Source organism: Roseibium sp. (assembly GCF_965229775.1).
In the GTDB taxonomy this organism is placed as follows: domain Bacteria; phylum Pseudomonadota; class Alphaproteobacteria; order Rhizobiales; family Stappiaceae; genus Roseibium.
On the sequence record NZ_OZ245929.1, the window covers coordinates 5641038 to 6407353 of the forward strand.

The 766316-nt window shown below is 60.0% G+C and carries 670 protein-coding genes, 2 tRNA genes, 2 other RNA genes, 2 pseudogenes and 2 riboswitches; of the genes and pseudogenes, 298 read left to right on the plus strand and 378 right to left on the minus strand.

The window, feature by feature from the left end:
- Positions 1-37: 37 nt before the first annotated feature.
- On the minus strand, positions 38-466 hold the full coding sequence (locus ACO07N_RS25780; RefSeq protein WP_421983738.1) for a VOC family protein: 429 nt from the start codon (positions 464-466) through the stop codon (positions 38-40).
- A gap of 122 nt (positions 467-588) precedes the next feature.
- Between ACO07N_RS25780 and ACO07N_RS25785 the strand changes: the two genes are divergently transcribed.
- Positions 589-1182: a TetR/AcrR family transcriptional regulator gene (locus tag ACO07N_RS25785; RefSeq protein WP_421983739.1), complete on the plus strand. Its 594-nt coding sequence runs from the start codon at positions 589-591 to the stop codon at positions 1180-1182.
- A gap of 117 nt (positions 1183-1299) precedes the next feature.
- Here ACO07N_RS25785 and ACO07N_RS25790 read toward each other — a convergent pair whose 3' ends face one another.
- The 3 genes from ACO07N_RS25790 to ACO07N_RS25800 form a co-directional block, all read right to left on the minus strand.
- Positions 1300-3264, minus strand: a complete 1965-nt coding sequence (locus tag ACO07N_RS25790) for a BspA family leucine-rich repeat surface protein (RefSeq protein ID WP_421983740.1) — start codon at positions 3262-3264, stop codon at positions 1300-1302.
- 486 nt (positions 3265-3750) lie between these two features.
- Positions 3751-5988, minus strand: a complete 2238-nt coding sequence (locus ACO07N_RS25795; RefSeq protein WP_421983741.1) for a BspA family leucine-rich repeat surface protein — start codon at positions 5986-5988, stop codon at positions 3751-3753.
- A gap of 467 nt (positions 5989-6455) precedes the next feature.
- Entirely contained in the window at positions 6456-6875 is a 420-nt protein-coding gene (locus ACO07N_RS25800; protein ID WP_421983742.1) for a nuclear transport factor 2 family protein, read from the minus strand.
- Positions 6876-7091: 216 nt separating this feature from the next.
- Between ACO07N_RS25800 and ACO07N_RS25805 the strand changes: the two genes are divergently transcribed.
- Entirely contained in the window at positions 7092-7802 is a 711-nt protein-coding gene (locus ACO07N_RS25805; RefSeq protein ID WP_421983743.1) for a DUF1287 domain-containing protein, read from the plus strand.
- Between the two features lie 25 nt (positions 7803-7827).
- Here ACO07N_RS25805 and ACO07N_RS25810 read toward each other — a convergent pair whose 3' ends face one another.
- From ACO07N_RS25810 to ACO07N_RS25855, 10 genes and pseudogenes are all read right to left on the minus strand, one after another.
- Positions 7828-9645, minus strand: a complete 1818-nt coding sequence (locus ACO07N_RS25810) for an SLC13 family permease (RefSeq protein WP_421983744.1) — start codon at positions 9643-9645, stop codon at positions 7828-7830.
- Between the two features lie 183 nt (positions 9646-9828).
- Complete coding sequence (locus tag ACO07N_RS25815; RefSeq protein WP_421983745.1) at positions 9829-10983, minus strand: HlyD family secretion protein; 1155 nt, start codon at positions 10981-10983, stop codon at positions 9829-9831.
- The gene (locus ACO07N_RS25820) at positions 10980-11225 is read right to left on the minus strand and encodes a DUF3302 domain-containing protein (RefSeq protein WP_421983746.1); all 246 of its coding nucleotides are present in this window, start codon (positions 11223-11225) and stop codon (positions 10980-10982) included. Before ACO07N_RS25820 ends, ACO07N_RS25815 begins: the two co-directional genes overlap by 4 nt.
- A 326-nt stretch (positions 11226-11551) precedes the next feature.
- Positions 11552-12439 carry a DMT family transporter gene (locus tag ACO07N_RS25825; protein WP_421983747.1) on the minus strand — a complete coding sequence of 296 codons (888 nt, stop codon included), beginning with the start codon at positions 12437-12439 and terminating at the stop codon, positions 11552-11554.
- 2 nt (positions 12440-12441) lie between these two features.
- Positions 12442-13317, minus strand: a complete 876-nt coding sequence (locus ACO07N_RS25830) for an ABC transporter permease (RefSeq protein WP_421983748.1) — start codon at positions 13315-13317, stop codon at positions 12442-12444.
- Positions 13314-14309, minus strand: coding sequence for an ABC transporter permease (locus tag ACO07N_RS25835; protein ID WP_421983749.1), 996 nt, complete (start codon positions 14307-14309; stop codon positions 13314-13316). The genes ACO07N_RS25830 and ACO07N_RS25835 overlap by 4 nt, the downstream gene beginning before the upstream one ends.
- On the minus strand, positions 14306-15109 hold the full coding sequence (locus ACO07N_RS25840) for an ABC transporter ATP-binding protein (RefSeq protein WP_421983750.1): 804 nt from the start codon (positions 15107-15109) through the stop codon (positions 14306-14308). Before ACO07N_RS25840 ends, ACO07N_RS25835 begins: the two co-directional genes overlap by 4 nt.
- A 6-nt stretch (positions 15110-15115) precedes the next feature.
- A pseudogene (locus ACO07N_RS25845) lies at positions 15116-15838 on the minus strand (ATP-binding cassette domain-containing protein); the annotation flags it as partial.
- A gap of 70 nt (positions 15839-15908) precedes the next feature.
- Positions 15909-17477 carry an ABC transporter substrate-binding protein gene (locus ACO07N_RS25850; RefSeq protein WP_421983751.1) on the minus strand — a complete coding sequence of 523 codons (1569 nt, stop codon included), beginning with the start codon at positions 17475-17477 and terminating at the stop codon, positions 15909-15911.
- 301 nt (positions 17478-17778) lie between these two features.
- Positions 17779-18378 carry a Spy/CpxP family protein refolding chaperone gene (locus ACO07N_RS25855; protein WP_421983752.1) on the minus strand — a complete coding sequence of 200 codons (600 nt, stop codon included), beginning with the start codon at positions 18376-18378 and terminating at the stop codon, positions 17779-17781.
- Positions 18379-18449: 71 nt separating this feature from the next.
- On the opposite strand from ACO07N_RS25855, the gene ACO07N_RS25860 reads away from it, so the two are divergent.
- Complete coding sequence (locus ACO07N_RS25860) at positions 18450-18974, plus strand: Crp/Fnr family transcriptional regulator (RefSeq protein ID WP_421983753.1); 525 nt, start codon at positions 18450-18452, stop codon at positions 18972-18974.
- 105 nt (positions 18975-19079) lie between these two features.
- Here ACO07N_RS25860 and ACO07N_RS25865 read toward each other — a convergent pair whose 3' ends face one another.
- Entirely contained in the window at positions 19080-20618 is a 1539-nt protein-coding gene (locus tag ACO07N_RS25865) for an arylsulfatase (RefSeq protein WP_421983754.1), read from the minus strand.
- A gap of 235 nt (positions 20619-20853) precedes the next feature.
- The gene (locus ACO07N_RS25870; protein WP_319382815.1) at positions 20854-21726 is read right to left on the minus strand and encodes a LysR family transcriptional regulator; all 873 of its coding nucleotides are present in this window, start codon (positions 21724-21726) and stop codon (positions 20854-20856) included.
- A gap of 112 nt (positions 21727-21838) precedes the next feature.
- On the opposite strand from ACO07N_RS25870, the gene ACO07N_RS25875 reads away from it, so the two are divergent.
- Genes ACO07N_RS25875 through ACO07N_RS25900 form a run of 6 tightly spaced genes read left to right on the plus strand, consistent with a single transcriptional unit; the run spans position 21839 to position 27553 of the window.
- Positions 21839-22666, plus strand: coding sequence for a putative hydro-lyase (locus tag ACO07N_RS25875; protein ID WP_421983755.1), 828 nt, complete (start codon positions 21839-21841; stop codon positions 22664-22666).
- 33 nt (positions 22667-22699) lie between these two features.
- Positions 22700-23746 (plus strand): TRAP transporter substrate-binding protein, encoded by a 1047-nt coding sequence (locus ACO07N_RS25880; protein ID WP_421983756.1) that lies wholly within the window; start codon positions 22700-22702, stop codon positions 23744-23746.
- A 10-nt stretch (positions 23747-23756) separates the two neighbouring features.
- Positions 23757-24290, plus strand: coding sequence for a TRAP transporter small permease subunit (locus tag ACO07N_RS25885; protein ID WP_421983757.1), 534 nt, complete (start codon positions 23757-23759; stop codon positions 24288-24290).
- Positions 24287-25567, plus strand: a complete 1281-nt coding sequence (locus ACO07N_RS25890) for a TRAP transporter large permease (RefSeq protein ID WP_421983758.1) — start codon at positions 24287-24289, stop codon at positions 25565-25567. The genes ACO07N_RS25885 and ACO07N_RS25890 overlap by 4 nt, the downstream gene beginning before the upstream one ends.
- 11 nt (positions 25568-25578) lie before the next feature.
- A complete protein-coding gene (locus ACO07N_RS25895; RefSeq protein WP_421983759.1) occupies positions 25579-26232 on the plus strand; it encodes a DUF2848 domain-containing protein in 654 nt (217 codons plus the stop codon).
- Positions 26233-26272: 40 nt separating this feature from the next.
- Positions 26273-27553, plus strand: a complete 1281-nt coding sequence (locus ACO07N_RS25900) for an amidase family protein (RefSeq protein ID WP_421983760.1) — start codon at positions 26273-26275, stop codon at positions 27551-27553.
- Positions 27554-27609: 56 nt separating this feature from the next.
- On the opposite strand, the gene ACO07N_RS25905 is transcribed toward ACO07N_RS25900, so the two are convergent.
- From ACO07N_RS25905 to ACO07N_RS25915, 3 genes are all read right to left on the minus strand, one after another.
- Positions 27610-29649, minus strand: coding sequence for a M10 family metallopeptidase (locus ACO07N_RS25905; RefSeq protein WP_421983761.1), 2040 nt, complete (start codon positions 29647-29649; stop codon positions 27610-27612).
- A 406-nt stretch (positions 29650-30055) separates the two neighbouring features.
- Positions 30056-31801, minus strand: a complete 1746-nt coding sequence (locus ACO07N_RS25910; protein ID WP_421983762.1) for a CAP domain-containing protein — start codon at positions 31799-31801, stop codon at positions 30056-30058.
- A 450-nt stretch (positions 31802-32251) separates the two neighbouring features.
- The gene (locus ACO07N_RS25915; RefSeq protein ID WP_421983763.1) at positions 32252-33196 is read right to left on the minus strand and encodes a helix-turn-helix domain-containing protein; all 945 of its coding nucleotides are present in this window, start codon (positions 33194-33196) and stop codon (positions 32252-32254) included.
- 223 nt (positions 33197-33419) lie between these two features.
- Here ACO07N_RS25915 and ACO07N_RS25920 point away from each other — a divergent pair, with 223 nt between their 5' ends.
- From ACO07N_RS25920 to ACO07N_RS25940, 5 genes are all read left to right on the plus strand, one after another.
- Complete coding sequence (locus tag ACO07N_RS25920) at positions 33420-35060, plus strand: sulfatase-like hydrolase/transferase (protein ID WP_421983764.1); 1641 nt, start codon at positions 33420-33422, stop codon at positions 35058-35060.
- Between the two features lie 70 nt (positions 35061-35130).
- Positions 35131-36849 carry an alkaline phosphatase family protein gene (locus ACO07N_RS25925; RefSeq protein ID WP_421983765.1) on the plus strand — a complete coding sequence of 573 codons (1719 nt, stop codon included), beginning with the start codon at positions 35131-35133 and terminating at the stop codon, positions 36847-36849.
- A 5-nt stretch (positions 36850-36854) separates the two neighbouring features.
- The gene (locus tag ACO07N_RS25930; protein WP_421983766.1) at positions 36855-38126 is read left to right on the plus strand and encodes a DUF3179 domain-containing (seleno)protein; all 1272 of its coding nucleotides are present in this window, start codon (positions 36855-36857) and stop codon (positions 38124-38126) included.
- Positions 38127-38185: 59 nt separating this feature from the next.
- The gene (locus tag ACO07N_RS25935; protein WP_421983767.1) at positions 38186-39856 is read left to right on the plus strand and encodes a sulfatase-like hydrolase/transferase; all 1671 of its coding nucleotides are present in this window, start codon (positions 38186-38188) and stop codon (positions 39854-39856) included.
- Between the two features lie 234 nt (positions 39857-40090).
- Positions 40091-40867, plus strand: a complete 777-nt coding sequence (locus ACO07N_RS25940) for a hypothetical protein (RefSeq protein ID WP_421983768.1) — start codon at positions 40091-40093, stop codon at positions 40865-40867.
- A gap of 25 nt (positions 40868-40892) precedes the next feature.
- Here ACO07N_RS25940 and ACO07N_RS25945 read toward each other — a convergent pair whose 3' ends face one another.
- From ACO07N_RS25945 to flgB, 10 genes are all read right to left on the minus strand, one after another.
- Positions 40893-41228 carry a cupin domain-containing protein gene (locus ACO07N_RS25945; protein ID WP_421983769.1) on the minus strand — a complete coding sequence of 112 codons (336 nt, stop codon included), beginning with the start codon at positions 41226-41228 and terminating at the stop codon, positions 40893-40895.
- Between the two features lie 224 nt (positions 41229-41452).
- Positions 41453-42793, minus strand: a complete 1341-nt coding sequence (gene chrA, locus ACO07N_RS25950) for a chromate efflux transporter (protein ID WP_421983770.1) — start codon at positions 42791-42793, stop codon at positions 41453-41455.
- A gap of 4 nt (positions 42794-42797) precedes the next feature.
- Positions 42798-43616: a chromate resistance protein ChrB domain-containing protein gene (locus ACO07N_RS25955; RefSeq protein ID WP_421983771.1), complete on the minus strand. Its 819-nt coding sequence runs from the start codon at positions 43614-43616 to the stop codon at positions 42798-42800.
- A gap of 136 nt (positions 43617-43752) precedes the next feature.
- Complete coding sequence (gene cckA / locus ACO07N_RS25960) at positions 43753-46308, minus strand: cell cycle histidine kinase CckA (protein WP_421983772.1); 2556 nt, start codon at positions 46306-46308, stop codon at positions 43753-43755.
- Positions 46309-46510: 202 nt separating this feature from the next.
- Positions 46511-47590 carry a flagellar biosynthesis protein FlhB gene (gene flhB / locus ACO07N_RS25965; protein ID WP_421983773.1) on the minus strand — a complete coding sequence of 360 codons (1080 nt, stop codon included), beginning with the start codon at positions 47588-47590 and terminating at the stop codon, positions 46511-46513.
- 9 nt (positions 47591-47599) lie between these two features.
- Positions 47600-48373 (minus strand): flagellar biosynthetic protein FliR, encoded by a 774-nt coding sequence (gene fliR, locus ACO07N_RS25970; RefSeq protein WP_421983774.1) that lies wholly within the window; start codon positions 48371-48373, stop codon positions 47600-47602.
- A 22-nt stretch (positions 48374-48395) separates the two neighbouring features.
- Positions 48396-48662: a flagellar biosynthesis protein FliQ gene (gene fliQ, locus ACO07N_RS25975; RefSeq protein ID WP_421983775.1), complete on the minus strand. Its 267-nt coding sequence runs from the start codon at positions 48660-48662 to the stop codon at positions 48396-48398.
- A gap of 21 nt (positions 48663-48683) precedes the next feature.
- Positions 48684-48998, minus strand: a complete 315-nt coding sequence (locus tag ACO07N_RS25980) for a flagellar hook-basal body complex protein FliE (RefSeq protein WP_421983776.1) — start codon at positions 48996-48998, stop codon at positions 48684-48686.
- 35 nt (positions 48999-49033) lie between these two features.
- On the minus strand, positions 49034-49444 hold the full coding sequence (flgC, locus tag ACO07N_RS25985; protein ID WP_319382839.1) for a flagellar basal body rod protein FlgC: 411 nt from the start codon (positions 49442-49444) through the stop codon (positions 49034-49036).
- 30 nt (positions 49445-49474) lie between these two features.
- Positions 49475-49879: a flagellar basal body rod protein FlgB gene (flgB, locus tag ACO07N_RS25990; protein ID WP_421983777.1), complete on the minus strand. Its 405-nt coding sequence runs from the start codon at positions 49877-49879 to the stop codon at positions 49475-49477.
- A 417-nt stretch (positions 49880-50296) separates the two neighbouring features.
- Between flgB and ACO07N_RS25995 the strand changes: the two genes are divergently transcribed.
- Complete coding sequence (locus ACO07N_RS25995; protein ID WP_421983778.1) at positions 50297-51889, plus strand: flagellar biosynthetic protein FliO; 1593 nt, start codon at positions 50297-50299, stop codon at positions 51887-51889.
- Complete coding sequence (fliP, locus tag ACO07N_RS26000) at positions 51886-52662, plus strand: flagellar type III secretion system pore protein FliP (protein ID WP_421983779.1); 777 nt, start codon at positions 51886-51888, stop codon at positions 52660-52662. Before ACO07N_RS25995 ends, fliP begins: the two co-directional genes overlap by 4 nt.
- Positions 52663-52748: 86 nt before the next feature.
- Here fliP and ACO07N_RS26005 read toward each other — a convergent pair whose 3' ends face one another.
- The 4 genes from ACO07N_RS26005 to carB (ACO07N_RS26020) are packed head-to-tail and all read right to left on the minus strand — an operon-like array spanning position 52749 to position 60421.
- Positions 52749-53465, minus strand: coding sequence for a helix-turn-helix domain-containing protein (locus ACO07N_RS26005; RefSeq protein ID WP_421983780.1), 717 nt, complete (start codon positions 53463-53465; stop codon positions 52749-52751).
- On the minus strand, positions 53443-55347 hold the full coding sequence (locus ACO07N_RS26010) for an ATP-binding protein (RefSeq protein WP_421983781.1): 1905 nt from the start codon (positions 55345-55347) through the stop codon (positions 53443-53445). Before ACO07N_RS26010 ends, ACO07N_RS26005 begins: the two co-directional genes overlap by 23 nt.
- A 60-nt stretch (positions 55348-55407) precedes the next feature.
- The gene (gene carA, locus ACO07N_RS26015) at positions 55408-57174 is read right to left on the minus strand and encodes a glutamine-hydrolyzing carbamoyl-phosphate synthase small subunit (protein ID WP_421983782.1); all 1767 of its coding nucleotides are present in this window, start codon (positions 57172-57174) and stop codon (positions 55408-55410) included.
- The gene (carB, locus tag ACO07N_RS26020) at positions 57158-60421 is read right to left on the minus strand and encodes a carbamoyl-phosphate synthase large subunit (RefSeq protein ID WP_421983783.1); all 3264 of its coding nucleotides are present in this window, start codon (positions 60419-60421) and stop codon (positions 57158-57160) included. Before carB (ACO07N_RS26020) ends, carA (ACO07N_RS26015) begins: the two co-directional genes overlap by 17 nt.
- 355 nt (positions 60422-60776) lie before the next feature.
- On the opposite strand from carB (ACO07N_RS26020), the gene ACO07N_RS26025 reads away from it, so the two are divergent.
- Positions 60777-61850 carry a DUF2336 domain-containing protein gene (locus tag ACO07N_RS26025; protein WP_421983784.1) on the plus strand — a complete coding sequence of 358 codons (1074 nt, stop codon included), beginning with the start codon at positions 60777-60779 and terminating at the stop codon, positions 61848-61850.
- Between the two features lie 318 nt (positions 61851-62168).
- Here ACO07N_RS26025 and ACO07N_RS26030 read toward each other — a convergent pair whose 3' ends face one another.
- The 5 genes from ACO07N_RS26030 to ACO07N_RS26050 all read right to left on the minus strand — a co-directional run bounded on the left by ACO07N_RS26030 (position 62169) and on the right by ACO07N_RS26050 (position 69808).
- Positions 62169-66404 carry a hypothetical protein gene (locus ACO07N_RS26030; protein ID WP_421984491.1) on the minus strand — a complete coding sequence of 1412 codons (4236 nt, stop codon included), beginning with the start codon at positions 66402-66404 and terminating at the stop codon, positions 62169-62171.
- Between the two features lie 302 nt (positions 66405-66706).
- A complete protein-coding gene (locus tag ACO07N_RS26035) occupies positions 66707-67444 on the minus strand; it encodes a MotE family protein (protein ID WP_421983785.1) in 738 nt (245 codons plus the stop codon).
- Entirely contained in the window at positions 67441-68055 is a 615-nt protein-coding gene (locus ACO07N_RS26040) for a DUF6468 domain-containing protein (RefSeq protein WP_421983786.1), read from the minus strand. The genes ACO07N_RS26035 and ACO07N_RS26040 overlap by 4 nt, the downstream gene beginning before the upstream one ends.
- On the minus strand, positions 68052-69248 hold the full coding sequence (fliM, locus tag ACO07N_RS26045; RefSeq protein ID WP_319387686.1) for a flagellar motor switch protein FliM: 1197 nt from the start codon (positions 69246-69248) through the stop codon (positions 68052-68054). Before fliM ends, ACO07N_RS26040 begins: the two co-directional genes overlap by 4 nt.
- A 47-nt stretch (positions 69249-69295) precedes the next feature.
- The gene (locus ACO07N_RS26050) at positions 69296-69808 is read right to left on the minus strand and encodes a flagellar basal body-associated FliL family protein (RefSeq protein ID WP_421983787.1); all 513 of its coding nucleotides are present in this window, start codon (positions 69806-69808) and stop codon (positions 69296-69298) included.
- A gap of 277 nt (positions 69809-70085) precedes the next feature.
- On the opposite strand from ACO07N_RS26050, the gene flgF reads away from it, so the two are divergent.
- The 5 genes from flgF to ACO07N_RS26075 all read left to right on the plus strand — a co-directional run bounded on the left by flgF (position 70086) and on the right by ACO07N_RS26075 (position 74406).
- Positions 70086-70826, plus strand: a complete 741-nt coding sequence (gene flgF / locus ACO07N_RS26055; protein ID WP_421983788.1) for a flagellar basal-body rod protein FlgF — start codon at positions 70086-70088, stop codon at positions 70824-70826.
- Between the two features lie 21 nt (positions 70827-70847).
- Complete coding sequence (flgG, locus tag ACO07N_RS26060; protein WP_421983789.1) at positions 70848-71630, plus strand: flagellar basal-body rod protein FlgG; 783 nt, start codon at positions 70848-70850, stop codon at positions 71628-71630.
- Between the two features lie 15 nt (positions 71631-71645).
- Entirely contained in the window at positions 71646-72629 is a 984-nt protein-coding gene (gene flgA, locus ACO07N_RS26065) for a flagellar basal body P-ring formation chaperone FlgA (RefSeq protein ID WP_421983790.1), read from the plus strand.
- Entirely contained in the window at positions 72629-73378 is a 750-nt protein-coding gene (gene flgH / locus ACO07N_RS26070) for a flagellar basal body L-ring protein FlgH (protein WP_319382857.1), read from the plus strand. The genes flgA and flgH overlap by 1 nt, the downstream gene beginning before the upstream one ends.
- A gap of 221 nt (positions 73379-73599) precedes the next feature.
- Positions 73600-74406, plus strand: a complete 807-nt coding sequence (locus ACO07N_RS26075; protein WP_421983791.1) for a lytic murein transglycosylase — start codon at positions 73600-73602, stop codon at positions 74404-74406.
- A 90-nt stretch (positions 74407-74496) separates the two neighbouring features.
- Here the strand turns inward: ACO07N_RS26075 and dksA are convergent, their stop codons facing one another.
- Together dksA and ACO07N_RS26085 are read right to left on the minus strand one after the other, a co-directional pair.
- Entirely contained in the window at positions 74497-74913 is a 417-nt protein-coding gene (gene dksA, locus ACO07N_RS26080; protein WP_306146208.1) for an RNA polymerase-binding protein DksA, read from the minus strand.
- Between the two features lie 162 nt (positions 74914-75075).
- Entirely contained in the window at positions 75076-75498 is a 423-nt protein-coding gene (locus tag ACO07N_RS26085; RefSeq protein WP_421983792.1) for a flagellar assembly protein FliX, read from the minus strand.
- A 358-nt stretch (positions 75499-75856) separates the two neighbouring features.
- Between ACO07N_RS26085 and ACO07N_RS26090 the strand changes: the two genes are divergently transcribed.
- The 10 genes from ACO07N_RS26090 (at position 75857) to flaF (ending at position 85642) form a co-directional block, all read left to right on the plus strand.
- Positions 75857-76960 carry a flagellar basal body P-ring protein FlgI gene (locus ACO07N_RS26090; RefSeq protein WP_421984492.1) on the plus strand — a complete coding sequence of 368 codons (1104 nt, stop codon included), beginning with the start codon at positions 75857-75859 and terminating at the stop codon, positions 76958-76960.
- A complete protein-coding gene (locus tag ACO07N_RS26095; protein ID WP_421983793.1) occupies positions 76960-77271 on the plus strand; it encodes a rod-binding protein in 312 nt (103 codons plus the stop codon). Before ACO07N_RS26090 ends, ACO07N_RS26095 begins: the two co-directional genes overlap by 1 nt.
- Complete coding sequence (locus ACO07N_RS26100) at positions 77268-77762, plus strand: flagellar protein FlgN (protein ID WP_421983794.1); 495 nt, start codon at positions 77268-77270, stop codon at positions 77760-77762. The genes ACO07N_RS26095 and ACO07N_RS26100 overlap by 4 nt, the downstream gene beginning before the upstream one ends.
- 217 nt (positions 77763-77979) lie before the next feature.
- Positions 77980-78375 carry a hypothetical protein gene (locus ACO07N_RS26105; RefSeq protein WP_421983795.1) on the plus strand — a complete coding sequence of 132 codons (396 nt, stop codon included), beginning with the start codon at positions 77980-77982 and terminating at the stop codon, positions 78373-78375.
- Positions 78376-78726: 351 nt separating this feature from the next.
- Complete coding sequence (locus tag ACO07N_RS26110) at positions 78727-79854, plus strand: flagellin (RefSeq protein ID WP_421983796.1); 1128 nt, start codon at positions 78727-78729, stop codon at positions 79852-79854.
- A gap of 230 nt (positions 79855-80084) precedes the next feature.
- Positions 80085-81212, plus strand: a complete 1128-nt coding sequence (locus ACO07N_RS26115; protein WP_421983797.1) for a flagellin — start codon at positions 80085-80087, stop codon at positions 81210-81212.
- Between the two features lie 290 nt (positions 81213-81502).
- Complete coding sequence (locus tag ACO07N_RS26120; RefSeq protein ID WP_421983798.1) at positions 81503-82996, plus strand: flagellin; 1494 nt, start codon at positions 81503-81505, stop codon at positions 82994-82996.
- Between the two features lie 292 nt (positions 82997-83288).
- Positions 83289-84782, plus strand: a complete 1494-nt coding sequence (locus ACO07N_RS26125; protein ID WP_421983799.1) for a flagellin — start codon at positions 83289-83291, stop codon at positions 84780-84782.
- 91 nt (positions 84783-84873) lie between these two features.
- A complete protein-coding gene (flbT, locus tag ACO07N_RS26130) occupies positions 84874-85368 on the plus strand; it encodes a flagellar biosynthesis repressor FlbT (protein ID WP_421983800.1) in 495 nt (164 codons plus the stop codon).
- Positions 85250-85642 carry a flagellar biosynthesis regulator FlaF gene (gene flaF, locus ACO07N_RS26135; RefSeq protein ID WP_421983801.1) on the plus strand — a complete coding sequence of 131 codons (393 nt, stop codon included), beginning with the start codon at positions 85250-85252 and terminating at the stop codon, positions 85640-85642. Before flbT ends, flaF begins: the two co-directional genes overlap by 119 nt.
- 108 nt (positions 85643-85750) lie before the next feature.
- On the opposite strand, the gene ACO07N_RS26140 is transcribed toward flaF, so the two are convergent.
- From ACO07N_RS26140 to ACO07N_RS26150, 3 genes are all read right to left on the minus strand, one after another.
- Positions 85751-87286, minus strand: a complete 1536-nt coding sequence (locus ACO07N_RS26140) for a flagellar protein (RefSeq protein ID WP_421983802.1) — start codon at positions 87284-87286, stop codon at positions 85751-85753.
- Between the two features lie 8 nt (positions 87287-87294).
- A complete protein-coding gene (gene flgK / locus ACO07N_RS26145; RefSeq protein WP_421983803.1) occupies positions 87295-89148 on the minus strand; it encodes a flagellar hook-associated protein FlgK in 1854 nt (617 codons plus the stop codon).
- 73 nt (positions 89149-89221) lie between these two features.
- The gene (locus tag ACO07N_RS26150; RefSeq protein ID WP_421983804.1) at positions 89222-90622 is read right to left on the minus strand and encodes a flagellar hook protein FlgE; all 1401 of its coding nucleotides are present in this window, start codon (positions 90620-90622) and stop codon (positions 89222-89224) included.
- Between the two features lie 310 nt (positions 90623-90932).
- Between ACO07N_RS26150 and ACO07N_RS26155 the strand changes: the two genes are divergently transcribed.
- The 3 genes from ACO07N_RS26155 (at position 90933) to ACO07N_RS26165 (ending at position 92918) form a co-directional block, all read left to right on the plus strand.
- Entirely contained in the window at positions 90933-91778 is an 846-nt protein-coding gene (locus tag ACO07N_RS26155) for an AAA family ATPase (RefSeq protein ID WP_421983805.1), read from the plus strand.
- 16 nt (positions 91779-91794) lie between these two features.
- The gene (locus tag ACO07N_RS26160) at positions 91795-92343 is read left to right on the plus strand and encodes a hypothetical protein (RefSeq protein ID WP_421983806.1); all 549 of its coding nucleotides are present in this window, start codon (positions 91795-91797) and stop codon (positions 92341-92343) included.
- A 65-nt stretch (positions 92344-92408) separates the two neighbouring features.
- Positions 92409-92918 (plus strand): SixA phosphatase family protein, encoded by a 510-nt coding sequence (locus ACO07N_RS26165; protein ID WP_421983807.1) that lies wholly within the window; start codon positions 92409-92411, stop codon positions 92916-92918.
- 120 nt (positions 92919-93038) lie between these two features.
- On the opposite strand, the gene ACO07N_RS26170 is transcribed toward ACO07N_RS26165, so the two are convergent.
- Both ACO07N_RS26170 and ACO07N_RS26175 read right to left on the minus strand, forming a co-directional pair.
- Positions 93039-96233, minus strand: coding sequence for a calcium-binding protein (locus tag ACO07N_RS26170; RefSeq protein ID WP_421983808.1), 3195 nt, complete (start codon positions 96231-96233; stop codon positions 93039-93041).
- 36 nt (positions 96234-96269) lie between these two features.
- Positions 96270-96740 (minus strand): toxin-activating lysine-acyltransferase, encoded by a 471-nt coding sequence (locus ACO07N_RS26175; RefSeq protein ID WP_421983809.1) that lies wholly within the window; start codon positions 96738-96740, stop codon positions 96270-96272.
- 270 nt (positions 96741-97010) lie between these two features.
- Here ACO07N_RS26175 and ACO07N_RS26180 point away from each other — a divergent pair, with 270 nt between their 5' ends.
- Positions 97011-98396, plus strand: a complete 1386-nt coding sequence (locus ACO07N_RS26180) for a DUF3179 domain-containing (seleno)protein (protein WP_421983810.1) — start codon at positions 97011-97013, stop codon at positions 98394-98396.
- Between the two features lie 23 nt (positions 98397-98419).
- The gene (locus ACO07N_RS26185; RefSeq protein WP_421983811.1) at positions 98420-98707 is read left to right on the plus strand and encodes a hypothetical protein; all 288 of its coding nucleotides are present in this window, start codon (positions 98420-98422) and stop codon (positions 98705-98707) included.
- On the opposite strand, the gene ACO07N_RS26190 is transcribed toward ACO07N_RS26185, so the two are convergent.
- Positions 98678-99622, minus strand: a complete 945-nt coding sequence (locus tag ACO07N_RS26190) for a helix-turn-helix domain-containing protein (RefSeq protein WP_421983812.1) — start codon at positions 99620-99622, stop codon at positions 98678-98680. The genes ACO07N_RS26185 and ACO07N_RS26190 overlap by 30 nt on opposite strands.
- A 164-nt stretch (positions 99623-99786) precedes the next feature.
- Between ACO07N_RS26190 and ACO07N_RS26195 the strand changes: the two genes are divergently transcribed.
- Both ACO07N_RS26195 and ACO07N_RS26200 read left to right on the plus strand, forming a co-directional pair.
- Complete coding sequence (locus tag ACO07N_RS26195; RefSeq protein WP_421983813.1) at positions 99787-100806, plus strand: carbon-nitrogen hydrolase family protein; 1020 nt, start codon at positions 99787-99789, stop codon at positions 100804-100806.
- Between the two features lie 55 nt (positions 100807-100861).
- Positions 100862-101527 carry a pyridoxamine 5'-phosphate oxidase family protein gene (locus ACO07N_RS26200; RefSeq protein WP_421983814.1) on the plus strand — a complete coding sequence of 222 codons (666 nt, stop codon included), beginning with the start codon at positions 100862-100864 and terminating at the stop codon, positions 101525-101527.
- Between the two features lie 334 nt (positions 101528-101861).
- On the opposite strand, the gene ACO07N_RS26205 is transcribed toward ACO07N_RS26200, so the two are convergent.
- The 6 genes from ACO07N_RS26205 to ACO07N_RS26230 all read right to left on the minus strand — a co-directional run bounded on the left by ACO07N_RS26205 (position 101862) and on the right by ACO07N_RS26230 (position 108070).
- Positions 101862-102392: a DUF995 domain-containing protein gene (locus ACO07N_RS26205; RefSeq protein ID WP_421983815.1), complete on the minus strand. Its 531-nt coding sequence runs from the start codon at positions 102390-102392 to the stop codon at positions 101862-101864.
- Positions 102393-102433: 41 nt separating this feature from the next.
- Positions 102434-103387 carry a glycoside hydrolase family 26 protein gene (locus ACO07N_RS26210; RefSeq protein WP_421983816.1) on the minus strand — a complete coding sequence of 318 codons (954 nt, stop codon included), beginning with the start codon at positions 103385-103387 and terminating at the stop codon, positions 102434-102436.
- 38 nt (positions 103388-103425) lie between these two features.
- Complete coding sequence (locus ACO07N_RS26215; RefSeq protein ID WP_421983817.1) at positions 103426-105306, minus strand: glycosyltransferase family 2 protein; 1881 nt, start codon at positions 105304-105306, stop codon at positions 103426-103428.
- Between the two features lies 1 nt (position 105307).
- Complete coding sequence (gene galE / locus ACO07N_RS26220) at positions 105308-106288, minus strand: UDP-glucose 4-epimerase GalE (protein ID WP_421983818.1); 981 nt, start codon at positions 106286-106288, stop codon at positions 105308-105310.
- Positions 106288-107337: a UDP-glucuronic acid decarboxylase family protein gene (locus ACO07N_RS26225; RefSeq protein ID WP_421983819.1), complete on the minus strand. Its 1050-nt coding sequence runs from the start codon at positions 107335-107337 to the stop codon at positions 106288-106290. The genes galE and ACO07N_RS26225 overlap by 1 nt, the downstream gene beginning before the upstream one ends.
- Positions 107338-107728: 391 nt before the next feature.
- Entirely contained in the window at positions 107729-108070 is a 342-nt protein-coding gene (locus ACO07N_RS26230) for a hypothetical protein (RefSeq protein ID WP_421983820.1), read from the minus strand.
- Positions 108071-108314: 244 nt separating this feature from the next.
- Here ACO07N_RS26230 and ACO07N_RS26235 point away from each other — a divergent pair, with 244 nt between their 5' ends.
- The 4 genes from ACO07N_RS26235 to ACO07N_RS26250 all read left to right on the plus strand — a co-directional run bounded on the left by ACO07N_RS26235 (position 108315) and on the right by ACO07N_RS26250 (position 113278).
- A complete protein-coding gene (locus ACO07N_RS26235) occupies positions 108315-109808 on the plus strand; it encodes a YcjX family protein (protein WP_421983821.1) in 1494 nt (497 codons plus the stop codon).
- On the plus strand, positions 109805-110857 hold the full coding sequence (locus tag ACO07N_RS26240; RefSeq protein WP_421983822.1) for a YcjF family protein: 1053 nt from the start codon (positions 109805-109807) through the stop codon (positions 110855-110857). Before ACO07N_RS26235 ends, ACO07N_RS26240 begins: the two co-directional genes overlap by 4 nt.
- Before the next feature lie 83 nt (positions 110858-110940).
- Complete coding sequence (locus tag ACO07N_RS26245) at positions 110941-112116, plus strand: vWA domain-containing protein (RefSeq protein ID WP_421983823.1); 1176 nt, start codon at positions 110941-110943, stop codon at positions 112114-112116.
- 22 nt (positions 112117-112138) lie between these two features.
- Positions 112139-113278, plus strand: a complete 1140-nt coding sequence (locus ACO07N_RS26250) for a hypothetical protein (RefSeq protein WP_421983824.1) — start codon at positions 112139-112141, stop codon at positions 113276-113278.
- Positions 113279-113291: 13 nt separating this feature from the next.
- Here the strand turns inward: ACO07N_RS26250 and ACO07N_RS26255 are convergent, their stop codons facing one another.
- Positions 113292-113717 (minus strand): universal stress protein, encoded by a 426-nt coding sequence (locus ACO07N_RS26255; protein ID WP_421983825.1) that lies wholly within the window; start codon positions 113715-113717, stop codon positions 113292-113294.
- 66 nt (positions 113718-113783) lie between these two features.
- The gene (locus tag ACO07N_RS26260) at positions 113784-114572 is read right to left on the minus strand and encodes an AraC family transcriptional regulator (protein WP_421983826.1); all 789 of its coding nucleotides are present in this window, start codon (positions 114570-114572) and stop codon (positions 113784-113786) included.
- Between the two features lie 162 nt (positions 114573-114734).
- On the opposite strand from ACO07N_RS26260, the gene ACO07N_RS26265 reads away from it, so the two are divergent.
- The gene (locus tag ACO07N_RS26265) at positions 114735-115961 is read left to right on the plus strand and encodes an MFS transporter (protein ID WP_421983827.1); all 1227 of its coding nucleotides are present in this window, start codon (positions 114735-114737) and stop codon (positions 115959-115961) included.
- A 66-nt stretch (positions 115962-116027) separates the two neighbouring features.
- Here the strand turns inward: ACO07N_RS26265 and ACO07N_RS26270 are convergent, their stop codons facing one another.
- The 3 genes from ACO07N_RS26270 to ACO07N_RS26280 all read right to left on the minus strand — a co-directional run bounded on the left by ACO07N_RS26270 (position 116028) and on the right by ACO07N_RS26280 (position 117395).
- Entirely contained in the window at positions 116028-116348 is a 321-nt protein-coding gene (locus ACO07N_RS26270) for a 2Fe-2S iron-sulfur cluster-binding protein (protein WP_421983828.1), read from the minus strand.
- Positions 116349-116465: 117 nt separating this feature from the next.
- Complete coding sequence (locus ACO07N_RS26275; RefSeq protein ID WP_421983829.1) at positions 116466-116828, minus strand: Hpt domain-containing protein; 363 nt, start codon at positions 116826-116828, stop codon at positions 116466-116468.
- A gap of 252 nt (positions 116829-117080) precedes the next feature.
- Entirely contained in the window at positions 117081-117395 is a 315-nt protein-coding gene (locus ACO07N_RS26280) for a hypothetical protein (RefSeq protein WP_421983830.1), read from the minus strand.
- Between the two features lie 278 nt (positions 117396-117673).
- On the opposite strand from ACO07N_RS26280, the gene ACO07N_RS26285 reads away from it, so the two are divergent.
- Complete coding sequence (locus ACO07N_RS26285) at positions 117674-123922, plus strand: antitoxin (protein WP_421983831.1); 6249 nt, start codon at positions 117674-117676, stop codon at positions 123920-123922.
- Here the strand turns inward: ACO07N_RS26285 and ACO07N_RS26290 are convergent.
- Positions 123919-124257, minus strand: a complete 339-nt coding sequence (locus tag ACO07N_RS26290; RefSeq protein ID WP_421983832.1) for a hypothetical protein — start codon at positions 124255-124257, stop codon at positions 123919-123921. The genes ACO07N_RS26285 and ACO07N_RS26290 overlap by 4 nt on opposite strands.
- Positions 124258-124272: 15 nt before the next feature.
- Positions 124273-124788 (minus strand): MarR family winged helix-turn-helix transcriptional regulator, encoded by a 516-nt coding sequence (locus tag ACO07N_RS26295; RefSeq protein WP_421983833.1) that lies wholly within the window; start codon positions 124786-124788, stop codon positions 124273-124275.
- Between the two features lie 139 nt (positions 124789-124927).
- On the opposite strand from ACO07N_RS26295, the gene ACO07N_RS26300 reads away from it, so the two are divergent.
- Genes ACO07N_RS26300 through ACO07N_RS26310 form a run of 3 tightly spaced genes read left to right on the plus strand, consistent with a single transcriptional unit; the run spans position 124928 to position 127779 of the window.
- Positions 124928-125956, plus strand: a complete 1029-nt coding sequence (locus tag ACO07N_RS26300; RefSeq protein WP_421983834.1) for a TRAP transporter substrate-binding protein — start codon at positions 124928-124930, stop codon at positions 125954-125956.
- Positions 125956-126468, plus strand: coding sequence for a TRAP transporter small permease (locus tag ACO07N_RS26305; protein WP_421983835.1), 513 nt, complete (start codon positions 125956-125958; stop codon positions 126466-126468). Before ACO07N_RS26300 ends, ACO07N_RS26305 begins: the two co-directional genes overlap by 1 nt.
- A 3-nt stretch (positions 126469-126471) precedes the next feature.
- Positions 126472-127779 carry a TRAP transporter large permease gene (locus ACO07N_RS26310; RefSeq protein ID WP_421983836.1) on the plus strand — a complete coding sequence of 436 codons (1308 nt, stop codon included), beginning with the start codon at positions 126472-126474 and terminating at the stop codon, positions 127777-127779.
- An 11-nt stretch (positions 127780-127790) separates the two neighbouring features.
- Here the strand turns inward: ACO07N_RS26310 and ACO07N_RS26315 are convergent, their stop codons facing one another.
- The 4 genes from ACO07N_RS26315 to ACO07N_RS26330 are packed head-to-tail and all read right to left on the minus strand — an operon-like array spanning position 127791 to position 132393.
- Positions 127791-128393, minus strand: coding sequence for an ABC-type transport auxiliary lipoprotein family protein (locus ACO07N_RS26315; protein WP_421983837.1), 603 nt, complete (start codon positions 128391-128393; stop codon positions 127791-127793).
- A gap of 28 nt (positions 128394-128421) precedes the next feature.
- Positions 128422-130416 carry an MlaD family protein gene (locus ACO07N_RS26320; protein WP_421983838.1) on the minus strand — a complete coding sequence of 665 codons (1995 nt, stop codon included), beginning with the start codon at positions 130414-130416 and terminating at the stop codon, positions 128422-128424.
- Positions 130417-130426: 10 nt separating this feature from the next.
- On the minus strand, positions 130427-131236 hold the full coding sequence (locus ACO07N_RS26325; protein ID WP_421983839.1) for an ABC transporter ATP-binding protein: 810 nt from the start codon (positions 131234-131236) through the stop codon (positions 130427-130429).
- A gap of 8 nt (positions 131237-131244) precedes the next feature.
- Positions 131245-132393: an ABC transporter permease gene (locus ACO07N_RS26330; protein ID WP_421983840.1), complete on the minus strand. Its 1149-nt coding sequence runs from the start codon at positions 132391-132393 to the stop codon at positions 131245-131247.
- 92 nt (positions 132394-132485) lie between these two features.
- Between ACO07N_RS26330 and dgcN the strand changes: the two genes are divergently transcribed.
- Positions 132486-133499 carry an N-acetyltransferase DgcN gene (gene dgcN / locus ACO07N_RS26335; RefSeq protein WP_421983841.1) on the plus strand — a complete coding sequence of 338 codons (1014 nt, stop codon included), beginning with the start codon at positions 132486-132488 and terminating at the stop codon, positions 133497-133499.
- Positions 133496-134479: an N-acetyl-D-Glu racemase DgcA gene (gene dgcA / locus ACO07N_RS26340; protein WP_421983842.1), complete on the plus strand. Its 984-nt coding sequence runs from the start codon at positions 133496-133498 to the stop codon at positions 134477-134479. The genes dgcN and dgcA overlap by 4 nt, the downstream gene beginning before the upstream one ends.
- A 10-nt stretch (positions 134480-134489) precedes the next feature.
- On the opposite strand, the gene ACO07N_RS26345 is transcribed toward dgcA, so the two are convergent.
- Entirely contained in the window at positions 134490-135662 is a 1173-nt protein-coding gene (locus tag ACO07N_RS26345; protein ID WP_421983843.1) for an MFS transporter, read from the minus strand.
- Positions 135663-135792: 130 nt separating this feature from the next.
- Between ACO07N_RS26345 and ACO07N_RS26350 the strand changes: the two genes are divergently transcribed.
- The gene (locus ACO07N_RS26350) at positions 135793-137040 is read left to right on the plus strand and encodes a protein phosphatase CheZ (protein WP_421983844.1); all 1248 of its coding nucleotides are present in this window, start codon (positions 135793-135795) and stop codon (positions 137038-137040) included.
- Positions 137041-137115: 75 nt separating this feature from the next.
- Here ACO07N_RS26350 and ACO07N_RS26355 read toward each other — a convergent pair whose 3' ends face one another.
- The 3 genes from ACO07N_RS26355 to ACO07N_RS26365 all read right to left on the minus strand — a co-directional run bounded on the left by ACO07N_RS26355 (position 137116) and on the right by ACO07N_RS26365 (position 140118).
- Entirely contained in the window at positions 137116-138141 is a 1026-nt protein-coding gene (locus tag ACO07N_RS26355) for a threonine ammonia-lyase (protein ID WP_421983845.1), read from the minus strand.
- A 127-nt stretch (positions 138142-138268) separates the two neighbouring features.
- Positions 138269-139318, minus strand: coding sequence for a glycosyltransferase family 4 protein (locus ACO07N_RS26360; protein WP_421983846.1), 1050 nt, complete (start codon positions 139316-139318; stop codon positions 138269-138271).
- Complete coding sequence (locus tag ACO07N_RS26365) at positions 139315-140118, minus strand: UDP-2,3-diacylglucosamine diphosphatase (RefSeq protein WP_421983847.1); 804 nt, start codon at positions 140116-140118, stop codon at positions 139315-139317. The genes ACO07N_RS26360 and ACO07N_RS26365 overlap by 4 nt, the downstream gene beginning before the upstream one ends.
- 167 nt (positions 140119-140285) lie before the next feature.
- Between ACO07N_RS26365 and ACO07N_RS26370 the strand changes: the two genes are divergently transcribed.
- The gene (locus tag ACO07N_RS26370; RefSeq protein ID WP_421983848.1) at positions 140286-141065 is read left to right on the plus strand and encodes an SDR family oxidoreductase; all 780 of its coding nucleotides are present in this window, start codon (positions 140286-140288) and stop codon (positions 141063-141065) included.
- A 66-nt stretch (positions 141066-141131) separates the two neighbouring features.
- Here the strand turns inward: ACO07N_RS26370 and ACO07N_RS26375 are convergent, their stop codons facing one another.
- The 4 genes from ACO07N_RS26375 to ACO07N_RS26390 all read right to left on the minus strand — a co-directional run bounded on the left by ACO07N_RS26375 (position 141132) and on the right by ACO07N_RS26390 (position 145652).
- Positions 141132-142394 carry an OmpP1/FadL family transporter gene (locus ACO07N_RS26375; protein ID WP_421983849.1) on the minus strand — a complete coding sequence of 421 codons (1263 nt, stop codon included), beginning with the start codon at positions 142392-142394 and terminating at the stop codon, positions 141132-141134.
- Positions 142395-142921: 527 nt separating this feature from the next.
- A complete protein-coding gene (locus ACO07N_RS26380; protein WP_421983850.1) occupies positions 142922-144034 on the minus strand; it encodes a TRAP transporter substrate-binding protein in 1113 nt (370 codons plus the stop codon).
- 1 nt (position 144035) lies between these two features.
- Complete coding sequence (gene thiD, locus ACO07N_RS26385; protein ID WP_421983851.1) at positions 144036-144842, minus strand: bifunctional hydroxymethylpyrimidine kinase/phosphomethylpyrimidine kinase; 807 nt, start codon at positions 144840-144842, stop codon at positions 144036-144038.
- Positions 144843-144878: 36 nt separating this feature from the next.
- Positions 144879-145652 carry a hydroxyethylthiazole kinase gene (locus ACO07N_RS26390; protein ID WP_421983852.1) on the minus strand — a complete coding sequence of 258 codons (774 nt, stop codon included), beginning with the start codon at positions 145650-145652 and terminating at the stop codon, positions 144879-144881.
- A gap of 64 nt (positions 145653-145716) precedes the next feature.
- Positions 145717-145826: riboswitch (TPP riboswitch) on the minus strand.
- Between the two features lie 145 nt (positions 145827-145971).
- Here ACO07N_RS26390 and ACO07N_RS26395 point away from each other — a divergent pair.
- Both ACO07N_RS26395 and ACO07N_RS26400 read left to right on the plus strand, forming a co-directional pair.
- A complete protein-coding gene (locus ACO07N_RS26395; RefSeq protein WP_299474182.1) occupies positions 145972-146208 on the plus strand; it encodes an Lrp/AsnC ligand binding domain-containing protein in 237 nt (78 codons plus the stop codon).
- A gap of 58 nt (positions 146209-146266) precedes the next feature.
- Positions 146267-146680 (plus strand): hypothetical protein, encoded by a 414-nt coding sequence (locus ACO07N_RS26400; protein ID WP_421983853.1) that lies wholly within the window; start codon positions 146267-146269, stop codon positions 146678-146680.
- Between the two features lie 229 nt (positions 146681-146909).
- On the opposite strand, the gene ACO07N_RS26405 is transcribed toward ACO07N_RS26400, so the two are convergent.
- Positions 146910-147911, minus strand: coding sequence for a DMT family transporter (locus tag ACO07N_RS26405; RefSeq protein WP_421983854.1), 1002 nt, complete (start codon positions 147909-147911; stop codon positions 146910-146912).
- Positions 147912-148266: 355 nt separating this feature from the next.
- On the opposite strand from ACO07N_RS26405, the gene sbmA reads away from it, so the two are divergent.
- The gene (sbmA, locus tag ACO07N_RS26410; protein ID WP_421983855.1) at positions 148267-149280 is read left to right on the plus strand and encodes a peptide antibiotic transporter SbmA; all 1014 of its coding nucleotides are present in this window, start codon (positions 148267-148269) and stop codon (positions 149278-149280) included.
- Positions 149281-149348: 68 nt separating this feature from the next.
- Here the strand turns inward: sbmA and ACO07N_RS26415 are convergent, their stop codons facing one another.
- Positions 149349-151646, minus strand: coding sequence for a xanthine dehydrogenase family protein molybdopterin-binding subunit (locus tag ACO07N_RS26415; RefSeq protein ID WP_421983856.1), 2298 nt, complete (start codon positions 151644-151646; stop codon positions 149349-149351).
- 368 nt (positions 151647-152014) lie between these two features.
- Here ACO07N_RS26415 and ACO07N_RS26420 point away from each other — a divergent pair, with 368 nt between their 5' ends.
- Positions 152015-152956 carry a DMT family transporter gene (locus ACO07N_RS26420; RefSeq protein WP_421983857.1) on the plus strand — a complete coding sequence of 314 codons (942 nt, stop codon included), beginning with the start codon at positions 152015-152017 and terminating at the stop codon, positions 152954-152956.
- 66 nt (positions 152957-153022) lie between these two features.
- Here ACO07N_RS26420 and ACO07N_RS26425 read toward each other — a convergent pair whose 3' ends face one another.
- Entirely contained in the window at positions 153023-154693 is a 1671-nt protein-coding gene (locus ACO07N_RS26425) for a long-chain-fatty-acid--CoA ligase (RefSeq protein ID WP_421983858.1), read from the minus strand.
- A gap of 303 nt (positions 154694-154996) precedes the next feature.
- Positions 154997-156154, minus strand: coding sequence for an AAA family ATPase (locus ACO07N_RS26430; protein ID WP_421983859.1), 1158 nt, complete (start codon positions 156152-156154; stop codon positions 154997-154999).
- An 80-nt stretch (positions 156155-156234) separates the two neighbouring features.
- Between ACO07N_RS26430 and ACO07N_RS26435 the strand changes: the two genes are divergently transcribed.
- Entirely contained in the window at positions 156235-156780 is a 546-nt protein-coding gene (locus ACO07N_RS26435) for a hypothetical protein (RefSeq protein ID WP_421983860.1), read from the plus strand.
- A gap of 16 nt (positions 156781-156796) precedes the next feature.
- Here the strand turns inward: ACO07N_RS26435 and ade (ACO07N_RS26440) are convergent, their stop codons facing one another.
- Complete coding sequence (ade, locus tag ACO07N_RS26440; RefSeq protein ID WP_421983861.1) at positions 156797-158518, minus strand: adenine deaminase; 1722 nt, start codon at positions 158516-158518, stop codon at positions 156797-156799.
- Positions 158519-158869: 351 nt separating this feature from the next.
- Here ade (ACO07N_RS26440) and ACO07N_RS26445 point away from each other — a divergent pair, with 351 nt between their 5' ends.
- From ACO07N_RS26445 to eda, 8 genes are all read left to right on the plus strand, one after another.
- Positions 158870-160192 carry an ROK family transcriptional regulator gene (locus tag ACO07N_RS26445; RefSeq protein WP_421983862.1) on the plus strand — a complete coding sequence of 441 codons (1323 nt, stop codon included), beginning with the start codon at positions 158870-158872 and terminating at the stop codon, positions 160190-160192.
- A gap of 24 nt (positions 160193-160216) precedes the next feature.
- Entirely contained in the window at positions 160217-161233 is a 1017-nt protein-coding gene (locus ACO07N_RS26450; RefSeq protein WP_421983863.1) for a sugar ABC transporter substrate-binding protein, read from the plus strand.
- 118 nt (positions 161234-161351) lie between these two features.
- The gene (locus ACO07N_RS26455; protein WP_421983864.1) at positions 161352-162422 is read left to right on the plus strand and encodes an ABC transporter permease; all 1071 of its coding nucleotides are present in this window, start codon (positions 161352-161354) and stop codon (positions 162420-162422) included.
- A complete protein-coding gene (locus tag ACO07N_RS26460; RefSeq protein WP_421983865.1) occupies positions 162398-163204 on the plus strand; it encodes an ATP-binding cassette domain-containing protein in 807 nt (268 codons plus the stop codon). The genes ACO07N_RS26455 and ACO07N_RS26460 overlap by 25 nt, the downstream gene beginning before the upstream one ends.
- A 76-nt stretch (positions 163205-163280) precedes the next feature.
- Positions 163281-164228, plus strand: coding sequence for a carbohydrate kinase family protein (locus ACO07N_RS26465; protein ID WP_421983866.1), 948 nt, complete (start codon positions 163281-163283; stop codon positions 164226-164228).
- 98 nt (positions 164229-164326) lie between these two features.
- The gene (gene zwf, locus ACO07N_RS26470) at positions 164327-165802 is read left to right on the plus strand and encodes a glucose-6-phosphate dehydrogenase (protein WP_421983867.1); all 1476 of its coding nucleotides are present in this window, start codon (positions 164327-164329) and stop codon (positions 165800-165802) included.
- Positions 165803-165931: 129 nt separating this feature from the next.
- The gene (gene edd, locus ACO07N_RS26475; protein ID WP_421983868.1) at positions 165932-167752 is read left to right on the plus strand and encodes a phosphogluconate dehydratase; all 1821 of its coding nucleotides are present in this window, start codon (positions 165932-165934) and stop codon (positions 167750-167752) included.
- 22 nt (positions 167753-167774) lie between these two features.
- On the plus strand, positions 167775-168413 hold the full coding sequence (eda, locus tag ACO07N_RS26480; RefSeq protein WP_421983869.1) for a bifunctional 4-hydroxy-2-oxoglutarate aldolase/2-dehydro-3-deoxy-phosphogluconate aldolase: 639 nt from the start codon (positions 167775-167777) through the stop codon (positions 168411-168413).
- A gap of 40 nt (positions 168414-168453) precedes the next feature.
- On the opposite strand, the gene ACO07N_RS26485 is transcribed toward eda, so the two are convergent.
- Positions 168454-169059 (minus strand): PilZ domain-containing protein, encoded by a 606-nt coding sequence (locus tag ACO07N_RS26485; protein ID WP_421983870.1) that lies wholly within the window; start codon positions 169057-169059, stop codon positions 168454-168456.
- A gap of 529 nt (positions 169060-169588) precedes the next feature.
- Here ACO07N_RS26485 and pgi point away from each other — a divergent pair.
- From pgi to ACO07N_RS26510, 5 genes are all read left to right on the plus strand, one after another.
- Positions 169589-171199, plus strand: a complete 1611-nt coding sequence (gene pgi, locus ACO07N_RS26490; protein WP_421983871.1) for a glucose-6-phosphate isomerase — start codon at positions 169589-169591, stop codon at positions 171197-171199.
- Between the two features lie 195 nt (positions 171200-171394).
- Positions 171395-171664 carry a glycine zipper domain-containing protein gene (locus tag ACO07N_RS26495; RefSeq protein WP_299474122.1) on the plus strand — a complete coding sequence of 90 codons (270 nt, stop codon included), beginning with the start codon at positions 171395-171397 and terminating at the stop codon, positions 171662-171664.
- 56 nt (positions 171665-171720) lie between these two features.
- A complete protein-coding gene (locus ACO07N_RS26500) occupies positions 171721-171990 on the plus strand; it encodes a lipoprotein (RefSeq protein WP_421983872.1) in 270 nt (89 codons plus the stop codon).
- Between the two features lie 302 nt (positions 171991-172292).
- Entirely contained in the window at positions 172293-172511 is a 219-nt protein-coding gene (locus tag ACO07N_RS26505; protein WP_319382941.1) for a hypothetical protein, read from the plus strand.
- A 118-nt stretch (positions 172512-172629) separates the two neighbouring features.
- On the plus strand, positions 172630-172902 hold the full coding sequence (locus ACO07N_RS26510) for a hypothetical protein (RefSeq protein ID WP_421983873.1): 273 nt from the start codon (positions 172630-172632) through the stop codon (positions 172900-172902).
- Between the two features lie 81 nt (positions 172903-172983).
- On the opposite strand, the gene ACO07N_RS26515 is transcribed toward ACO07N_RS26510, so the two are convergent.
- Both ACO07N_RS26515 and ald read right to left on the minus strand, forming a co-directional pair.
- Positions 172984-174525: an acetolactate synthase large subunit gene (locus ACO07N_RS26515; protein WP_421983874.1), complete on the minus strand. Its 1542-nt coding sequence runs from the start codon at positions 174523-174525 to the stop codon at positions 172984-172986.
- Positions 174526-174685: 160 nt separating this feature from the next.
- The gene (gene ald, locus ACO07N_RS26520) at positions 174686-175825 is read right to left on the minus strand and encodes an alanine dehydrogenase (RefSeq protein WP_421983875.1); all 1140 of its coding nucleotides are present in this window, start codon (positions 175823-175825) and stop codon (positions 174686-174688) included.
- A 183-nt stretch (positions 175826-176008) separates the two neighbouring features.
- Between ald and ACO07N_RS26525 the strand changes: the two genes are divergently transcribed.
- Entirely contained in the window at positions 176009-176479 is a 471-nt protein-coding gene (locus ACO07N_RS26525) for an Lrp/AsnC family transcriptional regulator (protein WP_319382945.1), read from the plus strand.
- Positions 176480-176607: 128 nt separating this feature from the next.
- Positions 176608-177489 carry an SMP-30/gluconolactonase/LRE family protein gene (locus ACO07N_RS26530; protein WP_421983876.1) on the plus strand — a complete coding sequence of 294 codons (882 nt, stop codon included), beginning with the start codon at positions 176608-176610 and terminating at the stop codon, positions 177487-177489.
- Positions 177490-178481: 992 nt separating this feature from the next.
- On the opposite strand, the gene ACO07N_RS26535 is transcribed toward ACO07N_RS26530, so the two are convergent.
- From ACO07N_RS26535 to ACO07N_RS26560, 6 genes are all read right to left on the minus strand, one after another.
- Complete coding sequence (locus tag ACO07N_RS26535; RefSeq protein ID WP_421983877.1) at positions 178482-179069, minus strand: hypothetical protein; 588 nt, start codon at positions 179067-179069, stop codon at positions 178482-178484.
- Positions 179070-179190: 121 nt separating this feature from the next.
- A complete protein-coding gene (locus ACO07N_RS26540; RefSeq protein ID WP_421983878.1) occupies positions 179191-179991 on the minus strand; it encodes a rhodanese-related sulfurtransferase in 801 nt (266 codons plus the stop codon).
- 187 nt (positions 179992-180178) lie between these two features.
- On the minus strand, positions 180179-181174 hold the full coding sequence (locus ACO07N_RS26545) for a zinc-binding alcohol dehydrogenase family protein (protein ID WP_421984493.1): 996 nt from the start codon (positions 181172-181174) through the stop codon (positions 180179-180181).
- A 41-nt stretch (positions 181175-181215) separates the two neighbouring features.
- Positions 181216-182004 (minus strand): ATP-binding cassette domain-containing protein, encoded by a 789-nt coding sequence (locus ACO07N_RS26550; protein WP_421983879.1) that lies wholly within the window; start codon positions 182002-182004, stop codon positions 181216-181218.
- Positions 182005-182074: 70 nt separating this feature from the next.
- Complete coding sequence (locus ACO07N_RS26555; protein WP_421983880.1) at positions 182075-183016, minus strand: ABC transporter substrate-binding protein; 942 nt, start codon at positions 183014-183016, stop codon at positions 182075-182077.
- A gap of 47 nt (positions 183017-183063) precedes the next feature.
- Complete coding sequence (locus tag ACO07N_RS26560; protein WP_421983881.1) at positions 183064-184086, minus strand: ABC transporter permease; 1023 nt, start codon at positions 184084-184086, stop codon at positions 183064-183066.
- A gap of 200 nt (positions 184087-184286) precedes the next feature.
- On the opposite strand from ACO07N_RS26560, the gene ACO07N_RS26565 reads away from it, so the two are divergent.
- Entirely contained in the window at positions 184287-185126 is an 840-nt protein-coding gene (locus ACO07N_RS26565; RefSeq protein ID WP_421983882.1) for a GntR family transcriptional regulator, read from the plus strand.
- Positions 185127-186566: 1440 nt separating this feature from the next.
- On the opposite strand, the gene ACO07N_RS26570 is transcribed toward ACO07N_RS26565, so the two are convergent.
- The gene (locus ACO07N_RS26570; protein WP_421983883.1) at positions 186567-187691 is read right to left on the minus strand and encodes a mannitol dehydrogenase family protein; all 1125 of its coding nucleotides are present in this window, start codon (positions 187689-187691) and stop codon (positions 186567-186569) included.
- A 248-nt stretch (positions 187692-187939) separates the two neighbouring features.
- On the opposite strand from ACO07N_RS26570, the gene ACO07N_RS26575 reads away from it, so the two are divergent.
- Together ACO07N_RS26575 and ACO07N_RS26580 are read left to right on the plus strand one after the other, a co-directional pair.
- Positions 187940-188620 carry a GntR family transcriptional regulator gene (locus tag ACO07N_RS26575; RefSeq protein WP_421983884.1) on the plus strand — a complete coding sequence of 227 codons (681 nt, stop codon included), beginning with the start codon at positions 187940-187942 and terminating at the stop codon, positions 188618-188620.
- A gap of 494 nt (positions 188621-189114) precedes the next feature.
- Entirely contained in the window at positions 189115-189789 is a 675-nt protein-coding gene (locus ACO07N_RS26580; RefSeq protein ID WP_421983885.1) for a hypothetical protein, read from the plus strand.
- A gap of 235 nt (positions 189790-190024) precedes the next feature.
- On the opposite strand, the gene ACO07N_RS26585 is transcribed toward ACO07N_RS26580, so the two are convergent.
- From ACO07N_RS26585 to ACO07N_RS26615, 7 genes are read right to left on the minus strand one after another with little or no spacing between them, the layout of a single operon-like run.
- Positions 190025-190900 (minus strand): dioxygenase, encoded by an 876-nt coding sequence (locus tag ACO07N_RS26585; protein WP_421983886.1) that lies wholly within the window; start codon positions 190898-190900, stop codon positions 190025-190027.
- 10 nt (positions 190901-190910) lie between these two features.
- Positions 190911-192218 carry a TRAP transporter large permease gene (locus ACO07N_RS26590; protein ID WP_421983887.1) on the minus strand — a complete coding sequence of 436 codons (1308 nt, stop codon included), beginning with the start codon at positions 192216-192218 and terminating at the stop codon, positions 190911-190913.
- Positions 192215-192775: a TRAP transporter small permease subunit gene (locus tag ACO07N_RS26595; RefSeq protein WP_421983888.1), complete on the minus strand. Its 561-nt coding sequence runs from the start codon at positions 192773-192775 to the stop codon at positions 192215-192217. Before ACO07N_RS26595 ends, ACO07N_RS26590 begins: the two co-directional genes overlap by 4 nt.
- A gap of 28 nt (positions 192776-192803) precedes the next feature.
- On the minus strand, positions 192804-193889 hold the full coding sequence (locus tag ACO07N_RS26600) for a C4-dicarboxylate TRAP transporter substrate-binding protein (protein ID WP_421983889.1): 1086 nt from the start codon (positions 193887-193889) through the stop codon (positions 192804-192806).
- Positions 193890-193916: 27 nt separating this feature from the next.
- Positions 193917-194372: an OsmC family protein gene (locus ACO07N_RS26605; RefSeq protein ID WP_421983890.1), complete on the minus strand. Its 456-nt coding sequence runs from the start codon at positions 194370-194372 to the stop codon at positions 193917-193919.
- Between the two features lie 9 nt (positions 194373-194381).
- Positions 194382-195062: a malonic semialdehyde reductase gene (locus tag ACO07N_RS26610; protein WP_421983891.1), complete on the minus strand. Its 681-nt coding sequence runs from the start codon at positions 195060-195062 to the stop codon at positions 194382-194384.
- Positions 195059-195940, minus strand: a complete 882-nt coding sequence (locus tag ACO07N_RS26615; protein ID WP_421983892.1) for a fumarylacetoacetate hydrolase family protein — start codon at positions 195938-195940, stop codon at positions 195059-195061. Before ACO07N_RS26615 ends, ACO07N_RS26610 begins: the two co-directional genes overlap by 4 nt.
- 102 nt (positions 195941-196042) lie before the next feature.
- Here ACO07N_RS26615 and ACO07N_RS26620 point away from each other — a divergent pair, with 102 nt between their 5' ends.
- The 3 genes from ACO07N_RS26620 (at position 196043) to ACO07N_RS26630 (ending at position 199736) form a co-directional block, all read left to right on the plus strand.
- Positions 196043-196429: a YciI family protein gene (locus ACO07N_RS26620; protein WP_421983893.1), complete on the plus strand. Its 387-nt coding sequence runs from the start codon at positions 196043-196045 to the stop codon at positions 196427-196429.
- 159 nt (positions 196430-196588) lie between these two features.
- Positions 196589-197866: a malonyl-CoA decarboxylase gene (locus tag ACO07N_RS26625; RefSeq protein WP_421983894.1), complete on the plus strand. Its 1278-nt coding sequence runs from the start codon at positions 196589-196591 to the stop codon at positions 197864-197866.
- 181 nt (positions 197867-198047) lie between these two features.
- Positions 198048-199736, plus strand: coding sequence for an aspartate:alanine exchanger family transporter (locus ACO07N_RS26630; RefSeq protein WP_421983895.1), 1689 nt, complete (start codon positions 198048-198050; stop codon positions 199734-199736).
- A gap of 40 nt (positions 199737-199776) precedes the next feature.
- Here the strand turns inward: ACO07N_RS26630 and ACO07N_RS26635 are convergent, their stop codons facing one another.
- On the minus strand, positions 199777-201417 hold the full coding sequence (locus ACO07N_RS26635; RefSeq protein WP_421983896.1) for a hypothetical protein: 1641 nt from the start codon (positions 201415-201417) through the stop codon (positions 199777-199779).
- A gap of 316 nt (positions 201418-201733) precedes the next feature.
- Between ACO07N_RS26635 and ACO07N_RS26640 the strand changes: the two genes are divergently transcribed.
- Both ACO07N_RS26640 and ACO07N_RS26645 read left to right on the plus strand, forming a co-directional pair.
- Positions 201734-202120 carry a helix-turn-helix domain-containing protein gene (locus ACO07N_RS26640; RefSeq protein ID WP_421983897.1) on the plus strand — a complete coding sequence of 129 codons (387 nt, stop codon included), beginning with the start codon at positions 201734-201736 and terminating at the stop codon, positions 202118-202120.
- 12 nt (positions 202121-202132) lie between these two features.
- Entirely contained in the window at positions 202133-202396 is a 264-nt protein-coding gene (locus ACO07N_RS26645; RefSeq protein WP_421983898.1) for a hypothetical protein, read from the plus strand.
- Positions 202397-202791: 395 nt separating this feature from the next.
- Here ACO07N_RS26645 and ACO07N_RS26650 read toward each other — a convergent pair whose 3' ends face one another.
- The 9 genes from ACO07N_RS26650 to ACO07N_RS26690 all read right to left on the minus strand — a co-directional run bounded on the left by ACO07N_RS26650 (position 202792) and on the right by ACO07N_RS26690 (position 211531).
- Positions 202792-203550 (minus strand): hypothetical protein, encoded by a 759-nt coding sequence (locus tag ACO07N_RS26650; RefSeq protein ID WP_421983899.1) that lies wholly within the window; start codon positions 203548-203550, stop codon positions 202792-202794.
- Positions 203551-203827: 277 nt separating this feature from the next.
- Positions 203828-204766, minus strand: a complete 939-nt coding sequence (locus tag ACO07N_RS26655; protein WP_421983900.1) for an acetamidase/formamidase family protein — start codon at positions 204764-204766, stop codon at positions 203828-203830.
- 9 nt (positions 204767-204775) lie between these two features.
- Positions 204776-205807, minus strand: a complete 1032-nt coding sequence (locus ACO07N_RS26660) for a branched-chain amino acid ABC transporter permease (protein ID WP_421983901.1) — start codon at positions 205805-205807, stop codon at positions 204776-204778.
- Complete coding sequence (locus ACO07N_RS26665; protein ID WP_319382972.1) at positions 205804-206700, minus strand: branched-chain amino acid ABC transporter permease; 897 nt, start codon at positions 206698-206700, stop codon at positions 205804-205806. Before ACO07N_RS26665 ends, ACO07N_RS26660 begins: the two co-directional genes overlap by 4 nt.
- Before the next feature lies 1 nt (position 206701).
- Positions 206702-207406, minus strand: coding sequence for an ABC transporter ATP-binding protein (locus tag ACO07N_RS26670; RefSeq protein ID WP_421983902.1), 705 nt, complete (start codon positions 207404-207406; stop codon positions 206702-206704).
- 53 nt (positions 207407-207459) lie between these two features.
- On the minus strand, positions 207460-208614 hold the full coding sequence (locus ACO07N_RS26675; protein ID WP_421983903.1) for an ABC transporter substrate-binding protein: 1155 nt from the start codon (positions 208612-208614) through the stop codon (positions 207460-207462).
- A gap of 25 nt (positions 208615-208639) precedes the next feature.
- Positions 208640-209365 carry an ABC transporter ATP-binding protein gene (locus tag ACO07N_RS26680; protein WP_421983904.1) on the minus strand — a complete coding sequence of 242 codons (726 nt, stop codon included), beginning with the start codon at positions 209363-209365 and terminating at the stop codon, positions 208640-208642.
- The gene (locus tag ACO07N_RS26685) at positions 209365-210675 is read right to left on the minus strand and encodes a glutamine synthetase (protein WP_421983905.1); all 1311 of its coding nucleotides are present in this window, start codon (positions 210673-210675) and stop codon (positions 209365-209367) included. The genes ACO07N_RS26680 and ACO07N_RS26685 overlap by 1 nt, the downstream gene beginning before the upstream one ends.
- Positions 210665-211531: a MurR/RpiR family transcriptional regulator gene (locus ACO07N_RS26690; protein WP_421983906.1), complete on the minus strand. Its 867-nt coding sequence runs from the start codon at positions 211529-211531 to the stop codon at positions 210665-210667. Before ACO07N_RS26690 ends, ACO07N_RS26685 begins: the two co-directional genes overlap by 11 nt.
- Before the next feature lie 93 nt (positions 211532-211624).
- Between ACO07N_RS26690 and ACO07N_RS26695 the strand changes: the two genes are divergently transcribed.
- Together ACO07N_RS26695 and ACO07N_RS26700 are read left to right on the plus strand one after the other, a co-directional pair.
- The gene (locus tag ACO07N_RS26695) at positions 211625-212416 is read left to right on the plus strand and encodes an N-formylglutamate amidohydrolase (protein ID WP_421983907.1); all 792 of its coding nucleotides are present in this window, start codon (positions 211625-211627) and stop codon (positions 212414-212416) included.
- Positions 212413-213054, plus strand: coding sequence for a cysteine hydrolase family protein (locus tag ACO07N_RS26700; RefSeq protein ID WP_421983908.1), 642 nt, complete (start codon positions 212413-212415; stop codon positions 213052-213054). The genes ACO07N_RS26695 and ACO07N_RS26700 overlap by 4 nt, the downstream gene beginning before the upstream one ends.
- 68 nt (positions 213055-213122) lie before the next feature.
- On the opposite strand, the gene ACO07N_RS26705 is transcribed toward ACO07N_RS26700, so the two are convergent.
- From ACO07N_RS26705 to ACO07N_RS26715, 3 genes are all read right to left on the minus strand, one after another.
- Positions 213123-213986 (minus strand): sugar phosphate isomerase/epimerase family protein, encoded by an 864-nt coding sequence (locus ACO07N_RS26705; protein ID WP_421983909.1) that lies wholly within the window; start codon positions 213984-213986, stop codon positions 213123-213125.
- Complete coding sequence (locus ACO07N_RS26710) at positions 213983-214891, minus strand: NAD(P)-dependent oxidoreductase (RefSeq protein WP_421983910.1); 909 nt, start codon at positions 214889-214891, stop codon at positions 213983-213985. Before ACO07N_RS26710 ends, ACO07N_RS26705 begins: the two co-directional genes overlap by 4 nt.
- A gap of 206 nt (positions 214892-215097) precedes the next feature.
- On the minus strand, positions 215098-215796 hold the full coding sequence (locus ACO07N_RS26715) for an FCD domain-containing protein (RefSeq protein WP_421983911.1): 699 nt from the start codon (positions 215794-215796) through the stop codon (positions 215098-215100).
- A 274-nt stretch (positions 215797-216070) separates the two neighbouring features.
- Between ACO07N_RS26715 and ACO07N_RS26720 the strand changes: the two genes are divergently transcribed.
- The 8 genes from ACO07N_RS26720 to ACO07N_RS26755 all read left to right on the plus strand — a co-directional run bounded on the left by ACO07N_RS26720 (position 216071) and on the right by ACO07N_RS26755 (position 225090).
- Positions 216071-217186 (plus strand): mandelate racemase/muconate lactonizing enzyme family protein, encoded by a 1116-nt coding sequence (locus tag ACO07N_RS26720; RefSeq protein ID WP_421983912.1) that lies wholly within the window; start codon positions 216071-216073, stop codon positions 217184-217186.
- Between the two features lie 184 nt (positions 217187-217370).
- Complete coding sequence (locus ACO07N_RS26725) at positions 217371-218408, plus strand: TRAP transporter substrate-binding protein (RefSeq protein WP_421983913.1); 1038 nt, start codon at positions 217371-217373, stop codon at positions 218406-218408.
- A 250-nt stretch (positions 218409-218658) separates the two neighbouring features.
- On the plus strand, positions 218659-219510 hold the full coding sequence (locus tag ACO07N_RS26730) for a TRAP transporter small permease subunit (RefSeq protein WP_421983914.1): 852 nt from the start codon (positions 218659-218661) through the stop codon (positions 219508-219510).
- Complete coding sequence (locus tag ACO07N_RS26735) at positions 219510-221138, plus strand: TRAP transporter large permease (protein ID WP_421983915.1); 1629 nt, start codon at positions 219510-219512, stop codon at positions 221136-221138. Before ACO07N_RS26730 ends, ACO07N_RS26735 begins: the two co-directional genes overlap by 1 nt.
- A gap of 12 nt (positions 221139-221150) precedes the next feature.
- On the plus strand, positions 221151-222098 hold the full coding sequence (locus ACO07N_RS26740; RefSeq protein WP_421983916.1) for a phytanoyl-CoA dioxygenase family protein: 948 nt from the start codon (positions 221151-221153) through the stop codon (positions 222096-222098).
- Between the two features lie 43 nt (positions 222099-222141).
- Positions 222142-223221: a Gfo/Idh/MocA family protein gene (locus ACO07N_RS26745; protein WP_421983917.1), complete on the plus strand. Its 1080-nt coding sequence runs from the start codon at positions 222142-222144 to the stop codon at positions 223219-223221.
- Between the two features lie 25 nt (positions 223222-223246).
- Positions 223247-224146, plus strand: coding sequence for an NAD(P)-dependent oxidoreductase (locus ACO07N_RS26750; protein WP_421983918.1), 900 nt, complete (start codon positions 223247-223249; stop codon positions 224144-224146).
- A gap of 11 nt (positions 224147-224157) precedes the next feature.
- A complete protein-coding gene (locus tag ACO07N_RS26755; protein WP_421983919.1) occupies positions 224158-225090 on the plus strand; it encodes a DMT family transporter in 933 nt (310 codons plus the stop codon).
- A 378-nt stretch (positions 225091-225468) separates the two neighbouring features.
- Here the strand turns inward: ACO07N_RS26755 and ACO07N_RS26760 are convergent, their stop codons facing one another.
- From ACO07N_RS26760 to ACO07N_RS26825, 14 genes are all read right to left on the minus strand, one after another.
- On the minus strand, positions 225469-226953 hold the full coding sequence (locus ACO07N_RS26760; protein WP_421983920.1) for a hypothetical protein: 1485 nt from the start codon (positions 226951-226953) through the stop codon (positions 225469-225471).
- A gap of 492 nt (positions 226954-227445) precedes the next feature.
- Positions 227446-228369 carry an SMP-30/gluconolactonase/LRE family protein gene (locus ACO07N_RS26765; protein ID WP_421983921.1) on the minus strand — a complete coding sequence of 308 codons (924 nt, stop codon included), beginning with the start codon at positions 228367-228369 and terminating at the stop codon, positions 227446-227448.
- A complete protein-coding gene (locus ACO07N_RS26770; protein WP_421983922.1) occupies positions 228369-229112 on the minus strand; it encodes a cytochrome b561 domain-containing protein in 744 nt (247 codons plus the stop codon). Before ACO07N_RS26770 ends, ACO07N_RS26765 begins: the two co-directional genes overlap by 1 nt.
- On the minus strand, positions 229109-229981 hold the full coding sequence (locus ACO07N_RS26775) for a carbohydrate ABC transporter permease (protein WP_421983923.1): 873 nt from the start codon (positions 229979-229981) through the stop codon (positions 229109-229111). Before ACO07N_RS26775 ends, ACO07N_RS26770 begins: the two co-directional genes overlap by 4 nt.
- Positions 229981-230904 carry a carbohydrate ABC transporter permease gene (locus tag ACO07N_RS26780; RefSeq protein ID WP_421983924.1) on the minus strand — a complete coding sequence of 308 codons (924 nt, stop codon included), beginning with the start codon at positions 230902-230904 and terminating at the stop codon, positions 229981-229983. The genes ACO07N_RS26775 and ACO07N_RS26780 overlap by 1 nt, the downstream gene beginning before the upstream one ends.
- A gap of 64 nt (positions 230905-230968) precedes the next feature.
- Positions 230969-232300 carry an extracellular solute-binding protein gene (locus ACO07N_RS26785; protein WP_306144647.1) on the minus strand — a complete coding sequence of 444 codons (1332 nt, stop codon included), beginning with the start codon at positions 232298-232300 and terminating at the stop codon, positions 230969-230971.
- Between the two features lie 29 nt (positions 232301-232329).
- Complete coding sequence (locus ACO07N_RS26790) at positions 232330-233421, minus strand: ABC transporter ATP-binding protein (RefSeq protein WP_421983925.1); 1092 nt, start codon at positions 233419-233421, stop codon at positions 232330-232332.
- Positions 233422-233569: 148 nt separating this feature from the next.
- Entirely contained in the window at positions 233570-234601 is a 1032-nt protein-coding gene (locus tag ACO07N_RS26795; RefSeq protein ID WP_421983926.1) for a LacI family DNA-binding transcriptional regulator, read from the minus strand.
- Between the two features lie 140 nt (positions 234602-234741).
- Positions 234742-235878, minus strand: a complete 1137-nt coding sequence (locus ACO07N_RS26800; RefSeq protein WP_421983927.1) for a substrate-binding domain-containing protein — start codon at positions 235876-235878, stop codon at positions 234742-234744.
- A gap of 40 nt (positions 235879-235918) precedes the next feature.
- Entirely contained in the window at positions 235919-237046 is a 1128-nt protein-coding gene (locus ACO07N_RS26805; protein WP_421983928.1) for an ABC transporter permease, read from the minus strand.
- Positions 237047-237056: 10 nt separating this feature from the next.
- On the minus strand, positions 237057-237830 hold the full coding sequence (locus ACO07N_RS26810; RefSeq protein ID WP_319382999.1) for an ATP-binding cassette domain-containing protein: 774 nt from the start codon (positions 237828-237830) through the stop codon (positions 237057-237059).
- A gap of 130 nt (positions 237831-237960) precedes the next feature.
- Complete coding sequence (locus ACO07N_RS26815) at positions 237961-239010, minus strand: substrate-binding domain-containing protein (protein ID WP_421983929.1); 1050 nt, start codon at positions 239008-239010, stop codon at positions 237961-237963.
- A 23-nt stretch (positions 239011-239033) separates the two neighbouring features.
- On the minus strand, positions 239034-240056 hold the full coding sequence (locus tag ACO07N_RS26820; RefSeq protein ID WP_421983930.1) for an ABC transporter permease: 1023 nt from the start codon (positions 240054-240056) through the stop codon (positions 239034-239036).
- Positions 240057-240066: 10 nt separating this feature from the next.
- Positions 240067-241575, minus strand: a complete 1509-nt coding sequence (locus ACO07N_RS26825; RefSeq protein ID WP_421983931.1) for a sugar ABC transporter ATP-binding protein — start codon at positions 241573-241575, stop codon at positions 240067-240069.
- 171 nt (positions 241576-241746) lie between these two features.
- Between ACO07N_RS26825 and ACO07N_RS26830 the strand changes: the two genes are divergently transcribed.
- Complete coding sequence (locus tag ACO07N_RS26830; RefSeq protein WP_421984494.1) at positions 241747-242736, plus strand: LacI family DNA-binding transcriptional regulator; 990 nt, start codon at positions 241747-241749, stop codon at positions 242734-242736.
- A gap of 20 nt (positions 242737-242756) precedes the next feature.
- Here the strand turns inward: ACO07N_RS26830 and ACO07N_RS26835 are convergent, their stop codons facing one another.
- From ACO07N_RS26835 to ACO07N_RS26855, 5 genes are all read right to left on the minus strand, one after another.
- On the minus strand, positions 242757-243773 hold the full coding sequence (locus ACO07N_RS26835; protein WP_421983932.1) for a LacI family DNA-binding transcriptional regulator: 1017 nt from the start codon (positions 243771-243773) through the stop codon (positions 242757-242759).
- Positions 243774-243898: 125 nt separating this feature from the next.
- Positions 243899-244231 (minus strand): hypothetical protein, encoded by a 333-nt coding sequence (locus ACO07N_RS26840; RefSeq protein ID WP_421983933.1) that lies wholly within the window; start codon positions 244229-244231, stop codon positions 243899-243901.
- Positions 244228-245115 carry an NAD(P)-dependent oxidoreductase gene (locus tag ACO07N_RS26845; RefSeq protein WP_421983934.1) on the minus strand — a complete coding sequence of 296 codons (888 nt, stop codon included), beginning with the start codon at positions 245113-245115 and terminating at the stop codon, positions 244228-244230. The genes ACO07N_RS26840 and ACO07N_RS26845 overlap by 4 nt, the downstream gene beginning before the upstream one ends.
- Positions 245112-245594: a gluconokinase gene (locus ACO07N_RS26850; protein ID WP_421984495.1), complete on the minus strand. Its 483-nt coding sequence runs from the start codon at positions 245592-245594 to the stop codon at positions 245112-245114. The genes ACO07N_RS26845 and ACO07N_RS26850 overlap by 4 nt, the downstream gene beginning before the upstream one ends.
- 17 nt (positions 245595-245611) lie before the next feature.
- Entirely contained in the window at positions 245612-246379 is a 768-nt protein-coding gene (locus ACO07N_RS26855) for an SDR family oxidoreductase (protein WP_421983935.1), read from the minus strand.
- 82 nt (positions 246380-246461) lie between these two features.
- On the opposite strand from ACO07N_RS26855, the gene ACO07N_RS26860 reads away from it, so the two are divergent.
- Positions 246462-247409, plus strand: coding sequence for a 2-hydroxyacid dehydrogenase (locus ACO07N_RS26860; RefSeq protein WP_421983936.1), 948 nt, complete (start codon positions 246462-246464; stop codon positions 247407-247409).
- Between the two features lie 7 nt (positions 247410-247416).
- The gene (locus ACO07N_RS26865; RefSeq protein ID WP_421983937.1) at positions 247417-248448 is read left to right on the plus strand and encodes an L-idonate 5-dehydrogenase; all 1032 of its coding nucleotides are present in this window, start codon (positions 247417-247419) and stop codon (positions 248446-248448) included.
- Between the two features lie 43 nt (positions 248449-248491).
- Here ACO07N_RS26865 and ACO07N_RS26870 read toward each other — a convergent pair whose 3' ends face one another.
- From ACO07N_RS26870 to ACO07N_RS26880, 3 genes are all read right to left on the minus strand, one after another.
- Complete coding sequence (locus ACO07N_RS26870; RefSeq protein ID WP_421983938.1) at positions 248492-248902, minus strand: GlcG/HbpS family heme-binding protein; 411 nt, start codon at positions 248900-248902, stop codon at positions 248492-248494.
- 200 nt (positions 248903-249102) lie between these two features.
- The gene (locus tag ACO07N_RS26875) at positions 249103-251625 is read right to left on the minus strand and encodes a methyl-accepting chemotaxis protein (RefSeq protein ID WP_421983939.1); all 2523 of its coding nucleotides are present in this window, start codon (positions 251623-251625) and stop codon (positions 249103-249105) included.
- A 156-nt stretch (positions 251626-251781) separates the two neighbouring features.
- Complete coding sequence (locus tag ACO07N_RS26880) at positions 251782-252948, minus strand: ABC transporter substrate-binding protein (RefSeq protein WP_421983940.1); 1167 nt, start codon at positions 252946-252948, stop codon at positions 251782-251784.
- A gap of 623 nt (positions 252949-253571) precedes the next feature.
- Between ACO07N_RS26880 and ACO07N_RS26885 the strand changes: the two genes are divergently transcribed.
- Complete coding sequence (locus tag ACO07N_RS26885) at positions 253572-254504, plus strand: T6SS effector amidase Tae4 family protein (protein WP_421983941.1); 933 nt, start codon at positions 253572-253574, stop codon at positions 254502-254504.
- A 164-nt stretch (positions 254505-254668) separates the two neighbouring features.
- Here ACO07N_RS26885 and ACO07N_RS26890 read toward each other — a convergent pair whose 3' ends face one another.
- From ACO07N_RS26890 to ACO07N_RS26905, 4 genes are all read right to left on the minus strand, one after another.
- Positions 254669-256240 (minus strand): GMC family oxidoreductase, encoded by a 1572-nt coding sequence (locus tag ACO07N_RS26890; RefSeq protein ID WP_421983942.1) that lies wholly within the window; start codon positions 256238-256240, stop codon positions 254669-254671.
- A gap of 21 nt (positions 256241-256261) precedes the next feature.
- The gene (locus tag ACO07N_RS26895) at positions 256262-256786 is read right to left on the minus strand and encodes a Twin-arginine translocation pathway signal (RefSeq protein ID WP_421983943.1); all 525 of its coding nucleotides are present in this window, start codon (positions 256784-256786) and stop codon (positions 256262-256264) included.
- A 22-nt stretch (positions 256787-256808) separates the two neighbouring features.
- Positions 256809-257204, minus strand: coding sequence for a VOC family protein (locus ACO07N_RS26900; protein ID WP_421983944.1), 396 nt, complete (start codon positions 257202-257204; stop codon positions 256809-256811).
- 68 nt (positions 257205-257272) lie between these two features.
- Positions 257273-257608: a ribbon-helix-helix domain-containing protein gene (locus ACO07N_RS26905; RefSeq protein WP_421983945.1), complete on the minus strand. Its 336-nt coding sequence runs from the start codon at positions 257606-257608 to the stop codon at positions 257273-257275.
- A gap of 452 nt (positions 257609-258060) precedes the next feature.
- On the opposite strand from ACO07N_RS26905, the gene ACO07N_RS26910 reads away from it, so the two are divergent.
- Positions 258061-258888 carry an IS5 family transposase gene (locus ACO07N_RS26910; protein ID WP_421979445.1) on the plus strand — a complete coding sequence of 276 codons (828 nt, stop codon included), beginning with the start codon at positions 258061-258063 and terminating at the stop codon, positions 258886-258888.
- 190 nt (positions 258889-259078) lie between these two features.
- Complete coding sequence (locus ACO07N_RS26915; protein WP_421983946.1) at positions 259079-259258, plus strand: hypothetical protein; 180 nt, start codon at positions 259079-259081, stop codon at positions 259256-259258.
- A 333-nt stretch (positions 259259-259591) separates the two neighbouring features.
- On the opposite strand, the gene ACO07N_RS26920 is transcribed toward ACO07N_RS26915, so the two are convergent.
- From ACO07N_RS26920 to ACO07N_RS26935, 4 genes are all read right to left on the minus strand, one after another.
- Entirely contained in the window at positions 259592-261901 is a 2310-nt protein-coding gene (locus ACO07N_RS26920; protein ID WP_421983947.1) for a cytochrome P450/oxidoreductase, read from the minus strand.
- A gap of 865 nt (positions 261902-262766) precedes the next feature.
- On the minus strand, positions 262767-263780 hold the full coding sequence (locus tag ACO07N_RS26925) for an NADP-dependent oxidoreductase (protein WP_421983948.1): 1014 nt from the start codon (positions 263778-263780) through the stop codon (positions 262767-262769).
- Between the two features lie 2050 nt (positions 263781-265830).
- Positions 265831-267042, minus strand: coding sequence for a TIGR03032 family protein (locus tag ACO07N_RS26930; protein ID WP_421983949.1), 1212 nt, complete (start codon positions 267040-267042; stop codon positions 265831-265833).
- Positions 267043-268191: 1149 nt separating this feature from the next.
- Positions 268192-270792: a hypothetical protein gene (locus ACO07N_RS26935; RefSeq protein ID WP_421983950.1), complete on the minus strand. Its 2601-nt coding sequence runs from the start codon at positions 270790-270792 to the stop codon at positions 268192-268194.
- Between the two features lie 2655 nt (positions 270793-273447).
- Between ACO07N_RS26935 and ACO07N_RS26940 the strand changes: the two genes are divergently transcribed.
- The 3 genes from ACO07N_RS26940 to ACO07N_RS26950 are packed head-to-tail and all read left to right on the plus strand — an operon-like array spanning position 273448 to position 275424.
- On the plus strand, positions 273448-273852 hold the full coding sequence (locus tag ACO07N_RS26940; RefSeq protein WP_421983951.1) for a hypothetical protein: 405 nt from the start codon (positions 273448-273450) through the stop codon (positions 273850-273852).
- A gap of 14 nt (positions 273853-273866) precedes the next feature.
- Complete coding sequence (locus tag ACO07N_RS26945) at positions 273867-274103, plus strand: hypothetical protein (RefSeq protein WP_421983952.1); 237 nt, start codon at positions 273867-273869, stop codon at positions 274101-274103.
- A 28-nt stretch (positions 274104-274131) separates the two neighbouring features.
- A complete protein-coding gene (locus ACO07N_RS26950; protein WP_421983953.1) occupies positions 274132-275424 on the plus strand; it encodes a hypothetical protein in 1293 nt (430 codons plus the stop codon).
- Between the two features lie 433 nt (positions 275425-275857).
- Here ACO07N_RS26950 and ACO07N_RS26955 read toward each other — a convergent pair whose 3' ends face one another.
- From ACO07N_RS26955 to ACO07N_RS26970, 4 genes are all read right to left on the minus strand, one after another.
- Entirely contained in the window at positions 275858-276685 is an 828-nt protein-coding gene (locus tag ACO07N_RS26955) for an IS5 family transposase (protein WP_421979445.1), read from the minus strand.
- Between the two features lie 443 nt (positions 276686-277128).
- Positions 277129-277596 carry a helix-turn-helix domain-containing protein gene (locus tag ACO07N_RS26960; RefSeq protein ID WP_421983954.1) on the minus strand — a complete coding sequence of 156 codons (468 nt, stop codon included), beginning with the start codon at positions 277594-277596 and terminating at the stop codon, positions 277129-277131.
- Between the two features lie 56 nt (positions 277597-277652).
- Positions 277653-278141 (minus strand): hypothetical protein, encoded by a 489-nt coding sequence (locus ACO07N_RS26965; RefSeq protein ID WP_421983955.1) that lies wholly within the window; start codon positions 278139-278141, stop codon positions 277653-277655.
- A 245-nt stretch (positions 278142-278386) separates the two neighbouring features.
- Positions 278387-279388 (minus strand): helix-turn-helix domain-containing protein, encoded by a 1002-nt coding sequence (locus ACO07N_RS26970; RefSeq protein WP_421983956.1) that lies wholly within the window; start codon positions 279386-279388, stop codon positions 278387-278389.
- Between the two features lie 501 nt (positions 279389-279889).
- On the opposite strand from ACO07N_RS26970, the gene ACO07N_RS26975 reads away from it, so the two are divergent.
- On the plus strand, positions 279890-280192 hold the full coding sequence (locus tag ACO07N_RS26975; protein ID WP_421983957.1) for a LexA family protein: 303 nt from the start codon (positions 279890-279892) through the stop codon (positions 280190-280192).
- Entirely contained in the window at positions 280185-280604 is a 420-nt protein-coding gene (locus ACO07N_RS26980) for a hypothetical protein (RefSeq protein WP_421983958.1), read from the plus strand. Before ACO07N_RS26975 ends, ACO07N_RS26980 begins: the two co-directional genes overlap by 8 nt.
- Before the next feature lie 615 nt (positions 280605-281219).
- On the opposite strand, the gene ACO07N_RS26985 is transcribed toward ACO07N_RS26980, so the two are convergent.
- From ACO07N_RS26985 to ACO07N_RS27010, 6 genes are all read right to left on the minus strand, one after another.
- Complete coding sequence (locus ACO07N_RS26985; RefSeq protein WP_421983959.1) at positions 281220-283025, minus strand: autotransporter domain-containing protein; 1806 nt, start codon at positions 283023-283025, stop codon at positions 281220-281222.
- Positions 283026-283961: 936 nt separating this feature from the next.
- A complete protein-coding gene (locus tag ACO07N_RS26990) occupies positions 283962-285065 on the minus strand; it encodes an HD-GYP domain-containing protein (protein WP_421983960.1) in 1104 nt (367 codons plus the stop codon).
- Positions 285066-285571: 506 nt separating this feature from the next.
- On the minus strand, positions 285572-286594 hold the full coding sequence (locus ACO07N_RS26995) for a helix-turn-helix domain-containing protein (protein ID WP_421983961.1): 1023 nt from the start codon (positions 286592-286594) through the stop codon (positions 285572-285574).
- Between the two features lie 1201 nt (positions 286595-287795).
- Positions 287796-288884 (minus strand): amino acid ABC transporter permease, encoded by a 1089-nt coding sequence (locus ACO07N_RS27000; protein ID WP_421983962.1) that lies wholly within the window; start codon positions 288882-288884, stop codon positions 287796-287798.
- Position 288885: 1 nt separating this feature from the next.
- The gene (locus ACO07N_RS27005) at positions 288886-290022 is read right to left on the minus strand and encodes an ABC transporter permease subunit (protein ID WP_421983963.1); all 1137 of its coding nucleotides are present in this window, start codon (positions 290020-290022) and stop codon (positions 288886-288888) included.
- A gap of 75 nt (positions 290023-290097) precedes the next feature.
- Entirely contained in the window at positions 290098-290703 is a 606-nt protein-coding gene (locus ACO07N_RS27010) for a hypothetical protein (RefSeq protein WP_421983964.1), read from the minus strand.
- A gap of 9 nt (positions 290704-290712) precedes the next feature.
- Here ACO07N_RS27010 and ACO07N_RS27015 point away from each other — a divergent pair, with 9 nt between their 5' ends.
- On the plus strand, positions 290713-292053 hold the full coding sequence (locus ACO07N_RS27015; protein WP_421983965.1) for a molybdopterin dinucleotide binding domain-containing protein: 1341 nt from the start codon (positions 290713-290715) through the stop codon (positions 292051-292053).
- A gap of 2 nt (positions 292054-292055) precedes the next feature.
- Positions 292056-292826 carry an IclR family transcriptional regulator gene (locus ACO07N_RS27020; RefSeq protein ID WP_421983966.1) on the plus strand — a complete coding sequence of 257 codons (771 nt, stop codon included), beginning with the start codon at positions 292056-292058 and terminating at the stop codon, positions 292824-292826.
- 114 nt (positions 292827-292940) lie between these two features.
- On the opposite strand, the gene ACO07N_RS27025 is transcribed toward ACO07N_RS27020, so the two are convergent.
- Entirely contained in the window at positions 292941-293342 is a 402-nt protein-coding gene (locus ACO07N_RS27025) for a rhodanese-like domain-containing protein (protein ID WP_421983967.1), read from the minus strand.
- A 118-nt stretch (positions 293343-293460) separates the two neighbouring features.
- Between ACO07N_RS27025 and ACO07N_RS27030 the strand changes: the two genes are divergently transcribed.
- The 11 genes from ACO07N_RS27030 to ACO07N_RS27080 all read left to right on the plus strand — a co-directional run bounded on the left by ACO07N_RS27030 (position 293461) and on the right by ACO07N_RS27080 (position 307122).
- Complete coding sequence (locus ACO07N_RS27030) at positions 293461-294735, plus strand: NAD(P)/FAD-dependent oxidoreductase (RefSeq protein WP_421983968.1); 1275 nt, start codon at positions 293461-293463, stop codon at positions 294733-294735.
- 5 nt (positions 294736-294740) lie between these two features.
- Complete coding sequence (locus ACO07N_RS27035) at positions 294741-296825, plus strand: hydantoinase/oxoprolinase family protein (RefSeq protein WP_421983969.1); 2085 nt, start codon at positions 294741-294743, stop codon at positions 296823-296825.
- The gene (locus ACO07N_RS27040) at positions 296825-298477 is read left to right on the plus strand and encodes a hydantoinase B/oxoprolinase family protein (RefSeq protein ID WP_421983970.1); all 1653 of its coding nucleotides are present in this window, start codon (positions 296825-296827) and stop codon (positions 298475-298477) included. Before ACO07N_RS27035 ends, ACO07N_RS27040 begins: the two co-directional genes overlap by 1 nt.
- The gene (locus ACO07N_RS27045) at positions 298474-299214 is read left to right on the plus strand and encodes an SDR family NAD(P)-dependent oxidoreductase (protein WP_421983971.1); all 741 of its coding nucleotides are present in this window, start codon (positions 298474-298476) and stop codon (positions 299212-299214) included. Before ACO07N_RS27040 ends, ACO07N_RS27045 begins: the two co-directional genes overlap by 4 nt.
- A 3-nt stretch (positions 299215-299217) precedes the next feature.
- Positions 299218-300504 (plus strand): AMP-binding protein, encoded by a 1287-nt coding sequence (locus ACO07N_RS27050; protein WP_421983972.1) that lies wholly within the window; start codon positions 299218-299220, stop codon positions 300502-300504.
- Complete coding sequence (locus ACO07N_RS27055; RefSeq protein ID WP_421983973.1) at positions 300501-300851, plus strand: RidA family protein; 351 nt, start codon at positions 300501-300503, stop codon at positions 300849-300851. The genes ACO07N_RS27050 and ACO07N_RS27055 overlap by 4 nt, the downstream gene beginning before the upstream one ends.
- A 1-nt stretch (position 300852) precedes the next feature.
- Positions 300853-301593, plus strand: coding sequence for an amino acid ABC transporter ATP-binding protein (locus ACO07N_RS27060; RefSeq protein ID WP_421983974.1), 741 nt, complete (start codon positions 300853-300855; stop codon positions 301591-301593).
- Positions 301594-302003: 410 nt separating this feature from the next.
- Complete coding sequence (gene bchI, locus ACO07N_RS27065; RefSeq protein WP_421983975.1) at positions 302004-303041, plus strand: magnesium chelatase ATPase subunit I; 1038 nt, start codon at positions 302004-302006, stop codon at positions 303039-303041.
- Positions 303034-304908: a VWA domain-containing protein gene (locus tag ACO07N_RS27070; protein ID WP_421983976.1), complete on the plus strand. Its 1875-nt coding sequence runs from the start codon at positions 303034-303036 to the stop codon at positions 304906-304908. The genes bchI and ACO07N_RS27070 overlap by 8 nt, the downstream gene beginning before the upstream one ends.
- Positions 304905-305828 carry an alpha/beta fold hydrolase BchO gene (gene bchO, locus ACO07N_RS27075; protein ID WP_421983977.1) on the plus strand — a complete coding sequence of 308 codons (924 nt, stop codon included), beginning with the start codon at positions 304905-304907 and terminating at the stop codon, positions 305826-305828. Before ACO07N_RS27070 ends, bchO begins: the two co-directional genes overlap by 4 nt.
- A 175-nt stretch (positions 305829-306003) precedes the next feature.
- Entirely contained in the window at positions 306004-307122 is a 1119-nt protein-coding gene (locus tag ACO07N_RS27080; RefSeq protein ID WP_421983978.1) for an ATP-grasp domain-containing protein, read from the plus strand.
- On the opposite strand, the gene ACO07N_RS27085 is transcribed toward ACO07N_RS27080, so the two are convergent.
- Positions 307097-308485: a cytochrome P450 gene (locus ACO07N_RS27085; protein ID WP_421983979.1), complete on the minus strand. Its 1389-nt coding sequence runs from the start codon at positions 308483-308485 to the stop codon at positions 307097-307099. The genes ACO07N_RS27080 and ACO07N_RS27085 overlap by 26 nt on opposite strands.
- Positions 308486-308537: 52 nt before the next feature.
- On the opposite strand from ACO07N_RS27085, the gene ACO07N_RS27090 reads away from it, so the two are divergent.
- From ACO07N_RS27090 to ACO07N_RS27100, 3 genes are all read left to right on the plus strand, one after another.
- Positions 308538-309317: a hypothetical protein gene (locus ACO07N_RS27090; protein ID WP_421983980.1), complete on the plus strand. Its 780-nt coding sequence runs from the start codon at positions 308538-308540 to the stop codon at positions 309315-309317.
- A gap of 118 nt (positions 309318-309435) precedes the next feature.
- Positions 309436-311001, plus strand: a complete 1566-nt coding sequence (locus ACO07N_RS27095) for a phytoene desaturase (protein ID WP_421983981.1) — start codon at positions 309436-309438, stop codon at positions 310999-311001.
- Positions 310998-312182: a phytoene/squalene synthase family protein gene (locus ACO07N_RS27100; RefSeq protein ID WP_421983982.1), complete on the plus strand. Its 1185-nt coding sequence runs from the start codon at positions 310998-311000 to the stop codon at positions 312180-312182. Before ACO07N_RS27095 ends, ACO07N_RS27100 begins: the two co-directional genes overlap by 4 nt.
- 27 nt (positions 312183-312209) lie before the next feature.
- On the opposite strand, the gene ACO07N_RS27105 is transcribed toward ACO07N_RS27100, so the two are convergent.
- A complete protein-coding gene (locus ACO07N_RS27105; protein ID WP_421983983.1) occupies positions 312210-312995 on the minus strand; it encodes a carotenoid 1,2-hydratase in 786 nt (261 codons plus the stop codon).
- A gap of 56 nt (positions 312996-313051) precedes the next feature.
- The gene (gene crtD / locus ACO07N_RS27110; RefSeq protein WP_421984496.1) at positions 313052-314650 is read right to left on the minus strand and encodes a 1-hydroxycarotenoid 3,4-desaturase CrtD; all 1599 of its coding nucleotides are present in this window, start codon (positions 314648-314650) and stop codon (positions 313052-313054) included.
- 112 nt (positions 314651-314762) lie between these two features.
- Between crtD and ACO07N_RS27115 the strand changes: the two genes are divergently transcribed.
- The 11 genes from ACO07N_RS27115 (at position 314763) to pufC (ending at position 325842) form a co-directional block, all read left to right on the plus strand.
- Entirely contained in the window at positions 314763-315632 is an 870-nt protein-coding gene (locus tag ACO07N_RS27115; RefSeq protein WP_421983984.1) for a polyprenyl synthetase family protein, read from the plus strand.
- Between the two features lie 21 nt (positions 315633-315653).
- The gene (locus ACO07N_RS27120; protein ID WP_421983985.1) at positions 315654-316853 is read left to right on the plus strand and encodes a methyltransferase; all 1200 of its coding nucleotides are present in this window, start codon (positions 315654-315656) and stop codon (positions 316851-316853) included.
- Positions 316854-316960: 107 nt separating this feature from the next.
- On the plus strand, positions 316961-317902 hold the full coding sequence (gene bchC / locus ACO07N_RS27125) for a chlorophyll synthesis pathway protein BchC (protein WP_421983986.1): 942 nt from the start codon (positions 316961-316963) through the stop codon (positions 317900-317902).
- A complete protein-coding gene (locus tag ACO07N_RS27130) occupies positions 317899-318906 on the plus strand; it encodes a chlorophyllide a reductase iron protein subunit X (RefSeq protein ID WP_421983987.1) in 1008 nt (335 codons plus the stop codon). The genes bchC and ACO07N_RS27130 overlap by 4 nt, the downstream gene beginning before the upstream one ends.
- Before the next feature lie 14 nt (positions 318907-318920).
- Positions 318921-320507 (plus strand): chlorophyllide a reductase subunit Y, encoded by a 1587-nt coding sequence (bchY, locus tag ACO07N_RS27135; RefSeq protein ID WP_421983988.1) that lies wholly within the window; start codon positions 318921-318923, stop codon positions 320505-320507.
- Entirely contained in the window at positions 320501-321946 is a 1446-nt protein-coding gene (gene bchZ / locus ACO07N_RS27140; RefSeq protein WP_421983989.1) for a chlorophyllide a reductase subunit Z, read from the plus strand. The genes bchY and bchZ overlap by 7 nt, the downstream gene beginning before the upstream one ends.
- A 45-nt stretch (positions 321947-321991) precedes the next feature.
- A complete protein-coding gene (locus tag ACO07N_RS27145) occupies positions 321992-322228 on the plus strand; it encodes a hypothetical protein (RefSeq protein WP_420333158.1) in 237 nt (78 codons plus the stop codon).
- A gap of 303 nt (positions 322229-322531) precedes the next feature.
- Positions 322532-322729: a light-harvesting antenna LH1, alpha subunit gene (gene pufA / locus ACO07N_RS27150; RefSeq protein WP_353995535.1), complete on the plus strand. Its 198-nt coding sequence runs from the start codon at positions 322532-322534 to the stop codon at positions 322727-322729.
- A gap of 145 nt (positions 322730-322874) precedes the next feature.
- Positions 322875-323720 carry a photosynthetic reaction center subunit L gene (gene pufL / locus ACO07N_RS27155; protein WP_421983990.1) on the plus strand — a complete coding sequence of 282 codons (846 nt, stop codon included), beginning with the start codon at positions 322875-322877 and terminating at the stop codon, positions 323718-323720.
- Positions 323721-323731: 11 nt separating this feature from the next.
- Complete coding sequence (pufM, locus tag ACO07N_RS27160) at positions 323732-324694, plus strand: photosynthetic reaction center subunit M (protein WP_421983991.1); 963 nt, start codon at positions 323732-323734, stop codon at positions 324692-324694.
- Between the two features lie 11 nt (positions 324695-324705).
- Positions 324706-325842, plus strand: coding sequence for a photosynthetic reaction center cytochrome PufC (pufC, locus tag ACO07N_RS27165; protein ID WP_420333161.1), 1137 nt, complete (start codon positions 324706-324708; stop codon positions 325840-325842).
- 153 nt (positions 325843-325995) lie between these two features.
- Here the strand turns inward: pufC and idi are convergent, their stop codons facing one another.
- The 15 genes from idi to bchF are packed head-to-tail and all read right to left on the minus strand — an operon-like array spanning position 325996 to position 342340.
- The gene (gene idi / locus ACO07N_RS27170) at positions 325996-326523 is read right to left on the minus strand and encodes an isopentenyl-diphosphate Delta-isomerase (RefSeq protein WP_421983992.1); all 528 of its coding nucleotides are present in this window, start codon (positions 326521-326523) and stop codon (positions 325996-325998) included.
- A 25-nt stretch (positions 326524-326548) separates the two neighbouring features.
- Entirely contained in the window at positions 326549-327766 is a 1218-nt protein-coding gene (gene hemA / locus ACO07N_RS27175; protein ID WP_421983993.1) for a 5-aminolevulinate synthase, read from the minus strand.
- Between the two features lie 32 nt (positions 327767-327798).
- Positions 327799-328656: a putative photosynthetic complex assembly protein PuhE gene (gene puhE / locus ACO07N_RS27180; RefSeq protein ID WP_421983994.1), complete on the minus strand. Its 858-nt coding sequence runs from the start codon at positions 328654-328656 to the stop codon at positions 327799-327801.
- Positions 328657-328666: 10 nt separating this feature from the next.
- The gene (acsF, locus tag ACO07N_RS27185; protein ID WP_421984497.1) at positions 328667-329716 is read right to left on the minus strand and encodes a magnesium-protoporphyrin IX monomethyl ester (oxidative) cyclase; all 1050 of its coding nucleotides are present in this window, start codon (positions 329714-329716) and stop codon (positions 328667-328669) included.
- 56 nt (positions 329717-329772) lie between these two features.
- Positions 329773-330078, minus strand: a complete 306-nt coding sequence (locus ACO07N_RS27190; protein ID WP_421983995.1) for a hypothetical protein — start codon at positions 330076-330078, stop codon at positions 329773-329775.
- Complete coding sequence (gene puhC / locus ACO07N_RS27195; protein WP_421983996.1) at positions 330075-330569, minus strand: photosynthetic complex assembly protein PuhC; 495 nt, start codon at positions 330567-330569, stop codon at positions 330075-330077. Before puhC ends, ACO07N_RS27190 begins: the two co-directional genes overlap by 4 nt.
- Positions 330570-330578: 9 nt before the next feature.
- On the minus strand, positions 330579-331259 hold the full coding sequence (puhB, locus tag ACO07N_RS27200) for a photosynthetic complex putative assembly protein PuhB (RefSeq protein ID WP_421983997.1): 681 nt from the start codon (positions 331257-331259) through the stop codon (positions 330579-330581).
- On the minus strand, positions 331256-332041 hold the full coding sequence (gene puhA / locus ACO07N_RS27205) for a photosynthetic reaction center subunit H (protein ID WP_421983998.1): 786 nt from the start codon (positions 332039-332041) through the stop codon (positions 331256-331258). Before puhA ends, puhB begins: the two co-directional genes overlap by 4 nt.
- A gap of 35 nt (positions 332042-332076) precedes the next feature.
- The gene (locus tag ACO07N_RS27210; protein WP_421983999.1) at positions 332077-333516 is read right to left on the minus strand and encodes a BCD family MFS transporter; all 1440 of its coding nucleotides are present in this window, start codon (positions 333514-333516) and stop codon (positions 332077-332079) included.
- On the minus strand, positions 333513-334232 hold the full coding sequence (gene bchM / locus ACO07N_RS27215) for a magnesium protoporphyrin IX methyltransferase (RefSeq protein ID WP_421984000.1): 720 nt from the start codon (positions 334230-334232) through the stop codon (positions 333513-333515). Before bchM ends, ACO07N_RS27210 begins: the two co-directional genes overlap by 4 nt.
- A 16-nt stretch (positions 334233-334248) precedes the next feature.
- A complete protein-coding gene (gene bchL, locus ACO07N_RS27220) occupies positions 334249-335178 on the minus strand; it encodes a ferredoxin:protochlorophyllide reductase (ATP-dependent) iron-sulfur ATP-binding protein (RefSeq protein ID WP_421984001.1) in 930 nt (309 codons plus the stop codon).
- Positions 335175-338945: a magnesium chelatase subunit H gene (locus tag ACO07N_RS27225; RefSeq protein WP_421984002.1), complete on the minus strand. Its 3771-nt coding sequence runs from the start codon at positions 338943-338945 to the stop codon at positions 335175-335177. The genes bchL and ACO07N_RS27225 overlap by 4 nt, the downstream gene beginning before the upstream one ends.
- Positions 338920-340491, minus strand: a complete 1572-nt coding sequence (gene bchB, locus ACO07N_RS27230) for a ferredoxin:protochlorophyllide reductase (ATP-dependent) subunit B (protein WP_421984003.1) — start codon at positions 340489-340491, stop codon at positions 338920-338922. Before bchB ends, ACO07N_RS27225 begins: the two co-directional genes overlap by 26 nt.
- Positions 340482-341789 (minus strand): ferredoxin:protochlorophyllide reductase (ATP-dependent) subunit N, encoded by a 1308-nt coding sequence (locus ACO07N_RS27235; RefSeq protein ID WP_421984004.1) that lies wholly within the window; start codon positions 341787-341789, stop codon positions 340482-340484. Before ACO07N_RS27235 ends, bchB begins: the two co-directional genes overlap by 10 nt.
- Entirely contained in the window at positions 341786-342340 is a 555-nt protein-coding gene (gene bchF / locus ACO07N_RS27240; RefSeq protein ID WP_421984005.1) for a 2-vinyl bacteriochlorophyllide hydratase, read from the minus strand. Before bchF ends, ACO07N_RS27235 begins: the two co-directional genes overlap by 4 nt.
- Before the next feature lie 211 nt (positions 342341-342551).
- On the opposite strand from bchF, the gene ACO07N_RS27245 reads away from it, so the two are divergent.
- From ACO07N_RS27245 to ACO07N_RS27270, 6 genes are all read left to right on the plus strand, one after another.
- Positions 342552-343508 (plus strand): cobalamin-binding protein, encoded by a 957-nt coding sequence (locus ACO07N_RS27245; RefSeq protein ID WP_421984006.1) that lies wholly within the window; start codon positions 342552-342554, stop codon positions 343506-343508.
- A complete protein-coding gene (gene ppsR, locus ACO07N_RS27250; RefSeq protein ID WP_421984007.1) occupies positions 343505-344941 on the plus strand; it encodes a transcriptional regulator PpsR in 1437 nt (478 codons plus the stop codon). The genes ACO07N_RS27245 and ppsR overlap by 4 nt, the downstream gene beginning before the upstream one ends.
- 121 nt (positions 344942-345062) lie before the next feature.
- Complete coding sequence (gene chlG / locus ACO07N_RS27255; RefSeq protein ID WP_421984498.1) at positions 345063-345977, plus strand: chlorophyll synthase ChlG; 915 nt, start codon at positions 345063-345065, stop codon at positions 345975-345977.
- A 17-nt stretch (positions 345978-345994) separates the two neighbouring features.
- The gene (locus ACO07N_RS27260; protein ID WP_421984008.1) at positions 345995-347365 is read left to right on the plus strand and encodes a BCD family MFS transporter; all 1371 of its coding nucleotides are present in this window, start codon (positions 345995-345997) and stop codon (positions 347363-347365) included.
- Positions 347366-347408: 43 nt separating this feature from the next.
- Positions 347409-348614: a geranylgeranyl diphosphate reductase gene (locus tag ACO07N_RS27265; protein WP_421984009.1), complete on the plus strand. Its 1206-nt coding sequence runs from the start codon at positions 347409-347411 to the stop codon at positions 348612-348614.
- Positions 348611-348946: a hypothetical protein gene (locus ACO07N_RS27270; protein WP_421984010.1), complete on the plus strand. Its 336-nt coding sequence runs from the start codon at positions 348611-348613 to the stop codon at positions 348944-348946. The genes ACO07N_RS27265 and ACO07N_RS27270 overlap by 4 nt, the downstream gene beginning before the upstream one ends.
- Here the strand turns inward: ACO07N_RS27270 and ACO07N_RS27275 are convergent.
- On the minus strand, positions 348877-349323 hold the full coding sequence (locus tag ACO07N_RS27275; protein WP_421984011.1) for a TspO/MBR family protein: 447 nt from the start codon (positions 349321-349323) through the stop codon (positions 348877-348879). The genes ACO07N_RS27270 and ACO07N_RS27275 overlap by 70 nt on opposite strands.
- A gap of 168 nt (positions 349324-349491) precedes the next feature.
- On the opposite strand from ACO07N_RS27275, the gene ACO07N_RS27280 reads away from it, so the two are divergent.
- From ACO07N_RS27280 to ACO07N_RS27290, 3 genes are all read left to right on the plus strand, one after another.
- Positions 349492-349644 carry a c-type cytochrome gene (locus ACO07N_RS27280; RefSeq protein WP_421984012.1) on the plus strand — a complete coding sequence of 51 codons (153 nt, stop codon included), beginning with the start codon at positions 349492-349494 and terminating at the stop codon, positions 349642-349644.
- A gap of 220 nt (positions 349645-349864) precedes the next feature.
- Positions 349865-351760 (plus strand): 1-deoxy-D-xylulose-5-phosphate synthase, encoded by a 1896-nt coding sequence (gene dxs, locus ACO07N_RS27285; protein ID WP_421984013.1) that lies wholly within the window; start codon positions 349865-349867, stop codon positions 351758-351760.
- 126 nt (positions 351761-351886) lie between these two features.
- Positions 351887-352819 carry a cobalamin B12-binding domain-containing protein gene (locus tag ACO07N_RS27290; RefSeq protein WP_421984014.1) on the plus strand — a complete coding sequence of 311 codons (933 nt, stop codon included), beginning with the start codon at positions 351887-351889 and terminating at the stop codon, positions 352817-352819.
- 38 nt (positions 352820-352857) lie between these two features.
- Here the strand turns inward: ACO07N_RS27290 and ACO07N_RS27295 are convergent.
- A tRNA-Lys gene (locus tag ACO07N_RS27295) sits at positions 352858-352933 on the minus strand.
- 608 nt (positions 352934-353541) lie between these two features.
- Here ACO07N_RS27295 and ACO07N_RS27300 point away from each other — a divergent pair.
- From ACO07N_RS27300 to ACO07N_RS27320, 5 genes are all read left to right on the plus strand, one after another.
- Positions 353542-355317, plus strand: a complete 1776-nt coding sequence (locus ACO07N_RS27300; RefSeq protein WP_421984015.1) for an acetolactate synthase 3 large subunit — start codon at positions 353542-353544, stop codon at positions 355315-355317.
- 25 nt (positions 355318-355342) lie between these two features.
- Positions 355343-355915 carry an acetolactate synthase small subunit gene (gene ilvN, locus ACO07N_RS27305; protein WP_319383040.1) on the plus strand — a complete coding sequence of 191 codons (573 nt, stop codon included), beginning with the start codon at positions 355343-355345 and terminating at the stop codon, positions 355913-355915.
- Positions 355916-356337: 422 nt separating this feature from the next.
- Entirely contained in the window at positions 356338-357144 is an 807-nt protein-coding gene (locus ACO07N_RS27310) for an arylamine N-acetyltransferase family protein (RefSeq protein WP_421984016.1), read from the plus strand.
- Positions 357145-357357: 213 nt separating this feature from the next.
- The gene (gene serA, locus ACO07N_RS27315; RefSeq protein ID WP_421984017.1) at positions 357358-358602 is read left to right on the plus strand and encodes a phosphoglycerate dehydrogenase; all 1245 of its coding nucleotides are present in this window, start codon (positions 357358-357360) and stop codon (positions 358600-358602) included.
- A 241-nt stretch (positions 358603-358843) separates the two neighbouring features.
- Positions 358844-360184 carry a glycosyltransferase family 9 protein gene (locus ACO07N_RS27320; RefSeq protein WP_421984018.1) on the plus strand — a complete coding sequence of 447 codons (1341 nt, stop codon included), beginning with the start codon at positions 358844-358846 and terminating at the stop codon, positions 360182-360184.
- Here the strand turns inward: ACO07N_RS27320 and ACO07N_RS27325 are convergent.
- The 3 genes from ACO07N_RS27325 to ACO07N_RS27335 all read right to left on the minus strand — a co-directional run bounded on the left by ACO07N_RS27325 (position 360160) and on the right by ACO07N_RS27335 (position 362027).
- Complete coding sequence (locus tag ACO07N_RS27325) at positions 360160-360936, minus strand: FkbM family methyltransferase (protein ID WP_421984019.1); 777 nt, start codon at positions 360934-360936, stop codon at positions 360160-360162. The genes ACO07N_RS27320 and ACO07N_RS27325 overlap by 25 nt on opposite strands.
- A gap of 12 nt (positions 360937-360948) precedes the next feature.
- Positions 360949-361575, minus strand: a complete 627-nt coding sequence (locus ACO07N_RS27330; RefSeq protein ID WP_421984020.1) for a hypothetical protein — start codon at positions 361573-361575, stop codon at positions 360949-360951.
- 71 nt (positions 361576-361646) lie between these two features.
- Positions 361647-362027, minus strand: a complete 381-nt coding sequence (locus ACO07N_RS27335) for a DUF6165 family protein (protein ID WP_421984021.1) — start codon at positions 362025-362027, stop codon at positions 361647-361649.
- A gap of 266 nt (positions 362028-362293) precedes the next feature.
- Between ACO07N_RS27335 and ACO07N_RS27340 the strand changes: the two genes are divergently transcribed.
- Positions 362294-362605: a DMT family transporter gene (locus tag ACO07N_RS27340; protein ID WP_421984022.1), complete on the plus strand. Its 312-nt coding sequence runs from the start codon at positions 362294-362296 to the stop codon at positions 362603-362605.
- Positions 362606-362649: 44 nt separating this feature from the next.
- Here ACO07N_RS27340 and ACO07N_RS27345 read toward each other — a convergent pair whose 3' ends face one another.
- Positions 362650-363090 carry a hypothetical protein gene (locus ACO07N_RS27345; protein ID WP_421984023.1) on the minus strand — a complete coding sequence of 147 codons (441 nt, stop codon included), beginning with the start codon at positions 363088-363090 and terminating at the stop codon, positions 362650-362652.
- A 171-nt stretch (positions 363091-363261) separates the two neighbouring features.
- Here ACO07N_RS27345 and ACO07N_RS27350 point away from each other — a divergent pair, with 171 nt between their 5' ends.
- Positions 363262-364071, plus strand: a complete 810-nt coding sequence (locus tag ACO07N_RS27350; RefSeq protein WP_421984024.1) for a hypothetical protein — start codon at positions 363262-363264, stop codon at positions 364069-364071.
- Positions 364072-364108: 37 nt separating this feature from the next.
- On the opposite strand, the gene ACO07N_RS27355 is transcribed toward ACO07N_RS27350, so the two are convergent.
- Positions 364109-364732: a DUF1826 domain-containing protein gene (locus ACO07N_RS27355; protein WP_421984025.1), complete on the minus strand. Its 624-nt coding sequence runs from the start codon at positions 364730-364732 to the stop codon at positions 364109-364111.
- Positions 364729-365943, minus strand: a complete 1215-nt coding sequence (locus ACO07N_RS27360) for a GTP-binding protein (protein WP_421984026.1) — start codon at positions 365941-365943, stop codon at positions 364729-364731. Before ACO07N_RS27360 ends, ACO07N_RS27355 begins: the two co-directional genes overlap by 4 nt.
- 841 nt (positions 365944-366784) lie before the next feature.
- Here ACO07N_RS27360 and ACO07N_RS27365 point away from each other — a divergent pair.
- The 6 genes from ACO07N_RS27365 to ACO07N_RS27390 all read left to right on the plus strand — a co-directional run bounded on the left by ACO07N_RS27365 (position 366785) and on the right by ACO07N_RS27390 (position 370633).
- Positions 366785-367192: a thiol-disulfide oxidoreductase DCC family protein gene (locus tag ACO07N_RS27365; protein WP_421984027.1), complete on the plus strand. Its 408-nt coding sequence runs from the start codon at positions 366785-366787 to the stop codon at positions 367190-367192.
- The gene (locus ACO07N_RS27370; RefSeq protein ID WP_421984028.1) at positions 367185-367802 is read left to right on the plus strand and encodes a DUF4166 domain-containing protein; all 618 of its coding nucleotides are present in this window, start codon (positions 367185-367187) and stop codon (positions 367800-367802) included. Before ACO07N_RS27365 ends, ACO07N_RS27370 begins: the two co-directional genes overlap by 8 nt.
- A gap of 59 nt (positions 367803-367861) precedes the next feature.
- Positions 367862-368422, plus strand: coding sequence for a hypothetical protein (locus tag ACO07N_RS27375; protein ID WP_421984029.1), 561 nt, complete (start codon positions 367862-367864; stop codon positions 368420-368422).
- A 199-nt stretch (positions 368423-368621) separates the two neighbouring features.
- Entirely contained in the window at positions 368622-369371 is a 750-nt protein-coding gene (locus tag ACO07N_RS27380) for a pyridoxine 5'-phosphate synthase (protein WP_421984030.1), read from the plus strand.
- Positions 369372-369956: an HD domain-containing protein gene (locus tag ACO07N_RS27385; RefSeq protein ID WP_421984031.1), complete on the plus strand. Its 585-nt coding sequence runs from the start codon at positions 369372-369374 to the stop codon at positions 369954-369956.
- Between the two features lie 53 nt (positions 369957-370009).
- Positions 370010-370633: a LysE family translocator gene (locus ACO07N_RS27390; protein ID WP_421984032.1), complete on the plus strand. Its 624-nt coding sequence runs from the start codon at positions 370010-370012 to the stop codon at positions 370631-370633.
- Positions 370634-370729: 96 nt separating this feature from the next.
- Here ACO07N_RS27390 and ACO07N_RS27395 read toward each other — a convergent pair whose 3' ends face one another.
- The 6 genes from ACO07N_RS27395 to ACO07N_RS27420 form a co-directional block, all read right to left on the minus strand.
- Positions 370730-371341, minus strand: coding sequence for an MliC family protein (locus ACO07N_RS27395; protein WP_421984033.1), 612 nt, complete (start codon positions 371339-371341; stop codon positions 370730-370732).
- A gap of 133 nt (positions 371342-371474) precedes the next feature.
- The gene (locus ACO07N_RS27400; protein WP_421984034.1) at positions 371475-371825 is read right to left on the minus strand and encodes a hypothetical protein; all 351 of its coding nucleotides are present in this window, start codon (positions 371823-371825) and stop codon (positions 371475-371477) included.
- Between the two features lie 663 nt (positions 371826-372488).
- Entirely contained in the window at positions 372489-373286 is a 798-nt protein-coding gene (locus ACO07N_RS27405; RefSeq protein ID WP_421984035.1) for a siderophore-interacting protein, read from the minus strand.
- 132 nt (positions 373287-373418) lie between these two features.
- Entirely contained in the window at positions 373419-373799 is a 381-nt protein-coding gene (locus ACO07N_RS27410; RefSeq protein ID WP_421984036.1) for a GFA family protein, read from the minus strand.
- A gap of 161 nt (positions 373800-373960) precedes the next feature.
- Positions 373961-374455: a YHS domain-containing (seleno)protein gene (locus ACO07N_RS27415; protein WP_421984037.1), complete on the minus strand. Its 495-nt coding sequence runs from the start codon at positions 374453-374455 to the stop codon at positions 373961-373963.
- 151 nt (positions 374456-374606) lie between these two features.
- Positions 374607-375206: a TetR/AcrR family transcriptional regulator gene (locus tag ACO07N_RS27420; RefSeq protein WP_421984038.1), complete on the minus strand. Its 600-nt coding sequence runs from the start codon at positions 375204-375206 to the stop codon at positions 374607-374609.
- Positions 375207-375414: 208 nt separating this feature from the next.
- On the opposite strand from ACO07N_RS27420, the gene gatC reads away from it, so the two are divergent.
- The 4 genes from gatC to ACO07N_RS27440 all read left to right on the plus strand — a co-directional run bounded on the left by gatC (position 375415) and on the right by ACO07N_RS27440 (position 378942).
- Positions 375415-375702: an Asp-tRNA(Asn)/Glu-tRNA(Gln) amidotransferase subunit GatC gene (gene gatC / locus ACO07N_RS27425; protein ID WP_421984039.1), complete on the plus strand. Its 288-nt coding sequence runs from the start codon at positions 375415-375417 to the stop codon at positions 375700-375702.
- 13 nt (positions 375703-375715) lie between these two features.
- On the plus strand, positions 375716-376204 hold the full coding sequence (locus ACO07N_RS27430; RefSeq protein ID WP_421984040.1) for a GNAT family N-acetyltransferase: 489 nt from the start codon (positions 375716-375718) through the stop codon (positions 376202-376204).
- Positions 376201-377685, plus strand: coding sequence for an Asp-tRNA(Asn)/Glu-tRNA(Gln) amidotransferase subunit GatA (gene gatA / locus ACO07N_RS27435; protein WP_421984041.1), 1485 nt, complete (start codon positions 376201-376203; stop codon positions 377683-377685). The genes ACO07N_RS27430 and gatA overlap by 4 nt, the downstream gene beginning before the upstream one ends.
- Before the next feature lie 159 nt (positions 377686-377844).
- The gene (locus tag ACO07N_RS27440) at positions 377845-378942 is read left to right on the plus strand and encodes an NAD(P)/FAD-dependent oxidoreductase (protein ID WP_421984042.1); all 1098 of its coding nucleotides are present in this window, start codon (positions 377845-377847) and stop codon (positions 378940-378942) included.
- 302 nt (positions 378943-379244) lie between these two features.
- Here the strand turns inward: ACO07N_RS27440 and ACO07N_RS27445 are convergent, their stop codons facing one another.
- From ACO07N_RS27445 to ACO07N_RS27455, 3 genes are all read right to left on the minus strand, one after another.
- On the minus strand, positions 379245-379595 hold the full coding sequence (locus ACO07N_RS27445; RefSeq protein ID WP_421984043.1) for a ribbon-helix-helix domain-containing protein: 351 nt from the start codon (positions 379593-379595) through the stop codon (positions 379245-379247).
- A 434-nt stretch (positions 379596-380029) separates the two neighbouring features.
- Entirely contained in the window at positions 380030-380620 is a 591-nt protein-coding gene (locus ACO07N_RS27450) for a DJ-1/PfpI family protein (protein WP_421984044.1), read from the minus strand.
- Positions 380621-381400: 780 nt separating this feature from the next.
- On the minus strand, positions 381401-381862 hold the full coding sequence (locus tag ACO07N_RS27455; protein ID WP_421984045.1) for a hypothetical protein: 462 nt from the start codon (positions 381860-381862) through the stop codon (positions 381401-381403).
- Between the two features lie 201 nt (positions 381863-382063).
- On the opposite strand from ACO07N_RS27455, the gene ACO07N_RS27460 reads away from it, so the two are divergent.
- Together ACO07N_RS27460 and ilvC are read left to right on the plus strand one after the other, a co-directional pair.
- Positions 382064-382714 carry a TetR/AcrR family transcriptional regulator gene (locus ACO07N_RS27460; RefSeq protein WP_421984046.1) on the plus strand — a complete coding sequence of 217 codons (651 nt, stop codon included), beginning with the start codon at positions 382064-382066 and terminating at the stop codon, positions 382712-382714.
- A gap of 102 nt (positions 382715-382816) precedes the next feature.
- The gene (gene ilvC, locus ACO07N_RS27465; RefSeq protein WP_421984047.1) at positions 382817-383836 is read left to right on the plus strand and encodes a ketol-acid reductoisomerase; all 1020 of its coding nucleotides are present in this window, start codon (positions 382817-382819) and stop codon (positions 383834-383836) included.
- 12 nt (positions 383837-383848) lie between these two features.
- Here ilvC and ACO07N_RS27470 read toward each other — a convergent pair whose 3' ends face one another.
- Both ACO07N_RS27470 and ACO07N_RS27475 read right to left on the minus strand, forming a co-directional pair.
- Positions 383849-385108, minus strand: coding sequence for a tetratricopeptide repeat protein (locus ACO07N_RS27470; RefSeq protein ID WP_421984048.1), 1260 nt, complete (start codon positions 385106-385108; stop codon positions 383849-383851).
- 43 nt (positions 385109-385151) lie between these two features.
- Positions 385152-385376, minus strand: coding sequence for a hypothetical protein (locus tag ACO07N_RS27475; RefSeq protein WP_421984049.1), 225 nt, complete (start codon positions 385374-385376; stop codon positions 385152-385154).
- A 367-nt stretch (positions 385377-385743) separates the two neighbouring features.
- Here ACO07N_RS27475 and ACO07N_RS27480 point away from each other — a divergent pair, with 367 nt between their 5' ends.
- The gene (locus tag ACO07N_RS27480; RefSeq protein WP_421984050.1) at positions 385744-386901 is read left to right on the plus strand and encodes a GGDEF domain-containing protein; all 1158 of its coding nucleotides are present in this window, start codon (positions 385744-385746) and stop codon (positions 386899-386901) included.
- A gap of 21 nt (positions 386902-386922) precedes the next feature.
- Here the strand turns inward: ACO07N_RS27480 and ACO07N_RS27485 are convergent, their stop codons facing one another.
- The 5 genes from ACO07N_RS27485 to ACO07N_RS27505 all read right to left on the minus strand — a co-directional run bounded on the left by ACO07N_RS27485 (position 386923) and on the right by ACO07N_RS27505 (position 390953).
- Positions 386923-387822 carry a D-alanyl-D-alanine carboxypeptidase family protein gene (locus ACO07N_RS27485; RefSeq protein WP_421984051.1) on the minus strand — a complete coding sequence of 300 codons (900 nt, stop codon included), beginning with the start codon at positions 387820-387822 and terminating at the stop codon, positions 386923-386925.
- A 31-nt stretch (positions 387823-387853) separates the two neighbouring features.
- Positions 387854-388615 (minus strand): ABC transporter permease, encoded by a 762-nt coding sequence (locus ACO07N_RS27490; RefSeq protein ID WP_421984052.1) that lies wholly within the window; start codon positions 388613-388615, stop codon positions 387854-387856.
- Positions 388616-388660: 45 nt separating this feature from the next.
- The gene (locus ACO07N_RS27495; RefSeq protein WP_421984053.1) at positions 388661-389131 is read right to left on the minus strand and encodes a GNAT family N-acetyltransferase; all 471 of its coding nucleotides are present in this window, start codon (positions 389129-389131) and stop codon (positions 388661-388663) included.
- A 6-nt stretch (positions 389132-389137) separates the two neighbouring features.
- Complete coding sequence (locus tag ACO07N_RS27500; RefSeq protein ID WP_421984054.1) at positions 389138-390061, minus strand: ABC transporter ATP-binding protein; 924 nt, start codon at positions 390059-390061, stop codon at positions 389138-389140.
- A 241-nt stretch (positions 390062-390302) separates the two neighbouring features.
- Positions 390303-390953: a pyridoxamine 5'-phosphate oxidase family protein gene (locus ACO07N_RS27505; protein ID WP_421984055.1), complete on the minus strand. Its 651-nt coding sequence runs from the start codon at positions 390951-390953 to the stop codon at positions 390303-390305.
- Between the two features lie 394 nt (positions 390954-391347).
- Here ACO07N_RS27505 and ACO07N_RS27510 point away from each other — a divergent pair, with 394 nt between their 5' ends.
- The 3 genes from ACO07N_RS27510 to ACO07N_RS27520 all read left to right on the plus strand — a co-directional run bounded on the left by ACO07N_RS27510 (position 391348) and on the right by ACO07N_RS27520 (position 394693).
- On the plus strand, positions 391348-392250 hold the full coding sequence (locus ACO07N_RS27510; protein WP_421984056.1) for a pirin family protein: 903 nt from the start codon (positions 391348-391350) through the stop codon (positions 392248-392250).
- A 211-nt stretch (positions 392251-392461) separates the two neighbouring features.
- Positions 392462-393613, plus strand: coding sequence for a GNAT family N-acetyltransferase (locus ACO07N_RS27515; protein ID WP_421984057.1), 1152 nt, complete (start codon positions 392462-392464; stop codon positions 393611-393613).
- Positions 393614-393781: 168 nt separating this feature from the next.
- Positions 393782-394693: a PhzF family phenazine biosynthesis protein gene (locus ACO07N_RS27520; protein WP_421984058.1), complete on the plus strand. Its 912-nt coding sequence runs from the start codon at positions 393782-393784 to the stop codon at positions 394691-394693.
- A 9-nt stretch (positions 394694-394702) separates the two neighbouring features.
- Here ACO07N_RS27520 and ACO07N_RS27525 read toward each other — a convergent pair whose 3' ends face one another.
- The gene (locus ACO07N_RS27525; protein WP_421984059.1) at positions 394703-395629 is read right to left on the minus strand and encodes a DMT family transporter; all 927 of its coding nucleotides are present in this window, start codon (positions 395627-395629) and stop codon (positions 394703-394705) included.
- Positions 395630-395765: 136 nt separating this feature from the next.
- Positions 395766-396416: a glutathione S-transferase family protein gene (locus ACO07N_RS27530; protein WP_421984060.1), complete on the minus strand. Its 651-nt coding sequence runs from the start codon at positions 396414-396416 to the stop codon at positions 395766-395768.
- 152 nt (positions 396417-396568) lie between these two features.
- Between ACO07N_RS27530 and ACO07N_RS27535 the strand changes: the two genes are divergently transcribed.
- The 3 genes from ACO07N_RS27535 to ACO07N_RS27545 are packed head-to-tail and all read left to right on the plus strand — an operon-like array spanning position 396569 to position 398117.
- Complete coding sequence (locus ACO07N_RS27535) at positions 396569-396892, plus strand: ArsR/SmtB family transcription factor (protein WP_421984499.1); 324 nt, start codon at positions 396569-396571, stop codon at positions 396890-396892.
- Positions 396889-397380: an SRPBCC family protein gene (locus tag ACO07N_RS27540; protein ID WP_421984061.1), complete on the plus strand. Its 492-nt coding sequence runs from the start codon at positions 396889-396891 to the stop codon at positions 397378-397380. Before ACO07N_RS27535 ends, ACO07N_RS27540 begins: the two co-directional genes overlap by 4 nt.
- A gap of 23 nt (positions 397381-397403) precedes the next feature.
- Positions 397404-398117 (plus strand): DUF899 domain-containing protein, encoded by a 714-nt coding sequence (locus tag ACO07N_RS27545; protein WP_421984062.1) that lies wholly within the window; start codon positions 397404-397406, stop codon positions 398115-398117.
- 289 nt (positions 398118-398406) lie between these two features.
- Here the strand turns inward: ACO07N_RS27545 and ACO07N_RS27550 are convergent, their stop codons facing one another.
- Entirely contained in the window at positions 398407-398847 is a 441-nt protein-coding gene (locus ACO07N_RS27550) for a hypothetical protein (RefSeq protein WP_421984063.1), read from the minus strand.
- Between the two features lie 208 nt (positions 398848-399055).
- Between ACO07N_RS27550 and ACO07N_RS27555 the strand changes: the two genes are divergently transcribed.
- Positions 399056-399238, plus strand: coding sequence for a hypothetical protein (locus tag ACO07N_RS27555; protein WP_421984064.1), 183 nt, complete (start codon positions 399056-399058; stop codon positions 399236-399238).
- A gap of 128 nt (positions 399239-399366) precedes the next feature.
- On the opposite strand, the gene ACO07N_RS27560 is transcribed toward ACO07N_RS27555, so the two are convergent.
- Both ACO07N_RS27560 and ACO07N_RS27565 read right to left on the minus strand, forming a co-directional pair.
- Positions 399367-399501 (minus strand): hypothetical protein, encoded by a 135-nt coding sequence (locus ACO07N_RS27560; RefSeq protein WP_421984065.1) that lies wholly within the window; start codon positions 399499-399501, stop codon positions 399367-399369.
- A 422-nt stretch (positions 399502-399923) separates the two neighbouring features.
- Entirely contained in the window at positions 399924-400790 is an 867-nt protein-coding gene (locus ACO07N_RS27565) for a delta-class carbonic anhydrase (RefSeq protein ID WP_421984066.1), read from the minus strand.
- A gap of 486 nt (positions 400791-401276) precedes the next feature.
- On the opposite strand from ACO07N_RS27565, the gene ACO07N_RS27570 reads away from it, so the two are divergent.
- Positions 401277-402833, plus strand: a complete 1557-nt coding sequence (locus ACO07N_RS27570) for a 2-isopropylmalate synthase (RefSeq protein WP_421984067.1) — start codon at positions 401277-401279, stop codon at positions 402831-402833.
- A gap of 156 nt (positions 402834-402989) precedes the next feature.
- On the opposite strand, the gene ACO07N_RS27575 is transcribed toward ACO07N_RS27570, so the two are convergent.
- Together ACO07N_RS27575 and ACO07N_RS27580 are read right to left on the minus strand one after the other, a co-directional pair.
- On the minus strand, positions 402990-403460 hold the full coding sequence (locus ACO07N_RS27575; protein WP_421984068.1) for a hypothetical protein: 471 nt from the start codon (positions 403458-403460) through the stop codon (positions 402990-402992).
- Between the two features lie 33 nt (positions 403461-403493).
- Positions 403494-403910 (minus strand): 4-oxalocrotonate tautomerase, encoded by a 417-nt coding sequence (locus tag ACO07N_RS27580; protein ID WP_421984069.1) that lies wholly within the window; start codon positions 403908-403910, stop codon positions 403494-403496.
- A gap of 121 nt (positions 403911-404031) precedes the next feature.
- On the opposite strand from ACO07N_RS27580, the gene ACO07N_RS27585 reads away from it, so the two are divergent.
- Positions 404032-404607 (plus strand): TetR/AcrR family transcriptional regulator, encoded by a 576-nt coding sequence (locus tag ACO07N_RS27585; protein WP_421984070.1) that lies wholly within the window; start codon positions 404032-404034, stop codon positions 404605-404607.
- 85 nt (positions 404608-404692) lie between these two features.
- Here ACO07N_RS27585 and ACO07N_RS27590 read toward each other — a convergent pair whose 3' ends face one another.
- From ACO07N_RS27590 to miaA, 3 genes are all read right to left on the minus strand, one after another.
- Positions 404693-405217, minus strand: coding sequence for a GNAT family N-acetyltransferase (locus ACO07N_RS27590; protein WP_421984071.1), 525 nt, complete (start codon positions 405215-405217; stop codon positions 404693-404695).
- Between the two features lie 93 nt (positions 405218-405310).
- Complete coding sequence (locus ACO07N_RS27595) at positions 405311-405853, minus strand: GNAT family N-acetyltransferase (RefSeq protein ID WP_421984072.1); 543 nt, start codon at positions 405851-405853, stop codon at positions 405311-405313.
- Between the two features lie 213 nt (positions 405854-406066).
- Positions 406067-407032, minus strand: coding sequence for a tRNA (adenosine(37)-N6)-dimethylallyltransferase MiaA (gene miaA / locus ACO07N_RS27600; RefSeq protein ID WP_421984073.1), 966 nt, complete (start codon positions 407030-407032; stop codon positions 406067-406069).
- On the opposite strand from miaA, the gene serB reads away from it, so the two are divergent.
- Positions 407016-407915 carry a phosphoserine phosphatase SerB gene (gene serB / locus ACO07N_RS27605; RefSeq protein ID WP_421984074.1) on the plus strand — a complete coding sequence of 300 codons (900 nt, stop codon included), beginning with the start codon at positions 407016-407018 and terminating at the stop codon, positions 407913-407915. The genes miaA and serB overlap by 17 nt on opposite strands.
- Positions 407916-408007: 92 nt before the next feature.
- Here the strand turns inward: serB and ACO07N_RS27610 are convergent, their stop codons facing one another.
- From ACO07N_RS27610 to ACO07N_RS27635, 6 genes are all read right to left on the minus strand, one after another.
- Entirely contained in the window at positions 408008-409498 is a 1491-nt protein-coding gene (locus ACO07N_RS27610) for a Do family serine endopeptidase (RefSeq protein ID WP_421984075.1), read from the minus strand.
- A gap of 128 nt (positions 409499-409626) precedes the next feature.
- Complete coding sequence (locus ACO07N_RS27615; RefSeq protein WP_421984076.1) at positions 409627-409812, minus strand: DUF2065 domain-containing protein; 186 nt, start codon at positions 409810-409812, stop codon at positions 409627-409629.
- Positions 409809-410744, minus strand: a complete 936-nt coding sequence (gene hflC, locus ACO07N_RS27620; protein ID WP_421984077.1) for a protease modulator HflC — start codon at positions 410742-410744, stop codon at positions 409809-409811. The genes ACO07N_RS27615 and hflC overlap by 4 nt, the downstream gene beginning before the upstream one ends.
- 2 nt (positions 410745-410746) lie before the next feature.
- On the minus strand, positions 410747-411943 hold the full coding sequence (gene hflK / locus ACO07N_RS27625) for an FtsH protease activity modulator HflK (protein WP_421984078.1): 1197 nt from the start codon (positions 411941-411943) through the stop codon (positions 410747-410749).
- 211 nt (positions 411944-412154) lie between these two features.
- Positions 412155-412631: a GNAT family N-acetyltransferase gene (locus tag ACO07N_RS27630; protein ID WP_421984079.1), complete on the minus strand. Its 477-nt coding sequence runs from the start codon at positions 412629-412631 to the stop codon at positions 412155-412157.
- A gap of 8 nt (positions 412632-412639) precedes the next feature.
- Positions 412640-413161: a dihydrofolate reductase gene (locus ACO07N_RS27635; protein ID WP_421984080.1), complete on the minus strand. Its 522-nt coding sequence runs from the start codon at positions 413159-413161 to the stop codon at positions 412640-412642.
- A gap of 169 nt (positions 413162-413330) precedes the next feature.
- Here ACO07N_RS27635 and ACO07N_RS27640 point away from each other — a divergent pair, with 169 nt between their 5' ends.
- Positions 413331-413702: a TfoX/Sxy family protein gene (locus ACO07N_RS27640; RefSeq protein WP_421984081.1), complete on the plus strand. Its 372-nt coding sequence runs from the start codon at positions 413331-413333 to the stop codon at positions 413700-413702.
- Positions 413702-414379, plus strand: a complete 678-nt coding sequence (locus ACO07N_RS27645) for a DUF2461 domain-containing protein (RefSeq protein WP_421984082.1) — start codon at positions 413702-413704, stop codon at positions 414377-414379. Before ACO07N_RS27640 ends, ACO07N_RS27645 begins: the two co-directional genes overlap by 1 nt.
- 180 nt (positions 414380-414559) lie before the next feature.
- Here ACO07N_RS27645 and ACO07N_RS27650 read toward each other — a convergent pair whose 3' ends face one another.
- Together ACO07N_RS27650 and ACO07N_RS27655 are read right to left on the minus strand one after the other, a co-directional pair.
- A complete protein-coding gene (locus ACO07N_RS27650; protein ID WP_421984083.1) occupies positions 414560-414856 on the minus strand; it encodes a GIY-YIG nuclease family protein in 297 nt (98 codons plus the stop codon).
- Between the two features lie 228 nt (positions 414857-415084).
- Entirely contained in the window at positions 415085-416158 is a 1074-nt protein-coding gene (locus ACO07N_RS27655) for a serine hydrolase domain-containing protein (protein WP_421984084.1), read from the minus strand.
- A 189-nt stretch (positions 416159-416347) separates the two neighbouring features.
- Between ACO07N_RS27655 and ACO07N_RS27660 the strand changes: the two genes are divergently transcribed.
- Positions 416348-417715: a multicopper oxidase family protein gene (locus ACO07N_RS27660; protein ID WP_421984085.1), complete on the plus strand. Its 1368-nt coding sequence runs from the start codon at positions 416348-416350 to the stop codon at positions 417713-417715.
- Between the two features lie 1364 nt (positions 417716-419079).
- On the opposite strand, the gene ACO07N_RS27665 is transcribed toward ACO07N_RS27660, so the two are convergent.
- Positions 419080-419874, minus strand: coding sequence for a thymidylate synthase (locus ACO07N_RS27665; protein ID WP_421984086.1), 795 nt, complete (start codon positions 419872-419874; stop codon positions 419080-419082).
- Positions 419875-420032: 158 nt separating this feature from the next.
- Here ACO07N_RS27665 and ssrA point away from each other — a divergent pair.
- The 4 genes from ssrA to ACO07N_RS27685 all read left to right on the plus strand — a co-directional run bounded on the left by ssrA (position 420033) and on the right by ACO07N_RS27685 (position 421598).
- Positions 420033-420404: a transfer-messenger RNA gene (ssrA, locus tag ACO07N_RS27670) on the plus strand.
- A gap of 184 nt (positions 420405-420588) precedes the next feature.
- Entirely contained in the window at positions 420589-421167 is a 579-nt protein-coding gene (locus ACO07N_RS27675) for an SspB family protein (protein WP_421984087.1), read from the plus strand.
- Positions 421168-421182: 15 nt separating this feature from the next.
- Positions 421183-421380, plus strand: a complete 198-nt coding sequence (locus tag ACO07N_RS27680) for a DUF4169 family protein (protein WP_421984088.1) — start codon at positions 421183-421185, stop codon at positions 421378-421380.
- Positions 421381-421385: 5 nt separating this feature from the next.
- Positions 421386-421598 (plus strand): ribbon-helix-helix domain-containing protein, encoded by a 213-nt coding sequence (locus ACO07N_RS27685; protein ID WP_421984089.1) that lies wholly within the window; start codon positions 421386-421388, stop codon positions 421596-421598.
- Positions 421599-421614: 16 nt separating this feature from the next.
- Here ACO07N_RS27685 and ACO07N_RS27690 read toward each other — a convergent pair whose 3' ends face one another.
- Both ACO07N_RS27690 and ACO07N_RS27695 read right to left on the minus strand, forming a co-directional pair.
- Complete coding sequence (locus ACO07N_RS27690; protein ID WP_421984090.1) at positions 421615-425406, minus strand: AsmA-like C-terminal region-containing protein; 3792 nt, start codon at positions 425404-425406, stop codon at positions 421615-421617.
- A 205-nt stretch (positions 425407-425611) separates the two neighbouring features.
- Complete coding sequence (locus ACO07N_RS27695) at positions 425612-427006, minus strand: FAD-binding oxidoreductase (RefSeq protein WP_421984500.1); 1395 nt, start codon at positions 427004-427006, stop codon at positions 425612-425614.
- A gap of 159 nt (positions 427007-427165) precedes the next feature.
- On the opposite strand from ACO07N_RS27695, the gene ACO07N_RS27700 reads away from it, so the two are divergent.
- From ACO07N_RS27700 to ACO07N_RS27710, 3 genes are all read left to right on the plus strand, one after another.
- Positions 427166-427663, plus strand: coding sequence for a thioesterase family protein (locus ACO07N_RS27700; protein WP_421984091.1), 498 nt, complete (start codon positions 427166-427168; stop codon positions 427661-427663).
- Positions 427664-427776: 113 nt separating this feature from the next.
- A complete protein-coding gene (locus ACO07N_RS27705) occupies positions 427777-429420 on the plus strand; it encodes a chloride channel protein (protein WP_421984092.1) in 1644 nt (547 codons plus the stop codon).
- A 682-nt stretch (positions 429421-430102) separates the two neighbouring features.
- Positions 430103-430930 (plus strand): IS5 family transposase, encoded by an 828-nt coding sequence (locus tag ACO07N_RS27710; protein WP_421984093.1) that lies wholly within the window; start codon positions 430103-430105, stop codon positions 430928-430930.
- A 460-nt stretch (positions 430931-431390) separates the two neighbouring features.
- On the opposite strand, the gene ACO07N_RS27715 is transcribed toward ACO07N_RS27710, so the two are convergent.
- Positions 431391-433205, minus strand: coding sequence for an aminopeptidase P family protein (locus ACO07N_RS27715; RefSeq protein ID WP_421984501.1), 1815 nt, complete (start codon positions 433203-433205; stop codon positions 431391-431393).
- 247 nt (positions 433206-433452) lie between these two features.
- Here ACO07N_RS27715 and ACO07N_RS27720 point away from each other — a divergent pair, with 247 nt between their 5' ends.
- Positions 433453-433656 (plus strand): hypothetical protein, encoded by a 204-nt coding sequence (locus tag ACO07N_RS27720; protein WP_421984094.1) that lies wholly within the window; start codon positions 433453-433455, stop codon positions 433654-433656.
- Between the two features lie 93 nt (positions 433657-433749).
- On the opposite strand, the gene ACO07N_RS27725 is transcribed toward ACO07N_RS27720, so the two are convergent.
- A complete protein-coding gene (locus tag ACO07N_RS27725) occupies positions 433750-434640 on the minus strand; it encodes a 50S ribosomal protein L11 methyltransferase (protein ID WP_421984095.1) in 891 nt (296 codons plus the stop codon).
- 827 nt (positions 434641-435467) lie between these two features.
- Here ACO07N_RS27725 and ACO07N_RS27730 point away from each other — a divergent pair.
- Positions 435468-436034 carry a tetratricopeptide repeat protein gene (locus tag ACO07N_RS27730; protein WP_421984096.1) on the plus strand — a complete coding sequence of 189 codons (567 nt, stop codon included), beginning with the start codon at positions 435468-435470 and terminating at the stop codon, positions 436032-436034.
- 24 nt (positions 436035-436058) lie between these two features.
- Here the strand turns inward: ACO07N_RS27730 and ACO07N_RS27735 are convergent, their stop codons facing one another.
- From ACO07N_RS27735 to ACO07N_RS27855, 25 genes are all read right to left on the minus strand, one after another.
- Positions 436059-438494, minus strand: a complete 2436-nt coding sequence (locus ACO07N_RS27735) for an ATP-dependent helicase (RefSeq protein WP_421984097.1) — start codon at positions 438492-438494, stop codon at positions 436059-436061.
- Between the two features lie 706 nt (positions 438495-439200).
- Positions 439201-439497 (minus strand): GIY-YIG nuclease family protein, encoded by a 297-nt coding sequence (locus ACO07N_RS27740; RefSeq protein ID WP_421984098.1) that lies wholly within the window; start codon positions 439495-439497, stop codon positions 439201-439203.
- Between the two features lie 1147 nt (positions 439498-440644).
- Complete coding sequence (locus ACO07N_RS27745; RefSeq protein WP_421984099.1) at positions 440645-442717, minus strand: methyl-accepting chemotaxis protein; 2073 nt, start codon at positions 442715-442717, stop codon at positions 440645-440647.
- Between the two features lie 317 nt (positions 442718-443034).
- Positions 443035-445203, minus strand: a complete 2169-nt coding sequence (gene ligA, locus ACO07N_RS27750) for an NAD-dependent DNA ligase LigA (protein WP_421984100.1) — start codon at positions 445201-445203, stop codon at positions 443035-443037.
- Positions 445204-445211: 8 nt separating this feature from the next.
- Positions 445212-446879: a DNA repair protein RecN gene (gene recN / locus ACO07N_RS27755; protein WP_421984101.1), complete on the minus strand. Its 1668-nt coding sequence runs from the start codon at positions 446877-446879 to the stop codon at positions 445212-445214.
- A 69-nt stretch (positions 446880-446948) separates the two neighbouring features.
- The gene (locus ACO07N_RS27760; protein WP_421984102.1) at positions 446949-447761 is read right to left on the minus strand and encodes an outer membrane protein assembly factor BamD; all 813 of its coding nucleotides are present in this window, start codon (positions 447759-447761) and stop codon (positions 446949-446951) included.
- Between the two features lie 256 nt (positions 447762-448017).
- Complete coding sequence (gene lpxC / locus ACO07N_RS27765) at positions 448018-448962, minus strand: UDP-3-O-acyl-N-acetylglucosamine deacetylase (protein WP_421984103.1); 945 nt, start codon at positions 448960-448962, stop codon at positions 448018-448020.
- A gap of 254 nt (positions 448963-449216) precedes the next feature.
- The gene (ftsZ, locus tag ACO07N_RS27770) at positions 449217-451004 is read right to left on the minus strand and encodes a cell division protein FtsZ (protein ID WP_421984104.1); all 1788 of its coding nucleotides are present in this window, start codon (positions 451002-451004) and stop codon (positions 449217-449219) included.
- A 115-nt stretch (positions 451005-451119) separates the two neighbouring features.
- Positions 451120-452442 (minus strand): cell division protein FtsA, encoded by a 1323-nt coding sequence (ftsA, locus tag ACO07N_RS27775; protein ID WP_421984105.1) that lies wholly within the window; start codon positions 452440-452442, stop codon positions 451120-451122.
- A complete protein-coding gene (locus ACO07N_RS27780) occupies positions 452439-453131 on the minus strand; it encodes a cell division protein FtsQ/DivIB (protein WP_421984106.1) in 693 nt (230 codons plus the stop codon). The genes ftsA and ACO07N_RS27780 overlap by 4 nt, the downstream gene beginning before the upstream one ends.
- A gap of 209 nt (positions 453132-453340) precedes the next feature.
- Positions 453341-454267 (minus strand): D-alanine--D-alanine ligase, encoded by a 927-nt coding sequence (locus ACO07N_RS27785; RefSeq protein WP_421984107.1) that lies wholly within the window; start codon positions 454265-454267, stop codon positions 453341-453343.
- Positions 454268-455239 carry a UDP-N-acetylmuramate dehydrogenase gene (gene murB, locus ACO07N_RS27790; RefSeq protein ID WP_421984108.1) on the minus strand — a complete coding sequence of 324 codons (972 nt, stop codon included), beginning with the start codon at positions 455237-455239 and terminating at the stop codon, positions 454268-454270.
- A 9-nt stretch (positions 455240-455248) separates the two neighbouring features.
- Entirely contained in the window at positions 455249-456649 is a 1401-nt protein-coding gene (gene murC, locus ACO07N_RS27795) for a UDP-N-acetylmuramate--L-alanine ligase (protein ID WP_421984109.1), read from the minus strand.
- Entirely contained in the window at positions 456646-457752 is a 1107-nt protein-coding gene (gene murG / locus ACO07N_RS27800; RefSeq protein ID WP_421984110.1) for an undecaprenyldiphospho-muramoylpentapeptide beta-N-acetylglucosaminyltransferase, read from the minus strand. The genes murC and murG overlap by 4 nt, the downstream gene beginning before the upstream one ends.
- A gap of 18 nt (positions 457753-457770) precedes the next feature.
- Positions 457771-458928, minus strand: a complete 1158-nt coding sequence (gene ftsW, locus ACO07N_RS27805; protein ID WP_421984111.1) for a putative lipid II flippase FtsW — start codon at positions 458926-458928, stop codon at positions 457771-457773.
- Entirely contained in the window at positions 458928-460328 is a 1401-nt protein-coding gene (murD, locus tag ACO07N_RS27810; protein WP_421984112.1) for a UDP-N-acetylmuramoyl-L-alanine--D-glutamate ligase, read from the minus strand. The genes ftsW and murD overlap by 1 nt, the downstream gene beginning before the upstream one ends.
- Positions 460329-460333: 5 nt before the next feature.
- Positions 460334-461419: a phospho-N-acetylmuramoyl-pentapeptide-transferase gene (gene mraY / locus ACO07N_RS27815; protein ID WP_421984113.1), complete on the minus strand. Its 1086-nt coding sequence runs from the start codon at positions 461417-461419 to the stop codon at positions 460334-460336.
- A gap of 10 nt (positions 461420-461429) precedes the next feature.
- Positions 461430-462860: a UDP-N-acetylmuramoylalanyl-D-glutamyl-2,6-diaminopimelate--D-alanyl-D-alanine ligase gene (locus tag ACO07N_RS27820; RefSeq protein ID WP_421984114.1), complete on the minus strand. Its 1431-nt coding sequence runs from the start codon at positions 462858-462860 to the stop codon at positions 461430-461432.
- Positions 462857-464326 (minus strand): UDP-N-acetylmuramoyl-L-alanyl-D-glutamate--2,6-diaminopimelate ligase, encoded by a 1470-nt coding sequence (locus ACO07N_RS27825; RefSeq protein ID WP_421984115.1) that lies wholly within the window; start codon positions 464324-464326, stop codon positions 462857-462859. The genes ACO07N_RS27820 and ACO07N_RS27825 overlap by 4 nt, the downstream gene beginning before the upstream one ends.
- Positions 464327-464419: 93 nt before the next feature.
- The gene (locus tag ACO07N_RS27830) at positions 464420-466132 is read right to left on the minus strand and encodes a peptidoglycan D,D-transpeptidase FtsI family protein (protein WP_421984116.1); all 1713 of its coding nucleotides are present in this window, start codon (positions 466130-466132) and stop codon (positions 464420-464422) included.
- 9 nt (positions 466133-466141) lie between these two features.
- Positions 466142-466498, minus strand: a complete 357-nt coding sequence (gene ftsL, locus ACO07N_RS27835; RefSeq protein WP_319383137.1) for a cell division protein FtsL — start codon at positions 466496-466498, stop codon at positions 466142-466144.
- A gap of 2 nt (positions 466499-466500) precedes the next feature.
- Positions 466501-467541: a 16S rRNA (cytosine(1402)-N(4))-methyltransferase RsmH gene (rsmH, locus tag ACO07N_RS27840; RefSeq protein WP_421984117.1), complete on the minus strand. Its 1041-nt coding sequence runs from the start codon at positions 467539-467541 to the stop codon at positions 466501-466503.
- Positions 467538-468005 (minus strand): division/cell wall cluster transcriptional repressor MraZ, encoded by a 468-nt coding sequence (locus tag ACO07N_RS27845; protein ID WP_319383139.1) that lies wholly within the window; start codon positions 468003-468005, stop codon positions 467538-467540. The genes rsmH and ACO07N_RS27845 overlap by 4 nt, the downstream gene beginning before the upstream one ends.
- 449 nt (positions 468006-468454) lie before the next feature.
- A complete protein-coding gene (locus tag ACO07N_RS27850) occupies positions 468455-471502 on the minus strand; it encodes a hypothetical protein (RefSeq protein WP_421984118.1) in 3048 nt (1015 codons plus the stop codon).
- Between the two features lie 232 nt (positions 471503-471734).
- On the minus strand, positions 471735-472730 hold the full coding sequence (locus ACO07N_RS27855) for a helix-turn-helix domain-containing protein (protein WP_421984119.1): 996 nt from the start codon (positions 472728-472730) through the stop codon (positions 471735-471737).
- Between the two features lie 162 nt (positions 472731-472892).
- Here ACO07N_RS27855 and ACO07N_RS27860 point away from each other — a divergent pair, with 162 nt between their 5' ends.
- A complete protein-coding gene (locus ACO07N_RS27860) occupies positions 472893-473339 on the plus strand; it encodes a cupin domain-containing protein (protein WP_421984120.1) in 447 nt (148 codons plus the stop codon).
- 31 nt (positions 473340-473370) lie between these two features.
- Positions 473371-474858, plus strand: coding sequence for a flavin-containing monooxygenase (locus tag ACO07N_RS27865; protein ID WP_421984121.1), 1488 nt, complete (start codon positions 473371-473373; stop codon positions 474856-474858).
- A 6-nt stretch (positions 474859-474864) separates the two neighbouring features.
- On the opposite strand, the gene rnpB is transcribed toward ACO07N_RS27865, so the two are convergent.
- Positions 474865-475261, minus strand: an RNA gene (rnpB, locus tag ACO07N_RS27870) — RNase P RNA component class A.
- 383 nt (positions 475262-475644) lie between these two features.
- Between rnpB and ACO07N_RS27875 the strand changes: the two genes are divergently transcribed.
- The 4 genes from ACO07N_RS27875 to ACO07N_RS27890 all read left to right on the plus strand — a co-directional run bounded on the left by ACO07N_RS27875 (position 475645) and on the right by ACO07N_RS27890 (position 478269).
- A complete protein-coding gene (locus ACO07N_RS27875) occupies positions 475645-476211 on the plus strand; it encodes a carboxymuconolactone decarboxylase family protein (protein WP_421984122.1) in 567 nt (188 codons plus the stop codon).
- A 52-nt stretch (positions 476212-476263) separates the two neighbouring features.
- The gene (locus ACO07N_RS27880) at positions 476264-476848 is read left to right on the plus strand and encodes a TetR/AcrR family transcriptional regulator (protein ID WP_421984123.1); all 585 of its coding nucleotides are present in this window, start codon (positions 476264-476266) and stop codon (positions 476846-476848) included.
- 118 nt (positions 476849-476966) lie between these two features.
- Entirely contained in the window at positions 476967-477629 is a 663-nt protein-coding gene (locus ACO07N_RS27885; protein WP_421984124.1) for a CoA transferase subunit A, read from the plus strand.
- Positions 477619-478269 (plus strand): 3-oxoacid CoA-transferase subunit B, encoded by a 651-nt coding sequence (locus ACO07N_RS27890; RefSeq protein WP_421984125.1) that lies wholly within the window; start codon positions 477619-477621, stop codon positions 478267-478269. The genes ACO07N_RS27885 and ACO07N_RS27890 overlap by 11 nt, the downstream gene beginning before the upstream one ends.
- A gap of 24 nt (positions 478270-478293) precedes the next feature.
- Here the strand turns inward: ACO07N_RS27890 and ACO07N_RS27895 are convergent, their stop codons facing one another.
- The gene (locus ACO07N_RS27895; protein WP_421984126.1) at positions 478294-479763 is read right to left on the minus strand and encodes a PLP-dependent aminotransferase family protein; all 1470 of its coding nucleotides are present in this window, start codon (positions 479761-479763) and stop codon (positions 478294-478296) included.
- An 81-nt stretch (positions 479764-479844) separates the two neighbouring features.
- Here ACO07N_RS27895 and ACO07N_RS27900 point away from each other — a divergent pair, with 81 nt between their 5' ends.
- Positions 479845-480519 carry a pyridoxamine 5'-phosphate oxidase family protein gene (locus ACO07N_RS27900; RefSeq protein WP_421984127.1) on the plus strand — a complete coding sequence of 225 codons (675 nt, stop codon included), beginning with the start codon at positions 479845-479847 and terminating at the stop codon, positions 480517-480519.
- 91 nt (positions 480520-480610) lie between these two features.
- Here the strand turns inward: ACO07N_RS27900 and ACO07N_RS27905 are convergent, their stop codons facing one another.
- The 3 genes from ACO07N_RS27905 to ACO07N_RS27915 form a co-directional block, all read right to left on the minus strand.
- A complete protein-coding gene (locus tag ACO07N_RS27905) occupies positions 480611-481153 on the minus strand; it encodes a transglycosylase SLT domain-containing protein (RefSeq protein WP_421984502.1) in 543 nt (180 codons plus the stop codon).
- 553 nt (positions 481154-481706) lie between these two features.
- Positions 481707-482471, minus strand: a complete 765-nt coding sequence (locus ACO07N_RS27910) for an N-acetylmuramoyl-L-alanine amidase (RefSeq protein WP_421984128.1) — start codon at positions 482469-482471, stop codon at positions 481707-481709.
- Positions 482468-483160, minus strand: coding sequence for a TerB family tellurite resistance protein (locus ACO07N_RS27915; protein ID WP_421984129.1), 693 nt, complete (start codon positions 483158-483160; stop codon positions 482468-482470). The genes ACO07N_RS27910 and ACO07N_RS27915 overlap by 4 nt, the downstream gene beginning before the upstream one ends.
- Positions 483161-483472: 312 nt before the next feature.
- On the opposite strand from ACO07N_RS27915, the gene ACO07N_RS27920 reads away from it, so the two are divergent.
- The gene (locus tag ACO07N_RS27920) at positions 483473-485590 is read left to right on the plus strand and encodes a putative bifunctional diguanylate cyclase/phosphodiesterase (protein WP_421984503.1); all 2118 of its coding nucleotides are present in this window, start codon (positions 483473-483475) and stop codon (positions 485588-485590) included.
- Positions 485591-485644: 54 nt separating this feature from the next.
- Here ACO07N_RS27920 and arsH read toward each other — a convergent pair whose 3' ends face one another.
- From arsH to ACO07N_RS27960, 8 genes are all read right to left on the minus strand, one after another.
- Positions 485645-486385 (minus strand): arsenical resistance protein ArsH, encoded by a 741-nt coding sequence (arsH, locus tag ACO07N_RS27925; protein ID WP_421984130.1) that lies wholly within the window; start codon positions 486383-486385, stop codon positions 485645-485647.
- On the minus strand, positions 486378-486791 hold the full coding sequence (gene arsC / locus ACO07N_RS27930) for an arsenate reductase (glutaredoxin) (RefSeq protein ID WP_421984131.1): 414 nt from the start codon (positions 486789-486791) through the stop codon (positions 486378-486380). The genes arsH and arsC overlap by 8 nt, the downstream gene beginning before the upstream one ends.
- A 13-nt stretch (positions 486792-486804) precedes the next feature.
- Positions 486805-487143 (minus strand): ArsR/SmtB family transcription factor, encoded by a 339-nt coding sequence (locus tag ACO07N_RS27935; RefSeq protein ID WP_421984132.1) that lies wholly within the window; start codon positions 487141-487143, stop codon positions 486805-486807.
- Between the two features lie 65 nt (positions 487144-487208).
- Positions 487209-487667 (minus strand): winged helix DNA-binding protein, encoded by a 459-nt coding sequence (locus ACO07N_RS27940; RefSeq protein ID WP_319387692.1) that lies wholly within the window; start codon positions 487665-487667, stop codon positions 487209-487211.
- Between the two features lie 104 nt (positions 487668-487771).
- Complete coding sequence (locus ACO07N_RS27945; protein ID WP_421984504.1) at positions 487772-489076, minus strand: TRAP transporter large permease; 1305 nt, start codon at positions 489074-489076, stop codon at positions 487772-487774.
- Positions 489076-489633 (minus strand): TRAP transporter small permease, encoded by a 558-nt coding sequence (locus tag ACO07N_RS27950; RefSeq protein ID WP_421984133.1) that lies wholly within the window; start codon positions 489631-489633, stop codon positions 489076-489078. Before ACO07N_RS27950 ends, ACO07N_RS27945 begins: the two co-directional genes overlap by 1 nt.
- Positions 489634-489709: 76 nt before the next feature.
- Positions 489710-490078: a hypothetical protein gene (locus ACO07N_RS27955; protein ID WP_421984134.1), complete on the minus strand. Its 369-nt coding sequence runs from the start codon at positions 490076-490078 to the stop codon at positions 489710-489712.
- Positions 490075-490704: a hypothetical protein gene (locus ACO07N_RS27960; protein ID WP_421984135.1), complete on the minus strand. Its 630-nt coding sequence runs from the start codon at positions 490702-490704 to the stop codon at positions 490075-490077. Before ACO07N_RS27960 ends, ACO07N_RS27955 begins: the two co-directional genes overlap by 4 nt.
- A gap of 223 nt (positions 490705-490927) precedes the next feature.
- Here ACO07N_RS27960 and ACO07N_RS27965 point away from each other — a divergent pair, with 223 nt between their 5' ends.
- The 3 genes from ACO07N_RS27965 to ACO07N_RS27975 all read left to right on the plus strand — a co-directional run bounded on the left by ACO07N_RS27965 (position 490928) and on the right by ACO07N_RS27975 (position 498149).
- Positions 490928-492424, plus strand: a complete 1497-nt coding sequence (locus ACO07N_RS27965) for a glycosyltransferase family 39 protein (RefSeq protein WP_421984136.1) — start codon at positions 490928-490930, stop codon at positions 492422-492424.
- A gap of 165 nt (positions 492425-492589) precedes the next feature.
- Positions 492590-496174, plus strand: coding sequence for a hydantoinase B/oxoprolinase family protein (locus ACO07N_RS27970; RefSeq protein ID WP_421984137.1), 3585 nt, complete (start codon positions 492590-492592; stop codon positions 496172-496174).
- 217 nt (positions 496175-496391) lie between these two features.
- Positions 496392-498149, plus strand: a complete 1758-nt coding sequence (locus ACO07N_RS27975) for a methyl-accepting chemotaxis protein (RefSeq protein WP_421984138.1) — start codon at positions 496392-496394, stop codon at positions 498147-498149.
- 52 nt (positions 498150-498201) lie between these two features.
- On the opposite strand, the gene ACO07N_RS27980 is transcribed toward ACO07N_RS27975, so the two are convergent.
- Both ACO07N_RS27980 and ACO07N_RS27985 read right to left on the minus strand, forming a co-directional pair.
- A complete protein-coding gene (locus tag ACO07N_RS27980) occupies positions 498202-498846 on the minus strand; it encodes a DUF1062 domain-containing protein (protein ID WP_421984139.1) in 645 nt (214 codons plus the stop codon).
- A gap of 562 nt (positions 498847-499408) precedes the next feature.
- Positions 499409-500185: a HugZ family protein gene (locus ACO07N_RS27985; RefSeq protein WP_421984140.1), complete on the minus strand. Its 777-nt coding sequence runs from the start codon at positions 500183-500185 to the stop codon at positions 499409-499411.
- A 181-nt stretch (positions 500186-500366) separates the two neighbouring features.
- Between ACO07N_RS27985 and ACO07N_RS27990 the strand changes: the two genes are divergently transcribed.
- Entirely contained in the window at positions 500367-500798 is a 432-nt protein-coding gene (locus ACO07N_RS27990) for a BA14K family protein (RefSeq protein ID WP_421984141.1), read from the plus strand.
- 243 nt (positions 500799-501041) lie between these two features.
- On the opposite strand, the gene ACO07N_RS27995 is transcribed toward ACO07N_RS27990, so the two are convergent.
- Entirely contained in the window at positions 501042-501803 is a 762-nt protein-coding gene (locus ACO07N_RS27995; protein WP_421984142.1) for an extensin family protein, read from the minus strand.
- Positions 501804-501891: 88 nt separating this feature from the next.
- Here ACO07N_RS27995 and ACO07N_RS28000 point away from each other — a divergent pair, with 88 nt between their 5' ends.
- Positions 501892-502518 carry a LysE family translocator gene (locus ACO07N_RS28000; RefSeq protein ID WP_421984143.1) on the plus strand — a complete coding sequence of 209 codons (627 nt, stop codon included), beginning with the start codon at positions 501892-501894 and terminating at the stop codon, positions 502516-502518.
- 15 nt (positions 502519-502533) lie between these two features.
- Here the strand turns inward: ACO07N_RS28000 and ACO07N_RS28005 are convergent, their stop codons facing one another.
- The 7 genes from ACO07N_RS28005 to ACO07N_RS28035 all read right to left on the minus strand — a co-directional run bounded on the left by ACO07N_RS28005 (position 502534) and on the right by ACO07N_RS28035 (position 511510).
- Positions 502534-503679 carry a DUF2336 domain-containing protein gene (locus ACO07N_RS28005; RefSeq protein WP_421984144.1) on the minus strand — a complete coding sequence of 382 codons (1146 nt, stop codon included), beginning with the start codon at positions 503677-503679 and terminating at the stop codon, positions 502534-502536.
- 749 nt (positions 503680-504428) lie between these two features.
- Complete coding sequence (locus tag ACO07N_RS28010) at positions 504429-505025, minus strand: FMN-dependent NADH-azoreductase (RefSeq protein WP_421984145.1); 597 nt, start codon at positions 505023-505025, stop codon at positions 504429-504431.
- Positions 505026-505197: 172 nt separating this feature from the next.
- Positions 505198-506616: a carnitine 3-dehydrogenase gene (locus ACO07N_RS28015; protein ID WP_421984146.1), complete on the minus strand. Its 1419-nt coding sequence runs from the start codon at positions 506614-506616 to the stop codon at positions 505198-505200.
- A complete protein-coding gene (locus tag ACO07N_RS28020; RefSeq protein ID WP_421984147.1) occupies positions 506613-507524 on the minus strand; it encodes a 3-keto-5-aminohexanoate cleavage protein in 912 nt (303 codons plus the stop codon). Before ACO07N_RS28020 ends, ACO07N_RS28015 begins: the two co-directional genes overlap by 4 nt.
- Before the next feature lie 10 nt (positions 507525-507534).
- Positions 507535-508317 (minus strand): carnitinyl-CoA dehydratase, encoded by a 783-nt coding sequence (locus tag ACO07N_RS28025; protein WP_421984148.1) that lies wholly within the window; start codon positions 508315-508317, stop codon positions 507535-507537.
- Positions 508310-510346 carry an acetate--CoA ligase family protein gene (locus ACO07N_RS28030; RefSeq protein WP_421984149.1) on the minus strand — a complete coding sequence of 679 codons (2037 nt, stop codon included), beginning with the start codon at positions 510344-510346 and terminating at the stop codon, positions 508310-508312. The genes ACO07N_RS28025 and ACO07N_RS28030 overlap by 8 nt, the downstream gene beginning before the upstream one ends.
- A gap of 3 nt (positions 510347-510349) precedes the next feature.
- Positions 510350-511510, minus strand: a complete 1161-nt coding sequence (locus ACO07N_RS28035) for an acyl-CoA dehydrogenase family protein (protein WP_421984150.1) — start codon at positions 511508-511510, stop codon at positions 510350-510352.
- A gap of 77 nt (positions 511511-511587) precedes the next feature.
- Between ACO07N_RS28035 and ACO07N_RS28040 the strand changes: the two genes are divergently transcribed.
- The 3 genes from ACO07N_RS28040 (at position 511588) to ACO07N_RS28050 (ending at position 515880) form a co-directional block, all read left to right on the plus strand.
- The gene (locus ACO07N_RS28040) at positions 511588-512535 is read left to right on the plus strand and encodes a GlxA family transcriptional regulator (protein ID WP_421984151.1); all 948 of its coding nucleotides are present in this window, start codon (positions 511588-511590) and stop codon (positions 512533-512535) included.
- A gap of 201 nt (positions 512536-512736) precedes the next feature.
- On the plus strand, positions 512737-514683 hold the full coding sequence (locus tag ACO07N_RS28045; protein WP_421984152.1) for a multiheme c-type cytochrome: 1947 nt from the start codon (positions 512737-512739) through the stop codon (positions 514681-514683).
- 525 nt (positions 514684-515208) lie between these two features.
- Entirely contained in the window at positions 515209-515880 is a 672-nt protein-coding gene (locus tag ACO07N_RS28050; RefSeq protein ID WP_421984153.1) for a hypothetical protein, read from the plus strand.
- A gap of 1118 nt (positions 515881-516998) precedes the next feature.
- On the opposite strand, the gene ACO07N_RS28055 is transcribed toward ACO07N_RS28050, so the two are convergent.
- Positions 516999-517616: a sulfotransferase family 2 domain-containing protein gene (locus ACO07N_RS28055; RefSeq protein ID WP_421984154.1), complete on the minus strand. Its 618-nt coding sequence runs from the start codon at positions 517614-517616 to the stop codon at positions 516999-517001.
- A gap of 650 nt (positions 517617-518266) precedes the next feature.
- Here ACO07N_RS28055 and ACO07N_RS28060 point away from each other — a divergent pair.
- A complete protein-coding gene (locus tag ACO07N_RS28060; protein WP_421984155.1) occupies positions 518267-518962 on the plus strand; it encodes a hypothetical protein in 696 nt (231 codons plus the stop codon).
- Between the two features lie 18 nt (positions 518963-518980).
- Here ACO07N_RS28060 and ACO07N_RS28065 read toward each other — a convergent pair whose 3' ends face one another.
- The 13 genes from ACO07N_RS28065 to ACO07N_RS28125 all read right to left on the minus strand — a co-directional run bounded on the left by ACO07N_RS28065 (position 518981) and on the right by ACO07N_RS28125 (position 531255).
- The gene (locus ACO07N_RS28065) at positions 518981-519313 is read right to left on the minus strand and encodes a hypothetical protein (protein WP_421984156.1); all 333 of its coding nucleotides are present in this window, start codon (positions 519311-519313) and stop codon (positions 518981-518983) included.
- Positions 519310-519708, minus strand: a complete 399-nt coding sequence (locus ACO07N_RS28070) for a hypothetical protein (RefSeq protein WP_421984157.1) — start codon at positions 519706-519708, stop codon at positions 519310-519312. The genes ACO07N_RS28065 and ACO07N_RS28070 overlap by 4 nt, the downstream gene beginning before the upstream one ends.
- Positions 519708-520625: a glycoside hydrolase family protein gene (locus ACO07N_RS28075; protein ID WP_421984158.1), complete on the minus strand. Its 918-nt coding sequence runs from the start codon at positions 520623-520625 to the stop codon at positions 519708-519710. The genes ACO07N_RS28070 and ACO07N_RS28075 overlap by 1 nt, the downstream gene beginning before the upstream one ends.
- Positions 520626-520695: 70 nt before the next feature.
- A complete protein-coding gene (locus ACO07N_RS28080) occupies positions 520696-520986 on the minus strand; it encodes a hypothetical protein (protein ID WP_421984159.1) in 291 nt (96 codons plus the stop codon).
- 1665 nt (positions 520987-522651) lie between these two features.
- Positions 522652-523476, minus strand: a complete 825-nt coding sequence (locus tag ACO07N_RS28085) for an ABC transporter permease (RefSeq protein WP_421984160.1) — start codon at positions 523474-523476, stop codon at positions 522652-522654.
- Positions 523469-524236: an ABC transporter ATP-binding protein gene (locus tag ACO07N_RS28090; RefSeq protein WP_421984505.1), complete on the minus strand. Its 768-nt coding sequence runs from the start codon at positions 524234-524236 to the stop codon at positions 523469-523471. The genes ACO07N_RS28085 and ACO07N_RS28090 overlap by 8 nt, the downstream gene beginning before the upstream one ends.
- Positions 524237-524317: 81 nt before the next feature.
- Entirely contained in the window at positions 524318-525334 is a 1017-nt protein-coding gene (locus ACO07N_RS28095; RefSeq protein WP_421984161.1) for an ABC transporter substrate-binding protein, read from the minus strand.
- 26 nt (positions 525335-525360) lie between these two features.
- Complete coding sequence (locus ACO07N_RS28100; RefSeq protein ID WP_421984162.1) at positions 525361-526041, minus strand: GntR family transcriptional regulator; 681 nt, start codon at positions 526039-526041, stop codon at positions 525361-525363.
- A 427-nt stretch (positions 526042-526468) separates the two neighbouring features.
- Positions 526469-527938 (minus strand): aldehyde dehydrogenase, encoded by a 1470-nt coding sequence (locus ACO07N_RS28105; protein WP_421984163.1) that lies wholly within the window; start codon positions 527936-527938, stop codon positions 526469-526471.
- Positions 527939-527947: 9 nt separating this feature from the next.
- Positions 527948-528982, minus strand: a complete 1035-nt coding sequence (locus ACO07N_RS28110) for an LLM class flavin-dependent oxidoreductase (RefSeq protein ID WP_421984164.1) — start codon at positions 528980-528982, stop codon at positions 527948-527950.
- Between the two features lie 2 nt (positions 528983-528984).
- Complete coding sequence (locus tag ACO07N_RS28115) at positions 528985-529908, minus strand: flavin reductase family protein (RefSeq protein ID WP_421984165.1); 924 nt, start codon at positions 529906-529908, stop codon at positions 528985-528987.
- Entirely contained in the window at positions 529905-530684 is a 780-nt protein-coding gene (locus tag ACO07N_RS28120; protein WP_421984166.1) for an alpha/beta fold hydrolase, read from the minus strand. Before ACO07N_RS28120 ends, ACO07N_RS28115 begins: the two co-directional genes overlap by 4 nt.
- On the minus strand, positions 530656-531255 hold the full coding sequence (locus ACO07N_RS28125) for an amino acid synthesis family protein (protein WP_421984167.1): 600 nt from the start codon (positions 531253-531255) through the stop codon (positions 530656-530658). The genes ACO07N_RS28120 and ACO07N_RS28125 overlap by 29 nt, the downstream gene beginning before the upstream one ends.
- A gap of 117 nt (positions 531256-531372) precedes the next feature.
- Here ACO07N_RS28125 and ACO07N_RS28130 point away from each other — a divergent pair, with 117 nt between their 5' ends.
- Positions 531373-532221, plus strand: coding sequence for a LysR family transcriptional regulator (locus tag ACO07N_RS28130; protein WP_421984168.1), 849 nt, complete (start codon positions 531373-531375; stop codon positions 532219-532221).
- Between the two features lie 80 nt (positions 532222-532301).
- Here the strand turns inward: ACO07N_RS28130 and ACO07N_RS28135 are convergent, their stop codons facing one another.
- From ACO07N_RS28135 to ACO07N_RS28150, 4 genes are all read right to left on the minus strand, one after another.
- The gene (locus ACO07N_RS28135) at positions 532302-532670 is read right to left on the minus strand and encodes a hypothetical protein (protein WP_421984169.1); all 369 of its coding nucleotides are present in this window, start codon (positions 532668-532670) and stop codon (positions 532302-532304) included.
- A gap of 96 nt (positions 532671-532766) precedes the next feature.
- Complete coding sequence (locus ACO07N_RS28140) at positions 532767-533141, minus strand: DUF6362 family protein (RefSeq protein ID WP_421984170.1); 375 nt, start codon at positions 533139-533141, stop codon at positions 532767-532769.
- Between the two features lie 100 nt (positions 533142-533241).
- A complete protein-coding gene (locus ACO07N_RS28145; protein WP_421984171.1) occupies positions 533242-533421 on the minus strand; it encodes a ribosome modulation factor in 180 nt (59 codons plus the stop codon).
- Between the two features lie 162 nt (positions 533422-533583).
- Positions 533584-533838, minus strand: coding sequence for a hypothetical protein (locus ACO07N_RS28150; protein WP_421984172.1), 255 nt, complete (start codon positions 533836-533838; stop codon positions 533584-533586).
- A gap of 18 nt (positions 533839-533856) precedes the next feature.
- On the opposite strand from ACO07N_RS28150, the gene ACO07N_RS28155 reads away from it, so the two are divergent.
- The 3 genes from ACO07N_RS28155 to ACO07N_RS28165 all read left to right on the plus strand — a co-directional run bounded on the left by ACO07N_RS28155 (position 533857) and on the right by ACO07N_RS28165 (position 535707).
- A complete protein-coding gene (locus tag ACO07N_RS28155; protein WP_421984173.1) occupies positions 533857-533994 on the plus strand; it encodes a hypothetical protein in 138 nt (45 codons plus the stop codon).
- A 510-nt stretch (positions 533995-534504) separates the two neighbouring features.
- Positions 534505-535230 (plus strand): LexA family protein, encoded by a 726-nt coding sequence (locus ACO07N_RS28160; protein WP_421984174.1) that lies wholly within the window; start codon positions 534505-534507, stop codon positions 535228-535230.
- Positions 535231-535383: 153 nt separating this feature from the next.
- On the plus strand, positions 535384-535707 hold the full coding sequence (locus tag ACO07N_RS28165) for a hypothetical protein (protein WP_421984175.1): 324 nt from the start codon (positions 535384-535386) through the stop codon (positions 535705-535707).
- A 43-nt stretch (positions 535708-535750) separates the two neighbouring features.
- Here the strand turns inward: ACO07N_RS28165 and ACO07N_RS28170 are convergent, their stop codons facing one another.
- Positions 535751-536320, minus strand: coding sequence for an IclR family transcriptional regulator (locus tag ACO07N_RS28170; RefSeq protein WP_421984506.1), 570 nt, complete (start codon positions 536318-536320; stop codon positions 535751-535753).
- Between the two features lie 12 nt (positions 536321-536332).
- A pseudogene (locus ACO07N_RS28175) lies at positions 536333-536518 on the minus strand (helix-turn-helix domain-containing protein); the annotation flags it as partial.
- Positions 536519-536683: 165 nt separating this feature from the next.
- Between ACO07N_RS28175 and ACO07N_RS28180 the strand changes: the two are divergent.
- The 10 genes from ACO07N_RS28180 to ACO07N_RS28225 all read left to right on the plus strand — a co-directional run bounded on the left by ACO07N_RS28180 (position 536684) and on the right by ACO07N_RS28225 (position 545408).
- Positions 536684-537523 (plus strand): cyclase family protein, encoded by an 840-nt coding sequence (locus tag ACO07N_RS28180; RefSeq protein ID WP_421984176.1) that lies wholly within the window; start codon positions 536684-536686, stop codon positions 537521-537523.
- A 62-nt stretch (positions 537524-537585) separates the two neighbouring features.
- Positions 537586-537933 (plus strand): cupin domain-containing protein, encoded by a 348-nt coding sequence (locus ACO07N_RS28185; protein WP_421984177.1) that lies wholly within the window; start codon positions 537586-537588, stop codon positions 537931-537933.
- Entirely contained in the window at positions 537933-538733 is an 801-nt protein-coding gene (locus tag ACO07N_RS28190) for an SDR family NAD(P)-dependent oxidoreductase (protein WP_421984178.1), read from the plus strand. The genes ACO07N_RS28185 and ACO07N_RS28190 overlap by 1 nt, the downstream gene beginning before the upstream one ends.
- A gap of 3 nt (positions 538734-538736) precedes the next feature.
- Positions 538737-539660: a 3-hydroxyacyl-CoA dehydrogenase family protein gene (locus ACO07N_RS28195; RefSeq protein WP_421984179.1), complete on the plus strand. Its 924-nt coding sequence runs from the start codon at positions 538737-538739 to the stop codon at positions 539658-539660.
- Positions 539661-539702: 42 nt separating this feature from the next.
- Positions 539703-540989, plus strand: coding sequence for an ABC transporter substrate-binding protein (locus ACO07N_RS28200; RefSeq protein ID WP_421984180.1), 1287 nt, complete (start codon positions 539703-539705; stop codon positions 540987-540989).
- Positions 540990-541057: 68 nt separating this feature from the next.
- Positions 541058-541786, plus strand: a complete 729-nt coding sequence (locus ACO07N_RS28205) for an ABC transporter ATP-binding protein (RefSeq protein ID WP_421984181.1) — start codon at positions 541058-541060, stop codon at positions 541784-541786.
- Positions 541779-542483: an ABC transporter ATP-binding protein gene (locus ACO07N_RS28210; protein ID WP_421984182.1), complete on the plus strand. Its 705-nt coding sequence runs from the start codon at positions 541779-541781 to the stop codon at positions 542481-542483. Before ACO07N_RS28205 ends, ACO07N_RS28210 begins: the two co-directional genes overlap by 8 nt.
- A 92-nt stretch (positions 542484-542575) precedes the next feature.
- Positions 542576-543439, plus strand: coding sequence for a branched-chain amino acid ABC transporter permease (locus tag ACO07N_RS28215; protein ID WP_421984183.1), 864 nt, complete (start codon positions 542576-542578; stop codon positions 543437-543439).
- Positions 543439-544467, plus strand: coding sequence for a branched-chain amino acid ABC transporter permease (locus ACO07N_RS28220; RefSeq protein ID WP_421984184.1), 1029 nt, complete (start codon positions 543439-543441; stop codon positions 544465-544467). The genes ACO07N_RS28215 and ACO07N_RS28220 overlap by 1 nt, the downstream gene beginning before the upstream one ends.
- 2 nt (positions 544468-544469) lie before the next feature.
- Positions 544470-545408 (plus strand): 3-keto-5-aminohexanoate cleavage protein, encoded by a 939-nt coding sequence (locus tag ACO07N_RS28225; RefSeq protein WP_421984185.1) that lies wholly within the window; start codon positions 544470-544472, stop codon positions 545406-545408.
- Between the two features lie 131 nt (positions 545409-545539).
- On the opposite strand, the gene ade (ACO07N_RS28230) is transcribed toward ACO07N_RS28225, so the two are convergent.
- Positions 545540-547330 carry an adenine deaminase gene (gene ade, locus ACO07N_RS28230; protein ID WP_421984186.1) on the minus strand — a complete coding sequence of 597 codons (1791 nt, stop codon included), beginning with the start codon at positions 547328-547330 and terminating at the stop codon, positions 545540-545542.
- A 377-nt stretch (positions 547331-547707) separates the two neighbouring features.
- On the minus strand, positions 547708-548187 hold the full coding sequence (locus ACO07N_RS28235; protein WP_421984187.1) for an RNA polymerase sigma factor: 480 nt from the start codon (positions 548185-548187) through the stop codon (positions 547708-547710).
- Between the two features lie 494 nt (positions 548188-548681).
- On the opposite strand from ACO07N_RS28235, the gene ACO07N_RS28240 reads away from it, so the two are divergent.
- From ACO07N_RS28240 to ACO07N_RS28250, 3 genes are all read left to right on the plus strand, one after another.
- Entirely contained in the window at positions 548682-548993 is a 312-nt protein-coding gene (locus ACO07N_RS28240) for a hypothetical protein (RefSeq protein WP_421984188.1), read from the plus strand.
- 553 nt (positions 548994-549546) lie between these two features.
- Positions 549547-556254, plus strand: a complete 6708-nt coding sequence (locus ACO07N_RS28245) for a choice-of-anchor I family protein (protein WP_421984189.1) — start codon at positions 549547-549549, stop codon at positions 556252-556254.
- A gap of 183 nt (positions 556255-556437) precedes the next feature.
- The gene (locus ACO07N_RS28250) at positions 556438-557694 is read left to right on the plus strand and encodes a hypothetical protein (RefSeq protein ID WP_421984190.1); all 1257 of its coding nucleotides are present in this window, start codon (positions 556438-556440) and stop codon (positions 557692-557694) included.
- Positions 557695-557713: 19 nt separating this feature from the next.
- On the opposite strand, the gene ACO07N_RS28255 is transcribed toward ACO07N_RS28250, so the two are convergent.
- From ACO07N_RS28255 to ACO07N_RS28275, 5 genes are all read right to left on the minus strand, one after another.
- A complete protein-coding gene (locus ACO07N_RS28255; RefSeq protein WP_421984191.1) occupies positions 557714-559120 on the minus strand; it encodes an exonuclease domain-containing protein in 1407 nt (468 codons plus the stop codon).
- A gap of 5 nt (positions 559121-559125) precedes the next feature.
- Positions 559126-559647: a hypothetical protein gene (locus ACO07N_RS28260; protein ID WP_421984192.1), complete on the minus strand. Its 522-nt coding sequence runs from the start codon at positions 559645-559647 to the stop codon at positions 559126-559128.
- Positions 559648-559701: 54 nt separating this feature from the next.
- Positions 559702-561531, minus strand: a complete 1830-nt coding sequence (locus ACO07N_RS28265; protein ID WP_421984193.1) for a DUF294 nucleotidyltransferase-like domain-containing protein — start codon at positions 561529-561531, stop codon at positions 559702-559704.
- 103 nt (positions 561532-561634) lie between these two features.
- Positions 561635-563422, minus strand: a complete 1788-nt coding sequence (locus ACO07N_RS28270; protein WP_421984194.1) for a sodium:solute symporter family protein — start codon at positions 563420-563422, stop codon at positions 561635-561637.
- An 11-nt stretch (positions 563423-563433) separates the two neighbouring features.
- Complete coding sequence (locus tag ACO07N_RS28275) at positions 563434-563694, minus strand: DUF4212 domain-containing protein (RefSeq protein WP_420333343.1); 261 nt, start codon at positions 563692-563694, stop codon at positions 563434-563436.
- A 1158-nt stretch (positions 563695-564852) separates the two neighbouring features.
- Between ACO07N_RS28275 and ACO07N_RS28280 the strand changes: the two genes are divergently transcribed.
- The gene (locus ACO07N_RS28280; protein WP_421984195.1) at positions 564853-565398 is read left to right on the plus strand and encodes a TlpA family protein disulfide reductase; all 546 of its coding nucleotides are present in this window, start codon (positions 564853-564855) and stop codon (positions 565396-565398) included.
- Between the two features lie 228 nt (positions 565399-565626).
- Positions 565627-566286, plus strand: a complete 660-nt coding sequence (locus ACO07N_RS28285; RefSeq protein WP_421984196.1) for a VPLPA-CTERM sorting domain-containing protein — start codon at positions 565627-565629, stop codon at positions 566284-566286.
- A 73-nt stretch (positions 566287-566359) separates the two neighbouring features.
- Here the strand turns inward: ACO07N_RS28285 and ACO07N_RS28290 are convergent, their stop codons facing one another.
- The 4 genes from ACO07N_RS28290 to ACO07N_RS28305 are packed head-to-tail and all read right to left on the minus strand — an operon-like array spanning position 566360 to position 572358.
- Positions 566360-568645: a glycosyltransferase gene (locus ACO07N_RS28290; RefSeq protein ID WP_421984197.1), complete on the minus strand. Its 2286-nt coding sequence runs from the start codon at positions 568643-568645 to the stop codon at positions 566360-566362.
- Between the two features lie 14 nt (positions 568646-568659).
- Complete coding sequence (locus ACO07N_RS28295; RefSeq protein ID WP_421984198.1) at positions 568660-569121, minus strand: hypothetical protein; 462 nt, start codon at positions 569119-569121, stop codon at positions 568660-568662.
- An 18-nt stretch (positions 569122-569139) separates the two neighbouring features.
- Positions 569140-572055 carry a caspase family protein gene (locus tag ACO07N_RS28300; protein ID WP_421984199.1) on the minus strand — a complete coding sequence of 972 codons (2916 nt, stop codon included), beginning with the start codon at positions 572053-572055 and terminating at the stop codon, positions 569140-569142.
- A gap of 9 nt (positions 572056-572064) precedes the next feature.
- Positions 572065-572358 carry a hypothetical protein gene (locus tag ACO07N_RS28305; protein ID WP_421984200.1) on the minus strand — a complete coding sequence of 98 codons (294 nt, stop codon included), beginning with the start codon at positions 572356-572358 and terminating at the stop codon, positions 572065-572067.
- A 151-nt stretch (positions 572359-572509) separates the two neighbouring features.
- Here ACO07N_RS28305 and ACO07N_RS28310 point away from each other — a divergent pair, with 151 nt between their 5' ends.
- From ACO07N_RS28310 to ACO07N_RS28320, 3 genes are read left to right on the plus strand one after another with little or no spacing between them, the layout of a single operon-like run.
- The gene (locus tag ACO07N_RS28310; protein WP_421984201.1) at positions 572510-573583 is read left to right on the plus strand and encodes a glycosyltransferase family 4 protein; all 1074 of its coding nucleotides are present in this window, start codon (positions 572510-572512) and stop codon (positions 573581-573583) included.
- Positions 573580-574014 (plus strand): hypothetical protein, encoded by a 435-nt coding sequence (locus tag ACO07N_RS28315; protein ID WP_421984202.1) that lies wholly within the window; start codon positions 573580-573582, stop codon positions 574012-574014. Before ACO07N_RS28310 ends, ACO07N_RS28315 begins: the two co-directional genes overlap by 4 nt.
- A gap of 4 nt (positions 574015-574018) precedes the next feature.
- Positions 574019-574945 carry a hypothetical protein gene (locus tag ACO07N_RS28320; RefSeq protein ID WP_421984203.1) on the plus strand — a complete coding sequence of 309 codons (927 nt, stop codon included), beginning with the start codon at positions 574019-574021 and terminating at the stop codon, positions 574943-574945.
- Between the two features lie 322 nt (positions 574946-575267).
- On the opposite strand, the gene ACO07N_RS28325 is transcribed toward ACO07N_RS28320, so the two are convergent.
- The 11 genes from ACO07N_RS28325 to ACO07N_RS28375 form a co-directional block, all read right to left on the minus strand.
- Positions 575268-575687, minus strand: coding sequence for a universal stress protein (locus ACO07N_RS28325; protein ID WP_421984204.1), 420 nt, complete (start codon positions 575685-575687; stop codon positions 575268-575270).
- 72 nt (positions 575688-575759) lie between these two features.
- Positions 575760-576767 carry an Ldh family oxidoreductase gene (locus ACO07N_RS28330; protein WP_421984205.1) on the minus strand — a complete coding sequence of 336 codons (1008 nt, stop codon included), beginning with the start codon at positions 576765-576767 and terminating at the stop codon, positions 575760-575762.
- 54 nt (positions 576768-576821) lie between these two features.
- Complete coding sequence (locus ACO07N_RS28335) at positions 576822-578003, minus strand: UxaA family hydrolase (RefSeq protein ID WP_421984206.1); 1182 nt, start codon at positions 578001-578003, stop codon at positions 576822-576824.
- Positions 578004-578015: 12 nt separating this feature from the next.
- Complete coding sequence (locus tag ACO07N_RS28340; protein ID WP_421984207.1) at positions 578016-578306, minus strand: UxaA family hydrolase; 291 nt, start codon at positions 578304-578306, stop codon at positions 578016-578018.
- Between the two features lie 10 nt (positions 578307-578316).
- Positions 578317-579312, minus strand: a complete 996-nt coding sequence (locus ACO07N_RS28345) for a zinc-dependent alcohol dehydrogenase (RefSeq protein ID WP_421984208.1) — start codon at positions 579310-579312, stop codon at positions 578317-578319.
- Entirely contained in the window at positions 579309-580061 is a 753-nt protein-coding gene (locus ACO07N_RS28350; RefSeq protein ID WP_421984209.1) for an SDR family NAD(P)-dependent oxidoreductase, read from the minus strand. The genes ACO07N_RS28345 and ACO07N_RS28350 overlap by 4 nt, the downstream gene beginning before the upstream one ends.
- A gap of 4 nt (positions 580062-580065) precedes the next feature.
- Complete coding sequence (hisD, locus tag ACO07N_RS28355) at positions 580066-581379, minus strand: histidinol dehydrogenase (RefSeq protein WP_421984210.1); 1314 nt, start codon at positions 581377-581379, stop codon at positions 580066-580068.
- Between the two features lie 7 nt (positions 581380-581386).
- Positions 581387-582718 carry a TRAP transporter large permease gene (locus ACO07N_RS28360; protein WP_421984211.1) on the minus strand — a complete coding sequence of 444 codons (1332 nt, stop codon included), beginning with the start codon at positions 582716-582718 and terminating at the stop codon, positions 581387-581389.
- Between the two features lie 11 nt (positions 582719-582729).
- Positions 582730-583245: a TRAP transporter small permease gene (locus ACO07N_RS28365; protein WP_319383235.1), complete on the minus strand. Its 516-nt coding sequence runs from the start codon at positions 583243-583245 to the stop codon at positions 582730-582732.
- A gap of 111 nt (positions 583246-583356) precedes the next feature.
- Positions 583357-584499 carry a TRAP transporter substrate-binding protein gene (locus ACO07N_RS28370; protein ID WP_421984212.1) on the minus strand — a complete coding sequence of 381 codons (1143 nt, stop codon included), beginning with the start codon at positions 584497-584499 and terminating at the stop codon, positions 583357-583359.
- Between the two features lie 31 nt (positions 584500-584530).
- A complete protein-coding gene (locus tag ACO07N_RS28375) occupies positions 584531-584710 on the minus strand; it encodes a hypothetical protein (protein ID WP_421984213.1) in 180 nt (59 codons plus the stop codon).
- 155 nt (positions 584711-584865) lie between these two features.
- On the opposite strand from ACO07N_RS28375, the gene ACO07N_RS28380 reads away from it, so the two are divergent.
- Entirely contained in the window at positions 584866-585918 is a 1053-nt protein-coding gene (locus ACO07N_RS28380; protein WP_421984214.1) for a LacI family DNA-binding transcriptional regulator, read from the plus strand.
- A gap of 30 nt (positions 585919-585948) precedes the next feature.
- Here the strand turns inward: ACO07N_RS28380 and ACO07N_RS28385 are convergent, their stop codons facing one another.
- From ACO07N_RS28385 to ACO07N_RS28405, 5 genes are all read right to left on the minus strand, one after another.
- Entirely contained in the window at positions 585949-586770 is an 822-nt protein-coding gene (locus ACO07N_RS28385) for a citryl-CoA lyase (protein WP_421984215.1), read from the minus strand.
- Entirely contained in the window at positions 586767-587960 is a 1194-nt protein-coding gene (locus tag ACO07N_RS28390; protein ID WP_421984216.1) for a CaiB/BaiF CoA transferase family protein, read from the minus strand. The genes ACO07N_RS28385 and ACO07N_RS28390 overlap by 4 nt, the downstream gene beginning before the upstream one ends.
- Before the next feature lie 27 nt (positions 587961-587987).
- Positions 587988-589511 (minus strand): tripartite tricarboxylate transporter permease, encoded by a 1524-nt coding sequence (locus tag ACO07N_RS28395; RefSeq protein WP_421984217.1) that lies wholly within the window; start codon positions 589509-589511, stop codon positions 587988-587990.
- A gap of 1 nt (position 589512) precedes the next feature.
- A complete protein-coding gene (locus tag ACO07N_RS28400; protein ID WP_421984218.1) occupies positions 589513-590004 on the minus strand; it encodes a tripartite tricarboxylate transporter TctB family protein in 492 nt (163 codons plus the stop codon).
- An 84-nt stretch (positions 590005-590088) separates the two neighbouring features.
- The gene (locus tag ACO07N_RS28405; protein WP_421984219.1) at positions 590089-591069 is read right to left on the minus strand and encodes a tripartite tricarboxylate transporter substrate binding protein; all 981 of its coding nucleotides are present in this window, start codon (positions 591067-591069) and stop codon (positions 590089-590091) included.
- 114 nt (positions 591070-591183) lie between these two features.
- Between ACO07N_RS28405 and ACO07N_RS28410 the strand changes: the two genes are divergently transcribed.
- The 3 genes from ACO07N_RS28410 to ACO07N_RS28420 are packed head-to-tail and all read left to right on the plus strand — an operon-like array spanning position 591184 to position 594241.
- Positions 591184-591849: a response regulator transcription factor gene (locus tag ACO07N_RS28410; RefSeq protein ID WP_319383244.1), complete on the plus strand. Its 666-nt coding sequence runs from the start codon at positions 591184-591186 to the stop codon at positions 591847-591849.
- A complete protein-coding gene (locus ACO07N_RS28415) occupies positions 591846-593231 on the plus strand; it encodes a sensor histidine kinase N-terminal domain-containing protein (protein ID WP_421984220.1) in 1386 nt (461 codons plus the stop codon). Before ACO07N_RS28410 ends, ACO07N_RS28415 begins: the two co-directional genes overlap by 4 nt.
- Positions 593201-594241: an ABC transporter substrate-binding protein gene (locus tag ACO07N_RS28420; protein ID WP_421984221.1), complete on the plus strand. Its 1041-nt coding sequence runs from the start codon at positions 593201-593203 to the stop codon at positions 594239-594241. Before ACO07N_RS28415 ends, ACO07N_RS28420 begins: the two co-directional genes overlap by 31 nt.
- A 3-nt stretch (positions 594242-594244) precedes the next feature.
- On the opposite strand, the gene rraA is transcribed toward ACO07N_RS28420, so the two are convergent.
- Genes rraA through acnA form a run of 3 tightly spaced genes read right to left on the minus strand, consistent with a single transcriptional unit; the run spans position 594245 to position 598475 of the window.
- A complete protein-coding gene (gene rraA, locus ACO07N_RS28425) occupies positions 594245-594745 on the minus strand; it encodes a ribonuclease E activity regulator RraA (RefSeq protein ID WP_421984222.1) in 501 nt (166 codons plus the stop codon).
- On the minus strand, positions 594742-595896 hold the full coding sequence (locus ACO07N_RS28430) for a 2-methylaconitate cis-trans isomerase PrpF family protein (RefSeq protein ID WP_421984223.1): 1155 nt from the start codon (positions 595894-595896) through the stop codon (positions 594742-594744). The genes rraA and ACO07N_RS28430 overlap by 4 nt, the downstream gene beginning before the upstream one ends.
- Positions 595896-598475 carry an aconitate hydratase AcnA gene (acnA, locus tag ACO07N_RS28435; protein ID WP_421984224.1) on the minus strand — a complete coding sequence of 860 codons (2580 nt, stop codon included), beginning with the start codon at positions 598473-598475 and terminating at the stop codon, positions 595896-595898. Before acnA ends, ACO07N_RS28430 begins: the two co-directional genes overlap by 1 nt.
- Before the next feature lie 355 nt (positions 598476-598830).
- On the opposite strand from acnA, the gene ACO07N_RS28440 reads away from it, so the two are divergent.
- Together ACO07N_RS28440 and ACO07N_RS28445 are read left to right on the plus strand one after the other, a co-directional pair.
- On the plus strand, positions 598831-599505 hold the full coding sequence (locus ACO07N_RS28440; protein WP_421984225.1) for an IclR family transcriptional regulator: 675 nt from the start codon (positions 598831-598833) through the stop codon (positions 599503-599505).
- Positions 599506-599601: 96 nt separating this feature from the next.
- On the plus strand, positions 599602-600477 hold the full coding sequence (locus ACO07N_RS28445) for an isocitrate lyase/PEP mutase family protein (RefSeq protein ID WP_421984226.1): 876 nt from the start codon (positions 599602-599604) through the stop codon (positions 600475-600477).
- 357 nt (positions 600478-600834) lie between these two features.
- Here the strand turns inward: ACO07N_RS28445 and ACO07N_RS28450 are convergent, their stop codons facing one another.
- Positions 600835-601812, minus strand: coding sequence for a threonine ammonia-lyase (locus ACO07N_RS28450; RefSeq protein ID WP_421984227.1), 978 nt, complete (start codon positions 601810-601812; stop codon positions 600835-600837).
- 318 nt (positions 601813-602130) lie between these two features.
- Between ACO07N_RS28450 and ACO07N_RS28455 the strand changes: the two genes are divergently transcribed.
- On the plus strand, positions 602131-603351 hold the full coding sequence (locus ACO07N_RS28455) for an MFS transporter (RefSeq protein WP_421984228.1): 1221 nt from the start codon (positions 602131-602133) through the stop codon (positions 603349-603351).
- Between the two features lie 424 nt (positions 603352-603775).
- Entirely contained in the window at positions 603776-604567 is a 792-nt protein-coding gene (locus ACO07N_RS28460; RefSeq protein WP_421984229.1) for an alpha/beta fold hydrolase, read from the plus strand.
- A gap of 238 nt (positions 604568-604805) precedes the next feature.
- Here the strand turns inward: ACO07N_RS28460 and ACO07N_RS28465 are convergent, their stop codons facing one another.
- The 4 genes from ACO07N_RS28465 to ACO07N_RS28480 form a co-directional block, all read right to left on the minus strand.
- Positions 604806-605585: an IclR family transcriptional regulator gene (locus ACO07N_RS28465; RefSeq protein WP_421984230.1), complete on the minus strand. Its 780-nt coding sequence runs from the start codon at positions 605583-605585 to the stop codon at positions 604806-604808.
- 9 nt (positions 605586-605594) lie between these two features.
- Positions 605595-606953 (minus strand): TRAP transporter large permease, encoded by a 1359-nt coding sequence (locus tag ACO07N_RS28470; protein ID WP_421984231.1) that lies wholly within the window; start codon positions 606951-606953, stop codon positions 605595-605597.
- Positions 606953-607621: a TRAP transporter small permease gene (locus ACO07N_RS28475; protein WP_421984232.1), complete on the minus strand. Its 669-nt coding sequence runs from the start codon at positions 607619-607621 to the stop codon at positions 606953-606955. The genes ACO07N_RS28470 and ACO07N_RS28475 overlap by 1 nt, the downstream gene beginning before the upstream one ends.
- Positions 607622-607713: 92 nt before the next feature.
- On the minus strand, positions 607714-608877 hold the full coding sequence (locus ACO07N_RS28480; protein WP_306143098.1) for a TRAP transporter substrate-binding protein: 1164 nt from the start codon (positions 608875-608877) through the stop codon (positions 607714-607716).
- A gap of 177 nt (positions 608878-609054) precedes the next feature.
- On the opposite strand from ACO07N_RS28480, the gene ACO07N_RS28485 reads away from it, so the two are divergent.
- Positions 609055-610653: a GMC family oxidoreductase gene (locus ACO07N_RS28485; RefSeq protein ID WP_421984233.1), complete on the plus strand. Its 1599-nt coding sequence runs from the start codon at positions 609055-609057 to the stop codon at positions 610651-610653.
- Positions 610654-610661: 8 nt separating this feature from the next.
- Here the strand turns inward: ACO07N_RS28485 and ACO07N_RS28490 are convergent, their stop codons facing one another.
- From ACO07N_RS28490 to ACO07N_RS28500, 3 genes are read right to left on the minus strand one after another with little or no spacing between them, the layout of a single operon-like run.
- Positions 610662-612275 carry a 5-guanidino-2-oxopentanoate decarboxylase gene (locus tag ACO07N_RS28490; protein ID WP_421984234.1) on the minus strand — a complete coding sequence of 538 codons (1614 nt, stop codon included), beginning with the start codon at positions 612273-612275 and terminating at the stop codon, positions 610662-610664.
- Positions 612263-613462 (minus strand): pyridoxal phosphate-dependent aminotransferase, encoded by a 1200-nt coding sequence (locus ACO07N_RS28495; protein ID WP_421984235.1) that lies wholly within the window; start codon positions 613460-613462, stop codon positions 612263-612265. Before ACO07N_RS28495 ends, ACO07N_RS28490 begins: the two co-directional genes overlap by 13 nt.
- A 2-nt stretch (positions 613463-613464) precedes the next feature.
- Positions 613465-614121 carry a TetR family transcriptional regulator C-terminal domain-containing protein gene (locus ACO07N_RS28500; RefSeq protein WP_421984236.1) on the minus strand — a complete coding sequence of 219 codons (657 nt, stop codon included), beginning with the start codon at positions 614119-614121 and terminating at the stop codon, positions 613465-613467.
- Between the two features lie 276 nt (positions 614122-614397).
- On the opposite strand from ACO07N_RS28500, the gene ACO07N_RS28505 reads away from it, so the two are divergent.
- The 3 genes from ACO07N_RS28505 (at position 614398) to ACO07N_RS28515 (ending at position 619916) form a co-directional block, all read left to right on the plus strand.
- The gene (locus ACO07N_RS28505) at positions 614398-615561 is read left to right on the plus strand and encodes a M20 aminoacylase family protein (RefSeq protein WP_421984237.1); all 1164 of its coding nucleotides are present in this window, start codon (positions 614398-614400) and stop codon (positions 615559-615561) included.
- 650 nt (positions 615562-616211) lie between these two features.
- Positions 616212-616694 carry a toxin-activating lysine-acyltransferase gene (locus tag ACO07N_RS28510; RefSeq protein WP_421984238.1) on the plus strand — a complete coding sequence of 161 codons (483 nt, stop codon included), beginning with the start codon at positions 616212-616214 and terminating at the stop codon, positions 616692-616694.
- Positions 616695-616745: 51 nt separating this feature from the next.
- Complete coding sequence (locus ACO07N_RS28515) at positions 616746-619916, plus strand: hypothetical protein (RefSeq protein ID WP_421984239.1); 3171 nt, start codon at positions 616746-616748, stop codon at positions 619914-619916.
- Positions 619917-619984: 68 nt separating this feature from the next.
- On the opposite strand, the gene ACO07N_RS28520 is transcribed toward ACO07N_RS28515, so the two are convergent.
- Both ACO07N_RS28520 and ACO07N_RS28525 read right to left on the minus strand, forming a co-directional pair.
- Positions 619985-620866, minus strand: coding sequence for a bile acid:sodium symporter family protein (locus tag ACO07N_RS28520; protein ID WP_319383264.1), 882 nt, complete (start codon positions 620864-620866; stop codon positions 619985-619987).
- Positions 620867-620869: 3 nt separating this feature from the next.
- Complete coding sequence (locus ACO07N_RS28525; RefSeq protein WP_421984240.1) at positions 620870-622693, minus strand: AMP-binding protein; 1824 nt, start codon at positions 622691-622693, stop codon at positions 620870-620872.
- A gap of 334 nt (positions 622694-623027) precedes the next feature.
- Between ACO07N_RS28525 and ACO07N_RS28530 the strand changes: the two genes are divergently transcribed.
- On the plus strand, positions 623028-623258 hold the full coding sequence (locus ACO07N_RS28530; protein WP_421984241.1) for a hypothetical protein: 231 nt from the start codon (positions 623028-623030) through the stop codon (positions 623256-623258).
- 171 nt (positions 623259-623429) lie between these two features.
- Here the strand turns inward: ACO07N_RS28530 and ACO07N_RS28535 are convergent, their stop codons facing one another.
- The 4 genes from ACO07N_RS28535 to ACO07N_RS28550 all read right to left on the minus strand — a co-directional run bounded on the left by ACO07N_RS28535 (position 623430) and on the right by ACO07N_RS28550 (position 630846).
- A complete protein-coding gene (locus ACO07N_RS28535) occupies positions 623430-627119 on the minus strand; it encodes a hypothetical protein (protein ID WP_421984242.1) in 3690 nt (1229 codons plus the stop codon).
- A 296-nt stretch (positions 627120-627415) separates the two neighbouring features.
- The gene (locus ACO07N_RS28540; RefSeq protein WP_421984243.1) at positions 627416-627886 is read right to left on the minus strand and encodes a hypothetical protein; all 471 of its coding nucleotides are present in this window, start codon (positions 627884-627886) and stop codon (positions 627416-627418) included.
- 880 nt (positions 627887-628766) lie between these two features.
- Complete coding sequence (locus tag ACO07N_RS28545) at positions 628767-629867, minus strand: adenylate/guanylate cyclase domain-containing protein (protein ID WP_421984244.1); 1101 nt, start codon at positions 629865-629867, stop codon at positions 628767-628769.
- Between the two features lie 106 nt (positions 629868-629973).
- Positions 629974-630846 carry a DUF4437 domain-containing protein gene (locus ACO07N_RS28550; RefSeq protein ID WP_421984245.1) on the minus strand — a complete coding sequence of 291 codons (873 nt, stop codon included), beginning with the start codon at positions 630844-630846 and terminating at the stop codon, positions 629974-629976.
- Between the two features lie 126 nt (positions 630847-630972).
- Between ACO07N_RS28550 and ACO07N_RS28555 the strand changes: the two genes are divergently transcribed.
- The 4 genes from ACO07N_RS28555 (at position 630973) to ACO07N_RS28570 (ending at position 636845) form a co-directional block, all read left to right on the plus strand.
- Positions 630973-631884, plus strand: a complete 912-nt coding sequence (locus tag ACO07N_RS28555; RefSeq protein ID WP_421984246.1) for a LysR family transcriptional regulator — start codon at positions 630973-630975, stop codon at positions 631882-631884.
- Positions 631885-632014: 130 nt separating this feature from the next.
- Complete coding sequence (locus ACO07N_RS28560) at positions 632015-632428, plus strand: MbcA/ParS/Xre antitoxin family protein (protein ID WP_421984247.1); 414 nt, start codon at positions 632015-632017, stop codon at positions 632426-632428.
- A 3-nt stretch (positions 632429-632431) separates the two neighbouring features.
- Entirely contained in the window at positions 632432-633124 is a 693-nt protein-coding gene (locus ACO07N_RS28565; protein WP_421984248.1) for an RES family NAD+ phosphorylase, read from the plus strand.
- A 658-nt stretch (positions 633125-633782) separates the two neighbouring features.
- Positions 633783-636845: an ATP-binding protein gene (locus tag ACO07N_RS28570; protein ID WP_421984249.1), complete on the plus strand. Its 3063-nt coding sequence runs from the start codon at positions 633783-633785 to the stop codon at positions 636843-636845.
- Between the two features lie 57 nt (positions 636846-636902).
- Here ACO07N_RS28570 and ACO07N_RS28575 read toward each other — a convergent pair whose 3' ends face one another.
- The 3 genes from ACO07N_RS28575 to ACO07N_RS28585 form a co-directional block, all read right to left on the minus strand.
- Positions 636903-637952 (minus strand): hypothetical protein, encoded by a 1050-nt coding sequence (locus tag ACO07N_RS28575; RefSeq protein WP_421984250.1) that lies wholly within the window; start codon positions 637950-637952, stop codon positions 636903-636905.
- 222 nt (positions 637953-638174) lie between these two features.
- The gene (locus tag ACO07N_RS28580) at positions 638175-638477 is read right to left on the minus strand and encodes a hypothetical protein (protein WP_421984251.1); all 303 of its coding nucleotides are present in this window, start codon (positions 638475-638477) and stop codon (positions 638175-638177) included.
- A gap of 64 nt (positions 638478-638541) precedes the next feature.
- A tRNA-Ile gene (locus ACO07N_RS28585) sits at positions 638542-638618 on the minus strand.
- Positions 638619-639452: 834 nt separating this feature from the next.
- Between ACO07N_RS28585 and ACO07N_RS28590 the strand changes: the two genes are divergently transcribed.
- Both ACO07N_RS28590 and ACO07N_RS28595 read left to right on the plus strand, forming a co-directional pair.
- Entirely contained in the window at positions 639453-640499 is a 1047-nt protein-coding gene (locus ACO07N_RS28590; protein WP_421984252.1) for an AI-2E family transporter, read from the plus strand.
- Positions 640500-640646: 147 nt separating this feature from the next.
- Positions 640647-641408, plus strand: coding sequence for an SIMPL domain-containing protein (locus ACO07N_RS28595; protein ID WP_421984253.1), 762 nt, complete (start codon positions 640647-640649; stop codon positions 641406-641408).
- 40 nt (positions 641409-641448) lie between these two features.
- On the opposite strand, the gene ACO07N_RS28600 is transcribed toward ACO07N_RS28595, so the two are convergent.
- Positions 641449-642036 carry a GNAT family N-acetyltransferase gene (locus ACO07N_RS28600; protein WP_421984254.1) on the minus strand — a complete coding sequence of 196 codons (588 nt, stop codon included), beginning with the start codon at positions 642034-642036 and terminating at the stop codon, positions 641449-641451.
- Positions 642037-642219: 183 nt separating this feature from the next.
- Here ACO07N_RS28600 and speD point away from each other — a divergent pair, with 183 nt between their 5' ends.
- Both speD and speE read left to right on the plus strand, forming a co-directional pair.
- Positions 642220-642777: an adenosylmethionine decarboxylase gene (gene speD / locus ACO07N_RS28605; RefSeq protein WP_319383304.1), complete on the plus strand. Its 558-nt coding sequence runs from the start codon at positions 642220-642222 to the stop codon at positions 642775-642777.
- Positions 642774-643646 (plus strand): polyamine aminopropyltransferase, encoded by an 873-nt coding sequence (speE, locus tag ACO07N_RS28610; RefSeq protein ID WP_421984255.1) that lies wholly within the window; start codon positions 642774-642776, stop codon positions 643644-643646. The genes speD and speE overlap by 4 nt, the downstream gene beginning before the upstream one ends.
- A 40-nt stretch (positions 643647-643686) precedes the next feature.
- Here speE and ACO07N_RS28615 read toward each other — a convergent pair whose 3' ends face one another.
- Complete coding sequence (locus ACO07N_RS28615; protein ID WP_421984256.1) at positions 643687-644922, minus strand: MFS transporter; 1236 nt, start codon at positions 644920-644922, stop codon at positions 643687-643689.
- A 669-nt stretch (positions 644923-645591) separates the two neighbouring features.
- On the opposite strand from ACO07N_RS28615, the gene ACO07N_RS28620 reads away from it, so the two are divergent.
- The 3 genes from ACO07N_RS28620 (at position 645592) to ACO07N_RS28630 (ending at position 650855) form a co-directional block, all read left to right on the plus strand.
- Complete coding sequence (locus ACO07N_RS28620; RefSeq protein ID WP_421984257.1) at positions 645592-647385, plus strand: adenylate/guanylate cyclase domain-containing protein; 1794 nt, start codon at positions 645592-645594, stop codon at positions 647383-647385.
- Positions 647386-647489: 104 nt separating this feature from the next.
- Positions 647490-648626 carry a phosphatase PAP2 family protein gene (locus ACO07N_RS28625; protein WP_421984258.1) on the plus strand — a complete coding sequence of 379 codons (1137 nt, stop codon included), beginning with the start codon at positions 647490-647492 and terminating at the stop codon, positions 648624-648626.
- 30 nt (positions 648627-648656) lie between these two features.
- A complete protein-coding gene (locus tag ACO07N_RS28630) occupies positions 648657-650855 on the plus strand; it encodes a hypothetical protein (protein ID WP_421984259.1) in 2199 nt (732 codons plus the stop codon).
- 47 nt (positions 650856-650902) lie between these two features.
- On the opposite strand, the gene ACO07N_RS28635 is transcribed toward ACO07N_RS28630, so the two are convergent.
- The 5 genes from ACO07N_RS28635 to ACO07N_RS28655 all read right to left on the minus strand — a co-directional run bounded on the left by ACO07N_RS28635 (position 650903) and on the right by ACO07N_RS28655 (position 657225).
- The gene (locus tag ACO07N_RS28635; RefSeq protein ID WP_421984260.1) at positions 650903-651796 is read right to left on the minus strand and encodes a metal ABC transporter solute-binding protein, Zn/Mn family; all 894 of its coding nucleotides are present in this window, start codon (positions 651794-651796) and stop codon (positions 650903-650905) included.
- Positions 651793-652695: a metal ABC transporter permease gene (locus ACO07N_RS28640; RefSeq protein ID WP_421984261.1), complete on the minus strand. Its 903-nt coding sequence runs from the start codon at positions 652693-652695 to the stop codon at positions 651793-651795. The genes ACO07N_RS28635 and ACO07N_RS28640 overlap by 4 nt, the downstream gene beginning before the upstream one ends.
- Positions 652688-653446 carry a metal ABC transporter ATP-binding protein gene (locus tag ACO07N_RS28645; RefSeq protein WP_421984262.1) on the minus strand — a complete coding sequence of 253 codons (759 nt, stop codon included), beginning with the start codon at positions 653444-653446 and terminating at the stop codon, positions 652688-652690. Before ACO07N_RS28645 ends, ACO07N_RS28640 begins: the two co-directional genes overlap by 8 nt.
- The gene (locus ACO07N_RS28650; RefSeq protein WP_421984263.1) at positions 653446-653583 is read right to left on the minus strand and encodes a hypothetical protein; all 138 of its coding nucleotides are present in this window, start codon (positions 653581-653583) and stop codon (positions 653446-653448) included. Before ACO07N_RS28650 ends, ACO07N_RS28645 begins: the two co-directional genes overlap by 1 nt.
- 202 nt (positions 653584-653785) lie before the next feature.
- Positions 653786-654012: riboswitch (cobalamin riboswitch) on the minus strand.
- Between the two features lie 90 nt (positions 654013-654102).
- Positions 654103-657225 carry an AAA family ATPase gene (locus ACO07N_RS28655; RefSeq protein ID WP_421984264.1) on the minus strand — a complete coding sequence of 1041 codons (3123 nt, stop codon included), beginning with the start codon at positions 657223-657225 and terminating at the stop codon, positions 654103-654105.
- 196 nt (positions 657226-657421) lie between these two features.
- Here ACO07N_RS28655 and ACO07N_RS28660 point away from each other — a divergent pair, with 196 nt between their 5' ends.
- Together ACO07N_RS28660 and ACO07N_RS28665 are read left to right on the plus strand one after the other, a co-directional pair.
- Positions 657422-658450: a VPLPA-CTERM sorting domain-containing protein gene (locus ACO07N_RS28660; protein ID WP_421984265.1), complete on the plus strand. Its 1029-nt coding sequence runs from the start codon at positions 657422-657424 to the stop codon at positions 658448-658450.
- Positions 658451-658552: 102 nt separating this feature from the next.
- Positions 658553-659467 carry an OmpA family protein gene (locus tag ACO07N_RS28665; protein WP_421984266.1) on the plus strand — a complete coding sequence of 305 codons (915 nt, stop codon included), beginning with the start codon at positions 658553-658555 and terminating at the stop codon, positions 659465-659467.
- A gap of 106 nt (positions 659468-659573) precedes the next feature.
- Here ACO07N_RS28665 and ACO07N_RS28670 read toward each other — a convergent pair whose 3' ends face one another.
- The gene (locus ACO07N_RS28670) at positions 659574-660671 is read right to left on the minus strand and encodes an NAD(P)/FAD-dependent oxidoreductase (RefSeq protein WP_421984267.1); all 1098 of its coding nucleotides are present in this window, start codon (positions 660669-660671) and stop codon (positions 659574-659576) included.
- Between the two features lie 537 nt (positions 660672-661208).
- Here ACO07N_RS28670 and ACO07N_RS28675 point away from each other — a divergent pair.
- Positions 661209-661931: an NAD(P)-binding domain-containing protein gene (locus ACO07N_RS28675; protein WP_421984268.1), complete on the plus strand. Its 723-nt coding sequence runs from the start codon at positions 661209-661211 to the stop codon at positions 661929-661931.
- 44 nt (positions 661932-661975) lie between these two features.
- Here the strand turns inward: ACO07N_RS28675 and ACO07N_RS28680 are convergent, their stop codons facing one another.
- On the minus strand, positions 661976-662890 hold the full coding sequence (locus tag ACO07N_RS28680) for a MurR/RpiR family transcriptional regulator (RefSeq protein ID WP_421984269.1): 915 nt from the start codon (positions 662888-662890) through the stop codon (positions 661976-661978).
- 164 nt (positions 662891-663054) lie between these two features.
- Between ACO07N_RS28680 and ACO07N_RS28685 the strand changes: the two genes are divergently transcribed.
- From ACO07N_RS28685 to ACO07N_RS28715, 7 genes are all read left to right on the plus strand, one after another.
- Positions 663055-663558 (plus strand): TRAP transporter small permease, encoded by a 504-nt coding sequence (locus ACO07N_RS28685; RefSeq protein WP_421984270.1) that lies wholly within the window; start codon positions 663055-663057, stop codon positions 663556-663558.
- Positions 663555-664841: a TRAP transporter large permease gene (locus tag ACO07N_RS28690; RefSeq protein WP_421984271.1), complete on the plus strand. Its 1287-nt coding sequence runs from the start codon at positions 663555-663557 to the stop codon at positions 664839-664841. The genes ACO07N_RS28685 and ACO07N_RS28690 overlap by 4 nt, the downstream gene beginning before the upstream one ends.
- A 27-nt stretch (positions 664842-664868) precedes the next feature.
- Positions 664869-665915, plus strand: a complete 1047-nt coding sequence (locus ACO07N_RS28695) for a DctP family TRAP transporter solute-binding subunit (RefSeq protein ID WP_421984272.1) — start codon at positions 664869-664871, stop codon at positions 665913-665915.
- A gap of 334 nt (positions 665916-666249) precedes the next feature.
- Positions 666250-667716 (plus strand): M81 family metallopeptidase, encoded by a 1467-nt coding sequence (locus tag ACO07N_RS28700; protein WP_421984273.1) that lies wholly within the window; start codon positions 666250-666252, stop codon positions 667714-667716.
- Positions 667713-668771 carry a D-TA family PLP-dependent enzyme gene (locus ACO07N_RS28705; RefSeq protein WP_421984274.1) on the plus strand — a complete coding sequence of 353 codons (1059 nt, stop codon included), beginning with the start codon at positions 667713-667715 and terminating at the stop codon, positions 668769-668771. Before ACO07N_RS28700 ends, ACO07N_RS28705 begins: the two co-directional genes overlap by 4 nt.
- Before the next feature lie 62 nt (positions 668772-668833).
- Complete coding sequence (locus ACO07N_RS28710; RefSeq protein ID WP_421984275.1) at positions 668834-669220, plus strand: RidA family protein; 387 nt, start codon at positions 668834-668836, stop codon at positions 669218-669220.
- A 199-nt stretch (positions 669221-669419) separates the two neighbouring features.
- Positions 669420-670112: a dimethylsulfonioproprionate lyase family protein gene (locus ACO07N_RS28715; protein ID WP_421984276.1), complete on the plus strand. Its 693-nt coding sequence runs from the start codon at positions 669420-669422 to the stop codon at positions 670110-670112.
- 4 nt (positions 670113-670116) lie between these two features.
- On the opposite strand, the gene ACO07N_RS28720 is transcribed toward ACO07N_RS28715, so the two are convergent.
- The 8 genes from ACO07N_RS28720 to ACO07N_RS28755 all read right to left on the minus strand — a co-directional run bounded on the left by ACO07N_RS28720 (position 670117) and on the right by ACO07N_RS28755 (position 678235).
- Complete coding sequence (locus ACO07N_RS28720) at positions 670117-670965, minus strand: transglutaminase domain-containing protein (RefSeq protein WP_421984277.1); 849 nt, start codon at positions 670963-670965, stop codon at positions 670117-670119.
- Between the two features lie 10 nt (positions 670966-670975).
- On the minus strand, positions 670976-672091 hold the full coding sequence (locus ACO07N_RS28725; protein ID WP_421984278.1) for a permease: 1116 nt from the start codon (positions 672089-672091) through the stop codon (positions 670976-670978).
- Between the two features lie 23 nt (positions 672092-672114).
- The gene (locus ACO07N_RS28730) at positions 672115-672411 is read right to left on the minus strand and encodes an ArsR/SmtB family transcription factor (protein WP_421984279.1); all 297 of its coding nucleotides are present in this window, start codon (positions 672409-672411) and stop codon (positions 672115-672117) included.
- Positions 672412-672610: 199 nt separating this feature from the next.
- Positions 672611-674413 (minus strand): caspase family protein, encoded by a 1803-nt coding sequence (locus ACO07N_RS28735; RefSeq protein WP_421984280.1) that lies wholly within the window; start codon positions 674411-674413, stop codon positions 672611-672613.
- 245 nt (positions 674414-674658) lie between these two features.
- Entirely contained in the window at positions 674659-675687 is a 1029-nt protein-coding gene (locus ACO07N_RS28740) for a helix-turn-helix domain-containing protein (protein WP_421984281.1), read from the minus strand.
- Between the two features lie 351 nt (positions 675688-676038).
- Complete coding sequence (locus tag ACO07N_RS28745) at positions 676039-676839, minus strand: SDR family NAD(P)-dependent oxidoreductase (RefSeq protein ID WP_421984282.1); 801 nt, start codon at positions 676837-676839, stop codon at positions 676039-676041.
- Positions 676840-676851: 12 nt separating this feature from the next.
- Positions 676852-677904, minus strand: a complete 1053-nt coding sequence (locus tag ACO07N_RS28750; RefSeq protein WP_421984283.1) for an LLM class oxidoreductase — start codon at positions 677902-677904, stop codon at positions 676852-676854.
- A 28-nt stretch (positions 677905-677932) separates the two neighbouring features.
- Positions 677933-678235 (minus strand): DUF1330 domain-containing protein, encoded by a 303-nt coding sequence (locus tag ACO07N_RS28755; protein WP_421984284.1) that lies wholly within the window; start codon positions 678233-678235, stop codon positions 677933-677935.
- Positions 678236-678359: 124 nt separating this feature from the next.
- On the opposite strand from ACO07N_RS28755, the gene ACO07N_RS28760 reads away from it, so the two are divergent.
- On the plus strand, positions 678360-679268 hold the full coding sequence (locus ACO07N_RS28760; protein WP_421984285.1) for a LysR family transcriptional regulator: 909 nt from the start codon (positions 678360-678362) through the stop codon (positions 679266-679268).
- Between the two features lie 11 nt (positions 679269-679279).
- Here ACO07N_RS28760 and ACO07N_RS28765 read toward each other — a convergent pair whose 3' ends face one another.
- Positions 679280-679750, minus strand: a complete 471-nt coding sequence (locus tag ACO07N_RS28765; protein WP_421984286.1) for a DUF6428 family protein — start codon at positions 679748-679750, stop codon at positions 679280-679282.
- Positions 679751-679829: 79 nt separating this feature from the next.
- Here ACO07N_RS28765 and ACO07N_RS28770 point away from each other — a divergent pair, with 79 nt between their 5' ends.
- On the plus strand, positions 679830-680153 hold the full coding sequence (locus ACO07N_RS28770) for an ArsR/SmtB family transcription factor (protein ID WP_421984287.1): 324 nt from the start codon (positions 679830-679832) through the stop codon (positions 680151-680153).
- 17 nt (positions 680154-680170) lie between these two features.
- Here the strand turns inward: ACO07N_RS28770 and ACO07N_RS28775 are convergent, their stop codons facing one another.
- Positions 680171-680860, minus strand: a complete 690-nt coding sequence (locus ACO07N_RS28775) for an SDR family NAD(P)-dependent oxidoreductase (RefSeq protein WP_421984288.1) — start codon at positions 680858-680860, stop codon at positions 680171-680173.
- Between the two features lie 628 nt (positions 680861-681488).
- Between ACO07N_RS28775 and ACO07N_RS28780 the strand changes: the two genes are divergently transcribed.
- Positions 681489-683264 carry a hypothetical protein gene (locus ACO07N_RS28780; protein ID WP_421984289.1) on the plus strand — a complete coding sequence of 592 codons (1776 nt, stop codon included), beginning with the start codon at positions 681489-681491 and terminating at the stop codon, positions 683262-683264.
- 15 nt (positions 683265-683279) lie between these two features.
- Here ACO07N_RS28780 and ACO07N_RS28785 read toward each other — a convergent pair whose 3' ends face one another.
- Positions 683280-683729 (minus strand): ketosteroid isomerase-related protein, encoded by a 450-nt coding sequence (locus tag ACO07N_RS28785; protein WP_421984290.1) that lies wholly within the window; start codon positions 683727-683729, stop codon positions 683280-683282.
- 589 nt (positions 683730-684318) lie between these two features.
- Here ACO07N_RS28785 and ACO07N_RS28790 point away from each other — a divergent pair.
- Together ACO07N_RS28790 and ACO07N_RS28795 are read left to right on the plus strand one after the other, a co-directional pair.
- A complete protein-coding gene (locus ACO07N_RS28790) occupies positions 684319-685227 on the plus strand; it encodes a M91 family zinc metallopeptidase (RefSeq protein WP_421984507.1) in 909 nt (302 codons plus the stop codon).
- A gap of 72 nt (positions 685228-685299) precedes the next feature.
- Complete coding sequence (locus tag ACO07N_RS28795; RefSeq protein WP_421984291.1) at positions 685300-685863, plus strand: hypothetical protein; 564 nt, start codon at positions 685300-685302, stop codon at positions 685861-685863.
- 17 nt (positions 685864-685880) lie between these two features.
- On the opposite strand, the gene ACO07N_RS28800 is transcribed toward ACO07N_RS28795, so the two are convergent.
- The 4 genes from ACO07N_RS28800 to ACO07N_RS28815 form a co-directional block, all read right to left on the minus strand.
- Positions 685881-687278, minus strand: coding sequence for a DUF930 domain-containing protein (locus ACO07N_RS28800; RefSeq protein ID WP_421984292.1), 1398 nt, complete (start codon positions 687276-687278; stop codon positions 685881-685883).
- A gap of 149 nt (positions 687279-687427) precedes the next feature.
- Positions 687428-689425 (minus strand): RNA polymerase sigma factor RpoD, encoded by a 1998-nt coding sequence (gene rpoD / locus ACO07N_RS28805; protein WP_421984293.1) that lies wholly within the window; start codon positions 689423-689425, stop codon positions 687428-687430.
- Positions 689426-689917: 492 nt separating this feature from the next.
- A complete protein-coding gene (dnaG, locus tag ACO07N_RS28810; protein WP_421984294.1) occupies positions 689918-691846 on the minus strand; it encodes a DNA primase in 1929 nt (642 codons plus the stop codon).
- A 212-nt stretch (positions 691847-692058) separates the two neighbouring features.
- Positions 692059-692562 carry a GatB/YqeY domain-containing protein gene (locus ACO07N_RS28815; RefSeq protein ID WP_421984508.1) on the minus strand — a complete coding sequence of 168 codons (504 nt, stop codon included), beginning with the start codon at positions 692560-692562 and terminating at the stop codon, positions 692059-692061.
- Positions 692563-692808: 246 nt separating this feature from the next.
- On the opposite strand from ACO07N_RS28815, the gene carA (ACO07N_RS28820) reads away from it, so the two are divergent.
- The gene (gene carA / locus ACO07N_RS28820) at positions 692809-693990 is read left to right on the plus strand and encodes a glutamine-hydrolyzing carbamoyl-phosphate synthase small subunit (RefSeq protein WP_421984295.1); all 1182 of its coding nucleotides are present in this window, start codon (positions 692809-692811) and stop codon (positions 693988-693990) included.
- Positions 693991-694155: 165 nt separating this feature from the next.
- On the opposite strand, the gene ACO07N_RS28825 is transcribed toward carA (ACO07N_RS28820), so the two are convergent.
- A complete protein-coding gene (locus ACO07N_RS28825; RefSeq protein WP_306145645.1) occupies positions 694156-694593 on the minus strand; it encodes a MerR family transcriptional regulator in 438 nt (145 codons plus the stop codon).
- Positions 694594-695530: 937 nt separating this feature from the next.
- Between ACO07N_RS28825 and ACO07N_RS28830 the strand changes: the two genes are divergently transcribed.
- The 4 genes from ACO07N_RS28830 (at position 695531) to ACO07N_RS28845 (ending at position 700543) form a co-directional block, all read left to right on the plus strand.
- Positions 695531-695809, plus strand: coding sequence for a helix-turn-helix domain-containing protein (locus tag ACO07N_RS28830; protein ID WP_421984296.1), 279 nt, complete (start codon positions 695531-695533; stop codon positions 695807-695809).
- A gap of 172 nt (positions 695810-695981) precedes the next feature.
- The gene (carB, locus tag ACO07N_RS28835) at positions 695982-699344 is read left to right on the plus strand and encodes a carbamoyl-phosphate synthase large subunit (RefSeq protein ID WP_421984297.1); all 3363 of its coding nucleotides are present in this window, start codon (positions 695982-695984) and stop codon (positions 699342-699344) included.
- Positions 699345-699472: 128 nt separating this feature from the next.
- Entirely contained in the window at positions 699473-699946 is a 474-nt protein-coding gene (greA, locus tag ACO07N_RS28840; RefSeq protein ID WP_306145648.1) for a transcription elongation factor GreA, read from the plus strand.
- Between the two features lie 138 nt (positions 699947-700084).
- Positions 700085-700543, plus strand: coding sequence for a hypothetical protein (locus ACO07N_RS28845; protein ID WP_421984298.1), 459 nt, complete (start codon positions 700085-700087; stop codon positions 700541-700543).
- Between the two features lie 11 nt (positions 700544-700554).
- Here the strand turns inward: ACO07N_RS28845 and ACO07N_RS28850 are convergent, their stop codons facing one another.
- Positions 700555-701025 (minus strand): Lrp/AsnC family transcriptional regulator, encoded by a 471-nt coding sequence (locus tag ACO07N_RS28850; RefSeq protein ID WP_421984299.1) that lies wholly within the window; start codon positions 701023-701025, stop codon positions 700555-700557.
- A 464-nt stretch (positions 701026-701489) separates the two neighbouring features.
- On the opposite strand from ACO07N_RS28850, the gene ACO07N_RS28855 reads away from it, so the two are divergent.
- The 3 genes from ACO07N_RS28855 to ACO07N_RS28865 are packed head-to-tail and all read left to right on the plus strand — an operon-like array spanning position 701490 to position 704436.
- Positions 701490-702485: a mitochondrial fission ELM1 family protein gene (locus ACO07N_RS28855; protein WP_421984300.1), complete on the plus strand. Its 996-nt coding sequence runs from the start codon at positions 701490-701492 to the stop codon at positions 702483-702485.
- A 54-nt stretch (positions 702486-702539) separates the two neighbouring features.
- A complete protein-coding gene (gene trxB / locus ACO07N_RS28860; protein WP_421984301.1) occupies positions 702540-703508 on the plus strand; it encodes a thioredoxin-disulfide reductase in 969 nt (322 codons plus the stop codon).
- A gap of 31 nt (positions 703509-703539) precedes the next feature.
- Positions 703540-704436 (plus strand): LysR family transcriptional regulator, encoded by an 897-nt coding sequence (locus tag ACO07N_RS28865; protein ID WP_306145653.1) that lies wholly within the window; start codon positions 703540-703542, stop codon positions 704434-704436.
- A gap of 463 nt (positions 704437-704899) precedes the next feature.
- On the opposite strand, the gene msrP is transcribed toward ACO07N_RS28865, so the two are convergent.
- Positions 704900-705862: a protein-methionine-sulfoxide reductase catalytic subunit MsrP gene (msrP, locus tag ACO07N_RS28870; protein WP_421984302.1), complete on the minus strand. Its 963-nt coding sequence runs from the start codon at positions 705860-705862 to the stop codon at positions 704900-704902.
- 299 nt (positions 705863-706161) lie between these two features.
- On the opposite strand from msrP, the gene ACO07N_RS28875 reads away from it, so the two are divergent.
- Complete coding sequence (locus ACO07N_RS28875) at positions 706162-707295, plus strand: serine hydrolase domain-containing protein (RefSeq protein WP_421984303.1); 1134 nt, start codon at positions 706162-706164, stop codon at positions 707293-707295.
- 112 nt (positions 707296-707407) lie between these two features.
- Here ACO07N_RS28875 and ACO07N_RS28880 read toward each other — a convergent pair whose 3' ends face one another.
- Positions 707408-709474, minus strand: a complete 2067-nt coding sequence (locus ACO07N_RS28880; protein ID WP_421984304.1) for an elongation factor G — start codon at positions 709472-709474, stop codon at positions 707408-707410.
- Between the two features lie 414 nt (positions 709475-709888).
- Here ACO07N_RS28880 and ACO07N_RS28885 point away from each other — a divergent pair, with 414 nt between their 5' ends.
- The 3 genes from ACO07N_RS28885 to ACO07N_RS28895 all read left to right on the plus strand — a co-directional run bounded on the left by ACO07N_RS28885 (position 709889) and on the right by ACO07N_RS28895 (position 712201).
- Positions 709889-710185 carry a hypothetical protein gene (locus ACO07N_RS28885; RefSeq protein WP_421984305.1) on the plus strand — a complete coding sequence of 99 codons (297 nt, stop codon included), beginning with the start codon at positions 709889-709891 and terminating at the stop codon, positions 710183-710185.
- A gap of 419 nt (positions 710186-710604) precedes the next feature.
- On the plus strand, positions 710605-711354 hold the full coding sequence (locus ACO07N_RS28890) for a hypothetical protein (protein ID WP_421984306.1): 750 nt from the start codon (positions 710605-710607) through the stop codon (positions 711352-711354).
- A 97-nt stretch (positions 711355-711451) separates the two neighbouring features.
- The gene (locus ACO07N_RS28895; RefSeq protein WP_421984307.1) at positions 711452-712201 is read left to right on the plus strand and encodes a hypothetical protein; all 750 of its coding nucleotides are present in this window, start codon (positions 711452-711454) and stop codon (positions 712199-712201) included.
- Positions 712202-712203: 2 nt separating this feature from the next.
- On the opposite strand, the gene ACO07N_RS28900 is transcribed toward ACO07N_RS28895, so the two are convergent.
- Complete coding sequence (locus tag ACO07N_RS28900) at positions 712204-712407, minus strand: DUF4326 domain-containing protein (protein WP_421984308.1); 204 nt, start codon at positions 712405-712407, stop codon at positions 712204-712206.
- 269 nt (positions 712408-712676) lie between these two features.
- Positions 712677-713282, minus strand: coding sequence for a hypothetical protein (locus ACO07N_RS28905; protein WP_421984309.1), 606 nt, complete (start codon positions 713280-713282; stop codon positions 712677-712679).
- A 246-nt stretch (positions 713283-713528) separates the two neighbouring features.
- Between ACO07N_RS28905 and ACO07N_RS28910 the strand changes: the two genes are divergently transcribed.
- The 4 genes from ACO07N_RS28910 to ACO07N_RS28925 are packed head-to-tail and all read left to right on the plus strand — an operon-like array spanning position 713529 to position 717732.
- Positions 713529-714536: a glycosyltransferase family 2 protein gene (locus ACO07N_RS28910; RefSeq protein WP_421984310.1), complete on the plus strand. Its 1008-nt coding sequence runs from the start codon at positions 713529-713531 to the stop codon at positions 714534-714536.
- Positions 714523-716052, plus strand: a complete 1530-nt coding sequence (locus tag ACO07N_RS28915) for a hypothetical protein (protein ID WP_421984311.1) — start codon at positions 714523-714525, stop codon at positions 716050-716052. Before ACO07N_RS28910 ends, ACO07N_RS28915 begins: the two co-directional genes overlap by 14 nt.
- On the plus strand, positions 716049-716816 hold the full coding sequence (locus ACO07N_RS28920; RefSeq protein ID WP_421984312.1) for a class I SAM-dependent methyltransferase: 768 nt from the start codon (positions 716049-716051) through the stop codon (positions 716814-716816). The genes ACO07N_RS28915 and ACO07N_RS28920 overlap by 4 nt, the downstream gene beginning before the upstream one ends.
- Positions 716817-716835: 19 nt before the next feature.
- The gene (locus ACO07N_RS28925; protein WP_421984313.1) at positions 716836-717732 is read left to right on the plus strand and encodes a hypothetical protein; all 897 of its coding nucleotides are present in this window, start codon (positions 716836-716838) and stop codon (positions 717730-717732) included.
- Positions 717733-717783: 51 nt separating this feature from the next.
- Here ACO07N_RS28925 and ACO07N_RS28930 read toward each other — a convergent pair whose 3' ends face one another.
- Complete coding sequence (locus ACO07N_RS28930) at positions 717784-718983, minus strand: pyridoxal phosphate-dependent aminotransferase (RefSeq protein ID WP_421984314.1); 1200 nt, start codon at positions 718981-718983, stop codon at positions 717784-717786.
- Positions 718984-719116: 133 nt separating this feature from the next.
- Positions 719117-720253, minus strand: a complete 1137-nt coding sequence (locus ACO07N_RS28935; protein WP_421984315.1) for a hypothetical protein — start codon at positions 720251-720253, stop codon at positions 719117-719119.
- Between the two features lie 254 nt (positions 720254-720507).
- On the opposite strand from ACO07N_RS28935, the gene ACO07N_RS28940 reads away from it, so the two are divergent.
- Together ACO07N_RS28940 and ACO07N_RS28945 are read left to right on the plus strand one after the other, a co-directional pair.
- A complete protein-coding gene (locus ACO07N_RS28940) occupies positions 720508-720735 on the plus strand; it encodes a hypothetical protein (protein ID WP_421984316.1) in 228 nt (75 codons plus the stop codon).
- Positions 720736-720784: 49 nt separating this feature from the next.
- Positions 720785-721024: a hypothetical protein gene (locus ACO07N_RS28945; protein WP_421984317.1), complete on the plus strand. Its 240-nt coding sequence runs from the start codon at positions 720785-720787 to the stop codon at positions 721022-721024.
- Here the strand turns inward: ACO07N_RS28945 and ACO07N_RS28950 are convergent.
- Positions 721021-721452, minus strand: a complete 432-nt coding sequence (locus tag ACO07N_RS28950; protein ID WP_421984318.1) for a YqaA family protein — start codon at positions 721450-721452, stop codon at positions 721021-721023. The genes ACO07N_RS28945 and ACO07N_RS28950 overlap by 4 nt on opposite strands.
- 142 nt (positions 721453-721594) lie before the next feature.
- Positions 721595-721900, minus strand: a complete 306-nt coding sequence (locus ACO07N_RS28955; protein ID WP_421984319.1) for a helix-turn-helix domain-containing protein — start codon at positions 721898-721900, stop codon at positions 721595-721597.
- Positions 721901-722029: 129 nt separating this feature from the next.
- Between ACO07N_RS28955 and ACO07N_RS28960 the strand changes: the two genes are divergently transcribed.
- Positions 722030-723469, plus strand: a complete 1440-nt coding sequence (locus ACO07N_RS28960) for a helix-turn-helix domain-containing protein (RefSeq protein WP_421984320.1) — start codon at positions 722030-722032, stop codon at positions 723467-723469.
- A gap of 50 nt (positions 723470-723519) precedes the next feature.
- Here the strand turns inward: ACO07N_RS28960 and ACO07N_RS28965 are convergent, their stop codons facing one another.
- Entirely contained in the window at positions 723520-723921 is a 402-nt protein-coding gene (locus tag ACO07N_RS28965) for a helix-turn-helix transcriptional regulator (protein WP_421984321.1), read from the minus strand.
- 15 nt (positions 723922-723936) lie between these two features.
- Here ACO07N_RS28965 and ACO07N_RS28970 point away from each other — a divergent pair, with 15 nt between their 5' ends.
- Positions 723937-724299 carry a nuclear transport factor 2 family protein gene (locus tag ACO07N_RS28970; protein ID WP_421984322.1) on the plus strand — a complete coding sequence of 121 codons (363 nt, stop codon included), beginning with the start codon at positions 723937-723939 and terminating at the stop codon, positions 724297-724299.
- Between the two features lie 21 nt (positions 724300-724320).
- Here ACO07N_RS28970 and ACO07N_RS28975 read toward each other — a convergent pair whose 3' ends face one another.
- The 9 genes from ACO07N_RS28975 to ACO07N_RS29015 all read right to left on the minus strand — a co-directional run bounded on the left by ACO07N_RS28975 (position 724321) and on the right by ACO07N_RS29015 (position 731528).
- Entirely contained in the window at positions 724321-724821 is a 501-nt protein-coding gene (locus ACO07N_RS28975) for a hypothetical protein (protein ID WP_421984323.1), read from the minus strand.
- 57 nt (positions 724822-724878) lie between these two features.
- On the minus strand, positions 724879-725556 hold the full coding sequence (locus ACO07N_RS28980) for a L,D-transpeptidase (RefSeq protein WP_421984324.1): 678 nt from the start codon (positions 725554-725556) through the stop codon (positions 724879-724881).
- A gap of 21 nt (positions 725557-725577) precedes the next feature.
- A complete protein-coding gene (locus ACO07N_RS28985) occupies positions 725578-726105 on the minus strand; it encodes a L,D-transpeptidase (protein ID WP_421984509.1) in 528 nt (175 codons plus the stop codon).
- Positions 726106-726218: 113 nt separating this feature from the next.
- Entirely contained in the window at positions 726219-726545 is a 327-nt protein-coding gene (locus tag ACO07N_RS28990; protein WP_421984325.1) for a hypothetical protein, read from the minus strand.
- A 109-nt stretch (positions 726546-726654) separates the two neighbouring features.
- Positions 726655-727383: an aspartate/glutamate racemase family protein gene (locus ACO07N_RS28995; RefSeq protein WP_421984326.1), complete on the minus strand. Its 729-nt coding sequence runs from the start codon at positions 727381-727383 to the stop codon at positions 726655-726657.
- A gap of 7 nt (positions 727384-727390) precedes the next feature.
- Positions 727391-728230, minus strand: a complete 840-nt coding sequence (locus tag ACO07N_RS29000; RefSeq protein WP_421984327.1) for an ABC transporter permease — start codon at positions 728228-728230, stop codon at positions 727391-727393.
- Between the two features lie 5 nt (positions 728231-728235).
- Positions 728236-729183, minus strand: coding sequence for an ABC transporter permease (locus tag ACO07N_RS29005; RefSeq protein WP_421984510.1), 948 nt, complete (start codon positions 729181-729183; stop codon positions 728236-728238).
- Entirely contained in the window at positions 729183-730475 is a 1293-nt protein-coding gene (locus ACO07N_RS29010) for an ABC transporter substrate-binding protein (RefSeq protein WP_306145679.1), read from the minus strand. The genes ACO07N_RS29005 and ACO07N_RS29010 overlap by 1 nt, the downstream gene beginning before the upstream one ends.
- Before the next feature lie 63 nt (positions 730476-730538).
- Positions 730539-731528, minus strand: coding sequence for an ABC transporter ATP-binding protein (locus ACO07N_RS29015; protein WP_421984328.1), 990 nt, complete (start codon positions 731526-731528; stop codon positions 730539-730541).
- A gap of 237 nt (positions 731529-731765) precedes the next feature.
- Here ACO07N_RS29015 and ACO07N_RS29020 point away from each other — a divergent pair, with 237 nt between their 5' ends.
- From ACO07N_RS29020 to ACO07N_RS29035, 4 genes are all read left to right on the plus strand, one after another.
- Positions 731766-732503 (plus strand): GntR family transcriptional regulator, encoded by a 738-nt coding sequence (locus ACO07N_RS29020; protein ID WP_421984329.1) that lies wholly within the window; start codon positions 731766-731768, stop codon positions 732501-732503.
- 210 nt (positions 732504-732713) lie between these two features.
- On the plus strand, positions 732714-734354 hold the full coding sequence (locus ACO07N_RS29025; protein ID WP_421984330.1) for a hypothetical protein: 1641 nt from the start codon (positions 732714-732716) through the stop codon (positions 734352-734354).
- A gap of 481 nt (positions 734355-734835) precedes the next feature.
- Positions 734836-735246: a DUF3775 domain-containing protein gene (locus ACO07N_RS29030; protein WP_421984331.1), complete on the plus strand. Its 411-nt coding sequence runs from the start codon at positions 734836-734838 to the stop codon at positions 735244-735246.
- Between the two features lie 466 nt (positions 735247-735712).
- A complete protein-coding gene (locus ACO07N_RS29035) occupies positions 735713-736675 on the plus strand; it encodes a heparan-alpha-glucosaminide N-acetyltransferase (RefSeq protein ID WP_421984332.1) in 963 nt (320 codons plus the stop codon).
- Here ACO07N_RS29035 and ACO07N_RS29040 read toward each other — a convergent pair.
- Positions 736665-737510, minus strand: coding sequence for a phosphotransferase (locus ACO07N_RS29040; RefSeq protein ID WP_421984333.1), 846 nt, complete (start codon positions 737508-737510; stop codon positions 736665-736667). The genes ACO07N_RS29035 and ACO07N_RS29040 overlap by 11 nt on opposite strands.
- 90 nt (positions 737511-737600) lie before the next feature.
- Between ACO07N_RS29040 and ACO07N_RS29045 the strand changes: the two genes are divergently transcribed.
- On the plus strand, positions 737601-737894 hold the full coding sequence (locus ACO07N_RS29045; RefSeq protein ID WP_421984334.1) for a SelT/SelW/SelH family protein: 294 nt from the start codon (positions 737601-737603) through the stop codon (positions 737892-737894).
- A gap of 40 nt (positions 737895-737934) precedes the next feature.
- Here ACO07N_RS29045 and ACO07N_RS29050 read toward each other — a convergent pair whose 3' ends face one another.
- Positions 737935-738288, minus strand: a complete 354-nt coding sequence (locus ACO07N_RS29050; protein WP_421984335.1) for a carboxymuconolactone decarboxylase family protein — start codon at positions 738286-738288, stop codon at positions 737935-737937.
- On the minus strand, positions 738260-738748 hold the full coding sequence (locus ACO07N_RS29055) for a MerR family transcriptional regulator (protein ID WP_421984336.1): 489 nt from the start codon (positions 738746-738748) through the stop codon (positions 738260-738262). The genes ACO07N_RS29050 and ACO07N_RS29055 overlap by 29 nt, the downstream gene beginning before the upstream one ends.
- A gap of 167 nt (positions 738749-738915) precedes the next feature.
- Here ACO07N_RS29055 and betC point away from each other — a divergent pair, with 167 nt between their 5' ends.
- The 7 genes from betC to ACO07N_RS29090 all read left to right on the plus strand — a co-directional run bounded on the left by betC (position 738916) and on the right by ACO07N_RS29090 (position 750769).
- The gene (gene betC, locus ACO07N_RS29060) at positions 738916-740433 is read left to right on the plus strand and encodes a choline-sulfatase (RefSeq protein ID WP_421984337.1); all 1518 of its coding nucleotides are present in this window, start codon (positions 738916-738918) and stop codon (positions 740431-740433) included.
- Between the two features lie 79 nt (positions 740434-740512).
- Entirely contained in the window at positions 740513-741418 is a 906-nt protein-coding gene (locus tag ACO07N_RS29065; protein ID WP_421984338.1) for an HNH endonuclease, read from the plus strand.
- A gap of 199 nt (positions 741419-741617) precedes the next feature.
- Positions 741618-743150 carry a diguanylate cyclase domain-containing protein gene (locus ACO07N_RS29070; RefSeq protein ID WP_421984339.1) on the plus strand — a complete coding sequence of 511 codons (1533 nt, stop codon included), beginning with the start codon at positions 741618-741620 and terminating at the stop codon, positions 743148-743150.
- Positions 743151-743549: 399 nt separating this feature from the next.
- A complete protein-coding gene (locus ACO07N_RS29075) occupies positions 743550-744890 on the plus strand; it encodes a hypothetical protein (RefSeq protein ID WP_421984340.1) in 1341 nt (446 codons plus the stop codon).
- Positions 744891-744935: 45 nt separating this feature from the next.
- Positions 744936-746918: a TIGR02594 family protein gene (locus tag ACO07N_RS29080; RefSeq protein WP_421984341.1), complete on the plus strand. Its 1983-nt coding sequence runs from the start codon at positions 744936-744938 to the stop codon at positions 746916-746918.
- 175 nt (positions 746919-747093) lie between these two features.
- Positions 747094-750216 carry an excinuclease ABC subunit UvrB gene (uvrB, locus tag ACO07N_RS29085; protein ID WP_421984342.1) on the plus strand — a complete coding sequence of 1041 codons (3123 nt, stop codon included), beginning with the start codon at positions 747094-747096 and terminating at the stop codon, positions 750214-750216.
- Positions 750217-750481: 265 nt separating this feature from the next.
- Positions 750482-750769 (plus strand): GIY-YIG nuclease family protein, encoded by a 288-nt coding sequence (locus ACO07N_RS29090; RefSeq protein ID WP_421984343.1) that lies wholly within the window; start codon positions 750482-750484, stop codon positions 750767-750769.
- 390 nt (positions 750770-751159) lie between these two features.
- Here ACO07N_RS29090 and ACO07N_RS29095 read toward each other — a convergent pair whose 3' ends face one another.
- Positions 751160-752470, minus strand: a complete 1311-nt coding sequence (locus ACO07N_RS29095; RefSeq protein WP_421984344.1) for an adenylate/guanylate cyclase domain-containing protein — start codon at positions 752468-752470, stop codon at positions 751160-751162.
- 177 nt (positions 752471-752647) lie between these two features.
- Here ACO07N_RS29095 and ACO07N_RS29100 point away from each other — a divergent pair, with 177 nt between their 5' ends.
- Together ACO07N_RS29100 and ACO07N_RS29105 are read left to right on the plus strand one after the other, a co-directional pair.
- Positions 752648-753814 carry a DUF1176 domain-containing protein gene (locus ACO07N_RS29100; RefSeq protein WP_421984345.1) on the plus strand — a complete coding sequence of 389 codons (1167 nt, stop codon included), beginning with the start codon at positions 752648-752650 and terminating at the stop codon, positions 753812-753814.
- A gap of 30 nt (positions 753815-753844) precedes the next feature.
- Complete coding sequence (locus tag ACO07N_RS29105) at positions 753845-754837, plus strand: agmatine deiminase family protein (RefSeq protein ID WP_421984346.1); 993 nt, start codon at positions 753845-753847, stop codon at positions 754835-754837.
- A gap of 366 nt (positions 754838-755203) precedes the next feature.
- On the opposite strand, the gene ACO07N_RS29110 is transcribed toward ACO07N_RS29105, so the two are convergent.
- Entirely contained in the window at positions 755204-755491 is a 288-nt protein-coding gene (locus tag ACO07N_RS29110; protein ID WP_421984347.1) for a GIY-YIG nuclease family protein, read from the minus strand.
- A 539-nt stretch (positions 755492-756030) separates the two neighbouring features.
- Here ACO07N_RS29110 and ACO07N_RS29115 point away from each other — a divergent pair.
- Together ACO07N_RS29115 and ACO07N_RS29120 are read left to right on the plus strand one after the other, a co-directional pair.
- Positions 756031-757524: a hypothetical protein gene (locus ACO07N_RS29115; RefSeq protein ID WP_421984348.1), complete on the plus strand. Its 1494-nt coding sequence runs from the start codon at positions 756031-756033 to the stop codon at positions 757522-757524.
- 170 nt (positions 757525-757694) lie between these two features.
- Entirely contained in the window at positions 757695-759866 is a 2172-nt protein-coding gene (locus tag ACO07N_RS29120) for a cation:dicarboxylate symporter family transporter (protein ID WP_421984349.1), read from the plus strand.
- Positions 759867-759894: 28 nt separating this feature from the next.
- Here the strand turns inward: ACO07N_RS29120 and clpS are convergent, their stop codons facing one another.
- On the minus strand, positions 759895-760197 hold the full coding sequence (clpS, locus tag ACO07N_RS29125) for an ATP-dependent Clp protease adapter ClpS (protein ID WP_421984350.1): 303 nt from the start codon (positions 760195-760197) through the stop codon (positions 759895-759897).
- Between the two features lie 423 nt (positions 760198-760620).
- Here clpS and ACO07N_RS29130 point away from each other — a divergent pair, with 423 nt between their 5' ends.
- From ACO07N_RS29130 to ACO07N_RS29145, 4 genes are all read left to right on the plus strand, one after another.
- Positions 760621-761184 carry a chalcone isomerase family protein gene (locus ACO07N_RS29130; protein WP_421984351.1) on the plus strand — a complete coding sequence of 188 codons (564 nt, stop codon included), beginning with the start codon at positions 760621-760623 and terminating at the stop codon, positions 761182-761184.
- 26 nt (positions 761185-761210) lie between these two features.
- Entirely contained in the window at positions 761211-762551 is a 1341-nt protein-coding gene (locus tag ACO07N_RS29135; protein ID WP_421984352.1) for an MFS transporter, read from the plus strand.
- Between the two features lie 57 nt (positions 762552-762608).
- Positions 762609-762959, plus strand: a complete 351-nt coding sequence (locus ACO07N_RS29140) for a DUF6665 family protein (RefSeq protein ID WP_421984353.1) — start codon at positions 762609-762611, stop codon at positions 762957-762959.
- A gap of 303 nt (positions 762960-763262) precedes the next feature.
- Complete coding sequence (locus tag ACO07N_RS29145; RefSeq protein WP_421984511.1) at positions 763263-764204, plus strand: DUF1402 family protein; 942 nt, start codon at positions 763263-763265, stop codon at positions 764202-764204.
- A 56-nt stretch (positions 764205-764260) separates the two neighbouring features.
- Here ACO07N_RS29145 and ACO07N_RS29150 read toward each other — a convergent pair whose 3' ends face one another.
- A complete protein-coding gene (locus ACO07N_RS29150; RefSeq protein WP_421984512.1) occupies positions 764261-764899 on the minus strand; it encodes an MBL fold metallo-hydrolase in 639 nt (212 codons plus the stop codon).
- 203 nt (positions 764900-765102) lie between these two features.
- Here ACO07N_RS29150 and ACO07N_RS29155 point away from each other — a divergent pair, with 203 nt between their 5' ends.
- Positions 765103-766200: a DUF1176 domain-containing protein gene (locus ACO07N_RS29155; RefSeq protein WP_421984354.1), complete on the plus strand. Its 1098-nt coding sequence runs from the start codon at positions 765103-765105 to the stop codon at positions 766198-766200.
- The last annotated feature ends 116 nt before the right edge of the window (positions 766201-766316 follow it).

Consider the following 766316-nt stretch of genomic DNA (forward strand, 5'->3'; position numbering starts at 1 on the left):
AGACCCCGGCCGGCCGGTGGCGTTGCTGCCGTGCCCGTCACACGGAAACGGCTTCCGGAGCAAACTGCGCGAGGAATTCCGCGCTTGGCGGGATCGGCTTGATCACGTCGATCATGACGCCGTTGGGATCCTGCGTGATGAAGTGGCGCTGACCGAACGGCTCGTCCCTGAGTTCCAGCAGCATTGGCAGGCCGCTTTGCCGGAGCGTTTCGTAGATCGTGTCGACATCCTCCACTTCGAAATTCAGCAGCAGGCCCCCTGCTCCGCTCCCCCGCCCGCTTGCCGGGATCGTTTCATGGGTCTTGTCCAGAACAGCCAGGTTCACCTTTTCATCTTCCTCTGACTGGAGATGCACGTACCAGTCAGCTTCGAAGACCGCCTTGAACCTGAAGTGCTGCTTGTAGAATGCGGCCGTTCCCGCGACATCGCCCGTCAACAGGACGGGATAGTATTGCGTCGTTTTCATTTCATCCTCCAACCGGTTTCCTCGGGACCCAATCGCCCGATTTCCTTCAAGCAAGGCTTTTCATGCGCCTTAAAAAAACATACAGTATGTTTGTAAGTAAGATAAACATACAGGCTGCATGTATGCAAGAGGAAAAATCACGCCGGACCCAGGCCGAGCGCCGTGCGGAAACGAGAACCGCCCTGCTGGACGCCGCGAGACAGCTGATCGTGGAAAAGGGATATGCGGAGACGGCAACGCCGGAAATCGTGAAACTGGCCAACGTCACGCGGGGCGCGCTCTATCACCATTTCCAGGACAAGGCGGATCTCATGCGCGCACTTGTGCGTCAGGAATCGCGGGCAATTGCAGAAGAAATCGATGCGAACACGGACACCGGCCAGTCGCCTCTCGACGCATTCATGGCCGGGGCAAAGGCGTATTTCTCGGCCATGTCCCATCCAGGCCGCGCCCGTATCCTGCTCCTTGAGGGTCCTGCCGTTCTGGGGGTGGAGGAAATGGCGGCGATAGACCGCGAAACGGGTGGCGCAACGATCCTTGAAGGCCTGCGCCACGCAGCAAGCCACGGCGCGCTCAAGGGCGTTCCGCTGGAACCCCTCGCCGACCTGCTGTCTTCCGCATTCGACAGGGCGGCGCTGGCCATCGCAAACGGTGAGGACAGCAAGGCCTACGAAAAGGCGACGCGGCTTTTGCTCGAAGGCATGCTGAAACCGTGATGCATACAGGGGTCGGCGCTGTTCCGGCACCGGGTGGCGATCCTGATAATCGCGGAGCCAGGTCCTTTCGCAGTCCATCTGCCCCTGGGAACAGAAGGTCAATCCGCTTGCAGCCGGTTACACGAAGATGAACTGGTCCGCGCTAAGGTCCGACATGGACACCGCCTCCAGCCGCAGGGTGTCTCCGGTGCTGAACGTGATTACGGTGTCGGTCCCGGAGCTGCCGGTTTCCTCGCTCATCATCGCCTGCAGGGAAGCGAAGTCGGTCGCCTGCAGCGAACCAATCTCGATCAGATCTTCCGCCTCAAAATCGGTAATCGTGTCCTGGCCATAGGCGGCTTCAAACACAAACGTGTCACTGCCGGTTCCACCCGTCAGAATATCATTTCCGGACAGACCATCGATCCGGTTGTTGTTGTCGTCGCCCGTCAGCGTATCATCGCCATATGTCCCGAGCAGGAAGGTCTGTGAATCCGTTGCCACGAACTGGAAATTGTCCGCACTCAGCTCGGCAATCGTCAGCCCCTCCAGCAGGATCGAATTGTCTGCGTCGATGGTGATAAGCACGCCTTGCGATGATTCAGTCAACAGCAGATCGCTGAAACTCGTAAAGCCCGTGTGTTCAAAACGCAATACATCAGCGTTCGGGTTAAAATCGGTGATCGTGTCGTGACCGAAATCGCCCTCGTCGCCGCCATAGTCACGGAAAACGTAGGTGTCAGCCCCGTTGCCACCGGTCATGACATCATTGCCAGCACCGCCGACGATCCAATCGTCATAGAGGGTCGCCATGATGATATCGTCCCCTCCAAGCGCGTGAATGGCCTGTGCCTGGCTTGTAGTTAAATAATGAAAATTGTCGTTTACGTTATCGCCCGCGTGAATGTTTCTGCCATCGGCATCGGTCGTTGCCAGACTACCGCCGACGGTCCAGCCGTAGACCTCCTCCAGATGGTTTTTCGAGGTGAGGTCCGTATAGGTCAGCCCTTCTGCACCAAGGACAACGTCATCGTTGATGTTTGTTTCGCCGGCAGCCGCGTCGAGCGTTGCCCAGCCGGCGAGCAGCTTGTCGAAATTCCCGGTACTGAAGTTCGTGCTGTAGTCCAGCATTTCTTTTGCGGACGTGAGCGAAGAGATATCCCAGCCGCCTATGTTCTGGTCAAACGTGTTCTGCTCGCCGTCCGTGTCCAGGCTCTGAAACATGAGGTCCATGTTTTCAACCTTGCTGACGTCCCAGGCACCGATGTCCTGGTTGAAGCTCTTGGTGCCGGCAAACATATGCTGCATGTTTGTCACGTTGCCGACATCCCAGCCGCCGATGTCCTGGTTGAAGCTTGTCGCTGCCGCGAACATGGCGGTCATGTCACGAACAGCGCTCACATCCCAGCCGCCGATATCCTGGTCGAAGCTTGTCGCTAATGAGAACATGGAGGACATGTCACGAACAGCGCTCACATCCCAGTTCAGCACATAGGCTTCGTTGAAGTCCGTATTAAAGGCAAAAAGAGTGGAGAGATTAGAGTTTTCCTCGTCGACAAGCGCCTGGATTTCCTCGTCCGTCGGCAGATTGGAAAACCCTGTTTCATACGCAATCGCCTCTTTGATGCGCTCTTCGAGGACCGCGTTCCCCGCGCTGTCAGTGAACCGGTAAACATCGCTCGCAATCTGGGACAGCTGTTCGGCAGAGACTTCCACACCGTTGTTGCTGCCCTCGTTGCCCGCACCGTCAGAACTTGAATCCTCGTAGATCTCCTGCCGGATTTCCTCGAGCGGGTCGGATGCCTCACCCGTGCCGATCTGAATGGCTGTTGTGGTTGTGATGGTCTCCCCACGACGGGAAGCCGTGACCGCGATCGTGTAATCCCCATCCGGCAGCTCTTCAGGACTAAACCGGAAAATACCGCGCCTGTTGGCCGTGGTCTCGATCGTCTCGACCACGTTGCCCTCATCGTCTTTCAGAACGATGGTTACATCGGACCGTCTATCCGCCCGGCCAACAATCCTGCTCGGCGCGGATGAGAGGTCGTAGTCGTCCACGTATCGTCCATCTTCGGTTCTGATCCGGATGATAAAGTCACGCATCTGGTTTACTCCAACGCTTTGCCAACACCCGCATTGCGGTGCGGCTGCCAAGGCACTGCACCGGAAAATGACCTCCGCAAAACGGCGAGATGTCAGAAATATCTACGAAAAAGCGTAAAAGAGAGCTGGATTGGCAGTTATGCACCAGAGAGCCAAATTAATCTTTTGGTAAACATAAAAAGATCAATTTTTACAATAATTTAAAATGTAATTATGCTATCTGCGCAAGATATAGCCCAGAATTTTTTCCCGCTTAAGTTGGAGCGTCTCAAGTGAAACGTTTCCGGAATCGTTGATCCGGCGACGTGGAAAATCCGCGATGGTTGCCGTCCGGGATAACGAAGAAAGCCTGAAACGCAAAGGTCTCAGGCAATCCTCTTGAACGGGCAAAATCTGAACGCGGACACGTAGCGCTCGCCTGACCAGGCTGGGCCTGTCCTGCATGCCCAAGCCGCAAAGGGGACGAATCTCGCCCGTGCTGCCTAATCAAAGGAAGCTGAATTCGTCGGCAGTGAGCGTGTTTGCGGAGACATTCTCAAGCGTCAGGGTATCGCCATTGCCGAAGTCGATCACGGTGTCTGCCCCGCCGTTTTCTTCTGCCATCAGCGCCAGCAGGGCATCGAAGTCATTGGCAAGCCCGGCGTCGATTTCGATCTGGTCCTCCATGCTGAAATCGACGATCGTGTCCTGCCCATAGCCCTCCCTGAAGACAAACGTGTCCTCACCGTCACCGCCGGCAAGCAGGTCGTCGCCACTGCGACCGTCCATCCGGTTGTTGTGTTCGTCGCCGGACAGCATGTCGCCGCCGGTGCTGCCAAGAACAAATGTCTTTGAATCCGTTTCCCAGAATTGGAAATCGTCCGCATGAAGGTCGGCGATTGTCAGCCCCTCCAGCAGGATCGTGTTGTCGGCGTCGATTTCTATGAGGACGCCCTCGTCGGTGTCCGTCGCTTTTTCCAGAAGCTCGCCGAAGTGCGTCAGGCCCGTCAGTTCGAGCCGGATCACGTCACCGGCACCCGCACCAGCCTCAAAATCGGTGATCGTGTCATGACCGAAATCGCCCTCGTCGCCGCCATAGTCGCGGAAGACAAAGGTGTCGGCCCCGTTGCCACCGGTCATGACATCATTACCCGCTCCGCCGACGATGAGATCGTCATAGTCGGAAGCTATGATGGTATCATCCGCGTCGAGCGCATGGATGGCATGTGCCTGATTTGCAAGCGTAAAGTTGAAACCTTCTTCGCCGTTGTTACCTGCATAGACGATCCTGCCAATGGCGTCGGTTGCCGCCTGGCTGGCGCCCACAAAGTTCCAGCCATAGACCTGCTCGAGATGGTTCATCGAGGTCAGATCCGAATATGTCAGCCCGTTGGCGCCGAATTTGACACCCGCATTGATATTCGTCTCGCCGGCCGCAGTGTCGAGCGTTCCCCATCCGGCGAGCAGCCTGTCGAAGTTCTCCATGCTGAAATTTGTATTGTTCTCCAGAAAGCGGTCCGCATCTTCGAGCGACGAGATGTCCCAGCCGCTGATGTCCTGGTCGAAGATGTTCCGGCTACTGTCTGTGTCGGGGCTAAGGAACATGCCAAACATGGTCTTGACGTTGCTCACATCCCAGCCGCCAATGTCCTGGTTGAAACTTTTGGCATACCCAAACGTGCCGCGCATGTATTCGACACTGCCGACATCCCAGCCGCCGATGTCCTGATTGAAACCCGTCGAAAGCATGAACGTGAAGTTCATGTTCGTGACGTCACTGACATCCCAGTCGAGTACATACGATCCGTTGAAATCGCGCTGGAATGTGAACAGATGTGAGAAGTCGGCATTCGCGAGGTCAATGACCTCTTGAATTTCCTCATCTGTCGGCACTTCGGAAAAGCCGGAATGAGTTGTAATTCGGTTCTGGATCATGCGTGCAAGCACGGCGTTCCCGTCTCCATCAGAAAACTTGAAAACGTCATCCGCTATCAGAGCCAGTTGCTCGGGGGTCACCCAAACACCGTTCCGGCTGCCGGATCTGCCGTATCCGTCGGAGCTGCTGTCCTCATAAATCTCCCGCCGGATTGCCGCGATCTCCTCGCTCTCGGCCTCCGGACTCACGGCAGCCTGAGCCTCAGCCGGCACGCTGGTCACGACCGCGTCGTTCGGTTCGGGGGGATTTTCCAGAGTTAACGTCACATTTTGTGTGGCTGTGTTACCGGCGGCATCCTTGGCCTCAACGGTATAGCCGCCTGCCTGCAAGCCCTCGGCCTCGAGCGCAATTTCCCAGCGCCCTTCGGCATCGGCCTGAACTGTCGCAACCGCGTTTCCTTCATCATCGAATAGAGTGACCGTTGCGCCGGCTTCCGCCAGCCCGTCCATCACCAGCATCTGAGTGCCGTCAATGACGTTTTGTGAGACGTTTTCGATGACGGGCGCTTCGGTGACCGTATCGATCTGGATGGCGGTGCCCACAGTCACCGTCTCGCCGTCCCGCAGCGCCGTGACCTCGATCGTGTAGTCTCCATCCGGCAGTTCATCCGGGTCAAACCGGAAAACGCCGCGGCCGTTGGCAGTCCTTTCAATGGTTTCGACCACATTGCCGTCCGCGTCCTTGATGACAATTGTCACGGGGGACCGGCTGTCTGCCTGACCGAAGATCCTGCTCGGTTTGCCGGACAGGACGTAGTCATCGACATAGGTCACGTCGTCGGTTCTGATTCGGGTGATGAACTCGTCCATTTCGTTTACTCCATACTTGGCTGGCGCTAAAGTGTCAGTACCCGGACCACCGCAAAGCCCGCGTTCAGACGTCTCCCGGTCCGTTGAGCACCAAACTGTTTTCAGTCGGAAGCCGAAGCTTTGAGAACGCTCCGCAAATCCTGGCGCCGACACGGGATTGCCGCTGTTTCAAGAAACAAATTAGGGGCGAATTTCCGGCGCACGTTATGCAAATCACGCTCGTTTTAACGTTTTGGTAAACATGAAAAGATAAATTTTTTCAATAACTTAATCTTGCATTGCACATTCTGCGCAGGCCTGAACCTTAACCTTCAGAACCCTTCATGCGTGGGTGCCACACGTATTGCATCCAGCGCGCCGCCGTCGTCATGCAAGGCGCACCGGCGTGCGCGCATTTGCAGAGATGCGGCAATGGAGACCTCACCAATCACGCATTCAGGTGGGCATGGTCAATCCGGACGTCCGCCTCAGCCGCGCGCCGCCGAAATGAGCCCGGCTGTGTCGTAGAATTCGTAGAAGAATACGATCTTTCCATCCTTGAACTTCACGAAATCCAGCTTCGGCGTGTCCAGCAGCGTGCCGGTATTCCTGTTCGTCCAGGCCGTTGAGCCGTAGGCACAGATCCGGTCGCCATCGACGACATATTCGTCGATCGTGTAGTGCTGCATCGACCAGTCGGCTTTCAGTCCGGAAAGGTACTGGATCACCTCGTTCTTGCTGCAGCAGGGTTTGGTGAAATCGACGCTTGGATCCTGTGCCATGGCCAGAGAACGGAAATCAACGGTGTCGTCAAAAAGGTCCAGCCATGCATCGACGCTCTCACCTTTGGTATCATTCCACAGTTCGTAGCAGCGTTTCAGGGCGTTCAAATTGTCAGCAGAATTCATGGTGCCATCCTCCCCATCGGACAAAGCAGAAAATCCATGATCGCAAAAAATACATATGCACTTCAACCCAAGATAGATTTATTCATCTATTTCTCTCTCTACGTCACCTCCGAACAACGCCGCGATCAGGACAGTCGGCAAAAAATCCCCCGCCCGCCCCATTCCTGACTCAGAATCCGCTTATTTCGGGAGTTGGGCGTGAAAAATGGATGGCGGATGAAACGCAGAGAGTTTCTGATCGGAGCGGGGTGTGTTGCCGGAGGCGGTCTGGCGGCCACGGCCATGATACCGGGGCAGCTCGAAGCGGGCCTGCAGATTGCGCAAGACGCAATCGCTTACAACAGCCCCCCCCTTGTCCGGATCAATTTTCAGCGCGATCCGCTTGAGGCGGAACCCTGGGCCGAAAAACTGATTTCGGCCGCAGAAGACCAGATCGGCATCACCGTCATATACGACCCCGCCTATGTCGGCCTCTCCTTTCCCAACGGCGACCTCCCGCGCGAACGCGGCGTTTGCACGGATGTCCTCATCCGCGCCTATCGCGACGCTTTCGACTTTGACCTGCAGGAAGAGGTCAACGCGGACATGACGCGCGATTTCAGGGCGTACCCGAAGATCTGGGGGTTGAAACGCCCCGACAGGAACATCGACCACCGCCGTGTCCCCAATCTCAGGACGTTCTTCGAGCGCAAGGCGGCGTCGCTTCCGTTGAGCAACGACCCGTCCGACTACCTTCCCGGGGACATCGTCTCCCAGATGCTGCCCGGCAACCTGCCCCACATCGCGATCGTAACCCACTACCGCTCACAGGACGGCAAGCGCCCGCTTGTCATTCACAACATCGGAGCGGGAACCCGCCTGGAAGATCGCCTGTTCGACTTTCCCATCACCGGTCATTACCGTTTCCGGCCCGGCGTGAACAGCTGACGGTGACATCTGCTCGCGCTTCGCCTCAATACGGAAAGAACAGCGGCGCGGTGACGACCGTGATGATGCCGGTCAGGATCGTGAGCGGAATACCGAGCTTGAGAAAATCCGAAAAGGAATATCCGCCCGGGGTCACGACCAGCGTGACCACCGGCGTCGAGACAGGCGTGGAAAAGGCCGCGGAGGCTGCAATCAGCACGGAAATCGCGAAGGGATATGGCGACACCTGCACCGTTTCGGCCGCCGTGATCGCGATCGGCACAACCAGTACCGCCGAGGCGGTGTTGGACAGCACGAGACCGAGCAGAGCGGTCAGGAGAAACAGGGCTCCGGCCATGACGCTCGGGTTGGCCTCTCCGACAACATCCAGCAGGAAGCCGACGATCAGTTCCGACCCTCCGGTCACCTCAAGAGCGTTTGCCAGCGGCAGCATCCCCGCGATCAGGACAAGCGTCGGCAGGCTGATGGATGCATAGGCATCTTCCGCGCTCATGGTCCTGAAGAGGATCGCAGCGAGTGCGGCCAGCAGAACGGCGATTGTGACGGGAACGAGATTGAGCGCGCTCAGCACGACCATCGCAGCTAGGATGCCAACCGCAACGCCGTATTTCGGCAGGTTGGGCACCGCATCCTGCCGCTCCTTCGGATAGGCCAGAAGCACGAAATCGTCCCGCTGCTCCACAAGCGTGTCAAGCTCGTCCCAGGGACCGAGCACCAGGAGCCGGTCTCCCGCCTTCAACTGTGTATCCTTGACGTCTTCCACCGGTTCTCCGCCCCTCAGGAAGCCGAGCGCATCCAGTTCGCGCGCATCATGAGAGAGGGCTTCTTCCGGCTTTTCGCCGATCACCGTCGCTTCCGGGTGTACCATGATGTCGGCAATGCCCAGGCTGTCCTGCCAGTCCTCGGGCCTCACGCCGAGCGCGGACCTGCGGGTGAAATCCGGCCGCGCGGCGATTGCATCAAGGACCTCCTGCGGCCCGTTGACGAGGACCAGGTCGTCACGCCTCAGTTCCATGCCGTCGCGAAAAAGGACCGTTTCCCGCTCCCGGTTGCGGTCGCGCCGGCGGCGGGCAACAAAGTTCACGCCCTGCGCTCTGAATTCACGGATCTCGTCGATGGAGACCGGACCGCCGACCCAGTAGTCGTAGACCTCCCCGCCGATCTGGTAGGTCATCCAGAGTTCCGCCGCTGCGCGGGCCGGACGCTTGCGTTTCGTCGTCTGTGCCGGTTCGCGCGAGCCGAGCAGGTGGCGCCCCCACAGGAGCATGTAGGCGATCGTCGCCGCGAGAATGAGAACACCGAGCGGGAAAAACGAAAAGAACCCCAGTGCCTGGTACCCTTGCGCCACGAGTTCATCGCTGACGACGAGGTTCGGGGTGGTCGCGATCAATGTCAGCATGCCGCTGATCAGGGCTGCATAGGACATCGGCAACAGCAGGCGCGACTTGTCCAGGCCGGTCTCCGCTGCAATGCGCAGAACGATGGGAATAAAAATTGCGACGACGGCCGTGGAACTCATCACGCTGCCGAGAAACCCCGCGCTGACCATCAACAGGATCATGAGCCGGGTTTCGTTCGTCCCGCCCCGTTTCAGGATCAGGTCGCCGACGGACCGCGCCACGCCGGTCCGCTGCAGCATCTCGCCGACCACCAGCAGACAGGCCACCAGAATCACCACGGAACTGCCGAAACCAGACAGGGCCTGACCGACGGTGAGAACATTCCCCAGGACCAGCGAGACGACGACCAGGAGGGCGACAAGATCATAGCGCACCCGGTTGCTCGCCATGAGGACGGCGGCCACCCCGATCAGGACAAAAACGAATGCGGTATCAGATGTCATTGCAGACTGCGCTCTCTCACACTGTCGCCCAACCGACTGCCCGGGAGCACGGTGACGTCAAGTCTTCATTCTTGTCCGAATCTTGCCATTGCGAAAGCAATTTGGGCTCGAGCCGGCAAATGGTGACGACCGTGTCCGGTTTCGCGAAGAACGGCTCCGTGGACCGGACCCCATTCGGCAGGGTCAATTCGGGATGATGTAGTTCAGCCAGGCATCCATCCGGATCATCACTTTGCGAATGATGTGTGTCGACTGTACCGAACTTGTGTAGATCGCCGCCGTTCCGCCCGCCCCGGCCGGGATCTCGGAATAAAGGTCGGCGCGATCCGTAAGCTTAAGAACAACACCCATCAGTTCGTTCGGACCGGAAAGCTGCGCCAGCGAAGGCAGCACACCGTTCGGAGGGATCTGGGCCGCCGCGTTGATGGGGACGACCTCTTCGACAACGGCACCAAAAATCTGCCCCGGGAAATGAGCGAACGTAACCTCGGCTTGTTGGCCCTGGCGCACGTAGCGCAACCGGGATTGCGGGATCGCGACCACCAGACGGCGCTGTTCAAAGGGCACGAACGCCATCCAGGACCGAAGCGGCAAGTTGGCAACGCGTTGTCCGGCCTGAAGGGTCAGGCTGACGACGTAGCCATCGGACGGGGCGCGCACGATGGTCTGCTCGAGGTCGAATTCTGCCCGTCGCAGCTCCGCTTCGAGACGTGCCACGGTCGTATTCACACCATCGATGTTCGAGGTATAGGCGAGACGCGCCTGTTCCGCCGTTGCGACCGCACGCGAAAGCGTAGCTTCCGATGCGACATAGGTGAGCCGGCGTTGCTCCACATCGCTCTCGCTGAAGGCGAGGCTCCTGTTGCCCTCCGATCTGGCGCTTTCATTGGCGGTTTGATAGCGCTCGAATTCGTCCTTGGACCGGTCTCGCAGTGCCTCGGCTTCCGCGACGGCTGCCTGGGCCGCTTCAAGGGCCGCACCCAGTTGCGGTACTGCCTGCCGGGCCTCCGCCAGAGCTGCACGGCTCTGATCGACGGCCGCCTGAAACGGGGTCGGATCAATCTTGAAGAGTTCCGCGCCCGCGGCAATCGGCACCAGCGGCTCGGCCGGAACCTCTGTGACTTCACCGGTGACATTCGGAACAATCTCGACAACGTTCTGGTAAAGCCGGATCGGGCCTGAAGGCGCACCCCACTGCATCGGAATGAACAGGACCACGAACAGCACGAGCATCCAGAGGACGGGCGAGAGTTTCCAGAACGTGTTGAAGGGTATGATCTTGAACTTCACCAGGCCGGCAAGAAGGGCGCAGTAACAGAGCGTCAGAAAAACAATCATGCCTTGTTCCCGGCGTCACGCTCCGCCGCCCCGGCCGCGCCGTCCGCATAGGCCCAGATGAAGGCAAGCGGCATCAGGATACCGAGTGTCAGTGCACCCCAGTATCCGCACACCCTCACGGCATCTGCGCGTCGATGACCGCGCTGATCGGCAATGCGTCCGGGCGCGATTGCCAGGAACACCCAAATCGCAACGGCGGACAGGCCCAGAACGATCAGAACAAAAAGAGCGAAATACATCATCGTGCTGTTCCACTTTCCCCTGTCACGGCGTTCCGCGCACCCGCGAAGACGCGCTCATGAAAGTCAGGCAGTCCTCCGGTCGCACTCCCCTCGTTCCGAGGGAACACCCGCCCGAAACGCCCTCCAGGCCGTTTAGTCAGTCGTATGTTGCCCGTATTCGTGTAACGTTTTAAATACATTAGCCAACGTACGCGTGGCCCGCCACTCGTAGAATTGCCAAGCGGAACCAAGTTGGCTTCCGCACTCCTCGCGCGCACCGCTGTGGTGCGCGTACTCCAGAATCCGCTGCAAACCGGAAATACCCTGAATCCGGGATCACCTCGAACCTAAGCCGCTGACGGCTTTGGCGCCTTGTCCTTCAGCGCCACCACCAGCGTCGCGCCGATGATGCAGGCAGCCGCGGCGTAGAATGCAGGTTCGGGGAGAAGTTCGAAAAAGAGCGCATCGGCGATGACTGCGAATATCAGCGCCAGATACTCAAAGGCGGCGAGTTTCGAGATTTCGCTGTACTGATAACTCAGGGTCATCAGGATATGCGCGATCCCTCCCGCAAATCCGGTGCAGACCAGAAGGCCGAGCTGGGTCCAGCTGGGCGTTGCCCATCCGGCCGGCAGTGTCGCAAGTCCCGCGAGCGTGCATGTCAGCGCGAAGTAGAAGGCGATCGCCCCGGCATTTTCGGTCAGCGCAAGACTGCGGATCTGGATCTTGGCACCGGCGGTCAGAACCGCCATTGCAAGCGCCAGGCCGACGCCTGTCAGGTAAGTCATGTCGACATCAGCGCTTGAGGCCGTGGGCAGGATGAGCACCAGCATTCCGAGAAAGCCGAACAGGACCCCGAACCAGCGCGCGGGCGTAACTGTTTCCTTCAGCAGGATCCCGGCCAGGACAACAGCAAGGATCGGCGCCATGTAGCCGATGATCGAGGCATGGGACAACGGCAGATATTTCAGGCTCGCGAAACTGGCAAACATGGCAAGGCAGCCCAGGATGCAGCGGGCGACGTGGCTGCCTGGGCGTTTCGTTCTGAGCCCGGACGGAAACTCGCGCGTCCACATCAGGAACAGGACGAGCGGGATCAGGGCGAACGCGCTCCGGTAAAACACGACCTGACCGACCGGAACCTCGTCGGCAAGCCACTTGATGAAAAGCACCATCAGCGTGAAGAAGAACGTGGCACCGACCCGCAGGCCGATCCCCTTGTAATCAATCGACATTTCTAATCCGAAGTTGCGCTGCCGCCGAGCAGATCACGCAGCTGGTCACCGGTCAGGTTGATCGCCAGAACGGAAACAAGGATTGCAAGGCCCGGAAAGATCATGAGATGCGGCGCCGTCTGCATATAGGCCTTGCCGTCCAGCAGCATCGCCCCCCACTCGGCATCTGGCGGCTGTACCCCAAACCCCAGGAAACTCAAACCGGAGATCGACAGAATGGTTCGCGACCAGGAATTGGTCCACAGCACCAGGAGGCTGGGGCCGACATTCGGCAGAACGTGACGCCACAGGATCAGCCTGGACGGCAGGCCGTTGAGCCGGGCCTGGGTGACGAAGTCGCGGTGTGCGATCTCCACGCTCAGACTGCGAGCCAGGCGCGCAAACCGCATCCAGCCGACAAGGATCAGCGCCAGCACCATGTTCGCCGTGCTCGGCCCGAGGACACCCGCGATGGTGATGGCGGCGATCAGTTCCGGAAAGGCGAAGAAGCTGTCGGTCATGCGCATCAACGCTGTGTCGGCAACACGGCCGAAATGGCCGGCCGCGAGACCGATAATGGTGCCGGCAATCGCGCCGAACAGTGTGATCAGGAGGGCCAGGCCGATGGACCAAAGCCCGCCGTAGAGCAATCGTGTCGCCACATCCCGGCCAAGCTGGTCCGTTCCGAACCAGTGCGCCGCCGACGGCGGGGAGAGCCGGTTCAAGAAGTCCGGCGTGTTCGGGTCGTAAGGCGTGAGGAAGAAGCCGGCACAGACCAGCACAGCCACAACAAGCAAACCGCCGCACAAACGTGCCAGGAACCGCTTCAGGCTGCGATTTTGCAGTTTCTTTTTGAGGTCAACCTGCTCGGATAGGATCGGAGTGTCGGCAATTGTCATGACCGGGCCTCCTTGACAGCAGACCCCAATAGACGTGACTTCGGATCAAGCACGTCCTGAATGATCTCGATCAGGGAGTTGATCAGGACATAGGCCAGCGCGAAGAACATCACCAGAAACAGGATAAGCGGATAGTCCCTGGACAGCACGGCCCCGGCCAGCAGCGAGCCGACGCCGCCGCGGGCGAAGGTCAGCTCGACAATGACCGTTCCCTCAAGCAGCGCAGCCACATCGAGGCCGATCATGGTGAGCGCCGGAACAGCCGCATGGCGCATGACGTGACGCCAGAAGATCTCGCTCTCGCTGACACCCCGCAATCTGAGAGTTTCAATGTAAGGCGCAGATTTCGCTTCCAGGAAAAACGCGCGCAAAAGGCGTGTCTGCGACGCGGTAATCCAGAAGGCGAGCGTCACTGCGGGCAGGACGATATGAGCCGGTGTCCCGGTCCCGTAGGCGGGCAGCCAGTTGAGGTGGGCGGCAAAGAGCAGGATCAGCAGAAGGCCGAGCCAGTAATTCGGCATCGCAGCGCCAATAGAGGCAAGCGCGACCGCCAACCGGTCGGCGAGACTGCCCGGACGCCAGACTGAAACGGCGCTCAGGCAAAACGCGGCCACCAGCCCGATCACGAGAGAGACGGCGGTGAGCGTCAGCGTCTCGGCGATATTGGCGGCAAAGACATCCCAGACAGGAATGTTGGACGCAAAAGAATTGCCGAAGTCTCCCTGGACAAACCGCAAAAGCCACTGGAAGAACTGGACCAGGAAGGGTTCGTTCAGCGAGAATTCCGCGCGAATGCCTTCCAGGATTTCAGGAGGGAAACTCTGGGTTTCAGGATAGCGCGCATGGGCGATCGCAGCCGCTTTGTCACCGGGGGCGAAATAGGTCATCGTGAACGTGATGAAACTGACCCCGAGAAGGACGGCCATGAGGCCGGACAGCCGTTTAGCAAGTGAGCCAATTGGCCCGGACAGACGAAACGCCCCTGTGCTCACAGTATCGCCTCCCCGTGACTCTGGGCCTCTTCTCGTGCCGGCGGCAGGCTTCCCAGATCCCGCGCCGCCTCGACAAGATCGGCACAATACCGGCTTGCCGGTGTTTCAAAAAACAACTTCGCCGGCTGATACGCTTCCACTTTGCCGTTCCGGAGCACCAGCATCTGATCCGCAAAAGCCGCCGCGAAACCGAGATCATGGGTCACAATCACGAAGGCGATGCGAAATCGCTGCTGGATGCGCTTCATGGTCGCCGCGATCTGTTTCTGCACAATCGCGTCAAGGGCGCTGAGCGGTTCGTCAAAGAAGATGAGTGATGGCCGGGCGATCAAGGCGCGGGCAAGGCAGGCGCGCTGGGCCTGTCCCAGAGAGACCTCGGACGGTTTGCGCGTCGCCATTCCGGCAGGGAGTTCAACATCGGCGAGCGCAGCTGAAACCGCATCGGCAAGATCCGTCGCGGCCGGCCTTTTGAGATGGATGCTTTCACCGATCGACGCGCCCAGCGCCGCCTTGGGGTTCAAGGCGGCGATCGGGTCCTGCATCACCCATCTGCTGCCGTTCAATCCGGGTCCACCCTGCCACTTGCCCTTGTGGAGGACGTGTGCGTGATCCTTCGGGTGGAAGGAAAGCCGGTCGAAGCGCGCGGGCATCAGACCGTTCATCGCCTTGAGCAGGCTGCTTTTGCCCGAGCCGCTTTCACCGGCAATACACAGTGTCTGCCCCGCGCCAACGGAGAAGGAAACATCCTCAAGGATCGTTTTCCCGACAATCGTCAGGTCAAGTTTATCGACAAGCAGCATCTGCAATCATTCCGCAGCGATGGAACGTGACGTCATGGCACCTTCAAGGGTGATCCACTCCCGATGTTGCACAAGCAGGCGGCCATACTCGGATTGCGGATCCTTCAGAAGGGTGGCGGTTTCACCACATTCCGCCACACGGCCGGCATTCAGGATAACCGCCCGATTCGCGTATCGCGCTGCAAGGGAGAGGTCGTGCGTGACAATCAGAACCGCGACACCGCATGTTTCGGCGTGCCGCATCACCGCGCGCAGAACCTGGGCGGCAATCAGCGGATCAAGGGCAGACGTCGGCTCGTCCAGCACAAGCAGCTTCGGTTCGCCCATCAGGGCCATGGCCAGAAGAAGGCGCTGCTGCATGCCGCGGCTCCATTCATGGGGAAAACATCTTTCGAACGGCTTCAGTCCAAGCTCTTCAAGAAGCTGTGCCTGCGTCCCGGAAACCCTGCCACGGCCGGTGACGACCCGGGCCGCCTGCCGCCATTGCCATGTCAGGCGCTTGAGAGGATCGAACCCATGGTCCGGGTTCTGCGGAACATAACCGATCCCGCGAGGCCGCTTGTTCTTGCCGGGATCTGAGAAATCGATGTGCTGACCGTTGAATTGAAGCCGGCCGGCGAACGGTTTCGCCGGACGGGTCAGGCCCATGAGGCAACGCAACAGCGTGGATTTCCCGGCCCCTGAGCCGCCCACGACCGCGAGGCAGTCGCCGCGCGCGATGGTCAGGCTGATGTCGGACAAGAGCACCTGCCGGCCGATACGGGCCGACAGGCTCTCAAGCCTCAGAAGTTCGGTTTCATCACTCGGCAAGTATCAGATCCGGGGTCACGAGATAGGTTTCCGCAGGATGAATCCTGTAACCATCCACTTTGCCGTTTCCGACCGAAACCTGGGTCTTGTGGAAGACCGGGATCAACGGCAGGTCTGCATTGATGATTTCTTGGATGCGGTCGTAGTGCTCCTTGCGAACCTCATCGTCGAAATCCTCGCGGCCCTTTTTCAGGAGCGCGTCCAGTTCCGCGTTGGAGTAGCCGGAAAAATTATATCCGACACCCGATTCCACCAGCGTACTCGGGAAGTAGTCGGGATCGCCCTGCGGCGCGGTGCCCCAGGCCTGAAGATGCATGTCGATCTCGCCGGCTTTCAGGGCCTCATTGTTGGCGTCGTACTCGCCCATCGCGATCTCGGCCCCGATGCCGATCTGCTGCAGAAGCGCCTGCGTGATCTCAAGGGTCGGGCGCAGCGCGGCACGACCCTCGTAGGACCGGATCTTCAGCGAGATCTCTTCACCGTCCAGCTCCCTGTTGCCATCGCCATTGGTATCCGTGATACCGGCTTCATCCAGGAGCGCCGCGGCCTTCTCCGGATCGTAGTCGAGCGTCAGGTTGCCGTTCGCCCAGGAGGCCATGGTTGCCGGAAAGAGGCTGTTCGCGACTTCACCGCCGACACCGTTCAGGGACGCGGTGACAATCGTCTCGCGATCGAGGCCGAGCGAGACGGCGGTACGAAGCGTCTCATTGGCCAGTGGACCGTCAGCGGTCCGGACCTGGAAGAAAAAGAGACGTGTCGTCGGATTGGAGAACAGTTGGCCCTCACCTTTGTCCTTGAGGGCTGCAAAATCCGGCTCCGGGTAGTTGGTGACCAGGTCGACGTCACCGGCTTGCAGCGCCAAGGCCGCAACAGAGGGGTCGGACAGCGCATCCATCACGATCCTGTCCAGCTTTGGCTCCCCGCCCCAGTAGTCGGCGAACTTGCGCGTCTGGTAGGTCTTGTCTGGCTCGGCCATCACAAACACGAACGGACCCGTTCCGATCAGCGGCAAGTCATCCGTGCCGTCTTTCAGAACCGCTGCGGACGGCTCGGTCAGGGACCAGAGGAATGCCGAATTCGGCGACTTGGTCTTGAACACCAGCGTATGGTCGTCTTCGACCGTGATGCTCTCGATGCCGAGCAGCCTGGAAAGCCGCGGATTGTGGCCGGAATGGCCCTCGATGTCGAATTTCTCGAAGGACGCCTTCACATCCTGCGCGGTCATGTCCGAACCGTCATGGAACTTCACGTCCTTGCGCAGCGTCAGCTTCCATTCCGTCGGCGACAGGTTCTGGAACGTGTCGGCAAGCCGGGGTTGCATGGTCATGTCATAGTCGAGCCCGATCAGCGTTTCCGACACGCCCGCACGGTTGCTGAGCCAGCCGTTCTGGCGGGCCCTTGGATCCGGAACGCTGCTCTTCGGTCCGAACGGCACGGCGATACGCATGGTTTTCTCGGCGGCCTGAACAGGCAGCGACGGCATCGCAAAGGCTGAAAATGCAAGTACGCTCACGCCCAGCAGGGCGGCGACGGCAGATCGGTTTTTCTGATGTGACAAGGTTGAGCTCCGGAAACGGAATACATGAGAATGGAACACACCATTGGGTATATGTAACAAAATAACATTACAAGAGGATTTTGAAGAATATCCAGATCATAGGGTGAGGGAGAAAAGGGACTGGTCGAAAGTGAGGACGTCCCTCGGAGCTGGCGTAAAGACCTCCGCAATGCTGCCGTGCTGCGCGCGTCTGTTTGCCATGCTACCTGCAACAACGCGCCCCTCAACCGCTCTATTTTACCGCCTTCGGCATCATCCCCTGCCGATTGCGCCGGCATGCCGCGGCCGGACGGCGTGGCACCTACTCACAGCCATTGTGCCGGCGCCACATTTCCGGATTGTGCCCTTCCGGCACCGCCGAACACGGATCGGACGCGTAGCCGCGCAGAAGGCTGTATGTCTCGATCTGGTCCTGACTAAGGAGCGCCGGCGTCGACAGATGGCGTGACAAATGGATAAAACGGAGCTCGGCCCGTGCCTGCGCTGCGTCCGCGAGGAGTTCGCGAAGCCTCTTTGTATCCGGGCTTTTTCCGGCAAAGGCATCGCTTAGCGCCGCTTCCGCCGATATCAGTCGCTCGCCTGCGTCAATCGCGTCGGACTTCATGTCCTCGAATATTTGCGTGATGGTGTCGACCTGCTCCGGGGTCAGCGCCAGTTCGTCCTTCAACTCCAGAAGATGCACCGGGCCGGGATGTCCATTCAATTCCGCCGGCAGGGCAAGGCCCCACCCCCGCCCCTGGCGCAACTCTTCAACATCGCGGTCCGACAGGCTTTTGATCTGCCGTTCCTGCATGCCTGCATAGGGAGCCGCAGCTTTCCCGTGCCCGTGCTCCTGACCCCAGGCGGATAGGGGCAGCAGCGAAAGGGCAAGGACAAGGGTTCTAATCAGTCCAACAGGCATTTCTCGTTCCTTTCGACATCCGTGAAGATTGCCAGTAGCAGCAAGCTGGAACTGCGCATATGATCACTATCATGTCGATTGATATCGCAGACGTCTTTGCAAATGGGCGGCCCCTGATGTTGGAAGCGGGTCAGACCATGTTCAGAACGGCTGACCCCGTCCGCTCGATGTTTTTTGTGATGAGCGGAGAGCTGGACCTTGTACGCCACACCCGCATCGGAACGTCGCTTGTCCTGAACCGGGCTGTATCAGGCTTTGTGCTTGCAGAGGCATCAGCGTATTCGCAGGTCTATCACTGTGATTGCGTTGCCAGAGACCAGTCGAACCTCCGCTCCCTACCCGTTGCCGAGTTTCACGAAGTGCTGCGCAGCTCACCCGATTTGGCCGGCTTGTGGGCCGCTCAACTCGCCGTGTCCCTGCAGAAGGCGCGCATGTTGTCAGAAATCAGATCCTTGAAAACCGTGTCCCAGCGGCTCGATGCCTGGTTGACGGACAACGGCAACCTTCCACCGAAGGGGCAAATTCAGCACCTTGCGCACATGCTTGGCGTGTCACGCGAGGCGCTTTATCGGGAACTCGCCAAACGGCGTTTGTGAACAGCAGCAGCAACGGTTGCGCGCAGCCGGGACCGTGATGCCCACCCTTTACGAAACAGGGCGGCCTGTGCCGCCCTGCCCTCAAGTGTGTGATCTGAAACCGGACTACTGGTTGCCCTGCGATCCGGCCGTCATTGCTTCCATGACATTGTCAAGATTGAAACTTCCCGGCTTCTGTCGTGGCGGGAATTCCTGAAAACTGGAGAGCCATTGCGCGACATAGGCGCCAGCCGGAGCAAAAACGAACATGTGCTCGACCCACCAGCGCTGGTATCCCATCGCGTCCTCGGCTTCCGCCCGCTCGAACGGATCCATCCGCAGATTGGTGAGCGACGGCGCCCTCAGGACCTCGAAAGGTGTCGTCCAGACCTTGTAGCCTTCTGCGTGCTGCTTGAGATAGGTGAATTTCCAGTCGTTCCAGCGCAGAGCTGCCACGGACCCGTCATCGGTCCAGTAGATGAACTCTTCACGTGGCCAGTCCGCTTCGCCCCTCAGCGCCGGACCCAGGTCGTACCCGTCGAGGTGAACCTTGTAGGTGCGTCCGATGGCTTCGACACCGCCTTCAAGCAACTGGGTCTTGATATCGGGATCGCCCGCGGCAGCAAGGATGGTGGGCAGCATATCTTCATGAGCGCCGATCTCGTTGACGACGGTTCCGGGCTCGATCGTACCGGGCCAGCGGATCAGCGTCGGAACGCGGAAGCCACCCTCCCACTGGGTGTTCTTCTCACCCTTGAACATCGTGGTGCCGCCATCCGGCCACGTGAATGTTTCCGCGCCGTTGTCGGAGGAATACATGACGATGGTGTTGTCGGCGATGCCCAGTTCCTCGAGCTTGTCGAGCAACTGGCCGACATGGCCGTCATGTTCCACCATGCCGTCCGCATAGATGCCGTAGCCCGTCACGCCCTCGCTTTCCTCCTTCAGGTGAGTGAAGATGTGCATCCGCGTCGAATTCCACCACAGGAAGAAGGGCTTGTCCTGATCGACCGCGCGCTGCATGAAGTCGAGCGCGCCGCTGGTCACTTCCTCATCCACGGTTTCCATGCGCTTGCGGGTGAGCGGCCCCGTGTCTTCGATGGTTCCGTCCGCGCTGGACTTGATGACGCCGCGCGGGCCGAACTTTTCCCGGAACGCGGGATCTTTCGGATAGTCCGGGTGCTCCGGTTCCTCCTCGGCATTGAGGTGGTAGAGATTGCCGAAAAACTCGTCGAAGCCATGGTTGGTCGGCAGCATCTCATCCCGGTCGCCCAGGTGGTTCTTGCCGAATTGACCGGTGACGTAGCCGTGGGTCTTGAGCAGACCGGCAATCGTCGGATCTTCGATCTGCATGCCCTCCGGCGCACCGGGCAGACCCACCTTGGTGAGGCCGGTGCGCATCGGCGACTGCCCGGTGATGAAGGCTGCCCGCCCTGCGGTGCAGCTTTGCTGGCCGTACCAGTCGGTGAAATAGGCCCCTTCGGCGGCAATCCTGTCGATATTCGGTGTCCGGTACCCCATCATGCCGCGATTGATCGCGCTGATATTGAACTGGCCGATGTCATCTCCCCAGATCACCAGCACATTCGGCTTGGCACTGTCCTGGGCGATGGCAAGACCCGGCAACGCTGCGGCGATTGCCGCAACCATCAGTCTCCTCAGCATGAAATGATCCTCCTTGATCAGGTTAAAAATTACCCCTAGGGAAGATTATCTGCTAACCGCAGATAAAACAGTCCTTTTTCCCGTTTTCTGGCAAGAAAGGCTTCGAAGTGTGCATCACACGTCGGAATGATCGTGATCTGGCGGAATTTGCACGTTCCGAGTGCGCAGCACACTCGGCAGATTTCCCGATCCCCGGTCCGGAGCGTGCCCTTGTGGTCTTAGCGCTGTCCGCCCCCTACCCCGCCTCTCCGAAGTCACGGGCGACGTCCTGGGCGATCCGCGCGGCGCGTTCAATCAGTTCGTTCCTGGGTTCGCCGATATAGGTCGCGGTGAAGCGCAGCGGCGTTGCCTGCCAGCCCGGGTCGAACGTGGTGATCCGCTTTTCCTCCACGAGCCGCCGCCCGAGGACACGCGGCAGGATGCCGACACCGATGCCGGACGCCACCATTTCAAACCCGGTCGACAGGGAATTCGTCGGAAAGATCTGGGCGGAACTGCCGTATCTGTCGCGAAGCTCCTGCGTCAGTTCCCGGTGCGGGCGGGAGTTCCGGTTATAGGTGATGACCGGCGTGGTGCTCAGATCCGGTTCCGGCAGATCGATCGGCCGGTACCAGGACAGCTCGAACGGTGGCAGATCCAGATTGTCGACGCTGTATTCCGAGACAGGACCCATGAGCATCGTCAGGTCGAGCGACCGGTCCAGCAGCATCTCGCGCAGGTTCACGGATATGTCGACCGAAACCTCGATCTTGAGCCTGGGAAAGCGGTTGTGCAGCTCCCGGATGAAATCGGGCAGCCAGGTCTGCGCCACGGTCTCGGCGACGCCGAGACGCAAAAGACTGCTGACACTGTCATCCGCCATGACCTCTCCCTTGATGCGTTCCATGATTTCCATGATCTGCTCGGCATGGTTTCTCAGCAGAACGCCCTGGCGGGTCAGCACGACGCCTGTCGACACGCGGCTGAACAGCTCCGTGCCCAGATAAGTCTCAAGGCTGGAAATTCGTGTTGAAACAGCCGGTTGCGAGACATTCAACTGTTCCGCTGCCCTGCGCACGCCACCCATCCGCGCGACACTTAGAAAGGTCTTGAGTTGCTCAAAGGTCATGGTGCTCCCCCCGCAAAGTGATAAGAAAAATTGATCACTTTGGACAAAAAATCACGATTTGACTTGATAATAGTTAGACCGCAGCATTTTGCCACCGACTTTCGAGGTGGACATGACCAGCGAGCGCGCACAGCTTCCCGACCTGTTCGATATGGACCTTCCGGCCCAGCGCCGGATGATCCGGGACGGGCGCTACAACGGACACACAGCGGGTCTCGCAAAAGGCAATCTTCAGTGCAATCTCGCCATCCTGCCGGCCGGCCTTGCCGATGACTTCCACACCTATTGCCGGCTGAACCCGAAGCCCTGCCCGCTGGCGGGCGTTTCCCGCATAGGTGAACCCGCCATTGCACGCCTCGGCGCTGACGTCGACATCCGGGTGGATGCCGCCCGGTACAACATCTACCGCCACGGAGTGCTGGAGCAGCAGGTCAACGATCTGCACGCGTTTTGGCGCGACGATCTCGTCGCCTTCGCCATCGGCTGCTCGTTCACCTTCGAAAACGCCTTGCGCAAGGCAGGCATCGCCATGCGCCACATCGACAGCAACGTGACCGTGCCGATGTTCCTCTCGTCGATCGAGACCGCACCCTGCGGTCCGTTCAAGGGCGGCATGGTCGTGTCCATGCGCCCGATCGCCGAAAACCGGATCGGTGAAGTGTTCGATATCTGCGGGAAGTTTCCGCTTGCCCATGGCGCACCGGTCCATGTCGGCGATCCGGCCGAGATCGGCATATCCGATCTGAATGCACCCGACTGGGGCGAAGCGGTCGCGTTCGGACCCGGCGAAGTTCCGGTTTTCTGGGCCTGCGGGGTCACGCCGCAAGCGGCGATCATGAGATCGAAACCACCGCTTTCCATCACGCACGCACCGGGCGCGATGCTGATAGCAGACGTCTCGGAAACCACCGCCCCGCTTTACGCCTATAACGATAACTAGCTGAAAGATCTGGAAAAACAGAGGATGAACGACATGAACAGACTGGTATTGATGTCCGCGATCTCCATGATCGCGATTTCCGCCGGGACCAACGTCAAGGCCGAGGAACTCGCCGTTGTCGGCAGCTGGAGCGGGTTGCCGCTGCACAAGCAGTATGAAGCCCCGTTCTGGACCGAAAAGCTTCCCGAACTCTCCGGTGGTGACCTGACCGCCGCGCTGACCACACACGACCAGATGGGGATCGCCGGCGGCGACGTTTTCCGCATGCTCTCCCAAGGCGTGTTCGATGTCGGCATGACGGTGGCAGACTACGCCGTCTCGGACAGCGTTGCGCTGGAAGGTCTGGACGTACCGTTGATCGCCACGGACGCGGCGACCGCGCAAAAGGCTGTCGAAGCCGCCCGCCCGATGGTCGACGACATCTACAAGGACGTCTTCAACGCCAAGGTACTCGGGATCGCCCCCTATCCGCCGCAAGTGGTTTTCTGCAATGCCGAGATCGGCTCGCTTGACGACCTGAAGGGCAAGAAGATCCGCGCATCCGGCAGGATGACGGCCAAGTTTCTGGAAGCCCTCGGTGCGGAAGGTGTCAATGTCGGCTTCGGAGAAGTGCCAGGCGCCCTGCAGCGCGGTGTTGTCGATTGCGCCATCACCGGGGCGGGTTCCGGCTACAATGCCGGCTGGTGGGAAGTCTCCACGCATCTCATGCCGCTGCCCCTTGGCGGCTGGGACCCGGTCGTGACCGCGATCAATCTGGACAAGTGGAACTCCCTCTCCGACGCGCAGAAGGCCGCGCTGGAAAAAGGCGTGAAGGAAGGTCTCGAGGCGCCCGCCTGGGAAACCGCCCAGAATGCCCTTGAAAACGATGTCGCCTGCCTGACGGGCAACGGCGAATGCCCCTATGGTGATGCGCGCGGTCTGATCCTGGTCGAAGCCAGCGAGGCCGATCAGGCCAAGGCCAAGGAGGTTCTGATCTCCGAAGTGCTTCCGGACTGGGCGGAGCGCGCGGGCGGTGACTGGGCGGCACGCTGGAGCGACAGCGTCGGCAAGGTCACCGGTGTGAAACTGGAAACCAACTGAGGCATTTCCGATGACGTCCCTGGCTCTCGCCCTTCGGCGGATCAATGATCGCCTGGCAATCCTCGTGGGCCTGGTCCTGCTTGCCTGCGTCGCGTTCACGCTCATAGAGATCATTGCACGCCGGCTGGGCGGGTCGCTCGGCGGTGTCGACGAAATTTCCGGCTACGTCATGGCCGTGACCACAAGCTGGGGCATCAGCTACGCCCTGACGGAGCAGGCGCATGTGCGCATCGACCTGCTTCGCCAGCGCCTCGTGCCCATGGGCAGGGCGGTGTTCGACACCATCTCTCTTGCCTGCCTTGCCGGCACCGCGATCGTTGTTGCATGGCGGGGCTGGGGCGTCCTTGAAAAGACGCTGTCGACCGGCGCTCGCGCCAACACGCCGCTTGAAACGCCCCTTTGGCTCCCGCAGTCGCTGTGGTGGGCCGGGTGGGTCTGGTTCGCGCTGTCGGCCTGCGTGCTGCTTGCATCCGTTCTCGTCAGTTTCCTGAGTTCCGACTACGAAGCCGTGGATGCCGTCGCCGGCGCAAAGGGGGAAGCATGATCGCCTTTACCTCCGTCGGCCTTCTCGGCCTCCTGACGCTCTCCATTCCCGTCGGCATCGTTCTGTTTCTGCTGGCCTTCGGGATCGACGAATTCTTCAGCCCCTTCCCGCTCATGCGCGGGCTTGGCCAGATCGTCTGGTCCTCGTCCAACTCGGCAACCCTGATCGCCATTCCGATGTTCGTGCTTCTGGGCGAGATCCTGGTGCGCAGCGGCGTTGCCCGGCGCACCTACACGGCGCTGGAAAAGTGGGTCGCCTGGATGCCGGGCGGACTGATCCACGCCAATGTCGCGACTTCGACCATGTTCTCGGCAACCTCCGGCTCATCGGTCGCAACCGCCGCGACGGTGGCAACCGTCGCCATGCCCCAGGCACAGGCACTGGGCTACAATCCGAAACTCTTTTCCGGCGCAATCGCCGCGGGCGGAACGCTCGGCATCATGATCCCGCCCTCGATCAACCTGATCGTCTACGGCTTTCTGACGGAAAGCTCGATCCCGCAGCTGTTCCTCGCGGGTCTGATACCGGGCCTTTTCCTTGCCGGGCTGTTCATGCTCATCACGGTGATCATCTGCGTGTTCAAGCCTTCCCTGGGCGGCCCGCGCCAATCCAGCACCCTGAAGGAAAAGCTCGACGGCCTCGCGGATCTTCTGCCGATCTTCGGGCTCTTTGCCGCGATCGTCGGCTCGATCTACGCCGGCTGGGCGACGCCCACGGAAGCTGCCACGGTCGGTGTCGCCATCGCGCTCCTGATCGCCGCGCATCAGCGGGCGCTGAACTGGGAGATGCTGCAGGACGCGCTGCGCGGGTCCGTCAAGACCTCCGCGATGATCATGCTGGTCGTCATCGGCGCCTACGTGCTCAACTTCGCCCTGACCGCGGCCGGCGTCAGCCGCGCGCTTCAGGACGTCTTGTCCGGTTTGGGACTGGGTCCGCTGGAGACGCTGCTGGTGATCATCCTGATCTACATCGTGCTCGGTTTTTTCATCGAGACCCTGTCGCTGATGGTCGCCACCATCCCGATCGTCGTTCCGATCATCGTGCAGCTTGGCTACGACAAGATCTGGTTCGGCATCCTGATGATCATTCTGGTCGAGATGGCCCTGATCACGCCGCCGGTCGGGCTCAACCTCTACGTCGTTCAGGCCGCCCGCAAATCCGGCAGTTTCAGCGACGTCATGCTCGGCTGCATTCCCTACGCGCTGGCCATGCTGGCAATGGTGGGCCTGCTCATCCTGATGCCGCAGCTGGCCCTGTTCCTGCCGTCAACCCTCTAAGAGAAGCAGTCATGAAATTTCAGACCGAAACCGGAGTGCTGGAAGGCGCTCCCGAAAGGCTCATCGTGGCCGGCTGGACCGGCCGCGACCGAGCCGCCGTCGATCACCATATTGAAGAACTTGCCGCGATCGGAGTACCCGCACCCTCAGGCGTCCCGCTCTACTACCAGTGCGCCCCCGCCCTGCTGACGCAGGAAACGCAGATCCAGGCGCTTGGTGAGGAAACATCGGGAGAAGCCGAGCCGTTTCTGCTCAAGCAGGATGGCAGGATCTGGCTCGGCCTTGCATCGGATCATACGGATCGCGCTCTTGAAGCCCACTCCGTCGCCGCCTCCAAGCAGATCTGCGCAAAACCGGTCGCGGATGTCCTTTGGCCATTTGAAGCGGTCAGCCCGCATCTTGACGATCTTGTGCTCAAATCGTGGATCGAGGAAGCAGGAAGCTGGGTTCCCTATCAGGACGGAAAACTCGCTTCGATCCTGCCGCTTGAACAGCTCATGCAGGGAGCCCCGCTCACGGACGGCACCGCCATGCTGTGCGGAACGCTTCCGGCGATCGGCGGCGTGCGTCCCGCCCCGGATTTCAGAATGTCACTGAGCGATCCGGTCCGCGGCCAGTCCATTGACTGGAGCTACCGAACCGCTACTCTCCGCATCATCTCGTAACGCCCTTCCCGCCTTCTTCGCCACCACAGGACTGCCCCGAATGAGCGCATCATTTCCCTGGACACCAGACACGGCTGCAAGCCGTCTTGAGACCACGCTGGAACGCGCGGCTGGCGATCCCGCGGCCGAGGCGGTGTTCCTGAAGCTGCTCGGCAACCGGGCGCAGAGCCAGGCAGCCAAGGCAGCTGAAGCCGAGAGCCCGCTTGCCGGCGCCCTGATCAGCGTGAAGGCGCTCTTCGATGTTGCAGGCGAGACGACGACCAGTGCGACCCGCGTCCTTGCAGATGATCCGCCGGCAGAGGCAGATGCACCCGCCATCGCCCGCCTCGATGCGGCAGGCGGTGTCTTTGCCGGCCTCACCAACATGTCCGAGTTCGCCTATTCCGGACTGGGGCTCAACCCGCACCATGGAACGCCTCGAAACCCCGCCTATCCCGGCTGTGCACCGGGTGGGTCGACAAGCGGTGGTGCCGTTTCGGTGGCGCTCGGACTGTGCGACATCGCAATCGGCAGCGACACCGGCGGGTCATTGCGCATTCCTGCCGCCTTCACCGGCATCACCGGCTTCAAGCCGACCCAGAGTTCCGTCACGATGGTCGGCGGCAAACCGCTCTCCGACAGTCTCGACAGTTTCGGCCCCATGGCGAAATCAGTCGCCGCATGTGAGCTTGCCTGGCAGGTCATGGCGGCGAAAGACACGGTTCCCGCCGACCCCACACCGGCGCGGCTGATCGTCCCTGCCAATTTCGGTTTCACCGAGATGGATGATGTTGTTGCAGACGGTTTTCGGAAGGTGGTCAACACGCTTCGGGAGACGGGACTGGAAATCGTCGAGCGGGAGATCGCGGCCATCTCGCTCTATGACAGCGTCCCTCCCTGGCACATGACCTCGGTGGAATCGCGCGCCCACTACGAGCCGCATTTTCAGGCATCGGCTGACCAGTTCGATCCGCGCGTTCACGCACGGATGGGCCGGGCCGAAGAAATCTCGGCGGTGGAATACCGGCAGACACTGAACAGGCGTCAGCATTTCGTCGCGGCCTTCCGGGATGAGATCGGCAAAGACATGCTGCTTTTGCCGACAACGCCCAGGCTGCCGCCGCGAATTGAGGAACTTGCCGACGATGACGCCTTCAACCGCCTGAATCTGCTGGCACTTCGCAACCCGTCCCTTGCCAATGTCGCCGATGCCTGTGCCATAGCCATGCCGTATCGGCACGCGGACAGCACATTGAGTGCCATGCTCGTCGCCGCCGGCGGACGGGATGCGGAACTGCTCGCCTGCGCGAAATGTGTCGAGGCCGGTCTGCAGACCCTGTGAGAAAAGGACGAAGGCTGACCGCACGGCGCTGTCAGCCTTCTCGTGCGGCACGCTGGTTAGACGAACGCGAAATCGTCCGCCTGAAGAACGGTTCCGTTCGAAAACTCGAAATTCTCGATATGGGTGCCGAGATCGTTGATCCGCACCTGCCCCGCCCCGCTGGCCCAGGTCAGCAACATGTTGCTGTCGCTGTCGGTGGACGCCTCGACATCCGAAACCTTCAGATCCTTGAAGAGCAGCGTGTCGATGCCCTTGCCGACAAGCTCGACGATATCGATGAAGCCGCCATCGGAGGAAACGATATAGCTGTCGTTGCCCGCCTCTCCCTCCAGCTTCTGCCAGCCGCCCGAGGATCCACCTGCATCCAGCGTGTCGTTGCCCGACCCGCCGATCAGCGTGTCCGTCCCACCGTTGCCCTTCAGGAAATCATTGCCGCCACCACCGTTCATCCAGTAGTCGACACCGGCCACGTTGCCGACGACGCGGTCGTTCTTTTCCGCGCCCTGGAACTCCTCGAACCCGTACCAGGAAAGGCCGGAAGTGTTGAACTTCGAACCGGCCTCGATGATCAGCTTGTCCCGGCCACTCCCGCCGATGTCCCTGGGTGTGCCATTGTCCCAGAAGACATCTCCGCTGCCATAGTAGATCGTGTCGTTTCCCGAACCGCCGGAAACGATGTCACTGCCCCAGCCGCCGCGCAGGACATCGTTGCCGCTGCCGCCGATGAGTTCGTCATCGCCGCCGCTGCCGATCAGCGTATCGTTGCCGCCGCCGCCATCAAGGACGTAGTCGACCGTGTCGTCATTGCCGGCGACCCTGTCATTGCGCCCCGCCCCGATGAACTTCTCGAAGCCGTACCAGGACAGGCCGCTGGTATTGAAGACCGATCCGCTTTCCATGACCAGCGTGTCGATCCCGCTTCCGCCGACATCCTGGGGGGTTCCGTTCACCCAGAACTTGTCGCCGTTGGTGAAGTAGACCGTGTCGTTGCCGGCCCCGCCGGACATGGTGTCATTGCCATAACCGCCGCGCAGGATGTCATTGCCCGCACCGCCGATCAGATCGTCATCGCCGCTGTTGCCCAAGAGCGTGTTGTTGGCGCTGTTTCCGATCAGGTCGTCGTTGCCGCTGCCCCCATAGGCGTTTTCGATGATGGTACCGCGCGCGACAATCAGGTTGCCGGTCAGCCCGCCCACATTCGAAATGGCTTCCTGGTTGAGATCGATCCGCTGATTGGCGCCGTAGTGGGAAAAGTCGAAAAGATCTGTTCCACCGTTATCGTAGATCGTCATCGCAGCCGTTTGATTTGAATCGAAAAACGTCTCCAGATAGCCGCCGGCATTCGAGTTGTTTCCGTAGACCGTTGCGCCGGTGCGAATGCTGGTCGGTACGCCGTAAAGATCCTGAACCGCGATGATGTCGGCCACCATCGGCGTGATCACGTAGGCGTAGCTTGCGTTGATGAAGGTGTTCTCGGTCTGGCTGAAATAGGACATCACCGTCGCTTGCCAGGAATCATTCTGATAGTGGTTGTCGACCCCGTAGGTGGCCGAACCGTTGTAGTTGCCACCGTGGCGAAGGCCGAGCGCGTGACCGATCTCGTGGATATAGGTCTGGAACGAATAGCTGTTTATGCTCGTGCCGTATGAATTCAGCCAGCTTTTGGAAACGTTGACGTCGGCAGAAATAAGATCGCCATTGCTCCACCAGGAAAAGCTCGCATAGGCACCCGAATTTTCGTCATCGAACGTGATCTGGGCGCCGCTCGATACGAAGGCGAAGTTGAGACCGGTCACGTTTTCCCAGGCTTCGAGCGCGTTGGTGGCCAGAAACTTTCCCGCGCTCGTCAGTCCCGTGATGTCAACCGTGATCGTATCCCCCGGTCCCGCATCGAACGAGATCGGAGCCCCGCTGGAGGTCTCCCGGGTCAGTTGATCCGCAATCTGGTCGTTGCTGAAAACAGGCAATGGCGCGGATGAGACGCCGGATCCGTCCGCCAACGGATCTGCTGCCGGTCCGGTGCCGTCATCACAACTGAACCCGGCTACGATGGGGATGTCTTCGGTACGGCCGGTCGCGAAACACAATTCACACATGTCGAACTACCTCTTGGTATTTTGAACCGATGAATCGCCATTGTCGCGGCGCCCGGCCACAAGGGATGAAGCGAACCGTTTCTGAAGCGTCACTTCACCCAGCGCCACAAGTCTATTTTTGAACGGAAGTGAGGGAATTCCCCGTTCCGGAAGCGATTCACTGATCGACGCTAAATATTGCGATTCTCAATATCAAGTAAATTTCAATTACCTTTCCAAAATGAAAAGGAGAATCGAAAATAAGGCATGCAAAAAATATGAATTTATTTCGAATTTAAATTCAAATATGAAAATAAAACATCAGATGTATTGATTTTTATTTTTCAACTCGCAGCAAGAAAACCAATCGGCATACATTTCGGAATTGCACGAGCTTGCCCCCAAAAGGAGCAAGCTCACAGATTACTCAGAGAATGGCGAAATCGTCAGGCTGATAAACCGCACCGAACTGGAACACGAATTGATCCAGATGCGCGCCCGCGTCATTGATCGTCACGCTTCCGGCCCCGTCGTCCCAGGACAGGACCATCTTGTCATTCGCGTTGATCGACACGTCGACATCCGATCTTTTGAGATCCTTGAAAATCAGCTTGTCATTGCCGTTTCCCGCAAGCTCGACAATATCGACCCGGCCCGACTTCGAGGTGACCACGTAGGTGTCGTTGCCGGACTGGCCCGAGAGTTTCTGAACTCCGCCGGAAGATGCGCCCGGTTCCATTCGGTCATTGCCCGCACCGCCGATCAGCGTGTCGGTACCCGCATTTCCTTTCAGGAAATCATTGCCACCACCGCCCTTCAGAACGTAGTCGACACTGCCGCTGTCGCCCACAACCCTGTCGTCCTTTTCGGCACCGGTGAACTTCTCGAACCCGTATTTGGACAGCGCCGACGTGTTGAAGCGCGAGCCTGCCTCGACAACGAGCGTGTCGACACCGGACCCGCCGATGTTGCGCGGTGTGCCATTGTCCCAGAAGACATCGCCGTTGCCGTAGTGGATCTCGTCGTCACCGGCGCCGCCATACATGACATCCCGTCCGGCGCCCCCCTTGATGACATCGTCTCCGGCCTTGCCGAAGAGCCGGTCGTTTCCCGGGCCGCCAAGCAGCGTGTCGTCTCCGCCGTTGCCCTGCAGCGTGTCGTTGCCGCCGGCCCCGCTCAGCCGGTAGTCGACGCTGGCGTCATTGCCCACCACCCGGTCGTTGCCGTCCGCGCCGATGAAGCGCTCGAACCCGTACCAGGAAAGCCCGGACGTGTTGAAAACGGACCCCTTGTTGATGATCAGCGTGTCGATCCCGGCGCCGCCGATATCCTTCGGGGCACCGTTCTCCCAGAAGTCATCGCCGTTGGTGTAATAGACCGTGTCATTGCCGCTGCCGCCCGTAGGTGGTGGTGTCGTCCCGCCCCCCTCCGATCCGTCCTTGACGTCGAGCTTGACGTTGCTGCCGGAGATCGAAAACGACTTCTCGATCGTGCCGTCGATGCCGGTCCCGGTGTACCTGGCGGTATAGGACCCGTTTGCCAGCGCGATGCTGTACCCGCCTCCCGGATCGGTCGAGGCCGTGGCGACCGTCTGGCCCGAGGCGTTGACGATCGTGACCTTTGCTGATCCGAGTTCCTCGCCGATATCGAAGAACTTGTCGCCATCCGCGTCATCGAAAACCACACCGGTGACATAGTTTTTCGTCGTGCCGGCGAAATTCTGCGTCGCGTAGCTGGTTGAATGGTTCGGGGAACTCGGATGCCCGCCGATCGCATCGCCGATGCCGATCACCGTGTAATTCGCACTCAGGATGTTGGCCCTGTGGCCGGACGAGTTCATCCAGCCTGTATGCATTCCCTCAACGACCGCCTGGGGAACATAGGCGCCCGAAATCGGCTGATGCTGGTTGAACGGATTGTAGGCGATGTTCTCCCCCATCGGATACTCCGTCCAGCCCTCTGCCTTCATGCGGTCCCAGGGACTTGAGCCACCCGAACCGGTATGATTGAGAACCCGTCCGTCCGCCATCCATTCGGAGTGTTTCTGCGCAGCGGCATTGATCCGCCCGTCCGTTGCCAGCGGCTCAAGCCCAGCCGCCGCGCGCTCCTTGTTTACAAGCTCCAGGATCAACTGCTCGCTGGCACTAAGTGCCTTAACGGGATTGTCGACCATAGCGTTTCCTTTCTTTTCTCACATCGCGCCGGAAGGCTTGCGATGAAATCGGGCGAAAGAAACGCCGCTTTGCGGAAGGATTCTGCTAAAGATGTGTCAGAAAAACTGACCCGCGATACGGGCATCGACGGTTGTCGTTGACGCGATCCGAGACTGCCAGCACAAATGCTTTTCAACGCAGCGTCAGTTTCGTGCCGCATCGGACAATCCGGCTTGAGGTCACCGGGAAATTCTCAAAACCCGTATTGAACAATCAATTCCGGTTGTACAAAGACAACAAACAAATTGAAAGTAAACTCTTGCCAATAAACAGGAAATTTCACGATCCTGCGAAAGCAAGTTTCAATGTCTTGCAAACAATATACGTGCTGAAGCGTTCAACTGTTCACATGATCGAAACAAGCCGGACGGGCCCATTTCACGCAAAGGTAAGCTGCCGCGCCAGAGGGCTCAGCTGTGTCGCCTCAAGGTGTCAGACGGCCTTTCGCCGAACATCCTGCGGTAGTCCTGGGCGAACTGCCCGACATGGGAAAAACCCACGTCATCCATGACATCGGCGATCGTGACGTCAGCGTCCGCGGCCAATTGCAGTTGCCGCCGCGCATGCGCAAGCCGGGCCGACTTCACGAACGCTGCCGGTCCCGTGCCGAACTTGTCCTGGAAAGCAATCTCCAACGCCCGCCGCGAAATTCCTCCGCGTCGGCAGAGTTCGGAAATCCGCAGATCGGCAATGTCATCGGAGGCGACCGCAGCCACGATTTCCTCCATCACGATGCGCGACGCGTTCGGTGCAAGGCTCCGCGGCTGCAGACCGGTCTGAACGACCCAGCAATTGACAAGTTTCTCCACGAGCGCATCCAGCGCGCAAGGGTCGACAAGCGCCGGTTGCTCGTCGAGTTTTCCGAGAATGGAACGCGCTTTCCTCAAGATATTGTCCGGTGCCCTGAAAACGCTTGGAAGTTTTGCCGGATCAGGCACGGTGAGACCGCACCGATCGAAATAATCTGCAATCACCGCAACATCGACGGCGATCAGGTGTACCTCGAAGTCCTCGGCCGAGATCGATCTGAGCTCCGTGCCGGGCAGATAGACGAGAACATCGTTTTCCCCGGTTCTGTGCCCCCGCCACCAGAGTTCCTGCAGCCTCTTTCCGGGGATGGTGAACGTGACTTTCCCCTGTGGCGGAGCCCCGCGCTGGTCGAAATTCATGTGAAAGCGGGCATAGGTGCAATCGCACTGACCCGCATGTCCCTGAATGATCTTGGCGATGGTCTGCCGCGCAGGGACCGGGCCGAGCAGCTGGAACTGAAGATCCCAATTCCGGATGTCATGGCACAGCTGGTCAACGTCCGAAAATTCGGCGACGAGGCTGGCCTGAAAACCTTGTCTCTTCAAGTAAATTGCACCTCCATTTCGCAATTTCGATCATGGGAGCAGAGGAACCTCCGTAGAGTCAATTTGGCAAACATTACAAATCGATCCGGAGGTTTTCGGTCAGTTTTGCGTTTTGGCGGAGAAAACCGCCAAAAGACGGGGCCAGACGCCAGCAGCAAGGTTCCCTCTGAGCAGCGCGAATTGCGGCCGTGAGCGTCCCCGACACCTATTGGGAGGCAAGCAGATGAGATTGGCATCGGCATTTCTGCTGATATTGGCAATCGGTTACACCGGTGCGAACGCGCAGGACAATCCGATCCTCCGTGATGGCGAATTTGAATACCTGCTTGCCCAGAAGCAAGACGAGTGGGCCGAACAGGATCAGAGGATCGAAACACGGCTCAGCGAAATCCGAGAGGCGAACGGCGGGAAGCCGCCGAATATTCTCTACATTCTGATCGACGATGTCAGTTTCGGCCAGATGGGCAATCGCACCCTCAACTACGTCACGGGAATAGAGACGCCGAACATCAATGAACTTGCGTCAGAGGGCCTGTCCCTGATGCGCATGTACACCGAGCCGTCCTGTACGCCGACCCGGACGGCGATGCTGACCGGCCGCCATCCGGTCCGTGCCGGGGTCGAGGAGGTCAAGGTCGCGCTGGTCGGTGAAGGCCTTTCTGCGGAAGAAGTCACGATTGCCGAAATTCTGAAACAGGCCGGTTACAACACCGCCCACGTGGGCAAATGGCACCAGGGCGACATCGAACAGGCCTATCCGCACAACCAGGGTTTCGACTGGGCGGCCTTCCCGCTTCACCAGCAGGTCCAGCTCAGCCTCATGACCCGCGAAGCGATGACCGCGAACAACATGCTCGGCTTCCACGCATCGGGCCAGAGCAACCAGTTCGCCATCGACCAGCGTTTCAAACCCTACGGCCTTGTAACGGGTGTCGAAGCCGAGGCCGGCGGCATGGCCCGGGAAGTCGACATGGCCGCGGGCGAAGAATGGACCCAGGCAAAATACGAGGACATGAACGAGCGCTATCAGCGTCAGATCCTGCAGCAGCTCGAACGGCTCGCCGGCGAGGACGAACCGTTTTTTCTGCAGTACTGGCCGCTCTACCCGCTCAATTTCGTTTATCCGGACCAGGCAATTTCCCGGAACGGTGGCTTCCATGCTGACAAGTTGCAGCTTCTGGATGGCTGGATCGGAGATCTGCTGACAAGGGTCGATGAATTGGGGTTGCGCGACAACACCATCGTCATCCTGATGGCGGACAACGGCCTGATGTATCACTACGAAGGGCCGTCCGGGCTCAATCAACTGATCTACAGGGGTGGCAAGACACAACACCTTGAAGGGGGTGTGCGAACAGATGCCTTCATCCGGTGGCCCGGCATCATCGAAGCGGGCAGCGCCGCCGGTGACATCGTCCACGTGTCGGACCTGTTCACCACCTTCGCCCGGATTGCAGACGCGACCGAGTTCATTCCCAGGGATCGCATAATTGACGGGCTTGACCAGACGGCTTTGCTCCTGGAAGGCGAAGGCAACTCAAGGCGTGACTATGTCTACGTATACGAGGGACCGGTGCTGCGCTCGGTCGTCAAGCAGGAGTTCAAGATGCACCTGCCGGCACCCGGCGTCCCCGGCGCGGCTGCGCCCGTCTACAACATTTATCGCGACCCGCGTGAGGAGCATCCCCTCGTCGGCTATTCGCTTTGGTCCGGGGCCTCATTCCAGGACATGGTCAAGCGTCACCAGAAAACGATTGCGAAACACCCGCATCTGCCACTCGGAAAAGGCGTGCCCTACGAGGGGATCGAAAACCTCAGGCCGGAAAGCGAACTCACGCGTGAAGTCTTCGCAAGCTGGCAATGAAGGACCGTGAGCGCCCGTGACCGGCCGGTTGCGGGCTCTTGCCAACCCCAACAGGAACGGAGGAGCGACATTGCAAAACACGAAACGCCGCGCACGGCTGCTTTTCTTGACATCCCTTGCAATCGCCAGCCTCCCGGCGGCCACGCGCGCAGAACCGGTCCGCCTCATCGTTCAGATCACAGTCGACGGCCTCCGGGGTGACCTTCTGAACCGCTATCACGAGAGTTTCGGACCGGATGGGTTCCGCCGCCTGACGGAAGGCGGCCTCTGGTACACGGATGCCCATCACCTGCACGCGAACACGGAAACAATCGTCGGACATGCCACCTTGGCGACGGGAGCCCACCCGTCGGAGCACGGCATGATCGGCAATGCCTGGTTCAATCGCCTGGAAGGCCGTCTCGGCTACAATATCGAGGATCCCGACCATCCGATGCTGCCCATGCCGGGATTTGGCGGTGAAGGCGATCAGGTCGATCCGACGCAAGCTGCTGCAAAATCCAATGGCCGTTCTCCCGTGAACCTTCTGGCAAGCACGTTCGCGGACGAATTGTCCAAGTCGACCAACGGCCGCTCAAAGGTGTTCTCCGTGTCCGGCAAGGACCGCTCTGCCGTCGCCATGGGCGGACATCGCGGCAAATCGTTCTGGATGTCGACCGCAACCGGCGCATTTGAAACAAGCAGCTTCTACTACGATGCGTATCCCGACTGGGCCATCGAGTGGAACGCAGCGCGTCCCGCAGATGTCATGGTCGGTGAGACATGGTTTCCAGAGTGCCTCGATCCCCCTTATCTTTTCGACATCGAGGATCGGCCCTACGCAACGGACCTGCGCGGCTTCGGCAAGTCGTTTCCCCATCACTACGGTCCCCCCGAGGATGGCATGTATTACACCCAGGTCCTTGTTTCCCCGACCGGTGACCGTCTGGTAGCGGATTTTGCAAAGACGATCGTCACGGCCGAGCAGCTTGGTGCCGACGACTGGACAGACTATCTGAGCCTCAGCTTCTCCGGCGTGGATGCGACCAATCATTTCTTCGGCCCCTCGAGCCTCGAAAACGAAGAACTCGTGCGCTGTCTGGATCAGACGTTGGGCGCATTTTTCACCTTTCTCGACGAGACGGTTGGTGCGGATCACGTGCTCTACGTGCTTTCCGCCGATCACGGCATGCCGGAAATGCCGGAAGAGATGAACGAGACCGGGTTCCTTGCCTACCGGAATTCGACCGAGGTCCTCACGGCAAACTTGAACCCCGTCCTTTTCGAGGAATTCGGCGTAAAGGACGCGATCCAGTACTTCTTCCGCCCCTACGTCTACCTCGACCACGAGGCGATTTCCGAGGCCGGTGCGGATCGGCGGGAGATCGAGCGACGCGTCGCGGAAAACCTGAAGGCGGAAAAGGGAATCGCCATGGCAATGCCCACCGTGCCGCTGCCGGAGCAGGAAGGCGACTTCCTTCAGGCGCCGATCAGGCGCAACCATCATCCGCAGCGATCCGGCGACATTTACGTGGTTCAGACGCCCTATTCCTTCCTGTTCGAAGAAGGTGCCATTGCCGTCATGCACGGATCGCCTTGGCGTTACGACACGCATGTTCCGATCCTGTTTTCAGGCCCCGGTATCGCGCCTGCGAGGATCGCAAGGCGGGTCGCAACGATTGACGTAGCGATAACTTTAAGCACAATCTTCGGTACAACAATTCCGAGCGGAGCATCCGGAGGAGTGCTCTTCGAAACACTTGCCGATACGAAAATAAGTAAAAATGCCTATACTTCGGAAGCTAGGTAGGGGAAATGGCAATTATTGGAAATCTACTTTTCTACGCCGGGCTCGCCGTCTCTCTTGTCATCGGCCTCCTCTACTTCCGGGATCTCGGCGACGTCACGCAGATGGTTCTGAAGGTGAAGCGGGACAACATGGCCCGGTTCATCCGCAACGAGTACCGCCTTCTTGCCGTCGGACTGTCTGCGGCAGCGGTGATGACGCTGTCCCATTTGCTGTTGGGAGGAGGCCCATTCTGGCTCTGGCTTGTCGCCGTTCTGCTGCTGATCGTCCTTTATGCCTTTCCCTATGTTTGGGTGCATGTCGGCCTTAGGAACCAGAAGAATTCGGCGAAATACCTTCCCGTAAGGGACGCAATGGAATGGGTCAGCCCGTCCAGCCAGGTCCTTGTCATCGAGAACAACGGCGTCGCCCGCGCGCATCCGGACGCCCAGATCATGCGCCCGCATCTTGCCGGCAACCGGGAAGGGTTGGACGGCGAAAACGTCATCATGACCTATTGTGCGATGGCCAATCTGGGGATCGGCTACACGCCGAAGATCGAGGGACAGGAGCTGGACCTTGAGGTGCTGGCGCAACACGGCAACAATCTGATCCTGCGCGACAACCGGACCGGCGAACCGATCCAGCAGATCTACGGGTTTCGCGACCGGGACGGCACCCCTTCCGAAAATGGTGCCACCTGCCCTGTCCGGCCGCAATTGGCCATGCGTCCCTGGCCAACCTTCCGGATGACCATGCGCGGTTTCAAGAAGGCCTATCCCGACGGCAAGGTCTTCATCAACAAGCCGTCGGAAAACCCGTTCCTGTTTCTGTTCGACCTCGCCATTGAGACCATCTTTTCTTCTGAAATCTCCCGTCAGCACCGGGTGAACGAACCGATCATCGGGAACATGAACCGCACTGCCGACAAGCGCCTGCACAACAAGACCTATGTCTGGGGCGTCGACATCGACGGCGACGCGGTTTGCTGGACGGATGATTTCGTCATTGAAAACGGCAACACCGTCAATGCCCGGGTCGGAACGAGGGATCTGGTGGTCGCATGGGATCCGAAATTCGAGAGCCTCGGCGTCTGGTACAACGACACGGGCGCACCGGTCACGGAGATCGATTTCTTCGGCGTGACGCCGGCCGGAAGACTGCAGCGGGTCGAAAACGTCCGCCCCGGAATGTTCTGGCACGTATGGGCCGAATACTTTCCCAACACTGACATCAACCGGATCGGCGAGGCCTCGGGGAAAGACGAGACAAGCGGCGCTGAAACCGAGGCCGCGCAGTGAGACGCGGCGGCTGCGAAGCAAATGAAACATTGAGTTTTTACAAGAACCGGGAGCCTGAAATGAACAGACTGCTGACGGCAATGACACTCGCACTGCTGACGGTGCCCGCCCATGCGCAGAACGCACCCATTGTCCATGACGCGGAATACTACATTCTCCAGGCCCAGAACGGCGAGAAATGGGCCGAGGAAGATGCGGCCCTCGATACCGCCCTCGCCGAAATCCGCGACCGCAATGACGGCAAACCGCCGAACATCTTCTACATCCTGATCGACGATATCGGCTTCGGCGACCTCGGCAGCGCGACCCTGAACGCCATTCGCGGCTACAAGACGCCTGCGATCAACGAACTTGCCAGCGAAGGCATGCGACTTGCCCGCATGTATACCGAACCCTCTTGCACCCCCACCCGTGTCGCCTTCATGACCGGGCGCCAGCCTCACCGCAACGGCATGGGCAATACGCAGGTCGAGCTCTCCGGTTTCGGCCTTGCGGACGCGGAAGTCACGCTTGCGGAGGTCTTGTCCGAAGCCGGCTACAACACCTCCCATGTCGGCAAGTGGCACATGGGCGACATCCAGGCGTCCTGGCCGAATTTCCAAGGCTTCGATTATGCCGTCTTCCCGATCCATCAGCAGGGTCAGCTGACCATCTATCATGACGATTCAGCCGACGAAGAAATCTCGATCGGGATCGGCGACCACAACTATGATGACCGTTACACGCTTGACCGCTGGTTCCGGACGGATGCATCCCGCCTCGTCACGGGCGTCGAGGGTACCCGCAATGAACCCGTTCAGGAAGTGGAGATGACCACCGGCGAGCGCTGGAACGAAGCCAAGTATCACGAAATGAACGTCCGGTATCAGAACCAGGCGATGGAACAGCTGCGCGAACTCGCCGCGAAGGACGAGCCCTTTTTCCTGCAATACTGGCCGCTCTACCCGCTGACCGGGCCTCGCACCACGACGGATGAATACACAACCCCGAATGGCGGTGTTTACGTTGAGAAAATGAAACTTGTCGACCAGTGGATCGGCGAACTCCTGCGCGAAATGGACACGCTGGGTGTTGCCGACAACACCATCGTCATCGTCATGGGCGACAACGGCCATTTCACGAAATACTCGCCCCAATCCGGATACACCCCGATGATCTTCAAGGGCGGCAAGGGCAAGACAACGGAAGGCGGCGTGCGCGTCGATGCCTTCGTGCGCTGGCCCGGCGTCATCGAGGCAAATTCGGTCGTCGGAGACATGGTGCATGTCAGCGACCTCTTCACCACCCTCGCCCGCCTCGGCGGCGCATCCGGCAACATCCCGACGGACCGCATCATCGACGGCATCGATCAGACGTCGCTGCTGCTGAACGGTGAGGAATTCGGCCGCCGCGATTACGTGTTCCTTTACAACATCAACAAGCTGGAGGCCGTGGTGAAGGAGCAGTACAAGCTCGCGATCCCCGGCGGCAGCATCGAGAATGCCATTCTCGCCGACTTCTACGACCTGTTCCGCGATCCTCAGGAGAAGTATCCGGTGTCCACCGAAATCGGCGCCTGGGGCAGCGCGAAATTCGTGAACATGTTGCAGCGCCATCTGATGCGAAAGGAAAAATATCCGGACATGAAACCGGACGTCGGCATGCCTTATGACGGGGTGACAAACCTGCGCCCCGAAACACAGGCGATGCTCGAGGAGTGGCTGTTCATGCGGAAAACACCGGAGCAATGACGCCAGGACGGAAGACCCGGGGAAACGCGGACATCCTCATCTTTGACGATGTTGCATTTCCGCCATGCCCGGGACTTTTTGTGCTCTGCCGGTGGCGACCGCGTCACGCATATGTTTGAATAAAATCAATCAGATCAACTGATTTGAACTGAAAATGCGGCAAGAAGGCAAGATTTCATGCGCAATTTTTACAGTAATGCTGCCAAAGCGTACGGCGTGGGTCTGACTTTACTCATGGCGAGCTTGCCGTTCTCGACGTCATACGCGGCTGATCTGCCACAACCTGCAACCGAACCTTACCAGGTCAACGAGCGGGTCAACCGCGCCTGGGAGTTCATGATCGCGCCCTATTTTGTCGCTGCCAACATCACCGGCACCTCGCAGGTCGGCCGTCTGCCGAACACGGACATCGACATCAGCACCAGCGACATCCTGGAAAACCTGAAATTCGGTGCGATGATTCGTGCGGAAGCGCTCTACCAGCAGAAATTCGGTGCGATGATTGACGTCGCCTACATGGGTCTTGGTTCATCCGCCGACGTGTTTGCCGGACGGGGCCGCATCAGCGTCGGGGTTGACCAGACCATCGTCGAGGGAATGCTGTTTTATCGCGTCTACAACTCACCGCAGACCTCGGTCGACCTCTATGCCGGCGGACGCTACTGGGACATCAACCTGGATCTCAATGCACAGGGCACCTTCGTCGGCAATTTCGACATCTCCCGCGGCGACGACTGGATCGATCCGGTCGTCGGCATTCGCGCCTTCCACATGTTCAACGACAAATGGTCTGCCAACGCCAGAGGCGACATTGGCGGCTTCGGTGTGGCGTCCGACTTCACCTGGAACGTTCAGGGCGGCGTCGGCTACCACTTCAACAAGACCTGGTCGGCCCACATGCAGTACAAGGCGTTGAGTGTCGACTACGACAACGACAAGACCGGCACTGACAGCTTCGGCTACGACACCATCACCCACGGCCCGTTGCTCGGCGTCGTCGCCCGCTTCTGAGCGGTGACACGGCACGCGCCGCGCATCACCTCTTGACCGGGTAGCGGTGCGCTTCCTCGAAGACGTCGATGACCTTCGTGCCCGCCTTGATGACAGCGCCATGTTCAGCGCCGCTCGGGATGTCGTAGATGGCGCCCGGGCCGAGGGTTTTCGTTTCCCCGTTGATCGTCAATTCAATCTGCCCGTCCAGCACCGTCCCCCACTGGGCAAGATGGGCATGCGGCGGCAGCACAAAATCCTTCTGAAAATCGAAAAAGACGACAAGCCCGGCATCCGACTGGATCGCATGCGAGGTCACTACATCTTCGGGAAACGGGATGTCCAGTGCGGGAAAATTCTTGATGAAATCCGGTAACTGCATGCTTCTACCCCAAATGCGATGACACAACGAAAGCACAGTGCCCCCTCGCGACCTCCCGCGCAAGCGGCCCGCTCAAATCTCCGTTGACGGCAGGAAATGGTCTCGCAGGCATCGGGACACGGCGTGTCCGCACCCAAGCAAAGCCCCGACATTCAGATTCGAAAACAATAACTTGGAGCCGCAACCGGAATCAGTTTCTGACCTTCTTTCGCCCATGCGAACACTCAGCCGACCTGGGACAGCACCACACCTGCAAGCGCCGCCGCGAGCAAGGTCCAGATCAGGTTGACATGGAAGCGGAGCAGGAGAAGGCCGCCGAATATCGCGAGCACAGGCACCCGCCAGTCCAGACTTGCCAGCTCCGGCACCCAGAGGGTCAACCACCCCCACCGCTCGGCACTGACGGATCCGAAGACGACATGCAGTGTGAACCAGACCGAGAGATTGAGCACAACCCCAACCACGGCAGCGATGATGGCCGAAAGTGCCGATTGCAGCCTTGGCAACGCCGATATCCGGTCAATGTAGGGTGCGCCTGCGAAGATCCACAAGAAGCAGGGAACGAATGTCGCCCACAGCGCGACGAGACCGCCGGCCAGGCCCGACCAGAGGCCGCCGCTCTGAAACGCGGCCAGAAATCCCACGAACTGCGTCACCAGGATCAACGGCCCTGGTGTCGTCTCGGCAAGACCGAGCCCATCCATCATTTCACCTGCGCTGAGCCAGCCGTGCTGGATGACCACGTCTTGCGCCATGTAGGCGAGAACGGCGTATGCACCGCCGAATGTCACAACGGCCAGCTTGGAGAAGAACCAGCCGAGCTCGCTCAGGACCGGGGCTCCGCCCCACCAGTCGAGCAGAGCCAGCGGTCCGAGCCACAAGGCCAGCCAGACGGTGATACGGGCAAGGGTCCCGGCGAAGGGAACACCGGCACCGGCGTGTGAACCGGCACCGCCATCGCCCGCATCACGCCCGGCTCCCCTTCCCGTCGCCGCGCCGAACAGCGCGGCGGCCAGCACGATCAGCGGGAACGGCAGAGACAGAAAGAAAATGGCCACGAAAGCCAGACCGGCAATGATCCATTCCTTCCGCTCCTTCAAGGCCCGCCTCGAAAGCCTCAGCAAGGCTTCCAGCACGACAACAAGAACGGCAGCCTTGATGCCCAGGAACAGCTGGGACATCAGCGCAACATTGCCGAAGACGGCATAGAGGCCCGCCAGCGCGAAGATGGCAAGTGCCCCCGGGATCACGAAAAGCAGGCCCGCAACGAGCCCGCCTGCAATGCCCCGCAGCTTCCAGCCGCAATAGGTCGCAAGCTGCATGGCTTCCGGTCCCGGCAGAAGCATGCAGAAGCCGAGGGCGTTGGCGTAGGCTCTCTCGGAAAGCCAGCCGGTTTCCTCGACCAGCTTGCGATGCATCAGCGCGATCTGGGCCGCGGGACCGCCGAATGACAGAAGGCCGATGCTGCCGAATACGGCAAACAGCCGCCTCCAGGAAACCGCTATATCCTTGCACAGCGGAGCCGGCCCGGCCGGAGACCGGGCAGTTTCTGACTGTCTCGGCATGAAATCAGCCCTTGCCGCCAGTCGTGGGCCAGTCGTGTCCTTCCTCGGTCGCATCGCGCGCCCAGCGGTAGAAGGCGTCGTAAAGACCCATGCCTGCCTCGAGCTGGCGCAGGTCGTCCTTGTACATGCGCGACAGGCCGAGCGAAGCCGCCAGCAGCCCTGCGGCCTCCGGTGCCAGGTCGTGCCGATTGGTATCGGCAGCCCGCACGATGGTGGCGAGCCTTGATAGCGGCGCGCCTTGAAGCTGGAATTCCTCAAGCATCGTATCGAAGCTGCAGCGATCGCCGCGGTGGCTCCAGAAGGCATTTTCAACATCGAACGGCGTGGCGCCGAATTTTTCGGCGACCGCATCAACCTGTGCCGGTGACACGAACAGGAACCGGGCGGACGGATCGACAAACCGGCGTATCAGCCACGGACAGGCAATCCGGTCTATCTTGGGCCGATGGCGCGTCACCCAGACGGTCTGTCCCTCGGAATTCCTGTCTGGCAGACTTGCAGCCGGCACCATCGGCAGCCCTGCCTCGCGCCATCCGGTGCATCCGCCCTCCAGGAATTCGGCCTGGATGCCGCTTGCTCGCAGGATCGCCGCAACCCCTTCCGACAGCTTCAGCCCCTTCCAGCAGGCGACAACCACCCGCCTGCCCTGCAGCCGGCCGGCAAGATCGTCGGCACTCCGGAACGGGTGCCGGAAGGACGACGGGATCAAACCGGGGTCTGCGGCGAAGTCCTCGTCGATACGCACGTCAAGGATCACCGGCGCATCGGGCGAACCGACCAGTCGTGACAGCTGTGAAACGGATATGGAGTTCAGAGACGGCATGGCGCGTCCTCCCGTTGAATGGGTTTCAAGGACGCGAAACTTCAGCTTACGCCTCACGGGGTGTTCGCTCGCCCCATGGAATTTAAGTGCCAAATTGCCGGAAGCCTGTCAAGAAAACAGGCTCCGGCGGTTTGTGCTACCCGTTCAAAACGTCCTTCACGGTCGTCGCCAGCTGCTTCAGCGTGAACGGTTTCGGCAGGAAGAAGAACTGTTCGCCCTCGGGCAGGTTCTCTTCGAAGGCATCTTCGGCATATCCGGACACGAAAATGATCTTCAGATCGGGTTGCGTCTTGCGAAGCTCCACGAGGAGGGTCGGCCCGTCCATTTCCGGCATGACCACATCGGAGACGACCAGGTCGATTTCACCGCCGGCCTCTTCCATCACCTCAAGCGCTTCGTTGCCCGAGCCTGCTTCGTGAACCGTATAGCCTCGTGAGGCCAGCGCACGGGCGGCAAAGGCGCGCACCGCTTCTTCGTCCTCCACGAGGAGGATCGTGGCCGATCCGGTGAGATCGGCGACCTTTTCAGGTTCCGTTTCCTTGGGCTCGGGCTTGGGTTCCTCGACAATTTCGGGAATGTGCCGCGGCAGGAACAGACGGAAGGTCGTACCGGCATCGACTTCGGAGGTGCAGAAAATGAAGCCGCCGGTCTGCTTGACGATCCCGTAGACCGTCGAAAGGCCGAGGCCGGTTCCCTTGCCGACTTCCTTGGTGGAAAAGAACGGATCGAAGATCTTCTCCATGATTTCCGGCGGCATCCCGTGGCCGGTGTCCTCCACTTCCACAAGCGTGTACTCGCCGGGCGGCATGCCCCGCGTGTTCTCGAACTGGGTGGACTGGGCTTCCTCAACGTTGCTGGTGCGGATGGTCAACCGTCCGCCCTCGGCCATCGCGTCGCCCGCATTCACGGCCAGATTGACGATGACCTGCTCAAGCTGGTTGAGATCCGCCATGACCGGCCACAGATCGCGGCCGTGAACCACTTTCAGCTCGACCTTCTCGCCGAGCAGGCGATCCAGCAGGATCGACAGATCGGCCAGGACATCGTTCAGTTCGAGCTGTTGCGGCCGCAATGTCTGGCGGCGCGAGAACGCAAGCAGCTGCCGCACGAGCCCGGCGGCGCGGTTCGCGTTCTGCTTGATGTTCATGATGTCCTGGAAGGACGGATCAGTGGGCCGGTGGCTGGCCAGAAGAAGATCGGAAAAGCCGATAATGGCGGTCAGCACATTGTTGAAGTCATGCGCGACGCCGCCGGCCAGCTGGCCGATCGCCTGCATCTTCTGGCTTTGCGCGAACTGGGCTTCCAGGGCCCTTTGCTGCGTCGTCTCCAGGGCATAGACGATCGCCGTCTCGCCGTCGCCTTCACCGTCCTGGACGGCGGACACGTAGAAGGTCGCCGAACGCGGATCATTTCCCTCGACCAGCGGAATATCGATCGGTGCGATTTCGCCGATGCCTTTGGCTGCTGCCGAGAGGGCCTTGGACAGATCCTCGCGCCCGCTCTCCGCGACATAGGCCTCGAGTTTTGGCGATTCCTCGACCGTGTCGGCGGCACCGAACAGTTTCAGGAACGGCGCATTCGTGCGCAGGACCCGGCCCTCGTTGTTGAGCGATGCAATCGAGATCGGTGTGTTGTTGAAGAAGCGGGCGAAACGAACCTCGGCGGCACGCAGCGCCTCGGACGCTTCCTCGCCCTCGCCTCGCGACCGGTTCAGCACCAGCGTACGGCTGTCGCCAGGTTGTCCGTTTTCACCGAACGGAACCCGGTGCAGCAGCCGCACGGGCAGTCCGCGCCCGTTGCGCGTGACGAAATCGAGATCGAACGTCTCGCTCTTGACCTCGCCGGCCTGGCCCTTGACGGAACGGATCAGTTCGGTGCCGTCACCGCGCACGATTTCCGAAAGATCGAGATCGCCGGCATCGAACTGCGCGAGATCATAGCCAAGCCAGTCAGCGAGCGTCGCGTTCAGGTAGACGATGCGGCCCCTGGAATCGCTTGAGAAGAACCCGGCAGGGGCATGATCGAGAAAATTGATGACCCGCTGAAGTTCCTGGAAGGAGTTTTCCTGTTCGGCCCGATCGCGGGTGATGTCGGCAAGCTGCCAGATCGACATCTGCTTGCCGCTGCGCTCGCCGGAAGACTGCAACGGCCTGACGGAAACACGGTACCAGCGCGCAGTTCCCTCGACGCGGCCGAGGGGAAACGGCATCCGGATCTCTTCCTGGACCTTGCGGCCTTCGCGCATTGCCTGGGAGAGCCTGAAGATCGCGTCGGCGGCGTCCGGATCGGAGGAGAACACCCGTTCGACGACGCGGATGTCGGACGGCGTGTCCGCTCCGGTCAGTTCGGCATAGGCGGTATTGGCATAAACCAGGCGTCCGTCGGTATCGGTGATCAGGGCACCGTCATCCATCGTGTCGACAAAGGCGGCCGCAAGCGGATTGGCTTCCCCCGGCCGCGCAGACAGGCGCAGAAAGCCGATGGCACCGGCAAACAGGCAGAACACACCGACCACCGCCAGAATGCCGAGCAGCGCGAGGATGAACGGCTGGGCGACTTCGCGGTCCATGACCGCAAAGGCAGCAGCAGCCCCAACCAGAAGCACAGCCAGGCCTATCAGGAGGCCAATATTACCGGAGCGCTCCGGCCGGCTGATCATCGGCCCGCCCGGCGCTCCGTCCGTGTCACTCATACGTCCTGTCTCCCGGCCCGATTCGGTTTCTTTGGGGCCGTCTACAAGCATTCTGTGCTTGCCCCCCAATTTCAACTGATATGACGTTTACTTCTGTTGAAATTCACGCGTTTGAAGGCGTTTTTTGACGCGCGGTGAAGCCGTGCACCGGTCTGCACCCCAAAAGCATGTCTTCAAGAGCGATTGAGCCGGGGTCAGGACCCTAGTTTGCTCTCCAGGACGCACGTTTGCGCATTCTGAAGACGAAGCCGATGACCTCGGCAACCGCCTTGTAATGCTCTTCGGGAACTTCCTGATCGATTTCCACCGTTGCGTAAAGTGCCCTGGCCAGCGGCGGGTTCTCAACGACAGGAACCTCGTTGTCCTTCGCGACCTCGCGCATTTTCAGGGCGATCGCATCCGTGCCCTTGGCAAGGCAGAGCGGTGCGCCCATGCCTTCCTCGTACTTGAGCGCAACGGCAAAGTGCGTCGGGTTGGTCACGACAACGGTCGCCTGCGGCACCGCCGCCATCATGCGCTTGCGCGAGCGCTCCATGCGCAGTTGCCGGATCTTGCCCTTGACCAGCGGGTCGCCCTCGGTCTGCTTGAATTCTTCCTTCACCTCGCGAAGGGACATCTTCTGTTTCTTGAACCACTTGTTCTTCTGGTAGGCGTAGTCTGCCGCGGCCACAACGGTCATGACAGCAAGGATTGCCGCAAGCAACTGCAGGATCAGGACCTGAGCCTCTTCCAGGATGACGCTTGTTTCGGCGAAAATGATGATTTCTGCCTCATCGCGATGCGGCCATACGACCGCAACCATCAGCGCGCCGACGATCGAGATCTTGAACATGCCCTTGGCAAAGTTCACCAGGCTGTCGGCGGAAAACAAACGCTTGAACCCGGAGAGCGGCGAAATCTTGGACAATTTGGGCTTGATCGTCTCGGCGGTCAGAAGCGGCTGATGCTGTATGAGATTTCCGGCAACGGCCATGACAAGCAGCGAGATCAGCGGCAGACCGACGATCAGGGCGACCGACTGGCCCGTATCGCGCCAGAGCGCCTTCAGGGCGAATCCGTCCACGGGGATCTGGTGCGCGTGTTCGATATACCCCTTCATGAGACCGCTGAGCGACGCCGCCGCCCCCGGCGCGAAGATAGCGATCATCAGGGTTGCCCCGGCAAGGGTGAACCAGGTGCTGACCTCCTGCGATTTGGGAACGTCCCCCTTGTCATGCGCTTCCTTCAAGCGCTTTTGCGTGGGGTCCTCAGTCTTTTCTGAGTCGTCGGTATCGTCAGCCATGTCGACCCGTCACCCTATGATGAACTTGCCGATCGATTCCTGGAAATGCTCGAGATAGAACATCATCAGCGTCGCGATCAGCGCCATGAGAAGGAACAGACCCACGGCGATGTTCACGGGCATCGCGATGAAGAAGATCTGCATTTGCGGCATCAGCTTGTTGAGCAGGCCGAGACCGAAATAGAACACCAGCCCGACCACCAGGAACGGCGCGCTCATTCGCACCGCAATCGTGAACACATGCGCAACCGTTTCCGTGGCGTTTTGCGCAAAATCGCTCATGGGCGGCAGATTGCCGGGCGGAAAAATCGTGAAGCTGTCATACAGGGCGGCGATGACCAGGTAGTGCGAATCCGACACGAAGACCAGCGTGATCCCCAGGACGGCCAGAAAGTTGCCGTAGAGAGCCCCCTGCTGACCTTCGTTTGCGATATCCGTGCCCAGCGCGAAGGCAAGCCCGGACTGGTTCGCCATGATCATGCCGGCAATCTGGAGCGCGGACGTGATCAGGCGCGCGCACAGCCCGATGCCGAACCCGATGGCGAGTTCACCTCCCAGCAGCAAAAGCAGCTGCATCATGTTTGACGTGAGGTTGTCCGGATAGAGCGACGCCGCGACCGGGTACATCACCAGCGTGAGCGCAAGCGCGATGGTCAGCCGGAAACGCATGGGAATGGAGCTCTCGCCAAGCGCGGGAAGAAGCATCAGCATCGTTCCGAGGCGGGCGAACATCAACAGGAAGGCGGCGGCGACATCCGGCAGGAAATCTAGCTGAATGGTCATGAGGTCGCGCCCGTGAGCCCCTTCAGCCGGTAGTCAGGATCATTTCGGTGACCCGTCCCATGAACGCCTGAAGCAACTGGCTCATGAACGGCAGCGTCACAAGGATCGTCACGAAAATCGCGAGGATCTTGGGCACGAAGACCAGGGTCATTTCCTGGATCTGCGTCAGCGCCTGGAACAGAGCGATCACGACGCCGACGAGCAGCCCGATGACCATGGCCGGTGCGGCCACGAGGATCATCGTCCAAACGGCCTCGCGGGCCAGATCGAGTACTTCGCCTCCGGTCATGTCAATTCCCCCAAGGCGCGGTCAGATCGGCATCCGCATGATTTCTTCATAGGCGGAAATGACACGGTCACGAACCGCGACCATGGTTTCCAGGGCGACTTCGGTCTCGGCCACGGCCGTGACGACATCGACGACGCCGGTGTTGCCTTCGATCATCCCGATCGCTTTCTCGTCGGCCTGCTGCCCCTTGTCGACAACGGTATCGACGGCTTCCTTTACCATCTGGCCGAAATCCATCCCGGTGGCTTCGGGAGTGGTTTCTTCAATGGTTCTAGCTTGCTGCTGGAGCTTGGCTGCCAGCTGGTAGGCATTGTTTGCAATTGACGGAGTGGTCACGGCTCCGGCCCCTTTCGGTAAGTGTATTCCAGAATTCAGGCGCGCAGGATATCGATCGTTCGCTGCAACATCCGGCGCGTGGATTCGATAACGTTCAGATTGGCCTCATAGGAACGCTGGGCTTCCCGCATGTCGGTTGTCTCGATCAGCGTGTTCACGTTCGGCTGCAGCACATATCCGTTCTCGTCGGCGGCCGGGTGTCCCGGCATATGCGTCGACTTGAAATCGGAGGTATCTTCCGCGACCTTGCCGAGTTCGACGGTCTTTGCGCCGAGTTCCTTGTCGAAATGGCTCTGGAAGGTCGGGATCTTGCGCCGGTAGGGCTCCTCCTCCGGCGTGCGCGCCGTCGAATTCGCATTGGCGATGTTCTCCGCGATGATGCGCATCCGGCCGTTCTGGGCCTTCAGCCCGCTCGCGGAGACGAACAGGGATTTGATCAGGTCCAACTTGCCAATCCTCCTTCAATCTGCGGCGCGCTAAACGCTCTTGGAAAGCGCGGTCCGGATGAGACCCAGCCCCTTGGTGTAGAGGGTCGTCGCGGCTTGGAAATCCATCTGGTTCTGCGTGATTTTCATCATCTGCTCTTCCAGATTCACATTGTTGCCGTCGGGCGTTACCTCAAAGGAGTCCAGTTTCTCCACCTTCACAGGCAGGTTGCCGGACACGGCCCCTGAGATATGACCGACCCTGGTGACGGCGGTACTGACGGCTATGTTCTGAAGCCCGATATGGTCCTGAAACGAGTACGACTTGACGTCCCTGGACACATATCCGGGCGTATTCGCATTGGCGATGTTTTCAGCCAGAACGCTCTGCCGGGTCTGGTGCCACTGCATCTTCGACTTCAGCGCCTGGAAGAGCGGCAAGTCCATTGCGGCCATCTTTGTCACCATGTGTTAACCAACTAGGCAATCATTGCCGCCTAAATGGTTAACGAATAGTTAATACATGAATTCGCAAATGGCGGAACTTCTACAAAAAACAGTGGAATAGCCCGACATTCCTTTGCAATTCGCGAATTCGAGCTACCTCAAAACAGGCAATATTTGCCCACTTCTGTTAATTTTACATCGGAAAGAGATTCGGTCTCCGACAGCAAGCGAAACGGGAAATTGTGGCGAATTGCCGGATTATCGACACATTCGAAAGACGGAGAAACAGCTTCCGCAAATCGCTGAACACAGACCCGGCAGCGGCAACAATTGCTGGGGAAAAACTGGAAATACCCCAATTGCGACGACGGCGCGATGTATCGGCAAAACGAGAACATTCCGCTGGCGGGGCGGTACGAGGTCAATATGTACAACTGGATTGAATCAACGTTCAACGTAAGCGGCGGCGCAACCCAGGTCATCGCCGCCATACTGGCACTGATCGTTGTCCTGCTGCTGTTCAGCATTTTCGTCTTCGTTCTGAAGCGGCTGACGGGCTCAAACGCCCCGCAGAACAGAAGCCGGCAACCCCGCATAGCGGTCATGGACAGCATGAATGTCGACGCCCGCAGACAGCTTGTCCTGATCCGCCGCGACAATGTCGAGCATCTTCTGCTGGTCGGTGGCCCGAGCGATCTGGTCGTCGAGCAGAACATCGTCCGCAACGCGCCGGTAGCGGCACAAAGGCAGGCACCGAACGCGGTGCCCGCCAATACCGGTTCTGGACCAATGAAGATGCCAACCGCGCCGGGCCCGGACATTCCGGCCAGACCGGAAGAGACGGCACGGCAGCCTGCTGCCGCATTGGTGAAACCGGAACCGGTGCCGGCGGTTCCCCTGAAAGCCAGGGCCGAACCGGCTGTCAGACCAGCCCCGAAGGCTGCTGCTGCTCTCGGCGCGGCGGTTCGGCCGGTCGCCCCGCTGAAAAACGAGGACAAGACCCCGCCCGTGACAGCCCCCGTCCCCTCCGTGGCTGCGAGGCCGACGCAGGAAAAGGAATCAGGCACGTCCCCGGACAGGGCCGCAGACCTTTTGAGGGCGGCCACTCAGAACGGTTTCAACCGGTCCACGAGCGCCGCGCAAAATGTCAGGGAAGATACCGAAGACGCGGCCGGGATCGAAGCTGCCCCGAAGAACAGGATGGAACCCCAGATCGGCGCTCCTTCGAAAGTCAAGGAAGAGCCGGCGCTCAAACCGGCACAGGAACCCGATCAGGAAAAAAGCGCTTCGGAGAGCGATGAAGGCGCATCGGCGCCGCTCAAGAGCCTCGGACGTTCGATCGCCGCCCGCGAACGATCGTCGCAGACGGTTCACACGATTACGCCGCCCTCATCAGGCCCTGCCGCGCGCGCCAAGACCGCGCTGCTCACACCGGTTCAGGTTCCAAAAGAGCCCGACGACAGCGGCTTCATGTTCAAGGAACAGGATGCGGAGACGACGCCGGTCGATCCATCCGGGTTGGCCGTCGATGGGAGCGATGCCCCGGGCGTCGAAGTGAACCGGGAGGATGAGAAACTCAAGCTGTCTGACGTGTTTGGAAACACGGAAAGGTTCAACTGGGGTGAAGACGAGCCGGCGGAATCCGGCGAGGCGGATGCCATCAGCGACGATGCACCGGTTGAAGAGGAGACTGCACCGTCCGAAGACGCACCGGCCTCCCCTCCCCGAGAACTCAAGCTGGATCTTGAGATGGATGATCTCATCGATATCGAAACGCCGGAACCTCAAAAGACCGATCCGGTTGAAGACGGTTCCGGTACACCGGTCCCGAACGTAAAGGGCCCGGAAATGCGATCCGAAGGATCGGCCCCTTCGGCCGCGAAGCAAACGGCGACACTGGATATTATACCGGGAGCCGAGCCGGAACCACGGGTGGTTCAGGGATTGGGCGACAAGAACCCGATCGAGGACGAAATGGCCAAGATCCTCTTCGAGTTGGGCGGACAGCAAAATCGATGAGCGGAGAGCGTCGCGACGCGGGGCATCGGTGGCGGTTCTGGAACGTGGGCGTCTTTCTTGCGCTCACGGCGATCTTGTCCGCTTTCTCATCGCCGGCCCTGGCCCAGGAAATTTCTGTCGGTTTCGGGGACGACGCCAGCCTGACGGAACGCGCCGTTCAGCTGGTTATCCTGCTGACCGTTCTGTCGCTTGCGCCGTCCATCCTGGTCATGACCACAAGCTTCGTGCGCATCGTGGTCGTGCTGTCACTGTTGCGCTCCGCAATTGGCCTTCAGACCGCACCGCCCAACATGGTCATGGTCAGCCTGGCGCTGTTCCTGTCCGCATTCATCATGATGCCGACGTTGCAGGCAGCCTATGACGCGGGCGTCCAGCCGCTGATAGAAGGCGAAATCGAGTTCGATCAGGCCTATGAGCGTGCGGCCGATCCGTTTCGCACCTTCATGCTCTCGCAGGTACGCGAAAAGGATCTGGAACTGTTCCAGGAACTCTCGGGTCAGGAGGCCCCGGAAGGGCCGGAAGATCTGGCCATGGCAACCCTCATTCCGGCATTCATGATTTCCGAACTGAGACGTGCGTTCGAGATCGGTTTCCTGCTTTATCTTCCCTTCCTGATCATCGACCTCGTGATTGCATCGGTGCTGATGTCGATGGGCATGATGATGTTGCCGCCTGTCGTCATCTCCCTGCCCTTCAAGCTCATCTTCTTTGTTCTCGTCGACGGCTGGAACCTGGTGGCCGGATCGCTGGTCAAGAGTTTCGGCGGCGGCTAGCCTGTCTCTCGGGACACCGGCAGAACGTACCAGAGCCTCTCGGCGCAAAAACCGAATCAGACCCGGACCAAGCAGACCGGTATTCCCTAGTAAAAAGTCGGCGAGACTGCGATCTCGGACCAGTACTGAAGAATGACGTCCATAACGGCGACGAATTGATCGTAATCCTGCGGTTTGCACACGAAGGCGCTCGCGTTTCGCTTGTAACATTCGTGCATCTCCACGGCATCGACCGAATTCGACAACATGATGACGGGTTGGTTCCAGTAATTGGGATTGCGCGACAATTCACGCAGAAAGTCGATCCCCGGCAGCTGCGGCAACCGGATGTCCAGAAAGATCAGGTCTGGCGGAACGGTCTGGCTGCCGGGTTGACCGATTTGCCTGAAGTGGGCTTCGGCTTCGATTGCCGAACTGTAGCAGGTGACGTTGACCTCGCGGCGGCTTGCCTCAACGGCCTTCACAAACAGCAACTGGTCATTGGCATTGTCTTCAATGAGCATCACGTTGAGGCGGCGATGGCGTCTGGGCGATATGATGTCTTCCTTGTTTGGCACCCGGACCGGCCCGCTCCCGCTTATCTCAAGCGCTTCGAAAAAATAGTCGACGGGAACACCGAGGACTTCGGCGAGCTTGAAGATCTGGAAGGCCGATATCCGGGACTCGCCGACTTCCTGTTTCTGGACAAGTTGAGGTGAAACACGGAGCCGTTTGGCAAGTTCGGCCTGACTGAGCCCGAGTTGCCGGCGTCTCTCCCTTAGCCTCGCGCCAAGCCTGTCGTCAGGATCGAAGCTGTTGTTCATCGGCATGCTCTTTCGGGGTTGGCGTTGGATCCTTGGGTATCGTGAAGAAGAAGCTTGTCCCGGCGCCCAGTTTCGTCTGCAGCCAGATCACGCCCCCCATACGAAAGACAGCCTTCCGCACGATCGCGAGACCGACGCCGTTTCCGGCCGGTTTTGCCTGCGGATGAAACCGCGAAAAAACGTCGAACACAGCTTCGCGATTGTTTTGCGCAATACCCAGTCCGTTGTCGGAAACCGCGAACTCGTAAACGCTCGGCTTTTCGGTGAAACCTATCTCCAGCTGCAACGGACGATCAGGATGCCGGTAGTTCACGGCGTTCTGGATCAGGTTCTGGAACACATGTGTCATGAGCGTTGCATTGCACGTCACGACGGGCAACTCGTCCATTTTCAGAGTGTGGTCCCGGCCTCCGTCGCCGCGTTTTTCCAGATCGGAATAGATGGAATTGACGAGCTTGCGGCAATCGACCGGCTCGCTGAGATTGGCAACATGATTCAGGCTGGAGTAGATGATCAGATCGTCAATGAGACTGCGCATCTTCACGGACGCGTCCCGTATCCGGGTAAGGTATTGCCGGCATTCTTCGCGGTTTTCGGTCTTTTCCGCCAGTTGCGAGAAGGAATGGATCGTGCGCAGCGGCTCCTTCAGGTCATGTGTTGCGATGTAGGAGAAATTCTTCATGTCGGGATCGATGAGATCATAGGCCGCATGTCCGACTTCGGTCAGGTCGCCGCCCTGTATTTCTTCCGACGGGTTCAGCCTGATGTTGGTGAGCATGGTCAGCCCGCCCCACAAAAGCAGGTTGGCGAAGGCGACGACAAGACAGATCGCGGCTGAGCCAAAGATCTGTGTTTCCCAGGAAGCGTCATTGGCAAAGCTGACGACCACGATCGCCGAGAACAGCCCCGGTCCGAGGTGAACCGGCACGGCACCGACCGCGTCGTCGATCTTCAGGCGAAGCAACAGTCGATCCGTTGCAATCATGATGGCGGCGCCACATGCACCGAACACAAAGCCCATATAGGCGTGTTGCGAGTGCGGAGCCGCTGTTATGGCCACCAGACCCGCCAGCGCGCCGTTCAAAATGATCACCAGGTCCCACCGGCGAAGGACAAGCCTTGAATAGACACAGGCAAAAAGCACACCGCCAACCGCGCCCGAATTCGTAAACGCGACGATACGCGGGATATCGGCGAAACCCGCGAGATCTTCAACAGGCAGGGCGGAACCGCCATTGAAGCCGAACCAGCCGATCCAAAGCAGAAACACACCCAGCGTCGCAAGAGGCAGCGACGACGGGGAGGTTTGCCGTTTTGCACCCGGATGATCGAAGCGGTTCAGTCTCGGTCCAAGTATCAGGCTTCCGATCAAGGCGGCCAGGCCGCCTGCCGTGTGAACGACCGTTGCACCGGCAAAGTCATGAAAGCCGTTCTGCTGCAGCCAGCCACCGCCCCAGACCCAATTGCCGATCAGGGGGAAGACCAGCGCGCCGTTGAAAGCGGCAAAGATCAGAAACGCATTGATCCGCATGCGCTCCGCAACCGCACCGGAAACGATCGAAGTGGAGGAAACTGCGAAGAGCGATACAAAAAGCCAGTAGGCGGGTTGCAACAACCCGCCTTCCTGTTGATCGCCGTCACCCCAGACCTGATAGGCTGACAGGAAATTTCCCTCTCCGATGCCGAACATCAACTGATGTCCCAACAGGTAAAAGGACATCGTGGTGACGGCCAGGGCCGCTACATTCTTGGTGAGAATTGCCGCGACGGATTTGCGCGAAACGGCACCTGCCTCCAGGAAAGCAAATCCCACGATCATCAACATGATCAGGCCGGCACTGATCAGGAGCCCCATCGAGCTCAAGACTTCGGTTATGCTCATGAACGCCTGATCTTGATTGTCTCGGGATAGCGGGTTTCAAGCAACATGGCCTGCGGCCATTCAAGCCGACATCGCGGAGATGTCGGGCTCCGGATACGTTCCGGCCAAAGTCACTTTTTTCTCGGCAACGCTCGCCCGGGCGCGGTCGACAAAGTCATCGAACAGGTAGGCAGCATCATGCGGCCCCGGCGAGGCTTCAGGATGGAACTGGACCGAAAGAATTTGCTGTTTCGGAAGCTCAAAACCGGCAAGTGTCCCGTCAAAAAGGGAGACATGCGTGGTGATCGCATCCTTTGGCAGGCTGTCACGATCGACGACAAATCCATGGTTCTGACTGGTAATCAGAACCGTGTCCGAGTGCTTGTCATAAACCGGATGGTTGGCGCCGTGATGCCCGAAATGCATTTTTGAAACCTTGCCGCCGAGGGCGAGCGCCAGCAGCTGGTGCCCGAGGCATATTCCGAAAATCGGCAGGCCGTTCCGGGTCAGGCTGCGGATAGTCGGTACCGTATAGGGTGCAACCGCGACAGGGTCACCGGGTCCGTTCGAAAGCAGAATGCCGTCCGGCGCAAGTTTCATGACCTCTTTTGACGAAACGGTTGCGGGTACGACCGAGACCCGGCAACCACGCCTCGTCAGGCAGTCGACGATGTTGCCCTTGACGCCATAGTCGATGATCGCGATATGCGGCTGGGTGTTTTCCATGGTTTTCTCTCCTTGGCCCTGGACAATTCGGATTGATTTTGTCGAGGCGCCTTCAACAAGCTTTTGCGACACGAGACTGGGTTGATTTGCCGCCAGGGTGACGAGGCCGGCGGGGTCGTGGCGGGCGCTGGGATCAAAGGAAATCGCGCAATTCTGTGCGCCGTTCTCACGCAGATGACGGGTTAGTGCGCGTGTGTCGATGCCGCAGATACCCGTCAGGCCATGATCGCAAAGCCATTTTTCCAAATGGGTTTCGGACCGGTGGTTCGAGGGGTCGGTAATTTCATCTCTGAGCACGCAGCCGCGCGCCAGAGGGATCTGCGCCTCTGCATCATCGCGGTTCACGCCGACATTGCCGACATGCGGAAACGAGAAGGTGACCACTTGTCCGGCGTAGGAAGGATCGGACAGGATCTCCTGGTATCCGGTCATTGCCGTGTTGAAACAGAGTTCCGCGCTCACTATACCTTCGCGGCCGATCCCCTTGCCGTAAAACAGGGTCCCGTCGGCAAGAGCAAGCAATGCCGAGTGGCGGCACGGTGCGGGCGCGGCGGCGCTGGCATAAACCTTCTTCTCCGGCGCGGCATCGCGATCCGGGCGTGCGTCGCTGCTCCTTTCAAACTTCTGCCGTGCCGCCAGTTCGAGAAAATTCCACAACGGACGACGCAAATCGCGCGGCTTGTCGAATTCCACGTAGGTAACGTCTCCGAGATCCTCCAGATCCCGGATCAGCGTTGTCCTGATGGGCGCATTGCGCCATACGGCAAACAGCATCGGCACGTTCTCGCCGCCAAAGATGTTGTAGGCGACCTCGAAAGCCGTGCTCTCGCTCATGGCGGTGCGAATGTTGATGAAGGCATCGGCATTGCGCATGAGGGAAAGCCGGTAGTCGCGGAAATTGCGCGGCGTGAAGGGCGCGCCGATATTCTGTTCGAAGGCCTCGCGAAACGACTCGTTCGATTGGGCTTCCGCGCTTCCAAGCAGTGAAATGTTGGCGAAGTGCCCGTCAATGCGTGTGATCTCGGACAGGCACTGACTAATGACACTGGCTTCCAGTTCCGAGGACTGGGTCAGCGGTTGACGGACGAGTATGTTGAGCAGATTGTCAGCGCGATTGGACATCGGTACGCTCCTGTTGATTGAGTAGCTGAATGCATGGCCGGATCGACGCAGTGGAACCGCTCTGCGTCAGCGCCGCAACGGCGAGATCGCAAGACCGCATGGTTGTGTAGCAGGGGATGTCATTGCGAAGGGCGAACTTCCGGATACGCTTCGCCTCCGGCGCCGCGCATTCGGCTGCGTCGGGATTGAGGACGAGCCGTATCTGGTCCGGATCGAGGTCCTCAAGAGGATCGCCATCATAGGCACCGACATCCAGGCCGTGCGTCCCCAGAACCGTTCGCACAGTCTCGGGCGCGCATATGTCGATCCCCTTCTTGCGCAAGAGTTTCAGCATTTCGACGAAGCTCGCCGTATCCGCCGGCATGGCGGGAACGATTGCGGCCCCTTCCCGGTCCAGCGAGAACCCGGCCGCCTCCTGGGACTTTGCAAAGGCTTTCGGCAAGGTGCATTCAATGCCCATCACCTCGCCTGTGGATTTCATCTCCGGCCCGAGGAGCGTGTCGCAATCGGCGAAACGTTTGAAGGGAAGGACCGCTTCCTTTACCGAGTAAAGCCCGCGCGTTTCCGGGAACATGTCCGGAAATTCATGCAGTTTGCGGCCGGCGATAACCTGAGCCGCAATTTTGGCGACCGGCACGCCCTTCGCCTTTGCGACGAAGGGGACGGTTCGGCTGGCTCTCGGATTTGCCTCGATCAGGAATACCTGATCCTGCTTGACCGCAAACTGGACATTGATCAGTCCGACGACCTTGAGCTCCCGGGCAATCGCGGCAGTCTGCCGGGTGAGTTGCTCGACAATATCGGCCGGCACAGAATAGGGCGGGATCACACAGGCGCTGTCGCCGGAGTGAACCCCGGCCGGTTCGACATGTTCCATGACCCCTGAAATCCGCACCTCATCGCCGTCACACAATGCATCGACGTCGAACTCGATTGCGTTTTCAAGGTAGCCGTCAATCAGGACTGGCCTGTCATTCGAGACGCTGACCGCAGTGTCGATGTAGGATCTGAGCTCGGCGTCGTCGCGCACGATACGCATTGACAGCCCCCCGAGCACATAGGAAGGACGGATGACGACCGGGTAGCCAATTTCCTGCGCACAGCGAAGGGCTTCTGCTGCGGAACGGGCAATCGCATTTGGTGGCTGCTGCAAGCCCAGACGCTCAACCAGTTCCTTGAAGCTCTCGCGGTCCTCGGAAAGATCAATCGACTGGGGAGGTGTCCCCAGAACCGGGATACCGGCATCCTGGATGGCTGCGGCCAGTTTCAAGGGTGTTTGCCCGCCCAACTGGACGACAACACCGATCAGATCGCCGCTCGCCTGCTCCTTGCGCAACACCTCTAGAACATCTTCTTGTGTCAGCGGTTCGAAATAGAGCCGGTCGGAGCTGTCATAGTCTGTCGAAACGGTTTCGGGATTGCAGTTGATCATGATCGTTTCAAATCCGATCTCCGCGAGCGCTGAACACGCATGCACACAGCAGTAGTCGAATTCGATTCCCTGGCCGATCCGGTTCGGGCCACTTCCCAGAACCGCGATTTTCCGCCGGTTCGACGGATCGCATTCGCATTCCGGGGCAGACATGCCATCGCCCTCGTAAGACGAGTACATGAACGACGTCATGCATTTGAATTCTGCCGCACAGGTGTCGATCTTCTTGATGACCGGTTCAATGCCGGCGCTCCGGCGAAACGCCGCGATCTCGGCCTCGGAGTACCCGGCAAGTTCTCCGATGCGGGCGTCGCTGAGCCCCTGCTTCTTGATCATCAACAGCGTGTCGCGATCCTGGGACAAACGGATCTGCCCGCCCCGTATCCGGGTTTCGAGATCGACAATGGACGCGATCTGGGACACATACCAGGCATCGATCCCGGTCCGCTTGCAGATTGTCTCCGCGTCAATTCCGGCCCTCAGCGCCTGCGCGACCAGCAAGATCCGCATTGGAGCAGGCTTCTCAAGGTCCTGAAGAATGCTGTCCTTGTCCGAACCGTGCCGGGTCTCGTTGAACCCGGTGAGACCGATCTCCAGAGACCGCAGGGCCTTTTGCATCGATTGGGCGAAGTTGCGTCCGATCGACATGACTTCACCCACCGATTTCATTGATGTGGTGAGGTGCGGATGCGCTTCGCCGAATTTTGAAAAATCAAACCGCGGGATTTTGGTGACCACGTAATCTATCGTTGGCTCGAAGCTTGCCGGTGTCGAACCGGTGATCTCATTGGTGATTTCGTTCAGCGTGTATCCGATCGCCAGTTTCGCGGCGATCCGCGCGATCGGAAATCCGGTCGCCTTCGACGCAAGGGCCGAAGAGCGCGACACGCGCGGATTCATCTCGATCAGAATTTGCCGGCCGTTTTCAGGATCAACCGCAAACTGGACGTTGGATCCGCCCGTATCGACCCCAATCTCGCGAAGACACGCCATCGCATTGTCACGCATCGCCTGGTACTCTTTGTCGGTCAGCGTGAGGGCCGGTGCGACGGTAATCGAGTCGCCAGTATGAATACCCATCGGATCGATGTTCTCGATAGGGCAAACTATGATGCAGTTGTCCGCTTTGTCGCGGACGACTTCCAGCTCGTACTCTTTCCAACCCAACAGGGATTCTTCGACCAGAACCGAACCCACGGGCGACGCGTCGAGACCGGTTTCCAGAAGATCAATGAATTCTTCCTTTGTGTACGCAACCCCGCCGCCGGTTCCTCCCAGTGTGAATGAAGGCCTCAGAATTGCCGGCAAACCGGTCACATCAAGGGCGGCGTGGCCTTGCTCAATCGACGTCACCTGAACGGATTTCGCGCATTCGATGCCGATCTTCTCCATCGCGTTGCGGAACAACTCGCGGTCCTCGGCTTTTCGGATGACGTCGGGGCCCGCTCCGAGCAACTCGATCCCGGCCTCGGTGAGAAAACCGCTATCCGAGAGCGCAAGGGCAACGTTCAGTGCAACCTGCCCTCCCATGGTCGGAAGAATGGCGAAGGTCTCATTCGGATGTGCCTGCATTTCGCGCGCAATGACATCCTGTACCGAACCTGGCGTCAGCGGTTCGATATAGGTCGCGTCCGCGGTGTCCGGGTCGGTCATGATCGTGGCCGGATTGGAATTTATGAGCACGACGCGGTACCCGTCTTCGCGAAGCGCTTTGCAGGCTTGCGTTCCCGAATAGTCAAATTCACACGCCTGGCCGATGACGATGGGTCCGGCACCCAGCAAGACGATGGTGTCAATGTCCGTTCTCTTCGACAAAGAAAATCTCCCAGAAAGTTGGCTGCCTGAAACGTAGCGCCGCTCCAGTGAGAGTTTATTAGTCACTGAACAATCGACTTAACATGATTTACTTGAATGACAATTCTAATAACATTAGTAATCACAGAGTTTTTTGAGTAGTGTCATTGATAATATTTAAGTTTATTTTAATATTAAGATATACTTAAAAAAATATACTTTAAATTATTGATTTTAATAGCTTTTAAGGTATGGGATTTCACTGCCCAACAACAGATTTACAGTCGACAAAAGTAGAAGAATATTAATCAAAACATGAAATACTCTGCGGCACTGGGGAGGCCGCTCGTCGGCCGTGTTTTATTTTGGTAGTTCCGTGATACGCGATCAACTTGAACAACTTGCGAGAATCAAAGAACCGGAAGCGCGGTCGAAACTGATCCGGACGCTTGTCGGCGAGTACGCGCGTTCGGAGGAACATGAGCCGACGCCCGTCGAACGTGAACTCTTTTCGAGAATTGTGCTTTCCGTCTTTGATCAGCTTGATCGCGAAGCGCGCTATGAACTCGTGGTGCGCCTCGCCAAGACCGATCGCATCATCTCCGACCTCGCCGACCGTTTGACCCAGGAAGACTACGATCTGTCCGAGCCCGTGATCGAGTGCTCGCCGGTGATCAGCCAGACGGCTCTTATGAACCTGTCCAAGGCAGGCAGCAATGACAAGCGCCTGTCCGTCGCCCGCCGCGCGGATCTGAGCGAAGAAATGAGCGATACGCTGATTGCCCGCAGCAGCCGGAATGTCGTTCACGTATTGCTCGATAACGTAGAAGTCCCCTTTTCGGTAAAGGGCATGCTTGCGCTGCTGATTTTTGCGAACACCGAAGTTGAGGTCCTCGCGGGCATGGCCAAGCGGGCAATCAAGGACGAGGAGTTTCTGGAAACCCTCAAACTCGTGCTCGAGACCGACTGCCCTCTCGTTCCTGCTCCGCTCAAAAGAGCCGTGGATGAAGACGATCTGGAGCGTCTTGCTACCACGATCGGTGACCTTGAGCGCGAAGGCGATATCGAGATTGACGGTGTCCGCTATTCGCGGCACGAGGCCAGCATGCAGATTGCCAATGGCGAACTGTCCTTTGACGCTATCCTACGAACGCTTTTTGAAGATGAGCGCATTGATGCCGCGATCTGGCTGATCGGACGCAGGCTCAATCTTTCAGACGATGTCGTCGCAGAAACGCTCAAGTCCGATGCCGATGGCGCCATCCTTCGGCTCATGCTTCAGACCGGCATCGACGACAAGACCTACAAGGACTTCCTGAAGGCCCGCTGCCGCTGGCTGGACCGGAACACGCGCACGATCCCGGAACTGGTCATGCGCTACAAGGCCGAACTGAAAAAGCCGCACGTGGCCGCCGCGCCGCCGACACCCGCGCTTGGTGCCCTGGGCTGAGCCGGTCCGGCCGTCAGCTTCAACCGGTCTCATTCATTTCCGCGAAAGATACTTCATACCAACCGTCATAGATAGAAACCCATTTCACCGGGATTGTTTTGCCACAAGGCAAGGCGCGGTTTGCGCGCTAGTGCCGGCACTTCAAGCAAATCGCAACGCGGCATTGGGGCAAAAGAACCCGGCCTCCGGTGGCATGAAACCGGCCATCGGCTGCGTTGTGGCGCTTGCCCGATGCGCCGGCATCGCGCTGCGCACCACGCCTGACCGAGTGGACCGGTTTGATGCCATGAAATGGGTTTCTATCTATGAAGGTTGGTATCAGCCCGCCGGATCGCCCGCTGCGTTTCCGGCTGCGGCCTGGTCATCCGATGCCCGGTTGGGCGACATGTACTGGCGCCTGTATTCCTGCAGGAAGGTTTCAAGGGAATCCGTGTCGGCCAGCCGGTTGGCGACTTCCAGGAACTCCACACCCTGCGTTTCGATCGGCCGCGTCACGACCTCGAAGGCGAGCGCCTCCGGACTGTTCGCCATCTTACCGGTGTACTTGGTCTGCAGCCGCTCCAGGCTCAACTGGTCGCCGGCCAGCGAATAGGCGATGCCGGCGCGCAATATGTCGCGCCTTTCCAGTTCGTCGAGCGGAATGTTGTCCGACCAGCGCGACCCGTGCATCGCTTCGAGCTGCTCGCCCGCATCGCGCCAGCTTTCCGCCGCCCAGAAGGTATCGGCGCGCAGGCGGTCGACGTCGGAACCGCGCATGTTGCGAACCAGTTCCAGCGCCAGATCCGGGCGGCCGTTTTCCGTAAGCGCACGCGCCTCGACGATGTTCCTCTGCCGCTCGAGTGTGGACGGCAGGCTGGCCTGCCTGGAGCGGTTGAGAACCCTCAGAGCCTCGTCGGCTTTCTGATCCATCAGGTAGATCGCAGCGAGATCCGCGGCAATCTGCGCCCTTGCGGCGCCCTTCAGGCGGTTGTCCACCTGATGACGCAACAATTCCGTTGCCTGATCGAGCAGATCGATTTCCACCAAGCGCTTGGCAAGTTGGCGCACCATTTCGTCGCCCTGACGGCCGATGGGTGTCAGCTCGCGAAAGTCGTAATAGAGTGCCAGCGCCTTGACCGGTGACATTTCATCGGCCCTGCCTTCAAGAAACAGGGCATTGAAGAGACCGTTCATTTCTTCCTGCAGCAGACGCGTCGTATCCGAATCCGGATCTGCCTGAACCGCCGATTTCATGGCCTCGAAAGCTTCCCGGTACTGGCCCCGCTCGGCATAGAGCTGGGCCAGGAACCGCAGGGTCTTCAGCTCGACCTCGTCGCCGCGCCAGGACGTTGCAAGGCCTGCAAGCCGGTCGATGGTCTCGTTCATGTCCGCTTCGCCGTCCCGGTACCGGATGCGCAGTGCCCGGTATTCGGCCTCCGCCGCACGCGGCCGGTCGCTGGAACGGGTCACCAGATCGAACACGGTAAGCGCTTCCTGGGACCGTCCGGACGCATCCGCGACGCGGCCGCGGAGAATATCGTATCGGGCAGCCTGTCCCGACGTGACTTCGCTCGGCTCGATTTCCGCCAGAACCCCGTTCGCGAGCCCGAAATCATTGACCTCGACGAGTGCCTGCGCGGCGGCAAGTTTGAATTCCGTCTGGATTGCGCTCGGGTAATTGCCGATCACGGCGCGTCCGCGCGGCATGGCGATGCGCGCAGAAGTCCAGTTGCCGAGCCTGACATCCACGATTGTCTGCCAGACAGCAGCGTCGGGACTGTTCTTCAGGTCCGGCCTGTTGAGATGGGTGTAGGCCTCCAATGGCCGGTTCGCCATCGTCTCGGCGGCTCCCATCATGAGATTGAAGGACGTGTCCTCGGCCAGCGCCGGCTCTTCCTCGAGCGCAAGCTTCATCAGGCCGAGGGCTTCCTGGGCAAACTGGTGAGCCAGATAAAACCTGGAAAGCTCGATCAGTTCCTTGCGCCGCTTCCCTGCAGGCGCACGGGAAAGTTTCCTCTGCAGCTCAATCAGTCTCGAACGGTAGGCGCCCGGGCCTTCGGTGCTCAGCGACACGAACTCGACATTCGTGTTATCCGGGTCGACAATCGAGTTCAGCGCGCCCGTGCCTCCGCGCAAGTGGCGGTTTGAAAGGGCAAGGCCGCCTTCGCGCTCGATGATCACATCGTCCCCAAGCACCTGCATGTTGATGCCGTCGGACCTGGTGACGATCGCGATACCCTGGGCGGAACTCAGCGCTTCCAGATCCACGAATCTCTGGGGCTTCAACAGACCCCGCGGAGGACCGTACCCGGTAACGAGCGAAATCGTGTCGCCGACAAAGGGATCGACGATCTTCCTGATATGTTGCGGATTGCGGTAAAGGACCCGAAGCACCGAGCCGCCGTCCCCGCGGACATTGCGCTCAAGCTGCAAGGGTATCGACGGCTCCAGGATCATGTCTCCGATGACCAGGGACCAGGCATTGCCGTCGACACCAACGGTCGCCAGAACGGGATCGTTCATGTCCAGCCGGATGATCTGATAGTCATCGAACTGTTTGACTTCGATCGTATCGGCGATTTCCGCCAGTGCGGACGCCATGCCGCGCGTGTCGATCGTCGCGTTGCTATCGAAGACCAGCCAGATGCTGTCGTTCCGGCGGAAAACCGAGCTTGAAACAGGCTCCGAAAACGGGAAGACAACCCGGACGGTGTTGCCGATGCGGCGCGCCTCCGCCGAGACAAATTCGCGGATCTCCTGGGCGGCGCTTTCCGGCGGCCGTTCAGGGGAAGGCCGCTCGGGCACATAGTCGCTGCCGCCGTTCGCGCGCCAGACTTCAGGTGCCGAACTCGGCCGGTTTGGCAACTGGATCGCCATCGGCACGCCGCTGCGGCCGAACGTCTGCCCGTTTTGTATCTCGACCGTATCCGCCTGATCCGTTCCGGGCACAGCCTCCATGGCTGCATCCGCCTCGGCCGCGGGCCTGAGTGTCGGGATGCCATTGTTCGCCGGCGCCTGCGCATCGGCGGATTGCGGCGTGGGTACCTGCTTGGAGAGATCAAGCATCGGGGCCGGACGGATCACATCGGCTTCTTCCGGCTCAACATCCGCCAGGGGCAACGCGCCGGGCGAAGCCTGGACTCGCACGATATCCGGCTGCCTGTTGTTCAAAAGACGCGCGCTGGCGGAAACACCGGGAAGGATCGCCGAGGTCACCAGGTCGTCATCCGCATTTGCCGCAACGCCGGCACCGTCTGCCAGCGCGACCGTAAGCTCCGGCGCAGGAAGCGTTTCGACCGCCGAAGCGGTCGATGCCACGCTTGTCTGCAACGAGGCGGCGTCTGCCGGATCGTCCGGCTGCGGAACGGAGGCGCTCTGTGCCCCGGGTTCGGCAGGTGGATCGGCGGTCTGGGTTTGCGGCTTCAGTCTCGGAACGGACAGGCCGCCAGCGCCAGGATCAGCAACCGCAACCTCCACGCCAGTCGCGGGCTCCCCGCCGGGCAAGGGTGCGGCACTGGGCGCACGCGCCTCCTCGTCCCCCTTCGGCATGTTCTCAAACGGCACCGCCAGATAGGCTGGAGATTCGTCTGCACGCGATTCCTTCAGTGTGCCGCCCGAACTCCGTCCGACGGCAACTGGCGGCAATCCGCGCGGATTGTCGACTTCACGGGTATCGCGAAGCCCCGGCGCCGTGATCATGTTCTTGCGGTTCTCGTTGTCCGCGACCGACAGCTCCTTGTTGATCAACGCGTTCGCCGGGTCGTTGACTTCCATGTTTTCCGGCGTCACGTCGATCACGTAGGTCTGTTCCTCGCGGAACGCCCTGATGTCGACCGACGGCTCCACGCGCATCAGGAATTTCAGCTTTCCCTTGTCGAGAAACGACGTGGCGTCGATGACACCTTGCGGCAGGTGGGCGCGCAAGTGCGAGATATCGAGCTGTGCCGGGTGATTGAACGTGAGCTTGATGATGTCGTTTTCGCGCACGAACGCGGTATCGAACTTGATCGACCAATCGAAAACGAGGCGCGTGAAGGTCGGATGTTCACCGACATGCAGCTCGACCTCGGGCCCCTCCTGCGCCTTGAGGCGCGCCTGCTCGAGCGCCCTCACCTTGCGCATCGCCGCTTCGGCACGTTTTGCAAGATCGCGCACGACATCGTCGGGCAGTCCCGGCGGCAGCCCCTGCCAGCTCATCGGGAGAATGTCGACGAAGAGCTTCTCGCCGGCCTCCAGCGTGTTGATCTGGTACTGGTCCTTCAGCGCGAACCGGATCGCGCTCCCGTCCGGATCGCGCCGCGCGATCGTGACATACTCGCCGAGATCCAGCGGAACGTCATCGACCTTGATGTCGACGGGCTCTTCGAACGAAATCCGCAGGACACCGCCCGTGATCAACGCGTCATAAATGGGCAGAAGCGTGCGGTCCTTGAAGGTCAGCACCATGCGCCCGTATCCCTCTTCCGGGATGACCTGAAGATCGACCGGTTCAAGCGGCTGCTGCGCCCTGGCAGGCTGCTGGGACGACAAGAGCAGCAGGGCGAAACATCCAAGCAACAGCGCGACGGACGCCATGACCGCACGCGGACAGATTTTGCCCCCGGTCTCGCGCCACTGTCGGTATGTCAGGATGGATCCCTGCAAACTTTTCATTCCTCGGAAAACGCCAACGCTCTAGGTCAGGTTCCTAGTGTTAGTTAAGTGTTCTTAACGCGCCCTTACGCCTACTCCTCAAATCCCGCATTCCCGGCAGATTTTTCGTGAAAGACCATCCGCATCCCGTCAGAGGTATCTGCGGGCGGTGATGTCTCAATTCCCGGTTCGCACCACCTTGTTTTGAGGATCCCCCTGGCCACCATGCAAACTCCGGCAGAAACCTAGTTTGACGGTATCTTCGGAAGCGCTTCCTGAGCAGGTGCCCGGGCTTGCGCCTGCGCGGCCGGGGCCACCGGCTCGGAGGCCGAACCGCTGCTCGCGATCGCAACGGTGAGACGCTCCGCGGCTTCCGGTGACATTTTCGCCAGCACATCCGCCATCTTGCGCGGCTTCATCTGACGAACCACCTTCAGCAGAATGGGCAGGCTCAGGCGATCGAAAATCCTCGCGGCATCCTTCGGTTTCATCGTCTCGTACATGGTGACCAGCCCGGCAACCTCGTTCATTTCCTGTTGGCGCTTCTTTTCGACCGCGGCCTCGATGCGTTGCTCGAGCACCTTCAGCTCGTCGACGCGTTTCTGGATCCGTTCCTCGGTGGCCTGCAGCAGCTTCTCACGCAGATCGAGCTGGCCTTCCTGTTCCTGCAGCGACTCCCGGCGCCTGCCGAGACTTTCAAGAACCGCCCGTTCGGCGGCCGAACCGCCGATCTCGAGATTGTCGGGCAACACGGGCTGATCGGGCAGGCCGGGCTCCGCAGGAGGAGCTGGTGGCGCCGCCATGGTTTCAACGTCGGCGGTCATCGCCTCCCCGCCGGAGACGTCTTCTGACGGCGTTTCCTGCGCGACTGCGCCGTTGATGGGCAGATTGCCGCTCTCCGGGCCGAACGTGAACCCGAGCAGCTTCAAGGCAAGCAAGGCACTTGCCGATACACCCAACAATGGCAACAGTCTCAAATTCATGCAGCAGCACCATTCCGTCTGCGGAATTGTTCAAGTCTTGCAGTCGCTTCAGCCGCCGCGCTGCGAATGTCCGCCGCTCGGCTCGTGCGCGGGCGCTCCGGCTCGAACACGGGAGCCGACGTTGCGGCGGCCTGTGCAGGCTGTGCAGCCTGGGGCGGCGGCGCGGTCTGCGCAGGCGGCGCGGCATAAGCCGGCTGCGGCACATGCTCGACAGGCTCCACAGGCGACCGGACAGCATATGCATCGGCGCGCGGTGCCGGCTCCGCATGGGAAGAGGCAGCGCGCGCAGCCTCCGCAATCTGCGAAATTCTGGTAAAGATTTTCTCACCCTCGCCGATCTGTTCCGCCAGGCTTCCGGACATGGTTTCCGCTTGCTTAAGACGGGTTCCGAGAACCTTGTCCGCTTCTGCCGCGGTGGTTTTCAGGCCGAGGATCGCGCGTTCGGCGATTTCGGTCGCGGTCATGAGCTCGGAAATGGTGGCCCTGAGGACTTCTTCATCGGCTCTCAGGCGCTGCAGGCGCCGGTTCAGCATCCAGCAGTAGCCGATCGTGATCAGCAGCAGCACCGCGACCAAGCCTTCAATGATCATTCCGATTGGCAAAGTGCTCATGGCTGCTCCATTTCGTTTTGCATGGCGCGCTCGAAAGCTGCCAGGGTCATCTTCGGCTTGCGCAAATTCTTTGCGACCCGGATGGCGATGGAATCCTCCACCTTGCCGAGCGTGCCTTCCGTCAGCGGGACATTGCCGCACTTGATCGTGACCGGATCCGCCGGATCCACGTCGAAAACCAGCGTCTGGCCGATGTCCAGGCTGAGCACGCGGCTGAGCGGCAGATGGGTCTCGTAGAGAACCGCATCGACTTCGACCTCTGCGGCGTGAATCTCGCTGGCCAGGTGCCCTTCCCAGATCGGATCACGGCCGAACTTTTCCCCCATGAACATCTGAAGCAGCAGATCGCGGATCGGCTCCAGTGTTGCGTAGGGCATCATGATCTCGACCGAACCGCCGCGGTCTTCCATGTCGATGCGCAGTTCAACGAGGATCGCCGCGTTCGCCGGGCGTGATATCGCGGCAAAACGCGGATTGGTTTCCAGCCGCTCGAGGTTGAAATGAACCGGTGACAGCGGGGCAAAGGCCTGTTCGGCGTCCTGCAGGATCAGGGCGACCATTTGCTGCACCAGTCCGGTTTCAATCGTGGTGTAGGGACGGCCTTCCACGCGCACCGCGGATGTGCCGCGGCCGCCGCCGAGCAGCACGTCGATGATGGAGTAGATCAGACTGGATTCAACGGTGATCAGGCCGAACCCGTCCCATTCTTCCGCCTTGAAGACGCCAAGGATTGCAGGCAAGGGAATCGAATTCAGGTAGTCGCCGAAACGCACCGAACTGATGGAGTCCAGCGAGACTTCAACATTGTCGGAGGTGAAATTGCGCAGGGACGTCGTGGTCAGCCGGACAAGCCGGTCGAACACGATCTCAAGCATCGGCAGCCGCTCGTAGGAGACCATTGCCGAGTTGATGAGTGCCCGGATCCCGCTCTGGTCACCGGCGATCGTGTCCTCGATGTTGAAGCCGAGGAGGTTGTCGATTTCCTCCTGGTTGAGAACACGGTCTGCCCCGCGCGTGGCATTTTCCAGATCCGGCTCGCTGTCGTCGATCATCGCCGCCCACTGGGCGGCCATGTCGTCCGAGCTGCCTGCACCCTGCTCTTCTAGCGCAGCCCCCCAGGCTGCGGCCAGGTCATCATCATCATCGCCGCCGGCGCCCTGCTCTGCCAGAGCCGCACCCCACGCATCGGCCATGTCCTCTTCGGACAGATCGTCGTCGTCGCTGTCAGCCATTCAATGTGTCACTGAACAAGGATTTCCTTGAACAGAACCCCTTCTACTCTTGCCGGATAGACCGACAGATTGATCCGTCTGAGCAATTCTTCCTTCAAACGGAACAGACCGGCAGACCCCTCCAGGTCCGCGGGGCGCAACTCACGCAGATAAATTTGAAATGCATCCAGAATACGCGGAAGGAACGGCTGGATCTGATCGATCATGGCGCGGTTTTCGACTTCAAGGGCGATACGCACCTTCAGGTAGGTTGTCCGCCCTTCCGTCGCCAGGTTCACGGTCATTTCCGGCAGGTCGAAGAACACCACCGGCTTTTGAACCTCGACCGGCTCGTCCATTTCGCCCGGCACCACCATCGGAGCCTCGGACCCCATCAGGAAGTAGTAGGCACCGCCGCCTGCGGCGAGCAGGACCACAAGCCCGGCACCGCCGAACAAGAGCAGCTTTTTCTTCTTCCCACCTGCTGCGCCTGCACCGCCTTCTTCTTCGACGTCGTCGGCGGCCGCGGTTTCGTCAGCCATTTCGCACTCCGCATAATTCAGCGCTCGCGCGCGGTATTTATTACTAAAGAGTTAATGGTTAACGAATGGTTACCAGCCATTAACGCGAGTCACCGGGCAAATATTGCCAGGTGGTTAACTTCTGCCGGAATCTCTTGCCGTGCGCACCCTCGCCGCTTCGCTTTTACCCAGATTTCCCAAGGATTTAAAAACTGGCACGCGGCATGCATTAACCTTAACGAGCCCGCCGGTCTGGGGAGACAAGCTGGCTCTTCGGGGAGCAAAAGGAGCCGTTCACATGGAGAACGCACTACTCATTGGCCTGTCGCGTCAGGCCGCCTTGCGGAATCAGCTCGACGTGGTCGCCAACAACATGGCGAACATCAACACGTCAGGCTTCAAGGCACAAAACCTGCTGTTTGAGGAATACATGATGCCGGTCGCCGAGGCGACCGAGTTTCAGGCGCAGGACGAAACGCTTTCCTACGTTCTCGACTACGAGACGCACACGGACTTCACAAACGGCAGCTTCAAGGCAACAGGCAACGATTATGACCTTGCCCTTGAAGGGGACGGCTTTTTCGTCGTTCAGCTTGCAGATGGCACCGAGGCCTACACACGCAACGGTGCCTTTCACCTGAACACGGACGGCCAGCTCATGTCTTCCGAAGGATGGCCGGTGATGACCTCGGCCGGCCCGATAACCTTCACTGCGGAGGACGGCATAGTCGAGATTTCGCAGGACGGGACAATTGCCACGGAACTTGGCAACCGCGGCCAGATCCGGGTTGTCGCCTTCGAAAGACCGCAGGACCTGGAAAAGCGGGGCGAAACGACATTTGTGGGTGGAGAGCCCGAGCTCCCCGAAGACACCCGGATTGTGCAAGGGGCTCTGGAACAGTCGAATGTCGATGGTGTCTTTGAGGTGACGCGTCTCATCGAGATCACCAGATCCTACGAATCCGTGTCGAAAATGCTGAAGGACGCTGACGAACTGCGTCAGCAGGCAATCTCGACACTTGGCAAAATTCAGGCCTGACGGCACTAGGGAGCACAGACGATGAAAGCACTCCAGATAGCCGCAACCGGCATGAAGGCGCAGGAACAGAACGTCGAGGTCATCTCGAACAACGTGGCCAACATGCGCACCACGGGCTTCAAGAAGCAAAGAGCGGATTTTCAGGATCTGCTGTATCAGAACCTGCGCAGGATGGGCACGGAAACCTCGGACGCCGGCACCATCGTACCGACCGGTGTCCAGATCGGTTCGGGCGTCAAGCTTGCATCCACGGCCCGTATCATGTCGCAGGGCTCGCTCGAGCAGACGGACGACTCGCTCGACATCGCGATCAGGGGAGAAGGATTTTTCCAGATCGACCTGCCCGACGGGACGACCGGTTACACGCGGGACGGTTCCTTCGAACGGGATGCGGACGGACAACTGGTGACGGTAGACGGTTATACGGTCAATCCCGGCATATCCATTCCCGAGAACATTCAGGACCTGACCATATCGAATGACGGCTCCGTCCAGGGTGTCGACAACACGGGCACGACGCAGCAACTCGGCCAGATCCAGCTTGCACGCTTTGTCAACAAGGCCGGACTTGAAGCGATCGGAGACAACCTCTTCCTGGAAACGGACGCCAGCGGCGCCCCGGAAACGGGCAATCCGAGCGACAACGGCTTCGGCAGCCTGCAGCAATACTTCCTGGAGATGTCCAACGTGGACGCGGTGACGGAAATCTCCGACCTGATCGCTGCCCAGCGCGCCTACGAGATGAACTCCCAGATCATCCAGGCCGCGGACGAAATGTACTCGACCACCACGAACCTACGCTAACCCGGGATAGCTGAGATGATGAGACAGCTTCGCAAAGCCGCATGGGCCTTCCTGCTGACGGGTTTCGCCTGCAGTTCGGCGTTCGCCGGCGACCCGCCGGTCCTGCGGTCCCAGGTCATGACGCTTTCGGAAATCGTCACGGTCGGCGACTTCTACTCCAACGCGGGCACGCATGCCGCTAAACCACTCTTCAGATCCCCTGATATGGGCACGTCCGGTGACGTTGCGGCGAACCTCGTTGCCGAACGCGCACGCGCTGCAGGTCTGGCTTCAGCCGGAACGGACGGATTGCGCACGGTCACGGTCCACCGGGGGGCAACCAAGATCAACAGGGAGCAACTGGCCGGCCTCGTGAAGAAGGCGCTGGCTCAGCGCAATGCTGCAATTGATCACGCCAGCCTTGAGGTGAAACTGTTGCATGCGCCGTCCCAGATCCTCGCCGACCCGAAAGTCGCCGATCCCGTCCGGTTCGAAAGCATTGAATGGGCGGAAGCGAGCGGCAGGTTCATCATCCAGGCAAGCGTGTCCGTCGAGCACGGCACGGAGCAGCTCACTCTTTCCGGGATCGCGCAGGAAATGGTCGAGGTGATGGTTCTTGCCCAGCCTTTGCGCCGGGGGGATCTTCTCAAGGAAGAAGACCTGACCAATATCAGAATGGTGCGCTCCAGCGTTCCCACCGGTGCCGTCCTTTCGCCGGAAGAAATTGTCGGCAAGGAAGCCAGAACGAACATCAGGGCGAACACCCCTCTTTCCCGCAGAACCTTTCAACACCCGGTCCTTGTCGGCCGCGGCGACAAGGTGACCGTGACCTTCAACATGCCGGGCCTGAAGCTGACGTCGCGGGCAAAGGCGCTCGACGACGGTGCCAAGGGTGACGTCATCGATGTGATGAACCTCCAGTCCCGCCGCATTGTGCCGGCGATCGTAACCTCACGCGGCCAGGTGCGCGTTCAAACCGCCAATCCTGTTGTTGCAAGCCTGAACAGCGAGACCAACTGATGCTGACTTCCCGACACAGACACCTGATGGCAAGCATCGCTCTGGCTGCGCTTCTTGCAGGTTGCGGCACGGCGGACCAGCTTGCGCAGGTCGGCCAGCAACCGACCCTCAACGCGATCCAGGACCCCACTACCACCCCCGGCTATCGCCCGGTTCAGATGCCGATGCCGGAACCGCAGCAGGTGCACTACAATCCGAATTCGCTCTGGCAGTCAGGCAGCCGCGCCTTCTTCAAGGACCAGCGCGCAAGCCAGGTCGGCGACATTCTGACTGTCGTGGTCACCATCGACGATGAAGCCGAGATCGAAAACACCACGGAACGCAACCGCACCGAATCGAGCGGCGCCGGTGTGGGCGGTGCGCTCGGTACGGCGATCGACACGATCTTCCTGCCTGCCGGCACCGCTGCAAGCGATCTTGCCAATGTCGGCAGCAATTCAAGCTTCCAGGGCGCCGGCAGCGTGGATCGCGAGGAAACGCTGCAGACGCAGATCGCCGCGGTCGTCACGCAGGTGCTGCCCAACGGCAATCTCGTGATCGAGGGCAGACAGGAAGTCCGCGTGAATTTCGAGGTTCGCGAGCTCATCGTCGCCGGCATCGTGAGACCGGAAGACATCACCGCCAACAACCGCATCGCAAGCGAACAGATCGCCGAAGCGCGGATCGGCTACGGTGGCCGAGGCCAGATCACGACCGTCCAGCAGCCGCGCGTCGGCAACCAGGTCCTGGATATCCTGTTGCCCTTCTAGGCAGTCCCCGACCGGTATCAGTCCCCCGGCCTGCCCTGGGCAAAGTGTTCTAGAAACTTCGACCAGGGCGGCTGATGACGGGCACGGCATCTCGCTCCCCGAGTGCCGTGCCCGTTCTCGTTTTTCGTTTAAATCCGCTTTTCTGATATGACGCAGCGTCATTTTTCAATAGAGTAAATTTGGGTCCGTACCCTAGATCGATTCAGGTAACCGGAGGCACCATGCGCCCGCTTTTCTTGACTGTCGTTTGCTTTTTGTTTTTGTCGACCACACCTGCCCTCGCCGCGACATGCGGCAACGGGCCGAACGGGTTCGAGGCCTGGAAACAGGACTTCATTGCCAATTCCAAGCGCTACGGATTGAAGCAGAGAACCGTCAATTCCGCCTTGCAGAACGTGAAATACAACTCCAAGGTCATCCGTCTGGACCGGAACCAGAAGTCATTCAAGCTCAGCTTCCAGCAGTTTTACGCAAAGCGCGTCAACAACGCGATGATCCGCCGCGGACAGAAACTCGGCAAGACCTACGCCCGCCTGTTCAGCCGGATCGAAAAGAAATACGGCGTCCCTGCTCCGGTGATTCTGGCCATCTGGGGCCTGGAAACCAACTATGGCGGCTATCTCGGCAACATGCCTGTCCTGCAGTCCCTGGCAACGCTTGCCTATGATTGCCGGCGCTCGAAGTTCTTCACCAACGAACTGGTCAACGCTCTCAAGATCGTCCAGAGGCGCGACATGACACCCGGAGAAATGCGCGGTGCATGGGCGGGCGAGATCGGCCAGACACAGTTTCTCGCCTCATCCTACATGAAATACGCCGTCGACTATGACCGCGACGGCCGCAGGGACCTGATCCGTTCGGTGCCCGATGTCCTCGCCTCGACAGCAAACTATCTGCAGAAAAAGGGATGGCGGCGCGGCCAGCCCTGGGGGCCCGGCACGGCGAACTACCGCGTCATCAGGGAATGGAACAGGGCAAGCGTCTACGTCCAGACCATTTCGGTCATGGCGGACAAGATCGCCAACTGATCGCATCACAAGAAAAAGGCCTCCCCGTTCAGGGAAGGCCTCGAAGGTGCTCAGGCCAACCGCATCCGGCTGGCCCGCCGTTTCTGGAAATCAGTCGTCGCGATAGACTTTCTCGCGTCGCTCATGCGCCTCCTGCGCTTCGATCGACAAGGTTGCGATCGGTCTGGCTTCGAGGCGACGCAGGGAAATCGGCTCGCCGGTTTCCTCGCAGTAACCGTAACTCCCGTCTGCAATGCGCTCCAGGGCATCATCGATCTTTGAAATCAGCTTGCGCTGCCGGTCCCGAGCACGCAGCTCGATCGAGCGATCTGTTTCAGAGGATGCCCTGTCGGCAAAGTCGGGATGGTTCTGGCTTTCTTCCTGAAGGTTGGTCAGCGTTTCCTTGCTTTCCTTCAGAATCTCATCTTTCCATGCAAGCAGCTTGTCTCGAAAATACTCGCGCTGCCTGTCGTTCATAAACGGCTCGTGTTCAGAGGGACGATAGTCAGACTCAATTTCAACCGTCATCGATAGCTCCGGATTACCGTTAGGCCGCGCGCAATATATAGCTGGTTCCATCAGGCGACAACGGTTCATTTCTGAAAAATATCATTAAAAAAATGTCATAATTTTCAATTTGTTGTGCGCGAAACCACGAGTTTGACAGTAAATTAATGCCAAGTTTTTCCATCACCTGTCCGTGAAACGGCCAAGCTTTGCAAGCTCGACTTTCACGCGCAATTCGATCTCTTCAAGCACGGAATCAATCCGCTCATCCCCGCTGGATTTGCGATCTGCAACCTGCGCCGCAAGGACCTCCAGACGCGCCTCTGAGACAACCCCGGCGAGCAGATCGGCACGCACGGCCTCGAGCGAATCGAGCATGGAATGCCCGTGTCTGGCCGCTTTTGAGCGGCGTTCCGCGCGTTCGTCGACTTCCTGGAGCGCCAGCAAGGCGTCCATTCCCTGGATCGCGTTGCCGCCCGCAATCTGCGTTGACTGGGTGACTTCACTTCCCGCGTCGGGCTTGAACTCGTGAGCCCCGGACGGAGACTTCTTTCGTGCCCCCTTGCCCTGGACGCCTGTGACGGGTTTGTTGCCTGTGATGCGCATGACGATCGTTCAGCCTGGTTGGATCTCGTCTCGGCCGAAAATGCTCCGGATCTCTCGTGTCACCTGTCGAAACTTCGCTGAAGGGTAAATGAGTCCTTGCACAGGAGGCAATATTTGCCGACCCGGAAAAAGGTTTCATTAACCAGTTTCATCACGAGTTTCGCAAAACAGCGGGCTCGCATGCGATTTTCCTACAGAAAACCGGGACTTGCGCCAGACTGCCCGTGTCCGGGCGAAGATGGCACGCCTTTCGCATGAGAAAGCGCAACTTAGGCAGGCCGGCAATCAGACCGGAAAAACTGGACCGGGAACAGTGATGCGACAGTTGCGCAGGGAAATATCAGCACGGATGGCGAAGATGCTGCAGCTTGCGGGTCTTCTGACAGTCTTGGCCGCGGTAGGCCTGACCTCCGCGCAGGCGGCGTCCCGGATCAAGGACATCGCAGATTTCGAAGGCATTCGCGAAAACCAGCTGATCGGCTACGGCCTCGTTGTCGGATTGAACGGAACCGGCGATTCCCTCAACAACACGCCATTCACCCAGCAAAGCTTGCAGGCCATGCTGGAGCGCCTTGGCGTCAACACACGTAACATCGCCCTGAACACCAATACCGTGGCGGCCGTGATGGTAACGGCAAACCTGCCTCCTTTCGCAACGCAAGGCACACGGATCGACGTCAATGTCAGTGCGCTTGGCGACGCGGATTCGCTTCAGGGCGGCACGTTGCTGGTAACGCCGCTTGTCGGCGCTGATGGCGAGGTTTACGCGATCGCGCAGGGGTCGGTGGCGATCGGCGGCTTTTCAGTCCAGGCGGATGCCGCCTCGGTTGTGCGCGGTGTGCCGACTGCCGGCAGGATCGCCAACGGCGGTCTTGTCGAGCGGGAACTGGAGTTCAAGCTGGCCTCACTCACATCATTGCGTCTCGCACTGCGCAACCCTGATCTGACAACCGCGCGGCGCGTCGCCCTGTCCATCAACGAACTGATCGGCCTGCCGACCGCCGAGCCGCTGGACCCGGGAACCGTGCGCCTTGATCTTCCGATGAACTATGACGGCAACATCGTCGATCTTCTGACCGATATCGAGCAACTCATCGTCGAACCGGATCTCGCCGCAAGGATCGTCATCGACGAAAACTCCGGCATCATCGTCATGGGTCAGGATGTGAAGGTATCGATGGTTGCCGTCGCGCAGGGCAATCTCACCGTTACGATCGCGGAAACACCGCAGGTTTCCCAGCCACTGCCTTTCGCCGACAACGGCCAGACGGTGGTCGTCCCCCGCTCCGAGGTCGGCGTCGACGAGGAAGGCACAAAACTGGCAATCGTCCCGGAAACCATCACGCTGAAGCAGCTTGTTGATGGCCTGAATGCCCTCGGCATCGGTCCGCGGGACATGATCTCCATCCTTCAGGCGATCAAGGCCGCGGGCGCACTCCAGGCCGAAATCGAGGTACTGTGATGCTGGAAACGACGGCAGCCTATACCAATCGGCCCGATCCGCTGGCGGCGATCCAGGGCGTCGATACGAAGAACAAGACCGCCGTCCGCGAAGCAGCCGAGGAGTTCGAAGCGGTTTTCCTGAACACGATGCTGCAGAACATGTTCACGGGACTCAACGAAGGGGGCACCTGGGGCGGCGGAACCGGTTCCGACGCCTGGCAGGATCTCCTGATCGACGAATATGCGCGCTCGATATCCAAGTCCGGCGGGATCGGTCTGGCCGACAGCGTCGAACGCGAATTGCTGAATCTGCAGGAGGGGGCTCTATGACTGCACAGCCGAATGCCAACACGTTTCCGTTTTCCCTGGACAGACCTGCGAGCAAGCAGGAGGCGGACAATTTCTGCTCGGCCCTTTCCGGGACCATGGAGGCTCTGCTGTCCGTGATCGAAATGGAAACGGACCTCGTCAGGGCCGGCAAACTCAAGGAAGCCGGTGAACTCCAGCCTGACAAGGCACGGCTCATTCACGAATATACCCGCGGCATGATGGCGGCGAAGGAACATGCGGTCGCGCTCGGCAATCTGTCGTCGGCCGCAACACAGGCCCTGCGGCGCCAGCACAGCGAGTTCCAGCCTGTCCTGCGGATAAACCTTGCTGTCCTGTCAACCGCGCGCGACGTCGCCAACAACCTGGTTTCCACCGTTGCAAAGGCGGCCGGTGCAAAAAATGCGTCTGCGCCAACCACCTATGGGCGCGACGGCGCGGCCCCGTCCGGACCGCAATCGGCCCGCGGGATCGCGGTCAATCAGGCACTTTGATAAAGAGATCCGGCAAGCCTTGCATCGAAAGGCCTCCCGGCTCGGGAGGCTTTTTTAGTTTCCACACCCCGAGCGGAGACCCGCCACACGAATCAATGCCGTGATTCGAAAGCCGGCAATCCGGCAATTCCTAATCATTTCGTTAACAGAAGATTCATTTCCTTACGTTAAGTTGGAGTTTGTACGGGTGTTTGTTTTGAGTACCCCGGAGGGAAAGATGTTGGACACGGGAATTGCCCGGCCGCCATCGCCGACCTATACGGCGATCACGCCGGTAACACGGGCTCCGGAAAAGAACGAGCCGGCCGCCAGGACGGAGTTGCCCGCGCGGGAAACCGTCGGACCTGCCACCGATTCAAGCGAAAGCCAGCGCTCGGCTCAGAACAGCCGCGACGGCAAATCACTGTTTGAGAGCGTGACCCCGCAACTGGACCGCCGCAACGTCGTCGATCCGGAAAGCAACAGCGTCATCTACCAGGCCACCAACACCGATACGGGTGAAGTGGTTCGCCAGGTGCCGAGTGAAACGCTCCGCAGGCTGCGCGCATACGCCGAAACGATCGAGACCCAGACCGCCACGGCAGCCGCATCCAATCTGCAGCGGACCGTTTGATCCGGCGCACCCTACCCGATCTTCATTCGAAAGCCTGACCGTCAACATGCCCGTTTGGCATGTGGCGGCAGCACGCTGCCCTCTCCTCTTCGGCGCGACAGCCTGATTCCGTCATCGTTTTCAAAGCGATGCGGCGGATTGCACACGTTGATTTCAAGGTTAAAATTCAAAGTTAAAATATTACAAATTACTCCATTAACCATTTAACCAAATAAATTTACGATATTCATTCACGAATACTTTAGGTTAAATCTCACTAACCAAATAAATTATCATTTAATACAATATCGAACGTCAGAGTTCAGCTGCCATTCAGGAAGAATGGTATTCAACAGCAGAAGGAACTCTGTAATGGCTGGAATTACACTCTCCAGTGCAGTGCGCACGAACCTGAACTCTCTTCAGGCAACTTCAAGCCTCATGAGCGCGGTTCAGGAAAGACTCTCCACAGGCAAGAAAGTGAACTCGGCGCTGGACAACCCGAATTCTTTCTTCACGGCTCAGGGTCTTGAAAACCGTGCAAGCGATCTCAGCACCCTGCTCGACGACATGGGTCAGTCGATCCAGGGCCTGAAAGCCGCTGACAAGGGCATCTCCTCGATCTCCGATCTTGTCGATGCCGCAAAGGCGAAAGCCAATCAGGCGCTTCAGACCTCAAGCCAGACCGAGCGCGCTCAGTTCGCGACGGAATACAACGAACTCCTCGGTCAGATTGAAGATCTTGCCAAGGATGCGGGCTACGGTGGCAAGAACCTGCTTGGCGGAACGGGTAACGATCTCAGCGTTGTCTTCAACGAAGACGGCACGTCTTCGCTGTCGATCTCCGCGGTCGATTACACCGACACATCCCTGTCGACCGGCCTGAACCTGTCGGATCTGGCAACGGCCGTGGACGGAACCGGAACGCTGTCGTTCACCGCCGCGAGCACGACGACCACCCTGACGACGTCCACACAGTTCGCTTCGGGCGACACGCTCACGCTGACGGATGCCAACGGCTCGGAAGTTGCGTCGATCACCATCGACGACAACACCACTGTCGCTGATCTGGAAGCCGTTTACGACGGTCTTGACGGCGTGAGCGCCTCGTTCGCTTCAAACGCGCTGACGATCACGTCCGAATATGTGCTGACAACCAGCTCGAGCGGTACTCTGCCGGACGAGACGACCAACGGCACGGATTCGGGCTTTGCCACGGACACGGCAATCGAGTCCACACTCAGCTCGCTGAAGAGTGCGCAGGATACGCTTCGTGCCCAGGCGTCCACATTCGGTACCAACCTTTCCATCGTGGAAAACCGTCAGGACTTCACCAAGGCCCTGATCAACACGCTGGAAGAAGGTGCTGGCAAACTGACGCTGGCCGACACCAACGAGGAAGGCGCAAACCTGCTGGCTCTGCAGACCCAGCAGACCCTCGCATCGACCTCGCTGTCCCTGGCAGCCCAGGCCGACCAGAACGTGCTGCGTCTCTTCTAAGAAGGGCGAAATCTCGGACCTCGGGTCCGGCTTCAACCATAGATGCGGCGGGCAAAGTCCCGCCGCATCCCGTTTCTGAGGCACGAAAGACAACTTACCTTTAGTTACAAAGCGTTAAGGTTAAACCGCGCTAACCAGTTTTCTTTAGAGCTTGTTTTCAAATTCGGCCGTTTGATGAGCCTCGAACCCAGGAAGGGTTCTGTATCTCGTATTCCTAGAAGGGAAACAAAATGGCTGACATTACTCTTTCGAGCGCCGTGCGCTCGAACCTGAATGCACTTCAGGCAACCTCCGCGCTCATGTCTTCCGTTCAAGAAAAGCTTGCAACGGGCAAGAAGGTGAATTCGGCGCTCGACAATCCGAACTCGTTCTTCACTGCAAAGGGCCTCGAGAACCGTGCGAACGATCTCAGCACCCTGCTCGACGACATGGGGCAGTCGGTCCAGACCCTGAAAGCCGCTGACGAAGGTATCTCGGCGATTTCCGATCTGGTCGACGCGGCAAAAGCGAAAGCCAACCAGGCCCAGCAGACCTCAAGCCAGACGGAACGCGCTCAGTTCGCGCTTGAATATAATGAGCTGCTGACCCAGATCGAGGATCTGGCGAAAGACGCCGGCTATAAGGGCAAGAACCTGCTTGGCGGCACGGGTAACGATCTCAGCGTGACCTTCAACGAAGACGGCACGTCTTCGCTGTCGATCTCTGCTGTCGATTACACCGACACATCCTTGTCGACCGGCCTGAACCTGTCCGACCTGGCAACAGCCGTGGACGGAACCGGAACGCTGTCGTTCACCGCCGCAAGCACGACGACCACCCTGACGACGTCCACGCAGTTCGCTTCGGGCGACACGCTCACGCTGACGGATGCGAACGGAACGGAGGTCGGTTCGCTTACGATTGACGACACGACGACCGTTGCCGACCTGGAATCGTTTTATGACGGAATTGACGGCGTAAGCGCCTCGTTCGCTTCAAACGCGCTGACGATCACGTCCGAGTTTGTGCTGACAACCAGCTCGAGCGGCACTCTGCCGGACGAGACAACCAACGGCACGGATTCGGGCTTTGCCACGGACACGGCGATTGAATCCACACTCAGCAACCTGAAAAGCGCGCAGGACACGCTGCGTGCCCAGGCATCCACCTTCGGTACCAACCTTTCCATCGTGGAAAACCGTCAGGACTTCACCAACGCCCTGATCAACACGCTTGAGGAAGGCGCCGGCCAGTTGACCCTGGCGGATACCAACGAGGAAGGTGCAAACCTTCTGGCTCTGCAGACCCAGCAGTCTCTGGCATCCACGTCGCTGTCCCTGGCAGCGCAGGCCGACCAGAACGTGCTGCGTCTCTTCTAAACCAGCAAGCGTTTCAAAGACTCAGGAAGGCGGGCCCCGGCCCGCCTTTTTTGATTCCTGCCCCGACCAGCGCTGAAGTCTCTTCCGCACAAGCCTCCCTGCCCTTTCGCAATACGGTCTGCAATAGCGGATTCCTGCCGATTTCTCTTTCCTTTTCAGGGCGTTAAGTCCTCGTTAACCCTATAATGCCATCCAATTAACCAATGATTAGGGTTAACAGGAGATGATCCTAATCAACCGGCTCAGGAAGAGCGGATGTAGTTAGTTGACCCAGGAAAGGGATATCTAAGATGCAGGACATCACCCTGTCAGCTGCCGTGCGGCAGAACCTTCTCACACTTCAATCCACCGCAGACCTGATGTCCGGCGTCCAGAACAAACTGGCGACTGGCCTCAAGGTCAATTCGGCTCTCGACAATCCGAATTCGTTCTTCACGGCATCGGGCCTCAACTCCCGCGCAAGTGATCTGAGCAACCTGCTCGACGACATGGGACAGTCCCTGCAGACGATCAAGGCAGCCGACAAAGGTATTCAGACCATCACCGACCTGGTCGAATCCGCAAAGGCGAAAGCCAACCAGGCACTGCAGACCCAGAGCCAGTACGAGCGCAAGACCTTTGCAGCTCAGTACAACGACCTTCTTGAACAGATTGAAGACGTTGCGAAAGACAGCTCCTACAAGGGCAAGAACCTGCTCGGCGGCGTCGGCAACGATCTGACGACCATCTTCAACGAAGACGCCACGTCGAAACAGACCATCGAGTCCGTCGACTACACCGACACAGCCTTGTCGACCGGCCTGAACCTGTCCGATCTTGCCGAAGGCCAGGGGTCCACCAGCACGCTGCAGCTTCAGGGCGGCAAGGTGACGCTGGCACTTACAGATGGCAGCGGCGCCGCTCTGAACAGCAGCTCGGTCCTTGGAGACTCGACGGCTGTCGCGTCGACAACCACGACACTCACCTTTGTGAACAACGAAGGAACAGCCCCGGCCTCTTTGGGTGCTGTAACAGGTGCTTCCAGCGTTCAGGATCTGGTGGACGGTTTGAACGCCCTGTCAGGAGTGCGTGCCGAGTTTGACAACGGCACCGGCGAGCTGACCATCTACAGCAACGAAGACTTCTACGTTGCCGACGGCACCATCGGTGCCGGTCTGTCAGGTTTGACCGTGGCCGCGACGGCGTTCGCCACCACGTCCGCCCTCCTCGTTGACTCCGGCTCCTACGCCGTCGGCGACACGCTGACACTGACGGACGGCAACGACTTCGAGCTTGGCTCCCTGGAAATCGAGGCTGATACCACGGTCGATGATCTTGAAAACTTCATCAGTGATTTCAATGGTGTCGATGCAAGTTTCAGCACATCGTCCGGACGTATCACGATCACGTCGGAAACCGACCTGACGCTGACAAGTGACAACGCGGATTTCAATGCCACGGGCTTTACCCAGGACACGGACGGGATTGTGCTGGATGCGATCTCCGACTCGGGATTTGCAACGGACAGTGACATCAACAGGATTGTCGACCGATTAAACACGGCTCTCTCGAACCTCCGATCGCAAGCGTCCGAATTCGGTACCAACCTCTCTGTTGTTGAAATTCGTCAAGATTACACGAAGACGATGATCAATACATTGCAGGAAGGTGCAGGTCTTCTGACCCTGGCCGATACCAACGAGGAAGGTGCAAACCTGCTGGCTCTTCAGACAAGGCAGCAGCTGGCGTCGACCTCATTGTCCTTCGCCTCTCAGGCAGACCAGACAGTGCTATCCCTCTTCTAAGTCTAGAAGAATCAGTCAGACGCACGACTCACAAGCTGACAAACAGAAACGGCGGGCTCAAAGCCCGCCGTTATCGTTTTGCGCTCCTGGCACAGTCTAAATTCTACAGATTTTTCTCATATCTTTCAGCTACTTAAAAGAAAGCTTTTGGTAACTATTATTTACAGCGCGTTAATCAGTGCATGACCGATTAACTTTCCATTCAGATTTACGTCGCGCGTGCTCGCTCAACTTCAGCAGTCTCTGAGAAGCACTTGCGACGGGTAGCGAATTAGGAAAGCGGTGAAGTCTGATGTCTGATATTGTTCTATCAAGCGCGGTCCGGGACAACCTTCTGTCGCTCAAGCAAACGGCAGATCTGCAATCAATCACCCAGACACGTCTTGCCACGGGCCTAAAGGTCAACACGGCGCTCGACAACCCGAACTCATTCTTTACAGCGCAGTCTCTGAACGACAGGGCGAGCGATCTTGCGAACCTCCTCGATAACATGGGACAGGCGGTCCAGACCATCAAGGCTGCGGACAAAGGCATCACGTCGATCACGAAACTTGTCGAATCGGCAAAAGCCATTGCCAACCAGGCACTTCAGACCTCAAGCGAGTTTGAGCGGAAGCAGTTCGCCAGCCAGTACAACGACATACTCGAGCAGATCGAGGACATGGCACGGGACTCCAGCTACAAGGGCAAGAACCTTCTCGCCGGTGCCGGCAACGAACTGGAAGTCATCTTCAACGAGGACAGCACGTCCAACCTGACCGTTGAACCCGTCGACTTCACGGACACCACACTCGATGACGGCCTGAACCTCGACGATCTCAACACCGGTGGCACCGGTACAGCCTCGTTCAACCTCTTCGGCGGCACGGGATCGCTCACGCTCACCGGGCTGCAGGCATCCTCGAACCTGACAGACCTCGGCGACTGGGCGGCCGGTGACCAGGTTACGATAACCGACAGCTCCGGAACGACGACCCTAACCGTTGGAACGGACATCACGACCGTTCAGGACTATGTGGACGCCCTGAACGGCCTTGACGGTGTCCACACCAGCTTCGACGAATCGACCGACTCGATCGACATCACGAGCGGCACGTCCGGTCCGATCTACATTTCAAAGAACGCTGCGGGTGGCGGCACGGCGACCGACGGTGGTGCTACCGGCGGAACGACGACAACTCTGACGGTCTCCTCCCTGAGTTCGACCGCGACACTGATCACGTCGGGCGGCTTCCAGGCCGGCGACACGATCACCATCACCGACGGCAACGGGTTCGAACCGGCCTCGATCGAAATCGACGACGAGACGACCGTGAGCGACCTGGTCAGTTTCATCGACAATGTGAAGGGTCTCGATGCGTCGTTCTCGGGCGGCAGCATCAGCCTGATCGGCGAAGTTTCCTTCGACATAACAAGCAGTAACTCGGATTTTAACCGGACGACCCTCGGCAGCACATCAGGCACTGTCGGCTTGTCGGCAGCCGCATCCGAGTTCAAGTCCGATACGGATATTGACCGAACGCTTCAGGCGATCAACGCGGCCCTCGACGAACTCAGGACGGCGGCAAGGTCGATGGGTACCTCGCTCTCCACGGTGGAAATCAGAACCGATTTCACACAGCAGCTCATCAACACACTTGAAGTCGGCGCGGGTGAGCTGACAATCGCGGACATGAATGAGGAAGGGGCGAACATGCTTGCGCTGCAGACGCGCCAGCAGCTGTCGTCAACCGCATTGTCGCTTGCAAACCAGGCGGACCAGAGCGTCTTGAGCCTGTTCGGTTAACAGCCGGGATGAAAAGCATTAAGGTATCGGCAAGGCACGTTAACCAATTTGTTAGTGTTTGACGGCGATACTCAAGCGTGGAGGTCACGGAATGGCGCTCAAGGTCGAGCTAAAACCGGGCGAAAGGATTATCATTGGTGACAGTGTCATCACAAATGACAATCAGCGGACCCGTCTGTTTATCGAAGGCCAGGCCCCCATTCTGCGAGAAAAGGACATTCTCACGCCCGCCACGGCGGACACGCCTGCGAAACGCGTCTACCTGGCCGTTCAGCTCATGTATTTGTCCACGGATCTGGAGCGAATTCAGGAGAATTACTTCACTCTCGTAAACGACATTGTGAAGGCGGCGCCGAGTACGATTCCCTACGTTACTAGAATTAGTAACGCCATCCTAACCGGCGCCTTCTATAAAGCACTTAAAGAAGCACGCAAGCTTATCGAGTATGAAGGGACGCTGATCGGTCATGTACAAACAGGCAGCGCAAGCTTACCAGAAAACGAGCCAGGCGGCGGTGTCACCGAGGGAGCTGGAAGCGAATCTGCTGATGAAAGCCGCAGCTCGGCTGCAGCTGATCAAGGATGAATGGGAAGAGTCCTCGCTTGCCGAGAAAGACGATGCACTGGTCTATAATCGCAAGCTCTGGAGCATACTTGTAACCTCGGCAACCAGCGACGAAAGCCAGTTGCCGCAGGATATCAAGAACAACATCGCGTCCCTTGCCGTCTTCGTCTTCAAGCAGACCATCACGGTCATCACGACGGACGACCCCCAGAAAATCAACACGCTCATCAGCATCAATCGGGCAATCGCGGAAGGTTTGCGCGCGCGAGCCGAGAACGCCGATAGCACCGAATGACGGTCTGAAACGAGATCCGAATGCAAAAAGCCGGAGCAATTTGCCCGGCTTTTTTTGTTTGAGTTGCGCGGCTGAACGCGCGGCCTCGCCCTGCCCTTCAAATAGACTCTAGAGGTAGTCGGACAGACTTAGGTTGAAGACGATCGAAGACGCCCTGTAGGAGACTTCGATGTTGTTCTGGAGCTGAAGGATCTCGGCGGCGACCTGGTTCTGGTCGATACCCTCGATCTCGGCGATCGTCCCCTCGTAGGTGCTCTTCATCTGCACATGCCGTTCGCTCGTCAGCGAGACCGTCCTGTGCGTGATCGCAATGTCGGTTGCGATGTCGACAATACCCGACTGGTCGACGCCGACCGGCTGCAGGATGCCGCGCAGATTGGCCGACAGCTCGTTGTAGTATTCTTCGTCGGTCTGCGTACCGCCGGAAAAGTCGGCTGCCACAAAGGTCGCGAGAGACTGCACGAGTTCCTTCAGGGGCGTTTCGTTCGCCCTGACGCCGTAGCTCACCGTCAGACTGGAATCGATGACCGCATTCTTGTCGCCGCGTGCATCCGTCGTCGCGGTGTTACGTCCGGTGTACCATTCGACGGTCGTCGATGCGCCTGAAGTCAGCGCTGTCGCAGTGTCGAACGGAGGCCCGTCGACCCGCAACGGTTCTTCACCGGAGAACGTGGCAAAGAACTCGTCCGATGCCCATTCGTCGGATACGGCGCGCAGCGTCGTCTGGGCGTGGTTCTCGATTTCATCCGTGAGTGCCGTCAGAAGGTTCTGTGCTGTATCCTCCAGATCCACACCGATCGCGAACGTTCCTTCCACTTCGCTTGTCGAAGCGGCGGTGAGCTCAATCGTGATCGTTTCGCTGTGCGTTGGCGGAAGGCTGAGTTCGACCGTGATGCTGTCTCCGAGGTTCGGCTGACCCGTGAACTGGACGTCAAAACTGTCCGGATCCGCTCCGAGCGGCCCCGTGAGCGTCGCGTTTGTCAGCGTCGACGTCACGCTCGAAATATCGAACCCGAAGTCATGCGCACCGTCTTCCGCGATCGTGAACGTCGAGTCCGTCGGCACGATGCCCGCATAGTTCGTCGTGAGCGGGGAAATCGTCAGCCGGCCGTTGTCAGCCGCGCCGAGATTGGCCTGCTGGTATTCGCTGAGATAGGTCTCCAGGCCATCACGCCCGCCCTCTCCCTTCATGATCGCATCCAGGGCAGCGACGGGATCGCTAATCGCGTCGGTCCCACCGAAAATGTAGTACCCGGCAATCTCGGTATTCAGGATGTTGAGCGCTTCCGTCAGCAGCAGTTCGGCGCGCGTCTGTGTCTGGGTCTGGCCGTCGTCCTGAAGGATGAAGTCGTTGGAATCCAGAGCCGACTTGGAATCCTGCCGCAGCGATTCCAGCCGTTCAAGAGACATGGACAGCGTCTCCAGGTGCAGATTGGATATGGTTATCGTTTCCTGGTAGCTCTCGATCAGACTGACCTTCTGTGTCAGCTGAATGTCCAGCAGCCGGCTGTCGCCGATCTCGCCGTAGGTGGTCCCGACCTTGCCGGTGGCCAGCTGCGTGGTCTTCTCCGACAGCAGGCTGCTCAGATCGCCGAGTTGCTGCGTGAGATAGGATCGTGACGTTGTGATCGTCGAGAAAGTCATTTCGCACCTTAAACGATATTCAGGAGCTCATCGAAGAGATCCTTGACGGTCTGCATGACCCTGGCATTGGCCGCATAGGCGTTTTCGAGCTGCACCATGAAGGCAAGTTCGGTATCCAGATCAACGGCATAGCTTTCTTCGTAGCGGACAGCGAGATTGACCGTCAGCGTCTCCTTGGCCGTGGCAAAGGTCTTGGCGTCTTCCGCCTGGTTGCCCTGGAAAGCGATCGTGTTGTTGACGTAGCTGATCACGGTTCCCTGAAACGGGGAGTCCGGGCTGCCGATACCCGCCTCGGGATCGAAATACACGACGCCGGAGTTCAGGGCGTTGAGCAGAAACTCGGGCCGCGCCGGATCGTTGGACGTGTTGGCCGTTGGTGTCGTCTGGTAGTCGATCAGCAGCGAACCGTCGGCGATGAGAGCGGGATTGACGCTGATGCCTGCTGCATATCCGACCCGCTGCCCGCCGGATTCCAGCGCATCGGTGAACAATTCGGTGCCTGCACGCTGATCGACAAAAATCGCAAGTCCGAGCCCCTGGTCGCTGTCCGCTGACACCGTGACACTCGCTGAAAGGCTCTGCACGCTTGTGGGCGCACCCGTGTTGCCCAGAACACGCAGGTTGTCCGACCCGTCATTGCTGACCTGAAGGCCTGTTGCCGCAAGGGCAGCCGTTATGTTCGTGATGTAGGTCGCCGGCGTTCCGCTCGAGATGTCGATCCCGAACACGGTGTCGTTCGGATTTGCCGTCGCCGTGTCGTCGAGCGGCAGCAGGCTCGGATCCGAAACCGCCAGAAGGGTAACGGTCTGCGCGACGCCGCCGGTATCGGTGTATTCCAGGGTGATCGTGTTTCCAGGCTGCAGTCCCGAAACATCGAGATCAAACCCGTCGTCGGGTCCGACCGTGACAGCAGTGCTTTCAACCGGCACGTTCGAAAACGCCAGCGAAATCTCGGCTGCGATCGTATCGAGCTGCCTCTGGGCCTCCACCAGGATTTCGTCCCGCAGTTCGGCGGTCGCAATCATTGCGCCCGAGTTCGACGCGGCGATCACGTCGTAGGTTGAACCGCCCGGCGTGGTTGCCAGAACCGTTTGACCGGCGACACCGGGCTGCAGTGAATGTGTCGTGACGAAGCTCAGTGTGGAGGCCTGGCCGTCGGAGTAGAGTTGCTGACCGTCTGCGGTCTGGATGAACAGTGTGTTGTTGGCACCGTCCGCAACCTCGACGTCGAGATACCCGGACAATTGCTCGATCAGCCGGTCCCGTTCGTCTTCCATGTCTGCCGTCGACACGTTGGACTGGGTCGCGTCGCGGATCGCCGAGTCGATGTCTTCGATGCTTGTCAGCAGGTTGTTGACGGTCTGGGTCTGGAGCGACAGGGAATCATCGGCTTCCTGCCGCAGATCGCCTATCCGCTCGTACGCGCTGTTCAGCTCGCGGGCAAAAGCCTCTGAAGCGGCGATCACCTCCTGCTGCGCAGTGTAGTTGCTCGGGTCGTTCATCAGCGACGACAACGCGGAGGAAAGGTTTCCGACCAGCGTTGAAAGTCCGGCATTGTCGCCGATCGTTCCGAAAATTTCGTCGAGGCGGCCGGTATAGCTGGAAATCTGCTTTGCGTAGTTGGTATCGGCCAGCGAACCGAAATAGTCCGCCTGGATCTTCTCATCGATGATCCTGGTGATCTCGGTGGCGGTAAGCCCGGCAACATTGCCCTGCCCGTCGAAATACGCTTTCGCCGAGATAGTCTTCTTCGAATAACCGACGGTGTCCGCATTTGCGATGTTGTTTGCGGTCACATCCAGCTGGCGCTGATTGTAGGTGATGCCGAAGACCGCGGTGTTCAGGGCGCTTGAAAGACCCATGGCGGGTTCTCCTTTGACGGACGCTACTGCGCCGGAACCGCCAGCAGGTCAGGACCTGCTGGCGGCGAACTCATTACCGGACCATGTTCAGGGCATCGTCCAGCATCTCATCCGCGGAGGTCACGATCCGCGAATTCGCCGAATAGGCCTGCTGGGTGATGATCAGCTTCGAAAACTCGTCCGCGATATCCGCATTGGAAAGTTCGAGGTTGTTGGCGAGGATCTGCCCGCCGCCTGTCAGATCCGCTTCACCGGAAGATGTCGTCGCGGCAAAGGCGGCCCCATCGACCCGTTTCAGGTTCTGTTCGGCCTCGAATGTCGCAAGCGGGATCTCGAAGACGGCACGCTGCTGGCTGTTCGAGTAGCTTGCAATCACCCGGCCCGATTCATCGACGGCAACACCCGTCAACTCGCCGGCCGGATAGCCATCCTGATCCAGGGAAACGGAACTTGCGGCCCCATCCGGGTCGGAATACTGGGTCAGCGAGAACTGGGTCAGCCCGGCATTGGCAAAGGAAATGCCGACACCTGTCGCATCGGTCCCGGCGATGGTCAGCGTCGCGATGTCAAATCCGTCGCTCGTTCCGTTGACCGTCCCGATCGAACCAGCGGTCATGTTGGTCAGCGTACCGGTGCTGTCGAATTCGACGTCGCCGACATCGTAATAGGCGGTGGTCGCATCTCCGCCGGAGCCGATATACATCGTCCAGGTATCATTCACCGCAGGAGGCCCGGCCGCGGCATTTGCCGTCTTGGCGTAGCGGACCTCGACATTCATCGCGGTGCCGTTCTGGTTATAGATCGTGATCGAGCCGCCGGAAATGGAGCTGTTCAGGAAATCGGTCTCGTTGGCCACCGCCACGTCACCGGCACCCACGGACGAAGCGAGCAGTGCCGTGGACGCCGTGGAACCGTCATAGTCGTTCGTGTTCGGAATACGCGGCAGGTTCGCCTGGTAGTCGACCTGCGTCGTCGCGGACGCGGCAAGGGGCTGGTTGTCGATCTGGATCACGGTTGGATCGTCGCCCACCGGGTTGCCTGTCACCGCATCAAGCGGAAAGCCCTGCAGGTAGTATCCGGCGCTGTTGACCAGGTAGCCGTCCTGATCGCGCTCGAAGTCACCTGCGCGGGTGTAAAAGGTTTCGTCGGCGAACGTCGTTGATCCGTCAACCACATCGGCTGCCTGCGTCACGACGAAATAGCCCTCGCCGTTGATCGCCATATAGGTGTCGACATCCACCTGGGTGATATCGCCCTGGATCGTGTTCGTCGCCCGCGATGTTGCATACGTCGTGCCCGCAACCTGCGAGCCCTGGGTCGCTCCGCCTCCCGAGACCAGATCGGAGAAAGTTGTATCGAGTCGTTTGTAGCCGGTGGTCTGCGAATTGGCGACGTTACCGGAGATATTCTCCAGCGCGATCGCCTGCGCCGTCAAACCGGAGACAGCTGAGTTGATAGCCCCATAAATACCCATGATGCGTCCTCTTTATAGATCGGGCATTGCGCGAATGGGCTCACGCCCATGATCAGACCATGTCCGCAAAGGCCGTGCCAGTTCACCCGAAGAACTGATTTCTATAATTTTTTCAGATACTTATTTCATTTTTCGGAATCATTTCCTCACCTGAACCTTTTGCCTGGCCCACTCTTGCCGGGCAAAATCTTCCGGCCAGCTGGGCAAGACTGTCCCGCCCGGACGCTGCCGACTGTGCCCTTTTTGCGGGCTTGCTTCCTGCGGCCGGGCCTGCCAGTTTCCGGCCAGGAGTTGAACAACGGACGGCAAAATGCGCTTTGAAGGAACAGACGATTACATTGCAACGGAGGACCTTCGTGTCGCGGTCAACGCGGCCGTGGCTCTTGAGCGGCCCCTCCTGGTGAAGGGAGAGCCCGGCACGGGCAAGACCGTGCTTGCCGAACAGGTGGCAGCGGCCCTCGGAGCCCGGCTGATCGAGTGGCACGTGAAATCCACCACCAAGGCGCAGCAGGGGCTCTACGAATATGATGCCGTGTCGCGTCTGCGCGACAGCCAGCTCGGCGATGAGCGGGTCAAGGACATCAACAACTATATCCGCAAGGGCAAGCTCTGGGAGGCCTTTGAAGCGGCTGAAAGGCCGGTGCTCCTGATCGACGAGATCGACAAGGCGGACATCGAATTCCCGAACGACCTTCTGCTCGAACTCGACCGCATGGAGTTTCACGTCTACGAAACGGGTCAGTCCGTCCAGGCAAGACAGCGGCCGGTCGTGATCATCACGTCGAACAACGAAAAGGATCTGCCGGACGCCTTCCTGCGCCGCTGCTTCTTCCACTTCATCAAGTTTCCGGACGCCGACACGATGGCGGAAATCGTCGAGGTTCACTTCCCCGGCATCAAGAAGCGGCTCCTGTCGGAAGCCTTGCGGCTGTTTTTCGATGTCAGGGACGTTCCAGGGCTGAAGAAAAAGCCGTCGACCTCGGAACTGATCGACTGGATCAAGCTTCTCCTGAACGAAGACATCGATCCGGAAACCCTTCGTCAACAAGATGGCAGCAAACTGATACCTCCTTTGCATGGTGCCCTTTTGAAGAACGAACAGGATGTCCATCTGTTTGAGCGGCTTGCCTTCATGTCCCGCAGGGAGCGCACCTGAAGCCCCGGAGGGCTCGTTGAGACAGCGTATTGCCAGACTGCTCTTGTGGAGCTGCATCGCACTGCAATCCGCGGCAAGCGCCGTGGTTGCCCCGGCGCACGCCCAGGTGCCCCCGGAGAAGGAAGCGGGCTGGCAAAGCGACGTCGGCGGCTTGCGCCACTTTATGGGACTGCGCTGTCCCGACCAGATCGGCCCCTTTTTCCGGATCAAGGTTCTGGAAGGCGGGGCGACCAGTCTGGCCGGGTGCATATACACCGGCAAAGACGGCATGACTGCAGTCCTGCGCCAGCACGTCCAGGACACAGGACGCCGCGAGGCGATCAGCTTTTCAAGAAACTACAAGGCCGCCGGGTTCGAAGAAGTGCAGCTGAGCGGTGCCGCATCCACCGGGATTTCCTTCAGGACGAGAAGCTGGACACCCACCAGCCTGTGTGAAACGCTCTGGCACTTTGCCGGAGCGGACGCCGATTTCACGCTCTGGCTGTCCTACACGCTTCCCACGCAGCAGGATGAGGTCGGACCCGCGGTGACGGCCTTTACCGAAGTGCTTGCACAGCAAAACTGAAGACGGCATTTGCACAATCGCCCTCAAGTCATTTATTGAGACAGAGAACCAACTGGAACTCTGTTATGCGCTTGCTTTTGCTACGACACGCCAAGTCCGACTGGGGAGACGCGGAGCTCCCCGATATTGACCGGCCGCTGAACGCACGGGGCAAGGCGGCGGCCGTCACGATGGCGCGCTACCTGCGCGACCAGAAACTGCAGCCGAGCGTCATCCTGTGTTCCACGGCTCAAAGAACCCGTGAGACGCTGGCCCGCCTGCTTCCCCATGCGCCGCAGGAAGCCCATATCGAACTCATTTCAGATCTCTACTGGAAGAGCGAAGACGGATATGGCGCGATCATTCGCAAGCACGGCCACAGGGCACAGACCCTGATGGTGATCGGCCACAATCCGGCAACGGAGGACACCGCGCTGGATCTCGTCGGCACAAGCGCACCCGAAGCCCTCGCCGATCTTGAGGAAAAGTATCCGACCGCCGCACTCGCCGTCATCGATTTCGACATCACGGACTGGTCCGAGCTTGGGTCGGGCACCGGACACCTGGAACGATTCGTCAAGCCGCGCGATCTCTAGGATAGGCCCGGTTTCCTTACCTGGAGACGCTCGCAAAAGATCTGGGGCGGCCAACCGGCCGCCCCATTTAGTGGCTCCATCTCGTTTGCGATAGAACGGATGAGACTGCTTACGATCGGATCAGATGAAATCCGTCTCCGGGATCGCCATGCCGACGGCGCTGGTGCCATGGCCCTGGGCTGCGGCGAGATCGGCCGCAGCCGCATCGCCTTCGGCAGACCCGAACGCACCAAGCGTTTCGGCCGCACCAGCCAGGAGATCGAGGATGTCGCCGGAAGCAAGAGAGTCAGTTCCGACCGTGACATCTTCCACGGCGAAGCTGAAGTCGTCCATGGGATCTGTCTCGTTGTAGATCGCTTTCAGATCGAACTGGAAGCTGTCCGCACCCTGAACAACCTTGAGCCATTCAACCGCGGTCGCGTCCTCGTCCATGCCGTGAACGGTCGCCACGGTCTTGTCGTCGAGCTGGATCTGAAGCGCATCATCCGCCTTGACGAAATGGAAGGCATCCTCGTCCATCGCCTGAAGCGAGAAACTGCGCAGCTCGATGACATCATTGCCGTCCGGCGTTTGCGAGATATCGTCGAGAACCGGCAATTCGACACCGAAACTCTCCAGGAACGACTTCACACCGTCGGTCGCACGCTCGGCAATGGTCGCTTCGCCGTCCGCCCAGATGGTGTAGGTATCGTCGCCCGCCTCACCGGAGAGGAAGCCCTCCCCTGCGAGCACATCGGCACCGACACCGCCCATGACCACGTTCGCCTTGACTTCGTAGGCTCCCAGACCGGTCGCCAGATCGAAGTCGGGGCTGAAGTCGGTCACTGCGTCGATCAGCTTGCCGATCGGCTCGGTGATGCCTTCGATGGCGTTGACCGTCGCCGTCAGCGCCGAGCGGAAATCCTGAACCCAGGGCACGTCGGTCAGGGCGTCATGGATGACGATCTTGGTGAAATCCATGACATCCATGATGATATCCGAGCCCGAGCCGCCGGCGAAGAAATTGCCGAAGCTGAAGGAGATCTCGGCGAGGTCTTCGATGCTCGCGTCCTCACGGTCCATGGCAAGAACATCCGCCATTTCACCAAGACCGTTTGCGGTCAGCACGAGATCGTCGCCAGCCCCGCCCATGACGAGCGAGTTGGCATCTGCAAGGCTCAGCAGAACGTCGTTGTCCGCGCCGCCATGCGCAATGGCGCCGGGGCCTTCGGCCACCATCAGGTCGGCACCCTCGCCGCCGAGCTGCGCCGTGACGACGATCTCGGATGGCAAGGCGCCGGTCACGATGCCGCCCTTGCGGTTGCCGTCGCTGTCAGTCTCGGTGTTGAGCGAAACGGACGCAGCCGCATCCTCACCGAGGGAGAGGCCAAGCATCACGTCCGTGCCCGCGCCGCCATACTGGAACGAGGCTGCGGCCTTGTACTGGGGCGCGACGACCTTTGCCGCGGCAACCATCACGTCGGAGCCCTCGCCGCCGAACTGCGCGACGCCCTGGCCACCGCCGACCAGGATGTCATTTCCCGCGTCGGCATATTGAACGACGCCGATACCGCCGCCGACCATGACATCGTTGCCCTGGCCCATCACCTGGGTGGTCATGCCGCCGGCACCGAACGCATAATCCTTGCCGGATCCGCCGAATTGCAGATTGTTGGTGCCGCCACCGACAAGAACGTTGGTGCCGCCACCGTCGGTTTCGAAGTATTCATCGAAATTCTCGATCACCTCGGCGAACTTGCCGTCATCGAAGCCGAGATCCGACGGAATGGCACTCCACAGGTGATCGCCGAACTGGATGTTGTTCGCGCCACCGGCCATCAGGAAGTCATCATCAGACCCGCCGATCTGGATGTTCGCTCCGCCGACCGCGAAGAGCTTGTCCTTGCCGCTGCCGCCATGCTGCAGGTTGAGCCCCGCGACACCGACGAGCACATCCTCGCCGTCGCCACCGAACTGGCCGACATTCACGCCGAGACCGTAAAGCTGATCGTTGCCCGAGTCGCCGAACTGAAGGTTGCCGTTGCCGGCCGCCGCCAGCAGGTCTTCACCGTCGCCGCCGAACTGGATATTGGCAACGCCGAGTGCCTTCATCTTGTCGTCGCCCGTGCCGCCGAACATGGTGTTCACGCCACCGAGCGCCAGCATTTCGTCATTGCCGGCGTCACCATGGACAACGTTGACACCGCCGATCGCCTCGATTTTGTCGTCACCGGCTCCACCGTTCAGGACGTTGACGCCACCGGCCGCCTTGATCGTATCGTTGCCATTGCCGCCAAACGCCGTCGTGGCTCCGGCTTTCGCCTCGATGAAATCGTCGCCGTTGTCGCCGTGAATGACGTTGTTCACGCCGTAGCCGTACATCGCGTCGTTGCCGTCACCGCCGCGCATGACGTTGGACGCACCGTGTCCTTCCATGCGGTCCGCGCCGTCATTGCCGTTCATGACGTTCGAGGCACCGTAACCGGTCATGTCATCGTTGCCGGTTCCGCCGTGCATGACATTGGAGGCGCCGTGGCCCTCCATCGTGTCGTCACCGCTGTCGCCGTACATCACGTTGGAAAGGCCGCGGCCTTCCATGTGGTCGTTGCCGGTTCCGCCGCGCATGACATTGGAGGCTCCGTAGCCGTACAATTTGTCATTGCCGCTGTCGCCGTTCATGACGTTCGATGCACCGTAGCCTTTGAGCGTGTCGTGATCGTCGCCGCCATACATGACATTCGAAGCGCCGCGGCCTTCCAGCGTGTCATTGCCGTCCTCGCCGCGCATGACGTTGGAAGCACCATAACCCTTCAGCGTGTCGCTGCCGGTGCCGCCATACATGGTGTTGGAGGCACCATAACCGTAGAGGCTGTCGTTGCCGGAGCCGCCCTTCATCTTGTTGGTGACGCCGTAGCCGTAAAGCTTGTCGCTGTAGCTGCCGCCATCCATGTCGTTGTAGGCGCCGTATCCCTTGAGCGTGTCGTAACCGCTGTCGCCCCGCATGACGTTTTTCGCGCCATATCCGTAGATCGTGTCGTTGCCGGTACCGCCACGCATTTCGTTATAGGCGCCGTATCCGTACAGCTTGTCGGAGCCGCTGTCGCCCCAGAGGTAGTTCTTGGCACCATAGGCCTTGACGGTATCGTTTCCGGAACCGCCGCGCAGGTAGTTGAGCGGAGCCCAGCCGCCGACGAAATCATTGCCCGATCCGCCGCGCAGATCGTTCTTGATTGCCGAGTAGCCGTAGAGCTTGTCGTTGCCCGACCCGCCGTCCTTGTTGCCGTAAAGGCCATAGAGTTTGTAGGTCTGGTGAATGCTTTTGGATGAAGAGCCCATAATGAAAGGTCCTTTGTTAAATCGGAAAAAAGGGAATTACGCCGCGTAGGCGCGTGCTTTTACGGGACGGCCGTTCTGGTCACGGCCCGGGTGCTGGACGATGCGCAGGACATGTCCATTTCCATCGCGGCGGACCGACCGCAGGGCGCGGTCTGGGAAGACGGTCCGCTTGAGATCCCGGGCGGTCTGGAAACCGTCTCCGAACGGGGCGATGAAATCTATGACGACCGGATTGGACCCGTTGTTCCACTGGTCCGGTTCCGGTAGTTGATCCTGATGAAGAACGGCGTCTTCCGTTGCCGCGTCGAGCCAGGCCCATGTCGCAAGGGCGACCGGCAGTCCGCCGCGCCGCCAGATGCGCAGCTGACCGAGCATCAGCGGCGGCAGGATCAGCGCTCCGATTTCGGAGACGCTCCGGTCCCTGTGCAACGGGCTTTCGGCCATGAGCACATGGGCCTCGCCGAGCATGGCGAAGGTGGTCTGTTTGTCGATCTGAATGCCGGTCATCTTGCAGCTCCTGACAGCGTTTGTGTTGTCAGAAAGCTAGGTTCGGCCCTGTTTGATCGTTATGGGGTCAATCCCCCAATCGGCATGCATCCAGCTTTCGCAGGACGGCTGCACACGGCTTCTCGCAACTTCTCACCGAATGCTGATGCATCGTGATTGGCCTTCAATCACGCCGGACGCTCTTTATTGGACGACCAGTGTGCCGCCCGGTTGAAGCTATGAACGCGCAAGGGCCGCGCACCCAATGTTCGTCAGGTGAAAGGTGCTTTCATGGCTCTGGCAATTGCAACTCAGTCCCGCATCGCTTTCGTGGCGTCGATCATGGCGCTGTGCGTCTCCTGGACAGGCGTGTCGCAGGCCGAACAGGCGTCTGCCCTTCCCGGCTACGTGATCGAACAATACGGCGCGCCGCCCGAAATCCCGGACGGACCGTTGTCCGACAGCCTGAAAGCCGCCGTCGACGCAGCCTTTGTCGACAGCATAAAGCAGTCGGCGTGGGGACGAGACCAGACGCTGGCGCTCACCGAGGTTGCGGACTCAAAAGACCCGCGCCTTGTCTGGATCATCAGCGACCTGATGCGCTTCACCGCCGGTTCGCAACTGAGCACCGCGCTCACCGACGCGGCCTCTAAACTCCTGCAGAAACAGATCCCGGTCGACAACAACTGGGGTGTCATCACCGATCACCTCATCGCCTGGGACATTCCCGCACCGCCCGACTACCTTGCGGTCAAGCGCGGCATCTTCACCACGATCGTTCCCGGTTGGGACCGGATTTTCGTGGAAGGCGACATCGACTGGCGCCACGTGTCCTGGGGCGGTGTCCTGATCGACAACCGCGCCTACGACACGACAGACGAGATCTGCAACTGCATTCCTGCCGCCGACAACCCCGAGGTCAGCAGTGCCGAAGAAGCGACCTGGCTGAAAGACGATGATATCGTCTTCGGCGTGGGCGTGAACGGCGAGTACCGCGCCTATCCGCGGCGCATCATGGAAGTTCGCGAAATGGTCAACGATACCCTCGGCGGACGCGACCTGGGAATTCCCTATTGCACCCTGTGCGGCGCGGCGCAGGCCTATTTCACCGACCAGTTGCCGGGCGGTGTCGAACGCCCGATCCTGCGCACCTCCGGACTGCTGATCCGCTCCAACAAGGTCATGTATGACGTCAACACCTATTCGGTCTTCGACACCTTCCTCGGCAAAGCCGTTACCGGCCCTCTCCGCGACAAGGGCGTCCAGCTCGAACAGGCAAGCGTCGTGACAACGGATTGGGGAACCTGGAAAAAGGCCCATCCGGAAACGACCGTGCTGGTGGAAAGACTGGCGCTTGGCCGGGACTTCGACTTCCGCAACGGCCGTGACGCCAATGGTCCGATCTTCCCCGTCGGCGACGTCGATCCGCGCCTGCCGGTGCACGAGGACATCATCGGCATTGTCACGGCGTCCGGAAAGCCTGTGGCCTTCCAGCGCAGCAAGGCCATGGCCGCCCTGCAGAAAGGCGACGAGATCACGTTCGAGAATGTCCGCCTTGAGCTGGATGCCGGCGGGATCCGCGCCGTCGATGCGGATGGCTCCGACCTCGGCAGCCACCAGGCCTTCTGGTTTGCCTGGTCCCAGTTCCACCCGGGAACCGAACTATGGCCGGGCTGAGACGCTAGGGTATGGACCCATAAATGAAGCCGATTTGGCGGCAGAAATGGCAAAATCTCGCGAGGAAGCGTGCGCAGAGCGGGCTTTTTGCCCGGTCAAGTGCGGTGACGCTGCGAGGTAAAGCCATTTTGCCGTCCTTCGGATTTGGCTGTTTTGGCCATCCGCCACGTCGCGAAAGGCTTGAAAATGAACCACATTTCCTGCGCTTTAGCTCCTTGCTGCTGGTCAAAACGATCCAAACCAAATTGACTTCATTTATGAGTCCGTACACTAGTCCGGCATCAGCCGTTGGCGCGGTAGTCCCGCGGTGACCTGCCGAAACGTTCCTTGAACATGCGTGCCAGGCTCTGCTGGCTCGGAATGCCCCAACGATAGGCTATGTCCGCGATCGAATGGCGGGCATAGCGGCTGTCCTTCAGATCCGCCGCAATCCGGTCGAGACGCAATGTCCTGATCTCCGACGAGATCGCCCGGCCGTCGCTGCGATACAGCTCGGAAAGACGCCGCAACGACAGGCCCATGGCGGCCGCAAGCGCATGGCGATCGAAATCGGGATCCCCCAGGTTGGCGCGTATCTCTGCATCGGCACGCAGCAGGATCTGCTGCTCCGGCCTGCTGAGTTCGAACCGCGTTTCCCTGAGCGACGCGAGGCCGGTCACGAAAAGATCGACAACGGTATCCTGAAGCGAGTGCTGAACCTGCGCCGGTGACTGGTCGATGGCACTGACAAGCCGTACGGCACTGTCGTGAATGATGCGCCCCATCACGCTGCTGCCGGAGACGGATATGCCGGTCATGAGGTCGGCATCCGGCAGGCGGCTCAGCAGCATGTCGCGCGGGATCTGCACGACAAGCTGCCGGAACCTGTCCGGCAATTCGAGGTTATACCGGTCAACGCTGCTGTAGAGCGCGAAATCGCCCGGTTTCAGGCGCGCCTGACGTCCGTCCTGCAGGACGCCGCCTTCCTTCTGCATCTGCAGGCTGATCAGGAAGCTGTCTTCACCGGCCCGCGCGATATCCCGGCGCCGGCGCCGCACCGACTGCTGGCTGCCCGATACGAAGGAGGCGGAAAGCCGGGACAACCGGTTGAGCAGGATCTCGCCGCGAAAATCGTCCGGACGTTCGCATTGGCAGTCGAGGTGAACATAGGCATCGCAGACGGCTTCACGCCAATAGGCAAAGCCCTCGGTCTGCCGGACGCTTTCCGTGCTCAGCAAAATCGCCATTCACCGCCACCTCCTATCCCGACAGAATTAGCACAGCGCGCCCGTTTTGCGAAGTTTCAGCGCCTTTGTGCCCGGAATGCGCGCTTTTTCCGCCCGGAATGAGAAGTCGGCATCCCGCCGGTATGACACTGTGGATGCAAGCGTCATATCGTGGAGGACAACTCATGACTGCTCCCTTCAAGGCGGCCGCCGTTCAGGCGTCACCCGTGTTTCTGGACCTGGATGCCAGCGTCGACAAGGCCATCGGACTGATCGAGGAGGCTGCATCCCAGGGTGTCAAGCTGATCGCCTTTCCCGAAACCTATCTGCCGGGCTACCCCTGGTACATCTGGCTGGATGCAACGGCCATGTACATGCCGCTTGTTCCCCGCTACGCCGCAAACTCCATCAAGGAAGGCAGCGAACAGGACAAGCGCCTGGCGCAGGCAGCCAAGGACAACGACATGCATGTCGTCATGGGGCTTTCGTGGAACGTCAATGGAACCCTCTACATGGGCCAGTGGCACTACGGACCAGACGGCGAAGTCATTTCCCGGCGCCGCAAGCTGAAACCCACGCATGTGGAACGCACCGTCTTCGGGGAAGGCGACGGCAGCGACATGTCGGTTCACGAGACCGAACTCGGCCGGATCGGCGCCCTGTGTTGCTGGGAGCATATCCAGCCGCTGAACAAATACGCCATGTTCTCGCAGAACGAACAGATCCACGTCGCCGCCTGGCCCAGCTTTTCGCTCTACGAAGGCGGCGCCTACGCACTCGGCCCGGAAGTGAACGAGGCGGCCAGCCGCATCTACGCGGTCGAGGGGCAGTGCTTCGTCCTGGCTGCCTGCGCCACGGTCTCCGAAGAGATGTCCCAATTCCTGTGCGACACGCCGGTAAAGCAGCAGCTGCTCAAGACCGGCGGAGGGCATGCCCGCATTTTCGGCCCGGACGGCGCGCCGCTCGGAAACAATCTCGCACCGGATGAGGAAGGTCTGGTGATCGCCGATATCGATCTCAACATGATCGCCATCGGCAAGGCCGCCGCCGACCCGTGCGGTCACTACTCCCGGCCCGATGTCTTCCGGCTGATGTTCAACAGGAAACCCAGCCCGCCGGTGATGAGCTTCGACAACGAGGCCGCCCGCTATGTCGAGCAGGACGAAGCGGATGCCGCAGCCGTCATGGCGAATGCCGCCGAATGAGACTTCTGCCGGGGCGCAAGCCACGCGCTGCGCCCCGGCCAACCCGGAGGCCGACATGCCGACAGCCGATGAATTCTACACAAGCGCGCAGCGGGACCTTCAGGCCCGGTTCGGGACCGCCAAACTGGCGGATACCGTTGTCGCCGCCATCGTCCGCGACGAGATCGAAGACCCCCATGTGCCGTTCATCGAAAGCCGCGATTTCTTCTTCCTGTCGACGGTCAGCGCGGATGGCGAACCGACGGTCAGCTACAAGGGTGGCCCCGTCGGGATCGTGAAGGTTCTGGACCCGCACACCCTGGTGTTCCCGAGCTATGACGGCAATGGCATGTTCAAGTCGATGGGCAACATCAAGGCCGCCGCGAAGGTCGGTCTTCTGTTCATCGACATGGAAACACCCAACCGCATCCGGGTGCAGGGCACTGCCAGCCTGAGCGAGGACGACCCGGAGCTCGCCCGCTATCCCGGCGCGAACATGCTGGTCCGCGTGGACGTGACCTCGTGCTTCCTGAATTGCGCCCGCTACATTCACAAGCACAAGCGCATTTCGGCGAGCCCGTACGTGCCCGACGACAAGGGCGCGCAGCCGCATCCGTCCTGGAAACGGATCGACATGGTGCAGGATTCCCTGCCTGAAGATGCCAGAGCCCGCACCGCCGCCGAGGGCGGAACCATCACGATGGACGACTATGCGGAGAAGCTGATGGCCGGCGAATCCTGAACGTTGGCAGCAGCCAGGACTAGGCTACGGACCCACAAATGAGGCTGAAATGGCATGCGAAATGGCGAAATCCCGTCAGGAAGGGTGCGCGGAGCGGGCTTCGTGCCCGGTCAAGCACGCTGACGACACGGGGTGAAGCCATTTCCATGTCCTTCGGATTTGACCGGATTGCGTCTCTCCCGCGTCGCGGAAGGCTTGAAAATGAACCACATTTCCAGCGCTTCCGCTCCTTGAGGAGAAGCAATCCGCCTCAAACCATTTCCGCCTCAATTATGGGTCCGTACCCTAGCAAACCGTGCCGCCCGGATTGACGGCACGGTTCGTGCGGTCCCCCTCAGGCAGCCTTGTCCAGTTGTGACTTGATCCGGTTCATTCTCCGGCTGACATAGTCGCCTTTCTTCAACTTGCGGATCTCGTTGCTGCGCAACGCCGGCGTCGACTGGAACGCGTACCAGTCACCCTCCCCGACCTTGCGCTGGTAGATCGTGTTGCCGTCCTTGCGGTGGGCAAAGCAGGTGACAGCGGGCGCAGACCCGTCCGCCGCGACCCAGGTGGCATTGAAACAAAGGGTGCCGTCCGCCTTGATGAACCAGTTTCCCTCGCCGTAGGACGCATTCCGGCCGCGTCCGGAGTAGGCCGAAAAGGTGCGCTTGCTGTTGGCGAAATAGCCCGCGCCATCGCTCCAGATCCAGGACCTGTTGGCATAGAGCCCGAACACCTCGTCGACCGACATCGGGCTTGCGGCCCGGGCGGCGGCGTTCACCTGTTGCTGTGTCGCCGCCTCGGCGCTGTCGGACATTCCGACCACAAGACCGGCTCCCGCGATCGAGGCTGCGATCGCCAATGCTGTGACTTTCTGTTTCATTTCAAGGCTCCTCTTTGTCAGCTTGCCGGTTGGGCCCGTGCTCATGAATTCGCGGGCAGGATCTGTTCCGTGATCCGCCAGTCGGGCAGACCGTAGCCATCCGGCCAGGGCCAGACTTCCTTGTCGTTGAAATAGATTACGGTGGTGAGCTCCGGGAATTCATTGCCGACGGCGGTGACGTCGCCGGCCCAGTCGGAGACATAGGCGCGGTCGCCGACATAGCCGAGTTCGGCTACGTAAACCGGTTTGCCGAAGCCGACGACACGGTCATAGGCCGGGCGCAGGGTTTCGGAAAAAGACCGGTCGCCGCCGAACTTGTCCTTGTCCCATTGCTGCAGGCCGAAGATCGACAGGCCGACGACGTCGGCATAGTCATCACCCGGGTAATAGGCCTGCAGCCCTTCTTCACCCTTGGGCGACCACATGAAACGGGCATCGGGAGCGCTGCCGCGGCAAATGTCGACAACATGACGATAGGCGTCGATATAGGCCTCCGGCTCCCATCCAGACCATGTGAAGCGTCCGGAGGTGCTCTCCATCTCCTGCGCCCAGCGGATCATGACCGGGCTTTCCATGGCCCCGGCGACGGTGCAGATGGCGGAGATGTTCGGGTCATAGTCGCCGGCGGCGATCCCCTGGCGCAACTCGGCGGGAGAAACGTCCCAGTTCTCCCCCCATGTCCAGGGTTCGATGGTGAGAAGCACCGACCGTCCCCGCTCTTTCGCGTATTGGTCGGCAAGCAGAAGGCTCTCCAGCTCGACGTCTTCCCAGGGCAGAAACAGATGCTCGATCGAGACATCGCTTCTGTCGGTGAAGAAACCCGGCGGATCATAGGCGCCGAAGGCAATATCCGCGCTCGGTTGGGGAACGATGACACCTGCATCCGTGTTGCCGTTGGCAACCTGTGCCACGGCCACCATCGAGGCGGCACCCACGACCGTCGCGAGAATGCCGGTCCGGATCGATATCTTCGGTAGGTTTGCTGTCTGTTTCATTTCAAGCTCCAGATCGTTGTGTCGCTTCGTGCAACGCACTAGACCGGTCGCGCGGCTTCACCCGCGGCCTCGGCCTGCCGATTGAAAAAAGGATGGGACGGTGCCACGAGATGCGGCCGTATGCGGACGGTCCTGACACCTGCGCTGCCCATGCCGGCACCGGCAACCGCGTAAGTGGACCGCGTCAGCTTGACCGGCTCGGCTCCGATCTCCAGCGCTTCCATGCCGGCAGGCCCCCTCAGACCGAGCGCGGTGGCCGGCAGCACCGCCAGCAGCGCGACGGCAGCGCCCTGCAGGCAGGGACGCCAGTTGAACGCAGCGCCGGGTCGGCCGTTTTCCCGCGCATGCTGGACAATAATGACGGCCAGCAGGCAGACGTAGATCACCGCATTAAGGGTCGCGAAGAGGTAGAACCCCCGCGCCTCGCCGACCTCGGAAAACGCCAGAACGGGCAAAACGGAGACGAGCGCAAGCACCGCGTAGGGCACGAGAACGCGGACCGGCAGCTGCGCGGCGGCATCCCTACCCTTGGGTGTGACCCGGAAGTCGACGAACGAACCGGTCAGCCAGTCCCGGAACGCCGCGAGACATCCCAGCATCGCCCAGGGCCAGCGCGCGGCCTGGAAGAACAGGGCCTCCCAGCTCAGCACTTTTGCATTGTAGGGACGGCACCAGCCGTCCTGCTTCCACCAGAAGGCCATCGCCACCAGGACGGCGGAGATCGGCAGGAAATGCAGCAGGAACTGGGGATAGGTCACGTTGGCAAACGGCACGCCCGCAACAAGGGCGACAACCGGCAGGGCGAACATCGCCGTCATGAAAAACGCGAACAGCGGATACCAGATCTGCGCAAACAGAAACTGGAATTTCAGCCTCGGCGGCAGCTTGCCGATGGTGCCCGGCATGTATTGCAGAAGGATCGTGACCAGGCTTCTCGACCACTGGAATTCCTGCGTCACGAGATCCGCGAAACTGTTGGGGCCGTCGCCATGCGCGATGGCATCGATGGCATGCACCCCGCGCCAGCCACCGGCATTCATCAGAAGTGTCGTCGAGTGGTCTTCAGCCAGCTCGGGACCGAGGCCCCCGATTTCCTTGAGTGCCGCCGTGCGCACGGCGTAGTGCGAGCCGATGCAAAGCGGCGCCCAGCCGTTGGTGTACCCGGCCTGCAGAGCGCCGTGCAGCGTCCCTTCCGCATAAAGGCGTCCGCGTGCTGCCCAGCTCCGGTCCGCGTTGCTGTCGCAGATGCTCGGCGCTGACACATAGCCGACCTCCGGGTCCGCGAACGGCGCCATCACCTTCTCAAGGTAGTCCGGCTCCGGAACGTGATCGGCATCCAGTTGGCTGACGAAGTCATAAGCATCGTAGCCATGGTAATCGTAGAAGAACGCCAGGTTGCCTTCCTTGCAGCGGGTGCGGCGCGGCCAGGTCTGCAGGTGATAATCGGGCCTGTTCTTGCGCGTTGAGATCTTCACCCCGTTTTCGGCACACCAGGCGATCGTTTCAGCGCTCGGATCTTCGTCCGCAAGCCAGGTGTCATGGTCCATGGTCTGGGCCCGCATGGCCTGCAAGGTCTTTTTCACCACCGGAAACGGTTCGGAAGGGGCTTTCGTGACGACCATTGCCACGCGCGCCCCCTTCGGAAGGCGCAGTGCCGGGTTCGGCACCTTTGCCGGAATGAACATGGCCAGGAAGTAAAGTGGCAGGAACGTGATCCACGCCAGTATCACCGAAACCGCCAGGTAACGGAGCGTGCCCGCATTGTGACTCGGATCCAGCCACCAGTTCCAGAAATAGAAGATGGCTGCAATCCAGAGCCCGACGCCGGCGAGATAGCGCAGCTTTTGGCCGCGCGACAGCATCGGCACCAGGAAGGGTGCCGGTGCCTCGTTCGGTGATTTTTCAGGGCCGTTCCGCATGTCACCGTGTCTCCAGGCCGAAGAACGGAGCTGCCGTCCGCACGATCGTGTCGATGTCCGAATAACGCGCCTTGAAACCTATTTCCGTCTGTGCCCTTTGAGGGTTGGCATAAAGAACCGGAGGATCGCCGGGACGCTTATCCTGCAGGTTGACAGGGACGGGCTTCGCCGTGATGCGCTCCACACTGTTGATGATGTCGCGCACCGAAAGGCAGTTGCCCGAGCCGATATTGTAGGCCGCGCTCTCCCCGCCCGTATCCAGGTGGCGATAGGCAAGCACGTGCGCTTCGGCGAGGTCCTGAACATGGACATAATCGCGCAGACACGTGCCATCCTCGGTCTCGTAGCCGTCGCCGTAGACATCGAGATGCGTCAGCCGGCCGGCCGCAGCCATCATTGCCCGCGGGATCAGGTGCGTTTCCGGATCGTGCCACTCTCCAAGCTCGCCTTCCGGATCCGCACCGCACGCATTGAAGTAGCGCAGAATGACGAATTTCAGGCCGTAGGCATGTGCGTAGTCCCGGATCATGTGCTCGGCCATGAGCTTCGTCTTGCCGTAGGGATTGATCGGCTGCTGTTCGCTGTCCTCGCAGATCGGCAACTGGCGCGGGATCCCGTATGTCGCGCAGCTGCTGGAAAAGATCAGCCTTTCCACGCCGGCCGACCTACAGGCATCCAGAACGGAGACTGTCCCGCGGACGTTGTTGTCGTAATAGCTCGCCGGGTCGGCAACGGACTCGCCGACATAGGCCGAGGCCGCGAAATGGATCACCGCTTCGGCATCGAACATGCCGAGCGTCTTCGCAAGCAGCGCCGTGTCCCGGATATCGCCTTCCACGAACGGTCCCCAGCGCACGGATGTCAGGTTTCCCGTGCTCAGGTTGTCATAGGTGACGGGCTCCCAGCCGCTCGACGCAAGCAGTTTGCAGGTATGGCTGCCGATATAGCCGGCACCACCGGTGACAAGAATACGCCTGCGCATCACTCTGCCGCCTCTGTAAAGGCGCTTGCCGCCCGGCTGCGCAGCAGATCGTCGAAATGGGAAATGGTCAGGTCCAGTCCCTGGTCGAGCGTCACTGCCGGCGTCCAGCCGAGGCACTGCCTGGCCTCGGTGATGTCGGGTTTCCTCTGCTGCGGATCGTCGACGGGCTTGTCGAGGAAGACAAGCTTCGACCGCGAACCGGTCCTGGCGATGATTTTCTCGGCCAGCTCAAGGACCGTGAATTCGCCGGGATTGCCCAGATTGATCGGGCCAAGTGCGTTTTCCGGCGTCTGCAAGAGCCTCCGGAATCCTTCTATCAGGTCATCGACATAGCAGAACGACCGGGTCTGCCGGCCGCTGCCGTAGATCGTGATGTCCTCGCCGCGCAGCGCCTGGATGATGAAGTTCGAAACGACACGGCCGTCGTCGGGCCGCATGTTCGGGCCGTAGGTGTTGAAGATGCGAGCGACCTTGATCGGCACCGAACGGGTTCTGGCATAATCGAAGAACAGCGTTTCCGCCGCGCGCTTGCCTTCGTCGTAGCAGGCACGCGGTCCTGTCGGGTTGACGTTGCCGAAATAGCTTTCCGGCTGCGGATGCACAAGCGGATCGCCGTAGACTTCCGACGTGGATGCCTGGAAGGCCGTCGCGCCCGTCAGCTCGGCAAGATCAAGAACGTTGATTGCCCCGATCACGTTGGTTTTCATCGTCCGGATGGGGTCGCGCTGGTAATGCGGCGGCGACGCCGGACAGGCGAGATTGTAGATCTCGTCGAGACTTTCATTGATCCTGGCCAGCGGGGTTTCGATGTCCTGGACGATCAGGCTGAAATTCTGGTAGTCGGTCAGATCCGAGACATTCTCGAACCGTCCGGTCGAGAAATTGTCCAGGCAGATGACCCTGTATCCTTCGCCGAGCAAACGCCTGCACAGATGCGACCCCAGGAACCCGGCGCCGCCGGTTACGAGCGCGGTTTTCACCGGCCTGTAACGCGCAGCACTGATGTCGGACCGCAGTTTTTTTCCGGGTGTCGCACCGTCCGTTTTCATTGCATTCCTCCGAAATCGGCAGCAGCCGGCCATTCGGCAAGCCACGGGGGTTTCCCGGTGCGCCTTCTTGGCAACGGTCCGGGATGAATTTGTCAAAGCGGCACTCCGCTTCGGAGTACCCTTGAGCTTCCGGTTTTCGCAGGTGTGATCCGCCCTCTGCCTTTCGGGCTCAGGTGCCGCCAGACGGAAACAGGGCATCCGCATGCAGCGAATGATTGTATCCGGCAGGCTTCACATCCTGACACTGCAAGAGGTGGATCTGAAGGGGATTAAGTTCAACAAGAACGGCGGGACATTAAATATTCTTAATCCCGCAGCAAGATAGAAGTAATCGTAAGAAAAAGATCAGAAATTCAAATAATTCTGGGAAAGATGAATAGTTTCTGCAGCATCAGCCCTTGCCGGCACGTGCGCGGCACCTGGATTTCTGTCCGAACCCGCTCGCGGTGCAAATCCAGGCCGCATCGCCATGATCGGCCGACATGGCGGACTTCACCTTGTCTGCCGGGCTCGTTGCCGTTGCCACGGTGATCGGCAAGAAGCCGGATTTTTCCGGGATGGCCGAGGCGACCGGCGCAGGTGCCGTCCGTCCAGTGCTGTCCGCTGCCACCCGGGCATTTTCCGGAATGCCCGCAAAACTGCATGAGGCAACGAGCGCCGCTGCCGGCAGCATGGGAACCAGACGCGCGGGAAACACGCCCTTTAAGAAAGTGCAAATTCCTGAAACTGCCATGTCGTTTCCCTGCCGGTTCGGCGTGCGGCTTGTTAGCACCGCATCCCGTTCGATGTTCACCTCTCCCAAGGTCAAACACAAGTTAACAGTCAACCGCTGCAGGCTTAACAACAGGTAAACAGGTGGCAAGCCGTCGAACCGGCACCCGCTGGATCGCCTTTTCCCGGTCACACAAGTTGTCCGCCCCTCTTCCCCAATTGCACTCTTCCTGCCGCTCGCCTACATGAACGCCCTGGAGGTGCTTGTGAACACATTGACTTCGCTGACGGAAGAAACCCGGCTGACGCTGGCAAACCTGGCAGATGCCGCGACCGGCCTGACGGTGCCGAGCCTTCGGCTGGGGGTGACTGGTCTTGCCCGCTCGGGGAAGACCGTCTTTCTGACCGCGCTGGTGCACAATCTCGTTCACGGCGGACGCCTGCCGCTGTTCAGCGCCTCTGCCGGGCGCAGGATGACCTCGGCGCGCCTGCAGCCGCAGCCGGACGACGCGGTGCCCCGCTTCGACTACGAGGCCCATGTCAATGCGCTCGTCAACGAACGGATCTGGCCGGACTCGACCCGGCAGGTCTCCGAACTGCGCCTGACCATCGATTATGAGAGCGCGTCCTTTCTTTACCGCAAACTCGGCCCGGGCCGCCTGCACGTCGACCTGATCGACTATCCCGGGGAATGGCTTCTCGACCTGCCGCTGCTCGGAAAGGATTTTGCCGCCTTCTCCGCCGAAGCCCTCCAGCGTGCCCGCGCCCAGAACCGGACACAGATCGCGGACCCGTTCCTAAAGGCGCTGGCCGGGACCGATCCCGACGATCGCGAAAACGAACAGACCGCGCAGGAACTCGCCGCGCATTTCAAGACCTATCTTGCCGAATGCCGCGCGGATGCGCATGCCCTCTCGATGCTGCCACCGGGCCGGTTCCTGATGCCGGGCGACCTCGACGGCTCCCCTGCCCTGACCTTCGCGCCGCTGGATCTTGCCGCCGATGCGGGCCCGGCGCGCTCCGGCACACTGCGCGCGATGATGGAACGCCGGTACGAATCCTACAAGAACCACGTCGTCCGCCCGTTCTTCCGCGAACATTTTGCAAGGCTCGACCGGCAGATCGTGCTGGTCGACGTGCTGCATGCCCTGAATGCCGGCCCCCACGCGATTGCCGATCTCGAAATCGCCCTGAGCGAGGTGCTCGGCGCCTTCAGGCCCGGAAGACGCAGCTGGCTTTCCTCCATTCTCGCGCGGCGCATCGACAGGATCCTGTTCGCGGCGACCAAGGCGGATCATCTGCACAGCGCCGATCACGACCGGCTTGAGGCGATCCTGAAACGGCTGGTCACCCGTGCGGAGGAACGCGCACGCTTCAAGGGCGCCGAGGTCGATGTCCTGGCAATGGCCGCCGTGCGCGCAACCCGTGAGGCCACCGTGAAGCACCGGGGCGAAGAGCTGCCCGCGATCCTCGGAACTCCTCTTCCCGGCGAGCGGCTGAACGGTGACAGCTACGACGGCAACACCGAAATCGCCATGTTTCCCGGAGACTTGCCGCAGAACCCTGAATCACTTTTTCGCAAAGATGATTCTGTTTCTGAAGCAACCGGTCCCAAGATCCGGAAAGGAAAGTCGAACCTCCAGTTTCTGAGGTTCCGGCCGCCGAAACTGGACACGACCGCGGAAGGCCTGACCCTGTCCCTGCCCCACATCCGACTGGACCGCGCCCTTGAATTCCTGATTGGAGATCGTCTCGCATGAGCGGATCTGAGCCGACAAAAACCCGCAAGCCCGCCGCCTTCCGCCTTGATGACAGCAAGGTGCACCTGTCGGACGACGACCTGAGGGAGCCCGCCGCGGACGAGGCCATTGTCGCCCGCTCGGCGATCGAGGACGACGAGGTCCGGCTGCCGCGCGACGCCAGCGATCCGAAGCCCGGTTTCGGCTTCGGCAAGTGGCTCATGGCCGGGCTCGCCGGCCTGGTCTCGCTGGCCGTCGGCCTCGCGGTCGACAGCCTGATCCGGGATCTTTTTGCACGCACGGACTGGCTCGGCTGGCTGGGTGTCGGCCTTGCGGCAATCGCGGCGCTCGGATTGCTCGGGCTGGTGCTGCGCGAACTGGCGGGCCTGATGAGGCTCGGCAAAATCGATGACTTGCGCGAAAGTCTGCAGATCGCAGCAGAAGAAGACGATGCCAGGCGTGCGACCGCCGGACTGAAAGACCTGCTCGACCTCTACAGGGACCGCCCGGCAACCGCCCAGGGCCGCAAGGCGCTTGCCGGACACATGCGCGAGGTGATCGACGGACGCGATCTCGTCAAGCTGGCCGAGCGGGATCTCCTGTCGCCGCTCGACCAGGAAGCCCGCAAGATCGTCATGAACAGCGCCAAGCGGGTCTCCGTGATCACCGCCGTCAGCCCGCGCGCCCTGGTCGATCTTCTCGTCGTCCTGTTCGAGAACCTGAGGATCATCCGTCGGCTGTCGGCCCTTTATGGCGGCAGGCCCGGAACGCTTGGTTTTCTGCGGCTTGCCAAGCACGTGCTGGCACACCTGGCGGTGACCGGCGGCATGGCGGCCGGCGACAGTCTCGCCTCCGAACTCCTCGGGCATGGCCTCGCCGCCCGCCTGTCGGCCCGACTCGGCGAAGGCGTCATCAACGGTCTCCTCACGGCACGGATCGGCATCGCCGCGATTTCGGTTTGCCGTCCGGCCCCGTTTGTCGACAGCAGCGGGCCGAACGTGAAAGACTTCATGGGCGAACTGATCGCATCCTCGGAAAAGGCCGAGAAGGAAGCCAGGGAGGAGAAGTGACAGGGCCGGCTTTGAACTGCACAACCCCGCATCTTCGCAAATCCCGTCTCGACAGCCTCGACACGGCTGATTAGTTTCTTGCCATGTTCATCAGCTTCTTCTCCGAACTGAAATCCGCCGGCATCCCGGTCTCGCTCCGCGAATACCTGACGCTCATGGACGCGCTGGACAAGGATCTCGCCGAGCGCAGTGTCGAGGATTTCTACTATCTGGCCCGGCTCACTCTGGTGAAGGACGAGAGCAATCTGGACAAGTTCGACCGGGTGTTCGGCCACGTGTTCAAGGGCCTTGATCTGATGAGCGACGTGCCCGTAACCGACATTCCCGAGGAATGGCTGCGAAAACTCGCCGAAAAGCACCTGAGCGAAGAGGAGAAAGCCCAGATCGAGGCGCTTGGCGGCTTTGAAAAGCTCATGGAAACGCTGCGCGAACGTCTGAAAGAACAGGAAAAACGCCACCAGGGCGGCAACAAGTGGATCGGAACCGCCGGCACGTCGCCCTTCGGGGCTTACGGTTACAATCCGGAAGGCGTGCGCATCGGCCAGAAGGAAAGCCGGCACCGGCGCGCGGTCAAGGTCTGGGACAAGCGGGATTTCAAGGATCTTGACGACACCCAGCTTCTGGGGACGCGGAACATCCAGGTCGCGCTCAAGCGGCTCAGGAACTTTGCCCGAACGGGTGCGGCGGAGGAACTGGATCTCGACGACACGATCCGGTCAACCGCGCACAAGGGTCTGCTCGACATCAAGATGCGGCCCGAGCGGCACAACGCGGTGAAGGTGCTGCTGTTCTTCGATATCGGCGGATCGATGGACGATCATATCCGGGTCTGCGAGGAACTGTTTTCGGCCGCCAGGTCCGAATTCAAGGTGATGGAGCATTTCTACTTCCACAACTGTCTTTACGAATATGTCTGGAAGGAAAATCAACGGCGCCACACCGAACGCATCGATACGATGGATGTGCTGCACAAGTACCCGTCCGACTACAAGATCATCTTCGTGGGTGACGCGTCCATGAGCCCTTACGAAATAGCCTATGCGGGCGGCTCGGTGGAGCACTGGAACGAGGAAGCCGGATCCGTCTGGATGCAGCGCATGACGGACCTCTACAGGAGCGCTGTCTGGCTCAATCCCGTGCGCGAGGAGCACTGGCATTACACCCATTCCATAAAGATGCTGAACGAACTGATGGAAGGCCGCATGTTCCCTATGACGGTCGAAGGCCTCACCGAGGCAATGAAGGAACTTGCGCGATGACGGTCTTCACGAGGCACGCCGGATGACCGGCGAAGACACCGGCGGAAAACCTCAGAACGCCGCACAAATCGATCCGGACAGCCATGCAACGACCACCGGCATGACCGGGCACGGCTACTACGATGCCAATTCCCGAACCCAGTGGAACGCCATCGAGGCGGTCCTGCCCATGCTGGACAACGCGGCGGCGCGGTTTCCGCTCCAGGACGACGGCGTGATCACCTTCGCCGACTATGGCTGTTCGGAAGGCCGCAATTCGGTCGCGGTGATGGCGAGAGCACTGGAGACCGCCCTTCCCCGCACGGCGCTGCCGCTGCAGACGGTTCACTCGGACCTGCCGACAAATGATTTCGGCACCCTGTTCCAGAACCTGCGCCCGCACGGCCGGTCGGTTTTTGGCAGCGACCGGGTATTTTCCTCAGCCGTTGGCGGGTCCATGTACGACCAGTTGCGGCCGGACCAGAGCGTACACCTGGCGACGACCTTCAATGCCATCGGGTTTCTGTCCAGACGTCCGGTGGCGGCCCTGCCGGGCTACATTCAGCCGAACGGGCCAAGTGCGGTGCGCGGAAACGGGCGTGTCACGGATGAAGAAACGGCTGCCTTCGGCGAACAGGCCAGACGCGACGTTGAAGCGTTCCTGAAAGTCAGGGCACGTGAACTGGTGCCGGGCGGACAACTGCTGGTGCAGGTATTCGGCGCAACGGCAGAGGCCCGGACCTGCGACGGCATTTACGATCTCTTGAACGATGCCGTTCTCGGCTTTGTCGAGACCGGTGAGATCGACACGGAAAACTACGCCCGTTACTACCAGCCGGTCTACATGCGCCGGCTGGAGGAACTCACCGGCCCGGTGCTGGAACCGGGCCATGAGACGGCGGGTCTTTATGATCTGAACGAGGCAAGGGACTACGAGATCGCCGTTCCCTTCGTCGAGCAATACAGGCAGGACGGAGATCTCGACACTTACGCGGCGGCCTATGTCCATTTCTTCAGGGCATTCACCGAAACCGTCTTGACCAACGCCCTGCCCGACACGCCCGGCAGGAACGCACTTGTCGACCGCATTTACGCGCGGGTGGAAGAGATCCTGAAGGCTGCCCCGGATCTCTACCCGTTTCGTTATCTTGCGATCGCGATGCGCCTGACCCGGAAAGCCTGAGACAAGTGTCCGCTCAGCCGCGCAGAACCATGACGGAACACGGTGCGTGGCGCACGATATGGGCCGCGTTCGATCCGATGAAGTAGGTGCTCAGACCCGGCTTGTGCGAACTCATGAGAACCAGGTCGCAACCGGCCTGTTCCGCCTCGTCGATCACCTCGTGATAGACGCTGCCCATGCGCACGACACTGTCGACGGTTCCGTCCGGCAGATTGAGATCCGCACCGATCTTGTCCAGAATGACGGCCGTTTCGCTTGTCGCGCGTTTCTGCCAGCCCTCCGGCAACTGGCTGGCAACAAAACTCTGAACCTCCGGACAGACGGCCATCAGGTGGATCTTGGCTCCGTAGTCGCGTGCCATCTGGCCCGCCTTCGCGAGCGCGTCTTTTGCAAAACCCGGTTCTGCGGGGTCGACGGGAACGAGAATTTTCTCAAACATGGCGTTTCTCCAAGACTGTTTTCAAGAGAGTCTCGGATCATCCGGGGGCCGGCGCCATGAGGCAGATCAATCGATCTCGACACTGGCGAAATATCGTCCGGGCGTGACGCCGAATGCCTTCTTGAACGTGGCCACGAAGGCGCTCGGCCCCTCGTAGCCAAGCTTGTGCGACACGTCGGAAACCGTACGGCCGGAGGCCAGAAGCTCCAGCGCCCGGAACAGCTTCACCTGCCGGCACCACGTCCGGAAGCTCAGGCCCGTTTCGGCCTTCATGCGCCGTTCGAACGAACGCACGGAGACCGTGCAGCGCCGCGCCGCCTCTTCAAGCGAAGGTATGTGGGCAGGACATCTGACAATGGCCTCGCAAAGGGTCCTCAGCCTGCTGTCCTGCGGCATCGGCAGCTGCAGAGGTGCCGCCGGCAGCATCTTGAGCTGGTCGAGAATGACCGCAGCGATCCGTGCCGCCGGTCCCACTTCCGTTTCCGCACGCGGGTAGGACATGAATTCCAGGATCAGCGAGCGCAACAGGTTGGTCACCTGGATCACCTGCGGGGTCTGAGGAAGATCGTGTGTGTGCTCCATCTGGACATAGACATATCTGAGGTCGGTGTCGGTCAGATAGCGCGTCTGGTGAGCGACCCTCGGCGGCAGCCAGACAGCTCTCTCTGGCGGGGCAAAGAACGTCCCGTGCTCGGTGTCGATCGCGAGCGAGCCTTTCACCACGTGAAAAAGCTGCGCGGCATCGTGGGCATGCCACTCGTTGAGGGCGCCGCGCGGCTGCGCCTTTGCATAGCCGATCAGGGGCGCTGCGACCTCATGTGTCGGAAATTCGGACAGTTCGGGATGAATGGACATGTGTCGGCCTCTGAACAGGCGGTCGAAATCCGACCGGACAGGCAAATTCTGGCAACTCGGAGATATATCATGACAAAACAGCGCTAACACGCAAGTTCAAATCGGGACTAGAAGCTATCTGGACGGCGCTGTTCAGAAACGTCCTGATTTTACGGAACCCGAATGAGCTACTTTACACAAAGCGTGAATACGAACGAGCTGACCGGTTGGCGGTCTCCGGCGGTCCTGCTGATGATCATGGCCGGCGCCATGCAGCTGTCATTCGCTGCCTGGTGGAACCTCATGAACAACTTCGCGGTTCAGGAGCTCGATTTCTCGGGCCGCGAGATCGGGATCCAGCAGTCGATCCGCGAAATCCCGGGCTTTCTGAGTTTTCTGGCCGTTTACCTGCTGCTCCTCATGCGCGAACAGACCCTGGCCTATGTCTCGCTTCTGCTTCTGGGGGTCGGCGTCGCGGTCACCGGCTACTTTCCGACAGCGTTGGGCTTTTATGTCACCACGCTGATCATGTCGATCGGCTTTCACTATTATGAGACCATGGCGCAGTCGCTGTCGCTTCAGTGGCTGCCTAAGGCGACGGCCGCCGCCAGCATGGGCAAGATCATCGCCGTCGGCGCATTTGCCCAGCTGATTGCCTATGGACTCATCTTCGTCGCCTGGAAGACCTTTGATCTCTCCTTCACCTTTGTCTTCGCGATCGCAGGCGGTCTGACATTGGTCGTCCTGGCCTTCCTGATGATGGCCTTCCCGCATTTCAAGGAGGGGGTGCCGCAACACAAGAAGCTGATCCTGCGCAAACGCTACTGGCTCTATTACGCGCTCACCTTCATGGGCGGTGCCCGCCGCCAGATCTTCATGGTTTTTGCCGGGTTTCTAATGGTTGAACGCTTCGGCTACGACGTTCACGAAATTGCGGGCCTGTTTCTGATCAACGGCGTGTTCAGCATGATCCTGGCGCCGAAGATCGGCCACCTGATCGTCCGCTTCGGTGAGCGCAAGGCCCTGATCCTCGAATATATCGGCCTGATCGGCGTTTTCGTCGCCTATGCCTTCGTCTCCAGTCCCTGGGTCGCGGCCGGTCTCTACGTGATCGATCACGCCTTCTTCGCGGTGGCGATTGCCATGAAGACCTACTTCCAGAAAATCGCCGATCCGAAGGACATTGCGCCCACTGCGGGTGTCGCCTTCACGATCAATCACATCGCAGCCGTTTTCATTCCCGTCCTGTTCGGCTTCGTCTGGCTGATATCACCGGCAGCCGTCTTCCTGGCGGGTGCGGCCATGGCCGCCGTCAGCCTTGTCCTCGCCTCGCTCATTCCGAGCAACCCCGAGGATGGCCGGGAGGTCGATTTCTGGTTCCGCAGACCGACGGCACAGGCCGCCGAGTAGCACAGATGGAAAAGAAAAAGCCCGCCGGTTTCCGGCGGGCTTTTTTGTTCCGTGAATTGCGGTGAGTTATGCCTGACGCTCCGGTACGTGCACGACGAGGCCGTCCAGCTCCGAGGTCACCTTGATCTGGCAGGACAGGCGCGACGTCGGCTTCACGTCATAGGCGAAATCGAGCATGTCCTCTTCCATCGGCTCGGCGGACCCGGTTTTTCCGGTCCAGGCGTCATCGACATAGACATGACACGTTGCGCAGGCACAGGCACCGCCGCACTCGGCTTCAATACCCTGGACCATGTTCTTGATGGCATTCTCCATCACCGTCGTGCCTTCGGCGGCATCGATTTCGGTCTGGTTTCCATCGGCGGTGATAAAAGTGATTTTCGGCATCAGTCGCGTCCAAGCCTTGAATTGCGGGTTTCAGCTGATCCGAAATAAAGCTTCCTCCGCAAAGGTCAAGGACGATGACGTATTTCGGGCACAAACTGGCCTGAAAGCGGTCTCGGGTCAGCCCGCCAGAAGGTCCCGGATGTAGGTATTGGCCTCGTCGACTGCCGCGACCAGTCCCTCCGTTGCCGAACCGGGGGTCTGTTTCATGCGCCCTTCCAGACTTTCGCACACTTCCGCCACCCGCCCGGCGCCGATTGCACGCGCCGATCCCTTGAGCGTGTGCACGAGATCCAGCCGGACGCTCGTGTCGGTCTCCTTTGCGAGACGCTCAAGCGTCGAGGACGACTGGGATTTGAAAAGATGAAGAACCTGAACCTCGAGGTCCCGGTTCCCGAGTGTGTTCGTCGCCAGTTGCACCAGGTCTATCGGCGCTTCGGGACCGCAGCGGCCGCTGACGCGGGCCATCGATGAAGGGGCCATTGTCGGGCTCCAAGTTACTCACTACGCACCGCGCGGCACCTCGCCGGCGGCTTGGACTGCTCAAAAGTGTGCGCCCAAGACCCAAACACCCGGTTAAACAGGGCTGACAAACGCCCGACTCGACCGAATGTCCCCAAAAAACTGAAAGTTTGGTTAACGGCACAAAATCGGCGACCGGAGCCGGTTTGAAAAAAAACGTTGCCTTTCCGCCGTTTCTCAAATCCGCGCTGCCGGAGGAACCGGTATCAGCCGTTAACTTTTTTTGCGAATACGACTTGAATTGAGAACTTCAAATGCGGCAGGGGTCAGCCGGCAAACAAGCCAGTTGGGCTTGATTGGGTTGGAAAACCAAGGCTCTGCCCACCCTGCATCGATGCACGCCCTGATCGTTCGCGCCGGAACTTCCCGTCCGTTTTCATCGAAAAGAGGCAACTTGCCGCCAGGTTGTTCAAGCCCTTTTTTCAACCAGCGCTTTTGAGCGGCGGTCAGAGTTCCGAGCCTGAGTGCCGTTTGAGAAGACGCTGAAGCCGCTTCTTCCCCAACACCTTCCTTCTTCGATTTCGGCATCGAAACCGCCCCCTAAGTGATTCACGCAATTACAGTTTCTTGTTCGTTAGGAGAGATTGTGCCATTACAGTTGGTGATGCGGCAAGATGGGGAGCAGACCGTCTGGTGAATTGGTGGCGGTAAGTCAGCGGCGCCCCCCTCGGAAAAAGCAGTTCCGCGCTGTCGTGTGTCCAATGGCAGACGCGGAAAGACGCATCAGATAGACTTGGGAACGGCCGCAGCGCGCGGCTGGCAAGTGTTCCCGGCGTGTAATGAGTACGGACGTGAGGCGACCATAAATGGCAAATCCGACAAAGGCCAAGGATCCTGCGGAAGCGGCCCTGTCAGCAGTTGAAGAAGCCCTGAAGCTCGATTTCGGCGGCCCGGACGCGACTTTCAATTTCGATGACGCGGCCCCGGAAGCAAGCGCGGCAGAGGAAACGGAACCCGAAAAACAGCCCAAACCGCCGGCCTCGAGCGAACCAGCGCGCGAAGAACAACGCGCGCCGCGCCGGCGTGGCCGCGGCGGACGTCCGCCGGCTGCCAATGACGATCGCCGGAACATCGGCAACCTGATCTACGCCCTGCAGCGCCGTCCTTCCTCGGCACCGTTCTGGGGCGCATTGGCCCTGAGCGCTGTCTGGGCGGCCCTCGGCGGAAGCCTTTTCTTCTCCACGTTTTCCGAACAGGTCTCCACGCTCGACACGCAGGCCCTGCTTTCTTCGCCTGAAATCATCCTCGCCGCGGTCGGAATTCTTGTCCCGATCATCTTCTTCTTTGTCATGGCCATGATGATCTGGCGTGCGCAGGAAATGCGCATTGTTGCGCGCGGCATGACCGAAGTCGCACTGCGTCTTGCCGAACCCGAGGACATGGCCAAGGAGTCGATCCTGAGCGTCGGTCAGGCGATCCGGCGCGAAGTCGCCGCGATGGGTGACGGCATCGAGCGTGCGATCGCACGCGCGAGCGAGCTCGAAGTACTTGTTCATAATGAGGTTTCGTCGCTCGAGCGCTCCTACAACGACAACGAACTCAAGATCCGCGCGCTGATCGAGGAACTCGTCAGCCAGCGCGAGTCGATCGTCATCAATGCAGAGCGCGTGCGCGAGACGATTGCCGGCGCACACGAGAAATTCTCCTCGCAGCTCTCCGGAACGTCGAACGAGCTTGGCGAGACCGTCGATCAGGCGTCGCAGCGCATGATCGATGCAGTCAACAGCCGCGTCGAGGAACTCACCTCGACCGTCGACAGCCGCATTGAATCCCTCGGTGCGACGCTCAACGCCTCCGGCAACGAACTGGTCGACAACCTGACGGTGCGCGCGGAAGATTACGTCTCCCGCCTGTCACTGACGGGCCACGAGCTGGTCGACAACCTGTCGGAAACCGGCGCAACGATGTGGGAGACCCTGTCGGCGCGCGGCAACCAGGTGAACGAACAGTTTGCCGAAACCGCGAATGCCTTCGTCGAGACGCTGACCGCGCGCGGAACCGAGATCAACGAAACGCTGGCCTCTTCCAGCACCTCCGTTGTCGCGACGCTCAGCAGCAAGGCCGACGAATTCCGCACGACGCTGGAAAACACCGGTGTCACGGTGGGCGACGTCATCACCCAGCGCGGCGAAGAGATCAATGCCAACCTGTCCCTCACCTCGGGCCGGCTGATCGACACGATCACCTCCAGAACCGAAGAACTCGTTTCGACGGTCGACACACGTGTCACGAACCTCGACGAGTCGCTGGCTGAGACCGGCACACGCGTTGTCGAAAGCATCTCGGAGCGCGGTCAGGCCGTGACCGACACGATTTCGATCCGTGGCGCCGAGATTGTCGAGACCCTGTCGGGCCGTTCGACGGAAGTTGCTGAAATCCTTCGCGGAACCGGCGAGAGCATCGTGGTTGACCTGTCCCTTCGCGGCGGCGAAATCGCGGCGAAACTCGACGAGACCGCCGGCTCCCTCACGCAGACAATCTCTGTCCGCGGCGGCGAACTTGCCGAGAAGCTGGACAGCATCTCCGAGCGCATCTACACGGCGATCTCCATCAACGGAACCGAACTGGACGAACGCCTCACGGCGCGCAGCAACGAAATGGCGACGATGCTGGAACAGCAGACCGTCGGGTTCAGGGACACGCTGGAAAGCGTTTCCAGCCAGTTCGCGGCCGGGCTCGGAGAACAGACCGGCACCCTCACCCAGACGCTCGCCGAAACCGGCACCCAGCTTGCCGAACTCATCGGCAGCCGCGGCGACCGGGTGGCACACGACATCAACCAGGTCAGCGGTCAGATTGCCGAAACGCTGGAATTGCGCGGCGGTGCCCTCAACGAAGGCCTGTCCACGCGCCTGTCCGAGCTCGAAGAAATCGTCGGCGAGCGCGGCGGCCAGCTGATCGAGGCCTTCGGCACGAAAACCCTGCTTCTGTCGGAAGCCATGGATTCCCGCCTGTCCACGCTTGATGCCACGTTTGCATCGCGCATCGACACGATGGATGCCTCTCTCGGCAACCGGATCGCGGCGATCGACTCGGTCGTCGGCGGCCATGCCGCAACGCTCGATGCCGCCGTAGGCGGTCACGCGGCGACCCTCGAAGCGTCCCTGAGCAACCATGCTGCCGCGATCGACACATCGCTGACCGACCGGCTGGCGGCTGTCGAGGCCGTGCTCACCGAACGCACGACGACGCTCGACACGTCTCTTGGCAATCACGCTGCCTCGATCGATGCCACGCTGGGGAACCGGCTGGCGGCGATCGACACCAGCCTTACCGAACGCGCAGCGGCGATCGATGCATCGATCGGGGAGCGCGGCACGGCGCTCGACGCGTCCCTTGGCGAGCGCATCGCGTCCCTGGATTCCGCTCTCGGCGAACGTATCGCCACCATGGATAGCTCGCTCGAACAACGCTACAGCGCGATTGATGCGACCCTCACCAACCGCATCAGCTCGATGGATACGTCGCTCGAACAGAAATTCTCGTTGATGGACGAGACACTTGGGCAGAAATTCACGTCGATGGATGCAACGCTCACCGATCGCATCAGCACCATGGATGCCTCCCTGGAGCAGCGCTACAACGCCATCGATGCGACGCTTGCAGACCGCATCAGCACCATGGACACGTCGCTCGAACACCGGTTCTCGTCGATGGACGCGACGCTCACCGACCGCATCAGCACGCTCGATGGGTCGCTTGAGCAGCGTTTTGCCTCCATGGACATGTCCCTTGGCGAAAAAATTTCCTTCATGGACACGACTCTCGAGAGCCGATTCAACACGATGGATGCCTCGCTCGGCGCCCGCGTGACGACCATGGACGCAGCGCTTGAAAACCGCCTGTCCACCATGGACAGGTCCATCAGCGAGCGCATCACGGCGATGGATTCGTCCCTCGGCAATCACATCAGCACGCTTGACCTGACTCTCGACCAGAGGACGGCCTCCTTCGAGGCAACGCTCGAGGCACGCACCCAGATCCTGTCTGACGCGATCGAAAACCGCACGACGGGTATCAGCGACGCTCTGGAAGAGAAGACCCGGAACATCACCGACGTTCTGGCGGATCGCTCGGATGCCATCACGCTGCAACTTGGCCAGCGCATCGAGACTGCCGGCAAGTCCCTCGCCGAACGTGCGACGGAAATCGGCGACACGCTCTCAGAGCGCGTCGACGGCGCTGCTGCCTCCATGGCCGAGAAAGCCGAGCTTCTCTCCGCCTCCATGACCAGCGGAACCGACCGCATCGACGAAACGCTCGATGCGCGCGCGCGCCAGATTTCCGAAACGCTCATTTCGCGGACCAAGGAGATCGCCAAGGCGTTCGTCGACGGTCAGGACGAGATGACCACCGCCCTCGACACGCGCCTTTCCGAGGCCGGGGACGTGCTCGGAAAACAGAGTGAGCAGCTCACCGAGTCGCTGTCGGAGCGCATTGCCGAAATCAACGTTTCGCTTGGCGCAAAGGTCTTCGAGGTCGCCGAAACCCTCGATAGCCGCGCCAACCAGCTCGAAACCATTCTGAACGATCGCCTGGAGAGCATCTCCGGCACGCTCACCGGTGAGAGCGAACGCGCACGCGACATTCTGACGGCCGTGATTTCCGAAGCCGGGGCCACGCTATCCTCAGAAAGCACGCGTCTTCGCGACACCGTGCAGGAAGCCGTCACGGCCGCGGCGGCATCGCTCTCCGATGAGCGCACGAAAACCGTGGAAGTCGTCGACACCGCACTCAACCAGGCAACCGAGAAGCTCGCCGGCGAAAGCGACCGCATGCGCCAGATCGTGCTTGGCTCCGTGGGCGAAGCCCGTGGCGTCCTGGAAGGCGAAAGCCAGAAGGCGGCTGACGTGGTCAGCAATGCGATGCACCAGGCAACCGGGGCGATGTCCGGCGAAAGCACCAAGATCCGCGAATTGGTCCTGTCCGCAGTGGCCGACGCGGCACGTGCCATGGCCGCCGAAAGCGAGAAGGCAAGGACGCTCTATGCCGGAACGCTAGCAGAGTTCACCGGATCGCTCTCGGGCGAAAGCGAGAAGATCCGCGGCGACCTTGCCAAGGTGATAGCGGAGATTTCCGGAAACCTGTCGGCCGAAAGCGAACAGGCCCGCGCGACGCTCACCAAAACGCTGGAAGACATCCGTGGACAGATGTCGAGCGAAGCCGGCATGGTCCGTGCGCGTGTCAACAGCGCGGTTTCGGAAGCCGCCGAACTGCTTGTCGGCCGTGGCAACGATGTCGCCAACGAACTGATGGAAAAAGCGACGTCTCTGAACGAGGCCTTCGGCGAACGCAGCGGTGAACTGGCGCGTATCGTCGGAACCGATGGCAACGACCTGATCAATGCCATCGAGGCCCGTGCCAACGACCTGACCGGGCGTCTGTCGGAAGTGCATGGTGCCATTCTCGATGCCATCACGGTCAAGGGCCGCGACGTCACGGAAACGTTCGCCCATACCGGCCTTGATGCGACCCGGACGCTCGTCGAGGCGGGAGACCGGATCATTGCGAGCATCAATGAACGCAGCGAACGGGCCTCGTCACTTCTGAGCGACACGAAACAGCGGCTGGAAGCCGATGTGACCGAGATCCTCAACAAGGTCGAGGAATCCAACACCAACCTTCAGGGCATCGTCACCACGGCGGGTGAAAACCTCACTGAGGTGGAAGGCAATCTTGCCCGCCGGGCCGGCGAGTTCCGGTCCGCGGTCGACCGCGCCGTCCAGGAGACAAACCAGACCACGTCACTCATTAACGAGCAGGTGTCCAACCTTCGCGACGTCACCCAGATAACGCTCGCGGACATCCAGAACCTGACCCACCGCTTCGGCGACCAGTCGGAAGAACTGACACGTGCCGCGCGTCATCTGGAAGACACCAACAAGTCTGTTGAGGGCCGGGTCTCCGAACGCCGCACGGCGATCGAGGAAGTTGCCGATACGCTCCTGGCCAAGACGGAAGCTGTCGACACCCTGATGCGGTCTTTCTCGCAGAACCTGTCCGACACGCTCGAATCGGCCGACGACAAGGCACGCGAAGCCGCAAACATGCTCGGAGCTGCCGCCGAGGCCGCGTCCAAGCAGGTCGCCGAACAGTTCGAGTCAATGCGCCTCACGGCAGGCATGGAAGGCCAGAAGGCCCGCGATGCCATCCGTTCGGCACAGGACGACATCATCTCCGAAATGACCAAGACGGTCAGCGACGCCTCGGACCGCTTCAACGATGCCGCGGCACGGATGCGCGATGTCGCCCGCGAGGTGCACCACGAACTGGAAGCGACCCGCAACGAACTGAAACAGGGCGTTCTCAACCTTCCGGACGAAGCCGAGGAATCCTCCGCGGCCCTGCGCAAGGTCGTGAACGAGCAGATCCGTGCCCTCACGGAACTGTCGGAGATCGTGGCCAAGCAGTCCAACTCGCTTGATGTCTCGCGGCCGCAGGCCCAGGCCGCTGCCGCAAGCGCACCGGCTCCGCAGCCTGCCCCCTCGCCTCAGAACTTCGCGCCCGAACCGCTGGCACCCCAGCGGCAGGCACCGGAGGCGGACCCGCGTCCTGCACAGCAGCCGCGTCCCGCTGAAATGCGGCGCCAGCAGCCGGCACAGAACCAGGGCGGTAACCCCGCCGGCAAGGGCTGGGTCGCCGATCTTCTGCGCCGGGCATCGCGTGACGAGGATGCAAGCGCCGACACGAGCATGGCGCGCACACCGTTGCAGACCGTGGAAAGCCTCAACTCGCTTTCGGTCGACATCGCCCGAGCGATTGACCATGAGACCTTCATCGATCTGTGGAACCGGTACCGGAACGGCGAACGCAACGTGTTCACCCGCAGGCTGTACACGCTTCAGGGTCAGCAGACCTTTGACGAGATTCGTCAGAAATATGCGCGTGACCCGGAATTCCGCACCGCGGTCGAAAGGTACGTGTCTGATTTCGAACAGTTGCTGGCACAGGTCTCACGCAATGACCGGGACAACATGCTGGGTCAGACCTACCTCACCTCGGACACCGGCAAGGTCTACACGATGCTGGCACACGCAAGCGGCCGTCTCGACTAGGGACTGGCGGATAGAACATGAAGAAGGCGGCCACGGGCCGCCTTTTTTGTTTCAATCGCGCGCAGGAAACCGCAGACGCCGGGCCTAGGGTACGGACTCACAAATGAAGTTAATTTGGTTTGGATCGTTTTGACCAACTGCGAGGAGCGAAAGCGCAGGAAATGTGGTTCATTTTCAAGCCTTTCGCGACGATGCAGATGGCCAAGACGGCCAAATCCGAAGGACGGCAAAATGGCTTTACCTCGCTGCGTCACCGCGCTTGACCGGGCATAAAGCCCGCTCTGCGCACGCTTCCTTGCGAGAATTTGCCATTTCTGCCGCCAAATCAGCTTCATTTGTGAGTCCGTACCCTAATCCTGTGCCTCCCCGTCCGCAGAGAGGTTGTCGCGGATGCGCTGTGCGATCGCCAGGAAACCGTATATGTCGTCTTCACTCAATCCGCTCAGCATCTTGCGTTCGACGGCAAGCAGCTTCGGCCCAAGGTCTTCGTAAACTGCACGGCCTTCGGCGCTGAGCTCCAAAAGAAAACTTCTTCCGTCTTCAGAATGGGTGGACCGCTTCAGGTATCCGCGCTCTTCCATCCGCTTGACGGCACGGCTGACAACGACCTTGTCCATGCTCGAGCGCGACACGATATCCGTTGCCTGGAGACCGGTTCCCGCTGCTCCCAGGATTGCCATGGTGCGCCACTCGGCCGGCATCATGCCGTAGTCGCGCTGGTAGACGGCGGACAGGGCATTGGTGACATCGCTGTAGAACACCCTCACCTGATAGGGAAAAAACCTCTGCAGCTCGAAAGCAGGGCTGCTCTCACCCTCCCTGCTTTCCATCGGTTTCTTTGCGTTGCTGTTATCGGGTCTGGTCATGATGTCTCGGCCGCAATTCTCGGTTTCCCCATTTTAGGATTGACTTAGTTTCATTTGCAACTATTTTCGACCATCGAATGCCGGGTTGTATCCCGATCGGGGAGTGATCGGATCTCGGCAGGCAAGTGGGAGGAAAACCATGAAATCGATCAAGTGTCTCTCTATTCTGGCCGGCCTGACGGCGACCGCGCTGTCGGGCGCTTTTTCAAGCGCCGCGGCCGACGAACTGGTTCTCTCGTCCTGGCTGCCGCCGAAGCACCCGATCGTAACGGGTGTGATAGAGCCCTGGGCAGAGCAGGTCGCGGAGGCGACGGACGGACGGGTCACCGTGCGCATCCTGCCGAAACCGCTCGGGCCGCCGCCCGCGCATTACGATCTGGCGGCAGACGGTGTTGCCGACATCACCTATGGTCTGCATTCCTTCACCCGCGACGATCGCTTCCTGCGCTCGCGCATAGGCCAGTTTTCCTTCATGGCCGACACGGCAACGGACGGATCCAAGGCCTATTGGGATGTCTATGGCGGACAGCTCGACGCCCAGGCCGAGCACCAGGGCACGAAACTTCTCGGGCTCTGGATCCATGGTCCCGGTATGTTTCACAACAACCAGCGCAAGATTGAAACGCCGGAGGATTTCTCGGGTCTGAAGATCCGCACACCGGGTGGCTACATCGCTGATTTGTCTCAGGATCTCGGGATCACGACACAATTCATGGGGCCGGGCGAAGTCTATGAAAAGCTCTCCCGCGGCGTGATTGACGGCGTCACGTTCCCGATCGAGGCGCTCCAGGCCTTCAAGCTGACGGACTACATCACGTCCTCGATGAGCGTCCCTGGCGGCATCTACAACACCTCCTGGTTCATGGTGATGAACGAGGATATCTGGGACGGCCTGTCCGACGAGGACAAGGCGGCAATCGAGAAAGTGTCTGGAGCCGCGCTGGCTGAACTCGCCGGCAGTGTCTGGGACGGCGCAGATGCGCGCGGAAACGCATTCATTGCCGACAAGTCGGTTGAAGTTTACGAAGCACCCGCACCTGTCCTCGGCAAGATCCGGGAACTTGCGGCCGCGCACGAAGCCGCCTGGGCGGACGCAGTCAAGGAAACCGGCTTCGATGGCGCTGCTGCTCTCGCCGATTTCCGTAGCCAGACCGGCATCAGCAACTGATGACACCGACTGAACCCGACAAGGGCGCACCACGCCGGACCAGCAGCTTCCGGCGTGGTGCCACCTTCCTGCTCGGTCTTGCCTGTCTTCTGGTGCTGGCGGCCATGATCGGGCTCACCTGCGTGGACGTCGTTGCGCGGTATCTCTTCAACAGCCCGGTCAACGGTGCCTACGAGCTGACGCAATTGCTGCTGGCCTCACTGATCTTTCTCGCCCTGCCCCTCACGACAGCAGCTGGCGAACATATCGAGGTGGAGCTTCTGGACGGGCTCAAGAGCAAGGTCTTCAAGTATCTGGGCGCAATCTGCGCAGGCGTGGCGACCGTCGCCGTCTTCCTGATCATCGCCAGAGAACTGTTCGAACACGCGGAAAAACTGCAGCGCCGTGGCCAGGTGACCGATTCCCTGGAAGTACCGCTCTACCTGATCGGCTGGCTCGGCACGGCGTCCTTCGCGGTTTCCGCCGTTGTCGCTGTTTTCTGGACATTCAGCCGTTTGCGCGAAAAGGCCTGATACGTGATTGAAGCACTGATTGGATTCGTTGCCCTTTTCGGCCTCGTTCTGCTGCGCGTGCCGATCGCCGTTGCCATGGTGATTGTCGGCACGCTGGGGTTCGCCGCCCTTCGAAACTGGAACGCGGCGCTGAACCTGCTCGGCAATGCAGCCTTCGACACGGGCCTCTCCTACACGCTCTCCGTGATCCCCCTGTTCATCCTGATGGGCAACCTTCTGACCATCTCGGGCGTCAGCCAGTCGCTGTTCAGCACCGCCCATAGCTTGCTGCACAGCATGCGCGGCGGCCTCGCCATGGCCTCGATCGTTGCCTGCGGCGGCTTTTCCGCCGTCTGTGGCTCCTCGCTTGCGACCGCAGCGACCATGTCCAAGGTGGCCATGCCCTCGATGCGCAAGGCGGGCTATGCGGACAGCCTGGCGACCGGCTCCATCGCCGCCGGTGGCACGCTCGGCATTCTCATCCCGCCGAGCGTCATCCTGATCATCTACGGCCTCCTGACGGAAGCCGATATCGGCAAGCTCTTCATTGCCGGGATCATCCCCGGGCTGCTCGGCGTGGTCTTCTATCTCGCCGCCGTCTATGTGACGGTTCTTTTCAAGCCTGCCCTCGCCCCCTCCGAACATGACGACATCGCGCTGGAACGCAAGGACGTCTGGGGCGTGCTGGCCGTGCTCGGTCTCTTCGCCGTCATCATGGTGGGTATCTACGGCGGTTTCTTCACGCCCACCGAGGCAGCGGCCATCGGGGCGGCAACCGCGTTGATCATCGCGTTCCTGTCAGGCGGCCTGACCTTTGAAAAGCTCTTCACCGCCGGGCTCAACTGTGCCCGCACAACCGCGATGATCTTTGCGATCATCATCGGCGCGGAGGTCTTTTCCAACTTCATCAGCTACGCCGGCGTCCCGGATGCGCTTCTGACATTCGTCCAGTCGCTCGACGTCAACGCCTATGTGGTCATGCTTGTTCTGGTGCTGATCTACATCATCCTTGGCGCGGTGCTGGAAAGTCTGTCCATGATCCTCCTGACGGTGCCTGTATTCTTCCCGCTAGTCACGTCGCTGGATTTCGGGACCGGCATCCTCTCCGATCCGGACATGGTGCTGATCTGGTTCGGCATCGTCGTCGTTGTGGTCACCGAAATCAGCCTGATCTCGCCGCCCATCGGTCTCAATGTCTTCGTCCTGCGTTCCGTCCTCACCGATGTGCCGCTCCGGACGATTTTCGCCGGGGTTCTGCCCTTCTGGGCAGCCGACATCTTCCGGCTCGCGCTCCTGATCGCGGTACCGGCGCTGTCCCTGATGCTGATTTGATCTGAAACGGATCAGACGTTGCGGAGCGTCCAGGCGGCCATTTCGGCAAAGACGCGGTCGGCGGACCTGTTCATCGCCTCCACCGCCTTGTCCACGGACGAGCTGCCCGCCCGCGTTTCGGCGCGGAAGACCTTGGTGGCAACCGTGCGCCCGTTCCGGTCGTTGACCACGCGGGCGGAGATTTCAACCACGCCGCGGTTGCCGGACACCTGAAGCTCGAACGCCCGGATCTCGGTCTGCAGCTGATAGTCGATCAGGAGGCCGTCACCCGGCAGGCCAACACCGCGCAGGCGGCCGGTGTTCTGAAGCGTCTCCTGGAGCTTGCTCTGAACCACGTTAGGCAGCGTGTCCGCCCATGCCGACTTCGGGTAGTAGCTGTAGATCGGGCCGTCATCGACAACGGCGATATAGCTGGTATCCAGCGCTTTCAGGGCACGCGGTGGCGCGACCAGGACCTGCACCCGGCTGGACCGGCCACGCAGGCTGTCCACATCCGCCGACGTCAGGCTGTAGAACGCCGAAGGGGCCGTGCTCGCACAGCCGCCGGCGAGCGCGCCAAGGCCCATGACTCCCAGCACCCCCCGACGTGTCAGTTTGGCTGTTGCCTTTGTCATGCACCTTTGCCCTTGTTTCTTTTCCCGTTCATCGGCGCCGTCCGCCGGAATATGTCGGAACATCCTCGCCGCCGAAGATCACCCGGTTCGGGCTGCGCTCGAAACTTTCCGCGGCGCGCTGGATCGACACCAGCGTCCGGTTGAGCTGCGCCAGTGCCGCCGTGAAGTCGGACGAGCCCTGTGTTGCGAATTTGGAAAGCCCGCCGGCGATTGAATCGGCCCGGCTTTCAAACGCAACTGCCACCTTGCGGATCGCCTCCGCGGCCTGCGTCGCTTCCTTGATCAGCCCTTCGCCGTCGCCGTCGACCATCGTCGACACTTTCTCCACAAGGCTCTCAACCCGTACGGAGGTCGCGTTCAGGGTCGCCGTCATCTGCTTTGCATCGGTGATGATCTGGTCCACATCCGGCGTGCGCTTGGCCAGGTTCGCGGTCATCTCCTGAACATTGTCGGCCGCTTTCTGTGCACTCTGCAGGATGGCCGGAATTCCGTTGTCCTGGCTAGCGAGCTCCGACGCCGTCGTTTCCACGGACCCGACGATATTGGCGACCTTTTCCGGATCCACCGCCTTCAGCAGGCCGTCGGCGGTCTGAAGGGTTTCGGCAAACCGTTCGGCAGCGGCCTGTACGTCGGTGATCAGAGCCGCGATCCGGTCATCCTGATCGCGCACGGTCGCGGAAACGGCTTCGAAATTCTGGATGGTCGACTTGGTCGAAGCGATGATCTCGTTGATCTGGCTTTGCTGGTTGTTGATGTTGTCGATCACGCTGGCAACACCATCTACGGCGCTTTCGACCGTCTGGGGGTCGACGCTGGCAAGCACCTCGTCCACGCGCACGAGAGACGCGTTTATGCCCGTCGTGAACGAACTGACGGACTGGACCACCTGTTCGATCTGCAGCGGGTCGATGGCGGCGGCAATCTCGACACCGCGCGACATGATGGCATCGACCTTCACGACGACGTCCCGGCCGCCTTCCAGGATCTCCGAGATGGCGCCTTCGCGCTCCTGAACGACAGCGACGATCTTGTCGATGTTCTGCATGGTCGTGGTGGTCGAGGTGATCAGCTTGCCGATATCCTCGCTCTTGGTTTCAAGCACCCCGCCCAGCGCAGCGGCGCCCGTCATGACCTTCTCGACATCCTCCGGCTTGACCGCCTGAACGATCTTCTGAACGTTGTCGAGGCCTTCGTTGAGCTTCTTTGTAAAGGTGTCCAGTTCCTTGGCAGCGCTTTGCGCATCGGACATCAGGAGATCGATGTCCTTGCTTGCCTTGCCGAGACTGTTGGAAAACGTGGTCAGGTCATCGACGATGGCAGTGACCTTGTCGGACGGCACAGCGGCCAGAAGGCGCTCCCCCTGATCCACGAGCTTCTCCAGCCGCCCGGACAGGCTGGAAAACGCCTCGGACGCCTGGCCGATGCTTGCCATGAAGTCCTTCACGCCGTCCGAATTGGCGGCAAGGGCTGCGGAAAACGTCTCGACGTTCTTGATCGTGTCGTTGATCAGTGGCTTGTTTTCAACGAGCACGTCCTCGATCGTCTTCATGGTCGTGTCGGCGCGCTTGAGCACGTCGCGGGCGCCGTCGACAATATCGTCGAAGAAGGATCTTTCAGCGTAGAGAACAGGCACCTTGCCGTCATCCTTGCCGAGAAGCAGGGGCGAGGACGACGTTCCGCCGGACAGATCGACATAGGCAATGCCGGTCAGACCGGTGAAGTTCAGCGTTGCCTTGGTGTCTTCACGGATCGGCGTGGAGGGTTTGATACCGACGGTCGCGACCACCTTTGTGGGGTCGTCCGGTGCAAAATCGAGGCTTTTGACGTCGCCGACCTTGATCCCGTTGAACAGCACCTGACCGCCGACGGGCAGCCCCGTGACCGGGCCGGGATAGATGATCTTGAGGTCGACGTTCTGGCGGGATTCGGCCGTCGCCGCCTTCCAGTACACGAACCCGAACGCAGCCGCCAGGACGGCAACCATGAAGGAACCGATCAGTATGTAGCTCGCGCGGGTTTCCATTCAGTCCAACCTATACTCGGCGAAGCGCCCGTTGACCCCTGAAATATTCCTTAATCCAGGGATCGTCATTTTTCATCATATCTTCAAGCGTTCCGATAGCCAGAACCCGTTTATTCCCAAGAACTGCGATGCGATCGCAAATCGAATGCAGGCTGTCGAGATCATGCGTGACCATGTAGACGGTCAATCCGAGAGTTGAACTCAGGTTTTGTATCAGCGTGTCGAATGCCGCCGCACCGATCGGGTCCAATCCGGACGTTGGCTCGTCCAGAAACACCAAATCGGGGTCGAGCGCAAGCGCACGCGCCAGACTGGCCCTTTTGACCATGCCGCCGGACAATTCCGACGGCAACTTGTCCGCCGCGTCCTGTGGCAGTCCGACGAGTTCCAGTTTCAAGGTGGCCAGCTCGTCCATGAGCTGCGGCGACAGCTTGAGATGCTCGCGCATCGGCACCTGAATGTTCTGTTTCACGCTCAGCGAGGAAAACAGGGCGCCCTGCTGGAACAGCACACCCCAGCGCCGTTCGATGTTCTTCCGTTCCTTGTCGCTTGCGGTGGAGAGATCGTGGCCGAACACCGAGATCGTTCCGGATCGCTTGGGCGTGAGACCAAGTATCGTCCGCATCAGGACCGACTTGCCCATGCCCGAGCCGCCGACGAACCCGAGGACTTCGCCCCGCCTGACATCGAGATCGAGGCTCTGCAAGACGATCTTCGACCCGAAACCCACCGTCACATCGCGCACGGACAGGACAAAATCCGCGTCGTCGCCGGTCGATACCGTCTCGCTCCCGTTCTGTGCAGCCTCTGTGATGGTCATGCGGTCGATCAAATCCCGATTGCGGCAAAAAACACGGCGAAGAAACCGTCAACGACGATCACGAGGAAAATCGCCTTGACGACCGACAGCGTGGTGTGACGGCCGAGAGATTCGGAAGACCCCCCCACTTTCAGGCCCTCAACACAGGCGATCAGGCCGACGATCAGTGCCATGAAGGGCGCCTTCACCAGACCTACGGCGAGCGTTTCGTTGGTGATCGCCACCTGCAGCTGGGTGAGAAACGCGGCAGGCGGAATATCGAGATAGACCCAGGTGACCAGGCCGGAACCGAACAGGGCCGACATGTCCGCGATGAACGTCAGCACCGGCAAGGCGATCATGAGCGCCAGAATGCGCGGCAGAACAAGAACTTCCGTCACGCTCAGACCGATGACATGAAGGGCGTCGACTTCCTCCTGCATTCGCATCGCCCCGAGTTCGGCGGTAAAGGCGGACCCGGACCGTCCGGCCACCATGATGGCCGTCAGGATGACCCCGATTTCGCGCAGAATGAGGATACCAGCAAGGTCGACGACGTAGATATCGACGCCGAATTGCTTGAGGTAGAAGCCGCCCTGCTGGGAAATGATCGCGCCGATCAGAAAACTCATCAGGGCGACAATCGGCACCGCACCGATGCAGCTCCGGTCGAACTGGACGGCGATGGAGATGCTTCGCAGGCGCCGCGGGTTGACCACGACCGTCGTCAGGACGAGCCCGAGCGACCCGAGGATGTGCATCATCGCCAGGCCGTCTTTGTAGGCGTCGACCATTGTGCGGCCCGTCGCCTCGAGGAACCCGACGATGGTGAAACCGCTGCGGTCCGGCTTGTAGCTCGGCGGGTGATGCCGTTCGATCTCGTCGAAGAGCTGTTGGCGGACGGGCGTCACGCCCGTGAGACCGACCTTCCGCCCCTCGAATTCAAGACGGCCGCGCGTCCGGTGGATGAGCCATGCGCCGCTGGTATCGAGATGTTCGATCTTGGAAACGTCGATGCAGGTCAGCCGGTCCTTGGCAACGTCGAGCTGTTTCAGCCCGGATTCCGCATCGCCGATCGTGCTCACGGTCCAGTCGCCGGAGAGAGCCAGAAACTGGTGCTCGGGACCGTCGGCCTCCAGTTTCATCTCCGGATCAATCTTTTTTTCCAAGAATGCCATTCTGGATGGCTGCCCTCTTGCCGCTAGTTCGATATCCCCCGTATACCTGATGGAGAACTTTAACGTCCAGCAGCCACTTGAAAGCTTTGTCCATGGAAATCGCTCATCCTTATCTTTTGTTTCTCGGGGATGTCCCTGACGCTCTGGCCGCCAAAACCGCCATTGGCATCGTGGATTGGCGGAAAGACTGGTGTCTCGGCCAGGTCAGGCTGCAAGGTTGCGCCGCTGACACCGGTCTGCAAGACATGTCGATCGCCGAGGGCGCAGCTGCTGGCGCAAAGACAATGATCATCGGCGCGGTGAACGCGGGAGGCCGTCTGCCCGATCACTGGGTCGCTTCCGTGATCGAAGCGCTTGATTCGGGGATGGACGTGGCCTCGGGGCTCCACGTGCGTCTTGGCGATGTGCCGGCCATCCGGGAGGCCGCGGAACGCAATGGCCGCCAGCTTCACGACGTGCGCCACAATTCCATGACCTTCGCCACCGGCAAGGGCACGAAGAGGCAGGGCAAGCGGATCCTCGCCGTCGGCACCGACTGCTCGGTCGGCAAGAAATACACGGCGCTCGCCATGGACCGCGCCATGAATGACCGCGGCTACAACAGCTCGTTTTGCGCAACGGGTCAGACAGGTGTGTTCATCTCCGGCCGTGGTGTCTCCCTGGACGCGGTCGTCGCCGATTTCATCTCCGGCGCCGCGGAGTGGATTTCTCCTGAAACCGAGGCCGATCACTGGCAGATTATCGAAGGCCAGGGCTCGCTGTTCCATCCCTCCTTCGCTGGCGTCACCCTTGGTCTTCTTCACGGATCGCAGCCGGACGGCTTCATCGTGTGCCACGAGCCGACCAGAACGAAAATGCGCGGCGTTGAAACACCGCTTCCCAGCATCCAGCAGGTCATCGACATGACGATCCAGTGCGGTTCGCTGACGAATCCCGATATCCGCTGCATCGGCATCGCGGTCAATACGGCCGCACTCGACGAAGACGAAGCGCTGGCATTTCTGGCGAAAGTCGGTGAAAAGCACGGCCTTCCGGCCACCGATCCGGTGCGTTTCGGCATGGAAGCGATTGTCGACAAGGTCTCGGCAGAGTTCGGCGCGCCATGAATCAACGTGTCAGCATCGAGGCGGAGAGTTTTGAAATCGCAGGCGGTTTCAAGATCTCGCGCGAGACCCGGACACATGCGAAGGTTGTCGTCGTCACGATTTCGGACGGGCCTGTGTCCGGCCGCGGCGAGTGTGTGCCCTATCCGCGCTATGGCGAATCCCTTGAAACGGTTCAAACGCAGATCGAGGAGGTCACCCCTCTGCTAAAAACCGGTCTCTCCCGGGAAGCCCTCCTGGAAGCAATGCCGGCGGGCGCCGCGCGAAATGCCGTTGACTGCGCCCTGTGGGACCTGGAAGCGAAACGCGCCGGCAAGACCGCCTCCGACCTTGCGGGCCTGGGCACCCTCCACCCGGTGACGACGGCTTTCACCATCAGCGTGGACACGCCGGATGCGATGGCGCGCAAAACCGCTGTGGCGGCCCATCGCCCGCTCCTGAAAGTCAAGCTGGCGGGTCCTGGCGACGACGAGCGCATTCGCGCAGTGCGCAGCGCCGCCCCCTCTGCGAAGCTCATTGTCGATGCCAACGAAGCTTGGGACGAAAGCTGTTTCGACACGAATATGGCAGCTTGCGCCGAGGTGGGTGTCGAACTTATCGAACAGCCCCTGCCCGCGAAATCCGATGACCTGCTGAGTGCCTTTCAGTCTCCGATCACCATCTGCGCGGACGAAAGCCTGTCTCCGGGCAAGGGGCTGGACGGCCTCAGGGACAAGTACGGCGCGGTCAACATCAAGCTCGACAAGGCGGGAGGCCTGACCGAAGCGCTGCGGTTGCTTGATGCGGCGCGCAAGGCGGATTTCAAGGTGATGATCGGTTGCATGCTCGGAACGTCGCTTGCCATGGCACCTGCCGTGCTGATCGGGCAGACCGCAGATTATGTCGACCTGGACGGCCCCTTGCTGCTCTCTCAGGACCGCTCGCCCGGTCTGCGGTTCGACGACAGCACGCTGTATCCGCCGGAGCCCGCGCTTTGGGGATAGCCGCGCGGCTTCAAGCGTCCTGAAGACGAATGTTGCGCCGGATCACCGGCGTTGCGAACACAAGGGCGACAGATCCGGCGCAGGCCGCCGCAGCCATCAGGTAGAACGGCATATGCGGATTGATCTGGAACAGCGCGCCTGAAACCGCAAGTCCGATCGCCGTTTGAACACCGATCGATGCAGTGAGCAGTCCCTGTCCCGTACCGGACCAGCGCGGCGGCACGACCTTTGCCAGGATCGCGACGGCACCGAGATGCGCCGCGCCGAAGGTCAGCCCGTGCAGGACTTGCAAGGCGCCCATGAAGATGACTGAGTCCGCAAATGGAAACAGGCCCCAGCGAACAATTGCCGCGATACCGGCGGCAAATAGAAAGACCGGCGGATCGAACCGGAGAGACAGTTTTCCCGCAATGGTGAACAAAGCGATCTCGGCGACGACACCGACAGCCCACAGCAGGCCGATCGTGAAATCGGGCACATCGATCGACCGCCAGTAAAGCGTGCCAAATCCGTAAAAGGCAGCGTGCGTTGCCTGAAACAGACCGAGAAGCGTCAGGACCGGCCAGAACCAGAATTTTGCAAACGGGGTCGCGGCGCCTTTGCCCACGTCTTGCTTGTCGACTCGGTCTTTCTCTTGCCGCGGCAGGGACAGAACCACGAAGCCGGTGGCCACAGATGCGGCAACCGTCAGCGTCACGATAAGCCACGCCGTGCTCTCCGCCGCGAGCGCGCCACCGGCGAGATTGGCAAGAACAAAACCCACCGACCCCCAAAGTCGCATCCGCGCATAATCGGCACCGGTGTTGCGCGCCGCATCAAGTGCATAAGCATCGCTCAGCGGCAGGATCGGCGCCTTGATCACCATGTACCCGATCATGGCCGTACCGGCGAGAATCAGCCCGCCAGGCAGGTAAAACAGGGAAATGAAGCCCGCCCCGATGATTGAATAGATCAAGATGGAGAGCCGCCGCTGATCCGTCCTGTCGGCAATGTTGGAAAGTAACGGGCTAGCCGCAATCCGGGCAATCGTTCCGGCTCCCAGAATAAAGCCGATCTCCGCGGCGCTGACGCCCCGAAATTCCAGGACCAGCGGGAAAAACGGAAGAAACAGTCCGAAGCCGAAGAAGTGGCATGCAAACAGGGCCGCAACCCTTGCGCTAACACTGTTGGACAAATCTGTCATTTGACCTTCGAAACGGTCCGGAACCGCGACGGAATAAAGGGATGTTAACGAATTTCACCCTACGATCCGGGTGAAGTTGCCCCTGATACGGCAACACACGATCCTTAGGCAAGTTGAGAATCGCGTCCATATGAAAGCGGAAGCAACACAGCAAGAACCAGAGTTGATCGGCGAAGCCGAATATCACACTCTAGAGCAGACCCTGCTGGAATCCGATCGCGGGCGTCGGTTTCTGAAAGAATATCTCAATCGCCACAAAACGCCTGAGACAACGGAAATCCTCGGCGCGATCCAGCGGCTGGAGAAGGTCGTCACGCGCGAGCGCAAGGTTCCGGATCTCGACAAGATCCGCCTCGACATTGCCGAAATGCACGAGGCGATCGAGCGAACCAAGGCCGAGATCGCGAATATCAAGGCCGAGGGAGACGACGACAGCAACCGCTTCGTCGATGCCTCCCACGAGCTCGATGCGATCGTCACACAGACCGAAGGCGCGACCCAGTCGATTCTGGAAGCTGCGGAACAGATCCAGGAACAGGCCTGGGTCCTGCGCGAGAACGGCGCCGACGATGCCGCCTGCGACGAGATCGATGCCAAGGCGACGGAAATTTTCATGGCCTGCTCGTTCCAGGACCTTACCGGTCAGCGGACGAACAAGGTCGTGCAGGTCCTCAGATACCTGGAGAGCCGTATCAATCTCATGATCGGAATCTGGGGCATCGAAGGTGTTGAAGCGGAAGATACGGCCGGGCCGGTTGACACGCGTCCGGATGCGCACCTGCTGAACGGTCCGCAGAGATCCGGGCGGGGCGTCTGCCAGAACAGCGTTGATGAACTGATGTCGGTCAGCGACGATGTCTTCAATGCGGCCCTTGAGGAAAGCGGAACGGACGCCGCTTCCGAGGCACCCGCACCTCAGGACGTCGCAGCCACCGCAAGCGAGGCCGATGTCGATGCCATCATGGCCGGCGGGGACGAGCCGATGGATGCGTCCGCGATCGACGACATGTTCGCGGCGGCGCCGGCAGAACCAGCCGAAGTTGATGCCGAAGCGGAAGCCGAAGCCGGGGAAATCGACCCGGACGCCACGCTCGACGAGGCAGCGATCGAATTGCTGTTCGACACCGAAGTGGATGCCGGGGCGGACGAAGTCGAGGTTGAAGCCGAAGCCGAGGCTGACGTTGAGATTGAGGCAGAAGCTGACGCCGAAGATGTGGCCGACATCATGGCCGAGGCCGAAGTCGAAGATGAGACTGAACTCGAGGCCGAGGCCGATGTTGCCTGGGAACTGGAAGACGAGGCTGCATCGGATGAGGAAGTCACCGACGATCCGCTTCAGCAGCTCTCCGAAGCAGAACGCCAGGCGCTCTTCAACTGAGCACCCAGCCTCTCGAACCCTGATTGAAGACGCGGCCCTGAGCCGCGTTTTTTGTTTTTGCCGCCGGGCCGCATGCTAGCGCGACAGAGCCCGCGCCAGCATGTCCGGATCTATGTTCCCGCCTGTCAGCACCAGACCGACCGTTTTCCCCTGCAGCGGGAGTTTTCCTTGGAGGACCGCTGCAAGCGCGGCGGCACCGCCTGGTTCGACGACCAGCTTAAGTTCCCTGAACGCGAAGGCGACGGCGTCGAGTACCTCTTCGTCCGTTACGGTCAGTCCTTCCGAGGCAAGCTGGCGCAGGATTGAAAAGCCGATTTCGCCGGGGGTCTCGGAAAGGAGCGCATCGCAGATGGAGCCGGACTTGCGCGTGTTCGAAAGCAGCGCTCCGGCTTCAAGCGAGCGCTTGTAGTCGTCGAATTCTGCCGGCTCCACCGTGTGAAAACGCGTGTCCGGCGACGTGTGGGCGAGCGCAAGCGCAATGCCGCTGGAAAGTCCCCCGCCGCCCGTACAGGCCAGAACGTCGTCCAGGCCATGCCCTATGTCTTCGGCCTGCGCCGCCATTTCCAGACCGACGGTCCCCTGCCCCGCGATCACCGCCGGGTCGTTGAAGGGATGAACGAATGTCGCGCCGGTTTCCGCGCACAGCGCGGCAGCGATCTGGTCCCGGTCCTCCGTCTCGCGGTCATAGGTGACCACCTTCGCACCGAAGGTACGCGTGCGCTCGAGCTTGATCCGGGGCGCGTCGGCCGGCATCACGATCGTGGCATCGACTCCCAGAATTCCCGCACTGGCGGCGACACCCTGAGCGTGATTTCCTGAGGAACACGCAACCACGCCGTTGGAACGTTGCTCTTCCGGTATCAGGGTCAGGCAATTGAACGCCCCGCGAAATTTGAAAGACCCGCTGCGCTGCAGGCTTTCCGGCTTCACGAGCACGGTCGCACCGGTGCGTTCATCGAGCGCGGGGTGGCGCAGCAGCGGCGTTTTCACCGCAAACCCGGCAATGCGGTGCGCGGCAGCCTCCACATCATCGAAAGTGACGGCCTTGCCGGAATAATCCCGCAGCCCGTCACGACCGGTTTGAACAACAGCATCCGTCATCGGTGTCACCTTTGAACACGTGGAGTTGTCCGATGACTTATCAGGTATTGGGTGTAACTCAATATGCAGATAGCGTCTTTGGCAACGGATGCTCCGGGTCCCGCCCGCACGGCGCCGTCCGCCGCGTCTACTCGGCGGCTTTTGCGCGGCCTGCCAGAGTGTTGTGAATGTCATGCGCGGCAATGCAATTGTCGAGGAACTGCTGCGCGCTGGCGGCCCATGTGTAATTCAGGGCGATGTTCCGGCAATGGTCCCGCGGGATGTCCAGGGCGGCTTCAGCCGCCTCCTGCAGATTTTCCGAAAGCACGCCCGCTCCCGTATCGCCGATGACGTCGAGCGGCCCCATCACGGGATAGGCAGCCACAGGAACGCCGCAGGCCAGTGCTTCCAGCAGAACGTTTCCGAACGTGTCGGTGAGTGACGGGAAAACAAACACATCGCCTGCCGAATAGTGACGGGCAAGGTCCTCACCGAGCTTGGCCCCGGTAAAGTGGGTGTCCGGATAGTCGCGCCGGAGTGCCTCCAGTTGCGGACCTCCCCCCACAACCACTTTCGATCCGGGAAGCGTCAGGTCGAGAAAGGCCTTGATGTTCTTCTCGACCGCGACCCGCCCGACATACATGAAGACTGGCCGTGGCAGATCGTCCGGCAGAACGGAGCCCTCATACGGCTTGAACAGGTCCTCGTCGACACCGCGCGACCAGCGCATCAGGTTGTTGAAGCCGCGGGCGCGCAGATCGTTCTCCAGGGACCGGGTCGCCACCATGCATCCCGAGCCTGAATTGTGGAACCGGCGCAGCCAGCTGTAGGACCAGGACAGGGGCACCGGAAGGCGCGCGGAGACATATTCGGGAAAGCGGGTGTGATAACTCGTCGTGAAGGGCTCGCCCGCTTTCCTGGCAACGCTTGCGGCCAGTATGCCGAGTGGCCCTTCTGTCGCGATATGAAGGTGTTCGCAGCCGAAGTCCCGGATCATCCGGCGGACGATCCCCCTGTGCGTGAGGGAGAGGCGAATTTCGGGATAGGTCGGACAGGGCAATGTCTTGAAAGCCTGGGGCGTCAGGAATTCGACCCTGACACCTGTCGCGACGAGCGCTTCGGCTGTCCGCTCCAGCGATCTGACCACACCGTTGATTTGGGGATGCCAGGCATCCGTCACGATCAGGATGGAACTCATGCGGCGACCGGAGCTTCCTTGGATTTCGCCGGTGCCGGTCCCTCCTGGGCTTGATCCACCCATCGGATTACCTCAAACGTTCCATCGTGATGTTCCGCAACAGCCGTGCAGCTCTCGACCCAGTCGCCGGTGTTGATGTAGTGAATGCCGTTCATATCGCGGTCAGCGGCGTGATGGATGTGACCGCAGATCACGCCGTCGACCCCCTGCCGGCGGGCCTCGTCGGACAGCGTTTCCTCGAAACGGCCAATGAAGCTGACGGCATTCTTGACCTTGAGCTTCGCCCATGCGGACAGGGACCAGTAGGTCAGTCCCAGGCTCCTGCGGATGAAATTGACCCAGGTGTTGACACTCAAGGCGGTGACATAGGCCTTGTCGCCGAAAAACGCGAGCCATTTGGCATGGCGGATGACAACGTCGAACTGATCGCCATGAATGACCAGATAGCGTTTGCCGTTGGCGGCTTCGTGCACAATGCTATCGCTGACTTCCACACCGCCGAAATGCGTTCCGAGGAAGTTGCGCAAGAACTCGTCGTGATTGCCCGGTATGTAGTGAATGCGAGCGCCCTTGCGGCCCTTTCTGAGGACTTTCTGCACAACGTCATTGTGCAGCTGAGGCCAGTACCAGGACCGTTTCAGCCGCCATCCGTCGACGATGTCGCCAACCAGGTAGATGGTTTCGGCGTCGTGGTCCTTCAGGAAATCCAGCAGCAGTTCGGCCTGGCAGCCACGGGTGCCGAGGTGCACATCCGAAATGAACAGGGACCGGTAGTGTCGCGATGCCTCTGCGGTAGACATGGCATTTCTCCATATTCCATTAGCAGCGCTATAGACGCGATTCAGGTTGCATTATTATGACAAATGCGAAGACTTCCGTGCGAGTTCCCGAAATCTGTTTTTTTCATTAACAGCAACATAGCGCTCTCGCTCCCATATGCTATGGGTGGCAAAAATGGAGGTTTTTCATGGATCTGGGTCTCACAGGGAAAAAGGCGATCGTGTGCGCGTCGAGCCGCGGCCTCGGCAAAGGCTGTGCGCAGGCGCTCGCTGAAGCCGGTTGCGATATCGTTCTGAACGGCCGCACCGAAGCTGTTCTGGAAGAAACACGCAAGGAAATTCGGGACAGATACAACGTGTCGGTTCTCAGCATTGCCGCCGACGTTTCCTCGCCGGAAGGTCAGCGTGCGCTTCTGTCCGCGTGTCCGGATCCGGACATTCTCGTCAACAACAACGGCGGCCCTCCGAGACGGGACTATACGGAACTTGACCGCGAAGCCATGCTCGACGGCGCGATCCAGAATTTCGTCACGCCGGTCGAGCTGATTCAGGCGGTCGCTCCGGGCATGAAGGAACGCGGGTTCGGCCGGATCGTGAACATCACGTCCCTGTCCGTGAAGATGCCGATCGAGGGTCTGGACCTGTCCAGTGGTGCCAGAGCCGGCCTGACGGCGTTTCTGGCCGGTGTGTGCAGACAGCTGGCGCCCCACGGCGTGACGATCAACAACCTGCTGCCCGGCAAGATGGACACCGACAGGCTGAGAGGCGGTTTCGAGCGGGCCGCGCAGCAGACCGGCACGAGCCTGGATGACATCAGGGCGCAGCAGGCCGCGGAGATCCCGACGGGACGTTTCGGCAACGCAGAAGAATTCGGGCAGGCCTGCGCCTTCCTGTGCTCCCGGTACGCGGGTTACATCACCGGCCAGAACCTTCTGATGGATGGCGGCCTCTACCCGGCTGCATTCTGAGCAAGCCGTCGCAACAAAAAAGGCCGGGATCAGCTCCCGGCCTTCTCATTTGCAAATCCGTTCCGATCAGAACTTGTAGCGCAGCGATGCGGACAGGATGTTCACGTTGCTGTCGACGTCGCCAGCGTAGGTTCCGAAGACCGCGTTGTAGTCCTGGTGGCTCGGATCGATGTTGATTTTCGTGTCTTCGGTCAGGATGTGCGTGTAGCCGATGTCGAAAGACATGTGCTTGTTGAAGTTGTAGCTTGCACCCGCTGACAGCCACCAGCGATTGTTGTCCGGAAGCCGCGTGGAGCGGATGTCTTCGTCGATCGGGGACAGTTCATAGCCGACACCGGCGCGGAAAGTCAGCTTCTCGTTGAAGTCATATTCACCGCCGACGGAGAAGAACCAGCCGTCATCGTAGTTGAAATGCAAGGTGGTCAGGGCGGCTCCGGTGATCGTGGAGGTTGCCACCGGTGACTTCAGTCGGCTCCAGTTGGTCCACTCCACCGTTCCGAGCAACCGCATCTTGTCGGTGATCTTCTGTTTCGCCGAGATGTTGACCATGTCCGGCATGACAACACCGAGGTCGATTTCGGCACGGCTGCCGCCGGCAAAGAGCTGTCCGTTCAGGCTGTGCCCGACACCCGACCGGTATCCGATGCCGATCTCGGTTCCTTCCACCGGCTTGAGGGTGACACCGGCGGTCACACCGACACCGAAACCATCTCCATAGATTTCATTGGAGCGCGGGAATCCTGCCCCCGATGTCGCATCCGCCGATTTCAGGCTGACATCCAGGTACTGAACCTGAACGCCGACAGCCAGGGCGATCATGTCATTGACCTGATAGGCAACACTCGGATTGACGTTGATTGAAAAGACCCGCGAGGATCGCGAATAGAATTGAGCAGCCCAATTCTGTTCCGGCTTGGTGGTCAGGCCAAATGGTGCATTGATGCCGACACCAAAGATCCATTTTTCATCCGGACGGTAGGAAATGTAGGTTGCCGGCACAACGGCATCCAGGCCGATGTCACCACTTCCGATGGAAGAGGTTCCGAGGAACCCGCCGCTCAGCGTGCCATCGATTTCCGAGTTCGGGATGATCAGCGATCCGTGTGTTTCCACCGTCCAGCCCATCTGTGCGCCGATGAGCGCAGCCGGGTTCCAGTACATCGCGGAAATCGTCTCGCCCGACGTTCCATAACCCGCGAAGGATGTTCCCTGGAAGTAGGCGCTTTGCTCGCGGATCGCGAAGGCGCCCGCGTGGGCAGCGGTGGCTGCAATCGAAAAGGCTATTGCCGTGGAGGCGAATAGAATCGTGTTTTTATTTGCCCATTTCATGGTGTTTTCTCCCATCCCCCTCCCGCCGGAGGAAATCTGATTTCGAAGAACAGGTTTTTCCAAGATCGGGAGCTGTTGCAAGACAAGATTTCACCGCCGCCATGGCGCGTTTCTTCATGCTGCAACGCAAAATAATCCAATAAACTGGGGCCATCAGCGCGCAAAAGAAGCAAAATGGCGCGGAAAGGTCTTTGTTGGCGCTGCTTTGTCACGAACGCGACACACATACGTAAAAATGCCTAAAAAATAGGCAAATAATCATTAACCTTCCTTTAACGTCAATTATTCGGGGATCGTTGCTGCATTGCCACACTTACCCATGCGGAAGGCACGGGGCACTGTGGATGACTTCGTATGATCTTGCCGCTGAAATCCGCGCTTTTCCCGGCGAAAGCAGTCCTGGAAGTTGCAGGCCCGGGTGTATCCGGACCTGCACAATGCAGTCAGATTCGCTTTTTTCAGGTGTCCCTCACGCGCTTACGTGCAAGTCATGTGCGGGACGCTGACCGCACGGCCGGAAGGTTGCGTCAGGCGCTAGTATCCCGTGCGCTCAGAAAACGCCGCATTGCGACATCGCTCCACGGCGCCAACCGCGCGCGCGCGGCAACGTGGCTCTCGTAGATACGTTTGCTGAGCGGGTCCTTTTCCGCAAATTCCTGAAGCACGGCAGACGCCGTCCTGCGCAGGGCCTCAAGAACCTCGTCCGGATAGGGCTTGACCTCAACGCCGTCTTCCTCCTGAAGCAGCTTCAGGCTGCCTGCATTTTCCCAGTCGCTTTCGGCCAGGGCCCGTCCGTTCTCCGCGCGGCACGCTTCAAGCACGGCAGCGCGCAGGTCCTCCGGCAGGCCCTCAAGGGCGACCTGATTGAACAACGCTTCACCGGTCCCGTTGGGTTCGTGAAATCCCGGCGAATAGTAGTTCTTGGCAACTTTCTGGAATCCCATGGCGCGATCGGACCAGGGACCGAGAAACTCGGTCGCATCGAGCACGCCGGACTGAAGCGCCTGGAACAGTTCGGCAGGCGGCAGCCCGACCGGTGTTGCGCCAAGACGGCGCATGACCTCGCCGCCAAGTCCGGGCATGCGGATCTTGAGGCCGTTCAGATCATCGAGGCCGTTGATGTCCTTCTTGTACCAGCCGCCCATCTGCACGCCGGTATTGCCGGCCATCACCGGTTTCACGCCGAACGGTGCATAAAGCGCGTCCCACAGAGTCTGCCCGCCTCCCAGTTCGATCCAGCTGATGTGTTCATGCGGAAGCAGACCGAACGGGATCGCCGTGAAGAAGACCGAGGCCGGGATCTTGCCCTGCCAGAAGAACGAGGCCGTATGGGCCATCTGGGCCGTTCCCGACGCCACTGCGTCGAAAACCCCGAGCGCCGGCACAAGTTCGCCGGCCGAATAGAGCCGGATACGCAGGCGCCCCCCGGTCATGGCCGAAACCTGGTCAACGATCCTCTGCGCCGTGACGCCGGGCCCGGGCAGATTTTTCGGCCAGGACGTCACCATCTTCCACTCGATCGTCGCCGTGCCCTGTGCCAGGGCGGGGGCTGCCAGGAGCGCCCCGCCGCCTGCTGCCGTGGCCCCGAGCAGCGCCCGGCGGTTCAATTGCCTGTCGTTTTCTGTCTTCTTGGCGGACATCTCAAGCGCTCCACATCTGATAGAAATGGTGCACGGGGCCGTGGCCGGATCCGATCTCCAGCTGATCGGCAGCCGCAATCGCGCCGTGCACATATTGATTGGCGGCTGCAATGGCCTCTCCCAGCGCCATCTGCCTTGCCAGCCCTGCCGCAATCGCTGATGACAGCGTGCATCCGGTCCCGTGGGTGTTTAGTGTTGCAATGCGTGTCTGACGGAACCAGACCGGTTCACCCGTCGCGTTCAGGAACAAGTCGTTGCTGTCGTCGCCGGTGCCGTGCCCTCCCTTCAGCAGCACGGAACGCGCACCAAGGCCCATGAGTCGCTCGGCCTGGGACAGCATGTCTGCTTCGCTCTCTGCGATCGGTGCGTCCAGCATGCGGGCTGCTTCATGAAGATTGGGCGTGATCACGTCGACCAGAGGAACAAGCTCGGAGATGAGACTGGCAACCGCGCTTTCGGCCAGCAATGGGTCGCCGCTCGCAGCGACCATGACCGGGTCAAGCACGATCGGCCCCGCTTCATGCGCCTTGAGGCCCGCCGCGACCGTCTCGATGATGGTCGCGCTGGCGAGCATGCCGATTTTCGTGGCCTTGACGCTAAGGTCTGAATAGACCGCATCCATCTGGGCGCGCACGAATTCCGTCGGCACGTCGTGGATGGCACTGACGCCCAGGGTGTTTTGAGCCGTCAGCGCCGTCAGCACGCTGGCGCCATAGACACCGTTGGCGGAAAACGCCTTGAGATCTGCCTGTATCCCGGCACCGCCTCCACTGTCGGAGCCTGCAATGGTCACCGCAATCGCGGTCATGAGAACCTCCTCATTGTGCAATTCCGTTCAAGACGCTCAGGCGCTTTTCAGTCTGACTTCGATATCGCGTGAGGTCATCGTGTAGAGCGCGTCCAGCAATTCGGGGACAAGCGTTCCAGGACCGCGCGCCTCGCTCGCCGCCATTTCTCCGGCAATGTTGAAAACGGACAGGCCCGCTGCGGCGGCCAGAGCCGTATCGGTCTCGATGCTCGCGAAAGCGGCCAGCACCGCACCACCCGCGCACCCCGTCGCGGTGACGCGTGCCATCAGCGGGTGGCCGTTTCGAAGACGGAAATCTTCCTGTGTACTCTCGACCCGGTCTTCCTCACCCGTCACCGTCAGCACGGTGCCGTCACCGATCAGGCGTTCTACCGCTGCCCGGTCCGCAAACAGAGCCGCCTGTTCCGGTTCGTTCAGGCGGACAAGATCGGGCTTCAGGCCCAGGAGGTCGCGCGCATAGGCGCAGCGGACCGGAGATCTTTCGACAAAAACCGGGTCGAGACTGACCGGACGGCCAGCCGACTTCGCCGCTTCGATCGCGACAGGGATCGCCTGACGGCGCGTTTCGTCGAGCGTTCCCAGATTGATCAGCAGCGCGTCGGCACCCGATGCAAAGCCGGCGACCTCCTCGGGGGCGATCGTCATGGAGGGGATCGCGCCGATCGCCAGCAAGGCATTTGCCGTGAAGTGCTGTGCCACGGAATTCGTGATGGCATGAACGCGCGGGGCCTTCTCGCGCACCTTCTGCAGCAGGTCAAAGACGGTTTCGGCCGCAAGGGGCTGTGTTGAAGCAGCAACCGTAAGGCTCATGCATCTCCTCCGAACAAGGACGTTTCAATCGAAGGGATGAAAGAAAGGCGCGCGGCCGGGTGGCCATGGGTCTTATCTCAAATCCCTCCGCCGGTACCAACCGGATCAGGTTCAAGGAGTTGGCGCTTTGCCTCTCAGCCCGGTCGTGTTCGCCGGGCACCCCCATGAGACTTCCGCACTGCTAACAAGCCCGGTAACCGATTGCAAGCCCCGGACCCCGTCCTCATTGATCCGCGTGTGTCATCTGCGATTGACTGACGCGGTCAGATAGGCGATGTCCTTGGGCATTCCATTCGAATGAAAACTGCCGGAGTGTCGCATGGTTCCGTTTTTCGTGATGATCAAATGCCAGCTGGGCAAGACCTACCAGGTTGCGAACGCCATCGCGGATGCGGAAATTGCGTCCGAGGTCTATTCGACCAGCGGTGACTATGATCTTCTTGTGAAGTTCTATGTCGACGACGGTGCCGACATCGGGCATTTCGTCAACGAAAAGGTCCACCCGATCGGCGGCATTCAGGACACCAAGACCATCATCACGTTCAAGGCATTCTGACCTGTCTCCGGGACGGGTCTTTTGCTCAGGAGCCGCTTCACGGCCAGGGAGATGTTCAATGCGCTTCGTGATCTCAACCATGATCGCCGCCGGTTTGAGTGTGCTGCCACCCGTCCTGTCCGATGAGGCAAAGGCGCAGGGCATGCCGCCAGAGCAGATCAAGCAGATCCTCGACATGACCAAGACGAACTGGGTCTCGTTTCGGGACTGGCAGGGTCAGCAATTGATCTATTTCACGCATCTCGAAGCGTGGAAATGCGGCATCGATTACGTCTTCTACGGTCTGAATGGCGGTCCGCTCGATCAGATGTGGGAACTGGACCCCTGCAATCCGGACAACCCGAATGCCGTTCTGAAGGACAAGCCTTATATCGAGTTGCCCGCCGGCTCGACCCAGTCGATCAGCGTGCAGCTGATCTATCCGGACGGATCGAAAAGCCCCGTCGAGACGTTCCAGTACAAACCGCAATAGGCAGTCACTGATTCCCAGATTTGTCGTCCCGGTTTGCCGCACGCGCGGCAAGACCGGGAACCAGTATTCCAAGTGGCCAGAAGTTGAAAGGCCAAGCGGAAACAGGTGATTACTGGTTTCCGGCCTTCCGCTTTGCTTCAGCCGGAATGACAAGTTCATCGTCTGCGGACCGCCTCACGAGATCCAAGTCCGGTTAAATCGGACAGCAATGAACGGGCGGCAATGGGCCTCAGGACCGCGACGGTGTCGACGCCCTGCGGTCCTTGGTGCGGTCGAGGCCAAGCTTGTGCTCTCGGTAAATGACGAACACGCCGGCCGCAATCACGATCGCCGCGCCTGCGAGCACCTCCGGCACGGGCGCTTCTGAAAAGATCACCCAGCCGACGAGGATCGCCCACAACATGTTGACGTAGTCGAAGGGTGCAATCGTCGAGGCCTCGGCGTATCGGTAACTCTGTGTCAGCAGGATCTGCCCGACGCCACCGGCAAGCCCGATCACCAAAAGGAGCCCCGCTGTCGGCGCGTCCGGCATGACCCAGGCCTGACCCGGCAGAAGGAAACCAAGCGGCAACGTCAGGAGAGACAGGACCGTCGAAGACGCGGCAAACCAGGTGACGATGGTGGAGGTCCGCTCCGTTTCACACAGTTTCCGCACCGTTATCATCGCAAGTGCCGCGAAACCGGCGGCCATGATGCCCAGGACCGCACCTGCGGTCGATGCGCTGTCCAGTTCCTCCTCACCGAGATGCGGCGACAACACGATTAGGATCCCCAGAAAGCCGACCCCGACAGCGCTCCAACGGTAGATCCGCACCGTTTCGCCCAGCAGAAAATAGGCCAGGACGACGACGAACAAGGGCGTTGCAAAGCCAATGGCGGTCGCATCCGGTAATGGCAGCAGGTACAGCGCCGTGAACGAACACACCATGGCGGAGAGCCCGACCGCCGCGCGTGTGAGGTGACCGCGCGGATTGCTGGTTTTGAATGCCAGACCAAGCTCTCCGCGCAGTCCGACCATGAGCAGAACCGGGAACAGGCCGAAGAAATTGCGTGCGAAGACAAGCTGGCCGATCGGAACGTCCTCAGCGGCAATCTTGAGTGCGGTCGCCATGACAAAGAACGTGAATGTCGATCCGAGCTTCAGGGAAATGCCCAACAGCGGCGCATGCCTTGTCATACCGGTGGGAGCCGGGGCTCCGGTGAAGCGGGATCGCAGGCTTTTGAATGCCATATGGAACATCCGGGACCGGCGCAATAGGATCTGCTCTGCCCAGACGCACCGGGCCTGAGGATCGGGAAGAGCGGCAAGCGGTTCCTGGCAGCCGGCATGGAGCGCCGCTGTTTGCCTGTTCCAAGCCGGAAACGGGAGGAGCCGTGTTGTAGAGTGGCGCCAATATCCCGCGAAGCGGCCGACATTGCAATCGACCAAGGCGCAAAAGATGGATTTTACGCTGCATGACAGGCCTGCAAATTGAGCAGAGCCGTCAAAATCTCTTCACAAGTGGCTCATGACCCCTTACCGGTCTCCCTTTGCCACATCAGCTACCTATAATCTCAGGAAACACAGATTCGAGAGGCAGACTGCCATGTTCCGTTCGTTTTTCAAGAACCGCAAGTGGTTCCTATGGGCCTGGGTCGGCTCCGTCCTTATCCTTTGGGTAACCTGGTACAAGGTTCAGCAAAGCGTCAAGATCAACGAATGGTACGGAACATTCTTTGATATGATCCAGCGAGCTCTGCAGACCCCTGGCAGCGTGACTTCCGAAGAGTACTGGCAAGGTATCATGGCCTTTCTTGAGGTTGCCATTCCGCTCATAACTGTCGCGGTATTGCTGGAATTCTTTATTCGGCACTACGTGTTCAGATGGCGCACGGCGATGAATGACTACTACATGTCTCATTGGCATGTTGTTCGCCACATCGAGGGAGCAGCGCAACGGGTTCAAGAAGACACCATGCGCTTCGCGCGGATCATGGAAAGCCTTGGTGTTTCCTTCATGCGGTCGATCATGACCCTCGTCGCGTTTCTGCCTATCCTCTGGGAGTTATCGCAGCATGTGACAGAGCTGCCGATCGTTGGTCAAGTCGAAGGTTCGCTCGTTTTTGCCGCCCTACTTTCTGCAGCATTCGGTACCGTTTTGCTCGCTCTCGTCGGGATCAAACTGCCCGGCCTAGAGTTCAACAATCAGAAGGTTGAAGCAGCATACCGCAAGGAACTTGTTTACGGCGAAGACCATGATGACCGCGCTGCCCCAGAAACAATAACGAGCCTTTTCAGCGACGTTCGAAAGAACTATTTCAAGTTGTATTTCCACTATCTATATTTCGACGTTGCCAAGTGGGTCTACCTGCAGGGCGCCGTCCTTATCCCGCTGATCGTACTCGCACCGACGATTCTCGCTGGTGCCATTACGTACGGTCTCTTGCAGCGCATCAGTTCCGCATTCAACCAGGTAGAGAATTCCTTTCAGTTTCTGGTGAACTCCTGGGGCACGATCATCGAGTTGATGTCGATCTACAAGCGTTTGCGCGCATTTGAACAACACATAAAACAATATGAAAGCGAAGGTGGACAACCTATGCCGCTTCCAGCCGAATAAACCTCATCTGCTCTGCGAAAAGAAAAAGGCACCGGAACCGGCGCCTTTTTTTGTTGGTTACGGAGCTGTCACTTTGCCGCCTGGATCGCTTCCCAGACCCGGAGCGGGGTGGCAGGCATGTCGAGCAGTTCGCTGACGCCAGCGCCGTCCTTGAGCGCCATCTGAACCGCGTTCATGACAGCCGCGCAGCCTCCGATGGTCCCGGCCTCCCCGGCCCCTTTGATGCCCATGGCATTGGTCGTCGAGGGAACGTTCCGCGTTTCGAAATGAATATCGGAAAGATCCGCCGCCCGGAGCAGCCGGTAGTCCAGCAGCGAGGCGGTCAGAAGCTGGCCGTCTTCGTCGTAGACCGTGTGCTCGCACAGTGCCTGGCTGACCGCGTTCGCGGCCCCGCCGATCACCTGGCCTTCCAGGAGCAGCGGGTTCACCGTCACGCCGAAATCATCGATGATGACGTAGTTTTCAAGCGACACGTCCCCGGTCTCCGGGTCGATCTCCACTTCGCACACATGCGTTCCGTTCGGATAGGTCGCCTCGTTCTGGCGAACCTCCTCGCGGGCCGACAGCGTTTCTCCGGCAGTTGCGACGATTTCCGCCAGGCTGACCTGCTGGTCGGTCCCGACGACGCGCACGATCCCGCTTTCAAGTTCCAGATCCTCCACGCCCGCTTCCAGCCGGTCGGCGGCAAGCTCCTTGACCTTCTTGACCAGCGCGTCGCTTGCATCGCGCACCGAGGGCAGCCCGAGCGGGATCGAGCGCGATCCGCCGGTGCCGCCGCCGTTCTCGACGCGGTCGGTATCCCCCTGGATCACCTCGACATCGTCGATCGTCACGCCGAATTTCTCGGCAACGACCTGGCTGTAGGACGTGGCGTGCCCTTGCCCATTGGTCTGCGTGCCGATCAGAAGGGTCAGGTTTCCTTCTTCGCTGAGCTCAACAGTCGCCTCTTCACCGCCGGGAAATGCGCAGGCCTCGATATAGGAGCACAGGCCGATACCGCGGTATTTGCCCGCCTTTGCGCTGTCTTCCTGGCGGGATGAAAAGCCCGCCCAGTCCGAAACTTCGAGCGCCTTTTCCAGGTGTCCCGCATAATCGCCGGTATCGTACATGCGGCCGGTCTGGGTGGTATAGGGCAACTGTTCGGCCCTGATGAAATTCCGCTTGCGGATCTCGATCGGTCCAAGTCCCGTTTCCTCGCCGGCCTTGTCCATGAGGCGTTCGATCAGATAGGCGGCCTCGGGACGGCCCGCACCGCGGAAGGCGTCCGTCGGCACGTTGTGCATGTAAACGCCCTCGGTCTTGGCGAACACGGCCGGAATGTCATAGAGCCCGGACGACATGGCCGTGCCGACCCAGGGGATGAAGGGTGCGAACTGGCTGAGATAGGCGCCCATGGCCGCCTTCACGAGCACTCTCAGGCCGAGGATCTTCGCGTTCTCGTCGAGCGCCAGCTCGGCGGTGCTGAGATTGTCGCGGCCATGGGCATCGGTGACGAAATGCTCCATGCGCTCGCCTGTCCAGCGAACGGGCCTGCGCAGCCGCTCCGCCGCGATCATCAGCAGAGGGTATTCGCGGTAGCAGAACGCCTTGGTCCCGAAACCGCCGCCGACTTCCGGCGTGATCACCTGGATCCTGTCCTTTTCCAGCCCGAGCACTTTGCAGATGACATCCCGCATGCCGTGGCCGCCCTGCGTGCCGAGCGTGAGCTTGTAGCGTTCGCTGTCCGCATTGAACTCGGCGACGCAGCCGCGCAATTCCATGTAATTGGCGACAATGCGATTGTTCACGATTTCTATGGAAACCGTCTTGTGCGCATTGGCAAAGGCCTCGTCTGTTCTGGCCTCGCTGCCGTGGCCGAACGTGAAGGCGAGGTTCGAGCCGTGTTCCGGCCAGACCTTCACCGCGTCCGGTGCGAGCGCGTCCTCGATGCTGATCACGACATCGAGCGGTTCATAGTCCACTTCCAGCATTTCCGCCGCATTTCGCGCCGTGTTCACGTCGTCGGCAACGATGAAGGCGATCGCATCGCCGACATACCTGACTTCGTCGGTACAAAGGAGCGGCTGCGGCGGCAGCCAGTGGTCCGTTCCGTCGATCTGCTTCAGCCGCGCCATGGTCGGCAGCGTGTGCCCGTCGACATCGGCGCCCGTGAAGACCAGATGAACGCCGTCCATCGCCGCAATGTCGGCCGCATTCTCAACGCGGATCCGCGCATGCGCCATGGCGGAGCGGACAACGACGCCGTGCAGACATCCATCGGGCTGGTAGTCGCCGGTGTAAATGCCCTCTCCCGTAATGAGAGGCTCGTCTTCCTTGCGGCGCAAAGGTGCGCCTACACCGAATTTCGGAGTGACCATCTGGTTCATGAATCAGGACCTGTGTTTTGGGAGGACTTCCCTGGAAATCAGAATACCGAAGACAACGGATATGCACCCTTGTAAGTTCCGAAGGCCACCGTAGCCAGTGGTTCTGTTGCCTTTTGCGCTCCGGAACAGGCGTGCTCCCAGAAATATAACCGGTTCCGCTCAGAAGGCAAACATTGCCGCGACTGCTTTCCTTCCGGCGCAAAAGCGCTTAGCCTGAGCGCATCGCCACCACCAGACCGATCGAACGGATCCTCACGCGCGTCCCGCATCGCGCCGCTGTCCCGGGTTTCGTTCGCTCCTGAAAAAACGAAAAAGCGCATCGAGAGGACAGGCCCGGAACCGGACGCCTGACGTCAAAGGACTTCAACTTGCTGAAACGGGTCGAACAGAAGCTGACAGCGATCACCGGCGGACTGCCCTCCAATACGGTCGGCGCCCTCTGGGTGCTGCTGGCGGCCTTCGGCTTCACGGTCATGGTGACGCTGATCAAGTTTGTCGGCCAGGACATCGGCGTCTTTCAGATCCTGGTGGTGCGCCAGGCCGTGATGCTCGTGATCGTCGCACCGACCATCCTGCGCGGGTTGCCGACGTCCCTGTCGACCCAACGGCCCGGCCTTCAGCTTGCCCGTGTCCTTTTGGCGGCCACGGCAATGCTCTGCGGCTTCACCGCGTTTATCGAACTGCCCCTTGCCGATGTCACCGCAATCAGTTTTTCCCGCACCTTCTTCATCACCATTTTCGCCATCTGGTTCCTTGGCGAGACGGTGGGTGTGCACCGCTGGGGCGCAACCATCGTCGGCTTTCTCGGCGTCCTCCTGATGCTGCGGCCGGGCGCGGAAGGGATCGTCGATCCTTATGCGCTTCTTGCCATCGCGGGCGCGGGCTGTGCCGGAATGGTCATGATCGTCGTGCGCATCCTCACCCGCACCGACAGTCCGGTGACGATCCTCACATATCAGGCGCTTGGCGTCGGTCTCATCATGCTCATCCCGGCGATCATCAACTGGCAATCCCCCACGCTGCATCAGTGGGGCCTGATGATCGTTATCGGCATCGTGTCCTGGGCAGCGCAGCTCGCCAACATCAAGGGATTCAAGGCAGGCGAGGCAACGGCCATCGCCTCGCTCGATTACACGCGGCTGCTTTATGCGACCATTTTCGGTGCGCTGGTCTTCGGCCAGTGGCCATGCGTCGAGACACTGATCGGCGCCGCCATCATCATCGCCGCCTCGATCTACACGGTCCGCCGGGAAGCCAAGCGGGGACGCGAACTGGCACGCGCAGCTGAAGGACGGGGCGAATCCCATTAGGCATCATCGATGCCAGCACTTGAGCGGACGCAACCGCGTATCAGCCCCGAAAGCAAGCCACGGCGATCAAGCGCTTTTCGCCTCCGCCTGAGCGCGTTTCCGGGCTTCTTCCTCGACCAGTTCTTTTTTGGAAAGTTTCCCGACCATGGTTTTCGGAAGCTCATTCCGAAACTCAAATTCTCTCGGTAATTCAATTGCTGAGAGATGTTCCTTGAGAAATTGCTTCAGCTCCTCACCGGTCAGGGACTCGCCTTCCTTCAGCTTGACGAATGCCTTTGGCGACTGGCCGCGATATTCATCGGGGATGGCAATGACGATTGTCTCGTCAACGGCTGCATGCTGATAGATCGCTTCTTCGATCACACGCGGATAGACATTGTAGCCGGAACACAGGATGAGATCCTTGATCCGGTCGACAAGGTAGATGAATCCGTCCGCATCGCGGTAACCGACATCACCGGTATGAAGATATCCTTCCGGCGTGATCGTGTCCGCCGTGGCGTCGTCGCGTTTCCAGTAACCCTTCATGACCTGCGGGCCATGCAGCAGCAGTTCGCCCTTCTCGCCTTCAGCCACATCCGTTTCACGGTCTTCGATGCTGACAAAACGCGCGCTCGTTCCCGGCACGAGCCGGCCGATGGAACCGGCGCGGCGGTTTTCATCCAGCGGATTGACCGCGGCGACCGGGGAGGATTCCGTCAGACCGTAGCCTTCGACGAGAATACAGCCGGTCAACGTCTCGAAGCTCTCCTTGACCTCCACCGGCAGCGGAGCGCCTCCGGAAATGCACAGCGAGATACTGGACAGGTCGTAGCTTGGCGTCAGCGGCGAATTGTTGATCGCCGTATAGAGCGTCGGCACGCCCGGGAACAAGGTCACCTGTTTGCGTTTGACCGCGTCAAGCAGCGCCTTCAGCTCGAAACGCGGCTGCAGCACCATCTCAGCCGCAAGAATGATCGACAGGTTCTGGGCAACGGTCATGGCGAAGACGTGAAAGAAGGGCAACACGCAGAGCATCTTCTCCTTGCCCAGCTGCGCCTTCTCGAAAACGCACCGCATCTGCTCGATATTGGCCGACAGGTTCTTGTGCGTGAGCATGGCGCCCTTCGGAACACCCGTTGTGCCGCCGGTATACTGCAGCACAGCGATTGCCTCCTCCGGGTCGATGTCGACCGGTTCCGGCGAGGCTCCCTCCGTTTGCAACTCGTCGAACCAGACATGCGCCTCGTCGCGCGGAATGACGGCAAGTTCCTTGCGCTTGAAGAGGTTGAACAGCACCTTCTTCATTGTCGGCAGACAGAAGGACATCGGACAGACGATGATCTTGTCGAGCACCCGTTCCTTGCGGACCGCCTCGACCTTGTCGTAGATCACCTTCAGGTCCATCGTCACCATGATGCGCACATCGGCATCACGCGCCTGGAAGCTGATTTCCCGTTCGACATAGAGCGGATTGAAATTGGCAACCGTCGCCCCGACCTTCAGGATCGCGAAGTAGAAGATCGTGTAGAAGGGCGTGTTCGGCAGGCAAAGCCCCACATGCACACCGGGCCCGACCCCCATGGCCTGCAATCCGGCCGCCGTGGAATTCACAAGCTCGCCGAGCTCGTCATATGTCCAGACCTTGCCCATGAAATCGGCAGCCGGGGATCCGCCGAAATTCGAGACAGTGTTTTCCAGATATTCGTGTACCGGACGGGGCTCGAATGCCGCGTTCCACTCCTCCGCAGTCGTCATAACGTTCTCCAACGCGTTATTTTCCGCTTCAACGCGTGAGGCCCGGCCAGCCGAATTGTCCGTTGACCGCGGCACCAGCCGCGGCGGGACACCTCCATCCCGGCGCCAGGCGCATTGAATGCGTCTCTTCTTGCTTCTCCTTGACATGACGCAACCTTCCGTTCACGTCAACTCACGACGTTACGACACCCCGTCACTTTTTTTGTGCGCAGAGGCAATCCCTTCGCACCCTCCGGCAGAGCCTTCAGGGAAAGTACAAGTCGAATCAGCGTGTTGAGCAAAAGAAGTTCGTGACAGACACGGCTATCGTTTCGGCCAGTTCCACCGTGGCAGTTCCTCAACGTCAGCGACCGTTTCGCCGAGTTCCTTGCGCAGTTCATAGCGCAGGCACCCCGGAAGAACGGCCAGCGTGTCGACCAGATCGCGCGCATGGGACACCACGATGACCTGTGTTTTCTCCGCCGCTCTTGTCACCAGCCGTCCCAGCGGCTCCAGCAGGTCGGGATGCAGGCTGGTCTCCGGTTCGTTCAAGACAATCAGAGGTGCCGGACGGGGAGAAAGCAGCGCCGCCGTCAGCAAAAGGTACCGCAGCGTTCCGTCGGACAATTCGCTGGCCCTGAGCGGTCGCAGAAGCCCCTTTTGCTGCATGAAAAGTTCGAAATAGCCCTCGTTGACGCTGACACTGATCGACGCACCGGGAAACGCGTCATCGATGGCTTCGGCAAGGGCAACCTCGTCGCCGATCTCTACGATGGTTTGCAGGGCAGCCGCCAGATCACCGCCATCGGCGCTGAGCACGGGCGTGCGCGTTCCGATACGCGGAAAGCGCGCCGGCGCATCCCTGTCCGTACGCAGATGATCGTAGAAGCGCCAGGCGCGCATGCGCTCGCGCATCACCAGGAGTTCCAGCCCGTCCTTCGGATCGGCGGCGTGGGTCATCATGCTGTCGAAGCGCGCCATGTTCTGGTAGACGGGGATCCTCTGCCCCTGGGCATTGAGGACACGCACCGTCGGCCCGTTCCTGCCCGCGATCTCGTTGGAGCGCGACAGCGCTTCGCCTGCCCACAGGGCCTCGCTCTTGATCTCCGGATCCATGGAAAACAGCGAACGTCCGGCATCTGCGGGAAGCCCGAGATCGATGGCATAGCCGTAATCCTCGTCGGCAAAGCCGAGTTTCAGGCTGATCACGTTCTTGCGCACCGTTCCCTGGACCGGCACTTCGCCCTTTTTCATGCGCCGCGAGATGGCCTCCGGGCCTGCCCAGAGTGTCGATTGCAGGCCGCCTTCCGCCGCGATCGAGGCGATCGCCTGACCTTGCGCCACCTCGGCCAGCAGGCGGATCGACCTGTAGAGACTCGATTTGCCGCTGCCATTCGCACCGGTCACGAGCGTGATCCTGTCGAGCGGCAGAACGATTTCCCGTAGCGAACGATAGCCGGAAACAGCCAGCGTGAGGATCATGCGAACCGAAACCTCCCTGAGTGGACACATGCCGCGGATACGCGCATAGTCTGCGGAATTCTCTTCATGGTGGTGCAGGCATGTTGAACCCGAAAGAAGCGACCGAGGACAGTTATGCACTGAATCTCGCGATATTCTGTTTCGTGGGATTCGCCTGCCTGCTGTCCATCTACATCCATTATGACAGCGGTTTGAAATACTGGTTGCTGGAATATTTTGGTGAAGAAGATCAAGCGTTCATCCTGAACATTCATAATGCGGACGGGGACAGCCTGACACTCAAGGAAGCGCTGCACGAGTCTCCGCGCGACACGTTCAAGAACAGCAGACACTTCGAGACGCACGGGACGATGATCGTGGAGATCAATCCGACGGGCAACGATCCGCTGGCCCTGACCTTCAGGGTGCCCGACACCTGGTCCGCCCGGCTTCATTCCGAATGGATCCCTGTCACCTATCTTGGTGCCAACCCGAAAATTGCGCATCCTTCGGATCTCCTGGCTGAGTTCTGGTTCGACGCGAGGGTCCTGGTCTGGTCCGTCGTGATTGCTGCGGTTGCATTTTTCCTGGGCTACCGGTCCGCCCAGAAATGGTCGCGTTTCAGAAACCACATGCGGCACTACTGAAAAGCGGCTTACAAATTCAGCTCCCCTGATCGACCAACTCGAACCGGTCGACGTCGAAGACCCCGTGATCCGTGATCTTCAGGTGCGGGATGACCGGCAGGGGCAGAAAGGCCACCTGCAGGAAAGGTTCTTCCAGCGTGCAGCCGAGTGATCTGGCCGCCGTTCGCAGGGTCTCCAGGTCCCGCCTGACCGTCTCGAACGTCTCCAGGCTCATCAGACCTGCCACCGGCAGCGCAAGTTCGGCCATCACGCTGTCGCTCTCCGCGACCGCAAAACCGCCCTTCATCGCGATCACACGGTTGACCGCGGTTGCGATGGACGCGTCATCCGCCCCGACAACACAGATGTTGTGGCTGTCATGGCCGACCGAACTCGCGATCGCGCCGCGCTTCATGCCGAAACCGTGCACGAACCCGAGGCCGATATTACCGCTATTTCCGTGCCGTTCGACAACGGCGACCTTCAGAACATCCTGCTCAAGGTCGGGCAGCGTCTTGCCGCCGGTGGCGGGAAGACGTTTTTTGAGGTGCTCGGTAATGATCTTGCCCGGCAGGACCCCGATCACGGAGGTTTCGTCGTTCCTCGCCGGAATGTCGAAATCGCGTGCGGCAACCGGCTGCGCCTTGACGCTTGCAAGCCCGACCGGTGCAACGGAACCACGGGCTTCGAACGCGGCGTCGCTGACAAGCCGCCCTCCGCAGACGACGCGGTTGACCCGGCAATCCTCGAAATCGTCCAGCAGCACGATATCCGCCCGCCTGCCGGGCGCGATCAGGCCCCGGTCCTTCAGGCCGAAGGCATTGGCCCCGGACCAGCTGGCCGCGCGATAGGCATCCAGCGGCCGGATGCCCTTCGCGACCAGGCGCCGGACCATGCTGTCCAGATGCCCCTCCTCCGCGATGTCGAGCGGGTTGCGGTCATCCGTGCACAGCGCGACAAAAGCGGACACATCCGGTGTGAGGATGGGCGCCAACGCGTCGAGGTCCTTGGAAACCGAGCCTTCCCGCATCAGGATGGTCATGCCCTTGGAAAGCTTTTCAAGCGCTTCTACCGCGCTTGTTGCCTCGTGATCCGTGCGGATACCGGCCGCAAGGTAGCCGTTGAGGCCGAGCCCGGAAAGCAGCGGTGCATGCCCGTCAATATGTCCATCCTGAAAGGCGGCAAGTTTGGCAAGGACGTTCGGGTCGCATGCCAGCACGCCTGGAAAATTCATGAATTCGGCAAGGCCGATCACGTTCGGATGGTCGCGGAAAGGCAGAAGGTCCCCGATCTCCAGACACGCGCCGGCCGTCTCGAAAGACGTCGCGGGTACGCAGGACGACAGATTGACCTTCAGATCCAGCAGCGTTTCAAGCGAGGCATCCAGAAAATACCGGATGCCCTCGGCACCAAGAACGTTGGAAATCTCATGCGGATCGCAAATCGCGGTGGTCACACCGTGCGGCAGCACGCACCTGTCGAATTCGAATGGCGTGACCAGCGAGGATTCAACGTGCAGATGCGTGTCGATGAAGCCCGGAACCGCGACACGCCCCTCACCGTCCAGCGTTTCCCTGCCCTCGTAGCTGCCATAGGAACCCACGATCCGGTCGCCGACAACGGCGATATCCGTTTCCTTGCAAGATCCATCGATCACATTGAAAAGCTTGACATTCTTGAGGACGAGATCGGCGGGCTCCTCACCTGCCCCCGCCGCAATCGCGCGTTTGAGAAAACCTTCGTCATGTATGACCGGCATTCAGACTCACTCCACTTCCAGCATGTCATCCGACAATACGAATCCTGCCGCTTCCGGCAATGGTCATGCACACTATCGAAGTGATTGTGTCAAAGAGCGGGCCGCGGGTTTGAGTGAAATCCCTCAGATTTATTCCGAAAAGCTATATGCCCTAACGTCATTTTCTCTGCTAAACTATAGGCTGAAAACGTCCTTTCTGTCAGGATTTTGCTGCAGTACAACATCGAAACCGTGCAGTGCAAAACAATTAATGAATTGACAGATCGTTCCGGCCATCGAATAATTTCATCAAAATTAATTATTACGAAGCTGCCAGACCAGAAAGGCAGCCCCTTGGGAGGAACAGGGAAGGTGGACGAGCCGCGTACGTCAGGTCGAGGATCGAATTCCGCACAGTTGCGCCGGTACAACGAGCGCATCGTGCTGCAGATCCTGCGACGCGCCGGCGAAGCCTCGAAGGCCGAACTCGCCCGCGCCGTTCAACTCACGAACGCAGCAATCGGAGCGATCATACAGGATCTGATCGAGGCAGGCCTGATTTTCGAGGCCGGCAAGCGCCACGACGGCAGCCGCGGGCAGCCGGCAACCATTCTGAAACTTGCCCCGGACGGTGCCTATTCCTTCGGCGTTCGGCTTGACCGCACCAACATCGAGACCGTCCTGATGGACTTCTCCGGAAAGATCATCGACCGGCGCATCCATGACATGATCCTGCCCGCCCCGGAAAAGACGGTAGAGATTCTCTCGCGGGATCTGAACGAACTGCGCGCCAATCTCAGTGACGAGATGCAGGACCGGATCACCGGCATCGGTCTGGCGCAGCCCTTCAACCTCGGCGCGTGGCTGCACGAACTCGGCCTGCCGGAGGCGGACTTCAAGAAATGGGACGGCTTCGACCTTGCCGCGGCGCTAGAGGACGCCATGGCCCTGCCCGTTTTCAGCGAAAACGACGGAACGGCGGCAGCGGTTGCCGAACTGTTTTACGGCCAGGGCCGTCAGCATGACAATTTCCTCTATCTGTTCCTGGGTCCTGCCATTGGCGGCGGATTGGTGCTCAAGGGCGACGTGGTCAAGGGAATGTCCGGCAATGCCGCAGATGTCGCGTTCATGCCTGTGCCGCCCAGCGTCCTGCCGACGGCACCGAAACCGAAGCAGACCTGGGACCTCCTGCTGACGCGCGCGTCGCTGGTGTCCTTTGCCCGGCATCTCTCGCCGGACGGATTTGAGGAGCTCGACCGATCGGACTTGCAGGCCGCCGTGGAAGCGAACGATCCGAAATATGTCGAATGGCTTGATGACTGCGCCGCCGCGATCGGTCTGGCGCTGCGCTCGGCCTACGCCCTTCTGGATGTTTCGCTCGTGGTGATCGACAGCGATCTGAGAGGCTCCTTTCCCGAAACCTTCAGACAGAAGGTCAAATCCGCCGTGGAAACTGCCGCCCCCGAGGAACGGCAGTCACCTGAAATCGAAATCGGCAGCTTCGCCCACGATGCCGGCGCCATCGGCGCGGCGAGCCTGCCTCAGTTCTTCAATTTCTCGCCCAGAGCAGCGATTCTGACGGGTGGGAAAGACAAGGGTCCCGCCGGAGCAGGCAGTACGGAAGACAAAGCCAGCTTTCCGGCAAGGGCAGCGAGATTGGGGTCACATCTGGCCGAACCCAACCGCTCAAACTGAAATAGGCCAGGGAGGAAAAAACAAATGATCCGCAAATTACTTGCGACTGGTTCAGTCCTTGCCGCCATGGCGGCGGCACCGGCAGCTGCGGCAGATATTACAGCCTGCCTGATCACAAAGACCGACACCAACCCGTTCTTCGTGAAGATGAAGGAAGGTGCGACCGCCAAGGCTGAAGAACTCGGCATCGAGCTTAAGTCTTTTGCCGGCAAGGTCGACGGTGACCACGAAACTCAGGTTGCCGCCATTGAGACCTGCATTGCCGACGGCGCGAAAGGCATCCTGCTGACCGCCTCCGACACGTCCTCGATCGTGCCGGCCGTGAAGCAGGCCCGTGACAACGGCCTTCTCGTGATCGCGCTCGACACGCCGCTGAGCCCGATCGATGCCGCCGACGCGACCTTCGCGACCGACAACTTCTTGGCCGGTGAACTGATCGGCCAATGGGCTGCCGGCGCCCTCGGCGACAAGGCCGCCGACGCCAAGATCGGCATGCTCGATCTTGCCATCAGCCAGCCAACCGTCGGTGTTCTGCGTGACCAGGGCTTCCTGCAGGGTTTCGGCATCGACCTCGGCGACCCCAACAAATGGGGTGATGAGACGGATTCGCGCATCGTCGGCAACGACGTGACCCAGGGCAACGAGGAAGGTGGCCGCCGCGCCATGGAGAACCTTCTTGCCAAAGACCCGATGATCAACGTCGTTTACACCATCAACGAGCCTGCCGCCGCAGGTGCCTATGAGGCGCTGAAGGCCATCGGCCGTGAAAACGACGTTCTCATCGTCTCCGTCGATGGCGGTTGCCCGGGCGTCCAGAACGTCAAGGACGGCGTGATCGGTGCAACGTCGCAGCAATACCCGCTCCTGATGGCCTCCTTGGGCATCGAAGCCATCAAAAAGTGGTCCGACGACGGCTCCAAACCCGAAAACACACCGGGCAAGGACTTCTTTGACACTGGCGTGGCTCTGGTGACCGACAAGCCGGTTGACGGCGTGGAGTCCATCGACACCGCCAAGGGCACCGAACTCTGCTGGGGCTAAACAGGCGAAGGATCCGGGAGGCAAAAGACTTGCCTCCCGGGTTTTCTCGAAATCTGGATCATAACCGACAAGGGTGGGCGGTCGCGTGAGTGTCTGATCCGCCGCAGGAGAGGAAGAGATGTCTCAAACCAAGGAAGGGACCGAGAACTTCGAAGCTGCCGCCAACAGAGCGGACTCGGTCGCTGAATTCGAAGATCACCGCCGCGGCTTTCTTGGACAGGTGCAGCATACGCTGCACGCCAATCCGTCACTCGTGCCTCTGATCGTTCTCATCGTGGCAATTGTCGTTTTCGGTCTGTTGTTGGGGTCCAAGTTCTTCTCGCCCTTTGCGATGACGCTGATCCTGCAACAGGTGCAGATCGTGGGCATTGTGGCAGCTGCACAAAGCCTGATTATCCTGACGGCCGGTATCGATTTGAGCGTCGGTGCAATCATGGTCTTTTCTTCGGTGATCATGGGACAGTTCACATTCCGATATGGAATTCCTGCTCCGGTTGCCGTTGCCTGCGGCCTTGCCGCTGGGACCATGATTGGCGCCTTGAACGGCTGGCTGGTAAGCCGGGTCAAGCTCCCGCCGTTCATCGTCACCCTGGGGATGTGGCAGATTGTGCTTGCGACCAACTTTTTGTACTCGGCAAACGAAACCATCCGCTCGCAGGAAATCGAAGCCAACGCACCGTTTCTCCAGTTCTTCGGAACGAAGTTCAACATCGGTGGTGCCGTGTTCACGGTCGGCGTGGTCTTCATGTTGATCCTGGTGTTTGTGCTTGCTTACGCGCTTCGTCACACGGCCTGGGGGCGGCACGTCTATGCTGTTGGTGATGATCCCGAAGCTGCCGGCCTGTCAGGCGTCAACGTGCACAGAACCTTGATGTCGGTCTACATGCTTTCCGGACTGATCTGCGCCTTCGCCGGGTGGGCCCTGATCGGCCGTATCGGATCCGTTTCACCGACCTCCGGACAGCTCGCGAATATTGAATCCATCACCGCGGTCGTGATCGGCGGCATATCCCTGTTCGGTGGCCGCGGCTCGATCCTGGGCAGCCTGTTTGGGGCCCTTATCGTCGGCGTGTTCACGCTTGGGCTAAGGCTGCTCGGTGCTGATGCGCAATGGACCTTTCTCCTCATCGGACTTCTCATTATCGCTGCCGTTGCAGCTGACCAGTGGATCAGAAAGGTATCGGCTTAATGACTGACAATGTTCCAATTGTAGAGGGGCGCGGTATCGTCAAGCGTTATGGTCATGTCACCGCAATCGACCATTCCGATTTTGAACTGCGCAACAACGAAATCCTGGCTGTCATTGGAGACAACGGCGCTGGCAAGTCTTCGATCGTAAAAGCGATCTGTGGTGCCACAGTACCGGATGAGGGCGAAATCCTGATCGACGGCAAGCCGGTCCATTTCACGTCGCCGACGCAGGCGCGGGACATGGGGATCGAAATCGTCTACCAGACACTCGCCATGTCGCCGGCGATGTCGATCGCGGACAACATGTTCATGGGGCGCGAAATCCGCAAGCCGGGCTTCATGGGAAAATTCCTGCGGCAACTCGACCGGTCGGCGATGGAAAAGTTTGCGCGTGAAAAGCTTACGGAGCTTGGCCTTATGACCGTGCAATCCATCAACCAGACAGTCGAGACCTTGTCAGGCGGACAGAGGCAGGGTGTGGCCGTTGCCAGGGCCGCCGCCTTTGCAACCAAGTTCATCATCATGGACGAGCCGACCGCCGCGTTGGGTGTCAAGGAAAGCCGGCGGGTTCTGGAACTGATCCAGGACGTGAAGTCGAGGGGAATACCGATCGTTCTGATCAGCCACAACATGCCGCACGTCTTCGAGGTCGCGGACCGCATCCACATCCATCGGCTGGGCAAACGGCTTTGCACCGTCAAACCGAAGGACTGCTCGATGTCCGATGCGGTTGCGCTGATGACGGGGGCTATGGAACCGCCGAAAGACGCGGCTGCATGAAGACGAGAAAGGCGGCCCGTGCCAAGCGGGCCGCCGCAACATTCCCTTGTGAGAACGACAGAAGTCTGGACTTTGCATGTTTCTGATTTGCGGCGAAGCTCTCTTCGACCTGTTCGGCGACGAAGGTGTCCAAGATGGCGCCAGATTCGATGCGCGAATAGGCGGCTCGCCTTTCAACGTCGCCATGGGCCTCGCCCGCCTCGGTGAGGAGGCCGCGTTTTTCGGCGGTATCTCGAACGACACGCTTGGGGCGAAACTCGTCGAGAAATTCCGGAAGGAATGCGTGTCTGAGCGCTACATCCTCAGAACCGACTACCTCACCACGCTGAGCCTGGTGCAGAAGGACGATCAGGGCCACCCGGCCTATACGTTCTACGGTGCAAATGCGGCCGATCGAATGGTCACACTGGACGATCTGCCAGACTTCGACGAACCGCCGCTGTTCCTGCATCTGGGCTCCTATACCGCCCTCGTCGAACCTGTGGCGGGAACGCTAAAGGCCCTGATCGAGCGCGAACGCACCCACACGCTGGTCTCGTTCGACCCGAATATCCGCCCGACGGTGGAACCTGACCTGGAGCGGTGGCGGCAGAATACCGAAGGCCTTGCACCGCTTGCCGATGTCATCAAGGTCAGCGACGAAGACCTGGCGTTGATCGCACCGGATGAAGAAATCGCCGCGATTGCCCGCAGGTGGGTTGCCGGCGGCACCGCGCTTGTCATCGTCACCCGCGGCGGCGAAGGCGCCCTCGCCTTCAGCCGCTCCTTTGAAACAGGCTGTCCCGGTGTTCAGGTAAAGGTGGAAGACACCGTCGGCGCCGGCGACACCTTTCAGGCCGCCCTGCTGGCGGGGCTCAAAAAGCTCGGAGCAATTGACCGGACCTCACTTGCCGCACTTGACGAACAGCGCGTCAATCGTCTTCTTGGATTTGCCGTTCAGGCCGCGGCGGTCACCTGTTCGCGCCGCGGTGCCGATCTTCCGCGGATTGCGGAACTGCAAAAAGAATGGTCAAAGCTCATTTGAGGGGCTGACAAAACATTTAAATCGATTTAAAAGCCCTCCGGGTTCAGCTGGAGCCGCAAAAGGCCCGGCAACGGAAAAGCTGTTGGAAGGAGTCTCCCATGGCGGTACGCGTCATTGAAGTTGAGGAATTCGACCTGGTCGTGTTCGGCGCATCCGGTGATCTGGCGCACCGCAAGCTTCTTCCCGCTCTCTATCACCGCGATGCCGACGGGCAGATGCCGGAAAATGCCCGTATCATCTGCAGCGCACGCCGCGACTACACCGATGACGACTACAGGGACTGGGCGGAAAACGCGCTGAAGGAACACGTCAAGGACCTTGACGATGACCATCTCGCCAAGTTTCTCAAACGGCTGCACTATGTGAAAATCGATGTCGCCACGGGCACCGGTTTCGAGGGCCTGAAAACGGTCCTGGATGAGCGCGAGGATGTCATCCGCGCCTTCTACCTTGCGGTCGGGCCGGATCTCTTCGGCACCATATGCGAAAATCTCGGCAGGATCGGCGTCGTGAACCGGCACGCCCGCGTGGTGATGGAGAAGCCGATCGGCAAAGACGGTGCATCCGCCAAGGCGCTGAACGACACCGTCGGCGCTGTGTTCAAGGAAGACCAGATCTTCCGTATCGATCACTATCTCGGCAAGGAAACCGTGCAGAACCTCATGGCGCTTCGGTTCGCCAATGCCCTGTTCGAGCCGCTCTGGAACGCCGCGCATATCGACCATGTCCAGATCACCGTCGCCGAATCCCTCGGAACGGGCGGACGTGCCGGCTACTACGACACGGCCGGTGCGCTGCGGGACATGGTTCAGAACCACATCCTCCAGCTTTTGTGCCTGGTGGCTATGGAACCGCCTGAATCCATGGATGCGGACAGCGTCCGCGATGAAAAGCTGAAGGTTCTGAAGGCCCTAACGCCGATCGACGCCCAGAGCGTCGACAAGCTGACCGTGCGCGGTCAGTATCGTGCCGGCGCATCCGCCGGCGGCGCCGTGCCCGGTTATCTTGAAGAATTGGGCAACGACGAGAGCCGGACGGAAACATTCGTCGCCCTCAGGGCGGACATTGCCAACTGGCGATGGGCGGGTGTCCCGTTCTACCTGCGCACAGGCAAGCGTCTGGCCCAGCGGGTTTCGGAAATCGTCGTTCAGTTTCAACCGATCCCCCACTCCATTTTCGACACGGAAACGGGCAAGATTACCGCGAACCGCCTGATCATCCGCCTGCAGCCCGACGAAGGCGTTCAGATGCAGATCATGATCAAGGACCCCGGCCCGGGCGGAATGCGCCTCAGGCAGGTGCCGCTCGACATGAGTTTTGCCGACGCCTTCAAGGTGCGCAATCCGGACGCGTACGAGCGTCTCATCATGGATGTGATCCGCGGCAACCAGACGCTGTTCATGCGCCGCGACGAGGTCGATGCAGCGTGGGCATGGGTGGACCCGATCCTTGCAGCCTGGGCCGCATCGAAGGAAACGCCCAAGGGCTACACCGCCGGAACATGGGGTCCGTCGGCCGCCATTGCGCTCGTGGAGCGTGACGGGCGCACGTGGTCGGAAGAGGACGGAATCTAGAGCGCTCGCGCAGCCCTGACTTTAGGGCGATGCCGAGTTTAAATCGATTAAATAGAGCAAACGGGCAAAAGCCCTGTCTGCCGGCAGACACCCCACCCAGCCACATGTGGCCAGGAAAGGATCAGAACAATGACAATCCAGGATCGCATCGCCGATGTCACGGAACGGATCGTCAAGCGCAGTCACGACAGCCGCTCCCTGTATCTGGACAGGATCGGCAAGGCCGCCGAACAGGGGCCGCAGCGCTCCCGGCTTTCGTGCGGCAACCTTGCGCACGGCTTTGCGACCTGCGGCGTCTCGGACAAGCAGGCGCTTTCAGGAGATATCGTACCGAACCTCGGCATCATCACGGCCTACAACGACATGTTGTCGGCGCACCAGCCCTACGAGACCTACCCGGCAATGATCCGCCAGGCGGCGCATGAAGTCGGCGCTGTCGCGCAGGTCGCGGGCGGCGTGCCGGCCATGTGTGATGGTGTGACTCAGGGTCAGGACGGCATGGAACTGTCGCTGTTCTCGCGTGACGTCATCGCGATGGCGGCAGCCGTCGGCTTGTCGCACCAGATGTTTGACGCAGCGGTCTTCCTCGGCATCTGCGACAAGATCGTTCCCGGTCTCGCGATCGCCGCCCTTTCCTTCGGCCACCTGCCCGCGGTCTTCATTCCCGCCGGACCTATGACCACGGGCATTTCAAATGATGACAAGGCCAAGGTGCGCCAGCTCTACGCCGAAGGGAAAGTCGGACGCGACGCGCTGCTTGAAAGCGAATCCAAGGCCTATCATTCGCCCGGCACCTGCACGTTCTACGGAACGGCGAACTCCAACCAGATGCTGATGGAAATCATGGGCCTGCACATGCCCGGCTCCTCCTTCGTCAATCCGGGCACCCCGCTTCGCGATGCGCTGACCAGGGAGGCCACCAAACGCGCCCTTGCGATTTCGGCGCTCGGAAACGAATACACCCCGGCCGGCGAGATCATCGACGAAAAGGCGATCGTCAACGGCGTGGTCGGTCTTCACGCCACGGGTGGCTCCACCAATCACACGATGCACCTGGTCGCCATTGCGGCGACCGCCGGCATCAAGCTCACCTGGGACGACATCTCCGATCTGTCGGATGTCGTGCCGCTGCTTGCCCGGGTCTACCCGAACGGCAAGGCGGATGTGAACCACTTCCAGGCGGCCGGCGGCCTTGCCTTCCTGATCCGGGAGCTTCTGTCGGACGGGTATCTGCACCAGGACGTCAAGACCGTCTACGGCACGGATCTGGCCGGCTACACGGTGGAGGCCAAACTGGACGAAAACGGCGATATCCTGCGCGAAGATGCACCAAAGACCTCCGGCGATGAAACCGTTCTGGCGCCCCTCTCCAAGGCCTTCCAGCCGACAGGCGGGCTGAAGATGCTCACCGGCAACCTGGGCAAGGCCGTAATCAAGGTCTCGGCCGTTGCCGAGGACCGTCACATCATCGAAGCGCCTGCGCGCGTGTTCCATTCCCAGGATGCCTTCCTCGATGCCTTCAACAAGAAGGAACTGAAAGGCGACGTCGCCGCGGTCGTGCGCTTTCAGGGCCCGAAGGCGATCGGCATGCCCGAGCTGCACAAGCTGACACCGTGCCTCGGAATCCTGCAGGACAAGGGCTACAAGGTCGCCTTGATCACCGACGGCCGCATGTCGGGCGCATCCGGCAAGGTGCCGGCGGCAATCCATGTCACGCCGGAAGCGGAAAACGGCGGACCGATCGCCAAGATCCGCGACGGCGACATGATCCGCATCGATGCCGTCACCGGCGAACTGAAGGTTCTCGTGGATGAGAAGGAATTCGAAGCCCGCCCGGCTGCGGTTGCCGACCTCAGCACGCATCAGTTCGGCGTCGGCCGCGATCTTTTCACTGCCTTCCGCGCCAATGTCGGCACGGCGGACAGCGGCGCGCACGTGTTCGGCGCATAATCAGGAAATCCGGGAGAATTCAATGGCACAGGATATCGAAAAAATAGAAACGGTGATGTGCGCCGCGCCCGTCATCCCGGTTCTGGTCGTCGAAGATCCACAAAAGGCCGTGCCGATGGCAACGGCCCTGGTGAAGGGTGGTCTTCCCGCAATCGAGATCACGTTGCGGACGGAACGCGCCCTGGAGGCCATCGAAGCGGTTAGCAAACATGTCGAGGGTGCCATCGTCGGCGCGGGCACGGTGCTCGACGGCAGGCAATACGATGCCGCGGTCTCGGCCGGATCCAGGTTTATCGTTTCTCCGGGGGCCACGCAGAACCTTCTGGATGCGGCAGAAGCCCACAGCGTGCCGCTGCTTCCGGGCGCGGCAACGGCCTCCGAAGTCATGTTTCTTCTCGAACGCGGCTACAGGCGTTTGAAATTCTTCCCGGCCGAGCAGGCCGGTGGCGCGTCTTACCTGAAATCGCTTTCCTCTCCCCTGGCGGCCGCGAAGTTCTGCCCCACCGGAGGCGTCAGCATCGACAAGGCACCGGACTACCTTGCCCTTCCGAATGTTCTGTGCGTTGGCGGGTCCTGGATCGCGGACGCCAAGGCGATCGCTTCAGAGGACTGGGCGGGTATCGAGGAGAGGGCGCGCGCGGCGAGCGGTCTCACCAGCTGACGGCTTGATGCCGGCCTGTGGACCGGGACAGTCCGGACACTCAGGCGTCTTCGGTCTCGGCGGCAGGCATTTCCATGCTGCCGGACCTGTCCGGGGCTTCGGTTTCTTCCAGCGTCCGGTCCCACAAGAGACGCAGGCCGGCGGATTTGTCGTTGCGCCACGCAAATTCGGCAACGACCGGCTTGTTGAACTTGTTCATGGTGAGCAGCACTTCCTCGGGTAAGGCAGTGAGCCCGTTCGCCTTGACCTTGCAGCCGTTCTTGGCGGCGTCGACGATGGTGCCCTCGATTTCCGTGATGCCCTCCAGGTCGGCGATCTTCACCGGTATCTTCACGTCGTTCCGCTTCTCGCGGCGCTTGTCGCTGATCTTGCTTTCGCTGGTCACAAACACGACGGACGCGTCATTGCCCTTGACGGACGTCACCTGGGCCTTGGAGAGCTTGCGCGCACCCGAAAAGCGGATACCGATGTTCTTGTAAAGATCCTCGACATGTTCCGAGGTGACCTTGCAGCCCCATTCGTTCACGTTGGTGATCACGGCCTCGATGATGGCGAGCGTGTCGAAATCGACAATCTGAACGTCTTCGCTGGCCTCAGGATTTTCCTGAAGATGCGTCAGAGCGGGATCCGTATTCTCGTTGCTCATGGGCTTAAAACACCTGAAATCTTCTTCTGTTCATCACCTGTGCTGAGCAAGCACGCAAAGGAGAGCCCAGGCTCAGGACGCATTAGTTTGGATGAATTGGTAGGGATGAATTTGTTCGGATACGAGGCGCAAAGCTGCAGGAAACCGTCCGGTTTCCAAAGATTTGCAACGACGTTGCCGGGCAAATTCACCCTATCCCTGCGGGACGCAAAAACGGCTTCGATCTGCTGCGTCAACCCGCTCAACCGGGCAGGTAGCCCGCTTGTCGCGCCTTTCCTTGCAGCTCATTGCCGTTTGCTGCGCCAATTCAACCAAACTAATGAGTCCTGAGCCTAAGCTCAAAACTCCTAATTTCCCGTCAATCCGGCAAAGTCTCGTGACAAGGACACGCCAACGCCACACAGGTTGCCGGCGGACCGGACAAACGCTCGTCAGAAAAATCTCCACTACGTCAGATTGCTGTGCTAATTGGAGCGCTGTCTGCCGTGACCGGAATCCAGTTGGTTAAATCGATTTAAGAGGAAGTCTCATGACACTCGCGTCCCTCACCCGCCAGGCCGAAAAGCTGAACGGCACCACGCTTCGAAACCTGTTCGCCGGCGATCCGGACCGCTTCGGGACATTCTCGGCAAAAACCGGTGATCTTCTGCTCGATTATTCGAAGACGAAAATCGACAGCGACACCCTGTCCGAGCTTGTGGCGCTGGCCGTAGAGGCGGACGTCGAAGGCCGCCGCTCTGCCATGTTCGCAGGCGAAAAGATCAACGAAACCGAAAAACGCGCAGTGCTTCATACCGCGCTCCGAAACCGGTCGGACAAGCCGGTCATGGTCGACGGAGCGGATGTCATGCCGGATGTCCGTTCCGTGCTCGACGCCATGGCCGACTTTGCGGAAGCCGTCCGGTCCGGCGAGCTGGTGTCCTCGTCGGGAGCGCCCTTCACCGACGTCGTCAATATCGGCATCGGCGGATCCGATCTCGGCCCGGTCATGGCCACGCTTGCGCTGGCGCCCTATCATGACGGCCCGGAGCTGCACTACGTCTCCAACGTGGACGGGGCGCATATCGCAGATACGCTCGAAAAGCTCGATCCGGAAACAACGCTGATCATCGTCGCGTCGAAGACCTTCACGACCATCGAAACAATGACCAACGCGGCGACGGCCCGCAAGTGGATAGCGTCGGCCCTGGGTGAAGAGGCTGTCGGCAAGCATTTTGCCGCCGTGTCGACCGCGCTCGACAAGGTTGAAGCCTTCGGCATCGACAGCGCGCGCGTCTTCGGTTTCTGGGACTGGGTCGGCGGGCGCTACTCCATCTGGTCCGCGATTGGCCTGCCGTTGATGATCGCAATCGGTCCGGATGCGTTCAGCGACTTTCTGGAAGGCGCACACGCAATGGATATTCATTTCCAGGAAGCGCCGCTTCAAGACAACCTGCCGGTCCTGATGGCCCTTATCGGCATCTGGCACCGTGATGTTCTGGGATACGGCGCAAGGGCCGTGCTGCCCTACGACCAGCGGCTGTCGCGGCTGCCCGCCTATCTGCAGCAGCTTGACATGGAATCAAACGGCAAGCGCGTAAAGCTGGACGGAAGCCCGGTCGGCATGGACACCGGCCCTCTTGTCTGGGGAGAGCCTGGCACGAACGGCCAGCACGCCTTCTACCAGCTGCTGCATCAGGGCACGACGGTCATTCCCTGCGAGTTCCTGATCGCGAAGCAGGGCCACGAGGAAGACCTGCACAACCACCACGAACTGCTGACGGCCAATTGCCTTGCCCAGTCCGAGGCGCTGATGCTCGGACGGACCCTTGAGGAGGCGAAAGCCATGCTCGCGGCTTCGGGGATGTCCGAAAGCGACGTGGAGCGGCTTGCACCGCACAAGGTGTTCCCGGGCGACCGCCCGTCTTTCACACTCGTTTACGACAAGCTGACCCCTTACGCACTTGGTCGTCTGATCGCGCTTTACGAACACCGCGTCTTTGTCGAAGGGGTCATCTGGGGCATCAACTCCTTCGATCAATGGGGCGTGGAACTCGGCAAGGAACTGGCGACCGCCCTCTTGCCCATGGTCAAGGGCGAGGCTTCCCCAGAGGGCAAAGATGCATCCACGCGTGGCTTGCTTTCCGCACTGAAGATCTGATCGAAACCGCCATACTTTCGCCCAATGGGCGCTATCTGTTCCTGAGCACTCGAAGACTCTGCCCGGACAGCAAGTTGGGTTTTGTGTACTGTAGGAATTGATAGATTGCCCCGGCGCGCAAAGCAGCTTAACCTTGGCAAGACTTTAAAATATTGGAATTGCCGCACCGCGCGGTCTTGAAGGGAGTTACCTTTAATGAAGAAGTTTGTTCTGCTCGCTGCAATCGGCGTTGCATTGGCAGGGTGTCAGTCTGACAGCCAGACGGACCGTGCCCTGGTCGGTGGTGGCCTTGGTGCAGCAACCGGTGCCGCAATCGGCGCCGCAGCGACCGGCGACGTCGGCGGTGCGCTTGTAGGTGGTGCAATCGGTGCAGCTGGCGGCGCGATCGTCGGCGCGGCAACGACACCGAAAAACTGCGTGGCTTATGACCGCTACGGCAACCCGTATCGCGTCGCCTGCCCGTAACAAACAACTTACAGCCCTGACTGTGTGACAATGCCGCGGATCGGTAGGATAAAATCATGAGAAAATTGTTTTTTGTTGCTGCCGCTGCGGCGCTTCTTGCCGGCTGTCAGTCGGACAGCCAGACTGACCGGGCACTTGTAGGTGGCGGCCTCGGAGCCGCGACCGGTGCCATCATCGGTGCCGCAGCCGGAGGCGGCGTCGGTCCGGCCCTCGCCGGTGCGGCAATCGGTGGAGCGGGTGGTGCCATTGTCGGCGCCGCGACAGCGCCGAAGAACTGCGTCGCCTATGACCGGTACGGAAACCCCTACCGCGTCGTCTGCCCCTGATCCAAATGCACCTAAATGGCCCCTGCGTTAACGGGCCATTTAGGTTACGCAATCCATAATGTGACCAATTGGTATTGAGCGTCTTGACCGGCCTCGACCGCCTGAGGTGCGCGCACGTGTGCGGCGTCACCCTCGGCGATCGGCGGCTTAGGGCCTCGGCCATCAACATCGATTGACGCCGATTCGGTTGTATCTCGTAGGAGCGGCGCGCCGGGCAGATTGATTTCATCTGCCGTGGCCATCCCATGCGGACCCAGCCGAAGCCGACGCCGGATCACACGCATTTTGAGGTCGTAACCGACATGAAACAAATTCTGGTCGTGGCCGCAGTGGCCACCCTCCTCGCCGGCTGTTCTTCAAGCAGACAGACGGACCGGGCAATCATCGGCGGCGGTCTTGGCGCCGCAACCGGCGTGATCGTCGGTGCGGCCGTGGGTGCCGGTGCAGCGCCTGTTATTGCCGGCGCAGCCCTCGGAGCCGCGGGCGGCGCCGCGATCGGTGCAGCCACAACGCCGAGATAACCGGATCAAGAGTTCCTCCGAGCGCATTGAGAAAGCTTGGATAACCGGCGCCTGGTAAGAATCTGTTAACCATACATCTCCACGCTAGCAGGGCTTATTGCTTTGCTGGGGAGCATGGATGAAACCGATTCTTGCCGTTGCAGCCCTCGCCTTCCTATTGGCCGGCTGCGTCAATACGGAGAGCCAGCGCGACAGAATGCTGATCGGAGCCGGGCTGGGTGCAGCGACCGGCGCGACGATCGGTGCCGTGGCAGGTTCAACGGTCAACGCGACAATCGCAGGCGCAGCCCTTGGCGCAGTTGGAGGCGGGCTGATCGGTGTCGTCACGACACCGCGCAACTGCATCGCCCACGATCTCAACGGCACGCCTTACAAGGTCAGATGCCCTTAGGGGCCGTATCCTGGGTACGGACCCTGGACCGGCCATTCCCGATAAGCTGAATTCAGCCCTGCCGGTACTCGTAACGGGTTTCTAGATCGCAGCTTCGATCAGGAAGGGCCCGGGCGAGCCCGCAGCCATTTCCATCGCCTCGGCGAAGCTTTCCTCGCTATCGGCCCGGACGGCCTGCACACCATGACCGGCCGCCAGCGCGACCCAGTCGATCAGCGGATCCTCGATATCGAACATCGCGCGCGCATTGCGTCCGGGTTTGGGCGCCCCTTGCGCCTGCAACTCGGCATGGAGGATCTGATAGCCCCGGTTCGCGATGATCACGAATGTGATGTTCAACCCTTCGCGCGCAGCCGTCCACAGGCACTGGACCTGATACATGGCTGACCCGTCTCCGGAAACGGCAATGACCGGGCGGTCCGGACAGGCGACTGCCGCCCCCAGCGCGTTCGGGAGGCACTGTCCGATGGAGCCGCCCGTGTTGTTGATCCGGTCATGGTTCCGGGACCGGTTCACCGCCGGCCATATGCCGGGCCCGGCGGTCACCGCTTCGTTCACCACGACCGCTCCTTCGGGAAGCAAATTTGCAAGACCGCGCCCGATCCCTTCCGCGGAAAGCGGTCCGCTTTCCAGCGGCGGAACATCATGCGTGATCCTGGCAACATCTTCACTGCCATCGACGCCTGCGGCTTCGGCGAGCTTTTCGAGCGTCCACATGACATCCCAGTCGCCGAAACAAAGCTGGCCGATGGCGCAGCCCGCCGGTTCCGGTGTCGAGGGTTTGCCCGGATAGGCGAAGAAATTGACGGGTGGATCTTCCCCGACCAGAACGATGTGCTTCAGGCCGGACAGGAACTCGGAACTCATGTCGACATTGTAGGGCAGCATCTCGAACGCCACGGCCCCCTCGCCCAATGCGATGCGGGGCGCAAAGAAAGGTGCCAGCAGCCGGCATCCGGTTCGCGCCGCGATCTTGCCGGCCAGTTCGGCTCCAGCGCCGTAGAGCGCCGGACCACTGACCAGAAGGGCGGCTCCGGGAAGCGTGAGCGCATGAGCGGACGCCTTGATCCGGTCCTCGTCCGGGCGGTGTTTGCGCAGCGGCGGAAGCTCGTTCGCCGGTCCCGTCCCGCTGTCGCCCCATGCGGAGTCTGCAGGTAGGATGACCGTCGCAATCTGGCCGCTGCGCGCCATCCGGATCGCTTCGGCCCCCGCGCCCGCAACCGTGGAACTGTCCGTCGCGCGCCGGACCCAATGGGAGACCGAGCCGACGACGCCGTCGAGATCCGCCTGCAGCGGCGCATCGTGCTTCAGGTGATAGCCCGCATGATCGCCGACGATATTGACGACGCCGGACTGTCCCTTGCGCGCATTGTGGAGATTGGCCCAGCCGTTGCCGAAGCCGGGCCCGAGGTGCAGCAGAGTGCCCGCGACATTCCCGCTCATGCGGGCATACCCGTCAGCCGCGCCGGTCACGCCGCCCTCGAACAGGCACAGAATGCAGCGCATTTCCGGATGGGTATCCAGGGCGGCAACGAAATGCATTTCGGACGTACCCGGATTGGCAAAGCAAACCGAAACGCCGGAGGCCAGCATTGTCTCAACCAGCGCTTCCGCACCATTCATCCGGCATCTCCTCCTGCTTGTCTCTGGACGTTTAAAGCAGATGTAAAGGGTTGTCCAACCTGCGCAAGGCCACGGGTTGAAAGCGCGAGCCACTCCGGCCGACAACAACAAAAAAGGCCGGTCGCTGGACCGGCCTTTCATCAACTGAAACCTGCAGGCCTCATGCGGCCTGGCTGGCGTCGCTCTGTTCAAGCGCAGTCGCCGGATCGACGTAGTCGTATCCGAGCGCCTCGGCAACTGCCTCGCAGGTCACCTGGCCGCCGATCACGTTCAGGCCCGGCAGGAAATGCGGATCGTCGAGCAGCGCTTTCTTTGCGCCCTTGTCGGCAAGCGCCAGCGCGAAAGGCAGCGTCGCATTGTTGAGCGCGTAGGTGGAGGTCTTCGGTACGGCGCCCGGCATGTTGGCAACGCAGTAATGCACCACGTCGTCGACGATATAGGTCGGATCGGAATGGGTGGTTGCCTTGGAGGTTTCAAAGCAGCCGCCCTGGTCGATGGCCACATCCACCAGAACCGAACCCGCCTTCATGCGGCTCACGAGATCCCTGGAGACCAGCTTGGGTGCAGCCGCGCCGGCGACCAGAACGGCACCGACGACCATGTCGGCCTCAAGCACGTGTTTCTCAAGCGCGGATTTGGTTGAATAAACCGTCTTCAGAGCCGGTCCGAATGTCTGGGCGAGCTGGCCGAGAACGGCTGTGTTCCTGTCCAGAACCGTCACATCTGCGCCAAGACCGATCGCCATGGTGATCGCATGCGATCCGACGACGCCGCCGCCGATCACCACCACCTTGGCAGGTTCGACACCCGGCACACCGCCAACAAGGGTTCCGGAACCGCCATGGGCCTTTTCAAGCGCCTTGGCACCGGCGATGACCGAAAGACGTCCGGCAACCTGGGACATCGGCACCAGCAGCGGCAGGCCGCCCTTTGCGTCGACGACGGTTTCGTAGGCAATGCAGGTAGCACCGGACTTGACCAGATCGGCGGTCTGATCCGCGTCCGGAGCGAGATGCAGATATGTGAAGAGAATTTGGTCCGGGCGCAGCATCGCGCGCTCGACCGCCTGGGGCTCCTTGACCTTCACGATCATCTGGGCGGCGTCGAAGATCTCCTTCGCCGTGCCAAGGATCTTGGCGCCAGCGGCCTGGTAGTCGGCGTCGCTTGCACCGATCCCGACCCCGGCATTGGTCTCGACAAGCACCTCGTGCCCGTGAGCGATCATCTCGTGAACACTGTCAGGCGTCAGCCCGACCCGGTACTCATGGTTCTTGATTTCTTTCGGCACACCAATGCGCATGACCACGTCTCCTCAGGAAGCATTGTTGATTGCCTTTAAGTGTATGCCTGTTTCGGTCGAATGTGCTTGCGTTCGCACGAGACCAAAGCGGAAATCGAACAACTTAATTGCGCAAAACTGGAAACTTGCCGCAGATTCTGCGATCATGGACAAAGATTAACGCAATATGTGCGGTGCAACATAATGAAACTCGATCGCCTTGACCGGAAAATCCTCGACGTGCTGCAAAAGGACGGCCGGATCGCCAACGCGGACCTCGCGGATGTCGTCGGTCTGTCGGCATCTGCGTGCCTGCGGCGCGTGCGCGGGCTTGAGGAAGCCGGCGTCATCGAGAACTACGTAGCCCTGCTCGACCAGCGCAAGCTCGGCCGCCGCATGGATGTGTTCGTCGAAATCTCGCTGACCGGCCAGTCCAAGGAAACGCTCGAGAGTTTTGAGCGCGCCGTCGCCCGGTCGGACGAAATCATGGAGTGTTTCCTGATGGCCGGCGACGCCGACTACATATTGCGGCTGACTGCGGCTGATCCGATCGACTTTGAACGCATCCACCGAGATCACCTGTCCCAGCTTCCCGGCGTCCTGAGGATGAAATCCTCCTTCGCCATCCGCCCGATCGTGAAGCGGACAGCCATTCCGCTGGAGGCCGAAACCTGAGACAGGCAGCTGCATGCCCCACTGCCTGCCACCGAACCGACAGGGACGATTGCAGTCTCGACGGCAGGTGAAGTCGGTTATATAGTCCGCATCCGTTTATTGCTTGGCACTTCAAGGATCCTGCCACGGTGTCCCACACGATCACCCGTTTTCTCGACACAACCTATCAGCTTGGCGAATGCCCGACCTGGGATGAGCGTACCAATCGCCTGCTCTGGGTCGATATCCAGGGCCGCACCATTCAGTCGATGGACTGGGCAACGCGCGACATCACCACCTGGTACTTCGACAACGAGGTCGGCTCGTTCGGCCTGACGGATGATGACCGCCTCGTCGTCGGTGTCTGGGACAAGATCCTGCTGTTCGATCCGAAGACGGAAAAGAGCGAAGTCCTCGCCGAGGTGCAGGCGGATCGCCCGGGCACACGTCTCAACGACGGCAAGATCGGCCCGGACGGCGCGTTCTGGATCGGCACGATGGACACCGCCTCCCCGCGCGAACCGATCGCGGGTCTGTTCCGGATCGACGGCAAGGGCAACGTCGAAGAGATCCGCGACGAACTGCAATGCTCCAATGGCCTCGCCTGGAGCGCCGACGGAACCTACATGTACCACGCCGATTCCACACCCGGATGGATCGAGTGCTACGCCTTCGACCCGGCGACCGGTGCGCTCGGTTCCAAAATGCTCTATGCCCAGCAGACCAACGAGACCGGCCGCCCGGACGGCGCGACCGTGGACGCGGACGGCAATTACTGGAGCGCCGGTGTCTCCGCCGGTTTGCTCAACTGCTTCGCGCCCGACGGCAATCTTCTGGAAGCAATAAAGATGCCGGTCCCAAAACCGACCATGCCCTGTTTCTGCGGCCCGGAGCTCGACCAGCTGATCGTCACCACGATCAAACAGCCGACCGACCCCACCGCCATCGAACCGGACACACTTTCCGGCGGCCTCTTCCTCGTGGAAGGCCACGGGCGCAAGGGTTTGACGACCGAGCGGTTTAAGACTTAGTCCGACGAATTGGCATCAAAAACCGCCACCACATGACAAGAAAAGAACTGGTCCCGGATCAGGTCCGGGACGGGGCTGGGTGCTTGTTGAGAGCTTAAAGCAAACACACACCGTCACGCAATGTCACCCCGGCCTTGAGCCGGGGCCCACTCGCCGATCAGCTTGCCGAAATGTCTGAATGGCTGCAGCAGCGCAACAGATCACACCAGTGTCTCTGCGAATGAGTAGGCCCCGGATCTCCGCTGCGCTGCGTCCGGGGTGACAGCTGAAAGCTGAACAAATGCCGCCGTCCTCTCGTTGCCGCCCCGGCCCTGAGCCGGGGCCTCCTGTGAAGTGCTGCTCAGGTCCCGGATCAGGTCCGGGACGGCCCAGATGTTGAACCTGCATCCTCGGGGGGTGCGAAAGCGGAGAGACGGGTTTTACGCTTCTCTTATGTCCCTCTCCCTTGGGGAGAGGGTCAGGGTGAGGGGCAAACGTCCGAGGAGCATTGACAGCTCTGATCCCTCACCCGGCCTTTCAGGCCGACCTCTCCCACGGGGAGAGGTGACTGCGCCTGGGGGTTGTTCGGGGCATTGCGCGCATCCCTCATGGCAGCAGAGTGATGAGTTGATCCCGTTCCCCCCGGTGCCGCCCCGGCCCTGAGCCGGGGCCTCATGACACGTGTTCGGCAGGTCCCGGATCAAGTCCGGGACGGCACTGGCGGTTTTTTGAGCGCGCGAACCAAACACGGACACCGTCACCCCCGGACCTTGTCGCTCTCCCTGTTTCTCCGGTCGTCCCATGGCTCGACCATGGGACCCATGCCGTGACCTTTCCCGGATCGGGGATATGAGTTTGGGGCATCGGAACGGCTTGGATTGCCGGATCAAGTCCGGCAATGACGGGTCCTTCCGGTTTTCAGGGCAAACGGACCCTTCGCGCCTGAGCGCGTTGATGAAAGCAGAGCCAATTGCCTTGCCTTCAATCAGATGTGAAGAACATGGCTTTCGGCGTCAGTGCCGGCAGCCCCTGACCTTGACCGGTTGCCACACCGTGCGGGCCGGTTCCACCATCACCTGACGGCTGACGGTCTTGTAGACGGCAGGTTCCCTGATCACGTGGCTGGATGCCGGTTGCAGCATCACCTTTTCCTTCACGGTGCTGTAGATTGCCGGATGGCGCACCGCGACCTTGGAGGCTGCCTGCACCTGAACCCGCTCACTGACGGTCTTGTACACCGCAGGGTGCTGGACCTTGCAGAGCGTTTTGACGCCCTTGATCATCCGGTATTCCCAGCCGACGCTGGCGCGTCGCACCATCACCTTGCGGTGACGGGTCTGGTAGACCGCCAGCGTCTTCCGGTAGCTGACGCGCTCGGGCTGCACCAGAACGCGGCGCTTCTGATAGCCGTAGACCGCCGGTCGTTTGACGACCTTCTGGGTTGCGGCCCGGACCAGAACACGTTCGTGAACGGTTTTGTAGACAGCCGGAACCGTCGCCTGCTGATAGCAGGCCAGCGCCTTGCCGCCTGCATGAGCAAAAGATGCAAGAAAAGGTGTAATAGCCAGCGCGATGACCGCACTCCAGGAACTGCGACGCATAAACTCATCCCCCAGTCTGGTGCAGGAAAATGTCCTGCAACCCGATTTTAGGGAATTTTGACAAGGCATTAAAGCAAAAAGTTAACGCCCGTTAAGAGATTGCGCCCCGAACGTCTTCTGTTCAGGCCTGTTCTTTCGGGCCTTTTTCGTACTCTGTGTCTTCGTTGATGATGTGGCGCGCCTCCTCCGGCACCCACTCCCCCCAACGCGGCTGGAGCTGATGATCGACAGAAACCCGGTCGTCGAAAACGAAACACTCGCCCTTCCAGAGGCTGTTCTCTTCCGGCACCTTTTCCAGATAGTTCAGAATGCCGCCTTCAAGGTGGTAGACCTCTTCAAAGCCGTTCTTGAGCATCCAGGCACTTGCCTTTTCACAGCGGATGCCGCCGGTGCAGAACATGGCGACCTTCGGCTTCTTCTCAAGACCTTCCTGGGCATTGACCCAGTCCGGAAACTCGCGAAACGATTGCGTTTCCGGGTTGAGCGCCTTCTCGAACGTGCCGAAGGCAAACTCGTAGTCGTTGCGCGTGTCGATCACGACCACGTCCGGATCGGAAATCAGCGCGTTCCAGTCCTCCGGCTTGACGTATTCCCCGACGATTTCGTTCGGGTCGATGCCGTCGACCGCCAGGCGCACGATCTCCTGTTTCAGCCGCACCTTCATGCGTTTGAAGACGTGCCGGTGCGTCCAGGCCTCCTTGTGCGTCAGCGCCGTTAGTCTCGGGTCCGCGCGCAGGTGATCGAGCACCGCCCTGACGCCCCCTTCCGGCCCGCAGATCGTGCCGTTGATGCCCTCGCTGGCCAGCAGCAGGCTGCCACGCACGTCGTTCTTCACGCAGAAAGCCTTGAGCGGATCGCGCATTTCCTCGTAGTCGTCGAGAGGCGTGAACAGATAAAGGGCGGCAACGAGAAATTCGTTCATCGGACGTGTTCTTTTGCTTAAGGGAGCGCTTGCGGCGGAGGGAGACCCTCGGTACAGACCGAAGCTTTCGGCGCCCTCTATACAGCGAGAGCCCCCTTTTTGAAAAGTCCGCAGAATATCTGACGCCTGCCCGGTGACGAACCTGTCTCGCGGCGCTCATGTCGACTGGCGACGCAGCGCCCCAGCATCAGAACGTCACCACCGCCTTGATCAGCGTCTCGCGGTCACTGGACAGGTCTTCGAACCGGCCGGCGATGTCCTGGACCGGGATCGTGAGCGAGCAGAGCGCTTCCGTGTCGATCAAGCCGTCGCGTATGGCCTGCATCACGGTTTCGAAATCCTCGGCCGTCGCGTTGCGGCTGCCGATGATCTGGGTTTCCCGCTTGTGGAATTCCGGATCGTCGAACCGGATCTGGTCCTTGACGACACTGACCAGCACGTAGCGGCTGCCATGGGCCAGCAGCGGAAAGCCCGCCTCGATCGCGCCCGCGCTTCCCGTCGCGTCGAAAATGACGTCGAAGCCGTCGGAGAGCGGTCCGGTCAGAAGGTCCGTCCCGGCAAGATGCTGTTTTTCGAAGCCGAACTTCTCCCCGGCCTGTCGCAAGCGCGCTTCGCTGAGATCGAGCAGGTGAACGTCAGCGCCCTGAATGCGTGCGAAAAGCGCCGTGCCGAGACCGATGGGACCTGCCCCGGTCACCAGCACGCGCTCATCTTTCAGTGCACCGGCACGCCGAACCGCGTGGGCACCGATCGCCAGGAACTCGACCATTGCCGCCTGAAGCTCGCTCAGGCCGGTGGCGCGGTAAAGGTTCGTTTCCGGCACCCTAATCCGTGAGCACATGCCGCCGTCCCTATGGACCCCGAGAACCTCGATGGTCTCGCAGCAGTTCGGTTTGCCCTTTCTGCAGGCGCGGCAGTTTCCGCAGGAAAGATAGGGATTGATAACCACCAGCTCGCCGTCCTTGAAGGGACCGGTTGCCCTGGCAACCCGTCCGCTGAGTTCGTGACCGATCACCCTCGGATAATTCAGAAACGGGTGTTTGCCCTCGAATATGTGATAGTCGGTCCCGCAGATGCCCACGGCCCGGATATCGACCAGCACCCATCCCTCCGGTGCCTCCAGCGGCAGATCCTGCTCCGACAGCTGGAACACGCCCGGTTCCACGACGACGCCGCAGGGCATGCGTGCGTTGTTCTCGTCTGCTGGTGGCGCTGTCTCATGCTTCATTGCAGTTTTTCCCGGCCGCGCGGCACCCAGTCCCCGGGCAGTTCGCCCTTGATGATGAGGCTGAGCACATCGTCCTTGGTCACATCTTCAATCGGATGCGACCCGACATTCCTACCCTTGTTCATCACGACCACGCGGTCGCACAGCTCAAACACATCATGCATGTCGTGACTGACAAGCAGGATGCCGATCCCATCTGCCCGCAAGCCCTTGATAAGGTCGGCGACCATCGCGGTTTCGGACGGACCGAGCGCTGCCGTCGGTTCGTCCATGATCAGTATCTTCACATTGAAATAGATTGCTCGTGCAATCGCAATAACCTGCCGCTGGCCGCCGGAAAGCTTTGCAACCGGATCGTCAAGGTTCTTGAAATTGGGATTGAGCTTGCGCAGGACGCGCTGCGTCTCGGCCATCATCTTCCGGTCGTCGAGATTGCCGAGCCTGGTCTTCAGCTCCCGCCCGAGGAAAAGATTTGCGGGCGCATTCAGGTGATCGGCGAGCGCAAGGGTCTGGTAGATCGTTTCGATCCCCAGGTCGCGCGCATCATGAGGGTTCTGGATTTCGGCGCGTTCACCATTGACCTTGATCGTGCCTTCGTTCGCGATCATCGCCCCCGACAGGATGCGCATCAGGCACGATTTTCCCGCCCCGTTGTGCCCGAGGACACCGACCACCTCACCCGGGTAGAGGTCCAGCGAAACACCGTTGACCGCGCGAATGCCGCCGAAATGCTTTTCAATGTTGCTCATCTCAACAAGGGGCTGGGAAGCGCTATCGAGGCTCATGACGAAAGGTCCTTCGAAAAAAGTGCCGGGAACACAAGGAAGGAGTGCGTCCCCGGCAAGTTGGGATTTGTCAGTAAAGGACGTTTTGTACTTCGGGCTGGTCGATGTTTTCTTTCGTGGCCAGCACGACGCCCGTGTCGATGAAGTCGGACACGCTCTCTCCGTTCAACAGCTTCATGATGGTCTGAACGCCGAGTTCACCCATCTGAAAGGACCCCTGCACGGCGGTGCCGGCAAGCGTTCCGTCGCGCACGAAGTCCTGCAGGTCGGAATTGCCGTCAAAGCCGAGCGCGGTGATGCTGCCGGCCTTGCCGGCCTGCACGATTGCGCGGCCCATGCCGATTGCCGTCGGTTCGTTTGCGCCGAAGATGCCGACGAGATCGTCATTGGCGGCCAGAACATCGGTGGTCTGGTTGAGAGCGGTCGCCATTTGCGACTGCGAATAGAATGGGCCGACGATTTCAATGTCGGATTTCTCGTTGATGTGCTCGACGAAGCACCCGACCCGGCCGATCTCGGACCCGACACCCGCAACGTAGGACATCACGGCAACCTTGCCCTTGGTACCGACTTCGGACAGCATCTTGTCGGCAACCAGCTTGCCGGCTGCGCAATTGTCGGTGGAAAGGAAGGCCTGGTAATAGTCCTTGGCGTTGTCCGCAAGGCCCGAGTCGATGATGACCACCGGGATCTGTGCCTCGAAGGCTTTCTTGACAACCGGCGTCAGCGCCTCCGGATCGGACGGGGCAAGAACGATCCCCGAAACACCGCGGTTGATGGCGTTTTCGACAAGGCTCACCTGATCGGCAATCGCGGACTCGGACGCCGGACCGTTGAAGGTCATCGTGTGCGCTTCCTGCCCCTTGATCGCGGCGCTGGCGCCCTTGTTCACGTTCTGCCAGAAATTCGAGTTGGTCGTCTTGACGATGACCGCGATTTCACCGGCCTGTGCCGCAGCGCCCGTCAGCACCAGTGCACTTGCCATCATCATGGTCGAAATCAGCTTTTTCATGGATTATTCCCTCCGGTTGAAGACACGTTCGTTGGTTGCCCGGCTTGTCAGCGCCGGTTTCGGATCTGATCGATGTAGACCGCCAGAATGACGATCACGCCGATCACGATTTGCTGGATGAAGGCGGAGACCCCCGCCATGTTCAGGCCGTTGCGCAGGACGCCGATGATGAATGCGCCGATCATGGTGCCGGATATGTTGCCGACGCCGCCCATCAGCGAAGCGCCGCCGATCACCGCCGCGGCGATGGCGTCAAGCTCGTACATCACGCCTTCGTTCGGCTGCACCGTCACGAGGCGCGACATCAGGACATTGCCCGCAAGCCCTGCCAGGGCGCCCGACAGCGTGTAGGCAAAGATTTTGGTCCGGTCGACCAGGACACCGGCAAGCCGCGCGGCTTCTTCATTCGACCCGGTCGCGTAGATATGCCGCCCGGCCTGGCGCCTGTTCAAGAGATAGGCGGCGGCGATTGCAACCACCGCAAGCAGGATCGCGGGATAGGGAATGCCGGGAAACACTACTTTCGGGAAGATGCCGCCGGTCTTCTCGACGATCCTGAAAAGGGACCCGTTCCCCAGGATGCCGAAGGCTTCCCCGAGCCTCGAAATCGGTGCTGCGCCCGTGAGCTGCAGCGCAACGCCGCGCGCGATCAGCATCATTCCGAGCGTCGCGACAAAGGGCGTGATCCGCATCTTGGTGATGACGAACCCGTTCAGGAACCCGCAAATCGCGCCCGCGACAATCCCGAGCGCCATGGCCGGCGCGGTCGGAACACCGGCCTTTATGGAAAGACCGGTCACGACGCCCGACAGGGCCAGAACGGAGCCGACACTGAGGTCGATCCCGCCCGTGATGATGACCATTGTCATGCCGATGCCGAGCAGACCGATCACCGACGTCTGAAGAAGAACCGTGAGACCGTTGTTGACGGTCAGGAACGCATCGTTGCCGAACGAAAACGCGATCACCAGCGCCAAAAGGGTCAGAACAGCCGATAGCTTGTGAAACGACCCGGCCGAAAGTCTGAAAGCCGCAGGCACCGGATACGCCCCCCTATCAAGATTCGCCATGTGTCCTCCCGGGCGAAAATTGAATTTAATTATTAAAAACAGAATTACATTCGAATTCTCGATCGTCAATTGTTTTTTATTTTTTCATACTGAATTTCGGGAATTGTTCTTCGTCAAGGATGTGCTAATTTCGCGCCATGGCCCGTACAGACGAGCGTTTTCGAAGCGCTTACAACAAGTTGCTGGATATTTGCGCCACAATGGATGTTGGCAGCCAACTGCCTGCGGAGGTCGTTCTGGCCGAGCAGATGGAGGTGAGCCGCACCATCGTGCGAACCGCGCTTCAGAAACTTGATGAAGAAGACCTGATCGATTGGGAAGGCAGGCAGAAGACGCTCATCAGGCGCCCCGAACAAAGCCATCGCCTGTCTCAATCCGAAAGCGCGCCTTCGGACGAGGAACTGGAACAGCTGTTCTTCGAGTGGATCCTGCGCTTCGATGTGCCCGCCGGCACGTCCCTCAACATTGCCCAGCTGTCGCGGCAGTTCGGTGTCCCGGCACACAGCCTTCAGGAGTTCCTGTCCGGCCTGAGCCGGTTCGGGCTTGTCGAGCGGCGCGCCAAGGGAGGCTGGATCCTGTCCGGTTTCACGGCGGAATTTGCGGTCGAACTCTCCGATTTCCGGCTCGTTCTGGAAATGAATGCCGTCAGGCAACTGTTGTCGCTGCCGGAAGATCATGACATCTGGTCGAAGCTTAAGGAGCTTGAAATCGAACACGAGGAACTGAAAAAGGACCTCAAGACCCGGTATCACGACTTCTCGACACTGGACGAAAAATTTCATTTAACGGTCAACAGCGTGGTGAAAAACCGCTTCGTTCTGGAAGCCCAGAAACTGATCTCGCTCATCTTCCACTATCACTACATGTGGGACAAGCATGACGAGCGGGAACGCAACGCGGCGGCGATCGAGGAACACCTGGAATGGATCAGGGCCATGCTCGCGCATGACCGTCTTCACTCAGAGGAAGCCGCGCTCAAGCACCTGCGCCGTTCCAAGGAAACACTCCTTGCCTCCCTGAAAGACCACAAACGCGCCTGATACCGAACGCCTATCTGGAACCTGTGCCGGCTTGCTCGGGTATCCGGAAATCTGCGTGGGCAAAGCGAACACTCTTCATGATACCACCAGAATAAGCCGCGCCCTCGGCGCGAACTACGTCTGGTTTCCGGATCGGCGCACAGCTAGCGCTGCACTTGTCCGGAATGACGAATTCTTCCAGCCGTTTGTCATCCCGGACGAGCACAGCGAGATCCTCGACCCACTCGTTTCCAGAGCTCTCAAATGGGAAACGGAGAGGCGGACACAATCGCCCGATGCGGCAAGCTGAAAGGCGAGTAGGCCCCGGATCAGCGCTGACGCTTGTCCGGGGTGACGCAGAAGCGGTTGGACGGCAAAAATGTTTCACCTTCCTCATCCTGAGGAAGCGCGTCAGCGCTGTCTCGAAGGATGGGCGGCAAATTTAGTTTCCTGCGGCCCATCCTTCGAGACGGACCTGACGGTTCTCCTCAGGATGAGGTCTTACGGACGCGAGGTTGCCCCGATAGTCAGGCCTCACCTTGTCATCCCGGACGAGCACAGCGAGATCCGGGACCCACTCGTTTCCAGAGCGTCGGTCACTTAACCGAAAGCGGGGCCAAAACTCCCTGCCCGCGACACGCAATCTGCCGCAAAGTGGATTGGGTCCCCGATCAAGTCGGGGATGACACCCAGGGAAGAGACCTAGGTTGTGCCTCTCCCTGTCATCCCGGACGCAGCGCAGCGGAGATCCGGGACCCACTCGTTTCGGGAGCCCTCGAGTGGAACACCGAGAAGCGGACACAATCGCCCGATGCGGCAAGCTGACAGACGAGTAGGCCCCGGGTCAGCGCTGACGCTTGTCCGGGGTGACGCAGAAGCGGTTGGACGGCAAAAATGTTTCACCTTCCGCATGCATGCGCTCAACCCTCTCCCTCATCCTGAGGAAGCGCGCGAGCGCTGTCTCGAAGGATGCGTGGCAAATGCGGTGCCCAGCAGCCCATCCTTCGAGACGGACCCTATGGTTCTCCTCAGGATGAGGTCTTACGGACGCGAGGTTGCCCCGATAGTCAGGCCTCTCCCTGTCATCCCGGACGAGCACGGCGAGATCCGGGACCCACTCGTTTCCAGAGCGTCGGTCACTTAACCGAAAGCGGGGCCAAAACTCCCTGCCCGCGACACGCAATCTGCCGCAAAGTGGATTGGGTCCCCGATCAAGTCGGGGATGACACCCAGGGAAGAGACCTAGGTTGTGCCTCTCCCTGTCATCCCGGACGCAGCGCAGCGGAGATCCGGGACCCACTCGTTTCGGGAGCCCTCGAGTGGAACACCGAGAAGCGGACACAATCGCCCGATGCGGCAAGCTGACAGGCGAGTAGGCCCCGGATCAGAGCTGACGCTTGTCCGGGGAGACGCAGTAACGGTTGGACGGCAGTGGGTCCGGCCATTGCTGTTTCGAATGACCTAGAGCATGTGGACCTCGGCGGGCGCAGCGGAGATCGCGTCCAGCCTCGGCGCGGAAAATGACGCATCCGCCTGTCTCGCCCAGGCCAGGAATGCACCGATCCTGCGCTCGATTTTCTCCGGGTGGTTCTGGGCGATATCGGCAAGCTTGTGGTCGAGAAACGGGTTCCTGAACCTGTCGAGCGTGGTCTCGACATAGGCCTCCGCCTCCTCTTTCCGGCCATGGGCCGCAAATCCGGGCACGACCTCGCGGGCATAGAGATCTTCAAGATCCGCGGCAGCTGCCGGGTCGGCGAGCATATCCCGAACAAACTTGTGGCACGTTCTCTCATCGGCAAGCCAGCGGGATACCAGATAGGTGTGGCCGAGGTTCAGAATGAAAAGCTTGAGCGTTTCATAGGGCTCAAGGCCCGGAACAATGCGCACGTCCGGATGCGAACAGGGCACCACGAGACCGGGCTGATCCTCGATCGCCCAGAGAGCATAGGGTTCGGCCACCGCACCTGCCGGTTCGAGCGGTTCGGACACGATGCGGTCGACAAGCGAATTCACCCAGGTGACCTCTGTCTCCAGCCACTTTCGGAAGGCTTCGGGATAAAGATCGCTGATCCCGAAGACGAGATCGCGCAGCACGTCACCGTTCTGCGGCACCAGTTCCGTCGGCATGACCTGAATTGTGGCGGCATTTTCCCGGAACCGCTGAAAGAGCAGCCAGGTCAGCTTTGCCGGATAGGACATTGCCTGGTCGTAGGTTGCGAGACGGTCCGCCTCACGCGGGCGGAAGCCTGCATCGGCCGTATTCGACAGGATAATCCGTGCCTCGTTGACCGCGATGTCCCGGACCCGCTCGAAATCGGCGGGCAGAGACAGCGTCCGCGCCACGCTGGTGACCCGCGTCCGCGTCTCGATCAGCTGACCGCGATCCACGCCCCTCACCTGTACCTCAAAGCCTTCCGCCGCCGAAAGGGCGGCGAGCCGGGCTGCGCGGCGCGGATCGCCGCTCGACTGAACCACTGTGATCGGCCCGACCGCCGCGCCTTGCCGGAGCGCCTCGGAAACGAACAGATCAACATGTGCCTGAAGAAACCGGCTGGTTCCGAATTGCAGGATCGGGGTTACGGACATCTTGCCTCCAAACTTGTTGTTTTGTTTATTATTAATTAGAACAATTGCGGTCAATTCCCGGGCACGTATTTTTCCGTAAATCGGGCGTTTGTCGGCAGCTTCGAGTGCAAAACAGACCAAAAGCGTTGAGGGGCCAAGCGAATTGGCGGAAATCTGTTGAGCATTTCATGTTCGATTTGACTTGACGCGCGCGCGCATCATCCTAGTTAAAACTGGAATTCTGGTCAGAAAATCGATATTATTTACCCATGGCTATACAAATGCAGATGGACGCATCGCAAGAACCTTCCTCTACGCAACGTGCGTATCTCGCGATCCGCAGGATGATCCTGGTTGGCGAACTGGCGCCGGGCGAAAAACTCAAGATCGAGAAGCTGCGGCAGATACTCGATATGGGTGGGTCCCCGATCCGGGAAGCCCTGACACTGCTTGTGTCGGACCTTCTCGTCGAGCGCCTGGATCAGCGCGGCTTCCGCACGTCGGATGTCAGCCCGTCGAACTTCGCCGAAATCCTGAACCTGCGCTGCCATCTGGAGGAAATGGCGCTGCGGGAAAGCCTTGCCAATGCGGACCACGCCTGGGAAGACCGGCTCGTGATCAGCCACCACCGCATGATGCGCGAACCGCGCGCCAACGTGGAGCGCTTCGAGGAGCTGCACAAGGCCTTTCACATGAACCTTCTGAACGGCTGCCATTCACCGGTGCTGCTGAAGTTCTGCAACCAGCTCTATGACCTCAACATCCGTTACCGCTACCTCGCAGGGCAGGCCCTCAACTATTCGGCCCGCGACATCGGCAGGGAACACAGCGACATCATGAACGCCGCCGTCGACAGAAACACCGACCTTGCCTGCAAATTGCTGCTCGACCATTACCGCAACACCGGCGCATTTCTGGAAAAACACTTCTCCGTTGAGGCTGCCGAATAGGCTCTGCACTGTCCGGGTTCGCCTTCAGCGAGCGCGCACGCTTTCAGCACGAAATTGCTCCGGCCACCTGTTGGTGGCGAAGATGGTAGCTGGAGGTGAAAACGGGCCGGGGCGCAGGTTGCTTCCTCAGTTTGAAGCCAGGCAAGCCGTGTCATCCCGTTGCGTCATCCGGGACGCAGCGAGGCGGCGATCCGGGATCCACTCGTTTCCAGAGCGTCTGCTCAAGCACAGTCAGCAAAGCCTTTCGCTTCAATCCACTTTGCAACACATCCTGGCGCAAAGTGGATTGGATCCCCGATCAAGTCGGGGATGACGATTCGAGGCGTGTCGAACCACTCGTTCTTGAAGACTTTCCTTCATCTTGAGGAGGATGTATTTGGGGCCAAAGTCGTGCATTCATCCCCTTCCCATCGGCTGTCATTGCAGGGCTTGACCCTGCAATCCATGCCATAAACTCTCAACAAGGCGGGCTGTGTAGCTGGAAAAGGAGCGGCATGGATGCCAAGGTCAAGCCATGGCATGACCAGCGGAGGGCTTCTTTCCTGGCCCCTCCTCCACTGTTCGTCATTGCAGGGCTTGACCCTGCAATCCATGCCATAACCTCTCGACGAGGCGGGCTGTGTAGCTGGAAAAGGAGCGGCATGGATGCCAAGGTCAAGCCATGGCATGACCAGCGGAGAGCTTCTTTCCTGGCCCCTCCTCCATTGTTCGTCATTGCAGGGCTTGATCCTGCAATCCATGCCATAACCTCTCCACAAGGCGGGCTGTGTAGCTGGAAAAGGAGCGGCATGGATGCCATGGTCAAGCCATGGCATGACCAGCGGAGAGCTTCTTTCCTGGCCCCTCCTCCACTGTTCGTCATTGCAGGGCTTGACCCTGCAATCCATGCCATAAACTCTCAACAAGGCGGGCTGTGTAGCTGGAAAAGGAGCGGCATGGATGCCATGGTCAAGCCATGGCATGACCAGCGGAGGGCTTCTTTCCTGGCCCCTCCTCCACTGTTCGTCATTGCAGGGCTTGACCCTGCAATCCATGCCATAAACTCTCAACAAGGCGGGCTGCGTAGCTGGAAACGGAGCGGCGTGGATGACATGGTCGAGCCGTGGCCTGACCTGGAAGTGTTCTGGTACGCCGGTCCGTATCCAATGAACTTGTCATTCCGGCTGTAGCAAAGCGGAAGGCCGGTACCCGGTAGCCAGCTGTTTTTCCGTCTTCTAAAAGCCCCCGGCCACAAGGGTTACTGGCCCCCGGTCTTTCCGCTTTCGCGGCAAACCGGGACGACAAATCCGGTAAACAAGCCGCATCCCGTTTCGAAGGATGGGCGGCAGGTTCGAGGAACAAACCGCCCATCCTCCGCACCTCGGGAAGAGGAGCTTGCGAAAGGGGAAAAGCGCAGGAGCCGTTTCAGGTCCCCTCGCGCACCAGAACCAGGTCGAAGTCGGCCAGCAGCCAGGTGCCGTCGACCTTGCCGGACAGCACGTAGCCATCGGACGGGAACGAGCCGGCCGGTTGTTCGACATAGGTCATGACGAGATCATCGCGGACACCGAAGACCGTGTCTTCGTCGAGATACGGATCATCATCGGGGAAGATCTCCGTCACCAGCGTCCGGAAACCGGGCGCCTTGACAATGTAATGCAGATGCGAGGGACGCCAGGGATGGCGGCCGCTGCCTCTCAGGATGTCGCCGACCGGCCCGTCGCTCGGCACGGTGTAGCTCACCGGCTTGACCGTCGTGAAACCATAGTGGCCATCCGGACCCGTCGTCTGGATGCCGTGGAACGAATAGGTGTCCTGGTCCGGGTCCTGGCTGGAATACATGCCGTTCGGAGCCGTCTGCCAGATATCGAGTTCGGCCCCCTCGATCGGGTTGCCGTCCTCGTCGCGGATCGTGCCCTTTGCGAGCAGCACCTCGCCGTCAAAGTTGCGGCGCATGTCCCCGCCGATGGCAAGGGGCGGTGCACCGGTGATATGGAACGGCCCGAGCACGCTCGACGATGTTCCCTTCGGGCTGGAATGCAGCATGTCCACCAGCGAGGACAGGCCGAGGACGTCGGAAAGCAGAACGAATTCGTGGCGCTCGGCGTCGGAGATGTTTCCCGCCGCTTCCAGGAATTCGATGCCCTTGCGCCATTCCTCGTGCGTGAGATTGGTCTCGCGGGCGAAGTCATGCAGATGCGTGACCAGGCTCTTCAGGATTTCCTTCAGGCGCGGATCGGTGTCCGGGCCGAAATATCCCATGAAAACATCGGTTATGTTGTCTTTCGTGACGTGACGCATGGGACACCTTCTAGTTCAGGATAGCCAGGCTCAGCGACGGCCAGCGGATCAGTGCGACCAGCACGATCAGCATGACCAGCGCAAACGGAAAGGCCCCGACAAAAACGTCCTTCAGCGAGATGCGCGGATCGTTCAGCGTGGCCTTGATGACAAAACAGGAAATGCCGAGCGGAGGCGTCAGCAGACCGATCTCCGCACCGACAACGGTGATGATGCCGAACCAGACCAGGGAAAGCCCCATCGGTTCGACCAGCGGCAGGAACAGCGGCACGACGATCAGGATGATGGAGGCCGTGTCGAGGATCGTTCCGAGGAAGATCATCATCGCGACGTAAATGACCATGATCCAGAAGAAGGTCAGTTGCGTGTCGGTCAGAAGATCGCCGAGTTCGTTCGGCAGGCCGGCAAGTCCGAGCATGCGGCTGTAGATGGAGGCCGCCGTGATCAGGAACAGGATCGAGGCGGTGATGTGGCCGGTCTCCAGAAGCGCATGCCAGAGCGTCTTCAGGGTCAGCTTCTTGCGGAACGCGGCGATCACCAGCCCGAGCAGCGACCCGGCCGCCCCGGCCTCGACCGGCGTCAGCCAGCCCGTATAGATGCCGCCGAGGACGGCAACGATCAGGATCAGCGTCGGCAGGGTCTTGTCCGCGATCTCCATCGGGGACATCCACTCGGTTTCTTCCGCCGGTCGGCCGCCAACATATTTCGGCGTGACCCGTCCCATCAGGAAGATCGCAATCACGTAGGCGGCGGCCAGCAGAAGGCCCGGCACCACACCGGCAAGGAACATGTCGCCGACGCTTTGTTCGGCAACGAAGGAATAGATGATCAGCATCGCGGAGGGCGGAATGATCATGCCCAGAACCGACGAGCCGGCAACAACACCGACCGCAAAGCGCGGATTGTAGTCGAAGGCCAGCATCTGGGGCACGGAGACCTTCGAAAACACCGACGCGGAAGCGATGGAAGATCCGGTCACGGCCGCAAAGACGGCATTGGCACCGACGGTCGCCATGCCGATCCCGCCCTTGACCTTGCGAAAACCGGAATTCATCACGGTGTAGATGTCGGCGCCGAGCCCCGCCTTGGAGACGATCAGCCCCATGAAGGTGAAGAGCGGGACCGTCGCGAAGGTGTATTCCATCACGCTGTCGCCGATCGCGATCTTCAGAAGGTTGATCGCGAGGTCGAAATTGTCCCGCATCAGGAGGATCGAGACGAACGAGACCAGGCCGAGCGCGATCGGGATATAGACGCCGACATAGACAAGGACGACGATCGCGATGACGGACAGGATGCCGATTTCAAAAGGTGTCACGCGTTTTCCTCGGCATGTTCGTTAAGGCGGACGGGCTCGACGGCGGGATCCGGCATGATGACCTTGATGAAGAACAGGATCATGCACAGGGTGGCGCTCAGGAAGATGGCGAGTTTGATCGGCCACCAGGGCGCGGTGAAGATACCCGGCACACCAAAAAAGTCTTTTGTTTCATACATCTCGACGAATTCCGGCCAGATCGCATAAGCCACGAGCAGCATGAACACGCCCGACACGAAATTGATCGTGCGCCGGATCGTTCCGGCGGACCGTGGCCGGGACGTCGACAGAATGGTCAGGAACCCGTCGGAGCGTGTCAGCCGGTTCATCCGCACCACGTCGGGCAGCTGCAGAAAAACGATGAGCACCATGGAGAACTGGACCACCTCATACGCCCCCCGGAAGGGGGCGTTGAAGAGACCGCGCGCGACCACGTCATAATTCACGATCAGGACAAGGCCGAGCACGATGAGGGTGCCAACCGCGTTGGCACCCATGGCAACCCAGCTGGCGAGGTTTGAAAGGGCGCGAACGCCAGTACGGATTGGTCGCAGCATTCCGGCGCTCCCGCTTGTTGTCGCTGCCTTACTGCGAAAGTTCCGCAGACCAGTCGCGGGTCGGTGTGAAGCCCGAGTCCTGCAGTTTGGTCATGTAGGCTTTCAGCATGTCACTGCCCGGCTCGCCCTTGGAATCAAGGTCTGCGGCCCATTCCACGGCAAGGTTCGGGATCGCGGCCGCCCAGGCTTCGCGTTCAGCCGGGTCCATTTCCACGATGGTGCCGCCGGCTTCGACATACTTGTCGCGGCTGGCTTGCGCCCGGTCCATTGCAATGCCTGCGACATGGTCGCGGTACTCGACGGCAACCTCCTGCAGAACTTCCTTCACCTCGTCGGGAAGGCCGTCCCAGTAGTCCTTGTTCACCGTGATCGTTTTGGAGTTCACCGCGCCGAGATCCGCCTTCAGCATGTAGGGCGCGACTTCGGCGATCTTGAAGGTACTGGCGGCTTCCGGCCACAGCATCGCCTTGTCGACGAGGCCGGTCTGCAGCATGTTGTAGAAATCTGTCAGACCGCCGCGGACACCGGCCGCACCGTCAATGCCTTCCAGGTATCTCAGGTTCATGCCAGCGCCGGCGACCTTCTTGCCTTCAAGGTCGGATATGCTGTTGATCGGGTCCTTCGAGAACACCTGGTAGGTGTCGAGCACGACGCCCGTCGCCAGATACACCTGGTTCTGTTTGTCGAATTCCTTCTGCATGGTCGGGAATTCCTTGGCGATCTCGTCAACCGCCTTGGCGACCGCGCGCGAATCCGGTGCAACGAAGGGTGTCACCGCCGAAATCGCCTGGCTCGGCAGCTTCGACGAATGGAAGATCGTCGTCACGATGCCGATATCGCCGAGGCCCAGCTTGATGCCTTCCAGGACACCCTTCGGCTTCACGATGGACCCGCCGTAGCTTTCCTGCCAGTCCATCTTGTAGTTGCCGGTTTCCGCGAGCCGCTTGTCGACTTCCGGAATGAAGAAGTTGGTGAATTCCTTCACCCACAGGGCACGCGCCGGATAGCCGTCGATGACGACGGCCTTGATGGTCTCGGTCGCGGACACAGGCAGCGAGGTTGCACTCAAAAGCGCAAGAGCAAGCGCGCCCCGTCTCGTCATTTTTCCAAACATGGCATTCTCCTCCCAAAATCAGAGCGGTCAGGCCTTTTGCCAGACCGTCTCAAGTGCGGTCCCCGACTGTTCGAACAATTTCGACAGGGGACAGTATTTGGCGACTTCCCGTGCAACGCGTGCGAGATCATCATCCGTTGCGGTCCCGTCGCTCGTCACCACCTGGCTCAGCGCGACAAAGGGAACGTCGATTTCCTCCTCCAGGGTGACGCCCCTGCGGTCGAATTCGCAGGTTATTTCTATCGACAGGTGTCCGATATCGACGCCCAGTTTGCCGGCACACTTGTTGCCGATCACGTTGGTGCATCCGGCGAGTGCGGCCAGCGCCGCCTCCGTCGGTGCGGGGCCGAGATTGGTTCCGCCCCGTGCCTCTGGTTCATCGATCGAAATGGTCAGGTCGCGAATACCGACATCCGTCCTGGAATGGCTGATCCCCTTCGCGGAGGACCGAAGCTTGACGACTGTTTTTGCCTTCAGCGCCATTCGTCTGCCTCACAGAAACTTGCAGGCTTTGTCGAACGGAAGACGCGGCAGTTTCTGGAACAGCGCGGTCTCGTCGGCATAGCCGAAGTTGCACAGGAAATTCGATCTGAGCGTGGTTCCGGCAAAGAACTCCTCGTCCACGATCTTGTTGGAAAAGCCGGACATCGCCCCGACATCAAGACCGAGCGCGCGCGCCGCGATCATGAAATAGGCCCCTTGAAGCGTCCCGTTTCGAAAGGCGGTTGTCTCGGCGTGTTCCGGCTTTCCTTCAAAATGCGGCCGGCGGTCCTCGTGGGGAAAGAGGAACGGCAGCTCCTTCCAGAAATCCAGGTCATGCGCGATGATCACCGTTCCAGGCGCGGACATCATCTTGTCGATGTTCTTGTCTTTCAGCGCCTTGGCAAGCCGGGTCTTGGCCTCGGGGCTCTCGACGAAATAGAAGCGGGCCGGGCATGTGTTCATGCTTGTCGGACCTGCGGCCGTTATCTCGTAGATCGCCTCGAGGACCTCGCGCGGCACGGGCCTGTCCTGCCAGGCGTAATGCGACCTGGCGGTCCGCAGGATCAGGTCGATGCCGTCGTCGTCCAGCTTGCCGATGCGCGCGCGCAGATCACGGATATGCGCATGCGCTTCCGCGCGCAGCTTTTCCAGCGCCTCACCGGTCGGTGCATGAGAGACGGCCATTGTCATTCCGCGGCCTCCGTCGCGACCATGTCTTCCTCCGCGACGACGGGATTGGCACAGATGCCGATGCCCTCGATCTCGACTTCAACGACTTCGCCAGGACGCAGCCAGCGCTGGGGGGTCTTGGCATGCCCGACCCCGGGAGGCGTTCCCATGGCAAGCAGATCACCGGATTCGAAGGTGGTGAATTCGGAAACCGTCGCGATCGTGCGCGCAACGCTCCAGAGCATGTCGGAGGTTTTTGCGCTCTGCAGGATTTCCGTCCCGACGCGGGACTCGATCTTGAGGCCTTCCGCGCCCTCGGGCAGTTCGTCAGGCGTTACGATGAGCGGGCCGATGGGGCCGGTGCCGTCAAAATTCTTGCCGGGTGTCCACTGGTGGGTCTTGCGCTGGTATTCCCGCACCGACCCGTCATTGAAGATGGTGTAGCCGAACACGTGGTCCAGCGCGTCCTGCTCGCTGATATGCTTGCCGCCCTTGCCGATGATCACCATCAGCTCGGCTTCGTAGTCCAGCTGCTCCGAGCAGCTCGGGCGGACCATCGGCGCGCCTGCCGGGATCATGGACGTGTTGCAGCGCATGAACAGCGCGGGATAGGAGGGAACCTCGTAGCCCCCTTCCTTGATATGGTCGACATAGTTCAGACCGAGGCACATGATCTTGCCGGCACGCTCGATCGGAAGGCCCGGCGTGATCGAGGAAAGAGGCTCCGCGTCCACGCTGTCCTTCATTGCTTCCAGACTGTCCATGGCGATGCGGCCTGCCGCCATCGCGCTCAGATCCGTTCCGACACTTCCGTTTGCCGCCGTCAGGTTCCAGCCCCATTCCCCTTCCACGAGAAAGACACCCTGCCCCGACGAACCTGTCCCAACTATGAATCGCATTTTTGCCTCGGCGTTTCCAAATTTTTTCTGACTTTGACGACTATTTTTAAGATTGTCAAATAATATCGATTTTTTTAATGTGAGAAAAATTGGAGGTACCGCATGCCGAAATGGAACGACTACAAACGCATGGCCAGGGAACGGGGCTCGCTCGCGCTCGAACTCTATGTCGTGAACACTGTCCCCTCCGGACCGGACGCAGATTTGCCCGGCACCCTGCCCGATCATCTCGCCTACCAGGCCCGGATGGAACAGGAGGGCAAACTCGTTTTTGCGGGTCCGGTCTCCGATGCATCCGGCGACAATCTGGAGGGTGAAGGGATGATCATCTACAGGGCGCCCTCACTGGAAGAGGCAAGGCGTTACGCAGCCGAAGATCCGATGCACGCCAAGGGTGTCCGGACGTTCACGGTTCGCCGCTGGCTGATAAACGAAGGCAGTTTCACCTTGTCCGTCGGCCTGTCCACCAAGCAGGTCAACCTGTCCTGAGGTGAAGGCATCCGCGCCGTCGGCTCGCCAAAAGGACAATTGGGCAAGGCGCGAAGCACGGCATATGATTTGTGTGCATGCTTCCGGCGCAGCCGGAAGGATGCACCTTGAGACTTCACCGCTGCGGCGTCGGGACGTTTACGGCCCTTGGAGAAAACAATGACCATCCTGGGAGATTTGCTGTCGACAATTTTCGAACGCAGGTATCTGGCTGCTGCGCTCGACAAGCCGGACTCCCGCTCGATGGAGGAACTGATCACGGCCCTTGTCGGCGCGACCGGGGAGATTACCGGGCTCTCGGCCGCAAATCACATCCTGAAGCGCTACCAGGCGATGACAGACGAGGAAAAGCTCGCTTTCTTTCAGCATCTGGCCAGCGACATGAACATTGATCCCGACAAGGTGCGCAGCACGCTCGACGCTTATGAGAAGAACCCGAGCAAGCAGAGCTACCGCGCCTTCATGACGGCTGTCGAACCGGACCGGCAGGAACTCATCAGGCGGTTGAACCAGACCCCGGGCGCCACCGAAATCCTGGTGCGAATGCGTGCCGATCTTCTCACCCTCGGCGGCAACGATCCGAAACTGCAGGCGCTCGACCAGGATTTCAGGCACCTGTTCGTGTCCTGGTTCAACCGGGGTTTCCTGGTTCTGCGGCCGATCAGCTGGGAAAGCCCGGCACATATCCTGGAAAAGATCATCGCCTATGAATCGGTGCACGAAATCGCCAGCTGGGAGGACCTGCGTCACAGGCTGGTGCCGGACGACCGCCGCTGCTTCGCTTTCTTTCACCCCACCATGCCGGACGAACCGCTGATTTTTGTCGAGGTGGCCCTGACGGGTGAGATCCCGGGTTCCATTCAGGATCTGCTCACCGACGAACGCGAGATCATTGCCGCGGACACGGCAAAAACGGCCGTCTTCTACTCGATCTCCAATTGCCAGGCGGGGCTCGCCGGGATCTCGTTCGGAAATTCGCTGATCAAGCAGGTCGCATCCGACCTGGCGGCCGAACTCCCCGGCCTGAAGGCCTTCGTCACCTTGTCGCCGATCCCGGGCCTGACGAAGTGGCTGGATTCGGAAGATATTGCCTATGAGGATGCGGACACCAGGCAACTGAGGCTCCTTGCCGCCTATTACCTGATGTCGGCAAAGCGGCCCGATGGTGAACCCCTGGATCCCGTTGCCCGTTTTCACCTTGGCAACGGGGCGATGATCCATGCTGTCCACGCCGTCGCGGACACGTCCGCCAAGGGACGCGCACAATCGGCCGGGGTCATGGTGAACTACCTCTACGACCTTCCCAAGGTTGCCCAGAATCACGAACGGTTTGCAACCTCGCATGAGATCGCCGCATCGGGCGAGATCCGCAACCTGAATGCGGCGGCAAAGAAGCAGGACCTGCACCGCCCCGAGCCTGAACAGGCAAGCGCCTGATCCCCCCTTAATCGTCAGAAATTGACCGGGATTGGCCGCAGGCGGGGCCGATTGTCGGCCAGACGTCATCATTTTGACGCAACAGGCGATCAGGAGGGGCCGACTTTACGACAGAGCGTGCACTTGACCGGCGGCCAACCGACCTGACCGGCAATGGTGGCGCGCCAGGCAAGACAAAAACATGACCATCGATTTTTCGCAGATCTTCCAGCAGGATTCCGTGCTGGTCATCTTCACGATCATCGCGATCGGGTACCTGATCGGCAACATCCGCATCGCCCGGTTTGAGATCGGCGTGACCGGCGGCGTGCTGCTCTGCGCGCTCATGTTCGGCCACTACGGTTACAAGATCGACCCGATCGTTCAGGCGATCGGCTTCACGCTGTTCATCTATTCCGTCGGCTGGCAGGCCGGACCGCAGATCCTCAACGTGATGCGGCAGGACGGGCCCAAATACCTTGTACTGACCGTGTTCATGGCGGGCGGTTCCTTCCTTCTGGTGCTCGGTCTCGCCTGGCTGACCGGTCTTTCCAACGCCTTTTCCGCCGGTTTGATGGCCGGCAGTCTCACAAGCACACCGACCCTTGTCGGCGCTCAGAACGCGGTGTCCTCCGGTCTCGTGTCGCCGGCTGCCGGACAGACCCCGAACAGCCTCATCGAACACATCAGCGTCGCCTACGCGATCACCTACATCTTCGGAACGGTTGGCCTGCTCCTGGTCGTGAAGCTGCTGCCGAACCTTCTGCGTGTCGATCTCGCGGAAGCAGCAGAAACCTTTGCCAGCGAGCGCGGCTTCAAGCAGGAAAATGTTGACGACACGATCGACCGGCCGATCCTGCGCGCCTACCTGATCGACGACCTGGAGGTCAGCGGTTTGACAATCGCGCAGGCGCTGGTCGCCCGCTCCGCAAAGGACATCAGCGTCAGGTCGCTCTACAAGATCAAGCGCGGGACCGAACTGATCGACCCCCAACCCGATACGGTAATCGAGGCGGGCGACAAGGTCGCCGTTTTCGCAACGCCCGAAGAACACGCGAGGGCAAGAAGCCAGTATCGCCTCGGCGCCGAAGTCCTGGACCGGGATCTGATCGATGCCGTTGTCGATGTTGCCGAGGTTGTCGTGACGAACCCGAACGCAGTCGGCAAGTCGCTTGAGCAATTGGGCATTTACGAGCGTCATGGCTGTTATCTGACACGCATGACACGGTCCCAGATCCAGCTTCCCCTGGCGCCCGGAACCGTTGCCCAGCGCGGTGATGTCATGATCCTGACCGGCGAACGCCGGGCGCTCGACAGGGCCATTGCCGAACTTGGCGCGGAGGACCGGAAGGCCGTCGAAACCGACCTGCTGACCTTCGCCGCCGGGATCGTCTTCGGCTTGTTGCTCGGTCAGATCACCGTCAAGGTCGGCGACATCGATGTGGGCATCGGCACCGCGGGCGGACTGCTGATCGCGGGCATCTGTGTCGGGTTCCTGCGCGCCAACCGCCCTACATTCGGCCGCATGCCGGCTGCAGCCCGGTTCATCATGATGGAGCTCGGCCTGCTCCTGTTCATGGTCGGGGTGGGGCTGAACGCCGGTGGCGGCATCGCCGCTGCGATCGGGTCGGTGGGCCCGGTGCTGTTCCTGTCAGGCGTTGTCGTGACTTGCCTGCCCCTTCTTTGCGGTTACGTCTTCGGGCGGCTGGCCCTCGGCATGAACCCGGCATTGCTGCTGGGTGCGCTGACCGGGGCCATGACCAGCACGCCGGCCCTGGGGATCGTGCAGCAGGCGGCAAAAAGCACGGTTCCCGCACTCGGATATGCCGGCACCTATGCCCTTGCCAACGTGCTGCTCACACTCGCGGGCACCCTGATCATGCTGCTTTGACGCCCGCCCCGCCCGTGCGCGCAGGACAAAAAGCCTTCCGTCAGGGCTTCGGCCGCCCGGAAAGCGCGGCCGTCAGGCGAGCGTCTTCCAGGTAAGGGTCGTTGCCGAAGCGGATCAGGCCCTGTCTCTGGACCCAGACGGACTGGTGCGAAACGACGGCCATCAATCCGCCGCGGGCCGGGAACGTGACCGTGTCCTGTCTGGATATCCGGTCCTCGATGCCGTCGGCAGGCAGCACGCGCGGCTCGATGATCTGGTCCAGAATATCCAGCCCGTTGACGATGCCGAAGGCCGTCTTCGGCAGGTAGGGATTGCAGAAAAGATCATCGTCCGGCGTGGCCTCGAGATCGAAGAGCTGCAACCTCTGCTCCTGCCGCAGCCGGTAGGCATATTGGCCGAGCGGGTTCTCGCTGGACGCCGGCAGATAAAGCGCATACTGCTCCCGGTTGCTGGCCCGCTCGATATCGCGCAGGCTGGCCTCTTTCCACGGAAGCGCATCAAGCGGAACGTCGGCACCGCTGCGTTTCAGATAGTAGCCGGCGGCCTCGACCTGCTCGGGGTCCTGTTTGAGGCGCGGCAGCAATTCCTTGCCGAAAAACTCCCATGGCACCTGCCAGGTCGGGTGAAAGGTCACTGCCTCGATTGTCGTCGCCAGCGTCGTGTGGTTCCTGTCCGGGCAGTTCGGATAGGCTTGGCCTTCCCGCACGACCCGCCCGTTTTCCAGGAAAACGTAGGTGTTTTCGCCCTTGTTCACGTAAAGCTGCAGCCGGGAATACTCGTTCGGAAGCCATCGGATGCGCTCCAGGGCGTTGGTGAGCTGCTCGATCCGCCGGTCCACGGGTATGTTGAGCGCACGGATCAGTCCGGGCGTCACCTGGCCGGAAATCTCAAGCCCGTAACGCAGATGCGCCTGCCCCACCGCAAAGGCCAGGCGTTTGTCATAAACCGTATCCCCGGACGCTTCCGCCAGAAGGCCGTCCTCGAAAAGCCGCCGGCGCAGATCGGGGACCGGTACGGAGGCCGGATCGAGGAAGGTAAAGCCACCTGAATCCTGAATGTCATGAAGGTGCTGCAAGTGCTCCTTGAGACGTCTGTACGTATCGTCCTGCGGTTGCCAGACATCGATAAACGCGGACATTTCCTCCGATGATATCAGCCTCGACAGGGCGTCGATCGTGTCGATCGAATTGGACGGCATGTAGGCGTCCGGATAAAGCACGCGCGGAGAGACCCGCCCTGCCCTCAGATCATGTGCGTAATCCAGAAAGTGACCGGTGTAGAGCAGCTCCACCCAGGCGATGTCGGCTGCCGAGGAAAGGCTGTTGAGCGAAGCGGCTGCGTCCTCGAGCACCGCGGCCGGATAGTCCTCCGGACGCAGACCCTGAAGATAGGCCAGCTGCATTTCGCTGATGAGTTCGTGGCTGCGCGGATGGTCGAGCCAGAGCAGTTGTGCCTCGTCGGAATTGTAAAAGGCGGAGATTTCGTTCCGCCGCTTCTCGACGATCAGCGGCAGTCTCTCGGGCGATGACAACAGCCAGCGGACATTGTCGAGCATTTCATCGGCGAAGGCTGCCGCCGGCAGCAAAAACACAAAGGAAACAACAACTGCAAGTCTGGCGATTACACGCTTCATCCGGTCAACCCTCGGGATGTCGTTGGCCTTTATCATCACATCTTTCATTGAGGCCTGCATCCGATTTTTGTCCATCAGGATACGCATCCGCAGCGCGGGTGGATGTCCGGCCTATCCGTGAACCATGAGCAATGAGCCACGAGCCGTCTGAATTGCCGTGACCGGCATCAGGACCGGCGGATGTGCCCTCTCCCTTGCGCACTGTGCCGCCGAGGACGGCTGTCAAACATGCTTTCCGGCCGTTAAGCACAATCGCAGATTCTCCGGGGATCAGCTTCCGCAAGGAGAGTCTGTCGTTGCATTTTATGTCGCATCACGTAATATTCGTTAAGAGTTTGGTAATAAATCTTACGGGACGCGTAACATGGAATCACCTGCGGGTGAAAACGGCTTCGACGTTACAACCTGGGCGAACAACGCCATCGAAGCCAGTGGCATGAAGAATACCGAGGTCGCGGATCTTCTGCGCCTGACACCGGCATCCGTGTCTCGAATCCGCAAGGGAAAACAGGCTCTCAGCGCAGAACACATGCTGTTGCTGTCAAGGGAATTGAAAGCGCCGCTGCCCGGTGAAGTTCCCCAGGAACCTGGCCGGGATCGCCAGAGCCTGGACAAGGAACTCTATCTGAAGGCTCTGGAAAGCGTTGTTGAACAGAACAACCGGAAACCGGAACATCAACGCATGAACCAGTTCGAAATTCTGGAAAGCGTTTTCTTTGTATATGAGGCTCTCGTCAAACTGAAAAAGTAAGTGGTACAAACCATGAGTGTGCAGGAATTTACGAAGGAACAGCTCGAGTTCCTTGAACTGTTTGAAATTGCAGCAAGATACGACTGCCTGTATCTGCTGGACTTTCACTGTTTCAACATGTTCAATCACGACCAGACCAGTCTATTGACGGATGCGGAGCGTGCGGAACTTGCTGTTGAGGCCCGAGGCGACATTTTCGCCGAGGCAATCCAGCGCGGATTCCAGCGCAACCCGGGACCCTTTGGACAGATAGATGAGCAAGAATACCTTTGTTGAGCCACTTCCGCTCTCAAATGTAGAGAACGGACTGGCCGGTGAGCGGGCTCAGTTCCTGCTGAACACCTGGAAAGAAAACCGTGGCGTCATGATCCGGGACAGCCGCATGACGAAGTTGAGCCCGTGGCTCCTTCTCACGCTGCCCTCCGCCAACCCGGGCGACGTTCCGACGATCACCTTTGCGGGCAAGGAGACCACGTTCAGACGGTTCTTCCCGCACGCGCTGGATCCTGAGGCGCAGAAACCGGCGACCAGTTTCCTGCCGCAGGTTTACCGCAAGGGCGTTGCAGACGGTTATCAGACAGTCTTCAAGGGAGATCCGTGGCTGGATATCCAGCGGACCGGCAACCGTCTGGGCGCCGGCGTTCCCGACATGACGCTCCAGCGGCTTCTGGTCAGGTTCGAGACCCGTTCGGGGATTGTGAGAATATTCTGTCTGATGGAATTGCTGGAAATCCACGAGCGACGCGATCTATCAGATCACACACATCATCAACGCTATTGCCGGCAAAAATCAGATTGGCATCCAGCGTACCAGGCAGCGGCTCAGCCCAGCGCAATGCATGGTGGGAACATCTGGTAAAGCCGCATTCGCGCCAGAAACCGTCCAGGAATGTGTGCCCCTGGATCCAGCCATAGTAAAAACCGGCTCCCCAGTCGTGCAAAGCCTCGATCTGGGCGAGCTGGTTCAACAGACCTCCAAGTTTGTGGCGTCTCCAGTCACGCGCCACATAGGTGCCACCCAGATAGACGACATCACCCGTGATGCGCCGTCCGACACGCGGCTGATCCTCCTCCAGAACGACCTGTCCGCCCAGGGCATTCGGATAGCAGCGGTGAAAGTACTTGCGCCAGAAATCCGTGAGCGTCATCGGATATTCCATCCTGTCGAAACGCGCGCAGACCCGCCCGACCATCTTGCCGTCCTTGTCGGTCAGGGCGAGCCAGAAGGCCTGCGACGGCGTATAGGTGTTCAGTGTCGGCGTGAAATGGCCTTCAAGCGGCGGAAACCCGCTTTCCGCGGCCATGGCTTCGACCAGATCGAAATCGGAACCGCGCCGCAAGACAAGACCGAGAGACTGGAACTCCCGGTCGATCACGCCCCAGGCGCGCTTGACCTGAGCCTTGTCCAACTCAAAATCCAGTCTTTGCATGGATCTTTCAGCCCGATTGACGTCCGATTACACGATCTGCAACTCGGTATTGCGCGTCGGTCAACAACCGCCCCCACCGTGGAGGTTGCGACGACAGGGCGGGATGGTATCAGAGTCGGTTCGGGAATTGACGCCAACTCAAGACCTTAAACAGGATTTTTTTCCGTTAAGGCATGTTCAATGCATACATTGCGTCAATCCTGGGTGGTCATTCCCGACGGTCAGGATCGCGCGTCGCGAAAATGGCATTACGCCAAAGTTAATATTGGCACGGATGTCAGCCGAGGACGCTCTTCGGGAAATAGAAGGAAACGGTCCAGTTAGGCATGTCGACGATTTCCGAAATGCGCAGGTCACCGCAGACCGAGCACAGCATGTACGCATCGAGCGCGCTCATGCCGGTTGTCGCGGAAACCCAATCGACCATCCCCGACACCGCGTCCCGGGCCGTCTGCATCAGGTCCTCGCCGACACCTGTCGTCGCCTTGTAGCCCTTGGCATCGAAATGCCGGGTCACCGGCCCATCCGTCTCAAAACGCGGAAAGGCGTAGTTCGCCTGCTTAATCAGGTCCACCTTGATCGCGACATCCATCGGACTTTCGATCGCCGTTCCGCAGATTTCACCGTCGCCCTGAGCCGCGTGCGTGTCCCCGAGCGACAGCATGCCGCCGGCAACCTCGACCGGCAGATAAAGCGTTGTTCCGACACAATTATCCCGGATGTCCAGGTTCCCTCCGACCCGGCGCGGCGGCACCACCGAATGAAGCCCCGGTTCGGCGAGCGCCAGCCCGATCGTGCCGACAAAGGGTTTCAGGGGAACGGCCCCGCCCGGCCCGTAGAGCGCCGGTTTCATGGAGACGGAATCGTATGTCCAGATATGCAGCGCGGGGTCCGGAAACTGGTCGGTCAGCAGTCCGAAGCCGGGAATATTGGCGGTCCAGCCCCAGCCGGACGGCTTGAAATCCAAAAAGGTGATCGCAACTGCATCCCCCGGCTCCGCGCCCTCGATGAAGATCGGACCCGTGACCGGATTGACCTTGTCGAAGCTGAGGCTGCCGAGATCGGCGACTGTCGAATGCGCGTTGAACTGGCCACCGGAGCTGTCGATCGTTTCGACCTCGATCGTTTCGCCGGGTGCGACGCTGAGGATCGGATCGATCGAATTGTCCCAGCCGAAATGGTGTGCGTGCTTGTGGATCGTGTGATTGCAGGCCACGTCTTCCTCCTAGAAAGTCTTGCGGGCGAACAGCGTCTCGATTTCCCGGTTCCCCATGATACCCGTCGGTCTGAGCGCCATTGTCAAGACGATGACCGCACCCAGCGCGATCCCCGACAGCCCCAGCGCTTCAGGCAGTTCGATACCGAGCAGCACGGGTCCCGTTTCCAGATACCGGACGCCTTCCAGTCCGAACGAAATCAGGAATGTCCCGAGAACGGCCCCGGTGACCGTGCGCATACCGCCGAGGATCAGCATCGCCAAGGTCAGGAAGACGTGGTTGAAATAGAAGGGCCGCGCAGAAATCGTGCCAAGGAAATAGGCATAACAGATACCGGCGACAGCCAGGATGACCGCACCCAGCACCCAGGCGATCAGGCGCAACTTGTAGATCTCGACGCCCATCGCGGCCGCGCCGACCTCATCGTCGGCACTGGCCCTGAGCTGGATGCCCCACCGGCTTTCACGAAACAGCCGGCACACGATCACCGCCAGGATGGCGATCCCCACCACCCAGCTCAGATCGAACACCTGAGGGATGCCGAAAAACGCCTGATTTCCCTTGAAGATATCGGTCCGGTAGAGAAACACCGCGTGTACGATCACCAGAACCGCAAGCGTCACGATGGTCGCGCCGATACTGGTCAGCCGGACAATGAAAAGACCAAGCAAAAACGCCAGAACCGCCGTTATCACGAGGGCGATGGCAGCGGAAAGGACCGGATCGAGCGAGAAGTCGGCAAGACCCCACGGTGCCGCCGGCAGGGAAATCTTCTTGATGTTTTCGGGCGTGACGCAAAGGGCGGCCGCATAGGCCCCGATCCCCATGAAGGCACTGTGCGAAAGATTCGTGATCCGGGCGTTTCCCATGAAAACCTGGAGACCCAGAACGACAATCAGGTTGACATAGGCCGAGTAGACCAGGCGGATCTGGTAGCGCGATCCGAAATAGAGCGTGACGATGCCGATCACGACCAGCACTACCGCCAGCAACGCGGCCCCCACCAGGCCGGATCTCTGGCTCTGGCTCAGCCGGATCACAACTTGTCCCCTTTCTCGATGGCAGGAGACAGGATGCCGTCCGGCCGCCAGATCAGTATCAGCGCCACGATCATGAACACGAAGGCGTCGGTCATCCCGCCGAGGCTCTGCGGCAGCATCACCAGCATGGCCACCTCGACGGCCCCCAGCAAAAACCCGCCCAGCACGGCTCCCGGAAGACTTCCAAAACCGCCGACGACGCAGGCGACAAACGCTTTCAGGACCGGGTCGAACCCAAGATGCGGATCGACACTGCCACGCCTGGCCATGATGAAGATGCACGCCAGTCCGGCCAGAAGACCGGAGATCAGGAACGCCATCGCAAACACCCTGTTGGCCTTGATGCCGGTGAGCCGCACCATTTCGAAATCGAGCGACGCAGCGCGCACGGCAAGCCCGAGAACGGTGCGCCGCAGGAACAGCATCAGCGCCACGATGACAATGATCGTCGTCAGCGTTTCGAAAACCTGAAGCGAGGCGAGCCGTATCCCGCCGATCTCGATCGGCCAGTCGAGGAAATAGAGCGAGGTCACGGCAATCGGACGCGGAGACACGAACATCAGGAAAACGTTCTGAAGCACGATCGAGACACCGAAGGCGGTCAGGAGACCGGTGGTCGGATCGGCTTTGCGTACGGGCCGGAAGGCGACCCGCTCCAGGGTCAGCGAGGCCAGCATTGCGGCAATCACAGCGCCGCCCATCACGATCACCGGATTGCCGATGGCGAGCGCGGCGAAGGCGACCATCGTGTAGCCCCCGACCGCAATGATCTCGCCATGGGCGAAATTGACCAGTCCCATGATCGAGAAAACGATTGCGAGACCGAGGGCCAGCAATGCGTATTCGGCTCCGAAGCTGAGTGCGTTCAGAACCTGCTGAATGACATATTCCATATCAGGCGACCCCCGTCAGCTCTGCCATCAGCTTGTCGCTCCTTCCCAGTTCGTCCGCGGTTCCGTGGGCGACGATCCGGCCCGAGCTCATGAGGTAGGCGTAGTCTGCGAGCTTGAGCGCCTGCGTCGCGTTTTGTTCAACGAGCAGGATCGTCATGCCCTGCTCCTTCAATGTGCCGATCAGATCGAAGATCCGCCGGACGATCTTGGGCGCAAGACCCAGGCTCGGTTCGTCCAGAAGCAGGATCTTGGGTCTCGCCATCAGCGCCCGGGCAATCGCCAGCATCTGCTGTTCTCCTCCGGACAGTGTCCCCGCGGCCTGGTCCCTGCGCTCGGCAAGAATGGGGAAGAGCGAAAACCAGTGTTCGATGTCCCTGCCCTTTTCGCTCTGATCTTTCTGCAAGGCCGCGCCCAGCGTGAGGTTTTCCAGGATTGTCAGGTTGGAGAAGATGCGCCGTCCTTCCGGGGAAACCGCAATGCCCGAGGCAATGCGCGCCTCGACGCTGTCGCCGGAAATCTCACGGTCCTCGAACAGGATCGACCCGGTTGCGCGCGCGATGCCCGTGATGGCGGAAATCGTTGATGTCTTCCCAGCGCCGTTCGGCCCCAGGAGCGAGATGCACTTGCCCCTTTCCACGGTGAGGGAAATGCCGTGAACCGCTTCGATCGGCCCGTGATAGACATGGAGATCCTGGATGGTGAGCATACGTTCCGCCTGGCTGGCGCGGCCTTCTTTTACAGAAGGCCGCGCCGGGGTCGTCAGTTCCAGTCCGTCGGAACGTTGGCCGGGATCTCGTTCGTGATCAGAATACGCTTGCCGTCCTTGTACCCGATGACCGGGATCGTTCGCTGAGCGTAGGTCTTGGTATCCTTGAACGAAATCGAATCCACGGTCAGAACCGGGACGCTGTCGGCGGACCGGATGGCGTCCGAGACCGCTGCCGGATCAAGGCTGCCGGCCGTTTCCACGCCGAATTTCACCGCCATGATCGTGTCCGCTCCCGTTGCCGGGAACAGGCCACCGACCTCAAAGCCCATGTCTTCGCATTCCTTCATGAATTTCACGACCGCGCTGTCCGCGTGGCTCGGTGCGAGCGTCGCGAAGAACACCTTGTCCAGAAGGCTCGGATCGTCCGACCCGATCGCGTCTAGCGAGGGATCGTCGAAACCGTCCGACCCGATGACCCAGGCATCGATGCCTGCGCTGCGCAACTGGCGCACGAGAACGCCGACATCGGGCATGATCGAGGAGATGTAGACCGCGTCGGGCGGTGTATCGAGCGCCTTGATCTCGGCGATTTGCGGCGACCAGTCGGACGTTCCGAAGCTGAAATTGAGCTTGGCCTGGACCTTGCCGCCATTTTCCTCGATCACGTCTCCGAACCAGAGCGGCGTGCGCGCCGACCAGGAGCCGCCTTCATCCGATGTGAACAGGACGACATTTTTCACACCCTGCTTGAGCGCATGATTTGCCGCCGCGGTTGCCGTGAACGGGTCGGGTGACACGCCGGTAAAGAAGTTGTCGACGATGCCCGCATGCATTTCCACCTGCGTTGACTGCGGCTGGAAGATCGAAACACCATATCCGGCGGCGACCTGCGCGACCGGGATCATCGTGTCGGAGAACGGGATCGTGCCGAGCATGACCACCCCGTCGTCCAGGAACTTCTGCGCGAGCGAGACTGCCGTCTGCGTGTCCGAGCCCGTATCCTGGATGAACAATTCGATCGGCATGCCGTTGATGCCACCGTCCGCATTGATCTTTTCCGCCATACACTTTGCACCCTGGAATTCCGAATAGGGTGCGTAGTCGCCGGTCATGGGAACCGCGAGACCGATCTTGACCGTATCCGCGGCGAAGGCCGGGGTGGCAGCAACTGCGAGCCCGGCGAGTGTTAGTCCGATTTTCTTCACTGTCCCTCTCCTGTTTTGCGCCGCCTCACGCGGCATTGGAATGGTCCTCGCCCAGATAGGCATCTATGACGTCCTGGTTTGTTGTTATCTCTCGGGGCGTCCCTTCAGCGATCACGGCTCCCATGTTCAGGACCGTGATCCTGTCGCAGAGCGTCATGATGAATTTGAGATCGTGATCGATGACCAGTGTGGCACAGCCGAAGCGGGTCTTGACCCAGTCGAGTGCTTCGGCCAGCTCGTGTGTCTCCTGCTCGTTCATTCCGGCTGCCGGTTCGTCGAGCATCAGAACCTTGGGATTGAGCGCCAGCGCGCGCACGATTTCCAGCCGCCTAAGATGACCGTAGGAAAGCGCGTTTGCCGGCATGTGCAGTTTGCCAGCAAGATCGAACCGCCCGACAGCCTCGCCGACGGCGGCACTGTCGTCGTGGCCTTCGGACCGGGCGGTGATCTGGGCAACTTCGATGTTCTGTCCGACCGAGAGGTTTTCAAAGATCCGCAGGTTCTGGAACGTACGGGCAATTCCCCTGCGGGTTCTGGCAGCCGCTCCCGTGCCGTCCAGAATGTCGCCCTCGAGGGACATGGTTCCGCTTGACGGCGTCAGAAGCCCGGAAATCAGGTTGATCAATGTGGTCTTTCCGGCCCCGTTCGGACCGATGAGACCGCGCACTTCGCCCGCAGCCACCTCGAAACTGACATCGCTGACGGCTCTGACACCGCCAAACTGTTTCGAAATGTCATTGAGCACGAGCATCAATAGGCATCCTCGTAGGCGGCACATTTCTGCGCCGTGTCCATTCCCTGAACAAAGGCCGCTTCCGCCGTCTTGTGCGCCACGTAAACCGCCGCGAAGTCAGGGTCGAACCAGCCGGTCACGATCTTGTTCGCCGCAAACCGCTGCAGCGCATCTTCCAGCGTTTGCGGCAGGCGCACGAAACCCTTTTGCTCAAGTTCCGCGGCACTCAGGAGCGAGAGGTCTTCCTCTGTCACCTGCGGCGCCGCGAGGTTTTCCTCGATCCCCTGACAGCCCGCGTGAACGATTGCGGCAAGCGCCAGATGCGGCGACGCTGCAGCGTCCGCGGCCCGGTACTCGATGTTGAACTGGCGCGCGATCGCGTCCGGATCCTTCGCAGTCACGGGGCAGATGCGCAGGCTTGCCTCACGATCCTGAAGACCGAGATTGTTGTAGGCCGCGCTCCAGCGGTGCGGTGTCAGCCGTTCGTAGGAAATGACGGACGGCGCCGTCAGCGCGAGTATGCTGTCCATGTATTTCAGCACACCCGCAGCGAAAGCGGCCGTCAGCGGCGAAAGTCCGTGCGCACCCGCCGCATCGTAGGTCAGCGGCCCGTTATCGCCCAGGAAACTCATGTGGATGTGAACGCCGTTGCCGACGCTTGCAACGTCGCGAATAGGCGTGAATGTCGCCTTCTGCTCGAACCTGCGCGCGGTCATGCGGGTCAACTCGCGCGTGATTACCGCTGCATCTGCGGCTTTCACGCCCTCTTCCGGTGCGACCGTCACCTCGAATTGGTCCGGCCCGTATTCGCAGATGAAACTGTCCGGCCTCAGGCCGGCCTCATCAAGCGCTGCTGCAAGGGTTTCGGCAAATCCGGCATGTTCGGCATGGCCTTGCAAACCGAAGCCCTGATGCGGCAGGGTCGAACCGCCGGCGAACTGGAACTCGTGCTCGAACGCGGCCAGCAGCCGGGCACCGGTAAGCTCCTTCAGGCGCGACAGGGCAGCGCGCAGGATCGAGCGCGTGCAAAACCCCCAGGGCCGGCCGTCCAGCGTCCGGATGTCCGACAGCATGAAACGCTCGGGCGGCGTGCCGTCCTCGAAATCCACGGTGACATCGGCTGACTGATCCGGGATCAGGGCCAGATCACCGAATGAACCGAAAGGGCTGTCTGCGATGGTGTCGAAGCAGGTGATCTGAACATTCGTCGGCACCCAGCCCATGCCGCGTTCGCGCCGCTTGTTCAGCTGGTCCGCCGGAAAGGCCTTTCCGCGCGTCTTTCCCGACAGATCGGATGTCGCGGCGAATATCATCGGCTTACGTATCATGTCTGAGTTCCTGCCTCCCCTCCGTCAGAGCGTCCCAAGCCGACACGCGCTTGCTGTGCTTGGTCCAGTCCGTCTCGGCAACCCGCGTCATGATGGCCTCCATCAGCGTGAAACCGGCAGCGTAGCTGTCCCAGACAGTTCCGCTCTCGACCGGCACGGCGAGCGTTTCGCTTGCGTGGGTCACGGCCGGCGACAGCCACTTGTCCGTCAGCACGACGACATTCGCCTTTCTTTCGGTTGCCGCCAGCTTCGCCAGATCGGTGACGGTTTTCTGATAGCGGCGGAAATCGACGACGAAGAGCACATCCTTGCCGCGCATCCTCAAGAGACTGTCGGGCCAGGTTTCCGGGTCCGGGTCCATGTGAAAGACATCGTCGCGCAACCGTTTCAGATGGCGGCTGAGATGCTGCGCCACCAGGTCGCTCACGCGCCCGCCCATGACGAAAATCCGCCGCCCCGGATCGCTTAGAAGGCCGCAGATACGTTCGAACTGCGCATCGGTGATGCTCTGCGCCATCTCGTCGATAAGCGCATTTGCGCGTCTGGTGAAATCGCCGAGAAACGAGCCGTCGACCTGCCGCTCCACCACCATCAGTTCGATCGGTGAACGCTGGCTGGCCTTCAGTTCGCGGATGAGCCTGCGCTGAAAGTCCTGGTAGCCCTGAAATCCCAGTTTCGACACGAACCTCGAGATCGACGGAGACGAAACGCCCGTGCGTTCGGCCAGAACCTGGATGGGTTCCAGACCGGCAAAGGGGTAGTCCGACAGAAGTGTCGTCGAGAGCTTGCGTTCCGCCCCGGTCAACGCCTCCGACGTCCCGGTTATCAGATCACGGATTGTGCTGTGAGCTACCATGCCTAGCACAGTGATCTGATAAAAAAATCTTGTCAAGTTTTCCCATTTGTGACGAAATGAAAAAAGATTATCAAAACCCCTGTGGAGTTCCTCATGCTCAAGGAAGCGGCATATTCCGCGGAAAATATGGGCAAAACCCTCCTCGCCGGCACGGATCCCGAACCGGTCGACTGCATCAGGGGACCGGAAGGCGCGGACATTGTGCTCGTATGCGAACATGCCGGCCGCGCCATACCGCAGAGGCTCGGGACCCTCGGCCTGACATCAGAAGATCTGGACCGGCACATTGCATGGGATATCGGCGCTCTTGCCGTCTCGGAGCGGATCGCGGCAAATCTTGGCGCAGATCTGGTAAAACAGCGCTATTCACGCCTTGTCTATGACTGCAACCGTCCGTTCGAGGCACCGGACGCAACGCCCGAAGTCAGCGAGGACAGTGTGATCCCCGGCAACCAGAACCTCTCTGACGAGGAACGGTTGATCCGCAAACGGATGATCTTCGATCCCTACGATGCCGCGCTGACCGCGATCCTGGATGAACGGCCGAAACGGGCCGCATTTGCGATCCATTCCTTCACGCCGGTCTATCTGGGCAAACACCGCCCCTGGCACCTGGGTCTCCTTTCAAGAACGGACCCCGAAACCGCCGACATTATTGCGGCAACCATGCAAAGGCGCGACAACCGGATGCTTGTCGGCAAGAATGTGCCCTACATGATCGAGGAAGACAGCGACTGGTTCATCCCCCGTCATGCCGAACCCCGCGGTCTCGCCCATTGCCTGGTTGAAATCCGCAATGATCTTATCGACACCGAGCAAGGCCAGGATCTTTGGGCCGGTCATCTGACCGCCGCTTTCAAGGACGTCCTGGAGAAAAGGAAATGATGCTCACACGCGAAGTCCCGCTTGTCCCGGAGCAATCCGGACTGCTCTTCATAGACGTCCAGAACTTTGCCGCGCATCGCAGGGGCGCTGAATTCGAGGGCCTCTCCGACGAGGCGTTCGACCGGAAATACGGCTGGTTCTTTTCGCAAATGAAGACCCGCGTGGTTCCCAACATGCAGCGGCTTCAGAAAGCCTGCCGCAAGAGCAACGTCGAAGTCATGTACACGACGATCGAAAGCCTCACGAAGGACGGACGCGACCGCAGCCTTGACTACAAGATCACCGGGTTCAATGTGCCAAAGGGATCATGGGACGGAAAGGTGATTGACGAACTGGAACCGGGCGAGGATGAAATCCTGTTTCCCAAGTCCTCCTCCTCCGTCTTCGTTTCCACCCATATTCACTACGTGCTCGGCAATCTCGGCATCCGGCAATTGGTGATCAGCGGCATCGTTACAGATCAATGCGTTGAAAGCGCCATCCGCGACGCCTGTGATCTCGGCTACCTGGTCACCCAGGTCACCGACGCCTGCCTGACCTACACCCAGGAAAGGCACGACAATTCGCTGAAGACCATCAAGGGTTATTGCCGGCAGGTCACGACAGATCAGCTGATCGCGGAATTGGAAAACGCGTAGTCGGCGTGGCATTGAAAGAGCCCGGCGCTGAATTCATCGCCGGGCAGATGAGCAAAGGAATACTCACCTTATCCGAAAAGGTCCTTGAACCGGTCGATGCAGAGCCGGAAACCCGCCTCGAAATCCCCGTTGCCCGGATGGTAGACGCTCTCGAAGGAGATCACGCCGTTATAGGCATCGGCCTTCAGCGTCGCTGCAATCGGTTCAAACTGATCAGCGAGTTGCCCCTCGCCCATGCGCCTGACTTCAAGGGTCGCCCTCGGCGTGTCGACAAGCACGTCCTTGATGTGCACATGGCCAAGATAGCCGCCCTTCAGTTCCTCGTAGCCGTCCGGATAGGCCCGCTCGTGGCACCAGCAATTGTTCGCCGGATCCCACAGGACCTTGAGCACATCCCTGGCGTCGAGATCGTCGATCAGCCTGCGCGCGGTGTAGTTGGAGTTCACCATCGTACCGTTGCCGGTTTCAACGACAAGCGTCAAACCTTCCGATCTTGCCAGGTCAACCGCCGGAGCGATCAGGGGAAGCGACGCCTCCCATGCGCCCTTGGCGACGTTCCATTTTTCGGCACCGCCCTTGCCCCAGAGGATCTGTTCCTTCTTGTTGGTCATGATCCGGACCAGCGGCGAGCCGAGCGTATGCGCCATGTCCATGACACGCTTCAGGGCGTCCATATGCGTTGTATGGAGTGCATCCCCCGGTTTGTTTGCCGTTGTCATGCCGGCAAAGACATGCCGGGACAGACAGCTGACCGGCTTGCCGTGCTTTTCCAGCAGGGCCTTGATCGTGGCGATCTCCTGGCTTGAGTGTTCGCCGACCTCTTTCTCTCCGACGAACTGCAGCTCGGCATAGTCCAGGCCGAACTCGTCCATCACGGTCAGCGCGTGAGCGAGATCACGGCTGATGCCGTCGCAAATGACACCGAGTTTCATGCTTTCTTGGCCCCCTTGCGATGGAGTTCGGCCCCGATGATCTCCTCGATCACCCGTGTGCAGATCCAGTTGTCGCCATTCGGGTATTTGGTCTTGCCCGCGTGGAAGATCTGCATGGCGGCGGCCGCCGTGTGAAGCGGCACACCGAGTTCCTCGCCAAGGTTCATCGAAATGGTAAGATCCTTGTGCATGGTATTGATATGGCTGCCGGTTCCCTCGAACTGACGGTCTATGATTTTCTGCAAGGCGTTGTTGACCACCCCGCATCCGGCAGAGGACGTGGAAAACACGTCAAGGATCACCTGGCCGGGCACGCCCGCCTTAGCCGCGAGCGCCGCGGCCTCGAATGTTGCCGAGAACTGGGATCCGATCAGCGACTGCAGGCAGGCCTTGACCGTCTGGCCATCACCCGCGCGGCTTCCCACCCGGTGGATGTTTGCCGACACGGCCTCCATCACAGCCTTGTATTCGTCAAGGACCGCATCGGGAGCAGCCGCCATCATGGTCAGCGTGCCGCCCTGCGCACCCGGAAATCCACCGGAAACGGGACTGTCGATCAGGTGGATGCCGCTGCCTTCCAGCATCGCACCGACTTCGCGCCCCTCTCTCGGCTTGATGGTTGCCGTCAGGATGATGACACTGCCCGGCGCCATGGTCTGACACAGTCCGCCGTCGCCGAAAATGACGTCCTTGACCTGGTCACCATTCATCACCATCACGAAGACTGCGTCTGCACCCTTGCCGACATCGCCCGCGCTTTCCGCGAGGGTTCCACCCATCGCCTCGAACGCGCTCATTCTGTCGGGGGAAAGATCGAATCCCCTGGTTTCAAAACCGTTTGCGATCAGGTTCTTCGCGAGCCCAGAGCCCATGTCCCCCAATCCGATCACACCTGTCTTTTGCATCCAAAATCCTCCGGTTGCACAACGAGATAGGCCGGCAGGACAGACCATGCCGGCATCGATATGCGGGATTTCAAGCGGCGGACCCCATGGAGAGCGACCGGCGCCGGGCGGGTCCGGAAGACACCCGCTGCCCATGTAACGTCGTCATGCCGGCCTTGGCCAACGTCATTGCGACGCTGGTGCACATCAGCCGGCATGCCTCGGCTCTAGAACGTCTCCTCCACGTATTTCCACGCTGCGCTCAGATGCGCGACAAGGGCTTCCTCGGCGCGCGCCGGGTCTCTCTCCAGAATGGCGTCGTAGATGGCCTTGTGATCCAGATAGACGGATCTGTTGTGGTCATCGGACCGCGTCATGCGCGCCCAGTTCGGTGACAGCCAGGCTGTGAAGCCCTCGTGCAGTGCCGGGAAAATCGGATTGCTGCCGATGCGATACAAAACGCCGTGAAAGGCAATATCCGTCCGGAAAAACTCTTCCGAATTATCAAGCGCAGCTTCGTTGGCCTGCAGCGCGGCCTTCAGATCGGAGATGTTGTCCTTGCTGGCGTTGAGGGCAGCGTCCCTGACAAGGCCGCGCTCGATGAACACCCTGCTTTGGTAGAGATTCTGCACACCGCCGGGTTCGTTCAGAAGATAGCGCACGATGGTGCCGGTCGCATTGAGCAGCGTGCCATAGTCGGGCCTTCGCACCACGGGCCTGAATCGCGGCCGCAATTCTATCAGCCCGCGATTGGCAAGGGCCGAGATCGCCTCGCGCACGACGGTCCGCGACGTGCCGAATTCCTCCATGAGATCGCGCTCGGGCGGCAATGGCTTGTTGTTCGCCAATTCACCCGACGCGATGCGGGCTTCCAGCGCGGTCACGATCGTGTCCGCAGCCCGTTTCTCTCCCTGTTTGTCCGGCATCGTGGCGGTAGCCAATTGGTTGTACCAAACTCTTGTTTGCTTTGACCACAATGCTATGCCCCCATATTGGGCGAAAGCAAGCGTTTCCGCACATCATTTGATCACTATAAAAAAAACGTAGAAAAAACAGATGGTTAAAATATTTTTTAAATCGATTTAAATGGATTGACGGTAAACGCTCTTGACTCACCTTTCAATTCGCGCTCTGCTCCCTGCGTACTTGGTCGAACCAAAACAAATAACATAGTGTTCTTGGCATCTTGGGAGGGATACCTTGACAACCATCGTCAGCGTATCCGCCAGGCTGTTCCACATACCGCTTGCCGAGATACTTGTTGATGCAAAGCACGGCGATCATACCCATTTCGAGCTGGTGACCGCGACCCTTGCACTTGACGACGGGCGCAAGGCAACCGGCTATACCTATACCGGCGGCAAGGGCGGTCATGCCATTGCGGCGATGATCGAACACGATCTCGCGCCGTTCCTGCTTGGAAAAAGTCCCGAAAACGTCGAAGCCCTCTACGAGGAAATGCAGTGGCACGTCCATTATGTCGCAAGGGGTGGCATCGCGTCCTTTGCCATATCGGCAGTGGACATCGCCCTGTGGGATCTGCGCGGACAGAAGGAAGGTCTCCCCCTCTGGAAGATGGCCGGCGGCAAGGGAAGAACCTGCAAGGCCTATTGCGGCGGCATCGACCTCGGCTTCCCTTTGCCGAAGCTTCTCGACAGCGTTCAGGGCTATCTCGACCGCGGTTTCAACGGCGTGAAGATCAAGGTCGGTCAGCCGTCCCTGGAAGAGGATGTCGCCCGCGTTGCTGCCGTTCGGAACCTTATCGGTCCGCATGTCGCCCTCATGGTGGATGCCAATTACGCAATGAGCGTGGAAGAGGCCATTGCCGCGGCAAACGCCTTCAGCCCGTTTGACATCCTGTGGTTCGAGGAACCGACCATACCCGACGACTACAAGGGGTACGCGGTGATCTCCGAGGCGACGGGAACACCGCTCGCAATGGGCGAGAACCTGCACACCATTCACGAGTTCGGCTATGCGCTCGAACAGTCGAAACTCAGCTTCATTCAACCCGATGCATCCAATTGCGGAGGCATCACCGGTTTCCTTCAGGCAGCCGAACTCGCCGGACGTCATGGCGTCCCGGTCTGCAGCCACGGCATGCAGGAACTTCATGTCAGCCTGCTCGCCGGGATGGGCAGCGATGGCTGGCTCGAAGTGCATTCTTTTCCGATCGAACAATACACGAGGCGGCCCCTGGTGGTTGAGAACATGCTGGCCGTTGCACCCGACCAACCGGGCATCGGTGTCATTTTCGATTGGACAAAACTGGGAGCAGAGGATTTGCTGTCCAGGGAGAGACGGGGAGCTGCATGAGGCAGAGCGGTGCAGGCGCCGCGACGCAGGCAGCTTTCAAGGCCGCATCAGGATGATCGGCCGAGGGGGAACAAGCTTCGTGAAGGCCGCCCGGCCGAACGGAGCAAATCGCTGGAACACCAGCAAATACGACCGGCGCAGACTAAATCGCCGGTCATTTGGAGCAACTTGGGAGGAATAAGGAATGCTCAAGAAACTGACGAGAACCATGCTCGCAGGCGTGGCAACCGCCGGCCTCGCCCTTTCCATGGGCGCTGCAATGGATGCCAACGCTCAGGACAGCACGAAACTTCGTATCCAGACGCACTTCTCCACGGAAACGCTTTCCGGACAGATGGCTCAGGAGTTCATCGACGACGTTACCGCGATGTCGAACGGTGAAATCGAAATCGAGATGTTCTTTGCCTCTTCCGTCGTCAAGTCCGCTGAGACCTTCGACGCCGCAGCAACGGGTATTCTCGATTGCGACATGACCGGCGGTGCTTACCAGACCGGCAAGAACCCGGCATTCCAGTTTGCCGGCGACCTGACCGGTGGTTACCAGAACCCCTATCAGCAATATGCATGGCTGCTGCATGGCGGCGGCTATGAAAAGCTGAACGAACTCTACAATGCCAACAACATGGAGTTCATCGGCTGGTGGATCCCGGGCCCCGAGTCCCTGTCCTCGACGAAGTCCTTCAAGGGCGTCGATGACCTGAAGAACTGGAAGTTCCGTTCGCCTCCGGGCGTGATCACGCTGATCTTCGAAAAGCTCGGCGCATCGCCGATCGTGATGGACTTCAACGAGATCTTCACCGCACTTGAAACCGGCATCATTGACGGCGCCGACGCGGCCAACATCACCAACAATGTCGGCCTCGGCCTTTATGACATTGCAACGGAAACCAACTATCCCGGTTTCCACTCCATGCCGGCTGACCACCTTGCCTGCCGCAAGGACGTCTGGGACGCAATGCCGGATCACCACAAGGCGATCCTGAAGGTTGGAATGCAGGCACTGGCCCTGAAGAACTCCACCATCAACGAAGTGAAGAACGCCCAGACGGCGAAGGAACTTCGCGAAAAAGGCATCGCTCTGAACACCTGGTCCGACGAAGATCTGGCGATCTACCGTCAGGCCGTTCAGGACAGCTGGAAAGAGTTCGCGACCACGCCTGAGTCCCAGGAACTGCTGCAGAGCCACCTGGACTTCCTGCGCGATCTCGGCGCAATGAAGTAAGACTGGCATCCAGTCGACAACACTGTGGCGGCGGAGCACGGCTCCGCCGCCATACCCACCCCCGGATGCACTTCGAAAACCGGTCAGAAAACCAAATGCCGGGGTTGGTGAGGATTGCCGGAAGCACATGGCAATTCATCTGATTTTTCTGTTTCTGGCACCGGCGCATGGCGCTGCGTGACAAAACATCGGGGAAGACTAAGGGGCAGCCCATGCGCGCGGATCTACGCGTTTCCTATCGGGGGAAAAGATGAAAGAGCAAAAGTCCGGCGGATTGCGGGAATGGGTCATTCCCGTCGCATTTGCGGTTTGCGCAGGCTGGGTCATCTGGCACGGTCCTGCCTACATTCTCGATTTCTTCCCGCATGCGAATGAAAGCATGACCGCGCAGATCACCGAACTGCACGAGCGCAAGGATGTGTCTCCGGGACTGTCGGGCATGTTCGGCGGCATCATGGACATCATCGACTGGGCCGCCCTGTTGCTTCTGCCCATTCTGCTCGTGGTCGGCATGCGCAGCGTCGTTCACGCCCAGATGGAATACCCCGATTACACCCGTTTCGACTATTTCGCGCTGTTCATCGGCCGCGTGGTCATGCTCCTGATCATCATCATGACGCTGGTCATGCTCTATGAGGTGTTCCTGCGATACGTGATCGAAGCGCCAACACTGTGGGCCAATGAATTGACGCTCTGGATCGCCGGCTTCGTGTTCCTGCTGTCAGGTCTCTACGCGATGCAGCAGCGCTGCCATATCCGCATCTTCATTCTTTACGACATCCTGCCCAGACCGCTGCGCCACGCCTGCGATGTCATTTCGGTGCTCATGATCTGCCTGTTCGCCTTCTTCCTTGTCTACGGCAGTTACAAGCAGGTCTTCGCCATCAAGTTCCACCGTTGGGAAATGTTCGGGACGGCGTTTGATCCGCCGATCCCTGCGACGATCCAGCCGATGATCCTCATCGTCGCCGTGCTCGTCGCCATCCAAGCCGTCGCCAATCTGATTGCCGATTGGGACAAGCAGCCTACCGAAATGGAAGAGCCTGACATCATCGACGAAGAAGAGCTCGAAGCAATCAAGAAAAGCGTGGGTGCAAAGTAATGGACGTCGGCACGATCTCTATAGTCCTGGTTTTCGGACTTCTCTTCCTGCTCGGCATCGGCATGCCGCTCGGCTTTGCCTCGGCCATCTTGGCCGCGCTGGTCATGATCATGAAATTCGAGCCGACGCTGCTCACCGACCCGACGAGTTTCGGCACGGGCCTCCTCACAAGCAATCCGGGCACCGGCCCCTTGTATCTTCTGACCCAGAAGATCTTCGACCTGATGACCGAGTACGTCTTGATCTCGGTACCGCTCTTTATCTTCATGGCCGCCTTGCTGGAACGATCCGGTATTGCCAAGCAGATGTATGACAGTCTGGATTTCTGGCTGAGCAGGGCGCGCGGCGGCGTTGCCATCGTGACCTCCATCATGGCCGTTCTGATGGCGGCCATGTCCGGCATCATCGGCGGCGAGGTCGTGCTTCTCGGCCTGATCGCCCTGCCGCAGATGCTGCGTCTCGGCTACAACCAGAACCTGGCGATCGGTACGATCTGTGCGTCCGGCTCACTCGGCACGATGATCCCGCCATCGATCGTTCTCATCATCTACGGCCTCATCACCGAAACGTCGATCAAGGCGCTGTTCACGGGTGCCTTCATTCCCGGCTTCATGCTGGCCAGCTTCATCATGATCTATATCGTTGTCCGCACGCAGCTGGACCCGTCCCAGGCTCCCCTGCCCGAGCCGCGCGAAGGCGACCCGGAAGGCGGCGAAAAACTGGTCATGTTCGGCGGGTTCGTCAGTGTCGTCGTTGCCGGCATCTCGGCAATCCTGCTCGCGCGGATCGCCTTCCTGACGGTCATGGGCCGGAACGATCCCTCTGTCGAAGGTTTCGAGCCGCCGCCCCTCGGGATGGTCTCCGACCTCCCCTGGCTGATCGGCATCGGCGTTCTGGCGCTGCTGTTCATCTTCCTGGTCGCCGGACGCCAGAGGACCGCCTCCGGCTGGGAGCACGGCAAGGGCCTGGTTCCGCCGCTCGCCGTCATCGGCATCGTTCTCGGATCGATCTACGGCGGCGTCACGGGGATCACCGAGGCGGCCGGCATGGGCGCGGTCGCGGTGTTCCTGATCGCCCTCTTCCGCGGCGAAGCCTCCGTTGACCTGCTCTGGGTGTCCATGATGCGGACGCTGCGCTCTACGGGCACGATCATCTGGGTGACCATCGGTGCGGCCACGCTTGCCGGCGCCTATACGCTTGCCGGCGGCCCGACCTACATCGCCCAGCTCATCATCGGCGCGGAAATGCCGACGATGCTTGTGATCCTGACAATGATGGTGATCCTGCTGTTCATGGGCGCGTTCATGGACTGGGTCGGCATCGTGCTGCTGATCATCCCGGTGTTCCTGCCGATCGTGAAGCGGCTGCCGATCGACGAGATCGGGTTCCTTGGAACGTTGTCGCCGCAGCATGTCGCGATCTGGTTCGGCGTTCTTTTCTGCATGAACATGCAGGTCAGTTTCCTGTCGCCGCCCTTTGGCCCTGCCGCGTTCTATCTGAAATCGGTCGCGCCTCCGCACATTTCGCTCACCGATATTTTCCGGGGCTTTCTCCCCTTTATCGGTGTACAGTTGGTTGCGCTCGCCGTGTTGCTGATCTGGCCGACGATTGTCACCATTCTGCTTTGAGGACCTCACATCATGCTTAGTCAAGGCGATGTCGATCTGTTCCGTAAACAAGGCTACCTCGTTGTCGAGGGCCTGCTGGATGAGGATGCCCTGACAAACGTCCGCAGTGAGTACAGTTCCCTCATGGACGATCTCTACGGCTCGTGGCAGAAGGACGGCAAGGTCCCGCAGCCTGACGAGGGAATGGGCTTCTGGGACAAGCTGGACAGGGCCTACAGGGGCGGGTTTGAATGGTATCAGCCCTTCGACATCAGTCTGCCGCATTCGGGCATTTCGGACGACACGCCGATGCATTTCGGCCCGGCCGTCTTCGACATGGCAACGAACGCCAATATTCTGGATTGCGTCGAAGCCCTGATCGGACCGGAGATCTCCTCCAATCCGATCCAGCATGTGCGCATAAAGCCGCCGCAACACGCCGTGGCGGCATCCGAGAACCGCGCCCATGTCATCGCGACCGACTGGCACCAGGACCAGGGCGTAACCCTGGAAGAAGCCGACGAAACCACCTTCGTGACGGTCTGGCTGGCGATCACGGACGCCACGATCGAAAACGGCTGCCTACAGGTTGCCCCCGGAGCCTACCAGGAAATGCTGCCACATTGTTCCAGGTCCCAGGTCGGGATTGCCGAGCCGTTTCTCCCCAAGGACCAGGCCACGCCGGTTCCCGTGAAAGCCGGCGGTGCCGTCATCTTCCACCCGCTGACCCCGCACGGATCGCTCGCCAACAAAAGCGATCATTACCGCTGGTCCTTCGATCTGCGCTATCACGTAACGGGACAGCCGTCGGGCCGGAGCCATTTCCCGGAATTTGTGGCGCGCTCGCGCAGCAATCCCGGCTCCGAACTCAAGGACTGGCGTCTGTGGAAGAAGATGTGGGAAGACACCCGCCATCATCTCGCACACAGCGAGCACATTCCCCAGCACCGCTGGGGCAACGACGCGCCCTACTGCGCTTAAGAACACACACCAAGCAAACAACCGTTCTGGTTGGAGACGGGAATTGAACCGTAATAATCCCATTCGCCTCGTGGTCATCGGGGCCGGCCTTGTCGGTCAAAGGCATGCGCGCCATGCAGCCGATCACCCGGACATCGATCTTGCCTGGATTGTCGACCCCAATCCGGATCAGCAAGCACTGGCACAGGAGCTGAACTGCCGGTGGGCGCCGGACATCGACACTGTGCCGGCTTCCGATTGCCACGCCGCTGTCATCGCAACACCCAATTCCGACCATCTGCCGAGCGGGCTGGCCTGTCTGGAAAGGAACTGGGCAACCCTGGTTGAAAAACCCGTGGCCGATACCGTCGAAAACGGCGAGAAGCTCGTGAGCGCATTCGAAGCGCGCGGGCTGCCCCTGCTGGTCGGTCACCATCGCCGCTACCACCCGTCCGTCGAGAAGGCGAAGGAACTGCTCGACACCGCGGCCCTCGGCAATGCCGTGTCTGCCTCGCTAATCTGGGCCGTGCGGAAACCGGACAGCTACTTCCAGGCCGGGCTCTGGCGGCGCAAGAGCGACGGTGGACCGCTGCTCATCAACTTCATCCACGAGGCGGACCTGCTGGTCGGTCTGTTCGGTCCCGTGCAGGAAGTCCAGGCGATGGTATCCCACCATGCCCGCGGGAGCACCGTTGAGGACAGCGCCGCGATCAACATCCGGTTCGCAAGCGGCGTCATTGCCACCGCCATATTGACCGATGCGGCCCTGACCCCGTGGAGTTTCGAAGGCGCCAGCGGTGAAAACCCGAATATCGCGGAGACCGGGATTTCGTCCTGGCGCATCGGCTGTACGGCGGGCAGTTTCGAATTTCCGGCCCTGCGTGTCTGGACAGATGCGAACGGCGAGGAAGGCGACTGGTCGCGCCCGCTCAAACACGAGGTGATCGCAACCGAAAAGGTCAATCCGCTTCACGAGCAATTGACACATTTCGCGAGCCTCGTCCGGCAGGAAAGCACTATACCGAAGGTCTCCGGCCGCGACGGGCTCGAAGCGCTGCGCCTTGTCGAGGCCGTGCGCACGGCGGCGCGCACCGGCCGTCCTGTCGTGGCGGAAGGCCCGGCGCAGAACGCAAACAGTGTCTGACAACTTTATGAATTGAGGAACGATCATGAGCAAACCGAAGATTGGCTTTATCGGCATCGGTCTGATGGGCGCTGCCATGTGCAACCGCCTTCTCGACCAGGGCTATGAACTGACAATTGTCGCCAACCGGTCGCGCGAGCGGGTGGACGCGCTTGTCGGCCGTGGTGCAGGTGAAGTGAAATCCGCACGTGAGGTGGCAGAGGCCAGCGATGTCGTCATGCTCTGCGTCGACACGTCCGTCTCGGTGGAAAGCCGGATGTACGGTCCGGAAGGCGTGATCGCCGGGCTGACGCCGGGCAAGATCGTGATCGACTTCGGCACCTCCCTGCCCGCGTCCACGAAAACGATCGGCGCAGCCGTCGCCGAAGCCGGTTCGACCTACCTAGACTGCCCGATCGGGCGCACGCCCTCCCATGCCCTGGAAGGCAAGCTCAACCTCATGTGTTCCGGAGACGCGGCCGCTTATGCGCGCGTGGAAGCGGTTCTGAACGACCTGGGCGAAAATGTCTTCCACCTCGGTGCACTCGGCACCGGTCACACGATCAAGCTGATCAACAACTTCTTTGCCCAGGCGGTCGCGAACGGCATGTCGGAGGCCTTTGCCATGGCGGACAAGGCGGGTGTCGACCGTCAGAAGGTCTATGACGTGATGGCGGCCGGTCCTCTGCATTCCGGCATGATGGATTTCGTCAAGGCCTACGCGATCGACAACGATCCCAACAAGCTCGCCTTCTCGATCCGCAATGCGCGCAAGGATGTCGGCTACTACACGGATATGGCCGAAAGCCTTGGCGTGGAGTCGATCATGGCGGCGGGAGCCAAGAAGGCGCTCGACCTCTCCATTGAAGCCGGCAGGGGCGACGAGTTCGTTCCCTTGCAGGTCGACTTCTTCGTGGACCACTTCAAGGCGGGCAACAAGGACTAAGCCGGTAGGGCATGGCGCGATTTGCTTCAAGGACCGTCGAAGACAAGCCGTTTCTCGGCATCGTCCTGATCCTCGTCGCCTATCTCACCTTTGCCTTCATCGACACGGGCTCGAAATGGCTGGGCGTCCTGGGTCTGGGCGCCCTGCAACTCTCGTTCATGCGCTATTTCGGCCATTTCATGATTTCACTCGGCCTGTTCGCCGCAAGTGATTTCGACTTCCGGCAATTGCGCTGCGAGCGGATCTGGCTGGTGCTCCTGCGCGGCGCGCTCCTGACCGGATCGACGGTCTTCAATTTCGCGGCCCTGCGCTACCTGCCGCTGACGCTCACGTCGACCATCCTGTTCTCGTCACCAATCATGATCTGCGTCCTGTCCTGGCCCTTGCTGCGCGAGCGCGTCGGGCTGCTCCGCTGGTCCGCCGTCGCGCTCGGGTTCGCAGGTGTCGCCGTCGCCATTCGGCCGTTCGACGAGGACTTTCACTTTGCCGTCCTGCTGTCACTGGCCGCCGCGTTCAGCTTTGCCCTTTATTCCATCCTGACCCGGAAACTGGCAGGCGTCGTCTCGCCGGACACGATGCAGTTCTACACCGGGTTTGTCGGAACCTTCGCGCTGGTGCCGTTTGCAATTCTCGAATGGCAGAACCCCTCGACCGGATTTCAATGGTGCGTTCTGGTCGGGCTGGGCATCCTGGGATGGCTCGGGCACCAGTTCCTGACCAACGCGATGAGCTTCGCGCCGGCCAATCTTCTCATGCCCTTCGGCTACGTTTTTATCCTGTATCTGACTGTCGCGAGCTATCTCGTCTTCGATCAGCTGCCAGATCAGTGGACGGTCATCGGCGCGGCCATCATCGTCGCCTCGGGGCTGATCATCTTCTACCGGGAACGTGTTCTCTACGCACGCCGGCTCAAGGCGGCCCGGCCCGGTGGGCCAGACGTTTAGGGCGGTGAATTTGAAGTTCGCATCATTGCTCCAGCAGTCTCCGAAGCGAACTTCAGATACCAAAACCGCGCTAGAAACGGATACTCTAGGTGATGGGCACATAAATGAGGCCGAAATGGTTTGAGGCGGATTGCTTCTCCTCTAGGAGCGGAAGCGCAGGAAATGTGGGTCATTTTCAAGCCTTTCGCGACGCCGAGGAGGCGCAATCCGGTCAAATCCGAAGGACATGGAAATGGCTTCACCCCGTGGCGTCAGCGTGCTTGACCGGGCAGGAAGCCCGCTCCGCGCACCCTTCCTGACGGGATTTCGCCATTTCGCATGCCATTTCAGTCTCATTTATGGGTCCATCACCTAGGTTGGCGACGCAAAACACCACTGTCAAAAGTGTGTCCAGATGCCGTTATCCGCCTGTGAGATTTTCCGGACTGCACTGTGCCCGTCTGCCTTGAGCCAGTGGTTAGCCAAATCGAGGAGCAGGCCATCCACATTGCTCATCGCAGCATGCAGCTTGACAAGCTGTTGCGAGACACCGGGCTTGCCCAGTTCGTCCGCCATTTTGCGGGCGTCCGCTTCGGTGATCGGAATGCCCGCCTTCGCGAAGGACGTGGTCAGCGAGTTCACGATCTCCTGCACATTTCTCGCAGTTCCAGTGGCTGCAACGAGCGGCAAGGTGGTTGCGAGCACTATTCCCAGAACCTTCAACGTGGCCGTGACGGTGACCTCTTCCGCCGCGCCAAGCCCCCCCATCATCTTGCCCATGAACATGGCGACATGCTGGGCGGTGAAGCCTTGGGGTACCGACGAAAGAGCGGTCGAAAACGCCGTGCCGAGACCTCGAAGAAGGTGGGTCCAGAAGTTCGGACATTTGTCTTTCAAGAACTTGAAGCCCTCAACGATATCCGGCATCACCGCGGCGACGCTTTTCACCTGCTTTTCTCTGGTCTTGTAGAAGACAAGGCCCTTGGTAAAGACAATGATCGCCGTCACGGCAAGACCTGGCGTTCCGATGATCGTCGTACCGAAGCCCATGACAAAGGCCCCCATGGCGTTGCTGGCCGGTTTCACTGCCCGTGTCTGGTTGTTGATCTCTCTGAAAAGACCTGACGATTCCAGGTTTACGATGAAGTCGAGCCCACGGCTGGCGTAAAGCGTGTTGCCGCGGATCCAGAATACCTTGCCGGTATCGCCGCCGGTTTGACCCACAATCACCTGTTTGAGTTTAAGATCGACCGTGCCTTTCGGAACGGCGTAGCTGCCGCCGATAAGGCCGGTCGTGGATCCCCGTACGTCTTGGAGCCAAGAGAGATTCCCCTGAGCGACCCGAAGCGCCTCCGCCCCCTTGGCAACAACGAGATGTCCCTCCTTATCGCGGTAGGGTTTGTTCTTGGGAACCACCACTTTCGGCACGCTCCCGTTGCCTCTGCCACCGTTGGCCTGGGGGCTGCCCTTGCTCCCGCCCGAGCCATGACCGGTTGATCCGCCGCCCGCCGCCCGTCCACCGGCCTCGGTATTCCCCTTTGCCGCATTCGCCTTTTTCGGCAATGTGGGGATGTATTGCTGGGGGTCATGACTCGGATCGGTCCAACGCCATGCCGCAGCCGATGTCGGATTGTTCAACCCGCGTTCCGTACGCCCGCCTGGATCCACCCGTGCGTCGGGCCGACTGAAGCCCAGCGCGACGGCCTGAAAGTCGGCGATCATCCCCTGGGTCAAGGGCCCTGCGATCCCGTCAACGGAAAGCGGCTCACCAATGCGGGGCATCAATTCATTGATACGCATTTGAATGGCCATGACGTCGGCCTTCTGGTTTTTGCCGCTGAGGCCTACAGATTTCTCAATGCTTAAAGTAAATGTGATGATCATGGGCAAGGCGCAGCTGGATCAACTACCTGAGTAGCCACCAGAATTTTACAGATTCTGAATCCAGTAGCGACTGGTTGCCTAGCATTCCAATGTAAATTGATCCGAGCTGAAGAAAGAGTCCGTGCTGTCATAGGAAAATTTCCTTCGCTTATTCTGATCACCTGATCACAACAGCTTCTGGTCGACAAGCTATGGATAAGCATAGGTCTGCAAACGCTTACGTCCGGCATGGACGCCATTACCGGATCCATCAAAGCAAGCGGCTTATCGGCCTCAGGAACCTGAGAAAACTAATTTGAAACAAGGTTTTATCAGAACTGCCCGATCAGAAACCATGAGACAGTTCGGCGAAATCGCCTGAGGAGGTTTTCTGGTACATCGTAGCCCGCCAAGTGCGCGAAGATGAGACAGAAATCCGGACCACAAGATCCGGCCAAAAAGCGCGTAAAAGGAGCCAAACTTCAGATTCAGGTGACTAGCAGGGCTTCCCGTTCACTTCACCCCGTTCACGTTCAGATAGACCGAATAGAGCGAACTCGTGCCCGCGATGAACAGCCGGTTGAGTTTCGGGCCGCCGAAACAGACATTGCCGACCATCTCCGGAATGCGCACCTTCCCGATCAGAACGCCATCTGCGTTGAGGCAATGAACGCCGTCGGCGGCCGAACTCCAGATGCGGCCGTCCCGGTCGAGACGGAACCCGTCGAAAATGCCGGCCGAGCAGGACGCGAACACACCACGGTCTTCCAGTGACTTGCCGTCGCTCCCGACCTTGAACTTTTCGATATGCGCCGGTCCGTCCGCGTCATGCGTGATGCCCGTGTCGGAGACGAACAGCCATTCCTCGTCCCCGGAGAAAGCAAGACCGTTGGGTTTGAAGAATCCGTCGGCGACAAGCTCCACGGCGCCGCTATCCGGGTCCACGCGATAGACATTGCAGCTGCCGATCTCGCTGTCCGCGCGGTCGCCCTCGTAGTCCATCAGGATCCCGTAGGACGGGTCCGTGAACCAGACGGAGCCGTCCGACTTGACGACGACATCGTTCGGTGAATTCAGCCGCTTGCCCTCCCAGTGCGAAGCAAGGACGCTGATCGAGCCGTCGTGCTCGGTCCGCGTCACGCACCGTGTCAGGTGCTCGCAGGTCACGAGCCTGCCCTGCGTGTCCACCGTGTTGCCGTTGGCATTGCTGGACGGGCGCCTGAACTCCGAGACCGATCCGTCGGTTTCGTCCCATCGCAGGATGCGGTTGTTGGGAATGTCGGACCAGACGAGGTAGCGGCCCGCCGGAAACCAGGCAGGACCCTCGGACCAGCGCGCCCCCGACCAAAGGCGCTCGACCCGCACATGCCCCACGAAACAGCCTTCAAATTCCGGTTCTATGACTTCGAAACCGGTTCCTTCCAAAACGCCAAACATCATGTTTCCCGTTGCTTATCAAATGCCTGTTGCGGGAAGTCGGGCCGCCGGGTCCCCCATCCCTGTTGTTTCATTCTGTTTCCCGGATGCCCCGGGTCCGGCCCCCAGATGGCCTGATACGTATCGACCGCGCAGCCGAGCCGCTGGAGATAGACCGACGCGGCAATCAGAATGCCCCACCAGCAGACCAGGCTGAGCCACATCCAGTTGGGGGCGTTTGCCGTCCAAAGACCGCTCGCGATCGCACCGATCATAAGAATGAGGGCAAGGTAACCGCAACCCTTGTGAACCGCCTCGAAAATCAGCCGGTGCCGCGTCATATCGTAGTGATCGCCGTGCAGAGAACCGTTGGCCTGCCGGTCTGTCGGACCGCCCTTGCTTCCGCGCAGGAGACCGGAAAACGCCTGCACCATCGCCAGCGCCAGCACAGAATAGCCGAAGAGGCGATGAACCAGGGCCGTGCCGGTGTTCTGTGAGGACATCAGGACAAGCGCGAGCCCGGCGGCGGACAGGGCAACAACGAGCGTCTGGGAAACCCAGTGCGTGCGCCACCAGACCTTGCTGTCCAATTCGCGCGGCCAGTCCTGACCGGGCAAAACCTTGAAAAAACGTGCCATCATGATCGCCAGCGGGGCAAGTATGCCCCAGCCGAGGACCATGAACCGGGCATGCCAGGACAAGGCAAGGCCGATTTCATGAGGTCTGGCCGCATCCATCGGGGATATCAGCCACTCCATCATCATCCCTTCACGGCCCCTGCCGTCATGCCGGTGATGATCTGCTTGGAAGCAACGAACGTGAACAGGATCGGCGGGATCGCCAGCAGCATGCCCGTTGCCATGATCACGCCCCAGTTGATGTCGTACTCGGTGATCGAATTCACGATCGTGACGGGCACGGTGCGTGTCGAACGTCCCGACAGGGCGTTTGCCAGAAGAAACTCATTCCAGGCAATCCGGAATGTGAAGATCGCGGCGGCGGCAAGGCCGGGCTGAATGATCGGCAGGACGACCAGAAAGAACACCTGGAACGGATTGGCGCCGTCCATGCGCGCGGCCTCTTCGAGCTGAATCGGCACCTGCACGATGAAACTCTGAAGGATCCAGATCACGAAGGGCAGGTTCATCGCCGTGTAGATCAGGATGATGCCGGCATAGGTCTGGTCGAGGCCGTACTGGAAGGTCCAGATACCGAAGACCGGGACGAGCAGGACAGCGGGCGGAACCATGCGCATGAGCAGCGTCGTCATGGAGACTGCGCCGCGTCCCATGAACTTGAATCGCACGAGCGCGTAGGCTGCCATGCAGCCGATGGTCAGCGTCAGCCCGGTCGAGATCAGCCCGACGATCAGCGAGTTGACCAGCGCACGGCCAAAGGTCGGGTCGCAATAGTCAACATGCTCCGGTTCGTACCAGAGGAAATTGCACAGCACCGTCTCGTAGTTCTTGATCGTCGGCGAGAAGAAGAAGGCCGGCACCGAGGCGTCATAGACGTCGACATTGGTCTTGAACGAGGTTGCCAGCATCAGGGCGATCGGGCCGACACTCATCACCACAAGCGCAACGATGAGGGCATAAAAGGCCGGGTTCTGTTTTTCCGATTGCACGGACATCAGGTGTCGTCCTTTTCGGCGGCTGCGCGTTGGCGGGCGGCACGGGCTTCCTGAACGCGGTTGTACAAGAACATTCCGATGGTCAGCGCCATCAGCAACATGAGCAGCAGGTTCGACATCGCGGCCGCTTCTCCAAGCTCCTGGAACTCCTGCGCCGTCCGGAAAATGCGAAGCGCGAGGATTTCCGTGGAGAGACCCGGGCCACCATTGGTCAGGACCAGGATCACCTCCAGCACCTTGAAGGCATCGATCAGGCGCAGCAGAAGCGTGACGATCAGGACGGGCATCATCAGCGGCAACTTGATCAGAAAGATCTTCTGCCACTCGTTGGCACCGTCGATCTCGGCTGCTTCAAGCGCCGAGCGCGGCAGCGACTGCATCGCGGCAAGCGCCAGGATGAAGATGAACGGCGTCCACTGCCAGACATCGGCAATCACGATCGCGATGAACGACCAGGTGCTGTCGGAGAGCCAGGGTATCCCCTCGAACCCGAAGCTCTTGAGCGTGCGGTTAAAGATGCCGACGGTCGGGTGATACATGTAGCGCCACATCAGACCGACCACGATCGGCGCGATCATCATCGGTAGGATGAAGACGGTGCGAAGCACGGCCATGCCCTTGAGCTTCCGGTCCAGTAGCAAGGCAAGCCCGACACCGAGGATCATTTCAAGCGTCACGACGATCGCGGCAAACCGGATGGTCACCCAGAAGCTCTCCCGGAAGGCATCGTCGTTCCACAGGTTCACGTAATTGCGAAACCCGATGAACTCGGCCTGGCCGATCCGCTGGCTCGGGCTCCAGTCCAGGAAGCTGGCATAGACCATGTATCCGATCGGATAGAGCAGCGCGAAAACCAGGATGATCCCTGCCGGCGCCAGAAACATGTATGGGGTCAGCCGATTGGCCTTGATCGCAACGCTCATTGCGGATCGCTTTCAGTGAGAATCTCTGAGAGCCCCGCGGCAAGGCCGCGGGGCAGCGTCTGGGTTACTGGGTCCAGGTGTAGTACCCGGCATCATCCATCAGCGCCTGCGTGCGCTCGGCGACACCGTCAAGCGACTCCTGAACCGGTGCGTCTTCGGTGATGATCTTGGAGAGCGTCGTGCCGAGATCGGCATTGATCTTGCCCCAGACCGGGATGATCGGACGCCAGTCCGGATCTGCGTTCTTGAGTGCTTCACCAAAGGTTGCCATGTGCGGGAACTTCTCGTTCACGTCCGCGTCGGCATGGGTCGAATAGCGGGACGGGTTGCCGCCGGCCATTGCGATCAGCTTGTCGGCTTTCTTGCTGGTCAGCCATTGCATCAGCAGGAAGGCCGCGTCCTTGTTCTGGGCATTCTTCGGAATACCGATGCCGAAGCCGCCCGTCTGGGAACCGGCTCTCACACCGACGGGATGCGGAGCCCACTCAACCAGGCCGACCACCTTGGACTTGTCGGGATTGTTGACCTGACCGGCAAAGACCGTGGAATCCAGGAACATGGCCGAGTTGCCCTGCAGGAAGGACGCGCCCGCTTCGGCAAAACCGAAGGTCTTGGAACCTTCCGCACCGCAATTGACGATCTTCTTCAGGGCTTCCGCTGCCTGCACGCCTTCCGCGTTGTTGACGATCGGCTTCCACTCGTCATCGAAGATCCGCCCTCCGAGCGGTGCCAGGTGCAAAAGGAACGCATGGCTGGCGTGGTGGCCGGAGGCCGCGCGTGACGCAAGACCACCCATGCCGGGTTCCAGTTCCGGGATCAGGCAGACGAGTTCCAGCAGTTCCTCGTAGGTTTCCGGCACCTTCAGGTCGTGCTTGTCGAAAATGTCCTTCCGGTAGCCGAGGATCGAGGTCTCAGAGCCGAAGGGCAGACCGAACAGCGAACCGGTCGGGCCCGGAAGATAACCCTTCTTGCCGCCGGCAACACCGATATTGGCGACGTAACCGTCAATGAGGTCTTCCGCCTCATAGTTCGGATCGGCCAGTTTCGGGTTCATGAAGAAGCGCGCCAGGTTTTCCAGCTGATCGGCATAGACATAGTCGGCCTTGGAGAACACGACATAGGCGATCAGGTCATAGTCGCCGCGGTTCTTCGTCAGCTCAAGTGTCTGGCGCTCACGCATTTTCAGATATTGCAGCTGGTCGACTTCCACCCGGATCCCGGTTTCCTTCGTAAACTCCGGCAGGACCTTCATCACCGCATCAAAATGCGGGTGCGCGGGGAAATTGACCACAAGCGTCTCGCCGGCAAACTCCTCGTAAGGATTGGCGAGCGCGGCCGTTGCGCCGAGCGCGAGGCCGGCGACGGCACAAACTGTCGTTTTCAGGTATTTCAGCATTCATTCCTCCCTTAGAAGCAAGGTTCAGATCACCTGATGGCAACCTCTGTCTCGCGGTCGAACATGTGTATGCCCTCCCTGTTGACCGCAAATCTCAGTGTTTCGCCCAGGGCAATGGGCGTTTCGGACTTGAGTTCGACCTCGACCTTCTGGCCACCGCAGTCGCACAGGAGAACGGACTGGGCGCCGATGTATTCGGAGACGATCACCTTGAGGTCGATGGATTCATGATCCGGCGCGTCCGGGCTGTAGTGCAGGTCGGACGGACGGATGCCGAGAGTGATGGCATTGGAGGACAGCGATGCGACGGCGGCCGCCTTGTCCTCCGGCAGAACCAGTTCGAAGCCGTTGCCGGAGACGAACGATCGTCCCGAGAGATCCTGGACTTCGGCTTCCAGGAAATTCATCGGCGGCGAGCCGAGAAAACCGGCGACGAATTTGTTCGCAGGCCGCTTGAAGAGCTCTTCCGGGGTGCCCTGCTGCTGGATGTATCCGCCATGCATGACGACGATCCTGTCGCCGAGCGTCATCGCCTCGATCTGGTCATGCGTCACGTAGATCATGTTCTTGCGGACTTTCTGGCGCATGAGCGCCAGCTCGGCACGCATCTGTCCGCGCAGCTTCGCGTCCAGGTTCGACAGGGGTTCGTCGAACAGGAACGTACCCGCATCCCGCGTCAGCGCCCGCCCCATCGCAACGCGCTGCCGCTGCCCGCCGGACAGCTCACCCGGTTTCCGGTGAAGGAAATTCGTCAGCCCGAGCATGTCGGCCACCTTGCCGACTTTCTCGTCGATTTCCTTTTTCGGACGCCGCTGAAGACGCAGCGCGAACGACATGTTCCGGGCGACATTCATGTGCGGATAAAGCGCATAATCCTGAAACACCATCGCCAGATCGCGCGCCTTCGGCTCGAGCTTGCTGACCGGTTTGTCGTCGATGAAGATCTCGCCGTCGCTGACGGTTTCCAGACCGGCGATCATGCGCAACGTGGTGGACTTCCCGCATCCGGACGGGCCGACAAGAACCGTGAACTCGTTCTCCTCCATATCCAGATTGATGCCGTGAAGCACCTCGAAGTTCCCGTATCGCTTCACGAGGTTTTCAAGTCTGATGCGCGGCATTTTTCCTCCCGGGGCACCGAATTGACGATGCAAGCGCTATGTGACCGGTCACATTTCCAATTTGTTACCGGTCACAATATCACATGTGTTATCGGTAACAAGAGAAATTTTGTTAAATTTTCATCTGGATCCGGCGACCGCTTAGCAATCAGGTGCTTTCGCGGAATTCAACCTCGGCTGGAACGAGGATCTGCTGGGCGGGGGTTTCTAGAGATTGATCGGAAACAAGGAGTCTTTTCAGGAGCTTGCCTGTTTCGCGTCCGATCCTGACCGGATCGACAACGACGGTCGACAGCTTGGGAACGGCGAAACGCGACACCTCGAAATTGCCGAAACCGGCTACCGCAATGTCGTCCGGAACCTTGTACCCTTGCGAGATCAGCCGGCTCTGCACACCGAATGCGGCGATGTCGGAGACGCAGAACACGCAATCCGTATCCGGATAGTCCTGGAGGATCTGGCCGGCGGCCTCCGACCCGGCCTCGATCGTCAGGGGCGGAATGCCGTACTGGACCATGCGATGCGCCGATAGACCGGCCTCGCCCATGGCCTTGAGATAGCCGTTCCGCCGGGCGGCCCCGCGTGTCCAGTCGTCCTGGCCCTCCCCCAGAAAAGCGATCCGCTCGTATCCCGACGCGATGAGCCGTTCCGTCATCTGGCGGGCCGCCTCGAAATTGGAGAAACCGACCGTGTGTTCAATCGGGTTCTCGGGCGTTTCCCAGATCTCGATAACGGGAACGTTTGCCTCGCGCATGAGATCGACGGTCCGACGTGTGTGACCGTCATAGGACAGGACGATGGCTTCCGGGCGCCGGCGCAGCATCGTTTCGAGGATCTCTTCCTCGCGTTCGGCGGAATAGTCGGTATGCCCGAGCAGGATCTGCAAACCGATATCTTCAAGCTCTTCCGTAAGCGACTGAACCGTCAGGGCAAAGTGAAGGTTGTTCAATGACGGAAGCAGTGTGGCGACAAAGCCTGACTTGCGTGTTGTCAGACTGCCGGCCATCTGGTCGGGCACATAGTTCATGTCCCGGACCACCTTGAGGATATGTTCCCGCGTCTTCAGGGAAACGGGGCTGTCCTTCCGCAGGGCGCGCGACACGGTCATCCGGGACACGCCTGCAGCCCGGGCGACATCGCGCATCGTGACCGGTCCCTGTTTTCCGCCGTCCCTTGCCAATTGAATTCCCTGTTCGGAGCCTGGGGCTCAAAAGAGTCGCGCTACCGGCGAGGAGTATACCGGTAGCGCAACGTTTTGCACGTCTGATCAATCCGTTAGGTCAGTTTCTGACCGGATCGCCGGCAGAACGTGCGGACTTGCTAGCGCTCAAGCGCACCGACGCCGGAGAAGCGGAAAGCCTCCGTCTGCAACGCATCAAGCTCTTCCGCGCTCAGTTGGTCATGGGCAACGGTGATCCGGCCAAGGAAGACCAGCGGCAGCTCTTCCGCCCTGCCTTCCAGGTCCGCCTTGATGGCTTCAGCCGTTGCCGCGCCGACATCATCGCCCATGCGCATCGGGGTGGCATCCAGCTCGCCGCGGCGGATCGCGTCAAGCTCAAGGCCCGTACCGCCCCATCCGGTCGAGAAGACTTCCTTTTCCTTGCCGACCGCAATCTGCGCTTCGACGCTGCCCATCGCCATCGCGGTGTTCGCGTTGTGGATGATCGTGGCTTCCGGATAGGCCTGCAGGATCAGGCTGGTGCCTTCATATCCGCCCTCGCGCTGATATTCGCCGTAGTGCTCGTAAGCGACCTTCCAGTCGCCCTTTTCCATCACGCAGTCCTTGAAGTCGCCAGAGCGCTGGTTGTCCGTGATGCCGGGAATGCCCCGGTTCATGGCCATGGTGACACCGTTGCCGAGCCGCTCGAGCATGTAGTCGCACATGACCAGGGCACCGGCTGCCGAAGAGAAGTCGAACCAGACGTCCGGCTGGTTCTTCAGATCCTTGAGCGGCGTGTGGAACGCCCAGACATAGGTCCTGAAGTCGTCATTGCCGGCCAGCTTGTCGATGTTGTCGGCCTGGATGGCGAGTTCCGACGGGCCGAAGATGACATAGTCGTAGATATCACCGTCCTGCAGAACCTGGTTCGCATAGGTCGACTGCAGCGAGTGCTCGATCTGACGGCTGGCAAATTCGGTCGTGTTGTACTCGATCCCCAGCTCTTCAAGCCGCTTGGTCAGTGCGAGATAGTTGCGGGCCCAGAAATCGGACGTGTCGGCAGACGGGTAGATCAGTGCGATCTCGACCGGCTTGTCCTGCGTTCCGGAGAACTTCACGCCTTCGCCACCGACAACGGCTTGCAGAGCTTCAAGCTTGCCGTCCGCGTTCACCTCGCCCGGCACCCAGTAGTCCCGGTCGGCATGCCCCGGCAATTCCTTGAGCGGCAGATTTCCCTGTGCAAGGGCACTCGTGCCGGTCAGCAACAGGACGCAAAGTGTAGATTTCAGCAGTTTCATCTCAAATTCCTCCCTTTGATGAAGTCCGCGGTACGGGAACTCAGCCGCTGGCAACCGGAGCGCCGGCAAACAGAGTTCCAATGAGAAGCAGAAGTGCAAGTGCGGCGATCAGACCGCCGGACAGGCGCAGCAGCCTGATGCTTTCCGGCGTCTTCAACGCATCCAGAATGCCCTTGGCACCGTCACGGTCCTTTTTCTGCAGCCAGGTGTAGAGCGCGACCGAAGACACGATCACCACGCCGGATGCGACCGACTGCCAGAAAAACTCGATCCTGAGTGTCACAAGGGCATTGATCATCATGGACAGAAGCAGGACACCGGCCAGCGAGCCGAGCATCGAGGCACGCCCGCCGAAGAGCGACGTCCCGCCGACCACGACGGCGGCGATGACATGCAGGTTGAAGTAGGGTGCGGAGGTCGCCTGTATCGCGTTGAGTTTGCCGGTCAGCATGACGCCGGCAAGCGCTGCACAGGCGCCCATGAGTACGTAGGCATAGATCTTGTAACGGTCGACGGCGATGCCGGTCATCTCGGCAGCTTCCGGATTGGAGCCGATCGCAACGGTGTAGCGGCCGAAATAGGTCTTCTTCAAAAGCCAGTAGCCGAGCGCCATCGTCAGAAGGCCGATCACCACCGGAACCGGAATGAAACCCGGGATCTGGCCGCGGCCGATTTCGGTCATGATTTCCGGGAAGCGCGCCAGCACCAGTCCCTTTGCGATCACGAGGGCAAAGCCTCTGTAGACCAGATCCATGGCAAGCGTGCCGATCAGGTCGGGCACCTTGAACTTGGTGATCACCAGACCGTTGATCAGGCCGAAGATCGCACCGAGCACAAGCGCAATGATGATCGCGACAGGCGCGGAAAATCCGTATTGCTTGATCAGGAACGCCATGATGATCGACGTCAGGGCCGCAACGGAGCCGATCGACAGGTCGATCCCGCGCTGGGTGATGACGAAGGTCATCGCCATGGCCATCGGCATGTAGAGCGCTGCGTCAAGCAGAATGAGATTGAGGTTCGAAAGCCGGAAGTAACGCGCCGGTTCCGCGACCCCCATGAACAGGAGAATGGCGAGGATCATCACCATGGGGCCGATGATCGCCAGGAACGGTTCGATCCTGTCGGAGAACCGCGTCGGTCCGTTTGACTGTGCTGCCGTTGTCATCTCTACCCCCTTATGCCGCTTCTTCCGCGCCCACGATCAGGGCGAGAACGTCCTGCTGCGAGCTTTGCGAAACGTGAACGACACCGGCGCATCTGCCGCGCCTTTGCACATGAACCCGATCCGCGACCTCGAACACGTCGTCGAGCGAATGGGAAATCAGGATGACTGCAAGCCCCTGCGCCTTCAGCGCCTTGATGAGTTTCAGGGTCCGTGCGGTTTCCTGAGGTCCGAGCGCCGCCGTGGGTTCGTCCATCACGAGGACCCTGAGGCCCTCGTGATAGACCGCTCGCGCAATCGCAACCGCCTGCCGCTGGCCTCCCGACAGGCTTGACGTTGGAACATCGAGCGAGCGAAGCCGGACACCGAGACGCTCGAACAGGACACGTTCCGTTTCGGACCGCATCCGCTTGTTGTCGAGCACGGTGATGCCCAGGAAAGAGCGTGTCAGCTCGTTGCCGAGAAACATGTTCGACGCCGGATCGAGATGATCGGCGAGCGCGAGCGTCTGGTAGACGGCATCGATCCCCTCTTCGATCGAATCCGAGTGGCTGTTCATGACGAGTTTCTTCCCGCCCACGAAGATTTCGCCTTCGGTCGGCTGGTAGACGCCCGTGAGAATTTTGATCAGGGTCGACTTGCCCGCGCCGTTGTCGCCGACAATCGCCAGGACCTCTCCTGCATACGCATCGAGATCGACTTGTGTCAGCGCGTGCACACCTCCAAAACGTTTGGAGATATTGCGCATCGTCACCAAGGGATCGGAATTTTGCTCGCCGGAAGACATGTTTCCACTCTGCTTTTGGATAGACCTCTCCCGTTCGCGGGGATCCGCGCCAGGGAGACAGTCCGTTACTCGGTTTCGTTCAGTCAGCAGGTCGCCCGGGGCTGCTCCAGGCGACCTGTTTTGCGAAGACTTACTTGCCCCAGATCTTGGAGTAGGCTTCGCGGTAAGGCGTGTCCGGGTCGAACGCGTTGCTGTCGCCCATCTTCTCCAGACCTGTCTGCGTGACCAGCGCCGGAGACGTCACGTAGCCGGAGCAAGGTTCGCCCTGGACGGCGCGATTGAGTTCATCGACCAGCTGCCATCCCTGGAGATTGAGCGGTTCGGCAACCGTGATCGTCTGGTAGCCGCCGGTGCGGATACGCTGGAATGCGGCTTCGGACCCGTCACCCGCGGAACCCGCCTGGGGCCCGTCCGCTGCCGAGATCCCGGCAGAAGCCAGGGCCGGTCCCATGAAGTCGAAATAAAGATCGTTGATCGCCAGCGCGTGCGTCCAGCTGTCCCCGTATTTCTGCAGGAGGCTGGTTGTCAGCGGTCCCATGCGGGTCGACGTGTCGGCGATCGGCGTATCGACATATTCAAGCACCTTGCCACCGGCCGCCTCGACGGTTTCCTTCAGCCGGTCGGCCTTGTCGATCGCGATCTGGTAGGTGGAATCGGTGAAGATGATGACGCCGATATCCTGGCCGCCGTCCTCGATCGCCCAGTTCGCGGCAACCTCGGACACCGTCATGGCGTCAGTGGAGATGTTCGCGAAAATTCCGCCCGGCGCATCACAGCCGATCTTCGGGCCCGAATGCCAGGCAACCATCGGGATGTTGGCCGAAACAACGCCTTCCAGCGCCGCCTGCTGTTCCACGGCATCGAACCCGTTGATGACGATCCCGTCCGGCTGAAGTGCAAGCGCCTGTCCGATGGCGGCCGTACGCCCCTGGATCGACCCGGCACCGTCAAGAACCCTAACCTCCCAGCCGATTTTCGCCGCGGCTTCCTCGACACCGTTGGTCACGCCGAGGATGCCGCCGTTCTTCAGGTCGGCCGCGACGACGACGACGGTCTTGCCGTCCGCTGCCGCCGGCCCGGTGGTCGGCCCGTCCCAGGCTGTTTCGGCGAATGCCGGCCAGCCGAGGCCTGCGAGCATGGTTGTCGCCAGAACCGTTTTCAGAAAATCGCGTTTTTGCATCGTTTCCTCCCTTTGCAAAAAACCTACTTTTTCGCAGCGCCTTTCCGGCGCTGCGCATAGCCTGCGATGCCGATTGCGATCAGCAGCGTGACACCGTTAAAGAGGGGTTCGACCCAGAAAGAGCCGCCGAATTGCTGGATGCCGGAGATCCCGACGGCCAGGATCGCAACACCGACGACCGTGCCCCAGACATTGACGCGGCCGGGTTTGATCGTTGTCGATCCGAGAAATGCGCCGACAAGTGCCGGCAGAAGAAACTCAAGTCCGACACTCGCCTGACCGATCCTGAGCTTGGACGCCAGCAGGACACCCGCGAGCGCGGTCATCGTGCCTGAGGCCATGAAGGCGCCGATCACGTATTTGCGCGTCGGAATACCGTTGAGCTGCGCCGCGCGCTGGTTCGCGCCGATGGCATAGAGATAGCGGCCGACCGGGGTGTATTCGAGAATCAGCCACATGCACACGGTGATCGCGATCAGGTAGTACCCCGTGATCGGAAGCCCGAAAACGAATGTGGTGCTGAGGGAATAGAACCCGTCGGGCAAGACGCCGACCATCTGGCGGCCTCCGGTGTGCCAGAGCGCGATTGCGTAGAGCACCGTGCCGGTTCCGAGCGTCGCGATGAAGCTGTCGATCTTGGCGACTTCAACCAGGAGACCGTTGAAGAAACCGGTCATGGCGCCGAGCATCAGCACGATCACCACGGCCATTGGCCAGGGAATGCCGAGCAGGGTCTGCAGGCTGATCGCCAGAATGTGCCAGAGCACGATGCCGTAGCCGACGGTCAGGTCGATGCGGCCGGCGGCCATCGGGATCATCGCCCCGAGCGAAAGCAGCGCGATGATGGCCTTGTCGGAAATGATCGCCCTGAGGTTCAGCAGCGTCGGAAAGGTCTTCGGCAAAAGAACCGAGAAGAGAAGGATCAGCAACAGCGTCAGGATGACCAGGCCGTAGACCGGAAGGAAACGCAGCAGCTTGCCGCGGATCGAAAGACCTTCGATTTCCGATTTGGTTGGTTCCAGAGCATTGGATTCAAGTGACTGCATTTTCTATTCCTCAAGCAGCAGCGACGTTGCTGGCCGACGCGGCCTGGATAAGGTTTTCCGTCGACAGCTTGGTCCCTGCCAGCTCGCCGACAATTTTTCCCTGGCTGAAGACGATTGCCCGGTGGCAGATCGTTGCGACTTCCTCGAAGTCCGTCGACACCAGCAGGATGCCGACCCCCTCAAGAAGCGCCTTGTTCAAGAGCGCGTAGATTTCCGCCTTCGCGCCGACATCGACACCGGCGGTCGGATCCTCACAGATCAGCAGCTTCCTCTTGGTCGCCAGCCAGCGCGCGATCACCACTTTCTGCTGATTGCCGCCCGAAAGAGCCTCGATCGCCATGGTCTGATCATTCGGGCTGAGGGCGACTTCCTTGCCGATTTCCTCCGCCATGCGGGTTTCCTCGCCCGGCGACAGGATCGAAAACAGGCCGCGTCCCGTTGCCTCGGGATTGAGAAACGTATTTTCACGGATCGTCAGCGGCATCGCGACGGATTCTTCCGTCCTGTCGCGGGCAACCAGTCCGACGCCGGAATCCAGCGCGGTTTTCGGTGAGCGCAGGTCGGGCGCGCCAACCCCTGCAAGGTCGATCTCGCCGGCATGCTCTCCAAGGCCGTAAAGTGCGCGGGCAACTTCCTCGTGCCCTGCCCCGCGAAGGCCGACCAGCCCGACAAGTTCGTTGCGGTGAAGTGTGAAATCCACCGGACCAGTCGAACGCGTCTTCAGATCGCGGACCGTCAGAACCGGCTCGCCCGGAGCTTCGTTCAGCTTGCTGACCTGCCGGGTTTTCCGCCCGACGATCATGTGCACGAGTTCTTCGGTGGTGGTGTGCTGAATGGCCCGCACACCGACGAGTTCACCGTCACGCAAAACCGCGACGCGATCCGCGATCTGGAAGATCTCGTCTAGGCGGTGGGAAACGTAGATCATGCCGACGCCGCGGTCGCGGAGCGGACGCAGCGCGTCGAAGAGCCGCGCGACCTCGTCGGTCGGCAGCGACGCGGTCGGTTCGTCAAGAACCAGAAAATCGCAGTCGACGGCAAGTGCACGTGCAATGGCAACCAGGGACTTCTCGGTGCGCGACAGATCCTGGACACGCGTTGTCGGGCAAAAATCGCAGCCGACCTTGGCGAGCGCTTCCGCCGCAAAGGTCTCCGCGTCGTTCCACTTGATCAGCCCGAACTGTTTTGAGAACCCGAGCGCGAGCGCCATGTTCTCGGCAACCGTCATCCATTCGATCATGCCGAGATCCTGGTGGATGAACGCGACCGCCTGACGCTGCCCGAAACCGCCCGGCCGGTGCTCGTAGGGTTCGCCGTTGATCAGGACACGTCCTTCATCCGCCTTGTGGATACCGCCAAGTATCTTGATGAGGGTGGATTTGCCCGCGCCGTTCTCACCCAGAAGCGCAACAATCTCGCCCCGATCGATCGAGAGCGAAACATCGCGGACGGCATAGGTGCCGCCAAAGTGTTTCTGAATGCCGTCAAAGAAGAGACGGTTTTTCAAACTGCCTGGCACTGTTTCCTCCCGATCGCTACCTGCCCCCTGACCTCCGCCTTGTTGTCATAACGGAGTTGAGTTACCGGTAACGTAGGACTATCATCCGCCTGTCACATATCGAAGTCAATAAAAAAGTTATCGATAACGTAAAAATTAACGAGACCCGAAATAGCAAGCAAAACCAACAAGATAAGCCTATCGGAGGTCGCCAAGGCGGCAGGCGTGTCAAAAATGACCGCCAGCAGGGTCCTGCGCGAGGAAGGCGGGTATTCGGAAAAGACCCGGGTCAGGGTCATGGCCGAAGTGGAGCGCCTTGGATACCTGCCCAACCGGATCGCGACCGTCTTTGCCGGCGACAAGAGCACGACCTTTGTCGGCGTCAGTATCCCCGACCTCGGCAACGAGGTTTTCACACATGTGCTGGAGGGGATCGACCGCAAGCTTGTCAGCTTCAATCATCAGACGGTTCTCGGCATGACACAGCATGAACTGGGCGAGGAAGAAAACTGGATCGAGACCGTTCTGTCGTGGAAACCGGCCGGCCTGATCCTCACCGGGCGCGCGCACACGCCCCGCGCCGTACAGCTCCTGCAAGGCGCCAACATCCCCCTTGTCGAGATCTGGGACCTCAATTCAAGCCCGATCGACATGAGCGTCGGACTGAACCACTTCGATAGCGGCTACGACATGGGCCGTTTTCTGCTGTCAAAGGGGTATGCGCGCTTCGGATATGTCGGCACGTCCCACGATGCGGCCAATGCCGCGACATCCCGGCTGAACGGCTATGCAAAGGCCATTGAGGACGGCGGCGGAAAACTCACGAGACAGCTTTGCCTGAACGATATTCCCGGGTTCTACCCCGGGTTCTACGGTACGGAACAGCTGCTCTCGTCCGATCCGAATGTCGAGGTCATTTTCTTTCAGAACGACAATATGGCAATTGGTGCGGTCCACTTCTGCCAGGCCCAGGGCATCCGCATTCCGGAAGATATCGGCATTGCCGGGTGGGGCGAGTTGCCGATTGCCTCTGTCCTCCCCTACCGGCTGACGACGGTCCAGGTGAACCATCTGCGCATAGGGCAGCTCGCCGCGGAAAACCTGCTTTTGAAGATATCCGGAGATACCGCCAATGCCGTCAGCGATGTCGGCTTTCGGCTCGTGCCAGGAGACACGGTCTGACGGACCGTCCTGCGCGCGGATCAGGTGCTCGATTCACCGATGCTCAATGAAGGCTCGATGCCGATCCGCACCGGAGCCCCGTCGCCACCGCCCTCACCTCTCAGCAGTTTCCGGATCAGTTCCCCGGTTCTGCGGCCGATTTCCTCCGGACGCGGATTGACCGTCGTCAGCGTCGGCACGCAAATGGACGAAATGTCGTAGGCGCCGAAGCCTGCAACGGCAACGTCTTCGGGAACGTTCACACCCTTGCGGGCACACTCTGTCAGCGCGCCGAAGGCGGACAGGTCCGACACGCAAATCACGGCCTGCGTATCGGGGTATTTCTCAAGGAGAAGCGACATTGCGTCCGCACCTTCGCGCATGGAGATCGGAGGATCGCCCGCACCGATCAGCCGGTCCGCGGACAGGGATCTTTCCTCCATGGCCCGGATAAAACCGCGTCTGCGGTCGGCGCCGCGCGTGTCCCCGTCTGTATCGCCGCCGATGAAGGCAATCCGTTCGCGTCCGCTTGCAACCAGGTGTCCGACCAGGTCATGCATCGTGGCCGCGTTGGAAAACCCGACCACGTGGCCGATCGGGTCTTCCGGCAGATCCCAGGTCTCGATCACCGGAATGTTGGCACGATCGAGCAACCGGCGTGTGCGCTCGGTGTGCCGTCCCCCGGTCAGCACGATCGCTTCGGGCCGCCGCCGCAGGAACTGTTCGACGATGACCTCTTCTTCCTGAATGTCGTAGTTGCTGTATCCCAGAAGGACCTGCAGGTCAGCTTCCTTGAGGACTTCCGACATCGCCCCGACCGTGTCGGCGAAGTTGGCGTTGTTGATGGACGGAATGGCGACGGCCACAAATCCGGTCCTTTGCGAGCGAAACGTCGCCGCGTTGCTGTCGAAGACATAACCGAGGTCTTCGGCAATCTTGAGGATCCGCTTCCGGGTCTCTTCACCCACGGAAGCATGTTGCTTGAAAGCGCGGCTCACCGTCATCACGGACACGCCGGCCTGTTGCGCAACATCCTTCATCGTCACAGCGCGCTGCATTCATCCCTCACACGATTCTTGTTGACCCAAAATACGCAAAACGGGCCCGCCGCCGCAATCGCAGCGAGGGACCCGCCAGGGAGAGACACAGGATTTGGAGTTGCCGGCATGATGCCCGTCCGTCGTTACCCGGTATATTCGTTTGCCTCGGTCACATGATGATGGATGCGCCCGTCGAAGAATTCGGCGACGATTTCACCGGTCACGTCGCGCGACTTGTTTCTGGCGTCGCTTTGCAATGCGCCGGCCATGGCCTCCTTGTCCGGATAGGTGATGGCCAGTATGAGCGGAAACTCGGGCGCTCCCTCGTCCCGCTCTTCACCGAACATCACCCGCACATCACTGTTGCCGGGAAACTGCCGCCAGAGCGGCACGAGCCGCTCGGTGACGGCGGCCCGGAACTCGGGCGTCTTGCCGGATTTGACACTGCCTTCGAACAAGGCGAAACGCGTGATCATTTGAATTGCTCCTTATCGGGGCCCTTGAAAAACTCCATCAGTACGGCCTCGTCTTCGCCCCCAAGACCGGCTGCCGTCAGCATTCGGTGGATCTCCGCGCATAGCGACGTCAGCGGCATGGCCGTGTTGTTGATCCGTGCAAGATCGAGCGCACCGTTGAGGTCCTTCACCATGTTGTCGATCCGGCCGGTGCGGCGGTAGTCGCGTTCCACGTAACGCGGCATGTACTCCTGAAGCAGTGCGCTGTCGGCGCGCCCCCCCTTGAGCGCGGTCGGGATCTTGGCGGCATCGACACCGGCGTCGAGCGCAAGCTGCGTTGCCTCGGCAACGGCGAGGAAGCCGAGCCCGCACAGGACCTGGTTGATCAGCTTGGTCGTCTGACCGGCACCTGAGGGCCCCATATGCGTGTAGTTCGAACTGACATGCCGGAGCACCTTGTGGGCGTCTTTGACGTCCTGCTCGGCGCCGCCGGCCATGAGCGTCAACTCGCCAATCAGTGCCTTGGGCGCTCCGCCGGACAGGGGACTGTCCACCCAGCGGATGCCGCTGGCCGAGGCTTTTTCCGCAAGGGCCTTGGTCGCTTCGGGATCGATCGACGACATGTCGATCACCAGCGTGCCCTCCTTTGCCCCTGCCGCCACGCCGCTATTGCCGAAAACGGCAATGTCGACGATCCGCGCGGAGTTGAGGCTCGTGATGACGAAATCGGACTGCAGGGCCGCATCGGCGGCAGACGAGGCGGCAACCGCCCCTTTTGCGACAAGCACGTCGACTTTCTCCTTGTCGAGATCGAAGACGCACAGCCTGTTTCCCGTTTCCAGAAGACGCGTTCCAATGGCACCGCCCATGGCGCCGGCGCCTATCAAGGCGACGTTTTCACTCATTTTGCTTCCCTTTGAAGTTTCAAAAGCAGCTCTGCAACCACCGCTTCGGGGGCTTGATCGATCGACGCCTTGACCGTCAGTTCATCGGCATCGGGCGGTTCCAGCGTCGCAAGTTGGCTGTCGAGAAGGGCGACCGGCATGAAGTGGCCGTCGCGATGCTTCATACGTTCGCTCAACACCTCACGCGTCCCTTCCAGGTAGAGAAAGGTGACCGGTTTGCCGGCGCTGGCGCGGATGCGCTCGCGGTAGATCCGCTTGAGTGCGGAGCACGCAATCACCATCGGTCCGCGCGCTCGCGCCAGCTGGTCGCCGACCTTGTCCAGCCACGGCGCACGGTCGGCGTCGTTCAGAGGTTCACCCCGGCTCATCTTGGCAATGTTTTCAGCAGGATGCAGATCGTCCCCGTCGAAAAAGTCGGCACCGGCGGCCTCGGCGAACGCTTGTCCGATCTTGCTCTTGCCGCATCCGGACACGCCCATGATCACGTAGACATCGCTCACAGCGACACCGAGATACCACCGTCGACAAAGACCGTGGTTCCGTTGACGAAGGACGACGCGTCCGAAGACAGGAAGATGCAGGTTCCGACGAGTTCCTCCACCTTGCCCCAGCGCCCGGCAGGCGTCCGTTTCTCCAGCCATGCGCTGAATTCCGGGTCATTGACGAGGGCTGCATTCAGCGGTGTGTCGAAATATCCCGGCGCCAGGCCGTTGCACTGCAGGCCGTATTTGGCCCAGTCCGTCGCCATGCCCTTGGTCAGATTGGCCACCGCACCCTTGGTCATCGTATAGGGCGCGATCCCGGGACGGGCGAGCGCGGTCTGGACGGAACAGATGTTGACGATCTTTCCACGTCCGCGCTTGATCATGTGCCGGGCGGCCGCCTGCCCGACATGGAAGACAGAAGCGATATTGGTCTGCAGAAGCCGTTCGAAGGCGTCCGCCGGGAAATCCTCTAGCGGCGTGCGGTGCTGCATACCGGCATTGTTCACCAGGATGTCGATTGCGCCCGTTCCCGCCTCGAAATCGTCGATGGCGTTCCGTGCGGCATCGTGATCGGTCACGTCGAAGGCCAGTTCTGAGACCTTGAAACCTTCCGATTTCAGCGTTTCGGATGCTGTCGCCAGCTTCGCGCTGTCGCGTCCGTTCAGCACGATTTCCGCACCGGCCTGCGCCATGCCGCGGGCGAGCGCAAAACCGATCCCCTGGGACGATCCGGTGATCAATGCCCGTTTGCCGGACAGGTCGAACAAGGCGAGACTCATCTGAATTCCTCTACAGAAACAATTGACACTTTCTTTTGTTATGTTATCGATAACATAACTTGTCAACCCGAGAGTAGCCAAAATGAGCAAGCCAGACATTCTTCAGGTCGGCCCCTACCCCGACTGGGATCAGATCCCGCTGGAAGACGCGTTCAACATGCACAAGTACTTTGAAGCGCCTGACGCTTCCGCCTTCCTGCAAAGCGTCGGCAATTCGATCAGGGGAATCGCGACGCGGGGTGAACTCGGGGCGAATCGCGCCATGATCGAGGCCTGCCCGAACCTCGAGGTCGTTTCCGTCTACGGTGTCGGCTACGACGCCGTAGACCTCGAGGCCTGCCGGGAAAAAGGCATCCGCGTCACCAACACGCCCGATGTCCTGACCAACGATGTTGCCGACCTCGGCGTGGCCATGATGCTGGTGCAGTCGCGCGGCATGATCGGCGCGGAAACCTGGGTCCGGGACGGCAGCTGGCAGGCAAAGGGCCTCTATCCCCTGAAAAGCAGGGTGTGGGGCAAACGCGCCGGCGTTCTCGGTCTGGGCCGCATCGGCTTCGAGGTCGCCAAGAGGCTCGCCGGCTTCGATCTTGAGATCGCCTATTCCGACATCACCGCAAAGGACTATGCACCGGACTGGACGTTCATTGCAGATCCCGTCGAACTCGCCAAGCGGTCGGATTTCCTGTTCGTGACGCTGGCGGCATCCGCGCAGACACGCCACATCGTCAACCGCGAGGTCATCGAGGCCGTCGGCCCAGACGGCATGATCATCAACATCAGCCGGGCATCCAACATCGATGAGGCTGCACTGCTGGATGCGCTGGAAAACAAGAACCTGGGCGCAGCTGCGCTGGACGTCTTCGAGGGTGAACCCGCTCTCAATCCGCGCTTTCTGGAACTGGACAACGTGCTTCTGCAGCCGCACCATGCATCTGGAACCGTGGAGACCCGCAAGGCCATGGGCAAGCTGGTCCGCGACAATCTCAAGGCACATTTTGCAGGTGAGGACCTGCTGACCCCGGTTCTGTGAGGCAGCCATGAAATCGATCGTCATTCACGCGGAAAAAGACCTGCGGATCGAAGAGCAGGAAGAACAGCAGCCCGGTCCGGGAGAAGTTCAGGTCAGGCTGGCGGCGGGCGGCATATGCGGCTCGGACCTTCACTACTACAATCACGGCGGGTTCGGCCCGATCCGTCTCAAGGAGCCGATGATCCTGGGGCACGAGGTCTCCGGCCACATCACCGCGCTCGGCGCCGGCGTTACGGGGCTTTCGGTCGGACAGCTTGTTGCCGTCTCCCCGTCCCGGCCCTGCGGCAATTGCCGTTTCTGCAACGAGGGCCGTCACAATCAGTGCCTCAACATGCGCTTTTACGGCAGCGCCATGCCCTTCCCGCATATCCAGGGCGCGTTCCGTCAGGTGCTTGTGGCCGACGCAGCGCAATGCGCCCCCGCAGACGGCCTGACATCCGGCGAGGCCGCCATGGCCGAACCCTTGTCGGTCTGCCTGCATGCCGCCCGGCAGGCCGGGGACATGATGGGTAAATCCGTGCTGGTCACCGGCTGCGGCCCCATCGGCATCCTCTGCATACTGGCCGCCCGCAGAGCCGGTGCCGACCTGATCGTTGCAACGGATCTCAGTCCGTTCACGCTGGACATGGCCAGAACCGCCGGTGCGGATCTGACGATCAACATGGCTGAAAATTCAGATGGCCTGGACCGCTTTACCGCGGACAAGGGCACTTTCGAGGTTCTGTTTGAATGTTCCGGCGCCACCCCGGCGCTCACGGCAGGCATTGCTGCCATGCGGCCCGGCGGCAAGATCATCCAGCTCGGTCTCGGCGGCGACATGAGCCTGCCGATGATGGCGATTACCGCAAAGGAGCTGGAGCTCAAGGGGTCCTTCCGCTTTCACGAAGAGTTCTTCACGGCCGTGAGCCTGATGCAGAAGGGCCTGATCGACGTGAAGCCGTTCATCACCCAGACGCTGCCTCTCGACCAGGCCGTGGAAGCGTTTGAACTTGCGAGCGACAGAAGCCGGGCCGTCAAGGCGCAGATCGCGTTCGCCTGACAATCACCTGCTTCAACGCCACCGGGGCTTCGCGCTTTTGGCGCTAAGCCCCGATGGCGGCCAGCCCGGCCCTCGCCACCTCGATGTCCTGTTCGCCCGATCCGGACCCCACACCGATCCCGCCCAGAAGCACGCCGTCAAGCCGGATCGGCAGCCCCCCAGGCAATCCGGTGACCCTGCCTTCGGTGGCTAGCCCGATGGCAGTGCGCACAGCTTCCGGGATACTCAGGGTTTCGTTGCCGATCGAGGCTGCCGTCAGCGCCTTCGCTAGCGCGCTTTTCCGGCTCAGAAACTTTGCGCCCGTCATGCGGATTTCCGCCAGAACCTCGCCGTTTGCATCGACGATGACGATGCACTGGGGCTGCCCCATTGCCTCCGCCTTTTGTACCGCCGCCAGCAAGACCGCCAGCGCACCTTGGTGGGTCAGCACTTTCGTTTCCCGGACAAAACTCATGTCAGCTCCTGATAGATGATTTGTTATCGATAACATATCAAGACTGCTTCAGAAATCAATCCATCCGCTCCGCATCGCTGGTGCCAAGAACCCGGACATCGAAAACCGGACAGCAAAAAAGCGGCACGTGGTGCCGCTTTTTCTTTTTCTGGATTGTCCCGCCCGTCTGAAAGGACAGTGCAACGGCTGTGAATATGTCCTTAGGCCGCGGCAACCTTTGCCAGGAAATCGTCCACGACACCCTTGAGGTGACGCGCATGATCGGCGACTTCGTTGGAGGCCACTTCCACCTGGCCGGCGGATTGAGCCGCCTCGGCAACCGCGTTCATGACACCGGAGATGTTGTTGGCAACACCCTGCGTTCCTTCCGCCGCATCGCGGACATTGCGGGAGATCTGCGCCGTGGAGGCATCCTGCTCCTCGACCGCTGCAGCGATGGCTGACGTTGTTTCGTCGGCCTGCTCCATGGTGTCGCGGATTTCCTGGATGGCGACAACGGAGTCGGCGGTGGAGGACTGGATCGCTTCGATCTGGGTCGCGATTTCCTCGGTTGCCTTCGACGTCTGCGTCGCAAGTTCCTTCACCTCGGCAGCGACCACGGCAAAGCCTTTCCCGGCCTCGCCGGCCCGTGCGGCCTCGATCGTGGCATTGAGGGCCAGAAGGTTGGTCTGTTCTGCGATCGCACGGATCAGGGTGACCACCTCGCCGATCTTGTTCGCCGATTCCGCAAGCTCGGACACCTTTTCGGTCGTCATGCGGGCACTGCTTGATGCGTTGGTGACGATCTCGGTCGCCCGCGAGACCTGCTCGCCGATTTCGGCGATCGATCCCGCCAGCTGCTCGGTGGCAGCAGCGACGGATCCGACATTGTCGGATGCGGCCGTCGAACTGCTTTCCGCCTCGGATGCCTGCGACGTCGTTTCGCTGGAGATCTGGCTCAACACCTGGGCGGTGGCCTGCATCTGCTCCATATTCGCAGTCACGTTTCCGAGAACGGATTCGATCTCGTCGCGGAACTCCGTGATCATCGTGTCGATCCGCGCCTGCCGCTCCAGCTGTGCGTTTTGCTCTTCGCGTGACACGGCCTCAAGGTTGCTGCGCTCGATGGCATTTTCCTTGAACACCTCGACCGCTTTGGCTAGATCCCCGATTTCGTCATTGCGCGTGGTGCCGGCGACATGAACGTCAAGATGACCGTCGGCAAGATCGCGCGTGATGTTGACGAGACCCAGCAATGGCTTGACGAGACCTCGGTCGACGACGAAAAGCCCGATGGCAGCGGCGATGACAAGGCTCGCGATTCCGATCCCGATCAGAGCCATCGATCCGTTGTCGAGAAGCGCGTTGATCTGCTCGGTGGCCTGGTCGACGGCCGCCAGTTCCAGCTCGATGAGCGAGGCCACCGACTGGCCGATGCGCTCGACCGCGGCGAACATTTCCGTTACCTGCTCATTCGACTTCTGGGTGCTTCTGAGCTCCTCGAGGTGATCGCTGAGAAGCCCGTTTTTCGGATCGCCATAGGCAAGCAGCTGTTCAAGCTGCGCCTGGATATCTGCGGACCCCAGCGCATCCAGCCCGTCGCGCATGTGTTTCGCATCGGCGGTGACCTTCTCCTGCAGCGGAACGAGCAGGGCCGCGTCTTCCGTGAGGCCGCCCTGAACGAGGGTCGCGACGAACTTGTTTGCAAATGCCTGCGCTTCGAGCGTGGTTTTCAGCTGGCCGACCTGGTTGTTCAGGAGGTCGGAGATGATCGCCGAATTCTCCGTGACAGCCTCTTCGGTATCGATCGTCAGCGTGAACAGCTGATCGTCAATCTGCATGATCAGCGCATCGTCGATGGCCTTCTGCAGCCCGATGGCTTCATGAAGCGTCTTTTTCTGCTGGTGCGACGAGATCGTTCCCGAACCGCTCTTGGCAAGTGTCTTTTCAACGAGTGCGGTGAGCTGGTCGAAATTCTCTTCTGCGCCGGTGACCAGTTCCATGGACGCAAGCTCGTCGCGGTATTCGGCTATCTTGGTCTGAGTGGCGATGATCTTGTCTTCGAACAGCGTCAGCAACGCCGGATCATCGACAAAGGCGACCGTTTCGGCGAGGCCGACAAGCAGGTTTGTCTCAGCGCGCAGCTCGAGATAGAGCCTCAGCTTGGCCATTTCCTTGTTTGCGAGATTGTCGACCAGGTCCCTGCTCTGCGCTGCGGCATCCTCGCCGCCCAGAACAACCGTGAAATAGGCATCGTCCACGATCGGCGTGATCGCGCTGTTCACGCCGTCATAGGCTTTGAACAGGGCCGCCATGCGCGCATCCTTGGCTTCGCGGGCGGCAATTTTCTCTTTCGTCGCCTCGTCAAGAACACCAAGGCGCTCCTGGAAAGTCTGGCTCTGCGAAAACAGCTCGTTGACGATGTCCCGGTTCGCGTCCGACGCGATAAAACTGGATTCGATCTGCTCGATCAGGGACACCGAATTCTGAAGGGCTCGGAAAGAGACTTCCTGTGACTGGAGCGTAACGCTGTTGGCGACAGCGGCTGCCGCCGTCGCGACTTCCGTACTGGTGAGCGCCAGCTGGGCCGCGTTTTCGATCGAGGGCAGTCTGTTTTCAGAAAGGTCCGAAAAACCGCTCTCCACCCGCTGAAACGAAAAAAGCCCGATGCCGATCGCTGTCGCGGTCAGCAGGACCAGACCTGCAAATGCGGAGAAGAGCTTGCCCCGGGTTCTCAGCTTCATCGCCGAACCCTTTGGAAGCAAACCCGAAAAGATGTTTCTGTACCCAGCCATGTCCCCGACAGTCCTCTCAGAACAAACGTCTGCCCTATTACCTGACCCCAGATGGAAAAATGAGATTCGCTGGCCCGGGCATCCGGGCCAGCGAACACCTCCGGCTTAGCTGGCCGGCTTGTCGATCGGCGAGAAACCGCCGTCTTTTTGAATGGTCGTCAGGAACACGTCGTTCATGCCCTGATTGTCATCCTGACCGAAGGACAGCGTTACGCCACCCATTTCGAAGTCACCGGTGTTCCAGTAAGCGTTCAGGAAATTCTCACGGGTCACGTCCTTGCCGGCTTTCTCAAGGCCCATGACAGCCAGGCGACCGACAACGTAACCTTCCAGCGTCACGAACCCGGGCTCAGCGGACGGATCCTTTGCTTTCAGCGCAGCCTGGTATTCCTTCACGAGCGGAACAGTCGTGTCCCACGGGAACGGGACGACCTGCGAGATGATCACGCCTTCGCCCGCATCGCCGAGCTCAGCCGACAGAGCTTTCGAACCGACGAAGGAGATGTTGACGAACTCGGCGTCCATCTTGACCTTCTTGGCAAGCTTGATGAATTCGGCAATCGGCTTGTAGGCGCCGACCATAACCACGGCCTGCGGCTTTGCCTTGCGGATTTCCAACAGGGCGGACTTCACAGCCGTCGTGTTGCGCTGGTAGGTGCCTTCTGCAACCAGGTCCAGCCCACGCTTTTCCATGGCAGCCTGGACACCGGCGAGACCGACACGGCCAAATCCGTCGTCCTGATAGAGAATGGCGATTTTGTCGAGGCCGAGCGCACCATGCAGATGCTCGATCCATGCCTCGGTTTCAGCGGCGTAGGTTGCGCGGACGTTGACGATGTTGCCATGCGCCGGATCGCGCAGGAAGCCTGCACCGGTAAAGGGACCGACAAACGGGACCTTGGCGGCGGTCGCAATCGGCTGGGTCGCCTTGGATGTCGGCGTTCCGACAGGACCGATCAGGCCAAAGACCTTCTTGTCGTTGATCAGGGTGTTCACCGCAGCGATGGAACGATCCGGCTCGTAGCCGTCATCCATGCTGACCAGTTCAATCATGCGGCCATGTACGCCGCCTGCAGCATTCGCCTCTGCAAAAGCTGCCTCAATGCCAAGTTTCATACCGGTACCGAGTGCTGCTGCCGGGCCTTCGAGAGCAGCCGCCTGGCCGAACAGGATCTTGGTATCACTGACACCATCTTCAGCAAGCGCCGGACCGAACGACATCATAAGAGATGCGGCCAGCGTAGAAACAAGTGCATTTCGCAATGTAGACATCGTTTGAAGTCTCCCTAGAGTGTGCAGCGCACAAACAAGCGCCATGCACCCAAGGTAGTACAAAAGTATTAATAACCTGTATTTGAGAAAATTACACTTCTGTCGTGAAATATTACGATATCAAAACAAGAGAAAAATACGGATGGCTGGAGTTTAACTAAACCGTTCTGCCTTATTAAGAAACGCGGAAAAACTTTTCTCGCGGTAATTATAGGAATCTTAAGCTACGCTTTTCTGTAAGCCGACGTTATATGATTTACTTGACTATGGGTAATTTTTTGCTTGAGATTACATTTCATGGTCTCTGCTCATCTAGGCCAGCCTCGACGTTTCTTGCATCGTTGCTGCGCGGCCGTGTAGTCAAAACGCAACGTGCGGTCGTTTGCAGGTTGTATTCTTTGATCTGATCTGTCGGCGGTTCTTGCCGTTTTCCGCGAAAATTTATTGGCAGCGTTTACCCAGTCTCATCCCGAGCGTGCCTCGATTTCCTTTGCGTAATATTCTAAAAAAAAAATGAAAACAAAAGTTCCGAAGCTCTATTGCTCTCAAACGTGACGAAAATCACGCCTTTGATTCAGTAACTGAACTAATGCGATCCGGAAATTCATTGAGGAAACGCTACGATGCCACTCACGAATCCATTGTTCCGGGACAATCAACGTATTCGCAACGCTGCGGAAAATGCACCTCCAATGCGCCGTGGTGAGCGCGATACCGAGGCAGTCCGCATTTTGCAGAATGCACTGATAGCCGTGAATGCCGCCTCCATGCGGCGTTCGATCCGGTCGGACGGAACGCTTGACGGCGACTATGGCGGCGAAACCGTTGCCGCCGTTTCCAGGTTCCAGGAAATGCAGGGGCAGGCTGACGAGGGCCGAGGTGACGGCATCGCCGGACGCCTGACCTGGCAGGCGCTGGACCGGGAAGCGCCGCACCAGCCGGTGCCGGTCAGCATCACGCCTGCACCTGTTGTCACGCCTCCCGCCGAAAGCCCCCAGACGCTGGGACCCGGCTCGGTCAGAACACCGACGGCAGCCGTGCTTCTGCGCGAATACCGCCGCTTCAGGGATGTCAACGGCTTGCCCTGCGGACAGGGGATTACCAACCAGTGCGCCATCCGCATGAGCGTCGCACTCATGCGCAGCGATATCGGCTTTCATTTCGACCGCACAAGGATCCGTTATACGCATACCGCGTCGAACAGGAGATGCGGCACCGGGGTGGCGCACAATGCCAGCGCGTCCCGCCTGATCGCCTATCTCCAGGATTTCTGGACCTTCCGGCGGTACTCCAAAGCCGGCTCCAACGCGCTCACCGCCGCACAGATCGAGCAGGCGATCACCGGCCGTCCGGGCATCATCTATTTCGAGGATTGTTTTCAGCGAACGGACGGCTCCGCCGGAGACCATATCGACTTCTGGGACGGGTCCCGTGTCATGAACGACCGGCTCGACTACAACGGCCCGGGCGAGCGCGAACCGGGCGAAGGCCCCTCGAGCAGCCGCTGGTTCCGGAATATCCGGCGGGAACTCTTGTTCCTGCAGATCCCGGCCTGACCCGGATCAACGCGCGAAAGACGTTCAACGTTGTATGAAGCATCGACTCCGGAGGCCGCGAGGCCCCCGGATGTTCACAGCGCAGCACACCCTTGTGCGGTGAATCTGAAGTTCGTTCGAAGCCGAAGCCCGCTGCAAATGAGCCGAACTCCATATTCAGGCGGCTAGAGCGTGCCTGCACTCATTTCCCTGGCAATGTGATCCGCCTGCCGGATCGCCAGCGCAACGATGGTCAATGTCGGGTTCTCGGCCGCACCGGTCGTGAATTGCGAGCCGTCCGAAATGAACAGGTTGGCGATGTCATGGGTCTGCCCCCACCTGTTCACCACCCCGTCCCGCGCGTTTTCCGACATGCGGTTGGTGCCGAGGTTATGCGTCGACGGATACGGCGGCGTTGGGAATGTGCGCGTCGCGCCGACCGCTTCGTAAACCGCCGCGCCCTGCCGGTAGGCATGATTGCGCATCGCGATGTCGTTGGGGTGGTCGCTGAAATGCACATTGGCGACCGGCAGGCCCCATTGATCCTTGACGTCATGGTTGAGCGTCACCCGGTTGGTCTCCTGCGGCATGTCTTCACCGACGAGCCACATCCCGGCCATGTTTTCATACTGGTCGAGCGCAGAGGTGAATTCGCGGCCCCAGGCGCCCGGGTCGAGGAACGCGGCCATGAACGGAATGCCCAGCGCAAGCGTTTCCATCTCGTAGCCGCCAACGAACCCGCGTGACGGGTCATGGCGCGATTCATCCTGGATGATCCCGGCCATCGTGGTGCCGCGCCACATCCGAACGGGCTTGTCGAACACGGCATAGACGGACCCCGTCATGTGCCGCATGTAGTTCCGGCCGACCTGCCCGGAGGAATTCGCCAGTCCGTCCGGAAACAGCGTCGAGGCCGAATTGAGCAGCATGCGCGGAGATTCGAACGAGTTGCCGGCGACGCAGACAATGCGGGCCTTCTGCATTTGCAGGTTGCCGTCCTTGTCGAAATATTCGACCCCGGTCACCTTCCCGTCCGGATTGTGCAGGATCCTGGCAACATGGGCGCGCTCGCGCACCTCCAGGTTCCCTGTCGCCTCGCCCCGGGGAATGTCGGTATAAGCAGCGGACCATTTGGCGCCCCACTTGCAACCCTGGAAGCAGAAGCCGGTTTGCTGGCAAGGCAGACGCTCGTCGAAGTCCTCGGCGTTGATCGCCATCCGGCCTGTATGAACATCCTTGTAGCCGAGTTCCCGGGCGCCCTTTTCGAACACGAGGTAGTTGTTGTTTCCGGGAAGGCCCGGCCTGCCATTCGTGCGGGTCACCCCGAGCTTGTCTTCGGCCTTGGCGTACCAGGGTTCCATCTCCGCGGCATCTATAGGCCAGTCGAGCAGGCTTGCGCCCTGGACATCGCCGTAGGTCGTCGCGGCCTTCCATTCATGCGGCTGGAAGCGCAGGGACGCCCCGGCCCAGTGCGTGGTCGTGCCGCCGACGGCCTTCACGATCCAGGCGGGAAGGCCCGAAAAGTCCTTTGAAACCCGCCAGTCGCCGCTGGTCGTACGCGGATCCACCCAGGCAAGCTGTCCGAAACTCTCCCACTCGTCGTTGACGTAGTCCTCCGGCAGGTACCGTCCCCCCGCTTCCAGGGCGACCACACTGACGCCTTTTTGTGCCAGTTCATTGGCAAGAACGCCGCCGCCGGCGCCGGTTCCGATGACAACGACAACGGTGTCGTCGTTCAGATCAAATGGTGCAGCCATAGTTCTGTCCTCCCCTACGGCTCAAAGCCAGTTGATGTCGTTGAAACCGCGGTCAATGTAACCGCCCTTGGAGTAGCTCTCGCCCTCATATCCGAAGACCGGCCAGACCGCTTTCTGGTTGTAGAGCCCGGTAACAAGGCCGCCGCGGATCTTCTGGAAAAACGCGCTCTCTTCCATGTTGCGCAGGATATCCACCCGGTCGCGCTCCCATCCGGCGCTGAGATACCCGTCATGCCCCTTGCCCTGTGCTGCCGCGTCAAGGGCCGCAATGCCGGCCTCGACCTCCTCGGCAAGATCCGCATTGTCGTAGCCCTGGACCGCGATCACATAGAACTCGTCGGCGATACGGTCATGCGGGTAGATGTCCCGGGCCATCTGAACCAGCGTTGCAAAGGTTTCCGGCTTCAAGGTGGTCACTTCAGCCGCCCAGGCTGCATCCTTGGCAGCGATGAACCCCGATCCGATCACGAACGAAGCGCCCGCCGCGCTTGCGCTCAACAGCAATTGCCTGCGGCTGAGGCCCCTCGGCCCGTCTGCCTTCCTCATTTTCTCTCCTCCCTCTTGATCGTTATTTGAAGCGGCCGCCCCGCTCGAGCACCTCGATCTGGTACCCGTCCGGATCCGCAACGAAGAAAAACCGGGCAATCAGCTCACCGGCCGGCGCGAATTCGACAAGTTTTCTCGGATTGAGACCCTCGGCCTCGAAGCGCGCGTGTTCGGCGGCGAGATCTTCGACGGAAACCGCGAAGTGGCCGTAGCCGTCGCCGAGCTCATAGGGGGCGGTCTGCGACTTGTTTACCGTGAGCTCCAGCTCGAATTCGCTCTCCGCATTGCTCAGGTAGATGAGGGCAAATTCGGGGAAATCCAGGCGATCCTTGACGGTCAGACCGAATGCCTTCTCGTAAAAGGCAAGCGACCGCTCTTCGTCCAGAACGCGGATCATGAAGTGAATTGCTTTGGCCAAGAGACCGTCCTCCCGCTGCTGTGACTAAGCGGAAGGGTAGAAGGTGCCTGTGCGGGTGGGTGGTATACTTATACCACCTGGAATTTTTTCTCCGGCTCCGGGTCTTCAAAGCTCGTCGGCATCATGTCCGTAACGTTGATGCCCGGGTTGATTTCGATGAATTTCAGGCAAGCACAACGCAACAGGGACGTGAAGTTCGTCGGTTCGCCGCGCAGCTCCAGGACTTCGGAATGCAGCGTGGAAATGAACGTCGGTGTCGAGACATTGTCCCGCCGCGCGATCTCGTCAATGATTTCCCAAAAGGCGTTTTCCAGCCGGATGCTGGTGCTTTGCCCGTTCAAACGCATGCTGCGTGTCTGCGTGGCATAGCGTTCGGGATCCTGTCCCGCAAAGATCTGACACATGTTGTTCCTCCCGGTGTCAGTTTATTGGCTCGCAGAGCAAAATGCCCCGCTGGCTGCCGTGCGTGCACGAACCCGTTCATTATGATCCAGAGACCGGCGAAGCGCCAGCCACCGCATCGCGGTGCTCCTGAACAGGGATGACGCAGGTGGGGCGGCGCGAGAAGCGCGCGTCGTTCCGGACAAGGACGGCGAAGCCGGACGCTGAGCCGGAATCCAGATATGAACGTGAGCAAAGCGAACCCCAAAACAACATGCCCCCTCCTGGCGCAATCGCAACGGCATGGATCCCGGATCAAGTCCGGGATGACGCTGGTGGGTGTGGGGCACCTCCCACCCCTGACCTTCACCCCTCATTTGAAACCAACCTCATCCTGAGAGACTGGCCCGAAATTAGTTGAGTGATCCCGGTCGCATGTGATTCCGTTTTTGCGCTAACAGAACGGAGCTTCGCCATGTGGACCGAGACCACCCGCGCCAACTATGACCGTCGCAGCTTGCGTTACGCAAGTGATCTCACGGACGAAGAATGGAGGTTCATCTGTCCCCATCTGCCAGCCCGACGAGATCGAGGTCGTCCGCGCACCACGTCGCTGCGGGAAGTCGTCAATGCCATTCTCTATCTGCTGCGCACAGGCTGTCCCTGGCGGTTTCTGCCTGCCGACTTCCCACCACGTTCCACAGTGCAGAGATACTTTTATGCGTGGCGTGACAATGCGTTATGGCCAGCGCTGAACCGGCGGCTGGTTGAGCGGCATCGCCAATCACAAGCGCGCAATGCTACTCCGACCGCCGGTGTCATTGACAGTCAGAGCGTCGCAACAATCCAAGTCGGCGGTCCTCGGGGACTTGATCCATTCAAACGCATCAAAGGTCGCAAGCGCCACATTGTCACTGATACGGACGGGCTTCTTTTGGACGTTCTGGTTCATCCCGCCAACGTCCAGGACGTCCACGGAGCGGTGCCATTGCTACGCAGCCTGCGGCAGACCTATCCCAACCTTGCTCATATCTTCGCCGATCGGGTCTACCGAGGGCCGAAGCTATTGAAAAAGATCGAGGATTGTGGACCGTGGACGATTGAGATCGTCGAACGGCCAACCGGGGTGAAAGGATTCGCGCTTCTGCCAAGACGATGGGTCATTGAGAGAACATTTGCCTGGTTTGGGCGACGGCGGCGTCTTGCAAAGGACTTTGAAGTCAAACAAGAAACACAGACCGCTTGGCTGTACATCGCTAGCATCGAACTCATCATCAGGCGCTTGGCAAAGGCTCAAGAATGAATTTCGAGTCAGACTCTGAGGAGGACCGTGAGGTCCGTCTCGAAGGATAGGCGGCAGACCTAGGAACTCGCGGCCCATCCTTCGAGACGGGCATCCGCGTTCCTCAGAATGAGGTGGTTTGGCAGCACCGTTCCCTGCCCTCCATCGTCACCCCGGACGAACGTGAGTGAGATCCGGGGCCGGAGAGCCCGTGGCTCTCGACCTGCAACGGGAAAACCTGCGTAACGCACGTGCCACCCCTTTCCCGGCGCGCGCTCCGCTTCGCCGGGATGACAAACAACAGGTGTCGATCCAGTACATTTCCCTCTCCGTCATTGCCGGACTTGATCCGGCAATCCATGCCCTGACGCTTCAACAACGCAGTCCCTGACAAGCGGACAAGAAACGGCATGGATCCCGGATCAAGTCCGGGATGACACCGGGGTTCAGTACCCCTCTTTTCCGGTCACCATCACTTCGAGATTGTCACCATCCTCATCCTGCGGAGAACCGCCAGGTCCGTCTCGAAGGATGGGCGGCAGGCGCAACACTCGCGGCCCATCCTTCGAGACGCGCATCCGCGTTCCTCAGGATGAGGTGGTTTGGCAGCACCGTTCCCTCCCCTCCATCGTCACCCCGGACGAACGTGAGTGAGATCCGGGGCCCACTCATTTCCTGAGCAAGTGCCGGAAACCGCTGCGGTTCACCCGGAAGGAGCTATACCCTAAAGCGCCAGTTTGAGTTTGCCGCCGTTCGCCGACCGTGAACAGCAGGACATCATGCGCCGGTTTTCGGCGCGTTCGGTTCGCGTCAGCACCTTGTCCCGATGGTCGACCTCACCGTCGAGCAACGTAACTTCACAGCTGCCGCACAGTCCCTCCCGGCAATCGCAGGCCACATCGATCCCGGCCGCGAGAATGGCGTCGAGCAGCGTCTCGTCCGCGGCGACCGTGATCTTCAGTCCCGAGTCCGCCAGATCGACCTCGAATCCTTTTTCTCTGGCGGGATCGAGACCGGCGCTCCCGGCGGCGAAGAATTCGAAATGAAAGCTGCCGCCGGGCAGATGCGCGGTCAGCTGTTCGAGCGCGGCGATGAGCCGCTCCGGGCCGCAGACGTAAATCTGCCCACCCGCGGGCAATTCATTGACGATCTGCTGCAGATCGGCGCGTTGCCCTTCGTTGCCCGCATGGATCGTAAGGCAGGAACCGTGCTCCCGCTCGAGCCGTTCGACAAACGCCATCGTCTGCCTGGAACGCCCGCAATAGTGAACATGATAGGACTTGCCCAGCGCCTGCAGGCGATCAGCCATGGCGATGATCGGCGTGATGCCGATGCCTCCGGCAACAAGGACATAGGCATCCGTGTTTTCATCGAGGCGGAAGAGATTGTGCGGACCGCGCAGCCGCAGCTCCGTGCCCTCTGTCACCGCATCATGAATATGGGCGGAGCCTCCGCGCCCGTCTGCCTCACGCAGGATCGCAAGATCGTAGCCGCCGTTTCCCGGCTTCCCGCAAAGGGAATACTTGCGGTCGAACCCGCCGGCCACGAGCTCGACATGCGCTCCGGCGCTCCACTTCGGAAGTGCCCGGCCGCGCGCATCCACAAGCGTCAGGCCGACAACACCCTCCGCTTCCCGGCGAACCGCGGCGACCTTGACCTTGCGGGCAATATCCCGCCGGAGCGGCGGACCCACCGGGAAATGCCGCTCGCCCCGGGACAACAGTGAGGGATCGCGCCGCTCGGGATTGCCGGCGGGGTCCCAGGCGACCCAGACCTCTTCGGGTCCTCGGAAAGACGTGCTCGGAACATGGGCGAACGTCTGCTCGCAAAGCTTCAGATGCGGCAGGCGGCGCGTGAATTCCTCCAGGAAGATCCGCATTTCCATGCGACCGATATTCTTGCCCATGCACTGGTGACTGCCATAGCCGAACGTCAGGTGATCGACGGCATTGTCCCGGTAGATGTCGAACCTGTCGCCGTCCTCGAAATGGCGCTCGTCCTGGTTGCCCGAAGCCTGGACGATGAGAAGCTTGGCCCCCGCCGGCAGCTCCACTCCCCCGAGACGGGCGGGTGCGGTTGCCTGCCTGCGCCAGGCAACGATGGACCCGGCGTAACGCAGGCATTCCTCGACCGCGTTGGGAATGAGGCTGGGGTCATCGCATATGTCGTCCCATGCCTGGCGGTGGCTCAAGAGCGTCCTGAACATGTTGGCCGACGCAAGGGAGGTCGTCTCATGCGCGGCGACGATGATCGCCATCATCATGGAATGCACGTAGCTGTCGGTCACCACATCCGGCATTTGCGCGTTCTTGCGGATGGTTTCATGCATCCAGCCGGTGCCGTCCGGCTCCTGCTTCATCCGATCGATGATCTTGCCCGCATATTGCCAGAACTGCCCGACGGAATGGGCAACCGCGATCTGCTGTTCGTCTGTCGGCTTGCCCCAGGTGTTGACGGAATGGGCAACGGAGAATGTCTTGAAGACCGCGATCTCATCTTCCGGCACGCCCAGGAAATGCAGCGCGACATTGAGCGGCACCTCATAAAGAAGCGCGTCGACGAGGTCGACACGGCCGCGATCAATGAACTGATCCATTTTCTCGCGCGTCAACCGGCGCACCATCTCCTGCTTGGCTTCCAGATTTTCCGGCAGGAAATGATCCATCAGGACGCGCCGCCGTTCCATATGCGCTGGTTCGTCCTCGTTCACCATCGTCCGGTTGAGCTGATAGCCGTAGCTCTTCAGAACCTCCATCGCCTCCGGCGGCGCCGGCGTGATTTTCTCAAGGGCTATGCAGGGCGAATAGAGAATGTTGTCGCGGAAAACCGCCTTGATGTCCTCGTACCGACTAACCACCCAGTAACCGAGTTTTTCGCTGAAGAAGACCGGCAGCTGCTCGCGCGACCAGCGCAGCGCCTCGGCGGGATCCGCCTGGTAAGGCGCGTCGAACGGATCGAACTCGGCGGCCGCACGTGAAAACGGGCAGGCTGCCTCGTCCGCAGTGCCCGTTTCCGCATCGCTCAAACCCGTCATGTCCCCCCCTCGTCAAATCACGTCTTGTGTGTTTCACGGTCATTATAGGAAAGAATGCAAGCCCGCGCGACAACTGGGCTGGCCTGTTACCCGACCGGTTGCAAGCGGCACCTGACCCATGTTCCCCGTCATCCCTGCAACAGTGGGGATTGCACCGGTGGGTGTGGCGCGGGATGAGGTAAGCCGACAGGGCCGGCCACACTCCCCCTTTGTGCTTCACCCCGGACGAACGTGAGTGAGATCCGGGGCCGGAGAGACGCCGGTTTGGCCAGTTTCCCCGGCAAAAGTCCTGACGCCTGTGCCTCCCCGGTCCCGGCGCGCGCTCCGCTTGGCCGGGATGACGAACGGAAAGTTTTGAAAACCTTGGCCTCCCCTCCGTCATTGCCGGACCCGATCCGGCAATCCACGCCCTGACGCTTCAACCGCGTACGCCGTGACAAGCGGACGTGAAACGGCATGGATCCCGGATCACGTCCGGGATGACGCCGGCGGGGGTGGGGCACCTCGCCGTTCCCCGCCATCGTCACCCGGATTTGACACCAACCTCATCCTGAGGAGGACCGCCAGGTCCGTCTCGAAGGATGCGCGGCAGACCTCGGAACTCGCGGCCCATCCTTCGAGACGCGCGTTCGCGATCCTCAGGATGAGGCAGAGAACAGGGCTGACCGCAGTGGGTGCGCGGCACCGCGCCGTTCCCCGCCATCGTCACCCCGGACGCAGCGCAGCGCAGATCCGGGGCCGGAGAGCCGCTGGGCTGGCCAGTTACCCCGGCAAAAACCCTGACGCCCGTGCCTCCCCGGTCCCGGCTCGCGCTCCGCTTGGCCGGGATGACACCGGTGGGGGGGTGGGGTCGCTATCCTTCTACTCAGCCTGCGAAGTCGACGACGATCGTGCCTTTCGCGCGGCCCTTTTCCTGGTATGCGAGGGCGTCGGTGGCGCTGGAAGACACGAAACCGGTCGCGTCGACCACGGGCCTGAGCCTGCCCGTCTCAACGAGGTCCCTGAGTGTCGCAAGATGACGGGTCTCCGGCATCATCGGAATGAACCGGTACCTGGCGTTTTTTTCCCTGGCCTTGCGCCGGAGCTCGCGTGCCTTGAACCAGAGCACTTGCCGCACGAGCGGATTGAGACCCAGCCGCCTTGCGGCTTTGTCGTCAACCGGGCCAAACAGGCTGATGACGGTCCCGCCCGTCCTGATCACGTCAAAGGCGGAAAAAGTCGCGTCTCCGCCGAGCGTATCCAGCACGATGTCCAGATCGTGCACGATGTCCCGGTAGTCCACGAGCTGATAGTCAAGGACGCTGTCGGCGCCGAGCCCCCTTACCCAGTCCGCGTTTTCCGTGCTTGTCGTGGTGAAGACCGTGGCGCCAAGGAATTTTGCATACTGGATTGCAAATGATCCGACGGCACCGCCGCCCTCGTGAATGAGGACGTGGTCGCCTGCCCTGAGCCCGGCCCGGTCGAACGCCTGGATGACCACGCTGCCGACAAGCGGAAGACCGGCGGCCTCGCGAAAGCCGGTATTTGCCGGCATCTCCCTGACGTGCGACGCTGGTACCGGCACGAACTCCGCGCAGGTGTCGAGACCGACTTTCGGCACATGCCCGAAAACCGCGCTGCCAAGATCATGCGTCGCCACGTTTGCACCCTTCGCGACGACAATGCCGGAGACGCAAAGCCCGCGGCCATGGGGATACTTCGTTTTCACGACACAGGACTTCTCTCCGTCTTCGGCAAGAAAATCGGCCGGATTGACGCCGGCGGCATGCACCCTGATCAGAACCTCGCCGCGGCCCGGCTGCGGTTTGTCGGGCCGGCCGCCCACAGGATTGGCCTCGGAGGTCCGAACGCGGCGTGTTTCGGATTGAAATTCAATCATAGGCTTGACCCGTCAGCGTGTTTGCCGCCTTGTCCAAAGACGCAAGACGTTTCTTGCGGACGTGTTGTTTTGCGCGCTGCCCGGAACCGGAACACCGGTGTGTCTGACCGCCTTGCGATCTTGCGGCGTAACGCGACACCATCCTTGCCGCGCACGCGAGGACGGGCCTACCCGGTGTAGTATCTGCGTCAGAAGACGGTGGCAGGTGCGGCAGAAGGGGCCAGGCCGGAGCCCGAAACAGCGGTGTGCGACCACCGCCTGCTTCCTGCGCGGGCCTCAAGTGAAGCCAGCAAAACTCTGTCGTCATATTACGGACGCCTCAATTGACAGACGCCCCCACACACGCAAATTCCTAGCAAGAAAAAGGTAAAAAAGATGTACACGTAGAACTATATTGAATAGACGGGATATGTTTTCGGATAAATTATTTTTGGATTTATTATTTACTACAAATATATAGCTCCGATTTACTGAATACTCGAGGGGTGTCCTGATCCAGGCAGGTCTGAACGGTGCGCGTACACGCACTGGGCACAGACCTTGTTTGGCACGGCTGCAATTGCTCGAGCCCGGCGGAAAAGCGAATCATGGGCGGATGGAGCGGCAGCCTGATGCAGTGGCAGTCGGGAAAACAACCGACCGGTGTCGACGACACGTTTTCCATTCCGTCCTTGCCGGGCTTGCCCCTGCTATCCATCCCCTGACCTTTCAATCGCACACGTCCCTCCTAGCGCAAACGGGACGGCATGGATCCCGGATCGGGTCCAGGATGACACTGAGTGGGCGCGGGCACCTACCGTCCCCTGACCGTCACCCCGGACGAACGCGAGTGAGATCCGGGGCCGGGGAGCCAGTGTCTCACCACCCGCACCGGGAAAACCTGCTCCAAAGCCTGTGCCTCTCCGATCCCGGCTCGCGCTCCGCTTGGCCGGGATGACGAATGACAGGTGCCGATCACTTACCTTTCAACCTCCGTCATTGCCGGACTTGATCCGGCAATCCATACCATGACCTTTCAATCGCAAACGCCCCTTCTAGCGCAGACGAAACGGCATGGATCCCGGATCAAGTCCGGGATGACACTGGCGGGTGTAGCAAAAGTTGCACGCCTGTCATTCCGGACAAGGACGGCGAAGCCGGACGCTGAACCGGAATCCAGACATGAGCGTGAGCGAAGCGAACACCAAAACCGCAAACGCCCCCACAAACGTATGCGACGCGGCATGGATCCCGGATCAGGTCCGGAATGACGCCGGTGGGTGCGGGCACCTTCCGTGCCCGCATTCGTCACCCGGACAAACGTGAGTGAGATCCGGGGAGCCACAACGCAAGCGACTGGTCAGGGCAGAAACGCCAAAGCCTGTGCCTCTCCGATCCCGGCTCGCGCTCCGCGTCGCCGGGATGACGAATGACAGGTGCCGATCACATACCTTTCAACCTCCGTCATTGCCGGACTTGACCCGGCAAGCCATACCCTGACGCTTCAGCCACGCAGTCCCTGACAAGCGGACAAGAAACGGCATGGATCCCGGATCGGGTCCGGGATCCATGCCGAGTGGGTGCGGGCACCTTCCGTGCCCGCATTCGTCACCCGGACAAACGTGAGTGAGATCCGGGGAGCCACAACGCAAGCGACTGGTCAGGGCAGAAACGCCAAAGCCTGTGCCTCTCCGATCCCGGCTCGCGCTCCGCGTCGCCGGGATGACGAATGACAGGTGCCGATCACATACCTTTCAACCTCCGTCATTGCCGGACTTGATCCGGCAATCCATACCCTGACGCTTCAGCCACGCAGTCCCTGACAAGCGGACAAGAAACGGCATGGATCCCGGATCTAGTCCGGGATGACGCTGGCGGGTGCGGGCGCAGGTTGCACGCCTGTCATTCCGTACAAGGACGGCGAAGCCGGACGCTGAGCCGGAAACCAGACATGAGGGTGAGCGAAGCGAACACCAAAACCACAAACGCCCCCACAAGCGGATGCGACGCGGCATGGATCCCGGATCAGATCCGGAATGACGACGGGATCAGGGGTCACGCTCTTCAGTCCTCACCCGGTCGCGAGCGCCACGTCTGCGTCGGCGGTGGGCGGATACGTCATCTCCGCGAAGTCTCGTTCGAAGCTGATCGCCCTTTGAATGCCCTGCTCGACAAAGTCCAGGGCCATGGGGCATTGAACATTCGGCAGCACGGCGACGTCGTAGAGTTCATCAACCTCTCCCTGAATGCGCAGCCATTCGACGGTTTCGCGCGATTGAAGATTGATGATCTGGAGGCCGCACCAGGGCTCCGCGTCCCGGGAGGTCAGAGCCGCATCGAGATCAAGCCCGGCAAAGGAATTGTCGCGCGGCAGCGACAGGCCGACAATGGCGTTGTTGTTGTGGAAGGCGAGCCCGCGCAGGAAACCCGGACAGAAGGCGATCCGATCAACCGCGCCGGTCTTGCGGTCAATCTGGCACAGGTGGCCACGCCCGGCGTCGAGGACATAAAGGTCATTCCGGTAAAGCCGCGGCGAATGCGGCATGGACAATCCCTCGGTGAGGATCGTGTCGGTGGTGACATCCATGATCAGGCCGCCGTCGCTGCGGTGTTCCCGCCAGCCCGCAGCGGCATCCGTTCGGGAAACGGCGGTCACGTAGCGCGGGTGGCCATCTTCCATGGCAAGCCCGTTGAGATGACAACGGTCTTCGACGGCCAGTTCGGAAATGAAGTGCGGTTTCCACAGCGGACGGAAGGAATGCACAGGATCCGTCACCGCGAGGCAGGAATAGGCCGTGTTCACGAAGATGATCCGGCCGCCGGCGTCAAGGGCAATGTCGTGTGCCAGCACATTTCCGGTCACGAAGGACTGGCGGGGAACGTAGCACTTGTCAAAGGTATCGTCGGCGATGTTCCCCGGCAGCAGGATGTTTTCAAAGCGCCAGAACTGATGCAGTGTTCCGAGGTAAAGGCGTTGAGACGCCGGATCGGTCCAGAGCCCCATGGCCCTGTCAAAGTTCCGCTGGTGAAACGAGAGCGCCCCGGTTTTCATCACCCCGATCAGAAACAGCTTGCCGGTCTTGTAGGACGTAAACGCCAGCGAGCACTTGTTGCGGATCAGCCAGCGGACAATGCCGGGCGAACAGGTGATGTCCAGCTTTGTTTCGGATTTTTCCGGCGCAGCTTTGTCGGTGTTTCCGCCCTTTTGCGGTGTTGCTTTGCCAGCGCCCTGTGCGCGTTTGGTTTTGAGCTTGCTCGCCTTGATGTCTTTTGGTCCGGACACTCTGCGTCTCCTCTTTTTGTTTTGCTCCAAGGGCGCTTTGCCGCGTTTTCGTCTTCCCCTGACCTTGACCCCACCTTTGCCACCTCATCCTCAGGAGGACCGGAAGGTCCGTCTCGAAGTATGGGCGGCAGACCTCAGAACTCGCGGCCCACCCTTCGAGACGCGCATCCGCGCTCCTCAGGATGAGGTGGGTGGCAGTTCCGGTCTCCTCCCCTCAATATGTCACCCCGGACGCAGCGCAGCGGAGATCCGGGGCCTACTCGTTTGCAGAGCCCGTATTGCCCTGCGCGCAGCTCGCATCTTGCGTCTACAAGCCACCTGCCGTTTGCGGCACCCTGGATTGGATCCCGGATCTAGTCCGGGATGACCCAGGTGGGTGCAGGCACCTCCCTCCCCCTGACCTTCACGCCGGTTTCAACACCACCCTCATCCTGAGGAGGACCGGAGGTCCGTCTCGAAGGATGGCGGCAGGCGCAGGCGTGTGCGGCCCATCCTTCGAGACGCGCGGTTGCGCTCCTCAGGATGAGGGGGGTGGCAGCTCCGGTCACCCTCCCCTTTGCTCGTCACCCCGGACGCAGCGCAGCGGAGATCCGGGGCCGGGGAGCCACAACGTAAGCGACTGGTCACGGCAGAAACGCCAAAGCTCCTGCCTCCCCGATCCCGGCGCGCGCTCCGCTTGGCCGGGATGACAAACGGGGAGTTTTGAAAACCCTGGCCTCCCCACCGTCATTGCAGGGCTTGACCCTGCAATCCATTCCCTGACCTTTCAATCGCACACGTCCTGATCGCCGGAACCGAAACGGTATGGATCCCCGATCAAGTCGGGGATGACATCGGTGGGGCGGCACAGCTTGCGCACTTGCGTCATTCCGGACAAGGACGGCGAAGCCGGACGCTGAGCCGGAATCCAGACAGGGGCGTGAGCGAAGCGAACACCAAAACCACGAACCTTCATTACGCGCCCCGTCCGGTCGAAACGGAAGGGCATGGATCCCGGATCAGTTACGGCATGACGCCGGTGGGTGCAGCGGCTCTGGCCCAAATAAACCCTCCCTTGAAACAGAAGAAACTGACCGCCTGGAGGTCCGCCGGCGGCCAGTTCTTTCAAGCCCCGCGCAGGCGGGACCGGTTGTAGGCATGAGCCGCGCGTCAGAACCTGAATTTCAGACCTGCGCTGACGGAAACCTGCTCGTCCGTGTTGTAACCGGCCTCGATAAATGCGGGTCCGAAATCCAGGGCCGCAAAGCCGCGGGCCGTAAAGCCGTCGTCATAGGGCGTGCTGAGGCCCTGGTAGTCATTGAAAATATTGTAGTTGCTGAAGAGCCCCGGGAGCTCGGGCACGTCATTGACCTCAGAGTCGATGTCCTGGCCATTGGCGTAGCTTCCCTCCACGCCATATCGCACGCGAACAGGGAATGTCTGACTGATTTTCGGAACATCATGCGCCATCTGGAACCTGGCTCCGAAAATGTTGCTGAACCGGTTTTGCACTTCAAGCTTTTCGCCTTCGGAAAGCTCGTAGGAATGGCTCTTGGTCCATCCGCCGAGATAGTTCAGCCGCAGGCTGCTGCCCCATGGCCCATTGACAAGCAGCGAGGGCGACAGGAACACCGAGGCATAGTTGGCCGTCGTTGTGTCGATACCGTCGGGAACACGGTTGTCGGCGATGTCCCGGTCGGTCTGATTGAAGGACACCCCTGCCGTTACTGACAGGTTGAACCGTTCCCTGAGCGTGGTCGCGATCCCGCCGAAAAGCGTACCCGAATGGGTGGAATAGCCGGTGTCGTCGTCCATGTCGTCGATGCTGGACACCTGACTGTAGGCAACACCTGCAAAATAGCTGCGCTCCGGCTTGTTCACGCCGATGACTGTGCCGGCCGAATAGCCGGAATAACCGCCGTCACGCTCGTCGGTGGTTGCATCTCCCACGCTGACAGCGCCATCGCCCGGATCCCGCACCCAACCGCCAAAGGCCCGCGCCCAGTTTTCAGACAGCCCTGCTGCGCTGCCGCTGAAGGCATAGTCTCCCGCCGGAGGACGGCTTGAGGTCCCGTCGTCAATGGCATCCTGGATCATGGATACCAGTGACCATGTCGCCTTGTCCTGCTGGGAGTAGGACTCCAGATCGACCACGTAGACCATGTTGCCGACAAGGGCAAAACCGTTCGGTGACGTGATCAGGTCTTGATTGGGCGTGCGCGGAGTATCGATGTTTTCGGTACCGAAGGTAAAAATGGGATTTGCGACAAAGTAATTGGAACTGACATCAAAGCGCAGGGCGGCATTGTATCCGTCTCCCAGGTGAAACCTCGTACGATCCCTCCAATCGTAGTGCAGGAGGATGTCCCCGACAAGGATGGAGCCGTCGAACAAATAGACATTGCCATAGCTGTTGAGGTTGGGGCTTCCGTTTTCCCCGAGCAAAAGCGAGAAGCCGTTCCAGGCCCGGATCGTGCCGTAGTTGTAGACATCATGACCCGATTCGCCGAGTGTCCATATTCCGGCAGACAACCCGGTACCGAGCGGATTGTTCATCTGGATCAGGCCAGCGTTCACAATTGTGTTTCTGACACTGCTGTCCCTCGAGCTGGTCGCAGTTCCGGTTGAGATGTCCAATTCCAGGTCCCTGTCCAGCAAGCTTTGCATGCCGGCAGCCACGACATCAGTTGTGTTTGTCACCGCACCACCAGTAGTTACCCTAGCGTCAACAATGATACTGCCGTAGTTGTAAAGCTCAAGTCCGGACCCGTCTGCTTCTATGCCGAACCCCCTCGACTGGAGGTATATGGACCCGTAGTTGTAGATGTCGACGTCATGCGCGCTTGATCGAATGCCTGAAGCTTGGAAGATGCCCCCCGTCCCGTCACCGGGCAAGGGGGTCTGAATCACCTCAATGGACCCGTAATTATACATCGCCGCATCGGCGATGTAGCGGTAGGCGACCCCTCCGGCGGTCTGATAGCCGGCAAGATCCATGCCGATGAGGCCCGTGCTTGATGTGTCTTTTGCGAGCCTGATCAAGCCGTTGTTGACCATGAGATGGCCGGTCTTTCCGGCGTCTGCCTGAGAGGCGCTCGCAGCCCCCGAGTCAAAGGCGGCAAGGCGCATCCCCCGCAGATCGCTCACATAGTAACTGTAGATCGACCCGTTGTTGATAAGCGTCGCTCCATCCGAGCGCGTGGTAAAGAGACCGTACGTACTGTCGTTGTTCAGGTTGATCACGCCGTTGTTGATGCTAATGGAGTTGTCCGCATAGAAGAGGGACGTAGCCGCGGCATCATAATCGCCGACATCGATCAGGCCGTTGTTGATGACGATCGCGTTGGTGGCGTTCCAGACAGATATGGCGTCACCGTAGCCGAAGCTTCTTAAGCCGGAAGCGTTTTGGGCAGATCCGCCAGCCGGGCACGTGCCCGCTCCCGGGCCATAGTACCCGCAATTGTCAGCCGTCCCGGTTGTGTAGATCGATCCGTTGTTGGTGATGACGACGTCGGCCACACCTGAGACAGACAGACCGGCGCCGTCCTCGTCGATCGTCATCGTGACGCCTTCGTTCACAGTAAGGGTGTCACCATCCGTGACCGGTTCGTTGCCACCCCCCACTGCATTGTTTGTTTCCGTCGTGTCGACATCAACGTAAAAGTCAGTTGCATTCGCCACACCCGGCGCGACAACAAGCGCGGTGCCCAGAAACAGCGGACAAACAGAGCGCCCGAACAGCGTTGCAAGAGACGTTGAGTGCTTCAGCATTGATATTAATTCCCAGCCGGTAACAGAGGTTGCCTCCAATCTCCCTGATTTCCCTGCACCCGCGTTATGCCAGTAAGCGCAGGGGATGATTTGAAGCCCCGGATGGTCAAGCTATTGATATCAATGATTTATTACTCGATCAGGAATTGCTGTTGCGCATTTAGCGAAAGTTTTAAGGTCCCAAAGCGCCGCCAATTGCACGCGCACGGTCCTCCACCTGCGCGAATCCCGTTGTTGGAAATGCCAAGAGAAGACTGGACTTTGAGGGCAGAAAACCAAGTCAAATATCTGAAAAATATGATATTTCAGGAATGAGAGCGACCGGGTTGCGCAATGATATCGGAGCCCTGACAGGCCCTGTTTTCATCGCACAAAGTTTGGCACCGTTGCAGATTTGTCACCCGTCCCGCAGCGTTACCCGAGGTTCGATGCGCGAATACCGCAATATCAGGGCCATCGTTCGCCTCGATCGCCGCGACGGTTCAGGTCCGGGATGACGCCGGTGGGGGTGCGGCGTGGACTGCAGATGGCTACACTCCCCTCTGTTCGTCACCCCGGACGCAGCGCAGCGGAGATCCGGGGCCGGGGAGCCACAACGCAAGCGACTGGTCACGGCAGAAACGCCAAAGCCCGCGCCTCCCCGATCCCGGCGCGCCCTCCGCTTGGCCGGGATGACGAACGGAGGGTGTCGATGACCTTGGCACCCGTCATTGCAGGGCTTGATCCGGCAATCCATTCCACAAACCTTCAGCGCGCGCCCGGTCTGGTCGAAACGCAACGGCATGGATCCCGGATCTAGTCCGGGATGACCCAGGTGGGGGTGCGGCGTGGACTGCAGATGGCTACACTCCCCTCTGTTCGTCACCCCGGACGCAGCGCAGCGGAGATCCGGGGCCGGGGAGCCACAACGCAAGCGACTGGTCACGGCAGGAACGCCAAAGCCTGTGCCTCCCCGATCCCGGCGCGCGCTCCGCTTGGCCGGGATGACGATGGCTGATTTCGACGTCACGTTGCCAACCCTGGTCATTGCAGGGCTTGACCCTGCAATCCATTCCACAAACCTTCAGCGCGCGCCCCGCCAGGCAGAAACGCAACGGCATGGATCCCGGATCAGGTCCGGGATGACGCTGGTGGGTGTAGGCGCGCGCGGGGTGAGCACATCCGTCATTCCGGACAAGGACGGCGAAGCCGGACGCCGAGCCGGAATCCGGATATGAGCGTGAGCGGAGCGAACACCAAAACCACAAGCGTCCTCACAAGCGGATGCGACGCGGAATGGATCCCGGATCAGGTCCGGGATGACACATGTGGGGGTGCGGCGTGGACTGAAGATGGCTACACTCCCCTCTGTTCGTCACCCCGGACGCAGCGCAGCGGAGATCCGGGGCCGGGGAGCCACAACGCAAGCGACTGATCACAGCAGAAACGCCAAGCCTGTGCCTCCCCTATCCCGGCGCGCGCTCCGCTTGGCCGGGATGACGATGGCTGATTTCGACGTCACGTTGCCAACCCTGGTCATTGCAGGGCTTGACCCTGCAATCCATTCCACAAACCTTCAGCGCGCGCCCCGCCAGGCAGAAACGCAACGGCATGGATCCCGGATCTAGTCCGGGATGACGCTAGTGGGTGTAGGCGCGCGCGGGATGAGCACATCCGTCATTCCGGACAAGGACGGCGAAGCCGGACGCTGAGCCGGAATCCGGATATGAGCGTGAGCGGAGCGAACACCAAAACCACAAGCGCCCTCACAAGCGGATGCGACGCGGAATGGATCCCGGATCAGGTCCGGGATGACGCAGGTGGGTGTAGGCGCCTTCCTCCTCCTGACCTTTACCGCGGTTTCAACATCCCCCTCATCCTGAGGAGGACCAGAGGTCCGTCTCGAAGGATCGGCGGCGGACCCCGGGACGTGCGGCCCATCCCTCGAGACGCGCGTTTGCGCGCCTCGGGATGAGGTGCGTTGGCAGTGCCGGTCGCCCTCCCCTCTCAACCGTCAACCCGGACGCAGCGCAGCGGAGATCCGGGGCCGCAGAGCCGACACGCAGGCAAAGGCCTGCGGCAGGAACGCCAAAGCCTGTGCCGCGCCGGTCCCGGATCATGTCGGGGATGACGATGGGTTAGCCTGCATCGCGCCGAAATTCTCTCAAAAGTTGCGCAAATTGCATAATCAGTCTTTGTGCGCGCATTTCAAGCGAAACAGATCCGGCCGGAGGCGACGCGAACAGATCACCTAATCTCAATCTAGAGGCTTGATTTCAAAGCATTATCAAGAGAAACAACTACGGACTTCAGCAGGTAACGGATCGGAAAGTGTGCAGCGTTCGCCGAAGCGCTGTCACGCTTAAAAATTGCGCTATTCGCATAACTTTCAATTGATGGTTGAGATACCAATAAAATTGCGCCAGGCAGAATCGGGGGACGCCGGCACGGGAAGCAAACCGGGAAGCAAACCGGTAAGCAAATCTGGGGCCGTCACGTTCGGCAAGGCCTCGGGGATATGACGAACCCGTGCATGCCAACCTGAATCTGAACGGCGCGTGCGGGCACGATGCCCGATCCGCGGTCTTCAGGCCGACCAGCACCCCCCGGCGGTTACGTCAGGACGCTCGGCCCGGATGCCGCATCCATTTTTGCCACAAGGAAGGCAAACATCCAATGAACAGACTTAAAACTCTCGCATTTTCCATCCTGTTCGCACTTGCTTGCATGACCGGCGCCAGTGCAACCAACACGATCAGCTTCCCGGTTCCCTCCGGCGTGCCCCAGGTCAAGGGCGGTTTCAAGAACGAGGCGGGCGTCGTCGTCACCAAGGTGAAGGTCAACCAGCAATCGCAGAACGGCTGCGACCAGATCGACAAGTCCAATGACGCCAACCTCTCGGAAGGCAACGGCTTCTACGTCGAATACAACCCCATGTGCGACTACGAATTCCACATCGAGGTCTCTGGCTGCCCCAACAAGGAACAGCATGTGTCTTCCTCCGACATCCAGAGCGGCCAGACCGAAGTGGTGCTGAAGGGCACCTGCGTCAATCTGAAAACGAGCCGCGAGGTGCCGTGAGCACATTCATCTGAGTGTCGGAAAAGCTGTGGGAGCGTCCCGATCCGCTTCCATTCGGCCGCTTTGCGGGAAACGGCGATGTTTCCCGCACGGCGGTTTCGCCACGTCCGGCAAACACGGTCGGGACCGGGCGCCAAACACGTCCTGCAAAGGGAACCGTCACCATGAGAATGCCCGCATTTACGACCGGCATCGCGGCCGACAAGAACGACTGCCATGACATCGACCTTCGCGACAGCCCTGAAAACTGACCGGGCCCGGGAACGGCAGCAATTGAGAATGAGCGGAAATCCAGACGTAACGAACCACCTGAACGGGATCCGAAAGCTGTTCCAGTTGCGGCACGGACCTGAACGGCAACGGCTGCGTGCCTTCCTGCCGGGCCTGCTGGCCGCCTCTCTCTTCCTTGGCGCGTGCGCCGGCAATATCGTCACCGACAGCGGGGTCTACTATAACCGCGGCCTTGAGCAGTCCTACAACGGCCTTCTGCTTGCCAATGTCATCCGCTCCGCCAAGGGGCTGCCGACGTATTTTTCCGCCGTCGGCGACTACTCGGCCAATGCGGATATGTCCATCAGCAACGACTTTTCCATCAGCGGAGAGCTGGGGGAGCTCCTGCTCAGCGAACTCGACCTGAGCGCCAGTACGAGCCGCGACTTCGGCCGCAATGCGAATGTCTCCTCCCTGGAATCGGAAACATTCGTGCAGGCGATGCTGACGCCACTGAGCCCGAAGCTGTTCTTTCTTCTGGCGGAAGGGCGCTCGCGCCAGCGGCTCGATCTCCTGTCTGTGCTCGCGGTGAAGTGGATCCTGATTCCGGAGGCAACCGTCCTGCGCATCCGGACATCGGCGCTTCAGGCCTGCAGCCGGGAAGCACACACCTATTCCCGGGAACTGCGTGCCATCTGCGCGGCCTATCCGCAAACGGTGGCGGATGCCGCCTGCGCGGGCCCACTACGGGCGAACAGCCGGGAAAAAGTGCTGCTGCGGAGCGATCCGACCAACCCTTGTTCCCATGTCCGCTTCCGGCATCTGATGGAAGCCATCACGATCCTGCAGCCCGCCCTTCTGCGCAACAGCGCTCCGGGGTCCATCACGCTGATCGCGCAGGAGCAGCTGCACCAGGAGAAGACCGCTGGGAACGCACCGGCAACTGCTGCAGCTGCAAAGAGCGGCACAAACAAACCGGCGTCCAGGCCAAGCCGGCGGGACGCGTCCTCGACAACGCTGATTTTCGGCAAGGACAGCGACTATGCGCTCCGCTCCCCGAACGAGATCCTGCAATATCTCGGCAGCGCCGTCCGCGCCATGCACCGGCACAAATCGGGTCCGCGGCTGATCGGGCCGGACGGGCGCAAGATCCCGGTCTTCGAGGTGGTGACCGGCCCCTTCGGCCTTGGCAACGCGATCGAGGTCAAGGTCGACGGCGAGCGTTTCGGCATTCGAACGCACGGATTGCGGGAAGATCCGCAAAGCTTCACTCTGCAATCCCTGGCCATCCTGAAGGACATCATCAGCATCAACACGTCCCAGAACGTGCTGCCGAAAAACCCGACGGTGTTCCTGCGTTAGAGGGGGCCGTCATGGCTTGCGCCCGGCATCCGTCGCGAGCACATCTTCTTCCAAGTCGCGGCGCGCCGGATTGGATCCCGGATCAAGTCCGGGATGACGAACGAGAGGTGCCAATCACAGACCGCCCCTCGCCGTCATTCCGGACAAGGACGGCGAAGCCGGACGCTGAGCCGGAATCCGGATATGAGCGTGAGCGGAGCGAACACCAGAACGACAAGCCCTGCCAGGCAGAAACGCAACGGCATGGATCCCGGATCAGGTCCGGGATGACGCCAGTGGGGGTGGCGCTTCCCTCTGAATCCACCCCGGTTTCAACAACCTCCTCATCCTGAGGAGGACCAGAGGTCCGTCTCGAAGGATGGGCGGCGGGCTCAGAACGCGCGGCGCATCCTTAGAGACGCGCATCCGCGCTCCTCAGAGTCTGACTCGAAATTCATTCTTGAGCCTTTGCCAAGCGCCTGATGATGAGTTCGATGCTAGCGATGTACAGCCAAGCGGTCTGTGTTTCTTGTTTGACTTCAAAGTCCTTTGCAAGACGCCGCCGTCGCCCAAACCAGGCAAATGTTCTCTCAATGACCCATCGTCTTGGCAGAAGCGCGAATCCTTTCACCCCGGTTGGCCGTTCGACGATCTCAATCGTCCACGGTCCACAATCCTCGATCTTTTTCAATAGCTTCGGCCCTCGGTAGACCCGATCGGCGAAGATATGAGCAAGGTTGGGATAGGTCTGCCGCAGGCTGCGTAGCAATGGCACCGCTCCGTGGACGTCCTGGACGTTGGCGGGATGAACCAGAACGTCCAAAAGAAGCCCGTCCGTATCAGTGACAATGTGGCGCTTGCGACCTTTGATGCGTTTGAATGGATCAAGTCCCCGAGGACCGCCGACTTGGATTGTTGCGACGCTCTGACTGTCAATGACACCGGCGGTCGGAGTAGCATTGCGCGCTTGTGATTGGCGATGCCGCTCAACCAGCCGCCGGTTCAGCGCTGGCCATAACGCATTGTCACGCCACGCATAAAAGTATCTCTGCACTGTGGAACGTGGTGGGAAGTCGGCAGGCAGAAACCGCCAGGGACAGCCTGTGCGCAGCAGATAGAGAATGGCATTGACGACTTCCCGCAGCGACGTGGTGCGCGGACGACCTCGATCTCGTCGGGCTGGCAGATGGGGACAGATGAACCTCCATTCTTCGTCCGTGAGATCACTTGCGTAACGCAAGCTGCGACGGTCATAGTTGGCGCGGGTGGTCTCGGTCCACATGGCGAAGCTCCGTTCTGTTAGCGCAAAAACGGAATCACATGCGACCGGGATCACTCAACTAATTTCGGGCCAGTCTCTCAGGATGAGGTGTATTGAAAGCGACGGTCCCTTCTCTCTCGACCGTCACCCCGGACGAACACCGTGAGATCTGGGTTCGGCGCGAGGCACTCGGCAGGAACCCCATCGCCGGTCGCCCTCCCCTCAGCAGTCACCCCGGACGCAGCGCAGCGGAGATCCAGGGCCCACTCGTTTCCAGAACGGGTACCGCAATGCGCACGGCTTGCGCCATCACCCCGCCGGCCGTCTTGCGGCGCGCAGGATTGGATCCCGGTCCTGCACCCGGATGCATCAATTTGCAAACGCTTCCAGCGATGACGCAACCGCCGGCGCACTATGTGCCGCGTCCATGAACGTGACCGGCAAAAAGCCCTTTTTGTCGCCGATTACCCCACCGGGCTCGAGGGCCTGTGCCGCGTATCGGAAGGCAATTCGCCGAACTGCCGGCGATAGTGGGACGTGAACCGGCTCCAGTCCCAGAAGCCCTCTTCAGCCGCAATGTCGCCGATACTCACGCCTGCGTGGTCTGCGTTCAGCAACTTTCGCCGCGCGTTGTTCAACCTGACAACCCTGGAATAGGTGAGCGGCCCCATTTGCACCTGGCTCGAAAACGCCTGTTCGAATACCCGCGGAGATCCAAGCTCCTTCAGTGAAGACCTGTAGGACGGCGCCAGGTCTTCCTGCGCCGACAAAAGCAGTTGGCGGGCCTGCATAAAGCGCTTGCGTGCGCGGGACGGCTTTAATGTCGCGTAGCTGTTTTGCCGAAGCCACTCGAAGTTGAGTCCGACCGCGAGCCCGAGCAGAAAGGCGTTATCCACCAGTTTGCGGATCTCAGGTTCCGAACGTGAAACCATCGCTTCCAGCGCCGCGAGAGTGTCCTCCCGGAACCGTTCCGTGAGCTGGGAAGAAATCACCGAAACCGGACGGCGGCGCAGGCCGCACAACCAGTCGGCAACTTCGGGAAGCAAGGCGGGTGAGCGAGCAAGGCGTCCTTTTGCACTTGTGCCCCAACACACATGAAAACAGGAGACTGAACGCCTAAGCCTTCCGCAAGGGGTGGTGCGACCATCACCTGGTCGGTATCGCTTGCCGTGTCTGCACCCCAGGCAATGTCGGCGCGTCTGGGGATGGCAGCACCAAAGGTGAAGCAGTCGCCGGGCAGCATCCCCGCCGTTTCGAGCACCTGATTGTATTTCTCGACCACAATCAAGACCCAGCCGGTGTAAATTTTGAGAACGCGTCCTGCAAATCGGCCGGGGCTCAACTGATTGAAGCTGCAATTGCTGCCGACATTGGCGAACACGAGATCCAGTTCCGAATGACAATCCGTAAATTCGAAGTTGGAAATAAATTCGTGCCTCTCCAACATTGCCGAGGGTGGAAACCAGATGTCGCTCATGGCCAGGCGCTCCCGGCCTGCGCGCGCGGAACCGGCAGGACCGAGCGGTCTGCTGCCGGTCCACTGCCCGCCGGGCCTGCCACACAGCGTTTTATCCCGGTGCCGGGGTTCCTCCGGCGCGACGGCGCGTGAGCGATCGGCTCAAAGTGTTAAGTGTGCAGCATAACTCTTTTCATCGCCGAAGCTTGCCCGGCCGGCGGGTCACCTTTCTGGGAACAGGTCTGCCTTTGGAACGGAAAGGTTTCCTAGCCGACCGGGAAACCGGCCCTCATACGCGTTTCGGACGGAAGCTCGTTGAACTGGCGGCGATAGTAGGACGTGAACCTGCTCCAGTCCCAAAAGCCCTCTTCCGCTGCGATGTCGCCGATGTTCTCCTCCACAAAGGCCTTGTCGAGCAGTTTCCGCCGGGCATTGTGCAGCCGCATCACCCGCGAATAGGACAGGGGCCCCATGTTCACCTGATTGGAAAATGCCTGTTCGACGAGCCGCTGCGAACCAAGTTTCCGTGACGCCAGCCTGAAATGTTCCGTGACATCTTCGTGCGCCTCCAGCAGCAATTTCCTGGCAAGCAGGAAGCGCTCACGCGCGCGGGAGATCTTGTGTGTCGCAATCGTATTCTGCCGCAGCAGTTCCATGTTGAAACTGTTCACCAAAGCGCAGACGAATGCCTTGTCGGCCGCAGCGCGGCAGATCCCGCCCCCTCCGGAAATCACGCACTCCAGTACCACCTGCACATCGGCTCGGAAGCGCCTGGCAAGCCAGGGTGAATTCACGAACACGGGATGTTTGGGCAGACTATGGAGCCAGTCGGCAACCTCGGGCAGCAAGGCTGAATGCGAAAGCAGGCGGGACTTTTCAATCCGCGCGAGCACAAGCACGCACTCGGACGGCACAAGCGCGACATGCTCCCCACCGGGCGCGGCGACCTGCAGCCAGTCGGTGGACTTTGTCACGCCCCCGAATGCGACGTCCGGCTCACTCCGGCTTATGGCCGTAACAAAGGAAAAATGATCCGGGGAGATCAGCACCTCTTTTTCGAGGGGCTGATTGCTGTACTCGACATAGATCGAAACATCACCGACATCCGCCGAAAAAAGCCGGCCGCTAAACGGCCCTGCACCCAGCTGCACGTAGCCGGATCTGTTCCCGAAACGAATTGCCTGTTCGTCGCAGTCAAAATACTCTTCATTGTGAATGAAGTCGTGTTTGTCTGTAAATTCGGTTGCCGGAAACCAGTTAGCCAACATTGTCGTTCCCACAGTCGATCAGTCGCTTGCGACAGTTCTGCGGAACGCTCAAAACTTAACTCTGGCCCAATCGTGACCGATCCGGCCGCATTCTCACACAACATATCGCTCATCAAAACGGCACCACCGCCTTCAGAAGCTCTGTTTTTTATAAATTATTAACACCAGAATAAGTCGATACAGGCACGCCGGTTATGCAGTTAGCGCAAAAAAATCGGCCATAATCTAAAAATACGACCGAAATTAAATCTGTGGTTTAGGACCCCCCCTTACACACCTGAAGAAAACAATCGACATGCATGCCGCCGGGAGACCGGGTCCGATTCTCACAAACAGGTTTCGCGAGCCGGCCCGCACCCCGCCCCGCCGGATTCTGACATGTTGACACCGGCCGGAGGATAGGACCGCGCATTCCCCTCTTAAAACGGCACCGCAGTGCAGCGCATGACACGGCTCCTGCGCCAATACTGCGCTATAAGCATAACACTCAAGCAGGTTTCCATGCTCCGATACGGTCTGAACGAGCCAGAGATTCGCGTTCTAGTTACGGAGATTGTTGTGACGGGTATAACTCCTAAGCAAAAGGAATGTCTTGAGTGCATCTCTCACTACATCAGCCAGAATGGTCACAGCCCATCGCTGGCAGAGATCGGAGAGACACTCTCGCAAAGTGCCGTGGCGATACATCACAAAGTCAACTCCCTGGCGGAGCGGGGATATCTGACGAAGACCCGTGGCAAACGGACACTCGCCCTGACGCGGAAGTCGAAACAGTTACTTGCACATCTGGCGCTAAGTGACTGAGCCCGTGAAACCGGGGCTTGCAGGCCGCAGGAGACTGCACGCCGTTCGCGGCCGCAGCGGCGTTGCCTGGTTCAGGCGGAACAGGTTCCAGGTCACACAGAACCTTGCAAAGAAGCTCCGAACTGTCTTTTTCACACTGGTCTTTTTTCTCGTAACCCCGGTCGTTGCAGATCAGGACCCGAACCGGCCGACTGACAGGATCGCGGCGGATCTCGGGATCGAGGAAGACGTTTTCATCGAATGCTTCAAACCGGTCAATCCGGAGCCCGACAAATACCCCTCCGGGCAGGAGCAGCGCGCCAACAAGGCAATCCTGTTGCCGTGTCTGCAAAAGGCCAATCCGGCCATCAGCAACGAGCGGCTCGACAGGGTGATGGACAAGTACCGGCCCGAGGGCGCCTTCCGCAAATAAGTCGCCTTTTCGGATTGGACGTTAGTCCGGCGGAGGCACGCGCGGGACAGGACTGCGGATCCAGGTGAACATCATACCGGTTCGCCGGGACGGCGCCTCGAACGTGTCCCTGCCGTGGCGCTCTCGAAAGGCGGCACTGCGGCTGGGAAGACCTGTCGATAAGACTTCAGCCGGAGTTTGTTTGCGCCCGATCGCCATCCAGTCGCCGGCCCGGGAATACGGAAACATTCAGGAAGCCCGGCAATTCCTTCTCCTTGACCTTCGACGCCGCACGTCGACAGGCGCGGCTGCAACTCCTCTGGTTCAGTCTTCGAGAACGACGTCTCCATCTTCATGCCGGCGTCGGCGTCCGTTGACGGGAGCACCGGGTACATGACGGGCTGCCCACAACCGATCATCCTGCGGCGCGCGAAAGCCGGCCCCCGGAACCCGGACTGAAGGGACCATCGGAAGCTCAAGCGGAAAGCGCCACCGGGCGAACTGGATGCCGATCTCGCCGCTTTTACGGCAAACAGGGAAACACTTCCGTATCCCGACCTGGCGCCGGGCGGAACGGAACTGCCCTGTCACCAACGTAAATTCGACAGTGTTTGCCGAACCGGACGGCACTGGCCCCTAGAAGCGGATCGCAAAGCGCGCCGTGCCCTGCAGAACGTCGGCATCATTTGAAAAGGTCCCGCGGCCGTCCACGGTGAAACGCGCCTGCGATCCGAGGTCGACATCGATTGTCCCCCCAAGGCGGACGGCGGAGCGGCCCGAGGGCGCGACTTCGACGGGATTCGAGATGCCGAGGAGCGTGACCACGACATCGTCATTGCCGATGGGGCTGCGGAAAAGATAACCGACGCGGCCAGTCAACGTTGCCGGACCGATGTTCCTGGAGACCGCGACTTCCAGATCAGCTTCGATCAGTCCCAGCGTATGCGCGCCAACCGCTGCATTGGCGTCCGAACCGTTCTCCGAATAGGCGCCAGTGTACTGCAGGCCGAGGCGCCCGCGCAGACCCGGGATGACGGTGAGACCGGTGGTTCCGAGGTCGATATCGGCGGATAACGTGGCTTCCGAGGTCAGGAACCAGCTGTCATAAGAAGCAAAGGCACTGCTCTCACCGACGGTGCGCCCACCTGTCGTTGCGGTGTTGTCATTGATGAAGCGGTTGCTGTCGTTTTCCTGCCAGCCACCGGCGACACCGGCGCCGAAAGAGACCGCACCGAAACGGTGATCACCAAAAACGCCGGCAAAGACGCCATGGCTCTTGATATCCTGTGCATCTGCCCATTGGCTTTGCGCGGTGATCGTTCCATTGAGGTAGCCGGCCAGCACACCGAGGCGCGTCGCAGGTGCGTTTTGCCACGCATATCCGGCTGCAGCGCCCATCTGGCCGATCGCCTGATCGAGAGTGGTGTCGTCACCACCATAGTGAGCGGTACCGCCGAAACCGCTGATCCAGAAGCGCCCGGACCGAAGACCGTAGCTGGTTTCTAGCCTTGGATCTGATGACGGCAGCGCACCCGGCGCACCTTTGGCAATCCCGTCCGTGCCCGCCATTTCCAGACCGTCCCGTCCCAGCCGCGCCAGGGTATCTGCCGTATCGGCGAATTGATTGAAGCGCGCCGTCGGACCGGTCGGATCGAAAGTGGCGAACTGTCCCGTCGCCGGATTGTAGAACCAGGGAACCGGGCCGGCCGGATTTGCCTGACCTCCGGCAAGATTCGTCGGCAGCTTCCAGAACACGGAGTGAGAGGCACCGGTGGTGATGTCGAGCGACGCGGTTGAATTGAAGGTAATCGCCCCGCCGAGATAACCGGGAGCTTTCAGGGAAACGGAAGTCCCCGTCGAGACGCCGTCGATCTGGATGGCGCTTGCCCGTTCCGAAATGATCTGCCCGGAGTTGATTATCTTGTTGCTTGTGCCCTGGCTGAAGATCGCAGAAGCGGCGCCCCCCGAGGTTCTGACCACACCGCTGTTCGCGATTAAGGTATTGCCGCCAAAATTCGTTATTGCGGACGTGTTCTCTTCAACCGTCACGACTGTACCAGTGTTTATGATCCTGGCGTTGCCGCCGAAATTCACGATGCCGAACCCGTTCAATCCAGTTGCCCGGACTGTCCCGTTATTCAGTATCGTAACGTGGTCTCCCACGCTGAAGATCCCGAACGAACTCACTCCGCTTGTTGCAATGTGTCCCAGATTGGTGATGACGTTCCTGTCGCCATAGCTTTCGACGGCATTGTCAAGCACGGCAGTCGTCGCAATGCTGCCGGTCTCCGTGATCACGAGGCGCGTATCGCCGAGCAGAATCTGGGTGTTTGTGACGGGCGACGTGATGACCTCGCCAGCGCGTGAAAATGGTGCCGGGGCAATAAGCAGCGCTCCGGCACAAGCCGATGTCAGCCAGGGCCGACATAATATTTTTGCCATTCCGGACGTCTCTTGAGTCGGACGTCCCCCACACGTTTGATGTGAGAATTTTTGTTCGTTATGGTTAATAAAACATATACTTAGGGTCAGGACCCCTTCATTTGGATGAATTGGTAGGGATGAATTTGTTCGGATACGAGGCGCAAAGTTGCAGGAAACCGTCCGGTTTCCAAAGATTTGCCTCGACGTTGCCGGGCAAATTCACTCTAGGGTACGGACTCATAAATGAGACAGAAATGGCATGTGAAATGGCGAAATCCCGTCAGGAAGGGTGTGCGGAGCGGGCTTCCTGCCCGGTCAAGCACGCTGACGACACGGGGGGAAGCCATTTCCATGTCCTTCGGATTTGACCAGATTGCGCCTCCCCGGCGTCGCGGAAGGCTTGAAAATGAACCACATTTCCTGCGCTTCCGCTCCTTGAGGAGACGCAATCCACTTCAAACCATTTCGGTCTCATTTATGAGTCCGTACCCTATCCCTGCGGGACGCAAAAACGGCTTCGATCTGCTTCGTCAAACCGCTCAACCGGGCAGGAAGCCCGCTTGTCGCGCTTTTCCTTGCAGCTCATCGCCGTTTGCTGCGCCAATTCAACCGAATTAGTGAGTCCTGACCCTAGAAACAGCTCTCGGCAGCACGCCCTTAAAGGCGTCGTTAAAAATCACGAGAAATCCCCGGCAAAACAGGAAAATCCGGGCCTGCCGCAAAGGATGGCAGCAGCCCGGTCATTTGCCTCAATCAGCAGAACGGGAGCATACGGGCCGGAGCGCATTCCGGAACCCCGGACTGCTAGCGTCTGTTCAAGCGTATGGAAAAAAACAGTTTTCCCGACCGCTCGTGCGGGCAGCGGAGCAGATTGACAAGGCTCGTCCAAAAATCAGGAAACGCGCACAACCCGATGGTTGCGGCCAGAGATCAGCCGCAGTTGCTTTCCCCGGCTCAAATCGCGACCTTTTGCATCTTTTTGCGCCTGATCCGGCCGTAGCCTGTATCAAGCACCGACTTCTTGAAAACCTTGAACAGGTTGGCATCCAGTTTTTCCGGCATTTTTGCCATCTCCTGGATCGCCTGGCGCGGAGACATGCCGTCCTTGCCACCCCTGGTCTCGGTGAGACCGGCAAAGATGTCAGACAGTGTGAGCAACCGCACCAGAAACGGGATTTCGTCGCCTTTCAATCCGTCGGGATACCCCGTCCCATCCAGCATTTCATGGTGCCAGACCGCAACATCGACCACGGCTTTCGGAAGACTCTTGTTCGTTTTTAGGATCTCGCGCGTGAACTCCGGGTGCCTTTTGATCAACGCTTGCTCGCTGTTGGTTGGCCTGCCGGGTTTATCGAGGATCGACAAGGGTATTCTCACCTTCCCCAAATCGTGGACAAGCGCGCTCAAGGCAACAAGCATCTGTTGTTCCCTGGAAAGGCCCAAGTCGCTTGCGAACGAGACCGCGTGTCCCGTCACCAACAGAATGTGCCGGTAGTTGTGACTGTGATGCGTTTGCGCGGCTTCCAGCCATGCTCCGACGCCTTCTTTCGCGATCGTCTCAGTGACGCTCCTTGCCGCGTCGGTCAGTTTGGCAATTGGCAGATCCCTGCCCAGAACCGCAGAGAGGGATACCGTGGCAAGCGTCCGGCACGCCCCGTCCAAGGCTTTCCGGATGTCTTCGGGAAAATCGGCCGACAGGTTTGGCTTGTAGTAGTCGCCAACGGCTTCCCGCAAAGTTGCAAGCAGCACGGACAAACTCTCTCGCCGGTCCACCAGCTTTTGACACCCGAATTCGTGCGCCTGGAACACCTGTTTCCGGTTTCGCTGGTCCAGAACCGAGATCGACAGCTTGCCCCCCGAGGCAAGCGCTGCCTTGAGGGACTGAACATCGTCTTCGGTAAGCCCAAGAAAATCCACGATCAAGACAGTTCCGGGGTGCACAGGAGAAGAGGCAAGCCCCTTCACGTCAAGAAAATCAATCGGAAAGAGGGAGGCGATGACCCCATAGCGCCGCGCTGCCTTGACACGATCAGCCGAAACGATTGCGATCCTGCTCATCTTTGCCCCACGCCAGGTCGACACTCGCAGATTGGCAAGATCGCTCGTTCGGGGCCCTGCCCGTTGGGCCTGCCCCCCTGTGCCCGCATACCCGAGACAGGTCTCGGGTCACAACCGGAAAAGGCGTGGCGACAGCAGCTGTTTTTTGCCGCATTCAGCAATTCGCGCGGTACGCGGGCGCATAGCGCAAGCCCGGCATCGCTAACAAGCCCGCAGCGTCCGGCCAAAAGCAACCGGAACATCCAGGGATTGAAGTGACGACAAATTCGGGAGATCTCAGACATGCCCGGACGCCTCTATTTTCAGACGTCCCCCACACATCTTGAGATGTACAACGTCTATATTAATACAGGTATAATACATGGGCGCACTGCCTTGAATTTTATCTTGATTCTTTCGAATACTATGGACACTGGATTTGAGACTGCGTCTCTTGTCTTTCCGTTTCAGTCTTCGACAACGCGCTCAATCGTTCGAGCGCCGAGGTCAACATCACATCTTGACCTTCAGTTCCTGGACATGGCCTTGCGTCGCGTCGCCGAAGGCAATTCGCCGAAATGCTTGCTGTAATAGGCCGTGAATCTGCTCCAGTCCCAAAACCCCTCCTGCGCGGCGATGTTTCCGATCGATTCATCGAAGTAGCGTTCTTCCCTCAGTTTTCTCCGTGCGTTGTGCAACCGCACAATCCGGGCGTAGGATCGCGGCCCCATGTTCACGTGCTCGGAAAAAGCCTGTTCGACTGATCGTTTTGAACCGAGTTTCGACAATGCGTGATTGCCTTCGCTGCCCTGATAGAAATCACGCGCGGCGAGCAGATTCCTGGCCTTCAGAAAGCGGTCCAGGGCCGGTGTCCGATGGATGACGGCAAAGCCTCCCCGCTCCAGCCATTCCAGCGAAAATCCCGCCGTGATGCTTGATATCATCGCCTGGTGAATGATCTTGGCGGTTTTTGTTTCATTGGCAGGAGGTATGCCCTTCGCACTTTGCAGCGTCATAAGCGCGTCATCCTGGATCCGCCCCGCCAGTCTTCGAGACTTCACGAATTCACCGTCCTGCTTCAGTTTTTTGAACCAGTTGCTCACTTCTGGAACCAGATTTTCGTTTTCGAGGAGCGCTTCGCATTCCACTGTCATCAGAAGCAGCGGGCACTGTGTCGGCGTCGGCGCAATCGCCTCGCCGCCCGGCGGCAGGACATAGACCCAGGAGCCTGCCCCCTGAACGCCAAAGACCGTTTCCTCACAAGCCTCACACAGGCAAATGCAGAAAAGAAACTTGTCGGGATCGACCTTCAGGCATTGTTCGATCGCCTGCATGCTCTTCGACACGTGGATCGAGATCCGATCCACGACAGCAAAAATGACGCTGCTTTCAAAAGCTCCGGGGCTGAGCTGAATACTCTCCAGTTCGAGCCCGTTGAACAGGCTCGCATGGTGCTCGAGATCATTGCTGTCGCACCTGTAAAGAACAGAAGAATCGACATTCAGCTCTTCGAACTTTTCAAGTTTATTGAATTCAACCAGCTCATTCATCGAACCACTTTCGGAATGACGTTCTTCACCTCATCGGGTTTCCTTCGGATCTCCAGACACCGGGTCTTTCACGCGAAACCGGATCTGTTCCGGCGCAGAAAAGGGTCCGGCCCAAGGCGGACAAATGCACAGGCCGACAGGCGTGCCGGCGACATTTCAGGCTGACGGGATCGAAGGAAGCCGCTGTGCGGCGCCTTTGCCTTCACGGCAGCCGTTCTTCGCCGCAGCTGGCCGGAAGGCGGGAAGGCAAGGCAGTTGAATGGACCGCCCACCCGGGCAACACAGGACCTAGACAGGTGTGGGGGACCTTTCTCATGAGAGCCTGTGCATTGCCCGGATGGGCGGCGACATCCGACCTGACGCCCCCCGCACGCCCCCCTTACGAGAAGGTCGCAACGGTCATGCAACGCCATGTCGAACCTCGGATCGGCACTCGAACGAGTGCGCCTCGTTTCAGCACCCGCCGCCGGAACGTGAGGAGAAGAAACGGATTCGAAGCAAATTTGATTGACGTCGGGTGCGACCGCGTCCGGGCACGTGCGCCCGCGAAACGGACCGGTTTTTTCATGGTCACCAGAACAGGCACGAACACATCGGACCGTCTCTCCGATCCGCGTATTCCTGTTCGTAACAAGGCTTCGTCTTGCCGGTGCCACAATCATTCCCCGATTCGACAATCGATAACCTATCGATACGAGATGGGGGGTCCTGGCTGTTAGGCAGAAGTCGCAGGATTTTCAGATATAATTTTTTTGGATTTTGATTTAAAAATCAAAATAAAGATTAGAACAATAGGCACATAGCGCAACGCAAAATCAGATTGAGAAAAAGAAGGGTTGTTTTGTGTCGAACCGCTTCGACTTTAGCATCGAAGTAACAAAAATTTAACTGCACAACCTTGCACGAAAAACCACGTAAGTAACACTGCTTAAAATCTGCAGTTTTTACGGTCTCGATCGCATTTCATCGATTACTCTATCTGCTTGGATTGCTGAAAGGAAAAATTCAACCTAAACTTGAAAATGTGATGCGCCGCTCGGAAAAGGCAAACCCGCTTCCCGTACTGTGCCTTCACCAAAAGACCTTGTAACAACGGACCAGGTTCCGCGGGCAACTTTGCATGAAAGCGTGGGATTTTGCGATCTGGATTCAACGCAGACAGAGTTCTTTTGAGAGCCTGCCTGCACGCGGTGAACCCGGCCTATCGCTTGGCAACCGCCATGCGGCCCTTCAGATACTCGCCGTACTGGCTCAGCGAGAAGATGAAGATCCAGTAGATTGCACCGACGAAGGCATAGACCTCGATGTAGTAAGGGGCCCATTCGACCGTACCGAAGGCTGCATTTGCCGAGGCGAGCACATCGAAAAATCCGATGATGATCACAATCGCGGTCTCCTTGAACGTGACGACGACCATGTTGATGGTCGACGGCAGCGCATGTCGAAAAACCTGCGGCATCACGATCCGCGAGAGGATCTGGAACGAGGTCAGGCCCAGAGCCTTGCCCGCCTCGAACTGGCCCTTTGGAATGGCCTGGAATCCGCCCCGGAAGACTTCCGCCTGATAGCAGGCGAAAAACAGCGCGAAGCCGACGATGACACGCCAGATCTTGTCTCCGTTGAGCCAATCCGGCAGGAGCAGCGGAATGACGACCGCGGCCGCGAACAGCGTCGTCAGCAGGGGCAATGAGCGGATGAAATCGATCAGAAGCGAGGCCGCGCCCTTCACGGCCGGCAGTTTCGAGCGCCGGGCAAGCGCAAGCAGCAATCCCATGGGCATGCCGAGCAGCACGACGGCTGCAAACATGAAGAGCGTGAGAGCCAGACCGCCCCACTGATCCGTGGTGACCTGCGCCTGCCCGATGAGCGTCCCGTCCATCAGCAGCACATAGGTTCCGAAACCGGCGATCCAGAGCGTTACCAGCTTGCCCATGCTCCAGAAATACGGCAGGCAGGACAGCACCACGGTGGCGATGATCGCCACACAGGCGAGCGTGGACCGCCAGTGCTCATCGAACGGATAGAGACCGAACAGGATCAATCGGTGCCGCGCCGCGATCACTGACCAGCACGCACCGCCCGCGTCCGCGCACTGGCCGACATCTTGAGCGCGCCAGACTGCGCTGAAGAGGGCCCAGTCGAGCAGCAGCCAGGCCATGTAGAGCATCAGCCCGAAAATGAAGACGCTCGTGAACGTATCGCTCGGGCTGCGAAATGCGCGTCTCTTCAGGGTGTTGGCGAGCTGACCCCACCGCCCGGGCGATCCGGGATAGTCGATTGCCATCGCCATGTCAGTGACCTTTCAGCGCCAGGCGCGCGTTCATGAAGTTAACGATCTGCGCCAGCGAATAGTTGATCAGAAGAAACGACAGCATCAGCAGCCCCATGAGCTCCAGCGTTTGGCCGGACTGGGTGATGGATGTCGACACGATATAGAACAGATCGCTGAAGCCGATGGCGACACCAAGTGTTGTCGCCTTCATGATGAAGATCCATTGATTGCCGAGCGGCGGCATGATCGTGCGCAGCGCCATCGGCATCTTGATGTGGAACCAGATGGATCGCGCCGACAGGCCAAGGGCCTTGCCCGCCTCGGTCAGGCCGCTCGGAACCTCGTGAAGCCCGCCGCGAACGACTTCCGCGATATAGGCGGAGCCGTAGAGCGTGATCGCGACGATCATGGCGACAAGCTCGATCGAGACGGTCAGACCGCCCTGGAAGCGCAACCCCTTTTGCGCCGGGATCGAAAAGACGGACGCATCCGCGGGAGCGAACATCGTTGCAACAACCAGCGTCAAGCCGGCAGAGGCCGCGAGCCACAGTCCCAGCTTGCTGAGAAACTGCAGGCTCTTAAGCCGGAAAATGATGATGCCAAGACCCACGATGGCCGCGAAAATTCCCAGAACGACACCGGGGGCGACATTCAGCGCCGGCAGCATCAGGCCCCTGTTCGATAAGAAGACGGTGTCGCCCAGCGAAAACGCCTGACGGGGACCAGGCATATGGATGAGAACGGCATACCAGAACACCAGCTGCAAAATGAGCGGCAGGTTGCGGAAAAGCTGGATGTAAACCGTCGCCAGCGTGTTGAAACCAAGCTGGCGGGCGTCACGTGCCGTTCCGATTGCAAACCCGAGAATGGTGGAAAGCACGATGCAGATCAGCCCAAGGAACAATGTGTTCATGAACCCGATCAGAAGCGTTCTGGCGTAACCGTCGTCAATGCTCCGATCGATCAGTGAAAAGGAATAGGCCCAGCCGGTCGCCCGTTCCAGGAAACCGAAGCCGCTCGCCATGTTGAGTTCGGTGAGCTTCGTCTGCGCGGTCGTGACCGCCACCCACAAGACCAGCACCACTGATGCAATCAGCAGCAACTGCAGGGACAGATCGCGTCGCTTCCGCTTCGCCTTGAGAGCCGCAGCATCCATTTCCGAAGCCTCCTGAGCGCAACATGGGTGTGAGACGGCGAGGGTTCAGCACCCTCGCCGCACGGGGAGTGGTGATCAGTCGAGGATCGGTGCGTAAAGGACGCCGCCATGGCTCCAGAGATTGTTAAGGCCCCGCTCGAGCTTGTAGGGAGATCCCTCGCCAAGGTTCCGGTCATAGATCTCGCCGAAATTGCCGATGGCGGCGATCATCTCGCGTGCCCAGGTATCGCGGATGCCGAGACGCTCGCCCATGCCCGGATCGACGCCGAGAAGTCGCGCGATTTTCGGGTTGGGGGGATTTGCGGTCATTTCCTCGACATTTGCCGATGTCACGCCTTCCTCTTCCGCAATCAGAAGGGCAGCGATCATCCAGTTGACCATGTCGACGAATTCCTCATCGCCCTGGCGCATGGCAGCCGCGATCGGCTCGTTGGACAACTGGTCCGACAGGATGACATGCGCATCCGGCTTTTCGAGTTCGGTTGCCCGCAACACGGCAAGAAACGGTCCCCACGCCGCAAAGGCATCGCAGCGGTTCGCGAGATAGGCAGCGCGCAATTCGGACGCCTTTTCATAGGACACCATCGTGTGTTCGACACCGATGGTTTTGAGGTAGTTGCCGGCAAGCCTCTCGATTGTCGTGCCGGCCTCCACGCATATCGTGCCGACTACGGTGAGCAACCCCTCTGGATGACGGTGGCGCTTGCAGCCATGCCGGGGCAGATCGGATTGCCCGGCGGCGGGTTCACGATCGGATATGCCGTGAATGGCAACATCGGCAACATCGAGCGCCTGTTCCGGCCGGGAGCGATGCCGCAGGGCAAAAACCCGGTACCGGATTTCATACTGGTCGGCATGATTTCCGAAATGCTGTTGAGTCCGGGCAAGGGCTATACCTACCTCGGAAAGACCCGCACGCTGCCGGACACGAAGATGGTCTGGTGGGCAGGCGGCAATCCGTTTCACCACCACCAGGACCTCAACAGGCTTCGCATGACCTTCGCGCAGCCGGACACCATCGTCGTCAACGAGATCAACTGGACAGCCACCGCGCGGCACGCGGATATCGTGCTTCCCGTTGCAGCGCCGCCCGAACGAACCGATTTCGGCGCAGGCAAGTCCGACAACGCCCTCGTTCCGATGCCCGCCTGCGTCGCCCCGCCCGGCGAAGCCAAAACCGAATTCGAAATCTACCGCGCGCTTTCAAAACGCCTCAGCAGCCTGGATACCTTTTCGGACGGGCTGGACGAACGGGGCTGGCTGTTGCGGCTCTGGGACGAGACCGTTGCTGCCGCAGCCGAACATGGTATCGCGCTGCCGGACTGGGACACGTTCATTGCCGGTGACGTTGTCACCCTGCCGACCCCCTCCCCGGATCAGGTATTCCTCGCCGGGTTTCGCGAGGATCCGGACGCCGCTCCGCTACCGACGCCAAGTGGACGCATCGAACTCTTTTCAAGGACGATCGCAGAGATGGGTCTTGCCGATTGTCCCGGCAACGCAAGCTGGTTCGAACCAAGGGACTGGCAGAGGGCCGGCCTTGACGGGCATCCGCTTGCGCTGCTTTCGGGACAGCCCGGAACGCGCCTGCACAGCCAGCTCGACAACGGCGCGACAAGCCTTGCCGCCAAGGTCAGGCAGCGGGAGCCGGTCCTGATAAATCCCCTCGACGCGGCCGAACGCGGGATCTCGGACGGCAACGTGGTCGAACTCTTCAACAATCGCGGCCGGTGCCTTGCAGGCGCACGCGTCACGGACGACATCCGGCAAGGATGCGTCTTCCTGTGGACGGGTGCCTGGTACGATCCGGATTTTGCCGAGCCTGATCACCGCGACCGGCACGGCAACCCGAATGTGCTGACGCATGACCTGCGGACATCATCCCTGACCCAGAGCACCGCAGCGCATTCGACGCAGGTCGGATTGAGACGGCTGGACAGTGATCCAGGTGACGTCGAAGCGCACGAGCCGCCGAGATTTACCTTTGCCAAATCGTCCGTTACATTGCGCACAAACGCCAACGAAGACTGAATATGTCCGAAAAAAAACCGACTGAAGCAAAAGTTGATTCAACGCTTTCCAAAGGCCTGGCGATCCTCGAAAAACTCGCCGAAGCGCGCAAGTCGCTCGGTGTAACCGAGATTTCGCGGTCTCTTGATCTCACCAAGTCCAATACCTTCCGCCTTCTGCAGACACTTTCAAGGCTCGGCTACGTTTCGCAGAAGGAAGACGGCGGCTACGCGGCCACCCTCAAGATGTGGCAAGTGGGACGCAGCACCGTCGACAGTCTCAACCTCAGGGAGCTGGCCGCGCCCGAGATGGCCTACCTTGCCGACGAGACCGGCGAAACGATCTACCTCGCCGTCCCGGAACAGTTCAACGTGGTCTATATCGACAAGATCGAAAGCAGGAAACCGATCCGTTCGTGGAACCCGATCGGGGGATCGGCGCCGATCCATTGTGTCGGCACCGGAAAGGCGATCCTTGCGGCAAACTACATCAGCCTGCGCGAGAAGCTTTCCGAACCCTTCGAGGCCTTCACCAACAAGACGCTGACGACGTTGAGCCAGCTGGACGAGGACATCGAAGCCACGCGGATGAGAGGGTATGCCTATGATACCGGTGAGTTTCGCGACAGGATCCTGAGTTTCGGCGCAGCGATCAAACTCCCCGACGGCGAAGCCGTCGCCGCCATCGGCATCTCGGTTCCGAATGTCAACTTGCCCGACAACGGGGAAGAACGGTTCGGCTCGCTATCCGCACACGCAGCTGAAGCGATTTCCCGCAAACTTTCGAGGGTGTAGTCCCATCGAAAACACGGAATACCCCGCAGCCGGCCGGTGAACCCGGTCAACTGGCACCGGGTGAGAGAGACCGGGCGCCTCTGGCTAGGCCGCCCTCCTCTGCCGACGTTAGGATCAGGACTTCGGCTCAGGCATCTCGACCGGACCGCCCTGCTTGACCCACTCGGAAAATCCCTCGCGCAGATGCGCCGCGTCAAAGCCCATGTCCTGCAGCGTTGCCACCGTCAGCGCCGACCGCCAACCGGAGGCACAGTGGAAGACGAACTTCTTGTCCTCACCGAACACCTCCTTGAAGTAGGGGCTTTCCGGATCGACCCAGAACTCCACCATGCCTCTGGGTGCATGTACACTTCCGGGAATGAAGCCGGATCGTTGCCGCTCGCGCACGTCGCGGATGTCGACAATCACGACACCCGGGTCGTCCATTGCCGCAATCAGGTCCTGAACTTCGACTTCTTCAATGCGCGAGCGTGCGTCCGCAACCATGCTCGCTGCACTTCTGGCAAGTTTTTTCATACTGCTTTCTGTTCCGATATATAAAACATTTATTTCTTATATTGACACGCAGTGTGGTTGTTTGCAAGTAATCCAGAAGGCCCGAAATTTCGAAGGCTGCAAAACGGAGGCTGTCGCATTGACCCGGACATTGCCTGTTTCCCTTTGGGATGTTTCTGCCGAGGAACGCGACCTCGAAGGCCAGTTGCCGGAAGGAGAAAGGTTCGACGTCGTGATCGTCGGCGGCGGCTTTACCGGCCTGTCGACTGCCCTTCACTGCAGCGAGGCCGGACTGTCGGCCTGTGTCATCGAGGCCAATCATGTCGGCTTCGGCGGATCGGGCCGCAATGTGGGTCTTGTCAACGCCGGAATCTGGCTTCCTCCCACGCAGGTCCGTGAAAAGCTTGGCACCACCTACGGCCCGCGTTTCCTGCAGCGGTTCGGCAACGGGCCTTCGATGGTGTTCGATCTGATCGAAAAATACCAGATCCGCTGCGAAGCGACACGCAACGGAACCATTCACGCAGCCCATGCCCCCTCCGGTTTCCGGGATCTGGAAGCCAGGTGGAAGGAATGGAATTCCATGGGCGAACCGGTCGATCTGCTCGGCCGTGAGGAAATTTCGGAAAAGATCGGAACCACTGCCTTTCACGGCGGACTTGTCGACCACCGCGCCGGCACAATCAATCCGATGGGATACTGCCGCGGTCTTGCCCGGGCAGCCAAGGCCGCGGGTGCGTCCATCAGCACAGGCGTCAAGGTGACATCCTTGCAGAAAACGGCGGACGGCTGGGCCGTTCTCACCGACAAGGGACAGATCAGCGCCAAGGCCGTTGTTCTTGGTACGAATGCCTATACGGACAGTCTCTGGCCCGGGCTGAACAGAACCTACACGATGATCCATTACTTCCAGCTGGCCACCGAGCCGATGGGAGAACGGGCGGCGCACATTCTGCCCGGACTGCAGGGGCTTTGGGACACTGCGCCCATCATGTTTTCGCTGCGGCGGGACAACAAGAACCGCCTGATCATCGGATCGATGGGCAAGGTACATGGTGACAAGTCCAGGGGGCTTTCACAAAGGTGGGCCAGGAAGCAGCTTTCCCGGCTGTTTCCGGGCCTGGGCGACATTCGTTTTGAAGAAGCCTGGCACGGCCAGATCGCCATGACACCGGATCACCTGCCGCGCATTCACGTGCTTGACGAAGGCCTCTTCACGCCGATCGGTTACAACGGCCGCGGCATCACCACGGGAACCATTTTCGGACAGGGCATTGCAGGTCTCCTGACGGGCATGAAACCGGAAGACTTGCCGCTTCCGACAACCGATATGGCCGCTGTCGCCAACGCGCCGATGATGTCACGTTTCTACAATATCGGCTTCACGGCCAACCAATTCATCAAGGGATTCTGACAAGCATGACCAGGTCCGACATTCGCGTTGGCGTGGATATTGGCGGCACGTTTACCGACGTCGCGCTCGACCAACCGGGCGGCACCGAAACGTGCAAGGTCCTCACGGACTATGCCGAGCCGGAACGGGCGATCCTGAATGGCATTGAAAAGGCTGCCCGAAGCGCGCGGATCCCACTGTCCGAGATCGGTCAGGTCATTCATGGAACCACCCTGGTCACGAACGCACTGATCGAGCGCCGCGGCGCGGACATGGCCTTTATCACGACGGAGGGATTTCGCGACGTCATCGAGATGCGGTCCGAGAACCGGTTCGAGCAATATGACCTGAACCTGCAATTGCCCAGACCGCTGGTGCAAAGGAAACACCGTTTCACCCTGAACGAGCGGATCGGACCGAAGGGAGACGTGCTGCTCGCGCTTGATCCGGCCGAGGCGAGGCAGATGGCGCGCCGCATCGTGGATGGTGGTTTCGAGGCGGTGGCGATCGGCCTCATGCATTCCTACGCGAATGATACGCACGAACAGATGATGGCGGAGGCCTTGAAAGACCTGTCTCCAGACCTTTCCGTTTCGCTGTCATCCGTGATTTCCCCGCAAATGCGCGAGTTGCCGCGTTTCAACACGGTGATTGCCAATGCCTATGTGCAGCCGCAAGTCTCGGCCTATCTGAACCGGCTTGTCACCAGGCTCCGCGGCAGCGGCATTGCAGCGCCGGTCTTCATGCTGCACTCGGGCGGCGGCCTGATTTCGGTCGAGACGGCGTCCGATCAGCCGGTGCGCCTTCTGGAATCCGGGCCGGCCGGCGGTGCCATCTTCGCTGCGGAATTCGCACGTGCGCATGGGCTCGACAAGGTCATGTCATTCGACATGGGCGGAACCACCGCAAAGATCTGCCTGATCGAGAATGGTTCGCCGAAAACAGCGAGCACGTTCGAGGTCGCCCGAACCTACCGATTCAAGAAGGGCTCCGGCATGACCGTCTCCACACCTGTGGTGGAGATGGTGGAGATCGGTGCCGGCGGCGGATCAATCGCGTCGATCGACCAGATGGGCCGCATCCAGGTCGGACCGCGTTCGGCTGCGTCCGAACCCGGACCGGCCTGCTACCAGCGTGGTGGCGTCGAACCGACCGTCACGGATTCGAACCTCGTTCTCGGCAGATTGGATCCGGACAATTTCGCCGGTGGCGCAATCCCCCTTTCCGTTGAGAACGCAATATCCGCGCTTTCCGGAAGGATCGCCTCGTCGCAGGACATGGACGTCGCCGAGGCGGCCTTCGGCGTGACCGAGATGGTCGATGAAAACATGGCCAACGCTGCGCGGGTCCACACCGTCGAAAATGGCCGCGACATCGAGCATTTCACCATGATCGCATTTGGCGGCGGCGCCCCGCTGCATGCCTGTCGGCTTTGCGAGAAACTGGGGATCCACGCCTTGCTCATTCCTCCTGGGGCGGGTGTCGGCTCCGCGATCGGTTTCCTGCGCGCTCCATTCAGTTACGAGGCAACGCGGGGCCTCTTCCAGACCCTCACGGATTTCGATGCAGAGGCGGTGAATGCCGCGCTACGGGCCATGGAAGCCGAGGCAAGAGCGTTCGTGGAACAAGGCATTCGAGAAGGCCGGACAACCATCCGCCTCACCGCGTTCATGCGCTATGCCGGACAAGGCTGGGAAATACCCGTGCCGCTGCCCTACAGGGCATTTTCCGGCAGCGACACACCGGCCATCCTTGCGGCTTTCGAGGAGGCCTATCGCACGCTCTTCGGCCGCACCATTGATGGGCTTACGCCCGAAATCACCAACTGGTCGCTGATCGTCACTTCCGTGCTGCCGGAACCGGATGCGGTCCGCCGCCGGGACGGCTGCAAGGAGGCTGAAGCCGTGCGCACCAGATCCATCTTCGATGCTGCCTTGCGCCGGAATGTCGACGCACGGGAGGTCGAGCGCCAGTCCATGGAGACCGGAACGGTGGTTGACGGTCCCGCGGCAATCGTCGAGGCCGAAACCACGACGATCGTCACATCCGCCTATCGGGCAATCCGCCAACCGGACGGCTGCCTCCTCCTGATCCGAAAGGACGTTAGCTGATGCCGAGCGCAATCGACTACCAGATCATGTGGAACCGGCTGATCGCAGTCGTCGAAGAACAGGCGACAACGCTCATAAGAACTGCTTTTTCCACCTCGGTGCGCGAAGCCGGCGATCTGTCGGCCGGTCTGTTTGACCGGAAGGGCCGGATGATGGCCCAGGCGGTCACGGGCACGCCAGGACATGTCAATGCGATGGCGGAAAGCGTCACGCATTTCGTTCGCGAGATCGGAATGCAGAACATCTTCGACGGAGATGTTTTCATCACCAACGATCCCTGGCTCGGCACCGGCCACCTGCATGATATCACCGTGGTCACGCCCGTTTTTCGCAAGGGTCTGCATATCGGCTTCTTTGCCTGCACGGCGCATGTCGTCGATATCGGCGGGCGGGGGTTCGGACCAGATGCGGGCGAGGTCTACGAGGAAGGCCTGCTGATCCCGATAACCAAGTTCGCGGAACGGGGAACGGTCAACCCGCTTCTGATCTCCATCATCCGGGCCAATGTCAGGACCCCTGACCAGACGGTCGGCGACATGTACTCCCTTGCAGCCTGCAACGAGGCCGGAGACCGGCGTCTGCAGGCCATGCTTGATGAATTCGGCATTGATGACCTGGAAGGCCTGTCCGGCTTTCTCACCGACGCCAGCCGCAAGGCGACCCGGGAAGCCATTTCCAAAGTTCCCGACGGGACTTACCGGCACAGGATGACGGTTGACGGTTATGACCGGCCGGTCGAACTGGTTGTCACGCTCAAGGTGGAGGGCGACCGCGTCAGTGCGGATTTCACCGGCACGAGCGGAATGAGCGCATTCGGTGTCAACGTGCCGGAAGTCTACACCAGGGCCTATGCCTGCTACGGCTTGAAATGCGCCATTGCCCCCGGGGTTCCCAACAACACGGGGTCCCTCGAGCCTTTTGAAATATCGGCGCCGGAGGGCTGCATTCTGGCGGCGAAACGGCCGGCCCCGGTTTCCGTCAGGCATGTTCTGGGACACCTCGTGCCAGACGTTGTCCTGGGTGCTCTTCACCAGGCCATGCCCGGCACGGTTCCTGCCGAGGGCGCCTCAGCCCTTTGGAACGTTCAGATTTCGGCCCGCTCCAGCGATCCGGACAGCGGATTGAACAGCGCCGAGATATTGATGTTCAACTCCGGTGGCACCGGCGCCCGTCCTTCCGTGGACGGTCTTTCCGCCACCGCGTTCCCGTCCGGTGTGTCCACCATGAGCGTCGAGGCGACGGAGCATGTCGGACCGATCACGGTCTGGCGCAAGGATCTGCGCGAAGGCTCCGGCGGCGCGGGCGAGACCCGCGGCGGCCTTGGTCAGGTCATCGAAATCGAAGCGCGCGCGGGATACGACTTCTGGTTCAACGCCATGTTCGACAGGGTCGACAATCCTGCCCGCGGACGCGACGGAGGCGGGCCGGGTGCTCCCGGGCGCGTGGAACTGACCGACGGCACTCCCTTGAAATCCAAAGGCAGGCAATTGGTGCGCAACGGCCAGCGGTTGCGGCTCAGCCTTCCCGGAGGCGGCGGATTTGGCGACCCGGCAAGACGGGACAGGTCGCAGCTGAAGGCAGACGTCGAGGCAGGACTGGTCTCTGCCGGCCAGGCTGCCGAAGACTACGGATATTCTGGAGAAAACTCATGAGCGAGAAAATCGCCCTCATAACCGGCGCTGCCCAGGGCATCGGCCTCGCCTGCGCCCAGGCGCTCGCCGAAGACGGGTGCAGGGTCATCCTGTCCGACATTCAGGAGACCGTGCACGAGGCGGCCTCAAAACTCGACGGCCATGCATATGTCTGCGACATGGGTGACACGACCCGGATTGCAGGAATGTTCGACAGCATCGAAGCCGAGATCGGCCCCGTTTCGGTGCTTGTCAACAACGCCGGCATCGCGCAGCCCGGCGATTTCCTGACCTATGTGCTTGAGGACTTCAACAGGGTGATCAACGTGAACCTCGTCGGCGTCTTCGTCGCCACCCAGCGCGCCGCCAGGACCATGGTCGCGAACGGCATTCACGGTTCCATCGTCAACATGTCGTCGATCAATGCCCAGGTCGCCATTCCCGCCATTCCGGCCTATTGCGCTTCCAAGGGCGGCGTGAACCAGCTTACCAAGGCGGCCGCACTGTCGCTGGCGCCGCACGGTATTCGCGTGAACGCCGTCGGTCCCGGCTCGATCGACACCGACATGATGGCCGGTGTCAACGCGAACCCGGAAGCCCTTGCCAAGGTGATGTCCCGCACACCGATCGGCCGGGTCGGAACGGCCCGGGAGATCGGCGACACGGTCGCGTTCCTGGCGTCGGACAAGGCGAGCTACATCACCGGCGAGACGATCTATGTCGATGGCGGCCGCCTTGGCCTGAACTATACGGTCTGATCCATGAGCCGGTACAAGGAAACCTACGCCGCATGGTCCGCCGACCCGCACGCGTTCTGGATGAAGGCAGCACAGGATATCGACTGGATCAGGAAGCCCGAAACGGCCTTCGATCCGGATGCCGGTGCCTATGGGCGATGGTTCCCGGACGGCGTCTGCAACGCCTTCTGGAATGCGGTCGACAGGCATGTCGCAGCCGGGCACGGGGATCGGCTCGCCCTGGTCCACGATAGTCCGGTCACCGGAACCGTTCAGCGTTTCAGCTTTTCGCAGCTGCAGACGGAAATCGGGGCGCTGGCCGAGGTTCTCCGTCGGAATGGCGTCGAAAAGGGCGACAGGGTCATCATCTACATGCCGATGGTGCCGGAGGCGATCTTCGCCATGCTGGCCTGCGCACGGCTGGGCGCGATCCGCAAGGAGGATCCGGACGGCGCGCTGATCGGCCGTCACGACCTCAGCCGGTTCCGCACGCTGTTTCTCGCAGGCGAACGCTCCGACCCGGCAACCATAAAATGGGCGCAGCAGAAACTGCAGCGTCCAGTGATCGATCACTGGTGGCAGACCGAGACCGGCTGGCCGATGTCCGGCAATCCGGTCGGCCTTGGTGCACTTCCGGTGAAACCCGGATCGCCCGGCGTTCCGATGCCGGGCTACGAGATCGAGGTTCTCAGCGACGAGGGACATCCCCTGCCCGCCGGAACGCTCGGCAACATCGTCTGCAAACTGCCGCTGCCCCCTTCGGGCACGCCGACGCTGTGGAATGCCGAAGATCGTTTCTTCAAGGCCTATCTGGAAGAGTTTCCGGGCTACTCCGCCACGTCCGATGCCGGGATTATCGATGAGGACGGCTATGTTTTCATCATGGCCCGCACCGACGACATCATCAATGTCGCCGGGCACCGCCTGTCCACGGGCGCGATGGAGGAAGTCATTTCCGCCCACAAGGACATTGCCGAATGCGCGGTGGTGGGTGCCGCCGACGCGCTCAAGGGACAGATGCCGATCGGGTTCTTTGTCCAGAACGACGGTGCCGGGCGCGATCCGGGCGAACTGGAACGGGAACTGGTTGCGCTGGTGCGCGAAAAGATCGGCGCGGTCGCGGCTTTCAAAACCGCGATGGAAGTCGAAAGGCTTCCGAAAACCAGATCCGGCAAGGTCTTGCGCGGCACGATGCAGAAGCTGGCCGACAACGAGGACTTCAAGATGCCCGCTGCGATTGACGATCCGGCCATTCTCGACGAGATATCCTGCGTACTCTCAAGACGCGGTTATGGAAAGGGAACGGCATGATCGAACGGCTTCATACCGGCAAGCGCATGAGCAAGATCGTCAGGCACAACGGCACTGCCTATCTGTGCGGCCAGGTCGGCGCAGGCGAAACCGTGGCGGACCAGACACGCGACTGCCTGTCGCGCATCGATGCGCTTCTCCTGGAAGCGGGGTCGGATCGCGAACACATTCTCCAGGCCATCGTCTGGCTCGCGGACATGGCCGACTTTGCGGAGATGAACGCCGTCTGGGACGACTGGGTTCCGGAAGGGTTCGCCCCGGCGCGCGCCTGTGGAGAGGCGCGTCTCGCGCGCGACGTGCTCAAGGTCGAGATTATCGTCACGGCTGCCATCAAGGAGGGATCATGACATGGACATGCCGGCCGTCGAACTCCGCCAGGTGAACAAGTACTGCGGAGAGTTCCATGCCCTGAAGGACATCGACCTCTCCGTCACGAAGGGCGAGAAAATCGTCGTGTGCGGCCCGTCCGGGTCCGGAAAATCGACCATGATCAGGACCATCAATCAGCTGGAAGAACACCAGTCCGGAAAGATCCTGATCCACGGCGACGAGATTTACGCAGAGGCCCACAACATCGAACTGCTCCGCCGCGACGTCGGCATGGTGTTCCAGCATTTCAACCTGTTTCCGCACATGACGATCCTGGAGAACTGCACGCTCGCGCCGGTCCTGGCGCGCAAGGAAAGCAAGGCCGATGCCGAGGCACATGCCATGCAGTACCTGGAGAAAGTCCGGATCACCGACCAGGCGCAGAAGTATCCGGGGCAGCTGTCGGGCGGTCAGCAGCAACGCGTCGCGATCGCGCGGGCGCTGTGCATGCGGCCGGATATTCTCCTCTTCGACGAACCGACCTCGGCGCTCGACCCCGAAATGATCGGCGAAGTTCTGGATGTCATGGAGACGCTTGCAAAAGAAGGGATGACGATGATTTGCGTCACCCACGAAATGGGTTTCGCAAAACGGGTCGCCGACCGGGTTATCTTCATGGATGCCGGTCAGATCGTCGAAGAGGCGGATCCCGTTTCCTTCTTCGATCACCCCACCAATCCGAGAACAAGGACCTTCCTCGAACAGGTGCTGACCCACTGAACGCCCGACCCCTCTCGAACAAACCCGCCTCCCAAGGCAGCCCACCTGCACCCGGCCATTTGCCGGGTTCTTTTTTCCGGCTGGGATTTGAGTTCTGCCGGCTCGCAAAGACGGCCTTCGGAAAATGCAAACCGTGTCGCTGACCCCTTTGTCACGCAACTGTCTCCCAAAGATTGTCGCACGCCGAAATCCGCAAACGCCGGTGTGAACACATCAACGCACTGGCATCTGACAGTATTTGTGAGCGCGTACTGCTCGACCACGCCCCAATCCTTCTGGTGGGGAACCGACATTTCCCGGCCGCGACGTGAGTGCGGCCAGCTCGGCGAAAATTCTCACTACAAAGAATAGACTTCATTCCGCGCTCAAAATGTGTCAACTTATATTGACACTCAAGACAGGCGGGAACCATGTCCAAACCGTTTCCCTTTTCGGCAATCGTCGCCCAGGAGGATATGAAGAAGGCGCTGCTGATGGCAGCGGTTGAGCCCCTTCTTGGCGGCGTCCTCATTTTTGGCGACCGGGGCACGGGCAAATCGACTGCAGTCCGCGCCCTTGCGGAGTTGCTTCCGAAAATCGAGACCCGTGCCGGTTGCCGGTTTAACTGCGAGCCCGGGCGCCCGCAGGACGCCTGCCCTGTTTGTCATGCACCAAACGCCCCAAAAGCGCCGAAAGTGATCAAAACCCGAACGCCCATGGTCGACTTGCCGCTTGGGGCAACAGAGGACAGGATCTGCGGCGCGCTCGATCTGGAAAAAGCACTCGTAGCGGGCGAGAAAGACTTCGAACCGGGACTGCTCGCAAGCGCCAACCGGGGCTTTCTCTACATCGACGAGGTCAACCTGCTGGAAGATCACCTTGTTGATCTGTTGCTCGACGCGGCCGCCTCAGGCGTCAACGTTGTTGAACGCGAAGGTCTCAGCATTCGTCACGCTGCTCGCTTTGCACTCGTGGGCAGCGGCAACCCGGAAGAAGGCGACCTGCGGCCGCAATTGCTGGACAGGTTCGGTCTCGCCGTGGATGTGCGCACCATCGATGATCTGAAACAGCGGATCGAGGTGATCCGGCGCAGGGACGCCTTCGAGGCGGACACGGATGGGTTTTGCGAAAGCTGGGCCCGCAAGGATGCCGCCATCAGGAACCGTGTCGTAAAGGCACGCAAGATCCTGCGCGACGTAGACATTCCCGACGATGTCCTGACCCGCATGTCGCAATTGTGCATGGGGCTTGGCATAGACGGCATGCGCGGTGAATTGACCCTGATGCGTGCCTGCAGAGCCTCTGCCGCACTTGGCGGGCGTCTGGAAGTCTCCTGGAACGACGTGTCCGAGATTTCTCCGCTCGTGCTTTGCCACCGCCTTCGCCGCGATCCACTTGACGATGCCGGCAGTGCGCCACGCGTGGAGCGGGCTATTGCCGCTGTCGGCGCGGACGCCGTCCATGGCTGAACCCGGCGCAGGACGCGGCTTTGAACCAGTTCCGGACCCCGATCGGTCCGGTGCCTGGGACGACGCTCTCCTTGCAGCGAGGCTTCTCAAAACCGGTGGCCCTCAACTGGGCGGCCTGTGGCTGAAAGCGCGTGCCGGCGGCGTCCGTGACGCTTACGTTGCGCACCTGAAGGAAATTCTCGGCTCGAGAACGCGCTGGATCAGGGTTCCCAATTCCGTTGGTCATTCCGCACTCCAGGGCAGCATCGACATCCCGGCAACTGCCAAGACTGGGCGGGTTGTCACAATACCAGGCCTGCTGGCACGCGCAGACCAGGGCATTTTGCTCCTGCCCATGGCCGAAAGACTGGACGCGGCAACTGCAGCCGTCATCGGCGACGCAATCGACACGAAGATGTGCCGCTCGCCATTGCAGTCGAAAGATCGTGGTACCATGCAGGTGAAAACACGCTTTCAGGTGATTGCACTTGATGAATCAGCCTCACCCGAAGAGCACCTGCCTCACGCGCTCTCGGATCGCCTCGGCCTGATCGTGGATCTGAATGCGGTTTCATGGAGCGAAGTATTCGAGACAAGCCCGGGCGCGCGGCAAGATGCATCGCTGACCTGGCAAGACGTTGAAATCTCGATCGCAATCACGGAGCTGCTGGCCCAGGTCGCCAGTGCGGCCGGCAGCTCTTCTTTACGTCGATTGCGCCACCTCACCATGGCCGCTCGCATGCTGGCGGCGATGGAAAGCAGAGGAAGTGTTGTCGAAGCAGATGCGCTTGGAGCTCTGCGCTTGTGCCTTGGTGTAAATCTGCAGGCACAGCCGGTTGAGGAAGAAGGTCAGGTTCCCGAAGATTGCGCAAAACCATCTCCCGATGGATACCAGGCAGAACAGCCTGAACCGGCCGAGCCCGAGTTGAAAGATAAGGACCGGACCAAGTCGCCGCGGGACCTGACCGAATTGACTGAGTTGCTCTCCGCGGTTGAGGCCGGAACCATCTCTGGACTGCCGGAGCTCGCGTGCAAAAGTCCGGCGCGGTCCAGCACTTCCAGGACCGGGAAGGCGGGAACGCCTCAGAAGAACGCCCGCCGCGGCCGGCCGGTTGCCGTTTCCCGTACAGCGCCCTTCCCGGACGCGCGGCCGAGCATTATTGCGACGCTGCGTGCTGCCGCCCCCTGGCAGGTGATCCGCAGCCAGAACCGGGCCGTGTTGCTCGCGCGTCTGTCTGATCAGGACAAACGGCATGTGAAACAGCCTCGCGCGCTGATCACACGGGAAGACTATCGCTTCCAGCGTTTGCGCCATGAAACGCCGTCAACCGCCATCTTCATGGTGGATGCATCAGGATCAACGGCTCTGGAACGCCTCGGAGAGACCAAAGGCGCGATCGAGCAGTTGCTGTCCAGGTGCTACGTGCGCCGCGATGAGGTTGCCATGATTGCATTCCGTGGCAGGAGCGCAGAGACGGTACTGCCGCCGACGCGTTCGCTGGTCATGGCAAAACGAAAACTTGCGGGTCTTCCGGGTGGAGGCCCGACACCCCTGGTCTCCGGACTGGAAAAGGGGCTGGAGCTTGCCTTGTCCGTCCGCCGGCAGGGCAGCACACCGGTGATGGTGTTGCTGACCGATGGCCGCGGCAACATTGCGCGCAATGGTGAACCGGACAGGAACCGCGCAGAAGAAGAACTCGGGCTTGTCGCCGGTCAATACCGGAGCCTGGAAATGCGCTCGATCTGCATCGACATTGCCCGTCGCCCCCGCGAGTCCGTCGCCTCACTCGCCGAAACCATGGGAGCGGACCTGCACTTTTTGCGCCACGCGGATGCCGGATCGATGTCGGACGTCGTCAATGCTTCCCTGCAGGAGGCAAGAGGATGACGCGGGATCGTGACTGGCTGGATTGGGAAAGAGACGGAGCCGATTGGCCGTTTCGCAATGCCAGCCGGTTTGTCGAGGTTGCGGGGTATCGCTGGCATGTTCAGGATCTTGGGCCGCCGAACGCGCCCTGTGTCCTTTTGATCCATGGCACCGGTGCTGCCTCGTTTTCATGGCGCAATGTGGTGCCGCTTCTGGAGAACCGTTTCCGGCTGATCGTACCGGATCTCCCCTGTCATGGTTTCACGCGCCCGACCGCGACCCCGGACCTCTCCCTTGAAGGCATGACGACCTCGATCCGGTCTCTCCTGAATGAGCTGGCTTTCCAACCGCTCACCATCATCGGCCACTCGGCTGGCGCGGTCATTGGTGTCTCGCTCGTTTCTGCCGCTCAAAAATCCATGGAACACGGCCGACACTCGCATCGCGTCCTTGGCATAAACGGTGCGCTCAAGCCGATCCGTGGAAATCGTGTCCTGTCTCCTATGGCAAAAGCGCTTTTCGCGAACCCGCTATCGGCCTCGATGTTTTCCCTTTTGGCAAAGTCAACGCCACTGGGTCACAACCTCTTGACGGCAACCGGGTCTCCGATCGATGCCCACGGTGAAGAAATCTATCGCCGGCTGCTGGGATCGGCCGGACACGTGCGCGGCGCGCTCGGCATGATGGCCTCCTGGGACTTGTCCCATCTCAACGCCATGCTTCGGCGCCTTCCAACGCCGCTCGATCTGTTTGCGGCAGAAGACGACCCGATGGTTCCGGCCACAAGCTCGAAGAGAGCAGCGGGCCTTGCAAAGCACGGCAGTCTCACCCTGACACCTAAAGGCGGGCACCTGGTACACGAATGCCACCCGGAGACCGTTGTCGACTGGATCGAAACCATCGTCTCGAACGGCCACTCGAATGGAGCGGACGCAGCATGAGGCGCAAAGGCACCCTCTTCGAAACGCCGCTGAAAAGAGCCAGATCTTCCGGGCGCACTCACTGCTGGAGACATGCGTGATGCCGCGCGGCAAATCCATGACCGTTCTGCTGACGCTTGGGCGCCTGCCGAAAGCGCTCGAACTTGCGCGGGCGCTCACCGCAGCCGGGTGCCGGGTGCTGGTTGCCGATCCTTTCGGCTTTCACCTTTGCCGCGCGTCGAACGCTGTCGAAAGGTCCTATAAAACGCCTTCGCCGCACAGCCATCAGGAGCGATATCTTACGCACCTGCTCGACATAGTCGCGCGCGAGAAGGTCGACCTTGTCCTTCCCGTTTCAGAAGAAGCACTCCATGTCAGCCTCCTGAAAAACAGACTGCCGGACGGAACCCGGCTCTTCGCTTTATCGAACGAAGTTCTTCAGGCCCTCCATGACAAATATACCTTCACCCAGATCGCTGAAAACGCAGGCTTAAAAGTCCCCGAAACCTACCTTGCTTCAGACGCTCAGGCATCGCGGCTCGCAGAATCTGGCGACACCGTCCTGAAACCGAGGCTCGGCTGCTCCGGACAGAAACTGCGCATGCTGACCCCCGACAGCCTCCCGAAGGAGCCGCTAGGGAGCGCGGACACCATCATTCAAAAGCGGATTCTCGGGCGGGAGGTCAGCACCTTGAGCCTGTGCCGAAATGGCAAGGTGCTCGCGCATGTCACCTATGAAGGCCTTGTCTTCGCCGGCACGGTGGCGGTCTGTTTCCAACGCGTGGACGATTTGCCTCAGGTGGAGCAATGGGTCGCGGACTTCGCCCGGTCCGGCAACTCCTCCCACTTCCTGGCCTTCGACTTTATCGTGGATGAAGATGGGAGACCCTGGCCGCTGGAATGCAATCCGCGCCTCACCAGTGGAATCCACTTCATGGAGCCCGCCGATATCGCCGAGGCGATAATCGGATTCGAAACAGCAGCAAAAGTCGGGCTGAGAGCAGAAAAGCGGTTCCAGGAAGGACACACAACGCTTCTTCAGGTTTACGGAAACATCTTCCGGCCAAAGAAGGCTCTGCACCATCTTCGGGCGATGCTGGGCGCAAGGGACGTGCTCTGGTCGATAGCCGATCCCGCCCCTTTTCCGCTCATGACACCTTACTCGTGGCCCGTTCTCAAACAGGTGATGTTTCGAGGCCGTACCTTCGGCGAAGCTGCAACACGCGACATTGCCTGGCCGCCGCAAAGGACCGTCCAGAGCGACGCGTCATCACCAGCAGTCAAACCGGTTAGTGCCCATGGTTCCTGTTCTTGACCCGCACCTGGATTTCCTGGGACGGCCGCGTTGTCAGGCGCGCCGCCGGCCTCACCTCTCCAGTTCCGACCGGAGAAAAGTCGAACGCGCGCGTCAAGCGGCCCAGGATCAATGCGCTTTCAATTGCCGCGAAGCCGGCACCGACGCAGGTGTGAGGTCCGGAACCGAAAGGAATGTAGGTTCCGGGCAAAACCTCCTTCTCCCGTTCCGGCATGAAACGATCGGGATCGAAGCGATCGGGGTCCTTCCAGTATCGCGTGTGCCGATGCAGCGTCCAGGGCGAAATCATCAGGAGCGCGCCTTTGCGCACTTTGTAGCTGCCGATCCGTGTTGCCTTGAGAGCAACGCGAGGCATGAAGGTGATGGGCGGGTAAAGACGCAGAGATTCCCGGAAAATGGCCCTGGTGTAGGTAAGCGAGCGCGTCGCCTCGAAGGTGAGTTCCCGGCCCTCAGCGGCAGCGTCCACTTCACACCGCAGCCGCGCGAGCACGTCAGGACACATCGCGAGCATGTAAAAGGCCCATGTGAGCGCACTCGCCGTTGTTTCGTGCCCGGCGAGGAAAAAGACCCCAAGCTGGTCGATAAGCTCGTCACGCGTGAAGGGCTCGCCGGTTTCTGCGTCCCGCGCGGAAATGACCGCGCTGGCGATGTCATCGAAGCGGTTGGCATCAGGGCCGGTATGCGTATCGATCAGACCGCCCAGATGATGGCGGATGCGCTTGCACGCGGCCAGCACCTCGGAGCTTTGGGGCACCTTTGTCCAGGCCGGGTCCATGATCAGCCGCCAGATCTTCACTTGTGCGACGCCGCGTTCAAAAACCTCGAAATCGTCAAAGACGTCTCTGGAAATCTGGGTGTCGAGAGATGTCGAAAACACCGTCCTGCAGATGATGTCCGCCGTCAGCTCACTCATGATCCGGTCGAGCGACAGGACCTCGCCGCGTTCGGCGCTCGATCGCAGGCGTTCGATGTAGGCGTCAACGGCCTGCTGCATCGCCGTGAAGGCGTGTGTCAGGCGCATCTTGGAAAAGGCCGGGTCGATCATCGCCCGCTGCCGCCGCCACTTGGCACCGTCCGAAACAAAAATGGAGTCGCCGATCAGAGATTCCAGCGCCCCCACCATGAGGTCGCTCTTGGGAAAGATGCCGTCTGCATCGTGAAGGATCTGACGCACAAGTTCAGGATCGTTGAACAACTTGATCGAACGCCGCGAATAGCCGAGTTCCCCCGCATCCATGGCAAAGGCGGCACCGGGCAGAAGACTGAGAAGGTCTCCCTCCCCGTTCCAGACCGTGCGCAAAAGCGCCATGACGGGCGGCAAACGCGACGGGCGCGGAGGAACATAGATCTCAGCTGCCGACATTTTTTCCTCCGCCCCTCAAGGTGTTGCAGGCCATCACGGGAGATCCGCACCCATGACCGTTTATGACCTCTTCAAAGTGTTCATCGCCCTTCATATCGCGACAGGCGCGCCCGGACTGATCGGTTTCTGGGTTCCGGTTTTTGCCAAGAAGGGCGGGGAAAGACACCGGTGGTGGGGCCGGCTTTTCGCCGCAGCCATGCTGTTCACCGGCACGGTCGCCATGCTGATGGCAACGCTTACGCTGATTGCCCCGATGGCGACCCACCCGCATCTCGTCCACCACGAGGAGTTCTCCGATCCGGTTCTGGTCCGCGGGATATTCGGCTGGATGATGCTTTATCTCGGGCTTCTGACAGTCAACCTTGCCTGGTACGGCTGGCTTTGCGCGGTCAACAAACGGGACCAGCGCAAAAATCAGACGCCTTTGAACTGGGGCCTGCAGGCCGCGCTGTTCATCGCGTCCGCCAACTGCGCGCTGCAGGGTGTCCTGATTGCGCAACCCATGATGATCGGCATTTCCATGGTCGGATTTGCGACGGTCGCGACGAATGTCTGGTTCCTGCTCAAGCGCAACCCGGGCCCGGTCGAGTGGCTGCTGGAACATATCAAGGCGATCGTGGGCACCGGGATTTCGGTCTACACGGCCTTCTTTGCATTCGGCGCCGTGCGCCTCATGCCGGAACTCGCGCTCGCGCCCGGGCTCTGGGCGATCCCTCTTGCCACCGGTCTGGCACTGATCTTCTACCATCGCTATCAAGTCAGCCGTCGTTTCCTGAACAGGACTGCAAGACCTCCCAGCGGCAGGCCTCTCGACCTGGATGCCGCAGAATAATCTGAAAGGGTCTTCTTTCTGAGACAGAAAAGTGTAAACTAAAATTTACACAAAGGAAGAGCCTGATTGACATGCAGTTGTCCAGCCAGGCCGGATCGATGGGGAAAGGAGCACAAACGTGAACATTGCCCCGGACATTCCATCAACGATCACGGAACCGGACAGGGCACGAGCGCCCCACGCCGTCGTGATCGGGGCGGGCGTCGGCGGTCTGTCCGCCGCGGCCCTCCTGGGCAGAAGGGGTTACCGGGTAACGGTCTTCGATCCTCTGGACGCGCCGGGCGGGCGCGCCTACGCCTACCGGCAGGACGGGTTCACCTTCGATGCCGGCCCGACGATCATCACCGCGCCATGGCTGTTCGAAAAGCTCTGGGAGGATTGCGGTGGCAGATTGGAAGATGATCTGGACATTCGCGAGAACAACCCGTTCTACAAGATCCGTTTTTCCGATGGCTCGGTGTTCACCTATTCGGGAGACAAGGCTGCCATGGAAGCGGAGATTGCCCGCTTCGAGCCCGATGATGTGGCCGGATACCGCACGTTCATGGAAGAAAGCCGCCAGATCTACGAATATGCTTTCCTGGAACTTGCAGACAAGCCGTTTCACAGCCTGGCTTTCACGCTGAGCACATTTGCGCAACTGGTCAGGCTTGGGGGATACAGATCGGTCTACAGCGTCGTCAAGAAGCACTTCAAGAGCGACAAACTGAGGTCGGTCTTCTCATTTCATCCGCTTCTCATTGGCGGCAACCCCTTCACCACAACGTCCTTCTACTGCCTGATCGCGCATCTTGAGAGCAAGCACGGCGTTCACTATGCGATGGGCGGAACGAACAAACTCGCCCACGGAATTGCAGGCCTCGTTGAAAAGAACAACGGCACCCTCCGTCTGAACGAGACTGTCGAAACAATTCTGACCGACGGCAAGAGGGCGACGGGTGTCCGTCTTGCGTCCGGCGAGACTGTGTCTGCGGATATCGTCGTCTCCAACTGCGATTCCGCGATGACATACGGCAAGCTCCTGAAAGACCACCCGCGCAAACGCTGGACCGATCGCAAGATCAAACGCGGCGACTTCTCGATGAGCCTGTTTGTCTGGTATTTCGGCACCGACCGCCGCTATGACGATGTCGGTCATCACACCATGCTCTTTGGGCCCCGGTACAAGGGGCTGCTGGAAGATATCTTCATCAAGAAACACCTGGCTGAGGACTTCAGCCTCTATCTTCACCGTCCTTCGGCCAACGATCCGTCCGTCGCCCCGGAGGGCTGTGACGCGTTCTATGTCCTAAGCCCGGTTCCCAACCTGGCGAGCGGCACGGATTGGGCGACATTTGCCGAAACCTACCGAAAGAAAATTGAAGCACAGCTTGAAGAAACGGTGTTGCCGGAGCTCTCCAAGCATGTGGTGAGTTCGCGTGTTCTCACTCCCGTCGACTTTCGCGAGCGCCTCCTGTCCTGGCAGGGCGCTGCGTTTTCCTTTGAGCCCAAGCTGCTCCAGAGTTCCTGGTTCCGGCCGCACAACAAAAGCGAGGAACTTGAAAACCTCTACCTGTGTGGCGCCGGAACACATCCCGGAGCAGGATTGCCCGGCGTTGTCTGTTCGGCGCAAATCGTGGCGGATCTCGTGCCTGATCCCGCATCGTTGGTTCAATCCGGGCAAAGCGCGGGGGAACCGCAATGAACAAGGTCAGCCAGAGTGCACTGGAAGGCTTCGAACCCTTTGCCCTTCACGCAAAAAGCGCACTGGACTCCTCCGACAAGCGCTACGGTCTCTCACGTTACCGGAGCGACCTGAATGCCTGCACCGCATCCATTCGCAAAGGCTCCAAGTCCTTTCATCTTGCCTCGTTGCTGCTTCCTCCCGAAACCCGAAAGGCAGCCGTTGCACTTTATGCGTTCTGCCGCCATTCGGATGACCTGATCGACGACCCCCGCTCGGACAGGCACTCGCTTCAGCAACTGCGAGAAAGGCTCGACCTTATCTACCGGGGGACGCCGGCAGACTATCCTTGCGACCGCGCTTTTCAGAAGACCGTCAGAGACTACGCCATACCCAAGTGTATTCCCGCCGCATTGCTCGACGGCTTTGAAATGGACATTTCCAAGCGAACCTACCGGACACTGGAAGACGTAAAGGAATACGCAACAGGCGTTGCAGCGACCGTCGGACTGATGATGGCACTTCTCATGCGCACCGGCGAGCCGGAACACCTTGCCCGGGCCGCAGATCTCGGCATTGCGATGCAGCTCACCAATATTGCCAGGGATGTCGGTGAAGATGCGCGAAACGGGCGCATCTATTTGCCGATGGATTGGCTCGACCAGCACGGGATCAATCCGCAGACATTCCTCGTGTCACCCCGGTTTTCCCCCGAGATAGGTCAGGTCGTGAAGCGCCTGTTGCAGGAAGCCAACCGTCACTACCGCCTGGGCCATACAGGCATTTCCGCTCTTCCGTCAGATTGCCGGCACGCGATCCGTTCTGCAGCTCTCATCTATGAAGAGATTGGCACGGAGATCGTGGCGAACGGGTATGACAGCGTGACGCAAAGGGCGCACACAAGTCTGATGCGGAAAGTCTCGCTTCTGGCGGCTGCGCGCAGGCCCGCCACAGACCGAAGCGCTAGCGCAAAGCAAGCGAGGGAGGCAGCAGCCGATCCCGCGGCAGCCGGGCTCGTCAATGCAGGTGCCCGCTCCTTCTCGATCGCCAAGGCCAAAAAATCGTTTCAGTCGAACGGGCTGCCGGACGCTTCCACATCTGAACGGTTGTTGTGCCTCCTGATCCGGCTACAAAACGAAAGCCGTCAGGATGTACGCTTCCATAAACTGGCGGCGCGACAGCGCGCGGCAAGGCTGACATGAGGCGCGGCAAATCCAGCCCTGACAAACTTAACTCCTGGTGTTTCTGGGCATCCTGAAAGGCAGCATCATCCGTACGAACGGATTGGCCAGACGCGTACAATCAAGCGTCTCATGCACCATCTTGACCCTTTCCCCTCCAAGCGTCGTCTCGACCAGCGATCGCGTGTAAAATGGTGTGTCCTCCAAACGCCTCGACCTGCGGGGCTTTGCCGCTTCCTCGCAATGTATGTTGCCGCGTATGCCCCATGCCCCGCGTGGCAAGGATCTTCGGGGCGGCAACTCGATTGCTTCCGCGTCGCGTCCGGCGGAGAAAGACAGGCCAAGTGTGCGTTTATCGCCATTGCGCATCTTGGCGTCGTAAAGCACGAAGGTCTTCTCGCCCTGCGCCCGTCCACGCGCCCAGTCCCAGGACGTGAAATCGCTTTCGAGCGGACGGGATCCGAAGTTGAGATCGTGGTACGCCTCCCCTTCCCAGCCACCGCCCGGAAGAAGATCGCACTCGACCTTGAGCCGCGCCTGCGGAACCAATGGCCACCACACGTGACGGCCATCCGCATCCAACTCGAACGGTTTCAAGTGAAGAAACTCCGGCTCCAGACGAATCCGGCCCGTGAACCGCCGGGGCATCAGCCGATGTCCTGGCCAGGGAAGCGCCGTTTCTTCGAACTCCAGGTCCAGTCCGCCATTGGACCAGCCGAGGCCGCTGTTGCCGACCCAGAGGCTTTCGGAACTGCGGACCAGACTTTTTGAGCCGCGTTCGGTCATTGCCCAGATGTTTCCGGAGGGCTGATAGAGCGCCACGTTGAATGCCACGTGGTTCTCCGGTCGTTTGCGGCCGGAAAGATGGTAGTAAGGAGAGAATACGGACCCTATGAAGGCAATGACCGTGAGGGCGTAGGTGCCGCAGTCGCTGGTCGCGTCGACATACCACCACTGATAGCCGCCCGGTGGAACCGGCCGGTCATAGCGGTATCCGCCATCACCTGTTCGGCTGCCAGTTTCCCCGACAGAGCCGCCATCGGGATCCCCGGTCCCGGATGCACACTGCCCCCGGCCAGATAGAGCCCCACCAGCTTGCCCTTCGCCCCCAACCGGCTGAATGACGCCATCCAGCCGTGAGAGGCCTGACCGTAAAGTGCGCCTCCGGTTGCCGGGAAAAGCTTGTTGAAACCGTCCGGCGCTGTCAGAACCTGCGCTTTCCGGTCTCGGTGAAGCGTCAATCCGTTCTTCGCCAGCCGGCGGTCCATCGCTGTGAGGCATTGCTCCAACTCGCTTGTCGAATAGCTGTGGGTGTCGCCGTCGGCCGGCAGATTCATGAGGCAGTAAATGCGCTCATCGCCTGATTGCAGCCCAGCGGAATGGATATCGCCAGAGCTGTTGCGATCCTGTGCGCAAACATAGACCGTGGGATCTGCCGGGGCTGCGCGATCGCGAAAGACGGCTTGAAACTCGGCGTCGTAATCATCTGAGAAAAAGACCGTGTGATGTGTCAGCGGCACACCCTCCGTTGCCGCCAGGCCGCACGAAACCAGGGCCGACTGGGAGCGCTTCGCGGCAGGTACTCTTTTATGAGCCTTTCCCCGCGCCGGCGTCAGAAGATCCTGAAGGGCACTGACATCGCCGTTGAAGATAACCCGATCTGCCTCGATCACCTCGCCGGATGACAAGCGAACACCCGTGACCTTGCGTTCAGCCCCATCTGTTTCGATCTGATCGACGCGCGCGCCGAAACGAAACAGCACACCGTAGGATTCTGCCAAAGCCTGAAACCGGCGCGCAATCCCGTGCATGCCGTCTTTCGGGATCCAGACACCAGCCTGTTCAACATGGGCGACAAGCATCAGTGTCGCTGGCGCCGCATAGGGAGAAGACCCGCAATAGGTTGCATAACGCCCGAAGAGCTGCCTCAGACGCGGATCGGAGAAATAGCCGCCCAATGCCGTCCACAATGTCGAGAACGGACGCAGCGCCAGCATGTCCGCAAACCTGTGAAATCCGATCCGCCGGGACAAGGTCACCGGATTGGGCCTGGACGCGCTGATAAATGTGTCCTTCAGGGTCTCGAAGACCCGTTTGCTGTCCGCGGCAAACGCACGATAGCCCGCTGCATCTTCCTGTCCTGAAAACGCTCCGATCGCACCTGCACTTTTTTCCACATCGGCATAAAGGTCGAGAGCGGCGGCATCCGTCCAATAGTGCCGGGCAAGAAGATCCCCGCGATCCAGTTTCACTTCGTCTTCCAGACTGGTGTCCAAACCCGACAGCAAGTCGTCGAAAACCCATTTCATGGTCAGAACCGTCGGTCCTGCATCGAAGGCCTTACCACCCGCCTCCACCTGACGCATTTTCCCGCCCGGCGCGGCCGCAGCCTCAAGCACGGTCACGGAAACACCGGTATTGGCCAGGCGCAATGCCGCCGCAAGGCCGCCCATACCGGCTCCGATGATCACGACCCTGGTTTCCGGCATATTGCCCACAACGCGGTCCTTGAAGTTGACATTTCAATGCAATGTGTCACTCTTAATTGACAGTATAACGTCAAACAAAATTGACATCCATGCTAAATTGAGGAGTGGCTCCATGGACCTGTCGGATCGCATCGAAACCGGGATGCAAGCAGCCATACGCTACGCCACCGCGAACGGGTGCCCTCAAAAACTCTCCGATGCTTTCCGATATGCTGTTTTCCCTGGAGGCGCTCGCATACGCCCCAGACTGTGTCTCGCCGTCGCGCTCGCTTGCGGCGACCGCGACCCGAAAGTGGCAACGGCTGCCGCGACGGCGATCGAACTCTTGCATTGCGCCTCTCTTGTCCACGATGATCTGCCCTGCTTCGACAATGCGGCAACGCGGCGCGGCAAACCGTCGGTTCATGTTGAATTTGGCGAAGAGATTGCGGTGCTGGTCGGCGACGGCCTCATCGTGAGTGCCTTCGAAACCGTTGCGCGGGAAACCCAGCACGCACCGGCCCTGACTGCGCCCCTCATCTCGACCATCGCGAACGCGGTCGGCTCCCCCTATGGGCTGGTTGCGGGCCAAGCTTGGGAAAGCGAACCGGAAATCAACATAACCGCCTATCACCGCGCCAAAACGGCGTCGCTTTTCACCGGCGCGGTTGCAACCGGCGCACTTTCCTCCAATGGGAACCCACTGGAATGGTACGCCCTGGCCGACGCCCTCGGAGCCGCCTATCAGGCAGCCGACGATCTATACGACGCCATGGATGACAATGGCAGCATGGGCAAACCGGCGGGACAGGATCAGGCGAACGGGAAGCCGAACCTGGTGGCGGAACTGGGCTTGGAAGGTGCGATGAAACAGCTGCACAGCCTCGTTTTGCAGGCCGCTGACAGTGTTCCCGACTGCCGTGGGTCGGACATGCTCAGAGCCATGATCCACAAGGAAGCGAAGAGACTGATGCCGAAGAAACTCGCGGCAAGCGCTGCCTGAGGCCGCCAAACGGAGCAGAAAGTGGCAACAAGCAGAAACGACGAAGGCACAGCCCCCGACTTGAGCCTGCCATCCGCTGCACCCCTCTATCAGGAGGCAGAAAAGCGCTTGTCCCAGCGTGCCGTTCGCTTTCGGAACTGGCGCAATCGCAAAATCGCATCGACGAGCTTCCGGACTTGGATCATGCGCATCCCGGGCTTGCGCTCCATTGCCAACCGCAAGGCCGCGGCGCTGTTTCGTCTAACGGCAGGTTTCGTCTTCAGTCAGGTGCTCAGCACCTGCGTCAGGCTGGGTGTTTTCGAGCAGCTTGAGAAAGGTCCCCGGTCAGCAGAGCAATTGGCACACGCAAGCGGGATCCGGCCCGACAAAATGCAGCTCCTCCTCGAACAAGCGGAGCGGCTGGATCTTGTAACCCAAGTTGAGCCGGGATCCTGGATGCTCGACGATGCCGGTGCGGTCGTGGCCGGCGATGAGGGTATCAGACAGATGGTCCTGCACCATGAGATGCTTTACAGGGACCTTGATGCGCCCGAAGACCTTCTGAAAAACCCGGAAAAAGAGACACGCTTGAAGTCGTTCTGGGCGTATGCACGCGGCAGGCAAACGCTCGACCTGAACGAAGATACGGCACAGGACTATTCTGCCCTGATGCAAAGCAGCCAGAGCATGCTCGCCGATTGCATTCTGGATGCGCACGACTTCGGCCGATATGGATCGATCCTCGATGTCGGAGGCGGAGATGGCAGTTTCCTTACGGCCTGTGCCGAGCGGCATCCGGACCTGCATCTGCATCTGTTCGATCTGCCGGTCGTTGCCGATCTGGCACGCGAAAACCTGAAAGCGAATGGACTTGCAAACAGGGCCAGCGTGCATGGCGGAGACTTCGTAAGCAATCCGATCCCGGAGATGGCCGACTGCGTCAGCCTAGTGCGCATCCTGTGCGACCACGATGACGATCGCGCTCGGGACATCCTCAAGAACCTGCATGCCTCGCTCCGGCCCGGCACGAAACTGATGATTGCCGAGGCAATGTCCGGTCCATCTGAAGGCGCCCGGCTCGCGGCCGTCTATTTCAGTTTTTACTTTCTTGCCATGGGGTCCGGGCGCTGCAGGAGCGACGCGGACATCAAGGCCATGCTCGTCGAATCCGGCTTCAACAAGCCCCGCACCATCAAGACCAACAATCCCCTGCTGGCAACTCTGGTGGTCGCCGAACGCTGATTTTCAAGGCCATTGTTGCAAAATGTGTAAATATTAATTGACACTTTTGAGCGTCAATTTAAAATGACAGTTGTATCTGCTGGATCCGATGTGCGGGAGGCACAAAGATGGACACCACGGCAATTGTCTTTGAAGAGCCAGGCACGCTGAGCGTGAAGCAATTGGCACTGACACCGCCGGACACGTGCGACGTGGTTGTCGAAACTCTTTTCAGCGGAATATCCACCGGCACCGAGAAAATGCTTTTCGAAGGCTCCATGCCGCAGTTCCCCGGCATGGGATATCCGCTCGTTCCCGGATACGAATCGATTGCCACCGTCGTTGAGGCTGGATCGGGGTCCGGACGGCAGCCGGGCGAGACCGTATTCGTCCCCGGAGCAAACTGCTACGCCAATGCCGCCGGCCTTTTCGGAGCCTCCGCGGACCGCCTTGTTGTGCCCGGCGATCGGACCATACCGGTGCACGATGATATTGCGGAAGATGCCGTTCTGCTCGCCCTGGCCGCGACGGCGCACCGCGCCCTCAGCCGGGCGCAGGAGCCGGTCGATGTGATCATTGGCCACGGTGTCCTTGGACGTTTGATGGCGCGGATCGCCATTGCGCAAGGCCAAACGCCACCGCGTGTGGTGGAGTCCAATCCCGAACGGCGCAGGGGCGCGGAAGGCTATGACGTTCTGAGCCCCGCCGGCAACGCCTCGAAAGCTGCAAGCTATTGCACCATCGATGCGAGCGGTGACCCCGACGCCATCGACAGCGCGATCGCAGGATTGCACCGGAATGGCATTCTGGTGCTTGCAGGCTTCTACGGCGACAAGGTGAGGTTCGCTTTCCCGCCCGCATTCATGCGCGAAGTGACCATCGCACTCTCCGCCGAGTTCACGCCGGAAGACACCCATGCCGTTCTGGATCTTGTCGCAGACGGACGCCTTTCGCTGAAAGGCCTCATCACCCATCACGCACATCCGAAGGAAGCTTCGCAGGCCTATCGAACCGCCTTTGACGATCCTTCCTGCCTGAAAATGGTCATCGACTGGAGGAAGCCCTCATGATCCTCGAAAACCAGCCCGGTCAGCGTTACCGGATGCAGGACTTTCTCCGGGAGGAGGCCGCGGTAGAACCGGATGCCCCGGCAACAGGACCGGTTACCAAGGAAACGCAGATCATAGCGATTTACGGCAAGGGCGGCATCGGCAAGAGCTTCACCCTGGCCAACCTGTCTTACATGCTTGCACAACTTGGCAAGAAGGTCCTGTTGATCGGTTGCGACCCCAAGAGCGACACCACCTCGCTCCTCTTCGGCGGACGCGCCTGTCCGACCATCATCCAGACCGCATCGACCCGCAAGGAAGCCGGGGCTGAGGTCGCAGTTTCAGACGTCTGTTTCAAACGGGACGGCGTCTTCGCGATGGAACTCGGCGGTCCTGAAGTCGGACGCGGTTGCGGTGGACGCGGTATCATTCACGGCTTCGAGACGCTCGAGAAACTCGGCTTTCATGACTGGGATTTCGACTACGTCCTGCTGGACTTCCTCGGTGATGTTGTCTGCGGCGGTTTCGGACTGCCGATCGCCAGAGACATGTGCCAGAAAGTCGTCGTTGTCGGTTCCAACGATCTTCAGTCGCTCTATGTCGCCAACAATGTCTGCTCGGCCGTGCAGTATTTCCGCAAGCTTGGCGGCAATGTCGGTGTAGCCGGGCTTGTCGTCAACAAGGACGACGGCACGGGCGAAGCCCATGCCTTCGCAGACGCCGTCGGCGTTCCCGTTCTGGCGTCGATCCCGCAGGACGAGGACATCCGCCGCAAAAGCGCGAACTACCAGATCATCGGCATGCCGGGCGGGACCTGGGGACCACTCTTTGAGTCGCTGTCCATCAACCTGGCGGAAGCGCCGCCGGTGTTGCCCGACCCGCTTGATCAGGACGGTCTGCTGAACCTGTTCGATTCCAGCGAAACCGGCGCCGACTATCAACTCGAACCCGCGACGCCCGAAGACATGTGTGCGGCCGGCGCGGCCGACAAGCCATCTCTCGAGGTGGTTTACGACACGATTTAGGACCGGACAGGATCATGAAAACGCACCCGAAGGAACGCGAGCCGGATCATGCAGGAAGCGCTGACGCGACCGGTGCTGACGAGGCCGCGTGCCCGGATGCGTCCCCGGAGCTCAAGTCTGAGAGTGCCGGTTGCCACAGCAAGGCCGAGTTTTCAAAAGCCTCCGCACGCTCTCTCGGAAACGCGGACCTCATGGATCGGCTGGAGGCAGACTATCCCAAGGGTCCACATGACCAGCCACAGTCCATGTGCCCGGCCTTTGGATCGCTGCGGGTCGGTCTGCGCATGCGCCGGGTTGCAACCATACTTTCCGGTTCTGCCTGTTGCGTTTACGGCTTGACCTTCACGTCCCACTTCTACGGTGCCAAGCGGTCCGTCGGGTACGTGCCGTTCGATTCCGAAACGCTGGTGACCGGCAAGCTTTTCGAGGACATTGTCGAATCGGTTCATGCAATGGCGGATCCGAAGAAATTCGACGCTGTCGTGGTGACAAATCTCTGCGTTCCGACGGCTTCCGGCGTTCCGTTGCAAATGTTGCCGCGCCAGATCAACGGGGTGCGCATTGTCGGTATCGACGTGCCGGGATTCGGAGTGCCGACGCATGCCGAAGCCAAGGACGTCTTGTCAGCTGCCATGCTTGCCTATGCGCGGCAGGAAGCCTCCGAAGGCCCCGTCCTGCCGCCGCGTGACGGATTGAAGGACAAACCGACAGTAACACTTGTGGGTGAAGTTTTCCCGGCCGATCCCGTTGTTATTGGCGGCATGCTCGAGCCCATGGGACTGGCCGCCGGACCAACCGTTCCTGTTCGCGAGTGGCGCGAACTCTATTCGGCGCTCGACTGTGCGGTGGTTGCCGGAATTCATCCGTTCTACACCGCAAGTTTCCGGGAATTCAAAGCCGCGGGCCGCGAAATCGTCGGCTCTGCTCCGATCGGCCTTGAAGGCACCGATGCCTGGCTTTCGGCGATTGGCGATAAGTGCGGCATTGCTGCAGACAAGACCAACGCCAGCCGCAACGCGATGCGCGGCGCGATATCCGCTGCCCTTGGTGCCAATCGGATCGACGGACGTATCACCCTCTCGGGTTACGAGGGATCCGAACTGCTCGTCGGCCGTCTGCTCGTCGAACTCGGCGCAGATCTGCGCTATGTGGGAACCGCCTGCCCCAGAACCCCCTACAGCGAAGAAGATGCCCAGTGGCTGGAACAACATGGCGTCGAGGTTCGGTTCCGCGCGTCGCTGGAACAGGATCTGGAAGCATTCGAGGCGTTTGAGCCTGACCTGGCAATCGGCACGACGCCTGTCGTCCAGAAGGCCAAGGAAGGTGCAACACCCGCTCTGTACTTCACGAACCTCATCTCGGCCCGGCCGTTGATGGGACCGGCCGGCACCGCCTCGCTGCCCGGCGTCATCTCCACCGCGATCGCCAACAAGGACCGGTTCCTGAAGATGCAGGACTTCTTTGAAGGGGTTGGCCGCGGGGACACGTCCGGTATCTGGCAGGGCGTACCGGAAGACAAAAGCGGCTATCGCCAGAAATATGCGGCCCGCCTCAAGAAGTCTCAGAACGCGGTCGATAACGGGGAGAGCGTCGGATGCTGATCCTCGACCATGACAGGGCTGGCGGCTACTGGGGGAGCGTGTACGCCTTCACAGCCATCAAGGGGCTTCAGGTCATCATCGACGGTCCGGTCGGTTGCGAGAACCTGCCCGTCACCTCGGTCCTGCACTACACCGATGCACTACCACCGCACGAGTTGCCGATCGTGGTCAGCGGCCTGTCCGAGGATGAGCTCGGTCAGCATGGCACCGAAAGTGCGATCAAGCGCGCACGCCTGGTGCTCGATCCGGATCTTCCGGCTGTCGTCGTGACCGGCTCCATTGCGGAAATGATCGGCGGTGGTGTTACGCCGGAAGGCTCAAACATCAAGCGCTTCCTGCCGCGTACAATCGATGAAGACCAGTGGCAAAGCGCGGATCGCGCCTTGAAATGGCTCTGGACCGAATTCGGACCCAAACGTGTTCCGAAACCGCGAAAGCGCAAGGAAGGTGCAAAGCCGAGGGTCAACATCATCGGTCCGATCTACGGCACCTACAACATGCCTTCCGACCTTCACGAGGTCCGGCGGCTGGTTGAAGGGATCGGAGCGGAAATCAACATGATTTTCCCGCTTGGCAGCCATGTTGAAGACCTCCGGAAGCTCGGCGATGCCGACGCAAACATCTGCCTCTACCGCGAATTCGGCCGTCTGCTTTGCGAGGCAATGGAGCGGCCCTACCTGCAGGCTCCCATCGGCATTCACTCCACGACCGCCTTCCTGGAAACACTCGGCGAGATCCTCGATCTCGATCCGCAGCCTTTCATCGAACAGGAAAAGCACACGACGCTCAAACCCTTGTGGGATTTGTGGCGCTCCGTCACCCAGGATTTCTTCGCGACCGCCAATTTCGCGATTGTCGCGAATGAGACCTACGTTCGCGGCGTCCAGAACTTCCTTGAAGGCGAGATGGGACTTCCCTGCACGTTTGCAGTCGCCCGCAAGGCCGGCACAAAGACGGACAATCCGGAAGTTGCGGAACTCACCGCGAGCAATGCCCCCATGATCATGTTCGGCTCCTTCAATGAACGCATGTACATGGCGGAAGCGGGTTCGCGCGGCAAATTTATCCAGCTTTCTTATCCGGGCGCGATTGTGCGCCGGCATACCGGGACGCCTGTCATGGGCTACTCGGGCGCCTGCTGGCTGATCCAGGAAGTCTGCAACGCCCTGTTCGACGTGCTTTTCGAAATCCTTCCGCGCGCCGGTGAACTCGACGCGATCGAGGCGACCAGCGCGCGCCAGATGACAGAATACCAGTGGCATCCCGATGCCCTCGCCGCACTCGATGCTCGGATCAACCGGGAACCTGTGCTTGCACGCATATCGGCTGCCAAAAGGCTGCGCGAGGCTGCCGAACTGGAAGCGTGGGCCGACAACTCAACCGAAGTCACATTCGCGCATGTCGCAAGGATCGCAAAGACGGCCGGAGCGCCGGCATGAGAGACGCAGTTTTATATCCGGTTCAAAAGACCAAGGAGAAATAGCATGGTTTCGACAACACACCAGGAACAGGTTGTCCGCAGCCGGTATCAGGAGCGTGAGGCCGACCGTCTCATGATGAAGCGCCTGTTTTTCCTTGTTTTTCCGATTTGCTTCATCGCGATCGCACTGGTCCGCATCAGCACCGTATTCAGCGCGCGGGACGGCCGCGCAGAAGGCTCCGTTTTCGAGGAAGCCAAAGCATCGGCTTATGCAGCCTTGGGTTACGCCTTTCACGTGTAGCCCCCCACTTTGCCGGCGCTACGGCGTTGGCAAAAGCCCAGAGGAACCGGTTTACCGACTTCACTGGACCCCTGCCGCGAGGGTTGTGCGCGGTAACCGCCGAAAGGCAAGCATCGGAGGTCATTTCAATGGCTTCAGACAAAGAGTCCCTGACGGGGATTTCGCACGAGGAGGCGCAGGAGTTTCATCGATACTTCGTCAAAAGCGCGATCTTGATGTCGCTCTTTCCCTTCCTAGCCCACATTTCGATGTGGCTCTACCAACCGTGGCTCTAGGGTCCACACCAGATAAGGATGTGAAGACATGTGGAGAGTTTGGCTCCTCTTCGATCCGCGTCGAGTGCTCGTTGGCCTCGCGGTGTTCCTTTTCACCTTGGCAGTGCTGATTCACTTCATCCTGCTGAGTTCGGAAAAGTACAACTGGCTGGACAACGCCGCTCTTTGGGGACCCGGATCGCAAATCGAATTGCTTCATCCGGACCAGAACACCGCCTTGGTCTGAACGGCCAGGACGGTTCAACATCATCGGTGGCGGAGGGTCCCGCGGTCCCTCGCTCACGCGGCGTTCAGCGTCTTCCGCCACCAAGCCCTGCTTCAAGAAAGTAGCTGCGCTGATGCACCGTTATGCAGCGGCTAAGGAGGACTTCATGGCTTTGCTCAGCTTTGAAAGAAAGTACCGCGTACGCGGCGGAACGCTGCTTGGCGGAGATCTCTTCGATTTCTGGGTCGGCCCGTTTTATGTCGGCTTCTTTGGTATTACCGGTGCCTTTTTCATTATTCTCGGCACAGCCCTGGTGATCTACGGCGCAGCGATCGGACCAACCTGGAACATTTGGCAAATCTCCATCGCCCCGCCTGATCTTTCCTATGGCCTCGCCCTCGCCCCCATGAAGGAAGGCGGCCTCTGGCAGATCATAACGATCTGCGCGATCGGGGCCTTCGGTTCCTGGGCACTACGCGAGGTCGAGATCTGCCGCAAACTCGGGATGGGATACCATGTTCCGATTGCGTTCTCCTTCGCGATTTTCGCCTATGTGACACTTGTCGTCATTCGCCCGCTGCTGCTCGGCGCCTGGGGCCACGGCTTTCCATACGGCATTTTCAGTCATCTCGACTGGGTGTCCAACGTCGGCTACCAGTACCTGCACTTCCACTACAATCCGGCCCACATGATCGCCGTGACGTTCTTCTTCACGACGACGCTAGCGCTTTCGCTTCATGGCGGCCTCATTCTCTCGGCTGCCAATCCCGGCGCGTCCATGGAAGGCGGCGGCCAGCAGGCCGAGGTGAAGACACCCGAATATGAAGACACCTTCTTCCGCGACATCATCGGCTACTCCATCGGCACGCTCGGCATTCACCGGCTTGGTCTGATCCTGGCGCTGAACGCTGGATTTTGGAGCGCTGTCTGTATCGTCATCAGCGGGCCCTTCTGGAATCAGGGCTGGCCGCAGTGGTGGAACTGGTGGCTTGACCTGCCGATCTGGAACTGAGGGGAAACGTTATGACCCAATACCAGAACATTCTCACGATCGTTCAAATCAGCGGCCCGGCCGAAGAGGGCATGCCGCTCCCCAAGGATGACAGTCCGCGCACCGGAACGCCCGTCATGTCGAGACTGCTGGGCTGGATCGGGAATGCCCAGATCGGTCCCATCTATCTCGGCTACCTGGGGACACTGTCTTTGGTTTTCGGCCTGATCGCATTCGAGATCATCGGCCTCAACATGTGGGCGTCGGTCGGCTGGGATCCCATCCAGTTCGTCCGCCAGCTGTTCTGGCTCGGGCTTGAGCCGCCGCCCGCCGAATACGGCCTGTCCATGCCGCCCCTGAACGACGGTGGCTGGTGGCTGATCGCCGGTTTTTTCCTGACCGCGTCCATTCTGTTGTGGTGGGTGCGCGTCTACCGGCGGGCCCGGCAACTCGAGATGGGAACGCACGTGGCCTGGGCCTTCGCCTCGGCAATCTTCCTGTTCCTCGTTCTGGGCTTCATCCGGCCGATCCTGATGGGCAATTTCTCCGAGGCCGTGCCCTTCGGGATCTTCCCGCATCTTGACTGGACCGCCGCATTCTCGATCCGGTACGGCAATCTCTACTACAACCCGTTCCACTGTCTTTCGATCGTCTTCCTCTACGGCTCGGTGCTGTTGTTCGCCATGCACGGCGCAACCATCCTGGCTGTCGGAAAATACGGCGGTGAACGGGAGCTGGAGCAGATCACCGACCGGGGCACCGCCTCTGAGCGCGCAGCGCTTTTCTGGCGCTGGACCATGGGTTTCAACGCGACCATGGAATCCGTTCACAGATGGGCCTGGTGGTTCGCCATCCTGACACCTCTGACCGGCGGCATCGGCATTCTTCTGACAGGCACCGTCGTCGACAACTGGTACCTGTGGGGTATCGAGCACGGCATCGTCGCACCCTTGCCGGACATTTATCCGGACGTCGTTGACCCGATGGCGCAGTAAGGAGAGGGAAAATGCAACTTTGGATACCATTTGCAGCATCCGCCGGAACGCTCCTTGCCATCGCCAGCTTTGTCGGCGCGGATTGGGACGCTCCGCCGGTTGAATCGGTCCAGATCGGTTACCGAGGCACCGGCATGTACCTGGAAAAGGACATTGAAAAGGAAAAGGCGCTCATGGCGGCGAACGTCGTCCCCGAGGCTCCCTGGGAGGCTGATCCTGAAGGAGACCGCGCGAGCGAGCTTTACGAGAACGTCCAGGTCCTGGGGGATCTTTCCGATGATCAGTTCAACCAGTTCATGGCTGCGATCACGGAATGGATCTCACCCGAGGAAGGCTGCGAATACTGCCACAATGCAGAGAACTTCGCTTCGGACGAGGTCTACACGAAAGTTGTCGCCCGGCGCATGATCCAGATGAACCAGACCATCAATGTGGACTGGGGCGATCATGTCGGCGATGTCGGCGTGACCTGCTATACCTGCCATCGCGGTCAGCACATACCGGCAAACTACTGGTACGACGATCAGGAGCCGAAACCGGCGAGCGCCATGAGCCGCCACGGCGGTGTCGGCAAATTCGTCGGCAACACCTCCATGCCGCAAAACGCGCTCATGGACTATCTGCTCGAAGACAAGTCGATCCGCGTGCATTCGCTGACCGCCCTGCCCGATCCGGACAGTCCGAACCCGGCCGGCACAAAGGAAACCGAGAGTACCTGGGCCCTGATGATGCACATGTCCGAAGGGCTCGGGGTCAACTGCGTGACCTGCCACAACTCGCGTGCCTTCAATGACTGGGATCAGAGCCCGCCCCAGCGCGTCACAGCCTGGCACGGGATCAACATGACCCGGGCCTTGAACGTCGACTACATGGTCGGGCTGACACCTGTCTTCCCGGAGAACCGGCTGGGGCCGGAGGGCGACGTTCTCAAGATCGGCTGCTCGACCTGCCACAACGGTGTTCAAAAACCGCTCTACGGCCAGTCGATGCTGCAGGACTATGTCGACGCGCTCGACAAGAAGGGACCGACCGACGTACCTGATTTCTCCACATATGTTCCGGGGGAAACCCAGGTCATGGGTGCGGGAACGCCGGCAAGTTCATCCGCGCTGCCTCTCCAAACCACAGTCGCGGATGCAGGAAACTAACCCCGCGCCGGCGGGACCGTTACTTGAAAGGGAGCCACTCCGGCTCCCTTTCTTTTTCGCCTTCAGTGTGAACCGGTTTTGGCGCAATGGCAAATGGCAGCGGCAGAACACCGGCCTGCCGCTTCTCTGCGTCCGTGATGAAAACAAGTGACGTTACGCGCTGAATTTCAGGTCCGGAAAACGTTCCAGATAGATGCGGAACCAGGGCGTGAAGGCGTCCGGGGTCTCGGCGACTTCGGCATGCAACGTCTTCGCATCAACCCAACGAACGTCATCGACCTCTTCGGGATTGGGTTTAAGGTCGAGCCTCGTCCGGTCGATTTCTGCGGTGAACAGCGTCACACGCTCATGCTCGCTCAGGCCGTTGCCAACGCTGGCTTCATATTCGACCGTCTGGTGCCGCGTCAGGGACAGCGAAAACCCGAGTTCCTCCTGCAGCCTGCGTTCCGCGCAGGCCTCGACGGTCTCGTCCCAGTAGGGATGGCTGCAACAGGTGTTGGCCCACTGCCCGCCGCAGTGATATTTCATCGCCGCACGCTTCTGAATGAGAAGCAGGTCCCCGTCAAAGACAAACACCGAGACAGCCAGATGCAGCAGGCCCTGGACATGCGCGGCCATTTTTTCGACCGGAAACAGCGAGCCGTCATCGGCGACCGCCGGAATGATTATGTGCCTGTTCATCTAATCCAGAATCCACCTTCAGGTTTCAGGCAACCGCACGCGCCAGGGCACATTGCGACCAGAGCGAACACAACGCCTCGGAGAGCTGCCGGATATCGGCATCGCTGTGAAGGGGTGTCGGCGTGATCCGAAGCCGCTCGGTTCCCACGGGAACCGTCGGATAGTTGATCGGCTGCACGTATATGCCGAAGCTGCTCAAAAGAACATCGGAAATCCATTTGCATTTGGAGGCGTTTCCGACGAGCACCGGAACAATGTGACTGGGATTGTCCATGTGCGGAATGCCCCGTGCATCAAGCGCCGCGCGAACCTTGGCGACAACGGCCTGGTGCGCTTCCCGTTCCCTGGTGCTCTCTTTCAGGTACCGGATCGACGCGGTCGCGCCGGCAGCAAGCGCCGGCGGCAGTGCGGTGGTGAAAATGAAGCCGGACGCAAAGGAGCGCACGAAATCAATCAGGACGGCCGGTCCGGTGATGTAGCCGCCCATCACTCCGAAGGCCTTGCCCAATGTGCCTTCGATGACCGTCAAACGGTCCATGAGGCCTTCGCGCTCGGCAACCCCGCCCCCGCGCGCACCATACATGCCGACGGCATGGACCTCGTCGAGATAGGTGATGGCCCCGAACGCATCCGCGACATCACAAATCGCCTCGATCGGCGCGATATCCCCGTCCATGGAGTATACGCTTTCGAAGGCGACGAGTTTGGGCGCATCTGGGTCATCCGCCGCCATCAGCTCCCGCAGATGATCCGGGTCATTGTGCCGGAACAGGCGTTTCTGGCACCGCGAGTGGCGAATGCCCTCGATCATCGAGGCATGGTTGAGCGCATCCGAATAAACGATGATCCCGGGGATCTTTGCCAGCAGCGTTCCGAGCGCCGCCCAGTTCGAAACATAGCCGGACGTAAAGATCAGCGCGGCTTCCTTGGCATGCAGGTCAGCGAGCTCGTGCTCCAGCAGAACGTGATAGTGGTTGGTCCCTGAGATATTGCGTGTTCCACCGGCTCCGGCACCGCATTTTTGGATGATCTCGGTCATGCGCTCCGTGACCACCGGGTTCTGCCCCATGCCGAGATAGTCGTTGGAACACCAGACTGTCACGTCCCGTGTCGCCCCGTCCTCGTCGTAGAAGGTTGCCCTCGGGAAAGCAGAGCAATGCCGCTCCAGTTCTGCAAAGACCCGGTAATTTCCGGCAGAATGCAATTCGGAAAGGGCGGTCTCCATGTGCTCAAAAATGTTCATCACTCTCTCCTCTCCCTGAGAAAACGTTCCGGTCATTGCGCGTCGGAGCGGCCCTTGGCCGCCACATGCACGGATGACAGGTTTGACTGTGTTGCATTTGTTGAAACGGCGTCGGCCGGGACCGCCTTTGGCACCGCCCAGCGCCAGAGCGCCGTGTCGGAAACGGGCAAAACCAGCACAAGATGCTCGAAGATTGCCAGCGCCATAAACGTTGCGAGCAGAATATGGCCGACAATTGAATAGTCGAGATTGGCCTGCGCGGCGCCCACCACCAGAGTGGCGAACAGACCTGTGGCGATGGCCAGGAGGACCGGAAACAACCGTGTCGTCCGACCCGTGTTGAAATAGCTGCGCAAGTGCAGGATCGCCGGCGGCATCAAGCCGCTGACCGCATGGCGCGCGCCCAGAAAGATCAGAACCTTTGACGAGATGCGCATGCCCCACAAAAGGCCGAAAGTGGCAAGCCCGAACAGGTTATCTCCGCCTGACAGCGTCGCCCACAGGAAGACGCCCGTCACGAGGATGGCGATTTCGTGGTCGCAGACCGCTTTCCAGGCCGCCTTGAAACGGTTAAAGCCCGTCAGGCCTGGCGGACATTCCTCCTTCCGGCGGCCGGTGACCATGCCGGTCAGGAACGTGGTTTCGTGCCAGGCCCAGACAAGCAGGGCACCGAAAAAGCCCGCATAAGATCCAAGCGGTGTCAGGCTGCGGCTGCCAAAGAGCATGAGCAGAAACCCGGCAACGCCGAAAACGGTGACCATCGGCAGCAGCTGCCAGGGCTCGAGCTTCCGTTTTGCCGACCAGTGGACCATCGCCAGCACGAGCCCGGTCGACAGCCACCAGACGCCGATGGCTACCAGAATTGCCGTGACCGGGTTCGCAAGGTTCATCGCGGTTTCCTTACCAGACGGGCTGCAGCCGGGACGTTTCCGGCAGGTCGTTCTGTTTCGCCGGTATCATGTACATGCGCAGGAAATTCAGCCCGGCCGCCGCGCCCCACCAGGCCTTCCCGGCAGCACCGGTCAACCCGCCCCTTTCGGTGGCGGCCTGCATTTTCCGGTTGATGCGTTCCATCCGCCGGAACCCTTCGACCAGCGACGGATTGTCGAGATCCAGCACAAGCGGAAAACACTGCCGCGAGATTTCCGATGTCAGGCGGAAGACCTTCATGTCGTAGTCGTCGATATCCACGCCCAGCGCTTCGTGAAAGGCCGGTCTCATGTGATCGCGCACATACATGGTCGCAAACACCGCAAGCAGGAAGAATTTGATCCAGAGCTTGTTCCGGCCTTCAAGCAGCCGCCTGTCCGAACGGATGATCAGCGAAAACGCCTCTCCGTGGGAAAACTCGTCGTTGCACCACTGCTTGAACCACTTGAAGATCGGGTGGAAGCGCTTGTCGGGATGCTGCTCCAGATGCCGGTAGATGGTGATGTAACGCGCATAGCCGATCTTTTCGGAAAGGTATGTCGCGTAATAGATGAATTTCGGCTTGAAGTAGGTGTACTTCTTCGCCTTGGCGAGAAAGCCCATGTTCACGCCGATGCCGAAATCCTTCAGCGCATCATTGATGAAACCCGCGTGACGGGATTCATCCCGGCTCATGTAGCCGAACAGTTCGCAGATCTCCTTGTTCTTTCCGCGGCGCTTCATCTCCTTGTAGAGAACGCAGCCTGAAAACTCCGATGTCAGCGATGAGACGAGGAAGTCGATCAGCTCCTCGCGAAGCTCAGCCGGAAGAGCATCGATGTTGATATCCTCCCACTCCTCGTTCCGCTTGAAATGACCCCGGTTCGGGTCGCTGCGCATCTGGGAAATAAGCGCATCCCACTCCTCACGCACCGGCTCGACGTTGATCTTGTCCATCTCGTCAAAGTCGGTTGTGTAGAAACGCGGTGTCAGCATGGTGGACACCATGGCGCTGCGTGTCGTGTCGTTCTGGGCAGCCATGCGTTTTTCAAGCGTCGGTTCGTTGGCGGCCAGCTCCTTCGGCGATACGGTCTTGTTCATGACAATGCCCTTTCTGTGAAGCTGAATTCGCACAATTCCATGAATTCGAAATCGCCCGTGGCACGGGTCCAGGCGCGCTCAAGCGCACCGGCACGCCGGATGGTCGCCTTGCGTCGGAAGCTCTCGCTTTCGCCGTAGGGGATCGAGATCGGAGCGCCATGCACGAACACTTCGTCTCCCGGGTGCACGACAACACCGTTGTCAAAGCGGACATGCGCACCTAGCTGATCAAACGTGTTGTTGATCTCAACGGTGCAGTCGACGTTCTCCTTCCATCTCAAGAATGCAAATATCGGTTTCATTGGCTTGCTCCTCTCCTTTGACCAAGCAGCACCTCGAAGGCTGCGGCATTGTCCTTGCCGAAGGCCTCCAGGTAGATACGTTCGCCAGTTGCCGTGTCCGACAGACTGACGGTTCCCGCCTCCCATTTGATGATCCGGTAGGGAGCGGTTTCCGAGACCTTGGCGACCATGCGCATGCGCTCGAACGCCCGCAGCGAGCCGCGCACGAAGCCACCCCTGTCTTTTTCATAGGCAGCGATCAGCGCACCGTTGCGTGCGTCCTTGACCATCACGCTGTCGTCGGCGGAACGCGTAATCGTCACGTCGCGGATTGCGACGGGTGACCCGGCGCGATGCTTGATGACGCCGATACCGGTTGTCTGGCCGAACACGATGGCTCCTGCCGCGAAGACCAGCAGCGCAACAGCACCCAGCAGAACGCCCTTGGGAAACGTGTTGGTGCGTTTGCCTTTGCGTTCACTGAAATAACCAAGCTGCGAGACCGATCCCATTTCCGCCTCCTACTCCGCCGCTTCCACTGCCGCCGGTCCGGCATGCGTCCCCTTGGCGGGGCCGGCCTGTGTCAGCCGCGCGTGTCCTGAATGCACGGAGGCATGCTGACTGAGGGCCAGCGCCAGAACATCCGAGGCTTTCTTCGCGTCCGTCAGGCAGATCAGGCTGGGTTCGACGTTGGCAAACCGCCAGCCGCGCACATGCGGCCATTGGACCAGCCAGGACAGGCGGTGCCCGGGTAACAGCTGGATCGCCACATTGCCCGCGCCTTTGCCCTGGTCAGCCAGAGCGAGCGCGCCAATCTGCTTGAACGGCAGATTGAGCGTGATCGAAAACGCCACACCGAACCGGAGCACAACCCGGCTTGATGTGATCGTGTAAAGCGTCGTCTTGTGAACTCCCCAGGCAAACAGTTCCAGCATGCCGATCACGATGGCTGCCAGCGCAGTGAGCACCGCAACGGAAAACACGATGCCGGCAAGAGGCCTGCCATCGTACAGCCCGCCGACGACGGCCCAGATCGCAAGCACAAGAAAATACCCTGCAATCCAGCGGTTCTTGAGAACGTGCCTTGCCACAAGGCGCGCGGACGGGCGGCCCTGCCAGAGCATTTGTTCGCCTTCCGGAAGGGTCCCCGGCAAACCCGGCACGGGCTCAAGTTCATGTTCCCGGGTGACAAACTGTTTCACAGGAACGCCTCCTGACGGTCACGCAGCGCATAGAGAAGGCCCGCACCGAAATAGGCTGCGATCTTGTCCTCCTCGAGCAGCGTCACCGTTTCGTCCTTGGCCCGTGCAGGAACATCCGCGAACTGTCCGGACGTGATCGCATGGACGTAAAGATGAGGCGCCCTTCCCCGGGCATTGCCGCCCTTTATCACGACGAAATTGTTCGGCAACAGCGTGCTGGCCGACCCGCCCTCAACCTCGATTTCGTAGTAGCGGATCAGATGTTCCGCGCGGTCGACCCAGACATCCCTGACCGTTCCGGCAGCCTTGCCGTCGCAGCCGATGACCGTGAGCCCGATCGGATTGGTCTCGCCTTCTGCGATATCGAAGCCTTCCGCCGTGCGCATCGGCACGATCCGGGCATCGCCATGGGCGGTCAGATCGGGCGTATCGGAGCGTTCGGCCCATGATCCGGGGCCAACACCGGCTAGAAGCGGATTGCCTTCCGGCACGAGCGGGTAACCCGGTCCTTTCGCCGTTCGCTTGGCGTTGAGGGGGCGTTCATCCCGCTTCAGATCCGGGACTTTCTTGACGCCCTGTCCGTGCGGCAGAACGAAGGTCTTCTTGTCCGGCACGAACAGCCAGGGGTCCTTGCTGTACTTGCCGGTGAGATCGTCTTCCAGCGGATAGCCTTCACGACGGTCTTCCTGGCGGATGTACCAGATCAAGCCTGCAAAGAAGATCCAGAACGCATAGAGCACCACTTGCGCGACATCCAGGCTGCCGCCGAGGGAACCGGTCATGTCAATTCCTCCATTCAGTTCTCGGCCGTGCGGGGTCACCCCGGCAGTTCGGCCAGTCCAAATCGCGTGTCACTTTCCTCGGTTTGCCTGTAGCGAAGGCCAGTCAGAGGCCCAAGAACCGCCAGGCAAAGAAACAGAAGTCCGATTTCAAGGTGATAGACAAAGAGATATCCGGTACCGGCGCTGTTCATCGCCGGACCGAGAACGCCTTCGAAGGCAAGCGCATTTACGACGTTCTTGATAACCCCGCCCAGAAGCAGACTGACGCCGATGGCGGTTGCCTGAACCGCGCTCCAGGCCCCGACAAGGACGCCGCTGTCGGATGTCTTGCAGATTCCCATTGCCGCCAGCATCGTGCAAACGGCAAACAGGCCACCGCCGAGCCCGACCCCCGCCGCGCCTGCGAAGAACAGCGCGTCCACGCCAAGCGGCGCAGCGAGAATGATGGCTGAAAACGCGGCTATTCCGATGAGCAGCCCGCGCGCTGCCACGCGGTACATGTGCGCGCCATGGTTCAGGCTGTAGGCGGCCCAGGCAAAACCGGCCATGGTTCCGGCAGCCCAGAGGCCTGTCAGCAGCGTCGTCTGCGCAACGCTCATTCCGAGGATTTCGCCGCCATATGGTTCAAGCAGGATGTCCTGCATGGAGAAGGCAGCGGATCCGAGCGCCACGGCCAGCAACAGCCGCATGGTACCGGGGTGTGCGCGATAGTCCGAGAGAGCTTCGAAGAACCCGGCCAGCTTCCTGTCGGACGCGGTCCGGCTCGGGTCCCGTGCTTCCTGCTTCCAGATCGCGATGACATTGAGCACAAGGGTCAACAGGGCCGTCCCCTGGATCACCTGAATCAGCTGCTTGTGCGAGAAATCGACCAGGAAAATGCTGTAGAAGACCGAGGCCAAGATCATTCCGACAAGCAGCATGACATAGAGCAGCGCGACGACCCGGGGCCGTTTCGCGGACGGCACGATATCCGTTGCGAGTGCCAGACCCGCTGTTTGTGCGGTGTGGAGCCCGAACCCGGTCAGAAGGAACGCCAACGCTGCACCGGCTGGTCCGGCCCAGCCGGGACCGACGGTCTGCGTGTGCAGGAGCAGCAGCACAAAAGGCATGATGGCGAGACCGCCGAACTGCAGCAGGCTACCGAACCAGATATAGGGGACGCGCCGCCAGCCGAGCACCGACTTGTAGGTGTCGGACCGGTATCCGATCAAAAGGCGCAGCGGGGCTGCGAGCACGGGTATCGCGACCACGGCGGAGACAAGCGCAACCGAAACGCCGAGTTCGACGATCAGAACCCGGTTCAAAGTACCGGTCAAAAGAACAAGCACACAGCCCGCCGATACCTGGAACAGGGCGAGCCGCAGCAAACGGGAAAGGGGCACGTCTTCCGAGGCTGCATCCGCAAACGGCATGAAGCGCGTTCCGGCCTTTTGCCAGAGCGCGATCATCTTCCTGTTTGCGGCGTTCAGCATCATGACCGGACCACCTCCATCGCTTGAGAGGTGTAGAACCCGACGGAGATCCGATGTGTGCGGCCTGCGTACCAGCCGGTCATATGCGGTTGCTGGACGAACTGGTGCACGAGCCGTTCGGGATGAGTCGGATAAATGGCAGGCGCCCGGTCTCCCCTCGGAAAGGCCTTGCCAACCATCAGCATGGCCCGCAGCAGATGGGAGCTTGGCGCGAGGGTGAACAGCAGACTGCGCCGGGTGCGCATCGCCAGGCTTTCCAGGACCCGCTTGGCATCTTCCGGCGCGTAATGGATCAGGACATCCATGGCGACCACGGCATCGAAAGTGCCGAGAGTCAGGTCAAGCATGTCGCCGCTTCTGAATTCGACCGAGCCCGCCTGCGGCAAGCTGTCGGCAGCGCGCTGGTCCGCCACCCGTTGCCGCGCATAGGAAATCATGCGGGCGGACAGGTCGATGCCAACCACATCCGCCCCGCGGGCCATGAGCTCGAGCGACAGCACCCCGGACCCGCATCCGGCATCCAGAATGCGCCAGCCGGTCAAGTCCTGCGGCAGCCAACAGGCGAGCGTGTTGCGCATGTCTTCCCGGCCCTGCCGCACGGTTGCACGAATGCCGCTAACAGGTTGATCGCCCGTCAGCTTTTTCCAGGCATCCAGCGCGGTGCGATCAAAATAGTGTTCGATCTCACCGATCCGCTGCAGGTAGTTGGCCCGTGTCATCGTCGTGTCAGCCCTCTTACTCGAATCCGAGAAATTCAAAGATCTCCCGGTCCTTCATGGGTTCAGCGCTCAAGGCCTCCGTACCCGCCCAAAGCTGTTCGGCGAGTTGGAGATATTCCTTCTGAATGGCGGCGATTTCCGCCGTGTCGCCCATCTCGAAAAGCGTGCTTTTCTTGAGACGGCTCAGGCGGACGTGATCGGAATCGGGCACATGCGCCAGTCGCTTCAGCCCGACGGAAGCGTTGTACCGGTCGATCTGATCCGTTTCGCGTGACCTGTTGGCGATGACGCCGCCGAGGCGTACCTCGTAGTTCTTCGCCTTCGCCTTGATCGCCGCAACGATGCGGTTCATGGCGAAGATGGAATCGAAATCATTGGCGGCGACCACGACCGCGCGCTCGGCATGCTGCAGCGGTGAAGCAAAGCCACCGCAGACGACATCGCCAAGAACGTCGAAGATAACCACGTCGGTGTCGTCCAGAAGGTGGTGTTCCTTCAAAAGCTTGACGGTCTGGCCGACCACATAGCCACCGCAACCGGTCCCGGCAGGCGGCCCACCGGCCTCGATGCACTGCACGCCGTTATAGCCTTCCACCATGTAGTCCTCGGGGCGCAGTTCCTCCGTGTGGAAGTCGACCTGTTCGAGAATGTCGATGACGGTCGGGATCAGGCTTTTCGTCAGCGTGAAGGTGCTGTCGTGCTTTGGATCGCAGCCGATCTGAAGCACGCGCTTGCCGATCTTGGAAAAGGCGACGGAAAGGTTTGATGAAGTCGTCGACTTGCCGATCCCGCCCTTGCCGTAAATCGCGAAGACCTTGGCCCCGTCAATTTCCATCGTCGGATCGAGATGCACCTGGACACTGCCTTCGCCGTCCGCGCGTTCGCGCAGTTTCGCGGCCTGGCGCGCCTCTTGCTCGGCGGTCTTCGGATGGGTGTAGATATTCATTCGGCTGCCTCCGTCACCAGGCCTTCCAGCCGGTCTTCCAGTTCCTCGCCGGCCCGTTGCAGGGCTTCCAGCGTTTCGGCATCCGGTTGCCAGTAGTTGCGCTCATGCGCTTCCATCAGCCGTGACGCGACACGCGCCGCCGAAGCCGGGTTGAGGTCTGCGAGGCGCCGGCGCATGTCTTCGTCGAGAACGTAGGTTTCGGTTATCTTCTGATAGACCCAGGGATCGACACCGCCGGTCGTTGCCGACCAGCCCAGCGTGTTGGTCACGTTGGCCTCGATGTGGCGCACACCTTCATAGCCATGCCGAAGCATGCCTTCGAACCATTTCGGGTTGAGGGTCCTCGTCCTTGTTTCCAGCGCCACCTGTTCGCCCAGGGTTCTGACCTTGGCGTCTCCATGTGTCTGGTCAGAAATGTAGACCGGAATTTCGGCACCGCCCCTGGCTTTGGAAACCGCCTTGGACAATCCCCCCAGCGTGTCGAAATACTGCTCGATGGTCGTCACGCCGATTTCGACCGATTCCAGGTTCTGGTAGGCCATGTCGACCTCGCCCAGTATGGCGTCGAGCAACTCTGCCTGATGACTGGTCTTGCCCTTGCGGTTGATCGCAAAGCTTTTCCGGCTGGTGTAGGTCTCAGCGATCTCCTCGTCGTCGGTCCAGGCGGACGACCCGATCAGCATGTTGACATTCGACCCGTAGGCACCGTCCGCATTGGAAAAGACACGGTAGGCGGCGGCCTCCAGATCGCAACCGTTGGCCTCGCAATAGGCAAGCGCGTGTTTGCGGATAAAGTTCTGGTCCGAGGGCTCGTCCGCCGTCGCTGCGAGATAGCTTGCCTCGGCCAGCATGCTTGCCTGGATCGGTAGCAGGTCGCGGAAAATGCCGGAAAGCGTCATGACTGCGTCGATGCGCGGGCGGTTCAGCTCTTCAAGCGGGATCAGTTCCGCGCCGCAGACCCTGTTATAGGCGTCCAGCCTCGGCCGCGCACCCATGAGCGCCATGGCCTGAGCGAGCGGTGCACCGCCGGTTTTAAGGTTGTCGGTCCCCCACAGGACAATCGCAATTGTTTCAGGGAGCTGGCCATCACTCTTAAGGTGTCGATCGAGGATGCGAGCAGCCTGTCGCGCGCCGTCTTCCAGCGCGAATTTACTCGGAATGCCGAAGGGATCAAACCCGTGCAGGTTCCGCCCGGTCGGCAGCAGGTCCGGTGTTCTCAACAGATCGCCTGATGGCGCAGGCGGCACAAAGCTGGCGTCCAGCGCACCCACCAGGCCATCGAGCTCTTCATTCGATTTCAGGTTATCGTTGATTGCCTTCAGGTGCCGGACGGTTTCGCTTGCCTGATCGTCAAGATCCGACACGGCTTCCTGAAGCGCCGCATCGTCGTCGGCAACAATCAGCCTGCAGAGCTTGGACGCGTCGCCGATGCGTTCATTTTCCGGCATCGCGGAGGCGATATGGGCAAGCGTTTCAGCACGCTCGCTTTGTTCCATGCCGCGACCGGCGACATGCAATCCATGCGGAATAAGTGCGTATTCCGTTTCCGTGATTTCATGCACGAGGTGTTGTACGAATTCCTCGGTAGAGAGCCCCTCTGCGTCTCCCCCCAGATCCAGTTCCTCCGCCTGAACACGGATCACGTCGAGCAACCGCTCGCGCTCGGCATGCGCATCCGGTGCTGTTGAGCGGTATTGGTCCAGGCTCGCCTTGAGACTGTGCAGCCCCTTGTAGAGACCGGCTTCGGTAATCGATGGCGTCAGATAGGAAATCAGCGTTGCGGCCGAGCGGCGCTTGGCAATCGAGCCTTCCGAGGGATTGTTCGACGCATAGAAATAAAAATTCGGCAACCTGCCAAGCAGACGGTCCGGCCAGCATGTTCCGGACAATCCGGTGTGCTTCCCGGGCATGAATTCCAGTGCGCCATGGGTCCCGAAATGAAGAACTGCGTCCGCGCTGAATGTCTCCCGCAAATAGGTGTAATAGGCGGCGAAGGCATGGTTCGGTGCAAAGCCGCCTTCAAAGAGGAGACGCATCGGATCGCCCTCGTACCCGAAGGGTGGCTGCAGCGCGATCAACAGATTGCCGAACTGACGGCCGAGAATATGTATGCCGCGGCCATTGCTGAGGATACGTCCCGGTGCAGGTCCCCACTGGTCCTCGATATCGGCAAGAAACGGTTCCTGTCGGACGTGATCGTCAGCGCTGACCGTGGCGTGAACGTTGGCCTCTGTCCCGAAACGATCCGCATTTCCGGTCAGCAGCATGTCCTTGAGCGTCTCGGCATCTTGCGGCACCTCGACATCGTAGCCTTCCGCCTTCAGCCGCTTCATGGTTTCAAGAAGGCTCTCGAAAACGGCAAGAAAAGCCGCTGTGCCGATGTTGCCGCCATTTGGCGGATAGTTGAAAAGTGTCGCGGCGATCTTGCGTTTCGCGCGCGGCGTACGGCGCAGCCCGGCCATTGCCGCTATGCGATCAGCCAGAAGACCAACCCGTTCGTCGTCGGGACGCATGCAGGCCCGGCCCGAAGGGCAGGTTCCCAGCTGGCGTGCGCAAATACAGGTTTCCGTAGACCTGGTCGAGGCTGCGCGTCCACCGATGACCATCGATCCGACGGCACCATCAAGTTCGGGAATCGCGACCATCAGCGTGGTCTCAATCGGCGTCAATCCTTGCGTTGACGCCTGCCAGCCATCCCGCGTCTGAAACTCCGTGACGCAGGCGGAAAGATAAGGGACATTGAGTTTTTGAAGCGTATCTGAAGCTGCGGCGGCATCGCTGTAGGCCGGGCCACCGACAAGCGAGAAACCGGTCAGGGAGCACAAGACGTCAACGGTCGAATTCCCGCTGCCATCTGTCATGTATTGCTCGATCGCCGCACGCATATCGAGCCCTGAGCAGAACACCGGAACCACGTTGAAGCCACGGGCCTCCAGCGCTGCAATCACACCATCATAGTGGCCGGTGTCTCCGGAGAGGATGTAGGTGCGCAGCAGGAGCAGACCGATCGTGCCTTTGGCCTGCGAAACCCTTGCCAGATCTTTCAGCTCTGTGACCACCCTTGGCGTTGCCCTGGGGTGATAGAGACCCATGTCCGGATACTCTTCAGGCGACTTGGCGGAAACGGACGACCGCAACGGCTTGCGCTCGCCGGACGCGTATTTGCTGACCAGCAGGCGCACCATGTTGGCGATGTTTTCATCCGAAGCCGCGATCCGGTATTGCAGCGTCAGGAAGTAATTGCGGACGTCCTGTGCGGTCCCCGGAATATACTTCAGGAGCTTCGGCAAGCGCCGCAGCATGGCAAGTTGCCGCTCTCCGGCCGTCCGGCCGCTTTCCTTGCCACCGCGGGAACTGCTGCCGCGTAATTTCTTCAGCAGCGCGAGCGGGCCTTTCTGCTCGCCACTCATGCGGAACCGGCCCATCGCCGTGTATTTCATGATCGTGCCGGCGGACATGCAACAGACCATGGCGTCGCAATTCAGATGGCGCTCCTCGAGGACATCGGCGATAGCCTTGACGTGTTCCTCGACGAAAATCATGGAGACGATGATGATGTCGCCGGTCCGGATCGCCTCTCGGCACGTGGCCAGGCTTTCGGGATTGTCAGCCCAGTCGGTCGCCGCATGAACGGTGAACGAGAGACCCGGGAGCTCTTTTTTCAAACGAGCGCGTGCGTCATCGACCGCAGCAACGACATGATTGTCCAACGTCACGAAGACCACCCGAATGGAGCGGCCGCTATCGGGCGAAATGGGCTTTCGCATCGTACAACGTCTCCACGGTTATCGGGTGAATGCCTTTGTCAGCGGCAAACGATTCTGTGTTGCGGCGGGCCTTGCCACGTACGAAGAAGGGCACTTTCTTCAGCTCGCGTTCGGCCTCGTCGGTCCAGAGCGACGCCGTGACAGGAATGTTGATCGCCTCTTCGCCAACCGCTCCGGTCTCAAGAACGTCATGCCCTGCCCGAACCTCGTCCGTGGCAGGACTGTGCGCATGAAGATGCGACGCAGCCGCACCATCGTTGAATTCGAAATCATCACGGAACATCGACAGGAGGTGTTCCTCCAGGCCCATCATCAACGGGTGAACCCAGCTGTCGAAAATGACATTCGCCCCTTCAAGGCCCATCTGGGGCGAATAGCGTGCGGGAAAGTCCTGGACATGCACCGGCGCCGAAATCACCGCGCAGGGAACACGCAACCGCTTTGCAATGTGCCGTTCCATCTGCGTCCCGAGCACCAGTTCGGGACGGGCCTCGACGATTGCCTCTTCCACTTCAAGATGATCGTCTGTGATCAGCGGCTCGACATCGTATTCCCGCGCCGCGGCCCGGACATCGCGCGCGAATTCGCGCATGTAGGTCCCGAGACCGCAGACCTTGAAGCCGAGTTCGTTGCTGGCGATCCGGGCTGCTGCAATGGCATGTGTGGCGTCACCAAAGATGAAGACACGTTTGCCGGTAAGATAATTGCTGTCGATCGACTTCGAGTACCAGCTCAGCCGATCCGCCTCGAAACCCTTGAGCGGCATGTCATCCAGACCCGCAAGCGCACGCGCTTCGCCGATGAAACGCCGTGTTGCCTCAACACCGATCGGCACGGTCGAAACGAATGGCATGCCGTGCGCCTTCTCAAGCCAGCGCGCCGCCGTTTCGGCGATTTCCGGATAAAGAACGATATTGAAGGCAGCGTCCGGCAAATGCGCAAGATCCGCGGGCCGCGCTCCAAGCGGAGCGACAAGCCGGACATCAAGGCCGTTTTCGCTCAGCAAACGCGTGATCTCGCGGACATCATCCCGGTTGCGGAAGCCCAGCGACGTCGGCCCTAGAATGTTGCAGCTGTTTGGAGCAATGTTTTCAGGCCGTTGCCGGTTGCCGGCGAACGCACGGACCAGGCGGTAGAATGTCTCCGACGCGCCCCAGTATTCCTTCTTCTGGTAGGACGGCAGCTCGAGCGGCACGACCGGGATGTCGAGATCAAGCGTTCTGGCGAGCCCGCCAGGGTCATCCTGCAGGAGCTCGGCGGTGCAGGATGCGCCGACCAGGAGCGCCTCCGGCATGAACCTGTCCACGGCATCATGGCAGGCCGACTTGAAAACGTCGGCCGTGGACGCGCCCAGATCGCGCGCCTGGAACGTCGTGTAGGTCACCGGCGGACGGGATTTCCGGCGTTCGATCATCGTGAAAAGAAGATCGGCATAGGTGTCGCCCTGCGGCGCATGCAGGACGTAATGCAAACCCTCCATGGAGGCTGCAATGCGCATCGCACCGACATGCGGCGGGCCTTCATAGGTCCACATGCTCAGCTGCACGGCGCGCCCTCCTCTCTCGCGGTTTCGCCAGCCAGGGCGGTCCTGCGTATCAGAGGCCGCGCAAAGAGCTCGGCCAGATCGCCGGCCTGCTCGTATCCCTGAATAGGCGTGAACGCGAACTCGATCGACCATTTCGTGAGCCGGCCCTCCGCCTCGAAGGGATTGGCAAGCCCCATACCGCAAACGATCAGGTCCGGGTCGGCCGCGCGGCAGCGGTCGATCTGCAGGTCGACATCCTGTCCTTCGGAAAGAGAAACGCCCGGCGGCAGAAGCGCAAGCTCGCCCGCAACATGGTCACGATGCAGGTACGGGCTGCCGACCTCGACGATCTCCGCGCCGATTTCGCGGCTCAGAAACCGGGCCAGCGAAGGTTCGAGCTGACTGTCGGGAAACAGGAAGATGCGCTTGCCGCACAACAGATGCCGATAGTGATCCAGGGCTGACCGCGCACGCTTGCGCGGCGCTGCGACAACGGCCTCGAAATGCGCATCGGAAACACCAAAGGCATCGGCGATCGCTTTCAGCCAGCAGGTGGTTCCCTCTTCCCCAAGCGGAAAAATGGCATTGATCCTGCGCGCCCCGCGCGACTCCAGTGCGTGCGCGGTCGCCCCGAGATAGGGCTGCGCGAGCACGTATCTTGTGGACGCTTCGATGACCGGCATCTCGCCGCTTGTCCGGCCAGGCAGGAAATGGACATGCTCGATGCCAAGATTGCTGAAAAGGCGCCGGAACTGGTCTTCGACAACATCGGGCAGACAACCGGCGACAACGAGCGGAGGTCCGTCTGTCCGCGCACCGGAGGCAGGTGCATCGCGAACGAGAGCAGCCAGGAAGTTGTCTTCGCCCTGAGTGAAGGTCGTTTCAATTCCGCTGCCGGAATAGCAGATCACCCGGTGCTGCGGCGCGTAAACACGATTGAGACGTTCCGCGGCCTTGCCGAGGTCGAACTTGATCACTTCCGACGGACAGGAGCCGACCAGGACAAGCATCTTGATGTCCGGCCGCCGCGCCAGCAGCTTTTCGACAACGCCGTCGAGCTCGTCGTGCATGTCGGCCATCCCGGCCAGATCCCGCTCTTCCATGATCGCGGTGGCAAAGCGTGGTTCCGAAAAGATCATCACGCCGGCAGCCGATTGCATCAGGTGGGCGCAGGTCCTGGATCCCACAATCAGGAAGAAGGCATCCTGCACCTTGCGGTGCAGCCAGATGATCGAAGTCAGTCCGCAGAAGACCTCGTGCTGCCCGCGCTCTCGAATGGGCAGAGGCCTGTCGCATCCAGGTCGGAAGGGCTGGTTCATTGCACCGACCCCGCAACTTGCAGGCCGCCCGGGGCGGAGGCGTTTTCACGCTCTCTGGCCGCCTCCCGCGAAGCCTGATCCAGGCGGGCCAAACGCAATTTCCAGACAAACTGACCTGCATTAACGATGTAGGTCGCGTAGGCGGCAAGCGCGAGCCACATCAAATGCGACGGGGCAAGACTGCCGGTAAAGAGCGCCACCAGATAGGCTGTGTGCAGCGCCAGCACGAGGATCGAAAAGACATCTTCCCAGAAGAAGGGCCGCGCGAACAAATAGCAGCCAAAGACATGCTTTTCCCAGATTGAGCCCGTCACCATGATGGCATAAAGCGTGAGCGTCTTGATGACGACAGAGATCTCCGCGGGCCCCTGTCCTTTGCCGGTTGTCAGGAAATAGAGGATCAATCCGAGGCTGATCAGGAAGACGAAGAACTGGACCGGAGCGAGTATTCCCTGAACCAGTGTCCAAACGCTCGCGTCACGCCGTTTCCGCTCCTGCTCGGTATACAGCACCGTAGCTTCGACCGCCTTACCTGCTTCGCTTAACGACATGTGCTCCTCCCCCCGAACCCAGAAAGCAGGGTCCGGCAGATAAGGAAGCGTAACGCTTCTGGCGCAAAAGTGTCAACTAAACATGACGTATATTTTTATTTACACTCACGCATAACAGAGTCATGCTAAGGCCGCTCGCAGTTGCAGCAAGCAAGAGGGGCAGACTTGCGTGCATGTCCCAACGGCAACGGTCAGGGAGGCCCGATGCAAAGTGAGGATAACCGGCACAATTGGTTCCACATCGGGTGAAGAGCGCGAACAGTCGAGAACTGACGCCTGCACTGAAACTTTTGTCAATCGTGACGCACAGGTGCTAAAACGAAACCGTTTGCACAGAAGCGACAAGAACAAGCTTCGTCACCTTATTGAAGGGCCGGTGGCAGCTATGACAGCTGAGCAATTGTCTGTTGACCTGGACACAGGCCTTGAAAACCACCCCCGCTACGAGGATGCGCTTGCCGGTCTCCACCGACTCATTCTGGAACCTGGCAACCGGCTCGATCAATTGCTCTCCTGCCTTGAAAACGCACTGCCGGCCAATTCACCGCCAGCGCTCAAGGTCCTTGCAGTTGAGGCCGTTGCGAGACAGCTTGGCCGGGAATGGTCTGAGGACACATCCAGTTTCATTGATGTCACAATCGCCTCCACGAGATTGCAGGATCTCGCTCAAGCGCTGGCCTTGGAGGCCGCTGACCGTATCAGCGCCCATCCCGCTCCATTCGCGGCGATCCTTCTTCCCAAGGACGAGCAACACAGCCTGATGGCCTATTTGACGGGCGCGTTTTTTCAGGCATTCGGGTGGCAACATCAGGTGCTTACGCACGATCAGCCGTCGCGGCAGGAGTTTGCAGGTGTCGTTGGCAGGGCCGACGCGATTTGTATTGGCTGGAGCAACACGCGCCTCAGACCACAGGTAAGGCAATTGGTTGACGATATCAGGTTGTATGCACCCGATGGAAATCAATCCTTGATTGCAGGTGGAGTTGCTGCACTCGAATCGGTTGAGTTCCTTGTGGAAATGGGGATTGACTGCATTTGCGATACTGCGTATTCAGCGGTTAAAATTGCGGATAATTTCAACAATTTGGAAAAAATGGATTTTGTCCCGCCCAAGGTCCACAGCGGACACCACGCAAAAACAAGAAGGATTGATTGGCGAAACCCATGACCCCACGCGCCCCTAATAGCGGACAGCAAGGTATTGAGGTCGCGGGTGAACTGCAGAAAACACTCGAGGCCGAAGGGCTGGTTTCGCTGATAGGGCTGGGAACCGATATTGTTTTCCTGGTCGACAAGAACGGAAAGATTACCCACTCACATTTCGAGAACCCGGATTTTGACGCCTATGGACTTGATAGCTTCGTGGGCAAGACGCTCCGTGAATGCGTTACGATCGAATCCGTCTCCAAGATTGACGCCATGCTCAAGCCGGGTCGGAAGCGGCCGGCCCGCGGGTACCAGGTCAACCACAGCGCTCCGGGCAAACCGGATTTGCCGGTCGCCTATTCCTCTTTTTCCAAAAAGGGACTGCCGTTCACCATCGTCGTTGGCCGCGAGATGCAGCAACAGATGCAGGACCAGCAGCGGCTGGTAGAAGCGCAGATCGCCATGGAAGCCGACTATCGTGATTTGCGGCAGGCCGAGGCAAGATACAGGACCGCATTCAAGCTCGCGGAAACCGCCGACATCATGCTTGACGGTGAAAAGAGGACGGTTCTTGAAGCCAATTCCGCCGCAATTGCCCTCTTGGCCGGCAACTCCGGCAACCTGATCAACAAGCCCGTGCGCGAATTGTTCAACAAGCAGGACCGGGACAGGCTGGGAGATGCCATCGGTGAGGCAAGGCACAGCGGCGAAACCGTTGTCGTTGACGCGTTGACGAGCGCAAGAGGGACGAAACTGCAGGCAAAGCTGCGCGCCTATCGGGAGAACGGCGCGGCCAACCTTATTCTGACGCTCTGGTCTGAGGATGACGCCGCCCAGTCGGAGCGCCATGCAGGCGAAAGCGTACCCGGCTTTGCCGCTGTCGATCTTGACGCCCTTCCCGAAGCTGCAATTCAAACCGACAATGACGGCAATCTGATTTCGGCCAATGCACTGTTTCTGGATCTCGTTCAGGCGCCGACGCTCAATCAGGTTCTCGGAAGGAATGCCAGCAACTGGATTGGCAAGTCCGCTGTGGACCTGAACGTGCTTTATGCCAGGACGAGCGACGAGAGGACGGTGCGTGGATATACGACTGTGCTGAATGACAGCATTGGCGGCGAACAGACGGTGACCGTCTCCGCTCATGGCGATCCGAAATCGGAAACGGTGCAACTGATAATCGTCCCGCACGCGGCCAAGACCGAGCGCGTCGGATTGCGCACCCCGGCAACCCCGGAGCAGGCCGAAGGCTTTGCAAGCCTTGTCGGAAAGGTTCCCCTCAAGGAGCTGATCAGAGAGTCCCTCGACGTCGTTGAGAAAATTTGCATCGAGGCGGCCCTCGACCAGACCAACAACAACAGGGCGAGTGCGGCCGAAATGCTCGGGCTCTCCCGGCAGAGCCTTTACATCAAGCTCCGCAGGCACGGACTTGAAAACTACCGCCCCGGTTCCTAACCCGGAACCTGCTGCTCCAAAGATCCTCACCGTAAATTCCATATGACAAAAGGCAGAATGCCTTGCCCAAAAGTGTCAATTTTAATTGACACTTTTGGGCGGCGAGCCTACCATTCTCGCCATGGAACTGACCCGGCACCGACCGCAAGACAGCTGGCCCTCATCGGGCGCTGTCATTGCCTTGCTCAAGCCAATCACTTGGTTTCCGCCGATGTGGGCCTACGCCTGCGGCGCGATCTCCACCGGTGCAAATTTCGGTGACCGCTGGTTTTTCGTTCTTTGCGGCGTTCTGCTCGCAGGTCCGCTTCTTTGCGGAACCAGCCAGGCCGTCAACGACTGGTTTGACCGCCATGTCGACGCCATCAATGAACCTGATCGCGTTATTCCCTCTGGTCGCATGCCCGGCCAATGGGGGCTCTACGTCGCCCTGATCATGTCGGCACTGTCGATGATCGTCGCCGCGATGCTGGGCGCGCTCATCTTTGCAGCCGCGCTGATCGGATTGTGCTTTGCCTGGGGCTACAGCGCGCCACCCCTGCGTTTCAAACAAAACGGCTGGATCGGAAACGGTGTCGTCGGCTTCAGCTACGAGACCTTGCCCTGGCTGACGGCGGCAACCGTCATGACCGGACTGTCCCCGAATGCACCGATCTGGATTGTCTCGCTGCTTTACGGCATCGGAGCGCATGGCATCCTGACGCTGAACGATTTCAAGGCAATCGCGGGTGACAGGGAAATGGGCATCAAGACCCTGCCCGTTCTCCATGGCGCGCGGCCGGCCGCCACGATTGCCAGCATCATCATGGCCGCGACCCAGGCAGGTGTCTGTGCATTGCTGGTGTTTGTCGGATTACCGCTCTTCGCGATCGCGATCGGGGTGCTGCTGGCATTGCAGATCGTCTGCATGGTCCGGTTTGTACGGGATCCGGTCAGGTTTGCCGTCTGGTACTCGGCGATCGGCGTCGGACTTTATGTCACCGGCATGATGATTTCGGCTTTTGGACTGCGCACGCTCACGCAACCCGCCTTTCTGTGATGTAGGGGAGATTTCCGATGTTTCGCCAAGTCGCCAGTCGCGCAGCGTCGCAGCAAAAGGTCCAGGGATTAAGCTGGTTTGCGATCGTTCGCCTTGGCCTGGTCCAGGCATCGCTTGGCTCGATTGTCGTGCTGACCAATTCGACGCTCAACCGGGTCATGGTCGTGGAACTGAGCCTGGCAGCGATCATCCCCGGCCTGTTGGTCGGCATTCATTATGCGGTCCAGTTGTCCCGCCCCTTGTGGGGACACCGGTCGGATGTCGGACGGTCAAGAACGACATGGATCCTTGGCGGACTGGCTCTGTTGGCCGTCAGCGGAACGGCCGCTGCCGGGACAACATTTTTGTTCGAAACGTCTTACGCCGTCGGGCTTGCCGCAGCTATCGCCGCCTACACCCTGATCGGCATTGGTATCGGGGCAAGCGGAACATCTCTTCTCGCCCTGATGGCAGCCAAGACCGCGCCTGAACGGCGCGCGTCGGCGGCGACGATCACGTGGATGCTGATGATCGCGGGAATTGTCGTCACGTCGATCTTAACGGGCATCAATCTGGATCCCTACACCCATGTGCGCCTTGTTGCCGTGACCGCGATAACCGGGCTGGTCGTTTTGTCGATCTCCGCACTCGCAATTGCCGGGATCGAGAAGCAGCCGACACTGATCAGCGACCAGGATCGAAGGAATGCCGGCAGCTTCAAGGAGAGTATCGGGGAGGTCTGGAACGATCCGGAAGCACGTCTGCTGACGCTGTTCATCTTCATGTCGATGCTCGCCTACTCCACACAGGATCTCATTCTGGAGCCCTATGCGGGTCTCCTGTTCGCGATGCCCCCCGGCGAAACAACCAAACTGTCGGGAACCCAGCACGGTGGTGTCTTCTTCGGGATGGCACTCGTGGGTATTGCAGGCGGCTTGTTTTCGAAGCGCAAACCCGGTCTGATCAAGTTCTTCATCGTTTCCGGCTGTCTCGGCTCCGGCGTTGCACTCGCCTTCCTGTCGATCTCCGCATCCTTCGCACCGGCCTGGCCACTGGAAGCGAACATCTTCGCTCTCGGTTTCATGAACGGCGCTTTTGCGGTCGCCGCAGTCGGTACGATGATGGTTCTTGCAGGATCTGGCAAAACCTCCAACGAAGGTGTGCGCATGGGCGTTTGGGGAGCAGCTCAGGCTATATCATTCGGCCTGGGTGGCGTGGCCGGCACGATCGTTTTGACACTGGGACGATGGTCCACAGGCAACGATGCGACAGCTTTCACATTCGTATTTGCGCTGGAAGCAGTGCTGTTCCTGATGTCGGCGCTTGTTGCGCTGCGCATCGGCGTCCGAACGGCGCCCCGGGCCGAGATCAAACGTGGCACGTCACCGGCTGTTGTGCCTGCCGAATAGACCGGCAACCGCACTCTACCGAAGCAAATCTGGGAGGTCAGGCATGGATACCATATTCGACGTCGCGGTTGTCGGCGGTGGTCCGAGTGGAGCGATTGCAGCCGAAGCGCTTGCAGTTTCCGGCTATTCCGTTCTGCTTGTGGATCCCGACAACCGGATCAAGCCGTGCGGCGGCGCGATTCCCTCGCGCGCGCTGAAGGACTTCTCGATTTCCCAGGACATGCTCGTTTCAAAGGCGAACGCGGCGAGGGTCATTGCCCCGTCCGGGAAATCGGTGGAAATGCGGATCGGCGATATCGGCTTTGTCGGCATGGTGGACCGGGCAACGTTCGATCCCTACCTGCGTGAACGTGCGGCAGACGCAGGCGCGACGCGGCTGACCGGCAAGCTGGTAGACATGCAGGAAAGCGGCGATGGCGTTCTGTCACTCACCGTCGAACCGACAAGGTGCGGGACCGCGGCGGCAAAGATCACGCATTCCGCGAGATACGTGATTGGCGCAGATGGCGCAAATTCCGCCGTTCGACGCTTCATGTTCCCCAGGAGCAAGAAACCGCCTTACGTGTTCGCCTATCACGAAATCATCGAAAGCCCTGAAGACACCACGTCCGCCGGGTTTCGCGGCGACCGGTGCGACGTCGTCTATGACGGCCGGATCTCACCGGACTTTTATGGCTGGGTGTTTCCGCACGGCGAGCACACATCCGTCGGAACCGGGTCCGCCGTCAAAGGCCACAATCTGCGCTCCGCGACGGCGGAGCTTCGCAAGGCATCAATGCTCGAAGGACAGCGTATCATTCGCCGCGAAGGCGCTCCCTTGCCTCTCAAACCCATGCGCCGATGGGACAACGGCAGAAATGTCCTGCTGATCGGCGATGCGGCAGGCACCGTTGCACCGTCCTCAGGCGAAGGTATCTACTACGCCATGCTGTGCGGCCAACTGAGCGCGGAGGCCGTTGCGTCCTGCCTTGCCACCGGCAAGGCATCGAACCTTCGCCAGGTCCGCAAGCGCTTCATGAAGGATCATGGCCGGATCTTCTTCATTCTCGGGATCATGCAAAGCGTCTGGTACCGGAGCGATCGCTTCCGGGAACGCTTCGTGACCATGTGCGCCGACCCGGACGTTCAGCGCCTGACCTGGGAATCCTACCTGAACAAGAAACTCGTTCGGCGTGATCCGCTCGCGCACATGCGCGTTTTCTTCAAGGATCTCGGACAACTGCTTCGCATCCCGGCAGGTCAGAAATGAGTGTGCTGTTTGCCTGGCTCGAAACGGGATGGCTGGCCTTCGCGGCCATCGCGATCCTCTGGCTGGAAACCCTGCTTCTCAGCATCCTGTCGCACAGGCCGAAGGCTCGGTTCAAGGCTCTGGCAGGCGGCGCTCTTGCCGGAACCTTCCTTCTGGCAGCACTGGCTTTGGCGCTCCGCGGCGACTCGCTCGGCTGGGTGCTTGTCTTCCTTACTCTTTCACTCTTTGCACACCTGCTCGACGTCAACGGCCGCTTGAAGGATCAATCCGCCGCATTGAGCCGCAACACCGAAAAGTTGAGCAATCCCGCCGTGCTGACCCAGAGAAGGTAGGGAACAAACAGGAGCGACGCGAGCGTGGAAATCGGCCAGGCCGCAAGGATGAAACCCGCGATCGCGAGCCAGAGCAGGCCCAATTCGAACAGCGCCAGATCCATGCGCTTCAATCCGAAAAAGATCCAGGACCAGCCGCCGTTCAATATCAGCTGCGCGGCCCACAACAACAGTGCGAACGACCAGCCGGCCCTGGTCCATATGTCCCATCCGGCATAGGCGATCATGACATAGAGAACCGACCAGACTGTCGGAAAGGCCCATTTGGGCGGGGTCCAGGAGGGTTTTCGCAACGTGTCGTACCAAGGTCCTGGTTTGAACACGGCGCCGCTCATCGCAGCAAGGAAAACAAGGAATGCAAAAGTCGCCGCAGCCATTCATGGCCCCTGTCTGTCAACAAAACAACTCGGCGCAGCATATGTCCTATCGCTCTTGTGAAACAACAGCCGATCGGTGGGCTGCGCGGAAGACAAAGACTGATCTCAATCGGATCAGGCTACGCAACAATTCATCAAGAAACACAGAGAGCATTCCTGTCGGCAGGAATGGCAAGGTCTCCCGAGGAAATGCTGACAGTCTATCTCGCCAAACCCTGCGAGATGGGAAAACGCACCAGAATGGGATTCGCAGGACTGAGGAAAGACGAAGAGATCTCCGACAACATCGCCTACCTCAAGCAACACGGCCGCTCCGAATAATCTGCGGGGCCGCACGCATTTCCCGGTTTGCCGGCTCGCACATTTTTGAGGCAGAAAGTGTAAAAAAAAGTTTACACATTCACCAAGGTCGTCAAGAATAGGCGACAGCTGAGCCGTCCACCGGTGAAACCAAACTGCTCCGTCCTGACGCCCCGATCGCGACCGGGTTCAAGAGCAGAACGGTGCCGACGGGATGGCGACAGGCGCGGGAGGAAACGATATGAGCTTCATATCCAGGAGAGTGGCTGCAACGCCATTGCTGGACCAGGTCCAATACCCGCAACATCTAAGACACATGACGACTGATGAGCTGGCCGCGCTCGCGGACGAGCTCAGAACCGAAGTAATTTCGGTTGTTTCGGAAACGGGTGGACATCTTGGTTCCAGCCTCGGTGTGGTCGAACTTACAGTCGCCATACACGCCGTCTTCGATACGCCCAGGGATACGCTGATCTGGGACGTCAGCCACCAGTGTTACCCTCACAAAGTTCTGACCGGCCGGCGAGACCGCATGCGGACGTTGCGCAAGAGAGATGGCCTCTCCGGCTTTACCAGACGCAGCGAAAGTCCATATGATCCCTTTGGCGCGGCACACTCCTCGACATCGGTATCGGCCGGTCTCGGCTTCGCGGTCGCCCGTGATCTGGCCGGCGGGTCCGAAGATGTGATCTGCGTTGTCGGAGATGGCGCGCTCACCGCAGGCATGGCTTATGAAGGCCTCAACAATGCCGGCGATCTCAACCGGCGGATGTTCGTTATTCTGAACGACAACAACATGTCGATATCACCGCCGACCGGAGCCGTCTCCGGTCACCTCAACGACCTGGCGTCCCGGACCGACACGCTCGCAAAGGAGCGCAGCCTCTTTGAACATATGGGCTTTCAATATCACGGGCCCGTGGACGGGCACGATGTGAAGGAGCTGGTTGCGGTATTGCGAAAACTCAAGAGCGAGAGCACCGGCCCGGTTCTGCTTCATGCCGTCACGCGCAAAGGCGCCGGCTACAGCTTTGCCGAAACCTCGCACGACAAGTACCACGGCGTTTCCAAATTCGACATTTCGTCGGGAAAACAGTCCAAGGCAAAGGCCAAGGCACCGAGTTACACCAAGGTCTTTGCAAATGCGCTCGTTGAAGAGGCGAAAAGAGATGACCGGATTGTTGCGATCACGGCAGCCATGGCGGCCGGTACAGGCGTCGACACCTTCGCAAAGCAGTTCCCCGAACGCACCTTTGATGTCGGCATCGCCGAACAGCACGCGGTTACGTTTGCCGGCGGGCTTGCCGCACGAGGCATGCGCCCGTTCTGCGCCATCTATTCGACCTTCCTGCAACGGGGATACGACCAGGTTGTCCATGACATTGCGCTTCAGAACCTGCCCGTCCGCTTCGCGATCGACAGGGCCGGTCTGGTAGGAGCGGACGGGCCGACACACGCTGGCGCATTCGATGTCGGCTATCTTGCGAACCTGCCCAATTTCACCGTCATGGCAGCGAGCGACGAGGTCGAGCTCACCCATATGGTCGCAACAGCTGCCGGCCATGACGCGGGTCCGATTGCGTTCCGGTATCCGCGTGGCGAAGGCATCGGCCTTGAAATGCCGGACAAGGCCGTTCCCCTTCCGATCGGAAAAGGCAGGATTGTCGAAACAGGCAATGGCGTCGCACTCCTGTCTTTCGGCGCAAGGCTTTCCGAATGCAGGCAGGCACGCGCGCAGCTGGAGGCAGAAGGAATTTCCGCGACCGTGGCGGATGCAAGATTTGCCAAGCCGCTTGACCAGGATCTGATCCTGGACCTCTTTTCCAGTCATGAGCTTCTCGTGACGATCGAGGAAGGGGCCACCGGCGGCTTCGGCGCTCTGGTGCTGCATTTCCTGGCCGCGAAGGGCATGCTCGATGGCCGCTGCGACATCCGGACCATGACCCTTCCTGACAGGTTCATCGCCCAGGCTGCACCTCGGGAAATGTATGATGAAGCGGGTTTGAACGCGGCGCAAATCGCTGAGACCGTACGTAACGCGCTGTCGGGAAAGCCTACCGACGCACGGCGCTTGCATGCAATTCCGGGCAACCGGGACAACTACGTTCAACTGGCGCATCGCGCCGAGGATCGTTGATAATTGGACCCCGCTTTTTCCGGGCAAGCGTACGCAACGGAATATGCTGGTCGGGTCACGTAGTGTAGGGTTGAAATGAGTGGAGGAGCGCCTGACTTCCTGGGCCGAGTTTTCGGGAGGGGGGAATTGGCCTACAAGGAAAACGGTGAGAACGGAGCGACCGGGAACAACGTGTCGCCATCGATCGCCGACAATGGCCAGCCGTCAAAGGCAGACGAAAAGAACCAGCTGAACTCTCAGGATCTCTCGATTCTGGAGCAAGCTATTCGCGAGCGTGTTTCCGGCCTCGTCAACAACCTGCACCCAAACGTCAACGGTCAGGCAACGCCGCTGATTTCAGAGACGGATCTCGATTTCCGCCTGCATCCAGAGTTGGACGAAAAGGCGCGCCAGCTTCCCGCCGCCGACAAGGCGATTTCGTTCCGCGAGAGATTTCTCAAGTCCCTGATCGACCCCGACCCCAGACATCACCGGGAGATCATCGAAGAGTTGCTCCAGGCGAGCATCCCGATGCAGACCCTGGCAATTCATCTGTTTTGCCCGGTGGCGACGCAGCTCGGCACCTATTGGTGCAACGATGAAACCGACTTCATGCAGGTCGCTGTCGCATCCACACGATTGAACACGATCGTCAACCACGCGACCCATGCCGGCGCCCAACTGGTCAACCCGCATCCTTCGGCGAAAAGAGTTCTGCTCGCCCGCTCGCACGGCACCAAGCATACGCTCGGTGTCACGCTGGTCAGAATGTGTTTTCGCGATATGGGCTGGATCGTTGATGGCGGTGCCGACATGGAGATCGGCGACACCTTGTTCATGCGTCTTTCCTCACGCCCCTATCATCTTCTGGGTCTGTCGATCGGACAGATCGAGGAAACGGCGGACTGCAAGGATGCAATCGAGCGCTGCCGGTCGGAGCCGGCGACACGCGACGTGAAAATCGCACTGGGCGGCGCGGCGGTCGTCACCCGGCCCGACGAATTCCAGAACACGGGCGCCGACGTCATCGCACGCTCGGCCCTCGAAGTCATGCACCTGGCGGACTACGTTCCCCGCTGACGGTCCCGGCGACAGCACCACGAGGCAAAGAAGGAAAATGGTGGGTGAGCACGGACTCGAACCGTGGACCCGCTGATTAAGAGTCAGCTGCTCTACCAACTGAGCTACACACCCATCAAGGCCGGCCGCATTGGATGCGGCACGTGCGGAGAGCGCGGTATATAGGACCGGCCAGCCGCTTGCAACAACCAGTGTGACATTTTTCGCTCATTCGTGCCATGACGTTTTTGATACCCCGCCCAAGGCCTTGTTCCGGCGGCCGGAATGACCGGTTGAGGTGGCTTTCGAGAAACATTCAAAAACATTGCGCATCTTTCACGCAATAATCGAATTTAAGGCTTGACCGGTTCGAACCGTCTCACTAGTGTGCGCCGCGTCAAGGCCGGACGGGCTTGGCGCACGTTCGAAAGCAGAGACGGAATTGCTTGCTTTTGAAACCGTAACAAGTAAAGGTCTTCACGACCTGCAGTATCGAAGGACCGGGACGACATGATGATGTCGCTCATTCTAGTAGTGGTAGGAAAGCGCGCCTCCAGGGCGGGATAAGACCCGCTTGGACAGGATGGCGCGCGACCAAGGCTCCCCGAGGGGCCTTTTTTTGTACCCGCCTCCTCATTGCGCTGCCCTCCTCCCGTATCTTCGATGCCGCAGGGCGGAAAACGGACAGAATTCGTAAATGAGCCATGGCCCGAAACCGGGCCGCGATATGCAAGGACGAGAAAATGACACGGGAAATGACCGGCGCCGAAATGGTCATACAGGCGCTGAAAGACCAGGGAGTTGATACCATCTTCGGCTACCCGGGTGGTGCTGTGCTTCCCATTTACGACGAGATCATTCAGCAGGAAGGCCTGGAGCACATCCTCGTGCGCCACGAACAGGGTGCCGGACATGCGGCAGAGGGCTATGCACGATCCACCGGAAAGCCCGGTGTCGCCCTCGTCACCTCCGGCCCCGGTGCCACCAACATGGTCACCGCCCTGACGGATGCGATGCTCGATTCCATCCCGCTCGTGTGCATCTCGGGCCAAGTGCCGACGCACCTGATCGGCAATGACGCCTTCCAGGAATGCGACACGGTCGGCATCACCCGCCCCTGCACCAAGCACAACTGGCTGGTCCGTGATGTCGATGACCTTCCCCGCGTCCTCCACGAGGCCTTCTATGTGGCAACCTCGGGCCGTCCGGGTCCGGTCGTCGTCGACATTCCGAAGGACGTCCAGTTCGCGACCGGCACCTACCAGGGCCCGACGCCGAACCCGGCGGCCGCCCACAAGAGCTACCGGCCGCAGGTCAAGGGCGACGCGGCCTCGATCCGCCAGGCAGCGGAAATGATGGCAGCTGCCAAGAAGCCGGTCCTTTATACCGGCGGCGGCGTGATCAATTCCGGCCCGCATGCGTGCCAGCTGCTGCGCGAACTGGTCTCCCTGACCGGCTTTCCGATCACCTCCACGCTGATGGGGCTTGGCGCTTATCCGGCCTCCGGCGAGAACTGGCTCGGCATGCTGGGCATGCACGGCACGTTCGAGGCCAACATGGCCATGCACGATTGTGACCTGATGGTGTGCATCGGCGCGCGCTTCGATGACCGCATCACCGGCCGGACCGACGCGTTCTCTCCCAATTCGCGCAAGATCCATGTCGACATCGATCCGTCCTCGATCAACAAGACCATCAATGTCGACCTGCCGATCATCGGCGATGTCGGACATGTGCTGGAAGACCTGGTTCGCATCTGGCGGTCCTCTTCGCTGAAAGCGGATGCTTCCGGAATGAAGGCGTGGTGGCAGCAGATCGACGCCTGGCGCGCCCGCAACTCGCTGGCCTACAAGCCCAACTCCGACGTCATCATGCCGCAATACGCGATCCAGCGGCTTTATGAACTGACCAAGCACCGCAAGACCTTCGTCTCGACCGAGGTCGGTCAGCACCAGATGTGGGCAGCCCAGTTCTACGGTTTCGAGGAACCCAATCGCTGGCTGACCTCCGGTGGTCTCGGCACGATGGGCTACGGCCTGCCGGCAGCCATTGGCGCGCAGGTCGCGCACCGCGATGCGCTGTGCGTCGACATTGCCGGCGATGCGTCCATCCTGATGAACATCCAGGAGATGTCCACCGCGGTCCAGTTCGGCCTGCCGGTCAAGGTCTTCATCCTCAACAACCAGTACATGGGCATGGTCCGCCAGTGGCAGCAGTTGCTGCACGGCAACCGCCTCTCCCATTCCTACACCGACAGCCTGCCCGACTTCGTCAAGCTGGCCGACGCCTATGGCGGCGTCGGCATCCGTGTCGAAAAGCCAGGGGACCTGGACGGGGCGATCGAGGAGATGATTTCCGTCGACAGGCCGGTCCTGTTCGACTGCCGGGTGGCGAACCTTGCCAACTGTTTCCCGATGATCCCCTCGGGCAAGGCCCACAATGAAATGCTGCTGCCGGACGAAGCCAATGACGAGGCGGTCGCCAATGCAATCAGCGCCGAAGGCAAATCGCTCGTTTGATGCCGGGCCAGAAGGAAATATTGAAATGAACGCACAGAATGTGGATGCGCCTTCCGCCTATTTCCTGGCAGAAGTCAGCAACGAAATCGAAACCCACACCCTATCGCTTCTCGTCGACAACGAACCGGGCGTGCTTGCCCGGGTGATCGGGCTGTTTTCCGGCCGCGGCTATAACATTGACAGCCTAACGGTGTCGGAAACCGAGCATGAAAGGCACCTGTCGCGGATCACCATCGTGACCACGGGCACGCCGATGATCATCGAACAGATCCGTCACCAGCTCGACAGACTGGTGCCCGTTCACCGGGTGACCGATCTCACGGTGCGCGCGCGCCGCGCCAGCCAGGACAAGCCGCTCGAGCGTGAACTTGCCCTCATCAAGGTGGCCGGCGACGGCGACAAGCGTCTGGAAGCACTGCGGCTGGGTGATGCGTTCCGGGCGACCGTCATCGATGCGACGACGGAACATTTCGTCTTTGAAATCACGGGGCGCACGTCGAAGATCGAGCAGTTCATCGCGATCATGAAACCGCTCGGCCTCGTCGAGGTCTCCCGCACCGGCGTCGCCGCCGTCCAGCGCGGCCCCGAAGGCCTTTAAAGACCAGCCAGTCTTCGCGGAGTTCCAGCACCCGCCGCTGCCTCGCGGCGGGTCTTTTTTTACACGAAGAACACATCGACCTCATCCTGAGGAAGGCCAAGGGCCTGTCTCGAAGGATAAGCGGCAAAAACCGAACCTGCCGCCCGTCCTTCGAGACGCGCATGCGCGCTCCTCAGGATGAGGTCTTCAGTACATGAGCCTCACCCCCAAGAACTAACCCCGGCCTGACCGGGGACCCAATCCACATTGCCGCTCGCTGTGTCCGGCGCGACGATTGAAGGTCCGAAACCACAGCGCAGTCCCGGACCTGGTCCGGGACCTGCGACAGCCCTTTCGTGAAGCCGTCATTGCACCCTGCCCCTTTACCTTCACCAGCCAATTCCCTACATCCGACAGGCCTTTTCACTTGCCCGGATCGCGTCATGCCCTTTGATCTTGCCACCTATTTCGACCGCATCGGCCTCAAGAGCTGCCAGGCGGATCTCAGCGGGCTGAAGCAACTTCAGACAGCGCAGATCAGTGCAATTCCGTTTGAAAACGTCCTGCCCTTCTCAGGACTGGTGCCGGACCTTGATCACGCGGGCCTCTGGCAGAAGCTCGTCCTTGCCAGATGCGGCGGCTATTGTTTCGAAGTCAACGCGCTCCTCGGCCAGGTGCTTGATGCGCTCGGTTTTCCAAACCGCCGGGTGCTGGCACGCGTGCGCATGGGCGAAGCGCAAGGCGGGGCCAGAACGCACCTTGCCTTTGTCGTCCCGCTTGGCGGCGACGAATGGCTGGTCGATGCCGGCTTTGGCGGTCAGGCACCTGCCGAACCGGTGAAAATCGCGCCGGACCAGGAGCAGCCGATCCGTGATCAGGTCTACCGCATCCGCTTTGAAGACGCTTCCGGAGAACACGTCCTGGAAAGAAAGACGGACACCGGCTGGTTTCCGCTCTACGGCTTCGACCGCGTCGACGTTCGTGACGAGGATATCGAGGCAGCCAACTTCGTCTGCGCCCTCTCGCCCATGCAGTCCTTTGCCGGCAACCTGAAATTCTACCGGCTTACCAAGACAGGTTTCTTCAGTTTTCTGAACGGACGTGCCCGTCGCGTGGAAAACGGCGAAAGCCGCGAGTGGCAGATCCGGGAGCAGTCCGAGCTGAAAGACTTCATGAAGAACGACCTGAGGCTCGGCTACGACAACGCGACCATAGAGGTCGTGGCAAGCAGGTTGAAGACACTGTTCTGACCTCTATTTGCACCGGAAGAAAGACGGCCAATTTGCGCCCTGCACGCAACAACGCGGCTAACGTGGCAAACAGTCTGTGCAGGATGGCCGAAACAGACAAATTCCGAACCACCAGAGCCTAGACGCGACACGGATCAGCGCGTATACGACACCGGCGCTTCCCGCCTCTCAGGCGCTGTAAGCATCCCGATTTCAGAAAAAGGCTTCAAGCCCATGATCCACGGTCTGTCCCGGCCGAAAAACCACATCCGCTGGCTTCTGCTGGAGGGGATATCGCCAACTGCCCGTACCGTTCTCGAAAAAGCGGGCTATAGCAACGTGGAAGTGCTGCCCGGCGCGCTGGAGCAGGATGCCCTGATCGAAAAGCTGCAGGACGTGCAGATCCTTGGCATCCGTTCAAGGACACAGGTGACGGAAGAGGTCCTGAAAGCTGCAAAAAGCCTCGTCGCGGTGGGCTGTTTTTCTGTCGGCACCAACCAGGTCGACCTGGCCGGAACGCTGAACCGGGGCATTCCCGTCTTCAACGCCCCCTTCTCCAACACGCGCTCGGTTGCGGAACTGACGATTGCAGAAATCGTCATGCTGATGCGCGGTGTCTTCACGAAATCGGCAGCCGCCCACGAGGGCCGCTGGCTGAAAAGTGCGGCCGGATCACACGAAATACGCGGCAAGACCCTCGGTATCGTCGGCTACGGCAATATCGGCACGCAGCTCTCGAACCTGGCCGAAGCCATGGGCATGCGCGTCCTGTATTTCGACATGGTCGACAAGCTGCAGCACGGCAACGTGACACCGGCGGACAGCCTGGATGCCCTGCTGGCGCAGGCCGATGTCGTGTCACTGCACGTTCCCGACACGCCGGAAACCCGCAACATGTTCCGCGCCGAACAGATTGCCAAGATGAAAAAGGGCGCGTTTCTGATCAACAACGCGCGCGGCAAGGTCATCGAAATCGAGGCCCTGGCCGAAGCCCTCAGGTCGGGCCACCTGGCAGGGGCCGCCATCGACGTTTTCCCGGTGGAACCGAAATCCAACAAGGACGAGTTCATCTCCCCCCTGCGCGGCATCGACAATGTCATCCTGACGCCGCATGTCGGCGGGTCGACCGAGGAAGCGCAGGCCCGGATCGGTGAAGAGGTCTCCAAGCGACTCGTCGAATACTCCGATGTCGGCTCGACCATCGGCGCCGTCGCGTTCCCGCAGGTACAGCTGCCAAAGGGCACGGAGGCGACCCGCTTCATTCAGGTGCACCACAACGCCCCGGGCGCGATGCGCACCCTGAACGACCTGTTCACACGGCACAACCTGAACATCCACGCCCAGTTCATGCAGTCGCATCTCGATATCGGCTACGTGGTTCTGGATGTCGACAGCCCTGTCGAGGATCCGGTGCGCATCCTGGAGGAAATCCGAGCCCTGCCGAACACGATCCGCGCAAGACTGCTCAACCGGGTGTGACGGCGGAGCCCCCTCATCGCGCAATCCTTCCAAAATGCCGCGACGCTGGATTGAATTCGGTGGGCGGCATTTCCTTTGTTTGAGGATCCGGCGCGCGCATTGCGCCGCGCCTTTCCACCGCCGCCGCCCCCCGTGAGGGTCGAAAAGTCAGCCTGCCACGGGCACCGCGCGTGAGCCTCCCCTGGCAAAGCGACATGAAATTCGGCTACCCTGCAGACCGCTGGAAGAGGGGCCGAAACGCATGCAAAGCCGGTCTTCGTCGGAAGACGTCATTCCGATCAATTCGAGGCGCGCCGCAAATGCGCTTGCTCGCAAGCTGCGTCTTCAGGGCGGATCGGCGGCGGAGTGGTACGATCTGGGAACCTTTCTTTCCAGGTCGAAACAGTTTGCAGATGCGAAGCAAGCCTTCGACACGGCGCATCGCAAGGCCCCGTGCAATTCCCAGTATGTGCGCGCGCAGGCAAATGCCCTGAGCGGGATGCGCCGCTACGAGGAGGCGCTTTCGGTTCGCCGCGCAAGGCCGTATTCGCTGCCCATGGACATCGCGGTGATCGCGGACGATCTCAAGAACCTGAAGCGCTACGAGGACGCCATTGCGCTCGTTCAGCAAGCGCAGGAAACTGGCAAGGGATCTGCCTGGTCCCGTGCGGTTGAAGGCTTTGCCCAGCTGTATCTGGGAAACTATGCCCGCGGCTTCGCGCTCCTGGAAGACCGCTTCGAGGCCGATCTGACGCCCGCACCCCGGAATGTACCGAAGAAAAGATGGGAACGTGATCTCACGATCGGATTGCGTCTGCTTGTTCTCCCCGATCAAGGGCTCGGGGATGATCTGCTCATGCTGCGCTTCGGGCGCAGTCTGGCCGGGGCCGGTGTTATCGGCACGTTCGTTGCCCGCAAGCCCCTGAAGCGCCTTCTGGAAGCCTCCGATATCGGCCTGAAGGTAATCGGCGAGCCTTATGGTGCGGCTGACTTTGACGCGTGGTGCCCCGTCTGCAGTCTGCCGCATGCCCTGCATTTCAATGCAGCGCCCCCAAAACCCCTGACCCTCACCGTGCCGGAAGACGCATTGGCGCGCGGAAAACGGATCGTCGGGACGAGCGGCTCCGCCTTCAAAATCGGGATGTGCTGGACCGGCAACGCCAAATATCCCAGAAACGAAATCCGGTCCGTGTCTCCGGAGGCCTTCTGCGGGATCGCTGCGCGGCCGGATGTCCAGCTATTCAGCCTGTACAAGGGACCCGCGATCGACGAACTGCGGCAGTCCAGCGCGGGAGAACGCATCATCGATGCGGCGTCGGACGATCAGGATCTGGCGGACGCCGCCGGCGTGATATCAGCGCTGGATCTGGTCATTTCAACAGACACCAGTCTGGTCCATCTTGCGGCTTCGCTCGGCAAACCGGTCTGGAACCTTCTTCCGTTCGAGAGTTTCTGGCAATACGGCCCGGAGGGCGACAGCACGCCATGGTACCCGTCCATGCGGCTGTTTCGGCAACCCGGGCCCGGCGACTGGGACAGCGTTTTCAGGAAAGTCGAGACCGAACTGGACGCCCTTCTTCAAGCCAGGTCCGGTGGCACATAAAGGTCGTCGTCACCTATGCGATCGAGCCAGACGAAGCCGCGTTTTTCCATGACCTCATCGATGGCCGGCTTGTGCTCGAAGGCTTCGATGCTCCAGCACGTAACGGAGATCTCGTCAAAGGGGAAACTTTCGATCACCTGCAGCTCGGCGCCTTCGATATCGAGACTGAGAAAGTCGATCCGTGTCATGCCGCGCTCCAGCAGAATGTCCCCAAGGCGCCTTGTCTGACAGGCCTCGATGCGCATGGATGTCTTCGGGTGCTCCTCCACCCATTTGCGTTTGACATCGTGCAGGCTTCCGGTCAGGCCGCTCATCATGGTCGGGCCGCCGTCAACGGTCATGAATTCAGAACTTGATCCGTCGCCGATAAAGGCTTGCAGACACTCCCCTTTCCGGAAGTCCCTTGCAATGTCCAGCTGTTCCTCGACGGCATCGATCAGCAGGCCAGACCACCCCCGGAAGACTTCGAAGAAGAGCGTGTTGGAACCGGTGATCCCGTCATAGGCACCAACATCCACGAACACGCCGCCGCGTTTGCGGCCGAAGACATGCGTGTCGAGATAGGCGTCTTGTCCGCATTGGGAAAAGTACCGGTCGCGGCTTGAACGTCCGGCAGCACATTGCCAGATCATTGCATTGACCGCTCCCCGGCTTTCGGGATCATCAAGCGTATCGATCAGCCTGGCCAGTTCGCCATAGGTGTCCTGCAGGACCCGATTGGCGGAATCCAGTCTCGCGCGCAAACGCTCCACGGGTGTCTTCAATCAGGCCGGCCCCTGCTGCTTCCTGCGCCGGCGGCGTGCAAAGCCGCTTACCGCCATGAGAGAAAGAACGGACGTGCTCGCCAGCAGCAGCCCGGCCGGGACCGGCACGGGTGCATAGTTGTATGTCAGGGCCAAAGTGCCTGATATCGGTTCGTCGGGTGACAAACCGATGCTGCCCGGCCGGACACCGAGATTGAATCCAAAGCTTACGGAAACCAGATCGGCGAGAAAATCATCGAGCGGTGTAATCGCCCCGATCGTCACCATGCGGTCTTCCAGTAGATCAAGCGCAAATGTACGGCCGAGGTCCAGTCCGGCAAAGTGGCCGTCAAATGTATTGAGATTCAGAGCATCGATCGTAAATCCGGTGAGGGTGGCCGTGGCGGCGACGGATTCCAGCCTCCCGAGGCGCGGATCGAACCCGTCGAACAGGAACCCGTCAACCAGGTCCGGACAACAGGTCATGCCGATAAAGTCTCCCGTATCGGCGGTGTTCAGTTCGAAGAGAAAACTTCTTTCCTGCGTGATCGAGGAAGCATCGGCTTCGTTTATCGCACCATCTGAAGCAAGAATGGATGCACCCGAAATCAGCCCGCCGGCGACGGAATTCGCAACGCTTTTTCTCACAATAAATCCTCCAAATAATTTACCTAACGTAAACTATTTGGAGGCCGATTTCACGCCAAAAGTGCATAAGATCAGGTGAAGAACTTGGCTTCGGCCGACTCTCCCATCGTCAGTCGGTCGATCGCCGCCTTTTCATTCGACCGCTGTTCGTTGAGCTTGAATATGCGCGTGGCGCAGGCCGCAAACGCCGTCCCGGATGAATGTGTTTCCAGGTGACGGCGAACGTCGTTTTCCAGTTCCCAGAGCGCGGCGTTGATCTCCGCCAATCGCTCAACATGCCTTTCGACAGCGTCGGTCTTGTCGAGCAGACCCTTTGCCAGGGCTTCGAGGTCCCGCAGATCCTGCTTGAGCACCTTTGCAACATCACCGCCAGAACCATGTGCCACCTTGAGCCGAAGGATCGATATCCTGTCCGCCAATTCACCTGGTCTGATTTCGATGGCTATCCGCATGAGCACTCCAGTTGCATCAATGGATACTCGCTTGAGGCACCGGCTGTCTGCAAGCCCTGCTCCGGCTTTGCCGCTCAACAGGGTGTAATCTCGGCGCACCGTCACGGTCTTCGGCGTCAGGTCGCAGCAACCGCGCCGGAAAGAACGCTCCTGCGAAGCTTACCGATGTTTCATTTGCATCGACCTGGCGCACCCCCATCTGACGGATGGGGGACGACCTCCAGAACCTTTCACTCAATCGGGACGGCCCGCTATGGAGAATAGCCATGGCATGGATATTCCTGTTTGCCGCCGGTCTTCTTGAAATCGTCTGGGCCTTTGCGATGAAGGAATCGCAGGGTTTCACGCGCCTTGCCCCAACCCTCGTCATGCTGGCTGCTATGGTGGCCTCATTCGGGCTCTTGTCCCTGTCCATGCGGACACTTCCGCTCGGAACCAGCTACATGATCTGGACGGGCATCGGCGCCGTCGGCGCTTTTGTCGTCGGATTCTGGTTTCTGGGCGAGGCAGTCAGCCTCCAGCGCGCCGTTGCCGCCCTGCTGATTGTTGCGGGGATCGTGACGATGAAACTTGCCTGAAACGGCGTGCTGCCCACACCGGCACCGGATCGCTCAGGTGCCGGTCAAACGTTCAGGCCCGCGGCACAGGCCCGAAACTCCTGCACGGCCGGGGCAGCTCCGGCCAGCGGGACAGCGACCGACTGGTCACCAAGGAGCGCCGTTGCGGTGTGATTGAACTCAAGTCCGTTCAGAACATTTCCGAAGCCGCTGTCGGTCACGGTCAGGGTCGCGCCTCCCCCTGAAAGAACGTGCCGGTCGGTCGTGATGGTCAGCCCGCGCGGCCCGTCGAACCGCATCGCGAAAAGAGGCCTCTGTTTCCAGGCCCCCTTCGGCGTGATGGCAATCGCGTATTCGGAGATCGCCGGATCAAAGGTGACCCGCACGGACGCCGTGTCGCCGTCGTGGATCAACTCGCATATCTGGCCCAGCCTGGCTTCCCAGGCAAAAGCCGACGATGTGGTCAGCAGAAGAAGGACGAAGGCGCGCAGTATTTGGTCAAGCATGACTGATGACCTAGCGCCGCGCGCAGGAAAGTCCAGAATTCGTATCTGCATAGTCCTGCTTCCCCGCCGACGGCTGCAGCGAACCCCGAACTTTCATTTAGCCTTGGACATCCAGCCTGGATCGGACGACTCTGAACCGGACAATCACGGGCAGCGTTACGGACTTGCAGGATGCAGAGCGAAGAATTTTTCGGAAATGAGGATCAGCGGGCAGTTTTGAAACGCGGGCGCGGGATGGCCGAGTTGCTCGGGAAGGATCCGAGATACAGCTACTACGGCCGCACGGTCGGGCTTGTGAGCCCGCATGACGGCGACATTGACAAGCTTGCCGCACTTGCAAAGGTTCAGGGCAACTCGAACTACGCGGCCGTTCCCCTTGCGGATACGGACGCGGTCGAGACCGCGTTGCAGAAACGCGGGCTCGTTCCGATGCACTACGCAAAGTGGGAAGGCGCCTCACCCGTCTTGAGCGCAGCGCGGGATGTGCTGAACGCCTTTTCCCTGCCCGATGGTCTTCGTCTGAGGAAAGTCGATGCATCGACGTCTGGCACCGTCATGGCGTCGATGGCCGAACTGGCGCTCGGTTGCGGCGTGCTGCCGCCGAGCGGCGAGGTGCTCCGCGGTCTCCTGAGGCCTGCAATCTGCCTTCTGGCGCTTGACCGGGAGGAGAAGGCCGTATCCTGCGCAGCGTCTTGCGCCTTTGCACACGAAAATCATCCAACGCTTGCACATCAGGCCTGGTGGGGAATGCTGGCAACGGACGTAGCGCATCGCGGCCGTCATCTTTCGCTGATCCTCGGGGCACATGCGGTTCTCGAAATGAACGAGAAATTCGGTTTCGGCAATTTCATGACCGGCGTGGAACCGGGCAATTCCCCGTCCGAGGCCGTCTGTACCCGCATGGGCCTCAGCGCGGGGGAGTATGCCATCATCGGCTGCGCTGACCCTGAGGCCCTGAGCGGCGGCCGGATGACCAAGTAGCGGTGCCAACCAGCCCGTGACGTCCGGAGGCCCGGCCTTACGCCACCGGGTCAATCACCAGCAGCAAACGGGTACCCGTACCGGCGGCCGGATCGGGTGAGCGGTGCAGAAGTCCGGTGTGTTCGTCTCCGGGCCAGGCGCCGCCGCGGAACAGACCGACGGCACCGCGCCCGAGCTGGCCTATGCGCCGGGGATCGTTCTCCGATCCGGCCGGAACATATTCCGTCCCGGCGCCACGATAGGTGCACAGCAGGCGAGCCGGCACATTGTCGACGTGGAACTTCGGGCACATGACCTCGTCGGCAACATCGAACCGGATCCTGACCTGCCGTACATTGAGCGCCTTCGAGACGATCAGTGCCAGTGCGCCGACATCCCCGGTCAGCAAGCTCCGCATCTTCGATGCCGGCAGTTGAACGCGCTCACAGGCCGCAATTGCGGCCGCCTCGGCAAGGTGAACGGGAACCACCGTGCGCAGCTCCGGCAGTTGCTCCATGGGCAGTGCGTCGATCCAGTCCTGAAAGTCAGGTCTGCATTTGCGTGTCCAGATCGCCGCTGCCACGCCGGCCTTGTTGATATCCTCAAGGATGTCCGGTTCCCGCCCCATCAGCACATTGCGTGCGAAGACCTGCGGCTGATACCGCGTTTGCGCCAGGCTCATGCCGCTTTCTCCGCCATGCGGTAGACGGGAAACGGATCCGGAAGGTTTTTGAACCGGCTCAGATCATCGCCTTCTTCTTCAGCGATGAGGCATTCATCGAGGTGGCACTTCAGCGCCGGCCAGTCGATCCCGGCTCCGATGAACACAATCTCCTGCCGCCGGTCCCCGAAGGGCTCGACCCAGTGGGACCTGGCATATTCGATGGCCCGTTCGTCCTGCGGCCAGCGGTTCGGCGGCACTGATGCCCACCAGGTCCCGATCGGAGAGACCCCGGACAGAGCGCCTGCGAGCGAAAACTCCAGAACCCATTCCGGACGGCTGCCGATCCAGAAATGGCCCTTCGCCCGGATCACACCGGGCAAGGCCCCGTTCAGAAATGCGTGGATCTTCTCCGGATTGAACGGCCGCCGCGCCCGATAAACGAAGGAGGCGACGCCATATTCCTCGGTCTCCGGAACATGATCGGCAAAGCCGTAGAGTTCCTTCGCCCACATCGGATGTTCATGTGCCTTTTCGAAATCGAACATCCCCGTGTTCAGAATTTCCGCCGGAGCAACTTCGCTGAAGTCCGTCTCGAGAATTTTGGCGTCCCCGTTCAGGCTGCGGATGATCTTCCGCGCCGCATCCACTTGTCCCGGCGAGGCCGCACTGACCTTGTTCAGAATCACGACGTCGGAAAACTCGATCTGGTCGGTCAGGAGATGGACGAGCGTGCGTTCATCTTCTTCGCCCAGCGTTTCGCCCCGGTCATGCAGGAAGTCGTGGCTTGAGAAGTCCTTGAGCAGATTGACCGCATCGACGACCGTGACCATGGTATCCAGACGCGCCACATCCGAAAGGCTTTGCCCGTTCTCGTCCCGGAAGTCGAAGGTTGCGGCAACGGGAAGCGGTTCGGAGATCCCCGTGGATTCGATCAACAGGTAGTCGAACTTGCCTTCCTGCGACAACCGGCGCACCTCTTGCAGAAGATCGTCCCGCAAGGTGCAGCAGATGCAGCCATTCGACATTTCGACAAGCGTTTCGTCCGTGTGGCTCAGCTCCGCCCCGCCGGATCTGACGAGGTCAGCGTCGATATTGACCTCTGACATGTCATTCACGATGACGGCGACCTTGAGATTGTCCCGGTTGTTAAGCACGCGGTTGAGCAAGGTGGTCTTTCCCGCTCCGAGAAATCCGGAGAGAACGGTGACCGGCAAACGGGTATCTGGCATGGAAGCTCCTGGCTCGATATCAGTAATGTAATAACATAACCAGACAACATAGCCAGATTTCGATCTCTTACAAGCCTCCTTTGCCGGGAGTGGAAAACTGCACGGACGCACAGTGGAAAAAGCCGCTGCTGTCCGGTTCAGAAAATACACTCGAACTTATGCCGCTGAGAAAGCAGCATCATTCCGATCGGTGGCAAATCAGGACACGGTGCTTTTCCCGGATTTGTCGTCCCGGTTTGCCGCATGTGCGGCAAGACCGGGAACCTGTGTGTTTGAAGTGTGCTTGGCTGGGTTGGGCGGGAGACCGCCGGGAACCGGGTCGTGTAAGACCGCTTACTGGCTGGGGCCCTTAGCCATCCAAGCGAAACCGCACAGCAGAAGAAAGTTGGCAAAGGCCTCACTCTGAGAAGGGGCGGAGAACTGTTGCACACGGGCCGAACAAAAGTCCCCCTCTCCCGCCGGGAGAGGGTTAGGGTGAGGGATCAAAGGCTTGTAACACTCACGATGGTTTGTCCCCTCACCCGGCGCATTCGCGCCGACCTCTCCCGATGGGAGAGGTTACCGACGCCTGGCAGGACCGGAAACCAGCATCCCCAGTGGCTGAAGGTTAAAAGAAGAAAGAGAAACAAGTGGCGACTGGTTTCCGGCCTTCCGCTGCGCTTCAGCCGGAATGACACGTTCATGGACCGGGGATCACCTCAAGAGACCATTACCTAGGGTCAGGACAGCAGCGGGAAAAAGCAACGAATGACGTCTGCGACGAAACGCGGCTGGATTGAAGGTTCCGAATACGCCAGTCTGTCAAAGATCCTCGAAAGGGATCGCAATTGGAGCACATCGCTTGGCGAACGTTTCAAACGACACCAACCTGATCGTTTTCGATGCCGACTGCATCTTCTGCTCCGGCTTTGCACGCTTCATGGCAAAACATGACAGAAAGGCAGGGTTCCGGTTCGTGAGCGCCCGGTCCGGCCTCGGGCGGAGCCTTTATGAAAGGCATGGCCTTGATCCGGACGCGCTCGAGACGAACATCGTCATCTTCAATGGCCGTGCCTACACGAAAATGGCCTCATTCGCCGCGTCCATGAAAAGTCTTGGCCGGCCATGGTCCCTTCTTGCTGTTGTGAACCTGTTGCCGGTTTCTGTCGCCAACTGGATCTACGACCGGATTGCGCGAAACCGTTATGCCTTCGGCAAAAGGTCCTGCCCTCTTCCGTCGAGCGAATTGAAGGACCGGCTGATTGACTGACGGGACCAAGACGGCTGTCGACGTGCGGCCATCCGATAGCGCGAACAATTCGCCCTGCCTGTTCCAGCGTGCGCTCGGAGCGCGTTTCGGCAAGTTGCCGCGTGCCGTGCGTGATCTTCACGCGGTCACGGACAGGAGCACATGGCAGGGACGTGCCAGGGTCACACGCGGAAGTTCGGCGATTGGCAACCTGATCTGCCGCCTCGTCGGGTTTCCGCCGGAAGCCGACGACATCCCGGTTTCCGTGACGATCCAGCGCCACGGCGACACGGAAGTCTGGTGCCGCGATTTCGGCGGCAAGTCATTCGCCTCCGTCCTGTGCCTGCGGGACAGTTCGGAGCGCGGCCATATCACCGAACGCTTCGGTGTCATGGCCTTCGATATCGACCTGCAACTGGTGGATGACCGGCTGGAGTTTCCCGTTACCCGCGGCAGGATATTGGGCGTCCCGCTGCCAAAGGCGGTCCTTCCGGTCAGCGAGGCCGGCGAGTTCGAGACAGATGGCCGCTTTCATTTCGATGTCCGGGTATCCTTGCCCGGCATTGGAGACCTGGTGCGCTACCAGGGGCATCTGAGCCACGTGGACAGCGCCGATGGCACGCGGGCTTGAGCGGCCCCTTTCCGGGCAACAACGCCTCAAGGCGGTGCCAAAAAGCACCTGCACGGAAAATGCAGAAGATCTTCGCACCAGCACCTGAAACAGGACCTATCCATGGAAAGCCCAAATTCTCTACGGGAGGTCTCATGCCGACAGATCCTTCAATGCCGACAAACTGGCTCAAGCACGACAGGTTCCGCTTTTTCATTTTTCTGGAAATAGCTGCCGCAGGGTTTCTGGTTGCTTTCACGCTGGCACATCAACTCGGCTTTGGCAGCAACGAAGATGACCCGAACATCGCACCGATGGTTGTTGCGGCCCTTGCCGGTGCCGGTGGCATTGTCCCCGGTCTGTTGCTGTCCGGCTGGTTCGGACGCCCTGGCCGCGACGGATGGGTCGTCGCGTTGATTGCGGCGGTTTTGTCGCCTGCCATGGCCGGTGCAATCGTCGGCACTTTTCTGGCCCCTCTCGATGGCACGGTTGTCGGTGCAGTCCTGGCATTGTCCCTGTTTATGCATGCAAAGTCCTTTGCGGTTTGGCTCGGCTGTTTTCTAGTGATCCATCTGCATTTGCGTTTTCTCCGTCAGCGCGTTTTTCAGGAAAGGAGGCTTGCTCCAGACGTCTTCGAATAAGAAGGTGGCGCAGCACGCCCGCCCGGGCCAGCATCTCCCAATCGCGTCCGGCTTTGGTGCTGCTGCGGATGGCATGTGCCATCTACATTGTCTCTAGAGACAATTTCCTGTTTGACTTCAATGACTTTTACGATAATTCTGGATTCTCGACCCAACTTCCTGAATCAGAATGTGAACCGTTTCAACCGGAACTTCAGTCATGTCCGCCGTCTCCCGCCTGTCCGTCAATGTCAACGCCATCGCCATGCTGCGCAACCGGCGGGATCTGCCGTGGCCGAGCGTGACGGGACTTGCGGCGATTGCGATGGAAGCCGGAGCAAAAGGCATCACGGTGCACCCGCGTCCCGACGAGCGGCACATCCGGAAAGGCGACGTTTTCGATCTTGCCGAACTGATCGAAGACAGGTTTCCGAACAAGGAACTGTGCCTGGAAGGCTATCCGTCGGAGGACTTCATGCGGCTGGTGGAAGAAGCCCGGCCGGAGCAGGTCCTGTTCGTTCCGGATGACCCTGAGCAGACAACTTCCGATCACGGCTGGGACTTTTCCGGAGATATCGGCTTCCTTGAGACGGCGATTGCGGCCTCGAAGGAATGGGCCATCAGTGTTTCGCTGTTCTGCGACCCGGACCCGGCTGCTCCCGAGCACGCCGCGCGTGTCGGCGCCGAACGGATCGAGATTTACACCGGTCCCTATGGCGCCTGCTATGACGACAAGACCACGGCGGAGAAGGAACTGGAACGCATCGCTCTGACCGCGTCAGCCGCCCGCGAATGCGGCCTTGGCGTCAATGCCGGCCACGATCTGACCGTGGACAATATCCCTGCCCTCATCGCCAAGGCACCGTTCATCCGGGAAATGTCCATCGGACACGGCTTTACCGCCGATGCGCTGATTTACGGATTTGCCGAAAGCGTCAACAGGTTCCGCAAGGCGATGGGTGAAATCTGAATGCCCGATACGCTTGAGCGTCAGGTCGCCTTTCTGCTGGAAGCCGACAAGCTGAAGGAAGTCGTCCGGCTCAATCAATTGGCCAGCGGTACCCGACGGGAAGGCACGGCGGAGCACTGCTGGCACGTGATCCTGCAGACGCTGACATTCGCCGATCATGCCCCGGGCGGCACCGACATTCATCATGTCGTCAAGCTCCTGACCGTCCATGACCTTGTCGAAATCGATGCCGGCGACCACTGGGTGGACGAGAGCAACTTCTCGGACGTCAAGGCGCGGGAGAAGGCCGCTGCAGAGCGTCTGTTCGCCCTGCTCCCGGAACCTCAGGGGAGCGAGTTCAAGAAACTCTGGCTCGAATTCGAGGCCAACGAGACTGCCGAGGCCAAGTTCGCCAACGCCATGGATGCCCTGCATCCGATGGTTCTGGTGTTCGCATCCGGCATCGACGACCCCACTCATGCACCAATTTCCGCAGCAGACTTGCGCCAAACCAAGGAAGCAAGACTGCGCCCGTTTCCCCGCCTCTGGGACTATGCCCAGAGCCTCCTGGATCAAGCTGCAAAGGCAGGTCACCTTCTGCCCTGATCCGCTCCTCGACTGCCGCGTAACGCGGTCCCGCCTGATAGAGGAAGTCCATCATGTCGTTTGAACTCTGGCTTGTTTTCATCGCCGTTTCCCTGTTGCCTGCCGTCAGCCCCGGTCCGGGTGTCATGCTCGCCATCAGCAACACGCTGCGGTTCGGACGGAATGCGACGCTTGCGTCGGCAACCGGCAATGCCGCGGGCCTTGTCATCATCGGTTACGCAGTTGCCTTCGGCTTCGGCGCGCTGATGGCAACCTCCGCACTGGCCTTCACGGTGCTGAAATTCATCGGCGCGGCCTACCTGATCTACCTTGGCCTGAAAATCTGGCGCGACAAGTCGGGCTTTCACGTCACGGACACCAGCCAGGCGATCGGCAAGAGCGGCTGGAAGCTGTTCCTGGAGGCTCTGCTTGTCTCTGTCACCAACCCGAAGGCGATCCTCGTAATTACCGCCCTCTTCCCGCAATTCATGCGCTCCGGCAGGATCGACATGGTGGAGATCAGTCTTCTGTCCTTTACCTACGCGATCCTGTGTTTCGCCAACCATGCCTTCATCGCCTTTGCGGGCGGGCACCTGCGCCGGTTCCTGACGTCGGCGAAGCGCGCCAGATGGGTCCGGCGCATCACGGGCGGGCTGTTTGTCGGCTTCGGCTCCGCTTTGGCGACGGCGAGCCGATAGCTCGCCCGGGGTCAGGACCCTAATCCGTCCCTAGAAGAAAATCCCGAAAGGCCTCCACCGCTGGTGACGGCAGCCTCCCATTGACCGGCTGGTAGCTTAACTGCGCACCTTGCAGTCGAAGGAGGTGCCCTGCGGCCACTCGACCATGGCCTCGTCACCCTTGATCCAGAAAACGATGCCGAAATTGCCCTGGTAGCGCGCACCCGATCCTGTCGGTCCCTCGACAACAATTTCAGTGCTATCGCCGCGCTCCAGTCGCGCGGACGGCGGCGTTGTCGGGAAATAGGTTGCTACGATCTCGTCTGCCGGGTTGTCATTGCACATGTAGAAGACCGGTTTCTGTCCCTCGATCAAACCGTATTTGGCCGTGATTTCGGCAATCCGGTATTCGTATTCCGACTTGATGCAGTCCAGTTCGTTATCCGCTTTCCAGCACTCGTCGCGGCCCTTGATCCATCCGCGCTGATATGCCTTGAACTCCTTGAGCGCGGTGTCCTTGTCCGCGAAGGTTCCGATCGCCTTGACCGCCTCACCGTAAACATCGGCCAGCGTCCGGTCGAGCTTTGCAAGGTCGTCGTTGGCGCAGATCAGTTCCTCCGCCGAACTCTCCGCCTTTGCGCAATCAAAGGCCGGATCGGCAGCAGGCGACACGCCCGTATAGAGGACAAGGACGGCAAGAACGGTTCCCCAGAATGTCAGGCGGTGCATTTGCAAATCTCCTCCGGTTGACCGGCATCATCGCACGTGTGTTCTTGCGGTCAATTGTCAGGATGTCCAGCACCGGAAACGCCCTGCATCCGATCAGCACCGGAGGACAGCCCGGACAGGAAACGCCGATGCGCTAACCCGGTGCTGTATAGGTTCGTCCGTGTTTTTCGAGCTCGGCCAGAGCCTGCGGCCATGACGGAATTTCATCTGCTCCATAGCTACAGGTGGTTCCCGTCGCGATCCGGGGAAAGGTCTTGATCGCCTTCCTGTGCGCGCCGCGATAGAGAAAGCGCTTCATGGCCGTCTCGCTCTCCCAGACCGTCAGCGTGTGATGTACGCCCTTGCACTTGAGCACGTCCGTCAGGACATTGCCCTCGGCTTCCCTGGCCTGGTTGTAGCTCGGCATGGCGTGACGCCAGAACGAGACAACATGGAACCAGCTTTTCAGACGCAGTCCCGTGACGGATACATGATACCGAGCCATTTCAAACCTCCGGCTACAAACGGCTTACGCAGCCCGTGAACGGACGGATTGGCGGGAATGCTGCCGGCAGTCGAACCTTTGAAAGAAACATCGCCAAGGCACACTGCCTTGCGGCAATTCGAAAAACTTTACAGCGGGTGTTAAGCCAGTTTTTACAATCTGTAGTTTAGGTCGGGTGCTGTTTGGAGTATGCGATGTTAGCGCTTGTCAATCCGTGCCACGGCAAGATCGGCCGGACCCACTGGTGGTTGTCCCAGATTGCAATTTTCTGTCTGGCGATCGGCGGTCTGGTCGCGACGATTCACCTTCCGATGGGGGGGCGGTCTCGCGGTGCTGGTCATCATGATAATGTACATGAACCTGTGCACGTGCCTGAACAGGCTTCGCGATTCCAGCCGGCCGGGTATTCTCTATCTGAGCTTCTTCCTTCCCAGCATCGGAACCGCCCTGATGTTTTACTTTTGCGGCATTGAGAAATCGCCCGGCCGGTTCAGATCCGACAGGTCTCATTTGCCGGAGGACCGCTTTGTTCCCGCGACGCCGCCTCTTGTCCGGCCTTCGCCGCAACCTCGCGTGCTGTCTCCGCCACCGAGAGAATTCGGGCGCCGAAACCGCGATGCCGTCTGAGCAGCCGCGTCCACCAGTCAGGGCTTGCGACCGGGGTCAGGCCGCTTCCGCGCGCTTCATCTTCTGATGCTCGTCCTCGACAAGACCGATCTTCCAGTAGCCGGAGATATAGGTGTCCTTCTTCGGCACCTTGCGGTCGTTGTGAAGGTAGTCTCGCAGCGCCCGGATAACCGAACTTTCGCCGGCAATGCAGGTCTGCAAGACGCCGCTGCGCCAGTCGATCGACTTGACGAAATCGACCTGCGCCGTTGACGGCACATGCGGGTCCTCGTGGATGAGCCAAGTGATGTCGATACCTTTCGGTGCCTCGATCTCGCGAATGTCTTCGGCTGAAGGCACTTCAAAGACGGCAACTCCGCTTGCATCGGCCGGCATGGCCTCGAGCGTCGCCTCGACAATCGGCATGGCGGAAAGATCGGCCGCGAGAAGGTACCAGTCCGCGTAGAATTCGGCGACTTTCGTCTGGCTCGGACCGAAAAAGCCCAGATAGGACCCGGGACCAGCATCCTGGGCCCAGCGTGTTGCCGGGCCTTCGTCGCCATGTACGACGAAATCGATGTCGAGTTCGAGTTTCTCCGGCCTGTGGGACCTGACAGTGTAGGTCCTGACGGGATGAACCTTTTCATCAGGTCCGTCCGGCGCGAAATACGCCTCGAAGTCGGCGCGGCTTTCGCCGGTACGCGGCAGGACGAGCTTGCAGTTCGCGCCCTCATGCTTGAGCGGAAAGCCCTCCAGTTCGGGACCGGCAAAGGTCACGCGGAGCAGATGCGGGCTGAGCTGACGGGTTGATTGTACGGTCAGGATGCGCGGACGCCGCTTTAGTCGCTTGAGCACGGAAAATCTCCAAACATGAATTCTCAATTCAAGATTTAGCGATTATCGGGCGTGTTTTAAAGATGTTATCGTTCGCGATTAACGAACAGTGCGTCACCTGCGAACAGCGCGACAAATGCCGCGTACGGCAAGTCAGTCACTCGTCAGTGGCTTTACCCAGCGAAGACGGTTCAGCGTATGCACCTCCTTGCCTGGCCCCGGAAAGCGCGTATCCGAAAAAGCGCCAACACCGACGGCGACCTTGTCAGGTTTGCTGAGCGGGTACCAGAACACCGTGGAGCCGCAATCGGGACAGAAATGAAAAACCACGTCACAGCCGGATTCACCCGGTCGTCTGTAGGTCTTGCTCTGGCCGGTAATCTTGACCTTTTCTTTGAAGAAAAACGCGGCAATGCCGAAGGCGGAGCCGGTTCTGCGCTGACACATGGTGCAATGGCACAAGGAAACGGATGTCGGATCGCCAGTGCAGTGCGCTGACAGCGCACCGCAACAGCATTCAGCCAAACGCGCCACTCTCGTCTCCTTGTTTCAACAACGGCTTCAATCCTCCGTCCAAAAGGACAGGCACTTGCCACCTCAGCCTATCCGACTGCCGGGGTCCCGGGCAAAAAAAGCCCGCCGGAAGGCGGGCTGAACAGTTATGGGAGATAATGGCAAGTTGATATTCGGAACAATCAGTTCCGGATGATCGGCTCTTTCAACTCTTCCGGCTTCTTGTCCTTGATAATTTCCCAGTTGAGCGTCGCATTCTTGATGTGACCTGGAACATCCTGTTCGAAACGTTCCTGAACCTTCATGGAGTTGTTCAGGTAGAGCTTGCCGTCGACGATCGACCACGCTTCCGGCACCACCGGAACCTTGAAGCCCATGGCCGCACCGAACGCGCAGAAGCCGCCATATTGCGGAGCGAATTTCGCAGGGTCGGCGGCGAACTTGTCGCGGTTCTCGGCGGAAGAGAATTTCCAGGTCACCTCGTCATATTCGAACGTGAATTCATCCGAACCGGCAACGGGCTTGCCTTCGGTGAAATAGGCGACCGGGTCGGTGCCGCCGATGGCAGCGCCGCCCTTGGTGAAGGTGGTGATTTCGTCGGCGGAGGCGGTAAAAGCAGCTGCCGAGAACAGGGCGGTCAGGCCCAGCAGGACGGATTTGGAGGTGTAAAGCGGCATGGACGTCCCCACGAGTGTAAGAGAAGGCATTGCGCGCGGCGCGTTTTCGCACCGTGCTGGTGCAAACATGTGGCTTGACGCGGTAAATGGCCAATAACCTTTGATCACAGAGACGAGCGCAAGGCGCCAGATTTTGTGACTTGACGTTACTTCAGGTTCCCGGCTGACCGGAAAGAGGCGGCGGATCGCGCGGCGCAACAAGACCGAGCGCCAGGAAAATCGCCCTGTCGATAGCATCTTGCGGAACGCCGGCATCGGCGAAAACAAACCTGAAATAGACGAAGCCCAGAAGCAGGTCGATCCGTATTTCCATATCTGTTTCAAACGGCGTTGCAATAAGGATCTGCCGAAGGGCAAGGCGCTGGTCCGCCTCCAATTCGTCCAGGACGGCAGCGAACTCCGGGGTCTGCCTGTGGGCAAGCAGCGTTCTGAAAACCGGTGCGAACGGATCTTTCCGGAAAACGACTGCCAGATGCCCGAGATACCGCCTGAGGTCGTCGGCAACGGAACTCCGCAGCGGGGCCACGGGCTCAATCAAAGCGATCCGGTTGCGGACCGCCGCCGCAACCAGCTGATCCTTTGTCCGGTATCGTCTGTAGATGGCCTGTTTGCTGGTTCCAGCCGCCTCGGAGATCGCCGCGATCGTCGCCGCATCGATCCCTTTTGACGCCACTTCGGCAAACGCGACGGCAAGAAGCCGGGCGCTTAGGCGGCTCTCCCTGGGGCGGCCCCGCCCCTTTTGCTGTGCCATGGGGATCCTGAGTTCATGTCCGGCGAATATTTTCGGTTCCAATTGGTACCGTATATTGGCTTTTTTTGCCAGGGCGATGGCATTTTTCGTCCCGCTTGCCGGAAATACGGTCTAGAAGCAGGTCACATGAAACCAGCCGGATGGCGTGATGCCGCTGGCGGCAAACAGTGTTTCCGGCGCTCGCAGCGCCAGTCAAGACGAGGACCAGATGTCAGTAGATACCGAGACGGTGAAACGCGTCGCGCGCCTGGCGCGCATCAAGGTGAGTGACGACGATGCCACACGCATGACGGGTGAGCTCAATGCTATCCTCGGTTTCGTCGAGCAACTCGACGAAGTGAACATCGACGGTGTCGAGCCGATGACCTCGGTCGTCGAGCAGACCATGAAAAAGCGCGTCGACGGCATCACCGACGGCAACAAGGCCGGCGACATCACCCTCAACGCACCGGCTTCGGAAGACAACTTCTTCATGGTGCCCAAAGTCGTCGAATAAGGACCCTGCCCGGATGACGCAGTCCGAACCGACCATCGCCATCGAGACCCCCATGTCGAATGACATGGGTGCGATGATCGGCGAACTCAACGAACTGCTTCTGACGCTGTCACCGCCCGAGGCGTGTTATCACATGACGCCTGAAGACATGGCCGGCGCAGCGACAACGGTTTTTGTTGCCCGCGTAGATGGGAACGCAGCCGCCTGCGGTGCGCTTCACCGCCACGGCGAAGGCATCGCCGAGGTCAAGCGCATGTACACCCGCCCCGCCTATCAGGGACATGGTCTCGGCAGAAGGATCCTTGAGCAGATCGTCACGCTTGCAGAGCGCGAAGGCTACGCCTCGCTTGTCCTGGAAACCGGTGACCGGCACCCCGCCGCCTGGCGCATTTACGAGCGCGCCGGCTTCACCCGCTGCGGCCCGGTCCTGGACTACCCCGACAGCCCTTATTCCGTTTTCTATTCCCGGCCGCTCGCGGCCAGCCAAGAGACACACAAATGACCGACCTGACCAAACTGACCATTGCCGAGGCTCGCGAAGGCCTCAAGAACAAGGACTACTCGTCGCTTGAGCTGACCGATGCGTTCCTGTTGAACATTGAAGCGGCCAATGCGCAGCTCAACGCCTATGTTGCGGTAACGCCGGACAAGGCCCGCGAGATGGCGAGGGCCTCCGACGACAAGCTTGCCAGGGGCGACGGCGGCGCGCTGGAGGGCATTCCGCTCGGCATCAAGGACCTGTTCGCGACGAAGGGCGTACACACCCAGGCCTGCAGCCACATCCTCGACAGCTTCAAGCCCGCCTACGAATCCACCGTCACCACCAATCTGTGGTCCGACGGCGCGGTCATGCTGGGCAAGCTCAACATGGACGAGTTCGCCATGGGCTCTTCCAACGAGACGTCCTACTACGGCGACGTGATCAACCCCTGGCGCAAGACCGGCTCGAACCAGGATCTGGTTCCGGGCGGGTCGTCCGGCGGCTCGGCAACGGCCGTCGCCGCGCGGCTGTGCATGGGTGCAACTGCAACCGACACCGGCGGCTCGATCCGCCAGCCCGCTGCCTTCACCGGCACCGTCGGCATCAAGCCGACCTATGGTCGCTGCTCGCGCTGGGGCATCGTCGCCTTTGCCTCGTCGCTCGATCAGGCCGGACCGATCGCCCATACAGTGCGCGACAGCGCGATCCTTCTGAAGTCGATGGCATCCGTCGACCCGAAGGACACGACCTCCGTCGACATCGAGGTTCCCGATTACGAAGCCGCCATCGGCAAGTCGGTCAAGGGTCTGAAGATCGGAATTCCCGCAGAATATCGCCTGGACGGCATGCCCGCCGAGATCGAGGAGCTCTGGCAGAAGGGCATCGCATGGCTGAAGGATGCCGGTGCGGAGATCGTTGAGATTTCCATGCCGCACACCAAATACGCCCTGCCCGCCTATTACATCGTAGCCCCGGCAGAGGCGTCCTCCAACCTCGCCCGCTATGACGGCGTCCGCTACGGCCTGCGCGTGCCGGGCAAGGACATTGTCGAGATGTACGAGAACACCCGCGCGGAAGGCTTCGGAGACGAGGTCAAGCGCCGTGTGCTCATCGGCACCTATGTCCTCTCCGCAGGCTACTACGACGCCTACTACCTGAAGGCCCAGAAAGTGCGCACGCTGATCAAGCGGGACTTCGATCTCGCCTGGCAAAACGGCGTCGACGCGATCTTGACCCCGGCCACGCCGTCCGCTGCCTTTGGTGTCGCGGACCAGGAACTGCATGCCGATCCGGTCAAGATGTATCTGAACGACATTTTCACCGTGACCGTGAACATGGCCGGCCTGCCGGGCATTTCGGTGCCCGCCGGCCTCGACAAGGACGGCCTGCCGCTTGGGCTGCAGCTCATCGGCAAGCCCTTCGATGAGGCGACGCTTTTCCAGGTGGGCCAGGTCATCGAGGATGCCGCCGGGTCCTTCGAACCACAGAAATGGTGGGGCTGAGCCTTTCCGCAAAACTGGCGGCCCTTGCGCCGTCCCGGACCTGATCGGGGACCAAAAGGCCGCAACAAACAGACGTGGCCCCGGCTCAAGGCCGGGGCAGCCAAGAGGGTATGAACCCCTCCAGTCCCGTTCCAATCGCTCTGACCATGGGTGACCTGAATGCATGACATTGAAACCGTCGTCATCGGTGCCGGCGTTGTCGGCCTAGCGATTGCACGGGCTCTGGCGATTGCCGGGCGCGAGGTCATGGTTCTGGAGCGTCACGGGCTGATCGGCTCGGAAACGAGCGCCCGCAACTCCGAAGTCATTCATGCGGGGATCTACTATCCGCCGGGCAGTCTGAAGGCAAAGCTGTGCCTTCCCGGCAAACATCTTCTCTATCAGTTCTGTGACGACAACGGCATCGCCTACAGGAAGACCGGCAAGCTGATCGTCGCTTCGAGCGATAGCCAGTTGCCGGAGCTGGAACGTCTTCATGCCCAGGCCGAAGCGACGGACCTGCACGACCTTGAAGTTTACGATGCAAGGAAACTGAAGGAAGTTGAGCCTGCGCTTGACTGCATCAGCGCGCTTTATTCGCCCTCGACCGGCATCATCGACAGCCACGCCTACATGCTGGCGCTGCAGGGACATCTGGAAGCCCATGGCGGCCAGGTGGTGCTGGGCAGCCGCGTCGACCGGATCGAGCAGGCAGCAGCGGGCTATGCTCTTCGCGTGACAAGCGCTGACGGCGACAGCATGCACCTCACCTGCCGCGAACTCATCGTCTCGGCCGGACATGCGGCGCCCGGCCTGATGGCGGAGGTGCCGGGCGCGAACCCGCCCAAGGCTTATCTCGCTAAGGGAAACTATTTCAAACTGCAGGGCAAGGCGCCCCTGTCACGGCTTGTCTATCCCGTTCCCGAACCCGGCGGCTCCGGCGTCCACATCACCCTCGATCTTCAGGGCCAGGCCCGCTTCGGGCCGGATGTGGAGTGGATCGAGAAGATCAACTACGACGTCGATCCGGCGCGCGGCAAGAAGTTCTACGCCGCGATCCGCACTTACTGGCCCGGCCTTCCCGACAATTCCCTCGTCCCGGACTATTGCGGCATCCGCCCCAAGATCGTCGGCCCCGGCGAACCGGCTGCCGATTTCCGCATCGACGGGCCGGAAGCCCACGGACTGGGAGGGCTTGTCGCCCTTTACGGCATCGAGTCGCCGGGCCTCACATCCTCTCTGGCGATTGGTAACGAAGTGCTGGAACGGCTGAGCTAGAGCATTTTCCGACCAATTTGAATCATTTGATGCGGATATCCGGTTCACTCGGCCAGGCGGGTCACGAAGCGCGATGCGGTGCATCGTGCAAGTGGCACAACGCAGCCGATGGGCTGGATATCCTCACCCTTTGTGGAACGCATTCAAGCGACAAACATCAAGATTGGCCGGGCCCTTTTCCGCTCTGGCGTCGTTGGTTCACCCTTGTGGTCGGCAACACCACGGCGGGCGAACCGTCTCGCCAGCGCGAAAAAGGGCCTCGGTCAAATGATCCAAATTGGTCGGAAAATGCTCTAGCGCCCTTAGTGCACCCGCGTGCTTTCCGCCTCCAGGATCTCGTCCGCATCGAGCGTTGAACTCGGCAAGCGCGTGTCGGTCGGAACGTCACCCGACAGCTGCAGCGCAAGGTAGCGGCCGCAGCAGACCCGCAGGAAGCTCGTGAAGTTTCCAAGGTCATGCCCGGCATCAATGCTTTCATGGTGCAGCCGCGTGATCAGCTGAACGACATTCATGCCATCGCGCGCCGCGATCTCGTCCAGTACGTTCCAGAAGAACGATTCCAGCCGCACGGACGTCACCATGCCGTCAATGCGCAACGACTTCGTGCTGCTTTCCCAAAGCGCCGGATCAGCTTCGATAAAGAGTTTGCACATGGTGTTCTCCCATTTCCTGTTCGGCACGTCCTACCGCCCGCTAGACGACCCGATCTCTGTCGAACTGAACAAACGTCCCGCTGCAACATGCTAGGAACAACGTAATTTTGCCAGACACGTTTTGGTTTGGCAGACATCGGCCGAATTGCACGAACCCCTCCACGGTCATCCCGGACGCAGCGCAGCGGAGATCCGGGACCCACTCGTTTCCAGAGCCGGCGTTGGGGAGAGCAGATGGTATCCGTTCGTTTCCACGTCCTCTTCACGCATCCGCTGCATCGTGGAATGGGTCCCGAATCAAGTCCGGGATGACGCCGGCGGGTGTGGTCCGAACAGACCCAACCAGACCCAGAGCCTCATCCTGAGGAGGACCGGAAGGTCCGCCTCGAAGGATGGGCAGCCTTTCCTGGCATCGCCTGTTGAACACGACCCGATCAGGCCGCGAGCGACCCGGTCGCAGTGCCGCCAAGCAGCGCTTTGAATTGCGCCAGCCAGGCCGGGTGCGCCGGCCAGGCCGGGGCGGTCACGAGATTGCCGTCGGTCACCGCTGCGTCAACGGCAATGTCGGCATAGGTGGCCCCGGCCAGTTCCACTTCCGGACGGCAGGCGGGATAGGCCGACACGGTGCGTCCCTCGATCACCCTGGCTGCCGTCAGGATCTGGGCCCCGTGACAGATCGCGGCAACCGGCTTGTCGGCGCGCATGAAGTGGCTGACGGCGGCAATCACGTCGGCATCGAGCCTGAGGTACTCGGGCGCGCGCCCGCCCGGGATCACCAGCGCGTCGTAGCTGGTGACGTCGATCTCGGCGAAGGTCGCGTTCAGCGTGAAATTATGGCCGCGCTTTTCGGTGTAGGTCTGGTCGCCTTCGAAGTCGTGAATGCAGGTCGCCACCGCCTCGCCTGCCTTTTTGCCGGGGCAAACGGCATCGACCTGATACCCCATGGCAAGAAGTGCCTGGAACGGCACCATCGTCTCATAGTCCTCGGTGAAATCTCCCGTGATCATCAGGATCTTGGCACTCATCTCATATCCTCCCGGAGCCTTGAAAACCAATGTGAGCGAAAGCTAGCAGGCAATGGGCCGGAACGGGTATTAGGCGGGTACTACAGCGCAGTTTTCTGGTTTTTCGCAGAGAAAGCGCAGGCATTTGTGCGCAGCCCATCCTTCGAGACGCGCTGCCGCGCTCCTCAGGCTGAGGAAAGTTCGCGCCGCCGGTCACGCGCCCCTTCACCGTCATTCCGGACGCAGCGCAGCGGAGATCCGGGATCCACTCGTTTCCAGAGCCGATGTTGGGGAGAGCAGGTGGCATCCGTCCACGTCCACCTCCTCTTCACGCATCCGCTGCACCGTGGATTGGATCCCGGATCAAGTCCGGGATGACCCAGGTGGGTGCCGCCTGAACAGACCTAACCGAACCCGAAGCCTCATCCTGAGGAAGACCGGATGGTCCGTCTCGAATGATAGCGGCGGTCATTTGTGCGCAGCCCATCCTTCGAGACGCGCTGCCGCGCTCCTCAGGCTGAGGTAAGTTCGCGCCGCCGGTCATACGCCCCTCCACCGTCATCCCGGACGCAGCGCAGCGGAGATCCGGGACCCACTCGATTCCGGAGCCGATGTTGCAGAGAGCAACGTGCGTCCGTCCACGTCCACCTCCTCTTCACGCATCCGCTGCACCGTGGATTGGATCCCGGATCAAGTCCGGGATGACACCGGCGGGTGCCGCCTGAACAGACCTAGCCAGACCCAGAGCCTCATCCTGAGGAAGACCGGATGGTCCGTCTTGAATGATAGCGAATGCCTGCGCTAGGAACCGTGCGAATGCACGACCGTCTTCCGAAAGTCAGACTTAGAGGCTTTGATCGAGATCTTGTCGCCGACAGAAATATCCTGATCTTCAAAGATAGCGGATCCGATATGCATGTGATTGTCGGCAGGAGATTGATACCGGAATTTTACTTCACTTGTCATGACGAGCCGGTAGTCGTCTTCCCGAAGCCCCTGGTCGACCAGCGATCGAAACCGGGCACAATCCAATGTGATTTCTCCGTGCACCAAGAGGTCGTCCGAGGGACTGGCCGAGAGCTTTTTCTCTGCTCTGCAGACTTCGCTCACTTGGGTCACCGTCGCAGGGATATCGACAAGATCTGAATGATCAAAGATATGGTGTGCAAACCAAAACAACCCCACCAGTCCAGGCAGAATTACGATCTGCAGCACTGCTCTGGCAGTTATCCACCCGGCAACCTTTGCATTATGATCGTACAACCTCTGCCTCCAAGAAAAACCGCTACACATATTGCAAGCAGTTTGTGTCCTTTCAAGGAGACTGTGTGACGACGCTCCCACCGCCCCCGAAAATTCTCATTTCACCCTTGACCCGCCTCTTCCGCAATGCCATAACCCTCGCCGAACCGTACCGTACGGTTCCGTACAAATCGTCATTTCCCTCGAGCCAAGACCAAGCACATGCCCGCTGCCGCATATGACATCGCCACCTCCCGCCCGGACGCTGCGCCCGAGTTTTCGCCGCGTCAGCAGGTGGTGCTGCAGCATGCCCTGACGCTTCTGGTGGAAGGCGGTGAAAAGGCGCTGACGACCGCCGGTCTTGCGCGCACCGCAAGCTGTTCGAAGGAAAGTCTCTACAAGTGGTTCGGGGATCGCGACGGCCTGCTGGCCGCTGTCGTTGCCTACCAGGCAAGCCAGGTTCAGTTTCCCTCCGAGGCCGGTGCGACGGCCGATGCGGCGACCTTCCGCGCCCATGTCACGGCCTTCGTGGAAGCCTTGCTGGGCGTGCTCTTTTCAGAGACCTCGCTCGCCCTCAACCGTCTGTCCATCGGCCAGTCCAACACCAATTCCAACCGGCTCGGCCACCTGCTTCTCGTGCGTGGCAAGCACATGATCTCGGCGCGTGCACGCACCATGCTGGAAAGCGGGCGCCGCCACGGGCTTTTGAAATTCGACGATGCCGAAGAGGCCTACCAGGTGCTCTACGGCCTTGCCATCCGCGACGTTCACATCCGGCTTCTTCTCGGCGAGAACGCAAGCGCGGCCGAACAGGACCTGGCATCCCAGGCGCAAAACGCCGTTGACCGATTTTACCGGCTGTTCGGGGCCTGACCCCGGCTTCCGGCCGACTGGAGACCACCAGCCAACGAAGACCGGACATCAACTCCGGCTCCAAACATGAATAACGAGAATGCAAACGGGAGAAAGGAACCCATGCGCGTTTATTACGATCGTGACGCAGATATCAATCTGATCAAGTCCAAGAAAGTCGCCATCATCGGCTACGGCTCGCAGGGCCGCGCCCATGCCATGAACCTGAAGGACAGCGGTGTTCCGGACATCGCCGTTGCCCTGCGCGAAGGCTCCACCACAGCGCTGAAGGCCGAAGCCGACGGCTTCAAGGTCATGACCGTCGCCGAGGCGGCCGCCTGGGCCGACCTGATGATGATGGCAACGCCCGACGAACTGCAGGCGGACATCTACAAGGACCACATTGCCGGCAACATCCGCGATGGCGCAGCGATCGCCTTTGCGCACGGCCTCAACGTCCATTTCGGCCTGATCGAGCCGAAGTCCTCCGTCGACGTTCTGATGGTCGCACCGAAGGGTCCGGGCCACACCGTGCGCGGCGAATACGAGAAAGGCGGCGGCGTGCCGTGCCTTGTCGCCGTTCACCAGGACGCCTCCGGCAACGCGCTCGATCTGGGTCTGTCCTACGCCAGCGGCGTCGGCGGCGGCCGGTCCGGCATCATCGAAACCACCTTCCAGGAAGAGTGCGAGACAGACCTCTTCGGTGAACAGGCTGTTCTGTGCGGCGGTCTGGTCGAGCTGATCCGTGCCGGGTTCGAAACCCTCGTGGAAGCCGGTTACGCGCCCGAAATGGCTTATTTCGAGTGCCTGCACGAAGTGAAGTTGATCGTCGACCTGATCTACGAAGGCGGCATTGCCAACATGAACTACTCCATCTCCAACACGGCGGAATGGGGTGAGTACGTCACCGGCCCGCGCATCGTCACCGACGAAACCAAGGCGGAGATGAAGCGCGTCCTGAAAGACATCCAGACCGGCAAGTTCACCTCCGAGTGGATGCAGGAATACCGTGCGGGCGCTGCCAAGTTCAAGGCGACCCGCCGCCTCAACGACGGTCACCAGATCGAGGAAGTCGGCGAGAAACTGCGCGGCATGATGCCGTGGATCAAGTCCAACGCGCTGGTCGACAAGACCAAGAACTAAATGTTTGCCTGATCAACGATACGGAAAGGCCGGGCAGCGACGCCCGGCTTTTTCTTCTTGTGGCACGGAACAGTCTTTCGGGGCCGCCTCCAGACGTTGCACGGCCTCTCTGGCCGGGAAGAAACCACGTTCGGCGGCAATCCCGTAGAGTTCCAGCGCTCTCCCGCGATCCTGCGTAACGATGTCCCCTTCTTCCAGCAGCTTTGCCAGATAATAGGCTCCATAGGCGTCTTCCTCGTCCGCTGCCGCCTCGATCCGCGCGAGTCCCTCGGAGGCATCTTTCGGCAGGCCCAGGCCGTGCAACTGCATCCAGCCGATATTCGCGGCGCCGCCCCTGATTTCCAGCTCAACGGCCCGCCTGAAAAGCCGGATTGCCTCCTCATGGTCCTGTTCGACACCGGTGCCGTCGCGATGAAGGATGCCAAGGTTGGTCAGCCCGCCAAAGTGCTTCGCGTCGATAGATTTGCTGTAGTGGTAAGCGGCCTTTGAATAGTCCTGTTCAACACCGAGCCCGTACTCACGCATTTCGGCAAGGTGATAGTGAGCGCTGGTGTTTCCCGCCTTTATCGCCTTGCGGAAATGGTCAAGTGCTTTCTCGTAGTCCGGTTCCACGCTCTCACCCGCAAGATAAAGTTCGCCGAGTGTCACGTGCGCGAAATAAGGCTCCTTTTCCGCCAGCTCGAAATAGATCGAAAGACCCTTGTCGACATCCTTGGGCACCGGTTCTCCCACCATATAGGCGCCGGCAAGCGCATACATCGCGAAGAAGTCGCCTTCGCCGGCAAGACGTTTTATGTCTTCAATGGAACCGGAAACCTTGTCGGCACTGAAATCCTCCGGATGAGCAAAATAAAGCAACGTGAGGTTGAGCTCGGTGGCTTCATCGCCCAGTTCGATCACCTTCAGGAACCAGCGTTCCGCGGCTGGAAGATCCCTGTCTGTTCCAAGACCGATTTCGAGCAGGGTCGCCAATTGATGCATCGCGCCGATGTGGCCGCCCTCTGCTGCCCGGCGGTAATAGTCATGGGCCGTCTTGTAGGTATGTCCCTCGACCGACGCGCGAAGATGCAGATCTCCGATGTCGTAAAGCGCATCTACGCTGCCGAGCTCCGCGGCCCGCTCGAACCAGTGCAGCGCCTTCTCCGGATCGTAGCGCTCTTTATTCTCACGTCCGTTGTAGTGTTCGCCAAGCCACCTGGCGGCGGTCGCGCTTCCGGCGTTGGCGGAGATCTCGAGCACGCGCGGATCGGTCACCACGAACAGAAAAAGCACTGCCGCGATCAGTGCGCTGGGTATCCAATAGAGAAAAAACGCTTCAACAAACCGTCACCTGTTTGACCAACTCCAGTTCAGGCTTTTCTTTTGCCCATTTTTCGCGGCACCAGGCACCCTTGCCGCGAGCGCGTTTTGCGTCGATCCCGCACAACCGTTTCAACCGTATCGGTGCACCCATGCAGCAGCCTGGATGGTCATTGCCGTCCAGTTCAGTCGCCACAAGGGAATCTGCAATAGACGCCGCCCGCAATTGCCAAACTTCCATGGACGCATCAAGCGGTCCAGACCTTAACAGATGACGTTAGTACACAACAAAACGGCACAATCCCTTGGTCCGACTCCTGATTTCCCGTCTTGCCACCGCCACTCGATCAGAACTTTTCGATTTTTTCGAAAAATTTTCACTAAATGCGCGAAAGGGCCGAGTTTCGGTGATTGAATTCAGGAATTCTTAATTCGGGCATGTCTGTTTGAAGGTTCCCACGCATTCCGGTGGATATGTTTTTATTAAAATCCACACGCCTACAATTTGATGAAAATCTCTTAACCAGCCCTAACAGCATCTAAAAACATTTCAAACTAGGCTGCCTCAATTGGTCGTTTTCGACGAGTAGCGCGTGGAGTGCGTCTGCATGGATTTATTGACGCTTTTTTCGGCAAATCTGCTCTTGTTGCTGATTTTCGCCATATCCTTTCAAGCGATGTCGCTTCGGGTGACGCCAAGCGTGCACTGGCGCAGCTGGGCGGCCGCGAACGCCATTCTCGTGCTCGCCCTCGTCTGCTTTGCCTTTGAAAACGTCCTTCCCCGGATCGTTGCGTACATCCTTCCGAACACGCTGCTGCTGCTTGGTTTTGGCTTTCATCTTTATGCCGCGCGCGTTCTCGCAAAACTGCCGCACAGGCTGAGCGACGCATTCGCACCTGCCGCAGCCTATCTGATCGTAGGAGTGATCGCGTTCCTGCTGTCGGATGCCACGCTCGCCTATGTTGGCGGCAACTTCATCTTCACGGTCCTGTGCATCGCCACCATCGTCGCCTACACGTCGAAGAATTTCCACGGCCTGATTTCCGTCATAGGCCTCGTGCTCGCGTTTTTCTTCCTTGCCGCTGTCGGCGGACTGAGAGTGTTCCACGGCGTCACCGGTGCGGGCCCGGCCGGCCCCGGCATGATCAACGACACGATGCAGGGTCTGCACCTGATGAGCGCGATGCTGTTCGTCAGCCTGACGGGCGCATTCTCGACAGCCCTTTCCTTCGAGCAGGTGGCCCAGCGGCACAGGGAGGCTGCAAGACGGGATCCGTTGACCGGGGCATTCAATCGCCGGGAATTTCAGGCCCGCCTGGAAGACCTTCTGCATGAGCCGTCGGAGAAGACCTTCGGCCTGCTCAACTTCGACCTGGATCATTTCAAACTCGTGAACGACAATTTCGGACATCTGTCCGGTGACCAGGCGCTGGTGAAAATCGTGGCCGCCGTCAAGGCGCAGCTGCGGAAAGACGATTGCTTCGCCCGCCTGGGCGGTGAGGAATTCGCCGTTCTGCTGCCCGACATCTCCCGTGAAAACGCGGCCAAGGTCGCCGATCGCCTCCGGCAACTGATTTCCCGGATCGAGTTCGACTTCGCACCCGATAATTTCAGGATCACCGCGTCCACCGGTATCTACCACGGCAACGGGACCGAACTGGCGATGGAAGACCTGCTGCAGGCCGTGGACGACAGCCTCTACCGGTCGAAGAAAAACGGGCGCAATTGCGTCACGTTCGCCGGAGAACTGACCGCAGCTTCCTGACAGCGGACGGATTGATGGGCTTCACGAATAGGTCTCGATCAGCCGGGTGACCTCCTTGTCGCGGGCGCTTTCGCTTTTCCCGCCCATCACCACGACAATCAGCTGCTTGCCGCCACGCTGCGCGGTTGCCACCAGATTGTATCCCGACATGCGGATGTATCCGGTCTTCAGGCCGTTCACGCCGGAGACCTTTCCCAGGAGGTTGTTCGTGGCCTTGAACGTCCTGCCATTGTAGGTGAAGGACTTCGCCCGGTAATAACTCGCGTATTGCGGAAACCGGCGTTTGAGCGCCAGGCCGAGCTTCGCCATGTCGCGCGCGGTGGTCACCTGGCCCGGATCCGGCAGCCCCGTGGCATTTACGAAGCGCGTCCGCGATAGGCCGAGCGCGCGTGCTTGTTGTGTCATCTGGCGGGCAAAAGCTGCTTCACTGCCCGCAAGATTTTCGGCGACGGCAACGCCGACATCGTTGGCGGACCTGACCGAAAGGGCACGCGCAGCCTGCTGAACGGTTATTGTCGTTCCTGCCTTCAGACCGATTTTTGCAGGCGGCTGCGAAGCGGCATTCTCGCTGACGGTCAGAGGAGAGGAAAGGCTGTAGCGTCCCTCCGCGACGGCTTCGAACAACAGGTAGAGCGTCATCATCTTGGTGAGCGAAGCCGGGAACCGTGCCGCATCCGCATCGACGGCGTAGAGCTGTTCACCCGTCGAGGCGTCGAGGACCAGAGCTGAAAACCCACGTTCCTGCGCGGTCGCCGGCGCATAGCCGACGGCCGGCAGGGACGCAGTTTGAACGGCTGTGCTCGCAGCAGGGGTGCCTGACGACGCTGACGGTGAAGGCGCTTGCGCGGTCTGGCAGGCGGCGAGCAGCAGGGCGAGTAGAACCGCGCCGACTTTTCCGGTCAGTTTAACCCCTTGAAACATATGCGGTCTCACTCTTGTCCCAGCCCTGAATTCAGGCCTTCAACCGGTACCCGGTCTTGAAAATCCAGTGAACGATCGCCAGAGACACGAACAGAAAGATCATGGTCGCAACCAGCGACAACCACAGACTGACATCCGCCTGGCCGTAAAAGCTCCAGCGGAAACCCGATATCAGATAAACGACGGGATTGACCAGTGTCACTTTCTGCCAGATCTCCGGAAGCATGTTGATGGAATAGAAGCTTCCACCGAGAAAGGCGAGCGGTGTCACGATCAGAAGCGGCACGAATTGCAGCTTCTCGAAATTGTCGGCCCAGATGCCGATGATGAAGCCGAGCAGCGCAAAAGTGACGGCCGTCAGAATGAAGAACGTTGCCATCCAGACGGGGTGCTGGATCTGGATATCGACGAAGAAGTTCGCCGTGATCAGGATGATCAGCCCCACGATAATCGACTTCGTTGCCGCCGCTCCGACATAGGCGATGGTGATTTCCAGATAGGAAACCGGTGCGGACAGGACCTCGAATATCGTGCCGGTGAAACGCGGAAAGTATATGCCGAACGAGGCGTTCGACAGGCTCTGTGTCATAAGCGACAGCATGATCAGACCGGGCACGATGAAGGCTCCGTAGCTGACCCCGTCGACTTCCGAGATCCGCGACCCGATCGCCGCACCGAACACGACGAAGTAGAGCACGGTCGAGATGACGGGCGAGACCACACTTTGCATCAGCGTGCGTTTCGTACGCGCCATCTCGGAAATGTAGATCGACTTGACTGCGCCCAGGTTCATGCGCTCCCCTCTTTCAACAGTCCCTGCCTTCGACCCGGCAGATTTTCAAACGAGGTCCATTCTCATTCTCGGCAACGTCCTTCCGGGGATCGAACCGGACGGCGACCGGCCGGTCGTCGCAAACCCCATGCGCGCGTAGAAAGCTTCGGCAAATGGATCGGCATCGAGTTCAATATGCCCGAGCCCGATTGTTCTGGCCCGGTTCTCAAGCGTCTCGAACAAAGCCCGTCCGACGCCTGTTCCCTTGTAGTCCGGCGCAACGAAGCAGGTTTCAAGTTCACCGCCGGATGACTGGTCGCGGGACAGCCGGATACAGCCGACCAGCGATCCGTCAGCGGCCTCGGCGACCCAGAAATCGTCGTCCGATATCCAGCTGTCGCGCACCCGCAATTCGTCGAGGCAGGCGTGCATGAATGCCTCGTCATAGCCGTTCGACTGCTTGGAGCGCATGCAAAGCTCCGTCAGGGCGTCCCTGTCGGCCAGCTGCGCGGATCGGATGGAAAAGTCCTTCGTCATGTCGGCTCAACTCTTCTTCACAAGGTCCACGAAAATGTCTTCCAGAGACGACTGGTCGGTTTGCAGATCCTGAAACCGGACCCCGGCATCCGCCAGGTCCTTCAAAAGTGCGGTAATGCCGGTTCTTTCCGCGTGCGTATCGTAGGTATAGACCAGCTTGCAGCCGGCATCGGCAATTTCGAGGTTGTGCCGCGCAAGACTGTCGGGGACCGCTTCCAAAGGTTCTGTCAGATTGAGGGTCAGGAGTTTGCGCCCGAGCTTGCGCATCAGTTCGGCCTTGCCCTCCACCAAGACAATCTCGCCCTTGTTGATGACGCCGACCCTGTCCGCCATCTCCTCGGCTTCCTCGATATAGTGGGTCGTCAGGATGATCGTGACGCCTTTCTCCTTCAGCTCGGTGACGATGCGCCACATGTCGTGACGCAGCTCGACATCGACGCCGGCGGTCGGTTCATCGAGAAACAGAACCTTCGGCTCGTGCGCAAGCGCCTTGGCGACGAGAAGCCGGCGCTTCATGCCGCCGGAAAGCGCCATGATCGGATTGTTGCGTTTGTCCCAGAGCGTGAGGTCCTTGAGAATGCTTTCCACGAACCCGCGATCGGCTGGCAGGCCGAACAAGCCGCGGCTGAAGGCAACCGTGTCGCCGACAATCTCGAACGGTGCCGTCGGCATTTCCTGGGGCACCAGCCCGATCAGACGCCGCGCGGCCCGAAAATCCGCGATCGCATCGTGACCGCCGACAGTTATGCTTCCCGATGTCGGGCGCACGAGTCCGCAAATCGTGCTGATCAGAGTGGTCTTGCCTGCCCCATTGGGGCCGAGAAGCGCAAAGACCTCTCCTTCCCGGATATCCAGCGACACCGATTTCAAGGCTTGGAAACCGCCTTCATAGGTCTTTTCCAGATCGCGGACAGAAAGAATGGGCGCCATGAAGACCTGAGCTGACACGATGATTGAAGGTTTGACCAGACGGCCGAATGAGAGGGTATAGCAACATGTGGGCCGTATGGCTGCAAGATGCAAGGTACCACGGTATGTCGCCGATGGAACCGCGCGGAAGAGGTCGGGAGGTGCAGACAGCGATAACTCTGCCATGGCTGGCCGGGTTCAGCCTGACGCCGGGAAATTGCGCGAAAGTGCACCGCCCCTCTCCGGTGTACCGGTCCTGACCCTAGTAAAGCGTCTTGCGATAACTCTCTTCCAGCTTCTCGTCCAATGCGGTGAGTTCCTCGTCGCTCGCAGGTGTTTCGGCTGCCTGGTCCGTGATGATTTTCATCAGGGAGGGCATGTCGCTGCGGTCCTGGAACCTTTTCGGATCCCACAAATGCGACCGGCGGAACGCTTTCGCACAATGCATGAAGACACTGGTCACCCGGACGTGGATCGCGACTGTCGGACTGCGGCCCTTGACGCTCATCGCCTTTAGCAAATCGGGATCGACGACAAGCGTCGCCTGCCCGTTGACGCGCAGAGTGTCGTCAAACCCGGGAATGATGAACAGCAGTCCGACGCTTGGATTGGTGACGATATTGACCAGGCTGTCGAGACGGTTGTTTCCGGGACGGTCGGGAAGGACAAGCGTTTGATCGTCGAGAACCTTCACGAACCCGGGCGGATCGCCGCGCGGGCTGACATCCGCCTTGCCGTCCGCATTCTGCGTTCCAAGACAAACGAACGGCGACCGTTCGATGAAGTCGCGGGCATGCCTGTCGAGCGTCGTCAGGCACTTTTTCTTTGCCAGTTCGTGCGTCGGCGGAAACAGTCCTCTCAGAGCTGCCTCGTCCCTGATCAGATATTCCGGATTGAGATCGAACACCGTCATTTCCTCTCCTCACCACGAAACATTTTCAGAACCTGACCGGCACGAACCGATGGCCGGATGCCGTTTTCCGCCCGCGCCGCTCTCGCGCGCCCTGCAGGCCTCGCCCCAGTCAACTACGGCCGGCTTCAGGTAATGCATCTGAGGTACGTACCTCACACTTTGTTCGACTGTCAACGCGGGTGTTCCCGGTGTTCCGGTTTTTGCAATCGGCCCTTCGACGTCGGCAACACCGGGACAGATCCGGAACACGGAAGCCCGGCATTGTTTCCACATCGGAAACACTGCGTCTTGCGCCACGAGGCTGGGTTTCCGGCGGATCCGCGCTATCTTGCAAATGAACAAACAACCGATTGGCGGGCTTACAGCAGGTCCGTCCGAAGCAGGAACGCAATCCATGTCCGTCCGTCCGGTAACTCATATTGGATCAACGCAGCCGACACTCGAGGGTGCCGGCGTCAAACTCGAGCGCGTGTTCGGTTTTCAGGACCCTGAAATGCTGGATCCGTTCCTGCTGCTCGACGATTTCCGCAACAACCGCCCGGAAGATTACCTGGCGGGCTTTCCCTGGCACCCGCATCGCGGCATCGAGACGATAACCTACGTCCTCGCAGGCACGGTGGAACACGGAGACAGCCTGGGCAACAAGGGAGACCTTGGTGCCGGCGACGTCCAGTGGATGACCGCCGGTCGCGGCATCATGCACCAGGAAATGCCGAAGGGAGATGCGCAGGGCCGGATGCACGGTTTTCAACTCTGGGCGAACCTGCCCTCCTCGCTGAAAATGACGGAACCGCGCTACCAGGATGTCACCGCCAACGAGATCCCCGTTGTCACGGACGACGACGGCACCTCCGCGCGGATCATCTGCGGTGAGTTCTGGGGCAAGAGCGGCCCGGTCGACGGCATTGCGGCGGAACCCCAATATCTGGACATTCATGTGCCTGCCGGCCGGAAGAAGCGCTTCAAGGTCGACACCTACAAACAGACCTTCGCCTATGTCTTCGAAGGATCCGGCACATTCGAAGGGGCCTCCGATCCATTCGGTGTCCTGACAGAAAAGGAATTCGGCGGTGAGGAACTCAAGATCCGCGATCAGACCGGTGACCGGACGCTGGTGATTTTCGGAACCGGGGACGAGATCGTGGTGCAGGCGGGCGACGAAGGCATCCGTTTCCTTCTGGTGTCCGGCGCGCCGATAAAGGAACCGGTCGCCTGGCACGGACCGATCGTCATGAACACGCGCGACGAACTGGTGCAGGCGGTGACGGAACTGCAGAACGGCACGTTCATCAAGTGAGTTCCGGGCCGTCTGTGTCTCCGCGCAAAGGCAGGGATTGCAGGGACTGAAAGAGCTGAGTTATCCCGCTTGATCTGTTCAAGGTGAAGCTGACAGGATCTCTCACGGCCTGCCAGGTTCGGCGGTACCTCGCCTCCTTGGACGTCGCCCTGCCTTGCAACCTTCACAATCTCCGGTTAGGCCTGTCCAGCATTCTACCTGCCGGAGCCTCATGCCTCTCAAACTCAGACCCGCCACCCCAGCCGACGCCCCTGCCCTGACCGGTATTCTTCACCGCGCAAAGGCTTCCTGGGGATACCCGGAGGACAAGATGGCGGAGTTCCGGGAAGCCTGGGGCATTCGTGATGCCACGATCCGATCAATCCGGATAACCGTTGCCGAAGACGAAAGTGGTCCAGTCGCCTTTTCAGGCGTGATCCCGGAAGACGAAGACACGCTCCTTGTCGACTACCTTTTCGTCGATCCGCCGATGCATGGAAAGGGAATCGGTAGTCTTTTGCTGAAACGCGCCGAGGACATTGCCCGTCAGGACAGGCGCACCCGCCTCCGCCTGGAATCGGACGCCCATGCTGGCGCCTTTTACGAAAAACACGGGTTTCGCACCTTCGGCACCCGTCCGAGTGAAATGTCGCCCGGACACGATATCCCTCTCATGGAAAAACGGCTTCCCGCATGCGTGCACGCACTCTCGCGTGTCGATCTGAGGGTCATCGACCGGCCCTGGCGTTTCGAGACTGAAAACGAGAATGAAATTGCGGCACATTTTGAGGAGGCACGGAAACGGATCTCGCTCCTGTGGAACGGCCGGACGCTGAAACTGACGGAATTTTCGTTTCAAAACGGGGTCTTTGAAGGCTGCTGTTCGGAAAGCTCCTACGCGGCACACCTTGCTTGGCGGGACTGGGGCGCACCTGATGCCTCCGCATTCAATCTGTTTGGCTCAGCCATCATCCGAAGCCGGTGCGGTGCGCTGCTCTACGGAGTGATGGCGCCTCATACGGCGACCGCGGGAATGATTTATCCACCGGGAGGCAATCTCGATCTGAGCGACGTCACGCCGGACGGCAAGGTGGACGTGATCCGGGCAATTGACCGGGAACTGGAAGAAGAGACGGGACTGCGTGGTGAAACCTTGCGGCGCGCCGAATTGCTCGCCTCCTTTGACGGACCGCGCATTTCCATCGCACGCGTGTTCGACTGCGACGTGGACGCCGGTGATCTTCGCGGCAGCATTCTGGCGCATTCGGCCGCATCGGACGAGAAGGAATTGTCAGATATTCGCGTCATATGTTCGCGCGCCGATCTTGACGACCCGGCGATCGTGCCGTTCGCCCGCGAAATCGCGGACTATCTGTTGCGGTGACACGGGACCTGGAGACCGCGGCAATGTCCGGACCGGAGCCCCCCGGTGAACCGTCAAGGGTTTGTTCACCAAGAACACGCTCTAGGGACTGGCGGGACCCGGCAAGAAATGCAAAAGTCCGCTCACCCCGGCATGAGGGGTCAGGTTATTCTCCAGGGAGAACAGAATATGGGCCGCCGCTACGCGATCTTGGATGTCTTCACAAACACACTTCTGGCAGGCAATCCGCTCGCGGTGGTTTTGGATAGCGAAGATCTGAGCGACGCGCAGATGCAGAAGATCGCGGGTGAGTTCAATCTCTCCGAGACGGTGTTCGTGTTTCCGCCCGAAAACCCGGGCCAGACCGCCAGCATGCGGATCTTCACCCCGAAAATGGAACTCCCCTTCGCGGGACATCCGACCATCGGCACCGCGATCCTGCTGGCGACAGAACGCTTTGGCGAGGTTGACGGCGAACAGGATGCGGTCGTCGTTCTGAAACAGAAAATCGGAGCCGTGCGCTGCGCCGTCATCCTGAAGCAGAATGCGGCCGGCTTCGCCGAATTCGACGTGCCCAGCCTGCCGGAACCGGCCGGACCGACGCACAATATCGAACTCATCGCTGCAGCGCTGGATCTCGAGCCGACCGATATCGGCTTTGAAAACCATGCGCCGTCACGCTTTCAGGTCGGTCCGCCCTTCAACTTCGTGCCGGTGCGCGACCTGGATGCCCTGTCCCGAGCAAAGCCGGTCAGCGCCATGTGGAAGGCCGGTTTCGGCAAGGACAACCACAACCACGCCTATATCTACTGCCGCGAAACCCGCTCGCATGACAGCGCCTTTCATGCGCGGCTGTTTGCCCCGGACATGGGTATTCCCGAAGACCCGGCAACAGGTTCGGCGGCCGCGGCCTTCGCAGGTGTCGTCAATTTCTATGACGGCCTGACGGAAGGCACGCACCACATCCGTATCGAACAGGGCTTCGAAATGGGGCGGCCTTCGCTGATCGATCTTGAGATCGATATCGAGCATGGCGGCATGCACGCCGTTCGCATCGGCGGTCAGGCGACCCTCGTGGCCAGGGGTGAGCTGTTCGTCTGACGAAGCCGCTCAATCCGCTTCGCTGCTGACTGCAGGCGGGGTCTCGCTGACTTTCCGTTGCTCTCTCGCGTTCACAATCCCCGGCAGCACGACGCCGGTGATGATGAGCGCGCCTCCGATCAGGATATCCGGGGTCATTTCTTCACCGAGCGCCACATAGGCAATCGCGAAGGTGAAGACCACCGACAGAACGGCGAGCAAGGCCGCCGTTACGGTCGAAACGGTCGCCATCGCCTCGTACCAGAGATAATATCCGAATGCCGTGGACAGGACGCCGAGCAGGACGAGCAGGAACGCGTCCGTCGCGCTTGCCTCCAGAGGATAGAGCAGCAGGCTGGGCGACAACACGACGGCGCTTGGCAGGAGGATTTTCAACAGAACTTCCATGCGGTCCATGGTCGAGCGGGTCTGCTTGACCGCCCGCGCGCTTCCGACAATGAATATTGCCCAGGATATACCCGCACCGAGTTCCCAGAAATCACCGATGAGGCTCTCTCCTGCTCCCGCGTCGAAATCGTGGCGTACGGTGAGGTAAACCCCGGCCAGGGCCAGACACGTCGCAAGCACATCGAACCATCGCACCCGTTCGACCCCGGCGATCACCAGGAACAGCAGCACGAAGAAAGGTGCCGTGTTTTCCAGAACCATCGCGTTCGTGGCGCTGGTATGTTCAAGACCGATATGAAAGGTGATGTAGTTCAGCGTGAACCCGGTGCTGGCAAGCAGAGTGAACCGGTCCAGCCGGAAGAGGTTCAGCCGCCGGCCGGACAGTTTCAGCATGACAAAAATGACCGAGCACGCGATCCACAGGCGGAAGACGGCGATCTGAAGTCCATGCAAATCGCCCGTCAGATACCTCACGATCACGGAGTTGGCGCCCATCAAAAAGGCGGCAATAAATCCAAAACACAAGGCGATTGCATAGGGTCTCGTCATCGCGAGCCATGGTAACGCCTTGCCAGAGCCGCGGCAAACCGGCTGGCAGATGTTCGCGGGAGCGAAAGCTGTGTTCCGGGCTGTCTGGCGGCAACGGGTGTCCTGCCGCCAGTCTGCTTATCCAGGGACGGAAAGGTTACTCCGCAGCCTCTGCCGGTGCCTGTGGCGCCGTCTTCTGCCAGGCCGGCAGCGCTTCCATGCGTTCCAGCCAGGCCAGGACCCTGGGAAACTCAAGCAGGGGCACCTGGGACTGCGGATGGAGTGCCAGGGCCGAGTGGCTTCCGACGGCAAAGTCGGCAACAGTCGGCGTGTCTCCCAGAATGAATTCGCGGTCAGCCAGATGATCTTCCAGAACGGCCGCGAAACGGCGGAAATTTTCCTGTCCGGACGCAACCTTCTCTTCATCGACGGGACCCAGACCGAACACTTGTTTGGCGACGGTTTCCCAGACGATCTCGCCGAGCGCCCGATTGAAATGCTGCACTTCCCAGGACATCCAGCGAAGCACTTCGATACGCATCGCATTGTCCGACGGGCAGAACGTCTCCGCATTCTGCCTGTCCGACAGATAGATCATGATCGGATTGGCTTCCCAGAGCTTGAGGTCACCGTCGACGAGAACGGGCACTTTCACATTCGGGTTGATGGCCTTGAACGCCTCGGTCTGATGCTCTCCGGCAAACAGATTGAAGTTTTGAATGTCGGTTTCATCCTCCAGCCCGAGATGATGGATTGCAGCCAGAACACGGCGGCAATTGGGGGACAGATCGGTCAGATAAAGTTCCATGATTTCAGCTCCTGTGTGCGCCGGACCCAGGATCATCCCGCCGGCCATGTCGAGCTCCTCACCCCCGGGGCGACTTTACTCAACCATTTAGTTGACTATAATGGAATTCGATGATAGTCAACCAAAAGGTTCACTTTATGACTGTGCAGCAAATGGCCCAACTGGACGCGACATTTTCGGCATTGAGCGATGGAACAAGACGCGCGATCGTCGCCCGTCTTGCGGATGGCGAGACGACCTTGTCGGACCTTGCCGCTCCCTTCGACATGTCGCTGACGGCCGTGTCCAAACATCTCAGGGTCCTGTCCGATGCCGGCCTTGTCGATATCGAAAAGCGCGGCCGCACCCGCCATTGCCGTCTGCGCGGGGCCCCCATCAAGGAAGCCGTTGACTGGTTGAGCAAGTACGAATCTTTCTGGATCGACCGGTTCGACGCCCTCGCCCGTCACCTTGCCAAAGAGGAGAGCGACACATGAGCGTTCAGGAGATCGACAAGCAGTTTCTCAAATCGGAACCCGGCCAGGAGCCGGTCATTGTGGAAGGCCTGTTCCGGGCCGCGCCTGCGCGCGTGTTCCGCGCCTTCACCGAGCCCGACGAAGTACAGAGCTGGTTTGTGCCGAAATCAGGCGGCCTCGTCTCGGTCGACATCGATCTCAAGGTTGGCGGCAAATGGTGCTTCGTCATTGAAAAGACGCAGGAAAAGCAAATCCACTTCGAGGGCGAATACCTGACCATCGACGCCCCAAGGCGGCTCGAGTTCAGCTGGCGCCACGTTCAGGAATTCGCCGACGGAACGCGGGAGGCGACCGACACCTCTCAGGTTGCGATCACGTTCACCGAGGCCGGCAAGGCAACCGAAGTGAAGCTGCGCCACGAGGCGATCAAGACCGAAGATGCGCGGCGCGGCGTCGGTGGTGGCTGGGACGGCTGCTTCAGACGGCTTGCCGAGATCACGATCGCGTAGCATCCATTTCCGAGGAGATAGACATGACACATCCGCAATTCGTCAACCGGCAGGACTGGCTCGCCGCGCGCAAGGCTCTGCTCGAAAAAGAAAAGTCCTTCACCAGGGAACGCGACGCGCTGTCCGCAGCCCGCAGAAAATTGCCGCTTGTTCTGGTGGAGAAGGACTATGTCTTCGATACGGAGGACGGCCGGAAATCGCTCGCGGACCTGTTCGGGCCACACCCGCAGCTTGCCGTCTATCATTTCATGTTCGGGGAAACCTGGCAGGAGGGCTGTCCGAGTTGCTCGTTCTGGGCAGACAACTACGACCGCCTCGACACGCATCTGGCTGCCCGCGGAACGAGACTGATCGCCGTTTCCAATGCGCCGCTGGAAACGCTCCGCGCCTACAAGTCCCGCATGGGCTGGAGCTTTGACTGGGTCTCGACTGCTGGAAATGGCTTCGGGGTCGATTTCGGCGTCACCTTCCCGGACAAGAAGGACCCGACCGGCCGGGGTTACAATTACAGCGGCAACGACACGGTGCATTCCGAAGAGCTGCCCGGCGTCAGCACCTTCCTGAAGCTCGACGACGGCCGCATCGGCCACAGCTATTCCACCTATGGCCGGGGTCTCGACATTCTGAACATGGCCTACAACATCCTGGACCTGACCCCGATGGGGCGGCAGGAAGACGAGCTACCCTACCCCCAGGCATGGGTGCGCCGGCGGGACATGTATGGCCGGGATGCCTAGATCGGTTTCCGAAGCCGCTCCACGCCTTTCGCGTATCGCATATAGCGGGCTGCACGTTGCTGCAGCCGCTGTTCCGCGGGGAGGCAGACAGCCGACGGGCCACGAGCCGCGCCGGCAATGCGAAATCAGCATCTGGCAGTTGGCCTGAAACCAGAAGTCGCGTACGCTTTGGCGGGTGGTGGCGCACCAGAAACTGCAAATCAACCGTTTTTTGAGTTGAAGCGTCGCGTATGATTGAACACCGGATCTGATTTCAGGGAACATTCGACAACGGAAGATCTCGGTTTGCTTAAAAGACAATTGGCATACCGAACACTGTTTTGAACGATTTTGTATGAAGCATCTTGTTTTGGCGACAACGCTGTTTTTTCTGACAACCGCTCCGATCCATGCGGATGACATCAATGATGATGTCAGGTGCTTGCGCGCGTACAACGGCTGGAACGATGTTCAAAGTATCCTGAACCAGGACGTGAAGGGATTTTGTTTCCATTACAATGCGATGGAATTGCCCAAGCAACCCGGCGTTCATGTCTTCGATCTGACAACGGAGCGCGCGATACTGTCCGTGGAGTGCGAAATCGACGACTTGACCAATATTGATCCGCGTCCCGGCATCTGCGCTCATGTGGTGGCAGGTGGTGGCTGGGGTGGCGTCAGGGGCAATCACATCCTCATGGTCAAGTCTTGCCGCATCGAAAGCACCCACCCGTGCGATGGATAACGCCAAGAGAACCTTTCCGGCTGATCCTCGCCGCCGCGGGATCCACTCGATCCGTCACGTGTCCAAAGAAAGAGCAAGCACGGAGCCCGGACATCAACTGATTTGAACTCGACTTCACGTCTTGTAATGCGGGCGAAATGCTTCAGTGCCGGTTAATCTTCCCCGGCCACCTTCTGCTGATCCAATGGTATGGAATGGACAAAAGGAGACGGTCATGGATTTTGGACCAGCAGGTGCAGTACCGGCCAGCACACAGGCACTGAAATCGGAAGCTTATACATCGAACCCGACCGCGCCGGGTCAAACCGAAACGCCCGAAAGCGAGGCGTCCACGGCGCCAGGCACCCCGGCGGCTCCACCGCCAGGTCTTGGCGAGAGCGTCGATATACAGGCATAGCCGGCCAACCGGACACCGAACCGGGGGCCGACAGCTTCGTGGACCCTTGTTGTTGGGAAGAAACAGAAAAGCCCGCCAGACCGGCGGGCTTTTTTCTTGAGCCTAGGCTCGGATCACGAAGACCGAAACTAACGCGCTCCACGCAGGTACTTGTTGGCATCGCGAAACGAGCGATAGAGCTTCGATGGGAGCCAGCTGAGACGCGACCGGTTATAGGTCAGGCCGTCGCGGACAAGCAGGCAATGTGCTGTGTGTAAATTCATTTTATTCCTCCTTGTGTCCAACAATAGCGCACATAGTGCGCCTAAGCAAGAAATTCAATATTTGACGGTTAATGAAATTCATTAAATTTTATCAATGAGTCAGCCAAAGAAACCGTTAACAGGCGGGAAGCTGCCGGGCGTTTGCCCCGCCGTCATGCATGCGGTACCCGCGCATTTCGTAAAGCTCTCCCCGCTCCGTTATTCGTGCAAGGCTTCCATTCCGGCCGGCAAGGACAAGCCGATCGGGTTCATGACCGAAAACCTGCCGTGGCCTCATTCGAAAGATCCGGTTCTGCCGCCTCGGGAGACGGCAGCATGGGAGAAGATCGCGCTCAAAAAGTGATCGGCTTCGCTCCTGAAAGCGAAGCCGCCATGCCTAGGGTACGGCCTCAAAAATGAGGCCGTACCCTAGCGACCGCAGACTATTTTTCTATGACGCTGAGCAGGTCCGGATTGCGCACGAGGTTCCTGACGCCATGCGCGTATTCCTCGTTGAAGATGTTTCCACTCAGCCAGTAGTCCACGGAGGCGATGGACACTTTGGCGACCTTCGGTCTCACGCTCCAAGTCACCTGGAAGGGTGATCCTTTTTCGTTATACCCCGGCCCTGTCGTTGACCCGGCATACTGCACAGGCGCGCCCGTGTCGGACGGAATGTTCGGCGCCTGATGAAAACCGTCCACGACACCCACCGCGGTGAGCTTGACGAAGTCGAGCGCCTGATCATCGTTGACCAGGACATAAACCTGCGCCTCGACGCGCAGCTGCGGGTTATTGACCGCTTCGCTCAGGCAGGAGCCAAGTGTCGGGCCCGGATCGACCTTTGCGGTCGTGAAGACATAGTGAACCTCGATCGTATCGCCCGGCTCCAGGTCGCCGTGATCACTGGACCCGACCTTGTAGTCAAGCGGTTCAAGTTCGGCATCGCTCAGGGCACCGTTGTACTTGTAACCGGTCCCGTAGCCGTGTCCGTCGCCGTTGCCGGCATAGGTCGTGAATTCGCCGCCCCGGTGTTCCGCGCTTTCGTGAAAGTGAATGTTGCAGAGATTCATATGCGCCCTGGGCGGCGCGGCAACGAACAATCTCGGATTGGCCCCGTCAACGGCACCGATGTCGCGCGGAGACTGGGGTCCGAACCCGGCACCGCTGGTTTTCTCGGCCAGTGCCTGTCGCTGATGCGCGATGACCTCGTTGGAAGCTGCGGCGCTGCCGCCTTCGGAAGCTGTTGCACCGTTGGTGATGGCGCACGCGCAAACGAGTGCCGCCATCGTGGCATGGGATATCTTCATAAGGACACCTTTCAATGTCCCCCACACGAATCTAGTTATAATTGCCAGTGACGAAAATTCCAATTACCAAGTTGCGGCGCTGGCGCTGAAACGAAGGCCACGGCCTTCAAATACCCATAACATCTTGCAACCGGCTTCGACCTGCCGTAAGAACGATCCCGTTAACCACCTGCTCACGCTTTTCCGTCAGGCTGGGTGGCTAAAACGCTGTAACGACCGAAGGCCCCGTTAAGACCCATGATCGCGCAACGCGACATCACCGGTTCTAGCTTCGACGCGCTGATTGAGCGCGGCGGCCTCATTCTACTTGGCGATCTCCTCCTTCTTAGATGCCCCTGAGCGTCGGCTGATCCGTGTTTTGAACGAGCGGAACGGGCACTTAGGGGAGAGACTTCAAATCACCGCCTTACGAATTCCGGATCGCGCCCGTGTTCAAACCTGCAAGAGCCATTTGGAACCGCCGATCCAAGCCAGGGACGAAATGACATGACTGCCACCCAAGAGACGGACCATATCCGCATCTTCGACACCACCTTGCGCGATGGCGAGCAGTCGCCGGGCGCCTCCATGACGCTGGAGGAAAAGCTGCAGATCGCGGAGATCCTCGACGACATGGGCGTGGACATCATCGAAGCCGGTTTTCCGATCGCCTCGAACGGCGACTTCGAAGCCGTCAGCGAAATCGCCAAGCGGTCCAAGAACTCGGTGATCGCAGGTCTGGCCCGCGCCATCCATGCCGATATCGACCGGTGCGGCGAAGCGGTCAAACATGCCGACAAGGGCCGCATCCACACCTTCGTGTCCACCTCGCCGATCCATCTGAAGTTCCAGATGAACAAGTCGCAGGACGAGGTGATGGATATCATCACGGACACGGTAACCAGGTCCCGGAACCTGATCGACGACGTCGAATGGTCGGCCATGGATGCCACCCGCACACCGATCGATTACCTGTGCCGCTGCGTGGAAGCCGCGATCAAGTGCGGCGCGACGACGATCAACCTGCCCGATACGGTCGGCTACGCCACGCCTGACGAATACAAGGCGATGTTCGTAGAGATCCGTGAGCGTGTGCCGAACAGCGATCAGGCCGTCTTCTCCGTCCATTGTCACGATGATCTGGGCCTGGCGGTCGCGAACTCCCTGGCCGGCGTCGCCGGTGGCGCGCGGCAGATTGAATGCACCATCAACGGACTGGGCGAGCGGGCCGGCAATGCGGCCCTGGAAGAGATCGTCATGGCGATCCGCACCCGCGGCGACATCCTGCGCTACACCACCCAGATCGACCCGCAGTTCATGGTGCGCGCGTCGAAGATGGTTGCCGGTGCATCGGGTTTTGCCGTCCAGTACAACAAGGCGATCGTCGGCAAGAACGCCTTTGCTCACGAGAGCGGCATTCACCAGGACGGCATGCTGAAAAACGCCGAAACCTACGAGATCATGCGTCCGGAGGATGTCGGCGTCAAAGCAACGTCGCTGGTCATGGGCAAGCATTCAGGCCGCCATGCCTTCCGCGACAAGTTGCGCGAGTTGGGCTTCGAATTGGGTGACAACGCCCTGCAGGACGCCTTCCGCCGCTTCAAGGATCTCGCCGACCGCAAGAAGCATGTCTATGACGAGGACATCGAGGCGCTGGTCGAGGATGAAATCAACATCCTGGGCGAAAGCACCAAGGTGATAGCCCTGACGGTGATCGCCGGCACCGGCGGTCCTCAGAAGGCGATCCTGACCATGGATGTCAACGGTCAGCACATCACCAAGGAAGCCACCGGAGACGGTCCCGTGGACGCGACGTTCAATGCAATCAAGGCGATCGTGCCCCACGAGGCGACGCTGTCGCTCTATCAGGTCCATGCGGTCACGGAAGGAACCGACGCGCAGGCGGAAGTCTCCGTACGGCTGGAAGCCGAGGGCCGGATTGCCACCGGCAAGGGCGCGGACACCGACACGCTGGTTGCCTCCGCCCGGGCCTATGTCTCCGCCATGAACAAGCTGGCCTTGCGTCAGCAGACCGGCAACCCCGGAGCGCTGCAGGCTGTTTGAGTCTTAACGCGCAGCGCTACCGGCAACATCAAGTCAAACCGCCCCGGTCCAGGGACCGGGGCGGTTTTTTTTTCCAAGGTGAAAGGGTCCGCATCGGCTCGGGAACGCTGAAGACAATTGCCCTGTCCGGCGAAGCCGATGCCTTCCCTTTCTTGTCTATTTACAGAGCTTGCCTGAGTACCGCACGAGCCCCTGAAGGTCGTAGGGATCTCTCAGATCGACGAGGCCATAGCTCTTGAAGGTGCCGCTATAGTCGGCGAGTGTTCCCCGGCCCATGTCCTCTTGAACATCATACGTGATCTCGATCATGTAGCGGCCCGGCCTTCCAGGGACTTCCGTCAGCACACCGGTGTCCTTGGTAAAAATGGCACCCCCGTCCGACCGGCCGAAGTAATGCTCCAGTTCCATTTCCAGACCTGTTTCCGTGACACGCTGCGACAGGATCTTGCCGGCGGCATTTGTCACCGTGCCCATCAGGGTCGCGGATATGATCACGGGTTGCCCCCTCCCTTCAGAGAAGAAGTTCGGAATCGCCACACCGCCCATATCCAGACACTCCTCGGCCTGAGCGGTCGACGCCAACAAGATCAGGCCCACGGTCGCCAGGGATTTGCGTACAAGTTTCATATCAATGGTTTCCTGCTCTATGCCGCAAGGGGATCAACCCCGGGCGATCTCCGCGTTCAGTTGTGCGTTGGTCATGGCCTTGCCGTCGAAATTCCAGGTCCCGTCCACGGTGTGCACGACGTTGGAAAAAATGCGCTCGCGGGGCACATTGCCTCGCGCCTCATCAGAGATGATTTCCGTCGCTTCCTTGAAAAAACCCACCTGGACTTCACGGTCCGCAAAAGCGAAGGACGGCGTTTTGCACTCCAGCCAGACTGCTTCGACCGGCTTACCGCCGGACAAGGCGCCCGTTTTTGGAAGGGACTGGATCTGCATGGTGACGTTTGAAGACATCGCACTGTTGTCTGCAAGGCCGTGCCATTTAAGGAAGGCCTCGGTGATCTTTCGCCCCGCGCGCAAACCTGCCTCCGGTGTCAGCACACCTTCCGTGTAGCTCAATGCAAGTGGCATGATTGTTTCCTTTCTTCTCATTAATATAACGTTCGTTATATTTTTTGACAGACCCTATTTATGTAACGATCGTTATTTTGTCAATGTTATATAGCGATCGCTATATTAAATGAGAGAAGTGATGGCAAAACAACAAGCTAGAAAAGCCGAGACCCAGAAGGCACTGATAGCGGCGGCAAGCCGCTCCTTTCGCGCCAAGGGTTTTGCTGGTGTTGGTGTCGACGGGATTGCAAATGAAGCCGGGGCCACCTCCGGGGCTTTCTACGCCCACCTGGGATCGAAGGATGGTGCTTTTCTGGCGGCGCTCAAGCTGGGTCTCGATGAAGTGATCGAGGCGGTTCCGGACTATCAGAACCGTTTTGGAAAGGACTGGCCGGAAGCCTTTGTGCAGTACTATCTGGGGAGCGCGCATCGCAAGGACCTCGCCTGCGGCTGTGCCATGACCGCCCTGTCACCTGACGTTGTCAGGTCAAGCGTTGAAACCCGCGAACTTTATGAGAAAAAAATGCAGACGATCGCGCGGCTCGTTGGCAGCGGATTGGAGGGTAGCAACGAGGCGGAGCGCCTTCAAAAGGCATGGGCTTTCTTGAGTATTCTCATCGGAGCCCTCACGACGGCCCGGGCCATGGCAGACGAGAAATCAGCGGAAGCCGTCGCCGATGCCGCACGCCGTGCAGCGCTCGCCATTGCAGGGTAAGGCGATTGCAGATCACGAGCGCCGGACACCCCTTGTTCAAGCGAAGCGTCTCAATCAGGAACCACTTCAGCTTTCAAGCGCTTGTTCAACAGGGCTCCAGATCAACCCGCTCGATCCGGTAAAACGAGCACGGAACACCGTGTTTTTCCCTGTCGAACCAGTGCCTGAAGCCTGTCTTTTTCATCACGTGCTGCGACGCATGGTGATCAGCATGCGCATAAGCGATCAGGAAGCTGCTGTCCGAGTTTTCGAAAAACCAGCGCGTCAGCGCTCCGGCAATCTCCGAGGCGTAGCCTTTGCCCCAGGCGGAGCGTTTGAGGCTGTAGGCAAGTTCATACCCGTCGGGATCGCTCATCCAGTCTATGCCGGCGCGGCCGACATATTCGCCCGTGCGTGTGATCAGCTTGCGCCGGCCAAAGCCTGAACCGTCATTTCGGTCGATGAATTCAAGCAGCCGGGTCTTCACCTCTTCGCGGGTCATTGGCCGCGGACCGGGTGAATGGTAGCGGTTCACGTCCGGATCGGAATGGTGCTCCAGCAGAGAGGGAAAATCCGCCAATTCGAACGGCGCGAGCCGGAGACGTTCCGTTTCAAGAATGATGTCTGACAAGACGGTCAGTCCGGTTGGAGGCAGTGCACACTCGGATATAGTGCGCTGTGGGCTGATTAATACCGGCCTGCGGACGGAAGCGTTCCGTACCCGTCAGGCACTCATGAGGTAGGATTGCATCGACGGGCTGAAGAGCTGGAAGACGTCGGCCTGCATGCCTTCGATCTTCTTGCTTTCACGATGATTGAAGCCGACATCCTGCACCACATCACGCATGGCCCTGTTGTCGGTCCGCACGACTGCAACAAGATGTGAGAAATAGGTGTTTTCGAAGAACCAGCCGGTCAATGCCGTACAGAGCCGTTTTGCGATCGTGCCGTCCAGATCGAGAATCTCGTTGGAAAGGCAGTAGTTCAGACTGATCTCGGAAGTTTCGCTTACCGGCGTGAAGCCCGCCCATCCAAGGAAGCGCCCATCTTCTGCAACGGCCTTCCACTTGGCAAACCCGAGTTCAGCCTGGTTCTGAAGCGCAGAACGGACAAGTTCGGCGGCGTCGGCGGACAGGGACCCTGTCGAGAATTCCGTATAACGATTTCCAAAGAGGTCGGAGCGAAGGTTTTTGACGAGATTAATATCGGACGGGGAGAAGGGAACAAGCCGCACTGAGCCGCATTCGAGAATAATCGTCTGCACCATGGTCCTCCTCTGAGATCAGATCTTGTCAAGCGGTTTCCTGCCAGGGCGAAGAAACTTCCGGAAACGAATGCCGGACGCCTAACCCTGAATTGTGCCAACTCGAAGGCATACAAAAGTATAAGGTCAAAAAGGGCAAAAATATATGCGTATTCCCAACAGGTTACCGTAAAACTCCATGCTGCAGCGCACCGCCTTTAAGTTGACTAGGTTAAATTATGGCTGCGCAATGATCTCATCTGCCCCGATTCCCTGCGATGGATCAACTCGTTGCCAGTCCGGCATCTGGTTGCGGAACCAGGTTTCCTGACGCTTGGCGTATTGCCGCGTCGCAACAGTGAGCCTGTGGACGGTTTCTTCAAAACCCGTCTCTCCGGACAGGAAGTCTCGAATCTCGCCCACGCCGATCGCCCGCATGGCAGGCAATTCCGGTGACAATCCCTTCGCCAATAGCGTTCGGACTTCACCGATTCCCTCATCGCTCAGCATGAGGCGGGCACGCTGCTCGATGCGCTCATGCAGCCAGGGGCGTGGTGGCGCCAGAACGACCCTGACGCACTCGTCCCTGGCAAGAAACGGCGCAGTCTGGGCGGACACCTGCCACGCGCTCAGCGGTTTGCCGGTCGCGACGATCACCTCCAGTGCCCTGGAAAGACGCTGCGGGTCGTTGAGGGCTGCCGCAGCCTCCCGGTCCCCTTCCCGTATCAGGGCATTGCGCAATCCTTCCACACCTTCGCGGTCACCAAGCGCGCGGGCCTCCCGGCGAACCGCCTCGGGTATTTCGGGCATATCCGCGAAGCCCTCGGTCAGCCCCTTGAAGTAAAGCCCGGTTCCACCGACGACGACAGGCACCTTGCCTTCGGCTCTCAGCCCGGTGATCTCGTCCGCAGCGAGACGCAGCCAGGCCCCGGTCGAGAAAGCCGTCGACGCAGGCAGGATGCCGTAGAGCCGATGCGGCACCATCTTCTCTTCTTCCGCGCTCGGGCGAGCGCTCACAAGGCGCAGATCTTCGTAGAGCTGCATGGAATCCGCATTGACAATCACGCCATTGCACTCCGCCGCGACTTTGAGCGCGAAAGCGGACTTGCCGCTCGCGGTCGGTCCGGCTATCAGGATGGCGCGGCCGTTGCCAGGCTGTTTGCTTTTGCGTTCCAGGGATGCGTCCATGTCTTTTGTTGCCACTTTGGTGTCTACCCCGACGGCCCCGGCTGTCGATCAGGATCTTGTCCGCCGGGCCTCGAAGGCGCTGGGACAGACAACGGCCGAGACGGTCCTGAGCCCCGGTGTCGCGGCCGACATCCACTTTGAGGCCGCCGACGCAACCGCGATTGCCGCCGCCGAATCCAGAATACGAACTGTCATCGGCGCGGCGCCGGTCGACGTCTTTGTGCAGCCAGAAACGGATCGCCGCAAGCGCCTTTTGATCGCCGACATGGATTCCACGATGATCCGTCAGGAGTGCATCGACGAACTGGCGGCGGAACTCGGGCTGAAAAAAAAGATTTCCGGGATCACCGAGCGCGCCATGCGGGGCGAGATCGATTTCGAGCCTGCCTTGCGTGAAAGGGTCGGCCTGCTTGCAGGTCTCTCCGTTTCCGCGATCGATACCGTGCTCAGCAACAGGATCGTGCTGATGCCAGGTGGCCGGACATTGGTTCAGACGATGAAGGCAAACGGCGCTTATTGTGCGCTCGTGTCAGGCGGCTTCACGCACTTTACCAGGTCCGTCGCCGCCATGATCGGCTTCGACGAGAACCAGGCAAACACGCTCCTTGAGGAAAACGGCAAACTGACCGGCAAGGTCGCCGAACCCATTCTCGGACGCGATGCCAAGCGCGAACGCCTGGAAGAACTTGTTGCCGACAAGTCCATCGAATTCAGCGAGACGCTCGCGGTTGGCGACGGGGCAAACGATCTCGCGATGATCGAGCGTGCCGGTGCCGGTGTTGCCTATCGCGCCAAACCCGCCGTCGCCGAGGCCGCCGATTTCCGGGTTGACCACGGTGACCTGACAGCGCTCCTGTACCTGCAGGGCTACGCGGAAAAGGACTTCGTTCTCAGCTGAACGAACCGGATCCGCCCTTGCACTAGCGGCAAGTGCCGGAAACAAAAGGGCGCCTCAGCGGGCGCCCTTTCTCTTTCCAAAACCGTCAGGCTCTATTCGTCTTCGATCCGCACCGGTACGAAACGAACATCACCCGTGGGGTTTGACAGAAGCAGAAGAGCGGAACGCCGTCCGTCATCCTTCAGCTTGCCGATCTCCGATGCGACGTCAGCCGGTGTTTCGACCGGTTCCTGCGCGACTTCCTTGATCACATCGCCGGCGGTAATCCGTTTTTCTGCAGCCGACGTGTCCGGCAGGACTTCGGTCACCACAACACCGGTCACATCGGCATCGATGGAAAACTGCTCGCGCAGCGCGTCGTCCAACTCGGCCAGCATCATTCCCAGAACCTCGCTTTTGGCTGCAGGTTCCTCGGCCGGCTCTTCGTCTTCCGTGACGCTTGCCTGTGTCGGCGTGCTTTCTTCCAGGCGCTCGAGGATCACGTTGATCGTGACTTCCTCGCCCTTGCGCAGGACGACAACCTCGACTTCTTTGCCGATCGCGGTTTCAGCCACCATGCGCGGCAATTCACGCATTTCCTCAACTTCATTGCCGTCGAACTTGATGATGACGTCACCGGCCTCGATTTTCGCCTTTGCCGCGGGACCGTCCTCGGTGACGCCGGCCACCAGCGCCCCCATTGCCTCGTTCATGGCCAGGCTTTCGGCGATTTCGTCTGTGACTTCCTGAATGCGGACGCCCAGCCAGCCGCGCCGGGTTTCACCGAACTCGCGCAACTGGTCGATGACCCGCATGGCGGTCTTTGCCGGGATGGCGAAGCCGATCCCGATGGAACCGCCGGACGGCGAAATGATCGCGGTGTTGATGCCGATCACGTTGCCCTGCATGTCGAACAGCGGGCCACCCGAGTTCCCGCGGTTGATGGAAGCATCGGTCTGGATGAAGTTGTCGTAAGGGCCGGAATTGATGTCCCGGTTCCGCGCGGAAACGATCCCGACGGTCACCGTACCGCCGAGGCCGAACGGGTTGCCGATCGCCATCACCCAGTCACCGACGCGGATCGTGTCGGAATTGCCGAAATCGACGGCTTTCAACGGGGTTTCCGGCTCAACCTTGAGCACGGCCAGGTCGGTCTTCTCGTCCGTTCCGATGATCTCTGCCCGCAGTGCGGTGCCGTCATTGAAGTTGGCGGTGATCTCGTCGGCACCTTCAATCACGTGATTGTTGGTGATGATGATGCCTTCGGTCCCGTCGATCACGAACCCGGAGCCGAGCGACTGGACCCGGCGCGGCGCCTGTTCGTTGTCCCGGTTCTGCCGATTGAAGAATTCCTCGAAGAACTCCTGGAACGGAGATCCGTCCGGCACCTGTGGCATCGGCACCGACCTGCGACCCTGTACGGTCTGGGCGGTTGAGATGTTGACGACCGCGTCCGCGAGATTCTCCGCGAGGTCCGCGACCGACACCGGTCCCTGCGCCTGCGCGGTCTGAACGGGCTGAAACGCGATCATTCCGCCAAGCACGAGACCCGCCGCGGCAAACGCGATCCGGGACATGCGACGGCGAACAAAATTTGGAGCCATAGGGCTTTCTCCTCATCCCTTCCGGTACAGCTGCCTGACCATGAAGACAGCCGGAGCTTCTAACGATGTTTAGTCCAGAATATAGAACGGGCGGGAGATTTTTGCCCCTCCCGCCCGGAAACTTTTCGTTATCCGCGTATGATCCACACAAATATGAGGCCCAGAACGGCCACGACAATGCCTGCAACGCGCAAGGTCTGATCCGATGTTTCCAGAGCGCTCCGCATCATGCTCTTCATGCCGCCGGGCATGAGCGCATAAAGAACGCCTTCGATAACCAGAACCAGGCCAAGCGCGGTTACAAAGTCATTCATTGCGCGGCGAGAGAGGGCGACCGGGTCGAGATCCCTGTCCCGCCGTCGTCACCGCTTCCGGCCGGCGCGTTCACGCCCGTCGGGTCCTTGAAGAACCGGAAGAAGCTGGAATCGGGAGACAGCACAAGGCTGGTATCACCCGACTGCAAGCCGGCTTCATAGGCCTGCATGGACCGGTAGAAGGCGAAGAACTCCGGATCGGCACCGAAGGCTTCCGCGAAGATCCGGTTCCGTTCCGCATCGCCGTCACCGCGGATGATTTCCGCATCCCGGTTGGCTTCAGCTTCGATGACGGTCGCATCACGATCGGCACGCGAGCGGATACGGCGGGATTGCTCTTCACCCTGCGCGCGGATTTCCGTCGCTTCCCGCTGACGTTCCGTCTGCATGCGGGCATAAATCGCCTGCGAGTTGGCATCGGGAAGGTCCGCGCGGCGGATCTTCACGTCGATCACCTCGATCCCGAGTTCTTCCGCGTTCGCACTGACGTCGCGGCGGATATTTTCCATCACGCCGGAACGGTCGTCACGCACCAGCGCCACGAAGCTGGTCCGGCCGACCTCGGAACGAAGCGAGGACTGCAGCAGCGTCGACAGACGCCGGTTGGCCGTCAGTACGTTCTGGACACGCTGGTAGAACAGGACCGGATCGGAAATCCGGTAGCGTGCGAACGCATCCACAATCAACCGCTTCTTGTCCGAGGAAATCGGCTCGAGCGGCGGCATGTTCAGGTTCAGGATACGCTTGTCCAGGTAGACAACGTTCTGAACGAACGGGATCTTGAAATAGAGACCGGGCTCGGTCTTCGGAGCTTCCGTGATCTGACCGAAGCGCAGGACAAGCGCCTGCTGGGTCGGATTGACGACATAGACCGACAGGTAGCCGACAACGGCAACGACGGCGAGGACAATTACAATGATACCGCTACGCATGATCAGTTACCTCCTGTCCGCGTGGCGGGCGCACTGCCGCCTCTGTTCAACTCGTTCAGCGGCAGGAACGGCAGTACGCCGGAGCCTGAGGATTCACTGTCGATGATGATCTTGTTGTTGGATCCGAGGACCTTTTCCAGGGTCTCCAGATAGAGACGCTCACGCGTCACGTCGGGAGCCTTCTGGTATTCCTCGTAGATCTTGCTGAAACGCTGCGACTGACCGGTCGCTTCCGCGATGGTCTGATCCTTGTAACCGTTTGCCTGTTCCAGAACGCGCGCAGCCTGACCGCGGGCTTCGGGAACGATCCTGTTGGCGTAAGCTTCCGCCTCGTTTCGGATACGCTCCTGGTCGGCCCGGGCCGCCTGAACGTCACGGAACGCCTCAATGACCTGTGCCGGCGGGTCAACCCGCTGCATCTGCACTTCCGAGATTTCGACGCCGGCACGGTAGGCGTCGAGTGTCGACTGCATCAGCGTGGCAACGTCGTTCTGGATGGAGACGCGGTTTTCGGTCAGGATCGAGTCGATGTTGGACCCGCCGACGACTTCACGCATCGCGCTTTCCGCGACCGCTTTCACCGTGGCTGCCGGTTCCTGGATGTTGAACAAATAGTCGGTGATCCCGTCGGTCGTGTTCTTGACACGCCACAGCACCTTGAAGCCCACGTCGACGATGTTTTCATCGCCCGTCAGCATCAGGCTTTCCTCGGGAATGTCGCGCGCGCGCACCGCACCGGACGTGGAGAAAGTCTCGTCCACGCCGACCGTGGTTTCACGCTGGAGTTCGACCGCCGGCTTGTAAACGTCACCAATCGGGTAAGGAAGATTGTAGTTCAGACCCGGAGAGGTAATCCCGACAACGTCACCGAGCACCAGCTCGACGCCGCGCTCGCCTTCGTCGACCGTGTAGATGCCCGTGGCCAGCCAGCCGACAATGCCGATGCCGATCACGATCAGGACGCCCGCAAAACCGATGCCGCCACCGCCGCCGCCCGGAAGCACGGTCTTCATGCGGTCCTGGGTCTTTTTCAGCAGCTCTTCAAGGTCTGGCGGGTTGCCGCCGCCGCCTCCGCCCCGGTTCGGGCCACCGACCCAGGGGCCGTTGTTGTTACCGCCGCCGCCGCCGCCCCATGGGCCGCCATTGTTTCCGCCACCCTTCCAGGGGCCACCGCCGCCTGACTGATTGCTCCAAGGCATCAAGACTTCCTTCTGTGAACTCCGGCGTCAGCCGCCGGACATGGGCTTTCACCCGTTCTGACTCACCGTTGGTTATAGGGAGGTTACCGGATGCTTTCAATGCGAAGACCGGCATACTTTCCGCGTAAAACCCATGTGTTTTCCCGTGCCGCAGGTGGTGCGCAATTGTGGCGGTGTCAAGTCGTTGCTGCCGAAAGATCTGGGCGAAGGGTTAATTGCCCGCGCCGCACCTGCGGGTCATGTCGACATGTGGAATGCCGTCTTCGAGATATTCCTCCGAAACAGTCTCAAAGCCCAGCGACCGGTAGAAGCTCTCCAGATGCGCCTGCGCAGACAGATCGATGACACCCGAGGGCAGGATTTCCTCGACTTTTTCGATCCCCGCAAGCATCAGTTTCCGGCCAAGTCCCGTTCCACGCGCCGACGGCGCGATGACCACCCGTCCGATCCTCGCCGTTCCGGCTTGAACATCTTCCGTGACACGAACGGTCCCGATCAGCGCGTTGGAGGACCCGTCACGCACGAGCAGGTGCAGCGCCTCCGGATCCTTGCCGTCAATGTCCGGATAAAGCGAGGTCTGTTCGATGACAAAGACATCCTGCCGGAGCTTGAGCAGGTCATGCACATCGAGTGGCGACATCTGCTGCAACCGGCACCATCTTGCGCTCTGGGTCGTTTCGAATTCCATTGTGATACTCAGTTTGCGCCGGATATGCGGCGATAGGTCACGAAGGTGAAGCCGGCACTGTCTTTGTCCGTGCGCTCTCCGGGGACCCGGTTCACCTCTTCCCAGGCCGCAGGGTCTATTGACGGGAAACGCGTGTCACCGACCGGTTCCGCATCGACTTCGGTTATCTCCAACCGGGCCGCCTCGCCGATCGCCTGTCCGTAGATCTGGCCGCCACCGATGCAGAAGATCTCGTCCACTCCAAGTTCATCGGCACGCCTTTCCGCCGTTTCAAGCGCCATCGGCCAGGATGTCGCCGTGTCGACGCCCTCGGGTGCGTAGTCTGGATCGCGCGAGATCACCACGTGGGGACGCCCCGGCAAGGGACGCCCGCCAAAGGACACAAATGTCTTGCGCCCCATGATCACTGGTTTTCCGAGCGTGAGGCGCTTGAAATGCTTCAGGTCGGACGACAGCTGCCAGGGCATGTCGTTGTCCGCGCCGATGACACCGTTCCGGGCAACGGCTGCAATGAGAACCAGGTCAGGCAAGTGGGTCTCCGAATCCCGTTTCCTTTTCCAAGTGCGCCTCCTAGCATAAATCGCAGCACGCGGAGAGTTTTTCGCGCTCTCTTTTCCAGGGCCTGTCGGATATCACGGTCCGCGCGCGTCCTCGGTGAGAAACTCAAGGGTACGGACCCAAAAGGACAGGAAGCTTCAAATGTCAGAACTGATGGAAACCGTATTGATCGAACGCACCCGGGCCCTGATCCCGGACAAGAATGTCGAACAGAAAAAGATGTTCGGCTCCACCTGCTTCATGGTCAACGGCAACATGCTTGTGTGCGCATCAAAGCGCGGACTGATGGCGCGTGTGGGCAAGGAGCAGGAAGCCGAGGCCCTCGCCAGGCCGAATGCCTCGCCCTGCAAACCGGCCGGACGGCCTATGCCCGGTTTCATCAAGGTCGACCCGGATGGCATTGAGAGCGACAACGACCTGAAGTTCTGGGTCGACATGGCGCGCGCCTATGTCTGCTCTCTGCCCGCCAAGGCACCCAAACCGAAACAGAAGCCCGCCGGGAGGAGAGCCTGATGCCGTCACAAGGTTTTTCGCCCGAGACATTTGCGTTTCTGGCCGATCTGAAGGCCAACAATTCGAAGGAATGGTTCGACGCCCACAAGCCGGACTATCAGCGGGCCGTGAAGAAACCCGCCGATGCCCTGCGCGCCGATCTCGCCGAGAGGCTGTCCGCGCTGACCGGTCTTGAAACCGCCTCCAAGCAGTTCCGGATCAACCGGGATCTGAGGTTTTCAAAGGACAAGACGCCTTACAACGCACACATCCGGATGGCTTTCTGGCCGAAGGGCAAGGCGTTCGAAGGCAGGGATGCGCAACCGCCAAGCTTTTTCGTATCCTTCGAACCGGGCCACATCCGCCTCGGAACCGGCTGCATGGCGTTCTCCAAGGCAGCTCTCGGCTCCTATCTCCACGCCCTTGAAAGCGGCGGCGGCGAAATTGCCGGCCTCCTGTCAGACCTGGAGGAAATCGGGTTCGAAAGGTCCGCGCCGGATCTCGCCAAGCCACCGCGCGGGTTTCCGAAGGACCATGAACACGCCGACCTCGCCCGCCACAAGGGCCTTGCCGTCTGGACGACGATCGCGGACACGGCTCCCGCCACGGGCGACAAGGCCGCAACCTTCCTCGTCGACGCCTGGAAACCCACACTGGCCTTCTGGACCTGGCTCCTGGACCTTTCCAAGGCCTCGTGATCAGGTGGAGCCCAGCGGCCTTGCTGACGCGACCTCACGCGTGGCCCACCCTTCGAGACGGACCTGACGGTCCTCCTCAGGATGAGGGTCTGAATTAGCTGCCACTTCTGCGGCTTCACCCCGCGAAAACCTCATCCTGAGGAAGCGCGTTAGCGCTGTCTCGAAGGATGGGCCGCTTGCCTAGCGTTGCGTCTTTCCTCTTCGAGCAGCCAATTCGGGAAGCAGCTCATAATCGCCGCGGATGAGCGCTTCCTTTTTCTCACGCCGCCAACCTTTTATCTGGCGTTCGCAGGCAATTGCATCGGTAATCCTGTCGAAAACGCAGTTGAATACCAGGGTGACCGGCCTGTGTCGGGCTGTGTAGCCGTCGTGAATGCCCTGCTGATGTTCACTGACCCGGCTTTCAAGATCTTTTTGGGTGATGCCCGTGTAGTAGCTGCCGTCCGAACACCTGAGAATATAAACGATTGCCGCCATGCACTTTCATTTCTGATTGCATTACAAAGATAAAACTATCTGGAATTGAAGATGTCAACAAGCAGCTCATCCTTCGAGACAGGCCTGCGGCCTTCCTCAGGATGAGGTCGTGTATCGACAAACTCTGCTGCATCAGCAACAAAATAGCACCTCATCCTGAGGAGGACCGTCAGGTCCGTCTCGAAGGATGGGCTGCACACTCGGTAGAACCCAGAACCTGCCCGCCCCTCAAGCCTTCTGCAGGTTGGCGAGGATGATTTCCAGCCAGACCCTGGTGGGCGGGATCCAGGCCATCCAGTTGTTGTAGTTGCCGGAATAGATCACTGCGGCTACGTCGGCCTTCGGGCAGACGAACAACCTCTGGCCGCCATTGCCGAAGCCACCGAACCAGGGCACCGGGCCGCCAAGCGCCGCGTTCTGAGCCTTTCCGCAAAACCAGAAATAGCCGTAGTCGACGCCTTCACCGGTCGCCAGAACGGGACGGAGCGACGCCCGGAGCCAGGCTTCGGGAACAATGCTGCGCCCGTCCCAGACGCCGTCATTGAGCACGAGACGGCCGATTTTCAGAAGATCTGGCGCGGTCAGCCGGACGCCCGAAGCGGACGAATGGGTGCCATCCTTGCCCGCGGACCACTTGAACGTCTTGATGCCGAGCGGATCGAACAGGACATCTTTTGCGAAATCCGGCAGCGTTTGCCCTGTGCCCTTTTCGATGATCCTGCCGACCAGAGCCGTGGCTCCGCCGCTGTAGATCCAGCGCGTTCCGGGCTCCGACACGAGATTTCTCTCCAGTATGTAGCGGTAGCGATCCGCGGCGAGCTCCATCGCGATTTCGCTGTTTTCCGGGTCCGTATAGGGCTTCGTCTCGTCCCATTCCATGCCGAGGCTCATCGTCAGCGCATGCTCGATGGTCCGTTCCATCCGGGCCGGGTCCGCGGAAAGGTCCGGATAGTCGGCAAATTCGCTCAGGATCGGCGTGTCGATGCGCGGCACAAGCCCCTTCTCCAGCGCGATACCGTAGAGAAGGCTGACCAGGCTTTTGGTGATCGACCTGAGGTCATGCAGCGTGTCGGGTCCGAAGTCCACGTCACCGATTGGCCGGCCCCAATCCTCGTCCGGTCCGCTCCCGTAACTTTCCAGAATAGTCTCGCCGCCCCGCTCGGCAAGCACGACATGCAGGTGCCGCAAGAGGCCCGATTCCACGCCGGCAACCAGCTTGCGGCCGATCATCGGATCGAACCCGTTGTCTTCGGCGGCAACCGCGTGAGGCGACAGGGAGATTGCATCGTCGTGAGAGATCATGAGCTTTGTCCTGATGGGAAGATGCCGATGAGCGCAACCGAAAGTGTACACAAGAAAGCGCACATTTTTGCGTCTGACTTCTAATCAGTCTCCCGGACTTGACCTTCCAGCTGCTGGAAACATCATATCACCACACGAACTCCTCCCTGATCAGGCAACCCGGAGACGGATTTGGATCGCAGGTCATTCTTGAAAACCACGCTGGCGGGCAGCGCGATTGCAGCTTTTCCGAAGCTGACACTTGCAAAGACATCGGACGATTTCCTTGAGCTGAGAGCCGCAGCCGGCGAAGCGCGCCTTTATGGCGACAAGGGCGGCGCCTCTCCGCTGTGGCTCTACAACGATCGCCTGCCGGGACCGGAAATCCGGGTGAAACAGGGGGAACGGGTCAGGGTTCGCTTCATCAACGAGCTCGACGAACCGACCTCGATCCACTGGCACGGCATCCGTATCGACAATGCGATGGATGGCGTGGCAGGCGTTACGCAACCGGCCGTCGGACCTGGCGAAAGCTTCGACTACGATTTTGTTGCACCGGACGCCGGAACCTACTGGTACCACGCCCACAACATGAGCTGGAACCAGGTTCCGCGCGGTCTCTCCGGGCCACTCATCGTCGAGGACCACGACAACCTCTTCTCCGGTGACGCCGACATCAGTCTCGTGCTGAGCGACTGGCGCCTGGACGAGAACGGCGTACTCGACACGGCCAGCTTTGGCGCACGGCACGACTTTTCGCATGCGGGACGCCTGGGCAACTGGCTGACGGTCAATGGCGTTTCCCTGCCGGATATTCCGTTGCAAAAGGGCCGCTGGCACAGGTTGCGCCTCATCAACGTGTCCGCCTCGCGGATCCTCGACCTCGCCCCGGAGCGCATGGGCGCGAAACTGATCGCGCTGGACGGCCAGACCTTGAGCGAACCGCGGGAGGTCTCGGGGATTGTACAGCTGGCTCCGGCACAGCGCATGGATCTTGCCGTGCAGCCAACGGAACCCGGAACTTTTCCTCTCGAAATGATGACCGGACAGCCCTTCGCGTTTGCCAACTTCCAGGTCTCCGATGGAGGTGGGCGGGACGGTCCACTCTCGCTTCCCCCGGTCAACCGGTTGCCGGAGCCGGATCTTGCCGACGCGCTCGAACTGCCGCTCGTCATGCAGGGCGGCGCCATGGGTGGAATGCGCGCCCTGATGGAGGACCGGTCGGAAGACGAGGTGCGCAAGATGGTGCAGGACGGCCAGTTCTGGACCTTCAACGGGGTCGCCGGCATGCAGGGCGAGCCGATGTTCAATGCAAGGCGCGGCGAGACAATCGTTCTGGAAAGCCGGAACGACACCGGCTTCCCGCATGCGATGCACATTCACGGGCATCACTTCCGCCTGCTGGAAAAGGACGGAGAGCCGCTGAAACACCAGGACTGGCGCGACACCTTCACGACGCAGCCTCAAGAGACGGTCAAGATCGCGTTCGTCGCCGACAATCCCGGCAAGTGGCTGATCCACTGCCACATGCTCGGCCACGCGGCCTCGGGCATGATGACCTGGTTTGAGGTGGTGTGAACGGCCGGTACCGGAGACCCGATGGCGCGTGTTCTGCTTTTGTGAACCGGCTGCGGTTTCACGCGCCTCAAAAATCCAGCAGCCGTCAAGCCATGGCATGACCTGGTTGGAAAGGATTGCCGAACTTGTGCCGTAGACAAAGCAGCATAATTCCGGCCGCCGCCATGTCTGGATGTGAACTTGTTCCCTGGATTTGTCATCCCGGTTTGCTGCGCAAGCGGCAAGACCGGGACCCAGTACTCCATGTGGCCGGCGGTTCTCAGAAGAAGGAGAAACAGGTGGTTACTGGGTTCCGGCCTTCCGCTGCGCTTCAGCCGGAATGACAAGTCTCCTGCCCTGAGATGGCCTCACCAACCAGTGTCATTGCAGGGCTTGACCCTGCAATCCATGCCGAGACTTCTCCACCGCCTCAAGTTTCAGAAACGAAACGGCGTGGATGCCATGGTCAAGCCATGGCATCACCGGGTAGGAAAGGATTGCCGAACTTGTGCCGTAGACAAAGCAGCATAATTCCGGCCGCCGCCAGGTCTGGATGTGAACTTGTTCCCTGGATTTGTCATCCCGGTTTGCTGCGCAAGCAGCAAGACCGGGACCCAGTACTCCATGTGGCCGGCGGTTCTCAGAAGAAGGAGAAACAGGTGGTTACTGGGTTCCGGCCTTCCGCTGCGCTTCAGCCGGAATGACAAGTCTCCTGCCCTGAGATGGCCTCACCAACCAGTGTCATTGCAGGGCTTGACCCTGCAATCCATGCCGAGACTTCTCCACCGCCTCAAGTTTCAGAAACGAAACGGCGTGGATGCCATGGTCAAGCCATGGCATCACCGGGTAGGAAAGGATTGCCGAACTTGTGCCGTAGACAAAGCAGCATAATTCCGGCCGCCGCCAGGTCTGGATGTGAACTTGTTCCCTGGATTTGTCATCCCGGTTTGCTGCGCAAGCAGCAAGACCGGGACCCAGTACTCCATGTGGCCGGCGGTTCTCAGAAGAAGGAGAAACAGGTGGTTACTGGGTTCCGGCCTTCCGCTGCGCTTCAGCCGGAATGACAAGTCTCCTGACCTGAGATGGCCTCACCAACCGTCGTCATTGCAGGGCTTGACCCTGCAATCCATGCCGAGACCTCTCCACCGCCTCAAGTTTCAGAAACGAAACGGCGTGGATGCCATGGTCAAGCCATGGCATCACCGGGTAGGAAAGGATTGCCGAACTTGTGCCGTAGACAAAGCAGCATAATTCCGGCCGCCGCCAGGTCTGGATGTGAACTTGTTCCCTGGATTTGTCATCCCGGTTTGCTGCGCAAGCGGCAAGACCGGGACCCAGTACTCCATGTGTTCGAAGATTTACGGAATTCGGAAGAGTCGAAACGATCACACCGCGATCGGTGCCGCGATATGCGGGTGCGGGTCGTAGCCGACCAGCTCGAAATCCTCGAACTTGAACGCGAACAGATCCGTGACGTCCGGATTGATCTTCATCTGCGGCAGGGCGCGCGGGGCGCGGGTGAGCTGTTCGCGCGCCTGATCGAAATGGTTGGAATAAAGGTGCGCATCGCCGAGCGTGTGCACGAAATCACCCGGTTTCAGGCCGGTGACCTGCGCCACCATCATGGTCAGGAGGGCATAGGAGGCGATGTTGAAGGGCACACCGAGGAACACGTCCGCGGACCGCTGATAGAGCTGACAGGAGAGCTTGCCCTCCGCGACATAGAACTGGAACAGGGAGTGGCACGGCGGCAGCGCCATCTCGTCGACCAGTGCCGGGTTCCAGGCCGACACGATCAGCCGCCGGCTCTCCGGGCTCTTACGGATCATCTCAAGCAGTTTCTCGATCTGGTCGATCGACCGGCCGTCCGGCGCAGGCCATGACCGCCACTGGTAGCCGTAAACCGGACCGAGTTCACCGGTCTCGTCCGCCCAGTCATCCCAGATCTTCACGCCGTTCTCGTTGAGATAGCGAATGTTGGTATCGCCCGCGAGAAACCAGAGCAGTTCGTGAATGATTGACCTGAGGTGCAGCTTCTTGGTTGTGACCACGGGAAAGCCGTCGGCGAGATCAAACCGCATCTGGTACCCGAAGACCGACCGTGTGCCTGTTCCGGTGCGATCGCCCCTGTCGACGCCCTCATCCAGAATTTTCGTCAGGAGGTCGAGATATTGCTGCACGGCAACGCCTTTCGGACGCGGATTTGAGTGGACAGGCTAACTTCGCAGATTCTGCGAAAAACACATCCCCTGCCCCGCACTTTCCCCAGATCCCGGGGGCGAGGCTGTGGACGATAGGCAACGGGCGGGACCTGCGAAACGGCGCTACGAGCGCAAAACCACTTTCAATTCAGGGCTGAAACACTTATATCAGGCAGGCTGGTTCGCCAGCTATGGCAATAAACTGTCAGTGCAATAAACCTATCGGACCCGGGGGCGGTACCCGGCGCCTCCACCCAAGCCCACGGGGCATTCCACCCGAAGTCACGTGGGTTTCGGCGGGGGCGAAATAGGATCGACGAGGGCGTAAAGACTGTGCTTTTGCTCGGCATTGTACCACCGTTATCGGGCTGTCTTAATAGTTGCAAACGACAACTATGCTATGGACAACGCTGTCGCTGCGTAATGCAGTGCCGGTAGTCCTTTAAAGCCCTGCTGGATTAGCACCGGCAGGCGGGGTTGGAAGGCACCTGGCAACAGAAGCCTTCACCTTTCCGACACCTGAAAACCTGAGGCAAAGCCCGCAAATCGCGGCTTTATGCATGCATTGACTTGGCCTTCTCAGGAAAGACGCATTATTCCGGTATCACTTGGAAAATTGGCTTTTCTTTTTGGCGCCGGGCCGTCAATGTGGGTTATAAGGCACCAAATCAAAGCAAGATTCGACGAGAACTGATGTCTGAAGACCTTCTGCGATACGATATTTTGATCCAGGACGCGCTCAGGGGCGCAGTCAAGAAGATTCTGGCCGAGGTCGGGCGCACCGGACTGCCGGGCGAGCATCATTTCTACATCGCCTTCGACACGAATGCGCCGGGCGTCCGCATCTCCCAGAGACTGAAGGAACGCTATCCGCAGGAAATGACCATCGTGCTGCAGCACCAGTTCTGGGATCTGGCGATCGGCGAACATGCCTTTGAGGTCGGTCTCTCCTTCGGCGGCGTGCCGGAAAAGCTTCTTGTTCCCTTTTCGGCGATCAAGGGGTTCTTCGACCCATCCGTCCAGTTTGCGCTTGAATTTGATCCCGGCAAGACAGCCGAAGAATTGCCCGAGGAACTGCTCGAGGCCGTCGAGGAACTCGCAAAGGCCGAACAGGAACAGTCCGAAACCGCGACCGGGGGAACCGGTGACGTCAAGGAGGCCGATGCCTCACCACCGGAAAAGGACGATGCCGAGAAACCGGCCGCCAAGGCACCCGAGGGTGATGGCGGCGGAGAAGTCGTATCCCTTGATGCCTTCCGGAAAAAGACCTGACGATCGGAGACCCAAATGAGCGCGGAAATCGTAAATCTGCGCCAGGCTCGCAAGCGGAAGCAGCGCGAGACCAGGGACAAGGAAGCCAAGGACAATCGCCGGAAATTCGGCCGGACAAAGGCTGAGCGGGACGCTGCACGCAGACGGCGCGACGAACTGGAAAAGAAGGTCGACGGTCACCGGCTTTCCCCTTCCAGCGACGACGGCACCTGAACCTGATGCCGCTTGTCAAACGGTCCCTGACCCTTCACGGTCACCGCACAAGCCTGGCCCTCGAACCCGAATTCTGGGACGTCGTCGATGGTCACGCACAGGCCGAGAAACGGTCGCTTGCCGGCCTGATCGCCGAAATAGACGACAGCCGCGATCCCGACGATCCGCTTTCTTCAGCCGTCAGGCTTTGGGTTCTCCGGCAACTGAGAGCGACCTGAAGGAAGTCCCTCCGGCCTACTGAGCCCCAGGCAACACCAGCGGTGCGCCGACGTCCTGTGTGATCAGGTCTTCAATCGAAACCGGCGGATCGAGCGGCGGCAGATTGCTGCCCGGCTTGGAAGGCGGCGCCGTGCTGGGGACGGACTGCGTTGTCTGCGGGCCATCGTCTCCCAGAAGCGCCCTTATCCGCTCCGCGAATGCTTCGTCATCCCCGTCCTGCTGAAGGTTGCTCTGCTGTCTCGGCAAGGGAGCGGGCGCGCTTGGCTGGCCGGCTTCCTCTTCGATCCGCTGTTCAGATTGCTCTTCAAGCGCCCTTGCCTCTTCTTCGAGCCGCAGCCGTTCGAGTTCTTCGGCTGCAAGCGCTGCCGCCTCTGCTTCGCGCACGCGCCGGTCGCTCGCCTGCCTCTGACGTTTCAGTTCGCGCACCAGCCGGTCCCGCTCCAGGATCTCCGCCTGGAGTTTCTCCACACGCTCAACCTCCTGTTCGAAGGCGCGGAGGGTGAGATAAGCGGTGAACGGTGCAATATCGACGCGCCGTTCCGGTGCATCGACAGGCCCCTCGAACAGCAGCCCCACCTGGGGTTCGGCGCCGGTGACCGCGTCCTCTCCCGGATCGATCTTCAGCGAGAAGTCAGCGTCGAGATCGTAGGATCTGAGATCGACCTCGCCTGAGCCGAAGATTTCCGCACGGGCGGAATCCACCACGACATTGCGGGCACTCAGCCGCCCACCAACAAGGGTCAGTGTGCCGTCAACACGGTCGAAGGGCAGGCTGCCCGCGCTCATGTGGTTGACGAAGACCTCCCTGATCCGGTCGTCCTGAAGCTCAAGCCCGGCATCGGCCGCACGCGTGACAAGCGGAAAGGCCTGCGGATTGAGACCGCGGAAATCGCCCGCCTCCATTGAGAACGTACCGCCACCGTTGAGACCTGAAACGATTGCGGAAATCGACCGCCCTGCCCCTTCGAATTCAAGAAACAGATCCAGCGTTCCGGACGCGACCGCCCGGTTGTCCGGTCTCCAGACCAGTTGGCGGATATCCGCGCGGTCGAGCTTCACCCGCCCGGAGAACGCTGCCTCCGCATCCGAGCGCTGGACCGACAGGCTCCCGGTCAGACCGCCTCCGGCAAACGCACCGCTCAAGCCATCAAGGCGCAGCAGTGCCGGTGAGAGCCGCATTTCGGCGCGCGGGTTGGAGATTTCAGTCTCCTCATCCAGCATCAGGCGGTCCGCTTCGAACTGAAGCGTCACGTCGAGCCGGTCCAGAAGCGGTGCGCCGAACGGTACGGTCGGCCAGATGCTGGAACCGTCACCGGCCGCAAACCACTGATCGGGGCCCAGAACCAGTTCGGTCAGGCCAGTCAAGTCCGCCTGACTTGCCGCAAGACGCCCGCTGAAACGGCGATTGCGTTCGCCCGGCGCTGGTTCAAGATCACCGGCCAGAGCGCCCTCGAACGTGGTTTCGCCGACAGTCCCCGTCGCATCGCTGATCTCAAGCTCGCTCCCGCGCCCCGCGAGATTGAAGGAGATTTCGGCCGGGAGGGTGCCCGTCATGACGGGCAGAACCCGGCCGGCCATCAAGGCAAGCGGCGCCAGGTCATCGGTCTTTGCCGTGACAGCAGCGTCAAACTCCGTGTCGGTGTTTCGCGCCATGACCAGAGCGCCGTCCGCCGACAGCTCGGACGTCCCGATCGTCGCATCGACCTCAACGGTCAGCTTTTCCGATGGAACCCCTGACGCGATCACATATAGCCGTCCGCCGTCATTTTCGTTCAAGGGGATGATGTCGAAACCCAGTTGCTGCAGCAGCTTGCCGCCATCCGGTCCCTTGAGCCCGACCGAAAGCTGCAGTTCGGCGTCACGCCAGTCGTCGACACGTCCTTTCAGTCCGGCACTGAAAGCCGCTTCCGCGCCACCGGCAAAACCGTCGAGCGTGAGTGTCATATCCGTCTCGCCGCCACGCGCCGCGGCCTTGAGTTCGCCCTGGAAATTGGCCGGCACCAGGCTGCCGGCTGCCTTCTCAAGACGGCCTGCAAAGGCGCTTTCCGGAAACACGCTTCCCGCCAGCGCGACCAGGCCGGACAGGTCCCGTGCCTCCAGTTCACCGGCGATAGCACCTTCAGGAGCGGAAAAGAGGTTTTGAATTGCCCCCGTCACGTCCAGGCGCGCGCCCGCAAGATCCTCTGCGAAGAGCCGGTCGATCCGGACCCCTCCGTCTGCATAGTCCGCTTCGAGGGCCAGTCCCTTGCCGTCGACCCCGCGCGCGACGACTTCCTTGGCGCGCAGACGCACCGAAACGTTCAGGTCGGGCGTGTTGGCGGATGCGCCGCCGGCGTCCGCCTGGGGCCGCATGATGGCAGCGATGTTCTCGATCGCGTCGAGATCCAGCCTGTCCGCTTCCAGGTTCAGAGAAAATTCGTCGGCACCGCTCCGCGGCTTGCGGTAGGCAAGACCGCCCCGTGCTTCCGACCCGGCAAGCGTAAGCCGCAGATTGTTGAGCGCGGCGCCTTCCGGACGAAGGTTCAGCCGTCCCTCAAGCGCAATCGGCTCCATGGCGGAGGCGCTGCCCTCCTTCTGCCGCCACCACCCCAGGAAGGAACCGGGCTGATCGGAACTTATGGACAGGGCACCGCGGTAGCTCATTGCCGGCTCAAGACCGAGATCTCCCTGGGTCGCAACCAGGGTTCGCCCGGGCAAGCGGCCGGCAAGCCGCGCAACCCGCCAGCCGCCCAGCATCGTTTCCAGGTCGAGCCGGACATTCTGGATAATACCGCCGCCGGCAACAACTGCGGGCACATCAAGCGAAATCGCGCCGTCAATGGGCGGCAGAGGCACGGCGCGCAGCGCGGATATCAGCTGCCCACCCGCTGAATTGATCTCCACGGGGTCCTGCGGGCCACCGCCAAGGAGGCGGTCGAGATCCACCTGCTTTGACCGCGCCCGAACCTCAAATCGCTTGTCACCGGCATAGACCAGATCGGCGCTGCCGCTGACACTGAGACGCCTGTCCTCCGGTCCGTATCTGAATTCGAATTCAGGCACGGCCACCTCGGCGATGTCCGCCGTGAAGCGGCCTTCGGACGACCAGCTCTTGCCGGTGTCTTCATCGAGCACGATGGAAGCGATGTTGAAGGTGCCGTCGAACGCCGGGGCTGCATCTGTTTGCTGCAACATCCCGTCAAAAGCGAAGTTGACCGCCCAGTCGATCGGCGTCAGTTCGCCCTTGATCCGGATCCCGAAGTCTTCCTGGGCGCGGCCCGTGGCGATGGTCAGGTTATAGGGCGCGCCTTCGAGCGTCAGGCTGCCGGTTGCCTTGAAAGGTCCGGCAAGAGACCGGGCACTGACGGCAAGATTGCCGTCGTCGATCCGGTGGGTTTCTCCGGACCGCGCATCGACGATGGAAAGCGCACCGTCGCGAATGGTGATTTTTTCAAAGGCAACGTCTTCGGGCGGAAGGTTGGCCAGCGCGCCATCCGACGTGCGCGCCGTCAGCCAGTCCAGCCGGCCGCTTTCATCGAGCGAGAGGGCCAGATGGGGCCTGTCCAGCTCCATGTCGATGACCCGGATTTCCCCTTTCAGAAGCGGCGGCAACTCGATGCGGACGTTGAATTGCGACACGACGAGGAGCGGATCCTCGGCTTCGCCGACGCGCACATCGGAAAAACTGAGCGACGGCGCGGGCAGAAGGCGCAGATCCGCTTCCCCGAGCACGGTGACCTTGTGCCCGAGCGCTCGCTCCGCATAGGTTTCGAACGTGGATCGGTAAACAGTCCAGTCAATAAAAAACGGCCCTACCAGCGCTGCCACGAGCACCAGAATGACGGAAATTCCCAACGTGATGTAAACGGAGTTCAGGCCTTGTCTCCTTGCTCACCAAAGTCACCGGCCCCAGCGCGGGGCACCTTTTGCACCTTTCCTCTTTCGCAAACAGTCGGCCGGAAAGCTGCAATGACCCCCTTACACATAAACCATCGCGGTTAAAACGAGCTTATTGAACTGATTCGATACAATATCATGACTGCGGCAGGATCTTGCCCGGATTCATCAAATTGTGCGGATCGAGCGCCTCCTTGATGGACTGCATCAGTTCAAGTGCGTCTCCGTGTTCACGCTTCATGTATTTCTGCTTGCCCTGGCCGACGCCATGCTCGCCCGTGCAGGTGCCTTCCATGTCGAGCGCACGGATGGCGAGACGCTCAATGAAAGCCTCACACGTCTTCATCTCATCCGGATTGTCCGGATCCACCAGCACCTGTACGTGGAAGTTGCCGTCGCCCACATGCCCGACAATGGGCGCAAGCAGCCCTTCGGCCTCGATGTCGGCGGCAGTCTGGGTGACACATTCGGCAAGCCGGGATATCGGTACGCAGACATCCGTCGCGACAACCTGCGCCTCCGGCCTGAGCCCGCGACCTGACCAGTAGGCATCATGCCGGGCTGCCCAGAGTTTCGAACGGTCTTCCGCCGCCGTCGCCCACTCGAAGGGGCCGCCGCCGAATTCGTCCGCAATGGCGGAAAAGGTTTCCGACTGTTCGTTGACGCCGGCCTCCGAGCCGTGAAATTCAAGGAACAGCGTCGGTGTTTCCGCGAGGTCGAGCTTCGAATAGGAATTGCAGGCCCGGACCTGCATGCTGTCGAGCAACTCGATCCGCGCGACCGGCAATCCCATCTGGATTGTCATGATGACGGCCTGGCAGGCGGATTGCACATCAGGAAACGGGCAGACCCCGCCCGAAATCGCTTCCGGCTGACCGTGCAGGCGCAGAGTCAATTCGGTAATGACCCCCAGCGTTCCCTCGCTACCCACGAACAGCCGCGTCAGGTCATACCCGGCCGACGACTTCCGCGCGCGGCCGCCCGTGCGGATGATGTTGCCGTCTGCGGTAACCACCGTGAGCGCGAGCACCGCATCCTTCATCGTGCCGTATCGGACCGCGTTGGTTCCCGACGCCCGCGTTGCCGCCATGCCGCCCAGACTGGCGTCGGCGCCCGGATCGATCGGGAAGAAAAGTCCGGTGTCCCTGATATAGCTGTTGAGCTGCTTGCGCGTGACCCCGGCCTCGACACGGCAGTCAAGATCTTCCGAATTCACTTCAAGAACACTGCTCATCCTGCTGAGATCAATGGATATTCCACCCTCAGGCGCATTCACGTGACCTTCCAGCGAAGTGCCCGTCCCGAAAGGGATGACCGGCACGTTGGCCGCCGCGCAGATCTTGACCGTTTCGGCGACCTCTTCCGTCGTTTCCGCGAAAACCACGGCGTCCGGCGGCTGGTTCTCCAGCCAGGTCGTCGTGTGACCGTGCTGCTCCCGGAGCGCCTGCGAGGTGGCACAGCGGTCCGCGAACCGGGCCTTCAGTTTTTCGATCACGCCCGCAACGCTTCCGCTCGGGTCGTCTGAGTGCATCACATTTGCTTCGATCGCCATCGCTGACCGTCATCCTTCCTGCGGGCCGGACCTTGGCCCCCGCGTCAGGTGTGAATATGTTAGCGGAACACAAAAAGGTCAAAGCCAAATCCGGCTTTTGCCGCAGAGCGTTGCCACGCATTCGCAAAGGAGAGCCGAATGACCGCAGATTGGGGTGACGGGCTGGTCAGGAGTGCCGTGATGACGGTGAAGGATGACTGGATCGACTATAACGGCCATCTCAACATGGCTTACTACAACGTTCTGTTCGATACCGCCGTCGACCAGGTCTTCGAAAGGTTGGGGATGGGGCCGGAGTATCTGAAGGAACGCGGCGCGTCGTTTTTCACCGCCGAGGTTCACGTGTGCTACCTGCGCGAACTCAGCGCCGGGATGCCGGTTGTCGGAACCCTTCAGCTGCTCGATTTCGATTCCAAGCGGGCCCATTTCTTCCAGGAGCTGCGCCACGCCGACGAAGACTGGCTCTCGGCAACATCGGAACAGATGAGCCTGCACGTCGACATGGCGGCCCGCAAGGTCGCTCCCTGGCCCGAGGACATACGCGCCAATCTGGCCGCGCTTGCCGGCGCCCAGGCCGCGCTCGGAAGACCGGAAAGGGCCGGCAGGCGCATCGAGATCGTGAAAAAGGCGACATGAGTACAAATTAGGGTGATTTTCGCCGTTTGAAGCGCAAGTAGACCTGTTCATTAACGCCGACTCGGGCAAAATGGTTCCCGATAGGCAATGCGATCATATTCCCGGCCCTACTTATGCGCAAAATAATTGAAACTGCGGGTCAACTACCGGAAATCCTTATCAGCTGGATCACTCCCAACGTGCGCCAGTTCAGGGCAAACAAGCTGCCGCTGGTCTGGCTGCTGGCGATCCTGGTGGGGGCCCTGGTGGCTCTCGCGGCAATTGCGTTCAGAACGGCCATCGGGCTCATCCAGTGGCCGTGGCTGAGGACGACCACGGAGTTCACCATTCACGCGGCGCTCCAGCAGCCCTGGTATTACATCCTTCTGGCGCCGGTCGTCGCCGGCGCGGTGGTCGGCTGGATCCTGCACAAATATCACCCGTACCAGCGCGCAGGAGGTGTCGCCGACGTCATCGAGGCACGCGCCTATGGCGGCCGCGGCCTGCCGCTCAAGGCCGGTCTCTGGTCTGCGCTGGTGACCGCCATTTCCCTTGGCGGAGGGGCCAGTGCAGGTCGCGAAGGCCCGGTCGTGCACCTGGGTGCGACCCTTGGCACCGCGGTGTGCCAGTTCTTCAACCTGCCGGATTCTGCGCGCCGCATGCTGCTCGCCTGCGCCGTTGCCAGCGGCGTCTCTGCGTCGTTCAACGCCCCGATCGCAGGTGTCCTGTTTGCCCATGAAGTAGTGCTGGCCCACTATGCGGTGTCCGCCTTCGTTCCCATCGTTCTGGCGTCGGTCGTTGGAACGCTTCTCTCGCGGCTCTGGTTCGGCAATGTGGCCGCATTCGAAATCCCGCAATACACCATTACGTCCTATCTCGAGATCCCCGCCTTTGCGCTTCTCGGCCTCACCTGTGCAGCGGTCGCCATCATCTTTCAGTTTGCGCTGATCGGGAGCGACTGGACCGCGCGGAACATCACCATGCCGTTGTGGTTGAGGCCGGTCATCGACGGTCTTGCGGTCGGCGCCATCGGCGTCTTCTATCCTGAAATTCTCGGCGTCGGATACGAGGCAACCGATCTCGCCTTGAAGCAGGAACTGACGATCAACACGATGCTCACGCTGCTGGTGGTCAAGACAGCGGCAACCGCCATCACGCTGGCATCGCGCTTTGGCGGCGGCATATTCTCGCCCTCCCTCTATCTCGGGGCGATGACGGGGGGCGCGTTCGGCCTGATCGCGGCCTCGGTGTTTCCGGAGATGGCGTCCAGTCATGGGCTCTATGCCATTCTCGGGATGGGCGCTGTGGCGGCTGCCGTTCTCGGCGCGCCGTTTTCGACCACGGTGATCGTCTTCGAGCTGACCGGCGGGTATGCGCTTTCAATCGCCCTTCTGCTCTCCGTTTCGATCGCGACCGGTTTGACGCAGGCTGTCCATGGCAAGTCCTATTTCCACTGGCAACTCGGCATGCGCGGCTGTTTCGTCAATGAAGGTGCACACCAGTTCCTGAGCGAAACCGTGAAGGTGCGCGACTTCATGGATCCGCCGCCCGAAACGGAAGATGAGCGGGTGTTCAACCCGGGCGAGGACGGCCCGTATCTGCATGACACGGACACACTGGAGAGCGCGCTGAAAAGCTTCGATTCCTGCGGCAAGGCGACCCTTCCCGTCGTCCGTCAGGGAGACGCGAGCAAAGTCATCGGTCTCGCCCGGCACGTCCGGGGCCTGCGCTACTTCAACGCCGCCCTCATCAAGGCCACCAAGGAAGAACATCACTGATCCGCGTTTGCACTTCCGCGATTTCCCTCTCCCGCTGGAGAGAGGCGATCACGGCTGCAGCCGGTTACGCGCAGGATGCAAATCCACCATCGCTGCCCCGGCCTTGAGCCGAGGCCGCCTGCCAGCCGTGTTCAGGTCCCGGATCGAGTCCGGGACGGCGCGGGTTGCGAGGTCATCGACCGCCGCCCGGTTCCCCTCGCCCCCCGGGAGAGGGTCAGGGTGAGGGGTGAACGTCTGAGATGCGCCGACGGTTCCGATCGCTCACCCGGCCTTTCAGGCCGACCTCTCCCACCGGGAGAAGTGATCACGTCTGCGGGCAGTTCCGCGCATGATCCAAATCCAACCTCGTCACCCCGGGCGAACGAAGTGAGACCCGGGGCCTACTCAAACCACCGCTTGCGCAAGCAACTTGTTCCGGTTGCGCTCTGCTCGTTTCAAGCCGCTCTGGAAACGAGTAGGCCCCGGATCTCCGCTGCGCTGCGTCCGGGGTGACATCTGTGGAAACACCTCATCCTGAGGAAGCGCTTCAGCGCTGTCTCGAAGGATGGGCCGCACGGCAGGTGTCAGCCGCCCATCCTTCGAGACGCACGCAGGCGTGCTCCTCAGAGACTGGCCCGAAATTAGTTGAGTGATCCCGGTCGCATGTGATTCCGTTTTTGCGCTAACAGAACGGAGCTTCGCCATGTGGACCGAGACCACCCGCGCCAACTATGACCGTCGCAGCTTGCGTTACGCAAGTGATCTCACGGACGAAGAATGGAGGTTCATCTGTCCCCATCTGCCAGCCCGACGAGATCGAGGTCGTCCGCGCACCACGTCGCTGTGGGAAGTCGTCAATGCCATTCTCTATCTGCTGCGCACAGGCTGTCCCTGGCGGTTTCTGCCTGCCGACTTCCCACCACGTTCCACAGTGCAGAGATACTTTTATGCGTGGCGTGACAATGCGTTATGGCCAGCGCTGAACCGGCGGCTGGTTGAGCGGCATCGCCAATCACAAGCGCGCAATGCTACTCCGACCGCCGGTGTCATTGACAGTCAGAGCGTCGCAACAATCCAAGTCGGCGGTCCTCGGGGACTTGATCCATTCAAACGCATCAAAGGTCGCAAGCGCCACATTGTCACTGATACGGACGGGCTTCTTTTGGACGTTCTGGTTCATCCCGCCAACGTCCAGGACGTCCACGGAGCGGTGCCATTGCTACGCAGCCTGCGGCAGACCTATCCCAACCTTGCTCATATCTTCGCCGATCGGGTCTACCGAGGGCCGAAGCTATTGAAAAAGATCGAGGATTGTGGACCGTGGACGATTGAGATCGTCGAACGGCCAACCGGGGTGAAAGGATTCGCGCTTCTGCCAAGACGATGGGTCATTGAGAGAACATTTGCCTGGTTTGGGCGACGGCGGCGTCTTGCAAAGGACTTTGAAGTCAAACAAGAAACACAGACCGCTTGGCTGTACATCGCTAGCATCGAACTCATCATCAGGCGCTTGGCAAAGGCTCAAGAATGAATTTCGAGTCAGACTCTCAGGATGAGGTTGAGCATCGATACGGTCGTGCTCAGTTGGTTTGTGTTCCGGGTTCGCTGCGCTCACTTTTATGTCGGGTTTCCGGGTCGACGTTCAGCATCAGCTGCACTTGTCCGGAATGACGGCAGGAGCGTGTTGCACCCACCATCGTCGCCCCGGCCCCGAGCCGGGGCCTCCCGCCAGCCGTGTTCAGGTCCCGGATCAAGTCCGGGACGGCGCAGGTTACGGGGTCATCGACCGCCGCCCGGTTTCCCTCTCCCTCCGGCATAGGGCCAGGGTGAGGGGGTGAACGTCTGAGGAGCATTGATGGCGCTGTTCCCTCACCCGGCCTTTCAGGCCGACCTCTCCCGCCGGGTGAGGTGACCGGGTTGCGGCAAGTTCCGCGCATGATGCAAATCCGCCATTGTCACCCCGGGCGACCAAGAACGATGCGGCAAACGGCTCAAATCGCCTCTGTCGCCTTTTCCAGCCAGACGCGTTCCTTCGCACCGACAAGCGGGCCGATCTCTTCCCGTACGCGGGCATGATAGCGGTTCAGCCAGTCGCGCTCGGCGCCCGTCAGAAGAGACACATCAACAAGACGGAGGTCCATCGGCACGAGCGTGATCGTTTCGAAACCGAGCATCGGCCGCTCACCGCCGGCAATATCCCGGGCTTCGGTGACGATCTCCAGGTTCTCGATGCGGATGCCGTATTCGCCTGCCGGGTAGTAGCCCGGCTCGTTTGAGAGGATCATGCCGGGTTTGAGGGGCACGGTGCCGGTCTTGGCGATGCGCTGCGGACCCTCGTGGACGCCGAGATAGGCTCCGACACCATGCCCGGTGCCGTGGTCAAAATCGAGACCGGCCTTCCAGAGATCGATCCTGGCGAGCGTATCGAGTTGCGCACCGCTCGTTCCCTCCGGAAAACGCGCCGTCGAGATTGCGATATGCCCCTTCAGGACAAGCGTGAAGTGCCTTTTCATGTCTGCAGTTACGTCGCCGACCGCAAGCGTTCGGGTGATGTCGGTGGTCCCGTCCTCGTATTGACCGCCTGAATCGATCAGGAACGGCTTGCCGACGGGAACCTTCAGGTTGCTCGAATGGCTGACACGGTAGTGACAGATCGCGCCGTTGGAGGCCGCCGCCGAGATCGTGTCGAAGGAAATGTCCTTCAGGACACCGGTTCCGCGCCGGAATTCTTCCAGCTTTTCCGCAACCTGGATCTCGTCGAGGTCACCCTTCGGTGCCGCCTCATCGAACCAGCACAGAAATCCGACATAGGCCGCGGCGTCGCGGAGATGCGCATTTCGCGCGCCTTGAAGTTCCGTTTCGTTTTTGACCGCTTTCGGCAGCAAGACCGGGTCCTGCGCCTCGATCAGGCTGCCGCCGGCCTCCGTGATCGCGTCGGCGATCCCGATACCGGCAAGCGCCGGATCGATCATGACCTTTGAACCGGCCTTGCCGAGGTCACTCAGGCCCTTGTGGAAGGCCGCAGGTTCGGAGAGGTCGGTGAGTTCGGAAAGCGAATCCCGGACGGAATTGGACAGTTTCCGGCCGTCGATATACAGCGACGGCTTTCCGGACGCCGGCACGGTCGCGAAGGACAGCGGCAGAGGCGTATGATCGACGTCGGACCCACGGATGTTGAACAGCCAGGCGATGGAATCGGGCTGTGTCAGAACACAGGCATCGGCTTTCTTGTCGTTGAGAACGGCCTGTATTTCCGAGATCTTGTCTCCGGATGCCTTGCCGGCCAGTTCCAGCGGATAGAGCGACACCTGGCCGACCGGTGCTGCGGGCCGGTCTTCCCAGACCGCATCGACAGGATTTTCATTCAGCGTGACAAGTTCGGCGCCCGCGTCCTCGCAGACGGACCGCAGCCGGCGCACCTCGCGCACAGTATGCAGCATCGCGTCTATGCCGAGCTTCTGTCCAGGCCGCAGGTTTTCCTTCAGCCACTCGGAAACCGGCTCATTGATGAGATGCCGGGCTGCAAAGACATCGAGATCGACCTGGTCGCGCACCTGGATGGTGTAGCGTCCGTCGACAAAGATCGCGGCAGCATCGCCCAGGATCGCCGCAACACCGGCCGAACCGGTGAATCCCGTCAGCCACTGCAGGCGGCAATCGTTCGGCGGAACGTATTCGCCCTGATGCGCATCCGCGCGCGGGATAAGAAAGCCGTCGAGACCGAGGCGGGCAAGTTCGGCCCTGAGAAGCGCTGCATGCGGCGCTCCGCAGGAGGGATCACTGAGATCGTCGAAGGACTGAAACATGCCCGGCACGGTAGTGTGCCCCTCACCCGGGATCAACCCGGATATTTCTCAGAACGCTTGCCCTTTCAATCGGCTCGCAAATCCCTTGTGCGACGCAGCATTTCTTCTCGCATATGCGAAATATGCAAGCCTGTCATGCGTTTGGAGGCCTACCCGAACGACCCGGCAGACTGCATATAGGGAGCAACAACGAATAAAGACGTTTCTCCCTAGGGAAGCTCTTGAACTTCAAATGGGAATGATCACGATGACTATCGCAACCACGACTTCGACCCGTACCGGCAGCAGCTTTGTCCGTCGCGCTTTCGACCGCATGGTCGAAGCCCGGTCCAACCAGGCGCGCCGCTATGTCAACGGTTACCTGCTGTCCCTCGACGACGCAACGCTCGCAGCGCACGGCTACGACCGCAAGCAGCTGGAACGTGAAGGGTCCCTGACCAACCCGTTCTAAGGGGCTCAGGCGCTAAACAAAGCACTGTGCACACGAAAAGGGTCTGCCGATCAATCGGCAGACCCTTTTGTTTTGTCCATCTCACGCTGGTCGTCAGGCCTGATTTCGTCCCCTGACAAGGGTTAGTGTCAGCCAGCCGTCTTTCTCGCGCCGGCGATCCAGAACGAAGCCCTGGCAGCGATACGCGGACAGGATGCGCGCACCGTCTTCAATCCGCAGACCGGACAGAACCAGCGTCGAGGTCCGGGTCATCTGCGCCCCGATGGATTTCGACATGCGCATGAGCGGCCGCGCCAATATGTTGGCTATCACGAGGTCAAATGGCCCGTATTCGCCGAACCGCCGGTCCTCAACCCCGTTTGCCGTAAAGGCGGACACCAGATGACCGGCCCCATTCAGTCTTGCATTCTCCAGGGCGGTTCTGGTTGCGACCGGGTCGATATCGGTTGCCAGCACGGTCTGTCTGGCCTTGAGCGCAGCGGCGATTGCCAGGACCCCCGTCCCGGTACCGAGATCCAGAATGCGATCGTATTCACGCAACGACAGCAGCCGGTCGATTTCCTCCAGGCATCCGGCAGTGGTGCCGTGGTGGCCCGTCCCGAAGGCGAGCGCCGCCTCGATTTCAAGACCGATCGCGCCCGGCGGCACCTTGTCCCGGTCATGGCTGCCGTGCACCAGAAACCGTCCCGCGCGCACGGGCTTGAGGCCCTCCAGGCTCTTTTCCACCCAATTGATATCCGGCAGTTCCTCTGCCTCGACCGGTGCCGCGAACGCGTCGCTGCCGACCCGGTCGAGAACCAGTTGCCTCGCCGCGTCGGCTTCCATGTCGAACAACAGGATTTCGGCTGACCAGAACTTGCCGTCCTCGGACGCCTCATAAATCGTGACCGGGTTGCCTTCGTCTTCGAAAGCCTGCGCGAGGATCTCCGAAATCCGTTTCGCTTCAAGTTCTTCAGCCACGATCTGAACGCGGATGGTTTTCATGCCGGTGTCTGCCAAGATGGTTTGATCAAGGCATGCGGTATAGCCCTGCGGATGGAAACACACTAGGGCCAGGACCCATTTATTTGGTTGAATTGGCGCGGCAAACGGCGATGAGCTGCAAGGAAAAGCGCGACAAGCGGGCTTCCTGCCCGGTTGAGCGGTTTGACGAAGCAGATCGAAGCCGTTTTTGCGTCCCTGAGGGACAGGGTACGGACTCATAAATGAGGCCGAAATGGTTTGAGGCGGATTGCTTCTCCTCAAGGAGCGGAAGCGCGGGAAATGTGGTTCATTTTCAAGCCTTTCGCGACGCCGGGGAGGCGCAATCCGGTCAAATCCGAAGGACATGGAAATGGCTTCACCCCGTGGCGTCAGCGTGCTTGACCGGGCAGGAAGCCCGCTCTGCGCACTCTTCCTAACGGGATTTTGCCATTTCGCATGCCATTTCAGTCTCATTTGTGGGTCCGTACCCTAGAGTGAATTTGCCCGGCAACGTCGTTGCATATCTTTGGAAACCGGACGGTTTCCTGCAGCTTTGCGCCTCGTATCCGAACAAATTGATCCCTACCAATTCATCCAAATGAATGGGTCCTGACCCTAGTGCGGTGAATTTGAAGTTCGCATCATTGCTGCAGCAGTCTGCGAAGCGAACTTCAAATTCGTAAACCGCACTAGAAACATAGACTTGCTAGTCACCTTCTTGAACCTGAAGTTCGTTCGAAGCCCGCTGCACAATGAGACGAACTTCAGATTCAGGTGACTAGCGTCAAAAACAATTGACTGGCCAAATTCGCGAACTGCGCCATGATTCCGGTAAGCGGAGGTATGTGATGATCGGGAAATGGCTGGAAATTTCAACGCTCCGGGCAGGACAGCTGTTTGCAGTCCTGCTTCTGTGCATTGCTGCGGTCTCGGTTGGTGCCCGCGCGGACACGTCCAACGACGACCTGTTCGAAGCGTTGAAAAACGCGCCGAACGAGAAGGAAGCAAGGCTGATCGAGACCGAGATCTGGGAAGCCTGGATCGACGCGGCGCCCACCCCTGAACTGCGTGAGCAGGTCGAAAGCGCCATGCGCATGCGCGGTGAATACAACTATCAGGGTGCGCGCGAAGTGCTCGACAAGGTGGTGGCCGAGGCACCGGAATATCCCGAGGGCTGGAACCAGCGGGCCTTCATCCTGTTCCTCCAGGGTGACTACGAAGCCAGCCTGGCGGATATCAAGCGTGTCCTGGAACTTGAGCCCCGGCATTTTGGCGCGCTTTCAGGCCAAGCGATGATCTACATCACCCAGGGCCGCGCCGAACTCGCCCAGAAAACACTCAGAGACGCCGTCAATGTGCATCCATACCTTAAGGAACGTGCACTGCTGATCAAACCGAAAGGCGTTGATCTCTAAGGGGTTGGCCGGAATTGTCCGGTCTCAGTGCCGTTCGACGAAGCTGTCGATCACCTTTTTGACGCCGGCCTTCTCGAAATCGATCGTGAGCTTGTTGCCCTCGATCGAGGTGATCGCGCCATAGCCGAACTTGATGTGGAACACGCGTTCGCCGAGAGAATACTCCGACGGTGTCTCGCTGACGGACTTGGCGACAAGCTCCCCCTCGATCGTGAGAGGTCCCTGACGCTTCATGCGGGCGGACTTGTAGCCCCTGCCGCCTTCGGAAAACCCGTCATCCGATTGCCGTGCCCGCTGCGCGCGCTGCCAGCCGGGGGTCGAATAGCTGCCGCGCTCGAACGGATCGTTGCTGTCAAAGCGCGAGGGTCCGTAGCCGCCGCCGGCATAGCCGCCATAGCTCGAAGAGGGTTCGGCAATCTCGACATGGTCCGGCGGCAATTCATCGAGAAAACGCGACGGCACGGTCGATTGCCACAGTCCGTGGATTCTCCGGTTGGAGGCAAAATAGAGCTTCGCGCGCTGCTTTGCCCGCGTGATGCCGACATAGGCGAGCCGCCGCTCCTCCTCAAGTCCGGCCCTGCCGCTTTCGTCCAGAGACCTTTGATGCGGAAAGAGCCCCTCCTCCCACCCGGGGAGGAAGACCGTATCGAATTCCAGACCCTTGGCCGAGTGCAACGTCATGATTGACACAGCGTCGTTGGCATCCGCGCTGTCCCGGTCCATGACGAGCGAAATGTGTTCCAGGAAACCCGCCATGGATTCAAACTCTTCCATAGAGCGGATCAGTTCCTTCAGGTTGTCGAGCCGGCCGGGCGCTTCGGCAGACCGGTCGAGACGCCACATTTCCGTGTAGCCGCTTTCGTCGAGAATGATCTCCGCAAGCTCGGTGTGTTTGAGCTGGTCGAGCTGACGGCGCCAGCGGTCGAAATTGTCGAGAACGGTCTTGAGCGCATTGCGCGGCTTCGGTTTCAGCTCCTCGGTATCGATGAGCTGCTGTGCGGCCTGCATCAGGGGAATGCCCTCCGCGCGCGCCAGCCCGTGGACGAGCTTCAGAGTGGCGTCGCCCAGACCCCGCTTCGGCGTGTTGACGATCCGCTCGAAGGACGGGTCGAAGGCCGGCTGCGTGACACAGCGGAAATAGGCTAGCGCGTCGCGGATTTCCATGCGTTCGTAAAAGCGCGGACCGCCGATCACCCGGTAGTTGAGACCCAGCGTGATGAAGCGGTCCTCGAATTCGCGCATCTGGAACGAGGCCCGGACAAGCACCGCCATCTGGTTGAGCGTGTGTCCCTTGCCTTGCAGCGCCTCGATCTCGTCGCCGATCGTCCGTGCCTCTTCTTCCGAATCCCAGACGGACGCGACCGAAACCAGATCGTGGTCCGGCTCGTGAAAATCGGTGAACAGGGTTTTGCCGAGCCGCCCCTCATTGTGCGAAATCAGCTGCGAAGCAGCGGCCAGAATATGACTGGTCGAGCGGTAGTTCCGCTCCAGCCGTACCACCGTCGCGCCCTTGAAGTCGTGCTCGAACCGCAGGATGTTGTCGACCTCCGCGCCGCGCCAGCCATAGATCGACTGGTCATCGTCGCCGACACAGCACACATTCGGATTGCCCTGCGCCAGCAGGCGCAGCCACAGGTACTGGGCAATGTTGGTGTCCTGATACTCGTCCACGAGCATGTAGCGGAACCGGCGCTGATATTCCTTCAGAACGTCGGGCTGGGTCTTGAACAACGTGATCACGTGCAGAAGCAGGTCGCCGAAATCCGCAGCGTTCAGGATCGACAGCCGCTCCTGGTACTCCTCGTAAAGACGGCGTCCCCTGCCATTGGCAAAGGCCCGGGCCTCGCCTTCGGGAATCTGGTCCGGCGTCAACGCCCGGTTCTTCCAGCCGTCCAGCATCCCGGCGAAGGTCTTGGCCGTCCAGCGCTTGTCGTCCAGGCCTTCCGCCTGGATGATCTGTTTGATCAGCCGGATCTGGTCGTCGGTGTCGAGAATGGAAAAGCTCGATTTCAGCCCGACGAGTTCAGCATGCTTGCGCAGGATCTTCACGCAGATCGAATGGAACGTGCCGAGCCAGGCCATTCCCTCCACATTGCCGCCGACGAAGCCGGAGATGCGCTCCTTCATTTCGCGCGCGGCCTTGTTGGTGAAGGTGACCGCGAGGATTTCCGATTGCCGGGCACGCCCCGTCGCCAGGATATGGGCGATCCGTGTCGTCAGCACCCTGGTCTTGCCGGTTCCGGCACCGGCGAGAACAAGAACCGGCCCCTCGGTTGTCTCGACGGCAAGCCTTTGCTCCGGGTTCAACCCGGTGAAATAGTCCGGCGCCTGCCGCGCGGCCATCGCCCTGGCGGCAATTCCCCCGGACGCACGCGGCGGCACGGGCTCTGCGCCCCGGCGCGACTCGGTCGGCTGAAAAGGATCGTCAAAGGAATCGTCGTACCCGCCCGGGTCTGCCATGATGCGCTGGTCCAGTTCCACAAGAGACCGTCAAGTTTGCCGTGTTCCGGCCCTGAAGAACAATATAGCAACAAAATGTTTCTGGCGAGGCAGGAAAACATCAATAAGTGGGGACAAGGAAAGGTGTTCGGGGACTGGCTCCCGGCCTTGCCGCGAAGTGCAATTCCCGTAGGCCTCTGCAGCAAGACGCACAAGACAGCTGTTTTTGCACTGTGCTCGACAACGCCAAATCTTGTCATCCCTGCGCCCACCTTCGCGGGCGTAAACTCCGGCAGGGATCCAAGTGTAGCAGGCGCCTGCGGAGCTAACACCCACCGGGGGTACTGGGTCCCGGTCTTGCCGCTTGCGCGGCAAACCGGGATGACAACTCTGAACGATGCGCGAGACGGGATGCATTTAAGACACACGGACAAAATCTAGACTTGTCATCCCCGCGAAGGCAGGGATCCAGTAACCACCCGTGCCTGCATATCCAAGCTCCGCCGGACCACTGGCTCCTGGTCTTGCCGCTGCGCGACAAACCGGGATGACAACTCTGATCGAAACGCGAGACGGGATGCATTTACGACACACGAACAAAATCTAGACTTGTCATCCCTGCGAAGGCAGGGATCCAGTAACCACCCGTGCCTGCATATCCAAGCTCCGCCGGACCACTGGCTCCTGGTCTTGCCGCGTACACGACAAACCGGGATGACAAAAACGTCTAAACAAGCCTGGAGAAGAGGTCATCCCAGTTGGGGTTGCACTCCTCAATCATTCGGACTTTCCAGGCGCGCTTCCAGCGTTTGATCTGCTTTTCGCGCCTTATCGCCTGTTCGATCTCTTCGTGCACTTCGTAGTAGACGAGAGTACTCACCTTGTGTTTTGCCGTGAAGGCAGCACCCAAGCCTTCCCGGTGCAGACTGACCCGCCCCATTAGATCATTGGTGACGCCGACATAGAGTGTGCCACCCAGCTTGCTTGCAAGGATGTAGACATAGAACTGCCGATAAAGATGCATAAACGGAAAATACAATCGATAAGCGAGTATCGCAAACCTTCCAAAAATTGTCATCCCTGCACCCGCTTTCGCGGGCGTAGACTCCGGCAGGGATCTAGGTGTCGCAAGCGCCTGTGGATCTAACACACACTCGCGAATACTGGGTCCCGGTCTTGCCGCGTGCGCGTCAAACCGGGATGACAACTCTGAACGATGCGCGAGACGGGATGCATTTACGACACACGGACAACATCCAGACTTATCATCCCTGCGAAGGCAGGGATCCAGTAATCACCCGTGCCAGCAGATCGAAGCTCCACTGGGAATACTGCGTCCCGGTCTTGCCGCTACGCGACAAACCGGGATGACAAAGCAGGAGAAATCGCGAGAAGGATTGCGATGTCGACAAGCAATTAGCCTCAAGACTTGTCATCCCTGCGAAGGCAAGGATCCAGTAATCGCAGGCGCCTGCAGATCCAAGCTCCCACCTGGGGTACTGGGTCCCGGTCTTGCCGCGTGCGCGTCAAACCGGGATGACAACTCTGAACGATGCGCGAGACGGGATGCATTTACGACACACGGACAACATCCAGACTTGTCATCCCTGCGAAGGCAGGGATCCAGTAATCACAGGCGCCTGCAGATCGAAGCTCCACTGGGAATACTGGGTCCCGGTCTTGCCGCTGCGCGACAAACCGGGATGACAAAGCAGGAGAAATCGCGAGAAGGATTGCGATGTCGACAAGCAATTAGCCTCAAGACTTGTCATCCCTGCGAAGGCAGGGAACCAGTAATCACAGGCGCCTGCAGATCGAAGCTCCACTGGGAATACTGGGTCCCGGTCTTGCCGCTACGCGACAAACCGGGATGACAAAGCAGGAGAAATCGCGAGAAGGATTGCGATGTCGACAAGCAATTAGCCTCAAGACTTGTCATCCCTGCGAAGGCAGGGAACCAGTAGTCGCAAGCGCCTGCGGATCTTGACCCCACCGGGGATACTGGGTCCCGGTCTTGCCGCTACGCGGCAAACCGGGATGACAATCGTATGCTCGGGATGAGGTCATTGCGCCGCGGGTAAACCAGAGAGAAAAGCAAGCCCCGAAAAAAATCCCGGCTTGCCGTGAAGCGAGCCGGGATTTTGAAATGTCGGACGGAAACCGCGGGAGGCTTACGCGGCCTCTTCGCCGCGGTCGTCTTCGTCGCGGACCTCTTCGAGGAACGTGTTCACCGCCTCGGAGAGGCTCGAGGCCACCTGGCCGAGCTGCTCGGCGGAGACACTGAGCGTTTCCGACTTCTGCCGGGTCTGGTCGATCGATCCGGAAACCCCGGAGACGTTGGTCGCAGCCGCCTTGGCGCCGTCGGAGGCGAAGGTGATGCTCTGGGTGATCTCGCTGGTCGCGGCATTCTGCTCGTCGACCGAAACCGCGATTGTTTCGCTGACGGACCGGACTTCCTCGATCTTTTCAACGATCGAGCGGATCGCGGCGACGGACTTCTGCGTCGAACTCTGCACACCGGAGATCTGGCTGGCGATCTCGTCGGTCGCCTTGGCCGTCTGGGTGGAGAGTTCCTTCACCTCTGCGGCGACAACCGCGAAACCCTTGCCCGCCTCACCGGCCCGCGCCGCCTCGATGGTCGCGTTCAGGGCAAGAAGGTTGGTCTGTTCGGCAATGGCGCGGATGATCTCGACGACTTCGCCGATCTTGTCGGCGGTTTCCGCCAGGAGCGAAATGTCCTTGTCGGCGGCAACAGCCGTTTCCGCGGCAACGGAGGATATCTCGGTTGCCGAGGAGGCCTGACGCGAAATCTCGCTGATGGAAGCAGACAGCTCGGCGGCGGCCGAGGCGACCGTCTGGACGTTGGTCGTTGCTTCCTCGGTTGCCGAATTGGCCGCACGCGCGCTTTCGTCGGCGTGAAGCGCGATCTGCACCATGTCCTGGGCGTTGCTGCTGACGCCCTCGGTTTCCGAAGCAAGTTGCGTCTGGATGGTCAAGACCGACGATTCAAAGTGATGAATGGCGTTTTCCAGCTGTGCCCGGCGCTGCGCGCGCAGGATACGGCCGGCCTCGGCCTCCTCTTCCAGTTGCTTCTGGTGGATCAGCTTGTCGCGGAAGACTTCGGACGCCCTGGCGATGTCGCCGATTTCATCGGGACGATCCGTGTCCGACACCTCCACATCGAGGTTACCCTCGGCAAGCGCGGAGATCGCGTCGCGCTGGCGGCCGAGCATTTTGCTGATCGCGAAGACCTGGAAAACGGCAAGCGCAAGAGCAAAACCGGTCAGGACAACCGCGACAACGGTCAGCCAGAAGATCTCGGAATTGAGCTGCGCGGAATCGGCATCGGCTGCTGCTTCGGCCCGGTGAATGAGCTCGTCTGAAAGCCCCTTCATGAGATTGAGACGCTTGGTCGCCATCGCAAACCAGACACCACCTTCAAGACCTTGAGCATCCTTGGTTTCCGGCAGGCTGTGGATCAGTTCGCGCCACTCAAGTGCCTGGTCGACGTCCGGCCCCTTGACCATCTCCTTGAGCATGGCCTTGTGCTCGGGCAATGCGACGGATTTGAACTCCTTCATGAACGCCGTTTCACCGCCGTAGTGGGTGATGACCTTCTTGAACGTCGCGAGGTTGACTTCACCTGTCCGGTTGAACTCATTCAGCAACGCGGCACCATTGGCGCGTTCCAGACCGCCGGACTCCATTGCCTCGACGATCGTGAGATATGGAAGAAGTTCTGCCGTGATTTTCTGCGACGGACTGGACTCCGTCGTCAGCCCAATCACGTGGACGAGTTCGTGAATTTCCGCAGTGTAGCCCTTGATAACATCACCAACGGAAAACTCCTTGGCATCGATCGCCTTGCGAAACCCGCCCGTCTTGTGAACCTGCTCAGCCGTGTGCTGGAGATCTTTCAGCATGGCTTCGTTGTTGAGGTCGATTGCGGCAAGATGCTCGTCGAAAATCTTCAATGCCGCATCGGACTTCGGCCGCTGCGCATCAAGCTTGGCCCTCACATCAGGGTCGTAGTCCGACTTGATCAGGCTCACGCTCATGCCGCGTTCTTTTTGAAGTTCGTGGATGAGATTGCCGCTGTCTTCCGCGATCCGTGTCAGCGGGCGCATATAGTCATGATGCGCCAGCTCAACGATTTTTTCATAAACACTGAATGTCGCAAAACCGATAACCGCAAGCATCGGCACACCCGCAAGCGCCGCAATCTGCAGCTTGATACGTTTCATTTGTGAGTCCCCTCAGGAGCAGAGATCTTTCCTCCAAACTGCCGGGGGGGCATTACTTGTTACTTAACGTCAGAAACAAACTTGACCTTTTGCGACACTATTTTCGTAAAATGTCAACTTTATCAATTTCAGGTAGTAGTGCCAATTTTCGTAGAATTGTCATTTTTTACGAGTAAGGGTATCCAGCACACAAGAACCGACCGCGAAGAAATGACAGATTCGATCCGGCGCGGCACTGGGGAGCCGGACGCGACTGCACCCGTTCCAAACGGACCTTACGTCAATTTTTGTGCGGCCAGGCCCCCCGAGGCGCAGGTTCAGACCCCCACCAAGTCGAACCAGCCATCCTCCGAAATCACCTCGACCTGAAGATCCTGGGCCTTTTTCAGTTTGGATCCTGCGCCGGGACCGGCAACAACCAGATCGGTCTTCTTGGACACCGAACCGGACACCTTGGCTCCCAGACGCTCCGCCATCGCCTTGGCCTCGTCGCGCGTCATCCGTTCCAGCGACCCAGTGAAGACCACCGTCTTGCCGGCGACGGGTGACCCGGACGCGTCGATCTTCTCCGCTTCCTGCGGCTTCACCTCGGCCAGTAGCGCATCCAGCTGTCCGCGATTGTGCTCCTCGGCAAAGAACTCGATCAGAGCTTCTGCCACGATGTGGCCGATCCCGTCGATATCGTTGAGGTCCGCCCAGGCATCGCTCTCAGGATCATGCGCAGCCGTCATGGCGTCATAGAAAGTGGCCCAGGAGCCATAGGCACGGGCGAGCAGCTTGGCGTTGCCTTCACCGACATGACGGATCCCGAGCGCAAAGATGAAGCGGTGAAGCTCGATGTCGCGGCGTGCCGTGATCGCCTCGAACAGGTTCTTCGCCGAAAGAGCTCCCCATCCTTCCCGGTTCCGCAGTTTGGTCAGCGCGCGCCTGTCGCGTTCCTCGAGCGTGAAGATATCGGCAGGCGCCATCACCAGGCCGTCCTTGTAGAAGGCATCGACCTGCTTGTCGCCGAAGCCCTCGATGTCAAACGCGTTTCGGGAGACGAAATGCTTCAGCTTCTCCGTTGCCTGCGCCGGGCAGATCAGCCCGCCCGTGCAGCGGCGCACCGCGTCGCGTCGCCCCGTCTTTTCGTTTTCCTCGCGCACGGCGTGACTGCCGCAGGCAGGGCAGACGGTCGGAAACGCGAAGGCGACGGCGTCCGCCGGCCGTTTGGCGAGATCGACGTCGACGATCTGGGGAATGACGTCGCCGGCCCGCTGGATCTTCACCGTATCACCGACACGGATATCCTTGCCGTCGCGGATCGGTTCGCCGTCCTGGCCTATGCCCTTGATGTAATCCTCGTTGTGAAGCGTCGCGTTGGAGACAACCACCCCGCCGACCGTGATCGGCTCAAGCTTGGCAACCGGTGTCAGGGCGCCGGTCCGTCCCACCTGGATCTCGATGTCGTTGAGAACGGTATAGGCCTGTTCGGCCGGAAACTTGTGCGCGATCGCCCAACGCGGCGATCTTGAGACGAAGCCGAGGCGTTCCTGCAGGTCCAGCCGGTCGACCTTGTAGACGACACCGTCAATGTCATAGTCGAGCCCGGCCCGGTTCTCCTCGATCCCGTGATAAACCTCCAGCAGTTCCTCCACGGTCTCGCAGCGCTTCATCAGCGGGTTGGTCTTGAAGCCCCAGGAGGTGAAGCATTCCACCATGCCGGATTGGGTGTCGGACGGCATCTCGCTCATCTCGCCCCAGGCATAGGCGAAGAACCTGAGCGGCCGCGATGCGGTGATTTCGGACTTCAGCTGTCGCAGCGACCCAGCGGCTGCATTGCGCGGATTGGCGAAGACCTTGCCGCCATTTGCCTCCATGCGTGCATTCAGGTCCTGAAAATCCCTGTGCGCCATATAGACCTCGCCGCGGATCTCCACCACGGCCGGAATCTTCCCCTGAAGTTTTTCGGGTATGTCCTTGATCGTTCTGGCATTCGCCGTGACATTCTCGCCCGTTGTGCCGTCGCCGCGCGTCGCGGCGTAGATCAGTTCGCCGTCCTCGTAACGCAGGGACAGGGACAGGCCGTCGATCTTGGGTTCGGCCGTTACTGCCAGAGCGCCCATGAGCGGATCGAATTTCAGGAAGCGGCGCACACGTCCGACAAAGTCCCGGACATCATCGTCGTTGAAGGCATTGTCCAGCGACAGCATCGGCACGACATGCGAGATCTTGCCGAAGCCGGACGCCGGCGCAGCGCCGACTTGCGTGGACGGGCCTTCGCTCAGAACAAGATCCGGAAAGCGTTCCTCGATCGCAAGGTTCCGGCGGCGCAGCGCATCATAGTCGGCATCGGAAATTACCGGCGCATCGTCCTGGTGATAAAGCCTGTCATTCTCGGCGATCTCTCCGGCGAGACGTTGCAGTTCCTGCCGGGCCTGGTCGGCGGTCAGATCCTCGACGCGGATGGTTTTCGCGTCCCCGGTGCCGGTCGCGTTTTCACTCATGCGGGCCCCTATTCGGCTGCGGTCAGAAGCCTGCGCGCGGCCGCCCGGGCTTCCTCGGTAATCACGCTGCCCGCAAGCATGCGGGCAATTTCCTCGCTGCGGTGATCCGCGTCAATCTGCTTGACGCGGGTTGCCACCCGATCCGGCTGTGTCGCCTCCTTGGCGATGAGAAAATGCCCACCGGCCCGCGCGGCCACCTGAGGCGCATGCGTGACGGTCAGGACCTGGACATTGCCGGCAAGGCGGGCAAGCCGAACCCCGATTGCCTCCGCGACGGCGCCACCGACGCCGGTGTCGATTTCATCGAAGACGAGTGTCGGCGCGGAGCCCTTGTCGGCCAGCGACACCTTGAGCGCCAGAAGGAAGCGGGAGAGTTCCCCGCCCGACGCAACTTTCATCATCGGCCCGGCGCGTGTTCCGGGGTTGGTCTGAACGTGAAACTCGAGCTGATCGATGCCGGTGCGCGCGCGCATCGCGGGATCGGCGGACATTTCGACAATGAACCGGGCGCGCTCCAGTTTCAGGTCGGGCAGTTCAACCTCGACCGCCTTTTCCAGGGCCTTTGCCGCCTTCGCCCGTCTGGCGGACAGGGACGCGGCCGCGCGGTCGTAGGCAGCCCGTGCCTTTTCCGCGGCTTCGACAAGCGCCGACAGTTTGTCTTCACCTGCATCGAGATCGGCAAGGTCCGCAGACATGCGCTGACACAGCGCCTCGAGCTCGTCGACGGGAACGGAGTACTTGCGGGACGCCGCCCTCAGCGCGAACAGCCGCTCTTCGACGCTTTCCAGCTCGCGCGGATCGAACTCCGTCTCGCGCAGCGCGCTTTCCAGTCCGCTGCGTGTTTCCTCAAGCTGGTCGAGTGCCTCCGCCAGCGTTCTGACCGGCTGTGCGAGCAATTGGGGAACCTGATCCGATTTCCGTTCAAGCCGTCTCAACAGGCTTGCGAGTTCGGGGATCGGCGAAGCGGTGCCGTTCAGCGTTTCAAAGGCCTCGTTGAGATCTCCGGCGATCTTTTCCACCTGCATCATGTCGGTGCGCCGGGCAGCCAGGTCCTCCTCCTCGCCCGGTTGCGGTTTCAAGGTGCGGAGTTCGTCTGCGGATGATCTCAGATAGTCCGCCTCGCTGCGGGCGGTCTCGATCCGCCGTTCGTGCTCGATCACCGCCTTTTCCGCACTCTTGAACGCGCCATGCGCGGATGCGACCTTTTCCGCGTCGCCGGTCAATCCGCCGAACTCGTCGATCAGGGCCCGATGGCTTTCCGGATCGACAAGCGCCCGGTCGTCATGCTGGCCGTGGATCTCGACCAGCAGGCCGCCTGCCTGCCGCAGCAGCCCGGCGCTGACCGGCTGATCGTTGACGAAGGCCCGCGTGCGTCCGTCGGAAGTCTGAATGCGCCTGAGGATCACGTCGCCATCGTCGTCGACATCGTTTTCGCGCAGAAAGGTCCGGACCGGATGCTGTCCGTTCACGTCAAAGACCGCGGTCACCTGTCCTTGTGACGCCCCTTCACGCACGAGATCCGCATCGCCGCGGGCGCCGAGTGCAAGTGACAGGGAATCAAGCAGGATCGATTTGCCGGCGCCGGTTTCACCGGTCAAAACCGACATGCCGGCGGCAAAATCCAGATCGAGACGGTCAATGAGAACGATGTCACGAATAGACAGCGTGACCAGCATAAAGGCGAGCTCCCCGGACTAAGTTGCGATCCACCATATAGGAGGACCGAGTCGTCTTTCCAGAACCCGTTAGATACTCCTGAATGCGCGGCTAATCCAGCTGCCAGAATCTTCAGATGGCTGGTATCCGCCCTTGTTCAGAAGAGAATAGGCGTCCTTGTACCACTGCGTATCCGGATAGTTGTGGCCGAGAACCGCGGCAGCCGTCTGGGACTCGTTGACAACGCCGAGGGCGTAGTACGCTTCGGTCAGGCGGAAGAGTGCTTCTTCCACATGCCGCGTCGTCTGAAACTCGACGACCACCGCACGGAAGCGGTTGATGGCGGCTACATAGTTGCGGCGCTTGAGGTAGTAGCGGCCGACCTGCATTTCCTTGCCGGCAAGCTGATCCTCGACAATGCGGAGCTTTTCTTCCGCGTCGGGCGCGTATTCAGACTCCGGGAAACGCTGGACAAGTTCGGTGAACGCACCCGCGGCCTTTCGCGTCACGGCCTGGTCGCGCGTGATGTCAGGCATCTGGCGGTAATAGCTCTGTCCGGCGAGGTAGAGCATATAGGCCGAATCCTCGTCTCCGGGATAAAGCGTCACGAAGCGCCGGGCTGCCGTCACGGTTTCCGGATACTTGCCGCGCGAGTAATTCAGGAAGGCGAGGTTGACCAAAGATTTCTTGGAGTATTCGGAATAGGGGTAAAGCTTGTCGATCTCTTCGAACTTGGTCGTGGAATCGCGCAGTTTGCCCTGGGCACGCAGGGCCAGCCCCTCGTTGAACAGCACTTCAGGTGGCGTATCGTTGAGCGCAAGCTCGTCAAGATCTTCCTTGCCGCTGCAGGCAGCCAGCAGGATGGGCGTCGTGAGAACGGCCAATCTCAAAAATGTTTTCATGCTCAAGGTCCTGCTCGAACCAGAAACAAGTCCAATTCCGTTCACACCCAAACTCCCGAGCCGTCTCCGGCCCCTGTGGCCGGGCAAGATTTCCGGCCTGATTTAACTGACAGGAGTGTTTACCGGACTTTACCGGTCCCCGTCACGCCCTTGCAGGCCATCTGACGGTTTTTTTGAGCATTTTTATGGCAACATGCCCAAATTGCAGTGAATTCCGAAGAATTCGCCAAATTGTTGAACCAGATGACGGGATTGATCAGGAGACGTCCGGTCCGAAAGCCGCGGCGGCTGCCAGCCCGCCCTTGCTGACCTGGCCAACCTGGCGGAAGGCCGGTGCTTCGACGATTTCGAAAGCACTCGGGTCTTCGAACAGCTTGACCAGAATGGAGTGGTTCATCTTGTGACCGCCCTTGTAGGACCGGTACATGCCGAGAATGGGCAGTCCGGCAAGAGCCAGGTCCCCGACCGCGTCCAGCGCCTTGTGCCGGGCAAACTCGTCCGGCCAGCGCGTGCCTTCCGGATTGAGCACCTTGTCCTCGGAGATCGCGACTGAATTGTCCAGCGAGGATCCGAGAGCGAAGCCCATTTTCCAGAGCTGTTCCACGTCCTTGACGTTGCCGAAGGTCCGTGCACGGGACAGGTCGTCGCGGAACACGGCCGGCGTCATTTCGGATACATACTGCTGCCGTCCGATCACGGGTGTTTCGAAATCGATCGTGATATCGAATTTGGTTCCCTCATGCGGGTGCAGTTCGCACCACGCGCTGCCGTTGTCGACGCGGACTTTCTTGTTGATTTTCAGGTAGCGGCGGCCACGGTCGAGTTTCTTCAGACCGACCTGTTCGATTGCTTCGACAAAGACGGCGCTGCTGCCGTCCATGATCGGCATTTCGGGCCCGTCGATTTCGACGATCACGTTGTCCACGCCCATGCCGAAGAGGGCGGCCATGAGATGTTCGACGGTGGATATGCCATCCCGTGTGGGATCGCCCAGCACCGTGCACAGGGCCGTTGCGGTCACCTGATCCCACATGGCGCGCACCTCGGTGGCACCATCCTGATCGGTCCGCGAGAAGACGATGCCGGTCCCGGCATCCGCAGGCACAAGTGTGATCGACGCCGGCTTGCCGGAATGAACGCCGATGCCGGTCAGTGTCACCTGCTCGGCCAGCGTCGTCTGTCGGTCAACATGTGTGGTCATATACCCCAACCCTTCCGGTTTGCGAACGCGAAGCCCAAAATTTGCCCCAATGCACATACGGGCTATTAACGATCACCAGTTGGCCGCGAAGATAGTCGCGATCCCTTGCAGAGCGAAATAAAGCTTTATTACGGTTTGTAACGATTCACAGGCGCGCAAATTACTGAATTAAAAGGGGAATTTCTTACCTTACGGAAGCGGCCCGGAACATGGGTTCCGAGCCGCTGCGATCAGGGAAGAAGATCGCGAACGAATCAGTTGGCCTGGCGGCGCAGGAACGCCGGAATTTCCAACTGATCGTCTTCCGCGGCACTCACCGGCTTGGGCGCTGCCCGGCCGGTTTCGTCCAATTGTCCGGCTGCGCCGGTCGCCGATGTCCGTGCCTGGGGTGCGCGCGGCGCGGACATCGGAGCAGGCTGGAGCTGCGGTGCCTTGCGGACGACGGGCGCTTCCGCTTCCTGGTCTTCCTCGTCTTCCCGGCGGCCAAGGCCACTGGCAAGACGGCGCAGAAGACCCATCGGGCGGCGCTCATCGTCACCGAATTCCTCACCGGTATCGTTCTGGGAAACAGGGGCCGGTGCGGCAGGTGCCGGTTCGGCCTGCTGCGCGGCGGGTTCCGACTGTGGTGCTGCAGCCGGTGCCTGCTGCGCGCGGATCTCACGCTGTGCAATCGGCGGGAAATCCTCGACGCGCGGCATGCGCGGCGCCGGGCTGTGCTCTTCCGCAACCGGCGGGATGTACGGCTGGCTCACCGGTGCGTCCTCAACGACCGATGTCGGCGTTTCTTCCTCGATGTCGATCATCGGGCTTTTCGCCGTCATGGAAGCACTGGCCGGCTTGACCCGCTTGATCTGGACATCCGGATCGCTTGCAACGGCAACCGGAGCGGGCTCCGGAATGGCGAGCTCTTTTTCAAGATTGGCAACCGCCTGCGCGGCGGCCGTCTGGGCACCGGATTTTTCCGCTGCCGGAGCAAGCTTGGCCTGAGCCGTTTCCGTGCTGCGCACGACGGCCGGCATATCGGTTTTCAGGGCCTGCTCAGCCGGTGAGGGAAAGGGTGCGGCTTCGAAACCCGCTTCCTTGTCGATCCCCGTTGCCACCACGGACACGCGAATGATGCCGTCCAGCGTCTCGTCGAATGTCGCGCCGAGAATGATGTTGGCGTCGGAATCGACTTCCTCGCGGATCCGCGTTGCAGCCTCGTCGACTTCGAACAGGGTCAGGTCATTGCCGCCCGTGATAGAGATCAGCAGGCCTTTCGCACCCTTCATGGACGACTCGTCCAGCAGCGGGTTCGCGATGGCAGCCTCGGCCGCCTGCTGAGCGCGTTTTTCACCGCTCGCCTCGCCGGTGCCCATCATCGCCTTGCCCATGCCGCGCATGACCGAGCGGACGTCGGCAAAGTCGAGGTTGATGAGACCTTCCTTGACCATCAGGTCGGTGATGCAGGCGACGCCCGAGTAGAGAACCTGGTCGGCCATGGCAAATGCGTCGGCAAACGTGGTCTGCGCATTGGCAATCCGGAACAGGTTCTGGTTCGGAATGACAATGAGCGTGTCGACGTTGCGCTGCAATTCGTCAATGCCGGTATCGGCGATGCGCATGCGGCGCGCACCTTCGAACTGGAACGGCTTGGTGACGACGCCGACGGTCAGGATGCCCTGCTCACGCGCCGCGCGTGCAATCACCGGGGCTGCGCCGGTGCCGGTGCCCCCACCCATGCCGGCGGTGATGAACACCATGTGCGATCCGGACAGGTGATCGTTGATTTCGTCGATCACTTCCTCGGCCGCGGCCGAACCGACTTCCGGCTGCGAACCGGCACCGAGACCTTCGGTAACGGCCACACCCATCTGGACAAGGCGGTCCGAGTGGTTCATTGCCAGCGCCTGGGCGTCCGTGTTGGCTACGACGAAGTCGCAGCCCTGGAGGCCGGCTGTGATCATGTTATTGACGGCGTTTCCGCCCGCGCCGCCGACGCCGAAAACCGTAATGCGCGGTTTCAGCTCCTGAATGTCGGGCATCTTAAGGTTGATGGTCATATTATCCTCGCGACCCATTGGCTCCCCCGATACGGGAGACCCCTCTTCTTCCCTAACTTCAGCTGCCATGCCTGGCAGCTCCAATTCGTGGCTGTCGTCTTCTTGGCTCATGTCGTCAGAAGCTTTCCCTGATCCACTGGCCCACACGGGCCAGGTAACCAGATTGTCCGCTCCACCCGGTTCGACGGTTCTTGTGCTCGAACTGTTCGATCTGGGCGACCTGCGGATAAATCAAGAGACCGACAGCGGCGGCAAAAGCCGGACCTTTGGCAGCCTCGGGAAGACCGGCGACGCCTAATGGCCGGCCAAGACGGACGTTGCGCCCCAGAATGTGACGCGCAACCTCTCCAAGACCCGTGAGCTGACTGGCACCCCCTGTCAGGACGATCTGTTTGCCGACCCGGCCTGCAAAGCCGGACGCGGTCAACCGATCCCTCACGAGTTCAAGGATTTCTTCCACGCGCGGCCGGATGACACGGGTCAGCGCCGAGCGGGGGATTTGATTGGGCAGTTCGTTGTCGCTTTCAAGCGGCGGCACCGTCAGTAGATCGCGCTCGTCCGAACTGGAGGCCAGCGGCGATCCGTAGAGTGTCTTCAGGCGCTCCGCGTCCTGCAGCCGGGTTGCGAACGCCCGCGCGATATCGGTTGTGACGTGATTGCCGCCAACCGCGATCGCATCGAGATGCACCATGTGCCCTTCGACAAAGACGGACAGGGTTGTCGTTCCGCCGCCCATGTCGATACAGGCCACGCCGAGTTCGGCTTCATCATCGACAAGCGTCGACAAGCCGCTGGCAAACGGTGTCGCGACCATTGTCTCGACATGAAGATGCCCACGGTTGATGCACAGTTCGAGATTGCGGACCGGTGGCACTTCGGCGGTCACGACCTGCATGTCGACACCGAGCTTGTGCCCCATCATGCCGCGCGGATCGCGGATGCCGCGGCTGCCATCGAGGGAATAGGAAATCGGCAAGGCATGCGTCACCGCCCGTCCTTCGGTGACGGAGTGACTGGAACCCGCCGAAAGGACCCTTTGAATGTCGGCTTCCGAAACACTCTCGCCCGCAAGCGGCACGCCGGCGCTGTAGACTTCGCTCTGCAGCCGTCCGCAGCTGATATTGGCAATCAGCGATTCAACCGTGACCCCGGCCATCCGCTCGGCGCTGTCGACCGCGAGCCGGATCGCCTGCTCGGCTGCGTCCATGTCGACGACGACGCCCGACTTGATCCCGCGCGAACGCTGGTAGCCGTAACCGAGAACCTCGACCTTGTGGGACCGGCTGGACAGCACGGATTTCTCGTCCTGCGGCACGAGCTTCGCGATCAGGCAGCAGATCTTGGTCGAGCCGACGTCCAGGACCGACATGATCACGGAGCGCCGCGTCGGCAGCGGGCGCATTTTCGGCAGGTAAAGGTTCTTGTCGGAGCGGCTCATGTGTCCTGCTCCTTCTTGCCCGAACGGTTGCGGCCGCCCGTCATGATCTTGCGTTGTTCGGCAGCCTCGTCGGACAACCTCACAGTCACCCTGTCGGCAAGGCGCATGTCGATGGCAACGATATCCCGGGAGAGCAGACCGCTGTCTTCATCCATTTCGACAAGGTCGGCCAGGGCCGCCTGATAGTTCTGCTCAGGCAGACGGATCGAAATGCCGTTCTCCAGCTGCAGATCCCAGCGCCTGTCGCTGACGAGGAACGCCGCGCGCACGCGCGGGCGCAGCGCAGGCACCGCTTCCAGCGCCGAATTGATTTCGGAAGCCCTGCGCTGTGCACCGTGATTGACGACCAGCAGAAGATTAGCATAGCGGCCGTCGACATCATCCGTGATCACGTCGCCTGCCTGATTGACGATCGAAACGAGGTCGCCGCGCTGCCAGAGTGCATAAGGCACCCGCTCTTCGATCTTGATCTGAAGCGTGCTCGGATAAAGCTTCATGACGGACGCGTTCTTGACCCAGGCCATCGCGTTGAGCCGCTCGCGCGCTCCGACCGCATCAAAGAGCGCCAGCGACGTGCCTTCATGAATTTCCAGCGCTTCCAGGATCTGGAACTCGTTGATTTCACGCTGCCCAGACAGCTTGACGGCTTCGATGCCGAAGCCGGCCGCCGACAGGAGCGCATCGGACACGACCCGGCCGTGTCCCCCTATGACTATTCCATAACCAATTGTTAAGGTTAAGAAACCCAGCGCAGCTGCAGAACCCGTCCACCTGGGAAGCTCGGCCAATCGCCCTGCCGAGCGCCAGACAGGCTGCCTGTGCAAACGCGAAACACCACGGCCGCGCGGAGCCAGTTCGGCTTCAAGCGGTGTCAGCGTTTCCCTATTCCATTTGCGACCTAGCGACAGCAACTCGCGTCCTCAACCATCCAACTGACCAGATCCTTGAAACTCATCCCCTTGTGGGCCGCCATTTCCGGCACAAGAGAGGTTGGCGTCATGCCTGGCTGTGTGTTCACTTCTAGGCAGATCAGGGTCCCGGATCCGTCTTCGCGCTCGTCGAATCGAAAATCGGCACGCGAAACACCGCGGCATCCCAGGGCCTGATGCGCCTTAACCGCTAGTGTCTCTATGGTTTGGTAAACAATCGGTGAAATTTTTGCAGGAAGAATGTGTTTTGATCCGCCTTCAACATATTTTGCGTCGTAATCGTAGAAGCTGTGCCCCATCGGCACGATGTCGATCACACCCAGGGCCTTGTCATCCATGACGGCACAGGTCAGTTCCCTTCCGTCGATGAACTTTTCGCACATGAGAACATCAGGATAGGGCCAGTCCTGCCGGCTCAGCTCCTGCGGCGGAAACTCTTGATCTTCCTTGACAATCAGGACTCCGAAGCTGGATCCCTCATTGATCGGCTTAAGCACGTAAGGCGGTTTCATAGGGTGTTCGCGCAAGATGTTGTGACGGTTGACGATTATGTCTTCCGTGACCGGCACGCCGGCGGCCTGCATCACCGCTTTCGCCTTGATCTTGTGCATCGCAAGGGCTGATGCCATGACACCCGAGTGCGTGTAGGGAATGTTAAGAAACTCTAAAATTCCCTGAACGCAGCCGTCCTCGCCGAAGGGTCCGTGCAGCGCATTGAAGGCGACATCCGGTTTCAGATTCTGGAGTACCTGCGAAATATTCCGGTCGACATCGATCCGGGAGACCTGGTAGCCGGCCTCCTCAAGTGCATCGGCGCATTCCCGGCCGCTGGTCAGACTGACCGGGCGTTCATTGACCCACCCGCCCATGAGAACGGCAACGTGCTTCTTGGCCATCTACGCAGCCTCCCCTTCCGGTCCTAGAAACGGTTCGACCACGCCGGTATCTCCGAACAGGCCGAGACGCTTGATTTCCCATTCAAGGCGGATGCCGCTGTGTTGCAGCACGCGCGCCCTCACGGTTTCCCCAAGCAGTTCAAGATCGTGACCTGTTGCCGACCCCGTGTTGATCATGAAGTTGCAATGCATTTCGGACATCTGCGCCCCGCCGACGCGAAGCCCCCTGCAGCCCGCCGCATCGACTTCCTTCCAGGCAGATGTTCCTGGCGGGTTCTTGAATGTCGAGCCGCCGGTCTTCTCCCGGATCGGCTGTGCTTTTTCCCGGTGGTCGACGACATCGGCCATTTCCTGACGAACGGACGCCTCTTCCTGGGGAACGCCTTCAAAGACGGCCGACGTGAAGATGAGATCCCGTGATGCGGAGGAATGCCGGTAGGCATAGCCCATGTCGGCATTCGACAGGACATGCCTGTTGCCGTCGCGGTCGATCGCGGTCAGCTCCACCATGCGGTCGCGGGTTTCCGTGCCGTGCGCGCCCGCGTTCATGCGCAGCGCACCGCCGAGACCACCGGGAATGCCGGTATAGAAGGCAAAGCCGCCGAGCCCGGCTTTCGCGGCCGCTTCGGACAGGCGCTTGTCCGGCACCGCGGCTCCCGCCCTCAAACGGGTTTCACCGACCTGCTCGATCGCCCCGAAGCCCTTGGCGCTCAACCGGATGACGACGCCCTCGAGGCCGCCGTCGCGGATCAGAAGGTTGGACCCGAGCCCGACGGGCAGGATCGGGATGTCCTTGGGAAGTCCGGCAAGGAAGGCGGCAAGATCGTCTTCATCGGCCGGCTGAAACATGAGCTGGGCCGGGCCGCCTGTCCGGAACCAGGTCACAGCCGACATGGGCTGGTTGGAGGTGAGTTTGCCGCGCACGCCCTCGCCCAGGCTCGGATGGATTTCCAGAAGATCGGGAAAACGCATGGAAAACCTCTAAAGCTCTTCGAGCTGCTTGGGCAGTGCATAGGCCCACTGCGTGATGTTTCCTGCGCCCAGGCAGACAACAAAATCGCCCGGTTCCGCGAGTTCTTTGACCGCCTCGGGCAGTTCCTCCGGACCTTCGATCGACCGGACATTGCGATGGCCGCGGGTTTTCATGCCCGACACCAGGTCGGTATGGGAGGCCCCCTCGATGGGTTGCTCTCCGGCTGCGTAAACCGGCGTGATGATCACCGCGTCCGCGTCGTTGAAGCAGTTGGAAAAGTCATCGAAGAGACTTTGCAGCCGGGTGAACCTGTGCGGCTGCATCACCGCGATCACCTTGCCGCTTGTGGATTCCCGTGCGGCATGAAGAACGGCCTTGATCTCGACCGGGTGGTGTCCGTAGTCGTCGAAGATCTGCACGCCATCGACCGTGCCGGTATGCGTGAAGCGCCGCTTCACGCCGCCGAACTCAGAAATGCCTTTCTTGAGGTCTTCCGGCGCGACGCCGAGTTGCGAGGCAACGGCGATCGCCGCGGTCGCGTTCGAAACATTGTGCAGCCCCGGCATCGGCAGGACCAGATCCGTCAGCTCGACCACTTCCTCCGTGCGCCGGTCGCGGATCGACACGGAAAATGTCGCCTTGCCGCCATCCATGGAGACGTCCGTGTAGCGCACGTCGGCCTGCGGATTGGTGCCGTAGGTCACCACGCGCCGGTCCTCGATCGTGCCGATCATTGTCTGGACTTCGGGGTGATCGAGGCACATGACGGCAAAACCGTAGAAGGGAACATTCTCGATGAATTGCCGGAATGCGGCCCTGACCCCGTCGAAATCACCGTAATGGTCGAGATGTTCCGGATCGATATTGGTCACGATCGCGATGTCTGCGGGCAGCTTCACGAACGTGCCGTCGCTCTCGTCGGCTTCGACAACCATCCAGTCGCCAGCCCCCATTCGGGCGTTCGTCCCATAGGCGTTGATGATGCCGCCGTTGATCACGGTCGGATCGAAATTGCCGGCATCGAGCAGGGCCGCGACCATGGAGGTGGTCGTCGTCTTTCCGTGCGTGCCGCCGACGGCAATGGCCTGCTTGAAGCGCATCAGTTCGGCCAGCATCTCGGCGCGCCGCACGACGGGAATGAGTTTTTCGCGCGCGGCGATCAGCTCCGGATTGTCCTTCTTGATCGCAGAGGAGACCACGAGGACTTCGGCGTCGCCGATGTTCTCGGCGCGGTGCCCGACCTCCACCGGTATGCCGTGTGAGCGCAGACGCTGGACATTGGCGTTTTCCGCCATGTCCGAGCCTTGCACCTGGTATCCGAGCGTCTTGAGCACCTCGGCAATCCCGCTCATGCCAATGCCACCGATCCCGACAAAGTGGACCGGTCCGATATCGTGCGGCATCTTCATGGCCGTTCTCCCTTGTTTGCCGCCACCCGTTCGACCAGATCAGCCAGTCGGCTGACCGCATCGGGTTTGGCGACCCTGAGCGCGTTCGCGGCCGCTTCGGTGAGCAGGCCGGGCGCGTGCATGAGTTTGGTGAGTTCCCCGGCGAGCCGTTCCGCACTCAGCTCCGACTGGCGGATCGGCCAGGCACCGCCGGCCTGTTCCAGAACCTTGGCATTGGCGGCCTGATCCTGGTCGATGGCACCGGGCAGAGGCACCAGGATCGACGGCCGGCCGAGCACACTGAGTTCGCTGACCGATGACGCTCCCGACCTGCACAGGACAAGATGAGAATCTGCAATACGCCGGGGCATGTCCTGAAAGAACGAGGCGCATTCGGCCTTGATCCCGAGCGTGCCGTAGACCTTCTGCACCCGGTCCATGTCTTCCGGCCTGCACTGCTGCACGATGGACAGCCGGTTTCTGAGGTCTTCGGGCAGTTGTTCGACGGCAGGCGGCAGCAGGTCGGAGAAGAACCGCGCGCCCTGCGACCCGCCGAAAACCAGAAGCTTGAACTCCCCTTCCGCTTCTGGAGCCACGTAGGGTTGGTTTGCGGCCTCCAGGACCGCATCGCGGACCGGGTTGCCGGTCTCGACCTGCTTTTCGGCAAGACCGCCCGGCAAATTCTCCAGCGGAACGCTCGTCGCGATCGCGGTGACGCCCTTGGCCAGCATCTTGTTGGCGCGCCCCATGACACCATTGGCTTCATGCAGGATCGACGGCGTACCTGTCAGGCGGGCTGCGTACATCGGCGGAAAGGTCGGGTATCCGCCGAACCCGGCGACGACATCCGGTTTGAGCTTCTTGATGACGGAGCGCGCCTGAAGCGTGCCCAGAAGCAGGCTGAGCCCGGTTTTCGCAAGTGCGACCGGGTTTCGGCCCCGGATCGTTTCCGAGGCAATGATGTGAACCGCACGCGCCGGAAAAGCCGTGCCGTACTTGTCGGCGCGCTCGTCGGTTGCCAGTTCAACCGTCCAGCCGCGCCTTTCAAGCTCGGAGGCAAGGGCCTGCGCCGGAAACAGATGGCCGCCCGTGCCCCCGGCGGTAAGAAGGACTGTTTTGCTCATGTCTCGTGGCAACTTGGGTTACATCAACGACGAAGGCGAAAGCCGGCTGACAGTTACGACTTCGGAACGCGATGGCCGGGGTCTCCTGCGCGTCAGCGCAAGGATGGCACCCGCCGTCATCGCCGAAGACAGCAGCGACGAACCACCGTAGGAAATGAAGGGCAGCGTCATGCCCTTGGACGGCATGAGGTGCAGGTTCACCGCCAGATTGATCGTCGCCTGCAGACCGAAAAGCACGACAAGGCCGGCGGTGGCAAGCCGGCTGAAAGCGTCCTGGTCCCGGCTTGCGTGGCTCAAGCCCCGCAGCACAACGAACGCGAACACGGCAACCACGAGCAGACAGACGATCACGCCGAACTCCTCGCCGACAACGGCAAAGATGAAATCGGTATGGCTGTCGGGAAGAATGCGTTTGACGGTGCCCTCGCCCGGCCCGCGTCCGAACCATCCGCCCGCCAGAAACGAATCCATCGCCGTATCGACCTGGAAGGTGTCCCCGGAACTGGGGTCCAGAAACCTGTCGACGCGGTTTGTCACGTGCGGCAGGAATGCATAGGCCGCAAACAGTCCGAGCACGCCGATCAGGCCGAGTGCCACGATGATCAGCCAGGAAATCCCGTTCAGAAAGAACAGCCCGGCCCAGACCAGTCCGAGCAGCATGGTCTGACCGAAGTCAGGCTGAGCGATCAGCAGTGCTGCGCAAACGGCAAACAGAACGAAGGCGAACAGCACGCCTGGAACCTCGCGCCGGCGGCCGCTCTCGGACAGGAGAAACGCAATCAGGACAACGAAGGCGGGTTTGAGAAACTCCGACGGCTGCAGGGAAAAACCCGCGATATAGATCCAGCGCCGCGCGCCCTTGGCTTCAAACCCGAGGAACAGCGTCGCAATCAGAAGAACGAGCGACACCACGAACAGGATCAGTGCCGCCCGCCTGACCATGCGCGGCGGCATGAGCGACCCGGCCAGCATGATCGCGACGGCCGGAATGAGAAACAGCGCCTGCCGCTTGACGAAATAGAGGGTGTCGATCCCGAGCCGTTCGGCAACCGGAGGGCTGGCCGCAAACGACAGGACCACTCCGCCCACCATCAGCAGGCCGAAGGCGGCAAGCAGGTAATGATCGACGGTCCAGAGCCATTCGGCGAATTTGCTGCGATCCGCGCGAGATACCATTATGCGACCTCCTGCGAGTTTCCAGCGCCCGGCAGGGCGCGCACCGCGTCCACGAAGGCCGCGCCGCGCAGTTCAAAATTCGGGTATTGATCGAAACTCGCACAGGCCGGAGAAAGGAGAATTGCGATTTCCTCCGCCCCGTCCTCCGCTGCTTCGCCTGCCGCGTCCACAACGGCCTGCGGCAATGTTCCGCTGATCCGGAACGGGACCCGGCCCTCCAGCACCTTGACGAAATCTTCCGCCGCTTCCCCGATGAGGAACGTTTTGGCGATCTTCGGAAAATATTCGTCCAGCGACGAGATACCGCCCTCCTTGGCGCGCCCGCCCGCGATCCAGTAGATCCGCTCGAAGCTTGAAAGGGCCCGGGCCGCGGCGTCTGCGTTGGTCGCCTTGGAATCGTTGACGAACAGCACGCGCCCGCGTTTCGCAACAATCTCCATGCGATGATGCAGCCCCGGGAAGGTGGTGAGCGCGGCGGCGATTTTCTCGGACGGCTGCTCCAGGGCACGCAGCGCCGCAAACGAGGCGGCGGCATTCTGGCCGTTGTGGTCTCCGCGCAGGCTGTCGACCCCGCCAAGCAGGGCAACCTGGCGCTGCGTTCCGCTGTGCGCTTCGATCAGGAACCCGTGCGATGCGTAGATGCCTTCCGTCAGCTCCCGCTCCCCGGCGATCCTGCACACCGGCTTGTGTGCGAGTTCGAGCCGGTCCGCGATCTGCGAAGACAGGCGATCGTCGACACCGATGATTGCCAGCTTGGACCCGGCCACGAGCCTTTCCTTGATCGCGGCATAGTTTTCCATCGTGCCGTGCCGGTCGAGATGATCCGGCGACAGGTTCATGTGCACGCCGATGGTCGGGTCGAGCGTCGGCGACAGATCAATCTGGTAGGACGAGCACTCGACGACATAGTGGCGCCCGGGCACGGGTGGTTGCAGCTCAAGAACCGGCGTTCCGATGTTTCCGCCCACCTCGACGTCAAGCCCGAGTTCCTTGAGCAGATGCGCGATAAGCGCGGTGGTTGTCGACTTGCCGTTCGTTCCGGTGATCGCGATGAATGGAGCGGAAAGGCACTGTTTGCGCCGCTCCCGGCAGAACAGTTCCACGTCTCCGATGATCTCGACACCGGCCTCGCGCGCAAGATCGACGGTCCAGTGCGGCACAGGATGCGTCAGCGGCACGCCGGGAGACAGCACCAGCGCCGCGACGCCGTCCCAGTCAAGCACGCGCAGATCCAGCGTTGCAAGACCCGCGTCGGCCGCCTGTCGAACCCGCGCCTCGTTGTCATCGTGACACACGACCTCCGCCCCGCCCGCCTTTAGGGCACGCGCGGTCGCAAGGCCGGACCCGCCAAGCCCGAACAGCGCGACCTTCATGCCTTGAAATGTCGTGACGGGGATCATGCGGCCTACCTCAGCTTCAGCGTGGCAAGGCCGAGCAGGGCAAGGACCACGGCAATGATCCAGAACCGGATCACCACCTGGCTTTCCGTCCATCCCATCATTTCGAAATGGTGATGGATCGGGGCCATGCGGAACACTCTTTTTCCCGTCAGCTTGAAGGAGATCACCTGCACGATCACCGAGACGGCTTCCAGCACGAAGAGGCCGCCGATGATCGCAAGGACGATTTCGTGCTTGGTGGCAACGGCGATCGCCCCGATCATGCCGCCGAGCGCCAGCGACCCGGTGTCACCCATGAAAATCGCGGCCGGTGGCGCATTGAACCAGAGAAAGCCGAGCCCCGCACCGATCACCGCGCCGCAGATGACGGCGAGCTCACCGGTTCCCGAGACATGGTGGATCTGCAGGTAGTTCGCGAAAACCGCGTTGCCCGACAGATAGGCGATCAGCCCGAACGACGCACAGGCGATCATGACCGGGACGATCGCAAGCCCGTCGAGACCGTCGGTCAGGTTGACGGCATTCCCGGCCCCGACCATGACAAAGGCGGCGAAGGGGATGAAAATGAGGCCGAGATTGAGCGTGAAGTCCTTCAGGAACGGAAAGGTGATCGCCTCGGAATATTCGGAGGTGTCCAGGATCGTCACGGCATAGGCCGCAAGCGCCGCAATCAGGAATTCCAGCCCGAGGCGCGCCTTGCCGCCAAAACCGGTATGGGAGGATTTCGTGACTTTCAGGTAGTCGTCATAGAAGCCGATCCCGCCGAAACCGAGCGTCACGCCGATCACGACCCAGACATAGGGGTTGGACAGGTCCGACCACAGCAGCGCCGCGACCATCGCGCCCGACATGATCATCAGGCCGCCCATCGTCGGCGTGCCCTGCTTCGTGAGAAGGTGGCTTTCAGGTCCGTCGGCCCGGATCGGCTGGCCGTGGCCCTGACGGATGCGCAGGCTTGAAATGATCTTCGGCCCGAACAGGAAAACAAAAAACAGTGCGGTCATGATCGCACCGCCCGTGCGGAACGTGATGTATCTGAACACGTTCAACGCCGAAATCTGCTCCGCAAACTGCCCCAAAAAATAAAACATCAGCTATCCCTTATGCCGCCGCGGTGTCGTCCGCGGGCGGGTATTCCTTTTTCAGGGCCTCCACAAGCGGGCCCATGCGGGTCCCGAGTGATCCCTTGATCATAACGACATCGCCGGCACGGACGTCCCTCAAAATGACGTCTTCCAGATCTTTTGCGTCTTCGCTGTAGTGAGACCGCAGCTGTTGCGGCAACCGCTCCCAGAGCGCGTGCATATGCGGGCCTGCGCAATAGACCGCGTCGATCTGTGCCTCGGTTATCGGCGCCAGCAGGTCCGCATGCAGCCGGTCCGCCTCCGGCCCCAGTTCACGCATGTCGCCGATCACCGCAATCCTGCGGCCGGGGCGCGTGACCGGTGTCTCGCCAATCACCGAAATGGCTGCGCGCATGGAGGCGGGATTGGCGTTGTAGCTCTCGTCCACGAGGTCGAATGCGCCTCCCGGTGCCACGAGGCGGCTGACTTCGCCGCGCCCCCTTGGCGGCTTCATGCTGTCGAGGGCAAGCCCCGCCCGGGCAAGGTCCGCGCCGACGTCTTGAACAGCGGTCAGGACCGCCAGGCTGTTTTTCACGACATGTTTGCCGGGCGCACCGACCTTGTAGGTAATCTCGATGCCGAGAATGGAAGCATCCACGCTCGATCCACCCGCATAGCTGACAACATTCTCCACGTGGCTGTCCGCGCTTGGGTCCAGCCCGAACGTCTGAACTCTCGCGACGCCGGCGGTGGAGGCAAGAAAGCGCAGGAGATCATATTGGCGATTGTCCTTGTTGAGGATCGCCACGCCGTCCGGCTCCAGTCCCTCGAAGATCTCGGCCTTGGCCTGCGCGATCTTTTCAACCGAATCGAAGAATTCCAGGTGCACCGGCTGAACCGTCGTGATGATCGCGACATGCGGCCGGACCATTTTGACCAGAGGCGTGATCTCACCGTGGTGGTTCATGCCGATTTCGAAGACACCGTACTCGGTGTCGGCCGGCATGCGTGCAAGCGTCAAAGGCACGCCCCAGTGATTGTTGAAAGACGCGACGGACGCGTGCACCTTGCCGGATTGCTCCAACGTCAGCCGGAGCGCTTCCTTGGTGCCCGTCTTGCCGACGGAACCGGTGACCGCGATGATCCGGGCGCTCGTGCGCGCACGCGCTGCTATCCCGATCCGGCGCATGGCCTCCAGCGGATCGCCGACAACCAGGTATCGTCCGTCCTCGGGCAGGTCAGGAAGTTTGCTGTCTGCAACGACAGCAACGCTGGCACCTGCCTCCAGCGCGGCTGCAACATAGTCATGCCCGTCGAAGCGGTCTCCCTTGATGGCAATGAAAGCATCGCCCGGTTCCAGCGACCGGCTGTCGATCGAGATCCCCGTAATCTCCACGTCGGCCTCACCCTTGACACGGCCGCCAGCAGCCTCGGCAAATGCATCCAGTTTCCAGAGAGGGTCGCTCATGGTGCTCCTTGAAGGCTTATCGCACGCTGGACGGCGTCGTGATCGGAAAAGGGAATCACTGTGTCGCCAACAATCTGGCCGGTTTCGTGGCCCTTTCCGGCAACACACAGGATATCGCCGGTTTGAAGCCCGCGAACCCCTTCGGCGATTGCCTCCATCCGGTCGCCAATCTCAATCGCGTCGGGCGCACCGGACATGACCGCCTGGCGAATGGATGCCGGTTCCTCAGATCGCGGGTTGTCATCCGTTACAATGACCAGATCCGAATGGCGTGCAGCCGCCTCTCCCATCAGCTTGCGCTTGCCGGGATCGCGGTCTCCTCCGGCACCTATGACGACGGCAAGCTTGCCGGTCGCGATCGGCCGGAGTGCGGCAAGTGCATTGTCGAGCGCGTCCGGCTTGTGGGCATAGTCGACGAAGACCAGTCCGCCGGCCTCTGTCCTGCCAGCCAGTTCCAGCCGCCCCGGAGCGCCCTTGAGATTTTCGAGCGACCGCAGCACCAGACCCATGTCCGTGCCCGCGGCAATCGCAAGCCCGGCGGCAATCAGGGCATTGGAAACCTGGAAACGCCCGATCAGGGGCAGCGTGACCCTGTATTCCCCACGATCGGTCTGCAGCGTGAGTTCCTGACCCGCACCTTCGGTTCTAAGACCGGTCAATTTCAGATCGCGCCCCGTTTCTCCGACCTCGAAAACCGGTAATCCGCGTTCTCCGGCGACATCGATGACCCGGTCGGAATATTTTTCGCCCGGATCGACAACCACCGTTCCGCCCGCAGGCAGCAGATCTGCAAAGAGCCGGAGCTTGGCGCGCAGATAGTCCTCGATGCTCGGATGGTAGTCCATGTGATCCCGGCCGAGATTGGTGAAGGCAGCAGCCGTCAGGCGCACACCATCCAGTCTGTACTGGTCCAATCCGTGAGACGAGGCTTCCAGGGCCGCATGGTTGATCCCTTCCGCTTCCAGCTCGCTCAGTTCCTTGTGGAGCGCGACGGGATCTGGCGTGGTCAGGCCGCCATAGGTCACGCCGTCGGCCTTGACGATACCGAGTGTTCCCAGGCTGGCCGCCGGATGGCCCGCCGCCTGGAAGATCTGCCGCACGAAATGCGCAACCGAGGTTTTGCCTGCAGTGCCCGTGACCGCAACGATCACGTCCGGCTGCCTGCTGTAGAACTTGGCCGCAAGACGGGCGAAGACCCTTCGGGGTTCGTCGACCGCGATGACGGCAATTTCATGGGGTAGCTGAGCCTTGACGGCATCCGCTGCATCGCTGGCGCACAGGACCGCGACCGCGCCGGCCTGAACCGCGCTGGGGACGAAACGGGTCCCGTCAACCGCCGTGCCCCTGAAGGCGGCAAACAGGTATCCTGGCTGCGCAGACCTGCTGTCAGCCGTCAGTCCCGTTATTTCAAGACCGTTTGCCTGAACCGGCAAGGGAATGCCGTCGGCAAGATATTCAAGATCCATTGCGCCTGATCGTTCGGTTTGTGCGTCGTCCTTGAAAGCCCTGGCACCGGTAAACGGCTGCGACCCCGCCGGCACCTGGCTTTCTATGTCTCCTTAATAGGAAATCTCAATCGGTTCATCCCCCTTGCCGAAACGCGGCATCACACCGAGCATCGGCGCTGAACGTCTCACGATCGCTCCGACCGTCGGCGCCGCGTTCAGTCCCGCGGTCGCCCCGATGCCCTTGCGCTCGGGTTTGGGTTCGTCAATCACCACGAGAACAACGTATCTCGGGTCATCCATCGGAAAGGCGGAGAGGAACGAGTTCCGCCGCTTGTTGCTGACATAACGGCCATTTTCAATTTTTTCCGCGGTCCCGGTCTTGCCGCCGACCGTGTATCCGGGAACATCCGCGCGGCGGCCGGATCCATTGAGAACATTCAACCGGAACAGGTACCGCATCATGCGGCTCACATCCGGAGAAATGACCTGTTTTCCAACAGCTTGAGCCTGCTCCTGCGACCGCGGCAGGAAGGTGGGCGGCAGCAGCTTGCCACCGTTGACGACCGCGGCCGCAGCCACCGCCGTCTGCATCGGAGTGACCGAGAGACCATGGCCGAAGGAGATGGTCATGGCCGCCAGCTCGTTCCACTTCGGCGGCAGCAGCGGGGCGGCGTTTTCGGGAAGTTCCGTGCTCAAACGTTTTGTCAGGTGGAGGCGCTCGAGGAATTCCTTCTGCCGCGAGACCCCGGTCGCCAGCATCATCTTGGCGGTGCCGATATTGGACGAATAAATGAAAATCTCGGGCACCGACAGGATCCGGTTTTTCCCGTGGAAATCGGAAATTGTCCGTCCTGCGGCACGAATCGGGCGCGTCGCATCGAAGCTGTCGTTGATGGAAACGGCTCCGGAATCGAGCGCCATCGCGGTTGTGAACGCCTTGAACACTGAGCCCATCTCGAACACGCCGCCGGTCGCCCGGTTCAGGCGGTCCCGCTCAAGGGCCTGCGCGCGATCGTTCGGATCGTAATCCGGCAAGGAGGACATGGCGACCACTTCGCCGGTCTTGGCGTCCAGGACAATGCCGGCCGCTGCAATCGCGCGGTAGCGCTCCATTGCCTTGACCAGTTCGTCGCGCACCACGTGCTGCACGCGCAGATCCACGGAAAGCCTGACAGGCTCCATCGACTTGTCCGACGCAAATCCCAGCGACTGCAGATCGGCCAGCCACTCGTCGTCGATATGCTTTTCGATCCCGGCGAGGCCCTGGTTGTCGACATTCACCGACCCGACGATGTGTCCCGCCGTCGGACCGCCCGGGTAGAACCTCTGATTTTCCGAAAGGAAACCGATACCGGGCAGGCCGAGATTGTGAACCTCATCGGCCTTTTGCGGGGTCATTTCACGCTTCAGCCAGACGAACCCGGCGCCGCTCTCCAGGCGCCGCCGCACCACCTGCTCGTCGAGCTCCGGTAGCGCCCGGATCAGGCCCTCGACCGCTTCGTCGACATCAATGATCCGGCGCGGCTCCGCGTAGAGCGAAGCGGTCTTGATATCGGTTGCAAGGATTTCCCCGTTCCGGTCGATCAGGTCCGGCCTGGAGGCGGACACCGAATCCTGTGCGGAAATCCAGGCGCGTGACGGCGCTTCCTCCATCTGGGCCAGGTGAACGAGCCGTCCCGCGATGGCGGCATAGACGCAGGCAAAGGCCATCATCGCGACGATGACACGCGACCGCACGGCGCTGGAAGACACCGAGCCGCGCGCGCTCCTCGGGCTGGAGCGCCTGACCTGAAGAAAGCTTGCCGGTTCGCTTACGATCGTCATCGGAGCCCCCTACTGGATCGCCGCAGATGAACCGGCATAACCGCCCATCTGGTTGGAGCCGCCGATCGGCTCGAGCATGACAGGGCGCGCAGGAAGCTCTTCGGGGCCAACGATCTGTTTCACGTCAAGAGCATCCAGTTCGAGATAGGTGTTGTAGCGTTCGACGAGGCCTTGGAGGCGGTCGGGCTTGTTCAGGAGGCTCCATTCCGCCTTGAGGTTGCGGATCGCGTTGCGCTCTTCATCGATCTGCCGTTGCAGGTCCGCGACCTTCGCCGCCGACTTGGTCGCCGCGAGCTTCATGTCGTAGACGGTCGCTGCGCCGATCACGACGGCGAGAATGAACAGGATGTTCAGCGTGCGTACCATTATCAGCCCCCCAGCCCGTGAAATTCTGCAAGCCGCGGAACACCCGCCGCGTGAATATCCAGGTCGCGCGCCGGCGCACCGGTGCGCCGCCCTGCCCTCAGCTTCGCCGAGCGCGCCCTCGGATTGCCTGCCGTTTCTTCCGCCTTTGCCTCGACCGCCTTGCGCGTCAGAAGCTCGAACGTCGCCGGGGGAACTTCCTCCTCCGGCATGTGGCGGGACCCGCCGCCGCGCGTTCTGGTCCGGTCCTGGAAGAACCGCTTGACGATCCGGTCTTCCAGCGAATGGAAACTCACGAGCACGAGACGCCCGCCCGGGCGTAGGATGCGCTCCGCCGCGCCCAGCGCTTCGGCCGCCTGGTGCAGTTCACCGTTCACATAGATCCGAAGAGCCTGGAACGTGCGTGTCGCGGGATGGATCTGAGCCTTCTTCGGAGAGCGCCCGAGAACCTTTTCGACGAGGTTCGCCAGCTCGAGCGTTCTGTCGAACCGCTTTTCCTTGCGGGCGCTGTCGATGGCATGTGCAACGGACGTCGCCCGCTTTTCCTCGCCAAGCAGCCCGATGATGCGGATAAGATCCCTGACCGGCAGATCATTGACGACGTCGGCCGCCGACGGGCCCGCCTGCTCCATGCGCATGTCGAGCGGGCCATCGCGCAGGAAGGAGAACCCGCGCTCGGCTTCGTCCAGCTGCATCGAAGAGACCCCCAGATCGAGAACCACGCCGTCGACGGCATCGAAGCCGCAGCTGTGCGCATGATCTTCAAGGTCGGAAAACTGGCCGGACACGAGCATCAGCGCACCCTGCGCCTTGTCTTCCAGTGCCCGTCCCGCGGAAATTGCGTCAGGATCCCGATCGACACCGACCACCCGCGCGCCTTTCGCCAAAATGGCACGGGTGTAGCCACCAGCCCCGAATGTCCCGTCGACAATCACTTCACCGGGCTTCGGATCGAGCCATTCCAGGACTTCACTCAGGAGAACCGGCACGTGGCGCTCGGGTCCGCCAGCGGCAGAAGCAGCGTCTCTGTCGCCGAGCGCCATCATGACGGCTCTCCCTGTGAAGGCGCGGGGCTTTGCCCCGACAGCATCGCGAGCGCACGTCTTTGGGCCTCAGCGCGGTACTCGCGAAACTTTTCCGGCTCCCAGATCTGAAACTTGTAATTCAACCCGACGAAAGTGACCTGGTCGGTTATCCCGGTATGCTCCTTGATCATGTCGGAAATGGTCACGCGGCCATCTCCATCGATCTTCGGGTTTTCGCTTGCACCGAAAAGGGCGACCGCAAGAGCGTCATGGTCGGGTGACAGCTTGGCAAATGCCTCGGAGCGCTTGCTGATTTCCGCAAGCAGATCGTTTCCGCCGGCGTCGACGGCATCGCAATGTGCGGAAGTGATGCAATACAGCCCCTCAAATCCATCTCTCGCCAAGACCGACCGGAAGGGTGCCGGGATCGACACGCGACCCTTGGCATCCAGCCGGTTGGTAAAGTGAGAAACAAATCCGGCCATAAATCCCCTTCAGACAGGTCCCCACCTGTCGAAATCCCCAAATCACCCTTCGAAAGAAACGGTCAACGCGACCAAGGACATGCAATTTGCAAAACCGGCTCCTGCCGAGCCGTCAATTTATGCCCCGGACCGCGTTTATATGGGCCCGCATCCCCCGCTCTGGGTCATTATGGGATACCATGGGAAAACATGGGCAGTCAATGGAATCTCATGGATTCTGGCTGGATTTGATCGCTCACGACCCCATCGCATGACGTTAATCGAAACATGCTTAATGAAGCCTTGACAGAATAGAAGAATCAGATTCGCAGGATTACGGAGGTTTTACGTTCCACACCCCTGCAACCCGGCAAAAACTGCCGCCCGAAACAGCCTGTGTGAATGACCTGTGGAGAACAAAAACGCCGCGCAATAGCGCGGCGTTTTCACGGCTCCAGCACCTGTCCGGATCAGCTGAGCAAGTCGGTGTTGCCGAGACTTTCGAGCTGGTCGGCAACCCCGCCCGGGTCCGTGACAACGGTGTTCCAGCCGGCCGCGGTCAGGTTGGCGAGCGACAGGTCTTCTGCCTGGACCCCTTCCAGAAGCAGACTGTGACCGCCATTGTTCTCGACCGTGATCTGAAGCCCGTCGGCAACTTCCGAGATGGAAATGTCAGATGCCCCAAGACTGCTGAAATTCAGACTGTCTTCCGCCGGGTTGAAGGCCTTGACGGCGAACTCCCGCCCCCAGTCCCAGGTCACCAGAACCGTATCCGCGCCGTCCTGGAGAACGATGTCATCGTCGCCGGCCGGTGGAACGACCGGCTGGTCCGGGCCATCGGGCGTATCCGGCGGCGCGGGCTCGGAGACAACGCCGACGCCGTCCCTCACCTGATGACCGTCCGTTGTTGCACCCGCAGGCGCGTCCGGGGTCAGAAGCGCGCTCCTCGACACCAGCGTCACATCATTCTGATCGAAGCCGAAAGGCGCTTCCAGATTGTCTTCCATCACCTGGTCATGATGGAACTCGACAAGGCCGGGAATGAGATCGGATTTTGAGACGCCGGTGAAGACGAAACTCTGGCCGCTCGGCAGGGAACTGATCACCAGACCTTCCGGGGTATCCTCCACGCTCAGGCGCTCGCGCGTCCCGAAATAGAGAAAGCTGATCTTCTGCGTCGCCGGATCGAACCCGTCAATCACTTCGCTGACGCCGTATTCGTGCGAGCGGAGGTAAACGGTATCACTGTCGCGCGGCCCGATATTTGCCTCCCAGGAAAGGATGCCGCCAAGGTCCTGCCGCAGATGCTCGTTACCGACAATGCCGAAATTCTCGATCGACAGCTCGGAGAGCTGAACGCCCTGAAGGATCTGCATGTCGGGACCCCAGGGATTGTCGATCACCGGCTCGCCCGCAGGCGTCATCGTCAGGATGAGACCATGAACCGAGGCGTTGCCGAAATCGATCTCGTCCGCTGCCGGATCGAAGCCGACAATGTCGTCCGCGCCGAAATCAGCCGGCCATTTCACACCGCCCAGCGCGCTTGCGCCGGAGGGAACCGGCGGATTGGAGCCGTCCGTGTCGTAGACCACGTCGAAGCCGCCCGTGTCGGGCGTTTCAACCGATTGCCCGAGCAGCGTTGCAACTTCATTGAGCGCGGATTCCTCGGCAACCATGAAGTTGTTCATGGTGAGGTCCGAGGCATCGACGCCGACAAGAACCGTCTCGCTGGCGATTTCTCCCGTCGGCGTCAGAACACGCACCGTCAGACCGGCGGAAACATCCGCAATCGTCGACGGATAGTCCGCGAACTCGAGCCGTTCCGCGATGATGCCCGCTTCCAGGTGGATCATGTCGGTGGCCGGATTGAAATTGTCGATCACGCGTGACGGGCTGCCCGGCATGATCATGATCATCTGGGGGCCGTCCGGCGTTCCGGGATCGACCGGGTCTGCCGGATCCGGGTCAACGGGATCGTCGGGACCGGAGGGGTCAGTGGGGCTGCCACCGACTTGCGCGAGGATCTCCTGGCCGGTCGCCGCGCTCATGATGGTGAAGTTGGCGGGAGAAAGGTCTCCCGGCAGAACGCCTTCAAGGGTCAGAGTCTGGTTGTTGGATGCCATCGTGAAGACGGTGTTGCCGCCGTCCTCCGTCATCTCGATCGCCTCGGGAGCGAACCAGTCGATGAAGATCGTGTCGGTCTCAGGGTTGAAATCCGCAAGGCTCCGGTTCGTTCCCCAGGCCCAGGTAATCACCACACTTGCGGTCGCAGCTGTGACACCTGCCGTGCCGTTCCAGCTGTCGGGTGTTGCCGGCGGCAACGGCGTATCGGGGACATCAGGTTCGTCCGGTGCGTCCGGCTCATCGGGCGTACCTGGATCGTCCGGTTCATCCGGTGTCTCCGGTTCATCGGGGACATCCGGCGTAACCGGTGCATCGGGCACACCGGAGCCGCCGCCCACCAGGGCCAGAACCTCTGCCGCCGCCGTTGCATCCAGGATCGTGAAATTTGCGCTGCTCAACTCGCTCAGCTGAACACCTTCAAGTGTCGTCGTCTGGCTGTTGGAGGGAACCGCGAAGACGACCCCTTGGGCCGTTTCGGAAACCACAAGATCCGCGGCTCCGATCCAGTCAATGAAGATCGTATCGGCGGCCGGGTCGAACCCGGTCACGACCTCGTCCTGGCCCCAGGCCCAGGTAATGACGACGCTGGCGTCGGTCTCGGAAACACCGGCATCACCGTTGCCTCCCGGGGACCCGTTACCGGGCGTGCCGCCGGGCGTATCCCCGGGTGTGCCGAGCCCTTCGTCACCGGTGAGCCGATCTTCATAGAACGCAATCATCTCGACGATCGAAGGCGAAGAATAACCACCGAATTGATCGATATATTGCAGGATGGAGGTGCCGTACTCGTCCGTACTGACGGCTCCGCCCTGAAGCAGGGACGCCGTGCCCCACGCGCCGCGCAGGTGCGCCGCCGCGAGAATGCCGGTCAGTGTCAGTTCCACGGTGACGGTCACGCCGTTCTGGACATAGCTGGCAGTCTGGCCGATGAAATCGCTCAGGGACTGACCGCTGCCGGAAAGCTGTGTCTCCAGAACCTGAAGATTGTAGCCGAAGGCTTCCTGAATCGCGACGTCTTGAGCCTCCTTCGTCATGAAGTCTTCGAGCGATGTGACGCCGTTCTTGCCGGTCCACGCCCCGTCCCAGGTGTTCGTGGCCGCCCCGTTGCCGTAAAAGACGGTGTCGTCGTAGTAGCCGAGATCGATCAGCAGCGCCTCGCCGAACTGGAACCCGACGAACCCGAGCGAGTTCATCGACTGGTACGCCATTGCCTCCCATTCGGCATCCGTGAGCTGCGACCAGCTGGTATATTGCGGAAACCGGGTCTCGACGCCGCCCCCGGCCCATTCGTCCAGTTGCCAGTCCTGAATGATGCCGGAATTGTAGCGGTCCCTGTCCCAGCCCGACTCAAAGGCAAGCAGCGCCGCCAGAAAATCCTCGAACGTGCCTTCCATCTTTCTCCCACCTGTATTGATTGAATCGAATCAAGATTAGGCACGAAGAAAGATAGTAACATGGACAAAACATTAAATGTTCAAGGCAATAAAGTGTTCGCTGAGTCACATTTTATACATATTCAGGCGAAAAATATTTGGTAGAATACATAAAACACTCAAGATGAACAATTCTTCCATCAATTCGAGAATTTTCTCTCCGAAAGACGGACCTCGCAGACGGGCGGGAGCGTCAGCAGAAACGGCGGCGGTGCAAGGTGTCCCTGGGTGTCTCCCCGTACCGTGCCTTGTAGGCCTGGGAGAACCGTCCCGCATGCCGCTGTCCCGACCTCTCGGCAATCTCCGAAACCGAGAGATTGCCGCTGCTCGACAACAACAGGTGCCGCGCGAACTTCAGGCGGATGTCCTGCAGTTTTTCCATCGGGCTGCATCCGAGCTCGCGTTTGAACACCATCTGCAGATTGCGGGGGGTCGTCCCGGCAAAGGAACAGATATCCAGAAGGCTTATGTCCCGGTCGAACCCGTCGTTGATAAAGGCTACTGCCCTCTTCAGGATCGCCGGGGTGGCACCCGTGACGCGATCGCCAACGATGTGGGAAACAGTGCTGGTCTGGGCGTCCAGCAAAGAAGTCACGAGCGCTTCTTCCAGCTGCTGCTGCCGGGGATCATCCGGTTCACGGAAAACCTGCCCGGACGCCGCGGCGCCGAAAAGACCGCGCAGGCGCTTCGCCCACACTGAGACCGCAGCACGTCTCAAGTCCAGACCTGGATCGAAACGGATCGTATTCACGCCAAGACCTGTCATGCGGGTGGCAATCTCCGCGACGTAGGATCTTTCGATCTGTACCAGAACCTGTTCGCACCCGGCATGCCAACGCATCGTGGTGTGCCGGTCCGGATTCAGGACCACGCCCATGGACGTCGTCGACTGGACCGACCGGGTGCCGTTACGCACGTCCGCCGTGCCGGCAATCGGTATCTGGATCAGAAAGAAATCGGACAGTTCGCCCGGGTCGATGGTCACGTCCGCGCCGTATCGGATGTAGTTCAGCGAAACATGTGTGCCGTCGACCCTGTTCTGGCAGGCGTTGAAGCGATCCGCGGCTGACATCCGTTCAAGCCTGTGGCTGCAGAAATTGCGCGCGACGATTTCCCGGGCTTCGTCGACATCGAGCGTGTCGAAGCACCTGAAATCACTGAGCGGCGGTCTGGGCGCGGATCGGAGCATGACAGATCATGCCGCGTGGCTTCGGTCCGTTCAAGCATTCCCGCCCGTCAAGGCGGCGAATGACTGCACCTGGTCGGATTTTTTCGCAATCTGGATAAAGCATTCCGAAGGCCGCAGGTAGCATTTCTCTCACCAATACACTGCTTCACGGAGGGGAACAGAATGCAAAACGGAGCCGGCATCACATCCGCGGACGCGGGCCTCGACGACATCAGCTGGAATGTTGTCGGTCAAACCTACAAACCGAAACTCCACAGCGCCAACGCCTTCATCTGGCACGCCGTGGTTCCGGCGGAAAGCTTCGTCCCGCCGCATGTCCACCCGACCCAGGACGAATGGATCGTCATGCTGGAAGGCGAGCTCGAAGTTGAAATGGGCGGCAGGACACATGTGGCACAGGCCGGTGACACGGTGCGCATGCCGATGGGAGAGGCGCACGGGATTTTCAATCGATCCGGCAAGACCGCGACCTGCGTCTTCGGTGTCGCACCGGCGCGCAAGCTGTTCGACCTGTTCATCGCCCTGAACGGTGTCACGGACCCGCAGGAGCTCGTCAGGTTGTCGGCTATGCACGAAGTCGATTTCCTCCCGCCGCCGGATCAGGCTTGAGCAGGTCCCAAGGCGACAGGAGGAATGTGACATGACCAAACGCAAGAACGTCGCGATTATCGGCGGCGGCGTGAGCGGCCTTGCCGCGGCCAAGGCGTTCGATGAGCGCGGCCACCGGGTCTTCGGCTTTGAGCGCAGCCACGATTTCGGCGGTGTATGGGAACTGTCCCGGTCCTATCCGGGCGTTCAGACCCAGTCGCCCAAGGATCTCTACCGGTACACCGATCTTGCCATGCCGGACGACTACCCGGAGTGGCCCAAGGGGCCTCAGGTACATGCCTATCTTCACGCCTATGCCGACAAGCACCAACTGGCTCGACTGTTTCAGCTGAACACGAATGTGCGCTCCATGGATCGCAGGAAGGACGGCGAACCCGGCTGGACACTCACGCTTGAGGCCGGCGGCAAGGTGCGGACGCAGGACTTTGATTTCGTCGCCGTCTGCACGGGGCAGTTTTCGGACAAGAACATCATCACGCATCCAGGTCAGGAGGCATTTGAAGCCACGGGCCGCAGCGTCATTCACAGCTCTGAATACACCGACCCGGCAACGGCGGAGGGCAAGGATGTCGTCGTCCTCGGAGGTTCCAAGTCCGCGACGGACATTGCCGTCAACGCCGCCGCCAGCGGTGCGCGCTCGGTCACGCTGGTCTACCGGGAGCCGGTCTGGCGGGTGCCCTATTTCGTCGGCGGCATCAATTTCAAACGGCTCCTCTATATGCGCGCGCAGGAACAGCAGTTCAACGGATGGGGACGCTCCCCTGCCGGCAAGGCGCTCTTTGCCGCCTTCAAACCCTTGATCTGGGCCAACTTCCGGGGTCTCGAAACGCTGCTCAAATTGCAGCTCGGACTAAAGAAATGGGACATGGTGCCCGACGCGCCGATCGAGAAGGATGCGTCCTGTTCACTGCCGATCGTTACCCCGGGCCTGTTCGAAGGTTTCAACGACGGATCGATCCGTCCGGTCAAGGGAACCATTAAACGCTACGAGACCGACAAGGTCGTCCTGACGAACGGAGACACGGTGCCCTGCGATCTGTCGATCCTCGCGGTCGGCTGGAAACTGGGCGTCCCCTTCCTCGCGCAGGAGTTTCAGGACAAGCTGATCGAACCGGACGGTCAGTACCGCGTCTACAGGCTGGCCGTGAACCCCGACCTGCCCGACATGGGTTTCGTCGGTTTCAATTCCAGTTTCTGCACGATCCTCTCCGCGGAAATGATCGCGAACTGGCTTGTGCGATATGCGGACGGCAAACTGGCGAAACAGCCCAGCGCAGCGGACATGACACGGAACATCGAGGAGATGCTCGAATGGCGCCGCAAGGAACGCCCGGCCGCCAAGGTCTATGGCGGCTTGTGCTCAGCGCCTTTCCACTTCCGGCATTTCGACGAGCTGCTATCGGACATGGGAGCCGGAAAAACCAAGCGGGCGAATCCGTTGGCAGAACAATTTTCCTACCCGAACGCGGACGCCTACGGCGAATTTCTGGCAAGCGCACCGCAATATGCGGCGGGTTGAAATGGAATTGCCAGCCGGCCTGTAAGCCGGGTTCTGTATGGCCCGTATCGACGGACGCGACAGCCATTCATCTGGGATGCCCGTTGCCGGGCACCTCTCGCAACCAACCCGGACAGCCGGCCTGGAAACCGGCCTGTTCCGGGATTTCTCCCGGCCCGTGCTGTCCCTATTCGGTCTTGCTCCCGGTGGGGTTTACCGTGCCGCCACTGTTACCAGCAGCGCGGTGGGCTCTTACTCCACCCTTTCACCCTTACCCCGGCGGGCCGGGGCGGTTTGCTTTCTGTGGCACTTTCCCTGAGGTTGCCCTCGCCGGGCGTTACCCGGCACCGTGTTTCCATGGAGCCCGGACTTTCCTCTCCCGCGGCCTTTCGGCGCTTGCGGCAGCGGCTGTCCGGCCGACTGGCGCTAGCGGCTTAAGTGGCTTTCGGGTGAAGGTCAAGCAACAGCGCCTGCCAAATCTCCCCATTGACGAATGATCCGGATCATTCGCCCGGATTTCCGGGACCTGAGCGGGCGCTCCCGGCCCGGACATGGGCCGGCACCGTAAGCCGGTTTCGGTTCCACAGGGCTTCACGGGGGCTTCCGGGCGGTGATTCACGCAAGTGCATCAGTTTCCCGCTTCGGTGACGCGGGTTTTCACGTTTGGGTGAACGGGTCCTAGAAGCGCGGATTTCCGCAATTTTGTCCTTGAACTTAATTTTTGACTACTCAGTACAGAATACCCATATGCCGTTTGCAAGAGATTGGCATCACGGGTGCTGACCACCCTGAAAATGGAGATCAGAGATGACGGAATTTACGCTTCACACGCAGGAAACGGCCCCGGAAGGCAGTCGTCCGCTTCTGGACAACTCGCTCAAGGCGTTCGGGATGATACCGAACCTGCACGCCGTGATGGCCGAGTCGCCCCAGCACCTGGAGGCCTACCAGAAACTTCATGAACTGTTTCAGCAGACAAGCCTGTCGGTCGTCGAGCAGACCGTGGTCTGGATGACGATCAACGTGGAACACGCGTGTCACTACTGCGTGCCGGCCCATACCGCCATCGCGCACATGCAAAAGGTCAATGAAGGTGTCATCGAAGCCCTGCGAAATGCGGCTCCGCTCGAAGACGACAGGCTCGAGGCGCTGCGGCAGTTCACGCTGAAAGTCGTCCGTCAGCGCGGCGTCGTCTCCGATGCCGACGTCAACGCGTTCCTGGCGGCGGGCTATACAAAACAGCAGGTCCTCGACATCATTCTTGGCGTTGCCCAGAAAGTCATGTCAAATTACGTGAATCACCTGGCTGACACACCGGTTGACGCCCCATTCCGGAAATTCGAATGGCAGCCGGCGGTGGCCGCAGCAGAATGAACGAACGGGCTCCGGCGGCACGCTGCCGGAGCCCGTCGCAAACAGAGGCAAGATGGCCGGACGCCCGAAAACATTTGACACCGACAAAGCCCTTGACGCCTTCGTCGACGTGTTCTGGACGAAGGGATACCAGGGAACCTCGGTGGATGATCTGCAGGCCGCCGCCGGGATCAAGCGCGGCAGCTTCTATGCGGCGTTCGGCTGCAAGGACGATGTTTTCGATGCCGTCCTTGAGAAATACTGGCATGAGGCCACCGCGCTGGGTTTGAACCAGATGGACCGCGAAGAGGACCCTTTGAAGGCGGTGGCCGCGCTTGTGCGCCATGTCGGCATCTTCATGACAAGAAACACGCCGCGCGGCTGCCTGTTGCTGACGTCTTCGGCAACAGTGCCCGATCAGCGCGGTGACGGCGCCAACCCGGTTCGCGAGCGCATGAAGATGCTCGAACGCAGGATCCACGGCGTGCTTGCGGGCGAGAAAGGCATTCAGGACGAAGCCGCGGCGCAGGAACTCACCGCATTTGCGCTCACGTGCCTGCTCGGGCTGAACGCGCTTGCTCGCAACGGCCAGGACGGGGACAAGATCCTGGCAGCTGCGAGCCATGCAGCGGACTGCATCGAAAGGACCGCAGCCTGACAAGTGCGCACGCATGCGCCGGTTCCGCAATGCTAGTGCGTCGCACAATATTCATTTCTCATGAGCCGCGGCAGACGCTAACCTTCGCAGCACGGATTGAACTGCGAGGACGCGCTCAATGAAGCAGGCCATCAAGGCGGCCCAGGCTGCCGAACTCATTCCGGACGGATCGACCTTGTTGATCGGCGGGTTCATGGGGGTTGGCTCCCCCCACAGGCTGATCGATGCAATCGTCGCACGGGGCACGAGAGACCTGACGGTCGTTGCCAACGACACGGCAATGCCCGGGCGCGGCATCGGAAAACTTGTCTCTGCAGGCGCACTTTCCCGAGTCGTCGCATCTCATATCGGGCTCAATCCGGAAACCCAGCAGAAAATGATCTCCGGCGAAATCGACGTCGACCTGGTCCCGCAGGGCACACTCGTGGAACGGATCCGTGCGGCAGGCGTCGGGCTGGGCGGCATCCTGACGCCCACCGGCCTCGGCACGCTGGTCGAGGACGGCAAACAGATCGTCACGGTGAAGGGACAGAAGTTTCTGCTGGAAGAGCCGATCCACGCAGATTTTGCTTTGATCGCAGCGCATCAGGCCGATTATGTGGGCAATCTGGAATATTCACTCACCGCACACAATTTCAATCCGATCATGGCGCTTGCCGGGAACACCGTCATCGCCGAACCGCAAACGATCGTGCCGGTCGGCGTCATCTCACCCGACAGTGTGAAAACACCCGGTGTTCTTGTCGATCATCTTCTGGAGAGACAGCCCGATGGAAGCTAAGGAAATCATCGCGCGGCGCGTGGCACAGGAAATCGAGCCGGATTCGCTTGTCAATCTCGGCATCGGCCTGCCGTCCATGGTGGCCAATTATCTGCCCAAGGAAGTGCATGTCTTCTTCCAGGCGGAAAACGGCGTCATCGGCCTCGGGTCGCGCCCCCCGGAAGGCATGGAGGATCCCGATCTGACCGACGCGGGCGGCGGCTTCGTGACCGCCGTTCCCGGCGCCGCCTCGATCGACAGCGCGATGAGTTTCGGACTGATCCGCGGCGGACACCTCGACATGACGGTTCTGGGCGGGCTGCAGGTCGATGAGCGCGGCTATCTTGCCAACTGGATGGTGCCGGGCAAGATGGTCCCCGGAATGGGCGGCGCCATGGACCTTGTTGCCGGCGCGAAACACGTGATCGTCGCGATGGTCCACACGGCAAGGGGCAAGCCGAAGATCCTGCGCGAATGCACACTCCCGCTGACCGCCCAGCGCCGGGTGAGCCTGATCGTGACAGAAATGGCCGTCATCGAGCCTACCGAAGACGGGCTGGTTCTGAAGGAAACAGGCCCCGATGCAACCATTGACGACATCATCTCGTCGACGGAGGCCAGCCTGATCGTACGGGGTGACGTGCCGAAGATGCGTCTGTGACCGGCTGCGAAAAGCGGGCAGCGATCAGACAGGTAATTCCTCCATCAGATCGCCGATGGTGCTCACACCGTCCTGGATCTGGCGTGGCGTCGCGTCGGCGAAGCCGATGATAAGGCCTGGCTGTCTGACGTCGCCCTGATAGCAGCTGCTCAGGGGAGAAACCGAAAATCCGCGCTCCTGCATGGCCTGGGCGAAGGCGACATCGTCGACCGGTTCCCGGAACAGCATGGCAACCTGAACATTGCCGTTCGGCAGGTCGACGGCGACCCGGTTGCCGAGGCGGTCCTTCAGCGTTCTGACAAGCAGCGTTCCGCGCTCCTCGTAGATCCTGCGGATGCGCTTCAGGTGTTTCTGATAGGCGCCGCTGTCGATGAACTGCGCCAGCGCGACCTGGACCTGCACGCTCGCCGCACAGCCCATGTTGCGCATCAGTTGCTGCAAGGGCTGCGCGAGGCTTGACGGCACCACGCAAAAAGACAGCCGTAAACCCGGTAAGAGGCTTTTTGAAAAAGTACCGAGATAGATCACCTGCCCCTCCTCCGCGAGACCGTAGAGCGCTGCGACGGGTCTGCCTTCGAACAGGAATTCACTGTCATAGTCGTCTTCCAGGATGACCGCACCTGCGGACCGCGTCGCCTCGAGCAGGGACAGCCGCCGCCCGAGGGGCATGCGGGTTCCAAGGGGATACTGGTGCGACGGCGTCACGTAGATCAGGCGGGGCTTCGCACCGCAGGACAGGAGATGATCAACGTCGGCGCCCATGTGGTCGACCGGCAGCGGGTGCACGTTCAGCCCGGCGACATGAAACGCGGTCCTGGCGCCGAGATAACCCGGTTCTTCCAGCCATGCGTTGTCACCGGGCTCGGACAGCGCCATAGACAGCAGCGACAGGCTCGCCTGCATCGAACTTGTCACGAGGATCTGGTCCGGCCGGGCCCGCACGCCGCGTTCTGCCGCAAGGTGTCGTGCCAACTGTTCCTTCAGTGCCGGAACACCCGAATAGTTTCTGTATTGCAGATCCGGGCCGCGTTCCATGCGTGCAGCCCGGCGCAGGTGCCGCGCCCACTCCTCATAGGGAAAACAGTCCAGCGCCGGAGCGCCGGGCTGAAGTGCACCATGCCGGGTCGCCCAGCCGTCGCCGCGTACATTCGCCGACATGTGCAGGCCCCGGGCCGAAAGATCGAGCGCAACCCCGGAGCCGGCTTGAGGCCCGTAGCGTCCCTCCGGCGGGAGATCCTCGGTAATTCGGGGCGCGGCCCCCGCCCTCAGCGTGATGACGCCCTCGGCCTGCAGCAATTCGTAGGCGGCATTCACCGTGTTGCGTGCAACGTCCAGCGAGGATGCGAGCCGCCGTGTCGACGGCAGCTTCGCGCCCTTGGCGAGCAGTCCGGCGCGCACGGCATCTCGAAACCCGCGGTAGATCTGTTCCGAAAGGGGGATCGGCCCGGAACGATCGAGTGACAGGATGCCTTCAGGAAAAACTGGTTCTTTCATTTTTCAAAAACCGGATCTTTTGAAAATCCAGTTTATCGGGGAAACCGTGGATTACAAGATCCACCCAACCTGGAGCAGACCATGTCCACACTGGAAAGGCGGCAAGCCGCGGACAAGCCGCGTTATGCCAAGATCCGGCAAATGAACCGGGGCAGCTACGATCGGGCACTCGCCTACGAAATCCTGGATGCCGGCCTCGTCGCCCATTGCGGTTTCATCCATGAAGACCGGCCGATGGTCATCCCCATGGTCTACGCCCGGATCGGCGACCGTCTCTATATTCACGGAGCCAGTGCCACGCGCATCATCAAGAACAATGCGAAAGGCGTCCCGGCAAGCCTGACCGTGACGCTGCTCGACGGTCTCGTCGTGGCGCGTTCCGCCTTCCATCATTCGATGAATTACCGCTGTGCGATCGTCCATGGGACCGCGCGTCTGGTGGACGGAAAGGAAGAACAGATCGAGGCGCTGGCCGCCATTACCGATCACATGCTTCCGGGCCGCTGGGACGAATGCCGCGCGATGTCGGCGAAGGAACACAAGGCGACCGGCGTGCTGGTCCTGGACATCGAAGAGGTCAGCACCAAGGTGCGGACCGGCGGCCCTGTCGACGACAAGGAAGATCTCGGCACCGCTCTCTGGGCCGGCGTTGTACCCGTGACCACCGCGCTGGGGCAGCCGTTTGATGCCTATGACGTACCTGAAGGAACACCTGTGCCAGCCTCGATCCCGGCAGCCCGGCGCAAGTTCGCCTGAACGGAAGAACCCCGCTGCAACGCAGCGGGGTTCGATATTGCCCACGGGAAAGCCTGGCTTTCCCTGATTGATCGTGACCGCCCTGTCACAATCAGCTGGATGACATGATGCGCTTGACCTTGCTGCAATATTTGCGGCTGACCGGGTTCATGCGCTTGGCGTAGTGACCGGCATTGTAGCGAAGGATCGTGCCGCACAGGTCACCATTGGCGCGCTGGTGTGCACCGGCCAGGTATTTCATGCCCCATTCGATGTTCGTTTCCGGATCGTAGAGCGCTTTGGTGGAGCCACGGTAGCCGATGCCCCGAGCGGTTGCCGGCTTGATCTGCATGAGACCGACTTCGCCGGCGCGGCCGCGTGCACGCGGGTTGAAGTTGCTTTCGACTTCCACGACGGCCTTGGCGATCTTGACCGGGACCCCGTGCTTCGCAGCGGCCTTGCGGATCAGCCCGGCGAAGTCATCTTTCTTGGCTGATGTGCTTTTTGCCTGAACGCTTTTGGTTCGCGTTTTCGGCTTGGTCTGCGCGGCCTTTGTGACGTTGGTCTTGGAAGCGGACTTTGCCTTTGCCGTCGACGATTTTTTAGGTGCCGAAGTCTCGGCTTTTTTCTTTTTGGTGTCCTTGTCCGGTTCGATCACGTGCAGGATGGGCTTGGACCCGGATCCGACTTCTTCTCGTGCCGCGATCTTCTCCGCGTTCTGCTTCCTCTTTTCCGGATCAATGACATGGAGGATCGGATCCGATCCCGAACTGGCAGCCATCGCGAACGGCGCTACGGTTGATGTTGCGAAGGCGAAAAGACAAAGCGCCCCAGTGAGTTTCGTAAATGACCGTAACATGCGTCCAGCCCTTTTGGTTTTGTTGCGGTTGAATTCGGGGCGGAGAATTGCCGGACCGTTTGGACAAAAATGCGCGCAGGAAAATCACGATTTATGTCTGATTATTTCAGGATTTTACCGGAAAACTGGCTCGAATTTGTCAGCTCGACCGGTTTGTGACCAAACCTTGCCCGGTTTCCGGCATTTTACCGGCGCTGAAGAGAAAATCTGTGACGTGTGAAAAAAATTTCGCCCAGTTTGCTGCGATGCAAAAAAGCCTGCGGACAGCGCGAAATCGAAGTTAACAGGATGAAAGAGCTAGCAATTACAACGTCTGATTTTGTCTACGGCGCACCAGCCGCATTGGGAACTAGACGGAAAACGAAGGGAGTTTTCGCAGGAGCGAAGTAAGCGTTTCTATTGTCGAATGATCGGCCACGCCATCAAGCTTTTCTGGCCGGAAGTGGCGCTGAAACGCCATCACTGCATGGCGCGTCTTCGCATCGAAGGTGCCGTTGATGTCGACATCATATCCGTAGAGCCCGAGCATGGATTGCAAGGCCTCGACCGGCTGACCCCGGTCCCCTTCCTGCATGAGCAGCCCCGCGACGATCGGATGCGGCTCGACATGGAGCCCGGCGCCGGCCGCCGCCAGGCGCTTCCAGGGAAAAAGCTCGCCGGGGTCTTCCTTCCGGTCCGGTGCAATATCCGAATGGCCGAGCACCATCCAGGGCAGGATGTCATGGCGGCTGCAGACATCCTTCGCCAGCGCGGCAACGGCTTCAATCTGGACATCCGGAAACGCGCGATAGCCGAACTCGTGACCCGGATTGACGATTTCTATTCCGATGGAACGGGAGTTCACATCCGTCTCCCCCTTCCAGAAACTCCTGCCCGCGTGCCACGCACGCCTCGCTTCTGGAACGCATTGAAGAATTTCACCGTCTTCATGCACCAGATAATGCGCGGAGACTTCCGCACGCGGATCACACAGCCTTTGCAGCGCCTCTTCGGCGCTCTGCATCCCCGTATAGTGAAGGATGAGCATGTCGATCGGGGCGCCGGGTGATCGCTCGCCGTGATTGGGCGAAGGATGAACGCGTGCCGTCACGCCGGTATCCGTGTCTACGCTCATATGCCTCTTTCCGCGCGGATCTTTGCCCAGGCGTCGTTGAGGGCTGCCAGCCTGTCGTTTGCGATCCTGACGAATTCTTCCGGAACGCCCCTTGCCATCAGCCTGTCAGGATGGGTTTCCTGCACTTCGCGGCGATAGTGTGCCTTGAGTTCGCTATCGCTTGCCTCCGGCCCGAGCCCCAGAACTTCATAGGGGTTTCCGTCCTTGCGGACGTGCCTTGCAAGAACTTTCGAAAACTCGCGCTCATCGAGGCCAAAGACGGAAGCCACCCGGGAGAGATAGCCGACCTCGCTCTCGTGAACGACGCCATCCGCCTTGGCGATGTGGAAAAGCCCATCAAGAATGTCGAGCAGGGTTTTGCGGTCATACGGAAAGAGATCCGCGAGTTTCTTGGCGTAGACTTCAAACCCCGCAACATCTTCCTGAGCCAGATTGAAAAGCCGCGTGACGTTGCGTTCCTCTTTCGGGGGAACCTCGAAGAGTTCGCGAAACGCGATGATTTCGTCGGTCGTGACGACACCATCCGCCTTCGCCATTTTTGCGCTGAGGGCAATCATCGCCACGGTAAAGCCGACGCTGCTCGTGCCTTCCGGACGTGCCAGCACGAGCTGAACAAGCCGATCGACAACTTGTGCACCACCGGTTCCGATAGCACTCACGATACTGCCGATGCTGCTCCAGACGCTCACCAAAAGCTCCTGATCTGCTCAAACCGCGAAACGGCAGCGCGCCTGCTCCGCTCGGAATCAATTCCGGTCACGAGTCTTATCGGCAGTCGCCGTCTTTGACTAGGAGTGACCTCCCGCGAAACAGAACATTCCTCAGGAACGGTCCGGATTGTGCGCAAGGTCGCCCGCAAAAAACACTAAGGACTTCTTCCGAGGATTCATGATGGTTAAAGGATTTCCGCTTAAATTGGTCAGATATGTGTTCGTATGACGGTACTGCGCCGGATGGCAATTCCACTCGTTAGAAGCAACATTGTCATATTTTTCGTGTCCATGACGCTGGTTCTGACGCTGGCGTTGGGCGTCTACGTGAGCAATCGCCTGCTGACCCATTGGCTGCTCGTCGGAGGTCTCGAGCAGGACTACATCCACCAGAAATCCGACATCCAGAGCATCCTCGCGTCCCATGCCGTCGAGACGCAGAAACACCCGCTTCAGGAATTACAGGGACTGCGCCCCTCGCTCTCCAGCGAAACGCTGGCCCACTCACCGGTGTCTTCTCGGACAATCGCGGAAATCCGGAAGGTTCTGGAACACAAATATGTGGACTCGACCATCCTGGACACGAGTCTCGTTTATCCGTCCAAAGACGTCAACGACAGCTCCGGCCTGCCGAGATTTGCACAAATTGACTGGCTGGCAGAAAACAAGCTGACCTCGGTCCGGACATTGAACCACGCCTGGGCGGCCTTCAACTCCGACCGCCCCCTGACCATTGTGCCGGACATGACCTGGTTCGGCGCCTTCGGCTCCAACGCCATCGTCGTTTTCAATCCCGACAAATCCCAGGGCGTGTCCCCCAGCCTTGTCCTGCTGGTGACGCAGTCCGGAATTCTGAAAAGCCTGTCTGGCCTGATCTGGTCGATCAGCGCCGCGATCGGCGTGCTCTGCCTGATTTCATTTGCGTTCGCGGCGATCCTGTTGTGGATGCGCTTCTATGATCAGGTGCGCACCAACAGCAATTTTCAGTATCTCGCGCACCATGACACCCTGACCGGCCTGCCGAACCGGGCCGTGTTCAATGCCAAGCTGGCAGAGGCGCTGCGCCTGGCGCAGGCCAAGGCCTCCAATGTCGGCGTCATGCTGATCGACGTCGACAAGTTCAAAGAAATCAACGACACGCACGGTCACGGGATCGGCGACGTCTTTCTGCAGGTTGTCGGGGAAAGGCTGCAGACCGTCTTTCACAAGCATCTTGTCGCGCGTTTGTCCGGCGATGAATTTGCGGTGCTGATGACTTCTGTCTCCGATCCGGCCCGCATGACCCGGCTGGCGGCGGACATGATTGCGGCAACGACCGCTCCGTGCATCATCGACGGAAACGAAATCAAGCTGTCTCTTTCCATCGGGATCGCGCGCGCAACCGACGGCTCCTGGCGTGTGTCGCGCCTGCTGCATTGCGCGGATCTTGCGCTCTACAATGCCAAGCACAGCGGCCGGTCAACCTTCTCCTGGTACACACCCGGACTGGATGCGGAAGCCCAGAAGCGCAAGGAAGTCGAGAACGGGCTGGTCAAGGCGCTGAAACTCGATCAGTTCAAGCTCCTCTATCAGCCGCAATACGCCCTGCGCGACGGCACGCTGCGCGGATACGAGGCCCTGGTGCGCTGGGAGCATCCGAGCAAGGGGGAAATCAGACCCGATCTGTTCATTCCCATTGCCGAAGACTGCGGCCTGATCGACGAGATCGGCACCTGGGTGCTCAACAATGCGTGCCGGGAAGCGATGCTGTGGGAAGACCTGAACCGGCGCGTTGCCGTCAACGTCTCCGCTGCCCAGTTCGTCGCCGGGGAAACCCAGAAACGGGTTGCCCAGGCACTCCACAATTCGGGACTGGATCCGAGCCGCCTGGAGATCGAAATCACCGAGAGCCTGCTGATATCGAATACAGAAGCCGTGATCGAGACGCTCAGGCAGATCCACGACATGGGCGTGTCGATCGCCATGGACGACTTCGGGACCGGCTATTCCTCACTCAGCTATCTCAGCCTGTTCCCCTTCGACAAGATCAAGATCGACCAGACCTTTGTCCAGAACCTCGGCAAAGACCCCAGCACCGACGCGATCGTCACATCCATTGTTGGGCTTGGCCGCTCCTTGAATGTCACCATCACGGCGGAAGGCGTGGAAACGGAAGAACAGGCCGTTCTCCTGAGCGCTGCCGGGTGCGACCTCGTCCAGGGTTACATGTTCGGCAAGCCGGACAGCGTCAAGCGGCACGAGTCCGACTTCCCGGTCTTCCCGCACAACGAGGACGGCGGCTTCTGGTTCCCGCAACAGCGGAAAAAGGCACCCGAAGCCCCGAAGATCACGCTGTCACCGTCCCTGGCCCAATACGCCACGATCTCCGACACCCCGGAGTCCGACAAGGCGGAAAGCGTCACCGGCTGAGGCCGTCAGGTGAAACCCGACCGGATGCCCGGCCCGGCGACTGACGTCGCCTGATCAGAGAACGGCACCCTGGGCCGCCCGCGCGACCGCATCATTCGCCAAACTTTCCGCCTTGCGTTCGGAGTACCGGTCGACGAGATAGTCCGAGCGTCCACGCACGAGCAGCGTGAATTTCATAAGTTCCTCCACCACGTCGACAACACGGTCGTAAAGCGGCGATGGTTTCATGCGACCGTCATCGTCAAATTCGAGATAGGCCTTGGGGACGGAAGACTGGTTGGGGATCGTCACCATCCGCATCCAGCGGCCGAGAACGCGCATCTGGTTGAGCGCGTTGAAGGACTGCGAACCTCCGGAGACCTGCATCAGGGCAAGGGTTTTCCCCTGGGTCGGCCGTACCGCGCCCGTGCTGAGCGGGATCCAGTCGATCTGCGTCTTGAGAATTCCCGTCATGGCTCCGTGGCGTTCCGGCGAGCACCAGACCTGGGCCTCCGACCAGATGCTGAGATCCCTGAGTTCCCGGACCTTGGGATGATCGGGATCGGCATCATCGGGCAACGGAAGTCCCGACGGGTCGAATATTCTCGTTTCCGCACCGAATGCCGTCAGCAGCCGCTCCGCTTCCTGTGCCAGAAAACGGCTGTAAGACCGCTCCCGCAAGGAACCGTAGAGCAGGAGAACGCGGACGGGATGGGTCGGCGTATCGTTCTGGTCGAGCAAGTCCTGCGAGACCGGACGAAAATCTCCGCTGCTCAGATTGGGCAGGTCATCCAGCTTCATGTCCGTCTCACTCATTTGCCGCCCCGGTCCCGACAACCTGGCCGTCCTCCTTGGTGAAGGTTCCGATATCGGTGGGCAGCAGGTCCATGACCTTTTCGGACGGACGGCAGAGCCGGACACCCTTGTCGCTCACGACAATCGGCCGGTTGATCAGGATCGGATGCTCCATCATGAAGTCGATCAGCTGATCGTCCGTCCATTTTTCCTCGCCGAGACCGAGTTCGTCGTAGGGCGTTCCCTTCTGGCGCAGAAGTTCACGGACCGAAATCTCCATCTTCGAGATCAGGTCGACGAGCCTTTCCCGGCTTGGCGGTGTCTTCAGATATTCAATGACCTCCGGTTCGACGCCGGCCTCGCGGATCATGGCAAGCGTGTTTCGGGACGTTCCGCATTTCGGGTTGTGATAGATCGTGATCGTCATCTTTAAGGTCCTGTCAAAGGGAACTGGATCGCGGCGGCTTGATATCGGCAAGCCCGCAAATCTCGGGATTGTTTGCGCAGCAGTCTTCCATGAGGAAAGCCAGAAGATGTCTCATCTGACCGAAATCGACCGCATAGCGGATATGGCGGCCTTCCCGCTGCGCGCTCAGCAGCCCTGCCCGTTCGAGCGTCGTCAGGTGAAAGGACATGCGTGTCGGCTGAACGTCGAGCTTTTCCGCGATCGTGCCTGAAGGCAGCCCGTCAGGTCCCACGCTCACCAGCAATCTGAATGCGGCGAGACGATCCTCCTGCGCGAGAGCCGCGAGCGCGGATATGGCCTTTGTCTGCTCCATATTTCGATACTACAAGAAATTTTGTAATATAGAATAGCGAAAATAGCACTGCTGATATCTGAAAATCACATGGCTGCTGCAGCGCGTGCGGCCTGGTCGTAATTTCCGGACACCAGCCGCAATGTCGCGGCCAAGCGGGACAACTCGTTTTCGTCGAGGCCCAGCGCCTTCATCGGTTCGACCAGCAATGCCTCGCGCAAACGCCTGTATTCAAGACAAGCCGTTTCGCCGGCCGCGGTGATCTCGGCCGTTTTCTCCTTGCCGCGGCGGCCGGACGAGATCAGGCCGGCCTTTTGCAGTTTCTTCATGGCGTAGGTCACGGTGTGCGTGTCTTCGATATTCAGAACCAGGCAGATATCGGAAAGTGTCTTTGCGCGCCCGCGGTGATTGACCGTATGCAGGACAAGGACATCGAGCGGGCCGAGCCCTTCCGAGCCGCTCGCCGCGATGCAGCGGACCATCCAGCGGTGATAGGCGTTCACCATCATGGTGACGGCAAACTCGATTTCAGAGAGTGCCGGCATTGCCCCGGACGCAAGATGCGCAGCCGATACGACAGGTCCGATTGGACTGTCACTCTTGCTTTCAGACTTTGCCGACACTGTCTTGACCTCTCCCTAAGGCATCATCAATTGCTCAGCATCGACTGCGGAAGCCAAAGAGCCAAGCCCGGGAAGGCAACAATCAGCACCACGGCCAGGATCATCAACAGGAAGAATGGCAGCGCCATGCGCGCGACCGAGAATATGTTCCGGCCCGTCATGCCCTGCAGCACGAACAGATTGAAGCCGACCGGCGGGGTAATCTGGCTCATTTCGACGACCAGGACCAGATAGATGCCGAACCAGATGAGATCAAGCCCGGCTTGTTCCACCATGGGCAGGATCACCGAAGTGGTCAGCACCACGACGGAAATGCCATCCAGAAAGCAGCCCAGGACAACGAAGAACAGCGTCAGTGCGATCAGGAGCGCATAGGGCGACAGTTCCATCGCTCCGATCCAGGATGCCAGTTCGCGCGGGATCCCGGTATATCCCATGGCAACCGTCAGAAAGGCAGCACCCGCCAGAATGAAGGCAATCATGCAGGAGGTGCGTGTTGCGCCAGCAAGGGCGTCGACGAAGCTCGCGCGGGTGAGCGTACCCGAGCCCCAGGACAGAAGCAGCGACAGGGTCACGCCGATTGCGGCCGCCTCGGTCGGAGACGCAAGTCCCGCATAGATCGAGCCGATCACGCCGGCAATCAGGCCGATGACCGGGAAAAGGCGCCGCGTCGCCTTCAGGCGCTCCAATAAAGGAATGGTGTTTTCCCTGGGCGGCATTTTCGAACGGTTCAGCAAAGACCAGACGGCCACGTAACCCATGAAGAGAACACAGAGCATTGCGCCCGGCAGAACACCGGCCATGAACAGGCGGGCGATGGATTGCTCCGTCGCCGCCCCGTAGACGATCAGGATGATCGACGGCGGGATCAAGAGCCCCAGTGTTCCGGACCCGGCAAGCGTGCCGATGGCGATCCGCTCGTCGTAGCCGCGCTGCTTCAGCTCGGGCAAGGACATGCGGCCGATCGTGGCCGTTGTTGCGGCGGAAGACCCGGAAACGGCCGCGAAGATGCCGCAGCCGAGAATGTTCACGTGCAGAAGCCGGCCTGGCAGATTGCGCATCCACGGCGACAATCCGGCGAACATATCCTCGGACAGACGGGAGCGGAACAGGATCTCGCCCATCCAGATGAACATCGGCAACGCCGTCAGGTCCCAGGAGTTCGCCGCTCCCCAGATGGTCGTTGCCATGACCGGCCCGGCCGGGACGGAGACCAGCGCCAGCATCGCGGCCAGCGCCACACCGAGAAGCGCAACGGCGACCCAGATCCCGGTTGCCAGCGCCGCCAGCATTCCAAGGCCGAGAAACAGTGCGATCAGGGAGAGGTCCATCATTCGCTCCCCTCGATCGGGTCGTCCTTGACGACGGTTTCAAAGCTCGGGCGATGTCCGGCCAGGATCTGCACGAGATCGTCGAACAGTGACACCGAGAACACCGCCAGCCCGAGTGTCATCACGCTCTGCGGATAGACGAGCGGTATGGGAATGATGCCGTAGGAGGTTTCGTTGTAGCTGTAGCTGTCAAAGGCCAGCCATCCCGCGTGCCAGGTGAAGTAGGACGCCAACGCACATGCCACGGCAATGGCCCAGACATTCAGAAAACGGGAGATCCCGGACGGAACGGCCTGAAGCAGGATCGAGACACGGATGTGATCGCTGTTGCGCAGCGTCCCGGCCAGCGCCAGAAACGAGGCCCCGACCAGAAGAAATCCGGCAATTTCCGCAAGCGATGGCACCTGCAGTCCCCACGGCTCGAGGCCGAAGAGCTTCCTTGCCCCGTCGAACAGTCTTCCCAACACCTGGAACACCACGAGACTGGCGATCACCACGAGGCAGCAGGCAGCCAGAGCCGTTGACGCCTGATAAAGCGAATTCAAAGCCTTGCGCATCGGTTTCCCCTACCGGATAAGCAGCTTGTCATATGAAAACGCCGGGCATTCGAGCCCGGCGTTCGCGCTGTTTGTTTTAGTTTTTGTAAGCTTCGATGACGGCAGCACCGGCTTCACCGGCGTTGTCCTGCCACTCGGCAGCCATGGTTTCGCCGATCGCCGCAAGATCCTCGATCAGCTGCTTGCTCGGCTGAACGACCTTGATGCCGTTTTCGATGAGAACGTTGGTCTTGGTTTTTGTTTCGACCTTCGACGCTTCCCAGCCGCGCTTTTCGGCAAGTTCGGCAGCTTCAAGAATGGCGGCCTTTTCGGCGTCGCTCAGACCATCGAACGCCCGCTTGTTGACGATCACCATGTTCTTGGGCAGCCAGGCCTGTGTGTCGTGGTAGTGAGTCAGGAAGTCCCATGCCTTGGAGTTCGCGCCGGTGGACGGCGACGTGATCATGGCTTCCACCCGCCCGGTGGAAACGCGGTCGCGATATCGGGAACTTCAACCTGGGTCGGCACGGCACCGGCAAGCTGCGCAAGGCGCTCGGTGGCGGCATTGTAGGCACGGAACTTGAGACCCTTCAGGTCCCCGCCGCTGGTGACTTCCTTCTTGGCATAGATGCCCTGCGGCGGCCACGGCACGGCAAACAGCAGCTGCAAACCCTGTTCGTCCAGCTTTTCTTCCAGGCCCGGCTTGGACGCCTGATAGAGTTTCCATGCCTTGTCGTAGGACGGCGCCAGGAACGGAACGGAATCCACACCGAAGACTGCATCTTCATTGGCAAGACGGGAGACCAGCACTTCACCGATCGGCGCCAGGCCCTTGCGGACGGAATTCTTGATTTCCGGATGCTTGAAGAGGGACCCCGCGGAATGAACCGTGATCGTCACGGATCCATCGGTCTTCGCTTTGACGTCGTCGGCAAACGCCGCAATGTTCTGAGTGTGGAAGTTGCTGTCGCCATAAGGCGTCGGCATGTCCCACTTGGTTTCGGCAGATGCCATGGCAAGACCGGCAAGACCGAACACGGCAGCGGTCGCCAGACGCGCGCCGGCTTTGTTCAAAATACGTGAATGCAGCATGAAATTCTCCTCTTGGAAGCCGGACCCATCCCGGCCTGATGCTGTTTCCGGTGCCTTGTTCTCAACACCTCTAAAAAGCGCATCTGCCGCAAGGCTAGACTCAAAAACTCAAAACATCAACGTTTTATCGATAAATTATCATCGAAAAGTCAGTGAGAGAACCGTCTTTCTTCTTCGAGACGAATTGGATAGCGTCGCTAATTCATTGGGGGAGAACAAAAAAGTGCTGCAGACGACCGCCGAGAGCCGCTCTATGAGGATCGCGAGTACTTTGCTTCTTGTCGTTGTCCTTGCCGCGGCTGCCGCGCTTCGGCTGCATGATCTGGACAGGACAAGCCTCTGGTACGACGAGGCTGTCAGCTGGAGCCAGTCGAACGGTTCCCTGGCGGCTCTCCTTGCCTCGGTCGCGACCGACAACTACCCGCCGCTCCACAACATCATCTTGTGGCTGACGATACCGGTCATCGGCGACAGTGAAACGGCACTGCGCCTGCCTTCCGCCGTCCTGGGCGTCGTCGCGGTTTTGCTGACCTATCTGATCGGCAAATTACTGGCTGGACGGATCACCGGCCTGACCGCGTCGATGCTGCTCGCCCTTTCACCCTTCCACATCTGGTACTCCACCGAGGCCCGCATGTACGCGCTTCTGGCGGCATGCGGTCTCGCCTTCCTGCTTGCGACCCTGAAGGTTCTGAGAAACCCGTCCGCGCTCTGGCTCACCTTGCTCGCGGTCTCGGGCGCTCTTTTTCTCTACAGCCACGTTTATGCGCTCCTGGCTTTCGCATCGGTCGGAACCGTCTGTGCCTTCCTCACCGTGTGCGACCTGGTCTCCCGCCGGCCCGTCCGCCGCTCGAACGCCCTTCGCGCCTGCCTGGCGATGGGCGTCAGCACCATTGCTTTTCTACCCTGGCTCTACCTTCTGGCAATCCGCGCGAGTTCCGTCGCCGAAGCCGGTTTCTGGATCGCCTTCCCCGATATCCCCTTCCTGACGTCCATGGTTTTCGGCATCACCGGATCTCTGGTTCTCTTCTGGTTGCTGATTTGCCTTGCCGCCTTCGCGGCGGTGCCGGCCACCCGGCCGGGACAAGCGCAGGCACCGCCCTCACCCGCCAGCGCGCGCGTTCTGGCGATATGCTTCGCCTATACGTTCGGCCCCGCGCTGCTTGCCTATCTCTATTCGTTGTTCGTGCAGCCGATCCTGTTCGACCGCTATCTCATCGCATCCTGGCCGGGCCTCTTGTTGCTGGCTGCCGCCGGCGCGGAACGCCTCTCCCCGAGATTCGCGCCTGCGGCACTCGTCGCAGGCGCGCTCGTCCTCACGTTTCCCGAACTCAGGTTCAGCCTGACCCAGAAAGTCCGGCCGGACTGGCGCGGCATTACGCAGGCCTATCATTCGGAACGTTCCCCGAATGACCGGCTCACCCTGTTCAAGGGGTTCGCGGCGCCCGCGCTGGACTACTACCTGCGGGCACCGGACAGCTTTGCGATTGCGGACACACCGGAAGACATCGCGAGGCGTTCCTCCCCTTCAGAGACAGGCAACGACTGGCTGCTTGTGGTACACACCAACCCGCAAGAGCTGGAAGCCGCCAAACAGGCGTTTGATGCGCGTGAAGATGAACCTGTCGCTCGCACCTTTGGCTGGGGCGCCAGCGGCCTGTCTCTCTTCAGGAACCAGACGGACAAAACCAGGGGAGCCGCACCGAAAAAGGACAACTAGAACACTGATGTCTCTGAAGTTTTGCATTCATGACAACAAATTCAGAAAATTCTCATCGACAATTTATCGATAAAATGTCAACATAAAACCACTGACCTAGAAATCACGCCATGCCGAAGCTGACACGCCGCGCAGATGACAGCTCGAAACACCAGAGGAAAGAAAATGACAGCGAAGTGGGACTTTTGGATCGACCGGGGCGGCACCTTCACCGATATTGTCGGCCGCTCGCCTGACGGAACGCTGCACCCCCACAAAGTGCTGTCGGAAAACCCGGAAGCCTATCGTGACGCCGCGATCCAGGGCATCCGCGAGCTGCTCGGCGTGGAAAAGGGCGCGCCCATACCCTCCGACAAGGTGGCAACGGTCAAGATGGGCACCACGGTGGCAACCAACGCCCTGCTGGAACGCAAGGGCGAGCGCACGGCGCTGTTCATAACGCGCGGGTTCCGCGATGCACTTGAAATCGGATACCAGGCCAGGCCGAAGATTTTCGCCAAGGAAATCGTCAAGCCGGAACTGCTATACGAGCGTGTCCACGAAATCACCGAGCGTGTGCGTGCCGACGGCACCTTGGAGACAGCGCTCGATGAAGCCCAGGCCCGTACCGAAATGCAGGCAGCCTGGGACGCGGGGATACGCTCCATCGCCATCGTGCTGATGCACGCCTACGCCTACCCGGCGCATGAAAAGGCGCTCAGGAAAATCGCCGAAGAAATCGGATTCCCGCAGATTTCCGTTTCCCACGAGGTTTCGCCGCTGATGAAGCTGGTCGGGCGTGGTGACACCACGATCGTAGACGCTTACCTGTCGCCGATCCTGCGCCGTTACGTGGACCAGGTTCAGGCGGAGCTCGGCGAAGGTCCGCGGCTCATGTTCATGCAGTCTTCCGGCGGATTGACCGCTGCGGACCTGTTCCAGGGTAAGGACGCCATCCTGTCGGGCCCGGCAGGCGGTGTCGTCGGCGCCGTCGAGACGTCCCGCATGGCCGGATACGAAAAGATCATCGGCTTCGATATGGGTGGCACATCAACGGATGTCTGCCACTTCGAAGGCGACTACGAACGCGCCTTCGAAACGGAAGTGGCCGGCGTGCGCATGCGCGCGCCCATGATGATGATCCACACGGTGGCAGCCGGGGGCGGTTCGATCCTGCACTACACCGACGGCCGTTTTCAGGTCGGTCCGGATTCGGCAGGCGCCAATCCCGGCCCCGCCTGTTACCGGCGCGGAGGCCCGCTGACGGTCACCGATGCCAATCTCATGACCGGAAAACTCGCACCCGCCTTCTTTCCGAAGATCTTCGGCCCCAACCAGGATCAGCCGCTCGACGGAGATACGGTCAGGGAAAAGTTCGAAGCGCTTGCCGCCGAGATCGGAGATGGCCGCACGGCGGAGGAAGTTGCCGACGGGTTCCTCAAGATCGCAGTCGAGAACATGGCCAATGCGATCAAGAAAATTTCTGTTCAGCGCGGTTATGACGTCACCGAATACGCCCTCACCTGCTTCGGCGGGGCCGGCGGTCAGACCGGATGCCGGGTCGCCGACAGCCTCGGCATGACCACCGTCATCCTGCATCCCTTCTCCGGCATCCTCTCCGCCTATGGCATGGGGCTCGCCGATATTCGCGCCGACCGGCAGAAAGCGGTGGTCAAGACGCTGACGGAAGACCTGCTGCCGGAACTGGCGGCGCTGAAGGAAGAACTGGCAACGCAGACGGAAGCCGAACTCGAGCGGCAGGCAGTCCCGGCCGGGGCCCGCCGCTCCATCGCGACGGCCCACTTGCGCTACGACGGAACGGACACGCCCCTGCCCGTCCTGCTCGACGGCGTGTCCGAAATGCGGGCCGCCTTCGAAGAAGCCCACAAGAAGCAATTCGGCTTCGCCTACGACAACAAGCCGATCGTCGTCGAAGCGCTTGAGGTCGAAACGGCGGGCGGTGGCGCCGGGCTGGTCGAACCGGACCTCAGCCTCTCCTCGGACAGCCCGCAGGCGACTGAGACGACCCGCCTTTATTCGGAAGGCACGTGGCACGACGCGGGAATCTACAGGCGAAACGTTCTGAAACCCGGCACGCGGGTCACGGGACCGGCGGTCATCATGGAACCCCACGCAACAATTGCAGTCGAGGACGGCTGGCAGGCAGAGGTCAATTCCAAGGACCATGTCATCCTCAAGCGTGTCGTCCCGCTCAAGAGGGCGAGCGCCGTCGGCACCCATGCCGATCCGGTGATGCTGGAAGTGTTCAACAACCTGTTCATGTCCATTGCCGAGCAGATGGGTGTCACGCTTCAGAACACCGCCTATTCCGTCAACATCAAGGAGCGGCTGGACTTTTCCTGCGCCGTATTCAACGCAGACGGTGCCCTGGTCGCGAACGCGCCGCACATGCCTGTGCACTTGGGTTCCATGGACCGGTCGGTCGAAACGATCATCAAGCTGAACAGGGGCAACATCAAACCCGGCGATGTCTTCGCGCTGAATGCCCCCTATAACGGTGGCACGCACCTGCCCGACATCACCGTCGTGTCGCCGGTTTTCGATGACGACGGCAGGGAGATCCTGTTCTGGTCCGCCTCGCGCGGTCACCATGCGGATGTCGGCGGCTCGGCACCGGGCTCGATGACCCCGCGCGCCACCAATGTCGATGAGGAAGGCGTGCTTTTCGACAACTTCAAGATCGTCGACGAGGGCCGGTTCTGCGAGAGTGAACTGGTGGACCTGTTGACCAGCCACGCCTACCCGGCGCGCAACCCGCATCAGAATGTTGCCGATCTCTCGGCCCAGATCGCCGCCAACGAGAAGGGCATCCAGGAACTGCGCAAGATGGTCGCCCATTTCGGCCTGGATGTCGTCCAGGCCTATATGGGCCACGTTCAGGACAATGCCGAGGAAAGCGTCCGTCGCGTCATCGAGGCGCTGAAGGAGTCCGAGTACGAATATCCCACCGACCAGGGATCCGTCATCAAGGTGAGGATCTCCGTCGACAAGGACAAGCGCGAAGCGACCGTCGATTTCACCGGGACATCGGGCATGAAGCTGAACAACTTCAATGCACCCGAACCGGTGACGCGCGCCGCGATCCTCTATTGCTTCCGCGTCATGGTGGAAGGCGACATTCCGATGAACGCGGGCTGCCTCAAGCCGATCAATATCGTCATCCCGGATGATTGCATGTTGCGTCCGTCCTATCCGGCCGCCGTGGTCGCCGGAAACGTCGAGACTTCGCAGCACGTCACCAATGCCGTGTTCGCCGCGCTCGGTGCAATGGCCAATGCCCAGGGAACGATGAACAACCTGACATTCGGCAACGACACCTACCAGTATTACGAAACCATCTGCTCCGGGTCTCCGGCCGGGCCCGGTTTCAACGGAACCGATGGCGTGCATACCCACATGACCAATTCGCGCCTGACCGACCCGGAAGTGCTCGAGTTCCGCTTCCCTGTCCTGCTAGAGGACTTTCACATCCGCAAGGGCTCGGGCGGCAAGGGAGCCTGGTCTGCCGGTGACGGCACGCGCCGGACCCTGCGTTTCCTGGAAAAAATGGACTGCGCCATCCTGTCGTCGCACAGGACCATCAGACCCAAGGGCATGAACGGCGGCGAAGACGGGGAACTCGGGCGAACGGAAGTGCGCCGTCTCGATGGCGCCATCGAAGTGCTGGAGGGATGTGACCAGACCGTGCTTGAACCCGGTGAAGCCGTGACTGTGATTACCCCGACTGCAGGCGGCTGGGGTCAACCCTGACCGTCCAAAACACACCAAAGGTGTCCGGCAAGCCGCTCTCTTGGAGAGCGGCTTTCTTTTTTGCAGGTCAACTTGGCAGTCGCTATTTCTATCAATAAGCGAAATTTACAACTAAGTCCTGAGGGAAAAGATTTAACCGAATCTTCAACGGGCAATCGCCTAAAATAAATAAATTACGTCACGTTTTCAGGTAATTCAGACGAATTGCGAGACAAACATGCTACGACTGCCAAATCCGGTTTCACATTCGGTTGCCGCCAAAATTCTCGCATTGATTGCATTCTTGTGCATCGGCCTGGTTGTCGTGTCCGCGGTCTCGATCTTTCAGATGAACCTTATCGGCAGAGAACTCGCCAACATTGCCGAGAAGGACATTCCCCTTACCGAAGCCATCAGCCACGTGACCAATCATCAGTTGGAGCAGGCGGCGCTGGTCGAACGCATGATGCGGGTTGCCGGTGTCCGCTCCGAGACCGAAAAGGCAGGTTTCAAGGCGATGAAGGTGCGGCTTCAAAAGCTCGAGCTCCAGGTCGCCGACGAAATCCTGAAAGCGGAAAAACTTGCCGAATACGCACTGGCGAACAGCAGCTCGGAAGCCGAGCAAAAGGAATTTGCCATGGCGGTTCGCCAGCTGAAGCGCATCGAGACGGAATACGCCCAGTACAAGGACCACGTCGACGAGATCATGCATCTCGTCGAGATCGACGATTTTGAGGCCGCCAATACCCTTCTCGTGACCCTGGAAGAAGAACAGGAGCGGCTCGACCATGAACTTATCGCGCTTCTGGAAGAGATCGAACGGTTCACCCTCGCAGCCGCAGTTGCGGCGGAAGAACATGAAAAACAGGCACTTGAACAGATCACGATCGTGTCTGTGGTAACGTTCCTTTTTTGCATCGTGGGATCGATCCTGTTTGCGCGTTTCGTGATTTCCAAACCGTTGAAAGAAGTGTCGGGCGGCCTTTCCGAACTCGCCAGGGGCAACACCGAGGTCAATGTGCGTGTGCGCTCTCGCGATGAAATCGGCCAGGTGGCGGAGGCATTCGAGGCCTTCCGGATCAACATGATCGAGATGAAACGCCTGCAGGAACAGGCCCGCGAGGAAGAGATCCAGGCGGAAGCGGACCGGCGCGACACGCGCCTGCGGCTTGCCGATGAACTGGAAGGCCAGCTCATGGCAAGTTGCGAGGCGGTGGTGCTGGTTCTGAAGGACCTGACCGAAGGTGCGCACGAACTCACCCGCAACAGTGACGAAACCGTGGACCGGTCCAACACCGTGGCAGCGGCTGCCGAAGAATCGACGGCCTGCGTGCAATCCGTCGCCTCGGCGTCTGAGGAACTCGCAAGCTCCATTCACGAAATCAGCCGCCAGGTCACACTGGCCAGCAGTTCCACGTCGCAAACCACCGATGAGGCGGAGACTTCCAACGAAACCGTCGGACATCTGTCCTCTGCCGCCGAAGAAATCACCGAGGTTCTCAAGCTGATCAGCGACATTGCCGACCAGACAAACCTTTTGGCCCTGAACGCGACCATAGAGGCTGCCCGCGCCGGTGAAGCCGGCAAGGGGTTCGCAGTGGTCGCCTCTGAAGTCAAGGCGCTTGCCACCCAGACAGGACAGGCGACCGACCAGATCGGGACGCAACTGACCGGTGTTCAATCCGGCGCCGCGACATGCTCGGAGGCCATCCACAAAGTGGTCGCGTCCGTCAGCGCGATCCGGGAACAGATTTCCGGTATTGCCTCCGCGATCGAGGAACAGAACGCCGTGACCTCTGAAATCGCGAAAAACGCGACCGAAGTTGCTCACGGAAGTGAGGACATCTCGCGGAACATCATCGAGGTGAACCAGGCCGCGCAGCTTTCCGGTTCACGGGCGAAGGAAGTTGCGGATGGGGTCGACAATGTGTCGAAGCAGATCGCGACCATCCGGAACGGGCTCTCCGATTTTCTCGGTCATCTGCGCGCAGCCTGAGCGCAGCCGCGTTGGCTGGAAACAGAGGTCCGGCCAAAGGCACATGGCAATTTCATTCACCCTGAGTCTGGCCTTGCCGGAGCAGTCTCTCGTGCAGGTCAGGAAGCACATGCTGGTTCAGGCCCTGCATTTCGAGCACGCTTCGCTCGCGGATCGGTTGCCTGAGCACTTTCCTGGACATCAACGGCGAACGAAAGACGCTGGTCGCCGCAAGCTTATGCACCGTCGCCCTGGACACCGCCAATCCTTCGGCAAGCACGCGGTCGAGCCGGACGTGCAGGTTCGCCGGATTCAGCAGGACCAGGTCCAGGGTGTCGTCAACCGACCTTGCAAGGGACAGGATGGTCTTCTCGATCCTGAAGGGGCCAGCCGCGCCGCGCCGGAAGCCGTCGGTGCGCCTCGGCGGCTGCGCCGCAAAAGTGCGGGCGAACCCGGCATCGTTTTCCTGAAGGGCGTCGATCGTCGCCTGTGGCAGCGAGCGGACAGGGCGGCGCTCAAACAGCGTGCGGTTCCAGCGATTGCCGCAGGCAGGACAAGCATAGACCAGCCAGGCATCGAGACGGTTTCCGTTGGCATTCAGCCGGAACTTGTCCGTTGACACGAAAGGCGTGTTGCGGCCACAGCCGGCGCAGTGGCGTTCGATATAGAGGGTGTTTGCGCCCAGGATTTTCCACTGGACATAAAGAGGCAATGACATTCCGTCGGCCTTCCTTTTGAAGGAAGTCCGCCACCGGTCAGTCGGGAGCCTGCAGGCAGAAGCACCGGCAGACATCGGTCTGGCTGTCAGGGGAAATCAGTTGAGTGGACGTATCGGAAAATCAATACGGCAGGGCCAAGCCACACCGGTCCCGATCCGCCGCATGACGAACAAGTCAGAACGTCGCTCAAAAGAGCGACAAGCGGATACGAAGACCGGTCAGAGCGTAGGCAAGATAATCGTCCTGATTGAAACGAAGGTTTTTTCTAGCTGATGCCGCCGGCCTGAACAAGGCCCTAGGGTACGGACCCATAAATGAAGCCGATTTGGCGGCAGAAATGGCAAAATCTCGCGAGGAAGCGTGCGCAGAGCGGGCTTTATGCCCGGTCAAGCGCGGTGACGCTGCTAGGTAAAGCCATTTTGCCGTCCTTCGGATTTGGCCGTTTTGACCATCTACATCGTCGCGAAAGGCTTGAAAATGAACCACATTTCCTGCGCTTTCGCTCCTCGCAGCTGGTCAAAACGATCCAAACCAAATTGACTTCATTTATGGGTCCGTACCCTAGACGTCGCGCGCCTGCTTGGCGAGCTCGACCAGGACCTTGCGCAAGTCTTCGGGCCTTTCGAGCGCAGTCTCGAACCAGAACCGCTCGATCCTGTCGCCCGAAACAAGATCCAGTCCTTCCGGATCAAGACCGGACAAGCGCCAATTGGCCGCCTCGCCCTTGCACAGAACCTCCGCGTAGAGCTTGATTGCATCCGCGTGGTCGTCATTCATGTGCTCGACCGCGCCTTCCTCCATCGCCTGCCAGCTCTTCTCGTCGCCGAGCACCGTTAGAAGATCTGCCTGCTGCAGTTCAAAGGCCTTGCCGAAACCGCCGTTCAGGCTCGCCCGCTTGAGCTCGAGCCTGAAAAAGGCGAAATCGCCAAAATCGGCGTAAAGCTCAGCCTTGGGATGGCGCGCGAGATAGCGCCGCCTCAGCCGTTTGTGCGTCTCGCTTTCCCGCTCGATGCGTACCGCCGTGCAAAACAGGGAGATCCTCGCATGGGCAAGCGGGTCCCCCTTGCCCGGCTCCCCGACCAGCAGCGAACAGTCCGGGGTTTCAAGGATCGCGGATGTGTGGCCCGACAGGGTGCTCGTGAGGATAATCGGCGTTCCGTCGAGATCGGTCGCGAGCGCCACCCGGCTGGCGAGCGGATGACCGGTGCCCGCCTCGATCGCCGCCAACGCGCCGAAGCGCGCGGTCCGGACCAGGTCCTTCGCCAGGCGGCGCGACTGGTCGTCGGTTTCGCGGATGGGCGACATCGGTTCCTTGGCATTCTCGTTGGGCGTGTTCACACCTGTCTCCTGGGTTCGCGGACAGCCGGCTGTTCCTCTGCACGGCAAGAAACACCACAGCGCGAACCTGAACGCAAGATGAACGGGCATCTCAGAACCCGTTCAGGGCCGGTATGCGAATGTCCCCTCATCAGATACGGCGCCGGACACAAAAAGGCGCAGGCACCTGGAGAAGAAACAGATGAAAACCTTGAGCAAACGCCTGATTGCCGTCGCCCTGTCCGGCGCCCTTCTCGTTCCGACAATTGCAACGGCCGAGGCCGGCCCGAAACGGGGCTGGCAGGGCCACCATCACGGCGGCTACCACTACAACCACAAGCGCCACAGAAACAACAACAATGTCGGCGCAGCCGTCGCCGCCGGCGTCATTGGCCTTGCGGCAGGCGCCATCCTGCTCGGTGCGGCCAACCGCCCGGCCTATGCAGGACCGCCGCCCCCGCCGCCGGCAACCTACTACCCGCCTGCCCCTTACCCGGGACAGGTGCACGGCGCAGTCGGATACCAGCCCTGGAGCCCGGCCTGGTACCAGTATTGCTCCTCGAAATTCCGGTCGTTCAATCCCTCGACCGGCACCTACACCACCTATCGGGGCGAGCAGCGTTTCTGCCAGTAACTTTCCGAGTTCGCCCCGCACCTTCCGGCAGCAGGCACCCCGTCAGCCGAACTGACCTTCGCCTGCTGCCGCTTTTTTGAAGATTTCTTGACCGTGAGTGCTTCCCGCACCTTCCTCAGGACCCCAGAGCAGGTCAACGTTTGGTCACAGTGCCCAAGCCTCTGATACCACACAGGGTTCGTTCGGATGACAATCCGCACTGACCCGAGATGGGCACTGTGGCCGCCCGTTTAAAAATTCCACTCACTGGCAGATCAGATACGTACAGGTCTTGCCGTGGCAGCCGATGTCGACATGCAGGTGGGACTTGTGGAACTCGTCGCCTTCCGGACTGAGCACGGTCGTGAACCGCGCGCAGGCGCTCTTGTGGATGTCCGTCAGAAAGCGGCCCTCCGGTGTGTCCTTGCCCCAGTCCGTCTCCACGGAAACGGAGCCCCCCTCCTTCATCGCAAAGCCGGAGAGATCAACCGCCTTACCCAGCGCATGCTCGGACAGTTTGCCGTCCGGCTGGTTGTTGCGCCGGCGGCATTGATATCCCGGTCCGGTGGTGATCGACCTGATACCGCCATCGAAATGCGTCTCGGCTGCCGGAAGCACATCGCTCTGAAGCCATTCGGAAAAGGTTTTCGCAAACGCGCAGGACACCGTGACCGCCCCTTTAAGCGGCACCTGAGTGCCTTCCCGCTGGATGCCTGTCAGCCTGACCGGACTTTCGATGCCGCAGCCGGCGTCCCCGGAGAACTCGCCGCGAACCGGGGGAAGGATCTCGAAGACCATGCCCGGCAAGTCGCAGGCCGCAGCGTCTTTTGAAGGCAAGCTGCCCACTCCTGGAGCCTGTCCGGGCTTCGGCGTCGGCACGGGCGAGGCGATCGCGTTCCCGGGCTCCGTCTTGTCTGTCTCTGCAAGCGGCTTGGGTGCCGGGACGGGTTCGGCGGCCACCGCAAGAACCGAAGAGGTGATCAAAAGGACAGTTGCCGAAAACCCGAAGCGCAGTCTCTTGTGCATTCGCCCCTCTTGACTTGCAGGCATGATTCAAATGTGGCTGACTGCCGGCCAGCATCCCTCAGCGCATTTCGAATGTCGAGACACACGCATGACACTTGAACTCTTTTCCGCCTATGTGGTGGCAACCCTCATCGTCCTCGCGATCCCCGGGCCAACGATCATGCTCGTGGTCAGCTACGCCCTGACCCAGGGACGACGCTCGGCCTTTGCAAGTGTTCTCGGGGTCGGGCTCGGCGATGCAACCGCCGCGGCGGTGTCCCTGCTGGGCCTGGGGGCAATCCTGGCGGCCTCCGCTACGGCGTTCTCGGTTCTCAAATGGGTTGGCGCCGCCTATCTGGTCTGGCTCGGGATCAAGATGTGGCGCAGCCGTCCCGCCGTGCAGAACGTGCAGCAGATGGAGCATATTTCCGCGCGGAAGATCTTCTGGCATGCCTATGTCGTGACATCGCTGAACCCTAAGGGCATCGTGTTCTTCATGGCATTTCTGCCGCACTTCATCGCACCGCAGGCGTCCGTGGCGCCGCAGCTTTTTCTGCTCGGAACGACATTTGTTGTGCTGGGGATCCTGAACGCGGCTGTTTATGCGTTCGCTGCGGCGGCGATCGGTCAGAAGCTCAGGAGCCCGTCCCTGCTTCGACTGGTCAACAGGGTCGGCGGAGGATTTCTGATATCGGCAGCGGCCATGACGGCAACACTGCAAAGATCGACCGGTTAAGAAGGCAGCACGCCGTTAGCGGCTGGATGCAAACGCCGTTGCGCGCTTGACCTTCGGCTTGGGCCGTTTTTTTGCCTCTTCTTCGGTCTTTAGGCCGAAAGAGGCCCCGGATTTCTTCAGCGTTTCCAGGGAGCGCTTGGCGCCTTCCTCGCTGAGCGCGGCGTAGCGCTTGATCGCCGCGTTCAATTCAAGGCCACCGATGCGGAGCCGGCGCGCGCGCATGGTCAGGATGTCCTTGTAGGCCTCGGCCGTGACGCCGTTAGCCCTGCACAGAATGATGAGCGGCTTGTCGCTCGCACTGAACAGCAGTTGCGAGACCGCTGCCGGCGGCAAATCGCTGACCCTGGCCAGCAGCATTCCCAGTTCGGCCGTCCTGTCCGCGCGGGCGAAGGACGTGACCGCATCGTCGATCCGGGTCTTGTTGCCCAGGACGTCGTTGATGAGGGCATTGGATTCCTCGCGCGCGTCGTCCAGCTTGTGGGCGCGCGCGGCAACCTCCGTGGCGGCACGCTGCGCCAGCAGGTTCACCAGCGTATTGTCGGCCCCGAGCGCGGTGATCCGCTCCTTCAATGCATCCGTGAGAAACGGCAGCAGGGCATGCGCAGCTTCCTCCGGCAAGTCCGGACGATTGACCAGCGCGGATTGAATGGATTCGTCGGAGCGGGCTTTTTCGACAAGTCTCAGGAAGGAGGATTCAGCAAACTCCGCGCCTTCGTTCTCGGCAACCCGCTTCAGGACTCTGCTGTCACCGCGATCGACGAGCACCGTCGTGACAGCCTTGTCGACGGTCTTCCTGCCGGCAATCGCTCCCAGGTGCGCCATTGACGCGTTGGACGCGATATCGACAAGGTCCTCGCTGGTCAGCGCCAGACTGTTTTCAAGGACCGGTTCGGCGACGGAAATGGAGTCGTTGGCCAGTTTCACCATCAACTCATGCGGTGCGTCGTTCTCATGACACACCCTTTTGGCAAGGATCATGCGGGTTTCTTCTTCAAGCTGCCCGAGAACCTTCAGAACGATGTCACCGAAGAGGAGGCTGATCTGCTCGTCGCGGTCCTTGCCGGCACCGACAAACATGTCCGTCAGCGCACCGATGAGGCCTTTGCGCCCGGTGGCACTGGAATCCTTTGCCAGCTCCGCAAGTTTCGACAGATTGATCATTGCTTCTCCGAAGCGCACGACACGCCTTTGCGGACCGTAGCAGAAGCTTCTTAACAGGACGCTACTGGTTTTTCGGTGTGCCGAGCGGGGAGCGATGACTGGTAGACCGGGATTGATATCGATAACAGGCTGTCAAGGCGAATGGCGAAATCAAAAAAGATCTGGCGCTCACAGACAAACAATGTCTCATTTTTTCGACATCTAGTCGTTCGTTATCAAGGCGTTAAGGAGAGGATTGGTCAAAAACACAATCTATTGGTGTGAGACCTCCGCCGCAATGCAGCATCTTTTTTGCTTCGTTTCGTCGATTCACTGGCCTAAGATTACCGGGTCAACGTGAGGTAATCGGGAGCGGACAGATGACTCTAGCGCGGAACCTGAACAGGATTGCCTTTGTCGCAGCATTTGTATTTCTAGCTGCAATTGTTGTCGGGATCATTTGATTCGGCAGCAGGAAACGAGTAAAAACAACGCCTTAGAGCGAAACTCGGAAATGTGTTGATAGACAATTTTGACAGTAACTGACATTCGAGCCCGCCGCACCAGAAGGTGTCGGCCGGCGTCGGCTGTCAGTGTTGTCTTGTCAATTTCGACGTTCGCGTCGGGCATCATGTCCGACGCGACGCGGTGGCCAATTGGCGTGAACACTTTAGCGAAATGCCTCTACCTGCAATTAATGAGTGCAGAAATCTCATTGAATGAGACGGTATCGCGTCATTTTGTCCACATGCCCCTCTGTCAGGGCTGGATCACGCTGCAAGTGCGAGCGTTTGTGCCAGGGCGTTCTCCCTCTTGGACGGATCCGCCATCAACTGGTCTGCAGCTATGATCGTGACATCCTTGATCCCGACGAAACCCAGCACTTGCTTCAGATACGTGACCGCGAAGTCGATCTCGGAGCCCACCTTTGTTCCTCCGGACGCAACAAGCACATAAGCCTTCTTGCCCTCAAGCAGACCGACAGGTCCGTTTTCCGTGTACTTGAACGTTTCACGTGCGCGCGCAATCTGGTCAATCCAGGCTTTGAGTGCCGCCGGGACCGAAAAATTGTAGATCGGCGTTCCGATGACAATCGTGTCGGCGGATTTCAGTTCATCGACAAGGGTATCGGACAAGGACAGTTTCGCCTGTTGTTCCGCATTTCTCTGGGATGGATCGGTGAAATTCGCCCCGACCCATTCCTCATCGAGGAACGGCAGCCCCGTGGAAACGTCGCGGGTGAGAACCGTGGCGTTCGGGTTCTTTTCGGTCAGGCGGGCGACCAGCGCACTGGTCAGTTCCCGTGTCACCGAGTTGGTTTTGCGGGCGGAAGCGTCGATATGAAGAATGGTGTTGGCGTCGTTCATCACGTTCGTTCTCCTGTTCAAGACGGACCAGCGGTTTGTTCCTGATCAGGAGATAATAAGGGAGAAAACGTATAACTAGGCTAATTTTAGTGAACAGTCTGTTTTCCGTGAGTGCTTGCCATTTACAGAACCCCTTGTCGGAACCACATCCGACGCTTGAGCCGCTAGACACCTAGCCACGTTGCGCGACATACCGTTGTGCGCCTTCCGGCATCTCCATCCGAGCGTGTGTCTTGGCATATTGCCCCAGTTTTTCGGCAACCTGGTCACCCGGCAGGGAGCTTCCTCGCGTTTTGAGATCGACATGAAGCAGGAACGTCTCGACAGTCGCGACCAGCGTGCCGTCCACCTTCCTCAGGAAGTGGAACAGATGCAGCTTCTTGCCCTCGCCCTGCAACACCTGGGTCGTCACGATGAGACGCTCGCCAGCGAGCATCTCGTCGAGATGGCGGATATGCGTTTCCACGGTGAAATAGCTGCGTCCGGACGCGATGTAGTCTGCATCGGCACCGATCATTTCCATGAACCGGTCCGTGGCAGCCGCCCCTGCTTCAAGGTAGTGGGTCTCGTTCATGTGGCCGTTGTAATCCACCCAGCTTTGCGGAATGTGCCTGCTGCCGGTGACCGGCAAGACGGGGTCTTCGTGAGCGGACAACGAGGCTTCATGCCGGTTGATTACGCCACCTGCCCCGCTGTCCGTCTTCTTCAGGGCACGCATCATCCCGACAAGATTGTCGTCGCGCTTGCGTTCAAGCTCGCGAATGCTCATGTGACCTGACTGGGCATCGGATTGTCCGGCAATGAGATCCACCAATTCGTCCGTGAATTCGGGAACATCCATCAGCTTTGTCCAGGGCCATTGCAGTGCGGGGCCGAACTGGGCCATGAAGTGCTTCATGCCCGCCTCGCCGCCGGCAATCCTGTATGTCTCGAACATGCCCATTTGTGCCCACCGGATGCCGAAGGCCATGCGAATGGCTTCATCGATTTCCTCGGTGGTCGCAACGCCGTCCTTGACGAGCCAGAGGCTCTCGCGCCAGACCGCCTCCAGCAGTCGGTCGGCGATATGCGCATCTATCTCCTTGCGCAGGACAAGCGGAAACATGCCCAGGCCGCGCAAGACGCCGGCAGCCTTGGCTGTGGTCTCGCCATCGCCCACCAGTTCCACGAGCGGAAGCAGGTAGACCGGGTTGAAGGGGTGGGCGACGATCGCGCGCGCGCCCGCGCTATTTAGTTCCGAGGGCTTGAAACCGGATGTCGATGAGCCGATGACGGCGCTTTCCGGCGCCAGATCACCAATCTCGCCAAGCACCTTGTGCTTGAGCTCAAGCCGTTCCGGGATGCTTTCCTGTATCCAGTCGGCACTTTCGACGGCGCTGGCAAGGCTATCGTGAAATGTTAGCTTCCCTTCCGGTGGCAACAGCCAGTCGTACAGGGACGGTAGGCTTCTGCGCGCGTTGCCCAGAACCTCGTTTATCTTGCGCTCGGCCTCGGGGTCGGGGTCGTAGACCGCAACGTCCCAGCCGTTCAACAAAAACCGGGCCGCCCAGCCACCACCGATCACGCCACCGCCGACAATGCAGGCTTTCATCTTGGAGCCCTCTTCGTCAGCCCGAGAAGGGAACGAACCTCCTCAGGCCCCATGATCTTCGCTCCCATTCCTTCGATGATCTTCACGGACTTCTCGACCAGTTGCGCATTGGTCGCAAGAACGCCCTTTTCCAGGAACAGATTGTCTTCCAGACCGACGCGAACGTTCCCGCCGGCCAGAACGGCAGCAGCAGCATATGGCATCTGATCCCGGCCCAGGCTGAAGGCGGACCAGGCCCAGTCGGACGGGATGGCATTCACCATCGCCATGAGGGTGTTCAGGTCGTTCGGCGCGCCCCAGGGCACGCCCATGCACAATTGAACAAGCGCGGGAGATGCAAGGGTGCCTTCGCTGACCAGCTGTTTGGCGAACCACAGATGCCCGGTATCGAACGCCTCGATTTCCGGTTTGACGCCGAGTTCGGTCATCATGGATCCCATCGCCCTCAACATGCCGGGCGTGTTGGTCATGACATAATCCGCCTCGGCGAAATTCATGGTCCCGCAATCGAGCGTACAGATTTCCGGGAGACACTCGGCAATATGCGCCATGCGCTCGGTCGCACCGATCATGTCGGTTCCGGCCGCGTTGACCGGAAGAGGCGCTTCCGTTGATCCGAAAACGATATCCCCGCCCATACCGGCGGTCAGGTTGAGCACGACGTCCACGTCCGCTGCCCGGATACGGTCCGTCACTTCCCTGTAAAGCTCCAGGCGCCTTGAAGGTGCGCCGGTTTCCGGATCCCGGACATGGCAATGAACGACGGCGGCACCCGCCCTTGCCGCATCGATCGCGCTGTCGGCAATCTCCTTTGGGCTGCGCGGAACATGTGGTGACTTGTCCTGCGTCGACCCGGAGCCGGTGACGGCACAGGTGATGAAAACATTCCGGTTCATTTGTAGCGGCATTGTTCGTCTCCTAGCGGCCCTTCCAGACCGGATCTCGTTTTTCTGCAAAGGCCTTGGCGCCTTCAAGCTGGTCTTCGGAACGATAGAGCGTCTCGACGGTTTCGAACTGGCTCTTGGTGATGCGATTCATGGCATCCTGGAAGGTCATCGCCTCCGCCTCCCTGACAACTTCCTTGATCGCGGCATAGACCAGCGGCGGTCCCGACGCCAGCAACCTGGCAAGTGTCCACGCCTCCTGCATGAGCTGACCGGCGGGATGAACATGATTGATCATCCCCCAGCGCGCTGCTTCCTGCGTATCGATCCAGCGCCCGGTCAGCAGCATTTCCATCGCGATATGGTAGGGGATGCGTTTTGGCAGCTTGATGCTGGCGGCATCGGCCACAGTCCCGGAACGGATTTCCGGCAACGCGAACTCAGCGTGCTCAGCTGCCAGGATAATGTCTGCCGACAGCGCCAGTTCCAGACCACCGCCGCAGCAGATGCCGTTGACCGCCGCAATGACGGGTTTGTTGAGGCCCCGCAATTCCTGCAGGCCACCGAACCCGCCTTTTCCGTAGTCACCGTCGACCGCGTCACCGTCAGCGGCCGCCTTCAGGTCCCAACCGGGGCAGAAGAACTTTTCCCCTGCACCGGTGATGATTGCGACGCGCAAGTCCGGATCGTCACGAAAATCGGTGAAGACGTCCCCCATCAGCCGGCTCGTCTTGAGATCGATCGCGTTGGCCTTGGGACGGTCGAGGACAACCTCGAGGATCTGGTCTTCCTTACGGATTTTCAGCGGGCTATCCATTGCTCATTTCCTCACCTCTGATCAGCGCATCTGCCGCGATTGCAAAGTTCTCGCCGCATAGCAGCGGATTGATTTCCACCTCATCGACCGGCCCCGACAGAACAAAGGATTGCACTGCCATCACGGCGTCGACAATTGCCTCGCGATCACACGCCGGCTTGCCGCGATAACCGTCAAGGAGACGTGCGATCCTGAGACCGCCCAGCGCATCATCCACCTCTTGCCGGGAGACCGGCAACACGAGTGAAACCGAGTCCTGAAGAAGCTCCGTCAGGACGCCGCCCGCGGCAAGTGTCAAAACATGACCGTGGGCCGCGTCCCGGACAACACCGACAAGCATCTCCGCAACAACATCACAGACCATTTCCTCAACAAGAAACGTATCAGACGTCATTTTGGCGCCTGCCCCCAGAACCTCTGTTGCGCAAGTCAGCCGAAGTGCAACGGCACCGGCTTCGGTCTTGTGCGCAACGCCGGTTCCTTTCAGAACAACCGGGTACCCGATCTTCTCGGCCACCGCGGCCGCATCTTCCGGACTGTTCGCCAAACCGCTTTCAGGCACGCGCACGCCGTGTTTTTGAAGAATTCCCTTGGACCTTTCCTCGCCGAACTCGACTGATATCGTCGGCTCGGCGGGAATGTGCACCGCACCTGCCCTTCGGGTTCGACCTGCCCTCGAGACAGCCGCCAGGGCCGCGAGCCCGTCATCCATGCCGATCATCGGAACGATCTCGCGCGCCAGCAGATCAGCGGCAATGTCTTCCGGCATCGTCTCCGGCAGGGAGCTGAGTATTCCCATGGGTTTGCCGCATTTGGCTTTTGCCGCTTCCACCGCATCGATGACCTTGAGCCATTCGTCGGCCGAGCATCTGTCGCCGCGCGGAAAGTCGAGTACAACGATACCGAAGGCCGCTTCTTCTTCCAGCATCGCGGCGAACACGGAGCTCATCGCCTCCGTGTCTCCCCAGATGTAGGTGTGGTAGTCCAAGGGGTTCGCCAGGGCGACTTTGGGGCCGAGCAAACCTTGCAGCTTGTCTTTTTGGGAGAAACTGAGCGCCGGAAAGGCGACCGGCAGATCGAGGGCTGAATCGGCGATCAGGCTCGCCTCTCCGCCGGAGCAGGACATTGAAACAATCTTGTTGTCCGAAAGGGACCCCACGGCGTGGACCAGCTTGAGCGTTTCCAGGAAAACGGAAAGACTTTTGACCTCGGCAATGCCGAGCTTCGCAAGCAAGGCACTTGCTCCCGCAGCGCTGCCGGCAAGCGACGCCGTATGTGAAATCGTTGCAGCACGCGCCTGCTCCGAACGGCCGATCTTCAAGACGACGACAGGTTTGCCGGCGTCGTGCGCCCGGCGCGCAAACCGCACGAATTCGGACAGGTCATCCAGGCCCTCAATGTGCAAACCGATTGCGGTCACCCGTGCATCGTCAAGCAAGGCATCTGCCACGGCGGACAGTCCCCGTTGCGCCTGGTTTCCTGCAGTAACAAGATAAGCGACCGGGAGCCCGCGTGCTTGCATCGTGAGGTTCAGCGCGATGTTGGACGACTGCGTCAGGATCGCAACGCCGTTTTCTGCTGCTTTCAATCCGTGCTGATCCGGCCAGAGCGCCGCTCCGTCCAGCGCATTGATGAAACCATAGCAGTTCGGACCCAGGATCGGCATGTCACCGGCAGCCGCGATCAGGGCATCCTGCAGTGTTTCACCGTCTGCCAGTTCGGCAGCCGCTTCGCGAAATCCGGACGCGAAGCAGACAGCCCCGCCTGCCCCCATTCTTGACAGGGATTGAACGGCCCCGACCGTCGTGTGCCGGTTGACGCCGATAAAAGCTGCATCCGGAACAAATGGCAGCTCCTCGATCGATTGCACGGCCGGGCATCCGGCTATCTCCGCCCTGGTCGGGTGCACGACACAAACCTTGCCGTCAAACCCGAGCTTCCGGCATTCGGCCACGACATTCGTGCACCAGAACCCGCCACCGATAACAGCGATGGTCTTGGGACGCAGAAGCTTCTCGAGGCCCTGCATCGACTAGGCTCCGAGCGGTCTGAAAAGATCGCGGCTGATGATGTGGCGCTGGATTTCGCTGGTCCCATCCCAGATCCGTTCCACACGTGCGTCGCGCCAGAAGCGTTCGATCGGAAAGTCATCCATTAGGCCCATGCCGCCATGGATCTGCAAGGTCGCGTCCGTGACCCTTGCAAGCATTTCGGTTGCATAGAGCTTGGCGCTGGCAATTTCCCTGTTGGCAGGCAAGTGCTGATCGAGGCGCCATGCGCCGGCGAGCGTTAGCCAGTCAGCCGCGTCGATTTCGGTGATCATGTCCGCAATCTGAAAACTCACGCCCTGGAACTTCGCAATGGCCTGGCCGAATTGCTCGCGCTCGGCCGCATAGGAAAGCGCGTGATCGAAGCAGCGGCGCGCGCGTCCAACGCTCATCGCCGCAACCGTCAGCCGGGTCGCATAGAGCCATTCATTCATCACGGCAAAGCCGCCGTCCACCTCTCCGAGCACCTGTGCATCGGGAAGCCGGCAGCCGTCGAAATAGAGAATGTAGTTCTTGTAGCCCCGGTGACTGACGGAATTGTAGCCCTCCCGCACTTCGAAACCGGGCGTGCCGCGATCGACAAGGAAACAGGTGATCCGCTTTTTCGGCCCCTTCGGCGTTTCGTCGACACCGGTCGCGACAAATACGATGAAAAAATCCGCGTGTTCTGCACCGGAAATGAAGTGCTTCGACCCGGAAACCACCCAGTCGCCACCGTCCCGGACCGCCTGACACTTCATGCCTCTGACATCGGACCCGGCATCCGGTTCCGTCATCGCAAGGGCATCCATCTTCTCGCCGCGCACGGCCGGTAACAGGTAACGCTCCCGCTGCTCGCCCGTACAGGCCATCAGAATGTTCTGCGGCCGCCCGAAAAAATGCGTCAGGGCCATGGAACCGCGGCCGAGTTCCCGCTCAACCAGCGTAAAGTCCAGGTGGCTCAAACCGGCACCGCCGACTTCCTCGGGAAAATTGCAGGCATAGAAGCCGAGATCTAGGCATTTGCGCTTGATCTCCTCGCCGAGTTCCATCGGAACCTGCCCGGTCTTTTCGACAAGCGTTTCATGAGGATAGATTTCGTTCTCGACGAAAGAGCGCACCGTCGAAACGATCATGTCCTGCTCGTCGCTCAAACCAAAATGCATCTCGTCCTCCTGTTGTCACCCGTGATGAAAGGTGAGACAACAGGCAGAAACTTGATATGCAGTTTTGGTAGAAAACTATGCAAAATTCGAACAAATTGTCCCGGAGCCGGTCGATCCATGTTCTGCTGTTCGACAATTTTTCAAATCACTGTCTGGCGAACGCAATCGAGCCCTTTCGCGCCGCCAACACGATCGCGCGTCAAAAACTCTATGTCTGGGAACATTTCAGCCTGCCGGGTGGAAAGGTAACCTCATCAAGCGGCTTGCCGGTGGAGACAAGGCCGTTGGCCGGTGCAGACCAGCGCGGCGACTACCTTTTTATCATGCCGAGCTACGGTTATGGCGAATTGTCAAACCCGAAGACGAGCCAGTTGCTGCGCGCAGCACACCGGCGTTACGCGACGGTTGCCGGAATGGACACGGGCGCATGGCTCCTGGCCAAGGCCGGACTGCTGGACGGCCGCAAGGCAACGATCCACTGGGATGAATACACAAGCTTCATGGAAGCGTTTCCCGATGTCATGGCGGTGGAGGACAGGTTTGTCATTGATGGCGGCCTCGCAACATGCGGCGGCGCTTCGACCACGTTTGAACTCACCCTGGAACTGATACGCCGCGAACACAGTCCGATGTTCGCGCTGGAAATTGCGGCGTTGTTCATGCACGGAGACAAATTGGATATGCGGGACCCGCTGCAACGCTGGTCGGCCGATGCGATTGTTCGCAGCGCGACGGCACTCATGCGAAGAAACCTGGAACAGCCTTTGACCATCCCCGAGCTGGCAAGACAGCTCCGCTCCGATCAGAGGTCCTTGGAAAAACGGTTTCGGGAAGAAATGCAGACCACACCACTTTCCGTGTACAGGGGAATTCGACTGCGCGAGGCCCGCCGTCAAGTGGAGTTGACTAGGTTGAGCATAGCGGAAATTTCCGAACGGTGCGGATACCGGAACACGAGCGCGATGATAAGGGCCTTTCGTCAGGAATTCGGACATCCGCCCGGGCACTACCGGCGCACATCTTGAACAACCGCGTTGCGCCAGGCCTCGGACACAGGTTCGAGCGAGCGCCGCGTCGAAGGCGGAATGTCCGGGAGCGCACCTTGACAAAACGCGCGTGACGATACCCGATGCCTGAGAGCGAGCAGGCAGGGTATTGGTCAAACATCATCCATTGACACGCGCTTTGTGCTGAATTGAGCAACGGTCAGACCGGGATAAACGAGTATGTCGGCAATCATGCGCAGCGTGGCAATTCTCCTGGCCCTCGTCGGGCTCGCCAGCACAGGACATGCACAGGACGACAAGGTTCCGCAATTCGTTGGCACCGGGATATGCGCGGATTGCCACGAGGCCGAGGTGAAATCATGGCAAAAGTCACATCACGCTCTGGCTTGGACAGAGCCCTCAGAGGAAACCGTCGACGGCGACTTTGAAAACGCCGAGTTCGTCCATGACGGCCGCAAGAGCAGGTTCTTTCAGAAGGACGGCGCGTTCTTCATCGAGACTGACGATTTCCGGGATGGGACAACGACGTTCAAGGTCGCAGGCGTCGGGGGGATTGCGCCGCTTCAGCAATACCTGATTGAGACGGAGCCGGGGCGGTTACAGTCTTTCGATGTCGTTTGGGATCAGGTCAGGAGGGAGTGGTACCATCTCTACCCGTCGCAGGAATTGCCGCCTGAAGACGGTTTTCACTGGAGCGGTCCTTACAAGAACTGGAACGCTCGCTGCGCGGAATGCCATTCAACGGATTTCCGGAAGAACTACAGCCTGCGCGACCGGCAATATCAGAGCGCGTGGAGTGAAATCGGCGTGGGTTGTGAAGCATGCCACGGACCGGGCGAAGCGCATGTGGCCTGGGCAAAACCGGAAACGCCGGGCGAGAGCGCGTTTTCGGGCGTCAATGAATTGGGACTGCTCGTCGAGTTTTCTGCCGATCATGCACAGACCGAGATACAGCAATGCGCCACGTGTCACGCGCGCCGCGAACCGTTTCAGGCGTCAAGCCCCCTTCCGGGCACGCCCTTTCACGACGCCTACCGTTTGGCGCTTCTGAGGGAAGGTCTCTACCACCCGGACGGGCAGATCCTCGACGAGGTCTATGTCTACGGTTCGTTTCTGCAGTCAAAAATGCATCAGACCGGTGTGCGGTGTTCGGACTGCCATGAACCGCACAGCGGTGAACTGAGGGCTGACGGCAACGCGACGTGCACACAGTGTCACTCGCCCGCCGGCAACAGCGATTTCCCGAGCCTGACCTTGAAAGACTATGACGACGAGGCGCATCACTTCCACGAAACGGGATCCGCAGGCGCGCAGTGCGTCAGCTGCCACATGATCGAACGCACATATATGGGTATCGATGGCCGGCGCGATCACTCGTTCCGGGTTCCGAGGCCTGATGTCTCATCCAGGATCGGAACTCCGAATGCCTGCACTGACTGCCACGAAGACGAGACAGCCGAATGGGCGGCCGAAATACTGAAAGCGCGCTTTCCCGGCAGTCGGCATCGGGAGCCCCATTTCGGCGAGGTCTTCTCAGCCGCTCGTGAGGGGACCACCGGCATCGGTGATAACCTCCTGGCGATTGCAAATCAGCCCACCTATCCGGCAATCGTCCGCGCGACGGCACTCGACCTTTTGATGCGAGATCCGGATCCGGCGCTCGCACAGCGCACCGGGAACCTGCTGGACGATCCGGACCCGTTGGTGCGAAGTGCCGCTGTCGCGGCACAGCGCAACGCTCCGGCAGAAATTGCGAACGGGAATATCCTTCGTGCACTGGAAGATCCTGCAAAGGCCGTCCGGATCGCGGCAGCGCGACAGCTATTGACGCTTCCCCCCGGACCATCGTCCGCGCATGCCTCGCCTGCAGCCCGGACAGCGTCACGCGAATGGCAACAGTCGCTCGCGGCGAAATCCGATTTTCCCGAGACTCACATGAGTCTCGGCGGCACCGCTCTGGCGATGCGCAATCCCCGCGCAGCAGCGTCCGCCTTCGAGGAAGTAACGCGGCTGGACCCCCAACTCGTGGAGGCCTGGATTTTTCTCGTGCGGATTCACCTGGCACAGCAAGACCTGGCTGCTGCAGAATTCGCCCTGCAAAAGGGCCTGATTCTCAACCCGGAAAACGAAGACCTTCTGGCGTTGAAAAATCAGTATTTCAGGTAGGGTTTTCTGCGTTCGTTGGTCTCGCGCTCCGTTTGCAGCAGCGCTCTATAGCCTGAAGGAGCGGCGTACAGAAATCGGCGCACGCAACACCCATCGTGGCGCAGGTACGTATTTGTGAAAAACTCACAATCGGGAAGAATGTGTATGTTCCTGATAAATTGCGCAACGCACCGTTTGCGCGAAGCGCAAGGATCAGAAGCGAAGCACAACCCGGATGCAGAGTGAACGTCCTCCGAGCCATCAAAGGTTACGGTCTGCTTTTGGCGTTCGTTCGATTGGGAATGCAAGGCACGCTTGAGTTTTCAACCCCATGCTTGATCCGTCGCAGCGCTCTGCACGCAAAACGAGAAATGCTGGGTAACGAATTTGCCGAGCCCGCACCTCCCTTCGCGATTGCGGGAGCCAGCTCTACATTGTCATTTTGCGCATTGTGCATAACCGCATGAGTGCACATCAAGCTAAGCGTGAGAGGCAGGACATCGAACACAACTAGAAAGCGATAGCCGCATGTAAGCGGGAAAACCCATGGAATTTGACCTCCTTGACCCTCTTATCATCGCACATAGAAATCTCACCGAAAAAAAACTCAAACTGTCTTGGAAAGTCTCGCGAGTTAAGGAAAAAAAGTCCTTTAAGGTGATACAGTTTTCTCCGGCGCGTTCGGGCAGCACGCTAGTTTTCAATGCAATCAAATACATACTCCCGAATACTAAGATCATAAAAACACACACAATGAGCGATGAGTTTTGCAACCTTCCCATAATCACAACAAAGAGAAACATTTTTGATTGCCTGGTTAGCCTAGCAAATGCCCATGGCCAAGAAGTCAGCGACGAAAACATCGCTCACTTCGCAAATATACTTAGGAAAAGCGGGCACTCGAATAATAAAATCAATTTCACAAACAAACTTGAGCTAGAATACAATATTTTTTACAAAAATTATGATTATTTATTCAAACAAATTTCAAATTTTTTCAATGTGCATTACACCAGAAATCAGATCGAGACCTTCGAGCGCGAGTTTAATGTGAAAAAAATAAGATCGAAAACTCAAAATCATGTCTTTGAAGATTACGACAAAGCAACACAGTTACATGGAAGGCACGTATCGTCCAATCTTGGAGAGCCAGGGGCAGGCTGTTCGCTGACCGACGCACAAAAACAAATCGTTCTTAAGGTTGTCTCAGGTAAATAAAACCGTATTGAAGACCAGAATGCGAAGCCTTCTCGCAGCGTAAATGTAGTTTTAGTTTCGTTTCGAGGTGTGATTTCAATTCCTACAGAGTAGACCACGCATGAAGGAAGGTCTCCTCGTTACAACGAGGTTCCCATCCTCGACGTTCCCGATCTCCTGAGCCGAAAGTCAAGCAATCTCATACCAGACCTGACCGGATCCCGGATGACTCGCGGGACTAATACCAACCGTCATAGATAGAAACCCATTTCACCGGGATTGTTTTGCCACAAGGCAAGGCGCGGTTTGCGCGGTAGTGTCGGCACTACAAGCAAATCGCAACGCGGCATTGGGGCAAAAGAACCCGGCCTCCGGTGGCATGAAACCGGCCATCGGCTGCGTTGTGGCGCTTGCCCGATGCGCCGGCATCGCGCTGCGCACCACGCCTGACCGAGTGGACCGGTTTGATGCCATGAAATGGGTTTCTATCTATGAAGGTTGGTAAAAGACGGCGAGGTTGTGTCCCGCAATGGTAAGAATACCCGTCAGCCATATACTCGATCCACAGACATCAAAAGCGCCTCTTAAAAAGGCCTCCACGAACACAAACGCGGTATGAAGCTGGCAGAGCAGGTCATGAACCGATTGTGCGCCGCGGGTATAGCTTGCACCAAATCGTGTGGACGGCAGCAGCGCAATAGCTATCGACGCTTCCGCCCGGACCATCGTCCACGCCTGCCTCGTTGGCGCCGCTTTAGTGACGCGGATTCCACGCACAGCAGCTTCCGCCTTCGAGGAAGTAACCCGGCAGGGCTCCCAACTCGAAGAGGCCTGGATTTTTCTCGTGCGAGTTCACCTCACGCAACAAGACCTGGCAGCTGCAGAGTTCGTCCTGCAAAAGGGCCTGGTTCTCAACCCGGGATTCGAAGACCTTCCGGCGTTGAAAATCCAGTATTTCAGGTAATATTTTGTGAAACTGGATCTACGATCAAATCCTTTACTTGAAAAACTCTAAGAATTTTCTTGGCGGCCACAACGAATAGCAGTGCAATCATCAACATGATTGCGCACCTCCAAAATCGCCGTCAAACTCCTGTGCAGCAATGGAACCTCTGCGCCAAAAAAGTCAAATTCCGAAACTAAAAATGATAATCTCCAAGTTTAATTTCAAACTTATGTTTCTTCTCAACAAATTCTTTTAGCCTCTTATCAAAGCAATCCCTGTAATCAAGACGAGAGAATGACTTATTCCTGTGCTCTAGATCAACACCACTAATATTTAATTCGTCACACACAGACAAAAAATCTTCGGAAATTTTTTCAAATCGCAGAAATTTACTTACCAACTCCTTCCCGAATGAACGGGAAAAAAATAAACCCTTCTTTATGGTTAAGAAGTCTTCTAGCGTTGGTGCCTTCTTGACCAGTTCAACAAAAGACTTTTCCGACCATTCGACAGTTCCTCGATGTGGCGAAAAATACAAACTTACCAGTTTGTCAAAAGGATTTCGGATGCTTGTAAATATGTAGTAATTCTCTATCTCCCTTCCAAGGGCGTTATAATACTCCCACATGCGAGAATGCTTCGACAAATTCTTATAAATACTACTTTTAACTCCAAATCTATCGATGCCATCTTGCGTACGGCTATTAATTACAATCTCATCTTCGGAAAAATCACGCAATGCATCTTGTATGCTATTTCCAGCAGTTTTTGGCACATGAATAAATATAAATTTTTTTTCTATAGATATCATTTATATTCCCGTTGCAGAAAATACGGCTCGACACGAGTTCACAAACATCATTTTCGAACAATTTACTTAGAGTTGGCTGCATCGAGCACAAGTCTTTGTATTTGCAGGATAGCTAATTGAATACCCTGTGCGTTATGTCATTTGCGAAAATCAACTCGCTTTGCGTTGACAACATTGGAACGTGTGCATTTAGTCAACTGTGAAATGAACGCATTGCCAAGATTAAAAAATCAGAATAAGCCGACTGACGTATCTCAAAGGATACATATAATTAACTTGCTACCGTGAACATTTTAAGTACTCAAATAACAACTTCAATTTTGAAACTTCTATTATTTGGCGCCGCTACTATTCCACCTGACAGTGCTCGTTCATAGCGTTCTATTTAGATCATTGCTTTAGACTTCCGCGTAACATAGCCACTCCAAAATCTACGAGAAGATCCTTCAAGTGAGTGGATTCTAGTCTGTTCTCAACGCGTTGGTTAAACGAATTCGAAGGACTCGACTTTAGTATAGCGCAGAGTGCTCACAAAAAAGTACACCAAGCAAGACAAAGAACTCATAGCCCAAAAATTACTGCGCTTACTGCATAACTCCTCTAACTACAATCTCAATAGGTTGCTCACTCACGTTCTTGAAAAAACAACCATGAGTGAGCAGAGTCTGTTGTTTAAGAAAATTCGTCGGAAAATCGCCGTCCGGTTCAAACCTCCCGTTTTGATTGCTGGAATAGGCCGATGTGGAACGACACTTGTGCGTGACACGGTCGTAAACTCGAACAAATACTATTCCAAGGCACCGGGTTTCGTTGTGACGATCAACGGGACAGATTTCGCGAAAGGGAATGTTTACAAGACGCACGATTTTCCGCCGCGCTCGCTGCACGCAGACGTCAAGGTCGTATTCATGTTCGGCAACCCGATGAATGCGGCAGTCTCATCTTTCAAGGCGTTCGCAGGACCTGGCAGGCAGCACTATGTCCACGCACATTCGCCGTTTGCCGACGAACACGAAAATCTGTTTGAGCGCGATGTCCTGCTGATGGAAAGGCAGTTTCGCGCATGGATGCAACCTCAGGAGTTTACGCTCTGCGCGGTGCGCTACGAAGCGCTGTGCGACGGCTCGGTTTGCGATCAGCTGGGACAATTCCTGAACTGTGAAATGCGGTTCCCTGAGTTTAGGGAAAGACAAAGTTCGTGGCTGAGCCATGAGCGCAGGCCCGAACTGGAAAACACATATGGGAAACTTGCGGAAGAGATGGAACGTTTCTCCGCCCTAACAATCTTTCCCGCCAAAGAGGTGCCTGGCGGCCGTCTTAAAGCGGAATTGAATCCAGCTGGTTGAGGGGCTCTCTTCAGGTGTCTATCTCTTACCCGGCGTCCCGCGCCACAAGTCCAGCAATTGCTTTCCCGACCCCACCGGATCACGGGACGCACGCAGGATGAAGACAGCCAGATTCCGGCCGGTCATGGCGAGAATGCCAGCCATGCCGAACGCCCAACTGTCCGACATTGACAGGATTTCACGCAGCGGTTCACCAAACACCAATGCCGCCATGAAGCCGACAAAGAAGGTCATGAGCCGATCACGCGGTGACAGGTCCTTTGGCAAAGCCGCTCCAATCACGGCGAAAATGGCAATGACGGCAACCTTTGTGAGCGGCATTGCGAGTAACCAGTCAGTCACAGTCTTCATTTCCGCCCCCTGATCGCGCTTGAGATTGCCTGGCTTGCGAGAACGACGCCGCCAGAGCCGAATATGGATGCGAAGATAAGATCAGCCGTCGGCTGTATGCTTTCGGGAAGGTCCGCAATGCCGAGCCTGACCTGAAACACACCGGTCAAGGCCGTGTCGAGCAGAACAAGTGCCCACCAGCATCCGAGCGGGAAAACGAAGAGCCCCCACGCCATCCAGAACACCCGGTATTTCCGGGCATCCGCACGGTCCATTGCTGCAGATTCCGCGTAGCGGTTGAGCGCATTCGCGCGGATATCCTGACGCTTTGTTTCATTGTCAACGGCGTGATCGACGGTATCGAAGATCCGTTTGAAGGGACCGGCGAGGAACAGCTTCATGACACTTGCCAACATCACGCAACCTCCCGGCCGGTCTGCGTGTTGATCCGGCGCGCGAGAATGTCCCGATACTTCCAGGCGAAATAGAGGACGGCAAGGACCGCAACGCCTGCAGCAACCCATGCCCACCAGGGAAATCCGGAGAACAAGGTACCGAGACTCAGGAGACAGGTCACCCCTCCCCCCTTCGCCAGAGCATCCTTGGCTGCAAGAACATCCCGTCGCAACTGGGCAAGCGTGGCCGGTCCAAGGATCCCGTCATTCTCCAGGTGCGGATGTCTCTGCTGATAGGCAGCAACCGCCTGTTTGGTTCGTTTGCCCATCCAGCCATCAATGTCACCCGGATCGAAACCGAGGCGTTTCAAGGCATCCTGCGCTTCCTCGACAATCGGATCGGGACGGGCCGGTTTGTGATCCGATGCCGAGTGCGGCGAACCTTCAGCAGAAACGGGATACACCCCGGTCCTGAACAAGTGGGCCTCTTCTTTCCGGCGGCGCACCAGGCCCGGAAGCACACGGCCTCCAGCCCTGCAATAGTTGCTTTCCCAGTGCTCGGCCGCAGCTCTGCGCTTACCCGCTTTCCAGAGCGTGGCTGCCTTCCAGCGCATGAAACGGGCGCCGAGATTGAAAGTCGCCGATACGGCCGCGTCGAACTCGTGCTGCTGCGCGTCCAGTGGCATTCCGGCTTTGACTGGCGGCTCATATTCGTTTGCCAGTGCGGCTGTCAGTATCCGCCGGTTTTCTTCCCGCGTGATCACATCGCCGGACTTTAACGGACGGCCGTGCTTGCGAATCCAGTATTCTCGGAAGACATCACTTCGATTGGTGAAACCGGTCCCGATCGTCAGCACGCCGGCTGGATCAAGATATGCACGCGCAACAAACCCTTCATGCGCCTCAATAAAGGCGATTCCCTTGTTGCTGATTTGCATGTGATTTCCTTTCAGGCACAAAAAAACCGCCACGAATGGCGGGCGGTCGTCACAGACTGCTTTAACTTTTTCAATCGTTGGCGACGGCTGCCAATTGTATTGCGTAGTCGGTGGGTATCGGGCTCTGAGCAAGAAGGCTTCCCTGCTTTGCCAGAACGGCCGACACGCTGGCCTTGTAGGTGGCCTGTTTTGCGAGGACGAGATTTGCGAAGTCCGGCAGCGACATTCCGCGGCCCGCAGCAATCGCGCTGATGAGGGGTACCGGCGACGCGTCGTCAGCCAGGTAAGCACTTGCCTCGACGACTTGAAGCGGCCAGGTTTCGCGTTCCTCGCCCGTATAGCCTTCCACAAGCTTGAGCAACTGCCGTGCGGCTTCTTCGCGTAAAGACCGGTCTCGACATCGATATCGTCAAAAATCCACCACGCGCCCGGCCCACCTCGAATTATGAACTCTTCGCCGGAGGCTTTGGTGTAGATGATGAAGAGATGCCCGTGAAAACGATCTGCTGAGGGCGCAATTCGAAGTTCAATAGTTTCCATTTACCCATCTTTCAATCTGTCTGGTTCCAAATGTAGTTTTGGCGCGCCGCAGACCAGGTAACGTCAGGGTGTCGTCTTGTTTGCGGAAGACCGTTTTGTCAGGTCAAAGCGTGTTGAAAAATCGGCAGCAGATCAGCTTTGATCGAGCGCTGGTCGTATGGTGTGATGCGGTTGCCGGCGTCCCGGCAATGCGAAACTTGGGCGTCGCGGCTCAACCGGGAGCGCTCTTTTCAATCAGTCTTGTTCCACAGAGACCGCCATATTGCTTGCCGCACAACAGTGCATCGCAAGGCAGTGGTCAGAACGGAAAGCAGTGTATCGACCTATACCGTGGGCCCAGATAGCGGCTCGGATTGTCATGCCCTTCCGTCCCCGCCATGACCTCCACAACAAAATTCTTATGCAACAGCCGGACTCCGTGCGATGCCCAAATCCGGCTGAACTATCCATTCTTCAGCCGTTCGGCTTCGACATCAGAGTCCGTTATTTCGGGTCAAGCCAAAACACGATGAACATACCGGCATTAGCCGTCAGATATATCATCGCGAGCGACAGACATCTGTAGATGCGAACCCGAATGCCAAATTTGAAAACAAACACCCTGACAACTTGAAAAATGCTGAAAAGGGAATCGAGAATTAGAAAACAAAGTCCTGTATAGAGTGCGTAAACACTGAGATACTCTTGATCGTAGAAAAAAGTGCCCGCAAGAAAGACTCCGGCGAAGAAATAAAATGATGAAGTGCAGATAATAATCAAAGAAACATAATTTAAGAGTGTTTTAGAATCTCTTTTGAAGGCATAGATATTGAAATAGATTCGAAGTGCCAGGGTAATTGCTGACACCAGAAAGCCTAGGAACACTTACCTATCTCCTTGGCAGGAAAACTGGACACTCACAAAAAGCATATGTCATTTTGTTCTTTATATGTTCCATATGTCAAGAAGAAACTCTACTTAAAATTGCATTCCTTTTTGAAGCTGTACTGAAGGACATAGGTTGCTCAGCTGCCGCAGCTTGGACATGTCGCATGGACTTCGAAACGGCAACGGCCGCACTTTCCCAATGTACCGTGATGAGGAGCGTTTTAGCCCCGATTTGACGAGGCGTCCATCAAGCGTCCGTGTCTGAAACACCGGTTCAGACCACACAGATTGAAAGTGGATTTGCAGTCAGGGGCTTGAACCGGGGTTCAGATTGAGCGCTCACGGAGCTTTTTCTAGGGTCAGGACTCATTCATTTGGTTGAATTGGCGCAGCAAACGGCGATGAGCAGCAAGGAAAAGCGCGACAAGCGGGCTTCCTGCCCAGTTGAGCGGTTTGACGAAGCAGATCGAAGCCGTTTTTGCGTGCCGCAGGGATAGAGTGCTTTTGCCCGGCAACGTCGTTGCAAATCTTTGGATACCGGACGGTTTCCTGCAGCTTTGCGCCTCGTATCCGAACAAATTCATCCCTACCAATTCATCCAGATCAATGAGTTCTGACCCTAGACCCGCCAACCCAGCAGCCGCTTTTCCAGGAGGCCGATCAGCGCACTCACGAGAACACCCAGAAGCGACAGGATCACGACGCCGGCGAACAACCGCTCCAGATCGTAGAGCGAGCCAGCCTCGAGGATGTACGCCCCGATGCCATACTCGGCACCGAGCATTTCAGCTGCAACAAGCAGGATAATCGCGATCGCGAGGCTGATGCGCAGACCGGAGAGAATACCCGGCATGGCGCCGGGCAGCACGATCTTCCGCACGATCGACGACCAGGAAAGACCGAAACTCTGGCCCATGCGGATCAGCGACCGGTCGACATTGTCGACCGCGCCATAGGTCGCCACAACCGTCGGCGTAAACGTGCCGAATGCGATCAATGCGTATTTCGATCCTTCATCAATCCCGAACCAGATCACGAACAGAGGAAGAAGCGCGATCTTCGGGATCGGAAAAATCGCGGCGACCAGCGGTACCAGCCCTGCCCTGACATAGGAAAACAGTCCGATCAGAACCCCGATCGCGATCCCCGTGCTCGCCCCCAGCGCCGCGCCGATCACCAGCCGTGTCAGGGAGGGTTGCAAGTGTTTGAAGAGAAGGCCGCTCTCCCAGAGCTGGACGAAAGTCGCCAGCACGTCGGTCGGCTTGGGCAGGGTCAACGCGGAAATCCAGCCGGTCTGCGTACCCCACTGGATCAGGCCGATCAGGACAACAAAGACGGCAACGCCTACCCAGCGAAGCGATCTGGGGGCAAAGCCACCGCCGCGGAACCGGACCTCGATCGGCTTGTCGTCCTCCTGGCGGCTCGTCGCCTCTGTTTCAGCCATCGATCAGTTCCTCGTCCGCGGCGCGGGCCTCTTCGCGCATGAGTTCCCAAAGCAGGTCATGCTTGGTCTGGCAGACCGGATCCCCGGCGCGGCGCCCGCCGATCGGTGTGTCGATGCGGACGATCTCGCGGATCTGACCGGGCCGTCGCGACAGCACCACGATCGTGTGCCCGAGACGCACCGCTTCGGCCAGGTTGTGGGTGACATAGACAGCGGTAAACGGCTGGCGGGTCCAGAGCGCCACCAGATCGTCCATCAGCAATTCACGGGTCTGGGCGTCGAGCGCCGACAGGGGTTCATCCATCAGCATCACCGCCGGGTTGACCGCCAGTGCGCGCGCGATGGCAACCCTCTGTTTCATGCCGCCGGACAGCTGCTTCGGCAGCGCATCCGCGAAATCGGCAAGTTTCGTGCGGTTCAGGACATCATCGATGATCGCCTTGGACCGTTTGCCCCGAATGCCATGATCTTCCAGGACCAGCGAGATGTTGCCTTTCACGGTCCGCCAGGGCAGCAGGGCGAAGTCCTGGAACACGAAGGTCAGCGGATTGAGGCTGTCGGCGGGTGGTGCACCAAGCTGCAGCACCCGTCCGCTGCCCGGGCGTTCCAGGCCGCCGATCAGCCGCAAGAGCGTCGACTTTCCGCAACCGGACGGTCCGACAAGGCAGACAATCTGACCCGTCGGAATATCCAGCGAGATGTCCCGAAGGACTTCTGTCTCGCCATAGGAATGGCTGATGCCGTCCAGTCTGATATCCATGCCCATGTGTGAACCGCCTGAAGGGACCCGGAAAAAACGGGGCGGCGGCCTCCACTTCGGACCGCCGTTCCACCTTGAGACTTAGCCTTCGTAGGTTTCCACGTAGCTGCCGTCCACAAGGGTGTCGAGCGTGATATCCTTGCCGACGAGGTCTTCGGACTGGAACCACTCCAGCTGATCCTTGAGCGAGGCAATGTTCAAACGCGATCCTTCGTTGATGCGCATCGTGCCGTTGATGATGGACGGCGCCGCCTTTTCGCGGGGACGGTCGGTGTAAACGTATTTGTGGATCAGATCGACCATCTCGTTCACGCCGTCGTCACCGCCGGCCTTGTCGATCATCGTGGAATTGTAGTCGCTGACGCCCTTGCCGAACCCGGACAGGAAGTCCTCGGTCTGACCGCGTTCGTCGGCGGCATTCTTGGCCGAGGTGAAGACGGTCGTCACCTGGTAGCCCGGGAGATAGTCCGAAATGTCGCCGATGATGTGGACAGCTCCGGAGCCGGCAAGCGGTTTGGCGATATGCGGAACGATGGACCACGCATCGATCTGGCCTGATTTGAGCGCCCCGATGATCGCACCGACCTTCTGCAGCGGCTTGAACGACATCTCGACGCCTTCGGCCTTTGCGACCTTCGAGCCCATGTAATGGAAGGAAGAGCCGGCCGTGGACATGCCGAATGTCTTGCCGCCGAGTTGCGCGGGCGACGTCAGCCCCGCCTTGTAAGCGGCGTCGGACGCCAGGATCTTCTGCCCGTCAATGCCTTTCTCTTCGCTGAGAGCACCGCCGATCACCTTGATCGCACCCTTGTCGGCCAGCGAAATCAGCCCGCCGGACACGGCGGTCACGGCGTAGTCCACGTCACCTGAGGCGATGGCGACGGCCATCGGCTGGGCAGCCTGAAAGAACTTCAGTTCCACGTCGAGACCGGCATCGGCGAAGTAACCGCGTTCAACCGCAATGAAGCTGCCGGAATGCGACGTGAAGCGCAGCGCGCCCACCACGATTTTCCTGTTCTGTGCAATCGCGGGTGCGGCCAGCGTTGTTGCGGCGGCGGCTCCCATCAGACCGAGGGTCTGGCGTCTGTTGAATCTCATGTTCTGGTCATCCCGTTTTGTTCCGTTCAAGCTGTTATTCGTCTTGCGCCGAGGTCGGCGCGGATATCGTCTTCAAGCAGGGTGAGAGCTGTATCCTCGTCTCTGCCGAGTACGGCCTTTTGAAGCTTTTCCATTCGCTGCGCCCGCGCTACAAAATCGATCCGCCCTTCCCGCAGGAGCGCAAGACGGAACCGCCGTCCCTGATTGTAGAATTTTCCGGCCATCTGAATGAGCCGCCGTGAGCCGCAGGCGGACACAAGCGTTTCCGACAGTGTGCGGCAGGCCTCGTCCCACTCCAGTGCCGTCATGTCGTCAGGTTGAGCCCGGACTGCCGTTTCCGCGCGGCCGAGCGCGTGAAACGTGGCGACCACCCTGGATTCCCAGGCGACATCGCCGCGCTCCATGGCCCGCTTCAATCCCAGCTTTTCGGTTTGAAGCCGCATCAGCAAAATGTCTTCCAGATCTTCCTGCGTCGCCGACATGACCCGGAACCCGCGCTGGCTGGTCGCCTCAACCAGCCCTTCCGCCGCCAGCATCCGCAAGGTTTCGCGCATCGAATGATTGGACCCGCCATAGGCCTGGCGCAACGCTTCTATCTTGAGCTTTTCGTCCGGGGGCAGAACGCCGAACGAAATGTCGCGGCGGATTGCGGACGCAAGCATCGCCACGACCGTCTCGTCATCCTTGATGCGTCCACCGAAAAGCATTCTGTGCCCTTATTTAAAAAAAGTTGGATATTTTTCCAATAATCGACAAAGCAGTGTCAAGTGCAACAGCACATGACACCGTAAAGATGGGCATTGCAAATTACGGTTTCGACAGAATGGACCGCCGGTCAACGCCGCTCAGTCTGCCAGGAACTGTATCTTATGGTGCAATCTCCACTGAATGGACTTGTCCTCCCGGCTGAAGCGCAGCGGAAGGCCGGGATCCAGTAGACGCCTGCTTGACCGTTTTTCGGATCTCAGGTCACACAGAATACTGGCTCCCGGTCTTGCCGCACAGGCGGCAAACCGGGATGACAATTTCAGGAAAACGTCCGGTATCCAAACCACGCACAGTGCGAAATTTGGGCTTTGACTCAGCGGCAAACACCAAATCGCGTTGCCCAACCCGCCTTGCGAGCACCGCCGGTCAGCGCATGACGAAGGGATTGCTCATCGGTGCGTCCGACATGTTGATCCAGGTGGTCTTAGTGCGTGTGTAGTCAAGGATCGCCTCGAGACCCGCTTCCCGTCCATAGCCGGACTGGTTGAACCCGCCGAAGGGCGCGATCGGAGACACGGCGCGGTAGGTGTTCACCCAGCAGATCCCCGCCCTCAATCGCGTTGAAACGCGATGGGCACGCGCGACATTCTGCGTAAAGACGCCTGACCCGAGGCCATAAGGCGTTTCATTCGCGAGCGCGATCGCCTCCTCCTCCGTGTCGAAAGGCAACAGAGACATCACCGGGCCGAACATCTCGACATGCAATGTCGCCGTCTCCGGGGTCGGGCATTCCACCAGTGTCGGAGCCATGTAGTTGCCTGGCCGGTCGAGAGCTTCGCCGCCGAAACGGATCCGGGCCCCCTGCCCCTTCGCGGTCGCCAGTGTCGCCTTGATCCGCTCGACCTGTGCTGCTGTGCAAAGCGGACCGACATGCGTAGCCGCCTCCAGGGGATCGCCGACAACGATGCCCTCGGATTTCTCGGCGATACGCCCTGCCAGCTCTTCGAAAACAGACCGCTGCACCAGACCGCGTGTCCCGGCAACGCAACTTTGCCCCGACGCGCCGAAATTGCCTGCGATCAATCCATTAGCAGCACCTTCCAGATCCGCGTCCTCAAAGACGATGATCGGAGACTTGCCGCCAAGTTCGAGCGTCGTGACCGCAAAGTTCTCAGCTGAATTGCGCACGACGTGCCGGGCCGTTTCAGGCCCGCCGGTAAACGCGATCCGGTCGACATCCTGGTGCCGCGTCAGGGGAATGGCGCAGTTCTCCGCATCACCTGTAATCACCGATACCACGCCGGCAGGAAACCCGGCTTCCTCGACCAGCCGCGCGAATTCCAGCATCGGCGCCGGAGCGATCTCCGAAGCTTTCAGGACAACGGCGCATCCCGCCGCGAGCGCGGGACCGAGTTTTGTCGCCGTCAGGAACATCTGGGCATTCCACGGAACGATCGCCACAACGACACCGATGGGCGCACGCTGTGTGAAGACATGCATGTCCGGCTTGTCGATCGGAAGAACCTGACCTTCGATCTTGTCTGCCAGTCCCGCATAGTATCGATAATAGTCGCCGACATACTTGGTCTGGCTGGCGGTCTCCGCGAGCAGTTTGCCGCTGTCCTTTGTCTCGATCTCCCCGAGCTGCGCCGCGTTGGCTTCGATCAACTCTGCCAGCCGATAAAGCAGTTTGCCACGCGCGGTCTGGGTCATGTCCCGCCACGAAGGGTCTTCAAGTGCGCGTCGGGCAGCGGCCACCGCCCGGTCAACGTCTTCAGGCGAAGCACAGGCAAAGGTCGCCCAGTCCTTACCGGTCGCGGGGTTCTGCGAAGACATCACCTGACTAGCGCTGCCTTCTGTCCAGGCACCGTCGATGAAAAGCTGGTAGTGCTGCATCTTCTTCCCTCAGCTGAATGCCGGCATGACGTCATCGATGAACCGGCCAAGCGAAGCGCGTTTCCGTTCCGCGCTCATGCCGCTGTCGATCCAGAACGAAAACTCATCATAACCGAGATCCTCATAGCGTTTGAGCCGGTCGATGACCTCGTCGGTCGTGCCGATCGTCAGGTCCCGGGCAAGGTTCTCCGGCGCCATCATCTGGTTCCCGGCGATTTCCTCTTCCGAAAGCTCTGCAATCAATCCCTGCGAGACGGGCCGCTTGTTCTGAAACCACGCCCCGAAGTAGCAATAGAACCGGGAGAGTTCCTGCGTCGCCCGGTGAACATCATCGCTGTCCGCACCGACATATGTGTGGTGCAGCAGCATGATCTTCGGCCGTGGTCCTTCATGCGTGGCGCAGGCGTCGTTGAAACGCCCCATCAGGGTTTCCACCTCAGCGTGACCCTGCCAAAGCGGGGTGACCTGGATATTGAAACCGTTATGCACTCCGAATTCGTGACTGTTCGGATCCCTGGCTGCAATCCAGATTGGAGGGCCCTCTTCCTGGACCGGTTTCGGCGACGCGGTGGACTCGGGAAACGCGAAAAATTCGCCGTCATGTGCATGGTCGCCCTGCCAGAGCTTCCTCAAGAGAGGTGTCGTTTCGCGCATCCTCTGCCCTGCTTCCCACGCGTCCATCCCCGGCATCATCCGCTCGTACTCGTAGGAGTAAGCGCCCCGCGCGATCCCCAGTTCGATCCGCCCGCCGGTCATCAGGTCTGCGGCTGCCGCCTCGCCCGCGAGCTTGATCGGATGCCAGAACGGAGCAACGATCGTGCCGGTGCCGAGACGCACATTTTTCGTATGATGCGCCAGGTCGACCAGCGACAGAAACGGGTTGGGTGCGATGGTGAATTCCATGCCGTGATGTTCACCGGTCCAGATCGCGCGCATCCCGCCCTCGTCCGCCATTCTGCACAGGCCCAGAAAGTCCTCGTAGAGCTTGGCATGCGGTTCGTCCGGAGAGAGCCGTTCCATGTGCGCAAAAAGGGAAAACTCCATGATCAGGCCCTTTCCTGAAGCCGGTGCGTCTCTCCTGAGACCGCGTTGCCGAGATAGAGATTGAAGTTGCGTGTCCGAACCTCTTCCGCAAACCGCGCCACCATGCGTGCGGTCGCAGGCGAATTGAAACGAAGACCGCTCAATTCGGAAAATGGGATGCACTCGCAGCCCGCCGCCGCATCCACGTTTGCAGCCCTGGCCAAGAGGTAGGCAAAGTGAGTGCCTTGGTCCTGGTCGTCGAAGACGGAAAAGACAGGCCCGAGTTCGACGTTCATCCCGAGTTTCTGCAACTCGCTGCGAAGGCAGTCTCTGAGCGACGTTCTGTCCGGCGCGACACATTCCGGCAAACTGTATCCCTCAGGTGATGCCTTCAAGAGGACGCCACCGTCGGCCTCGACAAGGGCGCCGCAGATGTTCTTTCTGGCACCGGGATCGCGCGCCTTGTGTTCCAGGCCCAGACTGAAGAACCGGCCGCCCGCATAACCGAGCCCGCGCCCCTCGCTCTGCGAAAACTCTGTAACCTCACCGATCAGGATCACATGGTCTCCGGCCGGCATGACCTGATGGGTCCGGCACGAAAAGGACGCAACAGCGCCGTCGATAACCGGAACCCCTGAAGTGTTGATGGCGTGGTCCACGCGCGCAAACCGGTCGCCCTTGTAACCGGCGAAAATGTTTGCAATGTCCTCCTGGCCCTCGCTCAGGACGCTGACCGCGAAGCTCTTGCAGGCGCTGAATGCCTTGAAACTGGAAAGGAATTTGCCCGGGCAGACCAGCAGCAGCGGCGGGCTCAGCGACACGGAGGAAAACGAGTTCGCCGTGAAACCGACGGGCCGGCGCGTTTCATCCAGGCACGTTACGACCGTGACGCCGGTCATGAACCGCCCAAAGGCGTCCCGGAGCTCGCGTGGTTCGATCTCGCTCATTCTTGGCACCTCTCTGCAAATTCAAGCAAGGTCCGGTTGATCTCCTCGGGATGCGTCATGGGCATCATGTGCGCCGCATCTTCGACAATCTCCACCCTGCCGTCCGGCACAAGAGCGGCCATTGCGCGGCTCATCGCCGGAGTGGAATTCGGCTCACGTCCCCCGGTCATGAAAAGCGCCGGGCATGACAGTTTTCTGAGTGTTTCATCTGCCGGACCGTCTTCGCTCGCAAAAACGGAGTAGGCGGCCTTGTAGCCGTCCGGGTCCATGTTGCTGAGCCAGTCATGGCAGGCGGCGCGCTCCGGGCTCAAATGCTCACCGAACCAGCGGGCGAGTGTCGGTGACGGATCGGCAGCACTTGTTCCGCCCATCTTCGCAGCCCGTTCCCTGACTGCGGCCCGGGCTGCGGGGCTTCGCCGGAATATCGCATTCAGGGCCGCGACGCCTTTCACCTGATCCGGGTATCGGCCGGCGAGGTCCAGCGCGATCATCGCCCCCATGGAGTGGCCGACGACAACGGCTGGCCGATCGAGCAGGCGCGCGATGCGGTCACCGAAAACCTGCAATCCGGACGAAGCGGGCAATGCGGCGCTGTCCCCGTGACCCGGGAGGTCGGGGACCAGGACCTCGAAACGCGCGGACAGGGCGGCGGATTGCCCGTTCCAGGCCTCGGCCCGAAGTCCGACGCCGTGGATCAGCACCATGCGCGGACCCTTGCCGGAAGAGGAGACGGCAAGGCCGTTGACGTCAGACCGCGGCCGGGTTGTCCAGGTCATGGCCCATCTCTTCCAGATCCTGATACCTGTCGCCAATCCGGTGAAAAGGCCGGCCGCTTGTAGCACCGCCAAGGACGACGACGATCTCGTCGGCGCGCGGTGCATCGGCAATGGCAAACTGAATGGTCAGATAGTGTGACCGGCGACCGGCGTCGTTCTTGTCCATCAACGGCACCATGATCGGAGCATTGGCAGGACCGCGGGTGTTGGTGAAGGCCAGGTAGGACTTCGCGCCGACCGCTTGCCGGTAGTGATTGCCGAACCGCAAGGTGTGGATCAGGCCGGACGCATGTTCCACCTCGCCGTCGAGCCCGACGACGGCGGCTTTGCCATAGGCCTCGATCGCCGCGCCGCTCCCCGCAAGCTTGATCATCCTCTCGGTCATGAGTTCACCGAGGACCGGACCGAAACTCCGGATTTCCGGACGCAGATCCTCAACATAACGGCCGGCCCACGGATTTTGCACCACGGCTGCCACCGCGAACATGCGCCATGGCACATCCGCCTTGCGGAAGCCTTCGATGAAGACTTCTTCGTCAAAGGTCACGATTTTCCTGATCTCAGGATCCATTCCGTCCTCCGAAATCCCCTTCCCGACGTCCTGCGCCAGTATCGAGCGCCTTGACTTTCCGGACAAACGAATGATTTTCAGTCTCAGGTATTAGTCAGACCAATAGGTAACTTGATCATGGCGCCGGTATTGCCCCCTCTGAACTGGTTTCGCGCGTTCGAGGCCGCGGCGAGAAACCTGAGTTTCACGGCCGCGGCCGGCGAAATCGGAATGACCCAGTCAGCGGTCAGCCAGCAGGTCAAATCGCTGGAAATGCGTCTCGGTGTTTTGCTGTTTGACCGCAAGGCGCGCGGCCTCGCCCTTACGGATCATGGCCGCCGTTTGCTGCCCCAGGTGGACACGGCGCTGGCCACCCTGACCGGAGCCACCGCAGCTTTCGCCGCCGACCAGGCGTCTGACCATCTGACGGTATCCGCTTCGATCAGTGTCATTCAGTGGGTCATTGCTCCCAGACTTCCGGAATTCACCGAAAGACATCCCGATGTCGTTCTCCGGCTGATCGGGGCTGTATGGCCCGACGAATTCACACAAACCGCCGCCGACGTTGAAATTCGCTTCGGATCCCGCAAACAGGCCGGTTCCGACGCTGAACTTCTGGGCACCGACAAGCTGGTTGCCCTGAAATCTCCGGCTCTGGCGGGAGATTTCGAACACCTGCCCCTGATTGAGGCGGTCGGAACGTCGGACGGCTGGAAACCCTGGGCATTGGCGGCCGGCATGTCATCGCGCCCGCCAGGCCTTCTTGTGGATTCCTATGGACCCGCGCTGCAGATGGCCATTCACGGCAACGGCGTCTGTCTCGTTCACGAACACCTTGCCATCTCACCGCGACAACAGAACCTGATCGAACCCGCGCACGCAGCCTCTCTGACGGCTAACGAAAACTACTACCTCTCCATCAAATCGAAGACGGAAGCAGCGGTCGCGTTCAGGAACTGGATCGTCGGATCTGTCGGCGCAGGCTGACTCGAGGGCCTCAAACCGTCAAATGGCGGCAGTACTTATTTGTGGTGGGGCGCAGGGAACAGAATGCGCTGACGGAAGCCTTACCTGCGCACCTTGTATCCGAGACTGGTAACATAGGTGCGCTTTCCCGTTTTCTCGAATGTGAAACAACTCACCCGTCCACCGCGGAAGTTGTTGTCGAATTTAGTGCAAAGCTTGTTGCCCTTGAAATGCCAACGGCCCGTGAGTTTCTTTCCGCTCCCGGCGGAATAGACAAAACCACCTCCCGGGCGATAGGTGATTTTCCCTGAGAATGCACCGCTATATGAGAGTTTCTTTCCGATCAGTTCACTCTTTATCTGTTTCTGGGAAAGCGTCTCGGCCGAGACGGCCGGTACAAAAAACATCGACGCAAAAATTAGTGTGAGGATTGGTGTAGTCCGCATTCGCCCCTCCGGCTTGAGTTTCAAACCCTTCTATCATGCCGCAAATCGCCCTGAAATCAGAAATAGAGACTTACCTTGCAGCAATCAAAACTTGCACGATATGTCCATGGCCCGTTTTGGTCAGGCCGCCTCTTCAAGTTTCCGGGCAATCTGTTTCAGAACCACCCGGTTTCGGCTTGTCACGGTGGATCTTTTCCAGCCGTACTTTTCACATGTCCGGCTGAAGGGGCCACCGCCTGCCTTGCACATGACCTCGAATTGCAAGGCGCGCCGGCTGTCCAGATCATCAACAAGAGCGAACCACGTCAGTGCCTCTTCCGCTCTCGATATCTGCCGGGGCTCGAACGTTCGCTTCCGCCGCGCGACCTTGCGCCGGAAATCGGGCCAGGCAGACAGGATGGACTTCGGACCGTCGCCTTTCGCCGTGCAGGCGACGACAATCATAGCCTCGACCAATCGCGACATGATCTCCTTGCTCTCCGGGCAGCCGCTCATCTTTGCGCTCCCGTCCGGGGCCCGCAGCAAGGCAGCGCCGATAGTCGGTCCGTCGCGGCACCGGAACGAGAGCGATCACGCTTAAGCCGTGAAGCCGGTTTTATGCCCGGTGCTCCGTATCGCTGTCCTGTTGTCGTGCCTCCTGGAAACCCTGTTTCCACAAGGTGAAATAGTCGGCTTCGCGCGGATAGGGATTGTCGGATTGAGACTTTCCCTTTCCATAGGCCTGGAAGCCCCGCTCGAATGCATGAACCTGCGCCTTTGTCTGATAAACACCCATTTGCCCCACCAAAGATCGTTGATTTTTGCCCGACTAAGTCACCCTGCCTGAGTTCCCGCCCCGATCCGCACCACAAGAATGGCGCGCATTGCCACATTTCTTCTACACACTCACTGATTGTCGCCGCGAGTGTAATCAACTCAGCCCTCATAACAAGCACCCTCACGCTGCTTTCCCCGGCATAATTGCGGATACAGATGCATCCAACTCATGCGCGAGAAGGACGGCTAAAGTTATTGTCGGAGCTGCCGGATTGATATCCTTGGCGCGTTGCCGCATCTCATCGAGCTTGAGCAGGTCGAATTGCGCCACGAAAGCCGGATGCGCGACGAGGTCTGATTTGTTCAACACCAGCCAGGAAACGGCAGACAGAACTTGCGACGACCAGTTGCCGCGGTTGGCGGGCGTATTGATCAATCCGAAAACGAGACGCAGATGCCCCGGCCCGTGTTTTTTCAGCAGCGCCTGACAGGTACGGCGGGCCTTGCACTGGTTTCTCCCGTCAATGCGCTTGGCCGGAGCTACGAAATGGATGCCGAACTCGGCTGCAAGCCTGTCCAGATGCGCCCCTGATGCCATCAGCATTCCTCCGATGTTTCGGTCTTCTCTTTCTGGAGAGCCGCAAAGGACGCCTCCGCCCGTGCGCGCGTCCCAAGACGCAAATGTTTATGCTTTGTTCTCATTGTATTGCTGGCCCCGGCTTCGCAGGGCGTGCGTTGGCCGCGTTCTGCATTTCGGCCCCGAGTTCGTTTCGCGGCGTCCTCATTGGACTTCATCTGCGATCTCGCGCTTTTCAGCTCGAGTGTCAGCAAACGTGTCCTCGCCTTCTCCAACGCATACTCGTCCTCCAGACGCGCACTCGGCCTTTCAGCGCGCAGTCGCAAGTGAGCCACCCGGTCTCTTGCTTCCTCGATTTGATCCTTGAGCACGTCCACCAAATCCACCCTTTCAAGTTCCGAACCGACCGTAATCCGCGCATCTGCAGCGCATTCGCAATATGTACGTATTTTGCGTATACTTGTCAACGCAGATTTCATACGCTAAAAGAGAAATCAACTTGGCAGACATGACGGCACCGGCAACATGGACCAATCCGAAACAACGCTCCGAGACAAGCTTCAGCTGCTGAAGGAAAGGTCCGGCCTCTCGCTGCGGGCAATTGCGCGCGAGATGGGATACTCGCAAGCCTCTTCGATCCAGCGCTACTTCTCCGCCGGCTATCCGGAAAAGGGCCTCCCCGCAAACTTCATCAGCAAGCTTCTCGCGGTCCTGCCGGGAAAGGGAGATCCTGCCATCACCCGCGACGAGATCCTCGCACTGGCTGACGGCTCCGTTGCCGAGATTCAGAAAAAACTCCCGGAACTGCCCAATTCCGGCGTACCGATTGTCGGTGAGGTCGCCGCCGGCCTGTGGATGGAAGCAGCGCTTTTTGAAACAGAAAATTCATTAGAATCAACGATATCTTATGATGTACGCTTCCCGGCACAAGCCCAGTTTGTTGTCAGGGTGCGCGGGGAGTCGCTCAACAGGATTGCCGGCAACGGTGATCTTCTGTTGTGCGTCGACTACCTCGCCGCCGGCATTGAACTGAATGAAAATGACCTCGTCCTCGTCGAGCGATCAAGGGACGAGGGCATGACCATCGAGCGAACAGCCAAGCGCCTCATCAACGTGAACGGACAGTCGGAACTGATGCCGGAGTCGGACGACCCGAGGTTCCAGGACACGATTGTCTATCGCGAAGGCGACGCCGACCACACCGAAGTCAAGATCAAGGCGAAGATCGTCATGGTCTTTAAGCCCTTGTAGCGTGGCAATATCCTGAAAACCCGCAAGAAACGCGGCGCATACACCCTTCAGCCCCAACATGAATCGTACGCAGAAGCGTACATTAAGTTAAGTTACGTTTGATTTGTACGCAAAAAACGTATAATTTGAAGTTGGTTTTGAGGGAGGAGCTTGATGAGACCAAATCTGGACACGTCCATGTTCTCGGTCATCTGCGAAATTGAGAATTGCCTTTATACACCCGAGGTCGAGTTGGCAGACATGCGCAGACACAAGCTTGTCGAGGACATCCGGACCGGGCAACTCGAACAGGTCAGGGCCGTCCTGGAATTCAACCCGGTCGAGGGCTGGTGCAACGACATCACGGAAGATGTGATGCGCACAGCCTTCCCCGGCCACGATGACCTGCCGGATCGCTCCCCGGAAGACTGGTCGGATTATGAAGCGGAACGCGTTGAGTGCCGGCGGGCCGGCATAACCGCCCGCGTCGCTGCGTAACACCGGTCAAGCTCGCGCGCTCAACGCCACGGGATCGGCCTGCTCAGACCAGCTTGAGCACTGCCGCGCGCGCTTCGGAAAGTTGCTCCACCAGACTTTCCTTCAGACCCGTAAACCGGTGCGTGGGCACAGGCACGGAGATGGCATAGGTCAGGCCGACCGGATCCTGAAAGGCGAAACCCGCGGCTGAAATACCCTTCGTGTGCTCATCCAGATCCCAGGCGATTCCCGTTTCCCTGATGTCCTCGATCTCTCTCAGAAAATCGGACAAGGGCCGCTGGCTCTCGCCGCTTCCCTTCAGCTCCCGGCTGGCGATCGCGACGACGCGGTCATCTTCAAACAGGGACAGCGCAGCCTTCCCGTTCGCCGTGTCTGTCATAGGAAACACTTCCCCGACCGCCGAAACCGTCCGCAGGCGATGCGTGCCGACGACCTGGTCCAGAAAAACCATGTGATCGTCGCGGAAAACCGCAAGGTCGACGGTCTCCTTCGTGCGCTTTGCCAGATCGGTCAGGACCGGATGAACCAGTTCCGTCATGTTCACCCGCCCGGCAGCGGCCAGCGACTGGATTTCGGAACCGAGGCGAAGGCCTCCCTCGGCTGAGGACGACATGACAAGGCGCTCGGATAGCAACGCATTGACGATCCGCTGTACCGTAGAACGGGGCAGTTGTACGCGCTCAGCTATCTGTCCAAGGCTGAGACCACTGTTGTCATTTTTCAGGACGCGGAGAATTTCGGCAGCGCGCGATATGACCTGAACACCCTGACTTGACTGGACTTTTTTTTCAGATTCCATCGTCAGAACCATTTTTTGCCCTCTTTCACCGACCCCGGATTCGCCTCATTTGCGCAACGCTAGCCGCAGCATATAGAGCAAAAAATTAGCCGTGTCGACATTCCTACTTGACCGCATTATGATGCATCTGTACCGTTTAGCAATACAGTGATACACTGACTGACGGGAGGAACACATATGTCAGTGACTATTCGCGGCATCGAATTTCAGGACAATCTGAACAACGATATGGGCGTGGAATTCTACAACCTGTCCCACCGCTACGGCTTCCAGTGTCCGAACTGGCCCTACTTCGCAGACGTCCAGATCGACCGGAAGCACTACATGGCAAAGTCCGGAGTGCTCTCGCAGACCATCACGACAACGATGCACGTCACGACGCATATCGATGCGCCGGCGCACGTCGTCCAGGGCACGCCGTTCATCGACGAAGTGCCCCTGCCCCACTTCTTCGGCTCAGGTCTTGTTGTCTCCGTTCCGAAACAGAAATGGGAGCAGATCACGGCCGACGATCTTGAAAAGGCCTGCGGCCACGCCATTCGCAAGAACGATGTCCTGATCATCAACACCGGCTGGCACAAGCAGTATGAAGACGGCGACTATTTCGCCTACTGCCCCGGGCTCGTGCCGTCCGCGGCCGACTGGATGGTCGAAAAGGGCGTCAAGGTCGTCGGCCATGACACCCAGGCCAACGATCACCCGCTGGCAACCGCGATCGGTCCCCAGCGCAACGGCCCGATCCTGCCGCATCTGGAAGCGGAGTACCTTGAGTGGTCCGGCGGGCGCGATTGGAAAGACGACTTCCCCGAGTGGGAACCGGTCCACAACACACTCTTTTCCAACGGCATCCTCGGGATCGAGAATGTTGGTGGAGACCTTGATGCGGTCACCGGCAAGCGCTGCACGTTCGCGTTCTTCCCCTGGAACTGGGATCGGGGCGACGGCTGCATCATTCGTCTCGTTGCCATGATCGACCGCGGCCAGCAGTACCGCATCGAGGCCGGCGAAGACTTCTGATCACCTGAAACCCGGGACCGCCGCCTGACGGCGGTCCGGTATGCCGCGTCTGGGAGGAAGCGATGCATGTGAAGCGTTTTGAAGACGCGCAGCCCTATGAAGCGCCCAATCACCGTGGTGTCGTCGGCCTGCGCCTGCAGGGCTTTGAAGCCGGCGGTCCGGAAAACCAGTGGATCGGCCTGAGCCAGTTTCTGCCCGGAGGCGGCGCTGGACCCGATTCAACCCCGTTCGAGAAGGTCTATGTCGTTCTGGACGGCGAAATGACCGTGGAGAGCGGCGGGGGCACCACTGTCTTGAAGAAATACGACAGCTGCACGATTGCGCCGAACGAGGTGCGCACGATCGAAAACCGGTCGAACCACGTCTGCACCATGCTTGTCGTCATTCCCTATCCGCCGGAGGCAAACTGATGGCTGACGTCTGGACCCATCCACTTGAACTATTCGACATCAAGGGCAAGGTCGCACTTGTCACCGGGGCAACGGGCGCATTCGGCGCGGTCGCCGCCAACGCGCTCGCCGGCGCTGGCTGCGATCTCATCCTGGCGGCCGGAAACAGGGAAGCTCTTGAGAAAGTCGCGGAAGAGTGCCGCGCGAAAGGCGCTGCCGTCGAAACGGTGAACAAGCGACCCGCCGATGCTGCAACCTGCGAAGAGATGGTCGAGAACTGCGTCAGGCACCACGGTTCCCTGGACATTCTCGTCGTCGCCTCCGGCATGAACAAGGTCGCCAAGATCAACGACATGGCACCGGAAGACTTCTCCAATGTCATGGAAGCGAATGTCACCCAGTCCTGGCTGCTCGCCCGCGCGGCAACCGCGCAGATGATGACGCAGCCCAGCGGCGGCAAGATCGTTCTGGTCTCCTCCGCGCGCGGTCTTCTTGGTCATCCGGCGGGGTATACCGCCTACTGCGCGTCCAAGGCGGCGGTCGACGGCATTACCAAGGCCCTCGGCTGTGAACTGGGCGCTGACAAGATCACCGTCAATGCCATTGCACCGACCGTGTTCCGCTCGCCTCTGACGTCCTGGATGTTCGAGGACGATGAACTCGCAAAGGGGTTCCGGGACGGCTTTCTGGCGCGTGTGCCGAAGGGGCGTCTCGGCGAACCGGAAGATCTGATCGGTCCGCTCCTGTTCCTGTCCTCGAAAGCGTCCGACTTCTACACCGGACACATTCTTTATGCCGATGGCGGCTACACGGCGGGTTAGGTGATGGGCGAAAGCAGAAACATCGCTGTCCTTGGGGCCGGTCTGATGGGTCACGGCATCGCGCTCACCTTCGCGCGTGCGGGCCACCAGGTGCGGGTCTACGACGCCTTCCCTGCCAGTCTGGACACCTTGCACGAACGGGTACGCGCGAGCCTTGCCGCGCTCGGAGCCAACGACGGCGAAACCGAAGCATCGCTGGCCCGCATCGCACCCGTCCCGGATCTGGCCGGCAGCGTCCTTGATGCCGATTTCGTCTTTGAAGCCGCACCTGAAAAACCGGAGCTGAAACGCGCTCTTTTTGCTGACGCCGAACGCCACGCGCCGGCAGGTTGCATCTTTGCGTCCAACACATCGGTGATCCCGATCACGACGATCATGTCGGATCTCGCCGAGCGGTCACGGGCGCTTGGTACCCACTGGTGGAACCCGCCCCACATGATCCCGCTGGTCGAGGTTATCCGGACCGAATGGACTTCCGATGACGCTTTGACTTCGACGATGGACCTGCTGGCCTCAGTCGGCAAGACACCGGTGCGCGTCGAAAAGGATGTCGCCGGTTTCATCGGCAACCGGCTGCAGCACGCCATGTGGCGCGAGGCGATCAACCTCGTTGAAAAGGGTGTTTGCACCGCCGCCGACGTCGACACCGTGGTCAACACGAGTTTCGGCAGGCGCCTGTCCGTGCTGGGTCCGCTGGCGAACGCGGATCTGGTCGGCACCGACCTGACACTCGACATCCATGAAAACGTTTTGGCCGATCTCGACAATCGGCCGGCACCTTCTCCTTATCTGCGCGATCTTGTGGAGGCAGGAAAGCTCGGAATGAAGTCCGGTGAAGGTTTTCGGAGTTGGACGCCGGAGGAAGCGGACCAGCTCCGCCAGCGTGTCTCAACGCACTTGCGCAAGCTGGACACCATCTTGGGGTGACACGGCCTGCGGCCATGTAAAGCGCATCTGGGAGGATAGACGATGACGCTCATTGGAAAGAAATTCGGTATCACACGCCGCGGCTTCATTGCCGGTGCAACGGCAGGACTGGCGGCACCCGCAATCCTGACCAGGACGAGGGCATATGCAGCCGACCCGGTCATCAGGATCGGTCATGTCAGCCCTCGCACCGGTCCCCTCGCCGGGTTCGCCGAAGCGGATGACTATGTTCTTGCCGGCATTCAGAAGGCGCTCGCCGGCGGTGTTGAGAACAACAACAAGTCCTACAAGGTCGAAATCATCTCCAAGGACAGCCAGTCCAATCCGAACCGGGCGGCCGAAGTCGCATCGGAACTGATCCTGAGCGACGAGGTCGACATTCTCGTCGGCGCCTCGACCCCCGACACCACGAACCCGATTTCCGATCAGGCGGAACTCAACGAAGTCCCCTGCATCACCACCGATTGCCCGTGGCAGCCCTATTTCTTCGGCCGCAACAGCGATCCGGCCCAGGGCTTTGACTACACCTATCACTTCTTCTGGGGCCTGGAAGACGTCATCAAGGCGTTTCTGGCGTTGTGGGAGGAAGCCGGTGTCGAGCGGAAGGTGGGCGGACTGTTCCCCAACGACGCGGACGGAAATGCCTGGGGCGACGACAAGGTCGGTTTCCCGCCGGCTCTTGTCGGGAGCGGTTTCGAACTGACCGATCCGGGCCGCTACCAGCCGTTGACCGACGATTTTTCAACGCAGATCTCGGCCTTCAAGGAGGCCGGATGCGAGATTGTCACCGGCAACATGATCCCGCCCGACTTCGCGACGTTCTGGTCCCAGTCGGCGCAGCAGGGCTTTCAGCCCAAGGTGGTCACCATAGGCAAGGCGCTCCTGTTCCCGTCGGTCATTGAATCTCTCGGTGATCGCGGCGACGGACTGACTTCGGAAATCTGGTGGACCCCTGAACATCCGTTCTCTTCATCGCTGACGGGTGAGAGCGCGAAACAGCTGGCGGACGGCTATGTCGCCGCTTCCGGACGCCCCTGGACCCAGCCGATCGGCTTCAAGCATGCGCTCTTCGAAGTAACGACCGATGTCATCCGGCGCACCGCCGACCTTGAAGACCCGAACGCGATCCTGGAAGCCATTCAGGCAACGGATCTGCCGACGGTGGTCGGACACGTCAACTGGAGCTTCGGCCCCGTGAAGAACGTCTCCAAGACACCGCTCGTCGCCGGCCAGTGGCAGAAGGGTGCCAGTGGCATGGAACTGGTCATTACGTCCAATCACAGTGCGCCGGAGATCCCCACAACCGGCAAGCTGAAACTGCTGGCGTAATGCCCCGACGGCGCACGGCTTGACCCGCCGTGCGCCCCCCGGACTTTCTCACCCCGGAAGAGGTGCCGATGGCCCCAGTTCTCGAACTCAAGGACCTGTCCAAGTCCTATGGCGCGATCACCGTCGCCGATCATCTGTCCTATCGGCTCGACGCGGGCGAAGCCCTTGGCGTCATAGGGCCGAATGGTGCCGGCAAGACCTCCATGTTCAACCTGATCACGGGGACGGTCCGGGCCGACAGCGGACAGATTTTCTTCGGCGGTGAGGACATCACGCGCCACTCGGCCGCGCGCAGATGCAGGCAGGGCATTGCCCGTTCGTTCCAGATCCCGCAGCCGTTTTCGGGCATGACGGTCTTCGAAAACGTGCTGGTCGCGGCAACGCACGGCGCCAAACTGCCGGCACAAAAGGCTGATCGGCACTGTCTGGAGATGCTGCAGCTCACGGGTCTGATCGACAAGGCCAACGATGTCTCTGGTTCGCTTACGCTGCTCGGACGCAAGAGACTGGAACTGGCCCGTGCGCTTTGCGCTCAACCGAAGCTGTTGCTGCTGGACGAGATCGCCGGCGGCCTGACCGAGAACGAATGTCATTCGCTGGTCGAAACCATCAACACGATCCGGGCGACCGGCATTTCCATCATCTGGATCGAGCATATCGTTCACGCCCTCCTGTCTGTGGTGGACCGGCTGATCGTGATCGATTTCGGCCGGAAAATCGCCGAGGGCAACCCGAAGGAAACGATGGCAAGCCGGGAAGTCCAGGAAATCTACATGGGAGTGGACGCCGATGCCTGACGCCCTACTCGCCACGCAGGCGCTCACGGCCCATTACGGTGATTTCCAGGCCTTGTTCGACGTCGACATCCATGTTGAGCCCGGCGAGGTCGTCGCGATCATTGGCGCAAACGGCGCCGGCAAGACGACGCTGATGCGCTCCATCACCGGCCTTTTGACCAATCAGCCGGACATGGTCACGTTCAACGGCGCCCGGATCGGGGCGATGCGCGCTGATCAGGTGGCCAGGACGGGCATCGCCATGGTGCCGGAGGGAAGGCAGCTGTTTCAGTCTCTCTCCGTGGAGGAAAACCTGATCATAGGGGGACAGATGGGCCGCAAAGGCGCGTGGGACCTGGAAAAGGTCTATGCGCTTTTCCCGGTCCTGAAAGAAAGACGTCTTGTCCAGGCGACGGCGCTGTCCGGCGGTCAGCAACAGATGGTGGCCATTGGGCGTGCTCTCATGTCCAACCCGGAACTCATTCTGTTCGACGAGATCAGCCTGGGCCTCGCACCGATCATCATCAAGTCGATCTACGACGCCCTGCCCGGCATCATCGGTCAGGGCATGAGCGCTGTCATCGTCGAACAGGACATTGCCAAGGCGCTGAGTGTCGCGGGCCGGGTCTATTGCATGCAGGAAGGCAGGATCTCGCTTGAGGGGCGTTCCGACGAACTGACCCGCGAACAGATCAGCGCTGCCTATTTCGGGGTGTAGAAAATGAATGGCCGCACCAGACAACCGCGCCGGAAGCGCGCACTCCCAAAGATCGGAACGGACGGTTTCAACAACCGCGGAAAGGCACTTGGATGGAATGGATAAACGCCATCTTGCAGGGTGTGCTGCTGGGCGGTCTATACGCGCTGTTCGCCGCCGGCCTGTCACTGATTTTCGGCGTCATGCGCCTGGTCAACATTGCGCATGGCGACTTCATCGTCTTAGCGGCCTTCCTTGCCCTCACAACCACGACCTCGCTTGGAGTCAGCCCTTTGCTCGCCCTCGTCATTGTCGTGCCGCTCATGGCCCTTCTTGGCTACGTGCTCCAGCGCGGTGTCCTCAATCAGACCCTCGGCGATGATATCCTACCCCCGCTGCTGGTCACGTTCGGCCTATCCGTGATCATCCAGAACGGGCTTCTTGAGATCTACAGCGCCGATCCGCAGAAAATGAACGCCGGCGCGATCGAAACCGCCAGCCTTGCCCTTCCGGGCGATCTCAATATCGGCGTGCTGCCGTTGCTCATGTTCCTTGTTGCGGTCGCCGTTATTGCGGCCCTGCAGTGGATCTTCTACCGCTCAGCCCTGGGCCGCGCCTTCCGGGCGGTCTCGGACAAGCAGGACATTGCCCAGCTGATGGGGCTCAACAAGGCCCATGTGTTCGGCCTCGCCATGGCACTGTCCCTCGCCGTCGTCGGTATCGCAGGCGTTTTTCTCGGTATTCGCACCAGTTTCGATCCGTCGATCGGACCGGGCCGGCTCATCTTCGGCTTCGAGGCCGTCATCATCGGCGGACTGGGCAATCTCTGGGGCACACTGATCGGCGGCATCATTCTCGGCGTTAGCCAGAATATCGGCGCGCAGATCAATCCCGGCTGGCAGCTGCTGGCCGGTCACATTGCCTTCCTGATCGTTCTCGCGGTGAGACCGCGCGGCCTGTTCCCACGGATAGACTGATGACATCGGCAACCTACACCATATCAAGAACGTCGCCCGCGAGCCGCGCCGCTGCGCTTATCGGCCTCCTGGTCCTCGCCGCCCTGGTCGCCGCACCCTGGTGGGCGGGCCGAGCCGACATGCGGCTCCTGAGCGAGATCTTTCTCTACCTCTCCCTCGCCTGCCTCTGGAACCTGCTTGCCGGCTATGCCGGCCTTGTCTCGGTGGGCCAGCAGGCTTTTGTCGGCTTCGGAGGCTACATGCTGTTTGCGCTGGCGATCTTTGCAGGTCTGTCACCGCTGGCGGCAATCCCGATCGCCGGGCTCCTCGGCGCGCTGGTCGCCGTCCCCGTCGCCTTCCTGATCTTCCGGCTGCGCGGGGCCTATTTTGCCATCGGCACCTGGGTGATCGCGGAAGTGTTCCGGCTCAGCTTCGCGCAGATTTCCGCTCTCGGTGGCGGGTCCGGCACCAGCCTCCCGGTCGCGATCGTGCGGTCCATGGCCTCCAGCCGGTCCATGCGCGAAGCGACGACCTACTGGCTCGCCCTTGGCATGGCCGTTCTCGTCCTCGCCGTGATCTACCTTCTCCTCAGGTCGCGAAACGGTCTTGCGCTAACTGCCATCAGGGACAGCGAGGTCGCCTCCAACAGCTTCGGCATCGATATCTGGCGGCACAAGTTCATCGTCTATGTGGTGACCGCGGGCCTTACCGCTTCGACAGGCGCCCTGATCTTCCTTCAGAAACTCCGGATTTCGCCTGACGCCGCCTTCAGCGTGAACGACTGGACTGCCTTCGTGATTTTCATCGTCGTCATTGGCGGCATCGGCACGCTCGAAGGACCGATCATCGGTGTCATCGTTTTCTTCCTGCTGCGCGAAACCCTTGCCGACCTCGGCACGACCTACCTGCTGCTGCTGGGGCTTGTCGCCATCGTGGTGATGTTGAAGGCACCAAGGGGGATCTGGGGCTTCGTCAGGGACAGGACCGGTCTGGAACTTTTCCCGCTGTCGCGGCGGGTCGTGGACGACAATCAGAAAGACAGGACGTAGAGATGGCTCGCAAACGCAAAAAGACAATCATTACCTGCGCCGTGACGGGTGCCATCCACACCCCGACCATGTCGGACGCGCTTCCCTTCACCGCCGGGGACATCGCCGATCAGGCCATCGAAGCCGCCAAGGCAGGAGCGTCCATCCTTCACCTGCACGCGCGCAATCCGGAAAACGGCTCCGTCTCGATTGCGCCTGATCACTTCAAGGCTTTTCTGCCGGTGATCAAGCAGGCGACAGATGCTGTTGTGAATGTCTCGACCGGCGGCAGCCTGGTGAACACCATGGAAGAGCGGATCGCCCCGGCCAAGTGGGCGTCTCCGGAAATGTGCTCGCTCAACATGGGATCGATGAACTTCTCGTTCCATCCGATCGCCGACCGGATCAAGGACTTCAAGTACGACTGGGAAGAAGACTACATCCGCAACTCCGAAGGCTACATTTTCAGGAACACATTTGCCGACATCCGCTACGTCGCAAACGAACTCGGCGGATCGCACGGCGTCAAGTTCGAGCACGAATGCTACGACGTCGGGCACCTCTACAATCTGAAATTCTGCATGGATGCGGGCCTCTTCAAGGCACCCGTCTTCATTCAGTTCATCTTCGGCATCCTGGGCGGCATCGGACCGGATATCGACAATCTTGTCTTCATGAAGAGAACCGCGGACCGCCTGTTCGGCGACGACTATCAATGGTCTGTCCTCGGGGCGGGCGGTGCCCAGATGCCCTTCGCCACGACTGCCAGTCAGATGGGCGGCAACCTGCGCGTCGGGCTGGAAGACAGTCTCATGATCGCACGTGGCCAGCTCGCCAAATCCAACGCGGAACAGGTCACCAAGATCCGGCGCATTGTCGAAGACCTTGGCTGCGAGGTGGCAACCCCGGACGAGGCACGCGAAATGCTGGACCTCAAGGGCGGAGACCGCGTCGCGTTCTGAGATCAAGCGGCTTCCATCCAACGCGACTGCCGGCAGCGCCTTGGTTGTCAAAAAGGTGAAACGAAATGCCTTTGGACAAACCGCGTAAGCTGACCCGTTGGCAAATTGAAGGCCTTCGTCCGCGGAATGCCTCAGACGAACAAATCGACCTTTTCGAACTTGGTCACATCAATGATCCCAAGGTCCGAGATACGAATTTCCGGGATCACCACCAAAGCCAGGAGTGAGTGCTGCATATAGGCATTGTTGAGTTTGCAGCCGCATTCGGCCATGGCCAAAACCATCTTGGCAGCTTTTTCTGCAACGATTTCAGCGCGTTCCTCTGACATTAGTCCGGCGATGGATAGTTCGACCGTCGCCAGTTCGCGCCCCTGCAAAAAAACGGTGATGCCACCGCCAATTTTTCCCAGATGGTTTGAGGCGAGTGCCATGTCAGATTTCGATGTTCCGATGGTGATCATGTGATGGCTGTCATGGGCGACAGTTGATGCAACGGCACACGGCTTGTCGTAGCCAAATCCGGAGACATAACCATTGATCACCGCGCCAGTGCCCCGATGGCGCTCAACCAGGGCAATTTGGCAAACATCGTTTCGCGCATCCATCTGTACAAGCCCGTCCTTTACGGCAAGCACGCTTTCGAGCGCCTTGGTGGGCGCCTGATTTTCGATCACCCCCAAAGTGCGTACACGCACCTCTTTGTGACCGTCAGGGGCATGAATGTCAAAATCCGCTGCACTGAGCTGTTTACCGAGCTTGACGGTATTTTTTGCAAAATCCGGATAGCTCGCTTTTTCAATATCGGCAATCAGCGCGCCGTTTTCCGCAAGGACGTCGCCTGCTGCCATGACCCATTCGACGGGCAACTCGACCAGATCGGATGTGAGGAAAATGTCTGCACGTCGGCCTGGTGCGATCGAACCGATTTCGCGCTCCATGTTGAAGTTTTGTGCAGTGTTTAGCGTCGCCATCTGAATTGCAGTGATGGGTTTGAGGCCCTGGGCAATGGCGTGGCGTACAACCCGGTTCATGTGGCCGTCCTGCACCAGCGTGCCCGAATGGCTGTCATCAGTACACAAGATGAAGTTGCGGGGGTCCAGTCCGTCTTCCGTGACCGCCTTTATCTGTGCGGCAACATCAAACCATGCGGACCCCAGACGGAGCATGGAACGCATGCCTTGGCGCACGCGGGCAATTGCGTCTTCCTTTCGGGTGCCTTCATGATCGTCTGCAGGTCCGCCCGCCACATAGCCGTGGAACATGAGACCCAGTTCCGGCGACGCGAAGTGACCGCCGACGGTCTTGCCTGCATTTTGGGTTGCAGCGATCTCGCCAAGCATTTTCGGGTCGTTCATGGCGACGCCCGGAAAATTCATCATTTCACCCAGACCGCAAGTGTTGGACCACGTGAGAGCCTCTACGACGTCCTCAACGGTGAATTCTGCGCCAGCGTTTTCCAGACCTGGTGCCGAAGGCACGCAGGAGGGCACCTGCACCTGAACATGGATGGGCAGACTTGCTGCCTCGTCGTGCATCAACCTTACGCCCTCAAGTCCCAGCACATTCGCAATCTCGTGTGGATCGATGAACATCGAGGTCGTGCCATGGGGAATGACGGCGCGAGCAAACTCCGTCACGGTTACCATACCGCTCTCAACATGCATGTGGCCATCGCACAGGCCAGGCACCATGTAGCGACCGTTGGCATCGATCACATCGGTCGTATCACCGATGGCGTGTGCGGCGTTGGGGCCGACAAAAGCGATGCGCCCTGCAACAATGGCAATGTCAGTAGCCGGAATGATCTCACCGGAATACACATTGACCCATTTCCCGTTCCTGATCACCGTGTCTGCTGCGGAGCGTCCCATGGCGACATCAATGAGTTTCGGAGCGCATTGTGCCCAGGTTGCGACAGGCATATCGGATCCATCCGTTGGCATTGGGCGACACTGGTGACTAGCGATGTATCGAAAGCACCGGAGAGCCGCATATTGACGAAACCGTATCAGATGATCCCGGTCAGACAAGTGCCCGTCACAAGTAAAAAGTGCAAATAGACTGGATAACACCGGACTGATTGAAGAGTCACGGCGATAGTACACGAACATCCTGAAAGTCAGCCGCGGTCAAGGTCACATCAACAACAGCATTGCTTTCCACGCACGGCAGGCGAGATGCATTCCCGGCCTCATGCCGTTGAACTTGAGACAATATTCCAAAGATGCTTCGTTTACAGTTGATCGGGCCGGCAGACTCGCAGCCCGGATCAACCGGCTCTGCACATGCAAACCTGGCTCTACGCGGCAAGCGCCTGGCGCGCCCGTGACAGCCGGCTCTTCACGGTGCCGATGGCAACACCCATCTGGCTGGCGATCTGGTCATGCGACAAGCCCGAAAACACGCAGAGCTCCAGGACGTCTCGTTCTTCCGGCCGCAGGTTTTCAAGGCTCTTGGCGACATCGCCAAGCTCGACATGTTTTTCCTGCGCCGGCGCTGCGGTGGCCTGCTCATACCATTCCTCGATCGGAACATGATGGCCCCGGCGTTCGACCTTGCGGAACTCATCCAGTTGCGCATTCCGGGCGATGGCGAAAAGCCAGCTCCTGAGTTTCGTACCGCGCACATATTGGCGCCGGTTGCGCAAGGCACGTTCCAGGGCTGTCTGCATCAGGTCATCGGCCGCTTCGGACGAAGTGGAGATGGATCTGGCAAAACGCCACAAGTGCGGAATTTCGGATTGCAGGTCTGTTGCAAAGCTGTCTTCAAATCGGGTCATCTGGCCCTCCCTGCGGCTGTTTCGATGACCTGCATCTAATGTTGAGCGGGATCTTGTTTTAGATGCTTCAAAGGAAGTTCATGGCGAGTTGATAGTCCGTGCGCCAATTCCACCGGACACACGCAGACACGCAATATTGACTTGTAGTGATCCCGAAAAAACCAAGATCTCTAACACGTGGAAACGAAACCGGAATTTCCGGCCATGGTTGCCTTGAGCGCCGCAAATCGGCCAATCGAAAGACACCGGACAAAAATATCAAGAAGTAACGCTTAAGTTTATATGTGATGAATATCACTAAACAATCCAGAAAATTATAAATTCCTCCTCTAAAAATATCTCTTATTTTCCATGTATATTATAAAGCGTATGATTTTTTCTAATTTTCTTGGAACCTATACGCACCCTGAACGTTCATATGCTGTAACCGAGGTGCAGACACGGGGCAAACACCGGCACCTCCACTGGACACAACATACGAAAGGAACATTCCCATGCGTACCAGCAAGAAAATCATTTCGTCCGTCATCGCGGCAGTCTTTGTTTCCGGCGCATTTGTCGGCACGGCAAGCGCAATCGACTTCGGCGGTCTTTATGGCGACTCAAACGGTTCCGAGCCGGTGTTCTTCACAAGCAACCAGCAGAACATCAACAACAGCCAGCTCAGCCGCTCCACGAACCGCGCCAAGCAGCCTGACGCCCGCATTTTCGCCGACTACGCCGACCAGGCTTACGGCGATCTGAACGGCAATCAGCCGGTCTCCGTCCGTCGCCTGCAAGCCGACAACGCTCGCGCGCTGCGCTGATCCGATTGCAAGCGGCCTGACTGTCCGCATCAGCTGAGATCAGCGAACAACGAGTGACGGTCCCGGAACCGGGAACCTGTCGACAGAAAAGGGCCACGCATCGCGCGTGGCCTTTCTGTTTTGCAAATCAGTGCGCCATCTTCGCAACGGGATCCGCACTGCCGGGCTCGTACGTCAAGATGCGTGGACTGATATGGGTCTGTTGGCTTGCCGACTGCAGCTGCGCACCGCAGCAACGTGCCGTAACGCTAGACACTAAGTTAAATTTACCCAAAGAAGGAGGTCGACAAATAAAGTCAGCATATTGATACTTCAGTCATAAAGAATTTATCTAGCTAACTAAAAAATTAACTCCATTTTCTGCTGTCATTAACCATTCATAAACATGTTAAAATCGGCTGTTACCACGCGCCTCTAGGTATTTTCGAGGCCCGTTTGAGTAAATTAGCCAGCTATCCAGTTAGTTTTTCTAATCGCGAGATAACTCCCCGCTGAATTGCGCAAACTTGGTTCTCCGTAAATTAGTGACTTTGATAAAGGGTGAGGCAAAGCAATGGGTTATCATTATGGTCCTGACGGAACGCTGATTGGCGACGAAGACCAGAACGAGGATCTTAACAAGAACGACCAGGCGCTTGAAAAGGCCATCGAAAACCTGCAGGCCAATCTGGAGGACTATGCGCTTACCAAAAGCGCACAATCGGTGAATTTCCTGCATGACGCGCTGCTATCCAGTTCTTCTCCGCTAACCATTGCCAACAAAACCGCCAATTATTCCAGCGCGAGCGAGGGCGTGTATGTTCGCCTCGATCGCGGTTGGGGCACGGATCTTTCCAACAAAGCACTCGGATGGATTCCGCTCACGCAAGGAATTGCCAACAACACCGTGGACCACGACGATCTTGACGGGATCGCCAAAATCATCGGCACCGATTTCAAGGATCTGATTGTAGGTGACAAGCAAGACAACGTCATCAGAGGCAAAGGGGGCGACGACCTACTCAACGGCTTTGGAGGCGACGACAAAATCTTTGGTGGAAGAGGTAACGACAAACAATTTGGTGGCGATGGCGACGACCGCGTAAAAGGCGGCAAAGGAGACGATACGTCAGATGGCGGCGACGGTGTCGACACGCTTGTCTTCTCCGGAAATCTTGAGAACTACGACATTGACCTCGAAGCTGGCATCGTGCGGGACCTGCGCAACAACAAGGATGGCACGGACAAATTCGTAAACTTCGAATATCTTGAATTCAAGGACCAGACGATCAGCGCTGTCGTAACGGTACCCGAGGTGTTCACGCTCGAGCTTTTGCATTTTGCCGATCAGGAGGCCAACGCGGCGACGATCGACAACATCGACAATCTGTCCGGCGTTCTGAACGCCCTGCGTGCGGAAGATCTCGGCGATGACGGCGTTGCCGACAACACCCTGACCCTCAGCTCCGGCGATGCCATCATCCCGGGCCTCTTCTTCGATGCCTCCGAAGCGGTCTTCGGGTCCCAGGGCATTGCCGACATCCAGATCCAGAACGAACTGGGCGTCCAGGCGATTGCGCTTGGCAATCACGAATTCGATCTCGGCACCGGACTGCTCGCCGGCCTGATCAGCGGCGACGCGGCGGGCGGCTTCACCAACGATGCATTCATCGGTACAGATCTGGAAGGCGCCGATTTTGAAGGCGCGCTCTTCCCTTACCTCTCGGCTAACCTCGACTTCTCCACCGATCCCAACCTTGCACCGCTTGAGGCTGCCGGCGGACAGGACACGGCCACGCTCCAGAACGTTGTCACTTCCTCGTCCATCTCCGATGTGAACGGTGAGCAGATCGCCATCATTGGCGCAACCGTTCCGACAATCCGCTCGATCTCCAGCCCCGGAGACGATCTGGGCATTGCCCCTGCCTGGGCCAGTGGTTCGCCGACGGACACGGAACTCGACGCCCTTGCGGCCATCATCCAGGCCGAGGTCGACCAGCTTCTGAGCGACAATCCGGAGCTCAACAAGGTAATCCTCTTGAGCCACATGCAGCAGATCAGCATCGAACAGGATCTGGCAACACGGCTTGAGAATGTCGACATCATCGTCGCCGGCGGCTCCAACACGCGCCTCTTCGACGAAAATGACCGCATTCGCGACGGCGACAGCAACCAGGGCGAATACCCGCAGTTCATCACCAACGCGGGCGGTACGACCACGGCCGTCGTCAACACGGACGGCAACTATAAATATGTCGGCCGCCTGGTTGTCGATTTCGACGAAGACGGCAACATCATCGCCGACAGTTACGACGCGGACGTATCCGGCGCCTATGCCACCGACGACCAGGGCGTTGCGGACCTCAACGCGGAAGGCCTGATCGATCCGGAAATCGACGCGATCACGGATGCCATTCAGGCCCAGATCGTGGCGACCGAATCCAACGTCTTCGGCGTGTCGGACGTGTTCCTGAACGGTAATCGCTCGGGCACCTTCGCTCCAGACGATCCGGACGGCGTGCGCACCCAGGAGACCAATCTCGGCAACCTGACCGCAGATGCCAACCTGGCCTATGCCAATGAGATCATTGCGGCCGAAGGTCTTGGCGACGAAGTTGTCATCTCCATCAAGAACGGCGGCGGCATCCGCGCCAATATCGGCCAGATCGTCGTACCGGCCGGCGGAACGGAGGCCGTGCGTGTCCCGAACGAGGAAATCCTCGACGAAGACGGCAACGTGGTCAAACCGGAAGGCGGCATCAGCCAGAACGACATCGCCACCACCCTCGCCTTCAACAACGGCCTGACGCTGCTCGACATCAGCAAGACCGAGATCAAGGCCTTCCTGGAAGGCGCGGTCAGTGCCCTGCCCGATGGCGTCTCCGGCGGCTTCCCGCAGATCTCCGGTCTGAAGTTCTCCTTCGACGAAACCGGAACCGCGCAGACCTACGATGTCGACGGCAACATCGACACGGCTGGCGAGCGTGTGATCAACGCAGGTATCTTCGATGCCGACGGCAACCTGATTTCCGCTATTGTCCGTGATGGTGAGATTGTCGGCGATCCGACGGAAAGCTTCCGGATGGTGACGCTGAACTTCCTCGCCAATGCCGGCGACGAAATCCTGTCCACCCTGTCCAATCCGAACCGGGTGGACCTCATCGACCTCGATGCGGACGGCAACAACGACAACGCCTTCACCGGCGATGCCACCTTTGCCACCGACGGATCGGAGCAGGATGCTCTTGCCGAATATCTGGATGACAACTTCAACCCGGACAATGGCGGCACGGCCTACGACGAAGCCGACACAGGCCCGAAGGACGACGAACGCATCCAGAACCTCACATTCCGCGAAGACACAGTCTTCGAAGGGATTGTGTTTGACGACGAGAAGGCATTCGCAATCGTCGCCGAGTTTGAAGGCGACAGTGGCGATCCGGACGACCCGGAAGGCGCGTCCGAAGTGGTCGCACACGAAGACGGCCTGCTCTACGTCACCAACGGCGCCAACGACCGGATCGACATTTTCGACATTGCCGGTAACACCCTGACGGACATGATCCCGCTTGACGGCCTCGACGGCTATGACGGCGTGCAATCCGTCGCGGTCAAGAACGGTCTTGTCGCAGTGGCCATCTCCCGTGCGCCGGTCGAAGTTACGAATTTCGGCGTAACCAAGCTTGTCGAACAGCCGGGCTTTGTTGCTCTGTTCGACGCCGAAACACTTGCGCTGGTCACAACGGTTGACGTCGGCAACCTGCCCGACATGCTGACATTCAACAACGACGGCACAATGCTGCTCGTCGCGGGTGAAGGGCAGTTCAACGAAGACAGCATTGACGACGGTGTTGCGTCGAACCCGCTGGGTACTGTCGCCCTCATCGACGTCAGCGACTTCAGCGCACACATCCTCGATTTTACCGCCTTCAACGGCTTCGAAGATGCGGCACGCGCGGCAGGCCTTCGCATCCAGGAAGGTGTCGACTTCGCAAAAGACGTCGAGCCGGAATACATCGCGGTCAGCCCGGATGGAACGACTGCCTTTGTCTCGCTGCAGGAAAACAATGCGATCGCCAAGATCGATCTTGCCTCCAAGATGATCGTTGACATCTTCGACCTCGGCGTCACCGACTACAGCCAGGTAAGCCTCGATCCCCTCGACGACGGCAACATCGACATCCGGACATTCGACAACCTGGTCGGCTTCCGCATGCCCGATGCGATCGCGACGGCCGAGATCGGCGGCCAGACATATGTTCTGACGGCGAATGAGGGCGACAGCCGTGACTTTGACGAGGCCCGTGTATTCGACCTCGCACAGGATGGCCTTCTCGATCCGACGGTACAGCAGCAGCTGATCGACTCCGGCCAGTTGGACCTCTCGAACGAGGACTTCGGCCTGGGACGCCTTGAGGTTTCCACGTTGGATGGCGACACGGACGGCGACGGAGACATCGACGTCCTCCACACCTTCTCATCGCGCTCCTTCTCGATCTTCGACGACGAAGGCAACCTTGTCTTCGACAGCGGCTCGGAGTTCGAAGAGAAAATCGCAGAAATTGCGCCTGAGCGCTTCAATTCCGACGACGGCGACGACAGCGAGAACCGCTCTGACGCCAAGGGCCCCGAACCTGAAGCCATCATCACGGGCGTTGTCGATGGCAGCGTTTACGCCTTCATCGGGCTGGAGCGCGACAGCGGCATCATGATCTACAACATCGATGATCCGGCCAACGCGTCCTTCGTCGACTACATTCAGCCGCTCCATGTCGACAATGCCGGTGCGGATGAGGTTGCGCGCCATGGACCTGAAACGATCGCCTTCATCCCTGCCGAGGAAAGCACGACCGGCAACGCCCAGATCGCCGTCGCCTACGAAATCTCCGGCACGACAATCGTCTACGATCTGACGCTGTCGGAAGATGACGGCGAGCAAGCGCTTGTAATCAATGAAGTTCTTGGCAGCACGACGGGCACCGACAGCGAGTATATCGAACTGTTCGGCACCCCGGGCGAGTCGCTCGCAGGCCTCAGCCTGATCGTTGTCGAAAGCGATGATCAGGCATCGAACGGCACCATTGACAGCCGCTTCGACTTCGGTGACGACGCGGTCATCGGAGAAAACGGATATTACCTTGTCGCCAACGACCTCGCGGAAACGACGTACGGCGTCAATGCCGACGACAGCATCCCGAGCAATTTCATTGAAAACAGCTCCTACACGATTGCGCTTGTCGAAACCGCCAGTATCACGGGTTCAACCGTGACCGGGTCGGAAGCTGTCATCGACACGGTCGGTGTCAGCGACGGCGGTGAAACCGACAGCTTCTTCTTTGGAGCACCGGTCCTCGGCCCGGATGGCTCTTTCTTCCCCGCGGGTGTGGGCCGTATCACGGACGGCGTCGACACGGATACGGAAGCCGATTGGGAATTCCTCGACTTCTTCAACGATCCGTCCGTTAACACTCCAACACCGGGTCACGACGACGATACCGGCGGTGGCGGTGGAGATGAAGTCGCAATCTACGAGATCCAGGGCGCTGGTCATACATCTGCCTTCGAAGGCCAGACCGTCATGACCTCCGGCGTGGTTACGGCGGTCGACTCCAACGGTTTCTACATGCAGGACCCGGATGGTGACGGCGACATCGCGACCTCGGACGGCATCTTTGTCTTCACCGGCGGCGCCCCAACGGTGGCCGTTGGCGATGCCGTCGATGTCGAAGCGTCGGTGGCTGAATTCACACCAGGCGGTGTGAGCACACGGAACCTATCCACGACCCAGTTGGTCAGCCCGGTTGTTACAGTCACGGGAACAGGCGCTGCAATAGCTGCAACGGTCATTGGTCAGGGCGGACGCGTGCCGCCGAGTGAAGTCATCGATGACGATGCCTTCGGCACGATCGCCGGAAACGGCGGTTTTGATCCGGAAACCGATGGCATCGACTTCTTCGAGAGCCTCGAAGGCATGCTGGTCACGGCGCAAGATTTCATGGCGGTTGCCGGCACCAACCGCTTCGGCGAGATCTTCGGTGTTGTCGATGAGGGAGATGATGCCACTGGGATCAGTCAGCGCGGCACGCTCAACATTTCCCCGGACGATTTCAATCCGGAGAAAGTGCAGATCGACTTCGACAGCGGCATTCTCGATTTCGATTTCCCTGAAGTGAATGCCGGCGACCTGCTGGGCGACGTGACCGGTGTTGTCACCTACAACTTCGGAAACTTTGAAATCGCGCCGACCATCGATTTCACGGATCAGATTGTCTCGGCCGGTCTTGAGGAAGAGACAACCGAAATCACAGGTTCCGAGGACCTGTTGACGATTGCAAGCTACAACGTTCTGAACCTCGATCCGAACGATGCCGACGGTGACACGGATGTCGCCAACGGCCGGTTCACGAAGATCGCGGAGCAGATCGTCAACAACCTTGCAACGCCGGACATTATCGGTCTTCAGGAGATACAGGACAACAGTGGTTCCGTCGACGACGGTGTCGTGTCGGCCAGCCAGACCCTGCAGCTTCTGGTCGACGAAATCGACAAGGTCGATGATGGGCTCGTCAACGGCAGCCTGAATTACGAATTCATCGACAACACCTTCATCACCGACAACGCGTCCGGCGGGCAACCCGGTGGCAATATCCGCACGGCGTTCCTCTACAACACCGATCGTGTTGAATTGGTCGAAGGGTCCGTAGTGCCGGTCGGCGATCAGAGTGAAGGCAGTGCCTTTGATGGGGCAAGGCTTCCGTTCGCGGCGACGTTCGACTTCAGTGGAGACGAAGTCACCATCGTCAACAACCACCTGTCGTCCAAGGGAGGCTCAGCACCGATCCTCGGCACCGAGCAACCTTTCGATGAGCGCCAGGAAGATGTCACCGTGAATGGCAGCCTGGATGAACGTCAGGCGCAGGCGGCAGCCGTCGCCGGATTTGTCGACGCGATCGCCGATGATGACCCGAATGCGAACATCGTTGTTCTTGGCGACATGAACGAGTTCGAGTTCATCTCCCCGCTGGAGACCCTTGAAAACAGCGGAGGCGGCCTTGTCAATCTGACCAACACGGTCGATGAAGACGAAATCTACAGCTTCGTCTTCCAGGGCAATTCCCAGGCACTTGATCATATCCTCGTCAGTGATCACCTCGCCGATGGTGCGTCTTTCGACTTCGTCCACGTGAACACCGAGTTTGCCGAAACGGATACGCGCGCCAGCGATCATGATCCGCTGTTGGCCCAACTCGATCTGTCGGGCACCGATCTGTTCTCGAGCTGACCTCAAGACCCAGGGGATCATTGGGAAAACGACACGAGGGGAAGCGGCCATCCGCTTCCCCTTTTCTTTTCGCCCCTGCCACGTTGCAAAACGGTCATCTGCAATCGATTGACGGGCAAAGGGTGATCCGGCCTAATGAAAGCGCCAATAAGGCGATCGTGATTCACCGGGGACCTGAGCATCATGGACGCGCTGCCATTCGACTATTCCGATTACCAACCCAAGGGTGACAAGAAGAATTCGGAATTCTTCGAGGAGTATCTGCCGAAGATTTACGACCGCCGGGCGAAGACCGGCGTGAACGATCTCGTCGGCCGGATGAAAGCGGTGGTCATTCAGGTCGAGGCGGGCGACGGCGTTGCCACCATGGCCGAACTGCACCGGATGACACCGAACCGGTATCATTCCAGCTACATTTCCGGCACGCACAAGTTTCATGTCCTGCACAACAAGCCGGAGTTTCCGGCGGTCATCCTGATGGAGCCGCTTTCGGATACTTACGAGGACTATATCAAGCGCCTCAACGTGCTTTACCCGCTGTCACGCCAGAAGTCCAATACCCGCTATGTCGGCGAAGTGTTCCATTGTCCCGACACCGCAGAACTGCTGAAAACACTGGAAGCTCAGAGCATCCGCTTCGACTATCCGGGCGATACGGAGAACGCCTTCTATACATCGATGGGTATCGTGTTCTCGACGCCTTCCGATTTTACCGGCAACCGGATCGGTTATTCCGGCCACGATTTCAACGATCCGGAAAGCCTGGCGCTCGGGGAACGGGTCACATTGACCGACGCAGAAAACGCGCTGCTGCAGGACGGTATCGCCTTTGCCGAAGAACACGGCCTGAACGAATTGATGCTTGGCTACGACCACATGGCGACACGCATCCTGGCCGGGGAACGGGAAGATGCGATCCTCGAGTTTCAGACAATGGTTCCCTACTATTTCTGGGGCGCCTACAACATCTCCGACATGAATTCCTCCACCAACGTGAACCGGTGCCCCATCGTCAGCGACGACAAGCAGTCACCGGCAAAGGTGTTCACGGCCAACAATACGCCGTCCTTCGTCAATTCCTTTGAAAACCTGCCCATGCCGACGGAAGACTTCGTCCGCAACTACGGGCGCAGGATGCATCACATGGCGGTAGAGATCCTGGACGGCGACCATCCTTCGAACCAGAAGAACGTCGACTATGTTGTCGGCCTGCTCGGGCAGCAGGGCATCCCGTTCCTTGCCCATGTCGTGGGCGAGTGCAAGGATTCACCCGATCTGAAGCAGATCTTTTCCAAGCACTCGAAACACACGCTGCTCATCACGGAATATATCGAGCGCTGCAAGGCCTTTGACGGCTTCTTCACCAAATCGAACGTCGCCGCCCTGACCGAGGCCGCCGGCAAGGACGAGCGTTATCAGCACGGTCACGTCTTCGACTAGCGCTTGTGATGGCTGCCGGTCAGTTCAGGTCCTTCAGCAGCCTGCCGTGTTTGCGGGTCTGCTGAATAACCTCGCCGAATGTCCTGTAACCGCGCGACGACAGGATCGGCAGCATCTTGCACAGCGCTTCGGCCGTTGCCTGGGCGTCTCCGAGTGCCGTATGCCGGTGCTCGGGCGCAATCGTGATGTCGAGCCGCGCGCACAGGGCATCCAGCGAATGCGCCTCCGTCTCGCCGAACAGGACAGCGGACAGCAGAACCGTGTCGAGCATAGGGTGATCCCAGGAGAGATCACACAAGCGTGCGTGTCGGTTCAAAAACGCCATGTCGAAGGGCGCATTATGCGCAACCATGACACAGTCGCGGGCGAATCCGTGGAACTGGGTCACAGCTATGCCTGCATCCGGAGCATCGGCGACCATGTCGTCCGTGATCCGGTGGACCTTCGTGGAAGCCGGCGGTATGGCACACCCGGGATTGACCAGTTGATCCACCATCTCGCCGGGGACGATCCGCCCCCTGACCACACGAACGGCACCGATCTGGACGATTTCGTCCTTGTTGGGCATCAGGCCGGTGGTTTCGGTGTCGAAGACGACGAATTGCAGATCCTGCAGCGGCGTGTTTTCGATCTCGCGTTCGCTGACCTGCTCAGTGAGATCGAAGTCGTAGATCAGCGGACGCTCCGCATCCGGCTCTATCCGCGCTTTCGTTCCGTCCACCAGGATCATGTAGCCCGGCACCTTTTTGAGTTTCTTCAGGCGAAGCTCGAAACTGAGTTTTCCCTGACTGCCCTTGACCTTGGCAACAACCTCCGAGCGTCCCTCGGAGAGTTTCGTTTGAGCGGCGAGCAGTTCTTCTTCGTTGAAATAGTCGAACACCGAAGCGCTGAGGCGCGGCACATGCACCTGTCCCAGCACATCGGCCGCCTGTCCGTCATAGAGCATGATCCGGTGGTTTGGACTGACCAGGATGATGGCGACCGGAATTTCGGTCAGAAGCATGGAAAGATGCGCTTTTTCCGCCATGATCCGCGCTGTTTCGCTCGCGACCATGTCATCGGTTTCCGCCGAAACCCTGGAAAGCTTCCCTGTCACGGCCTGAATGGCAGGCCCGAGATCTCCGAGAAAACGCGATCCGTGCAGGTCCACCAGCGCATCGACACCGGCATGCGCACGCGTGCGGATCGTGGCCGCGAGATGATCGATCGGCTTGGCGACATTTTCGTCGAACAGCAGCCAGACCCTCGTCGTCACGGCGAGAATGGCGAAGGCCGATAATGAACCCGAGATGAGAAAAGAGGACAACGCTCCGCCTTCGTCGAGCCGGTTGAACGCGAAATAGTGCGACAGGACAACAAGAACCGAACACACCGCCGCGGAACCGAAAAACAGCAGAAAGGTCCGCAATCTCAGACTGAGCGACATCAGCATCATTCCGCTCCGCAGATAGTTGAAACGATCGGGTCGTCCTTGGGCACGTGGATCCAGTCCGCGCCGGAGACGGCACCGCCCTGTTCGAACACGACGGCATCGGCCAGCGCAGCGCGTCGGCTGCCTGCGCAATCCGCCAGAACGGTGAGCTTGTTGACCGGCGACCATCTGCCGAAGAAATAGGTCTCCCCGAGACGTTCGCCCGGCCGGTCCGGATGCGTGCGAATGGTTCCGACATCGACCGCGACGAACCGCTCCACAAAGGGCTGCACATAGGTCCAGGGCCTGTAGAACACCCTGTTTTCGATCGTCTGGGCAATCACGATGCCCTCGGGTAAGGCTTCCTTCGTCCGCGAGAACCAGCCGTATTCGTTGGCGATCGTGGTGACGATCATCGCGGCACCGGCTGCCACAGGTGCAAACCAGCGCGGCAGACGGCCACCCAGCAAGCGGTTGACCAGCATGACGACACCGGCTGCCGCGATGGCGGCGACAAAGGCTGCAATCAGCTCGACGAACATATCTTTCCTCCCGGACGGGTTTGCGTCCACCCATCCATTCCGCTTCTGCTGTTTTTAGCCCAGCATTCCGCGACCGTGCCCAATTGAGGACTGCATCGTTTTGACCACGACAAAGGCGTCCCGCAAATGACTTCGCTCAAAATCCGACAGTGACGATGGTTGCAGGAAGTTGTCCGGCTTCTGACCGAGCTTGATCAGACCGGCCTGATGCAGCAAACGGGTTTCCGCAATCAGGTCGTAGGCGTCCAGCAGATCGCTGCCCCCTGACTGGCTGAGCCGGCCGCTCGCGCGCGCCTCCAGCAGCCGCGCCTTGGTGTTCACCGCCGTGATCTGCCCCTGCAGCGCATAGATCCGCGCAAGGTCGACGATCGGCACCACGCCGTTCAGCTTGGTATCGAGCGCATTCTTGTTCTCGCCGGACCGTATCGTGGCCAGGCCGCGCAGAAGGTTGAGAGGCGGATGGTGCTTGAGCGAATTGCTGACCATGTGCGCCACGAAGATCGAATTCGATGCCGCGGCCTTGAGCGTTTCTTCCTGGAGGTTTTCAAAGAGCTCCTTGCGGCCGCCGATGGCGCGCAGATCGAACATCACTGAACTCAGCATCTGCGCTTCCGGGTCCGGTTTCCGGATCCAGCCCTCGAAATAGCTTTTCCAGACACGAACCGGCCGACACCAGCGCGGGTTCGTCGCCATCATGTCACCCGGGCAATAGACATAGCCGCACGTGTTCAGGCCGTCGCAGACGAAGCGGGCCAGATCCGCAAAATAGCCGTCCCTGTCGCTGTCACTTACCGCATCATCAAGAAACAGGCAGTTGTCCTGGTCGCTCACACCCGTCTGTTCCTGGCGCCCCTGGGAGCCGCAGGCAAGCCAGAGATAGGGCACGGGGGGCGGACCCAGCTTCTCCTCCGCCAGAGCAAGCAGCCGGCGCGTAACCGTGTCGGCAATGTCTGTGATCAGCCGCGTGACCACCTCGTGCGGACTGCCTGAGGCCACCAGTTGAAGCAGCAATCGCGGGATGTGAGCAGTCACCGCCGCCATGTCCTCAGCCGTCGCCGCACGCGTGATCTGGCCGACCATGTCAGCAGAACTGATCGCCTGGAAACGCGTCAGATCGGTCTGCGTCACCATCCCGGCCAGGCGGCCGGCTTCGACAATCGGAATGTGCCCGATCCGCCGCTCCATCATCAGGTGCAGGATATCGGTGCCGATCGCCGAAGGCGCCAGCGCCACCGGCTCTTTCGTCATGACGTCGGCGACTCGCGTCGTTCCGGGCAGACCTTCGGCAAGAACCTTTCCCGTCAGGTCCCGCGTGGTCACGATTCCAAGCAGTGTTTCTTGCCGGTCCGTCACGCACAGCGAGGAAATGTGCAAGTCGCGCATTTTACGCGCCGCGTCCTGGACCGAGGCATCCGGCGCACAGGTGACCGGGTTGCGTGCCATCAGCGTTTCTGCCTGTGTCGTGGCAAGGTCCTTGCTGCGAACGCTTGCCTTGCGCGCCCGGTCGAAAAATCGGGCGACGACCTGCTGTTCGTCCATGAGCTTGCGGAAATCGGCCGGTGGCAGCATCAGGAGGACGGACGCTTCGTCTGCCTGCGCGGACGTGGCTGCCGTCCCGTCTTTCAAAAGCCCCCGCTCACCGAATGTGTTCCTGTGTACCAGGTGGCTGACGATGACGCTGTTTTCGTCCCGAATCTTCACCCCGCCTTCGTAAATGACGAACAGACCGGGCAGTTGTTCCCCGAACTTGTAGATATGGGAATCTGCTTCGACGTGACGGACCTGGAACCGCTCGGCCAGCTTTTCCTGCACTTCGTGCGAAAGCGCATCATAGGGGTGCAGCGATTTCAGGAACCCCAGAATCTGGCCAACAGTTAAAGACATTCTACCCGCCTCGTCCTGACACAAAGTCCTGCCCGGCAGATAACCGGGCAGGACTGGATCTTACGTAGGCCGGCGGCTGGAAACCAGCCGCCCGCCGCATGGATCAGTGGTCCTGCGCGACGCCGGCACCACGTGGGATGCGGACGCTCTCGACCAGTTCCTTGATCGCCTGCGGCGTTTCCTTGCTCATGCCGGAGACGACATAGGCGACCAGGAAGTTCACCGCCGCACCGATTGCCCCGAAGGACGTCGACTTGATCGGGCCAAGCAGCGGATCCGCATCCGTGAAGGTGTTGGTGCCCGGGATGAAGAACCAGCCCTTGTGCAGGAAGATGTAGACCAGCGTCACGATCAGGCCTGCCAGCATGCCGGCAACGGCACCGGTGTTGTTGATGCGGGTCGAGAAGATCCCCATCATCAGCGCCGGGAAGATCGACGCTGCCGCCAGTCCGAAGGCGAGTGCCACGGTTTGTGCGGCAAATCCCGGTGGATTCAGACCCAGATAGGTTGCCACTACAATGGCGACCGCCATCGCAATCCTCGCCGACAGGAGCTCGCCCTTCTCCGAGATCTGTGGATTGAAGGCACCCTTGATCAGGTCATGACTGACCGCTGAAGATATGGCCAGCAACAATCCGGCAGCCGTTGACAGCGCCGCGGCAAGACCGCCTGCTGCCACCAGGCCGATGACCCAGCTCGGCAGGTTCGCAATCTCCGGATTTGCAAGAACGAGAATGTCGCGATTGAACTTCGTCAGCTCGTTGCCTTCCCAGCCTTTCTCGGCGGCCAGGGTCTGCATCTCGGCATTCTTGTCGTTGTAGTACTGGATCTTGCCGTCGCCGTTCTTGTCTTCCCAGTCGAGAAGACCCGTCTTCTGCCAGGTATCCATCCAGTCATATTTCGGATCTTCGGCAATGGTCTCGACAGCTACAGCACCGCCGTTGATCCCGCCGTTCGGCCACATCATTTCCGTGATGTTGAGGCGCGCCATGGCACCGACGGCCGGAGCGGTCAGGTAGAGCATCGCGATGAACACCAGCGTCCAGCCCGCCGACCAGCGTGCATCGGAAACCTTCGGAACGGTGAAGAACCGCATGATCACGTGCGGCAGACCGGCCGTGCCGATCATCAGCGACAGCGTGAACAGAACCATGTTCAGCGTATTGGAATGATGCGCGGTGTAGGAGTTGAACCCGAGTTCCGTCACCACCTGGTCCAGCTTCGTCAGCAGCGGAACGCCGCTGGCAACGTCATTTCCGAACAGGCCGAGACCCGGTATCGGGTTGCCCGTCAGCTGAAGCGAAATGAAGATCGCAGGGATGGTGTAGGCCGTGATCAGAACCACATATTGCGCGACTTGCGTATAGGTCACGCCCTTCATGCCGCCAAAGACGGCATAGGCGAAGACGACGCAGGCGCCGATCAGGAGACCGGTCGTGTTGTCGACCTCGAGGAAGCGCCCGAAGGCGACACCGACGCCGGTCATCTGACCGATCACGTAGGTCGTCGAGGCCACGATCAGGCAGACAACGGCCACGATCCGGGCGGTCTGGCTGTAAAACCGGTCACCGATGAACTCCGAAACGGTGAACTTGCCGAACTTGCGCAGGTAAGGCGCAAGCAGCAGCGCCAGCAGCACGTAACCGCCGGTCCAGCCCATCAGGAAGGAGCTGTTGTCATAGCCGGTGAAGGCGATCAGGCCCGCCATGGAGATGAACGAGGCCGCCGACATCCAGTCAGCCGCGGTCGCCATGCCATTGGTGACCGGGTGCACCCCGCGTCCGGCGGCGTAGAATTCCGAGGTCGAGCCCGCGCGGGCCCAGATCGCGATGCCGATGTAGAGCGCGAAGGAGCCGCCCACAAACAGCAGGTTGATAGTAAACTGATCCATTTGTCAGGCCCCTATTCTTCGTCGACACCGTGTTCGCGATCGACCTTGTTCATCCAGAACGCGTAAAAGAAAATGATCGCGAGAAAGACAAGGATTGAGCCTTGCTGGGCGAACCAGAAGCCCAGATCCGTCCCGCCGACGGAAATCCCGCTCAAGAGAGGGCGCAGCAGAATGCCGAACCCGAAAGAGACCAGCGCCCATATGACGAGGCTGATCGATATGATCCGCATGTTCGCGGACCAGTATCCGTTGTTGGATGAGTTTTCGGACATGGCGTCTCCTCCACTTCGTCCTGCTGCAAGCCGGGCCCGGTGATGCCAGCGGCACCCTGCTTCTCCTTCGATTTGTCTCGACTTCCGACAGAAATTCCCGCATCGCACAAAACGAAAGCGGAACCTGAGCATGAGGCGGGGAAAATTCTTGATCCGTTTGCAGCAGGGATTGGCCGAGGGCTAAACAAACCGAACACTCACCAAATCCTGACAAGACAAACCAGAAACTATACTCAAATGTTTCTTCGAAGTTCTGCAAAACCTGCCTCACAAGGCTTCGCACTCCAGAAACAACTTTGATGAGCAAGACTGAATCGATCAGAATTGAGATCAGGACACTAGCAGCGCTTTCTTGCGTTACAACACTACTTAGGAATTACGCGACTTAGGTATAATCATACGTATGAACACTATTGTTCTGACGAATTAATACTTAGGTCTAAATGCTTAAAACCGCAGAATTCTCCCGTTTTGAGAGAATGGCAAAGACGCCGCACGTTGCGTTGAACCGGAGTGCTTGCCGAAAACGGCGTGTTCGCCGGCACCATGAGGTCGCGCATTCAACCAATTGATAATGCACTGCAGCAAAACCGCTCTGCCACGTCATGGTGGTGGCATGTTAGTGATGACTTCAACATCAACGATACGGCTCGAATTGCACAGTATCGATCACTGCTGTCCGGTTTAATCCGGTAGGGGCCTATTGAGGCGCTCCCCGGTCAATGAACTTGTCATTCCGGCTGAAGCGCAGCGGAAGGCCGGAAACCAGTAGCCGCTTGTTTCTCCTTCTTCATCTAACTTTTGGTCATAGGGGATACTGGTTCCCGGTCTTGCCGCATTTGCGGCAAACCGGGACGACAAACACGGGAAAATTACCGTGTCCTGATTTGCCACCGATCAGAGTCGTGCTGCTTCCTTAAAGGCATGAATTAAAATGTATTTTCTAAACCGGATAGCAGTGGGTATGGATAGGCCATGACCGGCGGTCGTCATGCCGGTGTCCGGGTGCTCCGCATGGCTTGCCTTGCAACGGCACACACTTTTTTGATCACATCAGCAGTCGACTGCCGGACCGAACCTGAATATCTCAAACGAGGTGCTATGAAATGCTGGAGAATACCTGCCGGCTGGACGTCGCACGCAACCAGAGTTTCTTTCATGCGTTCATCGCTCACGACTTTCCTGATACTCATTGGCAGCTTCGTCATCGTCGCGAATGTCTATCCGCTGCTCTTCAGCAGCGACCTGCCCGCGGGCCGCTTCACCCTGCTGGAGACGCCGAGACAGGTTCCCGAAACCGCTTTTTTCGATGGTGCGGGCAAACCTGTGTTCCTGAAGGACTTCGAAGGGGCATATCTGGTCGTCAATGTCTGGGCCACATGGTGTGAACCCTGCCGGGAGGAAATGCCCGCGCTCGATCAACTCACGCGCAATCTCGGCAATCGCAACATTCGTGTGCTGCCGATTTCCATCGACACGACCGGGGCTGGAAACATCGAGAGCTTCTACCGTCTCCACAAATTGACGGACCTGCCCGTCTACCTCGACCCGTCGCAGAACACGATGCGGACGCTCAATGTCTTCGGAATACCGACAACGGTCCTGATCGACCCGGACGGACGCGAGATCGGACGCATGGTCGGACCTGCGCAATGGGACAGCGACGAGAGTCTTGAGCAACTGTCCGAGATTTTGGGATCCTAGCGCCGACGCACGGACGAACATTCCAACCTGTTATGCACTAGCAACGCGCGCCCGTCAGTGAGGCGGTTCAGGACCTGAAATCTCTCTTGAGTTGCATGAAGGTTGCAGAAATAGAGTGCCGCAGAATACAGACATCATTTGTTGACTGACCTAGGGATATGCGGTAAGTGACATAGTTAAAATTTACATAAGATTTGTGTTTAGATATAGCAATTAGAGGGGAACCCCATGATACGAAGTGCAATCGCAGGAGCGGCGCTCCTAATTGTCGGCGTTTCGGTTGCATCCGCTGCGACCGTGGTTGAAAAGTACAACGTAATGAGCTACGCGCCGAACCAGCACAGCCTTTACATGAACGGTCAGAGTTACCACTTCCAGTCTGGTGCGATGTTCACAAGGTACAGCGACGATACCGGAACGCTGATGGGAACCGCCACGAACAACCTTGGTGACGGTTACGACGTAAAACTGAGCTTTGCCAATTTCAGAAACTGGACACAACAACAGGCGGCAGGCCTCGGCGCAAAGGGCGCTGGTCTTGGCGACAAGACAACCTGGACATTCATGGACCTCGTGGACGTGTCCACGCTGACTGGCGTTGGAACGTTCACAAGCATGTATGAGCTTCTCATGAAGCCGCAGAACGGCCCTTACACGTTCCAATACGGTGTCGGTGCGAACGATAAGCAGCAGAATGTACTCGGACTGTCAGGTTGGTTCTTCACCAAGGGACCCAGCGGCGGTCCGGGGGCTCCGTGCGGCAGCAGCTCGGTTTGCGATTTCAATCTCAAGCTCACCGCTGTACCGCTGCCCGCTGGCATCGCTCTTCTTCCCATTGGGCTCGCGGTCCTCGCCGGAGCGCGGATGCGCAGGCGCAAGGCGGCCTGACAGAGGCCTCGTTGCTGCATGACATCATGAACAAGACCGGGCCAATCGGCCCGGTTTTTTTTTCAATCTAGCGTCAGGACGAGCTGTGTTCGTGCGGCCCGTCTGCAATACGCGTCTCGACGGTCGCAGAAACTGAACCACTCGGTTCCGGCCCTTCAAGCTCGGAAGCTCCCCGCACCACCACGGTCTCGCACAGGCTGGCGATCGCCTCGGCCGCCGCAACCGCACCGTTTGCCGCAAGGTGTTGCCCGATGCCTGCATGCGCCGAACGCATTTTCCCGCGGTGTTCCGGATCAAGCATCCGGTCGAGCGCGCGCTTCAGGTCGAAGTCGGCTCTGTGCCGCACCATCTCGCCGAGCTCCCGGGCCACGGCAAAACGCGCCCGGAGTATCTGCCTGTCCTGCTGCGCATGCTCGTTGGGCACCCAGACGGTCGGAAGCCCTTCCGCCATATGTTCGGTGAACGTGTTGTAGCCGGCGGCGGCAACGGCAAAGTCGAATGCGCTCAAAAACTTGCCGAACGGATAGCCCGTGAGCCGCTGGACACCCGCCGGAAGGTCGGATGTCTCACCCGCGATGCGCCATTCGGCAACAGCCGTCCCGACGTCCGCACGCCCGTGGAGATGGGCAAGCGTCCGCGCCGTCATGCGACCGGTATCCGTATTGTTGCCCGAGCCCAGCGCAACAAGGACGTTCAAGCGCCCCGGATCCAGACCAAGCTGTGCGCAAGCGGCCTGCCGGTCCAGAAGCTGGTTCCCGTCCAGAAGCCTCACGGGCGGCACCGGCAGCGCCTCATGCCTGTAGTCCACCGTTGGGCCGTCATCGCGTGCCCATGCCAGTTCACCCGGTTCCACGACGAGATCGAATGCCGTGCCGCGTTCCAGGGCGTCCAGATCCCGGTTCGGCCCCCAGAAGGCGCGCCGGACCCAGACCCGCGCCACATCGGGGCAGCTCTCCATCGCCCTCATGAGCCCCAGGAACGGAACGTTGCCGTCGAAGACCAGGGCGCTTGGGCGATAGAAGTCCAGAGCTGCGGTCAAGGCATCCGAAAGCGCCACGTCCCAATGTTCCTTGCGCGCGCCGTAAGCCGAATGATACGGCAGATGCTCACCCGCATATCCATATGCATGGACAATATCGACGGCCTTGGAGTGGCTTACGAAAACCGGCGTGAGGCGGGAAGGCAGGCGCTGCGCGATCGCGAGCTGGCGCGTCAGGTGCCCCAGACCGATCCCGTTGGTCGAATAGAAAAGCACCCGCCTTGGGCGCGCTGCGTGAACGGCCGGCGCATAAGGATTGTCGCGTGGTTTGCCGATAAGCTTCCGTATTCTGGAAACTGCGGCCTGCGGCAGGAACAGCTTCTCGACCAGTTCCTTTCCGCTGGCCCGCAAGTCGGCGCCGAGAGACGGGTTTTCGTGAAATTCCAGCGCGCGCTGGGCGATCTCGGAAGGACGTCCGTAGATCGCTGTTCCGGCAAACACGGATCTGTATTCGGGCTCGAGAAAGGGAACGACACCGCTGCGCAGCGCATAAAGAACGTCCACCGGACACGGGTCATCCGCCGCTTGACCGTCATGGGCAAGGATATCGACCTTGCCGAGAAACTCGCAAAACCCGACTTGATCGTCCGGCCAGATTTCAACGGGTGCCGGCTGCGGCCAGGGTGGCCGCTCGGCCTGCGGGGGCGCAAGAAGCCGCCATTGAACATTGGCGGCGCGGAACGCGCGTGCCCCTGCCTCTACGGAAAGCATCCAGGGTCCGGACCGCGCACGCGCAAAGTGGCCCATTCCAACTGTGGGCCGGGCACGCTCGACCCCTTCACTGCGTACAACACCCGTTGGCGGCACGGTCGGCAGCCAGTCGACACCGGTTGTCGGCCAATGCGGCACACAGGAGGACAAGGCATCCCTGCAAATCCGTGACGTGGGGTCCCAGACCACCGGTCCGCCCAGCACTTCCCCGGCGTGTTCGGCGACGCGCTCCAGTTCTCCTTGTGTCTTCGACGCGAAATCGGCCGGCCGCTCGAGCGTCACGATACGCTGGTCTGCCGTGATCGAACACACGTTGCCGGACGGCAATGCAAACAGCCGGGCATCGAGCCCGAGCGCAAGTGCGCATTCGGCGTGCACGCCGGGTGCGAGCCGCTTTACGCGGCCGTCAGCCAACAGCCTGCGCCACGTAGGTTCGATCGAGTAGGGATCCGCCTTGATCGCGGCAGGCGCGACCGGAAGCACACCGACCCGGTATCCGGCATCGGCCAGTCCCTCGATCATCGTCGCATGGCAAGGTGCAGCGACATCCCCGATACGGATATCGGCCAGAACACATATATCAAGCCGCAGGGCGGAAGACCGTGACAATTACAACTGTCCGGTCAAGCAGCACGGCATGTCAGGCCCGACCTGAACGAGGCCTGTCCGCGTGGCCCGAACTTGATGCCGGTCAGCGACGTGTTTCCGCCGCGGCCGCGCGTTTTGATCGTCACGATATAGATGCCGTCGCGCCCCGAACTCCTCAAAACCCCGTCTGATCCGGGCGACAGTTGCAGGTAGGCATCAAGCGTGACGGTTTGCGTCTGTCCGTCCGCGGTTCTGCGCCTGGAAGGAATGGGCGCGAAACTGTTCGAGCTTCTCCTGCACTCGACCGCCGAGGTTATCCGGCCGCTGTAGCGCAGGATGCGCGTTCCGTCCGATGTCCGGGTAACCTGCCGGAATCCCTGCTTTTTCAGACGGGCGACTTCCTCTTCGATGGAAACGTCGGGACGGTTGACCGAGGAACTGACACAGCCTGTCAGGAACACCGTCAGGACGATTAGAGCTGCAATGCTTTTGACCATTGGAATCCCGCCTGTCTCTCAATCCATTCGTGTCAGTCTCGACAGTACATCGAGGGTGATTTCATCACCGGGCGGTGTCAGCCCGCGTGACGTGAAGGCTTCATTCACGGCCCGGCGCGTTGCCGGTCCCAGTTGCCCGTCGGCCGGCCCGGACAGTACACCGAGTTCCGACAGGATCGATTGTGCCGCGGCGACAAATTCTTCCCGGCCATAGGAAGACGTGTTCTTGGCAACCGTCTCGGCCAGATTGGCATTGTCACTCAGTCCCAGTGCCGTAGCATACCAGATCAGCGCGGCCTGCCTGTCTTTTGGAACGCCGCGTCCGGTTTCCGACAGCCGCGCCAGATCAAGCGCCGCCCAGGGAACACCGCCCTCGGCGGCGACCCGGTACCAGCGGGCAGCTTCGGCGAAGTCGGGTTCAGCTCCGTCCGCTGATGCCCACGCGCGTCCGGCGTCACGCGCTGCCCAGGGGTTCTTTTCCGCTTCTGCAGCGAACAGTTCGCGGGCGCGCGGCACGTCCTTGTCAACGCCACGCCCTTCAAAAAGGAGACGCGCCAGACCGCGTTCCGCCCCGAAAACACCTTCCGTCATCGCCCGTTCAAAGAGCACCGCAGCCCGTTCCGGGTCGTCGAACAGCGGATGTTTGGACGCATACACCCGGCCAAGCCGGAAATAGGCCTCTGCGTCGTCCTCACGCGCGGCCCGGGTGAACAGCCGCACGGCTGCCTCCACGTCCTTGTCGAGCCCTTGCCCGTTTTCGTACATGATCCCGAGCCGCGTGAGCGCATTCGGCACGCCCCGTCCCGCAGCCGTTTCGAACCAGAAACGCGCCTGTTCGAAATCCTTCGGAATACCATCTCCGATCTGGTACATCCGCGCCAGGCGCGTCTGTGCGGTCAACTCGCCGCTTTTCGCGGCGGCCGTGTACCAGGTGACTGCCTCGTTAGGGTCTTTCTCGACGCCGATCCCCTTCTGGTAGAACTCGGCAATATTGGTCATCGCCCAGTCATTCCCGAGATCCGCACCTTCCCGGTAGAATTCCAGGGCCTGAGCGTAGTCCTGCGGAACGCCGACACCGGCACGGTGGACATAGGCGAGCGCGGTATATGCGGCCGTTTCGCCGCGGTCCGCCGCTTCCTCGAAGAGTTCCTTCGCCCGCGGATAGTCCCGCGGCACTGCCTGGGCGTCGAGATACATCTGGCCGAGATACACCATGGCGGAAGCATAACCGGCATCAACGGCCTTCTGCTGCCACTCGATCGCTTTTTCATAGTCGCCTGCCGAACGATAGGCACGTGCAAGCTGCGCCCAGAACCGCTCGACGTCGGGATAGTTCGCAACGGCGATTTCACACACCTCGATGGCGGCATCGAAATTGCGGTCGATGATGAACTGCCGCGTTCCTGCTGTGACGCGCTGGCTGTCATAGGGATTGCCGGCCAGAATATCGCACGCGTCCACGTAGACATCGAGCTGTGCCTCGATCGGAGCAGTGTTGCCCTCCTCTCCCAGGGCAAGACTGCGGAACGCGTCGCGGCCACCATTGGAACCGACCTGGGGGGTGTAAGCCAGCTCGTCCGTGTCGGAAAGCCAGTGGACCGTGCCGCCATGCAGCGCTTTTCCGGAGCTCTCGGTGACGACGCCGAGGCGGGAGGCGCTTTCGACATAGACCCAGCCATTTTCACCGGCCTTGGTGTCGAGCCGTTTCTCGCCAACGCCGATCGGCACGTTCAGGCGTGCACTGTCCAGCGCCGAAATGATGTCGTTGCGGCCATTGTCTCCGGAAATCCCCGCCCGGACGGGAGCGGCGTCCGGGAGCGCCGTGTCGGAAACCAGAATACTGTCGGGATCGCCGCCCAGTTGCCTGAGCTGCTCTTTCGCGTCTTCAACGAAGGCTCCCCGCGGCATCGTCCGGATATAGGAGGTGAAGGCTTCCGCCCGCTCACTGTCCCGGATGGAACGCCAGAACGTCCGGTCGATGATACGGCGCGGCGGCAGCCCGCCCAGCGTGTCGGAGGCGATGGACATGCCGGTCGTCGCTGCGCGCAGATCGTCAACGAGCGGGATGAAATAGAAGCGGCTTTCGAGCGTGCTCGTCGTCCAGGTGATCTGTTCCCCGGCCGTGTTTTCGCGCACGCTGCCGCGAATTCGCCGGAAAAGATCGATGATCTCGAGCCCCGGCTCGCTGATGTTGTCGGCAATCGCCTGGGTATAGGGGCTGTGCCGGCCCTCGCCGTCATAGGCAACCGACCCGGGCGCCGTCGCGAAGCTGATCACGGTTTCCGTGTCGCCTGCCGTCATTTCCGCAAGCCCGCCGCGGCTGGATTGCGACAGCTGTTCCAGGCCCCGTGAGACCTCTTCGCGCGAGGCTCCGAGACTGATCGCACGCGATGCGATCGTCTCCGATTCCGCATCCGTGATCTCGCCAAAGGGGTTGTTGCGGCAGGCATCCAGCAGCACGATGTTCAGCTTGGCGCCGGAGTTGGACATGATGTCCACGAAAAGCTGCGCATCGATCGACTGCTCGATCAGTTCTTCAACGGACCTCGGTGCGACGGAGACAGGCAAAAGGTAGTTGCGGCCACCGATCTGAACGCCATGTCCGGCATAGTAGAACAGCGCCTCGCTGCCTTCCCGGAGGCGGCTGCGGAACGTTGCAAGATCGGCGAGCATTTTCTCGCGGTCGCCATCGAGCGTCTCAATGACTTCGAAACCGGCTTCCCAGAGTTTTTCGGCCACCAGCTCCGCATCGTTGACCGGGTTGGGGAGCGGCGCAACCGACTGGTAAGCCGAATTGCCGATGACAAGAGCGACGCGGGACGTCGACCCGGCAAGAGCATCAGTCGTCTGCGCCCTGGCAGGCGCAAGAAAAACCACCGCAGCAATCGCAATGGCTCCGGTTGACTTGAACAAAACCCGAATTGGCCAACGCATGTTTTTTTCTCAATAGAGGCCTGGCGACGGAGCCTGACGCGCTCCGGTAGAAGCGGATGCGTTCCGGTTGAAAATCGACATGATTTCGTCTCTCGACAAACCGGGGTTCTCCCGCATCAGGCGAAATTCCACCAGCGCCAGAAATGCCGCATTGGCCTGTGGTCCGTCGGGATTTGCGCGCAAATAGGCACGAGCGGCAGCCGGCGAGTCGAACTGAGCGGAATTCTGCGCCGCGGCGCTGCTCAGCGGAATGCCGAGAACGCTCAGCAAGGCCAGGACTTTTCCGAGAACCCAACGTGGCATGGCTGCCTTCACCCGAATTTTTGACATTAAAAAAAATATGCAAAAGATTAGAAGCGACCCCGGATAAGGTGTCAAGTCAAACACTGACGAGTTTGACATCGCCCTATGGTCACCGACCCGGCCGCCCTTGCCGCCCAGAACAGCAACCGTGATGACTGCCCGACACCTAACCTCACAGCGGATAACGTTTTTTCCCGACTACAGGGGGACCAACCCCTACCAGACGCTGCTCTATGAAAGTCTGGAACCGGCTTTCCGCGCAGAGCCGGGATCAATCGCGGACGCACTGAGCCTGCAGGCCGAGGCGCCGGACAGGCCGCATCTGTTCCATTTGCATTGGGAACATGCCGTGCTCATGGGGGCTGGTGCGCCGAAATCCGTTGAAGACTTCCTGGACGGCTTAAGCCGGTTCCGCGGAGCTGGCGGCAAGGTGGTCTGGACACTTCACAACCTGGCCCCTCACGACGCGGAAAAAAATGCCGCAAATGAAGACCTCCAGGCCGGTCTGTGCGCGCTTTCCGACATACTCCACGTCCACTCGCTCCACGCGCTCACGGCAGCGCGGGCAGTGATGCCATTGCCCGAGGCAAGGGTCCGCGTCATTCCCCATCACAACTACGAAGGCGCTTACCCGGTCTATCCGCGCGGTTCTGCGCGCGACGATCTGGGACTGTCAGGCGCGCGCAGGATTGTCCTGTCGCCCGGACGCATCGCCCCGTACAAGCAGCCGGTGGAGCTTGCCGAAGCCTTCCTCGCGACCGCCGGCCCGGACGACCGTCTGATCTTTGCGGGCGAACTGGCAAGCAACTACGATCTCGATTTGCCAGCTGATGACCGCCTGGTGCTGAAGGAAGGGTTCGCAAGCCAGGCGGATGTCGGCAAACTGCACGCGGCCGCCGACTTTGTCGTGCTGCCCTACCGGGCGTCGCTGACGTCCGGTTCGGCCATTCTGGCGGCAACCCACGCACGCGCAGTTCTCGGACCGGACACGCCAGGGCTTCGGGACGTCATTGACCCTCCGACGTCCGGCCTGATCTACGAAGACGGCGATCTTGCCCACGCCTTGAAAGGCGCTCTGGAAGAAGATCCGGCGTCCTGGGAAAACCGTGGACGGGCCGCAGCGGCGTCTGCGGCGGCCCGAAACGGGAAAATGCTGGCGGCGACGTGGCAGGATGTGCTGACATCGCTTACCACATCACCAGTGAGCAGGCTTGGAGCCGGATGAAGGATATCTCTTTTCAGATAAGCTGGGGCGGCAAGGGTGAAACCCGGAAGCTGGACGCAGGCGAGGCCGCCTGGCCGTTCAACAGCGACAGTCCCGTCATCGACGGCATCGTGCGACCGGACAGGGCGTTGTCGATCATGCTTGTGAACCTGTGCGGTCTCGAGTGGGAAGACATCGAACCGCTGTTGCCCGCGGCCACCAGGGGCGCGAAAGACCAGGGCATGCTGCCGGTCATCATCGTGGATCTGACCGACATGGTGCCACTTCAAAAGGCCGGCCTTGCCTATGATTGCCTTCCCAATGTCACCGCAGGTTCCCTGCAACAGCCCGATCTCGATTGGCGCGCCTATTTCGTCAGGCGCAAGCACCTCCTGATCGAAAAGTGGCGGCCGGAAGCCATCGTTCATCTCGGCAACGACCAGGACTGGTGACACAGTGCTCGATCTGTCGACATGCGATGCGGTTTTCCTGAGCATTGACGAGCCGAACGCCGATGTGCACTACGCGCGCGTTCTGGAAATCCTGCCGCACGCCCAGCGCGTGCACGGCGTCATGGGCTTCGACGCGGCGCACCGGCAAGCGGGTGAGATAAGCCGGAGCGATCACGTCATCACCATAGATGCCGACAACTTCCTGATCGACGATCTCTTCTTCTCCGGAACATTTGATGTGTCGCCGAGGGATCGGGGCGCCGTCTTTTCCTTCAGCGCAAGAAACGTGTTGAACGCCCTGGAATACGGCAATGGCGGCGTGAAGATCTGGCCCCGCGAAACACTGGTGACACTGCGGTCACACGAAAACGCCCGGCGCCGGGAAGCCGCCGTCGACTTCTGCTGGACGACGCCTTACTTCCAGGCCAACCGGGTCCTGTCAGAGGTTCACATGACGGCAACCCCGTTCCAGGCGTTCCGGGGCGGTTTTCGCGAGGGGGTGAAATTCAATCTCGCCGACGGTGTGCTTGCCTACGAGGCCTGGCCCGACCTTCCGAAGAGCGAAGCCCTGTTGCAGCATATCGGTGCGGCCAACCATGAGCGGCTCAGGGTGTGGTGCAGTGTCGGCCTCGATACGCCCAACGGGGACTGGGCCATCCTCGGAGCGCGTCTTGGCTGTGTCATGACGGCACTTGAAGACTTCGATCATGTTCACGTTGCCGACTACACCTGGATCGAGACCTTCTGGCAAAACGAGATCCTGCCGAAGTGGCAGGACCCGGACGTCAGGCGCGAAGGCACGGTCGAACTGGGCAATCGGCTGAAGGAGAATCTGAAGCTGGAGATTGCAGATCTCGATGCGGCTGCGTCCCGCTTCATCAAGTCGACATATCGCCTGCAGCGCGCCTTCGGGATGACGATGACTGTCTGACGGCATGCCGCAACGCGGGTATGGCCTAGAGCATTTTCCGACCAATTTGAATCATTTGATGCGGATATCCGGTTCACTCGGCCAGGCGGGTCACGAAGCGCGATGCGGTGCATCGTGCAAGTGGCACAACGCAGCCGATGGGCTGGATATCCTCACCCTTTGTGGAACGCATTCAAGCGACAAACATCAAGATTGGCCGGGCCCTTTTCCGCTCTGGCGTCGTTGGTTCACCCTTGTGGTGGGCAACACCACGGCGGGCGAACCGTCTCGCCAGCGCGAAAAAGGGCCTCGGTCAAATGATCCAAATTGGTCGGAAAATGCTCTAGCCGTCGCCGTCTCTGACAACGAACACCGAGCATCCCGCTCTCCGGACGACCCGCGACGCGGTGGACCCCAGAAAGTAATCCTGGGCAGACGGATGATGGGAGCCGACCAGGATGAGATCCACGCTCTCGCTGTCGGCATATGCCGCGATCTGCACGCCCGGTTTTCCGGTGACGACCTTGCAGTTGATCCGTGCGTCCGAACCGGCTGCCGCCTTGAGCCGGTCCGCCACTTTCTGGGTCAGATGGTTGTCGATCTTGAGGTCGACAAATTCGGACACGAAGCCTGGAATATTCTCCAGCACGGTCAGCAGCGTGATCTTGCCATCTTCGGCCAGAAGGTGTCGCGCGATTTCAAGTTTCCGGTCGACCAGCGTTTCATGATCGAGCGCGACCGGAATGAGGATGTGTTTGTACATGCGAGTATCGTGCCTCCGTTTTCCTCTTTTGGCCGGATCAATCCGACGGGTATCCGGCGGATCTGTTCCCGGTCAGGCTCCGCCTTCAGCCAGCTTCCGCAACGCGTCGATATAGCGGACAGGGACGTCGATCCCGTTTTCTGCCGCCGCGCGGATCGCGGACGACCGCCGGCTGCCCGGCAGGCGCGCGCCCTCCAGCGTTTCAATTGCGCTGAGCAACTCCTCGAGGCGGCCCGTGAAATGGCTGTCCTGCGGTTTCATGGCAATCAGGAACTGGCCGACACCCGGGGACGGGCCGTCGGCCTTGAAGAAGGACGTCGCCTGTGAACTGAACGACGCGCCGGTCATCACCGACGCCAGGATCTCCACCATGAGGGCGAGAGCCGTTCCTTTCGCCTCGCCGATGGGCAGCATCGTTCCGCCCAGCGCCTTCTCCGCATCGGTCGTCGGTTTGCCGTCCGCGTCCAGGGCCCAGCCTTCCGGGATCGGCTTGCCGGCCTTGTGCGCGCTCATCACCTTGCCGCGCGCGACCCGGGACAGGGACAGATCCATCACAAGCGGATCGCGACCGGCACGAGGTGCCGCGAACGCGATCGGGTTGGTGCCGAACACGGCTTGCTTGGCTCCGAAAGGCGCCATTGCAGCCGGGGTGTTGGCCACCATGATGGCGACAAGGCCTTCACGCGCGAGCTTTTCGACCTGTACCGACAGGGCACCGCAGTGGTGTGAACGCGTGACACCCATGGTGACGCATCCGGTGGACGGCGCCAGCTCTATGCCTTTGTCGATAATCTGCTCCAGTGCGGGATAGGCAAAGCCGAAACCGGCATCCGCCAGAAGACTGCCCGTTCCTAGTTGGTTTATCTCGACTACCGCATTCGCCCTGATCTTGCCGGTTCGAACTTGCGCCGCGTAGTCTTCGACGCGGGAGAAACCGTGCCCTACCTGTCCTTCCGCTTCGGCAGCGACCAGCGCTTTTGCAACGCATAGGGCGACGTCATCCGAGACGCCGACACCGGCAAAGGCCGATTGTATCAGGCTGGTCGCCTCGTCAAGACTAAGTCGATTGCTCGGTTCCACGCGCATTCCTTTCCGTTGCAGGCGGCCGGATTCCCGGCCGCCTACTGACTGCAATTAGGCGCTGCGGTAGAGCTTGGTCATGGAGAATTCTCTGTGACCCAGCGCTTCAGCGGCCGTGTTCCGGCCGTTGGCCGTGCGGCGGATCATGTCGATCAGCTCATCGCCAGCCTCATCGATCGTCATCTCACGCCGCAGAATGCCGGAAACATCCACGTCGACATGTTCGCTCATGGTCCGCACGGTGCGCGGGTTGGCGGTGATCTTGATGACGGGTACGATCGGATTGCCGACCACGTTGCCCTGCCCGGTCGGGAAGGTGTGGATCACCGCCCCCCCGGCCGCCATCAGCGTCACGCATTCCGCTGCTGCGGAAGAGGAATCCATGAAATAGAGGCCTTTGCCGGACTTCGGTGCTTCCGCGGGCTCCAGGATATCGATGTACTGCGACGTGCGGCCGATCTTCTCCAGATTGCCGAGCGCCTTTTCCTCGATCGTGGTCAGGCCACCCTCGATATTGCCCTTTGTCGGCTGGCTGTCGGACAGGTCATCGGTCTGGTGCGCGAAAATCACGTCATCCTGATACGCCTTCCACATCTTGTACCAGCGCTCGCCAACCTCTTCATTGATCGCGCGTTTCTGGCAAATGTGCTCGGCGCCGGTGATTTCGGAGGTTTCGCCGAAGAACCCGGTGATGCCTTCCGGCAGCAGCTTGTCATACATGTTGCCGACGGTCGGACAGGATCCGAGACCCGTGGTGGTGTCGCTTTCGCCGCATTTCGTGGAGACCCAGATATCGGAGATCGAGCACTCCTCGCGCTGCAGCTCGGTCGACCAGTGCACGAATTCCTTCGCTTTCCAGGACGCCGCGCGGATGGTTTCGAAATCGCCGTTCTGCTCGATCGAAAACTCGGCAACCGGTTTGCCCGTTTCCCTGATCCCGTCTGCGATCCGTTTGGTCCAGCCGGGTTCGATGCCGATCACGACGACGGCGGCGACATTCGGGTTCGCGCCGGTGCCGATCATGGTTCTGAAGTGCAGCTCAAGATCCTCGCCGAATTGCAGGCGGCCATAGGCATGCGGGATCGCAAGCGTCCCCTTCACGTTGTTGGCAACCGCTTCACAGGCCGCGTTCGAGATATCGTCGACCGGAAGAATGACGACGTGGTTGCGGACACCGACCCTGCCGTTTTCGCGCCGGAACGCTTTCACCGTGATGTTTGAGTATTTGGAAGACATGGACACGGCTCCTTACCAGCGCTTGGTTTTGCAGTTATGCGTATGGACGTGGCCGCCCTTGGGAATGTCGGCAATGATCTTGCCGATATCCTCGCCGTATTTGATGGCCGTATCGCCGTCGTTCAGATCCTTGAGGGCAATCTTGTGTCCGATCGGCACGTCCGCACCCGCGGTCAGCCTGAACGTGGAATTGTCGTGCGTGACACAGCACAGCATGTCCGTACCGGCGGTCAGGCCCTCCACGACGACCACACCGACATTGTCGGCATGCTCATGGACGAGAAGGTGGGGAATTTCAGACATGAATGTCTCCTTAAGCGTCTGGTGTCAGTAATATCTTCGGAACCGCGACATGTCCGGCGCGCAGATCGGTGAAGGCGCGGAGGCCTTCCGAGAGCGGCCGGCTTTCAACCCAGTCGAGTGCGCCGAGCCGGCCGTCGAACATGGCTGCTGCGGTGTCGCGGAAGTCTTGTGCGGTATAGGTGTACGTGCCGATGAACTGAATTTCCTGAAGCGTGATCCGTCTTATGTCAAGCCCGCCTTCGGCGGAACCCAGGCCGATATGGGCGATGACGCCGCCGGGCTTGACGCAGGCTGACGCAGAGGCACGTGTGGCAGGATATCCAACCCCGTCCACCACGATGTCGTAGAGCCCGCTCGCCTCCGCCTCGTCCGGGCTCAAGACATCCACGCCACAGGTCGTCGTCAGAAACCGCGCGCGTTCCGCGTTCGGCTCCACCAGTTTCACATTCTCGATGCCCTGCGCCTTGAGACAGAGCGCGGCGCCCAGCCCGATGGCCCCGCCACCGATCGCCAGTGCATGTGCGTTTTGCGGATCACCGGCAAGCGCCTTTATTGCCAGCCGGACCGCGTGCCAGCCGCAGGCAATCGGTTCGGCAAGCGCGGCCTGCGCGTCCGTGACATGATCCGGCACGGTCACGAGATTGCTTTCCGGCATCGCGAGGTAATCGGCGAAGCCGCCTTCGCGCGGCGGCATCGAAATGATCTGGCGGTCGGCGCACAGGTTGTCCCGGCCTGCCAGGCACGCCTCGCAGACGCCGCAGCTCACCAGCGGGTTCACGGTGACGCGGCGCCCGGTCTGGGGGCCGGACACCACCGTACCCGCGACTTCGTGGCCGAGGATGAGTGGTGCGGGCCGGCGCTCGTCATGCCCGAGAAAGGCATGCATGTCCGAACCGCAGATGCCGGTATGGGCCACCCGGATCAGCACCTCACCGTCCGAGGGAGCCGGATCGGCAACCTCCATATAGGCCTGGTTCTCCGGCCCCGTGTAGACTAGCGCTTTCATTTTGCCGTGAAACCTCCATCGACCATCAACACCTGGCCGGTCACATAAGCAGAGGCGTCGGAACAAAGAAACAGCAACGGCCCGTCCATGTCCTCCAGCGCGCCATTGCGGCCGATGCAGGTCTGCGCCGCGTTGCGTTTCGCCCGTTCATCGTCGCCGAAGACAGCCGCCGTCAGTTCCGTCGGGAAGAACCCCGGACCGATGGCATTGGCGTTGATCCCGTCCTTCGACCACGCCTCGGCCATGGCCCGCGTGAGCTGGCCGATGCCTCCCTTCGACGCGCCGTAGGCAATGCCGCCGGGAAAGGCGCGCGTCGTTTGCAGGGACGCAAACGTCACGATCCGGCCCCAGCGCTTTTCGCGCATGGCCGGCACGAAGGCCTGGCTCAGGAAAAACGGCACCGTCAGATTGAGCGACAACGTTATGTCCCAGCCCTCGGGTGTGACCTCGTCGGCCGTCTCACGCGTGTTTATGCCGGCAGCATGCACCAGGATCTGCGGCGGTCCGAATGGACCGGCAATGTTTGCGGCCAGCTTTGCAAGGCCGTCGCGGTCGGAAAGATCCGCCGTGACCGCTGCCGTCTGTCCGCCGGCTTCCCGTCTCCAGTCCTCCAGATCCGCCGACCGTCTCGCGACCCCCACCACGGACGCTCCGGCCCGCGCGAGCGCGGTCGCTGCGCGCCGGCCGAGACCGGAGCTTGCACCGGTGACACAGGCCACCTTGCCGGAGACGTCAAACAGGTTCGACATGAGGTCAGGCTCCTGGATCCGCAGTCAGGTCGAATGTTTCCTGCGGGAAGTACTTCTTGAGCCGGATGTCGGCCGTGCGGGCGTGGCCCTCCATGCCTTCAAGACGGGAAATCCGCGCCGTTGCCTCCGCAATCGGCTTGGCGCCGTCACGGGTGGCGCGCTGCCACGTCACGATCTTCATGTATTTGTGGACCGAAAGCCCGCCGGTGTAGCTGGCCGCTCCGGAGGTTGGCAGCACATGGTTCGTGCCCGACGCCTTGTCCCCGAAGGCAACGGTCGTTTCCTCGCCGAGGAAAAGCGAGCCGTAGCAGGACAGCCGGTCGAGCCACCAGTCGAGATCCTCGGCCTGAACCGTCAGGTGTTCGGGCGCATAGGCATCGGACGTAGCCGCCATTTCCTCGCGCGTGTCGCAGAGGATGACTTCCGCGTAATCCCGCCAGGCGGCCGTTGCGTTGTCCCGGTTCACTTCGGGGAGATCGTCGATGAGCTTCGGCACCAGCGCCATGACCTCTTCCGCCAGGGACCGCGTGTCGGTCACCAGCCAGACGGGCGAGTTGTAGCCATGCTCCGCCTGCCCGACGAGATCCGCGGCCACCACCATTGCATCGGCGCTGCCGTCAGCCAGGATCAGGCTGTCGGTCGGCCCGGCGATCATGTCGATGCCGACACGGCCGAACAAAATTCTCTTGGCTTCTGCAACGAACTGGTTGCCCGGCCCGACCAGAATGTTCGCCTTGGGCAGACCGAACAGGCCGAATGTCATGGCGGCAACGCCCTGGACCCCGCCCATGGCGAGGATCTTGTCCGCGCCGCACACCTTGGCCGCATGGATGATGGCCGGGTTGATGCCGATACCTGGCCGCGGCGGCGAACAGGCGATGATGTTCTTGCAGCCGGCAACCTTGGCCGTCGTCACCGTCATGATCGCACTGGCGATGTGACTGTAACGGCCACCGGGAATGTAGCAGCCCGCCGTTTCGACGGGGATGCTCTTCTGGCCGGCAATCAGGCCCGGGATCACTTCGACCTCGATATCCTGGCAGGTCTCCTTCTGGGCCTCCGCGAACCGCTTCACGTTGGCATGGGCGAACTCGATGTCCCGCTTCAGTTTTTCCGGAACCCTCGCCGCCGCTTCGGCGATCGCGGCATCGTCCAGGAGAATGTCGCCTTCATACTTGTCGAACCTAGCCGCGTAATCGAGCGCCGCTGCATCTCCGCCGGCCTCGATCGTATCCAGGATTTCCTGCACGATCTTGGTGGTTTCGGAGGCGTCGGTCTTCGACGTGAGGACCGCTTTTTTCAGATACTCTACAGTCATGGTGAACCTACTTGTAAATGTCAGGTAGCAGCGTGGTGGAGAGCGCCGGCACATAGGCGATCAACAGCGTCACGATCAGCATGAAGAAGACGAACGGAACTGCTTTGGCAGCAATCTTCAGGATCGACTCGCCGGTCAGGCCCGAGACCACGAACAGGTTCAGTCCGAGCGGCGGTGTGATGAAGCCCACACCCAGTGCAGTGATCATCATGATACAGAACTGGATTTCGTTCATGCCGATATTATCGGCAAGCGGCTTCAGGATCGGCGCCAGGATCACGATATTCGGCGTGGTCTCCATGACGCAGCCCGCCGCAATCAGGATCAGGATCATCAACAGGATCAGCAGCGCCGGTTCATTGGTCAGCGACGTGACCGCGTAAACGAACCCTTGCGGGACCCCGAGAATGGCGAGCGCCTGGGCGAGCGGCAGGGAAAAGGCGATGATCGGAACGATGACGCCGTTCACCTTGGCCGAGCTGACCAGCATGGCCGGAAAGTCCGACAGCTTCAACGTGCCCAGCAGGAACCCCATGCCGATCGTGATCATGACCGCGACGGCACCCGCCTCGGTCGGTGTCAGGCGGCCGGAAAAGATGCCGTAGAAGATCACGCCAGGAACGATGAACGCATACCAGCCGGACTTGAGCGCCTTGCCGAGATTCGCAGCCCATTCGCCGAAGGTCATCAACCCGCCGCCCTCATAGGCATAGATGCGGTTCATGACGATGTTGGTCACGAGGATGGAGACGAGAATGGCAATGCCGGGGATCAGCGCGGCGAGGAAAAGCGTCGATGCCGAAATTCCAAGCACGAGACCGATGATGATATAGGCAATCGACGGCGGGATCAGGATGCCGGTACACGCACCGGCCGCAACCAGGGCACAGGCATAGGGACGCGGATAGCCGCTTTCCACCAGCCGTTCGATGGTCATCCGGCCGACGGCTGCCGCACCGGCGGCATCGGAACCGGAGATCGCCGAGAACATGCCGCACACCAGAACGGTCGCAGACCCGAAACCGCCCTTTGCCCAGCAGGTCAGCGCTTCTGCGACATCGAGGAATTTGCGGCTGAGGCCGGTGCGCACGAGCACGTCACCGGTCAGGATGAACAGCGGCACGGCGGTCAGCGCGAAATGGTCGATCCCGTGAAACAGGCTTTCACCGACCAGCGACAGCGGCAGCGCACCGGAGATCATGAGCATTGCGATGGCGGCCGCGCCAATCGCGGCCCAGACCGGTACGGCGAGCGCGACCAGGATAACGAAGATCAGAACCGGGCCGTAAAAATCCCATCCCAGTTCGACGGTCTGTTGCTGAAGTTGATTCCAAAGCATGGCTGTCTCCTTCAGTCGAACAGTTTGTCGCCTTCGTAGACGGGACGTCCGTCACGAAAGTCTTTGATGTCGCGCAGGAGGGACTGGGCCAGGCGGAACAGGACCAGGGCGAAGCCGAAGGGAACGGCGGACAGGAACCAGACCTGGGAAATCCGCAGGCCATGGGTTACCGAACCGAACTTGGCGGAGACGAGAACCGTCTCGAGAGACCAGTAGAAGGCGATGACGGCAACGAAGGCCATGACGAGATCGCCGAATATGTAGAGCACCGCTTTCACCCGCGGACTGACATATTGCATGATCACGTCGATGCGGATGTGCCCGCGCTCCTTGACCGCGGCTGCGGCACCGATCCAGGCGAGGTAGATGAACGAATACCGGACGATTTCCTCACCCCAGATGGACGAGTAGGCAAAGACCTCACGCCGGACCACTTCAATGAACATGGTCAGCACAAGCATCACGTAGAAGACCAGCAGGAGCCAGCGCTCGCCGTTCCGGTCCAGGGCTTGAAGTACATTCGACATGGGGCACTCCTCTGCCGTTCCCATCAGAAAGGTCTGATGCGGTCATCGGGCGTGGTGATGTTAGAAAAGGGATCTGGCCAGCGCCATGGGCGCTGGCCGATCGACGCACTCTTATGCGTCGTGGACGTAGTAACGGCCCATCGTGTTGGCGGCTTCTTCCAGGCGGCCGAAGGCATCCATGGAACCGGCCAGTTCGACCTTGAACTGATCCCATTCCTCGCGCTGGTATCCGCCGGCTGCCTGCCACTCGGCGAGCTGGTCTTCCGACAGAGAGTGGAATTCCACGCCCGACTTCACCAGTTCGGACATCGCATAGGCGCGCGCCGCCGGAACCTTGGCAAGGTTCTGCTGAGCGGAAATCTCACCCGCGAATTCGATGCCTTCCTGGACATCCGCTGGCAGAGAATTGAACCACTCCAGGTTCATGGAATAGACCTGACTGTCCGGCACCGCCTGCGTGAACGTTACGTGGCTCAGGATGTCCTTGAAGCCGAAGACGTAGAGAGCACCGACGGACGGATCGAGCGCATCGGCAACACCCTGCTTGATCGCGGACGGCGTTTCGCCCCAGGCAACCGGTGTCGGGTTTGCGCCGACCATGCGGTAATACTGCTGCAGCATCGCCGAACCCGGCACGCGGAACTTCACACCGGACAGATCGGAAGGCGTGATCACCTTGTTGCCGCCCTTGCGCACGGCCACGACACGCGGGTCGATGACGACGTAGAACAGCGCCTTGAAGCCGGAGGCTTCGATCTTCGGATGCACTTCCTTTTTCCAGGCATCGGACGTCACGAGGTTGGTGAAGCGCTGGTTCGAACCGCAGAAATACGGCATGTTGATCAGGTCGACAGCCGACGCGAACGGAGCGAAGTTCGACAGGGAATGCTGCGCGGCCTGAATGGTACCGCCCTGAACGGCCTGCGCCAGAGCGCCGCCGGCACCCAGCTGACCGCCCGGAGCAAGCTTGACGTAGACCTTGCCGTTCGTCGCGTTCTGGATGTTTTCCTTGAGGTCGAGCTGCATGATCGGATAGCTGCGCGACGCGCCCAGCACGTAGGCCGTTGCAAGCGTCATGATGTGGTCGGCGGCCTGCTCGCGGGCCCGCTCTTCCTGGGCAGTCTGCGCCACTGCCTCATCCGACCAAAGCACACCGGCTGCGCCCGCAACGACCGCCGCCGTGAAACCGCCTGCACTGGCGAGCTTCAGGAAATTGCGGCGCTCGTGCGATGCGAGATCTTCTGTTTTCTTCATGTTTTCCTCCCAAAAATTCCAAAAGGGTCCGTTATTCGCCGGTTCTTTTCTTTGCTTCTCTCTTCAGGACTGCTGCGGTGAACGAAATGGAGACGGCAAACAGCAAGATCATCTCGCCGACATTGCCAAGCAACGGCGTTCCACCAATTGAACCGATCGAAACATTGATCACGAAAGCGGCAAACAGGACGGCCGCCAAAGCCAAAAGCATGATCACCTCCCAACGATCAGATAACCCGGCTTTCAAAAATGTAAGCGCTTACATTTTTATTTGCAAGCAGAAAAAAGCGTTCTCTGAAAATGAAAATGCATGTATGGGAGTCCGAACCTTTGACACGTGCTTCGCTTCAACGCTGAACTGGACAGATGGAAGAAGTCTCGAATTCACTGAAAGGAGAAGTGCCGACGCTCGCTGATGTCGCCGCGACAGCCGGTGTCTCGACGGCGACGGTTTCCAGGTGTCTCAACACGCCGGACAGGGTCACGAAGAAAACACTGAAGATCGTCATGGATGCGGTCGATCAGCTGGGATATTCGCCGAATTACAGCGCGCGCGCGCTCGCGGCCGGTCGGACCAACACGATCGGCGCGATCATCCCCACGATGGAGAACGCCATCTTTGCGCGCGGCATTCAGGCCTTCCAGGAAGAGCTCCAGCAGAACGGCTGCACGCTTCTGGTCGCGTCCTCTTCCTACCGTCAGGATCTTGAGGAAGAGCAGATCAAGACGTTGACGGTCCGGGGCGCGGATGCCCTGCTCCTGATCGGTTATCAGCGCAATCCGCAGATCTACAACTATCTGGCAAAACGCAATATACCGACGGTGCTGACCTGGGCGTCCAATCCGGACAAACAGCACTTGTCGGTGGGCTTCAACAACCGGCTCGCAATGCGCTCCCTGGCTGAACTGGTCATTAGGAACGGTCACACCGTGATCGGCTGCATCTCGGCCGATACCGAAGCGAACGACAGGGCCCGTGACCGTGTTAGCGGCATACGTGATGCCATGGCAGAGGCGGGTCTCGACCCGTCCGACCTGATCGTCCAGGAAACCCAGTATTCGATCGAAAAGGGCGACATGGCCTTTCGCAGCCTCATGTCCCGGGACGTTCGCCCGACCGCCGTCATGTGCGGCAACGATGTTCTGGCAGTGGGTGCCCTGCGCGCAGCCACCGCCTTGAACATGAGTAGCCCGGATGACGTCTCCATCACCGGTTTCGACGACATCGAGCTGGCCAGCGTCGCACCGGTCCCGCTGACCACCGTTCACGTCCCCCATCGGCGGATGGGTCAATGCGCGGCACGCGCGCTCATCAGCGCGATCAACGGCAAACCTCCGGAAAGCGTGGAACTCCCAACCACGATCTGCCGCCGGAACACGCTTGGACCGGCGCCGCAAAAAGGCCCCTCGAGACGATAACGGAACGGCGCCGATACCCGGACGCCGGCCTCAGTCGCGATCCTCGATCGGATTCGGACCGGTGTATGTCCAGCGATAGTCGGGAGGTGTCGGCCCCTTGTTCCGGCCGCCCTGCTGCATCTGCTCCCAGGCATGGGCAAGCACGCCGACAGAGCGGGACAGGCAGAACAGGCCGCGGGCGAGCTGTGGCGCAAACCCGAGTTCCGCGTAGACGACCGCCGTCGCTCCGTCGATATTCATCGGCACCGGCTTGCCTTTGCGCGTGTTGAGGATCTCTTGAACGGCGCGTCCGATCTCAGCAAACCGTCCGCTGACCGTCCCTTCCTCCGCCGCAGCGTCAACGAGACCGAGCAGCCTCGGTGCGCGCGGATCCTCCGGCTTGTGGAACCTGTGTCCGAAGCCTGGAACAAACCGGCTACGTTTGGCCTGCCAGCGATCGATCTCCTGCGCTGCCGCGTCTTCCAGCGCCAGCCCGCCGTCAGCCGCCCTGTCGATTGACGTATAGAGTTCCACGGCCTGCTCACCGGCCCCGCCATGAACGTCGTCGAGCATGTTGACCGCCGACGCCATGGCGCCGTTCAGGCCGAGCCCACAGGTGACCGCCATGCGTGCGGCAGCGATCGACGGCGCTTGCGGCCCGTGGTCGACCGCCGCGACCAGCGCACACTCGAGCAGCCTTGCCTGCCCGGCATCCGGCAGGTCGCCGCGTGTCATCAGCCAGATCATCTGCGGAAACGAGACCGTGCCGATCAGCTCTTCAATCGGGTGCCCCCGAAACCGGATCTGACCCGGCACCATGTCGATGATCTCCGTCGACCACCAGTCGGAGACGTCCTTGCCCGATGAACTCATACCGCACCGTCTTTCTGAAGCTCGATCAGCTCTTCGTCGGAAACGCCGAGATCCCGCCAGATTTCGCCATTGTGCTCACCGAGCAATGGCGGCGGAGCATCGACTTTGGGTGCCACGCCATCGAGCTTGATCCCGGTTCTCGTGACCGTGATATCGCGCCCCACACCGGGGACATTCTCATAGCTTCCCAGGAAACCGCGATCCGCGACCTGAGGCATCTCTAGCACTTCGGGAACGCTCAGCACCGCGCCCGACGGCACGCCGATGCGATTGAGCTCCTTTGCCCAGTCCCGGGCGGGCCGGGTCTTGAGGACCGTTTCCAGTTCCGCCTTGAGTGCGAGCCGGTTCCGTTTCCGGTCTTCCCGCGTTGCGTAGTCGGGCCGTGCGCGCAGTTCACTCAGGCCCAGATGATCCGTCAGCAGCACCCATTGCTCGTCCTTGTTCGCGGCAATGTTGAGGAGGCCGTTGCCCGCCTCGAACGCGCCCGACGGTGCGGACGTGACGTTCTCGTTGCCGTTGGCTGCCGGCTCGACACCGGCATTGAGATAATTCGACACCACCCAGCCCATCGTCGCCAGAACGGATTCCAGCATCGACACGTCGATGAAGCTGCCCCGTGGCTTGGCGTTGAGGGCGGCGGAAATGGCAAATGCCGCCGTAATCCCGCCGACCGTGTCCGCAACCGGGTAGCCGACCCGGAGCGGCGCACTGTCACTGTCACCGGTGATCGACATGACCCCGGACGCCCCCTGGATGATCTGGTCGTAGGCCGGCCGGTGGACCCAGGGCCCATCCTGGCCAAACCCGGAAATCGCGCAATAGATGAGCCGCGGATTTTCCGCTTTCAGCGTCTCGTAGCCAACCCCGAGCCGGTCCATCACGCCGGGACGGAAGTTCTCGACCAGCACATCTGCGGTTCCGACGAGCTTCAGGAACAGCGCCCTGCCCTTCGGGTGCTTGAGATTGACCGTAACGGATTTCTTGCCGGCATTCTGGGCGAGAAACGAAACGCCCATGCCCTTGTCGTTCAGCTCCGGATCGGCCCCCAGCTTGCGCGCCAGGTCGCCCCGGCCGGCAGCCTCGACCTTGATGACCTCCGCCCCCAGATGTGCCAGATGGTGGCAGCAAAAGGGGCCGGCGAGCACGTTTGTCAGGTCAAGAACCCTGATCCCTTCAAGCGGTTTCGACACCTGGCGCGTTCCTTGATCCGGCCACCCTCAATCGCCGTCGGCAACGCCTTCGGCGCGCAGCCGTGCGCGTCTGGCGCGGTATCCCGGCAGGACCACCAGCACGACGGCAAGGATCAGCAATCCGAGCGTCATCGGCCGTTCCCAGACGAAGCCCACGCCGTCATAGAGCTGCATGGCGCGTGAGAAGTTGTTCTCAAGCAACGGTCCGAGAATGAACCCGATCAGGAGCGGAGCCAGCGGGTAATCCGCGAACCGGAACAGCGTCGCACAGATCCCGAACCCGACCAGAATCAGGAGTTCCGTGGCGTTGTTCTGCCCGATATAGGCGCCCATCAAGGTGAAAAACAGGATGAACGGGATCAGGTAATTGCGCGGAACTGCGAGCACTTTCGCAATATAGGGGATCAGCGGCAGGTTCAGGATCAGGAGAACCAGATTGCCGAGATACATGGAGATGATCACCGCCCAGAAGATCTGCGGCTCGTCGACCATCAGGCGCGGACCGGGACTGACATTGAGGGCGATCAGCGCCCCAAGCAGGATCGCCGTGGTGCCCGAACCGGGAATACCGAGCGTCAGAAGCGGCACGAAGGACCCCGTACAAGCCGCATTGTTGGCGCTTTCCGGCGCGGCAATGCCCTTGACCGAGCCCTTGCCGAACTGCTCCTGCTCCTCCTTGGAGGCAATGTTGCGCTCCACCGCATAGCCGAGGAACGATGCGATTGTCGCACCTGCGCCCGGCAGAACGCCGATGAAGAACCCCTGGAGCGACTGGCGGCCGATGACCGGCGTGATGCTGCGGGCTTCTTCGCCGGTGATGCGCAGGTTCTTGATCTTGCCCCCGTCGCTGCCATCCCCGGTCTTGGACCGGTTCGGGTCGAGCACGAGGAAGATGGCTTCCGGCAGCGCGAACATCGCCATGGCCAGCGTGATGAAGCCGAAGCCCGACTGCAGGTCCATGACGCCCATCGTGAAGCGCGGCGCATTGAACAAGACGCCCTCCCCGACGGTGGCCATCATCAGCCCGAGGAACGTCATCAACAGCGCCTTGCCCACCTGGCCTGTTCCGGCAAAGGCGGCAATCGCCGACAGGCCGACGACCATGAGTGCGAAATATTCGGACGAATGGAACAGCAGTGCGACCGAGGCGAGCGCAGGCGCAAAAACCATCAGCAGAATGGCGCCGATCGTCCCCCCCGAGAACGAGGCAATCGCCGCAACCGTCAGTGCCTTGCCGGCCTGGCCCTTGCGCGCCAGCGGATAGCCGTCGAACGAGGTGGCGACGGTGGAGGCAACACCCGGCGCGTTGATCAGGATCGACGATGTCGAGCCGCCGAAAACGGCACCGTAATAAACGCCGGCCAACAGGATCAGCGCTGCGGACGGATCGCCGATCGTGATGGCGACCGGGATCATGATGGCGATGATCGACATCGGGCCAAGCCCGGGCAACATGCCGATGAAGGTGCCGATCAGGCAACCGCCGACCACCATCAGGATGTTCGTGAAAGTAAAGGCCGTTGAAAGGCCTGTCAGAAGTCCTTCAAGCATCTCAGCCCCCGCTCACGAAAAAAGGGAAAGGACTCAGGAAGATCCCGAGCACCACGTCCACCAGGTACCAGACCGTGCCGGCCGCAATGGCGGCAACGAGCCCCATCGTGACGTAGCGGCGCTCACCGAGGATGAAGCTGCCGACCGTCAGGAACAGGAAGGTGGATGCAAGAAAGCCGAGCGGCCGTAGCAGCAGCGCATAGGCAACCATCAGGGCGAGCAGCAGCACCGCCTGTCCGACCTTGTATTCATGCAGGCGCGACAGATTGATATCTGCGGCGTCCTTCTTTTCGGGAGACTTCTCCAGGCCCAGGAGAACGGACAGGGACAACAGGATGCCTCCGATCACCAGAACCTTCGGAAAGCTCGATGGCCAGATCGGACTGCGCTTCATGATCGGCGGCAGCAGCGCGTCCATTGTGAAATAGGCTGCATAGCCATAGGCCAGACAGATCAGCAGGATGACTAGGGCCAGCCAGCGGTCGAGCGCCATCGTTCCCCCCCAGGATTTCTTGATTGGTTGACGCGTCCGGGCGAACCCGGACGCGCTTGTCTTCGTGCCGGTTTGAACCGGGGCTTAGAGGAAGCCGAGCTGCTTCATCAGGTCGCCGATCACCTGCTCCTGTCCTTCCAGGAAGGTGCGGAAATCATCGCCCGGGTTGTGGATGTTGACCCAGCCGTTGCGTGCACGGACTTCTTCCCACTCGGGGGTGTCATACATCTTGGCGATCGCGGCCTGGTAGGCAGCCAGCTTGTCAGCCGGCAGTCCGGGTGCTGCGAAGAAACCGCGCCAGTTGACGAAGGTCGTGTCGTTGCCCTGCTCCACCATGGTCGGTGCATCGGCATAGGCGTCCACGCGCTCGGGAGCCGTCACGCCGATGATGCGGACTTCACCGGCCTTGGCCAGTTCAACAGCTTCGGAGAAGCCGGTGGAAACAGCCTGGACTTCGCCGGAGAGCAGGCCGGCCATTGTTTTGCCGCCGCCGTCATACGGAACGTATTTCAGCGCGACCGGATCAGCACCGGCTGCCTGGAAAACCATGGCTGCAACGAGGTGGTCCATGCCGCCCGGAACGGAGCCACCGCCAACAGCGGTTCCTGCCGGATCCGCCTTGAAGGCTTCGATCAGACCGTTGACGTCCTGAATTTCGCTGTTCGCAGGCACCACGAGTGCCGCGTAGTCACCGATCGTGCCGGCAACCAGGGTCAGATCGCGGAAGTTCTGCGGGAACACGCCTGTCAGCGAACGGATCACGATCGGGGTCGAGTTGACCATGAGCGTGCCGTGGTTGCTGTCGGCGTTTTCGATCAGGTAGCCGATGGCCTTGCCACCACCGCCGCCGGACATGTTTTCATAGGATGCAGAGCCGACAAGACCGGCTTTGGTCAGGGCTTCGCCCGTTCCGCGCGCGGTTCCGTCCCAGCCGCCGCCTGCTCCGCCCGGGATCAGGAAGTGGATGCTGTCGACGACTTCTTCAGCGAAGGTCGGTGTTGCGAATGAAAGAGACGCGGCAGCAGCCGCCAGAACGACCCGGCGGGTCATCTTCATAAGTGTCATAATATCCTCCCAGACACGCAGAGGCTTCACGAGCCTCTTGCAAACCACAAAAGAAGTGGGAAAGCTGACAGGAACCTGTCACATCATCAAAAACATTGGCAAACGGCTGAAAACATGCGCTTCCTGCTGATCGAGGATAACGAAAAACTGGCAAAAGCGATTGTTGATCGGCTGAGTCTGGACGGGCATGTGGTCGATCACGCACCCGATCTGGAGACGGCCGCGGACTGTCTGGCCTCGACGGCATACGAATTGATTCTGCTCGACATCATGCTCCCGGACGGGGACGGCAGAACCTTTCTCGAGACCCACCGCACGGGCGACAACGACACCCCGGTGATCGTCCTGACCGCGCGCTCGGAAGTGTCCGACCGCGTTCGCATGCTCGACCTCGGCGCCGACGACTACATCACCAAGCCGTTCGATTTTTCCGAACTGGAAGCCAGGTGCCGCGCCGTGCTCCGGCGCCGCCAGGGGGCGGCCCGGAACCAGAAGACCTTCGAGGACGTGGTTTTCGATCCCTTGGCAGGGACCGTCGCGGTCGCGGGAGAGGTCTCTGATCTCAGGAACCGCGAATTGCGGCTGCTGGAAGTCTTCTTCTCAGCACCGGACATGATCTTTTCAAAGTCGCATCTGGTCGACCGGCTGTTTTCCTATGACGAGGACGTTTCGGAAAACGCAATCGAGGTCTACGTCGGCCGGGTCCGCAAGAAATTACAGGGCGGCCGCGTCAGGATCGAGACGGTGCGCGGCGTCGGCTACCGGATGACCGCCACATGACAACCGTCCGCGCGCGTGGTTCCCTTCGCAGACGCCTTCTGCTCCAGCTTCTTCTGGTGGCGGCAATTCTGTCCGTCGCGCTTTACTTCACCGTGCGCGCCCTGGCCCAGCAGGCTGCAGAGACGACGCAGGACAACATTCTGATCGCCTCGGCCACTGCGATTTCGGAAGCGGCCCGGGCCGAACGCGGCCAGATCCTCGTGGACGTCCCCTATTCCGCCCTTTCCATGCTCGGTTCCATAGCGGAAGAGCGGGTGTTCTACCGCGTCACCGCGGACGATCTGACGGTGACCGGCTACGATGACCTGCCCATGCCGCCAGCCGCGTCGGAAGTCGGCGCACCGGTCTTTACAACCACCATCTACAAGAGTGACGAAGTACGCGTCGCCGCGCTTCCGCGACGCCTCACAGTGGGCGACGAAACCGTGATCCTGACGGTTCTGGTCGCCCAGACCCGCCTGGGGCTCGCAGCCGTTTCACTGCAGATCTCCATCGCTGCGGCGGCCGCGGGCGTCGGCTTCTTCCTGCTGTCGGGCGCGCTCAGCTGGTTTGCCACCAACAATGCGATGCGCCCGCTCAACAGGCTCGCGCAGTCCGTCGAGCGCCGCGGCCCGCAGGATCTCAGTCCGGTGGAGACATCCGCGCCGACCGAACTGGTTCCGCTGCTTCAGTCCCTCAACACTTTCATGGCCCGCCTGAGCGCGTCTCTCGCCCGGACGGAAGACTTTATCGCCGAAGCCGCCCATCACGTCCGCACGCCGCTGGCAACCGTGCGGACACAGTCCGAAATCGCCATGCGCAGCGTGCGCAAGCCGGAGAACAAGCAGATCCTGCGCGAAGTCATCCGCGCCGCGGACGAAAGCTCGCGCTCTGCCGGGCAGCTCCTCGATCATGCCATGGTGGCTCTGCGCTCCGACAACCTGGAAAAGGAACGTCTGAACATGAAGGATCTCGCCCAGGACGTGATCCGGTCGATCAGCCCGACGGCCGATCTGAAAGACATCCGCATCACCTGTTCCGGCTCCGACACCACAAGCTCCGTCGAAGGGGACCCCATCCTCCTGCAGAACGCCCTGCGCAATCTGCTCGACAATGCGGTGAAATATTCGCCCGAGGACAGCCGGATCAAGGTCGAGATATCGGAAGCCGCAACCACCGTTCAGGTCGATGTGCTCGATGAAGGCAGGGGACTTGGTGACGGCGACCGGCAACACTTGACGCAGCGCTTCGGGCGGGGAGACAACGTGAAGGACATCATCGGATCGGGCCTCGGCCTGACGATCGTGGACGAAGTCGTGCGGGCACACGGCGGAACGCTGGCTTTGACCGACAATCCGGAAGGGAGAGGAACGTGCGCCTCCATCACCTTGCCTTCAGCCTGATCGCAGGCCTGATCCTGCTGGCGACCACGGCGCATGCATTCGTCGCCGAAGAGGAACGTCTGTTCGAGGTCGACAATCCGTCGGCAACGCTGAACATCATTTCAACGGCCGACCTCGACATCTTCTCCCCCCTTGTCGATGCTTTTCAGGAGCGCAACCCGACAATCCGTGTGCGCTACGTCACCGCGTCGAGCAGCGAACTCATGAAGGCCCTTTTCGAGGAAAGCGCCGAATTCGACATCGCGATCTCTTCCGCCATGGACCTGCAGACCAAGCTCGTCAATGACGGCTTTGCCGAACGGCATGTTTCCGCCGAAACCGGATCCCTGCCCGCCTGGGCGAAGTGGCGCGACCGGCTGTTTGCCTTCACGCAGGAACCCGCGGTTCTGGTCTATTCGCGGGAAGCCTTTGAAGGCCTTCCGCAGCCCACGAACCGGGACGAGCTGATCGCGCTTCTGCGCGAAAACCCCGACAGGTTCAATGGCCGGGTCGGCACCTATGACATCCGGGAAAGCGGTGCAGGATATTTGTTTGCGACACAGGATTCCCGGCAATCGGAATCGCTCTGGCGCATGGCCGAAGTCATGGGGAGACTGAATGCCAGGCTCTATTGCTGTTCCAGCCAGATGATCGGGGACGTCGTCGATGGCCAGCTGGCGCTGGCCTACAACGTTCTCGGCAGCTACGCGGCCGCGCGGCTGGAAGAGCATCCGGATCTGGATATCCTCCAGTTCAAGGATTTCACGACCGTGATGCTGCGCACGGTTCTGATCCCGAAGACTGCCCGGGATACGGATTTGGCCGGCCAGTTCATCGATTTCCTGGTGTCGGCGGACAACCGGGATCTCATCGAGGAACGGACAGGTCTGCCGGCCATTGACCCGGCCGTCTTGCAAAGGGAAGCCGCCTTCCGTCCGATCCGGCTTGGTCCGGGCCTCCTGGTCTACCTGGATCAGCTCAAGCGCAGAACCTTCATCCGCGCCTGGCTGAACGCCATGGTGCAGCCATGAGACCTAAATGGCTAGCGGTTCGTCGGTGACAAGCACCCCGTCGGCGTCGCAATAGATGAACATGCCCGGCTCGATGAGAACGCTCCCGAAGGCAACGGGCACATCAATTGCACCCGTGCCCGCCTTTGCGGATCTGACGGGGCTGGTTCCAAGCGCCTTGATGCCAAGATCGAGACCCGCCAGCATTTGCGCATCCCGGACAGCGCCGTTGATCACGATCCCGGCCCAGCCGTTGTTGATGAGCCGGTCGGCCATCCTGTCGCCGAGCAGAGCCGTGCGCATCGAGCCGCCGCCGTCCAGCACGATCACCCCGCCATCGCCCTTGGCCGAGAACAGCTCTTCCTGCACAAGCTTGGTGTCCTCGACCATCACCGCTGTCCGGATCCTTCCGGAAAAGAAACGTTTCCGGCCGAAATCGAGAAACGGCAACTGCACGAGGCGCACCTTGTCCGGATGGGCATCGTTGAGGTCGCATGTCGGATGAAAGGTCACGGTCGTGTTCACGAGGGTTCCTCCAGCAGTTTGGCAGGATAAAGCACCGCCCCCTCCATGAGGCGCCGCTGTGTCCGGAATGTCCCTGCGCTCAGCGCCTCCGGTCCGTCGGCGCCGCGACGCACATTGGCCGTGACCATCAGGACGCCCGACGGGGTTCCAACCCGAAGATCCTTGCCCTCGATCCCGGCAGTTTCCTGAACCAGGGAACCGGGCACCTGTGCCGCAACCGCCGTGCACATGCCGCCGGTCAGCGTGATGGCCCGGTGGAAATTGCCCATCGAGACGAGACGCACGTTGAGGTCATGGGACGCCGTGTCATGGCGTACGCCGTCAAGCGAGGTGAACTGTGATGCCCGCCCGAGCATGGCCACCTTGGGATTGGAGCGTTTCACCTCGTCCGGCGTCACCGCCATGCCCATCGCGACGGCTCCCGCCCGGCGGACAGCCTCGATGCGCGACATCAGGTCCTTGTCACCGTCAAGGACGCCCGGCTGTTCCGTTGCCGTCTTGCCGAGATCTGCCGCACGCACATAGACGACGGGATTAGCGGCATCGATGAGCGAGGCCCTGATCGGTCCAAGTCCTTCGACCGTCAACGTGTCGACCGCATTGCCCGTTGGCAGAAGTCTTCCTGTGGCAGCACCGCCCGGTGTCAGGAACTCCAGAACGACCGGAGCACCGGTCCCCGAAACACCCGGTATGGAAACATCGCCCTCTTCGACGGCCTTGCCGTCCGCGACCGGGAACCGGCTGTGGTAGATGCGCCTGGTATTCGTGTCATAGATCCGGACAAGCGCACCGGTCTGCGCGGGCTCGAGATCGATCATGCCCTCATCGACGGCGAAGGGACCGACACAGCTCGCCATGTTGCCGCAGGCCGATCCGTAATCCGCCAATGGCTCGTCGACCGCGATCTGCACGAACGTGTAGTCGACATCGGCATCGTCACGATCGGACGGTTTGACGATCACCACCTTGGACAGCGACGACAGTCCGCCGCCCATCCCGTTCAGCTGACGGCCATAGGCGTCGGGGCTGCCGAGCACATGCAGGAAGATCCGGTCCCGGACGGCCTGGCCGCCCGGCAGGTCCTTGCCGTTGAAAACGACCGCCTTGGATGTTCCGCCGCGATAGAAGGCGGCACGCAAGCGGTTCGGCATCAGGCTGCTCCTTGAAGGAAGTTGCGGAACGCGCGCGGCAGGAGACCGCCCTCGGCAAAGGTTGCGCGTTCACCGTCATTGTAGAGACGCAGATCCAGCGGTGTCATGTCGTAGCTGCCGTCCTTGCGGTGCACCGTCAGCATGGCGCCTGTCAGGTCCGCATCGAAGTCGATGTCATAGGTCTCGCTGCCGTCCAGGCCAAGCGTGTGCCGTGTGACGCCTTTCGGGAAACAGAGCGGCGCGATCCCCATGTTGACCAGATTGGACCGGTGGATGCGTTCGAAGCTCTCCACGATCACAGCCCGGACGCCGGCGAGCCATGGCGCTTTCGCCGCCGTGTCGCGTGACGATCCGCAGCCATACTCCTTGCCCCCGATCACGACGAGTTTCTGCGCCCGCTCGAGATAGGTCTCGATCGCCTTGTAGATCGAGGCGACATTGCCCTCGGGCTCGATCCGGGTCCAGGACCCTTCCTTGTCCGGCGTCATCTCGTTGCGCAGCCTGTAATTGGCATAGGTCGAGCGCACCACGACATCCGAACAGCCGCGCCGGGTGCCGAAGGAATTGAAGTCGCGCGGCGAGACGCCGAGCTTCTGCAGGAACTGTCCGGCTTCCGATTCCGGCGTGATGATCCCGGAGGGCGATATGTGGTCCGTGGTGACGCTGTCGCCGAGTATGACCAGCGGCCGCAATCCTTTCAGGTTGCTGAGGGGCGGCGTCTTGGCGTCGATCTCGCGCACGAAGGGCGGAAACGAGATATAGCTGGACGGCACCCATTCATAGGTCCCCTGCCCGGCCTCAAGGGCATTCCAGTGCGTGTTCACGTCGCTGATCGCAGCGTAATTCGTGCTGAATTCCTCCGGTGTCACGAAGGTCTTGACGATCTCCGTCACTTCATCCGCGCTCGGCCAGAGATCCGACAGCATCACCGGATTGCCATTCTGGTCGGTACCCAGCGGTTCCGTCGTGATGTCCTTGAGGATCGTCCCCATCAGCGCATAGGCGACCACGAGCGGCGGCGAAGCGATCATGTTGCGGGAGGCAAGCGGATGGATGCGCCCTGCAAAGTTCCGGTTGCCCGACAGAACCGCGATCCCCTTGATATCGTTTTCCTTGATGGCGGTTTCATGCGCCGGATCCAGCGGCCCGGACATGCCGTTGCAGGTCGAACAGGAAAACGCGGCCACTTCGAACCCGAGCGCGTCCAGCGAGGTCTGCAGCCCGCTCTTTTCAAGATATCCGGCAACCACCCTGGAACCGGGTGCGAGCGATGTCTTCACGTGAGGCGGGACCTTCAGGCCGCGGGCAACGGCATTGCGTGCCATCAGGGCCGCCGTGACCATGTTGCGGGGATTGGCCGTGTTGGTACAGCTCGTGATCGCGGCAATGATCACGTCGCCGTCGCCGATGTCGTGCTCCTTGTCCGGTACGTCGACACGCCGGACGGTTTCCCCCTCAAGTCTCAGCCGGTCGCTGGCCTTCGCCAGATCGATACGCTGCTCGGGACGCGAGGGGCCGGCGACCGACCGGCCGATGCTGCCGAGATCCAGCTGGACCACCTCGTCATATTCGATCGCCGGATCAGCGCCCGTGACCCACAGGTCCTGCGCCTTGCAGTAGATCTCCGTGTTGCCGGCCGCCTCACCGCGCCCCGTGTCACGCAGATAGGCCGTCGTGCGCTCGTCGACCGGACAGAACACCATCGTCGATCCGTATTCGGGCGCCATGTTTGCGATGGTCGCGCGGTCCGCGACGCTGAGCGTTCCGTATCCGGGACCGAAGAGCTCGACGAACGTGTCGACGACACCGAGCGCGCGCAGCCGTTCCGCGATCACCAGCGCGATATCGGTCGCCATGATGTCGTCCGACGGCGCGCCGCTGATCTCGAGTCCGATCACGCGCGGAACGTTGACGGGCGTGGTCTCGCCGAACAGCACGGCCTCGGCTTCTAGCCCGCCGACGCCCCACCCCATGATGCCGAGCGCGTTGATCATCGGCGTGTGGCTGTCCGTTCCCAGACAGGAATCTGGAATGAGAAGTCCCGGGTCTTCGTTTGAGGGCAACACGGTCTGTCCGAGATATTCAAGGTTCACCTGGTGGCAGATGCCTCCGCCCGGCGGCATGACGCGCAGGCGCGGGAACCGGGTTTCGCATGCTTTCAGGAAGGCGAAGCGTTCGCGGTTGACCTCGAATTCACGGTCCATGTTCTTTTGCAGGGCGAACCTGTCCGCCCAGTGGTTGATCGACATGGAGTGGTCGATCACAAGGTCGACTGGCAGGCTCATGTCAACGCTGAGCGGATCACCGCCCTGCTCTTCCAGCAGGTTGCGCATCGCCATGATGTCGATCAGCGCCGGGATGCCCAGCATGTCATGCAGCAACAGCCTTGCCGGCCGGAAAGGCACCGCCTCGCCATTGCGCGCAAGCACCTCGAGCGCCGCCGCGCCCTCTGGCGAATGACGCGCGGCGTTTTCGGCCAGGAGCCGCAGGGAATACGGCAGGCTCCGGTATCTGTCACCCAGAATGCCCCTGTAGTCTGCCGCCTGAAATGATGAATTTGCGATCGGATGGGTACGCACTTTGCCTCTCCTCGGTTGATGCAAGGTTAGGGTCAGGACTCATTAATTTGTTTGAATTGGCGCAGCAAACGGCGATGAGCTGAAAGGAAAAGCGCGACAAGCGGGCTTCCTGCCCGGTTGAGCGGTTTGACGTAACAGATCGAAGCCGTTTTTGCGTCCCGCAGGGATAGGATGAATTTGCCCGGCAACATCGTTGCAAATCTATGGAAACCGGACGGTTTCCTGCAGCTTTGCGCCTCGTATCCGAACAAATTCACCCCTACCAATTCATACAAATTAACGGGTCCTGACCCTAGACAGTCTGTGGGGATTGCAGCAAGGTGCATCTCACATCGTTTCACCTGACAGAACGCTTATGGCCGCAAATCGCACCGAATCCGTGGAAAGGGCACTCTCCATCCTCAACGCCTTTTCGACACAGAATCCCACCATGACCCTGGCGGAGATCGCCGAGGAGACAGGCCTGTACAAGAGCACGATCCTGCGCCTGACGAATTCGATGCAGATCTACGGGTTCATTCAGCGCGACGACGACGGCCGTTACAGTGTCGGTCCGAGCGTCTGGCGTCTCGGCCTGATCTTCCGGCGGGATTTCACCAGGCGGGAACATGTCGCTCCCTCGCTTCGGATCCTGGCCGAAGCGACCGGCGAAACGGCTTCGTTTTACGTGCGTGTCGGCAATGAACGCGTCTGTTTATACAGGGAAAATTCTCCAAACCTGCTTCGCTTCCATGTCGAGGAAGGCATGCGGCTGAAGCTCTCGACCGGTGCGTCCGGCCTGGTGCTGCGTCACTTCTCGGGCGACGATGTCGGCGATCTCGGTCTCTTCAACAGGAACGGCACGGTCAGCACAGCGGGTCAGACCAATCCCAACATCTCGTCCGTCTCAACACCGGTTTTCAAAAGCACCGGCGAGCTTACCGGAGCGCTCACGGTTTCGGGCCTCGCCACCCGGTTCGACGAAGACGCGCGCGCCAGCGCCATCCCCCTCCTTGAGAGCCTCGCCAAGAGCCTCATGACGGCAGACTGACCGTTTCGCCTGACAGAACGCCCCCCGGCGCTGCTTGCCAATTGAAAGGCCGGGGCTTAGTCATGGCACAAGGCAACCCAACCGGAGTTCGCAAAGATGATGAACCACGAAATCAACAAGGCGTTTCGGGAACGCCTCGCGCGCGGCGGCGCCGTGCTGATGCCGGGGGCAGCCAATGCCCTGGCCGCTCGGGTCATCGACGGGCTCGGGTTCAAAGCGGTCTATATCTCCGGCGCGGGTCTCACCAACACTTATCTTGGAATGCCCGACCTCGGGTTCATTTCGCTGCCAGAAATCGCGCAGCACACGTCGGCCATCCGCAACGTCACCAGCCTTCCGATCGTTGTCGATGCGGACACCGGCTTCGGCAATGCGCTCAACGTCACCCACACGGTGCGCACCCTTGAGCGCGCCGGGGCCAGCGCCATCCAGCTGGAGGATCAGGTCAATCCGAAACGCTGCGGGCATTTTTCGGGCAAGGACGTGGTTGACCTCGCTGAGGCGCGCAGCCGGATCAAGGCCGCCGCCGACGCCCGCATCGACCCGAACTTCCAGATCGTCGCACGTACGGACGCCTGCGCAACACATGGCTTCGACGCCGCGATCGAACGCGCCGAAGCCTTCATCGAAGACGGCGCGGACATCACCTTCATCGAAGCACCGCGCAACCTTGAGAACATACGCGCGATCCCCGAAAGGCTCTCCGGCACTCCGCAGCTCATCAACCTTGTCGTGGGCGGCAAGACGCCGATCCTGGATTTCTCCGACCTCGACAACATGGGTTTCGGACTGGTGCTCTACGCCAACGTGGCGCTACAGGGAGCCCTCAAGGGCATGCATGACGCTCTGGCAGTGCTGAAGTCGGACGGCCGCATGGATGAAGGCGACCTCGTCGCAAGCTTCGAAGTCCGCCAGAAATCAGTCCACAAGGATTTCTACGACGATCTCGAGAAACGGTATGCTGCCGATTAGGGTCCGGTATCGTTGATTGATCCAAAAAATGGCCCCAAGGCGACATTCGGAGCTGGTCCACGAATGCCCACAGTGCGGACAAACCTGCCGTTTGATTGGAAGAAAAGAGTGTCCGCCTGGTTTTTACCTACGCGTTTATATAGATCCGGATTTAGCTCGCGGCGTTTCAACGTTCCGGTTATCGCAGTGCGATGGCTAAGTGGCTGCCAAACAGCGCGGTCGCTAAAGCCGGGAAGAATTCGTGAACTTCCGGACCGAGCGTGATGCAAACTGGCCATGCCAAAGCTGATCATCCCAGCGCTCAAGGTGCCGCTTAACGCGCTCTAGCAAAGTAGAATAGGGTGCGGTGACCGGCGCTTACGCTGTTGTATTAACAAGATCGGAAAACCGAACTGCATCAATGTTACCGCCGGTGATCATGATCCCAACCGTTTTTTCCTTAATCGGTATTTGACCATTCAAAACGGCGGCAAGACCGACGGCGGCGCCCGGTTCTATGACGGTTTTGAAGTATTCAAACGCAAATCGCATGGCTTGGCGCGCTTCATCATCGGTCGCAGTCACTCCGCCAGCCAACAGGCGTCGATTGATATCAAAGGTCATCTCGCCCGGAATCGGTGTCATTATGGAATCACAAATGGTGCGTCTTCCTTTTGGATTGGGTACCCGTTGCCCTTCAATCAACGAGCGGCGCGTGTCGTCAAAAAGCTCAGGTTCAGCCGCATAGACCTTTGTGTCTGGAGACGCTTCTGCCATCACGACCGCTGTTGCTGCTGTTAAGCCGCCGCCGCCGCAGGGTATCACTACAGCGTCCAACGCTCCCCCGGCATCCTGCAGCAATTCCAGTGCAGCCGTGCCAGCGCCAGCAAGAATTTGAGGATGCGCGCTCGGCGGCACTTCGACCCTGCCAGATTCCAGTATGATCTGCTGCACCACATCAGCACTGTTTTGGGTGTCCCGATCATAGGTGACGATTTCTGCGCCCATGGCGTGCACAGCCGCCTGTTTGGCAACGGGTGCATCTGACGGCATGACGATGACCGCTGATGTGCGCATCATCTGGCACGCTCTCGCCAATCCAAGTGCGTGGTTTCCGGAAGAATAGGAAACCGCCCCTCGGGATTTTTCTTGTTCGGACAAACCGAGGAGCCGGTGATAGGCGCCACGTATTTTGAACGCGCCCGTGCGTTGCATGTTTTCAGCTTTGAGAAGCAATCGCCCGCCGAGCTTTTTGTTCACATCGGCGTTCTCAAGCATGGGTGTTCGAACAACAACACCCTGGAGGGCTATACTGGCCGCACGTACATCGTTCAAGGAGATCGGATAAGGGGTCATTTGTGTTGAACTCTGAAGGGTTGAAAGAGGTAGTTGAGATATTATTCGCGAGCGCGCCTAAACCTGCCTGAAAAATGTGTTGCCCGAGCCGGACGACGTTGGCACATTTTGCGCCCACGAAAGTCAGGTTGACCACCAGGAGCTTCAGCACTCGCCTGATACCCGCCGGAGCCTGCGAACTCTATCATCACGCCTGCTTTGAAGGTCCGGACCTATTGGTTGTTTGCAAATGCTTACCCTTCATCTCACTGTTGGTTTTGTATGGTGTCTCCGCTCGGCAGGAACAAGGGCAAGGCAGCTTGGAGCAGCTCGTTCGAAATGAAAAATGCGATAAAAATGAACGAGCTTTTTCGCCTTTATGCCCCGATTGTGGGCTTAGGGGCCACACAGATCATCGGGTACGGCGCGCTGATGTATGCTTATGCCATTCTCCTTCCCCGGATGGCAGATGATCTCGGGCTATCCCTTTCGACTGTCTTTGGAATCCTGTCGCTCGGCCTGTTCTTCGGCGGGCTTGTTTCACCGCTCGCCGGACACCTCGTGGACCGCTATGGCGGGCGTTGGGTGATGACGGGTGGTTCTATCCTGGCAGGCCTGGCTGTGGTGGCTATGGCTTGGACAAAGGGGCCTGTTAGCCTCTTTGTGTTCATCCTGATTGCTGAAGGCGCGGGCATGTTTGTGCTCTACAATGTCGCCTTCGCCTCAATCGCACGGTTGGAGAGCTCGGTGCGTCCCGCACAGGCAATCTCCATCATCACCTTGTTCGGCGGTGTTGCCTCCACAATCTTCTGGCCCCTGACACTGGCTTTGGAAACGGCTTTGGGCTGGCAGGTGACTTGGATGGTGCTAGGCGCCATGGTCTTGTTGGTTTGCGTACCAATTCATTTCTTTGCGTTGGCTGGACCTCAGCGTGATCCTGAGACGGTGGCTAAAAATGCGCAGCAGGACTGGCCGCAACTGAGGGGTTCAGACCGCCGCAAAGGTATGATCTGGATGATCATCTCCTTTGTATGTTCCGGCTATCTGATGGGGGCCGTGATGACGCTTTGGGTGACAAATGTCCAGGATCTTGGCCACACGGCGGCCCTGGCGGCGTTGGCAGGGGCCATCATTGGTCCTTTCAAAACAATAGGTCGTTTCCTTGAAATGGTGGTCAGCCGCAACCTCTACCCGTTAACGACCTATGCATTGTCGATGGGTTTGATGCTGGCTGGCTTCGGCGTGTTGCTTACGGTTGGTTTCTCAGTGCCAGGGATCATTCTCGCGGCGGCTCTTTACGGCATGGGGGATGGGATCAAGACCATTGCCAGAGGCACGCTCCCCCTCGCGCTGTTTGGCCAGAAGGGGTATGGCGCTCGACTGGGATGGATTTCGTTCGTTCAGATGGGTGTGAACGCCTCGTCCCCCTTCATCTTCGCCTGGATGACACAAACATATGGCGGATGGTTCTCCTTCGCGACCATGGCAGGCGTGTTGAGCTTGGCGGTCGGCGCCTACTTCTTTATCCCTGATCCAAGGAAGCGGGTTGTGTTAGCCTGACCAGCGGTCGGCTCAATTGCGCAGTGTAGCCATTCGCCAGGGGACGGACTTATGCGGCGGTCGATGTTTATGAAAAAGAACCGCCGACCGGCAACATCCTGCTCACCCACAAAAACGTCCTGCCGACACCCCATATCGGCTATGTCACCGAAGACGAATTCGACCTGCAATTCTCCGACATCTTCGACCAGATCAACGCCTACAATGCAGGCGCCCCGATCCACATGATCAACCCGGAGGTCCGGACGGGATGAGGAGGGAGAGCACGCTACATGAAGGGCGGGTTCAGGTCATTCGCTGCACCGGAAACCAATGGCGGCAGTGCGGACCTAGTTGTCACTGAGCGTTTGCCGGAATCCCGCCATTTTCCGTGTTCACCAGCCGCATGCTAAATTTAGGTGATGGTACAGCTGGGAGGCGGACAATGAAAATTGAAGACACGGATTTCATCGAAGCAGGAACTGGCGAAAAAGTAATTCTTATTCACTCAAGTGTTGCAGGTGCCAAACAGTGGCGACGCCTGATGGAGACGCTAGCTAACGATTTCCATGTCATTGCAATAAACCTATTTGGCTATGGCGATACCCCCGCGTGGGAAGTTGATGGCACACAAAGATTGACAGACCAGGCAAGGCTAATCGAACCGTTTGTGCCCGGAGGAGCCGACAAAATTTCGATTGTTGGACACTCATTCGGTGGCAGCGTTGCAATGATGGCGGCCGCAATGTTCAAAAAAAGAGTCCGCCGCTTGGTCCTCATTGAACCTAATCCATTTTACCTTCTGGAAAAATCAGGGCGCTCTGAGGCTTACGGGGAAGCAATCATCTTGCGGGATGCGATCAAGTCCAACGGGAAATCTGGGACCTGGGAAGCCGCCGCTGAATTATTCGCGAATTATTGGACAGGTCCAGGGAGTTGGGATGCAATGACTGACGATCGCAAAGCCAAATTTGCGCGCGCGTTAATTCCAAACTTCCATGAATGGGATGCTGTGATGAATGAGATTGTGTCATTCTCGGAGTGGCAGCGGGATTTGCCCAGTGATACTACAGTCGTGTCAGCAAGAGATACCGTCAGGTCCATTCGTGAGATAATCGAGCTGATGGAAAAGCAGGTTCCTGAATGGCACTATAAGCAGATTGATCACGGTGGCCATATGGCGGCGATGACCAGACCCGACATAATCAATCCGATTGTCCAAAGTGCCTTGACATAGCGTCCAAGTAGGGCTCAATGCCGACCTTCGCTGCGGCTTGAATGGACGTCCGCACTTGGCAGGATTCTCACTTTGTCGGATGTCGCTGACGGAACACGCGAAGTCATTGGCGATGTCCGCATTCCGTCAATTGTTTGGCAAGTGACACGTATCGACTAAGTCGGAATCAATGAGTCGGAACGCTAGACCGCCTTCTAGTTAAAGAGGCAACACGACATGCGCGGAAGACTCGGACCGTTTACTCCAGCACGATCTGTTCGAGCCTTGATGCGGCATCCTGAAGCTTCGGCAACTGGGTGATCAGGCTTTCGATGTTGTGCCGCTGTCTCGGCGCATGAATCGACAATGTCGTCATCAGGCGCCCCCTGTCGTCTCGGATCGCAACGGCAACGGCCGTCATGCCGTCCATGAATTCCTCGTTGTCGACCGAAAATCCGCGCGTCTTCGTCTCCGCCAGTTCGCGTTTCAGCGCGTCGGGGTCGACCAGCGTCTGCTCGGTCCGCCGCTCCAGCTCCACCGATGACAGGAGCCGGTCGAGAACCGAACCCGGCAGTGTCGAAAGATACATCTTGCCGCTGGCGGTGCTGTGAAACGGCACCTGCGTTCCGATCGGCAGCTGAATGCGCAGGGGCCAATGCGTCTCGACGCGGTCCAGATAAACCATGCCGTCACGGCCGGGTGCCGCCAGGTTGCAGGTCTCGCCCACATCCGACGCAAGATCCCGCATCACCCGGAGGCGCTCCGTCCGGATGCGCTGCGACGACAGCGTGTTCGTCGACAGCTTTCGCATCCGTTTTCCCGGACCATAGGACCGCCCGTCAAGGCTGCGTTGCAGAAACCCCTCGGTTTCGGCGGTATGAAGCAGCCGGTGAACGGTCGGCTTCGGCAATCCGACCAGCTCGCAAAGCGTCGAGGGAGCGACCGGAACCCCGGCTCTCGCGACCTCCTCCAGAATGACCAGCAAACGCAGGTTCGTCGGTATTTTTCCTGCTTCTTCTGTTTCGTGGTCGTCTGACATCTTCGGCAATCATCGGTTCGGCAGCAGCATCAACGCCAGTTCAGGGGTCAGGGACACGACGATCCAGACACTGATCAGGGCGACTAGGTAAGGCACCGTATAGCGAAGTAACCGGAAATAGGGAACTCCCGTGACGCCGGACGCCACATAAAGGTTGAGCCCGTAAGGCGGCGTAATGAAACCGATGGATGCACCGACAAGGAAGATCACGGAGAAGTGGATGGGATCCACCCCGACCGATGCCGCGATCGGAGCCAGGATCGGCGCCAGGATGATCGTGACCGGAAGGCTCTCCAGAACCATGCCCGACACGAACACGATGATCATCGATGTGAACAGAACGGCATGGTAGCCGCCCATCGATGTCACGAAATCGCCGATCGTCGCCTGCGCGCCCAGAAGCGACAGGATCTGCTGCATCACGACCGAGATGGCGATGAGCGGTGCGAGGATCCCCGTGATCTGGGCCGAGCGGATCACGATGGACGGAACCTCCCTGACCGTGAAGCCCTGAACCACGAACATCTCCGCGTAGCTCTTTTCGGCAACCGGCCGATCGCCGCGTTTGCCGAGGATCTTGTTGAGCGGGTAGCTGACGAAACCGGCCAGCATGCAGAAGCCGACGGTCACGCCAGCCGCTTCGGTCGGCGAGAACTTGCCCGTGTAGATGCCCCACAGGACCAGCCCGATGGCAAAAAAGCCGAGCCAGGCGCCGAAGGCGGTTTTCAGGATCCGGTTCAGGTGGAACGGGATCAGGAACCCCCACCCGTTCAGGCGGCAGATGATCCAGCAGGCCACCTGCATGCCGATGACCATCAGCGAACCGGGGATGATGCCCGCGACAAACAGATCGGAGATCGGCAGGTTCATCAGGAAGCCGTAGACAATGAAGATGATCGACGGCGGAATGATGATCCCGACCGTGCCACCGGCCGCGGCCGTTGCAGCCGAGAAGCGCTCGTCATAGCCGCCCTTGACCATTTCCGGATGAAGCATCGACCCGATGGTCGCGGTCGTCGCGGAATTCGATCCCGAGATCGCCGCGAACAGCCCGCAGGCGCCGAGCGAGGCCATCGCCAGCCCGCCCCTGAGCCAGCCAAGAACGGCATAGGCGAAATCCGATAATCGTCGGGCAATGCCGGAACGGTTGATAAGGTCACCGGTCAGGATGAAAAGCGGCATCGCCAAGAGCGCGAAGCCCTTGTTGAAAACGTTCAGAAGCTCCGCGCCGAGATTGTCGAGCGTCAGGCCAAGCACGAAGGAACAGCCGATCACCCAGTAGGCGATGACAAGCAGAACCGGGACGCCGATCATGAACAGGATCGTGACGCCAATGGAAATCAGGGTTACCCAGGTTGCATCGGTCATCAGGTGTCCTCCCCGATCACGGCCTGCTTGATCAGCGGCTGGTTTGTGCGCCAGTTGCGGATGTCGTCGAAGAGGTTTTCAAGCACCCTGGCCGCAAGCAGCAGGAAGGACAGCGGCGCGGTGAGCAGGAACCACCACTGCATCACGTTGTCGGTCCCCAGCACGATCTGGAAATTCGAGGCGGACAGCGCCGTCAGCCTGAGGGTCGTCACCAGAACGATCACGGCGAAGATGAACCAGAGGACGGCATCGAGACAGAGGCACGCCATCTGTCCCCATCGCGGCATCACCGATCTGAATTCGGAGAAACTGAGATGCGTGCGCAGGCGCACGTTAAAGGCCGCTCCGAACCATGTCATGATCATGAACAGCAGCGGCGGAATGGTGGTGGACCAGGGTTGCTGGTTTGCAAACACGAACCGGTCGATCACACCCCAGAAGATGATGAAGGCAATCGCCAGATAGCTCCACACCATGATGGTGCGCTCCAGATGCCGGTCGAGAAAGGGCACGAGCCGGTAGATGAGAACAATGAGCAGGCCGCCGGCCAACGTCACAAAGGCGCCCATGACCCAGGCAGCTTCCGATTTTAGTGCGTTGCGGATTTCCCAACTGTCTTGTGATGCTAAAGCGCTCAGGATCGCGCCAAGATCCGACCAGATTGCCATCTGCCCCTCCCTGTTCCGCCGGTTTTCCCGATCTGAAGACGAATAGGGCTGGCGCGTGATGCACGCGCCAGCCCGGTCAGCTTAAAGGGTAATCAGCCCTTCCACCAACGCCGTGGTTCGACGTTCTCGGGCTTCATGTCGGCCGGAATGCGGCGTGCGATGTCGTAGATCTCCTGGTAGGTGTCGATGCCACCGGCCCAGCCGTTCAGACGGTCACGCCATTCCTGCCACAGCTGCGGCTGGAACTCGGGCGAGCACATTTCTTCCGCAAGCTTGATCTCGCTATCCGGCAGGAAGGCCGGACGCACGTTGTTCTCGACGAAGATCGTGTCCGGAAGCTGCGGATCGGAGAAACCGACCGTTTTCACGAGCGCGGCCTCGTTGGCCGCCTGCACGTGTGCCTGTGCCCAGTAGGCGGACTCCATGACAGCGTCCTGCAGATTGCCTTCCAGGCTGTCGAAAACGCTCGCCGACATCGACGTGTGCTCCGTGCCGCAGAAGAACTTGAGGTCGACCGACTGGCTGACAACCGGCGACATGTTGGCATAGGCCACGGCACTCGCCCAGGTCTCGGCACCATCGATCAGGCCCTGCTTCAGGCCATCGAGCGTTTCTTCCCAGGCAACCGGAACCGGGTTCAGGTTGAGCGCCTTCATGGCAATGCGGCCAAGCTGGGTACCGGTCACGCGGTTCTTGGTACCGAACAGTTGCTCGAGCTTCGTGACCGTCGGGCGGTCTTCCCATCCAAGGCCAAGCTGGATACCGCGCAGCTCGCAGTGGCTGAACAGGAACTTCAGGCCGTGGCGCTTCTCAAGCGGGTCACGCAGGATCTTCTGCGATTCCGGGCTGTAGAGGAAATAGTACTGCGATGCCCGGCCCGGGAACATGAACGCATAATCCAGAACGTTGAGATAGGGCGCGCCGCCGGCCGAGTTCTGGGTCGAAGCGGCATAGATGTCGATGATGCCCTGCTGGGTCTTTTCCACGCAGGAAAGCTGACCGCAGATCTGGTTGTCGCCGATGAACTCGATACGTATTTCACCGTCCGTGCGTGCTTCCAGATCCCGCGCGAATTCAAGTGCGCCGGCCCGCTCGATCAACAGGTTCCGGGCATTGAACCCCGCCGCGCCGAACTTCAGCGTATGCTTGGCCGGCTTGGAAAAGCGCTTGTCGTAGGTTGATTCTGCCGCCGAGGCGAGGTTGGCAAGGCTCATTGCACCGCCGAAGGTACCCGCTGCCAGCAGCGTCGAGCTCATCCCGTAAGTACCTGCAACGCGGAACAAATCGCGCCGAGAAATCCTGCTTAGTTTATTTACCACACTCATTGCTTCCTCCCAGTTCGCAATTTTTGAGACGTTTTGTTTCAAAAAAGGCTAGTTTATTTTGTCCTTTTTGCATAGGCTTTTTTCAAAGAAATAATTGGGAGACCAAAAATGGAGGCAGATTTCGTCGTAATCGGGGCCGGTTCGTCCGGTTGCGTTATCGCCAATCGTCTTAGCGAAAATCCCTCCAACAAGGTTATCCTGCTGGAGGCGGGTGGCCGGGACATAAACCCGTGGATCCACATTCCGGTCGGATATTTCAAGACCATGCACAATCCGTCGGTGGACTGGTGCTACAAGACGGAGCCCGATCCGGGACTGAATGGCCGGTCGATCGACTGGCCCCGCGGCAAGGTGCTTGGCGGATCGTCTTCGCTGAACGGTCTTCTCTACGTGCGCGGGCAGAAAGAGGACTATGACCGCTGGCGCCAGATGGGCAACGAAGGCTGGAGCTGGGACGACGTCCTGCCGCTGTTCAAGCGCTCGGAGGACCAGGAACGCGGTGCCGACGAGTTTCACGGAACGGGCGGCCCGCTCTCCGTGTCCAACATGCGCATCCAGCGGCCCATCTGCGATGCCTGGGTCGCAGCGGCGCAGACGGCGGGGTATCCCTTCAACCCGGACTACAACGGCGCGACCCAGGAAGGCGTCGGCTATTTTCAGCTGACCACCAAGAACGGCCGCCGCTGCAGTTCCGCGGTGGCATTCCTGAAGCCGGCACGCGCACGCGAGAACCTGCAAATCATCACCCATGCGCTCGTCAGCCGCATCAACCTGGATGGCAGGAAGGTCACCGGGATCACCTACCGGGACAGGTCTGGTGCCGAACAGACGATCACGGTGCGGCGGGAAGTCGTTCTCTCCGGCGGCGCCATCAACTCGCCCCAGGTGCTGATGCTGTCCGGCATCGGCGATCCGGAACAGCTGCGCCAGAACGGCATTGAACCGGTGCACGAACTGTCCGGCGTCGGCCAGGGCCTTCAGGACCATTTGCAGGCAAGGCTCGTCTTCAAATGCAACGAGCCGACACTCAACGACGAAGTGCGCAGCCTGTTCAACCAGGCGCGGATCGCCCTGAAATACGCCCTCTTCCGGGCCGGGCCCATGACGATGGCGGCAAGTCTTGCAACGGGGTTCCTGAAGACCCGGCCGGAGCTGGAAACGCCTGATATTCAATTCCACGTTCAACCCTGGTCGGCTGATTCGCCCGGCGAAGGCGTGCATCCCTTCTCGGCCTTCACCATGTCGGTGTGTCAGCTGCGCCCCGAAAGCCGCGGCGAGATTCGCCTTTCCGGTCCGGACCCGCGCAGCTACCCGAAGATCATTCCCAAATACCTGTCGACCGAAACCGATTGCCGGACCATTGTCGACGGCGTCAAGATCGCCCGCAGGATCGCCCGACATGCGCCGCTCACATCCAAGATCGCCGAGGAGTTCCGCCCGGCGGCAACCCTCGACATGGAGGACTACGACGGGACACTCGACTGGGCGCGCCAGAACAGCGTCTCCATCTATCATCCGACCGGGACCTGCAAGATGGGGACGGATGCCGGCGCCGTGGTCGATCCGCAGCTGAAAGTGCACGGCATCGACGGTCTGCGCGTCGCCGACTGCTCCATCATGCCCGAAATCGTGTCGGGAAACACCAACGCCCCCGCCATCATGATCGGTGAGAAGGCCTCCGACCTGATCCGCGCAAACGCTGCTTGAGGAGACAGCTACGCCGTCGCGCCGCGCGTGTTCGTCTCGTGGATTTCGATCAGGCCGGGTCCTTTCCGGTCCGCAAACCGCCGCAGCGCCGGGGCAAGCTCGTCAACCGCGGTCAGCCTCACGGCGGGAACGTCATAGGCTTCGGCAATCTTCAGGAAATCCGGCGCGGATGGCGTCACGCCCTCCGGCTCGATCCCGCACTCGATCATGTAGGTACCGATCTCGCCGTAACCGTCATTGTTCCAGACGAGAAAAAGGACGTTTGCCCCGCAGTCTTTCGCCGAGCCGATTTCGGCAAGCGAGAACTGGAACCCGCCGTCTCCGACAAGGCAGACGACCGGCGTATCAGGCTCTCCGAGACTTGCACCGATCGCGGACGGCGGCCCGTATCCGAGCGCACCGAAGCCGGTCGCCGCGTTGAACCAGCCTTTCGGGCGCCCGGCCTCGAAATAGAGATTGCCCGAATAGATCGCCTGGGTGGAATCGCCGACGATGACGCAGCCCGGCAGCGTGTCCCGGATCTTTTCCAGCACGCCGATCTCGGCCCGCATCTTCGGGGTGAGGCCAGACAGGACCGCCTCCCGGCACGTTCGCGCCCGCGCGGCACCGTCTCTGTCCGCGTCGCGCTCATCAAGTTCCTGCAGAAGATCATCCAGCAGCAAGTCCACGCTCGAAAGAATGCGCAGCGACGCAGCCGGACCGCGCGTGAGTTGATCCGGATCGATATCGACCCGCACGAGATCTTTCAACACCGGGAAACCTCCGTCGGAATACATGTCGAAATCCGTCGGTCCCATTTGCGTTCCGAGCGCAATCACGGTGTCGGACGCAGCGAGAAGCTCGCGCACCGCGGCAAGGCTCGGGCTTGCGGGGACGGAAAGAGGATCGCCGGCCAGCAGCCCCCGGGCGTTGACCGTGGTGACGACGGGCGCGTCGAGGCGATGAGCGAGCGCCGCGATCTGCTTGGCCGAGGCAACGGCCCCGCCTCCGCACACGATCACCGGTGCTTGCGCGCGCCGGCATTTTTCCGCGAGCGCCACAATGTCCGAGGCAGGTGCGCGCGGTCCGCTCAGTCCCGTTGCCGCAGACGCTTCCAGGTCGATGGGACGGTCCATGACATCGGTCGGGATCTCGATATGCACCGGTCCGGGCCTGCGGCCCTGCATCACCGTGAAGGCGCGTTGCATGACCGCCGGAAGATCACGCGGCTCGTGCAGCGTGTGCGTCATCCGCGAAACGCTTGCCATCGTCGCCCTTTGATCAGGCAATTCATGCAGCCAGCCTTCGCCGTGTCCGAGGCTTGCCCGCGCGTTGACGCCGGAGATCACCAGCATCGGCACGGAATCCTGGTAGGCCTGTGCCATCGCGGTGATCGCGTTGGTCACGCCCGGGCCGGTGATCAGCAGCGCGACACCGGGCTTTCCGGTCATGCGCGCATAGCCGTCCGCCATGAAACCGGCACCCTGTTCGTGGCGTGGCGTAATATGCCGGATGTTCGAAGCCGCGAGCCCCCGGTAGAGCTCCACGGTATGAACGCCCGGAATACCGAAGACGACATCGACGCCGTTGGCTTCCAGTATGTCGATCAGCGCCTCGCCGACCGTTCTTGTCACGACGCCCATTTTTGCGTTCCCTCATCATTTTCCAGCTTGTCGGCGAACGCCGCGATCCGGTCCACTGCTTCTGCAAGAACCTCGTCCGGCACGGTCAGGGACAGGCGAATGTAGTCTGCCGCCTGATCGCCGAAGGAAGCTCCGGGCATCACGGCGACCTCTGCTTCCTCGAGCAGCCGGTCCGCGAAACCGGTTCCGTCCAGTCCGCTCGCACCGACGTCGATCAGCAGGAACATGCCTGCCTCCGGCATCATCGGCCGCAAGGCAGTGTGCCCGTCGAGGCGATCCATGATCAGCGCCGCCCGACGCGCATAAAGCGCACGCATGCGCTCGGCCGTGTCGAATTCCTCCGTCAGGGCCTTGGCCGTCATGTCGGCGATGAACGGCTGCCCGCCGAACAGCATGGTTTCGGAGACCGCCAGAAGCCGCGTGCAGAACTCTTCCGGTCCGATCGCCCATCCTGAACGAAAGCCCGGCGCCGCGTGGGACTTCGAAATCGAAGACACCACGATCGTGCGGTCCGTCAGGTCCGGCAGGTCGAACGGCGACGCAAAGTCCCCGTTGAAAATCAGGTCTTCGTAGACTTCGTCGCAGACAATCCAGAGATCATGCCGTATGCACACTTCGCCGATAGCCGTAAGTTCGTCCCGTGTCAGCGTTGCCCCGGTCGGATTATGCGGCGTGTTCAGGAGCAGCACCCGGCTTTCAGGTGTCACGGCCTGTTCGAGGTCTTCGGCCTGAAGATGAAAGCCCTTCTGCGCGCGCAGAGGCACGGGCACCATCGCAGCCCCTGTCGCCGCGATCACACCTTCATAGGTCGCATAGAGCGGATCGCAGACGAGCACCGCGTCGCCGCCCTCCACGAGACCGAGCATGACGGCAAAAAGTGCGGTTTGGGTGCCAGGAAAGCACAGGATATTGCCCTCCCCGATACCCGCCTGCCTTCGTCCGTATTTTTCCACGAGGGCTTCAACGACACGCGGCTCGCCGCGCCCGTTCGAATAGCGCGTGCGTCCCGCCTTCATGGCCCGGCTGGCCTCGTTGAGCAGAGCCTCGTCGGGCGGAATATCCGGCTCGCCGATTGTCAGTTCGATGACGGGAATTCCTTTGGACGCCATCTCGCGCGCCTTCAGGTGGACGGCCCATTTGCCCGAGCCCAGGTGGGCCAGACGGTCGGTAATCGACGCGTATCGCATGGTCAGGTCTTTCGGATTGGAGGAGAAGTGTTTGCGTCCAGGCTTACTCCGCCCAACAGGGCTTCGACAGAGCGGATCGCAATGTCGGATATCGGCGTGTCGGCAAAGAGCTCACCCGCCAGCGTGCCCTCAAGCCAGAGACCGTCGATCAGACCGTTGATGGCAATGGCGAGCTCGCGGCAGCCCGCCGGATCCGGATCGCGCTCCGCTTCTTTCAGCACATCGGTCACGAGGTCCTCCAGCACGGCGCGGAAGGCGGTGTAGCTTTCCAGGTGGATTTGCGCGAACACGGGATCGACGCGGACGCGGCTGATGAACGCCGCCCACAGGGAGAGCCGCTTGGCATCGGCGACAGGTGTGCTCAGATTGGCGACGATGAACGCACGCAACCGGCCGCGCGCTGTCGCATGAACACCCTCGGCAGCCTCCATGACACCACCGATCAGGCCGGCCATCAGATCCCGATAGGCGGCATGAAGCATCTGATCCTTGCTGACGAAATAGTGGCGTATCAGTCCCTGCGTCACGCCGGCGCGGGCCGCGATTTCACGCACGGTCGCGTTTTCCAGACCGCTTTCGGCGATGCAGTCGAGGGTCGCCGCAATGAGATCCCTCCGCCGGTCAGCCTCGCTGGCACGGTGAAACGCGCGGCGGCTCATCGAAACAGACGCCCACGGCGGTGTTGCCGCACGAGAACGTGTGCATTCGAAGCGGCCGGCGCGCCTGGCGCCCTGAATGCCTGCGCACCGTCACGCGACATGGCAAACGTCCTCTGGAGTGAAAGTCCGGTTGGGGTTGATTGAGCTTATTATACGCTTGAATAACAAGCAGGCAAGTGCAAAACTGCGCGCATCGTCCTGATCACGGCCGCTTGGTGATACCAGCGAAACACGAGCCCCACCCGAAAGACCAAATCCAATTCGCAGTAGACAAACATGACCCTTCACACCCTGAACAGCGACCCGGGCCTTGTCGCGATGCGGCGCCGTCTCCATGCCATCCCGGAAATCGGCCTGTCGGAATACAAGACTTCCGATTTCGTTGCAGCGGAGCTCAGCCGGCTCGGATACGACGTGACCCGCGGTCTGGCAAAAACGGGGATCGTCGCGACCTTGCGCAATGGCGACGGCAAGCGGAGCATCGGCATCCGGGCCGATTTCGACGCCTTGCCGATCGAGGAACAAACCGGCGCGGACCATGCCAGCACCCACCCTGGTTGCATGCATGCCTGCGGCCACGACGGCCATACGGCGATGCTGCTTGGGGCCGCGGCGCTGCTCGCCGAAAGGCGCCGGTTCAACGGCACTGTTCATCTGATCTTCCAGCCGGCGGAAGAAAACTTCGGCGGCGCGAAACTGATGATGGAGGACGGTCTCTTCGACCGGTTTCCTTGCGACGCCGTCTTCGGGCTCCACAACGAACCTTCATTGCCGTTCGGAAGCTTCGCCTTCAGGGAGGGGGAAATGATGGCGGCTGCCGATGAATGCAGAATCACCATCGTCGGCAAGGGTGGGCACGGTGCCGAACCGCATCTGGCAGCAGATCCGATCGTGTGTGGCGCGAGCATCATCATGGCGCTTCAGACCATCATATCCCGCAACACGCGGGCATCGCAGCCGGCCGTCATTACCGTCGGCACATTCCATGGCGGCAATGCCAGCAACGTCATTCCCGAGCGCGCCGAGATGTGCCTGACCGTGCGCGCGCTCGATCCGGATATCCGCGACGACCTGGAAAACCGTGTGCGCACCGTCGCCGAGGGCCAGGCCGCAAGCTACGGCATGCATGTCGAGATCGACTATGAGCGCTTCTATCCGCCATTGATCAATCCGAAGGCCGAAACCGACTACATCCGCGCTTTCGCGGAGCGGTTTGCCGGTGCGGACAAGGTCCACGACATGCAGCATCCGATCATGGGCAGCGAGGATTTTTCCTATTTTCTGCAAGAAAGGCCCGGTTGCTACTTCCTGCTTGGTACGGCCAGGACGGAAAACGACCCGCCGCTGCACCATCCGCAATATGATTTCAACGACGACGCCCTGCCGATTGGAGCCGCATTCTGGACGGAGCTTGCCGAGGACTTCCTGGCGCAGGCGTGACCCCATGTCGCCGGGACAATGCCGCCCCTTCTATCGCAAGCCCCCCCGCGCAACGGCTGCAATCCCGTTTCTTTGGAGCATTCAGACCGGCCGGAGCCGATGATAGCTGATGAAGAACTCACAGACTCAATCAAAACTATAAATAATATTGAACAATTAGTGCGTATTAATAAATAATAATGAAAAAGTGATTGATATCACAAAGCAGAAAAACAAAGATATTATTTAAAAGTGATCGTAATCACAATAATTATCTTAAATTATTACTTTGTGATTTGAATCACGCTCACAGAAATAGATAATAATTCTTTAGTGACGCACGTCACTACAGATTAACCAAAAATGACCCAAGGTCACCTTGTCACGAGGCGAAGGCTCATGGAGCTGACCGGCACGTGACGGGGGCTCAGAGTTAAGTAACCGGACCGACCGTCCGGCATTTCCCCCAAGAGATTTCCTGGCCGCAACTGCGGCCTGACAGACGAATTCAGCGGCTGAAGGTCGCTGCAGTTTTGCGTGTGGTTTGAGTTGGATGCGGGCTTTGGAAAACCCGCCTCCCGAACAGAGACCGCCGGTCAGTTACGACCGCCGGAACGGATACGTGCGGCCATTTCTTAATACACGCCGCGCACAGGCAAGAGGGACGAACAATGAACGAGAATGTTGATACCCAGGAATACGGTCTGCCGGACTTCACCCTGCTTGGTGAGAGTCTCGCGCTGATGGCCCACTGCGACCTCTACCGGTCCCGCAGCATCGACCAGTTCGGTGCACTGATCCTTCCGCCGATGCGATTGGGCCAGTTCAGGATCTGGCGCCGCAACGGCGTGGCGGTCGCGCTGGCGACATGGGCCTATCTCGACGAACGCACGGAGCACGCCGTTCTGGAAGAGGACGAGCCCCTGGCCCCGGAGGACTGGGCTTGCGGAGACCGGCCCGTGGTCATGGATCTCGTCGCGCCCTTCGGCGATGGCTTTGCCGCCTCAAGGGATCTGGTCCGGACGATTTTCCCCGGCATCGCCTTCAAGGCCGTGCGCCGCTCCCCGGAAGGCGATACGCGCCGCATCGTGCAGTTTGCCGGCCTGACCGCCGACGGCGAAAAGGTTGCTCCCTCCTCCCGGATCGCAGCCTGATTTTCTAAGAAACTACTTTTTTAATAATAGCTTGGACAAGGAATTCGACCCATGGGAAGTTCATCGAGATCAATTCATCAGACCTATAAGCTCTATGGCATCAGCGTTTACAAGAATGCCGGCAGCGGCAACGACAAGCTCTATGGCTACGCCGCAAAGAACCACCTGCTCGGTGGCTCCGGCAATGACACCGTCTATGGCTATGGCGGCTGGAACAAGCTCGACGGCGGCTCGGGCAACGACCTGATCAAGGCATGGGGCGCGAGCAACTATCTCTATGGCGGATCCGGAAGCGACCGGATGTACGGCTACGGCGCCTACAACTCCATGTCCGGCGGATCGGGCAACGACTACATGTACGGCTACGGTGCGAAGAACAAGATGTGGGGCGGCTCCGGCCACGACTACATGAAAGGCACCGGCGCCTACAACTACATGAGCGGCGGCGACAACAATGACCGGATCTACGGACACGGCGCCCGCAACGAGATGTATGGCGGCAACCACGACGACAAGCTCTACGGCTACGGCGCGTCCAACAAGATGGACGGCGGTGCGCACAACGACAGGCTCTATGGCTATGGTGCGCATAACGACATGTATGGCGGCAGCGGCAACGACTATCTTGAAGGCTGGGGCGCGGTCAACAACATGCGCGGCGGCAGCGGCAACGACGTGATCAAGGGACGCGGCGCCCTCAACAACATCTACGGCGAAAGCGGCAACGACACGATCGAGGCCATCGGCGGCGTCAACAACGTTCATGGCGGCACCGGCGACGACAACATCAAGGGAATCGGCGGCACCAACGTCCTCAGGGGCAATGAAGGCAACGACACGATCACCGCGGTCGGCGGCGTCAACACCGTCTTCGGCGACGCGGGTGACGATCACATGGTCAGCGCCGGCGGTGTCAACGTCATGTTCGGCGGAACCGGCAACGACAAGATGATCGCAAGCGCCCTGCTGGCAACCAGCCAGAGCGGTGAAGCGGGCAACGACACGATGGTTGCCGTCTCCAACGCCAACCTTCAGTGGGGCGGCGAAGGCAACGACACCATGGTCGGCATCGGCAACCTCAACATCCAGTCCGGCGGCAATGGCGACGACCTGCTGCTGGCCGCCGGCCAGACCAACGTTCAACTCGGCGAAGACGGCAAGGAAAAGATGTTCGCCGTCGGCAGTCTGAACGTCCAGGTCGGTGGTGACGGTGAGGATCTGGCCGTCGCGGTCGGCAGCACCAACATCCAGTATGGCGGCAACGACGCCGACATCCTCGTTGCCGGCGGCGGTGCCAACATCCAGATCGGCGGCACCGGCAACGACTGGCTGATCGGCGCCGGCAAGGGCAACGTCCAGTTCGGTGCGGAGCTCTGGTCGACCATCCCGGACGGCGTCAACCTCGCCGGTTTCGATCTCGACGCTGCCAAGGACAAGCTGGCCGAGTACGCCAATTCCACGGGAACGGACGGCACCAACGTCATGCTGGCCGGCGGTGAGCTCAACATCCAGCTCGGCGGTTCGGAGACCGACATCGCCATCGGAGCCGGCAAGGGCAACATCCAGGCCGGCGGCGGCGGCACCGACGTTCTTCTCGGCGGCGGCAAGGGCAACCTGCAGTCCGGCGGCGACGGCACCGACCTGATGATCGGCCTCGGCCGGGTCAACGTCCAGGAAGGCGGCGACGACACCGACGTCATGATCGCCCTGGAACGCGGCAAGGATGCCGGCGTGCAGCTGCAGTTCGGCGGCGATGCGACCGACTTCATGATCACCCGCGGCGGCGATGGCGAAGCCGATCCGTTCAAGGCCTTCCTCGATCATTTCAAGGACAAGATCACCGACAAGATGAACGAGAACAAGGACGGCCAGGAAGAGGACACCGCGGAGACGGACACCACCACGACCGAGACCGAAACGGCCTCCACCGAATCCGACGACACGAAAAAGCAGAGCCTCAAGGAGAAGATGCTGGAAAACGCACCTTCGCTGAACCTGCAGTTCGGCGGTGACGGCGGCGACCTCTTCAATACCGGCGGTGATCTTGGCTTCCAGATGGGCCAGGAAGGCAACGACATCTTCCTCGGCGGCGGTTCCTTCAACTTCTCCTTCGGCGGCACCGGCGACGACCTGATGATGATGACCGGCGAAAAGACCAACTTCGTCTTCGGTCAGGACGGCGGTGACTGGCTGATCGACACCGGCGCATTCTCCGACCTGTTCTGGTCGGCCGTCTTCCCGCAGCTGCCGGACTTCGGTTCGGGTGACGGCTCAGACGCAGCGTCGCTGCTGCCCTTCGACCTGTCGGTCACCGAAACGCTGTCCGACCTCAACGGCAAGGTCGACGAGGTCAAGGACTTCCTCGATGCGGTGAACCCGCTGGACGACATTGTCGAAGCGGTCGGCGAGGTTGTCGACGAGGCCAAGGAAGCGGTCGAAGGCATTCACGACACGATCGCCTCGATCCTCGACTATTCCAGCACGCAGTATTTCGGCGGCGACGGCAACGACTTCCTGACCGGCGGCGAAGCTGGCGGGGATGCGGTCGGCGGCAAGGGCGACGACACCTACCTCTTCACCTTCGGCTCCACCGGTGAGATGGATGTCGACGAGGCCGGCCTCGACGCGGCCCGCGAACTCGGCGACTTCGTCGGCTTTGCCAGCGACAAGCTGGACGCCATCTCCGGCGGCGGTGGCGGCTCGGATGTTCTGGAACTGCGCAATGCCGGTGACATGGATGCCAGCAGCCTCCGGTTCTTCGTCGAAGGCGGCAAGGACCTTGTGATCGAGGGTGACGGCGGCAGCGTCCGCATCAAGAACATGCACGAGGAAGCCACCAAGGTGGAAACGCTCCGCATCGTCGGCGAGAACGGCACGCAGGACATCGATATCGGCGCGGCCTTCGACGACGGACTGTTCGTCTTCACCTGGGCGGACCGCTCCGGCGACACCGGCATCGAGGCGCTCGACGACTTCGAAACCAGCTTTGACGACCCGGACGCCGGCCTGATCGACTTCGACGGATATTTCGGAGCGTTCAGCGAGGAAAGCACGACCGAACAGGCCTTTGCGGCCGCCTTCGAGGGCTGGATGGACACCATCGTCGATGCCGGCTCCAGCCTGCCGCTGGTCGGCGGAGCAATCGGCACGGCGGGCGATCTCGCCGAAAGCGTCTTCGCCTTCCAGACCCCGGAAGTTCCGGACGAGTTCAGCTTCCTCTGATCCTCAACCTTGACTGACGAAGACTGTAAGCCACGCTGCCCGCGCAGCGTGGCTTTTCTATTATCCTGTTAGAGAAGGCTGTCGGCCATTTTCTGTTCCGCCGCCGTATTCGCCCTGCGGAAGATCAGCGTGACCAGTGTCGACGTGATCACGATGAACAGCGAATAGAGCGCGCCGACCGCCATGATCGGTTGCTGTTGCTCGCCCGGAAAGGTGAGCACGATGATGGCGATGCCGAGCGGCGCGTTCTGGATCCCGGTTTCCAGCGCCACGGTGCGCGCGTTGCGCGGATGCAGCTTCAGCGCCCGCGCGAACAGGTAGCCGATGGTGATGCCGAAAACCCCGAGCATGATCGCGACGAAATAGGTCGACGGCGCGGTCGTCATCAGGAACTGCCAGTTGCGCGGGATCCAGGAAATCGCGATGAACGCGATGAAGACCAGCGCCAGCACCGACCCGAAGAACTCCGTCACCGCACCCGCATTTGCATTCACCCGCCTGAGGGTCATGCCGATGGCAACCGGCACTAGCAGGATCACCAGCGTCGCGATGATGTTCTCGCGCGGGATCTCCAGATCGAGCGCCGAAGCATAGATCAAAAGAACCAGCGGGATCAGCACCACGCCGAACACGGTCGAGGTCACCGTCATCAGGACCGACAGCGCCAGGTTCCCCTTGGAGAAATAGGTGAAGATGTTCGACGTCGTCCCGCCCGGCATGCACGAGACGATCAGGAGGCCGATCGCGATCGGCGCCGGCAGCGCAAGCGCAATCGTCATCAGGAAACCGATAAGCGGCATGAAGCCGAATTGCGACACCACGCCGATGCCGAGCCCGTAGGGCCGGCGCAGCGCCAGCAGGAAATCACGGGGTGTCAGCGATGCGCCCATGCCCAGCATGATGACGAAGATCATCGCCGCCAGCAGGGCCTGTTCCAGGGGTCCGACCATGGCTCACTCCGCCTCGCTGGTGCGCAGCTCTTCCGCGCGCAGGTCTTTTCGAAGGATCTTCCCGACAATCGATTTCGGCAGCTGCTCGCGCACGGTCACGTCCTTGGGCACCTTGTAGGCCGTCAGGTGTGTCTTACAGAAGGCGCGAATATCGGCTTGCGACAGGCTCTTGTCGGTCAGGACGACGAAGGCCTTGACTGCCTCCCCGGTTGTCTCGTCCGGAACGCCGATCACCGCCGCCTCGAAAATCCCCGGATGGGATGTCAGGCAGTCCTCGACCTCGTTCGGATAGACATTGAAGCCGGATACGACGACCATGTCCTTCTTCCGGTCGACAATGGTGAAATAGCCGTCCGCGTCCATGACGCCGATATCGCCTGTCAGAAACCAGCCGTCGCGAAAGACGCCGTCCGTTTCCTCCGGCTTGTTCCAGTAGCCGGACATGACCTGCGGGCCCTTGACCGTGATCTCGCCGCGCTCGCCAGTTGGCACGACATTGCCGTCATCGTCCTCGCAGCGCATCAGCGTCGACGGCAGCGGGATGCCGATTGCCCCGTCCCGTGCCTTGCCGATCGGGTTGAAGGATAGCACCGGCGATGTCTCCGTCAGCCCGTAACCCTGCACAACAGGTCTTTGCGTCACCTCTTCCCAGCGCGCCGCCACCTCGCTCTGCAGCGCCATGCCGCCGGCGGAGGCAAATTTCAGGTATTTCGGCGGGCTGTCGCGGAACCAGAGCTCGTTGTTGAGCCCGTTGAAGAGCGTGTTCACCCCGCTCATCCAGGTGATCCTGTAGTTCTCGAAGGCTCTTTTCAGATTGCTTAAGGGTCTTGGATTGGGGATCAGGATGTTGCGCCCGCCGATCCAGTAAAACGCCAGCAAGTTCAACGTGAAGGCGAAGATGTGATACATCGGCAGCGCCGTCAGCGCGACCTCCTTGCTCCGCTCGAAGGCGGGGATCATCTCCAGCGTCTGCTCCATGTTGACAATGAGATTCCGGTGGCTGAGCATCGCGCCCTTGGCAATGCCGGTCGTGCCGCCGGTATATTGCAGGCAGGCGGTGTCCCCGGGCGCGACCTGCTGGTGATAGGCATCGACCTCGATGCGCTTTTGGCCGAGTTGCGCGCGCCCCGCGTCAAGCGCGTCCGGAAAGCGAATATGCGAGACATCGATCGGCTGCACCGAGCGGTCCCAGTATTTCTGCACCAGGCCGATGATCCCGCGCGGCAGCACGGGAAAAAACTCCGCCACCCGCGTAACGATGATATTGGGGATCGGATGGCCGCGCGTCGCTGCCGGGATCTTGTCGGCGAACATGTCGACGATCACGAGGGCTTTCGGTTCGGCGTCCTGGAACTGGCGCGCCATTTCCTCCGCCGTATAGAGCGGATTGACATTCACCAGCACGCAGCCCGCCTTCAGAATGCCGAAGGCGGCGACCGGAAAGGTCAGCCCGTTGGGCAACTGCACCGCCACCCGGTCCCCCTTCACCAGTCCCGCCACCTCGCGCAGGTAGACGGCAAAGGCATCGGACATTTCGTCCACCTGCTCGAAGGTGAGCGTGCCGTTCATGCCGTTATGCATCACGGTGGTGAACGCCGGCGCCGGGCCGAACGTGCCCGAGGCCGAGCGGATCAGGTCGGGGATCGTCCGGTAGGACGCCTCCTCGATATCCGCCCGCATCTCCGGCCCGTAAAACGCGGTCCATGGCCGCTCGTCTGTCGTCACGCTCTCCTCCAGGCCACCACCCGTCTCGCCCCCTTGCGCCGCCAGTCTCGTCCCCGTCTCGTCTTGAGCCAGCTTAACCGCACCCCCACCCCGGCGCGACACCCAGTTTCACCTGTTCACAACTGCGCGCGGACGCCGGTGCAGAGCGGAGCGGGTGGTTTGGAAATCGTAGGTAGGTCGGAAGGGGTGGATGGGTAGGGGGGATGGGTCACGCTTCTCGAAACGAATCTTGAATGCAGTACCGCAAATTCAGATGCGTTAATTTGGCAAAAAATCTGTAGTTTAATTATTTTGTCAATCACCAATAGATCTAAACACTTACCCATCTTCACAAAATTTTCCTTGAAATATCAATTATTTAACTTGTAAATTCTGTCGAAACCCCAGAATGCAATCTAGAATTGTTAAAATTACAACAACTGTGAACACCTTCGCGATGAAATGGGATGAAATCGTAGGAAACATCGGCACTACTCAGTACCGCGACCGAATTAAAGCCCTGAAAGCCGAAGGGTTAGATGTTGCGTCGATTGAGGCGACAGTTGACAGGACCGTGTGCAATCTCAAACAGAACAACTCGCGATCTTTAGTTCTATTTGGAGAACCTCAGAGCGGCAAAACCAAAATGATGATTGCTCTGAATGCAAGACTTGACCTGCTCCCCTGAAGCCACCTGATCTTCGGCGCGTCTTTTAGGAAAGTATCCACTTTGCACAATACAATGGAAATGGAGGCAACGACATTTCGGCCCACATGGGCATTGACCCAGCTACCTGATCCGGGATGCTCCAATTCGATTTAAGATTGTTCTTCCTTTTCTCGGTCGGAAATCAGCCTATCAAGGATACCAAGAAGATACATCGGCGATTGCTTCTAGAGTTTCTTCGACGGCGGCACTTCCTCCAAGACGAGTCAATGGGCTACCCTTAAGTAGGTTTCCTGCCAGATTTGGTCGGTGTCTTATGATATTCGCAAAAATGCCGTCCATTACCGCTAGGCTGAAGAGCACCAAATTGCGCGGGGCTTGTTGAGCAGCGTCTAGCCAGATTTCTATACACTTGGCAAGTTGATCACCTTCAAGATATGGCGCAATAGCGGCGCTGGCTAAGAGCCGCTCTTGGTATTCTTCATCGGATTGAAGATTTTCGATCGCGTCTAGGCCAGCCTGCTGTAACACGTCAACTTCTTCTTGCGGAAGCCTCTTTGCAAACATTAGTGGCAAAATATGTGACCATGCATCTTTAGTAGCTTGATTGGAAGTCCCCTCCATTTCCTGGACCAAATCAGCGATGTCAGTGCGCAGTTTCGGTCCAGCATCACCCGAAAAGAGACCGCGAAAGATTTCAATAAATTTCTTGGCTATTTTCTGTTCGTCGTGGTTTACGTGCTTTTCAATTGAGCGCTCGGCTAACGCTAATATTGATAGAAACTCCTTGTCGGTGTGAAAGAATGCCACTGAGGCAAGTTCGAGGAATGAGTCTCGTGCGCCCTTATTTTGGGCGAGGGCGACTGCCTCGGTTAAGTGTTTCGATCGCAATTCACCTTCGAACTCCATTGAGTAAAGAGCGAGCAAAAATGGTTGGGATTCGTCCGTCACAGTCCTTATAGCTGCCAAAGCGCTAGCTAGAAGATCTACTCGTTTATTGCCTTTAACGATCCCGGCTCCTTCTAGTGCTGCTAAAACATAAAGCGGGCGTGTTTCAGCTGTGAGGCTTACGTTGCTCTCGAGAGTATCAAACGCAACCCTTATTGCTGGCTCAGTCATCGAACCAACGGTTTTCGTCGCGAGCGCAAGCTGGCATAGTGCCCTATTAATACTGTCTCCGATTAATAATGAGGCCTCGTATGCCTGATCAACGAATTTTGTATCTTTGGCGTCGTGGAACCGAGGCAAAACTGCTGCGACGACTTTCCCTCGTGCCTCAGGATTAGAAGTGTCGTGGATTACTTCTATACAACTTTCAAGTGCATCAAATGGAATACTAGGTGCCAATTCTTCCATAAATTTGGCTACAATCAACTTATCGTCAATCTTCTTTATCATATCTAGAACAAGATAAAATTCCTTATCTTTGATACTTCTAATTAAGCCTAGCGCAATTTCAACCCTAACTGTTGCATTATTGTTGTTTTCAAGAACATAATCTAAGATCCCCATAACTTCGTCGGAATTTAGATTGTGCGACAATTCATGGATCTTTGAGCTCAACTTATAACTTGGAAAAATTTTTGTGTCTTGAATTAGTAGGCGAATGAATTGATTTAAAGGAAGCCGCTCTCCAGCCACTAATATCACTTTACCTCTATCATGATCGTCATCTATTTGTTTGATTTTCTCAAGAACTGTCAAAAAAGCACTATCAGACAGACGCGGGATGATTTCGCTTAAACCTTCCTCAATGTCTATAGGAGATTTTTTGATCAAGTAAGCGAATTTTTGGAGCAGCTCATCATCATCAGTGAGAAAACGTGACAGAGTTGCTACAATTTTGCCAGAAAAAATAAATTTAGGGCTGCTATCGAGAAAAGAAAAGACTTTCGATATAAGCTCTTCGTCCAACTTTTCTCCAACAAGTTCTATAATCTCTCGAACTTCGACTTCATGAGAGTTTGGTAATTCTTCAATAATATTTCTGAGGCGTCTTTTTGACATTTGATCGACATGGAGTCGACCAGTCAGTAGAGCAAGGATATCATACCTTGCCTCACTGAATGAAGAATTTGTCGGAGATTTGGTCGATCCGGTTGACTGTGAATTTGATTTTTCTGTTTCCCGCCTAGATTTCCGAGTAACGAGTAATTTAAGTTCCTGAAGTGAACCCTTTATCCAAGGTTCTTTCGTAGCCCAATCATCCAATTCTAGTATGATTCTATCAGGAACGAACTGGTCTTCAATTTTGGGAAGCAGATCCAGTATATCTTGGAGGGCATCCTTTCTTCCTTGAATAGAAAGGCTCGCGACAATCGACATAAGAGCTTTTGCGCGCCAGGCTGGGTTTGCTATCTCGCGCGCAGCAGCATGAGCCTCGCGTCTTAGTTCGTCGGGTAAGTGCTGAATGATTGCTGCAATAGCTTCCCCCCGATCATTATCGTTCTTGAGCTGTGCGAAATGCAGCGCTTGAACTGGAGTAAGTGACTTAAGACGGATGAATTCCGCTAAAAGCTCGTTTGGAATGCCCTTACCAATGCTTCTCAATGTGCTAAGGATTAGGGCACTCCGCACTCGGGCACCAAGACCGATCCTCGGAACTCGCAGACCGGTACGATCGTCCTTTGTTGCGCCCCGAAATGCTTGAGCCGAAAGATCAATATCTCGCGTAAAACCGAGGGTACCTCCATCTTCATATTCAATCCAAGCATTTCGCCAACCGCCTTCCAGAAGGGAACGGAAGTGCGGTAAGGCATCGCCAACAGGCAGTTGCTTTAGGTGTTGGCTAAAGTATAAAAGGGCGTAGGGCGGTGTATCTGATGGATCTAATAAATTTTTATTCAGCTCAGACAGTATAGATGACATCCATCTCAAAAATGCGTTACTTGTGCTTTTTAGTATTTTTGTATCTTCAAAGTACTCTTTGCGCAGATACTCTGACAATTTAGGGTGCGCGAGTGCATAACCTTGCTTTCCTCCCTCACCAATAATGAACCGGCTAATCGGTTCCAAAATTCTAGTCGAAAAATATCTGTTGTTTGGTGCTATAATGTTTACTAGAGCTTCTATGTCGGCTAGTCGGAGTGGGCCTTCGGCAGTAGCAAGTACGGCGAAGAGCGTGTCAATCAACTCCTCATTTATGGGTGTACCCATCGCTTGCCACTCTTTGCGTTGCTGATTTATCCAATCACGGAAATATGCACCGAAACCGGGTTCGCGTTGCGCGAGGTCCTCAGGTTTGAGTTTTTCGACACCTTCCCGGTCGGCGAGAAGGTCGTTCACATAAAGCGTGAGAAGTAGCGGATCACCTTGCTCAGTCAATCGATAGAGCTCTTCAATCACGTCGACGTTTTGGGAGAGTCGTGCTAGCGGGAAACGCATCTTATCAAGTACGTCAGCTACTCCTTGAAGTGAAAGAGGGTCTACCCGAAATGATGCTCCGCAGCTGTGAGGAGGCGTCCAGCCTAGAACGCTTAGCCAATCGGCGGACCCCTTGTGTCCAGCAAGTTCACGAGCCGAAATCACAATACGGAGATTATCGGCAGGACTGCTTGGAAGAATGGTTGTGTCAATACTCCATCCCCGCGCCTCATCAAGGCCATCAATTACAATGAGACATGGTATTTTTTCTTTTTCTATGCGTCCCAGGTATTCGATAGTCTTTTCGCGATAATAGACTGCGGGATCGGAGCGTGGTTGAGGTAGTTCCTCTCCAACAATCTCCGCAAGTCGAGCCCCAAGAGCGTTATAGAATGTTGATTCGAGGTTTGTCTGATACCGGATGCTTATGGGCACAAAGACAAGGTGAAGATCAGTTTTCAGCTGGTCGATCCACCGAACCAGGAGAGCTGTTTTTCCGCGACCGGCCGGTGCGGTCATAAGAAGGTTATTACTGGACGCGTCATTCTCGAGAATTGTATTATGTCCCGATCTAACTGCGTCTGTACGGGATATACCGTCGGTCCGAAGCCACCAATTGAGATCCTCGATTTCGTTACAGCGCCCTCCAAAGGGAACCGGTCGCGTATCCGATCCCAAATAACCTAAAATAAACTTTTCGATCGATGAACTTAACGAGATCGCCTTAAGCGAGATACCAAAGCGAATGTTAATATCACGCCCAGCGTTAGCCGTTGTTATATTGACGGCAGATGATGACGTCGCACCATCCGCCGTTATTTCTTTGGGTCGTTGTAGCCCTTTGACCTACTAACGATATTGTCTGCGATGAAGTCCTGTCCGATGTTTACTTCTTCAGCCTGCATAATCTGACCGATTGAATCGATATTAGTTAGTTTCATATCTCTTGCTACTTTGAGAGACTGAAAATCAAAGAGTGGTGCCGCCTTTGCGTCTTTTTTCAACTCTGATACTGCGTCAAGGACCGCTATGGCGAGGCCCTGCAGCTCTTGGTCGGTGTCGGCTCCAGTCTCATTCAAACGTTTTGCGAGGACGGCTTGCTCAAGTTTGTCGTTTGGATCTTTCTCGATATTTTGGGTGGCTATAGTCGCTGGTTCATACCTTTGAACGATTATGCTTTTCAGCGCGCTGTAGGAGTCTTTGATCGCCGATGTGGCAACATCCTTTGAAGCGGCGACTGCACCCGCAACGATTGCTGCCACAATACTGGTTATGACTGGTTCCATCATTCGCTCCATAGTGTTTCGCGATCTTCGCTCTCATTACAAAACTTTTGAGAAATAATTTCCCTCGTAAATTGCATGAACAAAAAATATATCCGTCGTCATCGAAATTGCACGCGGTTTTTGAGAGTGAGCAGCGGAGAGAAATTTTTTTAAGTCAAACGCAACAAGACGGAACACTGTTTTGGAATCGGAGCTTCCCCGCTGTGTTGGAAGCGGTTTTTATTGGAAAGGAGACTTTTTTCACATCGAGAACAAGGAACTCAGCGCTTTGTCCGGACCATTCAAGTGAAGATCCATTCACGCTTCTTTCTGATGTTTTGGTGCAGGCAAAGGCCTGGCAGCGGACGGGCTGCTTCTGGCATTCTGAATGGCCAATGCGGTCGTGCACGCAATCGTGCGGCAACCTAGCTTAGACCAGCGGAGACCTATGGTCCGACATCTCCGAACTGGCCACTTCCGGCGCGCACCGGTCATTTTTTCGATTGCTGCTAGGGCCTAGAGTGAGTCCAATCGAGGCCTTTAATTGATATCACAATCACGAAGGCTCGATTCATATTGAGCGAAAAGGTTTGCCCTGATGTGGCCACGCTGCCCAATGAGTCTTGTTGTCGATTTTGAGTTCCAGGAGAGTACTTCAGCCGTCCTTCGCCATGTATGCTGCGCAATTCGAGCAAAGGCTAGAATCGGACAATCCTCCGGCATCGACACCTAAGCCAAGGATCGCACTTTGGATACGATCAGCTGCGTCGATGGCATCAGAATCGCTCAGTGCATAATGATCGCTAGCGGCCTCGGCGAAGCCGTAGGGGTCGATTATCTCGGTCCGGCAGCACGCGCATTTGTCCTCTATGCCCAGTGCTTGCGCATAAAGGCGGAAGCGTTACTCGCCACCCCATCCTTCGAGGTTTTCAATCAGTTCGTTGGTGGTGCCAGGAAGCTCGGCCAGCATCTCACGCTGGGCGATCGCGTCGACCTCGTCAAAATCCCGCTTGGCTTGTGCGCGGACGTGGCTGATCGCCTGCTGTTCGCCGCCCGCAAGGGAATAAAGCACCGCTAGCGAGAAGGTCTCATGATCGATGTGGAGCGGCAGCCTTTCGCTGTAGACAGCATTGAGCTTGTCGCGGAGGTCCTGCGGCGGCAGTCTTTCGGAAATCGAGGTGAAGTCGACCATGTCCGCGAACAGCACCGCCACGGGGCGGTTGCCGGGTTCGTCCGGCTGCCAGCGGCCTTCGGCAAACTCCCGCACGATGTTGGGAGAAAAGTAGCGCGACAGCATGGCCCGCTGCGCTTCCGCCGCCACCTGCCGGCGCACCAGCGCCCGCGAGCGCACCACCACGATGGTGAGAATGACGGAGATCAGCACGAGGAACACGACCTGGTTGGAGAGCCGCGCAAGACCGACGGCATTCGGATCAAGCACCTTGGCAAGCGCCGCCGCCGCCCCCATGCCCTCATCAAGCACGTCGCCGGAGGTGAACGGGATCGCGTCCGGACGGGTCGCGACCCACAGATAGCCGAGCGTCCAGGTGGCCGCTGCCGCCAGCCCGGTCCAAATGACCAGCGCGGGCTTGTAGCTGAGTGCCATGCTGACCACGAACACCCCGAGATAGAGGAATGCCGGCGTCCTGAGGTTCATCTGCTGCGTCCAGCCCTCGAAATCGAACGGGGTCGGCACAATCAGCACAAAACTCAGCGCCGCCGCATCCAGCAGGACGAAGCCCGGGAGCAGCCACGTATGCGCCGCATACCGGTGCCGCAGCGCATAAGGCACGGTGCCCAGAACCGCGAAGGCCGTGATCGCGGCAAGATAGAGCTGCGCACGCTCGAAGGGGAGCGTGAGAGACACCCAGGCAGCCAGGATCAGGAGAACCGCGCTCCGCCCCCAGAAGACATAGGCGAGCCCGGGCGCCTCCTCGCGCGCAATCGCCTCGCTCACGGATCGGGACGTCATCGGCGGGCGCGCGACTGGAAAAAACCACATCTGTCAGTCCCTTCGCGACCCCCGCTGCGATATCGGCGATGAAAGAGCGCGGGACGCGCAGCCTGGGCCGGCGTCCCGCTTCATGGATCAGGAATTATGCTCCGCATCAGGAGCGCGAAACGTCGTATTTGCCCTCGGCGCTCATGTAGAAGACGCACGCCTCCGGCCCGCTGCAGGTCACGTCATGCGCGGTTGCGGACCCGGAGCCGAAATAGCTGCCCGGGTCGAGCGGCGTGACCTCGGATGCACCAGGGACCTGATGGCTCGCGGCACCGCTGATGACGACGGCCCGCAGCCGGGCACCGCTGCCGGTAATCGTGCCCTCGAACCCGGCCGGCAGTTTCAGGAAGGTGCCGTTTTTCCCGGTGTTTGACGGATCCCCCCACAGGAATGCCATTTTCGGCCGGTCCGCGCCTTCGGCTGCCCCCGGCGCGTCGACCCAGGCGACATCCGCCGCGTCGATCCACACGATGTTGCCGGCTGCGACATTCACCGGAAACTCGCCATTGGCGAAGGCCCGGTCCTTGGGCTGAACGAGATACGGCCCCTCCTGGATCTCGAGGAAGGCAGTCGACAATCCGGCATCCTCGCGCGCGGCGGTGATGTGGGTCGCCCCGGCGGGCTGGGTCCAGAACGAGCCCGGCCCCATCCACATGGGTTCGGCGGCCGGGTCGTCATTGTGAACCGCACCGCTGATCACGACGGCCCGGTAGGTGATGTTGTGAATATGCGGCGGCGAGCTGAAGCCCGGCTTGAACCGGATGAGGGTTCCGGTCGGAACGTCTTCGCGGATGTCGCCCCACAAGACGCCCGCCTGCGGGCCGGCATCGCCGCGCGCCGGGTTCAAAGGCTGGAAGGTGACGTCCGAACTCGGCACCACTTCGAGAGCGCCTGGGGCTTGCGGGTTCTGGGACGCCGCCGGCCAGGCGGCAAGCGCAACGGCGGTTGACAAGGCGAGGACGAGGCTGGAGAGGCGCATCTTGAAACTCCCGGGTCTTGGCGCGGCGCGCGGGGCGCTGTTCTGTCTGTCTCGCCCTTTAAATAAGCTTCGCTTTTCGCTAATAATCGAGCGGATATCAAAATTACTATTTGGAAAAACAAAAGAATGCCTCTCGACCTGAAATCGCTGGAACTGTTCGTGCGCGTGGCCGCGCTCGGCGCGATCGGCAAGGCCGGGGCGGAGTTCGGCCTGTCCGCGACAGCGGCGACCCAGCGCCTGCAATCCCTGGAGGCGGCGGTCGGGACGCAGCTGTTTCACCGCACCACCCGGGCGGTGTCCCTGTCGACGGACGGCGAGATTTTCCTGGCCCATGCCAAGCGCATTCTGGGCGATGTCGAAGAAGCGCTTGCGGACATCCGGCCTGATCCGCGCGACATCAAGGGCGAGCTGCGCATTGCCTGTTCGGCCTCCTTCGGCCGCCTGCATATTGCACCGCACGTGACGGAGTTCCTCGACAGTCACCCCGGCGTGTCGCTCCAGCTCGCCATGAGCGACAGCGTCATCGATATCGTGGAACAGGGCTTCGACATGGCCATCCGCATCGGCGCGCTGGCGCCCTCGACGCTCAAGGCGCGCAAGCTGGCCGTCAGCCCGCGGATCCTTGTCGCCGCGCCCTCCTATCTTGAAACAAACGGCGTGCCCTCCGCCCTGGACGACCTGAAACAGCACAACTGCCTTGCCCGCGAGGACATGCGCACCTGGTCGCTGAGCGCGCCCGACGGCACGCTGCACGATGTCAGGACCAACGGCAACTTTTCCTCAACCAGCGCCGAGGCGATCACGGAAGCCGCGCTTTCAGGACTTGGCATCGCGCGCAAATGCACCTGGGAGATCGCCGGACACCTGGCAGCCGGAACGCTTGTGCCGGTCCTGGAGGACTACGCCGTCGCACCGTTCTGGCAGGTCTTCGCCGTCCGCCCGCCCTCCCGCCTGCCCCCGGCACGCGTGCGCGCGTTCACCGACTTTCTGGAGGCAAGGTTCAGGAAGGTTCCGGCGCTGTGCGGCGAACAACCCTAAGCCGCGTTCGCAAGTCCCTACGTCCCGGGTGCAAATTTAAGGAAAACAGGCGCATTTCCCTTGAAACGGCACATTTCAATTGTCATTTGAAACTAAAGGTGTATTTTTATGCCAAATGAGGAAAGGCGAAATGAACTTACAGCCCATAACCCCGACACCGGCACAAACGCAAAACCCGGTCATCACAGACGATGAAGCCGGCGCCCTGGCACGTGCAACGGTGAACCTGTTCAAGCTATGGGGTTTGAGTGACGCCCAGTCCCGGACATTGCTGGGCGACATGTCCCAAAGCACATGGAACCGCTGGAAGCGCGGTGACATTGGCCGGGTAGACCGGGATCGCAAGATGCGTATGGCGCACCTGATGGGCATTCACAAAGGGATACGCCACCTCTTCAGCGACCCGCAGCGAGGTTATGCCTGGGTGAAAAAAGACAACGCCGCATTCGAGGGTAAATCCGCCCTTGATGTCATGTTGCGCGGTGAAATGTCAGATCTTGAGACCATGCGTCAATGGCTGAACGCAGAACGTGGCGTATGGTAATCGATGCCTCACATCCGGCGCGTAACGTGGGCGCGGACATTCCGCATTATCCGTTCCATCCATCCACCCATTGATCTGTTTGAAGACATTGCAGATCCGAAAGACTGGGAAGCGCTTGCCTCGGTAGAAGCCAAGACAAACCCCCGTGTGCGCGGAGAAATCGGAGACCTGGGCAAAGTCCCGGTTCATCGCCGTGTGGCAGGCCCCGGTGCCAGCTATGTCATGGCCCCGTTTGTTCATTGCTCTCCGCTCTGGCCGGGACGTTTTTCGAACGGCAATTACGGGGTCTACTACGCAGGGAATTCCGAGGAAGTCGCACTCGCCGAAACCATCCACCATCATTCAAAATTCATGGCGTCGACACATGAGGATGCGGGATGGACATCGCAATTCCGCCTGTTGATCGGGGCTATTGACGCTGACCTGACAGATGTGAACGATTTGCCGGACGTCCTGCATGTCTCCGATTATAGCCACTCACAGAAGGTCGGCGCAGAGATCAGAGACGCTGGCGGCAATGGCCTTGTCTGGAACAGTGTCCGCTGTCCGGCTGGAGAATGTATCGGCGCATTCTGGCCCGATGTCGTTTCGATCCCCGTACAGACGTCCCATTTCAGTTACCACTGGAACGGCGTCCGCGTGGATTTCATCAAACGCCTTGATACGGGTGACGTGCTGGAAGTGACTGACGCGTGAATGATCCCGGATATCGCGATATGTCGAGAAACGCATTCCCTACAGCCGCTGAAGCGTCAATCGGCTGGTCCATCGCCTCCGGTGCACCAGCCTTCTTGTGCGACCGAACCGCCAAACTTGGCCACGCGCCTTCCCGTTTCCGGAGCGATTTGGCGCAAGCCAGGCCCAAAAGGTCCGAAGAGCTCGAACAAAATTCTGACCTGAAAAGGAAAAAACGAGAAAATGGTGGGCCCGGAGGGACTCGAACTCTGAGTTATTTAATATATATTTCAATTGGTTAACTATGATTTAGCTTTCGATTTTACTCAAAAACTACTCGGTTTTACTCAGTTTTGAACCGTGTTTCCCGCCTGGCGAAGATTTTGCACCAACAATCAAGAGAGTCCAATTGCTAGCACTTACGCCAAGTCCTTCTTTGATAGCAAAGATAGCGGGTTTCAATGCAGGTATGCCAAGATAAAAAAGACATTGCGTCATCAAGCTGTCACTGTGCAAAGGGTCACGTGTGAATGACTGGTTGCTTCAATTCAACCTTGCTAACGCATCCCCGTCACGTCGGCTCAGGTAGTACATCCTATTGCAATTGCCATTGACTTGTGAAAACTGTAGGTAGTGAATTTGACGCTGGGTGATGCAACCGTCATTCTAGGTGTTAGCGATGGCACTTCATGATGTCTCAGATTGGCTTGAAAGTATTGGCCTCGGTCGGTACGCGCCGTTGTTTCGTGAACAGGAGATTGATCATGAGGCATTGCTTCAGCTGAACGAAGCAGATCTGAAAGGACTTGGACTTCCACTTGGGCCGCGCCGCTTGATATTATCAAGACTTTCACAAAATTCCAGGGCCATCAACGGTTCTACTGGCTTTCGGCAGGCGAGCAATGATGTCACGATCGACACTACGATCAGCGCTAATCCCCTGCCTGCATCCGCGGAGCGGCGGCGTATCGCAATAGCCTTCTTTGACATGGTAGACTCCACGCCGCTTGCCGTCCGGCTCGACCCGGAAGAGCTGCTTGACGTTACGCAACGTTTTCTGGAACGGGTTCGCACGGCAATTCTGCGCTACGATGGCTATGTTGCCCGGTACCTGGGCGATGGCATCCTGGCTTTCTTTGGCTGGCCTGAAGCGTTCGAGGATCAGGCGGAGCGCGCGGCGCGGGCCGCTCTTGACAGCGTTGCCGCCGTGCGTGCACTGCAGTTCGAAAGCGGATTGCAGCTCGATGTCCGGGTCGGTATCGCGACCGGCTTGGTCGTCGTGGGGGACCATGGTCATCGTGGCTCAGACGTGTCTGGAGACACACCGAACCGTGCCCAGCGACTGCAGAGCATGGCATCACCCGGACAGATCGTGATCGACCGGGCAACTCAGGTTGCGTGCGCCTCCAACATCGCCACGCAGTCGCTCGGCAGCATGAGTGCCAAGGGGTTCCCGGAACCACTTGCCGTGTGGACCGTCGATGGTGTTGCACGCACCGGGGAAATGGACGAAAGCTCCCCCGATACGCTGACCCCCTTTGTCGGACGAGAGCATGAGTTCGGAATGCTCCAGGACCGGTGGGAGACTGTGAAGTCCGGCGAAGGTCAGCTGATGCTGCTGACGGGGGAAGCGGGCATCGGCAAGTCCCGGCTCGTAAAAATGCTGCAGTCCCACCTGGCGGGCGAGGCACATACGCTCGTCCGGCTGCAATGTGTCGACTATCAGGTCGGAAGCGCGTTTTATCCGATCGCACAGTTCTTCCGGGATTTGGCGCAAATCACCACCGGGGACGATGACGCCGAACAACGCCGGAAGCTTGAAGCGTCAACGCTTGAGAAATTCGCCGCAACCCCGAAAGACATCGATTTGATTGCCCAGCTCGTCTTGCGGGTTGATCCGCGCGTCAGCCTGTCCTTCACCAGCGCGGATGACGCCTATGATCAGGTCGTCGACGCCATAATCGGCCTGGTTCACAGAGCAGCCGCGGCAGGTCCGCTCCTGATCGTGGTGGAGGATGCCCACTGGATCGATCCGAGCACCGAAGACGTCTTGCGGGAATTGGCATCGTGCCTGGATGGTTTGCCGATCATGCTGCTCGTTGCAAAGCGTCCGGGCTGGCAGTTTCCCGGTCCAGTTCACACCCCGCCAACGGAAATTACGCTCAATCGCGTCACCCGGGATCAGGCTCTGGAGATCGCCGCGGCGAATGGCGGCGACGGCCTGGGCCGCTCGCTCGTCCGGGCAATCGTGGAGCGCGCCGGCGGTGTTCCCCTGTATGTGGAAGAATTGACCAAGGCGATGGTCCAGTCGCCGGACAAGCAGGAACTGCCCGACTCGGTGCAGTCCCTGTTCGTTGCGCGCCTCGATTCCCTCGGCCAGGACAAGGAACTCGCTCAGGTCCTGTCCGTCCTCGGCCGGTCTTTCGACCGGCGGTTCATCGAGGCCGTCAACGACAATGCCGATCTTGACGAAAGCCTGCAGCGCATTGAGACGTCCGGCCTTGTGGTTCGTCAGGGCAGCGGCGCCAAGGCCGTCTACGGCTTCAAGCATGCGCTGATCCAGGAAGTCGCATACGAAACACTCCTCCTTAGCGCGCGCCGGCAGGTACACAGCCGGGTTGCTGACGTCTTGCTGACGGACTTTGCCGATGTTGCCAAACGCCAGCCCGAGATTGCCGCGCTGCATTTGTCGCGGTCCGAACGTCACGAAGAGGCAGCGGCTTGTTTTCTGGAGGCGGGCCAGCGGTTCGCCTCGCATTCAGCCCACATTGAAGCGGTGGAGCAGTACAAGGGCGGCCTGCGGTCACTGGGCATGACACCGCAAACACAGACCCGCGACGGTGCCGAGCTTGACCTGCGCATTGGACTGGGCGCCTCGCTTCTCATGAAGGAGGGATGGTCGGCACCGGAGGTGGAGGAGAATTACGACGTCGCGCTCAAGCTGAGCCGTCACACGTCGGACAACCGCAAGCTTTTCGTGGCACTCCGCGGTCAGGCCAACGTGCATTTCCTCAAGGGCGAGTTGCGAAAGACGCGCAGTATTGTCGAGCAGCTGATTGCGATGGCCGAGGATGACCGAAGCGAGGACCTTCTCATCGAGGCATACCGGTCAAACGGCATGTGCTCCGTCCACGAAGCCGAGTTTGAACGTGCGGTCGAATATCTGACCCGCGCGCACGACATTTACGACCCGGTCCGCCACGCAGGCCTGAAGTTCACCTATGGCACGGATCCCGGCGTTGTCGGCATGTCCGGGCTTTCCTGGGCACACTGGCTCATGGGGAACCATGAGACGGCCGAGTCCTATCGGGACCGCGCCGTTGCGCTCGGAAAGGAGCTCGATCACCCCTTCAGCCTGATCTACGCCGAGGGGTTTGCGGCCTGCCTTGCCCAATTCAAGCAGGATGCGGCGCTTGCCATGACGCATGCTGAGAGCGTGATCAGCATGTCCGAGGAGCATGACTATCCTTACTGGACCGGCTGGGGCCGCCTCGTCAGGGGTTGGGCGATCGCGGTTCAAGGCGACCGGTCGGCCGGTCTCGCCGAACTCGCTGAGGGCATCGCAACCTACAGCAGCACCGGCGCGACGCAAATTCTGCCTTATGCAGCATTTCTTGTGAGGAATGCCGGTCTGAAGCTCGGCCGGTCTGCAGACAGTCCGTCGGACACGGATGAAAGTGGCGCCATCTACACCGACCGATCGGAAAGCAGGTTTTTCCAGGCGCTCAAGATTGGCGGTTGACCTAGCCCGGCTGCGGCGGATAACTGCCGCCGCAAGCCCCGTCAACGATTTGCCTGCTCAGAGGCCGCTATTCACGATCGCCGGATCCGTGCAGCGCCCCATGCAGTACCTCGGGCGCCAGTTAGGATCCAGCGCATCAATCGGGTCTCCTTCTCGGAAGAAGATATCAATACACCCGTCTACACCAATAATCGTGAAGATCGTTGGCATAAATGGATACCAATCAGTTTTAACTCCATTCACATTTGTTTCAATATGTATTGCGGCTACTGACATTCGACCTGGAGTGTTATTTCTAACATTGCGCGCTTCCAATTTCTTGTCCGCCCATTTCGGAACCATTGCCTCACTGAATTTCATCAGTGACCCTGGAAAAATATCGCGATCATCATATCCCGCATCCACAGGCTTGGATCGCGGCGTAATTTCAAATCCATCAATTTCTACTTTGATTTCGACTTCATACCGAATATAGCCCTCCTTTTTAAGATTATTGTTTCCGTCAAAACTCTTTATTTCAAAGCACATTTCTGTTGTTATTTTGCCACTATTATCGCTATTGTAAGTGTATCCGTTTTCAACTATTCTACCGTGTGGAACAATTTCCATGTATGGGAAGAAATTCCCGTTTGGGCGAAGTAGAAATTCTTGAGCGGCTCTAACCCATGTGTAGTAAAGCAGTCCTTCTGTGCCTATGAACAAGTCGTAATCTTTCACGTCATCCGCTTTTGGCGGCGTTTTGCTAGCTGGTTTTCCTCCGATGATGTCAGCAATCCATGCTTCTGCTTTTACTGGTTCTGGTTCACCTGTATCTGGGTTGATTGTATTGGGGTCAACTTGACGAGGTGCAATCGAACGTAGCAATCTTCGCATATGCCGCCTACTAACCTTTGACCCCTGCTTAACGACTACGGCTTTTCCATCAAAAATCAGGGTCAGTGGTCCATACTGGTATGCTTGGCTCAGGCTACTTATTTTTACGCCCTTATTTAATCTCGGGGCCTGATCTTCACACAACAAGCTGGTAGGTTGAGCCTCGGCGGAGCCACTTGCGAAAACTGTAAATGCCCCAAGCGCCGCGAGGGAAATGGTTAGAAATTTATTCATAGCCCCATCCATGTTTCATGATTGATTGGTGTATCAAAAAGGTGACACAACCATAAAACACTGCCATAAGTTGCAAAATGACGCAAGGGAAGTTTAAGCTGTTGTTGGTTAAATTTTATGCCTTTTGAGGTGAAAACGGCATTGAACCGACCCCACGAGTTTGTTTACTGAAGTGTTCGCCTAGGGTCAGCTGTAGCACCGGCACTCGCCTTATGGCTGGAGCTAACATTCAGCGCGAACTGGGCCTGTCAGAGGCAAGTTCACCAGTGGCCGCATGATGTGCTCGCACAGAAACATCTGCGTGTCTTCGAAGTGCTTGCCGAGCGCAATTCCGCCTGTAACTATCCTTCGGACTTCGCGCCTGATCTCGTGCAAGAGCTTCAACTCTTGCCCACGTGCACCGGTTCCGAACGGTATCTTGAACTTGGGCGACGTCTGTTGTGAATCAGCCCCGCTCGGGATCGACCAGCGGAAGTAGAAGATGCCGTGGCGGGAAACGCTGAGATAGCTCGGAATGAACACCATAATTGTCTCACCAGAATGTCCCACCACGGCATTCCAGTGATTAAGGCATTGATTTTAAAAGAAATGGTGGGCCCGGAGGGACTCGAACCCCCAACCAATCCGTTATGAGCGGACGGCTCTAACCAATTGAGCTACAGGCCCACGGCCCGGCAATCATGTGGCTGGTTGCGGGGCACACAGTCCCTATACCACGGCGAACCGGCGGGGCAAGTGCTTTGCGCGGTCAAACCCGAAAAGGTCTTGGAAAGACGGGACATGGCGCGCCACCGGTCCCGGTGGAAAGGCGGGTCCGCCCAACTGCCGTCTGCTCTCGCCGAGTGGATCCTCTTGAGGCAACGCCAGTCAATGAAAGCGTCATTCCGGCCAGGCACCACACACGCCGAGGATCAAGGCGTCAGTGACTCGGCCGGTGTTCCCGTTTGATACGGCAAAAGCGTGGCTCTCCGGCCCCGGATCTCCGCTGGGCTGCGTCCGGGGTGACGAAGGAGGGTGCCCCCGGTCGTCATTCCGGACAAGTGCAGCGGGAGCTGCGCGCCGATCCGGAAACCGGATGTTTTTCGCGCCGAAGGCGCGGCTCATTCTGATGATGTCGACAAGAGTGTTCGCTTCGCTCGCGCAATTTTCTGGATACCCGATCAAGCCTGGTACAGGTTCCAGATCGGTGTTCGGCGTCGCCTCACTTGCCGGAATGACCGTGGAGGAACATCACACTCTCCTTCGTCACCCCGGGCGAACACAGTGAGACCCGGGGCCGGAGAGCCGGGTTCGCCGGAAATGGCTCTGCACAAGTATCGGCTTTCTCGGCCCCTGACCCGGGGTCCGATCCACCTTGCCTCAAGAAACCTGCGCTTGGGAGGGAACCGGCACACCGGCAACCGCGGCGAAACGCGGAAATAGTTCCGTTCCCTTAAGGCTTCGGGTGTAGGGTCAGGAACAGCTGACAAACCCGCCGATCGACCAAAAGCCGGAGCCGATATGCGAAGCCCCCTTCTGACCGCAACGCTGACGGTTCTTCTCGTCTGCATGATCGGCTGGCTGCTGGTCGTCGGGCGTTCGCTGCTGCTGCCTTTCGTCATCGCGCTCATCGTCTGGTACATGATCAATTCGCTCGCCCACGCGTTCCAGAAGATCCCGATCGGACCCTGGCGCCTGCCCGGCTTCGTCGCCTTCACCTTTGCGCTTCTGGCAATCTTCGCCGCCAGCACGGTCGTGCTCGACATCGTCACGGTCAATCTGGCCCAGCTCGCCCAGGACGCGCCCACCTACCAGCGGCGCCTTGAGGAAATCTTCGACCAGTTCTCGTCCCATTTCGATCTGAATGATCCGATCGAACTGAAGGACCTGCTGCCGGACAGCGTCGTCCCGCGCATGGTGACCGCCGGGGCCAGCCTGGTCACCACGCTGGCCGGCTCCGCCAGCCTCGTCTTCATTTATGTTCTCTTCCTGGTGCTGGAGCAATCCACCTTCGACCGCAAGTTCGAGCGCCTGTTCGCATCGCCCGAGCGCGCCCAGTCCGCCTTCGCGATCCGGGCGGAAATCAACCGGTCGATCATGCACTATTTCTCGATCAAGACCGCCGTTTCGGTCGCGACCGGCGCGCTCACCAGCCTCGTCCTGATCCTGATCGGCCTGCCCTACGCCGCGCTCTTCGGTTTCATCGCCTTCCTGCTGAACTACATTCCGACGATCGGCTCGCTTATCGGCGTCATCTTCCCGAGCCTGCTCGCCGTCGTCTATTACGACACGCTCGGCCCCTTCTTTGCCATTGCCACCGGCCTCGGACTGATACAGTTCGCCATCGGCAATCTCATCGAGCCGAAGCTGATGGGCTCCAACCTCAACCTCTCCGGCCTCGTCATCATGCTTTCGCTCGCCTTCTGGGGTGCGATCTGGGGCATTGTCGGCATGGTCCTGTGCGTGCCGCTCACCGTAATGATCGTGATTGTCTGCGCCCGGTTCGAAAGCTCCCACCCCATCGCCGTGCTCCTGTCGGAGACCGGCGACGTCGGCCTGGCGAAATAGGATTTCCGCTCTCGCGGTTCGCGAGAACCGCCGCGCCCGGGCCAAGCCCTTGAAAATGAACGGAAGCTGAACCGGCAAGCCTTATCCGCGCCGCAATGGCCACCCATGTTCACGCACAAGTGAAATATAGCCTGAAAGGATTATTCAATGACAGGTTTCATCGCCGTCCTGCGCGGCAAAAGAGTGGCTTTCGTGCATGGCTTCGCCCTTGCGGTGGGGCTTGCCCTGGCGCTGTCGGCCACCGTTCCCTCCTCCGCACAGGAAACCGTGCCTTCCACCGGCACGATCACCATGGATGGTAGAGGCACGGTCACCGTCGCCCCCGACATGGCCGTGATCACGACCAATGTCGCCACCACCGGCAAAACCGCGGCAGACGCGTTGTCGGAGAACTCGGCGGCGATCGCAAAGGTGATCGACGCCATCAAGGGCGCCGGCATCGAGGCGAAGGACATCCAGACGCGCGGTTTCGGCATCTATCCGCGCTACGAGCGCATCACCGACGGCTCGAACCGCCAGCCCAACATCACCGGCTACGAGGTCCGCAACGGCGTCGAGGTCAACATCCGCGACATCGCCAAGCTCGGCGATATCCTGAGCCTGGTCGTCGACAGCGGCGCGAATTCCGTCGACGGCATCCGGTTCGATGTCAGCGATCCGGCCGAAAAGCTCGACGAAGCGCGCAAGAAGGCGGTTGAGGCCGCACGCCACAAGGCGGAGATCTTCGCAAGCGCCGCCGGCGTCGAACTCGGCGAGATCGTGTCGATTACCGAGACCGGCACACAAGTTCCGCGTCCCCAGATGATGCGTGCCAGCGCCATGATGGCGGCCAGCCCCGAATCCGTGCCGATCGAGGCAGGGGAAGAGACCATCGGTGCCAATGTCACCATCATGTGGGCGCTGAAATAACGCGTCCACCCTGCCCCCGGCCCCTGTTGACGGGGCCGGGTCAGAACTTCCGATACCAGACTTGCATCGGTTTTTCGGTCTCGGCCGTGTCGCCGATATCCTGCCAGGGAAAGGTGACGATGACCCCGTCTAGTTTCTCGTAGCCGCGCTTCTTCCAGAACGGGTCCAGCGGCCGGTAATCCGCCGGCCGCATCGGGTGATCCTCCGGCCGGATGACACCGCAGAACATGGCTTCGCCGAAACCGAGCCTCCTGGCATGCGCTTCGCGCTCGTCGAAGAAACGGTGGCCGACACCTTGTCCGCGATAGGCCGGGTCAAGCACCGATTCGGCAAGATAGAAGATCTTCCGAGGATCAAAGCCGCGCTCGCGGAGCGGTTTCTGGAACGCCTCGTATTCGTCGCCGAGCGGCTCGCCGGTCGCGGCCCCTACCAGCTTCGTCCCGTCATAGGCACCGACGATCACGGCACCGTCCGTCTCCGCGTAGCGCTGCAGGTATTTTTCCTCGTAGTCCATCGACCCGTCGTAAAGATACGGCCAGTCGTGAAAGACGGATATCCGCAGCCGGGCGAGATCCGCGAGTGCATTTTTCAGGGCGTCGCCCGTTAAGGTTCTGATTTCGACCGGCACACCTAACCCTCTCAAATGTCGGCATGATTTTCCGGACCCTTGCCACATGATCCGGTCATTCACGTTTGCAGTGCAAAAACGGTAGGCGAATTTTGCAGATTTCCCATTGAGATTAAACACTCTTTTCTGTATGGAGTGCCGTCCGGAAAATACCGGGGACATCTGCTGGTTTGGGAGAGCGACATGGAAAGCAACGCCCTCTTCGAACTGGGGATGGACTTGGAGGCTCGTGTAGCAGAAGACGCGATCAGCGTTGCCGAGCCAAGAAGCACCACCCAGAAGGAAGAAAACGTTTCTAACGCGGCCGCTGGCGTTTACGCTGATGACCGCCTGGATCACTTCATTCAGAAAGAAGGGATCCACTGCGCTGGTGCGCATCTGATTATTGATCTTTACGACGCCGAGAGGCTCGACGACCTGCCGCATGTCGAACAGGCCCTGCGGGCCTGCGTCGAGGAAGCAGGCGCAACCCTCTTGCACATTCACCTGCACCCGTTCGAACCGACCGGTGTGTCCGGTGTCGCCGTGCTCGCGGAAAGCCACATTTCCGTGCACACCTGGCCCGAGGCCGGTTACGCGGCCTTCGATGTTTTCATGTGCGGCGATGCCCAGCCTGAAAAATGCGTCGATGTGCTGCGCAACGCCTTCAATCCGGGCAAGACCGCGGTTTCCGAATTGCTGCGCGGACGCGAAGTCGCCAACCAGCTGTCGAAGCCGCACACGCTGGAAGCCGCAGAATGAGCGACGGCCTGGTCTTCAACGAAACCCTCTATCCGGGGGTTCAGGTCAGCTACGGCTGCGACCGCATCCTCTACCAGGAAAAGACGGAGCACCAGGATCTGGTGCTCTTTTCCAACCCGGTCTTCGGCAAGATCCTGATGCTGGACGGGGTGACCCAGGTCACCACGGCGGACGAATTCATCTATCACGAGATGATGTCCCACGTGCCGATCATCGCCCACGGCGCGGCACGGAACGTCCTCATTGTCGGCGGCGGCGACTGCGGCCTCGCCGAAGAGGTGCTCAAGCACCGGACGGTCGAAAGGCTGGTCCAGGTGGAAATCGACGCCTCCGTGGTGGAGTTCTCGAAGGAACACTTCGCGGACTTCAACGATGGGGTGCTCGACGATCCGCGCTTCGAGCTTGTCATTGCCGACGGCATGAAGTTCGCGGCGGAAACAGAACGGACATTCGACGTCGTGATCGTCGACAGCACCGATCCCCACGGACCCGGCGCGGTCCTCTTTTCCGAGGAGTTCTACCGCAATGTTCACCGCATGCTGACACCCGGCGGTGTCCTGGTGACGCAGAACGGCGTACCGTTCCTGCAGCGCGATGAACTGGTGACGAGCATCGAGCGCTTCTCCCGCATCTTCCGGGACGCAGCTGCCTATATCGCGGCGATCCCGACCTATTTCGGCGGCCACATGACGCTCGGCTGGGCAACGGACAATCCCGACTTGCGCCGGCAGGCGGCAACGGTGCTGGACGAGCGGTTCAACGCGGCCGGTTTCAAGACCCGCTACTATACGCCGGACGTCCATGCCGCCGCCTTCGCCCTGCCCAGGTTCATTCTGGATGCTGTCGAGGAAGGCCGCAAAAGGGCCTGAAGACGAGTTCGGTCAGGAGTTGGCGGGCGTTCCCGGATGGTCACCCGGCATCCTGCCAACGCGTGTCGCCGCGCTCTTCCGCGGTTGCTCCCGACACACCGGCGGCCTCGATCGGCACGGCATCGGCGTCCCTGGCGCCGTAGCGCGAAGGCAAGTCGATTCTGGACACCACCTGGATCAGGATGAAGCAGCTTGACATCAGGGTGAAGACGACGAGCACGTGGTCGTAATCGAAGTGGCCTGCCAACTGGCCGAAGATCGCCGACCCGAGAATCTGCCCGACGGGCAGCATGAAGAACAGCACGGCGACCACCGTCGGCGCGTGGTTGCGGGAAATCCGTCCAGCCCAGATCAGGTACATTGCCGTACCGGTCATGTAGAAGATCCCGAACAGGCACGCGGCGAAAATGGCAAGGGTGGCGGAGTGCTCGGCCATCGTCAAAAGAAGCGCGGACGCGCCAAGCCCGACAAAGGAGACCGAATGCATCTCGGCAAGCGACAGCTTCGCGACGAGATCCCCGCACAGCCCACCCAGAAGCCCGGCAAGCCCGAGCACTATCCAGAACAGGCTGATCTCCGCAGCGCTCCAGTCGGCCAGACCAACGAGGCTGAGCCCGCCACCGGTCCAGATCGCTGCGCTGACCATGCCGAAGAGCAAGGCACTCGAGGCAGCCTGATGCAGGCCTGGCGACTTGAAAACCTCTCCGAAGGAACCGGATCGCGCGTTGGCGACCGGCCGTCTCGGCACGGCAAAAAACGCGGCGAGTGAGAGCGTCACGGAGATCAGCGCGAACACGAGAAAACACGTGCGCCAGGTCTCCGCGAACTGGAGCGCCGTCATGCTTGCCGCGACGATCCCGGCGCCCGTTCCCGCGTTGATGACGCTGACCGCACGCTCCTTGTACCGGCGGCACAGGACGCTGACCCCGGCAACCAGCGGGGGCATGGAAAGCCCCGACCCGATGCCGATGAAAGAAAGCGATGCGAGCAGATAAGCTTGCGACTGCGCCAGGCTGACGGTCAGCGCACCCAACGCCGCAAACGCCATTGCCGCCATCACTGTCACGCGTGCGCCCCACCTTTCGGTCAGAAACGCCGCGACCAGCAAGGCGGCACATGTTCCGGCATAGACACTGCAGGCAAGCAAGGCTGTGTCGTCATGATCGAGCCGGAACTCACGCTGGATTGCGGGGAGGAATTGACCGAAGGCGAAACGAACGCCGTACGTGATTGAAATGACCCACGCACCGACCACGACAAACAAGTAGCCCCTCATGACAACATCCCTATGGAAATCTGGAACTGTATGAATTCTGAAAAACGGCCTCGCACGCGCGGAACCAAAAACACGCCACGCGCACACCCAACCGGGCTACATTTGGATATGTGTGCGAAGTATTTTGATGAAACAGTAGAAAGAGACGGTCGGCAGGAAATTCTGAAAAAGTGTGATTTACATCTCAATATTATTTGGATTTACAATCGAGCACACACGCAAAGGTAATAAATCACTAGAAAATTCCGCAGAGAAAGTCAGGCAGCATGCAAGACGAGCCTTTTGTCTGGGCCAGCGGCGGTTCACTCTCCAAACCCTTTAGAACGGCGCGCGCAAAACCTGGCCGTCTGCCGCGTTATCTGGCACGGCCGTCTTTCTGACAGATTTGACAATCAGTAGATTGCGAACAATATGTGCATTATTGCGGATGGATTTTTACATTGAAACATGAGTAAATGGATAGGACTTCCGAAGAGGAATTCTCGACGAAAGATCAGTAATTTAACATTTAATATTATTAGTATTGCAGAAAATTTTTACGCGCATAAGCTGCTAAATATCAAGAATGACACGGACGCTGTAAATCCACCCATGGCTTAGCGCATAGCCAAAGGTTTCAGCAATGTACTACTGTTATTACTCGAGCCCGGATTTGCGAGGCATCTCGCAATGATCTCGACCTCGTACAAGGACATTTTTACGCTCGGTACGGGGCTTTTGCGCGTGAACAGAGCGGTTCTGTTCGCTGACGTTGTCGATTCAGTGCGTCTTTTCGAGGTTGACGAGGAAGGCACGATCGTCCGCTGGGTCGGGTTCGTAGACGACCTCGAGCGCCGCCTGGCGGAGTCGGGACAGGGCCGCCTGGTCAAACGCATGGGTGACGGGCTGCTGGCGGAATTCGATGATGCCGGCTATGCGGCTCGCACGGCACTGGACATTCAGGCTTCAATTGAAAAGGTCAACGAGAACCTGGACCCGGACCGCCGGATCGAATTGCGCATAGGCCTTGATATCGGCGAGATCCTGCACAGTGCGGACCAGGACCTGTACGGCCAGCACGTCAACACGGCGGCCCGCCTGTCGGCGGCTTCGCGCGCCGGACAGATCGTGACCAGCGCGGCGATCCGCAATGAACTGGCGAGCGACCCCGATGCGGAGTTTGAAGACATCGGGGAATTGCACCTGAAGAACCTGCCGCGGCCGGTCAGCGCCTACGTGCTGCGCAACCGCGATGAAACCCAGAGCGTGACCCCCAGGATCGCCGCGAAGGACCTTCAGCCGACGATTGCCGTCTTGCCGCTTGTTTGCCCTGCGGTCTCCCAGGAAACGATGGTCTGGTCGAACCTGATCACCGAAGACCTGGTCGGGGCCTTGGCAAAATCTCCCGCGCTGAGCGTGATTTCAAACCTGTCAACGGCGAGCTTCCGCGCGAAGGCCCTGGAGTTGGAGGATATCCGCACGAAGCTGAGCGCGGACTTCATCGTGACCGGCTCCTTCCGCCAGTCGCCCGACCAGACAATTCTGGACCTGGAACTGATCGAGACCCGCACCGGTCTGGTCGTTCTTGCTGAACGTCTGGAGTTCGAGACATCCGAGCTTCTTCAGCGCAACACCATTTTCAGCGATCTGGCCAACAGGATGCACGGCGCGCTTTTGAACAGGGAGATGAAACGCGCCCTCACCGCCCCGCTTCCAACGCTCGAGGGATATGCGATCCTGTTCGGGGCGATCGCGCTGATGAACCGGTTGTCGCGACAGGATTTCGAGCTGGCGCGGGAACTGCTCGACGGTTTGATAGAGCGCGTTCCGCATGCCCCCGCCGCCCTTGCCTGGAAGGCGCGCTGGCATGTCCTCAAGGTTCAGCAGGGTTGGGCGGACGATCCCGGCCTTGAGGCCAAACTTGCGTTGGACTGCACCGAACGAGCCCTGGACATCGATCCGCAGAACTCGGCGGCCCTGGTCGCCGAGGGCTTCGTGCGGAACAACCTGCTGCACGACCTGGATGAGGCGGAGGAACTGTTCGACAGTGCACTTGAGCTGACGCCGAACGACGCGACCGGACGGGCATTGCGGGCCGGGCTTTACACCTTCCGGGGAGAAGGAGCCAAGGCAGCTCAGGATGCGGAATACGCGCTGCATCTGGCGCCGCTCGACCCGAACCGGTTCTTCTTTCAGGCGATGGCAGCCGGTGCAAGCCTTGCCAACAAGGACAATGCGCGTGCCCTGGAACTTGCCGCCAGCTCGCTGCGTCTCAACCGGTCCCATACATCTACGCTGCGCGTCAAGACTGTTGCCGAATGGCGGTTGGGCAAGCATGAAGACGCCAGAAGGACACTCGCCAAACTCCTGAAAAAACAGCCGAATTTCTCAATCAGCTGGTGGCAGAAATCCTCGCCCGCAGCGGATTTCGAGATGGGTCGGGAGTTTGCCCGATCTCTTAGGGACCTGGGGGTACCGGAATAGTCGCACAGAGCTTCGAACAGCATTGGTGAAAGGAACGCACGATGGCGAATTCAGGCGGATTTGGACCCGAAGGCAGCCTGGGAAGTCTGGGGAGCCTTGGAAGTTTGGGCAGTTTGGGGAGCCTCGGCAGTCTTGGTAGCCTTGGAAGTCTCGGCAGCCTGGGAAGCCTCGGGAGTCTCGGGTCCCCAACGGCCAACCCACCCCTTGTCGTGCAGGCGTTGAACACCAACCGCGACGGTATTGCCGGGGCATGGCAACCGGTTCCCGAGTCGGCCGTTGTGGAAAGCGATCAGGAAAACACCGAGTATCTCGACCGCCTTGCTCCCTCGGTTCGCGCCAGTATTTTCGCACTCGAGATCGGCTCGAGGATCGGTTTCCGCTTCGACGCCGACACAGCAAGCGTCTTCCATCTTCAGGCGAATTTTGCAACGCCTGAAACCAAATACCAGACGCTGATGGAGATGAAACGGCCGACGCCGAAGATTTTCGCGGATCAACTGACGATGGTCGCCAACTACGCGGACCTGCGCGCCGACCGCTCGGGCGAGATCATCGCACAGCTCGCAACCCCGCTTGAGTTCCTGCGCTCCATCGCTTTCGTCGATCCGGAGCGCACGCCGTTCACCGTCGAATTGCTGGGCATGTCGCTCTGGATGGCGAACTATGTGGAAATGCGCCTGAAATACGCGCTCGCCTGCAAGCGGCCGATCGAATGGTCCCCCCAGATCCAGCCCATGATCTGGACGCCCACGCATGGCAGTCTGCCGAGTGGACACGCAACCGAAGCTTTTTGCATGGCCCAGGTGCTCTGGCGGCTTTTGGGTGTATCGGGCACGAAACCCTATTCCGGCGAATTGTGGGGCGAGATGATGATGCGCCAGGCTGCGCGGATCGCGATCAATCGCACGGTCGCGGGCGTTCATTTTCCAGTAGACAGTGTGGCCGGTGCCGTACTGGGCCTGAACCTCGGCGAGTATTTCGTCAAACGCTGCATGACCCAGGCTCCGACAACGGGCTGGAAATTCAACGGACCGGAATTCAAGGATGGAGCCGGTTCGGCCGCCAACATGGATTTCGATTGGCGTGACTACTACGACTTTTCTTCAGACCCGCCAGGTCTGAAGGACGCCATGGACTGGGTTGACCGTAAAGCCTTCGTGGATCCGATCGATGACGCGCACTCGGAACCGCTCGATTGGTTATGGGGCCGGGCGATTTCGGAATGGGAAGACATAACCTGACGCAACCGAAGGAATGAAAGGGAGACTGATATGGTCTTTACCTGGCACGAATTCGACGATGGTGACGTCGTTCTGAATCCGGAAGCGGACTTTCGCGTGAACACGTTGAGCCGAGCAATCGCCGCGGAACTTGCAATCAAGGACAGCTCGGATCTGTGGTGGCTGCTTGTCCTGAACCCTGCTCTGAAGGACCGGGACACGAACACACCCTACTCGCTGGAGGAAATCTGGCAGCTGGCCGCGGGCCTCGGCCTGGGTGACGACCCGAGCGCGTTTCTCGCTATACCGCCGGAGTATCCTTCGTCGCTCCGCGAAGCGCCGGCGCCGGCGACAGTGACCTTGTATGCAAGAACCGACTACATAAACGCGGCCAACGCCAAACCGGAGGCCGCCGGTATTGGCTGGCTCGAGGTTGGCCCCAGCTTCCTTAGAAGCGAACTGATACTCCCGGAAGATCCTTTCACGATCACAGCACCCGAACGCTTCAAGGTTCCCGAAGGCTCCGTCGTCATGGCAGTCATCGACAACGGCATGGCCGTCGGCCACGAACTTTTCCGGCGGACGCACGATTGCAAGGCGGTTTCGCGCGTCAAGTTCTTCTGGAACATGGACGGAGTTCCCAACAATCCATCATCTTTGCCGGACAACACCGAGCCGGCGAGCATCGGCAACGCCTGGACGGGAACCGGCCTGTCGGAGCAGTTGAACAAACACATGCATCACGGGTTGCTCGACGATCCGGCCTTCTATCGCGCCATCGGAGCGACGGACTGGTCCACGCGCCGCCATACACCGATCGCGCATCGCCTCTCGCACGGAACCCACGTCATGGGGCTTGCCGCCGGCTACCCGGCACACGGGGTGTCGGATCCCGACGAGGCCAAAAAGCGTCCGATCATCGCGGTGAACCTGCGAACCTCAGATGTGAAGGACCCATCGGGCAGACTGTTCTCGCTTTGGCTGGAACAGGCGCTTTTCTACATCCTTGACCGTCACAAGCGCATCGAGATCGAGGGACAGCCCGGCGTCCGTCCGCCACTCGTCATCAATTTCAGTTTCGGCAACTACGCCGGCCCGCACGACGGGACCGGGCTCGTGGAAGCGAAAATCAGAAACGCTCTTTCGACGGCAACGAAAGATGCCATCAAGTGCCAGTTCGTGCTGCCTGCCGGAAACGGCAACGAAAGCCGGTGCCACGCAAGGGTCGAGTTGCACGAGGGCGCGCGCACACAAACGCTGAACTGGCGCGTCCAGCCGTCCGACGGCAGCATGTCAGCCGTCCAGATCTGGCTGGACAAGGAAAACAAGGTCAAGGACGATTATGCCGTCCTGACCGTTGACGGTCCCGGTGGGATCGCGCCGGCAACCATCTCCTCGCATCATCCCCTGGCGTGGCAGGAACTACGGGACGAGAACGATGACAGCATCGGGCTCATCTATTTTGCCGGTGCGAATATCGGACCCTACAAACGCGGCAGATTCGGCATCTTGCTCTTTGCGACAGACAGCCCGGAAGATGTGGGGCCCTTTGCACCTTCCGGCATTTGGACGTTGCAACTGACTGCCCCGAATCCCACCGGCAATGTTGGTATGAAGGCCTGGGTGGTGCGGGATGAGACGTTGCCTGGCTTTCCCGTTTTCGGCCGCCAGTCCTATTTCGACGACCCCGAATATGCACGGTTCTACGAACCCGGTCTCGACATCTTTTCGCTGGATCGGCGGCTGATCGGCGGACGCCTGGGCTACGACCCCGATGTCACTTCCGCGCTCGTCCGCCGGCAGGGCACACTGAGCGGATTTGCGACAGGCGACATGACCGTCGTCGTCGGCGGATTTCGGGATTCGGAGCCGAAATATGATTGCCCGATGGCGCTCTACTCGGCCACCGGACCGACAAACAATCCCGCCAAGACCGGACCGGACGCCTCGGGTCGCAGCGATGACAGCCTGCTTCTGCCCGGTGTCGTAAGCGCAGGGTCGCGAAGCGGCTCCTTTGTGGCAATGCCGGGCACCAGCGTCTCCGCACCCCAGGTTGCCCGGTGGATTGCGGGCGAACTTGCAAATGGCCAGCCGGCCGGTCCGGAGGCTGTCCGCGATGCCGCCGATACCATGGACCCGTCGGGATGGGTCAACCCGCGCAAACCGCCGAATATCCGCTCAGGAGGTGGCCGGATGCTGGATCTGCCCACCCTGTTCGGCCAGTCACGCTGGCCCGGCCCTTCCAGGTAGAACAGGAAGAGCGGCACCAATCGGCGCCGCTCGCCAGCAACGTCCCGTCAGCTGTTGCCGTCTCCAAGCGCGTCGAGCAACGTGCCGAGATTGTGCTGGAACATGGCGAGGTAACTGGTGGCCGGTCCCCCGCGCTCCGACAATGCGTCGGAGTAAAGGCGGCCACCGATCCCGATACCCGTTTCGTCCGAAATCTGTTGCACCAGCGCCGGGCTGGTGATGTTCTCAACGAACAGCGCTGCCGCCCCCTCGTCCTTCAGCTGCGCGATCAGAGCCGCGAGATCGCGGGCGGACGGTTCCGCTTCCGTGTCGATGCCGACCGGGGCAAGGAAGGTCAGACCATAGGCATCGGCAAGATAGCCGAAAGCATCATGTGCGGTGACGACTGTTCGGCGGTCTTCCGGCAGTGCGGCCAGCCGTGCACGCGTCTCCGTATCGAGGGCCTTGAGCTTGGCAATGTAGGCATCAGCGTTTGCCTTGAAATCATCGGCATGGTCCGGCATGGCCTCGGCCATGGCATCGGCGATGTTGCGCACGTAGATGACCCCGTTCGACAGGGAATTCCACGCATGCGGATCGGTCTCGCCGCCGACCTTGACCGGCATCACGCCCTCGGTAGCGATGTGAACGGTGGCCTCGGTGCCGGATTCGGAAATGAGCGTATCAGACCAGGTCTCGAAGCCGAGACCGTTGACGAAAATGACGTCGGCTTCGGCCACTGCGCGCGCGTCGGCGACCGAGGGCTGATAGACGTGCGCGTCGGCATCAGGGCCGACAATTGTGGTGACTTCGGCATGATCACCAACCACCTGTTTCACCATGTCTCCGAGGATCGAGAAGCTGGCGACGATCTTGACGTCGTCATGTGCACCGGCAGGCACTGCGGCGGCGATCAGCGATGTCGCCAGGAAACCGGCTGCCAGGCTTTTCAGAAGGGTCATTGGGTTCTCTTTTCAATATAGGTTTGTTCGACAGACGTCTTTTTTCCGGGCGACGGTTTGCGGAACCGGCCGCCGAAGCCGAGCGGCCCGAACAGGGCCGAAAACACGAAGAAGCCCCCGGCTACAAGCACGATCGCCGGGCCGGACGGGGTCTCGGGAAAGAGATACGACAGGGTCAGGCCGATCCAGCAGCTTGCCAGGGCAAAAAGGAAACCGAGCACAAGCTGACCCGTGATGGTGCTGGCCCAATAGCGGGCAGCCGTCGCCGGCAGGATCATCAGGCCGACGGCCATCAGGGTCCCGAGTGTCTTGAATGCGGCGAGCAGGTTCAGAACCAGCAGCAGCATGAACCCCTGGTCGACGAGCCAGGGCCGCTTCGTCTGTGCCTCGAAGAAGACGGGATCGCAGGTGCTGACGATCAGCGGCCTGAGAAGCACGGCAAACGCGGCGAGCGTCACGGTGGCGACACCGCCGACCAGCATCATGGACGCGTCGTCGATCCCGAGGATCGAGCCGAACAGGAAACTCTTGAGCGGCACCGCGGACCCGGCCGCGGACAGGATGAAGATCCCGACGGCAAGCGCAATGAGGTAAAGCGAGGCGAGGCTGGCATCGCTGCGCAGGATGGTCTTGCGCGCGAGCAGCGCCGTGAGGATGGCAACACCGACGCCCGCGACCAGACCGCCAACGAGCAGGGACATCACGGACAACCCGGTCGCCACGAACCCGATGACGATTCCCGGCGTGATCGCGTGGGCCATGGCCTCGCCGGCAAGGGACAGGCGCCGCAGAACGAGAAACGCGCCGATCGGCGCAACGGACGCGGACAGCACCGTTGTCGCCACGAAGGCGCGCCGCATGAAGGCAAAGTTCCACATTTCGGCAAACAGCTCAAACATGGGCGCGCTCCCCTTGATCAAGGGGACCCCTGAACATCCAGGACGCCTGGCTTTGCGACAGGTACCCCTGCGCCACGAGCCCGTCCGGTGTCAGGACCTCGGCAACGGGGCCATGCGTTGCGGTTCCGTTGCCCAGCAGCAGCGCGTGGCTGCAATGATCGAGAACGGAGGAAAGATCATGAACAACGAGGACCACGGCCCGGCCTTCCCCGCGCCAGCGCTGAATGATCGACAGTAGGTGTGCCTCGGTGCTCTGGTCGACCGCCGCAAAGGGCTCGTCGAGCAGGATCAGGGGGGCGTCCTGCAGGATCACGCGGGCGAACAGGGCCCGCTGCAGTTGCCCGCCGGAAAGCGTGTGGAGCGAACGCTCCGACAATTCGAGAATTCCGGCCTCGTCCAGGGCTGCATCCACCCGGTCCCGGCCTCGCCGCCCGAGGCCCGACCACAAGCCGAAACCGCGCCACGCGCCCATCGCGGCGAGATCGCGCACACGAATGGGAAAGCGCCGGTCGAACTCCGTCAGTTGCGCCAGGTAGCCGATCTCGTCCGGCCGGCCGGACGGCCAGGTCAGGCGCCCGGCAAGCGGGTCCGTCAGTCCGAGCAGCATCTTGACGAAGGTGCTCTTGCCCGACCCGTTCGCTCCCAGAACGGCGAGCGTCGTTCCGGCCTCGATGTCCAGCGACAGGTGCCTGAACAGTGTGAGGCCGGGATAGCCTAGCGCAAGGTTGCGCAATTCCAGGACAGCCGCCATCAAAGCACCGCCAGGATCAGAAGCCAGAAAAGGCCTGACGACACGATCGCGCCCGCGGCCAGGGCCGCGACGCTCAGTTCGCTGAGGCATGACGGCCGGCCGTCCCGGATATTGCCGTGGGGATGGGACCGCGCCATCAGTCCGCTCCGGCGCATGATGCAGTGATCAGCGTCCGTCTTACGGCGACCCTAGGTCTGGCGCAACGGTCCCGAGATTGGGTTGGTCGAGTGGTCTGGCGCATCGCCCCCTCCGATTGGACGGGGATCTGGCAGAACCATATTTTTGAACGGCAGCACCGCTTTGCACATGGACGTCTCCCACCGGGACACCCCGCCCGGTCAAGTTAAGATTGCGATGGCAGGTCTCCTGACTCGCGGGTCCAAGCTTTCCCGTTCCTTCCCGGGCCGTTGATCACACCGGCCCAGTGGCGTTCACCGGGGTCGCTCACCGCTCACAGTTGCGGGGGCAGTCACGGATTTGGCGCCCTTTCGGCTCTTCCTCACCGTGTTCCCTTTTCATCTTGCGGCCGTTTTCATTCCGCAAGAACCATCACCGGCAAACCTATTTTCTCGGCCTGAAATAATCAACACGTATTTGTGCCTGAAGCCTGCTCCACGTGTTTCACCTGATCCGCCTCTTCCCGCCGAAACAGAATTTCAAAGCGAAATCCGGACGAAAGCATCGGCCAGCTTGCGGGTCTCTTTCAGGCTGGATGCCTGTTCGGTGTGGAAAGCGGCCTTTGGCGTTTCGCCCTGCCTGGAATAGAGGGCCGCCAGCACGGAGTGAACGCGCGGCGCGAACCAGCTATCCTGATTCCCTTCCGCGATCGCCAGGGCTTTTTCGCCTTCCTCTATGCCGGCCTGCACCTCGCCGGCCCGAAGGTGCGTTTCCGCTTTCAGGCCGAACCAGTTGGTGAATTGCACACCGGCCCCGGTGCGTTGGAAGACACTGATCCCCTCCTCGATTGCCGGAAAGGCCGCATCGAACCTGCCCGCCATGCCGAGTGCCCAGCCTTCGAGCACCAGTCCGGAAGCAAGCCAGAACGGGAACCCGTGCTCCCGGCTGACCGAAATCGCCTGGCGCGCCAGTTCGGATGTCTTTTCAACGTCATTGAGGAACATGAAGACCTCTGCGCAAAGCGCAAAGTGGATGGCCTCAGAAAACAGGTTCTCGCGAACCAGGCTCAGTTTGCGCGACGTAACGACGTGCTTGAGCAAGTCGTCCTTCCGGCCTTGCAGGCCGGCAACCCAGGCCGCATAGGCAGCGCAGGTAACCGCTGAGTTCTGATCCGTGATCGTCTTGGCGGCCACGTCTGGGGCATGGTCGAGCCCCTTCTGCAGGTGCAGTCCCGCCTCGTCCAGGCGCCCGAGATGTGTCAGGACTTCGCCGGTTGCCGCGTGCGCCTGAAGACGCAGCGACGGGTCTGCGGACCGTTCGGCCCGCTGCAGCAGCTCCGTTGCGTACTGAAGCGACGTCTCCAGTTTCCCGGCAACCCATGTGTTGACCCAGAGCCCCATCAGAACCCTGACTTTTGCCTTCTCCGATCCCGCCACGGTGCTGAGGAGGAGCGCGCGTTCGAGTTCATCGCCGACCTCGGGTGCACCATACCCTTTCGCGGCCATGAGTGCAGTGGCCAGCGCGAGCCGCAATCGCAACTCGGCTTCCTGGTGGGACGCGTTCTCCGGGTCGATCTGCGCAAGGCCGGACCTGGCGAACGAAATCGCTTCCGGGCGTGCAGAGCGATGGATGGCGGCATAACTCGCCTTGGTCCAGTAGCCGATCGCAACTGCGGTATTCCCGGCTTCCTGGTGATGCCACGCCTTTGTCTCGTCACGGCTTGGATCGTCCGAAGTCTCCAGGTAGCGCGCAATCTCGCCGTGAAGTCGCCGGCGATCCTGCTGCGCGACCATGGCATAGGCCGCGTCACTCAACAGCACATGGCGAAAGGTGAACCCGGCATCGTCCTCGAAAAGGAAGCCCAGTTGGACCAGGCTGACGAGGTCATCTTCCAGCGCGGCCTCATCGCGTTGAGTGAGCAGCGCGAGCAACTGAGGCGTGTTCACCTCGCCGGTGATCGCCATCACGTAAAGCACGGTTCTTTGCGCCGGAGCCAATGCGCCGATCCGGACTTCCATCACCGCCTGAACGGTGTTGGGCAGCTCCAGATCAACGGCCGCCCCCGACCTTGCTGCCAGCACCAGCTCTTCCAGAAAAAACGGATTGCCGGAGGCACGCGAAGAAAGAACCGCTGCATCGTCGTCGCTGATCCTGTCGTTTCCGGGTACGGCGCGGATCAGCAGCAGACTGTCTTCCGCGCCGAGCGGTGACAGGTTCAGGACCGAGTCCGGAAGCGGCGGATTTTCGGTGGGCCGCGTCGTCATCAGCAGGAATACGCGCGGTACCCCGCCCTTGCGAAGCAATGCCCCGAGCGTTGCCCGGGAGGTGGCGTCCAGCCAGTGAACATCTTCAAAGACGATCAGAAGCGGGTCTTCCTCGCTCGCCAGGCGAAGGACCTGCTGGATCAGTGAAAGCGTCCGCGCGTTTCTCTGTCTGTCGCTGATGCCTTCCAGAATGGGCGAAGGCTGGGCGTCTTCATCGATCAGGAGCTCCAGCAACGCCGCGTCGACCGGGTCCGTTGCAAGTCCCTCCGCGCCATCCTGCAACAAGGCCGAACAGATCTGCCGGATGGGCGCAAGCGCCGAATTCGTCTTGTGCGCAGAGCAATTGGCCATGCAGATGCGGGCGTCTCCGTCACCGAGCGATTTCAGGAATTCGCTTGTCAGGCGCGACTTGCCGATGCCCGCGGGGCCGGACAGGGCCGTTGCCCGGAAACTCCCCGAACTCGCTTCCTTGAAAAAGCTGTTCAGAAAGGCGAGTTCGGCAGCGCGGCCGACAAAACCGGTCGGGTTTTTGCTCGGACGCGCGGGTATACCTGTGCTCAGGACGGCAATATCCGTGAGCGCGTAACGATCGCCGTCAGACGAGACGTCCACCTCGTCGCGCAATTGCTGGAAGGCTGTATCGGAAATCAGGACTTTATCCCGCGGAACCGCGTCAGCCAGGGCCACCGCGCCGATTTCAAGCGTGCTCGGTGCCTGCCATGCGCTTTCATCTCCGCTAAAGGGCATCGGGCCGACATCTATCCCGAGGCTCACGTGCCCGCCGGCAGAACGAATTGCCCTGATCTCGTCCGACCGGGAAAGCTGCCATGCGCAATGGGCCGCCCTTCGCGCACCGTCTTCAAAGTCGGGGGCGACACCGAACGAAGCGGTGAACTGGTTCACCATCATGTGCAGCAGTTTGCCCTGATAGCTTTCCACCTGCAGACGGGCCTTGCGCAGGCACGAATCGATCGCTTCCGGTTGAGGTTGACGTCCTTCCGGACCTGAAATCTTCAAGCAGAGCACGGCAACGAGACGCTGTTCCGCCACTCCTGCCGTTTTTACGGGAGTGCCGGTCCCGGTGTCCGTGTCCTGCCTCATCACGTCCACAACGATGCGAAAACCGCGGCCATGCACGGTCTTCAGGATGGGTGTTTCAGCGTCTTCTTCATCCAGAGATTTGCGGAGCAGGGAAATGGTTTTCTGAAGCGCCGCTTCCGAGACATTGCGGCTCCAGAAGGCATCCATCAGTTCGGATTTTGAGACCAGCCGGTCGCCGTTTTTCAACAGGTAGGTCAGAACACCGAAGGCCTTGGGCGTGATGGATACAAGGTCCCCGCTCCGCCTGAGCTCTTGTCTGCCTTCGTCCAGTTCAAACTGCTCAAATCGGTAAATCACGCATGCTCGCCATGTTGCCCCTGGCAAACATTAGCAGAATTGACAAGCAATCTTCCAGACCTGATTTCCCTAAGGTCATCACGGCGTCAGGATTTCGTCAGAACTTGCTCAGGACTTTTGGGCGCTCCGACACATAGGCTCCGGATTGCCCCGGTGTTTCATTTAAGCCGGGACAATTGTTTTAAGGAGTTTTCAGATGAAAGTGTTTGCAGCTGCAGTCCTTGCGGCCCTCGCAATCGGTCTTGCTTCACCAGCCCAGGCAACGCCCGTCCAGGCCTTGAGTTTTCTGCAAATGGAGTATGACTTCGTCATCATGGGGGATTTGCCCTTTGACGGCCAATCGCCCGACGGCATCACGTCCAGCGTGGGCGGCCCCGATTTTTCAACGTCGATCAACAGTCAGATCAATGCTCCTGACGCCGTCACGGCGATTGACCAGACCACGACCCAGATCGGATGTTCAGGTTGCGAACCGGAAATCCCGTTTGTCAGCAATCGCCAACTGCGCACAAACCGGGCTGATCCGACGGAATTCGCCGATGCACAGTGGAACGTTGAAAGCGCCATTTCTCAGGACCAGGGCGCGGACGTCACAGCGTTTGCGATCGGACGCCAGACAATTGACCGCGACGGTCTCGCCCAGCTCCGCATCACCTCGTCTCCGGCGCCGGCAGAAGCGGAATCAACATTTGGCATTTCCCGCCTGACCACGTTCGAGAACACGACCGACGCCGAAATTGTTATCCCGATCCGCGCCGAAATCGGCGGCGATCTGCTTGCCCGGTATTCGGGAGACGACGGACTGGCGCGCACAAGCGCAACGCAGAGCATCATTTTTTCCGGCCTGTCCGATGGCAATCTCACGACGGTCACAACGGCTGACACGGAAGAAACCACTGAAACCGGCGCCGGTACGGCCGTGACGGGCGGTGTCTTCAACTCGGGCGACGGGATTGCCGGGCTGCTGTTTTCCGCCAGCACGACAGCCATTGGTGACGGTGGCTTCAACGAAGCGATGTACAGTTTTTTTCATCGCGTCATTTTCCTGGTGACGATCGAGGCCGGACAGAGCATCGGGATGGAGACTGCCTTTTCCCAGGCGAACTATGTGGAGTATGCGCCGGCGCTGATCTCGGAAGTGCCGTTGCCCGCCGGGGTCTTCCTGCTTTGCAGCGGTGTCGCCCTGCTCGCGGGCCGCAAGGTCGTCCGCAGGAAACGCGCCTGACCGTAACTCGCAGCCCTCGGACCGCAAGTATGCGCAGCAATGCAGCGGCCCGTCAGACCGGCTGCGATCCCTATTTTGTTCGCTTTTTCAAGGATGATTCCGATGCCTGTTATGTCCTCAAAGTGGGAAGTCGCCATCAAGAGAAGTGCCAGTGGCGGGCAATGGATCACCGGTGGCGTGATCCAGTTCAAATTGCGCAATCTGGAATCGGGAACGCTGGCCAACATGTGGTTTGTCGGCGCCGGAGGCGGAGGTTCACTTGCGCCCATTTCCTTCTCCGACACGATGAAGCCCGGCTTCAAGGCCGTTCGGAGTGCAAAGCAGACGAGCTTTGAAGACATCGACAGAAAGTCGGCGATCATGCGAACCGCGTCTGCGTCGAACGGTGTTTCGAATATCGGCGCTGTCTGGTTGAAAATTTCGACCGGCCACAATCCCTATGGCGCGGCTCTTTTCGACTTCAAGATCTATTCCGCGCAGTTCGGTCCGAACGTCTTCAACCCAAGCAGCACGACCGCCAACGTCGGCATCGACCGGCATTGGGGAAAGGTGCTGATCCAGTATCTTGACGTCGAACCGGAGGTTCTCCCCGACACGCCGGATCCTCACGTCTGGCCGGGTCCGATACCGTTCATTCCCGACGCGCCCCCGCCACCGGCCCCTCCGGCGCCACCCAAGCGCGTCACGCTGGAGGCCGACGTGCTGTTCGGATTTGACAGCGCGGCCATCAAGCGGGACGCCGAACACCAACTGCACAACCTGATTTACGAGATTGAAAGGCGCACCGTGCCGCATGTTGAAATCGAAGGTCATGCCGATTCAAGCGGCGCCGACGCCTACAACCTGGATCTGTCCAGACGGCGCGCCGATGCCGTGAAAGACTGGTTTGTGAGGGCGGGCGCCCCGAACGCCATCCGATACAGGGTGATCGCCAAGGGAGAACGGGAACCGATTGCGGACAACAGGACGCGAGAGGGGCGCGCACGAAACCGCCGTGTGGAAATCGTCATCCGGTAGCGTCGTAAGACAGCTGTTTTCCGGCTTCAAGTGCAGGGCGCTGACGGTCAGCGCCTTGGAGCGCGCTCAGCCCTGAGGGCAATCGCGGCGCCGAAAACCAGGATCGTCAGTCCCGCGCTTCCAGCCAGGTCTGCGCCGAAGCCATATCCCTTGAGACGATCCCGTCCGCAAGCTTCTGCCCGACGACAGCACCGAACTTGTAGCCATGACCGGAGCAGGCCGACACGATGGTTGCCCTGTCCTCGCTCGCCGCAAAGAAATGCTCGTCGGCCGTGAACGTGTAGGCGCAGGTTACGACGTCGTCGACACGGTATTCCCCGATGCGCGAAAACGGCGGCGAGAAATAGTCGCGCAAGGTCTCCCCCTCCTCCGCTTTCGGAACACGGTCCTGGTTCGGGTCAGCCTTGTACTTGTGAATGCCGGCACCGAACTTGAGCCCCGTCCCGGCGACCGGCGGCAGAATGTAGCCGTCGACGGGGCCACCCGGATCGAGGATCGCAGGCGCGCGTTCCCAGGCTTCGACGAGATCCTGCGGAGGCGTCAGATAGACGACCGCGGTCCGATAGGTCGTCAGTTTCAAAGCCAGCTGCGGAAACAGTCTGAGCGTCCACGCTCCGGCGGTGACGATGACATGATCTCCCTGCAGGACCTGACCATCGGCAAGCGTCACGGAACCCGCCGCAGGATTGACGGCTTTGACTTCGGCGTTCTCGCGCACATCTGCTCCCTTGGCACGCAGCCAGTCGCGAAGATCCGATGCGATCCTCTGGCACAGAAGAACGCCGCCTTCGTCGCTGACCAGGCCATAGCGAATGGTCGCAGGGTCTACGAACGGAAACCGGTCTGCGGTCTCGGCGGGCGTCAGATCCTCGAAAGGATAACCGCCCGCGACAAGCCCCTTCCGGTAGTCCTCGCCGCCATCATCTTCCGATTGCGACATCACCATGAACCCGGTGTCGACCAGGTGCTTGCTGTCGAGGTCCTCCCACATCTCGTCCCAGGCCGCGTAGGCGTCCCCGATCCGGCGTTGATACCCACCCTGCCCGCCATAGGCCCGGCGGATGATGCGATGCTGGTCGCCCGAAGCAGACAGCGGATTGGGGATCGGTCCCTGCTCGAGCAGCGTGACCGGGACGCCCCGCTTGGTGAGCGCCCAGGCAGTGGAGAGGCCGGAAATTCCGGCACCGACGACGACTATTGTCATGAAGATTGTCCTGCGGTTTGGACCCGCAGATTACTCCGTGCACAAGGGGAAGCAAGGGGTGATTTGCCGCTCTGCCAGCATACCGGTCATGCGCGCGTAGGCGCCTTGAATCGCTTGTTTAAGCCGCTCACAAATCACATGAACCCAGTCTACACGTTCACGTGCGACTTCAAAGGCACATGGAACGAATTAGACTTTTAATACAGATGTTTAGCCGAAACTCCGGAATCAGTTTCACAGCACGGATCCAACCATGGGGCCGCGACCGCCCGATTGCAGAAAACGCTGTGGAGTACGGCAGCGGGGTGTGTCGCGGCAAGGTGTTCCTGGCGAAAGGACCTCGAAGAAGCCGGTCGGCAAAAGCCTTTGGTTCAAACAAGATGTTCCGGCAGATTACGCTGGCGGTGAGGCTCGGATCAGTGTGGACTTGGCATGGATAATGTTGTCTGGCGATCAACTCCAATATGCTGGAGAATGACCTGATCGGACGGGGGAATGACACGTTCCGGAACGCCGCCAAACAGAGGGAGAGCCGACATGCGGATTGGAGTGCTTGGGTGCGGAACGATTGCAACTGCAGTCGTGCATGGCATCGCCGGGGACGGACACCAGATCACCGTATCGGAACGCAGCGCAAGCCGCGCCCGTTTGCTGGCCAATGCCTATGACAACGTCACCATCGCCAGCAATCAGGGAGTGGTTGATGCAAGTGACGTGATTTTTCTCGGCCTGATGGCGGACGTCGCACCCGAGGTTCTGGAACCATTGACGTTTCACGAAGGTCAAAGAGTGATCACCTTCATGGCCGGCGCCACACTTCAGCAGGCCGACGCGCTGGTGCGCCCGGCAAGCGCAGTCGCGCTCATGATGCCGTTTCCCGCCATCGCGAACGGTGGAACGCCGGTGATGATGCAGGGTGATGCCGAACTGGTGACTGAAATTTTTGGAAATCGGAACCAGATCTTTGCGCTGGCAAGCGCCGGCGAGATGGCCGCCTATCTGTGCGCCCAGGCGGTATTGTCACCGGTGGCTCGGATGGTCAGTGACGCGGCAGACTGGCTGGGAGAACGGGTTGCCGACAAGAAACAGGGTGAGGCGTTTCTGAGAGAACTCGTTGCGTCGAGCCTGGCGGACAGCGAGTGCGGACCGCTGATCGAGGCCTTGAACGCCCCTGGAGGCTATAACCAGCGCCTGCGGCAGCACATGGAGGCCAGAGGAATGGGTGAGACCTTGAAGGCCGGTCTGACCGCCCTGGAGTGAACAGACGCCGTTGCGGGCACGCGCAGCGCCCTGAGGGTCGCCCGCTAATCCCCGAGCGGCTGAGGCCCCGTGCGTCCGTGATAGGCCGTCAACGAAGCCCGGATGCGCCGCAGGTTCTCCGTCGTGTGGTCGGATCTCATCTGGGCAACCGCCATGGCAAGGGCGTCGATAATGACCAGGTAAGCGTAGCGGGACGCCGTCGGTTTGTAGATGTCCGGATCTTCGGGAAGATCGATCTGCAAGGCGCAGTCGACGGAGCGCGCAAGCGTGCTGCCAGATTTCGTGATAGCCAGCGTGGCGGCGCCGTAGCCGGCGGCAATTTCAGCGGCACTGACGATTTCATCCGCCTCGCCGCTGGAGGAAATCAGCAGGATGACATCCGATTTGGAAAGGGTCGCGGCCCGCATCTGCAGGAGATAGCTGTCGGAGACGGCGACCGCGGACACGCCGAGCCGGAACAGCCTGTTGGAGGCCTCCTGCGCCAGCATGGAGGAACCGCCGCCGACACCGCCGACAAGCACCGTGCCGGCACTGGCGATATGGTCTTTTGTGGTTTCGAACACCTCCCCGTCGAGTTGCTTGCGCATGACGTTCAAGGAGGCGGAAAGGGCGCCGATCACCTGGTCGAGAACCCCGGAACTCGTCTCCGGTTCCGGCCGCTCGCCAACGTCGAGATACTGCAGGCTGACCGCCAAGTTCTGCGCCAGCCTGATCTTGAATTCCCGGAACCCGTCACAGCCCATCGTCCGGCAGAACCGCACCACTGTTGGCGTGCTGACGTCACACGCCTTTGCCACCTCGGCAATGGTCATCGCGCTGATGCGCTCCAGGTTCGCCGACACGAAGTCTGCGACCTTCTGTTCCCTGGCCGAGAGTTGGCCGTCGGATTTCCTCAGATTGGAAATCACGTCGACAGCCGCATGTCCCAATCCCTCGTCTATCTTCAATCGTGCCTGCATGATACCTCGCCCCCATTCTGTAACTCGGTTACAAATTTCGGTCAATAATCACGCGCGCCGGGTGTGTGATAGGGCTATATTTGTAATTAAGTGACAAATTTTGCTTGACTCATGGCTCATTCCGACGAAATTATCTAACGGAGTTTCATGCGGGAGGGGCAAAGTTGAAAATCCTTGCAGAAAGAATCGGTGGCACGCTGAACCGGCTGATCGAAGCGGTCGTCGCCCTGCTGATGCTGGCGCTCGTCCTCGACGTCTGGATCGGTGTCATCGACCGCTACTGGTTTCACTGGCAGTTGCCCTGGCCGGAAACACTCGCCCGGTACCTGATGATCTGGGCCGCGCTCCTTGCCGTTTCGTCCGGCATCGCCCGCCGCGAACATATCGGCCTGACATCGTTCCTGATGAAGCTGCCCTTTCCGGTTCGGCGCGCTGTGCTCATCGTGATCGACCTGCTCGCAATCGCGCTCTTTGCCTATGTGCTCTGGTTCGGCGTCGGCTTTGCCCAGAGCGGCGCATCCCGGCAGGCGATGATCTTCGGCGCAACCCTCGAACCTTTCTTCTGGGCCGTGCCTGCGTCCGCCTTCCTGGCAATCGTCCAACTTGTCCTGGTCCTGTTGCGCGACCAGGGTCTTCAGCTCGACGCATCCGTGGAGGCAAGCGCATGATTGTCGCCGTGACTTTCGTTCTCCTGATCCTGTTCGGCATGCCGATCGGTTTTGCCATCGGTCTCGCGGGTGTCGTCGGACTGATCGACATGGGCGGCGGACCCAACTTCCTGGCCATAGGGCCGAGCAAGATTTTCAACGGGCTGAACATCTTCCCGTTTCTGGCCATGCCGTTCTTCATTCTGGCCGGCGAGATCATGAACGGCATCGGCATTACCGACCGCCTCGTGAAACTGGCGCAGGTTCTGGTCGGACGCTTTCGCGGCGGCCTCGCCCACACCAACATGCTCGCCTCCGTCTTCTTTGCGGGCCTGACCGGTTCGGCGACCGCCGATGCCGCCGCCTTCGGCCGCACGCTCGTCCCCGCCATGGAGAAAGAGGGTTACGCGCGCGACTACGCCTGTGCCGTCACCGCAGCAGGCTCGATCATCGGCCCCACGATTCCCCCGTCAGGTCTCATGGTGGTCTACGGATCGCTCATGGGCGTTTCGATCGGCGGCCTGTTCGCTGCCGGCATCCTGCCGGGCCTCGTCATCTGCCTTGTCTGCATGGGTGTGATCGTCATCGGCGGGAAACGCGAGAACCTGCCCAAGGCCGCGCGGGGCGCTTCCCTGCGCGAGGTCTGGGACACATTCGTGTCGTCTCTCACCGCCCTCTTGATGCCGATCATCATTCTGGGCGGCATTCTCGGAGGCGTTGTCACGCCGACGGAGGCCGCATCGATCGCGGTTGCCTATGCCATGTTCATCGGCATCTTCGTCTACCGGACGCTCAACGCACGGGACTTCTATTCCATGCTGGTGCGCACGGCACGCATCACCGGCGTCATTTTCGTGATCATCGCCTTTGCCGGCATTCTCGGCTGGTGGATGAGCTTCGAACGCATCCCGCAGATGCTTGCCGGAACGGTTCTGGGCATCTCCGAAAACCCCTACGCGGTCATCGCCATCATCATCGCGATCCTGCTGGTCGTCGGCATGGTGATGGACATCACCGCCATCCTCATCATTCTGGCCCCTGTTCTCGTCCCGCTGACGGAGCAGATCGGCCTGGAACCGATCCATGCGGGCACCATTTTCGTCCTGGCGCTGAACATCTCGCTGATGACACCGCCGGTCGGGGCCTGCCTGTTTGTCCTGTCCTCCGTGACGGGAGAAAAGCTGGAACGGATCGCGGTCAAGCTGACTCCGTTCCTGATCGCCGAAATCACCATCCTGTTCCTGTTCGCATTCTGGGAGGACGCGGCACTGTTTCTGCCGCGCGCCTTCGGATTTGCCCAATAGGCCACGTCTTCAACTGAGGAGGTAATCATGAAGACTTTGAAGAAGGGCGTCGTTGCAGGCGCCGTGCTCGCACTGACGGCAACCACCGCACTGGCCGAAGGCGGCGTCATCCGCTTCGGACATGACAACAAGACCGACCCGTTCGAAAACCCGGCGCACGCCTGCACGGCGGTCTTCTCCAACATCGTCACCGCCGATACCAATGGCAGCGTCACCGTCGAGGTCTTCGGTTCCAACCAGTTGGGCTCGGCGGCCGAGCATGTCGATCAGGTGCGCAACGGCGTCATACAGGCGACCTTGACGTCTACCGGCGCGCTTGCCAGCTACTATCCGCGCATCGACGTTCTGAACCTTCCCTTCGCTTTCGCTAACAATGCGTCCACTTATTCCGTCTTCGACGGCCCCTTCGGTGAAGCGCTGGCAGCCGACATCGAAGAAACGCTCGGCGATGTCGTCGTTCTCGGTTTTCCCGACACGGGCGGCTTCTTCGCCGTCACGAATTCCCAGCGCCCCATCGCGGACCTTGACGATTTCGACGGCATCCGCATCCGGACAATGACGCTGCCCTCGCACCAGACGATCGTCCAGGCTCTTGGCGCGGAGGCTTACCCTCTGAGCTGGGGCGAGGTCTATTCCGGGCTGCAGACCGGCGTAATCGACGGACAGATGAATCCGGTACCGATCATTTCCTTCGCGAATTTCGCTGAAGTCCAGAAATACATGACGCTGACCAACCACCTGTTCTCGCCCTATACCTTCATGGTCAACCGCGCATTCTTCGAAGGATTGAGCGAAGCGGAACAGAACACCTTGCGTGTCGCAGCGGAAAACTGCGTTGCCGCCAGCCGGGGCCTGTCGCGGATCATCGAGGCGTCCGACCGGGGTCTTGCCGGCCTCATGGACAAGATCGAGGTGACCGCCCTGACCGATGACCAGCGCAAGGCCATGGCGGATGCAACGCAGCCGGCCTTCGAAACCCATGTCGCGGAGAACCTCGATGCCAAGGCGACCGAACTGCTGACCCTCTTCAAGAGCGAAGTCGAATCCGCCAACAGCAGCAGCTACCTGAACTGACCAAGGGTATGGACTCATAAATGAGGCTGAAAGGGTTTGAGGCGGCTTGCTTCTCGTCAAGGAGCGGAAGCGCAGGAAATGTACTTCATTTTCAAGCCTTTCGCGACGCGGAGGAGAAGCAAGCCGGTCAAATCCGAAGGACATGGAAATGGCTTCACCCCGTGTCGTCAGCGTGCTTGACCGGGCAGGAAGCCCGCTCCGCACACCCTTCCTAACGGGATTTCGCCATTTCGCATGCCATTTCGGCATCATTTATGGGTCCGTACCCTAGGGTCCTCCCTGGCGGGGGAGCTGCGGCTCCCCTCGCCGCCTTTTCATTCTGACCGGGGTATTCATGCGCGTTTTTTGTGCGTCCGTCGCAACCGAGACCAACACTTTTTCGCCGTTGCGCACGGACTTTTCGGACTTTGAACAGAGTTTCTACGCAAGGCCCGGCGAGCACCCGGAAACGCCGACGCTGTGCAGCGCGGTTTTCCCGGCTCTGCGCAAGCGCGCCGCGCGCGGTGAGATCGAGCTGATCGAAGGCACCGCCACATGGGCCGAGCCCGGCGGTCTCGTCAGCGGGCCGACATGGCAGCGTCTGCGCGCCGAGGTTCTCGACCAGTTGAGGGCGGCGCTGCCGCTCGACGCCGCGATCTTCGGTCTGCATGGGGCGATGATCGCCGACGGCTGTGTCGATTGCGAAGGCGATCTCCTCGAAGCCGTGCGGGAGATCGCCGGACCCGGCTGCCGGATCGGAGTCACGTTCGACCCGCACAGCCACCTGAGCGAAAAGCGCACGGCACATGCCGACATCATCACAGTCTTCAAGGAATTTCCGCACACGGATTTCGTCGAAACCGGTGAGACCTGTGTGGAACTGACACTGCGAACGGCACGCGGCGAAATCTCGCCCGTCACCAGTGTCTTCGACGTGCGTATGATCGACGTCCTGCCCACCAGCCTTGAGCCGATGCGCAGCTTCATCGACAGGCTGAAGTCGCTCGAACGCTCGGGCGAGGTCCTTTCAGCTTCCGTCATTCACGGTTTCATGGCCGGAGACTCGCCCGATCTTGGCGCGAAGATCATCGTGACAACCAATGGAGACCCGGCACGCGGCAAGCGGCTGGCGCGGGATCTCGGGATGGAACTCTTCGGGTTTCGGGGCCGGGCGACCCCCGAGTTTCTCCCGCCGGTCGAGGCCTTGACGCGCGCGGACAAAAGCCTTCATGCCCCTGTCGTCATCGCGGATGTCTGGGACAATCCCGGCGGCGGTGTCGCCGGTGACAGCACCATTCTTCTGCAGCATGTTCTCGACCTCGACCTGAAAGGTGTCGCGCTGGGCACGATCTGGGATCCGATGGCGGTGCGGCTCTGTTTCGCCGCCGGTGAAGGCGCCGAGTACGATCTCCGTTTCGGTGGCAAGACGTCGGCCCATGCCGGACAGCCGGTCGACGCACGGGTCCGCGTGACCCGGCTGGTGGAAAACGCCGTCCAGAGCTTCGGCGCCTCCGTCGTTCCGCTCGGAAACAGTGCGGCAATCCGGATCGGGGATCTGGATATCGTTCTCAATACCAACCGGGCCCAGGCGTTTTCGCCCGACCTGTTCACAAATCTCGGCATCGATCCGGAGGCAAAACGGATCCTGATCGTCAAGTCGACCAACCATTTCCACGGCGCGTTTGCACCTCTCGCGGGAGAAATTCTTTATGCTGCCGTCGATGGGCCTTATCCTAGTGATCCGTGCCGGACCGCCTACACCCGTTTGAAACGCGAGATATGGCCGATGGCAGACAATCCCCATCACGAGGAACTCGCATGATTTTCCCGACCCTCGACACACCTTGCGTCCTGGTGGATCTGGACATCGCCGAGGCCAATATCCGCAAATACCAGACCCATTGCGACCGCAACGGTCTGAGGCTGCGCCCGCACATCAAGACCCACAAGCTACCGAGCCTCGCAAAATACCAAGTCGAACAGGGCGCGGTCGGCATCACCTGCCAGAAGGTCAGCGAAGCCGAGGCCATGGTGGCCGAGGGCGGCATCGACGATGTCCTGATCACCTACAATATCCTCGGGGACACCAAGACGGCACGCCTGCGCGCCCTGTCGGAAATGGTCCGGCTGTCCGTTGTTGCAGACAATGATGTCGTGGCGGGCGGTCTCAGCCGCGCCTTCGCGGACGCTTCCGGCCCGCTGACCGTGCTTGTCGAATGCAACACCGGCGCAGACCGGTGCGGCGTCGCCTCTCCGGCCGCGGCCGCAGATCTCGCCCGCCTGATCGGCACCCTGCCGGGGCTGACGTTCGGCGGCCTGATGACCTTTCCCCCCGTTGGACGGATGGAAGAGGCCGAGGCTTGGCTGAACGAAGCGAAAGCCCTGATCGAAGCTGAAGGACTTGAGGTGAAGGTGGTTTCCTCCGGCGGCTCTCCCGATATGTGGCGCACGCACGGTGACGGGCCGGTGACGGAACACCGGATCGGCACCTATGTCTACAACGACCGCTCGCTCGTGGCGCACGGCGCCTGTGGCTGGCAGGATTGCGCACTCACGGTGCTGGCAACCGTCGTCTCCGTGCCCTCCCCGAACCACGCGATCGTCGACGCCGGGTCGAAGGTGCTGACGACGGACCTCTTCGGTCAGGTGGGCCACGGTCATGTGCTCGGACGCGACGACCTGGCGATCGATCAGCTCAGCGAAGAACACGGGCGCATCGTCTCCGACGGCCCGATCAATCTGAAGGTTGGCGAAAGACTGCGGATCGTGCCCAATCATGCCTGTGTCGTCGCCAACATGCTCGACAGGGTCGAGGGCGTGCGCGGTCCGGATCTCGCCGGATCGATGCCTGTAGCGGCACGCGGACAGGTCTGGTGACGCAGAGGTCCTTTCGCCGGAACTCAACCGTCTTTTCGAACAACACGACAATGGAGATTTGAATGCCTATTGAACGCATCGGCGTGGAACGCACCGGAGCCGGCGGACAGAACCTGCCCTTTTCCCCTGCCGTCAGGGCGGGCGATTTCGTTTTCATCTCGGGCCAGGTGGCCATGAAGGAAAACGGCGAGATCGAGCCCGGCGGGATCGAGGCCCAGACACGGCGCACGATGGACAATGTCGTCGCCGTTCTGGCAAAGGCAGGCTGCACGCTCGAGGATGTCGCCAAGGTCAATGTCTGGCTGGACGACACGCGGGATTTCTGGACCTTCAACAAGATCTACGCCAGTTATTTTCCGAACGGCGCGCCTGCACGCTCAACGGTGAAGTCGCAATTGATGGTCGACGCCAAGATCGAAATAGACGTTGTTGCCTACAAGCCCGTCTGATCGCCCCAATTAGTCGCCTGTCCGGAGCAACGGCCCGGGGCGCTCACCAGCGCCCAAAGCCGCTGACGCCAGCACCTCCGGCAGTCTGCGGCCTTTTGTTGCTGGCATTCTTCGATTGGCGCGGAATCTGCTTGTTGATTTCCGCTGCATCGGTGCTATGTCCCGCGCAGCATCCGGAATTCGGCAAAGAGGCGGAAGCGTGCTGGAAGAAGACAAAACATCAGGCGAGAACCTTGAGCAGGTGGACCATCTGTCCAACTACCCGGACTGGGGTTATCTGCTGCGTGAATTCTACGAAGCCTACCGCTTCCTGTCGTCCGGCGGCAGCGACAAGATACGCTCGCACCAGCGCTCCGTTCGCGAGGCCATCAGCCGCGTCAGCAAGACCAAAACGGTGATAGAGTTCGGCGAACCTGCCCAAAAACCGGTCACGGCGCATCTGAAACGGGCGCTGGACGAAGGCCGGCTCGAGAGAACGGCGCCCCTGATCCGCGCGATCGAGAGCGTCCAGGGCCAGTTGGCCTGGCAATATGGCTACGAAAAGGTTCCGCGCGGGCTCAGCAAGAGTTACGCCTATGCGGAACTCTGCGGTCCCAACGGACCGGTTCTGACAACCGAGGTCATCCTCGGTCTCGTGCTGTTTGCGCCGGGCTGTGTCTATCCGTCCCATGCCCATAGCGGTATCTCGGAGAGCTACATCTGCCTGTCAGGTGCCGTCTCGGAAAACCATCAGGGCGTCTATGCGCCCGGGTCGATGATCTTCAATCCGCCCGAACACACGCACCGGATCACGGTGTCGAAGCTGGAACCGGCCCTTCTCGCTTATGCCTGGACCGGCCCCCAGGACAAACTCGCCAGCCAGAAGATGGTGTTCAGCCGGAAACGCAAATGAGCCGTCACGCGGCCGCGGCACTCTTCCCGATCACGCGGCTGATCGTGAGCTTGGCGGGTTGAAGACGGCCATCGTCCGAAATCCAGCCCGGTTCGCTGATCAGTTTTTCGCATTCTATGCCGAGCGTTGGAAAACTGAGCCCCATGGAATGGGCGAGTGCCACCCGGTCGCCGGGTTTCGGATTGAGACCGCAACAGACCTCGCGCGTCCCCATCTTCAGGTGATGGGCAATATCCCATTCCAGCACGACGCCATTGTGCCGCGTGACCACCCAGCAATGCGCGTCTTCGCAGCACCCGTTCTTTTCCTGCGGAAAGAAATAGCCGGTCAGGTAACCTGCTTCGAAGCCCGCTGCCCGCAGGGAGGCGATCAGATAGGTGTTGATGTCGACACAGGACCCTTCGGTCAGGCCACAGGAGAGATACGGTACCTCGTCACAGCCATCGTTGAAGCGCACGTCCGCATGCCCGTAACGGAATTTTTCAGCGCAGGAACTCACCAGCGCCTGGATTGCCGCGTGTCCGTCCGGCTGTGTCTCGGCAATGTTGATCGCATCGAAGACAAGCGCCTCGGCAGCCTGCGTGTAGCGGTTCCGGTGCGGCGTGAAGATGCTGTCCGGGTAACCGGGCCCGCCGTCCGCGTAGCTGTAACGGATTTCCACTTTCTGCCCGGGCTCCGGGGTGACGACCGCAACGATCTGCCCCGTCGTTGTCTCCCCGGTCAGGGAGAATGTTCCTCCCGCCACATCGAAGTGAACCGGCATCTGGTGCGGGGTCGGCAGACCGACCGGAACCAGAAACTTGCGATGTGCATCTTGATGCGGGGCGACCGTGACCGAAACGTGCGTCTGCATCCTGTGGTCCTCAGATGGCAAGTTGGAAGATCAGGCCGGACAGCACCGCTCCGGCAAAGCCCAGCCCGAGATAGGTTGCAAAGACCTGCGGCTTGACCAGCGACCAGACGGCTGCCATGGCGGGGATCGAACTGACTGCACCGGCGATCATGAAGGCCATGGCAGCCCCCGCGCTCATGCCCTGTTCCATGAGGCCTGCCAGCAGCGGCGGCGCGACATAGCTGTTGAGATAGGCGGGCATGCCAACCAGGGCCGAGATCGCAATGGAGCCGATGCCTTCACCGCCGACGACACCGGCAATGAGGTTGGCCGGAACATAGGTGACCAGTGCGGCTTCAAGCACATAGGCGAGCGCAAGCCATTTCACCAGGAAGAAGGCGTTTGCCTTGAGCTCGGTGCCAAATTTCTGCGTGCGCTCCGCCTCGCTCCAGAACTTCCAGACGGGACGCCCCGTCAGAGGGGATGCACCGCAACCGCAGCCGCTTGCGGAAGAACCGATCTTGACCGGGTTGGAGAATGCCCCCGTCTTCAGGAGCATCGAGACGAGGAAGCCGCCGAAGAGCCCGAGAGCAACGGCAAAAATCGCCTTGCCGATGGCAAATGACCAGCCGAGTGCACCGGCCGTGATCAGCAGCGTCGGCGGGTCGATCAGCGGCGACGACAGCCAGAATGCCATGATGGCCGACAGGGGTGCGCCGACGGCCAGCAATCCCGCGATGAAGGGAATGACCTCGCACGAGCAGAACGGCGCCAGCCCGCCGAAGAGAGCGGCCAGCACGATAGCCTGCGTCTCGCGCCCCTCGAAGGCGCGCGCCACATAGGATTCGGCGCCCGCTGCCTTCAGCCATGCGATCAGGGCAACGGCGAAGGCGATATAGGGCAGCGTGCCGAGGAAAGCCTTGACGGCGAAGGTAACGAAAGGAACGAACTGCGCCTGGTCAAGCAGCAGGACCAGCAGCGGTCCGCCGATGACGATCGTCCAGGTCGAGAAGATGTACTCCCTGCCCGGAAACGACTTCCAGCTCCATCTCGGTTTCGGCGGCGCACTGCCGTCGGATTTCGGTCCGCAGCAACGCGTTGCCCCGCTGTCCTTGTCAAGCTCCATACGATCGATCGTGTCCGACATCTGCCTAATCCTTGTCGCGGGCGCTAACGTGCGCCTTCCTCCACGCAGCATTCCTTGAGGATGTAACCGGCGAGCCCTTCCAGATGGTCGAACGCCGCACGATTGACGACCGACCGGCCATCCTTTTCCTGAAGAACCAGCCCGGCGGAAGACAGAAACTTCAGGTGATGCGCGAGCGTCGACGCGGCCATGCCGGTCCGGGTCTGGATATCCCCGACGGTCAATCCGGTCCGGCCGGCCTTCACCAGCGTCAAAACCACCTGCAGCCTCGCTTCCGAGCCAAGAGCCGCAAACCCCTGAGCAACTTCTTCCAGATCCATTTTCTCATCCAATATAACTATATTTCTAGTTATATAGTTTTAATGAGCAAGTCAAGTGCATCAAGCCGTGATCTTCGGGATCCCGCTCAAACGGCCGATACGAACCTCAATGAGTAAGAACCTGTTCGATGGTCTTTTTCAGGTTCGCCGGCAAGAAGCAGTGCGCGGCTCGGCCTTGTTGGCCGGTCAAGCGCCGCGACTACTCGATTTCGATGATAAACGACCGAACCCCATCGCGTTGACCTATGTCGTTCCACACAGGTGCGGGCTCAACCCGCGCGGACGGCCCGCCATAGGGGGCATTGTTGTAGAAGATGGCGTGATGCTCGCGATTGGCATAGTTGTCCGGGTTCGATCCCTTCCAGTTCGTATATGCGAGCGGCTCACCCGTGACCCAGACCCAACCGCCTGCAGGCTCGCGCGATCCGGGTTTCTGGTACAGTCCGATGTTCGGACCGATCGCCTCCGACAGCCTGGTGCCGACAGTCCCCTTGATCCACAAGCGGTCATCCCCCCGGATGAGGTTGTAGACAAAGTCGTTTTCCCGTCTGGAGGTGATCGTTACCAGATGGCCGCCGGCACGTTCGGAAAGAGCCACAGCCTTGTCCCAGGCCATGTGGCTCCAATTCAGGATCGCAATGTAGACACGTCCCTCGAAGAACCCGTAGATCACCTCCTTGCCGGCAAGCACATCCAGCGCCTTGATGAGCCGCTTGTCGCTTTCCACCTTGGCGATCAGGGCGGGATCGTACCGGCGCGCATCGCGCGACGACACCACCGGCTGTTCGGACTTTTCCGTTCCCGAAAGCGACAGGCCAAGTGCTTCGGCCGTGCCTTGCGAAACAACGCCGGTCGACGGTATCCCGAGCGCCTGCTGGTAGTTGGCGATGGCGCGCCGCGTACGGCTGCCCATGACGCCGTCCACGGGACCGGCATTGTACCCCAGATCGTTCAGCGCAGCCTGGACCTTTCTGTTGTCCTCTGAAGACAGGCCCAGCTTTGTCTCGATATCCTGAGCCGTGTCCTGCTCGACGGCCTGCGGACCAAGGTCCGCGACCCCAAGCCCTGCCCCGGCCGCAATCTGCTCGGCTTGCAGGGCTTCCTGTGCGGCCAGTGCCATCTCCCGCATCAAGCCGTTCGGGTAGCGCTCCAGAAAGATATTCCAGGCGCGCAGGCTGTTGAGATCTGATGCGGCATCAAACAAGGCCTGTTCCTGCTGCAGCAGCAAGGCATTGCCTGTCCCGCCTTCGCCGAGTTTCAGGTAGATTTCGTCCGTCAGATCGTTCGTGACCATGGGGATCTGGCGGTCGTCGGTGTCAACCTTCACGTCCCTGATCACCCGTTTCATCAGACTGAGAACTTCGAGATTTTCGGTCGGGAAATGCCGCGCGAGCGCAAGGGCAAACGGAGAGTTCTCGCCTTTCCCGTCATAGGCCACTTGTCCGGGACTGGCGGAGAAGGTGATCATGCTGCCCTGAAACGTGCTCTGCAGCGCCGCCAATCCCCTGTTGACCGCGGCCCGGGTCTCGGAAAAGTTCTCCGCGTAGAAGCGATCTGCCAGGGGATTGTTGCGGCACGCGTCCACGAACACGAGCGCAGCCCGGGAGTTTCGCTCCAGTAGCCGCACGATCTTGTCGAGTTGCAGGGCCTCCCCATCGATATCCAATTCGGACTGCAGCTCGGCATTCGTTCCGATCAGGTAGTTCCTGCCCTCGTATTGCATGCCATGCCCGGCGAAGTAGAACAGCGTCACGTCGGCATCGCTCGTGCGGCGCAGGAAGGCGGACAGTTCCCGTCCGATCTGCTCGCGATTCAAATCGCTCCGCTGCGTGACTTCGAAACCCAGTCCGGTGAGCGTTTCGGCGATCAGGATCGTGTCGCGGATCGGGTTCGCGAGCGCCGGCGCATGTTCATAGTTCGAATTGCCGACAAGAAAGGCGACGCGTTTTTCAGCCCATGACGGCGTGGCAAGCACCAGGAAAAGAACAAACAGGAAGCGCAACTTGAAAACCCTAAACTGAAACACTTGCCAGCAGGATAGGGTGGGCTTGGAACAAAGGTCAATTTTTGAGCGCAGCAGGCGTCCGCCGAGGGTCCGGATCCGGCCGGCAAGCGCACGGGTCTTCGGGCGTATGTGCATTCACTCGCTTTTGCCGGGACCTATGGATGGGCCTCGGGCGCGTTCCGCCGTTGCAGCACAGGGCAAAACCCGCGGCACCGGGCGCCGCCGATCCGGTCCACGCAGCTTTACTTCCTCGAAGAGGCGCGCCTCATGTCTTTGGGAAACCGGCTTCCGCGTGTCTCGGACGGCAGCTCGCCGAACAGCTTGTGGTAGTATTTGCTGAACCGGCTCCACTCCCAGAAGCCTTCCTCGGCGGCGATGTCGCCGATGCTGTCGTTGACGCGGCTTCCATCGAGAAGCTTTTGTCTCGCGCTGTTCAGTCTCATGATCCGGGCGTATGTCGCCGGGCCCATGTTGACGTTGGTCTTGAAGACGTTTTCGAGCGTTCGCCTCGAACTCAGCGTCGTGAGCGATTGAAAGGTGTCGGGAGCCAGGCCCGGCTGCATATGCACGAGCAGTGCATCGCGCGCTGATACGAACCTCTCGAACGAACGCGACCGTGTCAGAAAATCCGGGTGGCGCGGAGACAGCCACTCGAAAGTCAAGGCGTTTGCAAGGCTCGCGATTGCCAGATCGCCCAACAGCGGCTGATGCCCCTTGTCCTGCATCGCGCCGGCACATTCGATCAGTACGCGCGTGTCCTGTCGCAAGCGCTCGGTGAGAGGTGCAGATCTTATGAATTCGCTTCGACGTCCGCGGGTTCCAAGCCAGTCCGCAACCTCGGGAATGAGCGATTCATGACTCAGGAGCGCGTCCGCGTCGACACCAATCAGAGCCACCGCCTCACCGGGCCGAAAAACCTCGAAACAATCCGCGTTGGATGGCGAGATCCTGAGGATCTCCGACCCTACATCCATTCCATCGACGATCAATGACGATCTGGATCCCAGACCGAAGGAGAACAGGAAGGAGTTTGGGGGAATGTTGCCGTCGATTTCAACAACATGGCTATGCTCTTCGACCAGGATGACCAGTTTGCCGAGGTCGAGCATTTGCACCCTGGTTCTGCGTGGCCCGTCACCCAGCTGCGCCAGGTTTATGGCGCCACCTCCTTGCTCAAGGAGTGCAAGACAGTCTTCAATGTTGTTCGCCGTGAAGAGGTTGAAGTTGGCGCTCTTTTCTATTGCCAGCTCCGGCAGAAACCACCACGCCATTCGGCCCGTTCCTCTCTCATCTTGGCGCACTTAATCTGAATTCAATTTATCATTACTGAGACTTTTAACAATAAGAGAAACGAAAATGCATCGAAAATTTATATTATTGTCATTTATACTGATGTAATTAACTTACGAATTTCGCGTCGAATATTGGAAATTGCTACAGGTCTTCCCGCTTTTTCTTTTGGCGCTGAGCACCAATTCGCATCAAAGGGGCCTGGCGCCGTGACCGGTTTCCCGCCGGGATCCGAAACGAAAAGCGGCCCGGCGGGCCGCTTTCGTGCTTCCGGGAAAGGCGCTTCCGGTCGGCGGACGCGGCACAATCGCGGCAGACCGGACATGCTCCGGTCAGACGGAAATCATCCCCTCGACCGCGCGCACGAGGTCGTCGGCCTTGCGTTCATTCAGCGCGTCCGGATGCGGGTTTGAAAATCGACCGCTGTCATTGTCGAAATACTTCCCGCTGGCGGATGCAAACTCCTCCGAGAGCGCCGCCCGCAGCAGGATGTCGACACCGATCGAAAGATCGTTACCGGCCACTCCGAAACCTTCCTTGACCATCTTGCTGGCGAGCAGCGAACCCGGGTTGACGGCAACGATGACGGGTCCGCCTGCCCCGAGCCGCGACGCCAGGTGCCGCGACCACATCGTCAGGCCCAGTTTGCTTTGTGCATAGGCGTCCATGGCAGACAGGCGCACCTTGCCGGCAAGTGCGTCTGGATTGACAGGCGCCTGTGCCGCGGATGACAGGTTGACCACCCGGCTGCCGGTATCCATCAGCGACAGAAGGCGGTTTGTCAGGAGTACGGGCGCCAGCAGGTTGACGGCAAAGCGGATGTCGAGACCGTCTTCCGTCACTTCGGTTCGGCTGCGCAGGATGCCGGCATTGTTGATCAGGACATCAAGCTTCCCATGCCGCTCGGCAACCTCGGCAGCGAGCTGTGCAACATCATCGAGCCTTGAAAAATCGGCCTGGAAAGTCTCCACCTCACCACTGCCGGCAATCGCCAGGACCGTATCTCTGGCGGCGAGGAGCTTTTGCGGGTTGCGCCCGTGCAGAAGCACGGTGTGCCCCTGTTCGCGCAGTGCCTTGGTTGTTTCGAGGCCGATCCCGTCCGTGGCCCCCGTGACCAGTATTTTTTTGCTCATGTCTGTGTGTCCTTAAGCCGCGAAGTCGGTGATGACTTCATCGGAAAGCCGTTTCAGGGTTGTTTCGATATCTGCCTCGTTGAAGCGCAGATTGAGGGCGACGTGATTGACGCCAATCGCCTCGAGCGTCTTCAGATAGGCACGCAGATGATTGACGCCCGACCGGAAGCCCAGATGGATCGGCCGCGGTGCTGCATCCGGCTCCGCGGCAAGATCAACGTAGAGCGGCTGCATGACCGGCTTGTCGCAGGCATCAAGCGCCTTCACCTTCTGCCGGTAGTCCCGGATAACCTGCTCCTGCGCCTGCATGTTGCGCGGGTAGGTCATCCAGCCATCGCCGTTCGCGGCAATCCAGTCCGGGGCTTGCTGACTGCCGCCGGTGATCAGCATCGGCAGTTTGCCGGCCGCCGGCTTCGGCAGCATGTCCATGCCGGGCTCCGGTGTCCCGTGCGCGTTCGTGAATTGCGGCCCGCTGTCGGCCATCTTCCTGATATAGGCGAAGCTCTCCCGGAATCGCACGCCCCTGTCCTCGAAAGACATGTTCAGCGCAGGATACTCTTCGGGCCGGTCTCCGGAGGCAACACCGAGCAGAAGACGGCCAGCCGACAGGACATCGGCGCTCGCAGCGGCCTTTGCGACATGTGCCGGATGGCGCAGCGGCAGAATGATGCTGGCGACACCCAGGCCGATCCGCTCCGTTCCCGCTGCAAGATAGCCGAGATAGACGAACGGGTCGTAGATCTGTCCGGCATCGCCGAAGGACGGCACATTGAAAGGCACGTCCCGCAGCCAGACTGACGAAAACCCGAGTTCTTCCGCAAGTCGCACAAGCTCCAGATGCCGCGCCATCGCGGGAACCGCGCCCATGCCGTAATTCTCGAGCGGCACGACCAGTCCGACAGACAGCCGGTCAGGCTTGAAGACGGTGTTGTATGACCGGTTGATCTGTTCAAAACCGGTCCGATCCGGACGATTGAGCATCTTGGCCTCGCTGCTCCCGAAGTCCGGAACGTTTTCGCTTGCTTCGAGATGAACCTTGACTGTAACCCAGCCGTCCCGCGTCATCGCGGGACGGTTTCTTTTTCACCTGCCCTCAAGCCAGGTCGTCTTTCCCTTCGATCAGGAAGTGGAAGCTTTTCGACCCCTCGGTTCGGGCCTTCAGAAACGGTGCGTACTCCGCATCCTTCATGAAATTCATCGCAGCATCCCTGGACGGCCACTCGATCACGATGCGCAGTGCGGCTTCATCCGTCGCCCCCTCGACCTGCTCGTGAGACACGGTCCGCGCCAGGTATTTGCCGCCATGCTGGGCAACCAGCCTGTTTGCCGGACCGATATAGCCGGGAATCCAGTCTTCTGCCGTAGGTGTCACAGCAAGCACGGAATAATATGCCATTTCAATTGATCCTCGATTTGCCCGGACTGCGCGTCCCGCAGCCCTGACCCACAGATAAAGATCTTGAAATTCAGCATAAACAGGCAATTTTAGAGTACATAATTCGGATTCTGGATATAATAATATGGACACCGACAGCCTTCGGCTTTTTGTTCTGGCAGCAGAAAAACTGAACATCAGCGCGGCGGGACGCGAACTCGGCATGCCGCCTGCCGTCGCGAGTAACCGTCTGGCCAAACTGGAGCAAAGTCTCGGCTCGGATTTGATGCACCGCTCGACGCGAAAAGTGGCCCTGTCCGTCGAAGGCGCCGAGTTTCTGCCCTTTGCCCGCGAGATTATCGCCCAGGAAGATGCCGCAAGAGCTGCCCTCGGACTTTCCAGTCCGCAGGTCAGCGGCCTTCTGCGATTTGCCGCCTCAAGCACGTTTGCGCAGCTCTACATTGTTCCGTTGTTGCCGGAATTCCTTGCGCGATACCCGGAAATCAAACTCGACCTCAAGCTCTCAGACACACGATTTGACCTGATTGAAGGCAGCTACGATCTGGCGCTGCGCAACTCCGCGCTCGAAGACAGCAGCCTGAAATACCGGAAACTCTCAGACGATACCCGCATTCTGTGTGCGTCACCTGACTATCTGGACCGTTACGGGCATCCGGATACACCCGCCGACCTGCTGAACCACCAGCTCATCGCCTTCCAGGACCTGACGCCGAAACCCTTGATCGGGCCGGGTCAGGCGACGCAATACTTCGACCCGCGCGCGTCCGCGAGCCGTCTGGTCATGGACGACGGCCGCTCGTTGAAACTGGCGACGATCGCCGGCGCCGGCATTTCGATGAATTCCCTCTGGAACACCCATGCCGACCTGAAATCGGGAACATTGGTCAGGGTGCTGCCCGATTTCGAGGTGGACGACCAGTCGGTGCTCTGGCTCGTCTATCCGAAATCGAACGTCCTGACGGCTAAGGTCAGGGTCTTCATCGACTTCCTGCTCGAAAAGATCGGCAAGGCGCCCGCCTGGAGCGCCGGCTGACAGGGACGCCGTCAGCCGCAGCAGGCAGATGCGGCAGAGCCGCAGCAAGCAGGAGCATCCGCGCGCCGCGTGTGCGCAAGCGCAGGTTTGCAATTTGCCCGGACCTCGCTCAGGCGAATGGACACCACGCCGTCATCCAGCACCGGCGCGGCTGGTTCGTAGATCCGCATACCCCTGTTTTCATGAGCAAATTCCACCTGCAACGGGCTTTCGCCGAGACCACTCACCCTGGCAATGCTCTGCTCGAGGATCGCATTGAACTTCCCGAGTTTCATGTGATTGCCGCCCCGCCCGTCGAGCAATTGCAAGGCGGCCTCGGTCCACGAAGCAAGGCGGCCGCCACAGTCGATGCTGTTGACGTCGGCGAGTTTCAACTCGGTCACGTGATATCCCTCGCCGATGGCACCCTCACCGGTCCGGAAGACCAGGGGCAGATCGGCAGGCATTTTCCGCATGGCGTTCAGAAGCGACAGGGGTGTCATGGTGCGAACCTTTCATTTCAAAAAAAGTTGAAATATAGTTCAAGCACAAACCAGCAAACATTTCAAGAAAGTTTGAAATATGAATGAAGCCGACGCCCTCGCCGCCTTTGCATCGATCTCCAGCGTGACGCGGTTGCGTATTCTCAAGCGTCTCGTTGAAGCCGGCAGCAGCGGGCTGACGGCCGGCGACATCGCGGACGCTGTTGGCGCAACGCCATCCAGAACGTCGTTTCATCTGTCCAACATGTCGGATGCGGGTCTCGTGACCTCAAGCAGGCAGGCGCGTCGGATCACCTACCGGATCGACTTCACGGCTGTCGGTGCCCTGATGCGCTACCTGCTGGAGGACTGCTGCAACAACAACGCCACCGTCAGGGAATGTTGCCTGCCGGGAGGCTGCTGACCGGCAGGCAGGCCAGCCTAGAAACGCTCGACATGCGGGCGCAGTTCAATTTCGTTGGCCCAGATGCTCCGGTGCTGACGGGTCATGTCCAGATAGGTCCGGGCAATCTCGTCGGGGTTCAATGTTGTTTCCGGATCATTGTAGGGCGCACCGCGCCCGGCACTGTGAATGGCGCCGTCAATGACAAAATGGACCACGTGAATGTTCTTCGGATGCAGTTCTCGGGCCAACGACTGGCAGAGCCCCCTGAGCGCAAATTTGCCCATCGCGAACGCGGCTGATTGCGGAAATCCCTTGATGCCCGCGGAGGCACCCGTGAACAGCATCGTGCCCGCCTTGTTCGGGACCATCCGCTTCGCTGCTTCGTGCGCAACCAGGAAGGCGCCCCAGACAGTAACGTCGAGAGCGGCGCGCACCCTGTCGGGATCAAGCTGCTCTATCGGACCCTTTGTCCGGCCGCTGGCATTGTAAACGACGACGTCCGGGGTCGCCCCCTCGGCGTCGAGCGTCTCAAAAAGCTGCGTGACGCCGGCTTGACTTGTGGCATCGCAGGCATGCGCCCGTGCGCCGGTCTCCCGGCAAAGCCCGTCCAGCTTGTCAGGCTTGCGTGCCGCCAGGCGGACTTGATAACCATCCTGGGAAAAAACACGCGCCAAGGACGCACTCAACCCTGTTCCAGCGCCAACAATCAACACACTCTTTGCCATGAACCTGCTCCTTCACTCCGGCCTCAGCCCTTACTTGGGGATGCGGACGCTCGTTGCCCAGTCAAGCGCCTGTGTTCATTTTCCGGACAAATCGGTTGTCAGCGACAACCTGTGGAAGCTTCGCGGACCGTGCCAGCTACATGGCGACTGCAATCCAGGGAGCGACGCGAGGCTCGGCTCCTCGAACACTTGAAAATATGACAAGTGCACCTCGGCAGATTTCACCGTTAAATTGACCTCGGACCGGAAATTCTAATACCGTTCAATATTGCTTCTGACCGGAAAAAGCATTTCGAGCATTTTTTTACCTGACTGCCCCCGAATTGCGGGTGTACGCCAAGGCAGAAACCGAACGGGATGCATAAGAAAAAGGGTCTTCGAAGTAGACAGAATCCGGGTCTTTTGCAGGACAACCGGACAGAATTCGAAAATGACAGTGCATGCCTGGAGAGGTGTTTATGACGTTGATTTTATTTCGGTTTTCTACACCTCAACGGGTTTTGACCCAGGCATGGACCCCGCTCCGTCCCGTGCCATTGACGGGTGCCGCGTCATGGAACGGCTTGCGGCGATGATCAGTAGCTCGAGACGACCGTTCACCTGTCGCCGGCGCGGCGCGGCGCGCTCGATGCTTGCCAATCTGCTTCTGGCGTTTTTCCTCACCCTCATGGGCACCGGTCTCGCACTTGCCGACTGGATCAATCTGACCGCCGCGGAAAAATTGCCGAATGTCGCCGAGATCTTCGTACGCGAGGATCGGGTCCATATCGTTCTGCAGCTTTCCGAAGACAGCCTTGAAAACGTCGCAGAATTGCTGCCAGAAGACATGCTGCGTGAGCGGGGAATAGAACCGGAACCGATCGAACAGAGAATGGAACAGTTCGCCAGGGAGAAGTTCCAGGTGATCGCCGACGGCGCGATCGATCTTTCCGCGACATTGCGGTTTTCAGAACAGAGGCCGCGAAAGGATCGGTCCTCTCCCGTCAAGGGCATCGTCCATCCCCTCACACGTCAAAAGGCTCCGGACCCGCCCGACAAGGTCCGCGTGCTCCATGCAGAACTCGATTACTTCTTTGACCAGAAACCGAAAACACTGACATTTGTTCCACCCTTGGATGGTGATGGTAATCCCCTGCTTGAATTGGGTTTCATCGTCTATCAGGAGAGCGTTCCCGTCATCGACTTCCGAGAACTCACCGGCCCCGCGACCCTCACGCTCAACTGGAACGACCCCTGGGTATCCGCATTCGAGGACCCGAACCTGGCGCGCCATCATCGCTGGCCGATCATGTCGTTCATCTATGTCGAACCGCGGGAGGTCAGGCATGAAATCGTGATCAGGCTGCGGGATCTTGAAGACTGGGCTGACCTGAATTTCGATCGAAACGCCCCGATTGCTGATGACGGCCGAAGGAATATACTGGAAGCCGCCAGCCGTTTCTTCGCAGACAAGAACCCGGTCATCATCGATGGGACACCTGCCGAACCGGCAAGCGTCGGAACGGAGTTCCTGGACCTTTCTCTGGCAGGCATCGAGGTTATTGAAGACGATCGGAACCTTGACCCGGTAACTGCGGTCCTGGGTGTGACGCTTTCCTATCCGGTCGGCCAGATGCCTGCGGAAGTCACGACAATCTGGCAACTCTTCAGCGACCGCATAGAAACCGTACCGGTGACATCCATTGACCCGATCGGACCGTTTCCGGCCGAATTCGGCGTCACCTATCCTTCGCACACTTGGACCAACCGTCTTCTGAGATTTGAAGAGCCCGGCGTCGCCACGGTGCCTGTCACGGACGAACGGTCCCTGAAACTTCCCTTGCTTACCATCGTGCTTGCCGTATTTGCCTTGAACGCGGTTGCCTTCGCACTCAAGGCCAGCAGATGGGCCAGGGGTATAGGGTTTGCCGCAGCGCTCATTTTTGCGGCGGGTGCTGCCACGACGAGCGACCGGTTTATTGCGACCCTGCCCAATCCGTTTGCCAACTTGCCGGGCGACAACGAGGCGAAAACGGCAATCCGGGCCATTTTCGCCAACGCCAACGCGTCGTTTTATGAAATCAATGAGGACCAGCTTGAGGTGGAGCTTTCAAAGTTCGTCTATACGGGGATGGCGCCGATTGTGTACACGGAACTGGAACGGGCCAATCGCGTCGAGTTGCCGGGGGGGATTACCGCACGCGTGGGCGACATAAATGACGTCACCATAAGCGAGATACGTCCACTTGATGCAGGCCGCGGTTTCTCGGCGCTCGCCCAGTGGTCAGCCGAAGCCGTCGGTCAGCACTGGGGCTATTTGCACTTGAGAGAGCTCGACTTGCAGGCGCGCGTTGAAATGATCGAGGATGATCGTGTCTGGCGCCTTGCCGGTCTGACCGACCTCTCGATCGAGATCAGGGAGTAGGCAGAGCCGGAAATCTCAGCTATCGCCGGACGTGTCGCTTATGCCGCCTTCTTCAGGGCCCTGAACCTGATCGATCCAGGTCTGGAGATTGTAGTAGGTGGTGATGCGGGCAATCTTGCCGTCGCTGATTTCAAAGAAGCTTCCCGCCGGAAGATCGTAAGTCTGCCCGTTGGCCGCCGGCAAGCCCTCGTCGGTGGCGATATAGGTGCCGTGCACGATGAACTCCGCCGCTGCACGTGTGCCGTCTTCGTTGACGAAGAGAACGATGTCCGAGAGGCGCTCCTTGTAGCAGCGCGTCATGTGCACGTTGAAGGACCAGAACTTGTCCTTGCCGACACGCCGCTCTCCCTGATTGACATCGTGCACCAGATCTTCGGCGACGAGGCTCTCCATTTTCTTTGTGTCGCCGGCGTTGAAGGCAGCGAAGTAGGTGTCGATCAAAAAGCGGGATTGCTTGTTCGGCATGTCGTCTCGCACTTGTTGGATTGCAACTCACCGGCGAGTTTGCCCGCGACGTGAATACAGCGCAAGCACTGCTGTCCGGTTTGACCCGGCAAAGATCTAATGAGGCGAACCCCGGTCAACGAACTTGTCATTCCGGCTGAAGCGCAGCGGAAGGACGGAAACCAGTAGCCGCTTGTTTCTCCTTCTTCTTTTAACCTCTCGTCATAGGGAATACTGGTTCCCGGTCTTGCCGCATATGCGGCAAACCGGGACGACAAATCAGGGAAAAACCGTATCCCGACATAGCACCGATCGGAATTGCACAGCTTTCGCAAAGGCATAAGTTCGAATGCATTTTTCAAACCGGACAGCAGCGCAAGGGCAATTCATCTGCGCGTTGGCAACGTCCGCGCAACCCCGAAGGCCTTGTGGGAAGCAAGGCCTGCGCATATGCGAATGCGCCTGGCGGCCCCAATCCGCAAAAGTGTGACGTAGCGACATTGACGGAATCGCGGAAACGGCGGAAAATTTCTCAAGATTTTTTTCAAGAGCTGGTTTGACAATGAAGTTTCCTGCCTCCCGAATTATTGTCGACATGCATTCGTGCCCGATGTGCGCAGGCACACCCCTGCCGATCGCCTGGAAGGGGGCCTGGACTGTCCTGACAGGCATGTTTCCGCAAGCCCGCGTGAAGGATATGTGCGTTTGCGCAGGCCCTCCCCCTCCGTTCGGCGGCGATCCCATCATCACAGGAGCCTTCAATGTGCTGGTGGAAAAAATGCCGGCAGCGCGCATGACGGACCTCACGCTGAAAGCGGGCGCGCTCACCACCGGCTATCCAAGGGTACTGATCGGCATGGCTGGCGCGTCCGGCGCTGGCGCCGGCGGCGCCGGCGGCGCAGCTGCCGGCCTGTCGCCTAAGCAGATTGCAGATCTGAGGCGCAACGCCCTGATGGACAAGATCAAGGAAGGCAAGTCCTCCATCAAGATCAAGGGCTCGGATGAATTCAAGGAGAAGACGCTGGCGGCACTGGACCGGCTGGCCCAGTCACCGACCGGTATGAAACTGTTGCAGGAACTCGACTCCAGCAACAAGACAACAACGATCGTCGAGGCCGGCCCCGGCAAGGGCAACACGGAGACCGCGAAAAACTGGAAAGACGGGCTCTACGACACGACCAACGACAAGGCTGGTCCGGGCACGGACAGCACGGTCAAGTTCAATCCCGACCGCGACAAGCTGAATTCCGAGGACTGGAAAACCAGGGACCCGGCAATCGGCCTGGGACACGAGCTGATCCACTCGTACCATGATGGCAACGGCACGACGGACGGGCGCAAGGAAGTCGAATACACGGGCAAGGACGGCAAGAAGCACAAGGCGCCCGGTTACGAACTGCAGACGGTCGGCCTTGGAGAATACGAAGACAAGGAACTGACGGAAAACAACATCCGAAAGGATTTTGATGATCTGGGAATCGGCAAGAATGACGAAGAGCACCAAAGACCCTACTACTGATCACGGTCGGCCTGGCGCTTCGCGTCGGCGCTGCCGTGCTACCTACAGGATTTCATCGAGGACCGCCTGCGCATGTTGACTGTTTCCATCAAGGCGATCACCGCCGCCTCTTTCGCCCTGGCCTATCAGATCACCAACACGGATCAGGCCGACATCTACGTCGCCGATCTGGTTTACAAACCTGCCGCAGACGGCAATCTGACGGTCGACCCGAAGACCGCCTATGTCATTCCGACAGATGACGGGACGCTCTATGTCGGCAAACTCCTGTTAAAGATCCCGGAGGGCATGAAGGTCGAAAGCACGGAAAAGCCCTACTACAGACGCCTCGCACCCGGAGAAAGCCTTGCAGGTGAGATCGTGTTTCCAAACCCAGCGGTCGCGTTCCACCCCTATAACAGCTACGAGCTTGGCGAGAACCCGTTCGCCGCACGCCGGATCGTGGTCCAGATCGGCGTCATCAGCGCGCGGGACCTGAAACCGGACGAGGCAACGCTCACGCCCGCACCGGACTTCGGCCCCACCTATTTCAAGGCCGACTACGGCTACGGCCTGCAATATCAGACGGTTCTGCAGGCGGAAATCGACGTCACCAATTCAGGCGCCGCATTCCTGCCGGTGACCGGTGTCGATTGATGAGACGACGTTTCGGATCAAAAGCCGGACAAACCGCGCGCGAGCCACTGTGACCGGGGGATCTCTTCCCCGATCTTGAAGCTGAACCGCTCGACCCGCGTCACGCCCGCATTCGTTTCGCAACGAAAGGCGACATCAAACCAGCGCCCGAGGCTGCGAAATGCGACGCGCTGGTATTCAAGCACGGTTCCTCCACGCGCACGCGCACGCGGCAGTGCTTCGGGCGGCACGGGGCTCACTGCCGTTAGCTGCGCGTCGAGCTCGGTCATGCAGAGAAGGCTCAACCGTTCTCCTTCAGTAAGGCCACGTATCCGGGATGTGATGCGCGGGTTGTTGGCGGAATAAATTTGCCTTGCCTGGATGTGGCCCGGACGGCGCACGGTTCCGGCAGAGGATGACGCCGATGATGAAGCAGACGGCGTGGCACGGGCAACCTGGCGTGCCGGTTTCGGTGCAGGCGGGGCCGCGCTCAAAATCGGTCCGACCGTACCAAAGTCATCGGGTGCGATCTCGTCCGCGTTGCCGACATCCGCGGCAGCCTCCGTTCCGGCCTCGGCCAGTTCGGCCGGCTTCGGCTGCGGTTCGGGCGTGACATCCGTTTCCGTTTCGCTCACCGGCCCGGCAAGGGGGTCGAAGTCGTCCTCAATCTCGGTCTCCGACGGGGCTTCCGGCGTGGTTTCCTCTGCAGCCGCGATCTGTTCTTCAGGCACGTCTTGTTCCGGTTGATCCTCTTCCTGAACATCTGCCTCGGCTGTATCGGCCTCGGCAACCTCCTCTTCGGTGACCGGTTCGTCAGCCGGTTCGGAGGTCACCACGTCCTCGTTAACTTCCTCGGTGACGTCCTCTGCAACATCGTCGTCCCCGGTGCCCGCGTCTGCGATCTCCTGCGCCTCATCCAGGGCTTCTGCGGCTTCGGCTTCCTGTGTGTCTTCCGCCTCTGCGACCTCCTCCTCCAAAGAGTCTTGCAGCGGCAGCAGTTCCGTTTCCTGCTGTTCGGGCTCTTCCTCGGCAAATTCCTGGACAGCCTCCTGAATGGACGGCGGAGGCTGGTCTTGCACCGTCTCTTCTTCTTCCGGGGCAGGCGCCGGTTCGGGAGGCAGCTCTTCCACTTCTTCCTCCTCGGTTTCTTCCTGCTCAGGCGCCGGCTCGGGCGGGAGGTTTTCTTCCTGCTCGTCCTGTTCTTCCGGTTGCTCCTCGCTCTGGGGCTGGTCTTCGGCCGATGCTTCCGCGGCGGCGTCCTCTTCCGCCGGGGCGGGCAGCGTGATGATCTCCACCTCGACGGGGTCCTGGCCGGGCTCGGTCACATAGCCTGAAATGCCGCCCAGAAGGACAAGCGCAAGTGTTCCGTGAAGGACAAGCGACGTCGCGAGTCCCCAGGTAAATGTCTGCCGGTCGTCTTTGGCCGTCTCGATCATCGGACGGTTCATATCTGCGATTATGGCCAAAAAGGCGCCCTCGACCGAAATTCCGCGATCACCATTTCTTCAAGAAGGGTCCGCATCGTAAACAAAAAACCCGGCATCGATGCCGGGCTTTTCGCAATCCACTCGAACTGGCCAGCGTCTTAGCTGTCCAGGAAGGACCGCAGTTTGCGTGACCGGCTCGGATGCTTGAGCTTGCGCAGCGCTTTCGCTTCGATCTGGCGGATACGTTCGCGGGTCACCGAGAACTGTTGCCCGACTTCTTCCAGCGTATGGTCCGTGTTCATGCCGATACCGAACCGCATCCTGAGCACGCGCTCCTCGCGCGGCGTCAGCGAGGCAAGAACCCGCGTGGTGGTCTCGCGCAGGTTCGACTGGATGGCCGCATCGATTGGCAGAACCGCGTTCTTGTCCTCGATGAAATCGCCGAGATGGGAATCTTCCTCGTCGCCGATCGGTGTTTCCAGCGATATCGGTTCCTTCGCAATTTTCAGGACCTTGCGGACCTTCTCCAGAGGCATCTGCAGCTTTTCGGCCAGCTCTTCCGGGGTCGGTTCACGGCCGATCTCGTGCAGCATCTGGCGCGATGTGCGCACGATCTTGTTGATCGTCTCGATCATGTGCACCGGAATACGGATGGTACGCGCCTGGTCCGCGATCGAGCGGGTGATGGCCTGCCGGATCCACCATGTTGCGTAGGTGGAGAACTTGTAGCCGCGCCGGTACTCGAATTTGTCGACCGCCTTCATCAGGCCGATATTGCCCTCCTGGATGAGATCCAGGAACTGAAGGCCGCGATTGGTGTATTTCTTTGCGATCGAGATCACGAGACGCAGGTTCGCCTCTACCATCTCCTTCTTGGCGATGCGCGCTTCGCGCTCGCCCTTTTGCACCATGGCCACAATGCGGCGGAATTCGGTGATCTCAAGGCCGGTTTCGGTCGCAAGCGTCTGGATCTCCTGACGCAGCTCGCGCACGGTCTCTTTTTCCTTGGCGATGAAGTTCTTCCAGCCGCGCGTCGACAGGTTGGCAACCTTGCGCAGCCAGTTCGGATCCAGTTCGGCGCCCTGATACTGTTTCAGGAAGTCGGTCCGGTCGACATTGTAGCTGTCGGCAAGACGCAGCAGGCGGCCTTCATAGCCCATGAGCCGCTTGTTGATGTCATAGAGCTGGGCAACGAGAGCGTCGATACGGTTCTGGTTGAGCGACAGGCTCTTCACGTCGACAATGATGTCTTCTTTCAGCTTCTTGTAGCGGCGCTCCTGGCTCGGCGACAGGGTCTTGTTGGCCAGCTTGTTCTCGACAAGCTGGTCCTGCAGGCGGCGCAGTTTCTTGTAGTTGTCGGCGATGTTGTCGAAGGTCTCCAGGACGCCGGGCTTCAGCTCGGCTTCCATGGCGGACAGGGAAACGTTGGATTCGAACTCGTCGTCGTCCTCTTCTTCGCTCTCGCCTTCCGCATTCTCGTTTTCCGTGTCCTCCGAAGCGCCCTCGGCAGGCTTCTCCTCGCGGGACTCGCTCGGAGCGACGTCGTCATTCGCCACCTGGGGACCGGCCTTGGCATCCGGACCGGCATAAGTCGCTTCCAGGTCGATGATGTCGCGCAGGAGAACCTGGGCTTCGTTGAGTTCGTCGCGCCAGATGATGATCGCCTGGAAGGTCAGCGGGCTTTCGCAAAGACCTGCGATCATGGCCTCGCGGCCGGCCTCGATGCGCTTGGCAATCGCGATCTCGCCTTCGCGCGACAAAAGCTCCACGGACCCCATTTCGCGCAGATACATGCGCACCGGGTCGTCGGTCCTGTCTGCGGGCTCCTTGGTGTTGGTGGTCTTGGCGACTGCTGTGGTGGTCGTCGTGGCCAGCTCACCGCCGTCGACTTCTTCAGGACCGTCTTCCGCTTCGTCGGAATCGATCACGTTGATGCCCATGTCGGACAGCATCGACATGGTGTCTTCGATCTTTTCGGAAGAAACCTGTTCGGAAGGCAGGACCTCGTTCAGCTCGTCATAGGTGACATAGCCGCGCTTTTTCGCGGCCTTGATCATCTTCTTGACGGCGGCATCCGACAAATCGAGAAGCGGGCCGTCGGGGCCGTCCGTGCTTGCTTCCTGCGTTTCGTCTGCTTGCGTCGCTTTGGCTACCATATTGTGCTCCAGTTCGCGACCGTCGTGGTCGCGCAGCGCTCTATTTCCGGTTTCAAACCGACCTGCCCTTTGCGCGCCGGCAGTGCCTGCGGCGGCGTCTGAAGGAATCAGTCATGTTCGGTTTGTAAGCCGTGTCCCTTAAGTCCCAATTAACCGTGCGCATTTCGACATTGATATTTCTTGTCATCAATGAAGCACACGGCCTTTGTTGAGGCACACGCGGATGCGCATGCCGAAGCGGTTTTCAAACGGGTCTGCAGCGTTTTTAGACTATTGGCCGCGGGCAGGCTTGGGCTCCGGCGCTTGAATGCTGCAAAACCCCTATTTAGCTCGGTGCGCACGATTCGCAAGTGTGATTCGTCATCGGTCAATCGGAAAATGCCGTTTTTTGGTGTCTCGCACACGTTTGGAGACGCATTCGGGAAACCCGGACCGGCACTCACGCTCGTCTCGGCGCTTCGGCGGCACATGCGCGGCCGCCGGCCGTTGCCGTTACGGCGACGCGGCCACCGGCGGTGCCGTCCTGATCTTTTTCGCCCGTTCGGCGAGATCCGCCTCGTCGCGTGCACACTCTTCCCGTCTGCGGCTCAGGTCCTGCGTCAGGGCTTGAATGCGCGCCCAGGAATGTTCGTCCAGCTGTTCGTCCGCGGTCTCCAGCTCACCGGAAAGCTCCTCTTCAAGCGCATTCAGTTCAAGCTGGTCCAGGAAATGCAGATACGCCGCCTCGACAAAATCCTCCGGCGGATTGGATTTCAACAGAGGAAACCGGTGGTTCAGTGCGGAGAACTCCGCCATGCGCTGCTCCTGCAGGCCAATCGTCTCCAGCATCATTTCGTTCATGACCTCGCGCAGAGGCGCGTCGAAAGAGCTGGTCAGCTGCGCAATCGGCGATGCTTCCAGGTCGTCGACGATCCGGCACAGGACATCTCTGAGCTGAAGATGCAGATCGTTCGTGAACGGCAGTCCGGAAAAGCGTTCGAAGTTCCGGTCAAGCAGATGCGGAAACCGCATGCACAGGCCGAGAACCAGCCGCTCCGTGCCGAACGCATTGCTGGTCGCCACCCGTTCCCGTACCAATCCGAGGCCGGCAGGAACATCCGAAGCCGTCTTGCCGTCCCGGCGGTTCTGCCGCGCCTGTTCGAAAAACAGGTTCGACAGCTTGAACTTGAGGTCGAGCTGATAGCGCCGTCTCACGCGTTCATCGCGGATGGTGCCGATCAGGTCATCGAACCGTTTTTCAAGCGCGGCCTTTCGTTCCGGCGTGTCGATCCGCGAAACTGAAATCTCGCGTTCCCATACGGCATCGAAGAGCGCCTGGGCCTTGCCCACCTCCTGCCGGAACCCGTCCAGACCCTTTTCCTTGACAAGGTCATCGGGATCCATGCCGTCCGGCAGAAAGCAGAACTGGAACGAGTAGCCGCTTCGCAGGACCGGGAAAATCCGGTCGATTGCCCGATGGGCGGCAGAGACACCGGCCGCATCGCCGTCGAAGCAGATCACAGGCTCGGGCGCGAATTTCCAGAGCCGGACAACCTGGTCTTCCGTGAACGCGGTGCCGAGAGACGCCACGACATGCCGGATGCCCGCCTGCCAGAGCGCGATGGCATCCAGATACCCCTCCACCACGACCGCTTCCTGGGATTTGAAGGCAGGCTCGCGGGCCCGGTGCGCGTTGAACAGCATGACGCCCTTGTGAAAGAGCGGCGTTTCCGGCGAATTCAGATATTTCGGCTGTCCGTCCGGCAAAAGCGTGCGTCCGCCGAACGCCACGACCCGGCCGCGGTCATCCTGGATCGGGATCATCAAACGCCCCCGGAACCGGTCGTAGGCGGGCCGCCCGTCATCCGGACGGATGACAAGACCCGCTTCCACCATGGCGGCTTCCGGGATCTCCCGTCCGGCCAGGTATGACTTGAGCGCATCTCGGCTGTCCGGCGCAAAGCCGAAACGGAATTCGCGAAGCGTCTCCGGTGCCAGCCCCCGCTTCGCGGTGTAGGCCCTGGCCTGTTCGCCACGCGGTCCGGCATACTCGTTCTGAAAAAACTGTGCCGCCATCTCGCAGATATCCGCAAGCCCGGCACGCTTCTTCTCGCGCCGCGCGGCCTGCGGATCCGGCGCAGGCAAGGCAACGCCCGCCTGCTCGGCAAGGCGCTCCACGGATTCCGGAAAGCTCAGCCCTTCGGTTTCGCACAGAAAGGTAAAGTGATCGCCCGAGGCGCCGCAGCCGAAGCACTTGTAGCGATTGCGCCGGTCATCGACGTGAAAGCTGGGGCTTTTTTCCTGATGGAAGGGACAGCAGGCCCAGTAGTCACCCTTGCCAGGCTGCGTTTTGCGGCGGTCCCAGGTGACCCGCCGGGCAACAATGTCCGACAGCGTCAGCCGGGCACGGATTTCATCAAGGAGACGCGGTTCAAAACGCATGAGCAAATACGAACGATCAGCTGTTTGCCTGGAGGCTTCCGGCAGTCGAGGCATCCACTGCCGGACCGGTCAGCAAAGATAGAATGAGTTTCCAGGCAGCGCCAGTGCCGTCACACGGCAATGCCCACATTCGCGCAACCTGTTGATGGCCGTTTGAAAACCGTCAGGTTCCGGAGTTGCAGGAACAGGCGTGCGGGCTGTCGGCAGGTGGCTCAGTTCTCGGCGACATCATCGGCGCTTTTTGATGCGTGATATCCGTTCGCCTCGCTGCGCAGCATTTCCTTCACGAAACAGGAGGCCTGCACAAAATCCATTTTCCCCGGATAGCGGCTTTTCAGGGCGCTCATGCAACGGCCGATATCGCGAAGCCCATGGGCATCGATATCCTTGACTGTCTCCTCGCACAACGACCGGATTTCGTCATCGCTCAACTGAACGGGGAGAAACTCCCGGATGATGTCCTGCTCGACACGTTCCTGCTCGGCAAGATCGAGCTGTCCGCTGGTCTCGAATTCTTCCGCGGAGGTTTCCCGCTGCCGGACCATTTTCTGAAGGATTTCGACGACTTCCGTTTCGCCGACACCGTCCTTGCCGTTGTCGCGCGCGGCTGCCTCTCTGTCCTTGACTGCCGTCTGGATCAGGCGAAGCGTTGCGCATCTGCGCTTGTCGCCGTCCTCCTGCGCCAATTTCAGCGCAGAACCGATTCTTTCGCGCAATTCGTCGCGCATGGTTCACCCTATCCCTGCCGCACTGAGCCAACGGGCGGATTGGCGCCCTTCCACAACACTCAGCCAAGCTATTGAATTTTAACGATCTTTTTTCAAAGGATCAATATTGACGATCCTGGTCGCTTCCCATAGAGTCCCGCGCTTGATGCAGACGGCCTTGAGCATGCAACTTTGCCTGCCGTAGACGCCTATCCTGCAGCGCATGATGTCACCAACAGACTTTGGATACAAGACATGACGACTGCAGACGCATGGTCTGAGACCCCGGCGACCGCCCTGCTTGTGCTTTCAGACGGCAGCGTGATTGAGGGTCAGGGTCTCGGTGCCACCGGCCAAGCCGTTGGTGAGATTTGCTTTAATACCGCGATGACCGGATATCAGGAGATCCTCACCGACCCGTCCTATTCGGGCCAGATCATCACTTTCACTTTTCCGCATATAGGAAATGTCGGTGCGAATGACGAGGACATCGAAACGGTCAACATGGCGGCATCGAGCGGCATTCGCGGCGTTGTCCTTGCGGCATCGATCACGGACCCGGCCAACTACCGGTCGGCCAGACACCTCGACGCGTGGCTGAAATCGCGGAACCTGATCGGCATCTGCGGCGTCGACACGCGCGCCCTGACCGCCCTGATCCGCGAAAAGGGTGTTCCGAACGGTGTAATCGCGCATGCGCCCGACGGACGCTTCGATCTCGCGGCTCTCAAGACGGCCGCGGCGGAGTGGCCCGGACTGGTCGGCATGGATCTCGCAAAAGACGCGTCGACAACGCAAACCCATCCCTGGTCGCAGACGACATGGAAATGGAATGAGGGCTACGGCGAGGCGAAGACAGGCGACTTCAAGGTTGTCGCCATCGATTTCGGCATCAAGCGCAACATCCTGCGCCTTCTGTCGGAAGCCGGCTGCGATGTGACGGTCCTGCCTGCAACCTCTACCGCGAGCGACGTGCTTGCACACGCACCGGACGGTGTCTTTCTGTCGAACGGTCCGGGCGATCCGGAGGCGACAGGCGAATACTCGGTCGAGATGATCAGGGAAGTGGTTGAAAAGGGCGTGCCGACATTCGGCATCTGCCTCGGTCATCAGATGCTCGCGCTCGCACTGGGCGGCAACACCGTCAAGATGCACCAGGGTCACCACGGGGCCAATCACCCCGTTTTCGATCACACCACGGGCAAGGTGGAGATCACCTCGATGAACCACGGCTTTGCGGTGGATGCCGAAAGTCTCCCGGACAATGTGGAACAGACGCATGTCTCGCTGTTCGACGGGTCGAACTGCGGACTGGCCATCAAGGACAAGCCGGTGTTCTCCGTCCAGTACCACCCCGAGGCATCACCCGGACCGCGCGACAGCCACTATCTGTTCAAGCGGTTCACCGACCTGATGCAGGCGTCCAGGACGGCCTGACGCCATTCGTTTACCTTCAGCCGTTCATCTTCGCACAGCGCGATCATGACGTATGATGCGCAGAGCACCTGCTGCGGCCTGTGTTCAGACGGCGCCTCGCTTGGGCAATAGCAAACACCCCGGCCCGCTCCGCGAACCGGGGTTTCTGCATTCTTTCCTGCGCGCTTAGGCGATCAGTTCGTCGAACGCGGACAGGATCTGCTCGACTTCGGCAACCTGCTCATCGAGCATCTGCTTCTGTTCGACAAGAATTTCCTGTTGTCCCTTGCAGATTTCCTGCAATTCGCGGAATTGATCCTGCTTGCTTGCGCTGCTTTCGACCAGTTTGATCACGCGCCGGATCTCGGCAAGCGTCAGACCGATCTTCTTCGCCTGGGCGATCACGCGCATCCTGGAGACATCCCGGGTGCCGTAGAAGCGGCGTGCGCCTTTGCGAACAGGGTTCAGCAGCCCCTTTTCTTCGTAGAAGCGCAAGGTTCTGAGCGTGACGTTGAAGCGCTCAGACATTTCAGAGATCGCGAGGGAGCGATCTTCAAGGACCAGTTCGTTGTCCGGACCGGCTATGTCCGGAACAATGACCATGGTGGTAGCGACATTGTTCATAATGTTTAGCCCGATCTTTTTCTTTTGTTTCGAGTTCCACCGTTGTTTTCCACGCTCCCGATTTGCCGGTCCCACCTCCGGCGCGTCAGGTCCCACTAGCGTATCGACAACGGTCGCTCGATTATTGCCATTGCACACGGCACGAAGCCTAAGCCTTTTGGCGGCCACGACTTACAGCCTAGACTAATACACCTGTTCGATAGTTAAAATCTAGGTAAAAATCAGAATTATTGGTAATTTTTAACATAGGTTTCAGATTACAAAAAAACAAAACGTGACCAATTATAGAAAGACTAGGGCGCCGACAAACATTATTCACAGCGCCAAACTTCGATAGTTACACCAATATTAATTATCGATAATCTGGTATGAATAAATCACGTTTTCTATAACTGCGAATTCCTGTTCACGCTTATTTACGTCGCGGCAGGAAGAGGATGGAAAACTACTTAGTTTTCCTTGCCTTGCCATGCTTTTTTGTTTTGGCCACCTAATCAATTTTAGATGGTATGTAGGAGAATCATCGTGATGAAGTAGCAAAGGAAAAGAACAACCCTGAATGCACCGGGACCAAAATCACTTCCTTAGCGCGATTACTGTCGAAATTTAATACAGATCGGTATTTTTTCGCAAATTGACGTTGGTGAAAAACGCGCCTGTGGACAACTTTCCTTGACGACGACTGCCGATCACGATGCCCTGGTATCCAGGCAACTGAAAAACGGCGCTTGCGGTGCCCAACGAGACCTTCGGGATTTGAGACAAACCCAGCGGTGACAGCCCGTTTACTGCGAACATCCTTCCCTGGATGACAAAAAAGAGCACATTGTGCACTTCTTGATTGACAAAGTGCAATCCAGGTTATTTTTCTGAGGTCGGTCGGCGTGCGGCCCGCAATGCGCTCACGCGAAACTATCGCCTTTGGAACAATCGAAATATGGCCGAAAACAAAACAAAAGCCGCCGCGTCGGGCATGACACCGCAACAGTTCCGTCATTGGAGACGTGCGCTCGGACTGAAGCAGAAGGATGCCGCGGAGCGGTTGGGCCTCAAGAAACGAATGATCCAGTATTACGAAAAGGGCAATCGCGACGGCCGGCCGGTGGAAATACCCAAATCGATACGTCTGGCATGCTATGCCCTGTCGGAGGGAATCGGCGATTTTGACGGCCAGTCGACAACACCGCTCGGCCCCGATCTGCTGGATGCGGACTGATTGGGCAATTTTCGTTCCGGAAAACGACCCGATGTGGCCGGCCCGGGGTTTCCTAGCGATGCGCTTTTCCCTATAAGACGCGCTCAGCCAACATTGACACTTACCGTCAGACCGAGCCAGACCGGAGAGCGCAAGCGCTGATCGGGCTGGCCGCTGCGAGCTGCGAGCCGAGATGCCCAAACGCACAGATATATCTTCAATCCTGATTATTGGCGCCGGTCCGATCGTCATCGGACAGGCCTGCGAATTCGACTACTCGGGCACCCAGGCCTGCAAGGCACTGCGCGAAGAAGGCTATCGCATCATTCTGGTCAACTCGAATCCGGCGACCATCATGACCGACCCGGACCTGGCGGATGCGACCTACATCGAACCGATCACCCCGGAACTGGTGGCCCGGATTATCGAAAAGGAGCGGCCGGACGCCCTGCTGCCGACGATGGGCGGTCAGACTGCCCTCAACTGCGCACTTGATCTGGAACAGATGGGTGTTCTGGAAGAATTCGGCGTGGAAATGATCGGCGCCCGCGGCGACGTCATCGAAAAAGCGGAAGACCGCGAGAAATTCCGCGCCGCGATGGACTCCATCGGCCTGGAAAACCCGCGCGCCTGCATCGCGTCTTCCCCTGCCATTCGGAGCGAGGACGGCCGGATCACCGGATACGACCGCAACGCCGGTTACCTGGAAGCCATGCGCGCGCTGGACGAAATCGGCCTGCCGGCAATTATCCGTCCGGCATTCACGCTTGGCGGCACAGGCGGCGGCGTCGCCTATAACCGGGAAGAGTACGAGACGATCGTGCGCTCCGGCATCGATGCCTCTCCGGTGGGTCAGGTCCTGATCGACGAAAGCCTTCTGGGCTGGAAAGAGTACGAGATGGAAGTGGTTCGCGACAAGGCGGACAACTGCATCATCATCTGCTCGATCGAGAACGTCGATCCGATGGGTGTTCACACCGGCGACAGCATTACCGTGGCCCCTGCGCTGACGCTGACGGACAAGGAATACCAGATCATGCGGGACGCCTCGATCGCGGTCCTGCGCGAGATCGGTGTGGAGACCGGCGGCTCCAACGTTCAGTTTGCCGTCAACCCCGACAACGGCCGGCTCGTCGTCATCGAAATGAACCCGCGCGTCTCGCGGTCCTCGGCCCTCGCCTCCAAGGCGACCGGGTTTCCGATCGCCAAGATCGCGGCGAAACTTGCCGTCGGATACACGCTCGACGAGCTGGAAAACGACATTACCGGCGGCGCGACACCGGCCTCCTTCGAACCCACGATCGACTACGTCGTCACCAAGATCCCCCGCTTCGCCTTCGAGAAATTCCCCGGTTCGGAATCAAACCTGACGACCGCCATGAAATCGGTGGGCGAGGTCATGGCCATCGGCCGCACGTTCAACGAGAGCCTTCAAAAGGCGCTGCGGGGCCTGGAAACGGGTTTGAACGGGTTTGACGAAACCGACATTGCCGGCCTCGATCAGGGCGACGACAGGAACGCCCTGCGCGCAGCGGTTTCAAACGCGACACCGACGCGGCTCCTGAATGTCGCGCAGGCCATGCGCCTCGGCATGTCGATCGAGGAAATCTACCAGGCGAGCGGCATCAACACCTGGTTCCTGGAACAGATCGCCGACATTTTGGCAATGGAAGCCAAGGTCAGGAACATTGGACTGCCGCAGGATGCTGCCAACCTGCGCAAGCTGAAGGCCATGGGCTTCTCGGACGCAAGGCTTGCCAGCCTTGCCGGTCTCGACGCAAACGATGTGGTGAAACTGCGCGATGAGCTGGGCGTTCACCCGGTCTACAAGCGGATCGATACCTGCGCGGCCGAATTCGCCTCTCCGACTGCCTACATGTACTCCACCTACGAAGCGCCCTTCATGGGCGCGCCGGCCTGCGAGGCCGCGCCCTCGGACCGGAAGAAGGTCGTCATTCTCGGCGGTGGTCCGAACAGGATCGGCCAGGGCATCGAGTTCGACTATTGCTGCTGTCATGCGGCCTTCGCACTCGACGATGCGGGCTACGAGACCATCATGGTCAACTGCAACCCGGAAACCGTCTCGACCGACTACGACACCTCGGACCGGCTCTATTTCGAACCGCTCACGCCCGAGGACGTTCTGGAAATCATCCGCAAGGAAAAGGAGAACGGCACGCTCCACGGGGTGATCGTCCAGTTCGGTGGACAGACGCCGCTGAAGCTGGCGCAGGCGCTCGTCAAGGCGGACGTGCCGATCCTGGGTACGGCACCGGACATGATCGACCTTGCCGAGGATCGCGACAGGTTCCAGAAACTCCTGATCAAGCTCGGTCTGAAACAGCCGGAAAACGGCATCGCCTACTCTGTTGAGCAGGGCAGGCTGATCGCCGGTCAACTCGGCCTGCCCCTGGTGGTGCGTCCGTCCTACGTCCTGGGCGGACGGGCGATGCAGATCATCCGCGACGAGGAAGCCCTCAATTCCTACCTGCTTGGCACGCTGCCGGAGCTTGTGCCGGCAGAGGTGCGTGCCAAGTACCCCAATGACAAGACCGGCCAGATCAACACGGTTCTCGGCACCAACCCGCTGCTGTTCGACCGGTACCTGGAAGGCGCGATCGAGGTTGACGTGGATGCGCTTTGCGACGGCAAGGACGTCTTTGTCTGCGGCATCATGGAGCACATCGAGGAAGCCGGCATTCACTCCGGCGACAGCGCATGTTCCCTGCCGCCCTTCTCACTTTCGGACGACCTGATCGACGAACTCAAGCGTCAGACGACGGCGCTGGCACTGGCCCTTGAAGTGGGCGGTCTCATGAACGTCCAGTACGCCATCAAGGATGGCGAAATCTACGTTCTGGAAGTCAACCCGCGCGCCTCGCGGACCGTGCCCTTCGTCGCCAAGACCATCGGCGCGCCGATCGCCAAAATCGCCAGCCGGGTCATGGCCGGCGAGAGCCTGGCATCCTTCGGACTGGCTGAACCGAATGTGGACCACATCGCGGTCAAGGAAGCGGTCTTCCCGTTTGCGCGATTCCCCGGTGTCGACACGATCCTGGGACCGGAAATGCGGTCCACAGGGGAAGTCATGGGTCTCGATACCGCGTTCGGCACGGCCTTTGCGAAGGCGCAGATCGGCAGCGGCACCGGTGTACCGGACCAGGGCACCGTATTTGTCTCCATGCGCGATGCCGACAAGGAAGGCGTCGTGGATGCCGTGAAGAGCCTGGAGGCGGCCGGTTTTGCCATCATCGCTACGGGCGGCACCCAGAAGTATCTCGAGGACCAGGGCATTTCCGTCAGGAAAATCAACAAGGTGCTTGAGGGCCGGCCGCACATCGTCGACGCGGTTAAGAACGGCGAAGTGCAGCTTGTCTTCAACACGACCGAAGGGGCACAGGCGATCGCCGACAGCCGGTCAATGCGGCGGGCCGCGCTCCTGAACAAGGTTCCGTACTACACCACACTGGCCGGGTCTGTTGCAGCAGCCAAAGGTATTGCCGCCCGCAAGGCGGGGAGCCTTGAAGTAAGACCTTTACAATCCTACTTCGGCTAGGGCTATTATACTCGTTGACCGGCCGGGAAAGCGCGCCTTTCCCGGCTTGGTTTGTTTTTGTAAATACGCGGTCCTCGAAATCGGCGGGATAAGCCCACGGGACCCAATAAGCTGAAGGTCTGAGACCAATGGAAAAAGTTCCGATGACCTCTGCCGGTTACAAAATGCTTCAGGACGAACTGAAGGAACGTACCACGGTTGAGCGTCCGCGCATCGTCGATGCCATTGCGGAAGCACGTGCACACGGTGATCTGTCGGAAAACGCCGAGTATCATGCGGCAAAGGAAGCGCAGAGCCTGAACGAAGGCCGCATTGCCGAACTCGAGGACAAGCTGTCGCGCGCCGAAATCATCGACGTGACCAAACTGTCCGGTGAAATCGTCAAGTTCGGCGCGACCGTGTCCCTGATCGACGAGGACACGGAAGAAGAAAAGAAATACATGATCGTCGGCGACGTGGAATCCGACGTGAAGCAGAACAAGGTCTCGATCTCGTCTCCGATCGCCCGCGCCCTGATCGGCAAATCGATCGGCGACAGCGTTGAAGTGGCCGCCCCCGGCGGGGCCCGGTCCTACGAGATCGTCGACGTCAAATTCATCTGAATCTCTGACATTCCAATCGGATATGGTCTGACGCTCGGAAAGAACGCGACCGTTTTCCCTTTGACGCGTCCCGGTCAGCCGTTAAGGTGAGAGCCGGAATTTGTCGGAGGTCAGGTGATGGTCTTTCATGCGATTGGGATGTGGCTCTTGGTGGCCGCCATCCCGCTTTGGATCTATCGCTGGTATGTGTTTTCCAAGCTTGATGCGCGCGAACGCAGGATCTTCAAGCGCATCGTGAAGCGGCGGCACGAAAACGCCTACGCGTTTGCGCTGCAGATGTTCGGTTACCTGATTGCCCTTGCGGCGGCAGTGATCCTGCTTGTCGTTGGGCTGCGCTACATCAAACACGGGTCCCTGGAATTCGGAGCATATCGTGAAGTTATTCGCAACCGGATCTATTCAGGGGTCGATCCGATCGACTATGCACTCGACACCTATCACTACGATCAGCTGCTTCCCATTGCGATCATCACGACCTGCGCGCTTCTCAGTGTCAGCTTCACGCTCGTCGCAACGGCGCTCAGGGACGTTTCTTTGATGTCGCGCCTCAACAAGAAGCTCATCGGCATGAAAGAGCGGCAGGAAGCTCTCAACTAAAACCGCGTCCGTCAGGTTTCAATCGGAACAACCGGTTCGTCCTTGGTGCGCCGGATGGTCAGCGCGGTGCGCACGCTGTCCACGTTGGGCGCCGCGGTCAGATCCCGGATGACGAAGTTCTGGAACGTCTGCAGGTCCGGCGACACGCATTTCAGCAGGAAATCGACCTCGCCGGACAGCATGTAGCTCTCCCGGACCAGCGGCCAGTTCTGCACGGTCTCCTCGAAGGCAATCAGATCGGCTTCCGTCTGGCTGTGCAGGCCCACCATCGCAAAAGCGGTCACATCGTAGCCGAGTTGCTTTTCATCGAGAAGCGTCCGGTACCCCTGGATGAGACCCGCCTCCTCGAGCGCCCTGACGCGGCGCAGGCACGGTGGCGCGGAAATGCCGACACGGCGCGCCAGCTCCACATTGGTCATCCGGCCGTCGTCTTGCAGTTCTTTCAGGATGTGCCAGTCAATGGCATCAAGCCGCGCTTTCAAACCTGTCTCCTTTGAGTCTCGCCTGTCGGACCCGCCTGCAAATAGGTGTTGCTGACCGAACCGGACACCTTGCCCGGAATCGGGTCGCCACGCTAGGGTCAGGACTCATTAATTTGGATGAATTGGTAGGGATGAATTTGTTCGGATACGAGGCGCAAAGCTGCTGGAAACCGTCCGGTTTCCAAAGATTTGCAACGACGTTGCCGGGCAAATTCATCCTATCCCTCCTGGAGCAAAAACGGCTTCGGTCTGCTTCGTCAAACCGCTCAACCGGGCAGGAAGCCCGCTTGTCGCGCTTTTCCTTGCAGCTCATCGCCGTTTGCTGCGCCAATTAAACCAAATTAATGGGTCCTGACCCTAACTTGTCGACCAGTGACGAGTTATGATTATTTGCGCGTTTGTGCAAGACTATAACAAAATTGCGCACGATTCTGAAAGATTACGATAGGGGATGTTCTCCTTAGATGCACGATGAGCCGGAGACCTCTCCCGCATCCGTCTGGGTGCTCACCGATGGCAAGGCCGGTGACGTCGCCCAGTGCGTCGGCGTCGCCGAGGCGCTCGGAGCTCCTTACACGGAGCGCACGGTCGCGCCGCGCCCGCCTTTTTCCTGGTGGCTTCCGTTCGGACCGACGGATCCGCGCGAATGGGAATCGCGCCCCGGCAGCCCGATCGCACCGCCTTACCCCGATATCGCCATTGCGTCCGGCCGGCGCGCCGCTGCCTATCTGCGGCGTATCAAGCGGCTTTCCGGTGGCCGGACTTTCACGGTCTTTCTGAAGGACCCCAGAACCGGGCCGGACGCGGCGGATCTGATCTGGGTGCCTGAACATGACCGCCTGCGCGGCCGGAACGTTCTGACCACACCCACCTCGCCGCATCGCTTTTCCGCCCGGAAACTTGACGCGCTGCGCGCCGACAAGACCCCAGATATCGACAGGATCGCGCACCCGCGCGTCGCCGTTCTGATCGGTGGTGACAGCCGTCATCACACGTTCACCGAAAAAGACCAGCATCGCCTCTTGAACGGATTGCGGACGATGGCGTCAGAGGACGGCGCCGGCTTCATGATCACGGCCTCGCGCCGCACACCGCCGGCACTTGCCTATGGCCTGTCGAGCCTGGCCAAGTCCGGCGGCCACCTGTTCTGGACGGGCGAGGCGCCAAATCCGCTCGGACATTTTCTGGCAAAGGCGGATGCGATCATCGCGACCGCCGATTCGACCAACATGATCGGCGAGGCAACGGCAACCGGAAAACCACTTCACGTCTTCCATCCATCGGGCGGTCACAGGAAAATCACCGCCTTTTTGACGCCTTTGGAGCGCATGGGGGTCATTCACCCCTTCCCAGGCCCGCTAAAAACAACTACCTACGAGCCGATAGATGCCACACCCGTAATCGCAGATCGGATCAGGACAGCCTTCAGCGCATCCCGGATGCACGAAACAGGGACCTGAACGGCCGGCGGCCCCAACGGGCGGGCACAACAAGAAGACAGGAAAAGGTGTCTCATGAGCACGGAACACAGCAAGCTCCTGATTGTCGGATCCGGTCCCGCCGGTTACACCGCAGCAATTTATGCAGCGCGCGCCATGATCGAACCGACACTGGTCGCGGGCATTCAGCCGGGCGGTCAGCTGACAATCACGACCGATGTCGAGAACTACCCCGGGTTCGCCGATCCCGTCATGGGACCGTGGCTGATGGAGCAGATGCAGAAGCAGGCCGAGAATGTCGGCACCAAGATCATCTACGACACCATCATCAAGGCCGACCTGTCGCAGCGGCCCTTCCGGCTCGAGGCGGATAGCGGCACGGTCTATACCGCCGACACGCTGGTAATCGCGACCGGGGCACAGGCACGCTGGCTCGGCCTCTCCTCCGAGCAGGACTATATGGGCGCCGGCGTTTCCGCCTGTGCAACCTGTGACGGCTTTTTCTACCGCAACCGGGAAGTCGTCGTGGTCGGCGGCGGCAACACGGCCGTCGAAGAGGCGCTGTACCTGTCGAACCTTGCGTCCAAGGTGACGCTCGTTCACCGCCGCGACAGCCTGAGGGCGGAAAAGATCCTGCAGGACAGGCTGTTCCAGAACCCGAAGATCGAGGTCATCTGGGACCATCAGGTCGACGAGATCCTGGGCGGCGGCACGCCGAAAGCCGTGACAGGCGTGCGCCTTGAAAACACCAGGACCGGAGAGATGCAGGAGATCCCGACGGACGGTGTGTTCATCGCGATCGGGCATGCACCGTCCGTTGAACTGTTCAAGGACCAACTGACGTTGAAGCCGAACGGCTACCTGGAGACCGCGCCGGACTCCACGCGCACGTCGATCCCCGGCGTCTTTGCCGCCGGTGACGTCACCGACGACATTTACCGCCAGGCGGTCACCGCCGCCGGCATGGGCTGCATGGCCGCCCTTGAAGCGGAGAAGTTTCTGGCCGAACATGAAGCGGCATCCACACAGCAGGCAGCCGAGTAAGGCTGCCTGAACGTCCTGCGGAGGGGCACGCATGGATTGGGACAAACTGCGCATCTTTCATGCAGCCGCTCAGGCCGGCAGCTTCACCCATGCGGGCGACACGCTGCACATGAGCCAGTCGGCCGTCAGCCGGCAGGTCAGTGCGCTGGAACTCGATCTGGGGGTTCCCCTGTTTCACCGCCACGCGCGCGGTCTGCTGCTGACCGAACAGGGCGAACTTCTCTACCGCACGGCGAGCGACGTGCTGATGAAGCTGGAATCCGTCCAGTCCAGCCTCACCGACAGCAAGGAAAAACCCTCCGGCATCCTGCGCGTAACGACGACGGTCGGCCTTGGGTCGACTTGGCTGACGTCCCGCATCAAGAGCTTTGTCGAGCTTTATCCCGAAGTCGATCTGCATCTGATCTTCGATGACGACGAACTGGACCTTGGCATGCGCGAGGCCGATGTTGCCATCCGTCTGCGCCAGCCGACCCAGCCCGACCTGATCCAGCGAAAGCTGTTCACGGTGCATTTTCACGTCTATGCGGCCCCCGAATACATCCAGCGGTTCGGATCCCCCTCCTCGATCGAGGACATCGACAACCACCGGATCATCACCTTCGGTGAACAGGCGCCGGCCTACCTGCGCTCCATGAACTGGCTGGACTCCGCCGGCCGGCCCGCAAACGAGCCGCGGCGCTCGGTCCTGAAGGTCAACAATCTCGTGGCGATCAAGCGCGCCGTTCAAACGGGCGTCGGCATCGCCATCCTGCCCGACTACATCATCGACCAGGCAACGAACCTGGTCCCCGTCCTCACCGAACAGGAAGACAAGGTACCGTCCTTCGACACCTATTTTGTCTATCCCTCGGAGCTGAAGAACACCGCGCGCGTCAAGGCGTTTCGCGAATTCCTGCTCAGCAGCGCCGAGAAGTGGGTCTACTGATCCGGTCACCACGAACGAAGCCTGAACTGCCTTGATAATAATTTGGGCAGCACATTTTTTGATCAGAGAATACTTTTTCCACGAATACGCCCCGGGCAATCGGCGACTTGAATCGGATTATTTCGAATAAATTTAGCTGATTAGCCTACAGCCGCCTAAACAAATAATTGTAAAGAAACGCTTTTCGCGCCTCGATTTGTATTCATGAGCCAGCATTGCAGAAAATGCATAGCAGATTTGCGCACCTGCCACTTGTTTATGCAGCTTGTGCACCGCATATAAGCATCACTGTTGGTCAGACGGGGATCACATCCTCCTCCCAGTGATGCCCAGACCAGCTGTTCCCCTCTGGAAGGTGATTCCACTGTTTTCAGTGAATCAAAATAAACTGCCGGGTCCTCAAAGACCCGGCTCTTTTTTTGTCCAGTTGATTTTGCAGCGCACAAATTGAGGCGCGTCCGGGTTACATGAACAGGCTTTCACCGCCGAGATTCTTGTAGAGACCGGCGACCTGCTCTTCGTAGCCGTTATAGAGCAGCGTGTCCCTGCGTTCGTCGGTACCGAGCAGCTTCTCGCTCGCCTGTGACCAGCGGCGATGCGGAACCTCCGGGTTGACGTTTGCCCAGAAGCCGTACTCCTTCGGCTGGATTTCTTCCCAGAAACTGACGGGTCTTTCCTTGGTGAAGGATATCCGAACCACCGACTTGATGCATTTGAAGCCGTATTTCCAGGGCGTGACCAAGCGGATCGGAGCGCCGAACTGCTTGGCAAGCGGCTTGCCGTAGATCCCGGTCGCCATGAACGCCAATTCGTTGGTTGCTTCTTCCAGCGTCAGCCCTTCGACATAGGGCCAGGGATACCAGCTCTGTTTCTGGCCGCTGGCGATGGACGGATCCAGGAACGTTTCGAACCGGAGATATTTCGCATCAGCCTGCGGACCCGCCAGTTTCACGAGATCGGCCAGGGGGAAACCGGACCAGGGCACGGCCATCGACCAGGCTTCCACGCAGCGATGGCGGTAGAGCCGTTCCTCGAGCGGCATCTTGGCAAGAAGCGCGTCTATGTCGACGATCTGAGGGTTGTCGACCAGACCGTCCAGCGTCACCGTCCAGGGGCGGATCTGAAGCTTCTGGGCCGCCGGCCAGATCTGCTTGTGCGACCCGAACTCGTAAAAATTGTTGTATTGCGAGGCAATGTCTTCGGAGGTGAGGTCACGGTCCAGCTTGAAGGCCGGATTGCGGGTGACCGGATAAAGCCCCGCACTCGGATCTTCCTCCGCGAATGCCGGACGCACACCGAGACCCGATCCCATGAGGACGCCGCTCCCTGCGAGACCGGCCAGGATCTGGCGGCGATTCAAAAACACGTGTTCCGGTGTGGCCTCACGCTCTGGAAGTTCCCAGCTGCGCTTCTTCAAGATGTTCATGTCGTGGCTCCTGTTTGCCAAAGAAAGAACCGGAATCGGGCTTCAAAGGCAAATAACGCCCTAGTGACCGGGAGCAACAGGATCGTGAAGGAAAAAAACGTGCCGCAGCAACAGCCGAAATTCAAAGATCTCATATGCAGTTCGCTGCCAGGCGCGGAACTGAATTCTTCCACGATACGGCGGTTGCATTCCGCGCGGGCGTTTGCGGCGCGGTAGTACCGCAAATTCAATGGCAACCAGGGCGATTATGGGTCTATTGTTTGGGTGTGGGGGAAACGACAAGAGCGGGGAGGACCCACATGTCGATCGAGAACGTACTGAAAAAGGCCGTCGATGAGGAGAAGGTGCCATTCGTTGTCGGGATGACCGCAAACTCGGATGGGGTCACGTCCACCCATGCGGCCGGCAACGCAACCGCTTCGAAAGCGGTCGATGCAGATACCGTTTTCCGTATCTTCTCCATGACCAAGGCCGTCGGCGGCCTCGCCGCCGCCATCCTGGTGGACCGGGGCAAGCTGACGCTCGACACACCGGTCGGCGATCTCCTCGGCGCCTGGAACGATCTGAAGGTGCTGGAGGGTTTTGACGGCGACACACCGAAACTGCGCGACCCGAAAACCCGCGCCACCCTGCGGCACCTGGTGACGCACACGAGCGGGATGGAATACGAGTTCTGGAACACGGACGTGCCGCGCTACATGGAACTGACCGGCCATCCCACGATCCTGTCCGGACTGAAGAGTTCGCTTCAATACCCGTTGACCACCGATCCCGGAACCCGCTGGGGCTATGGCCCGAGCACCGATTGGCTGGGGCAGATGATTGAGGCAGCCGACGGCAGGCGCATCGACGTCTTCTGCCAGGAGGAAATCTTCGAGCCACTCGGCATGACCAGCACGGCGTTCGAGCCCGAGGGGCTGCAGGAGCGGCTCGCCGACGTCCATATTCGCGGCGAGGACGGCAAATTCGCGCCAATGGAGATCGCCCCGCCGTCTTTGCCGGAAGTCTACGGCATGGGCCACGCCCTCTACTCCACGCCGAACGACTACATGCGGTTCCTGCGCATGATCCTGAACGGGGGACAACTGGACGGAAATCGCATTTTGTCGGAGAGCGGGCTGGCGACAATGCTTGGCGACCAGATGAACGGCCTGACGTTTCAGACGATGGTTTCCTGTTCTCCGATAACCGCCGATGTCGTTCTTCCGGAGGACACGTCTCACAGCATGATCGCGGCCCTGCACACCTCGGATGTCCCCGGAAAGCGGTCGGCGGGAACGCAAAGCTGGGCGGGCGTCTGCAACACCCATTACTGGGTCGACCCGGGCAAGGACCTCGCCGCCGTGATCATGACCCAGTCCCTCCCCTTCGTGGAACCGGCCTTCATGGAAACCTATGACGCCTTTGAGCGCGCGGTCTACGCGGCGCACTGAGCAACAGCTGCGTTCTCGCAGACACGGATCTCGCCGCCGGCCCAGACCCAGACAAACAAAGAGGGACCTTCGGCCCCTCCCTGGAATGCGTGTTTCGGCCGCAAGGGACGGCTCAGGCCGCCTGTTGCTTCCCGGACTTCTGCAGCGCCTGCTCCGCGGCCTTGCCAGCGAGCTCGGCCATGTGGTCGAACTCGGACGTGTAGCTGGCGACCCCGGCGGTGGCGGACCTGAGCTCGACGATCAGATCGCCGATCTCCGCTTCCGGCATCAGCGCCTGCACCTCGTCCCAGCCGGGCCAGTTCGGCCTGGCATCAAACCCCAGAAGCTGGCCGCGCCGCGCAGAAACGATGGCGTTGACCTTCGCCGTGGCATCGTTCGGACAGGCAACGACGACCTTGTGGATCGGCTCGAGAAGCACCGGTTTGCATTCCGGCAGCCCCTCGCGGATCGCCAGAATGCCGGCCATCTTGAACGCCTGGTCCGAGCTGTCGACCGAGTGATAGGAGCCATCCGTCAGACACACGGCGACATCCACCACGGGAAAACCGAACGTGCCGCGTGTCAGCGCATCGAGGACACCATCCTTGACCGACGGAATATACTGCTTGGGCACGACACCGCCGGTGATCGTGTCGCTGAACTGAATGCCCTCGCCTCTTGGAAGCGGCGAGATTTCCAGAACCGCGTCTCCGAACTGGCCGTGTCCGCCGGACTGTTTCTTGTGGCGTCCGCGCACCTTGGTCTTGCCTCTTATCGTCTCGGCATAGGGCACATGCGGCGTGTGCACCGCCACGTCGAGACCGTACTTTCCGGCAAGCCGTTCCTGGGCGACCCTGAGATGCATTTCGCCCTGGCCCTCCAGAAGCGTTTCCGCCGTCGCCTGGTTCTGGCTGATCGAAAGGCTTGGATCTTCCTCGACCAGTTTCGCCAGTGCCGTTGAAAGCCGGACCTCGTCCTTCCTCTGCGCTGCCGAGACGGCGGTCGCCAGCACCGGACTGCGCCGTTCGCCAGCATCCATGCTGACCAGGTCACCCTGATCATGGCTGAGGAGATCTCCCGTTGCCACGTCGTCGAGGCGGCCGAGCGCGACAAGGTCGCCCTTGCTTGCTGTCGCCGTCTTGCTGGCATGCTGTCCGAAGATGGAGAAGAGGCCGGAAACCTTCACCTCATCGCGGCCGTTGCGGAACAGGCTGTCGCCATCCGACACCTCGCCTTCCAGCACCCGCGCAATGGAAAGCTTGCCGCCGTGCTGGGTATGCATGGTCTTGATGACCTGAAGCAAAGAGCCGGTTTCCCTGTCCGTTGTCCGGTATTTGAGGACATCGACACCCGGTGCTTCATGGCGCAGCGCCTTCAAGAGACGGCTGACACCGTTGCCGTGATCAGCCGACCCGAAGAACACCGGGCAGATGAGCCCGTCGCGCATTTCCTTCACGAGATCGGAAAACACGAGGTCACGGTCCGGCGCGATGTCCTCCAGAAGCGCTTCCATGAGGTCGTCGTCGTGATCGGCCAGAAGCTCCAGCATCGTGAACCTGGCTTCCAGTTCGCGCGCCCGGTCCTCATCGGACATGTCGACCTGCGTGCTTGCTTCCTTCTCGTGATAGACATGCGCACGTTCCAGCGCGAGGTCGATGAAACCGGTCGCCTGACCGTCCTCCCAGATCGGGATCTGCCGCAGCACCAGCGGCACGGCGGAGGCCGGCTGCAGCACGGACAGCACATCGCGGACGCGCCGGCTGCTCTTGTCGATCTTGTTCAAAAACAAAACCCGCGGAATGGCGCGGGCTTCAAGAGCTTTCAGGATGAGCTGCAAGGCCGGAACCTTGCGCTCGTCGTCCTCCGCGACAACGATGGCCAGGTCGACACCGCTTAGAGCTCCATCCATTTCGCTCAGGAATTCCACTGAACCGGGACAGTCGACGAAAACGAACCGGTCGCCGAGATAGTCCGTTTCGGCGATGTTCACTTCAACGCTCATGCCGTGCGCGCGCGCTTCCGGCGAGGCATCGCCGACGGTGTTTCCGTCGGTTACCGTACCCTGCCGTTGAAGCTTGTCCGTTCGCGCAAGCAACGCCTCCAAAAGACTGGTCTTTCCGCTGCCGAAAGGACCGACGAGGGCGATGCAGCGCGGCGTACTGCCGGCAGCTGATCCTTTTCCGTTTATCGTGTTTTCCATAATGAGCCTCCCGTGTGTTCGGGGATATCCCCGTAACAACGCGGCATGGCCGACGAGGGACGCGGGCCTGCCGCGTCGCACCCTCAAGGATCTTTGCCCGTTCCGGCTGCATGGCTCTTTGCCCTGCAAATCGGGCATTCGATCTGGGGCGGACCGATATCGTCGCGCCGAATGAGGCCTCAAGGCAAGGGAATTATGCACCGCAGCGCAGCAATTCCGCTGCCCGCACCGAAACACCGCTCAAAAACAAGATCTTGCCGTGTTGGTCGCCGAAACCTGCGCCTCGCGCCAAATCGCCCGGGACACGACATCCTTTTGGACCGTTGCCCAAAGCACAAGGGAAGCGCTAACCTATGGTTAGATGTTAGGGTCGTCCCGCTACCGGGATGACAGCAGAAATCGAAGGTTTCCTTGATGCATATCGGCAAAAGCCTCTTGCTGGCTTCCCTCTGTTTCTTCTGTGTCCAGCCTCTGGCCGCGCAGAACGTCCAGCTCCGCGGCCTGCCCAACGCCGGTGGCCTGCCTCCGGCCGAGCAGATGCTCAATCAGAACCTCAACAATCAGAAGAACAATTTCTCGACCCGGACGCAGATCGACCAGGCGAACCGCCTGAACCGCACCGAGCAGATCAACCGCCTCAATGCCAGGCGCGAGAATTTCGCAAACCCGTGTGCAAGCCCGGGCGCACCCTGCGACATCGAAAAGAAGTAGTGAATACGAAGAAGTGCGCGAACTCAAGCACCTGACGTATTTGTTGCTGCGGTCCGACTAGCCCGGTTTAGCCCGGTTTAGCAATATTTGCCGAACACAACCAAAGAGGATTGTGTTGTGCTCGCTTCCCCGCCTCCCCGCCACCGCTAACACTGTTATTTTCCCAGACGTGATCTCGACGAGTAAACCCGCGGCAGTGCACCAAGAACTCCAAGACACATTGGAGTTACCGCGCAACGAAGACCCTGCGGTAGCCGCCCTCGCCTAGCAGTCCTGGCAGACTCTTGGCAAGCCCGCTCACCCGCGCGTCGAACCGCAGTTTTGATCGGTCCGTTCGCGGTCGGTCTTCTGCGCCATCAGCATAACTCCCCAGACTCAATCGCGGATAAAGGCCGAACCGATGATAACCAGAGGCCTGGATGATGAAACGATCTGAGTGGTACGCGGCATTCACATGGGGCGGCCTGACCGGCGTCGCGGTCACGCTTGCCGCCGCCGTGGTGCTGGAGGTGCCGCTTTTTTGGGTCGACTCGGTGTGCGGCGCGGCGTCGCTTTACTGTTTTGTCTACACCTGGCAGGGCCTGCTCTCGGGCATCATTGCCGCTGCTGGCGCGCTTCTGGCCGCTCTGCGCGCGTGGCGGGCCGCGATGAAACAAATCAGGGTTACGGCGGACATCCCGATTGAGCTGCGCAAATCCGAGCTTGCCTGGGAAGGAATCCGGCTCACCCAAGTCGGGCAACGGCTCGACATGTATTACCAAGCGGCGAGCGCCTATCTAGAACTTTTCGCGGAAACGAAACGGCTCGACACGCGCGCGTTTCAACGCACTCTCTTGAGTACAGAACCCTTTTCCCGACCAACCGCGAGCATCCTAGGAAGCATGGCCGAAACGTGCCCGCTGCCTGGGCTTCGGTCAGAACTGCTGAACACAGAGCGCAACGTCCAAGCCTTGAATGACACGGCCGCGGAGCTGGACCGGCGCTGCCGCGGCGTAGAACGTCTTACTGACGAAGATGTCAAGCGCGTCGACGAAGACCGAACCAAGACCAAATCCAATGCGCGGACTGTGATTGCGAGCGTTGAGGCCGTCAAGGAGTGCATCGAGCAGGACCAGGAGCTGATCAAAAAGGAAATCGCCCGGCTCGACGGGCTGAGGCATTCGGACTGACCTCATTCGGACGCCTCCCCGTCTTGCGCCAGCCGCCTAACGCCACGTGCGGTTTCTCCGGTAAGGGCCGAACCGATGACAACCGGAGGCTCTTGGGATGATGAAAAGGATTTTGAAACTCGCTGCGCTGCTGCTCTTCGGCGCGTTTTGCCTTGTGGCCGGCTTGTGGGTTCCGGACACCGGCTGGCCGTTCTGGATGGAAAACAAATGCAGAGGCGCCGGTGACTGGTACTGCTTCATTTACACGTGGCAGACGCTGATCTCGGGCGGCTTCGCCCTTGGCGCAGGTCTGCTTGCCTGGATCGCGATCAAGACACAGACAAAAGCCTCGCTCAAGTCGCCCTGGGATGTGCGGCTGGTGGAAATCGGTAAGGAGCTTGGAGACTTCTACAGCGCTCGAACGGCCATGACCAACATCCAAGAAGCGCTCCTGCCGAGGGCACGTTTTTTCGAAGAACACGCCGACCTCTCGCCGGAGGACTTTGCCGAATTGCTTCCCCAGCTCAAGGATTTTGACGAGGGCCTGATTGATCCTCTCGAGTATTTCCTGGAGAAGTTCCAGGGCATCCTTCACTATCGCATGAGGGAGCTGCTGACTAACCTGCGCAGCGATAAGTCCAGCAGGCGCGGGCTTATCACACGCATAGACCACGGCCCCCCAGAAAACGCGGATGCTGTCGCCATCAACAAATACCGATCCAAAGTAACCAGTCTCAAAGCAGCGGTCGTGAGCGCCACTCTCCACAACGAGACTCTGCTCGAGGAATATATTGAAATCCTCGACCGCGCGATTGAGGCGCTTCACACCGAGAAGATGGGCATAGAACTCCGGCTGAACACGCTTTAGCCTCATTCCACCCCCTCCGCCGTCCCGGCCCCTCCCGGCTCACAGGGCGGGACAGGCGAGCCGGGACCACCCGCGCACCGGGCCGCATATTTCGGGAGCACGTCCGCGTGGCAGGGCGCGCCCTCGGCGCACCAGCAGTCGAGATCCTTGCCGGCCAGTGCGCAAGTTCGACCGTCCCACTCTTCATTGGCACATTGTTTATCCACCCGGACGCAGATCGATCAGGCGAACCGCCTGAACCGCACCGAACAGATCAACCGGCTCAATGCCAGGCGCGAGAATTTCGCCAACCCGTGCGCGAGCCCGGGCGCACCCTGCGACATCGAAAAGAAGTAGAGGCGGACCGGCGGACGTCCGGTTCGGGAGGCCCGCCCGTCAGTCACTTGAGGCCGACCTGGTGCGGTTTACGAATTTGAAGTTCGTTCGAAGCCCGCCGCAAATGTGCCGAAATTCAGATTCAGGTGACTGGATGTGTTCAGACCTCAATCCCGGTGCCGGACAATTCCCCATCCGCCAAGACGGCGGGCAGCGCAATGGCGGAAGCGCCCGAATTGTCCTTCTGGCGCGCCAGCAAGAACCTACGTCCGCCGATCAGCGCCGTGAGCGTGACGATGACGGGCACCAGGCTGCTCTCGGGCGTCGACATGGCCCACATCATTCCCGAAGCAGCAGCTGCCAGCATTAAAAGCGAATAGAGTCTGTTCTGCAGCGCCGGCAGTCCGGCAGATCCGATAAACCCATGTTTAGTGAAGACGGTCAGGCAAAGCCCGGCCACGAAAACACTCAGCAAAACGGCACTGTGGGCATAAGCGGCAAGGAGCGTGCCCAGATCGGTGAAGCCCAGTTGGAAGGTGCCGACAATCAGGGGTGTCACGATGAGGAGATGCAAATTGACCCCCAGCAGCACCGGGTTCATCTTCGACTTGACCATGTAAAACAACAGGAACGAAATCAGCGCGAACAAAGCCCCGCACCAGCCAGCCAATTCCAGATCCCCGCTCTGGCGCCACACGAGTAAAAACGCGACAGAGGGCAGGCCTTCAAAGATATCCTGAAGCCATTGTTGCTGATGCGATTTCATTCTCGCAAACCTCTTGCGTTTTCCGCCTGGCACCACACGATTTCATCTCGGCTCGTCACCGTAGACCACGCCAAAACAGCCAAGGATTATCATTTTTTTAAAGTGTAAGTGGTACTTTTCAGGAAGAAAAGGTCAGGAGATTTTTTGCGGAAACGGGAGCTTTTTTCAGAAGTCTTCCGCCCCTCAAGCGCTCAACCTGGTCAACGGCGTAACAAACGTAAACCAGTCTGAAGTCTTGCGTTTTCAATGAAACTGATCGTCCAAATTCCCTGCTACAACGAAGAAGCCACGTTGGCTCTGGTCGTTGCCTGTATCCCGAGATCGATACCGGGGATCAGCAAGGTTGAAATCCAGATCATCGACGACGGATCGACCGACCGGACCGTTGAAATCGCCCGGTTGTGCGGCGTTGACCACATCGTTCAGAACGGCCGCAACAAGGGTCTTGCGAGAAGCTTTCAGAAGGGCATTGAATCCGCGCTCGCCCTGGGGGCCGACATCATCGTCAATACCGATGGCGACAACCAGTATTCCGGTGGCAGCATTCCCGATCTCGTCAAACCGATCCTGGAGAAACGGGCCGACATCGTCGTCGGCGACCGCAAACCCGGCGACAATCCGGAATTCTCCTGGCTGAAACGTCAGCTGCAGAAACTGGGGACGCGCGTCGTGCGCAACCTCTCCGGTGTCGACGTGGGCGATGCGGTTTCCGGTTTCCGGGCGTATACCCGCGAAGCGGCCTTTTCCATCAACGTGATGACACGCTTCAGCTACACCACGGAAACGCTCATCCATGCCGGGCAGCACGGGCTGACCGTCCTTTCGGTTCCGGTCGAGACAAATCCGACGACACGGCCGTCGAGGCTCGCCGGATCCACCTTCCGTTTCCTGAAGAAACAGATCGTCACGATCCTGCGAAGCTACTTCATGTACCGCTCGCTGAACGCATTTCTATGGGCTGGCGTGATCATGATCACGGTGGGCCTGCTGCCCGTCGTGCGGTTTCTCTATTTCTTTTCGATTGGTGACGGCGAAGGGCGGCTGCAGTCTCTCGTTCTGGGCAGCATGTTCCTGCTGGCCGGCTATATAACGGTCGTCATCGCGTTCCTGAGTGATGCGCTGGCAACCAACCGTCGCCTGACAGAGGCTGTTCTGGAACGCGTGCGCCGTCTTGAACAACAGCCCGCCGCGGAGAAGCCGTCGGATCTGAGCGAACCGCTCCGCATTGTTGGTCAATCCCATGACCCAGTCTAGTTCCGCGGCGGCTCCGGCTGAAAACATCACGCTTTTCCGGGCGATCGATCTGATCGCCATCGGCACGGTGTTCTACGGCACTCTGGCCAGCGGCGTTCTGCAGGGGCCAGGTGCCTTCCCTCTGGGTCAGAACATCTATGACGAATACTATCTCGCCATCCTGTCCGGCCATCTCGACCTGCCGGCAAGGGTCGTCCAGATCGAAGGACACTACACGGCCGACGGGACTGCCTATCTCTATCACGGTGTCGGGCCGCTTCTGACGCGGTTCCTGCTCGGCTGGTTCTGGCCGTTTCAAAGTGTCGGCCTTGCCCAGTTCTCCATCTGGACCTGGGCGTGCCTGGGAACGCTGTGCTACCACGCGGCATTCGTGAAGGTATGTGCAAGGGATCTCGCGCCGCTGGGAAGCCGCGGGGTGTCGCTCAGCCGGCTGCTCGGCATTGCCATCTGGTTCAGCAGCCCGGGTTTCCTGCTGGCGGCAAACACGTCCTTCTACCATGAACCGATCGCGCTCGCCTACGCGGCAACCGGCGCCTTCGTGCTGATCTGGACCCATGTCGGTTTCGGCAACTGGCCGCTCTGGCGAACCGCAATTCCGTGCGCGCTGCTGGCCGCCCTCACCCTTCATGCCCGCCCGAATATCGCGATCGGTCTTTACCTCGCCTGCACCTTGTGCCTGCTTGTCCTGACCGCCACGTCGCTCCGTCAACATTGGCTTCGCATCGCGCTTGCCTTTGCGATCCTCGGCGCGAGCGGCATCGGCTATCTGGGGCTGAACATGGCCCGTTTCGGCGACGCCACCCAGACCCATGGCAGTTTCGCGAAGACCGAGGTTCAGTACGGTTTTGTCTTCTGGGGCTTTGAAGAGACCGACAGCGCACGCGCCGAAGCCTTCAAGACCCACGGCAAGTTCAACATCAAGCGCATTCCGCACAATTTCACGGTCTACGCCTTCGACCCGCCGATGGTCAAAACTTATCTGGACCCGATTTCCGAACGTTTCCACGCTTTCACGAAGCAGGTTCTGGCGGGCGACCTCGGCTTCATCAAGATCGAACAGCCCTATGTCGGGATCGTGTTCCTGTGGCCGCTCTGGATCTTGTTCGCCGTCTACTCAATCTCGGCACCACGTGCGACCTGGAGGAAAATGGCAATTCCGGTCGCGGGCGGACTGGCAATCGCGCTGCTGACGCTTTCCTACGGCACGGTGACGCTGCGGTATCGGGTCGACATCTGGCCGGCCCTGAGCATCTTTGCGCTTATCGGTCTCGCGGCGCTCTTGCCGAAATTCGCCGCCTCGCCGGAACGGGCAGCCTGGAAATGGGGCATCGGCGCCTGTTTCATCGTGGGTCTTCTGTTTTCGGCCAACAGCGCGGGGCAATTGAGATATTTCCAGGTCAATGAGCAAACCAGACCTGTCTGGACGCTTGATCAGTGCCGGTTGCTGACCGGGAAGAAAGGGTTTTCGGAGGCAGACACGAACAGAATTTGCCAACCCCCCAGGATTGGCGGATGACGGCTGCGATGAACCTGAACCCGCTACCAGGAGCCAAACAGGCATATGTCGGAACGGTGCGTCTCGCACGCCCGGTCGCCCGGAGGCTCGGCCTGCTTGGCTGCCTGAACTCGGCAGCCACGGAAAAACGCTGGGCCCATTGGCTGACAAGTCTCTTCGCCATTCATGATATCGACGGGCTCATCGACCTGGACGTTCCCTGGTGGACCTACGGCGCTATCGACAGGATCGCTGCATTTCTGAGGGAACACCCGCGAGCGCGCGTGTTCGAATACGGCTCCGGCGCCAGCACGGTCTGGCTTTCCAAACGGGCGGGTGTTGTCAAAAGCGTCGAGCACGACAAGTCCTGGCACGCTCTGGTAAGCGAGCGTCTGGATTCTGGAAAGCCTGGTGGAACCGGCGCTTACAGACTCATCGAAGCCACGCCGGCATCGCCCGGCACCGATCCGGTTTACCTGTCTGAAAAGCCCGGATACGCGGGTCTCTCGTTTGAAAGCTATGCGAAGGCGATCCTGCAGGAAGACGGTCTGTTCGACGTGATCGTCATTGACGGCCGCGCGCGCGGCGCTTGCCTGCTGCATGCAGTCGAAAAACTGTCCGAGGACGGCATCATCGTTTTCGACAATTCCGGGCGGCAACGCTACCAGGAAGCAATGGGAACGTGCGGGCTTCAGGCGCAGCACTTCCGGGGCCTGACCCCATCCCTACCCTATTCTGAAGAAACAACCATTCTTCAAAGGCTGCCCGGACACCCCAAGGAGTGAAAACGGCTTGGACGCACGATTGAAAAGTGTTGCTGTCTGGGGCGGTCGCTTCCTTCTTCTGGTCGCACTGGTCTTTGTCGCGTTTGAAATCCAGCGGCACTGGAACGGCATTTCCGGCTGGCGGCCGAGCGCAAACCAGGTGGCGCTGATCCTGGCCCTTTCGGCTCCCTATGCCGTGTCGCTCCTGCTGCTCGCCGAAGGCTGGCACCGCATCGTGAACCTGTTTGCATCCGAGCGCAGATCGCGGACTTATGCATCCTTCTGCGTGACTCAGGTCGCCAAGTATCTTCCAGGAAATGTGGCACACCTGATCGGCCGGGGCCTCTATCTGCGCGGCGGTGCCGCCAGTGACGGCGCAATCGTCAAGGCGACACTGCTTGAACTGGCCGTCATCCCGCTCGGGGCTGCCGTGACCATCGTGTGCATGGGATGCCTCGGGTTCTTTTCGGATCTGCTTCCCTGGCTGCCACGCGTCGCCTGGGTCGCCTTGGCCCTGATCCTGTGCTGCGGTATTGCATTTGCGCTGCTCGCGCCGGCTCGAAGGCCGGACATTCGCGCATTGCTGGCGGCCGGAACATTGCCCGCCGTCGCGCTTGCCGCGCTGTTCATGCTGTGCCTGGGCGGCACATTTGCCGCCGTTTTCAACCTTCTTGCAGAAGGGCCTGTCGCCGTATTGGCGGGCGCCGGCATCATCGCCTGGCTTGTCGGCTATCTGACACCCGGCGCGCCTGGAGGCATCGGCACCCGTGAGGCGACCCTGATCGCGCTCCTGTCGTTCCTGAACCAGGAAGACACCGTTCTGATCGCAGCCGCCCTGTTCCGCGTCGTGACGACCCTCGGCGACCTGCTCCTGTTTCTGGGAAGCTGGATCAAACTGCCGCGCCGGGCCTCGCTTAGCGAGACCCCCCACAACTGAAAAGGGGCGGTCCATGCCGCCCCTTCACCCCTCAGCCGACAGGGATGCCGGCTATTTCAGATTGCCGCAGAACCGCTGGATGCGCTGGCAGGCTTCTTCCAGCGCCTCGGTCGAGGTCGCGTAGGAAATCCGGAAATTCGGCCCGAGGCCGAAGGCCGACCCGTGCACCACGGCGACACCTTCCGTCTCCAGAAGCTCCGTGACGAAATCGGCGTCGTTTTCAAGAACCTTGCCGGACGGGGCCGTTTTGCCGATCGTGCCGGCACAGGACGGGAAGACGTAGAACGCCCCTTCAGGAACCGGGCATGTGATGCCGTTTGCCTGGTTCAGCATGGAGACCACCAGATCGCGGCGCGCCTTGAAGATTTCGTTGTTTTTCGGAATGAAATCCTGGGTGCCCGAAAGCGCCTCGACGGCTGCCCACTGCGCAATCGAACAGGGATTTGACGTCGACTGCGACTGCACCTTGGCCATCGCCTTGATGAGATCGGCAGGTCCGCCGGCATATCCGATCCGCCAGCCGGTCATCGCGTAGGCCTTGGAGACACCGTTGACCGTCAGCGTACGATCGTAGAGCGCAGGTTCGACCTGGGCCGGCGTCGTGAACTTGAAGTCGTCATAGACCAGATGCTCATACATGTCGTCGGTCATGATCCAGACCTGCGGATGCTTCATGAGCACGTCGGTCAGGGCCTTCAGTTCGGCCTCCGTGTAGGCAGCCCCGGAGGGGTTGGAAGGCGAATTGAAGATCAGCCACTTGGTCCGGGAGGTGATGGCGGCATCGAGCGCTTCGGGCGTGATCTTGAACGTGGACTTGTCCGCTTCGACGATCACCGGTTCGCCGCCGGCGAGCAGCACCATGTCGGGATAACTGACCCAGTAGGGGGTCGGGATGATGACTTCATCACCCGGATTGATGGTCGCAATAAGGGCGTTGTAGAGCACCTGCTTGCCACCGGTTCCGACCGTGATCTGGTTGGTTGCGTATGTCAGTCCGTTTTCCCGTTTGAACTTCTCGGCGATCGCGGCCTTGAGCTCGGGAATACCGTCCACGGCAGTATACTTCGTCTTGCCTTCGTTGATGGCCGTAACCGCGGCGGTCTTGATGTTTTCCGGTGTGTCGAAATCCGGCTCGCCAGCGCCGAGACCGATTACATCGCGGCCAGCAGCTTTAAGCTCGCGCGCCTTGTTGGTGACAGCGATGGTCGCAGAAGGTTGTACACGCGCCAATGCGTCAGCAAGAAAGCCCATAATGTCCTCCAGGGGGAAACGGGATTAACAGCGCGCGGACCGTAGAACCGTGCGTGTCAGATGACAAGACACAATCGGCACGGACCAAGACGGCAAAGCAATTTTTTTGCCGCCCGGCGCTCCGCGCAAACCGTCAGCTGCGTGTTTCCAGAATGAGCTTCGGCTCGTCCGTCTCGCTGTCGATGAGGCTGCACTTGAACCGCTTCTTCTTCTTCCCGGTTTTGGTTGTCACCTCGACCGCGAGGGGAACATCGGAATCCTGCTTTGCGGCTCCGAGCATCGACTGAAAATCGGTGTCTTCGAAAAGGGAATCCGTAACGGCCCGGTCTTCCAGGCTTTCAGAGGTCAGACTGTAGGTTTTCATGGCAGCGTGATTGGCGGCGATGATTGCGCGCGACTGCGAGTTGATGACCAGCATGGGCGCGCTGCAGACTTCAAAGACTTCGGCAAAATTGACGTCGCCGCCGATGTGCCCGGCGGAGAACAGAACACCGCCCACGGTTCCGCCCATGCGGAAATACATCGCGTCGTATTTGAGATCGATGCTGTCGCTGGCCGCGAGCAGGAACTTTCCGCGCCCTGTGGCGCTCGCGCGCCGCGTCAGGGCCGCCAGCGTCAGCGACACGATCGTGCGACCCACCCGGTTCTGGATGTGGGCGACGTTGCGCCCGAGGATCAGCCTCACATCCTCGATCTGGAAACTTCTGAGGAAACCGTCGCTTGCAAAACGGACATAGCCGAAATTGTCGACCAGAAGAACGATCCGGGAAGACGAAGCGACAAAGTGCTGAAGGATAGGTGCAATTCCGAGAGCGATCTTGCCCGGATTGTCGTCGGATTCGCCAATGGACGGAAAGCAGATAGCAAGAATGCGCCCGTCTCCCAGGTCGTGGCGGTAGGCGACAATGGGAATTCCGGGAATACGATGGTCAGGCCCGCCGCCGACGTCAAACGGTCCGGCTTGCCCTTCCCTGATCGCGCCCTGCACCAGCCTCAGGATCGTCTTCTTGTCTTCAGGTGCCAGATGCCGCAGGGCATCGTTGGACGAAGCTTCCTGCAGATCCTTCACTTGGCTGTCGAAATTCTGCGAGCCGACTTCGTGCCACAAGATGGTTTTCTTGTTGATGTCGGCAATGAAGAATTGAAGGCCGGACAGCGACAGCGCGGGCGCTTCACCCTGCACTTTCGGCGATTGCGCCTGGCCTTTCGGCGGCGCGTCGGACTCCTGCGACTGTTGCGGCAAAGCGTTCTGTGCTTCGTTGAGTGTCATTCTGTGCCCGACCTGTTTTACCGGCTTTTCCAGCCTCGGACCCTCGCACAAAAAAGCAAACAAAGACTAAAGCTGGGAGGAATACCGGTGGCCTGCTGGAACGTTCCAGATTGGGAACAGGCAGCCATGCCGTTCCGGCGTCAATCCGGCTGCCGCATTGTCGTCACGAAAACACACGCTGATTGCCCGATTGCGGTCCGTCTCAGGGCCCAATTTTTCCATCATATGCAGTCTGGAAGACGACAGGAGTTCACATGCCGTTCGTGACGTCATCACACACGCAGGAAAAGGGCCGGAAGATCGGCCTCTCACCCGTCCTGCTTTTCATGGTGGCGATCGCATTGCTCATGCTGATGTCGTTCGCGATTGCGCCCTCCCTGCTGCTTCCGCTTTCGGCTTTCCTCGCGATGGTGGCCGTAACCCATCTGCTCGGTGTGCGACTCTATGAAGACCTCAGGCAGGCAATTGATCGCAACGGTTAGAAAAACGACAGCAACAAGAACAAGAACAAGAAAACCGGTTTAATTCACCATGGCGAAAACAGAACATCTGGGCCGACGGGACAACCGCTCCCGCCGAAGCGAACTGCGCGATGCAAAGCCGTTGCTGCAGGCGATCTTTCTTGGCATGACGCTCGCGGTCGGGCTCGTCGTGGCCGCGGCCATGGCCAACTCGGATGCCGAAAACGCCATTGAGTCCGGCGTACCGGCGATCGAACAGACGTTGCCGCCCGGCGAAAGGCAGCCGGCAGGGAAACGGGTTACGCCTTAGACGAACTGCGTTGCCAGCAGCGCGACGAGAATGTAGCGGCCCGTTTTCGCGACAGCGACCAGGGTGAGAAACACCCAGAACTTCTCTTTCAGGACACCGGCGGCCAGGGTCAACGGGTCCCCGATGATGGGCGCCCAGCTCATCAGCAGGCTCCAGCGGCCGTAACGGCGATACCAGGCCGTTGCCCTTTCCAGTTTGTCCGGCTTGACGGGAAACCATTTTGCATCGGCGAAACTGACCGCGCCGCGCCCGAGTGCCCAGTTCACCACGGAGCCGAGCGTGTTGCCGAGGCTTGCCGTCAGAACAAGCAAGGCGACCGGTGCCGTTTCCAGATAGATGAGACCGGAAAGGCCAAGTTCGGACTGAACCGGAAACAGGGTGGCGGCCAGGAAGGAAATGCCGAAGAGACCGAGAAGACTGCTGTACATGACACGGCTTGCATATACGCGCCGGGCCACATCCTTCAAGGCCGCAAAAAGCTGAAAAAGTCCGGTTGTCCGGTCAAAGCGGCCCGTTTACGCCCGGGCGCTCGCAAACAGCACCCGGGCGTTGATTTTCAGGCTTGGAAGGTCAGGCAGCCGCCAACACCGAGTTTCGGAACAGGGCACTGTTGGCGGCGACGATGGCAACGGCATTCATCCGGTTCTTTGCTCCAAGCCGCGTGATGGCGTTGCGGATATGAACCTTTACGGTGGCCGTCGAGACGCCGAGATCATAGGCAATCTGCTTGTTGACCTTGCCCTCGCAAAGCATGAGCAGGATTTCCAGCTGCCGGCGTGTCAGCTTTTCGGCAAGGTTCAGCGGCCGGCGCATGGGCTCGATCATGACCTGTGCTGAAGGAGCGTTCTGGGCGTCGAAGGAAAAAAGAGCGTTCATGGCGAGGGTCCAACTTGGTGCGTTTCCGTTCTTGTCGGATCGACTTTCCCCCAAAGTGATTATATTGTAAAATGTTAAAGAGCATACAGAATAAAGCTAAATTTTAGCAATTGACTGACGGATCCAGCGATGAACAAGAAGCTCTATTCAGGCCACACCCTTCGGCAGATCAGGTCCGACTTCGGCCTGTCGCAGACAGAATTCGCCCGGAAGATCGGACTGTCCACCGCCTACGTCAATCAGATCGAGAACAACAACAGGCCGGTGACCGCCTCGGTCCTTCTGACGATCAACCGGATCTTCGGTGTCGACCTTGCCGCGTTTGAAAAGAACGACATGGACCGCGTCGTCCAGGATCTGGAAGAAGTCTTCGCCGACACCCAGTTTCACACGTCCTCCGTCGGCAGGCAGGAGATCCAGGAACTCGTTTCCAGGGCTCCGGCGGTGACCCAGGCCATCATGGATCTCTACGGCGCGCTGCGCAGCTATCACGACCGGGACGTTCTGGAAGACGACCTCGTTCACATGAGCGGCACGGACGAAACAACGACAAGCGTGCGCAAGTCCGCGTATGACGAAGTCCGCGACTTCTTCCACTACACGGACAACTATGTCGACGCGATTGACAGGGCGGCTGAAAAACTCTCCTACGAAATCAGCCTTCATACCTGCGAAAGCAAGCTGGACCGGCTGACCGGTTGGCTCAAGAAACGGTTCGACATTTCCGTCGAACAGGTGTCCGGCTATCAGGGCACGCTCATCCGGCATCAGGACTACACGAGGAAAATCTCGATCTACCGGGCCGTGCCTCAGTCGACCAAGAGCTTTCTGCTCGGAACGGTGATCGCGGACCTGTGCGTGAAGGACCTGATCGCGGAAGAGGTCAAACGCGCGAACTTCAGGACGGGTTCCGCGCAGGGGATCGCAACGCTGGCTCTGCGCAACTACTTTGCCGGAGCACTGCTGCTGCCCTATGACGATTTCCTGCGCACGGCGACGGAATGCCGGCATGACATCCAGCTTCTGTCGAACCGTATGGACGCCAGCATCGAAACGGTCTGCCACAGGTTGTCGACGCTGCAGCGCCCGGGTGCGAACGGACTGCCGTTCTATTTCGTGAAGATCGATCGCGCCGGAAACGTCGTCAAGCGCCACAGCGCGACCCGTTTCCAGTTCGCCCGGTTCGGCGGCTCGTGCCCGCGCTGGAATGTGCATCAGGCCTTCGAGCAGAACTCGAACAAGTTCACCGCGCAGATCGCGCAGATGCCGGACGGCATCGAATATCTCTGCATCGCGACCAGCATCACCAAGCACCAGACCGACTACCGCACCGGAGAACGAAGATACGCACTCGGGATCGGCTGCGAGCTCAAATATGCCGACGCGATCGTCTATGCCGACGGACTGGCCGTCAATGACGTTTCAACGCCTGAACCCATCGGGGTGAACTGCCGCATCTGCCCGCGCGACGATTGCGACCAGCGCGCCTTCCCGGCCATCGACAAGGAACCGCTGATCGATCCGGCGCAACGCGGCATCGTCCCCTACCGCGTCAAGGCCACCGGATAAGTGAGCGCGACATCCATCTTCGGATGGATTGTGCACCCATTTGACCGTGTCTAAGGTACGGCCCGTCTCGAAGCCGCCATGACCGCGCCTCGCGAAGGCAGGTTCAGCCGTTGCAGAACGGCGTGCACATGATCCTTCACGGTCGCAATGCTAATGCCGCAGGTCTCCGCAATGTCCCGATTGGACTTCCCCTCGATCACCAACAACGCGATTTCTTTTTGGCGCGGCGTCAGCGGCGCAAGCAATGCCGTCACCGACGGTTTCTCGAACACCGTCACCAGCGGGGCGCCAAGCGTGCGGCTTGCATCCAGATCGACCCTCAACCGCCGGCCGCCGGTCGAGAGCGCCGAAAGCGCCTTGATCGTGCGCGTCGGGACCGGTGCTTGCGGGCCTTTTTGCAAATCCTCCAATACGACGGCCAGGGCTTCAATTACCTCCGCATCGACAGTCATTGGAAAGGACCTCATATGAGCAATCTGCCTCTGAACATTGCAAACTTCTTTCTGGCCATGCAAGCCGGCCCCTCCGGTGCGGACCTTCTGGGTGAGATCTTTGCAGATGACGCAGTCTATTCCGAACCCTTTTCCGGGCAGGGCGAGCCCCACCGCGGACGCGACGCCATCCTGGCAGCGTTTACAGCCAGCCGGAGCGACGACTTCGACGATGCCGTGATCGATCTTGGCGCAGTCGAAATCGATGGCGACACGATCACGGTCAAGTGGACGTGCTATTCCAGGGCCATCCCGGGCGGAAGCGGCAGCGGCACGAACGTCTTTACCCTTGCAGGCGGCAAGGTCGTGTCGCTGGTCACGACGTTGGACATGCCGTGACCGCGGCCCGGCCGCCGCTTGTCAGCCGTCCAGCAGTGCCTGGAAATGGTTGCGCAACTCATACGCTCCCCGTTGCCCCTGCAGGACCTCCTGCAGGTCACCCTTGCTGTCGAAGAGCAGCAGCGTGACATGTGGAACGCCGTACCGGTTCTGAAAGGTCTTGCCCTTTGCGGTCCGGATATTGGCGACCACGTAGTCGAGCTCACCGTCCTCGAACATGTCGAGCGCCTTGCGCGTATCGGCCTGCAGCGAGCGGCACAGGGAGCATTGCGGATCGTGGATCTGCACGACCGTCGGCCGGCCGTTCCCGACCCGCGTCAGATCATGCTCATGGCGCATGCTCGCGAAGTTCTGCGCGAACACGTAGCCGGTACCACCCAGAAGCACGGCAGCGATGCCGATATTCCGTCCCAGGCGCAGGAATTTCCTGCGTTCCGGTGAGACACCGTTTGCCTGCTGCTGTTCCGTGTTGTGCCGGGACTTTTTGTCCTTCGGTCTTGAGGATTTCCGTTGTTTCTTCATAAGTCACCCGATTGACTGCACGCGCTGCGGACCTTTTCCGGCCCGCGCGTGACATGTTCAAACCACCACGATGGACGCGCCCGAACGGACCCGGTCGTAGAGATCGATGACATCCTGATTGATAAGGCGCACGCAGCCCGAGGACACCGCCTTGCCGATCGACGCCGGTTCGTTGGTGCCGTGCAGGCGGTACAGCGTGTCGACATTGCCCTGGAAGATGTAGAGAGCCCTGGCACCAAGAGGGTTGCCCAGACCGGGCTGCATGCCGCCGTTTTCCGCACTGTACGGTTCCAGGTGCGGTTCCCGGGCGATCATCTCTTCCGGTGGTGTCCAGGTCGGCCAGGGCCGTTTCCAGGCAATCCGCGCACGCCCCGACCACTCGAACCCCTGACGGCCCAGACCGACGCCGTAGCGCATCGCGGTGCCGCTCGGTTCAACGAGATAGAGGTAGAAGCTGCGGGTGTCGACGACGACCGTTCCAGGCTCCTCATCGGTCCTGTAAGCCACCCGTTGCCGCCGGAACTCGGGTGCCAGCACCCTTGGATCAATCCCGGGAAGCGGAAACTCCTCCTGCGGGCGCGGTCCGTAGTTCTGCAGGAAGGATGCATCCACCTGCGGCTGCGGCTGCACGGGAACGGGTGCGCGGCTCGTCGTTGTCGAACATCCGGCAAGGGTCAGGGCGGCTATACCGAGGCCACCGGACAGGACCTGACGCCGTGTCACGTGGTTTGTCATCGATGTCGTATCCGGATCGCGCTAGAGAACCACGACCTGTGTCCCGAGCGGAACGCGGGCATAGAGATCGATGACATGATCGTTGATCATGCGGATACACCCGTTCGAGACAGAACGGCCGATGGACCAGGGCTGTGTGGTGCCGTGGATCCGGTAGTAGGTGTCACGCCCGTTCTTGTAGAGATAGAGCGCACGCGCTCCGAGCGGATTGTTGACGCCTCCCGGCACACCGTCCGCATAGCGCGCATATTTCTGCGGCTCGCGGCGGATCATGTTCTTGGTCGGGGTCCAGCGCGGCCACTCGGCCTTGCGGTCAACGGTCGCCCTGCCCTTGAACGCGAGGCCCGCCTTGCCGACACCCACACCGTAGCGGCGCGCACGTCCCCAGCGTTCCGTCAGATAGAGGAAGTGGTTCCTGGGGTCGACGACAATGGTTCCCGGCGCATAGCTCATCGACAGGAAAACGCGCTGCGGTGCGTATTTCGGGTCCAGTTTGAAATTCTTGTATTTCGCGGTGTGATGCGCGTTTGCGGCGCCCGGCACGGCCATCACAAGGGAAGCGGCACCGCCAAGCAACAGATCTCGTTTGTTCAACACGAGGATATCTCCTGATTTCCAATAGCATTCGGGCGGACCAGACGTCCGCCGGGAAAGTCGGCTGATCAGGAATTGGGCGGTTTGGGTTCCAGCCTCTTCTGCACGGAGGCCTGGTGCCCCGGCGCGATCCAGTCCGGATGATCCTGTCCCGAAAGCGAAACCGCAGATGCAGACGCCATGACGGCCTTGCACTCCGAGTTCTTGCAGAAGGAGGGCTTTGTCTCGGCGACCGATTGCTCGTCATCCGGCTCGCTTGCCATGAGCTCGGCCACCGCCTGGTCCATCGAGACGATCGTCTGGAGATCGTCTTTGGACACATCTGCGGCGCCGCGTGCAAATCCTTGCTGCACGCCCGCGACGAGAAGACCGATGATGAGTAAAACCCGGAACATGCACAACAATTTACCGAACCGGGTTAACGAAACCTAGACACGTGACTTCACACTCTTGTGAAGCTGCCGGCCGCACGAGCAAAAAACCTCATGTCGCGAGGGCGCACGATCACGTGCCGAAATCCAGCTTGGTATCCCGCGTTCCCGGTTCACGCACGCCGCGCCGGGCGATGTCGAGCGCGACTTCTGCCAGCCGCACGGCTGCGGCAACGCCATCGACCACCGGAATCCCGAACTCGGCGCTCAGGGCATGTGCCAGATCGGCCATCCCGGCGCACCCAAGGGCAATCGCCCCGGCCTGGTCTTCGTGGAGCGCAGCCTCTATCTCAACCCGGATCTTGTCGATGGCGGAAGCACTCGCCTCTTCAAGCTCCAGAACCGGCACCTCCGAGGCGCGCACCCTGCCGCAGCGCGGCCTGAGGCCGTTCCTGTCCAGGTTTTCTTCAAGAACCGGGACGGAGACCGACAGGGTGGTAACCACGGAAAAACGGGAAGCCAGCAGGGCCGCCGTGTGATAGGCGGCTTCGCCGATGCCGATGACCGGCATGTTAAGTTTTTCCTTCAGCGTCCAGAGCCCGGTATCGTCGAAACAGGCGATGATCAGCGCGTCATACTGCCCCGCGCCGTTCAGAACCTCGTCGACGAGGGAAAAAAGGCCGGGGAGAGCCGCGGCACCATCATCCGCCCCCTGGATGGCTGCCGGACCGTGCACCGGATTGATGGCCGTAATCCGGGTGCCTTGGTCCGCAGCGGCGCGCGCGGCCTCCCCGATCTTTTCGGTCATGGCGACCGTGGTGTTCGGGTTGATGATCAGGAGATGTCTGCCTGCCGCGGTCATGCCTGCCTCACACCAGTCCCTTGCCCGCATCCGAGCCCTGCCGCGCCTGCCGCCGTCGCAGCAGTGCCAGCACGGTCAGGAACGTGCCGATGATCAGGAGCGAAAACAGGGTGGTCAGAGTTCCCAGCGCATAAAGGACCGGCGACGTCACGTTGGTGGTCATGCCGTAGATTTCAAGCGGCAGCGTGTTGTAGGAACCCGCTGTCAGCAATGTCCGGGCGAACTCGTCATAGGACAGCGTGAACCCGAACAGGGCCACCCCGATCAGCATCGGTGCGATGATCGGCAGCACGACATATCTGACGGTCTGCCACGGGCTGGCACCAAGATCGCGCGCTGCCTCCTCGTAGGACTTGTCGAACCGGTTGAAGACCGCGAACATGATCAGCAGCCCGAACGGCAAAGTCCAGGTGAGCTGGGATCCGAAACCTGACGTCGACCAGTGCACCTCCCAGTCCAGAATGTTGAAGATCAGGCCGACACCGAGCGAAACAAGGATCGACGGAATGATCAGGCTGGCAACGATCACGTAGAACAGGAGGCTTGATCCGCGGAACCGGTTCCGGAAGGCCATGCCGCCCATTACCGCAACCACGACGGTGACGCACATGACCATCAGCCCGAGCGCGAAGGACCGGCGGAACGACCCCCAGATGTCACCGACCGCCTGTTCCTCGAAGAGATCGAAGAACCAGTGCAGCGAGACACCGTTCATCGGAAAGGTCAGTCCGCCTTGCGGTCCCTGGAAGGACAGAATGCCGATGGTCACGACCGGCCCATACAGGAACAGCAGGAACAGCGCGAAAAAAGCAGCCAGGAAATAGAAGGAACGGCCACGTCTATCCATCTTTCTCAGAGCTCCTTTCTGATGTCGACGAAGCGCATCATGATGCCGATCATCAGCAGCACCGTGCACAGGAGCACGACGGAAGACGCGGCAGCGGCCGGGTATTGAAGCAGCGAAATCTCGTTGGAGATGATCCGCCCGACCGAGGCACTCTGGCCGCCGGACATGTGCCGTACCGTGATGAAGTCGCCCATCACCAGCGTGACGACGAAAATCGAGCCGATCATGATGCCCGGCTTGGCAAGCGGTAGAATGACGTTGGTCAGGATCTGAAATCCGTTCGCGCCGGCGTCGCGCGCGGCCTCGATCAGGGACTTGTCGATCCGCATCATGGTGTTGAAGATCGGCACCACCATGAACAGCGCGTAGAGATGGACGAAGGCCAGCACGACGGCGAAGTCAGAATAAAGCAGCCATTCCAGGGGCTCATCGATCACGCCGATCTCTATCAGCGTCGAATTGGCGATGCCGTTGCGGCCCAGAAACGGGATCCACGAGATCATCCGGATGATGTTCGACGTCCAGAACGGGATCGTGCAAAGCAGGAAAAGCGCCACCTGCATCGGCAGCGTGTGAACGTGAAAGGCAAGGAAATAGGCGATCGTGAAACCGATGGCCGCGCAGAAAATCCAGGTCAGCACCATGAATTTCAGCGTCTTCAGATAGGTTGCCCAGGTCACCGGCGATGTCAGGTGAAAGGCATAATTGTCCAAAACGAAATCTGGAAAGAACGACCACTCATTGTAGTTCCAGAAACTGACGACCACGATGATCGCAATCGGCAGGAGCAGAAAGAAGCCCAGAATGCACACAAGCGGGATCGACAGCAGCCAGCTGACCCGCTCGGCCTGCCGCGACGGATCGAACCGGCGCGCCTTTCCGGTTTCACTTCGATTGGCAGTTTCCGCCCCTGCCCGGCGTTCCGCCGGGCAGGGAGCAACTTGCGAGGTCATCATGCTGCGATGAACTCGTTCCACTTGCGAACCATGTACTGGTTTTCGTCCATGACGGCGTTCCAGCAGGCAACTGCGCCCATACGCTCCAGGAACGCACCGCCGTCGCGGACCGAGCCCGCTTTTTCCATCACGTCGCCAAACGGGTTGACGATGTCCTCGGTGGCCGGCTTGCCTTCGAACCAGAAGCCCCACTCGTTTTCGCTCATGTAGTTCTTCGAGGTTTCCGGAACGGCGGAATAGTAACCCTGCCGCATCAGGAAGCCGCCGACCCAGCCGTCGAGATACCAGTTGATGTATTCATAGGCCGCATCCAGTTCGAGACCGGAGAGGTTCTTCGACAGTCCGATGCCGCCGCCCCAGGAGCGATAGCCCTCTTTCAGGGGCTGGTAGACGCACGGGATGCCCTTGGAACGGACCGCCGTGATGGCCGGTGACCACATGGACTGGATCACCACTTCACCGGACGCCATCAGGTTGACACTCTCGTCGAAGCTCTTCCAGAAGGCACGGAACTGGCCGTTCTTCTTCGCCTCGGTGAAGATCGCCATGGTCTGGTCGATCTCTTCCTTGGTCATGTTGCCCTTGTCGCCATAGTTGATCTCGCCCATGGCTTCACACACCATCGCCGCATCCATGATGCCGATCGAGGAAATGTCCAGAATGGAGGCCTTGCCCTTGAATTCCGGGTTCAGCAACTCGGTCCAGCTTTCGATCGGACGGCCGATCAGGTCGGGCCGGATGCCCAGCGTATCGGCGTTGTAGATCGTCGGGATCAGTGTCATCCAGCCCGTCTCTTCAGGCGCGAATGTCTTGCTGTCCGGTCCGTCGACGAAGCCGACAGTGTGCGGCGCGGTACCCTGCGCGATAGTGGATTCCGGCGTCAGCTTGCCGCTTTTGAAGATGCCGACGATCTTGTCGTAGTTCTTGATCTTGGACGTGTCCATCGGCTGCAGGTTGCCCGCACCCCAGACCTTCTTGCAGATCCAGTACTCGATGTCGGCAATATCGAACGACTTGGGCTGGGTCGCCGCACGCTGCGTGACGCTGTCACTGTCGAGGGCGGTCATCTCGAGCGTGAAACCGAGATCTTCCTTCACCTTGGCCGCGACTTCATTGAGGTTGGAAACGCCCGTGCCGAACTGACGCAGTGTCACGTCCTTGATGTTCTGCGCCCAGATGGTCGGAAAACCGGTGACGGCTCCCGACCCGAGTGCGGCGCCGGCAGCCGCTGCGCCGCCCTTCAATACGCTGCGGCGGCTCAAGCCCTTCCTGTCTGTCGTGTTCTTCATGACTGCTACTCCTCATCCCCTTGGAGGTTTCGGCCCCTTTGACCGGGGCGTTGCAGCGGCGCCTTAGGCCGCCAGATTGTGCGCGTCCTCAGGCTTCCAGGACAGGAAGACAGTCGCGCCAATTTCAATTGGATCGTTGAAGAAGACCTGGTCCGGCAGCGCTGCCGTCAGTTCGCCGATTTCGGGAACCGCGAGCGCGACATTGACCGACGAGCCGAGATATTCGACGTCCCTCACGCTGGCCGCGTAGCCGGAAGTGTCGCCATCGGATTTCATCAGCTTGAGGCGATCGGCCCTGATGGCGACCGGACCGTTTTCCATGCGCAGCACGTTGTGGCCGCCGATGAAGCGGGCAACGAACTCGGTCAGCGGTGCATTGAAGACATCCTTGGGCGGCCCCGCCTGCTCGATGATGCCGCCGTTCATCACGATGATCTCGTCGGCGAGCGCCAGGGCTTCGTCCTGCGAATGGGTCACGTGAATGAAGGAGATGCCGAGATCGCGCTGCAGCTTCTTGAGCTCCAGCCGCATCCGGACCCTGAGAAAGGGATCAAGGGCCGACAGCGGCTCGTCCAGCAGCAGCACCGAGGGCTCGGTGATCAGCGCCCGTGCGAGCGCGACCCGCTGCTGCTGGCCGCCGGAAAGCTGGGCGGGCAGACGCTGCGCGTAATCGGCCATGTCCACAAGATCAAGGCGTTCCAGCGCCCTCGCCCGCCGCGCTGCCTTGTCGACGCCGCGCATCTTCAGCGAGAACGCGACATTGTCGACCACGCTCAGATGCGGAAACAGCGCGTAGTTCTGGAACATCATCGCCGTCCCGCGCTTGGCGGGCGGCAGGTCCGTGATGTTGCTGGAACCGAGGAGGATGTCACCATCGCTGACATGCTCATGCCCCGCGATCATGCGCAGGGTCGAGGACTTGCCGCATCCGGACGGCCCCAGCAGGCAGGAATAGGTCGCAGCCTGAAAGCGGTGATTGATCGCATCGACGGCGATGGTGTCACCATAGCGCTTGGTCGTCGCGACGAGTTCGAGGTCTTCGGTATTTGTCATGCGGTACACTTGCGAATTCGACGAAATCGTTGTCGTATTTGCATGAGCCGTGCCAAACTCGAAAAATGGCTGAATTCAGCGATTCTTGAAAAAAATCTGTGCAGAGAGCTTCACAAAAGTGCACAAAAATTGGTCAAAATAAATACAGTATGATGAAAAATTGTATACGATCTTGTTTGCGATTGAGCACATCAAGAGATATAAACGAATACGAAACAGACACATGATGACGACAGCATGGCCCGATCGATAACAGCACCGGACGGATTAGGTGCCGCCGCCACGCACGAGACCTTCCAGTTGCCTCCGGGCCGGACGCTCGACATCTGCCTCAACCTGCACAACGCGATCCTGGAGCACCGTCTCGCGCCGGGCATGAAGCTGTCGGAAGATGAAGTGGGAGACATCTACGGGGCCAGCCGTACCGTCGTGCGGGCCGCCCTGCAGGCGCTCGCCCACTCCGGTCTCGTAACGATTGCCAGAAACCGGGGCGCCTTCGTTTCACGCCCCGGCATCCGCGAGGCCCAGGAGGTGTTCGAGGCGCGCGCGCTGATCGAACCGCGGATCGCACGCCTCGCCGCTGACGCGATGACAGCATCCGATCTGAAGAATCTCAAGAAACACCTGGACGCTGAACACGCCGCGCTCGCCTCGGGCGACAAGGGCAAGGCCCTTGCCCTGTCCGGTGCCTTTCACATCGCGATTGCGGACATAGCCGACCAGCAGGTTCTGTCCCAGATGGTGCGGTCGCTGATCTCCCGGTCCTCACTGATCATCGCCCTCTACTGGCGCCGGGCGGACACGACCTGCGAAAGCCACGCGCATCATGCCCTGATGAAGGCCTTCTCCGAGAAGGACGGTCCTGCGGCTGAGGAAATCCAGAAAAGCCACATCATTGACCTGCACTCGGGGCTCGATCTGCGCGAGAAACAGGACCCGAAGTCCTCGCTGGCCGACGCGTTGAAATCCGGCTGACGTGGCGTCCCGTTCTCCGGTTCGCTTTTCACTGTAGTCCCGGCCCGCGCTGATGGACGGACGATCTTCGGAACTTCCTCCGCGTAGAGCCCATACCCCGGCTCGCATTCGTAACTTGACCTTACGGCACTATAGCGTCTGAATGGAGCTGCTGAACAAGCCGGTGCCGCCTTGTGGCGGTCAACACCGGAGAACGTCGGGGGGAGCGACATGGATTTTGATCTCGGGACCTATTCAAGAAAGATCACCACACAATCTCCGGAGGCCCAGCGCCAGTTCGACGATGGGTTGATCTGGCTTTACGGCTACAACCATGAAGCGGCGGCGGTCTGCTTCGAAAAGGCGCTTGCCAGCGACCCCGGCTGCGGAATGGCCTATTGGGGTTTGGCCTATGCCATCGGGCCGAACTACAACAAACCCTGGGAATTCTTCGAACCCGACGAACGCGTTTCCATGTTGACGAAGGCGCGCGAAACCGTGGCAGCAGGGCTGGCGCTGAAAGACAGTCTGCAACCGGTTGAAACGGCGCTGATCGAGGCAATCGGCAAGCGCTTTCCGGAAGATCCGGAGGTCGAGGACTACCTTCCCTGGCACGATGCCTTTTCAGATGCGATGCGGATCGTTCATGCGACGCACGGCGATGATCTCGACGTCGTGACTGTCTTTGCCGAAGCGCTGATGAACCGGTCGCCCTGGCAGCTCTGGGACCTGAAAGAGGGTAAACCCGCCGAAGGGGCTTCGACGCTGGAGGCCCAGGCCGCGCTGGAACGGGTCTTTGAAGACCGCAGGGATGCCTGGGACCATCCGGGCCTCCTGCACATGTACATCCATCTCATGGAAATGTCGCCAACCCCGGAAAAGGCGCTGAAACACGGCGACCGTCTCGTCGACCTGGTACCGGACAGCGGACATCTCTGCCACATGGCAACGCATATCGACGTCCTGTGTGGTGACTATCAGAATGTCGTTTGGCGCAACCACCGGGCTGCCGAAGTCGACCGCAAATACGAAGAGGTCGCCGGACCGCAGAATTTCTACACGCTCTACCGGATCCACAACGTGCATTTCGAGGCTTACGGCGCCATGTTCCTCGGCCAGCCGGACAAGGCGCTTGCGGCATCGGAAGAACTGATGCGCATGCTGCCCGACGAGGTCGTGCGTTTCTTCCCCGACCTGTTCGAGTCCTTCTACGGCAAGAAGATACACGTCATGGTCCGGTTCGGTCAGTGGCAGGACATTCTGGACGAGCCGCTTCCCGGCGATGTGGAGCTCTACAGTTACACCACCGCTGCGATCCTGCAGGCACGCGTGGTCGCGCTTGCCAATCTGGGCCGTCTTGAAGACGCGGCGGTGGAACGGGAACGTGCCCTTGCCGCGCGCCGCGCGGTGCAGGAAAGCCGCATGGTCTTCAACAACACCGCAGACGATGTTCTTGCCATCGGCGAAGCCATGATGGACGGCGAACTTGCCTTCAAGTCGGGCCAAAGGGACGAGGGCCTTGATCACCTGCGACGGTCCGTCGAACTCGATGACAATCTCATGTACGACGAACCCTGGGGCTGGATGCAGCCGACCCGTCACGCGCTCGGCGCATTGTTGCTGGAAGACGGCCGGTTCGAGGAAGCCGAAGGCGTCTACCGCGCCGACCTCGGCCTTGATGACACGCTCGCAAGGGCCTGCCAGCATCCCCAGAACATCTGGAGCCTGCACGGCCTGCATGAATGCCTGGTGAGACGCGGCGCGCTGACGGAGGCCACGCACGTGAAACTGCTGCTGGACAAGGCCGCGGCGCGCGCGACCGTTCCCGTGCACGCATCCTGCTATTGCCGGAGCCGGGCGAAGGCAGCCTGACGGGCGCATCCGGGTCGCCCGATGCAGCCGTTTTTTTGCCCGGGCGAAATCGCCACGGATCGTCTGCAAAACAGTGAAAATTCAAAGGAAAACGGTCCGGCTCCCGACATACGTCGGGAAACCGGACCGCGTGCCCGGTCCGCCCCCGGAAAATCGCCGCCTGCCCTTTTGCGCACTGAGGCCCGTGGACTTTCATCCGCGGTTGCCTTTCAGCGAGCGTTGATCCCGGTCAAGGACAGGCGTGTATTTGCCTGCCAAGTAAAGCAAGTGAGGAAACCCGCCGCAAGAGCACTGGCGTCCGGGAACGAAAGTTCGCGTGACTTAACTTGTTTGCCGTTAACGCAGCTCGGGATTCCGTGGATAACCCTGGGGGTAACGTCCCTCATCCCGGACGGGAGCGAAACAAGGAATTCGTGACATGACCATTGCCAACGACACAAAGTGGACTGATAAAGAAAGGACGGGTTTGTCGGAGGCAGCCATGGACATCAACCTCACACTCTCAGCGGACACGATCCGCATGTTCGTGCAGAAGGCGCGCGCCGCTGCGTCTTCGATGCGCGACACCTTCGAGGACGGCCACGACGGCGAAGTTGAATTCGATGCGGACACGCTTGAGGAAGGTCACAATCACGACGGTCTCGCGGAGGAGGAAAGCACGGACCTTTCCGACACCGAACTGCGTGAACTGATCGAGGACCTCAACGTCGACGAAGCCGCCGGACTTGTCGCCCTTGCCTGGGTGGGCCGCGGTGACTTCGACGCCGAGGATTTTGATCAGGCCGTCGAAGAGGCAAAGGAACGCGCGGTCGGATCAACGGCGAAGTACCTTCTGGGCATGCCCTTGCTGGCGGACTACCTTGAAGCGGGGCTCGACGCTCTGGATTTGTGAAGCGGGCCGGCGTTTCGGAGCCTCACGCGCACGGGGCCGCTTCTGTAAAAGGTGCGCGCCGGCTTTTTCCGAAACCCGCATTTCCCATTTTTTTCAAAATCTTATGGACCCAAAGCGGAAAGAAAGGCATCGCCGGGTGGTCCACACCCCCATGTTTTTCTTGGGAAAACATGCCCGGGAGTCATTTCGGGGCTTTTCGCTCGCGCCAAATTGCCCCACTCTCGCCCAAGTTCATGGTGGGACATGGGAGTTGAGGGCAATGCTGCAAGACCCGGCGAACCGCGATGTATTTACGGTGCATCGCCCGTCTCCGTGGCCGTATGTCGGCGCAATGATCGCCGCAACAGCTTTGATAACGACCTTGGTTGTCGCGTTCAGCAGCGCATAACCCCGAAATCTTGAGAATGCCCGTCTGATCCTGTAGCGATCAGGGAATGTCGGCAGTCCTTTTTCAGAAAGCCTCTTGATGGCGATCAAACGCTTGGCCGTGCTCGATGTTGCCCGCGGCCTCGCGGTCATCGCCATGGTGATCTATCACTTCTCGTGGGATCTTTACTGGTTCGGGTTCGTTGACTGGCCGGTCGCGGAGGGGCGCGGCTGGAAAACCTTTGCCGGAACGATTGCGGGCAGCTTTCTTTTTCTGGCCGGGGTGAGCCTTGATCTCGCCCATCACGAGACGATCCGGTGGCGCTCCTTCTGGCGCAGGTTTTTCCTGATCGCCGCAGCCGCCGCTGGCGTGACGCTGGTCACCTATTTCACCTTCGCCGGCAGCTTCGTCCGCTTCGGCATCCTGCACTGCATCGCAGCCGCCAGCCTTGTGGCACTGCCCTTCGTCGGCCGTCCGTTCTGGATCGCGCTCATCGCCGGCGGTTTCCTGCTGACGCTGCCCTTGTGGGCAAGCTCCCCCGCCTTCGACGGCCAAGTCTGGCTTTGGACGGGTCTGGGAACACCGGAATTCGGCAGCGTGGACTATGTGCCGCTGGCGCCCTGGGCCGGCGTCACCCTGACGGGTCTGGCTCTTTCCGGAGCCTTTCGGCAGTCCGGGGCCTGGGCGCGATTGGGCCGTTTCTCCTTTTCCGGAACGATCGGCCGATCGGCACGGTTCCTGGGACGGCATTCGCTTTCGATCTACCTGCTGCACCAGCCGGTTCTCTACGGCCTCGTCTGGCTCGCCGCTTCGCTCGGACCGGAGCTCGACCGCGCAGGTGATGCCTTCATCAGCAACTGCGCGAGCGCTTGCCGGGACACCCTCGGCACAGCCGAAATCTGTACGGCCGCCTGCACATGCACCCTTGAGCATCTGAAAGCGGACGGCACCTGGGATCTTCTTGTCGTCGAACCGGCCGACCAGTCGCTGCGCACCCGCATGAACGATCAGTATCTTGTGTGCCTTGCGGATCCGGAGCTGCGCCCGCCCGTCAGCCAGTGACTTTGCGGACCGCGGCAAGGGCCCTGTCCCGGCGGGCATGCGCAAAGGCAAGAAAGTCCGTCTTGTCGCTTCCCTTGAGAAGCTGTTCCAGGCCCCAGAGCGATGACACAATGTCACATTTGGCTTTCATGATTTCCAGGTCCCGCTCTGACGGACACAGCCGGTCTCCCGCGCGATGCCGGTAAGCCTCCAGAAAACGGCTTTCCTGCACAAGCGAAAACCCGTGTTCAAGGCTCGCATAGGCAAGGTCCCAGGCAGGCTCCGCCATGGCCGAATATTCCCAGTCGATCAGCCACAGTCGGCCGGGCGCCATCAGGCAGTTTCCGGGAGACGGGTCACCGTGGCTTGGAACCGCAAGGCGGCCGGGTCCGCTCCGTTCATGCGGCTGCAGCTCGCGAAGGGCCCGTTCCAAGAGGGCGACATCCGCCTCCATTTGCCCTCCGGACCCGAGCGCCGTTCTCTGGGCGGCGATCACCTGCCCGGGATCCAGTGTTCCCCGAAACACCTTTCCCGACGCATGAAGCTGTCCCAGCGCGTCACCGAGATGCCCACACAGAACCTCGGGCGGCGCGCCGACGGTTTCAATCGCACGGGTCAGAAGTATACCGCTGGCCGGATCGCAAAAGAGCGGCCCGAGGGCAACACCGAGATCCGCGGCGCACCTGATATTTTCCGCCTCGTCGTCCCGGTTCACCATGCCGGCGGTCTCCGCGCGTGGAAGACGGAGGAAAAAGACCCCGCGCTCCGTGTCCAGCCGGTAGACGCGGTTGCTCAACCCGGCCTGGGACACCGCGCCCAGAACAGCGCCGCAAATGGCGCGAAGCTCCGGATGCACCGCGAAGGCGTCCTGAATGTCTGGCGTCGGAGAACCTGGTTGTGGCAAAAGCGGGTGTGTTTCGTTAGCTCACGTGGAAAGTCAGACGCCATGGCGGACGTCCCCTCGCCCCATATCATCATCACCTATTGCCGCCAATGCAATTGGCTGCTGCGCAGCGCGTGGATGGCGCAGGAAATCCTCACGACATTTTCCGAAGAGACCGGGGCTGTCACGCTGGTTCCCGGCACTGGCGGCATCTTTCAGATTACCTGCGACGGACACATGATCTGGGATAGGGTCCCGGACGGCGGGTTCCCGGAGGCTAAGGTTCTCAAGCAGCGCCTTCGCGACCGCCTGTGGCCGGACAGGGACCTGGGACATGCCGACCGGGAAAACCCCTGATCCGGTTGTTCACCGGCCGGCTCGTGCGAAACCGCCTGCGCTAACGGGACGTGTCCTGGGCCTCGAAAACCTCTTTTGCCGCATTGAGCCCGTTGATTGCCGCCGGCAGGCCGCCATAGACGGCCATCTGCCAGATCGCTTCGATGATTTCCCCGCGCCCGGCCCCGGCGGCCAGCGTGTGTTCGATGTTGACCTTCAGCTGCGGACCGGTCTGCCCGCCGAGGACCGTCAGCGCGGCGATCGTGCACAATTGCCGCGTCTTCAGATCCAGCCCCGGCCGCGCATAGTGACGGCCATAGGCCCACTCGATCAGGCTTTCGGCAAAGTCCGGAACGAGGGCGCCGTATCTGTCGTCAAGGACGGTTTCAAGTTCGGGGTTCAGTCGCCGGGTCACTGCACGACCCTTGTCCAGTGTGTTTGTCATCGATGCGGCCTTTCAAACCTGGCGGTGACCCATGTTCGGTCCGGGCACAGCTTTCAAAGGCGGGATCGACAGGCTCGCCTGCTTCCATCCTCTGGTAGAGATCGATTTTTTCGTCCAGCACAGTCAGCATGTCGGTGAGCACTGCAATGTCGTCCGACACTTTCTGCCGGTGCTCTTCAAGCATGGTTCTGCGCGCTGTCAGGGACGCTGCCCCCTTGGCGCGCAGCTCGGCATATTGCTGCCGCTTGCTGATCCCCATCCCGGTGGATTTGAGCCTGGCGAGAAAGTCGATCCATCTGAGGATCGTCTCGTCATAGACACGCCGTCCGCCCGCATCGCGCAACGGTTTCGGCAAAAGGCCGATCTTCTCGTAGTAACGCAGGGTGTCGGTGGAAAGTCCCGACTTTTCAGCAAGATCACCAATCCGCATGACAGTCTCCGAACAGAACGATTTCACCCACTTACAGGTTGGAGCGCACTCCAGGTCAAGACCCGGATGTCGGAATTCGGCAACAAACATCCGCGTTTTTGATTGATCGCCCAATCAAGAAAAAGCTACGCTTCCGCCAGTTACAGATCCGGCCACGGGGAAATGCCATGACGTCTCGCAAGAACATCCTGATCCTGATGGTAGATCAGCTGAACGGCACCCTGTTTCCCGACGGCCCGGCCGAATTCCTGCACGCCCCCAACCTGAAGAAACTTGCCGAGCGCTCGGTGCGGTTCCAGAACACCTATACGGCATCGCCGCTCTGTGCCCCGGGCCGGGCAAGTTTCATGTCCGGTCAATTGCCGCGCCGGACCGGTGTTTATGACAACGCGGCCGAGTTCGCATCCGACATCCCGACTTACGCCCATCACCTGCGCCGGGCCGGTTACACGACGTGCCTTTCGGGCAAGATGCATTTCGTCGGCCCGGACCAGATGCACGGCTTCGAGGAGCGCCTGACCACGGACATCTATCCCGCCGATTTCGGCTGGACGCCGGATTACCGCAAACCGGGTGAGCGCATCGACTGGTGGTATCACAACATGGGATCGGTGACCGGTGCGGGTGTCGCCGAGATCTCCAACCAGATGGAATATGACGACGACGTCGCCTTCCAGGCCATCCGCAAGATCTACGACTACGGACGCGGCAAATACGATCGCCCCTTCTGCCTCACCGTGAGCTTCACCCATCCGCACGATCCCTATGTCGCCCGCAAGAAATACTGGGACCTTTATGCAGACTGCGCGTACCTGGCGCCGCAGGTCCCCGCGAAGGCCTACGAGGAGCACGACCCGCATTCGCAGCGCATCTTCGATGCCAATGACTGGCGCAGTTTCGATATCGGCGAAGACGACATCCGCAGGTCGCGGCGCGCCTATTTCGCCAACATCTCCTATCTCGACGACAAGATCGGCGAGATCCTCCACGCCCTGGAGGCCATGCATTTGGCCGACGACACGACCATCCTGTTCGTGTCCGACCACGGCGACATGCTCGGCGAGCGCGGGCTCTGGTTCAAGATGACCTTTTTTGAAGGCTCCTCCTGTGTGCCCCTGATGGTCGCCGACGCGGATCTGACCGCCGCCCGCATCACCGCGCCGGTGAGCACGCTCGATGTGCTGCCGACCCTGTGCGATCTCGCCGGTATCGACATGAGCGAGATCATGCCCTGGACGGACGGCGAAAGCCTCGTGCCGCTGGCAGGCGGTTCGGACCGAACCTCGCCTGTCCTCATGGAGTATGCCGCGGAAGCCTCCTACGCGCCGCTGGTCGGCATCCGGGAAGGCGACTGGAAATACATTCACTGCGAGCTCGACCCGCCGCAGCTCTTCAACCTGGCAGACGATCCCTACGAGCTCACGAACCTTGCCGGTGATCGCGATTACGCGGACGCAAGCGCCCGTTTTGCCGATGCCGTCCGCGCCCGCTGGGACATGGCCGCCTACGACGCAGACGTGCGCCAGTCACAGGCCCGGCGCTGGATCGTCTACGAGGCCCTGCGCAACGGCGCCTATTTCCCCTGGGACTACCAGCCCCTTCAAAAGGCCTCCGAACGCTACATGCGCAACCACATGGACCTCAACGATGTCGAGGAAGGGCAGAGATTTCCGAGAGGGGAGTGATTAAAACCATCCTGGGTTGTATTTCTCGCGTTTAAATGAATACTAGACAGCCCCAGAAAGTAACACTGAAAAATCGCACATGTCGCAAGCAGTTTTCTATCACAATCCGGACAGCATCTACGACGACGATCCAGCCAGCAAATACCACTTTCCAAAATCATATCTATCAAGGGTGAAAAAAACGCTCGACGACTGGATTGTCTACTACGGGCCGATGGAACACGAAAAGGGAAGGTTCTACAGCGCGATTGCACGGACAAGTCACATTGAACCTGACCCGCGGAAAACTGATCATTACTATGTCTTCCTGAAAGACTATATCGATTTTGATCGCCCCCTCCACTATCGCGAAAATGGTGGGTACGAAAAGAAGCTATTCAAAGAGAACGGCCTACCGAATGGAGGGTACACACAGCAGTCTGTAAGGCATTTGGAATTCAATGAGTTTCGGGCAATAGTTGAAGCTGGTTTCTCTGAAGAAGACGAATGGCCAACGCGCACCGATTTCACGCCCGCAGGTGATCGTGAGCTTCCCGGCCTCGGTGAAGGTGCGCAGTCGCCGATTTCCGGAATGTTTGTTGAACGGCCAATTGTGCAGCAAATCGTGAACCGCCCCTTTCGCGAGGCGAAATTCCGGCAACATATTCGACGGCTCTATGATCGCACATGCGCCTTTACAAGCCTCCGTTTGATTAACGGAAAAGGCAGACCCGAGGTGGAGGCCGCCCACATAATCCCGGTTGAATCTGGGGGCAACGATTCAGTCCAAAACGGAATTGCGCTGTCAGGCACCGTACACTGGATGTTTGATCGTGGCCTTCTGAGTCTGACGGACGACTATCAGATCCTCGCGTCACGACATCTGAACTACGATGTCTCCCATCTTCTCAACGCGGATATGAAGGCAATTGTGCCTGAAGAAAGATCAAAACGTCCGCATGCCGATTATCTATCCTGGCACAGAAGGGAAAGATTCAAAGCTTGACGGCTTTGAAACGTGGATGGCTGGAAGAAGCGCCACGAACGTCTACTTCTTCAAAATCTGTCCGGTCCTGCTCACCGTCCGTTAACCCAAACTGTCAAAACCCCGCCCGGCCTCCCGCTTGAAAACCTGATTTTCACCGGCCCCGTGCAACGCTTAGCCACTGAAGACAAGGTTTCGGCAGTGTGGGGGCATGCGCTTAATGAAACGGGACAAGACGACAAACGGCACAGCGCCGGCGGCAGCCGGAGAGGCAGCACAGAGCGTCAGGTTGCGCCATTTCGCTTATGCGTCGATTGCCCTGCTTCTGGCAGGCGGCGTCTTTGCCATGGTCTATCTCTTCATAAGCACCACCCACCGGGCGGACCAGCTGGCCCTGCGCCATGAACGCGCCCTGGTGACAGAGGCACTGGAACACAGTCTCGAACTGGAAGCCCGGCACCAGACCTTCATCGCCGTCAACGACAAGACGGCACGGGAAGTGCAGATCAATGACCGCATCGACGATGCGTTTGCCCACGAAATCGCCCGCCAGATGTGGCTCGACTTCCATCATGACTGGACCCTGATCGTGGACGGCCGCAACGAGGCCATCCTGGTGGCGGCGGAGGACGAGATCGTCCCGCCCGTCGCCGGCCGGGATGTTCTCGACGCCACCCGCGATCTCATCGCCAAGGCCCGCATCGGCTACCAGACCGTCCGCCGTCCCTCGGCCGACGGCTACAAGGTGAAATACGTCGAGAAGGGCGAACTTGCGCCGATCTACGCCACCGATGTGCGCGACGTGGACGGAAAACCGGCTCTTGTCAGCGCCATGGCCATCGTCCCGGAAACGGCGAGCCTGTCCCTGCCCGACGGCCCTCCGGGTGTGATCGTGTCGGTCGCCCTGATCGAGGAGGCATTTCTTGCCGAAATCGGCGAGACGCTGCTGCTGCAGGATTTCACCTATGTCGCCGGCAGCGACCATCACGCCGCCAGCGTGCCGGTTGCCGCGCACGGCCACCGGCCGATCGGCTATTTCGAGTGGACGAGCGCGGCGCCCGGCAGCAAGATCCGCAACACCATCGGCCCGATCGCCGTGCTTCTGGTCCTGATGTTCGTTGCCATCGGCATCGTGTTCGCGCGCAAACTCGCACAGAAGTCAAAGGCGCTGGAGGACAGCGAAACCCTCAACCGGCGCATGGCGACCCATGACCTGATGACCGGACTGGCCAACCGGCCGCGTTTCCACGCCGTCTTCGACCGCGCGATCGAGACCTGTCACGAGACCCCTTGCGCGGTCATGGCCATCGATCTCGACCGGTTCAAGGCGGTCAACGACACCTACGGTCACGAAGCGGGTGACATGGTCATCCGCCAGGTTGCCCACCGCCTGCGCAAGGTCCTGTCCGGCCATGCGCTGATTGCAAGAACCGGCGGCGACGAATTCATGGCCCTGCTGCGCGGCCCGGTCGACGACAACCGCATGCGCTGGCTTTCCGACAACCTGATCGAGGCCATCGCCCAGCCCATTCCCGTATCCGGCGGTCTGGCCCAGATCGGTGTCAGCATCGGCTGGGCATCGGCTCCCAAACATGCCGACACCGCCTCCCACCTCCTGGCGCTCGCCGACCAGGCGCTCTACTTCGCCAAGGAAAACGGGCGCAACATGTCGGTGTGCATCGAAGATCTCTACCGCCAGAACCCGGTGGTTCAAACCGACGGAAACGGCCGCGTGCAGCGTGCGGCCGGGTAAAAACCCGGTGCCGCAGACGGAGCATTCAAACAGGACGCCGCGCGGTTTGGACGATTCGGCGGAATCCTACCGGATCGGCAAGAGTGACAGGTTGCCGGCCCGTTGAACGCCGTTGTTGCGTGGAAGTGTCCACACATAATCTGACGGACGCAGCGGCAATCGGCATCAGTCCGCTCTCCGTAAATGCGGCTGGAAAAGACCGTTACTTCAGGAATTTATGCCCTCGCGCCTCCAACCTGGCGGCATCACCTGGCTGCACGCGCACCCGGGGCGGGCAAACCCGGCCCGCAAATGGTTAACAAACAATTGACAACATGAAGACGCTGTCGGGATAGTTGACCCAGTGACGTGTCCGCAACCGGGCGCGATGGTATTTCAGCGTATTTACGGAGTGGTCGTATGCTGACCCGCAGGAGTTCGCGTTCGCGCGGGCACCGGGATTTTTTGCGCCCGATTATCGGCATCTTCGCAGCGCTGCTCGTTGCGAGCTGCGGACCTGCGGGCACGAACTATCTCACGGAAGGCATCGGTTCCAACCTGGCGACATCGGAAGCCGACATTGCCACGACCAGCAACCTGCAGAACCGGTATTTTGCCTATCTCTGCCAGCAGGCGGGCCTCGCGGCCAGCGTGTCGTCCTACGCATCGAGCACATGCCATCTACACCCGATCAACGATCCCAAGTGGCTGATCGTCGTCGCGCAGGGCATGAACGACATCGACCGCCGCTGCGATGCCTATCTGCAGTGGCTGGACAATCAGAAACGCTCCAGGGGTCCGATCCAGAGCCAGATCGGATCGATCCGCGCGGCAACGACGGGCATCATGGGCGTCGCCGACGCCTCCGCGACCGCCCTGACGGTTGCCGGCCTCGCCTTTGACCTCATTTCCAAGAGTGTCGAGAATTACCACAGCCGCCTGCTGCTGGAGGTGGAATCCTCCACGGTCAACTCCATCGTGCTGAACACCCGCCGGAAATTCAGGGCGGACTTCCGGACCAACCGGATCCAGGTCACCGACAGGCCGCAGGCCGAATTCGTGCTGAGATCCTACCTGCGTCTTTGCCTGCCCTTCGCGATCGAGGCCAACATCAACAACTACTCGACGCTTGGCTCGAGCGGAATTGCACCGACGCCGGAAAACTCCATCAACTGGTCGCCCCAGAGCGGCCTGACCATCGGCGCCGCCGGCGGTGGCGTGGAGCGGACGTTCACCGCCCGTGCACCGGTCACGGTTGACCCCGGCCTGTCGGATGAACAGCGGATAAGCGGTGCCGTCACGCCCTGGGAAGAACAGATACAGGAAGCCGATCTGACAACGGTTCAGCAATTCCTTTGCATTTCGTCACCTGCCAACAACTTCGGCGACAGGACACGTGCCGGAATCCTGCTGTGGTCCCAGAGTTCCTTCCGAGATGGTGACATCAGCACCGAATTGAACCGCCGGAGCGGACCGGCTATTCTTGACCAGGCGAGAAACAACGCCTGTAACACGTCGAACTACAAGAATTACTACGAACGCTTCCGCTTCGCCGACGACGCGGCAGCCGAAGCGACCTTCGTGCAGAAGGTGCTTGAGATGTCCGGGTCGTCCGATACCAGTAAAACCCGGATCAACGAGATCAGGGAATTGATTATTGCCCTGAAAGACTCGAACGCGTTTGAAAGCGTGGACCTGTCGATGACTGGCGTTTCGAAGGACGAAGTCACGCCGACGTTCTACAAACTGGTATCGGACTGACCCGACAAGCGTTTTTTCGATACGCACAGCGCCTGGGGAACTGCCATGTATCACAGGGCCAAGACAGGTGGAGGTGTCTTCCTCTATCCGAACGTGCCATCGGATCCTCTGACCATCGATGACAAGCTGCAACGTGTCGATCTCGTGCCGGATGTGCCATTGAAAGCCATCGAGGAAGACGACACCAAGACCTGGTTCAAGGTGGAAGCCGAGTTCACGGGCGGCGACGAGGAAGGCTGGGTCCGCGCGACGGACGTGGAACCGATTGATCCGCCGGAGCCCGAACCGCTGGATCCATGGTCCTTCGTCAAGAACTGCACGCTCGCCGCTCGGGTGATCAACAAGGCGGCCGAGGCGGACGGCTACGGCATCAACCGCGACTTCCTGATCGCCTACGCGCTTGCGCACACGGGCACGAAAACCGACTCCGTCCCGCAGAACACGGTCGAGACCGTGGACGGCGTCGAGCGCCACGGCCCCTTTGCGCTGACTGCGGCCGAGTGGAAGAGCTTTGTCGACAGTCCCTGGAATGAAGCGGGCTACATCGAGCGGGACATCGATGTGCCGGTGTTCCAGTGCTACGGCTTCGGCTACCGGACCTTCGAGGCGACGAAAGCGCTCAGCGAGCACTTTTCGACAGACGACACAACGGTCGCGAGCGGACCCTGGATGCCCACGACGATCGAGCTTTTCCTGTGCCTGGCCTGCGGCAAGGATCTGGCGGTCGCCTATATCGACAAGCTGGAGAGCGCACCGGATACCAAGTTCATCCCGATGCTGACGGCCGCGAACGCGGCCGAGGCACCTTCCATTTTGAAGCGCTACCGGAAATTCTTCGGCACGGAGGCAGACGATCACTCGCTGAAGGAAGTCGACGACAAGATCTTCGCCGTTTTCGATGCCGCCCTGAAACGCTCCTTCACGCTCGTCCGCGAACTGACGCCGGAAGACCTCATCTACATGACGGTCGACAAGCTGCCCTGGTACGTCAAGGCACGTGAGGAAATGGTGAAAGGCGTCAAGGAGACCGGAGCCCCGCCGAACCCGGATGTCCTGAAATACTTCAAGGCGACAGACTATTCGACCACCCGCGAAGACCCCTGGTGCGGCGCGTTTGTCGCCTGGTGCCTCGCCAATTCGGGATCGGACATTGCGGCGAAATCCGTGGTCAAGGCAACGGCGGCGCGGGCGGCCAGCTGGAAGACCTGGGGCGATGTCGAAGTCCCGGTGGGCGCCTGGGAAAAGGCGGCCATCCCGGTGGGCTCCGTCGTCGTGCTCAGGCCGAGAAGCGGCACGACCGACTCGTCCGGCCATGTCGGTTTCTTCGTCGAAGCCGATGGCGACAAGGTCTCCCTGCTCGGCGGCAACCAGAGCGACAGCGTCAAGGTGTCAAAGTTCGACAAGCGCCAGGTCGTGGCGATCCGGATGCTGCTGGGCTTCGATGCGGAACCGTCCCAAAGCAGCGGTCCCGGCACCGAGGACCCGAATTTCGGCGACGGCACGCTCGGGCCCTTCACCAAGGCCGACTGGAGCATGTACACCGACGTTCTGGGTCTGCGCGAATCCACCAACAACTACGCGGCGGTCAACTCGATCGGGTTTTCCGGGCGCTGGCAGTTCGGCGCGCTGGCACTGATCGATGGCGACTACGTCAGGAGCGGCGCGACCACACGACTGCTCGCCGAGAACCGCTGGTGGCTCGGCAAGAAGGGCGTGGCCACGCGTCTCGACTGGCTGGAAAACAAGAACAGCTGCCAGGACCTGGAAATGATCGCCTACACGCGCAGGAACTACCGCAGTCTCCTGAACAACCGCGAAACCAAAAAGGTGATGGAAACCCTGATCGACAACGCGGACAAGGCTTCCCTGGCCGGCATTCTGGCCGCATCCCACCTGCTCGGTGCGGGTGGTGCACGCAAGATGCTGAAAGGGGTCGACGGTTCCGATGCCAACGGCGTCAAGGGCAGCCAGTATTTCGCGCTCCTGTCCAATGCCTTCGGCGGCGGCTCCACACCTCCGCGGATCTGACAGGTCTCGTTTGGAAAACCGGCGCAGTAGGCCTCCAGATGTGTCCTGGCCGGTGCCGCCGCTTGCACGCTCCTGACACCCTTGTGTCAGGAGACTGACAGGAAGTCCTGAAAACCCGTCCGAAGTGACCGCCGCCCCCCTTTCCACGCGCGTGGAACCGGACCATATTGCAGCCATGCAGAAGCGTTCCCCCAAATCCCGTTCCGAAGACACTGCCACGCCCGAAGGCTTCGGCGAAGCGCCGCAGAAACCTCTGTCCGGTGCACCGCTCTCCGGCTCCATCAGCGACTGGGCCGCCGAGATTGCCGAAGAGGCCGACAAGCCGGCACCGAAAGCAAAATCGAAGATCAAGGACCCGGCTGCGCCACAGGACCTGGCCCCCGGCGCCCCAGGCACGATCAGCCGCACCGCACGCACCTCATCGCGCGAGCGCGAGCGTGCAGGCGGCGACGGCGCGGTCGCAAAGGATGTTCAGGAAGGCCGCAAGGCGAAGCTGTCGCCCAAGGGCGCGAAGGCCAAGGGGAAGTATCCGGAGCAGAGCGAAGGCAAGCGCGAACGCGCGCCGGCCGGTCAGGCCGCCCCCGCGGAGGCCAGTGCGAAAGCACGACGGGCCGTGAGCGAAAAAAAGCCAAAGCCCACTAAATCCGCCCGTGGCACCTCCATAGGAAAAGCCGACAGTGCCCGGGAAAGGGCCGCCGGCGGACTGAACCCGGTGGCCGGTCTGGACATGTCACTGGAGGAGGCCGAGCAGCTCGAGGAAAAGCTCAAGCAGCACAAGAAGGACAACAAGAAGAAGTCGGCGGCGGACGGCCGCTACGGCGATCTCGGCGGCAACCAGGGCGCAACCGCAACCGTGGAAGCGCTGTCGGCGCTGATCGAATCCGGCAACCCGTTGCACAAGAACGGCGAATTGTGGGTGCCGCACCGGCCGGACCGTCCGGCCAAGTCCGAGGGCGGCGTCGAGATCGTCCTGAAATCGGAATATGAGCCCCGGGGCGACCAGCCGACCGCGATTGCCGAACTGGTCGAGGGCATGGAGACCGGCGAGCAGACCCAGGTGCTGCTCGGCGTCACCGGATCGGGCAAGACCTACACCATGGCGCAGGTGATTTCCCGCACCCAGCGCCCGGCGCTCGTCCTCGCGCCCAACAAGACCCTCGCCGCCCAGCTCTACGGCGAGTTCAAGGCCTTCTTTCCGGACAACGCGGTCGAGTATTTCGTCTCCTACTACGACTACTATCAGCCGGAAGCCTATGTCCCGCGCACGGACACCTATATCGAGAAGGAAAGCTCGATCAACGAGCAGATCGACCGGATGCGCCACTCGGCCACCCGTGCCCTGCTGGAACGCGACGACGTCATCATCGTCGCCTCCGTGTCCTGCATCTACGGTATCGGTTCGGTCGAGACCTACACGGCGATGACCTTCGCCATCGAGGTCGGTGAGCGCATCGACCAGCGCCAGCTCATCGCGGACCTCGTCGCGCTGCAGTACAAGCGCAACGATGCCGCCTTCCAGCGCGGCGCCTTCCGCGTGCGCGGCGACACGATCGAGCTGTTCCCGGCCCACTACGAGGACCGCGCGTGGCGCATTTCCCTGTTCGGCGACGAGATCGAGTCGATCACCGAGTTCGACCCGCTCACCGGCAGGAAGTCGGGCGAGCTGAAAAGCGTCAAGATCTACGCCAACTCGCACTATGTCACGCCCAAGCCGACGCTGAACCAGGCGATCAAGTCGATCAAGGAAGAACTCAAGCACCGCCTGGAGGAGCTGAACACCCATGGCCGCCTGCTAGAAGCCCAGCGCCTGGAACAGCGCACCATGTTCGACCTGGAAATGCTGGAGGCGACCGGCTCCTGCGCGGGCATCGAGAACTATTCGCGCTACCTGACGGGCCGCAAGCCGGGCGAACCGCCCCCCACCCTGTTCGAATACCTGCCCGACAATGCCATCGTCTTCGCCGACGAAAGCCACGTCACCATTCCGCAGATCGGCGCCATGTACAGGGGCGACTTCCGCCGCAAGGCGACGCTGGCCGAATATGGCTTCCGCCTGCCATCCTGCATGGACAACCGGCCGCTGCGCTTCGAGGAATGGAACGCCATGCGGCCGCAGTCGGTCGCCGTTTCGGCGACGCCCGGCTCCTGGGAGATGGAACAGTCCGGCGGTGTCTTCGCCGAACAGGTGATCCGGCCGACGGGCCTCGTCGATCCGGTGATCGACATCCGCCCGGCCTCCACCCAGGTGGACGATCTCCTCGGCGAGGTGCGCGAGGTCGCCCAGAAGGGCTACCGCACGCTGGTCACCACGCTGACCAAGCGCATGGCCGAGGACCTGACCGAATATCTCCACGAAAACGGCGTGCGCGTGCGCTACATGCACTCCGACATCGACACGCTGGAGCGGATCGAAATCATCCGCGACCTGCGCCTCGGCGCCTTCGACGTGCTGGTCGGCATCAACCTCCTGCGCGAAGGTCTCGACATTCCCGAATGCGCGCTTGTCGCCATTCTGGACGCGGACAAGGAAGGCTTCCTCAGGTCAGAAACCTCGCTGATCCAGACCATCGGCCGCGCGGCCCGCAATGTCGACGGCAAGGTGATCCTCTACGCCGACAACATGACCGGCTCGATGGAGCGGGCGATCGCGGAGACCACCCGCCGCCGCGAAAAACAGCTCGGCTACAATGAAGAGCACGGCATCACGCCCGAAAGCGTCAAACGCAACATCGCCGACATTCTCGACAGCGTCTACGAGCAGGACCACGTCACGGTGGACGCCGGTTTTGCCGAGGAAGGCTCGCTGGTCGGCCACAACCTCGCCGCCCATATCGAGGACCTGGAAAAGCAGATGCGCGACGCCGCCGCCGATCTCGACTTCGAGACGGCCGCCCGCCTGCGCGACGAGATCAAGCGCCTGCAGGAGACCGAGCTCGCGGTGGCCGACGACGCCATGGCCCGCCAGTCCGACGTCGACGACCGCACCGGCGGCTTCCGCGGCGACCGCAAGTTCGGCGCCGGCGGCACCAAGGAAGGCGCCAGCGGCAAGAAAAAGGAAACCGCCCGGGACCGCGCCCGCGCCGCCAAACAGAAATCCGCCCTCCCTTCGCCCAGCGCCAAGGTCCGCAAGAACACCCTCGACGAAATGACCGTCGGCCGCACCGAAGTCCCCTTGGGCTCCGACGACCCGGTCAAACCCGTCCGCCGCGGCAAGATCGGCGTCGGGTCCTACGAGGACCCGGCGGAGGAAAAGAAACGGAGAGGCAGACCGAAGAAGAGCGGGCGGCCGGGGCGGTAGCCGTTCCGGGCACTCCGGAAACGAGTGGATCCCCGATCAAGTCGGGGATGACCGCGGAGTTTGACGTTCACCCTGTCTAGGCAATCCCCCCCGTCATTCCAGACAAGCGCAGCGGAGCTGCGCGCTGATCCGGGATCCAGATATCATCGCGAGCGCAGCGAGCTCTATAAACTCGAAAACGAGCTGTTCGATAGCTGGGAACTTCAATTCCAGAATGTGGTCATCCCCGACTTGATCGGGGATCCAATCCACGCAACAACTGGCTATGGCGTTTTACGTCTACATGCTCGCCAGCCGCCGGCACGGAACGCTTTACACCGGCGTCACCAATGACCTGGCGCGACGGGTTTACGAACACAGGGAGAAGGCCGGAAGCGCGTTCACCCGGCGATACGGAGTGACCCGGCTGGTTTACTACGAGACCTGCGACACGCCCGACGCAGCCATCGCCCGCGAGAAACGTCTGAAGCGCTGGCCTCGCGCCTGGAAGGTGCAGGCGATTGAGAAACACAATCCGGATTGGTGCGATCTTTATGAAGATCTGAACCGGTAGTCTTCTGACCGCGGTTGGCTTTGGTGGATCCCCGATCAAGTCGGGGATGACTGCTGAGGTGAGTTGAGAGGCTGCCTCACCGCGCCCCCCCGTCATTCCGGACAAGCGCAGCAAAGCTGCGCGCTGATCCGGAACCCAGATGTCAGCGCGAGCGCAGCGAGCTCAAAACCAATTGCGTACGGTTGGGTCGTGAAAGACGCGCCCTTGGCGCGAAAAACTTCTGGATTCCGGATCGGCGTTCAGCTGTGCTTAACTTGTCCGGAATGACGGCCGTGGTTGCGCTCACGCCCCAACGACAAACGCCGTCCCGGACCCGATCCGGGACCGCCTGCAATCGAGGCAAACAGGCCCCGGCTCAGGGTCGGGGCAGCACGGAGCGTGGGGCGGTCCTCAACCCGGTGCAAACACGTCCACCTTGCCGGCAAGCCCCTTCAACTCCTGCCCGTCGAAGCGTTCCAGCCCGGCACCGGCGTGTCCGGCCACCGCTGCATCCATCAGCACCGCCCTGCCGAGCACCTTGCCGTGGGCCTCCAGCCGGGCGGCGCGGTTGACGGTGTCGCCGTAGACGGTGAAGGCCTGGCGGCTGGAGGAGCCGATGCTGCCCGAGGCGACCGTGCCGGCGGCAAGGCCGATGCGGATGGCAAAGCTGGAAGCCTGCGCTTCGCCGAGAAGCCCCTGGCTCGCGGCGATCGCTGCACTTTCCGGCGCGTTGCTGTCGATCGGCGTGCCGAAGGAGGCCATCAGGCCGTCGCCGGTGAACTGGATGACGACGCCGTCATGGCGGGAAATCACCTCGGCGCATCCGGCGAGAAACCCGTTGAGGTGGTCGATCACCTCGCCCGGCGCGCGGCTGGCGGCATAGGCGGTGAAGCCGGCGATATCCATCACCAGGATCGCCGCGTGCCGTTCCTGCGGGGTGAGTGCGTTCGGATCGTCGATCAGGCGGCGGGCGACCGCTTCGGGCACGTAACGCCCGAGCGTTGCCGCGACCTGTTCCCGCTCCGCCTGCGCCCTCACCTGCGCCCGGAACACCCGCCTTGCCCGGACAACGGCAAGCGCCAGGATGCCCGTCGCGATGAACAGGAACCCGGTTTCCTCCACCCGGTTGCCGTTGCCGATGAAATCGGGCGACAGGAACACCTCGACATAGGCGTCGAAGCCGGCCCCCGGCGTGAGATCACCCCAGGAGAGCGTCCGTTCCATGCCGGACACGACGATCAGGAAGGCCGCCCACCAGCCGGCGACAACGGCCGCCCCCGTCCACAGGACCAGGCGCGGCGACAGCGACAGGGTCGCCATGGCAACCAGCGGAAACAGGTAGTAGATGCCGTAGGCGCGGAAGGCGAGGATCTGGGGCACGTCGCCGCTCCGGCTGATCGGGAAGAACGCGAAGGTCTTGCAGATCCCGATCGCGTCGACAAAATAGATCGCGTATTTCATCCACCAGCGGTCGAAGCGCGTGCCGATAAGGCTCGCATGGCCGATGCCGATTGCGGTGAACGCGCCTAGCCCGACAAAGATCCACGGATTGGGATAAAAACCGGTAAAAGCCCAGGTTCCGCCGACCCAAAGGAAGGCCGCACCGACAGCAATTGTCCGGCAGATGATCGCCAGCCGCAGCCCCCGCCGTTCCGCCTGTTCCAGGCGGTCTTCGCCGGGTTCGGGCGCTTTGGTCGGCTGTGCGGTTGCAGAAGAGGTCAACGGCAGGAGGTCCTTTGGCGGCAAACGGTCCGAAAGACACATATAGGACGGTCACGCACATCCGTCGTCCCTTGCTTCCGGCTTATCGCATTTCCCGCCGGGCATAAGGAATTCCGACACCATTCCATGATACCCGTGGAAGCGCCTGAAACAACGCGCTTCGGCCCGGGGGATTTCGTGACGAGACTTATTATCAGCGCCTTTGCCGTACTGGCCTTCACCGGCCCGGCTGCGGCGGAACTGGCCCGCACCACATTCGGCGACTGGTCGGTGCGCTGCAACGACAAGAATTACTGTATCGCGGAGACGGAGGGCGAAAGCTCCAACGACGAGGCCTTCCGGCTGAAAGTGGAGCGTGGCGCCAAACCCGGCAGCGACGTCTTCGTCACCCTGCGTCCGACGACGAAGCTGGATGTCGGCATGCGCGCGCGCATCGAGATCGAGAGCCTGGAGGAAGACAACTACGGCTATTTCGGCACGGCCTCGAAGATCTATACCGGCAACGAGATGACCTTCGGCGGCGATGCCCACCGGGATCTCATTGAAAAGCTGCGCCTGGGCGAAGACGCCCAGATCCAGATCGACTATGGCGGATCAGCCGGCACGCTCACTTATTGGGTGAAGCTCTCCGGCCTGACCCACTCACTGCTGGCAATGGACCGGGAACAGGGCCGGATCGGCAGGCTGGATGCGGCCGTTGCCTGGGGTGGCCTGCCGGCCGACGGTTCGGTTGCCGTCGCACCTGCCGCGGCAGAACCCAGCGCCGCACCCAAGGAAACACAGGCTGCCGCACCACCGCCGCCGCCCGCGAACGATCTGCCGCCGCCGGTCATGCCGTCGCAGGATGCTGGAGCGCGCGGCCTTGTCTACACGGTCGATGAACTGCCCGAGTCGGTCCAGATGATGGGCTACCGCACGCTCGATTGCCGGCTGGACGAAACCCTGCCCGCCTATGGCGCACAATTCTATGCCGAGGGCGACGTGGAGACCTGGGTCGTGCCCTGTACCATGGCCGATGCCAACGTGCCCTATTTCATGGCGGTCCACATTCCCTTCAATCCGTCCCTCGACGAGTGGAAGGAATTCGAGACACCGCCGGACTTCAACCAGCCCAATCAAGCACTGGTCAACAATCTGTTTTTCGACCCGGACACGGGCCAGGTCACCGGCACGACCTACTATTCGCCCAACTATGATTGCGGGGCCTTTGAACGGCACGAAATGATGGCCGAAAGCGGCGACTACGAGCTTGTCGAATATCTGGAAAAGTCGAATTGCGACGGGGTGACCGGTCCGGCCGAGGGCTGGCCGCTGAACTGGACCATCGACGAGATGGGCAATTGACCGGACCGCTGGCAAGGAAACGGGAAACGAATGCCGATGCGCAGATTGCCTCTATTCGGAGCAGCACTGACAGGCCTGCTGGCTGTGTCCGTGGCTGAGGCGGCGTCCCCCCGGGTGCCGGCGGAATGGGAACCACAGGCGGCCATCTGGATGCAGTGGCCCGGCCGCTACGAAAAGGAGATGCGCCCCGCCTTTGCCGACATCATCCAGGCAGTGCAGAAGCACGAAAGCGTGCACCTGCTCGCCAACTCGGAAAAGGAACAGCAGGCTGCCGCAAGTTTCCTCGTGAATCGTGGCGTCAGCGTCGCGAACGTGACCTGGCACATCGTCCCGATCGACAACGCCTGGATGCGCGACAACGGGCCGATCTATGTGACAGACGGCGAAACGCTCACCATCCAGAACTGGGCCTTCACCGGCTGGGACGGCTCCACGGGCGCCACCTATCACAAGGACGACCGGGTTCCCGTCCGCCTCGGCACACTGCTCGGCATGGAGGTCGCCGACCGGACGGACTACGTCCTGGAAAAAGGCAATCTCGAGGTCAACGGCGCGGGCATCGCCCTTCTCAACTGGGACTGCCAGAAACAGCGCAATCCGGGCCTCGGAAAGGAAGAACACGAACAGATCCTGAAAGAGGCGCTGGGCCTGACGGAGATCATCTGGTCCTACGGCCATCACCCGGACGATATCACCACGGGCCATATCGACGGCTCCGCACGCTTCATCAACCCGACCACGGTTGCGATTGCCGACACGGGTGAAGACACCGAAACGCGGCTTGCCGAAGATCTTCAGACCCTCGGCTTCAACGTCGAATGGTATCCCGGCGACGTGAACTGGCTGGTCGGCGACGGCTACGTCGTCGCCATGAGCGAGCTTGACGAAGATCTCGATGCCACCTTGAGACAGGAACTCCAGCGCTACTTCCCAGCCCGCGAGGTTCATCTCGTCGACGCCTGGTCGATCGCCGACGGCGGCGGCGGCATTCACTGCGTCACCAACGACCAGCCGGAACTTTGACAAACGGACTGCCTTCGGCAGCATTAGTTCTGGATTCCGGATCTGTGCACAGCAAGGCTGTGCTTGTCCGGAACGACGAGTGAAGGCAACTAGGCAATACTCACTGTCGTCACCCCGGGCGAACAACGTGAGACCCGGGGCCGGAGAGCCACGCGTGTCGAGAGGTCGTTGTCAAACGGAGCGTAGTTGCCTCCCCGATCCCGGCTCGCACTCCGTTTGGCCGGGATGACGAAAGAACATTCGACACGGTCATTCCAGACAAGTGCAGCAGCGCCGCACGGCCAGATCCGGAACCTGTGCCCGGCTTGAACGGGTATCCAGACATCAGCCTGAGCGCCAGCGAAGTCCGAACCAAAAGAACAAGCCTCAGAAAAGCCCTCCTTCGCTCAGATCGCTCCACTCCGGATTGCTTTCTTCGATCAACGCGATCTTCCACGCCCGCCGCCAGCCCTTGAGCTGCTTTTCCCGCGCGATCGCATCGTCCACTCGTTCATGCTCTTCGGCATAGACAAGGCGTGTAACGTGGTAGCGCTTTGAAAAGCCATCGAGCAGACCATTCTGGTGCTCGAACAATCTGCGACTGAGATTTGAGGTCACCCCCAGATAGAGTGTGCCGTTCCGTCCGGAGGCGAGCATGTAGACGTGCGCAGGCATGTTGCTACTTTTACGTGTAAAGATGATTTGTTCAAGTGGTGCTGACTGCCCGCGGCAGAAATACCTCTGGATTCCGGATCTACGCACAGCGAGGCTGTGCTTGTCCGGAATGACGGTGGTGGTAGTTGCAAAGTGCCCCCCAACTCGTCATTCCGGACGGTCTGCAGCGCAGCTGCATGGCCAGATCCGGAATCCAGATATCAGCCTGAGCGAAAGCGAAGTCAGAACCCAATGTTTGAGCCTCAGGGAATGAGGCCCTCTAACAGAGACCGGAGCAACCTCCTTTCGCCATCCGCATCAGCAATTCTTCCAGTACCTTTCCCCTGAAAACACAACCGGGCAGTGGTGATTTTTTAACCATAGGTTTAAACCTCGGGGCTTGCCGGGGACATTTCGCTTTTTGGGGTTCCGCCTGCCGATATATTCTGTTTGCCAAACCGTCTGAGTCGTTGAAACGCCCACGACACATGAGTTAAGAAAGAGTAAAGAGTGCGTAAATTCCACCGGAGCGGCACCGGTGGGAAATTCAGGAGACAGGAATGGGCATTTTCTCGAAGTCCCCGCGCCCGGGCAGCGGGCAGGAGCAGCGGGCCGAGAGCCAGAACGAGGCAACAGTCACACAAGAGACATCGGAAACGCCGGATCAGACCGGCAACGTGGAAAAGCTGTCTCCCTTCGCGCTCAAGATGCAGGAAAAGATGAACCATCTGGACGGCCTGAAGTCGCGTGTCGGCGGGCTCAACCAGATGTTCGACCAGATGGCGGCCTTCGCTTCCGAAAGTCAGACCAGCATCCGCATGATGTCGGAATATATCGAGGCCTCGCGTCACAGCGTGGAGACCGAAGTCCGCCTGAAATCCGAAAATGCCAAGATTTCCACCGATCTTCTGGACGCCGAACACAAGGTGCGGTCACTGACGACCCAGCTTGAAGACGCCCAGGCGGAAGTGCATTCCCTGCGCAAGCGCGCCACCGAAACGCGCACGGCGCTTGAGACCGCGCGCAACGACATCGTGTCGATCCGCGACAACAACAAGAAGGTCAACGAGGAGTACCGCCTGCAGAGCGCGAAGCTGGTGGAGGCGAACACCCAGATTGCCGACATCAGCGGCAAGTACAACGACCTGCTTGCCAAGCACGAGACGCTGGAGCGTCATGCCGATAGCCTCAAGGAGGACCTGGAAGCCGTCAAGCACCGGGAAAAGGAACTCCAGCAGAACCTTGCCGAGAGCGCGAAGCTCCTGGAAGACGAGATCCGCAAGAACAACCAGGCGACCAGCGAGCTGGAATCCGCCAAGCGCGAACTGATCGAATTCAGGAACGACAACATCGACCTGAAGTCACACCTGGACGTCGCCAACCAGGAGCTGATCTATGCGAAGACGCGCCTGGAGGAAGAGCAGCGCAAGCATGACAACGAAGTCTATGCGCTGAACGCGGAAATCGAGAACCTTTCGTCCCAGCGCCGGGTCGGTGCGCAGTCGCTCCAGGAAATGGCCCGCGAGAACTCTGCCCTGAAAGAGCGCGGCCGCGATATCCTGAAGCGCATGCAGGAGGTTGAGCATCTCCTCGACAGCGCGCAGAAGAACCACGAGAAGGACCGCAACGAGCTGATGGCGACGTCGGCCAAGCTGCGCGAAGTCAATCTGCGTTACAATTCGGCGCTCACCGACCTGAACCACCAGCGCAGCCAGAACCAGAAATTCGCCGACAATCTGGAAGACCTGGTGGACGAGAACAAGCGTCTGCAGCGCTACAAGATCCAGGTGGACACGGCCAACGAGCAGATCGTCCAGCTGAAATCCGTGATCGCCAACTACCAGATGGCCATGGAAGGCAAGGGTCCGGCCGAGGAACTCGGCCTGACGGAGAGCTACGATCCCGCCGCCGATCTGGGCATCACCGAACCGCTTGAGCCGGAAACGGAGACGGTCGAGATCGACGTCGACGAAACCGTGGTGGCGGAAACGGACGGTCCGGACGACGACGCACCGGGCGGCGGCGACGACAAGATCGTCAAACTGCGCGATTGATTGATCAGGGGCAGGCCGGCCGGAAGGCACACCTGCCCGCTTTTCAAGCGGTTGATTATCCTGCAAGATCACGAAGAGGAAACAGTCGGCTGTGCTCATGCAAAGATGAGCATGTGCGATGGTTTCTGTGCGAAACGCCGTCAAGCCATTCTGGGTGAGGAGCGCTCTTTGTGAATAGCAAGCTGCTGCCTTTGCTGGTGCTGATCGGCGGCGCACTCGGGATCAGCATCGGCTCCTTCAGCCCGGCACTGACGGCTTTCCTGCAGCCTTTCGGCGATGCCTATATCCGGCTTATGGAAGTGGTGGTGCTTCCCTATCTGATTTCCTCGCTGCTTCTCGGCCTCGGCCGTCTCTCGCCGGCGACTGCGCTGACGCTGTTTCGTAAAAGCTGGCCTGTCTACCTGCTGCTTTGGGGCGTGACTTTCGCGTTCCTGATCGTGGCGGCCTCCACTGTCCCGCTTGTCGGCACCGCGACCGTTGTCGACTTTTCGGCAAGCTTGCCGGACGAAAAGGGCTCCGCAGTCTCCCTCGTCGAACTGCTCATACCGGACAATTTCTTCGAGGCCCTCAGCCAGAACTACATCCCCTCGGTCGTGCTGATGGGCGTGATCTTCGGCATCGCGATCCAGCACAGCGTCAAGCCGACACCGCTCTTGGACATACTGACGATCATCCGCAATGCATGCGTGCGCATATGGGGCTGGATTGTCTACCTGGCACCGGTGGGCGTTTGCGCCCTGTTCGCTGAATCCATCAGTTCCGTCAGCCTGACGGGCTTTGCCGCGCTGTCGATCTACATCGCCGTCGTGATGTTGAGCTCGCTGGTGCTTGCCTTGTGGGTCTTCCCGATGCTGTTGACCGTGTTTCTGCCGCTCACCTACCGCGAAATACTGTCCGGTCTGCGCGACGCCTTCATGGTCGCCGTTGTCACGTCCCTGTCGGTGGCTTCGCTGCCGCTGATCCAGCAGGCCACGCAGAAACTCGCCAGGAAACTGAATGAGAACGAGGGAGAAGAACAGCAACAGAAGGAAATCATCGAAACAACGCTGTCCGTCAGCTACCCGCTGGCGCAGATCGGAAATTTCTTCATTCTGGTCTTTCTCGTCTACGCTGCCTACTACTATTACCTGCCGATCGAAAAACAGCAGCTGCTGGAACTGCCGTTCGTGACCCTGATTTCCAGCATCGGCTCGCCCACGTCCTCAATCGGCGCCGTCACTTTCATGGCGGACTGGCTCGGCCTGCCTGCCGGAACAACGGATCTTTACGTGGAGACGATGGCCATCACCCGGTACGGCCAGGTGATCACATCCGTGTCCGCATTCGCCTTCGTGGCAACCGCCATCACCTTCGTCTTTCATGGAAAGGTCCGGTTCAATCCGCGCGCGCTTGTCGTGACACTGGCCGTTTCCGGAGCGGCGTTTGCCGGAATCTGGGCCATCGGCAGTCTGGGCGGAACCCATGTTCCGCTGCATTCGGAAGTCAGCTACAAGGCGGCCGGCCTTCCGGACTACGTCCAGCAGCTGAGCGACGCAAACCGGCTTGCGACCGTTGAACCGGCGACGGAAACTGAAGCACCGCCGGAAACAGCGGCACCGGAAACTGAAGAATTGTCTGCGCGCAACACGATCGACCGGATCGAGACCACAAGCGTCCTGCGCGTCGGCATCAACCCGAATGTCATGCCGTTTGCCTACCGGAACAACGACGGCAGGCTGGTCGGCTACGATGTCGAACTGATGTACCGGTTCGCGCAGAGCATGAATGTCCGTCTGGAGTTCATACCCTATGACTGGCAGAACCTAGCGGACGATCTCAAGCAGCAAAAATTCGATATCGCGGTCGGCGGACTTTACATCACCGACGAACGCCTCAACACGCTGACCGTCAGTGAACCCTATTTCGAGAGTCCGCTCGCGCTCATTGTCAAAAGCGATCGCGTCGACGAGTTCAAGTCGAAATCGGTCATTTCACAGAACAAGGATCTGACGATCGCCGTTTTTGACGATCCGGTTCTGATCCCGCTCGCGAAGCGAACGTTTCCCTCGGCAAAACTGCGTGTCCTGCCAGACTACAGCAAGCTGCAGCACCTTGAAGACGTCGACGCGGCGCTCTGGACACGTGAGCAGGCCCGCGCACTGGCCATATCGCTTGACGGCTATTCGGCCGTTGTCCCGGAAAACACGGCAAGCCGTTTCCTGTTCGCCTACCTGATGCCGCCATCCTCTCCGGGTCTGGCTGCCTATTTCGACTACTGGATGGATCTGTCACGCAAGGCCGGTGTCATTCAGGACATGCACCGGCGCTGGATAAGCCCGGTGAACACGGTAACGACCGACTAGGTACCAGGTGTTTGCCTTCCCGGCACGCTCACTCCGGCTCGACGGTGAATTGCAGCGGATAGCCCAGCTGGCTGGCGGCATCGATCGCCCGTGTCGCCTTGGTCTCGGCAACATCCTTCGGATAGACGGAGACGACGCAGGCGCCTTTCTGATGGGCGGTCATCATGACGACCTCGGCCTGGGAGACGTCAAGGCGGAACTCGGCCTTCAGGATCAGCACGACGAATTCGCGCGGGGTGAAGTCGTCATTGAGCAGAATGACCTTGTAGAGTTTCGGTTTCTGGACCTTTGTCTTCTGCTTCAGTTTCGGTTTCAGATCGGAGTCGGTCATGACACTGGTCCAAACTTGTGCTCCGTTCAGCAGACGGAAGCAGGATCGAATTGGCTGAGTTGCAAACGCGCGGCCCCTCGGCCACGCACCCGAACCCAGAAATGGCGCCTGTTTCCCGAAACGCGGGGAGCCATGCACCGATACGTTAGAAGCTGAACCGGGTCTCTCCCGGCAGGTTCGATCACCGGCGCCAAAGCAGCGCCTATGGGTCAGCAAAAGTGATCGTTCAGGTGATTATAATGCATCGCACCATCAAAGGGAACATCGCGGGCGCGGAAATCGGGTTTGCGGGCTTGAGTTTCGCCTGGCGCGCATGCGTTTGAACGCTGCAGATGACTCTGCGGCAAAAAACGGAAATCCGACCTCCGGCCCCCTGCGTATTGAGGCCGTGGTAAGTGCATCAATTACCCGGAGGGTTGTCCTGTGACTTCGCGCATCATGTCGGCCGGTCTGAACTGGCCCGTTCTTTCGTTCCTGTGCCTCTTCCTCGCGTTCGCCGGATTGGCAACGTCACCTGCTGCGGCAGACATTGGCCCGGCGGCACGCACCGTTCCCTCGGCGGAACTCGTCGGCAAGGGGCGCATGACCTATCTCGGCTTCAAGGTCTTCGATGCCGAGCTTTATGCACCCAACGGTGTCTACAGTGCATCCGGCCCCTTCGCGCTCAAGCTGAAATACCTGCGCAACTTCAAGGGCAAGACGATCACGGAAAGCTCCGTGAAGGAGATGAAGCGCCAGGGTGGCGCGACCGCGGCACAGCTGGCTTCCTGGGAAAAGCAGATGAGCGCGATCTTTCCGAACGTTTCGGCAGGACAGGCCATCACGGGTGTCAGGACCGCAAACGGAAGCACCGTCTTTTACCTGGGCGGGCGCAAACTGGGGACGATCAGCGATCCCGCGTTCACCAAGAGGTTCTTTTCGATCTGGCTCGGCAACAAGACCCGCAACCCGCAACTGCGGGCACGCCTGGTCGGGGCGGGTTCGTGAGCAGCGGGCGATAGGACCCGGTTGCAGTGTCCGTTGACGAAAGACACGCGTCTTCGGACCGCATTGATACCGGTCTTCGAGATGCATCGGTTCCCACGTCGAAAAGGCTGAGCGTCAAAAGCCTCGTTGCCTATGGCACCATGGCGTTTCCGCTCGCTTTCGTCGGATTGCCGATCTACCTGCATGCCCCGGACTTTTATGCGGTCACGATGCAGTTGCCCTTGGCAACGCTCGGGTCTGTCCTGCTCGCACTGCGGCTGGTGGATGCGATCCAGGACCCGATCATCGGCGATCTCAGTGACCGGTTCCACAGCGCACGCACATTGATCCTGGCGCTCGGCGCAGTCATGCTGGGCATCGGTTTCTGGATGCTGTTTCATCCGGCCGAGGCTTTTCCGGTGCTTTGGTTTGCTGCGTCGGTTTTCATCTGCACCACCGGGTTTTCCGTCGTCTCCATCAATTTTCAGGCCCTGGGCGGGTTGTGGCACACGACATCCGCGCAGCGCACAAGGGTCACGGCGAGCCGCGAAGCGATCGGCCTCGTCGGTCTGCTGGTCGCCGCCGTCACACCACCCGTGCTCACACAGATCGTGGGGCCCTCCAGGGCCTTTCACTGGCTATCGCTCGGATATCTTCCGCTGCTCTGCATTGCGCTCTGGCTTCTGGTGCGCTGGATGCATGCAACACCGCTCGACCTGCCTGCGCGACGGGAGAAGCAGGAAAGCTGGGCTTCCCTGATGAAAAACCGCTGGCGGGCGATCTTCTTCGGCCTGGTGTTCCTGAACACATTCGCGAGCGCGATACCGGCGGTGCTGGTGCTGTTCTTCATTCGCGATCGTCTCGGTGCAGAAAGCTACACCGGGCTCTTCCTGCTGACCTATTTTCTGTCCGGCGCGCTGTCGATGCCGATCTGGACAGCGGCCGCCCGCAAATTCGGCAAGCTGCGCGCGTGGCAGTTCTCCCTCGCAGCCGCGATCTTCACCTTCTGCTGGGCAGCGCTCCTCCAGGAGGGGGATCTTGCCGCCTACGCAGTGGTGTGCGCCCTGTCCGGACTGGCGCTCGGCGCGGATCTCGCCTTGCCTCCCGCCATTCTCGCCGACCACATCGAAGCGGATGGAAAGCAGCAGCAGGCCTCGCGCCTGTTTTCGGTCATGGCGTTTCTTTCCAAGTCGGCACTCGCGGTCGCGACCGGTCTTGCGCTGCCGATGCTCGGCTTGTTCGGATATCATCCGAACATTGCAATGACACCCCAGCTGAATTTCGTGCTAAGCGTGACTTACGCCGGGTTGCCGTGTGTGTTCAAACTGGCGGCGCTCGGTGGATTGCTGCTTTTTGAAAACGACCTGAAAGCCCGGCGATCCGCCTGATCCGCAATACGCCAACAATAGTTTCCATCACGATCCGGACGATTTCGGGAACCGATCATGTCAGTTCGACCGCCTCAATTTACCAAAACCGCGGACCAGGATCCGCTGGCGGCTGCGCTGGAACAGGAAATTTTCAGCGAGAAGGCCTCGACACTTTCCCGTCTGATCAAGAAGCTTGAAAAGGCTCTGGCCCTGCTGAGCGAGGCGAACGGCGACCCGGACGCGACCGAGGACCTGAAACGCGAGCGGTTGGCCCAGGCCGGCGAAGCACTCTGGCATGTGACGATCCAGCGGGAACTTTGCGGTCTGCGGCGCCACCGGGAATTCAACGATCATCTGGATGTTCCAAAAGCAGTACGGCTCTGCATGGGTCCGGCAAGTATTATGAAAGACCGCATTCTACGGTAGATAGCACCTGTTCCATCGGGAAATCTTGCGCGTGATCGCGATCACTTCTTTGTTGATTGGACTGCCGTAACGATAGGAAGCTGTTGCATCTGCGCCATAGCAATGTTTTTTACGGGTGGTTATCGATATGTGTGTTATTTACCGGCGCATAGTGTGAACTATGTAAATCCATGCAAGTTGACTGGCGTCCGGGGCCTGCCCGGCTCCGCATTAAACAAAAATGCCTAGCGCAGAGCGACTAATATGTGCAGAAAGACTGGCCCCTTGAGCGTTTTTCCGAATTTATTGACCGGCATTCTTGCTCTGGGCCTTCTGCTCGCCCCGGCCGTGCCGACAATCGGTTTGACGCAATCCGCCCACGCCCAGTCCGTTCGCACGGTACCTGAAGGCAACAGGTACAAGAACCAGCCGAAGATCCCGTATGCATCCGCGCGCCGCACCTCTTCGGCGAAATCCAGCTACGATGCGAAGTTCAACAAGGTGCTGGCCGTCCTGAAGCGCGACCGGCGTCTCATGGGGTCGATCAAGCGTGTCGCGCGCAAGTACAACATTGATCCGATCCACATCATCGGCGCAATCGTCGGGGAGCACACCTACAACTACGACACGCTGGACAGCGCCCAGTCCTATTATGTCAAGGCGCTGGCCTATGCCGGTATCAACTTCGATTTCGAACTCAACGGCGAACATGTCGACAAGTTCGTCGAGCGGCCGCAATTCGAACGGTGCCGCAAGGAGCACATCCAGAAAAGCAGCGACCGACGCTGGTCCTGTTATGAAAATGTCTGGAACAGCAAGTTCCGCGGCAAACGGGTTGACGGTGTCCGCTATCCCAAGAAGAACTTCAACGAAGCCTTCTTCCAGCCACTCTACGCTGGCCAGAGTTTCGGGCTTGGTCAGCTCAGCCCGCTCACCGTCCTGAAAATGACGGATCGCGTGTCGCGCCAGAGCAATTTCCGCAAACTCAAGGCGTCCAATTCCGACGCGGTCTACAAGGCGACAATGGATCCGAACATCTCGCTGCACTACATGGCCGCGATCATCCAGGACTCCATTGCAGCCTACAAATCCGTCGGCAAGGTGGACATTTCCAAGAACCCCGGTCTCACGGCGACCCTCTACAATCTCGGCGATCCCTGGAGCCGTGCCGCGAAATTCCGCCGCACCGGGCGGTCGTGGCCGCGTGAGAACTACTACGGATGGCTGGTCAACGACCGGATCGACGACCTGCGCGCACTGCTTTGAACAGGCACGTCAGGCCACTCGCAACTTTCAGCTAAACACCGTCAACCTGCCGCAACTCAGGTGAGGAACGGGTTCGTCTCACGTTCGTGACCGAGTGTCGATGCCTGTCCGTGTCCGGGCAGGAAGGACACGTCGTCACCCAGGGGAAGCAGCTTCTCGTGTATCGAGCTGATCAGCGTTGCATGATCCGCAAGCGGCAGATCCGTTCTGCCGATGGATCCCGCGAACAGGACGTCACCTGAAATCGCGAACTGCAGTTCCTTGTCGAAAAAAACAAGATGACCGGGCGAATGGCCGGGACAATGCAGAACCTCGAACGTACGGCCGGCAATCTCGACCTCGTCCCCGTCCTCCATCCACCGGTCTGGGGAAACGGGCTTTGCCTCCGGCACGCCGAACTGGGCCGCCTGGTCCGCCACGCGTTCTATGAGCGGCTTGTCCGCTTCGTGCGGTCCTTCGACCGGAACGCCGAGTGCAGCGGCAAGATCGGTGGCGCCGCCGATGTGATCGATGTGGCCGTGTGTGAGCACGATCTTTTCGACGTTCACGTCGTGCTTGCGGATCGCCTCCTGAATATGTTCGACATCGCCGCCCGGATCGACAACCGTTCCACGCATGGTCTGCGGATCCCAGATGATGGAACAGTTTTGCTGAAACGGCGTCACCGGTACGACCATGACCTGGATCGGCGGCATGTCGTCCGTTTCGCTGCTGTTGGTTTCTTCCGACACACCTGTCTCCTTTTGAAACACCCGTGCATGACACGGCAACAAATGCGGGACAATCGGAGCCCGCGCCGACTTAATGTACCTTATCGGCTTCACCTTGCGGCCTGCATTTCGTACAAGAAGTAAAAGCCTCTGAGAAGATGGCAATCAAAATCGGGTAACCGGATAGAATGACGCGAAGATTGCAAACTTTCCTGACGATTGCGGCGATCAGCTTTCTCAGTTCAACCGCAACCTCTGCACAGCCCGGCCGCACGGCGCCGAGCTTCGAGGGATGGACTGTGGATTGCGGCAATACCGGTGCCTGCTTTGCGTCGGCCTTCACGCGCAGCCAGTCTGTCTGGGTGGACGTGCGCATTGTTCGCGACTGGCAGGCCGAGGCGCAACCCCTCGTCCGGCTGACAACGAACACGCAACTGCCGCAGGAAGGCATGCTGCGCTTCGACGTCGACGGGTCGACGATCGAGGAACTGCCCATTGAGCAATTGCGCGAAATGCAATCTGCGATCACGCCTCCAACCGGCTTCCGGCCCCTCGGAGGCGACGGTTTCTGGTATCCGGCAGGCCCGGCCTCTGTGACCCTTCTGGACGCAATGCAGAAGGGACAGGTTCTGACCGTGCATTTGCCGGCAGGCGAAAGCACCGACCCGACATCCGTGCCGGTACCGCTTCAGGGCCTGAAATCCAGCCTGCTCTGGCTGGACAATCGCCAGGATCGCACGGGAACGGAAGCGGCCATCGTCTCGCCCGGAACCAATCCGGCCAAGGATGCACCACATGCCCTGCCGATCCTGAGCGCCGATCAGCTCCCGCCCGAGGTCGCAGCCATCTGGTCTGCCAACCGGCTTTGCTCGGCGATCGATCCCACCATCTTCGCAAGCCTGAACGCGGTGCGCGTCCCGCTCGCGGAAAGTGCGTCCCTCTATATCATCCCCTGCGGTGCGCCGACCCCCTACAACAGCCCCTATGTCGCCGTGCTGTCGGGCAAGGACGGTGCCGCCCGGCAGATCCATGTTGCCCGCATGTCGGAAAAGGGACCGATCGCCTCGGACCTGATCTACAACGCAAGGTGGGTCCCGGCGGATCAGCAACTCGTCAGCTATTTCAAGGGATCGGGTGTCGGCGAATGCGGCCTCTGGAACAGATGGTTCTGGAACGGCACCGGCCTTGTTCTGATGGAGGAAGCGACTCGAAAGACATGTGACGGTACGGAACCTGACTTGTCCAATTGGTCAAGCACCTGGCCTTTAAAAAACACGGCCGATTAGCCCGCCGACCAAGGAATTTCTTGCGATTTCATGCCTCACGCCCTTATGATGGTGCCGCAGCGGCTGGTGAGGGATGCGGCAAAAGTGTTTCAGCCCGATCCCAGAGTGTTGAATAG

Coding starts and splice junctions, on each gene's coding strand:
- ACO07N_RS27190 (WP_421983995.1), bottom strand. CDS start 330,078: ATGAAACCGATATTTGCATTCTTGAGATGGAAGGAGAACGTCGACTGC.
- ACO07N_RS28730 (WP_421984279.1), bottom strand. CDS start 672,411: ATGGATCTGGAAGAAGTTGCTCAGGGGTTTGCGGCTCTTGGCTCGGAA.
- ACO07N_RS27655 (WP_421984084.1), bottom strand. CDS start 416,158: ATGATCTCTCACGACGATGCAATCTCCCTGTCGCCTCACGCGGTTGCC.
- ACO07N_RS28370 (WP_421984212.1), bottom strand. CDS start 584,499: ATGAAGAAAACAGAAGATCTCGCATCGCACGAGCGCCGCAATTTCCTG.
- ACO07N_RS28790 (WP_421984507.1), top strand. CDS start 684,319: ATGTGCGCAGGCACACCCCTGCCGATCGCCTGGAAGGGGGCCTGGACT.
- ACO07N_RS28095 (WP_421984161.1), bottom strand. CDS start 525,334: ATGAGATTCAACAGACGCCAGACCCTCGGTCTGATGGGAGCCGCCGCC.
- ACO07N_RS26315 (WP_421983837.1), bottom strand. CDS start 128,393: ATGACAAAGGCAACAGCCAAACTGACACGTCGGGGGGTGCTGGGAGTC.
- ACO07N_RS28745 (WP_421984282.1), bottom strand. CDS start 676,839: ATGAGCAAAAAAATACTGGTCACGGGGGCCACGGACGGGATCGGCCTC.
- ACO07N_RS27920 (WP_421984503.1), top strand. CDS start 483,473: ATGACGCTGGTTCTGACGCTGGCGTTGGGCGTCTACGTGAGCAATCGC.
- ACO07N_RS26375 (WP_421983849.1), bottom strand. CDS start 142,394: ATGAAATGGGCAAATAAAAACACGATTCTATTCGCCTCCACGGCAATA.
- serA (WP_421984017.1), top strand. CDS start 357,358: ATGATCCACGGTCTGTCCCGGCCGAAAAACCACATCCGCTGGCTTCTG.
- ACO07N_RS25815 (WP_421983745.1), bottom strand. CDS start 10,983: ATGATTGTTTTTCTGACGCTCTGTTACTGCGCCCTTCTTGCCGGCCTG.
- ACO07N_RS26395 (WP_299474182.1), top strand. CDS start 145,972: ATGGTTCCGTTTTTCGTGATGATCAAATGCCAGCTGGGCAAGACCTAC.
- ACO07N_RS28680 (WP_421984269.1), bottom strand. CDS start 662,890: ATGCAGGCACGATTGAAGATAGACGAGGGATTGGGACATGCGGCTGTC.
- ACO07N_RS26255 (WP_421983825.1), bottom strand. CDS start 113,717: ATGTTTGAGAAAATTCTCGTTCCCGTCGACCCCGCAGAACCGGGTTTT.
- ACO07N_RS27420 (WP_421984038.1), bottom strand. CDS start 375,206: ATGGCACAGCAAAAGGGGCGGGGCCGCCCCAGGGAGAGCCGCCTAAGC.
- flgG (WP_421983789.1), top strand. CDS start 70,848: ATGAAAGCACTCCAGATAGCCGCAACCGGCATGAAGGCGCAGGAACAG.
- ACO07N_RS28510 (WP_421984238.1), top strand. CDS start 616,212: ATGAACGAGAATGTTGATACCCAGGAATACGGTCTGCCGGACTTCACC.
- murB (WP_421984108.1), bottom strand. CDS start 455,239: ATGCGTTTTCCCGATCTTCTGGAAATCCATCCGAGCCTGGGCGAGGGC.
- ACO07N_RS28550 (WP_421984245.1), bottom strand. CDS start 630,846: ATGCGCCTCTCCAGCCTCGTCCTCGCCTTGTCAACCGCCGTTGCGCTT.
- ACO07N_RS25795 (WP_421983741.1), bottom strand. CDS start 5,988: ATGGACGAGTTCATCACCCGAATCAGAACCGACGACGTGACCTATGTC.
- ACO07N_RS28970 (WP_421984322.1), top strand. CDS start 723,937: ATGAGCAATCTGCCTCTGAACATTGCAAACTTCTTTCTGGCCATGCAA.
- ACO07N_RS28455 (WP_421984228.1), top strand. CDS start 602,131: ATGAAAAATGCGATAAAAATGAACGAGCTTTTTCGCCTTTATGCCCCG.
- ACO07N_RS28100 (WP_421984162.1), bottom strand. CDS start 526,041: ATGCTTTTCGGTGGACGCATCAAGGATGACGAGACGGTCGTGGCGATG.
- bchC (WP_421983986.1), top strand. CDS start 316,961: ATGGACACCACGGCAATTGTCTTTGAAGAGCCAGGCACGCTGAGCGTG.
- pufA (WP_353995535.1), top strand. CDS start 322,532: ATGTGGAGAGTTTGGCTCCTCTTCGATCCGCGTCGAGTGCTCGTTGGC.
- ACO07N_RS27375 (WP_421984029.1), top strand. CDS start 367,862: ATGCAGAAGATCTTCGCACCAGCACCTGAAACAGGACCTATCCATGGA.
- ACO07N_RS26215 (WP_421983817.1), bottom strand. CDS start 105,306: ATGCGGAACGGCCCTGAAAAATCACCGAACGAGGCACCGGCACCCTTC.
- ACO07N_RS29070 (WP_421984339.1), top strand. CDS start 741,618: ATGAAACGGGACAAGACGACAAACGGCACAGCGCCGGCGGCAGCCGGA.
- ACO07N_RS27615 (WP_421984076.1), bottom strand. CDS start 409,812: ATGAATGACTTTGTAACCGCGCTTGGCCTGGTTCTGGTTATCGAAGGC.
- ACO07N_RS25920 (WP_421983764.1), top strand. CDS start 33,420: ATGAGATTGGCATCGGCATTTCTGCTGATATTGGCAATCGGTTACACC.
- ACO07N_RS28755 (WP_421984284.1), bottom strand. CDS start 678,235: ATGGCATATTATTCCGTGCTTGCTGTGACACCTACGGCAGAAGACTGG.
- ACO07N_RS28865 (WP_306145653.1), top strand. CDS start 703,540: ATGGATTGGGACAAACTGCGCATCTTTCATGCAGCCGCTCAGGCCGGC.
- ACO07N_RS26685 (WP_421983905.1), bottom strand. CDS start 210,675: ATGATACGTAAGCCGATGATATTCGCCGCGACATCCGATCTGTCGGGA.
- ACO07N_RS25875 (WP_421983755.1), top strand. CDS start 21,839: ATGACCAGCGAGCGCGCACAGCTTCCCGACCTGTTCGATATGGACCTT.
- murC (WP_421984109.1), bottom strand. CDS start 456,649: ATGAAGATGCCGCACGATATCGGACCGGTCCACTTTGTCGGGATCGGT.
- pufL (WP_421983990.1), top strand. CDS start 322,875: ATGGCTTTGCTCAGCTTTGAAAGAAAGTACCGCGTACGCGGCGGAACG.
- ACO07N_RS28595 (WP_421984253.1), top strand. CDS start 640,647: ATGACAGGTTTCATCGCCGTCCTGCGCGGCAAAAGAGTGGCTTTCGTG.
- ACO07N_RS26120 (WP_421983798.1), top strand. CDS start 81,503: ATGCAGGACATCACCCTGTCAGCTGCCGTGCGGCAGAACCTTCTCACA.
- ACO07N_RS27525 (WP_421984059.1), bottom strand. CDS start 395,629: ATGACGAGACCCTATGCAATCGCCTTGTGTTTTGGATTTATTGCCGCC.
- ACO07N_RS27280 (WP_421984012.1), top strand. CDS start 349,492: ATGGCAAGGTCTCCCGAGGAAATGCTGACAGTCTATCTCGCCAAACCC.
- ACO07N_RS28480 (WP_306143098.1), bottom strand. CDS start 608,877: ATGAGCTCGACGCTGCTGGCAGCGGGTACCTTCGGCGGTGCAATGAGC.
- ACO07N_RS27845 (WP_319383139.1), bottom strand. CDS start 468,005: ATGGCCGGATTTGTTTCTCACTTTACCAACCGGCTGGATGCCAAGGGT.
- ACO07N_RS26230 (WP_421983820.1), bottom strand. CDS start 108,070: ATGGCAGTTTCAGGAATTTGCACTTTCTTAAAGGGCGTGTTTCCCGCG.
- serB (WP_421984074.1), top strand. CDS start 407,016: ATGTCTTTTGTTGCCACTTTGGTGTCTACCCCGACGGCCCCGGCTGTC.
- ACO07N_RS26090 (WP_421984492.1), top strand. CDS start 75,857: ATGCTGCAGCTTGCGGGTCTTCTGACAGTCTTGGCCGCGGTAGGCCTG.
- ade (WP_421983861.1), bottom strand. CDS start 158,518: ATGCCGGTCATACATGACGAAGGTTTTCTCAAACGCGCGATTGCGGCG.
- ACO07N_RS27900 (WP_421984127.1), top strand. CDS start 479,845: ATGTCCACACTGGAAAGGCGGCAAGCCGCGGACAAGCCGCGTTATGCC.
- ACO07N_RS28280 (WP_421984195.1), top strand. CDS start 564,853: ATGCGTTCATCGCTCACGACTTTCCTGATACTCATTGGCAGCTTCGTC.
- ACO07N_RS26370 (WP_421983848.1), top strand. CDS start 140,286: ATGGATCTGGGTCTCACAGGGAAAAAGGCGATCGTGTGCGCGTCGAGC.
- ACO07N_RS26700 (WP_421983908.1), top strand. CDS start 212,413: ATGATGCTCACACGCGAAGTCCCGCTTGTCCCGGAGCAATCCGGACTG.
- flgA (WP_421983790.1), top strand. CDS start 71,646: ATGATGAGACAGCTTCGCAAAGCCGCATGGGCCTTCCTGCTGACGGGT.
- ACO07N_RS28705 (WP_421984274.1), top strand. CDS start 667,713: ATGATTTTCCCGACCCTCGACACACCTTGCGTCCTGGTGGATCTGGAC.
- ACO07N_RS28295 (WP_421984198.1), bottom strand. CDS start 569,121: ATGGTCAAAAGCATTGCAGCTCTAATCGTCCTGACGGTGTTCCTGACA.
- ald (WP_421983875.1), bottom strand. CDS start 175,825: ATGCGCATTGGTGTGCCGAAAGAAATCAAGAACCATGAGTACCGGGTC.
- ACO07N_RS27510 (WP_421984056.1), top strand. CDS start 391,348: ATGTCCGTCCGTCCGGTAACTCATATTGGATCAACGCAGCCGACACTC.
- ACO07N_RS27035 (WP_421983969.1), top strand. CDS start 294,741: ATGACCAGGTCCGACATTCGCGTTGGCGTGGATATTGGCGGCACGTTT.
- ACO07N_RS28515 (WP_421984239.1), top strand. CDS start 616,746: ATGGGAAGTTCATCGAGATCAATTCATCAGACCTATAAGCTCTATGGC.
- ACO07N_RS26955 (WP_421979445.1), bottom strand. CDS start 276,685: ATGTGGACCGAGACCACCCGCGCCAACTATGACCGTCGCAGCTTGCGT.
- ACO07N_RS27910 (WP_421984128.1), bottom strand. CDS start 482,471: ATGAGCGTAGACACGGATACCGGCGTGACGGCACGCGTTCATCCTTCG.
- ACO07N_RS28955 (WP_421984319.1), bottom strand. CDS start 721,900: ATGAACGCTCTTTTTTCCTTCGACGCCCAGAACGCTCCTTCAGCACAG.
- bchZ (WP_421983989.1), top strand. CDS start 320,501: ATGCTGATCCTCGACCATGACAGGGCTGGCGGCTACTGGGGGAGCGTG.
- flgH (WP_319382857.1), top strand. CDS start 72,629: ATGCTGACTTCCCGACACAGACACCTGATGGCAAGCATCGCTCTGGCT.
- ACO07N_RS26210 (WP_421983816.1), bottom strand. CDS start 103,387: ATGAAACAGACAGCAAACCTACCGAAGATATCGATCCGGACCGGCATT.
- ilvN (WP_319383040.1), top strand. CDS start 355,343: ATGAACGCACAGAATGTGGATGCGCCTTCCGCCTATTTCCTGGCAGAA.
- ACO07N_RS26325 (WP_421983839.1), bottom strand. CDS start 131,236: ATGACCATCACAGAGGCTGCACAGAACGGGAGCGAGACGGTATCGACC.
- flgK (WP_421983803.1), bottom strand. CDS start 89,148: ATGGGTCTTTCAAGCGCCCTGAACACCGCGGTCTTCGGCATCACCTAC.
- ACO07N_RS29015 (WP_421984328.1), bottom strand. CDS start 731,528: ATGACAAATACCGAAGACCTCGAACTCGTCGCGACGACCAAGCGCTAT.
- ACO07N_RS27675 (WP_421984087.1), top strand. CDS start 420,589: ATGTCTGAAGACCTTCTGCGATACGATATTTTGATCCAGGACGCGCTC.
- ACO07N_RS26125 (WP_421983799.1), top strand. CDS start 83,289: ATGTCTGATATTGTTCTATCAAGCGCGGTCCGGGACAACCTTCTGTCG.
- ACO07N_RS26970 (WP_421983956.1), bottom strand. CDS start 279,388: ATGTTGGCTAACTGGTTTCCGGCAACCGAATTTACAGACAAACACGAC.
- ACO07N_RS27380 (WP_421984030.1), top strand. CDS start 368,622: ATGTCCGCCGTCTCCCGCCTGTCCGTCAATGTCAACGCCATCGCCATG.
- crtD (WP_421984496.1), bottom strand. CDS start 314,650: ATGCCGGAAACCAGGGTCGTGATCATCGGAGCCGGTATGGGCGGCCTT.
- ACO07N_RS27740 (WP_421984098.1), bottom strand. CDS start 439,497: ATGCATCTTTATCGGCAGTTCTATGTCTACATCCTTGCAAGCAAGCTG.
- ACO07N_RS26180 (WP_421983810.1), top strand. CDS start 97,011: ATGGCTCTGGCAATTGCAACTCAGTCCCGCATCGCTTTCGTGGCGTCG.
- ACO07N_RS28060 (WP_421984155.1), top strand. CDS start 518,267: ATGAGTGAGCAGAGTCTGTTGTTTAAGAAAATTCGTCGGAAAATCGCC.
- ACO07N_RS26085 (WP_421983792.1), bottom strand. CDS start 75,498: ATGCGCATCACAGGCAACAAACCCGTCACAGGCGTCCAGGGCAAGGGG.
- ACO07N_RS26295 (WP_421983833.1), bottom strand. CDS start 124,788: ATGACCAGACCCGATAACAGCAACGCAAAGAAACCGATGGAAAGCAGG.
- ACO07N_RS28460 (WP_421984229.1), top strand. CDS start 603,776: ATGAAAATTGAAGACACGGATTTCATCGAAGCAGGAACTGGCGAAAAA.
- ACO07N_RS28385 (WP_421984215.1), bottom strand. CDS start 586,770: ATGAGTTCATCGGGCAAGGACGTCTCCGACTGGTGGTCGACGGAGATC.
- ACO07N_RS27040 (WP_421983970.1), top strand. CDS start 296,825: ATGCCGAGCGCAATCGACTACCAGATCATGTGGAACCGGCTGATCGCA.
- hflK (WP_421984078.1), bottom strand. CDS start 411,943: ATGCCTTGGAGCAATCAGTCAGGCGGCGGTGGCCCCTGGAAGGGTGGC.
- ACO07N_RS28555 (WP_421984246.1), top strand. CDS start 630,973: ATGCCTCTCGACCTGAAATCGCTGGAACTGTTCGTGCGCGTGGCCGCG.
- ACO07N_RS28470 (WP_421984231.1), bottom strand. CDS start 606,953: ATGACCGATGCAACCTGGGTAACCCTGATTTCCATTGGCGTCACGATC.
- dxs (WP_421984013.1), top strand. CDS start 349,865: ATGAGCTTCATATCCAGGAGAGTGGCTGCAACGCCATTGCTGGACCAG.
- murD (WP_421984112.1), bottom strand. CDS start 460,328: ATGATCCCCGTCACGACATTTCAAGGCATGAAGGTCGCGCTGTTCGGG.
- clpS (WP_421984350.1), bottom strand. CDS start 760,197: ATGACCGACTCCGATCTGAAACCGAAACTGAAGCAGAAGACAAAGGTC.
- ACO07N_RS28940 (WP_421984316.1), top strand. CDS start 720,508: ATGCCGTTCGTGACGTCATCACACACGCAGGAAAAGGGCCGGAAGATC.
- ACO07N_RS26760 (WP_421983920.1), bottom strand. CDS start 226,953: ATGATCATCACATTTACTTTAAGCATTGAGAAATCTGTAGGCCTCAGC.
- ACO07N_RS28430 (WP_421984223.1), bottom strand. CDS start 595,896: ATGCCGAACCGCTTGCGTGCCGCCTTCTATCGCGGCGGAACATCCAAG.
- ACO07N_RS28110 (WP_421984164.1), bottom strand. CDS start 528,982: ATGGAGTTTTCCCTTTTTGCGCACATGGAACGGCTCTCTCCGGACGAA.
- galE (WP_421983818.1), bottom strand. CDS start 106,288: ATGCGCAGGCGTATTCTTGTCACCGGTGGTGCCGGCTATATCGGCAGC.
- ACO07N_RS26320 (WP_421983838.1), bottom strand. CDS start 130,416: ATGGAAACCCGCGCGAGCTACATACTGATCGGTTCCTTCATGGTTGCC.
- ACO07N_RS28665 (WP_421984266.1), top strand. CDS start 658,553: ATGCCTGTTATGTCCTCAAAGTGGGAAGTCGCCATCAAGAGAAGTGCC.
- ACO07N_RS27400 (WP_421984034.1), bottom strand. CDS start 371,825: ATGGCTCGGTATCATGTATCCGTCACGGGACTGCGTCTGAAAAGCTGG.
- ACO07N_RS26300 (WP_421983834.1), top strand. CDS start 124,928: ATGAAATCGATCAAGTGTCTCTCTATTCTGGCCGGCCTGACGGCGACC.
- ACO07N_RS28350 (WP_421984209.1), bottom strand. CDS start 580,061: ATGTCGAACCTGTTTGACGTCTCCGGCAAGGTGGCCTGTGTCACCGGT.
- ACO07N_RS26400 (WP_421983853.1), top strand. CDS start 146,267: ATGCGCTTCGTGATCTCAACCATGATCGCCGCCGGTTTGAGTGTGCTG.
- ACO07N_RS27480 (WP_421984050.1), top strand. CDS start 385,744: ATGGATTTATTGACGCTTTTTTCGGCAAATCTGCTCTTGTTGCTGATT.
- ACO07N_RS28485 (WP_421984233.1), top strand. CDS start 609,055: ATGGAGGCAGATTTCGTCGTAATCGGGGCCGGTTCGTCCGGTTGCGTT.
- ACO07N_RS27940 (WP_319387692.1), bottom strand. CDS start 487,667: ATGCCGGCACTCTCTGAAATCGAGTTTGCCGTCACCATGATGGTGAAC.
- ACO07N_RS29020 (WP_421984329.1), top strand. CDS start 731,766: ATGGCCCGATCGATAACAGCACCGGACGGATTAGGTGCCGCCGCCACG.
- ACO07N_RS29030 (WP_421984331.1), top strand. CDS start 734,836: ATGGACATCAACCTCACACTCTCAGCGGACACGATCCGCATGTTCGTG.
- mraY (WP_421984113.1), bottom strand. CDS start 461,419: ATGTTTTATTTTTTGGGGCAGTTTGCGGAGCAGATTTCGGCGTTGAAC.
- ACO07N_RS27730 (WP_421984096.1), top strand. CDS start 435,468: ATGATCGGGAAATGGCTGGAAATTTCAACGCTCCGGGCAGGACAGCTG.
- ACO07N_RS27820 (WP_421984114.1), bottom strand. CDS start 462,860: ATGAGCGACCCTCTCTGGAAACTGGATGCATTTGCCGAGGCTGCTGGC.
- ACO07N_RS28565 (WP_421984248.1), top strand. CDS start 632,432: ATGCCTCACATCCGGCGCGTAACGTGGGCGCGGACATTCCGCATTATC.
- ACO07N_RS26305 (WP_421983835.1), top strand. CDS start 125,956: ATGACACCGACTGAACCCGACAAGGGCGCACCACGCCGGACCAGCAGC.
- ACO07N_RS26665 (WP_319382972.1), bottom strand. CDS start 206,700: ATGGAATATGTCATTCAGCAGGTTCTGAACGCACTCAGCTTCGGAGCC.
- ACO07N_RS28960 (WP_421984320.1), top strand. CDS start 722,030: ATGAACAAGAAGCTCTATTCAGGCCACACCCTTCGGCAGATCAGGTCC.
- chlG (WP_421984498.1), top strand. CDS start 345,063: ATGGAACTGACCCGGCACCGACCGCAAGACAGCTGGCCCTCATCGGGC.
- ACO07N_RS28980 (WP_421984324.1), bottom strand. CDS start 725,556: ATGACAAACCACGTGACACGGCGTCAGGTCCTGTCCGGTGGCCTCGGT.
- ACO07N_RS28255 (WP_421984191.1), bottom strand. CDS start 559,120: ATGTCGCTCAGTCTGAGATTGCGGACCTTTCTGCTGTTTTTCGGTTCC.
- ACO07N_RS26155 (WP_421983805.1), top strand. CDS start 90,933: ATGCGCTTTGAAGGAACAGACGATTACATTGCAACGGAGGACCTTCGT.
- ACO07N_RS26690 (WP_421983906.1), bottom strand. CDS start 211,531: ATGGTAGCTCACAGCACAATCCGTGATCTGATAACCGGGACGTCGGAG.
- ACO07N_RS26095 (WP_421983793.1), top strand. CDS start 76,960: ATGCTGGAAACGACGGCAGCCTATACCAATCGGCCCGATCCGCTGGCG.
- bchF (WP_421984005.1), bottom strand. CDS start 342,340: ATGTCGTTAAGCGAAGCAGGTAAGGCGGTCGAAGCTACGGTGCTGTAT.
- ACO07N_RS28130 (WP_421984168.1), top strand. CDS start 531,373: ATGGCGCCGGTATTGCCCCCTCTGAACTGGTTTCGCGCGTTCGAGGCC.
- ACO07N_RS27975 (WP_421984138.1), top strand. CDS start 496,392: ATGCTACGACTGCCAAATCCGGTTTCACATTCGGTTGCCGCCAAAATT.
- ACO07N_RS27085 (WP_421983979.1), bottom strand. CDS start 308,485: ATGTCGGCAGCTGAGATCTATGTTCCTCCGCGCCCGTCGCGTTTGCCG.
- ACO07N_RS28660 (WP_421984265.1), top strand. CDS start 657,422: ATGAAAGTGTTTGCAGCTGCAGTCCTTGCGGCCCTCGCAATCGGTCTT.
- ACO07N_RS27360 (WP_421984026.1), bottom strand. CDS start 365,943: ATGCCAGATACCCGTTTGCCGGTCACCGTTCTCTCCGGATTTCTCGGA.
- bchM (WP_421984000.1), bottom strand. CDS start 334,232: ATGACACGGGCCAACTACCTGCAGCGGATCGGTGAGATCGAACACTAT.
- ACO07N_RS26715 (WP_421983911.1), bottom strand. CDS start 215,796: ATGCCGGACAAACAGGGAGAGAAACGGGCTGCGGACACGATCGTGACC.
- ACO07N_RS28205 (WP_421984181.1), top strand. CDS start 541,058: ATGGCCCCAGTTCTCGAACTCAAGGACCTGTCCAAGTCCTATGGCGCG.
- ACO07N_RS27270 (WP_421984010.1), top strand. CDS start 348,611: ATGAGTGTGCTGTTTGCCTGGCTCGAAACGGGATGGCTGGCCTTCGCG.
- ACO07N_RS27045 (WP_421983971.1), top strand. CDS start 298,474: ATGAGCGAGAAAATCGCCCTCATAACCGGCGCTGCCCAGGGCATCGGC.
- ACO07N_RS27855 (WP_421984119.1), bottom strand. CDS start 472,730: ATGCTCCGATCCGCGCCCAGACCGCCGCTCAGTGATTTCAGGTGCTTC.
- ACO07N_RS26115 (WP_421983797.1), top strand. CDS start 80,085: ATGGCTGACATTACTCTTTCGAGCGCCGTGCGCTCGAACCTGAATGCA.
- ACO07N_RS28215 (WP_421984183.1), top strand. CDS start 542,576: ATGGAATGGATAAACGCCATCTTGCAGGGTGTGCTGCTGGGCGGTCTA.
- ACO07N_RS27130 (WP_421983987.1), top strand. CDS start 317,899: ATGATCCTCGAAAACCAGCCCGGTCAGCGTTACCGGATGCAGGACTTT.
- ACO07N_RS27955 (WP_421984134.1), bottom strand. CDS start 490,078: ATGATCACGTCGCCGTCCACCGGCGCGAACTCCAAGGCATGGGACTTC.
- ACO07N_RS28305 (WP_421984200.1), bottom strand. CDS start 572,358: ATGCCACGTTGGGTTCTCGGAAAAGTCCTGGCCTTGCTGAGCGTTCTC.
- ACO07N_RS28530 (WP_421984241.1), top strand. CDS start 623,028: ATGAAATGGGATGAAATCGTAGGAAACATCGGCACTACTCAGTACCGC.
- ACO07N_RS28040 (WP_421984151.1), top strand. CDS start 511,588: ATGCAAAATTCGAACAAATTGTCCCGGAGCCGGTCGATCCATGTTCTG.
- ACO07N_RS26030 (WP_421984491.1), bottom strand. CDS start 66,404: ATGGCGTCCGTCGCGCTGTTGCTTGGATGTTTCGCCCTGCTGCTCTTG.
- ACO07N_RS26200 (WP_421983814.1), top strand. CDS start 100,862: ATGCCGACAGCCGATGAATTCTACACAAGCGCGCAGCGGGACCTTCAG.
- ACO07N_RS28325 (WP_421984204.1), bottom strand. CDS start 575,687: ATGTACAAACACATCCTCATTCCGGTCGCGCTCGATCATGAAACGCTG.
- hemA (WP_421983993.1), bottom strand. CDS start 327,766: ATGAACATTTTTGAGCACATGGAGACCGCCCTTTCCGAATTGCATTCT.
- ACO07N_RS28185 (WP_421984177.1), top strand. CDS start 537,586: ATGCATGTGAAGCGTTTTGAAGACGCGCAGCCCTATGAAGCGCCCAAT.
- ACO07N_RS26190 (WP_421983812.1), bottom strand. CDS start 99,622: ATGGCGATTTTGCTGAGCACGGAAAGCGTCCGGCAGACCGAGGGCTTT.
- ACO07N_RS26105 (WP_421983795.1), top strand. CDS start 77,980: ATGTTGGACACGGGAATTGCCCGGCCGCCATCGCCGACCTATACGGCG.
- ACO07N_RS28640 (WP_421984261.1), bottom strand. CDS start 652,695: ATGTTTGAGCTGTTTGCCGAAATGTGGAACTTTGCCTTCATGCGGCGC.
- ACO07N_RS26390 (WP_421983852.1), bottom strand. CDS start 145,652: ATGAGCCTTACGGTTGCTGCTTCAACACAGCCCCTTGCGGCCGAAACC.
- ACO07N_RS26625 (WP_421983894.1), top strand. CDS start 196,589: ATGACCATCCTGGGAGATTTGCTGTCGACAATTTTCGAACGCAGGTAT.
- ACO07N_RS28005 (WP_421984144.1), bottom strand. CDS start 503,679: ATGATCAATCTGTCGAAACTTGCGGAGCTGGCAAAGGATTCCAGTGCC.
- ACO07N_RS28160 (WP_421984174.1), top strand. CDS start 534,505: ATGGACCAATCCGAAACAACGCTCCGAGACAAGCTTCAGCTGCTGAAG.
- ACO07N_RS26365 (WP_421983847.1), bottom strand. CDS start 140,118: ATGTCTACCGCAGAGGCATCGCGACACTACCGGTCCCTGTTCATTTCG.
- ACO07N_RS28365 (WP_319383235.1), bottom strand. CDS start 583,245: ATGTCGAATGTACTTCAAGCCCTGGACCGGAACGGCGAGCGCTGGCTC.
- ACO07N_RS28500 (WP_421984236.1), bottom strand. CDS start 614,121: ATGAGCCGCCGCGCGTTTCACCGTGCCAGCGAGGCTGACCGGCGGAGG.
- ACO07N_RS28995 (WP_421984326.1), bottom strand. CDS start 727,383: ATGACCGCGGCAGGCAGACATCTCCTGATCATCAACCCGAACACCACG.
- ACO07N_RS27715 (WP_421984501.1), bottom strand. CDS start 433,205: ATGTTTCAGTCCTTCGACGATCTCAGTGATCCCTCCTGCGGAGCGCCG.
- ACO07N_RS28395 (WP_421984217.1), bottom strand. CDS start 589,511: ATGCTTGAAGGACTTCTGACAGGCCTTTCAACGGCCTTTACTTTCACG.
- ACO07N_RS28195 (WP_421984179.1), top strand. CDS start 538,737: ATGGGCGAAAGCAGAAACATCGCTGTCCTTGGGGCCGGTCTGATGGGT.
- ACO07N_RS26360 (WP_421983846.1), bottom strand. CDS start 139,318: ATGAGTTCCATCCTGATCGTGACGGATGCCTGGCATCCCCAAATCAAC.
- ACO07N_RS29080 (WP_421984341.1), top strand. CDS start 744,936: ATGTATCACAGGGCCAAGACAGGTGGAGGTGTCTTCCTCTATCCGAAC.
- ACO07N_RS27145 (WP_420333158.1), top strand. CDS start 321,992: ATGGTTTCGACAACACACCAGGAACAGGTTGTCCGCAGCCGGTATCAG.
- ACO07N_RS26990 (WP_421983960.1), bottom strand. CDS start 285,065: ATGAGCAGGATCGCAATCGTTTCGGCTGATCGTGTCAAGGCAGCGCGG.
- ACO07N_RS27995 (WP_421984142.1), bottom strand. CDS start 501,803: ATGCACAAGAGACTGCGCTTCGGGTTTTCGGCAACTGTCCTTTTGATC.
- ACO07N_RS26585 (WP_421983886.1), bottom strand. CDS start 190,900: ATGCGTCACGTCACGAAAGACAACATAACCGATGTTTTCATGGGATAT.
- ACO07N_RS26645 (WP_421983898.1), top strand. CDS start 202,133: ATGAGTGTGCAGGAATTTACGAAGGAACAGCTCGAGTTCCTTGAACTG.
- ACO07N_RS26865 (WP_421983937.1), top strand. CDS start 247,417: ATGAAATCGATCGTCATTCACGCGGAAAAAGACCTGCGGATCGAAGAG.
- ACO07N_RS29045 (WP_421984334.1), top strand. CDS start 737,601: ATGGCGGACGTCCCCTCGCCCCATATCATCATCACCTATTGCCGCCAA.
- ACO07N_RS27530 (WP_421984060.1), bottom strand. CDS start 396,416: ATGGAACTTTATCTGACCGATCTGTCCCCCAATTGCCGCCGTGTTCTG.
- ACO07N_RS26270 (WP_421983828.1), bottom strand. CDS start 116,348: ATGCCGAAAATCACTTTTATCACCGCCGATGGAAACCAGACCGAAATC.
- ACO07N_RS28475 (WP_421984232.1), bottom strand. CDS start 607,621: ATGGCAATCTGGTCGGATCTTGGCGCGATCCTGAGCGCTTTAGCATCA.
- rsmH (WP_421984117.1), bottom strand. CDS start 467,541: ATGATGGCGCTCGGCGACAGAGACGCTGCTTCTGCCGCTGGCGGACCC.
- ACO07N_RS26170 (WP_421983808.1), bottom strand. CDS start 96,233: ATGGGCTCTTCATCCAAAAGCATTCACCAGACCTACAAACTCTATGGC.
- bchI (WP_421983975.1), top strand. CDS start 302,004: ATGTCCAAACCGTTTCCCTTTTCGGCAATCGTCGCCCAGGAGGATATG.
- ACO07N_RS28880 (WP_421984304.1), bottom strand. CDS start 709,474: ATGGAAAACACGATAAACGGAAAAGGATCAGCTGCCGGCAGTACGCCG.
- acsF (WP_421984497.1), bottom strand. CDS start 329,716: ATGGCTGCCCAGAACGACACGACACGCAGCGCCATGGTGTCCACCATG.
- ACO07N_RS26280 (WP_421983830.1), bottom strand. CDS start 117,395: ATGCCGAAATCGAAGAAGGAAGGTGTTGGGGAAGAAGCGGCTTCAGCG.
- ACO07N_RS28170 (WP_421984506.1), bottom strand. CDS start 536,320: ATGTCGTCCTCAGCCGAGGGAGGCCTTCGCCTCGGTTCCGAAATCCAG.
- ACO07N_RS27535 (WP_421984499.1), top strand. CDS start 396,569: ATGGCCCAACTGGACGCGACATTTTCGGCATTGAGCGATGGAACAAGA.
- ACO07N_RS26150 (WP_421983804.1), bottom strand. CDS start 90,622: ATGGGTATTTATGGGGCTATCAACTCAGCTGTCTCCGGTTTGACGGCG.
- ACO07N_RS29150 (WP_421984512.1), bottom strand. CDS start 764,899: ATGCCGCCGATCCAGGTCATGGTCGTACCGGTGACGCCGTTTCAGCAA.
- ACO07N_RS27115 (WP_421983984.1), top strand. CDS start 314,763: ATGGACCTGTCGGATCGCATCGAAACCGGGATGCAAGCAGCCATACGC.
- ACO07N_RS26935 (WP_421983950.1), bottom strand. CDS start 270,792: ATGCTGAAGCACTCAACGTCTCTTGCAACGCTGTTCGGGCGCTCTGTT.
- chrA (WP_421983770.1), bottom strand. CDS start 42,793: ATGCCGAGACAGTCAGAAACTGCCCGGTCTCCGGCCGGGCCGGCTCCG.
- ACO07N_RS26050 (WP_421983787.1), bottom strand. CDS start 69,808: ATGGCTGACGAAACCGCGGCCGCCGACGACGTCGAAGAAGAAGGCGGT.
- ACO07N_RS29005 (WP_421984510.1), bottom strand. CDS start 729,183: ATGACCTCGCAAGTTGCTCCCTGCCCGGCGGAACGCCGGGCAGGGGCG.
- ACO07N_RS27680 (WP_421984088.1), top strand. CDS start 421,183: ATGAGCGCGGAAATCGTAAATCTGCGCCAGGCTCGCAAGCGGAAGCAG.
- ACO07N_RS28165 (WP_421984175.1), top strand. CDS start 535,384: ATGAGACCAAATCTGGACACGTCCATGTTCTCGGTCATCTGCGAAATT.
- ACO07N_RS28375 (WP_421984213.1), bottom strand. CDS start 584,710: ATGCTTTTGGCTTTGGCGGCCGTCCTGTTTGCCGCTTTCGTGATCAAT.
- ACO07N_RS27505 (WP_421984055.1), bottom strand. CDS start 390,953: ATGACGGTGTTCGATCTCAATCCGGAATATCTGATCAGGGACGAGGCA.
- ACO07N_RS27490 (WP_421984052.1), bottom strand. CDS start 388,615: ATGAACCTGGGCGCAGTCAAGTCGATCTACATTTCCGAGATGGCGCGT.
- ACO07N_RS28650 (WP_421984263.1), bottom strand. CDS start 653,583: ATGGCGCGGTCCCATCCCCACGGCAATATCCGGGACGGCCGGCCGTCA.
- ACO07N_RS29000 (WP_421984327.1), bottom strand. CDS start 728,230: ATGGATAGACGTGGCCGTTCCTTCTATTTCCTGGCTGCTTTTTTCGCG.
- ACO07N_RS27320 (WP_421984018.1), top strand. CDS start 358,844: ATGCAAAGCCGGTCTTCGTCGGAAGACGTCATTCCGATCAATTCGAGG.
- ACO07N_RS28780 (WP_421984289.1), top strand. CDS start 681,489: ATGCTTGCCAATCTGCTTCTGGCGTTTTTCCTCACCCTCATGGGCACC.
- ACO07N_RS28725 (WP_421984278.1), bottom strand. CDS start 672,091: ATGTCGGACACGATCGATCGTATGGAGCTTGACAAGGACAGCGGGGCA.
- ACO07N_RS25840 (WP_421983750.1), bottom strand. CDS start 15,109: ATGCTGCTTGTCGATAAACTTGACCTGACGATTGTCGGGAAAACGATC.
- ACO07N_RS28450 (WP_421984227.1), bottom strand. CDS start 601,812: ATGACCCCTTATCCGATCTCCTTGAACGATGTACGTGCGGCCAGTATA.
- ACO07N_RS27430 (WP_421984040.1), top strand. CDS start 375,716: ATGACGCAGTCCGAACCGACCATCGCCATCGAGACCCCCATGTCGAAT.
- ACO07N_RS28070 (WP_421984157.1), bottom strand. CDS start 519,708: ATGTTGGCAAGTGTCATGAAGCTGTTCCTCGCCGGTCCCTTCAAACGG.
- ACO07N_RS28345 (WP_421984208.1), bottom strand. CDS start 579,312: ATGAAAGCGCTAGTCTACACGGGGCCGGAGAACCAGGCCTATATGGAG.
- ACO07N_RS27210 (WP_421983999.1), bottom strand. CDS start 333,516: ATGATGCTGAACGCCGCAAACAGGAAGATGATCGCGCTCTGGCAAAAG.
- ACO07N_RS28145 (WP_421984171.1), bottom strand. CDS start 533,421: ATGGGTGTTTATCAGACAAAGGCGCAGGTTCATGCATTCGAGCGGGGC.
- puhE (WP_421983994.1), bottom strand. CDS start 328,656: ATGAACCTTGCGAACCCGGTCACGGCAATTCTGGTAGCCATCGGCGTC.
- ACO07N_RS27445 (WP_421984043.1), bottom strand. CDS start 379,595: ATGTGCAAACTCTTTATCGAAGCTGATCCGGCGCTTTGGGAAAGCAGC.
- ACO07N_RS28910 (WP_421984310.1), top strand. CDS start 713,529: ATGAAACTGATCGTCCAAATTCCCTGCTACAACGAAGAAGCCACGTTG.
- bchO (WP_421983977.1), top strand. CDS start 304,905: ATGACGCGGGATCGTGACTGGCTGGATTGGGAAAGAGACGGAGCCGAT.
- ACO07N_RS26925 (WP_421983948.1), bottom strand. CDS start 263,780: ATGATTGAATTTCAATCCGAAACACGCCGCGTTCGGACCTCCGAGGCC.
- ACO07N_RS28300 (WP_421984199.1), bottom strand. CDS start 572,055: ATGCGTTGGCCAATTCGGGTTTTGTTCAAGTCAACCGGAGCCATTGCG.
- ACO07N_RS28315 (WP_421984202.1), top strand. CDS start 573,580: ATGAAGGATATCTCTTTTCAGATAAGCTGGGGCGGCAAGGGTGAAACC.
- ACO07N_RS26670 (WP_421983902.1), bottom strand. CDS start 207,406: ATGCTCACCATCCAGGATCTCCATGTCTATCACGGGCCGATCGAAGCG.
- ACO07N_RS29090 (WP_421984343.1), top strand. CDS start 750,482: ATGGCGTTTTACGTCTACATGCTCGCCAGCCGCCGGCACGGAACGCTT.
- ACO07N_RS25830 (WP_421983748.1), bottom strand. CDS start 13,317: ATGACAATTGCCGACACTCCGATCCTATCCGAGCAGGTTGACCTCAAA.
- ACO07N_RS27310 (WP_421984016.1), top strand. CDS start 356,338: ATGCCCTTTGATCTTGCCACCTATTTCGACCGCATCGGCCTCAAGAGC.
- ACO07N_RS27025 (WP_421983967.1), bottom strand. CDS start 293,342: ATGAAAAAACTTGCCAGAAGTGCAGCGAGCATGGTTGCGGACGCACGC.
- ACO07N_RS27345 (WP_421984023.1), bottom strand. CDS start 363,090: ATGCTTGACCAAATACTGCGCGCCTTCGTCCTTCTTCTGCTGACCACA.
- ACO07N_RS25895 (WP_421983759.1), top strand. CDS start 25,579: ATGAAATTTCAGACCGAAACCGGAGTGCTGGAAGGCGCTCCCGAAAGG.
- ACO07N_RS28200 (WP_421984180.1), top strand. CDS start 539,703: ATGACGCTCATTGGAAAGAAATTCGGTATCACACGCCGCGGCTTCATT.
- ACO07N_RS25810 (WP_421983744.1), bottom strand. CDS start 9,645: ATGACATCTGATACCGCATTCGTTTTTGTCCTGATCGGGGTGGCCGCC.
- ACO07N_RS26565 (WP_421983882.1), top strand. CDS start 184,287: ATGGATGTTGGCAGCCAACTGCCTGCGGAGGTCGTTCTGGCCGAGCAG.
- ACO07N_RS27700 (WP_421984091.1), top strand. CDS start 427,166: ATGACCGCAGATTGGGGTGACGGGCTGGTCAGGAGTGCCGTGATGACG.
- ACO07N_RS25820 (WP_421983746.1), bottom strand. CDS start 11,225: ATGATGTATTTCGCTCTTTTTGTTCTGATCGTTCTGGGCCTGTCCGCC.
- ACO07N_RS26495 (WP_299474122.1), top strand. CDS start 171,395: ATGAAGAAGTTTGTTCTGCTCGCTGCAATCGGCGTTGCATTGGCAGGG.
- ACO07N_RS26860 (WP_421983936.1), top strand. CDS start 246,462: ATGAGCAAGCCAGACATTCTTCAGGTCGGCCCCTACCCCGACTGGGAT.
- ACO07N_RS28310 (WP_421984201.1), top strand. CDS start 572,510: ATGACTGCCCGACACCTAACCTCACAGCGGATAACGTTTTTTCCCGAC.
- ACO07N_RS25865 (WP_421983754.1), bottom strand. CDS start 20,618: ATGCTGAGGAGACTGATGGTTGCGGCAATCGCCGCAGCGTTGCCGGGT.
- ppsR (WP_421984007.1), top strand. CDS start 343,505: ATGACCCCACGCGCCCCTAATAGCGGACAGCAAGGTATTGAGGTCGCG.
- ACO07N_RS27060 (WP_421983974.1), top strand. CDS start 300,853: ATGGACATGCCGGCCGTCGAACTCCGCCAGGTGAACAAGTACTGCGGA.
- ACO07N_RS25885 (WP_421983757.1), top strand. CDS start 23,757: ATGACGTCCCTGGCTCTCGCCCTTCGGCGGATCAATGATCGCCTGGCA.
- flgB (WP_421983777.1), bottom strand. CDS start 49,879: ATGGCCGCAATGGACTTGCCGCTCTTCCAGGCGCTGAAGTCGAAGATG.
- ACO07N_RS26775 (WP_421983923.1), bottom strand. CDS start 229,981: ATGTCCGTGCAATCGGAAAAACAGAACCCGGCCTTTTATGCCCTCATC.
- zwf (WP_421983867.1), top strand. CDS start 164,327: ATGGCGGTACGCGTCATTGAAGTTGAGGAATTCGACCTGGTCGTGTTC.
- ACO07N_RS26405 (WP_421983854.1), bottom strand. CDS start 147,911: ATGGCATTCAAAAGCCTGCGATCCCGCTTCACCGGAGCCCCGGCTCCC.
- trxB (WP_421984301.1), top strand. CDS start 702,540: ATGAGCACGGAACACAGCAAGCTCCTGATTGTCGGATCCGGTCCCGCC.
- ACO07N_RS27630 (WP_421984079.1), bottom strand. CDS start 412,631: ATGGAATTCGAAACGACCCAGAGCGCAAGATGGTGCCGGTTGCAGCAG.
- ACO07N_RS28400 (WP_421984218.1), bottom strand. CDS start 590,004: ATGGCGCTCGACCGCTGGCTGGCCCTAGTCATCCTGCTGATCTGTCTG.
- ACO07N_RS28700 (WP_421984273.1), top strand. CDS start 666,250: ATGCGCGTTTTTTGTGCGTCCGTCGCAACCGAGACCAACACTTTTTCG.
- ACO07N_RS29105 (WP_421984346.1), top strand. CDS start 753,845: ATGCCGATGCGCAGATTGCCTCTATTCGGAGCAGCACTGACAGGCCTG.
- ACO07N_RS28570 (WP_421984249.1), top strand. CDS start 633,783: ATGGCACTTCATGATGTCTCAGATTGGCTTGAAAGTATTGGCCTCGGT.
- ACO07N_RS26225 (WP_421983819.1), bottom strand. CDS start 107,337: ATGAAAACGGACGGTGCGACACCCGGAAAAAAACTGCGGTCCGACATC.
- ACO07N_RS27735 (WP_421984097.1), bottom strand. CDS start 438,494: ATGGCAGACCCGGGCGGGTACGACGATTCCTTTGACGATCCTTTTCAG.
- ACO07N_RS27825 (WP_421984115.1), bottom strand. CDS start 464,326: ATGGATCTTGAATATCTTGCCGACGGCATTCCCTTGCCGGTTCAGGCA.
- ACO07N_RS28990 (WP_421984325.1), bottom strand. CDS start 726,545: ATGTTCCGGGTTTTACTCATCATCGGTCTTCTCGTCGCGGGCGTGCAG.
- ACO07N_RS28240 (WP_421984188.1), top strand. CDS start 548,682: ATGCGTACCAGCAAGAAAATCATTTCGTCCGTCATCGCGGCAGTCTTT.
- ACO07N_RS26275 (WP_421983829.1), bottom strand. CDS start 116,828: ATGGCCCCTTCATCGATGGCCCGCGTCAGCGGCCGCTGCGGTCCCGAA.
- ilvC (WP_421984047.1), top strand. CDS start 382,817: ATGCGCGTTTATTACGATCGTGACGCAGATATCAATCTGATCAAGTCC.
- ACO07N_RS28845 (WP_421984298.1), top strand. CDS start 700,085: ATGTGGCTCTTGGTGGCCGCCATCCCGCTTTGGATCTATCGCTGGTAT.
- ACO07N_RS27385 (WP_421984031.1), top strand. CDS start 369,372: ATGCCCGATACGCTTGAGCGTCAGGTCGCCTTTCTGCTGGAAGCCGAC.
- flgF (WP_421983788.1), top strand. CDS start 70,086: ATGGAGAACGCACTACTCATTGGCCTGTCGCGTCAGGCCGCCTTGCGG.
- ACO07N_RS26345 (WP_421983843.1), bottom strand. CDS start 135,662: ATGACAGATTTGTCCAACAGTGTTAGCGCAAGGGTTGCGGCCCTGTTT.
- eda (WP_421983869.1), top strand. CDS start 167,775: ATGGCACAGGATATCGAAAAAATAGAAACGGTGATGTGCGCCGCGCCC.
- ACO07N_RS26770 (WP_421983922.1), bottom strand. CDS start 229,112: ATGATGATGGAGTGGCTGATATCCCCGATGGATGCGGCCAGACCTCAT.
- ftsW (WP_421984111.1), bottom strand. CDS start 458,928: ATGGTATCTCGCGCGGATCGCAGCAAATTCGCCGAATGGCTCTGGACC.
- ACO07N_RS27720 (WP_421984094.1), top strand. CDS start 433,453: ATGACTATCGCAACCACGACTTCGACCCGTACCGGCAGCAGCTTTGTC.
- ACO07N_RS28875 (WP_421984303.1), top strand. CDS start 706,162: ATGTCGATCGAGAACGTACTGAAAAAGGCCGTCGATGAGGAGAAGGTG.
- ACO07N_RS28140 (WP_421984170.1), bottom strand. CDS start 533,141: ATGAGCGGCTGCCCGGAGAGCAAGGAGATCATGTCGCGATTGGTCGAG.
- ACO07N_RS28245 (WP_421984189.1), top strand. CDS start 549,547: ATGGGTTATCATTATGGTCCTGACGGAACGCTGATTGGCGACGAAGAC.
- ACO07N_RS27020 (WP_421983966.1), top strand. CDS start 292,056: ATGTCCGAAAAAAAACCGACTGAAGCAAAAGTTGATTCAACGCTTTCC.
- ACO07N_RS28410 (WP_319383244.1), top strand. CDS start 591,184: ATGCGCTTCCTGCTGATCGAGGATAACGAAAAACTGGCAAAAGCGATT.
- ACO07N_RS27645 (WP_421984082.1), top strand. CDS start 413,702: ATGCCGTCACAAGGTTTTTCGCCCGAGACATTTGCGTTTCTGGCCGAT.
- bchY (WP_421983988.1), top strand. CDS start 318,921: ATGAAAACGCACCCGAAGGAACGCGAGCCGGATCATGCAGGAAGCGCT.
- ACO07N_RS26810 (WP_319382999.1), bottom strand. CDS start 237,830: ATGTCTTCCGGCGAGCAAAATTCCGATCCCTTGGTGACGATGCGCAAT.
- thiD (WP_421983851.1), bottom strand. CDS start 144,842: ATGACCGCGATTGCGGTGACCATTGCAGGCTCCGACAGTGGAGGCGGT.
- ACO07N_RS25870 (WP_319382815.1), bottom strand. CDS start 21,726: ATGACCTTTGAGCAACTCAAGACCTTTCTAAGTGTCGCGCGGATGGGT.
- ACO07N_RS27570 (WP_421984067.1), top strand. CDS start 401,277: ATGACTGCCACCCAAGAGACGGACCATATCCGCATCTTCGACACCACC.
- ACO07N_RS26570 (WP_421983883.1), bottom strand. CDS start 187,691: ATGTCCGTAACCCCGATCCTGCAATTCGGAACCAGCCGGTTTCTTCAG.
- ACO07N_RS25935 (WP_421983767.1), top strand. CDS start 38,186: ATGAACAGACTGCTGACGGCAATGACACTCGCACTGCTGACGGTGCCC.
- ACO07N_RS26485 (WP_421983870.1), bottom strand. CDS start 169,059: ATGAGCAACGAGAATACGGATCCCGCTCTGACGCATCTTCAGGAAAAT.
- ACO07N_RS25940 (WP_421983768.1), top strand. CDS start 40,091: ATGGCGAGCTTGCCGTTCTCGACGTCATACGCGGCTGATCTGCCACAA.
- ACO07N_RS26835 (WP_421983932.1), bottom strand. CDS start 243,773: ATGCAGCGCGCTGTGACGATGAAGGATGTTGCGCAACAGGCCGGCGTG.
- ACO07N_RS27275 (WP_421984011.1), bottom strand. CDS start 349,323: ATGGCTGCGGCGACTTTTGCATTCCTTGTTTTCCTTGCTGCGATGAGC.
- ACO07N_RS28895 (WP_421984307.1), top strand. CDS start 711,452: ATGATGAAAAGGATTTTGAAACTCGCTGCGCTGCTGCTCTTCGGCGCG.
- speE (WP_421984255.1), top strand. CDS start 642,774: ATGAGCGACGGCCTGGTCTTCAACGAAACCCTCTATCCGGGGGTTCAG.
- ACO07N_RS28785 (WP_421984290.1), bottom strand. CDS start 683,729: ATGCCGAACAAGCAATCCCGCTTTTTGATCGACACCTACTTCGCTGCC.
- ACO07N_RS27540 (WP_421984061.1), top strand. CDS start 396,889: ATGAGCGTTCAGGAGATCGACAAGCAGTTTCTCAAATCGGAACCCGGC.
- ACO07N_RS28935 (WP_421984315.1), bottom strand. CDS start 720,253: ATGACACTCAACGAAGCACAGAACGCTTTGCCGCAACAGTCGCAGGAG.
- ACO07N_RS28720 (WP_421984277.1), bottom strand. CDS start 670,965: ATGCAGACGCACGTTTCGGTCACGGTCGCCCCGCATCAAGATGCACAT.
- ACO07N_RS27350 (WP_421984024.1), top strand. CDS start 363,262: ATGCAGAGCGAAGAATTTTTCGGAAATGAGGATCAGCGGGCAGTTTTG.
- ACO07N_RS26800 (WP_421983927.1), bottom strand. CDS start 235,878: ATGAAACTGCTGAAATCTACACTTTGCGTCCTGTTGCTGACCGGCACG.
- ACO07N_RS29065 (WP_421984338.1), top strand. CDS start 740,513: ATGTCGCAAGCAGTTTTCTATCACAATCCGGACAGCATCTACGACGAC.
- ACO07N_RS28125 (WP_421984167.1), bottom strand. CDS start 531,255: ATGGATCCTGAGATCAGGAAAATCGTGACCTTTGACGAAGAAGTCTTC.
- flbT (WP_421983800.1), top strand. CDS start 84,874: ATGGCGCTCAAGGTCGAGCTAAAACCGGGCGAAAGGATTATCATTGGT.
- ACO07N_RS26265 (WP_421983827.1), top strand. CDS start 114,735: ATGAGCTACTTTACACAAAGCGTGAATACGAACGAGCTGACCGGTTGG.
- ACO07N_RS27830 (WP_421984116.1), bottom strand. CDS start 466,132: ATGACGATCGTAAGCGAACCGGCAAGCTTTCTTCAGGTCAGGCGCTCC.
- ACO07N_RS26890 (WP_421983942.1), bottom strand. CDS start 256,240: ATGGCTGCACCATTTGATCTGAACGACGACACCGTTGTCGTTGTCATC.
- ACO07N_RS26550 (WP_421983879.1), bottom strand. CDS start 182,004: ATGAGCCTCGATAGCGCTTCCCAGCCCCTTGTTGAGATGAGCAACATT.
- dksA (WP_306146208.1), bottom strand. CDS start 74,913: ATGACGGTTGAAATTGAGTCTGACTATCGTCCCTCTGAACACGAGCCG.
- ACO07N_RS27390 (WP_421984032.1), top strand. CDS start 370,010: ATGTCGTTTGAACTCTGGCTTGTTTTCATCGCCGTTTCCCTGTTGCCT.
- edd (WP_421983868.1), top strand. CDS start 165,932: ATGACAATCCAGGATCGCATCGCCGATGTCACGGAACGGATCGTCAAG.
- ACO07N_RS26195 (WP_421983813.1), top strand. CDS start 99,787: ATGACTGCTCCCTTCAAGGCGGCCGCCGTTCAGGCGTCACCCGTGTTT.
- ACO07N_RS28770 (WP_421984287.1), top strand. CDS start 679,830: ATGAATGAAGCCGACGCCCTCGCCGCCTTTGCATCGATCTCCAGCGTG.
- ACO07N_RS27880 (WP_421984123.1), top strand. CDS start 476,264: ATGGCCGGACGCCCGAAAACATTTGACACCGACAAAGCCCTTGACGCC.
- ACO07N_RS28075 (WP_421984158.1), bottom strand. CDS start 520,625: ATGCAAATCAGCAACAAGGGAATCGCCTTTATTGAGGCGCATGAAGGG.
- fliR (WP_421983774.1), bottom strand. CDS start 48,373: ATGACCATTCAGCTAGATTTCCTGCCGGATGTCGCCGCCGCCTTCCTG.
- ACO07N_RS26580 (WP_421983885.1), top strand. CDS start 189,115: ATGGATGCCAAGGTCAAGCCATGGCATGACCAGCGGAGGGCTTCTTTC.
- ACO07N_RS28965 (WP_421984321.1), bottom strand. CDS start 723,921: ATGACTGTCGATGCGGAGGTAATTGAAGCCCTGGCCGTCGTATTGGAG.
- ACO07N_RS28180 (WP_421984176.1), top strand. CDS start 536,684: ATGTCAGTGACTATTCGCGGCATCGAATTTCAGGACAATCTGAACAAC.
- ACO07N_RS27705 (WP_421984092.1), top strand. CDS start 427,777: ATGCGCAAAATAATTGAAACTGCGGGTCAACTACCGGAAATCCTTATC.
- ACO07N_RS28620 (WP_421984257.1), top strand. CDS start 645,592: ATGATCTCGACCTCGTACAAGGACATTTTTACGCTCGGTACGGGGCTT.
- ACO07N_RS26350 (WP_421983844.1), top strand. CDS start 135,793: ATGAAAGCGGAAGCAACACAGCAAGAACCAGAGTTGATCGGCGAAGCC.
- bchL (WP_421984001.1), bottom strand. CDS start 335,178: ATGAATATCTACACCCATCCGAAGACCGCCGAGCAAGAGGCGCGCCAG.
- ACO07N_RS26525 (WP_319382945.1), top strand. CDS start 176,009: ATGAAACTCGATCGCCTTGACCGGAAAATCCTCGACGTGCTGCAAAAG.
- ACO07N_RS26735 (WP_421983915.1), top strand. CDS start 219,510: ATGGACGTCGGCACGATCTCTATAGTCCTGGTTTTCGGACTTCTCTTC.
- ACO07N_RS27090 (WP_421983980.1), top strand. CDS start 308,538: ATGACCGTTTATGACCTCTTCAAAGTGTTCATCGCCCTTCATATCGCG.
- ACO07N_RS27520 (WP_421984058.1), top strand. CDS start 393,782: ATGGGCCGCCGCTACGCGATCTTGGATGTCTTCACAAACACACTTCTG.
- ACO07N_RS28520 (WP_319383264.1), bottom strand. CDS start 620,866: ATGGTCGGACCCCTGGAACAGGCCCTGCTGGCGGCGATGATCTTCGTC.
- ACO07N_RS26905 (WP_421983945.1), bottom strand. CDS start 257,608: ATGTGTCAGATCTTTGCGGGACAGGATCCCGAACGCTATGCCACGCAG.
- betC (WP_421984337.1), top strand. CDS start 738,916: ATGACGTCTCGCAAGAACATCCTGATCCTGATGGTAGATCAGCTGAAC.
- ACO07N_RS28760 (WP_421984285.1), top strand. CDS start 678,360: ATGGACACCGACAGCCTTCGGCTTTTTGTTCTGGCAGCAGAAAAACTG.
- ACO07N_RS26575 (WP_421983884.1), top strand. CDS start 187,940: ATGGCTATACAAATGCAGATGGACGCATCGCAAGAACCTTCCTCTACG.
- ACO07N_RS26035 (WP_421983785.1), bottom strand. CDS start 67,444: ATGAATTTGAGACTGTTGCCATTGTTGGGTGTATCGGCAAGTGCCTTG.
- ACO07N_RS27265 (WP_421984009.1), top strand. CDS start 347,409: ATGGATACCATATTCGACGTCGCGGTTGTCGGCGGTGGTCCGAGTGGA.
- ACO07N_RS28030 (WP_421984149.1), bottom strand. CDS start 510,346: ATGCAGGGCCTCGAGAAGCTTCTGCGTCCCAAGACCATCGCTGTTATC.
- ACO07N_RS26600 (WP_421983889.1), bottom strand. CDS start 193,889: ATGTTTGGAAAAATGACGAGACGGGGCGCGCTTGCTCTTGCGCTTTTG.
- ACO07N_RS26245 (WP_421983823.1), top strand. CDS start 110,941: ATGTTCATCAGCTTCTTCTCCGAACTGAAATCCGCCGGCATCCCGGTC.
- ACO07N_RS26845 (WP_421983934.1), bottom strand. CDS start 245,115: ATGAGTGAAAACGTCGCCTTGATAGGCGCCGGCGCCATGGGCGGTGCC.
- ACO07N_RS27760 (WP_421984102.1), bottom strand. CDS start 447,761: ATGAAAACATTTTTGAGATTGGCCGTTCTCACGACGCCCATCCTGCTG.
- ACO07N_RS27890 (WP_421984125.1), top strand. CDS start 477,619: ATGGAAGCTAAGGAAATCATCGCGCGGCGCGTGGCACAGGAAATCGAG.
- ade (WP_421984186.1), bottom strand. CDS start 547,330: ATGCCTGTCGCAACCTGGGCACAATGCGCTCCGAAACTCATTGATGTC.
- ACO07N_RS27500 (WP_421984054.1), bottom strand. CDS start 390,061: ATGGCGCCCATTCTTTCTGTCCGCGATCTGGAAAAGACCTATGAAGGC.
- pufM (WP_421983991.1), top strand. CDS start 323,732: ATGACCCAATACCAGAACATTCTCACGATCGTTCAAATCAGCGGCCCG.
- carA (WP_421984295.1), top strand. CDS start 692,809: ATGACGACTGCAGACGCATGGTCTGAGACCCCGGCGACCGCCCTGCTT.
- ACO07N_RS26840 (WP_421983933.1), bottom strand. CDS start 244,231: ATGATCACGCGTTTCGCCTTGTTCGAAGGCAGTGTCAAATCCGGCAAG.
- ACO07N_RS27055 (WP_421983973.1), top strand. CDS start 300,501: ATGATCGAACGGCTTCATACCGGCAAGCGCATGAGCAAGATCGTCAGG.
- ACO07N_RS27710 (WP_421984093.1), top strand. CDS start 430,103: ATGTGGACCGAGACCACCCGCGCCAACTATGACCGTCGCAGCTTGCGT.
- ACO07N_RS27450 (WP_421984044.1), bottom strand. CDS start 380,620: ATGAGTGCCAAGATCCTGATGATCACGGGAGATTTCACCGAGGACTAT.
- ACO07N_RS26185 (WP_421983811.1), top strand. CDS start 98,420: ATGAAGCCGATTTGGCGGCAGAAATGGCAAAATCTCGCGAGGAAGCGT.
- ACO07N_RS28120 (WP_421984166.1), bottom strand. CDS start 530,684: ATGACCTGGACAACCCGGCCGCGGTCTGACGTCAACGGCCTTGCCGTC.
- arsC (WP_421984131.1), bottom strand. CDS start 486,791: ATGACGATCACGATCTATCACAACCCGAAATGCGGAACGTCCCGAAAC.
- ACO07N_RS25785 (WP_421983739.1), top strand. CDS start 589: ATGCAAGAGGAAAAATCACGCCGGACCCAGGCCGAGCGCCGTGCGGAA.
- idi (WP_421983992.1), bottom strand. CDS start 326,523: ATGAACAGGCACATAATCATTCCGGCGGTCGCCGATGACGGCTCGCTG.
- ACO07N_RS29055 (WP_421984336.1), bottom strand. CDS start 738,748: ATGCGGATTGGTGATCTTGCTGAAAAGTCGGGACTTTCCACCGACACC.
- ACO07N_RS25890 (WP_421983758.1), top strand. CDS start 24,287: ATGATCGCCTTTACCTCCGTCGGCCTTCTCGGCCTCCTGACGCTCTCC.
- ACO07N_RS26250 (WP_421983824.1), top strand. CDS start 112,139: ATGACCGGCGAAGACACCGGCGGAAAACCTCAGAACGCCGCACAAATC.
- recN (WP_421984101.1), bottom strand. CDS start 446,879: ATGCTGGTCACGCTGTCTATTCGTGACATCGTTCTCATTGACCGTCTC.
- hflC (WP_421984077.1), bottom strand. CDS start 410,744: ATGCGTAGCGGTATCATTGTAATTGTCCTCGCCGTCGTTGCCGTTGTC.
- ACO07N_RS27745 (WP_421984099.1), bottom strand. CDS start 442,717: ATGAAACGTATCAAGCTGCAGATTGCGGCGCTTGCGGGTGTGCCGATG.
- ACO07N_RS28855 (WP_421984300.1), top strand. CDS start 701,490: ATGCACGATGAGCCGGAGACCTCTCCCGCATCCGTCTGGGTGCTCACC.
- ACO07N_RS26175 (WP_421983809.1), bottom strand. CDS start 96,740: ATGACCGGCATTCAGATCGACAAACAGACCACCTTCGCCATGCTCGGC.
- ACO07N_RS28710 (WP_421984275.1), top strand. CDS start 668,834: ATGCCTATTGAACGCATCGGCGTGGAACGCACCGGAGCCGGCGGACAG.
- ACO07N_RS28065 (WP_421984156.1), bottom strand. CDS start 519,313: ATGAAGACTGTGACTGACTGGTTACTCGCAATGCCGCTCACAAAGGTT.
- ACO07N_RS28675 (WP_421984268.1), top strand. CDS start 661,209: ATGCGGATTGGAGTGCTTGGGTGCGGAACGATTGCAACTGCAGTCGTG.
- dgcA (WP_421983842.1), top strand. CDS start 133,496: ATGAATCAACGTGTCAGCATCGAGGCGGAGAGTTTTGAAATCGCAGGC.
- ACO07N_RS26455 (WP_421983864.1), top strand. CDS start 161,352: ATGTCTCAAACCAAGGAAGGGACCGAGAACTTCGAAGCTGCCGCCAAC.
- ACO07N_RS29115 (WP_421984348.1), top strand. CDS start 756,031: ATGGGCATTTTCTCGAAGTCCCCGCGCCCGGGCAGCGGGCAGGAGCAG.
- ACO07N_RS27495 (WP_421984053.1), bottom strand. CDS start 389,131: ATGACGAAGGACTTTTCCATCCGATCCGCGCAGCTGGCCGACAGGGAC.
- ACO07N_RS27725 (WP_421984095.1), bottom strand. CDS start 434,640: ATGAAAACCATCCGCGTTCAGATCGTGGCTGAAGAACTTGAAGCGAAA.
- ACO07N_RS27485 (WP_421984051.1), bottom strand. CDS start 387,822: ATGTTTCAAGGGGTTAAACTGACCGGAAAAGTCGGCGCGGTTCTACTC.
- ACO07N_RS28250 (WP_421984190.1), top strand. CDS start 556,438: ATGGACGCGCTGCCATTCGACTATTCCGATTACCAACCCAAGGGTGAC.
- ACO07N_RS26505 (WP_319382941.1), top strand. CDS start 172,293: ATGAAACAAATTCTGGTCGTGGCCGCAGTGGCCACCCTCCTCGCCGGC.
- ACO07N_RS26540 (WP_421983878.1), bottom strand. CDS start 179,991: ATGAACGAATTTCTCGTTGCCGCCCTTTATCTGTTCACGCCTCTCGAC.
- ACO07N_RS27355 (WP_421984025.1), bottom strand. CDS start 364,732: ATGAGCCTGGCGCAAACGCGGTATCAGCCGCAGGTCTTCGCACGCAAT.
- ACO07N_RS25955 (WP_421983771.1), bottom strand. CDS start 43,616: ATGCCGTCTCTGAACTCCATATCCGTTTCACAGCTGTCACGACTGGTC.
- ACO07N_RS27050 (WP_421983972.1), top strand. CDS start 299,218: ATGAGCCGGTACAAGGAAACCTACGCCGCATGGTCCGCCGACCCGCAC.
- ACO07N_RS28580 (WP_421984251.1), bottom strand. CDS start 638,477: ATGGTGTTCATTCCGAGCTATCTCAGCGTTTCCCGCCACGGCATCTTC.
- ACO07N_RS28090 (WP_421984505.1), bottom strand. CDS start 524,236: ATGGATATCAGACTGGACGGCATCAGCCATTCCTATGGCGAGACAGAA.
- ACO07N_RS28535 (WP_421984242.1), bottom strand. CDS start 627,119: ATGACCGCACCGGCCGGTCGCGGAAAAACAGCTCTCCTGGTTCGGTGG.
- fliP (WP_421983779.1), top strand. CDS start 51,886: ATGAGCGGAGAGCGTCGCGACGCGGGGCATCGGTGGCGGTTCTGGAAC.
- ACO07N_RS27015 (WP_421983965.1), top strand. CDS start 290,713: ATGACGGTGGCGCTTGCAGCCATGCCGGGGCAGATCGGATTGCCCGGC.
- ACO07N_RS28000 (WP_421984143.1), top strand. CDS start 501,892: ATGACACTTGAACTCTTTTCCGCCTATGTGGTGGCAACCCTCATCGTC.
- ACO07N_RS26355 (WP_421983845.1), bottom strand. CDS start 138,141: ATGACGGATGCTGTTGTTCAAACCGGTCGTGACGGGCTGCGGGATTAT.
- uvrB (WP_421984342.1), top strand. CDS start 747,094: ATGCAGAAGCGTTCCCCCAAATCCCGTTCCGAAGACACTGCCACGCCC.
- ACO07N_RS26605 (WP_421983890.1), bottom strand. CDS start 194,372: ATGGCGCTGAAGGCAAAAACAGTCGTCAAGCTTCGGTCCTCCGCGAAG.
- rpoD (WP_421984293.1), bottom strand. CDS start 689,425: ATGGTAGCCAAAGCGACGCAAGCAGACGAAACGCAGGAAGCAAGCACG.
- ACO07N_RS26680 (WP_421983904.1), bottom strand. CDS start 209,365: ATGCTCGTGCTCAATGACATTTCGAAACAGTTTGGCGGTGTCAGAGCC.
- ACO07N_RS27990 (WP_421984141.1), top strand. CDS start 500,367: ATGAAAACCTTGAGCAAACGCCTGATTGCCGTCGCCCTGTCCGGCGCC.
- lpxC (WP_421984103.1), bottom strand. CDS start 448,962: ATGACCACACATGTTGACCGACAGACGACGCTGGCCGAGCAGGTGACA.
- ACO07N_RS27515 (WP_421984057.1), top strand. CDS start 392,462: ATGCCTCTCAAACTCAGACCCGCCACCCCAGCCGACGCCCCTGCCCTG.
- ACO07N_RS28800 (WP_421984292.1), bottom strand. CDS start 687,278: ATGATCGAGACGGCCAAAGACGACCGGCAGACATTTACCTGGGGACTC.
- ACO07N_RS28335 (WP_421984206.1), bottom strand. CDS start 578,003: ATGTCTTCCAAATACTCAAACATCACGGTGAAAGCGTTCCGGCGCGAA.
- ACO07N_RS26435 (WP_421983860.1), top strand. CDS start 156,235: ATGTTGAACCCGAAAGAAGCGACCGAGGACAGTTATGCACTGAATCTC.
- ACO07N_RS25855 (WP_421983752.1), bottom strand. CDS start 18,378: ATGCCTGTTGGACTGATTAGAACCCTTGTCCTTGCCCTTTCGCTGCTG.
- ACO07N_RS27005 (WP_421983963.1), bottom strand. CDS start 290,022: ATGGATGCTGCGGCTCTCAAGGCGAAGCGGAAGCGACGCGATCTGTCC.
- sbmA (WP_421983855.1), top strand. CDS start 148,267: ATGTTCCGTTCGTTTTTCAAGAACCGCAAGTGGTTCCTATGGGCCTGG.
- ACO07N_RS29075 (WP_421984340.1), top strand. CDS start 743,550: ATGCTGACCCGCAGGAGTTCGCGTTCGCGCGGGCACCGGGATTTTTTG.
- ligA (WP_421984100.1), bottom strand. CDS start 445,203: ATGAGTGAAAACGCGACCGGCACCGGGGACGCGAAAACCATCCGCGTC.
- ACO07N_RS26765 (WP_421983921.1), bottom strand. CDS start 228,369: ATGTTTGGCGTTTTGGAAGGAACCGGTTTCGAAGTCATAGAACCGGAA.
- ACO07N_RS26430 (WP_421983859.1), bottom strand. CDS start 156,154: ATGATCCTCACGCTGGCTGTTTCCGGCTATCGTTCGCTACGGGAAATC.
- ACO07N_RS29110 (WP_421984347.1), bottom strand. CDS start 755,491: ATGCCTGCGCACGTCTACATGCTCGCCTCCGGACGGAACGGCACACTC.
- ACO07N_RS28985 (WP_421984509.1), bottom strand. CDS start 726,105: ATGGCCGTGCCGGGCGCCGCAAACGCGCATCACACCGCGAAATACAAG.
- ACO07N_RS28265 (WP_421984193.1), bottom strand. CDS start 561,531: ATGTCTTTAACTGTTGGCCAGATTCTGGGGTTCCTGAAATCGCTGCAC.
- ACO07N_RS26380 (WP_421983850.1), bottom strand. CDS start 144,034: ATGTCCGCCAAGAAGACAGAAAACGACAGGCAATTGAACCGCCGGGCG.
- ACO07N_RS27970 (WP_421984137.1), top strand. CDS start 492,590: ATGACAGCGAAGTGGGACTTTTGGATCGACCGGGGCGGCACCTTCACC.
- ACO07N_RS29010 (WP_306145679.1), bottom strand. CDS start 730,475: ATGAAGAACACGACAGACAGGAAGGGCTTGAGCCGCCGCAGCGTATTG.
- murG (WP_421984110.1), bottom strand. CDS start 457,752: ATGAGCAAAACAGTCCTTCTTACCGCCGGGGGCACGGGCGGCCATCTG.
- ACO07N_RS26425 (WP_421983858.1), bottom strand. CDS start 154,693: ATGACGACTGCGGAGGAGTGGAACGCGGCATTCGAGCCCCGTCCGGTA.
- ACO07N_RS28505 (WP_421984237.1), top strand. CDS start 614,398: ATGACCCTTCACACCCTGAACAGCGACCCGGGCCTTGTCGCGATGCGG.
- ACO07N_RS27460 (WP_421984046.1), top strand. CDS start 382,064: ATGCCCGCTGCCGCATATGACATCGCCACCTCCCGCCCGGACGCTGCG.
- ACO07N_RS26730 (WP_421983914.1), top strand. CDS start 218,659: ATGAAAGAGCAAAAGTCCGGCGGATTGCGGGAATGGGTCATTCCCGTC.
- speD (WP_319383304.1), top strand. CDS start 642,220: ATGGAAAGCAACGCCCTCTTCGAACTGGGGATGGACTTGGAGGCTCGT.
- ACO07N_RS26110 (WP_421983796.1), top strand. CDS start 78,727: ATGGCTGGAATTACACTCTCCAGTGCAGTGCGCACGAACCTGAACTCT.
- ACO07N_RS27860 (WP_421984120.1), top strand. CDS start 472,893: ATGCAAAACGGAGCCGGCATCACATCCGCGGACGCGGGCCTCGACGAC.
- ACO07N_RS26595 (WP_421983888.1), bottom strand. CDS start 192,775: ATGCTGCGACCAATCCGTACTGGCGTTCGCGCCCTTTCAAACCTCGCC.
- ACO07N_RS26500 (WP_421983872.1), top strand. CDS start 171,721: ATGAGAAAATTGTTTTTTGTTGCTGCCGCTGCGGCGCTTCTTGCCGGC.
- ACO07N_RS26920 (WP_421983947.1), bottom strand. CDS start 261,901: ATGACGGGTTTGAGCGATGCGGAAACGGGCACTGCGGACGAGGCAGCC.
- ACO07N_RS28690 (WP_421984271.1), top strand. CDS start 663,555: ATGATTGTCGCCGTGACTTTCGTTCTCCTGATCCTGTTCGGCATGCCG.
- ACO07N_RS28105 (WP_421984163.1), bottom strand. CDS start 527,938: ATGCAGCACTACCAGCTTTTCATCGACGGTGCCTGGACAGAAGGCAGC.
- ACO07N_RS27545 (WP_421984062.1), top strand. CDS start 397,404: ATGACACATCCGCAATTCGTCAACCGGCAGGACTGGCTCGCCGCGCGC.
- ACO07N_RS26515 (WP_421983874.1), bottom strand. CDS start 174,525: ATGAATGGTGCGGAAGCGCTGGTTGAGACAATGCTGGCCTCCGGCGTT.
- ACO07N_RS26650 (WP_421983899.1), bottom strand. CDS start 203,550: ATGCAAAGACTGGATTTTGAGTTGGACAAGGCTCAGGTCAAGCGCGCC.
- ACO07N_RS27575 (WP_421984068.1), bottom strand. CDS start 403,460: ATGAAACTTGTACGCAAATCCCTGGCGACCGTGGGCCTGATCTTGTTG.
- ACO07N_RS27565 (WP_421984066.1), bottom strand. CDS start 400,790: ATGAAGATATCCCATGCCACGATGGCGGCACTCGTTTGCGCGTGCGCC.
- ACO07N_RS28825 (WP_306145645.1), bottom strand. CDS start 694,593: ATGAACAATGTCGCTACCACCATGGTCATTGTTCCGGACATAGCCGGT.
- ACO07N_RS29025 (WP_421984330.1), top strand. CDS start 732,714: ATGGATTTTGATCTCGGGACCTATTCAAGAAAGATCACCACACAATCT.
- ACO07N_RS27340 (WP_421984022.1), top strand. CDS start 362,294: ATGGCATGGATATTCCTGTTTGCCGCCGGTCTTCTTGAAATCGTCTGG.
- ACO07N_RS28260 (WP_421984192.1), bottom strand. CDS start 559,647: ATGTTCGTCGAGCTGATTGCAGCCTTTGTCGCCGCCATCGCGGCAGCC.
- flhB (WP_421983773.1), bottom strand. CDS start 47,590: ATGGCTGACGATACCGACGACTCAGAAAAGACTGAGGACCCCACGCAA.
- ACO07N_RS28945 (WP_421984317.1), top strand. CDS start 720,785: ATGGCGAAAACAGAACATCTGGGCCGACGGGACAACCGCTCCCGCCGA.
- ACO07N_RS27300 (WP_421984015.1), top strand. CDS start 353,542: ATGACACGGGAAATGACCGGCGCCGAAATGGTCATACAGGCGCTGAAA.
- ACO07N_RS26940 (WP_421983951.1), top strand. CDS start 273,448: ATGAACAGACTTAAAACTCTCGCATTTTCCATCCTGTTCGCACTTGCT.
- ACO07N_RS26615 (WP_421983892.1), bottom strand. CDS start 195,940: ATGCGATTCATAGTTGGGACAGGTTCGTCGGGGCAGGGTGTCTTTCTC.
- ACO07N_RS26285 (WP_421983831.1), top strand. CDS start 117,674: ATGGCAAATCCGACAAAGGCCAAGGATCCTGCGGAAGCGGCCCTGTCA.
- ACO07N_RS28285 (WP_421984196.1), top strand. CDS start 565,627: ATGATACGAAGTGCAATCGCAGGAGCGGCGCTCCTAATTGTCGGCGTT.
- ACO07N_RS25860 (WP_421983753.1), top strand. CDS start 18,450: ATGTCGATTGATATCGCAGACGTCTTTGCAAATGGGCGGCCCCTGATG.
- ACO07N_RS28465 (WP_421984230.1), bottom strand. CDS start 605,585: ATGTCAGACGACCACGAAACAGAAGAAGCAGGAAAAATACCGACGAAC.
- ACO07N_RS26880 (WP_421983940.1), bottom strand. CDS start 252,948: ATGTCTACATTGCGAAATGCACTTGTTTCTACGCTGGCCGCATCTCTT.
- ACO07N_RS27070 (WP_421983976.1), top strand. CDS start 303,034: ATGGCTGAACCCGGCGCAGGACGCGGCTTTGAACCAGTTCCGGACCCC.
- ACO07N_RS25905 (WP_421983761.1), bottom strand. CDS start 29,649: ATGTGTGAATTGTGTTTCGCGACCGGCCGTACCGAAGACATCCCCATC.
- ACO07N_RS26975 (WP_421983957.1), top strand. CDS start 279,890: ATGCTCCGATACGGTCTGAACGAGCCAGAGATTCGCGTTCTAGTTACG.
- ACO07N_RS25945 (WP_421983769.1), bottom strand. CDS start 41,228: ATGCAGTTACCGGATTTCATCAAGAATTTTCCCGCACTGGACATCCCG.
- ACO07N_RS27850 (WP_421984118.1), bottom strand. CDS start 471,502: ATGGAAGGCACGTTCGAGGATTTTCTGGCGGCGCTGCTTGCCTTTGAG.
- ACO07N_RS26535 (WP_421983877.1), bottom strand. CDS start 179,069: ATGCGTCGCAGTTCCTGGAGTGCGGTCATCGCGCTGGCTATTACACCT.
- dnaG (WP_421984294.1), bottom strand. CDS start 691,846: ATGCGTTTTGAACCGCGTCTCCTTGATGAAATCCGTGCCCGGCTGACG.
- ACO07N_RS26240 (WP_421983822.1), top strand. CDS start 109,805: ATGAGCGGATCTGAGCCGACAAAAACCCGCAAGCCCGCCGCCTTCCGC.
- ACO07N_RS28560 (WP_421984247.1), top strand. CDS start 632,015: ATGAACTTACAGCCCATAACCCCGACACCGGCACAAACGCAAAACCCG.
- ftsL (WP_319383137.1), bottom strand. CDS start 466,498: ATGGTACGCACGCTGAACATCCTGTTCATTCTCGCCGTCGTGATCGGC.
- ACO07N_RS28155 (WP_421984173.1), top strand. CDS start 533,857: ATGCCCCGGCCCGTGTTTTTTCAGCAGCGCCTGACAGGTACGGCGGGC.
- ACO07N_RS28270 (WP_421984194.1), bottom strand. CDS start 563,422: ATGGATCAGTTTACTATCAACCTGCTGTTTGTGGGCGGCTCCTTCGCG.
- puhC (WP_421983996.1), bottom strand. CDS start 330,569: ATGGGATCGGTCTCGCAGCTTGGTTATTTCAGTGAACGCAAAGGCAAA.
- ACO07N_RS26140 (WP_421983802.1), bottom strand. CDS start 87,286: ATGACTTTCTCGACGATCACAACGTCACGATCCTATCTCACGCAGCAA.
- ftsZ (WP_421984104.1), bottom strand. CDS start 451,004: ATGACCATCAACCTTAAGATGCCCGACATTCAGGAGCTGAAACCGCGC.
- ACO07N_RS28220 (WP_421984184.1), top strand. CDS start 543,439: ATGACATCGGCAACCTACACCATATCAAGAACGTCGCCCGCGAGCCGC.
- ACO07N_RS28085 (WP_421984160.1), bottom strand. CDS start 523,476: ATGGCTGAAACAGAGGCGACGAGCCGCCAGGAGGACGACAAGCCGATC.
- ACO07N_RS27875 (WP_421984122.1), top strand. CDS start 475,645: ATGACGGAATTTACGCTTCACACGCAGGAAACGGCCCCGGAAGGCAGT.
- ACO07N_RS27610 (WP_421984075.1), bottom strand. CDS start 409,498: ATGGCTCCAAATTTTGTTCGCCGTCGCATGTCCCGGATCGCGTTTGCC.
- ACO07N_RS28225 (WP_421984185.1), top strand. CDS start 544,470: ATGGCTCGCAAACGCAAAAAGACAATCATTACCTGCGCCGTGACGGGT.
- ACO07N_RS28055 (WP_421984154.1), bottom strand. CDS start 517,616: ATGATATCTATAGAAAAAAAATTTATATTTATTCATGTGCCAAAAACT.
- ACO07N_RS28635 (WP_421984260.1), bottom strand. CDS start 651,796: ATGACCCTTCTGAAAAGCCTGGCAGCCGGTTTCCTGGCGACATCGCTG.
- ACO07N_RS25805 (WP_421983743.1), top strand. CDS start 7,092: ATGAAACGCAGAGAGTTTCTGATCGGAGCGGGGTGTGTTGCCGGAGGC.
- pufC (WP_420333161.1), top strand. CDS start 324,706: ATGCAACTTTGGATACCATTTGCAGCATCCGCCGGAACGCTCCTTGCC.
- puhA (WP_421983998.1), bottom strand. CDS start 332,041: ATGACCGGTTCCCTCGGCGGCAGCCTGGATGTCGCGCAAGTGGTGCTC.
- ACO07N_RS26705 (WP_421983909.1), bottom strand. CDS start 213,986: ATGAAACTCGGTGTCATTTGCGACGGCATCAGCCGTGATCTCGCTCAC.
- ACO07N_RS26710 (WP_421983910.1), bottom strand. CDS start 214,891: ATGCAAAAGACAGGTGTGATCGGATTGGGGGACATGGGCTCTGGGCTC.
- ACO07N_RS28035 (WP_421984150.1), bottom strand. CDS start 511,510: ATGCATTTTGGTTTGAGCGACGAGCAGGACATGATCGTTTCGACGGTG.
- ACO07N_RS27100 (WP_421983982.1), top strand. CDS start 310,998: ATGAACAAGGTCAGCCAGAGTGCACTGGAAGGCTTCGAACCCTTTGCC.
- ACO07N_RS28445 (WP_421984226.1), top strand. CDS start 599,602: ATGATGAACCACGAAATCAACAAGGCGTTTCGGGAACGCCTCGCGCGC.
- ACO07N_RS27935 (WP_421984132.1), bottom strand. CDS start 487,143: ATGGAGCAGACAAAGGCCATATCCGCGCTCGCGGCTCTCGCGCAGGAG.
- ACO07N_RS27685 (WP_421984089.1), top strand. CDS start 421,386: ATGCCGCTTGTCAAACGGTCCCTGACCCTTCACGGTCACCGCACAAGC.
- ACO07N_RS28115 (WP_421984165.1), bottom strand. CDS start 529,908: ATGAGCGAGATCGAACCACGCGAGCTCCGGGACGCCTTTGGGCGGTTC.
- ACO07N_RS28670 (WP_421984267.1), bottom strand. CDS start 660,671: ATGACAATAGTCGTCGTCGGTGCCGGAATTTCCGGCCTCTCCACTGCC.
- ACO07N_RS28750 (WP_421984283.1), bottom strand. CDS start 677,904: ATGACGCGGGACGGCTGGGTTACAGTCAAGGTTCATCTCGAAGCAAGC.
- ACO07N_RS27395 (WP_421984033.1), bottom strand. CDS start 371,341: ATGCACCGCCTGACATTCTGGGGAACCGTTCTTGCCGTCCTTGTCCTC.
- ACO07N_RS26870 (WP_421983938.1), bottom strand. CDS start 248,902: ATGAGTTTTGTCCGGGAAACGAAAGTGCTGACCCACCAAGGTGCGCTG.
- msrP (WP_421984302.1), bottom strand. CDS start 705,862: ATGAACATCTTGAAGAAGCGCAGCTGGGAACTTCCAGAGCGTGAGGCC.
- carB (WP_421984297.1), top strand. CDS start 695,982: ATGCCCAAACGCACAGATATATCTTCAATCCTGATTATTGGCGCCGGT.
- ACO07N_RS28740 (WP_421984281.1), bottom strand. CDS start 675,687: ATGGCGTGGTGGTTTCTGCCGGAGCTGGCAATAGAAAAGAGCGCCAAC.
- pgi (WP_421983871.1), top strand. CDS start 169,589: ATGACACTCGCGTCCCTCACCCGCCAGGCCGAAAAGCTGAACGGCACC.
- ACO07N_RS27440 (WP_421984042.1), top strand. CDS start 377,845: ATGCATGACATTGAAACCGTCGTCATCGGTGCCGGCGTTGTCGGCCTA.
- ACO07N_RS26995 (WP_421983961.1), bottom strand. CDS start 286,594: ATGAATGAGCTGGTTGAATTCAATAAACTTGAAAAGTTCGAAGAGCTG.
- arsH (WP_421984130.1), bottom strand. CDS start 486,385: ATGAGTGAGACGGACATGAAGCTGGATGACCTGCCCAATCTGAGCAGC.
- ACO07N_RS27885 (WP_421984124.1), top strand. CDS start 476,967: ATGAAGCAGGCCATCAAGGCGGCCCAGGCTGCCGAACTCATTCCGGAC.
- ACO07N_RS26560 (WP_421983881.1), bottom strand. CDS start 184,086: ATGGCGAATCTTGATAGGGGGGCGTATCCGGTGCCTGCGGCTTTCAGA.
- ACO07N_RS28025 (WP_421984148.1), bottom strand. CDS start 508,317: ATGGATAGCCCGCTGAAAATCCGTAAGGAAGACCAGATCCTCGAGGTT.
- ACO07N_RS28930 (WP_421984314.1), bottom strand. CDS start 718,983: ATGGGCTTTCTTGCTGACGCATTGGCGCGTGTACAACCTTCTGCGACC.
- ACO07N_RS26985 (WP_421983959.1), bottom strand. CDS start 283,025: ATGGCAAAAATATTATGTCGGCCCTGGCTGACATCGGCTTGTGCCGGA.
- ACO07N_RS26630 (WP_421983895.1), top strand. CDS start 198,048: ATGACCATCGATTTTTCGCAGATCTTCCAGCAGGATTCCGTGCTGGTC.
- ACO07N_RS26965 (WP_421983955.1), bottom strand. CDS start 278,141: ATGAGCGACATCTGGTTTCCACCCTCGGCAATGTTGGAGAGGCACGAA.
- ACO07N_RS26260 (WP_421983826.1), bottom strand. CDS start 114,572: ATGTCCATTCATCCCGAACTGTCCGAATTTCCGACACATGAGGTCGCA.
- ACO07N_RS25790 (WP_421983740.1), bottom strand. CDS start 3,264: ATGCGTGACTTTATCATCCGGATCAGAACCGAAGATGGACGATACGTG.
- ACO07N_RS26205 (WP_421983815.1), bottom strand. CDS start 102,392: ATGAAACAGAAAGTCACAGCATTGGCGATCGCAGCCTCGATCGCGGGA.
- ACO07N_RS26100 (WP_421983794.1), top strand. CDS start 77,268: ATGACTGCACAGCCGAATGCCAACACGTTTCCGTTTTCCCTGGACAGA.
- ACO07N_RS25900 (WP_421983760.1), top strand. CDS start 26,273: ATGAGCGCATCATTTCCCTGGACACCAGACACGGCTGCAAGCCGTCTT.
- ACO07N_RS26005 (WP_421983780.1), bottom strand. CDS start 53,465: ATGAACAACAGCTTCGATCCTGACGACAGGCTTGGCGCGAGGCTAAGG.
- cckA (WP_421983772.1), bottom strand. CDS start 46,308: ATGAGTGACACGGACGGAGCGCCGGGCGGGCCGATGATCAGCCGGCCG.
- ACO07N_RS26290 (WP_421983832.1), bottom strand. CDS start 124,257: ATGAAGCTGATTTGGCGGCAGAAATGGCAAATTCTCGCAAGGAAGCGT.
- ACO07N_RS26510 (WP_421983873.1), top strand. CDS start 172,630: ATGAAACCGATTCTTGCCGTTGCAGCCCTCGCCTTCCTATTGGCCGGC.
- ACO07N_RS27415 (WP_421984037.1), bottom strand. CDS start 374,455: ATGCCGCTTTACACCTCCAAATCCGTCCTGCTGGGCCTGACCGCCCTG.
- ACO07N_RS29140 (WP_421984353.1), top strand. CDS start 762,609: ATGTCAGTTCGACCGCCTCAATTTACCAAAACCGCGGACCAGGATCCG.
- ACO07N_RS26895 (WP_421983943.1), bottom strand. CDS start 256,786: ATGAGGAAGGCAGACGGGCCGAGGGGCCTCAGCCGCAGGCAATTGCTG.
- ACO07N_RS28890 (WP_421984306.1), top strand. CDS start 710,605: ATGATGAAACGATCTGAGTGGTACGCGGCATTCACATGGGGCGGCCTG.
- ACO07N_RS26950 (WP_421983953.1), top strand. CDS start 274,132: ATGAGCGGAAATCCAGACGTAACGAACCACCTGAACGGGATCCGAAAG.
- ACO07N_RS26610 (WP_421983891.1), bottom strand. CDS start 195,062: ATGACAATGGCCGTCTCTCATGCACCGACCGGTGAGGCGCTGGAAAAG.
- ACO07N_RS27560 (WP_421984065.1), bottom strand. CDS start 399,501: ATGAATTTACACACAGCACATTGCCTGCTTGTCCGCGACGGCCTGACC.
- ACO07N_RS28695 (WP_421984272.1), top strand. CDS start 664,869: ATGAAGACTTTGAAGAAGGGCGTCGTTGCAGGCGCCGTGCTCGCACTG.
- ACO07N_RS25825 (WP_421983747.1), bottom strand. CDS start 12,439: ATGTCGATTGATTACAAGGGGATCGGCCTGCGGGTCGGTGCCACGTTC.
- ACO07N_RS26850 (WP_421984495.1), bottom strand. CDS start 245,594: ATGGGCGTGTCCGGATGCGGCAAGAGCAAGATCGGACAAGCGTTCGCC.
- ACO07N_RS28920 (WP_421984312.1), top strand. CDS start 716,049: ATGACGGCTGCGATGAACCTGAACCCGCTACCAGGAGCCAAACAGGCA.
- ACO07N_RS27640 (WP_421984081.1), top strand. CDS start 413,331: ATGTCAGAACTGATGGAAACCGTATTGATCGAACGCACCCGGGCCCTG.
- ACO07N_RS27695 (WP_421984500.1), bottom strand. CDS start 427,006: ATGCACTCAGACGACCCGAGCGGAAGCGTTGCGGGCGTGATCGAAAAA.
- ACO07N_RS28440 (WP_421984225.1), top strand. CDS start 598,831: ATGGCCGCAAATCGCACCGAATCCGTGGAAAGGGCACTCTCCATCCTC.
- ACO07N_RS28590 (WP_421984252.1), top strand. CDS start 639,453: ATGCGAAGCCCCCTTCTGACCGCAACGCTGACGGTTCTTCTCGTCTGC.
- ACO07N_RS28340 (WP_421984207.1), bottom strand. CDS start 578,306: ATGTCTGAAATTCCCCACCTTCTCGTCCATGAGCATGCCGACAATGTC.
- carA (WP_421983782.1), bottom strand. CDS start 57,174: ATGTCCAATCGCGCTGACAATCTGCTCAACATACTCGTCCGTCAACCG.
- ACO07N_RS27000 (WP_421983962.1), bottom strand. CDS start 288,884: ATGGCGATGGCAATCGACTATCCCGGATCGCCCGGGCGGTGGGGTCAG.
- ftsA (WP_421984105.1), bottom strand. CDS start 452,442: ATGAGCCGCTCCGACAAGAACCTTTACCTGCCGAAAATGCGCCCGCTG.
- ACO07N_RS28630 (WP_421984259.1), top strand. CDS start 648,657: ATGGTCTTTACCTGGCACGAATTCGACGATGGTGACGTCGTTCTGAAT.
- ACO07N_RS25800 (WP_421983742.1), bottom strand. CDS start 6,875: ATGAATTCTGCTGACAATTTGAACGCCCTGAAACGCTGCTACGAACTG.
- ACO07N_RS27225 (WP_421984002.1), bottom strand. CDS start 338,945: ATGCGAAAGCCCATTTCGCCCGATAGCGGCCGCTCCATTCGGGTGGTC.
- ACO07N_RS25995 (WP_421983778.1), top strand. CDS start 50,297: ATGTACAACTGGATTGAATCAACGTTCAACGTAAGCGGCGGCGCAACC.
- ACO07N_RS28190 (WP_421984178.1), top strand. CDS start 537,933: ATGGCTGACGTCTGGACCCATCCACTTGAACTATTCGACATCAAGGGC.
- ACO07N_RS27595 (WP_421984072.1), bottom strand. CDS start 405,853: ATGGTGCAGACGATTATTCTCGAATGCGGCTCAGTGCGGCTTGTTCCC.
- ACO07N_RS26640 (WP_421983897.1), top strand. CDS start 201,734: ATGGAATCACCTGCGGGTGAAAACGGCTTCGACGTTACAACCTGGGCG.
- ACO07N_RS26465 (WP_421983866.1), top strand. CDS start 163,281: ATGTTTCTGATTTGCGGCGAAGCTCTCTTCGACCTGTTCGGCGACGAA.
- hisD (WP_421984210.1), bottom strand. CDS start 581,379: ATGACTGTAGAGTATCTGAAAAAAGCGGTCCTCACGTCGAAGACCGAC.
- ACO07N_RS26780 (WP_421983924.1), bottom strand. CDS start 230,904: ATGAGCGTTGCGATCAAGGCCAATCGGCTGACCCCATACATGTTTCTG.
- ACO07N_RS26620 (WP_421983893.1), top strand. CDS start 196,043: ATGCCGAAATGGAACGACTACAAACGCATGGCCAGGGAACGGGGCTCG.
- fliM (WP_319387686.1), bottom strand. CDS start 69,248: ATGGCCGATGCGTGGGGTGCGGCTCTGGCAGAGCAGGGCGCCGGCGGC.
- ACO07N_RS26750 (WP_421983918.1), top strand. CDS start 223,247: ATGAGCAAACCGAAGATTGGCTTTATCGGCATCGGTCTGATGGGCGCT.
- gatC (WP_421984039.1), top strand. CDS start 375,415: ATGTCAGTAGATACCGAGACGGTGAAACGCGTCGCGCGCCTGGCGCGC.
- ACO07N_RS25930 (WP_421983766.1), top strand. CDS start 36,855: ATGGCAATTATTGGAAATCTACTTTTCTACGCCGGGCTCGCCGTCTCT.
- ACO07N_RS28050 (WP_421984153.1), top strand. CDS start 515,209: ATGGAATTTGACCTCCTTGACCCTCTTATCATCGCACATAGAAATCTC.
- ACO07N_RS26555 (WP_421983880.1), bottom strand. CDS start 183,016: ATGAAAAAGCTGATTTCGACCATGATGATGGCAAGTGCACTGGTGCTG.
- ACO07N_RS26815 (WP_421983929.1), bottom strand. CDS start 239,010: ATGCAAAAACGCGATTTTCTGAAAACGGTTCTGGCGACAACCATGCTC.
- ACO07N_RS26695 (WP_421983907.1), top strand. CDS start 211,625: ATGCTCAAGGAAGCGGCATATTCCGCGGAAAATATGGGCAAAACCCTC.
- ACO07N_RS28795 (WP_421984291.1), top strand. CDS start 685,300: ATGTTGACTGTTTCCATCAAGGCGATCACCGCCGCCTCTTTCGCCCTG.
- ACO07N_RS26785 (WP_306144647.1), bottom strand. CDS start 232,300: ATGCTGAAATACCTGAAAACGACAGTTTGTGCCGTCGCCGGCCTCGCG.
- ACO07N_RS28830 (WP_421984296.1), top strand. CDS start 695,531: ATGGCCGAAAACAAAACAAAAGCCGCCGCGTCGGGCATGACACCGCAA.
- ACO07N_RS28235 (WP_421984187.1), bottom strand. CDS start 548,187: ATGACCCGATTTGAAGACAGCTTTGCAACAGACCTGCAATCCGAAATT.
- ACO07N_RS25910 (WP_421983762.1), bottom strand. CDS start 31,801: ATGGTCGACAATCCCGTTAAGGCACTTAGTGCCAGCGAGCAGTTGATC.
- ACO07N_RS27260 (WP_421984008.1), top strand. CDS start 345,995: ATGTTTCGCCAAGTCGCCAGTCGCGCAGCGTCGCAGCAAAAGGTCCAG.
- flaF (WP_421983801.1), top strand. CDS start 85,250: ATGTACAAACAGGCAGCGCAAGCTTACCAGAAAACGAGCCAGGCGGCG.
- ACO07N_RS26910 (WP_421979445.1), top strand. CDS start 258,061: ATGTGGACCGAGACCACCCGCGCCAACTATGACCGTCGCAGCTTGCGT.
- ACO07N_RS27475 (WP_421984049.1), bottom strand. CDS start 385,376: ATGGAAGTTTGGCAATTGCGGGCGGCGTCTATTGCAGATTCCCTTGTG.
- ACO07N_RS27580 (WP_421984069.1), bottom strand. CDS start 403,910: ATGCCACTTGCATTGAGCTACACGGAAGGTGTGCTGACACCGGAGGCA.
- ACO07N_RS26740 (WP_421983916.1), top strand. CDS start 221,151: ATGCTTAGTCAAGGCGATGTCGATCTGTTCCGTAAACAAGGCTACCTC.
- ACO07N_RS27785 (WP_421984107.1), bottom strand. CDS start 454,267: ATGGCCAAGAAGCACGTTGCCGTTCTCATGGGCGGGTGGGTCAATGAA.
- ACO07N_RS26855 (WP_421983935.1), bottom strand. CDS start 246,379: ATGAGTCTCGCCTTGTTCGACCTGTCCGGCAAACGGGCATTGATCACC.
- ACO07N_RS26960 (WP_421983954.1), bottom strand. CDS start 277,596: ATGGTTTCACGTTCGGAACCTGAGATCCGCAAACTGGTGGATAACGCC.
- ACO07N_RS26875 (WP_421983939.1), bottom strand. CDS start 251,625: ATGAAGCTGAGAACCCGGGGCAAGCTCTTCTCCGCATTTGCAGGTCTG.
- ACO07N_RS26330 (WP_421983840.1), bottom strand. CDS start 132,393: ATGGCATTCTTGGAAAAAAAGATTGATCCGGAGATGAAACTGGAGGCC.
- gatA (WP_421984041.1), top strand. CDS start 376,201: ATGACCGACCTGACCAAACTGACCATTGCCGAGGCTCGCGAAGGCCTC.
- ACO07N_RS28915 (WP_421984311.1), top strand. CDS start 714,523: ATGACCCAGTCTAGTTCCGCGGCGGCTCCGGCTGAAAACATCACGCTT.
- ACO07N_RS28495 (WP_421984235.1), bottom strand. CDS start 613,462: ATGCGATACGCGTCGATTACCGACCGTCTGGCCCACCTGGGCTCGGGC.
- ACO07N_RS27555 (WP_421984064.1), top strand. CDS start 399,056: ATGGATTTTGGACCAGCAGGTGCAGTACCGGCCAGCACACAGGCACTG.
- ACO07N_RS26415 (WP_421983856.1), bottom strand. CDS start 151,646: ATGAACCAGATGGTCACTCCGAAATTCGGTGTAGGCGCACCTTTGCGC.
- ACO07N_RS27235 (WP_421984004.1), bottom strand. CDS start 341,789: ATGAACCAGCCCTTCCGACCTGGATGCGACAGGCCTCTGCCCATTCGA.
- ACO07N_RS26040 (WP_421983786.1), bottom strand. CDS start 68,055: ATGAGCACTTTGCCAATCGGAATGATCATTGAAGGCTTGGTCGCGGTG.
- ACO07N_RS29155 (WP_421984354.1), top strand. CDS start 765,103: ATGACGCGAAGATTGCAAACTTTCCTGACGATTGCGGCGATCAGCTTT.
- ACO07N_RS27335 (WP_421984021.1), bottom strand. CDS start 362,027: ATGCGGATAGCCATCGAAATCAGACCAGGTGAATTGGCGGACAGGATA.
- ACO07N_RS26755 (WP_421983919.1), top strand. CDS start 224,158: ATGGCGCGATTTGCTTCAAGGACCGTCGAAGACAAGCCGTTTCTCGGC.
- ACO07N_RS25880 (WP_421983756.1), top strand. CDS start 22,700: ATGAACAGACTGGTATTGATGTCCGCGATCTCCATGATCGCGATTTCC.
- greA (WP_306145648.1), top strand. CDS start 699,473: ATGGAAAAAGTTCCGATGACCTCTGCCGGTTACAAAATGCTTCAGGAC.
- ACO07N_RS28020 (WP_421984147.1), bottom strand. CDS start 507,524: ATGCCGCTACAAATGAACCGGAATGTTTTCATCACCTGTGCCGTCACC.
- ACO07N_RS26805 (WP_421983928.1), bottom strand. CDS start 237,046: ATGACAACGGCAGCACAGTCAAACGGACCGACGCGGTTCTCCGACAGG.
- dgcN (WP_421983841.1), top strand. CDS start 132,486: ATGGAAATCGCTCATCCTTATCTTTTGTTTCTCGGGGATGTCCCTGAC.
- ACO07N_RS28210 (WP_421984182.1), top strand. CDS start 541,779: ATGCCTGACGCCCTACTCGCCACGCAGGCGCTCACGGCCCATTACGGT.
- ACO07N_RS28545 (WP_421984244.1), bottom strand. CDS start 629,867: ATGTGGTTTTTTCCAGTCGCGCGCCCGCCGATGACGTCCCGATCCGTG.
- fliQ (WP_421983775.1), bottom strand. CDS start 48,662: ATGACCGGAGGCGAAGTACTCGATCTGGCCCGCGAGGCCGTTTGGACG.
- ACO07N_RS28405 (WP_421984219.1), bottom strand. CDS start 591,069: ATGACACTTATGAAGATGACCCGCCGGGTCGTTCTGGCGGCTGCTGCC.
- ACO07N_RS28010 (WP_421984145.1), bottom strand. CDS start 505,025: ATGAACGACGCCAACACCATTCTTCATATCGACGCTTCCGCCCGCAAA.
- ACO07N_RS27895 (WP_421984126.1), bottom strand. CDS start 479,763: ATGAAAGAACCAGTTTTTCCTGAAGGCATCCTGTCACTCGATCGTTCC.
- ACO07N_RS26725 (WP_421983913.1), top strand. CDS start 217,371: ATGCTCAAGAAACTGACGAGAACCATGCTCGCAGGCGTGGCAACCGCC.
- ACO07N_RS28045 (WP_421984152.1), top strand. CDS start 512,737: ATGTCGGCAATCATGCGCAGCGTGGCAATTCTCCTGGCCCTCGTCGGG.
- ACO07N_RS28975 (WP_421984323.1), bottom strand. CDS start 724,821: ATGAAGAAACAACGGAAATCCTCAAGACCGAAGGACAAAAAGTCCCGG.
- ACO07N_RS28275 (WP_420333343.1), bottom strand. CDS start 563,694: ATGTCCGAAAACTCATCCAACAACGGATACTGGTCCGCGAACATGCGG.
- ACO07N_RS25780 (WP_421983738.1), bottom strand. CDS start 466: ATGAAAACGACGCAATACTATCCCGTCCTGTTGACGGGCGATGTCGCG.
- ACO07N_RS27650 (WP_421984083.1), bottom strand. CDS start 414,856: ATGGCGGCAATCGTTTATATTCTCAGGTGTTCGGACGGCAGCTACTAC.
- ACO07N_RS28015 (WP_421984146.1), bottom strand. CDS start 506,616: ATGAAAGCCTGCATTGTCGGCGGTGGCGTGATCGGTGGTGGCTGGGCG.
- ACO07N_RS28645 (WP_421984262.1), bottom strand. CDS start 653,446: ATGGCGGCTGTCCTGGAATTGCGCAACCTTGCGCTAGGCTATCCCGGC.
- ACO07N_RS28775 (WP_421984288.1), bottom strand. CDS start 680,860: ATGGCAAAGAGTGTGTTGATTGTTGGCGCTGGAACAGGGTTGAGTGCG.
- ACO07N_RS28415 (WP_421984220.1), top strand. CDS start 591,846: ATGACAACCGTCCGCGCGCGTGGTTCCCTTCGCAGACGCCTTCTGCTC.
- ACO07N_RS28905 (WP_421984309.1), bottom strand. CDS start 713,282: ATGAAATCGCATCAGCAACAATGGCTTCAGGATATCTTTGAAGGCCTG.
- ACO07N_RS28615 (WP_421984256.1), bottom strand. CDS start 644,922: ATGAGGGGCTACTTGTTTGTCGTGGTCGGTGCGTGGGTCATTTCAATC.
- ACO07N_RS27865 (WP_421984121.1), top strand. CDS start 473,371: ATGACCAAACGCAAGAACGTCGCGATTATCGGCGGCGGCGTGAGCGGC.
- ACO07N_RS26450 (WP_421983863.1), top strand. CDS start 160,217: ATGATCCGCAAATTACTTGCGACTGGTTCAGTCCTTGCCGCCATGGCG.
- ACO07N_RS26790 (WP_421983925.1), bottom strand. CDS start 233,421: ATGCCGCGCATCAGACTTGAAAACCTCGTGAAGCGATACGGGAACTTC.
- ACO07N_RS27950 (WP_421984133.1), bottom strand. CDS start 489,633: ATGCGCAAGGCTTTGAATTCGCTTTATCAGGCGTCAACGGCTCTGGCT.
- ACO07N_RS26545 (WP_421984493.1), bottom strand. CDS start 181,174: ATGCCCTGCGGCGTCGTCGTGGAACCGGGCGTGTTCCAGCTGTCGGAG.
- ACO07N_RS27945 (WP_421984504.1), bottom strand. CDS start 489,076: ATGGACCTCTCCCTGATCGCACTGTTTCTCGGCCTTGGAATGCTGGCG.
- ACO07N_RS26075 (WP_421983791.1), top strand. CDS start 73,600: ATGCGCCCGCTTTTCTTGACTGTCGTTTGCTTTTTGTTTTTGTCGACC.
- ACO07N_RS28380 (WP_421984214.1), top strand. CDS start 584,866: ATGGAAGAAGTCTCGAATTCACTGAAAGGAGAAGTGCCGACGCTCGCT.
- ACO07N_RS28490 (WP_421984234.1), bottom strand. CDS start 612,275: ATGGGCGTCGTGACAAGAACGGTCGGCGAGGCGCTGATCGACATACTG.
- ACO07N_RS26885 (WP_421983941.1), top strand. CDS start 253,572: ATGCCACTCACGAATCCATTGTTCCGGGACAATCAACGTATTCGCAAC.
- ACO07N_RS27960 (WP_421984135.1), bottom strand. CDS start 490,704: ATGCTGCATTCACGTATTTTGAACAAAGCCGGCGCGCGTCTGGCGACC.
- ACO07N_RS27585 (WP_421984070.1), top strand. CDS start 404,032: ATGGCAAAACAACAAGCTAGAAAAGCCGAGACCCAGAAGGCACTGATA.
- ACO07N_RS28540 (WP_421984243.1), bottom strand. CDS start 627,886: ATGGAACCAGTCATAACCAGTATTGTGGCAGCAATCGTTGCGGGTGCA.
- ACO07N_RS26165 (WP_421983807.1), top strand. CDS start 92,409: ATGCGCTTGCTTTTGCTACGACACGCCAAGTCCGACTGGGGAGACGCG.
- ACO07N_RS26820 (WP_421983930.1), bottom strand. CDS start 240,056: ATGCAGTCACTTGAATCCAATGCTCTGGAACCAACCAAATCGGAAATC.
- ACO07N_RS28575 (WP_421984250.1), bottom strand. CDS start 637,952: ATGAATAAATTTCTAACCATTTCCCTCGCGGCGCTTGGGGCATTTACA.
- ACO07N_RS26635 (WP_421983896.1), bottom strand. CDS start 201,417: ATGAAAGATGTGATGATAAAGGCCAACGACATCCCGAGGGTTGACCGG.
- ACO07N_RS28765 (WP_421984286.1), bottom strand. CDS start 679,750: ATGACACCCCTGTCGCTTCTGAACGCCATGCGGAAAATGCCTGCCGAT.
- ACO07N_RS26010 (WP_421983781.1), bottom strand. CDS start 55,347: ATGAGCATAACCGAAGTCTTGAGCTCGATGGGGCTCCTGATCAGTGCC.
- ACO07N_RS28950 (WP_421984318.1), bottom strand. CDS start 721,452: ATGTACAGCAGTCTTCTCGGTCTCTTCGGCATTTCCTTCCTGGCCGCC.
- ACO07N_RS28360 (WP_421984211.1), bottom strand. CDS start 582,718: ATGCTTTGGAATCAACTTCAGCAACAGACCGTCGAACTGGGATGGGAT.
- ACO07N_RS29035 (WP_421984332.1), top strand. CDS start 735,713: ATGGCGATCAAACGCTTGGCCGTGCTCGATGTTGCCCGCGGCCTCGCG.
- ACO07N_RS27980 (WP_421984139.1), bottom strand. CDS start 498,846: ATGTCATTGCCTCTTTATGTCCAGTGGAAAATCCTGGGCGCAAACACC.
- ACO07N_RS28885 (WP_421984305.1), top strand. CDS start 709,889: ATGCATATCGGCAAAAGCCTCTTGCTGGCTTCCCTCTGTTTCTTCTGT.